This window comes from Pseudomonas sp. BNK-45 (assembly GCF_047456255.1).
Lineage (GTDB): Bacteria > Pseudomonadota > Gammaproteobacteria > Pseudomonadales > Pseudomonadaceae > Aquipseudomonas.
This window is the reverse complement of sequence record NZ_CP179909.1, coordinates 1759160-2655625: the sequence shown is the minus strand read 5'-3', so window position 1 is coordinate 2655625 and position 896466 is coordinate 1759160. Positions and strand designations below refer to the sequence as shown.

Annotated in this window: 836 protein-coding genes, 16 tRNA genes, 6 rRNA genes, 1 other RNA gene, 15 pseudogenes and 3 riboswitches (2 of these 877 only partly in view); of the genes and pseudogenes, 400 read left to right on the top strand and 474 right to left on the bottom strand. The window is 62.3% G+C overall.

Annotated features, from left to right (window positions below; genetic code table 11):
* Nucleotides 1-511, bottom strand: partial view of a cobyrinate a,c-diamide synthase gene (locus ACMGG8_RS12490; protein WP_060840538.1) — the 5' end (the start) only. Its footprint begins 812 nt before the window's first position; 511 of the gene's 1323 nt are visible here — the first part of the coding sequence; its start codon is at nt 509-511; its stop codon lies off the left edge, out of view.
* 10 nt (nt 512-521) lie between these two features.
* A complete protein-coding gene (cobO, locus tag ACMGG8_RS12485; RefSeq protein ID WP_108546115.1) occupies nt 522-1133 on the bottom strand; it encodes a cob(I)yrinic acid a,c-diamide adenosyltransferase in 612 nt (203 codons plus the stop codon).
* 79 nt (nt 1134-1212) lie between these two features.
* Nucleotides 1213-1446: riboswitch (cobalamin riboswitch) on the bottom strand.
* A gap of 167 nt (nt 1447-1613) precedes the next feature.
* On the opposite strand from cobO, the gene ACMGG8_RS12480 reads away from it, so the two are divergent.
* Together ACMGG8_RS12480 and ACMGG8_RS12475 are read left to right on the top strand one after the other, a co-directional pair.
* Nucleotides 1614-2195, top strand: coding sequence for a hypothetical protein (locus ACMGG8_RS12480; RefSeq protein ID WP_108546116.1), 582 nt, complete (start codon nt 1614-1616; stop codon nt 2193-2195).
* A gap of 70 nt (nt 2196-2265) precedes the next feature.
* A complete protein-coding gene (locus tag ACMGG8_RS12475) occupies nt 2266-3585 on the top strand; it encodes a PQQ-dependent sugar dehydrogenase (protein WP_414159638.1) in 1320 nt (439 codons plus the stop codon).
* Between the two features lies 1 nt (nt 3586).
* Here ACMGG8_RS12475 and ACMGG8_RS12470 read toward each other — a convergent pair whose 3' ends face one another.
* The 6 genes from ACMGG8_RS12470 to ACMGG8_RS12445 all read right to left on the bottom strand — a co-directional run bounded on the left by ACMGG8_RS12470 (nt 3587) and on the right by ACMGG8_RS12445 (nt 8897).
* Nucleotides 3587-4249, bottom strand: coding sequence for a class I SAM-dependent methyltransferase (locus ACMGG8_RS12470; RefSeq protein WP_414159637.1), 663 nt, complete (start codon nt 4247-4249; stop codon nt 3587-3589).
* 21 nt (nt 4250-4270) lie between these two features.
* Nucleotides 4271-4804 carry a C40 family peptidase gene (locus ACMGG8_RS12465; protein WP_060840543.1) on the bottom strand — a complete coding sequence of 178 codons (534 nt, stop codon included), beginning with the start codon at nt 4802-4804 and terminating at the stop codon, nt 4271-4273.
* Between the two features lie 164 nt (nt 4805-4968).
* Nucleotides 4969-5589, bottom strand: coding sequence for a C40 family peptidase (locus ACMGG8_RS12460; RefSeq protein ID WP_414159636.1), 621 nt, complete (start codon nt 5587-5589; stop codon nt 4969-4971).
* A gap of 223 nt (nt 5590-5812) precedes the next feature.
* Nucleotides 5813-6517, bottom strand: a complete 705-nt coding sequence (gene hda / locus ACMGG8_RS12455; RefSeq protein WP_007898944.1) for a DnaA regulatory inactivator Hda — start codon at nt 6515-6517, stop codon at nt 5813-5815.
* 227 nt (nt 6518-6744) lie between these two features.
* A complete protein-coding gene (locus tag ACMGG8_RS12450; protein WP_060840544.1) occupies nt 6745-7818 on the bottom strand; it encodes an AI-2E family transporter in 1074 nt (357 codons plus the stop codon).
* A 38-nt stretch (nt 7819-7856) separates the two neighbouring features.
* The gene (locus ACMGG8_RS12445) at nt 7857-8897 is read right to left on the bottom strand and encodes a DUF2066 domain-containing protein (protein WP_060840545.1); all 1041 of its coding nucleotides are present in this window, start codon (nt 8895-8897) and stop codon (nt 7857-7859) included.
* Between the two features lie 371 nt (nt 8898-9268).
* Between ACMGG8_RS12445 and purM the strand changes: the two genes are divergently transcribed.
* The 4 genes from purM to ACMGG8_RS12425 all read left to right on the top strand — a co-directional run bounded on the left by purM (nt 9269) and on the right by ACMGG8_RS12425 (nt 12184).
* Entirely contained in the window at nt 9269-10327 is a 1059-nt protein-coding gene (gene purM, locus ACMGG8_RS12440) for a phosphoribosylformylglycinamidine cyclo-ligase (RefSeq protein ID WP_060840546.1), read from the top strand.
* 11 nt (nt 10328-10338) lie between these two features.
* A complete protein-coding gene (gene purN / locus ACMGG8_RS12435; RefSeq protein ID WP_414159934.1) occupies nt 10339-10989 on the top strand; it encodes a phosphoribosylglycinamide formyltransferase in 651 nt (216 codons plus the stop codon).
* 8 nt (nt 10990-10997) lie between these two features.
* Nucleotides 10998-11711 carry a DUF3108 domain-containing protein gene (locus tag ACMGG8_RS12430; protein WP_047305628.1) on the top strand — a complete coding sequence of 238 codons (714 nt, stop codon included), beginning with the start codon at nt 10998-11000 and terminating at the stop codon, nt 11709-11711.
* Between the two features lie 284 nt (nt 11712-11995).
* Nucleotides 11996-12184 carry a hypothetical protein gene (locus ACMGG8_RS12425; RefSeq protein ID WP_060840547.1) on the top strand — a complete coding sequence of 63 codons (189 nt, stop codon included), beginning with the start codon at nt 11996-11998 and terminating at the stop codon, nt 12182-12184.
* 96 nt (nt 12185-12280) lie between these two features.
* Here ACMGG8_RS12425 and ACMGG8_RS12420 read toward each other — a convergent pair whose 3' ends face one another.
* From ACMGG8_RS12420 to ACMGG8_RS12390, 7 genes are all read right to left on the bottom strand, one after another.
* Complete coding sequence (locus ACMGG8_RS12420; protein WP_060840548.1) at nt 12281-12820, bottom strand: DUF2058 domain-containing protein; 540 nt, start codon at nt 12818-12820, stop codon at nt 12281-12283.
* A gap of 26 nt (nt 12821-12846) precedes the next feature.
* Nucleotides 12847-13680 carry a nucleoside triphosphate pyrophosphohydrolase gene (gene mazG, locus ACMGG8_RS12415; protein ID WP_060841998.1) on the bottom strand — a complete coding sequence of 278 codons (834 nt, stop codon included), beginning with the start codon at nt 13678-13680 and terminating at the stop codon, nt 12847-12849.
* A gap of 24 nt (nt 13681-13704) precedes the next feature.
* Entirely contained in the window at nt 13705-15948 is a 2244-nt protein-coding gene (relA, locus tag ACMGG8_RS12410; protein ID WP_060840549.1) for a GTP diphosphokinase, read from the bottom strand.
* A 122-nt stretch (nt 15949-16070) separates the two neighbouring features.
* Complete coding sequence (gene rlmD, locus ACMGG8_RS12405; protein ID WP_108546117.1) at nt 16071-17423, bottom strand: 23S rRNA (uracil(1939)-C(5))-methyltransferase RlmD; 1353 nt, start codon at nt 17421-17423, stop codon at nt 16071-16073.
* Entirely contained in the window at nt 17423-18325 is a 903-nt protein-coding gene (gene cysM / locus ACMGG8_RS12400) for a cysteine synthase CysM (protein WP_060840551.1), read from the bottom strand. Before cysM ends, rlmD begins: the two co-directional genes overlap by 1 nt.
* 118 nt (nt 18326-18443) lie before the next feature.
* The gene (locus ACMGG8_RS12395; RefSeq protein WP_108546118.1) at nt 18444-19799 is read right to left on the bottom strand and encodes a sensor histidine kinase; all 1356 of its coding nucleotides are present in this window, start codon (nt 19797-19799) and stop codon (nt 18444-18446) included.
* On the bottom strand, nt 19786-20508 hold the full coding sequence (locus ACMGG8_RS12390) for a response regulator transcription factor (protein WP_060840553.1): 723 nt from the start codon (nt 20506-20508) through the stop codon (nt 19786-19788). Before ACMGG8_RS12390 ends, ACMGG8_RS12395 begins: the two co-directional genes overlap by 14 nt.
* A 208-nt stretch (nt 20509-20716) precedes the next feature.
* Here ACMGG8_RS12390 and ACMGG8_RS12385 point away from each other — a divergent pair, with 208 nt between their 5' ends.
* The 4 genes from ACMGG8_RS12385 (at nt 20717) to ACMGG8_RS12370 (ending at nt 25449) form a co-directional block, all read left to right on the top strand.
* On the top strand, nt 20717-23470 hold the full coding sequence (locus ACMGG8_RS12385; protein WP_060840554.1) for a response regulator: 2754 nt from the start codon (nt 20717-20719) through the stop codon (nt 23468-23470).
* A gap of 63 nt (nt 23471-23533) precedes the next feature.
* The gene (locus ACMGG8_RS12380; protein WP_414159635.1) at nt 23534-24523 is read left to right on the top strand and encodes a 2-hydroxyacid dehydrogenase; all 990 of its coding nucleotides are present in this window, start codon (nt 23534-23536) and stop codon (nt 24521-24523) included.
* Nucleotides 24524-24610: 87 nt separating this feature from the next.
* Entirely contained in the window at nt 24611-25048 is a 438-nt protein-coding gene (locus ACMGG8_RS12375; RefSeq protein ID WP_092311726.1) for a hypothetical protein, read from the top strand.
* Nucleotides 25045-25449, top strand: a complete 405-nt coding sequence (locus tag ACMGG8_RS12370; protein ID WP_060840557.1) for an META domain-containing protein — start codon at nt 25045-25047, stop codon at nt 25447-25449. The genes ACMGG8_RS12375 and ACMGG8_RS12370 overlap by 4 nt, the downstream gene beginning before the upstream one ends.
* A 131-nt stretch (nt 25450-25580) precedes the next feature.
* On the opposite strand, the gene ACMGG8_RS12365 is transcribed toward ACMGG8_RS12370, so the two are convergent.
* Nucleotides 25581-26045, bottom strand: coding sequence for a TlpA disulfide reductase family protein (locus ACMGG8_RS12365; protein ID WP_108546120.1), 465 nt, complete (start codon nt 26043-26045; stop codon nt 25581-25583).
* Between the two features lie 138 nt (nt 26046-26183).
* Here ACMGG8_RS12365 and arsC point away from each other — a divergent pair, with 138 nt between their 5' ends.
* The 7 genes from arsC to ACMGG8_RS12330 all read left to right on the top strand — a co-directional run bounded on the left by arsC (nt 26184) and on the right by ACMGG8_RS12330 (nt 33103).
* Nucleotides 26184-26537 carry an arsenate reductase (glutaredoxin) gene (gene arsC, locus ACMGG8_RS12360; protein WP_060840559.1) on the top strand — a complete coding sequence of 118 codons (354 nt, stop codon included), beginning with the start codon at nt 26184-26186 and terminating at the stop codon, nt 26535-26537.
* Nucleotides 26534-27139, top strand: a complete 606-nt coding sequence (gene wrbA, locus ACMGG8_RS12355; protein ID WP_060840560.1) for an NAD(P)H:quinone oxidoreductase — start codon at nt 26534-26536, stop codon at nt 27137-27139. The genes arsC and wrbA overlap by 4 nt, the downstream gene beginning before the upstream one ends.
* Nucleotides 27132-27554 carry a DUF2069 domain-containing protein gene (locus ACMGG8_RS12350; protein ID WP_060840561.1) on the top strand — a complete coding sequence of 141 codons (423 nt, stop codon included), beginning with the start codon at nt 27132-27134 and terminating at the stop codon, nt 27552-27554. Before wrbA ends, ACMGG8_RS12350 begins: the two co-directional genes overlap by 8 nt.
* A 97-nt stretch (nt 27555-27651) precedes the next feature.
* Complete coding sequence (locus ACMGG8_RS12345; RefSeq protein WP_060840562.1) at nt 27652-28323, top strand: DNA-3-methyladenine glycosylase I; 672 nt, start codon at nt 27652-27654, stop codon at nt 28321-28323.
* 452 nt (nt 28324-28775) lie between these two features.
* A complete protein-coding gene (locus ACMGG8_RS12340) occupies nt 28776-29456 on the top strand; it encodes a histidine phosphatase family protein (RefSeq protein ID WP_219915012.1) in 681 nt (226 codons plus the stop codon).
* A 341-nt stretch (nt 29457-29797) separates the two neighbouring features.
* Nucleotides 29798-31450 carry a lipid IV(A) 4-amino-4-deoxy-L-arabinosyltransferase gene (gene arnT / locus ACMGG8_RS12335; RefSeq protein ID WP_060840563.1) on the top strand — a complete coding sequence of 551 codons (1653 nt, stop codon included), beginning with the start codon at nt 29798-29800 and terminating at the stop codon, nt 31448-31450.
* A gap of 117 nt (nt 31451-31567) precedes the next feature.
* Nucleotides 31568-33103, top strand: a complete 1536-nt coding sequence (locus ACMGG8_RS12330) for an ArnT family glycosyltransferase (protein ID WP_414159634.1) — start codon at nt 31568-31570, stop codon at nt 33101-33103.
* 59 nt (nt 33104-33162) lie between these two features.
* Here the strand turns inward: ACMGG8_RS12330 and ttcA are convergent, their stop codons facing one another.
* Complete coding sequence (gene ttcA, locus ACMGG8_RS12325) at nt 33163-33987, bottom strand: tRNA 2-thiocytidine(32) synthetase TtcA (RefSeq protein WP_060840565.1); 825 nt, start codon at nt 33985-33987, stop codon at nt 33163-33165.
* Nucleotides 33988-34278: 291 nt separating this feature from the next.
* Here ttcA and ACMGG8_RS12320 point away from each other — a divergent pair, with 291 nt between their 5' ends.
* Both ACMGG8_RS12320 and ACMGG8_RS12315 read left to right on the top strand, forming a co-directional pair.
* Nucleotides 34279-34881: a Yip1 family protein gene (locus tag ACMGG8_RS12320; RefSeq protein ID WP_016967577.1), complete on the top strand. Its 603-nt coding sequence runs from the start codon at nt 34279-34281 to the stop codon at nt 34879-34881.
* 151 nt (nt 34882-35032) lie between these two features.
* Nucleotides 35033-35527 (top strand): SprT family zinc-dependent metalloprotease, encoded by a 495-nt coding sequence (locus ACMGG8_RS12315; protein WP_016967576.1) that lies wholly within the window; start codon nt 35033-35035, stop codon nt 35525-35527.
* 30 nt (nt 35528-35557) lie between these two features.
* Here ACMGG8_RS12315 and ACMGG8_RS12310 read toward each other — a convergent pair whose 3' ends face one another.
* A complete protein-coding gene (locus ACMGG8_RS12310) occupies nt 35558-36739 on the bottom strand; it encodes a CaiB/BaiF CoA transferase family protein (protein WP_060840566.1) in 1182 nt (393 codons plus the stop codon).
* 147 nt (nt 36740-36886) lie between these two features.
* The gene (locus ACMGG8_RS12305) at nt 36887-38218 is read right to left on the bottom strand and encodes a dicarboxylate/amino acid:cation symporter (RefSeq protein ID WP_060840567.1); all 1332 of its coding nucleotides are present in this window, start codon (nt 38216-38218) and stop codon (nt 36887-36889) included.
* A gap of 333 nt (nt 38219-38551) precedes the next feature.
* Here ACMGG8_RS12305 and ACMGG8_RS12300 point away from each other — a divergent pair, with 333 nt between their 5' ends.
* The gene (locus tag ACMGG8_RS12300; RefSeq protein WP_060840568.1) at nt 38552-39550 is read left to right on the top strand and encodes an AraC family transcriptional regulator; all 999 of its coding nucleotides are present in this window, start codon (nt 38552-38554) and stop codon (nt 39548-39550) included.
* Between the two features lie 14 nt (nt 39551-39564).
* Here the strand turns inward: ACMGG8_RS12300 and ACMGG8_RS12295 are convergent, their stop codons facing one another.
* The 3 genes from ACMGG8_RS12295 to ACMGG8_RS12285 form a co-directional block, all read right to left on the bottom strand.
* A complete protein-coding gene (locus tag ACMGG8_RS12295; RefSeq protein WP_060840569.1) occupies nt 39565-40911 on the bottom strand; it encodes an ATP-binding protein in 1347 nt (448 codons plus the stop codon).
* On the bottom strand, nt 40908-41585 hold the full coding sequence (locus ACMGG8_RS12290) for a response regulator (RefSeq protein WP_016967571.1): 678 nt from the start codon (nt 41583-41585) through the stop codon (nt 40908-40910). The genes ACMGG8_RS12295 and ACMGG8_RS12290 overlap by 4 nt, the downstream gene beginning before the upstream one ends.
* A 119-nt stretch (nt 41586-41704) precedes the next feature.
* Nucleotides 41705-42307 (bottom strand): hypothetical protein, encoded by a 603-nt coding sequence (locus ACMGG8_RS12285; RefSeq protein ID WP_060840570.1) that lies wholly within the window; start codon nt 42305-42307, stop codon nt 41705-41707.
* 222 nt (nt 42308-42529) lie between these two features.
* On the opposite strand from ACMGG8_RS12285, the gene ACMGG8_RS12280 reads away from it, so the two are divergent.
* Nucleotides 42530-43255, top strand: coding sequence for a 4'-phosphopantetheinyl transferase family protein (locus tag ACMGG8_RS12280; RefSeq protein ID WP_414159633.1), 726 nt, complete (start codon nt 42530-42532; stop codon nt 43253-43255).
* Nucleotides 43256-43267: 12 nt separating this feature from the next.
* On the opposite strand, the gene ACMGG8_RS12275 is transcribed toward ACMGG8_RS12280, so the two are convergent.
* Together ACMGG8_RS12275 and ACMGG8_RS12270 are read right to left on the bottom strand one after the other, a co-directional pair.
* Nucleotides 43268-44878, bottom strand: a complete 1611-nt coding sequence (locus ACMGG8_RS12275) for an ATP-binding protein (RefSeq protein ID WP_060840572.1) — start codon at nt 44876-44878, stop codon at nt 43268-43270.
* Nucleotides 44875-45597 (bottom strand): response regulator, encoded by a 723-nt coding sequence (locus ACMGG8_RS12270; protein ID WP_060844365.1) that lies wholly within the window; start codon nt 45595-45597, stop codon nt 44875-44877. The genes ACMGG8_RS12275 and ACMGG8_RS12270 overlap by 4 nt, the downstream gene beginning before the upstream one ends.
* A gap of 757 nt (nt 45598-46354) precedes the next feature.
* Here ACMGG8_RS12270 and ACMGG8_RS12265 point away from each other — a divergent pair.
* Nucleotides 46355-49246 (top strand): ribonucleoside-diphosphate reductase subunit alpha, encoded by a 2892-nt coding sequence (locus ACMGG8_RS12265; protein WP_060840574.1) that lies wholly within the window; start codon nt 46355-46357, stop codon nt 49244-49246.
* A gap of 265 nt (nt 49247-49511) precedes the next feature.
* Here the strand turns inward: ACMGG8_RS12265 and flgE are convergent, their stop codons facing one another.
* The 6 genes from flgE to ACMGG8_RS12235 form a co-directional block, all read right to left on the bottom strand.
* On the bottom strand, nt 49512-50855 hold the full coding sequence (flgE, locus tag ACMGG8_RS12260; protein WP_060840575.1) for a flagellar hook protein FlgE: 1344 nt from the start codon (nt 50853-50855) through the stop codon (nt 49512-49514).
* A gap of 29 nt (nt 50856-50884) precedes the next feature.
* On the bottom strand, nt 50885-51616 hold the full coding sequence (gene flgD / locus ACMGG8_RS12255; protein WP_060840576.1) for a flagellar hook assembly protein FlgD: 732 nt from the start codon (nt 51614-51616) through the stop codon (nt 50885-50887).
* Nucleotides 51617-51631: 15 nt separating this feature from the next.
* Nucleotides 51632-52075: a flagellar basal body rod protein FlgC gene (gene flgC / locus ACMGG8_RS12250; RefSeq protein WP_011062742.1), complete on the bottom strand. Its 444-nt coding sequence runs from the start codon at nt 52073-52075 to the stop codon at nt 51632-51634.
* A gap of 3 nt (nt 52076-52078) precedes the next feature.
* Nucleotides 52079-52486, bottom strand: coding sequence for a flagellar basal body rod protein FlgB (gene flgB / locus ACMGG8_RS12245; protein ID WP_016967562.1), 408 nt, complete (start codon nt 52484-52486; stop codon nt 52079-52081).
* 250 nt (nt 52487-52736) lie between these two features.
* On the bottom strand, nt 52737-53564 hold the full coding sequence (gene cheR, locus ACMGG8_RS12240; protein WP_016967561.1) for a protein-glutamate O-methyltransferase CheR: 828 nt from the start codon (nt 53562-53564) through the stop codon (nt 52737-52739).
* A 44-nt stretch (nt 53565-53608) separates the two neighbouring features.
* Entirely contained in the window at nt 53609-54541 is a 933-nt protein-coding gene (locus ACMGG8_RS12235; protein ID WP_060840577.1) for a chemotaxis protein CheV, read from the bottom strand.
* A gap of 75 nt (nt 54542-54616) precedes the next feature.
* On the opposite strand from ACMGG8_RS12235, the gene flgA reads away from it, so the two are divergent.
* The 4 genes from flgA to ACMGG8_RS12215 all read left to right on the top strand — a co-directional run bounded on the left by flgA (nt 54617) and on the right by ACMGG8_RS12215 (nt 57206).
* Nucleotides 54617-55378, top strand: a complete 762-nt coding sequence (gene flgA, locus ACMGG8_RS12230; RefSeq protein WP_060840578.1) for a flagellar basal body P-ring formation chaperone FlgA — start codon at nt 54617-54619, stop codon at nt 55376-55378.
* Nucleotides 55379-55529: 151 nt separating this feature from the next.
* Nucleotides 55530-55847, top strand: a complete 318-nt coding sequence (flgM, locus tag ACMGG8_RS12225; protein ID WP_060840579.1) for a flagellar biosynthesis anti-sigma factor FlgM — start codon at nt 55530-55532, stop codon at nt 55845-55847.
* A 48-nt stretch (nt 55848-55895) separates the two neighbouring features.
* Complete coding sequence (locus tag ACMGG8_RS12220; protein ID WP_060840580.1) at nt 55896-56363, top strand: flagella synthesis protein FlgN; 468 nt, start codon at nt 55896-55898, stop codon at nt 56361-56363.
* 96 nt (nt 56364-56459) lie between these two features.
* Nucleotides 56460-57206, top strand: coding sequence for a flagellar brake protein (locus ACMGG8_RS12215; RefSeq protein ID WP_414159632.1), 747 nt, complete (start codon nt 56460-56462; stop codon nt 57204-57206).
* A gap of 58 nt (nt 57207-57264) precedes the next feature.
* Here the strand turns inward: ACMGG8_RS12215 and ACMGG8_RS12210 are convergent, their stop codons facing one another.
* The 4 genes from ACMGG8_RS12210 to ACMGG8_RS12195 all read right to left on the bottom strand — a co-directional run bounded on the left by ACMGG8_RS12210 (nt 57265) and on the right by ACMGG8_RS12195 (nt 62578).
* Complete coding sequence (locus ACMGG8_RS12210; RefSeq protein WP_060840582.1) at nt 57265-58635, bottom strand: MFS transporter; 1371 nt, start codon at nt 58633-58635, stop codon at nt 57265-57267.
* Nucleotides 58636-58709: 74 nt separating this feature from the next.
* Entirely contained in the window at nt 58710-59951 is a 1242-nt protein-coding gene (locus ACMGG8_RS12205; RefSeq protein ID WP_414159933.1) for a glutamine synthetase family protein, read from the bottom strand.
* Between the two features lie 336 nt (nt 59952-60287).
* Nucleotides 60288-60977, bottom strand: a complete 690-nt coding sequence (locus tag ACMGG8_RS12200) for a sensor histidine kinase (protein WP_060840584.1) — start codon at nt 60975-60977, stop codon at nt 60288-60290.
* Nucleotides 60974-62578 (bottom strand): tetratricopeptide repeat-containing response regulator, encoded by a 1605-nt coding sequence (locus ACMGG8_RS12195; protein WP_060840585.1) that lies wholly within the window; start codon nt 62576-62578, stop codon nt 60974-60976. The genes ACMGG8_RS12200 and ACMGG8_RS12195 overlap by 4 nt, the downstream gene beginning before the upstream one ends.
* A gap of 523 nt (nt 62579-63101) precedes the next feature.
* Between ACMGG8_RS12195 and ACMGG8_RS12190 the strand changes: the two genes are divergently transcribed.
* The 3 genes from ACMGG8_RS12190 to ACMGG8_RS12180 are packed head-to-tail and all read left to right on the top strand — an operon-like array spanning nt 63102 to nt 67331.
* A complete protein-coding gene (locus tag ACMGG8_RS12190; protein ID WP_414159631.1) occupies nt 63102-65432 on the top strand; it encodes a hypothetical protein in 2331 nt (776 codons plus the stop codon).
* Complete coding sequence (locus tag ACMGG8_RS12185) at nt 65423-66664, top strand: hypothetical protein (protein WP_414159630.1); 1242 nt, start codon at nt 65423-65425, stop codon at nt 66662-66664. Before ACMGG8_RS12190 ends, ACMGG8_RS12185 begins: the two co-directional genes overlap by 10 nt.
* 7 nt (nt 66665-66671) lie before the next feature.
* A complete protein-coding gene (locus tag ACMGG8_RS12180) occupies nt 66672-67331 on the top strand; it encodes a DUF1266 domain-containing protein (protein WP_060844371.1) in 660 nt (219 codons plus the stop codon).
* Nucleotides 67332-67880: 549 nt separating this feature from the next.
* On the opposite strand, the gene rrf (ACMGG8_RS12175) is transcribed toward ACMGG8_RS12180, so the two are convergent.
* The 5 genes from rrf (ACMGG8_RS12175) to ACMGG8_RS12155 form a co-directional block, all read right to left on the bottom strand.
* Nucleotides 67881-67996: ribosomal RNA gene (rrf, locus tag ACMGG8_RS12175) — 5S ribosomal RNA — on the bottom strand.
* A 148-nt stretch (nt 67997-68144) separates the two neighbouring features.
* Nucleotides 68145-71036: ribosomal RNA gene (locus ACMGG8_RS12170) — 23S ribosomal RNA — on the bottom strand.
* A 221-nt stretch (nt 71037-71257) separates the two neighbouring features.
* Nucleotides 71258-71333, bottom strand: a tRNA-Ala gene (locus ACMGG8_RS12165).
* A gap of 10 nt (nt 71334-71343) precedes the next feature.
* Nucleotides 71344-71420: transfer RNA gene (locus tag ACMGG8_RS12160), tRNA-Ile, on the bottom strand.
* 123 nt (nt 71421-71543) lie between these two features.
* Nucleotides 71544-73082 (bottom strand): 16S ribosomal RNA (locus ACMGG8_RS12155).
* Together the 16S, 23S and 5S rRNA genes with 2 tRNA genes alongside form the textbook arrangement of a ribosomal RNA operon.
* 559 nt (nt 73083-73641) lie before the next feature.
* On the opposite strand from ACMGG8_RS12155, the pseudogene ACMGG8_RS12150 reads away from it, so the two are divergent.
* The 3 genes and pseudogenes from ACMGG8_RS12150 to ACMGG8_RS12140 form a co-directional block, all read left to right on the top strand.
* Nucleotides 73642-73989, top strand: a pseudogene (locus ACMGG8_RS12150) (tail assembly protein); the annotation flags it as partial.
* Between the two features lie 563 nt (nt 73990-74552).
* Nucleotides 74553-75167 (top strand): recombinase family protein, encoded by a 615-nt coding sequence (locus ACMGG8_RS12145; RefSeq protein WP_414159629.1) that lies wholly within the window; start codon nt 74553-74555, stop codon nt 75165-75167.
* A gap of 44 nt (nt 75168-75211) precedes the next feature.
* Complete coding sequence (locus ACMGG8_RS12140; RefSeq protein ID WP_414159628.1) at nt 75212-75574, top strand: hypothetical protein; 363 nt, start codon at nt 75212-75214, stop codon at nt 75572-75574.
* Between the two features lie 135 nt (nt 75575-75709).
* On the opposite strand, the gene ACMGG8_RS12135 is transcribed toward ACMGG8_RS12140, so the two are convergent.
* Nucleotides 75710-75786 (bottom strand) — tRNA-Arg (locus ACMGG8_RS12135).
* A 45-nt stretch (nt 75787-75831) separates the two neighbouring features.
* Here ACMGG8_RS12135 and ACMGG8_RS12130 point away from each other — a divergent pair.
* Together ACMGG8_RS12130 and ACMGG8_RS12125 are read left to right on the top strand one after the other, a co-directional pair.
* Nucleotides 75832-76053 (top strand): hypothetical protein, encoded by a 222-nt coding sequence (locus ACMGG8_RS12130; protein WP_148659670.1) that lies wholly within the window; start codon nt 75832-75834, stop codon nt 76051-76053.
* Between the two features lie 282 nt (nt 76054-76335).
* Nucleotides 76336-76515: a PA3371 family protein gene (locus ACMGG8_RS12125; RefSeq protein WP_060844374.1), complete on the top strand. Its 180-nt coding sequence runs from the start codon at nt 76336-76338 to the stop codon at nt 76513-76515.
* On the opposite strand, the gene phnN is transcribed toward ACMGG8_RS12125, so the two are convergent.
* Complete coding sequence (phnN, locus tag ACMGG8_RS12120; protein ID WP_108545380.1) at nt 76490-77071, bottom strand: phosphonate metabolism protein/1,5-bisphosphokinase (PRPP-forming) PhnN; 582 nt, start codon at nt 77069-77071, stop codon at nt 76490-76492. The two genes, ACMGG8_RS12125 and phnN, sit on opposite strands and share 26 nt — an antisense overlap.
* 380 nt (nt 77072-77451) lie before the next feature.
* On the opposite strand from phnN, the gene ACMGG8_RS12115 reads away from it, so the two are divergent.
* Nucleotides 77452-77778 carry an Arc family DNA-binding protein gene (locus ACMGG8_RS12115; protein ID WP_016968184.1) on the top strand — a complete coding sequence of 109 codons (327 nt, stop codon included), beginning with the start codon at nt 77452-77454 and terminating at the stop codon, nt 77776-77778.
* Between the two features lie 109 nt (nt 77779-77887).
* On the opposite strand, the gene mgtE is transcribed toward ACMGG8_RS12115, so the two are convergent.
* From mgtE to ltaE, 8 genes are all read right to left on the bottom strand, one after another.
* Entirely contained in the window at nt 77888-79330 is a 1443-nt protein-coding gene (mgtE, locus tag ACMGG8_RS12110; protein ID WP_060840590.1) for a magnesium transporter, read from the bottom strand.
* Between the two features lie 410 nt (nt 79331-79740).
* Nucleotides 79741-79817: transfer RNA gene (locus tag ACMGG8_RS12105), tRNA-Arg, on the bottom strand.
* A 72-nt stretch (nt 79818-79889) separates the two neighbouring features.
* Nucleotides 79890-79966, bottom strand: a tRNA-Arg gene (locus ACMGG8_RS12100).
* A 107-nt stretch (nt 79967-80073) separates the two neighbouring features.
* Nucleotides 80074-80164 (bottom strand) — tRNA-Ser (locus ACMGG8_RS12095).
* 62 nt (nt 80165-80226) lie between these two features.
* Nucleotides 80227-80415: a carbon storage regulator CsrA gene (gene csrA / locus ACMGG8_RS12090; protein ID WP_002554426.1), complete on the bottom strand. Its 189-nt coding sequence runs from the start codon at nt 80413-80415 to the stop codon at nt 80227-80229.
* A gap of 188 nt (nt 80416-80603) precedes the next feature.
* On the bottom strand, nt 80604-81845 hold the full coding sequence (locus ACMGG8_RS12085; RefSeq protein ID WP_016968182.1) for an aspartate kinase: 1242 nt from the start codon (nt 81843-81845) through the stop codon (nt 80604-80606).
* 97 nt (nt 81846-81942) lie between these two features.
* Complete coding sequence (alaS, locus tag ACMGG8_RS12080; protein ID WP_414159627.1) at nt 81943-84567, bottom strand: alanine--tRNA ligase; 2625 nt, start codon at nt 84565-84567, stop codon at nt 81943-81945.
* 146 nt (nt 84568-84713) lie between these two features.
* Entirely contained in the window at nt 84714-85718 is a 1005-nt protein-coding gene (ltaE, locus tag ACMGG8_RS12075; RefSeq protein ID WP_414159626.1) for a low-specificity L-threonine aldolase, read from the bottom strand.
* 222 nt (nt 85719-85940) lie between these two features.
* Nucleotides 85941-86111: riboswitch (FMN riboswitch) on the top strand.
* A gap of 120 nt (nt 86112-86231) precedes the next feature.
* Between ltaE and ACMGG8_RS12070 the strand changes: the two genes are divergently transcribed.
* Nucleotides 86232-86741 (top strand): 6,7-dimethyl-8-ribityllumazine synthase, encoded by a 510-nt coding sequence (locus tag ACMGG8_RS12070; protein WP_060844377.1) that lies wholly within the window; start codon nt 86232-86234, stop codon nt 86739-86741.
* Between the two features lie 57 nt (nt 86742-86798).
* Here ACMGG8_RS12070 and astE read toward each other — a convergent pair whose 3' ends face one another.
* The 14 genes from astE to acs (ACMGG8_RS12000) form a co-directional block, all read right to left on the bottom strand.
* Entirely contained in the window at nt 86799-87809 is a 1011-nt protein-coding gene (gene astE / locus ACMGG8_RS12065) for a succinylglutamate desuccinylase (RefSeq protein ID WP_414159625.1), read from the bottom strand.
* Nucleotides 87810-87821: 12 nt separating this feature from the next.
* A complete protein-coding gene (locus ACMGG8_RS12060) occupies nt 87822-88109 on the bottom strand; it encodes a hypothetical protein (RefSeq protein ID WP_016968178.1) in 288 nt (95 codons plus the stop codon).
* 61 nt (nt 88110-88170) lie between these two features.
* Nucleotides 88171-89517: an N-succinylarginine dihydrolase gene (gene astB / locus ACMGG8_RS12055; protein WP_060840596.1), complete on the bottom strand. Its 1347-nt coding sequence runs from the start codon at nt 89515-89517 to the stop codon at nt 88171-88173.
* A 135-nt stretch (nt 89518-89652) separates the two neighbouring features.
* Nucleotides 89653-91122 (bottom strand): succinylglutamate-semialdehyde dehydrogenase, encoded by a 1470-nt coding sequence (astD, locus tag ACMGG8_RS12050; RefSeq protein ID WP_173664445.1) that lies wholly within the window; start codon nt 91120-91122, stop codon nt 89653-89655.
* Nucleotides 91119-92144 (bottom strand): arginine N-succinyltransferase, encoded by a 1026-nt coding sequence (gene astA, locus ACMGG8_RS12045; RefSeq protein ID WP_016968175.1) that lies wholly within the window; start codon nt 92142-92144, stop codon nt 91119-91121. The genes astD and astA overlap by 4 nt, the downstream gene beginning before the upstream one ends.
* An 85-nt stretch (nt 92145-92229) precedes the next feature.
* On the bottom strand, nt 92230-93249 hold the full coding sequence (gene aruF / locus ACMGG8_RS12040) for an arginine/ornithine succinyltransferase subunit alpha (protein ID WP_108545375.1): 1020 nt from the start codon (nt 93247-93249) through the stop codon (nt 92230-92232).
* 132 nt (nt 93250-93381) lie between these two features.
* A complete protein-coding gene (locus tag ACMGG8_RS12035; protein ID WP_060840599.1) occupies nt 93382-94602 on the bottom strand; it encodes an aspartate aminotransferase family protein in 1221 nt (406 codons plus the stop codon).
* A gap of 307 nt (nt 94603-94909) precedes the next feature.
* Nucleotides 94910-95890: a transcriptional regulator ArgR gene (argR, locus tag ACMGG8_RS12030; protein WP_060840600.1), complete on the bottom strand. Its 981-nt coding sequence runs from the start codon at nt 95888-95890 to the stop codon at nt 94910-94912.
* A gap of 112 nt (nt 95891-96002) precedes the next feature.
* Nucleotides 96003-96767 (bottom strand): ABC transporter ATP-binding protein, encoded by a 765-nt coding sequence (locus tag ACMGG8_RS12025; RefSeq protein ID WP_011062773.1) that lies wholly within the window; start codon nt 96765-96767, stop codon nt 96003-96005.
* A 23-nt stretch (nt 96768-96790) separates the two neighbouring features.
* Nucleotides 96791-97903, bottom strand: coding sequence for a succinylglutamate desuccinylase/aspartoacylase family protein (locus ACMGG8_RS12020; RefSeq protein ID WP_414159624.1), 1113 nt, complete (start codon nt 97901-97903; stop codon nt 96791-96793).
* A gap of 1 nt (nt 97904) precedes the next feature.
* On the bottom strand, nt 97905-98603 hold the full coding sequence (locus tag ACMGG8_RS12015) for an ABC transporter permease (RefSeq protein WP_016968103.1): 699 nt from the start codon (nt 98601-98603) through the stop codon (nt 97905-97907).
* The gene (locus ACMGG8_RS12010; RefSeq protein WP_016968104.1) at nt 98600-99289 is read right to left on the bottom strand and encodes an ABC transporter permease; all 690 of its coding nucleotides are present in this window, start codon (nt 99287-99289) and stop codon (nt 98600-98602) included. The genes ACMGG8_RS12015 and ACMGG8_RS12010 overlap by 4 nt, the downstream gene beginning before the upstream one ends.
* A 92-nt stretch (nt 99290-99381) precedes the next feature.
* On the bottom strand, nt 99382-100158 hold the full coding sequence (locus ACMGG8_RS12005; protein ID WP_060840602.1) for an ABC transporter substrate-binding protein: 777 nt from the start codon (nt 100156-100158) through the stop codon (nt 99382-99384).
* A 613-nt stretch (nt 100159-100771) separates the two neighbouring features.
* The gene (gene acs, locus ACMGG8_RS12000) at nt 100772-102727 is read right to left on the bottom strand and encodes an acetate--CoA ligase (RefSeq protein ID WP_060840603.1); all 1956 of its coding nucleotides are present in this window, start codon (nt 102725-102727) and stop codon (nt 100772-100774) included.
* A gap of 411 nt (nt 102728-103138) precedes the next feature.
* On the opposite strand from acs (ACMGG8_RS12000), the gene ACMGG8_RS11995 reads away from it, so the two are divergent.
* From ACMGG8_RS11995 to ACMGG8_RS11985, 3 genes are all read left to right on the top strand, one after another.
* Nucleotides 103139-103402: a DUF2790 domain-containing protein gene (locus ACMGG8_RS11995; RefSeq protein WP_016968107.1), complete on the top strand. Its 264-nt coding sequence runs from the start codon at nt 103139-103141 to the stop codon at nt 103400-103402.
* A gap of 673 nt (nt 103403-104075) precedes the next feature.
* Nucleotides 104076-105323 (top strand): ribonucleotide-diphosphate reductase subunit beta, encoded by a 1248-nt coding sequence (locus ACMGG8_RS11990; RefSeq protein WP_060840605.1) that lies wholly within the window; start codon nt 104076-104078, stop codon nt 105321-105323.
* Between the two features lie 156 nt (nt 105324-105479).
* Nucleotides 105480-106460 (top strand): hypothetical protein, encoded by a 981-nt coding sequence (locus tag ACMGG8_RS11985; RefSeq protein WP_414159623.1) that lies wholly within the window; start codon nt 105480-105482, stop codon nt 106458-106460.
* 23 nt (nt 106461-106483) lie between these two features.
* On the opposite strand, the gene ACMGG8_RS11980 is transcribed toward ACMGG8_RS11985, so the two are convergent.
* A complete protein-coding gene (locus ACMGG8_RS11980) occupies nt 106484-107299 on the bottom strand; it encodes a sulfite exporter TauE/SafE family protein (protein WP_414159622.1) in 816 nt (271 codons plus the stop codon).
* 113 nt (nt 107300-107412) lie between these two features.
* Here ACMGG8_RS11980 and ACMGG8_RS11975 point away from each other — a divergent pair, with 113 nt between their 5' ends.
* Nucleotides 107413-108204: an AraC family transcriptional regulator gene (locus tag ACMGG8_RS11975; protein WP_129406432.1), complete on the top strand. Its 792-nt coding sequence runs from the start codon at nt 107413-107415 to the stop codon at nt 108202-108204.
* Nucleotides 108205-108310: 106 nt separating this feature from the next.
* Nucleotides 108311-108628 (top strand): XRE family transcriptional regulator, encoded by a 318-nt coding sequence (locus ACMGG8_RS11970; protein ID WP_060840609.1) that lies wholly within the window; start codon nt 108311-108313, stop codon nt 108626-108628.
* A gap of 100 nt (nt 108629-108728) precedes the next feature.
* Here ACMGG8_RS11970 and ACMGG8_RS11965 read toward each other — a convergent pair whose 3' ends face one another.
* Nucleotides 108729-109787, bottom strand: coding sequence for an MBL fold metallo-hydrolase (locus ACMGG8_RS11965; RefSeq protein ID WP_414159621.1), 1059 nt, complete (start codon nt 109785-109787; stop codon nt 108729-108731).
* Between the two features lie 203 nt (nt 109788-109990).
* On the opposite strand from ACMGG8_RS11965, the gene ACMGG8_RS11960 reads away from it, so the two are divergent.
* The 5 genes and pseudogenes from ACMGG8_RS11960 to ACMGG8_RS11940 all read left to right on the top strand — a co-directional run bounded on the left by ACMGG8_RS11960 (nt 109991) and on the right by ACMGG8_RS11940 (nt 114147).
* Nucleotides 109991-110599, top strand: coding sequence for a TetR/AcrR family transcriptional regulator (locus tag ACMGG8_RS11960; RefSeq protein ID WP_060840611.1), 609 nt, complete (start codon nt 109991-109993; stop codon nt 110597-110599).
* Nucleotides 110600-110769: 170 nt separating this feature from the next.
* A complete protein-coding gene (locus ACMGG8_RS11955) occupies nt 110770-111840 on the top strand; it encodes a diguanylate cyclase (protein WP_060844388.1) in 1071 nt (356 codons plus the stop codon).
* A gap of 358 nt (nt 111841-112198) precedes the next feature.
* Nucleotides 112199-112969 (top strand): annotated as a pseudogene (locus tag ACMGG8_RS11950) (PAS domain-containing protein); the annotation flags it as partial.
* Entirely contained in the window at nt 112970-113518 is a 549-nt protein-coding gene (locus ACMGG8_RS11945) for a methyl-accepting chemotaxis protein (protein WP_375136265.1), read from the top strand.
* An 89-nt stretch (nt 113519-113607) separates the two neighbouring features.
* Nucleotides 113608-114147: a DUF1003 domain-containing protein gene (locus ACMGG8_RS11940; RefSeq protein WP_060840613.1), complete on the top strand. Its 540-nt coding sequence runs from the start codon at nt 113608-113610 to the stop codon at nt 114145-114147.
* A 5-nt stretch (nt 114148-114152) separates the two neighbouring features.
* Here ACMGG8_RS11940 and ACMGG8_RS11935 read toward each other — a convergent pair whose 3' ends face one another.
* Nucleotides 114153-115121 (bottom strand): LysR family transcriptional regulator, encoded by a 969-nt coding sequence (locus ACMGG8_RS11935; protein WP_414159620.1) that lies wholly within the window; start codon nt 115119-115121, stop codon nt 114153-114155.
* Here ACMGG8_RS11935 and ACMGG8_RS11930 point away from each other — a divergent pair.
* Together ACMGG8_RS11930 and ACMGG8_RS11925 are read left to right on the top strand one after the other, a co-directional pair.
* Nucleotides 115120-115839, top strand: coding sequence for a CTP synthase (locus ACMGG8_RS11930; protein WP_414159619.1), 720 nt, complete (start codon nt 115120-115122; stop codon nt 115837-115839). The genes ACMGG8_RS11935 and ACMGG8_RS11930 overlap by 2 nt on opposite strands.
* Nucleotides 115836-116171 carry an antibiotic biosynthesis monooxygenase family protein gene (locus tag ACMGG8_RS11925; RefSeq protein ID WP_060840615.1) on the top strand — a complete coding sequence of 112 codons (336 nt, stop codon included), beginning with the start codon at nt 115836-115838 and terminating at the stop codon, nt 116169-116171. Before ACMGG8_RS11930 ends, ACMGG8_RS11925 begins: the two co-directional genes overlap by 4 nt.
* A gap of 35 nt (nt 116172-116206) precedes the next feature.
* On the opposite strand, the gene ACMGG8_RS11920 is transcribed toward ACMGG8_RS11925, so the two are convergent.
* Complete coding sequence (locus tag ACMGG8_RS11920; RefSeq protein ID WP_016968120.1) at nt 116207-116542, bottom strand: DUF2025 family protein; 336 nt, start codon at nt 116540-116542, stop codon at nt 116207-116209.
* 245 nt (nt 116543-116787) lie between these two features.
* On the opposite strand from ACMGG8_RS11920, the gene ACMGG8_RS11915 reads away from it, so the two are divergent.
* On the top strand, nt 116788-117915 hold the full coding sequence (locus ACMGG8_RS11915) for a glycerophosphodiester phosphodiesterase (RefSeq protein WP_108545371.1): 1128 nt from the start codon (nt 116788-116790) through the stop codon (nt 117913-117915).
* Nucleotides 117916-118596 carry a helix-turn-helix domain-containing protein gene (locus ACMGG8_RS11910; RefSeq protein WP_108545370.1) on the top strand — a complete coding sequence of 227 codons (681 nt, stop codon included), beginning with the start codon at nt 117916-117918 and terminating at the stop codon, nt 118594-118596.
* Here ACMGG8_RS11910 and ACMGG8_RS11905 read toward each other — a convergent pair.
* Complete coding sequence (locus ACMGG8_RS11905) at nt 118574-119485, bottom strand: sterol desaturase family protein (RefSeq protein WP_060840618.1); 912 nt, start codon at nt 119483-119485, stop codon at nt 118574-118576. The two genes, ACMGG8_RS11910 and ACMGG8_RS11905, sit on opposite strands and share 23 nt — an antisense overlap.
* A 158-nt stretch (nt 119486-119643) precedes the next feature.
* Between ACMGG8_RS11905 and ACMGG8_RS11900 the strand changes: the two genes are divergently transcribed.
* Complete coding sequence (locus tag ACMGG8_RS11900; RefSeq protein ID WP_060840619.1) at nt 119644-119961, top strand: PepSY domain-containing protein; 318 nt, start codon at nt 119644-119646, stop codon at nt 119959-119961.
* Nucleotides 119962-120031: 70 nt separating this feature from the next.
* On the opposite strand, the gene ACMGG8_RS11895 is transcribed toward ACMGG8_RS11900, so the two are convergent.
* The 3 genes and pseudogenes from ACMGG8_RS11895 to ACMGG8_RS11885 all read right to left on the bottom strand — a co-directional run.
* Complete coding sequence (locus tag ACMGG8_RS11895) at nt 120032-120475, bottom strand: hypothetical protein (protein WP_414159618.1); 444 nt, start codon at nt 120473-120475, stop codon at nt 120032-120034.
* A gap of 109 nt (nt 120476-120584) precedes the next feature.
* On the bottom strand, nt 120585-121289 hold the full coding sequence (locus ACMGG8_RS11890; protein WP_375136264.1) for a methyl-accepting chemotaxis protein: 705 nt from the start codon (nt 121287-121289) through the stop codon (nt 120585-120587).
* A 228-nt stretch (nt 121290-121517) separates the two neighbouring features.
* Nucleotides 121518-121628: pseudogene (locus ACMGG8_RS11885) on the bottom strand (hypothetical protein); the annotation flags it as partial.
* 856 nt (nt 121629-122484) lie between these two features.
* Here ACMGG8_RS11885 and ACMGG8_RS11880 point away from each other — a divergent pair.
* Together ACMGG8_RS11880 and ACMGG8_RS11875 are read left to right on the top strand one after the other, a co-directional pair.
* Nucleotides 122485-123507, top strand: coding sequence for a transporter (locus tag ACMGG8_RS11880; RefSeq protein ID WP_060842002.1), 1023 nt, complete (start codon nt 122485-122487; stop codon nt 123505-123507).
* Between the two features lie 252 nt (nt 123508-123759).
* On the top strand, nt 123760-125370 hold the full coding sequence (locus ACMGG8_RS11875) for an inorganic phosphate transporter (RefSeq protein ID WP_060840622.1): 1611 nt from the start codon (nt 123760-123762) through the stop codon (nt 125368-125370).
* Nucleotides 125371-125397: 27 nt separating this feature from the next.
* Here the strand turns inward: ACMGG8_RS11875 and ACMGG8_RS11870 are convergent, their stop codons facing one another.
* The 6 genes from ACMGG8_RS11870 to ACMGG8_RS11845 all read right to left on the bottom strand — a co-directional run bounded on the left by ACMGG8_RS11870 (nt 125398) and on the right by ACMGG8_RS11845 (nt 131165).
* Nucleotides 125398-126720 (bottom strand): purine-cytosine permease family protein, encoded by a 1323-nt coding sequence (locus ACMGG8_RS11870; protein ID WP_414159617.1) that lies wholly within the window; start codon nt 126718-126720, stop codon nt 125398-125400.
* A 111-nt stretch (nt 126721-126831) separates the two neighbouring features.
* Entirely contained in the window at nt 126832-127806 is a 975-nt protein-coding gene (locus tag ACMGG8_RS11865) for a biotin-dependent carboxyltransferase family protein (protein ID WP_414159616.1), read from the bottom strand.
* On the bottom strand, nt 127803-128675 hold the full coding sequence (locus tag ACMGG8_RS11860; RefSeq protein WP_414159615.1) for a 5-oxoprolinase subunit B family protein: 873 nt from the start codon (nt 128673-128675) through the stop codon (nt 127803-127805). Before ACMGG8_RS11860 ends, ACMGG8_RS11865 begins: the two co-directional genes overlap by 4 nt.
* Entirely contained in the window at nt 128672-130045 is a 1374-nt protein-coding gene (locus ACMGG8_RS11855) for an acetyl-CoA carboxylase biotin carboxylase subunit (RefSeq protein WP_414159614.1), read from the bottom strand. Before ACMGG8_RS11855 ends, ACMGG8_RS11860 begins: the two co-directional genes overlap by 4 nt.
* Nucleotides 130046-130055: 10 nt before the next feature.
* The gene (locus ACMGG8_RS11850) at nt 130056-130298 is read right to left on the bottom strand and encodes an acetyl-CoA carboxylase (protein WP_060840627.1); all 243 of its coding nucleotides are present in this window, start codon (nt 130296-130298) and stop codon (nt 130056-130058) included.
* 108 nt (nt 130299-130406) lie between these two features.
* Nucleotides 130407-131165: a 5-oxoprolinase subunit PxpA gene (locus tag ACMGG8_RS11845; protein WP_414159613.1), complete on the bottom strand. Its 759-nt coding sequence runs from the start codon at nt 131163-131165 to the stop codon at nt 130407-130409.
* 199 nt (nt 131166-131364) lie between these two features.
* On the opposite strand from ACMGG8_RS11845, the gene ACMGG8_RS11840 reads away from it, so the two are divergent.
* Nucleotides 131365-132282, top strand: coding sequence for a LysR family transcriptional regulator (locus ACMGG8_RS11840; RefSeq protein WP_060840629.1), 918 nt, complete (start codon nt 131365-131367; stop codon nt 132280-132282).
* 135 nt (nt 132283-132417) lie between these two features.
* On the opposite strand, the gene ACMGG8_RS11835 is transcribed toward ACMGG8_RS11840, so the two are convergent.
* From ACMGG8_RS11835 to ACMGG8_RS11815, 5 genes are all read right to left on the bottom strand, one after another.
* Nucleotides 132418-133002 carry a membrane integrity-associated transporter subunit PqiC gene (locus ACMGG8_RS11835; protein WP_060844397.1) on the bottom strand — a complete coding sequence of 195 codons (585 nt, stop codon included), beginning with the start codon at nt 133000-133002 and terminating at the stop codon, nt 132418-132420.
* A complete protein-coding gene (locus ACMGG8_RS11830; RefSeq protein ID WP_060840631.1) occupies nt 132999-134690 on the bottom strand; it encodes an intermembrane transport protein PqiB in 1692 nt (563 codons plus the stop codon). Before ACMGG8_RS11830 ends, ACMGG8_RS11835 begins: the two co-directional genes overlap by 4 nt.
* Nucleotides 134683-135297, bottom strand: coding sequence for a paraquat-inducible protein A (locus ACMGG8_RS11825; RefSeq protein ID WP_060840632.1), 615 nt, complete (start codon nt 135295-135297; stop codon nt 134683-134685). The genes ACMGG8_RS11830 and ACMGG8_RS11825 overlap by 8 nt, the downstream gene beginning before the upstream one ends.
* Entirely contained in the window at nt 135297-135905 is a 609-nt protein-coding gene (locus tag ACMGG8_RS11820; RefSeq protein ID WP_060840633.1) for a paraquat-inducible protein A, read from the bottom strand. Before ACMGG8_RS11820 ends, ACMGG8_RS11825 begins: the two co-directional genes overlap by 1 nt.
* A gap of 189 nt (nt 135906-136094) precedes the next feature.
* Complete coding sequence (locus tag ACMGG8_RS11815) at nt 136095-136529, bottom strand: multidrug/biocide efflux PACE transporter (protein ID WP_060840634.1); 435 nt, start codon at nt 136527-136529, stop codon at nt 136095-136097.
* 89 nt (nt 136530-136618) lie between these two features.
* Here ACMGG8_RS11815 and ACMGG8_RS11810 point away from each other — a divergent pair, with 89 nt between their 5' ends.
* Entirely contained in the window at nt 136619-137473 is an 855-nt protein-coding gene (locus tag ACMGG8_RS11810) for a LysR family transcriptional regulator (protein WP_414159612.1), read from the top strand.
* Nucleotides 137474-137527: 54 nt separating this feature from the next.
* On the opposite strand, the gene ACMGG8_RS11805 is transcribed toward ACMGG8_RS11810, so the two are convergent.
* From ACMGG8_RS11805 to ACMGG8_RS11790, 4 genes are all read right to left on the bottom strand, one after another.
* Nucleotides 137528-138778 carry an RNA polymerase sigma factor gene (locus ACMGG8_RS11805; protein WP_414159611.1) on the bottom strand — a complete coding sequence of 417 codons (1251 nt, stop codon included), beginning with the start codon at nt 138776-138778 and terminating at the stop codon, nt 137528-137530.
* A complete protein-coding gene (locus ACMGG8_RS11800) occupies nt 138778-139269 on the bottom strand; it encodes an SRPBCC family protein (RefSeq protein ID WP_060840637.1) in 492 nt (163 codons plus the stop codon). Before ACMGG8_RS11800 ends, ACMGG8_RS11805 begins: the two co-directional genes overlap by 1 nt.
* A gap of 26 nt (nt 139270-139295) precedes the next feature.
* Entirely contained in the window at nt 139296-139640 is a 345-nt protein-coding gene (locus ACMGG8_RS11795; RefSeq protein ID WP_060840638.1) for a YciI family protein, read from the bottom strand.
* 67 nt (nt 139641-139707) lie between these two features.
* Nucleotides 139708-140142, bottom strand: coding sequence for a YybH family protein (locus ACMGG8_RS11790; RefSeq protein WP_060840639.1), 435 nt, complete (start codon nt 140140-140142; stop codon nt 139708-139710).
* 182 nt (nt 140143-140324) lie between these two features.
* On the opposite strand from ACMGG8_RS11790, the gene ACMGG8_RS11785 reads away from it, so the two are divergent.
* A complete protein-coding gene (locus ACMGG8_RS11785; RefSeq protein WP_060840640.1) occupies nt 140325-140810 on the top strand; it encodes a GNAT family N-acetyltransferase in 486 nt (161 codons plus the stop codon).
* 71 nt (nt 140811-140881) lie between these two features.
* Here ACMGG8_RS11785 and ACMGG8_RS11780 read toward each other — a convergent pair whose 3' ends face one another.
* Nucleotides 140882-141385 (bottom strand): GNAT family N-acetyltransferase, encoded by a 504-nt coding sequence (locus ACMGG8_RS11780; RefSeq protein WP_414159610.1) that lies wholly within the window; start codon nt 141383-141385, stop codon nt 140882-140884.
* A gap of 222 nt (nt 141386-141607) precedes the next feature.
* Here ACMGG8_RS11780 and ACMGG8_RS11775 point away from each other — a divergent pair, with 222 nt between their 5' ends.
* On the top strand, nt 141608-141760 hold the full coding sequence (locus tag ACMGG8_RS11775; protein WP_414159609.1) for a hypothetical protein: 153 nt from the start codon (nt 141608-141610) through the stop codon (nt 141758-141760).
* Here the strand turns inward: ACMGG8_RS11775 and ACMGG8_RS11770 are convergent.
* The 9 genes from ACMGG8_RS11770 to ACMGG8_RS11730 form a co-directional block, all read right to left on the bottom strand.
* A complete protein-coding gene (locus tag ACMGG8_RS11770) occupies nt 141739-142431 on the bottom strand; it encodes a response regulator (RefSeq protein WP_060840642.1) in 693 nt (230 codons plus the stop codon). The genes ACMGG8_RS11775 and ACMGG8_RS11770 overlap by 22 nt on opposite strands.
* On the bottom strand, nt 142428-145121 hold the full coding sequence (locus tag ACMGG8_RS11765; RefSeq protein ID WP_414159608.1) for a DUF4118 domain-containing protein: 2694 nt from the start codon (nt 145119-145121) through the stop codon (nt 142428-142430). The genes ACMGG8_RS11770 and ACMGG8_RS11765 overlap by 4 nt, the downstream gene beginning before the upstream one ends.
* A 59-nt stretch (nt 145122-145180) precedes the next feature.
* Complete coding sequence (kdpB, locus tag ACMGG8_RS11760; RefSeq protein WP_108545361.1) at nt 145181-147253, bottom strand: potassium-transporting ATPase subunit KdpB; 2073 nt, start codon at nt 147251-147253, stop codon at nt 145181-145183.
* A gap of 12 nt (nt 147254-147265) precedes the next feature.
* Nucleotides 147266-147949 carry a potassium-transporting ATPase subunit KdpC gene (gene kdpC, locus ACMGG8_RS11755; protein ID WP_060844402.1) on the bottom strand — a complete coding sequence of 228 codons (684 nt, stop codon included), beginning with the start codon at nt 147947-147949 and terminating at the stop codon, nt 147266-147268.
* 9 nt (nt 147950-147958) lie between these two features.
* Nucleotides 147959-149665 carry a potassium-transporting ATPase subunit KdpA gene (gene kdpA / locus ACMGG8_RS11750; RefSeq protein WP_108545360.1) on the bottom strand — a complete coding sequence of 569 codons (1707 nt, stop codon included), beginning with the start codon at nt 149663-149665 and terminating at the stop codon, nt 147959-147961.
* 13 nt (nt 149666-149678) lie between these two features.
* Nucleotides 149679-149849 (bottom strand): hypothetical protein, encoded by a 171-nt coding sequence (locus ACMGG8_RS11745; RefSeq protein WP_164990748.1) that lies wholly within the window; start codon nt 149847-149849, stop codon nt 149679-149681.
* The gene (kdpF, locus tag ACMGG8_RS11740) at nt 149833-149931 is read right to left on the bottom strand and encodes a K(+)-transporting ATPase subunit F (protein ID WP_016968152.1); all 99 of its coding nucleotides are present in this window, start codon (nt 149929-149931) and stop codon (nt 149833-149835) included. Before kdpF ends, ACMGG8_RS11745 begins: the two co-directional genes overlap by 17 nt.
* A 253-nt stretch (nt 149932-150184) precedes the next feature.
* On the bottom strand, nt 150185-150673 hold the full coding sequence (locus tag ACMGG8_RS11735; protein WP_060840647.1) for a GyrI-like domain-containing protein: 489 nt from the start codon (nt 150671-150673) through the stop codon (nt 150185-150187).
* A gap of 68 nt (nt 150674-150741) precedes the next feature.
* On the bottom strand, nt 150742-151404 hold the full coding sequence (locus ACMGG8_RS11730; RefSeq protein ID WP_414159607.1) for a LysE family translocator: 663 nt from the start codon (nt 151402-151404) through the stop codon (nt 150742-150744).
* Between the two features lie 280 nt (nt 151405-151684).
* Between ACMGG8_RS11730 and alaC the strand changes: the two genes are divergently transcribed.
* Nucleotides 151685-152896 (top strand): alanine transaminase, encoded by a 1212-nt coding sequence (gene alaC, locus ACMGG8_RS11725; protein WP_060840648.1) that lies wholly within the window; start codon nt 151685-151687, stop codon nt 152894-152896.
* A gap of 180 nt (nt 152897-153076) precedes the next feature.
* Here the strand turns inward: alaC and ACMGG8_RS11720 are convergent, their stop codons facing one another.
* Together ACMGG8_RS11720 and ACMGG8_RS11715 are read right to left on the bottom strand one after the other, a co-directional pair.
* Nucleotides 153077-154429, bottom strand: a complete 1353-nt coding sequence (locus tag ACMGG8_RS11720; RefSeq protein WP_060840649.1) for a GntP family permease — start codon at nt 154427-154429, stop codon at nt 153077-153079.
* Nucleotides 154430-154513: 84 nt separating this feature from the next.
* Nucleotides 154514-155047, bottom strand: coding sequence for a gluconokinase (locus ACMGG8_RS11715; RefSeq protein ID WP_060840650.1), 534 nt, complete (start codon nt 155045-155047; stop codon nt 154514-154516).
* Nucleotides 155048-155262: 215 nt separating this feature from the next.
* Between ACMGG8_RS11715 and ACMGG8_RS11710 the strand changes: the two genes are divergently transcribed.
* Complete coding sequence (locus ACMGG8_RS11710; protein WP_060844403.1) at nt 155263-156294, top strand: LacI family DNA-binding transcriptional regulator; 1032 nt, start codon at nt 155263-155265, stop codon at nt 156292-156294.
* 4 nt (nt 156295-156298) lie between these two features.
* Here the strand turns inward: ACMGG8_RS11710 and ACMGG8_RS11705 are convergent, their stop codons facing one another.
* Nucleotides 156299-156916, bottom strand: a complete 618-nt coding sequence (locus ACMGG8_RS11705; RefSeq protein WP_414159606.1) for a LysE family transporter — start codon at nt 156914-156916, stop codon at nt 156299-156301.
* Nucleotides 156917-156982: 66 nt separating this feature from the next.
* Between ACMGG8_RS11705 and ACMGG8_RS11700 the strand changes: the two genes are divergently transcribed.
* Nucleotides 156983-157912 (top strand): LysR family transcriptional regulator, encoded by a 930-nt coding sequence (locus tag ACMGG8_RS11700; RefSeq protein ID WP_060844405.1) that lies wholly within the window; start codon nt 156983-156985, stop codon nt 157910-157912.
* Here the strand turns inward: ACMGG8_RS11700 and ACMGG8_RS11695 are convergent.
* The gene (locus tag ACMGG8_RS11695) at nt 157909-158826 is read right to left on the bottom strand and encodes a LysR family transcriptional regulator (RefSeq protein ID WP_108545356.1); all 918 of its coding nucleotides are present in this window, start codon (nt 158824-158826) and stop codon (nt 157909-157911) included. The genes ACMGG8_RS11700 and ACMGG8_RS11695 overlap by 4 nt on opposite strands.
* A 122-nt stretch (nt 158827-158948) precedes the next feature.
* Here ACMGG8_RS11695 and ACMGG8_RS11690 point away from each other — a divergent pair, with 122 nt between their 5' ends.
* The 4 genes from ACMGG8_RS11690 (at nt 158949) to ACMGG8_RS11675 (ending at nt 161573) form a co-directional block, all read left to right on the top strand.
* Nucleotides 158949-159380, top strand: coding sequence for a PACE efflux transporter (locus tag ACMGG8_RS11690; protein WP_016967280.1), 432 nt, complete (start codon nt 158949-158951; stop codon nt 159378-159380).
* A 98-nt stretch (nt 159381-159478) separates the two neighbouring features.
* Nucleotides 159479-160111 (top strand): glutathione S-transferase family protein, encoded by a 633-nt coding sequence (locus ACMGG8_RS11685; protein ID WP_414159605.1) that lies wholly within the window; start codon nt 159479-159481, stop codon nt 160109-160111.
* A 38-nt stretch (nt 160112-160149) separates the two neighbouring features.
* On the top strand, nt 160150-160893 hold the full coding sequence (locus ACMGG8_RS11680; RefSeq protein WP_060840656.1) for an NAD-dependent epimerase/dehydratase family protein: 744 nt from the start codon (nt 160150-160152) through the stop codon (nt 160891-160893).
* A gap of 173 nt (nt 160894-161066) precedes the next feature.
* Entirely contained in the window at nt 161067-161573 is a 507-nt protein-coding gene (locus ACMGG8_RS11675; protein ID WP_060840657.1) for a hypothetical protein, read from the top strand.
* A 59-nt stretch (nt 161574-161632) separates the two neighbouring features.
* On the opposite strand, the pseudogene ACMGG8_RS11670 reads toward ACMGG8_RS11675, so the two are convergent.
* From ACMGG8_RS11670 to ACMGG8_RS11660, 3 genes and pseudogenes are all read right to left on the bottom strand, one after another.
* Nucleotides 161633-162064: pseudogene (locus ACMGG8_RS11670) on the bottom strand (methyl-accepting chemotaxis protein); the annotation flags it as partial.
* A 120-nt stretch (nt 162065-162184) separates the two neighbouring features.
* A pseudogene (locus ACMGG8_RS11665) lies at nt 162185-162952 on the bottom strand (PAS domain-containing protein); the annotation flags it as partial.
* Between the two features lie 519 nt (nt 162953-163471).
* Nucleotides 163472-164332: a LysR family transcriptional regulator gene (locus tag ACMGG8_RS11660; RefSeq protein ID WP_414159604.1), complete on the bottom strand. Its 861-nt coding sequence runs from the start codon at nt 164330-164332 to the stop codon at nt 163472-163474.
* A gap of 98 nt (nt 164333-164430) precedes the next feature.
* Between ACMGG8_RS11660 and gstA the strand changes: the two genes are divergently transcribed.
* Together gstA and ACMGG8_RS11650 are read left to right on the top strand one after the other, a co-directional pair.
* A complete protein-coding gene (gstA, locus tag ACMGG8_RS11655; protein ID WP_414159603.1) occupies nt 164431-165033 on the top strand; it encodes a glutathione transferase GstA in 603 nt (200 codons plus the stop codon).
* Nucleotides 165034-165357: 324 nt separating this feature from the next.
* Nucleotides 165358-165783, top strand: a complete 426-nt coding sequence (locus tag ACMGG8_RS11650; RefSeq protein WP_414159602.1) for a GNAT family N-acetyltransferase — start codon at nt 165358-165360, stop codon at nt 165781-165783.
* Between the two features lie 15 nt (nt 165784-165798).
* On the opposite strand, the gene def is transcribed toward ACMGG8_RS11650, so the two are convergent.
* From def to ACMGG8_RS11635, 3 genes are all read right to left on the bottom strand, one after another.
* On the bottom strand, nt 165799-166338 hold the full coding sequence (gene def / locus ACMGG8_RS11645) for a peptide deformylase (RefSeq protein WP_047305712.1): 540 nt from the start codon (nt 166336-166338) through the stop codon (nt 165799-165801).
* A 2-nt stretch (nt 166339-166340) separates the two neighbouring features.
* Nucleotides 166341-167285, bottom strand: a complete 945-nt coding sequence (locus ACMGG8_RS11640; RefSeq protein ID WP_060840662.1) for a YihY/virulence factor BrkB family protein — start codon at nt 167283-167285, stop codon at nt 166341-166343.
* 189 nt (nt 167286-167474) lie between these two features.
* The gene (locus ACMGG8_RS11635) at nt 167475-167666 is read right to left on the bottom strand and encodes a CsbD family protein (RefSeq protein ID WP_060840663.1); all 192 of its coding nucleotides are present in this window, start codon (nt 167664-167666) and stop codon (nt 167475-167477) included.
* A 211-nt stretch (nt 167667-167877) separates the two neighbouring features.
* Between ACMGG8_RS11635 and ACMGG8_RS11630 the strand changes: the two genes are divergently transcribed.
* On the top strand, nt 167878-168255 hold the full coding sequence (locus tag ACMGG8_RS11630; RefSeq protein ID WP_060840664.1) for a hypothetical protein: 378 nt from the start codon (nt 167878-167880) through the stop codon (nt 168253-168255).
* A 66-nt stretch (nt 168256-168321) separates the two neighbouring features.
* Here the strand turns inward: ACMGG8_RS11630 and fadD1 are convergent, their stop codons facing one another.
* Both fadD1 and fadD2 read right to left on the bottom strand, forming a co-directional pair.
* On the bottom strand, nt 168322-170013 hold the full coding sequence (gene fadD1, locus ACMGG8_RS11625) for a long-chain-fatty-acid--CoA ligase FadD1 (RefSeq protein WP_060840665.1): 1692 nt from the start codon (nt 170011-170013) through the stop codon (nt 168322-168324).
* Between the two features lie 340 nt (nt 170014-170353).
* Complete coding sequence (gene fadD2 / locus ACMGG8_RS11620; protein ID WP_060840666.1) at nt 170354-172042, bottom strand: long-chain-fatty-acid--CoA ligase FadD2; 1689 nt, start codon at nt 172040-172042, stop codon at nt 170354-170356.
* Nucleotides 172043-172255: 213 nt separating this feature from the next.
* On the opposite strand from fadD2, the gene ACMGG8_RS11615 reads away from it, so the two are divergent.
* Nucleotides 172256-173200, top strand: coding sequence for a lysophospholipase (locus ACMGG8_RS11615; protein ID WP_414159601.1), 945 nt, complete (start codon nt 172256-172258; stop codon nt 173198-173200).
* A gap of 50 nt (nt 173201-173250) precedes the next feature.
* On the top strand, nt 173251-173721 hold the full coding sequence (locus tag ACMGG8_RS11610) for a MaoC family dehydratase (RefSeq protein ID WP_011062855.1): 471 nt from the start codon (nt 173251-173253) through the stop codon (nt 173719-173721).
* A gap of 61 nt (nt 173722-173782) precedes the next feature.
* Here ACMGG8_RS11610 and ACMGG8_RS11605 read toward each other — a convergent pair whose 3' ends face one another.
* The 4 genes from ACMGG8_RS11605 to ACMGG8_RS11590 all read right to left on the bottom strand — a co-directional run bounded on the left by ACMGG8_RS11605 (nt 173783) and on the right by ACMGG8_RS11590 (nt 177464).
* Nucleotides 173783-174649: an HlyD family secretion protein gene (locus ACMGG8_RS11605; RefSeq protein ID WP_060844416.1), complete on the bottom strand. Its 867-nt coding sequence runs from the start codon at nt 174647-174649 to the stop codon at nt 173783-173785.
* Between the two features lie 10 nt (nt 174650-174659).
* Nucleotides 174660-174866 carry a DUF1656 domain-containing protein gene (locus tag ACMGG8_RS11600; protein WP_060840669.1) on the bottom strand — a complete coding sequence of 69 codons (207 nt, stop codon included), beginning with the start codon at nt 174864-174866 and terminating at the stop codon, nt 174660-174662.
* Complete coding sequence (locus ACMGG8_RS11595) at nt 174853-176841, bottom strand: FUSC family protein (protein ID WP_414159600.1); 1989 nt, start codon at nt 176839-176841, stop codon at nt 174853-174855. Before ACMGG8_RS11595 ends, ACMGG8_RS11600 begins: the two co-directional genes overlap by 14 nt.
* Nucleotides 176842-176996: 155 nt before the next feature.
* Nucleotides 176997-177464: a ferritin-like domain-containing protein gene (locus ACMGG8_RS11590; protein ID WP_060840671.1), complete on the bottom strand. Its 468-nt coding sequence runs from the start codon at nt 177462-177464 to the stop codon at nt 176997-176999.
* A 230-nt stretch (nt 177465-177694) separates the two neighbouring features.
* On the opposite strand from ACMGG8_RS11590, the gene ACMGG8_RS11585 reads away from it, so the two are divergent.
* Together ACMGG8_RS11585 and ACMGG8_RS11580 are read left to right on the top strand one after the other, a co-directional pair.
* Entirely contained in the window at nt 177695-177931 is a 237-nt protein-coding gene (locus ACMGG8_RS11585) for a DUF3820 family protein (protein WP_015636734.1), read from the top strand.
* Between the two features lie 13 nt (nt 177932-177944).
* The gene (locus ACMGG8_RS11580) at nt 177945-179135 is read left to right on the top strand and encodes an aminotransferase class V-fold PLP-dependent enzyme (RefSeq protein WP_414159599.1); all 1191 of its coding nucleotides are present in this window, start codon (nt 177945-177947) and stop codon (nt 179133-179135) included.
* A gap of 170 nt (nt 179136-179305) precedes the next feature.
* On the opposite strand, the gene ACMGG8_RS11575 is transcribed toward ACMGG8_RS11580, so the two are convergent.
* Genes ACMGG8_RS11575 through zwf form a run of 3 tightly spaced genes read right to left on the bottom strand, consistent with a single transcriptional unit; the run spans nt 179306 to nt 182158 of the window.
* Nucleotides 179306-179971, bottom strand: a complete 666-nt coding sequence (locus ACMGG8_RS11575) for a bifunctional 4-hydroxy-2-oxoglutarate aldolase/2-dehydro-3-deoxy-phosphogluconate aldolase (protein WP_060844418.1) — start codon at nt 179969-179971, stop codon at nt 179306-179308.
* A 17-nt stretch (nt 179972-179988) separates the two neighbouring features.
* Nucleotides 179989-180702, bottom strand: coding sequence for a 6-phosphogluconolactonase (gene pgl / locus ACMGG8_RS11570; RefSeq protein WP_060840674.1), 714 nt, complete (start codon nt 180700-180702; stop codon nt 179989-179991).
* On the bottom strand, nt 180689-182158 hold the full coding sequence (gene zwf / locus ACMGG8_RS11565; protein ID WP_060840675.1) for a glucose-6-phosphate dehydrogenase: 1470 nt from the start codon (nt 182156-182158) through the stop codon (nt 180689-180691). The genes pgl and zwf overlap by 14 nt, the downstream gene beginning before the upstream one ends.
* Nucleotides 182159-182384: 226 nt before the next feature.
* On the opposite strand from zwf, the gene ACMGG8_RS11560 reads away from it, so the two are divergent.
* Nucleotides 182385-183245, top strand: coding sequence for a MurR/RpiR family transcriptional regulator (locus ACMGG8_RS11560; protein WP_170001736.1), 861 nt, complete (start codon nt 182385-182387; stop codon nt 183243-183245).
* Between the two features lie 44 nt (nt 183246-183289).
* Here ACMGG8_RS11560 and ACMGG8_RS11555 read toward each other — a convergent pair whose 3' ends face one another.
* From ACMGG8_RS11555 to edd, 11 genes are all read right to left on the bottom strand, one after another.
* On the bottom strand, nt 183290-184144 hold the full coding sequence (locus ACMGG8_RS11555; RefSeq protein ID WP_060844419.1) for a D-hexose-6-phosphate mutarotase: 855 nt from the start codon (nt 184142-184144) through the stop codon (nt 183290-183292).
* Between the two features lie 130 nt (nt 184145-184274).
* Nucleotides 184275-185624 carry a carbohydrate porin gene (locus ACMGG8_RS11550; RefSeq protein ID WP_060840677.1) on the bottom strand — a complete coding sequence of 450 codons (1350 nt, stop codon included), beginning with the start codon at nt 185622-185624 and terminating at the stop codon, nt 184275-184277.
* Nucleotides 185625-185712: 88 nt separating this feature from the next.
* Entirely contained in the window at nt 185713-186873 is a 1161-nt protein-coding gene (locus tag ACMGG8_RS11545) for an ABC transporter ATP-binding protein (protein ID WP_060840678.1), read from the bottom strand.
* A gap of 3 nt (nt 186874-186876) precedes the next feature.
* Nucleotides 186877-187722, bottom strand: a complete 846-nt coding sequence (locus ACMGG8_RS11540) for a carbohydrate ABC transporter permease (RefSeq protein ID WP_019094567.1) — start codon at nt 187720-187722, stop codon at nt 186877-186879.
* Nucleotides 187715-188623 (bottom strand): carbohydrate ABC transporter permease, encoded by a 909-nt coding sequence (locus ACMGG8_RS11535; RefSeq protein WP_060840679.1) that lies wholly within the window; start codon nt 188621-188623, stop codon nt 187715-187717. Before ACMGG8_RS11535 ends, ACMGG8_RS11540 begins: the two co-directional genes overlap by 8 nt.
* Before the next feature lie 187 nt (nt 188624-188810).
* The gene (locus ACMGG8_RS11530) at nt 188811-190103 is read right to left on the bottom strand and encodes an ABC transporter substrate-binding protein (protein WP_060840680.1); all 1293 of its coding nucleotides are present in this window, start codon (nt 190101-190103) and stop codon (nt 188811-188813) included.
* A gap of 116 nt (nt 190104-190219) precedes the next feature.
* Entirely contained in the window at nt 190220-191479 is a 1260-nt protein-coding gene (locus tag ACMGG8_RS11525) for an AGE family epimerase/isomerase (RefSeq protein WP_414159598.1), read from the bottom strand.
* A gap of 226 nt (nt 191480-191705) precedes the next feature.
* A complete protein-coding gene (locus tag ACMGG8_RS11520) occupies nt 191706-193175 on the bottom strand; it encodes an ATP-binding protein (protein WP_281063682.1) in 1470 nt (489 codons plus the stop codon).
* Nucleotides 193165-193911, bottom strand: coding sequence for a response regulator (locus ACMGG8_RS11515; protein WP_371920244.1), 747 nt, complete (start codon nt 193909-193911; stop codon nt 193165-193167). The genes ACMGG8_RS11520 and ACMGG8_RS11515 overlap by 11 nt, the downstream gene beginning before the upstream one ends.
* A gap of 93 nt (nt 193912-194004) precedes the next feature.
* Entirely contained in the window at nt 194005-194961 is a 957-nt protein-coding gene (locus tag ACMGG8_RS11510; protein ID WP_060844421.1) for a glucokinase, read from the bottom strand.
* On the bottom strand, nt 194958-196784 hold the full coding sequence (edd, locus tag ACMGG8_RS11505) for a phosphogluconate dehydratase (RefSeq protein WP_060844422.1): 1827 nt from the start codon (nt 196782-196784) through the stop codon (nt 194958-194960). Before edd ends, ACMGG8_RS11510 begins: the two co-directional genes overlap by 4 nt.
* Before the next feature lie 223 nt (nt 196785-197007).
* Between edd and gap the strand changes: the two genes are divergently transcribed.
* From gap to ACMGG8_RS11455, 10 genes and pseudogenes are all read left to right on the top strand, one after another.
* Nucleotides 197008-198012, top strand: coding sequence for a type I glyceraldehyde-3-phosphate dehydrogenase (gene gap / locus ACMGG8_RS11500; protein WP_060844423.1), 1005 nt, complete (start codon nt 197008-197010; stop codon nt 198010-198012).
* A gap of 15 nt (nt 198013-198027) precedes the next feature.
* On the top strand, nt 198028-198492 hold the full coding sequence (locus tag ACMGG8_RS11495) for a methylglyoxal synthase (protein WP_060840687.1): 465 nt from the start codon (nt 198028-198030) through the stop codon (nt 198490-198492).
* Nucleotides 198493-198565: 73 nt separating this feature from the next.
* Nucleotides 198566-199084, top strand: a complete 519-nt coding sequence (locus tag ACMGG8_RS11490) for an RNA polymerase sigma factor (RefSeq protein ID WP_253128363.1) — start codon at nt 198566-198568, stop codon at nt 199082-199084.
* A gap of 176 nt (nt 199085-199260) precedes the next feature.
* A complete protein-coding gene (locus ACMGG8_RS11485; RefSeq protein WP_414159932.1) occupies nt 199261-200166 on the top strand; it encodes a FecR family protein in 906 nt (301 codons plus the stop codon).
* A gap of 122 nt (nt 200167-200288) precedes the next feature.
* Nucleotides 200289-202907 (top strand): TonB-dependent receptor, encoded by a 2619-nt coding sequence (locus tag ACMGG8_RS11480; protein WP_414159597.1) that lies wholly within the window; start codon nt 200289-200291, stop codon nt 202905-202907.
* 112 nt (nt 202908-203019) lie between these two features.
* The gene (locus tag ACMGG8_RS11475; RefSeq protein ID WP_060840691.1) at nt 203020-203628 is read left to right on the top strand and encodes a biliverdin-producing heme oxygenase; all 609 of its coding nucleotides are present in this window, start codon (nt 203020-203022) and stop codon (nt 203626-203628) included.
* Nucleotides 203629-203744: 116 nt separating this feature from the next.
* The gene (locus ACMGG8_RS11470; RefSeq protein WP_060845171.1) at nt 203745-204158 is read left to right on the top strand and encodes a YbaN family protein; all 414 of its coding nucleotides are present in this window, start codon (nt 203745-203747) and stop codon (nt 204156-204158) included.
* Between the two features lie 151 nt (nt 204159-204309).
* Nucleotides 204310-205623 (top strand): annotated as a pseudogene (locus ACMGG8_RS11465) (chemotaxis protein); the annotation flags it as partial.
* Between the two features lie 150 nt (nt 205624-205773).
* Nucleotides 205774-206529 carry a methyl-accepting chemotaxis protein gene (locus ACMGG8_RS11460; protein WP_375136263.1) on the top strand — a complete coding sequence of 252 codons (756 nt, stop codon included), beginning with the start codon at nt 205774-205776 and terminating at the stop codon, nt 206527-206529.
* A 104-nt stretch (nt 206530-206633) separates the two neighbouring features.
* On the top strand, nt 206634-207989 hold the full coding sequence (locus ACMGG8_RS11455) for a CoA transferase (RefSeq protein ID WP_414159596.1): 1356 nt from the start codon (nt 206634-206636) through the stop codon (nt 207987-207989).
* Between the two features lie 166 nt (nt 207990-208155).
* Here the strand turns inward: ACMGG8_RS11455 and arcD (ACMGG8_RS11450) are convergent, their stop codons facing one another.
* Nucleotides 208156-209583 (bottom strand): arginine-ornithine antiporter, encoded by a 1428-nt coding sequence (gene arcD, locus ACMGG8_RS11450; protein ID WP_414159595.1) that lies wholly within the window; start codon nt 209581-209583, stop codon nt 208156-208158.
* 450 nt (nt 209584-210033) lie between these two features.
* Between arcD (ACMGG8_RS11450) and arcD (ACMGG8_RS11445) the strand changes: the two genes are divergently transcribed.
* From arcD (ACMGG8_RS11445) to ACMGG8_RS11390, 12 genes are all read left to right on the top strand, one after another.
* On the top strand, nt 210034-211461 hold the full coding sequence (arcD, locus tag ACMGG8_RS11445) for an arginine-ornithine antiporter (protein ID WP_108545338.1): 1428 nt from the start codon (nt 210034-210036) through the stop codon (nt 211459-211461).
* 52 nt (nt 211462-211513) lie between these two features.
* The gene (arcA, locus tag ACMGG8_RS11440) at nt 211514-212770 is read left to right on the top strand and encodes an arginine deiminase (RefSeq protein WP_060840696.1); all 1257 of its coding nucleotides are present in this window, start codon (nt 211514-211516) and stop codon (nt 212768-212770) included.
* Nucleotides 212771-212854: 84 nt separating this feature from the next.
* A complete protein-coding gene (locus ACMGG8_RS11435; RefSeq protein ID WP_350023126.1) occupies nt 212855-213865 on the top strand; it encodes an ornithine carbamoyltransferase in 1011 nt (336 codons plus the stop codon).
* A gap of 87 nt (nt 213866-213952) precedes the next feature.
* Complete coding sequence (arcC, locus tag ACMGG8_RS11430) at nt 213953-214882, top strand: carbamate kinase (protein ID WP_060840697.1); 930 nt, start codon at nt 213953-213955, stop codon at nt 214880-214882.
* Between the two features lie 72 nt (nt 214883-214954).
* Nucleotides 214955-215314, top strand: a complete 360-nt coding sequence (locus ACMGG8_RS11425; RefSeq protein ID WP_016967335.1) for a DUF5064 family protein — start codon at nt 214955-214957, stop codon at nt 215312-215314.
* Nucleotides 215315-215485: 171 nt separating this feature from the next.
* Complete coding sequence (locus tag ACMGG8_RS11420; protein WP_060840698.1) at nt 215486-216994, top strand: sigma-54-dependent transcriptional regulator; 1509 nt, start codon at nt 215486-215488, stop codon at nt 216992-216994.
* A 427-nt stretch (nt 216995-217421) separates the two neighbouring features.
* A complete protein-coding gene (gene gcvH / locus ACMGG8_RS11415) occupies nt 217422-217805 on the top strand; it encodes a glycine cleavage system protein GcvH (protein ID WP_060840699.1) in 384 nt (127 codons plus the stop codon).
* A gap of 10 nt (nt 217806-217815) precedes the next feature.
* Entirely contained in the window at nt 217816-220665 is a 2850-nt protein-coding gene (gene gcvP, locus ACMGG8_RS11410) for an aminomethyl-transferring glycine dehydrogenase (RefSeq protein WP_414159594.1), read from the top strand.
* 107 nt (nt 220666-220772) lie between these two features.
* Nucleotides 220773-222149, top strand: coding sequence for an L-serine ammonia-lyase (locus ACMGG8_RS11405; RefSeq protein WP_060840701.1), 1377 nt, complete (start codon nt 220773-220775; stop codon nt 222147-222149).
* 39 nt (nt 222150-222188) lie between these two features.
* Nucleotides 222189-223313, top strand: coding sequence for a glycine cleavage system aminomethyltransferase GcvT (gene gcvT, locus ACMGG8_RS11400; RefSeq protein WP_060844432.1), 1125 nt, complete (start codon nt 222189-222191; stop codon nt 223311-223313).
* Between the two features lie 392 nt (nt 223314-223705).
* Nucleotides 223706-223918, top strand: coding sequence for a cold-shock protein (locus tag ACMGG8_RS11395; protein WP_007977299.1), 213 nt, complete (start codon nt 223706-223708; stop codon nt 223916-223918).
* 96 nt (nt 223919-224014) lie between these two features.
* Entirely contained in the window at nt 224015-224503 is a 489-nt protein-coding gene (locus tag ACMGG8_RS11390) for an RDD family protein (protein WP_414159593.1), read from the top strand.
* A gap of 63 nt (nt 224504-224566) precedes the next feature.
* Here the strand turns inward: ACMGG8_RS11390 and nadA are convergent, their stop codons facing one another.
* Entirely contained in the window at nt 224567-225625 is a 1059-nt protein-coding gene (nadA, locus tag ACMGG8_RS11385; protein ID WP_060840704.1) for a quinolinate synthase NadA, read from the bottom strand.
* A 789-nt stretch (nt 225626-226414) separates the two neighbouring features.
* Between nadA and ACMGG8_RS11380 the strand changes: the two genes are divergently transcribed.
* The 3 genes from ACMGG8_RS11380 to ACMGG8_RS11370 all read left to right on the top strand — a co-directional run bounded on the left by ACMGG8_RS11380 (nt 226415) and on the right by ACMGG8_RS11370 (nt 228749).
* Nucleotides 226415-227656: a type II and III secretion system protein family protein gene (locus ACMGG8_RS11380; protein ID WP_414159592.1), complete on the top strand. Its 1242-nt coding sequence runs from the start codon at nt 226415-226417 to the stop codon at nt 227654-227656.
* 107 nt (nt 227657-227763) lie between these two features.
* Nucleotides 227764-228489: a tetratricopeptide repeat protein gene (locus ACMGG8_RS11375; protein ID WP_060840706.1), complete on the top strand. Its 726-nt coding sequence runs from the start codon at nt 227764-227766 to the stop codon at nt 228487-228489.
* Nucleotides 228490-228491: 2 nt separating this feature from the next.
* Nucleotides 228492-228749 carry a DUF3613 domain-containing protein gene (locus ACMGG8_RS11370; protein WP_414159591.1) on the top strand — a complete coding sequence of 86 codons (258 nt, stop codon included), beginning with the start codon at nt 228492-228494 and terminating at the stop codon, nt 228747-228749.
* Nucleotides 228750-228866: 117 nt separating this feature from the next.
* Here the strand turns inward: ACMGG8_RS11370 and ACMGG8_RS11365 are convergent, their stop codons facing one another.
* The 12 genes from ACMGG8_RS11365 to ACMGG8_RS11310 form a co-directional block, all read right to left on the bottom strand.
* Nucleotides 228867-229829, bottom strand: coding sequence for a type II secretion system F family protein (locus ACMGG8_RS11365; RefSeq protein WP_060840708.1), 963 nt, complete (start codon nt 229827-229829; stop codon nt 228867-228869).
* Nucleotides 229830-229856: 27 nt separating this feature from the next.
* Nucleotides 229857-230843: a type II secretion system F family protein gene (locus ACMGG8_RS11360; RefSeq protein WP_060840709.1), complete on the bottom strand. Its 987-nt coding sequence runs from the start codon at nt 230841-230843 to the stop codon at nt 229857-229859.
* Nucleotides 230840-232279, bottom strand: a complete 1440-nt coding sequence (locus ACMGG8_RS11355; protein WP_414159590.1) for a CpaF family protein — start codon at nt 232277-232279, stop codon at nt 230840-230842. Before ACMGG8_RS11355 ends, ACMGG8_RS11360 begins: the two co-directional genes overlap by 4 nt.
* Nucleotides 232280-232282: 3 nt before the next feature.
* On the bottom strand, nt 232283-233500 hold the full coding sequence (locus ACMGG8_RS11350; RefSeq protein ID WP_060840711.1) for an AAA family ATPase: 1218 nt from the start codon (nt 233498-233500) through the stop codon (nt 232283-232285).
* Nucleotides 233494-233997 carry a TadE/TadG family type IV pilus assembly protein gene (locus ACMGG8_RS11345; protein ID WP_060840712.1) on the bottom strand — a complete coding sequence of 168 codons (504 nt, stop codon included), beginning with the start codon at nt 233995-233997 and terminating at the stop codon, nt 233494-233496. The genes ACMGG8_RS11350 and ACMGG8_RS11345 overlap by 7 nt, the downstream gene beginning before the upstream one ends.
* Complete coding sequence (locus ACMGG8_RS11340) at nt 233997-234467, bottom strand: TadE/TadG family type IV pilus assembly protein (protein WP_016967354.1); 471 nt, start codon at nt 234465-234467, stop codon at nt 233997-233999. The genes ACMGG8_RS11345 and ACMGG8_RS11340 overlap by 1 nt, the downstream gene beginning before the upstream one ends.
* A gap of 9 nt (nt 234468-234476) precedes the next feature.
* Nucleotides 234477-235808, bottom strand: a complete 1332-nt coding sequence (locus tag ACMGG8_RS11335; protein ID WP_060840713.1) for a TadE/TadG family type IV pilus assembly protein — start codon at nt 235806-235808, stop codon at nt 234477-234479.
* 47 nt (nt 235809-235855) lie between these two features.
* The gene (gene cpaB, locus ACMGG8_RS11330; RefSeq protein WP_060840714.1) at nt 235856-236662 is read right to left on the bottom strand and encodes a Flp pilus assembly protein CpaB; all 807 of its coding nucleotides are present in this window, start codon (nt 236660-236662) and stop codon (nt 235856-235858) included.
* 12 nt (nt 236663-236674) lie between these two features.
* A complete protein-coding gene (locus ACMGG8_RS11325) occupies nt 236675-237997 on the bottom strand; it encodes an AAA family ATPase (RefSeq protein ID WP_060840715.1) in 1323 nt (440 codons plus the stop codon).
* Nucleotides 237998-238011: 14 nt separating this feature from the next.
* A complete protein-coding gene (locus ACMGG8_RS11320) occupies nt 238012-238530 on the bottom strand; it encodes a prepilin peptidase (protein WP_414159589.1) in 519 nt (172 codons plus the stop codon).
* A 29-nt stretch (nt 238531-238559) separates the two neighbouring features.
* On the bottom strand, nt 238560-238751 hold the full coding sequence (locus ACMGG8_RS11315) for a Flp family type IVb pilin (RefSeq protein ID WP_016967360.1): 192 nt from the start codon (nt 238749-238751) through the stop codon (nt 238560-238562).
* 625 nt (nt 238752-239376) lie between these two features.
* On the bottom strand, nt 239377-239568 hold the full coding sequence (locus ACMGG8_RS11310; protein ID WP_060840717.1) for a Flp family type IVb pilin: 192 nt from the start codon (nt 239566-239568) through the stop codon (nt 239377-239379).
* 331 nt (nt 239569-239899) lie between these two features.
* On the opposite strand from ACMGG8_RS11310, the gene ACMGG8_RS11305 reads away from it, so the two are divergent.
* Complete coding sequence (locus ACMGG8_RS11305) at nt 239900-240772, top strand: response regulator transcription factor (protein ID WP_414159588.1); 873 nt, start codon at nt 239900-239902, stop codon at nt 240770-240772.
* 90 nt (nt 240773-240862) lie between these two features.
* Here the strand turns inward: ACMGG8_RS11305 and ACMGG8_RS11300 are convergent.
* From ACMGG8_RS11300 to ACMGG8_RS11220, 17 genes are all read right to left on the bottom strand, one after another.
* A tRNA-Lys gene (locus ACMGG8_RS11300) sits at nt 240863-240938 on the bottom strand.
* A gap of 63 nt (nt 240939-241001) precedes the next feature.
* On the bottom strand, nt 241002-241703 hold the full coding sequence (gene queC, locus ACMGG8_RS11295; protein WP_060840719.1) for a 7-cyano-7-deazaguanine synthase QueC: 702 nt from the start codon (nt 241701-241703) through the stop codon (nt 241002-241004).
* A gap of 1 nt (nt 241704) precedes the next feature.
* Nucleotides 241705-242352: a 7-carboxy-7-deazaguanine synthase QueE gene (gene queE, locus ACMGG8_RS11290; RefSeq protein ID WP_016963208.1), complete on the bottom strand. Its 648-nt coding sequence runs from the start codon at nt 242350-242352 to the stop codon at nt 241705-241707.
* A 165-nt stretch (nt 242353-242517) separates the two neighbouring features.
* On the bottom strand, nt 242518-243342 hold the full coding sequence (gene ybgF, locus ACMGG8_RS11285) for a tol-pal system protein YbgF (RefSeq protein WP_060840720.1): 825 nt from the start codon (nt 243340-243342) through the stop codon (nt 242518-242520).
* Nucleotides 243343-243348: 6 nt separating this feature from the next.
* Complete coding sequence (gene pal / locus ACMGG8_RS11280) at nt 243349-243846, bottom strand: peptidoglycan-associated lipoprotein Pal (RefSeq protein WP_003227510.1); 498 nt, start codon at nt 243844-243846, stop codon at nt 243349-243351.
* Nucleotides 243847-243899: 53 nt separating this feature from the next.
* A complete protein-coding gene (tolB, locus tag ACMGG8_RS11275) occupies nt 243900-245180 on the bottom strand; it encodes a Tol-Pal system beta propeller repeat protein TolB (protein WP_015636767.1) in 1281 nt (426 codons plus the stop codon).
* 17 nt (nt 245181-245197) lie between these two features.
* Nucleotides 245198-246259 (bottom strand): cell envelope integrity protein TolA, encoded by a 1062-nt coding sequence (gene tolA, locus ACMGG8_RS11270; RefSeq protein WP_016963210.1) that lies wholly within the window; start codon nt 246257-246259, stop codon nt 245198-245200.
* The gene (gene tolR / locus ACMGG8_RS11265; RefSeq protein WP_011063015.1) at nt 246259-246711 is read right to left on the bottom strand and encodes a protein TolR; all 453 of its coding nucleotides are present in this window, start codon (nt 246709-246711) and stop codon (nt 246259-246261) included. Before tolR ends, tolA begins: the two co-directional genes overlap by 1 nt.
* A gap of 13 nt (nt 246712-246724) precedes the next feature.
* On the bottom strand, nt 246725-247420 hold the full coding sequence (tolQ, locus tag ACMGG8_RS11260) for a protein TolQ (protein ID WP_016963211.1): 696 nt from the start codon (nt 247418-247420) through the stop codon (nt 246725-246727).
* Entirely contained in the window at nt 247410-247877 is a 468-nt protein-coding gene (gene ybgC / locus ACMGG8_RS11255) for a tol-pal system-associated acyl-CoA thioesterase (protein ID WP_060840721.1), read from the bottom strand. The genes tolQ and ybgC overlap by 11 nt, the downstream gene beginning before the upstream one ends.
* Before the next feature lie 138 nt (nt 247878-248015).
* Complete coding sequence (gene ruvB / locus ACMGG8_RS11250) at nt 248016-249074, bottom strand: Holliday junction branch migration DNA helicase RuvB (RefSeq protein ID WP_060840722.1); 1059 nt, start codon at nt 249072-249074, stop codon at nt 248016-248018.
* A complete protein-coding gene (gene ruvA / locus ACMGG8_RS11245; RefSeq protein ID WP_060840723.1) occupies nt 249075-249683 on the bottom strand; it encodes a Holliday junction branch migration protein RuvA in 609 nt (202 codons plus the stop codon).
* Nucleotides 249684-249797: 114 nt separating this feature from the next.
* Nucleotides 249798-250322, bottom strand: coding sequence for a crossover junction endodeoxyribonuclease RuvC (gene ruvC, locus ACMGG8_RS11240; RefSeq protein ID WP_016963215.1), 525 nt, complete (start codon nt 250320-250322; stop codon nt 249798-249800).
* A gap of 129 nt (nt 250323-250451) precedes the next feature.
* Nucleotides 250452-251198, bottom strand: a complete 747-nt coding sequence (locus tag ACMGG8_RS11235; protein WP_060840724.1) for a YebC/PmpR family DNA-binding transcriptional regulator — start codon at nt 251196-251198, stop codon at nt 250452-250454.
* A 110-nt stretch (nt 251199-251308) separates the two neighbouring features.
* The gene (gene aspS, locus ACMGG8_RS11230) at nt 251309-253084 is read right to left on the bottom strand and encodes an aspartate--tRNA ligase (protein WP_060840725.1); all 1776 of its coding nucleotides are present in this window, start codon (nt 253082-253084) and stop codon (nt 251309-251311) included.
* A 95-nt stretch (nt 253085-253179) separates the two neighbouring features.
* Nucleotides 253180-253401: an FmdB family zinc ribbon protein gene (locus ACMGG8_RS11225; protein WP_010457489.1), complete on the bottom strand. Its 222-nt coding sequence runs from the start codon at nt 253399-253401 to the stop codon at nt 253180-253182.
* Between the two features lie 187 nt (nt 253402-253588).
* Entirely contained in the window at nt 253589-254062 is a 474-nt protein-coding gene (locus ACMGG8_RS11220; protein ID WP_060840726.1) for a Dps family protein, read from the bottom strand.
* A gap of 454 nt (nt 254063-254516) precedes the next feature.
* Here ACMGG8_RS11220 and ACMGG8_RS11215 point away from each other — a divergent pair, with 454 nt between their 5' ends.
* Entirely contained in the window at nt 254517-255122 is a 606-nt protein-coding gene (locus ACMGG8_RS11215) for a cold-shock protein (RefSeq protein WP_060840727.1), read from the top strand.
* Between the two features lie 65 nt (nt 255123-255187).
* On the opposite strand, the gene ACMGG8_RS11210 is transcribed toward ACMGG8_RS11215, so the two are convergent.
* Nucleotides 255188-255394, bottom strand: coding sequence for a SlyX family protein (locus ACMGG8_RS11210; protein WP_060840728.1), 207 nt, complete (start codon nt 255392-255394; stop codon nt 255188-255190).
* A 3-nt stretch (nt 255395-255397) separates the two neighbouring features.
* A complete protein-coding gene (locus tag ACMGG8_RS11205) occupies nt 255398-255823 on the bottom strand; it encodes an HIT domain-containing protein (RefSeq protein WP_060840729.1) in 426 nt (141 codons plus the stop codon).
* 932 nt (nt 255824-256755) lie between these two features.
* On the opposite strand from ACMGG8_RS11205, the gene ACMGG8_RS11200 reads away from it, so the two are divergent.
* Entirely contained in the window at nt 256756-258075 is a 1320-nt protein-coding gene (locus tag ACMGG8_RS11200; protein WP_060844442.1) for an OprD family porin, read from the top strand.
* Nucleotides 258076-258347: 272 nt separating this feature from the next.
* On the opposite strand, the gene ACMGG8_RS11195 is transcribed toward ACMGG8_RS11200, so the two are convergent.
* Entirely contained in the window at nt 258348-259190 is an 843-nt protein-coding gene (locus ACMGG8_RS11195; RefSeq protein ID WP_414159587.1) for a mechanosensitive ion channel family protein, read from the bottom strand.
* Nucleotides 259191-259328: 138 nt separating this feature from the next.
* Nucleotides 259329-259814, bottom strand: a complete 486-nt coding sequence (locus ACMGG8_RS11190) for a YajQ family cyclic di-GMP-binding protein (protein WP_011063029.1) — start codon at nt 259812-259814, stop codon at nt 259329-259331.
* A gap of 143 nt (nt 259815-259957) precedes the next feature.
* On the opposite strand from ACMGG8_RS11190, the gene ACMGG8_RS11185 reads away from it, so the two are divergent.
* Genes ACMGG8_RS11185 through ACMGG8_RS11175 form a run of 3 tightly spaced genes read left to right on the top strand, consistent with a single transcriptional unit; the run spans nt 259958 to nt 263547 of the window.
* Entirely contained in the window at nt 259958-260875 is a 918-nt protein-coding gene (locus ACMGG8_RS11185) for a putative 2-dehydropantoate 2-reductase (RefSeq protein ID WP_414159586.1), read from the top strand.
* A gap of 45 nt (nt 260876-260920) precedes the next feature.
* On the top strand, nt 260921-262957 hold the full coding sequence (locus tag ACMGG8_RS11180; RefSeq protein WP_060840733.1) for an ATP-binding protein: 2037 nt from the start codon (nt 260921-260923) through the stop codon (nt 262955-262957).
* A 2-nt stretch (nt 262958-262959) separates the two neighbouring features.
* A complete protein-coding gene (locus tag ACMGG8_RS11175; RefSeq protein WP_060844445.1) occupies nt 262960-263547 on the top strand; it encodes a cob(I)yrinic acid a,c-diamide adenosyltransferase in 588 nt (195 codons plus the stop codon).
* 113 nt (nt 263548-263660) lie between these two features.
* On the opposite strand, the gene ACMGG8_RS11170 is transcribed toward ACMGG8_RS11175, so the two are convergent.
* The 3 genes from ACMGG8_RS11170 to secA form a co-directional block, all read right to left on the bottom strand.
* The gene (locus ACMGG8_RS11170) at nt 263661-264605 is read right to left on the bottom strand and encodes a Nudix family hydrolase (protein WP_060844446.1); all 945 of its coding nucleotides are present in this window, start codon (nt 264603-264605) and stop codon (nt 263661-263663) included.
* 116 nt (nt 264606-264721) lie between these two features.
* Complete coding sequence (gene argJ, locus ACMGG8_RS11165; protein ID WP_414159585.1) at nt 264722-265939, bottom strand: bifunctional glutamate N-acetyltransferase/amino-acid acetyltransferase ArgJ; 1218 nt, start codon at nt 265937-265939, stop codon at nt 264722-264724.
* A gap of 120 nt (nt 265940-266059) precedes the next feature.
* Complete coding sequence (secA, locus tag ACMGG8_RS11160; protein WP_060840737.1) at nt 266060-268801, bottom strand: preprotein translocase subunit SecA; 2742 nt, start codon at nt 268799-268801, stop codon at nt 266060-266062.
* Nucleotides 268802-269123: 322 nt separating this feature from the next.
* Between secA and ACMGG8_RS11155 the strand changes: the two genes are divergently transcribed.
* Nucleotides 269124-269579 (top strand): DUF721 domain-containing protein, encoded by a 456-nt coding sequence (locus ACMGG8_RS11155; RefSeq protein ID WP_060844447.1) that lies wholly within the window; start codon nt 269124-269126, stop codon nt 269577-269579.
* Nucleotides 269580-269596: 17 nt separating this feature from the next.
* Here ACMGG8_RS11155 and ACMGG8_RS11150 read toward each other — a convergent pair whose 3' ends face one another.
* The gene (locus tag ACMGG8_RS11150) at nt 269597-271084 is read right to left on the bottom strand and encodes a helicase HerA-like domain-containing protein (protein ID WP_060844448.1); all 1488 of its coding nucleotides are present in this window, start codon (nt 271082-271084) and stop codon (nt 269597-269599) included.
* Between the two features lie 192 nt (nt 271085-271276).
* On the opposite strand from ACMGG8_RS11150, the pseudogene ACMGG8_RS11145 reads away from it, so the two are divergent.
* Nucleotides 271277-272308 (top strand): annotated as a pseudogene (locus ACMGG8_RS11145) (cache domain-containing protein); the annotation flags it as partial.
* Nucleotides 272309-272401: 93 nt separating this feature from the next.
* Nucleotides 272402-273166: a methyl-accepting chemotaxis protein gene (locus tag ACMGG8_RS11140; RefSeq protein ID WP_371920245.1), complete on the top strand. Its 765-nt coding sequence runs from the start codon at nt 272402-272404 to the stop codon at nt 273164-273166.
* A 9-nt stretch (nt 273167-273175) separates the two neighbouring features.
* Here ACMGG8_RS11140 and ACMGG8_RS11135 read toward each other — a convergent pair whose 3' ends face one another.
* Both ACMGG8_RS11135 and purU read right to left on the bottom strand, forming a co-directional pair.
* Nucleotides 273176-273376: a hypothetical protein gene (locus tag ACMGG8_RS11135; protein WP_060840741.1), complete on the bottom strand. Its 201-nt coding sequence runs from the start codon at nt 273374-273376 to the stop codon at nt 273176-273178.
* Nucleotides 273377-273443: 67 nt separating this feature from the next.
* Entirely contained in the window at nt 273444-274292 is an 849-nt protein-coding gene (purU, locus tag ACMGG8_RS11130; RefSeq protein ID WP_047305937.1) for a formyltetrahydrofolate deformylase, read from the bottom strand.
* A 347-nt stretch (nt 274293-274639) separates the two neighbouring features.
* On the opposite strand from purU, the gene mvaT reads away from it, so the two are divergent.
* Nucleotides 274640-275014 (top strand): histone-like nucleoid-structuring protein MvaT, encoded by a 375-nt coding sequence (gene mvaT, locus ACMGG8_RS11125; protein ID WP_060840742.1) that lies wholly within the window; start codon nt 274640-274642, stop codon nt 275012-275014.
* Between the two features lie 104 nt (nt 275015-275118).
* On the opposite strand, the gene sbcB is transcribed toward mvaT, so the two are convergent.
* The gene (sbcB, locus tag ACMGG8_RS11120; protein WP_414159584.1) at nt 275119-276546 is read right to left on the bottom strand and encodes an exodeoxyribonuclease I; all 1428 of its coding nucleotides are present in this window, start codon (nt 276544-276546) and stop codon (nt 275119-275121) included.
* Nucleotides 276547-276731: 185 nt separating this feature from the next.
* On the opposite strand from sbcB, the gene ACMGG8_RS11115 reads away from it, so the two are divergent.
* The 6 genes from ACMGG8_RS11115 to ACMGG8_RS11090 are packed head-to-tail and all read left to right on the top strand — an operon-like array spanning nt 276732 to nt 283498.
* Nucleotides 276732-277457, top strand: coding sequence for an RDD family protein (locus tag ACMGG8_RS11115; RefSeq protein ID WP_414159583.1), 726 nt, complete (start codon nt 276732-276734; stop codon nt 277455-277457).
* Complete coding sequence (locus ACMGG8_RS11110; RefSeq protein ID WP_060842005.1) at nt 277454-278434, top strand: stage II sporulation protein M; 981 nt, start codon at nt 277454-277456, stop codon at nt 278432-278434. The genes ACMGG8_RS11115 and ACMGG8_RS11110 overlap by 4 nt, the downstream gene beginning before the upstream one ends.
* Nucleotides 278421-279971, top strand: a complete 1551-nt coding sequence (locus tag ACMGG8_RS11105) for a DUF4129 domain-containing protein (protein WP_235759736.1) — start codon at nt 278421-278423, stop codon at nt 279969-279971. Before ACMGG8_RS11110 ends, ACMGG8_RS11105 begins: the two co-directional genes overlap by 14 nt.
* On the top strand, nt 279968-281131 hold the full coding sequence (locus tag ACMGG8_RS11100; protein ID WP_414159582.1) for a DUF4350 domain-containing protein: 1164 nt from the start codon (nt 279968-279970) through the stop codon (nt 281129-281131). Before ACMGG8_RS11105 ends, ACMGG8_RS11100 begins: the two co-directional genes overlap by 4 nt.
* Nucleotides 281128-282153 (top strand): AAA family ATPase, encoded by a 1026-nt coding sequence (locus tag ACMGG8_RS11095; protein ID WP_060840747.1) that lies wholly within the window; start codon nt 281128-281130, stop codon nt 282151-282153. The genes ACMGG8_RS11100 and ACMGG8_RS11095 overlap by 4 nt, the downstream gene beginning before the upstream one ends.
* A 13-nt stretch (nt 282154-282166) precedes the next feature.
* Entirely contained in the window at nt 282167-283498 is a 1332-nt protein-coding gene (locus ACMGG8_RS11090; protein ID WP_060844450.1) for a DUF58 domain-containing protein, read from the top strand.
* A gap of 15 nt (nt 283499-283513) precedes the next feature.
* Here the strand turns inward: ACMGG8_RS11090 and ACMGG8_RS11085 are convergent, their stop codons facing one another.
* Both ACMGG8_RS11085 and ACMGG8_RS11080 read right to left on the bottom strand, forming a co-directional pair.
* The gene (locus ACMGG8_RS11085) at nt 283514-283873 is read right to left on the bottom strand and encodes a PilZ domain-containing protein (RefSeq protein WP_060840749.1); all 360 of its coding nucleotides are present in this window, start codon (nt 283871-283873) and stop codon (nt 283514-283516) included.
* A gap of 218 nt (nt 283874-284091) precedes the next feature.
* Nucleotides 284092-284466 (bottom strand): hypothetical protein, encoded by a 375-nt coding sequence (locus ACMGG8_RS11080; protein ID WP_060840750.1) that lies wholly within the window; start codon nt 284464-284466, stop codon nt 284092-284094.
* Nucleotides 284467-284623: 157 nt separating this feature from the next.
* Between ACMGG8_RS11080 and pyk the strand changes: the two genes are divergently transcribed.
* Nucleotides 284624-286075, top strand: a complete 1452-nt coding sequence (gene pyk / locus ACMGG8_RS11075; RefSeq protein ID WP_016963242.1) for a pyruvate kinase — start codon at nt 284624-284626, stop codon at nt 286073-286075.
* An 82-nt stretch (nt 286076-286157) separates the two neighbouring features.
* Here the strand turns inward: pyk and ACMGG8_RS11070 are convergent, their stop codons facing one another.
* Genes ACMGG8_RS11070 through ACMGG8_RS11060 form a run of 3 tightly spaced genes read right to left on the bottom strand, consistent with a single transcriptional unit; the run spans nt 286158 to nt 288973 of the window.
* Complete coding sequence (locus ACMGG8_RS11070; RefSeq protein ID WP_414159581.1) at nt 286158-286907, bottom strand: enoyl-CoA hydratase-related protein; 750 nt, start codon at nt 286905-286907, stop codon at nt 286158-286160.
* Between the two features lie 28 nt (nt 286908-286935).
* On the bottom strand, nt 286936-287874 hold the full coding sequence (locus ACMGG8_RS11065; protein WP_060844452.1) for an iron-sulfur-binding ferredoxin reductase: 939 nt from the start codon (nt 287872-287874) through the stop codon (nt 286936-286938).
* Nucleotides 287867-288973: a sensor domain-containing diguanylate cyclase gene (locus ACMGG8_RS11060; protein WP_060844453.1), complete on the bottom strand. Its 1107-nt coding sequence runs from the start codon at nt 288971-288973 to the stop codon at nt 287867-287869. Before ACMGG8_RS11060 ends, ACMGG8_RS11065 begins: the two co-directional genes overlap by 8 nt.
* Before the next feature lie 337 nt (nt 288974-289310).
* On the opposite strand from ACMGG8_RS11060, the gene ACMGG8_RS11055 reads away from it, so the two are divergent.
* From ACMGG8_RS11055 to ACMGG8_RS11040, 4 genes are all read left to right on the top strand, one after another.
* Complete coding sequence (locus tag ACMGG8_RS11055; RefSeq protein WP_060840754.1) at nt 289311-290834, top strand: fumarate hydratase; 1524 nt, start codon at nt 289311-289313, stop codon at nt 290832-290834.
* A gap of 152 nt (nt 290835-290986) precedes the next feature.
* Nucleotides 290987-292753, top strand: coding sequence for an ATP-binding protein (locus ACMGG8_RS11050; RefSeq protein ID WP_414159580.1), 1767 nt, complete (start codon nt 290987-290989; stop codon nt 292751-292753).
* Nucleotides 292747-294081 (top strand): sigma-54-dependent transcriptional regulator, encoded by a 1335-nt coding sequence (locus ACMGG8_RS11045; RefSeq protein WP_060840756.1) that lies wholly within the window; start codon nt 292747-292749, stop codon nt 294079-294081. The genes ACMGG8_RS11050 and ACMGG8_RS11045 overlap by 7 nt, the downstream gene beginning before the upstream one ends.
* A 243-nt stretch (nt 294082-294324) precedes the next feature.
* Nucleotides 294325-295647: an MFS transporter gene (locus ACMGG8_RS11040; RefSeq protein ID WP_060840757.1), complete on the top strand. Its 1323-nt coding sequence runs from the start codon at nt 294325-294327 to the stop codon at nt 295645-295647.
* 98 nt (nt 295648-295745) lie between these two features.
* Here ACMGG8_RS11040 and ACMGG8_RS11035 read toward each other — a convergent pair whose 3' ends face one another.
* On the bottom strand, nt 295746-296501 hold the full coding sequence (locus tag ACMGG8_RS11035) for a hypothetical protein (RefSeq protein WP_060840758.1): 756 nt from the start codon (nt 296499-296501) through the stop codon (nt 295746-295748).
* A 386-nt stretch (nt 296502-296887) separates the two neighbouring features.
* Here ACMGG8_RS11035 and ACMGG8_RS11030 point away from each other — a divergent pair, with 386 nt between their 5' ends.
* Together ACMGG8_RS11030 and ACMGG8_RS11025 are read left to right on the top strand one after the other, a co-directional pair.
* Complete coding sequence (locus ACMGG8_RS11030) at nt 296888-297496, top strand: heme utilization protein (protein ID WP_414159579.1); 609 nt, start codon at nt 296888-296890, stop codon at nt 297494-297496.
* 165 nt (nt 297497-297661) lie between these two features.
* Complete coding sequence (locus ACMGG8_RS11025) at nt 297662-298291, top strand: flavin reductase family protein (RefSeq protein WP_060844456.1); 630 nt, start codon at nt 297662-297664, stop codon at nt 298289-298291.
* Nucleotides 298292-298300: 9 nt separating this feature from the next.
* Here the strand turns inward: ACMGG8_RS11025 and ACMGG8_RS11020 are convergent, their stop codons facing one another.
* Together ACMGG8_RS11020 and ACMGG8_RS11015 are read right to left on the bottom strand one after the other, a co-directional pair.
* Nucleotides 298301-298573: a hypothetical protein gene (locus tag ACMGG8_RS11020; protein WP_060840761.1), complete on the bottom strand. Its 273-nt coding sequence runs from the start codon at nt 298571-298573 to the stop codon at nt 298301-298303.
* 9 nt (nt 298574-298582) lie between these two features.
* A complete protein-coding gene (locus ACMGG8_RS11015) occupies nt 298583-298948 on the bottom strand; it encodes a putative quinol monooxygenase (RefSeq protein ID WP_060844457.1) in 366 nt (121 codons plus the stop codon).
* A gap of 328 nt (nt 298949-299276) precedes the next feature.
* Here ACMGG8_RS11015 and ACMGG8_RS11010 point away from each other — a divergent pair, with 328 nt between their 5' ends.
* Nucleotides 299277-300206, top strand: a complete 930-nt coding sequence (locus ACMGG8_RS11010; protein ID WP_060840763.1) for an AraC family transcriptional regulator — start codon at nt 299277-299279, stop codon at nt 300204-300206.
* A gap of 25 nt (nt 300207-300231) precedes the next feature.
* Here the strand turns inward: ACMGG8_RS11010 and ACMGG8_RS11005 are convergent, their stop codons facing one another.
* Together ACMGG8_RS11005 and ACMGG8_RS11000 are read right to left on the bottom strand one after the other, a co-directional pair.
* Complete coding sequence (locus tag ACMGG8_RS11005) at nt 300232-301680, bottom strand: aldehyde dehydrogenase family protein (RefSeq protein ID WP_414159578.1); 1449 nt, start codon at nt 301678-301680, stop codon at nt 300232-300234.
* On the bottom strand, nt 301677-303314 hold the full coding sequence (locus ACMGG8_RS11000) for a 5-guanidino-2-oxopentanoate decarboxylase (protein ID WP_414159577.1): 1638 nt from the start codon (nt 303312-303314) through the stop codon (nt 301677-301679). The genes ACMGG8_RS11005 and ACMGG8_RS11000 overlap by 4 nt, the downstream gene beginning before the upstream one ends.
* Before the next feature lie 144 nt (nt 303315-303458).
* Here ACMGG8_RS11000 and ACMGG8_RS10995 point away from each other — a divergent pair, with 144 nt between their 5' ends.
* Nucleotides 303459-304340, top strand: coding sequence for a LysR substrate-binding domain-containing protein (locus ACMGG8_RS10995; RefSeq protein WP_108545403.1), 882 nt, complete (start codon nt 303459-303461; stop codon nt 304338-304340).
* Between the two features lie 116 nt (nt 304341-304456).
* Here ACMGG8_RS10995 and ACMGG8_RS10990 read toward each other — a convergent pair whose 3' ends face one another.
* Nucleotides 304457-305071, bottom strand: a complete 615-nt coding sequence (locus ACMGG8_RS10990) for an NAD(P)-dependent oxidoreductase (RefSeq protein WP_060840766.1) — start codon at nt 305069-305071, stop codon at nt 304457-304459.
* Between the two features lie 69 nt (nt 305072-305140).
* Entirely contained in the window at nt 305141-306025 is an 885-nt protein-coding gene (locus ACMGG8_RS10985; protein ID WP_108545319.1) for an MBL fold metallo-hydrolase, read from the bottom strand.
* A gap of 113 nt (nt 306026-306138) precedes the next feature.
* Here ACMGG8_RS10985 and ACMGG8_RS10980 point away from each other — a divergent pair, with 113 nt between their 5' ends.
* A complete protein-coding gene (locus ACMGG8_RS10980; protein WP_060840768.1) occupies nt 306139-307044 on the top strand; it encodes a LysR family transcriptional regulator in 906 nt (301 codons plus the stop codon).
* 129 nt (nt 307045-307173) lie between these two features.
* A complete protein-coding gene (locus ACMGG8_RS10975) occupies nt 307174-307350 on the top strand; it encodes a hypothetical protein (RefSeq protein ID WP_016968420.1) in 177 nt (58 codons plus the stop codon).
* Here ACMGG8_RS10975 and ACMGG8_RS10970 read toward each other — a convergent pair.
* On the bottom strand, nt 307343-308257 hold the full coding sequence (locus ACMGG8_RS10970; protein ID WP_060840769.1) for a helix-turn-helix domain-containing protein: 915 nt from the start codon (nt 308255-308257) through the stop codon (nt 307343-307345). The genes ACMGG8_RS10975 and ACMGG8_RS10970 overlap by 8 nt on opposite strands.
* A gap of 402 nt (nt 308258-308659) precedes the next feature.
* Here ACMGG8_RS10970 and ACMGG8_RS10965 point away from each other — a divergent pair, with 402 nt between their 5' ends.
* On the top strand, nt 308660-310174 hold the full coding sequence (locus ACMGG8_RS10965; RefSeq protein ID WP_060844461.1) for an MDR family MFS transporter: 1515 nt from the start codon (nt 308660-308662) through the stop codon (nt 310172-310174).
* Nucleotides 310175-310230: 56 nt separating this feature from the next.
* Here the strand turns inward: ACMGG8_RS10965 and ACMGG8_RS10960 are convergent, their stop codons facing one another.
* The 4 genes from ACMGG8_RS10960 to ACMGG8_RS10945 all read right to left on the bottom strand — a co-directional run bounded on the left by ACMGG8_RS10960 (nt 310231) and on the right by ACMGG8_RS10945 (nt 314138).
* Nucleotides 310231-311079 (bottom strand): cache domain-containing protein, encoded by an 849-nt coding sequence (locus ACMGG8_RS10960; protein ID WP_108545317.1) that lies wholly within the window; start codon nt 311077-311079, stop codon nt 310231-310233.
* Nucleotides 311080-311196: 117 nt separating this feature from the next.
* Nucleotides 311197-312036, bottom strand: a complete 840-nt coding sequence (locus ACMGG8_RS10955) for an ATPase (protein WP_060840772.1) — start codon at nt 312034-312036, stop codon at nt 311197-311199.
* Nucleotides 312037-312142: 106 nt separating this feature from the next.
* Entirely contained in the window at nt 312143-313135 is a 993-nt protein-coding gene (locus ACMGG8_RS10950; RefSeq protein WP_060840773.1) for an NAD-dependent epimerase/dehydratase family protein, read from the bottom strand.
* A gap of 103 nt (nt 313136-313238) precedes the next feature.
* On the bottom strand, nt 313239-314138 hold the full coding sequence (locus ACMGG8_RS10945; protein ID WP_060840774.1) for a LysR family transcriptional regulator ArgP: 900 nt from the start codon (nt 314136-314138) through the stop codon (nt 313239-313241).
* Between the two features lie 110 nt (nt 314139-314248).
* Here ACMGG8_RS10945 and ACMGG8_RS10940 point away from each other — a divergent pair, with 110 nt between their 5' ends.
* The 8 genes from ACMGG8_RS10940 (at nt 314249) to ACMGG8_RS10905 (ending at nt 323711) form a co-directional block, all read left to right on the top strand.
* Nucleotides 314249-314653 (top strand): ACT domain-containing protein, encoded by a 405-nt coding sequence (locus ACMGG8_RS10940; RefSeq protein ID WP_060840775.1) that lies wholly within the window; start codon nt 314249-314251, stop codon nt 314651-314653.
* Between the two features lie 2 nt (nt 314654-314655).
* A complete protein-coding gene (locus tag ACMGG8_RS10935) occupies nt 314656-315258 on the top strand; it encodes a LysE/ArgO family amino acid transporter (protein ID WP_060840776.1) in 603 nt (200 codons plus the stop codon).
* 176 nt (nt 315259-315434) lie between these two features.
* Nucleotides 315435-316031, top strand: coding sequence for a superoxide dismutase (locus ACMGG8_RS10930; protein WP_011063080.1), 597 nt, complete (start codon nt 315435-315437; stop codon nt 316029-316031).
* Nucleotides 316032-316334: 303 nt separating this feature from the next.
* On the top strand, nt 316335-318386 hold the full coding sequence (locus ACMGG8_RS10925; protein WP_060840777.1) for a putative bifunctional diguanylate cyclase/phosphodiesterase: 2052 nt from the start codon (nt 316335-316337) through the stop codon (nt 318384-318386).
* Between the two features lie 162 nt (nt 318387-318548).
* The gene (locus ACMGG8_RS10920) at nt 318549-319889 is read left to right on the top strand and encodes an imelysin family protein (protein WP_414159576.1); all 1341 of its coding nucleotides are present in this window, start codon (nt 318549-318551) and stop codon (nt 319887-319889) included.
* 189 nt (nt 319890-320078) lie between these two features.
* Nucleotides 320079-321503 (top strand): di-heme oxidoredictase family protein, encoded by a 1425-nt coding sequence (locus ACMGG8_RS10915; RefSeq protein WP_108545314.1) that lies wholly within the window; start codon nt 320079-320081, stop codon nt 321501-321503.
* Nucleotides 321504-321546: 43 nt separating this feature from the next.
* Nucleotides 321547-322611 (top strand): imelysin family protein, encoded by a 1065-nt coding sequence (locus ACMGG8_RS10910; RefSeq protein ID WP_060840780.1) that lies wholly within the window; start codon nt 321547-321549, stop codon nt 322609-322611.
* A gap of 2 nt (nt 322612-322613) precedes the next feature.
* The gene (locus tag ACMGG8_RS10905; RefSeq protein WP_414159931.1) at nt 322614-323711 is read left to right on the top strand and encodes a DUF1513 domain-containing protein; all 1098 of its coding nucleotides are present in this window, start codon (nt 322614-322616) and stop codon (nt 323709-323711) included.
* 87 nt (nt 323712-323798) lie between these two features.
* Here ACMGG8_RS10905 and ACMGG8_RS10900 read toward each other — a convergent pair whose 3' ends face one another.
* The 5 genes from ACMGG8_RS10900 to colR all read right to left on the bottom strand — a co-directional run bounded on the left by ACMGG8_RS10900 (nt 323799) and on the right by colR (nt 327575).
* Nucleotides 323799-324023, bottom strand: coding sequence for a hypothetical protein (locus ACMGG8_RS10900; RefSeq protein ID WP_060840781.1), 225 nt, complete (start codon nt 324021-324023; stop codon nt 323799-323801).
* 2 nt (nt 324024-324025) lie between these two features.
* Entirely contained in the window at nt 324026-324739 is a 714-nt protein-coding gene (locus ACMGG8_RS10895; protein WP_414159575.1) for a lipopolysaccharide kinase InaA family protein, read from the bottom strand.
* Between the two features lie 3 nt (nt 324740-324742).
* Nucleotides 324743-325423 (bottom strand): class I SAM-dependent methyltransferase, encoded by a 681-nt coding sequence (locus tag ACMGG8_RS10890; protein ID WP_414159574.1) that lies wholly within the window; start codon nt 325421-325423, stop codon nt 324743-324745.
* Nucleotides 325424-325621: 198 nt separating this feature from the next.
* On the bottom strand, nt 325622-326902 hold the full coding sequence (locus ACMGG8_RS10885; protein ID WP_414159573.1) for a sensor histidine kinase: 1281 nt from the start codon (nt 326900-326902) through the stop codon (nt 325622-325624).
* Entirely contained in the window at nt 326892-327575 is a 684-nt protein-coding gene (gene colR / locus ACMGG8_RS10880; protein ID WP_060840784.1) for a two-component system response regulator ColR, read from the bottom strand. Before colR ends, ACMGG8_RS10885 begins: the two co-directional genes overlap by 11 nt.
* Nucleotides 327576-327780: 205 nt before the next feature.
* Between colR and ACMGG8_RS10875 the strand changes: the two genes are divergently transcribed.
* Nucleotides 327781-329730, top strand: a complete 1950-nt coding sequence (locus tag ACMGG8_RS10875; protein WP_414159572.1) for an LTA synthase family protein — start codon at nt 327781-327783, stop codon at nt 329728-329730.
* Between the two features lie 152 nt (nt 329731-329882).
* On the opposite strand, the gene groL is transcribed toward ACMGG8_RS10875, so the two are convergent.
* The 4 genes from groL to ACMGG8_RS10855 form a co-directional block, all read right to left on the bottom strand.
* On the bottom strand, nt 329883-331526 hold the full coding sequence (gene groL, locus ACMGG8_RS10870; RefSeq protein ID WP_016965560.1) for a chaperonin GroEL: 1644 nt from the start codon (nt 331524-331526) through the stop codon (nt 329883-329885).
* Nucleotides 331527-331575: 49 nt separating this feature from the next.
* On the bottom strand, nt 331576-331869 hold the full coding sequence (locus ACMGG8_RS10865; RefSeq protein ID WP_011063093.1) for a co-chaperone GroES: 294 nt from the start codon (nt 331867-331869) through the stop codon (nt 331576-331578).
* Between the two features lie 251 nt (nt 331870-332120).
* Nucleotides 332121-332597, bottom strand: a complete 477-nt coding sequence (locus ACMGG8_RS10860) for an FxsA family protein (RefSeq protein ID WP_060840786.1) — start codon at nt 332595-332597, stop codon at nt 332121-332123.
* Nucleotides 332598-332663: 66 nt separating this feature from the next.
* On the bottom strand, nt 332664-333395 hold the full coding sequence (locus tag ACMGG8_RS10855; protein WP_060840787.1) for a HugZ family protein: 732 nt from the start codon (nt 333393-333395) through the stop codon (nt 332664-332666).
* Nucleotides 333396-333561: 166 nt separating this feature from the next.
* Between ACMGG8_RS10855 and ACMGG8_RS10850 the strand changes: the two genes are divergently transcribed.
* Entirely contained in the window at nt 333562-334320 is a 759-nt protein-coding gene (locus ACMGG8_RS10850; protein WP_060840788.1) for an SDR family oxidoreductase, read from the top strand.
* A gap of 101 nt (nt 334321-334421) precedes the next feature.
* Here ACMGG8_RS10850 and apbC read toward each other — a convergent pair whose 3' ends face one another.
* On the bottom strand, nt 334422-335516 hold the full coding sequence (gene apbC, locus ACMGG8_RS10845; protein WP_060840789.1) for an iron-sulfur cluster carrier protein ApbC: 1095 nt from the start codon (nt 335514-335516) through the stop codon (nt 334422-334424).
* Nucleotides 335517-335678: 162 nt separating this feature from the next.
* Between apbC and metG the strand changes: the two genes are divergently transcribed.
* The 8 genes from metG to ACMGG8_RS10805 all read left to right on the top strand — a co-directional run bounded on the left by metG (nt 335679) and on the right by ACMGG8_RS10805 (nt 342749).
* A complete protein-coding gene (gene metG, locus ACMGG8_RS10840) occupies nt 335679-337730 on the top strand; it encodes a methionine--tRNA ligase (RefSeq protein ID WP_060844467.1) in 2052 nt (683 codons plus the stop codon).
* A gap of 129 nt (nt 337731-337859) precedes the next feature.
* Nucleotides 337860-338438, top strand: a complete 579-nt coding sequence (locus ACMGG8_RS10835; protein WP_414159571.1) for an Rnf-Nqr domain containing protein — start codon at nt 337860-337862, stop codon at nt 338436-338438.
* The gene (rsxB, locus tag ACMGG8_RS10830; RefSeq protein WP_060844469.1) at nt 338435-339640 is read left to right on the top strand and encodes an electron transport complex subunit RsxB; all 1206 of its coding nucleotides are present in this window, start codon (nt 338435-338437) and stop codon (nt 339638-339640) included. The genes ACMGG8_RS10835 and rsxB overlap by 4 nt, the downstream gene beginning before the upstream one ends.
* Nucleotides 339627-340613 (top strand): RnfABCDGE type electron transport complex subunit D, encoded by a 987-nt coding sequence (locus tag ACMGG8_RS10825; RefSeq protein ID WP_414159570.1) that lies wholly within the window; start codon nt 339627-339629, stop codon nt 340611-340613. Before rsxB ends, ACMGG8_RS10825 begins: the two co-directional genes overlap by 14 nt.
* A gap of 2 nt (nt 340614-340615) precedes the next feature.
* Entirely contained in the window at nt 340616-341227 is a 612-nt protein-coding gene (locus ACMGG8_RS10820) for an RnfABCDGE type electron transport complex subunit G (protein WP_108545308.1), read from the top strand.
* The gene (locus ACMGG8_RS10815; protein ID WP_414159569.1) at nt 341220-341816 is read left to right on the top strand and encodes an Rnf-Nqr domain containing protein; all 597 of its coding nucleotides are present in this window, start codon (nt 341220-341222) and stop codon (nt 341814-341816) included. The genes ACMGG8_RS10820 and ACMGG8_RS10815 overlap by 8 nt, the downstream gene beginning before the upstream one ends.
* Before the next feature lie 7 nt (nt 341817-341823).
* Nucleotides 341824-342462 (top strand): endonuclease III, encoded by a 639-nt coding sequence (gene nth, locus ACMGG8_RS10810; protein WP_060840796.1) that lies wholly within the window; start codon nt 341824-341826, stop codon nt 342460-342462.
* A gap of 107 nt (nt 342463-342569) precedes the next feature.
* Complete coding sequence (locus ACMGG8_RS10805; protein WP_016965325.1) at nt 342570-342749, top strand: PA3496 family putative envelope integrity protein; 180 nt, start codon at nt 342570-342572, stop codon at nt 342747-342749.
* Between the two features lie 135 nt (nt 342750-342884).
* On the opposite strand, the gene ACMGG8_RS10800 is transcribed toward ACMGG8_RS10805, so the two are convergent.
* The 3 genes from ACMGG8_RS10800 to ACMGG8_RS10790 form a co-directional block, all read right to left on the bottom strand.
* Nucleotides 342885-343511: a response regulator transcription factor gene (locus ACMGG8_RS10800; protein ID WP_016965324.1), complete on the bottom strand. Its 627-nt coding sequence runs from the start codon at nt 343509-343511 to the stop codon at nt 342885-342887.
* Nucleotides 343512-343897: 386 nt separating this feature from the next.
* Nucleotides 343898-345115, bottom strand: a complete 1218-nt coding sequence (locus ACMGG8_RS10795; protein ID WP_016965323.1) for an argininosuccinate synthase — start codon at nt 345113-345115, stop codon at nt 343898-343900.
* Between the two features lie 129 nt (nt 345116-345244).
* The gene (locus tag ACMGG8_RS10790; RefSeq protein WP_060844472.1) at nt 345245-346159 is read right to left on the bottom strand and encodes a flagellar protein MotY; all 915 of its coding nucleotides are present in this window, start codon (nt 346157-346159) and stop codon (nt 345245-345247) included.
* A 157-nt stretch (nt 346160-346316) separates the two neighbouring features.
* Here ACMGG8_RS10790 and pyrC point away from each other — a divergent pair, with 157 nt between their 5' ends.
* Together pyrC and rnt are read left to right on the top strand one after the other, a co-directional pair.
* Nucleotides 346317-347363 carry a dihydroorotase gene (gene pyrC / locus ACMGG8_RS10785; RefSeq protein WP_060840798.1) on the top strand — a complete coding sequence of 349 codons (1047 nt, stop codon included), beginning with the start codon at nt 346317-346319 and terminating at the stop codon, nt 347361-347363.
* Nucleotides 347360-348031, top strand: a complete 672-nt coding sequence (gene rnt / locus ACMGG8_RS10780; RefSeq protein WP_060840799.1) for a ribonuclease T — start codon at nt 347360-347362, stop codon at nt 348029-348031. The genes pyrC and rnt overlap by 4 nt, the downstream gene beginning before the upstream one ends.
* 77 nt (nt 348032-348108) lie before the next feature.
* Here rnt and ACMGG8_RS10775 read toward each other — a convergent pair whose 3' ends face one another.
* Nucleotides 348109-348711: a peroxiredoxin gene (locus ACMGG8_RS10775; protein ID WP_007922432.1), complete on the bottom strand. Its 603-nt coding sequence runs from the start codon at nt 348709-348711 to the stop codon at nt 348109-348111.
* Between the two features lie 322 nt (nt 348712-349033).
* Here ACMGG8_RS10775 and ACMGG8_RS10770 point away from each other — a divergent pair, with 322 nt between their 5' ends.
* Together ACMGG8_RS10770 and bfr are read left to right on the top strand one after the other, a co-directional pair.
* Nucleotides 349034-349252 (top strand): bacterioferritin-associated ferredoxin, encoded by a 219-nt coding sequence (locus ACMGG8_RS10770; RefSeq protein ID WP_011063112.1) that lies wholly within the window; start codon nt 349034-349036, stop codon nt 349250-349252.
* 212 nt (nt 349253-349464) lie between these two features.
* Nucleotides 349465-349938, top strand: coding sequence for a bacterioferritin (gene bfr, locus ACMGG8_RS10765; protein WP_414159568.1), 474 nt, complete (start codon nt 349465-349467; stop codon nt 349936-349938).
* A gap of 78 nt (nt 349939-350016) precedes the next feature.
* Here the strand turns inward: bfr and grxD are convergent, their stop codons facing one another.
* From grxD to ACMGG8_RS10750, 3 genes are all read right to left on the bottom strand, one after another.
* Nucleotides 350017-350355 (bottom strand): Grx4 family monothiol glutaredoxin, encoded by a 339-nt coding sequence (grxD, locus tag ACMGG8_RS10760; protein WP_011063114.1) that lies wholly within the window; start codon nt 350353-350355, stop codon nt 350017-350019.
* 96 nt (nt 350356-350451) lie between these two features.
* Nucleotides 350452-352560, bottom strand: a complete 2109-nt coding sequence (locus ACMGG8_RS10755) for a molybdopterin oxidoreductase family protein (RefSeq protein ID WP_414159567.1) — start codon at nt 352558-352560, stop codon at nt 350452-350454.
* A 135-nt stretch (nt 352561-352695) separates the two neighbouring features.
* A complete protein-coding gene (locus ACMGG8_RS10750; RefSeq protein WP_414159566.1) occupies nt 352696-352986 on the bottom strand; it encodes a hypothetical protein in 291 nt (96 codons plus the stop codon).
* 415 nt (nt 352987-353401) lie between these two features.
* Here ACMGG8_RS10750 and argF point away from each other — a divergent pair, with 415 nt between their 5' ends.
* Together argF and ACMGG8_RS10740 are read left to right on the top strand one after the other, a co-directional pair.
* A complete protein-coding gene (gene argF, locus ACMGG8_RS10745; protein WP_060840802.1) occupies nt 353402-354322 on the top strand; it encodes an ornithine carbamoyltransferase in 921 nt (306 codons plus the stop codon).
* Entirely contained in the window at nt 354319-355428 is a 1110-nt protein-coding gene (locus ACMGG8_RS10740) for an ABC transporter ATP-binding protein (protein WP_060840803.1), read from the top strand. The genes argF and ACMGG8_RS10740 overlap by 4 nt, the downstream gene beginning before the upstream one ends.
* 74 nt (nt 355429-355502) lie before the next feature.
* On the opposite strand, the gene ACMGG8_RS10735 is transcribed toward ACMGG8_RS10740, so the two are convergent.
* Both ACMGG8_RS10735 and ybaK read right to left on the bottom strand, forming a co-directional pair.
* The gene (locus ACMGG8_RS10735; protein ID WP_414159565.1) at nt 355503-356285 is read right to left on the bottom strand and encodes a PhzF family phenazine biosynthesis protein; all 783 of its coding nucleotides are present in this window, start codon (nt 356283-356285) and stop codon (nt 355503-355505) included.
* Between the two features lie 120 nt (nt 356286-356405).
* Nucleotides 356406-356876 carry a Cys-tRNA(Pro) deacylase gene (gene ybaK, locus ACMGG8_RS10730; RefSeq protein WP_060844475.1) on the bottom strand — a complete coding sequence of 157 codons (471 nt, stop codon included), beginning with the start codon at nt 356874-356876 and terminating at the stop codon, nt 356406-356408.
* Nucleotides 356877-357246: 370 nt separating this feature from the next.
* Between ybaK and ACMGG8_RS10725 the strand changes: the two genes are divergently transcribed.
* From ACMGG8_RS10725 to ACMGG8_RS10660, 14 genes are all read left to right on the top strand, one after another.
* Nucleotides 357247-358095, top strand: a complete 849-nt coding sequence (locus ACMGG8_RS10725) for an MIP/aquaporin family protein (RefSeq protein ID WP_060840806.1) — start codon at nt 357247-357249, stop codon at nt 358093-358095.
* A 76-nt stretch (nt 358096-358171) separates the two neighbouring features.
* Nucleotides 358172-359677 (top strand): glycerol kinase GlpK, encoded by a 1506-nt coding sequence (glpK, locus tag ACMGG8_RS10720; protein ID WP_060844476.1) that lies wholly within the window; start codon nt 358172-358174, stop codon nt 359675-359677.
* Between the two features lie 95 nt (nt 359678-359772).
* Nucleotides 359773-360528 carry a DeoR/GlpR family transcriptional regulator gene (locus ACMGG8_RS10715; protein WP_011063123.1) on the top strand — a complete coding sequence of 252 codons (756 nt, stop codon included), beginning with the start codon at nt 359773-359775 and terminating at the stop codon, nt 360526-360528.
* Between the two features lie 281 nt (nt 360529-360809).
* Nucleotides 360810-362348: a glycerol-3-phosphate dehydrogenase gene (gene glpD / locus ACMGG8_RS10710; RefSeq protein WP_414159564.1), complete on the top strand. Its 1539-nt coding sequence runs from the start codon at nt 360810-360812 to the stop codon at nt 362346-362348.
* Nucleotides 362349-362713: 365 nt separating this feature from the next.
* A complete protein-coding gene (locus tag ACMGG8_RS10705) occupies nt 362714-363628 on the top strand; it encodes a glutamate/aspartate ABC transporter substrate-binding protein (protein ID WP_060840809.1) in 915 nt (304 codons plus the stop codon).
* A 192-nt stretch (nt 363629-363820) separates the two neighbouring features.
* The gene (locus ACMGG8_RS10700; protein WP_011063126.1) at nt 363821-364567 is read left to right on the top strand and encodes an amino acid ABC transporter permease; all 747 of its coding nucleotides are present in this window, start codon (nt 363821-363823) and stop codon (nt 364565-364567) included.
* Nucleotides 364567-365238 carry an amino acid ABC transporter permease gene (locus tag ACMGG8_RS10695; RefSeq protein ID WP_011063127.1) on the top strand — a complete coding sequence of 224 codons (672 nt, stop codon included), beginning with the start codon at nt 364567-364569 and terminating at the stop codon, nt 365236-365238. Before ACMGG8_RS10700 ends, ACMGG8_RS10695 begins: the two co-directional genes overlap by 1 nt.
* Nucleotides 365235-365969: an amino acid ABC transporter ATP-binding protein gene (locus tag ACMGG8_RS10690; RefSeq protein ID WP_016964662.1), complete on the top strand. Its 735-nt coding sequence runs from the start codon at nt 365235-365237 to the stop codon at nt 365967-365969. The genes ACMGG8_RS10695 and ACMGG8_RS10690 overlap by 4 nt, the downstream gene beginning before the upstream one ends.
* Before the next feature lie 132 nt (nt 365970-366101).
* Entirely contained in the window at nt 366102-368003 is a 1902-nt protein-coding gene (locus ACMGG8_RS10685; RefSeq protein WP_060840810.1) for a sensor histidine kinase, read from the top strand.
* Nucleotides 368000-369325, top strand: coding sequence for a sigma-54-dependent transcriptional regulator (locus ACMGG8_RS10680; RefSeq protein WP_414159563.1), 1326 nt, complete (start codon nt 368000-368002; stop codon nt 369323-369325). Before ACMGG8_RS10685 ends, ACMGG8_RS10680 begins: the two co-directional genes overlap by 4 nt.
* Nucleotides 369326-369351: 26 nt before the next feature.
* Nucleotides 369352-369681, top strand: a complete 330-nt coding sequence (locus tag ACMGG8_RS10675) for a GlpM family protein (protein ID WP_414159930.1) — start codon at nt 369352-369354, stop codon at nt 369679-369681.
* A gap of 166 nt (nt 369682-369847) precedes the next feature.
* Nucleotides 369848-370768, top strand: coding sequence for an arginase (locus ACMGG8_RS10670; protein ID WP_060840812.1), 921 nt, complete (start codon nt 369848-369850; stop codon nt 370766-370768).
* Nucleotides 370765-371139 (top strand): EamA family transporter, encoded by a 375-nt coding sequence (locus ACMGG8_RS10665; protein WP_060840813.1) that lies wholly within the window; start codon nt 370765-370767, stop codon nt 371137-371139. The genes ACMGG8_RS10670 and ACMGG8_RS10665 overlap by 4 nt, the downstream gene beginning before the upstream one ends.
* 31 nt (nt 371140-371170) lie before the next feature.
* Nucleotides 371171-371572, top strand: coding sequence for an EamA family transporter (locus ACMGG8_RS10660; RefSeq protein WP_016964655.1), 402 nt, complete (start codon nt 371171-371173; stop codon nt 371570-371572).
* Nucleotides 371573-371932: 360 nt separating this feature from the next.
* Here ACMGG8_RS10660 and ACMGG8_RS10655 read toward each other — a convergent pair whose 3' ends face one another.
* Nucleotides 371933-372799, bottom strand: a complete 867-nt coding sequence (locus ACMGG8_RS10655) for a fatty acid desaturase family protein (protein ID WP_060844477.1) — start codon at nt 372797-372799, stop codon at nt 371933-371935.
* Nucleotides 372800-372902: 103 nt separating this feature from the next.
* A complete protein-coding gene (locus tag ACMGG8_RS10650) occupies nt 372903-373673 on the bottom strand; it encodes a MipA/OmpV family protein (RefSeq protein WP_060840815.1) in 771 nt (256 codons plus the stop codon).
* Between the two features lie 229 nt (nt 373674-373902).
* Between ACMGG8_RS10650 and ACMGG8_RS10645 the strand changes: the two genes are divergently transcribed.
* Genes ACMGG8_RS10645 through ACMGG8_RS10620 form a run of 6 tightly spaced genes read left to right on the top strand, consistent with a single transcriptional unit; the run spans nt 373903 to nt 381146 of the window.
* Nucleotides 373903-374598, top strand: coding sequence for an HAD-IB family phosphatase (locus ACMGG8_RS10645; protein ID WP_060840816.1), 696 nt, complete (start codon nt 373903-373905; stop codon nt 374596-374598).
* Nucleotides 374591-375985, top strand: coding sequence for an aspartate aminotransferase family protein (locus ACMGG8_RS10640; RefSeq protein WP_047288922.1), 1395 nt, complete (start codon nt 374591-374593; stop codon nt 375983-375985). Before ACMGG8_RS10645 ends, ACMGG8_RS10640 begins: the two co-directional genes overlap by 8 nt.
* A complete protein-coding gene (locus tag ACMGG8_RS10635) occupies nt 375982-376848 on the top strand; it encodes an alpha/beta hydrolase (RefSeq protein ID WP_060840817.1) in 867 nt (288 codons plus the stop codon). The genes ACMGG8_RS10640 and ACMGG8_RS10635 overlap by 4 nt, the downstream gene beginning before the upstream one ends.
* Before the next feature lie 14 nt (nt 376849-376862).
* Nucleotides 376863-377990, top strand: a complete 1128-nt coding sequence (locus tag ACMGG8_RS10630; RefSeq protein WP_060844479.1) for a GNAT family N-acetyltransferase — start codon at nt 376863-376865, stop codon at nt 377988-377990.
* Entirely contained in the window at nt 377987-379759 is a 1773-nt protein-coding gene (locus tag ACMGG8_RS10625; RefSeq protein ID WP_060840819.1) for a sensor histidine kinase, read from the top strand. Before ACMGG8_RS10630 ends, ACMGG8_RS10625 begins: the two co-directional genes overlap by 4 nt.
* Entirely contained in the window at nt 379749-381146 is a 1398-nt protein-coding gene (locus ACMGG8_RS10620) for a sigma-54-dependent transcriptional regulator (RefSeq protein WP_129406408.1), read from the top strand. Before ACMGG8_RS10625 ends, ACMGG8_RS10620 begins: the two co-directional genes overlap by 11 nt.
* A 50-nt stretch (nt 381147-381196) precedes the next feature.
* Here the strand turns inward: ACMGG8_RS10620 and ACMGG8_RS10615 are convergent, their stop codons facing one another.
* The gene (locus ACMGG8_RS10615; protein WP_414159562.1) at nt 381197-382231 is read right to left on the bottom strand and encodes an alpha/beta fold hydrolase; all 1035 of its coding nucleotides are present in this window, start codon (nt 382229-382231) and stop codon (nt 381197-381199) included.
* Nucleotides 382232-382387: 156 nt separating this feature from the next.
* Entirely contained in the window at nt 382388-384697 is a 2310-nt protein-coding gene (gene metE, locus ACMGG8_RS10610; protein WP_060840822.1) for a 5-methyltetrahydropteroyltriglutamate--homocysteine S-methyltransferase, read from the bottom strand.
* A 108-nt stretch (nt 384698-384805) separates the two neighbouring features.
* Here metE and metR point away from each other — a divergent pair, with 108 nt between their 5' ends.
* Complete coding sequence (metR, locus tag ACMGG8_RS10605) at nt 384806-385723, top strand: transcriptional regulator MetR (RefSeq protein WP_414159561.1); 918 nt, start codon at nt 384806-384808, stop codon at nt 385721-385723.
* Nucleotides 385724-385768: 45 nt separating this feature from the next.
* Here metR and ACMGG8_RS10600 read toward each other — a convergent pair whose 3' ends face one another.
* From ACMGG8_RS10600 to ACMGG8_RS10580, 5 genes are all read right to left on the bottom strand, one after another.
* On the bottom strand, nt 385769-386278 hold the full coding sequence (locus ACMGG8_RS10600; RefSeq protein WP_060845173.1) for a GNAT family N-acetyltransferase: 510 nt from the start codon (nt 386276-386278) through the stop codon (nt 385769-385771).
* Between the two features lie 29 nt (nt 386279-386307).
* The gene (locus ACMGG8_RS10595) at nt 386308-386946 is read right to left on the bottom strand and encodes a LysE family translocator (RefSeq protein WP_060840824.1); all 639 of its coding nucleotides are present in this window, start codon (nt 386944-386946) and stop codon (nt 386308-386310) included.
* Between the two features lie 27 nt (nt 386947-386973).
* Nucleotides 386974-387408, bottom strand: coding sequence for an NUDIX hydrolase (locus tag ACMGG8_RS10590; RefSeq protein WP_414159560.1), 435 nt, complete (start codon nt 387406-387408; stop codon nt 386974-386976).
* A 99-nt stretch (nt 387409-387507) separates the two neighbouring features.
* Nucleotides 387508-388854, bottom strand: a complete 1347-nt coding sequence (locus ACMGG8_RS10585; RefSeq protein WP_060840826.1) for an HD domain-containing phosphohydrolase — start codon at nt 388852-388854, stop codon at nt 387508-387510.
* Nucleotides 388855-389048: 194 nt separating this feature from the next.
* Nucleotides 389049-389318: a type B 50S ribosomal protein L31 gene (locus tag ACMGG8_RS10580; RefSeq protein WP_092310928.1), complete on the bottom strand. Its 270-nt coding sequence runs from the start codon at nt 389316-389318 to the stop codon at nt 389049-389051.
* 308 nt (nt 389319-389626) lie between these two features.
* On the opposite strand from ACMGG8_RS10580, the gene ACMGG8_RS10575 reads away from it, so the two are divergent.
* The 6 genes from ACMGG8_RS10575 to ACMGG8_RS10550 all read left to right on the top strand — a co-directional run bounded on the left by ACMGG8_RS10575 (nt 389627) and on the right by ACMGG8_RS10550 (nt 394341).
* A complete protein-coding gene (locus tag ACMGG8_RS10575) occupies nt 389627-391246 on the top strand; it encodes an FMN-binding glutamate synthase family protein (RefSeq protein WP_414159559.1) in 1620 nt (539 codons plus the stop codon).
* Between the two features lie 64 nt (nt 391247-391310).
* Nucleotides 391311-391595, top strand: coding sequence for a putative quinol monooxygenase (locus ACMGG8_RS10570; protein ID WP_414159558.1), 285 nt, complete (start codon nt 391311-391313; stop codon nt 391593-391595).
* Between the two features lie 76 nt (nt 391596-391671).
* Nucleotides 391672-391968: a cupin domain-containing protein gene (locus ACMGG8_RS10565; protein WP_108545298.1), complete on the top strand. Its 297-nt coding sequence runs from the start codon at nt 391672-391674 to the stop codon at nt 391966-391968.
* An 80-nt stretch (nt 391969-392048) separates the two neighbouring features.
* Entirely contained in the window at nt 392049-392891 is an 843-nt protein-coding gene (locus ACMGG8_RS10560) for an alpha/beta fold hydrolase (protein ID WP_060840831.1), read from the top strand.
* Between the two features lie 251 nt (nt 392892-393142).
* Nucleotides 393143-393733: a papain-like cysteine protease family protein gene (locus tag ACMGG8_RS10555; protein WP_060840832.1), complete on the top strand. Its 591-nt coding sequence runs from the start codon at nt 393143-393145 to the stop codon at nt 393731-393733.
* A gap of 8 nt (nt 393734-393741) precedes the next feature.
* Nucleotides 393742-394341, top strand: a complete 600-nt coding sequence (locus ACMGG8_RS10550; RefSeq protein ID WP_414159557.1) for a hypothetical protein — start codon at nt 393742-393744, stop codon at nt 394339-394341.
* A 101-nt stretch (nt 394342-394442) separates the two neighbouring features.
* Here the strand turns inward: ACMGG8_RS10550 and ACMGG8_RS10545 are convergent, their stop codons facing one another.
* Nucleotides 394443-395864 carry an amino acid permease gene (locus ACMGG8_RS10545; protein ID WP_016968550.1) on the bottom strand — a complete coding sequence of 474 codons (1422 nt, stop codon included), beginning with the start codon at nt 395862-395864 and terminating at the stop codon, nt 394443-394445.
* A 597-nt stretch (nt 395865-396461) separates the two neighbouring features.
* On the opposite strand from ACMGG8_RS10545, the gene ACMGG8_RS10540 reads away from it, so the two are divergent.
* The 3 genes from ACMGG8_RS10540 (at nt 396462) to ACMGG8_RS10530 (ending at nt 401053) form a co-directional block, all read left to right on the top strand.
* Nucleotides 396462-399569, top strand: coding sequence for a transglycosylase domain-containing protein (locus tag ACMGG8_RS10540; RefSeq protein ID WP_060840834.1), 3108 nt, complete (start codon nt 396462-396464; stop codon nt 399567-399569).
* Nucleotides 399570-399692: 123 nt separating this feature from the next.
* A complete protein-coding gene (locus tag ACMGG8_RS10535) occupies nt 399693-400271 on the top strand; it encodes a PadR family transcriptional regulator (protein WP_060840835.1) in 579 nt (192 codons plus the stop codon).
* Nucleotides 400268-401053 carry a siderophore-interacting protein gene (locus tag ACMGG8_RS10530; RefSeq protein ID WP_060840836.1) on the top strand — a complete coding sequence of 262 codons (786 nt, stop codon included), beginning with the start codon at nt 400268-400270 and terminating at the stop codon, nt 401051-401053. Before ACMGG8_RS10535 ends, ACMGG8_RS10530 begins: the two co-directional genes overlap by 4 nt.
* A 6-nt stretch (nt 401054-401059) precedes the next feature.
* On the opposite strand, the gene ACMGG8_RS10525 is transcribed toward ACMGG8_RS10530, so the two are convergent.
* On the bottom strand, nt 401060-401728 hold the full coding sequence (locus tag ACMGG8_RS10525) for a Pr6Pr family membrane protein (protein ID WP_108545292.1): 669 nt from the start codon (nt 401726-401728) through the stop codon (nt 401060-401062).
* An 8-nt stretch (nt 401729-401736) separates the two neighbouring features.
* Nucleotides 401737-401967, bottom strand: coding sequence for a VF530 family DNA-binding protein (locus ACMGG8_RS10520; RefSeq protein WP_019093117.1), 231 nt, complete (start codon nt 401965-401967; stop codon nt 401737-401739).
* A 265-nt stretch (nt 401968-402232) separates the two neighbouring features.
* Here ACMGG8_RS10520 and ACMGG8_RS10515 point away from each other — a divergent pair, with 265 nt between their 5' ends.
* Nucleotides 402233-404272, top strand: a complete 2040-nt coding sequence (locus ACMGG8_RS10515) for a TonB-dependent receptor (RefSeq protein ID WP_414159556.1) — start codon at nt 402233-402235, stop codon at nt 404270-404272.
* 66 nt (nt 404273-404338) lie between these two features.
* Here the strand turns inward: ACMGG8_RS10515 and ACMGG8_RS10510 are convergent, their stop codons facing one another.
* Nucleotides 404339-405727 (bottom strand): PLP-dependent aminotransferase family protein, encoded by a 1389-nt coding sequence (locus ACMGG8_RS10510; RefSeq protein ID WP_060840839.1) that lies wholly within the window; start codon nt 405725-405727, stop codon nt 404339-404341.
* Nucleotides 405728-406034: 307 nt separating this feature from the next.
* On the opposite strand from ACMGG8_RS10510, the gene ACMGG8_RS10505 reads away from it, so the two are divergent.
* From ACMGG8_RS10505 to ACMGG8_RS10495, 3 genes are all read left to right on the top strand, one after another.
* Nucleotides 406035-407237: a benzoate/H(+) symporter BenE family transporter gene (locus ACMGG8_RS10505; protein WP_060844490.1), complete on the top strand. Its 1203-nt coding sequence runs from the start codon at nt 406035-406037 to the stop codon at nt 407235-407237.
* Between the two features lie 223 nt (nt 407238-407460).
* Nucleotides 407461-408834 carry a carbohydrate porin gene (locus ACMGG8_RS10500; RefSeq protein WP_414159929.1) on the top strand — a complete coding sequence of 458 codons (1374 nt, stop codon included), beginning with the start codon at nt 407461-407463 and terminating at the stop codon, nt 408832-408834.
* A 116-nt stretch (nt 408835-408950) separates the two neighbouring features.
* On the top strand, nt 408951-411371 hold the full coding sequence (locus ACMGG8_RS10495) for a glucose/quinate/shikimate family membrane-bound PQQ-dependent dehydrogenase (protein ID WP_108545290.1): 2421 nt from the start codon (nt 408951-408953) through the stop codon (nt 411369-411371).
* 112 nt (nt 411372-411483) lie between these two features.
* Here ACMGG8_RS10495 and ACMGG8_RS10490 read toward each other — a convergent pair whose 3' ends face one another.
* The 5 genes from ACMGG8_RS10490 to tssI form a co-directional block, all read right to left on the bottom strand.
* Nucleotides 411484-412224 carry a hypothetical protein gene (locus tag ACMGG8_RS10490; protein ID WP_129406399.1) on the bottom strand — a complete coding sequence of 247 codons (741 nt, stop codon included), beginning with the start codon at nt 412222-412224 and terminating at the stop codon, nt 411484-411486.
* Nucleotides 412221-412685, bottom strand: coding sequence for a hypothetical protein (locus tag ACMGG8_RS10485; protein ID WP_129406398.1), 465 nt, complete (start codon nt 412683-412685; stop codon nt 412221-412223). Before ACMGG8_RS10485 ends, ACMGG8_RS10490 begins: the two co-directional genes overlap by 4 nt.
* A gap of 254 nt (nt 412686-412939) precedes the next feature.
* Entirely contained in the window at nt 412940-413386 is a 447-nt protein-coding gene (locus ACMGG8_RS10480) for an XAC2610-related protein (RefSeq protein ID WP_129406397.1), read from the bottom strand.
* A 4-nt stretch (nt 413387-413390) separates the two neighbouring features.
* On the bottom strand, nt 413391-415619 hold the full coding sequence (locus tag ACMGG8_RS10475; RefSeq protein ID WP_414159555.1) for a hypothetical protein: 2229 nt from the start codon (nt 415617-415619) through the stop codon (nt 413391-413393).
* Nucleotides 415620-415665: 46 nt separating this feature from the next.
* Complete coding sequence (gene tssI / locus ACMGG8_RS10470; RefSeq protein ID WP_414159554.1) at nt 415666-417696, bottom strand: type VI secretion system tip protein TssI/VgrG; 2031 nt, start codon at nt 417694-417696, stop codon at nt 415666-415668.
* 574 nt (nt 417697-418270) lie between these two features.
* On the opposite strand from tssI, the gene ACMGG8_RS10465 reads away from it, so the two are divergent.
* From ACMGG8_RS10465 to ACMGG8_RS10455, 3 genes are all read left to right on the top strand, one after another.
* On the top strand, nt 418271-418591 hold the full coding sequence (locus ACMGG8_RS10465; protein ID WP_016964166.1) for a hypothetical protein: 321 nt from the start codon (nt 418271-418273) through the stop codon (nt 418589-418591).
* A gap of 229 nt (nt 418592-418820) precedes the next feature.
* Entirely contained in the window at nt 418821-419114 is a 294-nt protein-coding gene (locus ACMGG8_RS10460) for a hypothetical protein (RefSeq protein ID WP_047305906.1), read from the top strand.
* Between the two features lie 106 nt (nt 419115-419220).
* Nucleotides 419221-419868, top strand: a complete 648-nt coding sequence (locus tag ACMGG8_RS10455) for a carboxypeptidase-like regulatory domain-containing protein (protein ID WP_414159553.1) — start codon at nt 419221-419223, stop codon at nt 419866-419868.
* Here ACMGG8_RS10455 and ACMGG8_RS10450 read toward each other — a convergent pair.
* Nucleotides 419846-421504, bottom strand: a complete 1659-nt coding sequence (locus ACMGG8_RS10450; RefSeq protein WP_060840847.1) for a hybrid sensor histidine kinase/response regulator — start codon at nt 421502-421504, stop codon at nt 419846-419848. The two genes, ACMGG8_RS10455 and ACMGG8_RS10450, sit on opposite strands and share 23 nt — an antisense overlap.
* 146 nt (nt 421505-421650) lie before the next feature.
* Here ACMGG8_RS10450 and ACMGG8_RS10445 point away from each other — a divergent pair, with 146 nt between their 5' ends.
* Entirely contained in the window at nt 421651-422268 is a 618-nt protein-coding gene (locus tag ACMGG8_RS10445; RefSeq protein WP_060840848.1) for a LuxR C-terminal-related transcriptional regulator, read from the top strand.
* A 206-nt stretch (nt 422269-422474) separates the two neighbouring features.
* The gene (locus ACMGG8_RS10440; RefSeq protein ID WP_060840849.1) at nt 422475-422906 is read left to right on the top strand and encodes a HEAT repeat domain-containing protein; all 432 of its coding nucleotides are present in this window, start codon (nt 422475-422477) and stop codon (nt 422904-422906) included.
* A gap of 40 nt (nt 422907-422946) precedes the next feature.
* Here the strand turns inward: ACMGG8_RS10440 and ACMGG8_RS10435 are convergent, their stop codons facing one another.
* Nucleotides 422947-425289, bottom strand: a complete 2343-nt coding sequence (locus ACMGG8_RS10435) for a putative bifunctional diguanylate cyclase/phosphodiesterase (protein WP_414159552.1) — start codon at nt 425287-425289, stop codon at nt 422947-422949.
* Between the two features lie 401 nt (nt 425290-425690).
* On the opposite strand from ACMGG8_RS10435, the gene lon reads away from it, so the two are divergent.
* The 5 genes from lon (at nt 425691) to cmoB (ending at nt 431157) form a co-directional block, all read left to right on the top strand.
* On the top strand, nt 425691-428111 hold the full coding sequence (lon, locus tag ACMGG8_RS10430) for an endopeptidase La (RefSeq protein ID WP_060840851.1): 2421 nt from the start codon (nt 425691-425693) through the stop codon (nt 428109-428111).
* Nucleotides 428112-428270: 159 nt separating this feature from the next.
* Nucleotides 428271-428663: a protease inhibitor I42 family protein gene (locus tag ACMGG8_RS10425; protein ID WP_060840852.1), complete on the top strand. Its 393-nt coding sequence runs from the start codon at nt 428271-428273 to the stop codon at nt 428661-428663.
* A gap of 1 nt (nt 428664) precedes the next feature.
* Nucleotides 428665-429300, top strand: coding sequence for a lysoplasmalogenase (locus ACMGG8_RS10420; protein ID WP_060840853.1), 636 nt, complete (start codon nt 428665-428667; stop codon nt 429298-429300).
* Nucleotides 429301-429460: 160 nt separating this feature from the next.
* Nucleotides 429461-430204 (top strand): carboxy-S-adenosyl-L-methionine synthase CmoA, encoded by a 744-nt coding sequence (gene cmoA / locus ACMGG8_RS10415; RefSeq protein ID WP_060840854.1) that lies wholly within the window; start codon nt 429461-429463, stop codon nt 430202-430204.
* Entirely contained in the window at nt 430201-431157 is a 957-nt protein-coding gene (gene cmoB / locus ACMGG8_RS10410) for a tRNA 5-methoxyuridine(34)/uridine 5-oxyacetic acid(34) synthase CmoB (RefSeq protein ID WP_060844501.1), read from the top strand. The genes cmoA and cmoB overlap by 4 nt, the downstream gene beginning before the upstream one ends.
* A 143-nt stretch (nt 431158-431300) precedes the next feature.
* Here cmoB and tadA read toward each other — a convergent pair whose 3' ends face one another.
* The 7 genes from tadA to treP form a co-directional block, all read right to left on the bottom strand.
* A complete protein-coding gene (gene tadA, locus ACMGG8_RS10405; RefSeq protein WP_047305914.1) occupies nt 431301-431789 on the bottom strand; it encodes a tRNA adenosine(34) deaminase TadA in 489 nt (162 codons plus the stop codon).
* On the bottom strand, nt 431789-433165 hold the full coding sequence (locus ACMGG8_RS10400) for a multicopper oxidase family protein (RefSeq protein WP_060840856.1): 1377 nt from the start codon (nt 433163-433165) through the stop codon (nt 431789-431791). The genes tadA and ACMGG8_RS10400 overlap by 1 nt, the downstream gene beginning before the upstream one ends.
* Nucleotides 433166-433363: 198 nt before the next feature.
* The gene (locus ACMGG8_RS10395; RefSeq protein WP_060840857.1) at nt 433364-433654 is read right to left on the bottom strand and encodes a PTS transporter subunit EIIB; all 291 of its coding nucleotides are present in this window, start codon (nt 433652-433654) and stop codon (nt 433364-433366) included.
* Between the two features lie 2 nt (nt 433655-433656).
* The gene (gene ptsP / locus ACMGG8_RS10390; protein WP_414159551.1) at nt 433657-436191 is read right to left on the bottom strand and encodes a phosphoenolpyruvate--protein phosphotransferase; all 2535 of its coding nucleotides are present in this window, start codon (nt 436189-436191) and stop codon (nt 433657-433659) included.
* A 60-nt stretch (nt 436192-436251) separates the two neighbouring features.
* Nucleotides 436252-437475, bottom strand: a complete 1224-nt coding sequence (locus tag ACMGG8_RS10385; protein WP_060840859.1) for a maltoporin — start codon at nt 437473-437475, stop codon at nt 436252-436254.
* Between the two features lie 109 nt (nt 437476-437584).
* The gene (gene treC / locus ACMGG8_RS10380) at nt 437585-439231 is read right to left on the bottom strand and encodes an alpha,alpha-phosphotrehalase (protein ID WP_414159550.1); all 1647 of its coding nucleotides are present in this window, start codon (nt 439229-439231) and stop codon (nt 437585-437587) included.
* A gap of 60 nt (nt 439232-439291) precedes the next feature.
* Nucleotides 439292-440734, bottom strand: coding sequence for a PTS system trehalose-specific EIIBC component (treP, locus tag ACMGG8_RS10375; protein WP_060840861.1), 1443 nt, complete (start codon nt 440732-440734; stop codon nt 439292-439294).
* A 230-nt stretch (nt 440735-440964) separates the two neighbouring features.
* Between treP and treR the strand changes: the two genes are divergently transcribed.
* Nucleotides 440965-441669 (top strand): trehalose operon repressor, encoded by a 705-nt coding sequence (treR, locus tag ACMGG8_RS10370; RefSeq protein WP_108545279.1) that lies wholly within the window; start codon nt 440965-440967, stop codon nt 441667-441669.
* 11 nt (nt 441670-441680) lie between these two features.
* On the opposite strand, the gene ACMGG8_RS10365 is transcribed toward treR, so the two are convergent.
* The 7 genes from ACMGG8_RS10365 to ACMGG8_RS10335 all read right to left on the bottom strand — a co-directional run bounded on the left by ACMGG8_RS10365 (nt 441681) and on the right by ACMGG8_RS10335 (nt 448497).
* Nucleotides 441681-442202 carry a helix-turn-helix transcriptional regulator gene (locus ACMGG8_RS10365; RefSeq protein WP_060844507.1) on the bottom strand — a complete coding sequence of 174 codons (522 nt, stop codon included), beginning with the start codon at nt 442200-442202 and terminating at the stop codon, nt 441681-441683.
* A gap of 5 nt (nt 442203-442207) precedes the next feature.
* A complete protein-coding gene (locus ACMGG8_RS10360; protein ID WP_414159549.1) occupies nt 442208-442486 on the bottom strand; it encodes a hypothetical protein in 279 nt (92 codons plus the stop codon).
* Between the two features lie 264 nt (nt 442487-442750).
* Nucleotides 442751-443629, bottom strand: a complete 879-nt coding sequence (locus ACMGG8_RS10355; protein ID WP_414159548.1) for a M24 family metallopeptidase — start codon at nt 443627-443629, stop codon at nt 442751-442753.
* Between the two features lie 154 nt (nt 443630-443783).
* On the bottom strand, nt 443784-445361 hold the full coding sequence (guaA, locus tag ACMGG8_RS10350; protein ID WP_060844518.1) for a glutamine-hydrolyzing GMP synthase: 1578 nt from the start codon (nt 445359-445361) through the stop codon (nt 443784-443786).
* A 104-nt stretch (nt 445362-445465) separates the two neighbouring features.
* A complete protein-coding gene (gene guaB, locus ACMGG8_RS10345; protein ID WP_060840866.1) occupies nt 445466-446935 on the bottom strand; it encodes an IMP dehydrogenase in 1470 nt (489 codons plus the stop codon).
* Nucleotides 446936-447051: 116 nt separating this feature from the next.
* The gene (locus ACMGG8_RS10340) at nt 447052-447600 is read right to left on the bottom strand and encodes a hypothetical protein (protein ID WP_060840867.1); all 549 of its coding nucleotides are present in this window, start codon (nt 447598-447600) and stop codon (nt 447052-447054) included.
* A 126-nt stretch (nt 447601-447726) separates the two neighbouring features.
* Entirely contained in the window at nt 447727-448497 is a 771-nt protein-coding gene (locus tag ACMGG8_RS10335) for a sulfite exporter TauE/SafE family protein (RefSeq protein ID WP_060844520.1), read from the bottom strand.
* A 102-nt stretch (nt 448498-448599) separates the two neighbouring features.
* Here ACMGG8_RS10335 and ACMGG8_RS10330 point away from each other — a divergent pair, with 102 nt between their 5' ends.
* The 4 genes from ACMGG8_RS10330 (at nt 448600) to leuA (ending at nt 453784) form a co-directional block, all read left to right on the top strand.
* On the top strand, nt 448600-449547 hold the full coding sequence (locus tag ACMGG8_RS10330; RefSeq protein ID WP_414159547.1) for a LysR family transcriptional regulator: 948 nt from the start codon (nt 448600-448602) through the stop codon (nt 449545-449547).
* Complete coding sequence (xseA, locus tag ACMGG8_RS10325) at nt 449544-450923, top strand: exodeoxyribonuclease VII large subunit (RefSeq protein ID WP_414159546.1); 1380 nt, start codon at nt 449544-449546, stop codon at nt 450921-450923. The genes ACMGG8_RS10330 and xseA overlap by 4 nt, the downstream gene beginning before the upstream one ends.
* 3 nt (nt 450924-450926) lie before the next feature.
* Complete coding sequence (locus tag ACMGG8_RS10320) at nt 450927-451748, top strand: peptidoglycan DD-metalloendopeptidase family protein (protein WP_414159545.1); 822 nt, start codon at nt 450927-450929, stop codon at nt 451746-451748.
* Between the two features lie 356 nt (nt 451749-452104).
* Entirely contained in the window at nt 452105-453784 is a 1680-nt protein-coding gene (leuA, locus tag ACMGG8_RS10315; protein ID WP_016968325.1) for a 2-isopropylmalate synthase, read from the top strand.
* Nucleotides 453785-453872: 88 nt separating this feature from the next.
* Here leuA and ACMGG8_RS10310 read toward each other — a convergent pair whose 3' ends face one another.
* From ACMGG8_RS10310 to trmJ, 22 genes are all read right to left on the bottom strand, one after another.
* Nucleotides 453873-454274: a hypothetical protein gene (locus ACMGG8_RS10310; protein ID WP_060844524.1), complete on the bottom strand. Its 402-nt coding sequence runs from the start codon at nt 454272-454274 to the stop codon at nt 453873-453875.
* 90 nt (nt 454275-454364) lie between these two features.
* On the bottom strand, nt 454365-455156 hold the full coding sequence (locus ACMGG8_RS10305) for an amidohydrolase (protein ID WP_265073687.1): 792 nt from the start codon (nt 455154-455156) through the stop codon (nt 454365-454367).
* On the bottom strand, nt 455144-456292 hold the full coding sequence (locus ACMGG8_RS10300; protein WP_414159544.1) for a pyridoxal phosphate-dependent aminotransferase: 1149 nt from the start codon (nt 456290-456292) through the stop codon (nt 455144-455146). The genes ACMGG8_RS10305 and ACMGG8_RS10300 overlap by 13 nt, the downstream gene beginning before the upstream one ends.
* Before the next feature lie 187 nt (nt 456293-456479).
* A complete protein-coding gene (gene der, locus ACMGG8_RS10295) occupies nt 456480-457952 on the bottom strand; it encodes a ribosome biogenesis GTPase Der (protein ID WP_016968329.1) in 1473 nt (490 codons plus the stop codon).
* A 141-nt stretch (nt 457953-458093) separates the two neighbouring features.
* Complete coding sequence (gene bamB, locus ACMGG8_RS10290) at nt 458094-459245, bottom strand: outer membrane protein assembly factor BamB (RefSeq protein WP_060840875.1); 1152 nt, start codon at nt 459243-459245, stop codon at nt 458094-458096.
* On the bottom strand, nt 459238-459879 hold the full coding sequence (locus tag ACMGG8_RS10285) for a tetratricopeptide repeat protein (protein WP_016968331.1): 642 nt from the start codon (nt 459877-459879) through the stop codon (nt 459238-459240). The genes bamB and ACMGG8_RS10285 overlap by 8 nt, the downstream gene beginning before the upstream one ends.
* Before the next feature lie 40 nt (nt 459880-459919).
* On the bottom strand, nt 459920-461209 hold the full coding sequence (hisS, locus tag ACMGG8_RS10280) for a histidine--tRNA ligase (RefSeq protein ID WP_060840876.1): 1290 nt from the start codon (nt 461207-461209) through the stop codon (nt 459920-459922).
* 23 nt (nt 461210-461232) lie between these two features.
* Nucleotides 461233-462342, bottom strand: a complete 1110-nt coding sequence (gene ispG, locus ACMGG8_RS10275; RefSeq protein ID WP_016968333.1) for a flavodoxin-dependent (E)-4-hydroxy-3-methylbut-2-enyl-diphosphate synthase — start codon at nt 462340-462342, stop codon at nt 461233-461235.
* A gap of 3 nt (nt 462343-462345) precedes the next feature.
* Nucleotides 462346-463362: a RodZ domain-containing protein gene (locus ACMGG8_RS10270; RefSeq protein ID WP_235759712.1), complete on the bottom strand. Its 1017-nt coding sequence runs from the start codon at nt 463360-463362 to the stop codon at nt 462346-462348.
* Nucleotides 463362-464120 (bottom strand): type IV pilus biogenesis/stability protein PilW, encoded by a 759-nt coding sequence (gene pilW / locus ACMGG8_RS10265; RefSeq protein WP_060840878.1) that lies wholly within the window; start codon nt 464118-464120, stop codon nt 463362-463364. The genes ACMGG8_RS10270 and pilW overlap by 1 nt, the downstream gene beginning before the upstream one ends.
* A gap of 12 nt (nt 464121-464132) precedes the next feature.
* Nucleotides 464133-465281: a 23S rRNA (adenine(2503)-C(2))-methyltransferase RlmN gene (rlmN, locus tag ACMGG8_RS10260; RefSeq protein ID WP_060840879.1), complete on the bottom strand. Its 1149-nt coding sequence runs from the start codon at nt 465279-465281 to the stop codon at nt 464133-464135.
* Between the two features lie 28 nt (nt 465282-465309).
* On the bottom strand, nt 465310-465735 hold the full coding sequence (gene ndk, locus ACMGG8_RS10255) for a nucleoside-diphosphate kinase (protein WP_025129556.1): 426 nt from the start codon (nt 465733-465735) through the stop codon (nt 465310-465312).
* 94 nt (nt 465736-465829) lie between these two features.
* On the bottom strand, nt 465830-466030 hold the full coding sequence (gene iscX / locus ACMGG8_RS10250) for a Fe-S cluster assembly protein IscX (RefSeq protein ID WP_011063212.1): 201 nt from the start codon (nt 466028-466030) through the stop codon (nt 465830-465832).
* Between the two features lie 14 nt (nt 466031-466044).
* The gene (fdx, locus tag ACMGG8_RS10245; RefSeq protein WP_011063213.1) at nt 466045-466386 is read right to left on the bottom strand and encodes an ISC system 2Fe-2S type ferredoxin; all 342 of its coding nucleotides are present in this window, start codon (nt 466384-466386) and stop codon (nt 466045-466047) included.
* 3 nt (nt 466387-466389) lie between these two features.
* The gene (hscA, locus tag ACMGG8_RS10240; RefSeq protein WP_060844529.1) at nt 466390-468252 is read right to left on the bottom strand and encodes a Fe-S protein assembly chaperone HscA; all 1863 of its coding nucleotides are present in this window, start codon (nt 468250-468252) and stop codon (nt 466390-466392) included.
* Nucleotides 468253-468303: 51 nt separating this feature from the next.
* Nucleotides 468304-468825, bottom strand: a complete 522-nt coding sequence (gene hscB / locus ACMGG8_RS10235) for a co-chaperone HscB (RefSeq protein WP_060840882.1) — start codon at nt 468823-468825, stop codon at nt 468304-468306.
* A gap of 8 nt (nt 468826-468833) precedes the next feature.
* Nucleotides 468834-469157, bottom strand: coding sequence for an iron-sulfur cluster assembly protein IscA (gene iscA / locus ACMGG8_RS10230; protein WP_007929524.1), 324 nt, complete (start codon nt 469155-469157; stop codon nt 468834-468836).
* A gap of 42 nt (nt 469158-469199) precedes the next feature.
* Nucleotides 469200-469586, bottom strand: a complete 387-nt coding sequence (gene iscU / locus ACMGG8_RS10225; RefSeq protein ID WP_003443374.1) for a Fe-S cluster assembly scaffold IscU — start codon at nt 469584-469586, stop codon at nt 469200-469202.
* A 94-nt stretch (nt 469587-469680) separates the two neighbouring features.
* Entirely contained in the window at nt 469681-470895 is a 1215-nt protein-coding gene (locus ACMGG8_RS10220; protein WP_060840883.1) for an IscS subfamily cysteine desulfurase, read from the bottom strand.
* A 50-nt stretch (nt 470896-470945) separates the two neighbouring features.
* A complete protein-coding gene (iscR, locus tag ACMGG8_RS10215; RefSeq protein WP_011063217.1) occupies nt 470946-471437 on the bottom strand; it encodes a Fe-S cluster assembly transcriptional regulator IscR in 492 nt (163 codons plus the stop codon).
* 239 nt (nt 471438-471676) lie between these two features.
* Entirely contained in the window at nt 471677-472453 is a 777-nt protein-coding gene (cysE, locus tag ACMGG8_RS10210; protein WP_092310765.1) for a serine O-acetyltransferase, read from the bottom strand.
* On the bottom strand, nt 472453-473226 hold the full coding sequence (trmJ, locus tag ACMGG8_RS10205; protein WP_414159543.1) for a tRNA (cytosine(32)/uridine(32)-2'-O)-methyltransferase TrmJ: 774 nt from the start codon (nt 473224-473226) through the stop codon (nt 472453-472455). Before trmJ ends, cysE begins: the two co-directional genes overlap by 1 nt.
* Nucleotides 473227-473472: 246 nt before the next feature.
* Between trmJ and suhB the strand changes: the two genes are divergently transcribed.
* The gene (gene suhB / locus ACMGG8_RS10200) at nt 473473-474288 is read left to right on the top strand and encodes an inositol-phosphate phosphatase (protein ID WP_011063220.1); all 816 of its coding nucleotides are present in this window, start codon (nt 473473-473475) and stop codon (nt 474286-474288) included.
* Between the two features lie 133 nt (nt 474289-474421).
* Here suhB and ACMGG8_RS10195 read toward each other — a convergent pair whose 3' ends face one another.
* The 6 genes from ACMGG8_RS10195 to queA all read right to left on the bottom strand — a co-directional run bounded on the left by ACMGG8_RS10195 (nt 474422) and on the right by queA (nt 480534).
* Nucleotides 474422-474976, bottom strand: coding sequence for a glycine zipper 2TM domain-containing protein (locus tag ACMGG8_RS10195; protein WP_011063221.1), 555 nt, complete (start codon nt 474974-474976; stop codon nt 474422-474424).
* 122 nt (nt 474977-475098) lie between these two features.
* A complete protein-coding gene (secF, locus tag ACMGG8_RS10190) occupies nt 475099-476013 on the bottom strand; it encodes a protein translocase subunit SecF (RefSeq protein ID WP_060840886.1) in 915 nt (304 codons plus the stop codon).
* Nucleotides 476014-476022: 9 nt separating this feature from the next.
* Nucleotides 476023-477891: a protein translocase subunit SecD gene (gene secD / locus ACMGG8_RS10185; protein WP_060840887.1), complete on the bottom strand. Its 1869-nt coding sequence runs from the start codon at nt 477889-477891 to the stop codon at nt 476023-476025.
* 62 nt (nt 477892-477953) lie between these two features.
* The gene (gene yajC, locus ACMGG8_RS10180; RefSeq protein ID WP_060840888.1) at nt 477954-478292 is read right to left on the bottom strand and encodes a preprotein translocase subunit YajC; all 339 of its coding nucleotides are present in this window, start codon (nt 478290-478292) and stop codon (nt 477954-477956) included.
* 47 nt (nt 478293-478339) lie between these two features.
* Nucleotides 478340-479455: a tRNA guanosine(34) transglycosylase Tgt gene (gene tgt, locus ACMGG8_RS10175; RefSeq protein WP_162470478.1), complete on the bottom strand. Its 1116-nt coding sequence runs from the start codon at nt 479453-479455 to the stop codon at nt 478340-478342.
* A gap of 14 nt (nt 479456-479469) precedes the next feature.
* Nucleotides 479470-480534, bottom strand: coding sequence for a tRNA preQ1(34) S-adenosylmethionine ribosyltransferase-isomerase QueA (gene queA, locus ACMGG8_RS10170; protein ID WP_414159542.1), 1065 nt, complete (start codon nt 480532-480534; stop codon nt 479470-479472).
* A gap of 108 nt (nt 480535-480642) precedes the next feature.
* On the opposite strand from queA, the gene ACMGG8_RS10165 reads away from it, so the two are divergent.
* The 13 genes from ACMGG8_RS10165 to drt4 all read left to right on the top strand — a co-directional run bounded on the left by ACMGG8_RS10165 (nt 480643) and on the right by drt4 (nt 491678).
* Nucleotides 480643-480727, top strand: a tRNA-Leu gene (locus ACMGG8_RS10165).
* Nucleotides 480728-480891: 164 nt separating this feature from the next.
* On the top strand, nt 480892-482133 hold the full coding sequence (locus tag ACMGG8_RS10160) for a tyrosine-type recombinase/integrase (protein WP_414159541.1): 1242 nt from the start codon (nt 480892-480894) through the stop codon (nt 482131-482133).
* A gap of 282 nt (nt 482134-482415) precedes the next feature.
* Nucleotides 482416-483255 (top strand): hypothetical protein, encoded by an 840-nt coding sequence (locus ACMGG8_RS10155; protein WP_414159540.1) that lies wholly within the window; start codon nt 482416-482418, stop codon nt 483253-483255.
* A gap of 90 nt (nt 483256-483345) precedes the next feature.
* Nucleotides 483346-483627, top strand: a complete 282-nt coding sequence (locus ACMGG8_RS10150) for an AlpA family phage regulatory protein (protein WP_339070203.1) — start codon at nt 483346-483348, stop codon at nt 483625-483627.
* Nucleotides 483624-483929: a hypothetical protein gene (locus ACMGG8_RS10145; protein ID WP_414159539.1), complete on the top strand. Its 306-nt coding sequence runs from the start codon at nt 483624-483626 to the stop codon at nt 483927-483929. The genes ACMGG8_RS10150 and ACMGG8_RS10145 overlap by 4 nt, the downstream gene beginning before the upstream one ends.
* A gap of 48 nt (nt 483930-483977) precedes the next feature.
* Complete coding sequence (locus ACMGG8_RS10140; protein ID WP_414160000.1) at nt 483978-484463, top strand: hypothetical protein; 486 nt, start codon at nt 483978-483980, stop codon at nt 484461-484463.
* Complete coding sequence (locus ACMGG8_RS10135) at nt 484460-484744, top strand: hypothetical protein (protein WP_194237135.1); 285 nt, start codon at nt 484460-484462, stop codon at nt 484742-484744. The genes ACMGG8_RS10140 and ACMGG8_RS10135 overlap by 4 nt, the downstream gene beginning before the upstream one ends.
* Nucleotides 484741-485010, top strand: coding sequence for a DUF3077 domain-containing protein (locus ACMGG8_RS10130; RefSeq protein WP_414159538.1), 270 nt, complete (start codon nt 484741-484743; stop codon nt 485008-485010). Before ACMGG8_RS10135 ends, ACMGG8_RS10130 begins: the two co-directional genes overlap by 4 nt.
* The gene (locus ACMGG8_RS10125; protein WP_414159537.1) at nt 485007-487901 is read left to right on the top strand and encodes a DUF927 domain-containing protein; all 2895 of its coding nucleotides are present in this window, start codon (nt 485007-485009) and stop codon (nt 487899-487901) included. Before ACMGG8_RS10130 ends, ACMGG8_RS10125 begins: the two co-directional genes overlap by 4 nt.
* A gap of 228 nt (nt 487902-488129) precedes the next feature.
* The gene (locus ACMGG8_RS10120) at nt 488130-488972 is read left to right on the top strand and encodes a chromosome segregation protein SMC (RefSeq protein WP_414159928.1); all 843 of its coding nucleotides are present in this window, start codon (nt 488130-488132) and stop codon (nt 488970-488972) included.
* Nucleotides 488973-489035: 63 nt separating this feature from the next.
* Nucleotides 489036-489224: a hypothetical protein gene (locus ACMGG8_RS10115; RefSeq protein WP_414159536.1), complete on the top strand. Its 189-nt coding sequence runs from the start codon at nt 489036-489038 to the stop codon at nt 489222-489224.
* Between the two features lie 66 nt (nt 489225-489290).
* Nucleotides 489291-489656 (top strand): histone-like nucleoid-structuring protein, MvaT/MvaU family, encoded by a 366-nt coding sequence (locus tag ACMGG8_RS10110; RefSeq protein WP_414159535.1) that lies wholly within the window; start codon nt 489291-489293, stop codon nt 489654-489656.
* A gap of 333 nt (nt 489657-489989) precedes the next feature.
* A complete protein-coding gene (gene drt4 / locus ACMGG8_RS10105; protein ID WP_414159534.1) occupies nt 489990-491678 on the top strand; it encodes an antiviral reverse transcriptase Drt4 in 1689 nt (562 codons plus the stop codon).
* 174 nt (nt 491679-491852) lie between these two features.
* Here drt4 and ACMGG8_RS10100 read toward each other — a convergent pair whose 3' ends face one another.
* Genes ACMGG8_RS10100 through ACMGG8_RS10085 form a run of 4 tightly spaced genes read right to left on the bottom strand, consistent with a single transcriptional unit; the run spans nt 491853 to nt 495003 of the window.
* A complete protein-coding gene (locus ACMGG8_RS10100; protein WP_414159533.1) occupies nt 491853-493772 on the bottom strand; it encodes an AAA family ATPase in 1920 nt (639 codons plus the stop codon).
* Complete coding sequence (locus tag ACMGG8_RS10095; protein ID WP_414159532.1) at nt 493759-494259, bottom strand: ABC-three component system middle component 5; 501 nt, start codon at nt 494257-494259, stop codon at nt 493759-493761. The genes ACMGG8_RS10100 and ACMGG8_RS10095 overlap by 14 nt, the downstream gene beginning before the upstream one ends.
* Entirely contained in the window at nt 494234-494818 is a 585-nt protein-coding gene (locus ACMGG8_RS10090) for an ABC-three component system protein (protein ID WP_414159531.1), read from the bottom strand. Before ACMGG8_RS10090 ends, ACMGG8_RS10095 begins: the two co-directional genes overlap by 26 nt.
* Before the next feature lie 5 nt (nt 494819-494823).
* A complete protein-coding gene (locus tag ACMGG8_RS10085; RefSeq protein ID WP_414159530.1) occupies nt 494824-495003 on the bottom strand; it encodes a hypothetical protein in 180 nt (59 codons plus the stop codon).
* 1006 nt (nt 495004-496009) lie between these two features.
* Between ACMGG8_RS10085 and ACMGG8_RS10080 the strand changes: the two genes are divergently transcribed.
* Complete coding sequence (locus ACMGG8_RS10080) at nt 496010-496726, top strand: hypothetical protein (RefSeq protein ID WP_250329598.1); 717 nt, start codon at nt 496010-496012, stop codon at nt 496724-496726.
* Between the two features lie 193 nt (nt 496727-496919).
* Here the strand turns inward: ACMGG8_RS10080 and ACMGG8_RS10075 are convergent, their stop codons facing one another.
* The gene (locus ACMGG8_RS10075) at nt 496920-497384 is read right to left on the bottom strand and encodes a hypothetical protein (protein ID WP_129406513.1); all 465 of its coding nucleotides are present in this window, start codon (nt 497382-497384) and stop codon (nt 496920-496922) included.
* A gap of 381 nt (nt 497385-497765) precedes the next feature.
* On the opposite strand from ACMGG8_RS10075, the gene ppk2 reads away from it, so the two are divergent.
* Nucleotides 497766-498662 (top strand): polyphosphate kinase 2, encoded by an 897-nt coding sequence (gene ppk2 / locus ACMGG8_RS10070; RefSeq protein ID WP_162492860.1) that lies wholly within the window; start codon nt 497766-497768, stop codon nt 498660-498662.
* A gap of 96 nt (nt 498663-498758) precedes the next feature.
* Here the strand turns inward: ppk2 and ACMGG8_RS10065 are convergent, their stop codons facing one another.
* Both ACMGG8_RS10065 and ACMGG8_RS10060 read right to left on the bottom strand, forming a co-directional pair.
* Nucleotides 498759-499658, bottom strand: coding sequence for a DMT family transporter (locus tag ACMGG8_RS10065; protein ID WP_414159529.1), 900 nt, complete (start codon nt 499656-499658; stop codon nt 498759-498761).
* 49 nt (nt 499659-499707) lie between these two features.
* Nucleotides 499708-500334 (bottom strand): glutathione S-transferase family protein, encoded by a 627-nt coding sequence (locus tag ACMGG8_RS10060; protein WP_414159528.1) that lies wholly within the window; start codon nt 500332-500334, stop codon nt 499708-499710.
* Between the two features lie 80 nt (nt 500335-500414).
* Here ACMGG8_RS10060 and ACMGG8_RS10055 point away from each other — a divergent pair, with 80 nt between their 5' ends.
* Both ACMGG8_RS10055 and ACMGG8_RS10050 read left to right on the top strand, forming a co-directional pair.
* Nucleotides 500415-501257, top strand: a complete 843-nt coding sequence (locus ACMGG8_RS10055; RefSeq protein WP_414159527.1) for an AraC family ligand binding domain-containing protein — start codon at nt 500415-500417, stop codon at nt 501255-501257.
* A gap of 51 nt (nt 501258-501308) precedes the next feature.
* Nucleotides 501309-502037 (top strand): hypothetical protein, encoded by a 729-nt coding sequence (locus tag ACMGG8_RS10050; RefSeq protein ID WP_016968352.1) that lies wholly within the window; start codon nt 501309-501311, stop codon nt 502035-502037.
* Nucleotides 502038-502136: 99 nt separating this feature from the next.
* Here ACMGG8_RS10050 and ACMGG8_RS10045 read toward each other — a convergent pair whose 3' ends face one another.
* Both ACMGG8_RS10045 and ACMGG8_RS10040 read right to left on the bottom strand, forming a co-directional pair.
* The gene (locus tag ACMGG8_RS10045) at nt 502137-503477 is read right to left on the bottom strand and encodes a sensor histidine kinase (protein ID WP_414159526.1); all 1341 of its coding nucleotides are present in this window, start codon (nt 503475-503477) and stop codon (nt 502137-502139) included.
* The gene (locus ACMGG8_RS10040) at nt 503474-504184 is read right to left on the bottom strand and encodes a response regulator (protein WP_060840896.1); all 711 of its coding nucleotides are present in this window, start codon (nt 504182-504184) and stop codon (nt 503474-503476) included. Before ACMGG8_RS10040 ends, ACMGG8_RS10045 begins: the two co-directional genes overlap by 4 nt.
* Before the next feature lie 218 nt (nt 504185-504402).
* Between ACMGG8_RS10040 and ACMGG8_RS10035 the strand changes: the two genes are divergently transcribed.
* Complete coding sequence (locus ACMGG8_RS10035) at nt 504403-504675, top strand: hypothetical protein (protein ID WP_232513178.1); 273 nt, start codon at nt 504403-504405, stop codon at nt 504673-504675.
* Between the two features lie 170 nt (nt 504676-504845).
* Here the strand turns inward: ACMGG8_RS10035 and ACMGG8_RS10030 are convergent, their stop codons facing one another.
* Entirely contained in the window at nt 504846-505124 is a 279-nt protein-coding gene (locus ACMGG8_RS10030) for a DUF3077 domain-containing protein (RefSeq protein ID WP_414159525.1), read from the bottom strand.
* A 510-nt stretch (nt 505125-505634) separates the two neighbouring features.
* Between ACMGG8_RS10030 and ACMGG8_RS10025 the strand changes: the two genes are divergently transcribed.
* From ACMGG8_RS10025 to ACMGG8_RS10015, 3 genes are all read left to right on the top strand, one after another.
* Complete coding sequence (locus ACMGG8_RS10025; protein WP_414159524.1) at nt 505635-507563, top strand: alkaline phosphatase D family protein; 1929 nt, start codon at nt 505635-505637, stop codon at nt 507561-507563.
* A 37-nt stretch (nt 507564-507600) separates the two neighbouring features.
* Nucleotides 507601-508068 (top strand): hypothetical protein, encoded by a 468-nt coding sequence (locus tag ACMGG8_RS10020; RefSeq protein WP_414159523.1) that lies wholly within the window; start codon nt 507601-507603, stop codon nt 508066-508068.
* Nucleotides 508069-508143: 75 nt separating this feature from the next.
* Nucleotides 508144-508506 carry a hypothetical protein gene (locus ACMGG8_RS10015; protein WP_173664420.1) on the top strand — a complete coding sequence of 121 codons (363 nt, stop codon included), beginning with the start codon at nt 508144-508146 and terminating at the stop codon, nt 508504-508506.
* 9 nt (nt 508507-508515) lie between these two features.
* Here ACMGG8_RS10015 and ACMGG8_RS10010 read toward each other — a convergent pair whose 3' ends face one another.
* The 3 genes from ACMGG8_RS10010 to ACMGG8_RS10000 form a co-directional block, all read right to left on the bottom strand.
* Nucleotides 508516-509085: a hypothetical protein gene (locus ACMGG8_RS10010; RefSeq protein ID WP_060840903.1), complete on the bottom strand. Its 570-nt coding sequence runs from the start codon at nt 509083-509085 to the stop codon at nt 508516-508518.
* Nucleotides 509086-509290: 205 nt separating this feature from the next.
* Complete coding sequence (locus tag ACMGG8_RS10005) at nt 509291-511339, bottom strand: c-type cytochrome (protein ID WP_108545257.1); 2049 nt, start codon at nt 511337-511339, stop codon at nt 509291-509293.
* A gap of 214 nt (nt 511340-511553) precedes the next feature.
* The gene (locus tag ACMGG8_RS10000) at nt 511554-512219 is read right to left on the bottom strand and encodes an ArsR/SmtB family transcription factor (protein WP_235759692.1); all 666 of its coding nucleotides are present in this window, start codon (nt 512217-512219) and stop codon (nt 511554-511556) included.
* A 109-nt stretch (nt 512220-512328) separates the two neighbouring features.
* On the opposite strand from ACMGG8_RS10000, the gene ACMGG8_RS09995 reads away from it, so the two are divergent.
* The 4 genes from ACMGG8_RS09995 (at nt 512329) to ACMGG8_RS09980 (ending at nt 515600) form a co-directional block, all read left to right on the top strand.
* Complete coding sequence (locus tag ACMGG8_RS09995) at nt 512329-512838, top strand: DUF2938 domain-containing protein (protein ID WP_060840906.1); 510 nt, start codon at nt 512329-512331, stop codon at nt 512836-512838.
* A 42-nt stretch (nt 512839-512880) separates the two neighbouring features.
* Nucleotides 512881-513399 carry a hypothetical protein gene (locus ACMGG8_RS09990; RefSeq protein WP_414159522.1) on the top strand — a complete coding sequence of 173 codons (519 nt, stop codon included), beginning with the start codon at nt 512881-512883 and terminating at the stop codon, nt 513397-513399.
* Between the two features lie 251 nt (nt 513400-513650).
* On the top strand, nt 513651-514232 hold the full coding sequence (locus ACMGG8_RS09985) for a DedA family protein (RefSeq protein ID WP_060844544.1): 582 nt from the start codon (nt 513651-513653) through the stop codon (nt 514230-514232).
* Nucleotides 514233-514352: 120 nt separating this feature from the next.
* Nucleotides 514353-515600, top strand: a complete 1248-nt coding sequence (locus ACMGG8_RS09980; RefSeq protein WP_414159521.1) for an aspartate aminotransferase family protein — start codon at nt 514353-514355, stop codon at nt 515598-515600.
* 24 nt (nt 515601-515624) lie between these two features.
* On the opposite strand, the gene ACMGG8_RS09975 is transcribed toward ACMGG8_RS09980, so the two are convergent.
* From ACMGG8_RS09975 to ACMGG8_RS09965, 3 genes are all read right to left on the bottom strand, one after another.
* The gene (locus ACMGG8_RS09975) at nt 515625-516209 is read right to left on the bottom strand and encodes a hypothetical protein (protein WP_102860366.1); all 585 of its coding nucleotides are present in this window, start codon (nt 516207-516209) and stop codon (nt 515625-515627) included.
* A 4-nt stretch (nt 516210-516213) separates the two neighbouring features.
* Complete coding sequence (locus tag ACMGG8_RS09970; protein ID WP_232513179.1) at nt 516214-516654, bottom strand: DUF3592 domain-containing protein; 441 nt, start codon at nt 516652-516654, stop codon at nt 516214-516216.
* A gap of 146 nt (nt 516655-516800) precedes the next feature.
* On the bottom strand, nt 516801-517631 hold the full coding sequence (locus ACMGG8_RS09965; protein WP_129406500.1) for an amidohydrolase family protein: 831 nt from the start codon (nt 517629-517631) through the stop codon (nt 516801-516803).
* Nucleotides 517632-517783: 152 nt separating this feature from the next.
* Between ACMGG8_RS09965 and ACMGG8_RS09960 the strand changes: the two genes are divergently transcribed.
* Nucleotides 517784-518410, top strand: coding sequence for an SMI1/KNR4 family protein (locus tag ACMGG8_RS09960; protein WP_414159520.1), 627 nt, complete (start codon nt 517784-517786; stop codon nt 518408-518410).
* Between the two features lie 10 nt (nt 518411-518420).
* On the opposite strand, the gene ACMGG8_RS09955 is transcribed toward ACMGG8_RS09960, so the two are convergent.
* Entirely contained in the window at nt 518421-519125 is a 705-nt protein-coding gene (locus tag ACMGG8_RS09955; RefSeq protein ID WP_146189193.1) for a hypothetical protein, read from the bottom strand.
* Between the two features lie 229 nt (nt 519126-519354).
* Between ACMGG8_RS09955 and ACMGG8_RS09950 the strand changes: the two genes are divergently transcribed.
* Nucleotides 519355-520224, top strand: a complete 870-nt coding sequence (locus ACMGG8_RS09950) for a DUF4087 domain-containing protein (RefSeq protein ID WP_060844551.1) — start codon at nt 519355-519357, stop codon at nt 520222-520224.
* Here ACMGG8_RS09950 and ACMGG8_RS09945 read toward each other — a convergent pair.
* The 4 genes from ACMGG8_RS09945 to ACMGG8_RS09930 form a co-directional block, all read right to left on the bottom strand.
* Nucleotides 520221-521018 (bottom strand): GNAT family N-acetyltransferase, encoded by a 798-nt coding sequence (locus ACMGG8_RS09945; RefSeq protein WP_414159519.1) that lies wholly within the window; start codon nt 521016-521018, stop codon nt 520221-520223. The two genes, ACMGG8_RS09950 and ACMGG8_RS09945, sit on opposite strands and share 4 nt — an antisense overlap.
* 1 nt (nt 521019) lies before the next feature.
* The gene (locus ACMGG8_RS09940; protein ID WP_414159518.1) at nt 521020-521496 is read right to left on the bottom strand and encodes an HIT family protein; all 477 of its coding nucleotides are present in this window, start codon (nt 521494-521496) and stop codon (nt 521020-521022) included.
* A 111-nt stretch (nt 521497-521607) separates the two neighbouring features.
* The gene (locus tag ACMGG8_RS09935; RefSeq protein WP_414159517.1) at nt 521608-523215 is read right to left on the bottom strand and encodes a 5-guanidino-2-oxopentanoate decarboxylase; all 1608 of its coding nucleotides are present in this window, start codon (nt 523213-523215) and stop codon (nt 521608-521610) included.
* A gap of 124 nt (nt 523216-523339) precedes the next feature.
* A complete protein-coding gene (locus ACMGG8_RS09930; protein ID WP_060842013.1) occupies nt 523340-524260 on the bottom strand; it encodes a LysR substrate-binding domain-containing protein in 921 nt (306 codons plus the stop codon).
* Between the two features lie 224 nt (nt 524261-524484).
* On the opposite strand from ACMGG8_RS09930, the gene ACMGG8_RS09925 reads away from it, so the two are divergent.
* The 9 genes from ACMGG8_RS09925 to ACMGG8_RS09885 all read left to right on the top strand — a co-directional run bounded on the left by ACMGG8_RS09925 (nt 524485) and on the right by ACMGG8_RS09885 (nt 533099).
* Entirely contained in the window at nt 524485-525279 is a 795-nt protein-coding gene (locus ACMGG8_RS09925; RefSeq protein WP_016966681.1) for an ABC transporter ATP-binding protein, read from the top strand.
* 49 nt (nt 525280-525328) lie between these two features.
* Nucleotides 525329-526102 carry a transporter substrate-binding domain-containing protein gene (locus tag ACMGG8_RS09920; RefSeq protein WP_060840928.1) on the top strand — a complete coding sequence of 258 codons (774 nt, stop codon included), beginning with the start codon at nt 525329-525331 and terminating at the stop codon, nt 526100-526102.
* Nucleotides 526103-526153: 51 nt separating this feature from the next.
* Nucleotides 526154-526867 carry an ABC transporter permease gene (locus ACMGG8_RS09915; RefSeq protein WP_047305985.1) on the top strand — a complete coding sequence of 238 codons (714 nt, stop codon included), beginning with the start codon at nt 526154-526156 and terminating at the stop codon, nt 526865-526867.
* A gap of 9 nt (nt 526868-526876) precedes the next feature.
* Complete coding sequence (locus ACMGG8_RS09910; protein WP_060840930.1) at nt 526877-527581, top strand: ABC transporter permease; 705 nt, start codon at nt 526877-526879, stop codon at nt 527579-527581.
* A 43-nt stretch (nt 527582-527624) separates the two neighbouring features.
* On the top strand, nt 527625-528806 hold the full coding sequence (locus tag ACMGG8_RS09905; RefSeq protein WP_414159516.1) for a pyridoxal phosphate-dependent aminotransferase: 1182 nt from the start codon (nt 527625-527627) through the stop codon (nt 528804-528806).
* A gap of 105 nt (nt 528807-528911) precedes the next feature.
* Nucleotides 528912-530657, top strand: coding sequence for an amidohydrolase (locus ACMGG8_RS09900; RefSeq protein WP_414159515.1), 1746 nt, complete (start codon nt 528912-528914; stop codon nt 530655-530657).
* Entirely contained in the window at nt 530657-531583 is a 927-nt protein-coding gene (locus ACMGG8_RS09895; RefSeq protein ID WP_103740484.1) for a CobW family GTP-binding protein, read from the top strand. Before ACMGG8_RS09900 ends, ACMGG8_RS09895 begins: the two co-directional genes overlap by 1 nt.
* Nucleotides 531584-531710: 127 nt before the next feature.
* The gene (locus ACMGG8_RS09890) at nt 531711-532208 is read left to right on the top strand and encodes a DUF6622 family protein (RefSeq protein ID WP_414159514.1); all 498 of its coding nucleotides are present in this window, start codon (nt 531711-531713) and stop codon (nt 532206-532208) included.
* Between the two features lie 189 nt (nt 532209-532397).
* A complete protein-coding gene (locus ACMGG8_RS09885) occupies nt 532398-533099 on the top strand; it encodes a hypothetical protein (RefSeq protein ID WP_414159513.1) in 702 nt (233 codons plus the stop codon).
* A gap of 100 nt (nt 533100-533199) precedes the next feature.
* Here the strand turns inward: ACMGG8_RS09885 and glyA (ACMGG8_RS09880) are convergent, their stop codons facing one another.
* Nucleotides 533200-534555: a serine hydroxymethyltransferase gene (gene glyA, locus ACMGG8_RS09880; RefSeq protein WP_414159512.1), complete on the bottom strand. Its 1356-nt coding sequence runs from the start codon at nt 534553-534555 to the stop codon at nt 533200-533202.
* Nucleotides 534556-535086: 531 nt separating this feature from the next.
* On the opposite strand from glyA (ACMGG8_RS09880), the gene ACMGG8_RS09875 reads away from it, so the two are divergent.
* Nucleotides 535087-535689, top strand: coding sequence for a helix-turn-helix transcriptional regulator (locus ACMGG8_RS09875; RefSeq protein WP_108545245.1), 603 nt, complete (start codon nt 535087-535089; stop codon nt 535687-535689).
* Nucleotides 535676-536560: a queuosine precursor transporter gene (locus tag ACMGG8_RS09870; RefSeq protein WP_108545244.1), complete on the top strand. Its 885-nt coding sequence runs from the start codon at nt 535676-535678 to the stop codon at nt 536558-536560. Before ACMGG8_RS09875 ends, ACMGG8_RS09870 begins: the two co-directional genes overlap by 14 nt.
* A gap of 94 nt (nt 536561-536654) precedes the next feature.
* Here ACMGG8_RS09870 and queC (ACMGG8_RS09865) read toward each other — a convergent pair whose 3' ends face one another.
* The 9 genes from queC (ACMGG8_RS09865) to hmpA form a co-directional block, all read right to left on the bottom strand.
* Nucleotides 536655-537353, bottom strand: a complete 699-nt coding sequence (gene queC / locus ACMGG8_RS09865) for a 7-cyano-7-deazaguanine synthase QueC (RefSeq protein ID WP_108545398.1) — start codon at nt 537351-537353, stop codon at nt 536655-536657.
* 119 nt (nt 537354-537472) lie between these two features.
* Nucleotides 537473-538027 (bottom strand): cytochrome b, encoded by a 555-nt coding sequence (locus tag ACMGG8_RS09860; protein ID WP_060840940.1) that lies wholly within the window; start codon nt 538025-538027, stop codon nt 537473-537475.
* A gap of 155 nt (nt 538028-538182) precedes the next feature.
* Entirely contained in the window at nt 538183-539070 is an 888-nt protein-coding gene (gene cyoE, locus ACMGG8_RS09855; protein WP_060840941.1) for a heme o synthase, read from the bottom strand.
* Nucleotides 539071-539080: 10 nt separating this feature from the next.
* Nucleotides 539081-539410 (bottom strand): cytochrome o ubiquinol oxidase subunit IV, encoded by a 330-nt coding sequence (cyoD, locus tag ACMGG8_RS09850; protein WP_060840942.1) that lies wholly within the window; start codon nt 539408-539410, stop codon nt 539081-539083.
* A complete protein-coding gene (locus tag ACMGG8_RS09845; RefSeq protein ID WP_011063285.1) occupies nt 539411-540037 on the bottom strand; it encodes a cytochrome o ubiquinol oxidase subunit III in 627 nt (208 codons plus the stop codon). It abuts the gene before it with no gap.
* A gap of 3 nt (nt 540038-540040) precedes the next feature.
* Nucleotides 540041-542059 (bottom strand): cytochrome o ubiquinol oxidase subunit I, encoded by a 2019-nt coding sequence (gene cyoB / locus ACMGG8_RS09840; protein WP_060840943.1) that lies wholly within the window; start codon nt 542057-542059, stop codon nt 540041-540043.
* Between the two features lie 3 nt (nt 542060-542062).
* Nucleotides 542063-543007, bottom strand: coding sequence for a ubiquinol oxidase subunit II (cyoA, locus tag ACMGG8_RS09835; protein ID WP_060840944.1), 945 nt, complete (start codon nt 543005-543007; stop codon nt 542063-542065).
* Nucleotides 543008-543802: 795 nt separating this feature from the next.
* Nucleotides 543803-544312 (bottom strand): disulfide bond formation protein B, encoded by a 510-nt coding sequence (locus ACMGG8_RS09830; RefSeq protein WP_060840945.1) that lies wholly within the window; start codon nt 544310-544312, stop codon nt 543803-543805.
* A 305-nt stretch (nt 544313-544617) separates the two neighbouring features.
* Nucleotides 544618-545799: an NO-inducible flavohemoprotein gene (gene hmpA / locus ACMGG8_RS09825; protein WP_060844564.1), complete on the bottom strand. Its 1182-nt coding sequence runs from the start codon at nt 545797-545799 to the stop codon at nt 544618-544620.
* A gap of 156 nt (nt 545800-545955) precedes the next feature.
* On the opposite strand from hmpA, the gene norR reads away from it, so the two are divergent.
* From norR to ACMGG8_RS09805, 4 genes are all read left to right on the top strand, one after another.
* On the top strand, nt 545956-547512 hold the full coding sequence (gene norR, locus ACMGG8_RS09820; protein ID WP_060840947.1) for a nitric oxide reductase transcriptional regulator NorR: 1557 nt from the start codon (nt 545956-545958) through the stop codon (nt 547510-547512).
* 176 nt (nt 547513-547688) lie between these two features.
* Nucleotides 547689-548591 carry a chemotaxis protein CheV gene (locus ACMGG8_RS09815; RefSeq protein WP_060840948.1) on the top strand — a complete coding sequence of 301 codons (903 nt, stop codon included), beginning with the start codon at nt 547689-547691 and terminating at the stop codon, nt 548589-548591.
* Nucleotides 548592-548594: 3 nt separating this feature from the next.
* Complete coding sequence (locus ACMGG8_RS09810; protein ID WP_060840949.1) at nt 548595-549083, top strand: GNAT family N-acetyltransferase; 489 nt, start codon at nt 548595-548597, stop codon at nt 549081-549083.
* A gap of 129 nt (nt 549084-549212) precedes the next feature.
* Complete coding sequence (locus ACMGG8_RS09805) at nt 549213-549962, top strand: YkgJ family cysteine cluster protein (RefSeq protein WP_414159511.1); 750 nt, start codon at nt 549213-549215, stop codon at nt 549960-549962.
* Between the two features lie 38 nt (nt 549963-550000).
* Here the strand turns inward: ACMGG8_RS09805 and ACMGG8_RS09800 are convergent, their stop codons facing one another.
* The 3 genes and pseudogenes from ACMGG8_RS09800 to ACMGG8_RS09790 form a co-directional block, all read right to left on the bottom strand.
* A complete protein-coding gene (locus tag ACMGG8_RS09800; RefSeq protein ID WP_414159927.1) occupies nt 550001-551056 on the bottom strand; it encodes a methyl-accepting chemotaxis protein in 1056 nt (351 codons plus the stop codon).
* Between the two features lie 246 nt (nt 551057-551302).
* A pseudogene (locus tag ACMGG8_RS09795) lies at nt 551303-551584 on the bottom strand (PAS domain-containing protein); the annotation flags it as partial.
* A 157-nt stretch (nt 551585-551741) separates the two neighbouring features.
* Complete coding sequence (locus ACMGG8_RS09790) at nt 551742-551987, bottom strand: hypothetical protein (protein ID WP_060840952.1); 246 nt, start codon at nt 551985-551987, stop codon at nt 551742-551744.
* Nucleotides 551988-552211: 224 nt separating this feature from the next.
* Between ACMGG8_RS09790 and ACMGG8_RS09785 the strand changes: the two genes are divergently transcribed.
* The 7 genes from ACMGG8_RS09785 to ACMGG8_RS09755 all read left to right on the top strand — a co-directional run bounded on the left by ACMGG8_RS09785 (nt 552212) and on the right by ACMGG8_RS09755 (nt 562138).
* Nucleotides 552212-553369 (top strand): efflux RND transporter periplasmic adaptor subunit, encoded by a 1158-nt coding sequence (locus ACMGG8_RS09785; RefSeq protein ID WP_414159510.1) that lies wholly within the window; start codon nt 552212-552214, stop codon nt 553367-553369.
* Entirely contained in the window at nt 553366-556461 is a 3096-nt protein-coding gene (locus ACMGG8_RS09780) for a multidrug efflux RND transporter permease subunit (RefSeq protein ID WP_414159509.1), read from the top strand. The genes ACMGG8_RS09785 and ACMGG8_RS09780 overlap by 4 nt, the downstream gene beginning before the upstream one ends.
* Nucleotides 556462-556469: 8 nt before the next feature.
* Nucleotides 556470-557147: a heavy metal response regulator transcription factor gene (locus ACMGG8_RS09775; protein ID WP_060840955.1), complete on the top strand. Its 678-nt coding sequence runs from the start codon at nt 556470-556472 to the stop codon at nt 557145-557147.
* Complete coding sequence (locus tag ACMGG8_RS09770) at nt 557137-558501, top strand: heavy metal sensor histidine kinase (protein WP_060840956.1); 1365 nt, start codon at nt 557137-557139, stop codon at nt 558499-558501. The genes ACMGG8_RS09775 and ACMGG8_RS09770 overlap by 11 nt, the downstream gene beginning before the upstream one ends.
* A gap of 235 nt (nt 558502-558736) precedes the next feature.
* The gene (locus ACMGG8_RS09765) at nt 558737-558961 is read left to right on the top strand and encodes a hypothetical protein (RefSeq protein ID WP_060840957.1); all 225 of its coding nucleotides are present in this window, start codon (nt 558737-558739) and stop codon (nt 558959-558961) included.
* A 190-nt stretch (nt 558962-559151) separates the two neighbouring features.
* Nucleotides 559152-560474 carry an OprD family porin gene (locus tag ACMGG8_RS09760; protein ID WP_414159508.1) on the top strand — a complete coding sequence of 441 codons (1323 nt, stop codon included), beginning with the start codon at nt 559152-559154 and terminating at the stop codon, nt 560472-560474.
* A 140-nt stretch (nt 560475-560614) separates the two neighbouring features.
* Nucleotides 560615-562138 carry a diguanylate cyclase gene (locus tag ACMGG8_RS09755; protein ID WP_060840959.1) on the top strand — a complete coding sequence of 508 codons (1524 nt, stop codon included), beginning with the start codon at nt 560615-560617 and terminating at the stop codon, nt 562136-562138.
* 67 nt (nt 562139-562205) lie between these two features.
* On the opposite strand, the gene lpxC is transcribed toward ACMGG8_RS09755, so the two are convergent.
* The 18 genes from lpxC to rsmI all read right to left on the bottom strand — a co-directional run bounded on the left by lpxC (nt 562206) and on the right by rsmI (nt 581586).
* Nucleotides 562206-563117: a UDP-3-O-acyl-N-acetylglucosamine deacetylase gene (gene lpxC, locus ACMGG8_RS09750; RefSeq protein ID WP_011063304.1), complete on the bottom strand. Its 912-nt coding sequence runs from the start codon at nt 563115-563117 to the stop codon at nt 562206-562208.
* A 112-nt stretch (nt 563118-563229) separates the two neighbouring features.
* Complete coding sequence (gene ftsZ, locus ACMGG8_RS09745; RefSeq protein WP_060840960.1) at nt 563230-564420, bottom strand: cell division protein FtsZ; 1191 nt, start codon at nt 564418-564420, stop codon at nt 563230-563232.
* A 72-nt stretch (nt 564421-564492) separates the two neighbouring features.
* Entirely contained in the window at nt 564493-565752 is a 1260-nt protein-coding gene (ftsA, locus tag ACMGG8_RS09740; protein ID WP_060840961.1) for a cell division protein FtsA, read from the bottom strand.
* Nucleotides 565753-565766: 14 nt separating this feature from the next.
* Nucleotides 565767-566633 (bottom strand): cell division protein FtsQ/DivIB, encoded by an 867-nt coding sequence (locus tag ACMGG8_RS09735; RefSeq protein WP_016966667.1) that lies wholly within the window; start codon nt 566631-566633, stop codon nt 565767-565769.
* Between the two features lie 4 nt (nt 566634-566637).
* Nucleotides 566638-567594, bottom strand: a complete 957-nt coding sequence (locus ACMGG8_RS09730) for a D-alanine--D-alanine ligase (protein WP_060840962.1) — start codon at nt 567592-567594, stop codon at nt 566638-566640.
* On the bottom strand, nt 567591-569048 hold the full coding sequence (gene murC / locus ACMGG8_RS09725; RefSeq protein WP_414159507.1) for a UDP-N-acetylmuramate--L-alanine ligase: 1458 nt from the start codon (nt 569046-569048) through the stop codon (nt 567591-567593). The genes ACMGG8_RS09730 and murC overlap by 4 nt, the downstream gene beginning before the upstream one ends.
* Nucleotides 569041-570111, bottom strand: a complete 1071-nt coding sequence (gene murG / locus ACMGG8_RS09720; RefSeq protein ID WP_414159506.1) for an undecaprenyldiphospho-muramoylpentapeptide beta-N-acetylglucosaminyltransferase — start codon at nt 570109-570111, stop codon at nt 569041-569043. The genes murC and murG overlap by 8 nt, the downstream gene beginning before the upstream one ends.
* Nucleotides 570101-571318, bottom strand: coding sequence for a putative lipid II flippase FtsW (gene ftsW / locus ACMGG8_RS09715; protein WP_016966663.1), 1218 nt, complete (start codon nt 571316-571318; stop codon nt 570101-570103). Before ftsW ends, murG begins: the two co-directional genes overlap by 11 nt.
* Nucleotides 571315-572661 carry a UDP-N-acetylmuramoyl-L-alanine--D-glutamate ligase gene (gene murD / locus ACMGG8_RS09710; protein WP_060840965.1) on the bottom strand — a complete coding sequence of 449 codons (1347 nt, stop codon included), beginning with the start codon at nt 572659-572661 and terminating at the stop codon, nt 571315-571317. Before murD ends, ftsW begins: the two co-directional genes overlap by 4 nt.
* Before the next feature lie 5 nt (nt 572662-572666).
* Nucleotides 572667-573749, bottom strand: coding sequence for a phospho-N-acetylmuramoyl-pentapeptide-transferase (gene mraY / locus ACMGG8_RS09705; protein ID WP_016966661.1), 1083 nt, complete (start codon nt 573747-573749; stop codon nt 572667-572669).
* Nucleotides 573749-575116, bottom strand: a complete 1368-nt coding sequence (locus ACMGG8_RS09700) for a UDP-N-acetylmuramoyl-tripeptide--D-alanyl-D-alanine ligase (RefSeq protein ID WP_414159505.1) — start codon at nt 575114-575116, stop codon at nt 573749-573751. Before ACMGG8_RS09700 ends, mraY begins: the two co-directional genes overlap by 1 nt.
* Complete coding sequence (locus ACMGG8_RS09695) at nt 575109-576572, bottom strand: UDP-N-acetylmuramoyl-L-alanyl-D-glutamate--2,6-diaminopimelate ligase (protein ID WP_414159504.1); 1464 nt, start codon at nt 576570-576572, stop codon at nt 575109-575111. Before ACMGG8_RS09695 ends, ACMGG8_RS09700 begins: the two co-directional genes overlap by 8 nt.
* Nucleotides 576572-578311, bottom strand: coding sequence for a peptidoglycan D,D-transpeptidase FtsI family protein (locus tag ACMGG8_RS09690; RefSeq protein WP_016966658.1), 1740 nt, complete (start codon nt 578309-578311; stop codon nt 576572-576574). The genes ACMGG8_RS09695 and ACMGG8_RS09690 overlap by 1 nt, the downstream gene beginning before the upstream one ends.
* Nucleotides 578308-578601, bottom strand: coding sequence for a cell division protein FtsL (gene ftsL, locus ACMGG8_RS09685; protein WP_016966657.1), 294 nt, complete (start codon nt 578599-578601; stop codon nt 578308-578310). The genes ACMGG8_RS09690 and ftsL overlap by 4 nt, the downstream gene beginning before the upstream one ends.
* Nucleotides 578598-579545, bottom strand: coding sequence for a 16S rRNA (cytosine(1402)-N(4))-methyltransferase RsmH (gene rsmH, locus ACMGG8_RS09680; protein WP_060844574.1), 948 nt, complete (start codon nt 579543-579545; stop codon nt 578598-578600). Before rsmH ends, ftsL begins: the two co-directional genes overlap by 4 nt.
* The gene (gene mraZ, locus ACMGG8_RS09675) at nt 579542-579997 is read right to left on the bottom strand and encodes a division/cell wall cluster transcriptional repressor MraZ (RefSeq protein WP_011063319.1); all 456 of its coding nucleotides are present in this window, start codon (nt 579995-579997) and stop codon (nt 579542-579544) included. Before mraZ ends, rsmH begins: the two co-directional genes overlap by 4 nt.
* A gap of 308 nt (nt 579998-580305) precedes the next feature.
* Nucleotides 580306-580659, bottom strand: an RNA gene (gene rnpB / locus ACMGG8_RS09670) — RNase P RNA component class A.
* A gap of 72 nt (nt 580660-580731) precedes the next feature.
* Nucleotides 580732-581586 carry a 16S rRNA (cytidine(1402)-2'-O)-methyltransferase gene (gene rsmI / locus ACMGG8_RS09665; protein ID WP_173655960.1) on the bottom strand — a complete coding sequence of 285 codons (855 nt, stop codon included), beginning with the start codon at nt 581584-581586 and terminating at the stop codon, nt 580732-580734.
* Between the two features lie 237 nt (nt 581587-581823).
* Here rsmI and ACMGG8_RS09660 point away from each other — a divergent pair, with 237 nt between their 5' ends.
* The 4 genes from ACMGG8_RS09660 (at nt 581824) to ACMGG8_RS09645 (ending at nt 585282) form a co-directional block, all read left to right on the top strand.
* Nucleotides 581824-583638, top strand: a complete 1815-nt coding sequence (locus ACMGG8_RS09660; RefSeq protein WP_414159503.1) for a penicillin-binding protein activator — start codon at nt 581824-581826, stop codon at nt 583636-583638.
* On the top strand, nt 583638-584009 hold the full coding sequence (locus ACMGG8_RS09655; protein WP_060844575.1) for a YraN family protein: 372 nt from the start codon (nt 583638-583640) through the stop codon (nt 584007-584009). The genes ACMGG8_RS09660 and ACMGG8_RS09655 overlap by 1 nt, the downstream gene beginning before the upstream one ends.
* A 104-nt stretch (nt 584010-584113) precedes the next feature.
* A complete protein-coding gene (locus tag ACMGG8_RS09650) occupies nt 584114-584707 on the top strand; it encodes a phosphoheptose isomerase (RefSeq protein ID WP_007928463.1) in 594 nt (197 codons plus the stop codon).
* Entirely contained in the window at nt 584704-585282 is a 579-nt protein-coding gene (locus ACMGG8_RS09645; protein ID WP_060840972.1) for a BON domain-containing protein, read from the top strand. Before ACMGG8_RS09650 ends, ACMGG8_RS09645 begins: the two co-directional genes overlap by 4 nt.
* Before the next feature lie 53 nt (nt 585283-585335).
* On the opposite strand, the gene ACMGG8_RS09640 is transcribed toward ACMGG8_RS09645, so the two are convergent.
* From ACMGG8_RS09640 to rplM, 7 genes are all read right to left on the bottom strand, one after another.
* On the bottom strand, nt 585336-585749 hold the full coding sequence (locus ACMGG8_RS09640; RefSeq protein ID WP_060840973.1) for a ClpXP protease specificity-enhancing factor: 414 nt from the start codon (nt 585747-585749) through the stop codon (nt 585336-585338).
* A gap of 16 nt (nt 585750-585765) precedes the next feature.
* Complete coding sequence (locus ACMGG8_RS09635) at nt 585766-586383, bottom strand: glutathione S-transferase N-terminal domain-containing protein (protein WP_016966671.1); 618 nt, start codon at nt 586381-586383, stop codon at nt 585766-585768.
* A gap of 151 nt (nt 586384-586534) precedes the next feature.
* Entirely contained in the window at nt 586535-587317 is a 783-nt protein-coding gene (locus tag ACMGG8_RS09630; RefSeq protein WP_060840974.1) for a cytochrome c1, read from the bottom strand.
* Nucleotides 587317-588528, bottom strand: coding sequence for a cytochrome b (locus tag ACMGG8_RS09625; RefSeq protein WP_016966673.1), 1212 nt, complete (start codon nt 588526-588528; stop codon nt 587317-587319). The genes ACMGG8_RS09630 and ACMGG8_RS09625 overlap by 1 nt, the downstream gene beginning before the upstream one ends.
* Nucleotides 588528-589121 (bottom strand): ubiquinol-cytochrome c reductase iron-sulfur subunit, encoded by a 594-nt coding sequence (gene petA / locus ACMGG8_RS09620; protein ID WP_047306018.1) that lies wholly within the window; start codon nt 589119-589121, stop codon nt 588528-588530. Before petA ends, ACMGG8_RS09625 begins: the two co-directional genes overlap by 1 nt.
* 253 nt (nt 589122-589374) lie before the next feature.
* Complete coding sequence (gene rpsI, locus ACMGG8_RS09615; protein WP_003228056.1) at nt 589375-589767, bottom strand: 30S ribosomal protein S9; 393 nt, start codon at nt 589765-589767, stop codon at nt 589375-589377.
* A gap of 14 nt (nt 589768-589781) precedes the next feature.
* Nucleotides 589782-590210 (bottom strand): 50S ribosomal protein L13, encoded by a 429-nt coding sequence (rplM, locus tag ACMGG8_RS09610; RefSeq protein WP_007928449.1) that lies wholly within the window; start codon nt 590208-590210, stop codon nt 589782-589784.
* 247 nt (nt 590211-590457) lie between these two features.
* Between rplM and ACMGG8_RS09605 the strand changes: the two genes are divergently transcribed.
* Nucleotides 590458-591498, top strand: a complete 1041-nt coding sequence (locus ACMGG8_RS09605; RefSeq protein WP_060844577.1) for an NADP(H)-dependent aldo-keto reductase — start codon at nt 590458-590460, stop codon at nt 591496-591498.
* 60 nt (nt 591499-591558) lie between these two features.
* Here ACMGG8_RS09605 and ACMGG8_RS09600 read toward each other — a convergent pair whose 3' ends face one another.
* Complete coding sequence (locus ACMGG8_RS09600) at nt 591559-592695, bottom strand: acyl-CoA dehydrogenase family protein (RefSeq protein WP_414159502.1); 1137 nt, start codon at nt 592693-592695, stop codon at nt 591559-591561.
* A gap of 244 nt (nt 592696-592939) precedes the next feature.
* Between ACMGG8_RS09600 and ACMGG8_RS09595 the strand changes: the two genes are divergently transcribed.
* Entirely contained in the window at nt 592940-593839 is a 900-nt protein-coding gene (locus tag ACMGG8_RS09595; RefSeq protein ID WP_414159926.1) for a GlxA family transcriptional regulator, read from the top strand.
* A gap of 41 nt (nt 593840-593880) precedes the next feature.
* Here the strand turns inward: ACMGG8_RS09595 and zapE are convergent, their stop codons facing one another.
* The 3 genes from zapE to ACMGG8_RS09580 form a co-directional block, all read right to left on the bottom strand.
* Nucleotides 593881-594975 carry a cell division protein ZapE gene (zapE, locus tag ACMGG8_RS09590; protein ID WP_047306022.1) on the bottom strand — a complete coding sequence of 365 codons (1095 nt, stop codon included), beginning with the start codon at nt 594973-594975 and terminating at the stop codon, nt 593881-593883.
* Between the two features lie 88 nt (nt 594976-595063).
* Nucleotides 595064-596419: a tryptophan--tRNA ligase gene (locus tag ACMGG8_RS09585; protein ID WP_060840978.1), complete on the bottom strand. Its 1356-nt coding sequence runs from the start codon at nt 596417-596419 to the stop codon at nt 595064-595066.
* A 24-nt stretch (nt 596420-596443) separates the two neighbouring features.
* Nucleotides 596444-597073, bottom strand: coding sequence for an alpha/beta hydrolase (locus tag ACMGG8_RS09580; RefSeq protein ID WP_108545227.1), 630 nt, complete (start codon nt 597071-597073; stop codon nt 596444-596446).
* A 144-nt stretch (nt 597074-597217) separates the two neighbouring features.
* Here ACMGG8_RS09580 and ACMGG8_RS09575 point away from each other — a divergent pair, with 144 nt between their 5' ends.
* Nucleotides 597218-597652 carry a YhcB family protein gene (locus tag ACMGG8_RS09575; RefSeq protein WP_060840980.1) on the top strand — a complete coding sequence of 145 codons (435 nt, stop codon included), beginning with the start codon at nt 597218-597220 and terminating at the stop codon, nt 597650-597652.
* Nucleotides 597653-597730: 78 nt separating this feature from the next.
* Here the strand turns inward: ACMGG8_RS09575 and ACMGG8_RS09570 are convergent, their stop codons facing one another.
* The 4 genes from ACMGG8_RS09570 to ACMGG8_RS09555 form a co-directional block, all read right to left on the bottom strand.
* The gene (locus tag ACMGG8_RS09570; protein WP_047306025.1) at nt 597731-598477 is read right to left on the bottom strand and encodes an OmpA family protein; all 747 of its coding nucleotides are present in this window, start codon (nt 598475-598477) and stop codon (nt 597731-597733) included.
* Between the two features lie 111 nt (nt 598478-598588).
* On the bottom strand, nt 598589-599233 hold the full coding sequence (locus ACMGG8_RS09565; RefSeq protein WP_060840981.1) for an MBL fold metallo-hydrolase: 645 nt from the start codon (nt 599231-599233) through the stop codon (nt 598589-598591).
* Between the two features lie 58 nt (nt 599234-599291).
* Entirely contained in the window at nt 599292-599792 is a 501-nt protein-coding gene (locus ACMGG8_RS09560) for a methylated-DNA--[protein]-cysteine S-methyltransferase (RefSeq protein ID WP_060840982.1), read from the bottom strand.
* Nucleotides 599793-599956: 164 nt separating this feature from the next.
* A complete protein-coding gene (locus tag ACMGG8_RS09555) occupies nt 599957-600211 on the bottom strand; it encodes a hypothetical protein (protein ID WP_060840983.1) in 255 nt (84 codons plus the stop codon).
* 298 nt (nt 600212-600509) lie between these two features.
* Here ACMGG8_RS09555 and ACMGG8_RS09550 point away from each other — a divergent pair, with 298 nt between their 5' ends.
* The 3 genes from ACMGG8_RS09550 (at nt 600510) to ACMGG8_RS09540 (ending at nt 603669) form a co-directional block, all read left to right on the top strand.
* Nucleotides 600510-601184, top strand: coding sequence for a response regulator transcription factor (locus ACMGG8_RS09550; RefSeq protein WP_414159501.1), 675 nt, complete (start codon nt 600510-600512; stop codon nt 601182-601184).
* Nucleotides 601177-602514, top strand: a complete 1338-nt coding sequence (locus tag ACMGG8_RS09545; RefSeq protein ID WP_414159500.1) for a sensor histidine kinase — start codon at nt 601177-601179, stop codon at nt 602512-602514. Before ACMGG8_RS09550 ends, ACMGG8_RS09545 begins: the two co-directional genes overlap by 8 nt.
* A gap of 252 nt (nt 602515-602766) precedes the next feature.
* A complete protein-coding gene (locus ACMGG8_RS09540) occupies nt 602767-603669 on the top strand; it encodes a LysR family transcriptional regulator (protein ID WP_060840986.1) in 903 nt (300 codons plus the stop codon).
* Nucleotides 603670-603706: 37 nt separating this feature from the next.
* Here ACMGG8_RS09540 and ACMGG8_RS09535 read toward each other — a convergent pair whose 3' ends face one another.
* The 5 genes from ACMGG8_RS09535 to ACMGG8_RS09515 all read right to left on the bottom strand — a co-directional run bounded on the left by ACMGG8_RS09535 (nt 603707) and on the right by ACMGG8_RS09515 (nt 613360).
* Complete coding sequence (locus ACMGG8_RS09535; protein WP_414159499.1) at nt 603707-606442, bottom strand: LuxR C-terminal-related transcriptional regulator; 2736 nt, start codon at nt 606440-606442, stop codon at nt 603707-603709.
* 308 nt (nt 606443-606750) lie between these two features.
* A complete protein-coding gene (locus ACMGG8_RS09530; RefSeq protein ID WP_060840988.1) occupies nt 606751-608115 on the bottom strand; it encodes a DUF1329 domain-containing protein in 1365 nt (454 codons plus the stop codon).
* Nucleotides 608116-608145: 30 nt separating this feature from the next.
* Nucleotides 608146-610008 (bottom strand): DUF1302 domain-containing protein, encoded by a 1863-nt coding sequence (locus tag ACMGG8_RS09525; RefSeq protein WP_060840989.1) that lies wholly within the window; start codon nt 610006-610008, stop codon nt 608146-608148.
* A 337-nt stretch (nt 610009-610345) separates the two neighbouring features.
* On the bottom strand, nt 610346-612028 hold the full coding sequence (locus tag ACMGG8_RS09520; protein WP_108545223.1) for a fatty acid--CoA ligase: 1683 nt from the start codon (nt 612026-612028) through the stop codon (nt 610346-610348).
* 147 nt (nt 612029-612175) lie between these two features.
* The gene (locus tag ACMGG8_RS09515) at nt 612176-613360 is read right to left on the bottom strand and encodes an MFS transporter (protein WP_060840991.1); all 1185 of its coding nucleotides are present in this window, start codon (nt 613358-613360) and stop codon (nt 612176-612178) included.
* A gap of 85 nt (nt 613361-613445) precedes the next feature.
* On the opposite strand from ACMGG8_RS09515, the gene ACMGG8_RS09510 reads away from it, so the two are divergent.
* Nucleotides 613446-614219 carry an AraC family transcriptional regulator gene (locus ACMGG8_RS09510; protein ID WP_060840992.1) on the top strand — a complete coding sequence of 258 codons (774 nt, stop codon included), beginning with the start codon at nt 613446-613448 and terminating at the stop codon, nt 614217-614219.
* Here the strand turns inward: ACMGG8_RS09510 and ACMGG8_RS09505 are convergent.
* On the bottom strand, nt 614203-614832 hold the full coding sequence (locus ACMGG8_RS09505) for a LysE family translocator (protein WP_414159498.1): 630 nt from the start codon (nt 614830-614832) through the stop codon (nt 614203-614205). The genes ACMGG8_RS09510 and ACMGG8_RS09505 overlap by 17 nt on opposite strands.
* Nucleotides 614833-614916: 84 nt before the next feature.
* On the opposite strand from ACMGG8_RS09505, the gene ACMGG8_RS09500 reads away from it, so the two are divergent.
* From ACMGG8_RS09500 to ACMGG8_RS09490, 3 genes are all read left to right on the top strand, one after another.
* On the top strand, nt 614917-615882 hold the full coding sequence (locus ACMGG8_RS09500) for a 2-hydroxyacid dehydrogenase (RefSeq protein ID WP_060840994.1): 966 nt from the start codon (nt 614917-614919) through the stop codon (nt 615880-615882).
* Nucleotides 615883-615912: 30 nt separating this feature from the next.
* Nucleotides 615913-616911: a class I SAM-dependent methyltransferase gene (locus ACMGG8_RS09495; protein ID WP_060840995.1), complete on the top strand. Its 999-nt coding sequence runs from the start codon at nt 615913-615915 to the stop codon at nt 616909-616911.
* 52 nt (nt 616912-616963) lie between these two features.
* A riboswitch (yybP-ykoY riboswitch) is annotated at nt 616964-617085 on the top strand.
* A 92-nt stretch (nt 617086-617177) separates the two neighbouring features.
* Nucleotides 617178-617762 carry a TMEM165/GDT1 family protein gene (locus tag ACMGG8_RS09490; RefSeq protein ID WP_042940848.1) on the top strand — a complete coding sequence of 195 codons (585 nt, stop codon included), beginning with the start codon at nt 617178-617180 and terminating at the stop codon, nt 617760-617762.
* Nucleotides 617763-617846: 84 nt separating this feature from the next.
* On the opposite strand, the gene ACMGG8_RS09485 is transcribed toward ACMGG8_RS09490, so the two are convergent.
* Entirely contained in the window at nt 617847-618665 is an 819-nt protein-coding gene (locus ACMGG8_RS09485; protein ID WP_060840996.1) for a M48 family metallopeptidase, read from the bottom strand.
* A gap of 131 nt (nt 618666-618796) precedes the next feature.
* Here ACMGG8_RS09485 and ACMGG8_RS09480 point away from each other — a divergent pair.
* Nucleotides 618797-620227: pseudogene (locus tag ACMGG8_RS09480) on the top strand (HAMP domain-containing protein); the annotation flags it as partial.
* A gap of 12 nt (nt 620228-620239) precedes the next feature.
* Nucleotides 620240-621082 carry a methyl-accepting chemotaxis protein gene (locus tag ACMGG8_RS09475; protein WP_371261320.1) on the top strand — a complete coding sequence of 281 codons (843 nt, stop codon included), beginning with the start codon at nt 620240-620242 and terminating at the stop codon, nt 621080-621082.
* 123 nt (nt 621083-621205) lie between these two features.
* On the opposite strand, the gene ACMGG8_RS09470 is transcribed toward ACMGG8_RS09475, so the two are convergent.
* Genes ACMGG8_RS09470 through ACMGG8_RS09460 form a run of 3 tightly spaced genes read right to left on the bottom strand, consistent with a single transcriptional unit; the run spans nt 621206 to nt 622320 of the window.
* Entirely contained in the window at nt 621206-621826 is a 621-nt protein-coding gene (locus ACMGG8_RS09470) for an SOS response-associated peptidase (RefSeq protein ID WP_060840998.1), read from the bottom strand.
* Between the two features lie 35 nt (nt 621827-621861).
* Entirely contained in the window at nt 621862-622122 is a 261-nt protein-coding gene (locus ACMGG8_RS09465; RefSeq protein WP_060840999.1) for a putative signal transducing protein, read from the bottom strand.
* A gap of 15 nt (nt 622123-622137) precedes the next feature.
* Entirely contained in the window at nt 622138-622320 is a 183-nt protein-coding gene (locus ACMGG8_RS09460; RefSeq protein ID WP_060841000.1) for a CPXCG motif-containing cysteine-rich protein, read from the bottom strand.
* A gap of 139 nt (nt 622321-622459) precedes the next feature.
* Here ACMGG8_RS09460 and ACMGG8_RS09455 point away from each other — a divergent pair, with 139 nt between their 5' ends.
* Nucleotides 622460-623626, top strand: a complete 1167-nt coding sequence (locus ACMGG8_RS09455; protein WP_060841001.1) for a 1-acyl-sn-glycerol-3-phosphate acyltransferase — start codon at nt 622460-622462, stop codon at nt 623624-623626.
* A 66-nt stretch (nt 623627-623692) separates the two neighbouring features.
* Here the strand turns inward: ACMGG8_RS09455 and ACMGG8_RS09450 are convergent, their stop codons facing one another.
* Entirely contained in the window at nt 623693-623980 is a 288-nt protein-coding gene (locus tag ACMGG8_RS09450) for a hypothetical protein (RefSeq protein ID WP_173655916.1), read from the bottom strand.
* Nucleotides 623981-624168: 188 nt separating this feature from the next.
* Here ACMGG8_RS09450 and ACMGG8_RS09445 point away from each other — a divergent pair, with 188 nt between their 5' ends.
* Complete coding sequence (locus ACMGG8_RS09445; protein ID WP_016964398.1) at nt 624169-624375, top strand: hypothetical protein; 207 nt, start codon at nt 624169-624171, stop codon at nt 624373-624375.
* A 90-nt stretch (nt 624376-624465) separates the two neighbouring features.
* Here ACMGG8_RS09445 and ACMGG8_RS09440 read toward each other — a convergent pair whose 3' ends face one another.
* Complete coding sequence (locus ACMGG8_RS09440; RefSeq protein WP_060841003.1) at nt 624466-625050, bottom strand: YajG family lipoprotein; 585 nt, start codon at nt 625048-625050, stop codon at nt 624466-624468.
* Between the two features lie 206 nt (nt 625051-625256).
* On the opposite strand from ACMGG8_RS09440, the gene ACMGG8_RS09435 reads away from it, so the two are divergent.
* Nucleotides 625257-625490: a hypothetical protein gene (locus tag ACMGG8_RS09435; protein ID WP_414159497.1), complete on the top strand. Its 234-nt coding sequence runs from the start codon at nt 625257-625259 to the stop codon at nt 625488-625490.
* Nucleotides 625491-626226: 736 nt separating this feature from the next.
* Entirely contained in the window at nt 626227-627738 is a 1512-nt protein-coding gene (gene mqo, locus ACMGG8_RS09430; protein WP_102860278.1) for a malate dehydrogenase (quinone), read from the top strand.
* A gap of 67 nt (nt 627739-627805) precedes the next feature.
* Here the strand turns inward: mqo and ACMGG8_RS09425 are convergent, their stop codons facing one another.
* From ACMGG8_RS09425 to ACMGG8_RS09410, 4 genes are all read right to left on the bottom strand, one after another.
* Nucleotides 627806-628093, bottom strand: a complete 288-nt coding sequence (locus ACMGG8_RS09425; protein WP_060841006.1) for a PA4642 family protein — start codon at nt 628091-628093, stop codon at nt 627806-627808.
* Nucleotides 628094-628156: 63 nt separating this feature from the next.
* Complete coding sequence (locus tag ACMGG8_RS09420) at nt 628157-628642, bottom strand: hypothetical protein (protein ID WP_060841007.1); 486 nt, start codon at nt 628640-628642, stop codon at nt 628157-628159.
* A 94-nt stretch (nt 628643-628736) separates the two neighbouring features.
* Nucleotides 628737-629210 carry a WbuC family cupin fold metalloprotein gene (locus tag ACMGG8_RS09415; protein ID WP_060841008.1) on the bottom strand — a complete coding sequence of 158 codons (474 nt, stop codon included), beginning with the start codon at nt 629208-629210 and terminating at the stop codon, nt 628737-628739.
* Between the two features lie 3 nt (nt 629211-629213).
* On the bottom strand, nt 629214-629771 hold the full coding sequence (locus ACMGG8_RS09410) for a hypoxanthine-guanine phosphoribosyltransferase (protein ID WP_042941423.1): 558 nt from the start codon (nt 629769-629771) through the stop codon (nt 629214-629216).
* A 165-nt stretch (nt 629772-629936) separates the two neighbouring features.
* Here ACMGG8_RS09410 and upp point away from each other — a divergent pair, with 165 nt between their 5' ends.
* Together upp and ACMGG8_RS09400 are read left to right on the top strand one after the other, a co-directional pair.
* Entirely contained in the window at nt 629937-630575 is a 639-nt protein-coding gene (gene upp / locus ACMGG8_RS09405) for a uracil phosphoribosyltransferase (protein WP_011063386.1), read from the top strand.
* 2 nt (nt 630576-630577) lie between these two features.
* Nucleotides 630578-631852: a uracil-xanthine permease family protein gene (locus ACMGG8_RS09400; protein ID WP_060841009.1), complete on the top strand. Its 1275-nt coding sequence runs from the start codon at nt 630578-630580 to the stop codon at nt 631850-631852.
* Between the two features lie 55 nt (nt 631853-631907).
* Here ACMGG8_RS09400 and hemH read toward each other — a convergent pair whose 3' ends face one another.
* On the bottom strand, nt 631908-632933 hold the full coding sequence (hemH, locus tag ACMGG8_RS09395) for a ferrochelatase (protein ID WP_060841010.1): 1026 nt from the start codon (nt 632931-632933) through the stop codon (nt 631908-631910).
* A 13-nt stretch (nt 632934-632946) separates the two neighbouring features.
* Nucleotides 632947-633849: a TIGR01777 family oxidoreductase gene (locus tag ACMGG8_RS09390; RefSeq protein WP_060844592.1), complete on the bottom strand. Its 903-nt coding sequence runs from the start codon at nt 633847-633849 to the stop codon at nt 632947-632949.
* 194 nt (nt 633850-634043) lie between these two features.
* On the opposite strand from ACMGG8_RS09390, the gene ACMGG8_RS09385 reads away from it, so the two are divergent.
* The 12 genes from ACMGG8_RS09385 (at nt 634044) to ACMGG8_RS09330 (ending at nt 644078) form a co-directional block, all read left to right on the top strand.
* Nucleotides 634044-635030 carry an NAD(P)/FAD-dependent oxidoreductase gene (locus ACMGG8_RS09385; protein WP_060841012.1) on the top strand — a complete coding sequence of 329 codons (987 nt, stop codon included), beginning with the start codon at nt 634044-634046 and terminating at the stop codon, nt 635028-635030.
* A complete protein-coding gene (locus ACMGG8_RS09380; protein WP_015636962.1) occupies nt 635027-635242 on the top strand; it encodes a TIGR02450 family Trp-rich protein in 216 nt (71 codons plus the stop codon). The genes ACMGG8_RS09385 and ACMGG8_RS09380 overlap by 4 nt, the downstream gene beginning before the upstream one ends.
* A 120-nt stretch (nt 635243-635362) precedes the next feature.
* Complete coding sequence (locus ACMGG8_RS09375) at nt 635363-636313, top strand: YbgA family protein (protein WP_414159496.1); 951 nt, start codon at nt 635363-635365, stop codon at nt 636311-636313.
* Nucleotides 636314-636316: 3 nt separating this feature from the next.
* Nucleotides 636317-637252, top strand: a complete 936-nt coding sequence (locus tag ACMGG8_RS09370; RefSeq protein WP_060841014.1) for a MerR family transcriptional regulator — start codon at nt 636317-636319, stop codon at nt 637250-637252.
* Nucleotides 637253-637265: 13 nt separating this feature from the next.
* Nucleotides 637266-638711 carry a deoxyribodipyrimidine photo-lyase gene (gene phrB / locus ACMGG8_RS09365; protein WP_060841015.1) on the top strand — a complete coding sequence of 482 codons (1446 nt, stop codon included), beginning with the start codon at nt 637266-637268 and terminating at the stop codon, nt 638709-638711.
* Nucleotides 638704-639129, top strand: a complete 426-nt coding sequence (locus tag ACMGG8_RS09360; protein WP_414159495.1) for a nuclear transport factor 2 family protein — start codon at nt 638704-638706, stop codon at nt 639127-639129. The genes phrB and ACMGG8_RS09360 overlap by 8 nt, the downstream gene beginning before the upstream one ends.
* Nucleotides 639126-639896, top strand: a complete 771-nt coding sequence (locus ACMGG8_RS09355; RefSeq protein ID WP_060841017.1) for an SDR family NAD(P)-dependent oxidoreductase — start codon at nt 639126-639128, stop codon at nt 639894-639896. Before ACMGG8_RS09360 ends, ACMGG8_RS09355 begins: the two co-directional genes overlap by 4 nt.
* Entirely contained in the window at nt 639893-641140 is a 1248-nt protein-coding gene (locus tag ACMGG8_RS09350) for an NAD(P)/FAD-dependent oxidoreductase (protein WP_060841018.1), read from the top strand. Before ACMGG8_RS09355 ends, ACMGG8_RS09350 begins: the two co-directional genes overlap by 4 nt.
* The gene (locus tag ACMGG8_RS09345; protein ID WP_060841019.1) at nt 641137-641952 is read left to right on the top strand and encodes a DUF1365 domain-containing protein; all 816 of its coding nucleotides are present in this window, start codon (nt 641137-641139) and stop codon (nt 641950-641952) included. The genes ACMGG8_RS09350 and ACMGG8_RS09345 overlap by 4 nt, the downstream gene beginning before the upstream one ends.
* On the top strand, nt 641939-643210 hold the full coding sequence (locus tag ACMGG8_RS09340) for an SAM-dependent methyltransferase (protein WP_060841020.1): 1272 nt from the start codon (nt 641939-641941) through the stop codon (nt 643208-643210). The genes ACMGG8_RS09345 and ACMGG8_RS09340 overlap by 14 nt, the downstream gene beginning before the upstream one ends.
* Nucleotides 643203-643718: a DUF2878 domain-containing protein gene (locus ACMGG8_RS09335; protein WP_015636971.1), complete on the top strand. Its 516-nt coding sequence runs from the start codon at nt 643203-643205 to the stop codon at nt 643716-643718. The genes ACMGG8_RS09340 and ACMGG8_RS09335 overlap by 8 nt, the downstream gene beginning before the upstream one ends.
* A 54-nt stretch (nt 643719-643772) precedes the next feature.
* On the top strand, nt 643773-644078 hold the full coding sequence (locus ACMGG8_RS09330; protein WP_047306050.1) for a YkgJ family cysteine cluster protein: 306 nt from the start codon (nt 643773-643775) through the stop codon (nt 644076-644078).
* 8 nt (nt 644079-644086) lie between these two features.
* On the opposite strand, the gene ACMGG8_RS09325 is transcribed toward ACMGG8_RS09330, so the two are convergent.
* The 6 genes from ACMGG8_RS09325 to hemA all read right to left on the bottom strand — a co-directional run bounded on the left by ACMGG8_RS09325 (nt 644087) and on the right by hemA (nt 649440).
* Nucleotides 644087-644605, bottom strand: coding sequence for an acyloxyacyl hydrolase (locus ACMGG8_RS09325; RefSeq protein WP_060844598.1), 519 nt, complete (start codon nt 644603-644605; stop codon nt 644087-644089).
* Nucleotides 644606-644719: 114 nt separating this feature from the next.
* Entirely contained in the window at nt 644720-645511 is a 792-nt protein-coding gene (gene murI, locus ACMGG8_RS09320) for a glutamate racemase (RefSeq protein WP_102860259.1), read from the bottom strand.
* Nucleotides 645504-646259, bottom strand: coding sequence for a molybdopterin-synthase adenylyltransferase MoeB (locus tag ACMGG8_RS09315; RefSeq protein WP_060842014.1), 756 nt, complete (start codon nt 646257-646259; stop codon nt 645504-645506). The genes murI and ACMGG8_RS09315 overlap by 8 nt, the downstream gene beginning before the upstream one ends.
* Nucleotides 646253-647083 (bottom strand): peptide chain release factor N(5)-glutamine methyltransferase, encoded by an 831-nt coding sequence (gene prmC / locus ACMGG8_RS09310; protein WP_060844600.1) that lies wholly within the window; start codon nt 647081-647083, stop codon nt 646253-646255. Before prmC ends, ACMGG8_RS09315 begins: the two co-directional genes overlap by 7 nt.
* Nucleotides 647084-648166 (bottom strand): peptide chain release factor 1, encoded by a 1083-nt coding sequence (gene prfA, locus ACMGG8_RS09305; RefSeq protein WP_414159494.1) that lies wholly within the window; start codon nt 648164-648166, stop codon nt 647084-647086.
* Nucleotides 648166-649440, bottom strand: coding sequence for a glutamyl-tRNA reductase (gene hemA / locus ACMGG8_RS09300; RefSeq protein ID WP_016965522.1), 1275 nt, complete (start codon nt 649438-649440; stop codon nt 648166-648168). The genes prfA and hemA overlap by 1 nt, the downstream gene beginning before the upstream one ends.
* Before the next feature lie 183 nt (nt 649441-649623).
* Between hemA and ACMGG8_RS09295 the strand changes: the two genes are divergently transcribed.
* The 8 genes from ACMGG8_RS09295 to ychF all read left to right on the top strand — a co-directional run bounded on the left by ACMGG8_RS09295 (nt 649624) and on the right by ychF (nt 656538).
* Complete coding sequence (locus ACMGG8_RS09295; RefSeq protein ID WP_060841026.1) at nt 649624-651348, top strand: tetratricopeptide repeat protein; 1725 nt, start codon at nt 649624-649626, stop codon at nt 651346-651348.
* 4 nt (nt 651349-651352) lie between these two features.
* On the top strand, nt 651353-651970 hold the full coding sequence (lolB, locus tag ACMGG8_RS09290) for a lipoprotein insertase outer membrane protein LolB (protein ID WP_414159493.1): 618 nt from the start codon (nt 651353-651355) through the stop codon (nt 651968-651970).
* A 6-nt stretch (nt 651971-651976) separates the two neighbouring features.
* Entirely contained in the window at nt 651977-652822 is an 846-nt protein-coding gene (ispE, locus tag ACMGG8_RS09285; protein WP_060844602.1) for a 4-(cytidine 5'-diphospho)-2-C-methyl-D-erythritol kinase, read from the top strand.
* Nucleotides 652823-652858: 36 nt separating this feature from the next.
* Nucleotides 652859-652933, top strand: a tRNA-Gln gene (locus ACMGG8_RS09280).
* A 47-nt stretch (nt 652934-652980) separates the two neighbouring features.
* Nucleotides 652981-653922, top strand: coding sequence for a ribose-phosphate pyrophosphokinase (locus tag ACMGG8_RS09275; RefSeq protein ID WP_003171603.1), 942 nt, complete (start codon nt 652981-652983; stop codon nt 653920-653922).
* Nucleotides 653923-654061: 139 nt separating this feature from the next.
* Complete coding sequence (locus ACMGG8_RS09270) at nt 654062-654661, top strand: 50S ribosomal protein L25/general stress protein Ctc (RefSeq protein WP_060841029.1); 600 nt, start codon at nt 654062-654064, stop codon at nt 654659-654661.
* Between the two features lie 168 nt (nt 654662-654829).
* A complete protein-coding gene (gene pth / locus ACMGG8_RS09265) occupies nt 654830-655414 on the top strand; it encodes an aminoacyl-tRNA hydrolase (RefSeq protein WP_060841030.1) in 585 nt (194 codons plus the stop codon).
* 23 nt (nt 655415-655437) lie between these two features.
* Nucleotides 655438-656538: a redox-regulated ATPase YchF gene (gene ychF / locus ACMGG8_RS09260; RefSeq protein ID WP_016967414.1), complete on the top strand. Its 1101-nt coding sequence runs from the start codon at nt 655438-655440 to the stop codon at nt 656536-656538.
* 175 nt (nt 656539-656713) lie between these two features.
* Here the strand turns inward: ychF and ACMGG8_RS09255 are convergent, their stop codons facing one another.
* The 4 genes from ACMGG8_RS09255 to pobA form a co-directional block, all read right to left on the bottom strand.
* On the bottom strand, nt 656714-657601 hold the full coding sequence (locus tag ACMGG8_RS09255) for a helix-turn-helix transcriptional regulator (RefSeq protein WP_414159492.1): 888 nt from the start codon (nt 657599-657601) through the stop codon (nt 656714-656716).
* 205 nt (nt 657602-657806) lie between these two features.
* Nucleotides 657807-658094 (bottom strand): putative quinol monooxygenase, encoded by a 288-nt coding sequence (locus tag ACMGG8_RS09250; protein ID WP_414159491.1) that lies wholly within the window; start codon nt 658092-658094, stop codon nt 657807-657809.
* Nucleotides 658095-658639: 545 nt separating this feature from the next.
* Entirely contained in the window at nt 658640-660694 is a 2055-nt protein-coding gene (locus tag ACMGG8_RS09245) for a TonB-dependent receptor domain-containing protein (RefSeq protein WP_414159490.1), read from the bottom strand.
* Nucleotides 660695-660896: 202 nt separating this feature from the next.
* Nucleotides 660897-662084: a 4-hydroxybenzoate 3-monooxygenase gene (gene pobA / locus ACMGG8_RS09240; protein ID WP_060841034.1), complete on the bottom strand. Its 1188-nt coding sequence runs from the start codon at nt 662082-662084 to the stop codon at nt 660897-660899.
* Between the two features lie 192 nt (nt 662085-662276).
* Here pobA and ACMGG8_RS09235 point away from each other — a divergent pair, with 192 nt between their 5' ends.
* The gene (locus tag ACMGG8_RS09235; RefSeq protein ID WP_414159489.1) at nt 662277-663167 is read left to right on the top strand and encodes a helix-turn-helix domain-containing protein; all 891 of its coding nucleotides are present in this window, start codon (nt 662277-662279) and stop codon (nt 663165-663167) included.
* Between the two features lie 218 nt (nt 663168-663385).
* A complete protein-coding gene (locus ACMGG8_RS09230) occupies nt 663386-664321 on the top strand; it encodes a transporter (protein ID WP_414159488.1) in 936 nt (311 codons plus the stop codon).
* 94 nt (nt 664322-664415) lie between these two features.
* Here ACMGG8_RS09230 and ACMGG8_RS09225 read toward each other — a convergent pair whose 3' ends face one another.
* Complete coding sequence (locus ACMGG8_RS09225) at nt 664416-666251, bottom strand: sigma 54-interacting transcriptional regulator (RefSeq protein WP_414159487.1); 1836 nt, start codon at nt 666249-666251, stop codon at nt 664416-664418.
* A gap of 512 nt (nt 666252-666763) precedes the next feature.
* Between ACMGG8_RS09225 and ACMGG8_RS09220 the strand changes: the two genes are divergently transcribed.
* The 5 genes from ACMGG8_RS09220 to ACMGG8_RS09200 are packed head-to-tail and all read left to right on the top strand — an operon-like array spanning nt 666764 to nt 671336.
* A complete protein-coding gene (locus tag ACMGG8_RS09220; protein ID WP_414159486.1) occupies nt 666764-668239 on the top strand; it encodes an aldehyde dehydrogenase family protein in 1476 nt (491 codons plus the stop codon).
* A 48-nt stretch (nt 668240-668287) separates the two neighbouring features.
* Entirely contained in the window at nt 668288-668623 is a 336-nt protein-coding gene (locus tag ACMGG8_RS09215; protein WP_060841039.1) for a c-type cytochrome, read from the top strand.
* Between the two features lie 10 nt (nt 668624-668633).
* Nucleotides 668634-669323: a hypothetical protein gene (locus ACMGG8_RS09210; RefSeq protein WP_414159485.1), complete on the top strand. Its 690-nt coding sequence runs from the start codon at nt 668634-668636 to the stop codon at nt 669321-669323.
* 13 nt (nt 669324-669336) lie between these two features.
* Entirely contained in the window at nt 669337-670905 is a 1569-nt protein-coding gene (locus ACMGG8_RS09205) for an FAD-binding oxidoreductase (protein ID WP_108545208.1), read from the top strand.
* Nucleotides 670906-670964: 59 nt separating this feature from the next.
* The gene (locus tag ACMGG8_RS09200; protein ID WP_108545207.1) at nt 670965-671336 is read left to right on the top strand and encodes a c-type cytochrome; all 372 of its coding nucleotides are present in this window, start codon (nt 670965-670967) and stop codon (nt 671334-671336) included.
* 96 nt (nt 671337-671432) lie between these two features.
* Here the strand turns inward: ACMGG8_RS09200 and ACMGG8_RS09195 are convergent, their stop codons facing one another.
* On the bottom strand, nt 671433-672650 hold the full coding sequence (locus ACMGG8_RS09195; RefSeq protein ID WP_414159484.1) for an MFS transporter: 1218 nt from the start codon (nt 672648-672650) through the stop codon (nt 671433-671435).
* A 326-nt stretch (nt 672651-672976) separates the two neighbouring features.
* On the opposite strand from ACMGG8_RS09195, the gene ACMGG8_RS09190 reads away from it, so the two are divergent.
* Nucleotides 672977-675034 (top strand): methyl-accepting chemotaxis protein, encoded by a 2058-nt coding sequence (locus ACMGG8_RS09190; protein ID WP_060841044.1) that lies wholly within the window; start codon nt 672977-672979, stop codon nt 675032-675034.
* Between the two features lie 12 nt (nt 675035-675046).
* On the opposite strand, the gene ACMGG8_RS09185 is transcribed toward ACMGG8_RS09190, so the two are convergent.
* Nucleotides 675047-675952, bottom strand: a complete 906-nt coding sequence (locus tag ACMGG8_RS09185) for a LysR substrate-binding domain-containing protein (protein WP_414159483.1) — start codon at nt 675950-675952, stop codon at nt 675047-675049.
* Between the two features lie 227 nt (nt 675953-676179).
* On the opposite strand from ACMGG8_RS09185, the gene ACMGG8_RS09180 reads away from it, so the two are divergent.
* From ACMGG8_RS09180 to ACMGG8_RS09150, 7 genes are all read left to right on the top strand, one after another.
* Complete coding sequence (locus ACMGG8_RS09180) at nt 676180-677298, top strand: ABC transporter ATP-binding protein (protein WP_414159482.1); 1119 nt, start codon at nt 676180-676182, stop codon at nt 677296-677298.
* A gap of 15 nt (nt 677299-677313) precedes the next feature.
* Complete coding sequence (locus ACMGG8_RS09175) at nt 677314-678234, top strand: ABC transporter permease (protein ID WP_414159481.1); 921 nt, start codon at nt 677314-677316, stop codon at nt 678232-678234.
* On the top strand, nt 678231-679040 hold the full coding sequence (locus ACMGG8_RS09170) for an ABC transporter permease (protein WP_414159480.1): 810 nt from the start codon (nt 678231-678233) through the stop codon (nt 679038-679040). Before ACMGG8_RS09175 ends, ACMGG8_RS09170 begins: the two co-directional genes overlap by 4 nt.
* A gap of 27 nt (nt 679041-679067) precedes the next feature.
* The gene (locus ACMGG8_RS09165) at nt 679068-680102 is read left to right on the top strand and encodes an extracellular solute-binding protein (protein ID WP_060841049.1); all 1035 of its coding nucleotides are present in this window, start codon (nt 679068-679070) and stop codon (nt 680100-680102) included.
* A 70-nt stretch (nt 680103-680172) separates the two neighbouring features.
* Nucleotides 680173-681636, top strand: a complete 1464-nt coding sequence (locus ACMGG8_RS09160; RefSeq protein WP_414159479.1) for an amidase — start codon at nt 680173-680175, stop codon at nt 681634-681636.
* A gap of 77 nt (nt 681637-681713) precedes the next feature.
* Nucleotides 681714-681790, top strand: a tRNA-Met gene (locus ACMGG8_RS09155).
* 180 nt (nt 681791-681970) lie between these two features.
* A complete protein-coding gene (locus ACMGG8_RS09150; protein WP_060844615.1) occupies nt 681971-682810 on the top strand; it encodes a 5'-nucleotidase, lipoprotein e(P4) family in 840 nt (279 codons plus the stop codon).
* A gap of 60 nt (nt 682811-682870) precedes the next feature.
* On the opposite strand, the gene ACMGG8_RS09145 is transcribed toward ACMGG8_RS09150, so the two are convergent.
* From ACMGG8_RS09145 to ACMGG8_RS09130, 4 genes are all read right to left on the bottom strand, one after another.
* Entirely contained in the window at nt 682871-685351 is a 2481-nt protein-coding gene (locus ACMGG8_RS09145) for a TonB-dependent siderophore receptor (protein WP_060841052.1), read from the bottom strand.
* Nucleotides 685352-685470: 119 nt separating this feature from the next.
* Nucleotides 685471-686412, bottom strand: coding sequence for a FecR domain-containing protein (locus ACMGG8_RS09140; RefSeq protein WP_231978981.1), 942 nt, complete (start codon nt 686410-686412; stop codon nt 685471-685473).
* 2 nt (nt 686413-686414) lie between these two features.
* Nucleotides 686415-686927: a sigma-70 family RNA polymerase sigma factor gene (locus ACMGG8_RS09135; RefSeq protein WP_060841054.1), complete on the bottom strand. Its 513-nt coding sequence runs from the start codon at nt 686925-686927 to the stop codon at nt 686415-686417.
* Nucleotides 686928-687071: 144 nt separating this feature from the next.
* A complete protein-coding gene (locus ACMGG8_RS09130; RefSeq protein ID WP_414159478.1) occupies nt 687072-688064 on the bottom strand; it encodes a cytochrome-c peroxidase in 993 nt (330 codons plus the stop codon).
* Between the two features lie 247 nt (nt 688065-688311).
* On the opposite strand from ACMGG8_RS09130, the gene ggt reads away from it, so the two are divergent.
* From ggt to ACMGG8_RS09075, 11 genes are all read left to right on the top strand, one after another.
* Complete coding sequence (gene ggt / locus ACMGG8_RS09125) at nt 688312-690147, top strand: gamma-glutamyltransferase (RefSeq protein ID WP_414159477.1); 1836 nt, start codon at nt 688312-688314, stop codon at nt 690145-690147.
* 154 nt (nt 690148-690301) lie between these two features.
* On the top strand, nt 690302-690796 hold the full coding sequence (locus tag ACMGG8_RS09120) for a GNAT family N-acetyltransferase (RefSeq protein WP_060841057.1): 495 nt from the start codon (nt 690302-690304) through the stop codon (nt 690794-690796).
* 228 nt (nt 690797-691024) lie between these two features.
* The gene (locus ACMGG8_RS09115; RefSeq protein ID WP_172682028.1) at nt 691025-691345 is read left to right on the top strand and encodes a transcriptional regulator; all 321 of its coding nucleotides are present in this window, start codon (nt 691025-691027) and stop codon (nt 691343-691345) included.
* The gene (locus tag ACMGG8_RS09110; RefSeq protein ID WP_053153790.1) at nt 691332-691649 is read left to right on the top strand and encodes a helix-turn-helix domain-containing protein; all 318 of its coding nucleotides are present in this window, start codon (nt 691332-691334) and stop codon (nt 691647-691649) included. Before ACMGG8_RS09115 ends, ACMGG8_RS09110 begins: the two co-directional genes overlap by 14 nt.
* Nucleotides 691650-692114: 465 nt before the next feature.
* Complete coding sequence (locus tag ACMGG8_RS09105; protein WP_115580920.1) at nt 692115-692381, top strand: DUF3077 domain-containing protein; 267 nt, start codon at nt 692115-692117, stop codon at nt 692379-692381.
* A gap of 115 nt (nt 692382-692496) precedes the next feature.
* Complete coding sequence (locus tag ACMGG8_RS09100; RefSeq protein WP_060844619.1) at nt 692497-692799, top strand: type II toxin-antitoxin system HigB family toxin; 303 nt, start codon at nt 692497-692499, stop codon at nt 692797-692799.
* 5 nt (nt 692800-692804) lie between these two features.
* Nucleotides 692805-693176, top strand: a complete 372-nt coding sequence (locus ACMGG8_RS09095; RefSeq protein ID WP_060841060.1) for a helix-turn-helix domain-containing protein — start codon at nt 692805-692807, stop codon at nt 693174-693176.
* A 78-nt stretch (nt 693177-693254) separates the two neighbouring features.
* Nucleotides 693255-694067 (top strand): MerR family transcriptional regulator, encoded by an 813-nt coding sequence (locus ACMGG8_RS09090; protein ID WP_102860227.1) that lies wholly within the window; start codon nt 693255-693257, stop codon nt 694065-694067.
* 133 nt (nt 694068-694200) lie between these two features.
* Nucleotides 694201-694917, top strand: coding sequence for a polyphenol oxidase family protein (locus ACMGG8_RS09085; protein ID WP_235759654.1), 717 nt, complete (start codon nt 694201-694203; stop codon nt 694915-694917).
* A complete protein-coding gene (locus ACMGG8_RS09080; RefSeq protein ID WP_414159476.1) occupies nt 694914-695423 on the top strand; it encodes a GNAT family N-acetyltransferase in 510 nt (169 codons plus the stop codon). The genes ACMGG8_RS09085 and ACMGG8_RS09080 overlap by 4 nt, the downstream gene beginning before the upstream one ends.
* A gap of 43 nt (nt 695424-695466) precedes the next feature.
* Nucleotides 695467-696045, top strand: coding sequence for a hypothetical protein (locus ACMGG8_RS09075; RefSeq protein WP_414159475.1), 579 nt, complete (start codon nt 695467-695469; stop codon nt 696043-696045).
* A gap of 9 nt (nt 696046-696054) precedes the next feature.
* On the opposite strand, the gene ACMGG8_RS09070 is transcribed toward ACMGG8_RS09075, so the two are convergent.
* From ACMGG8_RS09070 to ACMGG8_RS09055, 4 genes are all read right to left on the bottom strand, one after another.
* Entirely contained in the window at nt 696055-696408 is a 354-nt protein-coding gene (locus ACMGG8_RS09070; protein ID WP_060844623.1) for a gamma-glutamylcyclotransferase family protein, read from the bottom strand.
* Nucleotides 696409-696438: 30 nt separating this feature from the next.
* Nucleotides 696439-697533: a D-alanine--D-alanine ligase gene (gene ddlA, locus ACMGG8_RS09065; RefSeq protein ID WP_060844624.1), complete on the bottom strand. Its 1095-nt coding sequence runs from the start codon at nt 697531-697533 to the stop codon at nt 696439-696441.
* 45 nt (nt 697534-697578) lie between these two features.
* Nucleotides 697579-698058, bottom strand: a complete 480-nt coding sequence (locus ACMGG8_RS09060) for an N-acetyltransferase family protein (RefSeq protein ID WP_414159474.1) — start codon at nt 698056-698058, stop codon at nt 697579-697581.
* 74 nt (nt 698059-698132) lie between these two features.
* Nucleotides 698133-698774 (bottom strand): LysE family translocator, encoded by a 642-nt coding sequence (locus tag ACMGG8_RS09055; protein WP_060841068.1) that lies wholly within the window; start codon nt 698772-698774, stop codon nt 698133-698135.
* A gap of 242 nt (nt 698775-699016) precedes the next feature.
* On the opposite strand from ACMGG8_RS09055, the pseudogene ACMGG8_RS09050 reads away from it, so the two are divergent.
* The 4 genes and pseudogenes from ACMGG8_RS09050 to ACMGG8_RS09035 all read left to right on the top strand — a co-directional run bounded on the left by ACMGG8_RS09050 (nt 699017) and on the right by ACMGG8_RS09035 (nt 703395).
* A pseudogene (locus ACMGG8_RS09050) lies at nt 699017-699825 on the top strand (AraC family transcriptional regulator).
* Between the two features lie 80 nt (nt 699826-699905).
* The gene (locus ACMGG8_RS09045) at nt 699906-700292 is read left to right on the top strand and encodes a cupin domain-containing protein (RefSeq protein WP_060841071.1); all 387 of its coding nucleotides are present in this window, start codon (nt 699906-699908) and stop codon (nt 700290-700292) included.
* A gap of 257 nt (nt 700293-700549) precedes the next feature.
* A complete protein-coding gene (locus tag ACMGG8_RS09040; protein WP_414159473.1) occupies nt 700550-701164 on the top strand; it encodes a biliverdin-producing heme oxygenase in 615 nt (204 codons plus the stop codon).
* Nucleotides 701161-703395, top strand: coding sequence for an ATP-binding protein (locus ACMGG8_RS09035; protein WP_060844628.1), 2235 nt, complete (start codon nt 701161-701163; stop codon nt 703393-703395). The genes ACMGG8_RS09040 and ACMGG8_RS09035 overlap by 4 nt, the downstream gene beginning before the upstream one ends.
* A gap of 36 nt (nt 703396-703431) precedes the next feature.
* Here the strand turns inward: ACMGG8_RS09035 and ACMGG8_RS09030 are convergent.
* Nucleotides 703432-704331, bottom strand: a pseudogene (locus ACMGG8_RS09030) (LysR substrate-binding domain-containing protein).
* 102 nt (nt 704332-704433) lie between these two features.
* On the opposite strand from ACMGG8_RS09030, the gene ACMGG8_RS09025 reads away from it, so the two are divergent.
* On the top strand, nt 704434-705363 hold the full coding sequence (locus tag ACMGG8_RS09025; RefSeq protein WP_060841075.1) for a DMT family transporter: 930 nt from the start codon (nt 704434-704436) through the stop codon (nt 705361-705363).
* A 7-nt stretch (nt 705364-705370) separates the two neighbouring features.
* Here the strand turns inward: ACMGG8_RS09025 and ACMGG8_RS09020 are convergent, their stop codons facing one another.
* On the bottom strand, nt 705371-706774 hold the full coding sequence (locus ACMGG8_RS09020) for an MFS transporter (protein ID WP_060841076.1): 1404 nt from the start codon (nt 706772-706774) through the stop codon (nt 705371-705373).
* A gap of 97 nt (nt 706775-706871) precedes the next feature.
* Here ACMGG8_RS09020 and ACMGG8_RS09015 point away from each other — a divergent pair, with 97 nt between their 5' ends.
* Entirely contained in the window at nt 706872-707756 is an 885-nt protein-coding gene (locus ACMGG8_RS09015) for a LysR family transcriptional regulator (RefSeq protein WP_060841077.1), read from the top strand.
* Here the strand turns inward: ACMGG8_RS09015 and ACMGG8_RS09010 are convergent.
* Both ACMGG8_RS09010 and ACMGG8_RS09005 read right to left on the bottom strand, forming a co-directional pair.
* The gene (locus ACMGG8_RS09010) at nt 707746-708252 is read right to left on the bottom strand and encodes a YbaK/prolyl-tRNA synthetase associated domain-containing protein (protein WP_414159472.1); all 507 of its coding nucleotides are present in this window, start codon (nt 708250-708252) and stop codon (nt 707746-707748) included. The two genes, ACMGG8_RS09015 and ACMGG8_RS09010, sit on opposite strands and share 11 nt — an antisense overlap.
* 33 nt (nt 708253-708285) lie before the next feature.
* Nucleotides 708286-708891, bottom strand: coding sequence for a flavin reductase family protein (locus ACMGG8_RS09005; RefSeq protein WP_060841079.1), 606 nt, complete (start codon nt 708889-708891; stop codon nt 708286-708288).
* Nucleotides 708892-709054: 163 nt separating this feature from the next.
* Here ACMGG8_RS09005 and ACMGG8_RS09000 point away from each other — a divergent pair, with 163 nt between their 5' ends.
* From ACMGG8_RS09000 to ACMGG8_RS08990, 3 genes are all read left to right on the top strand, one after another.
* Nucleotides 709055-709828: an SDR family oxidoreductase gene (locus ACMGG8_RS09000; protein WP_060841080.1), complete on the top strand. Its 774-nt coding sequence runs from the start codon at nt 709055-709057 to the stop codon at nt 709826-709828.
* A gap of 110 nt (nt 709829-709938) precedes the next feature.
* Nucleotides 709939-710844: a LysR family transcriptional regulator gene (locus ACMGG8_RS08995; protein ID WP_047306094.1), complete on the top strand. Its 906-nt coding sequence runs from the start codon at nt 709939-709941 to the stop codon at nt 710842-710844.
* Nucleotides 710845-710901: 57 nt separating this feature from the next.
* The gene (locus ACMGG8_RS08990; protein WP_129406442.1) at nt 710902-711429 is read left to right on the top strand and encodes a GNAT family N-acetyltransferase; all 528 of its coding nucleotides are present in this window, start codon (nt 710902-710904) and stop codon (nt 711427-711429) included.
* A 47-nt stretch (nt 711430-711476) separates the two neighbouring features.
* On the opposite strand, the pseudogene ACMGG8_RS08985 reads toward ACMGG8_RS08990, so the two are convergent.
* The 4 pseudogenes from ACMGG8_RS08985 to ACMGG8_RS08970 all read right to left on the bottom strand — a co-directional run.
* Nucleotides 711477-711911, bottom strand: a pseudogene (locus ACMGG8_RS08985) (methyl-accepting chemotaxis protein); the annotation flags it as partial.
* A gap of 156 nt (nt 711912-712067) precedes the next feature.
* Nucleotides 712068-712793: pseudogene (locus ACMGG8_RS08980) on the bottom strand (PAS domain-containing protein); the annotation flags it as partial.
* A gap of 184 nt (nt 712794-712977) precedes the next feature.
* A pseudogene (locus tag ACMGG8_RS08975) lies at nt 712978-713409 on the bottom strand (methyl-accepting chemotaxis protein); the annotation flags it as partial.
* Between the two features lie 114 nt (nt 713410-713523).
* Nucleotides 713524-714294 (bottom strand): annotated as a pseudogene (locus ACMGG8_RS08970) (PAS domain-containing protein); the annotation flags it as partial.
* Between the two features lie 214 nt (nt 714295-714508).
* Between ACMGG8_RS08970 and ACMGG8_RS08965 the strand changes: the two are divergent.
* A complete protein-coding gene (locus ACMGG8_RS08965; protein WP_060841084.1) occupies nt 714509-715003 on the top strand; it encodes a RidA family protein in 495 nt (164 codons plus the stop codon).
* Between the two features lie 24 nt (nt 715004-715027).
* Here ACMGG8_RS08965 and ACMGG8_RS08960 read toward each other — a convergent pair whose 3' ends face one another.
* Nucleotides 715028-715360: a DUF2790 domain-containing protein gene (locus tag ACMGG8_RS08960; protein WP_060841085.1), complete on the bottom strand. Its 333-nt coding sequence runs from the start codon at nt 715358-715360 to the stop codon at nt 715028-715030.
* A gap of 331 nt (nt 715361-715691) precedes the next feature.
* Here ACMGG8_RS08960 and ACMGG8_RS08955 point away from each other — a divergent pair, with 331 nt between their 5' ends.
* Nucleotides 715692-717020, top strand: coding sequence for an OprD family porin (locus ACMGG8_RS08955; protein ID WP_060844637.1), 1329 nt, complete (start codon nt 715692-715694; stop codon nt 717018-717020).
* A gap of 176 nt (nt 717021-717196) precedes the next feature.
* Nucleotides 717197-717418, top strand: a complete 222-nt coding sequence (locus ACMGG8_RS08950) for a hypothetical protein (protein WP_060841087.1) — start codon at nt 717197-717199, stop codon at nt 717416-717418.
* Between the two features lie 482 nt (nt 717419-717900).
* On the opposite strand, the gene ACMGG8_RS08945 is transcribed toward ACMGG8_RS08950, so the two are convergent.
* From ACMGG8_RS08945 to ACMGG8_RS08935, 3 genes are all read right to left on the bottom strand, one after another.
* Nucleotides 717901-721038 (bottom strand): CusA/CzcA family heavy metal efflux RND transporter, encoded by a 3138-nt coding sequence (locus ACMGG8_RS08945; RefSeq protein WP_414159471.1) that lies wholly within the window; start codon nt 721036-721038, stop codon nt 717901-717903.
* Nucleotides 721039-721064: 26 nt separating this feature from the next.
* Complete coding sequence (locus tag ACMGG8_RS08940; RefSeq protein ID WP_414159470.1) at nt 721065-722249, bottom strand: efflux RND transporter periplasmic adaptor subunit; 1185 nt, start codon at nt 722247-722249, stop codon at nt 721065-721067.
* 197 nt (nt 722250-722446) lie between these two features.
* On the bottom strand, nt 722447-723697 hold the full coding sequence (locus tag ACMGG8_RS08935) for a TolC family protein (protein WP_060841090.1): 1251 nt from the start codon (nt 723695-723697) through the stop codon (nt 722447-722449).
* 385 nt (nt 723698-724082) lie between these two features.
* On the opposite strand from ACMGG8_RS08935, the gene ACMGG8_RS08930 reads away from it, so the two are divergent.
* Nucleotides 724083-724757: a heavy metal response regulator transcription factor gene (locus ACMGG8_RS08930; RefSeq protein WP_060841091.1), complete on the top strand. Its 675-nt coding sequence runs from the start codon at nt 724083-724085 to the stop codon at nt 724755-724757.
* 52 nt (nt 724758-724809) lie between these two features.
* Here the strand turns inward: ACMGG8_RS08930 and ACMGG8_RS08925 are convergent, their stop codons facing one another.
* Nucleotides 724810-725706, bottom strand: coding sequence for a cation diffusion facilitator family transporter (locus tag ACMGG8_RS08925; protein WP_414159469.1), 897 nt, complete (start codon nt 725704-725706; stop codon nt 724810-724812).
* A gap of 253 nt (nt 725707-725959) precedes the next feature.
* Between ACMGG8_RS08925 and ACMGG8_RS08920 the strand changes: the two genes are divergently transcribed.
* A complete protein-coding gene (locus ACMGG8_RS08920; protein WP_060841093.1) occupies nt 725960-726379 on the top strand; it encodes a lysozyme inhibitor LprI family protein in 420 nt (139 codons plus the stop codon).
* A 48-nt stretch (nt 726380-726427) separates the two neighbouring features.
* Here ACMGG8_RS08920 and ACMGG8_RS08915 read toward each other — a convergent pair whose 3' ends face one another.
* The 3 genes from ACMGG8_RS08915 to ACMGG8_RS08905 form a co-directional block, all read right to left on the bottom strand.
* Nucleotides 726428-726946 carry a hypothetical protein gene (locus ACMGG8_RS08915; RefSeq protein ID WP_414159468.1) on the bottom strand — a complete coding sequence of 173 codons (519 nt, stop codon included), beginning with the start codon at nt 726944-726946 and terminating at the stop codon, nt 726428-726430.
* A gap of 168 nt (nt 726947-727114) precedes the next feature.
* The gene (locus ACMGG8_RS08910) at nt 727115-728440 is read right to left on the bottom strand and encodes an MFS transporter (RefSeq protein WP_235759641.1); all 1326 of its coding nucleotides are present in this window, start codon (nt 728438-728440) and stop codon (nt 727115-727117) included.
* A gap of 70 nt (nt 728441-728510) precedes the next feature.
* Nucleotides 728511-728768, bottom strand: a complete 258-nt coding sequence (locus tag ACMGG8_RS08905; RefSeq protein WP_060841096.1) for a Pathogenicity locus — start codon at nt 728766-728768, stop codon at nt 728511-728513.
* A 114-nt stretch (nt 728769-728882) separates the two neighbouring features.
* Between ACMGG8_RS08905 and ACMGG8_RS08900 the strand changes: the two genes are divergently transcribed.
* The 5 genes from ACMGG8_RS08900 to ACMGG8_RS08880 all read left to right on the top strand — a co-directional run bounded on the left by ACMGG8_RS08900 (nt 728883) and on the right by ACMGG8_RS08880 (nt 736991).
* The gene (locus ACMGG8_RS08900) at nt 728883-730301 is read left to right on the top strand and encodes a short-chain fatty acid transporter (protein ID WP_414159467.1); all 1419 of its coding nucleotides are present in this window, start codon (nt 728883-728885) and stop codon (nt 730299-730301) included.
* A 195-nt stretch (nt 730302-730496) separates the two neighbouring features.
* A complete protein-coding gene (locus tag ACMGG8_RS08895) occupies nt 730497-732197 on the top strand; it encodes an acid phosphatase (protein ID WP_414159466.1) in 1701 nt (566 codons plus the stop codon).
* Nucleotides 732198-732389: 192 nt separating this feature from the next.
* A complete protein-coding gene (locus ACMGG8_RS08890; protein ID WP_108545173.1) occupies nt 732390-734087 on the top strand; it encodes a molecular chaperone HscC in 1698 nt (565 codons plus the stop codon).
* Nucleotides 734088-734098: 11 nt separating this feature from the next.
* A complete protein-coding gene (locus ACMGG8_RS08885; RefSeq protein WP_414159465.1) occupies nt 734099-735709 on the top strand; it encodes a J domain-containing protein in 1611 nt (536 codons plus the stop codon).
* 109 nt (nt 735710-735818) lie between these two features.
* The gene (locus tag ACMGG8_RS08880; RefSeq protein WP_414159464.1) at nt 735819-736991 is read left to right on the top strand and encodes a hypothetical protein; all 1173 of its coding nucleotides are present in this window, start codon (nt 735819-735821) and stop codon (nt 736989-736991) included.
* 46 nt (nt 736992-737037) lie between these two features.
* On the opposite strand, the gene can is transcribed toward ACMGG8_RS08880, so the two are convergent.
* Nucleotides 737038-737682 carry a carbonate dehydratase gene (can, locus tag ACMGG8_RS08875; protein ID WP_060841102.1) on the bottom strand — a complete coding sequence of 215 codons (645 nt, stop codon included), beginning with the start codon at nt 737680-737682 and terminating at the stop codon, nt 737038-737040.
* A 152-nt stretch (nt 737683-737834) separates the two neighbouring features.
* Here can and ACMGG8_RS08870 point away from each other — a divergent pair, with 152 nt between their 5' ends.
* Nucleotides 737835-738167 (top strand): hypothetical protein, encoded by a 333-nt coding sequence (locus tag ACMGG8_RS08870; RefSeq protein WP_060841103.1) that lies wholly within the window; start codon nt 737835-737837, stop codon nt 738165-738167.
* A gap of 120 nt (nt 738168-738287) precedes the next feature.
* On the opposite strand, the gene rimI is transcribed toward ACMGG8_RS08870, so the two are convergent.
* Entirely contained in the window at nt 738288-738740 is a 453-nt protein-coding gene (rimI, locus tag ACMGG8_RS08865) for a ribosomal protein S18-alanine N-acetyltransferase (RefSeq protein WP_016963566.1), read from the bottom strand.
* Nucleotides 738737-739534 carry an energy transducer TonB gene (locus tag ACMGG8_RS08860; RefSeq protein ID WP_082729295.1) on the bottom strand — a complete coding sequence of 266 codons (798 nt, stop codon included), beginning with the start codon at nt 739532-739534 and terminating at the stop codon, nt 738737-738739. Before ACMGG8_RS08860 ends, rimI begins: the two co-directional genes overlap by 4 nt.
* A gap of 179 nt (nt 739535-739713) precedes the next feature.
* On the opposite strand from ACMGG8_RS08860, the gene mksB reads away from it, so the two are divergent.
* The 3 genes from mksB to mksF are packed head-to-tail and all read left to right on the top strand — an operon-like array spanning nt 739714 to nt 744534.
* Entirely contained in the window at nt 739714-740991 is a 1278-nt protein-coding gene (mksB, locus tag ACMGG8_RS08855) for an Mks condensin complex protein MksB (protein WP_060841105.1), read from the top strand.
* Entirely contained in the window at nt 740981-741688 is a 708-nt protein-coding gene (mksE, locus tag ACMGG8_RS08850) for an Mks condensin complex protein MksE (RefSeq protein ID WP_047285462.1), read from the top strand. Before mksB ends, mksE begins: the two co-directional genes overlap by 11 nt.
* Nucleotides 741685-744534 carry an Mks condensin complex protein MksF gene (gene mksF / locus ACMGG8_RS08845; protein WP_235759633.1) on the top strand — a complete coding sequence of 950 codons (2850 nt, stop codon included), beginning with the start codon at nt 741685-741687 and terminating at the stop codon, nt 744532-744534. Before mksE ends, mksF begins: the two co-directional genes overlap by 4 nt.
* Nucleotides 744535-744690: 156 nt before the next feature.
* Here the strand turns inward: mksF and ACMGG8_RS08840 are convergent, their stop codons facing one another.
* The 17 genes from ACMGG8_RS08840 to mrcB all read right to left on the bottom strand — a co-directional run bounded on the left by ACMGG8_RS08840 (nt 744691) and on the right by mrcB (nt 764093).
* Nucleotides 744691-746994, bottom strand: coding sequence for a PqiB family protein (locus ACMGG8_RS08840; RefSeq protein WP_060841107.1), 2304 nt, complete (start codon nt 746992-746994; stop codon nt 744691-744693).
* Nucleotides 746987-747610: a paraquat-inducible protein A gene (locus ACMGG8_RS08835; protein WP_060841108.1), complete on the bottom strand. Its 624-nt coding sequence runs from the start codon at nt 747608-747610 to the stop codon at nt 746987-746989. The genes ACMGG8_RS08840 and ACMGG8_RS08835 overlap by 8 nt, the downstream gene beginning before the upstream one ends.
* Nucleotides 747597-748256, bottom strand: coding sequence for a paraquat-inducible protein A (locus tag ACMGG8_RS08830; RefSeq protein WP_235759631.1), 660 nt, complete (start codon nt 748254-748256; stop codon nt 747597-747599). Before ACMGG8_RS08830 ends, ACMGG8_RS08835 begins: the two co-directional genes overlap by 14 nt.
* A 148-nt stretch (nt 748257-748404) precedes the next feature.
* Nucleotides 748405-748520 (bottom strand): 5S ribosomal RNA (rrf, locus tag ACMGG8_RS08825).
* Nucleotides 748521-748658: 138 nt separating this feature from the next.
* Nucleotides 748659-751550, bottom strand: a 23S ribosomal RNA gene (locus tag ACMGG8_RS08820).
* Nucleotides 751551-751771: 221 nt separating this feature from the next.
* Nucleotides 751772-751847 (bottom strand) — tRNA-Ala (locus ACMGG8_RS08815).
* Between the two features lie 10 nt (nt 751848-751857).
* Nucleotides 751858-751934 (bottom strand) — tRNA-Ile (locus ACMGG8_RS08810).
* A 123-nt stretch (nt 751935-752057) separates the two neighbouring features.
* Nucleotides 752058-753596 (bottom strand): 16S ribosomal RNA (locus ACMGG8_RS08805).
* Nucleotides 753597-754140: 544 nt separating this feature from the next.
* Nucleotides 754141-754761 (bottom strand): protein-methionine-sulfoxide reductase heme-binding subunit MsrQ, encoded by a 621-nt coding sequence (gene msrQ, locus ACMGG8_RS08800; protein WP_414159463.1) that lies wholly within the window; start codon nt 754759-754761, stop codon nt 754141-754143.
* Nucleotides 754761-755774 (bottom strand): protein-methionine-sulfoxide reductase catalytic subunit MsrP, encoded by a 1014-nt coding sequence (gene msrP / locus ACMGG8_RS08795; RefSeq protein ID WP_060841111.1) that lies wholly within the window; start codon nt 755772-755774, stop codon nt 754761-754763. Before msrP ends, msrQ begins: the two co-directional genes overlap by 1 nt.
* A gap of 63 nt (nt 755775-755837) precedes the next feature.
* The gene (pssA, locus tag ACMGG8_RS08790; protein ID WP_047306129.1) at nt 755838-756695 is read right to left on the bottom strand and encodes a CDP-diacylglycerol--serine O-phosphatidyltransferase; all 858 of its coding nucleotides are present in this window, start codon (nt 756693-756695) and stop codon (nt 755838-755840) included.
* A gap of 146 nt (nt 756696-756841) precedes the next feature.
* Complete coding sequence (ilvC, locus tag ACMGG8_RS08785) at nt 756842-757858, bottom strand: ketol-acid reductoisomerase (RefSeq protein ID WP_007959661.1); 1017 nt, start codon at nt 757856-757858, stop codon at nt 756842-756844.
* Between the two features lie 45 nt (nt 757859-757903).
* Complete coding sequence (gene ilvN / locus ACMGG8_RS08780; RefSeq protein ID WP_016964842.1) at nt 757904-758395, bottom strand: acetolactate synthase small subunit; 492 nt, start codon at nt 758393-758395, stop codon at nt 757904-757906.
* 2 nt (nt 758396-758397) lie between these two features.
* Nucleotides 758398-760122, bottom strand: a complete 1725-nt coding sequence (locus ACMGG8_RS08775) for an acetolactate synthase 3 large subunit (protein ID WP_060842015.1) — start codon at nt 760120-760122, stop codon at nt 758398-758400.
* Between the two features lie 548 nt (nt 760123-760670).
* Entirely contained in the window at nt 760671-761006 is a 336-nt protein-coding gene (locus ACMGG8_RS08770) for a YqcC family protein (RefSeq protein WP_060841113.1), read from the bottom strand.
* Nucleotides 761006-761752, bottom strand: coding sequence for a tetratricopeptide repeat protein (locus ACMGG8_RS08765; protein WP_047289227.1), 747 nt, complete (start codon nt 761750-761752; stop codon nt 761006-761008). The genes ACMGG8_RS08770 and ACMGG8_RS08765 overlap by 1 nt, the downstream gene beginning before the upstream one ends.
* A 16-nt stretch (nt 761753-761768) precedes the next feature.
* On the bottom strand, nt 761769-764093 hold the full coding sequence (mrcB, locus tag ACMGG8_RS08760; RefSeq protein ID WP_060841114.1) for a penicillin-binding protein 1B: 2325 nt from the start codon (nt 764091-764093) through the stop codon (nt 761769-761771).
* 115 nt (nt 764094-764208) lie between these two features.
* Here mrcB and ACMGG8_RS08755 point away from each other — a divergent pair, with 115 nt between their 5' ends.
* From ACMGG8_RS08755 to ACMGG8_RS08740, 4 genes are all read left to right on the top strand, one after another.
* Nucleotides 764209-765765, top strand: coding sequence for an AAA family ATPase (locus tag ACMGG8_RS08755; protein ID WP_414159462.1), 1557 nt, complete (start codon nt 764209-764211; stop codon nt 765763-765765).
* Between the two features lie 92 nt (nt 765766-765857).
* The gene (locus tag ACMGG8_RS08750) at nt 765858-766202 is read left to right on the top strand and encodes a pentapeptide repeat-containing protein (RefSeq protein ID WP_060841116.1); all 345 of its coding nucleotides are present in this window, start codon (nt 765858-765860) and stop codon (nt 766200-766202) included.
* Between the two features lie 232 nt (nt 766203-766434).
* On the top strand, nt 766435-766707 hold the full coding sequence (locus ACMGG8_RS08745) for a TfoX/Sxy family protein (protein WP_016964849.1): 273 nt from the start codon (nt 766435-766437) through the stop codon (nt 766705-766707).
* Between the two features lie 13 nt (nt 766708-766720).
* Nucleotides 766721-767527 (top strand): Crp/Fnr family transcriptional regulator, encoded by an 807-nt coding sequence (locus ACMGG8_RS08740; RefSeq protein WP_060841117.1) that lies wholly within the window; start codon nt 766721-766723, stop codon nt 767525-767527.
* A 229-nt stretch (nt 767528-767756) separates the two neighbouring features.
* On the opposite strand, the gene ACMGG8_RS08735 is transcribed toward ACMGG8_RS08740, so the two are convergent.
* Genes ACMGG8_RS08735 through ACMGG8_RS08720 form a run of 4 tightly spaced genes read right to left on the bottom strand, consistent with a single transcriptional unit; the run spans nt 767757 to nt 771321 of the window.
* Nucleotides 767757-768623: a ChaN family lipoprotein gene (locus ACMGG8_RS08735; protein ID WP_414159461.1), complete on the bottom strand. Its 867-nt coding sequence runs from the start codon at nt 768621-768623 to the stop codon at nt 767757-767759.
* 21 nt (nt 768624-768644) lie between these two features.
* Nucleotides 768645-769412: a heme ABC transporter ATP-binding protein gene (locus ACMGG8_RS08730; protein WP_060841119.1), complete on the bottom strand. Its 768-nt coding sequence runs from the start codon at nt 769410-769412 to the stop codon at nt 768645-768647.
* Nucleotides 769412-770395, bottom strand: coding sequence for a FecCD family ABC transporter permease (locus ACMGG8_RS08725; RefSeq protein WP_414159925.1), 984 nt, complete (start codon nt 770393-770395; stop codon nt 769412-769414). Before ACMGG8_RS08725 ends, ACMGG8_RS08730 begins: the two co-directional genes overlap by 1 nt.
* A 50-nt stretch (nt 770396-770445) precedes the next feature.
* Nucleotides 770446-771321 carry a heme/hemin ABC transporter substrate-binding protein gene (locus tag ACMGG8_RS08720; RefSeq protein WP_414159460.1) on the bottom strand — a complete coding sequence of 292 codons (876 nt, stop codon included), beginning with the start codon at nt 771319-771321 and terminating at the stop codon, nt 770446-770448.
* Between the two features lie 219 nt (nt 771322-771540).
* Here ACMGG8_RS08720 and ACMGG8_RS08715 point away from each other — a divergent pair, with 219 nt between their 5' ends.
* Nucleotides 771541-771858, top strand: a complete 318-nt coding sequence (locus ACMGG8_RS08715) for a Rieske (2Fe-2S) protein (protein WP_060841122.1) — start codon at nt 771541-771543, stop codon at nt 771856-771858.
* Here ACMGG8_RS08715 and sfsA read toward each other — a convergent pair.
* Nucleotides 771855-772568 carry a DNA/RNA nuclease SfsA gene (sfsA, locus tag ACMGG8_RS08710; RefSeq protein WP_108546543.1) on the bottom strand — a complete coding sequence of 238 codons (714 nt, stop codon included), beginning with the start codon at nt 772566-772568 and terminating at the stop codon, nt 771855-771857. The genes ACMGG8_RS08715 and sfsA overlap by 4 nt on opposite strands.
* Nucleotides 772568-773740: a pyridoxal phosphate-dependent aminotransferase gene (locus tag ACMGG8_RS08705; RefSeq protein ID WP_060841124.1), complete on the bottom strand. Its 1173-nt coding sequence runs from the start codon at nt 773738-773740 to the stop codon at nt 772568-772570. Before ACMGG8_RS08705 ends, sfsA begins: the two co-directional genes overlap by 1 nt.
* A 342-nt stretch (nt 773741-774082) precedes the next feature.
* On the opposite strand from ACMGG8_RS08705, the gene dksA reads away from it, so the two are divergent.
* The 15 genes from dksA (at nt 774083) to ACMGG8_RS08630 (ending at nt 795512) form a co-directional block, all read left to right on the top strand.
* Nucleotides 774083-774523: an RNA polymerase-binding protein DksA gene (gene dksA, locus ACMGG8_RS08700; protein WP_011063504.1), complete on the top strand. Its 441-nt coding sequence runs from the start codon at nt 774083-774085 to the stop codon at nt 774521-774523.
* 140 nt (nt 774524-774663) lie between these two features.
* Entirely contained in the window at nt 774664-775560 is an 897-nt protein-coding gene (gene gluQRS / locus ACMGG8_RS08695) for a tRNA glutamyl-Q(34) synthetase GluQRS (RefSeq protein WP_414159459.1), read from the top strand.
* Between the two features lie 77 nt (nt 775561-775637).
* Nucleotides 775638-775814: a hypothetical protein gene (locus ACMGG8_RS08690; protein ID WP_003176118.1), complete on the top strand. Its 177-nt coding sequence runs from the start codon at nt 775638-775640 to the stop codon at nt 775812-775814.
* Nucleotides 775798-778752 carry a sensor histidine kinase gene (locus tag ACMGG8_RS08685; protein WP_161799193.1) on the top strand — a complete coding sequence of 985 codons (2955 nt, stop codon included), beginning with the start codon at nt 775798-775800 and terminating at the stop codon, nt 778750-778752. The genes ACMGG8_RS08690 and ACMGG8_RS08685 overlap by 17 nt, the downstream gene beginning before the upstream one ends.
* A gap of 22 nt (nt 778753-778774) precedes the next feature.
* Entirely contained in the window at nt 778775-780202 is a 1428-nt protein-coding gene (locus ACMGG8_RS08680) for a sigma-54-dependent transcriptional regulator (RefSeq protein WP_060844656.1), read from the top strand.
* 744 nt (nt 780203-780946) lie between these two features.
* The gene (locus ACMGG8_RS08675) at nt 780947-782344 is read left to right on the top strand and encodes a polynucleotide adenylyltransferase PcnB (RefSeq protein WP_060841127.1); all 1398 of its coding nucleotides are present in this window, start codon (nt 780947-780949) and stop codon (nt 782342-782344) included.
* 3 nt (nt 782345-782347) lie between these two features.
* Nucleotides 782348-782827, top strand: a complete 480-nt coding sequence (gene folK / locus ACMGG8_RS08670) for a 2-amino-4-hydroxy-6-hydroxymethyldihydropteridine diphosphokinase (protein WP_414159458.1) — start codon at nt 782348-782350, stop codon at nt 782825-782827.
* A gap of 395 nt (nt 782828-783222) precedes the next feature.
* Entirely contained in the window at nt 783223-784023 is an 801-nt protein-coding gene (gene panB, locus ACMGG8_RS08665; RefSeq protein ID WP_414159457.1) for a 3-methyl-2-oxobutanoate hydroxymethyltransferase, read from the top strand.
* Nucleotides 784020-784880: a pantoate--beta-alanine ligase gene (gene panC / locus ACMGG8_RS08660; RefSeq protein ID WP_414159456.1), complete on the top strand. Its 861-nt coding sequence runs from the start codon at nt 784020-784022 to the stop codon at nt 784878-784880. The genes panB and panC overlap by 4 nt, the downstream gene beginning before the upstream one ends.
* A 470-nt stretch (nt 784881-785350) precedes the next feature.
* Nucleotides 785351-787015 carry a glucose-6-phosphate isomerase gene (gene pgi / locus ACMGG8_RS08655; RefSeq protein ID WP_060841131.1) on the top strand — a complete coding sequence of 555 codons (1665 nt, stop codon included), beginning with the start codon at nt 785351-785353 and terminating at the stop codon, nt 787013-787015.
* A gap of 117 nt (nt 787016-787132) precedes the next feature.
* Complete coding sequence (acs, locus tag ACMGG8_RS08650) at nt 787133-789070, top strand: acetate--CoA ligase (protein WP_414159455.1); 1938 nt, start codon at nt 787133-787135, stop codon at nt 789068-789070.
* A 52-nt stretch (nt 789071-789122) separates the two neighbouring features.
* Nucleotides 789123-789989: an oxygenase MpaB family protein gene (locus ACMGG8_RS08645; RefSeq protein WP_108546548.1), complete on the top strand. Its 867-nt coding sequence runs from the start codon at nt 789123-789125 to the stop codon at nt 789987-789989.
* Nucleotides 789990-790149: 160 nt separating this feature from the next.
* A complete protein-coding gene (locus tag ACMGG8_RS08640) occupies nt 790150-791328 on the top strand; it encodes an acetyl-CoA C-acetyltransferase (RefSeq protein WP_414159454.1) in 1179 nt (392 codons plus the stop codon).
* A gap of 143 nt (nt 791329-791471) precedes the next feature.
* Nucleotides 791472-792488, top strand: coding sequence for a class I SAM-dependent rRNA methyltransferase (locus tag ACMGG8_RS08635; protein ID WP_060841135.1), 1017 nt, complete (start codon nt 791472-791474; stop codon nt 792486-792488).
* 105 nt (nt 792489-792593) lie between these two features.
* Nucleotides 792594-795512 carry a DUF748 domain-containing protein gene (locus ACMGG8_RS08630; RefSeq protein WP_414159453.1) on the top strand — a complete coding sequence of 973 codons (2919 nt, stop codon included), beginning with the start codon at nt 792594-792596 and terminating at the stop codon, nt 795510-795512.
* 189 nt (nt 795513-795701) lie between these two features.
* Here ACMGG8_RS08630 and ACMGG8_RS08625 read toward each other — a convergent pair whose 3' ends face one another.
* Nucleotides 795702-796058, bottom strand: a complete 357-nt coding sequence (locus ACMGG8_RS08625; RefSeq protein WP_060841137.1) for a BON domain-containing protein — start codon at nt 796056-796058, stop codon at nt 795702-795704.
* A 242-nt stretch (nt 796059-796300) separates the two neighbouring features.
* Entirely contained in the window at nt 796301-796717 is a 417-nt protein-coding gene (locus ACMGG8_RS08620; RefSeq protein ID WP_060841138.1) for a pilin, read from the bottom strand.
* A gap of 321 nt (nt 796718-797038) precedes the next feature.
* Here ACMGG8_RS08620 and ACMGG8_RS08615 point away from each other — a divergent pair, with 321 nt between their 5' ends.
* The 4 genes from ACMGG8_RS08615 to yacG are packed head-to-tail and all read left to right on the top strand — an operon-like array spanning nt 797039 to nt 799951.
* Nucleotides 797039-798256, top strand: coding sequence for a type II secretion system F family protein (locus ACMGG8_RS08615; protein ID WP_414159452.1), 1218 nt, complete (start codon nt 797039-797041; stop codon nt 798254-798256).
* A 2-nt stretch (nt 798257-798258) separates the two neighbouring features.
* Nucleotides 798259-799131, top strand: coding sequence for a prepilin peptidase (locus ACMGG8_RS08610; protein WP_414159451.1), 873 nt, complete (start codon nt 798259-798261; stop codon nt 799129-799131).
* Nucleotides 799128-799751, top strand: coding sequence for a dephospho-CoA kinase (coaE, locus tag ACMGG8_RS08605; protein ID WP_060841141.1), 624 nt, complete (start codon nt 799128-799130; stop codon nt 799749-799751). Before ACMGG8_RS08610 ends, coaE begins: the two co-directional genes overlap by 4 nt.
* Nucleotides 799748-799951, top strand: a complete 204-nt coding sequence (gene yacG / locus ACMGG8_RS08600; RefSeq protein WP_060841142.1) for a DNA gyrase inhibitor YacG — start codon at nt 799748-799750, stop codon at nt 799949-799951. Before coaE ends, yacG begins: the two co-directional genes overlap by 4 nt.
* 19 nt (nt 799952-799970) lie before the next feature.
* Here yacG and ACMGG8_RS08595 read toward each other — a convergent pair whose 3' ends face one another.
* The 3 genes from ACMGG8_RS08595 to ACMGG8_RS08585 all read right to left on the bottom strand — a co-directional run bounded on the left by ACMGG8_RS08595 (nt 799971) and on the right by ACMGG8_RS08585 (nt 801403).
* Complete coding sequence (locus tag ACMGG8_RS08595; RefSeq protein ID WP_016968161.1) at nt 799971-800186, bottom strand: hypothetical protein; 216 nt, start codon at nt 800184-800186, stop codon at nt 799971-799973.
* A gap of 63 nt (nt 800187-800249) precedes the next feature.
* Nucleotides 800250-800939 carry an energy-coupling factor ABC transporter permease gene (locus ACMGG8_RS08590; RefSeq protein ID WP_016968160.1) on the bottom strand — a complete coding sequence of 230 codons (690 nt, stop codon included), beginning with the start codon at nt 800937-800939 and terminating at the stop codon, nt 800250-800252.
* Complete coding sequence (locus ACMGG8_RS08585) at nt 800936-801403, bottom strand: FAD/FMN-containing dehydrogenase (protein ID WP_414159450.1); 468 nt, start codon at nt 801401-801403, stop codon at nt 800936-800938. Before ACMGG8_RS08585 ends, ACMGG8_RS08590 begins: the two co-directional genes overlap by 4 nt.
* A gap of 146 nt (nt 801404-801549) precedes the next feature.
* On the opposite strand from ACMGG8_RS08585, the gene ACMGG8_RS08580 reads away from it, so the two are divergent.
* The 4 genes from ACMGG8_RS08580 to ACMGG8_RS08565 all read left to right on the top strand — a co-directional run bounded on the left by ACMGG8_RS08580 (nt 801550) and on the right by ACMGG8_RS08565 (nt 805350).
* Nucleotides 801550-802179: a DUF1780 domain-containing protein gene (locus ACMGG8_RS08580; RefSeq protein WP_060841144.1), complete on the top strand. Its 630-nt coding sequence runs from the start codon at nt 801550-801552 to the stop codon at nt 802177-802179.
* A 188-nt stretch (nt 802180-802367) separates the two neighbouring features.
* Nucleotides 802368-802541: a DUF3094 family protein gene (locus tag ACMGG8_RS08575; protein ID WP_060841145.1), complete on the top strand. Its 174-nt coding sequence runs from the start codon at nt 802368-802370 to the stop codon at nt 802539-802541.
* A gap of 60 nt (nt 802542-802601) precedes the next feature.
* On the top strand, nt 802602-803900 hold the full coding sequence (locus tag ACMGG8_RS08570; protein WP_060841146.1) for an NAD(P)/FAD-dependent oxidoreductase: 1299 nt from the start codon (nt 802602-802604) through the stop codon (nt 803898-803900).
* A 238-nt stretch (nt 803901-804138) separates the two neighbouring features.
* Nucleotides 804139-805350 carry a M24 family metallopeptidase gene (locus tag ACMGG8_RS08565; protein WP_414159449.1) on the top strand — a complete coding sequence of 404 codons (1212 nt, stop codon included), beginning with the start codon at nt 804139-804141 and terminating at the stop codon, nt 805348-805350.
* A gap of 315 nt (nt 805351-805665) precedes the next feature.
* On the opposite strand, the gene ACMGG8_RS08560 is transcribed toward ACMGG8_RS08565, so the two are convergent.
* Entirely contained in the window at nt 805666-806295 is a 630-nt protein-coding gene (locus ACMGG8_RS08560; protein WP_060841148.1) for a response regulator transcription factor, read from the bottom strand.
* A 319-nt stretch (nt 806296-806614) separates the two neighbouring features.
* Between ACMGG8_RS08560 and ACMGG8_RS08555 the strand changes: the two genes are divergently transcribed.
* Together ACMGG8_RS08555 and ACMGG8_RS08550 are read left to right on the top strand one after the other, a co-directional pair.
* Nucleotides 806615-807790, top strand: a complete 1176-nt coding sequence (locus ACMGG8_RS08555) for an EAL domain-containing protein (RefSeq protein WP_414159448.1) — start codon at nt 806615-806617, stop codon at nt 807788-807790.
* 122 nt (nt 807791-807912) lie between these two features.
* Complete coding sequence (locus tag ACMGG8_RS08550; protein ID WP_414159924.1) at nt 807913-811563, top strand: transporter substrate-binding domain-containing protein; 3651 nt, start codon at nt 807913-807915, stop codon at nt 811561-811563.
* A 96-nt stretch (nt 811564-811659) separates the two neighbouring features.
* Here the strand turns inward: ACMGG8_RS08550 and ACMGG8_RS08545 are convergent.
* From ACMGG8_RS08545 to rluD, 7 genes are all read right to left on the bottom strand, one after another.
* Nucleotides 811660-811736, bottom strand: a tRNA-Pro gene (locus ACMGG8_RS08545).
* Nucleotides 811737-811829: 93 nt separating this feature from the next.
* Nucleotides 811830-811905 (bottom strand) — tRNA-Lys (locus tag ACMGG8_RS08540).
* A 5-nt stretch (nt 811906-811910) separates the two neighbouring features.
* Nucleotides 811911-811987 (bottom strand) — tRNA-Pro (locus ACMGG8_RS08535).
* A 9-nt stretch (nt 811988-811996) separates the two neighbouring features.
* Nucleotides 811997-812072 (bottom strand) — tRNA-Asn (locus ACMGG8_RS08530).
* A 294-nt stretch (nt 812073-812366) separates the two neighbouring features.
* A complete protein-coding gene (gene clpB, locus ACMGG8_RS08525) occupies nt 812367-814931 on the bottom strand; it encodes an ATP-dependent chaperone ClpB (protein WP_060841150.1) in 2565 nt (854 codons plus the stop codon).
* Nucleotides 814932-815061: 130 nt separating this feature from the next.
* Nucleotides 815062-815787 carry a peptidoglycan editing factor PgeF gene (pgeF, locus tag ACMGG8_RS08520; protein WP_060841151.1) on the bottom strand — a complete coding sequence of 242 codons (726 nt, stop codon included), beginning with the start codon at nt 815785-815787 and terminating at the stop codon, nt 815062-815064.
* Nucleotides 815784-816746: a 23S rRNA pseudouridine(1911/1915/1917) synthase RluD gene (gene rluD / locus ACMGG8_RS08515; protein ID WP_016964308.1), complete on the bottom strand. Its 963-nt coding sequence runs from the start codon at nt 816744-816746 to the stop codon at nt 815784-815786. Before rluD ends, pgeF begins: the two co-directional genes overlap by 4 nt.
* A gap of 150 nt (nt 816747-816896) precedes the next feature.
* Here rluD and ACMGG8_RS08510 point away from each other — a divergent pair, with 150 nt between their 5' ends.
* The 3 genes from ACMGG8_RS08510 to ACMGG8_RS08500 all read left to right on the top strand — a co-directional run bounded on the left by ACMGG8_RS08510 (nt 816897) and on the right by ACMGG8_RS08500 (nt 819864).
* Nucleotides 816897-817919 carry an outer membrane protein assembly factor BamD gene (locus ACMGG8_RS08510; protein ID WP_060841152.1) on the top strand — a complete coding sequence of 341 codons (1023 nt, stop codon included), beginning with the start codon at nt 816897-816899 and terminating at the stop codon, nt 817917-817919.
* Nucleotides 817920-818046: 127 nt separating this feature from the next.
* Nucleotides 818047-818280, top strand: a complete 234-nt coding sequence (locus ACMGG8_RS08505; RefSeq protein ID WP_060841153.1) for a PP0621 family protein — start codon at nt 818047-818049, stop codon at nt 818278-818280.
* Between the two features lie 255 nt (nt 818281-818535).
* Nucleotides 818536-819864 (top strand): sigma-54-dependent transcriptional regulator, encoded by a 1329-nt coding sequence (locus ACMGG8_RS08500; RefSeq protein WP_414159447.1) that lies wholly within the window; start codon nt 818536-818538, stop codon nt 819862-819864.
* Here ACMGG8_RS08500 and thiO read toward each other — a convergent pair.
* The 6 genes from thiO to pilV form a co-directional block, all read right to left on the bottom strand.
* Nucleotides 819861-820961, bottom strand: a complete 1101-nt coding sequence (thiO, locus tag ACMGG8_RS08495) for a glycine oxidase ThiO (RefSeq protein WP_414159446.1) — start codon at nt 820959-820961, stop codon at nt 819861-819863. The two genes, ACMGG8_RS08500 and thiO, sit on opposite strands and share 4 nt — an antisense overlap.
* Nucleotides 820962-821016: 55 nt before the next feature.
* On the bottom strand, nt 821017-821418 hold the full coding sequence (locus tag ACMGG8_RS08490) for a type IV pilin protein (protein ID WP_414159445.1): 402 nt from the start codon (nt 821416-821418) through the stop codon (nt 821017-821019).
* Between the two features lie 15 nt (nt 821419-821433).
* A complete protein-coding gene (locus ACMGG8_RS08485) occupies nt 821434-821685 on the bottom strand; it encodes a hypothetical protein (RefSeq protein WP_414159444.1) in 252 nt (83 codons plus the stop codon).
* Nucleotides 821686-821890: 205 nt separating this feature from the next.
* The gene (locus ACMGG8_RS08480; RefSeq protein ID WP_414159443.1) at nt 821891-822373 is read right to left on the bottom strand and encodes a PilX N-terminal domain-containing pilus assembly protein; all 483 of its coding nucleotides are present in this window, start codon (nt 822371-822373) and stop codon (nt 821891-821893) included.
* Nucleotides 822373-823083 carry a PilW family protein gene (locus ACMGG8_RS08475; protein WP_060841159.1) on the bottom strand — a complete coding sequence of 237 codons (711 nt, stop codon included), beginning with the start codon at nt 823081-823083 and terminating at the stop codon, nt 822373-822375. Before ACMGG8_RS08475 ends, ACMGG8_RS08480 begins: the two co-directional genes overlap by 1 nt.
* Nucleotides 823080-823523 carry a type IV pilus modification protein PilV gene (gene pilV / locus ACMGG8_RS08470; protein WP_060841160.1) on the bottom strand — a complete coding sequence of 148 codons (444 nt, stop codon included), beginning with the start codon at nt 823521-823523 and terminating at the stop codon, nt 823080-823082. Before pilV ends, ACMGG8_RS08475 begins: the two co-directional genes overlap by 4 nt.
* 401 nt (nt 823524-823924) lie before the next feature.
* Here pilV and ACMGG8_RS08465 point away from each other — a divergent pair, with 401 nt between their 5' ends.
* Nucleotides 823925-824449 carry a GspH/FimT family protein gene (locus tag ACMGG8_RS08465; RefSeq protein WP_060841161.1) on the top strand — a complete coding sequence of 175 codons (525 nt, stop codon included), beginning with the start codon at nt 823925-823927 and terminating at the stop codon, nt 824447-824449.
* Here ACMGG8_RS08465 and ispH read toward each other — a convergent pair whose 3' ends face one another.
* From ispH to murJ, 6 genes are all read right to left on the bottom strand, one after another.
* Nucleotides 824450-825397, bottom strand: coding sequence for a 4-hydroxy-3-methylbut-2-enyl diphosphate reductase (gene ispH, locus ACMGG8_RS08460; RefSeq protein ID WP_414159442.1), 948 nt, complete (start codon nt 825395-825397; stop codon nt 824450-824452).
* Between the two features lie 103 nt (nt 825398-825500).
* Nucleotides 825501-825953 (bottom strand): FKBP-type peptidyl-prolyl cis-trans isomerase, encoded by a 453-nt coding sequence (gene fkpB / locus ACMGG8_RS08455; protein WP_060841163.1) that lies wholly within the window; start codon nt 825951-825953, stop codon nt 825501-825503.
* The gene (lspA, locus tag ACMGG8_RS08450; RefSeq protein ID WP_016964296.1) at nt 825946-826458 is read right to left on the bottom strand and encodes a signal peptidase II; all 513 of its coding nucleotides are present in this window, start codon (nt 826456-826458) and stop codon (nt 825946-825948) included. Before lspA ends, fkpB begins: the two co-directional genes overlap by 8 nt.
* On the bottom strand, nt 826451-829282 hold the full coding sequence (ileS, locus tag ACMGG8_RS08445) for an isoleucine--tRNA ligase (protein ID WP_414159441.1): 2832 nt from the start codon (nt 829280-829282) through the stop codon (nt 826451-826453). Before ileS ends, lspA begins: the two co-directional genes overlap by 8 nt.
* A gap of 13 nt (nt 829283-829295) precedes the next feature.
* Nucleotides 829296-830240: a bifunctional riboflavin kinase/FAD synthetase gene (gene ribF, locus ACMGG8_RS08440; protein ID WP_060841165.1), complete on the bottom strand. Its 945-nt coding sequence runs from the start codon at nt 830238-830240 to the stop codon at nt 829296-829298.
* Between the two features lie 129 nt (nt 830241-830369).
* On the bottom strand, nt 830370-831908 hold the full coding sequence (murJ, locus tag ACMGG8_RS08435; protein ID WP_060841166.1) for a murein biosynthesis integral membrane protein MurJ: 1539 nt from the start codon (nt 831906-831908) through the stop codon (nt 830370-830372).
* A 251-nt stretch (nt 831909-832159) separates the two neighbouring features.
* On the opposite strand from murJ, the gene rpsT reads away from it, so the two are divergent.
* On the top strand, nt 832160-832438 hold the full coding sequence (rpsT, locus tag ACMGG8_RS08430) for a 30S ribosomal protein S20 (RefSeq protein ID WP_016967023.1): 279 nt from the start codon (nt 832160-832162) through the stop codon (nt 832436-832438).
* Nucleotides 832439-832547: 109 nt separating this feature from the next.
* On the opposite strand, the gene ACMGG8_RS08425 is transcribed toward rpsT, so the two are convergent.
* From ACMGG8_RS08425 to rplU, 5 genes are all read right to left on the bottom strand, one after another.
* Nucleotides 832548-833009 (bottom strand): CreA family protein, encoded by a 462-nt coding sequence (locus ACMGG8_RS08425; protein ID WP_060841167.1) that lies wholly within the window; start codon nt 833007-833009, stop codon nt 832548-832550.
* Between the two features lie 19 nt (nt 833010-833028).
* The gene (gene proB / locus ACMGG8_RS08420; protein WP_060841168.1) at nt 833029-834147 is read right to left on the bottom strand and encodes a glutamate 5-kinase; all 1119 of its coding nucleotides are present in this window, start codon (nt 834145-834147) and stop codon (nt 833029-833031) included.
* Nucleotides 834148-834331: 184 nt separating this feature from the next.
* On the bottom strand, nt 834332-835555 hold the full coding sequence (gene cgtA / locus ACMGG8_RS08415; protein WP_016967026.1) for an Obg family GTPase CgtA: 1224 nt from the start codon (nt 835553-835555) through the stop codon (nt 834332-834334).
* A gap of 194 nt (nt 835556-835749) precedes the next feature.
* Complete coding sequence (rpmA, locus tag ACMGG8_RS08410) at nt 835750-836007, bottom strand: 50S ribosomal protein L27 (RefSeq protein ID WP_003228360.1); 258 nt, start codon at nt 836005-836007, stop codon at nt 835750-835752.
* 35 nt (nt 836008-836042) lie between these two features.
* A complete protein-coding gene (gene rplU / locus ACMGG8_RS08405; protein WP_003228361.1) occupies nt 836043-836354 on the bottom strand; it encodes a 50S ribosomal protein L21 in 312 nt (103 codons plus the stop codon).
* A 262-nt stretch (nt 836355-836616) separates the two neighbouring features.
* On the opposite strand from rplU, the gene ACMGG8_RS08400 reads away from it, so the two are divergent.
* The 3 genes from ACMGG8_RS08400 (at nt 836617) to ACMGG8_RS08390 (ending at nt 838515) form a co-directional block, all read left to right on the top strand.
* Nucleotides 836617-837585 (top strand): polyprenyl synthetase family protein, encoded by a 969-nt coding sequence (locus ACMGG8_RS08400; protein ID WP_060841169.1) that lies wholly within the window; start codon nt 836617-836619, stop codon nt 837583-837585.
* Nucleotides 837586-837699: 114 nt separating this feature from the next.
* The gene (locus tag ACMGG8_RS08395) at nt 837700-838041 is read left to right on the top strand and encodes a zinc ribbon domain-containing protein YjdM (RefSeq protein WP_016967028.1); all 342 of its coding nucleotides are present in this window, start codon (nt 837700-837702) and stop codon (nt 838039-838041) included.
* A 204-nt stretch (nt 838042-838245) separates the two neighbouring features.
* Nucleotides 838246-838515, top strand: a complete 270-nt coding sequence (locus tag ACMGG8_RS08390; RefSeq protein ID WP_016967029.1) for a hypothetical protein — start codon at nt 838246-838248, stop codon at nt 838513-838515.
* Nucleotides 838516-838605: 90 nt separating this feature from the next.
* Here the strand turns inward: ACMGG8_RS08390 and ACMGG8_RS08385 are convergent, their stop codons facing one another.
* The 3 genes from ACMGG8_RS08385 to ACMGG8_RS08375 all read right to left on the bottom strand — a co-directional run bounded on the left by ACMGG8_RS08385 (nt 838606) and on the right by ACMGG8_RS08375 (nt 840279).
* The gene (locus ACMGG8_RS08385) at nt 838606-839223 is read right to left on the bottom strand and encodes an FKBP-type peptidyl-prolyl cis-trans isomerase (RefSeq protein WP_044465159.1); all 618 of its coding nucleotides are present in this window, start codon (nt 839221-839223) and stop codon (nt 838606-838608) included.
* A 127-nt stretch (nt 839224-839350) separates the two neighbouring features.
* Nucleotides 839351-839656, bottom strand: a complete 306-nt coding sequence (locus ACMGG8_RS08380; RefSeq protein ID WP_060841170.1) for a DUF6482 family protein — start codon at nt 839654-839656, stop codon at nt 839351-839353.
* Nucleotides 839657-839790: 134 nt separating this feature from the next.
* A complete protein-coding gene (locus tag ACMGG8_RS08375; RefSeq protein ID WP_015637095.1) occupies nt 839791-840279 on the bottom strand; it encodes a TIGR00645 family protein in 489 nt (162 codons plus the stop codon).
* A gap of 162 nt (nt 840280-840441) precedes the next feature.
* Here ACMGG8_RS08375 and ACMGG8_RS08370 point away from each other — a divergent pair, with 162 nt between their 5' ends.
* Complete coding sequence (locus ACMGG8_RS08370) at nt 840442-842274, top strand: hypothetical protein (protein WP_060844677.1); 1833 nt, start codon at nt 840442-840444, stop codon at nt 842272-842274.
* A gap of 21 nt (nt 842275-842295) precedes the next feature.
* On the opposite strand, the gene ACMGG8_RS08365 is transcribed toward ACMGG8_RS08370, so the two are convergent.
* The gene (locus ACMGG8_RS08365; protein WP_060841172.1) at nt 842296-842619 is read right to left on the bottom strand and encodes a hypothetical protein; all 324 of its coding nucleotides are present in this window, start codon (nt 842617-842619) and stop codon (nt 842296-842298) included.
* 213 nt (nt 842620-842832) lie between these two features.
* Nucleotides 842833-845271, bottom strand: a complete 2439-nt coding sequence (locus ACMGG8_RS08360; RefSeq protein WP_060841173.1) for a Lon protease family protein — start codon at nt 845269-845271, stop codon at nt 842833-842835.
* A 276-nt stretch (nt 845272-845547) separates the two neighbouring features.
* Here ACMGG8_RS08360 and ACMGG8_RS08355 point away from each other — a divergent pair, with 276 nt between their 5' ends.
* The 4 genes from ACMGG8_RS08355 (at nt 845548) to ACMGG8_RS08340 (ending at nt 849003) form a co-directional block, all read left to right on the top strand.
* Nucleotides 845548-846036 carry a DUF3015 domain-containing protein gene (locus ACMGG8_RS08355; RefSeq protein WP_016967017.1) on the top strand — a complete coding sequence of 163 codons (489 nt, stop codon included), beginning with the start codon at nt 845548-845550 and terminating at the stop codon, nt 846034-846036.
* Nucleotides 846037-846128: 92 nt separating this feature from the next.
* Nucleotides 846129-847982 carry a DUF4105 domain-containing protein gene (locus ACMGG8_RS08350; RefSeq protein ID WP_414159440.1) on the top strand — a complete coding sequence of 618 codons (1854 nt, stop codon included), beginning with the start codon at nt 846129-846131 and terminating at the stop codon, nt 847980-847982.
* Nucleotides 847983-848081: 99 nt separating this feature from the next.
* Complete coding sequence (locus tag ACMGG8_RS08345) at nt 848082-848438, top strand: hypothetical protein (RefSeq protein WP_414159439.1); 357 nt, start codon at nt 848082-848084, stop codon at nt 848436-848438.
* Nucleotides 848439-848508: 70 nt separating this feature from the next.
* Nucleotides 848509-849003 (top strand): GreA/GreB family elongation factor, encoded by a 495-nt coding sequence (locus tag ACMGG8_RS08340; RefSeq protein WP_060841176.1) that lies wholly within the window; start codon nt 848509-848511, stop codon nt 849001-849003.
* 6 nt (nt 849004-849009) lie between these two features.
* Here ACMGG8_RS08340 and gdhA read toward each other — a convergent pair whose 3' ends face one another.
* Entirely contained in the window at nt 849010-850347 is a 1338-nt protein-coding gene (gene gdhA, locus ACMGG8_RS08335; protein WP_060844679.1) for an NADP-specific glutamate dehydrogenase, read from the bottom strand.
* Here gdhA and ACMGG8_RS08330 point away from each other — a divergent pair.
* Complete coding sequence (locus tag ACMGG8_RS08330; RefSeq protein ID WP_129406527.1) at nt 850346-850600, top strand: hypothetical protein; 255 nt, start codon at nt 850346-850348, stop codon at nt 850598-850600. The two genes, gdhA and ACMGG8_RS08330, sit on opposite strands and share 2 nt — an antisense overlap.
* A 68-nt stretch (nt 850601-850668) precedes the next feature.
* Here the strand turns inward: ACMGG8_RS08330 and ettA are convergent, their stop codons facing one another.
* The gene (ettA, locus tag ACMGG8_RS08325; protein WP_016967012.1) at nt 850669-852333 is read right to left on the bottom strand and encodes an energy-dependent translational throttle protein EttA; all 1665 of its coding nucleotides are present in this window, start codon (nt 852331-852333) and stop codon (nt 850669-850671) included.
* A 282-nt stretch (nt 852334-852615) separates the two neighbouring features.
* On the opposite strand from ettA, the gene ACMGG8_RS08320 reads away from it, so the two are divergent.
* The 5 genes from ACMGG8_RS08320 (at nt 852616) to ACMGG8_RS08300 (ending at nt 861123) form a co-directional block, all read left to right on the top strand.
* Nucleotides 852616-856464 (top strand): EAL domain-containing protein, encoded by a 3849-nt coding sequence (locus ACMGG8_RS08320; protein WP_414159438.1) that lies wholly within the window; start codon nt 852616-852618, stop codon nt 856462-856464.
* 194 nt (nt 856465-856658) lie between these two features.
* Nucleotides 856659-857912 (top strand): serine hydroxymethyltransferase, encoded by a 1254-nt coding sequence (glyA, locus tag ACMGG8_RS08315; RefSeq protein ID WP_060841179.1) that lies wholly within the window; start codon nt 856659-856661, stop codon nt 857910-857912.
* 353 nt (nt 857913-858265) lie between these two features.
* Complete coding sequence (locus ACMGG8_RS08310; RefSeq protein ID WP_060841180.1) at nt 858266-859579, top strand: C4-dicarboxylate transporter DctA; 1314 nt, start codon at nt 858266-858268, stop codon at nt 859577-859579.
* A 79-nt stretch (nt 859580-859658) separates the two neighbouring features.
* Nucleotides 859659-860372: a FadR/GntR family transcriptional regulator gene (locus tag ACMGG8_RS08305; RefSeq protein WP_060844681.1), complete on the top strand. Its 714-nt coding sequence runs from the start codon at nt 859659-859661 to the stop codon at nt 860370-860372.
* Between the two features lie 37 nt (nt 860373-860409).
* Nucleotides 860410-861123, top strand: a complete 714-nt coding sequence (locus tag ACMGG8_RS08300) for a GntR family transcriptional regulator (protein ID WP_414159437.1) — start codon at nt 860410-860412, stop codon at nt 861121-861123.
* Between the two features lie 23 nt (nt 861124-861146).
* Here ACMGG8_RS08300 and yjiA read toward each other — a convergent pair whose 3' ends face one another.
* The 3 genes from yjiA to ACMGG8_RS08285 all read right to left on the bottom strand — a co-directional run bounded on the left by yjiA (nt 861147) and on the right by ACMGG8_RS08285 (nt 864511).
* The gene (yjiA, locus tag ACMGG8_RS08295) at nt 861147-862118 is read right to left on the bottom strand and encodes a GTPase (protein ID WP_060841183.1); all 972 of its coding nucleotides are present in this window, start codon (nt 862116-862118) and stop codon (nt 861147-861149) included.
* Between the two features lie 113 nt (nt 862119-862231).
* Entirely contained in the window at nt 862232-862429 is a 198-nt protein-coding gene (locus ACMGG8_RS08290) for a YbdD/YjiX family protein (protein ID WP_007937254.1), read from the bottom strand.
* Nucleotides 862430-862444: 15 nt separating this feature from the next.
* Nucleotides 862445-864511: a carbon starvation CstA family protein gene (locus tag ACMGG8_RS08285; protein ID WP_060841184.1), complete on the bottom strand. Its 2067-nt coding sequence runs from the start codon at nt 864509-864511 to the stop codon at nt 862445-862447.
* A gap of 239 nt (nt 864512-864750) precedes the next feature.
* On the opposite strand from ACMGG8_RS08285, the gene ACMGG8_RS08280 reads away from it, so the two are divergent.
* Complete coding sequence (locus ACMGG8_RS08280) at nt 864751-865119, top strand: PilZ domain-containing protein (protein ID WP_060841185.1); 369 nt, start codon at nt 864751-864753, stop codon at nt 865117-865119.
* A gap of 16 nt (nt 865120-865135) precedes the next feature.
* On the opposite strand, the gene ACMGG8_RS08275 is transcribed toward ACMGG8_RS08280, so the two are convergent.
* The 4 genes from ACMGG8_RS08275 to ACMGG8_RS08260 all read right to left on the bottom strand — a co-directional run bounded on the left by ACMGG8_RS08275 (nt 865136) and on the right by ACMGG8_RS08260 (nt 869480).
* Nucleotides 865136-865864 carry a hypothetical protein gene (locus ACMGG8_RS08275; RefSeq protein WP_414159436.1) on the bottom strand — a complete coding sequence of 243 codons (729 nt, stop codon included), beginning with the start codon at nt 865862-865864 and terminating at the stop codon, nt 865136-865138.
* A gap of 33 nt (nt 865865-865897) precedes the next feature.
* A complete protein-coding gene (gene radA / locus ACMGG8_RS08270) occupies nt 865898-867265 on the bottom strand; it encodes a DNA repair protein RadA (RefSeq protein ID WP_011063580.1) in 1368 nt (455 codons plus the stop codon).
* 45 nt (nt 867266-867310) lie between these two features.
* Complete coding sequence (locus ACMGG8_RS08265; RefSeq protein WP_060841187.1) at nt 867311-867871, bottom strand: ankyrin repeat domain-containing protein; 561 nt, start codon at nt 867869-867871, stop codon at nt 867311-867313.
* Between the two features lie 67 nt (nt 867872-867938).
* The gene (locus ACMGG8_RS08260) at nt 867939-869480 is read right to left on the bottom strand and encodes a catalase (protein WP_060841188.1); all 1542 of its coding nucleotides are present in this window, start codon (nt 869478-869480) and stop codon (nt 867939-867941) included.
* Nucleotides 869481-869767: 287 nt separating this feature from the next.
* Here ACMGG8_RS08260 and mscL point away from each other — a divergent pair, with 287 nt between their 5' ends.
* Nucleotides 869768-870181 carry a large-conductance mechanosensitive channel protein MscL gene (gene mscL, locus ACMGG8_RS08255; protein ID WP_060841189.1) on the top strand — a complete coding sequence of 138 codons (414 nt, stop codon included), beginning with the start codon at nt 869768-869770 and terminating at the stop codon, nt 870179-870181.
* A gap of 49 nt (nt 870182-870230) precedes the next feature.
* Here mscL and ACMGG8_RS08250 read toward each other — a convergent pair whose 3' ends face one another.
* Nucleotides 870231-871007 (bottom strand): ferredoxin--NADP reductase, encoded by a 777-nt coding sequence (locus ACMGG8_RS08250; protein ID WP_060841190.1) that lies wholly within the window; start codon nt 871005-871007, stop codon nt 870231-870233.
* Nucleotides 871008-871221: 214 nt separating this feature from the next.
* Here ACMGG8_RS08250 and ACMGG8_RS08245 point away from each other — a divergent pair, with 214 nt between their 5' ends.
* The gene (locus ACMGG8_RS08245; protein ID WP_414159435.1) at nt 871222-872346 is read left to right on the top strand and encodes a methyltransferase; all 1125 of its coding nucleotides are present in this window, start codon (nt 871222-871224) and stop codon (nt 872344-872346) included.
* A gap of 66 nt (nt 872347-872412) precedes the next feature.
* Here the strand turns inward: ACMGG8_RS08245 and ACMGG8_RS08240 are convergent, their stop codons facing one another.
* The 3 genes from ACMGG8_RS08240 to ACMGG8_RS08230 all read right to left on the bottom strand — a co-directional run bounded on the left by ACMGG8_RS08240 (nt 872413) and on the right by ACMGG8_RS08230 (nt 875106).
* A complete protein-coding gene (locus ACMGG8_RS08240) occupies nt 872413-872580 on the bottom strand; it encodes a DUF2474 domain-containing protein (protein ID WP_082729298.1) in 168 nt (55 codons plus the stop codon).
* Nucleotides 872581-872655: 75 nt separating this feature from the next.
* A complete protein-coding gene (cydB, locus tag ACMGG8_RS08235) occupies nt 872656-873663 on the bottom strand; it encodes a cytochrome d ubiquinol oxidase subunit II (protein ID WP_060841191.1) in 1008 nt (335 codons plus the stop codon).
* 3 nt (nt 873664-873666) lie between these two features.
* Nucleotides 873667-875106 carry a cytochrome ubiquinol oxidase subunit I gene (locus tag ACMGG8_RS08230; RefSeq protein WP_011063588.1) on the bottom strand — a complete coding sequence of 480 codons (1440 nt, stop codon included), beginning with the start codon at nt 875104-875106 and terminating at the stop codon, nt 873667-873669.
* A 574-nt stretch (nt 875107-875680) separates the two neighbouring features.
* Between ACMGG8_RS08230 and ACMGG8_RS08225 the strand changes: the two genes are divergently transcribed.
* Entirely contained in the window at nt 875681-876919 is a 1239-nt protein-coding gene (locus ACMGG8_RS08225) for an MFS transporter (RefSeq protein ID WP_108546200.1), read from the top strand.
* A 34-nt stretch (nt 876920-876953) separates the two neighbouring features.
* Here ACMGG8_RS08225 and ACMGG8_RS08220 read toward each other — a convergent pair whose 3' ends face one another.
* On the bottom strand, nt 876954-877250 hold the full coding sequence (locus ACMGG8_RS08220; protein WP_060841193.1) for a hypothetical protein: 297 nt from the start codon (nt 877248-877250) through the stop codon (nt 876954-876956).
* A gap of 334 nt (nt 877251-877584) precedes the next feature.
* On the opposite strand from ACMGG8_RS08220, the gene ACMGG8_RS08215 reads away from it, so the two are divergent.
* Both ACMGG8_RS08215 and ACMGG8_RS08210 read left to right on the top strand, forming a co-directional pair.
* Nucleotides 877585-877863 carry a type II toxin-antitoxin system RelE/ParE family toxin gene (locus tag ACMGG8_RS08215; RefSeq protein ID WP_060841194.1) on the top strand — a complete coding sequence of 93 codons (279 nt, stop codon included), beginning with the start codon at nt 877585-877587 and terminating at the stop codon, nt 877861-877863.
* Between the two features lie 15 nt (nt 877864-877878).
* Complete coding sequence (locus ACMGG8_RS08210) at nt 877879-878169, top strand: HigA family addiction module antitoxin (protein WP_414159434.1); 291 nt, start codon at nt 877879-877881, stop codon at nt 878167-878169.
* A 3-nt stretch (nt 878170-878172) separates the two neighbouring features.
* Here ACMGG8_RS08210 and ACMGG8_RS08205 read toward each other — a convergent pair whose 3' ends face one another.
* Together ACMGG8_RS08205 and ACMGG8_RS08200 are read right to left on the bottom strand one after the other, a co-directional pair.
* Complete coding sequence (locus ACMGG8_RS08205) at nt 878173-878724, bottom strand: DJ-1 family glyoxalase III (protein WP_060841195.1); 552 nt, start codon at nt 878722-878724, stop codon at nt 878173-878175.
* A gap of 62 nt (nt 878725-878786) precedes the next feature.
* On the bottom strand, nt 878787-879236 hold the full coding sequence (locus ACMGG8_RS08200; RefSeq protein ID WP_060841196.1) for a DUF4879 domain-containing protein: 450 nt from the start codon (nt 879234-879236) through the stop codon (nt 878787-878789).
* Between the two features lie 207 nt (nt 879237-879443).
* Between ACMGG8_RS08200 and ACMGG8_RS08195 the strand changes: the two genes are divergently transcribed.
* Nucleotides 879444-880736, top strand: coding sequence for an NCS2 family permease (locus ACMGG8_RS08195; protein ID WP_060841197.1), 1293 nt, complete (start codon nt 879444-879446; stop codon nt 880734-880736).
* Nucleotides 880733-881812, top strand: a complete 1080-nt coding sequence (trmA, locus tag ACMGG8_RS08190) for a tRNA (uridine(54)-C5)-methyltransferase TrmA (protein ID WP_060841198.1) — start codon at nt 880733-880735, stop codon at nt 881810-881812. The genes ACMGG8_RS08195 and trmA overlap by 4 nt, the downstream gene beginning before the upstream one ends.
* A gap of 236 nt (nt 881813-882048) precedes the next feature.
* Here trmA and ACMGG8_RS08185 read toward each other — a convergent pair whose 3' ends face one another.
* From ACMGG8_RS08185 to ACMGG8_RS08160, 6 genes are all read right to left on the bottom strand, one after another.
* A complete protein-coding gene (locus ACMGG8_RS08185; protein WP_060841199.1) occupies nt 882049-882666 on the bottom strand; it encodes a heme acquisition protein HasA in 618 nt (205 codons plus the stop codon).
* An 82-nt stretch (nt 882667-882748) separates the two neighbouring features.
* Nucleotides 882749-885454 carry a TonB-dependent hemoglobin/transferrin/lactoferrin family receptor gene (locus ACMGG8_RS08180; protein WP_414159433.1) on the bottom strand — a complete coding sequence of 902 codons (2706 nt, stop codon included), beginning with the start codon at nt 885452-885454 and terminating at the stop codon, nt 882749-882751.
* Between the two features lie 131 nt (nt 885455-885585).
* Complete coding sequence (locus ACMGG8_RS08175; RefSeq protein ID WP_414159432.1) at nt 885586-886593, bottom strand: FecR family protein; 1008 nt, start codon at nt 886591-886593, stop codon at nt 885586-885588.
* 63 nt (nt 886594-886656) lie between these two features.
* Nucleotides 886657-887178 (bottom strand): RNA polymerase sigma factor, encoded by a 522-nt coding sequence (locus ACMGG8_RS08170; RefSeq protein WP_060841202.1) that lies wholly within the window; start codon nt 887176-887178, stop codon nt 886657-886659.
* A gap of 110 nt (nt 887179-887288) precedes the next feature.
* On the bottom strand, nt 887289-887747 hold the full coding sequence (locus ACMGG8_RS08165; RefSeq protein WP_414159431.1) for a DUF2442 domain-containing protein: 459 nt from the start codon (nt 887745-887747) through the stop codon (nt 887289-887291).
* Complete coding sequence (locus ACMGG8_RS08160; protein ID WP_414159430.1) at nt 887744-888166, bottom strand: DUF4160 domain-containing protein; 423 nt, start codon at nt 888164-888166, stop codon at nt 887744-887746. The genes ACMGG8_RS08165 and ACMGG8_RS08160 overlap by 4 nt, the downstream gene beginning before the upstream one ends.
* 340 nt (nt 888167-888506) lie before the next feature.
* Between ACMGG8_RS08160 and aroQ the strand changes: the two genes are divergently transcribed.
* Both aroQ and ACMGG8_RS08150 read left to right on the top strand, forming a co-directional pair.
* Nucleotides 888507-888956, top strand: coding sequence for a type II 3-dehydroquinate dehydratase (gene aroQ, locus ACMGG8_RS08155; protein ID WP_016967261.1), 450 nt, complete (start codon nt 888507-888509; stop codon nt 888954-888956).
* A complete protein-coding gene (locus ACMGG8_RS08150) occupies nt 888953-889807 on the top strand; it encodes a shikimate dehydrogenase (protein WP_414159429.1) in 855 nt (284 codons plus the stop codon). The genes aroQ and ACMGG8_RS08150 overlap by 4 nt, the downstream gene beginning before the upstream one ends.
* Before the next feature lie 122 nt (nt 889808-889929).
* On the opposite strand, the gene ACMGG8_RS08145 is transcribed toward ACMGG8_RS08150, so the two are convergent.
* The 3 genes from ACMGG8_RS08145 to quiC all read right to left on the bottom strand — a co-directional run bounded on the left by ACMGG8_RS08145 (nt 889930) and on the right by quiC (nt 892946).
* On the bottom strand, nt 889930-890154 hold the full coding sequence (locus ACMGG8_RS08145; protein WP_060841204.1) for a hypothetical protein: 225 nt from the start codon (nt 890152-890154) through the stop codon (nt 889930-889932).
* 99 nt (nt 890155-890253) lie between these two features.
* Nucleotides 890254-890931: a TetR/AcrR family transcriptional regulator gene (locus ACMGG8_RS08140; RefSeq protein ID WP_060844695.1), complete on the bottom strand. Its 678-nt coding sequence runs from the start codon at nt 890929-890931 to the stop codon at nt 890254-890256.
* A 104-nt stretch (nt 890932-891035) separates the two neighbouring features.
* A complete protein-coding gene (gene quiC / locus ACMGG8_RS08135; protein WP_108546193.1) occupies nt 891036-892946 on the bottom strand; it encodes a 3-dehydroshikimate dehydratase QuiC in 1911 nt (636 codons plus the stop codon).
* Nucleotides 892947-893473: 527 nt separating this feature from the next.
* On the opposite strand from quiC, the gene ACMGG8_RS08130 reads away from it, so the two are divergent.
* Together ACMGG8_RS08130 and ACMGG8_RS08125 are read left to right on the top strand one after the other, a co-directional pair.
* Complete coding sequence (locus ACMGG8_RS08130) at nt 893474-894808, top strand: MFS transporter (RefSeq protein WP_060841207.1); 1335 nt, start codon at nt 893474-893476, stop codon at nt 894806-894808.
* Between the two features lie 86 nt (nt 894809-894894).
* Nucleotides 894895-896466, top strand: partial view of a methyl-accepting chemotaxis protein gene (locus ACMGG8_RS08125; protein WP_060841208.1) — the 5' portion only. It continues 51 nt past the right edge of the window; only the first 1572 of its 1623 coding nucleotides appear in the window; the start codon lies at nt 894895-894897; its stop codon lies beyond the right edge, outside the window.

Sequence of the window (896466 nt, the reverse complement as noted above, 5' to 3'; positions counted from 1 at the left end):
AGCGCAAGCCTTCGGTGAGGCTGCCTTCGAGCAACTGCGCGTGGCGCAAGGTGCCGACCCGGTTGGCCAGCACCCCGGCGAACGGCAGGTCCGGCTGGTAACGGGCCAAGCCCAGGGCCAGCGCCCCGAAGGTCTGGGCCATGGCGGTGCCATCGATCACTGCGAGCACAGGCACCCCGAAATGCCGTGCCAGATCGGCACTGGAAGGCGTGCCGTCGAACAGCCCCATGACCCCTTCGATCAGGATCAGGTCGGCGTCAGCCGCGGCTTCCCAGAGCAAGCGCCGGCTTTCCTGCTCGCCCACCATCCACATGTCCAGCTGGTACACCGGAGCGCCGCTGGCGCGTTCGAGAATCATCGGGTCGAGAAAGTCCGGACCGCATTTGAACACCCGTACCTTGCGCCCCTGATTGCGGTGCAGGCGAGCCAGGGCGGCGGTCACGGTGGTCTTGCCCTGGCCGGAAGCCGGTGCGGCAATCAATACCGCCGGGCAATGACGAACATCGGTCATGAAGTCACACTCACAGCTCAACACCTTTCTGCGCCTTGATGCCGGCCTGGAAGGCATGCTTGACCATGCCCATTTCGGTGACGGTATCCGCCAGTTCGATCAGCTCCGGCTTGGCCCCGCGACCGGTCACCACCACATGCTGCATGGGCGGACGGGCCTGCAGGTCGCTGAGCACCTGGTCCAGATCCAGGTAACCGTGCTTGAGGGCGATGTTCAGCTCGTCGAGTACAACAAGACCAATCTCCGGGTCGCTCAGCAGCTCCCTGGATACCGCCCAGGCCGCTTCGGCCGCGGCGATATCGCGCTGGCGATCCTGGGTTTCCCAGGTAAAGCCCTCGCCCATCACATGAAAGCGCACCTGCGGCGCAAAACGCCGGAAGAACAGTTCTTCGCCGGTGCTGTTACGCCCCTTGATGAACTGCACCACGCCGCACTGCATGCCGTGGCCCATGGACCGCGCCAACATGCCGAAAGCCGAACTGCTCTTGCCCTTGCCATTGCCGGTCAGCACCAGCAACAGGCCACATTCGTTGGGCGAGTTGGCGATGCGCTCATCGATCACGGCTTTCTTGCGCAACATGCGCGCCACATGGCGCTCGTCACGATCGGGGGATTCACTCATGGGGCAGCTCTCCGTTGGGGCTGGGGAACGGCGGGCAGGAAAAGAAATAGACGGCGCAAGCCTGGCATCGCCCACCGTGATGCCGTTGGATGGATCAGGCCGGTCTCCGGGCTCATGAGGGGCATTGCTGCCTGACTGCGCGCCTTCCCATGTCGTGGACACAGTGGCATCTGGCGCAGCCTTGATTCATCTACCGTTGCGGGGGCAGCGCCGGAATCGTCGCCATGTCCATCGCTGGAACAGGCCCTGACCGGCTTCCCTGTTTCACTCTGTCGACCAGCGGCCACAGAGCACCTGAAACAAGTCGCGAAGGTTAGAGGGTTGGGGGTGGAGCGTCAATTAAAGCCAGGCGTCGCTTGGCACACAAAACTGCACCGCATCAACAAACTGACGCCAATCTTGTGCCACACTCAGCGAGTTGATATCAAATAGCCATAATTCAACCCACCCACCGCCAGACAACAATAAGGACGGACCCCGATGCAAGGCATGATCATCAGCAATCCAAAGCTGGAATTCCTGCGCCCGATGCTGGAACGCTGGTTTGATTGCATTGACCGCTACAACGCTGTTCGTGGCGATAGCGAAACCCCTTACTGGTTCGACGAGCAGGCCAACCTGGGATTGCTTTCCGCCGCCGCCTGGATGGCGGAGATGGTCAGCCTCGAACACAGCCCCAGCAAAAAGCAGCAGGAAGAAGGCGCCCGCAACGCACGCACCGATCTGTACCTGGCCACCCGGGAAGAACGCGCCTACATTCAGGCCACCCAGCGCTGGCCCCAGGTCAACGGTCTGCACCTGACCCAGGCCTTGCTCGACATTGCCGGTGACGCGAGAAAGATCAGCTACCCCAGCGACCTGCGGCTTGGCTGCCTGTTTGTCAGCCCGCAGAAGGCTCAGCACAGCGCCACCCCGGAAGAACTCCAGGACATGCTCGACGAGCTGCAAAAGGAACACTGCTGCGCGGTGGCCTGGTACTTTCCCTACGCCTATCGCAAGTTGCACAACGAGGCCGGCCTCTACCATCCCGGGGTCGCCGTACTGTTCAAGGAAGCCCGCTGATCAGGCGGAACCATACGCCGGCTATGCTCCTCTATGACTAGGACGTCCGTGCATTCATAGGGAAATCAGCATGCTCAAGTCTCGACACGCTTTGCTTATCGCGATCGCCGCCGGCCTTACGGCCTGTGGCGAAACCTCCAGCCTGCAAGTTTCCGACGGCACCGGCCCGACCCCCAAGCTGCCGGAGCCCAACCCGACGCTGATCCCCACGGTGAACATCGCCCCGGCGATTGGCTGGCCCAAGGGCAGCAAGCCATTGGCGGCAGCCGGCACCCAGGTCAATGCCTTCGCCGAAGGCCTCGATCACCCACGCTGGCTCTATGTCCTGCCCAACGGCGACGTACTGGTGGCGGAAACCAATGCACCGCCCAAACCCGATGACAGCCGGGGCATTCGCGGCTGGATCGCCGGGAAAATCATGGGCCGCGCCGGCGCTGCGGTGCCCAGCGCCAACCGCATTACCCTGCTAAGGGATCAGGATCACGACGGCGTGGCCGAAACCCGCAGCGTGCTCCTGGACAACCTGAACTCGCCGTTCGGCATGACCCTGGTCGGCAATGACCTGTATGTGGCGGACACCGACAAATTGCTGCGCTTTCCATACCAGGCCGGCGACACCCGGATCACCGCGGCCGGCACCAAGGTCGTCGATCTGCCCGGCGGCACGCTCAATCACCACTGGACCAAGAACGTCATCGCCAGCCCGGACGGGAGCAAGCTCTACGTCACCGTCGGCTCCAACAGCAACGTCGGGGAAAATGGCCTGGACCAGGAGCAAGGCCGCGCCGCGATCTGGGAGGTGGATCGGAACAGCGGACAGCACCGCCTGTTCGCCACCGGCTTGCGCAATCCCAACGGCCTGGCCTGGGAGCCGGTCAGCGGGGCGCTATGGACCGCGGTGAACGAGCGCGACGAGATCGGCAGCGACCTGGTGCCGGACTACATCACCTCGGTCAAGGACGGCGCCTTCTACGGCTGGCCCTTCAGCTACTACGGGCAGCATGTGGATGTCCGGGTCAAACCGCAGAACCTCGACCTGGTGAGCAAGGCCATCGCCCCGGACTACGCCGTCGGCCCGCACACAGCCTCTCTGGGGCTGACCTTCGCCCAAGGCAGCAAGCTCCCCGCTCCATTCACCGAAGGCGCCTTCATCGGTCAGCATGGCTCGTGGAACCGCAAGCCCCATAGCGGCTACAAAGTCATCTTCGTCCCCTTCAGCGCCGGCAAGCCCCAGGGGCCGCCCGTGGACGTGCTCAGCGGCTTTCTCAGCGCCGATGAGAAGACTTACGGACGCCCGGTTGGGGTTGTGATCGATCAGCAAGGCGACTTGCTGGTGGCCGATGACGTCGGCAATACGATCTGGCGGGTATCGGCCGCCAAAGCCCCCTGATTCAGCGCTTGCGGCACAGGGTCAAGCCGTCCCCCAGGGGCAGCAGCGACAGATCGATGCGCGAGTCGTCCTTCAAGGCCCGATTGAGCGCCTGGATGGCTCGGGTATCTTCGCTGGCGGGCTCCACCTCCAGCACACGCCCGCTCCACAAGGTGTTGTCGAACACCGCCAGGCCACCGACTCGCAACAGACGCAACGCGGACTCCAGATAGGCCGGGTAGTTGGCTTTATCGGCGTCGATGAAGATCAAATCGAAAGATTCGAGCCGGCCAGCCTGCTCCAGGTCGGCCAGGGTTTGCAGCGCCGGAGCCAGGCGCAGGTCAATGCGCTGCTCAACACCAGCCTCCTGCCAGTAACGGCGGGCCGTAGCGTTGTAGTCACCGGGCAGGTCGCAACAGATCAACGAACCGTCTGCGGGAAGGGCCTGCGCCATGCATAAGGCGCTGTAGCCGGTAAAGGTTCCCACTTCCAGCACTTGGCGAGCAGCGGTCAACTTGATCAGTAGCGCAAGAAACTGCCCCTGCTCCGGCGCCACCTGCCAACGGGCATTGGGCAGGGCCTGGGTTTCATCCCGCAGACGTCGCAGCAGCGGCGTTTCGCGCAGGGAAACATCCAGCAGGTATTGATACAGGGCATCGTCGAGGTTGAGCGTACGCGCAGTCACAAGCACCTCGACCAGAGTGGATTATGGATTGTGCGCCAGGTGTTCCGGCTGCAGCACGCGCTTGGCGCTAAGGTAGGCTTTCTGCCAGTAGGCCTTGGACAGGCTGTCGAGCTTCACCGTACCGCCGGTGGCCGGAGCATGGACAAAACGCCCCTCACCAACATAGATCCCGGCATGGCTGACCTGGGAGCCGCCATTGGTGGCGAAGAAGATCAGGTCACCGGTTTGCAAGGCGTTCTTGCCCACGTCCGGCGCCTGCATGCCGATCATTTCCCGGGTCGAACGTGGCAGGGAGATACCCGCGGCATCGCGGTAGACATAGCCAATCAGGCCGCTGCAATCGAACCCGGAATCCGGAGTATTGCCGCCCCAACGATAAGGCGTGCCGACCAGACCCAAGGCGCGGAACAGCACATCTTCAGCAACGGGAGAAAAAGCCTGGGAGGAATTGAAAACCGGTGCACGTACCACAGGCACAGGTGGCGGGGTACGACTGGCGCAAGCGCTGAGCAGCGCGGCGAGGGCAATAAGGGCAAATCGGGCCGAGGTCGACATAAGCTGAACAATCCTGATCGGGATGCGGCTTTCTCTGCCGTGGTACTGAAAACAAAACCGCGTAAGCAGGGCTTACGCGGTTAGTTTCAACAATAGATCAGGATTCTAGCGTCTACGCGCCAAACTTCAAGTAAGACTTTAAGTTCGCCCTACAAACTATCCGTTTATTTGCGTGCAGTGACCACGGTTGGCGCCATGGCGAGAGCCCGCTTGGCTTCGATGAAGGTCTTGCTCCAGTAGCTGTCACCCAGGCTATCGACCCGCACACCGCCACTGCGGCGGCTGCTGGAGTGGATGAACTGATCATCGCCCAAGTAGATACCGGCATGACTGACGCGCCCGCGACCGTTGGTGCTGAAGAACAGCAAATCACCCGGCTTGAGGTTGTTGCGCGCCACCAGAGGGGCCTTGACGTTGATCATTTCACGAGTGGAGCGAGGCAGATTCATGCCCGCCTCTTCGCGAAACAGATAGCCGATGAAACCGCTGCAATCGAAGCCGGCTTCCGAGGTACCACCGAAACGGTAGCGGGTACCGATCAGGGACATGCCACGCTCGAGGATGCTGTCAGCCAGAACTGGCAACTGGTAAGGCTTGCTGTCAGAGAACTCTGCCAGTTCCTTTTCAGTTGCCAGCTCTTCCTGGTAAACAGCGGAAGACCGATTTTTGACGGAGACCTGAGCCTGCTGGGCAGTTTGCTGCTGGGACACCGGAGTGTGGGAAGCGCAACCAAACAACAGGGTAACGAGTGCGAGAGGCACGAGGGGTGCGAAGCGATTTAGCATGGGCACGACCGTGGCTTGAAATAAATGAAGACGCGACTATGCCTTCTATCGCCCTCATTTGCAAATTCAATCGATCAGAATGTGACTTATGAGTTTCTTCCGTACATCTAAGGCTTTAAGCCCATTTTAAGTCCGACGCTCTTTGGAAACCCTTCCAAAGGCGCGTTTTCTGACGCCTGAAATATGCCGAAGGCCTGCAAGAAAACGGCTGCAGGCCTTGATTTTACCAGCCCAGGGTCTCTTTCAGAAAGGGAATGGTCAGCTTGCGCTGAGCTTGCAACGAGGCCTGATCAAGACGTTCGAGCAGCTCGAACAGAGCACTCATGCTGCGGGTTCCACGGGTCAGAATAAAATGCCCGACTTCGTCGGTCAGGTGCAGCCCACGACGAGACGCGCGCAGTTGCAAGGCACGCAATTTGTCTTCATCGGAGAGCGGGCGCATCTGAAAAATCAGCGCCAGGGTCAGGCGGGATTTCAAATCCGCCAGCTTCACCGGCAACTCACGGGGCGAGGTCGAAGCGGCAATCAGCAAGCGCCGGCCACTGTCACGCAAGCGATTGAACAGATGGAACAGCGCCTCCTCCCAATCAGCCTTGCCCGCTACCGCCTGCAGGTCATCCAGACACACCAGCTCGTACTGCTCCAGGTTGTCGAGAATCTCGATACCACGATCCAGCAGCTCCGCCAGCGGCAGATAAACCGCAGGCTCCCCCAACTGCTCAAAACGCAAACAGGCCGCCTGCAGCAAGTGCGTACGGCCCACGCCGTCCTTGCCCCAGAGATAGATCAGGCTTTCGGTCCAGCCGGCGTCGGCTTCGCAAAGGCGCTCGACGTAGCCGAGTGCAGCGGCATTGGCGCCTGGGTAGTAGTTGATGAAGGTGGCGTCGTCACGCAGACGCACACCTAGGGGCAGCTGAATCGGTTTCATGCTGACTGAACAGTTCCAAAGGAACCGTTAGTGGCCTCTGTGTAAAGTTTGCAAAGTTTATACCCGTGACGCCGAGCGCACAATGCAGCAGACCACAAGCAAAATCAAAGGTTTGCGTCAGCAAAACAGCATACAGGGGCCAACTTTGACAGCCCGGGCAACAGCCAATGAGCGCCTGCCAGCGCACGCCCGCGAGCGCTCATTGCCGCCACTCGTTGCGCACCGACCTACAGATCTGGGTCTTCGGCACCGCTATAGAGGTCTGAATCCTTGTACAGATCGTGCACGTGCCGCACCAGCACCATGATCACCGCCGCCACTGGCAAGGCCAGCAGTACCCCGGTAAAACCGAACAGCTCGCCGCCGGCGAGAATGGCAAAGATCACCGCCACCGGATGCAGTCCGATACGGTCGCCCACCAACAGCGGCGTCAGCACCATCCCCTCCAGTGCCTGCCCCACCATGAACACGGCAACGATGCCGATCATGGGGTACAGGTCGCCGCCGAACTGGAACAGGCCGGCAGTCAGCGCAGCACCAATGCCTATGACAAAGCCCATGTACGGCACGATCGCCGCCAAGCCGGCAATCAGGCCGATCAACAGCCCCAACTCGAGCCCCACCAGCATCAGGCCCGCCGCGTAGATCATTCCCAGGGCCAGCATCACCAGCAATTGCCCACGGACAAACGCCCCTAGCACCTCATGGCACTCTCCCGCCAGGGACACCACCCGCTCTTCGCGATTGCGCGGCAGCAGACTGCGGATCTTGGCCATCATCAGGTCCCAGTCCCGCAGCAGATAGAAGCTGACCACCGGAATCAGCACCAGGTTGGCCAGCCAACCGATCAGCGCCAGCCCCGACGCCGTCGCCTGACTCAGCACCACGCCAACAATGTCGGTGGTCTGGCCCATATGCTCGCTGATCGCAGCCTTGACCTTGTCGAACTTCCAGAAGCCATCCGCCAGGCCCAACCGGGCCTGAACCCAGGGCATGGCGGTGTGCTGCACCCAATCAAGCATCTGCGGCGCCAGCTCGTAGAGGCGCAGCAACTGCTTGGCCAGCATCGGCACCAGCACCAGCAACAGCGCCATGATGATCAGCGTGAACAGGGCAAACACCGCTACTACGCCCCAGGTACGCGAGAGCCCCCACGCCTCCAGACGATCCACCAGCGGGTCGAACAGATAGGCCAGCAATAGCGCCACCAGGAACGGACTGAGGATGGGGTGCAACAGATAGATGAACCCACAGACCAGGAGCACGCCCCCCAACCAGACCCAACGCCGCGTATCAGCCATAAACCACTCCAGCTTCTATATAGAAGGAAACCAATCTGCTACCAGCGAAAACGCAATTGTGCGGCCTGTGGCGCAGCCACCGCCGGCGCCGCCCCTTCAGCACCCTGCACAGGGGCTTGCGCCTCGCCGGCGGGAATTTCCTGCAGCTTGGCCAGGGACAACTGCGCCCGCAGTTGCTCCGCGCTGCCGTTGACCCGATAGATGACGCGATCACCGTCGATGCTCTGAATCTGCGCGCCAAACGGCTCCAACAGATGCCCCAGCGCCGCGTAGTGCTCCAGGGTCATGCCCTGCACTTCCAGCAATTGTTCGCTGGAGACTCCAGGCCGCGTGACGAAGCGCGGCGCCAGGCGCTGACTCACCGCCAGCAGCACGCCATCGGCCAGCGCCGCCGTATCCGCGCCCTGAACAGTGCCCTGCTCTTTCTGATCGCCCAGCCACAAACGCCACTTGGCCTGCCACTGCCCCCCTTCTTCACGGGCATGCACCGCCAACAGCGCATCGGCACCGTAACGCTCCGATGCCTGGCGCAGCGGAGCCGGGTCGGCACCTTCAAGGTTGGGCGCCGTGGCAACGATCTGCTCATCCAGATCGCCCAGAGGCAGGCGCAGCGGCAAGCCGCGATGCTGCGCTGCACGCCGCAAAGGCGCGGCACTGGCCTGACCGTCGCCGACCAGACTCGAACCTTCGGTGGAGTCGCTCAACCACCAGCCCAGGATCGATGGCCGGTTGCTGCCCCACAACGGCAGGCCCGCCTGACGCAGGGCACGATCGGTGCTGACCGGATCAAAGTCCACTTGCAGGCTTTCCGGCGGGCCGGCGTCGTAGCCGTATTGGCTGATGATCTGCTGCGGGTCCTTGCGGATGGCCGCCAGCCCCGGCCCCTGAGCTGCCTTGGCATCGCCGGTCAGGCGCAGTACCAGGGTCTCCAGGGCCCGCTGGGTGGCCTGGTCGCGCTCCTCGGGCGACTGACTGCTCACCGGCTCGCGCACTTGATACAGGCCATTGAGGGTTTCGGCATGACTCGCCAGGCTGACCAATGACAAACAGCCCACAAACAGAAATTGACCCAGACGCATGGAAGATTCCCGACGACAAAAAACACGATTGAAACAGCGCGCATGAACCATTGCGAGCAAGGCTGTGACCACAAACCCCGGTAAAACATTCACCCGTCGCCCGACTGTTTTCACGCTGTCATAACGATAGCCACTTGAGCGCTATACCTTATACAGGCATGGGCAGGACCACCAACACGGCCAATCGCGGTTTTTTTAAGCGGATATGCCTCTACCCGTCGGCCCGAGGATGGCCGCTGCCCCTCAAGCCTGATAAAATCGCGCGCCTTCGCAGACCGGCACCAGCTGGGCACCCTGAAACACTTTCCCAGTGCTCGGGCAGGCTCTCTGGTTCGGTCGATACCCCTGAATCCCCCCTAAAGGCCTGGATCATGAGCAAGCAACCCTCCCTGAGCTACAAAGACGCCGGTGTAGACATCGACGCCGGTGAAGCATTGGTCGAACGCATCAAGAGCGTCGCCAAGCGCACTGCGCGCCCGGAAGTCATGGGCGGCCTGGGCGGTTTCGGCGCCCTCTGCGAAATCCCGGCCGGCTACAAGCAGCCCGTACTGGTCTCCGGCACCGACGGCGTCGGCACCAAGCTGCGCCTGGCCCTGAACCTGAACAAGCACGACAGCATCGGCATCGACCTGGTAGCCATGTGCGTCAACGACCTGGTGGTCTGCGGCGCCGAACCGCTGTTCTTCCTCGACTACTACGCCACCGGCAAGCTCAACGTGGATACCGCCGCCCAGGTGGTCACTGGTATCGGCGCCGGTTGCGAACTGTCCGGCTGCTCCCTGGTAGGCGGCGAAACCGCTGAAATGCCCGGCATGTACGAAGGTGAAGACTACGACCTGGCCGGCTTCTGCGTCGGCGTGGTGGAAAAGGCCGAAATCATCGACGGCTCGAAAGTGGCCACCGGTGACGCCCTGCTGGCCTTGCCGTCTTCCGGCCCGCACTCCAACGGCTACTCGCTGATCCGCAAGATCATCGAAGTCTCCGGCGCCGACATCGAAAGCATCCAGCTGGACGGCAAGCCACTGACCGATCTGCTGATGGCCCCGACCCGCATCTACGTCAAGCCACTGCTCAAGCTGATCAAGGACACCGGCGCGGTCAAGGCCATGGCTCACATCACCGGCGGCGGCCTGCTGGACAACATCCCCCGCGTGCTGCCAAAAGGCGCCCAGGCGGTGGTCGACGTGGCGAGCTGGAAACGCCCGGCGGTCTTCGACTGGCTGCAAGAGCAAGGCAACGTCGACGAACACGAAATGCACCGCGTTCTGAACTGCGGCGTCGGCATGGTCATCTGCGTGGCTCAGGATCAGGTTGAAAATGCCCTGAACGTCCTGCGTGCAGCCGGCGAACAGCCATGGGTCATCGGCCAGATCGCCACCGCAGCCGAAGGCGCGGCCCAGGTCGAGCTGAAGAACCTCAAGGCTCACTGATGCAAGAGCGGATGTCGCCGACCTGTGATGTTGTGGTGCTGCTGTCCGGCACCGGCAGTAACCTGCAAGCCCTGATCGACAACGCGCGGACCGACGACAGTCCGTTCCGCATTGCCGCCGTGATCTCCAACCGTGCCGACGCCTATGGGCTGCAGCGCGCTCAGGAAGCGGGCATCCCGACCCGCTTCCTCGATCACACCGCTTTCGAAGGCCGCGAGGCCTTCGATCAGGCGCTGATCGAGCTGATCGACACCTTCCAACCGAAACTGGTGGTCCTGGCCGGATTCATGCGCATCCTCAGCGCCGGATTCGTTCGTCACTACCAGGGCCGACTGCTGAATATCCATCCCTCGCTGCTGCCCAAATACAAAGGGTTACACACTCACCAGCGGGCGCTGGAGGCCGGGGATACTGAGCACGGCTGCAGTGTGCACTTCGTTACCGAGGAACTCGATGGCGGGCCACTGGTCGTACAGGCTGTGATCCCGGTAGAGTTGCACGACTCGCCGCAAAGCCTGGCGCAGCGAGTGCACATCCAGGAACACCGGATTTACCCCATGGCCGTACGCTGGTTTGCCGAAGGTCGGCTGATGCTCGGCGATCAGGGTGCTTTACTGGATGGTCAATTACTGGCCGCCAGCGGCTATTTGATTCGAACCTAGGAGATTTTATGCGTCGCGCCCTGCTCTTCGCTTGTGCTCTGTTTGCCCTGCCGGTTGTGCAGGCGGCAGACCTTCACCCGTTCTCCGCCAGCTACACCGCCGACTGGAAGCAACTGCCCATGAGCGGCACGGCTGAACGCAGCCTGGAAAAAACCGCCAATGGCGCCTGGAAACTCAGCTTCAAGGCGTCGATGATGATCGCCAGCCTGAGCGAGGAAAGCACCCTGACCCTGGACAAGGACACCCTGGTGCCCCAGTCCTATCACTTCGAGCGTGGCGGTCTGGGCAAGGCCAAGAAAGCCGACCTGGATTTCGACTGGAACGCCAAGATGGTCACCGGCACCGACCGTGGGGATGCGGTCAAGCTGCCGCTGAACACCGGCATGGTGGACAAGTCCACCTACCAGCTGGCCCTGCAGCACGACGTGGCCGCCGGCAAGAAGACCATGAGCTATCAAGTGGTCGACGGCGGTGAAGTCGATACCTACGATTTCCGCGTCCTGGGTTCGGAAAAAGTCGACACCAAGGCCGGCCAGATCGATGCCATCAAGGTCGAGCGCGTCCGCGACCCGACACAAAGCAAACGCATCACCGTGATGTGGTTCGCCAAGGACTGGGATTACCTGCTGGTACGCCTGCAACAGGTGGAAACCGACGGCAAGGAGTACAACATCATGCTCCTCAACGGCACCGTCAACGGCAAGACAGTCAAAGGCAGTTAAGCCGCAGCACCCTGGAAGCCTCGCGAAAGCGGGGCTTTTTTTTGCCCGGAATTGACTCGCCAAGCCCGCCCAGAGGCCCTGGCGCAATGGGGCCAAGATGAAACTTTTGTCATGAAAGATCGGCCACTGCGGCGAAATGTCACGGTTTTCGCGGGCTGCAGGATTGTCGCCGATCCTGCAAAGGTCTGTTGCAGATCCAGGCAATTTACTTAGCAAGCTAACAAAACATATAACAGAGGCCTGCACACGCCTTGCTGCAGATCAACAGAGATTGGAGCCAGCAGATGACTGTAAAAGTAACTGAACGCGACGATTCACATATGTCCCATGAAGGCGTAGCCGCGGGTGTACGGATCTGGGATGTGCATCAACAAGACATGCTGGTGGGCATGTTCCACTCCGAGAGCGATGCCCACAGCTACAAGGCCGAACTGGAAAAACTCGAGCAGAACCGAGCATCCCAGAGCTCCTGATTCAACCTCGACACAGAGGCGCCGGGATTCCACGCAAATCCCCTCGCGCAAAAACCACCAACCCCGCCATGAGCGGGGTTGGTGGTTACTGGGTGCTTACCACATCAGATCATCAGGGATCTGATAGGCCGCGTACGGATCGTCCTCGTCCGGCGCCTCGGTAGGCGTGTTCAGTTGCACGATACGCCGCGGGTCACGCTCCTGGATCTTCAGCGCCGCCTCCCGCGGAATCACCTCATAGCCACCACCGTGGTGGACGATGGCCAGGGAACCACTGCTGAGCTTGTTGCGCATCAGGGTGTTCACCGACAGGCGCTTGACCTTCTTGTCGTCGACGAAGTTGTAGTAGTCCTCGGTGTTCAGCTTGGGCAGACGCGAGACTTCGATCAGTTGCTTGATCTGCGCTGCACGAGCCTTCTGCTCGGCCTTCTCCTGCTGCTGACGGTTGAGCTCCTGGTCACGCTTGACCTTCTCGGCCATGGCTTCCTGGGCTGCGCGCTGCTGGGAATCATCGAGTTCGATCTGGCCTTTATGGGCCAGTCGCTGCTGCTTCTGCTTGTCTTTGCTGACCTGCTTGGCCTGCTTTTGGTTGACCAGCCCTGCTTTGAGCAACTGGTCGCGAAGGGAAAGGCTCATGGTGCTTACTCACTTAGGCAACGGCCTCAGCCGCAGCTGGGCAAATTCTTTTCCTGACGTTTGGCTTCACCCCACAGGGCATCCAAGTCTTCGAGGGTGCAATCTTCCACGGGACGACCGGTGTCGCGCAATGCCTGCTCGATAAATCGGAAGCGCCGATCGAACTTGGCATTGGCGCTACGCAGGGCGGTTTCCGGGTCGACCTTGAGGTGCCTGGCCAGATTGACCACGACAAACAGCAAGTCACCGATTTCATCGGTGATGGCCGCCGGGTCGTTGTCGGCCATGGCCTCCAGCACCTCGTCCAGTTCTTCGCGCACCTTGTCCACCACCGGCAGGGCTTCCGGCCAGTCGAAGCCGACCTGCGCCGCGCGCTTTTGCAACTTGGCCGCGCGGGACAGGGCCGGCAGGGCCACCGGCACATCATCGAGCAGGGACAGCTGCTGCGGAGCGTCGGACTTCTCTGCGCGCTCCTCGGCCTTGATCTGTTCCCAGCGCTCCTTGACCTGCTCCTCATCGAGCCGCGGGATATCCAGCGGCGCGTACAGATCGCCAGTGGGGAACACATGAGGATGCCGACGGATCAGCTTGCGGGTGATGCTGTCCACCACCGCATCGAATTCGAAGCGCCCCTCCTCCCGGGCCAACTGGCTGTAATACACCACCTGGAACAACAGATCGCCCAGCTCACCCTGCAAGTGGTCGAAGTCGCCGCGCTCGATGGCGTCGGCGACCTCGTAGGCCTCCTCCAGGGTATGGGGAACGATGCTGGCGTAGGTCTGCTTGATGTCCCACGGGCAACCGTATTGCGGGTCCCGCAGGCGCGCCATCAGGTGCAACAGGTCTTCAAGGCTGTACATCAGTTCATCCATTTCATGCGGGCATCAGGGGGTTCGATTGCGCCGGGTCTCGATGATGTTCGGCAACTGGGATATGCGCCCCAGCAAACGTCCCAATGCGTCCAGGCCCGGAATCTCGATGGTCAGGGACATCAACGCAGTGTTGTCCTCCTTGTTCGAGCGCGTATTGACCGCCAGTACGTTGATCCGCTCATTGAGCAGGACCTGGGACACGTCACGCAGCAGGCCGGAACGGTCGTAGGCGCGAATGATGATGTCCACCGGATAGGTGAGCACCGGCACCGGCCCCCAGCTGACCTGGATGATCCGTTCCGGCTCGCGCCCGGCCAGTTGCAGCACCGAGGCACAGTCCTGGCGGTGAATGCTCACGCCACGACCCTGGGTGATGTAGCCGACGATCGCATCCCCCGGCAGCGGCTGGCAGCAGCCCGCCATCTGGGTCATCAGGTTGCCCACGCCCTGGATCTGGATATCGCCGCGCTTGCCAGGCTTGTAGCCGGCGGCCTTGCGCGGGATCAGCTCCAGCTGTTCGTTGCCGCGCTCCGGCTCCACCAGCTGCTGGGCCAGGTTGACCAGTTGCGCCAGGCGCAAGTCACCCGCGCCCAGGGCGGCGAACATGTCCTCGGCGGTCCTCATGTTGGCCTTGTCGGCCAGCTTGTCGAAGTCCACCTGAGGCAGGTCGAGACGGCTCAGCTCGCGTTCCAGCAGGGTCTTGCCGGCGGCGACGTTCTGATCGCGAGCCTGCAGCTTGAACCAGTGGACGATCTTCGCCCGCGCCCGGGACGTGGTGACGTAGCCCAGGTTCGGGTTCAGCCAGTCGCGGCTTGGCGTACCGTGCTTGCTGGTGATGATCTCCACCTGCTCGCCGGTCTGCAGGCTGTAGTTGAGCGGTACGATGCGCCCGTTGATCTTCGCGCCCCGGCAGTTGTGGCCGATCTCGGTGTGCACCCGATAAGCGAAGTCCAGCGGCGTGGCGCCCTTGGGCAGGTCGATGGCATGGCCGTCGGGGGTGAAGATGTACACCCGATCCGGCTCGATATCCACCCGCAACTGTTCGGCCAGGCCGCCGATGTCCCCCAGCTCCTCGTGCCATTCCAGCACCTGACGCAGCCAGGAGATTTTCTCTTCGTAATGGTTGGAGCCGGACTTGACGTCGGTGCCCTTGTATTTCCAGTGGGCGCACACCCCCAGCTCCGCTTCCTCGTGCATTGCGTGGGTGCGAATCTGCACTTCCAGCACCTTGCCCTCGGGGCCGATCACTGCGGTGTGCAGCGAGCGGTAGCCGTTTTCCTTGGGGTTGGCGATGTAGTCGTCGAACTCTTTGGGGATATGCCGCCACAAGGTGTGCACGATACCCAGCGCGGTGTAGCAGTCGCGCATTTCCGGCACCAGTACCCGCACGGCGCGCACATCGTAGATCTGGCTGAACTCCAGGCCCTTGCGCTGCATTTTGCGCCAGATGGAATAGATGTGCTTGGCCCGCCCACTGATGTCGGCGTTGACCCCGGTGGCCTTCAGTTCGTTCTGCAGCTGGTTCATCACGTCGCTGATGAAGCGCTCGCGATCCAGGCGCCGCTCGTGCAGGAGCTTGGCGATCTGCTTGTATTGCTCAGGCTCCAGATAACGGAAGGACAGGTCCTCCAGTTCCCACTTGATATGGCCGATGCCCAGGCGGTGAGCCAGAGGCGCATAGATATCGAACACTTCCCGGGCAACCCGGTTGCGCTTCTCTTCGTCGGCGCTTTTCACCGCCCGAATGGCGCAGGTCCGCTCGGCCAGTTTGATCAGCGCCACGCGCACGTCATCGACCATGGCCACCAGCATCTTGCGCAGGTTTTCCACCTGAGCCTGAGTGCCGAGTACCAGGGATTGACGAGGGCTGAGACTGGCCGAGATGGCGGCCATGCGCAGCACGCCATCGATCAGCTTGGCCACCACCGGACCAAAACGCTGGCTGACCGCCGGCAACTGGATCTGGCCCTCGCGGACACCGCGGTACAGCACGGCGGCGACCAGGGAATCCTGATCCAGCTTGAGGTCGGCAAGGATCTCCGCAATCTCCAGGCCCGTGCTGAAACTCGACACGTCCTCGGCGTTCAGACCCTTGGCGGCAATGTGTTTCAACTCTGCCTCGCGAGCGAACTCGCAGGCTTCTTTCAAGGCCTCACGGTCCAATGCCATATCGACGCTGACCGTATGATCGAGCCATGCCTCGAGATTGATACTGCCGTCGGTGTTGATCGGCTGGTGCGCTCTCACCTGTACCATCTTGCTTTACCTTCCCTACGACGCACATTCAATGCGTCAAATCGCTGACCTTCAACGCTCAGGGGCAGCTCGCGGGGCCAGCGAACCACACCTGAAAGATCAGTCGGATTAGACAAGCCATCCTAGCTCGCTTCGAATAACGCCATGGCCTCGACATGCGCCGTCTGAGGAAACATATCGAGGATCCCGGCACGTTTTAACCTGTAGCCCTGCTTGATCAATTCGACCGTGTCACGGGCCAAAGTTGCCGGATTGCATGACACGTAGACCAACCGTTTGGCACCCAGGCTCGCCAAGTGGCGAACCACCTCGAAAGCACCGTCACGGGGTGGGTCCAAGAGTACCGCAGAAAAGCCTTCATCAACCCACTCGGCAGCACTCAGAGGCTGGGATAAATCGGCTTGAAAAAAGCGTGTGTTATGCAAATTGTTGCTGGCGGCGTTGTCAGCGGCGCGCGCCACCATGGCCGCCACGCCTTCCACCGCCACCACTTCCCGCACCTGCCGGGCCAGCGGCAAGGCAAAGTTGCCCAGGCCGCAGAACAGATCCAGCACCCGCTCCTGCGGTTGCGGCGCCAGCCACTCCAGAGCCTGGGCCACCATCGCCTCGTTGACCCCGGCATTGACCTGGACAAAGTCCCCCGGCCGATACGCCAGATGCAGATCCCAGGTTTCCAGGCGGTAGCCCAGGGTCTGCGATGGATCCAGGGGCTGAGGCTCGCCTTCACCCTGCAACCACAACTGCGCCTGATGGAAATCGCAAAAATCCTTGAGGATCGCCAGGTCGCTTTCGGACAGTGGCGCCATGTGCCGCAACAGCAGGGCCAGGGCCGAGCCGCTGAACAACTCGACATGTCCCAGCGCCTGCGGTTTGCTCAGGCGCCGCAACATGGCCGGCAAGCGGCTCATGATGGGTTGCAAGGCCTGTACCAGCACCGGGCAATCGTCGATGGCGACAATGTCCTGGCTACCAGCAGCACGGAAACCCACCTCCAGTTGCTTGCCCTTGGCGTCCCAGCGCACCGCCACCCGGGCGCGACGCCGATAGCCGAACTCGGGACCGCTCAACGGCGCCGCCCAGACCTCGGGTTCGACCCCCGCGACCTTGGACAACTGCTCGGCGAGCATGCGCTGTTTCAGGGCAAGCTGTTCGGCATGGGGCAGGTGCTGCACGCTGCAGCCGCCACAACGCCCGGCGTGGGCACAGGCTGCCGGGCGGCGCAGCTCGCTGGCGCTGAACAGACGCTCGGTCCGGGCCTCCACCACCTTGCCATGGCTGCCCAGTACCCGTGCTTCGACTTCTTCGCCGGCCAGGGCTCCGCTGACAAACCAGGTGCGGCCATCGACAAAGGCGATGCCACGACCGTCGTTGGCCAGACGCTGGATGTTCAGGCGCTGCTTCTTGCCCACCGGAATCTGTGGGGCCCGACTGCCGCCCGCAGGCTGGAAGCGCAGGCCTCTCTCTTGCTTAGCCATCAGTTGGGCGCATCGAAGATGCCGGTCGACAAGTAACGATCGCCACGGTCACAGATGATCGCGACCATGACCGCATTTTCCACTTCCCGGGACAGGCGCAGCATCGCCGCCACCGCGCCACCGGAGGACACGCCGCAGAAGATGCCTTCTTCCCGGGCCAGGCGCCGGGTCACGTCTTCGGCTTCGCTCTGGGCCATGTCGACGATCCGGTCGACCCGACTGGCCTGATAGATCTTTGGCAGGTATTGCTCGGGCCAGCGGCGAATGCCGGGAATGGCCGAACCTTCCATGGGTTGCAGACCGATGATCTGTACCTCGGGGTTCTGCTCTTTCAGATAGCGCGAAGTGCCCATGATGGTGCCGGTGGTGCCCATCGAGCTGATGAAGTGGGTGATGCTGCCCTGGGTCTGGCGCCAGATTTCCGGACCGGTGCCGGTGTAGTGGGCCTCGGGGTTGTCGCCGTTGGCGAACTGATCGAGCACCTTGCCACGGCCTTCGGCCTGCATGCGTTCGGCCAGGTCGCGGGCGCCTTCCATGCCCTCTTCCTGGCTGACCAGAATCAACTCGGCGCCATAGGCGGTCATCGCCGCCTTGCGCTCGGCGCTGGAGTTGTCGGGCATGATCAGGATCATTTTGTAGCCCTTGATCGCCGCAGCCATGGCCAGGGCGATGCCGGTATTGCCCGAGGTCGCTTCGATCAGGGTATCGCCGGCCTGGATCTGCCCGCGCAGCTCGGCGCGAGTGATCATCGACAGTGCCGGACGGTCCTTGACCGAACCCGCCGGGTTATTGCCCTCAAGCTTGAGCAGCAAGGTATTGCTGGTGGCGCCAGGCAGGCGCTGCAAACGAACCAGCGGGGTGTTGCCGACGCAATCGGCGATGGTTGGGTACTGCAAGGTCATGGCGTATTCGCAATCCAGACTGCGGGGGCGCCTATCATACCGGCAAACGTCCAAGCGCCATATCACGCAAAGTGCGGGACTTATGGCTTATTGATCTAAGGCCGGCCAGGGCCCGCGTTCAGGCTCCCGGCAAGCACAGATGCAGACGCAAGCCATGCTCGCGGTTCTGCGCCCACAACTGCCCGCCCTGACGCACCACTGCATTGCGCGCGATGCTCAGGCCCAGGCCGAAGCCGCCATCCCCCGGCCGCGATCCATCCAGACGGATGAACGGCGCGAAGATCCGCTCCAGGTCTTCTTCGGCCACGCCCGGCCCCTGGTCGTCCAGCCACAGGTGCCAATACTCGCCTTCCCGTTGTCCCGCCAGCGTAATCCGGGCGCCGGCCGGGGAATGGCGGATGGCATTGCGCAGGATGTTTTCCAGGGCCTGGGCCAGGGTATTGAGGTGGCCGCGCACCCAGCAATCGGCGTCCAGCTCACAGCACAGCTGCGCCGCCGACCAGCCGCTTTCGAAGCAGGCGTTCTCGCTGAGCATCTCCCACAGCGCCTGGACCTGGATCTGCTCCACGGGCAATGGTCCGCGCTCGGTGTCCAGCCAGGCCAGTTGCAGGCTGTCTTCCACCAGGCGCTGCATGCCATCGACCTCCCGGGCCAGGCGCTCGCGCAGCGCCCCCAGGTTCTGCTCGCTGTCGCAAGCCACCCGCAGGCGACTCAAGGGCGTACGCAACTCGTGGGACAGATCGCGCAGCAATTGCTGCTGCACGGCCACGGTGCTCTGCAAGCGTTCGGACATCTGATCGAAGGCCCGCCCCAGCTCTCCCAACTCATCCTTGCGCTCAGTGGTCTCGCTGGACAGACGCACATTCAGTTGCCCGGCACGCCAGGCATTGGCCTGCTCGCGCAGTTGCTTGAGCGGCACCACCAGCAAACGGTACAGACCGACACACAGCAAAAGCGTGAACAGGCCCGGGATCACACCGTTGGTGATCACCTGCCAGAACACGCGATAGCGCCCGGGCATGAAGCGCTGGGGCAGCTCGATCACCAGGCTGCCCAGGGACGGATCCCCGGGGAATGGAATTTTCAGCCACGGCAGACCATGGACATGCCGGCTCACCGGCCAGTGCGCACCGCGCAGGAAGGTCAGGCGCTGGGCCTCGGCCGGGGTCAGCGGCTGACTGCTCAGCGATTGCAGGTCGCTGCCGATGACGCCGACCCAGGTCTGCTCACGGCCGGCCATCTGCACAAGCCAGGCATCGACACCAGCACTCTGGCCGCTGTTCCAGGCTTGCTCGGCCTCAACGGCGTAATGCTCCAAGGTCGCCCGGGCGTCATCGGACAGGTACAGGTTCCTCTGCTCCACATAGCGCCCCCAGGACCAGCTCAGCCAGATCATCAGCAGACAGAACGCCACCAGCAGGCAGGCCAGTTTCCAGAACAGCGAATGCCGGCCGGGCAGTTCAGGCCAGCTCATCGGCGGCACTCAAGACGTAGCCCTTGCCCCACACGGTGCGCAACTCCCGCTCGCTGTAGCCCAGAGTTTTGAGCTTGCGGCGAATCTGGCTGACGTGCATGTCCAGGCTGCGGTCATGGGCCGCGTAGCCGCGCTGCAGGACATGCTGATAAAGGAAAGCCTTGCTCAGCACCTCATCGACGTTGCGATGCAGGGTTTCCAGCAGGCGGTATTCGCTGCGGGTCAACCCGGCCCACTGCCCGGCAAACTGCACGTCGCACAGCTCGTCGTCGAAACTCAGGCTCTGCACGTTGCAGCTCGGTACCGGCGACATCGGCCGCCGATCCAGGGCCACCCGGCGCAGGATCGCCTCGATGCGTACCCGCAACTCGGTCAGGCTGAAGGGTTTGGGCAAGTAGTCGTCGGCTCCGAGGCGAAAACCGCTGATGCGATCGGCCTCCGCCCCCAGGGCCGACATCAGCAGCACCGGCGTGGAATGACTCTGGCGCAAGTGGGTCAGCAGGGTGAGCCCATCCATGCCGGGCAGCAGGATGTCCATCAGCACCACATCGAAGCGCTGGCTGCGGGCGATCCCCAAGCCTTCCTGGCCGTTGCGGCACCAGGTCACGGCGAAGCCGCAGCGACCCAACTGCTCATGCACATAGGCACCAAGCACCGGGTCATCTTCAATGGTCAGGATACGGGGAGGCTCAACAGCTACGGGAGTCATTAGCTTCTGCAAGTCATTCTCAGTTGAGCGATTATTCAAGATTGCCCGGAGCGCGGCAACCAATGCCTTGGTCGCAGGCATTCCAGCCGCCGACCGCCAGGGCGCAATTTGCCAAGATCAGCCTTCGGCAAATCGTTACACTGCGCGGGTGGCGCATCACGGACGTGCCCGTAGACCTTTTAAAACAGCGTGGAAGCAGGAGAGTGGCGTGCTCAAGAAACTGGGAATCAAAGGCCGCGTACTGTTGCTGACCTTGTTGCCCACCAGCCTCATGGCCCTGGTGCTGGGCGGCTATTTCACCTGGATGCAGCTCTCCGAACTGCAGGCCCAGCTCCTGCAGCGCGGCGAAATGATTGCCGAACAACTGGCCTCGCTGGTGGCACCGGCGATGGGCAACCACAACGCGCAGATGCTCGAGCGCATCGCCACCCAGGCCCTGGAACAGCAGGACGTGCGCGCGGTGTCTTTCCTGGCCCCTGATCGCACGCTGGTGGCCCACGCGGGACCGAGCATGCTCAACCCGCCACCCAGCGGCAACGGCACGCAGATGATGCAGCGCAGCGGCAATGACGCGACCCGCTACCAACTGCCGGTATTCGGCCGCCATCGCAACCTGGCCGGCGACCTGATCCCCGATGAATCCGACCGCCTGCTGGGCTGGGTGGAACTGGAGCTGTCCCACAGCGGCATGCTGCTGCGTGGCTACCGCAGCCTGTTCGCCAGCCTGCTGTTGATTGCCGCCGGCCTGGCCGGTACCGCCCTGCTGGCGGTGCGCATGGGGCGCACCATCAACAACCCGCTGACCCAGATCAAGCAGGCGGTGGCGCAACTCAAGGACGGCAACCTGGAAACCCGCCTGCCACCCTTGGGCAGCCACGAACTGGATGAACTGGCCTCCGGCATCAATCGCATGGCCAGCACCCTGCAGAACGCCCAGGAAGAACTGCAGCACAGCATCGACCAGGCCACCGAAGACGTGCGCCAGAACCTGGAAACCATCGAGATCCAGAACATCGAACTGGATCTGGCGCGCAAGGAAGCCCTGGAAGCCAGCCGCATCAAGTCGGAGTTCCTGGCCAACATGAGCCATGAAATCCGCACACCCCTCAACGGCATCCTCGGCTTCACCCACCTGCTGCAGAAAAGCGAGCTGACACCGCGCCAGCTGGATTACCTGGGCACCATCGAAAAATCCGCCGACAGCCTGCTGGGGATCATCAACGAAATCCTCGACTTCTCGAAAATCGAAGCCGGCAAGCTGGTGCTCGACAGCATTCCGTTCAACCTGCGGGACTTGCTGCAGGACACCCTGACCATCCTCGCCCCGGCCGCCCACGCCAAGCAGCTGGAACTGGTGAGCCTGGTCTATCGCGACACGCCGTTGTCGCTGGTCGGTGACCCGCTGCGACTCAAGCAGATCCTCACCAACCTGGTGAGCAACGCCATCAAGTTCACCCGCGAAGGCACCATCGTCGCCCGGGCCATGCTGGAAGAAGAGCACGAAGACAGCGTGCAACTGCGCATCAGCATCCAGGACACCGGCATCGGCCTGTCGAACCAGGATGTACGCGCCCTGTTCCAGGCCTTCAGCCAGGCCGACAACTCGCTGTCGCGCCAACCCGGCGGCACCGGGCTCGGGCTGGTGATCTCCAAGCGCCTGATCGAGCAGATGGGCGGCGAGATCGGGGTCGACAGCACCCCGGGTGAAGGTTCGGAGTTCTGGATCAGCCTCAACCTGCCCAAGACCCGCGACGATGCCGAGGACCTGCCCGGCCCGCCGCTGCTGGGACGACGGGTGGCGGTCCTGGAAAATCACGAACTGGCCCGCCAGGCCCTGCTGCACCAATTGGAAGACTGCGGCCTGGAGGTGACCCCGTTCAACACCCTGGAAGCCCTGACCAATGGCATTACCGGGGTGCACCAGAGCGATCAGGCGATTGACCTGGCGGTGCTGGGCATCACCAGCAACGACATGTCTCCCGAGCGCCTGAGCCAGCACATCTGGGACCTGGAGCATCTGGGCTGCAAGGTCCTGGTGCTGTGCCCGACCACCGAACAGACGCTGTTCCACCTCTCGGTGCCCAATCCCCACAGTCAACTGCAGGCCAAGCCGGCCTGCACCCGCAAACTGCGCCGGGCCCTGTCCGATCTGGTCACTCCGCGCCGGCCCCGCAGCGAGCCGGAGGAACCCCTCTCCAGCCGCGCACCACGGGTGCTGTGTGTCGATGACAACCCGGCCAACCTGCTGCTGATCCAGACCTTGCTGGAAGACATGGGCGCCAAGGTGCTGGCGGTGGACAACGGTTACGCCGCGCTGAACGCGATCCAGAACGAGCCTTTCGACCTGGTGATGATGGACGTGCAGATGCCCGGCATGGACGGTCGGCAAAGTACCGAGGCGATCCGCCAATGGGAAAGCGAGCGCCATGGGACACCGCTGCCGATCGTCGCCCTGACCGCCCACGCCATGGCCAACGAAAAGCGCGCCCTGCTGCAAAGCGGCATGGACGACTACCTGACCAAGCCCATCAGCGAACGGCAACTGGCCCAGGTGGTGCTGAAATGGACCGGCCTGGCCCTGCGCAACCAGGGCCCGGAACGAGCCAGCGAACGCTCTGAAGTGAGCCTGGAACTGCAAGTGCTGGATCAGGACGAAGGCCTGCGCCTGGCCGCCGGCAAGGCCGATCTGGCAGCGGACATGCTGGCCATGTTGCTGGCATCCCTGGAAGCCGATCGTGAGGCGATCAAAGCCGCCCGGGCGGCCAACGACCATGGCGCCTTGATCGAGCGGGTGCACCGTCTGCACGGCGCCACTCGTTATTGCGGGGTGCCGCAGTTGCGTGCCGCCTGCCAACGCAGCGAAACCCTGCTCAAGCAGGAGGACGCCAAGGCCTTTGCCGCCCTTGACGAGCTGGACCACGCAATCGGTCGCCTGGCCGCCGAGGCGCGGATCAACGCCTGACCCAGGGCAAGACCCGAACAGTGCCCGGCAGGCATGCTGGGCGCCCCGAACAAGGATGCAAGCATGCGCACGATTCTATTCAGCAGCCAGAACTACGACCGCGAGAGTTTTCTCGGCGCCAGCCTGCCGGCGGGTATCGAACTGCAATTCCAGGCCGCCCGCCTGAGCCTGGACACCGTGGCCCTGGCCGAACGCCATGAAGTGGTCTGCGCCTTCATCAACGATGACCTGAGCGCCCCGGTGCTGGAACAACTGGCCGCCGGCGGCGCTCGCTTGATCGCCCTGCGCTCGGCCGGCTACAACCACGTCGACCTGGCGGCGGCGCAGCGCCTGGGCCTGGAGGTGGTGCGAGTCCCGGCCTATTCCCCGCATGCGGTGGCCGAGCACGCGGTGGCCCTGATCCTGGCGCTGAACCGGCGCCTGCATCGAGCCTACAACCGCACCCGCGAGGGCGACTTCACCCTGCACGGCCTGACCGGCTTCGACCTGGTGGGCAAGACCGTGGGCATTGTCGGCACCGGGCAGATCGGCGCCACCTTCGCCCGGATCATGGCGGGTTTTGGCTGCCAACTGCTGGCTTACGACCCCTTCCCCAATCCGGCCGTGGAAGCCCTCGGCGCCCGTTATCTGGAGCTGCCGCAACTGCTGGCCCAGGCGCAGATCATCAGCCTGCATTGCCCGCTCAATGACCACAGTCGCTACCTGATCAACCAGGACAGCCTGGCCCACATGCAGCCCGGGGCAATGCTGATCAATACCGGGCGCGGCGGCCTGGTGGATACCCCGGCGCTGATCGACGCCCTGAAAAGCGGGCAGCTGGGCTACCTGGGGCTGGATGTCTACGAAGAGGAGGCGCAACTGTTCTTCGAGGACCGCTCCGACCTGCCCCTGCAGGACGACGTGCTGGCCCGGCTGCTGACCTTCCCCAACGTGATTGTGACTGCGCACCAGGCGTTCCTGACCCACGAAGCCCTGGCCGCCATCGCCGAGACCACCTTGCACAACATCGCCAGTTGGGCCGCAGGGCAAGCGCAGAATCGGGTCCTGGGGTGACATCCGCGCGGGCTGATCGAAGGTCGCCTGCCCGCGACCTGCGGCGCAGGGGCCCGTGCTAGCATACGCGGCAGATTTGGAGGACCCATGGTCGAACACGATTTCCGCTACAACCTGATGAACCCGCAACACACCCTGATCGAATGCCGCGCACTGGTGCCGGGCCGCTATCAAGTCACCGGCAACGGTGGCTCCATCCGCACCGACGACGTGCTGCTGGTCACCCTCAAAGGCAGCAAGGACCTGTCCATGCGCCTGACGGTGGAGACTGTGCGCCACCTGATCAATCCCGTAGGCCAATGGGTCGCCGTGGCCCGCGGCCCGGTATTTGGCGAACTGGCGATTCACCAGTGGCAGGTCAACTGCGACAGCTGCGCCGCCACCCTCGACTTCGAGTTCGCGGTGGATGCCAAGCTGGGCAACAAGGCCCAGAAGCCCGCCGCCAGCGCGCGGATCGCCGAACTTGGCTGGCGCAGCGAAGGTGAGCAGCACCGCTGCCCGAAATGCCAGCAGGCCGGCCAATGAAACGCCTGATGCTGACCGCGGCGCTGGGGGCCGGCCTGCTGGGCTGCGCCGCCGAGCCGCTGAAGCTGCAGCAGGACCGCAGCTATGTTCTGGAATGGATCGGTGAACGTCCGCTGATCGATTACAGCCACCTGACCATCACCCTGGGCGAGGATGGTCGCGCCTACGGCAATGGTGGCTGCAACCATTGGTTCGCGCCTTACACCCTGGACGGCGAGAAGCTCAGCTTCGGCAAGGTCGGCAGCACCCGCAAACTCTGTGCCCCGGCCTTGATGGAGCAGGAACGCCGCTTTCTGCAGGCCCTGGAAAACGTCGAACGCTGGGATGTCTCGCCGATCGAGCAAGTGCGTTTCTGGCCTGCCGAAGGCAAACCGTTGCGCTGGTGGCTGGAAGAAGGCTGATATTCCTGTAGCCGCTGCCGAGCCTGCAAACGGCGAACAACATCCGGGGGCCTGAATCTCCAGCGAGCTTCAGGCCCCCGCATTCCTTCAGGACCTTCGCAGCCTGGCCAGCCGCTAGCGTCCAAGCGCCATCAATGCCCGCGCAGGGCCTGCAACTTGGCCAGCACGCCCGCAGCCGTCTGCTCCCCCATCATCTGCTCACGCACCTTGCCCTTGTCGTCGATGATGTAGGTCACCGGCAGCGCCTCGCTGCGTGGCAGTTCGAAGAGTTCCGCCGGGTTCTGCGCCAGCACGGTGAACTTGATCCCCAGCTTCTCGCTGGCGTTCTTGAGTTCTTCACCCTGCACATTGTCGAAATTGACCCCCAGCACGGTGGCCGACTGGCCCTTGAGCTGCTCGTCCAGGGCGTTCAATTCAGGGATCTCGGTGCGGCAAGGGCCGCACCACTCGGCCCAGTAATTGAGCACCAGCCACTGCTTGTCGATACGCTCGGCGGCGACTTTCCGGCCATATTGGTCGACCCCGTAGTCATTGCCACAGCCGCTCAGCAGCAGGGTTGTAATGATCGCCAATGCCGCCGCCAATTGCCTTGCCATGCGCTGTTTCCTGTATTGAAAGATGTCTTGAATAACACTGCCGACCCCGGGTCGCTGCGACCTATCGACTCCCAAGGTTCAGGAGAGCCCGTCGCGCGGGTAGAATAGCCGCCACCTTACGCAAGATGCGACCCGCACATGACCGATCTGACGCTTTATCACAACCCGCGCTGCTCGAAATCCCGCGGTGCGCTGGAACTCCTGGAACAACGCGGCCTGGCCCCGACCGTGGTCCGCTACCTGGAAACCCCACTGGATGCCGCCCAATTGCAACGCCTGCTGGGCAAGCTCGGCATCAGCGCGCGCCAGCTGCTGCGCACCGGCGAGGACGAGTACAAGAGCCTCAACCTGGCCGACCAGAGCCTGAGCGAAGAGCAACTGATCGCTGCCATCGCCGGGCACCCGAAACTCATGGAACGCCCGATTCTCGAAACCGCCGACAAGGCCATCATCGGTCGCCCACCGGAAAATGTGCTGGAGATTCTGCCTTGAGCGCGCCGTACATCCTGGTCCTGTATTACAGCCGCAACGGTTCGACCAACGAGATGGCCCGGCAGATCGCCCGTGGCGTCGAACAGGCCGGCCTGGAAGCCCGCCTGCGCACCGTCCCGGGAATTTCCACCGAATGCGAAGCCGTGGCCCCGAGCATCCCCGACAGTGGTGCCTTGTACGCCAGCCTCGACGACCTGAAGCACTGCTCGGGCCTGGCCCTGGGCAGCCCGACCCGCTTCGGCAACATGGCGGCGCCCCTGAAGTACTTTCTCGACGGCACCAGCAACCTCTGGCTGACCGGCGCGCTGGTGGGCAAGCCCGCCGGTGTGTTTACCTCCACCGCCAGCCTGCACGGCGGCCAGGAAGCCACCCTGCTGTCGATGATGCTGCCGCTGCTGCATCACGGCATGCTGATCACCGGCCTGCCCTACAGCGAGTCGGCCCTATTGGAGACCCGTGGCGGCGGCACCCCCTACGGCGCCAGCCATCACGCCGGAGCTGACGGCAAGAGTCCGCTGGACGAGCATGAAATCGCCCTGTGCCGGGCCCTGGGCCTGCGCCTGGCGAAAACCGCCCTGCAGTTGGAGAACGGCCGTGGCTAAGAAGCCAAAGATCCTGCCGACGGTGCAATGGCTGGAACCCCGGGTGCGTCTGGCCCGGATCACCAGCCTGATCTGTTTCTTCGGCCTGGTGGGCCTGCTGTGCGGGTATTACCTGCTGGTGGCCGACCTGCACGGTGCCCGGCCCTGGGTGATCCTGCTGATCGAGTTGGTGCCCCTGCTGCTCATGGCGCCCGGCATGCTCAGCGGCAGTGCCCGGGGACATGCGTGGATGTGCTTTGTGGTCAACCTGTACTTCATCAAGGGCGCGCTGGCGGCCTATGACCCGAATCGCCAGCTGTTCGGCCTGCTGGAAATGTTCGCCAGCCTGGCGGTGTTCACTTCGGCGCTGCTCTACGTGCGCTGGCGCTTCCAGCTCAACCGCCGGCTCGCCGGCGAAGGCGCCACCCCGGCCTGAACCTGACGCAAGTTCCCCGGTCCCGGGGAACTTGTATCGCCAGCCAAGGCCCCAACCCTGTTCAACCGACTCTCCGACCGCCCCTCCAGGAGCAGGCATGCACGATTACAAATGGCTGAATGAATACTGTCTCAACCGCTTCGGTTCCGCCGCGGCCCTGGAAGCCCAACTGCCAACCCCGGCAAGCAACGAGTATCTGCGTGCCTTGAGCGCTGATCGCTACCTGTCGACACTGGCATTGCGGGTCTTTCGCGCGGGGCTGAAACACAGCCTGGTGGACGCCAAATGGCCAGCGTTCGAACAGGTGTTCTTCGGCTTCGATCCGGACAAGGTGGTGCTCATGGGCGCCGAACATCTGGAGCGGCTGATGCAAGACACGCGGATCATTCGTCACCTGGGCAAGCTCAAGAGCGTGCCACGCAATGCGCAGATGATCCTCGACGTGCAACAGCAGCACGGCAGTTTCGGCGCCTTCATAGCCGACTGGCCGGTGCAGGACATCACCGGGCTCTGGCAGTACCTGGCCAAGCACGGCAACCAGATGGGCGGCCTGTCGGCGCCACGCTTCCTGCGCATGGTGGGCAAGGACACCTTCATCCCCACCTGGGACGTAGTGGCCGCCCTCAATGCCCAGAACATCATCGACAAGGTGCCCAGCAGCAAACGCGACCAGGCGCTGGTGCAAGCGGTGTTCAACCAGTGGCAAGAAGAAAGTGGTCGTCCCCTGTGCCAGCTGTCGGCGATGCTGGCCTACACCGTCAACCACTGATCCCCGCTCCCTCTTGACTGCTTCTGCCACGGACAGTGGCTGGAAGCAGTCTTGCACCGCCCCTCTCCCTCCTTTGGCTGACAGAACGCTGAACTGATGCGCAGTTTTTCCACGCCGTTCTTTTTCTCAGGCTACAGTTTCTCCGGCTTGTCATAGACACCAGGACCAGCAGCGTTAAATAGCCGCCACGCGCAGATTCCCTGCGTCCGCCGGTTAACGAATAACAACGTTTCTTTCAAGCCAACAGGCTGAGTAACGGCTGTCTGGTCTTAAACAGGCACGTGCCGCGCCATTCGTTTTTTTCACATCGCTTTCACCAATCTGAGACCTGGACTCCCTTAAGTTGGGGGCCAGTGACTACGCTGGTGCCGGTGCGCATGTCGGTCTGCTGCAGAACACTAGTTCCAACCCGAATTAAAAGTATTTCTCAAAAATAGATTCAGGTAAGCGACGTGCACAACATCAAACAAACCAGACCCCGGGCCGACACCGCCCGCATTCGGCGCTCCGGAAAGATCATCATCAGCGCGCTCACTATTACCCTGATCGCCCTGATAAGCGGTTTTGTACTCTGGCCGGCGACTCCTCTGGATCTCGCTGGCGATCATCAGATGCAACGCAGCGGAATCTATCAACACTGGAAGGCCGGAGAAGTCATCGCCCTGGTGCGCCACGCCGAGCGCTGTGACCGATCGGCCAACCCCTGCCTGGGCCCCGCAGATGGCATCACCCGCCTGGGCAGTGCTACCGCGACCGACCTGGGCAAGGCCTTCCGGAGCATCGGCATGGACCGTACCGATGTCATCAGCAGCCCCATGACCCGCACCCTGCAAACCGCACAGGCCATGTTCAATCAGGTCACCAGCTCTCAGGATTGGTTGTTGAACTGCGCCGACAACTTCGAGAACGATATAAAGGCCCACAAGCTTCAGGGGCGCAACCTGATCCTGGTCACCCACAGCGGCTGCATCAGCGATCTGGAGAGCCGCATGGGCTTCGCCCATGCCCTGGCCACCGAGTACACCAGTTCCTTGTTCCTGACACTCGGTGCAGACGGAAAACTGCAAATACTGGGAATACTGAACGCCAAGAGCTGGCCACAAGTACTTAAAGAAGCGCCGAACAATTTGTAACTCTTTTTGACAACTAGACAACAGACTTCATTCAGCGAATCGACAGACTAACAGCCCACATTTAATTGACTTTATTGCAAGTTGCACTATTAGAGAGCAGAGCATTTTTCATAAAAACCGCTATAAAAAATGCAGCCATTAAAAACCGGGCAGCACTCACGGAGTTTCAAGCGATTTGTAGATGCCGTCATCGCTGATCCTCAACTCGCCCCGGCCATGCAACTTGCACGTTGAAATCCTTACCTGACTTCGAGGACAGAAATGCACCGCACTTTACCCACCCGGCTTATGGAACGAGCGCCACACCTTCAGGCAACACTGTGCGTGGGAGTAACAACGGCATGATCAAGCGTTGGGCGTTGCCATTTCTGCTGTTGGCCTTCAGCCTGTTCTACCTGCTGCCGCTGGCCAGCCATGGCCTGTGGATTCCCGATGAAACCCGCTACGCGCAGATCAGCCAGGAAATGCTCCTCAGCGGCGACTGGGTCGCGCCGCACTTCATGGGTATCCGTTACTTCGAAAAACCGATTGCCGGTTACTGGATGATCGCCATCGGCCAGGCGGTGTTCGGCGACAACCTGTTCGGGGTGCGCATCGCCTCGGCCCTGAGCACCGGTTTGAGCGTGCTGCTGGCTTATCTCATCACGCGCCGGATGTGGAACGATCCACGCAAGAGCTTCGCCGCGGCGCTGCTGTACATGAGCTTCGGCCTGATTGCCGGGCAAGCCGGATACTCCAACCTCGACCCGCAATTCACGCTGTGGGTCAACCTGAGTCTGGTGGCCCTGTGGTTCGCCCTGGACAGCCAGGCCACACGCGCTCGCCTCCTGGCCTGGGCGGTGCTCGGGGCGGCGTGCGGCATGGGCTTCATGACCAAGGGCTTCCTGGCATGGCTGCTGCCGGTACTGATCGCCCTGCCCTATATGCTTTGGCAACGTCGCCTGGGCGAACTGCTGCGCTACGGGCTGGTGGCGGTAGTGGTGGCCATCGGTATCAGCCTGCCCTGGGCGCTCAGCGTGCACGCCCATGAGCCGGACTTCTGGCGCTTTTTCTTCTGGCACGAGCATATTCGGCGCTTTGCCGCCGAAAACGCCCAACACACCCGGCCCTGGTGGTTCTACCTGCCTCTGCTGGTCGTCTCCTGCCTGCCCTGGGCATTGCTGCTGCCCGGCACACTGATGCAGGCCTGGAAGGACAAGCGCCAGGCCAACAGCGGTTTTCTGCTGTTGTGGTTGCTGCTGCCGCTGGTGTTTTTCAGCCTGAGCCGGGGCAAGCTGCCGACCTACATCATGCCGTGCCTGCTGCCACTGGCGGTGCTCATGGGTAACGCACTGATTGACCGCGTCAGCGATCGCCAGGGTCGAGCCATTCGCCTCAACAGCCTGCTCAATCTGCTGATCGGCGTGGGGGCACTGGTGGCGTTGCTGGTGATCCAGCTCACCCGGCCGGTTTATGGCCACAACGAAATGCTCAGCCTGTCCCTGGTGTTCATCATGCTGATGGGCTGGATCATCGCCAACCTGCTGCCGGCCTCCAGGCCGCTGCAATACTGGCCCGCCCCGGCCCTGGGCATCTGGCTGCTGGTGGCGCTGCTGCCCGCCGGCATGCCCGGACTGATCGTGCACAACGAGATGCCCGACCAGTTCATCAAGGAACATCTGCAAGAGCTCAAGCAGACCAAGACCCTGCTCAGCAATGACCTGGGTGCGGCCTCGGCCCTGGCCTGGCGCCTGCAACGTCCGCAGGTGTCGCTGTACAACACCGAGGGCGAGCTGAAATACGGCCTGGCTTATCCAGACTCGGAACAACGCAAGGTGAGCATGGCCGACGTCGGACAATGGATGACCGAGGCTCGCAAGCAGGGCTCCGTGGGCGTGGTCATGCGGGTCAAGAACGTGGTGGAGAACGAGGAAGTCGCGCTGCTGCCAGCGGGAGGCAAGCGCTATGAAGAGGGCAACCTGCTGATCCTGATCGTGCCACAGAGCCAGCCGTAGCCTGCCCCGTGAGCCAGCCAGCGTCAGCGTCGAGCCGTTCGGCGCTGACGTTTTTTTTGCCTGTCCGGCCCTTCGGGCCCGTGCAGTCTTTTCGAGTCAGTCCATGGAAATCCGTCTATGAATCTCGACCACAGCGAGCGCAAGGCCCTGATCCTGCTCCTGGGCGTATCGGCGCTGATCCTGTTGCTGGGCCTGGGCTCCCGCGAGCTGTGGGGCCCGGAAACCCGCTGGGCCAACATCGCGCTGCAGATGCTGCAGAGCGGCAATTACTTCGACCCGTACCTCAAAGGCACGCCCTACTACGACAAGCCCCTGCCGTCCTACTGGCTGATCACTGCCAGTGCCTGGCTGATGGGCGGACTGGGTCACTGGTCCTTGCGCCTGTCGTCGGTACTCGCCGCCTGGCTGAGCATCTGGCTGGTGTACCTGATCGGTGAGCGACTGTTCCACAAAGGCACCGGTCTGATCGCCGGCTGGATGCTGGCCACCACATTCTATTTCGCGTTCTGGGCGCGGGTAGCCACCGCCGACATTCTCACGGTATGCGGCGTACTGGCCTCTATCTGGTGGTACTGGCGAGATCCGGACGACACCCGCCTGAGTCGTTACACGGTGTTCTTCCTGCTGCTGGCGGCCACATCGCTGCTCAAGGGGCTGATAGGTTTCGTCTTGCCGGGGCTGGCGCTGCTGCCTCACCTGCTCAGCCAGGGCCGCTGGAAACGCCACCTGAATCTGCGCCTGTGCCTGGCCCTGGTGGTGGCCGGCCTGCTGTACATGGTGCCGTTCCTGCTCTCGCACCTGTACGGCACACCAACCTACAGCCAAAGCGGCCTGGACCTGGTGTTTCGGGAAAACGTGGTGCGCTTTTTCGACCCGTTCGACCATCAGGGGCCGATCTATACCTACCTGATCTACCTGCCGGCCTATACCTTGCCCTGGGTTCCCTGCTGGCTGCTCGGTCTGTGGGTTGCGGTGCGCCACTGGCGCCAGTTGCAGCCCAACGAGCGCTGGCTGGTCTGGGCCCTGGGCCTGCTGTTCCTGTTCTTCACCGCCAGCGGCAGCCGACGCAGCTATTACGTCTTGCCGCTGGTGCCCTTCGCCCAGCTTTTGGGGGCCTGGTGGCTGAACCGGCACCTGCAGCAAAAACGCGCCAGCGGCAAACCCGCTGACCGGCGCTGGACCCTGGGCTTTGCCGGCGCGGCCGTGGTGCTGCTGTTGGTGCTGGGAGTCGCCTATCCCTGGAGCAATGGCGGTGGCGGAGTGATGCAGTTTGGCGCCCAGGTGAAAACCGAGGCCAGCCGGATCGCCCCCTGGAATCAATGGCGCATGGTGCTGGTGGAAGTGGACAACAAATTGCCGATGTACCTGCAGAACCAGGGAGGTGCGTTCTACTACGTGCCGCAAACCGCGGATTTTCCTCGAACAGGCACGAGCGCCGACTTCATGGCCTGGCTGGACAAGACCAGCGGCCAGCACTGGGATCCTCAGCGCACCTTGATATTCGTGCAGCAGAACAAGGATCAACCCTTGATGCTGGAATACCTGGGCAACGACCATCAGCTGATCCGCACACGGCCCACCCACGGTGAACGCCTGGCGAAGAAATCCGCAGAGGGCAGCGTGGCCTTCGTGCCGCAGGTGCCGGGCACCTGAAGGCAGGCCGCGGCGCCCCGGGACTCGGGACGCCGCGGCCCTGGTTCAGCGATTGCCGATCAGAGGTTCACCACATTGACGAAACGCGGCGTGGCGTTGTCATCGATGCGCAGGTTGGTGAAGTCGAACAGGTTGCGATCCGCCAGTTGCGACGGAATCACGTTCTGCAGGCCGCGGAAGATGCTCTCGGTACGCCCAGGGCTTTTGCGCTCCCACTCCTGAAGCATCTCCTTGACCACCTGGCGCTGCAGGTTCTCCTGGGAGCCGCAGAGGTTGCAGGGAATGATCGGGAACTGCTTGAGGTCGGAATAGGCCTGGATGTCCTTCTCGCTGCAGTAGGCCAGCGGCCGGATCACCACGTTGCGCCCGTCGTCGGCCAGCAGCTTGGGCGGCATGGCCTTGAGCGAGCCGTTGTAGAACATGTTGAGGAAGAACGTCTCGACGATGTCGTCACGGTGGTGACCCAGGGCCATCTTGGTGGCACCGATCTCGTCGGCGAAGGTGTACAGGGTGCCACGACGCAGGCGCGAGCACAGCGAGCAGGTGGTCTTGCCTTCGGGGATCAGTTCCTTGACCACCGAGTAGGTGTCCTTCTCGACGATGTGGTACTCGATCCCCAATTCCTTGAGGTAGGCCGGCAGCACGTGCTCGGGAAAGCCGGGCTGCTTCTGGTCCATGTTCACCGCGACGATCTCGAACTTGATCGGCGCCACCTTCTGCAGGTGCAGCAGCACGTCGAGCATGGTGTAGCTGTCCTTGCCGCCGGACAGGCAGACCATGACCTTGTCGCCCTCTTCGATCATGTTGAAATCGGCGACCGCTTCGCCCGCCTGTCGACGAAGGCGTTTCTGCAGTTTGTTCTGGTTGACCGTAAGAGTGCCCATGGCGCTTGGAATCCGCGAGGTGTGTGACGAAAAGCCGAGCATTTTAAGCAAAACCCCGGCCCCGTGAAAGCGCCGCAAGGTGCTATCCAGCCAGACGGGGGTAACCGACACGACCGCGATTACCCACGGGTTTTACAGCGCGATTTGCTCTAAAGCGGCGCACATCTGAGGAAAACTCCTTCCTATACTGCGACATAAGGTCGCACACCCGTATAGACCTATACTGACAATGCCACTTGGCTGTAAGCGCTCCGTTGGGGGGCGATGGCAACATTTAAGGAGTGACTGACCATGATTCATCATGTCGTAGGACTCTTCACCCACCCCGATCAGGAATGGCGAGAAATCCGTGGCGATGCCGAGGAAAGCATCAGTCACATGTACCTCACTCACACGCTGATTCTGGCGGCGATCCCCGCTGTCTCGGCCTTTATCGGCACCACCCAGGTCGGCTGGGTCATCGGCAACCGCGCGCCGGTGATGCTGACCATGGAAAGCGCCCTGTGGATGACCATCATGTCGTACCTGGCCATGCTCTGCGGCGTGGCGGTGATGGGCGCGTTCATTCACTGGATGGCCCGGACCTACGATGCCAGCCCGAGTCTGGCGCGCTGCGTAGCCTTTGCCACCTACACCGCGACCCCGCTGTTCGTCGGCGGCCTGGCGGCCCTGTATCCACACATGTGGCTGGGGATGATCATCGGCACCGCGGCAATCTGCTACACCGTGTACCTGCTCTACGTCGGACTGCCGACCTTCATGAACATCCCGTCTGACGAGGGCTTCCTGTTTTCCAGCTCGGTCCTGGCGGTGGGACTGGTGGTGCTGGTCGCGATCATGGCCTTCACCGTGATTGTCTGGGGCCTGGGCGTCGGCCCCGTGTACACCAACTGACGCCGCACCAATAATAATCCTCCATCTGCCAGCACAGGCCGCCGCAAGGCGGCCTTCTTAATGGGCCCGATCCTGCGACCATTCGGCGCCTGAACGATTCGGATTCGCCGGTCTTTGCGGCATACTCAGCCACTCTGGAGAGCCGTTAAGCATGCCCGAGCAACTCAATACCCGCGTCGAAGACTGTTTCCTACTCGCTGAATCCTTTTTCAAACGTCCTTTCAAACGCCCGGTGGTCAGCCTCAAGTTGCGCGGCCAGAAAGCCGGGGTCGCTCATTTGCATGAAAACCTGCTGCGCTTCAATCCCCAGCTGTACCGGGAAAACACTGAAGACTTCCTCAAGCAGACGGTGGCCCATGAGGTGGCCCACCTGATCGCTCACCAACTGTTTGGCGAGCGCATCCAGCCCCATGGCGAGGAATGGCAACTGATCATGCGCGGGGTCTATGAACTGCCGCCCAATCGCTGTCACACCTATGCGATCAAACGCCGCAGCGTGACCCGCTACATCTATCGCTGCCCCTGCGCCGAGAGCGATTTCCCGTTTTCGGCCCAGCGCCACAAGCTGGTGGCACAAGGTCGCCGCTACCTGTGCCGACGCTGCCGGCACACCCTGGTGTACAGCGGGGAAACCAGGGTCGAGTGACAGAAGCCAAAGCGCTTCGCCCGCCGGTTCCTAGCCGATGATCCCCTCGCTTCGAAGCGCCTCGATGCGCTCGGCGCTGTAGCCCAGCTCCGTCAGCACCTCAACACAATGGGCGCCCAGCCTGGCGCCGATATGCCGCGGCTCGGGCAAGCCCTGGGAGAACTTCAGCGGACAGGCGATCTGCGCCTGGAGGCTGCCGTCCTCACGGGGCACCTGGCTGACCAGTTGCCGGGCCTGCAACTGCGGATGCTGCACCGCCTCGGCCAGACTCAGGACCGGCTCGACACAGGCGTCGAGCCCGGCGAACAGCTGGCAGAGTTCGGCGAAGTCGTGTTTTTCGAACTCGATCTGCAAGGCCTGCTTGAGGGCCTGTTGCTGCTCCGGTACAGGCGACAAGCCCTGGGCCGCCAGCTCCGGACGTCCCAGGGCCTGACACAACTGCTGCATGAACACCGGCTCCAGGCTGCCCACCGACAGCCAGCGACCATCCCGACTGCGGTAGTAGTCGTAGAAACTGCCGCCGTTGAGCGCCTGCTGCTCCATCCCCGGCTCGACCCCGCAGGCCAGATAACCGGCGCCGGCCATGGCGTTCAGACTGAACACACAGTCGGTCATGCTGATATCCAGGTGCTGGCCCTGACCACTGTGCTGACGGGCGATAACCGCCGCCAAGAGGCCAATCACCCCGTGCAGCGAGCCACCGGCGATGTCGGCCGCCTGAATGCCCAGGGGCAAGGGTCCCTGATCGCGACGCCCGGTCTGGCTGGCCAGTCCGGCCAGGGCCAGGTAATTGATGTCGTGTCCGGCGCGGTCCTTGTAGGGGCCGGTCTGGCCATAGCCGGTAATAGACACGTAGATCAGCCGCGGATTGATCGCCTTCAAGGCTTCGTAGCCCAGCCCCAGGCGCTCCATCACCCCCGGGCGAAACTGTTCGAGGAGAATGTCATGCTCCTGCAGCAGTTGCCGCACCACCTCCAGTGCTTCGGGCCGCTTGAGGTCCAGGGCCAGGCTGCGCTTGTTGCGATTGAGGTAGGCGTGGCTGGCGGACACCCCCCGATCGTGGGGCGGCAGTACCCGCAACAGGTCCATGCGGGTCGGCGACTCGATGCGCAGCACCTCGGCGCCCATGTCCGCCAGCAGCAGCGAGGCGAACGGCCCCGGCAGCAGGGTGGAGAAATCCAGTACCTTGAGTGACGCCAACGGCCCTTGCATGTGCCCTCTCCTCTTGATCGACCGCCAGAGAGTAGGCAGCCGCAAGCACTGCAACAATTACCACAATGCTCAGCCGGACTGACCGTTGCGCTCATCCACCAGGCCATAAAAAACCCGCCGTAGCGGGTTTCTTATGTTCAGCCAGGCTTACTTGATGGTGGGTGCCGGACCTTCGGCCACACCCAGATCATCCGTTTCGCGGGTGTCGCTGATGGCACGACCACCGGAAGCCAGTTCGACTTGCAGCTTGTCTTCGTCCAGCTCCTTGACCCACTTGGCGACCACCAGGGTGGCCACCGCGTTGCCTACCAGGTTGGTCAGGGCGCGAGCCTCGGACATGAAGCGGTCGATGCCCAGGATCAGCGCCAGGCCGGCCACCGGCAGGTGCCCCACGGCCGACAGGGTTGCCGCCAGGACGATGAAGCCGCTGCCGGTGACGCCCGCGGCGCCTTTGGAGGACAGCAGCAGCACCAGCAGCAGGGTGATCTGGTGGGTGATGTCCATGTGGGTATCAGTGGCCTGGGCGATGAACACCGCGGCCATGGTCAGGTAGATCGACGTACCGTCGAGGTTGAACGAGTAACCGGTTGGAATCACCAGGCCGACCACCGACTTCTTGGCACCCAGGCGCTCCATCTTGATCAGCATGCGCGGCAGGGCCGACTCCGAGGAGGAAGTGCCCAGCACGATCAGCAACTCTTCACGGATGTAGCGGATCAGCTTGATCACGCTGAAGCCGTGGGCACGGCAGATGGCCCCCAGGACCACCAGCACGAACACCACGCAGGTGATGTAGAAGCAGATCATCAACTGGCCCAGTTGCACCAGGGAGCCGACGCCGTAGGCACCGATGGTGAACGCCATGGCACCCAGCGCACCCAGGGGCGCCAGCTTCATGATCATGTTGATGATGTTGAACATCACGTGGGCGAAGCGGTCGATGAAGTCCAGCACCGGCTTGCCATAGGCACCCAGGCGATGCAGGGCGAAACCGAAGATCACCGAGAACATCAGCACTTGCAGGATGTCGCCGTTGGCAAAGGCACCGACGATGGTGGTCGGAATCACGTTGAGGATGAAGCCGACGATGCTCTGGTCATTGCCTGCGGTCACATAGGCCGCGACTTTCGAGGCATCCAGGGTCGAGGCGTCGATATGCATGCCGGCACCCGGCTGCACCACGTTGACCACGATCAGGCCGATCAGCAGGGCGATGGTGGAGACGATTTCGAAGTACAGCAGCGCATAGCCGCCGGTCTTGCCGACCGATTTCATGTTCTGCATGCCGGCGATGCCACTCACCACGGTGCAGAAAATGATGGGGGCAATGACCATCTTGATCAGTTTGATGAACCCGTCACCCAGGGGCTTGAGGGCCACGCCGGTCTGAGGGTAGAAGTGACCGAGCAGGATGCCGATGGCGATGGCAACGATCACCTGGAAATACAGGGATTTGTACAGTGGCTGACGAGTCGTCATTGCAAAGTTCCTCAAGAGCCCCGGCATACAGCTTCCGTCGATGCATGCGGTGCCTAAAGTGCGAACCCTCCTGCACTGGAGGGATTTGTTGTGTCGAACTGCGTGCTGGCAGATCTTCCGGCTCTATCGCAAAGCCCGTGCCACCTTGCCCAAAAGCCCTGCAGGCCTTTAGACATCAGGGGGGCGGGCCGATCCTTGCATTCGTTGCGCCCGGTGAAGCTGGCGGATATCCGCCCATTCATCGAGCCTCGTCCTACAATTTGGCGGATATCCGCCTTGTTCCCTCGTGAGGGGGCTGGCTAACATCCGCCACTCAATGGACGGACCAGCCTCATGCGTGAACGCACCATCGCCAGCCACTTTGCCCGCGCCGCCTTAGGCGGGGCGCGCCGTCGCGGCCACGATTGCGAGCCGCTCCTGCAGCGACTGGGCATCAGCCCGGAGCTGTTGAACCAACCCAAGGCGCGCATCGCTCCGGAGCAGTTCACCAGCCTGCTGCAACAACTGTGGCTGGAGCTGGACGACGAATACCTCGGCTTCGCCCATGGCCCCAGCAAACGCGGGACGTTCGCCATGATGTGCCACGCCCTGATCCATTGCCGCACCTTAGAAAAAGCACTGCAGCGCGGCTTATTGTTTTATAGCTTGTTTCCGGAAGCTCCGCGCCTGAGTCTGACGCGTGAGGGGGAAATGGCTCGACTGAGCCTGGATGATTCTGAACTGTGGGACCCCGAGCACTTTCTCAGCGAAAGCCTGCTGGTGATCTGGCACCGCCTGGGCAGCTGGTTGATCGGCCAGCGCATTCGCCTGGAGCAGGCCGGCTTCAGCTATCCAAAACCCGAACACGCCGCGGAATACGACCTGCTTTTCCCCTGCCCCCTGGAGTTCGCACAGCAACGCAGCAGCCTGTTGTTCCACAGCCGCTACCTGGGCATGCCGCTGCTGCAGGATGAACGCACCCTCAAGCACTTCCTCGAACGCTCCCCCGCCGACCTGCTGTCGCGGCCGGACGAAGGCGACAGCCTTAGCAGCCAGTTACGCCGCCTGCTCAGCCACGATCGCGAGCGCTGGCCCGATCTGGAAAGCGTCGCGCAGCACCTGCACGTCAGCCCGCAGACCCTGCGCCGCCACTTGCGCGAGGAAGGCTCGAGCTTTCAGGGCTTGAAGGATGAACTGCGCCGCGACATTGCCATCTTCCACCTGGGCCGCGCCGACCTGTCGTTGCAACAGATCGCCGAGCACCTGGGCTTTTCCGAACCGTCGGCGTTTCACCGGGCGTTCAAGAAATGGACCGGCCTGACCCCGGGCGCCTATCGAGCCCGGGACCGCTAGCACAGGGTGTACCGCTAGAGGGCCGGGAAGTGAATGCGGAATGCCGCACCGCCCAGGGCCGAGTCCCCCAGGGTCAGCTGCGCGCCGTAACTCTCGATGATGTCCTTGACCACCGCCAGGCCAATGCCCTGCCCCGGGTGCTGGCGATCCAGGCGCTCACCGCGCTGCAGAATCCGCGCCCGCTGATCCGGCGGCACGCCGGGACCGTCGTCCTCCACGCACAACTCAGCGCCGTCGAGGGTTTCGCGCACGCTGATGCGTACCGAGCCCAGGCACAGGCGGTAGGCGTTCTCCAGCAGGTTGCCGAGCAACTCCAGCAAGGCGCCCTGCTCGATCGGCACATAGCAGCGCTCGGGCAAATCGAAAGACACCCGCACCTGCTTGTCGCGATAGACCTTGTCCAGGGTGTCACACAGGCTCTGCAACACCGGCCGCAGACGCACCTGATGGCGTACCAGACCGCTCTTGCGCAGGCTGGCACGCTGCAACTGATAGCTGATCTGCTGGCTCATGCGCTCGATCTGCGCTTGCAGGACCCAGGCCTGCTCCCGATCCTGAGGCCGCTGGGCCATATCCTCGCTCACCCCTTGCAACACCGTCAGCGGGGTTTTCAGGCTGTGGGCCAGGTCATCCAGGGAGTCCCGATAGCGGCTGCGCTGTTCGCGCTCGCTTTGCAGCAGGCGGTTCAAGGAGCCGGTCAGCCGCAACAGCTCCCGTGGGTGTTCCTCGCTCAGGCTCTGGCGGGTGCCGCTTTCGATCTGGTCCAGCTCCTGACTCAGGCGTCGCAGGGCCTGCAAGCCCCAGGTCAGGCCCATCCAGAGCAGCGCCAGAAGCACCAGCAATGCCGCGCCAAATCCCAGATAGAGGTTCTCCCGCACGCCTTCGAGGGTCTGCTGGTACTCGCGCACCGGCTGCAGCGCCACAATACTGAAGGCCGCATTCTTGCCTCCCAGCAGCTTGATCTCGACGTCGTAGACGAAGAACTCCTGGCCATTGGCTTCGCGGATCCTGGCGAACTCGTTGCCACGCCCGTCGTACCGCGGGCGGTAGTTGATGTTCTCTTCCTGGGTGGCCCGGGAGCGCCAGACCAGATGCCCCTCGCGATCGTAGATGTAGCCCAGCAGGCGACTGTCGGCGAGGTTGAAGCGCTCGTCGGGCAACTGTGCGGGCATCTGCAGGCGATTGTTTTCGATCCGCGCCGCCGAAATCAGGGTGGTGACGTCGGAGGCCAGGCGCTGCTCGATGGAGTCCTGCAGCGCCAGGCTGAACGCGCCCTGCATGGCCGGCAGCAACGCCAGCATGAACAGCACCGCCAGGGTGGTGGCGGCCAGCATCAGGCGCAGGCGCAGCGATCGAATCATCGGCAGCGCTCGTTGAACAGGTAGCCCAGCCCACGCACCGTATCGATGGGCTTGAAGCCCGAAGGCGCTTCAAGCTTGCGCCGCAGGCGCCCCACCAGCACCTCGATGACATTCGGATCGCGCTCGTCGTCGTCCGGATACAGTTGCTCCATCAAACGGTCCTTGGCCACCACCTGCTGGTGATGGCGCATCAGGTATTCGAGGATCCGGTATTCATAGGCGGTCAGCGCCAGGGGCTGCTCATCCAGGGACGCCTGTTTGCGGTTCAGGTCCAGCAACAGCGGCCCGGCAACGATGGTCGACTGGGTAAAGCCGCTGGAGCGGCGCAGCAACGCATTGAGCCGCGCATCCAGTTCCTCGAACTGAAAGGGCTTGACCACATAGTCGTCGGCACCGGCGGCCAGGCCTTCGACCTTGTCCTGCCAGTTGCCGCGAGCGGTGAGGATGAGGATCGGAAATGCCTTGCCCCGGGCGCGCAGCTGGCGGATCAGGTCCAGCCCGCCCATGCCGGGCAAGCCCAGGTCGATCACCGCCAGGTCGTGATTGAACTGCTCGGTCTGGTACAACGCCTCCTCGGCGTTGGCCACGGACTCGACCACGTGACCGCTGTCGGTGAGGCGGGTTTGCAAGTGATGACGCAACAGCGCCTCATCTTCGACGACCAGCAACTTCATAACGCTCTCCCAGGCAAAATTCGACATCTCCAGGGGCGCCCCTGCGCCCTGATGATCAATGCACCCGCGCCGGACCATGCCCAAGGCATGGTCCGGCGCGGTTCAGGCCAGGCCGCTTATCAGAAAGCGTAGTTGGCCGACAGATAGGTCTGGGCGCTGCTGGTCAGGCTCAGTGAACCTTGCTTGCTGCCGCCCCGTTCGCTCATCTCGGTCCCGGCATTGCTGCGCAGGTAACGGTAGCCGAGCTCCACCGAGGTGTTCTGTGAAATCTGCTGCAGGACACCGGCCTGCACGCCGACCGCGTAGCCGATGTCACTGTCGCGGCTGAAGCCCGGGGACTCCTGGGTCAGCTTGGTCAGGCCGGCCGTGCCGCCGCCAAAGAGCTTGGTGGTACCGGTCACCGGCAGGAACATATCGTAACTGCCCAGCAGGTTCTGCTGACGCAGTTTAATGCCGTTGTGAGAGCCGGAAACGTAATCGTAAGTGGCGTAGTAGCGGCCCTGGTCGTTCTGTTGCCCCAGGCGCACGCCCCAGGTGTTGTCCTTGCCGATCACGCCATCGGCATTCGGATGACCGAGGTTGCTGTTGAGCTGGCTGGACTTTTTAACCTTGTCGCTGGTCTGGCCGAAGGTCAGGCTGGCGAAGTTGCTGTCAGCGGCTTGAACGGCGGCGCTGGCGCCGAGCACGGTAAAGGCGAGGATCAGTTTTTTCAATGAAGTCATAGGAAGTTTCCTTTGCGCTATTGGCTTTTTGGGTGCCGGGCCAGAGTAACCAGCCAGCCCTGAACTCCCCCTGAACACCTCCTTAACCTCGCCTGAACCAGAGCCACATGATTGTTTTTACCGGCGTTTAACCCCAACAAGCTTCCCGTACGGAGCGCCACCCCCTCGCGGGGCAGCACGCAGCGCTACCCTCGAACCCGTCAACCCGGCAAACTAGCGGCCATGAATGCACTCCCCTCTCTCCCCCTCTGCTGCACCCCTCCGGAGGCCTCCTGGCCCTTGCCGGAAGCCTTGCCCCACACCCGCTGGCTGAGCACCCGGTTCGACCCCGGGCAACTGACTGCGGACGATTTCCAGCGCAGCGGCATTCCCGTACCGCCCAGCATCCAGCGCTCAGTAGCCAAGCGCCAGGCGGAATTTCTCGCCGGGCGCCTGTGCGCCCGGGAGGCCCTGCGCCAACTGCAACAACTGGACTGGGTGCCGCCGATCGGCGCCGACCGGGCACCGGTCTGGCCGGAACATATCTGTGGCTCGATCACCCACAGCACCGGCCGGGCGGCCGCCATCGTCGCCGACAAGCAGCACTGGCGAGCCCTGGGCATGGATCTGGAAAAGCTCCTCGGCGAGGAACGTGCAGCCAATCTGGCCGGGCAGATCCTCACCCCGGCGGAGCTGCTGCGTCGCGACCGCTTGCCGGCCGAGCAGCACGCCCTGGCCGTGACCCTGACCTTCTCGATCAAGGAAAGCCTGTACAAGGCCCTGTATCCGCTGGTGCAGAAAAGCTTCTATTTCGAACATGCCGAAGTGCTGGAGTGGTCGCCAGCGGGCCAGGTGCGCATGCGCCTGCTCACCGACCTGTCCGAGGAATGGCACCACGGCCGCGAACTGCTGGGTCAGTTCGTCGTCGAGGCAGGCCAGTTGCTGAGCCTGATCGCGATCAAACCCTGAACACGCGCATCCTCAACGGGGCTCCTGATGCCGCGGCCAGCTCAAGCTGAAGCAGGCGCCCCCGAGACTGTTGCTCTTGCTGATCAGCGCCCGACCGTCGTGCCAGTGAATGATCCGCCGCACAATGGACAGGCCCAGTCCATGCCCACCGGAAGCCCGGGTCCGACTGTCGTCCAGACGCAGGAACGGCGTGAAGATTTTTTCCCAGGCACTTTCCGGTACACCGGGCCCGTCATCCTCCACATCCACCCGACAGCGCAACTGGCCCACCTGATAACTGACGGTCACCTGGGAGTGCGCGTGGCGCATGGCGTTGCTCACCAGATTCTGCAGCGCCCGGTGCAGATAACGCGGCTCGGCCTCGACCCAGGCGCCATCGCACTCGACCGCAGACAGGCACAGGCCGCGATGGACCTTGAGATTGGCCCGCAACGGCGCCAGCTCGTCGATCACCTGATTGATCAGGGCATCGAGGTCGATGCGCTGGAAGTTCAGGGCCGGCGAGCCCTGCTCCAGGCGGGCATAGGTGAGCATCTCGTCCACCAGCCGATCGAGGTCCTGAATATCGTTGTCCATGCCGTCCAGGTACTTTTGCCGAGCCTGGTCGGTGCTCGCCGAGGCGATCATCTCCAGGCCAAAACGCAGGCGCGCCACCGGGGTACGCAATTCGTGGGACACCGCCCGCACCAGTTCACGCTGGATCGCCAGCAGCCGTTGCAGGTGTTCGGCCATGCCATTGAAGGCGGCCGCCAGACGCCCCACCGAATCCGCGCCCCGGGCCGGCACCCGGGTTTCCAGGCTGCCCTTGGCAATCCGCGTGGCCGCCGACTCCAGGCCGCTGAGGCGGCGCTCCAACTGGCGCACCAACAGGTAGACGATCAACCCGATCAGGCTCAGCCCGAGCACGGCAATCAACACCAGCCATTGCGGCGGATAAGGGTTCATCTGGTACAGGGGACCGATTTCCAGCACCCAGGGCGTGCCCACCAGACCGGCGAAGACCCGGATCGAGTCACCGCCCTTGCCCAGGGCCATCACCGTATCGCCCTCGGCCACCCGACGGCGCTGGTCCTCATCCATATCCGCGGCATCCAGGGTCGCCAGGTGCATGTCGAAGCCAAACCCCTTGGCCTGCTTGAGCGCCGCCAGACGCTGTGGCTGCTCGGCCACCGGGTAGCGCACCAGTTCGTCCGCCAGCAGGTAGATGGTGGCCCGGGCCAGTTGTTCGCTGATCTGCTGCACCTCGGCACTGAGCAGCAACTGCTCCCGCTCGCTGACCAGGCGGTAGACCCGGGCCGCGAAGGGGCCGGTCTGCTCCACCAGCGCCTGCCCGCGCAGCACCCGGCCACGCTGGCTGCTGTCCAGATCGGTCTGACTGAAGGTCTTCAGGCTCAGGGGAATGCCCAGCAAGCGCTGCCACACCAGCAAGGCCCGGCGACGCTCGATCTCGCTCATCGGCTGCAGATTGTCCGCCATCAGCGAGAAGGTGCCGTGGGCCAAGCGTTCGCGGTATTGCTCGCTGCGCACTTCGTTGAGCAGGTGCAAGGCCAGCACCCCCAGCAGCGCCACCAGAATCAGCGCGGCACACATGCCGCCATAGATACGCAGGAAGATCGAGTTCACAAGGGCATGTCGGCGGCGGCTTCGGGGACGAACAGATAACCCTTGCTGCGAATGGTCTTGATCAGCCGCGGGTGCTCCGGGTCATCGCCGATCTTGGGACGGATGCGCGAGATGCGCACGTCGATGGAGCGGTCCTGGCCGTCATAACCAATCCCCCGCAGGGCATTGAAGATTTCCTCGCGGGACAGAATCCGCCCGGCATTCACCACCAGCAGCCACAGCAGATCGAATTCGGCGCTGGTCAACTCGATTCCCACGTCGCTCAGCCAGGCTTCGCGCAGGGCGCTGTCCACCACCAAGGGCCCGAAGCGCAGGCGCCGGCTTTTCTCCGGGGCGGGCTCGGGCGTCTCGCTGCGCCGCAGCAGCGCCTGGATCCTGGCCAGCAACAGGCGGGGACGCACGGGCTTGCACACGTAGTCATCGGCCCCCAGGTCCAGCCCCATGACCTGATCCATATCATCGGTGCGGGCGGTGAGCATGAGGATCGGCCCATCGTAGCGATCCCGGACCTTGCGGCAGATGCTCAGGCCGTCCTCGCCGGGCAGCATCAGGTCGAGGATCACCAGGTCCGGCTGCTCGGCGATGATCCTGTCGGCAGCCAGGGCGCCATTGCCTTCGATCGCCACCTGCAGACCGTTGCTCTCCAGATATTCACGGGTCAACTCAGCCAGACGCTGGTCATCCTCGACAATCAGTACCTGCCAGGCTTCTTGCTCCACGCTCGACCTCTTTATTGCCAGCACTCATTGGACACAAGGCACCCGTCTTTTTGTCATGAAAAAGGCGGATAACCTGTCGTGGAAAACGCAGTCGTCGCTGCATGGACCGCGGCGGATTGTAGCAACCGGCATGCGCCCCCACACAAGCGACTAAAACGACTCGGTCGGGGCGATTTTTTGTGATAGGGTTCGCGCCCGCAAAAATCCGCCCAAGGCAATTTTCAGGGATAAAAAACAGTGACGGACGGTTGCATGCACTGGGACTGCGGGCTGCATGAGTTTTACCCCAGTCCATACACAATTTACGCACAACCTTATCCACAGGCAGTACGTTGCAATCAGTCCCCCAAACGCATTATCTTGTAGCCCGGCGGCTAAAAATCCCTATATCTAGGGTTTTACACAAAAAACCAAACACAATTCAGACGAGAAACTCAAGCCCTTTTCTTGCCCCGTTTGGTGGAACCAATCGCTGTTTCAAAAGACCAACACCGCGCGTGCGGATGGCATCGTTTTCCACCCTGTCCAGGAGAAAGCGGTACGGGTGTTGCAGCCACAATACTGTCACCCACCAGGAATAAGGTGCCGAGCCACTGGCTCGACGCCCAAGACTTCGGCATGGAAGCGGCGCCCATAGCCCCCTTCCTGAACTGTCCCGAAGTCGTTATGCCCGGCCTCTGCCGGTTGTAGTGCTTCAGGACGGAACGGTGGGCACCTCATTGGTGCCCAAACAAACATAGAGAACGTGGAGACACCCATGCAAACCGACACAACTCGCGAGAACCCGCAGGCCAATGCGCCGCAGGCCGCCGATTCCAACCTGGATCTGTCTGCTACCGCCCCTGGCCAATTGCGCGTGATCAAGCGTAACGGCACTGTCGTTGCCTACACCGACGACAAGATCACCGTCGCTATCACCAAAGCGTTCCTCGCAGTTGAAGGCGGCACCGCCGCTGCCTCGTCGCGAATCCACGACACCGTGGCGCGCCTGACCGAGCAGGTCACCGCAACCTTCAAGCGTCGCATGCCTTCGGGCGGCACCATCCACATCGAAGAGATCCAGGATCAGGTCGAACTGGCCCTGATGCGTGCCGGCGAACAGAAAGTGGCCCGCGACTACGTGATCTACCGCGATTCCCGCGCCAAGGAACGCGCCACCCGCTCCAGCAGCGAAGCGCCGGTACAGGCCCACCCATCGATCCGCATCACTCGCGCCGATGGCAGCCTCGCGCCCCTGGACATGGGCCGCCTGAACACCATCGTCAGCGAAGCTTGCGAAGGCCTGGAAGAGGTCGACGGCGACCTGATCCAGCGCGAAACCCTGAAGAACCTCTACGACGGCGTAGCCCTGAAGGACGTCAACACCGCTCTGGTGATGACCGCTCGCACCCTGGTGGAGCGCGAGCCGAACTACTCGTTCGTCACCGCCCGCCTGCTGATGGACACCCTGCGTGCCGAAGGCCTGGGCTTCCTCGAAGTCGCCGAAAGCGCCACCCACCACGAAATGGCCGACCTGTACGCCAAGGCACTGCCGGCCTACGTCGCCAAGGGTATCGAGTTCGAACTGCTGAACCCGGTCCTGGCCGAATTCGACCTGGAAAAACTCGGCAAGGCGATCAACCACGAACGCGACCAGCAGTTCACCTACCTGGGCCTGCAAACCCTGTACGACCGCTACTTCATCCACAAGGATGGCGTGCGTTTCGAACTGCCGCAGATCTTCTTCATGCGCGTGGCCATGGGCCTGGCGATCGAAGAGAAACAGCGCGAAGACCGCGCCATCGAGTTCTACAACCTGTTGTCGTCCTTCGACTACATGGCTTCGACTCCGACCCTGTTCAACGCCGGCACCCTGCGTCCACAGCTGTCGAGCTGCTACCTGACCACCGTTCCGGACGACCTGTCGGGCATCTACGGCGCCATCCACGACAACGCCATGCTGTCGAAATTCGCCGGCGGCCTGGGCAACGACTGGACGCCGGTGCGGGCGCTGGGTTCCTACATCAAGGGCACCAACGGCAAATCCCAGGGCGTCGTGCCTTTCCTGAAAGTGGTCAACGACACCGCCGTCGCCGTGAACCAGGGTGGCAAGCGCAAGGGCGCTGTCTGTGCCTACCTGGAAACCTGGCACATGGACATTGAAGAGTTCATCGAGCTGCGCAAGAACACCGGTGATGATCGTCGTCGTACCCACGACATGAACACCGCCAACTGGATCCCCGACCTGTTCATGAAGCGCGTCTTCGATGACGGCAAGTGGACCCTGTTCTCGCCATCGGAAGTGCCGGATCTGCACGACCTGACCGGCAAGGCCTTCGAAGAGCGCTACGAGTACTACGAAGCCCTGACCGAATACAACAAGATCAAGCTGTTCAAGACCGTCCAGGCCAAAGACCTGTGGCGCAAGATGCTGTCCATGCTGTTCGAAACCGGCCACCCATGGCTGACCTTCAAGGACCCATGCAACCTGCGCAGCCCGCAACAGCACGTGGGCGTGGTCCACAGTTCGAACCTGTGCACCGAGATCACCTTGAACACCAACAAGGACGAGATCGCGGTCTGCAACCTGGGCTCGATCAACCTGCCGAACCACATCAAGGACGGCAAACTCGACACCGCCAAGCTGCAACGCACCGTGAACACCGCCGTGCGCATGCTCGACAACGTGATCGACATCAACTACTACTCGGTGCCGCAAGCGAAGAACTCCAACTTCAAGCACCGCCCAGTAGGCCTGGGCATCATGGGCTTCCAGGACGCTTTGTACCTGCAGCACATCGCCTACGGTTCCGACGCGGCCGTCGAGTTCGCCGACAAGTCCATGGAAGCGGTCAGCTACTACGCGATCCAGGCTTCCTGCGACCTGGCCGATGAGCGCGGCGCCTACGAGACCTTCCAGGGCTCGCTGTGGTCCAAGGGCATCCTGCCGCTGGACTCGCAACAGATCCTGATCGAGGCCCGTGGCCAGAAGTACATCGATGTGGACCTCAACGAAACCCTGGACTGGGCGCCGGTACGTGCCCGCGTGCAGAAAGGCATTCGTAACTCCAACATCATGGCCATCGCACCGACCGCGACCATCGCCAACATCACCGGCGTATCGCAATCGATCGAGCCGACTTATCAGAACCTGTATGTGAAGTCGAACCTGTCGGGCGAATTCACCGTGATCAACCCGTACCTGGTACGCGATCTGAAAGCTCGCGGCCTGTGGGACTCGGTGATGATCAACGACCTGAAGTACTACGACGGTTCGGTACAACAGATCGAGCGCATCCCGCAGGAGCTCAAGGAGCTCTATGCGACCGCCTTCGAAGTGGAAACCAAGTGGATCGTCGACGCCGCCAGCCGTCGCCAGAAGTGGATCGACCAGGCTCAGTCGCTGAACCTGTACATCGCCGGTGCTTCGGGCAAGAAACTCGACGTGACCTACCGCATGGCTTGGTACCGTGGCCTGAAAACCACTTACTACCTCCGCGCCCTGGCCGCCACCAGCACCGAGAAGTCGACCATCAACACCGGCAAGCTGAACGCTGTTTCCAGCGGCGGCAACCACGGTGACGACTCGGTCCTGGCCGCTCCTGCCGGTCCTGCTCCAGTGCCGAAGGCTTGCGCCATCGACGAGCCGGATTGCGAAGCTTGCCAATAAGCTGAGCTGACAGGTGCCTGCGGGCACCTGCCACAACCCCCGATAGACCTCCGGTTTATCGGGGGTTTTCTTTTGCCCGCAACACAGCTGCAGGTGCCAGCTTGCCAGCGAACAGCTCCGAAGCCTTGCACTGCTTCAGAGAGCGCCTTCGCTGACAAGCCAGCCCCTACGGTAGAGGCTCCTGCAGGGTAAACAGCGCCATCGAACAGGCACAAAAAAGCCCCTCAAGGAGGGGCTTTTCGTACAGCGTGTCAGCCAACCCGCATCAGGTCATCTGGATGATGGTCTGCATGATGGTGCTCTGGGTGGAGATGGTCTTGGCGTTCGCCTGATAGTTGCTCTGAGCCTTGATCAGGTTCACCAGTTCGTTGGTCAGGTTGACGTTGGACTCTTCCAGGGAGTTGGACACTACCGCGCCCAGGGTTCCGGTCTTCGGTGCGTCATAACCTGGAATACCCGACGAGTAGGTTTCTTTCCACTGGGTGCCGCCTACCGGCTGCAGGCCTTGCTCGTTGGTGAAGCTGGCCAGGGAGATCTGGCCGATCGGCTTGGTCTGCTCGTTGCTGAAGTTGGCCAGCATGACGCCGGTGCCGTCGATGGTCAGGCTGGAGATCTGGCCAGTGGAGTAACCGTTCTGCGCGATCACCGAGCGGTTGGTATCGCCGAATACCGAACCGGTCTTGGTCATATCGATCTTCACGCCGCCCGGCGCAGGCGCTGCACCATTGGGAACGAAGACACCGTTGACCACATCACCCGGAGTCCAGGCGGTCATGGCGATATTGTTGCCATTGACGGTGAACTGGCTGACGGCCGGTGCAGCAGGCGGCGTCAGGGTCTGCAGCTTGCCCGAGGAGTCAAACTTGATAGTGATCGGCGCCTGGTTGGCCATGGTGAAAGCCGTACCATCCGGGTTGCGACCATCGATCAGGGTGTAGGTCTGCCATTCGTTAGGGTTCTGCGTCTTGATCATGTACTGATCCATGACGTGCTTGTTGCCCTGGGTGTCATACACCGGGGTACTGAACTGCTTGGTGTAGGTGGTGTTCTTGGTCGGATCGAACACATAAGCCGGAGCCGGCGCCACCGGGTTGACGTTGATCGGATCGGCGTCGGAGTTCAGGTTGATGGTCGAGGAGATCGAGTCGGTTGGCTTGGGCGCCAGGTTCGAGGTGTCGATCCGCAGGTCGGTCAACACACCGTTGATGATCTTGCCATTGGCATCCACGGCATAGCCTTGCAGACGCGCAGTGCCATCACTGTTGGTGATGAAGCCATCCTTGTCGGTCTTGAAGGTACCGGCACGGGTGTAGGTCAGGGAGCCGTTGGTGCTCAGCACGAAGAAGCCCTGGCCCTGGATACCCATGTCCAGCACGTTGCCGGTGTTGTTGATGTCACCGTTGGTGAACTGCTGGGAAACGTTGGCCAGGCGCACGCCGTTACCAATCACCTGGGTGCCGCTGCCCAGCTTGGTGGCCGAGTAAACGTCGGCAAACTCCGCGCGGGAGGACTTGAAGCCGGTGGTGGCGACGTTGGCGATGTTGTTGCCGGTAACGTCCAGCTGTTTGTTGGCAGCGTAGAGACCGCTAAGGCCGATATTGAAAGACATATTCCACTCCTTGTGCCGGTTAGTCGGCTCTAGATACCAATGGTTTGTACTTTGGACAGGCCAATCGGGCTGGTCATGCCGGCAAGGTTCAACATCAACTCGCCGCCGGTCTGGCTGATAGTCACACTGTTGACCGTCGCCGGCAGGTAGGTGATCAGATCAGTACCCTTGCCATCGATGGTGGTGCTGGCCTTGAAGCTGTAGCTGCCCGGATCCGCCTTGGTGCCGTCCGTCTTGGTGCCATCCCAGACGAAGCTGGCGCTGCCGGCCTTCTGGCTGCCCATGTCGATGGTCTTGACGGTGTTGCCGTTCTTATCGGTGACGGTCACGGTGACCGAACTGACGCTGGATGGCACGGTGACCGAGCCGGTCATGCTCTTGCTGGTGTCAACCTGGGTAGTGCCGGTCTGCACGATCACCGAACGGCCCACCAGGGACGAAGCCTGCAGCGCCTGGGAAGACTTGTAGTTGCCCGTGATCGAGTTCACCGAGCTATTGAGGGTGGTAATCCCTTCCAGGGTGGAGAACTGCGCCAACTGGGCAACGAACGCACTGTTGTCCTGAGGATCCAGCGGGTTCTGGTTGTTCAGTTGGGTCACCAGCAGCTTGAGGAACGCATCCTTGCCCAGGGACTGCTTGCCAGTGGTGCTGTTGGTAGCGGCCGCCAGGCCGTCGGCACTGGTAGTGGTCGTGGTTTTTTTTGACGAGTTGGCCAATACGTCCTTGAGGGACGGGCCGCTGGTGGTGTCAGTAACGCTCATTGGCTTCGCCCCTTATCACTGACCGAGGGTCAGGACCTTCTGCATCATGGTTTTGGCGGTGTTCATCATTTCAGCGTTGGTCTGGAACGAGCGGCTGGCGGAAATCATGTCGGCCATTTCCTCCACCACGTTGACGTTGGGGTAGTAGACATAACCCTTGGCGTCGGCGGCCGGATGGTTCGGTTCGTAGCGAGCTTCCAGATTGCTCTGGTCTTCCACCACGCCCAGCACCTGCACGCCCTGGCCGGCGGCGTCCTGGTTCTGGAACAGCGAATCGCTGCCACCGCTCTGGGCACCCTGGAACATGGTGGCGAATACTGGATGACGCGCGCGATAGGTCTGGTCGATGCTCGACGACACGCTCTCGGCGTTGGCGATGTTACTGGCGACGGTGTTCAGACGCGTGGTCTGAGCGCTCATGCCACTACCGGCAATATTGAAAACACTGGCGAGGGACATGGATTACTCTCCGCGCAGGGCTGCTACCAGCCCTTTGAATTTGCTGTTGAGCAGCGTGAAGCTGGCCTGGAAGTCCACCGAGTTCTGCGCATAGCTCGATTGCTCCAGCTGGGCGTCCACGGTGTTCTGGTCGATCGAAGGCTGCATCGGGGTCCGATACAGCAGCGACTCGTCGCCACTGCTCAGGCCCTGGGCTTCGATGTGCCGGGTGTTGGTCATGTTCAACGCGAAGGTGCCGTTCTTGACCTTTTCGTTCTGCTCGGCGAGCACGGCGGAAAAGTCCAGATCCCGAGCCTTGTAGTTCGGGGTGTCGGCGTTGGCGATGTTGTTGGCCAGCACTTCGGCGCGCTTGGCGCGAAAGCCAAGAGCCTGTTCGTGGATACCGAGCGCTTTATCGAAGCTGATGCTCATGTCGGAAACCTTTGGGTGACCTGATTTTTCGTAATCTGGCTTTAGCAAGCTACGTGCCAAGTCCTTAAGCCCCGTAAATCAAGGCTTTGCCGACAGCGGCAAGACGGCAATGCCAGAAAAGCGGCAATGGCCTTCCGCGAATCGCCGGCAAAGCGGCAAGCGCCCTGCCGCATTTGCCACTGTTTGCAAGAAACTGACGCGCACAAAAAAGGAGGCCTGATGGCCTCCTTTTCGCTGCTGCAACTGTTGATCACTTCGCCTGGTAGATGATCCCCGGGCTGCATTGCACCATCTGGTAATGGTCCGGCAGGCCATTGAGCGCTTCGGAAGCCCCCAGAAACAGATAACCGCCAGGTTTCAGAGTGCTGTGAATGCGCATCAGGATGTCCTTCTTGACCTCGGCCGAGAAGTAGATCAGCACATTGCGGCAAAACACGACATCGAACTTGCCCAGACTGGCATAGCTGTCCAGCAGGTTGAACGAGCGAAACTCCACTCGACTCTTGATCGGCGCCTTGACCACCCAGCGTCCCGGCCCCTTGGGGTCGAAATAACGCTGCAGACGCTCGGCAGAAAGCCCGCGCCCAATTGCCAGGCTGTCATATTCGCCGGTCTTGCAGTTGTTGAGCATGGTTCCAGACAGGTCGGTGGCAACGATCTGCACCCCCATCTTCAACTGGCCCATGTTGCTGCGCTCGAACTCATCGATGGACATCGACAACGAATAGGGTTCCTGCCCCGACGAGCAAGCCGCCGACCAGATCCGCAAACGCTGGTTGGGGCTGGCCTTGATCGCTTCGGGAAGCACCTTGTTCTTCAATACTTCGAAGGGATAGGTGTCACGAAACCACAAGGTTTCGTTGGTCGTCATCGCGTCTACCACCATCTCGCGCAATCCGCTGCGAGGCTGGGTCTGAATCCGCTGAACCAGCTCACCCAAGGTTTTGAGACCTTGCTGCTCCATCAGTTTGTTGAGACGGCTCGAGACGAGATATTGCTTATTTTCCCCGAGCAAAATACCACAGGCTTTTTCCAGGAAGACCCGGAACTGTTCAAAATCCAAATTACCCGTAGACAATGCTGCCGCCTCTTAAATCTTATGTCCGCCAGGGGCTGATGCCCTCAGCTGTGGTCTGCTGCTTTGATCCGGTCAACTACCCGGGAAGCCAGGTCATCAGGACGGAACTTGGCAAGGAAGTCATCGGCACCGACCTTCTTCACCATCGCCTGATTGAACACCCCTGACAACGAAGTATGCAGGATGATATGCAGCTTTTGCATGCGTGGATCATTACGTATCTCGGCCGTGAGGGTGTAGCCGTCCATTTCGGGCATCTCGATGTCGGAAATCATCATGAGGAATTCCTCTTCCGGCTTCTTGCCCTCATCCACCAGCTTGCGCAAGTAGTCCAACGCTTGTCGCCCATCGTTCAAGGCCACCACCTCGACACCTACGGTCTGCAGGCAGCGAGTCACCTGTTTGCGCGCCACCGATGAGTCATCAACGGTCAGCACCCGCAGGGAAACAGCCTTGTGTTGGGTCTCGACATCCACCACGCCCACCGAAATGGACTCCGAGGTAGGAGCGACTTCCGCCAGCACCTTCTCGACGTCAATGATCTCGACTAACTGATTGTCCACCCGAGTGACTGCCGTGAGGTAATGGTCACGGCCAGTCCCCTTGGGCGGCGGATGGATTTCTTCCCAGTTCATATTGACGATGCGTTCCACCGAGCGCACCAGAAACCCTTGGGTCTTGGTGTTGTACTCAGTGATGATGACGAACGGATTGCTCTGATCCTGCAACCCGCCAGCACCGGTGGCCATTGCCAGATCCAGGATCGGAATGGTTGCCCCTCGTATATTCGCGACACCGCACACCACAGGATTGGATTTGGGCATCAGGGTCAGCTTGGGGCATTGCAGCACCTCGCGAACCTTGAACACGTTGATCCCGTAGAGCTGCTCACCGTCCAGACGGAACAGCAGCAGTTCCAGGCGATTCTGCCCAACCAATTGCGTGCGCTGGTTTACCGAATCCATTACACCAGCCATGCCCAGACTCCCCGAAGCTTTAAGATCCGACGCACGCTCATTGCTAAACGGCACGGCGCTTGCTTTTTAACTGTTATGAACGCCAAAACGACATTTTTCCGACGCCTGACATCCCCCTACCGCACATTGCTCTGCGGGCTGTCGGCGTTGTGTATCTTAAACCCTGGCGGCCCTGCCGTTGCTGATTCGGTCACCCTGCCTGATCTACTTATCGGCGTCACTCAAGGGTTTCTTGAATTCACGGTAGAAGACTACCTGGCTACCAGTCAAACGGAAGGACGCTACGAAATTCAGGTCAACCAGCTGGATCCCCGTATGCGCATGCCGGCGTGCGACAAGGAATTGACAGCGAGCCTGGAAAGTCCTGCCCAGCCACTGGGCAGGGTCACGGTCAAGGTACGCTGCGAAGGCAGCTCGCCCTGGACCGTGTTCGTCCCGGCCCAGGTCAAACTGTTCCGCGAGGTGGTCACCAGTTCACGACCACTCAAACGCGCCGGCATCATCGAGCCCGAAGACGTTGTGCTGCGCGAGCGGGACATCAGCCTGAGCAATCAGGGCTACCTGACCTCGGTAGACCAGGCCATTGGTCAGAAACTTGTCCGACCAATGGTCGCCGACCAACTTGTTACCCTGGGTCATCTGGAACAGGCAGAGGTGGTGCGCAAAGGCGATCACGTAGTGATCTCGGCACGCAGCGGCACCCTGAATGTACGAATGCCGGGAGAAGCACTGTCTAACGGCGGTATGAGCGAGCAGATTCGGGTCAAGAACCTGAATTCGCAACGAGTGATCAAGGCTCGTGTCACCGCCCCTGGACAGGTGGAAGTTGCCATGTAGATAACTGGCGCTCGACTCGCTCGTTCCCTAAACTGTGGCCAATCAGAGGTCGCAGATACCTGCGTTGGCTTATCGACAATCGAGCCTAAAGTTTTTCAGGGTATGGCCGAAAACATGGCAAGCGTCCAAATACCCAGAGGTTTTCTTCATCATGGTCATCGACTTCAGCCGTTTAAACAGCTCCCCTTTACTGACAGGCAGTACGCGTACCGGCACCAGCAAGGAAACCGGCGATGCCGGCAAGTCCGTGCCGCTGGCAACTGCAGCCGAGACCAGCAAAAGCGGGGAATCGGTACACCTCAGCAATGAGGCTCAACAGTTGCAGAAAATCACCGACAAGCTGCGCGATCAGCCTGCTGTCGACAAGGCCCGAGTGGCCGAGTTGAAGCAAGCCATTGCCGATGGCAGCTACAAGGTCGACAGCAACCGTGTAGCCAGCAAACTGCTCAACTTCGAAGCCCAGCGCTAGCCCCAGGCTTGCGCCAGGCTTTTGGACGCTTAATCCCCAAGGCCAGCCATGCACGACACGAATCTACTGCAACTGATCAACGACGACCTTGCTCCAGCGCAACAACTGCTGGAACTGCTCAGAGCCGAATCCGTAGCCCTGCACGGCCGTGACATGCCGCTGCTGGAGGATATTCTGGCGCAGAAACAGGCCCTGGTCATTTTGCTGGAACAGCATGGCCGCAAACGCACAGAGATCCTCGCCAGCCTTAACCTGCCGACCAATCGTGCCGGTCTTGAACAACTGGCCAGTCACTCGAGCGTGGGCGATCAACTGCTTGAGCAGGGCAGCCGACTGACCCAACTGCTCGCCGACTGCCAGGCCACCAACGAGCTCAATGGCCGCTCGATCCAGATTCAGCAGGCCAGCACTGCCAACCAGTTGAAAATTCTCAACGGCGGCGAACCCCCAGCCCTTTATGACGCCCGCGGCTCCACCTCTATGCTTGCGAAGCCCCGCCCACTCAGTCAGGCTTAAACCCCAAAAATGAGCGCGCGCTACCAAGCCGTGAAACATGCTGGCAGAATGCCAGCTCCTGCGTGTAGTTGTATTTTGTCTGGAGATTGATGAACCGTGTTCAACGCCTCAAACGCGGAAGATGCTCCGCAGCCACCCAAGGTGTTCACCACTGCGTTGGAAATTTCCTCCAACCTGCGGTTGCTGCAAGAGAGCCACGACCCGCTGATCATCACTTTCCATGAGCGCAGCCAGCGTTTCCAGAGCTATCTGGTGGAAGTGGACCGCGACAGCAACATGATTGCTCTCGATGAAATGATTCCCCGCGACGGCGAGCGCTTCCTGCTGGCAGGCGAACCGTTTCGTGTTGAAGGCTTTCATGAAGGCGTGCGCATCGCCTGGGAAAGCAATGGCACGCCAACCCTGGACGAGTCCAATGGCGGCCGCTGCTACCGCACCACCTTGCCGGACGAAGTGGTCTACCATCAGCGCCGCAACGCTTTCCGTGCCGCACTCAAATTGGCGCAGTTGGTGGATATCGAACTGAGCGGCGAAAAACTCAAGTCCCCGTTGACCGGCAAGCTGCTGGATATCTCTGCCACCGGCTGCAAACTGCGCTTCGAAGGCGATATTTCCTCGCGCCTGCAACTGGGCCAGGTCTACGAACGTTTTATCGCCGCCCTGCCCTTCGGCAGCATGACTGCCCCGGTCGAGCTGCGCTATCTGCACCACGAAGAACGCATCGACACCACGTTTGCCGGCGTGCGCTTTCATAACATGAGCGGCCTGGTCCAGCGCCAGGTAGAGCGCTTCGTCTATCAGTTGCAGCGTGAAGCACGGCGCTTCGACAAAGACGACCTCTGATTCAGCAGACACCATTGAAAACGGGCAGAGCCTTGCGGCGACTGCCCGTTTTGCATTTCTAGGGCCTGGCCCCGCTCAGGTGATCCCGAGCGCAATCCTCGGGCGGCACCTCATCCGGCGCTTGCGGCGTATCGGGCTCTGCAGCCGGCGTGGCGTCCGGCGCGGGAGCGGTCTGCATCTGATCCTGGACCACCTGCTCGTCTACCCGCGGATCGAGAGCCGCCACCAGAGGCGAACTGGACATACTGTCCGGCATCGCCACGTGATGCAGCGGCGCATCGTCCACCTGATGCAGATTGGTCACCGCCTTCGGTCGAATCCGCCAGACCAGCACCAGGGCAAAGAAACTGAAGAAGGCATAGAGCATCTGGCTGCCGAACAACTTCATCAGCACCCCCGCCACCAACGGGCCGACGCTTGCCCCAACGCCATAGGTGACCAACAGCATCGCCGTCAGCGAGACCCGTCGATCACTTTCCACATGGTCATTGGAAAAAGCCACCGCCAGCGGATAAAGGCAGAACTGCACCAGAGAACAGAGGAACCCAAGGACGAACAGCAGTTCCAGAGGCACTGCCGGCAGCACCGCCAAGGGCAAGGCCACCACTGCCAGGAACAAGGCAAAACAACGAATCAACAGGGCCCGATCATAACGATCGGACAACCAGCCCAGCGGCCATTGCACCACCAGCCCGGCAAAGATACAGCTGCCCATGAACAGACCCACCTGCTCGGTGCTAAGCCCCTGCTGCGAGGCGTAGAGCGGCGCCAGGCCGTAGAACGAGCCGACGATCAGGCCCGAGCCCAATACGGTACTCAGGGACTGCGGCACCCGCTTGATAAAGAAGCGCGGCTCCATCGGCGCCGGGTGCAGAGGTGCCGGGTGAATACGCCGGGTCATGGCCACCGGCACCAGGCACAAGGCAAAGCACAGGGCTACCAGCATCAACAGCTCCGGCCCCAGAGCCGGGTGCATGACCAGTATCAACTGCCCCAGCACCAGCCCCAGGTAAGAAGCGATCATGTAGCCGCTGAACACCAGGCCACGCTGATTGGCGTCGGCCTGCTCATTGAGCCAGCTTTCGATGACCATGTACTGACACATCATCCCCAGGCCGACGATCATCCGCAGCACCAGCCAGGCTGGCAGCCAATCCACCAGACCGTGCCCAAGCACCGCCGCGCCGACGATCCCGGCACAGGTGGCGTAGGCACGGATGTGGCCGACCCGGGCAATCAGCCGATGACCCAGCTTGCCGCCCAATACCAGGCCGAAATAGTTCGCGGCCATCAGGGCTCCCACCCACAGGCCATCGACATGGTCGGCAGCCAGGCGCAGGGCCAGATAAGTGCTGAGCAGACCCGAGCCGATCAACATCATCAGCGAGGCGAAATAAAGCGCTCGAAAGGATTTCCAGATTTGGCGCATCGGCGTTCCGAGCGGCTCCTTGAATGAGGTGCCGGCCCCCGGACAGATCGGGGCCCGGCCAGCGACGGGTTAGGTTATGCCTGGGCCGCTAACACACGCCGCTCCCAGGGAGTGATTTCATCAAAGAAGCTGGTCAACTCCATGGTCTTCGAAGCGATGTAGCCTTCGATGAACTCGGTGCCGAACAGTTCCCTGGCCAACTGACTACGTTTCAGACGCTCCAGTGCCGCATGCAAGGTACAAGGCAGGGACAAATTGTCCGGTACTTCGAACTCACCCTGGATCGCCGCCGTGGGCTCCAGCTCGTTCTCGATCCCATGCAGACCCGCAGCCAGGCTGGCGGCAATTGCCAGATACGGGTTGGCATCCGCGCCCGGCAGGCGGTTTTCCACCCGTCGCGCCACCGGTGAACTGGCCGGTATACGCAGCCCCGCAGCCCGATTGTCATGCGACCAGCAGGCATTGTTCGGCGAAGCGTAAGGATGGCACAAGCGCTGATAGGAGTTCACGTTAGGCGCGAACAACGCCGTGAAATCCGCCAGGCCGGCCTGCAGGCCGCCGATGAAATGACGGAACATCGCCGTCGGTTGCCCGGCCTCGTCACTGAAGACATTACGCCCACTGCCGATCTCCACCAGACTCTGGTGGATATGCATGGAGCTGCCGGGCGTGCGGGCCAGCGGCTTGGCCATGCAGACCACGATCAACCCGTGCTTGAGCGCCACTTCCTTGAGCAGGTGCTTGAACAGGAAAGTCTGATCCGCCAGCAGCAACGGATCGCCATGCAACAGGTTGATCTCGAACTGGCTGACGCCCATCTCATGCATGAACGTATCGCGAGGCAGGCCCAGGGCCGCCATGCATTCATAGACTTCCTTGAAGAACGGCCGCAGGCCGTTGTTGGAGCTGACACTGAACGCCGAATACCCCTCTTCCCGTCGACCATCCAGGCCAACCGGCGGCCGAAAGGCCTGAGCAGGATCGTCATTGGCCGCAAACACGAAGAACTCAAGCTCAGTGGCCACCACAGGCGCCAGGCCCAGGGCCGCATAACGCGCGATCACCTGCTTGAGTTGGCCCCGGGTGGACAGACGCGAACTTTCACCGCTGAGTTCGTCCGCGTCACAGATGGCCAGCGCCCGCGGCGTCTGGCTCCAGGGCAGGCGGTGAATCTGCCGGGGGTCGGCATTGAGCGCCAGGTCGCCGTCGTCGCTGCCGTAAAAACATGCCGGCGGATACCCGCCCATGATGCATTGAAGCAGCACCCCCCGAGCCATCTGCAAGCGCCGCCCTTCGAGAAAGCCCTCGGCGGTCATCACCTTGCCCCGCGGCACGCCATTGAGATCCGCGGTGACGCATTCAATCTCATCAATGCCCGTCAATCGCTCGGCGAGTGAACTGTGGCCATCGGTTGTCATGACTCAATCCTTGTTGTTATACGAGCCGCGAACGGCGACCCGTACAAAATACGCATCACCCGTTCAGGATTTCAAGCAGGCAAGAATAAAATCCCGGGAGCGGACCCGCTCCCGGCGAACAACCCATAAAGCCAGGTCCGGCACGAACCTGTAGAAGAAAGAGAGCCCCCACAAGCGCTGACCGGCCAGGCCAGGCCTTTCAGAACCTCTTCTGCACCCGGACTGACAAGACGCTCAAGGCAGATACAGCTTGAACAGCCCGCCGCCCAAGGGGCCTCCGTTGCTGATACGGGTGTGTCCGCAGACACCATTGCGCTGGTGCAACTGGGCGATGCGCCCAGCAAAATACAGCCCCAGCCCGGTACTGCCGCTGCTCTGATTGATGCCCTGGACATAATCGTCCTGGCGCTCGATCAGCGCCTGCGGGTAGCCGTCGCCGTCGTCGTTGATGGACAGCACCACCTGCCCCTCTTCGTCACTGACCGTGATCAACAGGGCATGACGGGCATAACGCAGCGCGTTGTTGATGCAATTGGCCAGCACCGAGGCGATCAGTTCTCGATCGAAAAAGCCCAGGGGGCTCAAGGGATCGACCTCATAAGTGGCCGAGATGCCGCGACTCTTGAACACATCCTGATGGTTCACCAACTGCGCCTCGATGAAGTCATCCAGCTCATGGTAGGCCGGCTGCAACGGCAACTGATTGACGCCCAGCTTGTACAGCCCCAGGAGCTGCACCAGCATGCCGTTGAGGTGGGCGAAGTGGTAATCGATCACTCCCTGTTCGGGCGCGCGCTGCGCCTCGGAGAGTCGAGCCTGCCACTGACCGTGGGCCTGCATCAGCATGGCCAGGGAGTTTTTCATGTCGTGTACGGTGGAGGCGATCACCGTGGAAAAATCGAGCGCCTGTTGCTCTTCGTTCATTCGCCAAACGCCTTGCTTCGCAGCTTCTGGTAGCGCGGATAACGCGCATCGGTATCGGGCATCATGCCGACCATTTTCAGGCACGCCTGGCATTCTTCCAGGAGTGCCGCGTCTGTATTCGGGTCTGTGCCGTGCAACAGCGACTGCGCCATATTCAGGGCAATACTGATGTTCTTCGGCTGCATGGCCAGGGCCTTGCGGAACAACTCGCGAGCCTCGCTGAGGTTGCCGGCCTTGTAACTGCGCACGCCCTGGCGGTTGATGTCGGCCGCCGCATTGGACGAACTGAGAATAGTCGGATCGTCCGTGAGCTTGGCGATGTTCTGCATGACCTTCGGATCGTCGCCATAGATCTCCGCACAGTTCTTCAACATCGTCGCGCCAGCACTGGCCTGCCCGAGCATCTGCAACTGCTTGGCCACCAGCAATGCCGCTTCCGGACTCATGAACTGCTCCATGCCGTCCAGACGCATCAGCGCCTGCTCGGTGAGCTTCTCCGCGGTTTCCGCATCATTGAGCAGCAGACTGGTGGCTTTCATCAAACGCGCACGAATCTGCAGCCCCGGGTCGGTGGGATTTTCCTTGGCTACCGCACTCAGGGTCTGATTGATCTCCAGGCGGGTGCGGGTGTCCAGGCCCTTTTCGCTGCCCTTGCTGATCAGGGCATGGGCCAGGCCCAGGTTGCTTTCCGGGTCCTTGAAGCGCGACTGGGCGCCCTGGGATACAGCTTGGCGATAGGCCCTGGAAGCACTGTCAAAGTCTTCGTTGGCCATGGCCAGCTTGCCCAGCAACGCCTGACGACGCACCGCCAGCGGCGACAGGCGCACGGCCTCTTCGAGCACGCTCTGGGCGCGCTTGGTATCACCTTCGGCCACCAGCACATCGGCCAATCCGTCGTACAGCCCCGGCATCATCGGGAATGTCTTCAGGGCTTTTTCGTACACCGCCTTGGCTTCACCTATCTGTCCACGCTTGAACAGCAAGCGGCCCAGGCCGACGTAGGCCCAAGGCAGTGGCCGATCGGCCAGGATGCTGTTGTACAGACGCTCCAGGGCCTCGTTCTGATGCATGTCGCGCAAGGCATCGGCCCGATAGCGCAGGCACAGGGGCGCGTAACGCGGGTCTTGCTTGCACAGGGCGACGCAGGCGTTGAGCACCTCCACCGGCTTGCCGCGGTCCAGGGCCTGGAGAATGGGTTTGAGCAGGGTCTTGCGCTGCTGCAGACGCTCCAGGCGCTGGGCCAGGCCGGAACGGTTGAACGGCTTGGTCAGGTAGGCATCGGGTTCGTGCTCCAGGGCACTGAGCACCATTGCCTGGCTGCTCTCGGCAGTCACCATGAGAAACACGCTCTCGTGACTGATGAGCTTTTCCAGCATCAAGTCTTCCAGCACCTGCTGGCCGTTTTTCTTGCCGTCGCCCAGGTGGTAATCCTGAAGAATGAAGTCGTAGCGCTTCTGCGCGCACATACGCAGGGCCTGTTCGCCGCTATCGGCGGTGTCCACGTCCTTGACGCCCAGCTCACGCAACATCGAACGCACCGAACTGCGGAAGTCCGAGAAATCATCGACGATCAAAAAGCTCTTTTGGTGGTACGCCAGCATCGAAGATTCCAGGCAAGTAAGAAGATCAATCCAGGGACAGCAAGACCCGCCCGGCTTCGCAGCCTGTTTTTGGCGCGCAGATAATAGCTGCTGGCCACAGGCTATCAAGCACTTTCAAGTCGACCTGTGATGCAGGTCGCCGCTTGGGAACACAATTGTCCACTGAAGTTATCGGCCGGACTTGCCAATCCCTTATAGAGGCACGAGAGGATTTAACAGCTGCCAGCCTAGACGGCCCTGCGCAGAAAAACAGCGTTGCTGCATGGGCAAACCTTGGATTCCGAAACATCACCTGATAGCGTGCTGCGCCTTGAAGCCTCGATCGTTTTTGGCCTGGAATACCGACACTGCGCGCAGGGTCGGCCGGAGCCAGGGGGTCTATCAGTAGCAGGCGCCACAGGCTTGCTACCCGGGTGTCGAAGGATCGGCATGACACCCGAAGACGGTACCCACGACGAGGCAATGCCGGTCCGCCAGGCAGTGCATCACCGGATGCGCAGGTCATTATCAAATGGAGTTAACGATGGCGCATGACAGCAGCGTGATAACCGGCATCGAACTGGAACAGTTCATGGACCGCCTTGAGGCGCAACAGCAGGAGCAGGAAGGCAATACCTGGCTGGCCCAACTGCAGGCACAGCCCCTGCGGGCCGACTCTCTGGCGTCCATCGACCGCCTGCACACCCTGTGGATGCAGGCCGGCGACTCAGCGGCGGCCCGGGCGGTAATCGAGAACGATGGCAACGCCCTGCTGCAGGCCTCGCCCGAGCCGGCGCGCGCCGAACTGCTGATGAACCTGGCCATCCTGCGCCTGCGGGTCGCCAGCTACCTGGATGACGACGCGACCCTGCTCGAGGTCCTCGAACAGCTCAACCAGATGGCCACGCAAACGCTGGACTTCAATGTCGAGCATTACCGTCGCTTCCGGATCTTCGACGAACTGGAGGGCAGCCGCCTCGAAGTCGCAGTAAAAACCATCGAAGTGCGCTATGCCCTGACTCTGAGCAACCCTGCCCGCGTGGCACTGCGAGCCTGGGATGCCGCCGATCAGTATCAGCGCCGCGCCCGCGTCCTGGCCTATCACGAGCGTGATGAAGACGCCCGCAGCGCCGCCCTGGAAGCGATCAATGCGCTGCGCAGCGCCGGGCCTGATCAGGACATCGACGAAGGCGACTGGCTGTGGCTGGGCAATGCGCTGATCGAGATCATCCCCTTGCGCCTGGCGCTGTTCGAGCAACCCATCGCCCAACTGACCGCCCACCTCTCCCTGCCAAGGCGCCGCGAGTGGGAGGTGCGCACCGCACGCCTGGCCGCCCGCGCCCTGCACGCCCAGGGTGACCTGGCCGGAGCCCTGAAGATCTGTAACGCCGCCGCCCTGAGCCTGGACTCCGACGGCGGTAGCAACTTCATCGAATATGAACTGCCCTGGCTGATGGAAGCCGGACGCATCGAGGAAGCTGGGCATCGCGCCTTCATCGATGTCTACGAGCGACAAACCGAAATGTGGCCGGCCACCGCCCGCCTGATCCTCAACCGCTTGCAGGACCCCGAGGATCACAACCCCTGGTGGCCAATCTGCGTGATGCGCGCTTGCATCAATGAAGAGGTCCTGCAGAGCTTTCTCTCGGCACTGCCAGAGCTCGATGCCAACGAGGCGGGCGCCTCCGCGCTGCTCGCGGCGCTGCATGCAGCCATGGAAGATCCGCAGTTGCTTGATCCACTGTTTGCCGCAGCACGGGCCGAAGCCCTGCGCCGCGCCCCCGAGCACCCGTGGATCCGGCGCCTGGCCGCCGTGCATGACGCTGAACGCGGCCTGATCGATGCTGCCAGCGAGGCCAGCCAACTGCAGGCGGCCATCCAGGCCGGACGGATGCAGGACAACCGCAGCGCCTTTTCGCTGTTTGCGGCGCAGGTCAAGAACTTGGGGGTGATCGAGGCCCTGAAGCAACCCAAGCCGATCCTGGCCAGCGGCATGTATGGCTACAACTACGCGGCGTTCATCGACGATCTGGTGGAAGCCGAGGCCGACAAACTGCCCAAAGAAGCCCGCGACCAGGCCTATTGGTTGCTGCGCGAGGCACAGAGAGATGCCTACGAGCAGGGCCAGGCCCATATGGAACGCTACTTCGCCAGCGGCAGCGGTCACCCGTTCGACGCCTGTGCCCACCTGTATTCCATGCTCTGCAACAATCTGGCGATCAACTATCGCTACTACAACGAACAGAACCGCAACGAGGAGGCGATTGACCTGCACCTGCGAGGCATCGCTGCCAGCTCGTTCGCCGAACACTACAACGGCCTGCTCAGCGCGCGCATTCGCATGGACGACAAGCCCGGCATCGTCGAAGCCGCAGAGCAGCTGTGGCACTACTCGGCGGAATTCGGCTACAGCCGCCACGATCCAAACGACTACATCGCCTCGGTGGCCTACGCCCTGTACTCGCTGGATCGCGACAGCGAAATCCTTATCTGGCTCGAACGCCTGCTCAAATGGCAGGAAGAACAAGGCGTCAGCGACCAGCAACTGGACAGCTCAGCCCTGTTTGCCCGAGTCAAGTTGGCGCGCTATCTGGCCCATGCCCACCCGGATAATGCGGACAGCCTCTGGCAGCGCTATGAACCACTGGTCCTGGCCATGAACGAAGTCTCAGTGATGTCCTCCTCGGTAGACTTCCACCACGCCCGGGGACGCACCGCCGAAGCCATCGATTACTGCACACGCACCCTGGCCCTGTGCAATGACGAAGATGACTACGACATCAAGTGCCGGGCCCGCACCGAACAGCTCCTGGCGCAGCTCCAGGCACCGGCGCAAACAGTCGGCAAGAAAAGCTGGTGGCAGATATGGAAATAGGCACCGACCCACGCACCTCCAGCTATGCCCCGCGCAATCTGCTCAATGCCGACCAACTCAAGGCCGGCATCGCTCAACGCAGTCAGGGCCGGGGCGATGAAGGGCCGGTGCAGAGCTGGCTGCTCAATCACTTCTACCGGCATCTGGTCGGTAACTTTGAGCCGGCGCGCCCCATTTTCAGCCTGGAGGAAGCCGCTAGCGCCCTGGGCAGCGATACCTTGCCCGCCTGGGTAGCCGGGCACTTCAAGGCCGCAGCCAAAGCCCTGAGCGAAGAAAGTCCAAACACAGTGGCGCCCTTGGTTTGGATCGACCCACTGGAACCACAGTTGCTGCAGCATGAGGCTGTGCTCGTGGAGTTCCTGACGTCGCGCAAAGGCACGGCACTGGAGGGCAAGCTCGATCGCATCACCTGCCCCCAGGCCCTGGCGCTGTGGGAAAAAGAGCATGCACAGATGGCAGCCCGTGTTGAGCAGGGCTGGCGTCAAAGCTCGGCCGACGCCCTGGATCTGACCCTGGCCTGCGCCGATCACAACTGGGTCGAGCTGCGCCCGCAAAGCCCGTTGCTGCGGGCAGAAATGGCCTTCGAAAGCTACGTGATGCGCCACTGCCTGGGGCAGTTTGCCAACCGCCGAGCCTTGACCGGCGGCTACGGCGAGCGTTATGCCGAAGCCGTGGAACAACAGAGTATGCGCGTGTTCAGCCTGCGTGATGCCCAAGGCCAGCCCCACATCACCGTCAGCCTGATCATCCAGGAGGATGGCGCATTGACCGTGGAGCAAGTCAAAGGCAAGCAGAACCGTCCACCTATCGAACGCTACTTTCAGGACCTGCTGCGGTTCCTCAATACCCTGGATACCGACCTGCAGACCCCGACCGACTGCATTGCCATCGGCATCGTGCGCACCGAAGCCGGCTGGCTGCGCATTGAGGAAGTCAGCGACGCCCAGACCCAGACGCGCCTGGTGGCGCGCTACCCGCAACTGTTCTACCGGCTGGATGCTCCTTCGGCCATGGTCGAGTGGCTGGTGGCGGCCCGTCAGTCCGACCTGCTGCTGGAGGTGGCGCCCAGGGCGCCGTCGGTGAAGTACGCCACCCGGCATATCTTCAAGAAAAGTCCCTGGCCACAACCCCACGCCGACGCCCCGTCATACCGGACCGAAGGGGTGACATGGACAGATATGTCCCCACTCCAGGCGGAGGAAATAGCGGCCTGGCAGGCCAGGAATCGGTGAACCGCAAATGATGACAGTAATAGCAGTAGCCTTCGGCGCCTGGCTGGTCTGGCGCTACTACCGCCGCCAATCGCCTACCTCGCTGGTGGTATTCACCCCGCGCAAACGCTGGGCGTTGACGCTGGCGCAACCCATGGTCGACGCCACCGGGATGACGGGCTTCTTCGATCCCGATACCACCCACTTCATGGATCAGGCGAAAACTACTCTCAGGGCCCCACTGCTGCATCAGATCGGCTTTCGCAGCAATGCCACAGATGACGAAGTCCGTGAGCATTTGAACAGCACTCTGGAACGCCAGTGGTTTCGGATTGACCTGCACGGCCTGAACGCCAGCGACGACCCGCGAGCGGCCATGGCCTTTGCCTGCGTGCGCTGCGCCTTCTTCGTCCGCTGCGCAATGCTGATGGGCTGGATCGAAACCGAGAGCGGCTGGCGGATCCTGCTCCTCAACGCACAGCGAGCCCAGGACTGCTTCAGCGACTGGGAAGACTTCGGCAAAGCCTTCATGCTCGGACGCAGTCAGTGGGTAGCGGCATTCAGGGCCGACTCACTGGGGCAGGCGTTCAACGAAGCAAGCCTTGGCCGCCTGCTGACGCCGGGCAGCGGCATGTGGGCTGGGGTTGCCTGGCAGGGGTTGCCGGCGTTCTCGCCAGTGGCGGATTGAAATCACACAAGTGGGGAAGTGTCCTGTCCCCGTACCATTGAATGGCCTCATCGGTCTGATGAGGCCCCTGCCCGTCATATTGGCAGGGGAGTCGAGGACGAACTTCACGCTGCTGCTGGGAAGCCTGTAATGGGTCATGTACTGGCGGAACCATCCGCTCAGCGCATCAGCCGCCAAGCTGGTTCCGGGGAGCAGCATTACATAGAGCCCCCCCCTCTTCTCCCAGTCGAGTATCAGCAACACCGATCACCGCGACCCGAACAATCCCAGGTGACTCCATGAGTGGGTGCTGGGAGGCAGTCTCCTGCTACAAGGCCTGATCGGAGAGAGCGAGAACAGCGGCTCTGGTGCACTCAGTCGACCGCCCCTCCCCCTTTCAAGCCAATGGCGGTAGAGCCCGCTACAGCGGGGGTAGGCCGCAACCCTGGCACTGTCGCGGGGCGCTGCCAGCCGTAGCCGAGCGGTCATGGCCGGCTGCAGCAGCGCAACTTTTCTGCAGCGCAAAAACAAAACCCCAACTGCTTTCGCAATTGGGGTTTCGGAATTTAATCTTGACGATGACCTACTCTCACATGGGGAAACCCCACACTACCATCGGCGATGCATCGTTTCACTTCTGAGTTCGGGATGGGATCAGGTGGTTCCAACGCTCTATGGTCGTCAAGAAATTCGGTAGCCAGTCCGTTGCTTGTGCAACGTGCCAGCGAATGGGTATGTAATAGGTTTGTGTGCTTTGTGAGCGGTGCAAACTTTCGGTTCGTTTCGTCTTCACACACCGCAACTCGCTTCTTAAGCAAATTGCTTGGGTGTTATATGGTCAAGCCTCACGGGCAATTAGTATTGGTTAGCTCAACGCCTCACAGCGCTTACACACCCAACCTATCAACGTCGTAGTCTTCGACGGCCCTTTAGGGGATTCAAGATCCCAGTGAGATCTCATCTTGAGGCAAGTTTCCCGCTTAGATGCTTTCAGCGGTTATCTTTTCCGAACATAGCTACCCGGCAATGCCACTGGCGTGACAACCGGAACACCAGAGGTTCGTCCACTCCGGTCCTCTCGTACTAGGAGCAGCCCCTCTCAAATCTCAAACGTCCACGGCAGATAGGGACCGAACTGTCTCACGACGTTCTAAACCCAGCTCGCGTACCACTTTAAATGGCGAACAGCCATACCCTTGGGACCGGCTTCAGCCCCAGGATGTGATGAGCCGACATCGAGGTGCCAAACACCGCCGTCGATATGAACTCTTGGGCGGTATCAGCCTGTTATCCCCGGAGTACCTTTTATCCGTTGAGCGATGGCCCTTCCATACAGAACCACCGGATCACTAAGACCTACTTTCGTACCTGCTCGACGTGTCTGTCTCGCAGTCAAGCGCGCTTTTGCCTTTATACTCTACGACCGATTTCCGACCGGTCTGAGCGCACCTTCGTACTCCTCCGTTACTCTTTAGGAGGAGACCGCCCCAGTCAAACTACCCACCATACACTGTCCTCGATCCGGATAACGGACCTGAGTTAGAACCTCAAAGTTGCCAGGGTGGTATTTCAAGGATGGCTCCACGCAAACTGGCGTTCACGCTTCAAAGCCTCCCACCTATCCTACACAAGCAAATTCAAAGTCCAGTGCAAAGCTATAGTAAAGGTTCACGGGGTCTTTCCGTCTAGCCGCGGATACACTGCATCTTCACAGCGATTTCAATTTCACTGAGTCTCGGGTGGAGACAGCGCCGCCATCGTTACGCCATTCGTGCAGGTCGGAACTTACCCGACAAGGAATTTCGCTACCTTAGGACCGTTATAGTTACGGCCGCCGTTTACCGGGGCTTCGATCAAGAGCTTCGCGTTAGCTAACCCCATCAATTAACCTTCCGGCACCGGGCAGGCGTCACACCCTATACGTCCACTTTCGTGTTTGCAGAGTGCTGTGTTTTTAATAAACAGTCGCAGCGGCCTGGTATCTTCGACCGGCATGAGCTTACGGAGCAAGTCCTTCACCCTCACCGGCGCACCTTCTCCCGAAGTTACGGTGCCATTTTGCCTAGTTCCTTCACCCGAGTTCTCTCAAGCGCCTTGGTATTCTCTACCCAACCACCTGTGTCGGTTTGGGGTACGGTTCCTAGTTATCTGAAGCTTAGAAGCTTTTCTTGGAAGCATGGCATCAACCACTTCGTCACCTAAAAGGTAACTCGTCATCAGCTCTCGGCCTTAGAACCCCGGATTTACCTAAGATTCCAGCCTACCACCTTAAACTTGGACAACCAACGCCAAGCTGGCCTAGCCTTCTCCGTCCCTCCATCGCAATAACTAGAAGTACAGGAATATTAACCTGTTTTCCATCGACTACGCTTTTCAGCCTCGCCTTAGGGACCGACTAACCCTGCGTCGATTAACGTTGCGCAGGAAACCTTGGTCTTTCGGCGTGGGTGTTTTTCACACCCATTGTCGTTACTCATGTCAGCATTCGCACTTCTGATACCTCCAGCAAGCTTCTCAACTCACCTTCACAGGCTTACAGAACGCTCCTCTACCGCATCACTTACGTGATACCCGTAGCTTCGGTGTATGGTTTGAGCCCCGTTACATCTTCCGCGCAGGCCGACTCGACTAGTGAGCTATTACGCTTTCTTTAAAGGGTGGCTGCTTCTAAGCCAACCTCCTAGCTGTCTAAGCCTTCCCACATCGTTTCCCACTTAACCATAACTTTGGGACCTTAGCTGACGGTCTGGGTTGTTTCCCTTTTCACGACGGACGTTAGCACCCGCCGTGTGTCTCCCATGCTCGGCACTTGTAGGTATTCGGAGTTTGCATCGGTTTGGTAAGTCGGGATGACCCCCTAGCCGAAACAGTGCTCTACCCCCTACAGTGATACATGAGGCGCTACCTAAATAGCTTTCGAGGAGAACCAGCTATCTCCGAGCTTGATTAGCCTTTCACTCCGATCCACAGGTCATCCGCTAACTTTTCAACGGTAGTCGGTTCGGTCCTCCAGTCAGTGTTACCTAACCTTCAACCTGCCCATGGATAGATCGCCCGGTTTCGGGTCTATTCCCAGCGACTAGACGCCCTATTAAGACTCGCTTTCGCTACGCCTCCCCTATTCGGTTAAGCTCGCCACTGAAAATAAGTCGCTGACCCATTATACAAAAGGTACGCAGTCACAGAACAAAGTCTGCTCCCACTGCTTGTACGCATACGGTTTCAGGATCTATTTCACTCCCCTCTCCGGGGTTCTTTTCGCCTTTCCCTCACGGTACTAGTTCACTATCGGTCAGTCAGTAGTATTTAGCCTTGGAGGATGGTCCCCCCATATTCAGACAAGGTTTCTCGTGCCCCGTCCTACTCGATTTCATGACTAAGAGATTTTCGCGTACAGGGCTATCACCCACTATGGCCGCACTTTCCAGAGCGTTCCGCTAATCTCAAAGCCACTTAAGGGCTAGTCCCCGTTCGCTCGCCACTACTAAGGGAATCTCGGTTGATTTCTTTTCCTCAGGGTACTTAGATGTTTCAGTTCCCCTGGTTCGCCTCTTGCACCTATGTATTCAGTACAAGATAACCATCTTATGATGGCTGGGTTCCCCCATTCAGAGATCTCCGGATCAAAGTCTGTTTGCCGACTCCCCGAAGCTTATCGCAGGCTACCACGTCTTTCATCGCCTCTGACTGCCAAGGCATCCACCGTATGCGCTTCTTCACTTGACCATATAACCCCAAGCAATCTGGTTATACTATGAAGACGACATTCGCCGAAAATTTGCAATTTAACTCACAAATTTTACCTTAGCCTGATCCGTTACCAGTGAAAGTAACGTTCAGTCTATCTTTCTATCACATACCCAAATTTTTAAAGAACGATCTAATCAAAAGACTAGAAATCAACATTCAATGTGAATGCTCATTTCTAAGCTTTCAGAAGCAGTTTATGGTGGAGCCAAGCGGGATCGAACCGCTGACCTCCTGCGTGCAAGGCAGGCGCTCTCCCAGCTGAGCTATGGCCCCATAACAAAATTGGTGGGTCTGGGCAGATTCGAACTGCCGACCTCACCCTTATCAGGGGTGCGCTCTAACCAACTGAGCTACAGACCCAATTTCGAGCTTGTAACTGTTAGCTTGGAGCTATCAGCTTGGAGCTTAAAGCTGCTTCTATCGTCTTCTTCAATGAATCAAGCAATTCGTGTGGGAGCTTATGAAGCAGCTGATGTCGTCGATTAAGGAGGTGATCCAGCCGCAGGTTCCCCTACGGCTACCTTGTTACGACTTCACCCCAGTCATGAATCACACCGTGGTAACCGTCCCCCCGAAGGTTAGACTAGCTACTTCTGGTGCAACCCACTCCCATGGTGTGACGGGCGGTGTGTACAAGGCCCGGGAACGTATTCACCGCGACATTCTGATTCGCGATTACTAGCGATTCCGACTTCACGCAGTCGAGTTGCAGACTGCGATCCGGACTACGATCGGTTTTATGGGATTAGCTCCACCTCGCGGCTTGGCAACCCTTTGTACCGACCATTGTAGCACGTGTGTAGCCCAGGCCTTAAGGGCCATGATGACTTGACGTCATCCCCACCTTCCTCCGGTTTGTCACCGGCAGTCTCCTTAGAGTGCCCACCATAACGTGCTGGTAACTAAGGACAAGGGTTGCGCTCGTTACGGGACTTAACCCAACATCTCACGACACGAGCTGACGACAGCCATGCAGCACCTGTCTCAATGCTCCCGAAGGCACCAATCCATCTCTGGAAAGTTCATTGGATGTCAAGGCCTGGTAAGGTTCTTCGCGTTGCTTCGAATTAAACCACATGCTCCACCGCTTGTGCGGGCCCCCGTCAATTCATTTGAGTTTTAACCTTGCGGCCGTACTCCCCAGGCGGTCAACTTAATGCGTTAGCTGCGCCACTAAGAGCTCAAGGCTCCCAACGGCTAGTTGACATCGTTTACGGCGTGGACTACCAGGGTATCTAATCCTGTTTGCTCCCCACGCTTTCGCACCTCAGTGTCAGTATCAGTCCAGGTGGTCGCCTTCGCCACTGGTGTTCCTTCCTATATCTACGCATTTCACCGCTACACAGGAAATTCCACCACCCTCTACCATACTCTAGCTTGCCAGTTTTGGATGCAGTTCCCAGGTTGAGCCCGGGGCTTTCACATCCAACTTAACAAACCACCTACGCGCGCTTTACGCCCAGTAATTCCGATTAACGCTTGCACCCTCTGTATTACCGCGGCTGCTGGCACAGAGTTAGCCGGTGCTTATTCTGTCGGTAACGTCAAAATACTCACGTATTAGGTAAGTACCCTTCCTCCCAACTTAAAGTGCTTTACAATCCGAAGACCTTCTTCACACACGCGGCATGGCTGGATCAGGCTTTCGCCCATTGTCCAATATTCCCCACTGCTGCCTCCCGTAGGAGTCTGGACCGTGTCTCAGTTCCAGTGTGACTGATCATCCTCTCAGACCAGTTACGGATCGTAGCCTTGGTGAGCCATTACCTCACCAACTAGCTAATCCGACCTAGGCTCATCTGATAGCGTGAGGTCCGAAGATCCCCCACTTTCTCCCGTAGGACGTATGCGGTATTAGCGCCCGTTTCCGGACGTTATCCCCCACTACCAGGCAGATTCCTAGGCATTACTCACCCGTCCGCCGCTCGCCACCAGGTACAAGTACCCGTGCTGCCGCTCGACTTGCATGTGTTAGGCCTGCCGCCAGCGTTCAATCTGAGCCATGATCAAACTCTTCAGTTCAAACATCTTTGGGTTTTGAGAAAACCCTAAACTTAGCTCAGCAATCGTTGGTTACATCTTTGATTTCTCGCGGAGTAACTTGTGACGCTGATAATCTTTTTGACTATCAGTCTGACTCCACAAGCACCCACACGAATTGCTTGATTCAGTTGTTAAAGAGCGGTTGGTTAAGATCTTTCATCTCAACCGAGGCGCGCATTCTACAGCAGCCTCATTTACTGTCAAGCGATTTTTTAAGAAGTTTTTGAAGATTTCCTCAACAACTTCAACCACTTGCGCTTTCGATCTCTCGTTAGCGGGAGGCGAATTCTACAGCGTTACACGCTGCTGTCAACACCTCTTTTTAACCGCTTTCGACCGAGACGATCGAATCGTTAACAAGGCGAAAGCACGCTGCCATAACCTTCACGAGCGACGCAGCACTCCAGCAATGAAACCAGGCCATTACAGCAGCGACCGAACAATGACGTTGACGTCCAGAGAGCAACGCACACACCGAAGGCATCAGGTTTCAGTCGGCAGAACAGCCTTTACTGGGTCAGTTTTCGGTCAGCGGCAACAGCCCACCGGCAAAGGAGTGATTCGTATATCACCGGTCATTAGAGGCTCTAAGCAAGCTGGCTTACTGCAAACTATTGTCGGTGCAGTGCTCGTCGTCGTAGGACTTGTTTACCAGCCTCTGCCGCCCGCAGGGCTTGCCATGCTAGCCGGTGGTGTCATTCAGATGCTCAGCCCCCAAGCAAAAGGCCTAGGCACCCAGGACAGCCCAAACAACCGACCCAGCTACAGCTTCAACGGTGCCGTGAACACTAGCGTCCAAGGCAACCCTGTCCCGCTGCTCTATGGCCGTATGATCGTCGGCAGCGCGGTGATCAGCGCCGGGATCTACTCCGAAGACCAGATGTAAAAATGATCACGTAATCATCAATCAAGAAGTTATCGCTAACACAAAAATTCATCTACGACCTTTCCACCAAAGGCTAAATTCACAGAGTGATATCAAAAAGCTATAAGAGTAGAAACAAACCACAGATAGGAAAGTGTCATGGCAGGACGTCCCTTTGAGTTTCCAGACCCAAGCGATTGCTCCCCAAACTCACCAACGGTTATCGCAAAGGCGAATCAGGTTTTGGGGAATTACAATCGGGCGAACCCAACAGATAAGCGGCAGAAAGTAACTGACCCAGTGCGGAACTGGTTCAATGATCAAGCCCTAAAAGAAGGCTGGAAGACAGCAGAATTCCACGGCAGCGACTGTCTCTTGACCGCAGACGTTGTGCTACGCAAGTAAGTACGTTGTTCGTACCCTCAGCTTCATCCAAAAAACCGGCCCGTATATGCAGCCGGTTTTTTTGTGTATGCCTATCCAGATACAGGCTTATTTTGCCTTTCTCGGGCTTTTCGCTTGATAAGTGACACCCAAAGTACAACAGCATTAGTAGAACGCCCTAACTGATACAGGCATCCATCATGTTCATCCGCGCATACCTCCGAGCATCCACCGAAGAGCAAGACGCCGGCCGCGCCCGGGCATCGCTCGAGCAGTTCGCCAGCGACCATAACAAGGTCATTGCAAGCGTGTACCTGGAGAATGCCAGCGGCGCCACCGCCGACCGGCCCGAGCTGCTGCGCCTGCTGAAGGATGCCCGCAAGGGGGACGTGTTGCTGGTGGAGTCGATAGACCGCCTCTCCCGCCTCCCGGTTGAGGACTGGCAAAAGCTCAAGGCCGCGATCGACTCCAAGGGCCTGCGCATCGTCGCGCTCGACCTGCCGACCAGCCACCAGGGAATGCAGGACACCAAAGGCGACGAGCTCACCAGGCGGATGCTGGGCGCCATCAATTCAATGCTGGTGGAGATGATGGCGGCTATCGCACGCAAGGATTACGAGCAGCGCCGCGACCGGCAGGCCCAGGGTATCGAGAAGGCCAAGGCAGCCGGTAAATACCAGGGGCGCCCGGTAGATGCCGATCTGCATAAGCGCGTGACCGAACTGCTCGGCGCCGGCCTCGGCATTCGCGCAACAGCTCGACACGCCAACTGCTCCACCACCACCGTTCTCAGAATTAGAGACTTGGTCGCCTAGCTCAATTCTGGAAGCCTTCAACACTAAAAACGGATGGATCTGGTATGCGGGTAATAGCTTTTTTCTTTCTGGCATTAACCAGCAGCGCAGTTTTTGCTGGGTACGATATACACATCACCCGAAAGGCATTTTGGGCAGACGAAGATGGGCCAACCATCAGCATTTCAGACTGGGAAAAATACATTGCCCAAGACCCTCAGACCACTCCGGACACGAAGAATACCAAGAACGATTTTTTAGTATCGCTAGGCACAGAGACATTCCCAATCTGGTTTAACCCGATACTGGGTGAGCTCTACACCAAAACCCCTTCTGATGACGCGATAAAAAAAATGATCGATGTCGCGAGTCGACTTGGCGCGAAAGCCCAGGGTGATGATGGCGAGCTTTATCCGCCAGCCCCATAAATAGAGAATAAAAAAAGCCCCGCCAGCAGATCCTGAGCGGGGCTTTTTGTTGCCTGAAGCAATCCTTTTGCACCCACCCTGCACCCATGTGGTTTTGACGCTGAGGGCTTAAATTGCTGGAGACCTTGATTTATATGGTGTCCCAGGGCAGGTTCGAACTGCCAACCTTCCCCTTAGGAGGGGGATGCTCTATCCAATTGAGCTACTGAGACAAAACAACGAGCACCTGAGGATGTCAGGCGTAAAGGACGGCGAGCATGTTAACGGCCAAGGCCACGTTTGTCATGTCATCCATAGGGCTTTTTACACGAACAGCCAGAAGCGATTTGTTAGCTGACGATCCCAGCTTGCAAATTGCATCACCACCAACAGCAATCCTTGCAAAATACAATTGGCCGCTCTTTCGCCACCAAATCAAGCCTTTGTTTTTAAAGGGTTTATTTAAGGATAAACTCCTGGCACGCGAGCTGCCTGAGTAAGCAGATGAAGAATGCAGAGATAACGCCCATACACAGTGCTCTGCTTCTATTGAATGTGATCGCCACCATCGTGCTTGCGACCTTGCACCTTCAACCCGTAGACAACGCCAGATCTGCCAGCCCGTCCCTCCTAATTACAAGCAAGACCCTAAACCGTACCTGTCGATAATCAACACCCAGCCCAGCTCTTCTGCCCAACAGCCCAATAGACAGCATCAGCAGCAACCCAGCACCAAACAAAATATACGCTGGGCTATTTAATAACGCGCCCCAGGAGCCATCATGTCCAATGCAGCCAAAAGCCTGCTTTTTCTGACTCTACTCAGCGGCATTTCCGCCTTGCTACTACCTGACGACTCACTAGGAAATGCTGCGCTGATCATCTGCGGCTCGATGTTCGGCCTGTTCCTGTTGGCACTTCTGGCCGGACGCAAGATCAAGTTTGACCCGGTACTGCGCTGACACCCTGCTCACGGAGTATGGCCAACAGACGCACCAGAGTGGCCTCGAGCGCACCCGAATTATCCAAGCGTATGACACGCTCTTCATCCAGCCAGGCAGTACTGACAAACTGCTGGTTGCGCTGCAGACGACGCTCAATCTCCGGTAGGCTTTCCCTGGCACGACGCAGTAAACGCCGGCGCAGCACTTCGTTATCGACCGTCAGAACTATAGGAATCAGATCGGGATAGCGCTTTCGCGCCTGACGCAAATACCCTCGAGAACCATTGACCAGGACATTTCGCCCCTGCGCCAGCCAAGCATCAATCTGCCTGGGAATGCCATAACCCAAACCATTGGCACGCCAGAACAAAGCAAACTCACCCAACGCGACACGCCGTTCAAATTCCTCGGACGTAACTTCGAGCGCTTCCTCGCCCACAGACTCAGCCGAGCGGGTGATCACTCTTTTTGCCACCTCACACCCCAATGCGCTAATAGGCTGCCTGGCCGCATCAATCAAGCTATCCTTGCCGGCTCCTGAGGGCCCCATCAGATAAATCACCCTACCCGGCATGAGTCGCCACCCAGGACAGCCCAACTAGTAAATCGGCCATTTGCCACTATCCTCTAAACAAGTAGGGATTACGCTCTCATCCACATAGCATGCACGCTCGTCCGCACACTAACCCCCCCCGTCGGATGGGAGAATGCGGCCCACAATGTGGAGTCGGCGATCTTTTCAAACCAGTCCGCATTTCTGATAATTGGTGCTGGCATAACGCCTTTATCCAGTTCAATATTTGTCACAGAATTGACGCCAAGGATCTGGCAATTTTGAGGCATGATGCGGGCCTCTTAACAATTCAGGTTGAACATTTGGCAATACGGCTTGTCCTAAAAGACAGCTCGCGGCCAATTCCGAGAACCGCTCCCCTGAACTAACCGGTTAAATATATGCGCCCATTGAAACAGGCAATTTATTCCAGCCGTACGGCTGACAAGTTCGTCGTACGTCTACCCGACGGGATGCGTGAACGCATTGCCGAGGTGGCTCGCAATCATCACCGCAGCATGAACTCCGAAATCATCGCGCGCCTGGAACAGAGTCTTATTCAGGAAGGCGCCTTGGGTGAAGAGTTGAGCATGCGCCTGGACAGCCCAGAGCTGTCCTTGCATGAGCGCGAACTACTTCAACGCTTCCGCCAACTTTCACATCGTCAGCAAAACGCTTTGGTTTCGCTGATAGCCCACGACGCTGAAATGGCCGCAGACGCCAACTGACTCCCCAGAATGCTCAAGCCAGCCTAGTTGCTGGCTTTTTTTTGCCTGCGATAAAAACAACGAAGCGCCATAAAGGCGCTTCGCGGGTTACCCATGCATGAAGGAAGAGTCAAAGCAGGAAGATTGTCGCCAGGCCGAGAAAGATAAAGAAACCGCCACTATCGGTCATGGCCGTAATCATTACGCTAGCCCCCATTGCCGGATCGCGCCCCAGGCGCGCCAGAGTCATGGGAATCAGAACCCCCATCAAAGCTGCCAGCAACAGGTTCAGGGTCATCGCAGCAGTCATCACCACTCCCAGCGACCAGCTCCCGTAGAGCATATAGGCAACAACACCGATCACCCCTCCCCAGACCAGGCCATTGATCAGAGCCACCGCCAGCTCCTTGCGCATCAAGCGCGAAGTATTACCGGTGCTTACCTGATCCAAGGCCATGGCCCGAACGATCATGGTGATGGTCTGATTACCCGAGTTGCCGCCAATACCGGCAACAATCGGCATCAGGGCAGCCAGGGCTACCAATTTCTCGATGGAACCTTCAAACAGACCAATCACGCGCGACGCAACGAACGCCGTGATCAGATTGATGGCCAGCCAGGCCCAACGGTTGCGCAAGGACTTCCAGACCGAGGCGAAGATATCTTCCTCCTCGCGCAGACCCGCCATATTGAGGACTTCGGTTTCACTCTCTTCACGAATCAGGTCGACCATTTCGTCGATGGTCAAACGACCGATCAACTTGTCATTCTTATCGACCACAGGAGCAGAAATCAGGTCATAGCGCTCAAATGCCTGAGCCGCGTCATAGGCATCCTCATCAGGATGAAAGCTCACCGGATCGCTGGCCATGACTTCCGAGACTTGCTTGTCCGGATCATTGACCAACAGGCGCTTGATCGGCAGCACGCCCTTGAGCACACCGTCGTAATCCACCACGAACAGCTTGTCGGTATGACTAGGCAGCTCCTTGAGCCGGCGCAGGTAACGCAGCACGACTTCGAGACTGACATCCTCGCGGATCGTCACCATCTCGAAGTCCATCAACGCACCAACCTGCTCCTCGTCATAAGACAGCGCAGAACGAACACGCTCACGCTGCTGGCCATCGAGAGCCTCCATCAGCTCATGGACAACGTCTCGCGGCAGCTCGGGAGCCAAGTCAGCAAGTTCGTCAGCGTCCATCTCCTTGGCAGCGGCCAGGAGCTCATGATCATCCATGTCGGCGATCAGGGTTTCACGAACGGAATCGGATACTTCGAGAAGAATGTCGCCATCGCGCTCAGCCTTGACCAATTGCCAAACGGTCAGTCGCTCTTCCAGCGGCAAGGCTTCAAGGATGTAGGCAACGTCGGCAGAGTGCAGATCATCAAGCTTGCGCTGCAACTCGACGAGATTCTGCCGGTGGACCAGGTTCTCGACCCGATCATGGTGGTGACCTTCCTGACGGTGTGTCAGGTCTTCGACTACCCGCTGGCGCTGCAGCAGCTCAACGACTTGAGCGAGGCGGTCCTGCAGGCTTTCCTGCGTCTTCTTTACTTCTACTTCGGTCATAGGCGAACTCCACTCCCAGCAGAGGAGCACGCCGGAAGGATCAATCAGTCAGTTCATGATTGTGAAAACGGGATACTGAATAACTACTGGGTAAGTCCATGGAGGTATTCCACAAGCCCCGGCGGGGCTGACGGGCGCAATGATACACCCCTTGGCAGCTTTAAACGTTAAAAAATCGTGGCAAGAACAAGCGCTTGCGGCACAAACCTAAGCAGCGTCCGAATCTGTGAAACTGCGACGCCCGCGCCGAAACAGAAAACACATGCCAACAGAAAAAACCTGGAGGCAGGCTGGCTATTCGACTGCCAACGAACCAAGCCGTTCCAGCCCCAAACCGTAAGAAGAGAGATAGATGGGTAAATCGCAGAAAGCAAAAAGCCCGCATCTTTCGATGCGGGCTTTCTGGTGTATGGTGCACTCGACAGGATTCGAACCTGTGACCGCTCGGTTCGTAGCCGAGTACTCTATCCAGCTGAGCTACGAGTGCATTTTGTGTTTTTAGACCAGACCACAACTGGTTGAAGCCAAGTTAACTACATCGCTGCAACTAACTCTTAAATGGTGCACTCGACAGGATTCGAACCTGTGACCGCTCGGTTCGTAGCCGAGTACTCTATCCAGCTGAGCTACGAGTGCATTTGTTGCCGCGCATTATAGGCCGTTTAATCTTCTTGTCAAGCACTTTTTCTAGTAATTTCAACAACTTACAGAAGAAGCCAGATTACAACGTACTAAGCAAATAATGGCGGAGAACGGGGGATTCGAACCCCCGACACCCTTTTGAGGTGTACTCCCTTAGCAGGGGAGCGCCTTCGGCCACTCGGCCAGCTCTCCGCAACACGGGGCGTATATTAACCAGCTTTCTCCCCGTTTGCAAACAAAAAAAACGATAAAAATTAATGGCTTGGTTCTTCGTCCTTCTCTTTCTTTATCCGCAGGTAAATTTCCTCACGGTGAACCGCCACTTCTTTGGGGGCGTTGACACCAATACGCACTTGATTACCTTTGACGCCGAGCACGGTCACAGTGATCTCGCCATCACCAATGATCAGGCTTTCTGCGCACCGACGAGTCAGAATCAGCATACCTATCTCCTCACGCATTACATTTTCAGGGACTACAGTCTGCAAAAAAAAGGGTGTCGGCCTACAACCAGGGCGGCTGCAGTCCTACACGCCTAAGTATTGACTAGCACGGGCAAAAGAACAGTTTTCTCCCGTGCCGATCAAAAACACAAAGGGCGCGGTCAGACCGCGCCCCTTTCAAACACGCATCACTCGCCCTGTCGGGCCGGAGCGTCGAGCTCGAATGCGGTGTGCAGCGCACGTACCGCCAACTCCAGGTACTTCTCTTCAATCACCACCGACACCTTGATTTCAGAAGTGGAGATCATCTGGATGTTGATGCTTTCCTTCGCCAGGGCTTCAAACATCCGGCTGGCTACGCCCGCATGAGAGCGCATGCCGACACCAACGATCGAAACCTTGGCAATGTCGGTATCGCCGACCACCTCACGGGCACCGATTTCACGTGCGGTGTTTTCCAGCACGGTCTGGGCAGCCAGGTAGTCGTTGCGGTGCACGGTGAAGGTGAAGTCGGTGGTGTTATCGTGCGAAACGTTCTGCACGATCATGTCGACTTCAATGTTCGACGCGCTGATCGGGCCGAGAATCTTGAAGGCCACGCCAGGATTGTCTGGCACGCCACGGATAGTCAGCTTGGCTTCATCGCGGTTAAAAGCGATGCCGGAAATGATCGGCTGTTCCATGGATTCCTCTTCATCAATAGTAATGAGGGTGCCCGGACCCTCCTGAAAGCTGTGCAACACGCGCAGCGGAACGTTGTACTTGCCAGCAAACTCGACCGCGCGGATCTGCAGCACCTTGGATCCGAGGCTGGCCATTTCCAGCATCTCTTCAAAGGTGATCTTGTCCAGGCGCTGAGCCTTGGGTACCACACGCGGGTCGGTGGTGTAGACACCGTCCACATCGGTATAGATCTGGCACTCGTCAGCCTTCAGGGCGGCGGCCAGCGCCACCCCGGTGGTATCGGAACCGCCACGCCCCAACGTGGTGATGTTGCCGTGCTCATCAACGCCCTGGAAACCGGCAACCACGACCACACGACCAGCCTTCAGATCGCTGCGAATCTTCTGATCATCAATCTGCAGGATTCGCGCTTTATTGTGAGCACTGTCGGTGAGAATGCGCACCTGATTCCCGGTGTAGGACACCGCAGGAATACCGCGCTTGATCAATGCCATGGCCAGCAAAGCGATGGTCACTTGCTCACCGGTGGACACGATCACATCCAGCTCACGGGGAACCGGTATGGCTTCGCCACTGATCTGCTTGGCCAGATCGATCAGGCGGTTGGTTTCGCCACTCATCGCCGACAGCACAATCACCAGGTCATCGCCGGCTTCGCGGAACTTCTTCACCTTGTCAGCGACCTGCTCGATCCGCTCCACAGAGCCGACCGAAGTGCCTCCAAATTTCTGTACGATCAAAGCCATTTTCTAAGCCGCCTCAGCCCGTAAAGGGGCGCCCGTTAAACAATCAAACTGCACAGCGCAAGGACCCGCCACTAGACGACGGGCCCGGCTCGGCGCCTTAAATGCCCTGCTCGACAAATGGCACGGTCAAGGCCAGCGCGGCATCCAGTGCAGCAGCATCAACACCACCGCCCTGGGCCATGTCTGGACGACCACCGCCCTTACCGCCCACTGCCGCAGCGGCTTGCTTCATCAAATCACCGGCTTTGAGTTGGCCAGTCAGGTCCTTGGTTACACCGGCAACCAGTACGACCTTTTCCTCATGGACACTGCCGAGCAGGATCACTGCGCGGCCGAGTTTGTTTTTCAACTGATCTACCAGCGCCAGCAGCGCCTTGCCGTCCTGGCCGTCGAGGCGCGCAGCCAGCACCTTCACGCCCTTGACGTCAGCCGCCTGAGCGGACAGATCGTCACCGGCAGCGCTGGCAGCCTTGGCCTGCAACTGCTCGAGCTGCTTCTCCAGCAGACGATTGCGCTCCAGCACCGCCGACAGCTTGTCGATCAGATTGTCGCGACTACCCTTGACCAGGGTCGCCGCTTCCTTGAGTTGTTCTTCCGCAGCGTTCAGGTACGCCAGAGCCGCAGCACCGGTAACGGCTTCAATACGCCGCACGCCCGACGCCACGCCGCCTTCGCTGGTGATCTTCAGCAAGCCGATGTCGCCGGTACGATTGGCGTGGATACCACCACACAGCTCCACCGAAAAGTCTCCGCCCATGCTCAACACACGCACGCTGTCGCCGTACTTCTCGCCGAACAGCGCCATGGCGCCCTTCTTCTTGGCGGTGTCGATGTCGGTCTCTTCGGTTTCCACCGCCGTGTTCTTGCGAATCTCGGCGTTGACGACGTCTTCCAGGGCCTTGATCTGCTCAGGCTTGATCGCTTCAAAGTGACTGAAGTCGAAACGCAGACGCTGACTGTCCACCAGCGAGCCCTTCTGCTGGACGTGCTCGCCCAGCACCTGGCGCAGGGCAGCGTGCAGCAAGTGGGTGGCCGAGTGGTTCAGCGAGGTGGCGTGACGCACGTCGGCGTCGACCTGGGTTTCAACCGGGGCGCCGACGATCAGGCTGCCCTTGGCCAGTACGCCGTGATGCAGGAACGCGCCACCGGTCTTGGTGGTGTCGCGCACATCAAAACGTGCACTGCCGGCCTGCAGGTAACCGCAGTCGCCGATCTGACCGCCGGACTCAGCGTAGAACGGGGTCTGGTCAAGCACCACGACGCCCTCTTCGCCTTCATTAAGGATGTCTACCGACTGCCCTTCCTTATAGAGGGCAACCACTTTGGCCGAACCGCTGGTGGCCTGGTAGCCGGTGAACTCAGTGGCCACATCAACCTTGACCAGGCTGTTGTAGTCCATGCCAAAGGAGCTGGCAGACCGGGCACGCACACGCTGGGCTTCCATCTCGCGCTCGAAACCTTCCTCATCGAGGGTCAGGTTGCGCTCACGGGCGATGTCGCCGGTCAGGTCCATCGGGAAACCATAGGTGTCGTAGAGCTTGAACACCACGTCGCCCGGAACCACCGAGCCTTCCAGTGCGGCCAGATCCTGCTCGAGGATCTTCAGGCCCTGCTCCAGGGTCTTGGCGAACTGCTCTTCTTCGGCCTTGAGCACCCGCTCGATATGCGCCTGCTGGGATTTCAGCTCAGGGAACGCTTCACCCATCTCGGCAACCAGCGCGGCAACGATCTGATAGAAGAAGCTGCCCTTGGCCCCCAGCTTGTTGCCGTGGCGGCAAGCACGACGAATGATCCGACGCAGCACATAACCGCGGCCTTCGTTGGACGGCAGCACGCCGTCGGCAATCAGGAAACCGCAGGAACGGATATGGTCGGCCACCACTTTCAGCGAGGCCTGGGCATCGTTGGTGCAACCGATGGCCTTGGCCGCGGCATCCAGCAGGCTCTGGAACAGGTCGATTTCATAGTTCGAGTGCACGTGCTGCAGCACCGCACTGATCCGCTCCAGGCCCATGCCGGTGTCCACCGACGGTGCCGGCAGCGGATGCAACACGCCATCGGCGGTGCGGTTGAACTGCATGAACACGTTGTTCCAGATTTCGATGTAGCGATCACCGTCTTCTTCCGGCGAGCCGGGTGGGCCGCCCCAGATGTCGGCGCCGTGATCGTAGAAGATCTCGGTGCAAGGACCGCAAGGGCCGGTATCACCCATGGTCCAGAAGTTGTCCGAAGCGTAAGGCGCGCCTTTGTTGTCTCCGATGCGCACCATGCGCTCTGCCGGCACCCCGACCTCTTTGGTCCAGATGTCATAGGCTTCGTCGTCACTGGCGTAAACCGTGACCCAGAGCTTTTCCTTCGGCAGGTTCAGCCACTTGTCGGAAGTCAGGAAGGTCCAGGCGAAGGTGATGGCATCGCGCTTGAAGTAGTCACCGAAGCTGAAGTTGCCCAGCATTTCGAAGAAGGTGTGGTGACGAGCGGTGTAACCGACGTTTTCCAGGTCGTTGTGCTTGCCACCGGCGCGGACGCACTTCTGGCTGCTGACAGCGCGGGTATAGGCGCGCTTTTCCTGGCCCAGGAAGCAGTCCTTGAACTGGTTCATCCCCGCGTTGGTGAACAGCAGGGTAGGGTCGTTGCCTGGGATCAAAGAGCTGGAGGCTACACGGGTGTGGCCTTGCTCTTCGAAGAAGCGAAGGAAGGCTTCACGGATTTCTGCGCTTTTCATTAGGTTCTTCCACGGAGACTGCGGCCAAAGGCCTGTGCGCAACGTCAACAGACGAAACGACGGCAAAGGGCCGCATTATATCGGCGTTAATCACTTGGTACAGCGTGTTTGTACGATACAAACAGTCAATTGGACGGAGAACACTGTCAGTTACGGGAAAACTCGACAAAAGTGCTCACCACCTGCTCGATTTGCCCGGCATCCACGTCCAGATGGGTAACCAGACGCAAGCGTGGCGCCGCGCTGAGCCTGATCCCCCGCTCCGCGGCGAATGCCTTGAGGGCTTCGGCCCGCTCTCCCATCTCTACGTACACCATGTTGGTCTGCACCGGCTCGACACTGTAGCCGGCCTGGCTCAACCCTTGAGCCAGCAATTGTGCGTGGGCATGGTCATCCGCCAGACGCTGCACCTGATGCTCCAGGGCATAGAGTCCCGCCGCCGCCAGGCCACCAGCCTGACGCATGCCCCCACCCAGCATCTTGCGCAGGCGCCGCGCCTTGCCGATCAGCGCTGTGCAGCCGCACAACACCGAACCCACTGGCGCGCCGAGGCCCTTGGACAGGCACACCGATACCGAGTCGAAGTGCTCGGCGATCACCCGGGCATCCACCCCCAGCTTCACCGCCGCGTTGTACAGCCGTGCGCCATCCAGGTGCAGGGCCAGCCCCCGATCACGGGTGAAGGCTCGAGCCTGGGCCAGGTAGGCCAGGGGCAGCACCTTGCCCTGCATGGTGTTTTCCAGGGCCAGCAAGCGCGTGCGGGCAAAATGAAAGTCATCCGGCTTGATCGCCGCCGCCACCTGCTCCAGGTCGAGGGAGCCATCGGCCCGCAGCTCCAGCGGCTGGGGCTGGATCGAGCCCAGCACCGCGGCGCCACCGCCTTCATATTTATAGGTGTGGGCCTGCTGTCCAACGATGTATTCGTCGCCCCGCTCGCAGTGGGCCATCAATGCCAGCAGATTGCTCATGGTGCCGGAAGGCACGAACAGGGCCGCGGCAAACCCCAGACGCCCGGCCAGCTCGGCCTCCAACCGATTGACCGTCGGGTCTTCGCCGTAGACATCGTCTCCGGTACGGGCGCGCGCCATGGCATCGAGCATGCCCGGGGTCGGCTGGGTCACGGTGTCACTACGAAGATCGATCACGCTCATCACATCAGGCTCCGGCTACAGGGGGACACCAGGGTCCACGCTTGGACAGGGGGAATTCCCTTTCGAAGCGAATTACTGCGGCCCTGTGGACGATTAATCAAGCAGCAACTGTAGAAAATCTTGCGCCAGAGGATGAAAAATCCGATGAACATTATCCAAAAGGCGCGATGCTTCCCCGCCAGATCTGTGTTAAAAACTCACCGCCCGGGAAAAAACCCGGGCAATCGTTCTCAGGGCGGGGTGCAATTCCCCACCGGCGGTAATTGCGCGCAATGTGCATAGCCCGCGAGCGCTTGGTGACACCCGTGGCAGGTCCACAGGTGCCGACAAGGTCAGCAGACCCGGTGTGATCCCGGGGCCGACGGTCATAGTCCGGATGAAGAGAGAACGGGATTGGCGCCTAAGGGCCGCTGTCAGGCAGACGTGGACTCTCCACGGAAGCTCTGCGCGTACCCTTAAATCCCATTCGATTCATATACGCCCTGTTTTTCATACAAACAGGAGTCAGAACAGATGCAACCCACCGCAATCGATAGCAAAAGCAAACACCACCCCAACGAGCGCGTCGCCTTCATCCAGGCTTGCTGGCACAAGGAAATCGTCGACCAGAGCCGTCAGGGCTTTGTCGCCGAAATGCTCGCTCAGGGTTACCAGGAATCCGATATCGACTTCTTCGAAGTCGGTGGCGCCTTCGAAATTCCCCTGCACGCCAAGCTGCTGGCCAAGACCGGTCGCTACAGCGGCATCGTTGCAGCAGGCCTGGTAGTGGACGGCGGCATCTACCGTCATGAGTTCGTCGCCCAGTCGGTGATCAGCGGCCTGATGCAAGTGCAACTGGAAACTGAAGTGCCGGTCTTCTCGGTGGTGCTGACCCCGCATCACTTCCATGCGGGTGAGGAGCACCAGAAGTTTTTCTTCGAGCACTTCGTGCACAAGGGCCAGGAAGCGGCGAAGACCTGCGCCGACACCCTGCACAAGCTGCGCGCCCTGCGCCGCAATGAGCAGCGTGCGGTCGCGGTTTAAGCGTTAGCCCATCATCGGCGAGCCGGCCCCTGCGGGGGTTCGGCTGGCCGGCGAACCTCAGGCCAGGCCGTCGGCCGTGGTCGGTACGATCAAAATCCCGGCACGCAAGCCGTTCTTCACCTTGGGGTTGGGGAAAATGATCCGCGCCCCCTCCTCCTCGATCACCCAACGGGTCTGGGCGATGTCCTCGGCCAGCAGGTAACCCACTTCCAGTTCGGAAAAGTTCTCCACGTCCGTCGGCAGGTGCAGGTGGAAGCTGTCGCTGTGCTTGATGACTTCCCGCGCCACGCTGAACAGCTGCAGGCCATCGAGGCTGTCCTGCTCTTGCCCGGGCTCGCTGCCGTCGATGATCTGCTTGAGGCGGGTTTCCAGGCGCTCGACATTGACCCCCTGGTTCTGCCCGAACGGCCGGGCCTTGCCCAACTCCAGGGTGAAGGACTCGGCCCCCAGCTGATCGTAGGTGTAGGCGCTGAAGACAATGGAGGGCTTGTTCTGCAGCAGCACCGCTTCCATGCCCGCCGCCCGCAGGCGCGCCAGCTCACGGCGCGAATGCTGACGCCCGTCCTTCCACGGATACAGGGCGAACTGTTCGATCTTCGAACCGCGGATCGCCGTGTGCAGGTCGTAATGCAGGCGCTGGCGCTGCGGCAGACTGAAAAAGCTCGCCGCCAGACGCTCCAGCTCGCAGGCACGCAGTGCTTCGATACCACTGCTCGATTCATGTCGGCCATTGAACAGCCGGTTGACGTCCTGCTCGACAAAACGCTCGCCGCGACGCATCGCCTCGGGGTTGCCGAACAGGAACAGAATGCGTGCCCGAGGCTTCAGGTCGCCCCGGGCAATGTCGTGCAACAGACGGTCGAGCAGCTCGATGGGAGCCGTCTCGTTGCCATGGATACCGGCTGACAGCAGCAGGTCCAGACCGTTATCGCGAGCTTCGGGCGGCCGGACTTCCAGGGCGCCCTCGCTCAGCCAGCGCATGCGCACGCCGTCGACAGTCAGTTGAGTCTTCTCTGCCGGTTCACGGCCGGCGAGGGTCAGTTCAAGCAGTTTGCCGAGGGCGAGCATAGCGCGGCTTCCTTAGTGAGCGTGGCCGCAGTCGGGGCCATGCACGTGATCATCGTCACCGGCGTCGGCCGGTTCCATTTCCAGTTGCAGGCTGACCAGGTTGGTCGCCAGCGGACGCAGCAGCAGACTGGCGTACTCGTCGTCCCCCTCCTCCACGTCCACGCCGATCAGCAGTTGGCCGCGGCCGTCCTGTTGAATCCATACTTCCTTGCCCTGCCACAGCACCGCGAAACGGGTGCAGGAGGTTTGCAGTTGGGTGCCGTCGCTGTCTTCAAGGATCAGCTGCAGGGTATCGCTCATGGGGGTCATTCTCATCTGGGGTGAAGCGGCACGCCCGGTCGAATGGGCCGGGCGCGGGCTTTCAATTGATCTGGAAGGGATAAACCGCGCCCAGTTTAAGGATTTGCGTCAGTTCATCCAGTGCCGTCCGGCACTCAAGCAGCAGCTGCGGGTCCGCCAGATCGCTTTCGCACAGACGGTCGCGGTAGTGCTTGCCAACCCATTGGGTCAGGGTGTCGTACAACGGCGCGGTCATGATAACCCCAGGATTGACCGCCGCCAGCTCAGTTTCATTCAAGGCCACCCGCAAGCGCAGGCAAGCCGGGCCACCGCCGTTCTGCATGCTCTGCTTGAGATCGAAGACCTTCACTTCACGGATCAGTCCGCCCGAGCTGGTGAGGCTTTGCAGGTACTGCCAGACGCGCTCGTTGCCGCGGCACTCCTCCGGCACGATCAGCAGCATCGAACCATCGGCGCGGGACAGCAGCTGGCTGTTGAACAGGTAGGAGCGCACGGCGTCTTCCACCGTCACTTGCGCGCGCGGCACGCAGATCGACTGGAAGTTGCCGCCGCGTCGACCCAGCTTGCCCTGCAGCTCGGCGAGCATCTTCTCGGTCTCGAGGAACGCATCCTCGTGATAGAACAGCACCTCGCCATTGCCCACCGCGATCACATCGTTGTGGAACACGCCCTGATCGATCACCGATGGATTCTGCTGGGCATAGACCACGCCCTCCTCGCTCAGGCCATGCAAGCGAGCCACGGCTTGCGAGGCTTCCAGGGTCTGGCGCGCAGGGTATTTCTGCGGTGCTGGGTAACGGGTATCGAACGCGCTGCGACCGAAGACGAAGAACTCGACACCGGCCTGGCCGTAATCACGGCAGAAGCGCGTGTGGTTGGCCGCGCCTTCATCGCCGAACTGCGCCACCGCCGGCAACGCGGCGTGATGGGCGAAGTGTTTCTGGTCGGCGAACATCGCCCCCAGCACGCGGCTGGTGGTCGGGTGCTCGATGCTGCGATGGTATTTGCAGTTCAAGTTGGCGGCGGTGAAATGCACGCGGCCATCGGCGGTGTCAGCACTCGGGCTGACGGTGGCGGCGTTGGCCACCCACATGCTCGATGCCGAGCAACTGGCGACCAGCAGTGGCATGGCCTGCTTGGCGGCTAGCTGGATGACCTGGGCATCAGTGCCGGCAAAACCCAGTTTGCGCAGGGCCGCCACGTCCGGGCGCTCTTGCGGGGCGAGCACGCCTTGCTGAAAGCCCATGTCCATCAGCGCTTTCATTTTCGCCAGGCCTTGCAGCGCCGCTTCCTTGGGATTGGAGCCCTGCTGGCTGTTGCTCTGGGAGGCCACGTTGCCGTAGGACAGGCCGCCATAGTTATGGGTCGGCCCCACTAAACCGTCAAAATTGACTTCATAGGATTTCATCAGCGAGGCTCCACGAATCTGTTTGTTATAGGCATCGGTATCTACACATGGCGAACGCAGTGCGCTCGCTCGCCGGCAAGCCGGCTCCCACAGCGTTCTGCAGGAGCCGGCTTACCGGCGAAAAGGCCACGCCAGTCAGGACAAGCGCACACCCGGCGTCAACGCGCTCGGCAGCACCAGGCTCGGGGTTTCCAGGGAAGCCACCGGGTACGCGCAGTAATCCGCCGCGTAATAGGCACTGGCCCGATGGTTGCCCGAAGCACCCACCCCACCGAACGGCGCGCTGCTGGCGGCGCCGGTCAACTGCTTGTTCCAGTTGACGATGCCCGCCCGGCTTTCCAGCCAGAACTGCTGGTAGCGCTCGGCGGAATCCGACAACAGGCCGGCTGCCAGGCCGTACTGAGTGTTGTTGGCCTCGGCAATCGCCCCATCAAAATCAGCGTAGCGGATCACTTGCAGCAACGGCCCGAACAGCTCTTCATCCGGGCGCTCAGCCACCGCCGTCACATCCAGAATGCCTGGGGTCAGCAAGGCGGCCTGAGCCTGGGGTTGGGTCATTTCCAGCAAGGCCACGGCGCCATTGGCCAGCAGTTGCCGTTGCGCATCCATCAGCGCGCGAGCGGCGCCCAGGGAAATCACCGAGCCCATGAACGGCGCCGGCTGCTGGTCATAGGCACCGACATCGATGCTCGCACTGACCGCCACCAGGCGCGCCAGCAACCCATCACCCCAGGCGCCTTGCGGCACCAGCAGGCGGCGGGCGCAGGTGCAGCGCTGACCGGCCGAAATGAAGGCCGACTGGATGATGGTGTACACCGCCGCGTCCAGGTCAGCGACCTGATCCACCACCAGCGGGTTGTTGCCGCCCATTTCCAGGGCCAGGATCTTGTCCGGACGCCCGGCGAACTGCTGGTGCAGATGATTGCCGGTGCGGCTGGAACCGGTGAAGAACAAACCATCGATACCCGGATTGGCGGCCAGGGCGATACCGGTTTCCCGGGCACCTTGCAGCAGGTTGAGGACACCTGCCGGCAAGCCGGCTTCGATCCAGCACTGCACCGTCAGCTCGGCGACTTTCGGCGTCAGCTCGCTGGGCTTGAACAGCACGCTGTTACCGGCCAGCAGCGCGGGAACGATGTGCCCGTTAGGCAAGTGCCCAGGGAAGTTGTAAGGACCGAACACCGCCACCACGCCGTGGGGCTTGTGTCGCAGCACAGCGGTGGCGTCGCCCAAAGGGCCGCTCTTCTCGCCGGTACGCTCGCGGTAGCTCTGCACCGAGATGGCGATCTTGTTGACCATGCTGGTGACTTCGGTGGCGGCTTCCCACAGCGGCTTGCCGGTTTCCTCACCGATGCAGCGGGCCAGTTCGTCGGCACGCGCCTTGAGCGCAGCGGCAAAGGCTTCGAGCACACCGATACGCTCCTCCAGGGAACGCTTGGCCCAGGCCGGAAACGCCTGGCGGGCGGCCTGCACGGCGTTTTCCACTTGCGCGGCAGTGGCACCGTTGCCGGACCAGATGACCGCCTGGGTCACCGGATTGACCGAGGTGAAGGCTTCGCCCTGGCCAGCCAGCCATTGGCCTGCGATGTACAGCGTGCTCATTATTTCGACTCCCGAGAAGCAGACAGCGGAACCGCGCGGACCTGGTCGCCGGCGTTGAGTTGCAAGCGCTTGGCGGTCAGGGGATCGACCACCAGGGTGCCCGCGGCAAAGCGTGCCGGCGCCGCGGTAATGCGGCAGTCCTCGCGCTTGCGGTTGTGGATCAGGAACGGCGTGGCGTCGTCGCCCGGGGTGCCGATGGCCAGCACCAGCGCCTGGCTGTCACGCACCGCGCGGATCTTGCTGGTTTCGCATTCCACCGCCGGGCCGGCATCGAAGATGTCGACGTAGCCCTGGTAGCTGAAGCCTTCGCTCTTGAGCATGGCCAGCGCCGGCTCGGTGTCGGTATGAACCTTGCCGATCACGTTGCGCGCATCCTCGGACAAAAAGCAGGTGTACAGCGGGAACTTGGGCATCAGCTCGGCGATGAACGCCTTGTTGCCAACCCCGGTCAGGTAGTCGGCCTGGCTGAACTCCATCTTGAAGAAGTGCCGACCCAGGCTTTCCCAGAACGGCGAGCGGCCATTCTCATCGGACATGCCGCGCATCTCGGCAATGATCTTGTTGCCGAACAGCTGCGGGAACTCGGCAATGAACAGCATCCGCGCCTTGGCCAGCATGCGGCCGTTGAGGCCGGTGCGGTAATCGGCGTGAAGGAACAGCGAGCACAGCTCGGAGTTGCCGGTCAGGTCGTTGGCCAGGAACAGCGTGGGGATCTCGCGGTAGATGTTCAGCTCCTGGGAGGCGCTGACCGTCAGGCCGACCCGGAAGTTGTACCAGGGCTCGCGCAGCCCGACGGCACCGGCGATGGCGGAAATGCCCACCACCCGGCCGTTGTCGTCTTCCAGCACGAACAGGTAGTCCGCATCGCCGCGCTCGGCTTCGCCGCGAAAGGTCTTTTCCGCCCAGCCGACCCTGTGGGTCAGGCGCTCTTCGTTGGCCGGCAAGGTGGTGAGGCCGGTGCCGGTGCTGCGGGCCAGGTCGATCAGCGCGGGTAAATCGCTGCTGCGTACGGGACGAACGATCATGCTATCTCCTCAGACGCAGGCCGCTGATGGCCTGCGCGAAACTCGCTGCTTTCCAGGCATGCTTTCCAGGTCGTGGAAGCAGGCTTTAAACCGCCACCAGACGCACGCTGGCACCTTCGCCGACGCCCAGGGCTTCGGCGGCTTGCAGATCCAGGGTCACCGGTTTGCCCGGGGCGTAATCCAGCTCCAGCAGCACCGCGCGGTAATCCTGCAGTTGGCCGTTGGACACCAGGTACTGACGACCGCCGCCCTTGAGGGCCTCGCCGATCTTCACCGGCACCACGCGGCTCTGGGCAATCGAACGAATCCCCGAAACCCGTGCATGCAAGGTCGGGCCACCGTCGAAGATGTCGATGTAGTGATCGGTCTCAAAACCTTCGCGCATCAGGATGTCGAAGGTGATCTGCGCCCGCGGATGCACCTGGCCCATGGCTTCCTGGGCGGCGTCCGGCAGCAGCGGCACGTAGATCGGGTAATGGGGCATCAGCTCGGCGAGAAAGGTCCGGCTCTTGAGGCCGCACAGGCGCTCGGCCTCGGCGTAGTTGAGGTCGAAGAAGTTGCGCCCGATGGCGTCCCAGAACGGCGAATCACCGTGCTCGTCGCTGTAACCGACGATCTCGGTCACCACCGAGTCGGCGAAACGCTCCGGGTGGCTGGCAACGAACAGCAGGCGGCCGCGGGAGTTGAGCTCCGACCAGGGCGAACCCACCAGCTCCGGCACCACATAGAAACTGGTCAACAGGCTGTTGCCGGTCAGGTCGTGACACTGGGACAGGACATGAATCTTGTTGTGGATCTTCAGCTCGCGGGACGCGTGAACAAAGGTTTCATTGCGAAAGCTGTAGAACGGCTCGGAATAACCGGCGGACGCGACGATGGCCGAGCAGCCCACCAGCTTGCCGCTGTCGGTGTCTTCGAGAACGAAGAAATAGCTTTCCTCGCCGTTGAAGCTCACTTCAGCGGCAAACGAAGCCTCGCTCGCGGCGATCTTGTCGCGCAGGCGATCCACATCATCCGGCAAGGAGGTGACACCAATCGGGCTGTCTGCAGCCAGACGCTGTACCTCGCCCAGATCAGCCATTTGCGCGGGGCGCATCACCAGCATGGTGTCACTCCTTACTCTAAAACAGGTCGGAAACCGTCCGACGCAGGGAAAAAAATGCCGGGACAGCCCGGCACAGGAATTGGGCTCGACACCAGCTGCAACAGCCGGCGCCGAGGAGTACTGCAACCTGAATCAGGCTTGAGTCAGTTTCGCCACGGCACGCTCGAAGCGGTCCAGGCCCTCATCGATATCGGCGTCTTCGATCACCAGGCTCGGGGCGAAACGCACCACGTCCGGACCGGCCTGCAGAATCATCAGGCCTTCTTTTTCGGCGGCGTTGAACACGTCCTTGGCCTTGCCTTTCCAGGCTTCGCTGAGCACGCAACCGAGCAACAGGCCCAGGCCGCGGACTTCGGTGAACAGGCCATACTTCTCGCCGATCTGCAGCAGACGGGTCTTGAAGCGGTCGTGCTTGGCTTTCACGCCGTTGAGCACTTGTGGGGTGTTGATCACATCGATCACCGCCTCGGCCACCGCACAAGCCAGCGGGTTACCGCCGTAGGTGGTGCCGTGGGTACCGACCACCAAGTGCTTGGCCAGCGCTTCGGTGGTCAGCATCGCCGCAATCGGGAAACCGCCGCCCAGGCTCTTGGCGCTGGTGAGGATGTCCGGGGTCACGCCGTAATACTGGTAGGCAAACAGCTCGCCGCTACGGCCCATGCCGGTCTGCACTTCGTCGAACACCAGCAGCGCGTTGTGCTGATCGCACAGTTCGCGAGCGCCTTGCAGGTAAGCCAGCTCGGCCGGCAATACGCCGCCTTCGCCCTGGATCGGCTCCAGCACCACCGCACAGGTCTTATCGGAAACCGCGGCCTTCAGGGCAGCCAGGTCGTTGTACGGCACGTGGGTGATGCCGGTGATTTTCGGACCGAAGCCATCGGAGTACTTCGACTGGCCACCGACGTTCACGGTGAACAGGGTACGGCCGTGGAAGCTGTTCAGCGCGGCGATGATTTCGTACTTCTCGGCACCGAAACGATCGTGGGCCACGCGACGGGCCAGCTTGAAGGCGGCCTCGTTGGCTTCTGCACCGGAGTTACAGAAGAACGCGCGCTCGGCGAAGGTGGCGTCGATCAGCTTGTGGGCCAGGCGCAGGGCCGGCTCGTTGGTGAAGACGTTGGACACATGCCACAGCTTGTTGGCCTGCTCGGTCAGAGCCCCCACCAGCGCCGGATGGGCGTGGCCCAGTACGTTGACCGCAATGCCGCCGGCGAAGTCGATCAGCTCCCGTCCCGACTGGTCCCAGACTCGGGACCCCGAGCCGCGCACAGGAATGAAAGCCGCAGGTGCGTAATTGGGAACCATCACCTGGTCGAAATCGGCGCGTTGCACCGGAGCTTGCTCAACGGACATCGGAGTCTCCTGAAGAGGAACACCCGCCTGGAACTGGCGAGCGATGGAGGGATTGTAAGGACAGTTTTGTGCCCGGCCTTGTCGCCAAGCGACAACTTCTTATAGCGCCAACCCCGGTTTTACGCGGGTTTATGGCAATGCGACAAATAGCGTCGCAAAGGCGCAGTTTAAACTGCGCAGGGCTCTAGCGGCAGATTCAGCGGGCATTTTGCCCAAGGTAATTATCCAGGTAGTTAGCTGCAGCGCAGGCCCGGTGAGCGGGCGTCAGGACGCTTGCACCGGCAAGCCGGCGCCTACAGAAGGCGGATCAGCCGCGCTCGGAAGGTACGGAGGAGAGTTCGAACGGGCTGCTGCTGCGCCGTTGATTGCGATCTTCGCGCGGGGTGGCGCCAAAGAAGTTGCGGTAGGCGCTGGAGAAGTGCGGGCCGGAGGAGAAACCACAGGACAGGCCGATCTGAATGATCGACTTGCTGGTCTGCATCAGCATCTGCCGGGCCTTGTTCAGGCGCAGCTCCAGGTAGTACTGGCTGGGCACGCGGTTCAGGTACTGCTTGAAGATGCGCTCCAATTGCCGACGGGATACACAGACATGCTGGGCAATCTCGTCGGTGGTCAGCGGCTCCTCGATATTGGCCTCCATCAGCAGCACCGCCTGGGTCAGCTTTGGATGGCTGGACCCCAGACGATTCTGCAACGGAATACGTTGCCGCTCACCACCTTCGCGGATGCGCTCCACCACCAGCTCTTCCGAAACCGCACCCGCCAGCTCGGCGCCATGATCCCGCGCCAGCACCGCCAGCAACAGGTCCAGCACCGACATGCCGCCACAGGCGGTCAGGCGATCACGGTCCCAGTCAAACAGGTGACTGGTGGCAATGACCTTGGGAAAGCGTTCGGCAAAATCGTCCTGCCAGCGCCAGTGCACCGCCGCCCGATAACCATCGAGCAGGCCCAACTGCGCCAGCGGATACACCCCGGCCGACAGCCCGCCAATCACGCAGCCGGCCCGCACCAGCTGCTTGAGAGCGCTGCCAAGCCCGGAGCTCATGGGGCCGGGCGGCTCGTCTGCCAACAGGAACAGCTTCTGGCAGCCCTCAAGCTTGCCCGCCCAAGGCTCGCCCGGCAGTTGCCAGGCGCCTTCGGCCGGTGCCTCGGCCTGCAGGAACGCCAACTCATAAACCACCTCCGGATGCACCCGCTGAGCAACACGCAAGGCCTCCTCGGCCAGCGCCAGCGTCAAGGCTTTAGTGCTGGGCCAAATCAGGAAACCAATTCGATGGGCAGTCATGGCGGGCAATCCGAAACGAAAACAGTGTTAGAAGCCAAGGGTGGCAGCACCAAGTTAGACCATCTGGCGCGCGGTGCGCAGCATGACCTAATTTGGTGCATAACGGCAGTGATTACTTGAGGCTACCGGAGAGGAATTGTTGCAAACGTTCTGATTGCGGGTTCACCAGCACTTCCCGCGGGTTGCCGCTCTCTTCCACCACACCCTTGTGCAGGAACACCAACTGGTTCGACACCTCACGGGCAAAGCCCATTTCGTGCGTCACCACCACCATGGTGCGGCCTTCCTGGGCCAGGGCCTGCATGACCTTCAACACGTCGCCCACCAGCTCCGGGTCCAGGGCCGAGGTCGGCTCGTCGAACAGCATGACTTCCGGCTCCATGGCCAGCGCCCGGGCAATGGCCACGCGCTGCTGCTCACCACCGGACATGTGGCCCGGGTAGGCATCCTTGCGGTGCGCCACGCCCACCTTGGCCAGGTAATGCTCGGCCTTCTCGCGAGCCTCGGCCTTGGACACCCCCAGCACGTGCACCGGTGCTTCCATGATGTTTTCAATCGCGGTCATGTGCGACCACAGGTTGAAGTGCTGGAACACCATCGACAGGCGCGAGCGCATGCGCTGCAACTGCTTGGGATCGGCAGCCTTGAGCGCGCCGTCCTTGTTGGCCACCAGCTTCAACTCTTCGTTGTTCAGCAGGATCTTGCCGGCATGGGGCTGCTCCAACAGGTTGATGCAGCGCAAAAAGGTGCTCTTGCCCGAGCCACTGGAGCCGATGATGCTGATCACATCGCCAGCCGCGGCCTTCAGGGACACGCCCTTGAGCACTTCGTGACTGCCATAGCGCTTATGCAGGTCTTGGACTTCAAGTTTGTACATGCGGTCGGTTCTCACAAAAACAGTCAGTCGTTGAGCAAGCGCCCGTGACGCAGCGCTTCGCGCCCCGCCACCTTGGCCAGCCAGAAACCGGGTTGGGCATAACGCAGCCGCTCAACGGCGAACAACACGCCGCTGGTGCCAGCACACACCGTACTGACCCGATCGGATAGGGGATCAATCACTTCAAAAATCGGCTCGCCCACTTCCACCCAGCTCCCGGCCGGACGCAGAAAGCTCACCACGCCGGGGTGCGGCGCATACAGCAGCTCGGTGCCTTCAAAGGGCATGGCCTCGCAGGCGTCGTGCCCGGGTGCCGGCCACTCACCAGCAATCAGCCCCTGCTCGGCCAGAAACGCCAGGATGCCTTCGGCGTAAGCTTCGGCCTGGGGGCGCCCGGTGTCGGCCTGACCACCCAGCTCCAGGGTGGTCGCCAGGCAGGCCAGGGGAATCTGCGCATCAGGGAACTGCCGCGACAGGCGCAGCCACGGCAGCGAGCAGGCTTCGTCGAACGAACTGCCACCGGAGTCCTCCGCCAGCAGGCCGACCTTCACATCCAGGTGCGCCGCCAGGGAACGCCATTGCGGCCAGTGCTGCGGCAAGGCATACATGTGCAGCGCGGCCTCGGCATCGCAATGCAGGTCCAGCACCACATCGGCATTGCAGGCATGGCTCAGCAGCACCCGCTGCATACCCTGCAACTGGCTGGCTGCCGGCGGCAACTCGGCCAGCACCTCAGCCATGGCCTGACGGATCAAGCGTACATTGGCGTGCGGATCATCCCCCAGGCGCCCGTCCAGGCGCTGGGCCACGGGCGCGCTCAACTCGACGAAATCACGGTTGAAATTCTTGCCACTGCCGGCCTCGAAACGGCCCTGGTGATTGCCTTGCAGCAACTGTCCCAGACCCAGCGGATTGGCCACCGGCACCAGCTCGACAACACCGTTGAGGGCGCCCTGGGCCTCCAGCTCGGCCAGGCGCTTTTTCAGCTCCCAGGCGGTACGCATGCCCGGCAGTTCGTCAGCATGCAGGCTGGCCTGGATATAGGCCTTGCGCTCGCCGCTACCGAAACGGAACACCGAAATGCTGCGCTCGCTGCCCAGATGGCTCCAGGGCAATGGATGATCGATACGCTGCATGTCAGTGCTTCCGCGGTGCCAGGTAGCGCAGCCAGCGGCCTTCGGCCAGCTTGAACAGGCGCACCAGGATAAAGGTCAGGCACAGGTAGAACACGCCGGCGGTGATGTAGGCCTCGAACGGCAGGTAGTACTGGGCGTTGACCGTGCGCGCCGCGCCGGTGATGTCGATCAGGGTCACGATGGACGCCAGACTGGTGGTCTGCAGCATCATGATCACTTCGTTGCTGTACTGCGGCAGCGCCCGGCGCAGGGCCGACGGCAGGAGAATGCGGCGGTACATCTTGTAGCGCGACATGCCCATGGCCTTGGCTGCCTCGATCTCGCCATTGGGCGTGGCCCGCAGGCTGCCGGCGATGATTTCCGCGGTGTAGGCGCTGGTATTGATGGCAAAGGCCAGGCAGGCACAGAAGGTTGCGCTGGACAGCCAGGGCCAGAGGAAACTCTCCCGCACCGCTTCGAACTGGGCCAGGCCGTAGTAGATCAGGAACAGCTGCACCAGCATCGGCGTGCCGCGGATCACGTAGGTGTAGAGCCAGGCCGTCATGTTCACCAGCGGCTGCTTGGAGACCCGCATCAGCCCCAGGGGCAGAGCCACCAGCAAGCCGAAGAACAGCGACAGTGCCAGCAGTTTCAAGGTGGTCAGCAAGCCGCTGAAGTACAGCGGCAAGGCGTCATAGATGACGTTGTAGTCGAAGATCATAGATCAGCCGCCCTTACGCCTACCGAGTAGCGCTTCTCAAGGTGACGCAATGCCAGCAACGAGACGCTGGTGATCACCAGGTACATGGCCGCCACTGCGAGGAAGAAGGTGAAAGGCTCACGGGTGGCATCCGCCGCCTGCTTGGCCTTGAACATCATGTCTTGCAGGCCCACCACCGAAATCAGCGCGGTGGCCTTGGTCAGCACCAGCCAGTTGTTGGTGAAGCCGGGAATCGCCAGGCGAATCATCTGCGGCACCATCACCCGGAAGAACACCTGGAAGCTGCTCATGCCGTAAGCCATGCCCGCTTCCGCCTGCCCCTTGGGGATCGCCATGAAGGCGCCACGGAAGGTTTCCGACAGGTAGGCACCGAAGATGAAGCCCAGGGTGCCGATACCGGCCGCCAGCGGATTGAGGTCGATGTAGTCGTCGTAGCCCAGCAGCGGCGCGACACGGTTCAGCAAGTCCTGGCCGCCGTAGAAGATCAGCAGGATCAGCACCAGATCGGGAATGCCACGGATCACCGTGGAATACAGATCGCCAAGCCAGGCCAGCCAGCGCACCGGCGAGAGGCGCAGCGCGACCCCGATCAGACCCAGAACAATGGCCAGGGCCATGGACGACAAGGCGAGCTGAAGCGTCAGCCAAGCGCCATCGAGGATGACAGCCCCGTAGCCTTTCAACATGATTCAGGTCCTCGAAAATTGGGATGAAAAAATGGCGCAAACTTCAGAGATTCTGCTGCTTGCGCCATCTCGGACTGACTGTTTCGACGGTCTTACTTGCCGTAGATGTCGAAGTCGAAGTACTTGTCCTGGATTTGCTTGTACTTGCCGTTCTCGCGAATGGCAGCGATGGCAGCGTTGATCTTGTCCAGTTCGGCCTTGTCACCTTTGCGCACTGCGATCCCTACGCCGTCGCCGAAGTATTTGACGTCAGTGAAAGCCGGACCGACGAAGGCAAAGCCCTTGCCCGAATCGGTTTTCAGGAAGCCGTCATTCAACAGCGTAGCGTCGGCCACGGTGCCGTCGAGACGACCGGCGGCCACATCCAGGTAGATTTCGTTCTGCGAGCCGTAAGGCTTGATCTGTGCGCCCAGGGGAGCCAGCACTTCACGGGCGAAACGCTCATGGATCGAACCACGCTGCACGCCGATGTTCTTGCCCTTGAGCTCGCTCAGACCGTCGCTGACCTGGGTGCCGGCCTTCATCACCAGACGTGCCGGGGTGTTGTAGTACTTGTTGGTGAAGTCCACGGACTTCTTGCGATCGTCGGTGATCGACATCGACGAGAGGATGGCGTCGATCTTGCGCACTTTCAGTGCCGGGATCAGGCCGTCGAACTCTTGCTCGACCCACACGCACTTGACCTTCATCTCTTCACACAGAGCGTTGCCGATGTCGTAGTCGAAACCGACGATGCTGCCATCCGGCGCCTTGGAGGCAAACGGAGGGTAGGCCGCTTCGATACCAATTTTCAGGGGCTTTTCATCGGCGAAAGTCGGCAGGGAGAGCACGGACAGTGCCAGGGCGCCAAGAAGCACGAGTTTCTTCATCTTAGAACTCCATCGGTAAAGGGCGAAAACGGCAGAGTGAGCGACAGCCCAATATGCGAATGGGTAAAACTGCAAAGACGGCGCTGCGTCCTTAGAAGCCCGGGAGAGGACTCACACACAGGCAACGACGAGCGAGTGACCGGCATTCTAACGACAGGCTGGAAGCCGATATTTCCTCAATGCGACAACAAATTACAGAAGCATCGAGAATACCGGGGGAGCACATTGACAGCTCTTCAAAACTATGCAAGAGCAAATGATAGGGAACCGATCTACGCTGCAAATTGCGGGCCTATTATTGGCAAAGCCTTCTATTCCGGCAAGCGCAGCGTGATGACTTATTTTTTATATGGATATAAACAGCCCTGAAATGGGGCTCGGCGTTTCCCATTGCCCCGAAAATGGGCGCCGGGTTACATCTTCGACGGCACCGGTAACATTCACACCAGGCACATGGATAAATCCGATATTTATTCGCTCGCCTGCACCGGCAAGCGAGCCTAATAACAGGCGCGCGGAGGCTGTAGCGTGCGGCTTGCCGGGGAATCACCCCGGCACAAAAAAGCCCCGCCCGGCGCAAGGCCGGACGGGGCTGGGTGACTCGGAACCCGCCTCAGGCGACGTTCATGGTCTTGTGGGTGTCGATCAGATGCTGCACCACGCTTGGGTCGGCCAAGGTGGAGATATCTCCCAGACCGTCGTACTCCGCCGTCGCGATCTTGCGCAGAATCCGCCGCATGATCTTCCCGGAACGGGTCTTCGGCAGTCCCGGCGCCCATTGGATGACATCCGGCGAGGCGATCGGACCGATCTCCTTGCGCACCCAGTTCTTCAGTTCCAGACGCAGGGCTTCGCTCGGCTCTTCGCCACCGTTGAGGGTCACGTAGACATAGATACCCTGGCCCTTGATGTCGTGAGGCACGCCCACCACCGCCGCTTCGGCGACTTTCGGGTGCGCAACCATGGCGCTTTCGATCTCGGCGGTGCCCATGCGATGCCCGGAAACGTTGAGCACATCGTCCACCCGGCCGGTGATCCACCAGTAGCCGTCTTCGTCGCGACGAGCGCCGTCACCGGTGAAGTACATGCCACGGAACGTCTTGAAGTAGGTATCGACGAAGCGGTCGTGGTCGCCGTACAGCGTGCGCGCCTGACCTGGCCACGAATCGAGGATCACCAGGTTGCCTTCGGCGGCGCCTTCGATGATGTTGCCCAGGTTGTCCACCAGGGCCGGCACCACGCCGAAGAACGGACGCGCGGCAGAACCCGGCTTCAGGGCATGCGCCCCCGGCAGCGGGCTCATCAGGGTGGCGCCGGTTTCGGTCTGCCACCAGGTGTCGACGATCGGACAACGGGATTGGCCGACGTTCTTGTAGTACCAGTCCCAGGCTTCCGGGTTGATCGGCTCGCCCACCGAACCCAGCAGGCGCAGGCTGCTGCCATCGGCGCCTTCGCAGGCAGCCGTGCCCGAGGCCATCATGGCGCGGATCGCGGTCGGCGCGGTGTAGAGAATGTTGACCTTGTGCTTGTCGACGATCTTCGCCACCCGGGTCACGTCCGGATAGTTGGGCACGCCTTCGAACAGCACCGTAGTGGCGCCATTGGCCAGCGGGCCATAGACGATATAGGTGTGGCCGGTGACCCAGCCGACGTCGGCGGTGCACCAGTAGACTTCACCCGGACGGTAGTCGAACACCCGCTCATGGGTCAGCGATGCATAGAGCAGGTAGCCGCCAGTGGTGTGCTGCACACCCTTGGGCTTGCCGGTGGAGCCGGAGGTATAAAGGATGAACAGCGCTTCTTCGGCGCCCATCTCTTTCGGCGCGCAGACGCTGCCGGCGACCTTCATCAGGTCTTCGTACCAGATGTCGCGATGCTGGTTCCACTTGATGTCGCCACCGGTGCGCTTGCACACGATGACCTTCTGGATGCTGCTGGTTTCCGGGTTGGTCAGGGCGTCGTCGACATTGGCCTTGAGCGGAACCTTTTTACCGGCACGGATGCCTTCGTCGGCGGTGATCACCACTTTCGAACGGCAGTCGATGATGCGCCCGGCCAACGCTTCAGGGGAGAACCCGCCGAACACCACCGAGTGGATAGCACCGATGCGGGTACAGGCCAGCATGGCCACCACCGCCTCGGGAATCATTGGCATATAGATAGTCACCACGTCGCCACGGTGCACGTCCTGGCCACGCAAGGCGTTGGCGAACTTGCAGACTTCTTCATGCAGTTCGCGGTAAGTGATGTTGCGGCTTTCGGAAGGATCATCGCCTTCCCAGATGATCGCGATCTGATCGCCACGCTCGGCGAGATGACGATCCAGGCAGTTGTAGGAGACGTTCAAGGTGCCATCGGCAAACCACTTGATATCGACATGGTGATCGTCGAAGGAAGTCTGCTTCACCGTGGTAAAAGGCTTGATCCAGTCGAGACGCTTGGCCTGTTCACGCCAGAAACCGTCCGGGTTAACGACCGACTGCTGGTACATGGCCTTGTAGGTCGCCTCGTCAGTCAGCGTATTGGCCAAAACCTCGGGACGAACGGGATACAGAGAAGCCGCACTCATCTTTCTTACCTCGGTGACATAGTTGTTTTTGTATGACCCCGTTGTAGCCGGGGGGCGCCTATAGAACCATTCGACGATGGTAGTAACAACCCCCTGCGAAATGCCCGGCTATTTGCCGCACCCCTTCAAGAACGCTGGTTACAGCGACATTCAGCCTCGGCAAAAATATTCAAGCAGGCATCCGGACAGGCCTTTTTCGGCGATTGTTACAAAAACTGTCAAAGGTGTTTATCAAAAGTACACCTATATGACCCGCCACCCGGGGCCTAAAATCCGTCTCGCCAAACAGGCAATCTGATTAACCAAGTTGCAGCCCCCACGAAGGCAGTTAATCAAACGTTTACTCAAGCTCCACACGCAGCCTCATAAAGGCTGCGTGACCCCACACGACCTTAGAAAGGTAAAACGCAAATGAAAGCTTTATTAGTTCTGGCCCTCAGTAGTCTGTGCGTTACCGCGATGGCTGATGAGATCCCGACTGATGTCGCACAGCAACAAGTACCGGTAGAGGAATACACTTACTCCACTGATCTGGATATCGCCAAAGTTATCTCCATGAGCGAAGTTCCAGAAGTATGCGAAGTTGTACCAGCGCGTATGGAATATGAAGACTCCCACGGTCAACGGCATATTCTTCAATACCGCGTAATGGGCAACGGTTGCTCTAACGGTTAATAGCCAAGTTCATTGCATAGACCTTGATGACTGCCGGCCGCAAGAAATCCCTCTTGCGGCAAAGATGCCTCGCCAGCGCCCCCGTTCGGGGTCCGGCCAACAGCATCGCCCCCGCAACGTGCGACCACGGCAATCGCACGCAACCTTTTCGCCACCGCCGAGGCCGGTTCCCAGCCCCTTGCCTGGCCCAATCCAGGTGGATTTGAGTTGTGTTCAAAACAGTGAAATGGCTTGCAAAAACACAACATCTAGTAAAATTGGCTATTTTTTGGCCATTTCCGGCTGATTTTTTTCAGCCCGAAAAAAAATCTTCCGCGGTCAAAGCCTTGTAAACCCGCGCTTTGCTCTGGATCCCCTGCCTTCCTCGGCCCGCCTGCGCCCATCGGTCACCCCACGAGCCGGAAAATATCCTTATAATGCGTCCTCAAAACGGGCCCGCAACATTCCCTTACCGGATGAAAACGGCCTGCTGAATCACGCGCCGGAACCGAAAGCCTCAGTTCCGCCCGACAGCAGCCTCAAGGCACCCGGACACATATTTCTGTTTATTGCCTGCGTTCACAGCTGCAACAAACGATTTCTATTGATTTAACGCGGCCAGTAGCGCCGTGTGAAAAGCCAACCCTTTTGTTTTCACACGGGCATCTGGCCCTCGAGCAGGAGACGACACGTCATGCTGAGCTGGGACGAATTCGACAAAGAAGAAGGCGAAGTTGCAGTCAAAGGCGCCAACGCCGGCCACGCCACTGAAGCCAACATGGACCGCCTCGACAGCGCCGGTGGTGCCGCAGCTCTGGAAGCCCGCGCCGTGACCGCCAATGACTCCGCTGCCGTTGCCCGGGCCAAGGCGTCCCTGGACCAGCTCGACATCGCCGAAGGCCTGGCCGAGCTGGAAGGCTCTTCCGCCCGCGTCGCGGTTGACGAAAAGCGCATGATCAACTGCCGCGCCGACCTCAACCAGCTGGTGCCGTTCAAGTACGACTGGGCCTGGCAGAAGTACCTCGACGGTTGCGCCAACCACTGGATGCCGCAAGAGGTCAACATGACCGCCGACATCGCCCTGTGGAAAAACCCGGAAGGCCTGACCGACGACGAGCGCCGCATCGTCATGCGCAACCTGGGCTTCTTCTCCACCGCCGACTCCCTGGTTGCCAACAACCTGGTACTGGCCGTGTACCGCCTGATCACCAACCCGGAATGCCGCCAGTACATCCTGCGCCAGGCATTCGAAGAGGCGATCCACACCCACGCCTACCAGTACTGCATCGAATCGCTGGCCATGGATGAAGGCGAGATCTTCAACATGTACCACGAGATTCCATCGGTCGCGAAGAAAGCCGCCTGGGGCCTGAAGTACACCCGTTCGATCTCCGATCCGAAGTTCGAAACCGGCACCGTCGACACCGACAAGGAGCTGCTGCGCAACCTGATCGCCTACTACTGCGTTCTGGAAGGCATCTTCTTCTACTGCGGCTTCACCCAGATCCTGTCCATGGGCCGCCGCAACAAAATGACCGGCGTTGCCGAGCAGTTCCAGTACATCCTGCGCGACGAATCCATGCACCTGAACTTCGGCATCGACGTGATCAACCAGATCAAGATCGAAAACCCGCACCTGTGGGATGCCGAGATGAAGGAAGAAGCCACCCAGATGATCCTCCAGGGCACCCAACTGGAAATCGAATACGCTCGCGACACCATGCCGCGCGGCGTGCTGGGCATGAACGCGGCGATGATGGAGGACTACCTCAAGTTCATCGCCAACCGTCGCCTGTCGCAGATCGGCCTGAAGGAAGAGTACCCAGGCACCACCAACCCGTTCCCATGGATGAGCGAGATCATGGACTTGAAGAAAGAGAAGAACTTCTTCGAGACCCGCGTGATCGAGTATCAAACTGGCGGTGCACTGAGCTGGGATTGATTCGCGGATCAATGCAACAAATAAGAAGCCCTGACTTGTTCAGGGCTTTTTTATTGGCCGAGGAAACAGACTGCGCAGCCGGCCCATTAAAATGCGTGCAGGCTGCAGGAGCTGTGGTTATAAAGACCCCTCCCCCGCTTAAGGATCAAAGCGCTCATGAAATTCGATACCGCCTACTGCATCAGCCTCGACGACAAGTTGTCGATCTATGACGTGCGGGATCTGAATTTCGATGAAACCGTGGCTTTCGATTCCGCCCAGGAAAGCTTCCAGTGCCCCAACGATGAATGTCGCGCCGCCTTCGATGCCGCCAATCAGCTGGGCACCTTCAATGCCAAGAACGTCAATTACCTTCGCACCCCGCACTTCAAGAACCTGCCCGGTACGCTGCACATAGAAAGCTGCCCTTACCGGCTCAGCAAAGGTGCCGGCAGCATCGAAGGCGCAGCCGCCGAGGATGAACGCGAGGAACACTTCCCTTCAGAACTGCTGTTGACCCGCCGCGAGTACAAGCGCCGACCGAGCAGCCCGACCGCGGCGGCAGAGACGCCCCGGGACAATCCGCCCGCCGTGCCAGCCGGCCTGCAACACAACCACGCCGGGCGCGATACCACCCCGGACAAGACCTGTGTCTTCGCCCACCCGGTGGAATGTTTCGTGTCAAACATCGACGACAAGGAACTGCTCAAGCGCATGCCGCTGAAGATCGGCGAGCACACCGCGTCCTACGCCTCGTTCTTCAAGAAGATCGAGTACCTGCTGGACAACAAGGGGCTGATCTACTGGGGCAAGATCAAGGAAATCAAGGACTACACCCAGAGCTTTCGCATCGATTTCGAGCACAAGGTCTGGTTCAAGGCCGATGGCGAATCGAAGAAGAAGCCCTACTCGGTCAACGTCTACCTGAGCAAGAAACTGATCGACAACTATCGCAAGCGCAAAGCCTTCCTCGAGGAGATCAAGAGCGCCATCGACAGCCAGCGCGAGTTGTACTGTTTCTTCTACGGTGTCACCCCGACACTCAAGCAAGTGCCGAGCAAGAAAAACCCCGAAGCGACCTTCGGGGTCTTCAGCGCCAACATCGAAAACCTGGACCACTTCGTGATCCGCGAGGCACCGGGGCTTCACGCACAGTAGTTCTGCCCGCAGCGATGCCCCTGTCACGTCAGGCACAGGCTGACCAGCACCACCAGCAGCAGGCCGATGTACACCCGCGCATGCACCCGATCCGGGATACGACCGATCCAGGGCGTGGCCAGACGGATACCCAGCAACGAGCCAAGGGACAATACCGAAAACGCCAACAGGTCCACATAGCCGATGAACCCGGGCCCGAAATCGGCTGGACTGAAGCGCGCCAGGGCCAGGTAGGTAGCGGTTCCGGCCAGGGCCACCGGCACGCTCAGGGGATTGGCCATGGAGGTGGCCTGGGTCATGCTCAATCCGCAACGGCGTAACAGAGGTACTGTCATGACGCTGCCCCCCACCCCGAGAAACGTCGCGATTACGCCTATTCCTACACCACCCAATAGGGTTTCGCCGGTGCCCAGGCGACGCGCCTGAGCCTGGTTCACCGGCTCAAGAAAGCCGCGCCGCAGCAGGCAGTCGGCAATGGTGATGCCCAGGTAGGCAATGAAGGCATACCGAATCACCTCGCCGCTGACCCACATCGCCGCGGCCGCTCCGCACATTGCCCCCAGGGCGATGTAGGCCCCCAGAGGCCACAGGTAATGGCGAACAAGATTGCCGGCCCGCTGATGCCGCCAACTGGCCAGCAGAGCATTGACGATCATCACGCAGGTCGAAGTGGCCACAGCGATGTGCATGGCCGAGTGCCCCGCCGCCGAGTCGGCGCCCTGGCTGCTCAGCAGCATCCAGTACAACAGCGGCACCACCACAAAACCGCCGCCGAAGCCGAACAGCACCGCGCTGACGCCGGTCATGCAGCCAAAAACTGCCAGCAGTAGATAGAACATCGAGCCGCATCCGTCCGGGAAAGAAGCTGCGGACAATAAAAGATCGAGCCCTGGCCGACTTCAGCAAGTCAGCCAATAATGTTTGCGTTTACGCCAGCCAGGAACCTCGTCGCATGCGCAACATCTCCATCGACTCACTGGATCGGACACCGCGTCCGGTCGTGGCCATCGGCACCGACTATGCCGACGGCCAGCGCCTGCCGCGCCACAGTCATCGCCGGGCGCAACTGTTGTATGGCGCCACCGGCGTGATGCAGGTGGGCACGGCCCAGGGGAACTGGGTGGTGCCGCCGCAGCGGGCGGTCTGGATCCCGCCCGGGGTGGAACATGAGGTGCTGATGCTCGGGGTCAGCACCCGCAGTCTGTACATCGAACCCGCAGCAGCGCCGCTGGACAGCAGCGACTGCCAGGTGATCAGCGTCTCGCCCCTGTTGCGCCAGTTGCTTCTGGAGGCGGTGGAGCTTCCCCTGGAATACCCGCAGCACGGCAGGGACGGATTGCTGATCGACCTCCTTCTGCTTGAGTTGCAGCGCAGTCGCCCGCTGCCGCTGCATATCCCCCTGCCGGCCGCCGGTGCACTGCTGGAGCTGTGCCAGGCCTTCCTCGCTCGCCCGGATATTCACCAATCCCCGGAACACTGGGCAGGACAGCTGCATATCAGCTTGCGCACCTTCAACCGCAGCTTTCGCCGGCAGACGGGCATGAGCTTCATTCAATGGCGACAACGGGCCTGCGTGGTCCTGGCCCTGGCCCGGCTGGCTGCAGCCGAACCGGTCACCCGCATCGCCCTGGACTTCGGCTACGACAGCCCCGGGGCGTTCTCCACCATGTTCCGCCGGGTATTGGGGCAATCCCCCAGCACCTACCTGAATCAGGAGTCTGCGTTCCCAGGTAAAACCTTGTGACCAAAGGCTCGGGGGTTGGCCGTAATTGAGTTTGATCAGCAAGCAAAACCACTGTACAAATAACCAGTATCAAGCCAACGCATTGCCTAACCTCCCGGAGAAAACCATGGCCTCTCTAGCGATGAAAATAACCCTGGAACGTATCGCCCTTTATCAGTTCACTCCGCAGCACTGTGCTCAGGCCCGCGACATGCTGGGCTGGGACATGGACCGGCTGTCCCGCGAGTCCAGCGTCTCGGTGCAAGCCATTCAGCGCTTTGAGGCCGGCTACGAGGTGCGTGACGTCACCCGGCTGGCCCTGGCCTTCTGCCTTGAGGCGCAAGGCCTGGTGTTCTTCCCCGGCTTCACCCCCGGCCGCGGCATGAACATCCGTGGAGCGACCCCCAATCCGATGGAGCGCCCTGACTACGCCATGATCGAATGATCGACGGCCCCGGGCAGCGGCCGACACCAGACCGGCGCTCAGCGCCAGGGTCGAAACCAGATGAATCGGGTAACTGGCCACCTTCGTGGCCAGTCCTGGTTCACGCGGACTCGATACCCATCTGCTCCAGCACGCCATCCACCTCCAGCCACCAGGTGCTGCCCCGCTGAGGCTGCGTCAGGCTGAAGGCTTCGCCCATCTGCGGCGTGGTGATGCTGATGCTGCGTTCCCAGGCCAGGGCCAGGATACGGTCGAAGGGTTCGTGCCAGGCATGCATGGCCAGGTCGAAGGTGCCGTTATGGATCGGCAGGAGCCAGCGGCCACGCAGATCGATATGGGCTTGCAGGGTTTGCTCCGGCTGCATGTGCACGTGGGGCCATTCGACGTTGTAGGCCCCGGTTTCCATCAGTGTCAGGTCAAAGGGACCGTACTGCTGGCCGATGCGCTTGAAGCCGTCGAAATACCCCGTGTCACCGCTGAAGAAGATCCGTGTCGGGCCATCGATCATCACCCAGGAGGCCCACAGGGTTCGGTTGCCATCGAACAGGCCACGACCGGAAAAATGCTGCGACGGCGTGGCGACAAAACGTATGCCATCGATGTCGCATCCCTGCCACCAATCCAGCTGCCGCACCTTGCTCGCCGGTACCCCCCATTTGATCAGGGTGTCGCCCACGCCCAGCGGGGTCAGGAAGTGCCGGGTCTTGTCCGCCAGGGTCAGCACCGTCTGGTGGTCCAGGTGGTCGTAATGATCGTGGGACAGGATCACCGCCTCGATCTCCGGCAGCGCCTCCAGGCTGATGGGCGGCTGATGAAAGCGCTTTGGCCCGGCCCATTGCACCGGTGATGCCCGCTCGGCAAACACCGGGTCGGTGATCCAGAACTTGTCGCGCATCTTCAGCAGCACGGTGGAGTGGCCCAGGCGAAACACACTGTGATTAGGCGCTGCCAGCAATTGCTCGCGGGTCAGTTCCTGCACCGGAATCGCCCCTGCTGGGCGGGTGTTGCGCGGTTTGTGGAACAGCATGTTCCAGAAGATCTGCAGGGTCTTGCCGAAACCGGCACGTCGCACCGGTGCATGGTTGCGAAAGGCGCCCTGCTCCTGACGAGAGGTTGGCTGACCAGAGGCGCGGGTTAGGCTGGACGAGACATTGGCCATGATTGAAAGGACTCCGTGGAACGCGGCAAGGTTCCGAGGTGGTTCTACGGGACGATCTACTGGCCAAGGCACGCAAGCATCAGCCGCCAATCATCGTTTTGAAGGAGAACTACACTACACAGTGTAGTTTCTACATTGCAACAGGATTAAGACGAAGTAGACTGCCGATTGATTTAGCCGCCCACCCTGATCGAACCCAACTTATGACAGCTCCGAAGCGCCTCACCGACCTTAAACGCAATGCCATCATCCAGGCGGCGATCAGCGAATTCCGCGCCAGCGGCTTCGACATCACCAGCATGGACAAGATTGCCGCCACGGCCGGAGTATCCAAGCGCACGGTGTACAACCACTTTCCGAGCAAGGAGGAGTTGTTCGCCGAGATCCTGCACAAGCTCTGGGCCAGCATCAGCGCCCAAGCGGACGTCGTCTATCGCCACGACCAGCCCCTGCGCGAGCAACTGGAAGCCCTGTTGCGGGCCAAGCTGCAACTGCTGGCCGACGACAACTTCCTCGACCTGGCCCGAGTGGCCATTGCTGCCACCATCCACTCCCCCGAGCGGGCTCAGGACATGGTGGCGCGACTCGGCGAACGGGAGGAAGGCCTGACCCTGTGGATCCGCGGCGCCCTGGCCGACGGCCGCCTCAAGCCGCTGGACCCGGAATTCGCTGCCCAACAGATGCACGGGCTGCTCAAGAGCTTCGCGTTCTGGCCGCAGATCACCCTGGGCCAACCGCCCCTGGCAGCGGACCTGCAGACCCGGGTCATCGAGTCGGCACTGGACATGTTTCTCAGCCACTACCAGGCCTGATTCAGCGCGATCGACCGGCATACCCTGCCCCGGCCACCGTGAAATGGCTTCGAAGGACACTGATTATTCCTAGTGGAATAAATGACAATATTCACCAGACTGATCCGATAAACGGCAAGGCCGCAAAAACACCACAAAGTGTTTCAGTGCAAAACCTGGTGCAGGAATTTATGGAAAACCAACGCGGCAAAGGGCTGTCATTTGCCCGACGCATCTATTGGCCAAGGATCATCGGCCTGGGCATCGGCGGCATCAGTGTCCTCGCGGCACTCGCTCCCCTGGCACTGCCCGACTGGATATGGGGCCTGCTGTTGTTCAACGGCCTGATCTGGCCCCACCTGGCCTATCAACTGTCCGCCCGTTCGGCGTTTCCCTACCGGGCAGAGCGGCGCAATCTGCTGTATGACTCGCTGCTGGGCGGTTTCTGGGCCGCGACCATGCAGTTCAACCCGCTGCCGGCGGTCACCATCCTCTCGATGATGGCCATGAACAACGTGGCCGCAGGTGGCCTGCGCCTGTTCATTCGCGGCAGTCTGGCCCAATGCACCGGGGTGCTGCTGTCCTGGGCGCTGTTCGGGCCACACGTCACCACCCACATCAGCCCGCTGCAGATCTACGCCTGCCTGCCCATGCTGACCCTCTATCCCCTGGCGGTGGGCATGGTCTGCTATCGCCTGGCGATCAAACTGTCCGAACACAAGCGCGCCCTGAGCGCCCTGAGCCGCACCGACAGCCTCACCGGCCTGCTCAACCACGGTTCCTGGAAGGACCTGCTGCACATCAAGTTCCACAAGTGCCGGCAGCGGCAGATGCACGCCTGCATCGCCCTGATCGACATCGACCACTTCAAGGCGATCAACGACACCTACGGCCACATCATTGGCGATACCGTGCTGCGTCACTTGAGCAACGAACTGCGACGCAACCTGCGCCACGATGACCTGGCCGGCCGCTACGGTGGCGACGAGTTCTGCGTGATCCTGCCGCGCATGAGCCAGCAGCAGGCACTCGATATCATGGAGCGCCTGCGTCGGGTCTTCAGCCAGTACCGGCACCCGCAAGTGAACGAGCTGAATGTCAGCCTGAGTATTGGTCTGGCCGCCTTCGATGCCGGTTTCGAGGATCCGGCCACCTGGCTCAATGCCGCGGACCAGGCCCTGTACCAGGCGAAAAAAACCGGACGCAACCGGATAGCCAGCAACGATGCCAACGGCTATGCAGCACAATCGCATTTGGCATAAAACCGAAAAAACTTATACAAAAAGGAAGTAAAAAATATTTTTGTACAAGTTTATTTGGATTTATCCAGGCAGTTGCCATCATAATGCCGCCACTTCGCTGCAACGGATGCCCACAACCGCAACTGCCGCCACCGAAGCCAATCAATCCAACTAAATCGATTCGCAGCCGCTACGTCTCCCTTGACGCGGCCACCGACGCGCGCCTGAAGCGTCCCCGTTGCATCGCTGCGAATGTATCTTCTGTCAGTCATGGAACGCTGACATTGAGCAGATAATGCCGAGCGCCGGGGAGCATTCGGCGTACCGGCGCACTCAATAGGGATCGACGCAACGTTTCTCCCACAGAGCACCTGCCCACATGCTATTCAACCGCCACAACAAGACCATCGACACCCTGAACCGGACCGTTGCCGAGCAATCGAGCCTGCTGGAGGCCATCGACCGCTCGATGGCGGTGATCGAGTTCGATCTGCAAGGCTGCGTATTGCGCGCCAACCACAACTTCCTCAAGACCCTGGGCTATCGCGAAGACCAGGTCCTCGGCCAGTCCCACCGCCTGTTCTGCACCCCGGAGTACGCCCGCAGCAGCGACTACCAGCAATTGTGGGCACGCCTCAGAGAAGGTCAGTTCCAGTCCGGAACCTTTGAACGGGTCGGCAGTGCCGGGCAGAGCCTGTGGCTGGAAGCCAGCTACAACCCTATCCGTGACGCCTCGGGCACGGTGTACAAAGTGGTCAAGTACGCCCTGGATGTCACCACTCGAATCCAGGAAGAGGCCGAGGCACGCAACAAGCTGGATGCCATCGACCGGGCCATGGCCGTGATCGAGTTCAACCTCGATGGCAGCATCATCAGCGCCAATGCCAATTTCCTCAGCCGCATGGGCTACAGCCTGGCGCAGGTCCAGGGCAAGCATCACCGGATGTTCTGCAAGCCCGAACTGGTCAACAGCAGCGCCTACCAGGACTTCTGGAATCGCCTGAACAAGGGCGAATTCTTCAACGGTCGCTTCGAACGGATCGACAAGCACGGCCGCACGCTGTGGCTGGAAGCCAACTACAACCCGGTCTACGACGCCAGCGGACGCCTGTGCAAAGTGGTCAAGTACGCCGCCGACGTCACCCAGCAGGTGGAGAAACACGAGCATGACGCCCATAGCGCGAGCCAGGCTTATCACATCTCGGTACAGACCCGGAAAGTCGCCGAGCAAGGCACCGGCGTGATCCAGCAGGCCGCCAGCGAAATGCGCCAGATCGCCCATAACATCGAGGACTCCTCCACCCTGATCGCCCGCCTGGGCGAACGTTCGGAACAGATCACCGCCATCGTCAACACCATCCGCGGGATTGCCGACCAGACCAACCTGCTGGCCCTCAATGCCGCCATCGAGGCCGCCCGGGCCGGAGAACAGGGGCGCGGCTTCGCCGTGGTGGCCGATGAGGTTCGCCAGTTGGCAGCGCGCACCAGCGGCTCGACCGCGGAAATCGCCAGCATGATCGACATGATCCAGAACGAAACCCTGCAAGCCATCAAGAGCATGGACGGCACCCGGGAACGGGCGGCCAAGGGCGTGCAACTGGCGGATCAGGCCGGCACCGTGATCCTGCAGATTCGCGATGGAGCCAGTGACGCGGTGCAAGCCGTGAGCATGTTCGCCAACGAACGCGATGCGCTGTAAGGGAGGGGTTTCCCGGCGTCGATCATGACGTCCGGGACAGCCTTGAGGACTATAGTGGCCTTACGTCCCAGTGCCTGGCGGAGGCCATCATGAGTTCCAGCAACACGCCCGAAGAAACCACTCCGGTCACCGATCACCTGCGCTTTCACCGCGCCCATGCCCACCTGGCCCCCACCTTCGGCAACGATGCCTTCGCCTTGAAGGCCGAGGCCTTTGCCCGTTTCTTCGGCACCCCGACCTTTCTCGGGGCACAGACCCTGATCGTGGTGATCTGGATCGCCCTCAACCTCAGTGGCGTCACTCAGTTCGACGTCTATCCCTTCATCCTTCTCAACCTGGCCTTCAGCCTGCAGGCGGCCTACGCCGCGCCGCTGATCCTGCTGGCCCAGACCCGCCAGGCCGCCCGCGACAAGGCCCAGTCCGACGCCGACGCCCAGCACCGCGAGGCCCTGGCCATCGCCAACAGCGAACGCCAGGCCCAGGCCGCGCAAACCACCGGGCAACTGCTGGAGCTGCTGGAGCAGAACACCCGCCTCACGGAAATGACCAAGCAACTGAGCGAACGCATCGAAAACCTCACCAGCGAGATGCACGCGCACTTCGTCCGCAAGGAGCCACCAGCGGCCTGAGCTGTTCAGGGCCAGCGCAGATGACGCCCCAGCTCATCGAACAGCGTCACCACCGAGCGCAGGGCCCGACAGTCCGGGCGGGTCAACAGCCACAAGGCGGTTGCATGCTCCAGGGGCTCGCCGAGGGCTTCCAGGTCGCCACCGCCCAGGAGAAAGTCCGGCAACGCCGCCACCCCCAGGCCGGCCCGCACCAGCTCGGTCACCGCCAGCATGCTGTTGCAGCGATAACTGGGTTGCACGCCGGGCCACTGCTGACGGCGCCAGACCACCGTGGGGTGATCCGGCAGAAAGTCATCCGGGGCAATCCAGGCCACCCGCGCCAGATCGGTGCAATCCACCCGGTGCCGATACGCCGGGCTGGTGCACACCCGATACGCCACCGCCCCCAGGCAGCGCCCCACCAGATGCTCCGGAGGCGTCGCGGTGAGGCGCACGGCGATGTCCGCATCGCGACGGTTGAGGTTGGCGAAATCATTCGAAGTGCAGAGTTCGATGACCAGCGCCGGGTACTTGGGCATGAACTGCGCCAGGGCCGGCAGCAACAGGCCCTGCAACACCGAATCGGTACAGGTCAGGCGCACCGTGCCGCTGATCACCTCGCCGCCCTGGGCCACACCGATCCGCGCCGCCTCCAGGGCCTGTTCCGCCTGTTCGGCCTGCAATGCCAGGGCCTGGGCCAGGCTGGTAGGCAGGTAGCCGGCACGGCTCTTGTCGAACAGTTGCTGACCGAGCCCGGCCTCCAGGCGGCGCACGGCACGAAACACCGTCGAAACATCCACCTTGAGCAGGGCCGCGGCACGGGCCAGGGAACCGCCACGGACCAGGGCCAGGACCAGCGACAGATCGGGGTAGTCCAGCTGATAGTGCGCTACTGCATTGATCACTTGGGTAAACGCCAATATTGATTGCGTGGACGCCAATCTATAGTGGCCCCAGGCAATCGACAAGTCAGTGCCCCTACCGGAGAAGCCCATGCAAGCACCCGCCTCGCCCCCCACCCTGCGCATCGCCCTGGTGGGGGATCACGACCCACTGATCACCGCGCACCAGGCCATTCCCCTGGCCCTGGATCAGGCCGCAGCCGACGCCGCCATCACCCTCGACGTGCAATGGCTGGCCACTGCCGAGCTGACTGACGAGCACCTGTTGCAAGGCTTCGACGCCATCTGGTGCGTGCCCGGCAGCCCCTACCGGAATATCCACGGCGCCTTGCTGGCGATCCGCGTGGCCCGGGAGCAACAGCGCCCCTTCCTCGGCACCTGCGGCGGCTTTCAGCATGCGGTCCTGGAATACGCGCGCAACGTGCTGGGCTGGACCGATGCCGAACACGGCGAGATCGCCCCCGATGCCGAACGCGCACTGCTCACCCCCTTGAGCTGCGCCCTGGTGGAGGCCCGTGAGCGCATCGAACTGCAAGACGGCAGCCGGATCGCCAAGGCCTATGGCACCCGGCACATCGAGGAAGGCTATCGCTGCCGCTACGGCGTCAATCCGGACTTTGCCGGGCCCCTGCTCGCTGGCGTCCTGCGCGCCAGCGGCCACGACCGCCTGGGAGATCTGCGCGCCGTGGAGCTCGCCGATCATCCATTTTTCGTCGCCACCCTGTTCCAGCCCGAACGCGCGGCCCTCAAGGGCCACACGCCGCCCCTGGTCAGCGCCCTGCTCAATGCCTGCCTGGAGACCCGAGGATGATCGGCCAGACACCCGCCCCGCCCTACTACGCCGTGATCTTCAGCTCCCAACGCGGTGCCGCGGACCCCGAGTACGATCAGGCCGCCGAGCGCATGCTGGAACTGGCGCGTCGGCAACCGGGCTTTCTCGGGGTCGAATCGGCTCGGGGCGCGGACGGTTTCGGGATCACCGTGTCCTACTGGAGCAGTGAGGCGGCAATCCTGGCGTGGAAGCACCACGCCGAACACAGCGCCATCCGCGAGCGCGGACGCAAGGATTGGTACCAGTCCTGTCATACCCGGGTCGGCCAGGTCGAACGGGCCTACGCCTTCGACCCCCAAGCCCAGGCCTGAACCGCGGCCCACAGCGGTTCAGGCCGGCCACCGGATCAATCCTGAGCCGTCGGCAGCAGGCTGCGCACGGCCTGGATTTCCGGCAGATCGCTACGGCGCATATAGACCCGTAGCGGTTCGCTGATGTTGATCCGATCGTCGATGTTCTGGTCCAGCAACAACTGGATCTGCTCGCGCTTGAGGCTCATGGCCTGATCGGACACCGGCGCCCAGACAAATTCGCTGGCCGGCACTATGGCGTCGTCGGCCACATCCATGCCGAAGGAGTCTTCGCTGAAACGCACGATGTAACGGCCGGTCTTGCGATTGAAACCGACAAAACCCTTGAGCTGGTCGGCGGCCTGGCAGATGAGTTCAGAGGTGATGCTCATGGTAAACCTCACGGTAAGTCCCACAGGACTGGGTGATCGATGGTCTACACGCGAGGCAAGGAAAGGGCTGTTTTCAGGCTTCCCTCTGCTGGGGAAACTGCGCGCCCAAGAGTACTGCAAAGCGCCGGAAAAAACCCTGAATGATGCGCATGAGAAGGATTTATGTCGCCCTTGAGATAGCACAAGCGTCATTGTGTTGCTAAAAGATAGGTCCTTGCCCCCGCCTCCACGAAAGGATTTCGAGCATGCCAGCGACCTTCACCCCTTGCGCCCTGATGTTGAGCCTGATGCTCGGTTGCGGCCTGGCCCAGGCCGCTGAACAGCCGGATCCGAATGCCCTGGCGGCGCGCCTGGGCATCCCCCAGCCAGCCGTGATCGCCCACCGTGGCGCCTCGTTCGATGCCCCAGAGTCCACTGCGGCGGCCTACCGGCTGGCCCGGGATCTGGGGGCGGACTATCTGGAACTGGACCTGCAGCGCAGCAAGGACGGCGTGCTCTTCGCCCTGCATGACAACAACCTGCTACGCACCACCGACGTGGCGCAGAAATTCCCCGAGCGCAAGGACAGCCCGCCCAACGCCTTCACCATGGCCGAGCTCAAGCACCTCGACGCCGGCAGCTGGTTCAACCAGGCGCATCCGGATCGCGCCCGGCCGGGCTTTGCCGGCCTGAAGATCCTGACCCTGGACGAGATTATCGACATCGCCCAAGGCAGCACGCAGCACAAGCCCGGGCTGTACATCGAAACCAAGGAGCCGCAGCTGTTCCCCGGCATCGAGCACGAGCTCAAGGAAAAGCTCCAGGATCGCGGCTGGCTCAGCCCGGCGGGCTCAAAACTGGCCAAGAGCGAGCTGGCCGTGGGCCAGGGCAAAGGCAAGGTGGTGCTGCAGACTTTCGACAGACACAGCCTGGATCTGCTGCACAAGGAAATGCCCCAGGTGCCCAAGGTGCTGCTGTTGTGGATCGGGCCCGGCAGCATCGAACCGGCGTCCAGCGTCACCTTCGCCAACAGCGGCGAAACCGACAAGGCGGCCTTCTACGCCAAGCAGCAACCCAAGGACCCCGGCGAATTCAAACGCTGGATCGACTACGCCAAGGCCCAGGGCGCCATCGGCACCGGTCCCTCCACGGCACTGACGGCGGGCGGCGAGCAAAGCTACGCGGATCTGGTGCAACCCTGGATGAATCAGTACACCCACGATCAGGGCCTGCTGGTACACGCCTACACCCTCGACGAGCCGGTGGACTTCCAGAAGGTCATGGACGCCGGGGTCGACGGTATCTTCACCAACCGCAGCGCCGAGTTGCTCAAGTACTTCAAGCGTCCGGCCAACGCCAGCGTGGCCCAACTGCTGGAGGCCGGCGGTTACTGAATGTCTGTCTCGCACTGGAGCGGCGAGCTCTGGCTGGGGCATGACTTCGGCCTGATACAGGGAGCCATGGGGCGCACCGCGCCCCATGCCCACTACGCCCATCAACTGATCATCGCCCCCGAGCAACCGGTGACGCTGGAGCTCGACGGCACGCGCCACAGCGGACACTTCCTGATGATCCAGGCGCTGCAGCGGCATGCCATTCTCCAGGCGCCCGACAACGCCTTCACGGTCTATGCCGAGCCGTTGTCGATCGCCGCCGAGGACCTGCTGGCCTGCGTTCACAACCTGCGCCCCTCGTTGCCCACACTGGAGGCGGCGCTGCGCGCCTGCCCGCGCCTGCCCCTGGCCGACCGGCGTGTGGCGCGGGCCCTGCAGGCCCTGGATGCAGGGCTCGCAGGCAAGGTGGTGGCGGCGCAACTGGCGGCCAGGGCCCACCTGTCCCTGAGCCAGCTGGAGCGCCTGTTCGCCCGCGACGTGGGCTTGCCGGTGCGGCGCCTGGTGCTGTGGCGGCGTCTGCGCCTGGCCATGGCCCTGTTGCTCGACGGCCAGCCCGTGGCCCAGGCGGCCCACAGCGCCGGCTTTGCCGACAGCGCGCACTTCTCCCGCACCCTGAAAGCGCTGTTCGGGGTCACCGCCGGCCAGGCCCTGAAAACCCTCAGGCCTCGCCTGCTGGATTGACCGGCCGGCGCAGCGCCGCAGGCACCTTGGGCTCGGCGGCATAGCGCTGGACCCTGAACGGCTCCAGCAACTGCGGCCAATACGCCAGCGGGTAGTCGGGGCGGCTGCCGATGCCCAGGTCGCCCTGGCGCATCGCGTAGTCGTCCCGATAGAACCCGGTGCCCAACAGCCAGTCCCAGAGGTTGAAGAACAGCCCGAAGTTCACATCGCCGGCGCGGCCATACTTCATGTGGTGAAAGCGATGCACCGGAGCCCAGGCAAACACCCGCCGCAGCGGCCCCATGCGCATATCGACGTTGGAATGCTGCAACAGCAAGGCAACGCCAATGGCCAGGGCCAGCAGTTGCGCCACCGGCAACGGGATGCCCAGCAGCACCAGCGGCAGCAACCCCGCCGAGGCCTCCAGCATCTGGTGCAGGGGGTGCTTGAGCAGCCCGTTGAAACCGTACAGGCGCTGCACACTGTGGTGCACCGCGTGCAGGCGCCACAGCCAGGCCCAGCGATGGCTGGCGTAATGGGCCAGGCTGATCCCGCCGTCGGCGATCACTATCGCCAGCAGCAACTGCCCCCAGAGCGGCCAGTCCCGGGGCCACAGGCCATCGCCACCGAGCACGGCCACCAGCCCCGGCAAGGCCAGCAGCCCCAGCGCATTCAGGCTTTCATTGACCAGCGCGTGCAAGGCATCGCGCAGCCGGTCGCCCTGGGAGCGGTTCCAGGCCGGCTCGTAAGGCAGCGCCCACTCCGCCAGGAACGACACCAGCAGCGCCGCGGCAAACAGCACCAGCAAACCCAGGGCACAAGCCTGCCCGCCACTCATCCAATACACCCCACCGGCGATGAATCCGCCAAGAAACAAGGGACCGTACAACCACGCCAGCATGCGTTTCATTCTTGGTGTCTCCTTAAAAAGCGAGAGCCCAGCTTGCCGGGGTCACACGGCCCGCGGCTTGAACAAACGACGCAAACACGGCGCTGAATTAAGGGTGAATTAAGTTGCACTGGCTAACCTGTGCCCATCGAAAGCCATCAAGCCAAGGAATCAACACCATGACCCGTTTCTCTGCACTGTTCGCCGCTGCCGCCCTGACCCTGACCGCCGGCCTGGCCCAGGCCGATGTCCGTCCGGACCTGATCCCGGGCCTGCTCAAGTCCGGCGCCATCATGGACCTGGAACAACTCAACCAGGCCGCCCTGGCCCAGCACCCCGGCACCACCGCCGCCAGCATCACCGACACCGAGCTGGAGCAGACCGCCACCGGCGCCTACGTCTACCAGGTGGAACTGCGTGACAGCAAAGGCATCGAGTGGGACGTGGACCTGGACGCCAAGACCGGCAAGGTCCTGAGCAACAAGCAGGATCGCTAACCCGCCACACGGCACAAGGCCGCGCTCCCGAAAAGGGGCGCGGCCTTGTGCCGTGTAGCGGACGAACAGTTCAGGCGCTGGTGCTGACCAGCGAGCCCGAGGAACCGCTCTCCGACTCCTGCAACGCCTGGAGCAAGGCCGCCGTCGCGGTTTGCAGGGACGCGCTGGTAGTGGCCACCTGAGCCTGGGCCGCCGCCACCGCTGCCGCCTTGGCGTCGGCACTTTCCTGGCTGGTCTGCGCCGCTTGCAGCTGCTGTTGCTGCTCCTGCAACTGCTTTTGCAACTGTGCGATCTGCTTGCGCAGCTCCTTCACCGTATCGCTGCTGGAGTCTTCGCTGCCGGAGCTGTCCCCGGCCGCCGCGGCGCCGCCCGCAGCCGGTGCCTTGCCGGCTGCGCCGACGTCGGTGGCGTTGCCGGTGCTGGTGGCGCTGCTGTCGCCGGCACTGGCGTCAATCCGCGTCTTGCTCGGGGTGACCGGGGTCTGGCTGATGGCAATCGACGTGATGCTGACCATGGCGTGGGTCCTGATTGGGGAAAGATACCCGGTCATCGACAGCGCCCCCTGCCACTTGAGAGTGATCCTGTATCGGCCTGGTAAGCAGGCCGATACAGGATGATCGGCGTCAGGCACTCAGACGCGACGTGACCTCGTTCAACTGGCCCGACAGACCATGCAGGTCACGGCTCGCCGCCTCGGTGCGCTGGACATTGTCGAGATTGGTACTGGCAATCGACGTGATCTCGGTCAGGTTGCGGGAAATGTCCTCGGCCACCGAGGTCTGCTCTTCGGCGGCGGTGGCGATCTGCCGGTTCATGTCGCGGATCGCCTCCACGGCCTGGGTGATGCGTTCGAGCATGGCACCGGCTTCGGTCACTTGCTGCACGCTCTGCTCGCTGCGGGACTGGCCGCTCTCGATGGCCAGGGCCGCGTCCACCGCGCCGGTCTGCACGCTCTGGATGATCTGGTTGATCTCGATGATCGACGCCGCGGTGCGTTGCGCCAGGCTGCGCACCTCGTCGGCAACCACGGCGAATCCGCGCCCGGCCTCACCGGCCCGGGCCGCTTCGATGGCGGCATTGAGCGCCAGCAGGTTGGTCTGCTCGGCAATCCCCTGGATCACTTCCAGTACCTTGCCGATACGCCCGCTGTCGGCTTCCAGGCGACGGATCACGGTCGCGGTGTTGGCGATCTCGCCACGCATCTGGGTGATGCTGTGGATGGTGCTCTGCATCACCTGCTCGCCCTGCTGCGCCGACTGGTCGGCATCGTCCGCGGCACGCGCGGCGTCGGCGGCGTGGCGTGCCACTTCCTGGGCGGTGGCGGACATTTCGTTCATCGCCGTGGCCACCTGATCGGTGCGGCTGAACTGTTCGTTGGTGCCCTGGGACATCAGCGTGGCGATGGCATTGAGCTCGCCGCTGGAGCTGTCCAGGTCCGAGGCGCTGCGCTGCAGGCTGCTGAAGGTCTGGGCCAGGAAGTCGCGCAGGGTGTTGGCGGCGGCCGCCAGCTTGCCCAGTTCGTCCTGACGCTCGCTGGCCACCCGCTGGGCCAACTGGCCACGGCTGAGCTGGGCGACGTAGTCGATCAACTGGCGGATCGGCTCCACCAGGCTACGGTTGACCAGCCACAGGCTGAGCAGGCCGATCAGCAGGCCGGACACCAGCATCACCAGGATCCCCATCCACACCGTGCGGTCGGCCGCCGTGCTGATCTCGCGGGATTGCTGTTCGCCGTTCTTGCGCAGTTCGGTCACCAGCTCGCTCATCTGCTCGCTGGTAGCCCGGTCCACGCCTTTCACTGCGGCGTCACCGGCGCTCGGGTCGGCACCGCCAGCCACGTAAGCATCGCGGCCCTTCTGATAGGCCGAACCCAACTGCCGGTGCTCATCCGCCAGACGCTGCACCCGACTCTTGAGAGAAGCCTCCATCCCGGGTGTCCGGGCCAACTGGCCGAGGATGTTCTGCACATCGCGCTGGCGGTCTTCGAACTGCTGCCAGTACTTGTTCAGTTCCTGGGGCTGCTTGCCCCGCAGCAGCACGTTCTTCCACTCCTGCACCTGGCTCTTGAACTGCAGGTTGGCCTCGTCGATCAGCTGTGAACTGCGCAGCGGGCCGTCGATCAGCTCGCGGTAGCTCTGCACGCCACCGGACAACAAGTGAAAACACGCCAGGGCGATCAACAGCATCGCCAGCAGACTACCGCTCAGCAGGGCAAGAATTTGCGCTCTCAGGGATTTTTGCAAAAACATCGAGAAGATCTCATGGCAGGGATAGAGCAGGCCCACTCAAGGGCTTGCGTAGGTCCGAACTTCCCTGTCAGGCACATTCGAACCGGGTCGAATGCGTGTTGCATGTGAGCGTGATCGGCATCCGCGCGGCATTCTTGAACGTCGCCGACCACCGGTAGAGCGCCGCGGATTGTGCACGTACAAACGTCACAAAACTGTCAAAGAGCCTTGCCATGATGTGGCCCAAGTGAACCTGAAAAACCCGCGCCAGGCACTGTCCCTCCTGCGAGCCCCCATGAACCACAGCCTCGACCAGATTCACCGCGATTCCGATCTGTTTGGCCTGCTCTACGGTTTCAGCTTTCGCCCCGGCGAACGCGGTCATGAACTGGATTCCGCCAAGGCCCTGCAAGCCCTGCAACACCCCCAGGACAGTGATGAATTCCTCTGGCTGCACCTGAACCTGGCCCACGCGGCCTGCGAGCGCTGGATGAAGGCCCACCTGCAACTGCCCGAGGAGTTCTTCGAAGCCTTGCACGAAGGTTCGCGCTCGACCCGCATCGAACACGTGGACTCGGCCCTGCTGGCGGTGGTCAACGACGTGGTGTTCAACTTCAGCAGCATGGTGTCCTCGGACATCTCCACCCTGTGGGTCTGCGTGCGCAGCAACCTGATCATCAGCGCCCGCCTGCAGCCCCTGCATTCGGTGGACAAGCTGCGCTCCTCGGTCAAGGCCGGCGAACGCTTTCGCTCGCCCCTGGAGTTGCTGGTGCACCTGCTGCGCGACCAGGGCGAGGTGCTGACCCAGATCGTGCGCAAGACCAGCCTCAGCGTCGACCAGATCGAGGACCAGCTCCTGGCCGCCCGGGTCTCCAGCAACCGTGCCGAACTGGGGGCCATGCGCCGGGTGCTGGTGCGCCTGCAACGCCTGCTGGCCCTGGAACCGGGTTCCCTGCTGCGCCTGCTCAACCGCCCGCCGCAATGGCTGCAGAAGGACGACGTCAAGGAGCTGCGCAAATCCACCGAAGAGTTCGCCCTGATCATCAACGACCTCACGGCCCTGGGCGAACGGATCAAACTGCTGCAGGAAGAGATTGCCGCCAACCTCAACGAACAGACCAACCGCACCCTGTTCACCCTGACCGTGGTCACGGTGCTGGCGCTGCCGATCAACATCATTGCCGGCTTCTTCGGCATGAACGTCGGCGGCATTCCGTTTTCCGGCGACCCGGAGGGCTTCTGGATCCTGGTGGCGCTGGTGGCCACCTTCACCCTGATCGCCGGGCGCTGGGCCTTCCGCAAGCGCCAGGACTACTGACCCCGCCTTGTAGGAGCCGGCTTGCCGGCGCAGGCGTCCGCCAAGGCAGGTGCTTGGCTTGACGGCCTCTTCGCCGGCAAGCCGGCTCCTACGGGATGAGCGGGATGGCGGGATGAGCACGGATGTCGGCGCGGGCGGGATCGGATCAACGGAACGGCTCAATTGCGCAAACACTGATCTGAGGCAGTCTCCCTGTAACATTTGGCAACGATCATGGGCGACACTCCTTTCCAGCAACAGGATTGTCCGGCAATGGCCACCCCGTCACTGACTGCCGCGTCTCCCAGCCCCGACATCAAACCGCAACTGGATAAAAAACCCGGTGCCTTCACCCTGGTGATCTTCTTCGCCGTGCTGGCCATGGGCTTGCTGTTCACCGCCTACAGCCTGGTGCACGACATGCACGAGCTGGGCACCACGGTCACCACCTGGACCCCGTTCCTGCTGCTGGGCGTGGCACTGCTGATCGCCCTGGGCTTCGAGTTCGTCAACGGTTTCCACGACACCGCCAACGCCGTGGCCACGGTGATCTACACCCACTCCCTGCCGCCGCAGTTCGCGGTGGTCTGGTCCGGCCTGTTCAACTTCCTCGGGGTGCTGCTGTCCAGCGGCGCGGTGGCCTTCGGCATCATCGCCCTGCTGCCGGTGGAGCTGATCCTGCAAGTGGGCTCCTCCGCCGGCTTCGCCATGATCTTCGCCCTGCTGATCGCCGCCATCCTGTGGAACCTCGGCACCTGGTGGCTGGGGCTGCCGGCCTCTTCGTCCCACACCCTGATCGGCTCGATCATCGGCGTCGGCGTGGCCAACGCACTGATGCACGGCCGCGACGGCACCAGCGGCGTGGACTGGAGCCAGGCCACCAAGGTCGGCTACGCGCTGTTGTTCTCGCCACTGATCGGCTTCGTGTTCGCCGCCCTGCTGCTGTTGGCCCTGCGCCTGTTCGTCAAGAACCGCGCCCTGTACAAGGCGCCCAAGGGCGACGCGCCGCCACCCTGGTGGATTCGCGGCCTGCTGATCCTGACCTGCACCGGGGTGTCCTTCGCCCACGGCTCCAACGACGGCCAGAAAGGCATGGGCCTGATCATGCTGATCCTGGTGGGCACCCTGCCCATGGCCTACGCACTGAACCGCACCATGCCCGCCGACCAGTCGCTGCAGTTCGCCGCGGTGGCCGAAGTCACCCAGCAAGCCCTGATCAAGAGCGCCCCGCAACCGGCACCGGCCGATCCTCGCGCGGTGCTCTCGGAGTACATGCGCAGCAAGCAAGCGACACCGGAACTGATCCCCGCCCTGGCCGCCCTGACCGGTGCCATCGGCAGTGAAGTGAAGGGCTACGGCTCCCTGGCCAAGGTACCCGCCGAAGCCATGGGCAACGTGCGCAACGACATGTACCTGACCAGCGAAGCGATCCGCCTGATGGACAAGCACCAGGTCGGCCACTTCGATCAGGACACCCGGGACAAGCTGCAGCTGTTCAAGCAGCAGATCGACAACGCCACCCGCTTCATTCCGCTGTGGGTGAAGATCGCCGTGGCCATCGCCCTCGGCCTGGGCACCATGGTCGGCTGGAAGCGCATCGTCGTGACCGTCGGCGAGAAGATCGGCAAGACCCACCTGACCTACGCCCAGGGCGCTTCGGCGGAAACCGTGGCGATGCTGACCATCGGCGCGGCGGACCTGTTCGGCCTGCCGGTGTCGACCACCCACGTGCTGTCCTCGGGGGTGGCCGGGACCATGGTGGCCAATGGCGGTGGGTTGCAGATGCGCACCATCCGCAACCTGGCCATGGCCTGGGTCCTGACCCTGCCGGCGGCGATCCTGCTCTCCGGCAGCCTGTACTGGCTGTTCACCCAACTGTTCTGAGCAGCCAGCGCCTGCGCCGTCGCCCGCTCAGCCGGCGGCGGGCAGGCCACGCTGCAAGCGAGCGGCGAGCCCGGCCTGCAAGGCAAACGCCAGGACCCCGGTCAGTGGCGCGGAAAAACTCGCCAGGCCGCCCCCCGCCCACATCAGCATCAGGCCCAGGGCCGTGCCGCCGAACCAGGCCGTCAGCCCCACCGGGTTGAAGGCCGCCACGCGATCGAGCGCCGCGCCGTCGGTACGCCCCAGCAGGATCTGCGCCAGGGCCACGCCCACCCAGGCCACCACGAAGATCCCCTGATAGGCCAGGGCCTTGAGCAGGTAGGCGAACACGTCCGCCAGCATCAGGCCATAGACGATGATGCCCACGGCCACCGCCCACATCAGGTAGGAACCGCGCAAGCCGAAGCGGGCGAAGAACGCCTGCATGTTCAAGGTCGCCAGGTAGTAGTTGGCGGTGTTGATCCGGGTTTGCGTGGCCCAGACGAACAACAGCCCCCACAGCCCCATCAATTGCAGGATCGCCATCACCACCGAAACTTCGTTGAGTGCACCGTCATGGGGAATGCTGCTCACCAGATAGATCCCTGCCGCACCGTTGAGCAAGAACGTCACCGCGTAGAACGGCATGCCGAAGTTCCAGCGACCGTGGTAGCCGGCATCTGCGGGCTTGCCGAAGCGCGCGTAGTCGAAGGTGAACAGCATCAGGATCCACACCCCCATGTAGGCCACGAAGCAATCCCACCAGCCGCTGCCACTCGGGCTCGCCGGGCCGAAATCCAGCCATTGCGGCTGGTAGCCATAACGGCTGATGGACAGGCCCACGGCGAACAGCAAGCCCCCCAGGTACACCGGCAACAGCACGCCGTTGAGCTTGTCCAGCCAGTGCTGCACGCTGCCCAGGATCAGCGGCACGCTGTACAGCACCACCACCAGCGCCGCCAGCGGGTACAGCAGTTGCGGGTACAGGTGGTTGAGCGCCACGGCGATCACCGAGCCCTCGAACACCGCGTAGTAGATGGCCGTGGAGAAAAAGATCAGGGTCGCCAGGCAAGCCCCGGTGCTGCCGAACAGCAACCGCGAGAACAGCGCCACCGAGAGCCCGCTGCGCATGGCGAAACGGCTGAGCACGCTGTTGATCAGGCCATAGCTGAGCACCGACAGGAGCATGCCGATCAAGGCATTGCGGGTGCCGTAGGACAAGGCCAGGGAGGCGCCGACGACGATGTAGAACATCGCGCTGCACACCGCCCACCAGGCCATGGTCAGGGACAGCCGGCCCATGCGTGCATCGCTGGGTAGGGCCACGTTGGCCGGGGTCTGCCCGGTTTGATTCGCTTGCGATAAAGCTGCCATATGCGTGTACTCCAGAACCGATCAAGGGTTGAAGCGCGGGCAGCCGTCACCGCACCGAAGTGCGGCGTTGGCGTACCGTTTGGCATGGCCCGCGCGATGCGGCGGGCAGAATCAGGAAGGAAACAGTTTGCTCAGACAGCCGAGCTTTTTCTTGTAGGAGCGCCGGGCCTCCAGCGCTTCTTCGAGGGTCACCGCGACAAAGCGGGCCTTCTGGTTGGGCTGCATCTGGCCGATCAGGTCAAGGTCGGCGCTGATCACCGTGCCGATCATGGCGTAGCCGCCACCGGACACCGCGTCCCGGTGCAGGACAATGGGCTCCAGCCCCGCCGGCACCTGGATCGAGCCGATCGGGTAGCAGCTGTCGACGATGTTCGAAGGATCGGAACCGGCGCCGAACGGCTGCTCCCGGGGCTGGAAGCTCAAGGCGCTGCCGCCCTTGAATCGGTAGCCGATGCGGTCCGCTTCCGAGCCCACGGTCCAGGGTTCGGCGAAGAAGCTGGCCTTGGCCGCGTCGCTCAAGCGTTCGTAGTACAGGCCCGGCACCACCCGCAGGGTGATCTCGCCGCCCAGGGACTGGCGCAGCGCCATGGGCAAGCTGGCACCGGCTCGCCCCTTGCCGCTGGCAACGCCCACCGGCAGCTCATCCCCGGCCGCCAGACGCCGACCCTGGAAGCCACCCAGGGCGCCCAGGGCGTAGGTCGAGCGGCTGCCCAACACCAGCGGCACATCGATGCCACCGGCCACCGCCAGATAGGCTCGGGCCCCGGCCTTGGGAAAGTCGAAGCGCAGCACTTGCCCGGCCTTGACCGCAAAGGCGGTGTCCAGGTGCATGTCCACGCCATCGAGCTTGGGGGTCATGTGGGCGCCGCAAACCGCCACCAGGGCGTCGGCGCCGAACGCAAGCTCCGGCCCGAGCAGCGTGCACTCCAGCCCCGCCGCGCCTGCCGGGTTGCCCACCAACTGGTTGGCCGCACTCAGGGCGTACTGGTCCAGGGCCCCGGACGGCGGAATCCCCAGGTGATAGAAACCTTCGCGACCCAAGTCCTGCACCGATGTGGCCAGGCCCGGTTTGATGACCTTGATCATGCCAGCACCTCCTGCAGCGATTTGGGATAGCCGACCGGATCGGCGAGAAAGGCATCCAGGGAAAACTCCACCTCGCGGATGCGCAGGTCGAAGCGCCCGGCCTCGACCTCGGCCACCGCCCGGTCATAGACCTCGCGGTCGATGGGCTTGAACTGCACGATGTCCCCCGGACGGAAGAACACCATGTGCGCCTTGAGGTAGGCCAGTTGCTGCTGCGGGTCGTAGATCGGTGCCGGAGTGACGCCGAACATCTGGTAGCCACCGGCGCCACGCACCGAGTAGATGCAGCCGAAACAGCCACCATGACCCAGGGTCAGCTTGGGCGTATCGGTGCGCGGCCGCAGGTACTTGGGCACCTGCAACTGCCGCTGGCGCTCGACCATCTGGAACATGAACGGCAACCCGGCGACGAAGCCCACCATGGAGACGAACCAGGGCGCGCCGCTGTGGGCGGCAATGAAGGCCTCGACGTCCGCCAGGCCGTTGATCCGCGCCGCGTACTCAAGATCGGTGGCGCTGGGGTCCTGGTGCCGGTCGCGAAAGCGCATCAGGGTTTCATGGGTCCAGGGGTCGTTGTACAGCACCGGGATCTCGATGATCCGCGTGTGCAGGCTGCGCTCGGCCACCGCTCCGGCCTCGGCCTGCTGCACTGCTTCCAGCAGGGCTTGCGGGGCGATGCGGTCCGGGTCGAAACGGATCTGGAACGAGGCATTGGCCAGGCACACATCCAGCACCCCGTCCAATTCCAGGCGCTCCACGGCGCGGGTCACCGCCATGCCCTTGAAGAAGGCTTCCAGGGACATGCTGTCGCTGACTTCGGCGAACAGGTGCTCGTCAGCACCAAAGCTGTAGCGGATCGGCTGGCTCATGCGACACCTCCGGCGCGGCGCGTGGCCAGCCAGGTTTCCAGGGTTCCGGTGTGAAAGTCGGCCTGCTGCAACCAGGGTTCGGCCAGCAGTTCACGGTGCAGCGACAAGGTACTGGCCATGCCGCTCAGGGTGGTCTGCTCCACGGCCAGACGCGCCCGGGCCAGGGCCTGGTCGCGATCGGCTCCGTGGACGATCAGCTTGGCCAGCAGCGAGTCGTAGTACGGCGGCACAGCATAGCCCGGGTACAGGTGGCTATCGACCCGCACTCCCGGCCCCTGCGGCCAGACCAGTTGCTCGACCCGACCCGGGCTGGGGAAGAAATCCCGCGCCGGGTCTTCGGCGTTCAGGCGCATCTGCAAGGCCGCGCCATTGAGCTGGATATCGCTCTGGCGCAACCCCAGGGGCTCGCCCCCGGCAATGCGCAACATGGCCTGGACCAGGTCGATGCCGGTGATCAGCTCGCTGATCGGGTGCTCGACCTGGATCCGCGTGTTCATTTCGATAAAGAAAAACTCGCCGGTGCTGTCGTCATACAGGTATTCCAGGGTGCCAGCGCCCTGATAGCCCAAGGCTTGGGTCAGGCGCACAGCGCTGCTGCACAACTGCTCACGCTGCGCGGCGCTGAGTACAGGCGACGGCGCTTCCTCGAAGATCTTCTGCCGCCGCCGTTGTAGGGAGCACTCGCGCTCGAACAGGTGCACCGCGTGCTGGCCATCGCCCAGAACCTGGACCTCGATATGCCGCGCGCGGCCGATGAAACGCTCCAGGTACACCGCGCCATTGCCGAACGCGGTCTGGGCTTCGCGTTGCGCCCGCGGGAACTCCTCGGCCAGTTGTGCAGCGTTCTGGGCCAGGCGGATCCCGCGCCCGCCACCACCGGCACTGGCCTTGATCAACAGCGGGAAGCCCACGCTGTCAGCGGCCTTGAGCGCGGCCTCCAGGTCAAAGAGCTCGTCCGGTGAACCGGGTACCACCGGCACCCCGGCCGCCTGGGCGGTGCGCCGGGCTTCGGCCTTGTCCCCCATGCGGCGGATGGTTTCGGCACTGGGCCCGACGAAAATCGCCCCGGCCTCGACCACTGCCTCGGCGAAACCGGCGCTCTCGGAAAGAAAGCCATAGCCCGGGTGCACCGCGTTGGCACCGCTGGCCTGCAAGGCCGCGAGCAGGGCCTGGATATTCAGGTAGCTCTTGTCGGCCCGGGCCGGGCCGATGATCTGCACTTCATCGGCCAGGCGCGCGGCCATGGAGTCGGCATCCGCCTCGCTGCACGCGGCAACCGTGGGAATGCCCAGGGCCTTGGCCGCGCCAATGATGCGCACGGCGATCTCGCCACGGTTGGCCACCAGCAATTTCTTGATTGCTTGAGTCATGCCCCGGCCCTCACTGCTTGAGCGTCGCGACGACCTGACCCGGTTCCACCGGATCACCGTCCTGCACCGCAAAGGCGCTGACCTGGCCCGCGCTCCCGGCGGTCAGTTCGGAAAACTGCTTCATGACTTCGATCAGGCCGATCACGGTATCGGCGCTGACGAGGTCGCCGACCTCGACGAAAGGCGCCGATTCAGGGGTGGCCTTGCGATAGAAGGTGCCCGGCAAGGGGGTGATAACACTGTGTTCGGCCATGTCTGTTCCTTTTGGAATAGTTGTAGAAAGGCAGGCAAAAATTCAAAACCCGGGTGAGGCCCGCATCTGTGCGCGGTGCTTCTTGTCGATGGCTGGCTCTGGATGCGCTCAGCGCGGTGCGCGCACCTCGATGCCGGCCTGGTCCAGCGCGGTGCGGGTGGCCTCGACCAAGTCCAGGGCGCCCGGGGTGTCGCTGTGCAGGCAGATGGAATCGAACTCGAGGAACAACTCCTCGCCTTCGACGGTGCGCACCAGGCCGGTCTGGCAGGCGCGCAGCACCTTGGCCGCCACCGCGGCCGGGTCCAGGGCGCGGACATTGCGGGTAAACACGATGGAGCCGCTGAGGTCGTAGTCGCGGTCGGCGTAGAACTCGCGGATCACCGGCTGCCCCAGTTCCCGGGCCACGTGCCAGATCACCGAGTTGGGCATGCAATACAGCAGCAGCTCGGGCTCCAGTTTGCGCAGGTTTTCCACCAGCAGCCGCGCCGCCTCCTCGTCCCGGGCCAGATGCATATAGAGCGCGCCGTGGGGCTTGATGTGTTGCAGCTTCACGCCTTGCACCCGGGCCAGCTCACGCAGGGCGCCGAGCTGATAGAGCATGTCGTCCACCAGCTCCTGGGCCGGGGCATTGATGTGCCGGCGACCGAAACCCACCAGGTCGCGAAACCCCGGGTGAGCGCCGATGGCCACCCCACGGCGCTTGGCCTGCTCGATGGTGCGGCGCATGGTGCCGGGGTCGCCGGCATGGAAGCCGGTGGCGATGTTGGCCGAACTGATGAAGCCCATCAGTTCGCTGTCGACGCCATCGCCGATGGTCCAGGGGCCGAAGCTCTCGCCCATGTCCGAATTGAAATCCACTGCCTGCATCACTGTTGCTCCAACTCTTGTGACTTCGTGCAACAGAAATTAGAGCGGCCTTGACCCCTTGGGAAGATCTATTATCAGATAGAGCTTCTTCTGAAAAACAGATAAAACTATCGAGCAGCGCTGTAGGTGACGGCATCGGCGTTCGCGCGATGGCCTTGGCCGGCAAGCCGGCTCCTACAGGACAAGAGGGGAATGGGCCATGTCGTTGACCTTGCGCCAGGTGCGCTATTTCGTGGCCACCGCCGAGATCGGACAGATCTCCCAGGCGGCGATTCACTTGAACATTTCGCAGTCGGCGGTGACCACGGCGATCAAGGAACTGGAGGCCATGCTCGCGGTGCAGTTGTTCGTGCGCTCGGCCCAGGGCATGAACCTGACCGATGCCGGGCGGCATTTTCTCAACCGCGCCTACGTGATTCTGCGCAGCGTCGAGGATGCCCTGAACAGCCCGTTGCCGGACTACCGGGCCAGCGGCGTGCTGCACCTGGCGGCCAGCTACACGGTGATCGGCTACTTCCTGCCGCACCACCTGCAGCGCCTGGAGCACTGGCACCCGGACGTCACCATCGAGCTGCATGAACAGGAACGCCAGGCCATCGAACAAGGCTTGCTGGAAGGCCGCTTCGACATGGCGGTGGTGCTCACCGCCAACCTGACCCACCCGGACATCGTCTCGCAGACCCTGTTCAACTCCGAGCGCCGGCTATGGCTGCCGGCCCACCATCCGCTGTGCGAACGCACCAGCATCAGCCTGGCGGACGTGGCCCAGGAGCCGTTCATCCTGCTCACCGTCGACGAAGCCGAACAGAGCGCCATGCGCTATTGGGAACAGGCCGGCCAGCAGCCCAACGTGCGGGTGCGCACCAGCTCGGTGGAGGCGGTACGCAGCATGGTGGCCAACGGCAGCGGCGTGGCGATTCTTTCAGACCTGGTGCACCGGCCCTGGTCCCTGGAGGGCAAGCGCATCGAGACCCTGAGCCTGAGCGACGCGGTCACGCCGATGAGCGTGGGGCTGGCCTGGCATCGCGAACGCACCTTCACCCCGGCGATGCAGGCCTTGCGTGCCTACTTCCACGACGCCTTCCTCGCGCCCCAGCAACACCTGGCACGACGCTGAGCCCCCTCGTAGGCCCACAGAGCCTTGCCCGCCGATCGCCCACCAAACCCACAGCGGCCTCAAAATCCTGGCCTCTGCTGCATCGGAATGCCGCCCAAGCCGTTCACAGCCTGCGGCAGCGGCGACAGGGCTGATTCAGGGGCAGGTCCAGCGCTGCGCCGCGGCGGCGATCTGCCCGGCCAGCTGGGCGATGGCCTGCTGGTGGGCCTGCACCAGGCTGTTCAGTTCGATACCCGCCGGCTGACGGATCTGGCTGCTGCAGGTCAGGCTGCGGGCCGGGCCGCCCTCGCCCCGCAGGCGCAGGCTCCAGACCACATCGATCAGCGCATAGCGACCGGGCAGGGATTCGAAGCGCCGCACATCGGTCTGCAATGACAGCACCGGACGCCCGGGCTGCTTGGGCAGCCCTTCTAGGTTGCGGGTGCCGAGTTTCTGCTCCATCTGGCTGGCCAGGGCATCGTGGAATTCATCCACCAGCGGCGCGCTCCAGCGCTGGGTTTCGAGGATCGCCAGGCTGCCGCTGTCCTGGCGTACCACCAGTTGCGGCTGGTCCACCTGCACCGGAATGCGCACCGTGGACATTTCGAACTGCGGCCCGTCAGCGCGGGCCGCGCCGCTGCCTTCGGCGACCGGCGGCAGCAAGGTGTAGTAACGGGTGGGCGCGGAACTGCAGGCGGCCAGCCCCAGGGTCAGGCAGAGCAACAGGGCACGGGTTTTCATGGCTGGGCTTCCGGTACGGATTCGCGAACAGAGGAGGATGGCGACTGGTAGGCATCCGGTTGGTTGTCTTTGAGGCGCCCGCGGATCAGCGCTTCCGGATGACGCCCGAGGAAGTCGCTGAGCACCCGTACCGAACGCGCGGTGCGCTGCACTTCTTCCATGGCCTGGCTGAGTTTCTGGCGCTGCGGCGAGTCCTCGGAGAAGCTCTCGTTGGCGCTGGCCAGGGTCTTCTTCGATTGCTCCAGGGTGTCGCGCATCTGCGGCAGCACCTCGCCATTGACCTGCTTGAGGGTCTTCTGCATCTGCGCGAGGCTGCCATCGAGGTTGGCGGCAATCGAGTCGATCGGCAGCTTACTGATCTTGTCGACCACGGCCTGCAACTGCTCCTGCAACTTGTCCATGCTGCCCGGGATGGTGGGGATCTCCAGCGGCCGCGCCGCCGCGTCGTAGGCCACCGGCTTGGCGTTGGCGACAAAGTCCAGGGAGATGTACAGCTGCCCGGTCAGCAGGTTGCCGCTGCGGGGCTGGGCCCGCAGGCCGTTCTTGACGAAGGTGCCGATCAGCTTGGCCGAGCGTGCGTCGTCTTCACCGCCGGTCTGCTTCACCAGTTTTTCGTGGGCCTTGCCCAGGCGCTCGGGATAGATCACCGCGCCGACCAGGGTCGGGAAATACTTGCGCTGTTCGTCGTAGTCCAGGTCCATGGACACCACCTTGCCGATGTTCACCCCGAGGAACTCCACCGGGGCATTGAGCGACAGGCCGCGCAGGGCCTGGTCGAAGCGCATGCGGATGTAATAGGGCGCGCCGTCCGGCGGGGCCAGGGCGGTGTCCTGGTCGCCGAACAGGGTGTACTCGGCGTTCTCTTCGGCCGGCTGGGCATTGGGGCTGTACTTGGGCTCGACGAAGGCAATGCCGCCGGCGAGGATCGACGACACCGACTCGGTGTTGACCTTCAGGCCGTTGGCGCCGAGGGTCACATCGACGCCGCTGGCGTTCCAGAAGCGGGTGTCGGTGGTGACGTACTTGTCGTTGGGCGCGTTGACGAAGATCTTCACGTCCACGCCCTTGCCGCTGTTGGCCAACTGGTAGGACACCACCTGCCCCACTTCGATGCGCCGGTAGTAGACCGGCGAACCGATATCCAGCGAGCCCAGGTCATCGGTGTGCAGGGTGAAGCGCTTGCCCTTCTGCCCATAGGTGATGGGCGGCGGGGTTTCCAGGCCCTTGAAGCTGTCCTTGCGCTTTTCCGAGCGGCCGGCGTCGGCGCCGATAAAGGCTCCGGAGAGCAGAGTGTCGACCCCGGAAACGCCGTTGGCGCCGATCCGAGGGCGCACCACCCAGAACATCGAGTCGTCGGCGGTAAAGGGCTCGGCGGACTGATCCAGCTCGACCTTGGCCAGCACCTTCTTGCGGTCGTCGCTCAAGGCGATGGAGGTCACCTTGCCGATCACCACGTTCTTGTACTTGACCTGGGTCTTGTTGGCCTCCAGGCCTTCGGCGGTCTGGAAGCTGATGGTGATTTCCGGCCCCGCCGACAGCGACTTGTGCACCACCATCGACAACCCCACCAGGGCCGCGACGATCGGCACCAGCCACACCAGCGAGACATTGAAGCGCCGCGTGCGCAGCGCCGGAGCACCAGGCGCGGGCCGAGGATTTGCTGCGTTGGAACCTGGATGCTCAGACATCTTCAACCTCTGCGTCCCAGATAAGCCGGGGATCGAAACTCATGGCGGCCAACATCGTCAGCACCACCACCAAACCAAAAAACAGAATGCCCATCCGCGGATCGATGGAGCTCAGGGCACGAAACTGCACCAGGGCCGCCACCAGGGCCACCACCAGCACGTCGAGCATCGACCAGTAGCCGATCAGCTCGATGAAGCGGTACAGCTTGGCCCGCTCGCGCTGGGCCCAGAGGCTGCGGCGCTGGCAGGTCACCAACAGGGTGCCGAGGACAAAGAACTTGCTGCAGGGCACCACCACGCTGGCAATGAAGATCAGCAGGGCGATGTCCCAGGAGCCGTGTTTCCAGAACTCCACCACGCCGCTCATGATGGTGTTTTCACTGGCGCTGCCAAAGATGCTGGTGTGCATCACCGGCAGCAGGTTGGCCGGGATGTAGAAGATCAGGCTGGCCAGCAGAAAGGCCCAGGTACGCGCCAGGCTGTTGGGCTTGCGCGCATGCACCACGGCATCGCAGCGCGGGCAGCGGTGTTCGAAGTCCTGGCAGACCTGGCCGCAGGTGTGGCACAGCATCAGTTGGTAATCCCGGGCGTAGGGCGGCGCACTCATCAGTAGCGGCCCTCCAGGTCATCCCAGAGGTAGCGGATGTCCTTGCCGGAGATCAGGATGATCAGCACCGTGAGCATCGCCAGGGCCCACAGGCCCATCCCCGGATGCACATCGAGCATCCCCGCCAGCTTGACGATGGCCACCAGGATGCCCAGCAGGCACACCTCGAGCATGCTCCAGGGGCGCAGGTGTTCCAGGGCCCGCATGCAGGCCTTGAAGCCCGGCGCCGCACGGCCGACGTTGGCAAAGCCCAGCACCCAGCACAGCAGGATGATCTGCAGGCAGGGCGCGAGAATGATGGTCAGGCCGGTGATCGCCGCGATCAGGCTGATGCGGCCCTGGGCCAGGGCCTCGACCGATTGCCAGAGGGTCGCCTCGTTGCTCAGGCCTTCGAGGCTGATCTTGATCACCGGAAACAGGTTGGCGAAGACGAATAACACCCCGGCGGTGATCGACAGGGCGAACAGCTGCTGCACGCTCAAGTGACGGGCGCGGGCCAGCAGCGCGCCGCAGCGCGAGCACTGGGCGGCCTGGCCCTTGCCGAGCGGCACCGATTCGTACAGCGAATCGCAGTGCTCGCAGATGATCCAGTTGCGGGAAATAGTCATGGTCTTCAGATAGTCGGGAGGGCGGCAGGTTCAGTGACTCGAACCTGCTGGCGCATATTTTCAGAAAAACATCAGGACAGTGTCCAGTTTTGTCTGCTGCGTCGCCGCCGGTGTCTACGCCATGATAGGCGCCCCGGAGATTTTCGCCGCCCGCCAGCGGAGGCAGTCAATCCCGGGACGCCCTCTCGTTCAATGGGCCAGGCGCGTTTGCAGCCACTTGCCCCGCAGCACGTCGTAGGCCCAGTGGTAGAGGTAGGTGTAGGGCAGGAAGAACAACAACACGCCGATGTCGAGGAGCAAGGCCTGCAACAGGCTGATATCCAGCCACCAGGCAATCAGCGGCACACAGAAGGCCACCAGCCCGCCTTCGAACAGCAAGGCATGCAGGACCCGGGTCCTGGCGGTGTGTTCAAGCTCCAGACGCTTGAGCAAACGATCGAACAGACCGTTGAACAGCACGTTCCAGCCCAGGGCCAGAAGGCCGATGGCGAGGGTCACCAGGCCCATGTCGACCATGGGCTTGTCCATGATCCAGGACAGCAGCGGAGTACAGATCGACACCGCCAGCAGCTCAAAGGCGACCGCCTGGAAAATACGTTCGGTAAGGGATTTAGGCAGGCTCATTGCCGTACTCCTGAAGTAAAGGTGCTGGCGATCATCCAGGAGCAGGCCGATACTTGATAATCAATAACCATCGATCAAGGCGATAGTTCATGGCCTCACATGAAGTGCTGCTGGCGTTCGTCCAGGCCGCCACCCAGGGCTCCTTTTCCGCTGCCGCACGCAAGCTGGGCAAGAGCCAGTCCACCATCAGCGCGGCGGTGGCGAGCCTGGAGATCGACCTGGATGTCCAGCTGTTCGACCGCAGCAGCCGCAAGCCCGGGCTGACACCGGCCGGGCACGTGCTGCTGCAGCGCGCCGAAGAGATCCTCGCCGCCACCAGCCGCCTGGAAATGACCGCCAGCCAACTGTCCCGAGGGGTCGAGGCCAAACTCACCATTGCCCTGTCCGACACCTACCAGTCGGATCGTTTCGAAAGCTGCCTCAGCGCCTTCGAGCAGCGCTATCCGGACCTGGATCTGGAATGCCTGATCGCCGAGTGCGAGGACCTGATCGCCCTGGTGCAAAGCGGCCGGGCGCACATCGCCTTTGCCGAGCAGCAAGACGATTACCCGGCGGACCTGGAGCACAAGACCCTGGATGAGCGGGGTGAAATGTCGCTCTACGTGTCGCGCAACCATCCCCTGGCAGAGCGGGATCAGGTCGACGAACAAGCCCTGCGCCAGCACCGGGAACTGCGCCTGGCGACCGTGCTCAACCCTTACGAGAGCCGGAGCCAGGGCCGGGTCTGGTCGGCCCCCAGCTACCTGATGCTGCTGGAGATGGCCCAGGGCGGCTTTGGCTGGGCGCCCCTGCCGCGCTGGCTGGTGGAAGGGTTCGGCGCAGACAGGTTGCAGGAACTGCAGGTCCGTGGCTGGCCACGCACCGTGGCGGTGGACGCGCTCTGGTCACGCCTGCACCCACCGGGTCCGGCGGGCAGCTGGTTGCTGGCGCGGATGCTGCAATGACCGCGTTCACCGGCTCGTGGCCGGCCCCCGCCAGCCGCCCTGAATCGCCAGCTTCTAGCGGGAGCCGAGCTCGGCCAGGCGCTGTTCGAGAAAGCGTCGCTCGGGGCCTTGCCGGGCCAGGGCCAAGGCGTGCTGGTAGGACTCGCGCGCGGCGGCGATATGCCCCAGTTGCCGGCAGAAATCGGCCCGCGCGGCATGGGCCAGGTGGTAATCCTGCAAGTCGCCACGCTGCAGGATGGCTTCCACTTGCTCCAGCCCAGCAGCCGGCCCATCGCGCTTGGCCAGGGCCACGGCACGGTTGAGGCGGATCACCGGCGAAGGCTGCAAACGCAGCAGGATGTCATACAGACCGACGATCTGCGCCCAATCGGTCTGTTCGGCACTCGCGGCCTCGGCATGCACCGCGGCAATCGCCGCCTGCAGGCAATAAGGCCCCGCGTGCCCGCTGCGCAGGCCGCGCTCCACCAGGGCGCAACCGTCTTCGATCAAGTCCTGCTGCCACAACGAACGGTCCTGCTGGTCCAGCAGGATCAACTCGCCAGTGGCAGAGATCCGCGCCGTGCGCCGTGACTCGTGCAACAGCATCAGCGCCAGCAGGCCCATCACCTCCGCCTCGGGCAACAGCTCCAGCAACAGGTAGCCCAGGCGAATGGCTTCGCGGGTCAGCTCATCTCGGGTCAGTTCGGCGCCCATGGAGGCCGAGTAACCCTCGTTGAATACCAGGTAGATCACCCGCAGCACGCTCTCCAGGCGCTCGGGCAATTCACTCAGTTGCGGCACCTGATAGGGAATCCCGGCGTCGCGGATCTTCGCCTTGGCGCGCACGATGCGCTGGGCGATGGTGGCCGGGGTGACCAGGAAGGCCCGGGCGATTTCCTCGGTGCTCAGGTCGCAGATCTCGCGCAGGGTCAATGGCACCTGGGCATCCGCCGCCAATGCCGGGTGGCAGCAGGTGAAGATCAGCCGCAGGCGGTCATCCTGCACATCCTCGACGCTCCAGTCGTCCTGTTCGAGCTGTTCCAACTGGCTGAGCAGCGCCGCCTGGGAGGCCGCGAAGCGCGCTCGTCGGCGCAGGGCGTCAATCGCCTTGAAGCGGCCGACCGACACCAGCCAGGCCCGGGGGTTGTCGGGCACGCCATCGGCCTGCCAGCGTTCGACAGCCACGAAGAAAGCCTCGTGCAGCGCCTCCTCGGCCAGGTCGAAATCCCCCATCAGGCGGATCAGGGTGGCGAGGATCCGCCGCGACTGCTCGCGATAGACCTGCGCCACCAGCCCCGCCAGCGCCTCCCGGTCTTGCTCGGCCATCAGTCCGGCAGGCCCTGGGTCACCAGCGCCACCAGGCGCTCCAGGCTCTGCCCCCAACCGTCATGAAAGCCCATGGCTTCGTGAGCCTTGCGGTCGGCTTCGCTCCAGTGCATGGCACGGGCGGTGTAGAGGGTCTTGTTGCCCTGCTCCTCGAAGGTCACTTGCGCCGTCATGAACGGCTTGCCCGAAGGAATCCAGCCCGGCAGGTAGGCATCGGTAAACACCAGCCGCGACGGGGCGTCGATCTCCAGGAACACCCCCATGGTCGGGTACTCGCTGCCGTCCGGAGCGCGCATCAGGGTACGAAACTGGCCGCCGACCCACAGGTCCATTTCGCACTCCGGGGTGGTCATGCCATGGGGCCCCCACCACTGGACCAGCAAGGCCGGCTCGGTCCAGGCGCGAAATACCGTATTGCGCGGAGCGTCGATCAAGCGGCTGATCGACAGTTCATGCTCGGCGGACCTGCGGCCCGCGGTTGGGAATGTCATCGAAAAACTCCTGTTCAGGGGGATGTTCAGGGCTTCAATTCACGTACCGGACGCACTTCGACGCTGCCGACCCGGGCGGCCGGAATATGCCCGGCGACCTGGATCGCTTCATTCAGGTCCCGGGCCTCGATCAGGTAGAAACCGGCCAGCTGTTCCTTGGTTTCGGCAAACGGGCCGTCGGTGATCGACAGCTTGCCGCCGCGCATGCGCACCGTGGTGGCGCACTGCACCGATTGCAGCGCCTCGGCGGCGAGCATCCGCCCACTGCCCTGCACCGACTCGGCATAGGCCAGGCATTCGGCATCCTCGGGACTGTCGGGCAGGCTGTGCAGCAAGCGCTCGTCGCTGTAGACCAGGCATAGGTATTTCATGGGCACCTCCGGACTCGGGCTGAGCAACTATGGTCGCTGTTTTGCACTTTGGCGAACCGCTCGCTGTTCAGGGTTGCAGGTCGAACCGGGTGGTCCCGGTGAGCATGTCGAACGGCGCCGACCAGTGCTCATGCACCACCTGCCACTGGCCGTCGCGACGTTGATAGGCGGCGCTGACGCGCATCCAGCAGGCCTTGGTCACGCCCTCCGCGTCGGTGCCGCCGCAATGGGCCAGCCAGTGGGCGAAGGCCAAGTCTTCGTCGGCCCGCACCTGCAGTTGGTGGAACTCGAAAATGCCCGGGCCGGGGCAAACCTGCATGCACGCCTCCCAGTGCGCGCGATAGGCGGCCTTGCCCTTGAACTGCAAGGCCCCGACCGCATCGAAGGAGGTGATGTCATCGGCGTAATAGCTGACGATGCGCTCGATATCCCGGGCCACCACTGCCTGCTGCCAATGGTCGATCAGGCTGCGCACCTGCGCTTCGTTGGATGGATTGAGCATGGCCAAACTCCTCGTGAGTGAAATCAACCGCGGTGAACAGCCCCGGCACACCGGGCCCTGGCTGTTCGGTTCACCCTTAGTCGCCTGGCCATTCGCGCAATCGACAAGCCACAGAAAAAAATTTACCCGTTGCACAAAATCGCTAGAATCCGCCCCCTCCTCCCGACCGGATCGCCCTGCCCGTGACCACACGCCTCGTGCCTTATGAACAGCTCGACAGCCACCAGCATGCGCGCTTGCTGGAGCTTGAAGTGCGGCCCGGACAGAAGGCGTTTAGCGGGGACATTCATGGCGCGCTGCACTCCCTGGTCAATGCGCCCCAGGGGGCGATCAAGGGCTTTGCCCTGCTCAGCGACGAGCGGCCGGTGGCCTTTGTGCTGCTCAAGCGCCCGCCCTGCCTGCCGGCCTGGGCCGACGCCGACAGCGCCAGCCTGCACGCCCTGCAAGTGGACCAGCGCTTCCAGGGTCAAGGCTTCGGCCAGGCCTGCCTGCAAGCCATTCCCGCCGCCGCGCGCCAACAGTGGCCCGGACTCAAGGGCCTGAACCTGGCGGTGGACGGCGACAACCAGCCAGCCCTCAGGCTGTACCGCAAGCTGGGCTGGGTGGAGAACGGCGAGGCCTGCAAGGGCCGGATCGGTTATGAGCGGCGGATGGTGCTGGCGTTCTGAGTGACCCGAGTGGGCCAGGAACGATCCAGATCCGCCGCGTTTCTCTTCATCAAACCGACGGTTTCACGGCATCAGCGCGCAAGACTCAGCACCATTTCATGCCAGGCCATGCCGCCGTGGTCCGACGCCGACGCCTTGACGTAGACAAAACCGAAGCGCTGGTACAACGCCACATGGCGCTCCTTGCACATCAGGTGGATACGCGCCTTGCCCATCTGGCCCATGCGCGCGATGAAGGCGTTCAGCAATTGCCGGGACAGGCCCAGGCCCTGGAAGTCCGGGTGCACCACCACCGACATGATCACCACTTCGGAACCGGCCGGGTCGTGGCCGATCAGTTCCTTGAAGGCTTCATCGGCCATCTGCACCTCGAAGGTGGCGCCGGCGTTGATGAAGCCGGCCACCACGCCGTCCATCTCGGCGACGATAAAACCCTCGGGCCAGGTGGCGATGCGGGTGGCGATCTTTTCCCGGGTCGCGGCTTCGTCGCCTTCGTAGGCCAGGGTTTCGATGGCGAAGCAACGGTCCAGGTCGGTGGGCAGTACGGTGCGGATCAGCGGGTTCGAAGCGGTCATGGGGCGGCAACCTGAAGTCGGTGAAGGGTGGCGGATTCTAGCAAGAGTGGCGCCGCGCCGAGCCTGGCGTATGCAGGGCATAGGGATCATCGGGGACGCCGTAAAGCTTTCATATAAACCCTGGCAAGCAGGCCGCACAGGGATTATCTATCAGCTCCCCGACGCCTGCTGGCCGGCCCTGTCGAGCCGGTCGTGCCGCGTCTTGCCCACAGGACCTTCCCCATGAGCAACATCCAGATCGGCCTTTTTCTGCTGTTCGGCATCGCCACCTTCGGCTGCATCACCCTGTACATCGACTTTGTGCATGAGCGGCGCCGCAGCGAGAAATCCCTGAGCGGCGCCACGCGCCGGGATCAGAGCCCCACCAGGCGATAACCCACCTGCAACTCGGTGATCAGATGCTGGGGCTGCGCCGGATCGGCCTCCAGCTTCTGCCGCAGATGGGCCATGTGCACCCGCAGGTAATGGGCGCGGTCGACGTAATCCAGGCCCCAGACCTCCAGCAGCAGCTGGCGATGGGTCAGGACCCGGCTCTGGCCGCGGATCAGCGCACAGAGCAGGCGGTATTCGATTGGCGTCAGGTGCACCAACTGCCCTTCGCGGCGCACTTCATGGGTCGCCAGGTCGACCTCGATCACCCCGAAGTTCACCTTGCTGGTGGCCGCTGCCGCGCCGCTCTGGCCATGACGGCGCAACTGCGCGCGAATCCGCGCCAGCAGCTCCGGCACGCCGAACGGCTTGACCAGGTAGTCGTCGGCCCCGGCATCCAGGGCGGCGACTTTCTCGTCTTCCCGATCCCGGGCCGAAAGCACCAGGATCGGCACCGCCAGCCAGCCGCGCAGCTCGCTGATCAGTTGCTTGCCGTCGCCGTCCGGCAGGCCCAGGTCGACGATCACCAGGTCCGGCTGACGGCTGGCGGCATGGATCAGCGCGCGCTTGACGCTGTCGGCCTCGAACACCTGGAAGCCTTCGTCCTCCAGGGCAATGCCGACAAAGCGGCGGATATTGGCTTCGTCCTCGACGATCAGGATGCGTGGGCTGCTCATAGGGCTTCCAGGGAAGGCGGTTGTCCCGCCGGCAAGGTGATGACAAAACTCAGCCCGGCGTCGGCGTGAGGCTGGGCCTCGATCCGCCCGCCATGGGCTTCGACGATGCGTTTGGCCAGGGCCAGGCCCAGGCCGATGCCGGCCACGGCGGACTCCTGCTGGCCGCGGCTGAAGGCTTCGAACAGGCTGTCCGGGGAACTGCCCTTGGGGCAGCCGGGGCCGGAATCGCTGACCTGCAAAATGATCTGCTGGTCGACCTGACGGGCACTGATCTGCACCAGGGTGCCGGCCGGAGTGTACTTGGCGGCGTTGTCCAGCAGGTTCACCAGCACCCGTTCCAGCAGCAGCGCGTCCACTTCCACCAGGGGCAACTGCGGCGCCATGACGACCCGCAACTGATGCTTGGCCAACGGCTCGCGCAACTGGCGCAGGGCGCTGCCGACAATTTCCTCCAGGGAGTTCCACTGGCGCTTGAGACGCACGCCACGCTCCTGCATGCGCGCCATGTCCAGCAGGTTCTCGATCAGGCGCTGCATGGACGAGGCCTGATCGTGGATACCCGCCAGCAGGGGCTTGAGCGGGCCCTCGGTGGCGTGGGGCAAGGCGGCGTCGGCGGCGCCGATGATGGTGGTCAGGGGCGTGCGCAGGTCGTGGGAGATCGCCGCCAGCAACGTGTTGCGCATGCGCTCGCCCTCCATCTGCACCACGGTGCTCTGGGCCACTTCGACGTAATGCACGCGCTCCAGGGCAATCGCCAGCTGGCTCATGCACGCCTCCAGCAGGCGCCGCTCCTCCGGTTCGGCCAGGCGTTCGGCATCCGCCAGTTCCAGCACCAGCACCCCGCGCACCCGCATCGGCGCCTTGAGCGGCAGGTAGCAGCCCTTGGCGGCTGCCAGGGTGTCGGTGCCGCGCCCCGCCGGCTGGGCGTGGTCATAGGCCCACTGGGCGATGCTTTCGTCGATGGTCAGGACATTGGCGCTCAGGGCGCGCACGCGATTGTCGGCGTCCGGCAGCGCCAGCCCGACCCGGGCCTCGAACACCCCGCTGAAGGTGCGCAGGGCCACGGCGCAGATCTGCTCCTCGGTCAGCGCCGCCGACAGCTCCCGGGCCAGCCCGGCCAGGGAAGTGGCACGGCGCTCGCCCTCGGCGGCGGTGCGCGCCTGATGGCGCAGGCGCGCGGTGAGCTGGCCGGTGATCAGGGCAATGCCGAGCATCAGGGCGAAGGTGAAGAAGTACTGGGTGTCGTTGACCGTGAACGACCACACCGGCTGGACGAAGAAGAAGTCGAAGCACAACACCGCCAGCATCGCCGCCCAGACGCCCGGGCCGCGCCCAAAGCGCAGCGCCACCAGCACCACGGTGAGCAGGAACAGCATGACCACGTTGGCCGGGTCGAACACCTGGAGCAGCAGCGCCGCCACCGCGGTGGCGGCAAAACAGGCAAGGCTGGCCCACAGGTAGGCCGGCGCGCGGCTCGGTGGCAGCCCGGCCTCGGGCTTGTCCGCAAGCACCGGGCGTCGGCTCAAGGGGCCGTTGGCGATCACGATCTGATCGATTTCCGGATGCTGGCGGCTGATCCGGTCGCTCACCGACTGGTGCCAGAACTGCCAGACCTTGCGCGGGTAATGGCCCAGCACCAGGCGATTGGCATTGTGCTCGCGGGCACAGGCCACCAGCGCCTCGGCCACATCCAGGCCGGGCAGCGTCGCGGTTTCGGCGCCAAACTCGGCGGCCAGGGCCAGGGTCTTCATCGCCGCCGCATAACGGCTGGAGCCGTGGCCGCGGCGCTGCGCCGAGGCCACGTGCACCACCATCCAGTCGGCTTCGAGCTTCTGCGCCAGGCGCGCGGCCTCACGCACCAGGCGTTCGTCCGCCGGATCACCGGCCACCCCCACCAGCAGGCGCTCGCGGGCCGGCCACAGGGCATTGATCGAGCGTTCGCGGCGGTAGTCGCGCATCTGCGCATCGACCCGGTCGGCGGTGCGACGCAGGGTCAGTTCGCGCAGGGCCAACAGGTTGCCCTTGCGAAAGAAATGCCGTGAAGCGCGCTCGGCCTGGGGCCCCATGTAGACCTTGCCGTCCTTGAGGCGGCGCAGCAGGTCATCCGGCGGCAGGTCGATCACCAGCACTTCGTGGGCTTCGTCGAACAGGTGATCGGGCACGGTCTCGCGCACGCGGATGCCGATGATGCCGCTGACGATGTCGTTGAGGCTTTCCAGGTGCTGGACGTTGAGGGTGGTCCAGACATCGATCCCGGCCCGCAGCAGTTCTTCCACGTCCTGCCAGCGTTTGGGGTGGCGCGAACCGGGGACGTTGCTGTGGGCCAGCTCGTCCACCAGCAGCACCGCGGGACGCCGCGCCAGGGCGGCGTCCAGGTCGAATTCGGGCAAGGCGTAGTCGCGGTGCATCAGGCGGTGACGCTCCAGCACCTCCAGGCCTTGCAGCAGCTCGGCGGTTTCCCGCCGGCCATGGGTTTCCACCACCCCGGCCACCACGTCGCGGCCCAGGGCCACTTCGCTGCGGGCGGCGGTGAGCATGGCGCAGGTCTTGCCGACCCCGGCGTTGGAACCAAAATAGATCCGCAGCTTGCCGCGCTGGGCGGCCTGTTCATCCTGCTGCAGCTTTTCCAGCAGCGCGTCGGGGTCGGGACGCCCGTCGCGGGGCGGGGAACTCGCATCGAGCACAGTCATGAGCTTCCTTAAATGAACAATGCGGCGCTCCGGGGAGCGCCGCATTGTCAGTCCTTGCCTCAGACCAGGCCAAGCCCGGCCAGCAGCATGTCGATCAGCTTGATCCCGGCAAAGGGCACCAGCACCCCGCCCAGGCCATAGATCAGCAGGTTGCGGTTAAGCAGGGCCGCCGCACCGATGGATCGGTACTTCACCCCCTTGAGCGCCAGGGGGATGAGGAACACGATGATCAGCGCGTTGAAGATCACCGCACTGAGAATCGCCGAGTTCGGGCTGTTGAGGTGCATCACGTTCAGCGCCGCCAACTGCGGGTAAGTGGCGACGAACGCGGCCGGTACGATAGCAAAATACTTGGCCACGTCGTTGGCCACGCTGAAGGTGGTCAGGGCGCCGCGGGTCATGAGCATCTGCTTGCCGACTTCCACCACTTCGATCAGCTTGGTCGGGTTGCTGTCCAGGTCGACCATGTTGCCCGCTTCCTTTGCCGCCTGGGTGCCGCTGTTCATCGCCACGGCCACGTCGGCCTGGGCCAGGGCCGGGGCGTCGTTGGTGCCGTCGCCGGTCATGGCCACCAGCTTGCCCTTGGCCTGGTAGTCGCGGATCAGTTGCAGCTTGTCTTCGGGACGGGCCTCGGCGAGGAAGTCATCGACCCCGGCCTCCACGGCAATCGCCGCTGCGGTCAGGCGGTTGTCGCCGGTGATCATCACGGTCTTGATGCCCATGCGCCGCAGTTCGGCAAAGCGCTCCTTCATCCCGCCCTTGACCACGTCCTTGAGTTCCACCACGCCCAGGGCCTGGGCGCCGTCGCTGACCACCAGCGGCGTACTGCCGCGCCGCGAGACTTCATCCACCTTGGCCTGCAAGGCCGGCGGGAAGCTGCCCCCCAGGGCTTCGATGTGCCGGCGAATGGCATCGGCCGCGCCCTTGCGGATGCTGCGCCCCTCCGGCAGGTCGACGCCGCTCATGCGGGTCTGCGCGGTGAACTGCACGAAGCTGGCGCCCAGGGCCTCGATGTCGCGGCCACGGATGTCGAACTTCTGCTTGGCCAGCACCACGATGCTGCGGCCTTCCGGGGTTTCGTCGGCCAGGGAAGCCAGTTGCGCGGCGTCCGCCAGCTCGCTGTCCTTGATCCCCGGGGCCGGCAGGAAGGCGCTGGCCTGACGGTTGCCCAGGGTGATGGTGCCGGTCTTGTCCAGCAGCAGCACGTCGACGTCCCCCGCCGCTTCCACGGCGCGCCCGGACGTGGCGATGACGTTGGCCGACATCATCCGGCTCATGCCCGCCACGCCGATGGCCGAGAGCAGGCCGCCGATGGTGGTGGGGATCAGGCACACCAGCAACGCCACCATCACCGTGGCGCTGATCACGCTGCCGGTGCCGCTCATGGCCACGGCGAAGATCGAGTACGGGCTCAGGGTCACGATCACCAGCAGGAACAGCAGGGTCAGCCCCACCAGGAGAATGGTCAGGGCCACCTCGTTGGGGGTTTTCTGGCGCTTGGCCGATTCCACCATGGAGATCATGCGGTCCAGGAACGACTCGCCGGGGTTGACGCTGATGCGCACCACCAGCCAGTCGGACAGCACCTTGGTGCCGCCGGTGACCGAGGAAAAGTCGCCCCCGGCCTCGCGGATCACCGGCGCCGATTCACCGGTAATGGCGCTCTCGTCCACCGTGGCCACGCCTTCGATGACCTCGCCATCCAAAGGCACCAGGTCGCCGGCCTCGATCAGCACCACCATGTCCTTGCGCAGCTCGCTGGCGGCCATCGGCAGCCAGGCGGCGCCATGCCTGGGCTGCTGCAACAGTTTGGCCAGGGTCTGGCGCTTCATGCCCTTGAGGCTGGCGGCCTGGGCCCGGCTGCGGCCCTCGGCCAGGGCTTCGGCGAAGTTGGCGAACAGCACGGTGAACCACAGCCACAGGGTGATGCTGAGGATGAAGCCGCTGGAGGCTTCGCCCTCGCCGCCCAGGGACTGGAACCACAGCAGGGTGGTGAGGATGCTGCCCAGGTAGACCACGAACATCACCGGGTTCTTCCACTGCGCCTGGGGCAGCAGCTTCTTCACCGCATCCAGGCACGCCGTGGACAGCAGCCCACGGTCGAACAACGCTATACGAGGGTTCTTACTCATGATCGGTATCTCTTACTCACTGACCGCAAGGGGCGAGGCAGGCACGGGTGCCAGGGCATCCAGCGCGAGATTGAGTTGCAGCACATTGACCCGGGGCTCGCCCAGCAGGCCGAAGGTGCGGCTTTCGCTGTGGGCCTGCAGCAGCGCCTGCAGCTCGGCCAGCGGCAGGTTGCGCAGGCGGGCCACCCGGTTCAGTTGCAGCTGGGCGTTGGCCAGGGAGATGTGCGGGTCCAGGCCGGAAGCCGAAGCGGTCACCGCGTCCACCGGCACCGGAATGTCCGCCGCCAGGCCGTTGAGCTGGCGGTAGGCGCTGACCCGCGCGGTCACGCTGTCCACCAGCTTCTGGCTGGTGGGGCCCAGGTTGCTGGCACCACTGGCCCCGGCGTTGTAGGGCTGGGGCACGCTCTTGCTCGGGTCCAGCGGATCGCTGCCCAGGGTCATGCTCGGGCGACCCTGGAAATACTCCGGGCGACTGAAGGACTGGCCGATCAGCTTTGAGCCCACCACCAGGCCGTCACGCTGCACCAGGCTGCCCTGGGCCTGGAACGGGAACAGCAGGTTGGCCAGCACCGTGGTCGCCAGCGGATAGGCCAACCCGGTCAGCAGCATGAAGAACACTGCCGCCACCAGCACCGGGCGCAACAGGCCCTTGAACAGCACCACAGTGGTGCCTTGGGTTTGCATTTGCGTAGTCATCACAACCCCTTACTTGTAGGTCTGGCCGGCCAGCAACTGCAGTTGCTCCACCAGCGGGCCGAGCGCGAGGGCCGGCAGGAAAGTCAGGCCACCGACCACCAGCACCACGAACACCACCAGGAACATGAACAGCGGCGTGGCGGTGGGAATGGTGCCGGCACCGGCCGGGATGTTCTTTTTCGCCGCCAGGGAACCGGCCACGGCCAGCATCGGCAGCATGGTGAAGAAGCGCCCCATGAGCATCGCCAGGCCGATGGTGGTGTTGAAGAACGGCGTGTTGGCGTTGAGCCCGGCAAATGCCGAACCGTTGTTGGCGGTGCCCGAGGCGTAGGCGTAGAGCACCTCGCTGAAACCATGGGGGCCAAGGTTGTTGAGGCTGTTCATGGTGTCCGGCCACAACGCTGCCAGGGCGGTGAAACCCAAGATGCAGATCGGGTGCGCGAGCACCGAGAGCATCACCAGCTTGATCTCCCGGGCCTCGATCTTCTTGCCGAGGAATTCCGGGCTGCGGCCGATCATCATGCCCACCAGGAACACCGTCAGCAGGGCGTACTGGATCAGGTTGATAAAGCCCACGCCGTCACCGCCGAACACGCAGTTGAGCATCATCTGCGCCAGGGGCACGAAGCCGCCCATGGGGGTCAGCGAGTCGTGCATGGCGTTCACCGAACCGGTGGTGGCGCCGGTGGTGGTGGTGACGAACAGCGCGGTGTCGGCGATGCCGAAGCGCAGCTCCTTGCCTTCCATGTTGCCGCCACTCTGGGTCGCCGACAGTTGCTGGTCGACACCGACCTGGGTCAGCAGCGGGTTGCCGCCCTGCTCCGCGGTGAAGACGATGGCCAGGAAGCCGACAAACATCACCAGGAAGGTGCCGAAGAACACCCAGCCCTGACGCCGACGCAGCAGCATGCTGCCGAAGGCGTAGGTCAGCGCCGAAGGGATCAGCAGCATGCTGAGGATGTGCAGGACGTTGGTCAGCGGGGTCGGGTTCTCGAACGGGTGGGCGGCGTTCATGCTGAAGAAGCCGCCACCGTTGGTGCCGATGTGCTTGATCGACTCGAAGCTGGCCACGGCGCCGACGATCAACTGCTGCTGGGCGCCTTCCAGGGTGGTGGCCAGGGCCTGGGAGTTGAGGGTCTGGGGCATGCCCTGCCAGACATAGACCAGGGCCATGACCAGGCACAAAGGCAGCATTACCCGGTACAGGGTGCGGGTGAAGTCGACCCAGTAGTTGCCGATATCCGCCGAGCTGGAACGGCTCAGGCCGCGAATGAAACCGGCCGCGGCGACAACACCGGCGGTGGCGCCGACGAACATCAGGAAGGTGATCACCGCCATCTGGCTGAAGTTCGACAGGCTGCTTTCCCCGGAGTACGCCTGCCAGTTGGTGTTGGTGATAAAGGACGCGGCGGTGTTGAACGCCAGGTCCGGGGTCTGCGCCGCCAGCCCCAGGGGGTTGAGGGGCATGACGCTTTGCAGGCGCAGCACCAGGTAGCCCAGGAGCATCATCGCCGCGTTGGACAGCAACAGCGCCGAGCCATAGCGGGCCCAGCCCATGGTTTCGCCGGGGTCGATCCCCAGCAGGCGGTAGGTGGCCCGCTCGGGCAAGGCGTGGCCGCGGCCGCTGAAGACCCGGGCCAGCCATTTGCCCATGAGTACGGCGAGCCCGGTCATTACCCCGAGGATCACCGCGTATTCCAGCACAGTACTCAACATGTCGATGCTCCGTTCAAATCTTGCCCATGGCGACGATGACCAGGGCCGTCAGTACAAAGAACCCCAGGGACAGGCCCACGAAGATCAGGTCGTACATGGCTGGTTTCCTTTCTCGAAAATGCCCGGACGGGCGAATGAAAATGCCGGGGTAGCGCTGGGTGCGGTCATCAGAATTTCTCGGCACGGATCAGCGCGTAACCCAGGTAGACAAACAGCAGCACGGCGCAAAAACCGCTGGCGCCGTAGATGAATTCCAGTGTCAGCAAGGCTTTTCCCCTTAATTCATTGAGGCCGCGCCGACACCGCCCATGGCGGCGCCGGAGGCAGCCGGTCAGGCACCCGGCAACGGGCGCCGGCAGGGAGTCGGCCACGGGCCGTGCGCCGCTCTCCTCTGCGCCACGCAGGTTAGGTGAGGGCGTATCAAGGTCGGGCACTGATTGCAGGGGGCGGTATTAAGACGGCGTATAGATTGCGCGGCAGGCGGGGAAAATCGGGGGCCGGACCGCTCCCCCGAGGGGATCATTCACTTTTGAGCGGCAGCCAGACCTCCACCACGCCGCTGCCGGTCTCGGGGTTGAAATCGGCGCTGTAGCGCTCGAACTCCGGCGCATTGGCGGCCTCGCGGCCGGACTGGGGCAACCAGGTGTTCCAGATGTAGTTGAAGGTCTGGGGCAGCTCCTGCAGGGATCCGCCATGCTCGAACACCGCGTAGTTCTGCGGCTGCACTTCGATCCAGCGATAACGCTCGGGCAGATCGTCGAGCTTGCTGATCTCGACCCCGGCCAGGTATTCGAAGCTGCCCTGGCCGTCGGGGTTGCAGCAGACGCCGTAGGTCACCTCATCCACCTGCCCCGGCACCCGGCCGATGTGGGGGATGAAACGCTGCCACAGCTGGCCGATGTCCTGGCCGGTGCCAGGGGTAAACCGCTCGCTGAAGCCGGCGATCAGCAGAAAACGCTCTCTTTCGAAGCGCGGTTCGGGACCTGCGCCCTGTTTTTGCTCATCCATGAATGCCACTCCTGCCGCAGAAATGATGGGTTCGGATCCAGTATAGAAGCCAATCGCCAGGGCCTGGATCAGAGTGCCGGAAGGTCGCTCGCGCCGGCGCCGACGATAAACTCCTGGTAGCCGGATAGGATCACGTACACCGCGAAATAGCAGAAGATCGCCGCAGATGCCAGGTAGGAGTAGCGCAGCAGCTTGTCCCCCAGGAGCTTGCCGCCCTGGGTCGCGGCCAGGCACAGGCCCAGGGTCCAGAGCAGCCCGGCACAAAAGAACCCAGCGAGGAACAGCCCGGAATTGGCGATCCCGCCGCCCCCGGATCGGGCAATCAGGGTGCCGCCCACGGCGGCGAACCAGAGGATCGCGCTGGGGGAGGACATGGCCAGGAAGATCCCGCGCAGGAACTCCTTGCGCGGCGAGCCCTTGTCCGCCTCCCCGGCCGTGGCCAGCACCGCGCTGTGGTGCAGCGCGGCGTAAATCATCTTCGCGGCGAAATACACCAGCAGCGCCGAACCGCCAATCCACAGCACCCAGCGCACGCTTTCGTACTGCAGCAGCACGGTCATCCCGGCCAGGGCCAGCAGCGCATAGATCAGGTCACCGACGCAGGTCCCCAGGCCCAGGCAGAAGCCCTGGAAATAGCCGCGCTGCATGGCCAGGGTGATCATCGCGATATTGGCCACGCCAATGTCCAGGCACAGCGAAAGGCTCAGCAAGAAGCCGCTGGTAAACTCCATCATTCATCCCGTTTGATGCGGTGGTTCGAAGGGCTGTCCTGGTGCGCCGAGCGTTGGAAAATCGCCCTGGCCGACCTGGGCCGCAGCCCTTGCAGGCAAAAAGCGTGCACGTTATAGCGGCAAATCATCGCCCCCCGCAAATCCCCCCGACGCTGCGAAAATAATTTTCCGCCCCTCTGGACAAGCCGCCGGCGCCGCCCTTATCGTCTGCCCCGCAGGCCACCGCAGTGGCCAACGTCGCTCGGACGGTTCCGGGCGCTTACGTCTTTTCGAGGCAACAATGGCCGAACAAGGTTCGCCGCGCCGCTTTGCGCGCATCGATCGTCTCCCCCCTTACGTTTTCAATATCACTGCCGAGCTGAAGATGGCTGCGCGTCGGCGCGGCGAAGACATCATCGACTTGAGCATGGGCAACCCCGACGGCGCGACTCCGCCGCATATCGTCGAAAAGCTGGTGACCGTTGCCCAGCGTGAGGACACCCACGGCTACTCCACCTCCAAAGGCATTCCACGGCTGCGCCGGGCGATTTCCCGCTGGTACAAGGATCGCTACGAGGTCGACATCGACCCGGAAAGCGAAGCCATCGTCACCATCGGCTCCAAGGAAGGCCTGGCGCACCTGATGCTGGCCACCCTGGACCAGGGCGACACCGTGCTGGTGCCCAACCCCAGCTACCCGATCCACATCTACGGCGCGGTGATTGCCGGCGCCCAGGTGCGCTCGGTGCCACTGGTGCCCGGCGTGGACTTCTTCGCCGAACTGGAGCGGGCCATTCGCGGTTCGATCCCCAAGCCGAAGATGATGATCCTGGGCTTCCCCTCCAACCCCACTGCCCAATGCGTGGAGCTGGATTTCTTCGAGCGAGTGATCGCCCTGGCCAAGCAGTACGACGTGCTGGTGATCCACGACCTGGCCTACGCCGACATCGTCTACGACGGCTGGAAAGCCCCATCGATCATGCAGGTGCCCGGGGCCAAGGACATCGCGGTGGAGTTCTTCACCCTGTCCAAGAGCTACAACATGGCCGGCTGGCGCATCGGCTTCATGGTCGGCAACCCGGAGCTGGTCAGTGCCCTGGCGCGGATCAAGAGCTACCACGACTACGGCACCTTCACCCCGCTGCAAGTGGCGGCGATCGCCGCCCTGGAAGGCGACCAGCAGTGCGTGAAAGACATCGCCGAGCAGTACCGGCAACGGCGCAATGTGCTGGTCAAGGGCCTGCATGAGCTGGGCTGGATGGTGGAGAACCCCAAGGCCTCGATGTACGTCTGGGCCAAGATTCCCGAAGCCTACGCGCACCTGGGCTCCCTGGAGTTCGCCAAGAAGCTGCTGGCCGAGGCCAAGGTCTGCGTGTCGCCGGGGGTGGGTTTCGGTGAGTACGGCGACGATCACGTGCGCTTCGCCCTGATCGAGAACCAGGACCGGATTCGCCAGGCGGTGCGCGGCATTCGCAGCATGTTCCGCGCCGATGGCCTGGTGCAGAAAAGCTGAGAGCCTTTCAGCCACAAAAAAACCGCAGCGATGCGGTTTTTTTGTGCCTGTACTGTAGCCGCTGCCGCAGGCTGCGAACGAGTGCGTAGCACTCGCGGCGATTCAGTTGCCTATCCAGCTTCGGGCCTTTGCCCAGGCTCGCCCAGGCTCGACAGCGGCGACAGGGGTCAACCCCGCCGTTTAAACCACCAACGACAGCAACAGGATAAAGATCAGGCCCACCACCGAGAGGATGGTTTCCATCGCCGTCCAGGTCTTGAAGGTCTCGGCCACGGTCATGTTGAAGTACTGCTTGACCAGCCAGAAACCGGCGTCGTTGACGTGAGACAGGATCAACGAGCCGGCACCGGTGGCCAGCACCAGCAGCTCGCGGTTGACCCCGGGGATCATCCCCACCACCGGCACCACGATGCCCGCGCCGGTAATGGTCGCCACGGTGGCCGAACCGGTGGCGATGCGAATCACCGCCGCCACCAGCCAGGCCAGGAGGATCGGCGAGATCTGCGCATTGACCGCCATGTGGCCGATCACATCACCCACGCCGCTGGTCACCAGCATCTGCTTGAAACCGCCGCCGGCGCCGATGATCAGGATGATCGCGGCGGTCGGCGCCAGGCTGGCGTCGAGCAAACCGAGGATCTGCTTGGAGCCGATGCCCTGCTTGTAGCCGAAGGTGTAGAGCGACAGCAGCAGGGCCAGGAGCAAGGCACTGATCGGGTGGCCGATCATGTCCATCCAGATGCGGAAGAAATGCCCGTCCGGCAGCGCCACGTCGGCGAAGGTCTTGAGCAGCATCAGGAACACCGGCAGCAGCACGGTCAGCAGGGTCACGCCGAAGCTGGGCAGGTTCTGCGAGGTGTTTTCACGGGCCAGTTGGTCCACCAGCTCCTGGGACGGGTGGCCCGGGATGTACTTGGCAATGAAGGTGCCGTAGATCGGACCGGCAATGATGGCGGTCGGCAGGGCAACGATCAGGCCGTAGAGAATGGTCTTGCCGATGTCGGCGCCGAACACGCCGATGGCCAGCAGCGGCCCCGGATGCGGCGGCACCAGGCCGTGCACCGCCGACAGGCCGGCCAGGAGCGGAATGCCGATCTTGATCAGCGACACCCCGGTGCGCCGGGCGACGATGAACACCAGCGGAATCAGCAGCACGAAGCCGATCTCGAAGAACAGCGGGATGCCCACCAGGAAGGCGGCGAACATCATCGCCCACTGCACCCGCTCCTTGCCGAACGAGCGGATCAGGGTCTGGGCGATCTGATCGGCGCCGCCGGACTCGGCCATCATCTTGCCGAGCATGGTGCCCAGCGCCAGGATGATGCCGACAAAACCGAGCACGCCACCAAAGCCGTCCTGGAACGCCTTGATGATCTTGTCCACTGGCATGCCCGAGGTCAGGCCGAGGAAGCCCGCGGCGATGGTCAGGGCAATAAAGGGATGCAGCTTGAATCGGGTGATCAAGACGATCAGGCCGATGATTGTGACCACTGCATCAACCAGCAGATAGGTCTCTTGGGACATGCCAAACATGGAATTGCCTCCGGTTTGTTGTTTTTATTAAAGCGTTAAAAACAAGGGCCGAGTGGGATAGCGCTACCTATTTCGAACCGACGCTTAGCGCGAAGGTTCAAGGCCATGCTCCAGCCACCATTGATTGGCCAGTTCGGCCAGGCGCTGGACGCTCAGGGTGCTGGCATCCAGGGCCAGGGTGAGCGGCTCCCCCACGGGGGATTCGAGGGTGGCGAACTGACTGTCGATCAGGGTCGAAGGCATGAAATGCCCTGGCCGGTGTGCCACGCGATCGGCGGCCACTGCCGGCGTCAGTTCGAGAAAGATGAAACCCAGGCCGGGGGTGGCGGCGCGCAGGCGTTCACGGTATTTGCGCTTCAACGCCGAGCAGGTCAGCACCGGGCGCTGGCCGGCGGCCAGGGTGCGGCGCAACTCCTCGCACAGGCTGTCGAGCCAGCCGGCACGGTCGTCGTCGTCGAGGGGAATGCCGGCACTCATCTTGGCGATATTGGCGGCAGGGTGGAACGTATCGCCTTCAATGGCCGTGGCGCCGCTGCGCTGGCACAGGGCCTGGCTGACGCTGGATTTGCCACAGCCGGCAACACCCATGATGACCAGGGCGGTAATTGGTTGACTCATGTAACACCTCAGCGCGCAGACAGCGCTACCTTCGCTAGTTCTAGTTCTAGTACAAAAACAGTGTCTGCCGACGCCTTCTTGTCATTTTTGTGGGTTGCCGCGTATATAGTCCGCCAAACCAAAGAGCGAGGGTCAGGCACACCTCGCTCACGCATTGCAGCTGTTTCAGGACAGCGCTACCTTAGTGACTTGAATTTTGTTTGGCAAGCCGTCTGATGACCCCTCATAAAAACGATAAAAGCTCCCGTACCACGGGGCGCCCTACCCTCAACGAAGTGGCGCGACTGGCCGGTGTCAGTCCGATCACCGCCTCCCGGGCGCTGCGCGGCGTCAGCAGCGTGGCCACCGAGCTGGTGGAAAAAGTGCAGAAGGCCGCGCAGGAGCTGAACTACGTGGTCAACTCCGCCGCCCGCGCCCTGGCCTCGGCCCAGAGCCAGTCGGTAGTGGTGCTGGTGCCGTCGCTGTCCAACCTGCTGTTCATCGAAACCCTGGAAGCCATTCATCAGGTCCTGCGGCCCAAGGGCTTCGAAGTGCTGATCGGCAACTACCACTATTCCCGGGACGAAGAAGAAAACCTGCTGCGCAACTACATGACCTACCAGCCGCGCGGGCTGCTGCTGACCGGTTTCGACCGTACCGAAAGCTCCCGGCGGATGATCGAGGCCAACAACATTCCCTGCGTCTACATGATGGATCTGGACTCCGGCGCCGGGCTCAACTGCGTGGGTTTCTCCCAGTTGAACGCTGGCGAGACTGCCGCCCGGCACCTGATTTCCCGCGGCCGCAAGCACCTGGCCTACGTCGGCGCGCAGTTGGATCAGCGCACCCTGCTGCGGGGCGAAGGCTTCCGCCGCGCCCTGCAGGAAGCCGGGCTGTACAACCCCGACCTGGAACTGCTGACCCCGCGCCCGTCTTCCGTCGGCCTGGGGGGCGAGCTGTTCCTGCAACTGATGCAAAGCCAGCCGCAAGTGGACGCCATCTTCTTCGGCAACGACGACCTGGCCCAGGGCGCCTTGCTCGAAGCCATGCGCTGCGGGATCAAGATCCCGGAGCAAGTGGCGGTGCTGGGGTTCAACGACCTGCCGTCCTCGGAGCACATGGTGCCGCGCCTGAGCAGTATCAGCACCCCCAGGGAAGCCATCGGCCGCCGCGCCGCCGAGCAGATGCTGACCTTGCTGGCCGGTAACAGCGTGACCGAGCCCGTGGTGGACATGGGGTTCGAACTGCGGATCCGGGAAAGCACCTGAGGCCTCAGGGCTGCACGCCAAGCACACTGAGCAACAGCCCGAACCCGATCAACAGCACCCCGAACAGCTGATCGATACGGCGCTTGTAGCCCAACAGCCGGTCGGCAATGGCCGGCGCCGAAAAAAACAGTGCCACGGCCACGAACCACAGAAGGTGGGCCAGGACGATGATCGCCCCGTAGCCGATCTGCACCGCCACCCCCGTGCCTGGCTGGATCACCTGCATGAACAGGCTGAGGACGAAGATCATCGTCTTCGGATTCAGCGCATTGGTCAGGAAACCGCTGCGCAAGGCCGCCCAGGACGACACCTGGCCACACCCCGCCACGTCCTCCGGTCCCTGGGCGGGACTGCGCAATAAGCGGATGCCCAGGTAGATCAGATACAGCGCCCCGGCCAGCTTCAGCCCGGTGAACCACAGCGGCGACTGCTGCAACAGCAGCCCCACCCCCAGCAGGCTGTAGCCGATGTGCAGCATGACCCCGAGCCCGATCCCCACCGCAGTCAGCACGCCGTGACGGCGCGAGAGCATCAGGCTGTTACGGGTGACCAGGGCAAAATCGGCCCCGGGGCTGAGTACCGCGAGAATGGTGATGGTGATTACGACTAACAGTTCTGTCACGTTGCCAACGCCTTGGTTATACAATCCGGCGCTACTGTATGGGGATCTCCCGGGGTAAGGCCAACGATGAAAACTGACACTCTTGGTGATAAAAACTCACAGACCTCGCGCCGACGCCTGCCGCCCCTAGGCGCCCTGCGCTGCTTCGAAGCGGCCGCTCGCCTGGAGAGCTTCACCCTGGCCGGCGCAGCCCTGCACCTGACCCACGGCGCCATCAGCCGCGCCGTGCGCAGCCTGGAAGACGACCTGGGCACTGCCCTGTTCGAGCGACGCAGTCACCGGGTGTTTCTCACTTCGGCCGGGGCCGAACTGCTGCACAGCGTGACCCAGGCCCTGGACCTGATCGAGAACACCAGCCGCCGCTTGCGGGCTCCGCCCCCCGGGGCACCGCTGGTGCTGTCCTGTGAACCGACCCTGCTGATGCGCTGGCTGATTCCGCGCCTGCCGGCGTTCCAGGCCGCCCACCCCGACATAGCCATCCAGCTGCTGGCTGGCGGCGGGCCCTTCTCGTTCAACGCCGGCATCGACCTGGCGATCCGCCGCAATGATTTCGCCTGGAGCGAGCAGACCCAGGCCCACTGGCTGTTCGACGAAGCCATTGGCCCCGTGTGCCGTCCGGACAAACAGCCTGACTGGGCGCCGCAGTCAAACGAGCAGGCAGTTCTCGCGGACCACGCCCCGCGCCTGCACAGCGCAACCCGGCCGCAAGCCTGGGAACACTGGCTGCAGTTGCACCCGATGCCGCGGCCTCAGGCGTCTTCGGAGCAGGTCTTCGAGCATTTCTACTTCAGCCTGCAAGCCGCGGTGGCGGGCTTGGGGCTGGCCATCGCCCCCTGGCAACTGGTGCGCGACGATCTGCGCGACGGACTGCTGTGCGCCCCATTCGGCTTCGTCGCCGACGGCAGTGCCTACTACCTGCTCTCGGCCCAAGCGATCAGCGACGACTCGGCGGCCGGTCTGCTGCTGCGCTGGTTGCGCCAGCAGGCCCTGGCCTAGAACCCGGGGCCGGGCAGCGGCCCCAGCGCCGGATCTTCGCCACTGAGCAGTTGCACCAGGGCCAGGGCGCCCTTCTGCAGCGGCCGGCTCTTGAGCCACACCGCATGCACCGGCAGCGACAGGCCGTTGTCGAGGTTCTTGAACTTCAGGCGCTGCAAGCGACCTGCCGCCAGCAGCGGCTGGATCACCGACAGCGGGAAATTGCCCCAGCCGATCCCGGCCTCCACCATGTGCAGGGCCATGGCCAGGCTGTCGGTGCGCCACAGCGACTCGCCCACCAGGGGCCGGGTATCGCTGATGGGCAGGTCGCGGCTGGCCACCACCACCTGGCGAACCCGGATCAACTCCTCCAGATACAGCGCCCCATCACTGGCCAAACACAGCGGATGCCGGGGTGAAATACAGGCGATGATCCGTTCGCTGCCGGCGTACTGGAAGTATTCCAGGGCGTTCACGCTCAGGCCGGCGAAGGCCACGCCGACACTGACCCGTCCGCTGTGCAGCAGTTGCAGCACGTCATCCTGAGGAGCGCTGAGCACTTCCACATCCAGCAACGGATAGCGCTCGGCCAGCAGCTTGATGGCTGCCAGCAACCGCTGCTTGTCGATGTCATCCACCACCGCGATCGACAGTGTGCTCTCCAGCCCCAGGGACAGCTCGATGGCATGCACCTGCAACTGCTTGAGCTGATCGGCAATCAGCCGGGCATGGGGCGCGAGCGACAGGGCCAGGGGCGTCGGCACCGGCTCGCGATGACGGCGATCGAACAGGGCGTACCCCAGTTCGGCCTCAAGGTTGGCAATGCCCATGCTCACCGCCGAGGGCACCTTGCCCAGGGCGCGGGCCGCCGCAGAAAAGGAACCGCGCTCAAGCACGGCAAGAAACAACTGGATGCTGTCGCTGGAAAAATTCATGGGCACAACCTATCAGTAAAACTGAAAGCTTCCGACTTTTTCTGTCATGGACATTGAAGCTATCTTTCGCGCCCCGTGCCAGCCCAGCCCTGGCCACCTGCATTCAATACCGAGGAATTCCCATGCAAGGCGTGAAACGCAAACTGCTCTACGTATCCCTGTTCGAGGTGTTCGGCATGACCTTCTCGGCCCTCGGCCTGGCCCTGCTGTCCGGCACCTCGCCCAGCAGCACCGGCCCGCTGGCGGTGGTGATCACCAGCATCGCGGTGACCTGGAACTTCATCTACACCAGCCTGTTCGAACGCTGGGAAAGCCGCCAGCCGTCACGCACCCGCACCGTCAAGCGACGCATCGCCCACGCCGTGGGCTTTCAACTGACCCTGATCGTGTTCCTGATCCCGCTGATTGCCTGGTGGATGGGCATCAGCCTGGTACAGGCCTTTCTCCTGGACCTGGCGCTGATCCTGTTCATCCCTTGCTACACCTTCGTCTTCAACTGGCTGTTCGACCGGGTCTTCGGCCTGCCGGCCTCGGCCTTGCCCGACCCGGCCTGAAGCGCGGACAAACATCCGGAGGCACATTGGCCATCGCCGAGGACCAGGCACACTGATAGATTCCCATGGCCCGCCTGAGCCACGAACAAGGAAGCGTCATGGGAACCCCCTACAGAATTCTCGGCAAAGCCTCGTCCATCAACGTCAGAAAAGTCTTGTGGACCTGCGAGGAGCTCGGCCTTTCCTACCAACAGGAAGATTGGGGCAGCGGCTTCCAATCGACCCACACTCCCGAGTTCCTCGCCCTCAACCCCAATGCCCAGGTTCCGGTGCTGATCGATGACGCCGGCGCCCTGTGGGAGTCCAACAGCATCTGCCGCTACCTGGCCAACCTGCACCCCGGCAGCGGCCTGTTGCCGATCGCCCCACGGGCCCGGGCCCTGGTGGAACAGTGGATGGACTGGCAGGCCTGCGAACTCAACCCGGCCTGGAGCTACGCCTTCATGGGCCTGGTGCGCCGGCATGCGGACTACCAGGACTCTCGGCGCATCGACGCCAGCCTGCAGGCCTGGAACGCCAAGATGGCGATACTCGAACAACAGCTGCAGCGCTCCGCAGCCTATGTCCTCGGGGAGCACCCGAGCCTGGCGGACATCGTCCTCGGGCTCTCGGTCAACCGTTGGAAGATGACCCCCATGGAGCACCCGGACTTCCCCGCCATAGACGCCTACTACGAGCGTCTCAGCCTGCGTCCGGGCTTTCGCCTGTACGGACGCAACGGCACCCCCTAGCCTGGGCCACAGCATTACCTAGCCACCGGAGATTGGACATGGATGGACTCAACGTTTTGCTGACCGGCGCCTGTGGCCGGATCGGCAAGGTATTCTTCCAGGGCTCGCAGGAGCGCTACCGCTTCACCCTGACCGACCGCGTCGAACCGGACTTCGAGATCCCGGCGCCCCACCGCTTCGTGCGCCTGGATCTTGACGACCCGCAGACCATTGGCCGTCTCCTGCCGGGCATCGACGTCGTCGTCCACCTGGCCGGCATCCCCCATGCCAGCGCCAGTTTCGAGCAACTGTTGCCCAACAATATCCTCGCCACCACCTACCTGTTCGAGGCCGCCGTCAACGCCGGCTGCCGGCGCCTGGTGTTCGCCAGCAGCGCCCAGACCATCGAAGGCTACCCGGTGGATCGACAGATCACGGCCAACATGCCGGTGATGCCGGCCAACCTGTATGGGGTCAGCAAGTGCTACGGCGAGGCACTGTGTGCCTTCTATGCCGCCAGGCGCGGGCTGTCCTGCATCGCCCTGCGCATCGGCGCCTTCGAGTTCCCCGAGCATCACGAGCTGACCAGCAGCCGCGACCTCAGCGCCTGGCTCAGCCCCCGAGACGCCCTACAGTTGCTGCAACGGGCCGTGGAAACCCCCGGGGTGCAGCACTTCATCGGCCACGGTATCTCCAACAATCGCTTCAAGCGCCTGGACCTCAGCGACACCACGCGGGTCCTCGGCTATGAGCCGGTGGACGACGCCTTCCAGGAGGACTTCGGCATACCCATCACCTACTGAGCGCGGCCCTCGGCAAACCCGGGCGGCGCTTGCCAGAAAGCGGCAAGACTTGTCCGCCCGCGGACAGCCCGGCAGTGCTCGAGCGCGCCAATCCCTTGATATTGAAGGCCGATTTTATTAGGCATGGATCTTGCTGAAGTACTCGCCTAGTTCTCTCACACAGGTTCCCGATCATGTTGGTCAACGCCCAGAAATCCGTTTCGGTGCAGCCCACCTCGCGCACCGATATGGACCCGACCACTGCAGCCGCCAGCGCGCTGTACAGCGGCATGCTGCAGCAGGCCCAGAACTCCGTCACCGTGCCGACGTCCCAGTCCAGCCTGCAAGGCAATACCGTGGACGACAACGTCAATGCCGCGTTCGCCAAGACCCGTGTCCTGCTCCAGGCCACGCCGCCGACTTCCAGCACGCCACAGGCCAATAGCGCCACCGAGTCCAGTGCCTTGAGCGAGTTCAAGGACTACATGAGCAAGACGCCCGAACAGCGTCTGCGCGACAGCATCCTCAAGGATATGGGCCTGACCGAAGAGGACCTGAAAGACCTGCCGCCGGAGCGCCAGCTGGCGATCAACCAGGAAATCGCCGAGCGCCTGAAGGACAAGATGCAGTTGGCCAAGGAAGAGGCTGACACCAAGACCAGCGCCAAGCCGATCGACGAGAAGTTCCTCGCCTCGCTGTAATCGTGCACGACGAAAAAGGGTTCCCAACGGGAACCCTTTTTGTGCCCGCCGCCCCCCGATCACTGCAACTGCAGGGTCGAGTTGAACTGGCTGATGGCATCCACCACATGTCGCGAGCCTTGCTGGATCTCCAGGATCACCTCCCCCGCCTCATTGGCCAGTTCGACCCCGACGCCGGTGCGGCTCAGGCTCGATTGCATGCTGGTGACCGCGCTCATCGACAGGTCGTGGTTCTTGCGCACCACTTCGACGATTTCCACCGTGGCCTGACTGGTGCGCGCCGCCAGGCTGCGCACCTCGTCCGCCACCACCGCAAAGCCTCGCCCATGTTCGCCGGCCCGAGCCGCCTCGATGGCCGCATTGAGCGCCAGCAGGTTGGTCTGGTCGGCGATTCCGCGAATGGTCTGGACGATGCTGCCGATGATCTCCGACTGCTTGCTCACCGCATCGATGCTGCGCGCCGCTGCGTTCAGGTCGTGAGAGATCTGCTGGATGATCTGCACCGTCTGCTGCACCACCTGCGAGCCCTTCTGGGCACAGGCGTCGTTCTGTACCGAGGTGCTGTGGGCGGATTCGGCGGCGGATTGCAGGCTGGTCATCTGCTGGGTGATATCGCTGGCAAACTTGACCACCTTGTACAAGCGGCCCTTGGTGTCGAACAGGGGGTTGTACGAGGCTTCCAGGAACACCGTCTGGCCGTACTTGTTTTCCCGTTCGAAACGATGGGAGTGATACTCGCCACGGTTCAACGAAGCCCAGAACTGCTTGTACTCCGATGACTCGGCTTCAGCCCGGTGACAGAACATGCTGTGGTGCTGGCCAAGGATTTCATTCAAGGGGTACTGCATGGTCTTGAGGAAGTTGTCGTTGGCCTTGAGGATAGTGCCGTCCGGACTGAACTCGATGATCGCCATGGAACGGCCGATGGCATTCAGCAGGCTCTGGTTTTCATGTTCGATATGGATGCGTTCGGAGATGTCCGACGCCACCTTGATCACACTCTTGACCCGACGATCGGCATCGAACACCGGCATGTAGCTGGCTTCGAGCCAGATCTCCTCGCCCCGCTTGTTCAGCCGCAGGAAGGTGCCGCTGACCGGTTCGCCCCGCCCCAGGTCGCGCCAGAGCTTGGCGTATTCCTCGCTGCGGTAGAACTCTTCCTCGCAAAAGATCCGGTGATGCTTGCCACGTATCTCTTCAGCGGAATACCCCATGGTCTGGCAGAAGTTGTCGTTGGCATCGAGCACGATGCCATCGGGCGAAAACTCGATCATCGCCATGGAGCGGCTGATTGCCGCCAGCTTGGCGTTGGCCTCGGCCAGCGCACAATTAAAACGCTCGATCTCTTGCAGGTCAGCCTTGTGATGTAGGTTAAACATGGTTGTATCACCTTCAACGCTGTCTTTTGATTGACGGAAGTTCCTAGTCTTTCAACTGAGCCACTACAACGTTCGATAAAACACGGTAAACACCCCCCTTCATATGAGAGAGGAATTGTCAGGTGATCAATGATGTTCAATCGGAGAGTTCATATTGCAACGCTCTTATCAAGCCATCCTTTTCTTGATGCCCGATAAACGGGCCGACCCAACAAAGAAAAGAAACTCCATCTAATTAATTACTCCCGAACCTCTGGTGCCTCTAGTTGCGCACTCTCGTCTTTGTTCATGTTATCGCTGCCGTTCCCTGGATAAACAATGTGCAAACACCCGCTGCAAGGGCAAACATCGAGGGGTGATGGGACAGTACCGGACAACGCTATCCATAGTTTTTTCACAACTGAGCATAGACAGCCGCGCCCCCTATGCAAGGCCACCAGTCAGTCGGTTTTCACAACTTTCAACATCATTGGAAGCATTCTCAACAAGTGCCCAACAAGGCATTAAAGAATGTTCTGACTAACCGCCCTCAAGTATCTGCACGAACGCCTGAACCATACCGTTGGCCTCACGACCCGGTGCCGCTACCAGGGCAAACCGACGCTCGATGGGCCGACTCAACGGCAGCACCCGCAACCCCTGGCGCAGCTCCGGCAGGGTGCTTTCCGGTACCAGGGTCACCCCCAGCCCTTCACGCACCAGGCTGAATGCGCTGTTCCACTCCCGCACTTCGATCCGCACGTCCGCCAGCGGCACGCCGGCGTCGGCAGCCAGACTGCGAGCGTTCACCGAACAACCGCCAGTGGCCAGGACAAAAGGTTGTGCCAGCAAGGTCGCAAGGTCGATGCTCGCCGCCTGCCAGGAGTGCTCCCGGGGCAACACCGCCACCCACGAGTCCAGCCCCAGCAACCACGAACGACGCCCGGCCGCGGGGTTCAGCACCACCCCCAGGTCCACCAGTTGCGCCTCCAGCAGGGCTTCGACCTCATCGTCGCTGACCTCCAGTTGCACCACCTCGATCCCCGGGTGCAACTGCCTGAAGCGCCGCAGCAAGGGCGGCAGAACCTGCGCCAGGACCATGGGAAACCCCGCCAGGCGCAGGCTGCCGTGGAGCATGCCGCGGGCCGCGTCGACCTGGCGCCGCACCTGGGCCAGGGCCCCCAGCATCACCCGCGCCTGCTCCAGCACCTGCAGGCCGATAGCCGTAGGCAGCGCCTGACGACGCTCGCGGATGAACACCTGTACACCAAGCATGTCCTCCATCTGCGCCAGAGCCTGGCTGGCCCCGGACTGGGTCATCCCCACTTCCTCGGCGGCACGGGTGATGGTGCCGCACTCGGCGATCGCCACCAGCAGGCGCCAGTGCATCAGGTTCATCATGGCAGTAGCTGTCCTTATGGCTGCTTTCTGAAAAATGAATTTTACCCATGCCAGCAGCCTCGCCGACACTGCTTCGACCCTTCACTCGAGAGCCGCCGATGAAACTCTACTACGCCCCTCAAGCCTGCTCCCTGGCCTGCCATATCGTGCTGCGGGAACTGCAACTGCCGTTCGAAGCGATCCGTGTCGACAATCGCAGCAAGCGCACGGCCGAAGGTGAGGACTTCCTCGCCATCAACCCCAAGGGCTACGTTGCCGCCCTGCAACTGGACAACGGCGAAGTGCTGACCGAGGGCCCGGCGATCCTGCAGTACCTCGCCGACCTCAAGCCCGAGGCCGGTCTGGCGGCCCCACAGGGCAGCTGGCAGCGGGTACGGCTGCAGGAAACCCTGAACTTCATCACCAGCGAGGTTCACGGGATCATGGGCTGGCTGTTCAACTCAGCACTGGATGACAAGGCCAAGGACCTGTTCCGGCAAAAGCTGTTCAAGCGCTTGGCGTTGCTGGAGCAGATCCTGGAGCACCAGGACTACCTGCAGGGTGGACAGTTCAGCGTTGCCGATGCCTATCTGTTCACCGTGCTGCGCTGGACCGCGGTGTTTGCCATCGACCTGGGCGCCTGGCCAGCCTTGCTGAAGTACCAGGCACGAATCGAGCAGCGCCCGACCGTGCGAGAGGCACTGGCGCTGGAAATGGCATAGAGGAGCTGGAGAGAACCAGACGCAACCAATCGGCAGGAACAACCAGCCGGGCGCGCCCGAGAGCAGACAAAACCAAGCCCGCAGTGCGGGCTTGGTCAAAGCGATCAATGGCCGAAGATGTTCACTTCGGTTTTCTTGGCCTTTTTCTCGGCGCGTTTCTCGTCCGCGCTCTTGGCCGGTTTCTTCTTGGCGTTTTTCTTGGCGTTCATACCTTTGGACATGACTGCGACTCCACTGTGGCGGGATAGGCTTGAGGTATAGCACCTATGGGCAGCCAGGGTTCCTTTATAATCCGCCGCGTCCCGTTGCAACCCCGGAAACCTCATGCCCAGCCTGCAGATCGGCCCGCTCGACGAGGCCTCTCGTCCCTTGCTGAACAAGTTCTATCGCCAGCACCGTTCGTCCATGCGTGCCTCGGCCGAGGGTCAGCTGTGGGTGGTCAGGGAGGGCGAGGTCATTGCCGGGATGAGCCTGGCCCCGGTGGCTCAGGGGCATTGGCTGACAGGTTTGTTCGTCGCCCCGTCCCACCGTGGCCAGGGGCTGGCGGCGCAGTTGGTGCAGCAAGCCCGACAGGCCGTGCCAGGCCCGCTCTGGCTGTTCTGCCACCCGGACCTGGAAACTTTGTATCAACGCATGAGTTTCACCCGCGCGACGCACCTGCCAGCGCCCCTGGCCGAACGCCTGGCCCGCTACCAACGCAGCAAGCCGTTGCTGGCCATGGGCGCCCCGGCCTGCGACCAGACCCCGTGAGCCGAGGCCGGAAGATCAATCGTCGGCGTTGGGATCGAGATCGGGAAACAGCACCTCAGTGAACCCGAACTTGCTGAAGTCACTGATCCGCGACGGGTACAGCCGACCGATCAGATGATCGCATTCATGCTGCACCACCCGGGCGTGAAAGCCCGACGCCACGCGCACCACCGGCTCGCCCTTGGGATCGAAGCCTTCATAGCGAATGTGCTGGTAGCGCTGCACCGCTCCGCGCAGTCCGGGAACCGAGAGGCAGCCTTCCCAGCCTTCTTCCAGCACCGGGCTCAGCGGAGTGATCAGGGGATTGATGAGGATGGTCTGGGGCACCGCTTCGGCGTCCGGATAACGTTCGCTGTGCTCGAAGCCGAAGATCACCAACTGCAGGTCGACACCGATCTGCGGCGCTGCCAGCCCCACGCCTCCGACACTTTCCATGGTCTGGAACATATCGTCGATCAGCTCCCACAACTGCGGACTGTCGAACATCTCGGGCGGCACCGGCGGGGCAATACGCAGCAGGCGTTCATCGCCCATTTTGAGGATTTCACGGATCATGTTCAGGCTTCGTCAGTAGTGGGATGGAGCGAGTGGTCCCGGCCCAGTCCAGAAACGTGTTGTTTATCGCCCAGCCCGTCAAAGTCCTTTTCGCCAGGGTCCTTGCCTTCGGCCGACATGTGTTCGATCACCGCATTCATCTCCGCTCCGAGCAACAGCACGGCCGAAGAGATATAGAAGTACAGCAGCAGCACGATGATCGCGCCGATACTGCCATACATGGCGTTGTAGTTAGCAAAGGTTTTCACGTAGTAGGCGAACCCCAGGGACGCGACGATCCACACCACCACCGCCAGCACCGAACCGGGGGTGATAAAGCGGAATTTCTGCTTCACATCCGGCATCACGTAATACATCAGGGCCACGGCCACCATCATCAGCAGCACGATCACCGGCCAGCGCAGGATGGTCCACAGGGTGACGATGAACTCTTCCAGGCCCACCTGCCCGGCCAGCCAGGTCATCACCTGCGGCCCCAGCACCATCAGCGCCGCAGCGGCCAGGAGCATGCCGGCGATACCCACGGTGTAGAAGATCGACAGCGGAAAACGCTTCCAGATCGGCCGCCCCTCGACCACGTCGTAGGCCGCGTTCATCGCGCTCATCATCAGGCGCACGCCGGCCGAGGCGGTCCACAGCGCGATGACGATACCCACGGAAAGCAGCCCGCCCTTGGACTGCTGCAATTGGTCGATCACCGGGTTGACCTGCTCCAGCGCCTGGGGCGGCAACACCAGTTCCGATTGCAGGCGCAGCCAGCTGAAGAAGTCCGGCAAGTGCAAGAAACCGATCAGGGCAATGAGAAACAGGATGAAGGGGAACAGCGAAAACAGCATCTGGTAGGCCAGTGCCGAGGCGTAGGTGGACATCTCGTCCGCAATGAATTCATGCACCGTGCGAATCAGCACTCGGTGCAAGGGCAAACCTTTGAGGTCCGGAAAAATCATAGCGTCTCCTTTCGCCGCAAAAAGGTTGAAGTCGAAAGCGACTCAGGGGGCGTTTTCTACAACAAATTAGCTCAGTTGGCGAACCGCAACCATGACAACACGTGGATTGGCTGATCGCCCCTCTGAGCCTGAACATAAAAACGGCCATCCTTGGATGGCCGCTGCGGTGCATCATCGATCCCGGGAGTTTCAGGCCTTGTCGATGGTTTTCTTCACCGCATCCTTGGCTTTGCCCAAGGCTTGCTGGGCTTCACCCTTCTTCTCCTGCACCTTGCCTTCAACTTGCAGTTTGGTGTTGTCGGTGGCCTTGCCGACACCTTGCTTGACGTTGCCGATGGCTTCGTTGGCCAGACCTTTTGCCTTATCTGCTGTGCTGCCCATGGTATTTCTCCGTAGAACATTCATTGATCAAACAAAGAGGATTTACGTCGTTACCCAAGGTTGACTCGTGGCCGTTGCGCAGAGTTTCAATTTTTTTCGTCGGGCATTTCATCGCCGTTGCCAGGTTGCGCTTTATGTTTGCCGGGCAACCCGGGAGAATGCTCGGCCTGTTCAGGCCAAGCACTGAAGATCCAATCCCCGTAGGAATGTTATGAAACTCGATAAAAAGCAGGCCATCGCCCGCAGAAACCAGGAACTGGGCGGTGCGGTGCTGGGCGTCAACAACTGCCATTTCGCGGAGCTGAACCGCAATCGCAACATCTGGTGGTTCGATATCCTGGTTACCCGCCTGGCCATCGGTCAGTACGAGTGGGTCCACCTGCTGCTGCACACCCCGGACACCGACCAACTGCTGCACCTGAAAGTGCCGACGGTGTTCCTGCGGGAAAAACTCGAAGGCCTGGTGATCCGCAACCAAGGCAAGCGCAAGGCCGCCCTGAGCCTGGAGCTGAGCGCCGACAAGGACTCCTTCCTCAAGGACGTGCGCCCCGCCGGCACCGGCGTGAGCTTTGCCCAGTTCCAGCAATAAGCCGCCGCTGGCGCGCGCCCATGAAAAAGCCCCGCACTGGCGGGGCTTTTTTGTGGACGCTGCGGCCTACTTCTTCACGCCGAGCTTCTTCAACTCTTCGTCACGCAGTTCGCGGCGCAGGATCTTGCCAACGTTGGTGGTCGGCAGGGCATCGCGGAACTCCACGGCCTTGGGCACCTTGTAGCCGGTGACATTGGCGCGCATGTGCTCCATCACCTGTTCCTTGGTCAGGGTCACTCCCGGCTTGGCGACGATGAAGATCTTGATGGTCTCGCCGGATTTTTCATCCGGTATGCCGATCGCCGCGCACTGCAGCACGCCCGGCAGCGAGGCCAGCACATCTTCCAGTTCGTTGGGGTAAACGTTGAAGCCCGAGACCAGGATCATGTCCTTCTTGCGGTCGACGATGCGGATATAGCCGTCCGGCTGGATCAGGGCAATGTCACCGGTCTTCAGCCAGCCTTCGCTGCTGAGGACTTCGTCGGTGGCGTCCTGGCGCTGCCAGTAGCCCTTCATCACTTGCGGGCCCTTCACGCACAACTCGCCGACTTCGCCCAGCGCCAGCTCTTCGCCGGCGTCGTTGACCACCCGGCAGAGGGTCGAAGGCACCGGAATGCCGATGGTGCCGATCTGGATGTTCTGGATCGGGTTGACCGTGGCCACCGGGCTGGTTTCGGTCATGCCGTAGCCTTCGCAGATCGGGCAGTTGGTCACTTCCTTCCAACGTTCGGCGGCCGCCAGCTGCAGGGCCATGCCTCCGGAGAGGGTGACTTTCAGCGCAGAGAAATCCAGCTTGCGGAAGGCTTCGTTGTTGCACAGGGCCACGAACAAGGTGTTGAGGCCGACAAAACCGCTGAACTTCCACTTCGACAGTTCCTTGACCATCGCCGGCAAGTCCCGCGGGTTGCTGATCAGGATGTTGTGGTTGCCCATGAGCATGATGGCCATGCAATGGAAGGTGAACGCATAGATGTGGTACAGCGGCAACGGCGTGATGAGGATCTCGCAGCCCTCATTGAGGTTGGAGCCCATCAACGCCTTGCACTGCAGCATGTTGGCCACCAGGTTGCGGTGGGTCAGCATCGCGCCCTTGGCCACGCCGGTGGTACCGCCGGTGTACTGCAGCACGGCCACGTCACCGCTGGCGGGATTGGCTTCCTGCACCGGCTGGCCGCGGCCCTTGCTCAAGGCGTCATTGAATTTGACCGCCTGGGGCAAGTGATAGGCCGGCACCATCTTCTTCACGTACTTGACCACACTGTTGATCAGCAGGCGCTTGAGTGGCGGTAGCAGATCCGCCACTTCCGTGACGATCACATGCTTGACCCCGGTCTTGGGCACCACGCTTTCCGCCAGATGGGCCATGTTGGCCAGGCAGACCAGGGCCTTGGCCCCGGAGTCATTGAATTGGTGTTCCATTTCCCGCGCGGTGTACAGCGGGTTGGTGTTGACCACGATCAGACCGGCGCGGATCGCGCCGAATACCGCGACCGGGTATTGCAGCAGGTTGGGCAGTTGCAGAGCGATTCGATCGCCGGGCCGCAAATCGGTATGCTGCTGCAGGTACGCGGCGAAGGCCCCGGACAATTCATACAACTCACCGTAGGTGATTGTCTTGCCAAGGTTGCTAAAGGCCGGTTTGTCAGCGAAACGTTGGCAGGATTGTTTCAATACCGCCTGAATATTCGGATACTCGTCTGGATTGATATCGGCAGCAATTCCAGCTGGGTACTTATCCTTCCAAAAGTCTTCGATCATGGAAGCCCACTCCTCAGCAACGCGAATTCATCACCGCAGTTGATGCGATTATTATTTGTCTGTGTTTTTTATTGGTGTCTATTGTTGGTGAGTCTGGCTGTTTACTCAGGCCGAGAAGTCACAAAGCGCGCCGAGAGTAGCAGCTTTGAAAAAGGCCGCCTAGAGCCAAAGAAGGCCTGAATAGTCACACTTGTGACTCAAGACCATTTAATGGTCATTTTTAGAGTAAAAATTCTATCACTTTGAATTCCGCTCTAGTCCGGGGCTTTGCACCCCTTAAATGACTCGGGGGCCAGCCCGTTGCGTCAACCAGCTGGCCCCCGAGGGAGGAACTCAAGGATCAGGCGATGTCACGCAACTCGCGGCGCAGGATCTTGCCCACGGGCGTCATCGGCAGCGACTCACGCAGGACAATGTGCTTGGGCACCTTGTAGGCGGTGAAATTCTCCTTGCAGTAGGCCTTGAGCTCTTCCAGGCTGACCCCCGCTTCACGGGGCACCACAAACAGCTTCACCGCCTCGCCGGAACGCTCGTCCGGCACGCCGATCACCGCGCAGTTGGCGACCTTGGGGTGCGCCATGACCACATCTTCGATCTCGTTGGGGTACACGTTGAAACCCGAGACGATGATCATGTCCTTCTTGCGATCGACAATGCGCACGAAACCGTCCGGATCGATCACCGCAATATCCCCGGACTTGAACCAGCCTTCGGCGTCCAGCACCTCCGCGGTGGCTTCGGGCTTGTTCCAGTAGCCCTTCATGATCTGCGGCCCCTTGATGCACAGCTCGCCACGCTCGCCCAGCGGCTGCTCGTTGCCCTGGTCATCGATGACCTTCAAGGTGGTGCCCGGCACCGGCAAACCGACCGTGCCCAACCGCGAGCGGTCGCCGTAGGGGTTGGTGCACGCCACCGGCGAGGTTTCGGTGAGGCCATAGCCTTCGGTGATCCGGCATCCGGTCAGCTGCTGCCAGCGTTCCGCCGTGGCCTTGACCAGGGCCGTGCCACCGGAGTTGGTCAGCTTGAGGCTGGAAAAATCCAGGTTCTTGAATTCCGGATGATCCATCAGCGCCACGAACAGCGTGTTCAACCCCAGCAGCGCGGAAAACCGCCACTTCTTCAACTCCTTGATGAAGCCGCCGATGTCTCGCGGGTTGGTGATCAGCACGTTGTGGTTGCCGGTCACCATCATGCACATGCAGTTCGCGGTGAAGGCATAGATGTGGTACAGCGGCAGCGGCGCGATCATCACTTCCTGGCCTTCGCGCCACTGGGTATGGCCATCGGGCCCGTGCTGGCCGAGGCAGGCCCGGGCCTGCTGCATGTTGGCCACCAGGTTGCCGTGGGTCAGCATTGCCCCCTTGGCCAGGCCGGTGGTGCCACCGGTGTACTGCAGCACGGCGACATCCTCCAGCCCCGCCTGCAGCGGCTTGATCCCCAGGCCGCGCCCAAGGCGCAAGGCACTCTTGAAGGCGATGGCCTGGGGCAGGTGATAGGCCGGCACCATCTTCTTGACCTTGTCCACCACGGTGTTGACCAGCCAGCCCTTGGCACTGGACAGCATGTCGCCCATCCTGGCTTCGATCAGGAACTGGATGTCGGTGTCGCCCAGCACTTCCTGAACCTTCTGCCCGAACACGTTCAGGTAGACCAGGGCCCGGGCCCCGGAATCCTTGAATTGATGACGCATCTCCCGCGCGGTGTACAACGGGTTGGTGTTGACCACCACCAGCCCGGCCCGCAGCGCGCCGAACACCGCGATCGGGTACTGCAGGACATTGGGCATCTGCACCGCGATACGATCCCCCGGAACCAGGTCGGTATGGCTTTGCAGATAACCGGCGAAGGCCGCGCTGTAGCGTTCCAGCTCGGCGTAGGTGAGGGTCACCCCCATGTTGCTGAACGCCGGGCGGTCAGCAAACTTCTTGCAGGAACGCTCAAACACCTCGATCACCGACTTGTAGGCCCCCAGATCGATCTCGTTGGGCACGCCGGCGGGGCGCTTATCATTCCAGAAATCAGGTTGCATTATTCTTGTCCTCTTTTTGCCTGAACGGTCCGGGCCGCCACTGTAACGCTATCAGCGGCGGGGCTCCTCGGACGTTAGCAGCTATGGCGATTCAGGCAAATATGCGCAAGTGTGTCATTAACTGTGTGAATCTTGCGTCCAACAGGCCGACGAATCGGACGGACACACCTTGATGCGCTATAAAGTGCAGCGTCTCCGAGCAAAGGAATCGCCATGACCCACGACACCTTCTGGTTGACCACAAGCGACCACCAACGGCTCTTCGTCAACCAGTGGCTGCCCGAGCCTCCGCTCAAGGCGGTGATCCTGCTGTCCCACGGCATGGCCGAGCACAGTGGGCGCTATGCCCGGCTGGCGGCGGCCCTGTGCGCCCAAGGTTATGGCCTCTATGCCCCGGATCAGCGCGGCCACGGCAACACCGCGCAGCAAGGCGTGCTCGGCCACTACGCGGATCACGGCGGCTGGAACAAGGTGGTCGGCGACCTGGCCAGCCTCAACCAGCACATCGGCCAGCAGCACCCTGGCACCCCCATCGTGCTGCTGGGCCACAGCATGGGCAGCTACATCGCCCAGGCGTACCTGCTGCACCACAGCGCCAGCCTGCATGGGGCGATCCTCAGCGGCTCGAACTTCCAGCCCGTGGCCCTGTACCGTATCGCCAGCCTGATCGCCCGTTTCGAACGCTGGCGCCAGGGCGCAAAAGGACGCAGTGCCCTGATCGAGTGGCTGTCCTTCGGCTCGTTCAACAAGGCCTTCAAACCCAATCGCACCGCCTTCGACTGGCTCAGCCGCGACCCGGTGGAAGTCGACAAGTACGTGAATGACCCCTTGTGCGGCTACCGCTGCAGCAACCAGCTATGGATCGACCTGCTGGGCGGCCTGCAGCAGATCAGCAAGATTTCCAACCTGGCGCAGATCGATCCGGGCCTGCCGTTGCTGGTGATGGGCGGTGAATGTGATCCGGTAAGCGCCGGCAAGCGTCTCAAGGATCTGGCCAACGCCCTGCGCGAGGCCGGCAGCCAGTGCCTGCAACTCAATATCTACCCGCAAGCGCGTCATGAGCTGTTCAACGAAAGCAACCGTGACCAAGTGACCCACGACGTCCTGGCCTGGCTCGATCAGGCCCTGCTACACCGTCGCCCGCCCCGCGCGGAGTAAGGGCTGGCGCAGTCGCTACGTTCATTTATCTGTCAGAGGATTTCAGCAACATGACCCAGGTTACCAACACCCCTTACGAAGCCCTGGAAGTCGGTCAGACCGCCCAGTACAGCAAGACTGTCGAAGAACGTGACATCCAGCTGTTCGCCGCCATGTCCGGCGACCACAACCCGGTGCACCTGGACCCCGAGTTCGCCGCCGCCACCATGTTCAAGGAGCGCATCGCCCACGGCATGTTCAGTGGCGCGCTGATCAGCGCCGCCGTGGCCTGCGAGCTGCCAGGCCCGGGCACCATCTACATCGGCCAGCAGATGAGCTTCCAGAAGCCGGTGAAGATCGGCGACACCCTGACCGTGCGCCTGGAAATCCTCGAAAAACTGCCCAAGTTCCGCGTGCGCATCGCCACCCGCGTGTTCAACCAGCGCGATGAGCTGGTGGTGGACGGCGAGGCTGAGATCCTTGCCCCACGCAAGCAACAGACCGTGACCTTGCCGACCCTGCCGGCCATCACCATCGGCTGAGCCTCGCTCACGGCAGGAGCCGGCTTGCCGGCACAGGCGACGCCCAGCGGTTCGCCGGCTCCTACCGTTTGCCCCCCTCCTCCACTTGCACGCTGGCGGTCATGCCGGCACTCAGGTTGATGCCTTCAGGCACCTTGTCGAGCTTGATCCGCACCGGTATCCGCTGGGCCAGGCGCACCCAGTTGAAGGTCGGTTCGACTTCCGCCAGCAGTTGCCCGTCAGGGGTGGCGTTGCGATCGGTAATACCCCGGCTGATGCTTTGCACGTGCCCCTGCAAGGCATCGCCGGCACTCATCAGCCAGACCTTCACCGGATCGCCGACCTGAATCCGCGGCAGCTTGGTTTCCTCGAAATAGGCCTGCACGTAGAACGTCGAATCATCGATCAACGCCATCACGGGCTGCCCGGCGTTGACATAGTTGCCTTCGGCCAGACGCAGATTGGTGATGTGCCCGTCGCGGGGCGCGCGCACCTGACTGCGGGCCAGGTTCAATTCGGCGACCTTGGCCTCGGCCTGGGCCTGGCGCAGTTCGCCGCGGGCGATACCGGCGTTGATCTGGGCGTTCTCCCGCAGTTCGGCACTGATGGCCTGGGGCCCCAGGGCGGCGCGGCGGCTGGCCTCGTGCTCGCGCAGGCTCAATTGCTGCTGGCGGGTCTGCACCACCGCCTGGGCCTTCTCCAGCGCGGCCTCGAAACGGTCGCGATCGATGCTCAGCAGCAAATCACCGGCCTTGACCTGCTGGTTGTCCGCCACCTTGAGCTCGCGCACCCAGCCGGATACGTCCGGGGCCACGATCACCACATCGGCACGGATCCGCGCATCCCGGGTCCAGGGCGTGAGCATGTAGTACTGCCACAGGTGATACCCGGCGAAGATCGCCACCGCCACCAGGCACAAGGTCACTACGACACGTACGGGTGTACGCATAATCAACTCCTTATAAAGGTCCCAGGACCACCGTGATCAGGGTCAGGACACACACGTAAAGGGCGCAATCGAACAGGGCTTCATGCCAGATCCAGCGCCCCAGCCCGGTGACTCGCACCAGCCCTCGCAGGCCGGCGGTGACCACCAGGGCCAGCACCACATAAATCAGAAACGGGCTGAGCAGCACCCCGCCCAACGACCACTCACGCAGCCCCATGGCTGTCCTCCTGCTGCCGGCACCAACTGCGCCAGCTGTTGTGCAATTGCACCACCGCGCCCTTGGCCAGCTTCAAGGCGTCGCTGGGCGGCTGTTGTTCCAGGGCGGCGAGCAACGTCGCGCTGGGCTGCGCCAGCGCTTCCTGGCAGGGGCCCGCCGGCCCCTGTTGCAGAACCCGTTGCAAGTGCTCGAAATACTCGCGCTGCGCGGCACTGACCGGCACCTGGGCCACCGCCAGACTCAGGCGCAGGTGCAGCAGTTCGTCACCGATATCCAGGCCCAGCAGACCATCGTCCCAGCGGCTGCGGGCCGGTTCCGGCAGCTCCGGGTAATGCCGGGCCAGTTGCAGCAGACGGTCGGCCATGCGCCCGCCGAACCAGCTTTCCGCGCCCCGCAGGTTACGCCGGGTCAGGCGCACCAGATCGCTCAGGGTCGCCGCCAACAGACGCCGGCCATGCCAGGCCGGATCGCGCAGGATCAGCAGGTGAAAGGCCAGCACCGCAGCCCCCACCCCCAGCACCATGGCCTGGGCGTTATTGAAGAAACTGGCGACATCGAAACTCATGCGGTTCATCGGCGAGATCAACACGATGAAGTGCAGGCAGAACGAGGTGGCCGTGGCGCCGATCTGCGGCTTGGCCATGCCCAGTGCGCCGAAGAACAGCGGCACCCCCATGGCCATGGCCAACATCGCGAATCCGCTCCATTGCGGCAGCAGGATCTGCCCCACCAGGAACGCCGCCGGAATCGCCAGGAAGATCCCGCGCATGAAGCTCATGCCGATCTGCGCGCCGTTTTCACGACTGGCGAACAGGCTGCAGACCACGCAGGTCAGGAGCATGGCCCCGGAGGCCGCCGGCCAGGCCGTGGCCAGCCAGAAGCTGGCCACGGTCAGGAATGCCAAGGCACTGCGAGCACCGAACACCAGGGCCAGCGACAGGTCGCGATGAGGCGTCAGGGTCGCCGGCTGCTCCAGCGGCGCGCGCCCTTCCTGCACCGCTTCCAGCGCGTTGCTTGCCGCCAGGGCGGTATCCAGCAGCAGCGCCAGGCGTGCCAGGCAAAAGCTCTGCGCCGCGCTGAGCCGGGAATCATGGGAGGCCTCCAGCAGGCGCGGACGCAACGCCTGCAGAGCCTGTTTGTCGGAGCCGCCCAGGGCCTCCTGCACCGGCTCCATCAGGGGCTGCAGTTGCCGGGCCTCGTCGGCGTCCAAGTGTTTCCACTGGCGGCGTACCGACCGGGCAATCCGCAACAGCATCAGCAGCTTCTGGCTCAGGCCACTGATGGCCCGCGCTCGCTGGCGGCCCATTGGCCCTTCGAACCAGGCGTGTTCCCGCTGGGAATCCACGGCGACAATGCGCCCGAGTATCTCCAGCAAGCCCTGGCGTGCCAGCGCATCGCCGGCCAGGGTCGCGCGGGCCGCCTGCATTCCGCTGTGCCAGGCGCTGCGAGCCTGATCCGCCAGTTGCCGCTCTACCCGCATCGGCCAGATCAGGGCACTGCTGGCCGTGGCGCAGATGATCCCCAGGGAGATTTCCGTGCAACGGGCCACGGCCTGATCGAACACGGTCAACGGGTGGCTGATGGCGGGCAAGGCGATGATCGCCACGGTGTAGCCCGCCAGCACGAAGGAATACGACCAGGCACTGCGCAGCAGCGTGGAGCTGGCGGTACACACCCCCAGCCACAGGGCCAGGGCCAGCAGGAACAGCCAGGGGGTCTGGGCGAACAGCCCCATGAACAGCACCGACATCAGGGTACCGATCAAGGTCCCCAGCAGCCGGGCCAGCCCCTTTTGCAGAACCATTCCGGACAACGGCTGGGCGACGATGAACGCGGTCATCAGCGCCCAGGCCGGCTGCTCCAGGCCCCAGCGCAAGGCCAGCCAGAGCGCCAGACCGCCGCCCAACAGGGTCTTGATCGCGAACTGCAAAGCGGGAAGGCTGGGCGCAAGCAACGCCTGCAAGGTAATAGGCACGAACCGGGACTCTCGAAGGGATGAATTAACCATAGTCGTGATCGCCACGAGCGGGCGCGGGCTAATTATTAGCTAGCTAACTAAATCCCGTCCAGCACTAAATCCCGGGCATAAAAAAACGCCAGGCTGGCTGGCGTTTTTGACAGGTTTATGACTTACGAACGGGCACGGGCCTGGTTGCGCAAGGCTTTGACCTGATCGTGATTGCGTTGCACGCCGTGGTACTGGCGCTCCACCACATCACGAATCCCCACCAGGTTGTGCTTGCCGATTTTCTCCAGGGCTTCCTTGTAGGACTTCAGCGCGTGATCTTCACCGCGTTCAGCCTCGTTGAGCACCGACTCCTCGTCCTTGCCGGTCACCAGCGACTTGAGGTCGACCCAACGGCGATGCAGGTCGCCGCTGACGCTGGTGGAAGTTTCCGGATCGCCGCCCATGGAGCGCACCACCGCCTGCAATTCCGCAGCGGCCGTCGCGCAATCGCTGGAGCGCTTGATGAACAGCGCCTTGAGCTCCGGATGCTTGATGTCTTCGGCACAGGTCTTGAACCCCTCCTGACCGTCCTTGCTGGTCTCGATCAGGCTGTTGAGTACCGAAATCGCTTCTTTATTCAAGTCAGTCATTTTCTGGTTCCTTACGGGTGGGGAGAGTTGAGTCAACGGTTGAGTTAACTGCTGACCTAACCTTTGCACCCGCCATGCCAGACACTGGATATAATTTTTTTACTTATATTTCAACAAGTTAGACAATAGCCAAAAATCTGTATCCGCGTTATTTGCATGATCTGTCATTTGGCCTGCATGCAGAATGCCTGTATTTTCACAGGCGTTCGTACCACCGCCAGGCGACCCCCATGACTCCTGAAACACTTGAACTGCTGGTCACCCGGGAAATGCCCTTCGGCAAATACAAGGGCCGCATCCTCGCCGACCTGCCCGGCCCCTACCTGAACTGGTTCGCCCGCGAAGGCTTCCCCAAGGGGGAACTGGGTGGCCTGCTGGCCCTGATGCAGGAAATCGACCACAACGGCCTGTCCGACCTGCTGGACCCGCTGCGCGCCAAACACGGCAAACCCAAGCCCCGTCACTGAACAAGAGCCCGCCATGCCAAGGACTGCCGACACACTTGCCCGCGACGAACAACACTGGCAAGGCATTGCCCGCCAGTTCGACCTCGAACCGGGCCCGATCAACCTGGAAAACGGCTATTTCGGGCGCATGACCCGCAGCGTGGCCGAGGAATACCAGCACCACATCCAGTGGGTGAACCGCAGCAACTCGGTGCTGGTACGCCAGCGCTTCGAACAAGTCGACGCCCTGCAGATCCGCGGCCAGCTGGCCGCACTGCTGGGGGTCCCGGACAATGCCGTGGCCCTGACCCGCTGCGCCTCCGACGCCCTGCAGTCGCTGATCCGCAACTACAACCGCCTGCAACCGGGCGACCAGGTCCTGGTCAGCGACCTGGAGTACGACACGGTCAAAAGCGCCATGCGCTGGCTGGCCCGCCAGCGCGGGGTCGAGGTGATAGAAATCGTCCACGCGCACCCTGCCAGTTTTGACAGCCTTGTCGGCACCTACACCACTGCCTTCCAGCGTTACCCCAGGCTCAAACTGATGCCCCTGACCTACGTCACTCATCGCAGCGGCCTGGTCATGCCGGTCCAGGCGATTGCCGCCGCGGCCCGGGAACATGGCGTCGATATCATCCTCGACGGCGCCCATGCCCTGGGCCAGATCGACTTCGACCTGGCCGAGCTGGGCATCACCTTCGCCGGTTTCAACCTGCATAAATGGATCGGCGCACCGCTGAGCCTGGGCTTTCTCTATATCCACCCCGAGCGCCTGGACGACATCGACCCGGACATGGGCGAGTTCCACTTTCCAAGGGACGACGTGCGCGCCCGCACGCCCTACAGCACCCCGAACATTCCTGCGCTGATGACCCTGCCCCGGGTGTTCGAGGAACACCGGGCCATGGGCGGCGCGGCAACCAAGGGCGCGCGCCTGAACTACCTGCGACACACCTGGAGCGAAGCGCTGCGCGAGCTGGCGGGGGTCGAGATCATGACCCCGCAGGACCCGCGCCTGTGCTGCGCCATCAGCGCCCTGCGCTTCACCGGGCACCCAGACCAGCAGGCCCTGGTGAATCGCCTGCTGCAGGACTACAACCTGTTCACCGTGGTCCGCAACGGCGCAGGGTTCGGCCCCTGCATCCGCATCACACCGGGACTGGCAACACCCCTTGAGCACATGCAGCGGCTGATCCAGGCCGTGACCGATCTGGCCCGCCATTAAGATCCGCGAGCAGCGCCCCCGGCCCGGCAACAGACGCGCCTGCCAAGCATCGCCGCGTTGCAGGCCGGGGCGCTCGAACGCTACCGGACTTTTCTCCAGGCAAAAAAAAACGGTGCACCGACCAAGCGCACCGTAAAGCCGTAGAACACACCAACGAATCAGATAAAACTTCAGTCCAGCAGGGCCAGGGCCTCGGCCGTGCATTCTTGAATCCGCGCCCAGTCGCCGTTCTTGATCCACTCGGGATCGAGCATCCAGCTACCGCCCACGCACATCACATTCTTCAAGGCCATGTAGCTCTTGATATTGGCCGGGCCGACGCCGCCGGTCGGGCAGAATTTGACTTCGCCGAACGGCCCGCCCAGGGCCTTGATCGCCGCCACACCGCCACTGACTTCCGCCGGGAACAGCTTGAAGCGGCGATAACCCAGGGCATACCCCTCCATGATTCCGGAGGCGTTGCTGATCCCCGGCAGCAGCGGGATCGGGCTGGCCACGCTGGCTTGCAGCAGGTCACGGGTAATCCCCGGGGTGACGATGAACTGCGAGCCCGCCGCCTCCGCCGCGGCAAGCATCTGCGGATCGAGCACGGTGCCGGCGCCGGTCACCAGCTCCGGACGCTGCTCGCGCAGGATCTGGATGGCCTTGAGGCCGAACTGGGAGCGCAGGGTCACTTCCAGGGCCGTCAGGCCACCGGCGGCCAGGGCATCGGCCAGTGGCAGTACATCCTGCTCCCGGGCGATGGTGATCACCGGCAGGATCCGCGCCTTGGCGCAGAGGCTGTCGATCAGGGCAACTTTGTCCGCCATGGAAACGGTCGGGGATAGGTTTGTCATAGCGGCTGATCCTTGGCTCATGGGCACCAGTAAATCTCTAACGGGGTTTGCAGGAAGGCGCGAATCGGCATCTCGGCGACAGCGTCACCAGCCAGTGCGGCACTCAGGGTGGCCAGCTTGGACTGACCGGAAATCGACAACAGCGAATGACGGGCCGAGGCCAGCAAGGCCCGGCTCATGCTCAGGCGCTGATGGGGCACGCTTGGCGCCAGCATCGGCCAGCAGCGGCGAGTGCCGTCGGCCTGGAGCGCTTCGGCCAGGTTCGGGCTGTTGGGAAACAGCGACGCGGTGTGTCCGTCATCGCCCATGCCCAGTACCAGCACATCAATGCCCGGCAACTCGGCCAGCAGACGATCGGCCTGCTGGGCCGCCTCCTCCAGATTGGCCGCAGCGCTGTAGAGGCTTAAGAAACCGGCCTTGGCCACCGGTCCCTGAAGCAGGTAACGCTTGAGCAGGCCGGCATTGCTGTCGGCGTGTTCCACCGGCACCCAACGCTCGTCCGCGAGGGTGATCAGCACCTTGGACCAATCCAGCTCCTGCTTGACCAGGGCCTGGAAGAACGCCACCGGGCTACGACCACCGGACACCACCAGGGTCGCCTTGCCGCGGGCGGCAATGGCCTCGCGCAGCAGGTGGGCCACGCGCAGTGCCTGGCCTTCGGCCAACAGGGTCGGGCTGCGGAACTCGTGGGCGGCTACACCCGCCGGCAGTTGCAAATCAGATATCGCCATACCAGGACCTCCCATCCCGCGTGATCAGTGCAATGGAGCTCATCGGCCCCCAGGACCCGGCCGCGTACGGCTTGGGCGCATCACCGGACTTCTTCCACCCGGCGATCAACTGGTCACACCACTTCCACGCGGCTTCGATTTCATCTTTGCGGACAAACAGGTTCTGATTGCCGCGCATCACTTCCAGCAACAACCGCTCGTAGGCATCGGGGATCCGCGCGCTGCGATAGGTGTCGGAAAAATTCAGTTGCAGCGGACCGCTGCGCAGTTGCATGCCCTTGTCCAGGCCCTGCTCCTTGGTCATCACCCGCAGCGAAATGCCTTCGTCCGGCTGCAGGCGGATGATCAGCTTGTTGCTGATCTGCAGGCGCTGCTCGGGGGCGAAGATATAGTGCGACGGTTCCTTGAAGTGGATGACGATCTGCGACAGTTTTTGCGGCATGCGCTTGCCGGTGCGCAGGTAGAACGGCACCCCGGCCCAACGCCAGTTGCGGATATCGGCCCGCAGGGCGACGAAGGTTTCGGTGTCGCTCTGGGTGTTGGAGTTTTCTTCCTCCAGATAACCCGGCACCGACTGGCCCTCGCTGTGGCCGGCGATGTACTGGCCGCGCACCACCTGGGTGGTCAGCCCTTCCGGACTGATCGGCGCCAGGGCCTTGAGCACCTTGACCTTCTCGTCACGGATGCTGTCGGCGGAGAGGTCCGCCGGTGGGTCCATGGCGATCAGGCACAGCAGCTGCAGCAGGTGGTTCTGGATCATGTCCCGCAGTTGGCCGGCCTTGTCGAAGTAACCCCAACGGCCTTCGATGCCGACCTTCTCGGCCACGGTGATTTCCACGTGGGAGATGTAGTTCTGGTTCCACTGGGTTTCGAACAGGCTGTTGGCGAAACGCAGGGCGATCAGGTTCTGCACCGTCTCCTTGCCCAGGTAGTGGTCGATCCGGTAGATGCGGTTTTCCGGGAAGAACTGGGCCACCGCGTCGTTGACCTTGCGCGAGGAATCCAGGTCCGAGCCGATGGGCTTTTCCAGGACCACGCGGGTGTGCTGGTTGAGCCCGACCCGGGACAGGTTCTCGCAGATCGCGCCATAGACCGCGGCCGGAGTGGCGAAGTAGGCGATCAGCCGCTGTTCGCTGCCGGCGCGTTCGGCCAGCGCCACGTAGTCCTCGGCCTTGAGGAAATCCACGTGCAGGTAGCTCAGGCGGGCCAGGAAGGTCTTGAGAACCTGGGCATCGATGTCCTTGTCGCCGACGTACTTGCGCAACTCGGTTTCGATGTTCGCCAGGTGCTCCTGTTCGCTGCCCGGCTCACGGGCCAGGGCCAGAATCCGCGTGTCGTCGTGCAGCAGACCGGCGGCATCGAGTTGGTACAAGGCAGGAAACAGCTTACGCAGCGCCAGATCGCCCAGCGCGCCGAACAAGGCAAAGGTGCAGGGTTCAACCGTAATCGAAGGCATGATGTTTGTTCTTTTATCAAGTTAAGCTACAAATACCTTTTTTCAAGGCATCACTCAAGGAAAAATGTAGTAATAAACACAACATTTTTACAAAATACAGATTCCAGGTGGTGGTCGTTCCGAGCCATCAGTAGGATAGGCCTCCTCTCAACTTCGCATTGCGGGCGCTTGTCGCGGCTCTGCCGCGGCGCCTGTCTAGCCGATCTAGGAAACTTTAATGGACCGAGTGCGAAATCTTCTGGAGCAGATCCAGAACCGCCTTGAAGAACTGAACAAAGCGGAACGTAAAGTCGCCGAAGTCATCCTGCTCAACCCGCAGCAGGCGACTCGCTTCAGCATCGCCGCCCTGGCCCAGGCCGCTTCGGTGAGCGAGCCGACGGTCAATCGCTTCTGCCGCTCCTTCGGCGTCAGCGGCTACCCGGAACTCAAGCTGCAACTGGCCCAGAGCCTGGCCAGCGGCGCGGCCTACGTCAGCCGCGCGGTGGAGGCCGACGACAACCCCGAAGCCTACACGCAAAAAATCTTCGGCAGCGCCATCGCCTCCCTGGACAGCGCCTGCCAGGCCCTGGACCCGAACCTGATCAGCAAGGCCGTCGACCTGTTGATCCAGGCCCGGCAGATCCACTTCTTCGGCCTCGGTGCCTCGGCCCCGGTGGCCATGGATGCGCTGCACAAGTTCTTCCGTTTCAACCTGGCGGTCACCGCCCATGCCGACGTGCTGATGCAGCGCATGATCGCCTCGGTGGCCCACACCGGCGAACTGTTCGTGATCATCTCCTACACCGGCCGCACCCGCGAACTGGTGGAAGTGGCACGCATTGCCCGGGAAAACGGCGCATCGGTGCTGGGGCTGACCGCAGAGAACTCGCCCCTGGCCAAGGCCAGTACCTTGAGCCTGAACATCCCGCTGCCGGAAGACACCGACATCTACATGCCGATGACCTCGCGGATCATCCAGCTCACCGTGCTCGACGTGCTGGCCACCGGCATGACCCTGCGCCGGGGCGTGGACTTCCAGCCGCACCTGCGCAAGATCAAGGAAAGCCTCAACGCCAGCCGCTACCCGGTGGGCGACGAGTTCAACTGAGGCAGGCCGGTTCGCCGGCCTGCCGGCTCACCGCAACCTGCGCCCTACACCGCAGCCCGCGCCTGCAAGCTCAGGTGCGCCTGCTCTCCCGGCGCCAGGCACAGGCTGTCGGTGCCCCCGGCAGCCGCTTCGACGCAGACAAACCGCGACACCTCATTCCAGCTCACCCCCAGCAGCGGCCGGCTCCCCGGATGCCAGACCACGGTGTCGGCATCGTCACCGGTATCGATGCACAGCTCGCGCTGCCAGGCGTGATCCTTGAGCTGCAATTCGCCTTCGTGCTGGAACACCCGCTGGCAACCGCCCTCGACCCGCAACTCGCCCTGCTGCTGGCAGGCCTGGCGGTTCAACTGGTCGTAACCCTGGGCGCCATCGAGCCCAGACAGCGCTACCTCACCGACATCGCCAATACGCCAGTAAGCGTGCAAAGCCTGGCTCAACTGGCAGGGTTCAGTGTCCTGATGCTCGGTGCTCAGGCGCAGGTCCATGCTCTGGCCCAGGTGCGCATGCAGGTCGACCTTCCAGTCGCACAGCTGCAATTGCCAGTGCAGGCGCACGCCGTCTTCATCGTTGCTGCTGTCCAGCAGCTTCCAGTCCAGCAGCCGCGCCCAACCGTGGGACGGCCAGGCATTCTCGCTAGGGTGACGGCCATACCAGGGCCAGCACACCGGCACCCCGCCACGGATCGCCCCCACTTGCGGCCACTTCGAGGCGCACCACAGCCAGGGCTTCTGCCCGGCCGGCTGGAAGTGCAGCAACTGGGCGCCCTGGCGACTGAACACCGCCTGGCACAGCGGGTGATCGATCACCAGCACATCGCGCATCTGATAGCGCTCCCAGGCGAACACCGGGCGTTCGCGCAAGGATTTGAAAAAGCGTTGTAGCGGATGCTCATGCATGGGCCGCGGTCCTGAAAATCACTGCTGTCTCGATATTCATGAGGGGAATGCGCCTGCCCCACAAAAAAAAGCGGACGGCCTGGGCCATCCGCAAAATGCGCACATGGAGGAGGAGCTTATCGCAACAGCTCTAGAACACCGACTGAATTTTCAGACCGGCCACCAACGCGTTATCCACCTCATCCACGCCGCCCGGATGGGTGATGTATTGAAGGTTGGGGCGCACGGTCAGCCAGTTGGTCACGTGGAAACCGTAGTTGATCTCGTAGTTGTATTCCGTGTCGCGCAGCGGCATGTACAGCGGGTTGTCGTAGTTGCTGATGCCGTTGTCCTCGTTGATCAACTGAGCGTTCTTGCGCACATCGTCGTTGACGTGGATACGCGCGAAACCGATGCCCACGTCATCTTTCGGACGGGCGTCGAACGGGCCCTTGTAGACGAACATCAACGACTGGTAGTTATCGACGACGTTGGTGTCCTTGTCGTGGAAGGTGGCGTTGGCGGCGATGTTCAGGCCACGGGAAGCGTCACCGTTGTGGGTGGTGAGTTGCTGCTGCCCGACGAACCAGTAGCCGTGCTTGCTGTTGTGCACGCGATAGGCGTCGCCTGTGTCCGCGGCGTCCTGACCGTTGACGTCCTTGCGCACATCATTGGCGTCGGCCGTGCTCTTGTAGTAACCGACGCGGTACTCGCCCGGCAGATTATTGAGCTTGGGCGACCAGACCAGTTCCACCGGCAATACCGTGCCCTTGGTGCCGCTGCCGCTGAGCTTGAAGCCGTTGCCGTGTTCCAGCTGCGACGGGTTCTGGTTGTAGGCGCCGATCTGCGCATACAGCTCGGGGGTGATGTGGTACTTGATGCGCAACGCCGCCTGGCTGACCGGCCAGTTGTACCAGATGCCGGTGGCCCAGTTGCCCACCTGAGAGCCGCAGAAGGCCAGGTTCTGGAACTCGCAGGGGAAGGTGTTGAAGTCTTCGCCCTCGCCGAAATAACCGGCCTTGACGTCCAGCTTGCCGTCGAGGAACTGGTGCTGAACCCACAACTGGGTCAGACGGACCATGTGGCCACGGCCGTAGACTTCCTGGGAGGAACTCAGGGTGCCGGCACGGGGGTCGCCGATGCGGTCATTGGAGATGTTCTGGCCGTTGCGGTTGGTCAGCTGGATCTTGGCCTGGGTGTTGTCCCAGCCCAGCAGTTTCTGCAGATCGAAGGCCACGCCAAGGCCGAACTGATCGCTGTAGCGCCCGGTCTTGTCGTCGTTGTAGCCACCACGCAGGTTGGCGCCCATTTCCCCGACGTAGTCGGCCTTGATGTCGATCCCCTGCTCGATCAGCTTGGTGCGCTCACCGCCCCAGTCGCCGGTCATCCACTTGGAGTCGGCGCTGAACGCCTCATCGGCCATGGCATTGGCGGACAGGACCAGTGCCGCCAGCGCCGACAACTGGCAGAGCAGCCGGGTGTTGCTGTGTCGCTTTTTCATCCCTACATCCTCGTCTTTATTGTTATTAACGATCTATCCAACGTGGTTTACAGCGGGTGCGACGGATGACAGGCCATCCGCCATGGATTCAACGGCCCTTGAACTGCGCAACGTTACCGCCACGGGTTTCGCTCATCGACGCCGCGGCCGTCCCCAGGCGCTCGCCGCTCTGGGCATCGAACAGCAGCACCCGGGCCGGATCGAACTGTAGGGTCAGGGTTTCCCCGGCATCGGGCGCCTGATCCGGAGCCAGACGGCAGCAGACCTTGGTGCCATTGAGGGTGACGAACACCAGGGTGTCGGGGCCGGTGGGCTCGACCACCTGGACCTCGGCGCGCAGGGTCGGCAAGCCATTGGCTTCGGCGGGAGCCAGGGAGATCTGCTCCGGACGAATGCCGAGGATCACCTCGCGGTCCTCCAGCCCGGCGTCCTGCGGCCCCAGGGGCAGCTCGCAACGGGCCTGGCCACTGTCCAGCAGGGCCAGCAGGCGGCCGTCCTTGCGTTGCAGGCGCAGGGGAATGAAGTTCATCGGCGGCGAACCGATGAAGCTCGCCACGAACAGGTTGGCCGGGTCGTTGTAGATCTGCTTCGGCGTGCCGAACTGCTGGATGATCCCGTCCTTCATCACCGCCACCTTGTCGCCCAGGGTCATGGCTTCGATCTGGTCGTGGGTGACGTAGACCGTGGTGGTCTTCAGGCGCTGGTGCATCAGTTTCATTTCGGTGCGCATCTCGACCCGCAGCTTGGCGTCGAGGTTGGACAGCGGTTCGTCGAACAGGTAGATCTTCGGCCGCCGCGCCAGGGCCCGGCCCATGGCCACCCGCTGTTGCTGGCCACCGGAAAGCTGGCCCGGCTTGCGGGTCAGCAGGTGCTCGATCTGCAGCAGCTTGGCCACCCGCGCCACTTCCGCGTCGATCTCGGCGCTGGGCATCTTGCGGATCTTCAGGCCGAAGGCGATGTTGTCGCGCACGCTCATGGTCGGGTACAGCGCGTAGGACTGGAACACCATGGCGATGTCTCGGTCCTTGGGGCTCATGCCGCTGATGTCGGCGTCGTCCACCAGGATCGCCCCGCCGCTGATGTGCTCCAGCCCGGCGATGCAGTTCATCAGGGTGGATTTGCCGCAGCCGGACGGGCCGACGAGGATCAGGAACTCACCGTCGTCGATCTTCAGCTCGATGTTCTTCAGGGTGTCCGGCAGGCCGGCACCGTAGGTCTTGTTGACGTTGCGTAATTCGAGAGTGGCCATGCTTTACCCCTTGACTGCGCCGGACGTCAGCCCGCGCAGGAAATACTTGCCGGCGAAGATGTAGACCAGCAGTGTCGGCAGCCCGGCGATCATCGCCGCCGCCATATCAACGTTGTATTCCTTGGCCCCGGTGCTGGTGTTGACCAGGTTGTTCAGGGCCACGGTGATCGGTTGTGCGTCGCCGCTGGCAAACACCACGCCGAACAGGAAGTCGTTCCAGATCTGGGTGAACTGCCAGATCAGGCAGACCATGATGATCGGCACCGACATCGGCAGCAGGATCTTGCCGAAGATGGTGAAGAACCCCGCGCCGTCCAGGCGCGCCGCCTTGACCAGGGCATCCGGCACGCTCACGTAGTAGTTGCGGAAAAACAGCGTGGTGAAGGCCAGGCCGTAGACCACGTGCACCAGCACCAGGCCGGTGGTGGTATTGGCCAGGCCGAACTTGCCGAGGGTGAACGAGGCCGGCAGCAGCACGGTCTGGAACGGCAGGAAGCAGCCGAACAGCAGCAGGCCGAAGAACAGCTGGGAGCCGCGAAAGCGCCACATCGACAGCACGTAGCCGTTCATTGCACCGATGAAGGTGGAGATCAGCACCGCCGGCACGGTGATCTTCACCGAGTTCCAGAAGTAGCCGCCCACGGTGTCCCAGGCCTTGATCCAGCCAATGCCGTCCACCACCTGGGGCCAGCTCAGCAGGTTGCCGGTGCGGATGTCTTCCGGGGTCTTGAAGCTGGTCAGCAGCATCACCACCAGGGGAATCAGGTACACCGCCGCCGCCAGCAGCAAGGTGGCGTAGATGGCGATCCGGCTGAAGTTCAGGGTCGGCTTGGCGAGGGAGTTAGTCATGACGCTTGCCTCGCAGTTCGGAGTACAGGTACGGCACCAGGATGGTCAGCACGGCACCGAGCATCAGCATGGCGCTGGCCGAACCGATGCCCATCTGGCCCCGGCTGAAGGTGAAGGAATACATGAACATCGCCGGCAGGTCGGAGGAGTAGCCCGGGCCGCCCGCAGTCATTGCCGCCACCAGATCGAAGCTCTTGATGGCAATGTGGGCGAGGATCATGAAGGCGCTGAAGAACACCGGGCGCAGGCTCGGCAGAACGATCTTCAGGTAGATGGTCGGCAGGCTCGCGCCGTCGACCTGGGCGGCGCGGATGATCGACTGGTCGACACCGCGCAGACCGGCGAGGAACATCGCCATGACAAAGCCCGAGGCCTGCCACACGGCGGCGATCACCAGGCAGTAGACCACCCGGTCCTGATCCACCAGCCAGTCCAGGCGAAAGCCTTCCCAGCCCCAGTCGCGGAGCATCTTGTCCAGGCCCAGGCCGGGGTTGAGCAGCCACTTCCAGGCGGTGCCGGTGACGATCATCGACAGCGCCATGGGATAGAGGTACACGGTGCGGATGAAGCCTTCCTTGCGGATGCGCTGGTCCAGCAGCACCGCCAGGAACACCCCCAGCACCAGGCTGATGGCGATGAACATGCCGCCGAACAGCGCGAGGTTCTTGCTCGCCACCCACCAGCGGTCGTTGTCCATCAGCCGCAGGTACTGCTGCAGGCCGACCCACTTGTAGCTCGGCATGAAGCTGGAATTGGTAAAGGACAGAATGAACGTCCAGATGATGTAACCGTAGAACCCCACCAGCACGATCACCATGCTGGGCGCCAGCACCAGCTTGGGCAGCCAGCGCTGCAATGCGTCCAGGGGTGAGGCCTTGCTGAAAACCGCCACAGAGCTCATCGCAATAACCCGGTTGAAGGAATGAAGTCCGACGCGCCCTCTGTAGGAGCGAGCTTGCTCGCGATAGCGATCCAGCCGTCGACACCCAGGGTGAATGTCAGGCCGTCATCGCGAGCAAGCTCGCTCCTACAGAAGGGGGGAAGCATCGTCAGATAAATCGCCGCAGACAGGGCTGCGGCGTGCGCAGTTACTGCGCGGCCTTGACCGCCGAGGCCAGTTGCGCACTGGCCTTGGCCGGGTCCGCATCCTTGTCGTTCATGAAGTTGGTGACCACGTCGAAGATCGCGCCCTGCACCGCCAGGGAAGTGGCCATGTTGTGCGCCATGCTTGGCTGCAGGCCGCCGGTCTTCTCGTCCGCCAGGAAGTCCTTGGCCGAGGCCTGGGCACAGGAGTCGAAGCCCTCGGCGCTCATGTCATTGAGCATGTCGGTACGCACCGGGATCGAGCCCTTGTTGATGCTGAAGACCTTCTGGAAGTCCTTGCCCAGCGCCACCTTGGCCAGGTCCTGCTGAGCGGCGATGTCACCCTTGCGATCGGCCTTGAGCTTGAACACCGCCAGGGAGTCGATGTTGTAGGTGAAGGCCTTGTCGGTGCCCGGGAACGGCACGCACTGGTAGTCCTTGCCGGCGATCTTCTTCGCCGCGGTCCACTCGCTCTTGGCCCAGTCGCCCATCATCTGCATGCCGGCCTTGCCGCCGATCACGTCGGCGGCGGCGATGTTCCAGTCACGCCCGGCGCGGTTGGGGTCCATGTAGCCGGTGATCTTCTTCAGCTCGGCGAAGGCCTTGACCATTTCCGGGCCGGCGAGGGTCTTCTGGTCCAGGTCCACCAGGGCTTTCTTGTAGCCTTCAGGGCCCATGACCGAGAGCACCACGTCTTCGAACACGGTGCTGTCCTGCCACGGCTGGCCACCGTGGGCCAGGGCGATGAAGCCCGCGGCCTTGAGCTTGTCGCCGGCGGCATAGAACTCTTCGAGGGTGGTCGGGGCCTTGTCGATCCCGGCCTTCTTGAACACTTGCGGGTTGATCCACAGCCAGTTGACCCGGTGGATGTTCACCGGCACGGCGACGTAGTCACCTTCGTACTTGACGGTGTTGGCCACCTTGGACGACAGCAGGCCGTCCCAGTTTTCCGCCTTGGCCACGTCCTTGAGGGTGTCGGTGCTGAGCAGGCCGGTGCTGCCCCATTCCTGGATGTCCGGGCCCTTGATCTGGGCGACGCCCGGCGGATTACCGGCCACGGCGCGGCTTTTCAGCACGGTCATTGCGGTGGAGCCGCCACCGCCGGCCACGGCGCCGTCCTTCCAGGTGAAACCGTCTTTTTCCACTTGGGCCTTGAGCACATCGACGGCGGCTTTTTCGCCACCCGAAGTCCACCAGTGGACAACTTCCACGGAACCTTTGGAGTCGGCGGCGAGGGCACTCAGGGGAAACAGAGAGGCAAGGGAAATGACAGTGGCGAGGCGAGAAATCGCATTCATTTGAAGTACCTTTCTTGTTGTTATGCATGCAAGTCTGGTGCTTGCGCTGCACACGAGTCTAAACAGCCTAGTCGAACGTTCGGGTAACGAAGCGACGGTGAAATGTCACGACATGGTTACACAAGGCCCGGAACAGACGCTTGGGCCAAGGCCGAGGCCATGCTCGGCGCCAGCGGCAGGCGCGGAATCAGCACCGCCTGCCAGGCGTGATAGAGGTCCGGCTTGCCGCCCCAGATCTCGGCGGCCGGGCGATTGTCGCGGCCCAGTTCGTGATGCCAGCTGCCCTGTTGGCGATCGATGAAATACCCTTCGCAGAACTCCCAGAAACGCCGGTACCAGACCTCGTACTGCTGCTCGCCAGTGCGCTTGAGCAAAGCGCTGGCGGCGGCGCTGGCCTCGGCATGGGTCCAGTGCAGGCGCTGGTGCACCACCGGCCGGTTGTCCCAATCCAGGGTGTAGACAATGCCCGGGGCACCGTCCACGTCCCAGCCGTGGCGGCAGTTGCTCGCGAACAGGTGCTGCGCATCCAGCGCCAGCCAGCCCGGGGTCAGCATCCCGGCCAGGCCGCGCGACGCCTCCAGGTGCAAGAGCAGGCGCGCCCATTCGAAACCGTGGCCCGGCGTGGTGCCGAAGGGACGGAAACCATCGGCGGGAAAGGCCCGGTTGTAGTCGCGCAGGGGCAGCCAGTCACAGTCGAAATGCTCGATCACCATGAAGTCGTTGGCGGCGGCGTGCTGATGGATCACCCGCTCGACGATGCGCAGGGCGCGGTTGAGCCAGCGCGGGTCCCGGGTGACATCGGCCAGGGCCAGGAAAGCCTCGGTGGCGTGCATGTTGCTGTTGGCGCCGCGATAGGCTTCCGGCTCGCTCCAGTCGCGATTGAAGGACTCGAGCATGGCGCCCTCCTCCTCGCTCCAGAAATGCCCGTCGATGATCCGGATCGCCTCCTCAAGCAGGGCCTGGGCACCCGGCCGCTGCGCCACCACCGCGGAGCTGGCGGCCAGGGCGACAAAGGCGTGCAGGTAGGCGGCCTTGGTGCTGTTGCCGTCCGCCTGCCCGGCAACGGCGAACCAGCCGCCGTGCTCGGCATCGCGCAACGGCCCCATGAGCGCGGCGATACCGTGATCCACCAGCCCGGCATAACCCGGCAAGCCCTGGACATGCGCCATGGCAAAGCTGTGGGTCATGCGCGCGGTGTTCATGGTTTCGGCTTGGGCGCCTTCGGGCAGGCGGCCCTGGGCATCGAGGTTGCCGAAGCCTTCGGCGAGTCGTGAAGCCTTGGCGAAATCCAGCAGGCGCAGGCCTTCGGCGGCGAGCCAGGAATGGTGAGCGGGCGCGTTCAGCCAACTGCGCAGCGGCAGGGGGAGAGAGTCCATGAGTGGCCTGTTGTTGTTTTTATCGAAGGCTTGAGTCTAATCAAGCCGCTCGCAACCGCAGGTAACGAAGGGCCAGCACAATGTCACCAAACCGTGACATTGCGCGGCTCCACCCGTAGGAGCCGGCTTGCCGGCGAAGAGGCCCTTGAGTCCTGCAGTGCCCTTGGGAACGCCTTCGCTGGCAAGCCAGCTCCTGCACAAGTCAGCGTCTGCCCAGACCAGCCGCTCAGTCGAAGGTCCGGGGCAGGTACAGGGTCACCCGCAGGCCGCCTTCACGCAGGTTCTGCAGGCTGACTTCGCCGCCATGGCTGTGGGCGATGTTGCGCGCGATGCCCAGGCCCAGGCCGTAGCCCTGCTGCTGGCCGGCCAGGCGAAAATGCGGCTCGAACACCTGCTCCAGGCGCTGCTCCGGTACGCCCGGGCCTTCGTCGTCGACATGCAGGACAAAGCCGCTGTCGTCGTCTTCGATGTACAGGTGGGCGTTCTGCCCGTACTTCAGGGCGTTGTCGATCAGGTTGCCCATGCAGCGCTTGAGCGCCAGGGGCTTGCCCGGGTAACTGGCCAGCGCCCGCCCCTGCTGGGTTACCCGGCCATTGCCGTGGGGCGCCAGGTAAGGCTCCACCAGGCAATCGAGCACCTGGTTGAGATCCACTGGCTCGATGTTCTCGTGGATGTCGGTGTCCTTGACGCATTGCAACGCGCCCTTGACCAGCAGTTCCAGTTCGTCCAGGTCGCGGCCGAACTTGGCTTGCAGTTGCTCGTCCTCCAGCAGCTCGACCCGCAGGCGCAGGCGGGTGATGGGGGTGCGCAGGTCGTGGGAGATGGCACTGAACAGCTGGCTGCGCTCGGTCAGGTAGCGGCTGATGCGTTCGCGCATGCTGTTGAAGGCCCGCCCCACTTCCACCACTTCACTGCCGCCGCCCTCCGCCACCGGCTCGACGTCGGCGCCCAGGGACATGTCCCGCGCGGCCCGGGCCAGGCGCTTGAGGGGCCGGCTCTGCCAGTGCACCAAGAGGCCGATGAACAGCAGCAGAAACCCGCTGGTGAGCAGGATGAACCACACCTGCTGCGCCGGCAGGCCCTGCTCTTCGAGGCTGGTGTAGGGCTCGGGCAAGAGCGAGGCGATGTACAGCCATTCCCCCGGGGCCATCTGGATCTGGGTCACCAGCACCGGCGGATTCACCGGCTCCAGGGTCAGGGCGTAGTGGGCCCAGGAGCGGGGCAACTCGTCGAGCTTGAGGCCGCCATTGAAGATCCGCAGGTCATCGGGGCTGACAAAGGTCACCGAGATATCCGCGTCATTGCCCAGGGACTGGCGCAGCACCTGTTCCACCGCTTGCAGCACCGCTTCCTTGCGTGGGGTGGCGGGCAGCACCTGCATGCCCAGGGGCTTGTCATTGAGGGTCACGACAAATCGGGTGCCGCCCATGCTGCGCAACTGGTCCAGCACCAGGGGCCGGTACGCCACCGGCAACGAACGCAGGTAGCTGACGCTGGCGGTCATCGAATGGGCCAGGCTGCGGGCGCTGGTCACCAGGCCTTCGAGCTGGGTGGCGCGCAACTGCGAAACCCAGATCACGCTGGACAGCGCCTGGGCGAACAACACCGCGAGCAAGGTCAACAGCAGCATGCGCCCCAGCAGGGAACGGGGCACCGGCACCCGGCGCAGCAGGCCGCGCAATGCCTCAGAGAGCATTGCCGGCAACCACATTGGCTGCCAACTGATAGCCGCTGCCACGCACGGTGCGGATCAGCCGCGGCGGCTTTTCGGTGTCCCGCAGGCGCTGGCGCAGGCGGCTGACCGCCATGTCGACGATGCGGTCCAGGGGCATCAGGTCGCGCCCGCGGGTGGCATTGCCGATGGTGTCGCGGTCGAGGATTTCCTGGGGATGGTCGAGGAACAGCTTGAGCAGGGCGAAGTCGGCACCGGAGAGAATCACCTCCTCGCCGTCGTTGTGGAACAGCCGGTGACTGATCACATCCAGGCGCCATTCGTCGAAGCACAACACTTCACCGGCGACCCGCTCCTGGGCGAACTGCACGCGGCGCAGCAGCGCCTTGATCCGCGCCTGCAACTCCCGGGGGCTGAAGGGCTTGCCCAGGTAGTCGTCGGCCCCCAGCTCCAGGCCGATGACCCGGTCGGCTTCGTCGGAGCTGGCGGTGAGCATGATGATCGGCACCTGGCTGCGCCGCGGGTGCTGGCGAATCCAGCGGCACAGGCTGAAGCCGTCTTCGTCGGGCAGCATCACGTCGAGGATCACCAGGTCGCTGGGCGCCTCGTTCAGGGCCTGACGAAAACCGGCGCCATCGGCGGTCGTGCGCACCTGGAAACCGCAACGGCTGAGGTAGGTTTCCAGCAGCTCGCGAATTTCCTGATCGTCGTCAACCAACAAGATCGACTTACTGACTGAACTCACCGGGGCCGTCCTCATTGTTGGGCAGGGAGCGCGATTATGCCTGATGGCGGGAGGCCTGTTACCGCCTCTTCGCCGGCAAGCCGGATCCTGCGCCCATGCTGCTCGGTGTCAGCCCTGGGCCTGCTCCAGGGCCACGCCGGCACCGGTCAGCCCGGAGTACGGCGCAGTCACCAGCCACACCGGGATGCCCTTGAAGTAATCGCTCATGCAGCCCTTGTCGGCAAAGCTTCTGGCAAAACCGCTGTGGATGAAGAAATCGGCGAAACGCGGAATCACCCCGCCGACGATATACACCCCACCCCGCGCGCCCGTGGTCAGGACGTTGTTACCCGCCACCCGCCCCAGCCAGCAGCAGAACTGCTCCAGCACTTCCCGGGCAATCGGATCACCGGCCAGGCCGGCCGCCGTGATGGCTTCCGGGGTGTGCAAACGCGGTTCATGACCGTCCACCGCGCAGATCGCCCGGTACACCCGGGGCAATCCACCGCCGCTCAAGGCAGTCTCGGCGCTGACATGGCCGATCTCGGCATGGATGTGTTGCCAGAGCTGGGTTTCCCGCGCACTGCCCAGGGGCAGGTCGACATGGCCGCCCTCCCCCGGCAAGGCCATGTAGCGGCCGTCGCCGAAGTTCAACAGGGTGCCGACGCCGAGGCCGGTGCCCGGGCCGATCACCACCGCCGGACGCAAGGGCTCGGCAACGCCTTCGCAGACCACGCGAAACTCATCGGGCTGCAGACGGGTCATGCCCAGGGCCATGGCCGAGAAGTCGTTGACCAGCAACAGCCGCTCCACTTGCAGGGCCTGGCAGAACGCCTGGCGGCTCAGGCGCCAGTGGTTGTTGGTGAATCGAAACTCATCACCACTGACCGGACCGGCCACCGACAGGCACACCGAGCCGATGGCGCCCGGGGCCAGGCCCTGGGCGTGCAGATAGGCCTGGATGGCGTCTTCCGGGCAGCGATAGTCCGCCGTTGCCAGCACCTGGATCGCGTCCAGCTGCTGATCCTTCCACAACGCGAACCGCGCGTTGGTCCCACCGATGTCACCGACCAGGGCCAGTTTCAATTAAGCGTCTCCAGTGCAGAGGTAAAGGCGCTGGCGCCCTGCTCTGCCGAGCTGAAGGCCATGCGCATGAAAGCGAAGAGTTCGCGGCCGGTGCCGACGTTGTTGCCCAGCAGCCCCTTGGCCGGTTCCCGGGCGGCGAATTCGGCGGCGTCGACCTTGAGCTCCAGGGTGCCCTTGACCCCGTCCACGCGAATGATGTCGCCGTCCAGCACCCGGGCCAGCGCACCTCCGACCTGGGCTTCGGGGCTGACATGAATCGCCGCCGGAATCTTGCCCGAGGCACCGGACATACGTCCATCGGTGACCAGCGCCACCTTGAAGCCACGGTCCTGCAGCACCCCGAGGAACGGGGTCATCTTGTGCAGCTCGGGCATGCCGTTGGAGCGCGGGCCCTGGAACCGCATCACTGCGACAAAGTCCTTCTCCAGCAGGCCGGCCTTGAACGCATCGGCCAGGTCCTGCTGGTCCTGGAACACCACCGCCGGGGCTTCGACGATCTGATGTTCGGGCGCCACGGCGGACACTTTCATCACTCCGCGGCCCAGATTGCCTTCCATGACCCGCAAGCCGCCTTCCGGGGAGAACGCCCGGGCCACCGGCCGCAGGATGTTTTCGTCGAGGCTCTCGATCGGACCGTCGCGCCACACCAGCTTGCCGTTGTCGAGGAAGGGTTCCTGGGTGTAGCGGCTCAGGCCGGGGCCGGCCACGGTGTTGACGTCTTCATGCAGCAGGCCGGCTTCCAGCAGCTCGCGGATCAGGAACGACATGCCCCCCGCGGCCTGGAAGTGGTTGATGTCGGCCTTGCCGTTGGGATAGACGTGGGACAGGGTCGGCACCACCTCGGACAGGTCGGCCATGTCCTGCCAGGTCAGTTGGATGCCCGCCGCCTGGGCGATGGCCGGCATGTGCAGGGTGTGGTTGGTGGAACCGCCGGTGGCGTGCAGGGCGACGATGGAATTGACCAGGCAACGCTCGTCGACGATCTCGCCGATGGGCATGAAGTTGCCGCTCTGCTTGGTCAGGCGCGTGACCTGCTGCGCCGCCTCATGGGTCAGGGCGTCGCGCAGTGGCGTGTTGGGGTTGACGAAGGAGGCGCCGGGCAGGTGCAGGCCCATGACTTCCATCAGCAACTGGTTGGTGTTGGCAGTGCCGTAGAAGGTGCAGGTGCCGGGGCTGTGGTAGGACTTCATTTCCGACTCCAGCAGTTCCTCGCGGCTGGCCTTGCCTTCGGCATAGCGCTGGCGCACATCGGCCTTCTGCTTGTTGGAGATCCCCGACACCATCGGCCCGCCCGGGACGAAGACCATCGGCAGATGACCAAAGCGCAGGGCGCCCATCATCAGGCCCGGCACGATCTTGTCGCAGATCCCCAGCATCAGCGCGGCATCGAACATGTTGTGGGACAGGGCCACGGCCGTGGACAGCGCGATCACCTCGCGGCTCGGCAGGCTCAGTTCCATGCCGGCCTCGCCCTGGGTCACGCCATCGCACATGGCCGGGGTGCCGCCGGCGAACTGCCCTACCGAACCGATCTCGCGCAGGGCTTTCTTGATCTGCTCGGGAAAGTGCTCGTAAGGCTGGTGGGCCGACAACATGTCGTTATATGACGAAACAATTGCCACGTTGGCCGCGTTCATCATCCGCAGGCTGTGCTTGTCTTCGGCGCCGCAACCGGCCACGCCGTGGGCGAAGTTCGCGCACTGCAGCTTGCCGCGCTGCGGACCATCGCTGGCGGCACCGCGAATCAACGCCAGATAGGCCTGGCGAGTGGCGCGACTGCGAGCGATAAGCCGTTCGGTGACCTCAAGAACGCGGGGATGCATATGTAGAACTCCAGGCTAACGGATGTGGCGACCTGTTTGTCTATGCTGATCAGAAGCCCCGCCACCGAGGGACAGTGGAGGACATTCCTGACCATTTGGACCAGTTGATTCAGGTCACTCGTTGTAGATAAAACAAAATATTGCCACTAAAAAGGCTTGTTTTCTATTTCTATGCGAATAATCTTGTAATTCCAACAACAAATTCAACGACAGGCGTTTGCACATGACTCTTCGAATCGCAATCAACGGTTTTGGCCGTATTGGCCGTAACGTCCTGCGCGCACTCTATACCCAAGGCTATCGTCAGGATCTGCAGATCGTCGCCATCAACGATCTGGGGGACAGCGCGATCAATGCCCACCTGCTCAAGTACGACACCGTCCACGGCACCTTCGACGCCGAGGTCCAGCACGATCAGGAAAGCCTGACCGTCAATGGCGACCGGATTGCTGTCAGCGCCATCCGCAACCCGGCCGAACTGCCCTGGGCCGCGGAAAAGATCGACGTAGTCTTCGAATGCACCGGCCTGTTCACCGACCGCGCCAAGGCCGCCGCCCATCTTACTGCCGGCGCCCGCAAAGTGATCATCTCGGCCCCGGCCAAGGGCGCCGACGCCACCGTGGTCTACGGGGTCAACCACGACATCCTGCGCCAGTCGCACCAGATCATTTCCAACGCCTCGTGCACCACCAACTGCCTGGCCCCGGTGGCCCAGGTGCTGCACCGCGAGCTGGGCATCGACAACGGCCTGATGACCACCATCCACGCCTACACCAACGACCAGAACCTCACCGACGTCTACCACAGCGACCCGTACCGCGCCCGTTCGGCCACCCAGAACATGATCCCGAGCAAGACCGGCGCCGCCGAAGCCGTGGGCCTGGTGCTGCCGGAGCTGGCGGGCAAGCTGACCGGCATGGCGGTGCGCGTGCCGGTGATCAACGTCTCCCTGGTGGACCTGACCGTGACCCTCAAGCGCGACACCACCGCCGAAGAGGTCAACGCCCTGCTCAAGAGTGCCAGCCAGCATTCGAAGATCCTCGGCTACAACACCCTGCCGCTGGTCTCCAGCGACTTCAACCACAACCCGCTGTCGTCGATCTTCGACGCCAACCACACCAAGGTCAGCGGCGGTCGCTTGCTCAAGGTGCTGGCCTGGTACGACAACGAGTGGGGCTTCTCCAACCGCATGCTGGATAACTGCCTGGCCCTGTGCAACGCGGAATAAAACGGATATTCGTCGATGATCGGTATCAGTTTTACCCAAAAGACCATGGCGGCGCGCAAGCGCATCGCCCTGGTCGCCCATGACCATTGCAAGGCCTTTCTGCTGGACTGGGCCGAGCGGCAGAAATCACGCCTGGCCGAACATGAGCTGCTGGCCACCGGCACCACCGGGCTGCTGCTGAGCAAACGCCTGGGGCTGCCGGTGCACAGCATGATCAGCGGCCCCCTGGGCGGCGATCAGCAACTGGGCGCGCAGATCGCCGAACAACGGGTCGACCTGCTGGTGTTCTTCTGGGACCCCTTCGAGCCACAGCCTCACGATCCGGACATCAAGGCCCTGCTGCGCGTGGCGGCGGTGTGGAACATTGCGGTGGCCTGCAACGAATGCAGCGCCGACTACCTGCTCAGCAGTCCGTTGATGAACCAGGCCCACGAGCACCGGATTCCCGACTACCAGGCCTACCTGGCCGGCCGGGGATAATTCACACAAGGCTTGACCATTGACGCAGATGACAATCATTATCATCCGCTGAAAAAATGGATCAGGCCTTGCCGTGAGTCAATCGCACTTCAACCACGTCTTCCTCAGCCAGCGCATTTCCCTGCTGCGAACCCTGGAGCGGATGGTCAACAACCACAGCACCGCCGAAGACCTGCTGCAGGAAACCTACCTGCGGGTGACCCGAGCCCTCAGCGAGCGGCCGATCACCCACCTCGAACCCTTCGTGTTCCAGACCGCGCGCAACCTCGCCCTCGATCACCTGCGAGCCCGGCGCATCCAGGGCCGCACCCTGCTCGAAGACGTGCCTGCCGAGGTGCTGGAGAGCGTCGCCGCCCCTGTCAGCAGCGCCGAGGACGCCGCCCACGCCGAGCAACTGCTCGAACGCCTGAACCTCAGCCTCGGCCAGCTCAGCCCGCGCCAGCAGCAGATCTTCATCCTCAGCCGCTTGCACGGCCACAGCTATCAGGAGATCGCCGACGAGCTCGGGGTTTCGCTGAGCACGGTACAAAAGGAATTGAAATTGATCATGGCCATCTGCATCGGCGTCGCCGAACGTCTCGACGGCCAGTGAGTCTCAACCGCTGAGCACAATGACTGCGTCAGCCCCGGGCCTTTGTTAACCTTGGCCGGCTTTCGCTCTCTCTTGAAAAAACAGCTGCGCACAGACGCCGCCGAGGAACACCCGTGAAGGATTTTCACAGCGCCGAGCCGCCCAACCCCGCCGGCCCGCACTCAAGCACCCTGGCCATGGATCAGGCACTGGATTGGCTGATCGAGCTGGAACATCCGAACGAAGAACAACTGCGCCGGTTTCATCAGTGGCTGGCGGCTTCACCGCTCAATGCCCAGGCCTTTGAAAAGGCCCGGGCGATCTGGGACGGGCCACAAGTGGCGCAATGCGCCCTGACCCTGGCGACACCGCCGAAAGCCTCGTGCCTGGCACGCCTGCGCCCGCACTGGAAACCCCTGGCCACCGCCGCAGTGCTGCTGCTCGGGCTGTTCAGCTTCAGCAACCTGCCGCTGCGCCTGCAGGCCGACCACCTGACTCAAGTCGGCGAACGCCAGCGCCTGCAGCTCGAAGACGGCTCCAAAGTGCTGCTCAACACCAACTCGGCGTTTTCCAGCGACATCAACGATCACCAGCGCGTGGCGCGGCTGTACCAGGGCGAAGCCTTCTTCGAGATCCCCGGCACTCCGGGCCTGCCCCTGGAGCTGGACGCCGGCCCGGTCAAGGCCAGCGTGGCCGACACCGCCTTCGCCGTGCGCTACCTGGACGGCATTGCCCAGGTCCAGGTGCAGCGCGGCGATATCGACCTGCGCGCCACCCACGCCGATCAGCGCATTCGCCTGAGCGCCGGCGAGAGCGTTCGCGTCGGCCCCGAAGGCTTCGACCCTCCGGCCCGACTCGATGCCGGCAAGGACCTGGCCTGGATCGACGGCCGCCTGGTGTTCGAGAACTGCCCCCTGAGCCAGGTGCTGGCGGAACTGCGGCGCTATTATCCGGGCTGGATCGTCAACAACAACCAGCAGTTGGCGAATGTCGCGGTCACCGGCAACTACCGCCTGGACCAGCCCCTGGACGTGCTGCGCTCCCTGGCCCACATCACCTCGGCACGCCTCTCGGAATACCCGGCCCTGGTCATTCTCAACTGAGAATAATTATTTTTACGCGATTGCCGTAGGTCGTACGTCTCGTTATAGCCAATGCAACTGATTCGCATTTTTGAATGCGCATCTGCACCTATAAAAGATTCGTGCGACCCGGAGCGCTCTCGATGTCCCCTCGCCTCAACAGCCGATCCTCTGTTCCCTGTGCCCGCCTGCAACACTGCACCCTGTCGCTGCTGACCGCGGCGATCCTGCTGGCCGGCGCCCAAGCCTCGCCGGTGATGGCCGCCGACGCCCCGGCCCCCTCCAGCCAGCGCATGGGCCATTACAACTTCGCCATCGCCCAGCAACCGCTGGTCTCGGCGCTCAACGCCTTCACCGCGGTCACCGGTTGGCAAGTCGGGCTGCCGGCCGAGCTGGGCAGCGGGGTTTCGTCACCGGGCGTGCGCGGCTCGCTGCCCCCGGAAAAGGCCCTGGAGCGCCTGCTGGGCGGCACCCAACTGAGCTACCGCAAGCTGGGCAACCACAACATCGTCCTGGAACGGCGCAGCGCCGCCAATGCGGTGAACCTGCAGCAAGTGACCGTCAGCGCCACCCGCCAGGAACAGGACATCCATTCGGTGCCCAGCACCGTGAGCGTGCAAACCCGGGAAGAACTGGACCGCCAGAACGTCAACACCATCAAGGAGCTGGTGCGCTACGAGCCCGGGGTTTCCGTCGGCGGTGCGGGCCAGCGCGCGGGCATCAGCGGCTACAACATTCGCGGCATCGACAGCGACCGGATTCTCACCCAGGTCGATGGCGTGGAAGTACCGGATCACTTCTTCAGCGGTCCCTACGCCAAGACCAACCGCAACTACGTCGACCCGGAAATCGTCAAGCGCGTGGAAATCCTCCGCGGCCCGGCCTCGGTGCTCTACGGCAGCAGCGCCATCGGTGGCGCCGTCAGCTACTACACCCTGGACGCCGACGACATCATCAAGCCCGGCCAGGACGTCGGCGCGCGCCTGAAGAGCGGCTACAGCTCGGCTGACGAAAGCTGGCTGAAATCCACCACCGTGGCCGGACGGGCCAGCGACTTCGATGCCCTGTTGCACCTGAGCCGGCGTGACGGCCACGAAACCGAGTCCTACGGCAGCAACAACGGCACCGGCCTCGACCGCACCGCCGCCAACCCGGAAGACGCCCGCACCACCAACGTCCTGGCCAAGCTCGGCTGGAACTATGCCCCGGATGCTCGCCTGGGCCTGACCTACGAAAAGTACAAGGATGACCGCGACACCAACCAGAAAAGCGCGGTAGGCGGCCTGTTTCTCAATGGCGTCGGCCAGAACTGGTATCGCTCCCGTGTCGGCAACGACACCATCACCCGTGAGCGCTTCGGCCTGGAAAACAGCTTCGCCGTGCAATCGCCGATCGCCGACCAGATCAAGTGGAGCCTGAACTACCAGATCGCCAAGACCGACCAGAGCACTTCCGAGCGCTACAACCCGGTCTCGGCGTTCTCCCCCAACGCCCGTGACGTGCTGCGGGAGCGGCAAACCCTGTACCAGGAAAAACAGTGGGTACTGGACGCGCAACTGGACAAGGCTTTCACCCTCGGTGAAACCGAGCATCAACTGACCTACGGCACCACCCTCAAGCAACAGAAAGTCACCGGCTCACGCTATGGCACCGCCACCTGCCTGAAGGTCGGTGCAGGTTGCACCGCCATCGGCGCACCCAGCCCGAGCGCCAGCGACAGCGTGAAAAAATCCAGCGACTTCCCGGATCCCACCGTCAGCACCTACAGCCTGTTCGCCCAGGACCAGATCAGCTGGAACGCCTGGACCTTCACCCCTGGCCTGCGCTACGACTACACCCAGCTCAAGCCGAAACTGACGCAGGAATTCCTCAATGTCGCCAACCCCACCGGCAACTATCCGGTCAGCAGTGAGAAGAAGACCTGGCATCGGGTTTCGCCCAAGTTCGGCCTGACCTACGCCTTCGACGAGCACTACACCGCCTATGGCCAATACTCCGAGGGCTTCCGCACGCCGTCGGCCAAGGCGCTCTACGGCCGCTTTGAAAACCTCGCCACCGGCTATGTCGTCGAGCCCAACTCCAACCTCAAGCCGGAAACCAGCAAAGGTTATGAGACCGGCCTGCGGGGCAATTTCGACGCGGGCTCCTTCGATGTCTCGGTGTTCTACAACCAGTACCGCGACTTCATCAACGAAGACGCCATCACCGCCGGCGCCCTGCAGTCGGTGATCCAGAGCAACAACATCAAGCACGCCACCATCAAGGGCGCCGAAGCCAGGGGCCGTCTCAACCTCGACGCCTTCGGTGCACCACAGGGCCTGTACAGCCTCGGCTCGGTGGCCTACGCCTACGGTCGCAACAATGACAACGGCGAGCCGATCAACAGCGTCAACCCGCTCAAGGGCGTGTTTGGCCTCGGCTACGACCAGGACAACTATGGCGCGCTGCTGAGCTGGACCCTGGTCAAGCGCAAGGACCGGGTCGACAACAGCACCTTCAAGGCTCCGGATGGCCGCACCACCAGCGGCCAGTTCAAGACCCCGGGCTACGGCATCCTCGACCTCAGCGGCTTCTACAAGGTCACCGACGACCTGACCCTGAATGCCGGCCTGTACAACCTGACCGACAAGAAATACTGGAACTGGGACGACGTGCGCGGCTACGACAGCGTCGGCGAGGCCGGGCAAACCGCTCCTGCCAACCTCGACCGCCTGACCCAGCCGGGCCGCAACTTCTCGGTCAACCTGGTCTGGGATATCTGACGCCAAAGCGCCTCACTGTCCTTTTTCAATCGGGGCAGTGAGGATTTTTTACGGTGTCGCGTCTTCTTGTTCGTCTAGTTACTAAGTGCCTCTCATTCTCAAGGACATCTGCATGAGCCCCCAGGATTCCTCCCAGCGTCATCACCTGCGTTCCCAGCGTCTGAACCAGATCACCCACGAACCCCATGCCAAGCTCGACGCCCTGGTCAAGGCGCACGCACCGTTCGAGACCCAGGGCGCCTTCGCCCGCTTCGTGGTCGCCCAATACCTGTTCCAGTCGGAACTGGTGGAGCTGTACAACGATGCCGAACTGAACCGCATCGTGCCTGACCTGGCCGAGCGCTGCCGCGCCGAAGCGGCCAAGGCCGACCTGGCGGACCTGGACACTGAAGTGCCAGCACCGGTAGCCGGCGCTGTGCGCAACCCGAGCAAGGCCGAAGCCCTGGGCTGGATCTTCGTTTCCGAGGGTTCCAAGCTCGGCGCCGCGTTCCTGATCAAGCGCGCCGTGGGCCTGGGCCTGAGCGAAACCTTCGGCGCCCGGCACCTGGGCGAGCCGGCCGGTGGCCGCGCCGAAGGCTGGAAGACCTTCACCCGCATCCTCGACGGCCTGGAATTCACCGCCGAAGAAGAAGCGGCGGCGGAAAAAGGCGCGCTGGATGCCTTCAACCGCTTCACCGTGTTGCTGGAACAGGCTTACTCCAGCGCCGCACAACCCGCCTGACCCCCGTCGTTGCGGGCCCGCGGCAAGCGTCCGTGCCGCGGCCCCGCAACGGTATTTTGTCGGCCGGCGTGCTCTCCGGATTGAGCCGCAAGGCGCGTTACCTCATCATCGAAGCCATGACCCCCACTCGCCCCTCCTCGTCGAAGATTTCCCGCCTGCTGTTCGGCGCGCTGGCCTATGTCAGCCTGGCCATCGGCCTGATCGCCATCGTCGTACCGGGCTTGCCGACCACCGAGTTCATCCTCCTGGCCGCCTGGGCCGCCACCAAGAGCTCGCCCCGCCTCAGCGCCTGGATGGAGAACCATCGCCTGTTCGGCCCGATCCTCTGCAACTGGCGCAACGGCCGGATCGTCAGCCGCAAAGCCAAGATCAGCGCCACCCTCAGCATGCTGCTGTGCGCCGTCCTGATGCTGACCCTGCTCAACCATCACTGGACGATGTACGCCGCCATTGCCGGCATGGCCCTGGGCAACCTGTGGATCTGGTCGCGCCCCGAAGCCCTGCCGCAACCCTGCACCCCGCCCCTGTAGAAGCCTGCTGGCCGGCAAAGGTGCCCTGCGCACCGGCATTCCCCTTCGCCACTCGCCTTGCCGGCAAGCCCGCGACTGCGGGGCGCCGCAACGGCCCTACCGTTCGTCGGCAAAAACTCACGCAAACGCCCGCCAAGCCGATGTTTCGGGCATGGCGCTGAATGGACTTGGCGATCCGACCCAGCCGGCTTTGTGCTTTCCATCCGACCTATTGCGAGATCGCCCCATGTTCGACTCTCTCTCCATCCGCCTGAAAATCGTGCTGCTGTCCGGGCTGTGCCTGTTGGGCGTGGTGGCGCTGATCGTCGGCATGAATCTGTACCAGAGCCAGCAGAACAATCAGCTGGTCAACACCTCCAGCACACAGATGCTGACGGCCGGGGTCGAGGACCTGTTGCAGGCCAAGGCGGCCGAACAGGCCGCGCGCGTCCAGAAGACCTTCGGTGAAAGCCAGCTGGTGATCACCGCCCTGGCGGACCAGGTCCAGGATCTGCGGGCAATGGCCGCAAAGCGTGGCCTGGATGCCGCAGCCCTGCGCGAAGAACTCAACCACAGCCTGAAAACCGCCTTCGAGCGCAACCCCAAGGTGCTGGGGATCTGGCTGGCCTACGAGCGCAACGCGCTGGATGGCCAGGACAGTGCGTTCGCCAACGACGCCAGCCGCGCGTCCAACGAACAGGGGCGCTTCGCCAGCTACTGGAGCCGTCCCGCAGGCAAGTCCCTGAACACGGTGATGGTCGAGGAGGACATGAACAAGACCACCCTCAACCTCAGCGGCACGCCTTACAACATCTGGTACACCTGCCCCCGTGACACCCGCCGCACCTGCCTGCTCGATCCCTATGCCGACACCATCGGCGAGGACAAGAAACAGGTGCTGATGACCACCATCTCCCTGCCGCTGCAGACCGACGGCAAGGTCATCGGGGTGATTGGCGTCGACATCGCCCTGGACTCCCTGCAAGCGGCCGCCGTCGAGGCGCAACGGAACCTGTTCGGCGGTGCCGGGCACATGCTGATCATGGGCGGCAGCGGCCTGCTGGCAGCGGTCGGCGCCGATGCCGCCCAGGTCGGCAAGAACATCAAGGACACCGCCGGTGCCCAGGGCCAGGACATCCTGGCGACACTTGCCGGTGGCCAACCCAAGGTGCTGCAGCAGGGCGACCTGATCCGCGCGGTCTATCCCTTCAGTCCGATTGCCGATGCCAAGGCCTGGGGTGTGACCATCGACTTGCCCCGGCAGGTCCTGCTGGCGGACTCGGTAAAACTGCAGACCCTGCTGGATCAGGCCCAGACCAGCGGCACCCTGAAAACCCTGCTGGTGGCCATCGGCGCCGGCCTGCTGGGGTTGCTACTGATCTGGCTCAGTGCCTCCGGCGTGACCCGGCCGATCAACAGCGTGGCGCAGATGCTCAAGGCCATCGCCAGTGGCGACGGCGACCTGACCCAGCGCCTGAACTACAGCAAGAAGGATGAACTGGGCGAGCTGGTGAGCTGGTTCAACCGGTTCCTCGACAAGCTGCAGCCCACCATCGCCCAGATCAAGCAGAGCATCATCGAGGCCCGCGGCACCGCCGACCAGTCTTCGGAGATCGCCCGCCAGACCAGCGAAGGCATGCAGGTGCAGTTCCGCGAGATCGACCAGGTGGCCACCGCGTCCAATGAAATGAGCGCCACGGCCCACGACGTCGCCAACAGCGCCTCCAATGCCGCCCAGGCCGCCCGTGGCGCCGACCAGTCGGCCAAGGACGGCATGACCATCATCGAGCGCAGCACCCGGGATATCAGCCTGCTGGCCGAGGAAGTGAGCAAGGCCGTGGGTGAAGTCGAGGCCCTGGCGGTGAGCAGCGAACAGATCGGCTCGGTGCTGGAAGTGATCCGCAGCATCGCCGAACAGACCAACCTGCTGGCCCTCAACGCCGCCATCGAGGCGGCCCGCGCCGGCGAAAGCGGCCGCGGCTTTGCGGTGGTGGCCGATGAAGTGCGCAACCTGGCCAAACGTACCCAGGACTCGGTGGAAGAGATCCGCGTGGTCATCGAGCGCATCCAGAGCGGCACCCGCGATGTGGTCAACACCATGCACGCCAGCCAGAGCCAGGCGCAGAACAACGCCGGACAGATTCATCAGGCCGTCCAGGCGCTGGGCAGGATCAGCGACGCGGTCACCGTGATCAGCGACATGAACCTGCAGATCGCCAGCGCCGCCGAACAGCAGAGCGCCGTGGCCGAAGAGGTCAATCGCAACGTCTCGGCGATCCGCAGCGTGACCGAAACCCTCACCGAGCAAGCCAGCGAGTCGGCCCAGGTCAGCAGCCAGCTCAACGCCCTGGCCACCCAACAGATGAAACTGATGGATCAGTTCCGGGTGTAAGCGCGATTCTCGCCCCGCCGCCCGCCGCGACCAATGACCTAAGGTGATCGACAGTGGCGGCGGTTTCAGGGTGCAATGCCCTCCTCTGAACCGGGGAGTGCGTCATGACCGAACTACTGGCAACCCTCCAGGCCGCGCTGGGCCTGGCGCCTGCAAGCGTCCGACAGACCGGCCAGGGCGCCCTGCCCTCGGCCTTCGCCGTAACCGACCTGGCCTGCGCCAGCATCGCCGTCGCCGGGCAAGCCCTGGCCGAACTCCTGTACAGCCAGACCGGGCACCGGCCACAGGTCAGCGTCGACCGGCGCCTGGCCTCATTCTGGTTCGCCGGTTCGATCCGCCCGCAAGGCTGGAGCCTGCCATCCCCCTGGGACCCGATTGCCGGGGATTACCCCAGCCGCGACGGATGGATTCGTCTGCACACCAATGCGCCCCACCACCGCGCCGCCGCCGAACGAGTGCTGGGCGCGGTGAGCGGGCGCGACGCCATGGCCGCCCGCGTGGCCAGCTGGGATGCCCTGGAGCTGGAGCAGGCCATCGTCGATCAGGGCGGTTGCGCCGCGCAGATGCGCAGTTGGGCACAGTGGCAGGCGCACCCGCAGGGGCAGGCGGTCAACGCCGAACCCCTGGTGCACTGGCTGCCGCACCGCGGCTCGCGGCCGAACACCTGGAGCGGTTCCAGCGCCCGGCCCCTGGCCGGACTGAAGGTGCTGGACCTGACCCGGGTCCTGGCCGGCCCCGTGGCCAGCCGCCTGCTGGCGGGGCTGGGCGCCGAGGTACTGCGGATCGACCCGCCGGGCTGGAACGAACCGGCCCTGGAGCCGGAGGTGACGCTGGGCAAGCGCTGCGCGCGCCTGGACCTGCACGACCTGGAACAGCGCGCGGTATTCGAAGGCCTGCTGGCCGAAGCCGACCTGCTGCTGCACGGCTATCGCGCCGATGCCCTGGACCACCTGGGTTACGACGCCGAGACACGCCAGCGAATCGCCCCGGGGCTGATCGAGGTCAGCCTCAATGCCTATGGCTGGAGCGGCCCCTGGCGCGACCGCCGGGGCTTCGACAGCCTGGTACAGATGAGCGCCGGCATCGCCGCAGCCGGCATGGACTGGAAAGCCGCGGAGCAACCACTGCCGCTGCCGGTCCAGGCCCTGGATCACGCCACCGGCTACCTGATGGCGGCCAGTGCCCTGCGGGCGCTGAACCTGTCCTTGAGCGGCGGCCAGGGCACCTCGGCGCGCCTGTCCCTGGCCCGCACCGCCAAGCTGCTGGTTGAGCATTGCCGGTCAACGGGAAACCAAACGCCACTGCGCGCCGAAACCCCTGAAGATCATGGGCTGCTTCAGGAACAGACTCCCTGGGGACCGGCCCGGCGCCTGCAGGTGCCGTTGCACATCAGCGCAACGCCCGTGCAGTGGGATTGCCCGGCGACCGCCCTGGGCGCCCATCGCCCCAAATGGTGGTGAGCGCCTTCGCCGGCAAGCCGCCACCTGGAGGATTACCGGCGCCCTGGGCGCTGGCTTGCCAGCGAACCACCCGCAGCGACGACCGCCGCCAAAGCCGCCCAACCCTGCCGCGCCGCATAACCGCGCCACGGTCGCCAGGCCGCGGCCCGATCAGGCACACGTTCGGTCACAGCGCCAGCAGGCCGCTGTACAGGCCATAAGCCGCCAGCGAGGCGCCGATGATCACCGCACCGAAGATCAGTTTTTCCAGCGGGGTGAACAGCGGCTCGCCCTGCTCGCGCTTGGCCTTGGCAAACAGAATCACCCCGGGCGCGTAGAGCAGCGCCGAGAGCAGCAGGTACTTCAAGCCGCCGGCGTACAACAGCCAGATGGCGTAGCTCAGGGCCACGACCGCGATGCACAGGTCCTTCAGCCGCTCCCGGTACGCCTGCTCGTAGGTTTCCCCTCGGCCGCTGAGCAGCACCGCATAGGCTGCCGACCACAGGTAGGGCACCAGGATCATCGACGAGGCGAGGTAGATCAGGTTGGTGTAGGTGCCGGCGGAGAACAGGGTGATCAGCAGGAAGATCTGAATCATGACGTTGGTCAGCCACAGGGCATTGACCGGCACATGGTTGGCGTTTTCCTTCTTCAGGAAGGCCGGCATGGTCCGGTCCCGGGCGGTGGCGTAGAGGATCTCCGCGCACAGCAGGGCCCAGGACAACAAGGCGCCCAACAGCGAAACCGCCAGGCCAATGCTGATCAGCAAGGCGCCCCAGGGGCCGACGATATGCTCCAGCACCGCCGCCAGGGACGGGTTCTGCAGCTTGGCCAGTTCCGGCTGGCTCATGATCCCCAGGGACAGCACGTTGACCAGCACCAGCAGCGCCAGCACCCCGAGAAAGCCGATCACCGTGGCCCGACCGACATCCGCGCGCTTCTGCGCCCGGGCCGAATAGACGCTGGCGCCCTCGATGCCGATGAACACGAACACCGTGACCAGCATCATGTTGCGCACCTGATCCATCACCCCGCCGAAGTTCGGGTTGCTGCGCCCCCAGATATCCCGGGTAAAGATCTCCGCCTTGAACGCCACGGCGGCGATGACGATGAACATCATCAGCGGCACGATCTTCGCCACCGTGGTCAACTGGTTGATGAACGTCGCCTCCTTGATCCCCCGCAGCACCAGAAAATGCACGGCCCACAGCAGCAAGGAGGCGCAGCCGATGGCGACCGGGGTGTTGCCCTGGCCGAACACCGGAAAGAAATAGCCCAGGGTGCTGAACAGCAGGACGAAGTAGCCGACGTTGCCCAGCCAGGCACTGATCCAGTAGCCCCAGGCCGAGGAAAACCCCATGTAGTCGCCGAAACCGGCCTTGGCGTAGGCGTAGACCCCGGAGTCCAGCTCCGGCTTGCGGTTGGCCAGGGTCTGGAAGACGAATGCCAGGGTCAGCATGCCCACCGCCGTGATCCCCCAGCCAATCAGCACGGCGCCGACATCCGCCCGGGCCGCCATGTTCTGCGGCAGCGAGAAAATCCCGCCACCAATCATCGAGCCCACGACCAGAGCGATCAGTGCACCGAGTTGAAGCTTCTGCGCCGGTTGTGACATTCCTACCTCTGCTTCAGTGAGTCGATCGGGCAATAAGACGATAGGCCATTAATGAACATTCCAGAAATGTGCATCTAACAGTAACAGTCAATTAAACAGCCTTTATGGGCGGACTTCAGAATGGCCTTCAGAAGGCACTGAATAACCGAGTATTTTGTTAAACACATGTACTAAGTGCCATCACGCACTGGTTATTAGTTAACCACCCTAGAGGATTTGCACATTCGCCAAAAGGGTCTAGTTTCAAACGACAACAACAATCCGAGCGGCCACTAAAAAGTAGTTTAAAGCCTCTGGAATGGCCCTCTCAGGGCAGCATTCTACCTCCTGCAATAAATCTTAAGTCATTCATTCACAACGGAATGCCGCAATGAACTGATCTAAGTCAGCTGTTCTGATTGCAAGCAGATTTACTCTGACGTCTCTCTTCTCCTGCATTGGAGTCATGCAATGTCTGAATCTCCCGGAAAACTAAGACTGGGCGCCTTAGTCGCCCTGGTAGTGGGTTCCATGATTGGCGGAGGGATCTTTTCCTTACCGCAAAACATGGCAGCCAGCGCCGATGTCGGTGCAGTTCTTATTGGTTGGGCGATTACCGCTGTCGGCATGTTGACCTTGGCATTCGTCTTTCAAACCCTGGCCAATCGCAAACCTGATCTGGACGGCGGTGTCTATGCCTACGCCAAGGCCGGTTTTGGCGACTACATGGGTTTCTCTTCCGCCTGGGGGTACTGGATCAGTGCCTGGCTGGGCAACGTCGGCTATTTCGTCCTGTTGTTCAGCACCCTGGGCTATTTCTTCCCGATCTTCGGTGAGGGCAACACCCCGGCGGCGGTGATCGGTGCCTCAGTGCTGCTCTGGGCCGTGCATTTTCTGGTGCTGCGCGGCATCAAGGAAGCCGCCTTCATCAACCTGGTGACCACGGTCGCCAAGGTCGTACCGCTGCTGCTGTTCGTGCTGATCGCCCTGTTCGCCTTCAAGCTGGACATCTTCACCGCCGACATCTGGGGCGTGAAGAACCCGGACCTGGGCAGCGTGATGAACCAGGTGCGCAACATGATGCTGGTCACCGTCTGGGTGTTCATCGGCATCGAGGGCGCGAGCATCTTCTCGTCCCGGGCGGAAAAACGCTCGGACGTGGGCAAGGCCACCGTCATCGGCTTCATCACCGTGCTGCTGTTCCTGGTGCTGGTGAACGTGCTGTCCCTGGGGATCATGACCCAGCCGGAACTGGCCAAGCTGCAGAACCCGTCCATGGCCGCGGTACTGGAACATGTGGTGGGCCACTGGGGTGCAGTGCTGATCAGCGTCGGCCTGATCATCTCGCTGCTGGGAGCGCTGCTGTCCTGGGTGCTGCTGTGCGCGGAGATCATGTTCGCCGCGGCCAAGGACCACACCATGCCGGAGTTCCTGCGCCGCGAGAACGCCAACCACGTACCGGCCAACGCCCTGTGGCTGACCAACGCCATGGTGCAGATCTTCCTGATCATCACCCTGTTCTCGGCCAGCACCTACCTGTCGCTGATCTACCTCGCCACCTCGATGATCCTGGTGCCCTACCTGTGGTCGGCGGCCTACGCGGTGCTGCTGGCGGTGCGTGGCGAAAGCTACGAACAGGCCCTGGCCGAACGCAAGAAGGACCTGGTCATCGGCGGCATCGCCCTGCTCTACGCGATCTGGCTGCTGTACGCCGGCGGGGTCAAGTACCTGCTGCTCTCGGCCCTGCTCTACGCCCCCGGCGTGGTGCTGTTCGCCAAGGCCAAGATGGAACTGCACAAACCGATTTTCACCAACGTCGAGAAGCTGATTTTTGCCGCGGTGGTCATAGGCGCCCTGGTGGCGGCCTACGGACTCTACGACGGCTTCCTGACCCTGTAGCACGGCCTTTGAAGCCACACCCCGATTGTTTTGTCTCTGGAGGATCACAGTAATGACCACGGAAAAAGTTAAGTACGGCGTCCATTCCGAAGCCGGCAAACTGCGCAAAGTCATGGTTTGCTCCCCAGGCCTGGCCCATCAGCGGCTGACCCCGAACAACTGCGATGAACTGCTGTTCGATGATGTCCTGTGGGTAGCCCAGGCCAAACGCGACCACTTCGACTTCGTCACCAAGATGCGCGAGCGGGACATTGATGTGCTGGAAATGCACAACCTGCTGACCGACATCGTCGCCATGCCCGAAGCCCTGGACTGGATTCTGGAGCGCAAGATCACCGCCAACCAGGTCGGCCTGGGCCTGGTCAATGAGGTCGGTTCGTGGCTGCGCAGCCTGGAGCCGCGCAAGGTCGCCGAGTTCCTGATCGGCGGCGTGTCCGCCGATGACCTGCCCACCAGCTTCGGTGGCAAGACCATCGAGATGTTCCGCGACTTCCTCGGCCACTCCAGCTTCATCCTGCCGCCGCTGCCCAACACCCAGTTCACCCGCGACACCACCTGCTGGATCTACGGCGGCGTGACCCTGAACCCGATGTACTGGCCGGCGCGACGCCAGGAAACCCTGCTGACCACCGCCATCTACAAGTTCCACCCCGAGTTCACCCACGCCGATTTCCAGATCTGGTACGGCGACCCGGACCAGGAACACGGCAACGCCACCCTGGAAGGCGGCGACGTGATGCCCATCGGCAATGGCGTGGTCCTGATCGGCATGGGCGAGCGCTCCTCGCGCCAGGCCATCGGCCAACTGGCGCTGAACCTGTTCAAGCACAAGGCCGTGGAGCGGGTGATCGTCGCCGGCCTGCCGAAATCCCGCGCAGCGATGCACCTGGACACCGTGTTCAGCTTCTGCGACCGCGACCTGGTCACGGTCTTCCCGGAAGTGGTGAGCCAGATCGTCGCCTTCAGCCTGCGCCCTGACGAAAGCAAGCCGGGCGGCATCGACGTGCGCCGCGAGGAAACCAGCTTCCTCGACACCGTGGCCAAGGCCCTCAACCTCAAGGCCCTGCGCGTGGTGGAAACCGGTGGCAACAGCTTCGCCGCCGAACGCGAGCAATGGGACGACGGCAACAACGTGGTGGCCGTGGAACCGGGCGTGGTCATCGGCTACGACCGCAACACCTACACCAACACCCTGCTGCGCAAGGCCGGGGTCGAGGTCATCACCATCAGCGCCGGCGAACTGGGCCGGGGCCGTGGCGGCGGCCACTGCATGACCTGCCCGATCATCCGCGACCCGATCGACTACTAAGCGCCCCTATCCGACATAGCAGCTTGCCGTTGCCCCCACAAAGGGCCTCGGCAAGTGGACGACCGAAATCAAAGGAGATCCATCATGGCTTTCAATATTCACAACCGTAACCTGCTGAGCCTGGAACACCACACTCCACGCGAGCTGCGCTACCTGCTGGACCTGTCCCGCGACCTGAAACGCGCCAAGTACACCGGCACCGAGCAGCAGCACCTCAAGGGCAACAACATCGCCCTGATCTTCGAAAAAACTTCGACCCGCACCCGTTGCGCCTTCGAAGTGGCGGCCTATGACCAGGGTGCCAACGTCACCTACATCGACCCCAACTCGTCGCAGATCGGCCACAAGGAAAGCATGAAGGACACCGCCCGGGTGCTGGGGCGCATGTACGACGCCATCGAGTACCGCGGCTTCAAGCAGGAAATCGTCGAAGAACTGGCGAAGTTCGCCGGGGTGCCGGTGTTCAACGGCCTGACCGACGAATACCACCCGACCCAGATGATCGCCGACGTACTGACCATGCGTGAGCACGCCGACAAGCCGATCCATGAAATCAGCTACGCCTACCTGGGTGATGCGCGTAACAACATGGGCAACTCGCTGCTGCTGGTGGGCGCCAAGCTCGGCATGGACGTGCGCATCTGCGCGCCCAAGGCCCTGTGGCCCCATGACGACCTGGTGCAACGCTGCAAGCAATACGCCGAGGAAAGCGGTGCCCGCCTCACCCTCACCGAAGACCCGAAGGCTGCGGTCAAGGGCGTGGACTTCATCCACACCGACGTCTGGGTGTCCATGGGCGAGCCGGTGGAGGCCTGGGCCGAACGCATCGAGCAACTGCTGCCGTACCAGGTCAATGCCCAGTTGATGAAAGCCACCGGCAACCCACGGACCAAGTTCATGCACTGCCTGCCGGCCTTCCACAACAGCGATACCAAGGTCGGCAAGCAGATCGCCGAACAGTATCCGCACCTGGCCAACGGCATTGAAGTGACCGACGACGTGTTCGAGTCGCCAGCCTGCATCGCCTTCGAGCAAGCGGAAAACCGCATGCACACCATCAAGGCGATCCTGGTTTCGACCCTGGCCGACCTCTAACCCGCCTCCCCTGCCGGGGCCGGCTTGCCAGCCAACCGCTGTTCGTTGGCAAGCCGGCGCCTGCAGAGCCCCTAGAAGGACTGCATTATGCGTATCGTCGTTGCACTGGGCGGTAACGCCCTGCTCCGCCGTGGTGAACCCATGACCGCGGACAACCAACGCGCCAACATCCGCATCGCCACCGAACAGATCGCCAAGATCCATCCCGGCAACCAGCTGGTGATCGCTCACGGCAATGGTCCGCAGGTGGGCCTGCTGTCGCTGCAGGCGGCGGCCTATACCCAGGTTTCGCCCTACCCGCTGGACGTGCTCGGTGCCGAGACCGAAGGCATGATCGGCTACATCATCGAACAGGAACTGGGCAACCTGCTGGACTTCGAGGTGCCTTTCGCCACCTTGCTGACCCAGGTGGAAGTGGATGCCAAGGACCCGGCCTTCAAGAACCCGACCAAGCCCATCGGCCCGGTCTACAGCCAGGAAGAAGCCGAGAAGCTGGCCAAGGAGAAAGGCTGGGCCATCGCCCCGGACGGCGACAAGTACCGCCGGGTGGTGGCCAGCCCGAAACCCAAGCGCATCTTCGAGATCCGCCCGATCAAGTGGCTGCTGGAAAAGAGCAGCATCGTGATCTGCGCCGGCGGTGGCGGCATTCCGACCATGTACGGCGAGGACGGCAAGCTCCGGGGCATCGAGGCGGTGATCGACAAGGACCTGTGTTCGGCGCTGCTGGCCGAGCAACTGGAGGCTGATCTGCTGGTGATCGCCACCGACGTCAACGCAGCCTTCATCGACTTCGGCAAGCCGACCCAGAAGGCCATCGCCCAGGCCCACCCGGATGAAATGGACAAGCTGGGCTTTGCCGCCGGCTCCATGGGCCCCAAGGTCCAGGCTGCCTGCGAATTTGCCCGGCACACTGGCAAAGTCGCGGTGATCGGTTCACTCTCGGACATCGAAGCGATCGTCCAGGGCAAGGCCGGTACCCGCATCAGCACGGCGCAACCCGGCATCCGCTACCTGTAAGACGCTTGCTGTAAGAACTCGGGGCAGGCCCGGTGCCTGCCCTCCTGTCAAAGCCCTGGAGGAGAGACGCCTATGGCCATGTTTGAGCCCGGTCACCTGCATATCGAGCGCCATGCGCTGAGCAAGGACGACTTCAGCTACAACCTGTGCATCGACTATGAACTGGCCCAGGACCCCAAGGAGGGTCACGGCATGCTGTTCACCCTGCACGGCACCATCGAAGGCAAATCCTTGAAAGAGCAGTTCTTCCTGGCCAAGGACCTGGCCTTCGACTTTGCCCGTCATGCCACCCGCATCGCCCAGCAGTACGGTTTGCCCAAGAGCGCCAGCATTGCCTCCATGCACAAGTACTACGACGAGATGTTCGAAGACGTGCGCAAGCAGCTGAACGTCAAGCCCGGTGACCCGATCAACCCCGAACACCTGGCATAACCCCTCTTCTGTAGGAGCCGGCCTGCCGGCGAAATGACCACCGCCATACCTGAGTGCCTGGTCCGCCTTCGCCGGCAAGGCGGCTCCTACGACAGCTCCAGCGATTTCGACTAAGGCTCTCGCCCAAGGCATACTGGCGCCCTTCAGTGTTCCAGAAGCCTCTGTCGCCTCATGCGTATCCACGTCAGCTTCATCGACCGCGTCGGCATCACCCAGGAAGTCCTGGCCCTGCTGGGCGGGCGCAATCTCAACCTGGATGCGGTGGAAATGGTGCCACCCAACGTCTATATCGATGCCCCGACCCTGAGCCCCCAGGTCCTGGAGGAATTGCGCGACGCGCTGTTCAACGTGCGCGGCGTGCAGGCGGTGACCGTGGTCGACATCCTTCCCGGGCAACGCCGGCACTTGCAGCTGGACGCCTTGCTGGCGGCCATGACCGATCCGGTGCTGGCCCTGGACAGCGCCGGTAAAGTGCTGCTGGCCAACCCGGCGCTGATCGCCCTGTATGGCCGCGAGCCGGCCGGGGAAAGCGTCGCCGAACTGTTTGCCGATCCGGCGCTGCTGGAGGCGCTGCTGGAAAACGGCTTTCGCCTGCCGCTACGGGAAATCATCGTCAATGGCCAGACCCTGTTGCTGGACGCCACGCCCATCACCGACGCCGGCGCGCTGCTGACCCTGTACCAGCCCAACCGCATCGGCGAGCGGCTGTCGGCCCTGCACCACGACCACGCCGAGGGCTTCGATGCCCTGCTCGGCGAATCACCGGCGATTCGCACCCTCAAGGCCCGGGCACAACGGGTCGCTGCCCTGGATGCACCGCTGCTGATCCAGGGCGAAACCGGCACCGGCAAGGAGCTGGTGGCCCGTGCCTGCCACGCCATCAGCGCCCGGCACAGCGCGCCGTTCCTGGCCCTGAACTGCGCCGCGCTACCGGAAAACCTGGCCGAGAGCGAACTGTTCGGCTATGCCCCCGGCGCCTTTACCGGTGCCCAGCGCGGCGGCAAGCCGGGCCTGATGGAGCTGGCCAACCAGGGCACGGTGTTTCTCGATGAAATCGGCGAGATGTCGCCCTATCTGCAAGCCAAGCTGCTGCGCTTTCTCAATGACGGCAGCTTTCGCCGGGTGGGCGGCGATCGCGAGATCAAGGTCAATGTGCGCATCCTCAGCGCCACCCACCGCGACCTGGAGAAAATGGTCGGCGAAGGCAGCTTTCGCGAGGACCTGTTCTACCGCCTCAACGTCCTCAACGTGGAAGTGCCGCCGCTGCGCGAGCGCGGCCAGGACATCCTGCTGCTGGCCCGCTACTTCATGCAGCAAGCCTGCGCGCAGATCCAGCGCCCGGTGTGTCGCCTGACCCCGGGCACCTATCCGGCGCTGCTGAGCAACCGCTGGCCGGGCAACGTGCGCCAGTTGCAGAACGTGATCTTTCGCGCGGCGGCCATCTGCGAAAGCAACCTGGTGGACATCGGCGACCTGGACATCGCCGGCACCTCGGTGGCACGGCAGAACGACACCGAAATCGAAAGCCTGGAACAGGCCGTGGAAAGCTTCGAGAAAGAGCTGCTGGAAAACCTCTACGTGCACTACCCCTCGACCCGGCAACTGGCCAACCGCCTGCAGACCTCCCACACCGCCATCGCCCATCGCCTGCGCAAGTACGGCATTCCCAACAAGGCCTGACCGGCTCCCCTGGGGCAGGAGCCGGCTGGCCGGCGAAGGGCTGCCTGGGCCTGGCGCGGCCCTTGCGGGCACCTTCACTGGCAAGCCACAACCTGCTCTCGAGCCTGAACCCCGCGCCGCGTCTTGCGTTCTGGAAGCGACCTGCAACTGTACTGAAAGCGCTACAGCGGAACGATTTCGCTACACGGCCTTGTAATCGCTGCCGTGCAAGGCTTTGATCCTCAAAGCCTTTTCTCTACGCCGTCAGCTGTAGCGATTTCGCTACACGAGAACGCGGCGGGCACCCAGCCACAATACTTAACTCATTGATTTTAAAGGCCTAACTATTTATTGGCCGCATTCTTGCTATGGGTATTGTCATCCGGCTCGGCCCCGCACGAGCATTCAATCGCGTCCACCAGACGAGTCTGGCCCCTGAGGAGTTTCCATGAGCGAGTTGCGTTTTACTGAAGATCACGAATGGCTGCGTAGCGAAGCGGATGGCAGTGTCACCGTCGGCATCACGGCTTTCGCCCAGAACGCCCTGGGTGATGTGGTGTTTGTGCAACTGCCGGAGCTGCAGAGCTACGCAAAGGGCGCGGAAGCCGCCACCGTGGAGTCGGTAAAGGCCGCCAGCGGCGTGTACATGCCGCTCGACGGTGAAGTGGTCGCCACCAACCCGGCCCTGGAAGACAGCCCTGAGCTGGTCAACGAAGACCCGCTGGGCGAAGGCTGGTTCTTCCGCTTCATTCCCGCCGATGCCGCCGCTGTCGGCCAACTGCTGGATCAGGACGCCTACGACCGCCTGATCAAAGCCAGCGCCGAAGCCTGAGGAGCCCGTCATGACCGTCAACCTGACTACCGCCAACGAATTCATCGCGCGCCACATCGGCCCGCGCCAGGCCGATGAGCAAGCCATGCTCAACAGCCTGGGCTTCGACTCCCTGGAAGCCCTGAGCGCCAGCGTGATTCCCGACAGCATCAAGGGCACCAGCGTGCTGGACCTGGGCCATGGCCAGAGCGAAGCCGAGGCCCTGGCCTCGATCAAGGCCATCGCCGCCAAGAACCAGCTGTTCAAGACCTACATCGGCCAGGGCTACTACAGCTGCCATACCCCCTCGCCGATCCTGCGCAACCTGCTGGAAAACCCGGCCTGGTACACCGCCTACACCCCCTACCAGCCGGAAATCTCCCAAGGTCGCCTGGAAGCCCTGCTGAACTTCCAGACCCTGATCAGCGACCTGACCGGCCTGCCGATCGCCAATGCCTCGCTGCTGGACGAAGGCACCGCCGCCGCCGAAGCCATGACCTTCTGCAAGCGCCTGAGCAAGAACAAGGGCAGCCATGCCTTCTTCGCCTCGGTGCATTGCCACCCGCAAACCCTGGACGTACTGCGCACCCGTGCCGAGCCCCTGGGAATCAACGTGGTGGTGGGCGATGAGCGCAAGCTGACCGACGTCAGCCCGTTCTTCGGTGCCCTGCTGCAATACCCGGCGAGCAACGGCGACCTGTTCGACTACCGCGAACTGACCGAGCGCTTCCACGCCGCCAACGCCCTGGTGGCCGTGGCCGCCGACCTGCTGGCCCTGACCCTGCTGACTCCGCCGGGGGAATTCGGCGCCGACGTGGCCATCGGCAGCGCCCAGCGCTTCGGTGTACCGCTGGGCTTCGGTGGCCCGCATGCGGCCTATTTCTCCACCCGCGATGCGTTCAAGCGCGACATGCCGGGCCGTTTGGTGGGCGTCTCCGTAGACCGTTTCGGCAAGCCGGCCCTGCGCCTGGCCATGCAGACCCGCGAGCAGCATATCCGTCGCGAAAAGGCCACCAGCAACATCTGCACCGCCCAGGTCCTGCTGGCCAACATTGCCAGCATGTATGCCGTCTATCACGGTCCCAAGGGCCTGATTCAGATTGCCCTGCGCATCCACCAGTTGACCGCGATCCTGGCCAAGGGCCTGAAGGCGCTGGGGCTGGTCGTGGAGCAGGACAACTTCTTCGACACCCTGAGCCTGCACACCGGTGCCGGCACCGCCGCGCTGCACGACAAGGCACGCGCCCAGGGCATCAACCTGCGGGTAATCGACGCTGAGCGCCTTGGCCTGTCCCTGGACGAAACCACCACCCAGGCCGACGTCGAAGGCCTGTGGAGCCTGCTGGGCGACGGCCAGGCCGCGCCGGACTTCGCCGCGCTGGCGGCCACGGTGAGCAGCAGCATCCCCGCGGCCCTGGTCCGTCAGTCGGCGATCCTCAGCCACCCGGTGTTCAACCGCTATCACTCGGAAACCGAGCTGATGCGCTACCTGCGCAAGCTGGCGGACAAGGACCTGGCCCTGGATCGCACCATGATCCCCCTGGGCTCCTGCACCATGAAGCTCAACGCCGCCAGCGAGATGATTCCGATCACCTGGGCCGAATTCGGTGCGCTGCACCCCTTCGCCCCGGCCGAGCAGAGTGCTGGCTACCAGCAACTGACCACCGAGCTGGAGGCGATGCTCTGCGCCGCGACCGGCTACGACGCTGTCTCCCTGCAACCCAACGCCGGGTCCCAGGGTGAGTACGCCGGCCTGCTGGCCATCCGTGCCTATCACCAGAGCCGTGGCGATGACCGTCGCGACATCTGCCTGATTCCGTCATCGGCCCACGGCACCAACCCGGCCACCGCCAACATGGCCGGCATGCGCGTGGTGGTCACCGCCTGCGACGCCCGCGGCAACGTCGATATCGAAGACCTGCGGGCCAAGGCCATCGAGCACCGCGAACACCTCGCCGCGCTGATGATCACCTACCCGTCGACCCACGGCGTGTTCGAGGAAGGCATCCGCGAAATCTGCGGCATCATTCATGACAACGGCGGCCAGGTGTACATCGACGGCGCCAACATGAACGCCATGGTCGGCCTCTGCGCGCCGGGCAAATTCGGTGGCGACGTGTCCCACCTGAACCTGCACAAGACCTTCTGCATTCCCCACGGCGGTGGCGGCCCGGGCGTGGGCCCGATCGGCGTCAAGTCGCACCTGGCGCCCTTCCTCCCCGGTCACGCCGCGCTGGAGAACAAGAAAGGCGCGGTGTGTGCCGCACCGTTCGGCAGCGCCAGCATCCTGCCGATCACCTGGATGTACATCCGCATGATGGGCGGCGCCGGCCTCAAGCACGCATCGCAGCTGGCGATCCTCAACGCCAACTACATTTCGCGGCGCCTGGAAGAGCACTACCCCGTGCTCTACACCGGCAGCAACGGCCTGGTGGCCCACGAATGCATCCTCGACCTGCGTCCGCTGAAAGACAGCAGCGGCATCAGCGTCGATGACGTGGCCAAGCGCCTGATCGATTTCGGCTTCCACGCCCCGACCATGTCGTTCCCGGTGGCCGGCACCCTGATGATCGAGCCGACCGAAAGCGAATCCAAGGAAGAACTGGACCGCTTCTGCGACGCCATGATCCGCATCCGCGAGGAAATCCGCGCGGTGGAAAACGGCACCCTGGACAAGGACGACAACCCGCTGAAGAACGCTCCGCACACGGCAGCGGAACTGGTGGGTGAATGGTCCCACCCGTACAGCCGTGAGCAGGCCGTGTACCCAGTGGCCTCGCTGATCGAAGGCAAGTATTGGCCGCCGGTTGGCCGGGTCGACAACGTGTTCGGCGACCGCAACCTGGTGTGTGCCTGCCCGTCGATCGAAAGCTACGCCTAAGGCAGCCACAAGCTAGTAGCCTCAAGCTGCAAGAAAGAGCCGATCGGCCTCTGACTTGCAGCTTGTCGCTTGCCGCTGCCTCTATAACAAGAAACCGGAGAACCAACATGTCCCTGAGCGTGTTCGACCTGTTCAAGATTGGCATCGGCCCCTCCAGCTCCCACACCGTTGGCCCGATGCGCGCGGCTGCGCGTTTTGTCGAAGGCCTGCGTCGCGATGACCTGCTGGCGGCTACCGCCTGCGTCAAGGTCGAGCTGTACGGCTCGCTGGGCGCCACCGGCAAGGGCCACGGCAGCGACAAGGCGGTATTGCTGGGCCTGGAAGGCGAACAACCGGACACCGTGAATACCGAGAACATCGCCACTCGGCTGCAGGCGATACGCAGCAGCGGGCGAATCAACCTGCTCGGTGAACACAGCATTGCGTTCAACGAGAAAGAACACCTGGCAATGATCCGCAAACCCCTGGCCTATCACCCCAATGGCATGATTTTTCGTGCCTTCGATAGCGCCGGCCTGCAGATCCGCAGCCGCGAGTACTACTCCGTGGGCGGTGGTTTCGTGGTCGACGAAGACGCCGCCGGCGCCGACCGTATCGTCGAAGACACCACTCGCCTGACCTTCCCCTTCAAGACCGCCAAGGAGCTGCTGCAACATTGCAGCACCTATGGCCTGTCCATCAGCCAGGTGATGCTGACCAACGAAAGCGCCTGGCGCCCGGAAGCGGAAACCCGCGCCGGCCTGCTGAAGATCTGGCAGGTGATGCAGGACTGCGTGGCTGCCGGTTGCCGCAATGAAGGCATCCTGCCGGGCGGGCTCAAGGTCAAGCGGCGCGCCGCCGCCCTGCACCGCCAGTTGTGCCTGCACCCGGAGGCCGCGCTGCGTGATGCGCTATCGGTGCTGGACTGGGTCAATCTCTACGCCCTGGCGGTCAACGAGGAAAACGCCAACGGCGGACGCGTGGTCACGGCGCCCACCAATGGTGCGGCCGGGATCATCCCGGCGGTGTTGCACTACTACATGCGCTTCACTCCCGGGGCCAACGAAGACGGGGTGGTGCGTTTTCTCCTCACGGCCGCGGCCATCGGCATCCTGTACAAGGAAAACGCCTCGATCTCCGGCGCCGAAGTCGGCTGCCAGGGCGAAGTGGGCGTGGCCTGCTCGATGGCCGCCGGGGCCTTGTGCGAAGTCCTCGGCGGCAGCGTGCAGCAGGTGGAGAACGCCGCGGAAATCGGCATGGAACACAACCTCGGGCTGACCTGCGACCCGATCGGCGGCCTGGTGCAGGTGCCTTGCATCGAGCGCAACGCCATGGGTTCGGTGAAGGCCATCAATGCGGTGCGCATGGCCCTGCGCGGCGACGGGCAACATTTCGTCTCCCTCGACAAGGTCATCCGCACCATGCGCCAGACCGGCGCCGACATGAAAAGCAAATACAAGGAGACCGCCCGTGGCGGTCTGGCCGTGAACATTATCGAGTGCTGATACGCCGCCCGTATCCGCACGTTTTTTCAGGAGTTGCCCATGTCCACCGAAACACTGTTGAAAACCCCACTGCACAGCCTGCACCTGGAGCTCGGCGCCCGCATGGTGCCATTCGCCGGTTACGACATGCCGGTGCAGTACCCGCTGGGGGTCATGAAGGAACACCAGCACACCCGTGAGCAGGCCGGGCTGTTCGATGTGTCCCACATGGGGCAGATTCTCCTGCGTGGCGCCAATGCCGCCCAGGCCCTGGAAACCCTGGTGCCGGTGGACATCATCGACCTGCCGGTGGGTATGCAGCGCTATGCCATGTTCACCAATGAACAGGGCGGCATCCTCGACGACCTGATGGTCGCCAATCTCGGCGACGACCAGCTGTTCCTGGTGGTCAACGCCGCCTGCAAGGAACAGGACCTGGCCCACCTGCGCCGCCATCTCGGCGAGCAGTGCGACATTCAGCCGCTGTTCGAGGAACGCGCCCTCCTGGCCCTGCAAGGCCCGGCGGCAGTCAAGGTACTGGCGCGCCTGGCCCCGGAAGTGGCCAGCATGACCTTCATGCAGTTCAAGCCGGTGACCGTGCTGGGTGCGGACTGCTTTGTCAGCCGTTCGGGCTATACCGGGGAAGACGGTTTCGAAATCTCGGTACCTGCCGAGCAGGCGGAAAAACTCGCCCGTGCCCTGCTGGCCGAACCGGAAGTGGCGGCCATCGGCCTGGGCGCCCGCGACTCCCTGCGCCTGGAAGCCGGCCTGTGCCTGTACGGCCATGACATGAACAGTGACACCACACCGATTCAGGCCAGCCTGCTGTGGGCCATCTCCAAGGCTCGCCGCGCGGACGGCGCACGTGCCGGCGGGTTCCCTGGTGCCGAGGTGATCTTTGCCCAACAACAGGGCGGCGTCGATCGCAAACGTGTCGGCCTGCTGCCTCAGGAACGCACGCCAGTGCGCGAAGGTGCGGAAATCGTCGACGCCGAAGGAAACATCATCGGCAGCGTATGCAGCGGTGGCTTTGGTCCGACCCTCGGCGCACCATTGGCGATGGGTTACCTCGATATCCAGCACTGTGCACTTGATACGCCAGTTGCAGCGATAGTACGTGGGAAAAAGGTGCCAATGCTTGTAAGCAAAATGCCATTCGTACCCCAACGCTACTACCGAGGCTGAGGGACTGTTTCTATAAGTAACGCGGTTGCGTTAAAAGTGCACTAATCTGTAACGCAACCGCCATAAAACAGTGCATATTTTCGCTACTGAACACTACTTATAACGCCCGAAAACAATTGAACAACTCTATCGAATAAGGCCTGCACGCTAGTTCCGCCAAACCTCGGAAAGCTGAGTAAAACCGGGGCTTCGCGGGGCTTGTTTTTTCTCCCGTAGTTGGCGTAGAGTTTCCCCACTGTGTTTGCATGGGTCGCTTGGAATCGTGACCTGGGCAGTAGCCAACAAGTTTGCTACAACCCGTTCGACGTCTCTTACTTTCCTGCAACCCAGCCCAGTACTCTTCCACGAGGAAGAGACTGTCATTAATTTTTTAGCGTCAAAGGAAATAAGAAATGTCCCAACGTCAGAGCGGTACCGTCAAGTGGTTTAACGACGAGAAAGGTTTTGGTTTTATCACTCCAGAAAGCGGTCCGGATCTGTTCGTACACTTCCGCGCTATTCAGGGCAACGGCTTCAAGAGCCTGAAAGAAGGCCAAAAAGTGACCTTCATCGCTGTGCAAGGCCAGAAAGGCATGCAAGCTGACGAAGTACAAGCAGAAGCTTAATCGTCTGTAACGAAAAAGCCCCTGATGCTGACATCAGGGGCTTTTTTGTGCGCGCAATTCCGTAAAATGGCTTCTTTTTTCAGTCGAGAGCCTGTCATGTCGAAGCATCTGCTAAGCCCCCAAGGCGATTTCCCTCCTGTCGGCCTGGGGCGTCGCCTGGCAGCGATGTTCTATGATTTTCTGCTGTGCGTCGCCCTGCTGATCGTCACCGGCGGCATCTACAAATTTATCCAGATGCAGATCATCGGCGAAGCGCGGATGCGTGCCTTGACCGAATCCGGCGCTCTGGATGGCGACCCGCTGTACTCCACCGTCCTGCTGTTTGTGCTGTTCGGCTTCTTCGCCAAATTCTGGACCCATTCAGGGCAGACCCTGGGCATGCAGGTCTGGGGCATCCGCGTACAGAACGCCGATGGCAGCCGCATCAGCCTGTGGCAGGCATTGCTGCGCTTCATGGTATCGATCGCGTCCTGGCTGTGTGCCGGCCTGGGCTTCTTCTGGGTGCTGGTGGACAAGCAGAAACGCAGCTGGCATGACATCTACTCCAACACCCAGCTGGTACGCATCCCTAAACAGAAGAAATAACCCGCCACCAACAAAAACGCCCCGACAAGTCGGGGCGTTTGCATGACTACGCAATAAAACCGCTCAGGCGTTGCCCGCCAGTTTCATTCGTGCCGCCTGGGTGAAGTCCAGCATGCGCTTGAGCGGTCGAACGGCATTGGGGATCAGCGCCGGGTCCACTTGAATCTCGTTGCTGCCCTGTTGCAGGCACTGCAGGGTGCGCTCCAGGGTGTTCATGGCCATCCACGGGCAATGGGCGCAACTGCGGCACGCTGCGCCGTTACCGGCCGTAGGCGCCTCGATGAACACCTTGTCCGGGCACAGCTGCTGCATCTTGTAGAAGATGCCGCGGTCGGTGGCGACGATGAAGGTCTTGTTCGGCAGACGCTGTGCGGCGGCGATCAGCTGGCTGGTGGAACCGACCGCGTCCGCCAGTTCGATCACCGAGCTGGGGGACTCGGGGTGCACCAGGATGGCAGCCTCCGGGTACAGCGCCTTCATGTCTTCCAATTGCTTGGACTTGAACTCTTCGTGAACGATGCAGGCACCGTCCCAGAGCAGCATGTCGGCCCCGGTCTGGCGCTGGATGTAGGTGCCCAGGTGCTTGTCCGGGCCCCAGATGATCTTCTCGCCGTTATCCATCAGGCTTTCGACGATCTCCAGCGCACAGCTGGAAGTCACCACCCAGTCGGCACGGGCTTTGACCGCCGCCGAGGTATTGGCATAAACCACCACGGTGCGTTCGGGGTGCTGATCGCAGAAGGCCGAGAACTCGTCCACCGGGCAACCCAGGTCGAGCGAGCAAGTGGCCTCCAGCGTCGGCATCAGCACGCGTTTTTCAGGGTTGAGAATCTTCGCCGTCTCCCCCATGAAGCGCACCCCGGCCACCACCACGGTCTTGGCCGGATGAGCGTTGCCGAAACGGGCCATTTCCAGAGAGTCGGAAACACAGCCGCCGGTTTCTTCGGCCAGGGCCTGAATCACCGGATCACAATAGAAATGCGCAACCAGCACCGCGTCCTGAGCCTTGAGCTCTGCAGCGATGGCGGCACGAAAATGGGCCTCTTGCTCAGCACTCAAGGGTTTGGGCTGTTTGGCGTCGAGGTGGGCTTGAACCAGAAGGCGTTCGGAAATTTGCGTCATGTTCGCAAGACCTGCAGGCGCTTGGGCGCGAAAGTCGAGTATACCACCGGCTCCGGACCGCTTAGGGCCCCGCCGGGAGAGTGAGTTCATCAGGTACGGACAGCATTTGAGCCGCGCAAGGCTACAGAATATCCGGGGCATTCAAAAGCCAATTCTGTCCGGCGCCTGCTCCTTGCGACCCGGGTCGCCCCGCGCAAACACCACCCGCACGCACAACCCGCTCCAGGCCTGATCCTCGGAGTAAGCGAAATAGATCTCCGCGTCGTGGCGCTCACGATGGAAAGCCCCAGCCCCAGCCTCTCGCTCGCCAGATCACAAGGCGCACAGCACTGTCGCCCAGTAGAACCATTCGTGCCGAAGAGTAACGACCTGTCGGATCGAAAGACTGCGTTCAACGCCGTACCAGACAGCCAGGTTGATCGCCAACAGCAGCGCAAACGCCTGACTGCGCCTGAATTGGCGCGAGGCAGAGGTTACAAGGGAAAACTTAGCTGAAACTGAGCGGCCTTTGACGCGTCACCCATGCCTCGTGAAATGCCCGTCCAGCGGCATTCCCACGCGCTTCGCAGGCTGTAGCAAGGCCCATGCTTGCACGGCTCGGTGGGCGCTCAGAGCATAGAGAGTTTTTTTTTACAATTAATAGCATTTTGAACTTTCTACGCTAACGTCAGATAACGAAACAGTTATCTGGGATCAGCAAGGAAAAGCCTATTTCAGAGTGCTCTGACGAATGATTCGTGGCGCCCGACTGTCCCGGCTGACCCTCCCAGCCAATCAAGGAAGCAGTAAATGAACAGTGATTGCTTGCAGGTACTCAGGCGAGTGACATGGACACTCATTTTCGCGGCTTTACCTACAGGAGTGACCCTGGCGGCAGCGAACAATTGTGCGGGGCTGGAACCACTACCGGCAGTGCTTGAAGTCAGCGAGGGCATGCAGACAGCCATACGCTCTCCCGTGGCCATCACCCGGCTGGCGGTGGGTGATCCGAAAATCGTCGACGTACACCTCAATGGCAATGACTCCTACCTGCTGACTGGCATTGCGCCCGGCGCCACCAGCCTGATGGTCTGGAGCGCCTGTTCCAGTTCGCCACGGCAAAGCATGGTCTTCGTCCAGGGCAAAGCAGCCCAATCGCTGGCGGGCTCGCAACTACCCCCTTCTGAAAGTCCCCTGCTGCCCAGCCAGGTGCAGACCGACATCCGCTTTGTCGAAGTCAGCCGTACCAAGCTGAAGGAAGCCAGTACCTCGATCTTCGGCAAGAGCGGCAACTTTCTGTTTGGCTCGCCCAATTCCGTTCCCGGCGTCACGGTGACGCCCGGGCAGGTCGGCAACCTGGCACCCCGTATCCCGCTGAATAATGGCAGCTTCAATATCGGCTTTGGCGGCGGCAATGTGCTGGGGATTATCAACGCACTTGAAGGCAGCGGCTTCGCCTATACCCTGGCGCGTCCCAGCCTGGTGGCCCTGAGCGGGCAGAGTGCGAGTTTCCTGGCCGGTGGCGAGGTGCCGATCCCGGTGCCGAGCTCTGGCAGCGACAACATTTCCATCGAGTACAAGGAGTTCGGTATCCGCCTGACCCTGACCCCTACCGTCATCGGCAACAACCGCATCGCCCTGAAAGTGGCGCCGGAAGTCAGCGAACTCGATTACAACAACGGAGTGGTAATCTCCAGCACCAGAGTTCCGGCGCTGATTGTCCGGCGTACCGACACCAGCATTTCCCTGGCTGACGGCGAGAGCTTCGTGATCAGTGGCCTGATCAGCACCAACAACAGCTCCAGCGTGAGCAAGCTGCCAGGCCTGGGCAACATTCCCATCATCGGCGCGTTCTTTCGCGACTCCACGATCAATCGTGAAGAGAAGGAGCTGCTGATGGTGGTCACCCCCCATCTGGTGCAACCACTGGCCGCCAATGCTCAGTTGCCTTCACTACCAGGTGAGCAGATGCGCAATTACGATCCGAACTGGTTCCGCATGTACTTCCTGGAAGACGGCGACTTTGATCGGCGCAGTGGACTATCGCAATGAACCAGCACCTAACCTCCTCCCTGGTGATGAAATTGAGTAATCCGGGCCTCGACAGGCCGCGCCTGGAGGTCATGACCCGAGCATCGAGCGCGTTTCGGGAGCGGAAAATGAAAGCCATGATAGTGGCGATAGGGTTGGCGATACTCGGTGGCTGCGCCTCACCTGGAGGCGCATCCTGGTCGTCGCTGAGCGCTCCGGAAAACTGCGCCAAGATCAACTCCGACCAGGAATTGTCACTCAGCCTGGCAGACGAAATGATCAACGGCGGCAAACTGCATGCTGGCCTGGCCAACCTGCAACGCCTGCCGGACGACCTTCCGGCAGTGCGCCTGCGCAAGGCCAAGATCTACCGCCTGCTGGGACAACGCGAAGCCGACCCGCTATACCGCAGTCTGCTCGGCGGTTGCCTGGCCGCGGAAGGCGAACATGGCCTGGGACAACTGGCCGCGGGGCGCGGCGATAACGAACAGGCCCTGGTGCACCTGCAACGTGCAGCCCGGCTTTCTCCCACCGACGAGAAAATCCGCAACGATCTGGGCGTGGTCTACCTCAATCAACGACGCCTGAAAGAAGCCCGATTCGAGTTCATCACCGCCATGGAGCTCAAACAGTCGGATCAATTGGCGGCCCTCAATCTGGTGACCTTGCTGATCTATCAAGGGAACTGGAAGCAAGCCTCGGAAGTGGTCAGCCGTGTCGGCCTGAGTCCGGGGCAAGTTACCGAAGCCAAGGCCCGCGCAGAAAAACTCAGGACCACGGCGCCCAATGATCGGGTAGCGACCGCCGGCGATCCGGCGCAACCCGACGCCATCCCCTCGACAACGCAGAGGTAGTGATGAAACACAACATGCTCAGTTGCCTGGGCCTCTTGCTGCTTCCCCTTGCGGCTCAGGCCATCGAACACGGTCCGTCCTCCCCACAGCAGCAGGTCACCGAAACCTGGTTGCAACTGCAAAGCCGCAATCAGGTCGCGTCGCGCACGCCGCAGCCGGCGACTCCCGGTGAGCGGGAGTTGAGCCTGCAGCGCTGGATGGAGAGCTACAAACACGCGATCCCCGAGTACTACAAGGAATACTCGGGCAAGGGGAAATAAGCCGTAGCTGTCAGCGGCGCGCCTCAAGCCCGGCGGCCATCGTTCGACCCGCCCTCCTGCACCTGCCCCATCCGCTGATGGAGCAGGCTGGCAGGCATCTGCCGCGGCTCACGTCTTTCATAACTTCCCGAAGACCTTGAATACACCAATGATTGCCGGACCTATGGCCACCAGGAAAAAGCTCGGCCACAGGCAGAAAATCAATGGAAAGATCAACTTGGTCCCCACTTTTGCGGCCTTTTCCTCCGCCAGCTGAGTACGCCGGTCGCGAAATTCCTCGGCATAAATCCGCAAGGTCGTCCCCACGCTCGTACCAAAGCGGATGCTCTGCGCCAGCAGGCTCACCAGGCCCCGAATGTCCTCCAGCCCGGTCCGATCCGCCAGGCGCTTGAGCGCTTCGGTACTGGGAATACCGGCACGGATTTCAGAGTTGACCAGCGCCAGCTCCAGAGCCAGGTCCGGTTGGCTGACGGCCATTTCCTCAGACACCCGCTCGATGGCCTGGGGCAAGGCCAGGCCGGACTCGACACAGACCACCATCAGATCAAGCGCATCCGGAAAGGCCACCAGCAAGCGGGTCGTGCGCGCCTGCCGCCGCGCACTGACATAGATCGCCGGAGCCAGCCAGCCGATACCGGCCGCCAGAATCAGCAGGAAGATCCCCAGGAGCAGCGACAGCTTCGGAATCAGCGGCAACACCAGGACCACCAGGCCCAGCATGAGCAACGGCGACAGCAAGCGCAGGGCCCAGTACATCTGCACCGCCGCAGGCGAGCGATACCCCGCGTGTATCAGCAGGGTCCGGGTCGCTGAGACCTGGTCCTGCTCTTGCGCAACAAAACGCTGGCCGACCTGTTCAAGCATCAACTGCAGGTTGCTCGGAGCCTCCCGAGTCACCGCTCCATGGCCACGCTTGATCAGCAACAGGCGACGCTGCACCGGGTCTTGCAACCCCATCACCAGCAGCACCAGGGTCGCCGCCGCGAACACCACGCTCAGGCCGATGGCCGCGGAGAACAGCAGGCGCGCGAGCGCTTCGTTGCCCACCACGCGATTGATCAGACTCAATAGATAATCCATGACCTCACCCCCTGCGAACGCCGGTGTTCAAACCTGAATCCGAATGATTTTGCGTATCCAGAAAATGCCGATCAGCATCGCGACAAACGCCCCGATGACCAGCTTCTGGCCCAGTGGTTCCTGGAACAGCAAGGGCAGATAAGTCGGGCTCGAGAAAACGATCGCCGCCGCCAGTACGAAGGGCATGGAAACCAGTATCCAGCCCGACATGCGCCCCTCGGCCGAGAGCGTCCGGACCTTGCGCTGAAAGCGAAAGCGCCCACGGATCAGGCTGCTCAGGCGCTCCAGCACTTCCGTCAGGTTGCCCCCTGTTTCACGGTGGATCAGCACAGTGGTCACCAGCATCATCACCGTCATGCTCGGCATGCGCTCCAGCAGGCCAAGCATCGCCCGGCGCACGTCATTGCCGTAGTTGATGTCGGAAAACGTCAGGCCGAACTCATGAGCGACCGGGCCCTTGTGCTCATCGGCGACCAGTTGCAGGGTTTCATTGAACGGGTGTCCGGCCCGCAGTGCGCGGCACACGGCATCCAGCGCATCCGGCAAACCCTCTTCGAATTCGGCAAAACGCTTGCCGCGGTCGCGGGAGATCTTCAGCACCGGCAACCAGAACACCGCCATCGCCGCCGGCAGCGCCACCCACCAGATTTGCAGAAGCACCCACAACAGCAAACCCACGGCACTCCCCAGCACCACCCCCAGCAACAGCACCCGATAGGCACGGTACTCATGACCGGACTGCTCGATCATCTGAGCCAGGCTTTCCATCGCGGGCAGTTGCTCCAGGCGAGCCTCCAGCGGTGACAGGCGACGTAAGTATTTCTGCCGCAGTATCGACTGCATGTTCGGCAGGTTGCTCGCGCGCTCCAGCAGATTGAGCCGGCCGCGAATACGCTTGCGCACCTTGCTGGCCTCACCGAACACCGGTATGACCAAGCCCTGGCTGAGAAGAAACATGGCGGTAAACACCATGCCGAGGAACGCCAGGATAAATTCGCTGGGGATCTGGCTCATGGCTGGTCCTCCATCCATTCCGGCCGGAACAGGCTCAACGGCAATTCAATGCCACGCTTGGCCAGTACGTTGCGAAACGCCGGCACCATTCCGGTGGGACGGAACTCGCCGACAACCTCACCTTTCTCACCAATGCCACTGCGCACAAAGCTGAAGATCTCGGTCATGGTGATGATTTCACCCTCCATGCCGTTGATCTCCTGCACGCTGACCAGGCGCCGCGTACCGTCCTCCTGACGCTCCAGCTGGATCACCACGCCAATGGCCGAGGCAATCTGCTGGCGCATGGCCTTGATCGGAAAGGTCGCCCCCGTCATCGAAACCATGTTCTCGATCCGCCCCAGGGCATCACGCGCGGTGTTGGCGTGAATGGTGGTCAGCGACCCATCGTGCCCGGTGTTCATCGCGGTCAACATGTCCAGCGCCTCGGCACCCCGCACCTCACCGATCACGATGCGGTCCGGGCGCATCCGCAGGCTGTTGCGCACCAGCTCCCGCTGGCTCACCTCGCCACGGCCTTCGATATTCGAAGGGCGGGTCTCCAGGCGCACCACATGGGGCTGCTGCAACTGCAGCTCGGCCGAGTCCTCGATGGTGACGATCCGCTCGTTATGCGGGATGAAGCTGGACAGCACATTGAGCATGGTGGTCTTGCCACTGCCGGTCCCGCCGGAAATCAGCACATTGAGCCGTCCACGGACGATGGCCTTGAGCATCAGGGCGATGGCCGGCGTCAGGGTGCCCATCTGCACCAGGCTCTCGGTATTGAGCAGGTCCACGGCAAAGCGGCGGATCGACATGCTCGGCCCGTCGATGGCCAGCGGCGGAATGATCGCGTTGACCCGCGAACCGTCCTTCAGGCGCGCGTCCACCAGTGGCGAAGACTCATCAATGCGCCGCCCCAGGCTGGAAACGATGCGGTCGATGATGTTCAGCAGATGATGATCGTCACGAAAGTGCACATCGGTCCTCTGCAACTTGCCGAAGCGCTCCACGTATACCGAGGCATGGCCGTTGACCAGGATGTCGGACACCGTATGGTCGGCCAGCAGCGGCTCCAATGGCCCAAGCCCCAGCACCTCATCGGTGATCTGCTTGATGATCAACTGGCGACTGCTGGCACTGACCGGCGCCGAGTGTTCATCGAGCAACCGCAGGCTGAGCTCGCGGATCTGCCGCCCGGCGTCGGCCGGCTCCAGCGTATCCAGCAGGGACAGGTCCATGACCTTGAGCAACTGCTGGTAGATCTTCTCCCGCCACTCGGCCTCCATCGAACTGAGTTTGGTCCGGGTCTCGTAGAGCACATCGGGCACGCTGGCTTCCCAGGCCATGAGCACGCTGACGCAGTCCTCGCTGCTGATGGCTGCAGCTGGCCCATCTGCCGGGGCTGGCTTGCTGGATTGCTGACGCAAGCGATTTCGAAAGTCGCTGAGCATGGCTTACCCTCCGAACAGACGGCTGAAAGTACGTTTGAGCAGGCCCTGCTCCTCGGCCTGGATACCGATCAGGCGCTGACTCAACTCGCGCAGGGCCGTGGTGATGCCGGCACGCGGCGCGTGCAGCTCCAGTGGCACGCCGGTGTTCTGGCTCTCGCCAACCACCGCATAGTCGTTGGGCAGCTTGTGCAGATCGGTGCAGCGCAATGCCTCGGCAATGTCCTTGAGGCTGACGGCCGAGGACTTGTCGTAGCGATTCACCACCACCTGCAGTCGGTTGTTCTGCACCCCCAGGTCGTCGCGCAGAATGCGCAACAGGTGGGTGCCGTCCTTCAGGTGGCTGAGGCTCTGCTGCAGCACGATGAAGACGTGATCGGCATGCTCCAGGGTGATGCCGGTGAGATGGTCGATCTGCCGCGGCAGATCCACCACCACCCAGTCATAGGTGCTGCGCGCCAGGCGCAACAAACCTTCGAGCTGTTCAATGCGGATGTCCTGCGCCAGGAACAGTTCCCCGGTACGCCCTCCCAGCACATGCAGGGTGGGGCTGAAATGGCTGCAATAGCCGCGCAAGGCAATGCCGTCCAGGGTCTCGACCTGCTGCAGCACCTCCACATGACTGTGTGTCGGCATGACATCGAAACAGTGGGTCACGCTGCCAAACTGCAGGTCCAGGTCCAGCAGCAGGGTTCGCCCCCCCCGCACGCTGAGCTGATGAGCCAGATTGCAGGCCAGCATGGAAGCGCCCGACCCGCCCTTGGCATTCATCACCGCAATCAACTTGCCCCCTGCCCCCTGCTCCGCATGGGCCTCCATCACCATACGGCCCAGGGCCGCCTGCAACTCTTCGGCGGCGACCGGCTCCGGCAGAAAGTCACGGGCTCCAGCCTGCATCGCCAGTCGCATGCCTTCACGCTCGTCCAACGGCCCACAGACCAGAAGAGGCGGACGCTCCTTCACCGGATGCAGCAACAGCGCCGCCAGTTCCTCGCGCCACAGGTGGCTGACCCTCAACAACAGGAAGTCCGGCATCTGTTCCAACCCGTACAACGGATCGGTATGACCGTTGCTCACCAGGCGCGTGCTGACCTGCAGGCCGGGCAGTTTCGAGCACAGGGCTTTCAGATGACTCAGGGCCGGCGCATCCCGCCCACTGATCAGCAGGCGCATGCCGGATCTGTCAGCCGCAGGGGTGGCGGGGGCTGCTCGGGTACTTAGCATGGTGTGATCTCCGGGTTGACCGTCGCATCAGGCTGTCGACCCAGGCTTTCGCGCGGCACGGTGGACTTGAACATCGGCAAAATGAACGCCCCGCCAAACCCGGGGATCAGCAAGTTGAAACTGAAATTCGACACCTCCAGCCGGACGTAGCGGATGGCGATAAATCCATTGCTGCTGGTGAGGTCGTTGGGGTTGGCGACCACCGCGCCGTTTGCATCCAGGTAGACCAGGTTCAGATTGGCACTGGTGAGGCTGGCGATCAGGCTGCTGGCTCCGCTATTGGTCGCCGAGTTGAACATCGCCCGCCGCAGAATGACCGGGTCCTTGATGTCGCACACCGCCGCCAGGCGCGCGCCGCGGCGTACCGTTTCATTCAGGGTGTTGACGGTGAAGTACAGCCGGCCGACTTCCAGGGCACCGAACAGCAGGGTGAACAGCACCAGGCTGGCAATGGCAAATTCGACGATATACACCCCACGCATGTGCCGGACGTTCATCACAAGGCCCTCATCACGATAGTCGAGGTCAACGCCAGGCCCAGCGGCACGCTGCTGCCGTACAGAGCAGGCAGCGCGCTGCCGATCACCGGCACGAAGGTGTAGCTGATGCTGACCTGGACATGGTCGGTCCCGACCGTGCTGACCTGCACATTGCCGGTGGTCAGGCCGGAAACCACGGGGGGGTAGCCATTGGGATTGGCAGGGACACCGTAAACGGCAACATTCTGGGTCTGGGAGATCAGCGAAGAACTCAGGCTGACCGTGCCAAGGGTGGCGTTCCAGGCCTGGGCGGCAGCAAAGCGCCCGGCGTCACGGCTGGCCTGCATCAGGCTGTTGTACTGGAACAACATGCGCCCGAATTCACCGAAGGTCAGCATCAGCAACGCCAGCAGCGGCAGGGTAATCGCCAGTTCCACCATCGCCATGCCGCGCTGGGCAGTCGGTAGTCTGTATCCACTGCGTCCCATCACGACCTCCTACGAGTCGGTACTCGGTGTCTGGTTGTTGTCGATGTAGGTCTTGTACAACTGGATGATCTGCGGCCCGGAAGTGTTCGCGGGATTGGGGCCCGGCACGTTATCGCCTTCGCATTGACTGACGAACTGACCGAAGATCTGCGCCGAATTGCCCTGTTGCGCCTCGGGCTGCAGCACGAAGTAGCAACCGAAACCGAGCACCGGGATGGACGAGGCGCCGTCGTTCTTGCCCGAACAGTTGCCAATCACGACCTTCAGGATCCGCCGCTCGAACACGCCGTTGCTCTGGCAACCTCCGCCGGTGCCGGCGACACAGCCGGCCGAGGCCTGAACCCAATTGTTGTAGCCATACAAAGCGCCACTGGGCGTGGACAGATTGCCGTTGCTCGAAGTGACCGCTTGCCCGTTGTACTGGATCTGCGCCGGAGAGCCGGTGTAGGTCAGCGACTTGGCGTTGACGGCAATCACCAGGTCCGGTGGATAGTCCGACGCACTGAGGCCGCCGCTGTATTGGTTGAAGCGGGTGTTGAGCCCCTGGGCGGATGGCCCCACGGTGTTGCCCGGCTTGGTCAGGACGGTGGAACCCACGCTGTTGCACTGATTGATCCCGCCCGCCAAGCCCTGCCTGACCGTATTGCCCCCGGAGCCGAAGTCCAGCAGTTGAAAATTCCCGGGGCCGATTGCCGAGTTGTTGTTGGCCGCGGTTTTCAGCACCTGCAGATCACCGAACTTGAACCCCCAGAACATGCCGGTGGCCGGGTTGTTCTTGCTGGGGTCGCCGCACACCATCAACGGCGTCAGGTCGCACGGGCTGGTCGGGCTCGGGCCCGCGGTGGCCACGGCCGCCACCGACTTGCTGCCGCCATTGCCCAAGGCCTGGAACACGCCCCAGAAAAAACTGCTCAAGGGATAGTTGGTTACCGTGACCCGGACATAGCTGGCATTGGCCGGCCCGGGGAAAGAGAAAGGTCCATACACGCTGGAGGCCAGTTCGACCTTGGCGAACCCCGACGCGTTGCCGCCGATGGCCTTAGCCAGCTCCTGGTTGCCGGATGCGTTGGCATTGAGGGTCAAGGTGGCCAACGCCGCTGTCTGGGTCAGGCTTGCGGCACCGGTCACGCCCGGCACCATGCTCAGGGTCTTGGCGCCACTCAGCGCCGCCGCGTCCACTGCATTTTGCAGCCGCGTCTTGTTCAGCAGCATATGGCTGCCGTCCAGTGCCAGGGCGCCCATCAACAGGAGCGAGGCCATGGCGATCACCACCAGGATGATCATTGCCCCGCGCTGACTGGACGGAAACGCGGTGAGCGGCTGCCGGATACACGATTTCATCTTCAAGCCCTCCCCTTCTCGCTCTGCCCCAGTCCAGCCCGAACCGCCTACAGAGCCTTGATGACATTGACCTCGACACCGCGAATTACCGTGATACCCGCGGCCTCAGGGCTCGCGTGCCGATGCACGAGCGGCTTGCTCACTACGGGCGCCGGCGCTTCCTGAGCCATGGCTACTGGCTCGACAGGCAAAGGCCGCTTGTTGTTATCCAGTGGATTGCGCAGGGCCAGTTGCAGCTTGCCTGCCGTCATGCCCTTGACCAGCACTTCCGCCTGAAGCGGCGTCATCTCCAGGGTCACTGCACGCACCACCACCGGCTGGGTCTTGTCGGTACTGGCTGTCTGGTCCACGGCCAGTACCCGCAGGTCCTCCAGAATGGTCTTGGATTCGGCATTGCCATCGTTGCCGGTCTGGCGAGTGGCCAGGACATCGACCCGATTGCCCGGGAGCAGGAACCCGCCGACGCCGACCACATCGTCCACCCGGACCGATATGGCACGTTTGTCCGGCTCGATCAGCGAGGCCAGGGTGCTGCCCCCCAGGTGCTCGGCCAGGCGCGCAGCGCGCAGGATGTCGCCACGCAGCATGGAGAAGGTGGCGATCTTGCCCACCACCTTGTCGGTGGAGTCAAAGGCATCGTCCGGAACCGCATCCTTGGGCATGCGCACCACTCCCACCTGCTGGGCCTCGACCATCTGCCCGAAGGCGATCTCGACAGTGGCCACCACCACGTTGCGCTGGTTGTCGTCGGGACCGACATTGAGCCGTGCATTGAGCCAGTTGTTGGCCATCCATGCCGCGCCCAACCCCAGGATCAGGGACAAGGCAATAAGGGTGAATGTGCGAGAGCTCATGGGAGTGTCTCCTTATCCAAGAAAGTCGAGCTGGACGAAGTAGTTGCGCCACGCCCACTCCAGCTCCCGGGTCGACAGCGGACCGGAGCCGCCCAGATAGCGCTGGCGGTCGAGTGCCATGTTCAACAGGTCGCGGGGGTGGCAAGGCACCAAGGGCATGTTTTCTGCGCCATAGAGTTCCTTGAGCACATAACCAAGCACCTGAGGATCGTAAGGAACGCCCAGCCGCTCGGTCTCCTGGATCCAGATGCGCCGGTATTCCTCGGGCTTCAGATAACCGAACTGCAGCTTGTAGCCGATGCGCCGCAGAAACGCTTCGTCCGCCAGCTCCAGGGGATTGATGTTGGTGGAAAACACCAGGATCAGGTCGAAGGGCAATTCACAGTGCCGCCCACCGCCAAGGTTGAGGAAGTCACGTTTCTCTTCCATCGGCACAATCCAGCGGTTCAACAATTCCGCCGGGGCCATGCGCTGGCGCCCCATGTCGTCGATGATGAACAAGCCGTTGCTGGCCTTGAGCTGCAGGGGCGCCTGGTACAGGCGGGTGAAGGGGTCGTAGTGGACGTCCAGTTGCTCCATGGTCAACTCGCCGCCCGTGATGATCAGCGGGCGCTCGCAGTGCAGCAGCCGGCGGTCGATCCCTTCATTGAGCAACAGACTGTTCTGCTGTTCATCGTCATCCAGGCGCCGATGCACCTGGGGATCGAAGATCTCGATCACCGCCTCATTGATCGCAATGGCGTGCGGTACCCAGATGGATTCGGAAAACAGACGGATCAGTCGGCTGCTGACATAAGTCTTGCCGGTGCCCGCCGGCCCGTAAATCATGATGGCGCGCCCGGAGTTCAAGGCGACGCCCAGTTGGTCGAGCATGTCCTGAGCGAGCACCATCGCACCAAAGGAACGATGCATGTCGTGCGCGCTGATACGGCCATGGTGAATGGTCTGGATCTTGATCAGGGAGCGATAGGCACTCACCGGAAAAGGTGCGGCGCCGATGTAGCCGCTGCGCGCCAGGGCATCACGCGCGGCAGCACGGCCACGCTCCGTCAGCCCGTAGCGCAATGTCTGGCCAGGCGCCTGGCCGAGTATCTCGACACGGCGGTCCTTGCGCAGGAAGGTGAGCACCTCTTCCAGTACGGCTCCGGTCAGCGCCAGGCGTTCCACCAGTCGCGACATGTCCAGTACACCAGCGTCGTAAAGATGTTTGCACACCAGATCGCCGAGAAAGTTGTCCGCCAGCCCGGTTTCAAGAATCGTGCATGGCTGTGGGGCCAGCCGCTGCACCGCTTCCCGTTCAGAGGAGGACACACGGCTATTACTCATGGCGTACATGGTGCTCTCCTGAACTAGTGACTGAATGGCAACCAGAAAATGCTGATCAACGTGCCGAGCAGTACTGCAATCGAGTAAGGAAATGGCTTGCCTGCCACTTCATCGGCTGCAGGCGCGAAGTAAGCCCTGGCTCGGAGCATCAGCCAGTAACGCCCCACGGTCTGCTGGGCCTGGCCACGTACCAGCACGATCAATACGCCACACAAGCCACCGGCAATCAGGCTGAAGAACGCAGCCCACAAGGCCCCCTGCGGAGTCAGAAAAGTACCGACCATGGCCATCAGCTTGACGTCTCCGGCGGCCATCCCCCCAAAGACATACATCGGGAGAAACACCGCAAAACCAATCAGCAGGCCTAGCAATCCGTGTCCCAACCCGGTTAAACCTGCGGAGTAAGCCTGTCCAACCAGCCCCAGGCAGACTCCGAGCAAGATCAGCACGTTGGGAATGCGGTGGCGGCGCAGATCGCCCACCACCGCCACACTCAACAGCCCCAGCAGCAGCGCCACAGCAACAAACGGCTCCTTGTCCATGACCGCAATCCTCTGTGGAGTTGGCGCTACTAGCAGGTCTTGCCTTGGACGGCGCAGCCCAGGCTGGTGATGGCTGTTTTCACGTTGGTGCCCAGGGTGATGAACGCGGCGACAGCCCCCAGCGTGATCAACCCGCCCGCCACCGCATATTCCACGATGGTCAGGCCGTCTTCGTCTTTGATGAACTTCAGCACCGAGGTCTTGATCGATTGCAGTTTCATTTTGTTTGCCTCACTCAAGTGATTGACTTCAAGAGCAGCACTTTTCGCACTACCTGGGCAAACCTTAGTCATTAGGAGATTGAGGGGGTTAGGAGTTTTTTGCTGATCGCTAGGACTTTATTGCAACTAAAAAAAAACAACTAAACACAGGGCCAACGACCTGATCAGCCAGTAAAAGTTTGAGTAGGGAACAATTCACAAACAACACGACCACGCATTCTCAGTCGTTGAAAAATCGATCCTGGTACGGCCCTGCCGAACGAAAACAGCGCTCGGCACCACGGTCACCGAATGGCGCATGGTGCAGAACGAACTAAGCTGGCTTTTGTATATCAGGATTAGATCTTCGGACAGGCGGCACAGCAGCGATACTGCTGGACAGGGAAGAAAAACTGCGGGCCGGGTCTGACTCGAACAGCGCTTGCCCAGCGCCGTACGGTTACTCGGGATCGATCAGGATTACAGCCAGGAACCAGGCACACTGCATATGCATACCGATCCCTACTACATGCTGGACCTCAGCCTGACGAAGATCGCTCCCCGGCGTCTGGCCCAGCTACGCTGGCGACACAGAGCCAATGAACCGCTCCAGTACAGGACTGAGCCCCCAGCGCAACCACTTGGATCAACAGGTCTTGCCCTGTACTGCGCATCCCAGACTGGTAATGGCGGTACTGACGTTGCCGCCCAGGGTTACAAACGCAGCAACGGCTCCAAGGGTTATCAACCCGCCAGCCACTGCATATTCCACTATGGTCAAGCCATCTTCGTCCCTGATGAACGCCGTAACCGAGGTTTTGATTGATTTCAGATTCATCTTGCCACCTCATTTAAGGACTGTACTTCAAGCGGTTAGTTGGTCCACCGCCTGAAGGAATGCTAGTCAGGGGCAACAGTGAGGGTTAGGAGTTTATTGTCGATAACTAGGACTTTTTTGCGGTGATTAATTAGAAAAAATATTCCCACGCACACACCCGGCACAGAATCGAAAGGCTAAGGAGCAACTATGAACACACCTGATCTTCAATACACGGAGACTTGTCTCCGTCATCGTCATGTGGTGACGAAGCACTATTCCCGACATTCATCGACGCGCGCGATGCCCGACCTCAGATAGAGGCGGCGTGACCGCTGAAAGGAACAAGGCAATGAAACCCGAGGCGATCAAGAAACCATGCCTGCTATGGTTTGATCTCACTCGCAACCGATCCGCTGAAGAGCTGATCGGGCATTTTCGTTCAGCCTGTGACTGTCGCCTGGCCAAGGGGGCCAATGTTTCCGCGATGGATGCGCTGCCGACGCCGGACATGATCTGCATGCACTATGACCGCCCCGACATGCCGGGCCTCAACCTGCTGCTGGAGATCAAACGCAAGGCCCCCTCCGTTCCCATCGCCATGTTCACCGTGCAGCACTCAGAAGAGCTTGCCATCTGGGCGATGCGCTCGCGGGTCTGGGAGTACATGGTGCTGCCCCTGACCGGCCCGGAAACCGAACGCTTCATGCATGCCCTGAGGCAGCTCTGCGAGCTGCGTCGCCACTCTGGCGCTAGCAACAAGACGTTGCTGGTCGAGCATGGCCCGTCCTTGCCGGATAGCATCCGCTTGACCGCAGAACACCAGAAACATCAGGCCCTGAACAACGTGCTGCTGTATATCGACCAACACTTTCGCGACAGCATCGATCAAAAGGAACTGGCCAAGCGCTGCGGCATGACGACATTCCGCTTCAGCCGCCTGTTCAAGGAAGTGAATGGCCTGGGCTTCATGGACTACATCCTGAGCAAGCGTATGGATTGCGCCAAGGAACTCCTGGACAACAGCCAGATGCCCGTCACCAGCATCGGCTATGAGGTCGGTTTCAAGGATCCTTCCTATTTCGCCCGGGCCTTCAAGCAGTTCACCGGTTGCACCCCCAGCGAATACCGCCAGGCACACCGTACACCCCCCCCGCAGGACGAGCCGCAAGACGAGCAGCTGTCGCAGGTCATTGATAGCCTTCCAGAGCGCATCGAGCTTTGATGCCCCCACGCCCGGGTTTATTGCAGGCAAAAAAAAACCCGGAAATCCTCACTTTCGTGGGCCTTCCGGATTTTCTAAACCGCCAAAATATGGTGGGTCGTGTGGGATTCGAACCTACGACCAATTGGTTAAAAGCCAACTGCTCTACCAACTGAGCTAACGACCCGCTGTGTGGTGGCGCGTATAATACTGATTTCTAACGGGAATTCAACACCCTAAATGAAAAAAATCAAAAATAAACCGTTGGATCGCTGACACCGGCCGCGTCGAAACCTTCTGCACGCAGACGGCAGCTGTCGCATTTGCCACATGCACGGCCGTTGTCGTCCGCCTGATAGCAGGAAACCGTCAGGCCATAATCGACTCCCAAACCCACACCGGCCTTGATGATTTCGGCCTTGCTGAGGTTCTGCAGGGGCGCCTGGATCCGGAAGCCCTGCCCTTCGACACCGGCCTTGGTGGCCAGGTTGGCCATGCGCTCGAAGGCTTCGACGAACTCGGGGCGGCAATCTGGATATCCGGAATAATCCACCGCATTGACGCCGATGAAGATATCCCGCGCTTGTAGAACTTCCGCCCAGCCCAGAGCCAGGGACAGAAACACGGTGTTGCGTGCCGGCACGTAAGTCACCGGAATCCCCTCACCGGGAGCCTCGGGCACATCAATGGAACTGTCGGTCAGGGCCGATCCGCCAATGCCATTGAGATTCAGGCCGATCACCTTGTGCTCCACCACGCCCAGATCCCGCGCCACGCGCTCGGCAGCGTGCAGTTCGGCCCGATGGCGCTGGCCATAATCGAAGCTCATGGTGTAGCAGCGGTAGCCTTCGGCGCGGGCCATGGCCACTACCGTGGCCGAGTCCAGTCCACCGGAAAGCAGGATCACTGCACGCTTCTCGGTCGACGATTGATTCTGTGCTTGCTCAGTCATTTCAGCGCCCCGGCTCATCATTCCAAAGGTATTTATGCAGCTGCAGTTGCAGTCGCACCGGCAGGTTGTCCGCCACGATCCAGTCGGCCAGATCCCGTGCGCTGAGATCATGGTGGCTGGGAGAGAACAGTACTTCGCCGGCACGTCGCTCAAGACCGTACTGGATCAGTTTGGACACTGCCCAGTCGTAGTCCTCACGGGAACAGATGACAAACTTGACCTGGTCGTTGGCCGTCAGCAGCTCGATGTTCTCGTAGCGATTGCGATGAGCTTCCTTGGAGCCTGGAGTCTTGAGGTCAAGGACCCGGCTAACGCGCTGATCCACCTCGGAAATATCCAGCGCGCCACTGGTCTCCAGAGAGACTTCATAGCCGGCATCGCACAGCTGCTTGAGCAAGGGAATGGCATTAGGTTGCGCCAACGGCTCGCCGCCGGTGACACAGACATAACGCGGACGGAAACCGGCAACCTGCTCCAGCAGGCTGTCGAGGGTACGCTGGGTGCCGCCGCTGAAGGCGTAGGCGCTGTCGCAGTATTGGCAACGCAACGGACATCCGGTCAGGCGCACGAAAACCGTGGGCAGCCCGGCAGTCCGAGTTTCCCCCTGCAACGAGTAGAAAACTTCGGTAATTCTCAATGTGTCTTGCATAGTCGCCACGGGCGTAACAGCTAAACAGGCTGTCCGCCTCCGTCAGGCACTTCAAGGAACCCCGCCATCGCGCAGATCCCAGGAAGCGTGTTTCAAAAAAGGGGGTGAATTCTAACGAAAAAACCCGCGACAAGCGCGGGTTTCTTGTAACGGCTGCCAACACGCTTACATGCGTTGCAGATCCCGTTGTGCCAACTGAGCGGCGGAAGTGCCCGGATACTGGGCCACCACCTGCTGCAGAATGCCTTTGACCCGGTCGGTATGACCCAGGCGACGCTCTACGTCAGCCAGCTTGTACAGCGAGTCCGGCACCTTGGCATGCTTGGGGTACAGCTGGGAAACCTTGGCGAACGCCTGACCTGCACCTTGCAGATCGCCCTTGGCCAGGTTCACTTCTCCCAACCAGTACTGGGCATTGCCGGCGTACTGGCTGTTGGGGTACTTGCGCAGGAAAGCCGAGAAGGCCTGGCTGGCCTTGTCGAAGTCCTTGGCCTTGATCAGGTCGAAGGCAGCATCGTAGTAGAGCTTTTCCTTGGCCGGATCACCCGGTTCGCTACTGGCCGCGGGTGCTGGAGCAGCAGCTCCGGCTGCGGCACCGGCGGCACTGCTATCGCCACCGGCTGAAGAATTCTCAGGAGACGCGGCAGGTGCAACACCGCTTCCTATGCGCCGATCAAGATCCTGGTAACGCTCCAGGCTCTCTTGCTTCATGCGCGCTACATCATTTTGCAGAACTTCGATCACACCTTGTTGCCGTGCGATCTGCTCCTGCATTTGCTGCAGTTGCTGGAACAGCTCGCCCTGTGCCGAGACAGGGGTCGAAACCCCTCCCCCGGCATAGGCGCCGTTCGTGCCATAACCCGCTGGCGGATAACTGCTCCCGCTATTGTTATAGCCGGAGTTGTTATCGACCACAGGAACCGCAGACCACGCCGCTAGCGGCGTGAGACTGAGAGCCAAAATAGTTACAGCACGACGGCACGTTCGCATGACGAATTACTTACGCAGTTCGACGCGACGGTTTTGAGCCCAGGACTGCTCGTCGTGGCCAGTGGCAACTGGACGCTCTTTACCGTAGGAAACCAGCTCCAGCTGAGCTGGGGAAACGCCCTGCAGAACCAGGTAGCGCTGAACGGCTTTCGCACGACGCTCGCCCAGTGCCATGTTGTACTCACGAGTACCACGTTCGTCGGTGTTGCCTTCCAGAACAACGCGAGCGCCGTTTGCTTTCAGGTCCTTGGCGTGAACGTCCAGAGCGCGCATGGCTTCTGGCTTCAGGTCCGAGCTGTCGTATTCGAAGTAGAAGGTGGTGATTGCGCGCAGAGCAGCTTCTTCGCTCAGGGAGCCATCAACAGCACCAGTGTTAGCGCCGTAACCAGCGTTTGGATCAACAGCGCCTTCGCCGGCGTTGTCGCCACCTTTGGAGGAGCAACCTACAGCTACAGCCATGGCCAGAGCCAGCGCAGCAAACTTACCAAACTTCAACATTTCCATCGTGAAACTCCTAATGAACCCCAGTGTGTTAAGTGAAACATTGTAGCGCCGCGTCAGTTCAGGTAAGGGGACCAGGACGGTTCTCTGACTTCGCCTTGAGCGGTAGGAAGCGGGAGCCTCACACGTCCATTAATGGACACGAGCATCAAGACTCCCCGGCCCTGCTGGCGGGTGGCGTAGATTACCATGGTGCCGTTGGGCGCAACAGTAGCTGACTCATCAAGGTTGGTGTCTGTAAGGATTTTTACGCTACCGCGCTGCAAATCCTGAGCCGCCACCCGGAAGTTGGTGAAACCATCCTGGCGGTGAATCATTACCAGGGTCTTTTCGTCAGCAGAAAGTTTTGGGTTGGCGTTGTAGTTACCAATAAAGGTCACACGCTCGGCGCCACCACCATTGATGTTGCTTTTATAGACCTGCGGCTTGCCGCCACGGTCGGAGGTGAAATAGATGGTGGAACCATCCTTGCCCCAGAACGGCTCGGTATTGATGCCCGGGCCACTGGTGACACGGCTGATCTGGCGGGACGCCATGTTCATCACATAGATATCCGGGTTGCCATCCTTGGACAGCACGAATGCCAGGCGGGTGCCATCCGGCGACCAGGCAGGAGCGCCGTTCAAGCCTTCGAAGTTGGTGATCTGCTCACGACGGCCAGTGTCGATGTGCTGAACGAAGATCCGCGGACGCTTCTGTTCGAACGACACATACGCAATGCGCTTGCCATCGGGTGCAAAGCGCGGCGACAGGATCGGCTCACGGGACTGCAACAGGGTAACCGCCCGAGCACCGTCGTAGTCCGAACGCTGCAGGGTGTAGCGGGTGTTGTTCACCGAGAAGCGCTCAGCCGTCACGTACAGCAGGCGAGTCGAGAACGCGCCCTTGATACCGGTGAGCTTTTCAAAGGACTGATCGGAAATGTAGTGCGACATATCCCGCAGCTGATCGACGCTGCCCGACACGCTGCCGGTCAGCACTTGCTGCTCGGTGGCGACGTTGAACAGCGCGTATTGCACCTGCAGGCGCCCGCCCGCCGGAACAATGCTGCCCACCATCACGTACTGGGCGCCCAGGGCTTTCCAGTCGCGGAAAATGACTTCACTGGCCTGAGTCGGCAGGCTGATCATGTTCTGCTTGGGGATAGGTGCGTAGTACCCCGAGTTGCGCAGGTCGTCACCGATGATCTGCGCCATGTCGTCCGGCAGCACGCTGCCGCCTTGCCAACCGAACGGCACTACGGCGATGGGAGTTGCCCGGTCACTGCCACTGGTAACCAGAATGTTTTTTTCATCCGCTGCCGCTATCCCTGCCATACAGCAAATAACGACAAGCATTCCTCGAAGAAGGTTTCTCACAAGGCTAGATCCTCAGGTGTGAATGTCATCTTGAATGAACGATAGGGAGCAAAATCCTTCGGACTCAACCCCTGCATTTCTGTCAAACGCCCAATATTCTTGACTGCCGCTACCGCCGAGGCATCGAACGGACCATCACCACTGGACTTGATCACGCTAACCGTGGTCACCGTGCCATCGGGCAACATGCCGATCCGCAGCTCCACTGTCATGCCCTTGCGTGCCGAAGGAGGGCGAGCCCAGCCTTCCGCTGCACGGATACGAATCAGGTCATCGAAACTGCCCGCGACACTGTCACCGACCTCATCCGACTTAGTGGCTTCACGCTCCGGCTTGTCGGACAGCAAGTCCGCCAGGGCCTGAGCCTTCTTCTCTTCGGCAGATTTACGCGCTGCTTCCTGGGCCTTTTTCTTCGCGGCATCGGCAGCAGCTTTCTTCTTCGCGTCTTCGGCGATCTTTTTCTTCGCCTCTTCAGCTTCAGCTTTCTTCTTCGCGTCTTCCGCGGCTTTCTTCTTCGCGTCTTCGACGATCTTTTTCTTGGCTTCTTCAGCGGCCTTTTTCTTGGCCTCTTCTTCAGCGGCTTTCTTGGCTTCTTCTTCGGCTTTCTTCTTGGCTACATCAGCCAATTGCTTCTCTTCAGCCTTCTTGGCTTCGGCAGCTTTCTTGGCTTCATCAGCCTTCTTAGCCTCGTCAGCCTTCTTGGCTTCATCGGCCTTTTTCGCTTCCGCGGCCTTTTGAGCTGCCTCTTCTTTCTTTTGTTCCGCAGCCTTGATCTCTTCCTGCTCGACCTTCTTCTGCTCCAGCTGCTCGGCTTCGGTCTGACGCGCGGCGGATTTCTTCGCCTCACCCGCAATCTTGTGATTGGTCTGGGTGGTTGCCGGACTCTTGGATTTCAGCTGATACAGGGTCGCCTGGACGATCGGCTTGGCCGGAGGCAGTTCCGGGGTCATGGCGAAGCTGACGAACAGCATGCCAAACACCAGCACGTGCAGGGCGATCGCCCAGACACTAGGCCAGAAGTAGCTTTCCGAGGCGGACGGCTCTCGCTGTTGGTGCATCAGGGCGCCTCGGTAATCAAGCCAACGTTACCGACTCCGGCTTTCTGCAGGCCGCCCATGGCACCCATCACGGCGCCGTAGTCGACGGATTTATCACCGCGAATGAACACCTGAGTGTGTTTGCCGCCTTCGTTGCCGGCACGGATGATCTTGGTCACCGCGTCGGTCATCTGCGGCAAGGTCATCGCCTTGTCCTGTTGCTTTTCGGTGTCGACTTCACTGCCAAGGTTCCAGTAGTAGGTCTTGTCAGCCTTGATCGAAATGGTCAGTACCTGGGTGTTGTTGTCCTGGGGCAAGGCTTCGCTGGAAACCTTGGGCAGATCAACTTTCACGCCCTGGTTGAGCATCGGCGCGGTCACCATGAAGATAACCAGCAGTACCAACATCACGTCGATGTAGGGCACCACGTTCATCTCGGCAACCGGCTTGCGTTTGTGGCGAACTCGGGCCATTGGGTTTACCTGCTCACTCTTCGCTGGTGTGCACTTTACGGTGCAGGATCGCCTGGAACTCGTCGGCGAAGGTGTAGTAACGGCTGATCAGCGTCTCGCCACGAGCGGCGAAGCGGTTGTAGGCGATCACCGCCGGAATGGCCGCAAACAGACCGATGGCCGTGGCGATCAGGGCTTCGGCGATACCCGGGGCCACAGTGGCCAGGGTCGCTTGCTGGGCCTGGGCCAGGCCGCGGAAGGAGTTCATGATCCCCCACACGGTACCGAACAGACCGATGTACGGGCTGACCGAACCGACGGTGGCAAGGAACGGCAGGCTCTGTTCGAGCTTCTCTTCCTCACGGGAAATGGCAACGCGCATGGCGCGGGACACGCCTTCCATCACGGCTTCTGGATCAACGCCTGGTTGTTGACGCAGACGGGAGAACTCCTTGAATCCGGCACGGAAAATCTGCTCGACCCCGGAATCCGGGTCCGGATTGCTGCCTGCCTGACGGTAGAGTTTGGACAGGTCGATACCGGACCAGAAGCGCTCTTCGAAGCTCTCCAGGGCACGTCGACCGGCGCGCAGCAGGTTGCTGCGCTGAAAGATCATGATCCATGAAGTCACCGATGCGGCAACCAGGGTCAGCATTACCAACTGCACTACAACGCTGGCATTGCTGACCAGGCTCCACATGGAGGAATGGTCGACGACGTTAGCTTCCACGCTTTATCTCCTGCTCTGAGTGTGTACCCGCGCTGCTCTCGTCGACAAAGGCCGTACGCAGAGCGTCTGGAATGGCGCGGGGTTTGAAAGTGTCGGCGCGCACACAGGCCACCAGGAACTGCCCCTCACAGAGCAGCGCATTATCCGCGGCTCGCCTGACCTGCTGAGTGAAGCGCAGGCTGACCCGGTTCAATTCGGTGACATGGGCACTGACCAGAAGCTCGTCGTCCAGTCGCGCCGGCGCGTGATAACGCGCTTCGCTGGAATGCACGACGAATAACAGGTTCTCCCCTGCCAGCTGCGATTGGGCAAAGCCCAGGTGTCGTAGCCGCTCGGTTCGAGCCCGCTCCATAAACTTAAGGTAATTAACGTAATACACGATGCCGCCGGCATCGGTGTCCTCGTAATAAACGCGACAACGATGTGCGAACGGCTCAAGCCCGTTTTGCGCGCGCATACTCTAGTGCTTACTCCTCAGGTTGCCAATCCAGCCAGGCAACTGTTTTTTCATTCTTGAACGACTTTTCATGCAGTTTGGGCAATGCCAGTCCCTAGGACAGCACAAACCCCGAATAAATCGACAAGCAGCGGGTGATTAATCGTCCACAGCATCGAGGAATTCGTCTACCACAGGCATATCCCCCAATCGTGACGGAATGTTTAGACCGAAGTGCAGATATGCATGCCGGGTCACCACACGACCTCGGGGAGTGCGCATGATGTAGCCCTGCTGGATCAGGTACGGCTCCAGCACGTCCTCAATGGTGTGACGCTCTTCGCTGATCGCCGCCGCCAGGCTGTCGACCCCCACCGGACCACCGTCGAACTTCTCGATCATGGTCAGCAATAGACGCCGGTCCTGGTGGTCGAAGCCACGCTCATCGACATCCAGCAGGTTCAGCGCCAGGTCGGCGATCGGCTTGGTGATATGCCCCTTGGCCCGCACTTCGGCGAAATCCCGCACCCGGCGCAGCAAGCGGTTGGCGATCCGCGGAGTGCCACGGGCCCGCCGCGCCACTTCGAAGGCGCCTTCCGGATCCAGTGGCAAACCGAGGATCCCGGCGGATCGGCTGACAATGGTCGCCAGGTCCGCCGTGCTGTAGAACTCCAGGCGCTGGACGATGCCGAAGCGGTCCCGCAGTGGGTTGGTCAGCATCCCCGCGCGCGTGGTGGCACCCACCAGGGTAAACGGCGGCAGATCAAGCTTGATCGAGCGCGCCGCCGGACCTTCGCCGATCATGATGTCGAGCTGGAAGTCCTCCATGGCCGGGTACAGCACTTCTTCGACAATCGGCGACAAGCGGTGAATCTCGTCGATGAACAGCACGTCGTGAGGTTCAAGGTTGGTCAGCAGCGCCGCCAGATCGCCAGGGCGCTCCAGCACCGGCCCGGAGGTGCTCTTGATCGAGACGCCCATTTCCTCGGCGATGATGTTGGCCAGGGTGGTCTTGCCCAGCCCCGGAGGGCCGAAGATCAGGGTGTGATCCAGGGACTCGTTGCGCCCGCGGGCGGCCTGGATGAACAGCTCCATCTGCTCGCGCACGCTGGGCTGGCCGATATAGTCGGCCAGGCTGACCGGACGAATCGCCCGGTCCTGGATTTCCTCGCGCTCACGGGGGCCCGTGGCGGCGATCAGACGGTCAGCTTCAATCACTTAAATCATTCCCTTCAGGGCTCGGCGGATCATGTCTTCACTGCTCAAGCCTTTGTCTTTGATCGCGGATACTGCCTTGCTGGCTTCCTGCGGCTTGTAGCCCAGGGAGATCAGCGCGCTGACCGCATCCGACTCGGCGCTGGCCACCGGCACCGGTGCATCCGGCTGGTTCGGCACCAGGGCAAACATGCTCGGTACGGCTTCCCAGGCCTTGAAGCGGTCCTTGAGTTCCACCAGCAGGCGTTCGGCGGTCTTCTTGCCAACCCCGGGCACCTTGGTCAGGGCCGAGGTGTCCTGGGCCTGCACGCAACGCACCAACTCATCCACTTCGAGGCTGGACATCAGCGCCAGGGCCAGCTTGGGACCCACACCATTGAGACGGATCAACTCGCGAAAAAAATCTCGCTCGCGCTTGCCGGCGAAGCCGTAGAGTAACTGCGCGTCCTCGCGCACGACCAAATGGATGTGCAAGGTCAGAGGCTCACCGACCGACGGCAGCCTGTACAAGGTGGTCATGGGCACTTCGACTTCGTAGCCCAGCCCGTTTACATCAAGAATCAGGTGCGGCGGCTGTTTCTCAGCCAGGGTGCCGCGCAAGCGTCCAATCACGTTTCAGATCCTTAGGCGATGGCCAGCTCGCAGCTGGCGACTCGTTGAGCGAGCGCCGGCGCCGACTACCCAGGCGCACAGTGCTCCACTCCTAAAATGACTGCGCTGATGCTATCAGAGACGCAGGCGCCCGCCACGACTGCGTGCCGTTCCCAGACCATGGGGCAACAGACTGGAGCGGGTATGGGCGTGACAGATGGCGATGGCCAGGGCATCCGAGGCATCGATCTGCGGCTTGGTGGTGAGCTTGAGCAGGTGCATGACCATCATCTGCACCTGTTCCTTGTTGGCACCGCCGGTCCCGGCCACGGCCTGCTTGACCTGGGTCGCCGTGTACTCGGCGATCTCCAGGCCTTCTTCGGCCCCGGCGACAATCGCCGCCCCACGGGCCTGCCCGAGCTTGAGTGCCGAATCGGCATTGCGTGCCATGAACACCTTCTCGATGCCCATGGTCACCGGACCGTAGGTCTGAATCACCTCACGCACACCGCGATAGACAATCTGCAAGCGCTCGGGCAACTCGCCGGCTCCGGTGCGAATACAACCGGACGCCACGTACACGCAGCCACGCCCGGTGTCTCGAACCACGCCATAACCGGTAATGCGTGAGCCGGGGTCGATGCCAAGAATAAGAGTCATAAAGCCTGCTGCTTGAGTAAGAAGACCGGCCGGCCAGGACCGGAAACGCAAAAAGGCAGAAGCCGGAAGCGCCCTGCCGCGCATTCATCGCGACGTGGCACGTCCGGCTTCAAGGGTAGTGCAAGTGGATCAGCCGAGCTGCTCGGCCACCGACTGCGGGATATCCGCGTTGGAATAGACGTTCTGCACATCGTCCAGGTCTTCCAGCATGTCGATCAGCTTGAGGACCTTCTCCGCCCCCTCCAGATCCAGTTCGGCACTGGTGGTGGGCAGCATGACGATTTCTGCGTCCGCGGCGGTGAAACCAGCCGCTTCCAGGGCATTGCGTACACCGTAGAAACCAGCAAACGACGTGAACACGTCGACGGAACCGTCTTCGTTGCTCACCACATCGTCGGCATCGGCCTCCATCGCCGCCTCGATCAGCGCATCTTCATCGACACCTTCGGCGAAAGTGATCTGGCCCTTGCGTTCGAACAGATAGGCCACCGATCCGTCGGTCCCCAGGTTGCCGCCGCACTTGCTGAACGCGTGACGAACCGCAGCCGCGGTGCGATTGCGGTTGTCGGTCATGCATTCGACCATCACCGCCACGCCATTGGGGCCATAGCCTTCATAGGTCAGCTCGACCACGTCGTCGCTGCCGGCAGCGCCGGTGCCACGGGCGATGGCACGATCAATGATGTCGCGGCTCATGTTGGCGCCCAGGGCCTTGTCCAGGGCCAGGCGCAGACGTGGGTTGGAACCTGGCTCGCCACCGCCCTGACGGGCCGCAACGGTCAGTTCACGAATCCACTTGGTGAAGATCTTGCCTCTCTTGGCATCCTGACGCTCTTTGCGGTGCTTGATGTTCGCCCACTTGGAATGACCTGCCATAACTTGCTCCAAATTCTCTTTGAAACATTGCCCACGCCGCTTGGCGGGCGGGGCAACAAAACTCGACCCATAGAAAAAGCGCACCCGAAGGTGCGCCTTATCGGGCCGGCTTATTCAGCCTTGGGCTGTTCGCGCAGGCGGATGTGCAGCTCGCGCAGAGCCTTGGCATCCACCAGACCCGGTGCCTGAGTCATGACGCAGGCCGCGCTCTGGGTTTTCGGGAAGGCGATCACTTCACGGATCGACTGGGCGCCGGTCATCAGCATCACCAGACGGTCCAGACCGAAGGCCAGGCCACCGTGCGGCGGTGCGCCGTACTTGAGGGCGTCCAGCAGGAAGCCGAACTTCTCTTCCTGTTCCGCTTCGCTGATGCCCAGCAGGCGGAACACCGCTTGCTGCATTTCCTTGCGGTGGATACGGATCGAACCGCCACCCAGCTCGGTGCCGTTCAGGACCATGTCGTAGGCGCGCGACAGAGCGGTAGCCGGGTTGGCTTCCAGCTCTTCAGGCGAGCACTTCGGCGCGGTGAACGGGTGGTGCAAGGCGGTGAAGCTGCCGTCGTCGTTCTCTTCGAACATCGGGAAGTCGACCACCCACATCGGTGCCCATTCGCAGGTCAGCAGGTTCAGGTCGTGACCGAGCTTGATGCGCAGGGCGCCCAGGGCTTCGCTGACGATCTTGGCCTTGTCGGCACCGAAGAACACGATGTCACCGTCGACCGCACCCACGCGATCGAGGATCACATTCAGGTTGGCTTCCGGAATGTTCTTGACGATCGGCGACTGCAGGCCTTCAACGCCCTTGGCGCGCTCGTTGACCTTGATGTACGCCAGGCCCTTGGCACCGTAGATGCCGACAAACTTGGTGTAATCGTCGATCTGCTTGCGCGGCATGCTCGCTCCGCCAGGAACGCGCAGGGCGGCAATACGGCATTTCGGATCGTTGGCCGGGCCGCTGAACACCTTGAATTCCACTTCCTTGAGCTGGTCGGCAACGTCCACCAGTTCCAGCGGGTTGCGCAGGTCCGGCTTGTCGGAACCGTAGCGACGCATGGCTTCTTCAAAGGTCATGTGCGGGAATTCGCCGAACTCCAGACCCAGCACTTCCTTGAACAGGTTGCGGATCATGCCTTCGGTCAGGCCCATGATGTCTTTTTCGTCGAGGAAGCTGGTCTCGATGTCGATCTGAGTGAACTCAGGCTGACGGTCGGCACGCAGGTCTTCGTCACGGAAGCACTTGGCGATCTGGTAGTAGCGGTCGAAGCCGGCCACCATCAGCAGCTGCTTGAACAGCTGTGGCGATTGCGGCAAGGCAAAGAAGCTGCCGGCGTGGGTGCGGCTCGGCACCAGATAGTCGCGGGCGCCTTCCGGAGTGGCGCGCGTCAGGATCGGGGTTTCCACGTCGAGGAAACCGTTTTCGTCCAGGTAGCGACGGATGCTGGTGGTCATGCGCGAACGCAGGCGCAGCTTTTCGGCCATTTCCGGACGGCGCAGGTCGATGAAGCGATAGCGCAGGCGGGTTTCTTCACCCACGTCGGAGTATTCGTTGAGCGGGAACGGCGGGGTTTCCGCTTCGTTCAGCACTTCCAGCTCGTAGCCCAGAACTTCGATCATGCCCGAAGCCATGTTGGCGTTGCCGGCACCGGCCGGGCGCAGGCGCACCTTACCGGTGATCTTGACTACGTATTCGCTGCGCACGCGGTCGGCGGTGGCGAAGGTTTCAGCGCGGTCCGGGTCGAACACCACCTGGGCCAGACCTTCACGATCACGGATATCGAGGAAAATCACCCCGCCGTGGTCACGGCGACGGTGGACCCATCCGCAAAGGGTTACTTCCTGACCTTCCAGGCTTTCGTTCAGTTGGCCGCAATAATGGCTGCGCATCATGGTAGTGGTTTCACTTCTCGTAATTCGAAATTCGATGGAGGCCTTGCGCACCATGAGGTGCCGGATAGTGCAAGAACTCGCGCGTGTCGTTCAACTTAGTCAGCTTTGTCGCCACCGGCCAGATTCTTCTTGGAGCCGGTCTTGAAGTCGGTTTCATACCAGCCGGTGCCGCTGAGGCGGAATCCGGGCATGGACAGCATCTTTTTCAGTTCAGGTGCCTGGCAGGCAGGGCAGTCGACCAGCGGCGCAGCACTGATCTTTTGAATGGCTTCCAACTGATGACCACAGGAAGCGCATTGGTAATCGTACATGGGCATGGGGGCGTCTCGGCAATCCAGATTACTGCTTGAACTACAGCCAGAGCCCACGCCAAAGCTCGGGCTACCTAGCAAAGAGCGGGATTATATCCATTAAATCGGCCCTGTGCAGCCGTATAACCATATAGATGCCGGAGCCTGTCAAAAGGCGCCGATGGCGTCCGGGACGCCATCGGCCATGAGCGGCTTAACGATGTTCCAACAGGGAGCGCAGCATCCACGCGGTTTTCTCATGCACTTGCATGCGCTGGGTCAGCAGATCCGCCGTTGGCTCATCGCTGACCTTGTCCAGCAACGGGAAAATGCCACGGGCGGTGCGGGTGACCGCTTCCTGGCCGGCCACCAACTGCTTGATCATTTCTTCCGCGGCCGGCACGCCCTCCTCTTCCTTGATCGAAGACAGCCGGGCGTAGATGGAGTAGGCACCCGGTGCCGGGAAGCCCAGGGCACGGATGCGTTCAGCGATCAGGTCAACCGCCAGGGCCAGTTCGTTGTACTGCTCTTCGAACATCAGGTGCAGGGTGCGAAATTGCGGGCCGGTGACATTCCAATGGAAGTTATGGGTTTTCAGGTACAACACGTAGGTGTCCGAAAGCAGACGGGAAAGGCCGTCGACGATGGATTTACGATCTTCTTCGCTGATACCGATATCAATTGTCATGTTTCTCTCCGTTAACGGGATGGATTCACCCAATCAGCTGCCGGACCACTCTAGCAAGAGTGTCGCTCCCCCGCCGACCCGGATCGGCAATTGGCCCGCGGTGGATTGCCCCATGGCCCGGCCATGGCTTGCCAACACTGGGTTCCAGGCAATGGCTGACCTGCGGAAAAAACCGGAGTTCCCCGGAAAACCGCGGCCATCTGTCTAGAACGCGACTTTGCCCGATGCTCCGATTACCAAGGGCGACATGGAGCATTTCCAATCACCCGCTGCTGATTTGAGAAGGCCGGGGCTTTGCTGTTAAATAGACTCCGTGTCGCTGATGCCTATTTCTTCGGCCAGCGCGCATAGGCTGACCCCGCGTACGTAACCACCGCCTCACCCATTTATTCAGAAGCGAACCGTGCGTGATCAGCTCTTCCTTGTGCATCCTTCTTAACGTGAGTTAATCAAAATGTTGAAAATCGTCCACCTGCTGACAGGCATTGCAGCTTTGCTGCTGTCCTTGATTCCGAGTCTTAGATCTGACGCGGTTCCCTACCTGCAACAATCCGATGCTATTTACCTGGCTCTGTTCGGCCTGCTCAACCTGATCCTCGCTCCGGTTATCCCGCACTGGAACAAAGGTTCGCGCCATCACCTGCAAAACCTGGTCAGCGCCCTGCTGGTACTGGTCGTGGTCCTGCAAACCCTCACCTTGCTGGCGCCAATGCCGGTGATCGGTGGTCAACCGGCAGTCCTGGTGAGCCTGCTGACCGCCCTGGTCGCCGTGGCGCTGCACCTGGGCATAAGCTTTTACAAGTCCTCGCCCGCGGCCTCCGCAGCTCCCAGCTACGACATGAGCAACCGAGATACCGGCACCGTGAAGTGGTTCAACACATCCAAGGGTTTCGGTTTCATTTCCCGCGACTCCGGCGATGACATCTTCGTGCACTTTCGCGCCATTCGCGGAGAAGGTCACCGCGTACTGGTGGAAGGCCAGCGCGTGGAGTTCTCGGTCATGAATCGCGATAAAGGCCTGCAAGCCGAAGACGTGATCGCTGCACTGCCACGCCGCTGATCAACGCCAACAAAAAACCGCGCCCTGGCGCGGTTTTTTTTTGCAGCAAGAATGCCGACCTTCCTTTAATAGTGCGGGGGCGGCGCCTCCTCCTCGAAAGACTCGAACTGCCCAACCATTTCCTCCTGGCGCTTGAGCAAGGCGTTCATCTGCAGCTGCAGGCGCTCCAACACCTTCTGCTGCGATACCAGCACATCGTTCAAGGCTTGAATGGTGTCATCCTGAAACGCCAGACGGCTTTCCAGATCGGTAACACGCGCTTCCAGACTCATGGCTCAAACCTCCAGAAAATGGAAATCATCGGTCAGCACCACCCGCAGCCGATTGCGAATCGCCGCAACTTCCTGCGCGGTGTAAGGCTTGGCGGGGTGCTTGCCCCACACTGGCGCCGGCCAAGCGGCGTCATCCCGCTTGCGCACGATCACGTGCATGTGCAACTGACTCACCACGTTACCCAACGTCGCCACATTCAACTTATCGGCATCGAAGGAGTCCTTGAGCACTTCAGCCAATGCCGTGGTTTCCCGCCATAGCTGCAGTTGGTCGGTGACATCCAGTTGAAACAACTCGCTGATATCTTCACGACGGGGCACGAGGATGAACCAGGGATAGTTCGCGTCATTGGACAGCAGCAACCGACAGAGGGGGAAATCCCCGATGGGCAATGTGTCTTGTTGCAGCCGTGAATCTAAAGTGAACACTGCATTTACTCCCACTCAGCTCATTTCAGCCTGGCTCACAGCATCGGTGACACTGGCCAGGCGACAGACGCGCAGCATACCTGCGAATGCCACGGGCTTCATGAGCAAAGCGCTCACCCAGGACATCGCCCGCCAATCAGCCGGCAAGGAGCCAGCTTCAATGCAGCCCAAGCGCCCCACGACAGTACATTTTCAGATGCCTTGCACCATTTGTGCACGAGGCGTCACAACTGACCAGAACATGACTCGTAACGCCATCGTCGTCGCCAACCATAACCACACATGACTGTATGAACCCTGCACAGCATTACAAAAGTTTTGCACCAAAATCGCACAGACGGTCTACGCTCAATTCCTCAAGCATCCGCCGTCTACTCACCTTGCAGTGTGGACCGGTAACATTTTGGCGCGCTGTGCGACTTATTGCACAGTCCTGCACCAGTAAGCTCCTTGCGTCAAGCCAAACAAAAAGACGCTTTACATGGCTGTTTTATGCGGTTTTTACAGGTCGGCACGCCGCCCGGAAGAAAAAAGACCAGACAACTTTGGTTTGTGCACGCTTGTTGCATTAACCCCCGACATCGTCTGCGATGGAGCACCGGAAGCGGCTCGTCACAGACTCATAATAATAGTGGCAAGGCTGCCCGGCGGTGCTTTTTAGAGTGTGTACGTCGGGAGCTGAATTGCTCGTGATGTTCCTTCGAAGAACACGACCTAAGTTGTTGGTTCGGATACAGACTGGCTGCAAAATTGCGACACTGACCGAGCAAATTGCGACAGGCTCGTAAAGAAGCTGAAAGGATAGATAGGCAAGTATCGCCAACATTGTCAGCGTGATATAAGTTTGCGCCGACACAAAAAGAAAGAGCCGCCCAGATAAAAAAACAGGTGGGACGGCAGTACTCTTCTAAAAACCAAAGGAGCAAATCACGATGCGCGTGATGAAGTGGAGCATGATCGCCCTGGCTGTATCAGCAGGCACCTCGCAGTTCGCAATCGCGTCCTCCCAGGACGATGCAAAGGGCTTTATCGAAGATAGCACCCTGACTGCGAAAACCCGTCTTGAGTACATGAACCGTGACTACAAGAGCGGTGCAGGTAACCACCAACGTGACGATGGCACCTACAAAAGCGGCTATCGCCAAGACACTGGCCTGAGTGAACTGCTGCAGTACAGCTCCGGCTTCACTCAAGGCACCGTAGGCGTAGGCGTTGACGCTTTCGCCATGGGTGTGGTCAAGCTGGACGGTGGCGCTGGCCGTTCTGGCAACGGTCTGGCAGCCAACAACAGCCGTGGCGAGCCTGAAAAAGATTCGTCCGCTGTAGGTGGCGCCGTCAAGTTCCGCATCTCCGATACCGTACTGAAATACGGTAACCAAATGGTTGCCAGCCCGGTATTCACTACAGACGACAGCCGCCTGCTGCCTGAAGTCGCCACCGGTACCTTGATCACCAGCAACGAGATCAAAGGCCTGGAGCTGAATGCGGGTCACTTCACCGCCCTGCGCTCGCAGACCGGTCAGTACAACGACAGCATCAACGGTCGTAACAGCGACACCGGCCTGAAAAACCCAGGCCTGACCTCTGCCGACTTCGCAGGTGCAACCTACAAGTTCACCGACAACTTCGTAGGCGGCGTGGCAGCGTCCAAGGTTGATGACTACTTCAAGAAGCAATACATCAACCTGAACTACACCTTCCCGATCGCCAATAACCAGTCGCTGAACGTCGACTTCAACGGCTATCGCAGCAAGGATGACGGGAAGAAACTGGCAGGCGATCTGGACAACCGTGTATGGAGTCTGGCAACCGCTTACAGCATCGACGCCCACAAGTTCACCGTGGCATACCAGCAATCCAGCGGTAAAACCGGCTACAAGTACGGTGTTGACGGTAACGGCACTATCTACGTGGCCAACTCGGTGCAGATCTCCGACTTCGTTGGCGAAGATGAAAAATCCTGGCAGGCTCGTTACGACCTGAACATGGCCTCCTTCGGCGTTCCTGGCCTGAGCTTCATGACCCGTTACATTCGCGGCACCAACGTTACTGTTGCCGACTCCAGCGATGGCAAGGAGCACGAATGGGACGTAGAGGCCAAGTACGTACTGCAAGAAGGCCCAGCCAAAGACCTGTCCTTCCGTCTGCGTAACGCCATCTACCGTGGCAGCAACGCCGACTACCGCGCGACCAACTACGACAACCTGAACGATCTGCGTCTGATCGTAGAGTACCCACTGAGCATCTTGTAATTTCAATGCTCAGTTGATTGCGCCAACGCGCAACTCAAATAAAAGCCGCCGCCCTGGATCAGGTCGGCGGCTTTTTTGTGCGCGGCAACAGTAACTCGTAGAAGAAAAACTTAAATAGCAAGCTAACTAAAGAAGTTGCTTGCACTCGTTATGCCCCCGCTTTCGAATGAAACTTGATAGTTGCCAAGGAACCCTGAAAACAAACAAGGGGCCTAAAAGCCCCTTGTCTTGAACAGCATTAGTTGACCACATGGCCAAGTATTGAAAGCACCTTATGAGACAGCCGCTTCCTGAACCACACGAATCACGCGCTGCGGAAAGGGAATATCGATGCCCGCCGCCTTCAAGCGATCGCGCGACAGCTCGTTGAACTGGAACATCACGTCCCAGTAATCCGCAGTCTTGACCCAAACCCGCAGAGACAAGGTAATAGCACTGTCACCCAGGGTGGACACCACTGCCATCGGCGCGGGATCAGCCAGCACGCGCTCGTCTTTCGCCAGCTCCAGCAGCACTTCACGGGCTTTCTGCAGATCTGCGTCGTAATCCACACCCACGTCGAATACCACCTTGCGAGTGGGTTGACGGTTGTAGTTGGTAATGATGCCGTTGGACAGGTTGCCGTTGGGTACGATCACCGTCTTGTTGTCACCGGTACGCAACACCGTGTGAAAAATCTGAATGCTGTCCACGCTACCGCTGATGCCTTGGGCTTCAATAAAGTCGCCAATGCGAAACGGACGGAACAACAGGATCAACACCCCTCCGGCGAAGTTCGCCAGGCTGCCTTGCAGGGCCAGGCCGATAGCCAGCCCGGCGGCACCAATCGCGGCAACGAACGAGGTCGTTTCGACACCGATCATCGAGGCCACGCTGACAATCAGCAGCACCTTGAGAATGATGTTGGCCAGGCTGCTGATAAAGCCTTGCAACGCCAGGTCGGCATTACGCAACGCCAGCAACTTGCCCACTTTGTGCGTCAACTTGTTGATCAGCCACCAGCCGATGGCCAGGGTGATCACTGCCAGCAGCACCCGGCTGCCGTATTCCATGATCATCGGGATCCAGGCTTGGGAAGCCCGGACCAGGTTGTCTACTTCAGCGTTCAAATCCATCTATCTCTCCAGATTCCCCGGGGTGGCGGCGTGCATGACTGACCGGCAGAACGACCGGCTCCGCTGGAGCGCAATCGTTTCTGCCATTGCTCCGGCCTCGGACGCCAAAAAGCTCTAGAGGTTCCCGGAGACCGAGGGTCAGTCGCGGAAGTTGTTGAACTGCAGCGGCATGCCGAATTCCTTGGCACGCAGGGCGGCGATGGCCTCTTGCAGGTCATCACGCTTCTTGCCAGTGACCCGTACCTGCTCGCCCTGAATGGCGGCCTGCACTTTCAACTTGGCATCCTTGATATGGGCGACGATTTTCTTCGCCAGCTCCTTATCGATACCTTCCTTGAGCACCGCTTCCTGCTTCATCACCTTGCCCGAGGCATAAGCGTCCTTGACCTCCAGGCACTGCACATCGATCTTGCGCTTGACCAGGGCCAGCTTGAGAATTTCGATCATCGCTTCCAGCTGGAATTCAGCTTCCGCGGTCAGGTTGACGGTCAGTTCCTTGTCCTTGAACTCGAAGCTGCCCTTGCCCTTGAGGTCATAGCGGCGATCCAGTTCCTTGACGGCGTTTTCCACCGCGTTGGTGACTTCGTGCTTGTCCAGTTCGGATACCACGTCAAACGACGGCATGTAATCTCTCCAAATAAAAAGGGGCGCTGTTCAGAACATCGAACACGCCCGGCTTGCGGTTAAAATCCGCGCTCATTATAACGGGTCTTTCCCCTCCTTCACCGCGTGCCCTCCCCTGAGCGGCCAAACAGAGCGAAAAGCTGATGTCCACCACCTGGCATGTTCTCGGCGCCGGCAGCCTCGGCACTTTGTGGGCCACCCGCCTGGCCCGCGCCGGCTTGCCGGTGCGCCTGATCCTGCGCAATCAGGCCCGCTTGCAGGCGTATCAAGCGGCGGGCGGCCTGACTCTGGTGGAGCAGGGCCAGAGCAGCCTGCTGGCGATTCCCGGGGAAACCGTCGATAGCACGACGCCCATCAGCCGTCTGTTGCTGGCGTGCAAGGCCTATGACGCCGAAGCGGCGGTGTCCAGCATCGCCCCGCGCCTGACCCAGGACGCCGAGCTGATCCTGCTGCAGAACGGTCTTGGCAGCCAGGACGCAGTGGCTGCCCGGGTGCCCCAGGCTCGCTGCGTCGCCGCCTCCAGCACCGAAGGGGCCTTTCGCGACGGTGACTGGCGCGTGGTCTTCGCCGGCCATGGCTATACCTGGCTCGGCGACTGCAGCCACCCGACTCCGCCGATCTGGCTCGACGACCTGACCGCCAGTGGCATCCCCCATGAATGGAGCACCCAGATCCTCACCCGCCTGTGGCGCAAACTGGCCCTCAACTGCGCGATCAATCCATTGACCGTGCTGCACGACTGCCGCAACGGAGGCCTGCAGCAACACCAGTGCGAAGTGGCCACTTTATGCGCTGAACTGAGCGAGCTGCTGCACTGCTGCGGACAACCGGCAGCCGCGCAAAACCTGCAACAGGAAGTGGAACGGGTGATCCAGGCCACCGCCGCCAACTACTCCTCCATGCATCAGGACGTGGCCAGTCAACGCCGCACCGAGATCAGCTACTTGCTCGGATATGCCTGTCAGGCTGCCGCCCGTCATCGCTTGCAACTGCCCCATCTGCAACAGTTGCAGCAACGCCTGGTCAGCCACCTGCAACGGCGCGGATTGCCCAGCGCCTGAGCAGCGGCTACGCTGCCCACTTGCTCATTTCCAGCGATATAGCCGATGCCATTGCGCCAGCGTCTCGAAAACCTGCCCGTGGGCCAAAAGCTCCTGGCCGCCCTGCTCGTCTTGCTCACCACCGTACTGCTGGTCGCCAACCTGACCTTTATCAGCGCCGCCTACTGGATCTCCCAGGAAAGCATGGCGCCCCAGGCCCTGCAGACCATTGGCAGACTGGTGTCCAATCCGATCCTGGCAACCCAGGCCCTCAACTCCCCCGAGGACGCACAAAAGCTGCTGGATGAACTCGACAGCTATACCCCGCTGCGGGCAGCGGCCCTGTATGACGGCAAGGGTGTGCGCCTGGCGCAGTTGCAACACGGCGAACACCTCAAGCTGCCCGAGCGCTACCGCCATATCGAAGCCTGGCAATTGACCGAGTTTCGCAGCAACCAGATCATCACCCTGCCTCGCCCGGGCCAGGCTCCGGGGCATCTGCTGCTGGTCGCCACCAGCGAACTGCCGATGGCGTTCTATACCGGCACCCTCACCGCCAGCCTGGGGATCCTGATATTCAGCGTCTTGCTCTGGCTGATCATCGCCCGACAGATCAAGCGCCTGATCACCCAGCCGATCCACCAGCTCGAGGAACTGTCGCGCCAGGTGACCCGCGAGGAGAACTACTCATTGCGTGCCTCCCGCGGCAACCACGATGAAATCGGCAGCCTGGCGGAAGCCTTCAACACCATGCTGTCGCGCATCGAAGCGCGGGAGCAGCAACTCAAGCGCGCGCGCGACGACTCCCAGGCCGCCTACGATCAGGCTCAGGGACTGGCTGAAGAAACCCGCCACACCAACCGCAAACTGGAACTGGAAGTCCAGGTTCGCAGCAAGATCGAGAAGAAGCTCACCGGTTTCCAGAACTACCTCAACAGCATCATCGACTCCATGCCCTCGGCCCTGATCGCCCTGGACGAGCAACTGTACGTCACCCAATGGAACCAGGAAGCCAGTGCCCTGTCCGGCACTCGCCTGGATGAAGCCCTGAACCAGCCGATCTTCCTCGCCTTCGAACCGCTCAAGCCGTTCCTGCCGCAACTCAAGGAAACCGTCGAGCAACACACTGTGACCAAGGTCGAACGGGTGACCTGGGTCAAGGACGATGAGGCCCGGCATTACGCCCTGACCTTCTACCCGCTGATGGGCGGCGCCGGCCGTGGCGTGGTGATCCGTATCGACGACATCACCCAGCGCCTGTCCCTGGAAGAGATGATGGTGCAGTCGGAGAAGATGCTCTCGGTGGGAGGCCTGGCCGCCGGCATGGCCCATGAGATCAACAACCCCTTGGGGGCCATCCTGCACAACGTGCAGAACATCCGCCGTCGGCTGTCCCCGGAACTGCCGAAGAACCTCGAGCACGCACAACTGATCGGCGTCGAACTGCAAACCGTCAACCGCTACCTGGAAAGCCGCGAAGTACCGCAACTGCTCGATGGCATTCAACAAGCCGGGGCCCGGGCCGCCAAGATCGTCACCCACATGCTCAGTTTCAGCCGCCGCAGCAATCGCCAGATGGCCCCCTGCGACCTGCCGGCGTTGATTGACCAGGCGGTGGAAATCGCCAGCAATGACTTCGACCTGGCCATCGGCTTCGACTTCAAGGGGCAGGCGATCATCCGCCAGTTCGACCCGAACCTGGGGCCCGTGCCCGGCACCGCCAACGAACTGGAGCAAGTGTTGCTCAACCTGCTGAAGAACGCCGCCCAGGCCATCCACCAGCGTGAGGACGACAGCGAACCCGGGCGCATCATCCTGCGCACCAAGCTGAATCCGCCCTGGGCGGAGATCCAGGTGGAAGACAACGGCATCGGCATGAGCGAAAGCGTGCGCAAGCGCACCTTCGAGCCCTTCTTCACCACCAAGGAGATCGGCCAGGGCACCGGACTCGGCCTTTCAGTGTCGTACTTCATCATCACCAACAACCACAAGGGGCAAATGGAAGTGCAATCGACCCGGGGCCAGGGCACCTGCTTTACCTTGCGCCTGCCCCTGGCCAGCAACCAGCCCCCGGTTCAAGAACCGCTACCACTGGAGAACTAAGCATGGGTTTTCGCTTGTCGAAGATTTACACCCGCACCGGCGACAAAGGCGAAACCGGACTCGGAGACGGCCGCCGGGTCGCCAAGGATCATCCACGAGTGGAAGCCATCGGCGAAGTCGACACCTTGAACAGCCAGTTGGGACTGCTTCTGGCCGGCCTGGAGGAGCAAGCTGATGCCTGCCCTGGCCTCAAGGAGATCATCGAGGTGTTGGCTCCCTGCCAGCACCGGTTGTTCGATCTGGGGGGCGAACTGGCCATGCCGGTGTATCAGGCGCTGAACGCGGCCGAGGTGGAGCGCCTTGAGGCAGCCATCGATATCTGGAATGAGGAGCTGGGCCCCCTGGAGAACTTCATCCTGCCCGGCGGTTCGTCGCTGATCGCCCAGGCTCACGTTTGCCGCAGCCTGGCGCGCAGCGCCGAGCGTCGCTGCCAACACCTGAATGCCGTGGAACCCTTGCAGGGAGTGGGACTGGCCTACATCAATCGCCTGTCGGACCTGCTGTTTGTCGCGGCCCGGCTGATTGCCAAGCGCCAAGGCATCGCGGAAATCCTCTGGCAGGCCGCCGCCAAGCCCGCCCCCTCTGCGTAGGAGCCGGCTGTCGGCGAAAGGATCCACGAATCTTGGGCAACGGTTGACGACGCCTCAACTGGCAAGCCAGTTGCCACCTGGAGCGTTGCCGGCCCGTGCTGACACGGCGCTCTTCAGTCCTGCGGCCAGAAGGCACGGATTCCGGCAACCCCCTGAGCACCGGCGTCCCAGGCTTGCTGACACTCGGCAGGCCCGACACCGCCCAGCAGATACACCGGCCTGTTGAAACCGTTGATCAACTGCTGCGCCTGCTCCCAGCCCAGGGGCTGGGCGTCGGGGTGAGTCTGGGTCGGCTGCAGCGGTGACAGGGTCACAAAGTCCACATCCATCTGCTGTGCCAGGGACAACTCTTCGGCATTGTGACAAGAGGCCGCCAGCCAGCGGTCCTTGCCGAAGGGGCGCCCGGCGCTGGCGTACTTGCGCAACTGTGCCGAGGTGATATGCCAACCCGCCGAGGGGAAGTCCCCCAACCACTCGAAGGGCCCCTTGAGCATCAACTGCGCCTTGCCGGCACACAGGCCCACGGCATCCACCGCCAGATCACGGTATTGCGGATCGTAACCGCCGGGAGCACGCAACTGGATCAGCTTGCTGCCCTGGGCAATGGCCTTCTGCATGCCACGCAGCAAGGCCGGGGTTTCCAGACCTTCCGGGGTGATCAGGTAGTGCGCCGGCAGACGCGCGGCAGCGACGATCGGCTGATTGGCCGCCGGAAACTCATAGTCGGTCAACTCACGAGGACTGACCCAGGCCAGGGGCTGGCCTTCGACGCCGTGAGGCTCGCCACTGAATGCGGAGACTTCCCAGACATCCAGCAACACTTGTTTATCCGGGTAATCGTGCTGCACCTTGATCAGCGGGCGCGCCGCCTGTACGGCGATCCCCAACTCTTCCTGCAGCTCGCGGGCCAGTGCGGCATTGACCGCTTCGCCGGCCTCGACCTTGCCTCCGGGAAACTCCCACAGGCCCCCTTGATGTTGAGTGTCGGCACGCCGGGCAATCAGGATCTTGCCGCTGGCATCCCGGATAACGGCCGCAGCCACATGGACTCGTTTCACCGCGCTGTTTCCTCTGATCAGGCATTGGGCCGGGCCCTTGCGGGCCGGGCATTGGATCTGCGCTTCGCCGGCAAGCCGGCTCCAACAGGGCGGGAGCGGCGTTGCCGGCGAGGTACTTAGGTGCGGTATTCCGCGTTGATCTTCACGTATTCGTGGGACAGATCGGTGGTCCAGATGGTTTCGCTGCAAGCACCACGACCCAGTTCGATGCGGATGGTGATCTCTTCCTGCTGCATCACTGCGGCGCCCTGGGCTTCGGTGTAACTGGCAGCCCGCGCGCCACGGCTGGCGATGCACACTTCGCCAAGGAACACATCGATCTTGCTGACGTCCAGATCCGCCACGCCGGCACGGCCCACGGCCGCGAGGATGCGACCCCAGTTCGGGTCGGAGGCGAACAGCGCGGTCTTGATCAGCGGCGAGTGCGCCACGGTGTAGCCCACGTCGAGGCATTCCTGGTGAGTAGCGCCGCCGTTGACTTCAACGGTGACGAACTTGGTCGCGCCTTCGCCGTCACGGACGATGGCCTGGGCCACTTCCATGCACACCTCGAACACGGCCTGCTTCAGGGCTGCGAACAGCGGCCCCTCGGCCTGGGTGATTTCCGGCAGATTGGCCTGACCGGTGGCGATCAGCATGCAGCAGTCGTTGGTGGAGGTATCGCCGTCGATGGTGATGCGGTTGAAGGATTTGTTGGCACCGTCCAGCAACAGGTTCTGCAGCACTTCGCGGGAGACTTTGGCGTCGGTGGCGATGTAGCCAAGCATGGTGGCCATGTTGGGACGGATCATCCCCGCGCCCTTGCTGATACCGGTCACGGTAACGGTCACGCCATCGTGCTGGAACTGACGACTGGCGCCCTTGGGCAGGGTGTCGGTGGTCATGATCCCGGTGGCGGCGGCGGCCCAGTTGTCCACGGACAGGTCATCCAGCGCGGCTTGCAGGGCGCCTTCGATTTTCTCTACCGGCAGCGGCTCGCCGATCACGCCAGTGGAGTACGGCAGCACGGCGCTGGCATCGACTCCGGTCAGCTCCGCCAGCTTGGCGCAGGTGCGCTGGGCTGCGGCCAGGCCTGGCTCGCCGGTGCCGGCGTTGGCATTGCCGGTATTGGTCAGCAGATAGCGCACCGGCCCCTGCACCCGCTGCTTGGCCAGGATCACCGGCGCCGCGCAGAACGCATTGAGGGTGAACACGCCGGCCACGGTGGAGCCTTCGACGCAGCGCATGACCACCACATCCTTGCGCCCCGGGCGCTTGATGCCGGCCGAAGCGATACCGAGCTCGAAGCCGGCAACCGGGTGCAACGTAGGCAAAGGACCAAGACCAACAGCCATGAATGCGCTCCTCTTATCAGGTGTCTGCACCGTCGTCTCAAAAGACGGTGTTGCAAATGGAAAAACGCCGCGACGGCTGATGCCGTCACGGCGTGGGTGTTTCAGTGTCTGGCGAGGATCTTAGTTGATCTGGCCGTGACAGTGTTTGAACTTCTTGCCCGAACCGCAGTAGCACAGCTCGTTGCGGCCCAGCTTCTGTTCGTTGCGCACTGGCGCGGAGGCCAGGGCGACATCCACATCAACCCCTTCTTCCAGGGCTTCAGGCTGATCCAGACCCGGAGCTTCGGCGTGTTCGAACTGCATGCGCTGAGCCAGTGCCTCGGCTTCCTGACGCAGGCGCGCCTCTTCTTCGGCCGGGTCTTCGCGACGCACCTGGACGTGGGACAGTACGCGGATCGAGTCGCGCTTGATGGAATCCAGCAACTCGGAGAACAGGGTGAAGGACTCGCGCTTGTACTCCTGCTTCGGGTTCTTCTGTGCATAACCGCGCAGGTGGATACCGTGACGCAGGTGATCCATGGTCGACAGGTGGTCTTTCCACAAGTCGTCCAGTACCCGCAGCACGATCTGCTTCTCGAAGGTGCGCAGCGCTTCGGCGCCGGCCTGATCTTCCTTCTCGTTGTACGCGGCGATCAGTTCGTTGAGCAGTTTCTCGCGCAGGGTTTCTTCGTACAGGTGGTCGTCTTCATCGAGCCATTGCTGAATCGGCAGGCTGACCCCGAAGCCGCTCTGGATGGCCTCTTCCAGACCCGCCACGTCCCACTGTTCCGGCAGGGATTGGGGAGGAATATGCGCACTGACGGTAGCGTTGAGCACGTCCTGGCGGAAATCGGCGATGGTTTCGCCAATGTTGTCCGCCGCCAACAAGGTGTTGCGCATGTGATAGATCACTTTACGCTGCTCGTTGTTGACGTCGTCGAACTCCAGCAGTTGCTTGCGGATGTCGAAGTTGCGGCCTTCAACCTTGCGCTGGGCCTTCTCGATGGCGTTGGTCACCATGCGGTGCTCGATCGCTTCACCGGACTGCATGCCCAGGGCCTTCATGAAGTTCTTCACCCGATCCGAGGCGAAGATGCGCATCAGGCTGTCTTCCAGGGACAGGTAGAAACGGCTGGAGCCGGCGTCACCCTGGCGACCGGCACGGCCACGCAGCTGGTTGTCGATACGACGCGATTCGTGACGTTCGGAGGCGATCACCTGCAGGCCACCGGACTCCAGCACCTGCTGGTGACGCTTCTGCCAGTCGGCCTTGATCTGGGCGATCTGCTCAGGGGTCGGGTTTTCCAGGGAAGCGACTTCCACTTCCCAGTTGCCGCCCAGCAGGATGTCGGTACCACGGCCGGCCATGTTGGTAGCGATGGTCAGTGCTCCCGGGCGACCGGCCTGGGCGATGATTTCCGCTTCCTTCTCGTGGAACTTGGCGTTCAGAACCTTGTGTTCGATGCCTTCCTTTTGCAGCAGGTTGGACATGTGCTCGGAGGTTTCGATGGTCGCGGTACCTACCAGCACCGGACGCCCCTGAGCCATGCATTCCTTGATGTCGTTGATGATCGCGGCGTACTTCTCGTCCGCGGTCAGGAACACCAGGTCGTTGTAGTCCTTACGGGCCAGCGGCTTGTTCGGTGGAATCACCATCACCTGCAGGCCGTAGATCTGATGGAATTCGAAAGCTTCGGTGTCGGCGGTACCGGTCATGCCGGACAGCTTGGTGTACAGGCGGAAGTAGTTCTGGAAAGTGGTCGATGCCAGGGTCTGGCTCTCGGCCTGGATGTTGAGGTTTTCCTTGGCCTCGATGGCCTGGTGCAGGCCTTCGGATAGACGACGACCCGGCATGGTACGGCCGGTGTGTTCGTCCACCAGGACCACTTGGCCATCCTGAACGATGTACTCGACGTTGCGGTTGAACAGCTTGTGCGCACGCAGGCCGGCATAGACGTGAGTCAGCAAGCCCAGGTTGTGCGCCGAGTACAGGCTTTCGCCTTCCGCCAGCAGGCCGACCTGAGTCAGCATCTCTTCGATGAACTGGTGGCCGGCTTCGTTGAGTTCGACCTGACGGGTCTTCTCGTCGACAGTGAAGTGACCGGCCTTGGTGACCTGGCCTTCCACTTCCTCGATGTGCTGTTCCAGACGCGGGATCAGCTTGTTGATTTCGGTGTACAGGCGGGAACTGTCTTCAGCCTGGCCGGAAATGATCAACGGGGTACGGGCTTCGTCGATGAGGATCGAGTCGACTTCGTCGATCACGGCAAAATTGAGCTCGCGCTGGAACTTGTCTTCCATACTGAAAGCCATGTTGTCGCGCAGGTAGTCGAAACCGAATTCGTTGTTGGTGCCGTAGGTGATGTCGGCGGCGTAGGCGGCACGCTTCTCTTCAGGCGGCTGGAACGGCGTGACCACGCCGACAGTCAGGCCGAGGAATTCGTACAGCGGACGCATCCAGTTGGCGTCACGACGAGCCAGGTAGTCGTTCACCGTCACAACGTGCACGCCCTTGCCGGACAGTGCGTTGAGGTAGACGCCCAGGGTTGCCACCAGGGTCTTGCCTTCACCGGTGCGCATTTCGGCGATCTTGCCTTCATGCAAGGTCATGCCACCGATCAACTGCACGTCGAAGTGACGCATTCCCATGACGCGCTTACCGGCTTCACGGGCGACCGCGAAGGCTTCGGGAAGCAGTTTGTCGAGGGTTTCACCCTTGGCGATACGGGCCTTGAACTCGGCGGTCTTGGCGCGCAATTGATCGTCCGAAAGGGCCACCATTTGCTCTTCGAAGGCATTGACGATCTGTACCGTCTTGAGCATGCGTTTGACTTCACGCTCGTTCTTGCTTCCAAAAAGTTTCTTTAACAAAGGCGCAAACATATCGGCAGGATCTTCCACACATAGGGTTGGAGGGCGGCCCCGTGAGTCGCCCGAGCAGCCCTCATGGCCGCATGCGAACGAGCATTCTACCCGGAAACGATGGTGAGGAAAGTGGCGTTATTCCACGATGCTGGCACAGCGCTGTGACGGGGCTCACCTAAAATAAGGGCTTTTTGCCGAACTTCAAGCCCATTCCCCCCCGAAGTTAATGATTACGATCAGCAAAGCGCGAGAAAGTCGTCAGAGTACGAAAAAGCGATGAGCCCGGCGGCCAGGACGCTTTCTGCTACCATGGCGCCTCTGTAACTTCAGGTGTCTGACCATGGCATTTCGCCCCCTTACGGCACGCGCCCCCGCCGTTCTTCTTCGCGAAGCCAAGCCTCTGAAAGCCATACTCGGCCACGCTCAGCGCCTGGCGCACCTGCAGCGCCTGCTGGAGAGCCAGTTGCAACCGGCGGCTCGCGAACATTGCCACGTTGCCTCATGGCGCGAAGGCAGCCTGTTGCTGATCGTCACCGACGGTCACTGGGCCACGCGCCTGCGCTATCAGCAAAAGCGCCTGCAGCGCCAATTGCAGGAGTTCGACGAATTCAGCAACCTGACGCGCATTCTGTTCAAGGTTCAGCCGCCCACGGTTCAACAGGGCGCGGTGGGGCACACCATGGACCTGTCGAACAATGCCGCCGAAACCATCCAGGCCACCGCCGAAGGCATAAGCGATCCCAACTTGCGCGCCGCCCTGGAGCGCCTGGCCAGCCACGCCAAGCCGCGAGGCTGACCCGGACACGCCAGGCTTCAGCGCCGCTTGCTGCCGCCCAACAACGAGCCCATCAGCCCGCGGACCAACTGCCGCCCCAACTGATTGGCCGCCTGACGCATGGCCGACTTCAAGGCCTGCCCGGCCGCAGTGCCGAGAAACTCACCGGCGCGATCCGCCAGACTCGGCTCCTGCTCTCCCGGCTTGTCTGCCGTTGCAGGCTCCTCGGGCGCCAGGTTCTTGCGCCCCATGAGCACTTCATAAGCCGATTCACGATCGATCGGCTGGTCATAACGCCCCAGCAGCGGCGAGCTGGCAATCAGCGCCTGGCGTTCAGCAGCGGTCAGCGGCCCGATCCGTGATTGCGGCGGCGCCACCAGCACACGCTGGACCATTTCCGGGGTTCCCTTGTCTTGCAGGGTGCCCACCAGCGCCTCGCCGATGCCGAGTTCGGTCAGTACCGACAGCGCGTCGAACGCCGGGTTGGGACGAAAACCATCGGCCACCGCACGCAACGACTTCTGTTCCTTGGCGGTAAAGGCCCGCAAGCCGTGTTGAATCCGCAGCCCCAGCTGCGCCAGTACATCGTCCGGCAAATCTCCCGGCGACTGGGTCACGAAATACACCCCCACGCCCTTGGAGCGAATCAGTCGCACCACCTGCTCCAGGCGATCCTGCAGCGCCTTGGGCGTACCGGAAAACAACAAGTGCGCCTCGTCAAAAAACAGCGCCAGCAGAGGCTTGTCCGAGTCCCCCCGCTCCGGCAGTTGCTCGAACAGCTCAGCCAAAAGCCATAAAAGGAAGGTGGCATAGACTTTCGGCGCCTCATGCACCAGACGACTCGCGTCCAACAGATGAATCCGCCCACGGCCATCGGCAGCCGGTTGCAGAATGTCTTCCAGTTGCAATGCGGGCTCGCCGAACAGAGCTTCCGCCCCTTGCTGCTCCAGGGTCGCCAGACGCCTTAACAGCGCCTGACTGGAACCTGTGGTCATCAGCGCCGCGTCATCGCCCAGCAGTTGAGGGTGGTCCTTGAGGTGATTGAGCAGCGCCTTGAGATCCTTCAAGTCCAGCAACAACAGCCCTTCACGGTCCGCCACCTTGAACGCCGCATACAACGCCGACTGCTGACTGTCGGTCAGTTCCAGCAAGCTGCCCAGCAACAGCGGTCCCATTTCGCTCAACGTGGTACGCAGGGGATGACCGGATTGCCCGTGGATATCCCACAGCGTTACCGGATAAGCCTGAGGCCTATGCTTGAGCCACGGCATCCCGGCAATTCGCTCGGCGACCTTGCCTTGGGGATCCCCTGCGGCTCCCAGCCCGCACAGGTCGCCCTTGATATCCGCAGCGAACACCGCGACCCCGGCGTCGCTGAACGCTTCCGCCAGGCGCTGCAGGGTCACGGTCTTGCCGGTACCGGTGGCGCCGGCCACCAGCCCGTGGCGGTTGGCCAGGCGCATGGCCTGGGCGACCGGCTGGCCACCGAGGTCGGCACCGATAATCAGTTGCAAAGAGTCAGGCATTTTGTCACCTCAGGTTAATCTTTGGCCTTACACGGTCGATATGAAAAATGATGGATCAGAAGTATCTGAAAAAAGGTCAGGTAATTCCTTTGGGATAGATGGAGATATCAGCTTACTTACAACACCGCCCTTTTCGCGCGCTTTTCCAACCCGATGCCCTGGACTCAAAGACCTTAGCGGACCCCCCAAGCCATGAACAAAAATCTGCGCTTCAGCCACAAGATCCTGCTTGCCGCCTCGCTGATCGTCATAGCTGCCTTTGCACTATTCACGCTCTACAACGATTACCTGCAACGCAACGCCATTCGCAATGATCTGGACAACTATCTTCAGGAAATGGGCGACGTCACGGCAAAAAATATTCAGACCTGGCTTGCCGGCCGCGCCTTGCTGATCGAAAACATCTCCCAGTCGGTGGCCCTCAACCCCGACCCGACCAATGTCAGCAACCTGCTGGAACAGAAGTCGGTGAGCTCGACCTTCATGGGGGCTTACCTGGGCAACAAGGACGGCACCTTCATCATCCGCCCGGACAGCAAGATGCCGGACGGCTACGACCCCCGCGCACGCCCCTGGTACAAGAGCGCCGAGAGCAGCAACGGCTCGGCCCTGACCGAACCCTATATCGACCTGGCTTCCGGCCAATTGGTCATTTCCATCGTCGACAGCGTGATCAAGGCTGGCCAGCGCATTGGCGTGGTCGGCGGTGACCTGAGCCTGCAAGTGATTGCCGACAGCATCAACGCTCTGGACTTCGACGGCATGGGCTATGCGTTCCTGATCAGCGCCGACGGCAAGATCCTGGTGCACCCGGACAAGAACCTGGTGATGAAGACCCTCAAGGACGTCTATCCCCAGGACACCCCGCGCATCAGCAATGAACTCAGCGAGATCAGCGTCGACGGCAAACCCCGCATCGTCACCTTCACCCCGATCAAGGGCCTGTCTTCGGTGAACTGGTATATCGGCCTGTCGGTGGACAAGGACAAGGCCTTCGCCATGCTCAGCGAGTTCCGCACCTCAGCCCTGATCGCCACCCTGACCGCCGTGGCCCTGACCATTGCCCTGCTCGGCCTGCTGATCCGCCTGCTGATGCAGCCCCTGCATGTAATGACCCGGGCGATGCAGGACATCGCCGACGGCGAAGGCGACCTGACCCGCCGCCTGAACATCCACAACCAGGACGAATTCGGCATTCTCGGCACCGCCTTCAACCGTTTCGTCGAACGCATCCACAGTTCGATCCGCGAAGTCTCCTCGGCCACCGAGCACGTCAACGAAGTGGCCCTGCGGGTGGTCAGCGCCTCCAACTCATCGATGCTCAACTCCGATGAACAGGCCAGTCGCACCAACAGCGTCGCCGCAGCCATCAATCAACTGGGGGCCGCAGCCCAGGAAATCGCCCGCAATGCCGCCCAGGCCTCACAACAGGCCAGCGACGCGCGCAACCTGGCCGAAGACGGCCAGCAAGTGGTGGATCGCAGCATCCAGGCGATGAACCAGTTGTCGGAGATGATCAGCGCATCCAGCAGCAACATCGAGACCCTGAACAGCAAGACCGTGAACATCGGGCAGATTCTCGAAGTCATCACCAGTATTTCCCAGCAGACCAACCTGCTGGCGCTCAACGCGGCCATCGAAGCGGCCCGGGCCGGTGAGGCCGGCCGCGGATTCGCCGTGGTGGCCGATGAAGTACGCAACCTGGCGCACCGCACCCAGGAATCGGCACAGCAAGTGCAAACCATGATCGAAGAGTTGCAGGTGGGCGCCCGGGAGTCGGTCAGCACCATGAGCAACAGCCAGCGCCACAGTCAGGACAGCGTCGAGATCGCCAACCAGGCCGGGGAGCGGCTGAGCAGCGTGACCCAGCGCATCGGCGAGATCGACGGCATGAACCAGTCGGTGGCCACCGCCACGGAAGAACAGACCTCGGTAGTCGAATCCATCAACATGGACATCACCGAAATCAACACGCTGAATCAGGAAGGCGTTGAAAACCTGCAGGCGACCCTGCGGGCCTGCTCCGATCTGGAACAGCAATCGGCGCGCTTGAAGCACCTGGTGGGCAGCTTCAGGATCTGACGCAGGGCCTCAGGCCCCTTTAGCCGGCGAGCCGGTGTCTACGGACGCCGGTGGCGTGGGCTCCTGCTGCAACTGCTCCCACAATTGGGCGGCACCCGGAAACTCGGTGCCGTCTTCAGCATCCAGCTCATCGGGGTCGTAGCGGCTCAGGCACCCCTCGCCGAGGGTGGCGGGGGCTTTGGAAGTGGCTTTATCCAGTGGATCGGTCATCGCGCTGACCTCTCGAGGTGAACAACCAGGACCGGGATCTTGAACCCGGCTCCTGGTTTTTTTTCGATCAGAACACCACGGTCTTGTTGCCGTGGACCAGCACCCGGTCTTCCAGGTGGTAGCGCAGGCCGCGGGCCAGGACCATCTTCTCCACATCACGACCGAAACGCACCATGTCCTCGATGCTGTCGCTGTGGCTGACCCGCACCACGTCCTGCTCGATGATCGGACCGGCGTCCAGTTCTTCGGTGACGTAGTGGCAGGTGGCGCCGATCAGCTTCACCCCACGCAGGGACGCCTGGTGGTAAGGCTTGGCGCCGACGAAGGACGGCAGGAAGCTGTGGTGGATATTGATCACCTTGTGCGCGTATTCGCGGCACAGCTCAGGCGGCAGGATCTGCATGTAGCGCGCCAACACCACCACCTCGGCATCGTGCTGCTTGACCAGACGCGACACCTCGGCGAACGCCGGCTCCTTGTCCTGAGGATTGACCGGCACATGGTAATAAGGGATGCCATGCCACTCGACCATGCTGCGCAGGTCGTCATGGTTGGAGATCACACAGGCGATTTCACAATCGAGCTCATCGCTGTGCCAGCGATGCAGCAGATCCGCCAGGCAATGGGACTCGCGGCTGGCCATCAGCACGACGCGCTTTTTCTCGGCGGTATCGGTAATGCGCCAGTCCATCGAGAACTCTTCGGCGATCGGCGCAAAAGCCTGGCGAAAAGCCTCCAGACCAAAAGGCAGGGAGTCGGCACGAATCTCGTGACGCATGAAGAACCAGCCACTGAGATTGTCCGAGTGGTGGCTCGCTTCGGTGATCCAACCGTTATGGGAGGCCAGAAAGTTACTGACTTTGGCAACGATGCCAACGCGGTCAGGGCAAGAAATCACCAACCGAAAGGTGCGCATGAGGGGAAAACTCCAGAACTTCGCAAAGGTCGCCATTCTAGCCATTACGCGACAAAACTGCAGTATTCATTGCGCCGCAGGCCCGGATTAGATTGGCAACAGCACCCTGATTGCGTCTTAACGGGCATCACTGCAAGCACTGCCGCAGACACTTGCCAATAGCGCACAAGTAATTTGTGAATAGCGCAATCGAATCCCTCGATCTATTAAATAGCGAAATGATTTTTGCGCCTAAACACACTAAGAGCGCCGAATAAAACAGCGTTATTATGTTTACTTGCACAAACTCCGTGACTATTATTGCGACACTGTCACCCAGTCACTCAGCGCTCAATAAGGTAGTCCTCATGTCCCTGATCAACGAATACCGTGCTACAGAAGAAGCCATTAAAGAACTGCAAGCACGTTTGAAGAACCTGTCCCAGGACGACAAACTGAAAACCGAACTGGAATTCGAAGGCAAACTGCGCAGCCTGATGGGCGAGTACTCCAAGTCCCTGCGCGACATCATTGCCCTGCTGGATCCTGAGTCGAAAGTTAAAGCGCCTCGCGCTGCTGTAAAAACCACCGGCACCAAGCGTGCCCGTAAAGTTAAACAGTACAAAAACCCGCACAACGGTGAAGTCATCGAAACCAAAGGCGGCAACCACAAGACTCTGAAAGAGTGGAAAGCCAAGTGGGGCGGCGACGTGGTTGAAGGCTGGGCAACCCTGCTGGGCTAAGTCTCGCCAGTGAGCGCCCGGGCCTTACCGCCGCGATGAAAAAACGCCAGCTTGCTGGCGTTTTTTCATGGCCGGGATTAATACCCAAGGGGCCGGCCCCGCACTCAAAGAGCCAGGCGCCCGCTCAGGTCCTGAACATGGGCCTGCCACTCATCCAGCACCTGACGTTGCGTGGGATCTGCACTTAACAACGATTGTTCAAGCCCTTGGGCAAAACTTTCCAGGGTATTGGGCGCGCCGAATTTCGCTTCTAGCAAACGCTGGCGACAAAATGCCCGCCAACGCTCTTGCTCGGCGTCATCCAATGTTTCCGGAAAGTTGCGAGCGCGGTAGCGAAAGAGCAATTCGGGCAAGCGCTCATCATCAAAGGGCCACTGTTGCCGAGCCAAATGCAGCGGGTCGGCCTCACGTACTTGCTCACACAATCGCCGGTCGCGATCACCAATAAAGCCGTCGTACAACTGTTGCTCCGGGTCCTCGCTGGCCGCGAACTCATCGGGCCCATAAATCAGCGAAAGTTTATCCCGCCAAACTTCCTGAGTTTCAGTCAAAAGCCCGGCCCGGCGCTGGTACTGCTCCATGTCCAAGTGCAATCGCTGTTGATCCTCGCCCCGCAAGACATTCAAGGGCGCCACTACCGGGCAGCGATTGATATGGATGAGTTTCAACGGCACCGGCAACTCGCCGTCCGCCAGATCATCACGCCGGGTATATAAACGCTGACGCAAGGTGTCGGCATCCAGCTCCAGCAATCCCTGAGGATCCAGATGCAAGTCACAGACAATCAGCGCATTGCGATTGCGCGGATGCCAGGCCAGGGGCAGTACCACGCCGAGGTAGTGGCGCGCGGCGGAAAAGCGCCCGGAAATATGCACCAGAGGCTGCAACAGGCGAATCTGATCCATCACCCGCTGTTTGCTGCGCAGTTGGAACAGCCAGTCATAGAGCTTGGGTTGCCGATCACGAATCAAGCGCGCCAGGGCAATGGTCGCCCGGACATCGGACAGCGCATCGTGGGCCTGGCCATGATCGATGCCGTTGGCCGCGGTCAGCCGTTCCAGCTTGAGGGTCACCTGCCCCAGCTCCTCGGGCCAGACGATACCCTCGGGACGCAAGGCATAGGCGGTGCGCACCACATCGATCAGATCCCAGCGACTGTTGCCGCCCTGCCACTCGCGGGCATAGGGATCGAAGAAATTGCGATACAGGCTGTAGCGGGTCACCTCATCGTCGAAGCGCAGGGTGTTGTAGCCCACGCCACAGGTGCCGGGGCGCGCCAGCTGGGCGTGCACCCGGGTCATGAAGTCCGCCTCGCTCAAGCCCTGGGTCGCCAGGCGACCGGGGGTGATGCCGGTAATCATGCAGGCTGCCGGGTGCGGCAGGATATCGTCGCTGGGCTGGCAATAGAGGTTGACCGGCTCATCGATCTCGTTGAGCGCCAGGTCGGTGCGAATACCGGCCACTTGCAACGGGCGATCGCAGCGCGGATTGATGCCGGTGGTTTCGTAGTCGTACCAAAAGAGGGAAGTCACGGCCTGTTCCTGAACTGAAAGACCGCCGCAGTCTAGGCGCTCAAGCGTCACCAGGGCCAGCCGTGTGAACGGGCGGCGCGCAGGGCAGCACACCGAAATCGTAGTTAATGATGTCGTTTGCCCCTCGGACACTGCTAGCATCTGCGCTGGATTTTTCTCTACCAGGCCAAGCCCCCAAGTTGCCCATGCTTGAGACGACAGCAACGCCAAGGAACGCATCGCTGCACCCGCCACTGGATACGCGGTATCAGGTCGAAACCCCCGAGGGTATCGATCTGCCGCTGCGACCGGCGGGGTTGCTGGTCCGTACCCTGGCGTTTTCCCTCGACCTGGGCATTCGCGGGCTGGTGCTGGGCCTGCTGTTCATCGTGCTGGGCTTTTTCGGCGAGATCGGCATCGGCCTCGGTTCGATCCTGCTGTTCCTGATCAGTTGGTGGTACATGGTGCTGTTCGAGGTGCTGAACCAGGGCCGCTCGCCCGGCAAGCACCTGATGGGACTGCGAGTGGTTCAGGACGATGGCACCCCCATTGGCTGGAGCGCCTCCCTGACCCGCAACCTGCTGCGTTTTGCCGACATGTTGCCGTTCGGCTACTTCCTCGGCGCCATCAGTTGCCTGCAGCATCCGACCTTCAGGCGCCTCGGCGATCTGGCCGCCGGCACCCTGGTGATCTACCGCGAGCAATCCCTGACCCGACCGCAACTGCCCGACGCCACGCCCCGCTCCGCGCCCTTCGCCCTGAGCCTGAATGAACAACGGGCGATCCTCGGCTTTGCCGAACGCCAGGGCCAGCTGTCTGCCGAACGAACCCGGGAACTGGCAGGCATCCTCGCGCAACCACTGCACGTGCCCGCAGCCCAGGCGACAGCCGAACTCAATGGCATCGCTCGCGGCTTTCTGGGATCCACATGAAACAGAGCCTTTTCGAAAGCCGCCACCAGGCGCAATGGCAACAGTTCGAGCAACTGCTCGACCAGCTCGAGCGGGGTCGCGCCCGGGCCGAAGACTGCCAGACCTTCGTCCAGGACTACCGCCGCCTGTGCCAGCACCTGGCCCTGGCCCAGGAGCGCGGCTACAGCAGTTACCTGATCGATCCATTGCAGCAACTGGTGTTGCGCGGCCATCAGCAACTCTACCGGCAACGCACCGCCATCAGCGCCAATGTCCTGGCTTTCTTACTGGCCGGCTTTCCACGCCTGGTGCGCCAGGAATGGCGCCTGGTACTGATCGCCAGCCTGCTGTTCTTCGGCAGCCTGCTGGGTATCGGCCTGTTGGTGTACCTGTACCCCGAACTGGTCTACAGCCTGGTGAGCCCGCAGCAGGTATCGGAAATGCGCAGCATGTACGACCCCGGCGGCGCACGCCTGGGACGGGTCGCCGAGCGCGCCTCCAGCGAAGACTGGGTGATGTTCGGCTACTACATCATGCACAACATCGGTATCGCCTTTCAGACCTTCGCCAGCGGCCTGCTGTTTGGCCTGGGCAGTGTGTTCTTCCTGTTCTTCAACGGCCTGATGATCGGCGCCATTGCCGGCCACCTGACCCAGATCGGCTTCGGCCAGACCTTCTGGCCCTTCGTCATCGGCCATGGTGCCTTCGAACTGAGCGCCATTGCCCTGTCCGGAGCGGCCGGGCTGAAGATGGGCTGGGCACTGATCGCCCCCGGTCGCCTGCGGCGCGGCGACGCGCTGTTGCAGGCTGCGCGGATCAGCGTGCAACTGATCTACGGGGTGATCGTGTTTCTGCTGATCGCCGCCTTTATAGAAGCCTACTGGTCCTCCATGACCTGGCCGGCGGCCTGGATCAAATACAGCGTCGGCGCCAGCCTGTGGGGCCTGATGCTGGCGTACCTGACCCTGGCCGGACGAGAACCCCATGCGCCTGAGTGATGCCAGTGTGGTGATCCGCCCCCGCACGACCTGGGAAGCCATGGACCTGGGCGTACTCCTGAGCCAGCGCCACCGGTGGCTGCTGATGACCAGCTGGGCCATCGTCAGCCTGCCGGTGTTCGCCCTGCTGAGCCTGCTGCTGTGGCAATCGCCCTCCCTGGCGGTGCTGCTGTTCTGGTGGCTCAAGCCGGCCTTCGAGCCCTTGCCGCTGTTTATCCTGTCCAAGGCTTTGTTCGGTGAAACCCCGAGCCTGGGCCAGGCCCTGCGCCAGTGGCCGCGCCTGCTCAAATCGCAATGGCTGGCCAGTCTGACCTGGCGCCGCTTCAGCCTGAGCCGCAGTTTCGTCCTGCCGGTGGTGCAACTGGAGGGCCTGGACGGCGACGCCCGGCAGCAGCGCCTGGGGGTGCTGTTGCAGCGCAACGCCGGGGCTGCGCGCTGGCTGACGCTGATCGGCATGCACCTGGAGGGCGCCTTGTGGATCGGCCTGCTGGTGCTGTTCTACCTGCTGTTGCCGCAACAGGTCGAGCTGGACTGGAACTGGCAGAGCCTGGTCATTGCCGCCCAGCAGGACTGGCTGTGGCTGGAACACTTGACCAACGCCTTCTACGCCCTGGTGCTGGTGATCTGGGAACCGATCTACGTGGCCTGCGGCTTCAGCCTGTACCTCAATCGCCGCACCGAGCTCGAGGCCTGGGACATCGAGCTGGTGTTTCGCCGCCTGCGTCAGCGCCTGGGCGGCGTCGCGGCGCTGCTGCTGGTGAGCGGCCTGTTGCTGGCGGTGCCGGGCCAGGCGCCGTGGGCAGCCAGCCCCAGCAGTTCCGTGGCCGGCCCCGAAGTGCCCCGGTTGTTGCAGCAACCCCTGACCAGCAAGGCCGCGAAAGACAGCATCCAGGGCATCCTGGATAAACCGCCGTTCAAGAATCAGGAATCGGTCACCCGCTACCGCTTCGGTGAGGAGCAAACAGCGAAAAAGGACGCCAAGGGCAAGCCTCCGGGCTGGCTCAAGAGCTTGCTGGAAAGCCTCGACCAGAATCGCTTCAGCAACCTTGCCAAGGGCCTGGAAATCCTCCTCTGGGGCTTGCTGCTAAGTGCTCTGGGCTGGTTGCTGTGGCGCTACCGCGACTGGCTGCGGGCCTTTGTCGGCCGCCGTCCGCTGCCGCGTAAAAAGCGCCCGGCGCCGATCCCCCAGCAGCTGTTCGGCCTGGACGTCAGCAGCCAGACCCTGCCCGCCGACGTGGCCGCCCACGCCCAGGCACTGTGGGCCAGCCAGCCTCGGGAAGCGCTGGGCCTGTTGTATCGGGCCTTGCTCAGCCGCTTGCTGGAGGACTTTCAACTGCCGCTGAGCGTGGCCGACACCGAAGGTCAGGTACTGGAGCGGATCAAGGCGCTGCAGCAACCGTCCCTGGAAGCCTTCAGCCGCGAACTGACCACCCACTGGCAGAACATGGCCTACGGTCATCGCGTGCCCGGCGCCGACCTGCAAGCGCAACTGTGCGATGGCTGGCGTAGCCTGTTCGGCCCGGGAGCCTGCGCATGAAACACTATCTGTGGGGCGGCCTGGCGCTGTTGCTGATCCTGGTACTGGGCGCTGCCGGCTACTTCCTGTACCGCCACGCCACGCCCTATCAGGAACTGGTCGATCACGGCCCGTCTCCCGAGGCCCAGGCCAATCCCTATCTGGCTGCCGAGATGTTCTTGCGCGAGCGCGGCCTCAAGGTCGACCACGCCAACAGCCTGGAAGTGCTGGCCAGCCTCAAGCCGGTCGGCAACAGCCTGCTGCTGCTCGGCGAGCGCTCCAACATGAGTCCGCACCAGGTCGACCAGGTGCTGGACTGGGCCCGTGCCGGCGGCCGGCTGATCTTTGTCGCCGAAGCCCTGTGGGACGAAGACACCGAGCAAAGCGGCGATTTGCTGCTGGACCGGGTACAGATCCATCAGCAGCTCAGCGCGGACCAGGAACCACCGGTGCAACAGGACGCCGACGACGCCTTTCCGAAACTGACCAAGATCTACCTGGAAGGCGAACAGGCCCCGGCCTACGTCAGCTTCGATACCGACTTTGATCTGGTCGACCCGGACAACCTGGCCCAGTCCTGGGCCAACAGCGCCACGGCCACCCACATGGTCCAGCTCGACTACGGCCAGGGGTCGGTCACCGTGCTGACCGATGCCGACATCTGGAAAACCCCGGGCATCGGTCTGTACGACAACGCCTGGCTGCTGTGGTACCTGAATACCGATACGGCGGTGACCCTGCTGTTCGACACCGACCACCCGAGTCTGTGGCAATTGCTCTGGCGCTATTTCCCCCAGGCGCTGGTGGCCCTGGCACTGCTGATCGGCCTGTGGCTGTGGCAGGCCGGCAGCCGCCAGGGTCCGTTGCAGGCACCGGCCCCCACGGCCCGGCGTCAGCTACGCGAGCATCTGCGGGCCAGCGCCGACTTTCTCCTGCGCCATGGCGGCCAGGCGCCGTTGCTGCAAGCGCTGCACCTGGATATCCGGCGCCGGGCGCGCCGCCGCTATCCGGGCTTCGAGCAATTGCCCAGCGAAGCCCAGTGGGAGGTCCTCGCCCAGCTCAGCCAACAGCCGGTCAGCACGGTGCAACAGGCCCTGCAACCCTTGTCCGGGCAGCGCCTTTCCAGCGCTGATTTCAGCCACCAGGTCGCCCACCTGCAAACACTCAGGAATGCCCTATGAGCGAACAACCCGTCGAATCCCAAGACACCTCCGAGGCTCCAGCGCCACAGGAGCATGCCGCCCAGCAGCGCCAGCGCGCCAGCCAACTGGCCCAGGCCGTGCGCCAGGAACTGCAGAAAGTGCTGATCGGCCAGACCGCGGTGATCGATGACGTGCTGACCGCCCTGATCGCCGGTGGCCACGTGCTGCTCGAAGGGGTTCCCGGCCTCGGCAAGACCCTGCTGGTACGGGCCCTGGCCCGCTGCTTCGGCGGTGACTTCGCGCGGATCCAGTTCACCCCGGACCTGATGCCCAGCGACGTCACCGGCCACGCGGTGTACGACCTGCAGAGCGAACAGTTCAAGCTGCGCAAGGGCCCCTTGTTCACCAACCTGCTGCTGGCGGACGAGATCAACCGCGCCCCGGCCAAGACCCAGGCCGCCCTGCTGGAAGCCATGCAGGAACGCCAGGTCACCCTGGAAGGCCGGGCCCTGCCCATTGCCCAGCCGTTCATGGTCCTGGCCACCCAGAACCCCATCGAACAGGAAGGCACCTACCCACTGCCGGAAGCCGAGCTGGACCGCTTCATGCTCAAGCTGCGCATGGACTACCCGGATGCCGACGAGGAGCTGGACATGGTCCGCCAGGTCGCACGTTCGACCCGCGCCGACATGCTCGATGTGCAGCCCCTGCGCACCGTGCTCCAGGCCAAGGACGTGCTGGCCCTGCAACGCATCGCCAGTGACCTGCCCCTGGACGATCAGGTACTCGACTATGCCGTGCGCCTGGCCCGGGCCACCCGCAGCTGGCCGGGCCTGAGCCTCGGCGCCGGTCCTCGGGCCTCGATTGCCCTGGTCCGTGGCGCCCGGGCCCGGGCCTTGCTGCGTGGCGGCGACTTCGTGGTTCCGGACGACATCAAGGGCTGCGCCATGGCCGTGCTGCGCCACCGGGTGCGGATCGCCCCGGAGCTGGATATCGAAGGACTGTCGGTGGAGCAGGTGCTCAAGCAGATGCTCGAACAGATCCCGGCTCCGCGCCTGTGAGCCGTACAGCACGATGAAACCGACTCGTCTGCTGCTCATCTGGCTGGGCACTCTGGCCGGCCTGGACCTGCTCCTGGGCGCCATGCGCGCCCTGGGCATCCAGGCCATGCCGCGCCTGGACTCGATCGCCTGGGGCCTGTTGCTGGCCCTGTTGCTGCTGGCCCTGCTCGATGCCCTGCGCCTGTCGCGCATGGCCTCGCCCGAGGTCCGGCGCCAGTTGCCCGGCAGCCTGCCCCTGGGGCGCTGGAGCGAAGTGCAGCTGGAGATCCGCCATCCCTACGGGCAGGCGCTGTGCGTGCAACTGTTCGATCATCCGCCTCAGGGCCTGGGCTTCGAGCATCTGCCACAGTCCGTCAACCTGGAGCCCGGCCAGGCCAGCAAGGTCGGCTACAGCGTGCGGCCGCTGCAACGGGGGCATTTCGACTTCGACCAGTGTGAGGTGGCGCTGCCCAGCCCTCTGGGCCTGTGGAGCGCCAGGCGTTTGCTCAAGGTGCACGGCAGCACCCGGGTCTATCCGGACTTCGCCCGCCTGTACGGTGCGCAGTTGCTGGCGGTGGACAACTGGCTCAGCCAGCTCGGGGTGCGCCAGTTGCAGCGTCGGGGCCTGGGCCTGGAGTTCAATCAGCTGCGGGAGTTTCGCGAGGGCGACAGCCTGCGGCAGATTGACTGGAAAGCCACCGCCCGCCAACGCACGCCCATCGCCCGGGAGTATCAGGACGAGCGCGACCAGCAGATCATTTTCATGCTCGACTGCGGACGCCGCATGCGCAGCCAGGACGACGAACTGGCGCATTTCGACCATGCCCTCAACGCCAGCCTGCTGCTCAGTTACGTGGCCCTGCGCCAGGGAGATGCCGTGGGGCTCTACGCCTTCGCCGGGGAGCGCTCGCGCTACGTGGCGCCGATCAAGGGCCAGGCCCATCTGAACGTGCTGCTCAACGGCGTCTACGATCTGCACACCAGCCAGCGTCCCGCCGACTACCAGGCCGCCGCCAGTGAACTGCTGGCCCGGCAGAAGCGCCGGGCCCTGGTGGTGCTGGTCACCAATCTGCGGGACGAAGACGATGAGGAACTGCTGACCGCGGTCAAGCGCATCGGGCGCCAGCATCGGGTGCTGGTGGCCAGCCTGCGCGAGGAAGTGCTCGACCAGTTGCGCCAGAACCCGGTGCAGACCTTGCCCGAAGCGCTGCTCTACAGCTCGGCGGTGAACTACCTGAACGGCCGCGCCGAACTTCACGAACGGCTGAGCGCCCACGGCATCGCCCTGCTCGATGCACGCCCGGGAGAGCTTGGCGCGGAACTGGTCAGCCGTTATCTGGGCTGGAAGAAAGCCGGCAGCCTGTAACGGCAATCGTGCCTGTCAGGCCGACGTCTGCAAGGGATGAAAGCTGAAGTAATGCCGCAGGGCATGCTCCAGCTCGGCGAAGTCGTCGCTCGCTCGCAGCAGGCTGAAACCGCTGTCGTACTGGTGCGGGGTCAGGTCCTCGTGACACCACAGGCACCAGGCGCTGAAGTCGATGAACTGCAGTTGTCCATCACCGCCGGGAACTTTGACCCGCAACTCGAACGCGGCGCCGATCAGCATCGGCAACGGGCTGATCAGCATCAGCCCGTCTGCGGAGATATTGCCCAGGAAACCGACCGGCTTGTCGGTAAACCGATTGAAGACTCTCAAGTAGGACGGCAGTTGATGCCGCTCGATCCGCGGTTCAGTGAACATGCTGGGTATCGCTATGAAAGGCCATTAAGCATGACCGCACTAGTGCATCGGAACGGACCTGCAAGAGCAGCTCGTTCGCCCGGATTCGAGGTGCGAGGAAAATCGTCTGGAGGATTTCAACGCCACTGCCCAGGCAGGAACCGGGCAGTGTTCGAACAACCTGTACAAATGTTAGCTCAAGCGCGAGGGGCAATTACACTGCCCCGCGGCGCTGTGACTTACAACGCAGTACGACGAACTTGCGCCGCACCGTTTGCCGGGTAGTGACCCAGTTGCTGCAAGGTGTCCAGGCGTGCACGGGCACGGTAGGCGTACTCGCTGCTGGGGTACTGGGTAATGATGAACTGATAAGTCTGCGCCGCATCGACGAACAACTTCTGCCGCTCCAGGCATTGCCCGCGCAGCATCGACACTTCCGGCTGGATATAGCGCCGCGCACGACTGTCACGGTCGACCTGGCTCAACTCGAGCATCACGCTCTCGCAGTTGCCACGGTCATAAGCGCGATAGGCGTTATTCAAATGATGGTTCATGGACCAGCGGGTGCAGCCGACAACACTGACGGCCAAGATAGCAATGAGTACGAATCGCATGGGGTATCTCCTGTCTTGTGCAGTGTATCGACTCATCGGCAAAAATCTTCAAGGTTGTTGCGGTAAACAAACAAAGCAATAAGTAGTGCAAACGAACAATGACTACAACTTCGGAGCATAGTAGCCTCTCGTTGCGCTTGAACTCAGGAGTCCGTGCATGTCCGTTCGTCGTACCAAAATCGTTGCCACCCTTGGCCCGGCCAGTAACTCGCCGGAAGTTCTCGAACAGTTGATTCTTGCAGGCCTGGATGTCGCCCGCCTGAACTTCTCCCACGGCACGCCGGACGAGCACAAGGCTCGCGCCCAACTGGTCCGCGACCTGGCAGCCAAGCACGGCCGCTTCGTGGCCATCCTCGGTGACCTGCAAGGCCCGAAAATCCGTATCGCCAAATTCGCCAACAAGCGTATCGAACTGAAGATCGGTGACAAGTTCACCTTCTCCACCGTGCATCCGTTGACCGAAGGCAACCAGGACATCGTCGGCATCGACTACCCGGACCTGGTCAAGGACTGCGGCGTCAATGACGAACTGCTGCTGGACGATGGCCGCGTGGTGATGCGCGTGGAAACCGCCACCGCCACCGAGCTGCATTGCGTGGTGACCGTGGGCGGCCCGCTGTCCGACCACAAAGGCATCAACCGTCGTGGCGGCGGCCTGACCGCTCCGGCCCTGACCGAAAAGGACAAGGCCGACATCAAGCTGGCGGCCGAAATGCAGGTCGACTACCTGGCCGTGTCCTTCCCTCGCGACGCCGCCGATATGGAATACGCGCGCAAGCTGCGTGACGAATCCGGTGGCACTGCCTGGCTGGTGGCGAAGATCGAACGCGCCGAAGCCGTGGCCGACGACGAAACCCTCGACGGCCTGATCAATGCCAGCGACGCGGTGATGGTGGCCCGTGGCGACCTGGGCGTGGAAATCGGCGATGCCGAGCTGGTGGGCATCCAGAAGAAAATCATTCTGCACGCCCGTCGCCACAACAAGGCGGTGATCGTGGCGACCCAGATGATGGAGTCGATGATCCAGAACCCGATGCCGACCCGTGCCGAAGTGTCCGACGTGGCCAACGCCGTGCTCGACTACACCGACGCGGTCATGCTCTCGGCGGAAAGCGCCGCCGGCGCCTACCCGCTGGAAGCGGTGCAGGCCATGGCGCGGATCTGTGTCGGGGCGGAAAAGCACCCCACCAGCAAGACCTCCAGCCACCGCATGGGCAAGGTGTTCGAAAGCTGCGACCAGAGCATCGCCCTGGCCGCCATGTACACCGCCAACCACTTCCCTGGCGTCAAGGCGATCATCGCCCTGACCGAAAGTGGCTACACCCCGCTGATCATGTCGCGCATCCGCTCCTCGGTGCCGATCTATGCCTACTCCCCGCACCGCGAAACCCAGGCTCGCGCGGCAATGTTCCGTGGCGTCTACACCATCCCGTTCGACCCGGCCTCCCTGCCGCCCGAGCAGGTCAGCCAGGCCGCGATCGATGAGCTGCTCAAGCGCGGCGTCGTGGAGAAAGGCGACTGGGTGATCCTCACCAAGGGCGACAGCTACCACACCACCGGTGGCACCAACGGCATGAAGATCCTGCACGTTGGCGACCCGATGGTCTGAGTACCGACCCGCTGCACGAAAAGCCCCGGCGCCGAAAACGCCGGGGCTTTTTCATGTCCGCCGGGAACAGATATCGCCGCCCTCAACCCTTGGCGAGAAACCCGGACAGCGCGGCAATCGCTTCCGGCGACTGCAGGCGCCGGGTGAATTCCATCCCCTCCTGCTCGATGACCTGGCGCAACAGCTCACGGTCCGGCGCCTGCATCAGGCGCTTGCTGATCTGCACTGCGTCGGGCGCCAGCTGACTGAAACGCAAGGCCGCTTCCCGGGCCTTGGCCAAGGTCGCTGCGCCATCCCCCAAAGCCGCAGTGGCAATGCCCCAGGCAGCGGCCTGTTCGCCACTGAAGCCTTCGCCGAGGAGCAGCAACTCAGCGGCCTTGGCCCGCCCCAGCAGGCGCGGCAGGATCAGGCTCGAACCGAATTCCGGACACAGCCCAAGGTTGACGAACGGCATGCGCAAGCGCGCATCACGACTGACGTAGACCAGATCGCAATGCAGCAGCAAGGTGGTGCCAATGCCCACCGCCGCCCCCGCGACCGCAGCCACCACCGGCTTGCGGCAATCGAGCAGGTTGCGCATGAAGTGGAAGACCGGGCTTTCGAGGTCCTTGGGGGGCTGCTCCAGGAAGTCGGCGATGTCGTTGCCGGCGGTAAAGCATTCGCTGCTGCCGCAGATCAGCACGGCATTGATTTGCGGATCGGCGTCCGCCTCGGCCAGGGCCTGGGCCAGGCGACCGTACATGGCACGGGTCAGGGCGTTTTTCTTGTCGGGGCGGTTCAGGCGCAGGGTCAGCAGCCCACCTTCGCGGTGCAGCTCGATGGCATCGGTCATGGAGATCTCGCTTTGGAAAAGTCAGCGCTCAACCACGGGGCAGGAACACATCGGCCAGCAGTTGATTGCGCGGCAGCCCCGCCAGGTACAGGCGCCGGGCAAAGGCTTCGACACTGTCGGGGTGCCCGCAGAGTAAGGCCAGGGTTTGCCGGGAAACAAGCCGCAGTTGCGCCAAGGCCGCCGTCAGCTCGGCCCCCTGCCACAGCTCGACACTCAGTTGCGGGCGGTTCGCCGCCAGCGCAGCCAAGGGTTTGGCCAGGTAATGTTCGGAACTGTCATGGGCCAGGTGAATGAGACGGATAGGGCCTTGGTGATCCTGCCGCAAGGCCTCGCGCAGAACGCCAAACAACGGCGCCAGCCCGGTGCCCGCCGCCAGCAGCCAAAGGGGCCGTTGCTGCCAGTCGGGGTCGTAGTGCAAGGCACCACCGCGCAACTCGCCCAGAGAGAGGGTATCGCCCACCTGCAACTGGCGCGCCGCATCGCTGAATTGCCCCGGGTGCCGACAGTCCAGGTGAAACTCCAGGAAGCGGTCTTCTTCCGGCAGGCTGGCCAGGGAGTATGGCCGGGCCACCTGAGTGGCCGTCCACAGCACCAGGTGCTGGCCGGCGCGATAACGCAACGGCCGTTCAGGTTGCAGGCGCAAGCGCAGGACCGAGGAAGACAGCCAGTCCAGCCCGATCACCCTGGCCGGCTGGCCATCGCGCTGCGGATTGAACGTCTCGACCTGCAGATCCTCCACCACCTGGCACTGACAGGCCAGGCGCCAGCCGCGACGGCGCTGCTCATCGCTCAGGGCATCCGGCCGACTGTCGCTGGGCAGGCCCTGGACACAGTGCACCAGACAGGCGTGACAACTGCCGGCGCGGCAACTGTAGGGCACCGCCACCCCGGCCTGATTCAAGGCATCCAGCAGATTGCTGGCCGGCGCCACCGACCAGCGCCGGCTACCGACGGTCAATTCAGGCATCGAGGTTTTCCCAGGCGGCCGAGCAACGATTGCGGCCATCGCGCTTGGCCCGGTACAGCGCCTGGTCGGCCCGCTGCAGAGCGACGTCCAGGTCATCGCCGGCCTGCAGCAGGGTCATCCCCGCGGACAGACTCAGGTCACGCACATTCAGGCCCACCAGCTGCACCTCCATGAAGGCCAGGCGCAGGCGTTCACAGCAGGAGGTCAGGCGCTCGGCATCACACTCGGGCAGCAGGACCACGAACTCCTCACCGCCGTAGCGCGCCAGTACATCGCCGTCCCGCAGGCAGGCGCTGGCCACTCCGGCGAAGGCCTGCAACACCTGATCCCCCGCCGCGTGACCATGCAGATCGTTGATGCGCTTGAAATGATCCAGATCGATCAGTGCCAACCCATGCACCTGCTCCTGGCCCATGGCCTGCAGTTCACGACTGGCATTGCGCAGGAAGTGCCGGCGGTTGAACAGGCCGGTGAGTTCGTCGGTGGCCACCAGATCCTCCAGTTGCCGCATCATTCCCCGCAGCGTGTCCTGGTGGGCCTGCAAGGCAAAACGCCGCTGCCGCATGCGCGAGCGCGAAGCCTGCACATAGGCGGCGTACAGGCACATCCACACCAGCATCACCAGCAACACACAGACTTGCAGCGCCGCCAGTTGCGGGTCCTCGAGGACAAAACGAAAACCGTCCCACAGGTTGACCCCGGCAAAGCAGAAGAAGATCAGCGCCGCGCAGCGCAGGTAGGCACGCCGGGACAAGTGAAACAGGCCGAACAGCAGCGGCAGGATATAGAACACCAGGAAGGCGCCGCGGGCCTGATCCAGATGGGCAATCAGCCAGGTCTGCCAGGCAATGCCCAACACCACCTGGACCTCGGTCAGGCTGGGGTCGGCAAAGCGCAGGTTGCGCCCACTGGTGAAGACCCAGTACAGCACCCCCTGGCTGGCCACCACCAAGGCGCTGCCCAACAGTGCACTGCTGATGGAGGCGCGATAGTGCCCCGTAAGAACGGCCAGCCAGAACAGCAGCAGGATCAGTCCGTACGTGCCAGCGGCAATGCTGAAGCGCTTGAACAACAAGCTCTGGATGGCTTTATGGGTCAATCGTCGATTCACCGTGAGAAAGGAGGCTTAAAGAGTGTCCTACCCTGCAGGCCAGTTGCCACTTTAGTGCTGCGCCCTGCAAATGACTATCCAAATTTTAAGCCGTGTTCCGCGCTTTCGCCGCCGATCCACGCAAGAACGGTGCCCATCCGATAGGCGACTTTCGTTTGCCCGGCTGGCGGGTGTGCCAGGCCCCCAGGCGCGGTATACTGCCGCGCCTTTTTAGCGTCGCGCCAGTTGTCTGTCCGGCGTGCCTTAGAAGGTGCCTGCAACCGACCGATGTACCCCGCTGCAGCCACCTTATTAAATGTTCCCGTCTTTTAGAGGAGCGCGACTCATGACCGTGATCAAGCAAGACGACCTGATTCAGAGCGTTGCCGACGCCCTGCAGTTCATTTCCTACTACCACCCCGTGGACTTCATCCAGGCGATGCACGAGGCCTACCTGCGCGAAGAATCGCCGGCCGCCCGTGATTCCATGGCGCAGATCCTGATCAACTCGCGCATGTGCGCCACCGGCCACCGGCCGATCTGCCAGGACACCGGCATCGTCACCGTGTTCGTTCGCGTGGGCATGGACGTGCGCTGGGACGGCGCCACCATGAGCCTGGACGACATGATCAACGAAGGCGTGCGTCGCGCCTACAACCTGCCGGAAAACGTCCTGCGCGCCTCCATCCTCGCCGACCCGGCAGGTGCCCGGAAAAACACCAAGGACAACACCCCGGCGGTCATCCACTACTCCATCGTCCCGGGCAACACCGTGGAAGTGGACGTGGCGGCCAAGGGCGGCGGCTCCGAGAACAAGTCGAAGATGGCCATGCTCAACCCGTCCGACTCGATCGTCGACTGGGTGCTCAAGACCGTTCCGACCATGGGCGCCGGCTGGTGCCCACCGGGCATGCTGGGCATCGGCATCGGCGGCACCGCCGAGAAAGCCGCGGTGATGGCCAAGGAAGTGTTGATGGAGTCCATCGACATCCACGAGCTCAAGGCTCGCGGCCCGTCCAACCGCATCGAAGAAATGCGCCTGGAGCTGTTCGAGAAGGTCAACCAGCTGGGCATCGGCGCCCAGGGCCTGGGCGGCCTGACCACCGTGCTCGACGTGAAGATCATGGACTACCCGACCCACGCCGCCTCCCTGCCGGTGTGCATGATCCCCAACTGCGCCGCCACCCGCCACGCGCACTTCGTGCTCGACGGCTCGGGCCCGGCCGCACTGGAAGCGCCACCTCTGGACGCCTACCCGGAAATCGTCTGGGAAGCCGGTCCGTCGGCGCGTCGGGTCAACCTCGACACCCTGACCCCGGAAGAAGTACAAAGCTGGAAACCGGGCGAAACCGTGCTGCTCAACGGCAAGATGCTCACCGGCCGCGACGCTGCGCACAAGCGCATGGTCGAGATGCTGAACAAGGGCGAAACCCTGCCGGTGGACCTCAAGGGTCGCTTCATCTACTACGTTGGCCCGGTTGATCCGGTAGGCGACGAAGTGGTGGGCCCGGCCGGTCCGACCACCGCCACGCGGATGGACAAGTTCACCCGGCAGATCCTCGAGCAGACCGGCCTGCTGGGCATGATCGGCAAGTCCGAGCGCGGCCCGACCGCCATCGACGCGATCAAAGACAGCAAGGCCGTGTACCTGATGGCCGTCGGCGGCGCCGCCTACCTGGTGGCCCAGGCGATCAAGAAGTCCAAGGTCCTGGCCTTTGCCGAACTGGGCATGGAAGCGATCTACGAGTTCGAGGTCAAGGACATGCCGGTGACTGTCGCCGTGGACAGCAAAGGCGAGTCGGTCCACATCACCGGTCCCGCCATCTGGCAGAAAAAGATCAGTGACAGCCTGGCGGTAGAAGTGCAGTAAGCCCTTCTTTCGTCTGGCCAAAGCGGCGGCGCTGTTGAGACAACGGCCCGCCGCTTTTTTATGCCGCGCCCTTGCGCGACACTGTCGGCGATCAACGTTACCTCCGGCGCTCATGCTATCGTTCCCGCCCCCATTGCAGCCTGCCCCGACTCATGGCCCAGATCTCTCGCCCTCTACGCTTGACGTTCTACATCCTGGTGATTCTCGCCGGTACCGTAATCAGCGCCGGCCTGGCCATGCGCCACGCCGAGCGCCTGGCACTGGTGGAAGAGGCGGCTCGCTCCAACGAGCAGCTGGGACTCTACGCCAACTCCCTGCACACCCTGATCGAGCGCTATCGCGCGCTGCCGGCGGTGCTGGCCCTGGACCCGGAATTGCGTGCGGCGCTGCAGGGCCCGGTCACGGCACAGACCCAGGATGCACTGAACCGCAAGCTGGAAAAGATCAACGGCGCCGCCCGCTCCTCGACCCTTGAGCTGCTCAACCATGAAGGCCTGGCCGTGGCCGCCAGCAACTGGCAGTTGCCCAGCAGCTATGTGGGCCACAACTACGGTTTCCGCCCCTACTTCAAGCAGACCCGCAGCCAGGGCAGCGGACGTTTCTACGCGGTGGGCGTGACCAGCGGGATTCCCGGGTATTTCCTCTCCAGCGCGGTCAAGGCCGACAACGATGACTTCCTCGGGGCCATGGTGGTCAAGCTGGAGTTTCCCGAGCTGGAGCATGAATGGAGCCAGGGCAATGACACCCTCCTGGTCAGCGACTCGCGAGGCATCATCTTTATCGCCAACCAGCCCGGCTGGCGCTATCGGCAGTTACAGCCGCTGTCCGAAAGCGATCTGGCGGACATCAGGCTGACCCGCCAGTACGACAAGCAACCCCTGACCCCGCTGCAACACACGGCCCTGCAACGGTTTGACGCCAACAGCAGCCTGGTCCGGGTCGACGGCCCCCACGGCATTGCCAATTACCTGTGGGAATCCCTGCCGCTGAGCGCCGAAGGCTGGACCCTGCACCTGCTGCGCAAGCCGGCGAGCGCCTTCGAGGAAAGCCGCAACGCCGGCCTCGCCGCCGCCGGCGCCTGGCTGACCCTGGTGTTCCTGTTGCTGTTCCTCAGCCAGCGCTGGCGCCTGGGGAAAATCCGCCAGCGCAATCGCCAGGAGCTGGAACAACTGGTGGAAGAACGCACCCGGGACCTGCGCACCGCCCAGGAAGGCCTGGTGCAATCGGCCAAGCTGGCCGCCCTGGGGCAGATGTCCGCGGCCCTGGCCCATGAAATCAACCAGCCACTGACCGCCCAGCGCATGCAGCTCGCCACCCTGCGGCTGCTGCTGGATCACGGTCGGGTGGATGAGGCCTACAAGGCCCTGCGGCCCCTGGACGACATGCTGACGCGCATGGCCGCCCTCACCAGTCATCTCAAGACCTTTGCCCGCAAGAGCCCCAGCGGCCTGCGCGAACGCCTGGATCTGGCCGCGGTGGTGGACCAGTCGCTGCAGCTGCTGGAAACCCGGCTGCGTGCCGACAACATCCAGGTCGAGCTGCACCTGACCCGCCCGGCCTGGGTTCGCGGCGATGCCATCCGCCTGGAGCAGGTGCTGATCAACCTGCTGCGCAACGCCCTCGATGCCATGCAGAACAAGCCCGAAAAACACCTGCAGATCAGCCTCGAAGCCGAGGACCAGCTGTGGCAACTGCGGGTCGCCGACAGCGGCGGCGGGATCGCCGAAGAACACCTGCTGAGCGTGTTCGACCCGTTCTTCACCACCAAGCCGGTGGGCGACGGCCTGGGCCTGGGTCTGGCGGTGTCCTACGCCATCGTCCATGAACTGGGAGGACGCTTGAGCGCCGCCAATCGCGATCAGGGCGCAGTGTTCACCCTGAGCCTGCCCATCGACCTGGAGGCCCATATCCAATGCTGAACTCGGTGATCGTGGTGGATGACGAGGCCAGTATCCGCACCGCCGTCGAACAGTGGCTGAGCCTCTCGGGGTTCAGCGTCCAGCTGTTCAGCCGTGGCGAAGACTGCCTGGCGCAATTGCCGCAGAACTTTCCCGGGGTGATCCTCAGCGACGTGCGCATGCCCGGTATCAGTGGCCTGGAGCTGCTGGCCCAGGTCCAGCGCCTGGACCCGGATCTGCCGATCATCCTGCTCACCGGCCACGGTGATGTGCCCATGGCGGTCGAGGCCATGCGCGACGGCGCCTATGACTTCCTGGAAAAACCCTTCAGCCCCGATACCCTGCTCAGCAGCCTGCGCCGGGCCCTGGACAAGCGGCGCCTGGTCCTGGAGAACCGCCACCTGCATCACCAGGCCGACAGCCGGGCCAAGCTCGATGCCACCTTGCTCGGGGCGTCCCGCGCCCTGCAGACCCTGCGCCGCCAGGTGCTGGACCTGGCCGCGCTGCCAGTCAATGTGCTGATCCGTGGCGAAACCGGCAGCGGCAAGGAGCTGGTTGCCCGCTGCCTGCACGACTTCGGCCCCCGGGCCGGCAAACCCTTCGTGGCCCTGAACTGCGCAGCGATCCCCGAACAGCTGTTCGAGGCCGAACTGTTCGGCCATGAAAGCGGGGCGTTCACCGGCGCCCAGGGCCGACGCATCGGCAAGCTGGAATACGCCGATGGCGGCACGCTGTTTCTCGACGAGATCGAGAGCATGCCCCTGGCCCAGCAGGTCAAGCTGCTGCGGGTGTTGCAGGAACAGAAACTGGAACGCCTGGGGGCCAACCAGAGCATCAAGGTCGACCTGCGGGTGATCGCCGCCACCAAACCGGACCTGCTGGAGGAAGCGCGGGCCGGACGATTCCGCGAAGACTTGGCCTATCGCCTGACCGTGGCCGAACTGCGCCTGCCGCCCCTGCGCGAGCGCCGCGAAGACATTCCACAGCTCTACGAGCACTTCGCCCGGGCCGCCGCCGAGCGCCTGGGACGCAGCGTCGCGCCCTTGAGTGGCGCCCAGTTGAGCCGCCTGCTCAGTCACGACTGGCCGGGCAACGTGCGCGAACTGGCCAACGCCGCCGAGCGTCAGGTACTGGGCCTCGGGGAGCCGGAGGCCGAAGTGCTTGAAACCGGCCCATCCCTGGCCGCGCAGCAGGAAGCCTTCGAAGCCCAATGCCTGCGCGCCGCCCTGACCCGCCACAAGGGCGAGATCAAGGCCGTGCTCAACGAACTGCAACTGCCACGCCGGACCCTGAATGAAAAAATGCAGCGGCACGGCCTGACCCGGGAAATGTTCCTCAAGGACAGCTGAAGCGACAACGGCAGCAGAAGCGGCAAGCCAAACGCCAAGCTTGCGGCTTGCAGCTTAAAGCTTGCCCCTGCCTCCCTGGCAGATTTCCGCTCATGAGATCGCCGCCAATCGGCGGATTTCCGCTCATCATTTGCGCCAAACCCTTGTATTCCGGGCTTCCCGGCCCTGGCACAGGTCCTGCTATAGCCCCAGCAGGCTGCGCTTGCGCGCGCTCCACAAAAACAATGAATAGAAGGATCCGTCATGGATATCTCTAATACCCTGCCTGCCGGGTCGGCGGCCGCATCCGCCACCGAAAAGACCACCGCCAGCCGCCTGAAGTCGATCTTCAGCGGTTCCGTGGGCAACATGGTCGAGTGGTACGACTGGTACGTCTACGCCGCCTTCTCGCTGTACTTCGCCAAGGTCTTCTTCCCCAAGGGCGACACCACCGCGCAACTGCTGAACACCGCCGCGATCTTCGCCGTGGGCTTCCTGATGCGCCCGATCGGTGGCTGGCTGATGGGCCTGTACGCCGACCGCAAGGGCCGCAAGGCCGCCTTGATGGCTTCGGTGCTGCTGATGTGCTTCGGCTCGCTGATCATCGCCCTGACCCCGGGTTACGAAACCATCGGCGTCGGCGCCCCGATCCTGCTGGTGCTGGCGCGCCTGATGCAGGGCCTGTCGGTGGGCGGTGAATACGGCACCTCGGCCACCTACCTCAGCGAGATGGCGACCAAGGATCGTCGCGGCTTCTTCTCCAGCTTCCAGTACGTGACCCTGATCTCCGGCCAGCTCATCGCCCTGGGGGTACTGATCGTGCTGCAGAACATCCTCACCACCGAGGAGCTGCAATCCTGGGGCTGGCGGATTCCGTTCGGCATCGGCGCCCTGTGTGCGGTGGTGGCGCTCTACCTGCGTCGCGGCATGGAAGAAACCGAGTCCTTCACCAAGAAGAAAGAGAAGCCCAAAGAAAGCCTGATGCGCACCCTGATGCGTCATCCCAAGGAACTGCTGACCGTGGTCGGCCTGACCATGGGCGGCACCCTGGCCTTCTACACCTACACCACCTACATGCAGAAATACCTGGTGAACACCGTCGGCATGAGCATTTCCGACTCCACCACCATTTCTGCCGCCACCCTGTTCCTGTTCATGTGCCTGCAGCCGGTAATCGGTGCCCTCTCGGACAAGGTCGGCCGGCGGCCGATCCTGATTGCCTTCGGCATCCTCGGCACGCTGTTCACCGTGCCGATCCTCACCACCCTGCACACCATCCAGACCTGGTGGGGCGCGTTCTTCCTGATCATGGCGGCGCTGATCATCGTCAGCGGCTATACCTCGATCAACGCAGTGGTCAAGGCCGAGCTGTTCCCCACGGAAATCCGCGCCCTGGGCGTGGGCCTGCCCTACGCACTGACCGTGTCGATCTTCGGCGGCACCGCGGAATACATCGCCCTGTGGTTCAAGAGCATCGGCATGGAAACCGGCTACTACTGGTACGTCACCGCCTGTATTGCCTGTTCGCTGCTGGTCTACGCGACCATGAAGGACACCCGCAAGCATTCGCGGATCGAGACCGACTGAAAACCACAGCGCCCGGGTGCAAGGCCCGGGCGCTTTTTTTCGCGATCTGTGGGGAGGCGTTCGCCGGCCAGCCGGCGCCTACAGAAAGTGGGTTTGGCTCAGGAGAGTTCGGCGGCGCCCTGGCGCGCATAGCGGTTCTGGGCCCAGGCCGCGCCGACAATCATCACCAGCAGAATCCCCGCCAGTACCGCCGACGAGCCGATGGTGCCGAAATCCAGCCCGCCCTTTTCATGGGGCTTGGTGAGGAAGTCGCCCAGGGTGGCGCCGAACGGCCGGGTCAGCACGAAGGCCACCCAGAACAGCAGCACCGACGAGAGCCGGGTGAGGTACTTGAGCAGGACCACCACGGCAATGGTCGAGCCGATCAGCAACGCGCCGCCGGCAAAACCCAGCCCCGAATCGTCCGCCAGGTAATCGCCCAGGGCGGTGCCCAGGGTGTTGGAAAACAGGATCGCCATCCAATAGAACAGCTCGCCGCGAAAGGTCTGGATCCTGTTGACGTTCAGCGAGTCGCCACTCAGGCGCCAGGCGGCGAAGATCGCCAGCAGCATCCCGATCAGGATCAGCGAGCCACTGGCATAGCCCAGGCCCAAGGTGCGGTCCATGAAGTCCGACAGGGTGGTGCCGGCGGTACTGGTGGAGAGAATCACCATCCAGTACAGCACCGGGTTGTAGGTCTTGGACCACAGCTGGGTGACCAGGGTCAGCAGGAACACGCTGATCAGGATCATCGAGCTGATGGCGTAACCGACATTGAGGGTCATCGACAGCAGATCACCGGCGGTTTCCCCCAAGGTTGTCGCGCAGATTTTCATGACCCAGAAGGCCAGGGTGATCTGGGGAAGTTTGTTCATTGATCAAGGAGCTCCAAGGGTCGCATTCAAAATGGCCTGTCGTGGGTTGCAGACCTGCGCGAAGGCTGAAGGCTCGGGGGTGAAAAATAGGTCGGGGCCGAATGAAAAAACCGTTGATGGTTTTTTTAATCCTTTCCTGCCCCATGGACTGAGCCATTAACGGTCAGTTAATGCCGGCTCCTTAGGCTGCTACTGAATCCAAGTTGCGACTTGGTGCGTATCTGTAATGAGGCCTGAATGCGCTGATCGGCGGTGAGTGACGCCCCTATACACATCGATAAATTCGATTTTAATAAGCATTTATTTGCGCTTTTTAATCAACTTTATCGGAGTAGGATTCACATCAAGCCCAACGCAAACACCTCAACGAACCCGGAGACACCGCCATGAAAACCAAACTGATCCTCGCCCTGACCCTGTCGGTACTGGCTGCCAACACCTTCGCTGCCGACGGTTACGACCGCACCGGTTCCGCCACCCTCGCCGCCGATGGCTACGACCGCACCGGTTCCGCCACCTTCGCCGCCGATGGCTACGACCGCACCGGTTCCGCCACCTTCGCCGCCGATGGCTACGACCGCACCGGTTCCGCCACCTTCGCTGCCGACGGTTACGACCGCACCGGTTCCGCCACCCTCGCCGCCGACGGCTATGATCGCACCGGCTCTGCCACCCTCGCCGCCGATGGTTACGATCGCACCGGTTCCGCCACCCTCGCTGAAGACGGCTACGACCGCACCGGTTCCGCCACCTTCGCCGCCGACGGCTACGACCGCACCGGTTCCGCCACCTTCGCCGCCGACGGCTACGACCGCACCGGCTCTGCCACCCTCGCTGCCGATGGCTACGACCGCACCGGTTCCGCCACCCTCGCTGAAGACGGCTACGACCGCACCGGTTCCGCCACCTTCGCGGCCGACGGTTACGATCGCACCGGTTCCGCCACCTTCGCGGCCGACGGTTACGATCGCACCGGTTCCGCCACCATCAGTTGATCGACTCACCTGACATCACAGCCCGGCTTCGGCCGGGCTTAGTCTTTTGTGCTCCGCCAACATCCCCCGTCAGCGGCCTAAACCGGGGTTTGGAACGCTGGAATTCGAGCAGTGCGCACTGCACTATGGCGCCCTTCACTCGCCCCACAGCAGGAACCTTGAGCCATGTCCGACGATATCCACTTCTACCAACCCGCCCTGGGCCACGGTCTGCCCCATGACCCGTTCAATGCCATCGTCGGCCCGCGCCCCATCGGCTGGATCTCTTCCCAGGATGCACAAGGCCGGCTGAACCTAGCGCCTTACAGCTTCTTCAATGCCTTCAACTACATTCCGCCGATCATCGGGTTCTCCAGCGTCGGGCGCAAAGACAGCCTGAACAACATCGAGGCCACCGGTGAATTCGCCTGGAACCTGGCTACCCGGCCACTGGCCGAGCAGATGAACCAGAGCTGCGCCGCGGTTGCGCCCGAGGTCGACGAGTTCGCCCTGGCCGGCCTGACGCCCGTGGCGTCGAAGGTCATCAGTGTGCCGCGGGTAGCCGAGAGCCCGGTGTCCTTCGAGTGCAAGGTCACCCAGATCATTCAATTGCAGCGGGCGGACAAAGAGCTGGTGCCGAGCTGGCTGATCCTCGGCGAGGTGGTCGCCGTGCATATCGCCAAGTGGCTGCTCAAGGACGGGATCTACGACACCGCCGCGGCAGAACCGATTCTGCGCGGCGGCGGACCGGCGGATTACTTCCAGCTGGGGCCGGAAGCGTTGTTCAAGATGCACCGCCCGGGGGCGGTCAAGTAGCGCGGCGAATCAGTCGGCTTTCCAGCTCAATTCGCCGTCCTGATCGACGTCGGCCAGCTGTTCGAGTTGTTGTGCGGCAGCCTGGTCGGCGTCATGGGCAGTCTTGAACCTCTGCTCATCCAGGACTTTGTGAAAGCGCGGGGCGCCCGATGCTCCGAGGGCTTTGACGGCGATGGCGGCGCTGTATCCGCCCTCCCCCGGAACCACCGCGGAAACGGCTTCGTAATGTGCAAACTCTTTGCGTGCCATGTTGCAAGTCCTGGCCAATGAAAAGTCGGCCATTGTAAACCTTCAACTGGCCAGCTTGTGCAGCGGTGCACGCTGCAGTTGGGGGTATTCGCCATGGGCTTGGAGCGCCGACACCGTACTGAAGGTATGAAAATCCAGGCTGTTGACCACCAGGTCCTGCACCAGCTCGGCAAAGATCGCCATGGCCGGCGAGCTGAAATAGGCGGTCATCGCCTGCTGGCTGCTCCAGAAACCGGACACCAGCCACAGGTCGGCATCGCACTGCGAATGCTGCAGGGCGAAGTGCAGGCAACCGCTGGCCTGGCGCGACGGTTCGATCAGGCTGCTCAAGCGCGCACCCAGTTCCTTGGAACGCCCGGCCCGGGCTCGGACAAAGGCCATGTGACTGACCGGAATATGCGTGGACATGTGCGACCCTCCCAGGGTGTTGTCGAGGCAGCCGGGGACGGGCTGCGACAGGATCAACGATACGGGGCGGGCCCTTTCGCGCGTTAGTCGATTTCTGCCGTTGATTTGCCCAATCCTGCGACCAGCCGCTTTCTCCATCGCTTGGGCGGCGGCATGGGGCAAAAGCGTTACCGCGGCGTTTCAAGCAAGTGACGCGCCCGGGCGTCGGCGCCTCTTGTCTATCCCGCGCGCAAGCAGCAGGATCAGGCAAGTTTTACGCAGGATTCGCCTACCCGCGACTCTTGCACAAACTTAAGCTGTGCCGACTGCAAACACCCCGAGGCGCCCCATGTCATCACTGGATACCCTGCCGCCGCCCCTGGCTCCGGAGATGGAACGCCAGCGCGTGGAACTGGCCGCGATCATCGCGCGCAACACCACCGAAGACGGCAGCTACGCCACCGCCATCGACTCGCTGTTCGTCTCGCGTCACAGCACCTCCCATCACTTCGGCTCGGTGCTGGCGCAACCGGCGCTGTGCATCATGGCCCAGGGCCGCAAGGAAGTGCGCCTGGCCGATGAAAGCTACAACTACGACCCGCTGAATTACCTGGTGGTCTCGGTTTCCGTACCGCTGAGCGGCAAGGTGGCAATCGTGTCGCCGCAGGAGCCGATCCTGGCCCTGCGCCTGGACATCGACCCCGGCGAAATCAATGCGCTGATCGCCGATGCCGGCCCCCTCGGCGTCCCTGCCCGGCCCACCGGGCGCGGCCTGTACGTGGAACGCCTGGACCCGGCGATGCTCGACGCGGTGCTGCGCCTGACCCGCCTGCTGGACACCCCGAAAGACATCGCCATGCTCGCGCCCCTGGTGCGCCGGGAAATTCTCTATCGCCTGCTGCGCAGCCCCCAGGGCCACCGCCTGTATGAGATCGCCACCGCCAACAGCCAGGGCCACCGGGTCAACCAGGCCATCAAGTGGCTCAACGGCAATTTCGTCCACCCGCTGCGCATCGATGAGCTGGCCCGGGAAGTCAACCTGAGCGTGTCGACCCTGCACCACCGCTTCAAGGCCATGACCGCCATGAGCCCGTTGCAGTACCAGAAACAGCTGCGCCTGCAGGAAGCCCGGCGCTTGATGCTGGCCGAAGGGCTGGAAGCTTCGGCGGCGGGTTACCGGGTCGGCTATGAAAGCCCGTCGCAGTTCAGCCGCGAATACAGCCGGCTGTTCGGCGCGCCGCCGTTGCGGGACATGGCGCGCCTGCGGGTTGGCGGGTAACCCGGGTTCGCCGGCAAGCCGGCGCCTACAGGGCGCGGATGACGTGCTTGAGTTCCTGGAACGCCTGCAGGCCCCAGGGGCCCAGTTCGCGGCCGATGCTGCTCTGCTTGTAACCGCCCCAGGCGGTCTGGGGAAAGATCACCTGGGGCGCGTTGATCCATACCAGGCCGGCCTGCAAGGCATTGGCGACCCGTTCGGCATTGTCCAGGTCCGCTCCCACCACGCTGGCCACCAGGCCGAACTCGCTGTCGTTGGCCAGCGCGATCGCCTCCTGTTCGCTGCTGAAGCTGCGCACGCAAAGCACCGGGCCAAAGATCTCTTCGCGCCACAGGGCGCTGTCCAACGGCACTTCGGTGAACACCGTGGGCTGGATGAAAAAGCCCTGGGCCAACCCCACCGGACGGCCGCCGCCACACACCAGCCTGGCGCCGACATTCAAGCCGCGCTCGATGTGCGCCAGCACGCGCCGGTATTGCGCCTGGTTGACCAGGGGGCCCATGGTCACCTCCGGGTCGCACGGGTCGCCCACCCGAATAGCCTCGGTCCGGGCCTTGAGCCGCAAGAGGAATTCATCGGCCAGTTCGTCGGCGACCAACACCCGGCTGGTGGCCGAGCACATCTGCCCGGCATTGAAGAAACCGCCGCCACAGGCCAGCTCCACCGCCAGGTCCAGGTCGGCATCGGCCAGCACCAGCAAGGATGACTTGCCGCCCAGTTCCAGGCTCACGCCCTTGACGGTTTCCGCCGCCCGCTGCATCACCTGGACCCCCACCGCATTGCTGCCGGTGAAGGAAATCTTCGCCACGCGCGGGTCCGCCGCCAACGGCGCGCCCACCGCCAGGCCAGTGCCGCACACCAGGTTGAACACGCCATCGGGCAAGCCGCTGTCGGCAATGATCGCCGCCAGCTCCAGCTCCGCCAGCGGGGTCACTTCCGAAGGCTTGAGCACCACGCAACAGCCCGCCGCCAGAGCGGGCGCGAGCTTCCAGGCGGTGGTGACCATGGGGAAGTTCCACGGCACGATCAGCCCGACCACGCCACAGGGCTCGCGGCGCAAGCGGGCGCTGAAGTCGGCGCTGGGCAGCGCCACCTCGGTGTCCTGGGCCCGGTCCAGCCCCTCGGCCAGCCCGGCGTAATAGTCGAAGGTGGCAATCACATCGTCCACGTCCATTGCGGCTTCGAACTGCGGCTTGCCGTTGTTGCTCGACTGCAAGTGCATCAGGCGCTCACGGCGCTCGGCGACGCCGCGGGCAATCCTGCGCAGCACCGCGGCACGCTCGGCCCCACTGCTTTGCGACCAGCGCGCGAAACTTTGGGTGGCGGCCTGCAACGCCTGATCCACCGCCTCGGCACCGCCCCCCGCCACCTGCGCCAGCGGGGCCTCGGTAACGGGGCTGATGACCTGCAACAGCGCGCCGCCCGCCGACCATTGGCCGTCGATGTACAGCCCGTTCAACACCGCTTGCGCGCTCATGCCGTGACTCCCTGGGTCCAGCGGTTCTGGTCGATTTCAATCAGGGTCGGGCCCTGGCGATCCACCGCCGCGCGCAATGCCGCACGCAGTTGCTCGGCGGTGTCGATGCGCTCGGCGGCGCACCCCAGGCCCTTGGCCACGGCGATGAAATCCGGGGTGTAGATGTCGACGCCCACCGGCTCGATGGCGCGGTTGACCATGTATTTCTTGATCTCTTCGTAGCCCTGGTTATTCCACAGCAGGACGATGATCGGGGTCTGCGCCTCGACCGCGCAGGCCAGTTCCGCGAGCGTGAACTGCAAGCCACCGTCGCCGATCAGGCAGGCCACCGGCCGGCGCTGGCTGGGCTGCGAGCCGCCGCCGAGCCAGGCACCAATCGCCGCCGGCAAGGCATAACCCAAGGTGCCGTAGCCGGTGGAGGCATTGAACCAGCGTCGTGGCCGCTCGGGGTTGAAGGTCAGGTTGCCGCTGTACACCGGCTGGGTGGAATCGCCCACCACGACGATCTCCGGCAACTCCTCGAGCACGGTTTCCAGCAACCGGGTCTGGGCCCGGGTCGGCGCGTCCCAGAGGCCTTCGAGTTCGCTGCGCAGGGCCGCAGCCCGAACCGGGCCCCAATCGGTGCCCCGGGCACTCAAGGGCTGGCGCGACAATTCTGCCAGCAGCGCTTGGGCTGCAATCTGTGCGTCGGCCACCAGTGCCACTTTCGGCGGGTAGTTGCGCACGGTCTGGTCGGGGTCGATATCGATGCGCAGCAAGGCACCGGGAATTTCAAAACCACCGGCGAAGGTCACGTCGTAGTCGGTTTCCGCCAGTTCGGTGCCAATGGCCAGCACCACGTCGGCCTCCGCCACCAGGGCCCGGGTCGCCACCAGCGACTGGGTGGAGCCGATCAGCAGCGGATGCGCCGACGGCAGCAGGCCCTTGGCGTTGATGGTCAAGGCCACCGGCGCTTGCAGCCGTTCCGCCAGGTGGGTCAGGGCCTCTGCGGCGTCAATGGCGCCACCACCGGCCAGAATCAACGGCCGCTTGGCGTTGGCCAACAGCTGGCTCATCTGCGCGATGGCCGCCGGGGCGGCGCCGGCACGGGCGATCTGCACCGGCTCGCAAGCCAGCAAGTGGTCGGCTTCCTGGACCAGCACATCGAGGGGAATCTCGATGTGCACCGGCCGTGGACGCCCGGCCTGGAACAGGGCGAAGGCCCGGGCCAGCACTGCCGGCAGCTCGTCGGCGCTCATCAGGGTATGGGAAAACGCCGCCACGCCACTGACCAGCGCACTCTGGTTGGGCAACTCGTGCAGCTTGCCGCGCCCGCCGCCCAGCTGGCTGCGGGTCTGCACGCTGGAGATCACCAGCATGGGGATCGAGTCAGCGTAGGCCTGGCCCATGGCGGTGGTGATGTTGGTCATGCCGGGGCCGGTGATGATGAAGCACACGCCGGGCTTGCCGCTGGTGCGGGCGTAGCCATCGGCCATGAAACCGGCCCCCTGTTCATGCCGCGGGGTGACGTGCTTGATGGAAGAACGGGCCAGGCCGCGGTACAGCTCGACCGTATGCACCCCCGGAATGCCGAACACCTGCTCGACGCCATAGCCCTCGAGTAACTTGACCAGTACTTCACCGCACGTCGCCATCTCATCGCCCTTCTTGTTGATTGGATACCCGGCGGGCGCCACTGCCGGGCGCCGGGAGAGGGCTATTGGAACGGCGCGCCGGTAGCCGCAACAATGGATAAAAAGTCATACTAGCCATGTCCCCACGTCATGCCTTGGCTCCCCATGAAACGCCTTCCCCCCCTGCCCGCGCTGCACACTTTTCTGGTCACCGCCCAGTGCTGCAACTTCACCCGCGCCGCCGAGCAACTGCACATCACGCAAGGCGCCGTGAGCCGGCAGATCGCCGGACTGGAAAGCCACCTGGGTTATCCGTTGTTCCAGCGCCAGGCCCGCGGCCTGAGCCTCACGGCCGAAGGCCGGGAATGGCTGCCGCGGGTGCAGCAGGTGTTCGAACTGATCAATGGTGCGGTGGACGAGATCGGCGGGCGCAATCGCCACCTGCGGCTCAAGGCCCCGACCTGTGTGATGCGCTGGCTGCTGCCCCGCTTGCTGCAGTGGCAAAAGGAGCGCCCCGAGGTGCCGGTGCAACTGACCACGACCATTGCCCACGGGGTGGATTTCGGCCGCGAGCCGTTTGACGCGGCGGTGATGTATGGCGCGCCGCCGCCCCCGACCCTGGGCTCGCGGCACCTGTTCAATGAACAGCTGACCCCGGTCTGCTCCCAGCCCCTGCTGGAAGGCCCGGTACCGCTCAGAAGCCCCGCCGACCTGCAACAGCACCTGCTGTTGCACCCATCCCATGACCAACGGGACTGGCAGACCTGGCTCAAGGCCGCCGGTACGCCACTGGACACCCTGGGCAAGGGCCAGCACTTCGAAACCCTGGACCTGGCGATGTCCGTGGCGTCCCAGGGCACAGGCGTGGCGATTGGCGACTGGGCGTTGATTGGCGATGACCTGAGTGCCGGGCGGCTGGTCATGCCCTTTGAATTGAAGGTGCCCACGGGGCAGGCGTATTACCTGGTGTACCCGGAACGTCCGGGGCCTTCGGCGGCCCTGCAGGAACTGCTGGACTGGCTGGTGGAACAGGCCCGACAGCGCTGAAGCAGAAAACCTGATGCCGGCAGACAGCAAAAAGGCCCGCGTGGGGCCTTCGACACTGAGTGCAACACCCCGGTAGCCGCCTGGAGCAGGCGGCTACCGGGGCAATCGGCCGCTAATCAGTAACCAACGGTGAAACGCTGACGGCGATGAGCCGGTTTTTCCACTTCATCGAGCAGGGCGATGGCGTAGTCGGCAAAGCTGATCCAGCTGCGGCCTTCGGCGCTCACCAAGAGATCGTCCTGGCCCAGGCGGAAGTGCCCGGTACGTTCACCTTCGACGAACTCCGCCGATGGCGAAAGGAAGGTCCAGTCCAGATCCTGCTCCTTGCGCAAGGTGTCCAGGTACACGCCACCGGCGCTGGCCTCGGCCTTGTACTCCTCCGGGAAGCCCGGGCTGTCGATGACCTTGCCGCCGCCGGGCAACAGCAGCGAACCGGCACCGCCGACCACCAGCAGACGCTTGACCCCGGCCTTTTTCACCGGATCGATGATGGCATTGGCCGGGATGGTGGAAAAATGCGCGGCACTGATCACCACGTCGTGACCGGCCACTGCCGCCTGCAACGCAGCACTGTCGGCCACATCCACTTCGCGGGTGACCACGCCGGCACGCTGGCCGATCTTCGCTGTGCTACGGGCGATGGCGGTGACGCTGTGACCGCGACGCAGGGCTTCTTCCAGCAGTTGGCTACCGGCACGGCCGGTGGCGCCAATGATTGCGATGTTGCTCATGATGTGTCTCCAGTTGGCTAAGAGAGTACAGAGGCATCCGCCCCCACAGGGGAGCGGGTCAAACCGGTGTCACCACTTCATTTCGCCCTTGGCGACCTTGGCGCTCAGCTCCAGGGAGCTGTCTTCGCCCAGGTCCGGGTAACGCTTCTTCATGGCCGCGATCAGTGCGGCAGAATCCTTGGCCTTGGCTGTCTCTTCATCGAAGGCTTTGATGTAGTCCGCGGTGAAGTGCACCGGGGCCAGGGTACGGGCGCTGTCACCCAGGAAGTGCCCGGGGATCACGGTCTTGGGTTGCAGGCCCTCGATGGTCTTCAGGGTGCTCAGCCAGTCGGTATGGGACTGTGGCGTCTGGGTATCGGCCATCCACACGTGGATGTTTTCCGCGACCACCACGCCACCGACCACCGCCTTGATCGACGGAATCCAGACAAAGCTGCGGTCCGGCTGCTTGCCGTCCAGGCCGATGACTTCGAGCTTCTGCCCTTCCAGGGTCAGGCTGTGGCCCTTGAGCACACCGGGCACGATGGTCTTGGCCGGCACGTCAGCGCCCATTTTCGGGCCCCAGAACGCCAGCTTGCCGTCCACCGTGGCCTTGATGTGATCCACGGTCGGCTGCGAAGCCACGACCTTGGCGTCGGGGAAGGCGGCGGTCAGGGTGTCGAGGCCGAAGTAGTAGTCCGGGTCACCGTGGCTGATGTAGATGGTGGTCAGGTGCTTGCCGCTGGCGCGAATCTTGTCCACCAGTTGCTGGGCCTGGGACTTGCCGAACTGGGCGTCCACCAGGATGGCGTCCTTCTTGCCGCTGACCAGCACCGAGGTCACCGGGAAGATGGCATTGGCGCCCGGGTTGTAGACATCCAGTTGCAGGCTGGGCTCGGCGGCTGCGGCATGGGCGGCAAAACCCAGGGTGGCGGTGGCCAGCAGCAGGCGTTTGAGTGAGGTGAATCCGATCATGAAGGCAGCTCCGGCATCGATTGACAGGTGAGAAGTGGAGCAAGCTTAGTTGCCAGTCTCGTTACAAAAAATGCGATGCTTGAACATAGTTTGTTTCTGAAAGCGGGCAAATCATGGATCGTCTCCAAGCAATGCGGGTCTTCGTCACCGTCGTCGACCTGGGCAGCCAATCGGCCGCCGCCGACCACCTGGACCTGTCGCGACCGGTGGTTTCACGCTATCTGGCGGAACTGGAGGACTGGGTCGGCGCGCGGTTGATGCACCGCACCACGCGCAAGCTGAGTCTGACCGCCGCCGGCGGCGAGATCCTGCCCCGCTGCCGACAGATGCTGGAGTTGTCCAACGACATGCAGGCGGCGGTCGGCGAACCTGATGACGCGCCCCGCGGGCTGCTGCGCATCAGCGTCAGTACCTCGTTCGGCCAATCGCAACTGGCCGATGCCATGGCCGACTACGTCAAACGCTATCCGGGCGTGAGCATCGACCTGCAGATGCTCGACCGCACGGTGAACCTGGTGGATGAGCGCATCGACCTGGCCATCCGCACCAGCAACGACCTGGACCCGAACCTGATCGCCCGCCGCCTGACCGTCTGCCGCTCGGTGATCTGCGCGTCCCCGGCCTATCTGCGCGAACACCCGGCACCGCAACGGGTGGAAGAGCTGAGCCGGCACAACTGCCTGACCCACTCCTACTTCGGCAAGAGCCTGTGGCATTTCGAACAGGACGGCGAGCAGGTGTCAGTGCCGGTACAGGGCAACATCAGCGCCAACGAAGCCAGCACCCTGCTGCGCGCCACCGTGGCCGGCGCCGGTATCGCCATGCTCCCCAGCTACCAGGCCGGGGAGTACATCAAGCGCGCAGAGCTGGTGCGCCTGCTGCCCCATGCCGAACCGCGCAAGATGAACATGTACGCGGTCTACGCCTCACGCAAGCACATGCCCGCCACCCTGCGCAGCATGCTGGACTTCCTGGTCCTCAGATTCCCCCAGGAACCGCTCTGGGACGTGGGACTCTAGCCATACGATCGAACCGCTGAATACCTCGCCAATCAGACCGGCCAGCGGTCTGGCAAGCAACGGCAACTGACCTATGCTGATAACAGTACCCCCTCAAATGACGGGGGTATTGGTTCAGAGGTTTTAGCCATGAACGTCAAGACAAGAAGGTACCTGGCCATCTTCATGACCTGCACCGTGACCCTGGCGCTTTACGGTACCGCGGCTTATCGCGTCGAGCAGGCCCGCATGCAGCCGCGCAACTACGCCAGCTGCAACCTGGAACGCTGCATCCCCCACAACGCCACCCTGAACGCCCTCAGGTGAGTGACGACGCCACGCCGTCTCCGGCCTGATCGGCCTTGAGCCGGTCGCGGAACACCTTGGGCGAGATGCCTTCGCGGCGCCGGAACAGCCGGGTGAAGTTGGTGGGGTCGGAAAACCCCAGCTCATCGGAGATCTCGTAGATGGTCATCCCGGTGTAGGTCAGCAGGCGCTTGGCTTCCAGCAACTGGCGCTGGTGGATGATCTGCAGCGCCGGTTGCCCGGCCAGCTCACGACAGGTGCCATTGAGGTGCGACACCGAGATACCGAGTTTCTGCGCCAGATCCTCGACCTTCAGATGCTCGCGGTAATGGGCCTCGACCAACTGGATGAAGCCATTGAAATATTCCCGGGCGCGCTGCGGACGCTGGCTGGCACTGCTGCACTGCAGAGCCCGGCGCCCGATCCAGACCACGATCGTGCTCACCAGCGCATGCATGAGCATTTCCCGGGCAGGTTGCTGTCCCTGGTATTCATTCTGCAGGGCGGCGAACTGCCCGTTCAGGTATTGCGTATCCTCCCCGGCCGGATAGCTGCCCGACTTCGCCAGGGCGGTTGCCGAGGCTCCCAACTGAGCTTGCAAGTGGCTGACCAGCGGCGCCGCCAGGGTCACGACAAAGCCTTCGATGTCTTCGGAAAAACGAAAGCCGTGCACCGACAGCGGTGGCAACACCTGGACCAGCGGCTCGTCCAGCAGCCTGTGCTGCCCTTCGACCTGCAACTGCGCCTGCCCGCGACTGATAAACAGCAACTGGCAGAGGTCGGCGTGTCGATGGGGTTTTATTTCCCAATGGTGCTCGCGGCTGCGCTGGCTGATGGGTTCGCAATGAAGCAGGTCCGGGGTCGGCCAGCCCAGGCTTTCGCCATAGAGTTTGAACACGGGAATGGGCGCAAGGGCAGGCTTGTTCATCACTACAGTCCAGGCCTCAGAGTATCGGGGGGACATTTGCACCGATCGGCGAAATGCTCGGGTAACCGCCAGGTTCCACCGGTCAATTGACAGGTTCACCCAGGAAAAATGCAAGCACCGCAAACACAAATGAACATTCGTACAGTCAAGGTTCAGGCTGCCGGTACAGGGCCGACACTATACAGAATGCGTCCCATTACCCGGCATCAGCAAGTGCCACAAAGCTTTTCCGGAACGCGGCAGACGAGACGGTCTGGCGCGACCCCCCGAGTTGAAAAACCTGCATGAAAATCTCCCGGCACCAGGCTGGCGGAGCTATCCGATAGCTCCCTATCGAGTACACTGGCGCCTAACCCCGCCGGCCTTGCCGCACCGGGTCAATTACCGCCCGCAGGTTCTTTCGTGACTCACCTCCAACAACCCGTCCCGACCAAACCGGCCATCCGCAGCGTGCTGATCGCCCTGATGCTGGCGATCTTTCTCGGCGCCCTGGACCAGACCATCGTCGCTGTCTCCATGCCGGCCATTTCCGCCCAGTTCAAGGATGTCAGCCTGCTGGCCTGGGTCATCTCCGGCTACATGGTGGCAATGACCGTGGCCGTGCCGATCTACGGCAAGCTCGGCGATCTCTATGGCCGGCGACGGCTGATGCTGTTCGGCATGGGCCTGTTCACCCTGGCGTCGCTGTTCTGCGGCCTGGCACAGAACATGGAGCAACTGGTGCTGGCGCGGATCTTCCAGGGCATCGGTGCCGGCGGCATGATCTCGGTGAGCCAGGCGATCATCGGCGACATAGTCCCGCCCCGGGAGCGCGGTCGCTACCAAGGCTACTTCAGCAGCATGTACGCGGTGGCCAGTGTCGCCGGCCCGGTGCTGGGCGGCTACATGACCGAGTTTCTCTCATGGCGCTGGGTGTTTCTGATCAACCTGCCCCTGGGCCTGGGCGCCTGGTGGGTGGCCCATCGCACCCTGGTAGGGTTGCCGGTGCCCCAGCGCAAACCGATCATCGACTACCTCGGCACCGTGCTGCTGATCATCGGCCTGAGCGCCCTGCTGCTGGGCATCACGCAGGTGGGCCAGGGCCATTCCTGGCGCAGTGCCGACGTGCTCGACCTGCTGGCCATCGCCGTCATCGTCCTGGCCCTGTTCGTCTGGCATGAACGACGGGCCCGGGAACCCCTGCTGCCGATGCACCTGTTCGCCAACCGCAACGCGCTGCTGTGCTGGTGCACGATCTTCTTCACCAGCTTCCAGGCCATCTCGCTGATCGTGCTGATGCCGCTGCGCTTTCAGAGCATCACCGGGGCCGGGGCCGACAGCGCCGCCCTGCACCTGCTGCCCCTGGCCATGGGCCTGCCCATGGGCGCCTACTGCGCCGGCCGCCTGACCTCGGTGACCGGACGCTATAAACCCATGATCCTCGGTGGCGCGCTGCTGATGCCGCTGGCGATTCTCGGCATGGCCCTGGTGCCGCCCCAAGCGCTGCTGCCGAGCGGCCTGTGCATGTTGCTCTGCGGAATCGCCAGCGGCATGCAGTTCCCCACCTCCCTGGTGGGCAGCCAGAACTCGGTGGAGCAGCGGGACATCGGCGTCGCCACCAGCACCACCAACCTGTTTCGCGCCCTGGGCGGTGCGGTGGGGGTGGCGCTGATGTCGGCGCTGCTGCTGGCCTTGCTGCAGGATTCCAGCCTGGCCCATTTAAGCGGCGCCGGGCTGATGGGCGAAGGTCAATCCGGCAACGCGCTGCTGGACGGCCTGAATGCCGCCCCCGGTCCCGCGCGGGAGGCCTTGCGCAACGAACTGTTGCTGACCTTCCGCCATCTGCTGCTGGTCAGTGCCGGGGTTTCCCTGCTGGGTCTGGCGGCGGCCATTGCCATGCCCAACCGGCTGTTGCGCGGGCGTGAAGACAAGGCCTGAGGGACTACCCGCCGCCAGCCGCCGGACCAGGGCGGCCAGCGGCCCGCAACCGGGAGTCAGGGGCTGTAGTAGCCCACCGCAACCAGCACCCGGCCCACCTTGCGCAGATAGGCGTGCTTGTCCTCGACCTTGCCGGTCACCGGATTCTTCCAGCGGTACTGGTATTCCCCCTGGTCCTGGCGAGCCATGAGCGCCAGGATCGGTTCCCCCACCGGCTTGCCCTCGGGATCCCTGATCTTGGCGAAATCGGTGTTGAGCAGCCGCAGGTTGGTGCCGTGGGCCAGATAGCGCCGGCTGTCGAGGTCCACCACGAACACATACAGATCGTCTTCGAGAAACCCGCCCCGCAGATCATTGATGGCTTTGAGGGTGCCGGCGCGGTCGCGCTCCAAGGCCGTGGCCGCACGTTCCAGCAAGGCCTTGGCCTGATCGGCCGAGGCCCGTGGCAGGTAATACCCCACTGCCAGGATGCGCTCGCCGATACGCTGGAAATACACATGCTTGCGCTCGATCTTGCCGTCGGCCCAGTTCTGCCAGCGGTATTCGGCCTGCTGGATGCCATTGGCCTCGGGAGTCTTCAGCGCGTCCTTGAACGCCTTGCGCAGGTCCGGCCCCAGTACCTCGGAGACATCACGGCCAATCAGCGCCGACGAAGGACCGCCACTGGCCAGCATCACGCCCCGGGTATCGACCACGAACACATAACGATCGCGATCGACGAACTCGCCTTGACGACTGAACGCCGCGAACGCCTTGTCACCCTGGTCGTGGTAATAGCGCAGGGCCTTTTCCAGCAACGCGCGGGCCGCCACCGAATCATCGGCAGCCGGTACCGCCGCCTGCAGCGACCCCATGCAGAGCCACAGCAGCCATCCCAGCCAGGTCGTTTTCTTCACTCGCCTCATCGCTCGCTCCTCGTTCCCGTTGGCGTGTGAAGAGCGTAGACGGCGGCAGGATATGGTCGAGTATTCAGCAAACCCTGGCTGGCCCTCCCCCGCCACTACAGGCGGGGGGCTGAGCCTTCAAGGACGGTTGTTGATCTGCTGCTGCAGGTTCTGGATCTGGCTTTGCAGGGTATTGATGTTGCGAGTGACCTGACCACGGAAGGCATCGAACTCGGCAGTGCTGGCGCCGTTCTGCGCGGCGGCGGGACGATTGTCCTGTTCGCTCTTGAGCACCACCAGTTCCTGTTCCAGGCGCTCGATGGCGGCGCTCGGGTTGCCCTGTTTTTTCAGCGCGGCCAGATCGGCGTTCAGACTCTTGAGCTGGGCATCGAGCTTGCCGGCATCGCTCTGGGCGCCCTTGAGGCTCGCCAGCTCAGCACTCAGGGCTTTGACCTGGGCCTGCAACTGGCTGTTGGCCGCCTGCTGTTCGCTGGTCTGGGCACTCATCTGCGCCAGGCGCTTGTCCAGGTCGGTGGCCTGGCCCGCCACGCCCTGCTGCTGTCGGCTCTGGTCCTGCAAGCGGCTTTCCAACTGTTTGATCTGCAGCTTCAACGCTTCGCTGTCGGTGGTGACATTGGTCTGGCTGGCCACCACCTTGCCGGAAATGTCCTGCAAGCGTCCGGCCGCCTCTTCGCTGATCCTGGCGAAGCTTTCCTGGGTCGCCACCAGCTGCTGCTCCATCAGCGAGATCTGCTGAAAGCTCCACCAGGCCAGACCGATGAAGGCAAAGAACAGCGCACCGACCAGTGCCCACAAAGGACCGGTGCTGGGCCCCTTGACCTTGACCACCGGGGTGCTGCGCGAATGCACGGTGGTGCGTTCGCGGGCAGCGTGGGTGGTGGGGAAGACATCGTCGTCGAGGGGATCGGCGCGCAGACTTGGAACGTCATCGAAGTCATCGTGTGCATCGTTACGCATGGGGCAACCTTTATGGACCGCGGTGATGGCTGAGTGCGGCGAGTATAAACCGCTAATCAGCCCGGCCAATGGACCGGACCGGGCAAGCGGGGTTCAGTCTTTGATTTCAGCTTATGTCCTGAGCCTTCCACCAGGTACAGAACTCATCCAGGGCGCTCCACAGACTGACCTTGGGCTCATACCCCAGGTAATGCCGGGCGCGACTGATGTCCAGGGTGAAGTTCTTGTCCATGACCTGCATGCCCAGGCGCGACAGCGTCGGCTCCGGGCGTCCGGGCCAGAGCTTGCAGAACCCCTCGTTGAGCGCCGCGACGCTGTAGGCCAGGCCAAAGGAGCGATAGCGGGTGACTTGCGGCACCTGCATCTGGCGCATCACGTAGTTGACCACGTCCCACAGCGGCACCGGTGCGCCGTTGCTGATGTTGTAGACCTTGCCCAGGGCCGAGCCGCCGACCTGCAGGCTGCTGAACAGGGCCTCGTTGAGGTTGTGCACACTGGTGAAGTCGACCTTGTTCAGGCCATTGCCGACGATGGCCAGGCGGCCTTTGCGCTGCATCTTCAACAGCCGCGGAAAGATGCTCATGTCGCCGGCGCCAGTGACGAAGCGCGGGCGCAACGCAATCACCTCCAGGCCGAACTCCTGGGCGCCGAAGACCTTCTGTTCGGCCAGGAACTTGGTGGCCGCATACGGGTGCTTGAAGCGCTTGGGCACCTGCTCCTCGGTCAGCCCCAGATGATCGCGACCATCAAAATAGACCGATGGCGAAGACAGGTGCACCAGGCGTTGCACCCGCTGTTTGAGGCAGGCTTCGACCACGTTCTCGGTGACCAGCACATTGCCCAGATGGAAGTCCTGATAGCGCCCCCACAGGCCCACGGCACCGGCGCAATGCACCACGGTATCGACGTCGCGGCACAGCTCGCGGACCAGATCGGCGTCGCTCAGGTCGCCCGGGATGAACTCCGCGCCGCGGCGCACCAGATGCTCTACCGCTTCGGCACGCCGGCCATTGACCCGCACTTCCAGGCCCTGCTCAAGGGCAAAGCGAGCAAAGCGCCCGCCGATGAAGCCGCTTGCGCCGGTAACCAGAATCTTCATGAAATATTCCTAAGAAAAGCAGTGACGAACCACAGAAAAGCAGGGACAAGCCACGAGCGACAAGCTGCAAGTGCACAGCCGCGGATTGACTGTCGCTTGACGCTCATGGCTGCTCCCAGGGCACCAACCATTGTGCAGATAGACGAGCCAGGTGCTCGGTCAACAACCCGAGCAACTGCCCGCCATTGCGCCAATGATGCCAGTACAACGGCACATCGATGGGTTTATCCGGCAAAAGCTCCACCAGCGAACCGCGCTGCAATTGCTCGCGAACCTGCAGCTCGGGCACCAGGCCCCAGCCCAGGCCGGCTTCGGTGAGGCGGATGAAGCCTTCGGATGACGGGCACAGATGATGCTCGAAACCGCCGTTGACGCCCAGGGAGGCGAGGTAACGATGCTGCAGGAAGTCGTCGGGACCGAACACCAGCGCCGGGGTCCGGGCCAGTTGCTCGGCACGCACGCCCTGGGGGAAGTGCCGCGCGACAAATGCCGGGCTGGCCAGGGCCCGGTAGCGCATGGCCCCCAGCAGCAGGCTGCGGGCCCCCGCCACTGGACGCTCGCTGGCGCAGACACAGGCGGCCACTTCCCCGGCCCGCATGCGCTTGAGGCCCACGGTCTGGTCCTCCACCACCAGGTCCAGCAGCAGGCGATGCTCGGCGCAGAAGTCCCCCACCGCCTGGGCCCACCAGGTGGCCAGGCTGTCGGCATTGAGGGCGATGCGCAAGCGCTCCGGCAGCCCTTCTTCATCCAGCGCTGGCACCAGGCTTTGCAGGTCCCGCTCCAACAGACGCACTTGTTGCACATGGTTGAGCAGGCGCCGGCCGATTTCCGTGGGCGCCGGCGGTGTCGCCCGCACCAGCACCGGCTGCCCGACCCGGGCCTCCAGCAGTTTGATGCGCTGGGAAATCGCCGACTGCGACAACCCCAGCACCTGGGCCGCCCGTTCGAAGCCTGCCTGTTCGATCACCGCAGCCAGGGCGGAAAGCAGCTTGTAGTCGAACATCAGTTTTCCTAATGAGTGATCAGCAATATTGGTTTTTCTTATACGGCATGCAACCGGAAAATAGCCAGCCTAAAGCCTCGGTAATACCTCTTCGTTAAAGGATTCTGTTCATGGCCGGTGAAACTTCCCTCACAACCCTGCTGCGCAGCATGAGCCCGCAACTCAACGACGGCGAATACGTGTTCTGTTCCCTCGCTGACCACAGCCTGCTGCAGGGCGTCGAGGTGCTGGGCAGTTTTCGCGAACAGGAAGGCCTGACGGTGATCATCCAGCGGCAGGAAGCCGAACGCCTGGGGCTGGTCTTCGATTACGTCGCGGCCTGGATCACCCTCAATGTGCATTCGGCACTCCAGGCGGTCGGCCTGACGGCCGCCTTTGCCGGCGCGCTGGGCCGAGCCGGGATCAGTTGCAACGTGATCGCCGGCTACTACCACGATCACCTGTTTGTCGGTCAGGCAGATGCCCAGCGGGCCATGCAGGTCCTGCAGCAACTGGCCGCCGGCGAGGAGCAATGAACATGTGGCAAAGCTATGTGAACGGCCTGTTGGTGGCCGCCGGCCTGATCATGGCCATCGGTACGCAAAACGCTTTCGTCCTGGCCCAGAGTCTGCGCCGTGAGCACCACCTGCCGGTGGCGGCACTGTGCGTCACCTGCGATGCCCTGCTGGTAGCCGCCGGAGTATTCGGCCTGGCCACCGTGCTCGCCCAGAGTCCGATGCTGCTGGCCGTGGCGCGCTGGGGCGGGGCGGCGTTCCTGATCTGGTATGGAGCCCAGGCGCTGCGCCGGGCCTGCTCCAGGCAAAGCCTGCAACAGGGCGAAGGCCAGACCGTGCGCTCCCTGCGGGCGGTGATGCTCAGCGCCCTGGCGGTGACCCTGCTCAACCCTCACGTGTACCTGGACACCGTGCTGCTGATCGGCTCGCTGGGGGCTCAGCAGACCGAACCGGGCGCCTATGTGGTCGGCGCTGCGAGTGCTTCGCTGTTGTGGTTCTTCACCCTGGCCCTGGGGGCCGCCTGGCTGGCTCCCTGGCTCGCCCGACCGAGCACCTGGAGGATTCTCGACCTGCTGGTGGCGGTGATGATGTTCAGCGTGGCGTTGCAGCTGATCAGCGCTGCGTGACTTATTCCAAAAGGCTCTGGAACCTCTATCCCACACAGTTGTTGCGTGGTTAAGCCGCACCCCCGGTGCTATGATCCGATCCCTGCGCCGCAAAGAGTACAAACTCCCCGGCGCATGTCCGGCCGCCCGTGATCGGCCTTGCGCTCACCGCAACTGACCTGATTAGGAGAATCATCATGGCTTTCGAATTGCCGCCGCTGCCCTATGCACACGACGCCCTGCAGCCGCACATTTCCAAGGAAACCCTGGAATACCACCACGACAAGCACCACAACACCTATGTCGTGAACCTGAACAACCTGGTGCCAGGCACCGAGTTCGAAGGCAAGACTCTGGAAGAGATCGTCAAAACCTCTTCGGGCGGCATCTTCAACAACGCAGCCCAGGTCTGGAACCACACTTTCTACTGGAACTGCCTGGCGCCAAACGCCGGCGGCCAACCTACCGGAGCACTGGCCGAAGCCATCAACGCGGCATTCGGTTCGTTCGACAAGTTCAAAGAAGAATTCACCAAGACTTCGGTTGGCACCTTCGGTTCCGGCTGGGGCTGGCTGGTGAAGAAGGCTGACGGTTCCCTGGCCCTGGCCAGCACCATCGGCGCCGGCAACCCGCTGACCAGCGGCGACACCCCGCTGCTGACCTGCGACGTCTGGGAACACGCCTACTACATCGACTACCGCAACGTTCGTCCTAAGTACGTCGAAGCGTTCTGGAACCTGGTCAACTGGAAATTCGTGGCTGAGCAGTTCGAAGGCAAGAACTTCGTCGCTTAAGTCCGTTTGCAGTGCAAAAAACCCGGCCTGGCCGGGTTTTTTTTGCCTTGGACAAAGCTGGCATCTTGTCCCGCCCAGCCGAGGCGCTAAGATTCATCTGATGTAAAAAACAACGCCGCCCCTCAAGTTGCAAGGCGTCGCTACCGACACACTATCCACAGCTAGAGCAATCCTGAATCTGATCACCCGGGCCTGGCCCGCAGACGTCCCGTTTTCGGCGCTGATGTCACTTTGACGGCTATCACGGGATTGCCAATACTCACGGCAACTTGACGCTACACGCACGGAACAAGGAATAGCCCTTTGAAGCTGGAACTCAAAAACAGCTTGTCGGTGAAGTTGCTCCGGGTTGTGCTGCTGTCGGCACTCATCGTCGGCGTGGTTCTGAGCTGCGCCCAGATCGTCTTCGACGCCTACAAGACCCGGCAGGCGGTCGCGAACGATGCCCAGCGCATTCTCGACATGTTTCGCGACCCATCGACACAGGCGGTCTACAGCCTGGATCGGGAAATGGGCATGCAAGTCATTGAAGGCCTGTTCCAGGATGACGCGGTGCGCATGGCGTCCATCGGCCACCCCAACGAAACCATGCTGGCGGAGAAATCCCGCGAGCTGCAGCATTCCCCCAGTCGCTGGCTCACGGACCTGATCCTTGGCCAGGAACGCACCTTCACCACCCAACTGGTTGGCCGCGGGCCCTACAGCGAGTATTACGGCGACCTGAGCATTACCCTCGACACCGCCACCTATGGCCAGGATTTCATCATCAGCTCGGTGATCATCTTTGTCTCAGGGGTCCTGCGCGCCCTGGCCATGGGCCTGGTGCTGTACCTGGTCTATCACTGCCTGTTGACCAAGCCGTTGTCACGGATCATCGAGCACCTGACCAACATCAACCCCGACCGCCCCAGTGAACACCAGTTGCCCCTGCTCAAGGGCCACGAAAAGAACGAACTGGGGATCTGGATCAACACCGCCAACCAGTTGCTGGCCTCCATCGAGCGCAACACCCATTTGCGCCACGAGGCGGAAAACAGCCTGCTGCGCATGTCCCAATACGACTTCCTCACCGGCCTGCCCAATCGCCAGCAATTGCAACAGCAGCTGGACAAAATCCTGGTGGACGCCGGCCGCCTGCAACGCAGGGTCGCTGTGCTGTGTGTCGGTCTGGACGACTTCAAGGGCATCAACGAACAGTTCAGTTACCAGACCGGTGACCAGTTGCTGCTGGCCCTGGCCGACCGCCTGCGTGGCCACAGCGGCCGTCTCGGTGCCCTGGCGCGTTTGGGCGGCGACCAATTCGCCCTGGTCCAGGCCGATATCGAACAGCCCTACGAAGCAGCGGAACTGGCGCAAAGCATCCTCGACGACCTGGAAGCCACCTTTGCTCTCGATCATCAGGAAATCCGCCTGCGCGCCACCATCGGCATCACCCTGTTCCCGGAAGACGGCGACAGCACGGAAAAACTCCTGCAGAAAGCCGAACAGACCATGACCCTGGCCAAGAGCCGCTCACGCAACCGTTATCAGTTCTACATCGCCAGCGTCGACAGCGAGATGCGCCGGCGCCGGGAACTGGAAAAGGACCTGCGCGAAGCCCTGATCCGGGAGCAGTTCTTCCTCGTCTATCAACCGCAGATCAGCTATCGCGACCATCGGGTAGTGGGGGTCGAGGCCCTGATCCGCTGGCAGCACCCCGAGCACGGCATGGTGCCGCCGGACCTGTTCATCCCCCTGGCGGAACAGAACGGCACCATCATCGCCATCGGTGAATGGGTACTGGACCAGGCCTGTCGCCAACTGCGGGAATGGCACGACATGGGGTTCACCGACCTGCGCATGGCGGTCAACCTGTCCACGGTGCAACTGCACCACGCCGAACTGCCACGGGTGGTCAACAACCTGCTGCAGATCTACCGCCTGCCGCCCCGCAGCCTGGAACTGGAAGTTACCGAAACCGGCCTGATGGAAGACATCAGCACCGCCGCCCAGCACCTGCTGAGCCTGCGCCGCTCCGGGGCGCTGATCGCCATCGACGACTTCGGCACCGGCTATTCGTCCCTGAGCTACCTGAAAAGCCTGCCCCTGGACAAGATCAAGATCGACAAGAGCTTCGTGCAGGACCTGCTGGATGACGACGACGATGCCACCATCGTGCGCGCCATCATCCAACTGGGCAAAAGCCTGGGCATGCAAGTGATTGCCGAGGGCGTGGAAACCGCCGAACAGGAGGCTTACATCATCTCCGAAGGCTGTCATGAAGGTCAGGGCTACCACTACAGCAAACCCCTGCCGGCCCGGGAGCTGAGTGCCTACCTGAAACAGGCGCAGCGCAGTAACGCGGCCATCCTCTGAACCGGGCATTGCGCCGGTCCCCCCGGCTGACGCAATCCTGCGCTGAATAAGAAATATTTACAGGCACGACCCTTTACACATAATGCAAATCTTTCGCATTATGTCGCAGTTTTGCGCGCCCCACGCGCCGTCCATTCCCCCTCTCGAAGCAGGATGTTCGCCATGATTCGTATGCCTCTGGCTACCGCCAGTCTGTTGGCCATCGCTATTTCCCTCGCCGGCTGCGGCGAAGGCAAAGACGACAAGGCTGCCGCTCAAGCGCCGACCCCGGCTGCCAGCACTGCCACCCCGGCCAACGACGCCGCCGGCAAGGTCGACGAAGCCGCAGCCAAGGCCGTGGTCGCGCATTACGCCGACATGGTATTTGCCGTTTACAGCGACGCCGAATCCACCGCGAAAACCCTGCAAGCCGCCATCGACGCCTTCCTCGCCAAGCCCAACGACGAAACCCTGAAGGCCGCCAAGGCTGCCTGGGTGGCCGCTCGCGTGCCTTACCTGCAGAGTGAAGTGTTCCGCTTCGGCAACACCATCATCGATGACTGGGAAGGTCAGGTGAACGCCTGGCCGCTGGACGAAGGCCTGATCGACTACGTCGACAAGAGCTATGAACACGCCCTGGGCAACCCCGGCGCCACCGCCAACATCATCGCCAACACCGAGATCCAGGTCGGCGAAGACAAGATCGACGTGAAGGACATCACCCCGGAAACCCTGGCCAGCCTGAACGAGCTGGGCGGTGCCGAGGCCAACGTCGCCACCGGTTACCACGCCATCGAATTCCTGCTCTGGGGCCAGGATCTGAACGGCACCGGCCCAGGCGCCGGCGCGCGCCCGGCGTCCGACTATCTGGAAGGCGCAGGTGCTACCGGTGGCCACAACGATCGTCGGCGCGCCTATCTGAAAGCCGTGACCCAACTGCTGGTCAACGACCTGGAAGAAATGGTCGGCAACTGGAAACCGGACGTGGCCGACAACTACCGCGCCACCCTGGAAGCGGAACCGGCCGAAACCGGCCTGCGCAAAATGCTCTTCGGCATGGGCAGCCTGTCCCTGGGCGAATTGGCCGGCGAGCGGATGAAAGTGTCCCTGGAGGCCAACTCGCCTGAAGACGAGCAGGACTGCTTCAGCGACAACACCCACAACTCGCACTTCTATGACGCCAAGGGCATCCGCAACGTCTACCTGGGCGAATACACCCGTGTCGACGGCACCAAGATGACCGGCGCCAGCCTGTCGTCCCTGGTGGCCAAGGCCGACCCCGCCGCCGACGCCGCCCTGAAAGCCGATCTGGCCGCTACCGAAGCCAAGATCCAGGTCATGGTCGACCACGCCAACAAGGGTGAGCACTACGACCAGCTGATCGCCGCCGGCAACGAATCCGGCAACCAGATCGTGCGCGACGCCATCGCCGCCCTGGTCAAGCAGACCGGTTCGATCGAACAGGCCGCTGGCAAGCTGGGCATCAGCGACCTGAACCCGGACAACGCCGATCACGAGTTCTGATCAGCGCCGCTGCAGGCAAAAGGCGACCTTAGGGTCGCCTTTTTTGTCGCTGCGCGGTTCCAACGCCGTGGGTGAGCCGTCCCTCGGCAAGCTTGTCCTGGGTCAAACCAAACGATAATTCCTCTTATTCAAACTTCAGCAGCCTGTTAGACTTTGCGCCCTTGTTTTGCTCGTCTTGCAGGATGTCCGATGCCCTCGTCGCTGCTTCGCTGGTTCGCTCTGACCATGGCCCTGGGCCTGAGTGCCTGCGATGACGCTCCACGCTTTACCCAGGCCGAACCGGGTGAAGCCCGCGCCGGCGGCGCCACCACGGTCAACAAGGCGGATCGCAACGCGTTTTCCCTGCCTTCGGCCAATCTGCCAGCGACCCGGCGCCTGGACTTCAGCGTGGGCAACAGTTTCTTCCGCAACCCCTGGGTCATCGCCCCCTCCACCACCACCGCCCGCGACGGCCTGGGCCCGCTGTTCAACACCAACGCCTGCCAGAACTGCCACGTCAAGGACGGCCGCGGCCATCCGCCCGCGCCGGATGCCCTGAACGCGGTGTCCATGCTGGTGCGCCTGTCGATCCCGGATGCCCCGGCCTACGCCAAGGTCATCGAACAGCTCGGCGTGGTGCCGGAACCGGTGTACGGCGGCCAGTTGCAGGACATGGCGATTCCCGGCGTCGCTCCCGAAGGCCGGGTCCGGGTCGATTACGACAGCGTGCCGGTACGGTTCAAGGACGGCAGCCTGGTGGAGTTGCGCAAGCCCAGGCTGCAGATCACCGACCTGGGTTACGGCCCGATGCATCCGGACACCGCTTTTTCAGCCCGGGTCGCGCCGCCGATGATCGGCCTGGGGCTGCTGGAAGCCATTCCCGAAGCGGCGATCCTGGCCAACGCTCAGCCCGCCACCGGCAACAACCGGATTGCCGGACGGCCCAACTGGGTCTGGGATGACGCTCAGCAAAAGACCGTGCTCGGGCGCTTTGGCTGGAAAGCCGGACAACCCAATCTCAATCAACAAAATGTTCATGCGTTTTCCGGCGACATGGGCCTGACCACAAGCCTGCGGCCCTTCGACGACTGCACCGAGGCGCAAACCGCGTGCAAGCAGGCGCCCAACGGCAATGGCCCGGACGGCGAGCCGGAGGTCAGTGACAACATCCTGCGCCTGGTGCTGTTCTATACCCGCAACCTGGCGGTACCGGCGCGCCGCGACGTCGACTCGCCCCAGGTCCTGGCGGGCAAGAACCTGTTCTTCCAGGCCGGTTGCCAGTCCTGCCACACCCCCAGTTTCACCACGGCGGCCGATGCCGCCGAACCCGAATTGGCCAACCAGGTCATACGCCCCTACAGCGACCTGCTGTTGCATGACATGGGTGAAGGCCTGGCCGACCACCGCACGGAGTTCAAGGCCGGTGGCCGCGACTGGCGCACCGCCCCCCTGTGGGGCATTGGCCTGACGGAAACCGTCAGTGGCCACACCCAGTTCCTGCATGACGGCCGTGCCCGCAACCTGATGGAAGCGGTGCTCTGGCATGGCGGCGAGGCCGAAGGCGCAAAACAACAGGTGCTCGCGTTCAACGCCGAGCAGCGCGCCGCGCTGCTGGCCTTCCTGAATTCTCTATAACGCTCGACTCAACTGCTTTCTCCACAATAAAGGGAGCCCGAACATGTTCCGCCCCAAACTGCTGTTCACCAGCCTGGCTGCACTCGCTCTGGGCGCCTGTGCGCCCCAGGACCCACAAGCCGTGACCTCGGCGGCCATCGCCAAGCAGGTCATCCTGCCGACCTACAGCCGCTGGGTCGATGCCGACCGCCAGTTGGCCATCAGCGCCCTGGCCTTCTGTGAAGGCAAGGAAAGCCTGGACACCGCCCGGGCCGACTTCCTCCACGCGCAAAAGGCCTGGGCCGAGCTGCAGCCCTTGCTGATCGGTCCGCTGGCCGAGGGCAACCGCTCCTGGCAGGTGCAGTTCTGGCCGGACAAGAAGAACCTGGTGGGCCGTCAGGTCGAGCAACTGGTCAGCGCCACCCCGCAGATCGATGCCGCGGCCCTGGCCAAGTCCAGCGTGGTGGTGCAAGGCCTGTCGGCCTACGAATACATCCTCTTCGACAGCAAGATAGACATGGCCGACAGCGCGCAGAAAGCCCGCTACTGCCCATTGCTGACCGCCATCGGTGAACGCCAGAAGCAACTGGCCGAAGAGATCCTGTCGAGCTGGAACACCAACGACGGCATGCTCGCGCAGATGAGCAAGTTCCCCAACCAGCGCTACGCCGATTCCCACGAGGCCATCGCCGACCTGCTGCGGGTTCAGGTCACCGCTCTGGATACCCTGAAGAAGAAACTCGGTACGCCCATGGGCCGCCAGACCAAGGGCATCCCCCAGCCGTTCCAGGCCGACGCCTGGCGCAGCCAGTCGTCCCTGCAGGGCCTGGAAGCCAGCCTCAGCGCCGCCCAGACCGTCTGGGCCGGGGTCGACAACAAGGGCCTGCGTGGCCTGTTGCCGGCCGACCAGAAGCCGTTGGCCGAGAAGATCGACGCCGCCTACGCCGCCTCGCTGAAACTCTTTGCCAGCACCCAGCGCTCGCTCACTGAAATGCTCAATGACGACGCCGGGCGCCAGCAGCTCAACGATCTGTACGACAGCCTCAACGTGGTCCACCGCCTGCACGAAGGCGAACTGGCCAAGGCGTTGGGCATCCAACTGGGCTTCAACGCCAACGACGGTGACTGATGATGCTGCGACGTCAGGCTTTGGCACTGGGCAGCCTGCTGCTCAGTGCGGTGACCTTGGGCGGCTGGACGCTGTTCAAGCAAAAGGACAAGCAGCCCCTGCTGCTGTCGGCCAGGGATGATGGTGACGGCAAGCATTACGCCGTCGGTTATCAGCTGGACGGTAAACAGGTGTTTGCTACCCAGGTCGGCCAGCGTTGCCACGACATCATCAATCACCCGCAACTGCCGATCGCGCTGTTCGTGGCCCGGCGTCCGGGCACCGAGAGCTACCTGATCGACCTGCGGGACGGCAGCCTGCTGCAAACCCTGAGCTCGCAGCCTGACCGGCATTTCTACGGCCACGCAGTGATCCACAAGGACGGCCAGTGGCTGTATGCCACCGAGAACGACACCCGTGATCCGGGGCGCGGCCTGCTGGGGGTCTACCGCTTTGAAGGCGAACGCCTGGTGCACAGCGGCGAGTTGTCCACCCATGGCATCGGCCCGCATCAAGTGTCCTGGATGCCCGACGGCGAAACCCTGGTGGTGGCCAACGGCGGTATCCGCACCGAAGCCGAAAGCCGGGTGGAGATGAACCTCGACGCCATGGAGCCGAGCCTGGTGCTGATGCAGCGTGACGGCACCCTGCTGAGCAAGGAAACCCTGGCCCAGCAGATGAACAGCGTGCGCCACATGGGCATCGCCAGCGACGGCACCATCGTCACCGGCCAGCAGTTCATGGGCGCCGCCCACGAATCCTCGGAGTTGTTGGCGATCAAGCGCCCGGGCCAGCCCTTTGCGCCTTTCCCGGTCCCCGAGCATCAGCTGCAGGCCATGGGGCACTACACCGCCAGCGTTGCCGTCCACAGCGACTTGCGCCTGGTGGCCCTGACCGCCCCGCGGGGCAACCGCTTCTTCATCTGGGATCTGGACACTGGCGCGGTGCGGGTCGATGCGCCTCTGCCGGACTGCGCCGGGGTCGGTGCCGTGGCCGACGGCTTCGTGGTGACCTCGGGCCAAGGCCGCTGCCGCTTCTATGACTGTCGTCAGCAGCCGATTGTGGCCAAGCCCCTGGAACTGCCCGCCGGGCTCTGGGACAACCATTTGCATCTGGTCTGAACAGCCTCCGGGCAGCGCCAATGCCCGAGCCCCAGACATGCCAAAGGCCTCGCATGGCGAGGCCTTTGGCTGGGCAGGAGAATAGGTTCAGCTCTGGGGTTTCAAGCCCTGGCTCATGCCGAACATGAACAACAGCAGCTCATGATCGGGCCGCGCGGCGGTTGTCGATTTGGCAACCCGCGGCAAAGGACAATGTTCCCCTTGAGCGGCACTGAGCACCTGCGTTCGCGGCTGCTCCCAGACAACCAGGGCCAAGGAAGCAACTGCCAAGGCTCCTGCCAGGAAAACACCTCGTGCAATTTCTAGCTTCATAGCTATAAACCTTTGATGGAGCTGCCAAACGCCGTTTTGTAAAAGTAGTAGAGCTTTTGCCAATCCGTGTCGTTCCACGACGAATGGCGGCGCAGCTGCTTGAGGTCGTGGGCTGCTGCTCGTTGACTGCTCAGGCGCTGCCGGCACTTCTCGAAATCCAGCAACGCGATCTGTGGCCGGGCCTGCTCGCCCTCGCCTTCCACACGCACGAAAATATGCTTGGCGTACAGGCAGCCATGTTGCCAGCGCCCCTTGTGCATGCGCGCCAGGGTCACCGCCAGGGCCTCCAGCAAACGCTCATGGAACGCTTCACCATGGCGCTCACGCTCACCGGCGGCGTACCAGTTGTCGATTTCCACAAAGCCATCGAGCGCCGCGGTCACCAGCAGGGCCTGCCAGCGATTCTGCGGATCGCGCCGAGCACCACAGAACACCAGTTCCGGAACCCCCACATCGAGCACCCGCAGGCCTTGCAACGCGGCGAGTTCGCGCAAGACGGTCGGTCGCCCGAAAGGGTGCAGCACGCTTCGATAAATGTGCCCGATCTGGCGCTTGGCATAGAGCAGACGCCCGCCGCTGCTCACAATGCGCTGCACACCGCTTTCACCGCCTCGACGCTGATTGGGTTCCTCGACCCATTCACCTTGTCTGTTCCAGAAGTACTCGAAGCGATCCGAGGGCGCAGCATCCATTTGCGAAGCAGATTCAACAACCATCCGTTACCTCTTTCGTAATACGTACACTCGCCACATGGCGTAGAGCGGAACAAAATCCAGGTGCTCCTGGACACGAAAACCGGCTTGCCTGAACTCTTTTTCGACGGTGGCCGCCGGTAACACGAAACGATTCTGGTAAGTCTCCGGCCCCATTGCGGACAACCGCTTGCGCTCCAGGCGCTTGCGCTTCCAGGCCTTGAAATTGCCGTCAACCCACAGCGAGATGATCACGCTGTCGCGGGTCACGCGCTGGAACTCCCGCAACAACGCCAGCCGATGCTCGGCCTGGCCCACATGGTGCAACAGCCGCATGGAAAAAATGCAGTCCACGGCGTTGTCCGGCAAATCAATGGCAAAGGCGGACGTTTGCAAAGGCCGTACCCGTCTCACCACGTCGGCAGGCTGCGCCGCCATGGCGGTGCTCAGCATAGCCGATGAATTGTCCGCGCCAATGATGAACCGGTTGGCCTTCTGCGCCAGCAACGGCCAGAAGCGGCCAGCGCCACAAGGCAAGTCCAGCACCAGCCCCGGCTCGCCGGCAGCGGCCAGGGCCGCGCGGGCCAGTTGTTCATCGCGCCAATGGGACAAACGACGGGCCAGGCCATCCTGATGCTTCTGCAGGTATTGCTCGGCGTGTTGGGCATCGTACTTGTCGGAAAATTCCAGCCTGATCGGCTTGGCCATCATCAAGGTCTCCTGTAGCTGATGGCGCCACCTTAGGCAGCGGCATGTCAGCGACAGGTCATCCCTTTGTGAAAACTTCGTACCGTCCGACAGGAAGATATTTCAGATTTTTACAGGCTGCCGGCAATGGCCTAGGGCCACAGAGGAACAAAAAACGACAAGTGACCGGCCCTGCATAACAGGGCCGGATCAGGAAACTCAGCTCTTGGCTGGTTGCAGCTGCACGTGAAAACGACAGCCATTGGGGATCATGGTGGTGAGGCTGACGCTCCAGCCCTGGTTCTCGCAGATGCGTTGCACCAGGGACAAGCCCAAGCCCAAGCCTTCACCACGCTTTTCATCGCCGCGCACGAAGGGCTGGAACATCGCCTCGCGCTTCTCTTCGGGAATGCCCACGCCGCTGTCTTCCACCACAAACCCGCCCGGCTCAAGGCTCAGGCGAATAAAGCCCTGCTCGGTGTAGTGCAAGGCGTTGCGCAGAAGATTGCCCATCACCGCATGCAGGAAGGTGGCGTTGTAGCGAGTGTCGCCGGGCTGGCCGGGGTCGAAGATCAACTCGATGCCTTTGCCCTCGATGGACTCGCGCCACAGGCCGACCAGATCGGTGGCCGCTTGCGTCAGGGTCAGTTGCGGCGCCATGCCGGCGTCTTCTCGCTGGGCACGCGCGAGCATCAGGAAGGTCTGCACCAGTTCGCGCATCTCCTCGCAGGCCCGGGCAATCCGTTCCACCTGAGCCCGTCCGCGCAGGTCCAGCCCGGGGTTCTCCAGGAGCAGCTCACAGGAGGTGGCCAACACCATCAACGGCGTGCGCAGTTCATGGCTGACATCACTGGTGAACAGCCGCTCGCGGCTCAAGGCCTGACGCAAGCGCCCCAGGGTGGCGTCGAAGGCGATGGCCAACTCGCCCACCTCATCCGCGGCATAATCCGGCGCCAACGGCGGCGCCAACCCCAGTAACTGATCTCGATGCCGTACCTGACGGGCCAGGCGCACGACGGGCGCCATCACCCGACGTGCCAGGATCCAGCCCAGGAACACCGCCAGCGCCAGGCTCAGGACGAAGCCCACCAGCACCACGGCGAACAGCACCCGCTCGCGCTCTTCGAAATCGCTCTGGTCCTGCAGCAGCACGTAACGCCGGCCATCCACCACTTCGACCATGGCGTGGTAGGACAGCTGCTCGCGGAACACTTCATGGAAGCCCGGATCCAGATGGCGCAAGTCCTTGGGCAACTCGAAATCGCCGCGACCGCCGCTGTAGTAGAACAGTTGGTCGGGCTCGGGACGATGCCGCCAATCGTTGACGTCGTCCATCAGCAACAGGCGTTGCAGGTCGCCCCCCAGGCCAGCGGAGATGAGCTTCTCCTCCACCAGATGCACGGTCGCCACGATGCCCATGGCGAATGCCCCTGCCACCAATGCGCTCATCAAGGCAAAGGCGATGATGATGCGCTGGGCAAGGCTTTGCTTAAACTCCATCACGGCCCTCGGCCAGCCGGTAACCGACACCATGCACGGTGTGCAGCAGCGGCTTGGCAAATGGCTTGTCGATCACCTGGCGCAGTTGGTGAACGTGGCTACGCAGGCTGTCGCTGTCCGGGCAATCGTCGCCCCACAGGGCTTCTTCGAGAATCTCCCGGCGCAACACATGGGGGCTCTTCTGCATCAACACCGCCAACAGCTTGAGGCCCACCGGGTTGAGCTTGAGCAGACGCCCTTCGCGGGTGACTTCGAGGGTGTCGAGGTCATAGTTGAGATCGCCCACCTGCAACGCACGGCGACCACCGCCCTGAGTACGGCGCATTACCGCCTCGATTCGCGCCGCCAGTTCCGAGAGGGCAAAAGGCTTGAGCAGGTAGTCGTCGGCGCCGGACTTGAAGCCCTGCAGCCGATCATCCAGCTGGTCGCGGGCGGTGAGCATGATCACCGGGGTGTCGCGCCGGGCATCTTCACGCAGGCGCTTGCACAAGGTGTAGCCATCGATTCCCGGCAGCATGATATCGAGCACGATCAGGTCGTAATGCTCGGTGGCCGCCAGGTGCAGCCCGGACAGACCATCCTGGGCGCAGTCCACGGTGTAGCCCTTGAGCCCCAGGTAGTCAGCCAGGTTGGCGAGAATATCGCGGTTGTCTTCAACCAGTAGAATTCGCATCGGAACTCTCTCCCTACACAGTTACGGCCGTCTTGGCTCGCGCAGCTTAAGGCCAAGTCCGACTCGCCGCCAGCCTTGTCTGACCGCTGCCGCAGCGCTGTTATCCAATCAATGTCTTAACGAGTTTTTCACCGAGGGTTCACAACCTGACTACAGGGACAACCTCAGACTGCGGACCGTTTTGCCCACAAGGAACACCCCCTCGATGGACCTTCTCAAGACCGCGCCCGCGCGCCTGGTACTGCTACTGACCGGCACCTGGCTGGCGATTTTCCTGCTGACCCGCAGCACCCTCCTGCTGACCCACCTCAACGAAGCCGGTAGCGGCTGGCTGCCCGTGTTCGGCGTCGGCCTGCTCTATGACCTGGGTTTCCTGGCCTACGCCGCCCTGCCCCTGGGGCTGGGCCTGTTGCTGTGCCCGGCAAGCCTTTGGCGCCGACGCGGCTTGCGCTGGCTGATGCAGGGCCTGTTCAGCATCAGCTTGTTCGCCATGCTCTTCACCGCCGTGGCGGAATGGTTGTTCTGGGATGAGTTCGGCGTGCGTTTCAACTTCATCGCCGTCGATTACCTGGTGTACTCCGACGAGGTCATGAACAACATCCTCGAGTCCTATCCCATCGGCCTGCTGATGAGCCTGCTGGCCCTGGCGGCGGTGATCCTCAGCCTGGTCCTGCGCAGGCCCCTGCTGGCCGCCCTGAACGCGCCTTTGCCGCCCCTGCGCGGTCGCCTGCTCAGCGCCCTGAGCCTGTTGCTGGTGGCCGTGGCCAGTCTGCAACTGCTCAGCCAGGACAGTCCGCGCGCCCAGGGCGGCAACGCCTATCAGAATGAGCTGGCGAGCAACGGCCCGTACCAGTTCTTTGCCGCCTTTCGCAACAACGAACTGGACTATTCACAGTTCTATCGCAGCCTGCCCGCCGAGGCCGTGGCGCGGCAGATGCGCGCCGAGCTGAACGAGCCCAATGCCCGCTTCATTGGCCAGGACCCGCTGGATATCCGCCGCGCCATCGATAACCCGGGCACACCGCGCACGCCGAATATCGTCCTGGTGACCCTCGAGAGCTTCAGTGCCAAGTACATGGGCAGCAATGGTGACGAGCGCAACCTGACCCCCAACCTCGATGCGCTGCGCCGGCAGAGCCTGTACTTCAACAATTTCTACGCCACCGGCACCCGCACCGACCGTGGCCTGGAAGCCATTACCCTGGCGATCCCGCCCACGCCCGGGCGCTCGATCGTCAAACGCATCGGCCGTGAAAGCGGCTTCGCCAGCCTGGGCCAGCAACTGCGCGCCGTAGGCTACGACAGCGTGTTCGTTTACGGCGGGCGCGGCTACTTCGACAACATGAATGCCTTTTTCAGCGGCAACGGCTACCGGGTGGTCGACCAGAGCAGCGTCGAGGAATCCGAGATCCACTTCAAGAACGCCTGGGGCATGGCCGACGAAGACCTCTATGGCCAGACCCTGAAGCTGGCCGATGCCGACTACGCCCAACAGCGGCCGTTCCTGCTGCAACTGATGACCACCTCCAACCATCGGCCGTACACCTACCCCGATGGCCGGATCGACATCAAGTCCGGCAATGGCCGTGACGGCGCGGTGAAATACACCGACTACGCCATCGGCGAGTTCCTCAAGGCCGCGCGGCAAAAGCCCTGGTTCGACAACACGATCTTCTTGTTCGTCGCCGACCACACGGCGGGCAGCGCGGGCAAGGAAGACCTGCCCATCAGCAACTATCAGATCCCGCTGTTCGTCTACGCACCCAAACTGATCCCGGCACGGGAAAGTGCCCAACTGGCCAGCCAGATCGACCTGGCGCCGACCCTGCTGGGGCTGTTGAACCTGGACTACGAATCGACCTTCTTCGGGCGCAACCTGCTGCAGGACAACCCGCTGCCGCCTCGGGTACTGGTGGGCAACTACCAGCACCTGGGACTGTTCGACGGACAGGACCTGGCGATTCTCAGCCCGCGCCAGGGTCTGCGCCGCCATGACCAGGCACTGGGCGCCAGCCGGGAATCCCGGGTGCCGGACAGCGATCCACTGATCCAGCGCGGGATCAGTTACTACCAGAGCGCCAGTTATGGCTTCAAGCAGCAGTTGCTGGGCTGGAAGGCGCCAAAAGCCTCGGCGGCCGAGTTGAGTCAGCGCTGAAGTCATTCGCGGGCAAGCCCGCTCCTACAGAGGTGCATCGCTGTAGGAGCGGGCTTGCCCGCGAAGATCCAGGCGCCTCCCATATCCCAGGCATAAAAAAGCCCCGCCGGCTTTCACCGGCGGGGCTTTTTCAGTACAGGGGTAAGGCTGGCTTACATCATGCCGCCCATGCCACCCATGCCGCCCATGTCTGGCATGCCGCCAGCTGCAGGCTTGTCTTCCACGATTTCAGCAACAGCGGCTTCGGTGGTCAGGATCAGACCGCCGATGGACGATGCAGCTTGCAGCGCGGAACGGGTCACCTTGGTTGGATCCAGGATGCCCATTTCGATCATGTCGCCGTATTCGCTGGTGGCAGCGTTGTAGCCGAAGTTGCCGGCACCTTGCTTGACCTTGTCCACCACCACGCTTGGCTCGTCGCCGGAGTTGGCAACGATCTGGCGCAGCGGCGCTTCGATAGCGCGACGCAGAACAGCGATACCCACGTCCTGATCGGCGTTGTCGCCTTTGAGGTCCTTGATGCCTTGCAGAGCACGGATCAGGGCTACACCACCGCCAGGTACCACGCCTTCTTCAACGGCTGCACGGGTAGCGTGCAGGGCGTCTTCAACGCGGGCTTTCTTCTCTTTCATTTCAACTTCGGAGCCCGCGCCAACCTTGATCACTGCAACGCCGCCGGACAGCTTGGCCAGACGCTCTTGCAGTTTTTCACGGTCGTAGTCGGACGAAGTATCGGCCACTTGCTGACGGATCTGGGTCACACGAGCCTGGATGTCCGCTTCAACGCCAGCACCGTCGATGATGGTGGTGTTTTCTTTGGACAGGATCACGCGCTTGGCGTTACCCAGGTGCTCCAGGGTGGTGCTTTCCAGGCTCAGGCCGATCTCTTCGGAGATCACGGTACCGCCGGTCAGAACGGCGATGTCCTGCAGCATGGCCTTGCGACGGTCGCCGAAGCCTGGTGCCTTGACGGCAGCGACTTTGACGATGCCACGCATGTTGTTCACAACCAGAGTCGCCAGGGCTTCGCCTTCAACGTCTTCAGCCACGATCAGCAGTGGGCGGCCGGCTTTGGCGACGGCTTCCAGCACTGGCAGCATTTCGCGGATGTTGGAGATCTTCTTGTCCACCAGCAGGATCAGCGGGCCGTCGAGTTCGGCAACCATGGTGTCCGGCTTGTTGATGAAGTAAGGGGACAGGTAGCCACGGTCGAATTGCATGCCTTCTACGACAGACAGTTCGTTTTCCAGGCCCGAGCCTTCTTCAACGGTGATCACGCCTTCCTTGCCGACTTTTTCCATGGCTTCGGCAATGATGTCGCCGATGGAGTTGTCGGAGTTGGCGGAGATGGTGCCGACCTGAGCAATGGCGCGGGAATCAGCGCAAGGCTTGGACAGACCTTTCAGCTCTTTGACGATGGCGATGGTGGCCTTGTCGATACCGCGCTTCAGATCCATCGGGTTCATGCCGGCAGCGACGGCTTTCAGGCCTTCGTTGACGATCGACTGAGCCAGAACGGTGGCGGTGGTGGTGCCGTCGCCAGCGTCATCGTTGGCACGGGAGGCAACGTCTTTGACCAGCTGCGCGCCCATGTTTTCGAAGCGATCTTTCAGCTCGATTTCTTTGGCAACGGAAACGCCGTCCTTGGTGATGGTCGGAGCGCCGAAGCTCTTCTCGATGATCACGTTACGGCCTTTCGGGCCGAGGGTCGCTTTTACCGCGTCAGCCAGAACGTTGACACCGGTGAGCATTTTCTTGCGGGCGGAATCGCCGAATTTAACTTCTTTAGCAGCCATGATCGATATTCCTTAAATACTGTGTAGTAGCGGGAAAATACGCGGGAAATCAGCCTTCGATAACAGCGAGAATCTCGTTCTCGGCCATTACCAGCAGATCTTCGCCATCGACTTTCACGGTGTTGCTGCCGGAGTACGGGCCAAACACCACTTTGTCACCCACTTTCACGGCCAGCGCACGTACTTCACCGTTGTCCAGCACACGGCCGGTACCTACAGCGACGATTTCGCCACGGTTAGGTTTTTCAGCAGCCGAACCAGGCAGAACGATGCCGCCGGCAGTTTTCGATTCTTCTTCGCTGCGACGGATGACGACGCGGTCATGCAGAGGACGAAGCTTCATTGTCGATCTCTCCTAATTGTGGTTTTCAACGGCCGGTGTCGACACCGGCGGGTTAACAAATCCGGCTGTGCCGGGTGCGACTCGACAAGCGAGCCGCGGAAGTCTGTCTGGTGTAAGCACCAGAAACCTTGCGGTGACCGTTACATAAGGGCGCATAAGGTTATTACAAGGGCTGACCGGTGATTTTTTTTGCGGTGCTTGCACCAAAACGAACACGGCACCCGAAGGTGCCGTGCAGTGAAGCCGCCAAGTTATGAGTCGCGATGCTCGAACTCGCCCTCGATGACATTGGGCTCGCGGCCCAATGGCTGTTGCGGCGCAGGGCCGCCGCGGGCCGCGCGCATGTCATCGGCAAAAGCGCGTTGACGCAGGGCCTGCTCCTCGGCGCGCTGGCGCATCTTGTTGGCCAGCAGGCGACGGCTGATCGGCAGCAGCATCAACAGGCCGAATACATCACTGATGAAACCGGGCAGGATCAGCAGGCCGCCGCCCAGGGCCAGCATCAGCCCCTCGAGCATCTGCTGGGCCGGCAGTTCGCCGCGATTGAGACTCTCACGGGCACGCAGTGCCGTGGCCAGACCGGCCACGCGCAACACCAGCACACCGAGCATCGAACCGAGAATGATCAGCAGCAGGGCCGGGAAAAACCCGATGGCCGCACTGACCTTGACGAAGACGAACAGCTCCAGCACCGGGAACAGTAAAAAGAGCAACAGGTAAGGGCGCATCAAATGGTTTCCTCTGCGGAAGAATGCCTTCCAGTAGACCGTAAATGACGTCGCCAATTCGTGAATTCAAGCGCCAACGGCTGGATTTTTCGGCCATTGATCGGCGTGAGCCAGGAAAACCAGGGCTTCGCGTACTTGTGTCGGCGTGTTGCAAGGCGCCTGGAACGGCAGCCAGTAAAGGGCCTGGCCAATGCGCAGGTGCATGCCTTCGGCATCGATCCCGACCAGTTGCGCCGGCTCGCTGTCGGGCAGCCCGGTCAGCTCGACGTAATGGGCGATGGCCTTGGCATGATCGCTGTTCATGTGATCCACCATGCTCGACTCGGCCTTGCCGGCGAACGGGTTGGCCAGGGTCACCTGATCGATCCAGTGGATCGCCCCAAAGCCGCCGATGTAACGATGACGCACCGGCTTGAGTACCCAGAAATCGAAATCGTGGGCCTTGTGGTAGTTCTGCGATTCGGGGAAGTAGCGGTAGTAGCGCTCGGCCGCGGCAGCGATTGCCTGTTCATCCTCGAGTTTTTCGGCCTCGGCCAGATAGGTCAGGCGTCCGACCGCCTGCACGTCGTCGGCATCGCGCTCGCCCACCAGCAGCGAACACTTGGAGTCCTTCTGCAGGTTATGCGTGTGTTGGGCAATGCGACTGATCAGAATCAGTGGCCGTCCCTCGGCGTCCAGGCAGTACGGCACCACGGAGCCAAAGGGAAAGCCGGGCATGGCCTTGGAGTGAGTCGACAGCACCCCGCGATACTCCTTGAGCAGCAGTTCTCGTGCATTTTTCGCAGCTTCAACGCTCACTTTGTGACTCCTCATGTAAAATCCGTCGAAAACGGACGGGCGCCTGGAGCATTGTTCCAGCTACGCCGACGGGGCAATTCTCATCTGCAGCTAGGCCAGATCCGGCAGTCAGCCGAGGTTCCCCTACCAAGGACAACCCCTCAAGACCTGCTAGCGGGACATGCGAATGCAACTCACTGACAAAGTAATCATGATCACCGGCGGTTGCCAAGGCCTGGGCCGCTCCATGGCCGAGTATTTCGCGGCCAAGGGCGCGCGGCTGGCCCTGGTCGATCTCAACCAGGAAAAACTCGATCAGGCGGTCGCCGCCTGCCAGGCCCTGGGCGTCGAGGCCCGTGCCTATCTGTGCAATGTCGCCAATGAAGAACAGGTGAGCCACACGGTGGCCCAGGTGGCCGAGGACTTCGGCGCCATCCACGGCCTGATCAACAATGCCGGGATCCTGCGCGACGGCCTGCTGGTCAAGGTCAAGGACGGTGAAATGACCAAGATGAGCCTGGCCCAGTGGCAAGCGGTGATCGACGTCAACCTGACCGGGGTATTCCTCTGCACCCGTGAAGTGGCGGCAAAAATGATCGAGCTGAACAACAGCGGCACGATCATCAACATCTCCTCGATCTCCCGCGCCGGCAATATTGGCCAGACCAATTATTCCGCGGCCAAGGCCGGGGTCGCGGCGGCCACCGTGACCTGGGCCAAGGAACTGGCGCGCTATGGCATCCGCGTGGCCGGTATTGCCCCGGGCTTTATCGAAACCGAGATGACCTTGGGCATGAAGCCTGAAGCCCTGGAGAAGATGACCTCGGGGATTCCCCTCAAGCGCATGGGCAAGCCGGAAGAGATCGCCCACTCGGCGGCGTACATCTTCGAGAACGACTATTACACCGGACGCATCCTGGAGTTGGATGGCGGCCTGCGGGTCTGATCCTGTCATCGCAACGGTAGGAGCCGGCTTGCCGGCCAAGGCGATCTTGCCAGCGCCTGCGCCGGCAAGCCGGCTCCTGCCTGATCCACCCGCCTGGGGTTTCAGTCGTCGCTGATGGTGATGTTGGGCATCGCCGGCGCCGCGGCTTCCTGCAATACGATGCGCGCCCCCACATGCCGCGCCAGTTCCTGATAGACCATGGCGATCTGGCTTTCCGGCTCGGCGATCACCGTCGGCTTGCCGCCGTCGGCCTGCTCACGGATCAGCATCGACAGCGGCAGCGAGGCCAGCAGCTCGACGCCGTATTGGCTGGCCAGTTTCTCACCGCCGCCCTCACCAAACAGATGTTCGGCATGACCGCAGTTGGAGCAGATGTGCACCGCCATGTTCTCCACCACCCCCAGCACCGGGATGTTGACCTTGCGGAACATCTCCACGCCCTTGCGTGCATCCAGCAGGGCCAGGTCCTGAGGCGTGGTGACGATCACCGCCCCGGCCACCGGGACTTTCTGCGCCAGGGTCAGCTGGATGTCGCCGGTGCCTGGCGGCATGTCGATCACCAGGTAGTCGAGGTTGCCCCAGTCGGTCTGGGTCACCAGTTGCAGCAAGGCGCCCGAAACCATTGGCCCGCGCCAGACCATGGGCGTGTTGTCGTCAGTGAGGAAGGCCATGGACATGACTTCGACCCCGTGGGACTCAATGGGCACGAACCACTTCTGGTCCTTGATCTTTGGCCGGGTGCCTTCGGCGATGCCGAACATGATGCCCTGGCTCGGACCATAGATATCGGCATCGAGAATCCCTACCTTGGCGCCTTCGCGGGCCAGGGCCAGGGCCAGGTTGGCGGCGGTGGTGGACTTGCCCACACCGCCCTTGCCGGACGCCACCGCCACCACGTTCTTGACGTTGGCCAGGCCCGGGATCTGCGCCTGGGCCTTGTGCGCGGCGATCACGCTGGTGATCTCGACCTTGGCCGAACCGACGCCGTCCAGGCCTTCGATGGCCAGTTGCAGCATCTGTGCCCAGCCGCTCTTGAACAGACCGGCGGCATAACCCAACTCCATGCGGACCGTGACCCGGTCGCCCTGGACGTCGATGTCCCGCACACAGCCGGCGCTGACCGGGTCCTGGTTCAGGTAAGGGTCGGTGTACTGGCGAAGGACGGCTTCCACCGCTGCGCGATTGACGGCGCTCATGGGCAACTCCGATAACAAGACTGGAAAATCAGCCGGCTATCCTACGCCGCCGACTCCTTCGTGGCGAGGGAGCCCGCTGCGTACAATCTGTCCGGAAGGGTGAAAAATCCGCGCCGGCGCTTTATAGTGGCCGACCTCCGTTTCATCAAGTAGCCGAGCCCCATGTCCGAGCCACGCAAGATCCTCGTCACCAGCGCCCTGCCCTATGCCAATGGTTCCATCCACCTTGGCCACATGCTTGAGTACATCCAGACCGACATGTGGGTGCGCTTCCAGAAGCATCGCGGCAACCAATGCCTCTATGTCTGCGCGGACGACGCACACGGCTCGGCCATCATGTTGCGCGCGGAAAAGGAAGGCATCACCCCGGAACAACTGATCGCCAACGTCCAGGCCGAACACAGCGCCGACTTTGCCGACTTCCTGGTGGACTTCGACAACTTCCACTCGACCCACGCCGAGGAAAACCGCGAGCTGTCGAGCCAGATCTACCTCAAGCTGCGCGACGCCGGGCACATCGCCACGCGCTCCATCACCCAGTATTTCGACCCGGAAAAGAAAATGTTCCTGGCCGACCGCTTCATCAAGGGCACCTGCCCGAAATGCGGCACTGAGGACCAGTACGGCGACAACTGCGAAAAATGCGGCGCCACCTATGCCCCCACCGACCTGAAGGATCCGAAGTCGGCGATTTCCGGCGCCACTCCGGTGCTCAAGGATTCCCAGCACTTCTTCTTCAAGCTGCCGGACTTCCAGCAGATGCTGCAAAGCTGGACCCGCAGCGGCACCCTGCAGGACGCCGTGGCCAACAAGATCGCCGAGTGGCTGGATGCCGGCCTGCAGCAGTGGGACATCTCCCGCGACGCGCCGTACTTCGGCTTCGAGATCCCCGACGAGCCGGGCAAATACTTCTACGTGTGGCTGGACGCACCAATCGGCTACATGGCCAGCTTCAAGAACCTCTGCAACCGTCGTCCGGAGCTGGATTTCGACGCGTTCTGGGGCAAGGATTCCACCGCCGAGCTGTACCACTTCATCGGCAAGGACATCGTCAACTTCCACGCCCTGTTCTGGCCCGCCATGCTTGAAGGCGCCGGCTACCGCAAGCCGAGCGGCATCAACGTCCACGGCTACCTGACGGTCAATGGCCAGAAGATGTCCAAGTCCCGCGGCACCTTCATCAAGGCCCGCACCTACCTGGAGCACCTGTCGCCGGAATACCTGCGCTACTACTACGCCTCCAAGCTGGGCCGTGGCGTCGACGACCTGGACCTGAACCTCGAAGACTTCGTGCAGAAGGTCAACTCCGACCTGGTGGGCAAGGTGGTCAACATCGCCAGCCGTTGCGCCGGTTTCATCCACAAGGGCAATGCCGGGGTGATGGTCGACAGCAATGCCGCCCCCGAGCTGACCGAGGCCTTCCTGGCCGCCGCACCAAGCATCGCCGACGCCTATGAAGCCCGCGACTTTGCCCGCGCCATGCGCGAAATCATGGCCCTGGCCGACCGCGCCAACGCCTGGATCGCCGACAAGGCCCCATGGTCGCTGAACAAGCAGGAAGGCAAGCAGGCCGAGGTGCAGGCCATCTGCGCCACCGGCATCAACCTGTTCCGCCAGTTGGTGATCTTCCTCAAGCCGGTGCTGCCGCTGCTGGCCGCCGATGCCGAGGCGTTCCTCAACGTGGCGCCGCTGACCTGGAACGACCACCAGCACCTGCTGGCCAACCATCAGCTCAACGAATTCAAGCCGCTGATGACGCGAATTGACCCAGTAAAAGTACAAGCCATGACCGACGCCTCGAAAGAAGACCTGACCGCCAGCCAGACCGACACCGGTGCCGCAGCACCTGCAGGCAACGGCGAACTGGCCAAGGATCCGCTGTCGCCGGAAATCGACTTCGACACCTTCGCCGCCGTCGACCTGCGTGTCGCCCTGATCGTCAAGGCCGAAGCCGTGGAAGGTGCCGACAAGCTGCTGCGCCTGACCCTGGATATCGGTGATGAGCAACGCAACGTGTTCTCCGGAATCAAGAGCGCCTACCCGGACCCGTCCAAGCTGGATGGTCGCCTGACCATGATGATCGCCAACCTCAAGCCGCGGAAAATGAAGTTCGGCATTTCCGAGGGCATGGTGATGGCTGCCGGCCCTGGCGGCGAAGAGATCTACCTGCTGAGCCCGGACAGCGGCGCCAAGCCTGGCCAGCGGATCAAGTAAGCCTCCACGCAGCCCCCCATCCCCCCGTCGCGCCCAGGCGCAACGGGGGGATTTGCATATCTGGCGACCCTGCGTGCGCGCAGAGTTTGCCTACTCTTGAGGGATAGCCTGCCCGCACCGGCCGCCACCATGACCCAGTTCCTGCTCGCCCTTTTCAGCACCGTCCTGATCAACAACTTCGTGTTGCAATGGCCGCTGGGCGTCGATCCACTGTTGCAGGCCGACGGTAGCAACCGGCAACGGGTTCATGCCCTGGGGCTGGCGACCACGGTGTTGATGCTGCTCAGCAGCGTGCTGGGGCATGTCCTTTACCGTGGGCTGTTGCAGCCCTGGGGGCTGGCGGCGCTGCAATTGTTCATCTGGCTGCCATTGAGCCTGTTGCTGATCAAACCGCTGCTGAAGCTGCTGTCCCGGACCCTGCCGCGCTTGCCGTTCGAAGGCCTCTGGCCCTTGCTTCTGGGCAATGCCGGCATGCTCGGCCTGCTGCTGATCGGCGCCCGGGACGATCTGGACCTGGCCACCCTCAGTGCCATGAGCCTGGGCGCCGGACTGGGTTTCTGGCTGGTGCTGAGTCTGTTCAGCGACTTGCGCCAGCGTATTTCCACCAACGATATTCCCCTGCCCTGGCGCGGCTTGCCGATCGACCTGATCAGCGCCGGTCTCATGGCGGTGGCGTTTTTCGGCTTCAACGGACTGATCAAAACATGAGTCTGATTCAACGCATCGATGCCCTGCTGCCCCAGACCCAATGCGGCAAGTGCGGCCATCCCGGATGCAAGCCCTACGCCCAGGGCATCGCCAACGGCGAGGCCATCAACAAGTGCCCGCCCGGAGGCCAGGAAACCATTGCCGGCCTGGCGCAACTGTTGCAGTTACCGGTACTGGAACTGGACCGCAGCCGCGGCGAAGCGCCGGCACAGATCGCCCATATCCGCGAGGCGGAGTGCATTGGCTGTACCAAGTGCATCCAGGCCTGCCCGGTGGACGCCATCGTCGGCGCGGCCAAATGGATGCACAGCGTGCTGATCGACGAATGCACCGGTTGCGACCTGTGTGTGGCGCCTTGTCCGGTGGACTGCATCGATATGCTGCCGCTCCCGGAGGCCAAGGTGGTGCCGATTGTTGGCGGCCTGGCCACCAGCCCCGAGCAACTGCAGGCCCGCAACAGCAAGCGCGAACAGGCGCGACGGCGCTTCGAACAACGCAACGAGCGCTTGCAACGGGAAGAAGCCCGGCGCCTGGCCGAGCGTCAGGCTCGCGCGCAGAAAGCCGCGCAGGCTGCCGACGACAGCCAGAATCCGCTGCAGGCCGCCATCGAGCGGGTCCGCGCGCAGAAAGCCGCTGCCGACGACGCGGCGCTGAAAAAAGCCAAGATCGAGCTGGCCATGAGCCGGGCTCAATTGCACAAATCCCTCAAGGCCTTCGGCCATCCACCGACCTTCGAGCAGCAGGCACAGCTCATCGTGCTGCAGCGTCAGTTCGAAGCCGCCGAACAGGCCCTGGCTCAGCTGGAGTCGGCGGCGCCAGCCGCGGCGGCCCCCGTGGCCAAGGACGCCGAACTCAAGCGGGCAAAGATCCAGCTGGCCACCCGCCGCGCCGAACTGAAAAAGGCCCAGGCAGCGCAAGCCTCCGACGCCGAGCTACACGCCTTGAGCGCCGCCCTGGCGGCCGCCGAACAGGCGCTGCACGCCGCCGAGGACGCCAGCGGCAAACCGGCCCCGGTACTGATGCGTATCGAAAAGCGCCCGATCGATCCGCAACTGCGGCAACTGAAAACCGAACTGGCCTACGCCCGCGCCGAACTGAACAAACTGCAGCGCCAGCCCGACACCCATGCCGAGCAACTGGCCCAGGCTCAAGCGCGCTTGCACGAGGCCGAACGCCAGGTGAAGGCCCATGCTGACTGCTGACGGCGTCGACCAGCGCCTGCGCCAGGCCATGCAGCGCGTGCTGCTGGCCACGCTGCCCGGGCTGCTGGTGTTGCTGTGGTGGTTCGGCTGGGGCGTACTGCTCAACCTGTTGCTGGCGATAGGCGGCGCCCTGGCCATGGAAGCCCTGGCGCTGTTGCTGAGAAAGCGTGCGCTGCCAACCGGCCTTGGCGACGGCAGCGCCCTGGTCAGCGCCACCTTGCTGGCCCTGGCGTTGCCACCTTACTGCCCCTGGTGGCTGCCGCTCAGTGCCGCGGCGGCAGCCATTGCCCTGGGCAAGCAGGTGTACGGTGGAGTCGGCCAGAACCCGTTCAATCCGGCGATGCTCGGATACGCCCTGGCCTTATTGTGCTTTCCCCAATCGATGACCCATTGGCCCGCGCCGCATGCCATGGACCTGGTCGCGGGGCTGCAACACGTCTTCGGCCTCTCTGACGGCCTGCAAGCGGATGCCTGGGCCCAGGCCACGGCGCTGGACAGTCTGCGCATCAACAAGAGCCTGACCCTCGACGAACTCTTTGCCAGCAACCCGGCCTTCGGCCATTTCGGCGGTCGGGCCGCACAATGGATCAACCTGGGATTTCTTGCCGGAGGCCTGTTTCTGCTGCAGCAGCGGGTCATCGGCTGGCAGGCGCCGGTGGGCATGCTGGGCAGCCTCCTGGTCATCAGCCTGGTGTGCTGGAACGGCACGGGCTCCGACTCCCACGGTTCACCGCTGTTTCATCTGCTCAGCGGCGCCAGCATGCTCGGCGCGTTCTTTATCGTCACCGAGCCGGTATCGGGACCCAAGACGGAAAAAGCCAGGTTGCTGTTTGGTGTCGGTGTCGGCCTGCTGACCTACCTGATCAGGACCTGGGGCGGCTACCCCGATGGCGTCGCCTTCGCCGTGCTGCTGATGAATCTGGCGGTGCCGGGACTGGAACGCCTGTGCGCGGCAAAACGGGAGAACGCTTGAGCATGAAAAAATCCAGCGCTCTGCTCCTGCTGGCCCTGCTCGGTTTGCTGGGCGTGGCGGCGACCTTGTGGCTGCACTCGGTTGCGGCGCCGCGTATCGCCGCCGAACAACGGGCACTGCAGGCGCGCAAGTTGCTCGACCTGCTGCCTGTTGCCAGCTACGACAACCAGCCCCTGGAGCAGCCACTGCCTCTGAGGGATGTGCAACTGGACAACAGCCGCTTGCTGCAGGGCTACCTGGCCACCCGCCAGGGTCAGCCCAGCGCCGTGCTGTTGCGCAGCCAGGTCAGCGGCTATGCCGGCCCCATCGAGCTGTTGATCGCCATCGACAGCCAGGGCCGGCTGCTGGGCAGCAAGACCCTCCGACAAGATGAAACTCCCGGCCTGGGCGCCAGGATCGCCGATCAGCCCAACCCCTGGTTGCAAGGCTTTGCCGGCAAGTCTCGCAGTGATCCGGGCGATGCCGCCTGGGCGCTGAAGAAGGACAGCGGCCAGTTCGATCAGATTGCCGGCGCCACCATCACCTCCCGCGCGGTCATCAGTGCCCTGCACGATGCCTTGCGCTACTTCGACGAACATCGCCAGCAACTGCTCCCGGGGGCCGCCCATGAGTAAGCCGCTGACATTGCCGGGCCTGCTGATGCTGACGCCGCTGATCGGTGCCACCGACTCCTGGGTCAAGGCCCTGGGCCTGGCCCTGGCATCCGGGCTGCTGCTCAGCTTGTTTGGGGCCGCCATGGGCCTGTTGCGAGCAGCGCTGCAACGCCAGCAGCAGTGGCTCGCCAGCCTGCTGCTCGGAGCGTCCCTCGGCAGTTGCCTGTGGCTGGCGCTGCAGGCATTGAGTTACGAACTGCACCAGCAGTTGAGCCTGTACCTGGGCCTGCTGCCCCTGCAATGCGTGATGCTGGAACAGGCGGGTTTCTTCCAGCACCGCGAGCGACTGCGCCTGGCCGCTGGCTACTGTGGCGCACTGGTGCTGCTGGGCGCACTTCGCGAACTGCTGGGCACCGGCGCCTTGGGCAGCCATCTGGGCTGGCTTGTCGGCCAGAGCGGTGACAGCACCGGCTGGGTGCTGCTGCCCCAGGGCGGCTTGCGCCTGCTGACTCTGGCCCCCGGGGGCTTTATCCTGCTGGGCCTGTTGCTGGCGGCAAAGCGGGCCTGGACCGCCTCATCGCCCTTCAACCGACAGTCTTCGAGGAAATGAACCACCCATGAATGCCGCCAAACGCCTGGAAATATTTCGCCGACTTCATGAAGACAATCCCGAGCCCAAGACCGAACTGGCCTATTCCTCGCCGTTCGAGCTGCTGATCGCGGTGATTCTTTCGGCGCAATCGACCGACGTCGGGGTCAACAAGGCGACCGCCAAACTCTTCCCCGTGGCCAATACACCCGCGGCGATTCACGCCCTGGGGGTCGAAGGCCTGTCCGAGTACATCAAGACCATCGGCCTGTACAACAGCAAGGCCAAGAACGTCATCGAAACCTGCCGCCTGCTGGTGGAACGCCACAACAGCGAAGTGCCACAGACCCGGGAAGAACTGGAAGCCCTGCCCGGTGTCGGGCGCAAGACCGCCAACGTGGTCCTCAACACCGCCTTCCGGCAGCTGACCATGGCGGTGGACACCCACATCTTCCGGGTCAGCAACCGCACCGGCCTGGCCCCGGGCAAGAACGTGGTGGAAGTGGAGAAAAAGCTGCTCAAGTTCGTGCCCAAGGAGTTCCTGCTGGACTCCCATCACTGGCTGATCCTGCACGGACGCTATGTCTGCCTGGCCCGCAAGCCACGCTGCGGCAGCTGTCGAATCGAAGACCTGTGCGAATACAAGCAGAAGACTTCCGACGATTGAGGAAGCATTGATTTTGCCGATGAGTCGATTGAAAAAATCTTTTTTACCCGCCAGGAGAATATCGATATAAGGAGCGCCAATGGCAGTCTTAGCCTGGAGTTGACCTTATGAGCACTGGCAAAGAACAACTGGACGTAGAAGAAGACTTCATCGCCGCGGAAACAGACGATGTCGAACCGGTGGTCGAAGTGGCGAAAACCAATCTGAGCAAGCGCCGCACCATCGACAATCTTCTGGAAGAGCGGCGTCTGCAGAAACAACTGGCCGATTACGACTTTGACCTGTAGTCGCAAAAGAACCTCCATGCGGAGGTTTTTTTGTGCCTGTCTTGCCGTCACGCCCGGCCGATCAGCCTCGCGGCATGACCGGCCCTATCCGTACTTTCAGGCCTGGCAGTCCAACATCGTCTCGGACAGCAAGGCTCACGCCAACTGATGGCGCTGGGCAAACTCGATCAGGTCAACCAATGAACGCGCGTTGAGCTTGGCCAATAACCGCCGCTTGTAAGTGCTGACCGTCTTGTTGCTCAGGCACAGGCCTTCAGCAATCTCCTTGTTACTCATGCCATTGGTGAGCTGTTTCAATACGATCAACTCACGTCCGGAAAGAAGCTCGATCATTTCTTCCTCGCTGCTGATGCCCTGGCTGGAACGAAAAGTGTGCAACGCCTCGTTGGGAAAGTAGCTGTAACCCGCCAATACCGCCCGTACCGCACTGATCAGCTCGGTAATGTCCTGCTGCTTGCACACGTAGCCGGCGGCACCGGCCTGCATGCAGCGCATGGAAAAGGGCCCTGGCGCTTGCAGCGTCAATACCAGGATCTTGATCGGCAAACTTCTGAACATGAGGCGAGCTATAACTTCAAGTCCATCCAGTTGTGGTATGCCAATATCCAGAATCAAGATATCGGGAACATATTCAAGAGCCAACTTCAATGCGTCCGTACCGTTATCTGCTTCTGCCACTACTTCAAAGCCATGACGCTCCATCAACATGCGAACAGCGAGGCGAACAACAGGATGATCGTCCACGATCAATACTCTTTTCATAGGTCCATCCAAGTACTTAGAGTTTTTTAGAGCCCGCACAATACCCCAGAGAATTGACTCTGACACCGTGCCAAAAGGGGCTACGAGCCTACGAGGACGATCCTTACAAACAATACCGATTTACCTTACAAAATAAATTAGATAAAGGGCGTTCAACGGAAAAGTTGCTTAGGATTAATCTTCAAATCAGCTACTTTTCGTACTAAAAAATTACACGCTGCCGCATCTTTTCCAGCGCCAACCGCTGATAAGTCCGCCATCACTCACTTCATTTTTTCCAATCAACTTCTCTGTCCAAGCATCGCTCTGCAGCAACAAGCCGTTGAGTTAATCAAAGGCAAAAAAAAGCCCCGCATAGGGCGGGGCTCTTTTTTAACAACTCGGGATCAGATCAGAGTCCGGCCCTTGTTGGCAGCAATGCGCATGCGCAGGGCGTTGAGCTTGATGAAGCCTGCTGCGTCCGCCTGGTTGTAAGCACCGCCGTCTTCTTCGAACGTGGCGATGTTGGCGTCGAACAGCGACTCATCGGACTTGCGACCGGTCACGATCACGTTGCCCTTGTACAGCTTCAGGCGCACTACACCGTTCACGTGGGCCTGGGAGGCGTCGATCATCTGTTGCAGCATCAGACGCTCAGGACTCCACCAGTAGCCGGTGTAGATCAGGCTGGCGTACTTGGGCATCAACTCGTCTTTGAGGTGAGCCACTTCGCGGTCCAGGGTGATGGACTCGATGGCCCGGTGGGCACGCAGCATGATGGTGCCGCCCGGGGTCTCGTAGCAGCCACGGGACTTCATGCCGACGTAACGGTTCTCGACGATGTCCAGACGACCGATGCCGTGCTCACCACCAATGCGGTTCAGGGTCGCCAGCACGGTAGCCGGAGTCATTTCCACGCCGTCGATGGCGACGATGTCACCGTTGCGGTAGGTCAGTTCCAGGTACTGCGGGGTATCAGGAGCCTTCTCCGGGGAGACGGTCCAGCGCCACATGTCTTCTTCGTGCTCGGTCCAGGTGTCTTCCAGCACGCCGCCTTCATAGGAGATGTGCAGCAGGTTGGCGTCCATCGAGTACGGCGACTTCTTCTTGCCGTGACGCTCGATTGGAATACCGTGCTTCTCGGCGTAGTCCATCAGCTTCTCGCGGGACAGCAGGTCCCACTCGCGCCAAGGAGCGATCACTTTCACGCCTGGCTTGAGGGCATAGGCACCCAGCTCGAAACGCACCTGGTCATTGCCCTTGCCGGTAGCACCATGGGAAATGGCGTCGGCGCCGGTTTCGTTGGCGATCTCGATCAGACGCTTGGCGATCAACGGACGAGCGATGGAAGTACCCAGCAGGTACTCGCCTTCGTAGACGGTGTTGGCGCGGAACATCGGGAAAACGAAATCGCGCACGAACTCTTCGCGCAGATCGTCGATGTAGATCTCTTTGACGCCCATGGCTTGCGCCTTGGCGCGGGCCGGCTCGACCTCTTCGCCTTGGCCCAGGTCAGCAGTGAAAGTCACTACTTCACAGTTGTAAGTATCCTGCAGCCACTTGAGGATCACCGAAGTGTCCAGGCCGCCCGAATACGCCAGAACGACCTTGTTAACGTCCGCCATGCCATCACTCCACGGGGTTGTACGGAAAGCCGCCAAGTCTACCGATCCACGCGGATAATTTACAGAGGCGCGACAGCTTATGACGACCAAGCGACAGATTATGTCGAGCGCGCGACGATGACAGCCGTATCAGGAGGTCGCAGCAGCGCTGGAGCCAGAGGCCGCCTGGGGCGCTGGAGCCGGCTTTTCGGTGGGCGCAACCCGCTCCAGATGCACATTGACCCGACGGTTCTTCGCCCGGTTGGCGGCATTGGTGTTGGGCGCCAGGGGGTAACGCTCGCCATGGAAGCGCACCACGATCTGGTTTTCCGCCAGGCCGTTGGCCTTGAAGAACTCCATCACCGCCAGTGCACGACGACGGGACAGGTCACGGTTGGTCAAGCGATTGCCGCTGTTGTCCGAGTGGCCATCCAGTTCGACGTGGTTGACCGTCGGGTCGGCCTTGATGAAGTCCACCATCACCTGCAGCTTGGCCTTGGCCCGGGCATCGAGTTCGATCCCCCCTCCCGGAAAACCGATCTCGCCCTGCTTCACCTGCTCGTAGTTCATCGGCAGCAGCTTGGCCATGCAGCTTTGATAGTCGCCATACGCCTTGCTGAACTTCACCGGCAACAGGCGCACTTCGGACACTCCGCCTTCACGGGAATAATTGCGCACCACGGGGCTGCGCCCCTCCAGCAGCCCGATGATCAGGCGCCCGGCCTGCATCTGGTTGCTGTTGAACAGCACCCCGTCGGTACCGGCCTTGACCGCCCCGAGGTTGATGTCGCCACGTCCCGGCTGCCAGGGCGCCGCTGCCGCAAGCAGAGTCGCCGAGCCCCCCGCCTGCATCGGGTTGAAGCTCTTGAGACGAAAGATCGCCTGCTCGCCGGCGCGGCGAACGAATTCGCCGGAACCGAAATCGGTTACCGGTTGGATCAGGCGGCACTCGAATTTGTCGCCTTCGACCGTCCACTCAATGCTCTCCAGACGAGTCTGGAAAGTGAGAGCCATCGCGGGCAGGCTGGCAAACACACTGAGCAAGGCTAGATAACGCTGGCGCACGGGAGGCTCCACTGACGTGTACAACAGAAAAATCGACAGGCGTTAATACGCCATACCTTCGGGATATCGGTTGCTCGTCGCAAAACTTGATAGCGAGTGCCTGGAAGAGTCTTTTCCGGTAGCATTCCCACCGAGTTTTACCCGCCTGGAACCTCCCATGTCCGACCGCCTGACCCTGCTGCGTCCCGACGACTGGCATATTCATCTTCGCGATGGTGCCGTGTTGCCCAATACAGTCGCAGATGTCGCGCGCACCTTTGGCCGCGCCATCATCATGCCCAACCTGGTACCTCCGGTGCGCAACGCCGTGGAAGCCGACGCCTATCGCCAGCGTATTCTAGCTGCGCGCCCGGCCGGCAGCCGCTTCGAGCCGCTGATGGTGCTTTACCTGACCGACCGCACCCAGCCGGACGAGATCCGCGCGGCCAAGGCCTGTGGCTTCGTGCACGCCGCCAAGCTGTATCCGGCCGGTGCGACCACCAATTCGGATTCGGGCGTGACCAGCATCGACAAGATCTTCCCGGTGCTCGAAACCATGGCCGAAGTCGGCCTGCCGCTGCTGATCCACGGTGAGGTGACCCGCGGCGAGGTCGATGTCTTCGACCGCGAGAAAATCTTCATCGACGAACACATGCGTCGTGTGGTCGAGCGCTTCCCCAGCCTGAAAGTGGTGTTCGAGCACATCACCACCGGTGAAGCCGTGCAGTTCGTCAAGGAGGCTTCGGCCAACGTCGGCGCCACCATCACCGCGCACCACCTGCTGTACAACCGCAACCACATGCTGGTGGGCGGTATTCGTCCGCACTTCTATTGCCTGCCGATTCTCAAGCGCAACACCCACCAGGAAGCCCTGCTGGATGCGGCCACCAGCGGCAGCGAAAAGTTCTTCCTCGGCACCGACTCCGCGCCCCACGCCCAGCATGCCAAGGAAGCCGCTTGCGGTTGTGCCGGCTGCTACAGCGCCTACGCCGCAATCGAGCTGTACGCCGAAGCGTTCGAACAGCGCAATGCCCTGGACCAGCTGGAAGCCTTTGCCAGCCTCAACGGTCCGCGCTTCTACGGCCTGCCGGCCAACACCGATCGCATCACCCTGGTTCGTGAAGAATGGACCGCCCCCGCCAGCCTGCCGTTCGGCGAGCTGACTGTCATTCCGCTGCGCGCCGGTGAAAAACTGCGCTGGCGCCTGCTGGAGGATCACTCGTGAGTGACGACCATTTCGACGACGAACAAGACGGCAACAGCGGCGCCCCTCGCCATCCAATGGCGGCACGCTTTCGCGGTTACCTGCCGGTAGTCGTCGACGTAGAAACCGGTGGCTTCAACTCGGCCACCGACGCCCTGCTGGAGATTGCCGCTACCACCATCGGCATGGACGAAAAGGGCTTCGTGTTCCCCGAACACACCTATTTCTTCCGCGTCGAGCCTTTTGAAGGCGCCAACATTGAAGCCGCTGCGCTGGAGTTCACCGGGATCAAGCTCGACCATCCCCTGCGCATGGCCGTCAGCGAAGAAACCGCCCTCACGGATATTTTCCGCGGTGTGCGCAAGGCGCTGAAAGCCAACGGCTGCAAACGCGCGATCCTGGTGGGCCACAACAGCAGCTTCGACCTGGGCTTCCTCAACGCCGCCGTGGCGCGCCTGGACATGAAGCGCAACCCGTTCCACCCGTTCTCCAGCTTCGACACCGCCACCCTGGCTGGCCTGGCTTACGGCCAGACCGTTTTGGCCAAGGCCTGCCAGAGCGCCGGCATCGACTTCGACGGTCGCGAGGCCCACTCGGCCCGCTACGACACCGAGAAGACCGCCGAGCTGTTCTGCGGCATCGTCAACCGCTGGAAGCAAATGGGCGGCTGGCAGGATTTCGACGACTGATCGATCCCTGGTCGAGTTGAGTCGCCCGCATAAAAAAACCGGCCCTGAGGCCGGTTTTTTTATGCGTGACGCCAGGCTTACAGCTTGCCGGCGTTCTCGCTCAGGTAAGCAGCAACGCCTTCTGGCGAAGCGGTCATGCCCTTGTCGCCTTTCTTCCAGTTGGCAGGGCAGACTTCGCCGTGCTCTTCGTGGAATTGCAGAGCGTCGACCAGACGGATCAGCTCTTCCATGTTGCGGCCCAGCGGCAGGTCGTTGACGATCTGCGAACGGACAACACCTTTGTCGTCGATCAGGAACGCGCCACGGAAGGCCACGCCGCCTTCGGACTCGACGTCATAGGCCTTGGCGATGTCGTGCTTCATGTCAGCGGCCATGATGTATTGAACCTGACCGATGCCGCCGGCATTGATCGGGGTGTTACGCCAGGCGTTGTGGGTGAAGTGCGAGTCGATGGAAACAGCGATCACTTCCACGTTACGTGCCTTGAAGTCGGCCATGCGGTGGTCCAGAGCGATCAGCTCGGACGGGCAAACGAAGGTGAAGTCCAGTGGGTAGAAGAACACCAGGCCGTATTTGCCTTTGATGGCCGAGGACAGGGTGAAGCTGTCGACGATTTCGCCATTGCCGAGAACGGCCGGTACGGTGAAGTCAGGGGCTTGTTTGCCTACGAGTACGCTCATTGGATATCTCCTGGTGTGGACGTAGTAATGAAGAAGGGGATTGGCCTTGAGTCTGCCACGCTGATGCGACAGCTCTGTGACCCGACCCCGCTTCGCAAGGACCGATCATCATACACCGCGTCTTTGAGCTGTCCTTAACGGTTTTTCGTCAGCCCGGCCCACAAAGCGGAAAATGCGAATCATCTGTCACCATCGCTAACAAAACCGTTCGTCACCCCGGGATGAAACGGCCACAAAGGCGGCCGAAACCACTTTGACAATCATTCTCGTTAACATTAAGATCCATCGCAATTGAGCCCTAACCAGCGACGGTTCTCATCCTATGTATGTCTGCCTCTGCACCGGTGTCACCGACGGACAAATTCGCGAAGCGATCTACGAAGGTTGCTGCAGCTACCGTGAAGTGCGCCAGGCCACCGGCGTCGCCAGCCAATGCGGCAAATGCGCATGCCTGGCCAAGCAAGTGGTTCGCGAAACCCTGACCGAATTGCAGAGCAGCCAAGCCGCCATTCCCTACCCAGTGGAATTTAATGTTGCTTGATGTGCCGAATAAATAGCCGCATTTGAAACAACCGGACCTAGCGTCCGGTTTTTTTATGTCTGTAATTCAATCGCTTAGCTGCAAAACGCGGAACACAAACATTCTTATTCCGATTAATTTTCATATATTATTCAATAACTTAGGTTTGACAGTAATGTTTGTGCGGCTCAGACTCTGCCCTTATTTCACTCATTAAAGGGCAGGACCCCAACATGAAAGGCGACATTACAGTCATCCAGCATCTCAATAAAATCCTTGCCAATGAACTGGTCGCGATCAATCAGTACTTCCTGCATGCACGCATGTATGAAGACTGGGGCCTGAACAAACTGGGCAAGCACGAGTACCACGAATCCATCGACGAGATGAAGCATGCGGACAAACTGATCAAGCGCATCCTCTTCCTCGAAGGCCTGCCCAACGTCCAGGACCTGGGCAAGTTGCACATCGGTGAACACACCAAGGAAATGCTTGAGTGCGACCTGCGCATCGAACGCACCGGCCACACCGACCTCAAGGCCGCCATCGCTCACTGCGAATCGGTTGGCGACTTCGGCAGCCGTGAACTGCTGGAAGACATTCTGGAATCCGAAGAAGAACACATCGACTGGCTGGAAACCCAACTGGGCCTGATCGACAAAGTGGGTATCGAGAACTACCTGCAATCGCAAATGGGCGACGAGTAACCAACGCCCATGTAATAAAAAGCCCCGCCCTCGTGAGAGAGGCGGGGCTTTTTATTGACCGCGAACAAGAAGTTCGCGTCAGGCTTCGGTCTTGGCAGCCGCTTTTTCGGCAGCAGCCTTGATCAGGCTCTGCAGTTCACCATTGGCAAACATTTCAGCCATGATGTCGCTACCGCCGACCAACTCACCGGCCACCCACAGTTGCGGGAAAGTTGGCCAGTTGGCGTACTTGGGCAGGTTGGCGCGAATCTCTGGGTTTTGCAGGATGTCCACGTAAGCGAACTTCTCACCACAGCCCATTACGGCCTGAGCGGCTTTTGCCGAGAAGCCGCACTGCGGGGCATTCGGCGAGCCTTTCATGTAGAGCAGAATGGTGTTGTTGGCAATCTGCTCTTTAATAGTTTCGATGATATCCATGGAACACCTCGGCTGAACTTTCCGACTCTGTTGTCGGCACGGTGGCGCATTGTAACGGAATCCTGAGCGCCCTGCTCGGCCTCTCCGACAGACACCTCAGGCCGCCTCCACGGTAACCGGCACCCCGTTCAACGCCGCATTCCCGGACAACGCATCGAGCTGACGCTCATCGGTCAGGTCATTGGCGCTGCAGCCAGGCTGCTCCCTGGCAATGCTCATCTGCACGCCGGGACGCCTGTGCCCCCAGCCATGGGGCAGACTTACCACGCCCGGCATCATCTCGCTGCTGGCCAGCACTTCCACCTCCACCGCGCCCACCCGGGATCGGACTCGCACCCGCTGACCATCACTCAGGCCCCGTTGAGCCAGATCCTCGGGATTCATCAATAGCTGATGGCGAGGCTTGCCCTTCACCAGGCGGTGATAGTTGTGCATCCAGGAGTTATTGCTGCGCACATGCCGACGTCCGATCAGCAACAACTCGCCCGAAGGTGGCGCACTCAACGCGGCAAAGCGTTGCAGATCGGCCATGATCGGCGCCGGTGCGGCCTGGATCCGCCGATTATCGGTTTTCAAGCGGGCCGCCAGGTTCGGCTGCAGCGCCCCAAGATCAATGCCGTGGGGGTACTGGTCCAGAGTCGCCAGGGACAGCTTGAGCGGCGAGGCATCGCCGTAAGGCCCGGCGCGCAAGCCCATGTCGATCATCTGTGCAGGGGCCAGGGTCGGCTTCAACGGGCTGGCGGTCTGCGCGGCAAATGCCTTGGCCAGGCCGACGAAGATCTCCCAGTCATGCAGCGCCCCTTGAGGCTTGGGCAGGATCGCTCGATTGAAGCGACTGACATTGCGCACCGCGAACAGATTGAAGGTGGTGTCGTAGTGATCGTTCTCCAGAGCCGAGGTGGACGGCAGGATCAGGTCGGCATAACGGGTGGTTTCATTGATGTACAGATCGATGCTGAGCATGAACTCCAGCCCGTCCAGGGCCTGCTCCAGCTGCCGGCCGTTGGGTGTGGACAACACCGGATTGCCGGCCACGGTGATCAGGGCCCGTACCTGTCCTTCGCCCTCGGTGAGCATCTCTTCGGCCAGGGCCGATACCGGCAGCTCGCCACCATACTCCGGAAGCCCGGAAACCCGACTCTGCCAGACATTGAAGTGACCGCCCGAGGTCGCCGCCACCAGGTCCACCGCCGGCTGGGTGCACAAGGCACCGCCGACACGGTCCAGGTTGCCGGTGACCAGATTGAGCAGCTGCAGCAACCAGTGGCACAGCGTGCCGAAGGCCTGGGTCGACACCCCCATGCGCCCGTAACAGACCGCCTTGTCCGCCGAAGCGAAATCCCGGGCCAGTTGCCGAATCTGCGCAGCCGGAATTGCGCACAACGGACTCATGGCTTCGGCAGTGAACCGCGCAATTGCCTGGCGCACCTCAGCCAGCCCATCCACCGGCAAATGGCTGTCGCGGGTCAGGCCGGCGTCGAAAATGCTGTTGAGCAGACCGAACAGCAGCGCCACATCGCCCCCCGGCCGGATAAACAGGTGCTGATCGGCCATGGCTGCGGTTTCACTGCGCCGCGGATCGACCACGACCACCTTGCCGCCACGAGCCTGAATGGCCTTGAGGCGCTTCTCCACATCCGGCACGGTCATGATGCTGCCGTTGGATGCCAGGGGATTGCCGCCCAGGATCAGCATGAAATCGGTGTGATCGATGTCCGGAATCGGCAACAGCAGGCCGTGGCCATACATCAGGTAACTGGTCAGGTGCTGGGGCAACTGATCGACCGATGTGGCCGAGAAACGATTGCGGGTCTTGAGCTGGCCGAGAAAGTAATTGCTGTGGGTCATCAGCCCATAGTTGTGCACGCTGGGATTGCCCTGGTAGGTCGCCACGGCGTTGTTGCCATGGCGCTGCTGGATGCTCGCCAGCCGCTCGGCCACCAGGGCAAAGGCCTCGTCCCACTCGATGGGCTGCCATTGGTTGCCCACACGGCGCACCGGCTGGCGCAGGCGATCGGGATCATTCTGGATATCCTGCAGGGCCACGGCCTTGGGGCAGACATGGCCACGGCTGAAACTGTCCAGGGGGTCGCCCTTGATCGAGGTAATGCGTGGAGCGCTGCCCGGCTCTTCAGTGATTTCCAGGGTCAGGCCGCAGATGGCTTCGCACAGGTGGCAGGCACGGTGATGGAGAGTCTTGGTCATGGCCAGTCTCTATTGTTTGAAGGCGCCCCGCACAGGGCCGCAGGAAGCCAAAACTATGGCGGCTGGCCTCTGCCGACACCAGCGACGTTCGCCCCATGAATTCAGGTCCATCAACCTGGGCCATGATCAGGGCCGTCAGTTCGGCGGCAAGCGCGGCGGCCCATCCATGGAGATTCGCGAGGAGGCGTCCATGGACCCCTGCTCGGCATGGACACCCGACAACTCGGCCAGCAGTCGCCAATGCTCATCCAGCCCGGCGCTGAGGGTCATCATCCGGTCGATCATCTTGCGCGCGGCTGCCCGGGTCAGCGGGTCCTCGCTGCGCAGCAGCTCGAAAGAAAAGGCCGTCACCGAAGCGGTCATGTCCGTCAGCGCCCGGGCGGTGAGCCCCAACAGCGTCATCAGTTGTTGCTCCCTGGATTCCATCGCACACCTATCCTTGCCGCAGATTCGCCTTTATAGACTCAGCACTTTGCATTAGGAAATGTTTCAAGTGGCCAAGCCGCGGATTCCCCCCGCAGCGGACCTCGGCCCACAGGTCAGAAAACGACCGCAACCGCACGGCCGGCGCCACACTCGATTGCCAAGCCGCGCCGGGGCAGTGTACAAATGCCCGGCTGCTGTCTGAAAACCGGTCTCAAAAGCGCCAGCGCATTCGCGTCCTGGCCTCTCTGAATGCCCATGAACGCCGTAGCACTATTGGTAAGACGCGACATTTAATTATAAGATCGCGCCTTCCCCTATTTCGTCGCCCCGTGCGGCTTTCGCCGCAGGTCCAGCCCGTTGTTCGATTAAACAAGGCTTTGAGAATCTGCGGTCCGTTGCAAAAAGGTAGTTAATGATGAGCGCAAGGCACTTTCTCTCCCTGATGGATTGCACGCCCGAAGAGCTGGTCAGTGTGATTCGTCGAGGCATCGAGCTGAAGGACCTGCGTAACCGCGGCGTACTCTTCGAGCCTTTGAAAAATCGTGTACTCGGCATGATTTTCGAGAAGTCGTCGACCCGTACCCGACTGTCCTTCGAAGCCGGCATGATTCAGCTGGGCGGCCAGGCCATCTTCCTTTCGCCACGGGACACTCAACTGGGTCGCGGCGAACCGATCGGCGACTGCGCCATCGTCATGTCGCGCATGCTCGACGCGGTGATGATCCGCACCTTTGCCCACAGCACCCTGACCGAGTTCGCGGCCAATTCCCGGGTCCCGGTGATCAACGGCCTGTCCGATGACCTGCACCCCTGCCAACTGCTGGCGGACATGCAGACCTTCCTCGAACACCGTGGCTCGATCCAGGGCAAGACCGTGGCCTGGATCGGTGACGGCAACAACATGTGCAACAGCTATATAGAAGCGGCCATCCAGTTCGACTTCCAGCTGCGCATCGCCTGTCCCGAGGGCTACGAGCCCAACGCCGAGTTTGTCGCCAAGGCCGGCGATCGCGTGACCATCGTCCGCGACCCTCGCGAAGCGGTGATCGGCGCCCATCTGGTGAGCACCGACGTCTGGACCTCCATGGGCCAGGAAGAAGAGACCGCCAAGCGTCTCCAGCTGTTTGCCCCCTTCCAGGTCAACCGCGCGCTGCTCGACCTGGCCGCCCCGGACGTACTGTTCATGCACTGCCTGCCCGCCCACCGCGGCGAGGAAATCAGCCTCGACCTGCTGGACGACCCTCGCTCAGTGGCTTGGGACCAGGCGGAAAACCGTCTGCACGCACAAAAGGCCCTGCTCGAGTTCCTCGTCGAGCCGGCGTACCACCACGCATGAGCCAGCCACTCCTGCTGAACCTGCGCAATCTGGCATGCGGCTACCAGGACCAACGCGTGGTGCAGAACCTCAATCTGCACCTCAACGCCGGGGACATCGGCTGCCTGCTGGGCTCGTCCGGATGTGGCAAGACCACCACCCTGCGGGCCATCGCCGGGTTCGAGCCGGTGCACGAAGGCGAGATCCAACTGGCCGGCGAAACCATATCCAGCGCCGGCTTCACCCTGGCCCCGGAGAAACGCCGGATCGGCATGGTGTTTCAGGACTATGCCCTGTTCCCCCACCTGAGCGTGGCGGACAACATCGCTTTCGGCATCCGCAAGCACCCGCAGAAAGACCGAGTGGTCGCCGAACTGCTGGAGCTGGTCAACCTGAAGGACCTCGGCCAGCGCTTTCCCCACGAGCTGTCCGGCGGCCAGCAACAGCGAGTGGCGCTGGCTCGCGCCCTGGCTCCCGAGCCGCAACTGCTGCTGCTGGACGAACCCTTCTCCAACCTCGACGGCGAACTGCGGCGCAAGCTCAGCCACGAGGTGCGCGACATCCTCAAGGCTCGCGGCACCAGTGCAATCCTGGTCACCCACGACCAGGAAGAAGCCTTCGCCGTGAGTGATCAGGTCGGCGTGTTCAAGGAAGGCCGCCTGGAGCAGTGGGACACCCCCTACAACCTCTATCACGAACCACAGACACCCTTTGTCGCCAGCTTCATTGGCCAGGGCTACTTCATTCGCGGCCAGCTGAACACGCCGGAATCGGTGCAGACCGAACTGGGTGTACTGCAGGGCAACCGGGCCTATACCTGGCCGACAGGTGGCGCGGTGGACGTCCTGCTGCGCCCGGACGACATCGTCCACGCGCCGGACAGTGACTTGAAAGCCCGGGTGGTGGGCAAAACCTTCCTCGGCGCCTCGACCCTGTATCGCCTGCAATTGCCTACCGGCAGCCAGCTGGAATCGATTTTCCCCAGCCACGCCGACCATCAGGTCGGAGCGGATGTGGGCATTCGGGTTGCGGCGGAACACCTGGTGCTGTTCCAGGCTTCAGGCAGCACGGCGGCGCAGATTCCCCATAGCGACTCAGGGGTACGGCGCTACAGCAGCGCTCATTGAGCCGCCCTCGCCAGCAAGCCAACCCCTACACCAACACACTGTAGGAAACGGCTTGCCGGCGAGTCAGAGCGCCGTCATTGCAGATGCAAGCGCCCGCTGGCAATCAGCCGGGCGTGTCCGCCGATCTTCACCCGTTCCCCCTCCAGGCGACAGAACAGCTCACCACCTCGCGCGGAGCACTGAAAGGCGCTCAGTTGCTGCTTGTCCAGCTGCTGCGCCCAGTAAGGCGTCAGGCAGCAATGGGTCGAGCCGGTCACCGGATCCTCGTCGATGCCGATGGCCGGAGCAAAATACCGCGAGACAAAGTCATGCCGCTCGCCCCGCGCGGTGACAATCACCCCCGGCCAGGGCAACTTGGCCAGCGCCGCCAGATCAGGCCGGCAATCGCGGACCGCCTGCTCCGACTCCAGCACCGCCAACAGCTCATGGGCACCTTGCAGATCGATGACCCTGGCGCCGAGTATCTGCGCCACCTGCTCCGCATCGGCCTGGCGGCGGGGGCTGCGCAGCGGAAAGTCCAGCCACAACAGGCCGCCTTCACGGGTAACGCTCAGGGGCCCCGAGCGGCTGAGAAACTCAATGCGTGGCCCCGGCTCCCCATACAGCTCGAACAGCACGTAGGCACTGGCCAGAGTGGCATGCCCGCACAGGGGCACCTCGGTGGCCGGGGTGAACCAGCGAATCCGCCAACCTTGGGCTTCACGCACCACAAACGCGGTTTCCGTCAGATTGTGCTCGGCGGCAATCTGCTGCATCAGGGCGTCGTCAAGCCATGCATCAAGCCGGTAAACCATGGCCGGGTTGCCGGCAAAGGGTTGATCACTGAATGCATCGATCTGTTGAAACTCAAGCTGCATGGCCCTTCTCCTTGATCAGTCGGCGGCCAGCATGGCTTGCGTGAGCGGCAGCGCGACAGACACAGACGAGAAGATTTTCCGGCATACAGCAGCGGCCCGCTCAACCGCCGACGCCTTGGCTCAAGGGCGACCGATGTCGGCGAACTTGCCCTGGGTATGCTCGGCCAGCACGGCAGCAGCCAATTCCACCTCCAGTCCGCGTCGACCGGCACTGACAAAAATACTGGCCAAAGGCTGAGCACTGCTGTCGATGAAAGTCCGCAGACGCTTCTTCTGCCCCAGCGGGCTGATCCCCCCCAACAGGTAGCCCGTGGCACGCTGGGCAGCGGCCGGATCGGCCATTTCGGCTTTTTTCACCCCGGCCGCGTGGGCCAGGGCCTTGAGGTCGAGACTGCCGGCAACCGGCACCACCGCCACCAGCAATTCCCCCTTCTCGCTGCTGGCCAGCAGCGTCTTGAACACTTGCGCCGGATCGAGGCTGAGCTTCTCCGCCGCCTCCAGACCGTAGGAGGCCGCCTTGGGATCATGTTCGTAACTGTGGATGCGATGTTCGGCGCGAACTTTTTTTAGCAGATCCAATGCAGGGGTCATGGCAGCTCCAAGAGGGACGAAAAGGCAAAACCGAGCGCGCGAATTTTAGGCCATTAATCGGCAAAAGGCTCTATTCCAGGCCTTGATAAGCCCTGGCCACAGACACCAGCGCCGCACCACCTGTCACTCCCGGGACTGTCGCCCCGGATCATTCATTTGATTGATATCTATAAAATGACCAGCCGTTCACTTTCGACCTTTGACAGCGGTGTTTCTTGTCTATATTTTTTCGTTTCTGAATATCATGCAGTAGATGCACCGTTGCACCCAGCAGCAAGACGAGGCCGGAATGGGGATTCCGTCTTCGTTGGAAGTCGCGCTCCATGCCTTTTGCAGCAGCGCCAGACAACAACAAAAAACGAGGTTCACAATGACAACTGCTCTGCAACAACCGTCACTATCGGGCCAATGCATGGCCGAGTTCCTGGGTACTGCGCTGCTGATCTTCTTCGGCACCGGCTGCGTCGCGGCGCTCAAGGTCGCGGGAGCCAGCTTCGGCCTGTGGGAAATCAGCATCATCTGGGGGATCGGCGTGAGCATGGCGATCTACCTCACCGCCGGCGTTTCCGGCGCGCACCTCAATCCTGCCGTGAGCATCGCCCTGTGCCTGTTCGCCGACTTTGAAAAACGCAAACTGCCGTTCTACATCCTGGCCCAGGTCGCTGGCGCCTTCTGCGCGGCGCTGTTGGTTTACACGCTGTACAGCAACCTGTTCTTCGATTTCGAACAGGCTCACCAAATGATCCGCGGTTCCCAGGCCAGCCTGGAACTGGCCTCGGTGTTCTCCACCTTCCCCAACCCGGCGCTGTCCACCGCCCAGGCCTTCCTGGTGGAAGTGGTGATCACGGCGATCCTGATGGGCGTGATCATGGCCCTGACCGACGACAACAATGGCCTGCCTCGCGGCGCGATGGCGCCCCTGCTGATCGGCCTGCTGATCGCCGTGATCGGCAGCGCCATGGGCCCGCTCACCGGCTTCGCCATGAACCCGGCGCGGGACTTCGGACCTAAACTGATGACGTTCTTTGCCGGCTGGGGTCAGATTTCCTTTACCGGCGGCCGGGATATTCCGTACTTCCTGGTGCCGGTCTTCGCTCCGATCCTCGGTGCCTGCCTGGGTGCGGCCGCTTATCGCGGACTGATTGCCCGGCACCTGCCCAACGCCGTCGCCGCCTCCGAGAGCGAATCGGTCGCCGATGGCAAAGTCAAAGCTTCTTGAATCTCGCGGCGCGTGATCCTGCCCAAATCGATCACGCGCCTGTTTCCACTCCCTTATTTCGTCCAAGGCAATCGACATGACCGACATTCAGAATAAGAACTACATCATTGCCCTCGATCAGGGTACGACCAGCTCCCGGGCGATCATTTTCGACCGCGACGCCAACGTGGTGTGCACCGCCCAGCGCGAGTTCGCCCAGCACTACCCACAGGCCGGCTGGGTCGAACATGACCCGATGGAAATCTTCGCCACCCAGAGCGCGGTGATGGTCGAGGCCCTGGCGCAAGCCGGCCTGCATCACGACCAGGTGGCCGCCATCGGCATCACCAACCAGCGGGAAACCACCGTGGTCTGGGACAAGACCACCGGCCGGCCGATCTACAACGCCATCGTCTGGCAGTGCCGCCGCAGCACCGAGATCTGCCAGCAGCTCAAGCGCGACGGCCACGAAGCCTACATTCGCGACACCACCGGCCTGGTCACCGACCCCTACTTCTCCGGCACCAAGCTCAAGTGGATCCTCGACAACGTCGAAGGCAGCCGCGAGCGCGCCCGTAGCGGCGAGCTGCTGTTCGGCACCATCGACAGCTGGCTGATCTGGAAATTCACCGGCGGCAAGACCCACGTCACCGACTACACCAACGCCTCGCGCACCATGCTCTTCAACATCCACACCCTGGAGTGGGACGCGAAGATGCTGGAGGTGCTGGATATCCCGCGGGAAATGCTTCCCGAGGTGAAGTCCTCGTCGGAAATCTACGGTCGCACCAAGAGCGGTATCGCCATCGGCGGCATCGCCGGCGACCAGCAAGCGGCGCTGTTCGGCCAAATGTGCGTCGAACCGGGCCAGGCCAAGAACACCTACGGCACCGGCTGCTTCCTGCTGATGAACACCGGCGACAAGGCGGTGAAATCCCAGCACGGCATGCTCACCACCATCGCCTGCGGCCCCCGCGGCGAAGTGGCCTACGCCCTGGAAGGCGCAGTGTTCAACGGCGGCTCCACCGTGCAGTGGCTGCGTGATGAGCTGAAGATCATCAACGACGCCCACGACACCGAATACTTCGCCAACAAGGTCAAGGACAGCAATGGCGTGTACCTGGTGCCGGCCTTCACCGGTCTCGGCGCGCCCTACTGGGACCCCTACGCCCGTGGCGCGCTGTTCGGCCTGACCCGAGGCGTGCGCGTGGATCACATCATCCGCGCCGCCCTGGAATCCATCGCCTACCAGACCCGCGACGTGCTCGACGCCATGCAGCAGGATTCCGGTGAACGCCTCAAAGCCCTGCGCGTGGACGGCGGCGCCGTGGCCAACAACTTCCTCATGCAGTTCCAGGCCGACATCCTCGGTACTCAGGTGGAGCGCCCGCAAATGCGCGAAACCACGGCCCTGGGCGCCGCCTACCTGGCAGGCCTGGCCTGCGGTTTCTGGGGCAGCCTGGAAGAGCTGCGAGGCAAGGCGGTGATCGAGCGCGAGTTCGAACCCCAACTGGCCGAAGCGGAAAAAGAAGGCCTGTACGCAGGCTGGAAGAAGGCCGTCAGCCGCACCCGCGACTGGGAACCCCACGAAGAGGCCAAATAAGCCAAGCCGTGGATAGGTAACCGCTTGTAACTGGTCGGGAGGGGATTCCTGCGGCATCATGGGCAAATTTTGCACGGCAGCCCAAAGGAAGCCCCATGAATCTGCCTCCCCGTCAGCAGCAAATCCTCGATCTGGTCCGCGAACGCGGCTACGTCAGCATCGAGGAATTGGCCCAGCTGTTCGTTGTGACCCCGCAAACCATCCGCCGCGATATCAACCAGCTGGCGGAAGCCAATCTGCTGCGCCGCTACCACGGCGGCGCGGCCTACGACTCCAGCGTAGAAAACACCGCCTACGCCATGCGCGCCGACCAGATGCGCGATGAAAAGCAGCGCATCGGCGAAGCCGTTGCCGCGCAGATCCCCGATCACGCCTCGCTGTTCATCAACATCGGCACCACCACCGAATCCATCGCCCGCGCCCTGCTCAACCACAGCCACCTGAAGATCATCACCAACAACCTGCACGTGGCTTCAATGCTCAGTGCCAAGGATGATTTCGACGTGCTGCTCACTGGCGGCAATGTGCGCCGTGACGGCGGCGTGGTGGGCCAGGCCAGCGTCGACTTCATCAATCAGTTCAAGGTGGACTTCGCCCTGGTGGGCATCAGCGGCATCGACGAGGACGGCAGCCTGCTGGACTTCGACTACCAGGAAGTGCGGGTTTCCCAGGCGATCATCGCCAATGCCCGGCAAGTGATCCTGGCCGCCGACTCCAGCAAGTTCGGGCGCAACGCCATGATCCGCCTCGGCCCCATCAGCCTGATCGATTGCCTGGTCACCGACCAGCAACCGGTCCCGGCCCTGACCCAACTGCTCAACCAGCACAAGATCCGCCTCGAAGTGGTCTGAGCCCCCTTCCCTCCGGCAAGACAACGCAGGGCGCATTCGCGCGCCGGCCCACGGCTGGCTCGATAGCGCCCTCGCGCACCTGCATCAGTGACCCGCCCCTCCGGGCGCGGGGCAATCGCGGCATCAATCGCCTGACAATGTTCGAAAACCATCTTCCAAAGCTGTTTCGATCAGTTTTTTCAATCGAAGTGCGCTGGATGCGTGGGTCTTTATGCGCTAGTATTTTCGAAAATGAACATTAATGTTCGAATTCAAATACCAAAGCAACACGAGGCCCGTCGATGCCCACTTCTACCTTGCCCGCGCGCCCTCTCTCCGAGGTTTACGATATCGCCGTCATTGGCGGTGGGATCAATGGTGTTGGAATTGCCGCGGACGCGGCAGGTCGCGGCTTGTCCGTGTTCCTTTGCGAAAAGGACGATCTGGCCAGCCACACTTCGTCGGCCAGCAGCAAGCTGATCCACGGTGGCCTGCGCTACCTCGAACATTACGAGTTCCGCCTGGTACGCGAAGCCCTGGCCGAGCGTGAAGTACTCCTGGCCAAGGCGCCGCATATCGTCAAGCCCATGCGTTTTGTCCTGCCGCACCGGCCCCACCTGCGCCCGGCCTGGATGATTCGCGCCGGTCTGTTCCTGTATGACCACCTGGGCAAGCGGGAGAAGCTCGCCGGTTCCCGCAGCCTGAAATTCGGCGCCGACAGCGCGCTGAAAGCCGAGATCAGCAAAGGCTTCGAATACTCCGACTGCTGGGTCGACGACGCCCGCCTGGTGGTGCTCAACGCCATGGCCGCCCGCGAGCACGGCGCCCATGTGCATACCCAGACCCGCTGCATCAGCGCCCGACGCAGCAAGGGCCTGTGGCAACTGGAACTGGAGCGGGCCGACGGCAGCCTGTTCTCCATCACCGCCAAGGCCCTGGTGAACGCGGCCGGCCCCTGGGTCGCCAAGTTCATCAAGGATGACCTGAAACTGGAATCGCCTTACGGCATCCGCCTGATCCAGGGCAGCCACCTGATCGTGCCCAAGCTGTACGAGGGCGAGCACGCGCACATCCTGCAGAACGAAGACCAGCGCATTGTCTTCACCATTCCCTACCTCGATCAGTTCACCCTGATCGGCACCACCGACCGTGAATACACCGGTGACCCGGCCAAGGTCGCAATCACCGAAGGCGAAACCGATTACCTGCTGCAGGTAGTCAACGCGCACTTCAAGAAGCAGCTCAGCCGCGACGATATCCTGCACAGCTACTCCGGTGTTCGCCCGCTCTGCAACGACGAATCCGACAACCCTTCGGCCGTGACTCGCGACTACACCTTGGCCCTTTCCGGCACTGGCGAGGAAGCTCCGCTGCTGTCAGTGTTCGGCGGCAAGCTGACCACCTACCGCAAGCTGGCGGAATCGGCCATGGCGCAACTGGCGCCCTACTTCAAGCAGGCCAAGCCGAGCTGGACCGCCCAGGCCACCCTGCCCGGCGGCGAGCACATGAGCACGCCGCAAGCCCTGGCGGAAGCCATCCGCAAGAAATTCGACTGGGTGCCCAGCCAGATCGCCCGCCGCTGGGCCACCACCTATGGCAGCCGCACCTGGCGCCTGCTGGAAGGCGTGCACAGCCTCAACGACCTGGGTGAACACCTGGGGGGCGGCCTGTACACCCGCGAAGTGGATTATCTGTGTGCCGAGGAATGGGCACTGAAGGCCGAGGATATTCTCTGGCGCCGAAGCAAGCTGGGCCTGTTCACCACCGCCGCCGAACAACGGCAGTTGCAGGATTATCTGCAAAAGGTCGAGGACAATCGCGGCAAGATCAAGGCGGCCTGAACGCCATGGATCACGCCAAGCCCCTGCGCCGGAAGGCCCAGGGGCTTTTTTTGTGGTGCATCGCAGCCGCTCGCCTCGACTCGCCGCCCCTCCCCACAGCAAAGCATCGCGTTCGGTTTTCCGAATGGCCGACCGAAAGGCATTCGGATAACCGGATAAAAGCACGGAAATTTATACCTCAATAAATTTTTATGACCTTTAAAATCAATGACTTGAGCACGATCAATGGGTCTGGCACGACTCATGCTCTACACTGTGCGACGAATGCCTGTCGTGCCAACACACCAGGAGCCGTCAAGGCATTCGCTGTATAAAAGAGCCGTCGAACTGGCTTCATAAAAAAAACAAATGTCGAGGAAATATTGATGCGCATCGTTCCCCATCTGTTGGGCGCAGCTATCGCTGCCGCTCTGATTAGCACTCCAGTTTTCGCTGCCGAGCTCACCGGCACACTGAAGAAAATCAAAGAGTCCGGCACCATCACCCTCGGACATCGCGACGCTTCCATCCCGTTTTCCTACATCGCTGACGCTTCTGGCGTGCCAGTGGGCTACTCCCACGACATCCAGCTGAAAATCGTCGAAGCGATCAAGAAAGACCTCGACATGCCTGACCTGAAGGTCAAGTACAACCTGGTAACCTCCCAGACCCGTATTCCGCTGGTGCAGAACGGCACCGTGGACGTCGAGTGCGGCTCCACCACCAACAACGTCGAGCGCCAGCAACAGGTCGACTTCTCGGTCGGCATCTTCGAAATCGGTACCCGTCTGCTGTCCAAAAAGGACTCGACCTACAAGGATTTCGCTGATCTGAAAGGCAAGAACGTGGTGACCACCGCCGGTACCACGTCCGAGCGCATCCTCAAGGCCATGAACGCCGACAAGCAAATGGGTATGAACGTGATCTCCGCCAAGGACCACGGTGAGTCGTTCCAGATGCTGGAATCGGGTCGTGCCGTCGCCTTCATGATGGACGACGCGTTGCTGGCCGGTGAAATGGCCAAGGCCAAGAAGCCCACCGACTGGGCCGTGACCGGTACCCCGCAGTCCTACGAAATCTACGGCTGCATGGTGCGCAAGGGCGATGCCCCGTTCAAGAAAGCCGTGGACGACGCCATCGTTGCCACCTACAAGTCTGGCGAAATCAACAAGATCTACGACAAGTGGTTCCAATCGCCGATTCCGCCAAAAGGCCTGAACCTGATGTTCCCAATGAGCGACGAGCTCAAGGCCCTGATCGCCAACCCGACCGACAAAGCGGCTGACGATAAAAAGTCCTGATTCCTGACTAACCTTATCTCCTGAGGGGGCGCCGCCCCTTCGGGAGTCTGTCACTACCTGCTGGCATTTTTTTGGAAACACTCGAACCGGTGGTTGTCGAGCCGATCGCGTGTGCCTGGCCTTCCTGGCCGGGTGGGAACGGACGTCCCCAGGCGGGTGCTTGTACATCGAACGATCTGAGGGGTAACCCTAATGAATTACAACTGGGACTGGGGCGTGTTCTTCAAGTCCACCGGCGTGGGCAGCGAGACCTATCTCGACTGGTTCATCAGCGGCCTGGGCTGGACCATCGCCATCGCCGTGGTGGCCTGGATCATCGCGCTGCTGCTGGGGTCGATCCTGGGCGTCATGCGTACCGTGCCGAACCGTCTGGTGTCGGGCATCGCCACCGTCTACGTGGAGATCTTCCGTAACGTGCCGCTGCTGGTGCAGCTGTTCATCTGGTACTTCCTGGTACCCGACCTGCTGCCGGAAAACCTTCAGGAGTGGTACAAGCAGGACCTCAACCCGACCACCTCGGCCTACCTGAGCGTTGTCGTGTGCCTGGGCCTGTTCACCGCAGCCCGAGTCTGCGAACAGGTACGTACCGGTATCCAGGCGCTGCCCCGCGGCCAGGAATCCGCCGCCCGAGCCATGGGCTTCTCGCTGCCGCAGATCTACTGGAACGTGCTGCTGCCCCAGGCCTACCGGATCATCATTCCGCCGCTCACCTCGGAATTTCTCAACGTCTTCAAGAACTCCTCGGTGGCCTCCCTGATCGGCCTGATGGAGCTGCTGGCCCAGACCAAACAGACCGCCGAGTTCTCGGCCAACCTGTTCGAGGCCTTCACCCTGGCCACCCTGATCTACTTCACCTTGAACATGAGCCTGATGCTGCTGATGCGCCTGGTAGAGAAAAAAGTCTCGGTCCCCGGCCTGATCTCCGTGGGGGGTAAATAATGGAATTCGACTTCTCGGGCATCATCCCGGCCATTCCCGGCCTGTGGAACGGCATGCTGATGACCCTCAAGCTGATGGTCATGGGCGTGGTCGGCGGGATCATCCTCGGCACCTTGCTGGCCCTGATGCGCTTGTCCCACAACAAGCTGCTGTCGAACCTGGCCGGTGCCTACGTCAACTACTTCCGCTCGATCCCGCTGCTGCTGGTGATCACCTGGTTCTACCTGGCGGTGCCTTTCGTACTGCGCTGGATCACCGGCGAAGACACCCCGATCGGCGCCTTCACCTCGTGCATCGTGGCCTTCATGATGTTCGAAGCGGCGTACTTCTGCGAAATCGTCCGCGCCGGCGTGCAGTCCATTCCCAAGGGCCAGATGGGCGCCGCCCAGGCACTGGGCATGAGCTATGGCCAGACCATGCGCCTGATCATCCTGCCCCAGGCGTTCCGCAAGATGACCCCTTTGCTGCTGCAGCAGAGCATCATCCTGTTCCAGGACACCTCCCTGGTGTACACCGTGGGCCTGGTGGACTTCCTCAACGCCTCGCGTTCCAGCGGCGACATCATCGGCCGCTCCAATGAATTCCTGATCATCGCTGGTCTGGTCTATTTCACAATCAGCTTTGCCGCCTCGCTGCTGGTCAAGCGTCTGCAAAAAAGGTTCGCCGTATGATCTCTATCAAGAACATCAACAAGTGGTATGGGGACTTCCAGGTGCTGACTGATTGCAGCACCGAGGTCAAGAAGGGTGAAGTGGTGGTGGTCTGCGGGCCGTCCGGCTCCGGCAAGTCGACCCTGATCAAGTGCGTCAACGCCCTGGAACCCTTCCAGAAGGGCGACATCGTGGTCGACGGCACCTCCATCGCCGACCCCAAGACCAACCTGCCGAAACTGCGCTCCCGCGTGGGCATGGTGTTCCAGCATTTCGAACTGTTCCCGCACCTGACCATCACCGAGAACCTGACCATCGCGCAGATCAAGGTCCTGGGTCGCAGCAAGGAAGAGGCCACCAAGAAAGGCCTGCAACTGCTGGACCGCGTCGGCCTCGCCGCCCACGCCCACAAGCACCCGGGCCAACTGTCCGGCGGCCAGCAACAGCGCGTGGCCATCGCCCGCGCCCTGGCCATGGACCCGATCGTCATGCTGTTCGACGAACCGACCTCGGCCCTGGACCCGGAAATGGTCAATGAAGTGCTGGACGTCATGGTGCAACTGGCCCAGGAAGGCATGACCATGATGTGCGTGACCCACGAAATGGGCTTTGCCCGCAAAGTAGCCAACCGAGTGATTTTCATGGACAAGGGCCAGATCATCGAAGACTGCCAGAAAGAGGAATTCTTCGGCGACATCAGCGCCCGCTCCGAACGTGCCCAGCACTTCCTCGAGAAGATCCTGCAGCACTAAACCTGTGCTTCTGTAGGAGCCGGCTGACCGGCGAAGGGAACGCACCTGGCTCCCCTATCGCCAGGGTCGCCCTCTTCGCCGGCCGGCCGGCTCCTATGGACACCGCACAGTGGTTGACCCAAGGCATCTGTGATGAAATGCGACCCCACTCTCTATCGCGCCGCGCCGCCATCACTTGCCGTGAAACCCCGTCTGATCCGCCAACTGTTCCTGCCGCCACTGGTCATCCTGCTGATGATCGGCCTGGGCTACATCGGCTTCTGGGTCAGCGAACACAACGGCATCCGCACCCTCAGCGAAAATGGCGAACGCCAGCTGGAGCTGCACGCCCGCGCCGTAGAAAGCGAGATCAGCAAATACACCTATCTGCCCAGCCTGCTGGAACTGGAATCCAGTGTCTCGCGCTTGCTGGACGATCCCTCGCCGGAACACCGGCAGACCGTCAATCAATACCTCGAAGGCCTGAACCGCCGCAGTCGCAGCCGGGCCATCTATGTCATGGACACCACCGGCCGGGTACTGGCCACCAGCAACTGGCGCGACGTCGACAGCTACCTGGGTGAGGACCTGTCGTTTCGCGCCTACTTCCAGAACGCCGTGCGCGGCCAGCCCGGACGCTTCTACGGCATCGGCAGCACCAACGGCGAACCCGGCTACTACCTGGCCCACGGCCTGGAAGAACACGGCAAGATCATTGGCGTGGCGGTGGTCAAGGTGCGCCTGGAAGCCCTGGAGGAGCGCTGGCAGCGCGCCCGTCTGGAAGCCTTCGTCAGCGACGAGAACGGCATCATCATCCTCTCCAGCGACCCGGCGCGGCGTCTCAAGTCGGTCCTCCCCCTGAGCGACGACACCAAGGAGCGCCTGGCCCGCAGCCTGCAGTACTACTGGTTCCCGCTCAACGAACTCGAACCCCTGGCCCGGGAACGCCTGGCCGAAGGCGTGGAGAAACTGACCTTCCCCGCCAACACCGAACTCGAGTCCGACGGCAAGGCCATCAGCTACCTGTCCCAGACCCGCCCCCTGAGCGACACCCCGTGGAATTTCACCCTGCTCACCCCCTTGCAGGACCTGCGCCGCGAAGCCATCAACCAGGGCATCCTGGTGGCCGTGGCGTTTGCCCTGGTGGCGTTCTTGCTGATCGCCTGGAACGAGCGGCGCAAGGTCATCGCCACGCGCCTGGCCGCCCGTGAAGCCCTGCAGGAAGCCAACAGCCAGCTGGAGCGCCGAATCACCGAGCGCACCGCGGACCTGCGGGCCAGCAACGAGCGGCTCAAGAGCCAGATCCGCGAACGCCGCCAGGCCGAGGAAACCCTGCGCCGGGCCCAGGACGAGCTGGTCCAGGCCGGCAAGCTGGCAGCCATCGGCCAGATGTCCACCAGCATCGCCCACGAGCTCAACCAGCCCCTGGCGGCGCTGCGCACCCTGTCCGGCAACACCGTGCGCTTTCTTGAGCGCGGCGCCCTGGACACCGCCAGCGCCAACCTCAAGACCATCAACGAACTGATCGACCGCATGGGCCGCATCACCGCCAGCCTGCGCGCCTTCGCCCGCCGCGGCGACGACCAGGGCCAGGCCAGCCTGGACAAGGCGGTGGACGCCGCCCTGCAGATCCTCAACGCCCGCATCGAACCCCTGCCCCTGCAACTGCACCGCGACTTCAGCGAACAGACCCTGCAGATCGACCAGACCCGCCTGGAGCAGATCCTGGTCAACCTGATCGGCAATGCCCTGGACGCCATGCAGGCACAGCCGGCGCCGGAATTGTGGCTGGAAGGCGAACCCGGCGACGGCAAGTACCGTCTGCGGGTACGCGACAACGGCCACGGCATCGATCCCGAGGCGCGCAAGCATCTGTTCGAACCCTTCTTCACCACCAAACCCGGCGAGCAGGGCCTGGGCCTGGGCCTGACCCTGTCCGCCAGCCTCGCCGCCGCCACCGGCGGCAGCCTGGGGGTGGAACATCCGGCAAGCGGCGGCACCGCCTTTGTCCTCAGCTTGCCCCTGGCAAGCCCCACTCAAGCCGAGTCGATATGAACAACGAGCTGACCGTGCTGATCGTCGAAGACGATCCCCATGTCCTGCTGGGTTGCCAGCAGGCCCTGGCCCTGGAAGACATCCCCTGCATTGGCGTGGGCAGCGCCGAAGAGGCCCTGGCCCAGGTCGGCGACAACTTTCCCGGCATCGTGGTCAGTGACATCCGCCTGCCGGGCATCGATGGCCTGGAACTGCTGACCCAACTCAAGGCCCGGGATCGCAGCCTGCCGGTGGTGCTGATCACCGGCCACGGCGACATCTCCATGGCCGTCGGCGCCATGCAGAAAGGCGCCTACGACTTCATGGAAAAACCCTTTTCTCCCGAGCGCCTGGTGGACGTGGCCCGCCGCGCCCTGGAGCAGCGAGGCCTGGCCCGGGAAGTGACCTCCCTGCGCCGCCAACTGGCCGAACGCAGTTCCCTGGAAGGCCGGATCATCGGGCGCTCGCCGGCCATGCAGAACCTGCGGGAATTGATCGCCAACGTCGCCGATACGTCGGCCAACGTGCTGATCGAAGGCGAAACCGGCACCGGCAAGGAACTGGTCGCCCGCTGCCTGCACGACTTCAGCCGCCGCCACCCGCAACAGTTCGTCGCCTTGAACTGCGGCGGCTTGCCGGAGAACCTGTTCGAAAGCGAGATTTTCGGCCACGAGGCCAACGCCTTCACCGGCGCCGGCAAACGCCGGATCGGCAAGATCGAGCACGCTCACCAGGGCACCCTGTTCCTCGATGAAGTGGAAAGCATGCCGATCAACCTGCAGATCAAGCTGCTGCGGGTATTGCAGGAGCGCACCCTGGAACGCCTGGGTTCAAACCAGAGCGTGGCCGTGGATTGCCGGGTGATCGCCGCCACCAAGTCGGACCTGGACGAGCTGAGCCGGGCCAAGGCATTTCGCAGCGACCTGTACTACCGCCTCAACGTGGTGACCCTGGAACTGCCGCCCCTGCGCGAGCGCCGCGAGGACATCCTGCAACTGTTCGAACACTTTCTGCAGCAGTCGTCCCTGCGCTTCGACCGCGCCGTGCCGGAGCTGGACAACCAGACCCTATCGAGCCTGATGAGCCACGACTGGCCGGGCAACGTGCGCGAACTGCGCAACGTCGCCGAGCGCTTCGCCCTGGGCCTGCCGACGTTCAAGAAGACCGGCGGCAGCGCAGCCCAGGGCCTGGGTTTTGCCGAGGCGGTGGAAGCCTTCGAACGCAACCTGCTGAACGACGCCTTGCAGCGCAGCGGCGGCAACCTGACCCAGGCCAGCCAGGAGCTGGGTATGGCCAAGACCACCCTGTTCGACAAGGTCAAGAAGTACGGCCTGAACCACTGACCCCAGCGCGAGGACTTATGGATCTATTGTTGAAGGCCGCCCTGGGCGCGGCGGTGGTGGTGATTCTGGCGGCCCTGGCCAAGACCCGGAACTACTACATCGCCGGGCTGGTGCCGCTGTTCCCGACCTTTGCCCTGATCGCCCACTACATCGTCGCCAAGGGCCGCTCGCTCGACGACCTGAAGACCACCATCCTGTTCGGCATGTGGTCGATCATTCCCTACTTCGTTTACCTGGCGACCCTGTATGTGATGGTTGACCGCCTGCGCCTGGAAGCGTCCCTGGCGGTGGCCGCCGTGGCCTGGCTGATAGCCGCGACGATCCTGGTCAGCGTCTGGGTCCGCCTCCACGCCTGAGGCCCTGCCCTTTCTGTAGGAGCGAGCTTGCTCGCGAAGCCGGCGCCGCGGTCTGTCGCCGGCCACCCTGGCCCGACCCTTGCATTTACCCGGTAAAGCCCGTCCAGCCTGCGTCTGCGCGTTATCACGCAGTTTCTGGAGGGCGCTGCCATGGGTAAAGAACACCTTGAATATCTTAGATCTCGACCACAGCCTGACCGCCCAGGAGCCCATTGTCCGGCGCCTGAACAGCGGCCAGGCACGACGCCTGGACCTGCTGGACCTGGGCCCCAAGCTGCGCCTCTGGTCCACCGAACGCACCTACCGCCACTTCACCGAGCGCCTGGGCCAACGCCCCCGGCACAGCGGCCCGCAGCCGGAAATCTTCTTCGTCGGCTCCGGTGACTATCACCACCTGACCCCGGCCTTTCTCGGCGACCTCAAAGAGCCGGTGAGCCTGATCCACTTCGACAACCACCCCGACTGGGTACGCTTCGCCCCGCGCCGGCACTGCGGCTCCTGGGTCAACCGGGCGCTGCAACTGCCGAATATCCAGCGCATCGTCACCTTGGGCCCTTGCAGCGAAGATTTGCATAATCCGCAACTGCGCGGCGGCAACCTCGGCGCCCTGAAGCACGGCAAACTGCAGCTGTTTCCCTGGCAGCACGCGCCGTCCAAGGTCTGGGGCCGGGTCGGCGACGGCGCCGGGCATCAACAGCAGGAAAACCTCCTGCACTGGCGCAACCTGGCGGACCTGGACTGGGCCGCCTTCCTCGCGCAGATGATCGACAGCCTGCCCACCGAAGCGGTGTGGATCACCATCGACAAGGACGTGCTGGCCAGCGAAGACGCCGCCACCAACTGGGACCAGGGCGGCATGCGCCTGACCCACCTGCTGCAGGCACTGCGGGCACTGGCGGCGCGCAAGCGCATCCTGGGCATCGACGTCTGCGGCGAGTTCGCCAAACCGGCCTTCAGCAACGCCTTCAAACGCTGGGAAGCCAAGTCCGACCAGCCCCCGGCCGAACGCTGGAGCCAGGACGACCTGCTGCGCAACTCGGTGACCAATGAAGCCCTGATTTCGCTGTTCGAGGAGCTGTTCCCGTGACCCTGACCGTTGTTCTGCTGGTGGCCTTTTCGATCCTCCTGGACGTGATCGGCCAACTCTGTTTCAAGCTCGGCCTCGACCGCCTGCCGGAGCTGGAAGGCGGCTTTCGCCTGAATGCCTTCTGGGGCCAGGTGTTCAACGCGCCCCTGCTGTGGTGCGGCATCGGCGCCTACGCCATCGAGTTCTTCGTCTGGCTCGAAGCCCTGTCCCGGGCGCCCCTGAGCCTGTTGTTCCCGGCTGCGGCCCTGGCCTATTGCGGCGTGGTACTGGCGGGCAAGGTGGTGCTGGGCGAGACCGTCAGCCGCCGGCGCTGGCTGGGCACCCTGGTGATCACCGCCGGGGTGATGCTGGTGTGCGTGGCCAGTACCTGAGCCTCATTCAACGAATAGAAGGAAACGCTTCATGAGTTCGAACACCTCCCACGGCTGGCTGCACGAGCGTCTGGGCACCATCGTGCTCTGGGCCCTGCTGATCGGCTTCGAGAGCGCCGGGCAGATCGCCACCAAGGTCGGCGGCGATCAGCTGGGGCAGATGGATTTCAACCTGCAATGGCTGGCGGCCGTGGCGGTCAATCCGGGTGTGCTGCTGGCGATTGCCTGCTACATCGGCGCGTTTTTCGTGTGGATGCTGATCCTGCGTCGCAGCAGCCTGTCCCTGGCCTTCCCCTTGAGTTCCCTGGTGTTCGTGGTGGTCCTGCTGGGGTCGTGGCTGGGCCTGGGCGAACAGATCAGCCTGCTGCACTGGATCGGCGTCTTCGTGATCATCGGCGGGATTGCCCTGCTGGCGGAGGGCGAAGAGGCCTGAAGGCCCCTTCGCTGCCAAACCAGCGCCTACGGCGGGGGATTGGCGTCGTGCCCTGGTAGGAGCCGGCTTGCCGGCGAAGGCGATCTTGCGGGCCCCTTCGCTGGCAAGCCAGCTCCTACGGCGGAGGGATTGGCGTAGTGCCTTGGTAGGAGACGGCTTGCCGACGAAGGCGATCTTGCGGGCCCCTTCGCTGGCAAGCCAGCTCCTACGGCGGGGGGATTGGCGTCGAGCCCTGGTAGGAGCCGGCTTGCCGGCGAAGGCGATCTTGCGGGCCCCTTCGCTGGCAAGCCAGCTCCTACGGCGGGGGATTGGCGTAGTGCCTTGGTAGGAGCCGGCTTGCCGGCGAAGGCGATCTTGCCCTCAGGCCTTGCGGTGGGCTACCAGGAAGCCCAGGCCGTGGGACACGGGAATCACTTTCACCCCCGCCGCGCGCTGCTGCTCGCGAATCTCGCGGTGGAAGGCCTTGACCTTGGTCCAGTGCATCTTCGGCCGGTAGTGATGCTCGGCGTGGTAGCCGTTGTTCATCCAGATCAGGTTGTACAGCGGGCTGTAGGAACTCACGCCCCAGGCAATCGGCAGGTCGGGGTTGCCGCCCAGGTGCTCGTAGTAGCCATTGAGGGACGACAGCGATTGCCCCAGGTACCAGAACGGCAGCAGCACCAGTACCGCGTGCCAGTCATACAGCGCCAGGGCCAGGTAGAACGCCACGGTGACGCCGATTTCCACCTTCACCCAGCGCGCATCGTCAGGCCGCTTGCGCTGCATGTCCTGGTAGATCTCCTTGGGATCGTCGCGAAAGAAGCTCAGGAAGGTGTAAGCCCAGGGATTGTCCGGCTGGCCATGCTTGCCGTGCAGGTAGATCGACAGCGGATCCACGGTCTTGCCCTGGGCATCCGGCCGATCGGAGTTGCCACGGTGGTGACGGTTGTGGATGTCGCGGTAAAGGGTCTGGGAAAAACCGATGGTCACCGACAGCAGCAGGTCGAAGGCCCGGTTCATCCACCCCGGGGTGAAGTAGGCGTTATGGATCTGATTGTGGGAAATGCTGTTGATGCTCCACGACAGGCTGACCGCATACAGCAGCGCCGCCGGGAGAATGACCCACCAGGACAGGGCGTGAAAGTCCAGCACCAGCCACAGGACAAAGGCGAAATGCGCCAGGGCCATGACAATCGGGATCAGGTCCCAGAGGGAATGGGCAAGCAGACGGTAGGCGGGTCGAGCCATGAAGAACTTCCTGAGAAATTGAATTCATGACCGCCTTTGCAAAGGCCAGACCAGTTTTCACCGGGGCCACCGCAGGCCGGGGTGCGGCCTGCGGTGGCGCGCTTCAGAACTTGTAGCTGATGGCGGTCTGCACCTGGCCCTGGTTGACCTCGCCCCGATCGCGAACGATGGAGCTGTCCGCGGCGGAGTTGACCAGACGGATCCAGCTGGCACTGGCCACCAGAGACCAGTTGTCCCCCAGGGGGAACTGGAAGCTCTGGCTCAGGGTGAAGTTCTGCATGCCACCGCCGGCGTTGTAGCGATCGATACCGGAGGCCAGGGACTCTTTGGCGCTGACGCCATAGAAGGTATTGGCCTGACGGTCGTCGGCAAAGTGCAGGGTCAGTTCGTTGCTGCCAATGATGCCCATGCCCAGGGGATAGCCGATCTCGCCACCGAGCTTGCCCAGCAGGCCGCCCTGGCCGCCGGCACCGCCGACCGCCTGGCCGACGGTGGCGAACACCCGCCAGAAGTCATCCGGAGCGTATTCAATGAAACCGCCGATATCGGCCATGTCGCGCACGTCCCGCAAGCCGCGCAGCTTGCCGTCGGCGTTGCGCCCCTGCAGGTAGTTGACGTAGGGACCGATGCTCAAGCCATTGCCCTTGAAGGCGCTCCAGGTCAGGCCGTCATCGGTGCTCAGGCTGACATCGCCCCATTCCAGATCCATATAAGGCAGCGGCACCGTGTCGTAACTGCTGCCGGTCGGGTCGTGGGGCTGGTAGCCGAGGCCAAGTCCCAGTTCACCGGTGATACCGGAGTCGGCGGCGGCGCCCATGGCCGCGCCCAGCGACAGCAGGCCGGCCAGTATGGCGGGGAGAGAAAGCCTAGGCATGAGTGAGTTTCCTTGTCTGAACAGCCGCGCATCAATCACCAGAGCGCCCCACGGACGCAAGCACTGATGTTGGTTGTAGCAAGCTACAAAAATTGTAGCCAGAAAACTACAAAACCCCTCCCCGCCCGACCAGAGCCCCGGCCCTGCTGGGTTTTCGCCACTTGGCACAGTCCCTGCTCTACCCCTGCCGCAAGCGCAAACAGCGCTCTTATTCAACAGGTAACAGCAGATGATGCACTGGCATATCGTATGTGACTTCGACGGGACCATCTCCCGCGCCGACGTGATCGATAACGTTCTCCAACGCTTCGCCGACCCGAGCTGGGAAGGCATCGAGCAGGAATGGCTGGACGGTCACATCGGCTCCCGAGAATGCCTCAGCCGCCAACTGGCCCTGGTCAAGGCCTCGCCCGCCGAACTGCTGGGCTACTTCGACAGTGTCGAAATCGACCCCGACTTCCCCGACTTCGTCGATCACGTGATCGGCCTGGGCGCATCCATCGAAGTGGTCAGCGACGGCATCGAACAAGGCATCGCCCGCATCCTGGCACGCAACTACGTGACCCTGCTGCCGATCCTCGCCAACCGCCTGCGCCAGGTCGACCACAACAGCTGGCGCATCGACTTTCCCTACGCCAGCGACGCCTGCCGCGCCGCCTCCGGCAACTGCAAGTGCAAGTCCACCCCGCGGGGCAAACGCGTGCTGGTGATCGGCGACGGCCAGTCGGACATGTGCGTGGCTTCCACCGCCGACTTCGTGTTCGCCAAGGACCGCCTGGCCGACTACTGCGAACGCAACCAGATTCCCCATGCGCGGTTCGACTCCTTCGCCGAACTGCCGGCGTTGCTGGCCAAGCTGCCGAACAACGCCGCCAACGCCACCAATTTCTCTCTTGAAACCCAGGAACTCTTCCACCATGTCTGATATCCGCATCGCGACCGCCGAAGACCAGATCCTTCTGGAAAAAGAAGCCAAGTACTGCTCCTACGGCGATACCGTTCACTACATCGAACCTCCGCGCATTTTCAGCCGCTGCGAAGGCTCCTATGTCTGGGACACCAGCGACCAGGCTTACCTCGACCTGCAGATGTGGTACTCGGCGGTGAACTTCGGCTACGCCAACCCGCGCCTGAACAACGCCCTCAAGCAACAGATCGACACCCTGCCGCAGATCGCCAGCCAGTACCTGCACAAAGGCAAGATCGAACTGTCGGAAATGATCGCCGTGGACGCCAAGAAGAAGTTCGGCCTCGACGGTCGCGTGCACTTCAACGTCGGCGGTTCGCAGTCGGTCGAGGACTCGCTGAAAGTGGTGCGCAACGCCACCAACGGCAAGAGCCTGATGTTCGCCTTCGAAGGCGGCTACCACGGTCGCACCCTGGGTGCCTCGTCGATCACCTCCAGCTACCGCTACCGTCGCCGCTACGGCCACTTCGGCGAGCGCGCGCAGTTCATCCCGTTCCCGTACCACTTCCGCGGCCCCAAGGGCATGACCAAGGAAGAGTACGGCAGCCACTGCGTGCAGCAGTTCGCCCGTCTGTTCGAAACCGAATACAACGGCGTGTGGGACCCTAAAGTCGGCCAGAGCGAATACGCCGCCTTCTACGTCGAGCCGATCCAGGGCACCGGCGGCTACGTGATCCCGCCGATGAACTTCTACAGCGAGCTCAAGCATGTGCTGGACCAGCACGGCATCCTGCTGGTGGTGGACGAAATCCAGATGGGCTTCTACCGCACCGGCAAGCTGTGGTCGATCGAGCACTTCGACGTCAAACCCGACGTGATCGTGTTCGGCAAGGCGCTGACCAACGGCCTCAACCCGCTGGGCGGCATCTGGGCCCGTGAAGAGCTGATCAACCCGGGCGTGTTCCCGCCAGGCTCGACGCACTCGACCTTCGCCTCCAACCCGCTGGGCACCGCCGTGGGCCTGGAAATGTTCAAGATGACCAGCGAGATCGACTACGGCGCGATGGTCATGGAAAAGGGCAAGTACTTCCTGGCCGGCCTGCAAGACCTGCAGAAGCGCTACCCGATCATCGGCGATGTCGACGGTCTGGGCCTGGCCCTGCGCTGCGAAATCTGCACCACCGACGGTTTCACCCCGGACAAGGCGACCCTGGACTTCATGGTCGAGGAAGGCATGAAGGGCGACATCGAAATCAACGGTCAGCGCCTGGGCCTGATCCTCGATGTGGGCGGCTACTACAAGAACGTCATCACCCTGGCCCCGTCGCTGGAAATCAGCTACGCGGAAATCGATCTGGGCATCGCACTGCTGGACCGCCTGCTGGATCGGGCCATGAAGCGATGAGCCAGGCTGAGATCGATCTGGGCGAAGGCGACGCCGGCTTCGTTCTCGGCACGGGTCCGGTCGGGGTCTTGTTGATCCACGGCCTGACCGGCACCCCGACGGAACTCCGTCGGGTGGCCCAGGGCCTGGCCAAGGACGGAACGTGCAGCGTGTACGTTCCGACCCTGCCCGGGCACTGCGGGGACAACAGCGACCTGCAGGCCACCGGCTGGCAGGACTGGTACGAAGGCGTGCGCAAGACCTTTGTCGGCGTGCAGCAGCGTCACCAAGAGGTGTTCGTCGGCGGCCTGTCCATGGGCGCGGTGATGTCCATGTACCTGGCCTCCGAGCATCCGGGCCGGATCAGCGGCCTGCTGATGTACTCCACCACCCTCAAGTACGACGGCTGGAGCATCAACAAGCTGGCGTTCCTCACGCCGTTGCTGATGAAGATCCCCTTTGGCGTGCACATCTGCCGTTTCGAAGAGAAACCGCCCTACGGCATCAAGAACGAACGCCTGCGGGCCATCGTCGAGAAGCAGATGAAAGCCGGCGAAAGCAGCAATGCCGGGCTCCTGACCATGGAGGGCGTAACGGTGCGCGAGTTGCACCGGATGAACGCCGTGGTCAAGAAACGCATGCCTTCGATCATGACCCCGGCCCTGGTGCTGCACTCCAGCGAGGACGACATCACCAGCCCCTGGAACGCCAATTACGTGGAGCGCAAGCTCGGCGGCCCGGTGACCAAGATCCTCCTCGACAACTGCTATCACATGATCACCGTGGACCTGCAGTACCAGCGGGTGATCGAGCTGAGCGTCGACTTCATCCAGCAACGAGTGACCCAGCCCGCCGAACGCGAAGACTACCGACAGCTGGCGTGACTTAAGGAAGAGACGTGATTACCGCCCAAGCCTTTTCAACCATACAGGCCATCGAACGCAGCGCCTGGAATGACTGTTTTCCAGAGGCCCTGGAGGATTGGGATTACTACCTGGCCGTAGAAAAAGCCGCCATTGCCGACTTTCAGTGGCGCTACCTGGCGGTCTTCGAGGGCTCGACCCTGGTGGCGGTGGCACCGGCCTTCACCACCCAGTATCGGCTCGACACCACCGTTTCGGGACTGGCCAAACGCTTTACCGAGCGCCTGGAGCGCCAGTGGCCCGGTGTTCTGCAACTGCGCCTGTACGCCATCGGTTCGCCGGTGGCCGAACAGTGCAACGCCGGCACCGCCAGCCATGTCCCGCCCCAGCGCCGCCAGGCCTTGCTTGAAGAACTGCTGAAACTGGCCCGGCGCGACGCCGACAGCTTTGGCATCGGCCTGCTGGCGGTCAAGGACGCCCCCAGCCACGATCAGCAATGGGCCGACAGCTGCCTGGCCGCCGGCCTGCAAGCCATGCCCAGCCTGCCCACCGCCTTGCTGCCCGTGCCCTTCGCCTCGATCGACGCGTACCTGGGCACCCTGGGCAAATCCACCCGCAAGGACCTGCGCCGCAAACTCCGGGCCCCGGGACCGCGCATCGAATGGCGGCGGCAGATCGACGACGTGCTGCCGGACATCATGCGCCTGTACGAAGCGACCCTGAACCGCAGCGACCTGCAGTTCGAACGCCTGCCGGCGGACTACTTCACGGCGATCCTGGAGCAGTTGGGCGATCGCGCCGCCTGCGTCCTGTACTGGGTCGGCGAGCAGTTGGTGGCGTTCAACCTGATCCTCATCGACCAGCATCGGCTGATCGACAAGTTCTTCGCCCACGACCTCAATGTCAGTCGCGAGCACAACCTGTATTTCCGCAGTTGGCTGGCCAATGTCGACTACTGCATCCAGCAACGGATTCCGCTCTACGAGTGCGGCCAGGCGGGCTATGCCAGCAAACTGCGCCTGGGTTGCCGCTTCACCGGTAACATGCTGTTTTTCCGCCACCGCAATCCGTTGCTCAATGCCCTGCTCAAAGTGATAAAACGCTTTGTTCGCCCGGATCGCTCCGACCCCGCCATGGCTGCTGCAATAAGCGAAAGTACATGACCAGAAAAGATCGTCGCCCGCCTCGCCCCTTCGCCATCTCCCGCTGGAGCCTGCAGCGCAAGCTGGTGCTGGCCTTCTGGCTGGTCAGTGTGATCCCCACCATGATCGCGGCTGAGCTGGCGGCCACCACGCTGTCGGAAATCTTCGACAGCAACGTGCGGATCTGGCTGCAGGAGTCGACCAAGATCGTCGAGGACGAGATCACCGAGATCCTGCGTGACAACGCCCGGATCGCCCAACTGTTCCTGCGCTACACCCGCCCGCCCACCGATCGCAATGCGGCCAAGCACGACAAGCTCACCGCCGACATCGCCGACTCCATGGGCATCGACGTGGTGGCGCTGATTCGCAAGAACGACCACAAAGTGATGTTCACCACCGCCGCCGATGACGTGGTGGGGCAGATCAGCACCGCCTCCAATGCCGTGCTGCAGACGATCCAGGTGGGCGGTGTGGCCACCGGCGCGGTGGTCTCGACCTTCCAGACCCAGCTGGACGGCGTCGACTATCAGCTGTTGATCGCCACCTACCTGGACGCCAGCTTCCTCACCAGCGTGGCCGACGTGCACTCCCTGGACCTGCGCCTGTACCTGGCCAAGGCCGATGACTTCTCCGAGATTTTCGCCACCCAGCGCTTCGAGGATCACCCCCCGCGGGTGCCGCACAAGATCGAAGACATCCTGCGTGCCACGCGCCAGCCCACCGAACAGTTCACCAGCCGCTACAGCGGCCTGTACCGACCGATCTTCAATGACAGCGGCGACCTGGTGGGGGTGATTTTCAGCGGATTGCTGCGCCACAGCAGCCTGGTGGGCCTGGTCAACCAGAGCAACCTGTTCATCCTGATCTTTCTCCTCAGCTCGGCGGCCTCGCTGTGTGTCGGCTGGCTGGTGTCGCAACGCCTGACCCGGCCGCTGCGGGGCCTGTCCAAGGGCGTCCAGGCGGTAATTGCCGGCGACTACCGGCAACGGGTGCCGGTGATCGGTGGCGACGAACTGGCGGAGCTGAGCAGCACCTTCAACCACATGACCGAACGTCTCGGCGAACTGCAGCACCTGGAAGCCCAGTTGCGTCGCCGGGACCGCCTGCACGCCCTGGGCGAAGTGGCCATGGGCCTGGCCCACGAAATCCGCAATCCCCTGGGCATCATCAAGACCGCCACCCAACTGCTGCACCGCCGGGCCAACCTGCCGGAAAACGACAAGCGCCACCTGGAATACGTGATCAGCGAGGTCAGCCGGATCAATGACCTGATCACCGAGTTCCTTGACTTCGCCAAGCCCAGCGCACCGATCCGCGCCACCCAGCCGGCGCGCCCCTTGCTGGAAGAGTTGCTGGGCTTCTGCGCCCCGGAACTGGCGACCCACAACATCGACGCGCGCATCGATGACCAGGCCCCCGGCGCGACCATCCACGCCGACGCCCGGCAGCTCAAGCAGGCCTGCCTGAACCTGATCCTCAACGCCATCGACGCCATGCCCGAGGGCGGCCGCCTGACCCTGGGCATCGCCCAGCAGGAAGACGAAACCATCATCAGCGTCAGCGACACCGGCCAGGGCATCGAGCCGGACATGCTGGAGCGCATTTTCACCCCATTCGTCACCACCAAGGCCTCGGGCACCGGCCTGGGATTGGCTAAAGTCTTCTCGATCATGGAAAGCCATGACGGCCATATCGAGTGCGTCAGCGAAAAAGATGCCGGCGCCACCTTCAGCCTGTACATTCCGGCCAACGGTGAAGAGGACGACGAGGACAGTGATGACGCATAACCTGCTGGTGGTCGACGACGAACCGAAACTCTGCGACCTGCTGTCCTCGGCCCTGAGCCAGGACGGCATTCAGGTGTTCACCGCAAGCAACGGCCTGCACGCCCTCAAGGTGCTGGAGCAGGAGGACATCGACCTGGTGATCAGCGACTGGCGCATGCCGGGCATGGACGGGCCGCAGTTGCTGGGGGAAATCAAGCAGCGCTACCCGAACCTGCCAGTGATCGTGATGACCGCCTACAGCACGGTGAAGAACGCCGTGCAGTCCATGCGCAACGGCGCCTACGACTACATCGCCAAGCCGTTCGATATCGACGAGCTGGACATCACCGTCAGCAAGGCCCTGCAGTTTCGCGACATTCTCAAAGACAACCAGCGCATGCGCGCCGAACTCGACGAACACCAGCAGTTCGACAGTCTGGTGGGCGACAGCCCGACCTTTCGCCAGGTGCTGCAGGCGGTGGACTCGGTGCGCGACAGCAATGCCACCATCCTCCTGACCGGAGAAAGCGGCACCGGCAAGGAAATGGTCGCCAGGGCCATCCACAAGCACGGCAATCGCGCCGACAAGCCGTTTGTCGCGGTCAACTGCGCGGCGATTCCCGAGGGCCTGCTGGAAAGCGAGATGTTCGGCCATCGCAAGGGTGCCTTCACCGGCGCCGTGGCCGACCGCGTCGGGCGCTTTCAGCAGGCCGACAAGGGCACCCTGTTCCTCGACGAAGTGGGCGACATGCCCCTGGCCCTGCAGGCCAAGATTCTCCGCGCCCTGCAGGAACGGGTGATCGAGCCGGTGGGCGACCCGCGAGAGCGCAAGGTCGATGTGCGGGTGATTGCCGCGACCAACAAGAACCTGCTGGAAGCGGTGGCCAACAAGGAATTCCGCGAAGACCTGTACTACCGCCTCAATGTGTTCCCGATCCCCTTGCCGGCGCTGCGCGAACGGGTCGAGGACATCGCCCCGCTGGCCCGCCACTTCGCCCACAGCCTGGGCGCCGCCGCGGGCAAGCGCATCACCGGCTTCAGCCCGCAGGCGCTTCAGGCCATGGCCAGCTACAACTGGCCGGGCAACATTCGCGAACTGCAGAACTGCGTGGAGCGCGCCACCATCGTGGCCCGCGCCTCGGTCATCGAAGAGAGCGACCTGCCGGGCTATCTGTTCGACACCCAGCCCGCGGGAGTCGAAGGCAGCACGCTCCCCGGGGTCGGTGCGCCAGTGCCCAGCGACCTGGATGCAGCCCTGGCGGAGGTGGAACGCAGCTACATCCTCGCAGCCCTCCAGCAGAGCAATGGCGTCCAGGCTGCGGCGGCGCAGATGATCGGCATTTCCGAGCGCAGCTTCTGGTACCGCCTGAAGAAACTCGGCATTCAGGTGGACAAGATCGTTCGCTGACGCGAACAGCGACCAGCTGCAAGCGAAAATCTAGCCGTTTGAGGCTTGGCTCAGAGCATGCGACCCACTTCCAGTGGTTCGATCTGGGCCCAGTGGGACGTGTCTTCGCGATGGTTTTGCAGGTATGGCAGCACCGCCGCCAGCAAGGGTGCCTTGAAAGCTTCCTGGAAACGATGGGCCAGGCCCGGGATCAGTTTCAACTGACTGCCCTGGATCTGCGCCGCCAGGTGCACACCGTGCATCACCGGCAACAGCGGATCGGCGGTGCCGTGCACCACCAGGGTCGGCACCCGCAGTTGCTTGAGCAGCGCCACCCGGCTCGGCTCGGCGAGGATCGCCATGATCTGGCGCTGAACCCCCTGCGGGTTGAACGCCCGGTCATAGGACAACGCAGCCTGATGCAGCAGAACCTGACGATCATCCGCGACCTTCGGGCTGCCCAGGGCCGCCAGCAGGTCCGCCTGCTGCTCCAGGGCCGCTTCGCGGTTCGGTGCATTGCGCCGGGACAATAACTGCACCAGGGCCGCGTTCGGCGCGGGCAGGCCCTCGGCGCCGGAGCTGGTCATGATCAGGGTCAGGCTCTCGACCCGTTGTGGCGCCATGGCCGCCAGGTGCTGGGCAATCATCCCGCCCATGCTCGCCCCCAGCACATGGAACTGCTCGATGTGCAGGGCATTCATCAGCCCCAGGGCATCGTCGGCCATGTCGGTCAGGGTGTAGGGCGCCGACACCGGCAGGCCCAGCTTGTAGCGCAGCACTTCGAAGGTCAGGTTGGCGCTGGCCGGAGCCTGGCGCCAGGTGGACAGGCCGACGTCGCGATTGTCATAGCGAATGACCCGAAAGCCCTGCTGACACAAGGCCATGACCACCTCGTCCGGCCAGTGGATCAATTGCCCGCCCAGCCCCATGACCAGCAACAGCGCCGGATCGGAAGTCCGGCCAATGCTCTGATAGGCCAGGCTCACCTGTGGCAGGTCGACCCGTTGCGTGGATACGTTGACATCGCAGCGCGCGGCCGCAAAGGACAGCTGGCCGAGCAATAGCCCGGCCAGCAGGATGACAGTGGAAAACAATCTTGCCCGCATGGAAAACACCGAAACGCAGAACCCCAGTGGAGCGCGAGTCTGATGAACTTCGATGATTCGCGCTGCCACAGTTGCGTGACAGTTTGATGAAGATTGCCCAGCGGTCATCCCTGGCCGACGAAGAGGATCCGGTGATCGCCTTCGCCGGCCAGGGGCTCAGGCCAGCTGGCTGCGCAGCTGGCGGGCGGCGGCCACCATGTTCACCAGGGCCGCTTCGGTTTCCGGCCAGGCGCGGGTCTTGAGGCCACAGTCGGGGTTGACCCACAGACGCTCGGCGGGAATGCGCCGGGCGGCCTTGCTGATCAGCTTGACCATCTCGGCGGTATCCGGCACCCGTGGCGAGTGGATGTCGTACACCCCCGGGCCGATGTCGTTGGGGTAATCGAAGGCCTCGAAGGCTTGCAGCAACTCCATGTCCGAGCGGGAAGTCTCGATGGTGATCACGTCAGCATCCATGGCGGCGATGGCGTCGATCACGTCGTTGAACTCGCTGTAGCACATGTGGGTATGGATCTGGGTTTCATCCTTCACCCCGGAGGCGCTCAGGCGGAAGGCCTGCACCGCCCAATCCAGGTACTCCTGCCATTGCGCCCGGCGCAGGGGCAGGCCTTCGCGGAACGCTGCCTCGTCGATCTGCACGATCCTGATCCCGGCCCGCTCCAGGTCCTGCACTTCATCGCGCAGGGCCAGGGCCAGCTGCTGGGCCTGGACCTTGCGTGACACGTCCTCTCGGGGGAAGGACCACATGAGCATGGTCACCGGGCCTGTGAGCATGCCTTTCATGATCTTGTCGGTGAGGCTCTGGGCGTACTGGATCCAGTCCACGGTCATGGCCCGGGGCCGGCTCAGGTCGCCGTAGATGATTGCCGGCTTGACGCAGCGCGAACCGTAGCTCTGGACCCAGCCGAAACGGGTGAACAGGTAGCCGTCCAGCTGTTCGGCGAAGTACTCCACCATGTCGTTGCGCTCGGCTTCGCCGTGGACCAGCACGTCCAGGCCCAGGCGCTCCTGAATCTCCACCGCGTGACGGATCTCACGGTGCATGGCGTCGGTGTAGTCATTGAGCGACAGCTTGCCTTGCTTGTAGGCCTGGCGCGCCAGGCGGATCGACGAGGTCTGCGGGAAAGAGCCGATGGTGGTGGTGGGAAAGGCCGGCAGTTGCAGGCGAGCCCGCTGCTGCTCGATGCGTCGGGCAAAGGGCGAGCGACGCTGGCTGTCGGCGGCGCTGATGGCCTCGACCCGCGCCTGGACCTGGGGCTTGTGAATCCGTGGCGAGCGGGCGCGACTGGCCTGGACCGCCCGGCTTTGCGCCAGGGCCGCCTGCACCGCCGGGGCCTGGGGATCGTTCAGGGCATCGCGCAGGACCGAGATCTCGCCACATTTCTGCACGGCGAAGGCCAGCCAGCTTTTCAGTTCGGCATCCAGCTGATCTTCCCGGGACAGGTCCACCGGGCTGTGCAGCAGGGAGCAGGAACTGCTGACCCAAAGGTTGTCGCCAAAACGCTCCTGGGCCACCTGCAGCTGTTGCAGGGCCTGCTCCAGTTCGCAGCGCCAGACGTTGCGCCCGTTGACCAGCCCCACCGAAAGAATCTTGTAGGTCGGCAGCCGGTCCAGGACCTGGCCCAGTTGTTCCGGGGCCCGCACCGCGTCGATGTGCAAACCGTCCACCGGCAGGCCCACCGCCAGGCCCAGGTTGTCTTCCAAGCCGCTGAAGTAGGTGGCCACCAGCTTTTTCAAGGGCGAGTACTGAAGGATGTGGTAAGCCCGCTCGAAGGCGCTTTTCCATTCCTGGGGCAGGTCGAGGGTCAGGATCGGCTCGTCGATCTGCACCCATTCCACGCCCTGGGCCTTGAGCCGGTTGAGGATCTCGCCGTACAGCGGCAACAGGCGCTCCAGCAGATCGAGCTTGTTGAAGGCGTTGCCCTTGGCCTTGCCTAGCCACAGGTAGGTCAAGGGGCCGATGATCACCGGCTTGACCTGATGCCCCAGGGCATGGGCCTCTTCGACCTCGTCGAACAACTGCTCCCAGCTCAGCTGGAAAGCCTGGTCGGCGCTGAATTCAGGGACCAGGTAGTGGTAGTTGGTGTCGAACCACTTGGTCAGTTCCTGGGCGTATTGCGCCTGCCCCTGCTCGCCGCAGCAACCGCTGGACGCGCCGCGGGCCATGGCGAACAGGGTGTCCAGGGTCGGGCGGCCCTGGGCATCGCGAAGGTTGTCGAAGCGCTCGGGAATCACTCCAAAGGTCAGGGAGTGGGTGAGCACCTGGTCGTACCAGGCGAAATCGCCCACCGGCAGCAGGTCGATGCCGGCGTCTTTCTGCAATTGCCAGTGCCGGGCCCGCAGCTCGCGACCAATCCCCTGCAAGGCGGCCTGATCGAGGTCGCCCTTCCAGTGGGACTCAAGGGCTTTTTTCAGTTCGCGGTCAGCGCCGATGCGGGGAAAACCGAGGGTGTGGGCCAGTGCCATGGGAAAGTGCCTCCTTGTAAAAGATGGCGCTATTGTCGACAGCCCGAGCAACATGAGACAAACTCAACCTTTTCGTGTTGATCACAAAATTTACTCATGGAGGAACTGGTGCTCGAAATCCGTCACCTGAAGACCCTGCACGCCCTGCGCGAAGCCGACAGCCTGGTTGAAGCCGCCGAACGCCTGCACCTGACCCAGTCCGCCCTGTCCCATCAGTTCAAGGAACTTGAAGAGCGCCTGGGCATGCCGTTGTTCGTGCGCAAGACCAAACCGGTGCGCTTCACCAGCGCCGGCCTGCGCCTGCTGCAACTGGCGGACGCGACCCTGCCCCTGCTGCGCGGCGCCGAACGGGACATCGCCCGCCTGGCCGGCGGCACCGCCGGCCGCTTGCACATGGCCATCGAATGCCACAGCTGCTTCCAATGGTTGATGCCGACCATCGATCAGTTTCGCGACGCCTGGCCGGAAGTGGAGCTGGACCTGGCCTCGGGCTTTTCCTTCGCCCCGCTGCCCGCCCTGGCCCGGGGTGACCTGGATCTGGTGGTGACCTCCGATCCGGTGGAATTGACCGGTATCACCTATGTGCCGCTGTTCACCTACGAAGCCATGCTCGCCGCGGCCAACCAGCACGCCCTGGCGAACAGGCCCTACATAGTGCCCGAAGACCTGCTGAACGAAACCCTGATCACCTACCCGGTGGAACGGGACCGCCTGGACATCTTCACCCGCTTCCTGGAACCGGCGGACATCGAGCCGGCGCAGGTGCGCACCTCGGAACTGACGGTGATGATGATGCAGTTGGTGGCCAGCGGCCGCGGTGTGTGCGGCATGCCCCACTGGGCCCTGCATGAATACAGCTCACGGGGCTATGTGAAGGCCAAGCGCCTGGGTGAAAAGGGACTGTTCGCCACGCTGTACGCCGCGGTTCGCGCCGACATGCTGGACGCGCCCTACATGCGTGATTTCCTGCTGACGGCCAAGGACACCTCGTTCTCGACCCTGGACGGTGTCAGCGCGGTACGCTGATCCGCCAGGCACCGGCTGGCCAGCGACCGGGCCCCGCGGCCCGGTTCACGCGTCGACCGGCACTTCCCGCCACATATGGATCTTGTCGAAATAGTCGTCCCCCACGCGCACCGCCTGGGGTTCCAGACCGAACTGGACAAAGCCGCAGCGCCGGTACAAGGACAGCGCCGGGTCATTGCCCGCCGTCACTGTCAGTTGCACCAGGCGCAGTCCTTCATAGCGCGCCGCCTCGGCCAGCAGTTGCTGCACCAGTTGCCGGCCCAAGCCGCTGCCACGTTGCTCGGCGGTGACGTAGAGGCCGAACAGGGTCGCCTTGTGCCGGGCCTTTTCCCGCAGCTCGAAGGCCAGGCCGACGATCCCTGCCAGCCGGCCCTGGACAAAGGCTCCGAGCATCAGGTCCAGCTCCCCGTCCAGACGGGCGCCCCACCAGGCCAGGGGCAGCTTCTCGCGCTCCCTGACACTGGAGGTGAACGCCTGGGGATGGCGCTCATAGGCCTCGAGCATCAAGGCCCGGTATTGCTCGGCGTCGTCAGGCGTCAGGTGCTGGATCTGCAGGCTCATGCGGGATCGTCAGGGCGTGATAGTCAGTTGGTACGGCGTTGTTCGAACATCAAGCGCACCGCCAGCCCCGCCAGCACGAACCCCATGAAGTAGCGCTGTACCGCGAGCCAGGTCGGGTTGTTGGCGAACCAGGAGGCAATGCCCGCGGCAAACAGCGCGATCAGCAGGTTCACCGAGAAGCTCACGCTGATCTGGGTCATACCGAGAATCAGGCTCTGGGAGAACACCGAACCGTGTTCGGGGTTGATGAACTGGGGAAAGATCGACAGGTAGAACATGGCGATCTTGGGGTTCAGGGCGCTGGTCAGGAACCCCATGGTCACCAGCTTGCGCGGCGAGTCCGCCGGCAGTTGCTGGGCTTCGAACGGCGAGCGGGCGCCCGGCTTGAGCGCCTGCCAGGCCAGCCACAGCAGGTACAGGGCACCGGCCCACTTGAGCACTTCATAGGCCAGGGGCACCGCCATGAATACCGCGGTCAGCCCCAGGGCGGCCGCGAACAGGTGGACAAAGAAACCCGCCACAACGCCCAACAGCGAAGTGACGCCGGCCTTGCGCCCCTGGCAGATCGAACGGGATATCAGGTAGATCATGTTCGGCCCGGGGGTCAGTACCATCAACAGCGACGCGGCAGCGAAGATCAGGAAATCGTGGAGTGGAATCATGGCAGTCCTTGGCGAGCGGGGGGGAGGTCAGGCGAGATCCGCCTGGGCCTGGCGATAAAACGGCAAGATCAGATCCCGTGTCAACGGCGCCAGGAATAAATCGCCATCGCCGGCCGGATCGATCCAGCGCACCTCCTCGATCTCTGCCGCCGCAAGCACCGGTGCATCGATGTGGACCAGAAAGACTTCGGCCTGCACCACATGCCCGGGTTCGTTCGCCGCCGGCGCGGAAAACTGCTGCAGGTAGCGAGCCTGGCTCGGGTCGATGCGCAACCCCAGCTCCTCCTCCAGCTCCCGGGCCAGGGCCTGCACCGGCAGCTCGCCGGGCTCGATCTTGCCACCGGGTTGCATGAAGGCCAGCGTGCCGCGCTTGCGCACCAGCAGGGTGTGGCCGTCGGCCCCGATCAACAGGGCCGCGGCGATACGAATCAGGGAAGGTACAGCAACGCAAGACAGCGACATGGGCATCCGAAACCTTGAACAAGAGGGCGCAAGGATCCCATGCCCGGCGGCCGCTCGTCATCCGCCAACAGCGCCTTGACCGACCCGCTGCCGCTCGCCTCAAGCCTGGGCCGGCTGCTCCCGGGGCAGTTTGACGAACACGCTGTAGCGGCCGCCCTCCATGGTTTCAAAGGCGATCAGCTTGTCCACCAGGGGCATGCTCAACACCTTGCCGGCGTTGAGCAGCAGCATGCCGTTGTCGGCATTCAGGTTGCGCGCCAGCACCATGCCCGCCTGCAGCTCCCGGGTGCTCAGGACCTTGACCGAAGGGTCGCCCAGGGTCACGTCGCTCAGGTACACCGAACACACCTGGATGAAGCCTTCCACCAGTTGCGGATCGTACAGCCGGCCGGCGTACTTGCGGATGAACACCAGGGCCTCGTCGCTGTTCATGCGGCGTTCGAGGATCAGCCCGCACTGCAGTTCGACAAAATCCACCGCCAGCTTGAGCAGCCGCGAGCCCAGGGGAATTGCCTCGCCCTTGAGGTGATCGGGAAAGCCCGTGCCGTCCCAGTGCTCCTGATGGTGACGGATCAGACGCGCGGCATCCTGCACCGGTTCCAGGGTCATCAGCAGGGACTCGCTCTGCGCCGGATAGGCCCGATAACGCTCGCGCTCATGGTGATGCAGCAAATCGGCCGGGGTGATCATCATGCTGTCGCTCCAGCTCAGCTTGCCGATGTTGTGCAGGGCCGCGGCCATGGCCAGGTCGCGCTGGGCCACGGCGTCGATGCCCTGGACCTTGCAGTAGGCGCGCACCAGTTCGATGATCCGGCGATTGGTCTGCTTGTCGCTGGGCAGACGCTGGTTCACCAGCAGCGAGAACAGCTCGGCGCCGGTGGCATAACTGTGCTTGAGCTCTTCATAGGCCAGATCGAGCATGTCGGCGGTTTGCTGCAACTCGGCGGTACGGGCCGCAACCCGCTTCTCGAGCAAGGCATTGACCGCCTTGAGCTCGCGATTCTGCTGCTGGGCCAGGGCTTCCAGGCGCTGGCGCTCGCGTTCGGAGTGCTGATGGTCCAGGGCCTGGCGCAGGGTCAGCAGCAACTCCTGGTCATCCCAGGGCTTGCTCAGGTAACGGTAGATTTCCCCTTCGTTGATGGCCTTGGCGATCAGCTTCAAGTCCGGATCACCGGTCAGCAGGATGCGCGTGGTGGCCGGATAGTCCTGGTGCATGCGCGCCAGCAGGGTCGCGCCGTCCACCTGCGGCAGATGGGCGGCGCTGATCACCAGGTCCACTTCCTCGCGGGCCATGACCTGCAACGCCTCGCCGGCATCGTGGGCCAGGAACAGGCGGTAGTCATGGGCGCTGAGCAGCTGATGCAGGCGTTGCAGAATGGTGTCCTGGCTATCCACCAGCAGGACCCCGGGCAAGCGTGTGACTGTGGCAACGTTTAGTTCACCCATGAGACACCTCGGGTCACCATCGATGCACATGTCCTTGATGAGTTGGACTGGCAACCGCAATCCCTGTCGCCTGATTCAAGACTAGAAGAATTTCCAGCCCAATGATGGCTTTTTAATGCCATCCATCCGTTGCCAGCGTCCAAGCGCGGCCAGGAGCAGGCGCCGCCCTCAGGCAACGCCCGCCGGCCAGGTCCTCACTTGGCCGCTTTGCCGCTGGAGCCGAATGAAGCGAAACGCTTGTTGAAGCCGGCGATACGGCCTTCGGACTGGGTCTTGCGCTGCTGGCCGGTGTACACCGGGTGCGAGGCGCTGGACACGTCCAGGGTCACGTAAGGGTAGGTCTTGCCGTCGCTGTGGGTGTGCGTGCGATCGGTGTCGACGGTGGAGCCGATGAGAAAGAACACGTCGGCGGCGGTGTCGTGAAAAAGCACGGTGCGATAGTCGGGGTGGATGTTGGGTTTCATCGGAGTCTCCAGCGGCTGGGGTAAAAATACTGTTATACAGTAACAATAAACCCAGCTCAAACGAGAATTTATCGCAATAAGATCCTGCAACAATGGTCTAACGCCAGCCCTGATCCGCCGATTCAGGCTTGCCCGCACGGCACTGGCGGGCCAGTATGCTGGCCTGCGACGCTCTGACACAGCCGTGAATTCCTATAAGAAATACCCGCGCAGCTCACCGTCCCAGCCGTTCGGTGGCGCTGTCGATTACCCGTTGCCCAGGCACCTGCTGCCTGATTGAACCGATGAGTCCGAACCAAGGAAACCGTATGAGCCTGTCCCTTCTGAGCCGCTACGCCTTCTTTGCCGCCTGCGTGATGTTCACCCTCGCCAGCCTGCCCTTTCTCGAACACGACTGGCTCTGGCCATTCACCCTGGTCACCGGCCTGCTGAGCCTGCTGGGGATCTTCGATCTGCTGCAAAGCCCGCACGCGGTGCGGCGCAACTACCCGATCCTGGGCAATATCCGTTACCTGGTGGAAGGCATCCGTCCGGAGATCCGCCAATACCTGCTGGAGTCCGACAGCGACGCCCTGCCCTTTTCCCGCGCCCAGCGCTCGCTGGTGTACTCGCGGGCCAAGAACGAAAGCGCCGACAAGCCCTTCGGCACCCTGATCGACGTCTATCAATCGGGCTTCGAGTTCATCGGCCACTCCATGCGTCCGGCGCCCCTGAGCGATCCCAGCAGCTTTCGCGTGACAGTCGGCGGCCCGCAATGCACCCAGCCTTATTCGGCCTCGGTATTCAACATCTCGGCGATGAGCTTCGGCTCCCTCAGCGCCAACGCCATCCGCGCCCTGAACCAGGGCGCCAAGCTCGGCAACTTCGCCCACGACACCGGTGAAGGCAGCATCAGCCCCTACCACCGCGAACACGGCGGCGACCTGACCTGGGAACTGGGCAGCGGCTACTTCGGCTGCCGCACCGCCGACGGTCGCTTCGACCCCGAGCGCTTCGCCACCCAGGCGCAGAACCCGCAAGTGCGGATGATCGAAATCAAGATGAGCCAGGGCGCCAAGCCGGGCCACGGCGGCATCCTGCCCAAGCACAAGGTGACCCAGGAAATTGCCGACACCCGCGGCATCCGCATGGGCGAGGACTGCATTTCGCCATCGAGCCACAGTGCCTTTTCCACCCCGATCGAAATGATGCACTTCATCCAGCAGTTGCGTGAGCTGTCCGGCGGCAAACCGGTGGGCTTCAAGTTCTGCCTGGGCCACCCGTGGGAATTCATGGGCATTGCCAAGGCCATACTGGAAACCGGCATCCTTCCGGACTTCATCGTGGTCGACGGCAAGGAAGGCGGCACCGGCGCGGCACCGGTGGAATTCACCGACCACATCGGCGCACCGATGCGCGAAGGCCTGCTGTTCGTCCACAACACCCTGGTGGGCCTGAACCTGCGAGACAAGATCAAGCTCGGCGCCAGCGGCAAGATCGTCAGCGCCTTCGACATCGCCAGCGTGCTGGCCATCGGCGCCGACTGGGCCAACTCGGCCCGCGGCTTCATGTTCGCCATCGGCTGCATCCAGTCGCAAAGCTGCCACACCAACAAGTGCCCGACCGGCGTGGCCACCCAGGACAACCTGCGCCAGCGCGCCCTGGTGGTGCCGGACAAGGCCCAGCGGGTCTACAGTTTCCACCGCAATACCCTCAAGGCCCTGGCAGAAATGCTCGCCGCCGCCGGCCTGCAACACCCTTCGCAACTGGAAGCCAAGCACTTGGTGCGGCGCATGTCGGCCACCGAGATCAAGCTGTTCTCCCAGTTGCACGTGTTCCTCAAGCCCGGCGAACTGCTGACCGGCGAGGTCAACGGCGAGTTCTACTCGCGCATGTGGCAACTGGCCCGGGCCGACAGCTTCGAACCCAATACCCAAGCCGCGGCTTAACCCCCTATTGCCCGACGCTGCCCGGTTGCCGGGGAGCGCCGGGCGACAGCCAAGGAAGATTGCAATGCTCAAGGTCATCGCTGAAGACTTCATCCACCCCGAACACCTGGACACCGTGCGCCCGTGGTACGCCGAACTGGTGGAAAAAACCCGCCAGGAACCGCTGTGCATCGCCTACGATCTGTTCGTCGATCAGAAAGACCCCGGGCACTTCATCTTCGTCGAACAGTGGCCGGACCAAGCGGCCCTCGACACCCACTGCCAGACCGAGCACTTCACCCGCCTGGTGCCGCAGATCAATGCCTTCCAGCGCCGCGAATGCCGCGTGCTACTGATGGACGAATTCTAGAAAACCCGACCCAGCCCTTGCTTGACCGGACCACCGAAAGCAGCCCCCAGCCTCACTGACCTTTCGGAGATCCGCCATGCCCCTGCTGTCATTCGAACACCTGTCCAGCCAGCTGCCGAGTCCCTGGCACTCCACGCGGGTGGGCCAGGTCGGCCCGGCCCGCATCAAGGTGCTGCGCATGGACCAGCAGCCCCATCCGGAAGAAACCCACGACTACAACGAAGGCCTGCTGGTGACCCAGGGCTGCCTGCGCCTGGGCATTGGCCAGGCCACCGTGGAAGTCCTGGCGGGCCAGATGTACCTGGTGGAGGCCGGCCAGCCCCACAGCGTACTGCCCGGCAGCCACGGCACCCTGGTGATCATCGACGTCTAGCCTGTCCCTCATCGACTCAACCGCGGTAACCACCTGCCCCAAGGTCGGTCCGACCCGAGGGCCCATGCACGGAGAAGCCCATGCCTCGTCGTCTATTTGCAGTGATCGCTCTAGTGATGTCTTTCAACAGCGCCTTTGCCGGCGAACGCTGGCAGACCCTGCCGCCCACACCCGCGCCGGTGGCCGGGGCGCAAGCCGGGTATGCCGAGGTCAACGGCATCCGCCTCTACTACAGCAAGCTCGGCCACGGCTCGCCGGTGGTGCTGCTGCATGGCGGCCTGGGCAATGCCGACTACTGGGGGCTGCAGGCCAAGGCCCTGGCCGCCCGGCACACGGTGATCAGCGTCGACAGCCGCGGCCACGGGCGCAGCACCCGAGATGCCCGGCCCTACGGCTACGACCTGATGGCCGATGACGTGATCGCCCTGCTGGATCAACTGAAGATCCCTCGCGCCGACTTCGTCGGCTGGAGCGACGGCGCGATCCTCGGCCTGGACCTGGCCATGCGTTATCCGCAGCGGGTCGGCAAGGTCTTCGCCTACGCCGCCAACACCCAGACCTCCGGGGTCAAGGAAGGCGTGGAGAACAACCCGACCTTCGCCGCCTACATCGAACGGGCCGGCCGGGAATACGCCCGACTGTCACCGACACCCAAGGAGTACCCGGCCTTTGTCGAGCAGATCGGCCACATGTGGGCCAGCCAACCGAACTGGAGCGACGCCGACCTGGCGCGGATCAAAACGCCGGTGCTGATCGTCGATGGCGACCACGATGAAGCCATCAAGCGCGAGCACACCCAGTACATGGCCGCGACCATTCCCGGCGCCGGACTGCTGATTCTGCCGAACGTCAGCCACTTCGCCTTCCTCCAGGACCCGGGCCTGTTCAATGCGGCCCTGGAGCACTTTCTCGACGAAAAATAGCCCGGCACTCGCCTTCGGCTACGGCCACGGATGCCCCCCTTAGCGGGGACATCCATGCGCGCAATAATGCATTTATGCATCATTAAATTGCATAAACGCATAAACCCTCTAAGGTTGTCTACAGACCCGGTCAGCGCCGGCCATCGAGGCTGGCACGGCGCAGCAACAGCTCGCCGGGTCCGGCTACTGACCGTAGCCGACACGTTACAGCGACCCAGCCGGAGGCTGGTTTTCATTCATGGAGGATGAACATGTTAAGTAGCAACCTGACCCCCAGCGGCACTCTCCAGGCCCTGCCCCAGTGCCTGGCCGATACGCTGCTGGACCCGCAACTGAGCGAAGTCGATCCCCGCGCCGAAGCGGCGCCCCAGGCCGCTGCCCGGCTGAATTTCAGCGTGCAGCCGCAAACCCAGAGCAACTGGTGCTGGGCCGCCCTGTCCGCTTCGGTCGGCAACTATTACGGCACCGGGTCCTGGACCCAATGCGCAGTGGCCAATGCCGAGCTGGGCCGCCACTCCTGTTGCAGCCAGCCCGGGCCGTGCAACGTCTACGGCTACCTGGACTCGGCCCTGCGCACCACCCGCTGCTATGGCGGCATGCGCGAAGACCGGATGCAGATGCCGGCCATCGACAACCAGCTGGGCATGGGCCGCCCCGTGGGCCTGCGCTGCGCCTGGTACGGCGGCGGCGCGCATTTCCTGACGATCTACGGCAGCGACGGCGGCTACCTTCTGGTGGCGGACTCGATCTACGGCTACTCGACACGCGCCCTGAACAGCTTCCCCGCCTCCTACAACGGCGGCGGCTACTGGACCCACACCTACTTCACCCGGAAAAACTAGGAGGCGTCATGCAACTGACTTACCCCAAGGCGCCTGTCGATGGCGTCCAGCACCTGCGTTCGGCACTCCAGGCGGCCCTGCAGACCCAGGGTTTCGGCATCAACCGCGGGTTTGCCCAGGCCCGCGCCGGCAACCTGAAGCTGTCCCAGGCCTTTCGCGGCTACACCCTGGGCCTGGAGGACCTGGCCCAGGGCAAAGGGCTGGCCGAGGCCAAGGCCGGTGACTGGCACTACCTGGTGTTCGATGCCGGGGTGTCGATCGCCGATGCGCAGTTGAGCGAGGTGGCCGGCAAGCTCGGCTTCTCGGCGCTGAACCACGGTGCCCTGGCGGCGTCCGTGGTGAGTGCCCTGGAACTTGCCGAGCAGGCTCCCCAGCTGCAGGGCCAAAGCCATGAGCTGCGCTTGCTGTTCGTCCCGGCCCTGCAAATGACCGCGATCTGGCTGCACGGCGGCGACCAGGATCAGCTGATTCCCATCGAACCCACGCCGAAAACCCTGGCCAACCGGCAGCTCTACAGCGAGACAGCGTTGCTGGCCCTGCTGACGACCCCGGCACAGCAGGCCAAGGCCATCTTCGACGCCGATCGCAGCGGCACCCTGGGCGGCTGACCCGGGCAAAAAAAATCCGGCGGCCTTGGCAGGCCGCCGGATGGCGTGTCTCAGCTTTTCAGCCGGGGATGTTCAAGCCAGCCGCATCCCCGCAGCCCCCCTCAGGACGCCGAGCGTACCGCCCCTTGCTGGACATTGGTCGGTTGCAGCTTGAACAGGTAGAACAGCACGGTCAGCAGCACCAGGAACGCCGGGCCGACGTACAGCGCCACGCGGGTGTCCGGGAAGTAGGCCATCAGCCCCACCACCAGCACCAGGAACGCCAGGGCCAGGTAGGAACTGACCGGGTACAGCCACATGCGGTACTTCAACGCGGCACGCTCGCTCGGGCTCAGGCCCTTGCGGAACTTGAGCTGGGCCAGCAGGATCATCACCCAGGTCCAGATCGCACCGAAGGTGGCGATCGAAGTCACCCAGACGAACACCTTCTCCGGCACCAGGTAGTTCAGCAGCACGCCCAGCAGCAAGGCGAAGATCGACAGCAGCAGCGCGCGACGCGGCACGCCGTTGTTCGAGGTCTTGGCGAAGCCGGCCGGGGCCTGGCCGTTCTGCGCCAGGCTGTAGAGCATGCGCCCGGTGCTGAAGATGCCGCCGTTGCAGGACGACAGCGCGGCGGTGATCACCACGAAGTTGATGATGCCGGCGGCGGTCTTGATGCCCAGACGCTCGAAGGTCATCACGAACGGGCTGCCCTGGGTGCCGATCTCGTTCCACGGGTAGATCGACAGGATCACGAACAGCGCGCCCACGTAGAACAGCAGGATGCGCCAGAACACCGAGCCGATGGCGTTGGGAATGGTCTTCTGCGGGTTGCGCGCTTCACCGGCGGTGAGGCCGATCATCTCTACGCCCAGGTAGGCGAACATCACCATCTGCAGCGACATCAGCACGCCGGTCACGCCATTGGGCATGAAGCCGCCGTGGGTCCACAGGTTGGAGATCCCCAGGGCCACGCCATCGTTGCCGAAGCCGAAGGCAATGATGCCGACACCGCCGATGACCATGGCGATGATGGTGACGATCTTGATCAGAGCAAACCAGAACTCGAACTCACCGAAGGCCTTGACCGCGATCAGGTTGATCGAGCCCATGCTCACCAGGGCCGCCAGGGCCCAGATCCAGCGCGGCACATCGGGGAACCAGATGCCCATGTACACCGCCACCGCGGTGATTTCCGCGACGCAGGTCACCAGCCACAGGAACCAGTAGTTCCAGCCGGTGAGAAAACCCGCCAATGGACCCAGGTAGTCTTGTGCGTAACGGCTGAAGGAACCGGCGACCGGGTTGTGCACCGCCATCTCGCCGAGGGCACGCATGATCACCAGGATCGCCAGGCCGCCGATGATGTAGGACAGCATGATGGCCGGGCCGGCCATTTCGATGGCCTTGGCCGAGCCCAGGAACAGGCCGACACCAATGCAGGCGCCCAGGGCCATCAAGCGAATATGCCGTTCACCCAGTTCGCGTTTCAGCGGACCGCCCTGAGCGGACTCGCCGTGGGGCAGTTGGTTGCCAACTGACATAGAGATACAACCTCATTTTGTTATTGGATTGAACCACCGAGTCTGCGAAGCCATGGCGGGTAGCCGCAGCTTGCTCAACCGTTCCGGCCTTGTGGGGCGGCGCGTCTGTAGGACAAGACCTGCCAGATCAGCGGGGTGCGCAGTATAAAAAGCTCCTGATAGGGCTTTTCACTCTATAAGTAGCTAAATTCAGAGAGAAATCTCGGCCTAAAGCGCTTTTGCAAAGAAGCATTACCTGCTTTTTGCCTCAATACCTCATTCCGAAAGGGTCCGGAGTATTGCACAGCCCTGGTGCATCGTCATGCCCCTACCTAGGGCGTATTTACCTATGCAAAGGCTCTAGTCCGGCAATCTCCCACCACCCTGTGGCGAGGGAGCTTGCTCCCGCCGGGTCGCGCAGCGGCCCTGGACTCAGCCACCGTGATCTCTCTGACGCAACCCATGCTCAGGCTTGGCGGCTGCTGCGCAGCCGGACGGGAGCAAGCTCCCTCGCCACAGAGGCGGGACCGAGCTGTTTTCACAATTTCCTCACCCATGGCCGCCACCGACTAAGCTTCAGGCAAGTCCGATCAATCTGCGTGAATGGATCAATCGACTATGGGCGCTCTGTGGCAAACCGATTCGCGTAAAACCGCAGTGCCAGGCCACAGCGAGGACGAAGCGCCTTTACCCAAAAAGCCCCGAGCGCGCCGTTATGCCTGGCGCCTGTTCTGGCTGTTGCTGCTGATTGCCCTGATTGCCCTGGGGGTGGCCGCGTCCCGGGAGATGCGCACCTCCAAGCTCCAGGCCCGGGAATTCAGCCGGCTGGCCAGCGATTTGAGCTACTCCCTGCAACCCGGGCCCAGCGATGCCGTGCTCTACCCTGGCGCCGGTCCCTTCGACCGCCGCCTGGGCTACAGCGCCCTGGGGGAATTCCTGCCGCGCCTGCTCAAGCGCGGCTACCAGATCGACGCGCAGACGCGGTTTTCCGCAGCGTTGATGGACTACAGCAAACATGGCTTTTTCGTGCCCTATACCGAAAAGATCCAGGCCGGGCTGTCCATCACCGATTGCCGCGCCGCGCCCTTGTACCGCTTCAATTATCCGCAACAGCTGTATGCCAGTTTCGCCAGCATCCCCCCGCTGATGGTGCACAGCCTGCTGTTCATCGAGAACCGCGACCTGCTGGATCCCAAGCTGGCCCTGGCCAATCCGGCGGTGGACTGGCCACGCTTCGCCAAGGCCGCCTGGTCCCAGGTGGCCAAGCTCATGCACCTGCCGGGACAGACAGCCGGCGGCAGCACCCTGGCCACCCAATTGGAGAAATACCGCCACTCCCCCGACGGCCTGACGCTGTCCGGGGGCGAGAAGATCCGGCAGATGGTCTCTGCCAGCGTGCGTGCCTATCAGGATGGCCCGCAAACCCTGGAAGCCCGGCGCCGGATCGTCCGCGACTACCTCAACAGCGTGCCGCTGTCGGCAGTGCCCGGACACGGTGAGGTGCATGGCATGGCCGAAGGATTGCGGGTCTGGTACGGCGCCGATTTCGAACAGGTCAACCGGGCGCTGAGCAGCACCGCCAACGACTCGCAAAGCCTGGCCCAGCGCGGGTTGGCCCTGCGTCAGGTGCTGTCGCTGATGATCGCGCAGCGTCGCCCTTCCCATTACCTGGCCAAGGGCCGCGCAGAGCTGGCGGAACTGACCGACAGCCATATCCGCCTGCTGGCCCAGAACGACATCATCGACCCGGCCCTGAGCGCCGCCGCCCTGGCCAGCAAGGTCAGCTACCGCGACTGGCAGCAACAGCCGACGATCCAGCCGATCGAAACCAACAAGGGCATCAGCGTGGCCCGCAGCCGGCTGGCGGCGCTGCTCAACCGGCCCCTGTACGACCTGGACCGCCTCGACCTGTCCGCCACCAGCACCCTGCAGAGCGACCTGCAACGCCAGGCCACCGACTACCTCAAGCACCTGGCCGACCCGGCCTTCGCCGCGCAGATCGGCGTGCTCGGCGAGCGCCTGCTGACCCCCACCAGCACCACCCAGGTGCGCTACAGCTTCACCCTATTCGAACTGACCCCGGACGGCTCGCGGGTGCGAGTGCAGACCGACAGCACCGACCAGCCGTTCGATATCAACGAAGGCAGTAAGCTGGAACTGGGCTCCACCGCCAAGCTGCGGGTGCTGACCACCTACCTGCAGATCATCGCCGAGCTGCACGACAGGCATGCCGGACAGACCCCGGCCGAGCTGAAGAAGGTTGCGGTCAACGACCAGGACCGGCTGAGCCGCTGGGCCATCGACTACCTGATGCAGAACAGCGACCGCAGCCTGCCGAAGATGCTCGACGCGGCCCTGGACCGCACCTACTCCGCCAGTCCCGGCGAAGCCTTCTTCACCGGCGGCGGGGTGCATCACTTCCACAACTTCCGCAATGAAGACAACGGCCGCAGCCCGACCCTGCGCGATGCCCTGCGCGAATCCATCAACCTGCCGTTCATCCGCCTGATGCGCGATCTGGTGCGCTACAGCACCTACGGTGGCGACAGCGCCAGCGCCGAACTGCTCAGCGACGACGCCAACCCGCGGCGCCAGGAGTACCTGGCGCGCTTCGCCGATCGCGAAGGCACGTCGTTTCTCCTGCGGTTCTGGAAGAAGTACCGCAACAAGGACACCCAGACACGCCTGGACACCTTTCTCGACGGCATGCATCCCACGGCGATCCGCCTGGCCGCGGTGCACCGCTACCTGCTGCCCGATGCCAGCCAGGAAAGCTTCAAGCGCTTTGTCCGGGCCCACATGAAAAACGCCAAGACCGGCGAAAAGCTCACCGACGAACGCCTGGACAAGCTCTACGCCAGCTATGGCCCAGGAGCCTACGACCTGCCGGACCAGGGCTACATCGCCAAGGTCCACCCCCTGGATCTATGGCTGCTGGGCTACCTGATGAACAACCCCGACGCGAGCTTCAGCCAGATCGTCAAGGCCAGCGAGTTCGAGCGTCAGGAGGTGTACAGCTGGCTGTTCAAGAGTCGCCATCGCAGCGCCCGGGACAGCCGCATCCGCACCATGCTGGAGATCGAGGCGTTTCTGGATATTCACCAGCGCTGGCAGAGCGTCGGCTATCCGTTCGACCACCTGGTGCCGTCCCTGGCCACCGCCATCGGCAGCTCCGGCGACCGTCCGGCGGCCCTGGCCGAGCTGGTGGGCACCATCCTCAACGACGGCGTGCGCCTGCCGACCTTGCGCATCGACAGCCTGCACTTCGCCGCCGGCACGCCCTACGAAACCCGCCTGAGCAATGACCCGGGCAAGGGCAAGCGGGTCATGCCGTCGGAAGTCGCCACGGCCCTGCGCGGGGCCTTGTCCCAGGTGGTGGATGCCGGCACCGCGAAACGGGTGTCCGGCAGCTTCAAGCTGGCGGATGGCACCCCGCTGGCCATGGGCGGCAAGACCGGCACCGGCGACAACCGCATCGAAGCCATCGGTGCCGGCGGTCGGGTGCTGAGTTCCAAGTCCATCAACCGCACCGCGACCTTCGTGTTCTATATCGGCGAGCACCACTTCGGCACCCTCACCGCCTACGTGCCGGGCGCCTCGGCACAAGCCTTCAAGTTCACCTCGGCCTTGCCGGTGCAGGTGCTCAAGGGCATGGCGCCGATCCTCATGCCGTACCTGCAGCCGGACAGCAGTACCCAGTGCCTGGGCAACCTCGCCCAACGCTGAATCCGGGTTCGTCGTCCACTCCTCCTTCCCCGACAAACGGCCGCTGCGTCGCGGGCAGAAATGCTTGCACGCCACTTAAGATATATCTTAAGTTATGTCTAAATCGAAACGGAGAAAGAGAAAATGAGCGAGCATCACCCTCCTCCCCATCGTGAACACGGGGACAACCATGAGATTTTCGAACGCCGCCCCGGCCGCGAACGCGGTGGTCGCGGACCCCGGGTCTTCGCCCCCGGCGACCTGAAACTGCTGCTCTTGGCGCTGATCGCCGAACAGCCGTGCCACGGCTACGACCTGATCCGCCAGATCGAAAGCATGTTCGACGGCGCCTACAGCCCCAGCCCCGGGGTGATCTACCCGACCCTGACCTTCCTGGAAGAAAGCGAGCTGATCCTGGGCGACGCCGAAGGCGGCAAAAAGCGCTACAGCGTGACCGACGCCGGACGTCAGTCCTTGCAAGAACAAGCCATCGCCCTGGACGGCGTGCGCATGCGCATCGAAGTCAGCAAGCGTTCCCTGCGCGGGCACGATCGCCCCGCGGAGATCCACGAGGCGGTGCACAACCTGCGCCACGCCCTGCAGATGCACCACGGCCGCTGGAGCCCGGAAGAAATCCTCCGGGTCCGCGACCTGCTGAACAACACCGCCAAGGCCATTGTCGATGGCCCCCTCAGCCACCCTGCCCAGGAGAAAAGCCAATGACTGCCAGCCCAGAACTGTCCATTCACCGGGTCATGCACGAGATCAAGCGCCGGCGCCTGGAGGTCCTGCGTGTCGTCGACCTGACCCCGCGCATGCGCCGCATCACCCTCGGCGGGCCCGAGCTGGCCGGCTTCATCAGCCTGGGCAGCGACGACCATGTGAAGCTGCTGTTTCCGCAGAACGCCGAACAGCAAGCCGCCCTGGAAACCCTGGTGCTGGGCCCGGGCAAGGACAGCGGCCCGATGCCGGCCATGCGCGACTACACCCCACGCCGCTACGACCTGGAGCTGGGCGAACTGGACATCGACTTCGTGCTCCACGGCGACGGCCCCGCTTCGACCTGGGCCGAGCAGGCCAAGCCGGGGCAGTACCTGCACATCGGCGGGCCCCGGGGCTCGATGATCGTGCCGGACATCTTCGACAGCTACCTGTTGATCGGCGACGAAACCGCCTTGCCGGCCATCGCCCGGCGCCTGGAAGAACTGCCGGCCGGCCGCCGGGTGCTGGCGGTGATCGAGGTACAGGACGCCGCCGAACGTCAGCCCCTGGACAGCGCCGCCGAGGTGCAGGTGATCTGGGTCGAACGTGACGGTGGCGGGCAGGACCTGCTCAGCACCGTGCGTCAGTTGCAGATGCCGCCAGGCAAGCTGTACGCCTGGGTGGCCACCGAGAGCAAAGTGTCGCGCCAGGTTCGTCGGGTGTTGCTGGATGAACACCGGCTCAACGACGAATTCGTCAAGGCTGCCGGTTACTGGCGCCTGGACAGCAGCGAAGCGGAATAACCCTGCCTACCGGGGCTGGGATTGGCGCCTGCCCAGCCAGCGGTCCAGGCCCAGCAACAGCAGGGACACCAGGACAAATCCGGCCAATATCCCCAGGGCATTGAGCAACACCTGGGGATACCCCAACTTGTCCACCGCAATGAAGGGATAGGGGTACAGCCCCAGCAGATTTCCGCGCAACAGCAGGTAGGCGAAATACAGCACCGGGTAGAGCATCCACAGACCGATGTGCTTGAGCCGCAGCCCGCCCTTGGGCACGCAACACCACCAATAGAGCAAAAACAGCAGCGGCATCACGTCGTGCAGCAACTCATCGGCCAGCCATTGCCAACCCTGGGGATGCCACAGGTGACGCAACAGCAGGCTGTAGGCCAAGCCCACCAGCACAATGCTCGCCGCCACCGCGCCACTGACCGCGGGCCTGAGCATGAATGCCTGCCCCCGGGATATCCGCAGGTTCAGGGCGCAGGTCAGCACACTGGCCACCAGGGTGTTGCTGAGCACGGTGAAGAAGCTGAAGAAATTCACCAGGCCGCCCAACAGACTGGCGCCCACCTCCCAGCGCAGCAGCAGGATCAGGTACAGCTGGACGGTCAGCCCGAACCAGCCAAGGATCGCCGCCACGGCAATCAGGCCGCGCCGAGTGAACAGCCCCCGCAGCGAGAAGCCAGCCATGGGGTTCCTTAAAGCGGGCGCTTGGTGCGTTGCAACTTCACGTAGAGCTTCTCGACCTTTTCCCGCGCCCAGGGCGTCTTGCGCAGGAAGGTCAGGCTCGACTTGATGCTCGGATCGCTCTTGAAACAGCGGATATCGATGCGCTCGGCCAACCCCGACCACTCGTAGTGCTCCACCAGCGCCTTGAGGATCTGTTCCAGGGTCACGCCATGCAGCGGGTCGGTGTGGGTGTCGGTCATGCCAGGCCTTTGCGGGAAGAAAAGAGGGAAAGCCGCGCACCTTAGCCGAGGGCATGCCCCCGCGCCAGAGCGCTTGAATAACTGTAGCCGCCACCCGCCCGTGCGGTGCTCGGGCATGAGCGACAAAAAGTTCCTGGCTTTTCGCGATAAAAGAGATGTTATATTGTATCAATCAATAACAACTCACCCGCATTCTGGACACCCCCGTGTCCCGCCTGTCCTCTGACTCAAAGCGCCTAGCGCCCTGCTTGCCAAGGAATGACCGATGTCCCGTTCAGCCTCCCGTCCTTCTCGCTCTTTACTGTGGCGCCTGTCGCCCCTGTCCGCCGCACTGCTGCTTGCCTCACAGGCCCACGCCGTGGAATTGCCCCGGCAGGTCATCACCGCCAACCCTTTGGGCAGCACCGAGCTGGCCGCCCCGAGCACCGTGCTGGAAGGCGACCAACTGACCCTGGAACAGAAAGGCAGCCTCGGTGAAACCCTGAACAAACAGCCGGGGGTGTCTTCGTCCTACTTCGGCCCCGGCGCCAGCCGCCCGGTGATTCGCGGCCTGGACGGCGACCGCATCCGCATCCTGCAGAACGGCGTCGGCGCCCTGGATGCTTCGTCGCTGTCCTACGATCACGCGGTGCCCCTGGACCCGGTGAACGTCGAGCGCATTGAAATCGTCCGCGGCCCGGCGGCCCTGCTGTACGGCGGCAACGCCATTGGCGGAGTGATCAACAGCTTCGACAATCGCATTCCCACCGAAGCCATCGAAGGGATTCACGGCGCCGGCGAGTTGCGCTACGGCGGCGCCGACACCACCCGCAGCAGCGCCGGCAAACTGGAAGCCGGCGACGGCACCTTCGCCCTGCACCTGGACGCCAACTCCCGGCAGTTCAACGACCTGAAGATTCCCGGCTACGCCCGCAGCCGCCACGCCCCGGCCAGTGACGACGGCGATGGCAAGAAAGGCCGCCTGGGCAACAGCGACGGACGCCAGGACGGCGGCGCCATCGGCGGCTCCTACACCTGGGACGACGGTTATGCCGGCCTGTCCTACAGCAACTACGACTCCAACTACGGCTCCCCCGCCGAAGACGACGTGCGCATCCGCATGAAGCAGGACCACTACGCCTTCGCTTCGGAACTGCGCAACCTGCAGGGGCCGTTCAGCTCGCTCAAGTTCAACGCGGGCTATACCGACTACCAACACCGTGAGATCGAGGGCGGCGAAACCGGCACCACCTTCAAGAACAAGGGTTACGAAGCCCGGGTCGAAGCCCGGCACCAGCCCCTCGGCCCGCTGGAAGGGGTGATCGGCGCCCAGGTCAATCGCAACGAGTTCTCCGCCCTGGGCGAAGAAGCCTTCGTCCCGCAAACCGATACCAACAGCGGCGCGCTGTTCATCCTCGAAGAACTGCAAGCCAGCGAACGCCTGCGCCTGAGCCTTGGCGGGCGCCTGGAACACACCACCGTGGACCCGGACGGCAAAGGCAACCCACGCTTCGCCCAGGCCGACAAGTCCAGCAGCTTCACCGCCGGCAGCCTGTCCTCCGGCGCGGTCTACACCCTGACCCCGGTCTGGTCCCTGGCCGCGACCCTGGGCTACACCGAACGCGCTCCGACCTTCTATGAGCTGTATGCCAACGGCGCCCACGTCGCCACCGGCACCTATGAAGTGGGCAACGCCAAGCTGTCGAAGGAAAAAGCCGTGTCCAGCGACCTGGCCCTGCGCTTCGACAACGGCACCCACAAAGGCAGCGTCGGGGTGTTCTACAGTCACTTCTCCAACTACATCGGCCTGCTGGGCACGGGGCGGACCCTCAACGATGAAGGCGAAGAAGAGGCAGGCGGAATTCCGGAATACGCCTACAGCGGAGTACGAGCACGCTTCACCGGGATCGAAGCCCAGGATCGCTGGACCCTGGGGGAAAGCGCCTACGGCAAGTTCGCCCTGGAGCTGTCCGGCGACTACACCCGGGCCAAGAACCTGGACAACGGCCAGGACCTGCCGCGCATTGCTCCGCTGCGTCTGAACAGCGGCCTGCTGTGGGAACTGGATCGCTGGCAGGCGCGCCTGGATGTGCAACATGCCGCCAGCCAGGGCCGGGTGCCGGACCACGAAAGCGGCACCGATGGCTACACCACCTTTGGCGCCAGCGCCGGCTATCGCTTCGACATCGGCCATAGCCAGTGGCTGGCCTTCGTCAAGGGCGAGAACCTGACCAACCAGACCGTGCGCTACGCCAGCTCGATCCTGCGGGATATCGCCCCGGCCGCCGGGCGCAGCGTGGAAGTGGGCTTGCGCACCACCTTCTAAGGGCCCTGTTCGCCGACAAGCCGGCTCCTACCGATCGGTGCAGGAGCCGGCTTGCCGGCAAAGGGCTTAGCGATAACGGCGCGGGTCCGCCTCGATCAGGCTGGCCAGCTGAGTCAGGGCAAAACGCAACTCGTCCCGGGTGGTGGGCGACATCAGCACCACCCGCACACAACGGGAGCTGACGCCGCGTTCCACCTGGAACTGGCTGCCGCTCATCACCAGCACCCCATTGGCCCGGGCCAGGGTGGCGAACTCATCAGCGCTCCACGGCTCCGGCAACGTCAGCCACAGGTGATAGCTGTGGGGCTGGGTCTGGATCTGCAGACCGGCAAACACCTCCCGGGCGATCGCCTGGCGCACTGCCGCTTCGCTGCGCTGGGTCTGCACCAGCTTGCGATCCAACCCCTCGACAATCACGTTGCTGGCCAATTGCGCGGTCAGGGGCGACGGCATCCACACACTGCTGCGAACCATCGAGCTCAGGCGCGACAGCAGCTTGGGCGGGCTGTAGAGGTAACCCACGCGCAACGCCGGCATGATCGCCTTGGACAGGCTGGTGAGGTACACCGAACGCTGCGGCGCATAGCTGGAAAGCGGCTTGATCGACGGATCGGTGGCAAGAAAGCCGTAGATATCGTCGTCGATGATCAGAAAGTCGAACTCTTCGGCAATCGCCGCGATCTGCGCCCGGCGCCGGGGCGACATGATCGCCGTGGTGGGGTTCTGACAACTGGCGACGCACACCAGCAATGTCGGTTTTTCCCGCAGGCACTGCTCGCGCAGGGCCTCGGGCAGCATCCCCTCCTCGTCCATCGCCACGCCCCTCAGGCGCCGCTCCAGGCCATGGGCCACGGAGATGATGCCCGGGTAGGTCAACGACTCGCAAAGCAGCAGGTCACCGGCGTTACTCAAGGCGCTGATGGCCACCGTCAGGCCGTGCTGGGCCCCGGCCGTCAGCACCACCTGTTGCCAATGGACTTCGGACAGGGAGTGGCGCAACCACTGGGCACCGGCTTCGCGATGGGCCGGATGGCCACCGTCGGGGGCGTAGTCCAGGGCGCGGCCGAAGTCGCTGCTGTGGGCCATGCCCACCAGGGCGCCGCGCAACCAGTACTCCAGGGTTTCGCTGTAGGGCTTGATGATCGACAGGTCCAGGACGTCGGACTGGCCCAGGGACAGCGACGGCGCGCTGGAACCTTCGGGCAACGCCAGCGGCGGCTGCGCCAGCACGTAGGTGCCACGCCCGACTTCCCCCTGCACCAGCCCGCGCCGCTGGGCTTCGCTGTAGGCGCGGCTGATGGTGCCGGGGGTGACATTCAGGGTCACCGCCAGCTCGCGCAGGGTCGGCAGACGATCACCGTCATTCAACAGGCCGCTGCCGATATCCCGCGCCAGGGCATCGGCAATGGACAGGTAGACCGGCTGATTGAACTCGCTTAACTGGGGAACCCACATGGAGGCTGATGACCATCGGCTGCGTTGAGGTGGACCGGAGCATATCACAGCCGTGCATCGACCTTAACATCGACTCATTTGACAAATTGATTCGATCCATAGGCCAAACCGCTGGCCTAGATTCGTCCAACAACTTTTTGAAAACCCTATAAAACCCTATAAATCAGTAACTTGACTGCCAATCACCAACGATTTTGCCGTGCCCACATCGAGAAACAATTGAATCGATTCAATTCATTGAAATACACTCGACCCGCGCCAACTCAATCGACTCAACTTCTTCCACCCCATGCCCAGTCGAGATGCCATGCACAGTCTCAGCAAGGACCTGTCCCTCTCCGCCGTGATCGCCGGCCTGATCGCCGTGATCATTTCCTACGCCGGCCCCTTGATCATCGTGTTCCAGGCCGCCCGCGAAGCCCATATGCCCAGTGACCAGGTGTCGTCCTGGATCTGGGCCATCTCCATCGGCAGCGGCCTCACCGGCCTGCTGCTGAGCTGGCGCCTGAAAGTGCCGGTGATCACCGCCTGGTCCACTCCCGGCGCAGCGCTGCTGGTATCGATGCTGCCCACGGTATCGCTGCCCCAGGCCATCGGCGCCTATGTCGTGGCCTCGTTGATCATCGCCGTGCTCGGCCTGTCCGGGGCCTTCGACAAGCTCATGAGCCGCCTGCCCAAGGCCATTGCCGCGGCCATGCTGGCGGGCATCCTGTTCCGCTTCGGCGCCGGGCTGTTCACTTCGGTGACCCTGCAACCGGCCCTGGTGCTGGCAATGATCGCCGCCTATCTGCTGGGCAAACGCTTCTCGCCACGCTACGCGATTCTCGCGGTGCTGCTGGTGGGCTGCGCCGTGGCCGCCGGCCTTGGCGAGTTCAACGGTGGCTCCATCACCCTGGCCCTGGCCGAACCGATCTTCATCGCCCCCGAGTGGAACTGGCACGCCATCGTCAACATCGGCCTGCCCCTGGCCCTGGTGACCCTGACCGGGCAATACGTGCCGGGCATGGCGGTGATGCGCAGCGCCGGCTACACCACCCCGGCGCGCTCGATCGTGTCCTGGACCGCCATCACGTCGGCGCTGCTGGCGCCCTTCGGCTCCCACGGCATCAACCTCGCCGCCATCACCGCCGCCATCTGCACCGGCCGCGAAGCCCACGAAGACCCGAACAAGCGCTACATCGCCGGGATCGCCTGCGGCCTGTTCTACATCCTCATGGGGATTTTCGGCGCGACCCTGGCCTCGGTGTTCGCCGCCCTGCCCAAGGAACTGATCGCGGCCCTGGCCGGCCTGGCCCTGTTCGGTGCCATCAGCGCCGGGCTCAGCGGCGCCATGGCCGACGAGAAGCAGCGTGAAGCCGCGCTGATCACCTTCCTGGTCACCGCCTCGGGCATGAGTTTCCTCGGCCTGGCGGCGGCGTTCTGGGGGCTGATCTTCGGCCTGGTGGCGCACTTCGTCTTGAGCTACACCCGGCAGAAACACGCCCTCGCCGCGGCCACCGCGCCGCGCTGAACCTGCCCGGCCCCGGCCACTGTTACCGAATCCGAAAGGGTTCATGTCAATAAAAGCGCTTTCTCTCCAGGAGACGGCGCTTTATCCTTCGCACCCTGAAGCTGAAACGCTTCATCTTTCCTTTTGAAATCAGCGGCATGCCACCTTGATCCATCGCGATCAAGGCCACGCAGCCTGCCCTTGCTTCTGCCTATTCCTAGAAAAAGACCTGACTCGAATGCCTATGCCCGTTTTTCAGCGTTTAAAAGACAGCGCTGTCCTGACTCCCGTTGCCCTGCCCAAGACCCTGAGCCTGCTCGGCGCCCTGGGGTTCGCCGCCTGCACCCAGGCCGCCCCGGCCTTCGACAGCGACTCGCCCTGGATGCTGGGCGACTGGAACGGCACACGCACGGAACTGGCGAACAAGGGCTACGACTTCAAGGTCGATTACGTCGGCGAGATGGGGTCGAACCTGCACGGTGGCTACGACCACGACCGCACCGCGCGCTACAGCGACCAGTTCGCCTTCGGCAGCCACCTGGACCTGCAGAAGATCCTCGGCTGGGATGACGCCGAGTTCCAACTGACGGTGACCAAGCGCGACGGCGACAACATCAGCAACGACCGGATCAACGACCCACGGGTCGGCGGCTTCACCTCGGCCCAGGAAGTCTGGGGCCGCGGCCAGACCTGGCGCCTGACGCAGATGTGGTACCAGCAGAAATTCTTCGACCAGAAGCTCGACATCAAGGCCGGCCGCTTCGGCCAGGGCGAAGACTTCAACAGCTTCCCCTGCGACTTCCAGAACCTGGCGTTCTGCGGCTCCCAGGTGGGCAACTGGGCCGGCAGCGTCTGGTACAACTGGCCGGTCAGCCAGTGGGCGCTGCGGGTCAAATACCACCTGACCCCAGAGGTCTACGCGCAGATCGGCGCCTATGAGCAGAACCCGTCGAACCTGGACCGCGACAACGGCTTCAAGCTCAGCGGCAGCGGCACCCAGGGCACCCTGTTGCCGGTGGAACTGGTGTGGACGCCCAAGCTCAACGGCCTGGCCGGTGAATACCGCGCCGGCTACTACTACAGCAGCGCCAAGGCCAACGACGTGTACAAGGACAGCAACGGCCAGAGCGCGGCCCTGAGCGGCGAAGCCTACCGCAGCAGCTCAAGCAAGCACGGCCTGTGGTTCGGCGCGCAACAGCAAGTCACCAGCGTCGCCAGCGACCATTCCCGCGGCCTGAGCCTGTTCGCCAACGTCACCGCCCACGACAAGAAGACCAACGCCATCGACAACTACGTCCAGGCCGGCCTGGTCTACAAGGGCCTGTTCGATGCCCGCGCCAAGGACGACATCGGCTTTGCCCTGGCCCGGGTCCACGTCAACCCGGCGTACCGCAAGAACGCCCAGGCCAGCAACCAGGCCCGCGCGATCTACGACTACGACAAACCCGGCTACCTGCCGCCGCAGGACACCGAATACAGCGCCGAGCTGTACTACGGCCTACACCTGGCCAACTGGCTGACCGTGCGCCCCAACCTGCAATACATCCGCCATCCCGGTGGCGTAAGCCAGGTGGACGACGCCCTGATCGGCGGGATCAAGATCCAGAGTTCGTTCTAAGGCCCCTGGCACCCAACAACGTCATTCACAGTTTTCAGCTGAACCAAGCCCGCGCCTGATCGTCATCTACAGTGAACAAGCGCGGGTCCACTCTTAACGTCACGGAGAACCACACTATGAGCACTGAGGGTGCTTCAAGTCCGAGCCGCTGGCTGCCAAGCCTGCTCGGGATCTTGCTGCTGCTAATGGGCCTGGCCTTGCTGGCCGGGGGGATCAAGCTGAGCATGCTCGGCGGCTCGCTGTACTACGTCCTGGCCGGTATCGGCCTGACGCTGACCGGCCTGCTGTTGCTGGCCGGCAAACGCGCGGCACTGGGTCTGTACGCCCTGGTGCTGTTCGCCAGCACCGTCTGGTCGCTGTGGGAAATCGGCCTGGACTGGTGGCAACTGGTGCCACGCCTGTCGCTGTGGTTCGCCCTCGGCGTGGTTCTGCTGCTGCCCTGGTTCCGCCGTCCGCTGCTGCGCGATGGCCCGGCACCGATGGGCACCGCGGCCCTGAGCGTGGCCGTGGTCCTGGCCGGTGGCGCCGCCATTGGCAGCCAGTTCACCCACCCTGGTGAAATCTCCGGCGACCTGGGTCGCGACAGCGCCAACATGACCAGCACCGCCCCGGCCATGCCCGAGGGTGAATGGCAAGCCTACGGCCGCACCGAGTTCGGCGACCGCTACTCGCCGCTGAAGCAGATCACCCCGGGCAACATCGGCAAGCTGCAGGAAGCCTGGCGCATCCGCACCGGCGACATGCCGACCGCCAAGGACCCGGTGGAAATCACCAACCAGAACACCCCGCTGAAGGTCAACGGCATGCTCTATGCCTGCACCGCCCACAGCAAGGTGCTGGCCCTGGACCCGGACACCGGCAAGGAAATCTGGCGCTTCGACCCGCAGATCCAAGGCCCCAACGGCGACGACTTCCGTGGCTGGGCGCACATGACCTGCCGTGGCGTGTCGTACTACGACGAAGCCAACTACAAGAACTCCGACGCCATCAGCCAGCCGGCCACCCTGTCCCCCGCGGGCCAGGCCATCGCCGCCAGCTGCCCGCGCCGCCTGTTCCTGCCCACCGCCGATGCGCGCCTGATCGCCATCAACGCCGACACCGGCAAGGTCTGTGAAGACTTCGGCAACAAGGGCGCCGTGGACCTCAAGGCCGGTATCGGCCCGTTCACCCCGGGTGGCTACTACTCCACCTCGCCGGCAGCCATCACCCGCAACCTGGTGATCATCGGCGGCCACGTCACCGACAACGAATCGACCAACGAACCGTCCGGCGTAATTCGCGCCTTCGACGCGCACGACGGTCACCTGGTGTGGAACTGGGATTCGGGTAACCCCGACGAAACCGCTCCCCTGCCGGAAGGCAAGACCTACACCCGCAACTCGCCGAACATGTGGTCCCTGGCCAGCGTCGACGAGAAGCTGGGCATGGTCTACCTGCCACTGGGCAACCAGATGCCTGACCAATGGGGCGGCAACCGCACCGCAGGCGCCGAGAAATTCAGCGCCGGCACCGTGGCCCTGGACATCGACACCGGCAAGCTGCGCTGGAACTACCAGTTCACCCACCACGACCTGTGGGACATGGACGTGGGCAGCCAGCCGACCCTGCTCGACATGAAGACCGCGAACGGCGTCAAGCCGGCGCTGATCCAGCCGACCAAGCAAGGCAGCCTGTACGTGCTGGACCGTCGCGACGGCACCCCGATCGTACCGATCCAGGAAATCCCGGCCCCGACCGGCGCGGTCGAAGGCGACCACACCGCCCCGACCCAGGCCCGCTCGGACCTGAACCTGCTGCCACCGCCACTGGATGAAAAAGCCATGTGGGGCGCCACGCCGTTCGACCAGATGCTGTGCCGCATCCAGTTCAAGGAACTGCGCTATGAAGGTCAGTACACCCCGCCGTCGGTGCAGGGCAGCCTGATCTACCCGGGTAACGTCGGCGTGTTCAACTGGGGCAGCGTGTCGCTGGACCCGGTCCGTCAACTGCTGTTCACCAGCCCGAACTACATGGCCTTCGTTTCCAAGCTGGTGCCGCGGGCCGAAGTCGCCGCCGGCAGCAAGCGCGAAAGCGAAACCTCGGGCGTGCAACCCAACACTGGCGCGCCTTACGCGGTGATCATGCACCCGTTCATGTCGCCTCTGGGCGTACCTTGCCAGGCACCGGCCTGGGGCTACGTGGCCGGTATCGACCTGACCACCAACAAGGTGGTGTGGAAGCACAAGAACGGCACCAGCCGCGACAGCTCGCCGATCCCGATCGGCCTGCCAATCGGCGTACCGAGCATGGGCGGCTCCATGGTCACCGGCGGTGGCGTGGGCTTCCTCAGCGGCACCCTGGACCAGTACATCCGCGCCTATGACGTGAAAAACGGCAAGGAACTGTGGAAATCCCGCCTGCCAGCGGGCGGCCAGGCCACGCCGATGAGCTACACCGGCAAGGACGGCAAGCAGTACGTCCTGGTGGTCGTGGGCGGCCACGGCTCCCTGGGCACCAAGATGGGCGACTACATCATTGCCTACAAACTGGCGGAATAAGCGTTACCGACAGGGATGAAAAAGGCGGCTACCTACGGGTAGCCGCCTTTTTTTGTGATCGCTACGCATTAGGAATATCACTCCCCTTAGGGAGTACAGCTTTTCTGTATGCTTAATTTAAAAATACAATACCTGACGCCACCCTCTTTAATTCACTGAAAGTTTTCGCACTTATCGATAGTGGCTCTGGGGCATTCTCAGCACTGCCGAGTAAAACACTTTCGCCTTTAATCAGGCAAAACGTTACTCGACCAAATGTAGGTGTGTCTTTGTTTTTGTATCCAACAATGAAGCCGCTCAAATTTTCATTTTTTATTTCTTCAAATACATAACTATTGGCGGCTCCGGCTTTTTCTGTTGGCCTCCACCCTGCCTCGCTCAGCGCCCCCGGGCATTTAAATGCATTATCATTTTTGATTTGCTGCAGTTCAGGGCTGTCACTGCTTAGCTGATTTTCGAATGCCGGCTCAAAATCAAAGTATTTTGCATTGTCACACATCAAACCAAACCATTTCGAGTTCAGCCCAGATTTTTTCTTAAAACTCCAACTGTATCCAAAGCTTGTTTCGGCCTGTGATAAATATGGCCAATCTTTGATTTTTTCATTTGATTTTGACTCAAGAAATACAACGTCTGGCGTATTAAACCTTAAGCGTTGCCCCTTGAGCAGCAGCATGCTGTATAGACAATGGCTCTGGTGAATTTCTACTGTGCTTTTCCCAGTGGCATATATGCTTTCCCTGATACCATTGCCTAACTTGATGGTTTCGCCACCAACAGCGGCAAAAGAAAAGATCAGCAGTAAGCATAGTTGCGCTTTTGCCAAGCCCAACATCCATTTTATGATATTCACCACTCAATACTCCTGCGAACATAATCCAGTGGAACCATGGATAGGCTATTGGCGGACATTGGAAATTGCAGTCTATCCATTAAAACAACCTGTGCATTTGCAAATGCCATGAATCGTGCCTGGATTCCCCATATAGACGAAAAATTTGATGATGGTGATCCAGTATTAATTGTTGCGGCAACATTTCCAAACGCGGAATTTTCGTAATAGTGTTTCGTCTGAAGGTTTGTCGTGACAGCCCTTAATGTACTGAAAGGCGCCGCATAGTATCCATCTGCCTGTTTGGCTGACCCAGACCATAACCCATATGCGTCGGCGCTGTTGGTGGTATCAAACGATGCCTTTACAGCCTCTCGTTTTACAATGATCTCTTGAGGGATGCCCGTAGATATATCGTTCAAAGAGTTTATCGGATCATACATGAATCCCCCCTGAGCAATAGGGCGATTATTATTGGTCATGACCAACCTGCTCATTAAAGCTTGTGAAATCTGATTGTCGATGCCCCCCTTGAATCTCCAATATTCAATATAGTTTCCAATATGGGTTAAATGCAGGAAGTCTATACAGCGTCAAGAACTGTACCATTATGGGCTATCCTCATGACTTGTTTGATACCCTTGTGTCTCTTGAGTGGCATTGGCAAAAAAACATGCCATTCGGACAGGTGTACTAAAAGAAACTTGTGATTCTGGTTAGCAGTTGGCCACTTTCATCAGAAGCTAGTAACGCACTGCTTTGGGATATTATCCTCATAGTAGGTACTGTTTAGACTTCTGTTTTTTTTATCAGTCACGAGATTGATAAATTCATCACCACAACTTGGAAAGATCTCTGTGAAGGCTATTGTTTTAACGTCATAAATAAACACTCTAAAGATCCTGTAAGTACCCATCCCATCATCAGTATGCCAAACAGCAAAATCCCCCACTCCGTCAAAATTGAAATCATCAAGCGCTATATGTAGCTTCTTATCTGTTTCAAAAGCAAAGTCGCTTACCTTGTGATTCCCATTACTCTTCACATCTATATTCAAGCTTAATCCGTCCCACGAAAGCTTTACTTCGCTTTCTTTGTCGGGGTTGAATCTTAGCGATTGCGCTTGAATAGACACGCAAACAAAGGTTACTAGCGCCGCCAAAATTGCTTTTTTAACATTCATCTGACTACTCCGCAGGCTGCATATCTGCATGGATAGTAGCCTTCCCTGTAGGAGATATGATTATTGTTTGGGTTTCAGCAATACTGTCTGTAAGCTTTCGAAGCATATAGGCAGTATAGGCCTGTCTCTCGTAATATCCGTTGCCGCCGCCGTTAACTAGACGATTGATCAGTCCTATATTATTAGCCGAGTACAACCTGTCTGAAACTCTGTTTATATTCATTCCACCAGAGAAGACTTTAGACACCCAGTAAAAACCGCCCGAGTCACACGCATTATATTTGCTCTCTGCAACTATATCTGGATCAAATCTTGGAGCCCAGACAAAAGCAATCCCCCCATCATCCGGATGTGCTGAGTAGTGCATTGAAACGTTAGTCAGGCGTGGAGGGATATTCGAAATCCTTTCAGTATATGCGCCTACATGATTTCTAAAACCTCGGTACTCTCCATAAGCTTTGTAGTTTTTAGCCCAAGTCAACTGCATTATCCCTCTTCCGTAGAACACGCTATAAAATTCAGTTGCGGGGTTTAGCACAGAATACCGACCAAAACCCCACTCATGCATTAAGCGCTTACTTCCACCGATATTTCTCCACTGTGCCGTTTCAAGAAGTACTTGCGCTAAAAATATAGAAATTCTCTTCCTGTCTGCACCCAAATATTTTCTTATGGCTTTATTTAGATCCTCTATATGGCTTGACACTCTATTTTCCGCACTTCTTCTATTTGTGGTATATGTCTGGCCACTTGTATTTATGGAAGTTCTTGGATTTCCGCTCGCGGTATAAAACATGTGCTTGGGAAACGTACCTCCAACTTCAACCAAACTCAGCCATCCACACTTTCTAAAAACCCGAATAAACTCCTTTGGTGGGAAATGCCAGTGCTCTGAATTAACATCTTTCAGATCCATATTTTCCCAAAAAGCCAACGCCTCATAGTGCAACTTCAATTTTTCTTGAGCCTGCGCGGAAATAATAGGCTCATTACCTTCACTCAACCAGTTGTACCTGTTGAAGAAATTGGCTCTTTCCCATTCGCTGGGAAATTTACAAATCAGTCGTTTAAGTTTTTTCTGGTTTTCAGGTGTGTTGATCATCGCACTATAGGCAGTACGCTGTTGTGGCGTCACTGGAATCTCGGAAATGCCCAGTAATTCCATAACCTGTTCAGACTGGCAACGACCATCACCATCGGTGTCATCGTCAATCAACTTCCAACCCTGCCAATGGGGAAAGTCGGCGTCGCTATAGACAGTAACTGTAGGACTTTTCAGGTTGACCCAGCCGACGCCTGCCGGATGGGCGCCGCTCGCCGGATAGGCTACTTGTCGCCAGTGCGCCGCATCATGGGGCTGTAGTAGATCTGGACCCAATATCCTGCCAAATCGCAATAATTCATAACCCGCACTCGGTGAGCGGGGATACAACGCTTTGGCAGTCGTATAGAGGTTGTATTCGTAATCTTGCGTTTCCTGCCATTCTCCCAGTCGAGTGCCGGATTCATTGAAAGTGGTTAATGTGCACTGTCCTTGTTCATATTTCATGGAAACAAAATACGCATCGATATGCCGGTGAACAATGGCCGATTTATTAGTTGCGCTTGTTGGGTTGGTCGGGCGGGCGGCATAGAACAGTATTTCTGGAGGAATATAGAAGTGAACATCGCCCCAGCAACTATCAGTTCGCCCATTCCTGGTGGTGGTCAGGCGCCCGGTACTCCTGCCTAGAAAATGGCCAAGTTGCTCCTGAGAGCAGATGACTTCAAAGTGTATTTTATGGGGAGCACCATAAATCCTGCCCGCCGTACCTAATTCGTCCTTCCGATAAATAGGCATATCAATTGCGATATCGACGGATTTAATAACGGATAAGTGCATGTAGATTGAATAAAAAACAACGTTGGCGTGGGCGCCTTCGCCTATATCCGTTTCGTGTTTCAGAATCAGGCAGCCGTCATCGGTCCAGCCATTTCGATAATTCAAAGGATGGCTGGTATCGGTGTTGGTTGCCGTAGGTTGACGAACATAAGCCACGGTTCCATCGGCGATGGCGCGAACGGGCAGGTGAGTGTTCCCTTCCCTCGGTGCCGTGAGATGGATACCACCGTGCCAGACCATGTTCTGACCGAGAGGAAAGGCTCCTTCAGTACTGTTCATCGCCCGATTGATAAAGTCCTCATCGCTTTCGTTTGGGGCGGCTAACGGGAGAAAAGGCGGGCTGATCAACATAGTCGGACTCCATATCCATCAATCGGCATATCCATGAAAACGAGCGTTACAGCGAGAACGGATAATCTTCTTCAGGTTTGGTTTTCTGCTTGGGATTCACCAAGGCCTTCTCCATCAAGCTCCCGGCCTTATCCTTGTCCGCCACACCGGGTAGCATCGGCGGCTCAATACCGACGCCGCTGCCTTGCCCCGCCGCACCTCCCGCATTCACCTTGAGCAACGCCCCACTCACGCTGACGCCGCTGGCGTCGAGCTTGATAAAGCTGCCCCCGGCTTGCACCGTCAGTTCACTGGCCGCTTCGATCACCATCTTCTGCCCCGCTTGCAGGTGAATCTCGCGGCGGGCCTGGAGCAGTTGTGCGGTGCCCAGCTGGATGTGCTGGTCGTGCGCCACGTTCAGGTGGTCGTCGGCGCGGATTTCGGTTTTGCGTTCGCCGTGAGTGGTGCGGTGTTCCTCGGCCTTGAGCTCGCTGTAGCTGTTGCCTTCAACCGTGTCGTGACGCTCGTGGCCAACGCGAATTTTCTGGTCGTGCCGGATGTTTTCATCCCAGTCGCGCTGGGCGTGGACGAAGATCTGTTCGGCGCCTTTTCTGTCTTCGAGGCGCACTTCGTTGAAACCGCCGCCGCCTGGCGAACTCAGGGTCTTGAAGGTGCTGCGGGTCTTGTTGGCCGGCAGTTCGTAGGGCGTCGGGTGTTCCTGGTGGTACAGGCAACCGCTGATCAGCGGCTGGTCGGGGTCGCCTTCGAGAAAGTCCACCAGCACTTCCATGCCGACGCGGGGGATGGCGAGGGCGCCGTAGCGGTCGCCGGCCCAGCTGGAGGCGACCCGCAGCCAGCAACTGGTCCGGTCGTCGCCCTGGCCTTCGCGGTCCCAGTGGAACTGCACCTTGACCCGGCCATATTGATCGGTGTGGATTTCCTCTCCGGGCGGGCCGGTAACCACTGCGGTCTGGCTGCCCAGGACCCGGGGTTTCGGATGGTCCAGCGCGGGGCGAAAGAACACATCCCAGGGGGTGGCGAGGAAGCGGTTGCGGTAGCCCTGCTGGAAGCCGTCTGCGGTCTCGGTATCGCTGGTGATCGATTCCTCCAGCACCTGGGGTTGCTTGCCTTCGTGAGTCACCCGGGTCAGCAGCCACAGGTCGTTCCACGCCTGGCGCGGGTGATCGGTCAGTTCAAGAAAATGCCCGCTGACCAGTCGCGGCTCATCGCCCCAGCCCTCAGCCTGGCGGTAGTCGGCGCGGTGGCGTTCCAGGGCGCGCTGGCTGAGGAACTTGCCACGCTGGCGATCGGTGAAGCGCCCGGGGTAGTCGTAGTCCTCCAGGTCCGGTTCCTGGGTCTTGGCGTCGGGCTTGTAGGCAGCCTCCATTTGCAGGCGCGGCTTTTCGAAGTCGTAGTCGCGCCGGGTGACACGACAGGTGCGGGTTTCCAGGCGCACGTTAAAGCCCTTGATCACCGGCTCATCGGCCACCAGCCCGCTGCCGCGCACATAGGCGGTGGGCCGGCCGAGCGTGCGGAACACGCTCTGGTTGTCGCTGAACACCAGCAAATGCGCCTCGCGGCTGTGCTGGAAGTGGTAATGCAGGCCTTCTTCTTCGCACAGGCGCTGGATGAAGTGCAGGTCGCTCTCGTCGTACTGCACGCAGTAGTTGCGCTCGGGGCAGGGCTGCTGGATCTGGAACTGGTAGGCATCGCCGAGAATGCCGTGCTCTTCAAGGATCTGGGCGATGATCTGCGGCGCCGAAAGCTGCTGGAAAATCCGCTGGTTGCTGCGGTGGCGCAGGTAATCCAGGTGCGGCAGCAGCGACAGGCTGTAGCGGCTCAGGCGCTGGCCGGCGTCGCCCTGGGCGATGCGCTGGATCAGGCCATGGATGCCATGGCCCTGGGGATCGAAGGAGAGAAAGGCCGGTTGGTGCAGCAGGGCTTCAATGTCGATCCAGGGGCGTTCGCTGACCAGTTGCAGATCGAAGCGAAACGGCTGGCTGATGGCTTCGGTGCCCTGGAAGGCGAGCACCTGGAAGTCGTGCTGGATGCCTTGGATGTCCAGGCTGAAGTGGGTCTGGTCGGCCGGGCTGAACATGGGTCGCTCCTTGACGTGTTGCGGCTGATTCCATTAGCCGAAGCGCTGCGGGGCCGAGGCCTCGCTGCAGACGCGCAGTAACTTAGCAAGTTGCAACTCGTCACCTTTGTAGGAAATGTCTGAAATACCGACCGATCAGCCCGTTCCATGACCTCATTTATCTCACCGCCATCCGGGTGCTGAGGGTGCTGGAAGGAAAGTTGCGAATGCTCATGTGGCGGCTGATCGGTGGGAGCCCTCGGCACACCCTGCCCCTCAAATCGCGGTCACCGAAAAGTCTTACAACACGCGTCGAATCGCATCACCTTGTTCCTCAAAGGTTCAGCCCTTAAGGTCTGGGGGTCATTGCAAATTCAGTGACAGGGGTGTGGAAGCCCCTATATCGTTAGGCGCGCAAAGCACCAGCAACCGTCAGGCATGTTTGCAGCCTGCACTTTATGGTGGCTGTGCGCGGGGCGCTCTTGAGTGCGCCGGGTGCCTAACGTCCCGGTCTTCCACACCTGCGTACAGCCGCCACCTAATTACGTGGAAGTGATTCTTGGCGACTCCGACTCATACGTTAGGAAGCAGACCAATGAAGAAAATCACACCTGATCCACCCACCAACACAGTGGATAAAACCGTGGAGCACTACATGCCCCTCACCAGCAACGACTACAACATCCCCGCCCTGCTGGTGGACACCCAGGCCCCGCTGGACGCGCTCCACGAGGCCGCCGCCCACCGCATCCGCGCAGCCACCCAGTTGCTGGAAAACATCGCCAGTCACGACAACCTGCAGAGCAACCCGGCCCTGCTCCAGGACTTCGCCCAACTCTGCGTCATCCCCCTGCGCGACGGCTGCGACCTGCTGGACGTGCTCGGCCGGCGCCTGCAGGAACAACTGCTCACCTGAGCTTGATCCGGGACCGGCAACACCTCGCCGGTCCCATCCGACGGCCCTGTGCGCCTCCCCCAGCGCCCCGTAATTGCAAAGCGACATTAGCCCATTTGTGCTAATCGACCCTCCCCCAGCCCGGGGATATAGTGCCGGGCAACCACCCGATCTCCCCCAACACCGCCGTTCTGCGGTGTCGGGAGCGGCTGCGCCGTTGAAAACACAACAACACCAAGGAAGAGCCATCATGAAACTCCAGTCCAGCCTTCGTCCCCTCGCCCTGCTCAGCGCCCTGGCCCTTGCCCTGGGCGGTTGCGCCATCGCCAAACCGAGCAACGACGACCTCAAGAACCGCGCGCAGATCACCCTCGGCAAGCCGGTTTCCACGGTTTCCAACGTGCGCAGCGACGCGTCCCAGACCTACTTCACCGCCAGTACCAGCGCCGGCGAATACAACTGCGTATTGCCCAGCGGCGGCATGGTCGCCTTCGCCACCATGGGCGGAGCGGTAGCGCTGCCGGCCGAGTGCAGCAAGCAATAAAGCGCTAGCCCCAAGGCCAACCTGGTTCGCCACGACGGGCTGCCCCGGTGTAGCAGCGGGACAGCGTCGGGCGAGCACCGCTCCCTCCTGAAAAGGTCCCAAGTTGATGAAATCCCGTCTCTTCATGGCGACAGGCCTGGCCCTGCTCGCCTGTACCCTGATGGCCTGTGCGCCGCGCCAAGGGCGAACCCTGGCCGAATACCCGCCGGTAAAGATTCCCAGCGTGCAGTACCCCGACGTGCCCTTCGACACCCAGGCCGCGCGCGCCGCCCTGCAGCCCGGCAGCGCCACGCTCACCGGTAAGTTCTGCATCGTCGGCAACGATGGCATCGAGGACAGCCGCGACGTCAAGATCTATCTCTACCCGGCCACCCCGCACTTGCAGGCCTGGCATAAGTTGCGCGCGTCCCAGCCCGAAGGCGCCCCGGTGAGCATGGTCCCCGAGGCCCTGGCCGTGCACCGGGTGACCCGTACCGACGGCAACGGCATCTTCCAGTTCACCGGGCTGCAACCGGGCCGCTACTTCGTCCAGGGCCAGGACATGGTGTACGGCACCAGTCGCTGGAACGAGTACGTGGGCACCGGCCAGAGCAACACCAACTACGGCCCGGTGACCACCCACTACTACACCGAGCGCAGTTCGATCTCTTCGTACTCAGGGATGCTGGATGACTTCGTCGAAGTGGCCAGCGGCGAGAACAAGAAGCTGACCATGACCAACTACCCCCTGCTTATCCCGTGCCGGACCTGGTAACCACCTCTGTCGCCGAAGCGCTGCGGGCCGACGCCAGCGGCGTTTCGCGCAGGGCGCGCAAGGTGCCCCGCAGTTCCACCGGGCGCACCGGCTTGGAGAGGATGGCGATGTTGCGGTCGTGCAGGGCCGCGTGGATTTTCTCGATGTCGTGCCCGGTGATGATCAGCGCCGGCACCTCCCAGCCGCGCTGTCGGCGGATGCTGTCGATGCATTCGATGCCCGAGGCCCGGGTGCCCAGGTCGTAGTCGGCGACGATGATGTCGCAGTCGGTCAGCAAATCTTCCCCGCTCGACTCGGCCTGGACCACGCAACCCCAGCGTTCCAGCAGCGCCGAGGTGGCCAGCAGGACGTTGCGGTCATCTTCCACCAGACAGACCCGCAACCCGGTCAGCAAGCCGCTCTGCAGCGCCTCGTCACGGCCGTGCAAGCGCTGTGGCGCGGCCGGTGACAAGCCATGCAGGCTGACCGTGGTGCCGTGATCGACCCGCGAGCGGAGCGTCACCTGCAGGCCGGTCAACTGCCCCAGGCGCTTGACGATGGACAGACCCAGGCCGACGCCTTCGACGTCCTTGTCGCGCAATTGGCGGACCCGGTAGAACTCATCGAAGATTTTCGGCAGATGTTCCTCGGCAATCCCCCGGCCCTGGTCATAAATGACAATGGCCAGGCCTGCGCCGCGCCGGCGCACGCCAATCAGCACCGGCCGTTCGGCGGCGTACTTGAAGCAGTTGGACAGCACGTTCTGCACCATGGTCGCCAACAACCCCGGATCGACTCGCACCCAATGGGCGCAAGGCCGCAACCGCAGCTCGACACCGGCCCAGCGCGCGGCTTCGGTGTTCTGGCGTACCAGGTCGCGCAGCAGCTCGCCCAGGTGCACGGTGTCGTACTTGGGCTGCACCCGCCCGTTGTCCAGGGTGTAGAGGTCGAGGATCGAACGGAACAGCTGCGAAACGTTGAGCAGCGAACGGTCGATGTTGTCCACCAGCCGCCGCTCATCCATCCCCAGGTTGGCTTCGCGCAGGCAGGCGGTGAACAGACCGATGGAGTGGATCGGCTGGCGCAGATCATGGCTGGCCTGGGCCAGGAAGCGGGACTTTTCCAGGTTGGCGGCAATCGCCTCTTCGGACGCCAGGCGGGTGCGCTTGAGCAGGATATGGGCGTACACCGGAATCACCGTGCTGGTGATCATCAGCATCAGCACCATGTAGGGCTGGGCCTGCCAATAGGGGGTCAGCAGGTAGACCATGAACAGCGCGACCTGCGCCAGCACCGTGGCGATCGCCAGGTAGCGCGAACCGAAACGCATGCCATTGCCCAGGTTGACCCAGACCATCACCGCGTAGATCGGCAGCGCCCCCTCGCCGCCCACCACCAGGCCGTAACAGGTGCCGGTGTAGTCGTAGACCATGCCCAGGATGCGCCGCGCCGGGTAGTGCCCGGGCCAGCGGGCGATGGCCATGCGCAGGATGATCGAACCCAGCATGAACAGGGCAATGTAGATCATCACCGGCACATAAGGGTCGACCTGCTGCCCCGGCAGAAAGCCGATCACGGCAAACCAGACCAGGGCGCAACCGGACACGATAATCCGCAGGGTGGCCTGGTCGAGTTCGCTGTCCTTCTCAACGTTCATGCGATCACCTCCTTGTGCAATCTGTGTGGCCGTGGTCTTTTGCCGCTCGGCCAAACCGCGTTTCGAACACGACCAGCGGCCCGTTATAACGCCGCGCGTCAAGTTAGCATGGGCGCAGGACTGGATGTTTCAAGGAGTTTCACGACATGACCTGCCGGATTATCGTCGCCGACGACCACCCGCTGTTTCGCGAAGGCATGCTGCGCACCCTCCAGCGCCTGCTGCCCGACGCCGTGCTCGAAGAGGCCGGCGACCTGGCCGCGGTGCTGGCCCTGGCCCAGGCCGGCGAGGAGCCGGACTCGCTGATTCTCGACCTGCGCTTTCCCGGCCTGACCTCGGTGAGCCTGATTGCCGACCTGCGCCGCCAACTGCCGCGGACCTCGATCATCGTGGTGTCGATGGTCGACAACCAGGACCTGATCGGCGAGGTCATGGCCGCCGGGGCCGACGGTTTCATCGGCAAGAGCATCAGCCCGGAGGAAATCGGCCAGGCGATCCAGGCCATCCGCGAAGGCGAAGTGGTGGTCAAGTACGCGCCTTCCGGCCTGCTGCTGCCCCTGGATGCCGGTGCCGAAGTGAGCCAGCTGACCACCCGGCAACAGGAAGTCCTGCGGCTGATTGCCCAGGGCAAGACCAACAAGGAAATCGCCCGGGAACTGGAGATCTCGCCGTTCACCGTGCGCATCCATGTGTCGTCCCTGCTGCACACCCTCAAGGTGCCCTCGCGCGCCGCGGCCGCGGTGAAATTCGCCGGCGCCTGGTAAACCGCGACCTGGGCAGGGGCTGCGGCGGGCCAAGCGCTGCCCGGCGGCGACCGCGGCCATTGGTCCCGGTAGTCCCTTTAATGCTGGGAAGCCCTGCGCAAATCAGGCAGCATCGGTCCTGGCACGCCTGAATAAACACCATGGCATTGGGTGGCAGGCCAGGAACAGCGTGCTGGCGCCGCCGCCCTAAGCAGGAGAAAGACATCATGAATACGGATAAACGTGATGAATTGTTTGACCGGTTACAGCACTGGTTCGGCGACTCGGAAGCCGCCAACTGGAACGAATACACCACCGAGCAGGTGGCCAAGGGCGTGCTGGGCGCCTTTACCCCGACGCAATGGCAACGACTCGGCGAGACGCTGCTGTCACGGCCCGAATACTGGCAGCAACGCTGCGCGGTGTCCCTGGGCGAGTTGCGCACCCCACCGGCCATCGCCCTGTTGAAACGTCTGCTGGCAGACTCGCCCTACCTGGATGTACGGATCATGGCGATCTATGAGCTGGACTGGGCCGAAGCCGCCATCGAACAGCGCTACGCGCCCTGCATCCAGGAGGTCATGGACAACCTCTGCGCCGAAGACATCGAACCGGAGCTGCACAGCCTGCTGAACAAGGCCGAATCGGCCCGCCTCTGATCCCTCCCCGGATGCCGGCCGCGGCCGGCATCCAACGCCCTCAGCTGGACACCCGCGACCTCGACACCCAGCGCTCGAAGGCCTCGGTGGCCAGGGGCCGGCTGATCAGGTAACCCTGCAGCGTGTCGCAGCCCCAGCTTTCCAACAGCCTCAGGCAATGCTCGAACTCCACCCCTTCGGCCACCACCTTGAGCCCCAGCTTGTGGCTCATTTCAATGGTCGAGCGCACGATCACCGCATCACCGCTGGTTTCGTTCAGGTTGCGGATAAAGGACTGGTCGATCTTCAACTCCTGCACCGGCAGACGCTGCAACTGCGCCAGGGATGAATAGCCGGTGCCGAAATCGTCCACCGACAGGCTGATGCCGCAGCCACGCAAGCGCTGCAGCACGGCCAGGGCCTGCTGCGGATTGCGCATGATGGCGCTCTCGGTGATTTCGAAGACCAGTTGCTCGGCCGCCACCTGGTAGCGCTCCAGGCATTCGCGGACCCGGACCTCCAGGCCGTCGTCCTCCAGGTCACTGGCAGAAATGTTCAACGACAGGCGCACCGGCAAGGCCCGGCGGTTCCACTCGGCCAGTTGGCCGATGCAGGCTTCGATGACCCAGGACGTCAGGCTGTGCATGCTGCCGGTCCGCTCGGCCAGGGGAATGAACTCCGCCGGCGACACCACGCCGAACACCGGATGCTGCCAACGCAGCAGGGCTTCGGCCTGGTGCCAATCATCCCGGTGCCGATCGAGCTTGGGCTGATACAGCAGGAACAGCTCGCCTTCGGCCGCGGCACGGCGCAAATCGCGGATCAGGCTGATCTGCCGCTGATGGGCCAGGTCACGGTCCTGCTGATAGACCTGCAGGTAGCCGGGATTGAGCGAGGCGTCGTGGCGCGCGATGGCCGCGCGGCTGATCAATTCCTCGGCGGACTGGCCGTCGGCGGGGTACACCGCCATGCCCATGCAGATCTGCCGCCGAACCTCGTCGCCATGGATCAGTTGCGGCCGGCTCAACAGCTCGTGGAGGCGATCGGCCACGGCAATGGCGCCATCGAGTTCGGTGTTCTCCAGTAGCAGCAAAAATTCGCTGGCGTTGATCCGCGCGGCCGTATCGCCCTGGGCCAGCACTTCCCGCAGCCGTCGGCTGAGCTCGCCCATCATCAGCTCCAGCCCTTCACTGCCGAAGCCCTCATGGATCGCCCGGTAATTGTCGATGCCCAGGTACAGCAGCACCACCTTGCGCCGGGCGGCGATGGCCTGGCCCAGGCGTTCGATGGCCAGGGTCCGATTGGGCAGACCGGTGAGGGGATCGTGCAGGGCATTGTGGGCCAGTTGCCGCTCACGGGTGGCAATGGCGCTTTGCATGGCGTTAAAGGCATCGGCCAGGACCCCGAATTCATCGCTGCGCTTGATGGCCACCGCCGCCTGATAATTGCCGGCGCCGATGCGCCGGGCCGCTTCGGCCAGGTCTTCCAGGGGCCGCGAAACCCGCCGGGCCATCAACAGCGCACAGACCAGGGAAATCACCAGGGCCACCAGGGCGATCCACAAAAATTCCCGATCCAGTGGCGCGAAGGCCTGCAGGGCCTGCTCCAGGGGGCTTTGCAGCAGGACCATGACCCGCGGATCGCCGGGGTCACCGGTATTGGCCAGTTGCAGGGCCTGGTTGAGAAAGCGCTGGCCATGGGCTTCGCTCAACGGCGGCAGGGACTGCCACAGCGGATCGCCCAGGGCGTTGATGATGGGTGACCAGAAGAATTCGGGCTGGGTGCTGAACAGCTCGCCGGGGCGTTGGGCGTCGACGGTCAGGAACGAAACTTCCAGGTTGCTCATGGAGCGCAGCTCCCGGGCGAACAGCTCGTCCATGGGAAACCCCATGACCACCCGGGCCAGGGGCGACGAAGCCTGCACTTGCCCTTGCACCAACAGGTAGGGGCGGCCTTGGATCGCGACGAACAGCATGTGGGTGTCGTGGCGCCAGGCTCGGCGCAGGGCCTGGTCATAGGGAAAGGGCCGGTCCCGGGCCACCGCCGGCAAGGTACTGGCGATGACCCGGCCTTCGGGACTGAGCACGAACATCTCGCTGGAACGGATACCGCCCCGGTGCTGGGCCAGTGCCGCAAGAATATCCACCGGTTTGCCACTGAGCACGGCCCGGCGGAACTCCGAGTCCACCACCAGCCAGTCGACCCCGTATTGCAGAGTGCGCCCCCGCAGATCCAACAGACGCTCGAAGACTCGGGTGCCGATTTTCAATTGCTGCTGCGCCTGCTTTTCCACCGCTTGGGTGGTCGCGGTCTTGACTGCGAAATACACCGCGCCGATCAGCACCAACAGCAACAGCGCCAGCACCCCGACAATCCTTGCCTGAAAGGTTCGGCGCCACCTCATAAGGTCGTGCCCAGCAGATTTGATCGCCCCTCGGGCCGGAAACCTGGCGCTGCGGACGACGACCGCCGAGCACTGAAAAGTCCATTCTTCATACCCATCCCTCTGAAAAGCTGAATGCGTGCGTCAAATAAATGCCAGTATCGCCCCGGCATTCCGGCCGTTCAGATTAATCCTCAAATTGCAGAAGATCACGCAATAAAATCGGTGATTACACAGTCATTTTATTGACAATCAATCTCCGTCAGAGTGTGCAAGTGCGCCATCGGTTCCTCCTCGGTACGGCTGAACGAGGCCTTCGGCGGGGTTTTCCCCGGCCGGAAAAAAGCTGAAACCTGTTTCCCATTGAAACCCGTCATGACCTGCCCCATCTAACCTGCATAGCCCATCGCGCAGGAGCCTCCATGAGCGACCAGCAAGAATTCCCCGAAGATCCCCGCGACTACGTCGATCCGGAAAATACCGAACAATCGAGTGCCCACGGCACCGGCCTGGCCCTGCCCGGACAGAGCCTGCCGGACAAGGTCTACATCATCCCGATCCACAATCGGCCGTTCTTCCCGGCCCAAGTGCTGCCGGTGATCGTCAACGACGAACCCTGGGCCGAAACCCTGGAACTGGTGAGCCAGTCCGAGCACCACTCCCTGGCCCTGTTCTACATGGACACGCCTGCCGAGGATCCGCGGCATTTCAATACGTCGGCACTGCCGGAGTACGGCACCCTGGTCAAGGTCCATCACGCCAGCCGCGAGAACGGCAAGCTGCAATTTGTCGCCCAGGGCCTGACCCGGGTCCGCATCCGCACCTGGCTCAAGCACCATCGGCCACCGTACCTGGTGGAAGTCGAATACCCGCACCAGCCCAGCGAACCCACCGATGAGGTCAAGGCCTACGGCATGGCGCTGATCAATGCGATCAAGGAGCTGCTGCCGCTCAATCCGCTGTACAGCGAAGAGCTGAAGAACTACCTCAACCGTTTCAGTCCCAACGACCCGTCGCCCCTGACCGACTTCGCCGCCGCCCTGACCTCTGCCACCGGCAACGAGTTGCAGGAGGTGCTGGACTGCGTGCCCATGCTCAAGCGCATGGAAAAAGTCCTGCCGATGCTGCGCAAGGAAGTCGAAGTGGCGCGCCTGCAGAAGGAGATTTCCGCCGAGGTCAATCGCAAGATCGGCGAGCACCAGCGTGAGTTCTTCCTCAAGGAACAGCTCAAAGTGATCCAGCAGGAGCTGGGGCTGACCAAGGACGACCGCAGCGCCGACCTGGAGCAGTTCGAGCAGCGGCTGAGCGGCAAGGTGCTGCCGGCCCAGGCGCAGAAACGCATCGCCGAGGAAATGAACAAGCTGTCGATCCTCGAAACCGGCTCGCCGGAATACGCCGTGACCCGCAACTACCTGGAATGGGCCACCGCCGTACCCTGGGGCGTCTACGGCGAGGACAAGCTCGACCTCAAGCACGCGCGCAAAGTGCTGGACCAGCACCATGCCGGCCTCGACGACATCAAGAACCGCATTCTCGAATTCCTCGCGGTGGGTGCCTACAAGGGCGAGATCAGCGGCTCCATCGTGCTGCTGGTGGGTCCGCCGGGTGTGGGCAAGACCAGCGTCGGCAAGTCCATTGCCGAATCCCTGGGGCGGCCGTTCTATCGCTTCAGTGTCGGCGGCATGCGCGACGAAGCCGAGATCAAGGGCCACCGCCGCACCTACATCGGCGCCCAGCCGGGCAAGCTGGTGCAGGCCCTCAAGGAAGTGGAGGTGATGAACCCGGTGATCATGCTCGACGAGATCGACAAGATGGGCCAGAGCTACCAGGGCGACCCGGCCTCGGCGCTCCTCGAAACCCTCGATCCGGAGCAGAACGTCGACTTCCTCGACCATTACCTGGACCTGCGCATGGACCTGTCCAAGGTGCTGTTCGTGTGCACCGCCAACACCCTGGATTCGATTCCCGGCCCGCTGCTCGACCGTATGGAAGTGATTCGCCTGTCGGGCTACATCACCGAAGAAAAACTCGCCATCGCCAAGCGCCACCTGTGGCCCAAGCAGCTGGAAAAGGCCGGCGTGGCCAAGACCAGCCTGAGCATCAGCGACAGCGCCCTGCGCACGGTGATCGACGGCTACGCCCGGGAAGCCGGGGTGCGCCAGCTGGAGAAACAGCTGGGCAAGCTGGTGCGCAAGGCGGTGGTCAAACTGCTTGACCAGCCGGACGCCACGATCAAGATCGGCCCCAAGGACCTGGAAGCCTCCCTGGGCATGCCGGTGTTCCGCAACGAGCAGGTCCTGAGCGGCACCGGGGTCATCACCGGCCTGGCCTGGACCAGCATGGGCGGCGCCACCCTGCCGATCGAGGCCACGCGGATCCACACCCACAACCGCGGTTTCAAGCTCACCGGGCAATTGGGGGACGTGATGAAGGAGTCGGCGGAAATCGCCTACAGCTACGTCAGCTCGCACCTCAAGCAGTTCGGCGGCGACAGCAAGTTCTTCGACGAAGCCTTCGTCCACCTGCACGTACCGGAAGGCGCCACGCCCAAGGATGGCCCGAGCGCCGGGGTGACCATGGCCAGCGCCCTGCTGTCCCTGGCGCGCAACCAGCCGCCGAAAAAGGGCGTGGCCATGACTGGCGAACTGACCCTCACCGGGCACGTGCTGCCGATTGGCGGGGTCCGTGAAAAAGTCATTGCCGCGCGGCGCCAGAAGATCCACGAGCTGATCCTGCCGGAGCCCAACCGCGGGCATTTCGAGGAGTTGCCGGACTACCTCAAGGAAGGCCTCACCGTGCACTTCGCCAAGCGTTTTGCCGACGTGGCCAAGGTCCTGTTCTAAATCCCTTCGCCGGCACGCCGGCTCCTACGGGTTGTCCCTTGTAGGAGCCGGCTTGCCGGCGAACAGGCCATAAGCGCCAACCTCCATCCCTGCCCCACACCGCCCATCATCTTCAGTTATGCTCGCCGTTCGTCACGAATGATCGGAGCTTCCTGACCCATGCCTGCACACCGCCTTCTTGCCTTGTTCAGTCTCGCCCTGCTGAGCGCTTGCGCCAGCCAGCCCAAGCAAAACGTCAGCGTGGAAAACCAGAACCAATGCCCACTGCAACTGCACAACGGGCAAACCCTGACCCTGACCCTGCCGAGCAACCCCACCACCGGCTATCGCTGGGCGATCCAGGATTCGGCCGGCGGCATCCTGCGCAAGGTCAGCCCCGAGGTCTACAGCAACCCCGAGGACACCGGCCTGGTGGGCAGCGGCGGGCAGTCGACCTGGCGCTTCCAGGCCTTCGCCACGGGCCAGGGCCGGCTGTTGCTGACCTACCAGCAACCCTGGGCCCCGGAAGAGGCCCCGGTGAAAGCCTTCGACTGCTCGATCACGGTCAACTGACATGGGCTGGCTGATCCTCGCGCTGATGGGCGCCGCCACTTTCATCTACGGGGTCAGCGTGCATGCCACGCTGCTCTGCCTGCTGGTCAAGCCGCTGCCGGTGCTGGCCCTGCTGGGCTGGCTGCATGATGCGCCGTCCGGGGACTACCGCCGCTGGATCATCCTCGGCCTGCTGTTCTCGGTGCTGGGTGACGTGCTGCTGGCCTGGCCTTCGGACCTGTTCGTGTTCGGCCTCGGGGCCTTCCTGGTGGCCCACCTGGCCTACCTCAAGGCTTACCTCAGCGATTGCCGGCGCCCGGCGCTGCTGCCGCTGGCGGTGGCACTGGCCATCGGCGCGGGGCTGTTGAGCATTCTGATCGCCCACGGCCTGGGCCCGCTGCTGATCCCGGTGATCGTCTACGCCCTGACCATCAGCGCCATGCTCTGGCGCGCCCTGGCACGCCTCGGCTCAGCGGTGCCCAAACGCTCGGCGGCGCTGGCGGCCGCGGGGGCCCTGAGCTTTGCCTTCTCCGACAGCCTGATCGGTATCAGCCGGTTCGTGCTGGCCTTCGATGCCGCGCCCTACCTGATCATCATTTTCTACTGGCTGGGCCAGTGGGGCATCGCCGCTTCGGCGTTCAGCCAGAAGCCGCGCTGATCAGCCTGCGCCGGCAAGCCGGTCCCTACTCGCTGTAGGAGCCGGCTGGCCGGCGACAAGGGCCACACCTTGCTCTGCTGAAGGCCCTGCGGGCCTTATCGCAGCCTGCGGCAGCCGCTACAATGCCGCCCTCTTTTTTATCTCCATCGCTGGAAATGCCGTGAGCAAAGAACCCGACCGCCTATTCGCCCAGCCCCTGGCCCAGGTGCCCGACTTCGCCTTCAACGAGGATGTGGTGCGGGTGTTCCCGGACATGATCAAGCGCTCGGTACCGGGTTACCCGACCATTGTCGAGAACCTCGGGGTGCTGGCGGCGCAGTTCGCCCAGCCCAACAGCGTGCTCTACGACCTGGGGGCGTCCCTGGGCGCGGTGACCCAGGCCCTGCGCCGCCATGTGCGCACGGACGGTTGCCGGGTGATCGCCGTGGACAACTCGGCGGCCATGGTCGAGCGCTGCCGGGAATACCTCAACGGCCAGGATTCGATGTTCCAGGAGCTGCTGCCGGTGCAGGTGGTCGAAGGCGACATCCTGGCCCTGGAGTTCCAGCCGGCCTCGGTGGTGGCGCTGAACTTCACCCTGCAGTTCATCGCCCCCGAGCAACGCCTGGCCCTGCTCGGGCGCATCCGCCAGTCGTTGCTGCCCGGCGGCGCGCTGATCCTCTCGGAGAAGCTGCGCTTCAACGACGCCGAGGAACACGCCCTGCTCACCGACCTGCACATCGCCTTCAAACGCGCCAACGGCTACAGCGAACTGGAAATTGCCCAGAAGCGCAGCGCCATCGAAAACGTCATGAAGCCCGACAGCCTCGAAGAACACCGCGAACGCCTGCTGGCCGCCGGGTTCTCGAAAGTCGTGCCGTGGTTCCAGTGTCTTAACTTTGCCTCGTTGATTGCCCTGCCATGATTGATCTGTCCCCCCTCGCCCGCCGCCTGGCGGGCACGCCCCTGGCCGCCTGGGCCGCCGGTCTGCAAGCCCAGCTCGATGCCAAGATGGAAAAGGGCCATGGCGACCTGGAGCGCTGGCAGAGTGCCCTGGACGCATTGCCGAACATCCAGCCCAGCGAAGTCGACCTGGTCAACGGCCTGCGCCTGGACACCGACTGCGACGACGCCACCCGGGCGCAGATGCGCAGCGCGCTGATGGGCCTATCACCCTGGCGCAAGGGGCCGTTCGACCTGTTCGGCGTGCACGTGGACACCGAATGGCGCTCGGACTGGAAATGGTCACGGGTCGCCCCGCACCTGAACCTTGAAGGCAAACGCATCCTCGACGTCGGCTGCGGCAATGGCTACTACATGTGGCGCATGCTCGGCGCCGGCGCCCACAGCGTGATCGGCGTGGACCCCAACTGGCTGTTCTTCTGCCAGTTCCAGGCGGTGCAGCGCTACCTGTCGCAGCCTGCGGTGTGGCACTTGCCGTTTCCTTTCGAAGACCTGCCGGCCAACCTGGAAGGTTTCGACACGGTGTTTTCCATGGGGGTGTTCTACCACCGGCGTTCGCCCATCGAGCATCTGCTGGCGCTCAAGGACTGCCTGGTCAAGGGTGGCGAACTGGTGCTGGAAACCCTGGTGGTGGAAGGCGATCAGCATCAGGTGCTGGTGCCGGAAGACCGTTATGCGCAGATGCGCAACGTGTGGTTCCTGCCCTCGGTGCCGGCCCTGGAGCTGTGGCTGCGGCGCGCCGGGTTCAGCGATGTGCGCTGCGTGGATGTCAGCGTGACCAGCGTCGAGGAGCAGCGCGGCACCGAGTGGATGAAGTACCAGTCCCTGAGCGACTTCCTCGACCCCAACGATCACAGCAAGACCATCGAAGGCCTGCCGGCGCCGATGCGCGCGGTGATTGTCGCCAGAAAATAACCCCGCCTTCCCCCTGTAGGAGCTGGCCGGGCGGCGTTCCGCTTGCCAGCGAAGGCGCCCGCCAGAGCGGCGCAAGGCTCAAGGGCCTCTTCGCCGGCAAGCCGGCTCCTACGGTTTGGTGTACGCCGCGAACCGGTTTGCGCTCAGCGCGCCCGGCGCGCCTTGAAGAATTCGCTCAACACCGTGCCGCACTCTTCGGCCAGCACCCCGCCCTCGTACAGCACCCGATGATTGAGAAACCCCTGGGTGAAGAACTGGCCCTGGCTCTGCACGATGCCGGCCTTGGGTTCCAGAGCGCCGTACACCACGCGGGCAATGCGCGAGTGGACGATCAAGCCGGCGCACATGCTGCAAGGTTCCAGGGTTACGTACAGGGTGCTGCCGGGCAGGCGATAGTTGCTCACCGCCTGGGCCGCCGCGCGGATCGCCACCATCTCGGCGTGGGCGCTGGGGTCGCTGCCGCTGATCGGGCAGTTGTAGCCGCGGCCGATGATCTGGCCATCCAGCACCAGCACCGCGCCCACCGGCACTTCTCCCAGGGCCGCGCCCTGGGCGGCCAGGGCCAGGGCTTCGCGCATGAAGTCCTGGTCGCGGCTGCGGTCGATGATCGGCGCCGGGCGTATCTGGCGCATCACGCCACCTCGATGGCGGCCATCAGGCCGGTTTCCATGTGGTCGATCACGTGGCAGTGGAACATCCAGACCCCAGGGTTATCCGCCACCAGCGCCACGCGGGCACGCTCGTTCTTGCCCAGCAGGTAGGTGTCGGTGAAGTAGGGAGTGATCTTCTTGCGGTTCGAGGCGATGACCTTGAAGCTCATGCCGTGCAAGTGGATCGGGTGTTGGTACTGAGTCATGTTCTTCAATTCGAAAATGTAGCTCTTGCCCTTTTTCAGCGTGGCAATCGGCCGATCGGCGCAGGTCTTGTCGGTGATGTCCCAGGCCTGGCCGTTGATCTGCCACAGGCTCGGCGGCTGGCCATTGTCCACGTTCACCGAGACCGAGCCAACCCACTCGAAATTGAAGTTGAGCTTCTCGGCATTGTCGAGATCCGGCTCGGCCACCGGGTTGGCCGGCAGGGCTGGCGGCCACTGGGTCGGCGCATCGCTGTTGGCCACCGAACGCAAGGTGCCCAGGCGCACCGGCCCGTTGCGCAGGGACAGTTCCTGCCCCGCCGCCGGCGCCTTGATCGCCAGGCAGATGCGCATGCCCGGGCCCAGCCAGTATTCCTTGCCCAACGGACGCGGCTCGATGGGGTTGCCATCCAGTGCGTAGATCTGCGCTTCGACGTCGGGAATGTTGATGCGATAGGTCAGGGTGTTGTCGAGGTTGAGCAGGCGCACCCGGGTGATCTGCCCCGCCGGCAGGTCGATCACCGCCTGGGACACGCCGTTGATGGTGGACAGGCGCCCGGCGGTGCCGCCCCGCGCCGCTTCCCGCGGGACGCTGAAAGGCGTGAATGCGCCCTCTTCATCCACGTGCCAGCTTTTCAGGCTCAGGGTGCGTTCGTACTGGAAGCCAGTAGGCTCGCGCTCCTCGACGATCAGCGGGCCCACCAGGCCGCGACCCAGTTCCTCGCTGCTGTTGACGTGGGGGTGATACCAGTAGCTGCCGGCATCCGGCACGCGGAACTTGTAGTCGAAGTATTCCCCCGGCAGCACCGGCAGTTGCGAGACGTAAGGCACGCCGTCCATTTCCAGGGGCAGGCGGATGCCATGCCAGTGGATGGTGGTGGCCACGGGCAGGTGGTTGATGAAGCGCACCCGCAGCCACTCGCCCTGGCGCACCCGCAGCTCGGTGCCCGGTGCCGATGGGCCGAAAGCCCAGGCCTCGGTCTTGTGCCCCGGCACCAGTTCCACATCCAGCGGCGCGGCGATCAGCTCGTAGTCGTGGCCCGCTTCGGCGTCGGCCATTTTCCCCAGCCAGTAACGCGAGGCGCCGCCCGCTCCCACGCCCACCACTACCAGACCGGCCAGACCACCGAGTATTTGTCGACGGGTAAAGGACATGGACTCAACTACCTCACGTATCCGCGGCGGGCCCAGGCCCGCAAAAGGCGAATACGATACACCCGCAGTTGAGAAACAGTAAGGCCGGCGCGGCGACCGGACGCAGGCGGGACGGGGAAACGATGGGTGTTTTCGGGAGCCTGCTCCCTGGCAAGCCCGTTGCTCTTGTAGGAGCCGGCTTGCCGGCGAACAAGCCCCTCAGCCCTGCAATCCCAACAGCAGATGCACCACACCACCGGCCAGGGGCATCACTGCCGGCACCCCCGCCACTCGCAGGGCGCTGCTGTCCAGCAACTGCGGATCATGCAGTTCCAGGCGCAGGCGGGTCAGGGCCAATGGTTGTTGGCTCTTGATGTTGGCGCTACCACCCAGTGCCGCCAGCATCGCGTCACTCAGAACACTGCCCTTGGCCTGGGGGGCCTTCGGCTGATCAGGGATCAGGTCTGGAGTCAGGGCCTTCCAGAACGCCCGTTGCAATTTCTCGAACATCTTCAGTTCTCCAGAACCAGTGAGTCGGCGGCGACTTGCTGCCGTTGCAGGCATTCACGTACCTGAACCGCGTCTTCCAGATCGATGATCCGCGCTGCCAAGGCCTGGCACTCGCTCAGATCCAACTCCCGCACCCCGGCCTTGATGGCGGGAATCAACGGCACGCTCACCGACAGCTCGTCGACTCCCAGGCCCAGCAACAGCGGCACCGCCAGGGTTTCGGAAGCCAGGGCGCCGCAGACGCCGACCCACTTGCCGTGGGCATGGGCGGCCTGCACCGTGCGGGCGATCAGGCGCAGCACCGCCGGGTGAAAGCTGTCGGCCTGACCGGCCAGGCGCGGATGATCGCGGTCCATGGCCAGGGTGTACTGGGTCAGGTCATTGGTGCCGATGGAGAAGAAATCCACCTCCGGGGCAAAACGATCCGCCATCAAGGCCGCCGAAGGCACCTCGATCATGATCCCCAGCTTGGGCCGCTCCGCGAGGCCCAGGGCCCGGACCTCGTCATCGAGCAACTGGCGCGCCTGACGCAGCTCCGCCAGTTGGCTGACCATCGGCAGCATGATGTGCAGGCGGGCCTGCCCGGCGCAGGCGAGCATCGCCCGGAACTGCTCGCGCAGCAGTTCGGGACGCTCCAGGCACAGGCGGATACCCCGCAGGCCGAGAAAAGGGTTGGCTTCGCGCTCCATGGGCACATAGGCCAGGGGCTTGTCGCCGCCCACGTCCAGGGTCCGCACCACCAGATTGCGCGTCGGCCCCAGGGCCTGGGCGATGGCCTGGTAAGTCGCGGCCTGCTCCTCGGGGCTCGGGGCCTGGTTGCGGTCCTGGTAGAGGAACTCCGAGCGCAACAGGCCAACGCCTTCGCCGCCCAGGCTCATGGCCTGCTCGGCCTCGGCCAGGGAAGCAATATTGGCCGTCACCTCCAGGTGATGACCGTCGCGGGTCACCGCAGGATGCGCGGCCTGGGCCAGGTCCTGCTGCTGGCGCTGGCGTTGCTGCTGACGCAGGGCCTGCAGTTGCTGCACCCGTTGCGGGTCCGGGTCCGTATGCAGTTCGCCGCGATCGGCATCCAGCAGGACCCGGGTGCCGTTGGCCAGGGACAGGACCCGAGGCGACAGGCCACAGATCGCCGGCAGGCCCAGAGCCCGGGCCAGAATCGCCACATGGCTGGTGGCGCCGCCCCCGACGGTGACAAACCCCAGCACCTTGGCGGTGTCCAGGCTCGCGGTCTGCGACGGGGTCAGCTGCTCGGCAATCAGGATCGCCTGATCCGGCAGGATCAGGGCTGGCTCCTGCACCCCGAGAAGCAGCTTGAGCACCCGCTGGCCGACATCCGCCAGATCCACCGCGCGCTCGGCCAGCAGGCTGCTGCCCAGGCCCTTGAACAACTCGGCGGTGGCTTCGATGGCGCTGTTCCAGGCAAAGGCCGCGCTCTTGCCATTGGCGATCAGGGCGTGGGCCTGCTCCAGCAGGCTCGGGTCATCGAGCAGCTCCTGATGGGCCCGGAAGATGTCCTGCTGCGCGTCAGCGCTGGCGCTGTCGCGCAGCCACTGCAGAGCCGCCCGGGCCTGGCTCAGGGCCTGCTCCAGAGACTCGCGCTCCTGCTGCGGGCGGGTTGCCGCCTCGCGTATCTGCAGGCGCTGCTCGGCCACCTGCAGCACCTGACCAAATGCCGAGCCCGGTGACGCGCAAACGCCTCGCCACAACGGATCCAGCGCTTCATCAACCACGACTCGCGGCTCGGGGCTTGCTGCGGCGCTGATCTTTTCGCCACAACCGGAGGCCAGCAGCTCCACCAGCGCCTGGATCGCCTGCTCGGCATCCGCGCCCACGGCGCTGACCTGCAAGGCATCGCCCTGCACGGTCTGCAAGGCCATGATCGACACCAGGGACTTGGCATTGGCCGAGTCCTGGCGCCGGTGCAGGCAGATGTTCGCGGCAAAGCCCTTGGCGGCCTGGGCCAGCAGCGCCGCCGGGCGCGCATGCAGGCCCTGGGGGTTGCCGAGGATCAGCGGTTTGGAAAACAGCGCCTCAGCTTCAGCGTCCTCGGCCTTGGCACCTTCCTCTGCGGAGGCGGGCTCGATCTGCAACACCGGCTGTCCCAGCTCCACCAGCAGGCGGTCGCCGACCAGCCCGGTCACCGCTTCGCCGCTGACCACCAGCATCAGGGTCAGCAAGCTGCGGGCATGCAGGGCCAGGTAGTCGGCGTCGAACTCGATCAGCGGCTGGCCGGCCGTGACCTGCTGGCCTTCCTCGATCAGGCAGGTGAAGCCCTTGCCTGCCAGGTTCACCGTGTCCAGCCCGATGTGCATCAGCACCTGCTGGCCCTGTTCGCCGGTGATGCTCAGCGCGTGGCCGCTGCGCTGCAGGTTGCTGACCACCCCGGACAGCGGTGCGCAGAGGGTTTGGGAAGTCGGGTCGATGCACAGCCCGTCACCGATCACCCGGCTGGAAAACACCGGGTCCGGGACCTGCTCCAGGGGCAGCAGCACCCCGGACAGGGGCGCGAGCAATTGCAAGGGTTGGGTTATGGCCATGACGTCACCTGCTGTTGATTCCTTGAAGTGCCGATGGAGCGCGAGCCCCGACAGCATCGCTTATTTCCACCAGTACTCGACCTGCAAGCCGACGTTCGCGCCATGCCGGGCGCTGCCGAACACGCCGCTGTCGGACAGCGCGGAACCGGCCGCCAGCTCATTGGCCGCACGCTTGGCGGCCTCGTTCCAGCTGGCATAGGTGTAGTACAGCCGCACCTCCGGCCGGGCCCAGAAGTCCGGGCCCTTGGGTGACCAGGTGGGTGCGAAGGTGAACTTGCTGAGTTTGCGGGTGCCCCCGGGCGCCTCCACCTGATCGTGGCCGAACTCGGTCACCAGCTTGAACTGCTCGGTGATGGCGTAGGCCGGGCGCACGCCCAACGAGATCCAGTTCTGATCCTGGCCGTCGGGGCGAATGTCCTTCTGATAGACCGCCTCCACCTGGCCGCCGAAGCGCGGAGTCAGTTGCCAGTCGAAGAACTCCACCAGGCGATAGCTCTTGTTGCTGTCATCCAGGTAGGTGTTGCCGGTGTAGCCCAGGCCGGTGCCGGGGCCTTCGCCGTATTGCAGGGCGAGTTTGTTCTTGCCGCCGAAAAAGTCCTTCTGCACATGCTGGGTGGTGATCGCCCAGCCATTGTGGGCACCACGGCGATCGGGCTTTTCCAGATAGCTCAGGCCCAGTTCCAGCTCGCCGCCGGGGTTGGTCTGGAAGCCGGCGACGTTGAAGTCATGACGGCTCACCGCCTGCTTCTGATAGAGATTGTCCTTGCGGGAAAAGGCGTAGCTGTATTTCAGATCGCCAATGCGCACGTCCTCGACCCCGCCGCCGGTGGCGCTCTGGTTCCAGTAGTAGAAGTCGGAAATATGGATGTCGTTACGCTTGTAGTAACGGCGCCCGGCCCACAGCGAACCGCCATTGAGGCTGGGCAGGTTCGACCACTGGGCGTACATCTGCGGCATCCGCGCCGAACCGTTCTCGCCCTGGAAGCTCAGGTTGCGGTCGTAGCGGTTGTACAGCGAGGCCATGCCGTCGACGCTGAGCACCGAGCCGTCGTCCAGGGTGTACAGGTCCTGGCGCAGTTCCAGCTCGGCGTACTGCTCGCACTCGTTGCCCAGGCGGTACTTGGACTGCGCGCCGGGCAACTGGAAGCAGGACTGAGAGCCGCTGTTGACCGAGGTGCCCAGGCCGCTGCGCAGGTAGCCGGCAAACTCCAGGGCCTGGGCCGGAAAAGGCAAGGCCAGGCACAGGCAGGACGCCGCCAGACCGCGATTTATTGTTGTTCTCATAAGCCACCCATTATTTTTATTGTGTTGTTCGAATTCGTCGGCGCCGGTTGGCCGGCGGATGCGCTGGGCCAGAAAGATCCCCTGGCCCGGTTCGCCGGCAAGCCGGCTGCTACAGGGTCAGGTGCAGAACGAAGGATTCGTAGGGCCGCAGGTGCACGTGCCGGCTGCGGGGCTCGTGGTCCGGGTAGTTGCTGATCAGCAGGCGCTGTTGCATGCCCGCGTCGATTACCGCTTCCGGCAACTCGACCTCGCACGGCGCGCCGTAGAAGTTGTTCACCACCAGCAGGCGCTCGCCCTCGCCCTCGCGCACATAGGCCCAGACTTGCCGATGCTCGGGCAGCAGCTGGCGATAGAGGCCGTGCTGGATCAGCGCTTCCTGGCGGCGCAAGGCGATCAGCCGACGGTAGTGATGCAGCACCGAATCCTGGTCGTCGAGTTGCGCCTCGGCATTGATCTGGCTGGCGTTGGCCGGTATCCCGATCCAGGGCTCGACGCTGCTGAAACCGGCGTTGGCCCCGGCATGCCACTGCATCGGCGTGCGTCCGTTGTCCCGGGATTTCTGCTGGATCGCCGCCATGATGGCCTGCGGGTCTTCACCGGCCTCGCGCTTGAGGCGGTGGATGTTCAGGGTCTCGACATCGCGGTACTGCTCGATGCGCTCGAAATGCGGATTGGTCATGCCCAGCTCTTCGCCCTGGTAGACGAAAGGCGTGCCCTGGAGCAGGTGCAGCGCGGTGGCCAGCATCTTCGCCGACACTACCCGGTGCTCACCGTCGTCGCCAAAGCGCGAGACCACCCGCGGCTGGTCGTGGTTACACCAGAACAGCGCATTCCAGCCGCCACCGGCCTGCATGCCGGTTTGCCAGTCGGAGAGGATGCGCTTGAGTTCGAGGAAGTCGAAATCGGCCCGCAGCCACTTCTGCTGGTTGGGGTAGTCCACCTTCAGGTGATGGAAGTTGAAGGTCATCGACAGCTCCTTCGACTCCGGATGGGAATAGCGGATGCAGTGCTCCAGGCGGGTGGAGGACATCTCGCCGACATTCACCAGATCGTGGCCGGCGAACACTTCCCGATGCATCTCCTGCAGGTACTGGTGGACGTTGGGGCCGTCGGTATAGAAGCGGCGGCCGTCACTCTGGTCCTCGGGGAAATCCGCCGGTTTGGAGATCAGGTTGATCACGTCGAGGCGGAAGCCGCCGACGCCCTTGTCGCGCCAGAAACGCATCATCTTGAACACCTCGGCGCGCACCTGGGGGTTGTCCCAGTTGAGGTCGGCCTGGGTGTGATCGAACAGGTGCAGGTAGTACTGCCCGGTCTGGGCCTCGTACTCCCAGGCGGAGCCGCCGAACTTGGATTCCCAGTTGTTGGGCGCGTCACGCCAGATGTAGAAGTCCCGGTAGGGGTTGTCCAGGCTGCTGCGGGCCTGCTGGAACCAGGCGTGTTCGATGGAGGTGTGGTTGACCACGATATCCAGCATCAGCTTGATCCCGCGCTTGCCGGCTTCGGCGATCAACAGCTCGCAATCGGCCATGCTGCCGTAGCTGGGATCGATGGCGTAGTAGTCGCTGATGTCGTAGCCATTGTCCCGCTGTGGCGAGCGCAGGAACGGCGTCAGCCACAGGCAGTCGACCCCCAGCCAGTGCAGGTAGTCGAGCTTGTCCACCACGCCCAGCAGGTCGCCGGTGGGCCGCCCTTGGTGGCTGTGAAAACTCTTCGGGTAGATCTGGTAGATCACCGAACGCTGCCAGTCTTGCATGGGGGAATCCTTTGGAGAGTACGAGGACATTCGCCGGCGAGCCGGCGCCTACAGGGCGGGTCAGGCCACGCGATAGCCGGGCCGGATGATCTTCAGGCTCAGGCCGCAGGTCAGGACAAAAGGCACCACCAGGGCGATGACCATGCCGATGACGAACATCGGGATGTACTGGGGAATGATCGAGATGAACCCCGGCAGCCCGCCGACGCCGATGGCCGAGGCCTGGACCTTGTTCAGCGACAGGAACACGCAGCCCAGGGCCGAGCCGATCAGCGCGGCATAGAAGGGAAACTTGTAGCGCAGGTTGACGCCGAACATCGCCGGCTCGGTGATGCCGAAGTAGGCGGAAATCGCCGAGGTCGAGGCCATGCTGCGATCACGGGCGTTGCGGCTCATGGTGAACACCGCCAGGGCCGCGCTGCCCTGGGCCAGGTTGGACATGACGATCATCGGCCAGATGAAGGTGCCGCCCTGGGTGGCAATCAGTTGCAGGTCGACCGCCAGGAACATGTGGTGCATGCCGGTGATCACCAGTGGCGCATAGAGCAGGCCGAAGATCGCGCCGCCGAGCATGGGCGCCAGTTCGAACAGGGTGACCACGCCTTCGGTGATCAGAATCCCCAGGTGCCGGGTCACCGGACCGATGATCGCCAGGGCCAGCACGCCGGTGACCACGATGGTGGTGATGGGCACCACCAGCAGGGTGATGGCGTTGGGCACCCGGGCGCGCAGCCATTTTTCGATCACGCTCATCACATAGGCCGCCAACAGGATCGGCAGGATCTGCCCCTGATAGCCCACCTTCTCGATCTGGAACAGACCGAAGATGTCGAAGTACGGCAGGCTCTGGCCATCCAGCCCGGCCACCGCCTTGCCGTAGTTCCAGGCGTTGAGCAGATCGGGGTGGACCAGCATCAGGCCCAGGACGATGCCCAGGATCTCACTGCCGCCAAAGCGCTTGGCCGCCGACCAGCCCACCAGGGCCGGGAGGAACACGAAGGAGGTGTTGGCCATCAGGTTGATCAGGCTCCAGAGCCCGTCGAGGCCCGGGTAGGCCTCAAGCAGGGTCTTGCCTTCGATGAACATGCCCTTGGCCCCCAGCAGGTTGTTCACCCCCATCAGCAGGCCGGCGATGATCAGCGCCGGCAGGATCGGCATGAACACATCGGAGAACACCCGCACCAGGCGCTGCATGGCGTGGGTCTTCTGGGCGCCCTTGTCCTTCACGTCGGCAATGGTCGAGGCCGCCAGACCGGTCTGCTGGCGCAAGGCCGCATAGACCTTTTCCACTTCGCCGGGGCCGATCACCACCTGATACAGGCCACCGGTGAAGAACGAGCCCTTGACCAGGTCGATCTGGTTGAGGGTGGCGCTGTCGACCAGGCTCGGGTCCTTGAGGGCCAGGCGCAGGCGGGTCACGCAGTGGGCCGCCTGTTCGAGGTTGTCGGCGCCACCGAGGCTGTGCAGCAACTCGCTGGCGATCGTTGAATAGTCGTGGCTCATGCTTGTTCTTCCACCTGAGATTTTTGTTATTGGCAGCACGCCGAGGGGCAAATTACTCGTCTGTACGAGTTAAATCAACAACTCGTACAGACGAGTTTGAAATTTTCTTCCGCCACCGCCTTGCGCCGGGTGGTTTCCGCCTGGGAAAGCCTGGCCCGGGCGCATGGACAAATGCCCCGTCCAGCCCTTAAGGTGCCTGCCTTGAGCACAGTCCGGCACAGAGCCATCCCATGAGCAAATACAACCAGATCTACAGTGATCTGCTTGCCAGCATCACCACCGAACGCCTGGAGCGTGGCGCCCGCCTGCCTTCGGAAAGCGAACTGATGGACAGCTACCAGGCCAGCCGCGGCACCGTGCGCAAGGCCATCGAACTGCTGCAGGAGCGCGGCTTCGCGCAGAAGATCCATGGCAAGGGCACCTTCGTGCTCTCGCCCAATCCCATCGAGTTCCAGCTGGGCGGCATCGTCAGCTTCCAGGAAACCTATCCGCGCCTGGGGGATGACGTCAGCACCGAGGTGGTGGAGTTCAGCCAGTTCCCCCTGCAAGGCGCCCTGCTCAATCACCTGCAGGCCGAAGAAGGCAGCCTGATCACACGGATCAAGCGCGTGCGGCGAATCGACGGCAAGCGGGTGATTCTCGACATCAACCATTTTGTCGCCGAGCTGATTCCGGGGCTGGACCGGCAGATCGCCGAGCATTCGATCTACGCCTACATCGAACAGACCCTGCAACTGAACATCAGCTATGCCCAGCGCACCATCGAGGCCAGCCCGCGGAGCAAGGACGACCAGCAGTTGCTCGACCTGGACGGCCAGAGCCATGTGATCGTGGTGAGCAACCAGACCTTTCTGCAGGACGGGCGGCAGTTCGAGTACACCGAATCACGGCACACCCTGGACAAGTTCTACTTCTCCGACGTGGCCCGGCGCTAAGCCCTGCCCCGTCAGCCCAGCAGGGCCGCCAGCTCAGCGCTGAGGGGGCCGATGCGCTGCGCCTCCTTGGCGGTATTCACCTGCTGCGCCACCCGCGCCACCTCGATCACCGGATGCTTGAGGGGATAGCCGCCCTTGCTGTCCAGCCAGCTCAGGACCTCCGCCAAGTGCCACAGCGAGGTGCTGCCCTCATGGATCGCCAGGGGAAAGCTGTCGGCGTGGCCAAGCATCAGCTTGCGCATGTTCTGCCGTGACACCCCGACGATCTCGGCGATCTCGCTGAGGCCGACGAAATCCGGACTGGCCTCCACCAGCCGCGCCTCGGGGATGATGCGCTTGATATCCCCCAGGGCACTGAGCAGCGCCGCCTCGGCGCTCTCGGCCTCGCGACTGAACTCCAAGGCCAGGCGCCCGGCCAGGCCGGTGCCGACCAGGACGTCGGTGCACCCCGCCGCACCGAGGCGCTCCACCAGTTGCAGCGGATCACAGCCCTCCAGCGGCAGCAGATAGTTGAGGGTGAACAGGTATTCCATGGTGCTTACTCCTGATGGGCTGCCGGCGCCTTGGCCCCACGCAGCTGGTTCACGGTGCAGTTGTCGATCACCCGGCATAGCGCACGGGCGTGCTGGGTCGGGTTCTTCGGGGTCCGCCAGACACTGGTGACGCAGAACTCGCCACAGCGACACACTTCGTTGTTGTACGGGCAGTAGATCCGCCCCCAGGCATGACCACCGCCAACCTCGATGCGCCAGCCCTGCCATTCGGCGTAGCGCAGGGCCATTTCAATGTCCTTCTTGGGATGAGTTGCACGAGCCATCCATAGCCTCCAGTATCGTCAGGAACACAAGGTTGTCAATTGACAACCAAACACAATCCGATCAATGCCGCTCAGCGACAATTCGCTGCAAGGGCAAAACACTGAGGGACGACTTCAAAGGTACACGGCACCCCGGAGGCTCGACGGGGCAATGTCTTTCCCGGTATTGCGTGAACGCGAAAAACCCGGGCTTTCCAATACCTGGACATACAAATGGCGATCCACCCAAGGTGCGATCGCCATTTGTCTTGCAACGCAGCGACTTCAGTCGACAAACCGACTGAGACGTTCTGCTCCCACCTCCGTCACCCGGACCATGGCACTGACCACCACCCCGTCGCACCGATCGTGAGCGACCACATTCCAGCCATTGGGCATCACCCGGACACGTGAGGTTCCGGCCTTGGCCAACACCTGAACATTCAATACCTGGCCGGCCACCATGGGTTCGGAGCGTCCCGCAACGCGGTAACCCAGTACCTGAGGCGCCTGGATCCGCTGCCTGCCCATGCCATAACCGCAGTATTCAAACACCGCACTGAATCCCTGGGCGTCCAGTACTTCCTGGATCGCGCTGCCGATGGCCCCCAGGGACTCACCACCGCGTACCTGTCGCAAGCCCTGCTCCAGGGCGTCCTTGGCAGCGCTCAACAAGCGCAGTTGTTCTGTGCTGGCGCCGGGCGTGGCAAAGGTCCAGGACTGCGCCCCATACCCCTTGCGCGATGACACCACGACCTCGACCTTGACCAACGCACTGGCCGGCAAGCATTTCTCCGAGGGCAGGCAACCGATCAGCTCCGCATTCACCGAGACAGGAACGGCTGCGGGGTATCCCTTGTAGCCGACCAGCGCAGGCAGTAACTGCCGGCTATCAAGCTGCTGCAGCACATGTTCCTGAATCTCCAGACGCGACACCCCCTCCACTATAAACGGCTTGAGCGACAGCAGAATGTCCGTCACCTCGGCAGCGAGGCGCCGCTCTTCAGCCACGATCTCCTGCTCCGGCAAGGCGCCGATCAGCGCAAAGGCTTCGCGATTGTCTGCGGCAAAACGATCAAAACGCGACAATGGCTGCGCCTTCGCGCTCGGCAGTTCAGGCGCTTCTGCCGCCAGGCCCAAGGTTCGCAGCAGCTTGCCAAACACACTCATCTCAACATCCCTATCCGATGACCCGCCCCGCAGGACGGTCGATATTCTTTAGCAAGAAGGCCCCTGATCTCGCGATCAGGGGCCTTCTTGGCGGACTAGAAAATACTCGTCCATTTCACCCGAGCCTGACGCTCGTGAGGCTGCGGGATCATTCCCACTCGATGGTGGCCGGCGGCTTGCTCGACACGTCGTAGGTGACGCGGGAGATGCCTTCGATTTCGTTGATGATCCGGCCGCTGACGGTTTCCAGCAGCTCGTAAGGCAGGTGTGCCCAACGTGCGGTCATGAAGTCGATGGTTTCCACGGCGCGCAGGGCCACGACCCAGGCGTAACGACGGCCATCGCCGACCACACCGACGGATTTCACTGGCTGGAACACGACGAATGCCTGGCTGACTTTGTGGTACCAGTCGGCCTTGCGCAGTTCTTCGATGAAGATGTGGTCGGCGCGACGCAGCAGGTCGGCGTATTCCTTCTTCACTTCACCGAGGATGCGCACGCCCAGGCCCGGGCCCGGGAACGGGTGACGGTAGACCATGTCGTACGGCAGGCCCAGCTCCAGGCCCAGACGGCGGACTTCGTCCTTGAACAGCTCACGCAGCGGTTCAACCAGCTTAAGGTTCATTTCTTCCGGCAGGCCGCCCACGTTGTGGTGCGACTTGATCACGTGGGCCTTGCCGCTTTTCGCGCCAGCCGACTCGATCACGTCCGGGTAGATGGTGCCCTGGGCCAGGTACTTGATGTTTTCCAGCTTGCAGGATTCGGCATCGAACACGTCGATGAAGGTGCGGCCGATGATCTTGCGCTTCTTCTCCGGGTCGGATTCACCGGCCAGGTTGCTGAGGAACTGCTCCTCGGCATTGGCGCGGATCACCTTGACGCCCATGTTCTCGGCGAACATGGCCATCACTTGCTCGCCTTCGTGCAGGCGCAGCAGGCCGTTGTCGACGAAAACGCAGGTCAGCTGGTCGCCGATGGCCTTGTGCAGCAGGGCCGCCACCACCGAGGAGTCGACACCGCCGGACAGGCCCAGCAGGACGTTGTCGGTGCCAACCTGGGCACGGATCTGGGCAATGGCGTCTTCGGCGATCTTCGACGGGGTCCACAGCGCTTCACAGCCGCAGATGTCGAGGATGAAGCGCGACAGGATGCGGCCGCCCTGCTTGGTGTGGGTCACTTCCGGGTGGAACTGCACGCCGTAGTAGCGCAGGTCATCGTTGAACATGCCGGCAATCGGGCAGCTCGGGGTGCTGGCCAGGATGTGGAAATCCTTGGGCATCTTGGTGACCTTGTCACCGTGGCTCATCCACACGTCGAGACCGAACAGGCCGTCGGCGTCGACGTGGTCTTCGATGCCGTCCAGCAGGCGGCTCTTGCCCACCACGTCAACCCGGGCGTAACCGAATTCGCGCAGTTCGGAACCTTCGACCTTGCCGCCCATTTGCTCGGCCATGGTCTGCATGCCGTAGCAGATGCCGAAGACCGGAACGCCCAGATCGAACACCGCTTGCGGGCAGCGAGGACTGTTGGCTTCGTGCACGGACTCGGGACCGCCGGCGAGGATGACGCCTTTGGGAGCGAATTCGCGGATCGCTTCGTCGTCCATGTCGAACGGATGCAGTTCGCAGTAGACCCCGATTTCACGCACGCGGCGGGCGATCAGTTGGGTGTACTGGGAACCGAAGTCGAGGATCAGAATGCGGTGGGCGTGAATGTCGAGGGCCATGGTCAGTCTCGTCTAATTTCAGAAACGACACGGGGCTGAAAAACACAGCCCCGGTTACTAAATTCGTCGATCGCCTCCGGGCCTGGGCCTGGAGGCGATCACTATCAACCTACGCGATAGTTTGGCGCTTCCTTGGTGATCTGCACGTCGTGGACGTGGGATTCAGCCATGCCGGCGCCGGTGATGCGGACAAACTCCGGCTTGGTGCGCATTTCTTCGATGTTGGCGCTACCGGTGTAGCCCATGGAAGAACGCAGGCCACCCATCAGCTGATGGATGATCGCGGTCAGGGTGCCCTTGTACGGCACGCGACCTTCGATACCTTCCGGCACCAGCTTCTCGGCACCCGCGGAGGAGTCCTGGAAGTAGCGGTCGGAAGAGCCCTGGGCCTGGGACATGGCGCCCAGGGAACCCATGCCACGATAAGCCTTGTAGGAACGGCCCTGGAACAGTTCGATCTCGCCCGGAGCCTCTTCGGTACCGGCGAACATCGAACCCATCATCACGCAGGAGGCACCGGCCACGATGGCCTTGGACAGGTCACCGGAGAAACGGATACCGCCGTCGGCGATCAGGGGAACGCCCGTGCCGACCAGGGCCGCTGCAACATTGGCGATCGCGCTGATTTGCGGCACGCCGACACCGGCAACGATACGGGTGGTGCAGATCGAGCCAGGGCCGATACCGACCTTGACCGCGTCGGCGCCGGCTTCGGCCAGGGCCTTGGCTGCAGCGCCAGTGGCGATGTTGCCGCCGATCACCTGGACCTCAGGGAAGTTCTCCTTGACCCAGCGAACGCGGTCGATCACGCCCTTGGAGTGACCGTGGGCGGTATCGACCACCACCACGTCGACACCGGCGTTGACCAGCGCGGCAACGCGATCGCCGGTGTCCTTACCCGTGCCGACCGCAGCGCCGACGCGCAGGCGACCTTGGTCGTCCTTGCTGGCCAGCGGGTAGGCCTTGGCTTTTTCGATGTCGTTGACGGTCATCATGCCCTTGAGGGCGAAGGCGTCGTCGACGATCAGTACGCGCTCGATGCGGTGCTTGTGCAGCAGCTCGCGGACGGCGGTCTTGTCGGCGCCTTCCTTGACGGTGACCAGACGCTCTTTAGGCGTCATCACTTCGCGAACGCTGACGTCCAGACGGCTTTCGAAACGCACGTCGCGGGAAGTCACGATGCCCACCAGGTCGCCGTTGTGCAGTACGGGCACACCGGAGATGTTGTGCATGTTGGTCAGTTCGAGGAGGTCACGCACGGTGGCGTCGGCTTCGATGGTGATGGGGTCCTTGACCACACCGGCTTCGAAACGCTTGACCTTGCGCACTTCGGCAGCTTGCTGCTCGATGGTCATGTTCTTGTGGATGATGCCGATGCCGCCTTCCTGAGCCATGGCGATTGCCAGACGGGCTTCAGTGACGGTGTCCATGGCGGCGGAAACCAGTGGAATATTCAGCTCGATGCCACGGGTCAAACGGGTCTTTAGACTGACTTCATTAGGCAGTACTTCGGAATAACCGGGCACTAAGAGGATGTCGTCGAAGGTGAGGGCTTCTTGGCTGATACGCAGCATCGCGGGGGCTCCCGGGCGGGAAAATGGAAGCGCGCCATTATACTCAGACACCTACCCGGGCTCAATGTAAAACTCTGCCTAATATCGCTGGAGTGATAGATGGAGATATCCGCGCGCTACAACTCGACCTTGACCCAACTTATCGGTTGATCCAGCCAGTCGGCGAACTCGTCGATAAAACTCTGTTTGAAACCCGCTTCGGCCCAGTTGTTGAAGATAAAGCCCAAGTTGGAAAAGCCGCATTCCTGAAGAAACAGAAAGCCGTTGATGTCATCTTCATGACCGCACTCGGGACAAGTGAAGTTATCGGTGCGCCCCGGCATCCAGTCTTCCAGGCTCTCGAACAGCGCCTCGCCGATTTCCTGGCGGCATTCGGCGCAGCCGGCTTCTTCGAGGAAGCCCTTGGCCGGGGTATAGATGCAGCGCTTGGTAATGATCTCCAGGCCATTGATCGGCTCGCCGAAAGGCAGCGCCTCTGGCCGCAGCACCACGTCCCGTGCCCCCGGCGCAATCGCATGGCCCATGCGATTGCCGGTACGCCCGCAGGTGCTCAGGGTTTCCTCGACGATGTTCTTGCGCACCAGCCAGCGCACGATGGCCCGGGCCCGGGGCTCGTGCACCGGCAGGGTGGAGATTTTCGGGACGAGGATGCTTTGCGAGTTCATGGATAACCTGAAACGTGCGGGACAGTACGAACGCGTTCGCCGGCAAACCGGCTCCTGGCATCAATTGTAGCGGCGTGCCGGCGAACGAATTTAAAGGCCCGCAGCTTAATCCCTGCCCCCGGCAGGTCAAGTGCTCAGGTAGCGCCCGATCAAGGCAAAACCACTGGCCAGCACCAGCCAGGTCACCAGGCGGACAAAGGCCTCCCGAGACAACTTCATGGTCAAACGCCGCCCGACCCACAAGCCCAACGCCATCGCTGGCAACAGGCAGCCGGCCAACAGCAGCAGCGGCCACTCGGCATACACCCCGGCCAGGGCGAACAGGCTCAGGCGCACCACGGTGCTGCAACTGATCAACGCACTTTGAGTGGCCCGGGCCGGGTCCTTGGGCAAACGGCTGTTCAGGTAAATGGCATATAGAAAGCCGCCACTGCCGAACAGCGCGCCAAACATTCCGCCCACTATTCCCATCGGCACCGCCCAGCCGGCCGCCAGCTGAGCCGGGCGCACCTTCACCCACAAGCTGTAGATCGCGTAGGCACTGATAAACAGCCCCATCAATAGAAGCAGCAGATCGGACTTGAGGTTGAGCAGGAAAATCACCCCCAAGGTGCAGCCCAGCGCCATGCAGGGCAACAGCCGCAACAGCTCGGGCCTGGCCACGTCCTTGCGCGACGGCAACAGGTTGCCGAAGGCCGCGACAAAGTCGAGCAGCACCAGCAGCGGCACGATCTTCGACAACGGCATGAACAGGATCAGCACCGGTCCCGCCACCAGCGCCGTGCCGAAACCGGCAATGCCAAACACGATGTATGCCAGCGCGATGCCCAGGCCGATCGCCAACCAGGCTCCCGGACCAAACGACCACTGACTCAACCCCTCGATGATCACGCTCATCACTGCGACTTCCCCAACTGGATCAGCAATGACTTTAGCCAGCGGCGAGCCTTGCGACTAATATCGTCAAAGCCTTCAACCCATCGCAAAAAGGCATGTCTTGTGATTTCAACCCGTCAACTGCGCTATTTCGTGGAAATTGCCGAGAGCGGTAGCTTCAGCGCTGCGGCAGAACGCCTGTTCGTTGCCCAGTCGGCCCTCAGCCGGCAGATCAAGGAACTGGAAGGCCAACTGCAAACCCCACTGTTCCAACGCACCGCCCGCCAGCCTCGGCTGACTGCCGCCGGTGAAGCCTTCCTGCCCAAGGCCCGCAACCTGCTGAGCGAACTGCACAAGGCCGCGGAGCTGGCCACCCAGGTCGGCCAGGGGCAACTGGGCACACTGCGCCTGAGTCATTCAAGCACCGTGCCCATGAGCGGTCGCCTGCTGAGGGGCATCAGCGAGTATCTGCAGGCGTGCCCCGGAGCCTCGTTGGACATCGTCAAGCTGTCGTCCGAGGCGCAGTTGCAGGAGCTCGCCGAAGGCCGGCTGGATGCTGGCCTGCTGCGCCTGCCGGTACTGCGCCAGCGGGAGGGCGTGCAAATCGTGCCCCTGTTCAGCGAACCGCTGCTCCTGGCCTTGCCGCCACAGCATCCTCTGGCCCTTGATCCACCGGCCCGGGGGGTGGAGCTGGCGCAACTGCGCAACGAAGCCTTTATCTCCATCCCCCATCCCCAGCGCGGGGGCTTGAGCTATCTGTCGGCACAGTTGTGCATGCGCCAGGGATTCTTTCCCAAGGCCGCGCGAGTGATGTCACGCAAGACCACTCAACTGCAGTTGATCCAGGCCGGTTTCGGCATCGCCCTGCTGCCCGAATCGATGCAGGACATCGCCCCGACCAGCGTGCGTTTCCTGCCTCTGGCCGATAGCGATTGCCAGAGCACCGTCGCCCTCGCCTATCGACAAGACCCCACACCGCTGGTGGCGCAGTTTGTCGAACAGCTGCGCAATCATTGGCAATCGAATTGCGTTGTTCCGTGGACTGACAGCCCCTTAAACTGCGCCCCATGATTAAAGATCCCTTTGCACGACTCGGCCTGGACCGCGAGGTCCTCACTGTCACCCAGCTCAACGGCCGCGCCCGGGTGCTGCTCGAGGACGTGTTCAGCAACATCTGGGTCGAAGGCGAGATCTCCAACCTCGCTCGCCCGGCTTCCGGCCATGTCTACTTCACCCTCAAGGACAGCGGCGCCCAGGTGCGTTGCGCGCTGTTCCGGCAGAATGCCGCGCGGGTCCGCCAGGCCCTGAAGGATGGCCTGGCGGTCAAGGTCCGGGGCAAGGTCTCGCTGTTCGAGGGCCGCGGCGACTATCAGCTGATCCTCGACACCGTGGAGCCAGCCGGTGACGGCGCCCTGCGCCTGGCCTTCGATGCACTCAAGGAAAAGCTCAGCGCCGAAGGCCTGTTCAGCGCCGAGCGCAAGGTGCCGCTGCCCACTCATCCGCAACGCATCGGCATCATCAGTTCCCCTACCGGCGCGGTGATCCGCGACATCATCAGCGTGTTCCGCCGCCGGGCGCCGCAGGTTGAACTGACCCTGATTCCCACGGCCGTGCAGGGCCGCGAGGCCACGGCGCAGATCGTCCGCGCCTTGCAACTGGCCGATGCCCGAGGCTTTGACGCGCTGATCCTGGCCCGTGGTGGCGGCTCGCTGGAAGACCTCTGGTGCTTCAACGAAGAAGCCGTGGCGCGGGCAGTGGATGCCTGCGTAACGCCGATCGTCAGCGCCGTCGGCCATGAAACCGACGTGTCCATCAGCGATTTCGTGGCCGACGTTCGTGCCCCCACGCCTTCCGCCGCCGCCGAACTGCTGGCCCCTGATTCCAACGACCTGCAACGCCGCATCGACAGCCTGCATCGGCGCCTGGTGATGCGCATCCGCGACCGGCTGATGCGCGACCGCCTGCGCCTGGACGGCCTGGCCCGACGCCTGCGCCATCCCGGCGAACGCCTGCGCCAGCAAGCACAGCGCCTGGATGACCTGGACATGCGCCTGCGCCGGGCCTTCGAACGCAGCCTCAATACCCGGCGCGAACGCTTGATCCGCCTGGAAACCCGCCTCGGCGCCCAGCATCCGGGTCGGCAACTGGCACTGCTGCGCCAGCGCCTGGACAGCCTGGCCGAACGGCTGCCCCGCGCCATGCGCGAAGGTCTCAAGGCCCGGCGCCTGCAATTGCACAGCCAGATGCAGACCCTGCATGTGGTCAGCCCCCTGGCCACCCTGGGCCGCGGCTACAGCATCCTGCTGGACGACCGCGGCCAGGCCATCCGCAACGCCGCCCAGACCCGCAACGGCCAGCGCCTCACTGCCCGCCTGGGTGAAGGCGAGTTGCAAGTGCGGGTCGAAGACAACCACCTGACGCCTGTCACCCTCTCTCTACTGGATTGATCCATGCCACGCTTTCTCTGCTCCCTGCTGTTGCTGTGCCTGGCCTTGAATGCTCAAGCCGACAGCTACATCACCCGCCTGTTGAACAAGCCTGTGCCCGGTGGCGTCGCGGTGGTCGACCTGGGCAACGCCGCCCAGGCGCCCAAGGCCAGCTATCAAGGCAAACCCGTGCTGGTGGTCAAGGAGCAGAACAACTGGCTGGCGATCGTCGGCATCCCGCTGACGGTCAAGCCCGGTCCTCAACAGATCAGCGCCGGCAACCGCAGCCTGAGTTTCGTGGTGGGCAGCAAGAAATACCCCGAGCAGCACATCACCTTGAAGAACCAGCGCCAGGTCAATCCGAACCCGGCGGACCTCAAGCGCATCGATGGCGAACTGGCAGAGCAGATCCGCGCCTACCGCAGCTTCAGCCCCAACACCCCGAGCAACCTGCTGCTGGACAAACCGGTTAACGGACCGCTGTCGAGCAAGTTCGGCGTGCGCCGGTTCTTCAATGGCGAGGAGCGCAATCCTCACGCCGGGCTGGACTTTGCCGTACCGGCAGGCACGCCGATCAAGACTCCGGCAGCCGGCAAGGTGATCCTGATCGGCAACTACTTCTTCAACGGCAACACGGTGTTCGTCGACCACGGCCAGGGCTTTATCAGCATGTTCTGCCACATGTCGAAGATCGATGTGAAAGTCGGCCAGTCGCTGGCTCGCGCAGCAGTGGTGGGCAAGGTGGGTTCGACTGGACGCGCCACCGGCCCGCATATGCACTGGAACGTCAGCCTGAACGACGCCCGGGTCGATCCGGCGATTTTTATCGGGGCGTTTCAACCCTGATCCCCGGGCCTGAGCGCCGACAAGTCGGTCCCCACGAGGATTGCGCAGGCCAGGACGACTGCGCAATCGTTGATATTCTTTACAAGAATAGCCAGCATAAAATCTCGATATAGCTTCAATTTCGAGTATTCCTCTCAATTTTTTTCGACTGCTTGCCATCTCTCATCTCAGTGGTTAGGGTTGAGCGCATGAAAACCTCTCACACCCTCATTCAGCGTCGTCAACACCGGAGCCTCTGCCTCGTCAGCGCACGACTGCCAGGCTGAATCGCGGTGCCTCATCCCCCTGCGTCAACACTGCACTCTTGACTCACCGGCAGGCCGCCTCTTTTCGGCCCGGACCATAAGGATTTCTCCATGACCATGCTCAAAGACCCATCCTCCAAGTACCGCGCGTTTCCGACCATCAACTTGCCGGACCGCACCTGGCCGTCGAAGACCATCACCCGCGCGCCGATCTGGTGCAGCTCGGACTTGCGTGATGGCAACCAGTCGCTGATCGAGCCGATGGATGCGGTCAAGAAGCTGCGTTTCTGGAAAACCCTGGTAGCTGTTGGCGTGAAGGAAATCGAGGCGTCGTTCCCCGCCGCTTCGCAAACCGACTTCGATTTCGTGCGCACCCTGATCGAAGGCGGCCATATCCCGGACGACACCACCATCCAGGTATTGACCCAGGCCCGCGAAGACCTGATTGCCCGCACCTTCGAGTCCTTGCGCGGGGCGAAGAAAGCCATCGTCCACCTGTACAACGCCACCAGCCCGTCGTTCCGCCGCATCGTCTTCAACCAGGACAAGGCCGGCGTGAAGGAAATCGCGGTAAACGCCGCCAAGCTGTTCGTCAAATACGCCGCTCAGCAGCCGGAAACCCAGTGGCAGTTCGAGTACTCGCCAGAGACCTTCAGCGCCACCGAACTGGAGTTCGCCAAGGAAGTCTGTGACGCCGTGGTGGAAGTCTGGAACGCTACGCCGACCAACAAGGTGATCCTCAACCTGCCGGCCACCGTTGAAGTGGCAACACCGAACATCTACGCCGACCAGATCGAGTGGTTCTGCCGCCACATCAACCGTCGCGACAGCGTGCTCATCAGCCTGCACACCCACAACGACCGTGGCACTGGCGTAGCCGCCACCGAGCTGGGCCTGATGGCCGGCGCCGACCGTGTCGAAGGCTGCCTGTTCGGCAACGGCGAGCGTACCGGCAACGTCGACCTGGTCACCGTGGCCTTGAACCTCTATACCCAGGGCGTCGATCCGGAGCTGGACTTTTCCGACATCGACGGCGTGCGCAAAGTGGTGGAAGAGTGCAACCAGATTGCCGTGCACCCACGTCACCCATATGTCGGTGACCTGGTCCACACCGCCTTCTCCGGCTCCCACCAGGACGCGATTCGCAAGGGCTTCGCCCAGCAGAAAGCCGACGGCTTGTGGGAAGTGCCGTACTTGCCGATCGACCCAGCCGACATCGGTCGCAGCTACGAGGCGGTGATCCGCGTCAACAGTCAGTCGGGCAAGGGCGGTATCGCCTACCTGCTGGAGCAGGAATACGGCATCAGCTTGCCGCGCCGCATGCAGATCGAATTCAGCCAGGTGGTGCAGCGGGAAACCGATCGCCTGGGCCTGGAAATGACCGCCCAGCAGATCCACGCGCTGTTGCACAGCGAGTACTTGCAGGCCAACACCCCGTACGCGCTGGTCAGCCATCGCCTGCAGGAAGAGAACGGCCACAGCGCCGTGGAAGTGGAAGTGTCGAGCAAGGGCCAGGGCGAAACCAACCTGCACTGGCGCGGCAAGGGCAACGGTGCCCTGGAAGCGCTGGTGGCCGGCTTGCCGGTGCCGGTGGAGATCATGGACTACAACGAACACGCCATCGGCGCCGGCACCAACGCCAAGGCGGCGGCCTACATCGAACTGCGGGTCAACGGTGAGCGTGCGGTCCACGGCGTGGGCATCGACGAAAACATCACCACGGCCAGCTTCAAGGCGCTGTTCAGTGCCCTGAACCGCTCCCTGAGCGAGCAGGAAGCCAAGGCGGCTTAAACAGCGCTGATCAAAAAGGCCCCGGGGAGCGCTGCTCCTCGGGGCCTTTTTGCATCCGTTGCCACGCTAATTGGGCGCGGCACAGGGTTCAGGCATGGACATCGACACTGAACATGGCTTGCAGCAAAGCGGCCTGCAACACCTGCAAAGTGCTGTTGGTCACGGCAATCTGCGCCTGAATCTCCATGACCTGCTGGGCCTTCTGTTCATCACTGGCCTGCCCCTTCTCGGTACTGGCCAATTGCGCCTGTTGTTGCTGCAGAATCTTCTGGGTCTGCTCGATCTGCTTCTGCAACTGCTGCACCGGATCGCCGCCACCTTGCACCGCATCGATGCCGGCACCGGCAGAGTTGACCCGCAGCTCCTTGTCCTCGCCATCCTTGCCCTGGGCCGCCGGCGCCAGCGGGCTGGTGTCTTCGGCTGCCCCGGTCACGACTGTCGGCGCGGACAATGGATAAGGATTGACGGCATTGGCGTTGATGGTGGTCATGCTTGATTCCTCCTGGATGTCCGTCCTATCGGCGCTCGTCCCTGAAGCTTGATATCGGCAACCTGTAAAAAAGTGTGCGGCGATCTGCCCCTAAGTGAACATGAAAGTGTCGGCATCGAGGTTGGCTGGAAAGCGTGCGCGGTAGGCCGCCAGCTCGCCGGCATTCAGGCGCACCTGAAACACCCCATCCGCTTCCCCGGCGCTAAGCAGGGTTTCGCCCTGATAATCCAGCACCTGGCTGTCACCGGTGTAGGCAAAGCCCTTGCCGTCAGTGCCGATCCGGTTGACCGCCGCCACATAGCAAAGATTTTCAATGGCCCGGGCCGGTAGCAGGCGGTTCCAGTGCAAGCGCCGGGCGCCCGGCCAATTGGCGGTGTACAGCAGCAGATCGGTGTCCTGGGCATCGCGACTCCACACCGGAAAGCGCAGGTCGTAGCAAATCAGCGGACGAATGCGCCAGCCCTTGAGCTCGAACTGGACCTGGCGCTCGCCCGGAGTGAAGTGATTGTGCTCGCCGGCCATGCGGAACAGATGGCGCTTGTCGTAATGCCAGACTTCGCCGTCGGGGCGTGCCCACAACAGGCGGTTACGGTGGCTGCCATCCGCCGCCTGGATGATCACGCTCCCCGTGATCACCGCATCGAGCTTCTTCGCCTGGCAGCGCAGCCATTTGCTGGTGGGGCCGTTCTCAGCCTCCGCCAGGGTGCTGGACTCCATGGAAAATCCGGTGGTGAACATCTCCGGCAGGATGATCAGATCGGCACCGCGGGCCTGCTCCAGCAACTGCTCAAAGTGTTCGAAGTTGGCCTGGCGGTCATGCCAGGCCAGGGTGGTCTGAATCAACGCCAGATTCAGATCGGGTAATGCACTCAGATCACGCATAGTTTCTCCGCTGCCTGACGCAGCGTCTCCTCGCGTTTGGCGAAACACAGTCGTACCAGACGCTGCCCCTGGGGCGGCTGCCGATAGAACACCGACACCGGAATGGCGGCCACGCCATGTTCGCGGGTCATCCATTTCGCCATGTCGACGTCATTCAAGTCCGGACGAATCTGCGCATAGTCCACCAGTTGAAAGTAAGTACCGGCCACCCGGGTGAAGCTGAAACGCGAAGCGCTCAGCAAGTCGCAGAACAGATCACGCTTGGCCTGATAGAAGGCCGGCAGTTCCTCGACATGTTCCGGGCACTGGGCCATGAAATCCGCCAGAGCGTACTGCAAAGGGGTCACGCCGCAGAAGCTGACATATTGATGCACCTTGCGCAGCTCGGCGCTCAGAGCCGGTGGCGCAACCACATATCCCGTCTTCCAGCCAGTCACGTGGTAAGTCTTGCCGAAGGAACTGACGACGAAGGCCCGTTTATACAGCTCCTCGTGAGCCAATACGCTGACATGGGGCACACCGTCGAATACCAGATGTTCATACACCTCGTCGCTGACCAGGTAGATGTCGCGATCACGGATCAACGCTGCCAGCTGATCCAGCTCGGCCCGGCTGATCAAGGCGCCACTGGGGTTGTGAGGGGTGTTGAGGATGATCATCCGCGTACGCGGACTCAAGGCTTGGCCAAGCTGCTGCCAGTCGATGGCAAAGTCCTCGAGCCCGAGCTGCACATGCACACAGCGGCCGCCGGCCAGCTCCACTGCCGGCTCATAACTGTCGTAACAGGGATCGAAAACAATGACCTCGTCACCACGCTGAATCACCGCCTGGATGGCACAGAAAATGGCCTGGGTCGCGCCAGGAGTGATGGTCACTTCGCTGTCGGCATTGACCTCGACGCCATAGCTGCGAGCGATTTTCGCCGCCACCTGTTGGCGCAGAGCCGGCAAACCGGTCATGGGGGCGTATTGGTTATGGCCATTGGCGATATGCCGGCCAACCGCGTCGCGCAAGGCCTGGGGACCATCGAAATCAGGAAAGCCCTGGGACAGGTTGAGCGCTCCGGTTTCCACCGCGAGCTGGGACATTTGCGTGAAGATGGTGGTGCCGACATGCGGCAGCTTACTGGTGATCATGAGGGTTCCCTGCTGAACACCCGGCTCTACGGCGGCGCGGGAGGTCCCGAGAATAGCCCAAAGCGCGGCGATTAAAAAAGGGGCCCCAAGGCCCCTTCTTCAGTCGCTGCTTCAAGCTGCAAGCCACGAGCGGCAAGACTTCCCTACCCTCACTTGCAGCTCATCCCTTGCAGCTTGCCGCTGCTGTTTAGCGCTTGTCGCGGCGCTTCTTGTCGGCCTTCTTGTGGTGCGACATCAAACGACGCTTCTTGTTGACCTGGCGGTCGGTGAGCGTGTTTTTGTTGCCTTCGTATGGGTTCTCGCCACCTTTGAACTCGATACGGATCGGCGTGCCCACCAGCTTCAGCACCCGACGGTAGGTGTTTTCCAGGTAACGCACGTAGGACTTGGGTACCTTCTCCACCTGGTTGCCGTGAATCACGATCAGCGGCGGGTTGGCACCGCCCAAGTGGGCGTAGCGCAACTTGATCCGACGGTTGTTGACCATGGGCGGCGCATGCTCGCCAACGGCGTCTTCGAGAATCTGGGTCAGGCGGCTGGTCGGCCAGCGGGTCACCGCCGACTTGAACGAGTTCTGCACCGACTGGTAGAGGTTGCCCACGCCCGTGCCGTGCAGTGCCGAGATGAAGTGGATATCGGCGAAGTCGACGAAGAACAACCGCCGCTGCAGCTCGGTCTTCACGTAGTCGCGCTCGCTCGGCTGCATGCCGTCCCACTTGTTCAGGGCAATCACCAGGGCCCGACCGGCTTCCAGGGCAAAGCCCAGCAGGTTCAGGTCGTGATCCACCACGCCTTCGCGGGCGTCCATGACGAAGATCACCACGTTGGCGTCCTTGATCGCCTGCAGGGTTTTGACCACCGAGAACTTTTCGACTTCCTCGTGGATCTTGCCGCGCTTGCGCACACCGGCGGTGTCGATCAGCGTGTACTTCTCGTCGTTGCGCTCGAACGGGATGTAGATGCTGTCGCGGGTGGTGCCGGGCTGGTCATAGACGATGACCCGATCTTCACCGAGCATGCGGTTGACCAGGGTCGACTTGCCGACGTTGGGACGCCCGATGATGGCGATCTTGATCCCGTCCTTCTCGCTCGGGCCCGGAATGCGCTTGGCTTCCTCGCCTTCGGCGACGATCTCTTCTTCACCTTCCTCCGGCTCGTCGGCGTCATCCTTGGGGAATTCGCGCAGGGCGATTTCCAGCATCTGGGTGATGCCGCGGCCATGGGCACCGGCGATCGGGATCGCATCGCCCATGCCCAATGGCGCGAACTCGGCGCGGGCCATGTCCGGGTCGATGTTGTCGACCTTGTTGGCGATCACGTAGGAGGTCTTGTTACGTTTGCGCAGGTGCTCGCCGATCATCTGGTCGGCCGCGGTAAACCCGGCCTTGGCGTCCACCAGGAACAACACCACATCAGCTTCTTCAATGGCCAGCAGCGACTGCTCGGCCATCTTTTCATCCATGCCATGCTCGTCACCGGAAATACCACCGGTGTCGATCAGAATATAGGTACGCCCTTGCCACTTGGCCTCACCGTATTGGCGATCACGGGTCAGACCGGACAGGTCGCCGACAATGGCGTCGCGAGTCCGAGTCAGGCGGTTGAACAAGGTGGACTTGCCGACGTTAGGTCGGCCCACCAGGGCGATTACGGGAACCATGCGGCTCTCCACTGCGTTAATTGCGAAAATACAAAAGCCGCTGCGAGGCAGCGGCTGGTGCTCGGGGCAGCACCTTGAAGTGCTGCGAACCTTGTCGAGACAAGGCCGCTTGGGGAATCAACCCCAAGCATAGTCAAACCATTACTTGATGGTCAGGGCTTCCAGTTTGCCGCTGTTGCCATACACATAAATCATGTCGCCCACCACCAGCGGACGGGCGCGCAGGCCATCGCTGTCAATGCGCGTACGGCCGACGAAACGACCGTCAACCTGGCTCAGCAGGTGCAGATAACCTTCCAGGTCACCTACAGCCACGTAGCTGGAGAAGACTTCCGGTGCCGACAGTTGACGTCGAGCCAGGGAGTCGTTGCTCCACAGGGCGGTGGTCGAACGCTCGTCCACGCCTTCCACGGTGCCCGAGGACAGGCTGACATAGACGCTGCCAAAACCTTGTGCCACGCCGGCATAGCTGGACGCATCACGCTGCCACAGCGGACGACCGCTCTCCAGGTCCAGGGCAACCACACGCCCCTGGTAACTGGCGACATACAGCGTACCGCCGGACAGCAGCAGGCCGCCGTCGATGTCCACTACGCGATCCAGTTCGGAACGGCCTTGTGGAATGGCGATGCGCTGCTCCCACACCGGCACGCCGTTGCGGATATCCAGGGCCACCACCTTGCCAGTGGAAAGACCGGCCAGGGCCAGACGGTTGGTCGCCAAGGGGGCACTGGTGCCCCGCAGGGTCAGTACCGCCGGGGTGCTGTCGTACAGCCAGATCTGATGACCGGTGCTGGCATCAAGGCCAATCACCCGATCATCCTGAGTCTGCACCACCACCACGTCACCGTTGGTGGCAGGCGGAGCCAGAACTTCACTGGTCACACGGGTACGCCATTTCTCTTCACCGCTGGAAGCATCCAGGGCAACCACTTCGCCTTTCAGGGTGCCGATCATGACCAGGCCATAACCCACGCCCACGGCGCCGGAAACAGGCAGTTCGAGATCTTTCTTCCATTTGACGTCGCCGTTCATGCGATCCATGGAAACCACCACACCGGTGACGTCGGCGGCATAGATGGTGTCACCATCGATAGCCGGTACCAGCATGTTGTAGGTTTCGCCCTGACCGTCACCGATCGAACGGCTCCACTGCTTCTGCAGGACCACTTCTTCTTTGAAGTCGACCAGCTCAGCCGGCGGCAGTTCTTTCTTGCTGTTGCTGCTGCAACCCGCGGCCAACAAGGCCAGAGCCAGCAATGCTGCATGTTTCCAACGGATCACGTCATGCATCCCCTTTGGCCAGGTCGTCCAGCTTGATTTGTAAGCCACCGACCGCCGCTTCATCCGAGAGCGCTGCCTTGGCTTTTTGATATGCCGCATGAGCTTCATCGACACGGCCCAACTGCACCAGAAGATCACCCTTGAGCTCTTCACGGGTTGCCAGGAAGGCCTTGTCGGCATCGCCGTCGAGCAGTTTCAGGGCTTCGTCGGCCTTGTTCTGCGCCGCCAGCACCTGGGCCAGACGCTGACGCGCCACTTCACCCAAGGTCGGGTTCGCAGGCTTGTCGGCGATGGCCTTCAGTTGCGCCGCTGCATCATCCAGCTTGCCGGTGTCTACCGCCACCTTGGCGACGAACAGGCTGCCGTACTGCGCGTAGGCGGTGCCGCCGAACTCGCTGTTGAGCTTGCCGGCCAGGTCCGCAACGCGGGCGGCATCAGGCTTGCCATCCGGTGTCAGCGTGGTTTCCAGCAGTTGCTGATAGAGCACCGAAGCGCCTTGCGACTGATTGTTCTGATACTTGTGCCAGGCCTGCCAGCCAAACACGATGACCAGAGCCAGCAGACCGCCGGTCACCAGAGGTTTGCCGTTGCGCTGCCACCAGTCTTTCAATTCCGCCAGCTGTTCGTCTTCGGTACTCGACACCCCAATACTCCTTATTCGCTAATTCGGCTGTTTGACAGCTTCAACCCTGCACGACGCAGGTGGCCAGGTGCGCCGCGAGCGCATCCCAGGCAATGCTTTGTTGTTCGCCCTGGCCACGCAGGGGTTTGAAACCTACCACTTGCTGGGCCAGCTCGTCGTCACCGAGGATCAGCGCGTACAACGCACCGCTCTTGTCGGCCTTCTTGAATTGGCTCTTGAAGCTGCCGCCACCGGCGTTGACCTGCAGGCGCAGGTTGGGCAACTGGTCGCGTACCCGCTCGCTCAGGGCCAGCCCCGCCAATTCGGCAGCCTCGCCAAAGGCGCAGAGATAGACATCCACCTGGCGGGAAATCGATTCCGGCACCTGCTCCAGGGTTTCCAGCATCAGCACCAGACGCTCGATACCCATGGCGAAACCCACGCCCGAGGTCGGCTTGCCGCCCATCTGCTCCACCAGGCCGTCATAACGGCCACCCGCGCAGACGGTGCCCTGGGCACCGAGCTTGTCGGTCACCCATTCGAAAACGGTCTTGCTGTAGTAATCCAGGCCGCGGACCAGCTTCGGGTTGATCACATAAGGAATCCCGGCGGCATCCAGGCGAGCCTTGAGGCCCTCGAAGTGAACCCGGGATTCTTCGTCGAGGTAGTCGGCCAGCTTCGGCGCGTCCACCAGTACGGCCTGGGTGCCTGGATCCTTGGTGTCCAGAACCCGCAGCGGGTTGCTCTTCAGGCGACGCTGGCTGTCTTCGTCCAGCTTGTCGTGACGGGCCGAGAGGAATTCCACCAGGGCATCGCGATAGCGGGCACGGGCTTCGGAAGTACCCAGGCTGTTGAGTTCGAGCTTCACCGCATCACGGATGCCCAGCTCGCCCCACAGGCGCCAGGTCAGCACGATCAGCTCGGCGTCGATATCCGGACCGTCGAGGTTGAACACCTCCAGACCGATCTGGTGGAACTGGCGATAACGGCCTTTCTGTGGACGCTCGTGACGGAACATCGGGCCGATGTACCACAGTTTCTGCACCTGGCCAGCACCGGTCAGGCCATGCTCCAGGGCCGCGCGAACGCAAGCCGCGGTGCCTTCCGGACGCAAGGTCAGGGAGTCGCCGTTGCGGTCTTCGAAGGTGTACATCTCTTTTTCGACGATGTCGGTCACTTCACCGATGGAGCGCTTGAACAGCTCGGTGAACTCGACGATCGGCATGCGGATCTGCTTGTAGCCGTAGTTATCCAGCAGACGCGCGACGGTACCCTCGAAATAACGCCACAGGGGCGTCTGCTCGGGCAGGATGTCATTCATGCCACGAATGGCTTGCAGAGACTTGCTCACAAAAAATCCTTAAATACGTTCGGTTAGCCGCGAGCGATCAGCGCTGCGTCGGCTTCGACCTTTTCGGCCGCCTTCTGCCGGATCAGCTTTTCGAGCTCGTCCACCAGATTGTCATTGGTCAGTTTCTGTGCCGGCTTGCCGTCGATGTAGATCAGGTTCGGCGTACCGCCGGTCAGACCGATGTGCGCCTCTTTGGCTTCACCCGGGCCGTTGACCACGCAACCGATCACCGCGACATCCAACGGCACCAGCAGGTCTTCAAGGCGCCCTTCCAGCTCGTTCATGGTTTTCACCACATCGAAATTCTGCCGCGAGCAGCTCGGGCAGGCGATGAAGTTGATGCCACGGGAACGCAGGTGCAGGGACTTGAGAATGTCGTAGCCGACCTTCACTTCCTCGACCGGGTCGGCCGCCAACGAGATGCGAATGGTATCGCCAATCCCTTCGGCCAGCAGCATACCGAGGCCGACAGCGGATTTCACCGTGCCTGAACGCAATCCACCGGCTTCAGTGATGCCCAGGTGCAAGGGTTGAATGATTTCCTTGGCCAGCAAACGGTAGGCTTCGACCGCCATGAACACGTCGGAAGCCTTAACGCTGACCTTGAAGTCCTGGAAATTCAGGCGTTCGAGGTGCTCGACATGACGCAGTGCCGACTCGACCAGCGCAGCCGGAGTCGGCTCGCCGTACTTCTTCTGCAGGTCCTTTTCCAGGGAGCCGGCGTTGACCCCGATACGGATCGGGATCCCGCGATCACGAGCGGCGTCCACCACGGCGCGAACCCGGTCTTCGCGACCGATGTTGCCGGGGTTGATCCGCAGGCAATCGACACCCAGCTCGGCCACGCGCAAAGCGATCTTGTAGTCGAAGTGAATGTCGGCTACCAGGGGCACCTTGACCTGCTGCTTGATCCGGCCGAACGCTTCGGCGGCGTCCATGTCCGGCACCGAAACCCGGACGATGTCGACACCGGCAGCTTCCAGGCGGTTGATCTGGGCGACGGTTGCCGCTACGTCGTTGGTGTCGCTGTTGGTCATGCTCTGCACCGCGATCGGCGCATCGCCGCCGACCGGTACCGAGCCGACCCAGATCTTGCGGGACTCGCGACGTTTGATTGGAGATTCGCCGTGCATGACTTATTGACCTAACTTCAGGCGAGCAGTCTCGCCACTGGTGAACGGGGCGATATCCACCGCCTGACCGTTGTAAGTGATTTGTGCGCCACGGGCATAACCCAGACGCACGGCAAAAGGTGGCTTGCCGCTGACATCAACGTTCTCGCCCTTGCGCTTGAGGGCGCTGAGCAGAATCTTGCCGTTGCCATCGATGACCTGGGCCCAGCAATCGGCGCTGAACTGGATCTGTACCTGACCCGAACCGGCGACCGGCGAGCTCGGCGCTGCGGCATTGCCAGCATTTGCCGGCACAGCGGGCGCGGCGGCCGGAGCCTGAGCTACCGGTGCGCTGGCAACAGGCGCGGTGGTTGGGGCGGCATGCACAGGAGCGGTCGGTGCCGCAGGCGTCACAACGGGAGCCGGGGCCGCAGGAGCTGGCGGATTGGCCGGCGCCTCGGCGCTGGCCTGGTTCTGGTCTTGTGCGGCGTTGTCCAGGGCTTCGCTCTGACCTTCGGCAACCGCCTGATCTTCGGGCTCGTCGATCGGATGGATCTGCGTGGTGCCGTCGGCCCCTTCGACCTCGACGTGCTCAGGGCTCAGGGACACTGGCTCCTTGCCACGCTGGGAGGATTGATCCTGCCACCAGATGAAACCGCCACCGACCACCGCCACCAGCAGCAGCAAGCTGACAATGCGCAGGATGGTGTGGGAAACCCGTACCGGTTCCTCGATCCGTCCCAGGGCGTGAACGTTGCTGCCTTGAGAGTCGGTACCGGTGTATTGATCGAACTCCTGAACCAGGATCGCCTGATCCATGCCCAGCAACTTGGCATAGGCGCGGATATAGCCGCGAGCAAAGGTATGCCCTGGCAGCTTGTCGAAAGCGCCGGCTTCCAGGTTGCTCAGAGAGCTCACGGTGAGGTTGAGCTTGTGGGCCACTTCTGCCAGCGACCAACCATTGCTTTCGCGGGCCTGACGCAGGGTCTCACCGGGGTTTACGCGAGTCACTGCTTGAACTTCGGGATGCGCCGCTTTCATCATTGCTCCGACAGGTATTGCTGATATTCCGGCGTACCGGGATAAAGTCGTTTTAGTTGCAGACCGTAACTGGCGGCCTTGTCGCGATCTTCGAACACCGTTGCCAGCCGAACGCCGAGCAATAGACTACGTGCATTTTGCGCGTCGAGCAGGCTAAAACGATCGTAATAGTCGCGGGCGGGCACATAATGCCTGTCTTCGTAAGACAACTCAGCCATTTCCAGCAACGCGCGGGGCTGTTGGTGATTCAGGCGCAGGGCTTTTTCCAGTTGCAACCGGGCCAGCTCACGCTGGCCCAGCTTCGAAGCGGTCATCCCGAGGCTTTCAAACACCCGGGAACGTTCGGGGTACAGAGTATCAGCCGCGGCTTGCTCAAAACGCTGATAGGCCTCTTTGTAACGTTTTTCTTCGAACAGGAAACTGCCGTAGTTATTGAGGATTCGCGCATCGTCCGGACGGGCCGCCAGGGCCTGGCGAAAATGCTCGTCGGCCAGCGCCGGCTCCATCTCGGCCTGAAACACCAACGCCAGGGCGGCATTGGCATCGGCATCGGCAGGAGCCAGTTCCAGAGCCTTGCGCAACGGAACCTTGGCGCGCTCGCTCATGCCTTGCTGCAGATAACCCAGCCCCAGTTGCACATAGGCGGCACGCGCCTCATCGCGGCCCTTGCTGGTGTTCAGCGGATTGGAATCACCCGACAGAACACAGCCAGCACAGAGACTGGCAACGAGCAGGAGCAGCGCGAAGCGCAGGGTCATGGAGTTCCTCTCTCAAGTACGGGTCGCAGCGCTTTGCGGCATATCGGCGTCGGCGCTCAACTCACGCACGGCGATATAGCGTTCGCTGCGACGGGTGCGGTCCAGCACCTGCCCGACCAACTGCCCGCAGGCGGCGTCGATGTCCTCACCGCGAGTCGTGCGCACGGTGACATTGAAGCCGGCGTGATGCAGCTGGTCCTGGAAACGGCGAATGGCATTGTTGCTCGGACGTTCGTAGCCGGAGTGAGGGAACGGGTTGAACGGAATCAGGTTGATCTTGCAAGGAACGTCCTTGAGCAACTCGATCATTTCAACGGCGTGTTCCAGCTTGTCGTTGACATCCTTGAGCAGGGTGTACTCGATGGTCAGCACGCGCTTCTCGCCCAGGGCGGACATGTAGCGCTGGCAGGACTCGAGAAGCATTTTCAGCGGGTACTTCTTGTTGATCGGTACCAGCTGGTTGCGCAGCGCATCGTTGGGTGCGTGCAGCGACAACGCCAGGGAGACGTCGATGTGCTTGGCCAGCTCATCGATCATCGGCACCACGCCGGAGGTGGACAGGGTCACCCGGCGCTTGGAAATGCCGTAGCCCAGGTCGTCCATCATCAGGTGCATGGCCGCGATGACGTTGTCGAAGTTCAGCAGCGGCTCACCCATGCCCATCATCACCACGTTGGTGATGGCACGGTCGACGGTCGCCGGGACGCTGCCAAAGGATTTGTTGGCAATCCACACCTGGCCGATGACTTCGGCGGCGGTGAGGTTGCTATTGAAGCCTTGCTTGCCGGTGGAGCAGAAACTGCAGTCCAGGGCACAGCCTGCCTGGGACGAAACGCACAGCGTGCCGCGCTTGCCCTGGGGAATGTACACGGTCTCGACGCAGCTGCCGGACGCCACGCGCACCACCCATTTACGGGTGCCATCGCTGGAGATGTCCTCGCTGACCACTTCCGGACCGCGAATCTCGGCAACGGCCTTGAGCTTTTCGCGCAAGGCCTTGCCGACATTCGTCATGGCGTCGAAATCATCGACGCCAAAGTGGTGAATCCATTTCATTACCTGACCGGCACGGAAACGCTTCTCCCCGATTGAGTCGAAGAATTTCTCCATTTCCGGTTGAGTCAGCCCCAACAGGTTAGTTTTGCCGATCGATGTAGTCATGGTCTCACCCCTCACGCGCAAGCCTTACTCAGCGAGCGGTTACTTCAGTAGCTGCGAAGAAGTAAGCGATTTCGCGAGCAGCGGCAGCTTCGGAGTCCGAACCGTGAACGGCGTTGGCGTCGATGGACTCGGCGAAGTCAGCACGGATGGTGCCGGCAGCAGCTTCTTTAGGGTTGGTAGCGCCCATCAGCTCACGGTTGCGAGCGATGGCGTTTTCGCCTTCCAGAACCTGAACAACAACTGGACCGGAAGTCATGAAGGCAACCAGTTCGCCGAAGAAGCCACGCTCGCTGTGCTCAGCGTAGAAGCCTTCAGCTTCAGCCTTGGACAGTTGCTTCATTTTCGAAGCTACAACGCGCAGGCCGGCTTCTTCAAAACGGGAAACGATCTTGCCGATAACGTTTTTTGCAACAGCGTCAGGCTTGATGATGGAGAAAGTACGTTGAACAGCCATGGTGTAACTCCAGAAACGGTGATTAAAGCGAAAAATTAAACCCGCGAATTATACGCGGGTTTATAGGGATTGCCTAACTGCGTAGCCTGCGGATTCAGTCCGCTTCGTCGATCCAGGCGGCCTGAATTGCTTCAAGAACCTTCTCGCCTCCGCGAGCCGGATCGTCGCTGAACTCCGGCAATGCCAGAACCCATTGGTGCAGATCGACAAAGTTCACATAACGCGGATCCACATCGGGCTTGGACTCAGCCAGCTGGATCGCGATTTCCAGTACATCAACCCACTTCAGACTCATGACGACTCCTTGAATCAGTGCGGCGCTTCGGCGGCATGGTTGAGCGAGTACTTGGGAATTTCAACGGTCAGGTCTTCGTCGCCGACGATGGCCTGGCACGACAGCCGCGATTGCGCTTCCAGGCCCCAGGCCTTGTCCAGCAAGTCTTCTTCCAGCTCGTCGGCTTCGTTCAGCGAATCGAACCCTTCACGAATGATGCAGTGGCAGGTGGTACAGGCACAGACGCCGCCGCAGGCGCTCTCGATCTCGATGTGGTTGTCATGGGCCACCTCGAGCACCGAAACCCCGGGCTCGACCTCGACAACCAGACCGTCCGGGCAGAACACGGCGTGTGGCAGAAAAATGATCTGCGGCATCAGTTATTCCTCGATTTCATTCAGGTTGCGCCCCGCCAGGGCGGCTTTCACCGTCGAATCCAGGCGGCGGGCAGCAAAGGCATCGGTCACTTGCGACAGACGCTTGGTCTGCTGCTCGATGGCGTAACCATCGGTGCCACGCATCAATTCACTCAGTTCCTGCATCTGCAGCTCGATGACCATGCGCTCTTCAGCGTCCAGCAGGCGATCACCGTCCGCGTCCAGAGCGCCTTGCACGGCCTCGATCAGCCGCTGGGCATCAACCTGCTGCTCCCGCAGCACGCGGGCCACCTTGTCGTCGCCGGCGTACTGGAAGGAGTCCTTGAGCATCTTGGCGATCTCGCCGTCGGTCAGGCCGTAGGACGGCTTGACCTGGATGCTGGCTTCCACGCCCGACCCCAGCTCCCGTGCCGAGACGCTGAGCAGACCGTCGGCATCGACCTGGAAGGTCACGCGGATCTTCGCCGCACCCGCCACCATCGGCGGGATGCCGCGCAATTCGAAGCGCGCCAGGGAGCGGCAGTCGCTGATCAGCTCACGCTCGCCCTGCAGCACATGAATCATCATGGCCGTCTGGCCATCTTTGTAAGTCGTGAAGTCCTGGGCACGGGCCACCGGGATGGTGGTGTTGCGCGGAATCACCTTCTCCATCAGCCCGCCCATGGTTTCCAGACCCAGGGACAGCGGAATCACGTCCAGCAGCAACAACTCGCCACCTTCGCGCTTGTTACCGGCCAGGGTATCGGCCTGGATCGCAGCACCAATGGCCACCACTTGATCCGGGTCGATTTCGGTCAGCGGCTGGCGACCGAACATTTCGGCGACCGCTTCCCGCACTCGCGGCACCCGGGTCGAACCGCCCACCATGACCACTGCCTGCACTTCGTCCAGTTCGACATTGGAGTCACGAACGGCGCGACGGCAGGCCTTGAGGCTGCGCGCCACCATGGGCTCGATCAGGGCATCGAAGGTTTCGCGGGTCAGCGCGGCGCGCCAGTCACCGTAAACCACTTCCACCGAGGCGGCATGGGTCAGGGCTTCCTTGGCCGCACAGGCGGTTTGCAACAGGTTGCGCTGAGTGCCCGGATCCAGGTCGGCGGACAAGCCCGCGCCCTCGATGATCCAGCCGGCAATGGCGTGATCGAAGTCATCGCCACCCAGGGCGGTATCGCCGCCGGTGGCCAGCACCTCGAAGACACCGCCGGTCAGGCGCAGGATGGAAATATCGAAGGTACCGCCACCCAGGTCATAGATCGCCACCACGCCCTCGGCATGCTGGTCCAGGCCGTAGGCCACGGCAGCCGCGGTCGGTTCGTTGAGCAAGCGCAGCACATTCAGACCGGCCAGCTTGGCCGCATCCTTGGTGGCTTGACGCTGGGCATCGTCGAAATAGGCCGGAACAGTAATCACCGCCCCCACCAGCTCGCCACCCAGGGTCGCTTCAGCGCGCTGACGCAACACCTTCAGCACTTCCGCGGAGACCTCCACCGGGCTTTTCGGCCCCTGGATGGTCTCGATGAACGGCATGTGCGACTCGCCGTCAACGAAGCGATAGGGCAGTTGTTCGCCCAGCTGCTTGACGTCGGCCAGCCCGCGCCCCATCAGGCGCTTGACCGAAAGCACGGTGTTCAAGGGATCGGTGGGCGCGGCCAGGCGGGCGGATTCGCCCACTTCGACGCGGTCGGCGTGATAACGCACGGCGGACGGCAGAATCACCTGACCCTGCGCGTCGGCCAGAGGCTCGGAAAGACCACTGCGCAAGGCAGCGACCAGCGAATTGGTAGTGCCCAAGTCGATTCCCACAGCCAGGCGACGCTGGTGCGGTTGAGGACTTTGGCCGGGTTCGGCGATCTGCAGTAGGGCCATGCTTATCTGGACTTATCTGTATATCAGGCGTGCGACCGGAGCGGCACTGGGTTAATCGTCGAGGCGCTCTTCTAACTGGCGCACTTCGTAGGTGAGCTTGTCGAGGAACTGCATGCGCCGCATCAGGCGCTCGGCCTGCTCGCGCTGCGCTGCATCATCCCAACAGGCTGCGAAGCTTTCGTTCAGTTCATCCTGGGCAATCTTCAACCGCCGCTTGAATGCCGCCACACCGGCCAGGTCGGCGCTGTCCTGCAGGTCTTCGAGCTCTTCGCGCCACTGCATCTGCTGCAGAAGAAACTCGGGATCATGCACCGTGACTTCCAGCGGCAACTCGCCACCCTTCAACGCCAACAGATAACGGGCACGCTTGGGCGGACTCTTGAGCGTCTGATAAGCCTCATTGAGGCTTGCCGACTGCTCCAGGGCCAGGCGCTGCTCACGCTCGGACGCATCGGCAAAACGGTCAGGATGAACCCCGCGCGCCAACTCACGGTAGCGCGCGGCCAGCTGCTCGAGATCCAGGCGGAAGCTCGGTTGCAGCTCAAATAAAGCGAAATGACAAGGAGTACCCACTGGAAGCCTCAGATGTTGAAGCTTTCGCCGCAGCCACATTCACCGCGCACGTTGGGGTTGTTGAACTTGAAGCCTTCGTTCAACCCTTCCTTGACGAAATCAAGCTCGGTGCCGTCCAGATAGGTCAGGCTTTTCGGGTCGATGATCACTTTCTCGCCGTGACTCTCGAACACCTGATCGTCCTCGCCGATCTCGTCGACGAACTCCAGCACATAGGCAAGGCCGGAACAGCCTGTGGTGCGAACACCCAGACGAATCCCATCACCCTTGCCGCGCCCGTTGAGGGAGCGTCGCACGTGTTGAGCAGCCGCTTCTGTCATGCTGATAGCCATCGTGACTCCTTACTTGTCGCCAAATCTGTGAAAGCCGATCGATCAGATCAGGCCTTTCTTCTGCTTGTAGTCGCGAACGGCGGCCTTGATGGCGTCTTCGGCGAGTACCGAGCAGTGAATCTTCACTGGAGGCAGGGCCAGCTCTTCTGCCAGCTGGGTGTTCTTGATGGTTTCGGCTTCATCCAGCGTCTTGCCCTTCATCCACTCAGTGGCCAGGGAGCTGGAGGCAATGGCGGAACCGCAGCCATAGGTCTTGAACTTGGCGTCCTCGATGATGCCCTGCTCGTTAACCTTGATCTGCAGACGCATCACGTCGCCGCAGGCGGGAGCGCCGACCATGCCGGTGCCGACATCAGGATCTTCCGCGTCCATCTTGCCGACGTTACGCGGGTTCTCGTAGTGGTCGATGACCTTTTCGCTGTAAGCCATGATTCTTAATCCTCACTCATCAGAGAGTCGCTCTCGGGTTCCGCAAATCGCCGTTATCGGCACGCTCTACAGAACCCTGTGCGGCGACTTATATTCAGTGTGCCGCCCACTCGATCTTCGAGATATCGACGCCATCTTTGTACATGTCCCACAGCGGCGACAAAGCGCGCAGCTTGGTAACGGCTTCGCAGACTTTCTGCGCTGCGTAATCGATTTCTTCTTCGGTGGTGAAGCGGCCGAAGGTGAAGCGGATCGAGCTGTGAGCCAGCTCGTCGTTGCGGCCCAGGGCGCGCAGCACGTACGAAGGCTCGAGCGACGCCGAAGTGCAAGCCGAGCCGGAAGACACCGCCAGGTCCTTGAGGGCCATGATCAGCGACTCGCCTTCAACGTAGTTGAAGCTCAGGTTCAGGTTGTGCGGCACGCGGGCAGTCATGCTGCCGTTGATGTACAGCTCTTCCAAGTGCTCGACCTGCTTGTAGAAGCGCTCGCTCAAGGCCTTGATGCGGGCATTCTCGGCCGCCATGTCTTCCTTGGCGACGCGGAAGGCTTCGCCCATGCCGACGATCTGGTGAGTGGCCAGGGTGCCGGAACGCATGCCGCGCTCGTGACCGCCGCCGTGCATGGTGGCTTCCAGGCGCACCCGCGGCTTGCGGCTGACGTACAGCGCGCCGATGCCTTTAGGACCGTAGGTCTTGTGGGCCGAGAAGGACATCAGGTCGACTTTCAGGGCCTGCAGGTCGATCTCGACCTTGCCGGTGGACTGAGCGCCGTCGACGTGGAACAGGACGCCTTTGGAGCGGGTCAACTCGCCGATGGCGGCGATGTCGTTGATGGTGCCGATCTCGTTGTTCACATGCATGATCGAAACCAGGATGGTGTCGTCACGCAGAGCTGCTTCAACCATGGCCGGAGTGATCAGACCGTCTTCGCCCGGCTCGATGTAGGTCACTTCGAAGCCTTCACGCTCAAGCTGGCGCATGGTGTCCAGGACAGCCTTGTGCTCGATCTTCGAGGTGATCAGGTGCTTGCCCTTGGTGTGATAGAAATGCGCGACACCCTTGATTGCCAGGTTGTCGGACTCGGTGGCACCGGAGGTCCAGACGATTTCACGCGGGTCGGCGTTGACCAGGTCTGCCACTTGGCGACGGGCATTTTCCACCGACTCTTCGGCCTTCCAGCCAAACACGTGGGAGCGGGACGCCGGGTTACCGAAGTTTCCGTCGACCAGCAGGCATTCACTCATCTTCTGCGCCACGCGCGGATCAACCGGGGTGGTTGCAGAGTAATCAAGGTAAATCGGCAATTTCATGGACTCTCTCCTAAATCAGGCTGGCTGGCGTGCCGCTAGCTCTATGGCTGTCATTCGACGGCTGACGCTTCAATCTTGTCCAGGCGCGGCGCCTTGCCATTACAACGGCGCTGATCCTGACGCTGGGCAACTTCTTGTACCTCACGGCGAGTGACAAGGTCTGCCAAGCTGATACCGCTCAGAAATTCGTGGATCTGCAGGCTCAGGTCGCACCACAGGTGATGGGTCAGGCAGGTGTCGCCGGCATGGCAATCACCCAGCCCCTGGCATTTGGTGGCATCGACCGATTCGTTCACGGCATCGATCACCTGGGCCACCTGGATCCCCTGCATGTCACGGGACAGCTGATAGCCGCCACCCGGACCACGGACGCTGGACACCAGGTTACTGCGACGCAGTTTGGCGAAAAGCTGTTCGAGGTAGGACAGGGAAATGCCTTGGCGCTCAGAGATATCGGCCAGGGAGACCGGGCCATGTTGCGCGTGCAACGCCAGATCAAGCATGGCGGTCACCGCGTATCGGCCTTTAGTAGTCAGTCGCATGGACAAGTACCACGGAGTTTCGGAATGGAGGCGAGTATGCAATACCCGAGTAATCAGGTCAACTATAAGACCAACTACTTTAGTCGGGTTTACCCGCAAAAGAGCGCGCGAATCATAGCAAAGTCTGCGACGTAATGGCACAGCAGGTTGCCGACAACTGACCTGCGGGTCACCTAGGGCGCCTCAGCCCCCTTTCGCCGGCAAGCGGCCCCCTGGACGAGGAGCCGCCGGCCAGGCCATCAGCCGATCTGGCTGTCGCTCTTGCCTTTGACTGCTGCGAAGTCTTCCTCTCGCAGGGCTGGCAGATCCTTGGCGCAGTAGTCACTGCCCAGGTCCTTCAGAGCGCCGCACACACCCTCCAGGCGAGCGTCCACCGCCTGCAGATGGTCGAGCAACTGACCAATGGCCCGCGCCACCGGATCAGGCATGTCCTCGCTGACGCCATAGGCATCGAAACCGAGCTTCTCCGCCATCGCCTTGCGCTTGGCTTCCTGCTCGTCACTGGACTTCATGATGATCCGCCCCGGAATGCCGACCACTGTCGCGCCCGCCGGCACCGCCTTGGTCACCACCGCATTGGAACCGACCTTGGCCCCCGCACCGACCGTGAAGGGGCCCAGCACCTTGGCGCCCGCACCCACTACCACGCCGTCCTCCAGGGTCGGATGGCGCTTGCCCTTGTTCCAGCTGGTACCGCCCAGGGTCACCCCCTGATAGAGCGTGACATCATCACCGATCTCGGCGGTTTCACCAATGACGATGCCCATGCCATGGTCAATGAAGAAACGACGCCCCACCTTGGCCCCCGGGTGAATCTCGATCCCGGTCAGCCAGCGACCGAAGTTCGACACCAGCCGCGCCAGCCATTTCCAGCCCATGCCCCACAGGGCAGCGGACAAGCGGTGAATCCAGATCGCGTGCATCCCCGGGTAGCAGGTCAGCACCTCGAACGCATTGCGCGCCGCCGGGTCACGATGAAATACGCTTTGGATATCTTCACGCAGACGCTCGAACATCATTGATCCTTCCGCTTTTGTAGCTCTCCACGGGCCGCTTTCTGGGTTTCCGTGAGAATGCCACGCAATATATTCATTTCCACCCGGCTGACCGAGCTGCGACCGTACAACCGACGCAGGCGCGCCATCAAGTGCCGCGGTTTTTCCGGATCGAGAAAGTCGATGGCCACCAGCGTCTGCTGCAGATGCTCGTAAAACCGCTCCAACTCATCCATGGTCGCCAGCTCTTCACTGCGCGGCGAGGCCACTTCATCCTTCTCAACCTTGGTCGGCCGACCTTGGGCCGCCAGCCAGGACATGCGCACTTCATAAGTCAACACCTGCACTGCCGTGGCCAGATTCAGCGAGCTGAACGCCGGGTCCGACGGGATATGCACGTGGAAATGACATCGCTGCAGCTCGTCATTGGTCAGGCCGGAATCTTCACGACCGAAGACCAGAGCGATCTGCGCGCCCTGCCCGGCTTCTTCCACCACTTTCAGGCCGGATTCACGAGGATCCAGCAGCGGCCAGGGAATGCGTCGATCACGAGCACTGGTACCAAATACCAGAGTGCAACCGGCCAGGGCCTCCTCAAGGGTGGCGACCACCTGGGCGCTCTCCAGGATATCGGTGGCACCGGAAGCCCGCGCATCGGCCTCATGGGACGGAAACACCCGGGGCTCCACCAGCACCAGCCGCGACAGGCCCATGTTCTTCATGGCACGCGCAGCCCCGCCGATATTGCCGGGATGACTGGTATTGACCAGGACGACACGAATGTTCTGCAGCAAGGGAGGCGCTCTCGGACACGGGAAAGGGGAGCAAATCTTACAGAACAGGCAAGACTCCCGCCTCAAAAATAACCATCCACAACCAACGACCCGCCCATCAAGCGCAGTCGGCCAGCGAGGCGCACCCACACCCTCGAACTGCGCCACACAGCGGATCGATGCAATCAAAGCGAACGCCGACCTTCATCTGCAAAAGTTTTCTGCTAGAATGCTCGGCTTTCTTTAACAACCTTAGGTGACCTATCCATGCAGCCAATGCTGAATATCGCGCTGCGCGCCGCCCGCAGCGCCAGTGAATTGATTTTCCGCTCCATCGAGCGCCTGGATACCATCAAGGTCGACGAAAAAGACGCCAAAGACTACGTATCCGAAGTTGATCGTGCCGCCGAGCAGAAGATCATCGACGCATTGCGCAAGGCCTACCCGACCCACGCCATCCTCGGCGAAGAAACCGGCCTGCATGCCGGTAGCGGCGAAGGTGAAGACTACCTGTGGATCATCGACCCACTGGACGGCACCACCAACTTCCTGCGTGGCATCCCGCACTTTGCCGTAAGCATCGCCTGCAAATACCGTGGCCGCCTGGAACACGCCGTGGTCCTCGATCCGGTTCGCCAGGAAGAATTCACCGCCAGCCGCGGCCGTGGCGCCCAGCTGAACGGTCGCCGCCTGCGGGTCAGCGGTCGCACCAGCCTCGACGGCGCCCTGCTGGGCACCGGCTTCCCGTTCCGTGACGATCAAATGGACAACCTCGACAACTACCTGGGCATGTTCCGCGCCCTGGTGGGCCAGACCGCCGGTATTCGCCGTGCTGGCGCTGCGAGCCTGGACCTGGCCTACGTCGCCGCCGGTCGTTTCGATGCGTTCTGGGAGTCGGGCCTGTCCGAATGGGACATGGCAGCAGGCGCCCTGCTGATTCAAGAAGCCGGCGGCCTGGTGAGCGACTTCACCGGCGGTCACGACTTCCTGGAAAAAGGCCATGTGGTAGCCGGCAACACCAAATGCTTCAAAGCGGTCCTGACCGCCATCCAGCCGCACCTGCCGGCCTCGCTGAAGCGCTAAGCGCCAGCGACAAAAAAAGCACCCTTCGAGGTGCTTTTTTTATGTCCGCAAAACCCGCCCCGCAGGAGCCGAGTTGCTGGCGAAGGCAATCTCAGAGCCCATTCGCCGGCAAGCAGACTCCTGCAAGCGCGGGTTATTGACCCGGCTGATTCTGGTTCTGGCCGAGAATCAGACGCCCTTCTTTATCCACCGGGATCTGGTTGCCCGGATCGCGATCCATGCGCACCTGACCTTGCTTGCCGCCCAGGTCGTACTTCACGTCGTAACCGACGATCTTGTCACTGATGTCATTGACCGTGTTGCAGCGAGTCTGCGTGGTGGTGTAGGTGTCACGCTCCTGCATGCCTTCCTGCACCTTGTTACCCGCATATCCGCCACCCACGGCGCCGGCCACAGTGGCAAGCTTCTTGCCGTTACCATTGCCAATCATGCTGCCCAGCAGGCCACCGCCCACCGCACCGGCCACGGTGCCGAGGATCTGATGCTCATCCTTGACCGGGCGCTGACGGGTGACCGCAACGTCCTTGCAGACTTCGCGAGGGGTCTTGATCTGTTGCTTGACCGGCTGCACAGCCAGCACTTGCGCATACTCAGGGCCGCTTTTAACCAGGCTGTAGGTGGCAACAGCACCCCCGGCGGTGACACCGACAGCACCCAATACCGCACCAACCAGCAACGACTTGTTCACGTGAACCTCCTGACCATACAAACGGGACTTAGCCCGCGCTTCTCCCAGCGTTGGAGCAATAAAAAAGGCGCGAGTTCAACACTCGCGCCTTTTTAACTGACAGCCGGAAAAGGGCTAGATCCTCAAGGACGGTCGTCCACTTCCTTCTCGGTGTTGGCCGGAGGAATCAGGTCCTCGCTGTTCAGGTTCAGCCAGATCAGCACCACGTTGGCGATATAGATCGACGAGTAGGTACCCGCCAGCACACCGACAAACAGGGCGATGGAGAAGCCGTGCAGGTTGTCACCACCGAAGAACAGCAGCGCAATGATCGCCAGCAAGGTGGAGATCGACGTCGCCATGGTCCGCAGCAGGGTCTGAGTGGTCGAGATGTTGATGTTCTCGATCAGGCTGGCCTTGCGCAGCACCCGGAAGTTCTCACGCACCCGGTCGAACACCACGATGGTGTCGTTGAGGGAGTAACCGATGATCGCCAGCACCGCCGCCAGCACCGTCAGGTCGAAGGTGATCTGAAAGAACGACAGGATACCCACGGTCACGATCACGTCGTGGATCAGCGAAACGATGGCGCCCACGGCGAACTTCCACTGGAAGCGGAAAGCCAGGTAGATCAGGATGCCGCCCAGCGCCATGAGCATGCCCAGACCGCCCTGGTCGCGCAGCTCTTCACCCACTTGCGGGCCGACGAACTCGACACGCTTGACCTGCGCCGGATTGTCGCCGCCGACCTTCTGCAACGCTTCGGCCACCTGGTGACCCAGTTGCGGGTCTTCACCCGGCATCCGCACCAGCAGGTCGGTGGTCGCACCAAAGCTCTGCACGATGGCTTCGTGATAACCGGCGTCGTTCAGTTGCGAACGCACCTTCATCACATCCGCCGGACGCTCGTAGGTCAGCTCGATGAGCGTACCGCCGGTGAAGTCCAGACCGTAGTTCAACCCCTTGTGGAACCAGCTGAACAACGCCAGAACGGTGAGGAGCACTGTGACGCCGAACGCAAAGTTGCGGACGCCCATGAAGTTGATAGTACGTAACATGGCAGCCCCTTAAATCCACAACTTCTTGAAGTCACGACCGCCGAAGATCAGGTTGACCATCGCGCGGGTCAGCCAGATGGCCGTGAACATCGAGGTAAAGATCCCGAGGGACATGGTCACCGCAAAACCCTTGACCGGGCCGGTGCCCATGGCAAAGAGGATGCCGCCCACCAGCAAGGTGGTCAGGTTGGCATCGAGAATCGCGGTGAATGCCCGGCCGAAGCCTTCGTTGATTGCCCGCTGCACCGTCATGCCGGCGGCGATCTCTTCACGTATCCGCGAGAAGATCAGTACGTTGGCGTCCACCGCCATACCCATGGTCAGCACGATACCGGCGATACCCGGCAGGGTCAGCGTCGCCCCCAGCAAGGACATCAGGGCCAGCAGCAGCACCATGTTCAGCGCCAGTGCCACCGTGGCGATCACGCCGAAGAAGCGGTAGATGGCGATGATGAACAGCGACACGAACAGCATGCCCCACAGCGAGGCATCGATACCCTTGGTGATGTTGTCAGCACCCAGGCTCGGACCGATTGTGCGCTCTTCGGCGAAGTACATCGGCGCCGCCAGACCACCGGCACGCAGCAGCAGCGCCAGCTCGGAGGACTCACCCTGGCCGTTCAGGCCGGTGATGCGGAACTGACTGCCCAGTGGCGACTGGATGGTCGCCAGGCTGATGATCTTCTTCTCTTCCTTGAACGCCTGGACCGGCACATCTTTCTCGACGCCGTCGACCATCTGCTTGGTGTAGGTGGTGATCGGCTTCTGCTCGATGAAGATCACCGCCATGCTGCGACCGACGTTGCTGCGGGTCGAACGGTTCATCAGTTCGCCACCGTGACCATCGAGTTTGATGTTCACCTGTGGACGGCCGTGCTCGTCGTAGCCGGCCTGGGCATCGGTCACCTGGTCGCCGGTGATGATCAGGCCACGCTCGATCAGCGCTGGAGGACGGTTGCCCTCACGGAATTCGAAGGACTCGGAAGTCGCCTTGGAAGCACCCGGCTCGGCGGCCAGACGGAATTCCAGGTTGGCGGTCTTGCCCAGGATCCGCTTGGCTTCAGCGGTGTCCTGCACGCCCGGCAGCTCAACCACGATACGGTTGGCACCCTGACGCTGAACCAGAGGCTCGGCCACACCCAGCTCGTTGACCCGGTTACGCACGGTGGTCAAGTTCTGCTTGATGGAGTATTCGCGGATTTCCGCCAGCTTGGCCGGGGTCATCGCCAGACGCAGCACCGGTTGGCCATTGAGGTCGGCCGGTACGATATCGAAATCATTGAAGTTCTTGCGGATCAGCGAGCGGGCCTGTTCACGGCTGTCTTCATCGCTGAAGCCCAGCTGGATGGCACCGTTGAGCTGCGGCAGGCTGCGATAGCGCAGACGCTCTTTGCGCAGCAGGCTCTTGACGTCGCCTTCATAGACCTTCAGGCGGGCGTCGAGGGCTTTGTCCATGTCCACTTCCAGCAGGAAGTGCACACCGCCGGACAAGTCCAGACCCAGTTTCATCGGGTGCGCACCGAGGTTGCGCAGCCATTGCGGGGTGGTTTGCGCCAGGTTCAACGCCACCACATAGTCATCGCCCAGCGCCTTGCGCACTACATCCTTGGCCGGAAGCTGGTCTTCCTTGTTGATCAAGCGCAGCAGGCCACCCTTGCCGTTGGCGGCAATGGAGGAAGCCTTGACCTTGATACCGGCGTCGGTGAGCGCGTTGCTCGCACGATCCAGATCCGCCTGAGTGACCTGCAACGCAGTGCTCGCACCGCTGACCTGAATGGCCGGATCATCAGGGTATAGATTGGGAGCGGAATAAATAAAACCGATCGCCAGCACCGCCAGGATCAGTAGGTACTTCCACAGAGGATATTTGTTCAGCATCACGCCGCCCGTTTATGACGCGGGGCGCCTTGCGCGCCCCGTCGATTGGTAAAAGATGAAACTTAGATCGCTTTCAGCGTGCCTTTTGGCAGCGTGGCTGCGATCGCGCCCTTCTGGAACTTCAGCTCAACGGAGTCCGACACTTCCAGAACCACGAAGTCGTCGGTCACTTTGTTGATCTTGCCGGCGATACCGCCAGTGGTCACAACTTCGTCGCCTTTCTGCAGGTTGCTCAGCAGGTTCTTCTGCTCTTTGGCGCGCTTGGCCTGTGGACGCCAGATCATCAGATAGAAGATGACCAGGAAGCCGACCAGGAAAATCCACTCGAAACCAGTGCCGGCAGGACCGGCAGCAGCAGGTGCAGCGGCGTCCGCATACGCGGCAGGGATCAAAAAGCTCATTTAACACTCCGATAATTGCAGAATTAGTGGCTTAACGTCTTTAGAACTTACTCTAAAGGCGGCACGGGTAACCCGCGCTTGGCATAGAAGGAATCGACAAAGGCGGCCAATGTACCTTGTTGAATAGCCTCGCGCAAACCAGCCATAAGACGCTGGTAATGGCGCAAATTATGGATGGTATTGAGCATACTCCCGAGCATTTCCCCGCACTTGTCCAAGTGATGCAGATAGGCACGGGAGAAGTTCTGGCAGGTGTAGCAATCACAAGTTGGGTCCAGCGGCGAATCATCATGGCGATGAAACGCGTTACGGATTTTCAGCACGCCTGTATCGATGAACAGATGCCCATTGCGGGCATTGCGGGTTGGCATCACGCAATCGAACATGTCCACACCGCGGCGCACACCCTCAACCAGATCTTCCGGCTTGCCAACTCCCATAAGGTAACGAGGTTTGTCGGCAGGCATCTGGCCCGGCAGGTAGTCCAGGACCTTGATCATTTCATGCTTGGGCTCGCCCACCGACAGGCCGCCGATGGCCAGGCCGTCGAAGCCGATCTTGTCCAGGCCTTCCAGGGAACGCATGCGCAGGTCCTGGTGCATGCCGCCCTGGACGATGCCGAACAGCGCCGCCGTGTTGTCGCCGTGGGCGTTCTTCGAGCGCTGGGCCCAGCGCAGGGACAACTCCATGGAGATCCGCGCCACGTCCTCATCGGCCGGGTACGGCGTGCACTCATCGAAGATCATCACGATGTCCGACCCCAGGTCGCGCTGCACTTGCATCGACTCTTCCGGGCCCATGAACACCTTGGCGCCGTCCACCGGCGAGGCGAAGGTCACGCCCTCTTCCTTGATCTTGCGCATCGCCCCCAGGCTGAACACCTGGAAACCGCCGGAGTCGGTCAGGATTGGGCCCTTCCACTGCATGAAATCATGCAGGTCACCGTGGGCCTTGATCACTTCCGTACCCGGGCGCAGCCACAGGTGGAAGGTGTTGCCGAGAATGATCTCGGCGCCGGTGGCGACGATATCCCGCGGCAACATGCCCTTGACCGTGCCGTAGGTGCCCACCGGCATGAAGGCCGGGGTTTCCACCGTACCGCGGGGGAAGGTCAGGCGACCGCGACGAGCCTTGCCATCAGTGGCCAGAAGCTCGAAGGACATACGACAAGTGCGACTCATACAGTTTCCTCGGGGGCCAGATCCTTGGGAGCGGTCGGCGCGGGATTACGGGTGATGAACATCGCATCACCGTAGCTGAAAAAGCGGTACCTATTTTCCACTGCGGCGCGATAGGCGGCCATAGTCTCGGGATAACCGGCGAACGCCGAAACCAGCATCAACAGCGTGGATTCCGGCAGATGGAAGTTGGTCACCAGGGCATCGACCACATGGAATGGCCGGCCCGGGTAGATAAAGATGTCGGTGTCGCCGCTGAACGGCTTGAGCACACCATCGCGGGCGGCGCTTTCCAGGGAACGCACGCTGGTGGTACCCACCGCTACCACCCGGCCACCGCGAGCCCGGCACGCGGCCACCGCATCCACCACATCCTGGCCGACTTCCAGCCACTCGTGATGCATATGGTGATCTTCGATGCGTTCGACCCGCACCGGCTGGAAGGTTCCGGCGCCGACATGCAGGGTCACGAATGCCGTCTCCACACCCTTGGCGGCAATCGCCTCCAGCAGCGGCTGGTCGAAATGCAGCCCGGCGGTCGGTGCCGCCACAGCGCCCAGGCGCTGGGCGTACACGGTCTGGTAGCGCTCGCGATCCGCGCCTTCGTCCGGGCGATCTATATAAGGAGGCAACGGCATGTGCCCGACCCGGTCCAGCAGCGGCAGCACCTCCTCGGCAAAACCCAGCTCGAACAGCGTGTCGTGGCGCGCCAGCATCTCGGCCTCGCCACCGCCCTCGATCAGAATCTTCGAGCCCGGCTTGGGCGACTTGCTGGAGCGCACATGGGCCAGCACACGATGGCTGTCCAGCACCCGCTCGATGAGGATCTCCAGCTTGCCGCCGGAGGCCTTCTGGCCAAACAGGCGGGCCGGAATCACCCGGGTATTGTTGAACACCATCAGATCGCCAGGGCGCAGATGCTCCAGCAGATCGGTGAATTGACGGTGGGCCAAGGCGCCGGTTGGCCCATCCAGGGTCAACAGACGGCTGCCGCGACGCTCGGCCAAAGGATGGCGGGCGATCAGCGAATCAGGAAGCTCGAAGGTAAAGTCAGCAACGCGCATGATGGGGTTCGTCTAGCAGGGCCGGAAAGTTTAGCGGAATAACTAAAAATTGACCATGAAAGCCGATTGACCAACGGTAACCGCCTCTCTATACTTCGCCGCCATTGAGCCCTGATGGCGGAATTGGTAGACGCGGCGGATTCAAAATCCGTTTTCGCAAGAAGTGGGAGTTCGAGTCTCCCTCGGGGCACCACATAGCAGTATCTGAGAGTCTCTGCCAGCCTCTCAGACCCAAAGAAACCGGCCACTTGGCCGGTTTTTTTGTGTCTGGCTATCTATCCCTATCTCCCCTTATCCGTTGTATCCCTGTATCCCCGCTTGTATCCTCAGAAAAATACCGAACTTTGGGATACAAGGATGAAGCGCGCAGATATCAAGCGCCGCCCTCTCGCAGACACGACGCTTACAGGGCTGGAACCTGAAGCAAAGGAGTATCGCGAGCTGGACGGAAACGGCCTGTACTTCAGGGTCAAGCCTGATGGTGGTAAATCCTGGCAGCTCCGTTACAAGCGCCCTGCGGGCAGTTGGGCCTGGATGGGGCTCGGGGGTTACCCCGAGGTGAGCGGTGCACTGGCCCGGGAAAAAGCTGCCGAACTGCGCAAGACCATAAGCAGCGGAGTTGATCCTCTTGAGCAAAAGCGATCTGCCAAGGCCGCCATAGATGCAGCGAAGACACGAACCTTCAGAGCAGCTGCTGACGCCTGGTTAAAAGCAAAAGAGGAAAAGGGACTGGCTCCCTCCACGCTTAACAAGATCCGCACCTACCTCGACAAGGACATTCTCCCGGCACTGGGGGACAAACCACTCGACGACATCACCCGTACCGATTGCGCCGAACTCCAAGCATCCATCGAAGCCCGAGATGCACACAACGTAGCGGAAAAGTGCCGCACCTGGATCAACCAGATATTTGGGCGGGCTATCGGCTTAGGACTCACCGAGAACGACCCGGGAAGCCGGCTTCGGGATATAGCTGCCCAAGCGCCAAAAACTCAACAGCACCCGCACCTACTGGAACCTGAGCTAGGTGAGTTCCTCACCGCACTTAAAAACACTCCCAGCAGACTGACGGCACGAACAGCAGCATGGCTTTGCATCTGGACAGCCTCACGACCGGGCATGGTTCGCCTGGCTGAATGGAAAGAGTTCGACCTCGATAAGGCCACTTGGACGACACCAGCGGCAAAGATGAAGATGCGCCGAGACTTCGTTTGCCCTCTCCCCCATCAAGCCATTGCCGCACTAAAGGAACTCCATTGCCTGACTGGCCGTAGTCGTTGGCTGTTCCCCGGAGTGGGCTCCAAGAACCCGACTATCAGTGAAAACACGATCAACAAAGTCTTCGCTACCATCGGGTATAAAGGCCGCCTTGTGGGTCACGGCACCCGGCACACAGCAAGCACGCTGCTGCGAGAACATGGTTGGCCCAAGGAGCACGTTGAGGCACAACTGGCCCACAAGGAGGAAGGAATCTCAGGGGTCTACAACAAAGCCCAGTACCTTGAACAACGCATTCATATGATGCAGTGGTATGCAGATCACCTTGATGCCTTAGAGACCGACAATGTGGTGCAAGGTCAGTTTGGAAAGGCGGTATGAGAGCACATACCCTGCCCCTCTCAAAAAACGGTGTAACTGGTGTAACTCGTGTAACACCTCTCACCAGACGCCCGGTTTCATTGGCTTTCACGACCGTTACACAGTTGAGCAGCCTAGCGAACCTCGGATGTAACGCGGCCTCGACATGTAACGCCAAAGTAAATGCCCTGGCGCTGCGGGCAGACGGCCTGCAACCGTACCTAACACACGACTTTCGCTGGCTCCGCCTTCCAAACGCAGGGCGTGGGACTCTTCGTTACACGGTGCCTGAGGCACTCGGCAATGGTTGATCACAACCTGACATTGCATTCGGTGTTATGCCACGGCCTGCTCAAATATCTATCAGCGCAACCGCTCTATGACCTCTGCCGTGAACAGGTCGCTGACGCCTGCCACATGATCGACCAGTGCTGGCTGCGCATTCATGGCGACGATATCGATAAAGATCTCGCCAGCATGTGCATCCACACGTCGATCCATGAGGAGACTATTTTTCAATATGCCTCAACCGATACTCGGGGACGCCTCGCGCATTGGGTCCGTCAGTACAGCAAATATGAGTCCGCTTCGGAGCGCGACGCGCATACCGCGTACATCATGGCTTGCGCCATAAAAGCGCTGGCGGAATTAGCCAACTGGATGCAAACAGCTGATCAAGAGGCTTGGTCGCATGCCTCTGAACCTCCTACCGACTGGCCCTGGGACCTCTACCGTCAGTTCGTAGAGACGCAGGTTGATCCAAACATACGCATCAATGCGCTAGATCAGTACGCACTTTATCTGGAACCGATCACTTCCCTACCCTGCCTACGCGACGATGAACTGAGACCCATTGCCGACCGAGCGATTAAGAACGCCATTCGCAAAAAAGGCGGAATCATCAGCAGCATGCAGCGTAGCGAGGAAACTAACGCTCGAGATGCCGCGATAGTAAAACAGTCACGTCACTACCTGTCGGCAGGGATGTCAGAACGTAACGTCGCAACCGCGGTGCATGCCTGGCTAACGCGAGAGGTCGCCAAACCACCCAAACAACGTCCTGAATGGGTCACTTTCGAAACCGAAAAAGCGCTGACTCGCAAGAGCATTGAGGCCATTCTCAAACGCAATTTCGTGATGTAACTGAAATTTCAATTGGAAGTGAACTGCTCATCACTGATTAATCCCTAGACCATTGTTCTCGCCAGTCCAAATCAAGCGAGAGCAATACCTATGAAAACCCCTGCTACCGAAATTTCCCGCAAAGCACCCGCCAACGCCCCCTCATTGTTTGATGCCGCCTCGACCCTGATCCGCATGCGCGAAGTTGAGGGCATCGTAGGCATGAAGCGCTCGACCATCTACAAACTCATGCAGCGCTCCGACTGTGGTTTCCCGCAGCCGGTCAAGCTCAGCAACAGCAACGCTCGCGGCGCGCCCGTTGCGTGGGTTCTCTCCGAGGTACAAGCCTGGGCACGAGCCCGCATCGCAGCACGCGATCAGGTGGCCGCATGAAAAAGCATATAGCTCACCTAGCCGTCCTGCAGCCCTTCTCCGTGCTTCGAAAAATCGGCTTTTCATCGCGATGCATGCAACGCCTGGAGCGCTACCGAACCGAGCAGGCCAGACGAAACCACGTAGTGGCCGTGATGAGCTGGGCTGACGGCACCTGGTGCGCGCTCGCGTTGCCCTGCATGCCCCCTCACGCCGTCATCGTCGATGAAGGCCAGCAGATCGATGCCTACGAAGACGCACGCTCCTGCATCGAGGGCGACTTCCTTCCTCTGCTTTCCCTGCGCCGGGAAGTTCATGCCTGAAATGAAAACGCCCCCGGGGGCGATCCGGAGGCGTTGAGGTAAATCTACATGCACGAACAATTTATGCTGCACCTGAACAATCTGCAAGTCATCACCACAGTTGCACTTTCAAAAAACGGGCGCTACTCTCTGGCCGTCGCTGCAAAATCAGCGACCGGGTTTGACGGCCCGATCAACAATAGGCGCACAGGCGCCCCCATTACGATTGCAGGCGCTTTTTTTGTGCCCGCATGTCCGTTTTATGGTGGCTGTGCGTGGGAGACCCTCGGGTCTGCCGGGTTCCTATTGTCCCGGTCCGTCAACCTGCGCACAGCTGCCACCCTAATTCGTTTGACGGCGAACCGTGGCAGCTCCTCAACAATAGGAGTTTCGCCCATGCACGCCCTCAATCCGTCCAAAATTCGCGCCGCTGCCCACAGGGCTATGGCTCTCGCCGCTTTACACGCCAACTCCAGCCTCGCTACACGCCTTTCTCGCTACAACACCCACATGGCCAAGGCTCGTGCCCTGGAAAGCGCAGGGGGTGCCCAATGAGCACTCAGCGCAGCCTTGCCCTGCCCGAAGACCTGCTGTGCGTCAGCAATGACGTTGAAGCCGGTATCCCTATCGACGCAATCACCTGCGCTATTGACCGTGCAGACTCCGTACTTACGCTGCTCGAAGATCACTTCGAAGGTGATCAGTCACGCCTCTCCAATCACGTTATCGCCTCGGTTATTTGGGACGTTCGCGGCACCCTGGGCCTGATCAAAACACTCACCCTGCATGGTGATGCTTCTTCTGTTCCTCTGGACCAGAAAGGCGGTGCGCTATGAGCATTCAAACCACCTTGGGCCGGGCATCTTTTTTCGGCAGCACCAACGGCCAATGCCTGTTTCGAGTCAATGCAGGAGTGTCGATCGAGGACGCGCTCGAAACGATCTCACTCCTTCAGCACTACAGCAACCAGCTCACTCTTGACGCGGCCATGAGCGATAAAGGCGAGCGTTATAGCTGGTGTGCGCTCTACCTCGGCGAGATGGCCAAGGCGCTCCTCGACGATGTGAACGATTCACTCTTCGTGTCGAGGGCCGAGCCATGACCCAACACACCAGCAACGCCTCAAAACGGCCCAGCTTTGCCGACGTAAAAAGCGCCGCTCTCAAGGACATTGACCGCGTGCTGGCCCACTGGCTGCCCAACGGCAAACGCGTAGACGGAGGCAAGGAATACACCGCACCGAACCCCACGCGCGCCGACAAGCGCGCAGGCTCACTCAAGGTCAACCTGAGCAAAGGCACCTGGGCGGACTTTGCCACCGGCGATAAGGGCGGCGACCTGATTGACCTGGTGCGCTACCTCGACGGAGGCACAGATGTGGAAGCCTGCAACAAGCTTGCGGATCTGCTGAGCGTTTCTGCTGGAACAGCTCAGGCCAAATCCACACCAGCCAAAAGCAAGTCGCCCGAGTGGATCGCCATCCTGCCGATCCCAGCAGAGGCCATGAGCAAGTGCCCGGCCAAACACCGACAACACGGCGCACCATCCAAGGTGTGGATCTACCGCGACGCTCAAGGTCAGCCGGTCATGGCGCTGTATCGCTTCGACCTGGGCCCGGACGAAGACGGTAAGCAGAGAAAGGTCTTTGCCCCGCTGACTTGGTGCAAACGCTCCGATGGCCAAACAACTCAATGGCGCTGGCAGGGCCTGCCTGAACCACGCCCCTTGCTGCGCCTGGATGAATTGGCCCAGCGTATCGACGCCCCGGTGGTGCTGTGTGAGGGCGAGAAGGCCGCAGACGCCGCCGCTGAGTTGATGCCTGAGTACGTGGCCACCTGCTGGCCGAACGGTTCGAACTCCTGGCACAAGGCCGACCTGTTGCCGCTCAAAGGGCGGTCGGTGCTGCTCTGGCCGGACAACGATGCCAGCGGTAAAGCGTGCATGGACGCCATCGAGCCGAAGCTGCTTGAACTGGGCGCGGAGTCAGTACAGCGAGTGTCACTTGAGGTGTTCAAGCGCAAGCCCACCACCAAGGACGGCAAGCCCTCGTTTGCCAAAGGCGGCAAGTGGCTAGAAGGCGACGACGCTGCCGACGCACTGACCAAGGGCTGGACCGCTGGCCACGTTGCCGAGCTGGTGCGCAGCGGTGAGTTTTTCGTGAACACGGCGGACGAAAAAACAGAGGAGCCCATCAAGACAAAGACAGCGACCAAGCGCCCAGCGAAATCGAAAAATGACCTGATGCCCGGTGGCTTTCGCCTGACGCCCGAAGGGGTGTTTTATGCCGGTGATGATGGTGAGGCACGCCCGGTGTGCTCGCCCCTGGAAATCATCGCCCGCACCCGTGACGAGAAGGGCCACAACTGGGGCTTACTGGTCGAGTTCGACGATCCAGACGGCGCCAAGAAGCGCTGGAACATTCCAGCGCGCACCATGACCGGCGACTTCGGCAAAGACGTATTGGGGCCACTGGTAGACATGGGCCTGCGCCTCGCAGGGAGCCGTTCGGGACGCAACGCACGCAACGACTTGCAGAGCTACCTTGGTGGCTTTGACAGCGCACAGCGGGCCCGTCTGGTGACGCGGCTGGGCTGGCACGGCAACGCCTTCCTTTTGCCCGAGCAACAAATTGGATCGCACGAAGAACACCTGCACTTCTACGAGGCCGGTGCCCAGCTCCCGCCGATCAGCGAGGCAGGCTCCCTGGAACAATGGCAGCAGCAGATCGGAGCCCTGTGCGTTGGCAATCACCGCTTAGCGTTTGTCGTTAGCGTGGCCTTTGCGGGCCCTCTGCTGAACTTGCTGGGCCATGAGTCGGGCGGCTTCCACTTCTACGGCGACAGCTCGGGCGGCAAGACCACCCACTTGCAGGTAGCCGCCTCGGTTTACGGCGGGCCGCGCCTGGTGCGTTCGTGGCGTTCTACAGACAACGCTCTGGAGTCCATCGCCGCCGCGCACTCGGACGGGCTCCTGGTGTTGGATGAAATCGGTATGTGCGATGCCCGCATCATTGGCGAGACGGTGTACATGCTCGGCAACGGCACCGGTAAAGCCCGGGCCAATGATCGAGGACAAGCGGGCCGACAGGTGCAGGAGTGGCGCTTGCTGTTTCTCTCGACCGGCGAGAAGACATTAGCGCAACACATGGCCGAGGCTAACAAGGAGCTGAAAGCTGGCATGGAGGTCCGCATGCTCGCGGTGCCAGCGGACGCAAGCAAAGGCCTCGGCATGTTTGATGTGCTGAACGGTTTTGAGGATGCCGCCGCCCTCTCCGATGCGCTCAAGGCTCGCGTAGCCAAGTTCTACGGCACGCCCCTCACCGCCTTCCTGAATGCCCTGAGTGAGCCCGGCGAGATGCTGAGGTGGTCGGTGATCGTTCGTCGCACCCTGGATCAATTCATCACCCAAAACCTACCCGCCACGGCCAGCGGTCAAGCTCAACGTGCAGCCATGCGCTTCGGCCTCGCCGCTGCAGCGGGCGAGTTGGCGACGGCCTTTGGTGTCACCGGCTGGCCGGATGGCACTGCCACGACTGCCGCCCGAGTTTGCTTGCATGGATGGCTGGCTGAGCGAGGTGGTGCGGGCAACCTGGAGGGCGAAGCCATCATGGCCCGACTGCGCCAGGTGATCGAGCGCTTCGGAGAAAGCCGGTTCACCCGGTGGGAATCCACTGCCGCCAAGATCGATGAACACGGCCCCCGCACCATCGACCGCCTGGGTTTTCGCAAGACCATGGAACACGGCATGGGCGACACCATGCACACGACCATCACCTACTACGTGTTGCCTGAAGCATGGCGTTCGGAGGTGTTTAAGGGGTTGAACCTCACAGCCGTCAATCGAGAGCTGATCCAGCGGGGCGTACTGCAACCTGCCAAGGACGGAAAGGCTTCTTGCTCGGTACGTCTGCCCGGCATGGGAGTTCAGCGCTGCTATGTGGTCTTGAGCGAACCGGGGAATGAGGTGGCATTGGCAGAAACGGAAGCGGCCTAAAGGCAGCTCATTACGACGAGATTTAGCCGGGCGCTTCCGGCCTCGCCAGCCACTCATTCAACCCACATCAAATTTTAAGGAACACCACAGATGAACCATTCACAAGCAAACACCGAACAACGCGAACTGCTGCCAAATGAGCTGAAAAGCGGTGAGGTCACAGACCTTGCACAGGCTATTTCGGGCGCCAGTGAAACACCCGCCTATTACGAAAATAAACAGCTACTGCTGGACGAGATCGAGGGCCTGAAAAATCATCGCGATAAACTCCTGGGTGAAGCCGAACAACTCTATAAAGAGATAGCTCCATTGGAAGCGTTGTTGGAAAACGATGAAATAATGGACGCTGATCGGTTGCATGAACTCCAAAGAAGTTACAACGAGCTGAAACGCCCTTACGACTCGCTAAATCATCACGCCTCTCTCGCGAACAACAAGATTCATCGACGCGAGAAACTCGTCAATTACGAAACGTTGATGGCGGAATACATAGAGTCGATGGCGAACTGGAAAGCCGACGAGAAAGAGCTTAACGAAAAGCGAGACAGCCTCAGTACCCGTTTGGAACAGATCCAGAAGCAAGCTACCGAGGACATGGCAAAAGCCCGGCAAGCAGAAACCGACGCCGCCACCGCTTACGCTCAAGCCGTGGCGTGGGGGGACACGGAAGGCGAAAAAAATGCCAATGCAGACGCGCAAAAGGCAGCGAAAAATCTATCCACGGCGACCGAGCACAATCGTCGCCAGCACTTGATTATTGCCGCGTTGGAGCAAGAACTGGTCACAGTGAATCAATACATCGCGGAAGCCCACAAAGAGCACAAAACTATCGAGCAACAAGCTCTACATCTGGCTCACACATTGCTGGAAGAGAAATGGAATGAAGCAGCAAAAGAGCTGTTTGAAGTCGGCGGAAGGCTATGGGCTGCCTACAACATGATCGGCCGAGATCAGGTGTGCTTATTCAAGCTGGTCGTACCTGAAGCAGGAGAAAATTTCGGTAATTGGATATGGAGTGAATTGTCCGATCGAGCAAACAAATTCAGCATTCAAGACGTGCTCACCATGTAGCACCGCTGCCCCTGAAACAGCCCGCGCACGCGGGCTGTTTAGAATCCCGCCAGGACAACGATCATGACCGAACACATAGAAAGCAGCGCGAGCTGGACCGACACCCTGAAAGCACGTAAAGATCACTTAACAACGCTGCTGAAAATTGTAGATATCAAAAGCGGCAAAACGACTAAGGTGCAGGCGCTCACAGTCGATTTGATTAAGACTGAAATGAGCCGCATCGAAAGCCAGTTAAAACGCCGACAATAGCGCTGACCTCAAGCACTATAATACTATTCAGAAAAACATCGTCTAGACACGCATCAGGAAAACACAATGTCCAAACTCGCAGAATTCCGCCAGCTTGAAAAACACCTGGCTGAGCAGCTTCAAGCACTAGAAGCGCTGAAAAGCGACGGTGCCTTGAAGAAAGAAATCGAATTCGAAACCAAGCTCCGTGGCCTGCTGGATCAGTATGGCTTCAGCCTTAAGCACATCATTAACTTGCTCGATCCACAAAGCACTAAGCGAGCTCCAGCCTCGGCTACTACGCCCAGCACTCGGAAGCCTCGCGAGTTGAAGACCTACAAGAACCCACACAGCGGCGAAGTCGTCGAAACCAAAGGCGGTAACCACAAGACGCTGAAGGAGTGGAAAACCGAGTACGGCTCGGACGTGGTTGAAAGCTGGCTGCAAAAGTAAGATCGCTTTATCTGAAAAAGGGCCCAAGCGGGCCCTTTTTGTTGCTCGCATCATTGCGAACGAAACCTAAAACTAACGCTGCAAGCTCCCAACTTGTAGACAATTTCTTACCAGAAAAACCCGATACGCTTTTCCCGTTAAAAATCCGAGGCTGCTTTCGGCTGCGGATTCAACAGGCGGGGTTTCATCACAACGATAAACATCACTGCTTTCCTACGATGTAACAAAGCTTTGGACGTTCACAGCAAAGCTGCCAGAAACCACGTCTTCGACTACCCTACTCTCCTCGGCAAGCCAGATATCGACACTTGTGCTGTGTCTTCTAGTACGCGCATGAGCAAATCCAGACAAGATACTTTATTTGATAGAACAGGTTATAAAATGGACGACGAACGATTTGTGTTTGAAGCGCTTACCCGATTCAACTACTTCCCTAACCAAAAACAGGGAGTGGGCGAGATTCCACCAGTCTTCGATTCCAGGCGATTCACACCAGAAGTGGTTCTTCGAATCATCCAAGAGCCAGATGCATGCGATGAACGTGCAAAGGACCCAGAAAGCAATAAGGTAGGAAGGCCTTCGAAGGGTTTTGATTTTGCTGAATATGCGTCCACTCGCTACAACAACGTGCCCAGACTTTTGGGCATTCCCCATCCACAAGCATACGGGCGCCTTGCAAAATGTATTTCCGAGAATTGGCAGCACATTCGGGGAATCTGCGAGAACGAGAGCAGTAAAATTAAACCATACTTCCATGTTGACAAAAGACTGGTCGTGATGAATTACGACAGTTTTCGAGAGAAAGTTCTGGAGAAAAGCAGGACGTCATTCGGTAAGCGTTACTTGGTTAACACGGACGTTGCAAGCTGCTTCAACTCTGTCTATACACATGCTATTGAATGGGCGGGAATGGGTGAAGAAGAAGCCAAGAGAAAACTTGGGGTAAAGGACAACAGCAATAAGCACTGGTCGACAGACTTGGATAAGTGGCAAAGGAATACACGACGTCTTGAAACCCAGGGCATTACGATTGGACCGGCGACATCGACGGTCATAGTAGAACTCATACTAGGGGTAGTAGACGAGAAGCTACGTGAGGCAGGATACGATTTTGTTCGATATGTTGATGACTACGTTTGTTATTGCGCAGATTCATCGGAAGCCGAGCGCTTTTTGCAGCTGCTTGCTAGCGAATTGAAAAAGTTCAAATTCTCATTAAACCTATCTAAAACCAAAGTCGAACTTTTGCCCGCAGCAATTCAAACGGACTGGGTAGCAAAACTTCACGCCGCACTTCCTCAAAAAGTCGGCGAAAACAAGAAGTACGACACCGATGACACAATACACTTTTTAGAGTATGCAATTTCATTAAACAATCAAACGCCGGATGGAAGCGTATTAAAATACGCAATGCAGCAACTAATCCACTTTCTTAATGATGACTGGATCAGAGTTATCACTGATTACGTAACAAACTTGAGCTGGCACTATCCCCTCCTGCTTCCTTACCTGGGGATAATTTTCGAAAAGTATGAAATCCAACACTCTGATTACGAGGAAAGGCTTAACGCAATCATAATCGAGAATTCCAAAAATGGACGCTCGGATGGAATGTGCTGGCCTTTATACTTCATCGGTAAATATGGACTGACCCTCAGCAACTTAGCAGAAGCGGCGGTTATAAACTCCAAAGACTGTCTATCAATGTGTATATTAATGCAAATCACTGGATGGACGAAAAACCTACAACGAGTATTCGAAGTACTAAGCGAACTTGATATTTATCAAAAAGATCGACAGTGGGTGTTTCTTTATCAATCTTTTATCAAGGGGTACATACCCAACCCTTACAAATCGCCAGTATTCGAAATCATGAAAAATATGGATGTCGACTTCATGCCGACGGAAGGAAATGAGAGCCTGGCTGAATCGTATTGCACCCATCTGGAATTTGCAGATGCGTTCGAGCCAGAACATGGGCCATATACGTTCGAAGAATTCATACAACGTAGTCAGGCCTGAAATCATCGTTTAATTTTAAGGCGTGGCAGATTAATAATGACAGCCATATGCACTAGCTAATCATCTGCTTTTGGCCGGAACCCGATGAGAAAACAGTTCTCGGCCAAAAGCTTTCATTCTAAATCTGCAACACAATACAATGTCCAACCAGTGTGACAGCTGAATAACAGTAGCTCATTTGAAATTCTGTTTGATCTCTAGAGAGCGATTCTGAGGATTAAAGAAGCGAGATACAACCATGCCACTAGACTCGAGATCAGGATGAATTTCAGACGTAGCGAATATCACTTGGTAATCCTTTGTATATCTACTACATTCTCTTACGATTAAATTCTGCAAATTATGACTCCTATTTTGCTCCATACCACCGTCGTCGATACCATCTAACATCAGGAAGCGAGGGACTCGCATAAATTCCAACTCAATGCTAGTTGTTAGTAGCGCCAGATGAAAAATATGCCGCAAAACCACAGTTGAGCTTTCTGAAAAATTTCTTGAGTCGTTAACATAAACTGAGTTTTCTTCGAAATCGTAACGAACTTTGTTAGCATTCATAAACTCTGGCTGTAGCGGGAGATCTTCCTTCAACAATCTGATCATGTGCTTTTCGATTGCTTTAGAAACCTCGATCTTCCTACTTGCCTGAGCCGCTTCCAGAGATTCAACGTCATTTTCTAGCTTGGCGAGTTCACTTGCTAAAACATCTCGCTGCTGTTGAAGTTCTTGTATCACTGCGAAGAGCTTCTGCTTTTCATAGGCTTGCTGAATCTCTTGATCTAGCACTCCTAAATCGCGACCTCCTTTTTCCAAAACTGCTTCGATGTCGGAAGACCAAGTCATGGCAGAAAGCTTATACTCTTTTTCTAGCTTTCTAATTTCTTGGGTTGCGAGCGGGATATCTTTTCTCAGCTGAGCTGCTTCCTCTTCTCTTAACTCCAAGAGCATTCTTGACTCTTTGATCTGAATGCTGAGCTCGTTTCTCATTCTCAAAAGTTGCGAATCCCCAGCACCGTCAATCTGTGATTTGCAAAGCTGACATGAGTGATCAGCCATATCAGGTTTAATCTCAGAAAGGCAGCCAGGGCAGAATTGAAATGAAATGGCACCCAAGTACTGTCTTGTCACTTTCGACTCATCGAGGCTCTCTAACCTAGACTCCAGCTCCCTTATGAAGACCCTCGAATCAGCCACTTCCAAGTCTAATGCCGCAAGTGCGTCTTTTAGCGTTGTCTCATAACGCTTAGCGCTATTTAATCGAGTCCGTAGCGCGTCACTCAATTTCGATATATCTTTTGACTCTTTTGCGGTCAGAGACCTATCAGTTTTTACTTTGTTAATATACTCAATTAAAGCCTCTCTTTTCGCCTCCAGCTCTGAAATCCCACTTCGGGACGCTTCTATGTCCGGAGTCTGCCCTGACTGACCAAGAACCTTAAAGATTCCACGCAGCTCGGCGACTTTCTTATCAAGAGACTTGTTTATCTCTCTAATTCTCAGCTGAGCAGTATAAAGCTCGTCGTTATATACCCCACATAAATATCCGCCGACTGTGTCTCGCGTAAGCGCACTGTCAAAGTTATCCATGCGAAAAATAGGACTATGCACCGAAGGCTGATCAGCATAAAGAACACGCAACAACTGATGCATTGTTAAATTTGCAGCTCCATGCCCCTGAGCTTGCGGCAGGTCTAAAGCTGCAAAAATCGCTTGAGAAAAACTAATCTTGAGTTCTGATCGCTTAAAAGGATAGCGTTCCCAAAGATCTGGCCCAGCTTTAATAGCATCTTCCACAGCGCCCCAGAAAATTGAAATCGGTCGCTGAGGCTCGTTACTAACTTCACGTAACAGGGTGACCGCCTCTCCATTCAAATGTAGCTCAACCATGACTGAAGAGCATTCAAGCGCGTGGGGTTTCCAGCGGATATTTTCTGCACCCATTGAATAAGCCAGCATATCCATAATGGTAGTCTTACCAGAGGTATTGCGCCCTCGGATAATATTTATTCCAATATGGAAAATGCAATCGAAAGCGCGATGTCCGCCTTGAAGGACGATCAATCGGGTAATTTTAATCGTTGGCTTAAGGAAGGTCATATCGATGCTCTAATAGCTCAGAACGATGCTTCAGACCATTGACTCCACGTAGGGGAATGGTTGACAGTTCTTTTGTGAGAAAGTCCATTAACTCTGCTTTTTCTAAAATATAATTTTTAATATTATTTTTAAGAGTGGCGGGGATATCATTTTCGTTGGCGCGCTGCAGAACACCTTGCTCATAGGATTTAACATCTACAATCCCAAGCGCAGCGATACTTCTAAGCGCTGCATATTGTATTTGAGCCATGTCTCGGAAAGCTGATTTTGGATTGAGTGGGTTGCGATAGGCATTAGTGTGAGCCTTGGCTAAACGTCGGCCATTGGATCCACTTGGAAGACGGATATCACTTATGGCAGAAGGAAAAACCTGGTAAAAATCTAATAATCTAGCCTTATCTACTTCCAACTCAGGAATAGACTCAAGAAGCGCGAGCATCCTAAATACGCAGTGATATGCGTCAAACGCCGGGTGATAGATCAGCATCCTTATCCCACCTTATATGGCAATTCCCTGCCAGAAAGAATAGCAGCCCGAGCAAATCTTTCACCGTAAACTCCATGAAATTCTCACCAAGCATGGACTTTATTGCTTGCAATGCACGACTAATACTCATATCTACCGCTTGGCGATCTCCCCCTCCTTCAATAACCGGGGTGACAGTCAGAACGTAAATAGTATGAAGTTCATCAAGTAGTATCGTATATACCCGCTGCGCAGTTCTAGAAGATTGAAACTTCAATATAAGCTTAAATGCCGATTCTTTTTCTTTCAATGCAAATCGCAGCATATCTAATCGGTTGCTTTCCCGCAGTTTTTCTTCAAGACCACGCACATCCCCTTCAGTCGGAGTGGCCATATAGTGTTGCAGCTTGCGGGAAAAAGTGTTGTCAGAAGGCTCTCCTATGCCATCGACTTTCATTTTTCCATAAAGAATCGCCAACTCTTCAATGGACTCGTTATTTATTATTGTAATTTCGGTATTGTTAACATCACGCCCAGCCATACTGCCGCCGACGTGATTTGATGACTGATTAGAAAACACTTAAGTCACGCTTTGTTGTTTTTGTGAATATCACCACCAGCCATATCTCCTCCGACGGTATTGCCCCGTTGAGTGATGACTGTCTTTCTTGAATTGTTCGTTGAACGATTGGAAATTACTACTTTAAGCGTCCATCCAGCGCCTAGCCCAGCAATGAATGTCAAGGCATGTGTAAGATATTCCATTATCGATCCCTCGCTGATTTTGAAGCGTAATTTTAGGAAAACGGTCGCCAGCGTAGCCTATGGCCATCATCGAGTCTACCGCAGGAAATGTGTAGCCCGTGGCTGGGTGCACGCTATATTTTCTATCTCAGCCCTCCTTTGGCCTTGCGAGCTCTACCGGTCAAATTATCCAAGTTTTTTGTTTATAGTCCGTCAGTGCCGCTAGTTTATCCAGGAACGTTTTATACACATTCGCGGCACGATTTAACCAAGCTAATGCGGCTCCTCTGACCGTAAGTCCCCTCCAGGAAGGATGTATGGGTCGACAGCAGACCGAGGCGAACCGCATTCATCGGAACCGTTGGCGCGATGCGTCTCAATTTAGGAATGCTCGGGCTAAAAGCGTTACACAGTTCACTATCGTTACACCGCACACTCTGTGCGATACAAAACGGTGTGACCTTAATTTTATATAATAAAATCAATAACCTACCAATAACCGTCACACCTGAAACACCAGTTACACGTCTTTTTAGGTATCCGCCCCGCCCCCCCATCGACAATGAGAACCAACAGCGAAGAAATTCCACCAGGAGCCGGGGGACCCTGAGCAAATGAGACACATACGGGGTCGGAAACCCGCGGGACTTTGGTAGCGGGAGAACTCCCAGCTTAGTGAACAGGTGAACTCGGTGAACTGCCTGTTCACCTGTGCATTTGCCCTACGAATTGACCGCTCAGAGATCACCGTTACCGTTCCGGTAACGATGCCCCTTTTTCTTCAAGATCCTTTCAATTTCAACGTTTGAATTTCAGTAAGCTGGAGCACATTCCGCTACCAAAGTCCCGCGGGTTTCCGACCCCGTGTCTTGTGAATATCATCAGGGTCCCCAGCGCCTTTCTGGCTGCAACCGTGGAAACCGATATGGCCTGTTCGACCTTCAATAGCTCGACGATCCAGTAATGCTGATTCACTAGCGACAGCTCAACTACAATTGCCGACTGCCATCTAATGGAGAGAGTCCAATTGCCTTCGTTCATAGTCGAAGATTCGTTTGAGGTACGTCTGCGCCATGCAATATCGGTCGCTTGGAAAGTCTTCGCAAGGAAGGTGGGTGGCGAGCTCATTCCTATCAACAAAGAAGCATCGATGCAGCTTCAATACGCGTATTTATTGAAGCAACTGCTCCCACTGATCCTGCACAGCCCGGATGAGACAGCAGACATTGAGCTGGAAACCGGAGTGCGGCTACCTGGTGGCTCCAGCAACATCGACATATTAGTCACCGGAGTCTCAGCGAAAGGCAGCATCAGGATCGCTATCGAGATGAAATGCTATCGCAACATCAGTTCCTCTGGAGGCCCTCGCGGGGCTCGAGATATTTTTCAGAAGGACGTGTACGAGGATCTGCAAATTCTTGAGCATTACATCGACGCCGGTGTCGCAAACCGGGGCGTAGCACTTGTGATGAATGACATGCCGTCGATCACTGAGCCAAAGGTGAAAAAAGGAAAGTACTGGGCGTATGACATTTCACATGGTTTTACCTTCCCAGGCGGGACTATTAGCATTCCTATCGGAGGGAAAAAGGTCCGCCTGACGTTGAAGCACTCTTACTCGTTCGAGTGGTCAAAATTCGGCAAGATTTGGTTTACCGAGATCGAGGGCATAGCTCGTTCAGATGCAGATCGAGATTTAAGCGGTGCCAATTCGGAATCGGCTGGTATTAAAATAGACGCCTAGCAGGTGCAGTAGAGATCAACGTGTATCCCTATCTGTATCCCTAACTGTAAAATCCGCCCGCAAGCCACGGATTATATAGACCGCTCGAGTCTCCCTCGGGGCACCAAGTACATATCTCAAGACGTTGCTCAATACGTCTTGAACCCAAAGAAACCGGCCACCTGAGCCGGTTTTTTTGTGCATGGCCGAATCCTCACTGGATCTGAATCGGCCCCTTGGCACCGGTATCGGTATCCATCCAGATGTCTTCGTTCTGCCGCCGCCGATCGCCTTGAATGGTGAAGAGCAGCGTGCCCTGACGAAATTGCAGGGCGCCATCCGTGCGTTTGGCTTTGACCTGTTTGCCATTGACCCACACCCGCTCCCTGGTATCGATACGGATCGTGGCGACCGTCGCGCCGGATGGGCTTTTCGCCGTCCATTGCCCGACATAAGGCGTCGGTGCCTTCAGGCTGTCAGCGCTTGCCGGGGCGTCGGGGTCAGCAAATCCGGCCTTGGCGTTCTCGGCTTTGCTTTTGTGGATGTCACAGCCCTGAAGCTCGGTCACCTGAGTGCAGCCCGATTGCTCAAGTTGCTGGCGATACTTTTCGTTGATGGCATACGCCGGCGACTGGGCAACCAGCAAAATAGCCAGTGCTGGCCAAACGATCGGGTTCATGGTGGCCTCTCTTCTGATCTGCGCCTGACTGCACGATAGCCGCCATATGCCCTGATGCGTCCTTGAATACGCTAGAAAAATCTGAAATTCATTACAGACTTTTCGTTGTAACAAATTTGATCGAGATCAACGGCCCCGAGCCCCCCAGCCCTAAAAATGACCGGAGGACATTGAACGCAACTACAGGCCCCTCCCATGAGTGAAGAATCCACCGCCCTGCCCCTGCCTCCCGCCCCAGTGCAAAAGGCCCCGGCCAGCACCGCCAGCACCAAGGCCGCTCCACGCAAAGCCGCCACGCCACGCCCACGCCGGCCACGGACCACCAAGGCCGCCCCGGTGAAAGTCGCCGAGGCCGAAATCAGCGCCATCAGCCAGAAGCCCATGGCCCTGCAAGTGGCCAGCGCGCCGCGCGGTTCCAATGAAGACAGCGTGTCCGCCGCACTGCCGGGCAACTACCCCTATCGCAACCGCATGCGCCGCGCCGAGTACGAAAAGGCCAAGAGCGAGCTGCAGATCGAGCTGCTCAAGGTGCAGAGCTGGGTCAAGGAAACCGGACAGCGCATCGTGGTGCTGTTCGAAGGGCGTGACGCGGCGGGCAAGGGCGGCACCATCAAGCGCTTCATGGAGCACCTCAACCCCCGTGGTGCGCGGATCGTGGCCCTGGAAAAGCCCTCGGAACAGGAAAAGGGCCAGTGGTATTTCCAGCGCTATATCCAGCACCTGCCCACCGCCGGGGAAATGGTCTTCTTCGACCGCTCCTGGTACAACCGCGCCGGGGTCGAGCGGGTGATGGAGTTCTGCTCGCCCCTGCAATACCTGGAGTTCATGCGCCAGACTCCGGAGCTGGAACGCATGCTGTGCAACAGCGGCATCCTGATGTTCAAGTTCTGGTTCTCGGTGAACCGCGAAGAACAATTGCGCCGCTTCATCTCGCGCCGGGACGACCCGCTCAAGCACTGGAAGCTCTCGCCCATCGACATCAAGTCCCTGGACAAGTGGGACGAATACACCGCCGCCAAGCAGGCGATGTTCTTCCACACCGACACCGCCGATGCACCGTGGACAGTGATCAAGTCCGACGACAAGAAGCGCGCGCGGATCAACTGCATCCGCCATTTCCTGCATGAGCTGGACTACCCGGGCAAGGACCTGAAAGTCGCCCACGCCCCCGATCCGTTGCTGGTGGGTCGGGCCTCGCGGGTACTGGAAGAGGATGAGCGCACCCAGGCCCAGGCCGCGGCGGATGCCGGTGCTACGCGTCTGGCCCTGTCAGCCTGAATGACCGGCAAAAAAAACTGCGCACAGACAGGCGGGTCCGGGCGCAGTAAAAATCCAGCACGACGCTGAATCGGAACGCGGCATCAGATCGGGGCCTCAGGCGGCCTCGGTCACCGGTGTCACCTTGACCGGCGGTTTGATCGAACCGATGTACACGGCAAAGATCGTCAGCAACGCACCGGCGATCTGCAGCGCCGAGCTGGCCTTGCCGAGAAACGCCACATCGACGAAATAGGTAATCACCGGTTCCAGCAGCAGGATCAGCCCTGCCAATCCCAGGCTGATGGCGCCGATGGAGCGGTTGACCAACAGCCAGCCCACGAACTGCACCATCACCCCATAGATGATCAGCATCACTAAAGTCTGCCCGTCGACGATGGCCAGGCTTTCCCCCATGGCCAGGGCATACACCAGCAACACCAGCGCGGCCCACAGGCTCAGGTTGAGCATCTGCGCGATCTTGTCGCCACCGCCGTCAGGCAACTGGGTGTTGACCTTGAGGAAATACACACAGACGGCGTAAGCCAGGCCCGACAGCACGCCATACACCACGCCCTTGATGCCCAGGGCACTGCTCATTTCCGGCAGCAACAACAGGTACAGGCCGACAAACGCCAGGCTGATGGAGATCAGGAAGTAGAGCGACGGCTTTTCCTTGAGCAGATAAAGGCCCAGCAGGGTCATGAAGAACACCTGGCAGTTGGTCAGAATCGAGCCGATACCCGGGCCGACGATGTAGATGCTCTGGTGCCAGAGCACCAGGTCGATGGCCAGGAATACCCCGGCCAGGGCCGTATACAACCGGGCCCTGGCACTCTTGAGCAGCACCGGGATGCGGCGCACCTTGAGCAGCAGGAAGAACAGGATCGAGGCGAACAGCATGCGGTAGAACCCCGCCCCGCCCGCGCCGATATGGGCAAAGGCCACTGCCAGGGCCGACAGGCTGAGCATCAGCCCTCCCAGGGTCAGCTCCACTAACGCTCTATTGCTCGACATAGATCCCCCCACCGCGATTGACCTTGTTGTTGCCTTGCACGCCGGACATTCAAGTTTCCTGCATCGCCAGTTTCAGCCACAGCAACACCGGAGGGTGCAGCAACACCGCATCGGCGTAGGGCTTCAGATCCTCGGGAATGGCGATGCCATAGCGCATGAAGCGCAACAGCACCGGCGCGAACATGGCATCCACCACCCCAAAGGTTCCGCACAGGAACGCCTCGGACCGGCTCCGGGCCAGCAACTGGCGCCAGATCGAAAACACCCGCTGTATCTCGGCCTCGGCCGCCAGGCTCAACGCCTGGGCAGGCTCGTCGCGGTTGACCCCGAATGGCAGTTGGGTGCGCAACTGAATGAAACCGGCATGCATTTCGGCGCAGGCCGAGCGCGCCAGTGCCTTGAGTCCGGCATCCGCAGGCCATAGCTGAGCCTGGGGCCAGTGTTCAGCAACGTATTCACAGATCGCCAGGCTGTCGTTGATCGACAGGTCGTCCCGCAACAGTACCGGCACCTTGCCCGACGCTGAATAGGCAAGGATTCGCTCGCCGGTCTGCGGCGCCTCCAACTTGATCTGGATGACCTCAAAAGGCACATCCGCAGTGACCAGGACCAACCAGGCCCGCAATGACCAGGAGGACTTCTTGTAGTCGCCGATCACCAGTTTCATCACACTCATCGCGTCTAGCTCGCAGGATTCAAGGAGTGGTAAATTTAGCGGCCGGCAATCACTGCGTATTGCACAAAACTGGACATGGAATGGATGCCCACCAGAACCAACCCCCGCCACCGCCAGGGGATTTCTCCCGCTTCTGGCGCATTCCGGAAGGTGACTGCGAGCTGCTGGCGGCCCGCTACAGTCGGCAGTCGTTTGGCCGTCACAGCCATGACCGCTATGCCCTAGGCGTCATCAGCGGCGGCGTGGAAAAACTCTTCTATCGCGGCAGCCACCACCTGGCGACCCAGGGCTGCTTGGTGACCATCAGCCCCGGCGAAATCCACGACGGAGTCCAGGCCTGCGACCAGGGCTGGGTCTATCGCATGCTGTACATCGACCCGCAGTGGCTGAACCAGGCGGTCTTCGGTAACCGCTTCGGCAGCGAACACATCCACCTGTTCCGCGAAGTGCTGGGCAAAGATCCGGCGTTCGCGCGATGGTTCCTGGCGCAGCATCAACTGATCGAACAGGCCGACAGCCCCCTTGAGCGCGAAACCATCCTGCTGGAACTGCTGGAGCAGCTGTTCCAGAGAAACGGGGTGCGCCTGTCGACCCGCGATGCCAATGAGCGGGTGGCGGTGCAGCGTATCCGCCAGCGCCTGGACGAGCACTGCGAGCAGAACATCCCCCTGGAACAACTGGCAGCCCAGGTGAACCTGGAACCGCTGTACATGATCCGGGTGTTCAAGAACAGCCTGGGCATCTCGCCCCACAGCTACCAGATCCAACGCCGCATCGCCCGGGTCCAGCACCTGTTGCGCAGCGGCGCAAGCATCACCGAGGCCTCGTTTCACTGTGGATTCTTCGATCAAAGCCACATGACCCGGGCCTTCAAGAAAGTCGTCGGTGTCACCCCCGGTCACTTTCGCCATCGCCACACCTGACCCCAGTGCCGCTTGCCCCGAGCACCGGCCCATTCCTCAAAGGATTGCTCCATGCCCACAGTTGCCGCCCCGAACCTGACCCAACTACCTGAAGGCGCCATCGCCTACCCCGACGCCCGCGAGCTGTTCGTCGCCGACCAGCAGGAGCTGGCCGAACACCTGCTACCGCTGCTGTCCTTCGACGCCAGCCTGATCAATCCCGAGTGGTCCGGCCGCCTGCATCTGCTGAGCCCTATCGAGCCCGACGAGGGGCTGGTGGGCGAATTGACCGACGATTACGAATTCGGCAGCGAGCTGCTGAAAACCAACTGGATCGGCTTCAAGATCGAGAACGGCCGCTATCGCCTGTGCGGCAGTCCACGCTATTTCTTCCTCCACGGCGACAACGCCGAGTTGCCCGAATCCCGGCGTAACCAGCGCGCCAACCTGCAACACCACTACCGCAAGCAGCACGCCGCCTACCTCACCGCGCGCCAGCGCCATCAGGAACTGGGCTACCTGACCTGGCCCAAGAACGACAAGGAGCGCCTGACCTATATCGAGGAAATGGGCGGTGTGGCCGAGGGCTACGGCAACTGGGTGGAAACCGTGGAGTTCCCCATGGACGTCGAAGAGTCGGACGACAGCTGCAATATCTGGCCCCTGAGCCCGGCGGGCCGGCGCTTTCAGCACGTGCTCAGCGTGCCGGCCTACCACTACGGCATCAGCGGCGCCGACCGGGTGGTGATGCTCTACGAACCGGTGGAAGGCCTGGTGCTGTTCAGCTTCGACTGGTCCTGAGCCGCAACGGATCACTGAGCCCAGGCCGGGATCGGCCGGCCAGGGCGCTCGAAGGGCTTCGCAAGGCCCTTCGGGGCTTGTCGCAGGCTGCGCCAGCGGCTACAGCGGCAATTCCACCCGCGCTTCCAACCCACCGCCTTCACGATTGAACAGGCGCAACTCGCCGCCATGCTCACGCACGATGGCCCGCGCCGCCGACAGCCCCAGGCCCACGCCACCGGTACTCTTGTTGCGCGAACTCTCCAGCCGGTAGAACGGCGCAAATACCTGCTCCAAGGCCTCGGGCGGGATTCCCGGGCCACGGTCCAGCACCCGCACCCGCAATTGATCGGCGCCCTGCTCCAGCACGATGGCCGGCTCGCCCCCGTACTTGATCGCGTTATCCAGCAGGTTGGTCATCACCCGCTTGAGCCCCAGGGGCCGGCCGCAATACACCAGGCGCGGCGGGCCGCTGAAAACGATCGGGATCGACTGGTCGCGATAATCGTCCACCAGGGTCTGCAGCAGCTCGGCCAGATCGAAATGGGTGGCCTGTTCCAACCGCGCATCGTCGCGAAAGAACTCCAGGGCCGAATTGATCATCGCCTGCATCTCGTCCACATCACGAAACAGGCGCTGCTGCTGGTCGGCATCTTCGATGAACTCGCCGCGCAGGCGCATGCGGGTCAGCGGTGTGCGCAGGTCATGGGAGATGGCCGCGAGCATCTGGGTGCGGTCCTTGATGAAGTGCTGCAACTGCGCCTGCATGGCGTTGAAGGCGAGAATCGCCTGACGGATCTCGTGGGGCCCCACCGGCTCGATGGGCGGCGCGCGAAAGTCCACGGCAAAGCGCCGCGCCCCCTGGGCGAACTGCTGCAGCGGCTTGGCCAGGCGGCGGGTGGCGATCAAGGCCACAAGGCCAGTGGAGATCAGCACCAGGGCGATCACGATCAGATTGCGCGTGCCCTCCTCCAGGCCCCAACTGCGCGACGCCGAGGAAAACATCACCCAACTCTGATCAGTCAGTTGCACCAGCAGCGCGTAGCGCCCATCCGGGCCCGGCCAGTCACTGGGCTGGTAGGCCTCGATATGTCGCTGGGGCGGTTGCAGCATGGCGCGGATGCCTTCCGAGCCGACCCGATACTCCGGGTCGTCCAGCTCAGGCAGGGCAAAGCCCTGGCGCGTCGGCTGCCAGCGGATACTCAGGTGATCACTGCTGACCGCCGCCGCCAGTTGCGGGCGCTGGCCCGGCTCCGAGGCCTCGATCATGCGCACGATGGCCGCGGACTTTTCCAGCAACCCGGTTTCCGCCAGCGGCGGATAGGCCCAGACCCCGGCCAGTTGCACGAATAGCGCATTGAAGGCCAGGGCGGTGAGCATGGCCATGATGATGGTCAAGGCGATCCAGCGCGCCACGGTGTCCCGCAGCCGATAGCGCCACAACGGCTTGATCAGCTTCACTGGCGAGTCACGCTGGGGGTGAACAGATAACCGCCGTTGCGCACGGTGCGAATCATCGCCGGGCGCTTGGTGTCGAACTCCAGCTTGCGCCGCAGGCGGCTGACCTGGACATCGATGCTGCGATCAAAAGCGTCATGGGCCTGACCCCGGGCCAGGTCCAGCAACTGCTCGCGGGTGAGGATGCGTTGCGGATGCTCGACAAACACCAGCAGCAGGTCGAACTCCCCCGCCGACAGCGGAATCATCACCTGATCCGGCGAGCGCAGCTCACGGCGGGTCAGGTCCAGCTGCCAGTCGGCGAACTTGATCAACGGCCGCGGCACCTCGCCGCTCACCGGCCGGCTTTCCCCGGCCCGGCGCAGCACCGCCCGCACCCGGGCCAACAGCTCACGGGCATCGAAGGGCTTGCTCAGGTAATCGTCGGCGCCCATCTCCAGGCCCACCACCCGATCGCTCAACTCGCCCATGGCGGTGAGCATGATCACCGGCGTGGCATGCAACTGGCGCAGGCGCTGGCACAGGGTCAGGCCGTTGTCGCCGGGGAGCATCAGGTCGAGGATGATCAGGTCCGGCACCTCGCGCTCCAGCGCCGCCCATAGCGACGCGCCATCGGTGGCCACCGCCACCTGATAACCCTGTTGGACAAAGAATTTCTTCAGCAGCGCGAGGACTTCAATGTCGTCGTCCACGATCAAGAGACGGCTCACCGGCGGAGATCACTTCAAGTCGGAATGAGCCGTTATCTAAAACCATTCGCCGTCCGGCGTCATTTATTTCAACGCCGTAACAAACCTTCAGCGACGCAATAAAGCAGACATCTTTGCGCAAGGTTCAGCTGCCAGCATCGGCCTCCCCTTGCTGGAGAACCCTGACCATGCGCCTGATCAACCCCGCCCCGGCCCCTCTCGTCGCGAAGGAGCTGTCCATGCCCACCTCCGATCAACACGCCCTGATGCTGCTGCAACGGGTGACCAGACTCGATGACGCCAGCCTGCATTGCCGTGAAGTCAGCCTGGGCCTGTCCGAAGACCAGCACTACCTGGTGCTGACCCGCTACAGCGAGCACTACAGCCCTGAAGGCATGGAATGGGTCGAACGCAAGCACCGGGTGTCGGTGACCGAGCTGCTGCGCTGGGTGATCGAACAGGGTCAGCCGCAGAGCATTGAACGCGGTGAAACGCACAAAGCCTCGGCCTGAGGCCTGTAGGAGCGAGCTTGCTCGCGATGGACGTCAACGATAACGCGCGTTCACAGGGAAGAATGCGGCGCTCTCAGCATCATCGCGAGCAAGCTCGCTCCTACAGAATTTCAGGCGGGGAGCGACTCACCTCCGGGCTCCCCTCCTGCACAGACCTTCAGAGCTTCACCTCAACCGGCGCGCAGCCCTTCCCCGGCCGCCGGCCAGCTTCCCAGGCACAAATCATCGACAATCGCCTTGCCCATCTCGCTGAAATAATGAGCGGCCCAGGCATAGCGGTCGTCCCGCTCCAGCGCCGCGTCCCGAGCCAGATGCTTGGCGTGGAACAGCAATTGCGACACCTGCTCCAGGGCTTCGCGCAGCGGCACGTCCGGGTTGACCCGGAACAGCGAATGCTGGGCTTCGCCACTGGCGGCGAAAGTGACATGGCCGAGGGTCTTGATGGTCATTGCGCACCTCCGGCGTGGGCCTGGGTGCGAGGGGTGGTGGGGGGAAGATACTGAGTCGAAACGTCCATGGAACTCACTCCTATTTGAAGTGCTGCCACGTTCGTTTCCAGGCGAAAGGGTGGCAGCTGTGCGCAGGCTGGAAACCGGGACAATAGGAAACCCGGCAGGCCCGAAGACCTCCCGCGCACAGCCGCCATAAAAAGAAATGCGTGCGCAAAAAAGCGCCAGCAGTCTAATGCATGGTGGCGCCTGTGCGCCTATTGTTTCCTCGGATTTCCAGGCCCGGTCGCTGAATTGGCAGCGACAGTCCAAGCCTAGCGAGATACCCGAAGTGTTCAACCAAGGCTTTGGCGCGAGATGTTTCGTGAGCATGAAGGTTCACGCTGCGAGCCAGCGCCCATAAATAATCGGATACAAAAGCCTTGCCGCCGCCCCCACAGCCGACGTTTCTTCGACATCGGCTGCGCTACCATTGCGCCCCCTTTGCAACCGCCAGAGACCCCGCTGCAGATGCCACTGACTACGCCCGCCCCAGCCCTGCCCCCCGTTCTTGCCGGCCCGCTGCTGCGCCGCCTGGAGCCAACGCGGCTGGTGCTGTGGCTGGTGGGTTCAAGGGCGTTGCCGCTGACCCTGCGCCTGCAACCCACGGGCGGCCCGGCCCTGGAACTGGCCCTCGATCAGCAGCAATGCCAGGTCATCCCCGTCGGGCGCCAGGCCTTTATCCATCTGATCGATGTGCCCCTGGACGACGCCCTGCCCCAGGACGTGACGATTGCCTATGACCTCTTGGTCAACGACGCCGAGGACGGCGCCCGATCCATTGCCGACTGGGCGCCGCACCTGCTGTATGGCGATGCCAGGACTCCGGAGTTCGTGCTCCACAGCCGCATCGACAACCTGCTCCACGGCTCCTGCCGCAAGCCCCATCACCCGTCCACTGATGGCCTGCTCTGCGTCGATCGCCTGCTGGCGCAACAGCCCGAGCCCGCACAGCGCCCCGCCTTGTTGATGATGAGCGGCGACCAGGTGTACGCCGACGATGTGGCCGGCCCCATGTTGCGGGCAGTTCACGCCCTGATCGAGCGCCTCGGGCTGTTCGATGAAGAGTTGGAGGGCGCGGTGGTGGCCGACAGCCAGGCGCTGTACCGCCATGGCGCCAGCTACTACCAGCGGGCCGAACTGCTCCCGGCCCTCAAAAGCAATGAAACCCTGCGCGAGCGGTTTTTCGGCGGGGTGAAAAAGCCGATCTTCACCAGCAGCAATGCCGACAACCACCTGGTGACCTTCGCCGAGGTGCTGGCCATGTACCTGCTGGTGTGGTCACCGGTGCCCTGGACCCTGATCGCGCCACAGCCACCGCAACTGACGCCGGAACAGCAAACGCGCTACACCCGGGAACAGCGGCGCATCGATGATTTTGTCCAGGGCCTGGAGGGTGCCGCTCGGGTTTTCGCCCATCTGTCGTGCCTGATGATCTTCGACGACCACGACATCACCGACGACTGGAATCTCAGCGCCCAGTGGGAAGAAACCGCCTACGGTCATCCCTTCTCCAAACGCATCATCGGCAACGCCCTGCTGGCGTACATGCTGTGCCAAGGCTGGGGCAACAACCCGGACGCCTTCGTGCCACTGCTGGAACAGACCCGCGCCTTGAGCACCACGCCACAAGGCCCGAAACACCTGCTGCAACGTCAGGCCCAGGACGATTTGATCGACCAGTTGCTGCACTTTGCGCAGTGGCAGTACGTCTTGCCCAGCACCCCGGCCCTGGTGGTGCTGGACACCCGCACCCGGCGCTGGCGCAGCGAGTCCAACCTGGGCCAGCCCTCGGGCCTGCTGGACTGGGAGGCCCTGTGCGAACTGCAACACGAACTGCTGGATCACCCCTCGGCGATCATCGTTTCACCGGCGCCGATCTTCGGGGTCAAGCTGATCGAGACGGTGCAGAAAGTCTTCAGTTGGTGCGGTTACCCGCTGCTGGTGGACGCGGAAAACTGGATGGCCCATCGCGGTTCGGCCCAGGTGATCCTCAACATCTTCCGCCACTCGCGTACCCCGGGCAGCTACGTGATTCTCTCCGGCGATGTGCACTATTCCTTCGTCTACGAAGTGCTGATCCGTCACCGCCAGGGCGGCCCGCGCATCTGGCAGATCACCAGCAGCGGCATCAAAAACGAATTCCCCGCCGCCCTGCTGGAATGGTTCGACCGCCTCAACCGCTGGCTCTACTCACCGCGCTCGCCGTTGAACTGGTTCACCAAGCGCCGGCGGATGAAGGTGATACCCCACGTGCCCGAGCATGCCGAAGCCGGGGAGCGGCTGTGGAATTCGTCGGGGATCGGCCAGGTGTTTTTCAATCAGCAGGGCCAGCCGGTGACCATCCTCCAGCACAATGCCAATGGCGCAGCGCCGACACGAATGATCGCGCCAAGATAGAATCCGCTGTCGCCGGCCACCAGGAAGGACCCGCCCGATGGAAAAACAACCGTTGTATCGCAAGGTCAACACCCGGACCCGGGGCGTGGGGCACAAGAACTCACCGTCCTACGCCAAACAGCGTCACAGCAAGGCCCTCCTGGCCAGGGAACAGCAACGCGGCAGCATGCACTCCGACAAGCGCCTGGGGCTGGATTACACGCCGTTGTTCCGTTTTCTGCTCAGCCGGGTCGGCCAGCAGTGGGATGGGGTGTTCAGCGAAGCGAAAGGCCGGCTGGATCGGGAAGAACCGATTTTCTGGTTGGTGGCCCTGCATGAGCACGAACAACAGGATTACGTGGGCCTCAGCGGTTGCGCCTATTTCAGCGGTCTGTACGTCGATACCCAGGGCCTGCTGCAGAAGGTCAATCCCCAGCTGAGCGCAGCCACCATGAGCCCCAATTGCCCTTGCTGCACTCACACCTTGAACGGGGTTCCCTTCGGCCGCCCCTATCGTCGCTGGTGAGCCCGTCGCAGCGCGCCTCATGCGGCGCGCAGATTGCCTCAGATCGATTGCCAAAGCCCCAGGAAGGAGCGCTCCGTGTCATCAGCAATCACCCCGCAACAGCGGGACGATATTCGCTACGTACTGTCGGACGCCTTTGTCGATAACGAGGTGGACTACGCCTATATTGCCCGCGAAACCCAGGCGTATGACCGGGCCGAGGTGGAGCGCATTCTCTACGAAGAGGTGGCGCCGGTCTGCTACACCAACCTGATGGCGGTGATCCCGGAAATCTGGCTGTGCTTCGCGCGCGAATCCTTGCTGGAGGCGATCGAGGAAAGCCTGGCGCTACGGCGTCGCAGCCGCTGGCAGGCGTTTCGCGTGCGCTTGTTCATCCGTTGGATCCGCTTTCGCGGGGCCTACATCTGGGAAGAGATCTGCAAGCACTACGCCCCCTAGCTTCACGCCCTATTGGGTTTTGGCGCTGCACAGATCGGTGGGGCGCAAAACCACCAGGTCCGGCAGCGCTTCGCCACGCTCATCGATCTTGCGCAGCCTCGCGGTGCACATCTGGTCCTGGAGAAACTCCATCTGATAGGTCGCGCCGGCCTCGGGCACGAAGGTCACGCTTTGTTCGCAGACAAAGCGGTAGTCCTTATCCATCCCCGGTTCCGTGTTGTAGAACATGAAGGCGAACGGACGATTGGCCGGGATCTTCAGCTCGTTGGCGCCAAAGCCTTCCTGACGGCGCATGCGGTCGGTGGCGGCGGTCATGGGGATGCCCAGGTTGCGGAAGTTGGGGTGGGCAATGCCGCGATGGGGCCGAACCATCAGCCCCGACGCGGGCTTGCTCCAGTCAATGCAATCGCTGTAGGGCACGCCACGCACCAGCCCTTGGGCGACGATGCGGATCAGCGCGGTTTCACCGGCATCGGCCGGCACCCGGTAACTCACGGTGGTGGCTTTGAGCTCGGAAACAAAGGCACAACCACCAAGCCCCAGGGACAGGGTCAGCAACAGGATCGAGCGAAGCCGCATGATTCATCCTTGATGGGAACGCCCGCGCAGGCGGCGGGCAAAGGATGGCGATCTTACTCCGGCGCCACTGTGCCGCCACAGACTTTTCTGCGATTTCGGCAGCGGCAGTCGAAGCCCTCCGCGGCCCCCGAAGAGCACGATCTCTTGAGGGCCGCGGAGGGCTTTTTCGCAGCCTGCGACAGCGGCTACAAAGCCGTTGCGATGGTCAGTAGCGGGCGTCCGCCGGACGGCCGCCGTTGGGCCAGTCCTTGACCTTGTCCGGGAAGTCCGGACGCGGTTGGTGGGAGAAGTACTCGGCCACGTCCAGGGCCTCCTGGTCCGACAGGCCGCCCTGGCCCAGGGGGAATTTCTCGTGGAAGCCGATGGGCATGTTGCGTTTGACGAAGGCCGCGGCGGTGTAGGTGCGGGCCATGCCGGCACCGATGTTGAAGGATTGATCGCCCCACAGCGGCGGGAAGATCAGGCTGCCGTCGGCCCGTTTCAGGCCTTCGCCATCAGCGCCATGGCACACCGCGCATTGCTTGGCATAGACCTGCTTGCCGTTGTCGGCGTTGGGCTTGAGGGCCGGGTCGATCTTGCCGACACCGCGCCCGGCCACCTTGTCTTCGGGTCGGGTGTTCATTTTCATCCATTCGAAATAAGCCACCATGGCTTGCATGTCGGCACCGTTCACCGGCAGCGGCTTGCCGTGCATGGAACGGCGGAAGCAGCCGTTGATGCGCTCCTCCAGGGTGATGGTCTTGCCCGCCCGCGGCGCGTAGCCGGGGAAGAACGCCGAGACACCGACAAAGGGTGAACCGTCGGCCACGGTGCCGGCGTTGAGGTGGCAACTGGTGCAGTTCAGCGAGTTGCCGACGTTGTCCGGCAGCAGAGCCTTGGTTTCCAGGTGCAGGCGCATGCCGCGCACCACTTGCTCGGCATTCGGTGCCGCCAGCAGATTGGCCAGGCGCGGGGTTTCGAACAAGGTGTTTTCCACCTGAGGGCTCAGTTGCGCACGCATCTTTTTCACTTGCTCGGCGCTGATGGCCGAGCCGTTGTTGCCCCAGCTGCTGCGGATGAAACTGAGGATTTCGGCAATCTCGCCATCCGCCAGCTGGGCGAACCCGGGCATGGTGTAGACCCGCGGATGAGCGGCGGTCTGCGCGGTCTGCCAGCCGGTCAGGGTGATGTGCAGCAAGGAGGTCGGATTGGCCGAGGCGACACTGGGGTTGCCCGCCAGGGACGGGAACATCTGCGGCACGCCGGCGCCGTCCTGGCGGTGGCAGTCGGAACAGAACTGCGCGTAGCCCAGGCCACCGCGAGAGGTGAACAGGTTGCTCGGCGGGGCCGCCGGAGTCAGGGCCACCGAAGGCATGGGCAGATCGTCTTTACCGGCCGGCAGGGACTTGAGGTAGGCGGCAATGGCGGTCAGGTCGGCGTCGGTGAAGTGCTGGGTGCTGTGATGGATCACGTCGGCCATGTTGCCGGACACCGTGGCGAAGCGGTTCTGCCCGGTCTTGAGCAGTTGCACTGTGTCTTCCACGGTCCACAGGTTGCGCAGGCTCAGGGCCCGCCACTCTTCCACCGTCTCACCGGCCAGGTAGTGCTGGCCGCCGGACTCGGTGTCGCTCATGGCCTTCTCCTGGAAGGCAATGCCCCGTGGCGTATGGCAGGAACCGCAGTGGCCCAGGCCCTGGACCAGGTAGGCGCCGCGATTGAGTTGCTCGTCCTTGGCCGGATCGGGCTTGAACGGCTGCTTGTCGACGAAGGCCAGGTTCCAGAACCACAGGCCCCAGCGCTGGTTGAAGGGGAAGCCCATGTCGGCTTCCAGGTTGACCTGGGCCACCGGCTCCACACCGTGCATCAGGTAGGCGTAAAGGGCGCGCATGTCCTCTTCGGTCATCTTGGCGTAGGACGGGTATGGCATGGCCGGGTACAGATGGCTGCCGTCAGGGGTAACGCCTTCGCGCATGGCGCGATCGAATGCTTCGAAGCTGTAGCGGCCGATACCGGTGTCTTTATCCGGGGTGATGTTGCTGGAGTAGATGGTGCCCATGGGCGTCTTCAGCTCCAGGCCACCGGCCATGGTGGCGCCGCCCTTGGCGGTGTGGCAGGCAATGCAATCGCCCAGTTGGGCCACGTACTGGCCACGCTGGATCAACTCGGAGTCGGGGGTGGAAAGCGCCGCTGCCGGGGTCGGCTCGCTGGCATGCAAAAGAGGTACGCAGAGCAGCGCGGCGCCCAGCAGGGACAGGCGCGACAGAGAAAAAGCCATCAGGTTATTCCTTTAAAATCCGCCTGGGGTGGTCCCCTCGGCCGATATCCACAAAGGTTCTTATTGGTTATCCCGGCCCTCAGGATGCGGGCCCGGGGCTCGATACCTTGTGGGTCCGAGCCTGTTGCCCTTGTAGCGGATTTTTCTGAAAACCCTGTTGATATGGATCATTGCGCCCTAGGCAATGTCCTGTATGCCGGCCCAGGTGGCGCTTTTACTCGCTGGTTTCCACCCCCAGTCCCGCCGCTTGCCAATCGGTGAATCCCTGCTCCAGACGCCGCACCTTGAAGCCCTTGGCCCGCAGCAGGGCTGCGGCATTGTGTGACAGCACGCAGTAGGGGCCACGGCAATACGCTACACACTCCTGATCAGCAGCCAATTCGGCCAGACGCTGCTCCAGCTCCTCCAGCGGGATGTTGATTGCCCCGGGCAAATGCCCTTGAGCGAACTCCTCCGGCGAACGCACGTCCAGCAGGGTCATGCCGCCTTCCTGCAAGCGTTGACGCAGTTCCTCACGGGATATGCCCTCCAGTTGCATCGGTTGCTGCTCACTGTCGGCCAGCAGTTGGCGAATCTGCCCATGGTTGTAATCGACGTACTGACGCAAGGCGCCCAGCAGACTGGCCAGCGGCCCCTGGCTGAGGCTGTAGAGCACCCGCTTGCCATCGCGCCGGGTCTGCACGAAACCGCCACGCCGCAACTGCTGCAGATGCTGGGAGGTGTTGGCCACCGACAGGCCCGAGGCCTCCACCAGACGCTCCACCGGCAGCTCGCCGCGAGCAATGTGCTCCAACAGGATCAGCCGGTGATGGTGGCCGAGAATGCGCGCCAGCTCAGCCATCTCGACCAGGGGATGCTGGGGGGAAATCGAATCGCTCATTGACAGCTCCTGCTGCTTTATTGATCATTCAATCACTTAATTGAATGAAAACTTATCACGCCCGCGCACAAGGCTGAAGCACAGCCCGTCGCACTTCAAGGAGTCCGTAATGCATGAGTTCGTCGCGTTGATCTCACAGGCGCTGCTGTTGGGCATCGGCGCCACCTTGATCCTTGATCTTTGGACGCTGTTTCTGGCGCGGGCGCTGAACATGCCTGGCGCCAACTGGGCGATGGTCGGCCGCTGGATCGGGCATTTTCCTCGTGGGCGCTTCGTGCATCCAAGCATCGCCCAAGCCGCTGCGGTCCCCGGGGAGCATGCACTGGGCTGGCTGGCGCACTACCTGATCGGCGTCGGCTTTGCCGCCCTGTTGCTGCTGATCTGCGGCCTGGAGTGGGCGCGACAGCCGACCCTGGCACCGGCCCTGATCATCGGTGTCTTGACGGTGGCTGCGCCGTTCTTGCTGATGCAACCGGGCATGGGCGCCGGAATCGCGGCGAGCAAGACGCCCAAGCCGAATGTGGCCCGGCTGCGCAGCCTGATGGCGCATGCGGTGTTCGGGCTGGGCTTGTATGGGGCGGGGATGTTCTGGGCGTGGGTGTTGGGGCAGACTGCGTGACCTCGGCCCCGCAAGGCCAAGCATGCCCAGAGTGATAGAGCGATGAAACCGCCTGTATGCGAGCTGTGCCACAACGATTTTTCCTCAGAGATGCAGCATGCCGGAAGTGGCGGCGCCATGGTGCAGTTCGCCGATTACCGTCCACTGGGCGAAGGGTGCGCAGGACACCCTCATGGCTACGAGTGGTTCTGCGATGAACACCTGGCCAATGCCCAGGCCCTGGCTTCGCTGAGCTACAGCGATGCCATGACAGTGCTGACCCGGCAATATGCTCCGTTTGCGGACTACCCGCCCCTCGCCTCCAGTGATCCAGCGCTCTGGATCACCGAGGTGGGGCCCAACCCCGCGAAAGTCTTCGCGCTGATCAGGCAAGCCATGGGCGTCAGTCCCAGCGTGGCCAGGGACTTGCTGGCCGGCGGCCCCTTCAAGGTGAGCCAAGCCTGGCCGCAACAGTTCAGGGTCTGGCAGGAGGCCCTGATTCAAGCGGGTACCCAGGTTGAAATACGCTATCCCTCGTCCAAATCCGCCTGGGTCGAGAAAGCCGACGCAGATAACGACTGATCCTGCTCCCCCATGCCGCCTGCACTCACAGGGGCTTCCTCACACCCGCGATCCCAGTCTGCTCCACGGAAACAATGGCCGTATGTCTACCCGTGTCCTACGCCGAGACTGACGTCTACGCTGGGCTCTGAAGGACTGGCCGGACCCGCGCTGAAGATCCTGGGCACTTGTGCCTAGGAATGGAATCAGAGCCATTTGTAACCTGATCATCGCCCGGCTTGTTTTCAGCCCCCCTCCGGAAGCTCTTGCCCATGCTCGAACACCTCGACCTCAATGCCCTGATCGCCGCCTACGGCTACTGGGTGATCTTCATCGGCTGCCTGCTGGAAGGCGAAACCGTGTTGATCCTCGGCGGCATGGCGGCGCATCAGGGCAGCCTGCACTGGCCGCAAGTGATCGGCTGGGCCACCCTCGGCGGCATCCTCGGCGATCAACTGCTGTTCTGGACCGGCCGTTACTCCGGAGCGCGCCTGCTGCCCAGGCTCAAGCGCCATCAGGCGGCCATCGAACGGGTCCAGGGGCTGATCCAGCGCTACCCTTCGACGTCGGTGTTCGCCGTGCGCTTTCTCTACGGCATGCGCCTGGTCGGCCCGATGGTGATCGGTGCCAGCGGCCTGGCGCCCTGGCGCTTCGCCCTGCTCAACGTGCTGGGCGCGGCGGTCTGGGCCGTCCTGTTCGTCAGCGCCGGTTACTGGGCCGGCGAAGCCCTGGAGCATTTCCTCGGTGACCTGAAACCCTACCGCCTGCCGATCTTCCTCGGGGTCCTGGCGCTGGTGGCCCTGATAGCGCTGGTGCGGCACCTGCGCAACCGGCGCAAGGCGCAGCAAAAATGAGCTAAAGGCCGCAACACATCGGTAATTTTCATACTGACCCGACGACTTTATTTCGTTTGTCCCGGCCCCCCGGCCCCGGCTTAGATAACGGCTCGTTTCCGGCACCCAGAGCCCGCATCCATGAGCCACGAGAACATCAGCCGTTCAATTTCCACCGTCCACCCGATCCGCCTCAGCCACGGACGCAACGCCGAGGTCTGGGACAGTGACGGCAAACGCTACATCGACTTCGTCGGCGGTATCGGCGTGCTCAACCTTGGGCATTGCCATCCGCGCATCGTCGCGGCCATCCAGCAGCAGGCCACCCGGCTCACCCACTACGCCTTCAACGCCGCACACCACGAGCCCTACATCGAGCTCATGCAGCGCCTGGCGGACTTTATCCCGGTGAGTTACCCGGTCAGCGGCATGCTTACCAACAGCGGCGCCGAGGCCGCGGAAAATGCCCTGAAGATCGTGCGCGGGGCCACTGGGCGCAGCGCGGTCATCGCCTTCGACGGCGGCTTTCACGGGCGCACCCTGGCCACCCTCAACCTCAATGGCAAGGTGGCGCCCTACAAGCAGAAGGTCGGCCTGCTGCCGGGGCCGGTGTATCACCTGCCCTACCCCAGCGCCGACAACGGCGTCAGCTGCGACGAAGCCCTGAAGGCCATGCAGCGCCTGTTCAGCGTGGAAATCGCTGTCGAGGAAGTGGCCTGTTTCATCCTCGAACCGGTGCAGGGCGAAGGCGGCTTCCTGGCCCTGGACCCGACCTTCGCCCGGGCGTTGCGCAGCTTCTGTGACCAACATGGCATTTTGCTGATCGCCGATGAAATCCAGTCCGGCTTCGGCCGCACCGGGCAACGCTTTGCCTTCTCTGCCCTGGGCATCGAGCCGGACTTGATCCTGCTGGGCAAGAGCATTGGCGGCGGGCTTCCGCTGGGGGCCGTGGTGGGACGCAAGGAGTTGCTCGACGCGTTGCCCAAGGGCGGCCTGGGTGGCACCTATTCCGGCAACCCGATTGCCTGCGCAGCCGCCCTCGCCACCCTGGAGGAAATGACCGACGAGCACCTGCAAACCTGGGGCGAGCGCCAGGAACAGGCCATCGTGCAACGTTATGAGGGCTGGAAAGCCGATCGCCTGAGCCCCTATCTGGGACGCTTGACCGGGGTCGGCGCGATGCGTGGCATCGAGCTGGTCAACGCCCATGGCGAACCGGCGCCGGAGCACCTGAGCACCCTGCTCGGCAATGCCCGGGAGGCCGGGCTGCTGCTGATGCCCAGCGGCAAGTCGCGGCACATCATCCGCCTGCTGGCGCCCTTGACCACAGAACCTGAGGTGTTCGAGGAAGGCCTGGATATTCTCCAGGAGTGCCTGGCGCGCCTGTGATTCCCGGCGCGCCTCCGGGCGCGGCTAGAACAGGTAGCCCATGTAGGTGGCAATGCCGCCACCGGCCTGTGGTCCGACGTTCATACCCGCCATGACCACGGCGCCCTTGGCCGAACGCAGCAACTGCTCGTTGACCTTGATCGAAGCCATCATGGTCGCCGGGTTGCTTCCCAAAACGACCGCCAGGGCCAGTAGCTTGGGGTCCAGGCCGAACAGCAGGGCCGTGGCCGAACCGCCCACCACCAATCCGCCACCGACTTCGGTATAGAAACAAGGCCCGGTGATGTCGTCCTCGGTCAGGTCCCGGCTGCGAAGGGCATCGCTGACAAAGACCTTGCCGGTGCTGGGAAAAGCCTCCGCCGCACCGGCACCACTGACGCTCTTGCCCTTGACCTGGATATTGACCTTGCCGAAACGCGGCAGGCGTCCACCAAAGCCGGCGCCTACCCCCAGACCGCCGTAGCGATAGCTGACGTCCTTGCCCTGGGGCGAACGCAGGGTGATCGACCCACCACCGCCGGCCACGAGGGCGATGGTCAGGCCACCGCCGCTGGCGGTCTGGTAGAGCCATTTACTTTCGTTGACCGGAATCGGAATGCTGAGGTTCATGGGGTCAAAGTCCTTTTGCTTTTTGTGCGGCTCGTCCGCGCTGGCTGATGACACCCACCAGGCCGGCCAGGGTGAATACCAAACCGATCAGGCCCAGCACACCGGGAGTGCCCCAGAGTGCCGCGGGGTCATCGATGACCGCGCTGTTGGCCGGCCGTTCGGGCTGGTAATAGACCCGCACCGGCTGATCCTTCTGGTAGCCGAAGATAAAGCCGCCCTGGGGGTAGGAAATTTTCTCACCGCTGCCGGTGGTAAAGGCGATCTCGGGGTGCGAACCACCGGCGTTCAGGTCACTGACGATACCGTCGGCGGTCTGGGCACTGGCGATGAATTCGCGACGCTCGAGGGTGAGGTTGCCGGCGATGACCAACAGGCCGATGCCGATCAGAACAAACAGCAGACCCTGAAGGATCTTGCCGAGGCGTGACGGGGTGGAGTTAGCCATGGGCTGTCTCGATATTCGTCCGTGAAAGAGGGAGGCCACGATAGCAAGAAACCTCCGACCAAAAAAACCGCTGCCGCGCGGCAAGCGCAATCTGGCAGCGGCGTTCAGGCGCCCGGGCCAGGCGGGTGAGCGTCTGTTGCCGACGCTTACAAACCGAATACCCGACGGGCATTGCCCTGGAGGAATTTGTCCGCAATGGCCGGCGGAAGTTCCAAGGCGCGTACCTGTTCCAGGCATTTTTTCAGCGACAGCTGGGGAAAGTTGCTGCCGAACAACACCTTGTCCTGGCCATAAGTGCGCATGAAATGCAGCAGCTGCGGGGGGTAATAGGCCGGCAGGTAGGCGGAGGTATCGATGTGAATGTTGTCGTGCTTCCAGGCCAGGCCGATCATCTCGTCGGTCCAGGGATGCCCGATGTGTCCCCCAACAATCACCAGTTCGGGAAAATCCAGGGCCACCTCGTCCAGGTACGGCACGGGCCGCCCGGTTTCCGACGGCATCAGCGGCCCGGTATGACCAACCTGGGTACAAAAGGGAATGCCCAATTCGATGCACTTCACATACAGCGGGTAATACCAGCGGTGATTGGGCGGCAGTTTCCATAACCAGGGCACGATGCGCAGAGCCTTGCAGCCCAGTTCCTTGACGGCTCGCTCCAGCTCGGCCACCGCCGCCATCGGCCGGCTCAGGTCCACCGTGGCCACGCCGACGAAACGTTCGGGAAAGGCCCGGGTGTAAGCCGCAATCTCATCGTTGCTGAACACCCAGCCCTCGGGCCGGCACCAGGCCGAAAGCATGAGTTTCTCCACCCCAGCCTGATCCATCAGTTCCACGGTCTGTTCAATACTCAGGGCCTGGTCGAGCCAATGCGCGGATCCGGACTTCTCGAACAACCGCGCCACTTCCGGCAACAGCGCCCGGGCACGGCCGTTGGCCGGCTGCGCCCAGGCATCGATGGCTGCGAATTTCAAGGTCATTGGGCGGTCCTCCCTGCTGTATTCATGATCGAAACCACAGGCTAGATCCGGACCTTGCCGCCAACAATGTCCGCAGCGCTCATCAGGCTTGACCCATGTGTTCAAGCCATGGATAAAGCTTTCCCCTTTCCGCCCCCTCGCAAGGACGCTCCATGACCGATCAAACCACCCCCGAACAATGGCCACCCGCCGGCTGCCCGCCCCTGGCCTGGCCGGACCTGCCCGATCAGGCCGCGCGGCGAAGCTGGTACCTGGCGGTCATCGGCGCCTACGGCGCGCTGTGGGAAGGCCACGTCAACCAGCCGCAACTGTCACCAGTTGCCGAGGACGCCCTGCTGGCCCTGGAACAGCGCCTGGGCTGCCGCCTGCCCCCTTCACTGCGTGACTATCACCGGCAACTGGGGGTGCTGTCCCTGGCGGAAGTCCTGTGCAGCGTCGAGCCCGGAAACATCTGCATCCAGCCTCTGCTGGAGGCCTACCCCGGCATCGTCGATATCCCCGAGAGCGATCTGGACCTGGCGCTGGCACACCAGTTGATCGCTTTCGGCGACTACCTGGGCAACGGCAACCTGTTCTGCTTTCACCGCGAAAGCGGCGCGGTCTACTACTTCGACCACGACACAGGCGCGGCGCTGACGCGCTTCTTCGACTCGCCCGAGGAGTACCTGGATGCCCTGATGCTGCTGTGCCTGGCGGAGGTGTATGACGACGATGACGGCGGCGAAGCGCTGATCAGCCAGCGCTACGGCGAGGACCTGGTGCGCAAGTGGCGCTATTGACCCCGGCGCTTCATTTACCTGCCCCTGCGCGCTGCCGGGCGCAGTAGCCGTCGCCATTGGGCTGAGACTGCAAATCAGTACAGCCGCCCCCCATGAACGTCGCCAGCGCGGCAAAGGGCAGCATGAGCATCACCTGCGCGATGCCCCGGGCCTGGGCATGCGGGTCCTCGACCTTGCGCAGAAAGTCGTGCTCAGGGGCCGCTGTTTCGGTTTGCAGGGTGGCCCAGAGGGTGTAGCGAAAGGCGTGTGCTCCAGGCCCCTGGCCACCGACACGCCGACAGGCGTCCAGCGCCTGGATGGCATAGACTTCCCCCACCTGACGCGGCGCTCCCGCCGGGCGGGCCTGACGGGCGTTGAAGTCATCGATCAGGGTGGTGAGCTGCATCTGGTCCGCCTGCTGAGCCGCCTGGCAATCGCCCTCGGCAGGGAACTCTCGGCTGGTGCGGGCCAGCGTATCCAGCCAGTTCCGGTAATCGGTGTAGAAACCGAACTGGCTGCCGTCCGGCAATTCCTGCTGATACAGCTTGATGGCCCCGACAAAGTGCTTGCCGGTGTCGGTCAGCCGCTGCACCTGTTCGCGGCTCAAGGGTTGATTGAGGGTGTAGCCATACACCTGCGGGCCCTCGACCGCCGGCCTGACCGGCGCCGTAGTACAAGCTCCCAGCGATGACAGGATGATCGCCAGGTTTAAAACACTGCACAGCATCCGTTGCATGACAGGCCCCAGGGCAGGTGGACGGCTCGTTGGCCAGGCGCGAGATTACGCCATTTCCCAGCCGCTGTTTCGGCCAGGCTTGCCGAAGCCTTAACCCAATCAGCAACAGGCATGCTGCTGCGACGCTGACGAGCGCCTGGTGCTATCTCGACGGCCCCTCTGCCCGACTTGACGCGCCCGAAGCAGCGCTCCATTGTCCCCGGCCCTGCCTCTCGAACAAGGATGCTCCATGCTTCAGCGCGTCATGCTCTGCACTCTGCTGACCGTCATCGCCCTGCCCGCGTTCGCCGCTCCGGCCAAGGTCGAACGTCGTTGCGGCTGGTTCGAGAACCCGACGCCGGCCAACGCCACCCTGACCGACCGCGACGGCGTCTGGGAAATTGCCAGCCAGGGCGGTTATCAGGCCGAAGGCGACTGGCCCACCTTCAACGACCAGCAATGGGTGCGCACCAACAATCATTACGGCTACGGTTGTGCCTGTGTCAGCGCCAGCGCTGATCCACGGACTCATCGCCTCGACCAGTTGCACAAGGCCCAGGCCCGCCCGCTGTCCGCCTGTCGCAACGATCCCAGGCTGTATGAACCCTTGCGGGAGGAAGACGGGATACCGGTATTGCCCGAGGATTCGCCACGCTTCAACGGACCGGGATTCAGCCTGCAGTACCCCAAAGGCTGGAAGCTCAGCCAGACGCAGAACTGCCTCACCCTGGACCATCCGAAAAAACGCCCAAACGAGGAGTACACCCTGCACCTGTGCCTGCGGCAGGGCAGCCTGGAACAGGCCGCCGAGGAGCTGTTTTTCTATCAGGAAAACGGCGTCTGGATGCGCAGCGCCGGAAGGGATGCCCCCAGCCCGGTGCAGGACATTTCAGGCCCCGGCTGGAAAGGCTTGCGAGCCTATCAGACCTGCGGCATCAGCGATGAGGAAACCGGTTTTCACGCCTATGGTGGCACCTGCCTGATGGCGTTGCTCGACAGTGGTCGGCGTCAGGTGGTGGCTGACAGCGTGGGGTTCTTCCAGGACTTCGCGACCCTGGACGCGATCCTGCACTCGATCCGCTTCGACCCGGTGCCAGCGGCGCAACAGAACCCGCACTAAGGCACGGCCCGATACAGGGTCTGCAGGTGGGACAGGCGCAGGCCGCAGTGCTCCAGGTTGCGCCGGCTTTGCGAGTTCAGCAGGGCGGTGGCCGCCACACTCTGGGCGCCGAGGGCGGCGGCCTGCTGCAAGCGATGGGCGATCAGGGCCCGGTGATAACCCTGGCCCCGGGCGGTCCGAGCGGTAAAGGCGGTGCCCAGGTAGGCCAGCGCGTTGTCAGCGATGAACAGCGCCGCCCCGGCCACTGCAACGCCCTGCTCGCGCAACAGGTACAAGTGCCCACGGTCCTCATTGAGCAATCCACCGAAGGCCGCCTGATTGACCGGTCGGGCCGCCGCAGGCGTTTTGAAACTGTCCCCGTGCAGCACGCAGAAGTCTTCCAGGGTCGAGGCCGTCACCGGTTCGATATCCAGCGCTGAAGAGGGCGCGACACGCGGGTCCACCGAGGCGAACAGCTGCCCGTGGGTCCAACCCTTGAGACGCTGCAACGGCTGCCCCTCAAGCTCCAGGGTGTTCGCCACCTTGGCTGACTCAGCGATCAAGGCGATCGCCGGGGCGTAGGCCGCGCAAGTCTGTAACAGATCGGCCAGGCTGCGCGCCTGTTGCCCGCAGTCGCCATGCACCCGGTTCATCATCGGACTGGGATTGCCGGCGACCACGAAGGCGCCACACTCCGGCTCGCCCAACAGGCTGGCCCGATAGGGGTTGCCCGGCAGATTCGCCAGCCCCTGAACCCGCGCCCGCAGGTATTGGGCCTCCGCATATTCAAGGGCCAGCGCGCGACGGCGGTCCATATCAGCGGTTGCCCACCGGTGTTTCACTGACCCAGGGCACGCGCACCTGTTCGGCGATGCCGGCGGCCTGCTGCTGCAGGACGTCCAGTTTCGCGCGGCGCCCGAACACCCCAGTGAAATGCAGCAGCAAGCGCCCGGCAAACCCCAGGGCATCGCCACGCTTGCGCGGGATCAGGTGCAGGTGGGCATGCGCAATGTGCTGGTTGGTGGCCCGACCATCATTGACCAGCAGGTGAGTGCCTTCGACGCCGTAGCCGGCACGCCGCTGCGCCGCCAGCAGGCCGTCGAACACCTGATACAGGTGCTGGCGGACGAAGCCGGGCAGTTGCTCGAGCTTTTCCACATGAGACTGGGGAATCAGCAGCACATGGCCCCGCCCCAGCGGATGCACGTCCATGAAGGCCATGCAGTGTTCATCGCGGTAAACCACGGCCGCCGGCAGGGTGCCGGCGACGATCTGGCAGAAAATGCAGTTCATCCCTGAATCCTCAAGTGACAAGGTGCGTCCTGGCGAGCGCGGCCAATGTAACCCAGCTTGTCCCTTGAAGGCCCGCTCCTTGTCGGCCCGAGTGCCGAACCGGCCGGCGGATCAGTCCAGGGCCAGGTAGGCCCGGGCGTCGACCTCGATCATCACCGGCTGCCGAGTGTCCTTGAGGCTCTGCAGCAAGTCCTGCAACTGCCCTGGCGTGTCGGCGCGATGGTGCGCCACGTGGAAGCTTTGGGCCATGGCCTGGAAGTCCGGGGTGAGGATGTCCACCCCCAGCGGCGCGATGTCCCGGGCCTGCATGTAGTCGCGGATCTCGCCGTAGCACTGGTTGTTCCACACCAGCAGGATCACCCCGACCTGCGCTTCCTTGGCGGCGATCAGCTCGCTGCTGGCGAACTGCAGGCCGCCGTCCCCCACCAACGCCACCACCGGACGCTCGGGCTGTGCCAGCTTGGCGCCCATGGCTGCCGGCAGGCCGTAGCCCAGGGTGCCGTAACCGCTGCCGGCGTTGAACCAGCTGGCCGGGGCCGGTGCCTGGTAGCCGCAGGCGCCCTGGTACACCGGTTGGGTCGAGTCGCCCACCAGGATCGGGCTGCCCAGGGTGTCGCGCAGCAGGTCGAGCAAGCCCTGCAAGCCTTGTTGCTTGGGCGTCCAGCCGGTGCGTTCGGCCTGGTTCACGCGTTGCACGCTGTCCAGCGCCCAACGACCGCGAGCGCTGGGTGGCGCCACTTTGCCAAGCAAGGCTTGCAAGCCTTCCAGGGCATCGCCCACCAGGCCGACATGGGCCCGTTGCACGCCCATGACCTGCATCGGGTCGATGTCCAGGCGGATCAGCGAACCCTTGAAGCGCAGCGGCCCGAGGCCGAAGAAGTCGTAGTCGGTTTCCCCCAGTTCGGTGCCCACGGCCAGCACCACGTCGGCCTCATCGATCAGGGCCCGGCCATGGGCCGACGACTGCACGCCGTCGAGCAGCAACGGATGGCCACAGGGCAGCAAGCCGCGGGCGTTGGTGGTCAGGGCCACCGGCGCTTGCAGGCGTTCGGCCAATTGTCGCAGGACCTCGGCGCAACCGCGGGCGCCGCCGCCGGCCAGGATCAGCGGCCGGTGGGCACTGTTGAGCAAGGTCGCGGCCGCCTCGATCGAAGCCCCGGCAGGCGCCGGTGCACCGGGCAGGCTGCGGGGCATGAGGTTGAGGTCGGTGGCGGGCATGTCCAGCACATCCAGGGGAATCTCGATGTGCACCGGCCGTGGCCGCGCGCACTTGAACACGGCAAAGGCACGGGCCAGGAGCTCCGGCAGTTCCGCAGGCGATTGCAGGGTATGACTGAAGGCACAGACCCCGGCCACCATCGCCCGCTGGTCCGGCAGCTCATGCAGGTGGCCATGGCCCAGGCGCAGGTGCTCGCGACGGTTGACCGTGGAAATCACCAGCATCGGCACCGAATCGGCGTAGGCCTGGCCCATGGCGGTGAGGATGTTGGTCATCCCCGGACCGGTGATGATGAAGCACACTCCCGGCTTGCCGCTGGCCCGGGCATAGCCGTCGGCCATGAACCCGGCGCCCTGTTCGTGCCGCGGACTGACATGGCGCAAGCGGCTGCCGTGCAGGCCGCGATACAGCTCGACGGTATGCACGCCGGGAATCCCGAACACCGTGTCCACGCCATAACCTTCCAGCAAACGAACCAGGGACTGGGCACAGGTGGTCATCGACTACTCCTCTTGTTCTTATGCGTCCGGACGACACCCTGCGCCCGGCTGATGTCGAGGGACATTAGTCGCTGCACCCGAAGGACAACAATCGAAAAATATCGCCGCGATTGCTCAATAAAATTCACGCTTTGCCATTGCGCCGGGGTTCCGGGTGCAGGCGGGTGATGCCCTGCAACTGCGACTTGACCCATTCGCTGAAGGCCAGCACCACCGGGCGCTCGGCCTTGAGCAGGTCGGCCACCAGGTAGTAGCCGCGGTTGGATTCGATCTCGGTGCCGAAGGGTTGCACCAACTGCCCCCTGGCCAGGGCCTCGCCGCTGATCAGGTTGTCGCCCATGGCGATGCCCTGGCCGGCGATGCAGGCCGACTGCACGAAGTGCGCGTCGGCAAACACGATGCCCCGGCGCACATCGACATTCGGCGCCCCGGCCGCCGCCAGCCAGACCCGCCAGTCGGAGTAGTCGATCATGTGCAGCAGCAGGGCGTGGTCCAGGCTGTCGAGGGTTTTCAAACCGCCCATGGCATTGACCAGGCTCGGGCTACACACCGGGAAATAGCGCAGGGAGACGATCTTCTGCACATGCTGGTTGGGCCAGTCGCCCATGCCGTAGGCGACGAACAGATCGACGCTGCTGTCGCTGGTGTCGCCCGGGGTGCGGGGTGAAACCAGCTGCAATTCGACCTGGGGATACAGCGCCTGGAACTCGGCGATATGGGTGCACAGCCAATAGGTGGCGAACCCCGGCGGGCTACTGATGCACAGTCGCCCGCTGACCTGCTGGCCGTCGGAGCGCTGGCCGGCCTCGAGGATATTGGCCAGCAGCAGGTGAATGTCCCGGGCATAGCGCTCGCCCTGGTAGGTGATGCGAATGCTGCGGCCCTGGCGCTCGGTCAGGGCAAACCCCAGGGTCTGCTCCAGGCTCTTGATCTGGTGGCTGATGGCGCTGGGGGTCAGGTTCAGCTCATTGGCGGCTTCGGCGACACTGCCCAGGCGGGCCACCGCGTCCAGCGCGCGCAGAGCGGTCATGGAGGGATAACGCATACCGATCAGGCCTCGACTGCAAAAAACGAGTGCCAGCACCATAGCCGCAATCGCGATCCGGCAATAGCCTTGCCCGTCGCCGAAAAAATCCCCGACTGCTGAAAAAAATTACCGCATCGGGCTAAAAATGCTCGATTGACCCCAGGCCATCGATGGCTAATTCTCCAGCCCTACCCTGTGCCGGGTACTGCCCGGCCATCGCACAATAACAAGAGGGTCGACCCTTGCAATCGCAGCCCAACTCCGTCAATCCCGTGGTGGCGATCGATGATCTGCACAAGAGCTACGCCGATCACCACGTGCTCAAGGGCATTGCCCTGCGCGCCAATGAAGGTGAAGTGGTGTCGCTGATCGGCTCCAGCGGCTCGGGCAAAAGCACCCTGCTGCGCTGCATCAACCTGTTGGAAATTCCCTGCAGCGGCAGCCTGCGTATCAATGGCGAAGAAGTGCGCCTGAAGACTGATCGCGCCGGCAACCCCCAGGTGGCCGACCCGGCCCAGGTGGCACGCTTGCGCACGCAATTGAGCATGGTGTTCCAGAGCTTCAACCTGTGGCCCCATCGCAGCGTGCTGGAAAACGTCATCGAGGCGCCGGTGTATGTCCTCGGTGAAGACCGCAAGGACGCCATCGCCCACGCCGAGCACCTGCTGGAAAAAGTCGGCCTGGCCAACAAGCGCGACGCCTTCCCGTCCTTTCTCTCCGGCGGCCAGCAACAACGGGTGGCCATCGCCCGGGCCCTGGCCATGCGCCCCCAGGTACTGCTGATGGACGAACCGACCTCGGCCCTGGACCCGGAACTGGTGGGCGAAGTGCTCAAGGTCATCCAGGGCATCGCCGAGGAAGGCCGCACCATGATCCTGGTGACCCACGAAATGGCCTTCGCCCGGGATGTGTCGAGCAAGGTGATGTTCCTTCACCAGGGGCTGGTGGAAGAGGAAGGCCCGCCGCAACAAGTGTTCCTCAACCCGGTCAGCGAACGCTGCCGGCAATTCGTCATGGCCCAGGAAAACCGCGTCTGACGTCCCGCTTCAATCCTTGAAAACAACAACTTCGATAAAGGGTAAAGCCATGAAAAACCTGCTCAAGGTGCTCGCCACCGGTTGCCTGTTCAGCGCATTGGCCAGCCACGCGGTGGCCGCCGACAAGATCGTCTTCGGCATCGCCCTGGAACCTTACCCGCCGTTCTCGATGAAAAGCGGCAACGGCGACTGGAGCGGCTTCGAACCGGAGCTGATCAAGGCCCTGTGCGAACGCATGCAGGCCCAGTGTCCGCTCAAGGAAGTGGCCTGGGACGGTTTGATTCCGGCCCTGCAATCGAGCCAGATCGACGCCATCCTCAACTCCCTGAGCATCACCGAGGAGCGCGAGAAGGTCATCGATTTCTCTGCGCCCTACTACCAGACCCCGGCCATGTGGGTCGCCGACCAGAGCCTGGAACTGGTCACCACCCCCGAAGGCCTCAAGGGCAAGCTGATCGGCGTGCAGGGTTCGACCTCCAACGCCACCTTCGCCAAGACCTACTACGGCAAGACCTCGACCCTGCGCTACTACACCACCCAGGACGACATGATCGCCGACCTGCAGAGCGGGCGGATCGACGTGATGCTGGCCGACGCCCTGACCATCGAACCGATCCTCAAGACCACCGCCGGGGCCGGCCTGGCGGACAAGGGCCTGGCGCCGAAAGACCCGCTGTTCGGTTCCGGCATCGGCGTCGGCCTGCGCAAGGGCGACAGCGCCCTGCAACAGCGGATCAACACCGCCCTGGCCTCGCTCAAGGCCGACGGCACCTACGACAAGATCCGCAGCCGCTACTTCAGCGTCGACATCTCTGCCAACTAAGCCGTCCGGTGCGCCCGCTCGCGCGGGCCGCCGGCGTTGACTGGATACGTCATGATTTCTCTGTCCGACCTTTCCCAACTGTTCGTCGCCGACGGCTGGCTCGGCGCCCTGGCCCAGGGCGCGCTGGTGTCCTTGCAGATTTCCGCCGGGGCCTTCGTCCTCGGCCTGGGCATCGGCCTGCTGGTGGCGATGATCAAGCTCAAGGGCCCGCGCTGGCTGGTGAAGCTGGCCAACGTCTACACCACACTGTACCGGGCCATGCCCGAGCTGCTGCTGATCCTGCTGCTGTACTACGCCGGCACCGACCTGTTGAACATGGCCATGGCCGCCATGGACCGGCCAAGTGTCACGGTCAACGGCTTCATTGCCGCGGTACTGGTGCTGGGGATTGTCCAGGGCGCCTATTCGGCGGAGATCATCCGCGGCGCGATCCAGGCCATTCCCCACGGCCAGATCGAAGCGGCGCGGGCCTACGGCATCGAGCGCTGGCTGCTGGTGCGGCGCATCCTGCTGCCGAGCATGCTGCCCTACGCCATGGCCGGGCTGTCGAACCTGTGGCTGGTACTGGTCAAGGACAGCGCGCTGATCAGCATCGTCGGCTACAGCGAACTGCTTTCAGTCGGCAAACAGGCGGCCGGTTCCACCAAGCACTACCTGGTGTTCTACCTGGCGGTCGCGGCTTTCTATTTCGTCATTACCCTGGTGTCCGGCAGCCTGTTCCGGGTGCTCGAGCGTCGCACCAATCGCTGGCTGCCCCAGCACTAGGAGACTCGGATGGACTTTTCCTGGATCAACGGTTTTTCCGCCGAACTGCTGCGCGGCCTGGGCATCACCCTCAAGCTCCTGCTGCTGAGCGGGGTCTGCGGCTTTGCCCTGGCGGTGGTGGTGGGCCTGGGCCGGGTGTCGCGCAATCCGTTGCTGCGTGCGCCCATGCAGTTCTACATCAGTGTGTTCCGCGGCACGCCGCTGCTGGTGCAGATCTACATCCTCTACTACGGGGTCGGCAGCCTGTTCGCCGCCTACCCGCCGATCCGCGGCAGCTTTCTCTGGCCCTACCTGCGCGAAGGCTTCTGGTACGTGGCCCTGGCCCTGACCCTGAGTGTCGGCGCCTATGTCGGCGAAGTGCTGCGCGGCGGCCTGCGGGCCGTGCCCCGGGGCGAGCTGGAAGCCGCCCGCGCCTATGGCATGGGCTACTGGCTGACCCTGCGCCGGGTCTGGCTACCCCGGGCCCTGGAGCTGGTACGCCCGACCCTGGTGGGGGAATGCGTGCTGCTGCTCAAGGCCACCGCATTGGCCTCCACCGTGGCGGTCACCGACCTGCTCGGCGCCGCCAACCTGGTGCGGGCCCAGACCCTGAAGGTCTACGAACCGCTGCTGGCGGTGGCGCTGATCTACATCGTCCTGGCCTTTGTCATCGAACACCTGTGCGCACGCCTGGGCAACGCCTCGCAGACTCAGCGGCCACAGCGTCAGGCCTGAACCCATTCATTGCGCGGGCAACCGAGCCCGTGAGGAGCACAACATGCGTTATTCACCTTTCGTTCAGCGCATCAGCGGCGAATCCGTCAGCGCCTGGGACATCCACTACGCGGCCATCGAGGCCCGGGGCCGCGGCGAGGACGTGATCGTCCTCAGCGTCGGTGATCCGGACTTCGCCACCGATGCACGTATCAGCGCCGCCGCCAGCGCCGCCCTGGAACAAGGCGACACCCATTACACCCACGTCCTGGGTCGCCCGGCCCTGCGCGAAGCGATTGCCGCCAAGCAGCGACGCCTGCTGGGGATCGAGGTCAGCGCCGACAACGTGGCCCTGGTGGCCGGGGCGCAGAACGGCCTGTTCGCCACCTCGCTGTGCCTGTTCAGCAGTGGCGACGAAGTGCTGGTGCCGGAACCCATGTACCTGACCTACGAGGCCTGCATCCACGCCTCGGGGGCCAGGATCGCCTGTGTGCAGCAGCCGGCGGCCAACGGCTTCCGCCTGACCGCCGCGGCCCTGGAAGCGGCGCTGACCGACAAGACCCGGGGCATCGCCCTGGCCACCCCGTGCAACCCCACCGGCAACGTCTACAGCCGCGAAGAGCTGGAAGCCGTGGCCGAAGTGGCACGCAAGCACGACCTGTGGGTGATCTCCGACGAGGTCTACGGGCAACTGACCTACGACCGCGACCACCTGAGCATCGCTTCGATGCCAGGCATGGCCGAGCGCACGGTGATCCTCAACAGCCTGTCGAAAACCCACGCCATGACCGGCTGGCGCGTGGGCTGGGTGATCGCCCCGCCGGCCCTGGTCGGGCACCTGGACAACCTGCTGCTGTGCATGCTCTACGGCCTGCCCGGGTTTATCCAGGAAGCCGCGCTCAAGGCCCTGGAGCTGGATGAAGAAGTGATCGGCAGCGCCCGCGAGGTCTATCGCCGGCGCCGCGACCTGGTGGTGGCCGGGCTCAAGTCGGTGCACCTGCTCGATTGCCGCGAGCCCGAGGCCGGGATGTTCATGCTGGTGGACGTGCGCCGCACCGGGCTGTCGAGCATGGATTTCGCCTGGCAGCTGTTCCGCGCCACCGGGGTCTCGGTGCTCGACGCCCAAGCCTTTGGCGCCAGCGCCGAGGGCTTCGTGCGGATCTCCTTCACCGTCGCCGACGAGGTGCTCAAGGACGCCTGCCAGCGCATCGCCGGCTTTGTCGAAACCCTGGGCGCACAACGCTAGACAACAACCCTCGCCACAGTAGCCCGCACAACAAGAATGCATTTGAGCTTGTCGCCCATTTTTCCGCCCACCTTTGAAGGGCCCCCTGCTTGAGAGGTTGACCCCGTGACCGCTTCCGACCAATTCAACTCCACCCATAGCGCCGTTGATCAATACGCCGAACTGGTGCTGCACAACGGCCGGATGTACACCCTCGACCCGGCCCAGCCCTGGGCCGATGCCGTGGCCATCCGCCAGGGCAAGCTGATCGCGGTGGGCAGCCTCGCCTCCCTGGCTTCGCTGATCGGGCCCAACACCCGACAGCACGACCTGGACGGGGCCTTCTGCATGCCCGGCCTGCACGACATGCACACCCACCCGGACCTGGCCCTGGCGCCGCGCTACGCCGACGACCTGGACGTGGGCATCGAAGATCCGACTCCCGAGCAACTGGCGGCGGCGATCCACGCCTACGCCGACAGCCACCCCGGCGACGGCTGGATCTACGGCCAGTACTGGGTCCGCTACACCTTCCGCGAAGCCGGCCTGACCCCGGGCCGCGAGTGGCTCGACAGCGTCATGCCGGATCGCCCGGTGGCCCTGCTGGACCGCATGTGGGGCACCATGATGGTCAACTCCAAGGCCCTGGAACTGGCCGGCATCGATCGCCACACCAGTGACCCGCGCAACGGCTACCTGGAGCGCGATGAACTGACCGGCGAACCCAACGGCCTGCTGATCGACGGCGCCTACGCCCTAATCCACGCCGCCATGCCGCCGACTCCGGTGTCGGTACTGCGCCGCGCCTACCGTGATGGCGTGCACTTCCAGACCTCTCGCGGGGTCACCGCCACCAAGTACGTGCACGTCTGCGAGAACCGCCTGCAGGCCCTCAAGGAACTGGACGATGCCGGTGAGCTGACCCTGCGGGTGGAGGCGGCCATCAGTTGGCAGGACGATATCTTCCCGGTGCGTCGGCGCTGGGAGCTGCTCAGCGGCGAGCGGCATTTCTATCGCAGCGCCCGCCTGAATGCCAACGCGGTGAAGTTCCACTTCGACGGCACCGTGGAGCCCAAGTCGTCCTATCTGCTGACCCCTTGGCCGGAAGAGTCGAGCTGGCGCGGCAAGCTCAACCTGACCCCGGAACACATCACCGACATGGTGGTGGACATGGACAAGCGCGGCCTGCGGGTGATCGCCCACTGCACCGGCGACGGCGCCTCCGACGTGTTCCTCGACGCCGTGGCCGAAGCCCGGCGGCGCAACGGCAACAGCGGCATCCGTCACCAATGCGCCCACAGCACCCTGCTGCACCCGGGCAACCTCAAGCGCTTCCAGAGCCTGGACGTGATTGCCGAGTTCTCCCCGGCGGCCTGGTACCCGACGCCATTCGCCAGCGGTGCCCGCTCCGGTTACGGCCATGAGCGCCTCAAGCGCATCTATGACTTCAAGGGCGTGCTGGCGGCCGGTGGCATCGCGGTGTTCGGCACCGACTGGCCGGTGGCGTCCATCGACCCGTGGCTGGCCCTGGAAACCATGGTCACCCGGCAGAACCCATGGAACCAGGAACCCGACACCTTCGGCGACCCCATCAGCCTGGAACAGGCCCTGCAAGTGGCGACCCTCAACGGCGCCCACGCCATGGGCCTGGAACACCTGACCGGCAGCCTGGAGGCTGGCAAGTCGGCGGACCTGATCGTCCTTGACCGCAACCTGTTCGCTCAAGGGCCGCGCAACTACATCCACCACACCCAGGTGCAACTGACCTTCGTCGAAGGGCAACTGGTCTACGACCGCCAGGGCATCTTCAGCGACACGCCGTTGCAGGCGGTGTGGGAAGGCCTGCCGCCGGTGATCGAGGGCAAGGAATAATGAACAGCACCCCGAGCATTCCGGTCACCGTGGTTGCAGGCTTTCTCGGCGCTGGCAAAACCACCCTGCTCAACCGCATGGTGCAGCGCGCCGACAGCGGCCGGCTGGCGGTGATCGTCAACGATTTCGGCGAGCTGAACATCGATGCAGCGATCATTGCCGAGGTCACAGACGCGGTGTACAGCCTGCAGAACGGCTGCATCTGCTGCACCGTGCAGGAGGACCTGCTGGCGCAACTGGTGAGCCTGTCCAAGCTGCGCCCGGCCCTGGAACGGATCGTCATCGAGTGCAGCGGCGTCTCCGATCCACAGCGCATCGTGCAGACCATCGGCTACCCACAGCTACGCAACCGCCTGCACCTGGACGCAGTGATCACCCTGGTGGACGCCAGCGGCTACCAGGACCTGGAAGGGGAAATGGCCCGGCTGTCCCGGGCACAGGTGGCCTGCGCCGACTGGGTGCTGCTGAACAAGGCCGACCTGGTGAGCGCCGAGCAATTGCAGAGCATTCGCGCCAGCCTCGGCCATCGCGCCCCGGTGTTCGACACGGTGCAGGCCGAGCTGCCGGCGGAGTTGCTGCTGACGCCGCCGGTGCGCTCCACCGAAGTGCTGTTCAAGGCCCTGCCCCAGGCCCACGACGAACTGTTCGAAAGCTGGGTGTGGAAAAGCTCGCGACCGCTGCAGCCCAAGGCTTTGCGCGACTGGCTGGCGCGCCTGCCCGCCGACCTGCTGCGCCTCAAGGGCCTGGTGCGCCTGGAAGGCAATGAACAGCCTTACTGGTTGCAGCATGTGGGCAACCGCAGCCAGTTCACCCTGGCCGCCGATCAGCCCACCGAGCATGCCGCGCAATTGGTGTTCATCGCCCGCCGGGGCAGCGATCTGCGTCAGGAACTGGAGGCTGGGGTCAGCGATACGCAGGTGCACTGAGCTTCAAGCGGCAAGTTTTCAGCCGCAAGCGGCTGCGGTGCGCTGTGCCGAGGGCGAAGGCTTCACGTCGGCGGATACAAAGCGCACCATGGATCGCTCATTTTCCGCTGAAGCAAGGACGCTATAGATGCTCGATATCCTCCAAGGCACGCCCCTGTGGGTGTACGCGGTCTTCGCCCTGGTCTGCTACTACGGTCTGCGTGCCCTCGCCAGCACTCGCGAGAGCCGCCGTTCGCTGCTGCTGACACCGGTGATCCTGCTGGTCTGGTCGCTGTGGTCGGTGAATCTCGGCGAGCATCCGTTACTGGCGCTGGGCGCCTGGGCCGGTGGTGCCGCACTCGGCAGCCTGCTGGCGATGCTGTTGTTCTCCAGCGCCGGCGTGCTACTGGAGTCCGGCGGCGAGGCGATCCTGGTGCCTGGCACCGTGAAGATCCTCGCCATCTCGCTGCTGTTCTTCGCGGTGAAGTATTGGATCGGCTATCAAACCGCCGTGCACCCCGAACAGGCCGCCAGCGTGCAGATGCTCGCTATCAGTGGCGCTGCCGCAGGCTTTACCGTTGGTCTGTTCTGCGGGCGAGCACTCAAGCTGTTCCGCAACTTCCGGCAACTGCGGCTCAACGCCTGAAAGCGGTGCGGCCATGCCCTTGGAGCACTGGGGAATCTTCGCCGTGCAAACCGGTCTGTAGGGACGGTCCTGTTGGGCGGGTCGCTTGGTCCGTGACATTAGGGGCCGGGTCCAATAGATTAGGCGCCCCCGAAAATCCCCCTGGGCCTTTCGCGCCTCAAACCTGTTAAACCAAGTAGTGGATGTTCAATGCCTGATTCCAACACCGAAGAATCCGTAATCGCCCTGTCCAACAAGGCCGAGTACGAAAACGCCATTCATCTTTCACAACACGTGTCCCAGGCCAAGACCATCAGCGAGATGGTGCTCGACGCCTTCCACACCTCGAAAGAAAGTGACCAGATTCGCGAACTGCGTGCTGCGATTCGCCAGGCCCACGACCGCTTTGACGACGACACCGCCTATGAACTCATGGGCCAGCTCAAGCAACTCAAAGACGCCGAGGCCGCCGACCTGGCCGCCCTGGAAGACCTGAGCAAGAAATTCCCCATCAGCCGGATTCTCTCCAGCTACAAGGACGACCCGGACTTCCAGGAACTGGTCTACGGCCTGGCCCTGAAAGTGCTGAACCAGACGCACCAGGCCATCAGCAACCCCAGCGGCGGCAAGAGCAAGGCGCGGCCGAAGAAGGAAATGGAAGTGTTCGCCATCAGCAAGGACGGCATCAGCGTCATCCTGCCGATGCGCCCGCGCTCCAAGGCCAACGTCGACCGTGAAGCCTTCGAGTTCCTCGGTTTCAGCTTTGTCGGCGAAGGCGATGAGGCGGAACTGGAAAGCGAAATGTTCATCGACAAGAACGGCAACGAGCAGCAAGCGACCCGCAAGAACATCATCACCGCGATCCAGCAACAGACCGCATTCGAAGGCTACAGCGCGCAACAACAGCTGTAACCCGGCCCTGTAGGAGCGAGCTTGCTCGCGAAGGCGTCAGCCCGACCTGAGCGCCGAGAAAAAGCCCCGTACTTGTGTGTGAAGTCGGGGCTTTTTGTTTTCAGCGATCCCCGTACTCACGGATCGGGTACATCGCGCACAACGCTTCGGTCTGTTGCCGGAACTGCTCCTGCAATCCGGGCTCCAGGGTGTATTTCTGCTCGCCGTGGGGCTGCACCTGATCGAGTATCCGGCACACCAGGTCGACGATCTGGCGACACCCTTGGGCGTCCACGTGGCGCTGGGCGATGGAGCCTGTGCCGATACACAAGCCATTGGCGGCAAATGATGATCGGTTTTCCCTCGGACCGCGTTTTTTGCTGACGATGATTCCACACTTCTCCAGCGCCGATTCGGCGATGGAGCCGCTGATGCCGCCACGCAAGCGCAGCAAGATCGTGTGATTTTCCGTTCCTCCCCCCACGACCTCGTAGTCCCGCTCCATGAACGCGCAAGCCATTTCATCTGCCGTGACGCGAATCCGCCCCATGTAGGCATCAAACAGCGGGGACATCGCATAGCCCAACGCGGCAGCCTTGGCGGCAATCACGTTGACGGCAGGCGCGCCTTGCATACCGGGGGAAACCGCTTGTTCGAGAACCCGGCGAAAACTCGACCTCAGTCCAGGCACTTTGGTGTCTGCATCACGACCGGAGAGAATCAGACCTCCACGCGGGCCGGCGAGCTGCTTGTGGGTGCAGGTGATTGTGACGTGCGCGGCATCGATCGGGCTCGGATGGCGCCCTGTGGCCACCAGCCCGGCGATATGGGAAATATCGGCAAGCACGATGGCCCCGGCCTCATCGGCAATGGCACGAAAGCGCTGGAAGTCCACGACCCGAGAATGGGCCGTCGCCCCGCAAATGATGATCCGCGGACGATGGGCCATCGCCAGTTGGCGCACTTCTGCGTAATCGATCTCCCCCTGGGATGTGGTGCCGTAGCGAACAGCCTTGTAGTTGGCCTCCGTGAAGGCTTCCACTCGGCCATGTGCAAGGTGCCCACCCTGTTCGAGGGCCATGCCCAGGATCGTATCCCCAGGCTCGGCCAGCGCCGTCAGCACCTGGTAAATGGCATTCGAGGCCGAGTGTGATTGCACGCAGGCGTATTGGGCAGAGAACAGCTCCCGAGCGCGTCGGATCGCCAGAGCCTCAACCCGATCAACGTTTTCACACCCACTATAATGACGCCGGCCGGGAGCGCCCTCGACCGTGACGTTGACCAGCGCCGAGGCTGATGCCGCCAAGCTCCGGGGGCCGGCCGCGCAGGAAGATGAAACCAAAGACAGTGTGCGGTGTTGGCGCGTGACTTCCGCGTCCAGGATGCTTGCCAGCTCCGTGTCTTCAGCGCGCAGATCAGCCAAGCCACGTCGCAGCAGGTCGGCCTGGGTCCTGAGTGGTTCAGTGTCAGCTGCCATTCTTCTGTGTCCCTTCCTTGTGTGTTGCGCGCCACGAACGACAGCACGCTTCCTGGGTATCACGTTCGTTTGTCTGCATCGGGCTTATCCAAGCCTCGGCGTCAGACTCTATAAGCCGCAACAAAATTAATCAAAGAATTAAACATTTTCCAAATTAAATGATGCTTTTTGCCCAGGCAGAAAACATCAACCCTGCGTTGCGGCTCAATACCCAGCAACGAGGAGCAAGACGACAGATTTTTGGGGCTTTATTCCCCTGGCTGACGCATGTAACACTTACCCAGCGCGGCGCCCTCACGAATCGAATTTCCCCCACGATTTGATCGCCCCACATAACAACAGCAGAGCAACCCAGGACGGATGCAGGCTGACTAAAGGAGTAGTAGCGAATGGGTAAAAATCAAACACTAACCTGAGCACTTTCGCTGCAGTAGCCCAGCGCTTGGCATCAAACATGCCGAGAGCCACACACGGCACAACTTCTATAAACGTCTCGATGCCTGACGACTATAAGGAAATGGTGAGCATTTGATGCACAGAAGAGAAAGAACAGAGTATTTGAAGAGCAATATCAAATACCTGATAAAAAGTCGCGGCGAGACGCAACTGTCTTTGTGCAACGCTAGTGGCCTGACCAGAACGACCATATACAACATACTGGAAGGTAAGGTCACTAATGTTCAGCAGTCCACCATTCGAAAAATCTCCGACTTCTTCGGTGTCTCCTACGAAGAAATAGAAACTATCGACTTTGAAGAAAAGGAGATTATCGAAAGCAGCATCTCACCTCAAGGCAACATGAATCCCGCCGCCGTACCAATCATCAAGGAAAGTTTGTTGATCGCCAATCTTGATAGGCGCATCGGCGAACTGGCCACGCTTTATCCACTGACCTATTATTTCGGCACATCTTACAACTTGATAGCGGTGCTGCTCGAGAATGAAATATGTGACATGAATGAGCCTGGCGACCTCTTGATCGTGCAAAAAGGGTCATCGACCGACGACAAGGAAAAACTCGTTTACAACAGGCTGACAAAGAAACTGTTCATCGTGAACACTCCGTACTCCAGCTCAGATGATATGTGCGTTGTGGGAGACATCATCGAGGAGCGATTCCATGACAGCATTTGAAAGTGAAATTGAGAACAGCAAATATAAATTATTGGGCTTTGAAAACAATAAGAACCTAGCCGTGATTATGATTATCGCTACGGGCAAGGTCATCAAAATAAAGCTGAGCGAAGTACTGAACAGCGAAATAATGGACAACCTGAACAAAATGGAAATCAGAAACCTATATAAAAAATTCTATTCTCAAGGAGGAGCACTTACTGCCTACGACCTGAATGATCGCCATGAAAACTCATGGATGATTTATATCATCCTGAACCTGCTACTTTTTACATTCTACATTTTCACAAGTATTGCAGCGACAAAGCCAATTTATCTGGAGTCGCTCAATATCATCATCACTCCCGGCACCTTTCTTTATCCCCTGACATTTTTGATCGTTGACCTGCTGAACGAAAACTTTGGACTCAGACTTGCTAGAAAAGCCATTTTCTTTGCTTTTGCAAGCAACGCAATGATCATCATCTTGCTGTATGCGTCGACCTTCCTCCCTGGATTGCCCGACTGGAAGCTCGACAAGCCCTATAACGACGTCATCATTCAGGTGACCTCCGTATTGATCGCCTCCTCCGTCTCTTTCCTGGTTTCGGAAAACGTCAACTCATACTTACTATGCAAAATAAAGGAGCTGACAAACTCCAGATTCCTCTTCCTGCGTATATTCTTGAGCACCTTGTTTGCAGTGATCATCGACAGTTTCCTGTTCTGCTACATTGCTTTCTATGGAGCAATGCAGAACAACGATATTCTGAGCATGATTTATGTCCAGATCGCGATCAAAGTATGCTTTGCCTTCTTCAACATTCTGCCTGCCTATGGTGCGCGATCACTATTCAAGAGATACGTGACAGACAGCCAGATAGCTAAATAGACGCACCGCCAGCTTAAGCCATTGAATTCAACACTCACCTATTTCAAAGACAGGTGCAGTGTTGAATCACAATGGCGAGCTGGCACTTATATTTTTACTTCAGAGCCATTTTGCTTTTCAAGCTATTCATCACTTCGGCTTTATTTTCCAAATAACTGTTCAAGCCTCTTGCACGAAGGTTGCAAGCATCACAATTAGCACAGCCACTTCCGATGACGCCGTTATAGCAAGTCAGTGTTTGCTCACGAATCAAATCCAACCGATTGTGATAGTCCGCCAGCGCCCAAGTCTCCGCCTTGTTTAGCCACATCAACGGGGTTTCAAGACGCAGCCGGTACTCCATCCCCAGCTCCAGGGCCTTGTTCAAGGCTTTCACGAATTCATCCCGACAATCGGGGTATCCGGAAAAGTCTGTCTCGCACACACCGGTAATGACAGTCTCAGCCTTTACTTGATAGGCATATATAGAAGCCAACGTTAAAAACAGAATATTTCTTCCTGGTACAAAAGTGCTCGGCAAGCTTTCACCGGAACTGTTGACCGTCGGAACGGGAATATTGTCCCGGGTGAGACTACTGATCGCCAACTCATTCAACAACGAAGCGTCCAGTACCTTGTGAACCGTCGCCCCCAACTGTTTGGATAGCCTCTGTGCCGTTTCAATTTCCGCGTGATGACGCTGACCATAGTCAAACGTAATACAGTGCACTTCGTCATAAACCGGCAGCGCATGGATCAAACAGGTTGTTGAGTCCTGCCCGCCACTAAAAACGACAACGGCTATTTTTTTCATCATTCTGCTTCCTGCAAAGGTTGAGTCATTTGTATGGTTTGAACAGCCCTATGGCGGGCTCTGGATAAACAACCCCGTCCCTCTCTCGAAGACGGGGTTTTCTCTGCTCCGACGATACCTCAAGCCGAGGTCGTGCTACCGGCCATGCGCCGCAGGATATGCCCCTGGCCTTTGACGCAGTGCAGGATCACCGCGGCCACATGACCGACGATCAGTACCAGCAAGGTCCAGCCCAGGAGGCTATGGAAGCTGTTGCCCAGGTCGGTCATCCACTGGATCTTCGGCCCTTCAAAGCCACTCATCACCGGCAGCCCGAAGGCGGAAAACGCTCGCCCGGAGCCGTACTGGCGCAGCAGTCCGAGAAACGGAATGGCGAACATCCCGGCATACAGCAGCCCATGCCCCAGGCGCGCGGCCAGGTTCAGGCTCGGCGGCCGACGATGCCGGTTCAACAGGCTCCAGAACAGCCGCACCAGCAACAGCCCCATCAATAGCAGCCCGACTTGCTTGTGGGTCGGCCAGAGGAACTTGTCCAGTGCCGAATCCTCCAGCAGGTAATGGGCGGCGGTCGAGCAATAGATCCAGGCAAAGGCCAGCGCCATGGCCCAGTGCAACCCACGACTGACCGCGCCGTAACGCTCCTGGCTGTCGTTCATTTCAATACGGCTTTGCATTGCATCCACTCAGGTTCATCCACGAGCGGCGCATTTTACCCGGCCAGGTGGAGCCTTCGGACCTAAAAGCTTTAAATGATGTGACCGTCGCGCCAGCGGATAAAAAAAGCCCCGCGCTTCTTACGAAGGCGGGGCTTTTCTGTGGCCTGGACAGCTTAGTGCGCGTAGGTCAGCAACAGCTCGGTCGGGGCCTTGAAATCCACCGACATCATCACGCTCAGCGCGGTGATGGTGAAGATCGAGAACACGAACAGCTTGCGCGCCCACACGGTGTCATCCACCGCCTTGTAGCCGGTCCAGGCCATGTACAGCCAGTACATGCCCATCGCCGCCGCTACCGCCAGGTAGCTCATGCCGGCGTAACCGCTGAAGGTCAGCATCAGGGTCGCCACCAGGAACGCCAGGATGTAGAGCAGGATGTGCTTCTTGGCCACGCGAATGCCGCGCTTCACCGGCAGCACCGGAATCGATGCGGCCAGGTAATCGTTGAAGCGGAAGATCGCGATGGCGTAGGAATGCGGCATCTGCCACAGGCTGAACATCACCAGCAGGGTCAGCGCGGCCATGTCGAAGCTGTTGCTCACGGCCACATAACCGATCACCGGCGGCATGGCCCCGGACAGACTGCCCACCAGCGTGCCGTGAACCGACTTGCGCTTGAGGTACAGGCTGTAGAGGCCGACGTAGATGACAAAGCCGATTACCGCGAACAACGCGGCCAACGGGTTGGCCACGTAGTACAGCAGGGCGACGCCGGCGATCCCGAGGAGGGAGGCATAGACCAGGGCCACTTCCAGGGAGATCAGGCCCTGGACCAGCACGCGGTTCTTGGTGCGCTCCATCTTCAGGTCGATGTCACGGTCGATGCAGTTGTTGAACACGCAACCGGACGCTACCACCAGCGAGGTGCCGATCATCGCGGCCAGGAAAATGGCCAGATCGACATGCCCTTTCGAGGCCAGGAAAAACCCGCCTGCCACAGAAAGCACGTTACCGAAAATGATCCCCGGTTTGGTGATTTGGATAAAGTGCTTGAGCGACATCGGGTTTACCTCACTTGGCCATCATGACGGTGTGGATGCTGAACATGATCCACAACGACAGACCAACCAGCAGAACAATGACCAGCGCGGCGAAGATGAACGCCACCACGTTGTTGCGCTGTGCCGCGGAACGGTCCAGGTGCAGGAAGTACACCAGGTGCACCAGCACCTGGATCACGGCGAATGCCAGGACGATCCACAGGGTCACGTCTTTAGGCAGCGACGGGTACATCACCAGGCCAAACGGGATCAGTGTCAGGATGACCGACAGGATGAAGCCGATGGCGTAGGACTTGACGCTGCCGTGACCGGCTTCGTCGTGGGAGTGTGCGTTGGCCATTTACATAGTCCCCATCAGGTAAACAACGGTGAATACGCAGATCCACACCACGTCCAGGAAGTGCCAGAACAGGCTCAGGCAGCTCAGACGGGTCTTGTTGGTCGCCGTCAGGCCGTTTTTCTGCACCTGGTACATCATGATCGCCATCCAGATCAGACCGCTGGTCACGTGCAGACCGTGGGTGCCGACCAGGGTGAAGAACCCGGACAGGAAGCCGGAACGGCTAGGGCCGTAGCCTTCGGAGATCAGCAGGTGGAACTCGTTGATCTCCATGCCGATGAAGCCCAGGCCGAACAGGAAGGTCATGGCCAGCCAGCCCAGCACCTGCTTCTTGTTGCCCCGGAAGAACGCCAGCATGGCGAAGCCGTAGGTGATCGAACTGAACAGCAGCAGAGCGGTTTCGCCCAGTACGTAAGGCAGTTCGAAGATGTCGTGGCCCGACGGGCCACCCGCTACGTTGTTAACCAGTACCGCGTATACCGCGAAGATCGACGCAAACAGAATGCAGTCGGTCATCAGGTAGAGCCAGAAACCGAATACGGTCATCTCGCCCGAGTCGTGGTGATGGTCATCGTGCCCATGGTCATCGACATGGGCGTGTCCAGCATTGGTCACTAAGTTCGACATGGATTAAGCCTGTTCCAACGAGGTTTCAACACGGGTAGCCGGGATCTTGTTCTCCGATACCAGACGCTTGTGCTGTTCGGCTTCGATGCGCTCGATCGTCTCGACCGGCACCATGTAGCCTTGATCATCACGAGCAGCGTGGATCGCGAAATAGATCACGGTGCCGGCCAGGCTTGCGATGGCCAGCCACCAGATGTGCCAGATCATGGCGAAACCGAACACGGTCAGCAGGGCCCCCATGACCACACCGGTAGCGGTGTTGTTGGGCATGTGGATCGGCTGGTAGCGGCTTGGCTGCGCATAGGCAGTGCCGTCTTCCTTGGCTTCGGTGAACGGGTCGATGCCTTCGGCTTTGGGCAGTACCGCGAAGTTGTAGAACGGAGGTGGCGACGAGGTCGACCATTCCAGGGTGTGGGCGTTCCATGGGTCGCCGGAAACGCACATGTTCTGCTTGCGGTCACGCACGCTGACGTACAGCTGGATCAACTGGCAGGCGATGCCCACGGCGATCATCAGTGCACCCACCATGGCCACGTACAGGTATGGCACCCACTCAGGGTTGGTGGTGGCGTTCAGACGACGGGTCATGCCCATGAAGCCCAGTGCGTAGAGCGGCATGAAGGCGACGAAGAAGCCCGAGATCCAGAACCAGAAGGCAGCCTTGCCCCAACCTTCATGCAGCTTGAAGCCGAAGGCTTTCGGGAAGTAGAAGCTGAAGCCGGCGATGTAGCCGAACACCGCGCCGCCGATGATCACGTTGTGGAAGTGAGCGATCACGAACAGGCTGTTGTGCAGGACGAAGTCCGCACCCGGAATGGCCAGCAGTACGCCGGTCATGCCGCCGATGGCGAAGGTCACCATGAAGCCCAGGGTCCACAGAACCTGGCTGGTGATGCGCAGACGGCCGTGGTAGATGGTGAACAGCCAGTTGAACAGCTTCACCCCGGTCGGGATCGAGATCAGCATGGTCGCCAGGCCGAAGAAGGCGTTGACGCTGGCACCCGAACCCATGGTGAAGAAGTGGTGCAGCCAAACCATGAAGCCCAGGATCGAGATCGCGCCGGAAGCGTAGATCATCGAGTGGTGACCGAACAGGCGCTTGCCCGAGAAGGTCGAGATCACTTCGGAGAAGATACCGAACGCCGGCAGGATCAGGATGTACACCTCGGGGTGACCCCAGGCCCAGAACAGGTTCACGTACATCATTGGATTGCCACCAAGTTCATTGGTGAAAATGTGGAAATCCATGTAACGGTCAAGCGTCAGCAGTGCCAGGGTGGCGGTGAGGATCGGGAACGAAGCCACGATCAGCACGTTGGCCCAGGTGCAGGTCCAGGTGAAGATCGGCATGTCCATCATCTTCATGCCAGGGGTACGCATTTTCAGCACGGTGGCCAGGAAGTTGACCCCCGTCAGCGTTGTCCCCAGACCCGATAGCTGCAGCGCCCAGATGTAGTAGTCCACACCCACGCCCGGGCTGTATTGCAGGCCCGACAGCGGCGGATAGGCAACCCAGCCGGTCTTGGCGAATTCGCCGACGCCCAGGGACAGGTTGATCAGCACCACACCCGATACCAGCAGCCAGAAGCTCAGGGAGTTGAGGAACGGATAGGCCACGTCACGCGCGCCGATCTGCAGCGGCACGACAAGGTTCATCAGGCCGGTGAAGAATGGCATCGCCATGAAGATGATCATGATCACACCGTGGGCGGTGAAGATCTGGTCATAGTGTTCAGGTGGCAGGTAGCCAGGCGAACCCTCGGTGGCCATGGCCAGCTGGGTACGCATCATGATGGCGTCGGCGAAGCCACGCAGGAGCATGACCATGGCGACGATGATGTACATCACACCGATTTTCTTGTGGTCGACGGACGTCAGCCACTCGGTCCACAGGTAGGTCCACTTCTTGAAGTAGGTGATTGCCGCGAACAGCGCCACACCACCGAGCAGGATCATGGCAACGGTCACCATGACGATCGGCTCGTGGAACGGTATCGCTTCCAGACTTAATTTACCAAACATCGTTTACTCCTCTGCCCCGGCAGCTGAATGCGAACTCACGTCCATCCCTTCGGTTGCGGCCACTTCCTTTTCTTTCTTCTCGTGCTTGAGCGGCTTGCCCGGTTTCATGCCTTCATACTTGTCGATGACGGTCTGGAACAGGTTCGGCGCGTAGGCGGAGTAGAGCTCGACAGGATTGTTCTGGCTCGGCTTGGAAAGGGCTTCGTATTCAGCGGTGTCCAGCTGTTTAGGTGCCTTTTTGACTTCGTTTACCCAGGCGTCGAAATCTTCCTGACTGGTAGCGATCGCTTTGAACTTCATGCCGGTGAAACCCGCGCCGCTGTAGTTGGCGGAGATCCCTTCAAGTTCGGTGTTCTGGTTGGCAATCAGGTGCAGCTTGGTGGTCATGCCCGCCATTGCGTAGATCTGGCCGCCCAGGCCCGGGATGAAGAACGAGTTCATCACGGTGTCGGAGGTGACGCGGAAGTTCACCGGGGTATGGGCCGGGAACACGATCTTGTTGACGGTGGCGATGCCTTGGTCGGGGTAGATGAACAGCCACTTCCAGTCCATGGCGACCACTTCGATGGTCACAGGCTTGGCGTCGGACTCCAGCGGACGGTACGGGTCCAGGGCGTGGGTCGACTTGTAGGTGACATAACCCAGGGCAATGATGATCAGCACCGGAACCAGCCACACCGCGATCTCGATCTTGGTGGAGTGGGACCACTTGGGCGCGTAGGTCGCGTCCTTGTTCGAGGCGCGGTATTTCCAGGCGAAGGCGAAGGTCATGATGATGACCGGCACAACCACCAGCAGCATCAGGATGGTGGCCGTGATGATCAGGTTTCGTTCATCCAGACCAACCTGACCTTTGGGATCAAGCAAGGTCCATTTGCAGCCTCCCAGCATTAACATGCCGAGCAGCGGCAATAAGCCTAGTAATCTGGGGTACCTGTTTTTACTCATCTCACGACCTCTAAAGCAGCTTGCGCAATGCAGTTGGGTTTTGATCGCCAACACTTCACCCTGCCAAGGGTTGGCATTTTTCTTCAATTGAATAAGGGCCTGCCCGTTGCGTTAAACGCTCAACGACACATCCCGGGCTAGCAGTGGTTCTTATTCGATCTCGTGGTCAAAGGCCTTGTTACAGACCAATTCCATTTGGTGCGGAAGTTTGGAAGGCGCCGACACCCGCAGTCGCACGGAGCGCTCAATCCGCCCCTCGACCGTCCTCGTGTGCTCAGGGATGAGCAGCGTCGGAAATTCAGTGCGGGCGATTGTAGATATGTCGCGTTTTATAAACCATGTCTTATCCCGAAATAATTTTTATCCCCCGGCGCAACAATCCCTCACGATTATTGCGGAGGATCAGAATGATATCGATTTTTATTCTCAACAAAAAGCCCCAAAAGGGACTTCCAGCGCCCCCTTTCAACAGGCCGAACGAGCGGCTGAAAGCCGCCTTGGATAGGGCTTCAACCCTTGTAAAACGGGCTTTGTGAAGAGATGTATAGATAGCAGGCTATGGATTTAACCCAGCCTGGGGATTTACACAAAGTGACAGACTTCAGGGGAACCGATTACCCGATATGCAGTCTGTTGCCGGCCTCCCTCCGCCCCTGTGCGACCGCGACAGTGTGACAACATGTCGCACTTTTACCGCCCCCTCACTTGCCGCAAATCACGGACTTTTCAACAGCCGGATGAACGACATGAAAAAGCCCCGGCCCCTGTTGAGGGACCGGGGCTTTTCCGGGTGAATCAGTAGGTTTTCTTGCGATTGCGAACGACGCCCAGGGGCACCAGGATCACCGTCAGCACGAACGCCAGCAGCGCCCATTGCGCCAGGGACAGGCCAAGGATCGGCGGATACGGCGTGGAGCAGAAACCGTCGACCTGGAAGACCAGGGGAAAGATGCTCGCCAGCGGCAGGCTGTCGACAAAGGGCTGCAGCACATCGATGCCGCAGCTCACCGCCGGGTAGAACTGGGTGTACACATGGTGCCCGGCCACCCCGGCACCGGCGATGGCACTGATGACCACCAGGGTCTCCATCACGGTCACCCCACGTCGCGAGCTCAGGGCCGCCCCGATGAAGGCGAACAGAGCGATCAGCAGCAAGGCATAGCGCTGCAGGATACACAGCGGGCAAGGCGCCTCGCCCAGCACCACCTGCATGTACAGGGCCCCGCCGATCAGCGCCAGGCAGATAATCCCCAGCAGCACCAGGAAGCGCCGTTCACGCCCTAAACGCAGTCTGTCGTCACTCATCCCTATTCCTTTTTCTGTTGTCTGCTCAACCGGCGTGGCCGTGCTTGTCACGCCAGCCCGCGGGTTGAATTGCGAAGTTGATCTGATTGCCATCGGGTGCCCGGAAGTCTACACGCTGATCATGACCTTTGAATGCACTGCATCGAAGGCAACACCCAAGGTTTACGGGCCAGGGGGACACACGAACGAAAAGGCCGGGATGGCAGCGCCATCCCGGCATCGAGGGGAATTAACGACAGGCAGGTTAAGCAAGGATTAACAACCCGGCCCCGTTGCGGGGCCGGGTTGCGCAGGAGCCGGCCGGGTTATTCCAGGGCCGCCGCCGGGCCGAAGAACTCATACCGGCTCTGTTGCTCGGGAATGCCCAGGGCCTTGAGGTGGCGCTTGATGGCCGCCATGAATCCCTTGGGCCCGAGGAAGTAGGCATCCAGATCTCGCTCCTGCGGCAACCAGTCGGCCAACTGCTCCCGGGTCAGCAGCCCCAGTTGGTCTGCCGCCGGGCTGACACCGTCGTCCTCGGCATAGCAGTAGAAGCGCTTGAGCTGTGGATAACGCTGGGCCAGTTCGTCGACCCAGTGACGGAACGCATGCACCTGGCCGTTGCGCGCGCAGTGGATGAAATGCACCGGACGCTCCGTGGCCAGCGCCGCCTCCAGCATCGGCAGGGTCGGGGTGATGCCCACGCCGCCACTGATCAGGACCAGCGGTTTGGTGCTTGCCGCCAGGGTGAACTCGCCGGCAGGCGGGAACAGCATGATGCGGGTGCCCACCGGGCATTGGTCATGCAGGTAGTTGGAGGCCACTCCCCCGGGTTCGCGCTTGACGCTGATGCGGTACTGCCCCTGGTTGGAAAGGGCCGACAGCGAGTAGTTGCGCCGCACCTCCTGACCGTCGATGAACAGCTGCAAGCCGATGTACTGACCCGGCTCGGCGGCGAGGATCGGCCCCTGATCCAGCGGCGCGAAATACAACGAGGTGATTTCCGCGCTCTCCTGCACCTTCTGCACCAGCTCGAATGCCCGCGCGCCACGCCAGCCGCCCGGAGCCTGGGCCTTCTGGTCGTAGATCGCCGCCTCGGCACCGATCAGGATATCCGCCAACTGGTTATAGGCCGCGCCCCAGGCATCGATCACTTCAGGAGTGGCAATCTCGCTGCCCAGCACTTCGGAAATGGCCCGCAACAGGCAGCCCCCCACAATGGGGTAATGCTCCGGCAGGATCTGCAGGGCCACATGCTTGTTGATGATCTTGGCCACCAGATCCCCCAGTTGATCCAACTGGTCGATGTGCCGGGCATACATCAGTACCCCGTTGGCCAGGGCGCGGGGCTGATCGCCGCTGGCCTGATGTGCCTGGTTGAACAGCGGGCGAACTTCGGGGTACTCGGACAGCATCATCCGGTAGAAATGGGTAATCAGGGCTTCGCCACCGCTTTCCAGCAGGGGCACAGTGGCTTTGATGATGGCGCGATCTTGAACGCTTAGCATAAGGACAACTCCTGGACTTTATGACTGCTTGCAGGTTTCCCTTATCCAGTCAGTTTTCATGCCAAGATTAAAATCGTTATAAATCAATAACTTAAAATTAAGTTAGTCATAAAGACAGCAATGTACTTATAGTCATTAAGACTAGACGGAGTCATTATGACCGCAAAATCCCTGCTCACGACCCTGCTCCCCCTGGTGACCGACCTGTCCCGGGAACTGCCCGAGGGCGAACGTTACCGCCGCCTGCTGGAAGCCTTGCGCGCCCTGCTGCCCTGCGATGCCGCGGCGCTGCTGCGCCTGGATGGCGAATGGCTGGTGCCGCTGGCGGTGGACGGCTTGAGCACCGATACCCTGGGCCGCCGCTTCAAGGTGAGCGAGCACCCACGCTTTGCCGCCCTGCTCGCCAGCCCGGGCCCGACCCGCTTTGCCAGCGACAGTGAGCTGCCCGATCCCTATGACGGTCTGGTGGAAGGTCTTGACGACCACCTGGAAGTCCATGACTGCATGGGCTGCCCGCTGTTCGTCGATGAGCGCCCCTGGGGCCTGCTGACCCTCGATGCCCTGGACCCGCAGCGCTTCGAGCCCATCGAACTGGACGCCCTGCAAGCCTTCGCCAGCCTCGCCGCGGCCACGGTCAGTGCCGCCGAGCGTATCGAACGCCTGGCTCTGCGGGCCGAAAACGAGCATCAACGGGCCGAAGTCTATCGCCAGGCCAGCGGACAGCACCGCGAAATGATCGGCCAGAGCAAGGCCCACAAGCGCCTGCTGGAAGAAATCAGCCTGGTGGGCGGCAGCGACCTGACGGTGCTGATCACCGGTGAAACCGGCGTCGGCAAGGAGTTGGTGGCCCAGGCCATTCACGCCGCCTCGCCCCGGGCCGAACAGCCGATCATCAGCCTCAACTGCGCGGCCCTGCCCGACACCCTGGTGGAAAGCGAACTGTTCGGCCATGTGCGCGGCGCCTTCACCGGAGCCACCCAGGATCGGCGGGGCAAATTCGAGCTGGCCAATGGCGGCACGCTGTTTCTCGATGAGGTGGGCGAACTGTCGCTCTCGGTCCAGGCCAAACTGCTGCGGGTCTTGCAAAGCGGACAGTTGCAGCGCCTGGGTTCGGACAAGGAGCATCAGGTGGACGTGCGCCTGATCGCCGCCACCAACCGCGACCTGGCCGAAGAAGTGCGCAGCGGGCGCTACCGTGCCGACTTCTACCACCGCCTCAGCGTCTACCCGCTGCGAGTGCCGGCCCTGCGCGACCGGGGTCGCGACGTGCTGCTGCTCAGCGGCTACTTCCTGGAGCAGAACCGTTCGCGCATGGGCCTGGGCAGTCTGCGGCTCAGTGCCGACGCGCAGCAGGCGCTGCTGGGCTACAACTGGCCGGGCAACGTTCGCGAGCTGGAGCACCTGATCGGCCGCAGCGCCCTCAAGGCCCTGGGCAACTGCCGCGAACGCCCGAAAATTCTCAGCCTGGATGCAGCCGACCTCGACCTGCCCGGGCTCGGCGAAAAAGCGCCCGGCGTCCTCGCCCCGGCCCTGGAAAGCCTGGCGCCAGCGCCCCTCGAAGGCGACCTGCGCCAGGCCACCGAGCACTATCAACGCCAGCTGATCAACGCCTGCCTGGAACGGCACCAGCACAACTGGGCCAGTGCCGCCCGTGAGCTAGGCTTGGACAGAGCCAACCTCAGCCGTCTGGCCAAACGCCTGGGCCTGCGCTAAACGCCAGCATCGGCAGAACGCCACGCCCCGCTGCCTTCGCCGGCTGACCGGCGAAGGCAGCAGCGCCGACGGAAAGCAGGAACACCGCTAAAGCCTGCCCTGAACACGTCGATAACCCGTTATCAATGGTGCTCCGTGGGTCGAGCCACACGCCAACTTTTTCAGAGAAGGTTTTTATGTCCTCCAACAAAGCCCGCGCAGATTCGCTTTCGCTTCTGCTGTTTACCTTGCGCAGCGGCAAGCTGATGGCAATCAACCTGCTTAAAGTCAGTGAAATCATTCCCTGCCCGCCGCTGACCAAGCTGCCGGAATCCCACCCCCATGTGAAAGGCATCGCCACCCTGCGCGGCAACTCGCTGTCGGTGATCGACCTCAGCCGGGCCATTGGCGAGCGCCCTCTGGCCGACCCCGACAGCGGCTGCCTGATCGTCACCGACGTCAGCCGCTCCAAGCAGGGTCTGCACGTGCAGGCCGTGAGCAAGATCGTGCATTGCCTGACCACTGATATCCGCCCGCCACCCTTTGGCTCCGGCGGTATCAAGTCCTACATCACCGGCGTGACCCAGGTGGACGGCACCCTGGTGCAGGTGCTGGACATCGAGAAGGTGATCCACGGCATTGCCCCGGCGCAGATCGAGATGGCGCCCACCGAACTGAGCATGGAAGACGCCGAAGCCCTGGGCAACGCGCGGATCCTGGTGGTGGACGACAGTCAGGTGGCGCTGCAGCAATCGGTGCACACCCTGCGCAACCTCGGCCTGCAATGCCACACCGCCCGCAGTGCCAAGGAGGCCATCGACTGCCTGCTGGAACTGCAGGGCACGGCCAACGAGATCAACCTGATCGTCTCGGACATCGAGATGTCGGAAATGGACGGCTACGCCCTGACCCGGACCCTGCGGGAAACCCCGGACTTCGCTCACCTCTACGTGCTGCTGCACACCTCCCTGGACAGCGCGATGAACAGTGAAAAAGCGCGTCAGGCCGGGGCCAATGCGGTACTCACCAAGTTCTCTTCGCCAGAACTGACCCGCTGCCTGATCGACGCCGCCAAAACCATCGCCAGCCAGGCGGCCTGAACCATGAGCGAGATCCACTGCCTGCTGCTGCGCCGCGATCTCACCCGTGCGCAGGCCGCCCCGCAGTGGCCGCCCGGCGTCACCCTGCTGCACTACCAGCCCGAGCTGGCCGCCCAGGTGCATCAGCTGATGCACCTGGGCTACCAGGATGGCGGCGGCAGCGTGCCGACGCTGGACCGCTGGCGCCAGTGCTTCGAAAGCGATGCCGAATACGATCCACAACTCTGTCTGCTGGCCCGTGATGCCGACGGCCTGATCGGCGTCGCCCAATGCTGGACCAGCGCCTACATCAAGGATCTGGTGGTGCATCCCCGCGCCCGTGGCCAGGGGGTGGGAAGGGCCCTCCTGGAGCAGGCCTTCGTGATGTTCGCCGAACGCCGGGAAGGCTTTGTCGATCTCCGGGTTCTGGAAGACAACCGGCGAGCCCGTCGTTTGTATGAAAGCGCCGGCATGCAGATCCTGCGTCGCGAACGGGTGCCCCGGGGCTCCTGAGCAGCGACCGACCCGCCCCACCCCGCCAGCCGCGGCGGGTGGCGTGCAACTTGCTTGGCCCCTGCTCCAGCCGCGTCGACGTGTTTTTTTCGACGCGATCCCCATCGCCCCAGAAGGGTTCCCCGATCCATGAACACCCAGTTTTCCTGCGTTGGTTGCGGCAAGTGCTGCACCGATCACCACGTGCCCCTGACCCTCACGGAAGCCCGGGCCTGGGCGGCTGACGGCGGTCAGGTGATCGTTCTGGTGGAGGCCTTTCTCGGCAATGGCCTGGGGCTGCCGACGCAACAGCGCGAACACGCCGAACGCCGTTCCTGCCGGATCACCAGTGGCAGTACCGATGCCTACGTGGCGATCACCTTTGCCGCCTACAATGTCGGCCCCTGCCGGAATCTTGACGAAGAGTCGCGCTGTCGCATCTATGAGCGGCGACCGCTGGTGTGTCGCATCTATCCGATGGAAATCAATCCACACATTCCGCTCAATCCGCTGGCCAAGGACTGCCCGCCGCATTCATGGGAACAGGGCCCGCAACTGATCCTCGGGGGTGAACTGGTGGACCAGGAACTGGCGGAACTGATCGCGCGCTCGCGCCAGGCCGACCGCGACGATATCCACACCAAGGAAGCCATCTGCGCCCTGCTGGGCATTCGCACCACGGCCCTCAAGGGCGACGGTTTCACTGCCTATCTGCCCGACATGAACGCCCTGGCCGCCGCCATCGACCAGGTCCGCGCTGCTCCCCCGCAGACCGCGAGCCAGCCGTGGCGCTTTCACCTGTCCGGCGACGACATCGCCAGCCAGGTCCTGGCCGCCGGGGCCCAGGTGGTCAGCACTGCCGGCGTGGACTACGCCTTCATCTCCCTGCGCGCCGCCTGAGCCACCGGCGCCGGCTGGCCGCCGCCCAGCGCGGCAGCCTATCCACGCTTATGCCAGAACTCCTGGGCCAGCTGGCGCAGGTCCCCCGCCAGCCCGGCCACATCACCTGAATTGACGTGGCTGAGCTGGCCGGCGCTGACCGTCACCTCGCAGGCATTGCGAATGCCCATGATGTTGCGGTTGATGTCCTCGCTGACCGCGCTCTGCTCTTCCACTGCCGCAGCAATCTGCAGGCTCATCTCGGTGATCTGGTTGACCCGCTGGCTGATGCCGTCCAGGGCCACCGCCGCGCGCTGGGCCTGATCGACGCTGCTTTCCACATGGGCACTGCTGTGCTGCATGGCCTCCACCGCATGGCGCGCCGCATTTTGCAGGGTGCTGATCATGCGCTGGATCTCGTTGGTGGAGTCCTGGGTCCGCTGGGCCAGCCCGCGCACCTCATCGGCCACCACGGCAAAGCCGCGTCCCTGCTCGCCGGCCCGCGCCGCCTCGATGGCCGCATTCAGGGCCAGCAGGTTGGTCTGTTCGGCAATGCTGCGAATCACCTCCAGCACCCCGGAAATATCCGAGCTGTGGCCTTCCAGTTGATGGATGACCTCGGTGGCCCGCTCCAGCTCGCTGGCCAGGCGCAACACCGCGCTGCGGCTTTCGCCCACCAGTTGATGCCCCTCACGGGTTTCGCTTTCCGCCTGATCCGCCGCCACCGAGGCCTGCTGGGCATGGGTGGCGACCTCGGCCACGCTGGCGGCCATCTGGTGAATGGCCGCGGCCACCTGATCGGTTTCCGCCTGCTGTTCCAGGGTGCTGTTATGGCTGCTGTGCAGATGATCCACCAGCTCCGCGGCATGCCCGGCCAGGCGCTGGGAGGCATCGCCAATCCGCCCCACCACGGCTCCTACCTGGGCTTCGAGCATCTGCAGGGCGAACTCGATACGTCCGAATTCGTCCGCACGACCGGTGTAGATCCCCTGGCTCAGTGGGTTGTCGCCGATCTGCCGGGCGCGCTCGGCCAGGCGGTCCAGCGGGCGCATTTGCACACCGACCGCCAGCAGACTCAGGCACCAGCCCATGGCCATCACCGTGCCCTGGAGCATCCAGGACTCGGGCAGCAGCCACGCTGAAACCCCGAAGCTGCCAATAAAACCGGCGCTGATGGCGGCCCACAGGCGCAAGCGCAGGCTCATGACCGGCAGCAGGCTCCACCATGAAGGCCCGCCCTCCCTGAGCCGGGCATAGGCCCGCTCCGCGGCGGCGATCTGTTGCGGGCTGGGCTTGGTGCGCACCGATTGGTATTCCACCGCCTGACCGTCCCGCGTCACCGGGGTGACGTAGGCGCTGACCCAGTAGTGGTCACCGTTCTTGCAACGGTTCTTGACCATGCCCATCCACGAGCGGCCGCGCTTGAGCGTGCGCCACATATGGCCGAAGGCCGCCGGGGGCATGTCCGGGTGACGCAGCAGGTTATGCGGCGACCTCAGCAGTTCCTCACGGGTGTAGCCGCTGATCTTGATGAAATCAGGATTGGCGTAGGTGATCGCGCTGGTCAGATCGGTGGTCGAAAGGATGTTCGCATCAGGGGCAAAGTCCACGTTTCGCCCAGTAACCGGCAGGTTGATCTTCATGGGAAGCGCGCTCGTATTTGTTAGGTGGAGTCGGCAGGGCTGCTGACTCTAAGCGCACTGATGCCACAAATACTGATCCAGCTCAGGTTTAAAGCAATTAGCCATCACTGCGATTAAAAAGCGCAAATAAGGGCAATGTCTGCGATTGTCGGCGATCTCAACGTTTGCCCATGGAGCGACGGGTGCCGGGCGGCGCTGCGCCAGGGGTCTTGGTGTGGCCGTTGCTGGCACCGTTCTTGTACCAGGGCTGCTGGGCATTCTTGGCCGGCGCGAACTCGGACGGCTTGAAAGGAAACTTGAACGCCGGAATCGCCGCCTTGGCCTCGGTTTCAGGAGTGGCCGGGGCGGCCGCGGGATCGACGTTCAGGCCGTCATCCGCAGCAGGTTGTGCAGGGCAAGTCATGGAAGCTCCAGGGGAGAAAGATAATCCGCGCCAGGGAACGGGCCGCAGTGGCCGGCAGTATACCTGCGCGCCCGCGATCTTTGACCTGGGGCACGGCGGTCGGGCTGTACTTTTCTGACAGCGCTGACAGCTGGCGGTCACGGTGCTGACCGGGTTGCCGGACTATAACTGTCAACAGATCATGGCCAGCCTTTCGACACCATTGCCCCCGGCGTTCTACCTCTATGCCCATTGCCAAGAAAACCGTCGTGACCGCAGCGCTGCTGGTGGGCCTCACCGCTGGCGCGGCCTGGTTTTTCAACAAGCCGGCGACCGCCAGGCTGGCCGCGCCCACGGCCATTCCGGTGCGAGCGGTGCAGGTGCTCCAGCAGGATGTGCCGCGCTACGTCAGCGGCATCGGTACGGTGTTGTCGCTGCACAGCGTGATCATCCGTCCCCAGGTGGATGGCATCCTCACCCGATTGCTGGTCAGGGAGGGACAACAGGTCAAGGCCGGGGACCTGCTGGCCACCCTCGAAGACCGCTCGATCCGCGCCAGCCTGGATCAGGCCAAGGCCCAGCTGGCACAGAACCAGGCCCAGTTGCAGGTGGCGCAGGTCAACCTCAAGCGCTACAAGCTGCTGTCGGTGGATGACGGCGTCTCGAAACAGACCTACGACCAGCAAGCGGCCCTGGTCAATCAGCTCAACGCCACGGCCCAGGGCAATCAGGCCGCCATCGATGCCGCGCAGGTCGAACTGTCCTACACCCAGATCCGCTCGCCCGTCACGGGCCGGGTGGGCATTCGCACCGTGGACGAAGGCAACTTCCTGCGGGTGAGCGACGCGCAAGGCCTGTTCTCGGTGACCCAGATCGACCCCATCGCCGTAGAGTTCTCCCTGCCCCAGCAGATGCTGCCGACCCTGCAGCAACTGGTTCGCGCCCAGGACCCGGCGGCGGTCCAAGCTTACCTGGGCACCGACAGCAACAACGCCGGCACCCTGCTGGGCAATGGCCATCTGAGCCTGATCGACAACCAGATCAACACCGGCACCGGCACCATCCGCGCCAAGGCGGAATTCGACAACGCCCAGCAAAAGCTCTGGCCCGGTCAACTGGTGACCGTGAAGATCCAGACTGCGCTGGACCGGGGTGCGCTGACCGTGCCGCCCACCGTGGTCCAGCGCGGCCTGGACCAGCACTTCGTGTTCCGGATCAAGGGCCAGCAGGTGGAAAGCGTGCCGGTACAGGTGCTGTACCAGGACAGCGAGCTGAACATCATTGCCGGGGTCCAGGCCGGGGATGTGCTGGTCAGTGACGGCCAGTCGCGACTCAAGCCCGGCTCCCAGGTCCAGGTGCTGAATGCCCCGCCGCCGGCGCCGGCCCGGGAGCCCAAGCCATGAAGGGGCACGGTTCCCTGTCCGCCTGGTGCGTCGACCATCCGGTCGCCACCGTGCTGCTGACCTTTGCCCTGGTGCTGCTGGGGGCGGTTGCCTTTCCGCGCCTGCCCGTGGCGCCGCTGCCGGAAGCCGAGTTCCCCACCATCCAGGTGTCCGCGTCCCTGCCCGGGGCCAGCCCGGACACCATGGCGTCCTCGGTGGCCACGCCCCTGGAAGTGCAGTTCAGTGCCATCCCCGGCATGACCCAGATGACCTCCAGCAGTGCCCTGGGCTCGTCTCTGCTGACCCTGCAGTTCACCCTGAACAAGAGCATCGACACCGCCGCCCAGGAAGTGCAGGCGGCGATCAACACCGCCGCCGGCAAGCTGCCCAAGGACATGCCCACCCTGCCCACCTGGAGGAAGGTCAACCCGGCCGACAGCCCGGTGCTGATCCTCAGCATCAGCTCGACGCAGATGCCCGGCACCGAGCTCAGCGACTACGCGGAAACCCTGCTGGCGCGGCAAATCAGCCAGATCGACGGCGTCGGCCAGATCAACATCACCGGCCAGCAACGTCCGGCGATCCGCATCCAGGCCGCGGCGGACAAGCTGGCGGCCATCGGCCTGACCCTGGCCGACATCCGTCTGGCGATCCAGCAGACCAGCCTCAACCTGGCCAAGGGCGCGTTGTACGGTGAGTCGAGCATCTCCACCCTGTCCACCAACGACCAGCTGTTCGATCCCGAGGAGTACGGTCAGCTGATCGTTTCCTACAAGAACGGCGCACCGGTGCAACTGCAGGACGTGGCCCGGGTGGTCAGCGGCCCGGAAGACGCCTACGTCCAGGCCTGGTCCGGCGATCAGCCGGGGGTCAACCTGGTGATCTCGCGCCAGCCGGGGGCCAATATCGTCGATACCGTGGATCGCATCCAGGCCGCCCTGCCGGGCCTGGAGGCGATGCTGCCGGCCTCGGTGCAGGTCAAGGTGCTGGTGGACCGCACCCAGACCATCCGCGCCTCGCTGCACGAGGTGGAGATCACCCTGCTGATCGCGGTGCTGCTGGTGGTGGCGGTGATGGCGCTGTTCCTGCGCCAGTGGTCGGCGACCCTGATCGTCTCCGCGGTGCTGGGGGTATCGCTGACCGCCAGCTTCGCCCTGATGTATGTGCTGGGCTTCAGCCTGAACAACCTGACCCTGGTGGCCATCGTCATCGCCGTGGGCTTCGTGGTCGACGACGCCATCGTGGTGGTGGAGAACATCCACCGCCATCTGGAAGCCGGCGACGGCATGCGCGAGGCGGCGATCAAGGGGGGCGGCGAGATCGGCTTCACCGTGGTGTCCATCAGCTTCTCCCTGGTGGCGGCGTTCATTCCCCTGCTGTTCATGGGCGGCGTGGTCGGCCGGCTGTTCAAGGAGTTCGCCCTGACCGCGACGTCCACCATCATGATTTCGGTGCTGGTGTCGCTGACCCTGGCGCCCACCCTGGCCGCCCTGTTCATGCGGGCCCCGGTGCACCCGGCCCACGCCAAGCCGGGCTTCGGCGAGCGTCTGCTGGCCCTCTACGAGCGCGCCCTGCGCCGGGCCCTGGCCCGGCAGAAACTGATGTTGGGGATTTTCGCCCTGACCCTGAGCATGGCCATTGCCGGCTACATCCTGATTCCCAAGGGCTTCTTCCCGGTGCAGGACACCGGCTTCGTGCTCGGAACCACCGAGGCCGCCGCGGACATTTCCTACCCGGACATGGTGAAGAAACACCAGGCGCTGGCCGAGATCGTCGCCGCCGACCCGGCAGTGCAAGCCTTCTCCCATTCGGTGGGCGTCTCTGGTAGCAACCAGACCATCGCCAACGGCCGCTTCTGGATCTCGCTGAAAAAGCGCAGCGAGCGGGATGTCTCGGCCAGCGCCTTTATCGACCGCATCCGTCCGCAACTGATGAAGGTGCCCGGTATCGTCCTTTACCTGCGAGCCGGTCAGGACATCAACCTCAGTTCGGGCCCCAGCCGCGCCCAGTACCAGTACGTGCTGAAAAGCAACGACGGTCCGACCCTGACCACCTGGACCCAGCGCCTGACCGAGAAACTGCGCAGCAACCCGGCGTTCCGCGACATCTCCAACGACCTGCAACTGGGCGGCAGCATCACCCATATCAACATCGACAGTACCGCCGCCGCGCGCTTCGGCCTGACCGCCAGCGATGTCGACCAGGCGCTGTACGACGCCTTCGGCCAACGTCAGATCAACGAGTTCCAGACCGAGATCAACCAGTACAACGTGATCCTCGAACTCGACACCCAGCAACGGGGCAAGGCCGAGAGTCTCAATTACTTCTACCTGCGCTCGCCGTTGACCGGGGAGATGGTACCGCTGTCGGCCCTGGCGCGTTTCGATGCGCCCAGCATCGGCCCGCTGTCGATCGCTCACGACGGCATGTTCCCGGCCGCCAACCTGTCGTTCAACCTGGCCCCCGGCGTGGCCCTGGGGGACGCGGTGATCCTGCTGGAACAGGCCAAGAACGAGATCGGCATGCCGGCGGCCATCAGCGGCAACTTCCAGGGCGCGGCCCAGGCCTTCCAGAGCTCCCTGGCCAGCCAGCCGTACCTGATCCTCGCCGCGCTGGTGGCCGTGTACATCATTCTCGGGGTGCTGTACGAAAGCTTCGTGCATCCGCTGACGATCATTTCCACCCTGCCCTCGGCGGGGCTCGGCGCCTTGCTGATGCTCTGGCTCTGTGGCCAGGACTTTTCCATCATGGCGCTGATCGGCCTGGTGCTGCTGATCGGCATCGTCAAGAAGAACGGCATCCTGATGATCGACTTCGCCCTGGAAGCCCAGCGCAACGGCGGCCTGCCTCCTGAGGAGGCGATCTACCAGGCCTGCATCACCCGGTTCCGGCCGATCATCATGACCACCCTGGCCGCCTTGCTCGGCGCCCTGCCCCTGATGCTCGGCTACGGCACCGGCGCCGAGCTGCGCCAGCCCCTGGGTATCGCCGTGGTCGGCGGCCTGCTGGTGAGCCAGGCGCTGACGCTGTTCACCACGCCGGTCATATACTTGTGGCTCGAGCGGCTGTTCCACCGGCCCCGGCCGGCGCTTTCGCCAGCCACCAACACCTGAGGCGGGTCATGCGCGTTCTGATTATCGAAGACGAAGAAAAAACCGCGGACTATCTGCATCGCGGGCTGACCGAGCAGGGTTACACCGTGGACCTGGCCCGGGATGGCATCGAGGGGCTGCACCTGGCGCTGGAAAGCGACTACGCCGTGATCGTGCTGGATGTCATGCTCCCCGGCCTGGACGGCTTTGGCGTGCTGCGGGCCCTGCGCGCGCGCAAGCAGACCCCGGTGATCATGCTCACCGCCCGCGAGCGCGTCGAGGACCGGATCCGCGGCCTGCGCGATGGCGCCGACGATTACCTGGGCAAGCCCTTTTCCTTCCTTGAACTGGTGGCCCGCCTGCAGGCCCTGACCCGCCGCAGCGGTGGTCACGAGCCGGTACAGATCAGCATCGCCGACCTGTGGATCGATCTCATCAGCCGCAAGGCCAGTCGCGGCGGCAGCCGTCTGGACCTGACCGCCAAGGAGTTCTCCCTGCTCAGCGTGCTGGCCCGGCGCCAGGGCGAAATCCTGTCCAAGACCTCGATTGCCGAGATGGTCTGGGACATCAATTTCGACAGCGACGCGAATGTCGTCGAAGTGGCGATCAAGCGCCTGCGGGCCAAGCTCGACGGACCTTTCGAGCACAAGCTGCTGCACACCATCCGCGGCATGGGTTATGTGCTGGAGAACCGCAGTGGCGAGTAACTCCATCGCCCTGCGCCTGAGCGGGCTGTTCACCCTGGTGGCCCTGCTGATCTTCCTGCTGATTGGCGGCGCCCTTTATCAACAGGTGGACAAGGGCCTGGGCCTGCTGCCGGAGGCCGAGCTGGACGCGCGCTACAGCGTGCTGGAGTCGGCCCTGAACCGCTACGGCAATCCGGAACACTGGGCCAAGATCAACGCCAAGCTCAAGCTGCTCAGCGAGGAAGACAGGCGCATCCGCTTCTGGGCGGTGAGCGCCGACCCCGGTTATGAATACGGCAACCCGGACCCGCAGATCCGTGCATTCGCCGAAGGCCCGTTGGGCATGCGCGACCTGAACCTGAGCGACCATCCCTATCCGTTGAAGGTGCTGGTCAGCCAGTTGCCGGCCAAGGAACAACGCCCGCCCCTGCGCTTTCTGATCGCCATCGAGACCGACACCGTTCACCAGACCCAGCACCAGTTGCTGATGGCGCTGATCGGCCTGGCCATCGTCGGCGTCGTGCTGGCCTCGGCCCTGGGTTACTGGGTGGCGCGGATCGGCCTCAAGCCGCTGATCAAGCTGTCCCAGGAGGCCCAGCGGCTGGCACCGCCACGGCTGTCCGGGCGCCTGCAACTCTCGCCCCTGCCACCGGAGTTGAGCCAGTTCGTCAACTCCTTCAACTCCACCCTGGAACGGGTCGAGCAGGCCTACTCGCGCCTGGAGTCGTTCAACGCCGACGTGGCCCATGAACTGCGCTCGCCACTGACCAACCTGATCGGTCAGACCCAGGTGGCCCTGACCCGTGGCCGCTCGGCGGAGCATTACTTCGAGGTGCTGCAATCCAACCTTGAAGAACTGGAACGGCTGCGCTCCATCGTCAACGATATGCTGTTCCTGGCCAGCGCCGACCAGGGCAGCAAGGCCACCAAGCTCACCAGCACCTCCCTGGCGGCGGAAGTGGCCACCACCCTGGACTACCTGGATTTCATCCTCGAAGACGCCCAGGTCCGGGTCGAGGTCCAGGGCGATGCCCAGGTGCACATCGAAATTGCCCACCTGCGCCGGGCCCTGATCAACCTGCTGAGCAATGCCGTGCAGCACACGGCGGCGGGCGAAGTGATCCGGGTGCGGATCGAGGTGCAGGAACATCAGGTGACGATCGCCGTGAGCAATCCGGGGCAGAGCATTGCCAGTGAACACCTGCCCAGGTTGTTCGAGCGCTTCTACCGGGTCGACGCCTCGCGCAGCAACAGCGGCGCCAATCATGGCCTGGGGCTGGCCATCGTCAAGGCCATCGCCCTGATGCACGGCGGCGACGTGTTCGTGCGCAGCGACCGGGGCATCAATACCTTCGGCCTGTATCTGCCTCTCTGACTCGCGGGTTCTCGGGCTCTCGGTTTCTGTGGGAGCCGGCTTGCCGGCGCAGGCGTCGACGAAGCGCACGCCCATCGCAATGACGCCCTGGCTGGCCAGCCAGGGCCGACAAGTTCGCGCCTACTGTTGTTTTTTTGGTAACAGTCCTTATCCTGTTCGGCTCTTTTTCCTGCCGCCCACTGGTTATATTTTTGTCGCACCGAATTGAACTTGCTCTGCAAGAAGGTCTTCAGAAATGTCCAACAGTATGGGTATCGCCAGCGCCTTTGTTTTGTCCTCTCTGTTCGTGGCGCCAATGGCCATGGCCGAGGAATCCCAGGGATTCGTGGCCAGAAATGCCGCACGCGCCGCCGCATTCGAACAAGCCCAGATCGCTCAGGCCGCCCAGCAGCAAAACAGTCAGCAAGCCCAGAAAGTCACAGCTGAGCAAAAACAGAGCGACGCTCGAAAAGACAGCTGAGCCGCGATACCGACTCGTTTCCCTCGACAACTTCTCTGCTTTCAACCCCGGAGCAAGTTGTCTTAAAGCCGCTGACTTCAGCGGCTTTTTTTTGCCACGCAAGAACCCGCGCCCCAGGCGTCGAGCCTGGGGCAAGCAACTCGCGATTTCACAATAAGAAACCCAGTTCATCCACCAAAGGAGCTACACGTTGTTCAGGATCTCACTGAAAGCCAGTCCACTATTCATTGCAATCGCTGCAACGATCCCCGCCTCGGCCCAGGCCGGCGAAGAGAGCAAGAGCGAAGGCTTTGTCGCCGGATCGAGCCTCAAGCTCAATGCGCGCAACTACTACATGAACCGCAACCGGCAGCAGGCGGATGACAACATCGAATGGGGCCAGGGTTTGCTCGGTGTCTTCGAGTCCGGCTATACCCAGGGCACCCTGGGCTTCGGCCTGGATGCCAATGCCATGCTCGGTCTGAAGCTGGACGGCGGTGGCGGCACCAGCAACTCGAGCATCCTGCCCGTCAGCGACGGTGGCCAGCACAAGGCGCCGGGGTCGTTCTCCAGCGCCGGGGCCACCTTGAAGATGCGTGCCTTCGACACCGAGCTCAAGGCCGGCGACCTGTTCCTCAACAACCCGGTGATCGCCGGGGGCATGAGCCGCATGCTGCCGCAGACCTTCCGCGGCATCAGCCTGACCAACCGCAGCTTCGACGGTTGGATGATCGAGGGTGGCCAGGCCAGCTTCACCAAACCCTACAACCAGAGCGGACACAAACGCATCGGCAGCTCCTACGGTAGCCTGCGCGATGGTGACGAGAGCCGGCACCTGAACTGGGCCGGGGTGGCCTGGAGCGGCGTGCCGGGGCTGACCAGCAGCCTCTACGCCTCCGAACTCAAGGACATCTGGAACCAGTACTACTACGACCTGGACTACACCTACGCGGTCAACGACCTGGTCAGCCTCAACCCTGGCCTGCACGTCTATCACACCCAGGACACCGGCCAGGCCCTGCTGGGCCACATCGACAACAACACCTACAGCCTGCACTTCACCGTCGGCGTGGGCAGTCACAGCGTCACGGCCGCCTATCAGCGGGTCAACGGCAACACCCCGTTCGACTACATCGCCCAGGGTGACAGCATCTACCTGGACAACTCCCAGCAGTATTCGGACTTCAACGGTCCCAACGAGCGGTCGTGGAAGCTCAAGTATGCGTACGACTTTGCCGGCCTCGGCCTGCCGGGCCTGACTTCGTCGCTGTCCTACTCCCGCGGTGAACTGGACCTGACCAAGGTCGATCCGGACAGCCGTGGCTATGCCTCCTGGTACAGCGCCGACGGCAAGAACGCCAAGCACTGGGAACGCGATCTGGACCTCAAGTACGTGGTTCAGGGCGGCAGCGCCAAGGACCTCGCCGTACGCCTGCAATGGGCGACCAACCGTGGCGGCAACGGCTATGGCGCGCTGGATAACGACACCGATGAATACCGAGTGATCGTCGACTACCCGATCAACGTCTTCTAAGGCGCTTCAGTCAAAAAGGCCGGCATGTTTTGCTGGCCTTTTTTGTATCCGGGATTTATACAGGCGCGACGGCGTGACCGTTTTCTGTAACCCACGTCCACACTAGACTGACACCTGTCGACGTAGCAGAAATCAAAATCATGAGCGTGAGCAGTGCGCCCCCTCGCACAGGGAAAATCGCGTCAAAGACGGAACGCCTGGTGGTCCTGGCCAGTTCGCTGATCGTCGTGGCCATTCTCAGCATCGTCACCTACCTGTTGATCCGCGAACACGCGGCTGCCGAGCAGGCGGCGACCCGTGCCGCGAACAACATCGTGCAACTGATCGATGCCGATGTGTTGCGCAACGTCGAGCTCTACGACCTGTCCCTCAAGGGCCTGATCAACGCCACGCAACGCGACGACCTCAAGGGCATTTCGGCGTCCATCCGTCATCTGGCACTGTTCGACCGGGCCACCGCCGCGCCCTACAAGGGCGACATCCTGCTGCTGGACAGGCACGGCAACGTGCTGGCCGACTCGGCCTCGGTCGTGCCGCGCACAGGCAACTACGCCGATCGCGAGTACTTTCGATCGCACCTCGACAATCCGGACCCGGGCATGATGATCAGTCCACCGTTCCGCGCGCGCACCACCGATCACGATTGGCGGATCAGCTTCAGCCGGCGGCTCAGCGATGAGCATGGCCAGTTCATTGGGGTAGCCGAGGCGGCCATGCGCCTGAGCTACTTCAATGAGCTGTTCAAGAATCTGGATATCGGGCGCAACGGCTCGATCAACCTGATCAGCCGCGATGGGGTTCTGCTGGCCCAACAGCCGCCCCTGGCGGATGACCTGATTGGCAAGAACTTCAGCAACCGTCCCAACTTCTTGCGCATCCTGCGCGAAGGCAATGGCAGCTTCAGAAGCGTTTCCAGTGTTGATCAGAGGCAACGGCTGTACACCTTTTCCCAGGTGGGCGATCTGCCGCTGATTGTGATTGTCGCGCTGTCCATCGATGAGGTCTTCGCGGCCTGGCAACGTACCGCGCTGCTGATCAGCGGTGCCACTGGGGGGCTGTGCATCGCTCTGTTCTGGTTGACCTGGCAACTGTGTCGCGAACTGCGGCGCCGACAGAACGCCGAGCAGGAGCTGGCACGCCTGGCAGCCGTCGATGCCCTCACCGGCGTGGCCAATCGCCGGACCCTGGACCAGGTGCTGAGCAACGAATGGGCCCGGGCCCGACGCACCCATCTGCCGTTGTCGCTGTTGATGATCGACGTCGATCACTTCAAATCCTTCAACGACCGCTTCGGCCATCCGCTGGGGGACCAGGCCCTGCGTGCGGTGGCGCAGTGCATCGACGCATGCGCCGGGCGGCCGTCGGACCTGGCGGCGCGCTATGGCGGCGAGGAGTTTGCGGTTGTCCTGCCGGGGACCGACAGCGCTGGTGCCGCCGTCCTGGCGGAGAAGATCCGCGCCAGCATCGCCGCCTTGCCGGCCGTCAGCGCGCAGGCCACGCCACTGACCGTGAGCATTGGCATCAATACCTGGTCAGGCCATGCCGAGATCGCTCTGGAACAATGGGTAAGCGACGCCGACAAGGCGCTGTATCAGGCCAAGTCCAGCGGTCGCAATCGGGTGGTTTCCAACATGTCCTACAGCGGCTACCCGCGCAGCGCCTGAAACCTTGGGCATAAAAAAAGGCCATCCGGGGGGATGGCCTTCAAAAACAAAAGGAAAGAGAGAGTACTTACACGGCCGCGACCGGACGCATGTAAGAGATCGGTGCAGTACTGGCGTCTTCGAAGGTCACGACTTCCCAGGCATCTTTCTGCTCAATCAACTTGCGCAGTAGCTGGTTGTTCAGTGCGTGGCCCGACTTGAAGCCTTTGAACTCGCCTATCAGGCTATTGCCCAGCAGGTAGAGGTCACCAATTGCATCCAGGATCTTGTGCTTGACGAATTCGTCTTCGTAACGAAGGCCGTCTTCATTCAGTACGCCATCCGAATCGACCACAATGGCGTTTTCCACGCTGCCGCCGAGTGCGAGGTTGTGCTTGCGCAGGTACTCGATATCACTCATGAAACCAAAGGTACGGGCGCGGCTGACTTCTTTTACAAACGAAGTGCTGGAGAAGTCCACGCTTGCACTCTGGGTGCGGTCACGGAAAACCGGGTGATCGAAATCGATCTCGAAGCTCACTTTAAAACCATCGAAAGGCACGAAAGTGGCGCGCTTGTCGCCGTCTTCCACGGTCACTTCACGAAGGATGCGGATGAACTTTTTAGCTGCGTCCTGTTCTTCGAGGCCAGCAGATTGAATCAGGAATACGAAGGGTCCGGCACTGCCATCCATGATCGGGACTTCGGACGCGGAGAGCTCGACGTAGGCGTTATCGATGCCCAGGCCAGCCATGGCCGAGAGCAAGTGCTCCACCGTGTCCACTTTGACGTCACCGTTGACCAGAGTGGTCGACATCGTGGTTTCGCCAACATTTTCCGCGCGAGCAGGAATCTGCACCACAGGGTCCAGGTCGGCACGACAAAACACAATGCCGGTGTCGACAGGCGCAGGCTTGAGGGTCAGGTAAACCTTCTCCCCGGAATGCAGGCCTACACCTGTGGCACGGATAATATTCTTCAGGGTGCGTTGTTTAATCATGGCTTGGGCCGCTTCAGCGCAAATTGCGAACTGGTATCAACAAAGGCTGGCGATAATAGCAGACCATGCCTTTGCTGAACACCAATCACCCTAATACCCCTGATACATTCCATCAATCGGCCTGACGACGCAGGAATGCCGGGATGTCCAGGTAATCCAGATCATCTTGCGGATTCAGCTTCGCCGCGGTCGCCGCGTTCGACTGCGCCTGATTGCGCATGACGGTAGGACGATCCAGGTCACGGTAGTTCACCGACGGCAGTTCCTGACGAGCAGGAGCCGGTTGCGACTGCGCGGACATGGAAGTCTGAACTGTGTTGTCGATGACCTTCACAGGCTTCTCGATTTTCGCGCCCAGGCCGGTGGCCACTACGGTTACATGCAGCTCGTCACGCATGTCCGGATCGATAACAGTACCGACCTTGACCATGGCGTGTTCGGAAGCGAAGGCTTCGATGATGCTACCCACGTCGGAGTACTCACCCAGGGACAGGTCAGGACCTGCGGTGATGTTCACCAGGATGCCGCGTGCACCTTCCAGGTTCACGTCTTCCAGCAGCGGGTTGCGGATCGCCGCTTCAGTGGCTTCACGTGCACGGTTTGGACCGCTGGCGCAGCCAGTGCCCATCATCGCCATGCCCATTTCGCTCATCACGGTGCGTACGTCGGCGAAGTCGACGTTGATCATGCCCGGACGCTTGATGATGTCGGAGATACCGCGAACGGCACCGGCCAACACGTCGTCAGCCTTGGCGAAAGCCGACAGCAGGCTGGCGTCCTTGCCGAGGATGGTCAGCAACTTCTCGTTGGGAATGGTGATCAACGAGTCGACGCTTTCGCTCAGCGCGCGGATGCCCTCATCGGCGATCTGCATGCGCTTGCGGCCTTCGAACGGGAACGGACGGGTCACCACCGCGACGGTGAGGATGCCCATTTCCTTGGCCACTTCAGCAATGATTGGCGCTGCACCGGTACCGGTACCGCCGCCCATGCCGGTGGTGATGAACACCATGTTGGTGCCCGCCAGTACTTCGGCGATACGCTCGCGGTCTTCCAGAGCGGCTTGACGGCCGACTTCCGGATTGGCGCCAGCACCCAGGCCCTTGGTCACGCCGGTACCCAGTTGCAGGATGGTCCGCGCGCCGATGTTTTTCAGCGCTTGAGCATCAGTGTTGGCGCAGATGAACTCGACGCCTTCGATGTTGCTCTTGACCATGTGATTGACCGCGTTGCCGCCGCCACCGCCAACACCGATAACCTTGATTACCGGACTCTGCGGGATGTTGTCTACGAGTTCGAACATTTTCCCTCTCCTTTCATTTCTCTAGTTTTTCGCCTACTGCCTACTGCTTTGAAACGGTGTTGCGGTAAATCTTTAGAAGTTGCCCTGGACCCAGCTCTTGATGCGGTCCAGCAACGCGGCCTTGGGCTCGTCGCTGCTGTAGCTGTCGCGGCTGCCGATGCCGGAGAACGAGATGCCATCGGACTGTTTCTGCAGTCCGTACAGCAGCAGGCCAACACCAGTGGAATAAATCGGGTTGCGCACCACGTCGGACAGGCCCTTGACACTGTGGGGCACGCCCAGGCGAACCGGCATGTGGAAAATTTCCTCGGCCAGTTCCACCGCACCTTCCATCTTCGAAGTGCCGCCGGTGAGCACGATGCCCGCCGGGATCAGGTCTTCGTAGCCGCTGCGACGCAGCTCGGCCTGGATCAGGGTGAACAATTCGTCGTAACGCGGTTCGACCACTTCGGCCAGGGCCTGGCGCGACAGCTCGCGCGGCGGACGATCGCCGACGCTCGGCACCTTGATGGTCTCGCCGGCGCCAGCCAGCTTGGCCAGGGCGCAGGCGTAACGGATCTTGATCTCTTCGGCGTACTGGGTCGGCGTGCGCAATGCCATGGCGATGTCGTTGGTCACCTGATCGCCGGCAATCGGGATCACCGCGGTGTGACGGATCGCGCCTTCGGTGAAGATCGCCATGTCGGTGGTGCCGCCGCCGATGTCCACCAGGCATACACCCAGCTCTTTCTCGTCGTCGGTGAGTACCGAATAGGCCGAAGCCAGTTGTTCGAGGATGATGTCGTCGATTTCCAGGCCGCAGCGACGCACGCACTTCTCGATGTTCTGCGCGGCATTCACCGCGCAGGTCACCACGTGCACCTTGGCTTCCAGGCGCACGCCGGACATGCCCAACGGCTCGCGCACGCCTTCCTGGTTATCGATCACGTAATCCTGCGGCAGGGTGTGCAGGACCCGCTGGTCAGCCGGGATCGCCACGGCCTGTGCCGCATCCAGTACCCGCTCCAGGTCCGCTGCGCTGACTTCACGGTCGCGGATCGCCACGATGCCATGGGAGTTCAGGCTGCGAATGTGATTGCCCGCCACGCCGACGAACGCCGAGTGGATGCGGCAGCCCGCCATCAGTTGCGCCTCTTCCACCGCGCGCTGGATCGACTGCACGGTGGACTCGATATTCACCACCACGCCCTTCTTCAGGCCGCGGGAAGGATGGGTGCCGATGCCGACGATTTCCAGCGAGCCATCGGCCGCGACTTCGCCCACCAGCGCCACCACCTTGGAGGTGCCGATATCCAGGCCGACGATCATTTTGCCGCTTTGCACATTTGCCATGGTCCTGCCTCTTCTTAATTCTTCGCGACGGCAGGTTGCGCCGTCGTGGGTGCCGCCGGATCGCGCCAGCCCACGGCCAGGCCGTTGGCATAGCGCAGATCGATGCGCGCGATGTTCGTGATCTGTTCTTTCAGCGTTTTTTCATAAATGGCAATGAAGCGGCGCATCTTCTCCACCAGATGATCGCGGCCCAGGAGCAACTCGATACCGGGACCGGCACTGCCGGCACCGGTGGTCAGGAACCAACTGCCGCGCTCGCGCAGCTCCAGACGGGCGATCGAAAAGCCCAGCGGCCGCAGCATCTGGCTCAACACCTGATACTGCTGCATCACTTGCTGCTGGGCCCGCTGCGGCCCAAACAACTGCGGCAAGTGTTCGTAGTTCGCCAGTTCACGCGGGGTGAAGGCCTGGCCCTGGTTGTTCAACAGCGCCTCGTCGCCCCAACGGGCCACCGGCAGTTGTTCTTCCAGGCGAATCACAACCTGGTCCGGCCACACCCGACGAACTTCGGCGTGGGCGATCCAGGGCATCTGTTCCAGCTCGGTGCGCATGCTCGCCAGGTCGATGGTGAAGAAGCTCGCCGCGACATAGGGCGCGATCCGCTGTTGCACCGCCTGCTGGCTGATGTAGCTCAAGTCCCCCTGCACCGCGATCTTGGTGATCGGCCGGTCGGCGTATGGCAGCAAGCGCTGGGCACCTTCATAGGTGCCAAACCCCAGCGCCACCAGCAGTACCGGCCAGAACAGGCTTTTCAGAAAGCCGAAGTTGGCTTTCGGCAGGCGCACCGACATCGGCTCTTTGGCCACCATGCGGCTGGCACCCCGCGGCACCGGCTTGCGGCCGGGTGCGGGTTGCTGATGACGAAGCGACGCGCCTTGCATGGACTTAACCTCTCGCCTCAAGACTGGCTGCCAGGATGGCCAGGACCAACTGCTGGAAATCCAGACCGGCCGCACGGGCGGCCATCGGCACCAGACTGTGATCGGTCATCCCGGGAGCGGTGTTCACTTCCAGGAACCAGAACTGCCCCTGGGCGTCCTGCATCACATCGGCACGTGCCCAACCGGCAATACCGAGCGCCTCACAGGCTTTCGCCGTGAGGTCCATCAGTTCCTGTTCCTTGGTGCTATCGAGGCCGCATGGAATCCGGTACTGGGTATCGGAAGCCAGGTACTTGGCGTCGTAGTCGTAAAACGTGTGAGGAGTGCCCAGGGCGATCGGTGGCAGCACCTGACCACGCAGGGTCGCGATGGTGAACTCGGGACCCTGGATCCATTGCTCGACCAACACTTGCGAATCGTAGGTACTGGCCGCCTTCCATGCGTCGATCAACTCGGGCGCGGAAGTCACCTTGGCCATACCGATACTGGAGCCTTCATGAGCCGGTTTGACGATCAAAGGCAGGCCCAGTTCCGCCACCGCGGAAATACAGTCGGCTTCCGAGCTCAGGACCGCGTGACGCGGCGTCGGAATGCCCAGGCTGTGCCACACCTGCTTGGTGCGCAGCTTGTCCATGGCCAGGGCCGACGCCAGGATGCCACTGCCGGTATAAGGAATGCCCAGGCACTCCAGCAGACCTTGCATGCTGCCGTCTTCACCGCCACGGCCGTGAAGAATGATGAAGGCGCGATCGATCTTCTCGCTCAAGAGACGCTGCAGCAGATCGTCGCCGACGTCGATGCCGAAAGCATTCACGCCGCCGCTCTGCAGGGCTTCAAGCACAGCCTTGCCGGACTTCAGCGAAACTTCGCGCTCGGCGCTCTTGCCGCCATAGAGCACGGCAACCCGGCCGAAGTCGCCCGGGGCCACGGTGGAGAACAGCTTGGCGTAGGCAGCCGTCATTTCGACACTCCCTTGCCCGCGACCACAGCGCCGTCGAACAACGGGCTGTTAAGCAGTTTGGGCGCCAGACCGCCGATATCACCGGCGCCCTGACACAACAGAATGTCACCGGCACGCAGCAGCGGCTTGACCAACGGCGCCAGATCGACGCCACGCTCGATGTAGATCGGATCCAGCTGGCCACGCTGACGAATGCTATGGCACAGCTGGCGACTGTCCGCCCCGGGAATCGGCTCTTCACCGGCCGGGTAGACCTCCATCAACAGCAAGACGTTGGCATCGGCCAGCACCTGCACGAAATCGTCATACAGATCGCGGGTACGGCTGAAGCGGTGCGGCTGGTAGACCATCACCAGGCGGCGCTCCGGCCAACCGCCACGCACGGCCTTGATCACCGCGGCGACCTCGGTCGGGTGGTGACCGTAGTCGTCCACCAACATGACGTTGCCGCCGTCCACCGGCAGCTCGCCGTAGACCTGGAAGCGCCGGCCCACGCCCTGGAAGCCCGACAGGCCCTGGACAATGGCTTCGTCGCTGATGCCCTCATCGGTGGCGATGCAGATGGTCGCCAGGGAATTGAGCACGTTGTGGTTGCCCGGCATGTTCACCGAGACATCCAGCGGCTCGCGATCGCGGCGCAGCACGGTGAAAAAGGTCTGCATGCCTTGCTGGCGAACATTGATCGCGCGCACGTCAGCTTCTTCGCTGAAGCCGTAGGTCACGGTCGGACGCTTGACCTGCGGCAGGATATCGCGCACCACCGGATCGTCCAGGCACATCACCGCCAGCCCGTAGAACGGCAGGTTGTGCAGGAAGTCGACGAAGGTTTTCTTCAGTTTGTTGAAGTCACCGTCGTAGGTCGCCATATGGTCGGCGTCGATATTGGTGACCACCGCCACCAGCGGCTGCAGATGCAGGAAGCTGGCATCGCTTTCGTCGGCTTCGGCAATCAGGTAACGGCTGGTGCCCAGCTGTGCATTGGTGCCCGCGGCGTTGAGCCGGCCACCGATGACGAACGTCGGGTCCAGGCCGCCGGCGGCGAACACCGAAGCCAGCAGGCTGGTGGTGGTGGTCTTGCCGTGCGTACCAGCCACGGCAACGCCGTGACGGTAGCGCATCAGCTCGGCGAGCATCTCCGCCCGCGGCACCACCGGAATACGTCGTTCCAGTGCAGTGGCGACTTCCGGGTTGGAGGTGTTCACAGCGCTGGAAACCACCAGTACATCGGCGTTCGCGGCGTTCTCGGCACGGTGTCCGATGAAAATCTGCGCGCCAAAGGATTCCAGGCGCTCGGTAACCGGCGACGCCTTGAGATCGGAACCCGAGACCTGGTAACCCAGGTTGAGCAGCACTTCGGCGATCCCGCACATGCCCACGCCACCGATACCGACGAAGTGGATACGGCGGATGCGGCGCATTTCCGGCTGCGGCATGGCTTTCTGGTTCTCAACCATGAGCCACCTCCAGGCAGATATTCACCACATCCAGGGTGGCATCGGGTTTGGCCAGGCGGCGTGCGGCCTGGGCCATCTTGTCGAGTCGTTCTGGTTGCATCAAAACCTCTGTCAGGCGAGCGGCAAGGTCCGCTGCACCAGTCGTTCTTTGCGGCATCAGGAAAGCGGCGCCTTCACGAGCCAAATATTCGGCGTTGCGGGTCTGGTGATCGTCGATCGCATGGGGCAGCGGCACCAGCATCGAGGGCAGACCGGCGGCGGCCAGTTCGCTGACGGTCAGCGCGCCTGCGCGACAGACCACCAGGTCGGCCCAGCCATAGGCTTGGGCCATGTCTTTGATAAAGGGCTGCACCTGCGCTTCGACGCCGGCGGCGCGATAGCGCTCTGCAGTGACTTCATCGTGGTTTTTTCCGGCCTGATGGAAGACCTCCGGACGCAGCTCGGGGGCGAGCGATGCCAGGGCTTCCGGCAGTAACTTGTTCAACGGCTCTGCCCCCAGGCTTCCGCCCAGAATCAGCAAACGCGCCTTGCGTCCGGCCAGCGCCTCGCGCGGTGTTTCGAGGAACAGTTCTGTGCGTACCGGATTGCCCGTGGTGCGGCGGCTGCCGGACGCCCCGAAGGTGTCCGGGAAAGCTTCGCAGACTCGCGCAGCCAACGGCACCAGCAGCCGATTGGCGGTACCGGCAACCGCGTTCTGTTCGTGAACGATGACCGGTACTCCGGACAACTTGGCGGCAACACCGCCAGGACCGGTCACATAACCACCAAAACCCAGCACACAGACCGGATTGAGCTGACGAATAATCCTTCGGGCCTGAAGCACCGCCTTGATCAGGACGAACGGCGCCTTGAGCAGGGACAGCTTGCCCTTGCCACGCAAACCGGTGACGTTGATCAGGTGCAACGGCAGGCCCGCAGCCGGAACCAGCTCGTTCTCGATCCCCCGGGGGGTACCCAGCCAGTGCACGCTGTAGCCTCGGGCCTGGAACTCGCGGGCACAGGCCAGCGCCGGGAACACGTGGCCACCGGTGCCGCCAGCCATGATCAGCACGTTAGCGCCCATGGAGCGGCTCCTCGGCAAAGTCACTTTCACTGAACTCCATCTCTTCGCTGCCCAGGTGAGTCCTGCTCTCCCACTCGATGCGCAGCAGCAGGCCAAGACAGGCGCAGCAGATCACCAACGAACTGCCGCCATAGCTGAGGAACGGCAGGGTCAGGCCCTTGGTCGGCAACAGGCCGACGTTCACGCCGATATTGATCAGGAACTGGCCAATCCACAGGAACGACAGGCCATAAGCCACATAAGCGGCAAAAAACTGCTTGGCTTTCTCGGCCCACAGACCGATGTACATGCCGCGGATACAGACGAACACGAACAGCGCCACCGTGCACAGGGAACCCACGGCACCCAGCTCTTCGGCCAGGACCGAGAATACGAAGTCGGTGTGGGCTTCCGGCAGGTAGAACTGTTTCTGCACGCTGTTGCCCAGGCCGACGCCCAGCCACTCACCGCGACCAAAGGCGATCAGCGCCTGGGACAACTGATAACCGGCGCCGAACTGGTCGGCCCAGGGGTCGGCAAAGTTGGTCAGACGCGCCATCCGATAGGGCTGCATCTGAATCAGCAGGACCACCGCCGCCACCGCCAGGACCACCATCAGGGAAAAGCGGAACAGCCCGACACCGCCGAGGAACAGCATGGCCGCAGCGGCGCCCATCATGACCACAGTGGCGCCGAAGTCCGGCTCCATCAGCAACAGTCCGGCCATCGGCAGCAGTACGATGAACGGCTTGAAGAAACCCATCCAGCTTTCCCGCACTTCCTTCTGCCGTCGCACCAGGTAGCCGGCGAGGTAGATCACCACAAATACCTTGGCGATCTCCGAAGGCTGGACGTTGAAGAAGCTGAAGCCGATCCAGCGCATCGAACCGTTCACTTCGCGGCCGATCCCCGGAATGATCACCATCACCAGCAGACCGAAGGCCCCGATCAGCATCATCCAGCCCAGGCGCTGCCAGGTGGCGATCGGAATCATCATGGTGACGATGCAGGCACCCAGCCCCAGCACGATGTAGATCAGGTGGCGAATCATGTAGTACAGGGCACTGCCCGACTGCGCCGCCGCCACTTCGGTGGAGGCCGAGGCAATCATCACCAGCCCCAGGCCCAGCAGGGTCAGACAGCCGGCGAGCATCGGGAAATCAAGGTCGATGCCGCGCCCGGTGATCAGCGGGGACGGATAAGGCTTGATGATGTTTCTCAGGTTCATGCCAGCTCCTCCACGACACGGACGAACTGGTGACCACGGTCTTCGTAATTCTTGAACATGTCGAAACTGGCGCAGGCGGGCGACAACAGCACCACGTCGCCAGGCTGTGCGACAGCGCGGCATTGCGCGACCGCCTCGACCAGCGAGCCGGCACGAATCAGCGGCACGGCATCCCCGATCGCGGCACCGATCTTGTCGGAGTCGCGGCCCATCAGGATCACCGCGCGGCAGTTGGCCGCCACCGGATCACGCAGGTCCTTGAACTCGGCGCCCTTGCCGTCGCCGCCGGCGATCAGCACGATCTTGCCGTCGATGTCGGCACCCAGGCCTTCGATGGCGGCCAATGCAGCGCCGACGTTGGTGGCCTTGGAGTCGTTGTAATAACCCACGCCATCCACATCCCGCACCCACTGGCAACGGTGTTCAAGGCCGGCGAAAGTGCGCAGGGCCGAAAGCATGGCGTCGAACGGCAAGCCCACGGCATGCCCCAGGGCCAGGGCCGCGAGAGCGTTGGACTGGTTGTGGGCGCCGCGGATCTTCAGTTCGCGCACCGGCAGCAGATTCTGGAATTCGAAGGCCAGGTACTTCTCGCCATTCTCTTCCCGCAGGCCGAAGCCCTTGAAGTCCGGCTTGCCCAGGCCGAAGCTCCAGCACGGCAGATTCTCGCTCAGCAGCGGCCGGGTCAGGGCGTCCTGACGATTGACCACCACTTGCCGCGCACCGCGGAAGATCCGGTGCTTGGCCAGGTGATAGGCCGGCAGGCCGCTGTAGCGGTCCATATGGTCTTCGCTGATGTTCAGCACAGTGGCCACTTCGGCACCCAGCTGATCGGTGGTTTCCAGCTGGAAGCTGGAGAGCTCCATCACATACAGCTCGACGTCGTCGCTCAGCAGGTCCAGGGCCGGGGTGCCCAGGTTGCCGCCCACAGCGACACGTTTGCCCGCGGCGGCGGCCATCTCGCCCACCAGAGTGGTCACGGTGCTTTTCGCGTTGGAACCGCTGATGGCAACGATCGGCGCCTTCGCGTTACGCGCGAACAGCTCGATGTCGCCGGACAATTTCACGCCACGGGCAGCAGCGGCCTGCAGGGCCGGAGTCGCCAGGGCCAGACCGGGGCTCACGTAGAGCTCGTCGGCGCGGCACAGGAAATCGACATCCAGCTCGCCACAACGCACTTCCACCTGGGGATAGTCACGACGCAACGTGGCCAGCTCCGGTGGATTTTCCCGCGTATCGGCCACCGCAAAAGCAACGCCCCGGTGCGCCAGGAAGCGAACCAGGGACATGCCGCTCTTGCCGAGGCCGACAACGATGCGGAAGTGGTCAGAAGCGATCAGAGACACTCGTTCTACCTCAGCTTCAGGGTGGCAAGGCCGATCAACACGAGAATCACGGTGATGATCCAGAAACGGACGATCACCCGTGGCTCGGGCCAGCCCTTGAGTTCAAAGTGGTGGTGGATTGGCGCCATGCGAAATACCCGGCGACCGGTCAATTTGAAGGAAGCGACCTGGATCACCACCGACAGGGTTTCCATGACGAACACGCCCCCCATGATGAACAGGACGATTTCCTGACGGACGATCACCGCAATGGTGCCCAGGGCCGCGCCCAGCGCCAGTGCGCCGACGTCGCCCATGAAGACTTGTGCGGGATAGGTGTTGAACCAGAGGAAGCCCAGGCCGGCACCGATCAACGCACCGCAAAAGACAATCAGCTCCCCCGCACCCGGCACATAGGGAATCAGCAGGTATTCAGCGAACTTCACGTTACCGGACAGGTAACAGAAGATCCCCAGCGCGCCACCGACCATCACGGTCGGCATGATCGCCAGGCCATCGAGGCCGTCGGTCAGGTTGACCGCGTTACTCGAACCGACGATCACGAAGTAGGTCAGGACCACGAAACCGACACCCAGAGGAATGCTCACATCCTTGAGCATCGGGATCAGCAGGGTGGTTTCCACCGGGCTTTGGGCAGTCATATAAAGGAAGATCGCCGCACCGAGACCAAACACCGATTGCCAGAAATACTTCCAGCGACTCGGCAGGCCACGGGAGTTCTTCTCGATCACCTTGCGGTAGTCATCCACCCAACCGATGGCGCCAAACGCGAGGGTGACCACCAGCACTACCCACACATAGTGGTTACGCAGGTCGGCCCAGAGCAGGGTGCTGATACCGATCGCGGAAAGGATCAGCGCGCCACCCATGGTCGGTGTACCCGACTTGGACAGGTGGGACTGCGGGCCGTCGTTACGCACGGCCTGGCCAATCTGGCGGTTCTGCAGCGTACGGATCATCCACGGCCCCAGGCACAGCGCCAAAGACAGCGCAGTCAGTACCCCGAGGATCCCGCGCAGGGTCAGGTACTGAAAGACCGCGAAGCCTTTGTAGAACTGTTGCAGGTACTCCGCTAGCAGCAGCAGCATCAATGTTTCTCCGTACTGGAGCCGCACAAAGCCGCGACGATGTTTTCCATCACCGCGCTGCGCGATCCCTTGATCAAAATGGTGGTATTGGGGTCTTGCTCGACGTTCAGGGCGGCAATCAGATCAGCCTGGCTGGCGAAGTGACGTGCATGCTCGCCAAAGGCAGCGACGGCATGCGCCATCATCGGGCCTACGGCGTAGAGGGCCGAAACCTTGCCAGCGGCATATGCACCTACTTCGCGGTGCCCCTGCTCCGCCCACTCGCCCAACTCGCCGATGTCTCCGAGCACCAGGACGGTGCGGCCGGAAAAGCCGGCGAGTATATCAACGGCGGCACACATTGAGGTGGGGTTTGCGTTGTAAGTGTCATCGATCACCCGCATGCCATTCTTGGCCAGCTGGGCGACGGTGCGGCCCTTGACCGGTTGCACGGCATTCAAGCCGGTGGCAATTCCGAACAGCGACACACCCATGGCATGGGCAGCGGTAGCGGCGGCCAGGGCGTTGGCCACGTTGTGGGTGCCCAGCAGGTTCAATTGCACCGTCTCCACGCCCTTGGGGCTGTGCAACTTGAAGGACGGGCAGCCTCGAGCATCGCGCCCTATATCAGAGGCATAAAAATCCGCAGCGCTATTGTTCAGGGCAAAGCTCAGCACTGGTCGCCCGGCAGCGCGAGCCTTCCAGATCGGGAATGCCTTGTCATCCAGATTGAGGACAGCAATCCCGGTGCTATCAAGCCCCTCGAGAATCTCGCCCTTGGCCTCGACAATCTTCTCCGGCCCGCCGAACTCACCAACGTGGGCTGTACCGGCATTGTTGATAATTGCCACATGGGGACGGGTCATGGCCACGGTGTAGGCGATCTCGCCAATACGCGACGCGCCAAGCTCGATCACCGCGGCGCTGTGCTCAGGAGCCAGCTCCAGCAGGGTCAGAGGGGCCCCCAGGTCATTATTGAGATTGCCTCGGGTCGCCAACACCGGACCGCGGGTGCGCAGGATGCTGGCGAGCATTTCCTTGACCGTTGTCTTGCCGCTGGAACCGGTCACCGCTGCCACCGGCCGGGTAAAGGCACCGCGATTCAGAGCGCCCAGTTGTCCCAGGGCCAGGCGCGTGTCCTTGACCAGCAACTGCGGCAGGGTGCTGTCGGGGACTTCACGCTCAACCAACGCAGCTACCGCCCCCTTGGCCGCCACTTCATTCAAGTAGTCGTGGCCGTCGAAACGCGGACCGGTCAGGGCCACGAACAACTGCCCGGCCTGAATGGCCCGGCTATCAATGCTAACGCCGCTAAAACGCGCATCGCCCGCGATCAGGCGGGCGTCCAGCGGAGCCATGACCTCACTGAGCAGCAGGGCTTTAAGCATGTGCCACCTCCCATGCAGTCAGGGCCTTGTCGGCTTCGGCAAGATCGGAGAAATCATGGCGCTGACCCTTGATCTCCTGATAATCCTCATGCCCCTTGCCCGCCAGTACCACCACATCATCCGCAGCAGCGGAGGCGATCAGACGGGCGATGGCCAGGCCGCGACCGGGGACAAAGTCGACCTTGTCCACCGCACTGAAGCCGACACGGATGTCATCGAAGATCTGCGCCGGGTCTTCGCTGCGCGGATTGTCATCGGTCACCAGGACGCCGTCGGCCAGGCGCTCGACCACTTCGGCCATCAACGGACGCTTGCCGCGGTCGCGGTCGCCCCCACAGCCGAACAGGCACAGCAAGCGCCCCTTGGCGTGCGGACGCAGGGCCATGAGTACTTTTTCCAGGGCATCCGGGGTATGGGCGTAATCCACCACCACCAGCGGTTGGTTGCCTCCGCCCAGGCGCTGCATGCGTCCGGCGGGGCCTTCCAGCTTGGGCAGTACGGCGAGGATTTCATCCAGGGCATACTCCAGGCCCAGCAAAGCGCCCACTGCAGCCAGGACGTTGCTCAGGTTGAAACGCCCGAGCAGCGCGCTGCGCAAGTGATGTTCGCCCTGCGGGGTTACCAGGGTGGCACGCACGCCGTCGTCGTCGAACAAGGCTTCGCGGCAATACAGGTAGGCCGAGGAATCTTCCAGGCTGTAGGTGATCAGCCGCGAGTCATGCTTGTCCGCTGCCAGTTGCCGGCCGAACTCGTCGTCGAGATTGATCACCCGGCAACGCAGGTCGGTCCAATTGAACAGCTTGGCCTTGGCTGCGCCATAGGCTTCCATGGTTCCGTGATAGTCCAGATGGTCACGGGACAGATTGGTCAGCACCGCCACATCGAATGCCAGGGCCGCCACCCGCCCCTGGTCCAGACCATGGGACGAGACTTCCATCGCCACGGCCTTGGCACCGGCATTTTTCAGATCAGCCAGCGTTGCCTGCACGGCGATAGGATTGGGCGTGGTGTGCAAACCACTTTCCAGCGCGCCATAGAAGCCTGTGCCCAAGGTGCCCACCAGACCGCAACGCTGACCCAGCAGGTCCAGCGCCTGAGCCACCAACTGGGTGACACTGGTCTTGCCGTTGGTACCGGTCACGCCCACCAGGTTCAACTGGCGGCTCGGATCGCCGTAGAAACGTCCGGCAATGTCAGACAGTTGGGCTGCCAGGCCTTTGACCGGAATCAGCGGTACATCGGTCAGCGGCAAAACAGTTGCCCCTTCCACCTCATAGGCCACAGCAGCAGCGCCGCGCTGCAATGCATCGGCAATGTGCGCTCGGCCATCGAACTTGGCGCCGGGTACGGCCAGGAACAGATCGCCAGCGCGAACGCTGCGGCTGTCCAGGGTCAGCTCACGGATCAGCAGGTCGCGACCGGCGTGGGCAAAAATCTTGTTCAGGCTAAGAGACATTAGCCGCGCCCTCCATTGGCTCGTACTGGGGTGACAGGAGCCGCGTTGGCCTGTTGTGTGGTCGGCAGGTTATCCGGAGTGATGTTCATCAAACGCAGGGTGCCGGACATCACTTTGCTGAACACCGGTGCCGATACCAGGCCACCGAAGTAGCCGGCCTTGCTCGGTTCGTCGATCACCACCACGATGGCGTAGCGCGGATCGCTCATCGGGCCAAAGCCGGCAAACAGCGAACGGTAGGAGTTCTCGGCGTAGCCCTTGGTGCCCACCGACGTCTTGCGCGCAGTACCACTCTTGCCAGCCACGTGGTAAGCCGGGACCTGGGCACGGAACACGCCGCGCGGCGCCTCGATCACCTGCTGCAGCATGCCCTGCATGGTTTTGGCGACGTTTTCCGGAATCACCTGGGTGGTTTGCGGCGCCTTGTCGGATTTGATCAGAGTCAAGGGAGCAATACGCCCATTGTTGGCCAATGCGGAGAACGCATGGACCAGCTGGATCGCCGTCACGGAAATACCGTAGCCATAGGACAAAGTCGCGGTCTCGGCCTTGCGCCACTCCCGGTAATTGGGCAGGTTGCCGACACGCTCACCCGGGAAGCCCAGCCCAGTGTCCTGACCCAGACCGATTTTCTGCGCCAGGCGGAAAATCGTCTCACCGCCAATGTCGAAGGCGATCTTGCTCATGCCCACGTTACTGGAATTGATCAGAATCCCGGTCAGGTCGAGTACAGGTCCTTCGGTCTTGGATACGTCACGAATGGTGTACTTGCCCAACTGCAGGGTGCCCGGATAAACCTCGACGGTATCGCTGGGCTTCCAGCGACCGGTTTCCAGGGCCGCGCTCATGGAGATCGCCTTCATGGTCGAGCCGGGCTCGAACACGTCGATCATCGCGCGATTGCGCATCATTGCCGGCTGCAGGTTGCGACGGTTGTTCGGGTTATAGGTCGGCTGGTTGACCATGGCGAGGATCTCGCCCGTCTTCACGTCCATGATCACCAGGCTGCCGGCCTTGGCACCGTTCTCGACGATGGCATTGCGCAACTCACGGTTGGCCAGATACTGCAGGCGCAGGTCAATCGACAACGCCAAGGGCTTGCCGGCCTTTGCGTTCTTGGTGACCTGGACATCCTTGATCAGTCTACCGCGCCGGTCCTTGATCACCTGACGCTTGCCAGGCACACCAGCGAGCCATTCGTCATAGGCCAGTTCGACGCCTTCACGTCCACGATCGTCAATGTCGGTGAAGCCCACCATGTGCGCAGTCACTTCGCCGGCGGGATAGAAACGGCGGAACTCCTCGATGCCATAGACACCAGGCACCTTCAGGTCGAGCACAGCCTGCCCCTGCTCCGGAGTGAGCCCCCGAACCAGATAGATGAATTCTTTGTTGGCCTGGGCTTCGAGACGCTCGGCCAGCGCCTTGGGGTCTTGACCGAGGGCCATGGCCAACGCCGGCCAACGATCCTTGGCCACCTGCATTTCCTTGGCGTTGGCCCACAGGGTAGTCACTGGCGTACTCACCGCCAGAGGCTCGCCATTGCGATCGGTGATCAGACCGCGGTGCGCGGGAATAGGGATATGTCGAACACTGCGGGCATCGCCCTGCCCTTTAAGGAAGTCACGATCGACCACCTGCAGATCGATGATGCGCCAGCCAATCGCCGACACCATGACCGCCAGCAAGCCCAGCACCACGCGAAAACGCCAGGGATAGAGCGCGCCTTCAAGCTTCATGGCGCCACCATTCGAACTTCGGCCGCACCTGGGATGTGCATTTTCAACTGCTCGGTGGCCAGTACTTCAATCCGGCTATGAGCGGTCCAGGTGCTTTGTTCAAGGATCAAGCGACCCCATTCAGCCTGGGCCTTGTCGCGCACACTCAGCTCGCCGTAGAGCGTATTGAGCAGCAAACGGTTCCAGTGGGCGCTGTAGGAAACCGCGATCGCGGACACCAGCACCCCTACGAATAGCAGCAGCATGAAAAAGCTTCCGCCTGGAAGCGGCTTGGCGAAGAGCTTGCTCACCGAAGCTTCTCCGCAACACGCATGACGGCACTACGAGCACGCGGGTTGGCCTTGAGTTCGGCCTCGGAGGCGAACTGCGCTTTGCCATGGATCTTGATTTTCGGCACGAAGGCTTCGAAACGCACCGGCAGGTTACGCGGCAGATTGTCAGACTCGCCTTTCACCAGGCGACGCATGAACAATTTGACGATGCGATCTTCCAGGGAGTGGAAACTGATGACCACCAGACGGCCACCCACTTCCAGAGCGTCCAGCGCGGCTTCCAGGCCAGCCTCCAGATCACCCAGCTCGTTATTCACATGAATGCGCAAACCCTGGAAAGCCCGGGTCGCCGGGTTCTTGCCCTTTTCCCAGGCTGGGTTGGCCACCTTGAGCACTTCAGCCAGATCGGCAGTGCGCTCGAAAGGCTGGATCTCACGACGTTCGACCACTGCTCGCGCCATGCGACCGGAGAAGCGCTCTTCGCCGTACTCCTTGAATACGCGGGCGATTTCCTCCACTGGCGCGGTGGCGATGAACTCAGCGGCACTGATGCCACGAGTCGGGTCCATACGCATATCCAGGGGGCCATCATTGAGAAAGCTGAAGCCGCGCTCAGGATCGTCCAGCTGGGGGGACGACACGCCCAGGTCGAGCAGTACGCCACTGACCTTGCCGGCCAGCCCGCGCTCGGCGACTTCCGAACCCAGCTCGGCAAAACTGCGCTGCACAACGACAAAGCGGCCGTCTTCGGCCGCTAGCGCTTGCCCGGTGGCAATCGCTTGGGGGTCTTTGTCGAATCCGAGGAGCCGGCCCTCCACCCCGAGCTTGCTGAGAATCAGCCGGCTATGCCCACCACGGCCGAAGGTGCCATCCAGATAGCAGCCATCAGGCCGCACGGCGAGAGCCTCGACGGCTTCGTCAAGCAGCACGGTGATGTGGTTAAAGCCGCTATCAATAGTCACAGGATCAAATCACGCAGTTCATCAGGCATGGCGCCCGGTTGTTGAATAGCCGCCAGGTCCGCTGCGGAAACAGCATTCCAGGCATCCTCGTCCCACAGTTGGAACTTGTTCAGTTGGCCCACCAACATTGCGCGCTTATCCAACTTGGCATATTCACGCAGGCGCGGCGGTACCAGAAAACGACCACTGCCATCGAGTTCAAGATCGACGGCATTACCAATCAGCAAACGCTGCAAACGACGGTTCTCTTCGCGCAGCGAAGGCAGCGCGCGCAGTTTGGTTTCTATCAGCTCCCACTCGTCGAGAGGGTAAACACACAAACAAGGATCAACAGCATCGATCGTGACGATTAACTGCCCAGAACTTCGCGAAACGAGCTCGTCACGATACCGGCTCGGCATGGCGAGACGGCCTTTTGCATCGAGACTGATAGCGTTAGCTCCGCGAAACACGTCAGCGTTTCTCCAAATTTTAGCGTTTTGCGCTCATAAAACCCACTTCATGCCACTTTCCGCCACTTGCGCACACTATAGGAATGCGCCCACACCACCGTCAAGGCGCGCAGCGACGGAAAAGCCTTATAGAACGGAGATTTAGGACACTAAGAGGAGAGGCAACGAGAATTCGAGGGGCATTCCAGAGCATTAACTTCAGGCAGCTCAATAAGCTGCAATGCGAAGTTAAAGTGATTTATTAAGAGTAAGATTTTTTCGGTATTACAAAAACGCTTCTGCTATTGATTCAAGCAGGGAGGGAAAAAGTGGAGAGTCGATCTGTAAGCCGGGTTCTGTCGAGGACAGTCATTCCTCTACGATGGCCATCACTGGACATCTTTAGCAACCTACCCGGTTCCAGCGCGGGCCACGCCTTGGAACCCTATTTGGTCTTGCTCCGAGTGGGGTTTACCTAGCCACGAACTGTTACCAGACGTGCGGTGCGCTCTTACCGCACCTTTTCACCCTTACCGGCACCGAAGTGCTTAGGCGGTTATTTTCTGTGGCACTTTCCGTAGGCTCACGCCCCCCAGGCATTACCTGGCACTCCGCCCTATGGAGCCCGGACTTTCCTCCCCCCTCTAATTTTCATAGAGGGCAGCGACTGTCCAATCGACTCTCCGCCGCGCAGGTTAACGGCAGAGCGGCCCAAGAACAAGCGCTAAAAGCCATTGGCCACCCTGGCATGCCATTTATTGTTCTTTCTGCTTATTCAAGGCCACCTGATACAGCACGTTCTTGCGCTCACCAGTGATCTCGGCCGCCAGCGCCGCCGCCCGCTTGAGAGGCATTTCCTTGAGCAGCAGATCAAGCACGCGCATCGACTCAGCGCTGATCGCCTCATCACCTTCCGGCGCCGTCCACCCCGCGACCAACACTACGCACTCGCCACGCTGCTGATTGCTATCGGATTCAACGAACTGGCGCAACTCAGAAAGCGGCAAGCCCTTGAGAGTCTCGAAAGTCTTGGTCAGCTCCCGAGCCAGCAACGCAGGCCGATCGCCACCGAATACCGCCTCCATATCCTGCAGACACTCAAGAATCCGATGCGGAGCCTCATAGAAAATCAACGTACGCGGCTCTTCCTTGACCGCCTCCAGACGCCCACGCCGCCCAACCGCCTTGGCCGGCAGAAAACCTTCGAAGATAAACCGGTCCGATGGCAGACCTGCCGCCGACAATGCAGCGATCAAAGCACAGGCCCCTGGTACGGGAACCACATTGATACCTGCTGCTCGCGCCTGACGCACCAAGTGATAACCCGGATCGGAAATCAACGGCGTGCCCGCATCGGAGATCAACGCAACATCGTCCCCGGCGAGCAAACGGGTGATGAAACGACTGCCTTCGTCACGCTCATTATGTTCATGACAGGCCGCCAGAGGCGTGGCAATGCCGAAGTGCTGCATCAGGCGCTGAGAATGCCGGGTATCCTCCGCAGCAATGAGCGACACCTCACGCAACAACTTCAGAGCCCGGGCGCTGATGTCGTCCAGGTTACCGATGGGCGTCGCCACCACATAAAGCGAGCCAGCAGCGGAATTCAAAGGACCCGGAACAGTCAAAGCGCACACCTCTTGATCGGCAAAAGCGCCATTGTAGCGCGTTGAAGCCCTCTCAATAGACCTGTCAATCGCTCAACACTCTGATCCTTTGCCGGCTTTTGTGCCTCCCAGCAACATTTGCACCCGCTAAATGGACGGTTTATCACCAGTAACATCGCGCCCCGGCCAGCGCTTGGGTACAATTCCACGCTCATTTGATCGAGTATCAGGAACACTTACATGATCGCTTGCCTGCGGCTGTTTCTCGCCCTCTGCCTGGCTACCCTTTTGGTGGCTTGCGCCAGCTCGCCCTCCTCCAGCCTTGGCGAACTTCCACGGACACCGGATGCCAGCATCGAGCAATTGCTCGAACAGGCCGCCACCAGCAAAAGCCCCGACAAAGCCGCCCTGCTACGCCTGAGCGCGGCAGACATGGCGTATCGCCAAGGCAACGCCGGACGCGCCGGACAGATTCTGCAGCAAGTGCCGCTGGATCAGCTCAAACCTGCCCAGCAAATCTTCGCCGGCACGCTGTCCGCCGAGCTGGCCATGGTACGCAATCAGCCAAAGGCGGCTTTAACCGCCTTGAGCCATCCCAGCCTGCAGCACCTGAGCGAGCTGCCCGCACCACAACAGATTCGCACCGGCACCGTTCATGCTCGCGCCCTTGAGGCCGACGGCCAAACATTGGCAGCCGCCAAGGAGCGGATCTTTATTGCCCCCTTGCTCAAAGACGATGCCGCAGCAAAGAACCACGAAGCCATTTGGGCACTGATCGCCGCCCTGCCAACCGACCAACTGCAGCCAGCGGGCAATGACGATATGGCCGGCTGGATGAGCCTGGCCCTGGCAGTCAAGAGCGCCGGCACCCTGGAACAGCAGCAGGCCGCCATTGATCAGTGGCGCGCACAGAATCCAAAACACCCTGCTGCCCTCCAATTGCCGCAACCGCTGATCAAGCTCAAAGAGCTGGCCAGCCAACCCGTGTCGAAAATCGCCCTGCTGCTGCCACAGGACGGCCCGCTGGCCTCTGTAGCCAAAGCCCTGCGCGAAGGCTTCATGGCAGCCCACTATCAAGCACAGCAAGCCGGGCAGAAACCACCCAGCATCGAGTTCTACGACAGCTCGCGCCTGAGCTCCCTGGATGACTTCTATCGCAAGGCCCAAGCCGCCGGCGTGCAGCTGGTAGTCGGCCCGCTGGAAAAACCCCTGGTCAAACAGCTGGCTGCACGCCCGCAACTGCCGATTACTACCCTGGCACTGAACTACAGCGAGGGCGGCGAACAGGGCCCCGCGCAACTGTTCCAGTTTGGCCTGGCAGCCGAAGACGAAGCCCGTGAAGTTTCTCGTCGCGCCCGCGCCGACGGCTTGCACCGTGCCGCCGCGCTGGTCCCCAAGGGTGAATGGGGCGATCGCGTGCTCAAAGCCTTCCGCCAGGATTGGGAAGCCAACGGTGGCAGCATGATCGGCATCGAACGCATCGATCAGCCAGTCGCCCTGGCCCAGCAGATTGCCGACCTGTTCCAGCTGCGCCAAAGCGAAGGTCGCGCCAAGAGCCTGCAAAGCACCATAGGCACTCAAGTCGCCGCGCAACCGGCACGCCGCCAGGACATCGAGTTCATTTTCCTTGCTGCAACGCCACAGCAGGCACAACAGATCAAGCCGACCCTGAACTTCCAATACGCCGGGGACGTTCCGGTGTACGCCACCTCCAACGTATTCAGTGCCAGCGGCGATCAGAACCAATACAACGACATGAACGGAGTAATGTTCTGTGAAACCCCCTGGCTGCTGGACGCCAACGGCCTTCTGCGGCGCCAGGTCACTGCACAATGGCCACAAGCCGGAGGCAGCCTAGGTCGCCTGTACGCCATGGGCGTCGACGCCTATCGTCTTGCACCTCGCCTGGGCCAGCTCAAGGCCCTGCCTGACAGCCGGATCGATGGTGAGTCCGGCAGCCTGGGCATGGCCGCAGGTCAGCGTATCGAACGCCAGCTGCCGTGGGCCAAGTTCGTCAACGGCCAGGTCACCCGCCTGCCCGATACGCCGCGCTGATGCTCCAAGGATCACGCCAGCAAAGCGGAAGAGATGCCGAAAGCCAAGCGCTCAGGCATCTCCAACAGCAAGGGCTGCGCCTGCTGGCGCAGAACTGGCTGTGCAAACGCGGCGAGCTTGATCTGGTCATGCTTGACGGCGATACAGTAGTATTCGTCGAAGTCCGCTACAGACAACACACGCAATGGGGTGGCGCCCTGGGCAGTATCGATGGGCGCAAGCGTCAGAAACTCATTCTTGCTGCGCAGATTTTTCTGCAAAAAGAGTCACGCTGGTCCAACCATCCCTGCCGTTTCGATGTGGTCGCCATTGACGGCGCCCCAGGTGCAGAAGCCCGCCTGAACTGGCTGCGCAATGCCTTTGACAGCTGAAAGAAGCCATCAGGCAGCACCCATTTTCACTCAACTTTTTTGCTCTTTGCTTTGCGGGCTGCACATTCACGTGCCACCAAGCCGCGCTACTTAAGGTCACACAGATGGACATGCAATCCCGAATTCGCCAGCTTTTTCAGGCCAGTATCGACACCAAGCAACAGGCGATGGACGTACTTGCACCGCACATCGAGCAAGCCAGCCAAGTCATGGTCAACGCCCTGCTCAATGAGGGCAAAATGCTCTCCTGTGGCAACGGCGGTTCTGCGGGCGACGCCCAGCACTTTTCCTCCGAACTGCTCAACCGCTTCGAACGTGAACGCCCCAGCCTGCCAGCCATCGCCCTGACCACCGATAGCTCGACCATCACTTCGATCGCCAACGACTACAGCTACAACGAAGTCTTTTCCAAGCAGATCCGCGCCCTGGGACAACCCGGCGACGTACTGCTGGCGATTTCCACCAGCGGCAACTCGGCCAACATTATTCAAGCGATCCAGGCCGCACATGATCGAGAAATGATTGTCGTAGCATTGACCGGTCGCGATGGTGGAGGCATGGCTTCCCTGCTTTTGCCTGAAGATGTTGAAATTCGTGTACCGGCCAACGTCACCGCACGTATTCAAGAAGTCCACCTGCTGGCGATCCACTGCCTTTGCGACTTGATCGACAGCCAATTGTTCGGGAGTGAAGAATGACCCCTAATCGCCTTGGCCTCCTGGCCTTGACCTTGTGCCTCGGCATCACTGGTTGCAGCTCGGTGATTACCGCCACCCGCGACAAACCCATTGATGACGATCGCGGCACTCGCACCTTCGGCAGCAAGATCGACGACTCACTGATCGAAACCAAAGTCGCCGTCAACGTTGCCAAGGCCAACCCGGACCTGGAAAACAACTCGCACATTGTCGTCACCAGCTTCAACGGCATTGTCCTGCTCGCAGGCCAGACACCGCGCCCCGACCTCAAGGCAACAGCCGAACAGGCCGCCAGCGAAGTGCAGCGAGTCAAGAAGGTCCATAACGAACTGCAAGTACTGCCGCCCTCCGGCTTTCTGGCACGGCAGAACGATGGCTGGCTGACCACCAAGATCAAGACTCAGATGCTCACCGACGCCAGCATTCCCGGATCGCGGATCAAGGTCGTCACCGAGAATGGCATCGTCTACCTGCTGGGCCTGCTGACCCAACAGGAAGCCGCACAAGCCACCAATCTGGTCCAGGGCGTCTCCGGCGTACAAAAAATCGTCAAACTGTTCGAATACATCGACTGACACAGCACTGCGTCAGACACAAAAAAGGCGATCCATCTGGATCGCCTTTTTTATTACTTGACCACTTTCAAGCTGGGCCGGCCACTGGGGCGCGGCGGCTCACTGTCCGGCGGCGGCAAATCGTCATCCGGCTCGATGTCATCCTCTTCGTCCAGAGGCGACTCCAGATCAAAGACCATGCCCTGACCATTCTCGCGCGCATAGATTCCGAGGATCGCCGCGACCGGTACGTGCAAGCTGTGTGGCACACCGCCGAAGCGCCCTTCAAAGGTCACGGCGTCGTTGTCCATGTGCAGATGACGTACGGCACTGGGAGAAATATTCAGGACAATTTGCCCATCACTGGCAAAGCCCTGGGGCACCTGCACGGCCGGATAGTCGGAATTGACCAGCAGGTGCGGGGTGCAATCGTTGTCCACAATCCACTCATAGAGCGCGCGGACCAGATAAGGTCGACTGGAGTTCATAGCGGCTCCTTAAGCCTCAGCGCATGTCACGTTCGACGCCAGACAGACTCGCCTGGAAAGCCTCACGCGCAAATTGGCGGTCCATATAATCAAGCAGCGGCTTGGCCTGCCGCGGCAATTCGATACCCAGGATTGGCAATCTCCAGAGTATGGGCAGTAGGCAGCAGTCAACCAGACTTTGTTCCTCACTGAGGAAAAATGGTTTGTCGGCGAACAGCGGAGACACTCCGGTCAGACTTTCACGCAATTCCTTACGCGCCTGCACCCGCGCCGCCTCCTTGGTCCGCGGATCCAGGATCAGGTCCACCTGCCCGCACCAATCACGCTGGATTCGGTGCATCAGCAAACGACTGTTGGCACGCGCCACAGGGTAAACCGGCAACAGCGGCGGATGAGGGTAACGCTCATCCAGGTACTCCATCACCACTGTCGATTCCCACAACGCCAGGTCACGATCAACCAGCGTTGGCAAGCTCCCGTAAGGATTCACTTCGATCAGCTTCGGCGGCTGACGGCCCGCCTCCACACTGATGATCTCGGCGCTGACACCCTTCTCCGCCAGCACAATGCGCACCCGGTGGGAATAGTGGTCGGCGGGGTCGGAGTAACAGGCCAACCGATTGGTCACGCCCATGGCGATCCTCCTCGCTTGTTGAAATTATCGGAAGCAGAAAAAACGAGCGCGCCCTCAGGGCGCCTCTGGTAACCCCCGAATGATACAGGGTTGTTACTGATCAGAGACGCCCTTGGGCGCGCACGCTCAACAACTGATGCTTAAAACGTTATTAATGCACATCCTTCCAGTATTCGCGCTTGAGCAGATAGGCGAACACGAAGAAGAAGGCCAGATACAAGAGCACATAAGTGCCAATGCGCTGGTGTTGCAGCTTGACCGGGTTGGCCGAGTAGGCAAGGAAAGTCACCAGATTCTTGACCTTCTCGTCGAACTGAGCCTCGTTGAGAGTACCGGTACCCTCTTTGACTGTCAGTTGATCGCACGCCTCGTGAGTCAGCGGTGTACCAGTCAGCGGATCGTATTGCTTCTTGCCGTCTTCAACGATCTGCACCTGCTTGCAACCGACCACTTGACGCCCTTGCAGACCGACCAGGACGTTAGGCATGCCAACGTTCGGGAAGACCTTGTTGTTCACACCCCAAGGGCGCGCAGGATCTTCATAGAAGGACTTGAGGTAGCCATAAAGCCAGTCGGTACCACGAACACGAGCCACCAGGGTCAGATCTGGCGGCGCAGCACCGAACCAGGTCTTGGCATCCGCCGGCTGCATGCCGATGTTCATGTGGTCGCCGATCTTGGCACCGGTGAAAACCAGCTTGCTCAACATCAGGTCGTGAGGAATGCCCAAGTCATCGGCTACTCGCTCATAACGCTGGAACTTGGCGCTGTGGCAGCCCATGCAGTAGTTGGCAAAAGTACGCGCGCCGTCTTGCAGGGCGGCTTTGTCGGAGAGATCGATATCGATCTTCTCCAACTCAGGTCCGCCGTGCTCGGCCGCGAAAGACAATACAGGCATAGCAGCAAGAATCAGTACAGCAAATAGCTTTTTCATCAGCCAGTCACCCTTTCCGGAACCGGTTTGGTCTTCTCGAGCCTGGTGTAGAACGGCATCAGAATGAAGTAGGCGAAGTACAGGAAGGTACATACCTGCGACAGCAGCGTACGGCCCGGAGTCGGTGCCAAGACACCCAGCACACCCAGGATCACGAACGAGATGCAGAACACCAGCAGCCAGATCTTGCTCAGCCAGCCTTTGTAGCGCATGGACTTGACCGGGCTGCGGTCAAGCCAAGGCAGTACGAACAGGACCGCAATTGCAGCGCCCATGGCGATAACACCCAAGAGCTTGTCCGGCACCGCACGCAGGATCGCGTAGAACGGCGTGAAGTACCAAACCGGAGCAATGTGCTCGGGAGTCTTGAACGGGTTGGCTTGCTCGAAGTTCGGTTTCTCGAGGAAATAGCCGCCCATTTCCGGGAAGAAGAACACGATCGAGCAGAAGATGAACAGGAACACCACTACGCCGACGATATCCTTCACGGTGTAGTAAGGGTGGAAAGGAATGCCATCCAGCGGGATGCCGTTCTCGTCCTTGTTCTTCTTGATGTCTACGCCATCCGGGTTGTTCGAACCCACTTCGTGCAACGCCAGGATGTGCAGCACCACCAGGCCGAGAATCACGATCGGCAGGGCTACTACGTGCAGGGCGAAGAAGCGGTTCAGAGTAATCCCGGAAATCAGGTAGTCACCACGAATCCACTGGGTCAGGTCGTCACCAATAACGGGGATCGCACCGAACAGCGAGATGATTACCTGAGCCCCCCAATAGGACATCTGCCCCCAAGGCAGCAGGTAGCCCATGAAGGCTTCAGCCATCAGCGCCAGGTAGATCAGCATGCCGAACAGCCACACCAGCTCACGAGGCTTCTGGTAGGAACCGTAGAGCAAGCCACGGAACATGTGCAGATAGACCACGATGAAGAACGCCGAAGCGCCGGTGGAGTGAAGCAGACGCAGGATCGCGCCGTACTCGACGTCGCGCATGATGTATTCAACAGAAGCGAAGGCCTCTTCTGCCGAAGGGGTGTAGCTCATGGTCAGCCAGACACCGGTAACGATCTGATTGACCAGCACCAGCAGCGCCAGGGAGCCAAAGAAATAGAAGAAGTTGAAGTTCTTCGGAGCGTAATACTTGCTGAGATGGTCTTCCCACATCTTGGTCGCGGGGAAGCGCGCATCAACCCAATCCATGAACTTGCTCATCACGCTTTCTCCGTGTCGACGCCAATGACGATGATGTCATCCGACTCATAGGAATGCGGGGGTACTGGCAGGTTCAGGGGCGCAGGCTGCGCCTTGTAGACGCGACCAGCCAGATCGTAGTGGGAGCCGTGGCAAGGGCAGAAATAGCCACCTACCCAGTCCTTGCCCAGATCGGCGGGCGCCACTTCAGGACGGAAGGTCGGAGAACAACCCAGGTGAGTGCAGATCCCGATCAGCAACAGGATCTCTGGCTTGATCGAACGCACTTCCGGATCGACGTAGGTTGGTTGTACCGAGTTCTTGGAGTCAGGGTCAGACAGCTGGCCCTCGATCTTTTTAAGATTCCCCAGGATTTCCTCTGTACGGCGGACGATGAACACCGGCTGACCACGCCATTCAGCAATCATCTGCTGACCTGGGTCGATCTTGCTGATATTCACTTTCACCGGTGCACCTGCGGCTTTCGCCTTGGCACTGGGAAACCATGACCCCACGAACGGGACCGCAGCCCCCACCGCTCCTGCAGCACCCACCACGGATGTGGCTGCTACTAAGAAGCGACGCCGGCCTGCATTCACGCCGTCATTGCTCATTCAGTCCTCTCCCATCAGCTTTGTGGCCTGTTAAATCAGGCATCTACTAAGTAAAAATCTGAACTTATAAAAATTTTGCCGAATGGTAATGAAAAGCCCCTATTCTGACAAGGTAATTACCAAGCCCAGCCAGCCCGAAGCCTTGTAGTATAGGGCCTCCGTGGATGTGGCAAGTTGTCACAGAGCAAATTTCAGACAATAAAAAACGCCCAGCTCCGCAAGGAGACTGGGCGTCTTTGAACGCAGTAGCGAATTAACGCTTGGAGTATTGCGGACGCTTACGCGCTTTACGCAGACCCACTTTCTTACGTTCAACTTCACGTGCGTCACGGGTTACGAAACCAGCTTTACGCAGAGCGCTGCGCAGAGTTTCGTCGTAATCCATCAGAGCGCGAGTGATACCGTGGCGGATCGCGCCAGCTTGACCACTTACACCGCCGCCGATAACGGTAACGTAGATATCGAACTTCTCAACAGTCTCGGTCAGCTCCAGCGGCTGACGAACTACCATGCGGGCAGTTTCGCGACCGAAGAAGTTATCCAGGGAACGGTTGTTGATCGAGATGTTGCCAGTGCCCGGACGCAGGAAAACGCGTGCGGTTGCAGTCTTGCGACGGCCAGTGCCGTAATTTTGAGTCGCCGACATAATGAACTATTCCGTTAAATCTTCAGTTCTTGGGGCTGCTGAGCAGTATGAGGGTGAGCAGCGCCCGCATAGACTTTCAGCTTACGGTACATGTCGCGACCCAGCGGGTTCTTAGGCAGCATGCCTTTTACCGCGGTCTCGATCACGCGCTCAGGGGCCTTGGCGATCAGCTTTTCGAAGTTGATCGACTTGATGCCGCCCGGGAAACCGGAGTGGGAGTAGTACATTTTGTCAGTGGTTTTAGCGCCAGTAACACGTACCTGCTCGGCATTGATAACGACGATGTAGTCGCCGGTGTCAACGTGAGGAGTGTACTCAGGCTTGTGCTTGCCACGCAGACGGCTCGCGATTTCGGTGGCCAGACGACCCAGGGTCTGACCAGCAGCGTCGACGACGAACCAGTCGCGCTTTACTGTTTCCGGTTTAGCAGTAAAAGTTTTCATTCTTTATAGCCTCAGGGGCCGCCCAGCAAAATAGACGGCGGATCTTACTGAATAGTGCGTACTTTGACAAGGTCAAAGGCAGCCGGACACAGACGCTATCGGGGGCTCGGGTCAGCGCGTCTGGAATACGGCAAGATTCTTCGGCAGGCGGCGCATCACTTCCACTGCAGAAAGAGCTGCCGAATTATGCAGATTGCGAAAAAAATTTCAACCTGCTTTTATGATTGTTTTGCCAAGGAAGTACCCGATGGACTACCGCCAGCTGGGCCGAACCGACCTTAACGTCAGCGCAATTTGCCTGGGCACCATGACCTGGGGCGAACAGAATACCGAGGCTGAAGCCTTCGCTCAGATCGAGCGAGCCAAACACGCCGGAATCAACTTCATCGACACCGCCGAGATGTACCCGGTGCCCCCCAAGGCCGACACCTACGCCACCACCGAGCGCTATATCGGCAACTGGTTCAAGCAACGCGGCGACCGTGCCGACTGGATCCTGGCCAGCAAGATCGCCGGCCCCGGCAACACCATCGACTACATCCGCGACAAACAACTCAAGCACAACCGCAAACACATAATCGAAGCCGTGGATGCCAGCCTCAAGCGCTTGCAGACCGACTGGATCGACCTTTATCAGTTGCACTGGCCCGAGCGCAGCACCAACTTCTTCGGTCAACTGGGCTACAAGCACCAGGCCGACGAAGACTTCACCCCGCTGGAAGAAACCCTCGAAGCCCTGGACGAACAGGTCAAGGCCGGCAAGATCCGCCATATCGGCCTGTCCAATGAAACGCCCTGGGGCACCATGAAGTTCCTCGCCCTGGCCGAGAGCCGTGGCTGGCCTCGCGCAGTCTCGATCCAGAACCCCTACAACCTGCTCAACCGCAGCTTTGAAGTGGGCCTGGCGGAAATCGCCATTCGCGAACAATGCGGCCTGTTGGCCTACTCTCCATTGGCCTTTGGCTACCTGTCCGGCAAATACGAAGGCGGCGCCCGCCCAGCCAAGGCTCGACTGAGCCTCTATAGCCGCTTCAGCCGCTACTTCAATCCTCAGTCGGAAGCGGCCTGCAGCCGTTACGTCGCCCTGGCCCGAGAACACGGGCTGGATCCAGCGCAAATGGCACTGGCCTTCGTCAATCAGCAGCCCTTCGTGACCAGCAACATCATCGGCGCCACGACCCTGGACCAGCTGGACAGCAACATCGCCAGTGCCGAATTGAAATTGTCGGAAGAAGTCCTGGCCGGTATCGAGGCGATTCACAAGGACCACCCCAACCCCGCCCCTTAAACACTTCAGCAGCTGGCTTGCCGGCGAATGTGCGTCGCCCATTCGCCGGCAAGCCCATGGCTACAGTGAGCGGGCGATGATTTCCTTCATGATTTCGTTGGTCCCGGCATAAATGCGCTGTACCCGGGCATCGGCCCAGGCCCGGGCTACCGGGTACTCCCACATAAAGCCGTAGCCGCCGTGCAACTGCACGCACTCATCAAGCACCTTGCACTGCAGATCGGTGCCCCAGTACTTGGCCATCGCCGCCGTTGGCACATCGAGCTTGCCTTGCAGATGCAACTCCAGGCAGCGATCGACAAACACCCGGCCAATCTGGATTTCGGTGGCCATCTCCGCCAGTTTGAAACGGGTGTTCTGGAAGTCGGCAATCGCCTTGCCGAAAGCCTTGCGTTCACGGGTGTAGTCCAGGGTCCATTGCAGCGCCGCCTCCGCGCTGGCCAGACCGCCAATGGCGACCGTCAGGCGCTCCTGAGGCAACTCCTGCATCAGATAGGCGAACCCCATTCCAGCCTGTCCCAGCAGATTTTCCTTGGGCACGCGCACATCCTGGAAAAACAACTCCGAAGTGTCCTGAGCCTTCATCCCGACCTTTTCCAGACGCTTGCCCTTGGAGAACCCCGGCGTATCGGCCGCCACCAGAAACAGGCTGGTGCCCTTGGCCCCGGCCTTGGGATCGGTCTTGGCCACCACAATCACCAGATCCGCCAGATAGCCGTTGGTGATGAAGGTCTTGGAGCCGTTGATCACATACTCGTCGCCATCGAGCACCGCCGTGGTCTTCACCCCTTGCAGGTCGGAACCGGCACCCGGCTCGGTCATGGCGATGGCCGTCACCATTTCCCCCAACACCAAACGGGGCAGGTATTGGCGTTTCAGCGCCTCACTGCCGTAATGCAGGATGTAGGGCGCAACAATGTCCGAATGCAGAGAGAAACCAATGCCCGTCAGCCCCAGCCGACCGATCTCCTCGATCACCACCGCACTGTAGAGAAAATCCGCACCCAGGCCGCCGTACTCCTCGGGAATATGTGAGCACAGCATCCCCGCCTCCCCGGCCTTGTTCCACAACTGGCGGTCGATATAGCCCTGTTTTTCCCACTCACCATGGAAAGGCACAGCCTCTTTTTCAAGGAACGTACGCACGCTGTCACGGAAGAGCTCGTGCTCGGAACTGAACAAGGTTCTAGGGATCATGCAGGCACCTGTGATGTTTATTGATCATGGGTTGGCTGCCAGAGCCTAAGGCCAGCCACCTGCACAGGACACTGGACACATCCGACAAAAAATAAGACGATCCAGCCGTCTGGTGACCACTTTCCCCTATAAGAACAATTGAATTATGTCTAACCAAACCTCCACGCCCTTGCGGCGCGTCAGCATCCTGGCCATCGACCGGGTTTTCGCCTCTACCCTCATGCAAGCCAAGGATTTCTTCCATCTGGCCAGCCTGCGCTATGGCAAACAACTGGGCCAAGGCCTGACCCCGGCCTTCGAAACCCGCCTGGTCAGTCCCGACGGACAGCCGGTTTGCAGCTTCAGCAACGTGATCATGCCAGTGGATGGCCCGCTGGAAGACACAGACGTGATCATCCTCCCCGCGTTCTGGGACGACTTCGACACCCTGTGCCAGCGTTATCCACAGATACTGCCCTGGCTGCGGGCCCAGCACGCCCGCGGTGCCGTGCTCTGCGGCGAGGCCACCGGCGTGTTCTGGCTGGCCGAGGCCGGGCTGCTCAACGGCAAGGAAGCCACCACCTACTGGCGCTTCTTCAGCGCCTTCAGCGAACGCTTCCCCCAGGTCCAGCTCAATCAGGACAAGCACCTGACCGACGCCGACAACCTCTACTGCGCCGGCGGCACCACCTCGGCCTGCGACCTGTACATCTACCTGATCGAACGCTTCTGCGGCGCCAACGTAGCCCAGGCCGTGGCTCGGGACATCCTCTACGAAGTGCAACGCAACTACGCCCCCGGACGCATCGGCTTTGGCGGCCAGAAGCTGCACCAGGACGTGATCATCCTGCAGATCCAGCACTGGCTCGAAGAGCACTTCGCCGACAAGTTCCGCTTCGAAGACGTGGCCCGCGAGCATGGCATGAGCATTCGCAACTTCATGCGCCGCTTCCAGACCGCCACCGGCGACAAGCCTCTGCATTACCTGCAGCGGCTGCGTATCGAAACCGCCAAGGGCCTGCTCTCGGGAACACGCAAGAGCATCAAGACCATCAGCTACGAAGTCGGCTACGACGACGCCAGCTTCTTTGCCCGCCTGTTCCGCCAGCACACCGATCTCTCACCCAACCAGTACCGCCAGCAGTTCCAGCAACAGGCGGCATAAAAAAGGGCCTGCAATGCAGGCCCTTGTTCATTTGGCGACGCTTACGGCTTGTGTGCCCGCGACAGAAACTCGTGGGACTGCATCTCCAGCAACCGGCTGAGGGTTCGCTGGAACTCGAACGTCAGGCGTCCACCGGTGTACAGATCCTTGAGTTCAACCTCGGCAGAGATGATCAGCTTGACGTTACGGTCATAGAACTCGTCGACCATATTGATAAAGCGCCGGGCAATGTCGTCGGTGGTCACGCTCATCTGCTCCACGCCGCTGAGCAGCACCGCATGGAAGATCTTGCCCAGTTCGATGTAATCGTTCTGGCTGCGGGGACCGTCGCACAGCTCGCGGAAATCGAACCAGGCCACATCATCACAGGTACGCAGGGCACGAATTTCGCGGTTCTCGATGATCAACACATCGTTTTCCACCGCCTGAGTGCATTCAGGGGTCAGCGCCCGGAAGCTCTTGCGCAGGCTTTCGTGAGCCGCTTCATTCAGGGGGTAATGAAACAGCTCGGCCTGTTCCAGATGCCGCAGACGGTAGTCGACACCGCTGTCGACGTTGACGATCTCGGTGTTCTGCTTGATCAGGGCAATGGCCGGCAGGAAGCGCGCACGCTGCAAGCCATCCTTGTACAGGCCGTCCGGAACGATGTTCGAGGTGGCGACCAGGGTCACGCCATTCTTGAACAGTTCTTCCATCAGGGTGCCGAGGATCATCGCATCGGTAATGTCGGAGACGAAGAACTCGTCGAAGCAGATCACCCGCGCCTCTTGGGAGAAGCGTTTGGCGATGATGGTCAGCGGATTCTTCTCGCCGCCCAGGGTCTTCATCTCTTCGTGGACGCGCTTCATAAAGCGGTGAAAGTGCGTGCGAACCTTTTCCTTGAACGGCAGGGCCTCGAAGAAGGTATCCACCAGATAGGTCTTGCCGCGCCCCACTCCCCCCCAGAAATACAGGCCCTTGACCGGCACCTGATCCTTCTTGCCGAACAGCTTGCCGAGCAGTCCCGGCTTGTTTTGCTCGGCTGCAATCAGATCGTCGTACAGACGCTGCAGATGACGCACAGCGGTTTCCTGTGCCGCGTCATGAAAGAAGTCCGGGCGTTTCAGATCTGCTTGGTATCGTTCTAGGGGCGTCATAATTCGTTAGCAAGGCAACAAAAACGGGCCGTCACTTTAGCGACGGCCCTGGGGAATGGCAATCAGCCCTTGGTCGGGAAGATTCCGATTAGTCCTGCGCCGGGGTCAGCGCAATCCGCAGCGCATCTATTGCTGCATCACGCGCGGCAGCGTCGGCGAACTCAGGGCTGTCAGCCACACAGGCACCATCGAGCCAGACGCTGAAACTGCCGGCTTCGCTGCGCAGATCCAGCGCCTGCCCGGACTGCAGCTGTTTGCTCACCACACCGGCCGCCTTGCCATCGGCGAAATGGCGCGACAGCAGCAACTGCTCGCCATCGGCAGACAGCAGGCGGAAACGGAAACTGCCATCGTCTTCACGGAAGCTGATGAAGCGCGCAGCCTTGGCGGCCTTTTTCTTGGTCGTGGCGGCAACCTGCACCTGGCTGGCAAAGGAGCGCAGGCCTACGGCCTCACGCAACTCGGCGAGGAACGGCGTGGCCACGGCACGGGCCTTGACGGCGCCGGCACGCAGAATGTCTTCCAGGTCCGACGGGCGAGCGATCAGTTGGTGGTAACGCTCGCGGGCTTCGCCCAGCTCGGCGTCCAGCAATTGGAACAGGCGGTTCTTGGCTTCTCCCCAACCCAGGCCCTGAAGCAATTCCGCGCGGAACTCGGCAGCCTGCGCCGGGGTGGAGAAGGCCTGGAACAAGGTGAACAAATGAGCGTTGTCCGGATCCTTGGCCTCGCCCGGCGCCTTGGAGTCAGTGACGATCCGCGAGATCGCGTCCTTCATCTCCTTGGCACTGGTGAACAACGGAATGGTGTTGTCGTAGCTCTTGGACATCTTGCGGCCATCGAGACCTGGCAAGGTGGCAACGCTTTCCTCGATCAGCGCCTCGGGCATGGTGAAGAACTCCTTGCCCTGGCCGAACAGGTGGTTGAAGCGCTGGCCGATATCACGGGCCATCTCCACGTGCTGGATCTGATCCCTGCCCACCGGCACCTTGTGAGCGTTGAACATCAGGATGTCCGCGGCCATCAGCACCGGGTAGCTGTACAACCCCATGGTAATGCCGGCGTCCGGGTCTTCACCGGCTTCCAGGTTCTTGTCCACCGAAGCCTTGTAGGCATGCGCGCGATTGAGCAGCCCCTTGGCCGCGACGCAAGTCAGCAACCAGGTCAGTTCCGGGATTTCCGGAATGTCCGACTGGCGATAGAAAGTCACGCGCTCCACATCCAGGCCACCGGCCAACCAGGTGGCCGCAATCTCCTGACGCGAACGCTGGATGCGCAACGGGTCGTCGCACTTGATCAGCGCGTGGTAGTCGGCCAGAAAGTAGAAGGAGTCGGCATTGCTGTCGCGACTGGCAAGGATCGCCGGGCGAATCGCGCCGGCATAGTTGCCCAGGTGCGGGGTGCCGGTGGTGGTGATGCCGGTGAGGATACGCGTACGAGTAGTCATGGGTAATCGCTTATCAGACTGCTATCAATTCGAAAGTCGCGGCAGCACCAGATCCTTGAGATCGGTGAGCTTGCCATGAAAAAAGTGTCCGCATTCTGCCACTTTCAGCAGCTCATGGGGACGAACAAGCGCGTCGGACCAGTCGTAGACCGCCTGCGGGTCGATGACTTCATCGGTTTCCGGCTGGATCAGGGTCAGCGGGCAGTTCTCCGGCAACTGATCGCTGTCCCGCAGCCGGGTCACCGCCGCCGCCACCATGAACAGATGCTTGAGCCGCACGCCCTGGGCTTCCAGGCGTCCACCCAGGCTGGCGGCGACGAAGCCTCCGAAGGAAAAACCCAGCAGCGTCAATGGCAATCCCGGGTGCCGGGCCAGTAACCACTGAGCGGCGGCCTGGGCGTCATCGACTTCGCCACTGCCCATGTCGTGACTGCCCTCACTGGCGCCCACGCCCCGATAGTTGAAGCGCAAGGTAGTCAGCCCGGCATCCCGCGCGGTGCGCTGCAAGGTGGACACCACCTTGTTGAGCATGGTGCCACCCTGCACCGGATTGGGGTGACAGATCAGCGCCACGCCGCGAGCGTCGGGCACCTCCAGATACAGGGCTTCCAGTTGGCCCACAGGGCCGTCAATCACTACAGGGGTTTCACGCATTAGCAAGGAAGGAACTCCGTGACCTCGAAGGGGGTCGACTCGTCTAGCAAATGGTCTGTGCCAATCTATTGCGAGTGAATCGCGGTATACAGCGCAGGTTCGAGCCGTTAACGTAAAGCAAAGCCGTTTATAGAGGAAGGACTCGTGGAACACTCGCTCTTAGTTTGGTTGTTGCCGACTCTTGCCCTGGTCGCGGGTGTCGCCATTGGATTCCTGGTTGCTCGCCTGCTGCCCAATGCCGCGCCTAACCGCACGCAGCGTCAGTTGGACGATATTCAGGAACGTTTCGACAATTATCAGAACGAAGTGGTCACCCACTTCAACAGCACCGCCACCCTGGTGAAAAAGCTCACCCAGAGCTATCAGGAAGTGCAGGACCATCTCGCCGAGGGCGCCAACCGTCTGGCCCTGGACGAACTGACCCGCCAACGCCTGCTGGCCGCCCTGCACTCGGAGTCGGTGCAGGCTCCTCGTGAACGCCTGACACCACCACGGGACCAAGAGCCGCCACGGGACTACGCGCCAAAGACGCCGAATGCCCCCGGCATGCTCGACGAGCATTACGGCCTGAAGAAGTAATACGCCTCAGCCATTAAAAAGCCCGCCCGATTTGCATCGGGCGGGCTTTTTTGTGCCTGGGGTTCAGCCAGTTTGCTCTTAGTACTGCTGACCTTGCTGCTGGTAAGGCTGCTGGTACTGCTGGTTCGGCTGTTGATACTGCTGACCCGGAATCGCCTTGAGGTTGACCTCTACCCGACGGTTCTGCGCACGACCATTGACGTCGGCGTTGCTGGCGATCGGGTTGTCCGGGCCGGCACCGCGAGCGGACAGGTTGGCACTGCTCACGCCCTGGGACGTCAGGTAGGTCGCGACGCTCTGGGCACGACGCTGGGACAGGTCCATGTTGTGCTGGCGGCTGCCGGTGCTGTCGGTGTAGCCGACGATCTCGATCTGGTTCTGGTTGAACTCGCGCAGGGAGTTGGCCAGGTTGTTCAGCGGCTGATAGAAGCTGGGAGCGATGTTCGCCGAGTCGGTGGCGAAGGTGATGTTGCCGGGCATGATCAGCTTGATCTGATCACCCTGGCGCTGCACTTCAACCCCGGTATTGGCCATGCTGGCGCGCAGTTTCTTCTCTTGCTGGTCGGCGTAGTAACCGTAACCAGCAGCAGACGCACCCACCACGGCGGCACCGATCAGCGCCCCCTTGCCACGGTTGTTGTGGTCGATGGCGGCACCGGCCAAAGCACCGGCCAGGGCACCCAGGCCACCGTATTTTGCAGTTTTGCTCATGCCCGACGAGCCGCCGTCGGCCTGCCCCTGATTGTCATAGGGGTTAGGCGAAGCGCAGCCGGACAACAAGGCCACAGCAGTAGCGACAACAATCAAACGACGCGAGGTGAACATGGAAAGCTCCTACTTTTTGCATTCTGTGGTGCAGCGGACGTTGGCAACAGACCTGTGCTGGCGTTGGAACACGCGAAACGGCAAAAATTCCGTGAACAACAGAGCAAATCCTCAGGCTCTCACGAACGGATTCTGACGCATTTCATCCCCCAGGCGGGTGTCTGGACCGTGCCCGGCCACCACTGTGGCGTCTTCGTCGAGGGTATACAGACGCTGCTTGATCGAACGCACCAGGGTGGCTTGATCGCCGCCCCACAAGTCCGTGCGTCCGACGCCGCGCTTGAACAGTGTGTCGCCGGCAATCAGAAGCTTAGCTTCAGAAAACCAAAAGCTCATGGAACCCGGAGTATGCCCGGGGGTATGCAAGGCTACGCCGCATCCACAAGCCAACTCTTCCTCGTGATCCAGCCAGCGATCCGGTGACGGCACCGGGGTAAAGGGCACGCCGAACATGCTGCATTGCATCTCCAGGTTGTCCCAGAGGAACTGATCGTCCTTGTGCAGGTGCAAGGTGGCGCCGGTCTTTTCCTTCATCTGCCCCGAGGCCAGGAAATGGTCCAGATGAGCATGGGTATGAATGATGCTCACCACCTTCAGCCCCAGGGCCTCGAGGCGAGCCATGATCAAGTCCGGATTGCCGCCCGGATCGACCACAATGGCTTTCTTGGTCAGCGGGTCGCCGATGATGGTGCAGTTGCACTGCAACGGACCGACGGGGAAGGTCTCGCGGATCAGGCTGGGGGTAACGGCGCTCATGGCAAGGCTCCAGAAAAAACGATCGGCCATTCTGGCACAGCTCGCCGCCCCTGCTGACTCAGAACCTCAGTTGCAGCGTCTCTTCGCCTTCCAGCGCCAGCAGATACCGTTTGGCCTGCAGCCCACCGGCAAAACCGGTCAGGCTTCCCGAAGCGCCGATCACTCGATGACAGGGAGCAACAATCGAAATCGGATTCCGGCCATTGGCCGCCCCTACTGCCCGTACCGCCTTGGGGTGGCCGATCTGTCGGGCGATCTGGCCATAGCTGCGGGTTTCACCGAATGGAATGGTCAACAGCGCCTGCCAGACCTGGCACTGGAACTCGGTGCCGGCAAAATCCAGCTCCAGCTCGAAACGCTCACGGCTACCGGCAAAGTACTCTTGCAACTGACGCTCGGTTTCCCGCAACAGCGGATGATCGGCCGCTTCCTGCAATGGCCCGAGACGAACCCGATTCTGCCGTTCATGCTCCCAGAGAATCGCCGCCAACTTGCTGCCTCTGGCGACCAGGGTCAGTTGGCCAACAGGGGACGCCATCAATTTGAATACGCAGGACATCTCAGCTCTCCTTCAGTCCGCCAGTGGAGTCGGGCGGGCCTGTCACGCTTGCCGCACCGTTCTCTCGATAGCCTGCACTGTAAAGGGAGATTCAAGCGCAAGAACCACGTTTCTTGCGTTTGAATCTCATGGCGCATGACTCCGCGCACCGAGCCTGCCCGAGGCTAGTCGTCCTCATCCACCAGGTAACAATTGTCACTGCTGCTGCGATGTCCATGGGGATCGACGATAAAGGCTCCGCGGCCCTGGCCGCATTCGAGCAAGCGCACCGGCGCCAGCTCGCGCTGACTGTCGATCTGCGCGTTCAGGCGCACGATATACACCCCAAGGGAAATCGACACACAAAGAATCAGCACCAGACACCCCACCAACTGATCGGTGTAACGGGCGCCGGAGTCATCAGAAAGCACTGGCGACATAACCCGCCCCTATTGGCGCCTTGCCTTGCCCAATCACCAGCCAACTCAATGGACCACCCTGCCCCAGGCGCACCAGAGGCCCCCTGGAGGGCAATACACAGGCCATCAGGACCAGGACAATCATGAGCAGCAAGATACCTTTGACCACTGAAGACACGTTCATGGCAGATAGCGCTCCGGATGAGTTGATCCCCAGCTTAGGCCGGGCCGGGTTAACACTGGGTAAACATCGGTAGAACCCCATCCGACTCCGCTATCCTTCCTCCCCTGAGCGCCAAGGGTCCAGGGGGACATACCCGTGCATATCAACCTGCTGCTGGTCGAGGACAACCTCGATCTGGCCAATACCGTCATCGAATACCTGGAAATCAGCGGCATCGTCTGCGACCACGCCAGCAACGGCCAGACCGGTCTTAACCTGGCTCTGGGCCAGCACTACGACGTGATACTCCTCGACATCATGCTGCCGCGACTGGACGGCCAGCAGCTGTGCCAACAGTTGCGCCAGCAAGGCAGCCAGACGCCGATCCTGATGCTCACTTCACTGGACGCTCTTTCCGACAAGCTCGCCAGCTTTGCCGCCGGGGCCGACGACTACCTGGTCAAACCCTTCGAGCTGGCGGAACTGGTAGCCCGCATCCGCGCCCTGAGCATGCGCCGCAGCGGTCAGGCCAGCCGCCTGCAAGTGGCCGACCTGGTCATGGAGCTGTCCACCCGCAAGGTCAGCCGCGCGGGCCAGGAACTGCACCTGTCGCCCATTTGCTGGACCTTGCTGGAATGCCTGATGCGCGCCAGCCCGGAACCCGTGACCCGGGAGCGCCTGGAAGCGACCATCTGGGGCGATGAACCGCCGGACAGCAATACCCTCAAGGTGCACATGCACCGGCTGCGCAAGACCGTGGACAAATCCTTCGGCCAACCGCTGATCCACACCATCCCCGGAATTGGCATACAGATGAGGCCACATGCGTAACGGTCTGGGTCTGAAATGGGTGATCAGTGGCAGCTTCCTGCTGCTGATCGGAGTCGTCTTGCTGATCTACAGCCTGCTGCTGCCCGAATACAGCGTGCGTGGCCTGCTCTACACCGCCAGCGCCATGATGGAAGAAGAAGCCCAGTACTTCGCCAGGCACTACAAGAAGGATCCGAACACCCCACCGCCGCACAACTACTTCTATACCAGCGTGATCGGCAAGGAAGCCCTACCGGAGAAAATCCGTCAGCTACTGGACACTCCGCCCAGCCTGTCCTTCGGCGCGCTACAGGCCTTCGGCGACCTGGACTCCGATGACGAGGATGAAGGGCGGGCGGTCCTGGCCCAGCCCCTCAGCGACGGCAAGACCCTGTACATGTTCGACGTCGACCACGACAAGGAAGAAGGCGGCGAAGTGGAGACGCCACTGTCCGACGCCTACATCGAGCGCCAGTTGCGCGGCGTCAACCTCATCAGCCTGGCGGTGTTCGTCCCGGCGCTGATCATCATTGTCCTGCTGGTCTGGTGGCTGGTAAGGCCCCTGGAGCGCCTGGCCCAGTGGTCCTCGACCCTCAAGGATGCGGACGCGATGTCCGGCCAGCGGCCTAATTTCGGTTTCAAGGAGTTCAACGTGCTCGCCGATGCCCTGGCCCAAAGCGTGCAGCAGGTGCAGGCCGCCAGCCTGCGCGAAGGCCGCCTGCTGCGCTACACCAGCCATGAACTGCGTACCCCACTGGCGGTGCTCAAGGCCAATATCGAACTGCTGACCCTGCAATCCGGCGGTGTCCTGCCGCCGCCCCTGCAACGCATCGAGCGCTCGGTATTGAACATGCAGCGCATCGCCGAAACCTTGCTGTGGATGAGCCGGGAACTGCCGGAACCCTTGCCCGAGGAGCCCATCGACATGAGCGGCCTGGTCACCGAACTGATCGAGGAACACCGCTACCTGATCGGCACACGGGATATCGAGCTGCTGCTGGACATCAGCAGTACCCCTTGCCGCCTGCCCCTCACCGCCTGCCGCATCGTGGTGGGCAACTTCCTGCGCAATGCCTTGCAATATGCCGATGAAGGCAGCGTCGAGATCCATTTCGACTATCCGCAACTGCGTATCGTCAACCGCATTCGGGAGACCAAGCAGTTGGAGCCGTCCAACGACTTTGGCTATGGCCTGGGTCTGGAACTGATGCGGCAACTCAGTGCCCGGCTCGGCTGGCGCATTGAAGTGCTGACGGAACAGCAACTCTTCACGGTGGCCCTGGACTTCAACGCCGCCCCGCCCGCCGAGGAACTGCCTGCACCACAGAGCGCTCCCGAGGCGCAGAGTTGAACACCGCCGTCCTGGTCGAGCTCGGTGAAGGCCAGGAAATTCCTGCTCACAAGCGATGAAAAAACTGTCTAGACCCGGCCCTCTCCGACAGCGCTTGTGAGTATCGTTGACGGACAAAAAACCACGCCCGGGGGAGCTTGTCGGTGCATAACTTGCTTGCAGGAAGCGGACTGTATCTTTCGCACTGCACTCAAGAACCGGGTCCGAACGACCCCGCCCGCCCCCGCGCCAAGGCAAAGAACGAGGTTCGCTGTGGCCACCTACAATCTGCGTCAACTCAAGTACTTCATCACCACCGTCGAGTGCGGCAGCGTTGCCGAGGCGTCGCGCAAGCTGTATATCGCCCAACCGTCGATCTCCACTGCCATCAAGGGCCTGGAGGACAGCTTCGGTGTGCAGTTGCTGATTCGTCATCACGCCCTGGGCGTGTCCCTGACCCCAAGCGGTGCACGCTTCTATCGCAAGGCCCAGGAACTGCTGCGCATGGCCAAGGAGTTCGAACAGAACGCCCTGGCCGACAATGATGTGGTGTCCGGACAGATCGACATCGGCTGCTTTGAAACCGTGGCTCCGCTGTACCTGCCGCAGTTGATCGCCGGTTTCAGCGCGCTCTATCCCGGCGTGGAGATTCGCATCCGCGACGGCGAGCAACAGGAACTGGTGCAAGGCCTGACCGGGGGCGCCTTCGACCTGGTGATCCTGTATGAACATGAGTTGGACGGCACCATCGAAACCGAGCCGCTGATGCCGGCGCAACGCCCCTATGTGCTGCTGCCGGCCGATCATCGCTACGCCCAGCAAGCCCAGGTTTCACTGCGCGACCTGAGCCTGGAACCGATGATCCTGCTGGATGTGCAACCCAGCCGGACCTACTTTGTCAGCCTGTTCGAGGAGTTGGGGCTCACCCCGCAGATCGCCTTCAGCTCGCCCTCCATCGAGATGGTGCGGGGCATGGTCGGCCAGGGCTTCGGCTTTTCGATCCTGGTGACCCGCCCCCACTCCCAGTGCTCCTACGACGGCAAGCCGGTGGTGTGCGTGGATATCGTCGAGGACGTGACCGGCTCAGGCCTGGTCGCCGCCTGGCTCAAGCGTGGCCAGTTGACCAAGCCGGCGCGCCTGTTTGCCGACTACTGCAAGGAACACCTGGCCCGTTGAGCGCACCTTGCCGCCGACTCGCCCCTCGCCCGGGCGCCTAGCCCAGCAGCCCCAGCTCCTGGGCCCGGGCCACTGCCTGGGTACGGCGCTCCACCCCCAGCTTGCTGTTGATATGGCTGGCATGGGTCTTGACCGTGTGCAGGGAGATGAACAGTCGCTCACTGATCTCCTGATTGGAACAACCCTGAGCGATCAGTTGCAGCACCGACAACTCCCTGGAACTCAAGGATTCGCTGGGGACCGCCGTTTCGGGAAGCTCCCGGGGTGCGGCGGGCAAACGCTCCAGCAGCGCCTGAGTCAAGGCGGTCGGTGCGCCCTGCTGCAACTGCTCGCGCATCCAGCCGGGATGCTGCGCAATCAGCCCCTCGAAAGGCTGCAATGCGCCCCCGACAGCGGCCTCCAGGGCCTGGAACAAATCCTGGCGGGCCTCGGGGCCACGCCCGAGCCCCAGCAGCAACTGAGCCTTCTGGGTCAGGGCCATCACGCTCAACAATTGCCGGCCGCTCTGCCGACCATGCTCCACCAGCCGCCGCAAACGTTGCTCGGCCCTGGCAGCGTCGCCCTTGATGGTGTCCAGCCGGGCCTGCTGCAGCTCGATATGCAACGGCAGTTGCGGGTGAAACTCAGGCGGTGCCGCCGCCTGTTCGCCGGTGTAGGTCTGGCCCAGGCGGCCAAGCCAGGCCTCGGCCAGGTCGGTGCGTCCCTGAGCCAGCCACAGCTCGCATTTCACCAGGGTGATCATTGCCAGGTAGTAGATCGGCGGCACGTCCCAGATGTGCATCAGGCGCTCGGCTTCGGCGAGTTCGGCAAAGGCCCGGGCAAACTCGCCTCGCAGTCCCTCCTGCTTGGCGATCACGCAGTGGGCGATCAACACGCTGATATCGCGACAGGCCCGGGCTTCCACCAGCCCGGCCTGCAGACGCAGCAGACCGGTTTCAGGCTGGGCCCGCAGCGTCAACAGATAGCCTTCATACAGGGTCAGCCGGGCCCGCACCGCATACAGTCGCTGAGCCGACAGCCCCTGCAGCCGGCGCAGCCCCTGGTGCACCTCCTCCTGCGCTCTGAGCACCTCGCCCCGCGCCTGCAGGACCCGGGCCCGATCGTAATGGGCCAGGGCCTCGAACAGCGGATTGCCGACCCGCTGCGCCAGCTCCAGGGATTCGCGATTGAGACTGCGGGCGCGCCACAGATCGGCGTCGGTAATCGCCAGGTTGGACAGGGTCGACAGGCACATCAGGCGTTGCCCGTAACGCTTGTGCGGCAGGCTCTCAAGAGCTTCACCACAATAGGCCAGGGTTCTTTCCCGCTGCCCGCGACCACGGGCGATGATCCCGCTCAGGGCCAGCCATTGCGCCAGCATCGACTTCTGCGCGGTGGCCGAAGGCGCCGGCAAGAAACGACTCAAGTGATCGGCCAGCTCTTCCGCGGCATCCAGTTGGCAGGCCAGGCCCAGGGCCCAACTGTAAAGCACGATCAGGCGCGGCGTGCTGATCAACAGGCTGTCGGGCAGGTCCATCTTCCAGCGCAGCAGCATGCCGACATTCTGCTCCGCCAGCAGTTGCTCCTCCGACAGGTTCTGCACCAGGTTGGCCGCCACATCCAGGTGCCCGGCACGCAGCGCCTGCTCCACCGCTTCATCCAGCAGCCCCTGGGCATTGAACCAGCGACAGGCCCGCAGATGCAGAGTGGCGGCCGGCACCAGGGCATTGGCCGTGGGGCGGGTGCGCAACAGATCGGAAAACAAGTGGTGATAGCGATACCAATGCCCGTGTTCGTCCAGCGGCACCAGGAACACCTGGTGGGCCTGCAGAAACCCGAGGATTTCCGCACTGTCATGGGCCTCGCGCAGGGCATCGCAGAGTTCGGCGCAAAAACGCTCCTGGGGCGCCGTGTCATAGAGGAACGCCTGGACCTCGGCGGGCAGACAGTCGATCACTTCCTCCAGCAGGTAGTCACGGATCAGCCCCTCGCCCCCATGTAGCCCCTGGGGCAAGGTGCCCAGCGCACCGGCCTCGGACGCCGCCAGCAGCCAGAAACGCAGCCCGGCAACCCAGCCCTCGCTGCGCTGGATCAGGCTTTCCAAAGCCTCGCCACGCAAGGCGCTGCTGTGCCGATCCAACAGGCTCAGGGACTCGTCATGGGTCAGGCGCAAATCCTGTTCATTGAGTTCCAGCAACTGTCGCGACAGCCGCAGCCGCGCCAGATGCCAGTCCGGGCGCTGGCGACTGGTGACCAGCACCACCAGGCCATCGGGCAGGTGATTGAGAAAGAACTGCAGGCAGCGATCCAGCACCGGGCCCTGGGCCAGGTGGTAGTCATCCAGCACCAGCAGCAGCGGCGAGCTGCCGGACAGGTGCTGCGCCAACTCGTCCAGCAGACCGTCGAGCCACTCTTCAAAGGCGAAGGGCTGATGGCGCTGGCGCATTTTCAACAGCCCGAGAGACTGCCGGCCCAGTTGGGGAAAATACTGCTGCAAGCCTGCCAGCAGACGCTCGAGGAAGCGTCCGGGATCGCTGTCCCGACGGCTCAACCCCAGCCACAGGCTCTGCCAGTTTCCCGGCAAGCCCTGGCAGAACTCCACCGCCAACGAGCTCTTGCCGAATCCGGCCGGCGCGCTGACCAACAACAACCGCCCCTTCAACCCGGCGCTCAAGCGTTCGCAAAGACGCGGCCGCTGCACGTATCCCTCGGGCAGAGGGGGTCGATAGAAACGCCCTTCCAACGCGGGAATCACCGCGCTGGCAGACCGTTGAAGGGAGGACAGCTCAGTCATGGCCAACTCTTATTGATGTAGGGTTGTCGGCGTAGCAGATGCCCGCAGACTAGCGGTAAAAAGCGACCTGTTGAAGATTTTTGCGACCATTCGGGTAAAAAAGACTATGTCCAAATGGGTCAGATATATCTGACTGATCAGTCGATATTTCAGTTATTTATTAAGCAACTTACTAATTCACTTGGAGAAAACCAGCCTAGCCCACCTGGATTGATGTGCACTTCCACAAGGGCAAGACTTTTCAGGCAAAAAAAAGCCCCGAACCGGTCGGGGCAATTTCCGAGGATGCGGCCTCTATTTGCAGCGGATCAGCGAACCCCGTCCTGACGCAGGGCGGCTGGGGTGAAATCGCTGGTGGTCGCGGTGAAGCCGAAGTCGTACGCCTGCTTCTCTTCGTTCTTCATGCCCAGCGCCAGGTAGCGGCCGGACTGCAGGTCGTAGAGGGTTTCCAGGGCGTACCACGGCACTTGCTTGTCGTAGTAGTTCTCGGCATGGGCCTCGGCCACGCGCCACAGTTGGCCACGGCCGTCGTAGTGGTCGATCACCGCCGCCTGCCAGGTGTCCTCGTCGATGTAGAAGTCACGCTTGGCGTAGATATGGCGCTGGCCTTCCTTCAGGGTCGCGACCACATGCCAGACCCGACGCAGCTCGTAGCGAGCCAGATCCTGGTTGATGTGCCCGGCCTTGATGATGTCGGCGTACTTCAGGCTCGGCGAATCGAGCTTGTAGCTGTCGGAGGCGATGTACATCTCCTTCTTGCCTTCCAGCTTCCAGTCGTAGCGATCCGGAGCACCGTTGTACATGTCCAGGTTGTCCGAGGTGCGCAGGCCGTCGGCGGCGGTACCCGGGCCGTCATAGGACACTTGCGGGGCACGACGCACACGCCGCTGACCCGCGTTGTAGACCCAGGCCGAACGCGGTTCCTTCACCTGGTCGAGGGTTTCGTGAACCAGCAGCACACCACCGGCCAGACGCGCCGGGGCGGTCACTTTCTGCTTGAAGTAGAACAGGATGTTGCCCGGGTTTTTCGGGTCGTAGTCCTTCATCTTGTCGCGGAACACGAACTGGTCCTGGAAGTACACCAGGCTGTAGGAGCCGTTGGCCTGTGGCGTGGCCTGGGTCACCAGGCGGGTCACGCTGCCGCCGCGATAGCGGGTGATATGGTTCCAGATCACTTCCACCCCGCTTTTCGGGATCGGGAACGGAATCGCGGTTTCGAAGTTCTCCAGGCCGTTGCCGCCGGACACCAGGTTGGTTTTGGTGGCGTTGCGCTTGATCGCGGCGAACACGTCAGCCGGCACGGTAGCCCCGCGATGGGACGGGTAGACCGGCATCTTGAAGGTTTCCGGGTAGCGCTTGAACATCGCGTACTGCCCCGGTGCCAGCTTGTCCTTGTACTGCTCGACATTCTGCGCGGTGATGGTGAACAGCGGTTGCTCGCTGCCGTAAGGGTTGGACAGGAAACCCTTGCTGTCCACGGTGCCGGCATTGGTCGCCAGCGGCTTCCAGGCCGGAATGGTGCCGGCGGCGTTGCCGGCCATTTCCGCGCCCATCGGCGTCAGGCTGGTGCCCAACTTGGCGGCTTCATCGGCCGAGACCGCGGCCATGACCCCGGTGGCCAGCAGTGACAGTCCCAGCACACCGACGTGCAACAGACTCTTGGTGATGTTCATAGTGTCGTTCTTCCTGAAAATGCAGTGTGCTTAGAAGTTCACGCCAACGCTCAAGGCGAGGAAGTCCCGGTCATCCACGGTGCTGAAGTCGCCACCAAAGAAGTTGGTGTAGGCCAGGCTCGCGGTGTAGGTGTTCTGGTACTCGGCATCCAACCCCAGGCTGATGGCCTTGCGACCTTCCTCGAAGTTGCCGCCAGGACCTGGCGAGTAACCCTTGACGTCATGGGACCAGGCCACGTTGGGCTTGAGGTTCACACCGGCGAACACATCCGGGTATTCCCAGATGGCCCGGCCGCGGTAGCCCCAGGAAGTGGCGGTGGTGAAGCCGTCGTTGTTGCAGTTGGTGGTGCGATTGCTGGCATCAGTGCCCGCCCCGGCTCCGGCGATGGTGTTGCCGTTGAGGGTGGCGCAGAAACCGTTCGGCAAGGTGCCAGGCCCGAAGACCGGATCGCGGCCATATCGAGCTTTAGTCTTGCTTTCCAGGCCGCCGACATAAGTCATACCGACTTCACCCACCAGCGTGAGGCGGCTGGCGCCCATGACCTGATCGAAGAAGTGCGTGAAGGTGGTCTGGAGCTGGGTAATTTCCTTGCGGTTATAGCCGTGCAGGTCCTGCCCGGGCGTGCCTTTCAAGACGGATGCGTTGCCAAAGCCGGTAATGGGCGTCACGCCGGCGAACAGGATGTCGGTGGAGTTCAGCTGGACCGGAGCATTGGGGCGATAGCTCAGTTCGCCACTCCAGGCCGTGCCGGTAGGCAAGGTGGTGGAGAAGCTAAGGCCGTACAGACGGATGTCTTCCGGATACTCGACGAAGTAGTTGGAGTTGCCTGCCACGATCAGCGGCCTGGCGCTGGCCAACGGCCCCAACGGCATCGTGTAGTAGCGCGACGCAGCGCCCTGAGCACTGAAGATCGGCGCGCGACTGTGGTAATTCATGAAGTAGGCGCCGAACTCGGTATCCAGCGGCTCGTAGTTGTAGCGAAAGGCCACGCCGAACTGGCCACTGTCGCGGGCGTCACGATCGGCGCCACGACGAACCAGAACACCTTCGTTGTTAACGTCCACCCCCAGGGCGTTCAGGGTCGGGAACGCTGCCGGGTTGATGGTCGAGCGCTTGTTCAGCACCCGCAGGTTGTTGTCGCAACCGTCGGAAATGATGTCCGGCTGCGAGAAGAAGGTGCCGCAGTTATCGGTAACGGTCTGGTCCCACTCCAACTGGTAGAAGGCTTCGGCCGAGAGGTTCTCGGTAAGGGCCTGGGAGATGTAGAACATGTTGACCGGAATCAGGCCTTCCTTGATCTCGGCACCTGGGCGACGGAACGCCGATACGTCGATGGGGTTGATCGAGTTGATACCGCCACCGATGAAGGTACTTTCACCCCAGCTCACGACTTGCTTGCCGAAACGCACCGAACCCGGCTCATCGGCGATGGAGTAGTTGTGGTAGATAAAAGCATCGAGGATCTGCCCGCCGGAGGACTTGGCGCCTTCCTTGCGGTTGTTGTCGCTGATGTTCTTGAAGTCCAGGTCTTCGTCTTTGAGCTTGAAGTCATACCAGTACTTGCCACGGACAAACACACCGGTATCGCCGTACTTCAACTCCAGGTCATGGATGCCCTTGAAGATCTTCGAAAAGGTCTGGCCCTTGTTGAAGTTCAAGTGACCATCGTCAGAGGTCTGGGACAGGCCCTTGCCGCCGTTATTGACCCCGATCAGGTTCTTGTTGCGCTCGGCGGTGGACCAACTGGCCCCCAGGGAAAGAGACGAATCGAAGCTGCCTTCGATTTCACCGATGTTGAAGCTGACGCCGAATGCCGGCCCGGCGAGCGTGGAGGCGAGACCGACGGCCAGGGGCAGTTTTGCCCGGCGCCAGAACTGGTTTGCTGATGTCATCGACGCTACTCCATGTGCATTATTGTTATGGCAGTACGCTCTTCTGAAGACGCTGCGGATACCGGGTCGAGCAACACCGCCCCAGGCCCGAAGTTGCGTGGCGCGAGCACCCCACAATGCTCCGTACTTCAGAAAAATCCGTGAGCGGACTATATCCAGCGGGGATTACTGCTTGATCCCTCTAAAGTGTGATTTGCAGCCACCCACCGCGCTGGAACAACCCTTTGCCAAAACCGTTGAAAGACGGCGCGGTAAGAATGGCTGAAAATCTCGCGAGCACAAGACAAAGGCTTGCCGGGTAGGCATGCCGTGCCCGAGCGGGCACGGCAGAGGACGCTCAAAGCGTGGAGAGGAAGGTGCTGTTACTGGCTTGCCATTCGCTGATGTCGACACGGATGCGCTTCTTGTCGAGCTTGCCCACGCTGGTCTTGGGAATTTCAGTAACAAGGGCAATCTGACTGGGAATCGCCCACTTGCTCAGGTGCCCCAGTTCCACGAACGGCTTCAGATGTTCCTTGAGCTCGCGGGCGCCAATGGCATGACCTTCGCGGATCACCAGCAGGGCGAACGGGCGCTCGCCCCACTGCGGATCGGCGATGCCCACCACTGCTACTTCACGTACCGCCGCGTGACGACTGATGAGGTCCTCCAGGTCCAGGGACGAGATCCACTCGCCCCCGGTCTTGATCACGTCCTTGATCCGGTCACGGATGTCGATCACCCCCATGCTGTCCAGGGTCGCCACGTCACCGGTGTGCAGCCAGCCGCCGTCCCAGAGTTCGGCGCCCTTCTGCGGTTCGTTGAAATAGCCCTCGGTCAACCAGGGCGCGCGCAGCACCAACTCGCCCTGGGACTCGCCGTCCGCCGGCAGGAACTTGCCCTCGGCATCGATGATCGCCGCCTCCACCAGCGGGCCCGGCACCCCGGCCTTGATCCGGTAGGTGGTGCGTTCGTCTTCGCTGCCCGCCATCAGCTCGTCATTGAGGTGAGCGCAGGACACCAGCGGGCCGGTTTCCGACATGCCATAGGCGGCGGTCAGCTGGATGCCCCGGGCCTTGGCCGCCTCGTACAGCGCACGGTTCAGCGCGCTGCCGCCGATGACGATCTTCCAACCGCCGAAATCGGTGCCCTGGGCCGCCTTGGCGTTGAGCACCATCTGCAGGATGGTCGGCACGCAATGGGAGAAAGTGACCTTTTCCCGACGCCACAACTCCACCAGGTACTCCGGATCGTAGCGTCCCGGGTAGACCTGCTTGAGCCCGAGCATGGTGGCCACATAGGGCAGGCCCCAGGCGTGCACGTGGAACATCGGGGTGATGGGCATGTACACGTCGTTGGTGCCCAGCAGCCGCACACTGTCAATGCAGCCCATGATGGTGGACACCCCCATGGTGTGCAGCACCAGCTGCCGGTGGGTGAAATACACGCCCTTGGGATTGCCGGTGGTGCCGGTGGTGTAGAAGGTGGTGGCCACCGAATTCTCGTCGAAATCCTCAAAGTTGTACTGGGGACTGGCGGCCGCCAGCAATGTCTCGTACTCCCCCACCAGGTTCGGCAGCTCGGCGGTTTTCTCCGGCGCATCGGTGAGCAGCAGGGTTTTCTCCACCGTGGTCAGGTGCCCGGCGATGGCCTGGTACAGACCGACGAACTCGCTGTTGACCAGCACGAAGCGGTCTTCGGCGTGGTTCATGGTGTAGAGGATCTGCTCCGGCGACAGGCGCACGTTGATGGTGTGGATCACCGCGCCAATCATCGGGATGGCGAACATGCACTCCAGGTAGCGATGGCTGTCCCAATCCATCACCGCCACGGTGTCGCCGGCCTTGACCCCGGCGGCGGTCAATACGTTGGCCAGGCGCGCCACGCGTTCGATCAGGGTCGGATAGGTATAGCGCAACTGATCGCGGTAGATGATCTCGCGGGTTTTCTCGTAACGACTGCCGGACATCAGCAGCCGCTTGATCAATAGCGGGTATTGATAGGCGCCTTCGGCGGGGGGGATAACACGAGTCTGCAACATAAGAATCCCTTTTTCTGACGGCTCGGTCGTAGCTGGAGAATACTCACTCTAGAGTTCCTGTGCGCCCGCTAAATCAGCCAAAGGGATGATTTGCAGAGCCGTACAAATACTAGCTCCAAGCCAGCATTGGTGCGGCTCTGCGTGAGATCAAGCGCTCTGTCCCACCGCCGCTTCGGCCGGCGTCCGGGGAAACGCCAGCGCGGCGGCAAAAGTCAGCGCGGCAAACCCGGCGAGGATCAGATACAGGCCGCTCAACCCCTGGCGCGGCTCCACCAGGGCAATCAACGGAATGGCCGTGGCGCTGGCACCGAACGACAGGCAGTAACGCAAGGCGAAGACTCGCGACTGCCACTGCGGCGCGACGAAGTTGGCGACCATGGCGTCATTCACCGTGACCTGGCCAAACACCACGAACATGAAGGCCGCCCCCAGCAGGATCACACTCCAGCCCTCGCTGTGGGCCATGGCCAACAGCAGCGGCGCCTGAAACAGGGTCAAGACGATAAAAGGCCACTTCAGGCTGAAGCGATGCAATACCCGGCCAATGGTCAACTGCGCCACCGCACCGAAGGCATAGGCCAGGCTGACCACCAGGCCCAGGGTCTGCGGCGAGGTGAACAGCTCGTGCAGGCGCTCCTGAAACAGCTTGGGGTAGGTCATGGTGGTGGCGTTGAACACCACCCCGCCGGTGGCCGTGGCCAGGGCCAGGACCCCGAACACCAGGAACATGGATATCTGCTGCCCGCCCTTGCCCTTCAAGCCGACGTGGGGCCGTACCGGCACCGGTTCGTCACGCACCTGCCAGGCAAAACCGATCCCCAGCAGGATCGCCACCGCCCCCGGCAGGATAAAAGCCGAACGCCAGCCGAACCGAGCCACGAGAAAACCGGTGATCAGCGCCGAAAACGCCACGCCGAGATTGCCCCACATACCGTTGATGCCGATCTCCCGCCCACGATTCTGTGCATAGGCCACCAGCATGGCCGTGCCCACCGGGTGGTAGATCGCAGCGAATACCCCCATCAGGGTCAGGCCGATCACCAACAGGGTCGGGCTGTTGCTCAGGCCGGTGAGGATCGACGCCGCGCCCATGCCGAAGAAGAACAGCAACATCATCTGTCGTCGGCTCCAGTGGTCCCCCAGCCAGCCGGCGGGTAGCGAACAGGCGCCAAAGGCGATGAAACCGCCCAGGGACAAGCCGATCAGCGCGGCATAGTCCAGGGCAAAGGCCTGGGTCATGCCCAGCACGGCGGCGGGAAAGATCAGCATGAACATGTGATCGATGACATGGGCTGCGTTGACGTAGCGGATAACGTTTCGAGCTTGATTCATGGCGGCACACAAGGTTGGTGGTGGTGTCGCCTATGCTAAGTTGGCTGTTTACAGCATTCCTGACAACAAAGTCATTGGATCGGACATGTTAATCAGCCACTTCCACCACGGCCCGGTGAGCGCCTATCCCCGCGACTATCCCGATGCCGCCCACCAGCAATCCCATCGCCATCGCGAAGCGCAGTTTCTCTACGCCGCCTGCGGCACCATGCGCGTGGTTACCGCCCAGGGCGCCTGGGTCATTCCGCCAACCCGCGCGGTGTGGATTCCGCCCCTGGTGGAACATGAAATCTTCATGGTCGGCGAGGTCCGCATGCGCTCCTTGTTCATTGCCGCGCATCTGTCTCCGCCGTCCTTGCAACAGTGCTGTGTGCTGGCGGTGACACCCCTGCTGCGGGAGCTGATCCTGCGAGCGGTGCAAGGACCGGAGCAGGCGGAAAATCCGCTGATCCAGCAACTGATGCTGGAAGAGATCGCCGGCCTGGAAAACCTGCCCCTGCACATTCCCATGCCCCAGGACCGGCGCCTGCAGAGCATCTGCCGAACCCTGCTGCAGACCCCGGACCATCCCCACACCCTGGAAGACTGGGCACAGCAGGTCGGCGCCAGTTCGCGAACCCTGGCGCGGCTGTTTCAACAGCAGGTGCGGATGAATTTCAATGCCTGGCGCCAGCAACTGCGCCTGATGGAAGCCCTGCCACGCCTGCTCGCCGGGGAAAGCGTGCACAGCGTGGCCGACTCGTTGGGATACGGCAGCGCCCGGGCCTTCAGCGCGATGTTCTGCCGCTTGCTGGGGGATACGCCACGGCATTACGTGGCAACCCTGAACCAGCTCAGCGCACTCAATGCATCTCGGTGAAGGCCAGTTTCACGCCGATGGCGATCAGCACCGCGCCCATGGTGCGGTCGAACCAATGACCCATGCGGGCGAAGCCGGCACGAACCCGCTGCTGGCTGAACAGCAGCGCCACCAGGCAGAACCAGAGCGCGGTCGCCACCGCCAGGTACACCCCGTAACCGGCCTGGATCGCCAGGGGCGTGTGCGGGTTGATCACCACGGTGAACAGCGAGAGGAAGAACAGGGTCGCCTTGGGATTCAGGCCATTGGTGACAAAACCCGAGGTGAAGGCTCCGCGGGCGGTCCGCACCCCGGCCTCCTTGTGCAGATCGTCCGCCGCCGGCTTGACCGGTTGGGCGCGCAGGGCCTTGAAGCCGATGTACAGCAAGTAGGCGGCCGCCAGCCACTTCAGGGCGTTGAACAGCACGATGGATTGGGAAACGATCAGGCCGATCCCCAGCAGTGAGTAACCCACGTGCAGGAAGATCGCGCAGCCCACGCCCATAGCAGTCCAGGTGCCGGCTCGACGGCCGTGGGTCACGCTTTCGCGCACCACCACGGCGAAATCCGGGCCGGGGCTGGCCACCGCCAGCAAGTGGATCAGGGCAACGGTCAAGAACTCGGTGAGGTACATGCAGGCTCCTGTGTATGTCTAATTATTTCATCTGTTAGGCTCGGCAGATTACGCCTTAGATCCCCCGTGCAAAAGGTACAGTTCATGACCAACAATCGCCGCGCCGTCTTTCTCGATCACAGCTCGCTGGACCTGGGCGACCTGGACCTGAGTGCGCTGCACGACTGCTTCAGCCCCCTGCAAGTGCATGCCCACACCCGCGCGGAGCAGGTGATCGAGCGCCTGCAAGGCGCCCAGGTGGTCATCAGCAACAAGGTCGCTCTGAGTGCTGAAACCCTGGCGGCCTGCCCCGATCTGCAACTGATCCTGGTGGCCGCCACCGGCACCAACAATGTCGATCTGAACGCGGCCCGCCAGCAGGGCATCCGGGTCAGCAACTGCCAGGGCTACGGCACGCCATCGGTGGCCCAGCACACCCTGATGCTGCTGCTCAATCTCGCCACTCGGGTGGCCGACTACCAAGAGGCCGTGGCCGCCGGCCGCTGGCAGCAGGCCAAGCAGTTCTGCCTGCTGGACTTCCCCATCATCGAACTCGCGGGCAAGACCCTCGGCCTGCTGGGCAACGGCGAACTGGGCAGCGCCGTGGCGCGCCTGGCCGAAGCCTTTGGCATGCGCGTGGTCTTGGGGCAGATACCCGGACGCCCGGCACGAGCGGACCGCCTGCCGCTGGAGGAACTGCTGCCACAAGTGGATGCCCTGACCCTGCACTGCCCACTCAACGAACACACCCGGAACTTTATCGGTGCCCGGGAGCTGGCCCTGCTCAAGCCCGGTGCCCTGGTGGTCAACACCGCTCGCGGCGGCCTGATCGACGAACAGGCCCTGGCCGATGCACTGCGCAGCGGCCATCTGGGCGGCGCGGCCACCGACGTGCTGAGCGTCGAACCGCCGGTGGCCGGCAACCCCCTGCTGGCCCGTGATATCCCGCGACTGATCGTGACCCCGCACAACGCCTGGGGCAGCCGCGAAGCCCGCCAGCGGATCGTCGGCCAACTGACGGAAAATGCCCGAGCCTTCTTCAGTGGCACCCCGCTGCGGGTCGTGAGTTGATAAACTTCGCCACTTTTTTCGGGGGCGACCATGGACACACGCAGCGAAGTACTGTTACGCCAGGCTCAGTTGTTTCAAGGCTCACTGTTGCTGGCCGGCCTGGCCGCGGATGATCTGCTGGGCCGCCTGCCCAACGCCCGGGGCTGGAGCTGGCACGCCGGCGACCACGCGGCCCTGGAGGCACGCTTTCCCGGGCGCTGCCACTTCGGCGTAGCCGCGCCGACCGAGGCCTTCGACAGCGCCGTGCTGTTTCTGCCCAAATCCAAGGACCTGACCGACTACCTGCTCAATGCCCTGGCCTCGCGCCTGGCCGGGCGCGAGCTGTACCTGGTGGGCGAGAAGCGCAGCGGCGTGGAAAGCGCCGCCAAGCAACTCAACCCCTTCGGCAAACCGCGCAAGCTCGACAGCGCGCGCCACTGCCAACTGTGGCAGGTCACGGTCGCCAACGCTCCCGAACCGGTGGCCCTGGAGAGCCTGGCCCAGGAATACCAACTGCCCCTGGCCGAAGGTCCATTGACGGTGGTCAGCCTGCCGGGAGTGTTCAGCCATGGGCGCCTGGATCGCGGCACCGCATTACTGCTGGAGCATCTGGATCACCTGCCCGCCGGTCATCTGCTGGACTTCGGCTGTGGCGCCGGGGTCCTGGGCGCCACGGTAAAGCGCCGTTACCCGGACAACCGCGTGACCCTGCTGGATGTGGACGCCTTTGCCGCCGCCAGCAGTCGCCTGACCCTGGCCGCCAACGGTCTGCAAGCCGAGGTGCTGACCGGTGACGGCATCGACGCCGCGCCCATGGAATTGAACGGCATCCTGACCAATCCGCCCTTCCATACCGGGGTTCACACCGACTACCAGGCAACAGAAAACCTGCTGCGAAAAGCGAGTAAACATCTGCAAAAAGGCGGCGAACTACGGGTAGTCGCCAACAGCTTCCTGCGCTACCAACCCCTGATCGAAGAACACCTTGGGCCGTGCGCGATCAAAGCCGAAGGCCAGGGTTTCCGGATTTACCGGGCCAAGCGCGGCTGAGACGGTTTTTCGCAAACAAGGCTTGCCGAATGGATTTTGCCTAGGCAGAATCCGCTCCGTCCTAGGGGAGTAGTCTCCCACGAGCGCCACGCTCGTCCGGCATGCGTCAACATACTTGGTCCTCAGACCATGGCGCATGCGACCCAAGAGTCCGCACAGACGGACCGCAGGGTTTGACAAGACCTATGACACGCACACCTTACCCGGGGCGGGAAGGCTGTACGTGTCATAGCCGTGTCGACCCGCCCCTTAGGAAAACCCTGATGATGCTGGATTCTCTCCTCGTTCCCACCGCAATCGTTGCCTTGGCCGAAATCGGCGACAAGACGCAGCTGCTTGCCCTGATTCTTGCCGCGCGCTTTCGCAAACCCTGGCCGATCATCGCCGGCATCGTCGCCGCGACCCTGGCCAACCACGCGGCCGCCGGTGCGGTAGGTGCCTGGTTCGGCAGCTTCTTCTCCGACGCGACCCTGCACTGGATTCTGGCCGCCAGCTTCACCGCCACTGCGCTGTGGACCCTGGTACCGGACAAGATGGATGACGACGAAGCCACCACCGCCCGCAAGTTCGGGCCGTTCCTGACCACCCTGATCGCCTTCTTCCTGGCGGAAATCGGTGACAAGACCCAGGTCGCCACCGTCATGCTGGCGGCGCAATACCCGGACCTGTGGCTGGTGATCATCGGCACCACCCTGGGCATGCTGATTGCCAACGTGCCGGTGGTCCTGGCGGGCAACTTCGCCGCGGACAAACTGCCCCTGACCCTGATTCGTCGCCTGGCGGCGTCGGCCTTCTTCATCCTCGCCGTGGTGGCGGTGTACAAGGCCATGCAGATCAGCGGCTGGCTGTAAACGAAATCGCCGGCAAACCGACTCCCACACAACCTGTAGGAGCCGGCTTGCCGGCGAAAGCGTCAGCGACAATGAAGCGATGGATCAGGACTTCTTGGCCTGCTGATACAACGGCATCACCTTGGGAATCGCCGCCTGCAACGAAGCGATTCGGCTGCTGGAAGCCGGGTGAGTGCTCATGAACTCAGGCGGCGCCGAACCACCCGCCGCCTGGCCCATCTTGTTCCACAGGCTGATGGCGGCATTCGGGTTGTAACCGGCACGCGCGGCCAGCTCCAGGCCGATCAGGTCCGCCTCGTTTTCGTTCTCGCGGCTGTTGGGCAGGGTCATCAGCAGATTCACGCCGTTATCACCCAGGGCAACGGTTTCCTGCGACACCCCGAACAGGGTAGCAATCTGCTTGCCGGCACCGACCGCGTACTGCTTGGACATGGCCTCGCGACCATGCTCGCGCAGGGCGTGGGCAATCTCGTGGCCCATGACTGCGGCGATTTCATCGTCGGTCAGTTTGAGTTTTTCGATCAGGCCGGAGTAGAAAATGATCTTGCCGCCAGGACCGCAGTTGGCGTTGAGCTCGTCGCTCTTGATCAGATTGACTTCCCACTTCCACTGCGCGCAGTCGGGGCGGAAAGTCGGGGCCTGGGCGATCAGCCGGTCAGCGATGACCTGCAGGCGCTTGGCATTGGCACTGGTTTTGTCCAGCACGCCCTGGCTGCTGGCCTCACCCAGGGTCTCCTGGTAGGACTGGGCGTAAGACTGATTGACCTCGGCACTGGACACCATGCTGAACATGGACTGCTTGCGATCCACACCCACCACGCCACCGCTGGTGGTATTGACCGTTTCACAACCGGTCAGGAGAACGGCAGCGCTCAGTGCACACACCAGTAACGACTTCTTCATCATGAAACCTCCCTGAAAACATGGCGCGTATCCTAAGGGCGGAACTGTATCCGCGCCAGATGCAAAACACCCATTGAGTCGCATTTCAGATACCGCTGGGTCGTTGAAGGAAAAAATTCACAGTTCGCTCCATGCCGCCAGCGGCCCGCGACACACCCCCTCCAATAGCGACATGCATCACTCTGAAACAGTCATTTGTGCACTCAAGGCTAATGACCCGCGAGGCTGCTGCCGATACAGCACGGCAGACCTCAATTCCTGCGCCCGGAGCCTCTATGAAGTTCAAGTCGATCCAGTTTTCCGTGGCCGCCCTGGCCGGAGCCATCGTTCTCAGCGTGGTTGCAGCCCTGGTGCTGTATGCCCTGTTCTCCGGCGCCAGGACCCAGCAAATGGTGCAAGAACGCACCCAGACCCAGTTCGAGCAAGTGATCGAGCAGCGCCTGAGTGGCCTGGCCCAGACCCAGGTCAGCCAGATCCAGCGCGAACTCGAAGCGCCGCTGCTGATTGCCGGCGGCCTGGTGCGGGTCAACGCCCTGCTGGGCACTGCGGATGCGCAAGGCCGCGCCGGCCTCAACCTGAGCCGGGAACAGCTGATCGCACTGGTCAAGGAAAACGTCACCCAGAATCCGAAGATCCTCGGCGCCTACATCGCCTGGGAGCCCAATGCCATCGACCACAACGACGCGGCCTATGTCGGCACCTCGGTGGTGGGCATCGACACCACCAATGGCCGCTTCCTGCCCTGGTGGTTCCGCAACGAAGACGGCAGCCTGGGCCTGGACAAACTGGCCGACGTCAACGACCGGACCCTGCTTTCCACCGGCGTGCGCACCAGCGAGTACTACCTGTGCTCCCAGGACAGTCTCAAGTCCTGCGTCATCGACCCCGCGCCCTACAAGGTCGGCGACAAGGTGGTGATGCTCGCGTCCTTTATTCAGCCCATTCTGCTCAACGGCAAGTTCCAGGGCATCGTCGGCGCCGACCTGTCGGTGAACTTCATCCAGGACATGCTGGTGGGTGCCAATCAGAAGCTCTACAGCGGTGCCGGCGAGATGGCACTGATTGGCGGCAATGGTCGCCTGGTGGCCTACACCAAGGATTCGAGCAAGTTCGGCGAGAAGGTCAGCGATGTACTGCCCGCAGACGCGGTGGCCAGGCTGTCCAGCCTCAAGCGCGGCGAAGTGACCTACAACGTCGACCAGGCCAACGGCAAGATTGCCCTGTACCTGCCGTTCGGCATCGGCCAGACCGACGCCAACTGGACCCTGATGCTGCAATTGCCCCTGGGGGCGGTGATGGCCGATCTGAACACCCTGCAAAATGATCTGGCCGAACAGCGCAAGGCCGACACGTTCGGCATGGCCATGGTCGGCCTGCTCATCGCCGGCCTCGGCCTGCTGGTGATCTGGCTAGTGGGCCATGGCATCGCCCGGCCACTGCGGCAGATGGTGGCCATGCTCGACGACATCGCCCAGGGCGAAGGCGACCTGACCCGGCGCCTGACCAGCGACCGCGCCGACGAACTGGGCTCCATTGCCAAGGGCTTCAATACCTTCCTGGCCAAGCTGCAGGCGATGATCAGCCAGGTGGTGACCTCGGTGCAGAGCGTCAGCGACTCCTCGGAGCACACCGCCGACATCGCCATTCGCACCAACCAGGGTGTGCATAAACAGATGGTGGAAATCGATCAGGTGGCCACCGCGGTGCATGAGATGACCGCCACCGCCCAGGATGTGGCGCGCAACGCGACCCAGGCCGCACAAGCCGCCAGCCATGCCGATCAGGCCGCCAGCCAGGGCATGCAGATCGTGCGCGACACCTCCAGCGCCATTGGCGCCCTGGCCGAGGAAATCGGCCGCGCGGTAGGCGTGGTGCAAACCCTGGCCAAGGACAGCGAGAACATCAACGCCATCCTGATCGCCATTCGCGGCATCGCCGAACAGACCAACCTGCTGGCCCTCAACGCGGCGATCGAGGCAGCCCGGGCCGGCGAACAGGGGCGCGGCTTTGCCGTGGTCGCCGACGAGGTGCGCAACCTGGCGCAGAAGACCCAGCAGGCCACGGAAGAAATCCAGTCGATGATCCAGCAACTGCAGCAGGGCACCCGGGAAGTGGTGCGGGTCATGGAAGACAGCCAGCACAAGACCGACCAGAGCGTGGAGCATGCGGCCAAGGCCGCCCAGGCCCTGGAAACCATCACCCAGGCCGTGTCGGTGATCAACGACATGAACACCCAGATCGCCAGCGCCGCCGAGGAGCAGAGCGCCGTGGCCGAAGACATCAACCGCAACGTGATCAACATCGGCCAGGTGGCCAACGAAGTGGCCGGCGGCGCCGACGAGTCCAGTGCGGCCAGCGCCGGGCTGACCAAGCTGGCGGAACAGCAACGCCGCCTGATCAATCAGTTCAAGGTGTAAGCAGGCGACCCGCCTCCCCGCGCAGGAGCCGGCTGCTCGGCGAAGACGCTCTCAAAAGGGCCTCTTCGCGGGCTAGCCCGCGCCTACGGCCTGCTTGTGCAATCAGTGCCCGTGGCCGGTCCGTCAGGCCGGCGTCAGGCACTCGGGACCGTTGAGCTTGGGATCGTTGACCAGATTGGCCAGGACCCGCTCGCGCAAGGCCGCGGGCGGGCTGGCAAGCAAGGCTTGCAGCACGTGCAACGGAGTCTCTGGATCGAGCCAGGCGTCCTGGCCGGCGGCATCGAGGATCAGCGGGCGGCGCAGATTGGCTGCGGCCTGGGTCACCACCGCCGTACTCAACCAGACCTGCTCCTGCACCGGGTAGGCCTCCCAAATCGCCGCAAAGAAGATCGACGAACCCTCCCCCGGCGTCAGCCAGTAAGGCCGCTTGCGGCTGCCACCACGCCACTCATAGAAACCGTTGGCCGGCAGCAGGCAACGCCGCTCGCGAAACGCCTGGCGAAACATCGGCTGTTCGGCCAGGGTTTCCGCCCGGGCATGAGCCGGTGTGCGCGACAGATCGGTGAGCCACGCCGGGGTCAGCCCCCAACGGGCCCGGGCCAGGGTGCGCTGGCCGTTTTCCGCGCGCTGGATCAGCACCGAATCATTGGGCGAAATATTCCACTGCGCGCGCTGATCCTCGGGAAATCCCGGCAAGGCGGCAAAGGCGGGGTTCCAGCGAAACAGGGCATAACGTCCACACATGGGGCAATACAACTCTCGGCAAATCGGCGCTCAGCCTAACAGACCAGCACCCCGGCGAAGCTGTCAGGTTCGTCAAAGGGCAATGGCAGGGCCGCATTGTACGCAGCGATCAGGGCGCGTGCCTGCTGCGCCTGATGGTCGTGCACCGACAGCCCCAGCAACCCGAACAACGGCAGCTCCCCGGCCCCGCCGAGCAGGTCGCGCCCCTGGAGGTGGGACTCGATGCCCTCGCTGGCCAGCATGCACTGGAGCAACTCACCTTCCATCAGGTTTTCCGGCTCGTAGATGCGCTGCATGAGAGCCTCTCCCCGTCAGTCGTTTTCACTGTGAACGTCGAGCATCCATTCATGGCCATCGGTCTGCAGCGTGAAGACTATCGGCCGGCAGCATACCGGGCAGTCTTCAATGTAGGTCTGGTCGCCAGCGGACAGGTCCAGAACCGCTTCCGCCTGTTCGCCACAGTAAGGGCACTGATAATGGTCGGTTTCCAGCATCGCCGTCTCCAGAGTGACTTATGCGTATAATCGCCGGTCTATTTGCAGGGCTTTTTTGTCTGAACCGCATTTTCAGACCGCGCCCGGCTTTTTTTCGATCCGAACCTTTACTTACCCTAGCCGTTTCTAACAAGAGAGCATGATGGGCGAATTCGATGCCATCCGACCTTACCACGACAGCGAAGTACCAGCGGTGCTGGCCCGGCTGCTCAGCGACAAGGCGTTTCTAGATATCCTCACCCACTTTCGCTTCCCGCGTTTTGCCAACACGTTCGGCTGGCTGCTAAAACCCCTGATCGCCCATCGCCTGCGCCGCGAGTTCGCCGGAGTCACTTCGGTGGCCACGTTGCAGGACAAGGTCGAGTTCTATGTCGACCACACCATCGAACGCGCCACCGACGGCGTGACCTACACCGGCGTCGAGCAGTTCAAGTCGGGCACCGCCTATGTATTCCTGGCCAACCATCGCGACATCGTCATGGACCCGGCCTTCGTCAACTACGCGGTGTATCACGCAGGCCTGCCGACACCACGCATCGCCATTGGCGACAACCTGCTGCAGAAGCCGTTTGTCAGCGACCTGATGCGCCTGAACAAGAGTTTCATCGTGCACCGCTCCATCAGCGGTCGTCGGGAAAAACTCGCGGCCTACCAGTTGCTCTCGGCCTATATCAACCACTCGATCCGCAACGACGGCCAGTCGATCTGGATCGCCCAGGCCGAAGGCCGGGCCAAGGATGGCGACGACCGCACCGAGTCGGCCATCCTCAAGATGTTCCACATGAGCCGCAAGGACGAGCCGTTTGGCGAGGTGATCCGCTCGCTGAACCTGACCCCGGTGTCCATCAGCTACGAATACGACCCTTGCGACCAGGCCAAGGCTCGCGAGCTGTATATCCGCGCCACCACCGGCAGCTACACCAAGGCCCCGGGCGAGGACGACGTGAGCATCGCCAAGGGCATCACCGGCTACAAGGGCCGGGTCCACGTGAACTTCGCCGCTCCCATCAGCGCCCTGTTCGAAGACACCAAGCAACTGGCGATGGAAATGGACCGGCAGATTCTCGGCGGCTACCGCCTGTTCCCGGTGCACTACCTGGCTTACGCCCAGTGGAGCGACGCCGACCCGCAACTGCAGGTTCCGGCCGCCGCCGAAGTGTTCCCGGCGCAGGAACTGGCCAAGGCCGAGGCAGAATGGCAACGCCGACTGGATGCCTGTCCGCCGGAGCACCGCCCTTATCTGGTGCTGCAATACGCCAACCCGGTACGCAACCAGTACCGGGTCAAGGCCGGCCTGGCGCTGTAAGCGCGGCCCCGCAACGCACAACGGCGCCCATGGGCGCCGTTGTCGTCTCTGCAGCTTGGTGCCGGATCAGAAACGCGTGCTGATCCAGGACACCAGCAGCGCCAGCCCCAGGCAGGCGAAACCGAAACGATAGAAGAAGCGATTGATGCGCACAGTGGCGGGATCCAGCATCAGCAGCGGCTGATCCACGGCCCGGTCTTCACTCTGGGTGGCCAGGTTGGCCAGGGCCCGCTGTTCGCGGCGGCGGGTGGCATGCAACAGCCAGCTGCCCGGACAGGCGAACAACAGGGCCAGCAGGTTGATCAATTTGGCGGGGTGGGCGTTGAACATCGACCAGATCAGTTGCAGCGACATCATGAACCTCGAAGGAAAACCGCATTCGGGTCGCCGAGTGCACCCGCGCGCAGATTCTACTCAATCGCCGTCGAATCGCGGGGGGCTTTCCGACCAGTAACGAGGCACGGGGCAATTAATTTAAAGCGTCATCTTTTCGTCATCCAAACAAGCCAGTCTGTCGCCCCTCGAAACCCACGGAGCTTGTCATGCTGCACGCAGAAAACCAGGATCGCCTCTACCTGATCACCCCCAGCGAAGAACAGCAGGCGCTGGTGGGCGCCCTGGCCTTCAATGTTCAGGACCGGCACTGGCTGGTGTATTGCGCACTGGGCGGCCATCAGCACGCGGATCTCCCGGAAACCGACCTGCTGACCGGCATCAGCATGTTGGACTTCTACGTCGAAGCGGCCTGAGACACGACCAACAAAAAGCCCGGCGGCCTGAAGGGGCAACCGGGCTTCTGTCGACTGGGCCGGCAACGGATCCAGGTCCGTTGCAGCGCCTTATTCGCCGAGGATCTGACCGATGGTCGGGTCCTTGAACAGGCGGGTCAGCGCATCGCTCAACACATCGCCCACCAGCTTGGTGTTGGTGTCCTGGTTCGGCGCCATGCCGAAACGCTGGTCCAGGGACGCGCCATAGCGACCGCTGTAGCGGCGGTTGGCGTTTTGCACATCGGATCGGAAGGTCGCGCCAATGGTGGCCTCGGTCACGTACAGGCCTTCTTTAGGCGACTGGTACTTGAGCTCGGCCAGGGTCACGGTCAATTGCGGGGCGTTGCTGCCTCCAGCCGTCGGGGTGAAGCCCAGCAGGCGCACCGCCGCTTCGGCCTGGGCCTGCAGCTTCGGCAGGATCTGCGCGCTCTGCACGGTAATGGCGCTGGTTTCCGGATACAGGCCGCCACGGGTGCCCAGGGTCGGCGACGGACGTCCATCCACCACCTTCACCACCACCGGCTGACCATGGCCGACAGGCGCCAGCTGAGTGGTGAGCTTCGGCTCCGGGCTCAGTTGTTGCGGGCTGTGGGCGCAACCCACCAGCGACAGGCTGGTCACAGTGATCAAACCGAACAACAGGCGTTGCAACATGCTCATCTCTCCAGGAATCAGGCACAAACAGGCCCGCAGTATAGCGGTGCACAACCGCGACGAACCAGCGTCGGGCACGAGTTAGTCAAGACTCAGACAGGTGCCGTACAAGCGGGTTCCTGTAACCTGCCTTTCACCCGCGATACATCATCATGTAACGGTTCAAGGTCATTCTTATCGTCAATGACACAATCAGGTGCCTGGTCATGAACTTCCTCCGCTCCCTGTTCGCCCCGCGTCAGTCATTTCGCAGCTTCGCCTTGCTGGACAGCCAGGGACGCTGCCAGGCCTTCAAGCATTGTCTCGCCGCCCCGGTGGGCGACGGCTGGGTGGAAATCCAGGAGGTTCGCCTGAACTGGTTGCACCAGCCATTGCCCGCCAGCGCTCGGATCAGCCCACGCAGCAGCGGCCCTGTGGTGCAACCGATACTGGCCACCTGACCAACAGCCTAATAAAAGTCACGAAACAGGATCATTTCTGCGCATTTCTTCGTTACAATCTCCCCCCGATTATAAGGACGTCTCCTGATCGGGCCTCGCAGTACCGCCAACGCCACTGCATTGGCACCCCGCACCGCCCACAGAGAGCCGCCCACACAGATCGAGTGAAGCTGGCGTGCTTGCTGTACCACCTTGCAAACCTCCACTTTTCGCGAATCTGCAGAGCTGCCATTGCTCGGCCACTGAATTTTGCCCGTTGTGCCCGCGTGCCTTGCATGCCGGCAACACCGCTCGGGCCAGGTGCCAGGCCGAGGCAGCCCTTTTTTGAGGTTCACGTCTTCAAAAGAGCGTGAAAAAACGGGTTTTCACAACTTCACAAGAGTGTGGCGAGCAAATGAATAGTTTTGCGTCTGAACTGGCACCATTGGCCTCTACAACAGCCCGATTACACAGGACCGAGCACTCCTCAAGAACTGGTGCTTGAAGCCTGTCCGCTGACGGATTTGGTTGCACGAGCGGATGTATCGACCATAAGTCGAATTGCCCGAAGCGCCCCGAGATGCGTTCATATGCACCTTGAGGCCCGGTTGGCAGCGTCCGCAGTAGTTGCAAAGAATTGCGAAGATTCGGACATGGCGATCCTGGCCATGGGTAACCTGGGGCATTACGTTAACCGCCCCGTCACTCCTGGCAGCCATGCCGTCAATTTGGTGCTGCAGATTTTGGAGACGCGTTAATGGCGCATAACGAAGCAGTAGACGTCGTATTGGTTGGGGCCGGCATCATGAGTGCCACCCTCGCTGTACTGCTCAAGGAGCTCGACCCCGCGATCAAGCTGGAAGTCGTCGAGCTGATGGATTCGGGTGCCGCGGAGAGTTCCAACCCGTGGAACAACGCCGGTACCGGCCACGCCGGCCTCTGTGAGCTGAACTACACGCCACAGGCCGCCGATGGCAGCATCGACATCAAGAAAGCCGTGCACATCAATACCCAGTTCGAAGTGTCGAAACAGTTCTGGTCCTACCTGACCAAGAAAGGCACCTTCGGTTCGTCCAAGTCCTTCATCAGCCCGGTGCCGCACCTGAGCTTCGTGCAGGGCGACAAGGGTGTGTCCTTCCTCAAGAAGCGGTTTGAAGTGCTGAGCCAGCACCACGCTTTCGCGGACATGGAATACACCGAAGACAAGGCCAAGATGGCCGAGTGGATGCCGCTGATGATGCCGGGCCGCCCGGCGGACGAAACCATCGCCGCGACCCGGGTGATCAACGGCACCGACGTCAACTTCGGCGCCCTGACCAACCAGTTGCTCAAGCACCTGACCAGCGCACCCGATGCCCAGGTCAAGTACTGCAAGCGCGTGACCGGCCTCAAGCGCAACAAGGACAACGGCTGGACCGTGAGCATCAAGGACGTCAACAGCGGCAACAGCCGCGAAGTCGACGCCAAGTTCGTGTTCCTCGGCGCCGGCGGCGCGGCGCTGCCGCTGCTGCAGGCTTCCGGCATTGAAGAAAGCAAGGGCTTCGGCGGCTTCCCGGTGAGCGGCCAATGGCTGCGTTGCGACAACCCGGAAGTGGTCAAGCAGCACCAGGCCAAGGTCTACAGCCAGGCCGCGGTGGGTTCGCCGCCGATGTCGGTGCCGCACCTGGACACCCGCGTGGTCGATGGCAAGAAGTCCCTGCTGTTCGGACCCTATGCCGGCTTCACCACCAAGTTCCTCAAGCACGGCTCGTTCCTCGACCTGCCAATGTCGGTTCGCGCCGGCAACATCGGTCCAATGCTGGCCGTAGCCCGGGACAACATGGACCTGACCAAATACCTGGTCAGCGAAGTCATGCAGTCCATGGAGCAGCGCCTGGAGTCCCTGCGCCGCTTCTATCCACAAGCCAAGGCCGAAGACTGGCGCCTGGAAGTGGCCGGACAACGGGTACAGATCATCAAGAAAGACCCGAAGAAAGGCGGCATCCTGCAGTTCGGCACCGAACTGGTGGCGGCCAAGGACGGCTCTCTGGCCGCCCTGCTCGGCGCCTCTCCGGGCGCATCGGTGACCGTGTCGATCATGCTGGAACTGATCGAACGCTGCTTCCCGGCCAAGGCCAGCGGCGAATGGGCCACCAAGCTCAAGGAAATTTTCCCGGCGCGGGAGAAGGCCCTGGAAACCGACGCGGCGCTGTATCACAAGATCAACAGCGAAAATAACCTGAGCCTGGAGCTGGTCGAGCCAAGCAAGGAAACCGAAAGCTGCGCCTGATCCACCGCCCATAAAAAACGCCCCGTCCTGTGCAGGTCGGGGCGTTTTTTTATGCGTTCTGAACGACTCAGCCGCGGGCGTTGTTCATCAGCTCGATGTAGTCGGCGGCGTTGCGCTGATCCTTGATCAGGTCAACGAAGGTCTGGCCGTGCTCATCCTTGCCGTCCAGGTCCAGGCCGGCTTCGAGGAAGAAGACCAGGAAGCGCTCGAAGTCGTCGATGCGCAGACCACGATAGGCCTTGATCAGCTTATGCAGGGACGGCGAAGTGGCGTCGACCGGCTCGAAATCGAGGAACAATTTGATCTGCTCGTCGCTGATCTCGTCACCAATCACTTGTTTCTTATCTTTACGCATCGCCGACTCCAGCTCGCAGACATTACACGGGGCCGGCAGTTTACCCTCAGCCTGCCTCGGGCCTCAACGCGGACGCACGCTGCCGGTGTGCAAGTCGGCCCAGATATGGCCATTGGCGTAGCTGAGGAATTGACAATACACGGTGTCGTTACGCAACAGGTCCATCACCGCCCGGTACTGAGCCAGGGGGTAATAGAGCGTCAGGGTCCTGGCCTTGGCGTCGTACTGGGGCTTTTTCAGGCTTTTGCTCTCACCGTCGAAATTCACCAGCACCTGGCTGATGGTGGCGCCCTTGTTCAACGGCTTGCCCTTGAGCCGCACCCACACCGGCGAGGTCACCGGAATCGGCTGCTGATTGGATTGACGCTGGCTGCCGATCACTACCGAGTACTCGGTGACCTGCAACAGCTGCTGCTGTTCAGGAACCGAGTCGCGCAGAGTCAGGTCATCAGGCGGCAGGAATTGCCCATGCAGGGGCGCCGGGGCAGCTGCCAGGGGCAGGCTCAAGCTCAGAAGAAGGGCCGCGCTAGTGCGAATCAACAGGCTCATGACAGGCTCCAATCAAGGGCTGAGCACTCTAGCACGGGTTTTTGCCGCAGATCTTCACCTCCTGCGATCGTAACCTCAGGTTACGCACAGACCCTCAGTCGAACTGAGCACGCATCCAGGCCTGGTATTCGGCGACCCCGGGCTCACCTTCCCGGGGTGCCCAAGCGGCCAGCTCACCGTCACTCACCGGACGATAAGGACCGGCCTTGCATTCGAACATCAGGCTGTCGGCTTCAAGCACCACCAGGCCATGGAACACCCCGGCCGGCAGATCGACACCGATGCAGTCACCACCGGCCTGCAAGACGCGCTTGCCCTGGACCTGGCCCGCCTCATCGAAGATCAGCACGCCCAACCGCCCCTTGAGCACCAACAGGGTCTCGGCCTTGTCGGCGCTCAGGTGCCGGTGCGGGGGAACATAGGTCGAGGGTTGCAGCGCCACCGCCATGCGATGGCAAGGCTCTTCCATGGCGTGGAAGTTGTGGTGCTGACGACCACGGGGATTGGCCGCCGCCTTCTCAGCCAGGTCGCTGAACAAGGCTTGATCGAGAAAGCTCGGCACGGTCATGTCTTACATCCCCTTCACGGCATAGATGCCGGCGGCGTTACGCCAGTAGCCCTTGTAGTCCATGCCGTAGCCGAAGACGTAACGGTCGACGCAAGGCAGGCCCATGTAATCGGCCTTGAGGTCCGGACGGGCCTTGCGATCGTGTTCCTTGTCGATCAGCACTGCCGTGTGCACGGCACGGGCGCCGGCGTGTTTGCAGAAGTCGATGATGGCGCCCAGGGTGTGCCCCTCATCGAGAATGTCATCGATGATCAGCACGTCGCGGTCAATAAAGGAGACTTCCGGCTTGGACTTCCAGAACAGCTCGCCACCGCTGGTTTCGTTGCGATAGCGCGTGGCGTGCAGGTAGGAGGCTTCCAGGGGGAACTGCAAGTGGGTCAGCAGTTTGCCGGCGAAGATCAGGCCGCCGTTCATGACGCAGAACACCACCGGATTGCGCTCAGCCAGTTCTTCAGTGATTTGTGCACCGACACGGGCGATGGCCGCCTCGACTTCAGCTTCGGTGTACAGGCAGTCAGCCTCGCGCATGATTTGACGGATATGCTCGAGATCAGCGGACATGGCGCTCTCCAAGGGGGTGGCAGTTTCGGAAAAGCGGGCAAAGGTACGCATCCGGCCCGATCAGATCAAGCGTTTCTGGACTAACGTACTTTATGTCTATAGGACAACCACCCCGGATAGATTAATCTAGGCCGTTTTTTTTGCCCGCCGCCGGAGCCTTTCCCTATGCCCATCCGTGAGATCCGCCATCCGCTGATCCGACACAAACTTGGCCTTATGCGCCGCGCAGACATTAGCACGAAGAACTTTCGCGAGCTCGCTCAGGAAGTCGGTGCCCTGCTGACGTACGAAGCCACCAAAGACCTGCCCCTGGAAAGCTATGAAATCCCGGGCTGGTGCGGCCCTGTCCAGGTCGAGAAAATCGCCGGCAAGAAGATTACCGTGGTGCCGATCCTGCGCGCCGGTATCGGCATGCTCGAAGGCGTACTGAGCCTGATCCCGGGCGCCAAGGTCAGCGCCGTGGGCGTGGCCCGCAACGAGGAAACCCTGCAGGCCCACACCTACCTGGAAAAACTGGTACCGGAGATCGACGAGCGCCTGGCGATGATCATCGACCCGATGCTAGCCACCGGCAGCTCCATGGTCGCCACCATCGACCTGCTGAAAAAGGCCGGTTGCCGCGACATCCGCGCCATGGTCCTGGTGGCCGCTCCCGAAGGCATCGCCGCCGTGGAACAGGCCCATCCGGACGTGACCATCTACACCGCGTCCATCGATCAGAAGCTCAACGAACATGGCTACATCATTCCTGGCCTGGGTGATGCCGGTGACAAGATCTTCGGCACCAAGCAGAAGGACTCCTGACCATGCAGGACGAGTTCAACGATCCGCTCTGGCGCCAGGTGCTGTCTGGCGCACAGATGCTCTTCGTGGCCTTTGGCGCCCTGGTGTTGATGCCGCTGATTACCGGTCTTGACCCGAACGTGGCGCTGTTCACGGCGGGTCTCGGGACTCTGTTGTTCCAGCTGGTAACCGGGCGCCAGGTGCCGGTGTTCCTGGCGTCGAGCTTTGCCTTCATCACCCCGATCATTCTTGCCAAGGGCCAGTTCGGCCTGGCGGCGACCATGGGCGGCGTGATGGCGGCAGGCTTCGTCTACACCTTCCTCGGCCTGGCGGTGAAGATCAAGGGCACCGGTTTCATCGACCGTCTGCTGCCGCCGGTGGTCATTGGCCCGGTGATCATTTCCATCGGCCTGGCCATGGCTCCCATCGCCGCCAACATGGCCATGGGCAAGGCCGGTGACGGCAGCGAGCTGATCCATTACCAGACGGCCATGATGATCTCCATGCCGGCGCTGCTCACCACGTTGATCGTGGCGGTGTTCGGCAAAGGCATCTTTCGCCTGGTGCCGATCATTTCCGGGGTGCTGGTGGGCTTTGCCCTGTCCTTCTACTTCGGCGTGGTGGACACCGCGAAGATCGCCGCCGCCCCCTGGCTGGCACTGCCACACTTCACCGCACCAGAGTTCAACTGGCAGGCGATCCTGTTCATTGTCCCTGTGGCCCTGGCTCCGGCCATCGAGCACATCGGCGGAGTCATTGCCGTGGGCAGCGTCACCGGTCGCGACTACCTGAAGAAGCCCGGCCTGCATCGCACCCTGTTCGGTGACGGCATCGCCACCACCGCAGCCGGCCTGTTCGGCGGCCCGCCCAACACCACCTATGCCGAAGTCACCGGCGCAGTGATGCTGACCAAGAACTACAACCCGAAAATCATGACCTGGGCAGCGGTCTTCGCCATCTCCCTGGCCTTTATCGGCAAGTTCGGCGCCCTGCTGCAAAGCATTCCGGTGCCAGTGATGGGCGGGATTCTCTGCCTGCTGTTCGGTTCGATTGCCGCGGTGGGCATGAATACCCTGATCCGCCACAAGATCGACCTGGGCGAAGCCCGCAACCTGGTGATCGTCTCGGTCACCCTGGTGTTCGGGATTGGCGGCGTGCTGGTGGGAACCGGCACCGGTCCGGACGACTTCGGCCTCAAGGGCATCGCCCTGTGCGCCATCGTCGCCATCGTGCTGAACCTGGTGCTGCCGGGTAATGACGGCTGGAAGAACAAGAAGGCCGATGAGCCTTTGATCTGAAGACGCGTTCGCCGGCAAGTCCGCTCCGCAGGAGCTGGCTTGCCGGCGAAGCTGTTTACAACGCCAACGGCGCCCTGGCGCACAAGGTGTTCAAGGCCTGCGCCCATTGCGGGTCGTCATTCAGGCACGGGATCAACAGCAGATCCTCGCCCCCCGCCTCACGGAACTGCTCGCGCCCGCGATCACCGATCTCCTCCAGCGTCTCGATGCAATCGGCGACAAACGCCGGGCACATCACCATCAGCTTCTTCACGCCCTGCTTGGCCAGCTCATCAAGGCGCGTCTCGGTGTAGGGCTCGATCCATTTGGCCCGGCCCAAGCGCGACTGAAAGGACACCGACCATGTGCCATCCGCCAGCCCCAGGTGCTCGGCAAGGGCCGATGCCGTTCGCAGGCACTGGGCGCGATAACAGGTGGCCAACACCGCGGGAGAAGCGTTGCGGCAACAGTCGGCATCCTTGAAGCAATGCTGACCGGTAGGGTCGAGCTTGGTCAGGTGCCGCTCCGGCAGACCGTGGAAGCTCAGCAGCAGATGATCATGCTCCTGGGCCAGGTAGGGTCTGGCGCTGGCCGCCAGGGCCTCGATGTACTCGGGCTGATCGTAGAACGGCTGCAGCACGCTCAATTGCACATCCAGCTTGCGCTCGCGCACCACGCGCCGGGCCTCCTCGATCACCGTGGTCACGGTGCTGTCGGCGAACTGTGGATAAAGCGGGGCCAGGGTGATTTTCTTCTGTCCCTGGGCCACCAGCTTGAGCAGCGCCGACTCGATCGAAGGCTCGCCGTAACGCATCGCCAGCTCTACCGGGCCCTGCTTCCACTGCTCGCTCATCACCTGCTGCAAGCGGCGGCTGAGCACCACCAGCGGCGAACCGTCCTCCCACCAGATCGAGGCGTAGGCATGGGCCGACTGCTCCGGGCGCTTGATCAGGATCAGCGACACCAATAACCGCCGCACCGGCCAGGGCAGGTCGATGACATAGGGGTCCATGAGGAACTGGTTGAGGTAGCGGCGCACATCCGCCACCGAAGTGGAGGCCGGCGAACCGAGATTGACCAGGAGCAACGCGTGATCGGTCATGCAACGTCCTATTTCAAAGGCGGCTGGCAATATCGTCCAGGGCCGCGGACAAATCAGTGAACTGGAAAGTGAATCCCGCCTCCAGCAAACGCGCGGGAACGGCACGCTGGCCACCCAGCAACAGCAACGACAACTCACCCAGGGCCAGGCGCAAGACAAAGGCCGGCAGCGGCATCAGCGCCGGACGGTGCAGCACCCGCCCCAGGCTCTTGGCGAATTCGCGGTTGCGCACCGGCTTCGGCGCGCAGGCATTATAAGGACCCCGTGCCTCATCCTGATGCACAAGAAAATCAATCAGGGCAATTTGGTCGTCGATATGAATCCACGGCATCCACTGCCGGCCGCTACCGATAGGACCGCCCAGTCCCAGCTTGAACGGCAGCAGCAGGCGCGACAAAAAGCCGCCCTCGGCAGACAGCACCAAACCGGTGCGCACCAGCACCACACGCACCCCCATGGCTTCGGCACGCTGGGCCGTTTCTTCCCAGGCAATGCACAGCTGGCTGGCAAAGTCTTCATTGACCGGCGGCGAATCCTCGCTCAGTTCCCGCTCCCCTGCGTCGCCGTACCAGCCCACCGCCGATCCCGAAACCAGGACCTTGGGCTTGCTCTGGCGACTTTCGAGCCAGGCCAGCAGGGTTTCGGTGAGGGCAATACGGCTGCCCCACAGCAGCGCCTTGCGCTTATGGGTCCAGGGCCGATCGGCGATCGGGGCGCCGGCCAGGTTGATCACCGCATCCAGCGGCGCCTGGTCCAGCTCTTGCAAAGTTCTGATGGCCCGCACTTGAGGGCCGCACAGAGCGGCCACTTTTTCGGGATGGCGCGTCCATACACTCAATTGGTGACCCTGGGCCTGCCAGTAACGACACAGCGCACGCCCGATCAAACCAGTACCGCCGGTCAGCAATATATGCATGACATCTTCCTCGCGTGGCGTTTTACCCGAATCACTAGTCTATTTTTATAAGCAGGGATCTTTTCAATCGGACAGGCTGTGACTTAACGATAGACAACCTGCACAACCGATGACGCCGAAAGCTATACCAAAAAACAATATTGTACAGGTTTTAGTAGCGGCGTAATCTGTACAGACTGGTAAACGAGGCCCCTATGACAGTACCCATCGCAATCATTGGTACCGGCATCGCCGGACTCTCCGCCGCCCAGGCACTTCGAGATGCCGGGCACAGCATCCAACTCTTCGACAAAAGCCGCGGCAGCGGTGGACGCATGTCGAGCAAGCGCAGCGATGCCGGCAGCCTGGATCTGGGGGCCCAGTACTTTACCGCCCGGGACCGTCGTTTCGTCACCGAAGTCCAGCGCTGGCAAGCCAAGGGCTGGGTCGCCGAATGGGCACCGCAACTCTACAACTCCCACGGCGGCCAGCTCAGCCCCTCCCCCGATGAGCAGACCCGCTGGGTCGGCACGCCACGCATGAGCGCCATCACCCGCGCCCTGATCGGCGACCTCGAAGTGCACTTCGCCTGCCGCATCACCGAGGTCTTCCGTGGCGAACAGCACTGGCACCTGCAGGACGCCGAAGGCTTTACCCACGGCCCCTTCAGCCATGTGGTGATTGCCACGCCGGCGCCGCAAGCCACCGCTTTGCTGGCCGCCGCGCCGAAGCTCGCCGGGGTGGCCGCCGGGGTGAAAATGGACCCCACCTGGGCCGTGGCCCTGGCTTTCGATACCCCACTGGAAACCCCGATGGAGGGCTGCTTCGTCCAGGACAGTCCACTGGACTGGCTGGCCCGCAACCGCAGCAAGCCTGGACGCGATAGCCACCTCGACACCTGGATCCTGCATGCCACCAGCACCTGGAGTCGGCAGCACATCGACCTCTCCAAGGAGGCCGTGACCGAACAATTGCACGGGGCCTTCGCCGAGCTGCTGCACAGCGTCATGCCCGCCCCGACCTTCAGCCTGGCCCATCGCTGGCTCTACGCCCGCCCGGCCACCAGCCATGAATGGGGCGCCCTGGCCGACGCCGACCTGGGGCTGTATGCATGCGGCGACTGGTGCCTCTCCGGTCGGGTCGAAGGCGCCTGGCTCAGTGGCCAGGAGGCCGCACGCCGGCTGCACGAGAGCCTGCAGTGAATCGACTCAACCCACGCAAACTGCTGCTGTCGAAATGGACGGCAGCCCATCCGCAGCGCCGCGAAAAGCACTTTCTGGTCACCGAACTCTTCTGCGATGAAGAAGGCACCGTGCTGGACATCGAACTGCAAGCGGTGCTCACCCGACGCTGCCAGCGATTGAGCTGGCAAACCCTCCAAAACGACAGCGAGTGGCGAATGGGCTGGCGGTAACCGGCGCAACCGCAGGGCAATACCTATACAAACAATTTGACTTGTACAACTTTAATTCTATGATGAAGACAAGTTGTACAACGTTAGGTTTTTGTACAGGTAAGCCCTGGAGGTTGCAGCATGTCCGCCAAGCCGAAAATTGCCATCAGCGCCTGCCTGATGGGTGTGGAAGTCCGCTACAACGGTGGACACAAAGAGTCCCGGCTGTGCAGCCGAGTCCTCAGCGAACACTTCGACTTCGTGCCCCTGTGCCCGGAAGTCGCTATCGGCATGGGCACCCCCCGCGAACCTATCCGACTGGTCGGCGACCCCGAGCAGCCGCGGGCCGTGGGCACCGTGGACCCCAGCCTGGACGTCACCCTGCCCCTGGCCGAATATGGCGAGCGCATGGCGGCCGAGGTCGATGACATCTGCGGCTACATCTTCATGCAGAACTCGCCCTCCTGCGGCCTGGAGCGGGTCAAGGTGTATCAGGCCAACGGCATTCCCCATCGCAACGGCGGTCGCGGCATCTATGCCCAGGCGTTCTGTCAGAAACATCCCGATCTGCCAGTGGAAGAAGCCGGGCGCCTGAACGATCCGGTGCTGCGGGAAAACTTCCTGACTCGGGTCTACGTCTATCGCGACTGGCAGGCGCTGCTCAAGCAGGGCCTGACTCGCCGCGCCCTCACGGACTTCCACTCGCGCTGCAAATACCTGCTGATGGCCCATCACCCGGTGCAGTACAAGACCCTGGGCAATCTGCTGGGCAGCATGGGCAAGAGCGATCCGAGCCTGATCGGCCCGCGCTATTTCAGCGAGCTGATGGCGGCGCTGAGCAAATGCGCGACCCGCGGCACCCACAGCAATGTGCTGCAGCACCTGAGCGGCTACCTCAAGCAAGCCATCAGCAGCGCGGACAAGCAGGAAGTGCAGCATGTCATTGGTCAGTACCGTCACGGCATCGTGCCTCTGGTGGTGCCCCTGACCCTGCTCAAGCACCACTTCCGCCAGCACCCCGATCCCTACATCGCCCAGCAGTTGTATTTGCAGCCGCACCCGGAAAACCTCAGCCTGCGCAACGCGATCTGAGCCATGAAAGCACTCGATCAACAGGCCGAAGACAACAGCGCCCACTACCGGCGCGCCCTGGATGAAGGCTGGCTGCCGATTCGCGAAGTGGCGCGCCAGACCGGGGTCAACGCCGTCACCCTGCGCGCCTGGGAGCGCCGTTACGGACTGATCGTGCCCCTGCGCACCCCAAAGGGCCACCGCCTGTACTCCCAGGAGCAGGTGCAGGAAATTCTCACCATCCTCACCTGGCTCAATCGCGGGGTGGCGGTCAGCCAGGTCAAGCACCTGCTGGACAGCGCCCCAAGCGCCAGCACACCGGCCGAGAACGACTGGCAGCGCCTGCGCCAGACCCTGAGCCTGGCGATCAGCCAACTGGCCGAGCGCAAGGTCGACGACACCTTCAACCAGGCCATGGCCCTGTATCCGCCGCGCACCCTGTGCGAGCACCTGTTGATGCCGTTGCTGGCAGAACTGGAGCAGCGCTGGCAGGGTCAGTTCGGCAGCCAGATGGAGCAGGTGTTCTTCTACTCCTGGCTGCGCAGCAAGCTGGGGGCACGGATCTACCACAACAATCGACAGCTGCAGGCCCCACCGCTGCTGCTGGTCAACCAGTCGGACCTGCCGCTGGAACCCCACCTGTGGCTGACCGCCTGGCTGGCCAGCAGCGCCGATTGCCCGGTGGAAGTCTTCGACTGGCCACTGCCCGGCGCCGAACTGGCCCTGGCCGTCGAACGCCTGCAGGCCCGGGGCCTGCTGCTGTATTCAAGCAAGGCTCTCAACCCTGCGCAGTTGCCCAGGCTGCTCAACGGCATCGGCTGCAAAAAATTCATCGCCGGACCCGCGGTGTGCATCCATCCCGCCGAGTGGTCCGTATGTCTCTCTGAAATCGCCGATCTGCACCTGGCCCAGGACCCGATAACGGCCTGCCAGGCGCTGCTCGAGCGAGGACTCTTCTGAACCGGGAATCAGCATGCAATTGATCTGGCTGCGCAGCGACCTGCGCCTACATGACAACACCGCCCTCTGCGCCGCCACCCAGCGTGGCCCGACCGTAGCGGTGTACCTGCTGAGCCCGGAGCAGTGGCAGGCCCACGACGATGCGCCGTGCAAGGTCGACTTCTGGCTGCGCAATCTGCAGTCGTTGAGCAAGGCCCTGGGCCGCCTGAACATCCCCCTGCTGATCCGCAGCGCCGCCACCTGGGACCAGGCGCCCCAGGTCCTGCTGGAACTGTGCCGGCAACTGCAGGTACGCATGCTGCATTTCAACCAGGAATACGGGATCCACGAAAGCCGTCGCGACGCCGCGGTGACCCGGGTTCTGGAAGAGGCCGACATCAGCGTCCAGGGCCACCTCGATCAACTGCTGTTCCAGCCCGGTAGCGTGCTGACCAAGAGCGGCGGCTACTTCCAGGTATTCAGCCAGTTCCGCAAGGTCTGCTACAGCCGCCTGCACAGCGCACTGCCGGCCCTGGTCGCCAGCCCCAAGGCGCAATTGCCGCTGTCGATCCAGGCCGATCCCGTGCCCCGTCATATCGACGGCTTCCCGTCCCCCAGCCAATCACTGCGCGACCTCTGGCCGGCCGGCGAAGATCAGGCCCTGGGCCGCCTGGAACAGTTCACCGACGAGCAGATCCACTACTACCAGAGCGAACGCGACTTCCCGGCCAAGCCCGGCACCAGTCAGCTTTCGCCCTACCTCGCCGCCGGAGTGATCTCGCCGCGGCAATGCCTGCACGCCGCCTTGCGCTGCAACCAGGGAGAGTTCGAAAGCGGCAATCCCGGCGCCGTCACCTGGATCAACGAACTGCTGTGGCGCGAGTTCTACAAACACATCCTGGTGGGTTACCCACGGGTTTCCCGGCACCGCGCCTTCCGCCCGGAAACCGAGGCGGTGGCCTGGCGTGACGCCCCCGAAGACCTGGCGGCCTGGCAAGAAGGCCGCACCGGCCTGCCGATCATCGACGCCGCCATGCGCCAACTGCTGGAGACCGGCTGGATGCACAACCGCCTGCGAATGGTGGTGGCGATGTTCCTGACCAAGAACCTGCTGATCGACTGGCGTGAAGGCGAGCGCTTCTTCATGCGCCACCTGATCGACGGCGACCTGGCGGCGAACAATGGCGGCTGGCAATGGAGTTCCTCCACCGGCACCGACGCCGCGCCGTACTTCCGCATTTTCAACCCCGTCAGCCAGTCGGAACGTTTCGATGCCGAAGGGCGCTTCATCAAGCACTGGCTGCCGCAACTGGCGGGGTTGAACAAAAAGGATATCCACAACCCGGGGGCCATGGGCGGCCTGTTCGCAGTCGCCGACTACCCGGCGCCCATGGTCGACCTGGCCATGTCCCGGGATCGCGCCCTGGCCGCCTTCAAGGCCCTGCCTGCGCGGCCGGACGCGGGAGGTTCCCATGACTGACTTCCTCCAGCGCTTCGCCCGGGACTTCGCTAGCCTCGACAAGCACAACCTGCAGCGCCTGGATCAGCTCTACAGCGAGGACATCCAGTTCACCGACCCGCTGCACGAGGTCAATGGCTTGCCGCGCCTGCGGCACTACTTCGCCGAGCTGTACGCCAATGTCAGCGAGCTGCGCTTCGACTTCCACGGCATCGACACCTGCGGCGAAGGCCAGGGCTACCTGCGCTGGACCATGAGCTACCGCCACCCGCGCCTGCGCGCTGGCCAGCTGGTCCGGGTCGCCGGCTGCTCGCACCTGCACTGGCGAGACGACAAGGTTTATCGGCATCGCGACTATTTCGACGCCGGCGCGCTGCTCTATGAACACCTGCCGGTACTCGGCGCGGTGATCGCCTGGTTGAAAAGGAGGCTCGGATGAACCCGGCAATGCCACGGCGGATCTGGCTCACCGGTGCCAGCAGCGGCATCGGTGCGGCGCTGGCCGAAGAGCTGCTCAAGGCTGGCGCCCAGGTGGCCGTCAGCGCCCGTTCGCGCGAGCCCCTGGAGGCCCTGGCCCAGCGGTATCCGGGTCGGGTGCTGGTGGTGCCCGGCGATCTCACCGACGCCCTGCAGGTGCGCGAGATCGGCAAGCGCATCGCCCAGGCCTGGGGCGCCCTGGACACGGCGATTCTCAATGCCGGCACTTGTGAATACATCGACGTGCAGCAATTCGACGCGGCGCTGATCCAGCGTGTGCTCAACAGCAACCTGCTGTCCGCCGGCTATTGCATCGAAGCCGCACTGCCCTTGTTGCGGGCCGGCAATCAGCCCCACCTGGTGGGCGTGGCCAGTTCCGTGACCTATCTGCCGCTGCCCCGGGCCGGCGCCTACGGCGCCTCCAAGGCCGCCCTGCGTTACCTGCTGCAATCCTTGCGCATCGACCTGGCCGCCGAGGGCATCGACGTCACCGTGGTCAGCCCGGGCTTCGTCGATACCCCGCTGACCGCGCGCAACGACTTTGCCATGCCCATGAGCTGGCCCGCCGCCAAGGCCGCCCGACATATCCACAAGCGTCTGTCACACCGGGATCTGGAGATCGCTTTCCCCGCCCCGTTCATCTTCGGCCTCAAGCTGCTGTCCTGGCTGCCCGGCCGCCTGCAACTGGCCATCGCCAAACGCCTGGCCCGCACGGGGAGTGCATCGTGAAAATCGCCATAATCGGTAGCGGCATCGCCGGCCTGACCTGCGCCTACGTTCTCAACCGTCGCCATGACATCCGGGTCTTCGAGGCCGGCAGCTGGATCGGCGGTCACACCCACACCGTGGAGGTCAGCCACAACGGCGAAACCCAATCCGTGGACACCGGTTTCATCGTCTTCAACGACTGGACCTACCCCAACTTCATTCGCCTGCTGGGCCAGATCGGGGTCAAGTTCAAACCCACCGAGATGAGCTTCTCAGTGTGCGATCCGGCCTCGGGCCTGGAGTACAACGGCAACAACCTCAACAGCCTGTTCGCCCAGCGGCGCAACCTGCTGTCGCCCGGGTTCTGGGGCATGCTGCGGGACATTCTGCGCTTCAACAAAGCCGCCTTGCTCGATCTGCAGCAGCAGCGGATCGCCGCCGACACCACCCTTGGCGACTACCTGAAAAACCAGGGCTATGGCGAGCGTTTTATCCAGCACTACATCGTGCCCATGGGGTCGGCGATCTGGTCGATGTCACGGGTGCAGATGCTCGGTTTCCCCTTGCAGTTCTTTGTGCGCTTCTTCAAGAACCACGGCTTGCTGTCGGTGAACAATCGTCCCCAGTGGTGCGTGATCGAAGGCGGCTCAAGCCGCTATATCGAACCGCTGACCGCCTCGTTCCGCCAGCACATCCGCCTCGACTGCCCGGTGCAACGGGTCGAGCGCGACGAAACCGGCGTGCTGATCCACAGCGCCGCCGGCAGCGAACGCTTCGACAAGGTGGTGTTCGCCTGTCACAGCGACCAGGCCCTGCAACTGCTGGCCAGCCCCAGCCGGGCCGAGCGGGAGATTCTCCAGGCCCTGCCCTACGCCGACAATGACGTGGTACTGCACACCGATACCCGGCTGCTGCCCCGCCGGCGCCTGGCCTGGGCCAGCTGGAACTACCGCCTGGACGCCAGCGGCGACAAAGCCGCCGCCGTGACCTACGACATGAACATCCTGCAAGGCCTGAAGAGCGACACCACTTTCTGCGTCAGCCTCAACCAGACCGCGGTCATCGACCCGACGCAAATCCTTGCCCGCTTCACTTACGCCCACCCGCAGTACAGCCTCGAAGCGGTGGCGGCCCAGGCCCGCTGGAGCGAGCTGCAAGGCGCCCAGCACAGCTTCTACTGCGGCGCCTACTGGGCCAACGGCTTTCACGAAGACGGCGTGGTCAGTGCGTTGCGCGTGGCCCAGGCCTTTGGTGAACAACTGTGAACAGTGCCCTGTACAGCGGCTGGATCAGCCACCGGCGCTTCGCCCCCAAGGACCATGCCTTCCGCTATCGGATCGGCCTCTTGTACCTGGACCTGGACGAGCAGGAGGCGGTGCTGGGACTCTCACCCCTGGCGGGCCGCAGCCGTTTCGCCCCCTTCGCCTTCCGCGAAAGCGATTACCTGAAAGACTTCACCGGCCAGGGCATGCGCCTGATCGACGCGGTACGCCAGCAAGTGGCCGCGGCCATCGGCCATGTGCCGGGCGGCGCGGTGCGCCTGTTGACCCAGGTGCGCAGCTGGGGCCTGGCGTTCAATCCGGTGAGTTTCTTCTACTGCTTCGAGGCCGACGGGCAACTGGCGGCGATTCTCTGTGAAGTCACCAACACCCCGTGGCGCGAGCGCTATCACTACGTGCTGCCGGCCCGCCCGGACAGTGCCACGGCTCCCGAGCACCAGCACTTTGCCGTGGCCAAGGCCTTTCATGTGTCACCGTTCCTGCCCCGGGACCTTGAGTACCGCATGAGCTTCAGCCCACCAGCCGAGCGGCTCGGGGTGCACATGGCCGACTGGCAGGGTGATCTGAAGGTATTCGACGCCACCCTCAGCCTGCAGCGCCAGGCCCTGGATCGCCGCAGCCTGCACCAGTACCTGCGCAGTTTTCCATGGATGACCGCCAAGACCTGCCTGGCCATCTACTGGCAGGCCCTGCGCCTGACCGCCAAGGGCATCACCTTCTTTCCCCATGAGGCCGCCGACGGCGCCTATCGCACAGCCGCTGTACAACCCAAGGATCGCCGCCATGAAATCCTCTAGCGTATCGGCCAGAAATACCCTGTTCAGCACCCACAGCCTGACCGCCAACCTGTTGCGTCGCGGCGTGCTGCGGCAACTGGCACACCTCAAGCACGGCCAACTGCTGGTCATCGAAAACGCCGAGCGCCTGGTCTTCGGCGACCGCACGGCGGCCTTGGTGGGTGAGATCCATATCCACGACAGCAGCGCCTGGGGCCTGGTGGCCAGCAGCGGCTCGATCGGTGCCGGCGAAGCGTTCATCCACGGCTACTGGAGCACCCCGGACCTGACGGCGGTGATCCGCGTCTTCGTCAGCAACCTGGACGTGCTGGATGCCATGGAAGGCGGCCTGGCGCGACTCGGCCGGCCGTTGGTACGCGGCCTGCACTGGCTCAATCGCAACACGCGCAAGGGCTCGCAGAAAAACATCGCCGCCCACTACGACCTCGGCAATGAGCTGTTCGAGCAGTTTCTCGACCCCACGATGATGTATTCGGCCGCGCAATTTCGCAGCGAGGACGACAGCCTGGAGCAGGCCCAGTTGAACAAACTGGAACGCATCTGCCAGAAACTCGCGCTCAAGCCCGAGGATCACCTGCTGGAGATCGGCACCGGCTGGGGCAGCATGGCGCTGTATGCGGCGCAGAACTACGGGTGCCGCGTGACCACCACCACCTTGTCCAAGGAACAGTTCGCCTATACCCGCCAGCGCATCGACGCCGCCGGCCTGCAGGACCGGGTGACCCTGTTGCTGGAGGACTATCGCGACCTGGACGGGCATTACGACAAGCTGGTGTCCATCGAAATGATCGAAGCCGTGGGCCACCGCTTCCTGCCCACCTACTTCCAGCAGTGCGCGAAGTTGCTCAAAAGCAACGGCCTGATGCTGCTGCAAGCCATCACCATCCGTGACCAGCGCTATGAACAGGCGAAGAACGGCGTGGACTTCATCCAGCGCTACATCTTCCCCGGCGGCGCCCTGCCCAGCGTGCACAAGATGCTCGAAGTGGTCAGCCGCGACACCGACATGAACCTGCTGCACATGGAGGATTTCGGCCTGCACTACGCCCGCACCCTGCGCCTGTGGCACGAGAACTTCCGCCGCGCCCACGGCCGCCTGAGCGAGCTGGGCTATGACGCGTACTTCCTGCGCCTGTGGGAGTTCTACCTGTGCTACTGCGAAGGCGGTTTCCTGGAGCGCAGCATCGGCACCGCGCAGATGCTCCTGGCCAAACCCTCGGCGGTGCCGCAACCCCTGCTGGGCCGTTTCGATGCGTAAACAACTGGCCAACGCCCTGCTGTTCCAGCTGGGCTGGTTCATCTGTGTGCTGTCCGGCGACAGCGCCTGGCTGCTGCTGGGGGTGGCGATCCTGCTGGCGCATTTTCGCTGGATCGGCAGCTGGGCCGCGGAAGGCCGGATGATTTTCGGGGTCGCCCTGACCGGCATTACCCTGGACAGCTTCCTGCACTGGCTGGGGGTGTTCCAGTTCCAGCAAGTGAGCCTGCTGATTCCCCTGTGGCTGATCGTGCTCTGGGCCTTGCTGGGAACCACTCTGCGTCACTGCCTGGCGTGGACCGCCCGGCCCTGGTGGCTGACCTGCCTGGTTGGCGCACTGTGCGGACCGCTGTCCTATTACGCCGGGGGCCGCCTGGCCGGAGTGAGCTTTGCCTATGGCCTGTGGCCAACCCTGCTGGGGCTGGGACTGCTGTGGAGCATGCTGCTGCCGCTGCTGCACGTGCTCGCGCGCCCCACTGCGGAAGAACCGCAGGCAGCCATCCCGGACTGAGCGTCCGTCCGGGCTTTCCCACAGCAGGGGCCGACTGCCTTACACTGCGCTCCTATGATCACCATTCCCGTTGTCCCCGTCCCCGAACCGGCCATCAGTTGCTCGACCTGCGCCGCCTGCTGCTGCCAGCTGGAAGTGATGCTGATCACCGATACCGGAGTGCCCGAACGCTTTATCGACACCGACGACTGGGGCGGCGAAGTCATGCGCCGCCTGGACGACGGCTGGTGCGCGGCCCTGGACCGCGACAGCATGCGCTGCAGCATCTATGAGCTGCGGCCACTGATCTGTCGCGAGTTCGAGCTGGGAGAGGCCGATTGCTTGAGCGAACGCCGGGGAATCGCCACGGCGTATCGCTGATACCGGCCTCAGAGCGGCATCGTGTAATGCAGCGCGTAGCTTTCGATACCGTCGTTGGGGGTTTGAATCCCGGCGTTGGAGTAATGGGTGGCGCGGATCCCGACTTCATGCCCGCCGGCGAAACGCAAGCCGAAACCGATGCGGTCTTCGAACTGGAAGGATGAGCCGAGCTTGTTGTCCTCGACCTCGGTGTGGGCAAAGGCTGCCACCCCGATCCCCGCCTCGATGTAAGGCTTGACGCTGGCCCCGGCGAACTCATAGACCAGTACCGGCGAGAACGACAGGCTGTGATTGCTCGATTTCTTGTCGCCATCCCAATAGGTGTAGGCGCCGCTCCAGTACCCGGTCAGGCGACCGACATCACTTTGCAGCCAGCTCTTGTCCCAGTCCCATTGCATACCCAGGCGGTAGGTCTGGGTCGAATCGCCAGTTTGTCCCACGGAGAACTCGACTCCGGCCGCCTGCGCGGAAAAACTGTGCCCCAACAACCCGGCCGCCAGCGCGGCCAAACACAACAGTCGCTTCATCAGGAACGTCCTTTTTCAACGGTTACCTATGGTCTTGTACAACCTTCTGGAAAAGTTATAGAAGCCCGCGCACGCTCGGAAGTTCAGCTACGGTCGAGGGATTTTCAGGTTTTTTCACAACTCGAAACGCTGAACGCTAGCAGGACCTTTCCACAAAAGCGGCAACACCTGGACAAAGTGCGGGACGTCGCCGCTGGTCCAGAAACGAGTCTCCCGGGCCGGGCCACGGGCCCGTAGCTCGCCCTCGTCCAAGAGGCGTTGCAACTGCCGGGCAACGGCGCCGCCCGTGTCGATCAGGCTGATGTGGGCCGGCAGCATCTGCAGCAGCACCGGCTTGAGAAACGGATAGTGGGTGCACCCCAGGATGATGGTGTCGCAGCCAGCCGCCAGCAGCGGTTCGACATAGCCCTGCAACAGTTGCCGCAGGGCGCTGCTGTCGAGGTCGCCGTTTTCGATCATTTCCACCAGGCCGGGACAGGGCTGGGTGACCACTTTCACATCCGCGGCGAAGCGATCGAGCAAGGCGGCGAACTTGGCACTCTGCAAGGTGCCGGTGGTGGCCAGCACCCCGACCACCCCGCTGCGGGTCGCCGCCGCAGCGGGCTTGACCGCAGGCTCCATGCCGACGATGGGCCAGTCCGGGTAATCACGGCGCAGATCGGCCACGCCGGCCACGGTGGCGGTGTTGCAGGCCAGGACCAGGGCCTTGGCGCCCTGCTCGCGGAAGTAGCGCGCCATCAGGGCACAACGCTGGCGAATGAACTCCGGGGTCTTTTCGCCGTAGGGAATATGCCCGCAATCGCCAAAGTACAGCAGTGATTCGTTGGGCAGCAGGCGCTGAATTTCCGCCAGTACCGACAGACCGCCAACACCGGAATCGAACACCGCAACGGGCGCTTCACTCATGCTGAACTCCGCAAACGCTGCAACCGGGATCACGCTTGACGCGCAGCTCACGAAAGCGCGTCCCCAGGGCATCGATCAATAACAGTCGACCCACCAGAGGCTCGCCAAACCCGGCCAGCAGCTTCAGGGCTTCCAGCGCCTGCAGGCTGCCCACGGTGCCCACCAGCGGACCGAGCACTCCGGCCTCGCTGCAGGTCAGCTCGGCTTCGCTGCCATGCCCGTACAGGCAGTGGTAGCAAGGGCTTTCCGGGCGGCGCGGGTCGAACACCGACAACTGCCCTTCCAGGCGAATCGCCGCGCCGCTGACCAGGGGCTTGCCGGCCGCCACGCACGCGGCGTTCACCGCCTCGCGGGTGCTGAAGTTGTCGGAGCAATCAAGCACCAGGTCCACCGCGGCCACGGCGGCGGCCAGGCTGTCGACGTCCAGCGCCTGGCGATGGGGCACCAGGCGGATTTCCGGGTTGAGGGCGGACAGCCGGCTGATGGCCGAATCCACCTTACTGACCCCGACACTCTGGCTGTCGTGGATGATCTGACGCTGCAGGTTGGTCAGGTCCACGCTGTCGAAGTCGGCCAGGTGCAGCTCGCCGACCCCGGCCGCGGCCAGGTACAGCGCCGCCGGGGCACCAAGGCCGCCGAGGCCGACAATCAGTACCCGGCTCTGCTTGAGGCGCAACTGGCCATCGATGTCGACGTGCTGCAACAGAATCTGCCGGCTATAGCGCAACAGCTCCTGATCGGTCAGCACGGCAGGCACCCGAGGCTGATGCGTTCATGACCACCCAGGTCGATGCGGCTGTGGACTTCGATGAACCCCCGGGCCGTCAACAATTCGCGCACCGCGCCAGCCTGATCGTAGCCATGCTCGAGCATCAGCCAGCCACCGGCTTCCAGGTGCTGCGGGGCCTGGTCGACGATCAGGCGCAGATCGTCCAGACCGTCCTTGCCCGCCACCAGGGCGCTTTCGGGTTCGAAACGCACATCGCCGGCCGCCAGATGAGGATCGGCCTCTGCGATGTAGGGGGGATTACTTGCGATCAAGTGGAAACGCTGGGACTCGACCGCGCTGAACCAGTGGCTGCTGAGCACCGTGACGTTGTCCAGCTGCAGGCGCTGGCGGTTGCGTTCGGCCAGGGCCACGGCTTCCAGCACCCGGTCCACGGCCGTAACCTTCCAGGCCGGACGCTCGCTGGCCAGGGCCAGGGCGATCGCGCCGCTACCGGTGCCCAGGTCGAGGACCTTGGCCGGGGTCGCCGGCAGCAGTTCCAACGCCGCCTCCACCAGCAGCTCCGTGTCGGGGCGCGGAATCAGGGTGTGCGGTGCCACTTCCAGATCCAGCTTCCAGAAGCCCTGTTGCCCGAGGATGTAGGCCACCGGCTCGCCGGAACGACGTCGTTGCAGGTACTCGGCGAACAGCAGCGCGGCTTCGCTGGGCACGATGCGTTCCGGCCAGGTGTGCAGGAAGCTGCGGGGCTTGCCCAGGGCCGCCGCCAGGAGCAGCTCGGCATCCAGGCGCGGCGTCGGCGAATCGGGTAATTGAGCTGCGCGCAGCAGGCTGGCGATGATGGTCATTTACTCACCCAATGCCGCAAGTTGATCAGCCTGGTATTCGGCCAGCAGCGGTTCAATCACTGCCTCGACGCCCCCGGCGATAATTTCGTCCAGGGAATACAGGGTCAGGTTGATCCGGTGATCGGTGACCCGGCCCTGGGGGAAGTTGTAGGTGCGGATGCGCTCGGAGCGATCCCCCGAGCCCACCAGCAGCTTGCGCTCGCTGGCGATGGCATTGGCCGCGGCGCTGGTCTGCTGGTCGTTGAGCTTGGCCGACAGCCAGGACATGGCCCGGGCCCGGTTCTTGTGCTGGGAACGCTCTTCCTGGCACTCCACCACGATCCCCGAAGGAATGTGGGTGATGCGGATCGCCGAGTCGGTCTTGTTCACGTGCTGGCCACCGGCGCCCGAGGAGCGATAGGTATCGATGCGCAGGTCCGCCGGGTTGATCTCGATGGCTTCCTGTTCGTCCGGCTCGGGCAGCACCGCCACGGTGCACGCAGAGGTGTGGATGCGACCCTGTGATTCGGTGGCCGGCACGCGCTGCACACGGTGCGCGCCGGACTCGAACTTGAGCTTGCCGTAGACGTTCTCGCCTTCGACCCGGGCAATGACTTCCTTATAGCCGCCGTGCTCACCCTCGTTTTCCGAGAGGATCTCCAGCCGCCAGCCACGCCGTTCGGCGTAGCGCGAATACATGCGGAACAGGTCGCCGGAAAAGATCGCCGCCTCGTCACCGCCGGTGCCGGCGCGGATTTCCAGGAACACGTTGCGCCCGTCGTTGGGGTCCTTGGGCAGCAACATGCGTTGCAAGGCGCTTTCCAGCTCGGCCAGTTGCTCCTTGGCCTCGCGCACTTCCTCGGCGGCCATTTCCCGCAGGTCCGGGTCGTTGTCCTTGAGCAGCGCCTGGGCGCCTTCGAGATCGGCCTGGACCTTGAGTACCTGTTTGTAGGAGGCAACGATCGGCTCGACTTCCGCGTACTCCTTGGAGTAGGTGCGGAACTTGGCCTGATCGGAAATGACCTCAGCATCGCCGAGCAAGGCGGTCAGTTCCTCGAAACGATCCTGGAGAATGTCCAGCTTACTGAGCAGTGACGCTTTCATTACGGGGTTTTATCCGATGAGCCCTCACCGAGGGCAAAGAGTTCTTGAGCCATGGCCAGCGCATCGAGGCGACCTTCGGCGGACAGCTTTTTCAGCTGCACGCTCGGCGCGTGCAGCAGTTTGTTGGTCAGGCCACGGGCCAGTTGGGCCAGTACGTCCTCGGCGCTGGAGCCATTGCTCAACAGGCGCAGAGCCTTCTGCAGTTCTTCGTCACGCAGGCGCTCGCTCTGTTGACGATAGGCCTTGAGCACGTCCACCGCCGCCAATTCCCGCAAGCGCACCATGAAGTCCTCGGCGCCGATGTTCACCAGCTCCTCGGCGGCCTGGGCCGCGCCCTGACGGCTCTTGAGGTTTTCCGCGACCACTTCGTGCAGGTCATCGACGGTATAGAGGTAAACGTCGTCCAACTCGCCGACTTCAGGCTCGATGTCCCGGGGAACGGCGATATCCACCATGAAAATCGGCTTGTGCTTGCGCAGCTTCAGTGCGCTTTCCACTGCGCCCTTGCCAAGGATCGGCAGCTGGCTGGCGGTGGAACTGATGACGATATCGCTGTGCACCAGCTCCTGGGGAATGTCCGATAGCAACACCGCGTGGGCGCCGAACTGCTCCGCCAGGAGACTGGCGCGCTCCAGGGTGCGGTTGGCCACGACGATGCGCTTGACCCCCAGGTCGTGCAGGTGCCGGGCCACCAGGGTAATGGTCTCGCCCGCGCCGATCAGCAACGCCTGGCTGCGCTGCAGATCGCTGAAAATCTGTTTGGCCAGGCTTACCGCGGCAAACGCCACGGACACCGGGTTCTCGCCGATGGCGGTATCGGTCCGCACCTGCTTGGCGGCGCTGAAGGTGGCCTGGAACAGCCGCCCCAGCAGCGGACCGACGGTGCCGGCCTCACGGGCCACGGCGTAGGCGGACTTCATCTGCCCCAGGATCTGCGGCTCGCCCAACACCAGCGAATCCAGGCCCGAGGCCACCCGCATCATGTGACGAACTGCCGCATCGTCTTCATGCACATAGGCACTGGCGCGCAGCTCGTCTAGGCTCAGGTGGTGATAGTCCGCCAGCCAGCGCAGCACCACATCCGCAGAAAGATGATCCTGTTCTACATAGAGTTCACTGCGATTGCAGGTGGAGAGGATCGCAGCTTCGCGGCTGTCGGTGAGTCGGCAGAGCTGCTGCAAGGCCTCAACCAACTGCTCAGGGGTAAAGGCCACGCGCTCGCGGACGTCTACAGAAGCAGTCTTGTGGTTAATACCGAGTGCAAGGAAGGCCATTCAAGGTCGCTGATGATGTCGAGAAGCCGGCAATTGTCCTACTTCGACAGACGCAGAACAACTACCGCCGACTATTGTCCTAATAGACTGCCTCTGTTCTGGCATCCCGTTGAGTCTCGGTTATGTTTGACCGAAGGCTTGTGTCATGATGATCCGACCGCAGGTTAGTCGCCCTCTTCCTATATGAATAGATCCTCCGCGTTGCTCCTCGCCCTTGTCTTCCTCAGCGGTTGCCAATCACTGGCTCCCGTTTCATCGGACGCTACGTCGCCGGTGGAAGACAGCACCCCCGCCCCTGAAAAGCCCAAGGTTTATTCCTCGTTCAGTGAAGACACCATCTTCAGCCTGCTGAGCGCTGAGCTGGCGGGTCAGCGCAATCGTTTCGACATTGCCCTGGACAACTACGTGACCCAGGCCATCAACACCCAGGATCCGGGGATTTCCGAGCGAGCCTTTCGCATCGCCGAATACCTGGGCGCCGATCAGGCGGCCCTGGACACGTCGCTGATCTGGGCCAAGAACGCCCCCGACGACCTGGAAGCGCAACGGGCTGCCGCCATCCAGCTGGCCCGCGCCGGTCGTTATGACGACTCCTTGCTTTATATGGAGAAGGTCCTGCAGGGCAAGGGCGACACCCATTTCGACTTTCTGGCGCTGTCGGCTGCCGACACCGACCAGGACACCCGCAACGGCCTGATGAAAAGCTTCGACCGGCTGCTGCAGAAACACCCGCACAACAGCCAGCTGATCTTCGGCAAGGCCCTGCTGATGCAACAGGACGGCGACGCCAAGGATGCCCTGACCCTGCTGGAGCAGAACCCGCCGGAAGACGGCGAAGTCGCGCCATTGCTGCTGCGTGCCCGCCTGCTGCAAAGCCTGAACCGCGGCAAGGAAGCCTTGCCACTGCTGGAAAAAAGCATCCGCAAGTACCCGGATGACAAGCGCCTGCGCCTGACTTACGCCCGCATGCTGGTGGAGCAGGACCGCATGGAGGACGCCAAGACTCAGTTCTCCAGCCTGGTCCAACAGTATCCGGAAGATGACGAACTGCGTTACTCCCTGGCCCTGGTGTGCCTGGAAGCCAAGGCTTGGGAAGAGGCCAAGGGCTACCTGGAAGACCTGATTGCCCGGGAAAGCCACGAAGATTCCGCCCACCTGAACCTGGGACGGATCGCCGAAGAACTGAACGACCCGCAAGGGGCGCTGATCGAGTATGCCCAGGTCGGCCCGGGCAACGACTATCTGCCGGCACAACTGCGCCAGGCCGATATCCTGATGAGCAACGGTCGTACCGACGAGGCGCAAAAACGCCTGGTAGCCGCCCGCGATGCCCAGCCCGACTACGCCATCCAGCTGTACCTGGTCGAAGTCGAAACCCTGTCGGCGAACAATCAGGGGGATCGGGCCTGGAAAGCCATCCAGCAAGCCCTGCAGCAATATCCCGATGACGTGAACCTGCTCTACACCCGCGCCATGCAGGCGGAAAAACGCAATGATCTGGCGCAACTGGAAAAAGACCTGCGCCTGATCATCCAGCGCGAGCCGGACAACGCCATGGCCCTGAATGCCCTGGGCTACACCTTGTCGGACCGCACCACCCGCTATGCCGAAGCCAAGGTGCTGATCGAACAGGCCCACCAATTGACCCCGGACGACCCGGCGGTCATGGACAGCCTGGGCTGGGTGAACTTCCGCCTGGGCAACCTCGACGAGGCCGAGCGGCTGCTGCGCCAGGCCCTGGAACGCTTCCCCGACCAGGAAGTCGCGGCGCATCTGGGCGAAGTGCTGTGGAACAACGGCAAGCAGCGCGAGGCCAAGCAGATCTGGAGCAAGTTCATCAAGGACCAGCCCGATAGCCCTGTCCTGCGCGACACCATCAAACGCCTGACCGGATCAGAGACTCTTTAAGACCATGTTTTTGCGCCACTTCATTGTTTTCAGCTTCATCGCCCTGCTGGCCGGCTGCGCCGGCTTTGGCGCCCGTGAATCAGTCCAGGGCCAGGGCAACCCCGCCCAATGGCGCCAGCACAAGGATCATCTGACCGGCCTCGATGGCTGGCAGATCAGCGGCAAGATCGGCATCCGCGCGCCCAAGGATTCCGGGAGCGGCACGCTGTTCTGGCTGCAACGCCAGGATTATTACGACATCCGCCTGTCCGGCCCGCTGGGTCGCGGCGCCGCTCGCCTGACCGGGCGCCCCGGCCAGGTCAGCCTGGAAGTGGCCAACCAGGGCCGCTATGAAGCCACCAGCCCGGAAACCCTGCTTGAAGAACAGCTCGGCTGGAATCTGCCGGTTTCCCACTTGGCCTGGTGGGTTCGCGGCCTGCCCGCCCCCGACAGCAAGAGCCGCCTGACCCTGGACGGCGACAGCCACTTGGCCAGCCTGGAACAGGATGGCTGGCAAGTGGAATACAGCAGCTATTCCGAGCAGAACGGCTACTGGCTGCCCGAACGCATCAAACTGCATGGCAGCGACCTTGACGTCACCCTGGTGATCAAGGAATGGCAGCCGCGCAAGCTGGGGCAGTGACCGAGCATGGAAAAACTGACCCTGCCCTCCCCGGCCAAGCTCAATCTGATGCTGCATATCCTCGGTCGCCGTGAAGACGGTTATCACGAGCTGCAGACCCTGTTCCAGTTCCTCGACTACGGCGATGAAATCACCTTCGCCCTGCGTGACGACGGCGTCATTCGCCTGCACACCGACTTCCCGGGGGTGCCCCACGACAGCAACCTGATCGTCAAGGCGGCGAAAAAGCTCCAGGAACAATCCGGCTGCACCCAGGGCATCGATATCTGGATCGACAAGATCCTGCCCATGGGCGGCGGCATCGGCGGCGGCAGCTCCAACGCCGCCACGACCCTGCTGGGTCTGAATCATCTCTGGCAACTGGGCTGGGATGAAGACCGCCTCGCGGCACTGGGATTGACCCTGGGGGCCGACGTTCCGGTTTTCGTACGCGGCCGTGCAGCGTTCGCCGAAGGCGTAGGGGAAAAACTCAGCCCTGAATATCCCGAAGAACCCTGGTATCTGGTACTGGTCCCGCAAGTGTCTGTAAGTACAGCAGAAATTTTTTCAGATCCGCTGTTGACACGTGACACTCCGCCCATTAAAGTGCGCCCCGTTCCCAAGGGAAACAGCAGAAATGACTGCCTTCCGGTAGTCGCAAGGCGTTATCCAGAAGTACGTAACGCATTGAATTTGCTAGGTAAATTTACCGAAGCAAAACTGACTGGAACTGGAAGTTGTGTGTTTGGGGGCTTCCCAAGCAAAGCTGAAGCTGATAAAGTCTCGGCCCTTCTTACAGAGACCCTTACAGGGTTTGTAGCAAAAGGAAGCAACGTTTCGATGTTGCATCGCAAGCTGCAAGGTCTGCTCTAAAGGAATCGAGTATCAGGTACTCGAAGCAACAGATACAGGGGCGTCGCCAAGCGGTAAGGCAGCAGGTTTTGATCCTGCCATGCGTTGGTTCGAATCCAGCCGCCCCTGCCATTTTCCTATACTCATCCAGGTATACCCTCAGCCTTCAGGTACTGCGCGTGTCCAAGATGATGGTCTTTACGGGGAACGCTAACCCCGATCTGGCTCGGCGTGTAGTACGTCAGCTGCATATCCCTCTCGGTGACATCTCTGTTGGAAAATTCTCCGACGGCGAAATTACTGCCGAGATCAATGAAAATGTCCGCGGTAAAGACGTCTTCATTATTCAGCCGACTTGCGCTCCGACCAACGATAACCTGATGGAACTCGTCGTGATGGCTGATGCCTTCCGCCGCTCCTCAGCGACTCGTATCACTGCTGTTATTCCTTATTTTGGTTATGCCCGTCAGGATCGCCGTCCGCGTTCCGCACGTGTGGCTATCAGCGCGAAAGTCGTCGCTGACATGCTTACCGTAGTCGGCATCGACCGTGTTCTCACGGTTGATCTGCATGCTGACCAGATTCAGGGCTTCTTCGATATTCCAGTAGATAACATCTACGGCTCCCCGGTTCTGGTGGATGACATCGAAGACCAGCGTTTCGAAAACCTGATGATCGTGTCCCCGGACATTGGCGGCGTCGTGCGTGCACGTGCCGTGGCCAAGTCCCTGGGCGTTGATCTCGGGATCATCGACAAGCGTCGTGAGAAAGCCAATCACTCCGAAGTGATGCATATCATCGGCGACGTCGAAGGACGCACCTGCATTCTGGTCGATGACATGGTCGATACCGCCGGCACCCTGTGCCACGCGGCCAAGGCCCTGAAAGAGCATGGCGCAGCCAAGGTCTTTGCCTACTGCACACACCCTGTGCTGTCGGGCCGGGCCATCGAAAACATTGAAAATTCCGTGCTGGACGAGCTGGTGGTGACCAACACCATCCCGCTGTCCGCTGCAGCACAAGCCTGTGCGCGTATCCGCCAACTGGATATCGCACCGGTTGTTGCCGAGGCGGTCCGCCGCATCAGCAATGAAGAATCGATCAGCGCGATGTTCCGCTAGGGGCTAGTCCCCGGTAAAACATCCCGATGACGAAAAGCGCCCCGTCCCAACCTCTGTTGGGACGGGGCTTTTTTGCCCATATCGCCTTTAGCGCTGGTCGCAAACGCTGGGGCGAGTGTGGTTATTTTGGAGATACAACATGAACGATTTTACTCTGAATGCTGAACTGCGTTCCGACCTGGGGAAAGGTGCGAGCCGCCGCCTGCGTCGTCTCGCAAGCCTGGTTCCAGCTGTAGTCTACGGTGGCGACAAAGCCCCTGAGTCCATCAGCATGCTGGCCAAAGAAGTAGCCAAGCTGCTGGAAAACGAAGCTGCCTACAGCCACATCATCGAGCTGAACGTTGGTGGCACCAAGCAGAACGTCGTGATCAAGGCCCTGCAACGTCACCCAGCCAAAGGCCACGTGCTGCACGCTGACTTCGTTCGCGTAGTTGCTGGTCAGAAACTGACCGCCATGGTTCCAGTGCACCTGATCAACGAAGCGGCACCGATCAAGAAAGGCGGCGAAATCTTCCGCGCTACCACCGAGATCGAAGTTTCCTGCCTGCCGAAAGACCTGCCTGAGTTCATCGAAGTCGACATGACCGAGACCGACATCGGCACCGTGATCCACCTGTCCAACCTCACCGCTCCTAAAGGCGTTGAGTTTGTTGCTCTGGCACACGGCAACGACCTGGCAGTAGCCAACGTCTACGCACCACGTGTTGCTTCTGAGAAAGAAGAAGGCGCAGCAGAGTAATTCACTCTGACGCCGGAGTTGAGCGGAACACATCGCGGACTGGAACGTAGCGAGAAAGCGGGCGAGAACGCGAAGTTTGCCGCAAGGCAACCAAGCTCCTGTCGTCCCCTTTCGCCGTAGCACCGGTTGCGGCGATGTTATCCACCACTCCAAAGAAGGGCCCCTATCGTGACTGCCATCAAACTGATCGTTGGCCTGGGTAATCCAGGCGCCGAATACGAACAGACCCGGCATAACGCAGGGGCCCTTTTTGTTGAGCGCATCGCTGAAAAACAAGGTGTGAACCTTGTCGCCGATCGCAAATATTTCGGCCTGACCGGGCGCTTCAGTCACCAGGGTCAGGACATTCGTCTGTTGATTCCCACCACCTACATGAACCGCAGCGGCCAGGCCGTGGCGGCGCTTGCAGGCTTCTTCCGCATCAAGCCGGAAGAAATCCTGGTGGCCCACGACGAACTCGACTTGCCTCCCGGCGTCGCCAAGCTCAAGACCGGCGGCGGGCATGGCGGGCACAACGGACTGCGGGACATCATCGCGCAGCTCGGCAATCAGAATACCTTTCACCGCCTGCGGCTCGGCATCGGCCACCCAGGTGTTGCCAGTATGGTTTCAAACTTTGTCCTGGGTCGTGCGCCACGCGCCGAACAGGAAAAACTCGATGCCAGCATCGATTTTGCCCTCGGCGTGCTGCCGGATATCTTCGCCGGTGAATGGAACCGCGCGATGAAAAACCTGCACAGCCAGAAGGCCTGACTCTACTCCTCGGGGAATACACCATGGGATTCAATTGCGGCATCGTCGGCCTGCCTAACGTCGGCAAGTCCACCCTGTTCAACGCCCTGACCAAGTCCGGGATCGCGGCCGAGAACTTCCCCTTCTGCACCATCGAGCCCAACAGCGGTATCGTGCCGATGCCCGATCCGCGCCTGGACGCCCTGGCGGCGATCGTCGTGCCGGAGCGCGTGCTGCCGACCACCATGGAGTTCGTCGACATCGCCGGCCTGGTGGCCGGTGCCTCGAAAGGTGAAGGCCTGGGTAACAAGTTCCTGGCCAACATCCGCGAAACCGATGCCATTGCCCACGTGGTCCGCTGCTTCGAAGACGACAACGTGATCCACGTGTCCAACAGCGTCGACCCCAAGCGCGACATCGAGATCATCGACCTGGAGCTGATCTTCGCCGACCTCGACAGCTGCGAGAAACAGCTGCAGAAAGTCGCTCGCAATGCCAAGGGCGGCGACAAGGATGCCGTGGCCCAGAAAGCCCTGCTGGAGCAGTTGATCGCCCACTTCACCGAAGGCAAGCCGGCCCGCAGCCTGATGAAGGACATGAGCAGCGATGAGAAGCTGATCATCCGCGGCTTCCACCTGCTGACCACCAAGCCGGTGATGTACATCGCCAACGTTGCCGAAGACGGCTTCGAGAACAACCCGCTGCTGGACGTGGTCAAGGCCATCGCCGAAGAAGAAGGCGCCATGGTGGTGCCGGTGTGCAACAAGATCGAAGCGGAAATCGCCGAGCTTGAAGACGGCGAAGAAAAGGACATGTTCCTCGAGGCCCTGGGCCTGGAAGAGCCTGGCCTGAACCGGGTGATCCGCGCTGGCTACGAAATGCTCAACCTGCAGACCTACTTCACCGCCGGGGTGAAGGAAGTTCGCGCCTGGACCGTGCGCGTCGGTGCCACCGCGCCACAAGCGGCCGCCGTGATCCACACCGACTTCGAGAAAGGCTTCATCCGCGCCGAAGTCATCGCCTACAACGACTTCATCCAGTTCAAGGGTGAAGCCGGGGCCAAGGAAGCTGGTAAATGGCGCCTGGAAGGTAAGGAATACATCGTCAAGGATGGCGACGTGATGCACTTCCGCTTCAACGTGTAAAACCTGGATAGCCTTTCAGGAGCTGTCTGCGGACTGCCTCAGACGCCTGAAAACCCCGTAGGAGCCCCGATTTTCGGGGCTTCTTCGTTTCTACAGCGTGCATGAGGCTCCTGCCCCCTACGCAACAGACGACTGCGCAGATGTATGCGTTTTGGGGGGCTTGGGCCTTGTCGGGCTACAGTTGCGCCGCGAAGGTCTTGGCTTTCTTCGGCGTGACACCGTAGCGTTGCTTGTAGGCCTTGATGAAGTGGGAGGTATTTTCATATCCCACCTCCACAGCCGCGTCGGTGACGGAATAATCTCTAGCCGTCAGCAGTTGATGCGCGATATCGAGTTTTCTTTCGATGATCCAGCGGTTCGGGGTGGTGTCGTAGCTGCGCCTGAAGTCGCGAATAAAGGTCGACACGCTGCGTCCAGTCAGCAGGGCATAGTCTTCAATCTTCAGCTTGTGGGAATAGTACTGCTCCATGAAGTCGGTGATCGGCCGGCGCTTATGGCTGCCGCCGCAGGACAGCTCACGCAGGAAACGCAAGGACTTGTCCTGGATAGCGATCAGGTGCAGTAGTTCGAGCAGTTTCAACTCCAGCAGCGCGTCGGAACCCTCCGCGCCCTGGTAGACAGAGTTCAGAGAGTCGATATAACGCCGAATCTGTTCGTTAGCGTGCAGGGTATAAGTGCCGTGCACGCTTTTCTGCAGGCCGTCGGCGTGCAAGTTGCCTGCACCGGCCGCGCTCGACAGGTATTTGGCGATCAGCTTGTCGTCAAAAAACAACAGCAGCGCCTCGAAGATATCGTTGCCGGTGACGTAGTCCGATACCGTGTAAACACCTTTGGAGAGGAATATCAGATGATTCTCGTCGACGACATGGGCCATGGCGTCATAGTCGCGAATAATCTGCTTGCCCTGCTTTATATAGACGATCAACGGCGTGGCGATATAGATCGCCTTGTTTTCCAGGTTCGTTTCAAGGGTTTTATGCAGGATGGACGAACGACCGTCAGCGAGGATCGGCTTTACGTTGCGCATCGAATAAAGCGCCGCCGGTACTACTTCGAGTGTCATTGCTATGGTTTCTCAACAAATGGGCCGCCCCATTTGCACAGGGCGCTATCCAGCAGCGCGACATACTGCTGTCCAAACGGCCAGGACGTTCGGGACGGAACAGGAGTTGGGGAAAATAGCAGAAAACACATAACAGCCAGTAGCGCATGCCTGCCCAAGATGGCGCCGGAGTCGTCGCACACGCCCTGCCGCTGACGTTACGCCATCAAACTTCGCTGAAGTAACCGCTGACCGGCGCACTGCTCAGATGCTCGACGATAAGGCTCCACTGACCGCTCGAGATCATCTGCTCGACGTGGGTGCCGTGCACTTCCCGCGAATCCCAGGCTTCCACCAGCGTGAACGCGAGTGGATCTTCCAAGTGGTTGAGGATCCTGACTGTTTGGCAACCGTCCACCTTCGGCAGATTGAGCTTAACGTCGTTCATGATGTCCTTGAACGATTGCAGCTTTTCTTCTTTGACATTGAAGCTGATGACAAGATTGACGGACATATTAGTTCTCCAGTTTTATTCAACTAAAAACAACTTCGTCGATAGCAGGAACAGTCGATCGCTGATTCGACCTGGCGCAAATAGTTCGCCATGCAAGCAACCACTCTATATAGGGTTAAACAATGAAAATGATTGAAAATGTTTAAAAATGCGCGATTCCAGTCACTCTTGGTTTTTTCTTGCGGGGCAGCCGATGGCATACGCCGCCTACGGGAACAAAGAGTCCGGCGTGGTTCAAATGCGTTCGAAGTTGGGTGACACGGGCGAGCGGTATACGTCCACTAAAGCAATTGAGCCTTGATGATTTGACAGTCCGTGATTCGCTCTCTGGGTGACTGATCTGCCGGACGGCTGGCAAACCACGCATCAAGACCTGAAAAAGAGTAGCCGGCATCTAAATGTATTCGCGGGTGGCCATATTGCTGATTCCCGCGCAGGCATCCATTCAGTCACGGCCCTTGCAGCCTCGACGTGCGGATTAACCTGCCCACCCTTCAGCCCCATTGCCCGGCAATGGAGCTGACTCCCCTACCCCATCCAGCGGCCTAGAAGTAAGTGGTCGCCCCCGCGAAGAACGCCCGTCCAGGGACGTAGAAATTGGTCGATCCGTCCCGCAGGTCCTTGTCCATCAGGTTCTGTACCCCGCCGTTCAGGGTCAGCCACTGGGTCACCGCCAGATTCGCCGTCAGGTCGTAGGTGGTGTAGGACTGCACGAAGTCATTGCCCAAACCCCGCTGCTTGCCAACGTGCTGCGCCGACAGCTCAGTGCTCAAACGGTCGTTGATCTGCCAGTCCAGCGCACTGAATGCCGACAGTTTGGGTGAGCTGATCAGATCTTCGCCGGTGCTCAGGTTCCGGCTTTCCAGCATGTAGGTGGCGTTGGTGCGCCACGTCACGGAATCACCCAGCGGCACCCGGGCGGTGCCTTCCCAGCCACGGGTGCGGGCCTTGTCGACGTTTTCCAGCATGGTCCACCAGCGGCCCTGGTACTGGCCCAGCGGGCCGTATTCGATCTTGTCGGTGAAGTCGGTGTGGAAGTAGGTCAGGCCGGCCTCCCAGCCGTCATGATCGAACGACAGGCCAATTTCCTTGTTGGTGCTGGTTTCCGGTGTCAGGTTCGGGTTGCCCGCCATCCAGCAACTGCCGCCGCCATAACCCAACGGACGCAACGAACCACAACCACGGCCTCCGGACTCGGTCGCCGCACCCGCACTGCCTTCCTTCAGGCTCGGCGCACGAAAGCCCTTGGACACACCGCCACGCACGGTCCAGTCCGGATGCGGGTGATAGACCACGTAAGCCCGCGGACTGTTGTGGTTGCCGTACTTGTCGCTGTGGTCGAAACGGTTGCCCAGGGTCAGGGACAGGTTGTCCAGCAGGAACAGTTCATCCTCGATAAAGGCCGCCGAATAATCGCCCTTCAAGGTCGAGCCATTGACCGGCGCGCCCTGGTAATCCACGGGCACGGTACCAAGGGTGTTGGTGTTGGTCAGTTCCTCACGCTTCCATTGCCCGCCCAGCGTCAGGCGCTGGTCCACCAGCAGTTCGAAGGGCATGTTGAGGCTGCCTTCGACGATCTTTTCTTCGGAGTTGGCCTTACCCACATCCAGGTCGTTGCGGTACTTGTTCAGGTAGGCATCGAGCTTGGAGGTGCCGAAACTCCAGTCGCCGCTGTGGGACAGGATGTAGCTGTCGCGGGTCAGGCGGCTGGGGCCGAAGGCGCCACCAATGGTTTCGTCCCAATCACCAAAGGTCTTCTTCGATGACCAGGCATGCTCAACGCCATGCACCGCCTCGAAGGACAGGCTCTGCGCTTCGTTGATCTGCCAGTCCAGCAGGGCATTGACGCTCTGGTCCTTGGAGCCGCCGGCGCCGTCGTCGTACATGAAATCGCCCTGGGCATCGCGCCGCGCCGCGACCTCATCCGCCGCCCGCCGCGTCACGTTGGCGCCCAGGCGCAGGCCCAGGGACTCGGTCAACGGGCCCGCCGCATTCACGCTGTACTGGGTGGTCTGGCCCCGGTCGGAGTCCTTGGGCACGGTGATGTTGGTGCTGGCCGAACCGGTCCAGGTGCGCGAGACCTTGCGCGTGATGATGTTGATCACCCCGCCCATGGCGTCCGAGCCATACAACGATGACATCGGCCCCCGCACGATCTCGATGCGCTCGATCATGTTCGGCGAGATCCAGTTCAGGTCCTGGCGCGCCAGGTCGCGGCGATAACTCAGGTCGGCGGAGCTGCCGACCCGTTTGCCGTCCACCAGAATCAGCGTGTACTTGTCGTCCAGGCCCCGCAGCTTGATCTTCGACTGCTCGCCCACCGGGCCGAAACCACCGGTCACGCCCGGCACCCGGCGCAGCAGGGTGTTGAGGTCGTAGACCGGCTGGCGCTCGATTTCCTCACGGGTAATGACGCTGACGCTGGCCGGAGCATCCTTGAGGTCTGTGGCGCCGCCGGTAGCGGTGACAAACGCAGTGTCCAGTTCCAACGGCGCCGGCTTGGTCTCTTCTGGCGTCGCGCCGGCCTGCGCCAGCGGAGGCAACAGGCCGACACCGGCGCTGAGCAGAAGCGAATGGAACAGGCAGGAGCTGACTTTCATGACAAACGATCCTTGTCGATTCAATGCACCTTGGTGGTGCATCAAGGGAGAGGGGATCGAAGTGTAATGCTAATAAATATCATTTAGAAACAGGAATGTTTCTCGACCGATACCTTTCGGCCCCTGCCCCTGTGCAAACACGGCCCCGCCACCACCCCCTTTCGCGAGCGATGACAAGGCCGATGCCGACACCGCCGAAGGCTCAGCAGACGTCTTCGTAAGGCAGGCCCACATAGTTCTCGGCAATGTTCACCAGGCCCGCGTGGGAATTGAGGAAATACTCGCGATCGGCCTCCTGCATCTTGTGGTCCCAGGCGTCCTGCTGCTCGCCGAAATCGTGCAGCAGGTTGGTCATGAACCAGCTGAAACGCTCGCCCTTCCACACCCGGCGCAAGGCCAGCTCGGAGTACTTGTCCAGCAGTTCGGTACGCCCTTCGCGGTAGACCTTGACCAGGATCCGGTACAGGTAGCACACGTCGGAGGCCGCCAGGTTCAGGCCCTTGGCGCCAGTGGGCGGGACAATGTGCGCGGCATCGCCGACCAGGAACAGCTTGCCGTACTGCATCGGCTCCACCACGTAGCTGCGCAGCGGCGCGATGCTTTTCTCCAGCGCCGGCCCGGTCACCAGATCCGCCGCCACCTCCGTCGGCAGACGGGCCTTGAGCTCGTTCCAGAAGCGTTCGTCGGACCAGTCCTCGACCTTGTCGCTCAGCGGCACCTGCAGGTAGTAACGGCTGCGGGTCAGGGAGCGCTGGCTGCAGAGCACAAAGCCGCGCTCATGCTGGCCGTAGATCAGCTCGTGGTTGACCGGCGGCGTATCGGACAACAGGCCCAGCCAGCCGAAGGGGTACTCGCGCTCGTAGTGAGTCAGCACCTGCTCGGGAATGCTCTTGCGCGCCACGCCATGAAAACCGTCGCAGCCGGCGATGTAGTCGCAATCGATGCGGTGCTGCTGGCCGTCCTTTTCGTAGGTGAGGTAGGGCTGTGCGCCCTTCATGTCATGGGGCTGCACCTTGTCCGCGGAGTAGATGATCGGCGCCCCGCAGGCAGCGCGGGCCTCCATCAGATCACGGGTGACTTCGGTCTGGCCGTAGACCATCACCGTCTTGCCACCGGTCAGGGCCTTGAGGTCGATGCGCACGCGCTTGCCGCCCATTAACAGTTCCACCCCTTCGTGGACCAGGCCTTCGGCGTCCATGCGCTGGGCCACACCGGCCTCGCGCAGCATGTCCACGGTGCCCTGTTCGAGCACCCCGGCGCGGATGCGGCCGAGCACGTAATCCGGGGTCTGGCGCTCGACAATCACCGTGTCGATGCCGGCCTTGTGCAGCAGTTGGCCCAGCAGAAGGCCGGAAGGTCCAGCGCCGATAATCGCAACCTGAGTTTTCATTGTTGTCGTCTCTCAAGGGCATTCCAGTCACCGTGCAGGCGAAATCCGGAATTTATGGTTATTGTTGTACCCCTGCATTTTTGCCGACAAAAATCGCAGTAAATGGTGATAAACCGACGTAAAAATGCACTTTTGCAAACAGCGTTCGATTATCGAGCACTCCAGCCACCCCGTCGCGACAGGTCGCCTCCGATGAAAGCCAGCCGCTCCAGCATCCCGGTGTTCAAGCTCTATGGGGAAAACCAGGCCTGGCCGACCCCGGACCTGCTGCACTGCGAATCCATTCCCAAGCGCAGCAGCCTGCACCATTGGGAGATCAAGCCGCACCGTCACGCCGACCTCTACCAGTTGCTCTATGTGCAGCGCGGCCAGGCCCTGGTGGAAGTCGAGGGACGGCGCCAGGACGTGCGCGAAGCATCGATCCAGGTGGTGCCGCCGCTGATGGTCCACGGCTTTCAGTTCTCGGAAAACATCCAGGGTTACGTGCTGACCCTGGGCGCGCCTCTAGTGGCCCAACTGGAAGCGCAACTGGGCGCGCCCCTGGCCGTGCTCGCGTCTTGCGCCTGCTACCCGGTGGGCCGTGACCGCCACAGCCTCAACACCCTGTTCAAGGCGCTGATGGATGAATACGAAGGCAGCGCCGCGGCCCGCGACCTGTTGCTGCATTCGCTGGTCAACGTGCTGGTGGTGTGGATCAGTCGCCGTGGCCAACAGAACACCCCGCCGAGCAACCGCGGCGAGCGCAATCAGCAGTTGTTGGGGCATTTCATCAAGCTGGTGGAGCGCCACTATCAGGAACACCCCACGGTGGAATCCCTGGCCCATCGCATCGGCCTGTCCAGCGTGCACCTCAACACCCTGTGCCGGGAGCTGGCCGGGCAGAGCGCGCTGCAGATGCTCCACCAGCGCCTGATGCTGGAAGCCAAGCGCGGGCTGATCTACACCAACATCAGCATCAGCCAGCTGTCGGACAACCTGGGGTTCAGTGACCCGACCTACTTCTCGCGCTTCTTCAAGCGCCTCAGCGGCCAGTCGCCCAATGCCTTTCGCCAGAGTGCCGGGCAAGCCCCCAGCGGTCGCTGAGCCGACGCGAGTTTTGTGCAGCTCGCCGATTTCTCTTAACAAATCTCGCCACACGCCGCCGACGGCCCTCGCCAATCCCGTCGCGAATTCTTATATGTGATTGATTTAAAACGATAAATTAAAAATAAAAGGATTGGCACGCTAGTTGAGACGCTCTGCCAGCGCCTCAGGAGCCCTCCTCCTGCCAGCGCTCCCATAACAATAAGGCAGACCTTCTCATGCATCAGACCTCCTCGCGCCTGCGCGTTCTTGCACTCACCTCCAGCCTGCTGTTTGGCGCCCACACCTCATGGGTGCAAGCCAGCGAAGGCGGCGTGTCCTCCTGGCCCATGGGCATCGAACTCTACGGCATGGGCATCCTGCCGCCGCCCGGCACCTATGCCCAGGTCTTCGTCGGCAACTACCTGGCCGACAGCCTGCGGGACAACGCGGGTCACCGCGCGGCCAGCATCGACTTGCGCGTCACCAGCGTGGTGCCACGTTTTGTCTGGGTGACCGAGCAAGAAGTGCTGGGGGGCAATCTCGGTTTCCACGCCCTGCTGCCCCTCAACGACATGCGCCTGAACATCAAGAACGGCCCCCACGATCACAAGCGCGGGATAGGCGACGCCCACCTCGGCCCGGTGCTGGGCTTTCATCACAGCGACAAGTTCCACAGTGCCCTGGGGGTCGATTTCGTGTTGCCCAGCGGCGGCGAATACGACAAGGACGACCTGATCAACCTGGGCAACCACTACTACACCGTGCAAGCGGTGTATGCCATGACCTACACCGATCCGCAGGGTTTCAACGCCGATGTGCGCCTGATGCACGACTACAACTTCGAAAACCGCGCCACCCACTATCAGTCCGGACGCGAGCTGCACGCCGACTACAGCCTCGGTTGGGGGCTGGACAACGGCTGGGTGATCGGCGTCGGCGGGCACGCCTATCAGCAGATCAGCGACGACAAGTGCAGCGTCACCGATTGCGCCGCCGCGGCCCAGGTGCAAGCCAGTGATGGCAATCGCGGACGCTCGTTCTCCATCGGCCCGGCGGTGCAATTTCGCAGCAAGAGCGGCTGGTCGTTGAGCGCCAAATGGCAGGACGAGTCGGCGGTGCGCAACCGCGCCGAGGGCCAGACCTACTGGCTGAAATTCACCACCGCGCTCTGAATCGACAGACGCTGAATCAACCCCCGTTGAATCAACGCCCCCTGAACCGCCGAACGCCGCGCCCGCTGCTGCCGAAACGCAGCAGCGAGCCGGTTCAACGGCCCTTGAGGCGATAGCTGACCTGAGCCCGGCTCATGCCGAGCATCTGCGCCGCCGCGGTGATGTTGCCCCCGGAGCGCTCCAGGGCCAGATGCACCAGGCGCAATTCGATCTCTTCCAGCGAGGTGCTCAAGGCCGGCGCCCGGCCGGAGAGAAAGGCCTGCAGGCTGGCCAGCTCCGGCTCCTCGAGCGGCGCCTCAGCCGCCCTGGCCGCCGCTGAAGAGGGCGCTGGCTCACGCAGCGTCGGTGGTGACAGGCGCCCGTCGGCGTTCAAGCCAATGGCAACCCCCGCCAGGGGCGTTCCCGCTTCGCTCAGGTGCACCACATCGATGATTTCGCCGTCGCCGGCGGCAATCACGCCGCGCTCGATGAGGTTCTGCAACTCGCGGATATTGCCGGGGAAGCGATAGGTCAGCAGCGCATTCACCAACCGCGTGCTGCAACCCGCCGGCTGACGCCCGTGGCGCTGGCTGAAGCGGTGCAGGAAGTAACTCAGCAGCAGGGGAATGTCTTCGCGGCGCTCGCGCAGAGGCGGCAGATGAATGGGAAACACATTCAGGCGATAGAACAGGTCCTCACGAAAGCGCCCGGCCTCCACTTCGCGCCGCAGGTCGAGGTTGGTCGCCGCGATCACTCGCACATCCACCCGCAGCGGCTCGCTGCCCCCCACCCGCTCGATCTCGCCTTCCTGCAAGGCCCGCAGAATCTTGCTCTGGGCCGAAAGGCTGAGGGTGGCGATCTCATCGAGAAACAGGGTGCCGCCATGCGCCCGCTCGAAGCGCCCCGGCCGCGAACGGTCGGCGCCGGTAAAGGCCCCCCGCTCGACGCCGAACAGCTCGGCCTCCACCAGGTTTTCCGGCAGGGTCGCGCAGTTCAGCGCCACCAGGGGCTGCTGCCGACGGCTGCTGGCCTGATGCAGATTGCGCGCGAACAACTCCTTGCCCACCCCCGACTCTCCGGTCAGCAGCACCGTGGCCTGGGTCGGCGCCACCCGCTGCAACAACTGGCTGGCGGCCACAAAGGCCGCCGAGATGCCGACCAATTGCTGTTCGCCGGGCGATACCGGTAGCTCGGCGACCTGGGTCTGTACCCCCGAGGCATAAGCGCTGCGACTGAGAAAATCCCCCGGGTCGAGGTACATCAGGTCGACGTCGATGTCCTCCCACAGCTGCGCCGGCTTGCCGACAATCCGACAGGCCGGCTGCCCCATCGAGCGGCATTCCAACTCGCGAAACACCACCAGCCGCCCCAGCAGCGACGAGGCGTAGCCACTGGCATAGCCGATCTCCATCCAGCACGCCGGCTCGCCGCCCAGGCCATAGGCGGCGATGTGCTCGTCGTCTTCCAAGGAGTTGTGCCAGAGAAACTCCGAATAGAAATGGCCGATGCTGGAGTCGATCTCGAAGCGCACCACCTCGACATTGACCATGCCTTCGAGCATGTGCAGGCGCGGCCCGGCGCTGTAGAGGCTGGCGTGATCGCCGTCCGGCCACTGCTCGCTGACCTGGGCCGCGTCCCGGGCCCCGGCCTGCCAGCCGATGCGCGTGATCAGGCCACGGGCCTTGTCGAAGCCCAGGGCCTCGATCAATTCACGACGGATCGAGCCGAACGCCGACCCCTGCATCAGCATCATCCGCTGCCCACACAGCCAGATGCTGCCGTCCTGGGGGGCAAAGGCCACGGTCTCGGCCAGTTGCTCGGCCGAAGGCAGGCCGCTGGCCTCGAATTGACTGGTGCGATCGACGATCAGGCGCTTTTGCCGCCCCAGCATCTGCTTGAGGAAGTCTTCATCCGCAGGACGGCCGGGCTGGCTGGAAGGAGAACGAGTCATGGGCAATCAACAGGCTGCTCAGGGGCCTTGCAGTATGCCCCGGCGCTTTGCCGGGTCAATCGCCGTCCCTCCTGGCCGCAGGCGATGCGCAGATTCTGGCCGGTAACCGCACAGTTTCCGCAGGCGCCCCGGGAGTGCCGAGCTTTCGACGCCCTTGCGACTTCTCTGCATAAATTTCCGCAGTGCGCCCCGCACGACGGCCCTCCCGGCAACCCGGGCAATCATCTAATCAATTGTTTTAAAACAATATTTTCACGAAAAACGACCGTGGCACGATAGTTGTTATGCACAGGCAGACGCTCATCCATAACAAGACAACAGGTGACCTTGCCATGCTTTCTGCCTTCCTCCCGCCTCCCCCGCCCTGCCCCTCACACCTGCGCCACGACCCATTGCGCAACGCAGCCCGTCTCGGCTGAAACGCCGCCCTGGCGGGCACCCATCCCTACCCTCAAACGCCATCGGCTTGATTGCTGACAGCCGAGCCATGGCCACGAACAAGAGAGCACCCCATGACTGCGACTCGACCTGCCTATCAACACCTGGAACTGCAGCCCATCGCCGGACAATGGCGCGCCGGCAGCAGCGGCCAAGCGCTGGCCGTCCTCGACCCGTTCACCGAGCAATGCCTGCTGCAGATCAGCCTGGCCAACCGCCAGGACCTCGACCAGGCCTACGCCAAGGCCCGCCAGACCCAGGCCCCATGGGCCGCCAGCGCGCCTGCCCAACGCAGCCAAGTGCTGCTCAACGCCGCGCGGATCTTCGATGAGCGCCGCGAGGAAATCATCGGCTGGCTGGTCCGCGAGTCCGGCAGTACCCGGATCAAGGCGCAGATCGAATGGGGCGCGGCCCGCGCCATCATCGTCGAAGCGGCCAGCCTGCCCAGCCGGGTCCACGGGCGGATCGTCGCCTCCAACGTCCCCGGCAAGGAAAGCCGCGTCTACCGCAAGCCCCTGGGGGTGATCGGGGTGATCAGCCCCTGGAACTTCCCCCTGCACCTGAGCGCCCGCTCCCTGGCGCCGGCCCTGGCCCTGGGCAACGCGGTGGTGATCAAGCCCGCCAGCGACACCCCGGTGACCGGCGGACTGCTGCTGGCGCGGATCTTCGAGGAAGCCGGCCTGCCCGCCGGGGTGCTCAGCGTGGTGGTCGGCACCGGGGCGGAAATCGGCGATGCCTTTGTCGAGCACCCGGTGCCGGCATTCATTTCCTTCACCGGCTCGACCCAGGTCGGCCGCAACATCGGGCGCATCGCCAGTGGCGGCGCGCACCTCAAGCATGTGGCCCTGGAACTGGGGGGCAACAGCCCGTTCGTGGTCCTGGCCGATGCCGACCTGGAACAGGCGGTGAACGCCGCGGTGGTGGGCAAGTTCCTGCACCAGGGGCAGATCTGCATGGCGATCAACCGCATCATCGTCGAACAGCCAGTGCTGCAAGCCTTTACCCAACGCTTTGTCGAACGGGTCAAGGCCCTGCCCCATGGCGACCCGAATCTGCCGGCCACGGTGGTCGGCCCGGTGATCAACCACAAACAGCTGGCCGGTCTGCAGGACAAGATCCGCCTGGCCCTGGCCGAAGGCGCGACCTTGCTAGTGGGTGGCCCGGCTTCGGGCAATGTGCTGCCGCCCCACGTGTTCGGCGACGTGCACGCCGACATGGAAATCGCCCGCGAAGAAATCTTCGGCCCCCTGGTGGGCATCCAGAGCGCGCGGGATGCCGAGCACGCCCTGGAGCTGGCCAATGCCAGTGAATACGGCCTGTCCAGCGCCGTGTTCAGCGCCAACCCGGAGCGTGGCGTGCAGTTCGCCCAGCGCCTTCATGCGGGGATGAGCCACGTCAACGACATGCCGGTCAACGATGAGCCCAACGCGCCCTTTGGCGGCGAGAAGAACTCGGGCCTGGGCCGTTTCAACGGCGACTGGGCAATCGACGAATTCACCACCGACCACTGGATCACCCTGCAACACACACCGCGCCCCTATCCGTTCTGAACAGGGCGCCTGTCCACCGAATCACCCCATAACAATACGGAGTACGCAATGTCCTCGCTCCTTGACAGCCCAACTGTGAAACGAAGCCTTGCCCTGTGCCTGAGCCTGCCCCTGGCGGTGCTGGCGACAACGGCCGCCGCCGATGGCGACGGCGTCTGGAAAAGCGGTGAAAACGTATACGCCAAGGTCTGCGGCCACTGCCACGAAAAGAACGTCGGCCCGCAGATCAAGGGACGCCAACTGCCAACGCCCTACATCACCGCGGTGGTGCGCAACGGCTTTCGCGCGATGCCGGCCTTCCCGGCGTCGTTCATCGACGACAACGCCTTGCAGCAGGTCGCCGACTACATCTCCAAAGCCCCGGCCACGGCCGCCCAACCCTGAGGAGACGCCCATGAACATTGAACGTCGCTCGTTGCTCAAGGGCATGGCCCTGGGCGGTCTGGCCAGCGTCGCAGTGACCGGCCCGGGCCTGAGCCTGGCCAACGGCGTACTGGGCCCGTCCGCGGGCAGGCGCCTGCCCACCCTGGCCCTGGTCAGCGCCGCCGTCGCCGACTCGGCTTTCGTCCAGGGAATCAACGCCAGCTCGGTGGCGCGCCAGGTCAGCGTGCAACGCTGGGAGGCCAGCCTGGCGTCGATCCAGGCGCTGCAACAACGCCTGGGCAGTGGCCAGCGGCAACGCATCATCGGCCTGCTGGACGATGCCAGCGCCGCGCTGGTGCTCGACCAGGCCCGCAGCGCCGGAGCCCGGGTGCAATGGCTCGGCCAGCACCACAGCGATGCGCGGACCTCGCGCCACCAACTGCTGGGCACCACGGCCGCCCATGGCTGCGCCTTGCAACTGGGCCTACAACTGAACGCCTGTGGCGCCGGTTTCAGCCTCAGCGAGCAGCGCCTGCTGGCACAGCCGGCGTTCCAGGCCGGCGCCCGCGCTCGCGACCCACGCAGCGCCGAACAATGGGCCGCCACCCTGGGCTACAGCCTGGCCGAACTGGCCAGCGGCCGTCTCGGCCAGGCGCCGTTGGCCAGCCCCCGGGCCGTGCCATTGAGCGGCCATTTCGTTTCGTTCTCGATTGAGGCTTGAAGGAGCTGATCCAATGACTGAGCAAACCCAGAAGCCACTGTTGCCCCGGGGCGTGAATGCAGCCCACTTCAACCAAGCCATCGCCCAGTTCCGTGCCCTGCTGGGGGACGAGAACGTGCTGGTCAAGGACGACCAGCTGGTGCCCTACACCAAGATCATGATGGCGGTGGACACCGCCGAGCACATGCCCTCGGCCGCCGTCACCGCCACCAGCGTCGAGCAGGTGCAAGGGGTGGTGAAGATCTGCAACGAGCACAAGATTCCGGTCTGGACCATCTCCACCGGCCGCAACTTCGGCTACGGCTCGGCAGCGCCCGGCCAGCGCGGCCAGGTGATTCTCGACCTGAAGAAAATGAACAAGATCCTCCACGTCGACCCGCAATTGTGCACCGCGCTGGTGGAGCCCGGAGTCACCTACCAGCAGCTCTACGACTACATCCAGGAACACAACCTGCCGCTGATGCTGTCCTTCTCGGCGCCCTCGGCCATCGCCGGTCCCCTGGGCAACACCATGGACCGCGGCGTCGGCTACACCCCCTACGGCGAACACTTCCTCATGCAGTGCGGCATGGAGGTGGTGCTGGCCAACGGCGACGTCTATCGCACCGGCATGGGCGGGGTCAAAGGCGACAACGCCTGGCAAGTATTCAAGTGGGGCTACGGCCCGACCCTGGACGGCATGTTCACCCAGGCCAACTACGGCATCTGCACCAAGATGGGCTTCTGGCTAATGCCCAAGCCACCGGTGTTCAAGCCGTTCGAGATCAAGTTCGAGAACGAGTCGGACATCGCCGAGATCGTCGAATTCATCCGCCCGCTGCGCATCGCCCAGGTGATTCCCAACTCGGTGGTGATCGCCGGCGTGCTGTGGGAGGCCGCCACCTGCAACACCCGCCGCGCCGACTACACCCAAGAGCCGGGCGCCACCTCCGAGGCGATCCTCAAGCAGATCCAGAAGGACAAGAACCTCGGTGCCTGGAACGTCTACGCCGCCCTGTACGGCACCCAGGAGCAGGTGGACGTCAACTGGAAGATCGTCAATCAGGCCCTCAAGGCCCTGGGCAAGGGACGCCTCGTCACCCAGGAGGAAGCCGGTACGACCCAACCCTTCCTGTATCGCTCGCAACTGATGTCCGGGGTGCCCAACCTGCAGGAATTCGGCCTGTACAACTGGCGCGGCGGCGGTGGCTCGATGTGGTTCGCGCCGGTGAGCCAGGCCCGCGGCAGCGAGTGCAACAAGCAGCAGGCCCTGGCCAAGCGGATCCTCAACAAGCACGGCCTGGACTACGTGGGCGAATTCATCGTCGGCTGGCGCGACATGCACCACGTGATCGACGTGCTGTACGACCGCAGCAACCCGGAGGAAACCCGCCGCGCCAACGCCTGCTTCGCCGAACTGCTGGATGCGTTCGAACAGCAAGGCTATGCCGTGTACCGGGTCAACACCGCCTTCCAGGAGCGGGTGGCGCAGAGCTACGGCCCGGTCAAGCGCAAGGTCGAGCACGCCATCAAGCGCGCCCTGGACCCGAACAACATCCTTGCCCCGGGCAAGTCCGGGATCGACCTGGCCAACCCTTTCTAAGTCGCTGACACGCCCCGTCGGCAGTACGCCACGGGGCCCATTGAACCACAGGAAAACCCATGAAGTACACCCCACTGCTCGCAGCCCAGGCGCTGCTGCTGGCCGCGCCACTGGCCCTGGCCGACGGCGACGCGGTCCTCGGCAAGGCCCTGTTCAGTGCCCAATGCGGCTTTTGCCACAGCACCGAGAACGGCAAACACCTGATGGGCCCCAGCCTGCACCAAGTCTTTGGCCGGGCCAGCGGCCAGGCCCCGGGCTTCAGCTATTCCAGCGCCCTGCAAGGCGCTGGCCTGCAATGGAACGACGCCAGCCTGGAGCGCTGGCTGAGCAACCCGGCGACCCTGGTGCCGGGCAACAACATGATGTTTCCCGGCCAGCCCGATCCACAGAGCCGGCAGCACCTGATTGCCTACCTGAAAAGCCTGCACTGAGGCCGCAGGCAGCGACGCCTCAACTAGCACTGCGCTGAAACGAAAACGCCCGGAGCATGGCCCCGGGCGTTTTTTTACGTGTCGAACAACCGCGCGTCAGGCTTTGCGGGTACGCGGCAGGAAGATCGCCAACACCCCGAACAGCGGCAAGAACGAGCACAGGTAATACACGTACTCGATGCCATGGATGTCCGCCAGGTGCCCCAGCAGCGCCGCGCCGATCCCGCCAAAACCGAACATCAGGCCGAAGAACACCCCGGCGATCATGCCGACGTTGCCCGGCACCAGTTCCTGGGCGTAGACCACGATGGCGGAGAACGCCGAGGCCAGGATGAAGCCGATCACCACGCTGAGGACGCTGGTCCAGAACAGGTCGACATGGGGCAGCAACAGGGTGAACGGTGCCACCCCGAGGATCGAGAACCAGATCACCGCCTTGCGCCCGATCTTGTCGCCGATCGGCCCGCCGAAGAAGGTCCCCGCCGCCACCGCGCCAAGGAACAGGAACAGGTGCAGTTGCGAGCTGGCCACCGACAGGTCGAACTTCTCGATCAGGTAGAAGGTGAAGTAGCTGGTGAAACTGGCCATGTAGAAATACTTGGAGAACACCAGCAGCCCGAGGACCACCAGGGCGCTGATCACCCGGTTCCTCGACAGACCATGGGTCGCCGCCTGGCCCTGCTTGAGCTTGTGCAGGCGCAGGTGGTTGGCGTACCAGCGGCTGATGGCGTAGAGCACCACCAGGGCAAACAGCGCGAACAGGCCGAACCAGGCCACATTGCCCTGGCCGTAGGGAATGATGATCGCCGCGGCCAGCAAGGGGCCGAACGCGGTGCCGGCATTGCCGCCGACCTGAAAGCTCGACTGCGCCAGGCCGTAGCGCCCGCCGGACGCCAGCCGGGCGACCCGCGAGGCTTCCGGGTGGAAGGTCGAGGAGCCGATGCCGATCAACGCGGCCGCCAGCAGGATCAGGGCAAAGCTGCCGACCTGGGACATCATCAGGATGCCGATCAGGGTGCAGATCATGCCCGCCGGCAACAGGAACGGCAGCGGCCGCCGATCGGTGTAAAAGCCGACCCAGGGCTGCAACAGCGAGGCCGTGAGCTGGAAGGTCAGGGTGATCAGGCCGACCTGGGTGAAGCTCAGGCCATAGTTGCTCTTGAGCATCGGGTAGATCGCCGGCAACACCGCCTGGATCAGGTCGTTGATCAAATGGGCCAGGGCCACCGCACCGATGATGCGCAGGACCAGGGGGTTGCTTTGCGAAGCAGGAGAGGCCGTCGTTGCGACGGTCTGAGGGTTGCTGCTAGCCATAGGATTTTCCGTACAACGGGTGGGTGCACAGGGGCAGGTGCGCCAATGTGCCATTTTTCAGTGCGCTCGCGCCATCCCATTAGCTTGCTAACGACTTTGCCCAGCCGACTGATAGCCCATCGCCATGGTCTGAATCTTGCTCCTGCCGCCACACCAACCCGACGCCCTTACCCAGGGTGGCGAAAATGGGAAGTAACGCTACAGCGCCGGCAGGATCCTGGCGCCGGTTGCACACTTTCCGAGGCGATTTTACGAGGGCACAGGGTCCGGGCCAGCCGCCTCGACCGCACGCCAATGGTGCGTGGTGCCCAAAGGAGCAGTAGTGCATGCATCTATTTCTGGCACCGGGCATGGCGTTGTTGGGGCGTTTTGGCTTCGCTCGCAAATTCCAGCTGTTGTTTCTGCTGTTCATCCTGCCGCTGCTGGGCAGTCTGTGGATGATCGGCCAGGACTACCGCGACAGGCTTGGCCTGATGGCCACCGAACGTTCCGGGATCCGCCAACTGCAAGCCCTGGATACCCTGGACAACCTGCTGACCGCGCAGCGTGATCGGGCCGCCCGCTGGCGCGCCACCGAGACCAACCGCCAGCCGACGCCGGCGACCCTCGCCGCGGTGGCGGCGTTCGATGCGGTCCAGCCCGGCCTGCTCCAGGCCAGCGAAGAGCTGGGCAACGCCCTGCACCAGGCCGGCGCCGAGGACGACACCCTCGCTCGCTACCGGGCGCTGCAAGGCAGCCTGCAAGGGCTGGACTCGAAAAGCCTGGCCAGTGTCGGCTGGTGGCCGGACGGCTACGAACGCTTCACTTCAGCCCTCGGCGCCCTGCAGGCGCTGCGTGAGCAGATCGCCATGGACAGCCGCCTGACCCTGGCCCCCTGGCTGGAGACCTACCTGTTGACGCAGATTGCCACCCAGCATGCCCCGGACCTGATCGAGCGGGTCGGGCGCCTGGCGGCGGTTGGCCAAGCCTCGGTGGTATCGGGCCAGTTCACCCTGCAAAGCCGTCTGCAACTGCGGGACTTGCGCAGCCGCATCGGCGATGCCCGAGAACAACTGAGCAAGACCGGCAGCCTGCTGGAAGCCCGCCTGCCCAGCGAACTGCAAGCCTGGGCCGGGCGCTATCACGACAGCCTGAAGCAGCTGGATGAACAGTTGAAAGTGCTGGACGACGGCCTGTTCGCCGGCAACATCAACCTCAAGCCGGAACCCTTCGAACAAGGCCTCGATGCCCTGCTGGGCCAGCTGGCGAGCTTGCGCCAGGACTCCCTCGGCGCCCTCGACAGTCGCCTGGAGCACTACCAGGGTTCGGCCCTGCGCCAGCTGATCCTGGTGGCCACGGTGCTGGGCTGCCTGGTGCTCGCCGCGCTGTACCTGTTCGTCTGCCTGCAAGCCTCGATCCGCCGCAGCGCCAGCGGCATCACCCTGCTGGCCGAAGCCCTGCGCGATGGCAATCTGTGCCTGCAAGTGCCGGTACAGGGCCGCGATGAGCTGGCGCTGATCAGCACCGCGCTGAACGTGGCCGTGGTGCAACTGCGTGGCAGCCTGCAAGGAGTGGATCACGAAACCCTGCAACTGGGGGATGCGGTGCGCAGCCTCAACCAGCACGCCAGTGGCGCCCTGAGCGAAGTCGAGGCCCAGCAACAGCAGATCAGCCAGATTGCCGCCGCCGCCACGCAACTGGCCGCCACGTCCCAGGGGGTCGCACAGAGCTGCGAACAGGCCTCCGACAGTGCCCAGCAGACCCGACGCATCGCCAGCGACAGCAGCCAAGACAGCCAGCGCACCACCGCCAGCATCCAGCAACTCAACCAGCGCCTGAACGACACCGCGGCCGCCCTGGGCCGGGTCAGCGAGCAAGGGCAGCAGATCCAGCTGGTGGTGGACACCATTCGCGGCGTGGCCGAACAGACCAACCTGCTGGCACTGAACGCCGCCATCGAAGCGGCGCGCGCCGGGGAGCAGGGCCGGGGCTTTGCCGTGGTCGCCGACGAAGTGCGCAGCCTGTCGCAACGCACCCAGTCGTCCACGGCGCAGATCGCCGCCACCGTGGACAGCCTGCGCAGCACGGTGAATGAAGCGGTGAGCCTGATGGAGGCCGCTTGCGGCCAAGCCCAGAGCGACGCCCAGTCGGTGACCGGCCTGGGCCTGCGCCTGGTGGAGATCGCCGATGCAGTGCAAGGGGTCAGCGACACCCTGGCGCAGATCGCCACCGCCGTGGAAGAACAGGCCTGCACCGCCGATGAAGTCAGCAGCAACATCCAGCACGTGGATCAGGCGGCGGTGCGCCTGCTGGAGGGGGCCCGGGCAGTGAACCTGGCCGCGGACAGCCTGAACCAGGGCAGTCGGGCCCTGAGCGTCAACACCGGGCGCTTCCAACTGGCCTGACGCCGAAGGTCCTCAAGCCTTCAGCCGAGCCTCGGGGAAGTCCGCCTCGAGCTCGGCCTTGAGCCATTGGATAAACCATTCCACATCCTCGGACCATTCAACGTCCGGGGTCAGTACGCGGTAGCTTTCCAGCTTCACCTGATCGTCCAGCACCCGCACCAGGGTGCCGGCCTTGAGCTCCTCGCGCACCAGCACTTCATTGGCCAGGGCAATGCCGCCGCCGCTTTCGGCCACCGACAGGGCGTGGTCGTTGTTCACGTAGATCAGGTCGGACGTGAGGTGGATATCCAGGCCATTGGCGGCGAACCACAGGTTCCACCACTCGCCGTCATCGAAGTGGATCAGCGCGTGGCGGGCCAGGTCCGCCGGCTCGCGGATCGCCTCGATGCTGGCCAGGTAGGCCGGGGTGCAGATGGGGAACACCCGGGGGCAGATCAGGCTGACCCGCGATTCGGGGTACTGCCCGTCCAGGCCGTAGGCGATCCCCAGGTCGGCACTCTTGGCGTCGACTTCGGTGAAGGTCGAATTCGGTTCGATGGCGAACTTCAGGCCCGGGCGCACATGGCGCAGCGCCTCCAGGCGCGGGGTCAGCCAGCGCTTGGCAAACCCCGGCACCACCATGATCCGCAGCCAGCGCTCGGCGGTCCTGGGCTGGGCTTCGCGCCCGGCCTCGATGATCAACTGCAGGGCCGCGGCGATCTTGCGGTGGTACTTCTCCCCCGCCGGGGTCAGGATCACCCCGCGCGAGGTGCGTTCGAACAACTGCACGCCGAGCCAGTCCTCCAGCAGCTTCACATGACGGCCGATGGCCGGCTGGGTGACATGCAGCGACCTGGAGGCTTCGACATAGCTGCCCAGGCGGGCCGCGGCATCAAAAGCCCGCACCGCATTCAACGGTGGCAAACGCTGTTCGGCCATGGTTTAGCCCGCCCCTTGCTATTAAATTATTTAACAGCTGGTATGTTAAAATTGATGTTTCGCCCCCGCAACCCCTCACTGATAATCAGCCCCAGCAGAACCATAAGAACCCGCGAAAAGCCGCCAAAAACAGGCTTCCCACGCATCCGAACACATCTCGATCCTGCCCTAAGAAAAACAATATCCATGGCCTGCACGACAGCCCATGGGGGAATCGGAGGTAAGGTATGAATGCCCTGCATTCGCTGCAAACACTGGCGGTGTCCATCCGCTCGGTGCGCAAGGTCTACGGCGATCCACACAGCGGCCCGGTGGCCCTGAAGCACATCGACCTGGACATCCGCGACAACGAATTCTTCACCCTCCTGGGGCCCTCCGGCTGCGGCAAGACCACGCTCTTGCGGATGATCGCCGGCTTCGAATTCCCGACCCAGGGCGAGATCCTCCTCTACGGCGAGAACATCGCCGAGCGGCCGCCCTTCGAGCGTCCGGTGAACACCGTGTTCCAGCATTACGCGCTGTTCCCCCACATGACCCTGGCCGAGAACCTGGCCTTCGGCCTGGAGTCGCGGCCCATGGGCCAGGTGCTGAGCAAGGCGCAGATCGCCGAACGGGTGCGCGAGATGCTAGCCCTGGTGCAGATGGAGCGCTTCGCCGGGCGCAAGCCCAACCAGCTCTCCGGCGGCCAGCAGCAACGCATCGCCCTGGCCCGGGCCCTGGCGCCCCATCCCAAGGTGCTGTTGCTGGACGAACCGCTGTCGGCCCTGGACCTCAAGCTGCGCCAGGCCATGCGCGAAGAACTCAAGGCGATCCAGGCCAAGACCGGCATCACCTTCATCTTCGTCACCCATGACCAGGAAGAAGCCCTGACCCTGTCCGACCGCATCGCCGTCCTGTCCGAAGGCGAGGTGCAGCAAGTGGGTCGCCCGGAAGAGATCTACGAGCAGCCGCGCAATCGCTTCGTCGCCGACTTCATCGGTGAAACCAACTTCATCCAGGCCCAGGTCAAGCGTATCGAGGCCGGCCTGGCCTGGTTCAGCGGGCCCGCCGGAGAAGCCCTGCCAGCGCAACCGTGCAGCGGGGTCAAGATTGGCCAGCAGGTCACCCTGTCCGTGCGCCCGGAGCGCCTGCACCTGCGCAGCGAAGCCGTGGAAGGGGCCCTGGCGTGCCGCATCGAGGCGCAGATCTACCTGGGCACCGACCTGCAATACCAGGTCAGCCTCGGCGACGGCACGCGCCTGACCGTGCGCACGCCCAACAGCCTCGAACAGCATCCGCGCCTGAGCGTGGGCAGCCATGCCGGGCTGCTGTTCGAACGCGGCAGCGCCAGCGTCCTGCTGGATTGACCACGAGGATTCGCCATGCACGCCTCATCGATTTCCCAGCACCTGGAACGGCGCAAGGCCCTGCGCAGCGTTCTCGGAGTCAGCCCGGCGCTGATTGCCATCGGCCTGTTCCTGATCGTGCCGATCCTCATTGTCATCGGCTATTCGCTGATGGAAGCCAACCCCTACGGCGGTGTAAACAAGGTTTTTAGCAGCGACGCCTACACCGCCCTGCTGTTCGAACAGCAACTGGATGACAGCCTGGCCTTCACCGACTCCTACCTGCTGATTGCCCTGCGCTCGATCGGCATCGCCGGGCTGACCACCCTGATCACCCTGCTGATCGGCTTTCCGGTGGCGGTGTGGCTGGCCATGCAACCGGTGCAGCGCCGGGGCCTGCTGATCTTCCTGATCACCGTGCCGTTCTGGGCCAACCTGCTGATCCGCACCTACGCCTGGATCCTGCTGCTGCGCAACACCGGGGTGATCAACAACAGCCTGATGGACCTGGGGCTGATCCACGAACCGTTGCAGTTGCTGTACACCGACGGCGCGGTGCTGCTGGGGCTGGTCTACACCTACGCGCCCTTCGTGGTGCTGCCGATCTACGCCACCCTGGAAAAGATGGACATCCGCCTGCTGGAAGCCGCCCAGGACCTCTACGCCGGGCGCTGGCGCACCTTGCGCAAGGTGGCGCTGCCGATCGCCAAGCCGGGGATCTTCGCCGGGGCGATCCTGACCTTCGTGCCCTGCCTGGGGGCGATGATCGCCCCGGAACTGCTGGGCGGCGGCACCCGGATGATGCTCGGCAACCTGATCTTCCGCCAGTTCAGCGACGCCCGTAACTGGCCCTTCGGCGCCGCCCTGTCGCTGGTGCTGATGGCCGCGGTGATGCTGGTACTGACCGTCTACGCCCTGCGCGCCCAACGCCAGCGAACCCTTCAGGAGGGCGCATGATGATCCGCCTGTTCAAACGCAACGGCCCAGGCGTCCAGGACTTTCCCGGCTTCGGCGGCTTCAGTTTCCTGTTCTACCTGTACCTCTACGCGCCGATCCTGGTGCTGGTGGTGTTCTCCTTCAACGCCAACCAGTCGGCCACGGTGTGGAGCGGCTTCAGCCTCGACTGGTACCGCGCAGCGTTTGCCAACCAGGCCCTGCGCCAGGCGGCGGGCAACAGCCTGCTGATCGCCGTGTGCGCCAGCATGGCGGCCACGGCGATTGCCACCCTGGCGGCCCTGGGCACCTCACGCGGGGCGAAGTTCAAGGGTCTGCAACTGTCCATGGGCGCCATCATGCTGCCCCTGGTGCTGCCGGAAATCGTCGTCGGCGCGGCCACCCTGGCGCTGTTCTCGACGCTGGGGCTGTCCCTGGGCTACGGCAACCTGATCATCGCCCACACGGTGTTCTGCATCCCCTTCGCCTACTTGCCGATCCGCGCCCGCCTCAACGACATGGACCTGTCCCTGGAGCACGCCGCCGCGGACCTGTACGCCGGCCCCTGGCGCACCTTTCGCAAGGTGACCCTGCCACTGCTGATGCCGGGGATCGTCTCCGGGCTGATGCTGGCCTTCATCGTCTCCCTGGATAACTTCGTGATCTCGATGATGGTGTCCCAGGCGGGCACCACCACCCTGCCGATCTTCATCTTCGGCCTGTTGCGCATGGGCGTGACACCCGACGTCAACGCCGTGTCGACGCTGATCCTCGGCGTCTCGGTGCTGTTCGTCAGCCTCTCTTACCTGTTGAGCAAGAAACACCCTTGAACCGTCCACTGACCTTGGGGAAATGCCATGAGCAAGTTGATCGCAAGTCTGGGAACCTCGCTGCTGCTGAGCCTGCCACTGGCGGTGCAGGCCGCCGAGAAACTCAACGTCGTGAGCTGGAGCGGCTATTTTTCGCCGGAGATTCTCGCCAAGTTCCAGAAGCAGACCGGCATCGAGGTCACGGTGGACTCCTACGACTCCAACGAAACCCTGCTGGCCAAGCTGAAGCAGGGCGGCACCGGTTATGACGTGGCGATCCCGTCCCACCAGTTCATTCCGATCCTGATCCAGGAGCAGTTGCTGGAACGCTTCGATCCGGCCCAGCAGCCCTACTACGCCGGCGTGGTCGACAACCTGAAAAAGCCCACCTGGGACCCTGAAGGCGCCTACTCGGTGCCCTTCATCTGGGGCACCACCAGCGTGGTGCTCGACGGCGAACGCTACAAGGGCCCGAGCGACAGCTACAAGGTGCTCTACGAGCCGCCGGCAGAGCTGCAGGGGCGGATCAACATGTTCGACTCGGTGAGCGAAGTGATCGACATGGCCAGCCTGTACCTGAACATTCCGCTGTGCAGCGAAGACCCCAAGCAGATGCAGCAGATCCTGGGCCTGCTCAAGGCGCAGAAGCCCTACGTCAAGACCTACAGCTCCAAGGCCGGGGCGATCCGCGAGAACCTCGCGGCCGGGGAAATCGACATGTCGATGTTCTGGGGCGGCTCGTCGATGCGCGCCCGGGAGATGAAGCCCAGCCTGAAATACCTCTACCCGAAAGAAGGCGTGCTGGCCTGGGTGGACAACATGGTCATCCCCAAGGGCAGCAAGCACCCGGCGAACGCCAAGGCCTTCATCGCCTTCCTCAGCCAGCCTGAGAACGCCGCCATGACCCAGAACTTCCTCAAGCACCAGAGCCCGATCAAGGGCGTCGAACCCTTCCTCGATGCCGGGCTGAAGGATGCCCCCGAGCTGCATATCCCCGAAGGCACCAAGGTGGTCTTCAGCCAGACCTGCGGCGAAGGCGCGATCCGCCTCGCCGACCGCCTGTGGACCAACCTGATGCGCTGACCTGCGTTGACTTCTGCCGCCCCGGCCTGGATGCCGGGGCGTTTCTAAAGCCGTTTGAAAGGCCCCTGCCATGATCGCCAATCCCCCCAGCGAGCTGGTCCTGCTCCAGGCCCATGAACTCGCCGAGCGTATCCGCCTGCGTCAGGTTTCCTGCCGGGAAGTGATGCAGACCTACCTTGCCCACATCGAGCGCTACAACCCCCTGGTCAATGCCCTGGTCAGCCTGCAACCGGCCGACAGCCTGCTGGCCCAGGCCGACCAGCGCGACGCCGAACTGGCCCGTGGCGACTATCGCGGCTGGATGCACGGCCTGCCCCACGCGATCAAGGACCTGTCCCTGACCCAGGGCATCCGCACCACCCTGGGCTCGCCGCTGTACCGGGATTTCATCCCCGAGCGCGACGGCATCATGGTGGAACGGATCAAGGCCGCCGGGGCGATCATTATCGGCAAGAGCAACACCCCGGAATTCGGCCTCGGCTCGCAGACCTACAACCCGCTGTTCGGCGCCACCGGCTGTGCCTATGACCCAAGCAAGACCGCCGGCGGCAGCAGTGGTGGTGCCGCCGCGGCGCTGGCCCTGCACCTGGTGCCGGTGGCCGACGGCAGCGACATGATGGGCTCGCTGCGCAACCCGGCGGCCTTCAACAACATCTTCGGTTTCCGCCCGTCCCAGGGCCGGGTGCCCTTCGACGACAGCAGCGACCTGTTCATCGACCAGCTCGGCTACGAAGGCCCCATGGCCCGCAGCGTGCGCGACGCAGCGCTGCTGCTGTCGGTGCAGGCCGGCGGCGATGCGCGGGCGCCGCTGTCCATCGCCGAATCGGGCCAGGGCTTCGCCGCGCCACTGGAGCGCGACTTCAAGGGCACGCGCCTGGGTTGGCTGGGGGACTTCAACGGTTACCTGCCGATGGAAAAAGGTGTGCTGGAACTCTGCGAACAGGCCTTGGGCGATTTCCGCAGCCTGGGCTGCAGCGTCGAACCGGCCAGCCCGGACTTCGCCCCCGAGCGCCTGTGGAGCAGTTGGCGCACCCTGCGCCACTGGATGGTCGCCGGGTCCCTGGGCAGCGCCTATGCCGACCCGCACAAGCGTTCACAGCTCAAGGCAGAAGCCATCTGGGAAGTGGAGAACGGCCTCAAGCTGTCCGCCAGCCAGGTCTTCGACGCCTCGGTGATTCGCAGCGACTGGTACCGCGCCATTTCAAAGCTGTTCGAACGCTTCGACTACCTGCTGCTGCCCAGCGCCCAGGTCTTCCCCTTCGACAAGAACACCCCTTGGCCGTGCAGCATCGAAGGCGCGGCCATGGACACCTATCACCGCTGGATGGAGGTGGTGATTCCCGGCACCTTGTCCGGCTGCCCGGTGGCCAGCGTGCAGGCCGGCTTCAATGCCGACGGCCTGCCCATGGGCCTGCAGATCATCGGCAAGCACCAGGCCGACTTCGCCGTCCTGCAACTGGCACACGCCTACGAACAGGCCAGCCGCTGGTTCCAGCGCTGCCCATCGCCACTGATTTCGGGGGGGAAGGGATAAACGGTTGATAGCGTAGATAATTTTTTTATAAAAACGCTTGACGCATCGTCGTTCCGAGCGAATAATGCGCGCCACTTGGCTACATAGCTCAGTTGGTTAGAGCATAGCATTCATAATGCTGGGGTCCGGGGTTCAAGTCCCTGTGTAGCCACCAAGTACTAAAAACGGCTTACCGCAAGGTAAGCCGTTTTTTTATGCCCGCGAAAAAGTACCGGGGATTACGCCGCATTGATCCACAAACGCGACACCCGCATTGAGCACCGCCACTGGCTGGGATAGAACACTCCGGCAGTGTGTGTGAGAGCTGCGCCATCCTCACTTCAAGGGCTCGATAATGACAATAAAAAACCACGCAACTTCAGTCGCCCCCTGGCTGTTCTCGCTTCTGGCAATCGCCTGTACTCCAGCCTTCGCCGAACAGGCACCTACCCCGCCTTCCAACCTGTTGACCGCCGCCGTGGCCTGGAAGCAGACCGCCGCCGAATTCGAGGCGCTGTACTACCAGGGCTTCAACATCGCCCGCCTGCAACTGGACCGTGCCCTGCAGGAGCACAAGGCCGGCGACCGGCCGCTGGCGATCATCAGCGACGTCGACGACACCGTGCTCAGCAGCAACAGCTACTGGGGCTACATGATCAATTCGGGGAAAGAGTTCTTCGACGACGAGGCCTGGGACAAGTGGGTCGCGGACAATGGCCCGGTGGCCACTCCGGGCGCCGTGGAATTCCTCAAGTACGCCCAGTCCAAAGGCGTCGAGGTGTTCTACGTCACCAGCCGCGACCAGGGCGAAAAGACCTACGACTACGCTCTGGCCAACCTGCGCAAGAACCAGTTGCCCTACGCCGATGAACAGCACCTGACGGTGTACCGCGACAGCTCCAACAAGGAGCCACGGCAGCAGGAAATCGCCAAGGACCACAACGTGGTGCTGATGCTGGGCGACAACCTCAACGACTTCAAACGCAAGTACTACGTAGCCGACGTCAAACAGCGCAGCAGCCTGATGACCGAGGACAAGGAACAGTTCGGGCGCAAGTTCATCCTCTTCCCCAACCCCACCGACGGCCATTGGTTGAAAGCAATCTTCGGTGATTCCGAACCGCCGGCCACGCCGGAAAACCGCGCCAAGTTCAAGGCGGCGGCCGGAGCTAACGCCTGGCAGGTGAAAGACTAACCACGCAACACCACAGCCCCCGCACAGGGGTGGTCATGGCTCCCTTCGAGCCATGACCCGCTACAGCGACCATCGCACCGTCACCATGGCATTGCGCGGTTCACCATAGATGTCATTGCCGTAGTAGGTATTGGTGCTGATGCTCTGGTAGTACTTCTTGTCGAAGACGTTGTTCAGGTTAAGCCGAAACTCAAGGTGTTCGGACGCCTGATAGCGAGTCATCAGGTCCACCAGGGCATAGCCTTTCTGTTCGACGTACATCGGCGTGCCCGAGTCGTAGAAATTCACATCCTTGTTGTAGATCCGGTTCTGGCTATAGAGCCCCCCGCCCACAGTCCAACGATGCAAGTCTCCCGGCAGTTGGTAAGTGGTAAAGGCCTTGAACACGTGACGTGGAATATCGGTGTCGAACAGGCGGCCAACATTGTCCTCGTTGCTGTCCTTGCGATACTTGGCCTGGGCATAGGTGTAGCCCGCCCCCAACTCCCAACCCGGCGCCAGCTTACCGTTGACCTCAAGCTCGATACCTTCGCTGCGCACCTCGCCGCTGGCTTCGTAGCACTGCAGGCTGGAGCACTGAGCGCTGACCACCTGCTTGGCGCGATTGACCTGGTCGATCCTGAACACCGCAGCGCTGGCGGTCAGGGCCCCCTCGAAGTATTCGCCCTTGATGCCCGTCTCGTAGTTCTTGCCGACTACGGGCTTGATCAAGCCACCGGAGCTGTCCACTTCCGCTTGTGGGCTAAAGACATCGGTGTAGCTGACATACACCGAGTGATGGGCGTCAAGGTCGTAGACCATGCCGGCATAGCGGGTGAGGTTGCGGGTGACCTTGTAGTCGGTGCTGGAGGCGGTGCGCACCCCGGCAAAGCGCGTATCCACATCGTAGTCGTACCAGTCCAGGCGTCCGCCCAGAATCAGGGTCAGGGGCTCGGCGAGGCTGAAACGTGAGGTGAGGTAGAAGCTTTTCAGCTCGGAGTTGCGCTCCTGGCGCCAGTAATCCAGGTCCATCTGCGGCTTGGGCACGCTATGGGGATCGGGACGGTAGATGTTGGTCCGCGTCTCGTTGTCCTGGAAATTGCCCTTGCCGCGAAAGGCCAGCTCACGCTGACTGGCCCCCACCACCAGCTCATGCTCACGCCCGAACAGGGCAAACGGCCCGGAAGCGAAGAGGTCGTAGCTGCCTTGCTGATCCTTGTAGTGGTACTGACCGACGTACTGGCCGAACTCGTCGAAATCGGCGCCGAAACGCTCGGTCATCGAACCGAGCATCTGCAAGTCGGACCAGGACTTGCTGGCCGACAGCAACAATTTCCAGGCGTTGTCGAAGCGGTACTCCAGGCGACCAAAGGCCGTGACGTTGTTCTGGTCCCAGTACTCCCAGTCACTGCCCAAATAGGCCGAGCGCGACAGGGGCAGGTGCCGGCCGTCAATCGCCGCAGGCAGCCCGCCCCAGGTCGTGGTGGTGTGCGACGCCTGATTGGTAGCGCCCACGGTCAGCGTGGTGTTGTCATTCAAGTCGGCCTCGACAATGCCGTAGAACACCGAACGCTCGGCATCGGCCACGTCCTGGAAACTGTTCTTGCTCTGGTAGGCAGTCACCAGGCGCCCGCGCAACGTGCCACTGTCATTGAGGGCACTGGAGGCATCGATTTCGCTGCGGTAATTGTCCCAACTGCCGGCACTGGCAGTGATGCTCAGACGCGGTGCGGCAGTGGGCCGCTTGCGTACCATGTTGATCGCCGCCGAGGGGCTGCCCGTCCCCTGCATCAGGCCAGCGGCGCCACGCATGACTTCGACCCGATCGAAGATCGCAGTGTCGGCCGCAGTGCTCATGTCCCGGCTCAGGTAATGCGACATGTCGTTGGCCAGGCCATCGACCATGAGGTTCTGTACTTCAAAACCCCGCGAATAGAAAATCGGCCGCTGGGGTCCGTCCTTGGTGATGGAAATGCCCGGGGTGCTCTTGAGCACATCCTCCAGGCTTTGCATGTTCTGATCGTCCATGCGCTGGCGGGTGACCACGGTCACCGACTGTGGAGTCTCGCGAATCGACAGGGCCAGCTTGGTGGCCGTCTGCATGGCACCGGTGGTGTAGGAACCGGTGTCTTCGGTGGTGGTACCCAGAGACACGCCGGTGATCTGGGTCGGCCCCAGATGCAGCGCCGCCCCCGTCGGCAACTTGACCAGGGTATAGCGCGCCGGGCCTTCCTGGCGCAGCTGCAAGCCACTGCCGGCCAACAGCTGCGCCACGCCCTGACTGAAGGAATAATGGCCCTTGAGCCCCTGGGTAACGAGCCCCTGGGTCTGACTGGAGCCAAAGGACAGGGTAACCCCGCTGGCCGCGGCAAACTCGCTGAGCGCAGTACCCAGTGCCCCTGGCGCAATGTTGAATTCCTGCGCTTCGCCCACCGCCTCCTGGGCCAGGGCCAACGGCGCAACACAGGTGGCCGCCAGCAGCGTGCCAAGGGTGATGCTCAACGCCTTGCGATTGAAACTGCGCCGCAAGGCGGCCTGGGTGAAACGACTCCGGTGGCTCATGTACGCGTCCTATGCCATAGCAGTAAAGGCGGCTGATTGACCGCTCTACTGATGAGCCGAACGCCAGGCGGAATCGGCAAGGCGCATTGACGATTTTTCTTCAAGCGACCATTCGCCCGTCACGCTTGCACACGCACCCAGTACCTGGAAAACCGGCGCACCCTCACCGGCAACGACAATGGCAGGTTGGCCAGCACCCCATCGATATCATCCAGGCGGAAGGCCCCGCTGATGCGCAGTTGCGCAACTTCATCCGCACACCCCAGGTAGCCAGGGCGGTAACGACCCAGCTCACGGATGAAATCCGCCAGTCGCCAGTCAAGCGCCACCAACTGGCCCCGGACCCAGGCACTCTCGGCATTGTCCGCCACCCGCAGGGCACCCATCTGCCCGGAGCCGAAGGTCAGCGCCTGGCCTTCGGCGACCCTCCGGGCATGTTGCGGATCATCGTTCAGGCGCACCTCCACCGCATGTTGCTGAACCGATACTTGGCTGAAGGCCGGCTCCAGGCGCACATCGAAACGGGTGCCCAGGGCCCGGATGCGGCCATGGGCAGTTACCACCAGCAAAGGACGCGCCGGGGCCCGGTCTGCGGCCGTGGTGACCTGGATCTCGCCCTGACGCAGGAAGATCAGCCGTTCTTCATGGCTGTAGGCAACGTCGACCCGGGTATCGGTATTGAGGTGCAGCCGCGTGCCGTCGGCCAGCAGCTCTTCCCGGCGCTGGCCGGTGCGCGTGGCGAAGTCGGCGCTGTAGGGAGACAGCCGATAGCCGCCCAGCAACGCCGAGCCGCCAGCCATCAGCAGCAGTACCTTGAGGCCCTGGCGGCGCTGGATGCCCATTTCCGACAAGACCGGCAAGGCAATATCCTGCGGGACCCCACGCAACTGCTGTTGCAGCCTTTGCACCCGGGCCCAGGCTCGCGCATGTTGCGCATCGGCGCCAAGCCACTGCTGCCAGGCCTGTTGCTGCGCCGCGCTGACCTGTTGATCGTTGAGGACCAGGTACCAGTCCACCGCTGCCTGCAGGTGGGCCTTGTCCAGGGGAGGAGGCGACGGCACGTTCAATCGTCCATCAGTTGTATGCATTGCAGCAGTGCCTTGCCCAGATGATTCTTGACGGTGGTCACCGACACCCCCAACTGCCGCCCGACCTGCACATAGCTCAGGCCGTCCAGCTGCACCATGAGGAAAATCTGTCGGGTGCGCGTGCCCAGTCCATCGAGCAAGGCATCGATGGCCAGCAATGACTCGATGATCAAATGATGGGTTTCAGGTGAAATATCCTGGGGCTCCGGACGTGCCGCCAAAGCCTCCAGATAGGCCTGTTCCAGAACTCTGCGGCGCGCCTTGTCGATCAGCAGGCCGCGGGCGATGGTCGCCAGGTAATGACGGGGCTCTCGCAGTGCCGGCAACTGGCGCAGCGACAGCATCCGCACGAAGGTGTCCTGGGCCAGGTCTGCGGCATCGGCACAGTTGCCGGTGCGGCTGCGCAACCAGCCCTTCAACCAGCCGTGGTGGGCGCCATACAGATCTTCGATCTCCAGCGATATTGAAGCCTTGACCCCTGCGTCCATGATTGACCGTCGCTAATGATAATATCTCTCATTATTATCCAGCCGTTTTTTCATGACAACAGAGCGCCCTTCCCGGCAGACCTGAATGCCGCATGCCTGGCCTTTCCGGAAAAACCGCAGCACGCTGCGGTTTTTCCACCCAGGTCAGTTGAAGGGTTGTGGGCGCGGTGTCTGCGCCGAGGACGGCGGCAGGATCGGCAGCTTGAAGTCCGGTTGATCGCCGGTCAGGGTCTCAAGGAAGGCCACGATCTGGCCGACCTCCTCAGTGCCCAGCTTGCGCCCCAGTTGCAGCCGGGCCATCACGTCCACCGCCTCTTCCAGCGTCCAGTAGGCGCCGTCGTGGAAGTAGGGATAGGTCAGCGCCACGTTGCGCAAGGTCGGCACCTTGAACAGCATGCGGTCGGCGTCCTTGCCGGTCAGCCCGGCCACGCCCTGGGCCGGGTTCTGGGTGACGTAGGGTTCGATCATGCCCATTTTCTGGAACGAGCCGCCGCCCACCGCTTCGCCGTTGTGGCAGGCCACGCAGCCGATGGACTTGAACAGTTGGTAGCCCTTGAGCGCGGTGGGGCTGATGGCCGCCTTGTCGCCCTTGAGCCAGCGGTCGAACGGCGCATTGGGCGTCACCAGGGTGGCTTCGAAGGCGGCAATGGCGTTGGTGGCGTCGTCGAAGCTGATCTCATCGTTGCCATACACGCGCTTGAACGATGCTCGGTACTGGGGAATGGAGCGCAGCACCTCCACCGCCAGTTCATGGGTAAAGCCCATCTCCCCCGGGTTGGTGATCGGACCGCTGGCCTGCTCCTGCAGCGTGGCCGCGCGGCCATCCCAGTACTGCGCAAAGCTCAGGCCGGAGTTGAGCACCGTGGGCGAGTTGATCGGCCCCTGGTGCCAGTTGTGACCGATGGAGGTGGGCAGGTTGTCGCTGCCGCCCATGCTCAGGTTGTGGCAGGAGTTGCAGGAGATGAAACCGGATTTGGACAGACGCGGGTCGAAGAACAACTGCTTGCCCAACTCCACCTTGGCCACATCGGTGATCTTCGCCGGCTGCACCGGCAGGATCGGCTCGCTCGGCGTCTCCCCCCGTACCTCGCCCCCCAACAGCAATCCGAACACAAGTAACCACTTACAACGGTGCATGGCGTCCTCTCATCAGGCTTATGGTTTGCTGCACCATGTGCCCAACCTCCCCCAGCCGCCCTGACTCAGATCAATCGGTGGCCGGGTGCACGCCTGCCTGCGACCCTATGTACAGGGCCGCTGAGCAGCGCCTTGCCACTGGCCCAGCGCACGGTCATGGCCACCTGCCGGCCCTGCTGTCGGCGCCACTGCTGTACATTCCCCTCCACGGACGACACCTCATTTCCCAGTGAACGGAGCTCAACGCGTGTTCTCGATCTTCCCTCCCCGTCACCCCCGACTCCTCAGCATCGGCCTGCTGGCCGCCGCCCTCAGCCTCAGCGCCTGTAACAACCCGCCCTCTTCCACTGCCCTGCCTGCCGCTCCGGAAATCGCTTCGGGGTACCGCACCGACATGCAGACCCGGCACGCCGACAAACACATGGCGGCCGCCGCCAACCCGCTGGCCGCCGAAGCCGGACGCGAGATGCTGCGCCAAGGCGGATCGGCCATCGACGCGGCGATTGCCATGCAAGCGGTGCTGACCCTGGTGGAGCCGCAGTCCTCGGGGATCGGCGGCGGCGCGATGATCGTGCTCTGGGACGGCAAGGCCGTGCGCACCTATGACGGCCGGGAAACCGCACCCGCTGGCGCCACCGAGACACTCTTCCTGCAGGCGGACGGCAAGCCGATGCCCTTCCCTCAGGCGCAGATCGGCGGCCGCTCGGTCGGCACCCCAGGCGTACTGCGGGCCCTGGAAATGGCCCACCGGAAACACGGGCGCCTGCCCTGGGCGCAGCTGTTCGAGCCGGCGATCCGCCTGGCCGAGCAAGGCTTCGCCATCTCGCCACGGCTGCACACCATGATCAGCGCCGACCCGTTCCTGGCGCGCTCGCCGGACATGGCCGCGTACTTCCTCAATGCCGACGGCACGCCGAAAGCCGTGGGCACCTTGCTGAAGAATCCACAGCTGGCCGCCGTGCTCAAGCGCATCGCCCAGGAAGGCCCGGACGCCCTGTACACAGGCCCGGTGGCCGCAGAAATCGTCGCCAAGGTCCAGGGCCACGCCAACCCCGGCAGCCTGTCGCTCAACGACCTGCAAGGCTACCGCGCCAAGGAACGCGCGCCGCTGTGCAGCGACTACAAACGCTGGCAGGTGTGCGGCATGCCGCCGCCCTCTTCCGGCGGCGTGGCGGTGGCGCAGATCCTCGGCACCCTGCAAGCCCTGGAACAACGCGACCCGCGCTATGCCCTGGCCAACCTCAAGCCGCAGCAAACCAACCTGCCGGCCGGCCTTGAGCCTGCGCCGCAAGCGGTGCACCTGATCGCCGAAGCCGAGCGCCTGGCCTACGCCGACCGCGGCCTGTACGTGGCCGACAGCGACTTTGTGCCCGTGCCGGTGGCCGGCCTGATCGCCCCGGACTACCTGGCCCGGCGCGCCGCCCTGATCGGCGAACGCAGCCTGGGCAAGGCCGAGCCGGGCCAGCCCCGGGGCATCCAGGTGGCCTACGCCCCGGACCGTTCGCCCATGCGCATTTCCACCTCACAAGTGGTGGCGGTGGATGACTTAGGGGGCGCGGTGTCCATGACCACCACGGTGGAAGCGGCCTTTGGTTCGCACCTGATGGTCCAGGGCTTCATGCTCAACAACCAGCTGACCGACTTCTCCTTCATCCCCGAGGAAAACGGCCAGAAGGTGGCCAACCGCGTCGAACCGGGCAAGCGCCCGCGCTCGTCCATGGCCCCGACCCTGGTCTTCGACCGCGCCAGCGGCGAACTGCTGGCCAGCGTCGGCTCCCCGGGCGGCTCGCAGATCATCGAGTACGTGGCCAAGTCGCTGGTGGGCATGCTCGACTGGAACCTCGACCCGCAAGCCGCCGTCGGCCTGCCCAACTTCGGCAGCCGCAACGGCCCGACCGAACTGGAGAAGGGCCAGTTCAGCCCGGCCCTGAAGCAGGCACTGCAAGCTCGGGGACATGAGGTCAACGAGATCGACATGACCAGCGGCACCCAAGCCATCGTTCGCGTGCGTGATGCCCAGGGCAAGGCCTCCTGGGCCGGCGGCGCCGATCCACGGCGCGAAGGGGAAGCGCTGGGGGATTGAGGGTTATCGGATGAACCCGAGGGCTGGCCGTGAGGCTGGCCCTTTTTTGTGGGCGGGGAACACGGGCACTGTATGCAAAATTTCGCGGCGGTCTGTGTCTGACCCGGCCCGGGGATCTGCCCTAGCATCGTCCCTGTCCAGCGAGGAACCGACGATGAACGAAATTGCCGCCAACCTTGATCTCCCGGGCCTGAGCCCACGCCCCCTGATACCCCAGGACCTTGAACTGATCTGCCGCCACCGCCAGGCGATGTTTCTCGATGCCGGCCAGGACCTCTGCACCTTGCAGGTGATGACCGAGCACTTTCGCCCCTGGTTGCGTGAACGCCTGGAGGACGGCCGCTACTACGGCTTCGCCCTGATGGACGCCGAGCAGAGCGTGGCCAGCATCGGCCTGATGAGCATCGACTGGCCGCCCCACCCTTCCCATCCAACCCAGGATCAACGCGGCTATGTACTCAACGTCTACGTCGAACCGGCCTACCGGCGCCGCGGCCTGGCGTCGGCGCTGATGAAACTGGCACAGGCCGAGTTCCGCCAGCGCGGGCTGGGCTTTGCCGTACTGCATGCGACCGAGGCCGGCAAGCCGCTGTATCAGGGGCTGGGTTGGGCCGCGACCAGTGAGATGGCGAAGGTGTTGGAAGCTTGAGTTAGCTGCTCTGGATCATAGAGCCGCACTGAGCAGAGTTGCCCGAGTTTCAGGTCATGCAAAAGGTGACATCGAAGGCATGGATCACACACAAGAAAGCGAATGGGCTGACTGGAAATCAGGACTCCGCTCATTGGCGTTGCAACTCCACGTTCTTAATCTTTCAGGAGTCATCTCCTAGCACCCACCATTGCCGCAAGGTACGTCAAAGACGTAGAATCCTCCCGCATGCTGACGATCATAGAATCTCCGCTGTTTTCCAGACTCTGGCCCGATTACTGGTCCGAAGAAGAGCGTGGAGCGTTCATGACGTTTCTTGCCAACGACCCGGAGTCCGGCGTTGTCATTCCGGGTTCTGGCGGTTGCAGGAAAATCAGATGGAGCGTTGATGGACGTGGAAAAAGTGGCTCGGTGCGGGTCATCTATACCACCCAGCTCGCATGCGGAGCCCTGGTTGCGTTGGTGATCTATGGCAAAGGCGCTACCGAAAACATTCCAGCGCCTGTTCTGCGCAGAATCGCGAAGGAGATGAATCATGCCCCTTACTGAAGAAGAACTATTGGCACGTGATGCCAAGCGCAATATCGGCCAGGAGCTTCTGGACGCGATCATCGATGTCAAAGCCGGCCGTCACGGCAATACCCACAGCATTCCGCTCACCAAGGCCGCCGAAGCCCGCGGTAAAACCGGGTTGTCACAACCCAAGTTTGCCCAACTGCTTGGCGTGTCGGTAAGGACCCTTCAAGAGTGGGAGCAAGGTCGGCGCTCGCCTTCCGGAGCGGCCCGTTCATTGCTGCATATCGCGATGCTCAGGCCCGATGTATTTCGTGAGGTGCTGGCACAACCTCTGTAGCCGCTGCCGCAGGCTGCGACAAGGACCGAAGGGCCTTCGGCGCCAGGGAGATCGCTGCGACCGTTCCGGTCGTTCGCAGCCTGCGGCAGCGGCTACAGGGACGGTTCACAAAATGTCGCAGTAATGCCGTTGCGACTCCCCCTACTCCAACCTATGGTTCGACCGTCGCTGCAAAATCAGCGATCAGGCTTGGCGGCCTGATAGAATCGAGGCGCAACAGCGCCCCCACCAATCATGCAGGCGCTTTTTTTGCGCCCGCATACCTGCGTTATGGCGGGTTGCGTGGGAGAACCTTCGGGTTCGCCGGTTCCTTGATTCCCGGTCCGCCAATCCTGCGCAATCCGCCACCCTGATCTGCTTGGCGGCAGACGGTGACGGTCCTTCGAATCAAGGAGTCGTGACCATGAACTGCTTCTGCAATCTGTTTCCCCCACACCTCCCGTCACACAAAACCGGAGGTGCCCGATGACCACTCAATCGCCCCTGACCACCCTCGGTGAAGTCCGCTTTTCCCAGTGCGGCGAACACCTGCGTCCGCTGTTTCGGGTGAATGCCGACGTGCCGATCAGCGATGCCCTGGAGCACGCCTCGGCGCTGTTGCATCTGGCAAAGCAATTCACCCTGGAGGCGGCCATGGAGCCGGGCTGCGACCGCTATGCTTGGGCGGCACACCACCTGGCAGAGATGGGCAAGGCACTGATGGATGACGTGCACGCCACGCTCTCTGCATGACCTGATCGTCCCTGAGCCGACGTCGCCTGCGCGGGCAGATCCAGCGATCTGCCCGTACGTCGCCTGACGCACTCAGCGACTTGTTTAAGTCCCAGCACGGGACTAGGATCGCGCCATGAGAATTATTGCAGTCAGTCAGTTGAAGGCCTTCTGGGAGAAGTACCCGGATGCAGAGCAGCCTTTACTGGCTTGGGTCGATGAAGCAAGGAATGCCGAGTGGTCCAACCCTGCGCAAATCAAGGACCAATATCGCAACGCGAGCATTCTCAAAAGCCGCAGGGTGGTCTTCAACATCAAGGGCAACGAGTATCGACTGGTCGTTGCCGTGGCCTATCGTTTCGGCGCGCTGTACATCCAGTTCGTAGGCACCCACCGGCAGTACGACGCCATTGATGCCGACAGCGTAGACATGGAGTAACCCAGATGAACATCCGCCCTATCCACACCGACCAGGACTACCGCGCCGCGCTGCAAAGCGTCTCGCCCCTGTTCGACAACGAACCGCAACCCGGGACGCCTGAAGGCGATTACTTCGACGTGATGATCACCCTGATCGAGGCGTACGAAGCCAGGCAGTTTCCCCTGGACCTGCCCAACCCGATCGAGGCGATCAAGTTCCGCATGGAGCAGTCCGGCTTGTCCGCCGCCGACCTGGCACCCGCCATCGGCCGCACCAACCGCGTCTACGAGGTGCTCAACGGCAAGCGCGCGCTGACCCTGCCGATGATCTGGAAACTGCACCAACTGTTCGGCATCCCGGCCGAAAGCCTGATCAAGCCGAACAAGTCGTCCTGAGCATCACTGCCGGGCTTGAGCTTGCCCTTGGGTAAAGGCCCAACCTGCCTGGCAACCCAACACCACCAAGGACGCTCCATGCTCACCATCGGACAAATGGCCCGCTGCCACGGCCTCACCACCAAGACCCTGCGCCATTACGACAGCATCGGCCTGTTCACCCCGGCCCTCACTGGCCGCGACAACGGCTACCGCTACTACAGCCCGGAACAGATCGTGACCCTGGGCCGCATCGTCTGGCTGCGGCAGTTGGGCATGTCCCTGGAAGACATCCGCACGCTGGCGGACCAGGGCGGCCTGGACAGCGTGCTGCACATGCAGCAGTCATTGCAGGAGCATGCCCGGCAGCTGGAAAGCGAGATTGCCCGCAGCCAAAAAGTGCTCGGCCACCTGCAACGCTACCTGGCCCAGCCACAGCGCCAGATCCCTGCCCCGCAGACACCGCAGAAGGTGTTCCTGGCCCGGCAACGGATCATCGGCATGGCCTGGCAGCAGGACGACCCGGGCTCCATCGCCGAGCTCTGGCAACGCTTCGAACCCCGGGAACAGGAAATCCAGCGCCTGGCCGAGCCGGTGGGCACCTACGGCATCTGCCAACCCCTGGAAGACGGCCAGTGGCGCTATGTCGCCGGCTTGCCGGTGGCCGCCGATGCGCCCCTGGTGCCGGGCATGGTCGAGCTGGACATCCCCGCCCGCCACTACGCCCGGGTCGAGCATCACGGCACCGTGGCCACCCTGCCGGAAACCTTTCGCGCCGCCTACAGCGAATGGCTGCCCGCCGCCGGGCTGATGCCGATCGAAGCGGTGGAGTTCGAATACACCGGCGAGCGTTTCCTGGGGCCCATGCACCCGGACAGCGTGGTGGAGCTGTACATCCCGCTCAAGGCCTGAAACATCCGCAAGGCGGGCCGCCCCACAGGCAACCGCTGGTCTGGCGCTGCCTTTGCAGCGCGGTCTGTCAGCAAAAGTGCCTCGGATACCGCTATGCTCTGCAGCCATTCCCAGGTTACCGAGCGAAGGCCCGATGAGTTTCCAGGCAGCTGTGTTGAACCAGATACCCGGCATCCGTCATGAGTTTTCGACCCTGGGCGCTGCCCTGCCGGCCAACCTGTTCTTCTGCTCGCAGGTCCACAGTGGCGAGGTGGTGCACGCCAGCACCACCCTGCCCAGCGGGATCATTCGCGGCGATGCGGTCCTCACCCATTCCAGCCGGCCCATCGCGGTGGTCACCGCCGACTGCCTGCCGTTGCTGATCAGCAGCGACGACGGCTCCTGGGTGGCGGCGGTGCATGGTGGCTGGAAAGGCCTGCACGGCGGGATCATCGCCAATGTGCTGCAACACTTCGCCAGCAAGGGCATCGCCCCACGGCAATTGCGTGTGGCCATCGGCCCGTCGATCAAACCCTGCTGCTATGAAGTCAGCGCCGACTTCATCGACACCCTGTCCGCCACTCAGGATCCGCTGTGGCCCGCTGCGCAAGCGCCCTGGAGTCGCCAGCAGCCGGCCCCGCGGCTGCCCCCGCAAATTCCCCCGCCACAGCCGACCCAGGCCGACTCCCTGTGGTTCGACCTGAGCCGCTATGCCGTGTACCTGCTACAGGCCGCCGGCATCGAGGACGAGCAGATCGAAATCAGCGAGCTGTGCACCTACTGCTCGACCCCGACCCTGGCCAGCTATCGCCGACGCATGCATCGAGGTGAAGCCAAGGCCTTCCAGTACTCCTGGATCGGCCGCACATGAGCCTCGGCTTTGCGCTACTGCCGACCTCTCTGACCGACCTGGAAACCCTGGTCCAGATGCGCATCGCGGCCATGCGCGACAGCCTTGAGCGCCTGGGTCGCTTCGATCCACAGCGGGCCCGGGAGCGTTTCGCCGCAAGCTTCGCGGCCGAACGTTGCCACTTCATCCTCAGTGGCGGACAGCCCGTGGGCTTTATCCAGAGCGAATCACACGAGGATCATCTGCGACTGCAGCACCTGTACGTCATGCCGCAATTCCAGGGGCGGGGCATCGGTGCCCAGGCCCTGGAGCCGCTTTTACAGCGTTCCACCAGAGAACAATTGCCCATCCACCTGGATGTGTTGCGCGGCAGTGACTCAAATCGATTTTATCGACGCCTGGGTTTTGTTCAGGTAGGCGAAAGTGAATGGGATATTCACTACGTTCGGCCCGCAGATCCCCCCCCTGGCCTGAACCCGGCCCTCGTCGGCCATCGAGACCGTACTGGTGCTTGGCCAGCTACCTGAGCTAACGTTGCCTCCCGCCTCAGACCCAACCCAAGGAGTGCCCGTGTCTGACAATCTCTACGCCCCGCCCCAGGCGGATCTGGTCGCCCCTTCGGCGCACACGGCGCCACAACCCTTCTATGTGGTGTCCAAGGTCAAGTTCCTGACCCTGTACATCCTCACCTTCGGTATCTACCAGTTGTACTGGGCCTATAAGAACTGGCATCAGTTCAGGCACGCCAGCGGCCAGGAGTTGTGGCCGGTGGCCCGGGCGTTCTTCGCGATTTTCTTCACCCATGCGCTGTACCGCGAAGCCGATGCACAGCTCAAGCGCGACGGCCGCAGCCATGACTGGCGCCCCGGTGAACTGGCGACCCTGTTTGTGGTGGGGCTGATCGTCAACAACGTGGTGGATGCGCTGTCACGCAAGAACATCGGCTACCCGGTAACCGACATCGCCAGCCTGGCGCTGCTACCGGTGCTGGCGTGGGTCACCTGGCTGGGCCAGCGCGGCCTGAATGCCGCCGCCGGCGACCCCGAAGGCCGCAGCAACGCCCGTTTCACCCCGCTCAACTATGTGCTCTGCGCGCTCGGGGCCGTGGTGCTGGTGTTGGCCTGTCTCGGGGTGATGCTGCCGGAGTGAGTCAGGAACTCAGGCGCTGACGTAGACCCAGGCCTGGATCCCCGAGGCCAGGGTCACACTGACCCGCTGGTAGTCGGCGACTTCATAGCGGTCTGCCGCTGCCAGTTCCTCGGGGGTAATCTGAAACACCGTGCCGGCAATCGGCGCGCTGTCCGCCGCCCCCGGGCGCAGGATCGGGTGATGGGTCTTGCCACTGGCGGCCAATACCTCGGGATCGGTGATTTCCACCCAGCTCTGTTCATAGCCGAGCATGGCATCGGTGCTGCCACTCAACTCACGGCCGAAGTTGGCCAGCTGTACCGCCTTGTCTTGCAGGGTGCCGTAGGAAAAAAGGTAGACCGAGGCTTCTGTTGCCGAACTCATTCGTCACGTCCTTAAACACGATGATCCGCTTCAGCGGTTGATTTTCAGACCTTGCCGCTCGGCATGGCGCTCCAGCGCCAGCTCGATCAGGCGGCTCACCAGCTCGCTGTAACGCATGCCGGCGGCCTGCCATAGCTTGGGGTACATGCTGATGCGGGTGAACCCGGGCAGCGAGTTGATTTCGTTGATCAGCACTTCACCGTCGTCGGTGAGAAACACATCGACCCGGGCCAGCCCGGAGCAGCCCAAGACCTGGAACGCCTCGATGGCCAGGGCGCGGATGCGTTCGCTGTGCTCGACGCTGATGTCCGCCGGCACCAGCACCTGGGCCGCGTCTGCGTCGATGTACTTGCTGTCGTAGGAATAGAAACCGTTGCCGACCACGATCTCGCCGCAGCCACTGGCGATCGGCTGGTCATTGCCCAGCACCGCGCATTCGATTTCCCGCCCGCGCACCGCGGACTCCACCAGCACCTTGTGATCAAACCCCAGGGCCAGCTCCACTGCGGCGTCGTAATCGGCCTCGTTGTCGACCTTGCTCACCCCCACCGAGGAGCCCTGGTTCGCCGGCTTGACGAACAGCGGCAGGCCGAGCGCCTCCCGGGCCTGGACAAAACCGTAGCGGCTGCGGCTGGCCCGGGTCAGGGTGATGAACGGGGTCACGGCCAGCCCGGCGTCGCGCAGCAGGCGCTTGCTGATGTCCTTGTCCATGCACACCGCCGAACCCAGCACATCGGAGCCGACAAAAGGCAGGTCGGCCATGCGCAGCAGGCCCTGCAGGCAACCGTCCTCACCCAGGGTGCCGTGGACGATCGGGAAGATCACATCCACATGCCCCAACAGCTCCTGGCTGCTGGTTTCCACCAATTGCTGACTGGCCTTGCCCGGCACCACCGCCAGTTCGCGGTTGGACTGGTTGAGGGCAATCAGCGCCGGGTTTTCCTGGTTGATCAAAAAGTTCGAGGTGTCGTTGAGGTGCCAGTGCCCCTGCTTGTCGATGCCGATCAGCACCGGCTCGAAGCGCGTGCGATCCAGGGCATCGACGATATTGCGCGCCGACTGCAGCGACACTTCGTGTTCGGCCGAACGGCCACCAAAAATAATTCCGACCCGCAACTTGCTCATGAATGGTTTCCGTTAAAAAAATGATCGCTGACGGTTCTCTTGGTTTCAGCTGGGGCTGTAGCGCAAATGGATCAACGCCACCCGCTCCTGCTCCTTGTTCTTGCGCTCTTCGATGGCGAACGGCACAAAACCCAGCTTCGGATAGAGCAGCAAGCCCGCCACATTGCTGTTGAAGCAGGACAGGGTCACCTCGCTGGCCTGGTGCTTGCTGCGAGCGATATGGATCATCTGCCCGATCAGTTGCGCTCCCAGGCCCGCGCCGCGCACCTCTGGGTCGACGATGACATTGCCGATGGTGCAGGTGCCGCCACTGGCCCAGCGATAGAAGTTGGCAAAGCCCACCACCTGCCCATCCAACTCGATCACCGTCGAGTCGCTGCGCTGGGCGATGGAGTCGCGCAACTGTTCGTGGGTCAGCGGCCAGGTGGCGGCAGGAAAGAAGAAATACAACTCCTGGGGATTGCCCACGAAACTGCAGATCCGCGCAATGTCCGCCTCTGCTACCGGGCGAAAAACAACAGCCATGTTCAGTCTCCTGATACGGGGACGGGTCGTCCTTGTTGGGGGGCGTATCCTGGCCAGCGCAAGGCGCCGGCCGCTCAACGGTTGGCCAGCAGATGCCCGCCAAACAGCACATAACAACCACCAGCCAGACGGTCCAGCCAGCGACGGGCCCGGGCGTAGAACCCGGCCACCCGGCTGCTGGCGAAAAACAGCGCCACGCAGCAGTACCAGGACAGCGACAGGCCGGCCATGGTCAGCACCGCCAGTCCCAGCAGCAGAGGTGGCGGGGAGGCCGGCATCGACGTGGCAAAGATGGTGGCCACGAACAGCGCCGACTTGGGGTTGGTCATGTTGCCTAGAAAGCCCAGCCGGTAGGCCGAGAACAGGCTGCGCTCAGCATGGACCGCGCCATTGGCGGTTGGATTATCCAGGGCCGGTTTGCGCTTGAACTGCTTGAGTCCCAGGTAGATCAGGTAACAGCCACCGGCGACCTTGAACAACACGAACAGCGCCGGCGCCGCGCTGAACAGCGACTTGATGCCCAAGCCTCCCGCCAGCCCCCAGAGCACGGTGCCGCTGGCCACCCCCAGGGAGGCAAACAGGCCATGGCGCCGCGAGCAGCTCGCCGCCAGTTGTGCTGTGGTGAAAAAGTTCGGTCCTGGGGTGATCACCGCCACGCTCCAGAGCAGGGCCAGCGACAACAGCGGGGCGAGGTAAACCAGGTATGAGACGTGCATGAGCGCAGGTGGCCATGAAGGGGATCCGGGTGAACGACGCTACTCCACTCGCGCCTGCCCAGGCAACCACCGATTGGCCTCGCAATCCTGCTCAAGCCGTCGGCCGCCGCGCTGCGCCTGATCCATCCTGCAAGGCCCTCCTTCTTCCGGTAGAACTGCCACGGCGTGAGCCGAGGGGCAAGACAGCCAGCGCGCCCCTGAGTTAACGTACCGCCCTCGGTTTTATCCATCAGGACTGTTCCATGGCCAGACCCACTGCTGTCACCGATTGGGTTCACCGCGCGCCACCCGCCCGGGGTCTGGAGCGCATCGAGGCGTATTTCGCCGGCCATGGCTATGACATGCACCGCCACGACACCTACGCCATCGGCCGGACCCTGCGCGGGGTGCAGAGCTTCCAGTACCGCGGTGGCTGGCGCCACAGCCTGCCCGGCGCGACCATGGTCCTGCACCCCGATGAGGCCCACGACGGCGAAGCCGGCACCCACGACGGCTTCCACTACCGCATGCTGTATGTCGAACCCGCGCTGATCCAGCAGATCCTCGGTGGCCGGCCCCTGCCCTTCATTGCCGGTGGCCTGTCCAACGATCCGCGGCTGTCCGCCGCCACCGACGCCTTGCTGCGCGGACTCGCCCCCCCCTGGATCCGCTGGAGCAGGAAGACGCCCTGTTCGACCTGGCCCACGCCCTGAACAGCGTGTCCGGCGTCGCCCGCCCCCGCCAGCGCCTGGACTATGTCGCCGCGGAACGGGCCCGGGAGTATATCCACAGTGCCCTGGACCGGACCCTGACCCTGGACGAACTGGAGGCCCACAGCGGGCGCGACCGCTGGAGCCTGTCCCGGGACTTTCGCCTGCTGTTCGGCACCAGCCCCTATCGCTACCTGAGCATGCGCCGCCTGGACCTGGTCCGCGCCCTGCTGGTCCAGGGCCAGTCCCTGACCCAAGCGGCGCTGATCGCCGGGTTTTCCGACCAGAGCCACATGACCCGGCAGTTCCGCCAGGCTTACGGCCTGCCTCCGGCGCGCTGGCTGAAGATGCTCGGCCGCTGAGCCACACACGATCGTTCAAGAAACCAACCCCGCCGGCTGTTTACCCTCAGTGCTCATTCATCACTGATGTGGACCGCAACATGCCAAACCCAACCACGCAAAACGCCTACCAGAGCATCAACTTCCAGCACAAGCTCGGCCTGTTCAGCGAACACTGGACCCCCAAGGTGATCGCCGAGATGAATGACTACCAGTTCAAGATCTCCAAGCTGCAAGGGGAGTTCGTCTGGCACAGCCACGCCGACACCGACGAAACCTTCATCGTCCTCGACGGCCAGCTGTACATCGACTTTCGTGACGGTCGGGTGTCCATCGGCAGCGGCGAGATGTTCGTGGTGCCCAAGGGCGTCGAGCACAAGCCCTGGGCCGAGCAGGAAGTCAAACTGCTGCTGATCGAGCCCAAGGGCGTGCTCAATACCGGCGATCAAGGCGGCGAACGCACGGCACAGAACGACGTCTGGATCTGACCCCGGCCTGAATCTGCAAGGTGGAAAAGGGAATTTCCACCGCACCGGCGAGGTCAGACGCTTTGACACGCCACTCCATCTTCGCTGCTGACCGACCGACGGCGTACCAAAAACCCTACGTCGAGGGAACCAGCACGGGTAAAGTGACGCTCCGATTTTTTCTGTGCGATGGCTCTATCGCGGGGATGCCAGCCTGGTCCCGGCCTTTGATGACGCCCATGGCGCGTCCACTACCTGTTGCGACCCCTGATCCCTGCATGCCGACACCGCACCACGCCAGCACCACCCCCACCCTGCTTCAAGACCTGCGCACCGGCACCGCGACCTTGCACGTAGCCCTGGAGCAACGCCTGCCGTTCTTCTGTGAGCGGCTTGATGCGCCCTGGTATCGACGCCTGATCCAGGCCTATTACGGTTTCTATCAGCCCCTGGAGGCGGCCCTGCATGACAGCGGCCTGATCCCGCCGGGCTACGACCCGACGCAGCGCCTGAAGACCCCGACCCTGTTCGCTGATCTGCGCGCCCTGGGCTTGGACGCCGCCAGCATCCAGGCCCTGCCCCGCTGTGAGCAGCTGCCGCCCCTGGCCAGCGCCGGGGCCTGCCTGGGCGTGCTCTACGTACTGGAAGGCGCGACCCTGGGCGGACAGATCCTGCGCCGGGAAATGGCCCGGCGCCTGGATCTGGACGCCGACAACGGCGGCGCCTTTCTGGATGTCTATGGCGCTGCCACCGGGCGGCGCTGGAAGGACTTTCTCGACTACCTGGGGCGCATGCCCGAAGACGCGAGCACACGCCGACACCTGGTCAGCGCCGCGCAATCCACATTTGCCTGTTTCGAACGCTGGCTCGACCGCCGCGAGGTGCTGCTATGACCCCCCAAGACGCCCAAACCTTCGAACAGTTGCTGGCCAACTGCGCCAACGAGCCGATCCGTTCCCCGGGGGCGATCCAGCCCCACGGCGTGTTGCTGACCCTGGACGAACCGCAACTGCACATCCGGCAGATCAGTGCCAACGTCGAGGCGCTGCTGGGCCAGCCCGCCGAATCGCTGGCGGGGCAGCCCCTGGAGCAGTTGCTGGGGGCCGCGGACGGCCAACGCATCCGTGAGGTGCTGCAACTGGAGCGGCTCGCCGATGCCCCAGCGCTGTACCTGTCGCTCAATGGCCGACGCTTCGAAGGCCTGCTGCATCGCCACCAGGGGGTGCTGATGCTGGAGCTGGAAATCCAGCCCGATCAACCCCGGCCACTCACGGCGCAGAACGACAACCTCGGGCGTCTGCTGCGGCGCCTGCAGGCGGCCAGGACCCTGCACGAGCTGTACGCCATCAGCGTCAGCGAGATCCAGGCCATGACCGGCTACGACCGGGTGCTGATCTACCGCTTCGAGGAGGAAGGCCACGGCCAGGTGATCGCCGAAGCCACTCGCCCCGACATGGAGGTGTTCAACGGCCTGTTCTTCCCCGCCTCGGACATTCCCCAGCAGGCTCGCGAGCTGTACCGCAGCAACTGGCTGCGGATCATTCCCAACGCCGACTACCAGCCGGTGCCGCTGCTGCCGCCCCTGCGCCCGGACACCCAGCAGCCCCTGGACCTGAGCTTTGCCACCCTGCGCAGCGTGTCGCCGATCCATTGCCAGTACATGAAGAACATGGGCGTGCTGTCGTCCATGAGCATTTCCCTGCTCAAGGACGATCAGCTCTGGGGCCTGATCAGCTGCGGCAACCGCCAGCCGCTGTTGGTGCCCCACGAACTGCGCATGGCCTGCCAGACCATTGGCCAGGTGCTGTCGTTGCAGATCAGCGCCATGGAGGCCCTGGACCTGAGCCGGCAGCGGGAAGAGAAAGTCGCCGCCCTGGCCAGCCTCGACCAGGCCATGCGCGACGCCCCCGGCAGCGTCTTCGACGGCCTGGCCCAGGCGCCACAACGGCTGCTGGACCTGACCCAGGCCGGCGGCGTGGCGATCATCGAGGACAAACAGCTGCACTGCTTCGGTAACTGCCCGCCCCAAGACGACATCCGTGCCCTGTACCGCTGGCTCAAAGGCACCGGGCAAGCGGTGTTCGCCAGTCATCACCTGGCCAGCCTGTATCCGCCGGCGGCGAGTTATCAACAGGTGGCCAGCGGTGTCCTGGCCATGAGCCTGCCCAAGCCTGTGGATAACGGCGTGCTGTGGTTCCGCCCGGAGGTGAAGGAAAACATCCACTGGAGCGGCAACCCGGAAAAGCCCCTGGACCTGGAGAACTCGGACGCCGGCCTGCGCCTGCGGCCGCGCACCTCGTTCGAGATCTGGAAGGTGGAAATGGCCGGGATCTCCAGCAAGTGGAGCCACGGCGACCGCTTCGCCGCCAACGACCTGCGGCGCTCGGCCCTGGAACACGACCTGGCGCGCCAGGTGCTGCGGGAACAACAGGCGGTGCGCGCCCGGGATGAACTGGTGGCGGTGGTGTCCCACGACCTGCGCAACCCGATGACGGTGATCTCCATGCTCTGCGGCATGATGCAGAAGGCCTTCAGCTCCGACGGCCCGCACACTTCACGGCGCATTTCCTCGGCCATCGACACCATGCAACAGGCCGCCAGCCGCATGAACAATCTGCTGGAGGACTTGCTGGACACCTCGAAGATCGAAGCCGGGCGCTACAGCATCGCGCCACAGCCGCTGGAGGTCAGCCAGATCTTCGAAGAGGCCTATTCGCTGCTGGCGCCCCTGGCCCTGGACAAGGCCATCGACATCAGCTTTCACGCCGAGCCGGAGCTGACCATCCATGCCGACCCCGAGCGGCTGTTCCAGGTGCTGTCGAACCTGGTGGGCAACGCCATCAAGTTCACCCCCATGCAGGGCAAGGTCGGGGTGGTGGCGATGTCCGACGGCGAGCAGATCGTCTTCAGCGTCCGCGACAGCGGGGAAGGCATTCCCGCCGACCAGTTGCCGTTCATCTTCGACCGCTACTGGACCATGAAGGAAGGCAACCCCAATGGCACCGGCCTTGGGCTGTACATCACCCAGGGCATCATCCAGGCCCACGGCGGCAAGATCGAGGCCCACAGTGAACCGGGCAAGGGCAGCGAGTTCCGCTTCAGCGTGCCCCGCGCCACCCTCTGAAGCGTGCCCCCGGGGCGGCCACGCCGCCCCGGCCCTTCATTCACTCGCCTGCGCCACCAACCAGTCGCGAAACAACTGGCCGCTGACAGACAGGCGCTTGTGCCGCGGGTGCACCAGAAAATCCGCCTGACCGGTGCGAAACGCCCACTGGCCAACCCGCTGCAACTCGCCCCGGGCCACCCGCTCGCTGGCCATGAAATCCCAGCCCAGGCCCACGCCCATGCCCTGCTGCACCGCACTGAACATCAGGGTCAGTTGGTTGAAGCCCATGGCGCCCGGCGGCGCGCTGTAGTCCAGGCCGAAATGGCGGAACCAGTCGCGCCAGTCGATGCAGTTCCAGGCCGAGGCGTCCAGCTGGATCAAGGGCAGCTCGGCCAGTTGCGTCAGCTCGCCAATGGCCGGCAACACCAGCTGTTAGCTGGCGATGGGATAGACGATCTCGGCGAACAGCGGCGTGGCCATCAGGGAGGACCAGTGCCCGGCGCCATACAGAATGGCCAAGTCGTGCTCGGCCACGCTGGATTCGTCCATGTCGTTGTTGGCGTGGATGCTCACGGTGATGTCCGGGTGCTGCTTGTTGAACGCCAGCAAGCGCGGAAACAGCCAGAACTGCGCCACCGCGTGGGTGCATTGCACGGTGATGGTATTGGCGTCGCGCCCGGCCCGCAGGCGACTGACGCTGCGCAGCAAGGCTTCCAGTTGGGTGCTGACCTCGGCAAACAGCGAAGCGCCGCTGGCGGTGAGTTTCACCCCCCGGGCCTGGCGCTCGAACAACTCGGTCTTCAGCGACAGCTCCAGGGCACGGATCTGCTTGCTCACCGCGCTCTGGGTCAGGCACAGCTCGGTGGCGGCGCGGGTGAAGCTGGCGTTGCGCCCCACCGCCTCGAAGGTCACCAGGGTTTCCAACGGCGGCAAATGGCGCGCGAAACGACTCATTAGGCATTCCCCGGAAGAATAGGTAGGTGCCTATATATCCTTTGTCCGCTCGGTCAGCAATGACTAGGCTGCGCGCTTTGATGAATTGCTGCGAGTGTGTGCATGAAACGCGGAGTTGCTTATGCAGCCTTGGCCGGTGCGGTCTGGGGCCTGGCCATTGTGGCGCCCAGCCTGTTGCCGGAGTTCAGTCCGCTGATGCTCAGCTGTGCCCGCTTCAGCCTGTACGGTGCATTCTCCCTGCTCCTGGCTGTGCCTCAGGCCCGGGAGCTCGTGCAGCGCCTGACCTGGGGTGACGTGGCGTTGCTGGTGAAGCTGGCCCTGACCGGCAACCTGGTCTACTTCATGCTGCTGGCCAGCGCCATCCAGTGGGCCGGAGTGGCGAGCACTGCGTTGATCGTCGGCCTGTTGCCACTGACCATCACCCTGGCCGGACGCGGCGATGCCGACGCCCTGCCCCTGCGCCGACTGCGCTGGCCGCTGCTGCTGGTGTTCACCGGCATCTGCTGCATCAACCTGGACACCCTGCTCACCGCCGACAGCGGCAGCGTGGAACTGGGGCAACGGGCCCTGGGCCTGCTCTGCGCCTTCGGCGCCCTGCTGTGCTGGACCTGGTTCGCCACCGACAACGCCCGTTACCTCAAAGGCAGCCGCTTCAACAGCAGCCAGTGGTCGACCCTGTGGGGCATCACCACCGGGCTGATGAGCGCCCTGGTCTGGCTGCTGGCGGACGGCCTTGCCCTGCCCGGCACTCAGGTCGAGGCCGGGGAGCAGCGCTGGCTGCTGTTCTGGGGCCTGAGCCTGTCCAGTGCGGTGCTCGGCTCCTGGTTCGGCAATCGCATGTGGAATGCCTCGACCCGGCGCCTGCCGCTGACCCTGAGCGGCCAGTTGATCGTCTTCGAAACCCTGTTCGCCCTGCTCTACGGCTTCATCAGCCTGCAGCACCTGCCGAGCCTGCTGCAAAGCTCGGCGGCCCTGCTGTTGCTGGCCGGGGTGCTGTGGGCAGTGCGCCGCCACCTGCCCCGGCCCCACTGAACCGGCCTCAGCCCTGGGCCACCGAACCGGCGGGCAAGGCCGCCACCCGAGGCAAGCGCAGCGCCAGCAAGGCTCCGAGCAAGGCCAGCAAGGCACTGGCGGCGGTGGCGAGTTCAATGCCATGGGCCTGATTGCCGGTCGGGCTCAAGGTGTTGGCCAGCGACACCAGCAACGCCAGCCCCAGGGCCCCGCCGATCTGCTGACTGGTGGAGGCCACGCCCGCCGCCACCCCCTGCTCGGCGGCGGCAATGCCCTGCCCGGCCGAAACCCACATTGAAGTCCAGGTCATGCCCTGGCCGATGCTCATCACCACGATGCCCGGCAGCAGTCCGACAAAACCGCGGCTGCCGGGCAAGGCCAGGTAGATCATGGCGATGCCCACGGCCCCCGCCAGCAGGCCGCTGACCAGGGTCGCCCGCAGGCCCACGCGCAGCAGCGCCCGTTCCGCGACCCAGATGCCCAGCGTGCACAGCAGGGTCGAGGGCAGGAACGCCAACCCGCTCTGCAGCACGCTGAATTGATAGACCTGCTGGAAATACAGGCTGAGAAAGTAGTACTGCACGCCGAAACTGCTCATGAACAGCGCGGTAATCAGCATGGCCATGCGCAGCTGTGGATAACCCAGCAGGCGCAGCGGCATCAGCGGGTCGCGGCAGCGTTGTTCCAGGCGCACGAACAGCCCGAGCAAGGCCAGGGACAACGCCAGGCAACCCAGGGTCCCCGGTGCGCTCCAGCCCCACTCCGGGCCCTGGACGATGGAAAACACCAGCAGGGTGCCGCCCAGGGTCACGGTCAGCGCGCCGCGCAGGTCGAACTGGCGGCTGCGCTGGCGTGGCGGGTCGGCGGGAATCCAGCGCCGGGCCAGCAAGGCGCAGGCACCGGCCAGGGGTACGTTGACCAGGAACACCGCCTCCCAGCCCCAGTACTGGGTCAGCACCCCACCGAGCAAGGCACCGAGGGCCAGACCCGCCGCCGAGGCCGCGCTCCACACCGCGAAGGCCCGGTTGCGCGCCGGCCCTTCGGCGTACCAGGTATTGATCAGGGCCAGGGTCGCGGGGAACAGCATCGCCCCGCCGACGCCCTGTACCGCCCGCGACAGCACCAGCAACAGCGCGCTGCCACCCAGACCGCCGGCCAGGGATGCCAGGGCATACAGCGACTGCCCGACGATGTAGAAACGCCGCTTGCCCAGCAGGTCCGCCGCGCGTCCGCCCAGCAGCAGGAATCCACCAAACGCCACGCTGTAGGCGCTGACCACCCATTGCAATTGCTGGGCGGAGAAGCCCAGGCGAAGGCCGATTTCCGGCAACGCCACGAAGACGATGGTGGCGTCCAGGGCAATGATCAGCTGCGCGGTGGCCAGCAGTGACAGCATCCAGCCCGACGGCTTGGCTAACGGGGTCGCGGACATCGCGAGAATCCTTGTGTGGAAATAAGCGGCGGCCAGTGTCATCGATGCGCATTAAATGATAAATACACCCCTCACTCTTTCAGTAATGACTTTAATCATGGATCTGAACGCCCTTCGGCTGTTGGTCCGGGTCGCCGAAACCCGCAGCTTTACCCGCGCCGCCGGTGACCTGGGGCTGACCCAGTCCGGCCTGTCCCGTGCCATATCGCGCCTGGAGCAACAGCTCGGCGTGCGCCTGCTGCAACGCAACACCCGCAGTGTCAGCCTGACCCCGGACGGGCAGATGCTGGTAGAGCGGGCAGCGCCGTTACTGGCGGAGCTGGCCCATGCCGAGCACCTGCTGCTGGACCGCCGCGACTCGCCCAGCGGGATGTTGAAGATCAGCACGCCGTCGCTGTTCGGGCGCAAGGTGGTGATGCCGGTGATTGGCGAGCTGACGGCCCAGCATCCCGAACTGAGCATCGAGGCGGTGATGACCGACCGGGTGGTGGACCTCATCGACGAAGGGTTTGACGCGGTGCTGCGCACCGGGCTGATCCAGGATCAGCGCCTGATCGCCCGGCCCCTGGCGCCCCTGCGCTGGGTCACCGTGGCGGCACCGGCCTACCTGGAACGCCACGGCACGCCGCGGCAGCTGGCGGACCTGCAACAGCACAACTGCCTGACGGTGCGCAATCTGCGCAGCGGCCGGCTGGTGGACTGGCAGTTCATGGACCAGGGCAAGCCCCTGGACCTGGCGGTGCAGGGGCGGCTGATCTTCGACATCGGCGATGCCCTGGTGGATGCGGTGCTCGGCGGATTCGGCATTGCCCAGTTGATGGAGTTCGCCGTGCGCGATGCCCTGGATGCGGGCCTGCTGTTGCCGGTGCTGCACGCGCAGGCCGGGCGCAGTCGGCAGCTGTCGCTGGTGTATCCCCCTTCGCGCCAGTGTTCGCCGAAGCTCACCGCCTTTGCCGACGCCCTGGGCCGGGTCAGCTGGTAGGAACCTGCACGCCCTCGGTCTCCTGGGTCACGCTCAGCAGCAGCGGCCGGGCGATCCTCAGGTAGTCCTGGGTATCAAGAACCATGGAGGCATCCAGGCGTCCGGCATTGAAGGCGATTTCGGCGTAGCGCTCGATCAGTGGCGGGTCGACGATCAGGGCAATGCGCGGATCGAAACTCAGCGGAGGAATGGCGCCGATCACGCAACCGGTCAGTTCCCTGGCCAGCTCCGCCGGGACCAGCTGGGCCTTCTTGCCCCCCAGTGCCGCACCGACCTTCTTCATGTCGAGCTTCTGGTCGCCGGAGAGAATCACCAGCCCATACACATCGCTCGTGCCCTTGAGGCTGCACAGCATGGCCTTGGCCCCCTGGCCCGGCTCGGTGCCACGGATCTCGGCGACCCGCGCCGATTGCCCTTCGGCCGGGTGCAGGATCACCCGATAACGGGCCTGATGGCTGTCCATCAGGCTCACCAGACGCTGGAAAACTTCGTGCATGTTCAATCCTTGAAAAAGTGGCGGCGGCTCGCCTCAGGCGTCGCCGGACTGGGGCAGTTGACGACCGTCGAGCGCGCCGCCGATGGTCAGGAAATGCCCGCCCGCCACATGGTGCAGGGTGCGCAGCCGATCCTGGCCGTCGAAGTGCCAGCGCCCTTGGCTGAACACCCGGGTATCGGCCTGGGCGGCGATCACTTCCCCGAGGAACAGGTCGTACTGCTGGTGATTGTGCGGCTCGGGCAAAAGCCGGCATTCCAGCCAGGCCACGCAGCCTTCCAGCAGGGGCGCCTCCAGGGCCTGACCGGTGAAGGTGGACAAGCCATAGGCGGCGAACTTGTCGCTGCCCGCCTGCTGCAGCTCCAGCCCGGAGCTGTTGCCCAGGGTCTGCACAATGTCCACCTGGGCGGCGCAGGGCACGTTGAGGACAAAGGTGCCCGAGGCTTCCAACAGTTGCCGGGTCCAGGTGGACTTGTCGAGCACCACGGCGACTTTCGGCGGCTCGAAATCCAGGGGCATGGCCCAGGCCGCCGCCATGATATTGCGCTGCCCGCCGTGGGCGGCGCTGACCAGCACGGTCGGACCGTGATTGAGCAGGCGGTAGGCTTTTTCCAATGGCACCGGATGACGAAATGCAGGCATGGCAGGCTCCTGAAAAAAGTCCGATTGTAGACCTATCCGCCACCTGTGCAGCCACAGGAATTGGGCGGTTTTTCTGGACAGTCCGTCCAGGCGTCGACGGCTTATCAATCCCATGGCAGCCACTAGACTCAGCCTTCACCGCAATTGTCGAAGGAGCCATGCCATGGCCGATCATTCCCTGAACAACAAAGTCGTGCTGATCGCCGGCGGGGTGAAAAACCTCGGTGGCCTGCTTGCCCGGGATCTGGCCAGCCACGGTGCCAGGGCCGTGGCCGTGCACTACAACAGCGATGCCAGTCAGGCCGATGCCCAGAGCACCCTTGAGGCGCTCGGGGCCCTGGGGGTCGACGCCCACGCCTGGCAGGCCGACCTCACCCGCGCCGGTGCGGTGGAGCGTCTGTTCAGCGAGGTCAAGGCACGCTTCGGCAAGATCGACATCGCCATCAACACCGTGGGCAAGGTGCTGAAGAAACCCATCATCGAAATCAGCGAAGACGAGTACGACCAGATGTTCGCGGTCAATGCCAAGAGCGCGTTCTTCTTCATCAAGGAAGCCGGCAAGCACCTGGAGGACAACGGCAAGCTGGTGACCCTGGTGACGTCGCTGCTGGGGGCCTTCACCCCGTTCTATGCCGCCTACGGCGGTTCCAAGGCACCGGTGGAACACTTCACCCGGGCCGCGGCCAAGGAGTTCGGCGCCCGGGGCATCTCAGTGACCGCGGTGGGACCGGGGCCCATGGACACGCCGTTCTTCTACCCTGCCGAAGGCGCCGACGCCGTGGCCTACCACAAGAGCGCCGCGGCCCTGTCGCCGTCGAGCAAGACCGGGCTCACCGATATCGAGGACGTGGTGCCGTTCATTCGCCATCTGGTGACCGAGGGCTGGTGGATCACCGGCCAGACCTTACTGATCAACGGCGGCTACACCACCAAGTAATCCTGGCGCCCAAGGGGTAAATTGGCCTGCCGGGACGCTGCATCGATCGCCTCGGACGATGCAGCGTTCCACCGCCGTCAGGCGTCCCCCGAACCAGGATCGTTCATACGATGGATAAGCTTGAGCAATACCGCGTGTTCATCCAGGTGGCCGACATGGGCAGTTTCATCAAGGCCGCCCATGCCCTGGAACTGCCACGGGCCACTGTCTCTTCCGCTGTGCAGCAACTGGAGAACGGCCTCGGCACCCGGCTGCTGCACCGAACCACCCGCCAGGTGCAGTTGACCGCCGATGGCACCATCCTCCTGGAGCGGGCACGACGCCTGCTGGCGGATGCCTCGGAGCTCAACCAGCTGTTCCACCATCGCCTGGTGGATGTCAGCGGGCGCTTGAATATCGACGTGCCCAGCCGCATCGCCCGGCGCCTGATCGTGCCCGCCCTGCCCCAGTGGCTGACGCAGTACCCCGACCTGCAACTGGCCCTGGGCGCCAGCGATCGCAGCATCGATCTGGTCCAGGAAGGCATCGACTGCGCGATCCGCGTCGGCAGCCTGGCGGACAGCAGCCTGATCGCCCGCCCCCTGGGGCAACTGGCCATGATCAATTGCGCCAGCCCCGCCTACCTCGCCGAACACGGCGAGCCCCACACCCCCCAGGACTTGCAGAACGGCCAATGGATGATCGGTTACGCCTCCCCGGACACCGGTCGCGAACAGCCCTGGGAGTACCTGCTGCAAGGTCGCGAGCACCTTCTGGGGCTGCCCAGCCGGGTGATCGTCAACAACGTCGAGAACTACATCGCCTGCTGTCGCCAGGGCCTGGGGCTGATCCAGGTGCCGCGTTTCGACGTGCAGCACCTGCTCGATCGCGGCGAGCTGGTGCAGGTGCTCCAGCAGTTGCCGGTGGCGCCGATGGACATCTGCGCGCTGTACCCCGACCGTCGCCACCGTTCGCGCCGGCTGAACGTGTTCATCGAATGGTTCGCCGAATTGATCGATCCGCATCTGCAGGCTTGATGCGCACAAGGCAATCGTGAGATGAAGGCGCCTTCAACGGATTGAGATCCCCGGACCATGAGCCACCTGCACCTGTGTGCACCACAACTGGACGACTGGCAGGAACTGCTGGCGTTTGAACAAGAAAACCGCGCCTTTTTCGAAGCCTCGATCAACGCCCGCCCGGCAGCGTTCTACTGCGCCGAAGGGGTCGCCGAGGCCATCGCCCAGGCCCAACAGGACGCTGCCGCGGATCGCGGCTATCAGTTTCTGATTCGACAGGATTCACAACTGGTGGGGCGCATCAACCTGCACCGGGTGCAGCGCCCCTACTTCAATTGCGCCGAGCTGGGCTATCGCGTGGGCGCCAAATTCAACGGCCGGGGTATCGCCCGGGCGGCGGTGGCGCAGGTGCTGCAACGGGCCTTCGGCGAATTGCAGTTGAGCCGCATCGAAGCCAACGCCCGCCCGGAAAACCTCGGCTCGGTCAGGGTCCTGGAGACGTCCGGATTCTCCTGCTACGGCCATTCACGCCGCAGCTTCCTGCTGCACGGACAGTGGTTCGACCGCTTGCACTACGAGTGCCACGCCCCCTTGCCGCGCTGAGCCGGTCCGCGCCCACGGGCGCGGAGCCTGAACCTGCGGCACGCCACTCAGGTGGACAGCTGACTGGCGAACTGCCCCACCGCGTCCACCACTTTCTGCGCACCGTCCTGGATCTCGACGATCACCGTGCCGGCCTCCGCCGCCAGGGTCAGGCCCTGTTCGGCCTGCTGCCGACCTTCGGCCATCAGCTCCACCGCCGAGCGGGCCATGTCCTGGTTGTGCCGGACCACGCCGACGATCTCGTCGGTGGCGTTGCTGGTACGCGAGGCCAGTTGCCGGACCTCGTCGGCGACCACAGCGAAGCCGCGCCCCTGCTCACCGGCCCGGGCCGCCTCGATCGCCGCGTTGAGGGCCAGCAGGTTGGTCTGCTCGGCAATCCCGCTGATGGTCTTGACGATGCTGCCAATCACCAGGGACTGCTCGTTCAGGGCTTCGATACCGTCACCGGCCTCTTGCATGCACTTGGCCAGGTCACGCATCACGTCCAGGGTCTCGGTGACCACCGCCGAGCCGCGCTGGGCACTGGTATCGGTTTGCCGGGAGATGCTGTAGGCGATGTCGGCGGCCTCGGCCACCGAGCGTTCCTGGTTCACCTGCTCGGTGATCACGGTGGCGAACTTCACCACCTTGTACAGCTGGCCGTTGGCATCCAGCACCGGGTTGTAAGAGGCGTCGAGCCACACCACCCGGCCCTGGCTGTCGATTCGCTTGAAGCGGTCGGCGACATATTCACCGGCGTTCAAGCGCGCCCAGAACGCCTGATACGACGGCCCCTCATACTCCTCGGGATCACAGAACAGACGGTGGTTCTGCCCCTGAACTTCATCGAGGCGGTAACCCATGCACGCCAGAAACCGCGGGTTGGCAGTCAACACCCGGCCTTGCAGGTCGAACTCGATCACCGCGGTGGAGCGCAGCAACGCCGCCATCAGGTTTTCATGCTCGCAGGCGCTTTGCACCGCGGCGCTCTGGTCGGTGCAGATCAGCGAGAAGTGGTCGAGATGCCCGGCCTGGTCGTGGATCGGCTGGACACAGGTATGCAACCAGGCATCGCGGCCGTCGCCACGTTGCAAGCGCAGTTGGCCGATGTAGCCTTCGTTGCGTCCCAGGGCTGCCCTGAGAGAGCGATACAGCTGCACCGCCTGCGCATGGCCCGACACTATCTGCTCCAGGGGTTGCCCGCAGAGCTGTTGGCCATCCAGGCCCAGGGTCCGCGTGAAGTTCTGGTTGACCCGACGGATCACCCCCTCGCTGTCCAGTTCGATGCTGAGCACCTGGGTTTCCAGGCAGGCCTTGAATTGCTGCAGAGCGCTCAGCTCGTCGCTCAGTGAGGCAAGCTGTTGTTTCAGACGTTTATTGAACATGGATACACCGACAGACTAAGAGTGAATACAACGATCCCTCTTGCCATCGGCGCTGGCTGACCTTTCTCCACGCCCTGCCCGCCCTTTCAGAATTTTCCTAAGACTCTCTAGGAAAGCTCCTCAGAATTCCTGCTGCCGAGCCATACCGTCCCGGTGAGCGGGCCCCGTCACCGGGGCCCCAGGCTCAGCTGGACAGTTGATTGGCGAACTGCCCCACCGCGCTCACCACCTTCTGCGCGCCGTCCTGGATCTCGACGATCACCGTGCCGGCCTCCGCCGCCAGGGCCAGGCCCTGCTCGGCCTGCAGCTTGCCTTCGGCCATCAGTTCCACGGCGTCACGGGCCATGTCCTGGTTCTGCCGGACCACGCCAACGATTTCCTCGGTGGCCTTGCTGGTACGCGAAGCCAGTTGCCGGACCTCGTCGGCGACCACGGCGAAACCGCGCCCCTGCTCACCGGCCCGGGCCGCCTCGATCGCCGCGTTGAGGGCCAACAGGTTGGTCTGCTCGGCAATCCCGCTGATGGTCTTGACGATGCTGCCGATCACCAGGGACTGCTCGTTCAGGGCGCCGATGCCCTCGCCGGCGTCCTGCATGTGCTTGGCCAGATCGCGCATCACGTTCACCGCCTCGGTGACCACGGTGGTGCCGCGCTGGGCACTGTTGTCGGTCTGCAACGAGGTGCTGTAGGCAATGTTGGCCGCTTCGGCCACCGCCAGTTCCTGATTCACCTGGTCGGTGATCACGGTGGCGAACTTCACAATCTTGTAGAGCTTGTTGTTGGCGTCCAGCACCGGGTTGTAGGACGCCTCCAGCCAGACTGTCCGGCCATGGGCATCGATGCGCTTGAAACGGTCGGCGATGAATTCCCCGGCATTCAGGCGTTTCCAGAACGCCTGGTAGGCCGCGCTGTTGTACTCCTCGGGCTCACAGAACATGCGGTGATGCTTGCCCTTGATCTGCGCCAGGCTGTAGCCCATGCCGGAGAGAAAGCGCTCATTGGCCGTCAGCACATGACCATTGAGGTCGAACTCGATCAGTGCGGTGGAGCGCATCAGGGCGCCGATCAGGTTCTCGTGTTCCCGGGAAGCCTCGATGGTGCGGGTCAGGTCGCTGGAGAAGATCGCGAAGTACTTGATCCGCCCCTCGGAGTCGTGGACCGGCTGGGAGATCGAGCGCAGCCAGGCCTCCTCGCCGTTGCCCCGCAGCAGGCGCACCGCCCCGGCAAAGTGCTCGCCCCGGGCCAGGGTCGCCTTGAAGCGCTGGTGAAACTCGTCGTGCTTGACGTGGGCCGGAACGATGTCTTCCAGGGAGCGCCCCAGCAGGTCGCCGCTCTTGTAGAGCATTTCCTGGGCGAAGTTGTGGTTGACCGATTGAATCCGTCCATCGGCGCTCAAATTGATCACGAGCATCTCGCTTTCAAGACTTTCCTTCACTTGCTGAAGGCTCGAGAGTTCTTCACGAAGAGCCGCCAGCTCTTGCTTCAAGCGTTTATTGAACATGGGGAGGCACCGGGAGGACATAAAAAATAGGCTGCTGTGGGCCTAACATCGGCCCTGAAAGTCTTTTCTTAATAGCAGCCCGGGCTTGTCCGACAAAAATAATTCAAGCGCGGGCAAAGCCCCTGCCTGCGGGACTTTGAGCGAGGATTTACCGGCGCCCTGGAGCGCGTATAGTCGGCATCGGGAAATCCCAGGCGATCGACGGAGTTGGACTATGGACGCATCACGCAAGGCGCTTTTTCAGCAAGAGGCTGCACGAGTCGGACACAGTTTCGAGGGCGAGATGCGCATTGGCGGCAACTATGTGCCGGCGGTGCGCAATGGCGATGAGGTGTACGTCAGCGGACAGATCCCGCGTATCGACGACCAGGTGATGGTGGTCGGCCGGGTGGGCGCCGAAACCAGCCTGGAGCAGGCCCGCCACGGGGCACAGATCTGTACCCTGCGGGCCCTGGCGGTCCTCAAGCAGATGCTCGGCGACCTGCAACGGATCCGGCGCATCCTGCGGATCAACGTCTACGTGCAGAGCGCGGCGGACTTCACCCAGCAGAGCGAGGTGGCGGACGGCGCCTCGGAGGTGCTCTATTCGATCTTCGCCGACGCCGGGGTGCACACCCGCACATCGGTGGGGGTCTATCAATTGCCGAAAAATGCCTCGGTGGAAGTCGACATGATCGTCGCCCTGCACCCCGAACCCGGCAACGACTGAAGGCCGCGCCAGCCCGCCCATGGATCAGCTGCCGTTGTTGCGGCACTGACCCATGACCTGATACTCGATGGTCTTGAGCTGGCCGGCGGAGTCTTCGTAGGTCATGCGCGAAGGCACCACGTTGCAGGACTTGATCGGTGGGGTGACGCTGACCACCCTGGCGATATCCAGATCCATGCCGTAGCGGTAGTTCTGCACCACCGGCGCCGGCTTGCCCTGACTCGCCGCATAGCGCTCCATGGCCTTCTGGTTCTCCACCATGGCCCGGGCAAAGGTGCGGTCGCCACCGCCTTCGGCCAGGGCCAGGGAAGAGAGGGACAACAGCAGCGCGGCGATACTCAGGTTGACAGCTTTCATGACAGTTTCCTCGTCCAGTTGACAGCGACGAGGATAAGCAACCGACCCTTTCAGGATGATCGCGGGCACATTACTTATCTGTAATGCACCTGCCCGCGCGGCCCCGGTGCGCCATCGAACCCCCGGTTCATCGGGGTTTCAGGGCCGCCACCGACGCCTGTCGACGAGCCTTTCTTGCACAATTGTAATCAGCGGGTCACCGCGCCGTTATCTGCCGTTTGCAACTATCGACGGCGACTTTCAGGGCGTAACCACGCCTGTTGGTCGAGCCCAATAAGAACGCCTCTGGCGATATAAAAGTTGATAGCTGCCAACACTCAGGAGCGACCCCATGCGTATCAATCCCCCCTTGTCCCTGTCCGTGCTCGCCGCGGTACTGGGGCTTTGTCCCGTGGCCGCCGTGGCCGCCGAGGAACGCCCCGAAGGCTTTGTCGAAGGCAGCCGCCTCGACTTGCTGCTGCGCAATTACTACTTCAACCGCGACGATCGCAAAGGCCAGTCCAGCCCCACCGGCAACGGTTATTCCGAAGCCTGGGCCCAGGGCCTGATCGGCCAGTTCGAATCCGGTTTCACCCAGGGCACGGTCGGCTTCGGTATCGACGCCTTCGCCATGTATGGCCTCAAGCTCGACTCCGGCAGCGGGCGCAGCGGCGGCCGTGGCTCCTTCGGCATGCTGCCGGTGAACCACGACAACGAGCCCGCCGACGGCTACGGCAAGGCCGGCGGTGCGGTGAAACTGCGGGCCCTGGACACCGTGCTGAAAGTCGGCGACGTGTTCCCCAAGACCCCGGTGGTGCACTACGGCGACTCGCGCCTGCTGCCGGAAAGCTTTCGCGGGGTGACCCTGGAAAACACCAGCCTCGACGGTCTCAACCTGCAAGGCGGGCGCCTGCACGCCATGAGCCAGCCCGACAGCAGCGGCATGCGCGACGGCTTCGCCACCTTCTACGCCGGCAAGGTCGACTCGCCCTGGGTCGGCTACTTCGGTGGCGACTACAAGCTCAACCCCAACCTCAGTTTCAGCCTCTACAGCAGCCGCCTGAAAGACGCCTGGGATCAGTACTACTTCGGCACGGCGGTGAACTACCCGGTGTCCGACGACCTGACCCTGTTCAGCGGCTTCAACTATTACAAGGCCGTGGACGAGGGCAAGAAACTGCTGGGCGAGTTCGACAACAACATCTGGAGCGCCAAGGTCGGCGCCACCTACGGCGCCCACACCCTGGCCCTGTCGCACCAGCGCAACAACGGCAATGACGACTTTGACTACCTGCGCCAGTCGGACTCGATCTTTCTCGATAACTCGATCCAGTACAGCGACTTCAACTCGCCCAAGGAACGCTCGTGGATGGTCCGCTACGACCTCGACATGCAGACCTTCGGCATTCCCGGGCTGTCCTTCATGACCCGCTACGCCCGAGGCCGCGACGCCGACTACAGCCACGCCAACGCGGTGTACATGCGCCGCGACGCGGCGGGTGATCCGCTGACCGATCAACGTCGCTGGGAACGGGACATCGAAGCCAAGTACGTGTTCCAGGACGGCACGCTCAAGGACCTGTCCCTGCGCATCCGCCAGGCGACCATCCGCTCCAGCCAGTTCGAATCCGACCTGGAGGAATTCCGGCTGATCGTCGAGTACCCGCTGGCCCTGCTCTAAAGCGTCTGGCCGGGCAGGTTGCGGCCTGCCCGGTGTTAAAACTTCTTCACAGACTCGCGCCTTTCAGAACTGTAATATCGGCCTCACCTTCTCGTTAGGTTGGCCTCCCTATACTCCCGGACACACTCAAATCCGCCGGACTTTCCCCGGCTCGAGAGCTTGTCAGGAGTCCATCCATGCGCCCAACCCAATTGTTGTTGATCGGCCTTCTGGCCAGCACCAGCTTCACCGCCCTGGCGGCCGACGGCGGCGAACGCCCGCAACAGGTTCGTGAAGGTTTCCTGGCCAGCCAGGAACAGATTCACGGCGATGCCAACCAGGAAACCGCCAGCACCGACGGCACCGGCAAAGCCCCCGGTGATGCGTCATCGTCCAACGCGGCCGCACAAGACATCTGAGCGCCGTTGCCCACAGAGCACATTCATCTCTTGAAGCGTTTTTTCTGATGCTCCTTTGGAAAGAGATGAATTTTTAGCGTCCCGCATGGGGCGCTTTTTTTTGCCCAGGAATTGCCGCAGGACTGGCACCTGTAGCCGCTGCCGCAGGCGGCGAACGACCGCGAAGCAGGCGCTGCTTGTGAGGATCGCTGAAGGTCCTGCGGACCTTGCCTGACAATCTCCCGCCAAACCCACAGCAGCCTCAAGAGCCCCGCGCCCTTCGACGGAGTACCGCCCAGCCCGTTCGTAGCCTGCGGCAGCGGCTACACAACCCCCCGATCGCCACCGCCCCTGTAGCCGCTGCTGAGCCACAGCGAAGCTGCGCAAAGGTCCGCAGGACCTTGCCTGACAATCTCCCGCCAAACCCACAGCAGCCTCAAGAGCCCCGCGCCCGCCCAGTCCGTTCGCAGCCTGCGGCAGCGGCTACCAGAAGCAGCGCGCGATCAGTCCTCTTCCCTGCGGTGCGCCCATTGGTACAGCGCCGGCAAGACCAGCAAGGTGAGGATGGTGGACGACAGGATGCCGCCAATCACCACGGTGGCCAGGGGTCGCTGCACTTCGGCGCCGGTGCCGGTGGCCAGGGCCATGGGGATGAACCCCAGGGACGCCACCAGCGCGGTCATCAGCACCGGGCGCAGGCGGGTCAGCGCGCCTTCATGAATCGCCACGGACAACGAACGGCCTTCCTCCCGCAGGTTGCGGATAAAGGCGATCATCACCAGGCCGTTGAGCACCGCGACGCCGGACAGGGCGATGAACCCGACTCCCGCCGAGATCGACAGCGGAATGTCCCGCAGCCACAGGGCCATGATCCCGCCGGTCAGGGCAAAGGGAATGCCGGTGAACACCAGCAGGCCATCCTTGAGGTTGTTGAACATCATGAACAACAGGCCGAACACCAGCAGCAGCGCCACCGGCACCACCACTTGCAGGCGCAGGGAAGCCTCCTGCAACTGCTCGAACTGGCCGCCCCAGGTGGTCCAGTATCCCGCGGGCACCTTGACCTTGCCGGCAATCAAGGCCGTGGCTTCCTCGACGAATGAACCGATGTCGCGGCCGCGCACGTTGGCGCTGACGATCACCAGGCGCTTGCCGTTCTCGCGGCTGACCTGATTGGGCCCCAGGACCAGATCGAGGCTGGCCACTTCCGACAGGGCAATGAACCCGATCTGCCCGTTGCCCGTGCCCGCGCTCGCCGGTATCGGGATCAGCAGCCGCGACAGGCCATCGATGTCGGTACGCAGTTGATCGGACAGACGCACCACCATGTCGAAACGCCGGTCGCCTTCGTACAGGGTGCCGGCCTGACGCCCGCCCACCGCCACCGCGATGGTGTCTTGCACATCGCCCACGTTCAGGCCGAAACGCGCGGCCTTGTCGCGGTCGATATTGATGGTCAGCACCGGCAACCCCGAGGTCTGTTCAACCTTGACTTCCGAGGCGCCGGACAAGCCTTGCAACGCCGCGGCGATGTCATTGGCGGTCTTGTTCAGCACGTTCATGTCGTCGCCGAACACCTTGACCGCAACATCGCTGCGCACCCCGGAAATCAGCTCGTTGAAGCGCAACTGGATCGGCTGCGACAGCTCGTAGGCACTGCCCGGCACCCGAGCGCTGGCGCGCTGGATATCGGCGATCAGGGCCTCGCGGGACTTGCCCGGATCGGGCCACTGGGCCTTGGGCTTGAGCATCACGTAGCTGTCGGAAATATTCGGCGGCATCGGGTCCGAGGCGATCTCAGCGGTGCCGGTGCGGGCAAACACCCGCTCGATCTCCGGCACTTGCGCCAGCAGGGTCTTCTCCAGGCGCTGCTGCATGTCAACCGATTGCGTGAGGCTGGTGCCGGGCACCCGCAGGGCCTGCTGGGCGAAGTCGCCTTCGCTGAGGCTGGGGATGAATTCGCTGCCCATGCGACTGGCCAGCACAGCGCTGCCCAGCAGGATCGCCGCAGCCAGGGCGAAGGTCGCCGCACGATGGCCCATGACCCAGTCCAGCACCGGCGCGTAGCCCCGCTTGGCGCTGCGCACCAGCAGGTTTTCCTCTTCCTTGACCTTGCCGGTGACGAACAGCGCGATGGCCGCCGGGACGAAGGTCACCGAGAGAATCATCGCCCCCAGCAACGCCATGACCACGGTGAAGGCCATGGGATGGAACATCTTCCCGGCCACCCCGGTCAGGGCAAAGATCGGCAGGTACACCACCATGATGATCAGTTGGCCGAAGATCAGCGCCCGCCGCGCTTCCTTGGCTGCGGCAAAGACTTCGTGCAGGCGCTCGGAGCGGGTCAGCATGCGCCCGTGGTGCTGCTGGGCATGGGCCAGGCGGCGGATGGCGTTCTCCACGATCACCACCGCGCCGTCGACGATGATGCCGAAGTCCAGGGCGCCGAGGCTCATCAGGTTGGCGCTGACCTTGTTGCTGAACATGCCGGTGAAGGTGAACAGCATCGACAGTGGAATCACCAGGGCGGTGATCAACGCCGCGCGAATATTGCCCAGGAACAGGAACAGAATCACGATCACCAGCAACGCGCCTTCGAAGAGATTCTTCTTCACCGTGGCGATGGCTTTTTCCACCAGGTTGGTGCGGTCGTAGACCGTGACCGCCACCACCCCTGCGGGCAGCGAACGGTTGATCTCTTCGAGCTTTTTCGCCACCGCCTGGGACACGCTGCGGCTGTTCTCGCCGATCAGCATGAACACCGTGCCCAGCACCACTTCGCGGCCGTTTTCGGTGGCGGCACCGGTGCGCAGTTCGCGGCCGATCTGCACGTCGGCGACGTTGCGCACGCGGATCGGCGTGCCGTCGCTGCTGCTGATGACGATGTTGGCGATGTCCTCGATGGACGCCAGTTGTCCCGGCGCGCGAATCAGCAACTGCTCGCCGCTGCGCTCGATGTAGCCGGCGCCGACGTTGGCGTTGTTGCGCTCCAGGGCCGTCACCAGATCATTCAGGGTCAGCCGGTAAGCCGCCAGGCGCTTGGGATCGGGGGCGATCTGGTACTCCTTGGCGAAGCCGCCGATGGTGTTGATCTCGGCCACGCCCTGCACGTTGCGCAACTGCGGCTTGATGATCCAGTCCTGGATCACCCGCAGGTCGGTGGGGGTGTAGGGCGTGCCGTCCTCCTTGCGCGCGCCGTCTTCGGCTTCCACGGTCCACAGGAAGATTTCCCCGAGGCCGGTGGAGATCGGCCCCATCACCGCCTCCACGCCTTGAGGCAATTGCTCGCGAGCCACCTGCAGCCGCTCGTTGACCAGTTGCCGGGCGAAGAACAGATCGGTGCCGTCCTTGAAGATCACCGTGACCTGGGACAGGCCCGAACGCGACAGCGAACGGGTCTGCTGCAAGCCCGGCAGGCCGGCCATGGCGGTTTCGATGGGAAAGGTGATGCGCTGTTCGGTTTCCAGGGGCGAAAAACCCGGCGCCGCCGAGTTGATCTGCACCTGGACGTTGGTGATGTCGGGCACCGCGTCGATCGGCAGTTTCTGGTAGCTGGCGATGCCGACGCCGGCCATCAGCAGCACCGCCAGAAGAACGATGATGCGTTGCTCGATGGCAAATTGAATGATGCGTTCAAACATGGGAAAGCACTCTCTGCTGTGACCGATCAATGGCCGTGGTCGGCCGCGCCTTTGCCCAGTTCGGACTTGAGGGTGAAACTGCCGCGGGTGGCCACCCGGGCTCCGGCCGCCAGCCCTTCGCGGACCTCGACGAAACCGTCATCGGCGGCGCCGGTGACCACCGGCGTGGCCTGGAAGCCCTCGGCCACCCGGACAAACACCGACGGCCGGTCTTCCACGGTCTGGATCGCGCTCAGCGGCACGCTGACCGGCGCCTCGAAGGCTTCGGTGGCCACCTGCACCGCGACGAACAGCCCCGGACGCCAGGCGTCATTCGGGTTGGCCAGGGTCACCCGCACCGTGGCAGTCCGGGTCTGCTCCCCCAGCAGGCTGCCGACGTAGGCCACCTGACCCTGGACCTGGGTCCCCAGTTCGCTGGAGCTGACACTCACCGGCTGGCCGACCCGGACCTTGCCCAGATCCTTGGGGAACACACCGAAGGTGGCCCAGACCCGGGACAGGTCCGAGAGGGTGAAGGCCGCACTGTTCTCGCTCACCACCTCGCCGACGCTGAGGTGCTTTTCCACCACCACGCCATCAAAGGGCGCGCGCATTTCATAGCGGTTGCCCCCCGCCAGCTGGGCGCTGCCACTCAGGGCATTCATCTTCTGTCGGGCGTTGTTGAGGGCGATTTGCGCTTCTTGCAGGTTCTGCCGGGCCAGCAGGTAATCCTGTTCGGCTGAGATCTGGTCGATCCACAACTGTCGCTCGCGCTCGAAGGTGGTACGGGCCAGTTCGACCCGCCGCCCGGCGGCCGCCAGCTCGCTGCGCTGGTCGGACACCTGCTGGCTGGCGATCACCGCCAGCAGCTCGCCGCGCTTGACCGACTGCCCCAGATTGACCTGCACCGACTCCACGACCCCGGCGGCCCGGGGCACGATGTGGGAGGTGCGATCCTCGTCGAAACGGATTTCCCCCGGCAGGCTCAGCACCCGCTTGAGCTGCCGCGGACCGGCTTCGGCCAGCTCGATCCCGGCGGCCTGGATCTGCTCGGCGCTGAGTTCCAGGTGACCTTCGGGCTCCTCGGCGCCGTGTCCGGCCGGCTCGGCCGCATCCGCACGCTTGGCGTCGGCAGGCGCCGCGGGGGAGGACAGGCCCGGCAACAGCAGGGCCGCCGCTCCCAGCCCCACCACCGCGGTAATGGCCATTATCAGGCTGCGTTTCTTATCCATGGGTACTCCTGAGAATCGAGGTTCGGCAGCGCACGAAGCGCCTTACGAGGTAGGCGAAAAGAAAAAGTCGTCGAGGGCCCGGTGCCATTCATGGACACACCAGTGCCGGGGCGGCTCCTCAGGTGGCGTCCCGGGCACGCTGCTGCAATCGCTGACCAGCAGGGCAAGCAGGTAGACCAGGCCCCGCAGCCCGGCTCTCACCAGCGGCTGAGATCGCCGTAGATGCGTTCGATCCGCACCCGGGCATCGGTGGTTTGCGCCACGGCGGCGAGGTACTGGCTGCGGGCGCCGATCAATGTGCGCTGGGCGTCCAGCACTTCGAGGAAACTGAACTTGCCCATTTCGAAGCCCCGGGTGGCGCTGTCCACCGCGCGCTGGGCGGCGGGCAGGATGGTCTGGTTGAAGGCCTGCACTTCGCCCCTGGCGGTGTTCCATTGCTCCAGAGCCTGGCGGGTTTCACTGCGCAGGCGCAGTTCCGTGGCGTTGCGCAGGTCCCGGGCCTGATCGGCGCGGCGCGCGGCGGAGAGCAGGTTGCCCTGGTTGCGGTTGAACAGCGGCAACGGCATGGACAGGCCCACCAGGTTGACCCGCTCACGGGCGCCGGCGTCGTACTGGCTGCCGATGCTGACGTCCAGATCGGGAATGCGCTGGGCCCTCTCCAGCCCCAGGGACGCTTCGCGCTGAACGATTTCCTGCTCCGCCAGGCGCAACTCCGCAGTCTCCGGCAAGCGGCTCAACAACTGCGCCGAGGCCGGCAGCGTGCTCGGCGCCCGTTCAGGCTCCTGCACCGCCGAGAAGTCCGTGGCGGCGCTGCCGGTGATACTGGCCAACTGCTGATAGGCAGTGTCCTGCTCCATCTGCCCACGGCTGAGCTCCAGACGAACCTCGGCCAGTTGCACCTGGGCCCGGGTGGCTTCCACCGGCGAGGCCTTGCCGGCATTGACCCGCCCCTGGGCCACGCTCACCCCGCGTTCGGCCAGGGCCAGCGAGCGCCCGGCCAGTTGCGTGCGCTCCTGGGCCCGCAGCGCGGCGTAGTAAGCCTGCAGAACATCGGCCCGCAGCTGATTGCCGCGCCGCTCCAGCTCCAGGGCGGCCAGCTCCTGGCCACGACTGGCCACCTCCACCCGGGCGCCACGCTTGCCCCCCAGCTCCAGCGCCTGGCTGAGCTTGACCGAGGTGGTGCGCGAGTCCCGGCGGGTGTCCTCGGCGTCCACCGAGAGCACCGGGTTGGGCAGCAGCCCGGCCTGCTGCCGGGCGCCCTGGGCGATGTCGATCTCCCAGCGCGCGGCGGCCAGTTCGGGGTTGTTGGCAAAGGCCTTGGCCAGGGCGCTGTCCAGGCTCAGGACGGCAGCCTGGGCAACGCTCAGCGGCGCGGCCGCCAGGACCAGCCACAGCATCCAGCGGCAGGTCGGCGCAGCCCGGGCGGGTGTTCTCGGGAAAGTTGGCATAACAGGTTCCGGCCCCTGGTGAGGCAAAGTTTCTGCGAAGCGGCGCGGAACATATCGCGGGATATACAAAGAGCCCCCCGGTCGATATGAAACTGCAACACTGCGCCCATTGGCAGAAAGAGTTTCAAGTTCAACTCAGGGTAACTTTCACCGGTTATCAGCAGGGTGGCGCAAAGATTACAAATCCGTTAGCCAAGGCTCTGGCTCAAGGTTCTGTATTAATATCCGGGCACTGAAAGCGAGTGCACTGCCCGTTTTAAAACATTCGCCAATCAACTTTCAGATCCTTCCAGGCGCAGCGGAACGAGCACACTCGCTACCCATCTTCAGCGCCGTTTCCAGCAACTTTCCTTACTGCCTGTTATTCACCGAGAACCTCACCCGCATGCGAATCCTGGTTATCGAAGACGAACTCAAAACTGCCGAGTACCTGCATCAGGGGCTGACCGAAAGCGGCTATGTGGTCGATTGCGCCAATACCGGCGCGGATGGCCTGCACCTGACCCGTCAGCACGCCTACGACCTGGTGATTCTCGACGTCAACCTGCCGCAGATCGACGGCTGGGGAGTGCTGTCCCAGATCCGCCAGAACAGCAACACCCGGGTCATGATGCTGACCGCCCAGGGCCGGCTGGCGGACAAGATCCGCGGCCTGGACCTGGGCGCCGATGATTACCTGGTCAAGCCGTTCGAGTTTCCCGAGTTGCTGGCCCGGGTCCGCACCCTGATGCGCCGCAGCGAACAGAAACCGGTGCCGGATGTGTTGCGCGTCGCCGACCTGGAGCTGGATCAGAGCCGCCACCGGGCCTTTCGCGGCAAACAGCGCATCGACCTGACCACCAAGGAGTTCGCCCTGCTGCACCTGCTGATGCGCCAGAGCGGAGTGGTGCTGTCGCGAACCCAGATCATCTCCTTTGTCTGGGACATGAACTTCGACTGCGACACCAATGTGGTGGAAGTTTCGATCCGCCGCCTGCGGGCGAAGATCGACGACCCGTTCGAACGCAAGCTGATCCACACCTTGCGCGGCGTGGGTTACGTCCTCGAAGAACGCGACTGAGGCGCGAGGCCGGATTCGCCGGTGCGCCGGCTCCTGCGCATGCACTGCTCCTTCAATGTTCATGCACCTGCTGGTGAAACCCCGCCTGCTCGACCTGCAAGGTGACGTGGGCAATGTCGAAGCGCTCCTGCAGCAGCTCGGTGACCTCGGCCAGGATCGCCTGCTCGTCCCGTCCCGGCAGGTGCGCCACCAGATGGGCGCTGAGCACGTTCTTGCCGCTGGTCAGGGCCCAGATATGCAGGTCGTGCACATCGCCGATCCCCTGCACGCCGCGAATGGCTTGCTCCACCTGCTCGATGTCGACCCCGTCCGGCACGCCTTGCAGCAGCACGTTCATGCTCTCCCTGAGCAGGGTCCAGGTCCGCGGCAGCACCCAGAAGCCAATGGCTGCCGCCACCAGGGAGTCGACCCAGCCCCAGCCGGTGAACATGATCACCAGGGCCGCGCCAATCACCCCCAGCGAACCGAGCATGTCGCTCCAGACCTCCAGGTACGCGCCCTTGACGTTGAGGCTCTGGCTGCTGGCCGAGGCCAGCAGGCCCATGGCGATCAAGTTGACGATCAGCCCCAGCACGGCGATCACCAGCATCCCCGTGGACTGGATCTCGGCCGGGGCCTGCACGCGTTGCCAGGCCTCGAACAGGATGTAGAACGCCACCACGAACAGCAGCAGGGCATTGAAGGCTGCCGCGAGGATTTCGAAACGCGCGTAGCCGAACGTGCGCTTGCGGTCTGCCGGGCGCTTGGCGACCTGGATCGCCACCAGGGAGATGGCCAGGGCCAGGGTGTCGGTGAGCATGTGCGCGGCATCCGACAACAGCGCCAGGCTGCCGGTGACAAAGGCGCCGATGACTTCGGCGAGCATGAAGCTGGCGGTCAGCCCCAGGGCCATCCACAACTTGCGCTCATGCCCGGCCCGCGCCTGGCCGTGTTGGTGTCCTGCACCCATGAAACATGCTCCTGTGGCTGAAAAGCGTCGGCCTGATGATAGTTCGATTGTCCGCGGGGCCGCGGCTGGATAAGCGAATTGTCATCTTGCGCTCATCCGCCGGACATCTGCGGCCGGGCTGTACCCAGCAGGCCCGGCACCGAAGCCCGAGCCCGGCCCCGGCAGCACAAGCCTCGGCGCGGCGGCCGCGCTCTTCTGCATCGACCGCGGCGCTGTAGAATGCCCGCTTCACTCTCAGCGCGAAGGGACCGCCATGCATCATCAGCCCTGGATCTTCGGCCTCGCTGTGACCCTGCTGCTCGGGGTGGGCGGCGGATCGTCTGCAGCCCGGGCCGCCCCGCTGGACTGCAGCCACATCGAGCTCAGCGAACAGGTCGACCGCTGCGCCCAGCAGGACAAGGAACGGGCCGACAACGCCCTCAATCAGAGCTATCAGGCGCTCTTGGAGCGGGTTCACAACCTGTATCCCAGGAGCCTGCTGCAAGAGCAGGAATACCTTGGCAAGTTGAAGAACGCGCAACGGGCCTGGATCAAGTACCGCGACAGCACCTGCGTGCTGGAGGCCTTCGAAGTGGCGCCGGGCAAACCGGCCCACGTCACCCTGATCAACCGTTGCGTGACCCGCCTGAGCAACGAACGCTCCCGCTACCTGGAGCAACTGCTGCCCCAATAGCCGCCTGCCGGGGCATGCGCAACGCTGCCAGGCCCGGCAAAAGCGCCATCAGGGCCGCGAACGCCGGTAGAACGGGCGCCGGCCAACGCCATGGGCAAGCAGGCACACCAGGCTGCCGAGCCAGGCACAACCCAGCATGCCCAGGCAGGATTCGCGCTCGCGCAGGCGCTGCTGGCACAGCTCGGCGCTGTCACACTGAGCGACGCACCAGGGCTGATCGTCGCGGGTACAACCCAGCAGGTAACCCCGCAGGTGGCTCAGCACCAGGGGCTGTCCGGACAGTTGTGCGAGCGGCACCTGGAGCCGGGTCAGCTCGGGGCTCAAGCGCAAGCGTTGGCGTTCGCCGCTATCGAAGTCTTCGACCAGCAGCGCCCCCGCCTCCACCGCGACCACCCGGGCACTGAGGCTGTCGGGGCTGGCGCCTTCCAGGCCATAGTCCACCAGGGTACTGCTCCAGGCCTCGATCAGGACAAACACCAGCCCCAGCACAAAGCTCACCAGCGCCGCCTGCAGCAGCGGGTCGAGGGCAGAGAAATTTCGCAAGGAACACAGCGTCGAACGAATCAAGACAGCTCCCGGAAACCCTGGCGCGGGCCGCGTTTTCCGAGAGAGTAGCGGGAAAAAACCGAGGGCTGAAAGCCATTTTTCAGCCCGTTTTCAGGGTGGATTCACCGACCTTTTGGCGAAGGCTCTAGCTCGCTGTTTCGCCTGTTCACGGGCCGATGAAGAAAAGTCCTAATGCTGATCCACGGCGCAGGCGCCACCCGCCAGCGGCCGCTCCTCGCCCACGCGTCCGCCGAAGTAACCGGCACTGATCACGCCCACCGCGCCCATCAGCGCGCAATAGATCACGCAGATCCACGGGCTCCAGGGCATCAGGGCGATCAGCAGCAACGGGGTGGTACTGGCCCAGAGGGCGTAGGCGATGTTGTAGGTGAAGGAGATCCCCGACACGCGAATCCGCGGGGGAAACAGGCTGACCATCACCGACGGCACCGCCCCCACCACGCCGCAACCCAGGCCGGCAATGGCGTAGGCCAGGCCGATCCAGGTGCCGCCGCTGATCAGGCAACCGTAGAGCACGGCGATACCCAAAGGCAGCAGCAGGCTGTAGAGCATCACCGTGCGCCAGGCGCCCAGGCGGTCGACGATCAGCCCCGCCAGCACGCAGCCGATGTTGAGGAAGACAATGCCCAGGCTGCTCAGGGCAAAGGTGTGGCTGGCGCTCATGCCGAAGCTCTTCTGCATCATGGTCGGGGTGATGACCACGAACACCACCACCGCCGAGGTCAGCACGCAGGTCAGGATCAGCGCCGGCAGGATCGCCAGCCGGTGCTCGCGCAGCACGGTGCGCAGGGGCAGCTCGGCGGCGCTCTCGCGCTGCTCCTGCAACGCCATGAACACCGGGGTTTCGCTGAGCCAGCGGCGCAGCCAGACGCCGATCACGCCAAACACCCCGCCCAGCAGGAAGGGATAGCGCCAGGCGTGGTCGAGGATTTCCTCGGGGCTGAAGACCCGCGCCAGCAGGGTCGCGGTCAGTGCGCCCAACAGGTAGCCGAAGGTCAGCCCGGCCTGGAGAAACCCCAGGGCATAGCCGCGATGGGCCCGCGGCGCGTGCTCGGCGACGAACACCCAGGCGCTGGGCACCTCACCGCCCACCGCCGCGCCCTGCAGCACCCGCAGCGCCAGCAACAGCAAGGGCGCGAAATAGCCGATCTGGGCATAGGTCGGCATGCTGCCGATCAGCAGGCAGGGCAGCGCCATCATCAGGATGCTCAGGCTGAAGACCTTCTTGCGCCCCAGGCGGTCGGCGAAATGCGCCATGAGAATGCCGCCCAGGGGCCGGGCCAGGTAGCCGGTGACGAAGATCCCGAAGCTTTGCAGCAGGCGCAGCCACTCGGGCATTTCCGGGGGGAAGAACAGCTGGCTCAGGGTCAGGGCGAAAAATACGAAGATGATGAAATCGTAGATTTCCAGGGCTCCGCCCAGGGCGGCCAGGCCAAGGGTCTTGTAGTCGGCGCGGGAAAAGCGCGCCGGCGACGACTCGGTGGAAGGGGTCATAAAAGCAACTCGGAGGGTGGCAATCAGCAAGGCTGCACATGGTCTATGCAATCGTCCCGAGGGACAACCATCAGTCGTTGGCGACCTGGGCCATAGGTGCGCCCTTGGCCATGGCGATGGCCGCCTGGATCGCGGAGCGGGCCTGAGGGCTGTTTTTCCAGCAACTGGAACCGACCAGGGCCGAGGCCTGGGTCACGATGTCCAGGGCATCGGCGGCGGCCAACTGGGCCAGGGAGGTGATGCCCAGTTGTTCCAGGCGACCGACCACCGTCGGGCCAACACCCTTGACCTTGAGCAGTGCGGCGCGTTCTTCGGGGGAAAATGACATGTCGGTTGAATCCTTTGCAGTCCGTGGCAATTGCCGCATTCTTGCACAGTTCTCGGCCGCCTCAGCCTGGGGCGGCCGACCTCCTTATAAACATAAGAAACCCGAGGTACTCACGTGGCCGCTGATATTCAAGATAGCCGCTCCGCCCGCTTCGCCCTGCGCTGTTCGAACTGGGCCGAACGCTGGTTTCCCGACTCCTGGGTGTTCGCCGCGCTGGCGGTGATCATCGTCGCCCTGGCCACCCTGGCCATGGGTGCCAAGCCCACCGACGCCGCCATGGCCTTCGGCGACGGCTTCTGGAGCCTGATCCCCTTCACCATGCAGATGGCCTTCGTGGTCATCGGCGGTTACGTGGTGGCCAGCTCGCCGCCGGCGGTGAATCTGATCGACAAGCTGGCGCGCCTTCCCAGGAACGGCCGTTCGGCCGTGGCCTGGGTGGCGCTGATTTCCATGGTCGCCTCCTTGCTCAACTGGGGCCTGTCCCTGGTGTTCGGCGGGCTTCTGGTACGGGCCCTGGCGCGACGCAGCGAACTGCGCATGGACTACCGCGCCGCCGGCGCCGCCGCCTACCTGGGCCTGGGCGCGGTGTGGGCCCTGGGGTTGTCGTCTTCGGCCGCGCAGTTGCAGGCCAACCCGGGCAGCCTGCCGCCGTCGATCCTGGCCATCACCGGGGTGATTCCTTTCACCCAGACCCTCTTTCTCTGGCAGTCGGGGGTGTTGTTGCTGGCCCTGATCGTCGTCTCGCTGATCGTCGCCTACGCCACCGCACCGGGGCCCAACAGCGCCCGGGATGCCCAGGCCTGCGGGGTCGACCCGAGCTTCAGCATGCCCAAGCCACAACCGCGGACCCGCCCCGGCGAGTGGCTGGAGTACAGCCCGCTGCTGACCATTCTCCTGGCGCTGCTGGCCGCCGGCTGGCTGTACCACGAGTTCGCCACCAAGCCGGCGATCACCGCGATCTCCGGGCTCAACACCTACAACTTCCTGTTCCTGATGACCGGCGCGCTGTTGCACTGGCGCCCACGCAGCTTTCTCGACGCCGTGGCCCGGGCGGTGCCCACCACCACCGGGGTGCTGATCCAGTTCCCGCTGTACGGCTCGATCGCCGCGCTGATGACGGTGGTCAAGGGCGTGGACGGCCAGACCCTGGCCCACCACATCTCGACCTTCTTCGTGCAGATCGCCTCCCACGACACCTACGCTCTGTTGATAGGCCTGTACTCGGCGGTGCTGGGCTTCTTCATTCCCTCCGGCGGCGGCAAGTGGATCATCGAGGCGCCCTATGTGATGCAAGTGGCCAATGACCTGCAGTACCACCTGGGCTGGGCGGTGCAGATCTACAACGCCGCCGAGGCCTTGCCGAACCTGATCAACCCCTTCTACATGCTGCCGTTGCTAGGGGTGCTGGGCCTGAAGGCCCGCGACCTGATCGGTTTTTCCTTCGTCCAGCTGCTGGTGCATGCGCCCCTGGTGCTGGTGCTGCTCTGGGCCCTGGGCACCACCCTGGCGTACCTGCCGCCGGTCATGCCCTGAGCTGTCCACAGGCCTGCTGCGCACTACCGCAGCGGGCCTGAGGATCATTCTCCCCGAGCCTGGATCTCATATTTTTCCAGGCTCTTGCCAGCAGGCTCCTGCAGCTTTCCTGTAGCCTTTGCGTCATATTCGATTGCTACCGTGCAACCGAAATACTTTGTAACGAATTCTCAGATCGACGAGCAAGGACCCGACATGAGCGACGATACCGATCAGCGCGACCTCCCCGAAACCACCGCCGACCAGCCCACCGATACCAGCCGCCGCCGCTTCCTCGGCGGCGTTGCCGTTCTTGGGGTCGGTGCCACCCTGAGCGCCTGCGCCAAGTCCGACGAGCCGACGAGCAAACCGCAGGAACGGCCGCTGTCTCCGGCGGAACTGGACAAGGCGCTGCGCGAGCAGGTGAAGAACGTGGTGGTGCTGTTCGCCGAGAACCGCAGCTTCAACAACCTGTTCGCCAATTTCCCCGGGGTGGAGAAGCCCTTGTCGGCGCTCAAGCCCGAGGCGTTCCAGCAGCGCGACCGTGACGGCAGCCTGCTGTCGAAACTGCCACCGGTCTGGGGCGGCATTCTCCAGGTTGGCCCGCAAACCCTGGACGGCGTCACCTACCCGGTGGAAACCCAGTTCCAGGAAAACCTGCCCAACGCGCCGTTCGCCCTCAAGGGCCCCAGTGGCGAGGACCTGCCCCTGGGCCTGGTGACCCGCGACCTGTGGCACCTGTTCTACCAGAACCAGATGCAGATCAACGGCGGCAAGAACGATGGTTTCGTGGCCTGGGCCGACTCCGGCGCCCTGACCATGGGCCACTACGCCCAGACCCGCTATTCCCTGCGCCTGTGGGATGTGGCCCGGGAGTTCGTGCTCTGCGACAACTTCTTCCAGGGTGCCTTCGGCGGCTCGTTCCTCAACCACCAGTACCTGATCAGCGCCAAGGTGCCGTTCTACCCGGACGCCGCCAACTCGGTGGCCAAGTCGCAGATCGCCACCTTGCAGGGCGACGACCCCAAGGGCACCCGCCTCAAGCCCCTGGACAAATCCCCGGCCAGCGCCCTGGACGGCGCCCCGCAGTTCGGCCCCAGCGCCCTGACCCCGGACGGCTACGCGGTCAACACCATGGCCCCGCCCTACTGGCCGACCTGGATCCGCGACCCGGAGCGCCCGGACTACGCCAAGCCCGACCTGCCCAGCGTGCTGGTGCCCCAGACCCACGAGCACATCGGCGACAAGCTGTCGAAGAAGAACGTCGACTGGGCCTGGTACGGCGGCGCCTGGCAGGCGACCCTGGAGCAGTTCAAGGACTCCGGCGGGATTCCCAAGATCCCCAACTTCCAGTACCACCACCAGCCGTTCAACTACTTCGTGCGCCAGGGCCCGGAGAATCCGGCTGAGCGCGCCAAGCGCCTGCGTGACGGCGGCCTGGGGGATGAGTCGAGCACCAACAAGTTCTTCGCCGATGCCGAGGCCGGCAAGCTGCCGGCGGTGACCTTCTACAAGCCCCAGGGCAACCTCAACCTGCACGCCGGCTATGCCGATGTGGCCGCTGGTGACCGGCACATCGACCGGGCGCTGAAAGTGCTGCAGGAAAGCCCGCAATGGAAAAACATGGTGGTGATCGTCACCGTCGACGAGAACGGCGGCTGGTGGGACCACGTGGCGCCGCCCCAGGGCGATCGCTGGGGCCCGGGCACGCGGATTCCGGCACTGGTGGTGTCGCCGTTCGCCCGCAAGGGCACGGTGGATCACACGGTGTATGACACCGCCTCGATCCTGCGGCTGATCACCCGGGTGTTCCAGCTGGAGACCCTGGACGGCATCAAGGAACGCGACGAGGCCATGATCGCCCGCGGCCAGAAGCCCATGGGCGACCTGACCAACGCCCTGCACTTCAACGTCTGACCCCGGCGGGGCCCGCAACGGGCCCACCAGCCCCCGCAGGACCGAAGCTCTAGACCGGCTTCGGCTCTGCGGCAACGGCGCCAATAATAGCCATGTGACATCACACACTTTACCCATCCACCCGGCGGGTAATATCCTGCGCGCCACTTATTTGTTTCATCAGTTTTCCGATTGGAAAGGGAGTTCGTCGTCATGATCGTAGGCATCGACCTGGGGACCACCAACAGTCTGGTGGCGGTCTGGCGCGACACCGCCAGCGAGCTGGTGCCCAACGCCCTGGGCCAGCTCCTGACCCCCAGCGTGGTGGGGCTGGACGATGAGGGCCGGGTCCTGGTGGGGCAAGCCGCCAAGGAGCGCCTGCACACCCACCCGCACCTGACCACCGCACTGTTCAAGCGCTACATGGGCAGCGCCACCGAAGTGCGCCTGGGGGATCGTCTGTTTCGTCCCGAAGAACTCTCGGCCCTGGTGCTCAAGAGCCTCAAGGAGGACGTCGAACGCAGCTACGGCGAGCCGGTGGAAGAAGCGGTGATCAGCGTGCCGGCCTATTTCAGCGACGCCCAGCGCAAGGCCACGCGGATCGCCGGCGAGCTGGCCGGGCTCAAGGTGGAAAAGCTGATCAACGAACCCACCGCCGCGGCCCTGGCCTACGGCCTGCACCAGCGCGACAAGGAAACCTCGTTCCTGGTCTTCGACCTCGGTGGCGGCACCTTCGACGTGTCGATCCTGGAGCTGTTCGACGGGGTCATGGAAGTCCGCGCCAGCGCCGGCGACAACTTCCTCGGCGGCGAGGATTTCGACAGCCTGCTGCTGGAGCACTTCATCGAACAGCAAGGCCGGGCGGCGGACTTTCCCGAGCGCCAGAGCGTGCTCCAGGCCCTGCGCCGCGAAGCCGAACGGGTACGCCGTGCCCTGGGCCAGGAGCCCAGCGCCGAGTTCAGCCTGCGCGTCGATGGCCGGCAATGGACCCAGACCATCACCCAGGCGCAGCTGGCGACCCTCTACACGCCCCTGCTGGAACGCCTGCGGGCTCCCATCGAGCGGGCCCTGCGCGATGCGCGGATCCGCGTCAGCGACCTGGATGAAATCCTCCTGGTGGGCGGCGCCACCCGCATGCCCCTGGTGCGCAAGCTGGCGGCGGGGCTGTTCGGGCGCTTTCCGTCCATCAGCCTCGACCCCGACGAAGTGGTGGCCCAGGGCGCGGCGGTCCAGGCCGCCCTCAAGGCACGCTCCGCAGCCCTGGAGGAAGTGGTGCTGACCGATGTCTGCTCCTACACCCTGGGCATCGAAACCTCCCAGCAGTACGGCAACCAGATCGAGGGCGGGCATTACCTGCCGATCATCGAGCGCAACAGCGTGGTGCCGGTGAGCCGGGTCAAGACCGTGCAAACCTTGCACGACAACCAGGAGCAGGTGCTGCTGAAGATCTTCCAGGGCGAGAGCCGCCTGGTGCGCGACAACGTCGCCCTCGGCCAGCTGGAAATGCAGGTGCCCAAGCGCCCGGCCGGCGAAGTCTCGCTGGACGTGCGTTTCACCTACGACATCAACGGCCTGCTGGAAGCCCAGGTGAGCATTCCCCTGACCGGTGAAAGCCGTTCTCTGGTGATCGAGAACAACCCCGGCGTGCTGACCCCGGAGGAAATCCAGGAGCGGCTCAAGGCCCTGGAGCAACTCAAGGTTCATCCCCGCGACCAGCAGGTCAACACCTTGCTCAGTGCCCGCCTGGAACGCCTGTATCAGGAAAGCCTGGGGGAGTTGCGCGAACAGATCGGCTACTGGGCCGGGCAGTTCCAGCAAGTGCTGGACACCCAGGACGAGCGCAAGATCCGCGAAGTGCGCAACCAGCTCAGTGAACAGCTGCAGAGACTGGAAAACGGCCACTGGCACTGAGGAGCGGCGACATGGATTGTTGGGCCCTGCTGGAACTGCCGGACGATGCCGATGAGCGCAGCATCAAGCGCAGCTATGCCAAACGCCTGAAAAGCACCCGCCCCGATGAGGATGCCGAAGGCTTCCAGCGCCTGCGCGAGGCTTATGAGCGGGCGCTGCAACTGGCCCGCTGGCGGGAAGACGAAGCCGACGACGGTTGTCCCGAGCCCGTCGCCGCGGCTCTGCCTGGGGACAACCTGCAGGCCTGGTCGGGGCTGGTTGAGATGAGCCCGTCCCTGGTGCCGCAGCCAACAGCCGCTGTCGCGCCAACGCCGGCACAGGCCCTGCTCAAGGGCCTGACCCTGGAGAACCTGCCGCAACGCTGGACGCAAGCTCAGGCTCAACGCTGCGCCCAGGACTTCCAGAACCTGCTGCTGGAGCACTGCTGCAGCCACCCCCAACAACGCGCGCCCCTGGTTGAGTGGGCGGTTCAACATCTGGAATGGCTGACGCCCTGGCAAAGCCTGTCGATGAGCGACGCGCAACAGTGCTCGCTGGTCGATGCCCTGCTGGACCATTACCGTCAGACCCTGGAAGAGCCGCTGCAAGCCAACCAGGAACGGGCGTTCCTCGCGCAGTTGACCCACTACAGCGAACAGCTGTGGCTGCAGATTTTCGATCACCGCCTGCAATGGCAAAGCACGGTGCTGATGCTGCTCAACGAGCAACAGTGGAGCGTGCCCCTGTTCGAACGGGTGTGCCAGGCGTTCGGCTGGGATGAACAACGGGGCGCCATCCCGGAGCCGGCCTGGATCTGGCACCAGTTGGTCCAGCGCTGTCAGCAGGAAACCTTCTACCAGGACCTGCAAAACAAGCTGCAGCAGGAACACAGCTGGGCACCTGAGGTACTGGCGGCGCAACTGCTCGCCAAGCCGCTGTCCCCGCGCCAGCAGCGCAATCTCACCCGCGGTTTTACCCAGAATGAATGGCAAGCCTGCCAGCAGCTGGCGCAGACCCTGACCTGGCGCTTTCCGCAACTGATCGAGCGCCTGCCCCAGAGTGACGTGTTCTATTGGCAGAAATTCATGCCCCAACCCTCCACCACAGGGGAAACATGGGTGCGGGCCTGGGCCGGCATCGCGCTGGCGTTCACCCTCTTTTTCATTCAGGAACGCCACGACCCGCCGGTGCTGGCGGCCATCATGGCGGCCTTGTGCGGCTGGCTGGTGGCGGTGCTCGGATTGTCGGCACTGTGCGCCTGGAACGCCGTGGCGCTGCGCTTCTTGGATCTGGACCTGTGGCTGAGCGAACGCCTGCTACCGAAACAGCTGCACAGGCCTCCTTATCGAAGACTGCTGCGCCACGGTGTACCTTTCCTGGCCTTGCTGGCGCTGTTCGCCAGCCTGCTCGGCCTGCTGGGGATGCTGACGTACCTGGGCTTTACCCTGATCGGCGTCCTGCACCACAAGCGCATCGGCCATGTCAGCGAAGCATTCAGGCTCAAGCATCCCTGGCTGAGCGTCTTGCACTGGTCGCATTTCAGTCCCTGGCAACCGGTTTTCCTGGTGCTGATGGTGGCTGTCATCCGGGCTTGCCAGGTGTTCTACCCGGCCTTCCCGCTGACCCGGCTGATACCGGGCTGAGGCCTGCACAAGGGGGGCAGATTTTTTATCCGCTGTCTTTCTCTATCCACGGCGGTGTTTCAGTATGAACAGCCCCCGTGGAGGGGTTCACGCTGAAAAGGATCTGAGCATGTTCAAATTCGCAGGAATCTCCCTGGCCCTGGCGGCCGCCGCGTTGAGCACCAGCGTCATGGCCGATGTCGAGGTCGACCTGGGCAGCCCCCAGCGCGTCACCCAACTCTTCGCCTACCCCAACAACTGCAACGTGATCTGCTATCGCAACTGGACCCTGGAGGAGACGGTGGCTCACTACCTGACCCAAAGCGTGCAGCGCGATGGCTACAGCGCGGCCAAGGTCAGCGTGAAAACCGCCAACGACAAGGTTGTCGCCTCCATCAGCGGCGTGCCCCAGGGCTACGCCAAGCCCCTTAGCGCCCTGCTGGATGCCGGCGACCTGGCCTACAAGGGCGCCAGCCAGCTCAATAAGGACGGTCACTGGGATTTCAGCTGGTACCTGTTCCTGCCCCTGGGCATGGCCCTGGAAAACCGCAAGAGCGTGGAGCTGCTGCACTTCCCGCCGGATTATTCGCTGACCCACTACCAGGACTACCTGGAGTCGGCCACCACCGACCGCTGGGCTTCGCTGCTCACCGTCAACGGCATCGCCGCCGAGCAGACCCCGGCCTACCAGACCATCGTCGATATCGCGCCGATCGCCGCGCCCTCCAGCGCCGGCAAGAGCCTGGAAGGGGTCTACAGCTACTTCAACAGCTACCAGACCAGCATGGTCAAGCAGGTCAGCCAGAACGCCAGCGGCGCGGCCCTGCCGATGGTGGCTTTCGGTGCGCCGGTGCGTAACTGGCTCAAGCAGCAATACGGGGTGACGGTGAATGTGCTGGGCCTGGCGCAGATCAGCCCCAGCGAAGGGGTGAAGGTGCCGGTCCTGGGTGCCAACCACCCGAGCTACATCTGGTACGCGGCAGACCCGGCCAACTATGACAACGACGAAGCCAAGGCCGACGCCGCCGGGTTGAAAGTCATGGGGCAGGACTTGAGCGCGGCCTGCTGGCAGGCCGGCATGGGCAGCAAGCCGGGAACGGATCCGAGCACCCTGCTCAGCAGTTGCACCCAGACCTGGCAGGTGACCCAGAAAGAGCAGACCTGCGAGCTGTTCTACACCTCGGTACGCAAGCTGACCGAGCAGCAGGCCGCGGCCAAGTGCACCAGTGCACCGGTCAAGACCCAGCTCAACCAGCTCAAGGCCCCGGCACCGGCGCCAAGCACCGAGGTGCCGCACCTCTGAGGTCCGCCGCTGGCCGCTGCGCCTTCACGCAGCGGCCAGGGCGCGTTCAGACCGCGCCGAGGGGACGCAGGCGATATTGCGGTGGCAGCTGTTCGAAACCACTGATGGTCGCGTTCAGGCTCTTCCAGCGACCGTCCTTGATCCCGTAGATGCAACCGTGGATCGACAGGCTCTGCCCGCGATGCCAGGCGTTCTGCACGATGCTGGTGTGGCCGACGTTGGCCACTTGCTGGATCACGTTCAGCTCGCACAGGCGGTCGACCTGTTCTTCTTCAGTGGCCAGTTGCGCCAGCGCCTCGCGGTGCTCGTAGTACAGGTCACGAATCGAACGCAGCCAGCCATCGATCAGGCCAAACTGGCGATCCTGCATCGAGGCGCGCACGCCGCCGCAACCATAGTGGCCGGTGACCAGGATGTGTTTGACCTTGAGTACATCCACCGCGTACTGGATCACCGACAGGCAATTGAGGTCGGTGTGCAGCACAACGTTGGCCACGTTACGGTGCACAAACAGGTCGCCCGGCAACATGCCGACGATCTCGTTGGCCGGCACCCGGGCGTCCGAGCAGCCGATCCACAGGTACTCCGGAGTCTGCTGGCGGGCCAGCTTGGAGAAGAATTCCGGGTCTTCCTGCTTGATCGCTTCGGCCCAACGCGCGTTGTTATCAATCAGATCTTGTAGTTCGTTCATGCTGTGAAGCCTCAAGAATGATGCGCAGCTTTGACAGACGAGTGCCCGTCGGGGTCACGCCAATGACTGCAGATACCGGTTATCCCTGCCGGGGAATCTTCGCCGGGGCTGTGGGTCCACCCTGCAAGCCCCTAAAAGTATGAGCAATCGCCATGACCGAATCACGACGCCCCTTCAGCGCACCCCAGCCCGAGCCGATCGACGATGATCAGGATCGCATGGGGTCCATGGAGGAGTTGCATTTCGATGACGACGAACCCGGCCCCGCAAGCAGCACCGGCCTCACCAGCGACGGCTCCAGCGACGACGACCTGAGCCCGGAAACCCTGATCCGCGAGGATGGGGCCCGTTCTGCCCGGGAAGTCGGGGCCGATAAACCCGCCGACTGGGACTTGAGTATTGTCGATGCCACGGACATTGGCGGTGGCAGCGGTCTGGATGAAGCCGAACTGGCACGTCGCGACCCGCTGGACGGCAAACCCTGAGTTCGGCGCCACATTTAATGACGCCCTCTCCCGCAGGAGCCGGCTTGCTGGCGAAGAGGCCCTCAAGCCATGCAGCGCCGGGAATGGCGCCGTCGCCTACAGCACGTGCCGTTTCAAGGTTCAGTCGACCAGGGTGCAGGCCATCACCAGGGCATCTTCGCGACCGCCCACGGCCGGGTAATAGTCGCGGCGCCGACCCACTTCATTGAAGCCGTAACGCTCATACAGCCGATAGGCGGTCTGGTTGCTGGAGCGAACTTCGAGGAAGCACTCCCGGGCATTCTTCTGGTAGGCGCGCTTCATCAGCTCTTCCAGCAGCCGCAGGCCCAGGCCGCGGCCCTGGCTTTCCGGCTTGACGGTGATGTTCAGCAGATGGGCTTCGTCGATGATCACCTGGATGACCCCGTGGCCCACTTGCTGGCTGCCTTCGAACATCAGCCAGACTTCGTAGGACTTGAAGGCATCCATGAAAATGCCCCGGGTCCAGGGGTGACTGAACGCGGCATATTCGATTTTCAGGATGGCATCCAGGTCCGCCTCGGTGGCCAGACGGAAGGTCAACGCGTCACTCATCGGTCATTCTGCTCATCAGTGTGTTTCCAGCGCGCCATCAGCCGACGCATGGCTTGCCAGACATCAGCCTTACGCTGTGGCTCTTCCATTAATAGTTCCAGGCCGGGCAAGGCCCAGGCCGACCCCAGGCCTTCGACCTGCAGTTCACGGTTGTAGGATTCGGCGTTGGCTTCCCCGGCGAAACGTACGGCCGGCAGACCGATCAGCCACAGGCAGACGCAGGGCTCCTCTTCGATGCGCACGCCGACAAAGGCCTGGACGAAATCCCGGGCGGCTTCCGGCCCCTGGTCGAGGTTGCCCCGGGTCAGCATCGGCCAGCGCACCGGCTCGGCGAGGATCTGCGGGCTGTCCGGCAGGCCGGCGGCGCGCAGCATGTCCTTGAGCAGCAAGTAGGCCGGGTCGCGGCTCTGGAAGGCTTCGCCTGTGGGTAACTCCACCAGCAGCAGGCAACGGCCGGCCCGCAGCAACTGCAAGGCAAAACGCGGCGGCGGTACCACCGGCGCCTTGACCACCGGGGCCGGGGCTTCTTCGCCCTCGGCCACTGGCTTGCTGGCTGTCTTTGCAGGCGCGGTGGACGGACGCGGCACCTCGATTTTCGGCCGTTCGACGGTCCTTGCAGCCGCCGCCGGGGCCTTGGCCTCGACCACAGGGGCAGGCGGGGCCTGCACCTCGGGTTCCGGCAAGGCCAGCAATTCAGGACGCGAAGGGGCGGCAAAGGGCAATTCGCTGCGCGGCAGCCAGCTGACCACCTGCATGGCGGACAGATAAGCGCGACGACGGGACTCGATAAGCAAAGGTCGGCCACTTGTGGATAACTGAGGTGGGGGATTCTACCGTCCTTCGCCAAAGATCGCCTGCTGTTGATTGCGCGCAAAAGCGACAGTCCGTCTCATACCTGGGCCCGGGGGTGAATCGTCGGCCCCCTGATGCAGTACAATCGCCGCTTTTCATTGCCAACCAGCCGGCCATTCCGATGATCGAACCCAAGCGCGTCTTGCGCGCCCTCGCCGAACACTGGGCACTTCTGGAGCCGCTGTGCGAGCACTTCGACCAAGGCACCCTGAGTCTTGCCGAACTGCGTTCACAGCTGGCTGCCCAACAACTGGACAGCACGCCCCAGGACATCACCCACCTGCTGGACGTATGGATACGCCTGGACATCCTGGTCCCGGTGGCGAAAAGCCCGAACCGTTTCGAGCTCAATGCACAGATCCACGACTTCCTCGCCTACCTGCGCCGTGAGCACCGCCTGGGCCTGTGCCTGGAGATCGAAGCCTACCTGCGCCACCTGGAGCGTCTGGCCGGGTACATCCAGGACGCCTTCGACGTGCGCGACGGCAACGACCTGGCGCGCCAGCTGCGGCTGCTGGACATGCGCGTGCGCGATGTCCTGAAGAAGCTCGCCAACGACGAACAGGCCCTGGTGGCCGTGGCCGAACGGGCCAAGACCAGCGACCGGCAGATTCCCCTGCGCCAGCGCTACGCCGAGGTGCTGGCCACCTGGGACGAATACGTCGAACCGATGATCCAGCTGGTGAACGCCGACGGCGCCTTCGAACAAGGCGTGCGCAAGGTGGAGAACGTCCTGCTGCGCCTGCTCACCGAGCAGCAGCGCCTGGGCCATCTGGTGGACGACGACATGCTGCTGCGCACCCACGCGCGGATCCTGGAAATGCAGACCAGCGCCCAGCTGACCCTGCGCCACGCCCGGGAACTGCTGCTGCCGCTGCGTGAGGAAGCCCGCCGGCACAACGCCGTGACCCGTGGCGCGGCCCTGGCCCTGGCGGCCATCCGGCGCAAGGGCATCGACGCGGTGCCCCAGGCGGCGATGCCGATGTTTACCCGCCCGCAGAGCACCTTTCTCGGCAGCTCCGGCCAGGTGGAAGCCTATGTCTACGCCCTGGCCCGCTTCGAGCCCAAGCCGGCGCGCTTCCCCAAGGCCCACAAGACCCACAAGGGCCTGGCCCCCAAGGCGCCGCGCACGGTTCGGGAAATGCTCGAACGCTGCGAAGACGCCCTGCCGATGCCGGACCTGATGAGCTGGCTGCTGGACCAGGAGCCGGATGGCGCCACCGACGAACTGCTGTACTGGTTCTCGCGCCTGTCGCGGGAAAAACGCTTCAAGCGCGAGCGCCTCGAACGCCGCGACTACCACACCCAGGAGCATCAGGTCAGCCTGCGCTCCTTCGCCCTGCTCTCGGCCCGCGATGACGCCGCCGAGCATTCTGCGAGCAACGCCAATGCATCTTGATCTTTCCGAACTGTCCCAGCTGGCGCCGATCTTCCGCGAGCTGTTCAAGGGTTACCACGTCAGCCGCCGCGACCCGGAGCTGTACGCTCAGCTGTCGAACTTCCAGGACCAGTACCGCACCCTGTTCAAGGCCCTGGGCTTCGAGCTGGTGTGCGACACCCGGGGTTTCTACTACTTCGTGCCGGACAACGCCGCCGCCCAGGTGAACAAGACCGCCCAGCGCCTGGCGCTGTTCACCTTCATCCTGGTGGAGCACCTGGCCGACCAGGGCCGCGACCCGATCGCCGTGCTCGATGGCGGCAGCCTCGGCCGTGACGAACTGCCGTCGCTGCTGGAGAAATACCGTGACCTGTTCATCCAGGCCGAAGTGCAGACCCAGGAAGAGCTGGAAGAGAAAATCATGCGCCGCATGACCCAGCTGGGTTTCGCCGCCGAGGAGCCGGGCATCTACCGCTTCCTGCCGCCGATGCACCGTTTCCTCGATGTCTGCCTGTCGGTGCAGCAGGACCGCGACCTGGCTGCCAGCCTGCACAGCGTGCTGCCGCTGCCGACCCCGGTACTGGTGGACGACGACAGCGACGAAAAACTGCTGCAGACCGATGACCCGCTGGACCTGAGCGAATTCGACGAGTCCGAAGAAAGTGAAGAAGACGCGCTGGCCAGGGCCATCGCCGAAGAACAGGAGCTCGACGCATGAGCAAGGAACGCTACGGCATCCGCCGCTTTGCCCTACTGAACACCGCCGGCTACAGCCTGGGCCTGTTCCCCCTGGAGGAGCCGCTGTCGGTCTACGGGGCCAACAACCTGGGTAAATCGGCGTCGATCAACGCCCTGCAATTCCCGATTCTGGCGCGCATGTCGGACATGAGCTTCGGCAAGTACAGCCTGGAACAGTCCCGGCGCTTCTACTTCGCCTCGGACACCAGTTACATCCTGGTGGAAGTCTCGCTGCCCCACGGCCCTCATGTGATTGGCGTGGTCGGTCGCGGCCCGGGTGGCGGTTTCGGCCACCAGTTCTTCGCCTACGCCGGCCAGCTGGACCTGGCGCATTACCAGAAGGACGACACCTGCCTGCGGCAGAAAGAGCTGTTCACCAACCTGGAGCGCCAGGGCCTGAAGGCCTATGAGCTCAAGCCCGATGAACTACGGCGCCTGCTGGTGGGCGGCCACACCTCGATCCCCCTGGACCTGACCCTGATCCCGCTGCGCTCCACCAGCGAACAGAGCCTGAAAACATTCCGCGCGCTGTTCATCAACCTGCTGCACATGCGCGAAATCACCGCGGCCAAGCTCAAGCAGCTGTTCCTCGATGCCTTCGAGCACAGCCTGCGCTCCGGCAGCGTCGACTACATCGCCGCCTGCGACGAAGCCTTCCGCGATGTGCGGCGTATGGAGCAGGACTACAACTCCCTGGTGGCCGCCGGCCCTCTGGTGGAAGCCCTGGCCAACGGCGTAAAGCAGCGGGACATTCTGCGGGGCAAGCTGCACCGCCTGTCGCCGCTGCTGGATTCGCTGCTGGGCACCTGGTCGGACTATGCCGGCGCGCGCAAGGAAGAGCTGACCATACAGGCCGAGCACTACCGTAATGAGCAGGACGCGCTGCAGAACGACCAGCGCAGCAGCACCCAGGAAATGATGCGCCTGGAACGGGAAATCACCGGCACCCAGCGCTGGCTCGGTGAGTTGTCGGTGCTCAAGCACCGCTTCGCCCTGGTGGATGACGTCAAGGTCCTGGAACAGCAACTGCTGGCGGCCAAGGATGCCCACGATGAACTGGCCGGCGCCCTGGCCCAGTCCCGGCAGTTCTCCGCCGAAGACCTGGAAGAACGCCTGCGGGACCTGGAAAAACGCCTGAAGTCGGTCAAGCAGCAGCTCGATCATGCCGACAACAACAGCTACGCCCGCCTGCGCGAGGAGTTCTCCCAGCAGGACGTGGAGCGCCTGATGCGCCTGTTCAACAGCGCGCTGTTCAGCCTGCCCCTGGGCGAGCATGGCATCACCCTGGACGACAACGGCGAGTGGGTGAAGTCGGTGGAGCTGATCCTCGACGGCTTCAAGGGCGAGCGTTTCGAAGTGCCGGGGTTGACCATCGACATCTCCCACATCGAGCCGCCAGCCTTGCAGGCCCTGGCCGACCGCGCCGCCCTGCGGGATCAGAAAGAGCGTCTGGAAAAAGAACTCAAGCAGCTCAAGACCCAGGCCGCCGTGGCCGCCGACCGCGCCGCGAGCAAGACCCAGACCGAAGCCCTGTACCAGCAGGTACTGGATGCGCAGAAGGCCCTGGAAGACTTCCGCCGCGCCCAGACCCTGAGCGCCGAGGAAGGCGAGAAGCTGGAACAGCTGGCGCAAATGGAAGCCGCCCAGGACGAACTCAAGCGCTCCAGCGATGCCTTCACCGAACGCGTCCAGCAACTGTCCGCCAAGCTGCAACTGGTGGGCCGGCAGATCGCCGACATGGAAGCCAAGCAGCGCACCCTCGACGACGCCCTGCGCCGCCGTCAGTTGCTGCCGGCAGACCTGCCGTTCGGCACGCCGTTCATGGATCCGGTGGACGACTCCATGGACAACCTGCTGCCACTGCTCAACGACTACCAGGACAGCTGGCAGGGCCTGCAGCGGGTCGACGGGCAGATCGAGGCGCTGTATGCCCAGGTACGCCTGAAGGGCGTGGCCAAGTTCGACAGCGAGGATGACGTCGAGCGCCGCCTGCAACTGCTGATCAACGCCTATGCCCACCGCACCGACGAAGCCCTGACCCTGGGCAAGGCGCGCCGCGCGGCGGTGACCGATATCGCCCGGACCCTGCGCAATATCCGCAGTGACTACGACAGCCTGGAACACCAGCTGGCGCTGTTCAACCGCGAGATCAACAAGCGCCAGGTGTCCAACCTGCAGAGCTTCCGCATCGTCCTGGCGCCGAACAAGGAAGCCCTCAAGCACATCGACCAGATCATCCACAGCGCCGGCCAGTACGAGGAAGGCGAGACCCTGTCGGTGTTTGACCTGAGCCAGAGCGCCGAGCAGGACAACAAGAACGAAGAGGCCAAGGAGTACCTGGCGCGGCTGGTAGCAGCCAACCACAACCAGTTGGGCCTGAAGGACCTGTTCGAGCTGGCGTTCGAGATCACCAAGGTCAATGGCCAGCCGGTGATCCACACCGACATCGATGGCGCGGCGTCCAACGGCACCACCATGACCATCAAGGCGCTGACCAACATGTACCTGTTGCTGCACTTGATGGACCGCGACCAGGCCGGGCGTATCCGTCTGCCTTACTACCTCGACGAAGCGGCGGACATCGACGAACGCAACCAGGCGGCGCTGCTGGAAACCAGCCTGCAGCTGGGCTTCGTGCCGATCCTGGCCAGTGTGAAGCCGCAGGTGTCGGCCCAGGTGGCCATCGACCTGGAAGGCGGCAGCGGGCCAAACGGCATCTACATCGACGAGGCGGACTGGAAGTTCATCCGCCGTCACGATCAGGTCAAGGCGACTCTGAACGTGGAACCCGAAGCCGAGGCCGAAGCGCAACTGGACGAAGTCTGACTGGGTAACGCGGCAACGTAAAAGGCCGCACTCTTTCGAGTGCGGCCTTTTTTATTGGATAGCTTTTGTAGGAGCTGGCTTGCCAGCGAAGGCGTCCTCTGGAAGAACGCCGGACTTGAGGACCTCTTCGCCGGCAAGCCGGCTCCTACGAGAGGGTTATTTGCCGAGGGGGATCTTGGGCGCCCAGGTCAGCCATTCATCCTCGAACTTGTCGAACAGCGGGAAGGTCTGCTGGGGACGGGCCGGGTTGCCCATGCGCTCGCCATCCGGGGTGGCGAAGGCAATGCCGCCCTGGATCAAGGTTTCCAGGGACTCGGTACGCACTGTGGCGCCCTTGAACAGGCCAAAGTCCACGCCAAATCCGCTGCTGTTCCAGAAGCGCGTACCACCGCGAATCAGCGGCGCGTACTTGGGTTCGATGAGGATGTGGATCAGTACCCGGTCAGCCGTCTGGCCCAGCTCGTAGCCGGTCACCTTGCCCACCGTCACTTCGCGGTAGGTCACCGGCACCCCCACTTTCAGCGAACCACGGCGCGCCGCGCTCAGTACCAGGCTCAGACCCGCTTCAGCAACGCTGGCCTCCGGCGGCTGCGGCAAGGCGACGAAACTGGTTTGCACGCCCTGATTCTTTGCGGCGGGCTGGACCTCGATGTATTGACCGGTAACCAGGGTTTCCAGGTTGGAGGTCTTCATCAGCCCCAGTTCCGGCTTGACCACCCAGAACTGGCTGCCGACCCGGGCGATACGCTCGGGCACTTCGGTGATGCGCGCCTTGAGCATCACTGATTGCAGGTCGGCGCTGAGGGTCACTTCCTCCAGCTTGCCCACATCCAGGCCCTTGAAGCGCACTGGCGTGCCGGCACGCAGCCCATCGGCGCGATCGACCTTGATGTTGACCAGGATGCCGCGCTGCGCCGCTTCTTCCTGGTTGGCGAACAGACGGAAACGCGGAATGCGCTTTTTCAGCGGCACGTTGGGCAGCGGCGTCTCGAAGGCGATACCGCCGGCCATCAGGCTTTGCAGCGACTCGCTCTTGATCTGGATGCCGCCAGTGAGACCGCCCGTGAGGGTGATGCCGCTGACGTTCCAGAAACGGGTCGAACCGTTGACCAGCGACTCGTACTCTTTCTCGATATGGACGCCGATCACCACTTGCTTGCGGGTGTGAGAGAACTGATAGCTCTGCACCGAGCCGACCTTGACCTGCTTGTAGAGGATCGGGCTGCCCACATCCAGGGAACCAAGGTTGTCGGTGAACAGCACCATGTGCAGGCCCGGGGCTCGAAGGTCCAGAGGCGGGGCCTTGGCCCGGGCCTCGAACTCGCGCTGGGGCGCAGCGCCCTTGTCGCCGGGGCGAATGGCGATGTAGTTGCCTTTGACCAGCGCCTCCAGACCGGTGATGCCGGCCAGGGAGATGGAGGGTTTGACGGTCCAGAACTGGGTGCCCTGGACCAGGTAGTCCTCGGCCAGCGGATCGAGGGTCAGCTCGGCGGTGGCGCTGGTGAGATCGGAGTCGACCTTCAGCGCTTTCAGGCTGCCCACCTGGATGCCCTTGTACATCACCGGGGTACGTCCGGCTTGCAGCCCTTCGAAATCGGTGAGCTTGACCTTGACCCGGATCCCGGCCTGGGCGGCGTCGAAATCCTCATAGAGCCGGAACGGCAGGCTTGGGTCGGTAGGCGGACTGTCCTTGCGGTTTTCCGGCGTGGCAAAGGCGATACCGCCGGCGACGATGCTGGACAGGGACTCGCTGCGCACTTTGACCCCGGACAGGTTGGCGTCGATGCTGATGCCGCTGGCGTTCCAGAAACGCGTGTGTTTGCGCACCAGGTTGGCGTAGGTGGGCTCGATATAGACCTTGAGCTCGACCGTGTTCTGGTCTTCGGAAAGCAGGAAGCTTTTGATCTGTCCGACCTGGATCTGCTTGTAGAACACCGGGCTGCCGCGGTTCAACGAGCCGAGGCGTTCGGCCTTGATGGTCAGGTGCAGGCCGGGCTTGGCGTCCGATAACGGCGGCTCTTCGGCCAGGGCCTTGAATTTGCGCGCAGGCTCGCCATCGCCGGGATTGACCGCGATGTAGTTGCCGGAAACCAGGGTTTCCAATCCGGTGATGCCGGCCAGGCTGACACTGGGCTTGACCAGCCAGAAGCGGGTGTTGGTCTTCAGGTACTGTTCGACGTCCTTGTTCATCTCGACCGTGGCGATCACGCCCTTGGAGTTGCCCTCATCGTCCAGGGCCAGGGTCTTGACCTTGCCCACGGGCATGCCTTTGTAGACCACTTCGGTCTTGTTGGCCTGGATCCCCTCGCCGCTTTCAAAGCGCAACTGGATCTCGATACCGGTCTGGCTGTAGGCACGCCAGCCCAGCCAGCCACCGATGATCAGGGCAATCAGGGGCAGCACCCAGATGGCTGACCAATTGGAGGCCGGGCGGGTTTTGGCGGTAGGCAAATCACTCATGGTCGTCGTCCGACTCCGTGTTATCCCAGATCAGTCGGGGATCGAAAGTTACTGCGGCCAGCATGGTCAGAATCACCACACTGGCAAAGGCGACCGCTCCGAGATTGGCTTCGATGCTGGCCAGCCGTCCAAAGTTGACCACCGCCACCAGGATGGCGATGACAAAGATATCCAGCATCGACCAGCGACCGATGAACTCGATAAAGCGGTACATGATGATCCGTTGCCGTGCCGACAGTGGCTGGTGGCGCTGCACCGAGAACAACAACAGAGCAATGCCCACCAGCTTGAAGGTGGGCACCAGGATACTGGCGACAAATACTACCGCGGCAATGGGAAACATGCCGTGCTGCACCAGTTGGATAACCCCCGACATGATGGTGCTGGGATCGCCCTGGCCCAGTGAGCTGACCGTCATGATCGGCAGCAGATTGGCCGGAACATAGAGAATGGCGGCGGTGAGCAGCAGCGCCCAGGTACGCAGGATGCTGTTGGGACGGCGGGGATGGACCAGGGCTCCGCAACGAGTGCAGGTCTGCTCGTCGCTGTCGGCTTCCTGCCGGTTCAATTCGTGACATTCGCTACAAATCAGAATGCCTGCATCAATCGCCCGCATGCACATCCTCTCCCGATAACGCTTGCCAGATCTGGTGAGGCGACATCACCACCTCCAGCCAGACCTGCACCAATAACAGACTGATGAAACACACCAGGCCCAGGCCCACGGTGATGGAGGCCATGTCAGCCAATTTGACGATGGCCACCAGCACCCCCATCAGGTAGACCTCGAGCATTCCCCAATCACGCAGGTGGTGATAAATGCGGTAGAGCAGCAGGCCATAGCTGCGCCCGAAGTCCCAGCGAATACTCAGCAGGACCAGGAGCTGGCAAATCAACTTGATCAGGGGGATGCCCATGCTGCACAGGAACACCACCAGTGCCACGCCTTCCATACCGGTATCGAACAGGCCTTGCACGCCGCTCCAGACGGTATCTTCGGAAGACTGTCCCAATAGATTGAGCTGCATGATGGGAAGAAAGTTCGCCGGTACATAGAGCAACAAGGCGGCGATCACCAGAGCCAGGCTCCGCTCAACGACATTGTGCCGGTGTGCGTAGAGCTCATAGCCACAACGCGGGCATTGAGCCTTCTCGCCGAGAGCAAGCGTTGGCTTGCGCATCAGCAGATCGCATTCATGGCAGGCAACCAGGTCGTCCAGTGGTAATTCTGACAACCCGGGGGCGTCAACCGGATCTGGCATAGAAGGCTCTGGAAGTGGAGAAAGTAGCAGCTATTCTAGTGTTCCAATTCGAAAATAACTGTGCAAATTTGTTTGCGAATAAGAGCAATTTTTCCACGCGCAAAAACAAAACCCCAACTGCTTTCGCAATTGGGGTTTCGGAATTTAATCTTGACGATGACCTACTCTCACATGGGGAAACCCCACACTACCATCGGCGATGCATCGTTTCACTTCTGAGTTCGGGATGGGATCAGGTGGTTCCAACGCTCTATGGTCGTCAAGAAATTCGGTAGCCAGTCCGTTGCTTGTGCAACGTGCCAGCGAATGGGTATGTAATAGGCTTGTGTGTTTGCAAACTTTCGGTTCGTTTCGTCTTCACACACCGCAACTCGCTTCTTAAGCAAATTGCTTGGGTGTTATATGGTCAAGCCTCACGGGCAATTAGTATTGGTTAGCTCAACGCCTCACAGCGCTTACACACCCAACCTATCAACGTCGTAGTCTTCGACGGCCCTTTAGGGGATTCAAGATCCCAGTGAGATCTCATCTTGAGGCAAGTTTCCCGCTTAGATGCTTTCAGCGGTTATCTTTTCCGAACATAGCTACCCGGCAATGCCACTGGCGTGACAACCGGAACACCAGAGGTTCGTCCACTCCGGTCCTCTCGTACTAGGAGCAGCCCCTCTCAAATCTCAAACGTCCACGGCAGATAGGGACCGAACTGTCTCACGACGTTCTAAACCCAGCTCGCGTACCACTTTAAATGGCGAACAGCCATACCCTTGGGACCGGCTTCAGCCCCAGGATGTGATGAGCCGACATCGAGGTGCCAAACACCGCCGTCGATATGAACTCTTGGGCGGTATCAGCCTGTTATCCCCGGAGTACCTTTTATCCGTTGAGCGATGGCCCTTCCATACAGAACCACCGGATCACTAAGACCTACTTTCGTACCTGCTCGACGTGTCTGTCTCGCAGTCAAGCGCGCTTTTGCCTTTATACTCTACGACCGATTTCCGACCGGTCTGAGCGCACCTTCGTACTCCTCCGTTACTCTTTAGGAGGAGACCGCCCCAGTCAAACTACCCACCATACACTGTCCTCGATCCGGATAACGGACCTGAGTTAGAACCTCAAAGTTGCCAGGGTGGTATTTCAAGGATGGCTCCACGCAAACTGGCGTTCACGCTTCAAAGCCTCCCACCTATCCTACACAAGCAAATTCAAAGTCCAGTGCAAAGCTATAGTAAAGGTTCACGGGGTCTTTCCGTCTAGCCGCGGATACACTGCATCTTCACAGCGATTTCAATTTCACTGAGTCTCGGGTGGAGACAGCGCCGCCATCGTTACGCCATTCGTGCAGGTCGGAACTTACCCGACAAGGAATTTCGCTACCTTAGGACCGTTATAGTTACGGCCGCCGTTTACCGGGGCTTCGATCAAGAGCTTCGCGTTAGCTAACCCCATCAATTAACCTTCCGGCACCGGGCAGGCGTCACACCCTATACGTCCACTTTCGTGTTTGCAGAGTGCTGTGTTTTTAATAAACAGTCGCAGCGGCCTGGTATCTTCGACCGGCATGAGCTTACGGAGCAAGTCCTTCACCCTCACCGGCGCACCTTCTCCCGAAGTTACGGTGCCATTTTGCCTAGTTCCTTCACCCGAGTTCTCTCAAGCGCCTTGGTATTCTCTACCCAACCACCTGTGTCGGTTTGGGGTACGGTTCCTAGTTATCTGAAGCTTAGAAGCTTTTCTTGGAAGCATGGCATCAACCACTTCGTCACCTAAAAGGTAACTCGTCATCAGCTCTCGGCCTTAGAACCCCGGATTTACCTAAGATTCCAGCCTACCACCTTAAACTTGGACAACCAACGCCAAGCTGGCCTAGCCTTCTCCGTCCCTCCATCGCAATAACTAGAAGTACAGGAATATTAACCTGTTTTCCATCGACTACGCTTTTCAGCCTCGCCTTAGGGACCGACTAACCCTGCGTCGATTAACGTTGCGCAGGAAACCTTGGTCTTTCGGCGTGGGTGTTTTTCACACCCATTGTCGTTACTCATGTCAGCATTCGCACTTCTGATACCTCCAGCAAGCTTCTCAACTCACCTTCACAGGCTTACAGAACGCTCCTCTACCGCATCACTTACGTGATACCCGTAGCTTCGGTGTATGGTTTGAGCCCCGTTACATCTTCCGCGCAGGCCGACTCGACTAGTGAGCTATTACGCTTTCTTTAAAGGGTGGCTGCTTCTAAGCCAACCTCCTAGCTGTCTAAGCCTTCCCACATCGTTTCCCACTTAACCATAACTTTGGGACCTTAGCTGACGGTCTGGGTTGTTTCCCTTTTCACGACGGACGTTAGCACCCGCCGTGTGTCTCCCATGCTCGGCACTTGTAGGTATTCGGAGTTTGCATCGGTTTGGTAAGTCGGGATGACCCCCTAGCCGAAACAGTGCTCTACCCCCTACAGTGATACATGAGGCGCTACCTAAATAGCTTTCGAGGAGAACCAGCTATCTCCGAGCTTGATTAGCCTTTCACTCCGATCCACAGGTCATCCGCTAACTTTTCAACGGTAGTCGGTTCGGTCCTCCAGTCAGTGTTACCTAACCTTCAACCTGCCCATGGATAGATCGCCCGGTTTCGGGTCTATTCCCAGCGACTAGACGCCCTATTAAGACTCGCTTTCGCTACGCCTCCCCTATTCGGTTAAGCTCGCCACTGAAAATAAGTCGCTGACCCATTATACAAAAGGTACGCAGTCACAGAACAAAGTCTGCTCCCACTGCTTGTACGCATACGGTTTCAGGATCTATTTCACTCCCCTCTCCGGGGTTCTTTTCGCCTTTCCCTCACGGTACTAGTTCACTATCGGTCAGTCAGTAGTATTTAGCCTTGGAGGATGGTCCCCCCATATTCAGACAAGGTTTCTCGTGCCCCGTCCTACTCGATTTCATGACTAAGAGATTTTCGCGTACAGGGCTATCACCCACTATGGCCGCACTTTCCAGAGCGTTCCGCTAATCTCAAAGCCACTTAAGGGCTAGTCCCCGTTCGCTCGCCACTACTAAGGGAATCTCGGTTGATTTCTTTTCCTCAGGGTACTTAGATGTTTCAGTTCCCCTGGTTCGCCTCTTGCACCTATGTATTCAGTACAAGATAACCATCTTATGATGGCTGGGTTCCCCCATTCAGAGATCTCCGGATCAAAGTCTGTTTGCCGACTCCCCGAAGCTTATCGCAGGCTACCACGTCTTTCATCGCCTCTGACTGCCAAGGCATCCACCGTATGCGCTTCTTCACTTGACCATATAACCCCAAGCAATCTGGTTATACTATGAAGACGACATTCGCCGAAAATTTGCAATTTAACTCACAAATTTTACCTTAGCCTGATCCGTTACCAGTGAAAGTAACGTTCAGTCTATCTTTCTATCACATACCCAAATTTTTAAAGAACGATCTAATCAAAAGACTAGAAATCAACATTCAATGTGAATGCTCATTTCTAAGCTTTCAGAAGCAGTTTATGGTGGAGCCAAGCGGGATCGAACCGCTGACCTCCTGCGTGCAAGGCAGGCGCTCTCCCAGCTGAGCTATGGCCCCATAACAAAATTGGTGGGTCTGGGCAGATTCGAACTGCCGACCTCACCCTTATCAGGGGTGCGCTCTAACCAACTGAGCTACAGACCCAATTTCGAGCTTGTAACTGTTAGCTTGGAGCTATCAGCTTGGAGCTTAAAGCTGCTTCTATCGTCTTCTTCAATGAATCAAGCAATTCGTGTGGGAGCTTATGAAGCAGCTGATGTCGTCGATTAAGGAGGTGATCCAGCCGCAGGTTCCCCTACGGCTACCTTGTTACGACTTCACCCCAGTCATGAATCACACCGTGGTAACCGTCCCCCCGAAGGTTAGACTAGCTACTTCTGGTGCAACCCACTCCCATGGTGTGACGGGCGGTGTGTACAAGGCCCGGGAACGTATTCACCGCGACATTCTGATTCGCGATTACTAGCGATTCCGACTTCACGCAGTCGAGTTGCAGACTGCGATCCGGACTACGATCGGTTTTATGGGATTAGCTCCACCTCGCGGCTTGGCAACCCTTTGTACCGACCATTGTAGCACGTGTGTAGCCCAGGCCGTAAGGGCCATGATGACTTGACGTCATCCCCACCTTCCTCCGGTTTGTCACCGGCAGTCTCCTTAGAGTGCCCACCATAACGTGCTGGTAACTAAGGACAAGGGTTGCGCTCGTTACGGGACTTAACCCAACATCTCACGACACGAGCTGACGACAGCCATGCAGCACCTGTCTCAATGCTCCCGAAGGCACCAATCCATCTCTGGAAAGTTCATTGGATGTCAAGGCCTGGTAAGGTTCTTCGCGTTGCTTCGAATTAAACCACATGCTCCACCGCTTGTGCGGGCCCCCGTCAATTCATTTGAGTTTTAACCTTGCGGCCGTACTCCCCAGGCGGTCAACTTAATGCGTTAGCTGCGCCACTAAGAGCTCAAGGCTCCCAACGGCTAGTTGACATCGTTTACGGCGTGGACTACCAGGGTATCTAATCCTGTTTGCTCCCCACGCTTTCGCACCTCAGTGTCAGTATCAGTCCAGGTGGTCGCCTTCGCCACTGGTGTTCCTTCCTATATCTACGCATTTCACCGCTACACAGGAAATTCCACCACCCTCTACCATACTCTAGCTTGCCAGTTTTGGATGCAGTTCCCAGGTTGAGCCCGGGGCTTTCACATCCAACTTAACAAACCACCTACGCGCGCTTTACGCCCAGTAATTCCGATTAACGCTTGCACCCTCTGTATTACCGCGGCTGCTGGCACAGAGTTAGCCGGTGCTTATTCTGTCGGTAACGTCAAAATACTCACGTATTAGGTAAGTACCCTTCCTCCCAACTTAAAGTGCTTTACAATCCGAAGACCTTCTTCACACACGCGGCATGGCTGGATCAGGCTTTCGCCCATTGTCCAATATTCCCCACTGCTGCCTCCCGTAGGAGTCTGGACCGTGTCTCAGTTCCAGTGTGACTGATCATCCTCTCAGACCAGTTACGGATCGTAGCCTTGGTGAGCCATTACCTCACCAACTAGCTAATCCGACCTAGGCTCATCTGATAGCGTGAGGTCCGAAGATCCCCCACTTTCTCCCGTAGGACGTATGCGGTATTAGCGCCCGTTTCCGGACGTTATCCCCCACTACCAGGCAGATTCCTAGGCATTACTCACCCGTCCGCCGCTCGCCACCAGGTACAAGTACCCGTGCTGCCGCTCGACTTGCATGTGTTAGGCCTGCCGCCAGCGTTCAATCTGAGCCATGATCAAACTCTTCAGTTCAAACATCTTTGGGTTTTGAGAAAACCCTAAACTTGGCTCAGCAATCGTTGGTTACATCTTTGATTTCTCGCGGAGTAACTTGTGATGCTGATAATCTTTTTGACTATCAGTCTGACTCCACAAGCACCCACACGAATTGCTTGATTCAGTTGTTAAAGAGCGGTTGGTTAAGATCTTTCGTCTCAACCGAGGCGCGCATTCTACAGCAGCCTCATTTACTGTCAAGCGATTTTTTAAGAAGTTTTTGAAGATTTCCTCAACAACTTCAACCACTTGCGCTTTCGATCTCTCGTTAGCGGGAGGCGAATTCTACAGCGTTACACGCTGCTGTCAACACCTCTTTTTAACCGCTTTCGATCGAGACGATCGAATCGTTAACAAGGCGAAAACACACTGCCTTACTAACTGCTTCTGGCTTCGATGAGCTGAAGCGTAACCGCTGCCGAAAACCGCGTAACTCGTTGAATCTCAAGGAGTTTTCAGTTTCGACTGCGCCGGAAGTGGGGCGAATTATAGACCTGTAGAATCTGCCGTCAACCTTTAATTACGTTTTTGTTGCAGACGGTTGTTTTTTAGCGATTAGGCGGGGAATACGGCGCATCACTGCCGGCACTCGCAGCACCAACAGCAGCGCACCTATAGAAGCGTAAACCGCCCATTCCTTCAGATCTGCCCGAACGATCCAGAGCATATGCAGAAGCCCAAGCCCCAGGATGAGATAAACCAGGCGATGCAGCTTTTTCCAACGCGCTCCCAGGCGACGCTGACTGTAGCGATTGGATGTCAGCGCCAATACCAAAAGAAGCACAAACCCCAGGCTTCCAACAAAGATATAGGGCCGCTTGCGCAACTCCACTCCCAACTGAGACCAGTCCAACCCCAGAATGAATACCCCATAGGCACTCAAGTGCAGCACTACATAGGCAAAGCACCACAGCCCCAGTTGTCGGCGCACGGCTATCCAGCCCGGCCAGCCAGTGAGCTTCTGCATGGGAGTCATGGCCAAGGTAATCAACAGCAGCACCAACGTGCCCAATCCCAGACGATCAACCAGCACCTTGCCCGGATCAGGCCCGAGAACCGACCCCCAAGCCTCATACAGCCAATACAGTGGCCAGATAGCCGCGGCAATAAAGACTCCAATACGCCAGAACGAATAACGCATCAGTAGTTCTTCCGCAGATCCATGCCGCTATATAAGGAAGCGACCTCTTCCGAGTAGCCATTGAACATCTGTGTTTCCCGCACATTTGGACTGAACAGGCTGCTGGGCAAACGCCGCTCTCGCGCTTGAGTCCATCGAGGATGATCAACTGTCGGATTCACATTTGCGTAAAAACCATATTCATTGGCAGCAATACTCTGCCAGGTAGTCTTTGGCTGCTCGTCCACCAAGCTGATACGCACAATGGACTTCACACTTTTGAAGCCATATTTCCAGGGAACCACCAGGCGCAATGGCGCACCATTCTGATTGGGCAGCTCACGCCCATACATCCCTACCGCCAGAATCGCCAACGGATTCATCGCCTCATCAAGACGCAAGCCTTCAACATAGGGCCAGTCGATCAAGGCAAAACCGGAACGCTGTCCCGGCATGCTCTTAGGATCCTGCAGCGTTTCAAAACGAATGAACTTGGCCTTGCTGGTTGGCTCCACTTGCTTGAGCAGCGCGGAGATAGGGAAGCCTATCCAGGGAATCACCATCGACCACGCCTCGACGCAGCGCAGTCGATAAATACGCTCCTCCAACGAGTAAGGCTTCATGAAGTCTTCAAGGGCATAGCGCCCAGGCTTGGCGACCTCACCGTCCACGACCACACTCCATGGCTCGGTCTTGAGCGCTCCCGCGTTCGCCGCTGGATCCCCCTTGTCAGTACCGAACTCATAGAAGTTGTTGTAGTGAGTCGCGTCCTTGAACGGTGTGATCGCCTCATCCTTGACGGTTACGGCTTGCCAATGAGTGCTCGCCAACTTGTCGGAGAACCACGCTGGCGCACGGCCCGGCTCCACATCGGCATAACGCGTCGCATCCTGCGCAGCCGCCCAACGGGGCAAACCGGCGAAGGCCAGGCCTGCTACCGCACCGCCCAGCAAACTGCGTCGAGAGAGATAAAGAGATTCTGGCGTGACATCCGACTCATGGCAGTCAGACGCTTTGGGGAATTTGAATAACATGGCAACTCCGCAGCATTGGAGGACAGATGTACCAATAGACTGCGGAGTATGGAGGAAATTACATCACTCGACGCTTTTGCGACGCCGCAGGTGCAACAGGTACTGGATCGGGCCCGAAGCCGCATAGGCGAGGAACACCAACAGCAGGATACGTGGTGGATCGCTGAACACCACGGCAAACACCAGCACTACGGCCAGAATCGCCACAAAAGGCACCCGGCCCTTCAGGTCCAGGTCCTTGAAGCTGTTGTACTTGATGTTGCTGACCATCAGCATGCCCGCAGCCGCGACCATCAACGCCACCAGGAACGACATCTTCGATCCCTGAATGCCGTAATCGCTGAAAGCCCAGACGATACCCGCCACCACCCCCGCCGCCGCAGGACTGGCCAGACCGATGAAATATCGCTTGTCGGCGGTTCCCACCTGAGTGTTAAAACGCGCCAGACGCAATGCCGCGCCCGCCACATAGATGAAGGCGACCATCCAGCCAACCTTGCCCATGTCGCCCAAGGCCCAGCCAAAGGCCAGCAATGCCGGGGCAACGCCAAACGCCACCATATCCGACAGCGAATCGTACTCGGCGCCAAAGGCACTCTGGGTATTGGTCATACGGGCTACGCGCCCGTCCAGGCCGTCAAGGACCATGGCGACAAAGATCGCAATGGCGGCAAAGGCAAAGTACTTGCTCGCCCCCGCTGTGTCCCCGGCACTCAAGGCGCTCTGGGCACTCATGGAGCTGATGATGGAATAGAACCCCGCGAACAGGTTCGCAGTGGTGAACAGATTCGGCAGAAGATAGATACCACGATGCCGGACTTTACGGCCTTCAGCGTCATGCCCTTCTTCGACATGCTCATCGATCGGTAGCAGGCTTTCGGCGTCAGAGGCCTGGTTTGGCTCTTCGGGACGTTCGCTCATGGACAATACCTTGCAACGGTGTGAAAAGTTTCGACAGATACCCTGGGCCGCGATTGGGCCACAAAGGATCCAGCTTTATACCAGAACCTACCCGTCCAAACGAAAAAACGCGGCCTAGGCCGCGTTTTTCCTGACAAGACTTGAACTTAGTTCTTGGCTTTGTCGACGATCTTGTTGGCACCGATCCACGGCATCATCGAACGCAGTTGCTCACCGATGATCTCGATACCGTGAGCGGCATTGTTACGACGCTTGGCGGTCATCGATGGGTAGCCGGTGGCACCTTCGCTGATGAACATCTTCGCGTATTCGCCGTCCTGGATGCGCTTCAAAGCATTGCGCATGGCCTGACGGGATTCGGCGTTGATGACTTCAGGGCCGGTCACGTACTCGCCGTACTCGGCGTTGTTGGAGATCGAGTAGTTCATGTTGGCGATACCGCCTTCGTACATGAGGTCAACGATCAGTTTCAGTTCGTGCAGGCACTCGAAATAGGCCATTTCCGGCGCGTAGCCAGCTTCAACCAGAGTTTCGAAACCGGCCTTGACCAGTTCAACGGTACCGCCGCACAGAACAGCCTGCTCGCCGAACAGGTCGGTTTCAGTCTCGTCCTTGAAGGTGGTTTCGATGATGCCGGTACGACCGCCGCCCACGCCAGCCGCGTAGGACAGGGCTACATTCTTGGCGTTGCCGGACGCGTCCTGGTAGATAGCGATCAGGTCAGGAATACCGCCGCCCTTGACGAACTCGGAACGTACGGTGTGACCCGGAGCCTTCGGCGCGATCATGATCACGTCGAGGTCGGCACGTGGAACAACCTGGTTGTAGTGGATCGCGAAGCCGTGGGAGAAGGCCAGGGTGGCGCCTTTCTTGATGTTCGGCTCGATCTCGTTCTTGTACAGCTGGGACTGGAACTCGTCCGGGGTCAGGATCATGACCAGGTCGGCGCCGGCAACGGCTGCAGCAACGTCGGTCACTTTCAGGCCATGAGCCTCAGCCTTGGCAACGGTAGCGGAACCTTTGCGCAGGCCGACAGTTACGTCAACGCCGGAGTCTTTCAGGTTGCAAGCTTGAGCGTGGCCCTGGGAACCGTAACCGATGATGGCAACTTTCTTGCCCTGGATGATCGACAGGTCGCAGTCTTTATCGTAGAAAACTTTCATGAATTTCCCCTATATCAGGCCGTTCCGGCCATTCGCTAATTTGAGTTAGATGCTCAGTACTTTGTCGCCACGGGCAATCCCGGTGACACCACTGCGTACGGTTTCCAGAATCGACGCGGTGCCGATCGATTGAATAAAGCTGTCGAGCTTGTCGCTGGTACCGGTCAGTTGAACGGTATACACGCTGGCGCTGACATCAACGATCTGCCCACGGTAAATATCGGTAGTGCGCTTGACCTCGGCGCGCTGGGCGCCGGTGGCCTTGATCTTGACCAACATCAGTTCGCGCTCGATGTGAGCACTTTCCGAAAGGTCCACCAGCTTCACCACCTCGATCAACTTGTTCAGGTTCTTGGTGATCTGCTCGATGATCTCATCATGACCAACCGTGGTGAGGGTCAGACGCGACAGGGTCGGGTCTTCGGTCGGTGCCACGGTCAAGCTTTCAATGTTGTAGTTCCGCTGCGAGAACAGACCGACTACACGAGACAAAGCGCCCGGTTCGTTTTCCAGAAGCAAGGAAATGATGTGCCGCATGATTAAGTACGCTCCGTCTTGCTCAGCCACATATCGCGCATAGAGCCGTCTTTGATCTGCATCGGATAGACGTGCTCGCTGGTATCGACCTGGATATCGAGGAATACCAGGCGATCCTTCATGGCGAACGCTTCTTCCATCTTCGGCTTCAAATCCTTCAGGTCCGTGATACGCATGCCCACGTGACCGTAGGCCTCGACCAGCTTGACGAAGTCAGGCAGCGATTCCATGTAGGAGTGCGAGTGGCGGCTGCCGTAGCTCATGTCCTGCCATTGGCGCACCATACCCAGCACACCATTGTTCAGGTTGACGATCTTGACCGGCAGACCGTACTGCAGGCAGGTGGACAGTTCCTGGATATTCATCTGGATACTGCCTTCGCCGGTGACACAGGCGACATCATTATCAGGGAAGCTCAACTTGACCCCCATGGCCGCCGGGAAACCGAAGCCCATGGTGCCCAGGCCGCCGGAGTTGATCCAGCGATTGGGCTTGTTGAACTTGTAATACTGCGCCGCGAACATCTGGTGCTGGCCCACGTCAGAGGTGACAAAGGCATCGCCCTTGGTCACTTCACACAGGGTCTCGATCACCGTTTGCGGCTTGATGATGCTGCCGTCGCCCTTGTCGTAAGGGAACAGGCCGCGATCACCACGCCACTCGTCGATCTGCTTCCACCAGCTGGCGACCGTGTCCTTGTTCGGGGTGTCGCCGATTTCCTTGAGTGCCGCGACCATTTCGGTCAACACGCTCTCCACTGGACCCACGATAGGCACATCGGCCTTGATGGTCTTGGAGATGGAAGCCGGGTCGATGTCCACATGGATGATCTTGGCGTTCGGACAGAACTTCGGTGCACCGTTGATAACCCGGTCGTCGAAGCGCGCACCAACGGCCAGGATCACGTCAGCGTGGTGCATGGTCAGGTTGGCGGTGTAGCTGCCGTGCATGCCAAGCATGCCGACGAACTGCCGATCGGTACCAGGGTATGCACCCAGGCCCATCAGGGTATTGGTGACTGGCAGATTGAGCATCTTGGCCAGTTCGGTCAGCGGTGCGGAACCGCCGCCCAGGATCACGCCGCCGCCTGCATAGAGCACAGGACGCTTGGCCGCCAGGAGCATTTCTGCCGCCTTGCGGATTTGCCCGGAGTGACCGCGAACAGCTGGGCTGTAGGAGCGCAGCTTGGCTTTCTTGGGAAAAACGTATTCGAACTTTTCAGCCGGGTTGGTCATGTCCTTGGGGATATCGACCACCACCGGACCAGGACGACCGGATTGCGCCAGGTAGAAGGCTTTCTTCATGACTTCCGGGATTTCCGAAGCGTGCTTGATCATGAAGCTGTGCTTCACGATCGGCCGGGAGATACCGATCATGTCGGTTTCCTGAAACGCGTCGGTGCCGACCATGGTGCTAGGCACCTGACCGGAAATGATCACCATTGGAATCGAGTCCATATAGGCGGTGGCAATACCGGTAATGGCATTGGTCGCGCCTGGGCCGGAAGTCACCAGTACCACGCCGGCTTTACCGGTGGCACGGGCATAACCGTCAGCCATATGGGTTGCCGCTTGCTCGTGACGAACCAGGATGTGGGTCACTTCCGGTTCTTTGAACAGGGCATCGTAAACATGAAGGAGAGCACCACCCGGGTACCCGTAGATATATTTGACGCCTTCGTCACGCAAAAAGCGGACGAGCATCTCACCGCCAGATAAAAGCTCCACGTTGTTCACCTCTAAAACGCCAGAATACCGCCCTCAAAAGGGAGCGGGTCTTAATAGGTTTACTTCTCAGCAGAGCATGAGCGACGGTGGTCGCCGACTACGTCAGCACTGACTGAGCAAGTATTGGGAGCGCCCCAAAGTGTTGCGGGGTTTTCCCACCCAGCGCGAGGTAACGCGTTGCGGGTGTAGCACTTCGGCGCGGATGTGCGCCTCATGATCTGCTGAGTGGGTCTGCTTCTGGCAGTCCCTCTACAGCGGACTTTGGATTCTTCTGTTTCGTCCTCTTCAAGTCAAGTCGTCTATGTAGTTAATTCGAACTAAGCGCATGAGAACGCAAGAAAAAACCCAAAAACGACCACAGCCTGCACTTCAATTGCGCAATTTTCGGCAAGCAACTCAGAAATGCGAACCTTGACTTTGGTGTTCGACCTATAGACAGGCACAGGTCAAGGCTGCCGGCAGAACGGCAAGAAGGCGCCAGGAAGAAGGAGGGAGGACGCTGCCAGGCAGCGGGAGGCGACTGCCAGGCGTACCTGGCAGTCGTGGACTCAACGGGTGGCCGCGATGAGCTGATCGAATTCCTTGAGCAGCATTCGCAACTGCAGATCGCGCCCCTGCATCGGGCGAGTGGAGAACACCATTTCGGCCATCTCCTGGATACCGGAGGCATTGGGCAGCGGCAGATCCTGCTCCAGGATCACCTTCATGCGCGGCAGGAAGATCCACTGCAGCCACTGCTCGAAATCCAGCGTATCCACGGCAAAAGGCTGAGTACTGGCCAGAGCCTCGGCACTGGGTGCCACCTCGTCCCACAATCCCTGCACGCGCAACTCACGCTCGATCAGCAGCAACTGCTCGGCGATTCTGGGAAAACGCACATCCATCACAGCGAGACCCGGGCTTTCTGCCGCGCCTGAGCGGCGCCCGCTGCATCACCCTGCTTCTCCCGAGCCTGGGCGATCAACTCCCACAAACTCGCCTGAAGGTCGGGACGACCGTTGGCAAAGCTCAGACCGCGACGGGCAAACTGCTCGGCTTGCGGGGCATCGCCCTGAGCCATGCGCACCTGCGCCAGCCGGTAGAGCACCTGGGGCTCGCGCGGCGCGACACGCTGTGCACGCTCCAGACTGGAGGAGGCACCATTCAAATCGCCACTGGATTGCTGCTGCTGAGCCGTGGTCAACAGCGCCAGCACAGGCCCGTCCAACTGTTCATCGGCCGACAGACCACCGGCCCGAGCCGACGGAATCCCGCTCGGCGTCGAAGGCATGTTGTAGGTGCCCTGATTGATCGGTGCCGACTGATAAGCGCCACCCTCCACCGGCCCCGGCGTGATAGGCCCGGACGTCACAGGTCCCGGCGTTATCGGCGAGCTGCTGATCGGTGCCGACGCGGTCGCGCCACCACCTGGGACCATCACCACCACCCCGGAATCTTCCGGGATGGCCTGAGCCTGAGCTTGCGCCGGACGCTTGATGGTCGTCTGGCGAAAGCCGCCGGAAGCGGAAATCCGCTCGCTGTTGGACACGGCAGTACCGGAGTCCACGACGGGAATGGAGCCGCGCTGCACGCTGGCGCAACCATTGAGCAACGCCAGAGCTGTAATAGCTGGAACCCACCACTTGTTCACGTCAAACCCTCATCGCTTAGTTCATCCAGCCCTTGACCCAATCCATCACCGAATCGCTACCTGCCGGGGTTTCACCACCGCAAGAAGCACCGGGAGGCGGTTCGCTGCCGCGAATATACGGCATCTGCACAGCCCCCGGACAGTTGGCATCGGAGCCCTGCCCGGTACGTGAATCGACCCAGGCCTGAACCACGTTGTCCGGCTGCGGCATATCCAGCGGCAGCGGATCGGCCTTGCGCATGAAACTGGTCCAGACCTGCAGGGCGCCCGTGGCACCGGTGAACGGCGTCTTGCCGTTATCGTCACGCCCCAGCCAGACGACCGCCAACAAATCCTGGCTGAAGCCGGCGAACCAGCTGTCGCGAGAGTCATTACTGGTACCGGTCTTGCCCGCCAGCGCCAGGGTCTTGGGCAACACGTTGTACACCGAGCTGCCCGTGCCTTCGCGCATCACGCGCTGCATCGCGCTCTGAATCAGGTAGATCGAACCGGCATCGAAGCGTTGCTGGATCTGGAACGGATAACGCTTGAGCGGCTCGCCCTCGGCCGTCAACACGCTGCGGATCCCGCGCATCGGCGTATTGAAGCCGCCGTTGGCCAAGGTCTGGTACATGGTCGCCACTTCCATCGGGCTCAGGCCACCGGCACCGAGCAGCATCGACGGAAACGCCGGGAACTCCCGGGTCACGCCCAAGCGCCCAAGGGTTTTCAGAACGTTGGGCACCCCCACTTCCAGACCGAGTCGGGCAGTGGACAAGTTGTAGGAATGAGCCAGCCCCTGGTACAGGAAAACCGTGCCATGCGAACGGCGATCGTAGTTCTGCGGCTTCCATACCTGGCCATCGGCGCCTTTCACCGAAAACGCCTCATCGGAGAGCCAACTGGTCAGGGTGTACTGGCTGGGTTTCTCCAGGGCCGTCAGGTAAACCGCCGGCTTGATCAATGAGCCGATCGGACGCACCGCGTCCAATGCCCGGTTGAAGCCGGCGAAACTGGCTTGTCGACTGCCGATCATGGCCTGAACCTCGCCGGTTTCCGGATTGGTCACCACCATCGCCGCCTCAACGTCTTCCGCGCCCTTGCGCCCGGCCAGGCGCTTGAAGGTGTCGTTGACCGAGGCTTCCGCCTTCATCTGCAGGATTGGATCGAAACTGGTGAAGATTCGCAGGCCTTCCTCGGTCAAGTCTTCGTCGCGGTAGTCTTCACGCAACTGGCGCTTGACCAGATCCAGGAAACCGGGGAACGAGCTGTCCGCCAGGCTGCCGCGCTTGGTCACGCCAAGCGGCATCTTCTTCGCCGCTTCCACCTGCTCGGGTGTAGCCACGCCCTGCTGCGCCAGCAAATCGAGCACCAGATTGCGCCGCTCCAGGGCACGCTCCGGGTAACGACGCGGGTTGTAGTAGGAGGGCCCCTTGACCATGCCCACCAGCAGCGCCACCTGATGCAACTTGAGCTCGGACAGCGGCTGGCTGAAGAAGAATTGACTGGCCAGACCGAAACCGTGCACCGCACGCTGACCGTCCTGACCGACAAACACCTCGTTGAGATAGGCCTCGAGAATCTCCCGCTTGTCGTAATGCAGCTCCAGCAACAGCGCCATCATCGCTTCGTTGAGCTTGCGCGACAGGCTGCGTTCGTTGGTCAGGAAGAAATTCTTCACCAACTGCTGAGTCAGGGTACTACCGCCCTGACGCATCTGCCCCGACGAGGTATTGACCCAGATCGCGCGGGCAATCGACTTCGGCGACACGCCAAAGTGCGAGTAGAAATCACGGTCTTCCACCGCCACCAGGGTTTCCAGCAGATAGGGCGGGACCTGGTCGATCTTGATCAGGATTCGATCTTCAAGGTTTTTCGGGTACAGGCCACCGATCAGCAACGGCTCCAGCCGGACCACCGCCAGCTTGGCCCCCTTGCTGCCGGAAAGCTCCGCCACATAGTCGCCAGAGAAACGCACACGGACCGGTTGCGCCTGCTCCAGCCCCTCGTAGAACTGGAAGCCACGGGTGTTCAAGTCGACGGTATTGCCACTGACCGCCGCCGCGCCGGGACCGTTGGCCACACTTTCGCGGCGGTAGCCCAAGGCATCGAGTTCCGTCAGGAAGTCTTCCTTGCTGAGCTTTTGTCCGACGAACAGCTCAAGCGGCCGGGCATATACCTTGGCCGGAATGGTCCAGCGCTTGCCGGAGAACTTTTCCTGCACCACGGCATCGAGGTAAACCGCAAAGCCGGCGAGCACCACCAGACCAACCAGGCTGAGCTTGAGCGCCCAGCCCAGCCAGGGGCGCAGGCCACCAGAGGGAGTTTTTTTAGCGGAACGGGGGGATCGGGTACGAGTCATGGCGGCGGATTATACGCACTTTATTCATCCTCAACATGCGCCACCCGAGGTTTGCGTTACCCCTGCCAACCGCCATAATGACGCCCTCGATTTTCCCGACTCTGAAGGATCGCCTGTGAGCCAGTCACTGATCGCCGCCCTGCAAAACCCCGCCCTGTATCCTCATCCCGTTGAAGGGTTTCAGGTCATCGAAACCCACATCTCCTGGGTACTGCTCACCGGCCCCTTTGCTTATAAAGTGAAGAAGCCGGTCAATTTCGGCTTCCTCGACTTCACCAGCCTCGAGTCCCGCGAGCACTTCTGTGGCGAAGAGCTGCGCCTGAACCAGCGTCTGACCCAGGACCTGTACCTGGAAGTCCTGCCGATCACCGGCAGCGCCGAAGCCCCGGAGCTGGGCGGCAGCGGTCCGGTCATCGAATACGCCCTGAAAATGCGCCAGTTCCCACAAAGCCAGCTGCTCAGCACCTTGCAGGCCAACAGCGAACTGACCACCGCGCACATTGACGAAATGGCGCAACAGATCGCCCAATTCCATCTCAGCGCCCCGAAAGTCCCGGCAGCACACGAAGCCGGCACACCAGAAAGCGTGATGGCCCCCGTGCGCCAGAATTTCGAACAGATCCGTCCGTTTCTCAGCGACAAGGCCGACCTGCTGCAACTGGAAGCCCTGGAAGCCTGGGCGGAAACCAGCTTCGAGCGCCTCAAGCCGCTGCTGGCGCAACGCAAGAGCGAAGGCTTCATCCGTGAGTGCCACGGTGATATCCACCTGGGCAACGCCACCCTGATCGATGGCAAGGTGGTGATCTTCGACTGCATCGAATTCAACGAGCCCTTCCGCTTCACCGATGTCTATGCCGACACCGGCTTCCTCGCCATGGACCTGGAAGACCGCGGTCTGAAAAGCCTGGCACGGCGCTTCATCAGCCAGTACCTGGAACTGACCGGCGACTACCAAGGCCTGGAACTGCTCAATTTCTACAAAGCCTATCGCGCCCTGGTGCGGGCCAAGGTCAGCCTGTTCAGCCTGCCTGCCGAGGCCACTCCCGTGCAGCGCGCCACCACCCTGCGTCAATACCGCAACTACGCCAATCTGGCGGAAAGCTACAGCACCATTCCATCGCGTTTCCTGGCCATTACCTCGGGCGTCTCGGCGGTGGGCAAAAGCGGTGTGGCCATGCGTCTGGTGGAAGCCCTGGGCGCCGTCCGCCTGCGCTCCGACGTCGAGCGCAAGCGTCTGTTCGGCGAGCAGCAGGTACCCAACGATCCCCACGCCGGCATCTACAGCACTGAGGCCAGCAGCGCCACCTATGCGCGCCTGCATGAAATCGCCGAAACCATCCTGCGCGCCGGCTTCCCGGTGGTGATCGATGCCACCTACCTCAAGCGCGCCCAGCGGGATGCCGCGGCCAAGGTCGCCGAAGCCACCGGCACGCCTTGCCTGATCATCGACTGCAATGCGCCAGATGCCGTGATTGCGAGCTGGCTGGCGCAACGCCAGGCCGATCAGAACGATCCGTCCGATGCGACCCTTGAGGTGATTGCGACCCAGCAAGCCACTCGCGAGGCCCTGACCGACGAAGAACTGCTGCGCAGCAAGCGCATTGAAACCAACGAAAGCGGCAGCCTGGATGCCCTGGTTGCCAACATCCGCCAGCGTCTGCCCGGCCTGTAAGCACTAATTTCAGCCGTGAAGTGCAAAGACTTCACGGCTGAAAAACAGTGGCACTATACTGGCGTCATAAATCCAACACTGGTGACGTCGCCATGAGCCAACCGAAACTTCTGGATACTCCGCTTTACGCCCTGCTGCATAAAGACGACATCGTCGGCTTCAACCGCGAGCGTCCAAAGGATCACCCCATCGACATGCGCGGCGGCGACTTCCGCGGCCTCGACCTGCGACAGTTGAACGCCCAGGGCATCGACTTCACTGACGCCTACTTCCGTTCCGCCGATCTGCGCGGCCTGGACCTGCGCAATGCCACCATGGAAGGCGCCAGCCTGGCCCACGCACAGATCTCCGGCGCCTACTTCCCGGTCGAACTGACAGCCGATGAAATCCTCATGTCGGTCAACTTCGGCACCCGACTGCGCTACAACACCCGCTAAAGTCTCCTGCAATCGTTCTGTCCGGCGCCCTGCTGTGCGCCGGGCTGTGGATCATCCCCTCTGTTTCCCTCACCCCCCGCGCAAGGTCCGCATGCACCTGCCCGTCGCGCCTTGACCGCCCTGCCTTAGAAGCATTTGCGCCAAACCCGACCAACGAACAGCGCATTTTCTGCTGAGCGCTACACTCCTGTGAGGCTGCCCACTCACCATTCGGCCATCGCCAGGAGGCTTAATGAATGATGAACTGCAACACCTGAAGAACCTTGGCAAGACATCGGCACAGTGGCTGCATGCAGTGGGCATCCACAGCGCATCGGACCTGCGCCGCCTGGGCGCGGTGGACGCATACAGGGCTGTGCGCACCCGGGGTTTTCGGGCCTCGAAAGTGCTGCTGTACGCCATCGAAGGCGCGTTGATGGACATGCACTGGAACGAGCTTCCGGCCGAACGCAAGGAGGCGCTGAACAAGCAATTGGACGCCATATCCTCGCGTCACAAGAACTGACTGGCAGAACCTTATGTATCTGATGGGGGAACAACCGGCCTACGCCGATGCCTTGATCAACCGACTGCAAAGTATCCCGGCCCAGTTGCTGGAGGGCCTTTCTCCCTGCGGCGCAACGCTGGAAATTGAACCTGCGGCGGATCTGTCGGGACTCTTGCCCGAACATCAGTTGTTCCTGCTGGACAGGGGCGTGATCCAGGCCAGCGTTGAACAGCGCCCGCTGTTCTACCTGCATGAAGGTGACCTGGTAGGGCTACGTCGAGGCATCGAGCACCCGCAGTGCCAACTGAGCTGCGATGTGCCACTGAGCCTGACGCCCTATCTGCGGACCGAGGTGTTCCGTCATATCTACGCTGACGAACAGCGCTCGGAATGGCTGCTGCAGTACCTGATCGGCCAGACCGCCCTGCTCTGCGATGCCATAGCCCGCCTGAAGCCGCCGGAGTTGCGCAGCAACAACGGCTTCAAGCGGGTGGAGCCGGGAGAAGTGCTGATTACCCAGGGGGATGACGCCGATCACGTGTTCGTGATTCTCGAAGGCCATGCCGAAGCCTTTGTCGACGGGCACAAAGTGGGCGACGTGCCCAAGGATGAAATCTTCGGCGCCATGGCGGTCTTCACCGGAGAAAAGCGCAGTGCCAGCGTCATTGCAAATGAACCGAGCACGATCATGCTGATCCCCAAGGAGCACTTTCTCAGCCTGACCCAGAGCAATCCGCGCATTGCCCACAGCCTGATCGAAAGCATGGCCCGCCGCATTGACCTGCTGAACAAGGAAGTGACCCGCCTCATGGCCTTGAACAGCCAGGTCCAGGGATAGCCTCACCGAGAATCCAAACAAGCGTTTGACAAAAATGCGCAGGAACTGGAAAAGCCTGGTTGACTTCGAAATGAGAATCGTTATGATTATCACAACTGGTCGCGAGATCAGTCGATAACCTGGAAGACCAGTGGTTCGGACTCTCAGATTATCTCCTCATCAGGCTAATCACGGTTATTTGACCCGGCTCTTGCCGGGTCTTTTTTTGCCCGTGAAACAGTACCGCCGATCAGGGCTTCAGTTGCGCGCAATAATCCTTGGCTGGCTGAGGCGGTGTGTACCAGACATAGTCCGCCGCGGCAGCGGGCACCCTGCTCCCCCGCTCCGCCAGGAGCAACACCACGACTGGCCGGCTCTGGTCCAGATCAGCCATGTGCAGGGGCACCCCAAGGTCACGGCGCCCATGAAAGGCCCCCGCCAGCAACATGGCCGGCACCGGCGCCGCCAGCAATCGCTCGGCCATGCGCCGATCCCGTTGCTGCTGCACCGCCAACATCGCCGGCACCTGGGTCTCCGGCAGCAAGCCACAGTGGGACTGACGAATCTGCTCCGACAACGCCTGGGTCACGGACAAAGCATTGCTCTGCATGCCACCGAGAACCGGCGCCTGGGTATAGACCCGGCGTATTTCCTGACGATCCAGATTGGCTGCCAACAAGGGATAAGGCTGTCTCAGGGCATAGCCCACCACCGGCCCATACAGCCCCCAATCCCAACCCGGTTGCCAGGCCAACGCCTTGATCAAGTCATCAGGCAAGCGCTGCCCGGCCGCCTCACGCTTGACCTCATCGACGCGGAGCTGCTGATCGGGATTGAGCATTTCCAGCAACAGGCTGCCCTGAGGGCGTTCCATGGCCAGCGAGCGCAGCAGCCAGAGTTGCAAAACGTGATGATCGGCATTGTCGTGCTGCTCGCCGACGATCAGCCGGGGCGCTTGCGCCAGGCGCTCGACCAATTCCTCCGGACTCAGCGCCTGCCCCGTACGCAGATCAAGGATGCTGCCCGGGTCCGGCACCACGGGCGGCGGCACTGGCTCCGGGCTGCCGTGACAGGCCGCGAGCAACAGGGCTGACAGCACAAGCGGCAGTCTACGCATCAAGGTTCTCCGGGTGACGGGTCAACGGGCAATGATCAGCGGGTGCCCACGCTCAGGGTGTTTCTGTACCAGAACCTCCAGGCCAAAGACCGCCTTCAGTGGCTCGGGTCGCAGCACTTCGGCCGGCACGCCCAGGGAATGGGGGTGCCCGCCCTCCAGCAGCAACACCCGATCACAGTAACGCGCCGCCAGATTCAGGTCATGGAGAATGATCAGCACCGCAACGCCCCGATCGGCAAATGCCCGGATGGCCTGCAAGGTGACGTGCTGGTGCAACGGGTCGAGGGCCGAAGTCGGTTCGTCCAGCAGCAAATGATGCCCGGCCTGTCCTGGCCACAATTGCGCCAGGACCCGCGCCAGGTGCACCCGCTGGCGTTCGCCCCCCGACAACGCCAGGTAGCTGCGCCCTCGCAGATGAGCCACATCGGCGGCCTCCAGGGCAGCGTCGACGATCTGTGCATCCTGCGCACGACCGCTGTGATGGGGCAGGCGTCCCAGCGCCACCACTTCCTCGACCCGAAAGGCAAAATCCAGACTCGACGCCTGGGGCAATACCGCCAGACGTTGCGCCCGTGCCGCCCCCTGCCATTGCGCCATCTCCCGCTCATCCAGCAGCACCCGTCCCTGATGCGCCGTCAGCTCGCCGCTCAAGGCCCCAAGCAGGCTGCTTTTACCGGCACCATTGGGGCCCAGCACCCCCAGCACTTGCCCGGGCAGCAGCTGCAGATCGATCCCCACCAGCACCTCTTTGCCCCCGCGCCGCACATGCAGATTCTCGACTCGCAACATCAGGCACGCCCTCGCAGCAAGAGGTAGAGAAAGAACGGTGCGCCGATAAAGGCGGTGACGATGCCAATGGGCAACTCGGCCGGCGCCAGCGCCAGGCGCGCCACCAGATCGGCCAGCAGCAACAGACTGGCCCCCGCCAGGATCGATGCCGGAAGCAGGGTTCGGTGATCAGGTCCCGACAACAGACGCACCAGATGGGGCACCACCAGGCCAACGAAACCGATCATGCCTGCCGCAGCCACCGCGGCCCCCACGCCCAGGGCGGTGCAGAACACCAGCTCCCGCTTGAGCCCTTCGACATCGATGCCCAGGTGCCTGGCTTCCGATTCGCCCAGCAGCAGCGCATTCAACGCCTTGGCCCTGCGAGGCAACCACAGGGCCACCAGCACCGTCACCAGCAGCAACGGCCACAAGCGCTGATAACTGGCACCGTTGAGACTGCCGAGGTTCCAGAAGGTCAAGGTACGCAAGGTCGCGTCATCGGCCAGGTAGGTGAACAAGCCCACCGCCGAACTGGCCAGGGCAGTCAGGGCGATCCCCGCCAGCAGCATGGTCGCCACGTGAGTCTGGCCATTGCGCCGGCCCAGGCGATAGACCAGTGCCGTTACCCCGAGCCCGCCGAGAAAGGCACAGAGCGAGAGCAGGTAGGGCGCAACAGATTCCGGCACGCCGCCGAACATCGAGCCGCCGACAATGGCGATCGCCGCCCCCAACGCCGCCCCACTGGATACACCCACCAATCCGGGATCGGCCAAGGGGTTGCGAAACAGCCCCTGCATGGCCACGCCGGACAGCGCCAGCACCCCGCCTACCGCCAGACCGAGCAGGGTCCGTGGCAAGCGGATCTGTCCAAGGATCAACTCTGCCTGCTCCAGCCCCTGCCCATCGATGGGTAGCCCGAGCAGGCGCAAGGCAGCACGCAAGGTATCGATCAAGGGCAGGCTGACCGGCCCCAGCGCCAGGGACAGCCAGATAGCCAACACACACAGGGCGCCAAGCCCGAGAAACAGCGTTCGAGGTTTGACCAGGCGGTTCATGGGGCCGGCTTGGCCTGAGGATAGAAGGCCGCTGCCAGGCGTTTCAGACTATCCGGCAGACGCGGCCCCAGGCCGCCCACCAGCAAGGTCGGATCCAGCTCCACCACCCGCCCCGCCTTGGCCGCGGCAGTGGAGGCCAACACCGGACTTTCCTTGAACAACGCAACGCGGGCCGCATCGCCACTCAGGCTGCGGTCGGAGAACACCAGCACCTGAGGATTCAGTCCCGCCAGGGATTCCGCCGAAAACGGCTTGTAACCGCTATGGGTCGCCAGGTTGCGCGCGCCGGCCTGTTGCAACAGCCAGTCCGCGGCCGTGTCCTTGCCGGCGATCAGCGGCTTGCCTCCCGCGTGCCCCAGTAGCAACAGCACTCCAGGCGCCGCCTGCTGCTCCTGCACTCGTGCGACCCAGGCCCGCTGCTGTTCAAGACGCTGCTGATAGGTGCTGAACAATTGCCCGGCCTGATCCTCGCGCCCCAGGAGTTGCCCCAACTGGCGCAGGGTGCGCTGCAAGGTCGGCAGGTCGGCCTGAGCAGAAAACAGCTCGACCTTGACCCCGGCACTGCGAATCTGCGCCAGCACCGGCGGCGGGCCCATTTCTTCAGTACCCACCAGAATATCCGGGCGCAGACTGAGAATGCCTTCCGCCGACAGCTGCCGTTGATAGCCGATGCTCGGCAAGGCCTTGAGCGACTCCGGGTGCTGGCTGGTGGTATCGACCCCTACCAGCTTCGGCTCCGCCCCCAGGGCCGCCACCCACTCGGACAAGGCGCCCCCGGCACTGACCCAACGCTGCGGCAACTCCTCGGCGGCGGCCCACGGGCTCACCAGCAGTGCGACCCAGAACGCGAGGGCGCTGGCACTCAGGCGCATAAGTAGATTTCCTTTGATAGCAGTGAGGCCCGCGAAGCGACTGTCCATGTGACATGCCAGACAGAGCTGGCATCGAAAGGAGCAAGCACGCCGTGCCGGGCGAGGCGGCCATTTGATAATTGTTTTCATTTAGCCGTCAAGCGCCGACATGTTTCATCCTGGCGTCGGCCAAGAACTGTGACAGCCCGGGCCCAGAGCCTTAGGACCAAGAGGATAGCCATGAAATTTCTTTGCGCAGGGACTGAGCTGGCCGAGGCCGGCAGCCGCGGTTTCCAGTTAGAGGGCTTGAAGCTGTTTGCCGTGCGTCGAGCAGGCCAGGCTTACGTTTATGCCAACCGCTGCCCGCACCGCGGCGTTCCCCTGGAGTGGCAGCCCGAGCAGTTTCTCGACCCCAGCGCCAGCCTGATCCAGTGCGCCACCCATGGCGCACTGTTTCTGATTGAAAGCGGCGAGTGCGTGGCCGGCCCTTGCGCCGGCCAGTTTCTGCAGGCCATCGGCTGCCGGGAAGACAGCCAGGGTATCTGGGTCGATATCTAGCCCTGCAACCGCACGTCCAGGCGCCGGTCGATACAGACTTCCTGCGCGGTCAGGCGCACGCCGTACGCCAGTACCTCGACACCGGCCGCCACCGCTTCACGCAATGCGGCGGCATAACCCGGATCAATCTCCTCGGCCGGACGCACGGCTTCGATGCCCGACAGATTGACGCAGTACAGCAACACCGCCCGTACCCCCTCCCGGGCCAGGCTCGCCAGCTCACGCAAGTGCTTGGCACCGCGCTGGGTCACCGCATCGGGAAACGCCGCCACTGGCGAACCGTCGAATCCCAGGGTGACACTCTTGACCTCGACATAGGCCGGGCCATGAGGGTAATCCAGGCGAAAGTCGATGCGGCTGTTCTCCTGCCCATAGGGCACCTCGCGCTTGAGGCCGGTAAAGCCCTGCAACTCGCTGATCAGCCCGGCGCGTAGCGCCTCCTCGACCAGCCCATTGGCCCGTCCGGTGTTGACGCAGGCCAGTCGCCCCTGCGGGGTTTCACTGATTTCCCAGGTTCCCGGCAGCTTGCGCTTGGGATCATTGGAGCGGCTGAACCACACCTGCCCGCCCTCGACCATGCAATTGAACATCGAGCCGGTATTGGGACAGTGGATGGTCAGCAACTCGCCGGTTGCGGTTTCGATGTCCGCCAGGAAACGCTTGTAGCGCCGCAACAGACGCCCTTCCTCCAGGGCCGGATCGAAGCGCATCAGCCTTGCCAGCTCTGCAGGCCACGGGCGATGCGCGCCACGGCTTCTTGCAGGCGCGCCAGGTTCTGGGTGTAGGCAAAGCGCACATGGTGACCGGCCTGATGACGTCCAAAATCCAGACCCGGAGTGAAGGCCAGGTGCTCGGTTTCCAGGAAGTGCCGACAGAAGGCAAAGGCATCCCCACCAAAGGCGCTGATGTCGGCGTACAGGTAGAACGCTCCTTCCGGCTCCACGGCAATACCGAAGCCCAGCTCGCGCAAGGCCGGGAGCAGAAAGTCCCGACGGCGCCCGAACTCGGCGCGACGCTCCTCCAGCAGGCTGATGGTTTCCGGCTCGAAACAGGCCAGGGCCGCGTACTGGGCCATGCTGGGTGCACTGATGTAGAGGTTCTGCGCCAGCTTCTCCAACTCGCCCACCGCCGCCGGTGGTGCCACCAGCCACCCCAGGCGCCAGCCGGTCATGCCGAAATACTTGGAAAAACTGTTCAGCACAAACGCACTGTCATCGACTTCCAGAACACTGGCAGCGTCCGTGCCGTAAGTCAGGCCGTGATAGATCTCATCCACCACCAGATGCCCATTGCGCGCCTTGATCGCCGCGGACAGGCCCGCCAGCTCATCGCGACTGAGAATGGTCCCGGTGGGGTTCGCGGGAGACGCCACCAGGGCTCCGACACTGTCCTGGTCCCAATAGCGCTCCACCAGATCCGGCGTCAGTTGATAACGCACGTCCGGACCTACCGGCACCAGTTGCGCGGCGCCTTCCACCAGGCGCAAAAAATGCCGGTTGCACGGATAACCCGGGTCTGCCAGCAGCCAGTGCTTGCCCGGGTCGACCAACAGGCTGCTGGCCAGCAACAGGGCGCCGGAGCCTCCGGGGGTGATCATGATCCGCTCGGGGTCGATATCCAGGCCATAACGCTGCTGGTAGAACCCGGAGATGGCCCCGCGCAGCTCGGGAATGCCCCGGGCCGCGGTGTAGCGGGTCTTGCCGGCACTCAGCGCGGCCTGCCCGGCCTTGATGATCGGTTCGGCGGTGGTGAAGTCCGGCTCGCCGATCTCCAGGTGAATCACATCGTGTCCCGCCGCTTGCAGCTCATTGGCGCGAGCCAGCAGGGCCATGACATGGAAAGGTTCGATAGCGCGACTGCGCGCACTGTAGGGCAGAGCCATTAGCCTTCCTTCATTACAAGGTGGGGAAGCAAAAAGTCCGATTCTACCCATCCAGAGAAGCCAGGGAGAACCCGGAGCCGTTCACGCGGTCTGCTACCTTAGCCAACCGGCGCCAACAGAACCCGCAGATTTGACTAAAATCAATGATTGAACGAACCGTTCAACAGGCCGTGTCAGACTTTTCCCGTATCCATGAGCGATACACGACATAGGCTCGACAACCGGGAGTAGCGCGCTCTGGTTTGATCTGGTAAGTTCGCCCGCTTGCAGCCGCAGGGCCGGCAAGTGTCGGAGATGGAGCAATCCTGCGCAATGGATTACAAGAGTAGAGGCGGTCCATTCATGCCCACCCAAGCAAAGCAACAGATTCAATCGATCAGCGGTTTTGAACCTTATGTTGAAACTGCGGGCGAAGAGTACATGGGCAAGCCCATGCGCGAACACTTCACCAAGATCCTGAACAAGTGGAAACAGGACTTGATGCAGGAAGTCGACCGCACTGTTGATCACATGAAAGACGAAGCGGCCAACTTCCCCGATCCGGCTGACCGTGCCAGCCAGGAAGAAGAGTTCAGCCTTGAACTGCGCGCCCGTGATCGCGAGCGCAAGTTGATCAAGAAGATCGACAAGACCCTGCAACTGATCGAAGACGAAGAATACGGCTGGTGCGAATCCTGCGGCGTCGAGATTGGCATTCGCCGTCTGGAAGCCCGCCCAACCGCCGACATGTGCGTCGACTGCAAGACCCTGGCGGAAATCAAGGAAAAACAGGTCGGCAAATAATCGCCGACTGAACCTGAAACGGAGCGTACCCACGCTCCGTTTTCGTTTCCGCCGCTCCCTGCAGGAGCGAGCCCGCTCGCGAAAGCGCTCCCCCCCGAAGACATCGTCGCCCGGGGGCCAGACGAAGTAACATCCGCTCCATGACTGCCTGCACATCCTCCTCGTACATCGGGCGCTTCGCCCCCACCCCCAGTGGCTACCTGCACTTCGGTTCGCTGGCGGCGGCCCTGGCGTCCTACCTGGATGCCCGCGCCGTCGGCGGCCGCTGGCTGGTGCGCATGGAAGACCTCGACCCGCCCCGGGAAGAGCCCGGCGCCCAGGCGGCGATCCTCAAGGCCCTGGAAAGCTACGGCTTTGAATGGGACGGCGACATGGTCCGTCAGAGCGAGCGCCACGCGGCCTATGCCGAGGTTCTCAACCGCTTGTTCAACCAGGGCCTGGCCTATGCCTGCACCTGCTCACGCAAACAGCTGGAGCCCTACCACGGCATCTACCCGGGCCTGTGTCGCAACCTCGGCCATGCCCGGGAGCATGCAGCGATCCGCCTGCGCGTGCCGGAGCTGGAGTACCGCTTCACCGACCGGGTCCAGGGCGAGTACCACCAGCACCTGGGCCGGGATGTGGGGGACTTCGTGATCCAGCGCCGGGATGGCCTCTATGCTTATCAATTGGCCGTGGTGCTGGATGATGCGTGGCAAGGCGTCACCGACATCGTCCGCGGTTCGGACCTGCTGGACTCCACACCGCGTCAGTTGTACCTGCAGGAGTTGCTGGGGCTGTCCCAGCCGCGCTACCTGCATGTGCCACTGATCACTCAGCCGGACGGCCACAAACTGGGCAAGTCCTACCGCTCGCCGCCACTGACCGAAGATCAGGCGCCGCCCTTGCTGTTGCGGGCGCTGCGGGCCCTGGGGCAGAAACCGCCAAGCGAACTGGCCGGTGCCAGCGTGGCCGAGATCATGCGCTGGGGCATCGCGCACTGGGATGCCAGCTTGATTCCCCGCACGCCGAGCCTGCCGGAAGCGCAATTGAGCTGACGCCCCTTGCAGCCTGGCGCCCATCCGTTACCATCGCCGCACGTTTTCGGGCACGCAGACAATAAAGAGAGGCCGAGATGTACATCTATCGCTTGGTCCTGCTCCTGGTAGTGGGGATCTATCTGTTTTCCCCCGCCATCATGGATTGGTGGATCGATGCTACTGGCGCCTGGTATCGCCCGTATCTGCTCTGGCTGATTCTGATCGTCGTGACCTTCATCCTGCAGAGCCAAAAAGATGCCGATGAGCTTTAGCCTGACCCAGATGATCCTGATCAGCGCCGCCTACTTGCTGGTGCTGTTCGGGGTGGCCTGGATCAGTGAGCGCGGCATGATTCCGCGCTCGATCATTCGCCACCCGTTGACCTACACCCTGTCGCTGGGGGTCTATGCCAGCGCCTGGGCCTTCTACGGCACAGTGGGCCTGGCCTATCAATACGGCTACGGCTTTCTCTCCAGCTACCTGGGGGTGTCCGGTGCCTTCCTGCTGGCGCCGGTGCTGCTCTATCCGATCCTCAAGATCACTCGCACCTACCAGCTGTCATCCCTGGCGGATCTGTTCGCCTTCCGTTTTCGCAGCACCTGGGCCGGCGCCCTGACCACCATCTTCATGCTGGTGGGGGTCCTGCCCCTGCTGGCTCTGCAGATCCAGGCGGTGGCCGACTCCATCGGCATCCTCACCCATGAGCCGGTGCAGCACCGCGTGGCGCTGAGCTTCTGCGCGCTGATCACCCTGTTCACGATTTTCTTCGGCTCCCGGCACATCGCGACCCGGGAAAAGCACGAAGGCCTGGTGTTCGCCATCGCCTTTGAATCGGTGATCAAACTGATCGCCATCGGCGGCGTCGGCCTCTATGCGTTGTACGGGGTTTTCGATGGGCCGCAACAGCTGGAGCTCTGGCTGCTGCAGAACCAGACCGCCCTCGCTGCGCTGCATACGCCCCTGCAAGAAGGTCCATGGCGCACTCTGCTGCTGGTGTTCTTCGCCTCGGCCATCGTCATGCCGCACATGTACCACATGACCTTTACCGAAAACCTCAACCCCCGCGCCCTGGTCAGCGCCAGTTGGGGCCTGCCGCTGTTCCTGCTGCTGATGAGCCTGGCGGTGCCGCTGATTCTCTGGGCCGGACTCAAACTCGGCGCCACCACCAATCCGGAATACTTCACCCTGGGCATCGGCATTGCCGCCAACAGCCCGGCCCTGGCCCTGCTGGCCTATGTCGGTGGCCTTTCCGCAGCCAGCGGCCTGATCATCGTCACCACCCTGGCCTTGTCGGGGATGGCCCTGAACCATCTGGTGCTGCCGCTCTATCAGCCGCCGGCGGAAGGCAACATCTATCGCTGGCTGAAATGGACCCGCCGCGCCCTGATCGTCGCCATCATCATGGCCGGCTATGCCTTCTATCTGCTGCTGGGGGCCGAGCAGGACCTGGCCAATCTGGGAATCGTCGCCTTCGTCGCCACCCTGCAATTTCTGCCGGGCGTGCTGTCGGTGCTGTACTGGCCGACCGCCAACCGGCGTGGATTCATCGCCGGGCTACTGGCCGGGATCCTGGTGTGGCTGGTGACCATGCTGCTGCCGTTGATCGGCAACCTGCAGGGTTTCTATATCCCGCTGCTGAACATGATCTACGTCCTCGACGACACCAGCTGGCACATGGCAGCCATCGCGTCGCTGGCCGCCAACGTGCTGATGTTCACCCTGATCTCGCTGTTCACCAACGCCAGCAGCGAGGAAGCCAGCGCCGCCGAAGCCTGCGCCGTGGACAACGTGCGGCGCCCGCAACGACGGGAGCTGCATGCCGCCTCGCCCCAGGAGTTCGCCACCCAACTGGCCAAGCCGCTGGGAGCCAAGGCCGCGCAAAAGGAAGTGGAACAGGCCCTGCGCGACCTCTACCTGCCCTTCGACGAGCGTCGGCCTTACGCCTTGCGGCGCCTGCGGGACCGCATCGAAGCCAACCTCTCGGGGCTGATGGGACCAAGTGTTGCCCAGGACATGGTAGAGACCTTCCTGCCCTACAAGGCTGGCGGAGAAAACTACGTCACCGAGGACATCCACTTCATCGAAAGCCGGCTGGAGGACTATCACTCGCGCCTGACCGGCCTGGCAGCCGAACTCGATGCCCTGCGTCGCTACCACCGGCAAACCCTGCAGGAACTGCCGATGGGTGTCTGCTCCCTGGCCAAGGACCAAGAAATCCTGATGTGGAACAAGGCCATGGAGGAGCTGACCGGCATTCCTGCGCAACACGTGGTGGGGTCGCGCCTGAGCACCATCGCCAACCCATGGAAGGATTTGCTGCAAGGTTTCATCAATCTGCCGGACGAACACTTGCACAAGCAGCACCTGGCCCTCGATGGCCAGACCCGCTGGCTGAACCTGCACAAGGCGGCCATCGACGAGCCCCTGGCCCCGGGCAACAGCGGCCTGGTGCTGCTGGTGGAAGACCTCACCGAAACCCAGACCCTGGAAGACAAACTGGTGCACTCCGAGCGCCTGGCCAGCATCGGGCGCCTGGCCGCCGGGGTCGCTCACGAGATCGGCAACCCGATCACCGGCATTGCCTGCCTGGCGCAGAACCTGCGGGAAGAGCGCGAGGAGGACGGCGAACTGACGGAGATCAGCGAGCAGATTCTCGAACAGACCAAACGCATCTCGCGCATCGTGCAGTCGTTGATGAGCTTCGCCCACGCCGGCAGCCACCAGCACAACGACGAAGCCGTGTGCCTGGCCGAAGTCGCTCAGGATGCCATTGGCCTGCTGGCCCTGAACCGACGCAATTTCGAAGTGCAGTTCTTCAATCTGTGCGATCCCGACCACTGGGTTGATGGCGATCCTCAGCGCCTCGCCCAGGTGCTGATCAACCTGCTTTCCAACGCCCGAGACGCCTCCCCTCCCGGCAGCGCGGTACGCGTCAAGAGCGAGGCTTTCGAGCACACGGTCGACCTGATCGTGGAGGACGAAGGCAGCGGCATTCCCAAGAACATCATGGACCGGTTGTTCGAACCGTTTTTCACCACCAAGGACCCTGGAGAAGGCACCGGACTGGGCCTTGCACTGGTCTATTCCATCGTTGAAGAGCATTATGGACAAATCACCATCGACAGCCCGGCCGATCTACAAAGCCAGCGCGGCACCCGTATCCGGGTGACCTTGCCGCGTCATGTCGAAGCGACGTCCGCTGTGAACTGAGACCGTCGAGAGAATTGAATCAATGCCGCATATTCTGATCGTCGAAGACGAAACCATTATCCGCTCCGCCCTGCGCCGTCTGTTGGAACGCAACCAGTATCAGGTCAGCGAAGCCGGCTCAGTGCAGGAAGCCCAGGAACGCTTCAGCATCCCCACGTTCGATCTGATCGTCAGTGACCTGCGCCTGCCGGGTGCTCCGGGCACCGAACTGATCAAGCTCGGCCAGGGCACTCCAGTGCTGATCATGACCAGCTACGCCAGCCTGCGCTCAGCCGTGGACTCGATGAAGATGGGCGCGGTGGACTACATCGCCAAGCCTTTCGACCACGATGAGATGCTCCAGGCCGTGGCGCGAATCCTTCGGGATCGGCAAAGCGCCGAGAACGCAGCGCCAGATCGCCCTGCGGGCAAGGCCGGGGCGACCGCGGACAAGGCCGTTGCCGGCAACAGCAACGGTGAAATCGGCATCATCGGTTCCTGTCCGCCCATGCAGGACATGTACAGCAAGATCCGCAAGGTCGCGCCGACAGACTCCAATGTCCTGATCCAGGGCGAATCCGGCACCGGCAAAGAGCTGGTGGCCCGGGCGCTGCACAACCTGTCCAAGCGCGCCAAGGCGCCGATGATCTCGGTGAACTGCGCTGCCATCCCGGAAACCCTGATCGAATCCGAACTGTTCGGCCACGAGAAAGGTGCCTTCACCGGCGCCAGTGCCGGTCGTGCCGGCCTGGTGGAAGCGGCAGACGGCGGCACCCTCTTCCTTGACGAAATCGGCGAGCTGCCGTTGGAAGCCCAGGCCCGCCTGCTGCGCGTCCTGCAGGAAGGCGAGATCCGCCGGGTAGGTTCGGTGCAGTCGCAAAAAGTCGACGTGCGCCTGATAGCAGCGACTCACCGCGACCTGAAGAGCCTGTCGAAAATCGGCCAGTTCCGTGAAGACCTGTACTACCGCCTGCACGTGATTGCCTTGAAACTGCCAGCCCTGCGCGAGCGGGGGGCCGACGTCAATGAAATCGCCAACGCCTTCCTGGCTCGACAGAGTGCGCGCATCGGTCGTTCGGACCTGAGGTTCGCCGCCGACGCCGAACAGGCGATCCGTCATTACTCCTGGCCGGGGAACGTGCGTGAGCTGGAGAACGCAGTCGAGCGTGCGGTGATCTTGTGCGAAAGCCCGGAGATCTCAGCTGACCTGCTGGGCATCGATATCGAATTGAGCGACCTGGAAGACGACGACTTCGTCGGCCTCGCGCCACAGCCGGGTAACACCAGCCACGAACCTACGGAAGACCTTTCCCTGGAGGACTACTTCCAGCATTTCGTTCTTGAGCACCAGGACCACATGACCGAGACCGAGCTGGCACGCAAGCTTGGGGTCAGCCGCAAATGCCTGTGGGAGCGGCGCCAGCGTCTGGGCATCCCGCGCCGCAAGAGCGGGGTCGCCAGCGAAAGCTGAACCGAGGCTGTCGAATGTGCGGGTGACATTCGACAAAATGCAAAAAACTGTTACCCACATCATTGGACGTAACAAAAGCCGGGGCTAAAGGTAACGAAGCCCCGGTTTTTTTTCGTCTGAATAACAGTGCCAGAGGCTCCTAACCCCTTGTTTTACTGGGGATCGCAAAAGTTGGCACGGCACCTGCTATATGTTTGGTACAAGAACAATAACAAGCAATGCACAAGACAATAAAAATAAGACGAATCGACTCACGCACAATAAAAACAACACGGCGGAGGCGCAGCTAACTGATTCTTTTGGAGAGGCGTTGTATTTGGGGCTTGCCCCACAACCAGGCCGAGAACAACAAAAACTGCCCTAAGGCAGAGCCTGAACTGGTTGGATCGAAAGGTCATTGCAACTCAGCGATCAAAGCAATCCGTTTGCTCTTGGCTCCCGATTGGGAGCGTCACACTGGGTAAACCAGGTGACGAGGGCGATCAACAAAAACAAGAAGCCCAAAACCAATAATAAAAATAGAGCACGCAACTATTCTGGGGGAGCTTCGGCTCCCCTTGTGGTTTGTGCAATTCGTATTCCCCCCCGACGCAACCCTCGCCGCCCCGGTAACACGCGGTTTTGGGCAGACCTACACAAGTCGCGGCAGCTTCCTACACCATCCTTCGACTAAATGCTAGAATCCCGGCCCATCATGCGGTCATTCTTCGTTTTGGCCGAACATTCCTTCAAACAGTGCATCCCATGCTGAAGAAGCTGTTCCAGTCATTCCGTTCTCCCTTGCGTCGTACGCAACACCAACGCAGCACCCCTGAAGTGCTCAATAGCAGCCAACATTCGCTGCAACGTGCCCAATTCAGCCGGTATGCGGTGAATATCGTCGAGCGCCTGCAGAACGCCGGCTACCAGGCTTACCTGGTGGGTGGCTGCGTGCGCGACATGCTGCTCAACATCACCCCCAAGGACTTCGACGTCGCCACCAGCGCCACACCGGAACAGGTCAAGGCCGAGTTTCGTAACGCGCGGATCATTGGCCGTCGTTTCAAGTTGGTGCACATTCACTTCGGTCGCGAAATCATCGAGGTCGCGACCTTCCGCGCCAACCACCCGCAGAACGACGACGAGGAGGACAGCAACCAATCCTCCCGCAACGAAAGCGGGCGAATCCTGCGGGACAACGTCTACGGCACCCTGGAAGAAGACGCGCAACGCCGTGACTTCACCATCAATGCCCTGTACTACGATCCGGTCAGCGAGCGCATCCTCGACTACGCCAATGGTGTACACGACATTCGCAACAACCTGATCCGCCTGATCGGCGATCCTCGCCAGCGCTACCAGGAAGACCCGGTGCGGATGCTGCGGGCCGTGCGCTTCGCGGCAAAACTGAACTTCGGTATCGAAAAGCACACCGCGACGCCGATCCGTGAACTGGCGCCCATGCTGCGGGAAATCCCCTCGGCGCGCCTGTTCGAGGAAGTGCTCAAGCTGTTCCTCTCCGGCTACGCTGCCGACACCTTCGAAATGCTGGTGGACCTGCAACTGTTCGATCCGTTGTTCCCGGCCAGCGCCGAAGCCCTGGAATACAACCCGACCTACACCCACACGCTGATCAGCGAAGCCCTGATCAACACCGACTTGCGGATCAAGCAGAACAAGCCGGTGACCCCAGCCTTCCTGTTCGCCGCCCTGCTCTGGCCGGCCCTGCCGGCCCGGGTGCTGCGCCTGCAGGAACGTGGCATGCCGCCGATCCCGGCCATGCAGGAAGCGGCTCACGAGCTGATCGCCGAACAGTGCCAGCGCATTGCCATTCCCAAGCGCTTCACCATGCCGATCCGCGAGATCTGGGACATGCAAGAGCGCTTGCCGCGCCGCAGCGGCAAGCGCGCCGACCTGCTGCTGGATAACCCGCGTTTCCGTGCCGGCTATGACTTCCTGCTGCTGCGGGAAAGCGCCGGTGAGCAGACCGATGGCCTGGGTGAATGGTGGACCGATTACCAGGACGCCAATGATGCCGAACGTCGGGACATGATCCGCGAACTGAGCGGCAAGGAAGATGCCAGCGGTGCCCCTCGCAAACGCCGGCGCAGCAGCGGCGCCAAGCGCAAGCGTGCCGGCGGCTCCAACGCTTCGGGCGAATAGTGGATGGAACGTATCTACATCGGCATGGGCAGCAACCTGGCTGCCCCTGAAGAGCAACTGCGCAGCGCCATCGAGGCCCTGGCGCAGTTGCCCGACAGCCAACTGCGCGGCGTCTCGTCCTTCTATCAAAGCGACTCCCTGCTTCCGGGCCAACCGCGCTACACCAATGCCGTGGCGGCGCTGGACAGCAACCTCGACCCCCTGGCGCTGCTCGATGCCCTGCAGGCGATCGAAAACCAGCAGGGGCGCGAGCGAAACGAGCGCTGGGGGCCACGCACCCTGGACCTGGACATCCTCCTGTTCGGTGACCGTCTGCTCGACGAACCCCGTCTCAAGGTGCCTCATTACCACATGCACGCCCGCCCCTTTGTCCTCTATCCCCTGGCGGAACTGGCCCCTGCCGAGTTGCGGCTGGCCGATGGGCGCAGCCTCAAGGCACTGCTCGACGCTTGCCCATTTGTCGGCCTGGAACGCCTGGCCTGAGGGCTGAAACGGATCAGTAACGGCGGTAACACTCGCGGCGTAACAAGGCGGTAACACATCTAATTGACTTCCCGAGTCCTCATCACGACTATAGGCGTCCCGTTGCCGCCATCCCGGCGTTAAAGGGCGCAATTCAAGCGAGGCTTGTTCGCGGCGACCCCAGGAAACGTTAGGCCAAGACGCTTGTGCAACGGCGGTGGCACCCGCTGGTACAGAGCACCTTCTGGGCACAGAATGATGTGCGCAAGAGCGCCAAGACGAGTCCCGGCCGCACTTTCAAATCGCTTGGAACCAGGCTGTATAAGCACGACAAAAGACCGTGCGCCTGAAAAACGAAGAATCACGCGCGTTACTCGCAGTAGTTTCCAAAGCGCCTGAAATGAGGACCCCTTTTCATGCCAGACATCACTCTGACCACCCTGCAAAGCCTCAAGCAGAAAGGTGAAAAAATCACCATGCTGACCTGCTATGACGCGACCTTCGCCCACACCTGCTGTGAGGCCGGTGTCGAAGTCCTGCTGGTAGGCGACTCCCTGGGCATGGTGTTGCAAGGGCACGACAGCACCCTGCCCGTCAGCAACGCCGACATGGCCTATCACGTCGCAGCGGTCAAACGCGGCAACAACGGGGCACTGATCCTCGCCGACCTGCCTTTCATGTCCTACGCCACCCCCGAACAGGCACTGAGCAGTTCCGCCCAGCTGATGCAGGCCGGCGCGCACATGGTCAAGATCGAAGGCGCGGCCTGGCTGGCCGAATCGGTACGCCTGCTGAACGAACGCGGTGTTCCGGTGTGCGTGCACATGGGGCTGACGCCACAGACCGTGAATGTCCTGGGCGGCTACAAGGTCCAGGGGCGCAACGAGAGCCAGGCGCGGCAGATGCGTGCCGACGCCATCGCCCTGGAGCAGGCCGGTACGGCCATGTTGCTGCTGGAATGCGTGCCCAGCGAGCTGGCGGCGGAAATCACCCAGGCGGTGAAGATCCCGGTGATCGGCATCGGTGCCGGCAGCGCCACCGACGGCCAGGTGCTGGTGCTCCACGACATGTTGGGCCTGTCCCTCAGCGGTCGCTCGCCCAAGTTCGTGAAAAACTTCATGGCCGGCCAAGACAGCATCCAGGCGGCCTTGAGCGCCTACGTCGCAGAAGTCAAAGCCGTTACCTTTCCAGGCGCCGAACACGGGTTCTCCGCATGAATACAGTTAAAACCGTGCGCGAATTGCGCGCAGCGGTCGCTCGCGCCCGCAGCGACGGCAAGCGGATCGGCTTCGTGCCCACCATGGGCAACCTGCACAGCGGCCACGCCGCGCTGGTGGCCAAGGCCGCTCAGCGCGTGGATTTCGTGGTGGCCAGCATCTTCGTCAACCCGCTGCAATTCGGCGCCGGCGAAGACCTGGACAAGTACCCGCGGACCCTGGCTGCAGATCAGGAAAAACTGCTCGAAGCCGGCTGCCATCTGCTGTTCGCCCCCAGCGTCGAAGAAATGTATCCCGACGGCATGGCCGGACAGACCCGGGTCAGCGTGCCGCAACTGTCCGAGGGCCTGTGCGGTGCCAGCCGTCCCGGCCATTTCGAGGGCGTGGCCACGGTGGTCAGCAAGCTGTTCAACATGGTCCAGCCCGATCTGGCGGTATTCGGCCAGAAGGACTACCAGCAACTGGCCGTCATTCGCGCCCTGGTGCATGACCTGAACATGCCAATCCAGATCATCGGTGAACCGACCGTACGCGCCGATGACGGCCTGGCGCTGTCCTCGCGCAACGGTTACCTGAGCCCGGAACAGCGTGCCATCGCCCCGGCGCTGTACCGGAGCCTGCAGCAGATTGCCCAGGCCATCCGCGGTGGCGAACGCGATTATCCGAAGCTGCTGGCCGAGCAACAGCAGCAACTGGAAGACGCCGGCCTGCGCCGGGACTACCTGGAAATCCGTCACGCGAAAAACCTGCGTCCCGCCACCGCCGAAGACCGCGATCTGGTGATTCTGGTCGCAGCCTATCTGGGCTCCACCCGTCTGATCGACAACCTGCATCTGGACCTCGATACACCGGCATAAGCACCTGATTGCCCGAACCCCAACCTTCGGGCAAACTGCCGCCGGCTGGGGCCTGCAGCCAATACTGCAAGCCCCGTTCGAGGACCCGACCGAGGAATGTCCATGCATGCCATCTTGCCCAAGGTGCAACCGAGCGGCTCAAGCTTCAACCGCCCCGGTTGCGGATACTCCCCCGGTGATGCACTGGACCTTGCCAGAACCGGGCTCCCGGCCCAGGCCAGCCGATTCACCCCCTATTATTCCCACTGAAAACCCCTTTGCCGCCCTGATTGGCTGCGCAAGTACAAAATAGTACCGGCCACAAGTCGGACAAAGCCAAGACAGAACAGCACGCCGGGGTTACTGTTATCGCCCTGGGTGATTAATCGAATCAGCACAGGGCTGAGCGAACGAGGTCCTCGGGACCATGCAGGACGTTCCAGGCTTTTCAGTGTCCAAAAGGCAGTTCAAGCAAAAGGAAAACCGCAGCGATGGCGTACTACCGCACTCCTCACGACGTTACCGCTCTGCCCGCCTGGCAAGCGTTGAAAGACCACCGCCAAGCCATGCAGGATTTCAGCATGCGCGAGGCGTTCAATGCCGATCCACAGCGCTTCAGCCAATTCACCCTGAGCAGCTGCGGACTGTTTCTCGATTACTCGAAGAACCTGATCACCAGCCAGACCCGCGACCTGCTGGTGAACCTGGCCAAGGAAGTCGGCCTGGCCGATGCCATCAAGTCCATGCTCACCGGCGAGCTGGTCAACGCCTCCGAAGGCCGTCCGGCCCTGCACACCGCGCTGCGCCGTCCGGTTGGCGACAAGCTGTCGGTGAACGGCGTCAACGTGATGCCGGAAGTGCACAAGGTACTGAACCAGATCACCGAGCTGGTGGGGCGCATCCACGACGGCCTGTGGCGCGGCTACACCGAGAAGCCCATCACTGACGTGGTGAACATCGGCATCGGCGGCTCCTTCCTCGGCCCGGAACTGGTATCCGAAGCCCTGCTGTCCTACGCCCAGAAAGGCGTGCGCTGCCACTACCTGGCGAACATCGACGGCAGTGAGTTCCATGAGCTTTCGGCGAAGATCCGCGCGGAAACCACGCTGTTCATCGTGTCCTCCAAGTCCTTCAATACCCTCGAAACCCTGAAGAACGCCCAAGCAGCGCGGGCCTGGTATCTGGCGCAAGGCGGCTCCGAAGCCGAACTGCATCGCCACTTCATCGCCGTGTCGAGCAACAACGCCGCGGCGGTGGCCTTCGGGATTCGCGAAGAGAACATCTTCCCGATGTGGGATTGGGTCGGCGGGCGCTACTCGCTGTGGTCCGCCATCGGCCTGCCGATCGCCCTGGCCATCGGCATGTCCAACTTCAAGGAACTGCTGTCCGGCGCCTACACCATGGACCAGCATTTCCAGAGCGCGCCGTTCGAACAGAACATGCCGGTGCTGCTGGCCCTGCTGGGGGTGTGGTACGGCAACTTCTGGGGCGCGCAAAGCCACGCGATCCTGCCGTACGACCACTACCTGCGCAACATCACCAAGCACCTGCAGCAGTTGGACATGGAGTCCAACGGCAAGAGCGTGCGCCAGGACGGCACGCCGGTGGCCACCGACACGGGCCCGGTGATCTGGGGCGGCGTCGGTTGCAACGGCCAGCACGCCTATCACCAGTTGCTGCACCAGGGCACCCAGCTGATTCCGGCCGACTTCATCGTGCCGATCGTCAGCTTCAACCCGGTGGCCGACCACCATCAATGGCTGTACGCCAACTGCCTGTCCCAGAGCCAGGCACTGATGCTGGGCAAGACCCGCGCCGAAGCCGAGAGCGAATTGCGCGATAAGGGCCTGAGCGAAGCCGACGTGGCCAGGCTGGCGCCGCACAAAGTCATCCCCGGCAACCGCCCGAGCAACACCCTGGTGGTCGAGCGCATCAGCCCGCGGCGCCTGGGCGCCCTGGTGGCGCTGTACGAACACAAGGTCTTCGTGCAAAGCGTGGTCTGGGGCATCAACGCCTTCGACCAGTGGGGCGTAGAGCTCGGCAAGGAGCTGGGCAAAGGCGTCTACAACCGCCTGGTCGGCAGCGATGAAACCCTGGCCGACGACGCATCGACCCAAGGCCTGATCAACTACTTCCGCGGTCGTCACCGCGGCTGATCAGCCTTTCCTGCCCCGGGAGCCGCCACGCCGGCTCCCGTCCGGGCCCCTCTTGAACCTTCCTGACACTTGTGCGCAACCTTATGACTTGTCGCAAAACAAGAATAAGGAACCGTCATGTTCGATATCAGCACTTTTCCCAAAGCCGATGCCGTCCGCCGGGCGGCACAAATGAGTCAGGACGACTACCAGCACCTCTACCGTCAATCCATAGAACATCCGGACCAGTTCTGGGCCGAGCAGGCCAAGCGCTTCCTGCACTGGAGCAGCCCGTGGGACAGCGTGCACAGGCATGACATGCGCACCGGCGAGGCCAGTTGGTTCAGCGGCGGCCAGCTCAACGTCAGCTACAACTGCATCGATCGTCATCTGGAAAAACGCGGCGATCAGGCCGCCATCATCTGGGAAGGCGACAACCCCGCCGACTCCAAGCGCATCACCTACAAAGCACTTCACGGACATGTCTGCCGCCTGGCCAACGTGCTGAAAAGCCGTGGCGTGAAGAAAGGCGACCGGGTGTGCATCTACATGCCGATGATTCCCGAAGTAGCCTACGCCATGCTTGCCTGCACCCGGATCGGCGCCGTGCATTCGGTGGTGTTCGGCGGCTTCTCACCGGAGGCTCTGCGCGACCGGATTCTCAATGCCGACTGCCGCACCGTGATCACCGCCGATGAAGGCGTGCGTGGCGGCAAATGGGTCCCGCTGAAGAACAACGTCGACAAGGCCCTGCTCAGTTGCCCCGATGTCAGCAGCGTGGTGGTGGTCGAACGCACCGGCAGCCCGGTGAACTGGGTAGAAGGCCGCGACATCCACTACGAACAGGCCGTGGCCGCGGCCAGCGACCAGTGCCCCGCCGAACCGATGGACGCCGAAGATCCGCTGTTCATCCTCTACACCTCCGGCAGCACCGGCAAACCCAAGGGCGTGCTGCACACCACCGGCGGCTATCTGCTGCAGGCGGCCATGACCTTCAAGTACGTGCTGGACTACCGTGATGGCGAGATCTTCTGGTGCACTGCCGACGTCGGCTGGGTCACCGGCCACAGCTACATCCTCTATGGCCCCCTGGCCAACGGCGCGACCACACTGATCTTCGAAGGCGTGCCCAACTACCCCAGCACCTCGCGTTTCTGGGAGGTGGTGGACAAGCACCAGGTCAACATCTTCTACACCGCCCCCACCGCCTTGCGAGCGCTGATGCGCGAAGGCAGCGACCCCGTGCAGCGCACCTCCCGCAGCAGCCTGCGGCTCTTGGGCAGCGTCGGCGAGCCGATCAACCCCGAAGCCTGGGAGTGGTATTTCAATGTCGTGGGCGAGCAGCGCTGCCCGATTGTCGATACCTGGTGGCAGACCGAGACCGGCGGCATCATGCTCAGCCCCCTGGTCAGCGCCCGACAGGTCAAACCCGGCTGCGCCTCGACCCCGATGTTCGGCGTACAACCGGTGCTGCTGGACGACCAGGGCAAGGAGATCCAGGGCGTCGGCAGCGGCATCCTGGCGATCAAGGCCAGCTGGCCGGCGCAGATCCGCGGCGTCTACGGCGATCCCAAGCGCATGGTCGAAACCTACTTCGCGCCTTACCCCGGCTACTACTTCACCGGCGACGGCGCCCGGCGCGACGAGGATGGCAGCTACTGGATCACCGGACGCATCGACGACGTGATCAACGTCTCCGGGCACCGCATCGGCACCGCTGAAGTGGAAAGCGCGCTGGTGCTCCACGACAGCATTGCCGAGGCCGCCGTGGTCGGTTACCCCCACGACCTCAAGGGCCAGGGGATCTACGCCTTCGTCACGCCCATGCAGGGTGTCGAACCCAGCGAGGAACTGAAGAAGGAACTGCTGGCCCTGGTCAGCCGCGAGATCGGCAGCTTTGCCAAACCGGAGCTGATCCAGTGGGCCCCGGCCCTGCCGAAAACTCGCTCGGGCAAGATCATGCGGCGTATCCTGCGCAAGATCGCCTGCAACGAGCTGGACACCCTGGGCGACACTTCAACCCTGGCGGACCCCAGCGTGGTGGAAGGCCTGATCGACAAGCGCCTGAACGCTTGAGACCGGCGCGGCCAAGGCCGCGCCCTTTTTTCACTCTCCGCACCGAGCTGTCATGGAATTCATTCGCAGCCGTATCGAAAGCCAGGTCATGAGCCTGTCCGGCCTCTCGCTGGGCCAACTGGATCTGGAAAACCCCAAGGGCGACCCCGGCCTGTTCGGGCCGGGATCGGTCAGTTGGCAGGTGCACGCCGACTTCAGCAGCATGCTGATCGGCGGCATCAGCGCCCTGCTGTTGCAGGCCCTGCATCCCCTGGCCCTGGCCGGAGTCTGGGACCATTCGAATTTTCGCCAGGACATGATTGGTCGCCTGCGCCGCACCGGGCAGTTCATTTCCGGCACCACCTTTGGCTCCCGTCAGGACGCCGAGTGGCTGATCGACAAAGTGCGCAGCATCCACCTGCACATCGTCGGCACCGCCCCGGATGGCCGCCCTTATGCCGCCAGCGATCCGGACCTGCTGACCTGGGTGCATGTGGCGGAAGTCAGCAGTTTTCTCGCCGCGCACCTGCGCTACCTCAACCCTCGCCTGTCCGGGGCTGACCAGGATCGCTACTACGACGAGATCGCCCTGATTGCCGAACGCCTCGGAGCCCGGGACGTGCCCCGCTCACGGCGGGCAGTCGCCGATTACCTGCAAGCCATGCGTCCACAACTGCTGTGCGACGAGCGCAGCCACGAAGTGCTGCGTCTGCTCCAGGCCGCCCCCGCCCCCAGCCGACTGGCCAAGCCCTTTGGCTCACTGATGATGCAGGCCGGTATCGACCTGTTGCCGGACTGGGCCAGCGCCATGCTCAAGGTCAATCAGAACCCACTGCAGCGCCAGTTGATTCGCGCCAGTGTCAAACGCAGTACGCCGATGCTGCGCTGGGCGGTGCGCGACAGTTCGGTGCACCGGGCAAAACGGCGCATGGGCCTGTAGAAACACGACCGCTCAAGCACAACCCGACCGGCCGGTTCGCGATTGGCCGGTCCCAGGGCTTGTGTGCAACCATGATTTCCCCAATTTCAGGCGCTTGTGCCGGTCGCTCCACGAGCCCGCACCTTCACGGGCCCCTCCCCCCTAACCAGAGGATTCGAGCATGCAAGAGGTTGTCATCGTTGCCGCCACCCGTACCGCCGTGGGCAGTTTCCAGGGCTCCCTGGCGGGCATTCCCGCCGTTGACCTGGGCGCCGCGGTGATCCGCCAGCTGCTGGCCCAGACCGGCATCGACCCGGCCCAGGTCGACGAAGTGATCATGGGCCAGGTGCTCACCGCCGGCGCCGGGCAGAACCCCGCACGCCAGGCCGCGATCAAGGCCGGCCTGCCCCACGCCGTGCCTGCCATGACCCTGAACAAGGTCTGCGGCTCGGGCCTCAAGGCCCTGCACCTGGCCGCCCAGGCCATCCGCTGCGGCGATGCCGAGGTGATGATCGCCGGCGGCCAGGAAAACATGAGCCTGTCCAACTACGTGCTGCCCGGCGCCCGCACCGGCCTGCGCATGGGCCACAGCCCGATGATCGATACCATGATCAGCGACGGTCTGTGGGACGCCTTCAACGACTACCACATGGGCATCACCGCCGAGAACCTGGTGGACAAATACGCCATCAGCCGTGAAGCCCAGGACGCCTTCGCCGCCGCGTCCCAGCAAAAAGCCGTGGCCGCCATCGAGGCCGGGCGTTTTGTCGACGAGATCACCCCGATCCTGATTCCCCAGCGCAAGGGCGAGCCGCTGAGCTTCGCCACCGACGAACAACCGCGCCCCGGCACCACCGCCGAGGCCCTGGCCAAGCTCAAGCCGGCATTCAAGAAAGACGGCACGGTGACCGCCGGCAACGCCTCGTCGCTGAACGATGGCGCCGCCGCGGTCATGCTGATGAGCGCCAGCAAGGCCCGGGCCCTGGGCCTGCCGGTCCTGGCCCGGATCGCCGCCTACGCCAACGCCGGGGTCGACCCGGCGATCATGGGCATCGGCCCGGTGTCGGCCACCCGCCGCTGCCTGGACAAGGCCGGCTGGACCCTGGACCAGCTGGACCTGATCGAAGCCAACGAAGCCTTCGCCGCGCAATCGCTGTCGGTCGGCAAGGAGCTGGAATGGGATGCGAGCAAGGTCAACGTCAACGGCGGCGCGATTGCCATCGGCCACCCGATTGGCGCGTCGGGCTGCCGGGTGCTGGTGACCCTGCTGCATGAAATGCTCAAGCGCGATGCCAAGAAAGGCCTGGCGACCCTGTGCATCGGCGGCGGCCAGGGCTTGGCATTGGCCATCGAACGCTAACCACGCGCCCCTCCCCCGCCCCCTGTGGCGGGCTTGCCAGCGAAGGCGTTCGTAAGTGCGTCTTCGCCAGCAAGCCGGCTCCTACAGAAGGCGGGACGCTGGTAGACTGCGGCGCCTTACTCCTCTCCTCCAAGGCGCCCTGCATGTCTTCCTTGAATCAGGCGCTGCGCGCCGCCCTCGTTCACCGCCAGGAACTGCTCGCCGAGCTGCATCAGCAAGGCACCGACTGCTACCGTCTGTTCCATGGCAGCCAGGAAGGCGCGGGAGGTCTGGCCATCGACCGCTACGGCCCCCAACTGCTGGTGCAAAGCTTTCACCAGACGCTGGAACGCGACGACCTGCTGCAATTGCACGACACCATCAATCAGCAACTGAACCTGTCGACCCTGCTGGTCTACAACGACCGCTCCCGAGGCAACTCGCGCATCGATCGCGAAGACAGCGTGTACCGCGCCGAAGAGCCGGCCCTGCAAGACCTGATCGGACACGAGTGGGGGCTGAATTACCGGGTCCGTGGTCGCCATGCCGGACAAGACCCATTGCTGTTTCTCGATCTGCGCAACGCCCGCGGTTGGGTCAAGCAGCACAGCGCCGGAAAGAGCGTGCTCAATCTGTTTGCCTATACCTGCGGCGTCGGCCTCAGTGCCGCAGCCGGTGGTGCCCGGGAGGTGTGCAACCTGGACTTCGCCGAAGGCAACTTGGCGGTGGGTCGGGAGAACGGCCGGCTCAACCCGCATCTGCCCGACATGCAGTTCGTGCAGTCGGACTACTTCCCGGCGATCCGCCAGTTGGCGGGCCTGCCCATCAGCCAGCGACGCGGACAGAAACTGCCTGGCTACCCCCGTCTGGAGCAACGCCAATATGACCTGGTGCTGCTGGACCCGCCGGCCTGGGCCAAGAGTGCGTTCGGCACCGTAGACCTGCTGCGCGACTACCAGAGCCTGCTGAAGCCGGCGCTGCTGGCCACGGCCGAAGACGGTGTGTTGATCTGCTGTAACAATCTGGCCAAGGTGCCGATGTCGCAATGGCGCGAGCAAGTGTTGCGCTGTGCCGAAAAGGCCGGGCGCCCGGTGCGCGATTGCCAGGTCCTGGCACCTGCCGCGGACTTCCCTTCCCATGACGGCCAGCCGCCGTTGAAAACCCTGATCCTGCAACTTTGATCGAGCGCAGGAAATCTGAATATTCCTGAAGACTGGATGGGTTTCGGAACCGTAAACGCGTGCCATACTCCAAGGCACTTCCGATTCAGATAGATGAAGCCTCGCATGACCAAAGGATTGATTCGCGCTCTTTGCGCCTTGTTGACCGCTCTCGCCCTTTACAGTCTGCTGGGCTTTCTGATTCTGCCGGGCATCGCCTTGCGGGTGGCCAATCAGCAACTGGCCAACTACGCCACGACCCCGGCCCATATCCAACGCATCGAACTCAACCCCTTCAGCCTGGAGCTGACCGTCTGGGGCCTGAACATCGGCGAGCCGGGCAAGGAGCAGGTGGCCTTCGAACGCCTCTACGCCAACCTGCAACTGGACAGCCTGTGGACCCGCGCACTGCATCTGGCAGATGTCGAGCTGGACCAGCCCAAGACCGAAATCCTCTTTGACAAGGACGGCAAGCTCAACCTCCTGGCTCTGTTCAAGCTGCCCGCCAGCGAGCCGACCCCGAGCGATCCCAACGCCAAACCGTTTCCGGTGCGCATCGAGCGCATCAAGCTGGCCGGCGGCTACCTGCACTTTCGGGACCTGCGTCCCAGCGAACCCATCGAGTTCATCTACAACAAGCTCGATTTCGAACTGAAGAACCTCAGCACCCTGCCGGACGACAGCGCCGACATGACCCTGGTCGCCACTGGTCCCGAAGGCGGACAGATCGACTGGCGCGGCAACTTCAGCGTCATCCCGCTGACGTCCCAAGGCACCCTGAAGGTCAGCGACGGCAAGATGAAAGCCTGGTGGCCCTACGTGCGCGACGCAGTGCCACTGGTCCTCGAAGACGGGGTGGTCAACCTCAGCACCCATTACACATTCAGCCTGGCCAAGGAAACAGAGCTGCTGCTGGACAACACGTCCATCAGTGTCGCGCCCTTCGCCATCAAGGCTCCGGATGGGCGGCCACTGGCGCGCCTGGAGCGGCTGGAGGTCAGCGAAACCACCGTGGACCTGGCCAAGCAGCAGGTGATTGTCGGCAAGATCCGCAGCCAGAAGCTGGAAACCTGGGCCGCCCTTGAAGCCGATGGCCAACTCGACTGGCAGAAACTGTTTGCCAGCCAACCCGCCAAGCCGGCGCCCAAGCCACAACCGGCCGCCGCCGATTCCCCCAAGGAGCCTGCGCCACCCGGCAAGCCCTGGCAGGTGCTGCTCAAGGACGTAGAGCTGCGCAATTACCAGGTGCACCTGGCCGACCGCAAGGCCAAGCCGGCCGTGGCCCTGGATGTGGGCCCACTGAACCTCGACCTGAAGAATTTCGACAGCCTCAACCAGTCGCCTTTCAGCCTCAAGCTCGATACCGGCCTGGGCAAGCAAGGCAAGGTCACCGCCAGCGGCGAGGTCAATCTCAACCCCATCACCGCCAAGCTCAAGGTGCAGACCAAGGACATCGACCTGCGGATCGCCCAGTCCTACATCAGCCCCTTCATTCGCCTGGAATTGCGTAGCGGCATGCTTGGCAGCGACCTGGCCGTGGACCTGAAGAAAGTCGAGCCGCTGACTTTCAGCATCACCGGCCGCGCCGAAGTGGACCAACTGCACACCCTGGACACCCTCAAGACCCGCGACTTCGTCAAGTGGAAGCAGGTGGTGGTCGAAGGCCTGAACTATCAGCACGGTGACAGCCTGAGCATCAGCCGGGTCAACCTGATGCAGCCCTATGCGCGCTTCATCATCAACGATGACCGCACCACCAATATCGACGACCTGCTGATTCCACAACCGGCAGGCTCTGGCGGAAAACCCTCGGGCAAATCCGCCCCCGGCTCCAGCAGGCCGCTGGGCATCCACATTGGTGAAATCGCCATCAATGACGGTTCGGCCAACTTCGCCGACCTGAGCCTGACGCCCAACTTCGCCACTGCCATCCAGCAACTCAACGGGCATGTCGGCACCATCAACAGCCGACAGGCCAAGCCGGCGGAAGTCGACGTCAAGGGCAAGGTCGACCGCTACGCGCCAGTGACCATCAAGGGCAGCGTCAACCCGTTCGATCCAATGGCCGCCCTGGATATCGCCACCAGTTTCAAACGGGTGGAGTTGACCACCCTGACCCCCTACTCCGGCAAGTTCGCGGGCTTCCGCATTCGCAAGGGCCGGCTCAACCTCGACCTGCACTACATGATCACCAAGGGCCAGCTCAAGGCCGAGAACAAGCTGGTGGTCGAGCAGTTGCAGTTGGGCGAGAAGGTCGACAGCCCGGATGCCGTGGACCTGCCGATCCGCCTGGCCGTAGCCTTGCTCAAGGACACCGACGGCAAGATCTCCATCGAATTGCCGATCTCCGGCGACTTGAACAACCCGCAGTTCAGCGTCATGCCGATCGTCTGGCAGACCTTGCGCAATCTGGTGCTGCGCGCGGCCGAAGCGCCCTTCAAGTTCATCGGCGGCCTGATCTCCGGTGGCGGTTCGGAAGACTTGAGCAACGTTTCCTTCGCCCCCGGTTCCAGCGAGCTGAGCAAAGAGTCGGAATCGGCCCTGACCACCCTGGCCAAGGCCCTCAAGGAACGTCCGACCCTGCGCCTGGAAATCGAAGGCACCAGCGCCCAGAGCAGCGACGGTCCATTGATCGCCGAGCAGCGCCTGGAGCGGGAATACCAGTACAACTACTACAAGATCCTCCAGCGCCGCGGCGACAAGGTTCCGGCCCAGGCGTCCCTGCTGCAGGTTCCCGAAGGCGAGAAGGCACCGTTGCTGGAGGGCATCTACCGTACCCGCCTGAAGCAGCAGCCTCCGGCGGAATGGGCGCAGCTCAGCCGCGACGAACGCAGCGCCAAGCTGCGTGAAGGCCTGATCAAGTTCTGGAGCGGCAGCGACGTTCTGCTGCGCCAGCTGGGCCAGGAAAGGGCCAGCAGCATCAAGGACTTCCTGGTGGACAAGGGCCAGTTGGCCGACGACCGCGTTTACTTCATCGATGCCAACCTGGGCCAGGCCGAGAGCGACGGCAAGGTGATCACGCCGCTGCATCTGGACAGCGAATAAACTGCGCCCGGCGACGCCGTCGGGTCCACAACCAGCCCCCCACAATAGAACAGGCCCCGACACGCAGTGCCGGGGCCTGTAATGATCACATCCTTGTGATCTTCCGCATGAACTCATGAAAGAAGCGGCAGCCTTGCCATTGGGCGCGTCTGCCGCTTCCTCTCCCTGTCCAGGCGAGAAGCTGGAGTCTTACTCGGCTTTCAGGCCGTCAGCGGAGACTGCCTTGACGCCTTTGATTTTCTTGGTGATTGCCACGGCAGTGGCCTTCTGCGCTTCGGTGATCGCGACGGTGGACGACAGCGACACCACGCCCTTGTTGGTTTCGACCTTGATGTCGGTGCCAGGAATGCCTTTCTCGGTAACCAGATCGCTTTTCACTTTGGTGGTGATCCAGGTATCGGAAGTCGCCTCTTTGGCCTTGGTCACTTCACCGGCAGCCACAACCATGGGCGACTGGGTGCCTTGAGTAGTCTGCGCAAAAGCTGCGTTAGCCATGGTCAGGGTCAGAGCGGTAGCAGTTGCAGCAGCGATAGCAAACTTCTTCATACGAATAACTCCTGTTCTTTTAGTAAAGCCTGCTCCGAGTCCTGGCAGCAGGGTTACTGGGGATGTTGCAGGTGCTGTGCCAAGTCTGATGATCACAATTACTCGTTATAAAACAATAACTTAAAGAAAACTCGAAAAATCGGCAGCATGCAAAATGCACGACGGCTCGACAATCTGCATGCAAGTTGCGGTTTTTTCCCGGAGCAATCCGAGCGGCCCGCGCCGAAACGCCAGGTCAGGCTTCAAGCGTCCTGCGCCATGCAGCCCTTGGGCGCATAATCGGCCTCCACCGTGGTGCTGCAAGTCCATCCGGAAGCTGCCGAGCGGGTCAGCAACAGAGTCTTGTTCAGCACCGCTCCCGGCGCATTGAGGATGGTGCAACCAATGCTCCCTTCACCGGAGGCCGCTGTGCCACCGACGCTCACCCGGCAGTTGGAGGTCTGGGCCGAGCCTCCAATCAAGGCCAGGGTCGGGTCGGTCCCCTGGTTCAGCAGGTCCTCGACATTCACCTTGAGCGCCGAGACCTCGGCCAACGCGGCAATTACCTTGGCCCGGGCCTGATACTGGGCGTACAGCGGCATCGCCACCATGGCGAGAACGCCAATGATGGCCACCACCACCAGTAATTCGATCAGAGTAAAAGCGGATTGATGTTTCATGGATGTGCCTCCTGGCAATGATGCTCTGTGGATCGTCAGCAAGACTTGAAGCATTCCCTGTGCCAGGGCCCGACCCACGGAATCCGCGGCCTACAGAGGTGATAGCCCTTGGCCTTGAGCGCAAGAAGTCGCACAAACTGACAAATTTCGTCAGCTCGTGACCCTGTCCGACAGGCACCCGGCAGCTAGGCTTCAACAGGTGCCGCCGGCCGGAGCGTCCCAACCGCGTTTGCGCCCAGGCCACATCCGCGGTCGCGGATCATCGATCAGCCGTTCGATGACCCTCGCGACCAGACTCCTCCACTGCCCAAGGATCGAAGCATGGCGGCAAAAGCTCCCACGACGAGTGTCTATCTCTGGCACGGCATCGACGGCCAGGGCCAGGTGATGCACGGCGAACTGAGCGCTGCCAACCCGGGACTGATCAGGGCCCGGTTGCGCAAGCAGGGCATCACCCCGACCCGGGTGCGCCGCAAGCCAAGGGCCTGGCCTCGACTGGGCCAAGGGATCAGCCCCCGGGAGATCGCCCTGTTCACTCGCCAACTGGCCACGTTGATGCAGGCCGGGGTGCCGCTGCTGCAGGCCTTCGACATCATTGCCGAAGGCTTTGAACAGCCCCTGATGCGCCAGCTGCTGGCCAGCCTCAAGCGCGAAATCGAGGCCGGTTCCAGCCTGGCGAGCGCACTGCGCCGGCATCCACGCCACTTTGATGCGCTGTACTGCAACCTGGTGGATGCCGGCGAGCAGGCCGGGGCCCTGGACACGCTGCTGGAACGTGTCGCGACCCACAAGGAAAAGAGCGAAAACCTCAAGACCCGGGTAAAGCAAGCCATGGTCTATCCGCTGGCGGTGATCGGCGTGGCAGTCGTCGTCAGCAGCATCCTGTTGCTCAAAGTGGTTCCCCAGTTCCAGAGCCTGTTCGCCGGGTTCGACGCCGAGTTGCCGCCGCTCACTCAATGGGTGATCAACCTCTCCCAGGTGCTCCAGCGCCACGGCGGACTCTTGCTCGCCGCCAGCCTGCTGGTCGGTGTCGGCCTGATCCAGGCCTATCGACGCTCGGCACGCCTGCGGGACACGGTGGATGTGGGGCTGCTGCGCTTGCCCCTGGCCGGCCCCTTGCTGCAAAAATCCGCCGTGGCGCGCTATGCCCGAATCCTGGCGACCACCTTCGCTGCCGGGGTGCCCCTGGTGCAGGCTCTGGACTCGGTGGCCGGAACCAGTGGCAATCGGGTCTTCAAGCAAGCGGTGGAGCGCATTCGCCAACAGGTGGCCAGCGGCATGCAATTGCACTTTGCCATGCGCGCCAGCGGGGTCTTCCCCGGCATGGCGGTCCAGATGACCGCCATCGGTGAAGAGTCCGGAACCCTGGACCACTTGCTGGAAAAGGTCGCGACCCACTATGAAGTCGAGGTGGACCACCTGGTGGACAGCCTGACCCGTCTCATGGAGCCGTTGATCATGGTGCTTCTGGGCAGTATCGTCGGCGCCCTGGTGGTGGCCATGTACCTGCCTGTCTTTCAACTCGGTACAGCGATCTGAACATGTCCTTGACTGAAGTCCTGACCCTCTACCCCCTGGCTTTCGTGTTGGCCGCCCTGATACTGGGGCTGCTGGTCGGCAGCTTCCTCAATGTGCTGGTGTGGCGCCTGCCGAAGATGCTCGAGCGCGACTGGCGCGCCCAGGCCCACGAAGTGCTGGGGCTGCCCCCGGAGCCGGCAGGGGCGCCCTATAACCTGCTGCTGCCCCATTCCCAGTGTCCGCATTGCGCACAGCCAATCCGCCCCTGGGAGAACATTCCCCTGCTCAGCTATCTGTGCCTGCGGGGCCGTTGCCGCCATTGCAAGGCCGCCATCAGCCCCCGCTACCCGCTGACCGAGCTGGCCTGCGGGTTGATCTCGGCCTTCGTTGCCTGGCACTTCGGCTTCGGCTGGCAGGCGGGCCTGTTGCTGATCCTCAGCTGGGGGCTGATCGCCATGAGTCTGATCGATGCCGATCACCAGCTGCTGCCCGACGTGCTGGTGTTGCCGTTGCTGTGGCTGGGACTGATCGCCAACAGCTTCGGGCTGCTGGTCAGCCTGGGCGATGCCCTGTGGGGGGCGGTACTCGGCTACCTGAGCCTGTGGTCGGTGTTCTGGCTGTTCAAGCTGCTGACCGGCAAGGACGGCATGGGGCACGGCGACTTCAAGCTGCTGGCGATGCTGGGAGCCTGGGGCGGATGGCAGGTGCTGCCGCTGACCCTGCTCCTCTCCTCACTGGTGGGCGCCATCATCGGCACCCTCATGCTGCGCCTGAACCGGGCCAAAACCTCGACGCCGATCCCCTTTGGCCCTTTTCTGGCCATTGCCGGCTGGATTGCCTTGCTCTGGGGTGGTCAAATGACCGACTTCTATCTGCAGGCTGTCGGCTTCCAATGACTCGCTCCCCTCACACACCCTGGACCCTTGGCCTGACCGGCGGCATCGGCAGTGGCAAAAGCGCTGCCGCCCAGCATTTCATCGACCTGGGCGTGCATGTGATCGATGCCGATCACGCCGCACGCTGGGTGGTGGAACCCGGGCGCCCGGCCCTGGAACAGATTGCCCGCCACTTTGGCCAGGGCGTGCTACAGGCCGATGGCCAACTGGATCGCGCCGCGTTGCGCACGTTGATCTTCGAGATCCCCGAGCAACGGCGCTGGCTGGAAGCGCTGCTGCATCCGCTGATCGCCGAGGAGATTGCCAAGCATCTGGCCCGCGCCGAATCGCCCTATGCGATTCTGGTGTCACCGCTGTTGATCGAATCGGGCCAGTCACGGATGACCCAGCGGATCCTGGTGATCGATGTGCCGCAACAGTTGCAGATTGAACGCACCCTGCAACGGGACCGGACCAGCGAACAGCAGGTCCGGGCGATTCTCCAGGCCCAGGCCAGCCGGGAGGAGCGCCTGCGTCACGCCGACGATGTACTGGTCAACGACCGCGACCAGGCCTGGTTGCGCAGCGAAGTCGAGCGCCTGCATCACTTTTACTTAACTTTGCGTGGAGGCCAGTCATGAGCCAACCCCTGACCGTCGAATGCCCAACCTGTGGCGCCCCCGTGGAATGGACCGCGGCCAACACCAATCGGCCATTCTGTTCCGACCGTTGCAAACTGATTGACCTGGGGGCCTGGGCCGCCGAGGAACACAAGATTCCGGTGAGCCCGGATGCCGAGGACGAACTGTTCTCGGAAGAACTGCCGCCCCGCGCCCACTGAGTGCTCAAGCCAACGCCGTTCAGGGCCGCATGAAACTGTAGTCCTGATCGTCGTCGAGGTTCTCCGCGAGGAACTGCAGTTCGTCTGCCAGATCCTCGATGCTGCGCACGCTCTTGCTCTGCTGCACCACCGCGCTGAGCAGCGCTCGCAGGCTCAAGCCCGGTTCAAACCCTTCCTGCTGGGCGCTGTGCAGGCTGTCGCGCACTTCCTGCCGGGCCCACTGATAGACACTCATGACCGCACTCCTGGGATTTTTGCCGAGCATGCAGCGGGGCCCCAGGCTCGGCGTTGATATGGATCAAGAGCGCGGATCCTCGTCTTTCCAGGGCGCCGAGAGGTAGCGGGTGCGATTGAAGGTTTCCAGCCATTCCGGGCAAAACACCACCAGGGCACTGATCACCATGCCGTTGATGAACGCCTCGGGAAAGATGATCAGCCACAGGTAACCGACGAAATCCTCCAGCCACTCGGGCATGGCGAAACGCTCGTCGAACCACAACAGGCCCAGTGCGCAGAGCAGGCACAGCAGCGCCGACAAGGCCGCGGCAAAGAAGCCCGAACAAAAGATATAGACGAAGGGGTTGCGCGGCTGGGCCCGTTCCACCAGCCAGGCGCAGGCTTCCGTAACCGCCACCGGCAGCAGGATCAACAAGACCCCGTTGACCCCCAATGCCGCCAGATCCTGGCGGCCCAGGGCCAGCAGCCCCAGTTGCGCGATCAAGCCTCCCACGATCGCCAATGGCCAATCCAGCAGCAGGGTCACCGCGGTCATGCCGATGAAGTGATAGGACACGCCGGTGTCGAAGTCCCGACGCACCAGCCACAGCAGAAACAGGGCAAATACCGTACCGAACAACAGATGCTGACGGCGGCTGTCGGTGAACAGCTCGACCCACGGCGCTCGCAACACCGCCCAGGCCAGCACCGGGACATACAGGAGCCACCCGATGCTCAGGCTTTCCGGCGACAGCAGCGCCGCGCTGATCATGGCTGGACGTTCTCCAGCGCTGCCTTCAATTGCTCGACCGTGGCGAACTCGTGCCGGGACACCAGTTGGCCATCCTGCAATTGCAGCCACAGGACCTTGTCCTCGCCAGCGGGGTAACGCGAGGCCACGCGCCCTTCCCGATCGAGCATCACCCGGTAGGGATAATCACGCATGGCAGGCACCGCGAACATCTTGGCGATCAGCGCCGGCATGCGCTGGATATCCGCGACAAACACCCCATGACGCGCCTGCAGATAATCCTTGGGCTTGTCCTTGAGCGCGCCGTTCACCACCTTGGCCGCATCCATACCGCGAGCCACCAGCAGGAACCGCGCCTGGGAGTCGAGGCTGTAGGCTTGATCGAATTGATCCAGCAAGGTCCAGGGGGCCAGACGCTCACCGATTTCCAGGGCCTGGGCCCACAGAGGCAACAGGCTCAGCAACAGAATTGACCAGGGTTTCACTGCACACTCCTAAATCGAGGGGGAGGACGGCGAACAGTCTACACCGCCCTTGGCCGGGCTCCAGCAAGCGCGCCTGCGGCCCCCTGATCAAGGTTTTTCCGGAAGCCTGCTGCTAAAGGTCATATTTGGGCGCTAAGCTTGAAGTTATGGATGACTCAGATTTTTTGCGCCTGCTTACCATCCAGGCCGAACAAGCCAACGCGTTCCTGTCCAATGCCCGCAAATGGGAGCGTGAGCGTTGGGTCTGCCAGCGCCTGCTGCAAGGCCTGAACATTCCCTATCGCAATGACGAATTCACCGCCGCCGGCCAAGAGCCGCCAGATGTGTTGTTTCGCGAGGCCAGCTTCGAGGTGTTCTTCGTCCTCGATGAGGGCCGCCGTCTCAACGACGAATGGCGCGATGAACTGCAGCGGCGGCGCAGTGCGTTTTCCCTGAGCCAGCTGGTGCGCCGCGAAGCCAAGCCCAAACGCATCCCGGCCAACGAACTGTTGCTGCGCCTGGGGCCAACCCTGCGCAAGAAAGCTCACAACTACAAGGAACGCGGGATGAACCTCGGCGAGCTGGACATCATTGCCTTCGCCGCCCTGAAGCGTGAGGTGCTGGATCTGAACAGCCACTTCCCGCCGCCCACCGAATACCTGCGCCAGGGCTGGCGTTCACTGTCCCTGGTGGGGCCGACCTTCGCCCGGGTGCTGTTTGCCCATCCCGACGCACCGGAGTTCCTGCGCAGCAATCTGGGGCGCAGCATCCTCTTCGACGTCGGCATCAGTTTGTAACGGTCGTCAATCCGCCATGCGTGGGCATGGCGCATTACCCCCCGGCAATGGTAAAAAAGCGTCCTGCCTGCCAACGCCGGGACCTCGTCATCGACCCCCGCACGGCAGCGGCTATGCTCGACTCATGCCCGATTGCATCGCGCTGTAACATTCCCCTGTGTTGCGACGTCTACCTGACGAGGCCCTTTATGAGCAGCCGCCTGAACCCCGACGACCAACGCCATGTCGAAGAATATCTGCAACTGCCCCAGCACCGAGTCGAGCGCCGGCCCTTCCGGCCGTGGACGCTCCTCGTGGTGGTGGTTGCGGTGACCGTCGCCCTCGGCCTGTTGAGCCGTTTTATCAGTTACCTGACGCTATGAGCCGCTTCGCGCTCGCTCGGTTGACTGCACCGATTTCTTTTAGCCTTGCGAGATATCCCCATGACTCATCGTATTGTCATCGTTGGCGGCGGCGCCGGCGGCCTGGAGTTGGCGACCCGCCTGGGTAAGACTCTGGGCAAGCGCGGCACCGCCAGTGTGATGCTGGTGGACGCCAACCTGACCCATATCTGGAAACCCCTGCTGCACGAAGTGGCCGCCGGCTCGCTGAACTCCTCCGAAGACGAACTCAACTACGTCGCCCAAGCCAAATGGAACCACTTCGAGTTCCAGCTGGGGCGCATGAGCGGGCTCGATCGTCAAAGCAAGAGAATCCAGCTGGCGGCGACCTATGACGAAGCCGGCGTGGAACTGCTGCCAGCCCGGGAACTGGGCTACGACACCCTGGTGATTGCCGTGGGCAGCACCACCAACGACTTCGGCACCCAGGGCGCGGCCCAGCATTGCCTGTTCCTCGACACCCGCAAGCAGGCCGAACGCTTCCACCAGCAGTTGCTCAACCACTATCTGCGGGCTCACGCCGGGCAGACCGATGCCGTGGAGCAGATCAGCGTGGCCATCGTCGGCGCCGGAGCCACCGGCGTGGAACTGGCCGCCGAACTGCATAACGCGGCCCATGAGCTGGCGGCCTATGGCCTGGATCGTATCCAGCCGGAGAACATGCACATCACCCTGATCGAAGCCGGACCACGGGTACTCCCGGCCCTGCCCGAGCGCATCAGCGGCCCGGTGCACAAGACCCTGGAGAAACTCGGGGTCAAGGTTCTGACCAATGCCGCGGTCAGCGAAGTGACCGCCGAGAGCCTGATCACTGCCGACGGCCAGACCATTCCCGCCAGCCTCAAGGTCTGGGCGGCAGGCATTCGCGCGCCGGGCTTTCTCAAGGACATCGACGGCCTGGAAACCAACCGCATCAACCAGCTTCAGGTCCTGCCCACCTTGCAGACCACCCGCGACGAGAACATCTTCGCCTTCGGTGACTGCGCCGCCTGCCCGCAACCGGGCAGCGACCGCAACGTGCCGCCCAGGGCCCAGGCTGCGCACCAGCAAGCGTCTTTGCTGGCCAAGTCGCTGAAGCTGCGCATCGAAGGCAAGGACCTGCCGACCTACAAGTACACCGACTACGGCTCGCTGATCTCGCTGTCACGCTTCTCGGCGGTGGGCAACCTGATGGGCAATCTCACCGGCAGTGTGATGCTCGAAGGCTGGCTGGCGCGGATGTTCTACATCTCGCTGTACCGCATGCATCAGATGGCGTTGTACGGAGTCTTCCGCACGGCGATGCTGATGCTCGGCAGCCGCATCGGACGCGGCACCGACCCACGCTTGAAGCTGCACTGAGTCCCCGCGTGTCCCTGGCCCCCCGCTACGCAATGTAGCGGGGGGCCAGTCTTCGATGCTGCTCGCCTGGATCGCCAGCGCCCTGGTTCCTGGGGCGGCGCGCGGTCAAAACAGCGCTTGCAGCCAACCCGGGGTCGGTACTGCACATGCCCGCTACTGCGCAATCTGCTGCAATGCCGTGTCCCGGCCCACCCGAGTGTGGCGCCACGCATCGTTCATAGCAGCAAGGACCCATGCCATGCAGATGCCCCAGACGCTTGAGTTGCGCAATGGCGAAAAAGCCCCCTCCACTTTCTCTGCCGCGGAATACGCCCGGCGCCTGAGTGCCCTGCGGACTCACATGGCCCAAGAAGGCCTGGACGCGGTGCTGTTCACCTCGTACCACAACATCAACTACTACGCCGATTACCTGTACTGCTCCTTCGGCCGTCAGTACGCACTGGCGGTGACCCAGGAGCGCACGGTGCTGATCAGCGCCAACATCGACGGCGGTCAGCCGGGACGCCGGGCGATCTGTGACGCTCAAGTGATCTACACCGACTGGCAACGGGGCAACTTCCTCGTCGCGGTCAAACAGGCCCTGCCCCGAGCTTCGCGATTGGGGCTGGAGTTCGATCAGTTGAGCCTGCCCCATTACCGGGCCCTGGCCGAACGTTATCCACAGGCGCAACTGCTGGACATCGCCGGACCCTGCATGAACCTGCGCATGCTCAAGTCCGCCGAGGAACAAGCGCTGATCCGCCAGGGCGCGCGCATCGCCGACATTGGCGGCGCCGCCGCGATCGAGGCGCTGCACGATCAGGTGGCGGAGTACGAAGTGGCGCTTCACGCCACCCAGGCCATGGTGCGGGAAATCGCCCGCACCTTTCCCGCCGCCGAACTGATGGACACCTGGACCTGGTTTCAATCCGGAATCAACACGGACGGCGCCCACAACCCGGTGACGTCGCGCCGGGTCAGTCCGGGTGAGATCCTCAGCCTCAATTGCTTCCCGATGATCGCCGGCTACTACACCGCGCTGGAGCGCACGCTGTTCCTCGGCCACTGTCCCGATGCCCATCTGCGGCTCTGGGAAATCAACGTCAAGGTGCACCAGGCCGGGTTGCAACTGATCAGGCCCGGCGCCCGCTGCAGCGAGATTGCCCGGCAGTTGAACCAGATCTACCTGGAGCACGACCTTCTGCAATACCGCACCTTCGGCTACGGCCACTCGTTCGGCATCCTCAACCACTACTACGGCCGGGAAACCGGCCTGGAGTTTCGCGAGGACGTGGACACCGTGCTGGAGCCGGACATGGTGGTGTCCATGGAACCGATGATCCGGCTGCCTCAGGGCCTGCCTGGTGCTGGCGGCTATCGGGAGCACGACATCCTGATCGTCAATGCCCAGGGGGCGGAAAACATCACCGCTCTGCCCTTTGGGCCAGAGCACAACATCATCGGCGCCTGAACCTGCGCCCCTGGACCGGGGCAACACGGATCACCACCGTGGGCCCGATGCGCCGTCGCGCCTGCAAGCTCCATTGCCCCACCTGGCAGGGTGCTGAGGCACCTGCAACAAGAACCCTCTCAAACACCAGGAAGTATCAGTGGCCCATGCAAGATGGGCCACGAAGTTCGGTAGATCGTGCTGTAAACCATCTGGAGAACGATCCCGGCACATCTGAAGTCATGTACAAAGAACGCACTATTGTGTCGCTCGTCTTCAAGGATCGAGACTCAGGCAAACCAGTGAGCAAACTACAACTGGCCGGCCGGATTCAATTCAGGGAATCAACGCATTGCGCTTGGCAAACTCCGCCAGACTGACTTGTGAACCCAAGCCTAGTTTCTGCAATAAACGGGTTTTGTAAGTACTGACGGTCTTGTTGCTCAAGAACAGTTTTTCACCAATGGCCTTGTTCGAATAACCCTGGGCCAGATACTGCAGCACGATCATTTCCCGATCGGTCAACGAGCCTATCTGTTCACTCTCGGTCTGTTGTTCCGCGGCAGGAATGGATACATCCACGGCCAGGGACGGGTAAAAGGTATAGCCGGCCAACACCGCATTAATGGCCACGACCAGATTACTCAGGTCCTCCTCCTTGTTGACGAACCCACGCGCGCCCAACTGAATGCAGCGCCTGCAGAAGCTCTCGACGGACTGCGAGGTCAGCACCAGTACTTCGGTGGATATGCCCAAGGCCTTGATCCGTGACAGCACCTTGAGGCCGTCCAACTTGGGAATGCCGATATCGAGGATCACCACCGCCGGCTCATGTTCACGAACCAGTTCCAGCGCATCCAGTCCATTGTCTGTTTCGGCCACAACCCGCATGTTGTTTTTTTCCAGCAAGACCTTAACGGCGAGCCGGACAACAGGATGATCGTCAACTATCAATACGCTGTGCATGTTGTCACTTCACCTTAAAAACCTGGCCTTGGGGCCGGCCTTGTCGCTCGGAAGATAAACGCAATCGCACCCCGATCAGATGCAACGTTCGTATTTGGGTAACCACTGTTGCCACGGAAGCGTTGCCTGCGCGATGCCCGGTAAATTTCAGACTCCTGACAAACAAGGGACGATACAAGAGGTTAATCACTTCTCCCAAAGGAATCAGACAGTCTGATTTTTCACTAGGAAATTTCTCAACACACGCGTGGATTTGCCTTATGGCTCCCGATCCAGATTGTTAAGCAAGATGCTCGACAAATAATGACGCGAGCCGGAAATGCAACATTTGAATGTTCTGGTTCTGGAAGATGAACCGCTGCAGCGCCTGGTCACCGTGACGGCCTTGAAAAAGGTGATGTCGGGGCCGGTGCATCAGGCCGCCAGCGGCCGCGAGGCCCTGGCGCTACTGGAGAACAGCGAGAAGATGGACATCGCCATCTGCGACTTGAAGATGTCCGGCATGGACGGCCTGGCCTTCCTGCGTAACGCCAGTCACAGCGGCAAGCTGCACTCGGTCATTCTCTGCAGCCAGATCGATTCGATTTTGCGGCACACCACCGCGTCCATGATCAAGCACCTGGGCTTCAACTTCCTGGGTGACCTGGGCAAGCCCTTCGATCTGGAGCGGCTGACCACTTTGCTCAAACGCTATCCGTCCCAGCGTCCCGGACTGGTCAGGCCGCTGGAACAATCCAGGCTACCGGCCCTGAAGGATGTCCTTCGAGGCCTGGATAACGGTGAATTCGAGCCCTATTACCAGCCCAAGGTCGCCCTCGAAGACGCGTCTCTACTGGGGGTGGAAGTTCTGGCTCGCTGGAATCACCCCCAGCTAGGCGTCCTGCCGCCCTCGCACTTTCTGTGCCTCATGGAACACCACCACCTGCTGGACCGCCTGTTCTGGCAACTGCTCGATCAAGGCCTGGCCCTGCGTCGCAAACTGGCGGAGAAAGGAACCGCCCTGGGATTTTCCTTCAACCTGCACCCCTCGCAACTGACGTTCCAGACCCTGACCGAATCCATTGCCTCGTTGCTCACGCTGTTTCAGGTGCCGTGCGCCTGCATCACTTTCGAGATCGCGGAGAGCAGTCTGGTCAGCGCTCCCGCCATCAGTCTGGAAAACCTGGTGCGCCTGAGAGTGATGGGTTGCGGCCTGGCCATGGAAGATTTCGGCGCCGGCTACGCCAGCCTGGATCGCCTGTGTGAACTGCCCTTCAGTCAGATCAAGCTCGATGGAGCCTTCGTGCGCAAGATGGGGCACCAACCCAGGAGCAATGCGGTCATCAGCTACACCGTGGCGCTGGCTCGCTCGCTGGGCATGTCATTGATCATCGAAGGGGTGGAAACCCGCGAGCAACAGAAGCGCTTGCTGGCACTGGGGTGCGAGACCGCCCAGGGTTTTCTGTTCGCGCGGCCCATGCCGGAAAATCATTTCATCGCCTATTGCAGCCACTAGCCCCTCATGACGGCCGTTCAAGGTGGCGACCCATGACCCTGCTTCATGTACCGTCCGCCCGGCGTGCATTGCGCTACGACTCCCGGCTCAAGCCCTCCTGCCCTCCTACTTTCGACGCGATCATGCATTCACGATTTATCTGGCTGTTTTTCTGCTTGGCGCTTACCGCGGTGCAACCGGCAGCGGCCGAGCCCCCGACATTGCCCAATACCCTGCACAGCACGGTTCACCTCGGTCACCACGATCTGGCCCTGGAGGATGAAGACTGGCATTGGCTGCGTCACAAGTCGGAGTTGAAAATCGGCGCCGTCGCCACCGAGTCGGCACCGTTCAATGTCAGCTACAACGACAACTACTACGAAGGCATTTCCGCCGACGTCAGCACCCTGATCGGGCAGATGCTCGGGATACGCATCAAGGTCGCGCCGTTTGCCACCCGAGACGCCGCCTTGCAGGCCTTGCAGACGGCCAACATCGATCTGCTGGGCAGCTACAGTTCCGCGCCAGCCACTGCCGACAGCATCAGGTTCAGCCGCCCCTTCGCCGAGGGTCGCCTGGCGCTGTTCAGGCGCAACGACGACCTGAAGCCTGTGTCCGCCAACCTGGCCGGGCTGCGGGTAGCCGTCCCTCAGGAGCACAGCGCCGAACTGCTGTCACGCTTTCCGCTCGCCCACGCGATGATCTACCCCAACCCCGACGAAGCCATCGCCGCGGCGGCCTTCGGCCATGCCGACCTGTACCTGGACGACGTGCTCAGCGCCTACTTCCGCATCAACCGCGCCTACTACAGCTACCTCAAGTTCGAACGTTTCGCTGCGTTTTCCGAAGGTGGCTATGGCTTTGCCCTCAAGGAGGACAACCAGCGCCTGCTGCGCATCGTCGACCAGTGCATCGAAGCCATTGGCCGGGAAAAACTCACCAGCCTCAGTCGCCGCTGGGTCGGCAGCGGCTTCATTCCATCGGACGAGAAGGTGGTGCTGACGCCGGAGGAGTCGCGCTGGATCGACCGCAATCCGGTGGTCCGCCTGGTGATCAACGATGACCTGGCACCCGTGGCCTTTTTCGACGCCAAGGGCATTTTCTCCGGAGTCACCGCCGAACTGCTGGAGCTGATTGCCCAACGTACCGGCCTGCGCTTCCAGGTGACCGCCCGCAACGGAGGCTACCCGGAACAGATTGAAGCCCTGCGTAAATCGGAAGCGGACCTGGCCATCATGACCGCCAGCGCACAACGCGAGAACAATCTGCGCTTCACCCGGCCCTTTCTCAGCAGCCCCTTCGTCCTCGTCACCCAAACCGACAAGAACGGCAAGGCACTGCTCGCCGGAGCACTGATCGGCAAGCGCCTGGCCATACCGAGCGGCCATGTCACGCTGCAACAGGTGCGCGAGCTCTATCCGCAAACCCGGATAATCGAAGCCGGTGCCTCGCTGGACGCCATGAACAAGGTCTATGAAGGCGCTGCCGATGCTGCGGTGGTGTCCCTGCCGGCCTCGCGTTACTACATTGTCCGTCTGTTTCAGAACCGCCTGGCGGTCTCCGACCTGATTCACACCACCCAGGCCACTGCCAACTTTGCCTTGCGCCGCAGCGACCCGGAGCTGCAGTCCATCCTCGACAAGGCCCTGCTCAGCCTCCCGGCGGACGACCTGAACGCCATCGCCAGCCACTGGCGCTCGCCCCCGGGGATGAGCAGCCAAACCTGGCGCGACTACACCTTGATGATCGCCGAGATCATCGCCGGGGCCTCACTGCTGCTCCTGCTGTCACTGGCCTGGGTCTTCTACCTGCGTCGCCGGGTCAAGGCCGAGCAAACCCTCAACGACCAATTGCGCTTTATCGAAACGCTGGCGGAAAACATGCCGCCTGCGCTTTATATCCGCGATGTCGACGGCAACATGCTGTCCTGCAACCGCAGTTACCTGGAGAGCGTCGGGCTCAGCGCCGAAGAGGTGCTGAACCGCACCGTGCAGCAACTGCCGCCCGAGCACTTCGCGGCGCAACCCGATCTGCATCAGAACTACCTGCAGGCAATCAACGACGGCCAGACCATCACATCGGTCTATGCGGTGAAGCTGCAGGGCAAGGAGGTCTGGATCGAACACTGGATTCAGCCATTCAAGGATGCCAATGGCGTCACCAAGGGCGTGATCTGCGGCTGGCTGGACATCACCAAGCATCGGCATCTGGTCCAGGAGCTGAAGGAAGCCAAGAACCTCGCGGACGAGGCCAGCCGGGCCAAGACCACGTTCCTGGCCACCATGAGCCATGAGATCCGCACGCCGATGAACGCGATCATCGGCATTCTCGAGCTGGCGCTCAAACGCGCCGACAGCGACCGGATCGAACGCTCCAGCATTGAAATTGCCTACAGCTCGGCGCACAGCCTGCTGGAGCTGATCGGCGACATTCTGGATATCGCCCGTATCGAGTCGGGGCGCCTGAGTCTCTCGCCCAAACGGGCCAATCTGCGCGAACTGGTGGAGTCGGTGGCGCGGGTGTTCGAAGGACTGGCCCGGCAGAAATGCCTGAGCCTGATCCTCGAGATCGATTCCAGCATCAACGGCGACGTACTGGTGGACGGCCTGCGTTTCAAGCAGATCCTGTCCAATCTGGTGAGCAACGCCATCAAATTCACCGAGGCCGGGTTTATCAAGGTGAGTATCAGCGGCGATCTGCTGGACCACGCAGTGCTGCGGGTACGGCTCTGTGTCGAGGACTCGGGGATCGGCATCTCGCCCTGCAGCCAGCAGCGTCTGTTCCAGCCTTTTGCCCAGGTGGAGCGCAATGTGCAGAACATCGAAGGCACAGGCCTGGGCCTGGTGATCTGCCGTTCCCTGTGCGAAATGATGGGGGGCCAGGTATCGATGAGCAGCGCTGTGGGACACGGCACCCGAGTGAATGTGGAGTTGCGTCTGCAGACACTGGAGCGCGTGGCCGCAGCCGAGCGCCTGCCCCCGGTCAACAAGCGTCACATGTACCGCCTGCAGATCCTGGTGGTGGACGATCATCCGGTGAACCGCCAGGTCCTGCAGCAGCAACTGTGCTTCCTCGGACATGACGTGTTCGAGGCGGAAAACGGTCTGGAGGCCCTGCACATCTGGCGTGAGCAGGACTTCGACGTGATCATCACCGACTGCCACATGCCCATCATGAACGGGGCTGAGATGACCCGGGCGATTCGCCAGGATGAACGGGACAATGCCGCGGAGCCGATGATGATCATCGGCCTGACCGCTGACGCCCAGCAGGAGGAGGTGGAACGCTGCATCCAGGCGGGAATGAACGACTGCCTGATCAAGCCCATCAGCCTGGACGAGCTGGAAGAACGCCTGCTGGCCATGGGGCAGGCCGATGAGGGCGAGCAGGAAAGCCTCGCCAGTTCGAAGCCCGCCAGCCCCCGCTCCTCCCGGGTATTCGATCTGGAGTCCTTGCACACCCTGGTGGGCAGCGAGCCGACGATGCTGCACCACATTCTCAGTGAGTTGCTGAGCAACAATCGCATGGACATGCAGAGCCTCGACACCTTGCTCCAGGAACAGGCCACCGTGGAACTGGCAGAGCTGGCGCACCGCATCAAGGGCGCTGCGCGAGTGGTCAAGGGCGAACAATTGGTCGAGAGCTGTCGCCAGCTGGAAGACGCCTGCCTGAGCCCGGAGCTGGCTCTGGAGACGGTCAGGGAGTGCGTAGAGCAGGTGAAACAGGCAATCGTGACCCTGGAGCGGCGTCTGCTGGAACAGCGCAGGGTCTGGGAGGCGTTGCCCGTCGAATGAGCACAAGGGGCGTAGCATGGCTTGCCGCCCCGGGGCACGACATTTTTGCAGACAAACGAAAAAGGGCACCTCAAGAGGTGCCCTTCTTCGTGAATATGGTCGGGGTAGGGGGATTCGAACTCCCGACATCCTGCTCCCAAAGCAGGCGCGCTACCGGACTGCGCTATACCCCGGTAAAAAAAAGGCACCTTTAAAAGGCGCCTTCTGCGAACAGAGCTTTTGGCGTCTGATCTTAAGATTCGATTCCAGCGAACTGGTCTCAAAAATGGTGGGTCGTGTGGGATTCGAACCTACGACCAATTGGTTAAAAGCCAACTGCTCTACCAACTGAGCTAACGACCCAAAAATGGTCGGGGTAAGGGGATTCGAACTCCTGACATCCTGCTCCCAAAGCAGGCGCGCTACCGGACTGCGCTATACCCCGGTTTGAAATTGGCTCCGTGACCAGGACTCGAACCTGGGACCCAATGATTAACAGTCATTTGCTCTACCGACTGAGCTATCACGGAACTACATATTTCAAGTTACAACTTTTACTTCATCCTCTTCGGCTTGTCCGTATCGCTACGTTCATGCCTCTGAGGCGCGCTATTTTACAATCTTAAAACTACCTGTCAACCCCTTAAATTGCTTTTAAGACAATGATTTGCGACTTCATTGCCGGTTTCTTCTACATCAGAAAAAACCTAGGGGGGTGACTGACTGCGGGGCGCACTTTACAAGCCTTTTCCTTACAGTTCAACACCCTAGTGAAAAAAAGGCCTCGCCAGGCGAGGCCTTTTTACTCAGCGGCCACCCAAGGTTCAGGCAAAGACGATTTCGTCGTCCTGCACCGAGGCGGTAACTGTAGCGCCCGGCAAGAAACCACCGGACAGGATCAACTGGGCCAACGGGTTCTCGATCCAGCGCTGAATGGCCCGCTTCAACGGCCGCGCGCCATACACCGGGTCGTAACCCACGGCGATCAGCTTGTCCAAGGCTTCGTCGCTCAGCACCAGGCTCAGCTCGCGCTCCGCCAGACGGCTGCGCAGGCGCCCCAGCTGGATCTGCGTGATGCCCGCGATCTGATCCCGCGCCAGAGGCTCGAAGATCACCACTTCGTCGACACGGTTGATGAATTCCGGCCGGAAGTGAGTGGACACTGCATCCATCACCGCTGCCCGCTGTGCTTCACGGTCCCCCACCAGCTCCTGGATCTGTGCCGAGCCCAGGTTGGAGGTCATGACGATCACCGTGTTGCGGAAGTCCACAGTACGTCCGTGGCTGTCCGTCAGGCGACCATCTTCGAGCACCTGCAGCAGGATGTTGAACACATCCGGGTGCGCCTTCTCGACTTCGTCCAGCAGGATCACCGAGTACGGCTTGCGACGCACGGCTTCGGTCAGATAGCCGCCCTCTTCGTAACCGACATAGCCCGGTGGCGCACCGATCAGGCGAGCCACGGAATGTTTCTCCATGAACTCGGACATGTCGATCCGCACCATGGCCTCTTCGGTGTCGAAGAGAAATTCCGCCAGGGCCTTGCACAGTTCGGTCTTGCCGACCCCGGTCGGGCCGAGAAACATGAACGAGCCGCTGGGACGGTTCGGATCGGACAACCCGGCCCGAGAGCGGCGTACCGCGTTGGATACCGCCACCACGGCCTCGTTCTGGCCGATCACCCGCTGATGCAGCAGGCTTTCCATCTTCAACAGCTTGTCACGCTCGCCTTCGAGCATTTTCGACACCGGGATGCCGGTCCACTTGGACACCACTTCGGCAATTTCTTCCTCGGTGACCTTGCTGCGCAGCAACTGATTCTCACTGTGGCCGTGCTGATCGACCATCTGCAGGCTGCGCTCCAGATCCGGGATCACCCCGTACTGCAGTTCGGCCATACGATTGAGGTCGCCTTTACGTCGGGCCGCTTCCAGTTCCTGACGCGACTGCTCGATCTTCTGCTGAATCTGTGCGGAACCCTGCACTTCGGCTTTCTCCGAGGTCCAGACTTCTTCCAGGTCAGCGTATTCACGCTCCAGGCGGACGATCTCTTCCTGGAGTTTTTCCAGGCGCTTGATCGCGGCCTCATCGTCTTCTTTCTTCAGGGCCTGGGATTCAACCTTGAGCTGAATCAGGCGCCGCTCCAGGCGATCCAGCACTTCCGGCTTGGAGTCGATCTCCATGCGGATGCGGCTGGCGGCCTCGTCGATCAGGTCGATGGCCTTGTCCGGCAGTTGCCGGTCAGTGATGTAACGATGGCTGAGCTTGGCCGCGGCAATGATCGCACCGTCAGTGATCGCCACCTTGTGGTGCACCTCGTAGCGCTCTTTCAGGCCACGCAGGATAGCGATGGTGTCTTCCTCGCTCGGCTCGTCCACCAGCACTTTCTGGAAGCGCCGTTCGAGGGCCGCATCCTTCTCTATATATTGGCGGTACTCGTTGAGCGTGGTGGCACCCACGCAGTGCAGCTCACCACGGGCCAACGCCGGCTTGAGCATGTTGCCCGCATCCATGGAGCCTTCGCCCTTGCCGGCGCCGACCATGGTATGCAGCTCGTCGATGAACAGAATGATCTGGCCTTCCTGCTTCGACAGCTCATTGAGCAGGGATTTCAGGCGCTCTTCGAACTCGCCGCGGTACTTGGCACCGGCAATCAGTGCCCCCATGTCCAGGGACAGCAGGCGCTTGCCTTTCAGGCCATCGGGCACCTCACCATTGATGATCCGCTGGGCCAGGCCTTCGGCGATGGCCGTCTTGCCCACGCCGGGCTCACCGATCAGCACCGGGTTGTTCTTGGTACGACGCTGCAGCACCTGGATGGTCCGGCGAATTTCATCGTCACGGCCAATCACCGGATCGAGCTTGCCTTCCTCGGCGCGCTTGGTCAGGTCAACGGTGTATTTATCCAGGGCCTGACGCGACTCCTCGACGTTGGCGTCATTTACCGCCTCGCCGCCGCGCAGGTTGTTGATGGCGTTCTCCAGAGCCTTCTTGCTCACGCCCTGGCCCAGCAGCAGTTTGCCGAGCTTGCTGTTTTCATCCATGGCCGCCAGCAGCACCAGTTCACTGGAAATGAACTGATCGCCTTTCTGCTGCGCCAGGCGATCGGCCTGGTTGAGCAGGCGCGCCAGATCCTGGGACATGTTGACGTCGCCAGTGGGGTTCTGGATTTTCGGCAGTTTATCGAGCTCTTTGCTCAGTTCCTTGCGCAGGCTGTTGACGTCGAAGCCCACTTGCATCAGCAAGGGCTTGATCGAACCGCCCTGCTGTTCAAGCAGCGCCTGCATCAGGTGCGCTGGCTCGATGGCCGGATGATCCAGGCCAACCGCCAGAGATTGAGAATCGGATAAGGCCAGCTGAAGCTTGCTGGTTAATCGGTCTATACGCATTAGTCACCTTCCTTTTGAGCAGGCCGGAGCGATGGACACACCTAAATAGAGAAACCTGCCAGATGTTTCTCTAGATGCGGTCGATTCTGGGAGATTCAAGCGCCAGCAGCTTGACGCAAGTCAGATGAGTCTAGCGCTCTAGCCAGATAAGGGAGGCAAAACGTCCGGTACGCGGGCTGCGTCGGTAAGAAAAGAAGCGTGGGTCGGTCACGGTGCAGTAGCCGCCACCATAGACCGCCGTTACCCCCCGAGCCGCCAGGCGCAGGCGCGCCAGCTGGTAGATGTCGGCCATGAAGCGGCCGGCATTGACGCTTGGTACAAAGGCTTGCTCGGTAGCAGCCAACTGGCTGACGAAGGCTTCGCGCACTTCAGCCCCGACCTCAAAACGCTCCGGGCCAATGGCCGGCCCCAGCCATACCAGCACTTCGGCGGGTGCAGCATCCAGGCTGTCGAGGGTGGCTTCCAGCACACCGGCCGCCAGCCCGCGCCAACCGGCATGAGCCGCCGCAACCCGGGTTCCGCTTCGGTTGCAGAACAGCGCCGGCAGACAATCGGCAGTCATCACCGCACAGGCGATGCCCGGGGTCGCCGACCAACTGGCATCGGCCGTTGCCACCACCGACGGATCAGCGTGGGCCACGGCAATCCCGTGCACCTGTTGCAACCAGGCCGGAGCAATGTCGAAACGCTCGGTCAGGCGCCGTCGGTTTTCGGCCACCGCTTCAGGTTGGTCTTCAACGTGATCGCCCAGGTTCAGGCTGTCGAACGGCGCCAGGCTGACGCCGCCGCTGCGGGTGGTGACACAGGCTCTGACCCCGGCCGGCGCGGGCCAGTCAGGCAGCAGCCAGTCACTCATCCGACGAACGCCTCACGGTCTTGCTTGAGCAGCGACAACAGCCAGACGAAGTCATCCGGCAATGGCGACTCCCAGCTCATGCGTTCACCGGTGGTCGGATGATCCAGCTCCAGGAAACGGGCATGCAGGGCCTGGCGCGGGAAGTTTTTCAGCGACTCGACCATGGTCTGGCTGGCAGCCGGCGGAATGCGGAAACGACCGCCATAGGCCGGGTCGCCCACCAGCGGGAAGTTGATATGGGCCATGTGCACCCGGATCTGGTGGGTACGACCGGTCTCCAGCTTGACCCGCACGTGGGTGTGGGAACGGAAACGCTCCAGTACCCGATAGTGGCTGACGGCCTGCTTGCCGCCTTCCATCACCGCCATACGCTGACGCTGCTGGCCGTGACGGCCGATGGGCGCGTTGATCTTGCCCCCGGCGGTGACCACACCGATCACGATGCATTCATAGATGCGGCTGACGCTGCGGCTCTGCAACTGGGCCACCAGCTGGGTCTGGGCCTGGATAGTCTTGGCCACCACCATCAGACCGGTGGTGTCCTTGTCCAGGCGGTGGACGATACCGGCCCGAGGCACATTGATAATGTCGGGAACGTGATGCAGCAAGGCGTTGAGCAAGGTGCCATCAGCATGGCCGGCAGCCGGGTGCACCACCAGGCCCGCGGGCTTGTTGATCACCAGGATGTCGTCGTCCTCATAGACGATGTCCAGCTCGATGTCCTGGGCGATCCACTCGCCCTGGGCCTCCTGCTCGGCGGTCAGCTCGAGTACGGCACCGCCGTGCACGATGTCCCGCGGGCGGATCACCGCTCCGTCCACAGTCAGGCGGCCGTCTTTGATCCAGGCGGAAAGGCGCGAGCGCGAATGCTCAGCGAATAGTTGGGCGGCGACTTGATCGAGGCGTTGACCGCCCAGTTCGGACGGCACCTCTGCGCGAAGTTCAATTTTATCGGACATGCTCGGACTGGGCGTCGGCACAGCCTTTGGTTTCGGCTGCGCGCTTGTGGTTAAATACGGCGTCTTTTGCCCCGAGGCTTTCAACGGGGCGCTCATCATAACAGGACGGCCCCGCCCAAGACAGCGGCCGTCATAGGGACGCAAGCCGCCATGCAAGTGAAACACCTGCTGCTGATCGCCATCCTCGCACTGACCGCTGCTTGCTCATCGAAGGAAGTCGTTGACGAAAACCTGAGCGAAGTCGAGTTGTACCAGCAGGCGCAGACCGACCTGGACAACCACAGCTATACCAGCGCCACTGCCAAGCTCAAGGCCCTGGAATCGCGCTATCCCTTTGGTCGCTACGCCGATCAGGCACAGCTCGAGCTGATCTACGCCAACTACAAGAATGCCGAGCCGGAAGCCGCCAAGTCCGCTGCCGAGCGCTTCATTCGCCTGCATCCCCAGCACCCGAACGTGGACTACGCCTACTACCTCAAGGGCCTGACCTCCTTCGACCAGGACGTCGGCCTGCTGGCGCGCTTCCTGCCACTGGACATGACCAAGCGTGACCCGGGTGCCGCCCGCGACTCCTACAACGAGTTCGCCCAGCTCACCAGCCGCTTCCCCAACAGCCGCTACGCCCCGGACGCCAAGCAGCGCATGATCTACCTGCGCAACCTGCTGGCCGCCTACGAAATCCACGTGGCCGACTACTACCTGACCCGCCAGGCCTACGTCGCCGCCGCCAACCGTGGCCGCTACGTCGTGGAAAACTTCCAGGAAACCCCTTCCGTGGGTGACGGCCTGGCGGTGATGACCGAGGCCTACCAGCGCCTGCACCTGGACGAGCTGGCTGCAACCAGCCTGGAAACCCTGAAGCTCAACTACCCGAATCACCCAAGCCTGGTGGACGGCCAGTTCGTACCGCGCGTGGCGGAAGCCGACAACCGTTCGTGGCTGAGCAAGGCCACCCTGGGCCTGATCGAGTCCCGCCCACCGCTGCCGCCGGGAGAAACCCGCGCCAACCAGGACGTGATGAAGCAGTACCAGGACGCCAAGGACGCGATCCCGTCGGAGCTCAAGCCCAAAGACAGCAACGGCGATGCGATCGAGGAAGAAAAGCACGAGGCCGCCGGCAACAACAGCGACCGTTCCTGGTTCAGCTACATGACCTTCGGCGTGTTCGACTGACAGCCAGCGCAGCAAATAAAGGGAGACTTCAAGTCTCCCTTTTTCATGCCTGACACTTCTTGGGCCTGTGCGCCTGCCAGGCGCTTGGCTAAACTGCCGCCTCTCTCCCCCCACAAAGCGGGTCACCATGCTTCGTCTACTGTTCTGGATCGCCCTGATTGCCGCTGCGGTATGGTTCTGGCGCAAGTTCAAGCGCCCCGCGGCCACACCCCGCAGCCCCCACGAACCGGCCACTACACCAATGGTGCGCTGTGCCCACTGCGGCGTGCACCTGCCTCAGGATAGGGCGCTGAGCCTGTCGCAACAGTGGTACTGCAGCCAGGCACATCTGGAGCAAGGCCCTGGCCGCCAGGACCGCTGACAGCTGCGACATGGGCTCAAGCGCGTAGCCATTCCCGACACGCGCACCTTGAGCCCTTGCGCCAGCACCGAAGGCCCTTGCTTTCCCCTCGCCCTGCCAGCCCCGGACTCGGGGCGCGAACCCACACAACTGGCGACAAAATAACCGTCGCCCAAGCCCCTGCGCGCGCCTCCCCGCGGGCCTAGACTTCATCTCTCGCCTACAGCACGAGCGCTGTCGCCCGCTGCTCACTCCCGGAGAAAGACGGCCACCGCCATGAATCCACAGCACAGAGCGCTGGTGGTCGATGAGACCAGGGAAATCCGCTCTGTGCTGGAGATCACCCTGGGCCGCATGCGCCTGCACACCCAAAGCGCCCGCAGCCTGCAGGAGGCCCGCAGCCACCTGGCCCGGGAGCATTTCGACCTGTGCCTGACCGACCTGCACCTGCCGGACGGCAGCGGCCTGGAGCTGCTGCAGCATATTCGCCGGCACCATCCCCAATTGCCGGTGGCCCTGCTCAGCCACGAGACCTGCGCGCCAACCAGCGCCCTGGATGCCGAAACCTGCGACCTGCTGCCAAAGCCTCTGGACCTCAAGCGCCTGCGGGACTGGGTGGCCACCGCCCTGAAACGACAACACTCGGGTGTGGCGACTCGCTTCTCTGAGCAACTGCCGGGGGATTCGCCGCCCATGGTCATCCTGCGCCGGCATATTGCCAAACTGGCCGCCAGCCTCGCGCCGCTCTACATCAGCGGCGAGTCCGGCAGCGGCAAGGAACGAGTGGCCCGATTGATCCACCAGTCAGGCCCCAGAGCCGCACAGCCCTTTGTCCCGGTCAACTGCGGAGCGATTCCCGGCGAACTGATGGAGAGCGAGTTTTTCGGTCACCGCAAGGGCAGCTTCAGCGGCGCCCTGATGGATCAGCCCGGACTGTTCCGGGCCGCTCATGGCGGCACCCTGTTCCTTGACGAGATCGCCGACCTGCCGCTGGTCATGCAGGTGAAACTGCTGCGAACCCTGCAGGAAAAGTCAGTGCGCTCAGTAGGCGCTCAGGAAGAACAGGCGGTGGATGTACGAATCCTCTGTGCGACCCACAAGGATCTGAAAAGCGAAGTGCAAGCCGGACGCTTTCGCCAGGACCTGTTTTATCGGCTGAATGTCATCGAGTTGCGGGTTCCCGCCCTGCGCGAACGTCGGGACGATATCGGGCTACTGGCCCGGCACATCCTCCAGCGTCTGGCCGCCAGCAGTGGCCGGCCAGCCCCACAGTTGCACCCACAAGCGCTGCAAGCCCTGGAGCGCTACGACTTCCCCGGCAATGTGCGTGAACTGGAGAACCTGCTGGAACGGGCCCTGGCCCTTTGCGAGAGTCCGTGGATCGAAGTGGCAGACCTGAATTTACCGGTCCCCGAACCTGAGGACGAGCTCCCGCCGGGGCCCGCCCTCAATCTCGATCTGGCGCGGCACCTGCAGCAGGTGGAGCGCCAGTTGCTGCTCCAGACCCTGGAGCAAACCCGCTGGAACCGCACGGAGGCGGCCCGGCGGTTGAGCCTGTCGCTGCGTTCGATGCGCTATCGCATGAAGAAGCTCGGACTGGACTAGACCCGCCCCTCAGGGGCATAGGGCGCCGGATCGATGATCGGTGCATGCCCCAGCAACAGGTCGCAGAACAACTGGCAGGAAGCCGGTGCCAGCACCAGACCGTTGCGGTAATGCCCGCAGTTGAGCCACAGGCCGGCAAACCCGGGAACCGGTCCGATATAGGGAATCCCCTCGGGAGAGCCGGGTCGCAGCCCGGCCCAATGCCCCACCACTTCGGCATCCGCCAGGGCCGGGATCAGCTCGACGGCCGAGGCCTTGAGGCTTTCCAGTGCCGAGGCGGTCGGGGTCTTGTCGAAGCCCTCATGCTCCAGGGTGCTGCCCACCAGGATATGGCCGTCCCGTCGTGGAATGGCATAACGCCCCTTGGCCAGAACCATGCAGGAGAGGAAATCGGCAGCGCACTTGTAGAGGATCATCTGCCCCTTAACCGGCTCCACGGGCAGCTCCAGCCCCAGGCTACCGAGCAACTCGCCACTCCAGGCACCAGCGCAAAGCACCACCTGGTCGGCACGAATCTCTCCGAGCGAGCTATGCACCCCTGCCACTCGCTGGCCGTCGTGGATAAAACCGCTGACCGTACATTGCTCGTCAATGCGCACATTGGGCAAGGCCTGCAAAGCCGCCTTGAGGGATTTGACCAGACGCGGGTTGCGCACATTGGCCACATTGGCCATGTAGATCGCCCGCTGGTAGCCGGCACCCAGCACCGGCACTCCGTCATGCACCGCCGAGATGTCCACGGCACTCAGGGGACGGCCTTCGCGTTGCGCCCACTCCAGCGCCAGGGCCTGGTCTTCGAGGTCCAGCCAATAGAGCCCGGTGGTATGGACCTCGGGATCGACCCCGGTGGCGTTCAGCAGTTGCTGCGCCAGCTGTGGATAAAAATCCTGGGACCAGTGGGCCAGGGCCGTGACCGCCGGACTGTAGCGCCAGGGATACAGCGGCGAAACGATCCCGCCACCGGCCCAGGACGACTCGCGCCCCAGGTCCGAGCGCTCCACAAGTCGTACCCGCTGGCCCCGGGACGCCAGATTGAAGGCCGTGAGCAGACCGATCACCCCGCCGCCCACCACCAGCACTTGCTGTTGTTCAACCATAGTCAGATCCATTCAAGAGAAAGACAGTGGGCGCCGCAGCCCCCGAAACCCGTGATCAACGCCCCCAGCAGTCCTTGGCCGTCAGCCCTTCGGCCTGACCTGTGACGCTGATGGCGCCGGTTTGATCGATGCTGAAGCTGCCGCATTTGTCTCCCGCCATCAGCGTATCGGCCTTGGGCGATGCGGTCAGCGAGAAGCCGGTGTCGGTCAGGGTCGGGGCGATGCTGTAGTAATCGTTGCCGGCACTCAGGTCCGGGGCGTTGCTGTAGACCCCGGTTTTGGAAAAGTGGCGTTCGAGCTGCTGTGCCTGCTCGGTGAGCAACGCCGCGATTTCGCTGCGATGGGGCTTCTTCAGGTATTCGGTGATGCTGGGAAGGCTCAAGGTCAGGACCAGACCTATGATCGCAATCACGATCATGATTTCGATCAGGGTAAAACCTTGGTTGGATCTGCGCATGGTCAAGAATCTCGCTTACTGAATTTGTCGCCACAGGATGCGCCGGCTGCCACCGCTGGACCTTTGCTCCAGGGAGCTGCTGGCGCCGCCAGGGGCGCTGACGATCTTGCGGGGCTGATGGCTGGAAACGCCCGCGCGGCCGGGGAGCCCATCGACGAACCCGGTGCCCGTGGAGAAGGCTTCCTGATCCGTCACGACTCCAGCACCGTCGGCGTCCAGCGGCGCGGCGTCGAGCATCTTACCGCTGAACGCCTGCAACTCGATCAATTTCCCGCAGGCTTGGCCTGAGCCACACACACCAGTTTCGAGCCACCCAGCAGTCAAGGACCACGAACCGAATAGGCCAGAGGGCTCCGGAACCTGATCAGCCACCCTGACCGGCGACTGAACGTCGCTTGCGACAACCTGCCCCCCATTGCCCAGCAGCACGAGCGCAAACACCAACGGCCACCGGCACCGCAGCATCTCGGAATCAGTACTTGGCATAAATGCTCTCCAGCACGCTGCGCGCCTGCCCCGCCAGCCCTACTGCAGTCACTCGGTACAGAGTGGCCGAGGTGTCGGGGGGCAGGCCGAGCGCATTTCGGACAATCCCCAGGTTCTGCACCGCATAAAAACCCTCGCTGGCGGCGACCCAGGTCACCGCCGAAACCTCATTGAAGCCGGCACCGCTGACCACCGTCGATTCAGCGGGAGGTGCACACCGCACAGGATCCGCGCACAGCGGCAAAGAGTCATCACCCCGGCGGACCGCGCCTTCCCCCAGGCGCAGCGCCGCCTCCGCAGCCTGGAAAGCCCGATTGTGCAGCAGCAGACTGGCGGCCATCTTTTCCTGCAAGGTGGCGTTCTGCAGGGATGACAGGCCGATCAGGCTCAGCACCAGCAGAAACACCAGGCTCACCAACAACGCCATGCCCCGTTCGCCGTCGGGCTTGAATCCTGCCGGGTACCTCATCAGGGCAACCTGTTGCGCAAGGCCGCCACCACCGTGTAGCTCTGCGGGCCGACCCGAGCGTCGGGATCGGCCAGGGTCAGGCGCAATCGCACACTGCGGATCCGCGCCGGATCCCCCGGATGCGGGCTGTAGCGAGCAACCCCGCTATCCGTTGCGGAGCGGGCCACACCGAAACCGACATCGAAGGCTTCGACGTTGTCCAACAGCACCGCCTGCTGCTTGCCCAGGCCACTGCCGAACAACAGTTGATGGTTCTTGTAGCTGTAGAACACTCGTCGCAAGGCAAACACCTGCTGCCCGACACCTCCTGGATGAGCCCCCGAATAGGCCACCGCGCTGCGCTGGCAGTCGGTGACCAGGCTCCAGGTCGGCGCCCCGCCATCCTCACCGACATCCGCGGTGATCAGGGTCAGCTTGTGCTCGGCACTGTCCCACTGAATCGGGGTGGCCCGGTAACGAGAAAATTCCGTGGCGATGCTCGCGTCGTCGACGTCCCGCAAACACCCTGCCAGCCCCGCCATGCGAATTTCCTGGAGCATCTTGCTCAGGACAAACCGCCCATCCTCCTGCAAGTAGGCCGCGGCGCTCTGGCTGAGGTAGGTGTGTTTTGCCGCGATAAATACCTGGGTTGCGGCCAACACCAGCACCAGCCCCAAGAGCAGGGCCAGCATCATCTCCACCAGCGCAAAACCGCAGTTGCCTCGCTTCACGGCGTGCCTCCCGGCCCAACCGCCACTCGACTGCTGATTTCCAGGCTGCGCTGGCTGGCAACCCGGCCCGCGGCACGGGAGTCGTCCCAGGTGATGCGAACGGTGTAGACCTGCTGGTTGACGCTGATACGCCCCTTGGCGCCGGGCCCGCCAAAGCTGGCGACGTTGCCGGCAAAGTCCACCAGGTCCTGATCCCGCACCGTGCCCGTGTTGCCCTCAGAGGGAGTACCAAGGGTGTAATCGGCAGATGCGTTGGCCCGAATGCGATCGAGCATGTCGTAGGCGATAAAGCTGGCCTGAGTGCTCATTCGCGCACTGTCGGTATGCTGCAGCGCCCTGATCTGCAGCGCCGCCGCTCCCAACAGGCCCAGCGCCAGAATCGACAGCGCCACCAGCACCTCGATCAAGGACATGCCGTCCTGTGCATGCCACCGGTTCATCCGTAATGTCCTCCATGACTCCCACCTCGATTGCGACAGGCACCGGTCACTCGCCGCAGGCGACGGCCCCTCAAGTTCGGCGAGCCGCGCCAGGACGGCGCAAATCGATGCGGCCGCCTCCAGAGGTTAGCCTCGGCGTCGCCCCCAGGCCGCTGACTGGAACACCCCGCAATACATTGCCCTGCGCCCCCACACAGCATGTGCCGCAAGCGACAACACGCAGCGCGATGTGCGGTTGCCGCTAGCTGAAACCCTTTGTAGGCAAATTCATGGCAAGCCCTGGCAAAGTCCTCGGCTATAACAGTTCAACGCCTGGCCGGTCGGAGACTGGCACTGTGGCCCTTTGGCTCAAGGGCGGGTACCTATCGCGTGAAATCGGGCGTTCCAGGGAGGAATAGCGCATGCATGAGAAGGGGTTCAGCCTGATCGAACTGCTGAGCGCGCTGGCGGTGCTGGCGCTGTTGCTGCCACTGTCCAGCGCCGCCCTCAGTGAGCTGCTGCGCTCCAATCGCCAGCAGGACTCCGCGCAGATGCTTGCCAGCGGCCTGCGCAATGCCCGGGCGGCGGCAATCCTGCATCAACGCACCGCGCTGATCCATGGCCTGGACAACGACTGGAGCCGGGGCTGGCGCATCATTCTGGATATCAGTGGCAAGGGGCCGGAGGATTCGGAGAATCCGCTGCTGATCGAGCGGCGCAGCGGTGGGCAGGTCCTGATAGTGGGTAATCGCCCGGTGCAGCATTACGTGCGTTTCAGCCCATTGGGCAACCCGTTGCTGCCCAGTGGCGCCTTCCAGGCCGGCACCCTGCACATCTGCCAGGCAGACCGGGAGCACAGCCGTCATCAGGTGGTGCTGTCACGCAGCGGGCGGGTCAGCCTGCGCAGCGATGCCGCCGAGCAGGCCTTGTGTGCGACAGCAGGCTGATCAGAGCAGGGAGCGAACCCGCAGCTCCTTGGGCATGGAGAAGGTGATGTTCTCTTCGCGTCCCGCCAGCTCGTCGGCCCCCGTGGCGCCCCAGGCTTGCAACTGCTGGATCACCCCACGCACCAGAACCTCCGGCGCCGAAGCACCGGCGGTGATGCCAATCCGCTCGACCCCGTCGAACCAACTGCGCTGCAGATCCTCGGCACCGTCGATCAGGTAGGCCGGGGTGGCCATGCGCTCGGCCAGCTCGCGCAGGCGGTTGGAGTTGGAGCTGTTGGGGCTGCCTACCACCAGTACCACGTCGCATTCGTCGGCCAGTTGCTTGACCGCGTCCTGGCGGTTTTGCGTGGCATAGCAGATGTCGTCCTTGCGCGGCCCACCAATGGCTGGGAAGCGCGCACGCAGGGCGTCGATCACCCGGCTGGTGTCATCCATGGACAAGGTGGTCTGGGTCACGAAGGCCAGGCGCTCGGGGTTGCGCACCTGCAGCTCGGCCACGTCCTTCTCGTCTTCCACCAGGTAGATGGCGCCGCCATTGCCAGCATCGTACTGGCCCATGGTGCCTTCGACTTCAGGGTGGCCGGCGTGGCCGATCAGGATGCATTCACGAGCGTCGCGGCTGTAGCGCGCCACTTCGATATGCACCTTGGTCACCAGCGGGCAGGTGGCATCGAACACCTTGAGGCCACGACCGGCGGCTTCGCTGCGCACCGCCTGGGAAACACCGTGGGCGCTGAAGATGACAATGACGTCATCCGGCACCTGGTCCAGCTCTTCGACGAAGATCGCTCCGCGATTGCGCAGGTCTTCGACGACAAATTTGTTGTGTACCACTTCATGCCGGACGTAGATCGGCGGCCCGAAGACTTCCAGGGCGCGATTGACGATTTCGATCGCCCGGTCCACACCGGCGCAGAAGCCACGGGGGTTGGCGAGTTTGATTTGCATGCTGTGCCTCGTGTCTTGCGCGCAAGAAGTTAGATCGTTGTAGACAGCGGATCGCCGGCAAACCGGCTCCTACAGAATAGGAGGCAGCGTGCCGGCGATGCTGTTAAAGCGCTTTGACGTCGATGATCTCGACATCAAAGGTCAGGGTCTTGCCGGCCAGCGGGTGGTTGAAGTCGACGGTGACCTGAGCGTCATCGAACGCTTTGACCACACCGGGCAATTCAGTGTTCGCCGCGTCATTGAAGATCACCAGCAAGCCTTCCGACAGCTCCATGTCCTGGAACTGCGAACGCGGGATGATCTGCACGTTCTGCGGGTTGGGCTGGCCGAAGGCGTTTTCCGGCTCGATCGTCAGATGGCGCTTGTCACCAGCCTTGAAGCCGAACAGCGCTGCTTCGAACCCGGGTAGCAGGTTGCCATCGCCGACCTTGAAGGTCGCCGGGGCCTTGTCGAAGGTGCTGTCTACGGTGTCGCCGTTCTCCAGGCGCAATGCGAAGTGCAAAGTGACTTCGGTGTTCTGACCGATACGTTGTTCAGTCAATACCTGTTCAGTCATGAACGGCTTCTCCGGTTTTCTTGCTCTTGAACATATCCAGGGCCAGCATCACCGCGCCGACGGTAATGGCGCTGTCGGCGAAGTTGAATGCCGGGAAGTACCAGCGGTTCTGCCAGTGCACCAGGATGAAATCGATCACGTGACCCAGGGCGATGCGGTCGTACAGGTTGCCCAGAGCTCCGCCCAGTACCAGGGCCAGGGCGATGGCCAGCCAGGTTTCATTGCGCCCCAGACGCTTGAGCCAGACCACCAGCACCGCGCTGACCACAATCGCGATCAGGGCAAATAGCCAGCGCTGCCAGCCGGAGCTGTCCGCAAGAAAGCTGAAGGCCGCACCGGTGTTGTAGGCCAGGGTCCAGCTGAAGTAGTCCGGGATCACCACGATCTGCTGGTACATGCTCAACGAACTTTCGAAGTGCAGCTTGCTGACCTGGTCGATGACCAGGACCAGCACGCTCAACCACAGCCAGCCCAGACGGCCGAAACGGCCTGCGGCGTTAGGCATAGTGACGAACCTCGCCTGCGCCGCTGATGTTGTCCACGCAACGCCCGCAGATTTCCGGGTGCTCCGGATGCACACCAACGTCTTCGCGGCAGTGCCAGCAACGGGCGCACTTGACGAAGCTCGACTTGATCACTTTCAGCTTGAGGCCGCTGACTTCGGTTTCCATCGCGTCAGCCGGGGCCTGGGCCAGAGGCGCGACGCTGGCGGTGGAGGTGATCAGCACGAAGCGCAGTTCGTTGCTCAGCTTGGCCAGATCGGCCGACAGCGAATCCTCGGCGTACAGGGTCACTTCGGCCTGCAGGTTGCCACCCACCGCTTTCGCAGCGCGCTGGTTCTCCAGTTCCTTGTTGACCGCGGCCTTGACCGCCATGATCCGCTCCCAGAAGGCGCGGTCCAGCTCGAAGCCTTCCGGCAACTCGCTCAGGCCTTCGTACCAGGTGTTGAGCATCACCGATTCGTTGCGCTCGCCCGGCAGGTACTGCCACAGCTCGTCGGCGGTAAAGGCCAGGATCGGCGCGATCCAGCGCACCAGCGCTTCGGAGATGTGGAACAGCGCGGTCTGGCAGGAACGCCGGGCCTGGCTGTTGGCGCCGGTGGTGTACTGGCGGTCCTTGATGATGTCCAGGTAGAAGCCGCCCAGCTCCTGCACACAGAAGTTGTGCACCTTGGAGTAGACGTTCCAGAAGCGGTATTCGCCGTAGTGCAGCTCCAGCTCGCGCTGCAGCAGCAGGGTACGGTCCACGGCCCAACGGTCCAGGGCCAGCATGTCTTCAGCCGGCAGCAGGTCGGTGGCCGGGTTGAAGCCGCTCAGGTTGGAGAGCAGGAAGCGCGCGGTGTTACGGATACGCCGGTAGGCGTCGGCGCTGCGCTGCAGGATCTGATCGGAAACCGCCATCTCGCCGGAGTAGTCGGTGGCCGAAACCCACAGGCGCATGATGTCGGCGCCCAGGGTGTCGTTGACCTTCTGCGGGGCGATCACGTTGCCCAGGGACTTGGACATCTTGCGGCCGTTCTCGTCCACGGTGAAACCGTGGGTCAGCAGTTCGCGATACGGCGCGTGGTTGTCGATGGCGCAACCGGTGAGCAGGGACGAGTGGAACCAGCCGCGGTGCTGGTCGGAACCTTCCAGGTACAGGTCGGCCCGCGGGCCGCTTTCATGGCCCATCGGGTGCGAACCGCGCAGCACGTGCCAGTGGGTGGTGCCGGAATCGAACCAGACGTCCAGGGTGTCGCTGATCTTGTCGTACTGGCTGGCTTCGTCGCCCAGCAGTTCAGTGGCGTCCATCTTGAACCAGGCTTCGATGCCTTGCTGTTCGACGCGCTTGGCCACCTCTTCCATCAGCTCGACGGTACGTGGGTGCAGTTCGCCGCTTTCCTTGTGCAGGAAGAACGGAATCGGCACGCCCCAGTTGCGCTGGCGGGAGATGCACCAGTCCGGACGGTTGGCGATCATCGAGTGCAGGCGCGCCTGGCCCCAGGCCGGGACGAACTGGGTGTCCTCGATGGCTTGCAGGGCGCGCTGACGCAGGGTGCCGCCGGCTTCCGGCTGCTTGTCCATGCCGACGAACCATTGCGCGGTGGCGCGATAGATCAGCGGGGTCTTGTGACGCCAGCAGTGCATGTAGCTGTGGCTGATGGTTTCGGTGTGCAGCAGCGCGCCGACTTCGCTCAGCTTGTCGACGATGGCCGGGTTGGCCTTCCAGATGAACTGGCCGCCGAAGAACTCCAGCGACGACGCGTAGACACCGTTGCTCTGTACCGGGTTGAGGATGTCGTCGTTGACCATGCCGTAGCGCTTGCAGGTCACGAAGTCGTCTTCACCGTAGGCAGGCGAGGAGTGAACCACGCCGGTACCGGCGCCCAGTTCCACGTACTCGGCCAGGTACACCGGCGACAGGCGATCATAGAACGGGTGACGGAAATTGATCAGTTCCAGGGCCGAACCCGGGGCGGTGGCGATCACCGAGCCTTCCAGGTTGTAGCGAGCCAGGCAGGATTCCACCAGTTCTTCGGCCAGGACCAGCAGGCGCTCGCCGGCATCCACCAGGGCGTAGTTGAACTCCGGATGGACGTTCAGCGCCTGGTTGGCCGGGATGGTCCACGGGGTGGTGGTCCAGATCACGATGGCGGCGGGCTTGGCCAGCTTGGCCAGGCCGAAGGCGCCAGCCAGCTTGGCTTCGTCGGCAATCGGGAAGGCCACGTCGATGGTGGCGGACTTCTTGTCCTGATACTCGACTTCCGCCTCGGCCAGGGCCGAACCGCAGTCGAAGCACCAGTTCACCGGCTTCAGGCCCTTGAACACGAAGCCACCCTTGACCATTTCCGCCAGGGCACGGATCTCCCCGGCCTCGTTGGCGAAGTTCATGGTCTTGTACGGGTTGGCCCAGTCACCCAGCACGCCCAGGCGGATGAACTCGGCCTTCTGCCCTTCGATCTGCTCCGACGCGTAGGTGCGGCACAGCTCGCGAGTCTGGTCCGAAGACAGGTTCTTGCCGTGAGTCACCTCGACCTTGTGCTCGATCGGCAGGCCGTGGCAGTCCCAACCCGGAACATAAGGCGCGTCGAAACCCGCCAGGGTTTTCGAGCGGATGATCATGTCCTTGAGAATCTTGTTGACCGCATGACCGATGTGAATCGAGCCGTTGGCATAGGGAGGACCGTCGTGCAGGACGAACTTGGGACGATCCTTGCCAATCTCGCGCAACTTTCCGTACAGGCCAATGCTGTCCCAACGCTGCAGAATCTGTGGTTCGCGCTGAGGCAGGCCGGCCTTCATTGGGAAGGCGGTGTCCGGAAGGTTTAACGTGGCTTTATAGTCGGTCATTTAAGGCTCTTCATTAGCGATTGGCGCTATGGATACGTGCCACTTGGGCACGGGCGGCGGCAACATCCGCATTGATCGCCGTCTTCAACGCCTCCAGGGAGGCGAAACGCTGCTCTTCACGCAGCTTGTGGTGGAAAACCACCGTCAAACGCCGGTCATACAGATCGCCGGCAAAATCTAAAAGATGAACTTCCAGGTGGGCCTTGCCATCACCTGCAACCGTGGGCCGCACGCCAATATTGGCGACACCGGGCCAGGTCTTGCCATCGATATCGACGCTCACCAGGTAGACCCCGGACAGCGGCACGCGGCGGCGTTTCAATTGCACGTTGGCAGTGGGCGTACCCAACTGGCGCGCCAGCTTCTGCCCGTGCAGGACCCGTCCGGCAATCCGGTACGGTCGACCGAGCAGCCGCTCGGCCAGATCAAAGTCGGCAGCGGCCAGGGCATTGCGGACCTGGGTGCTGCTGACGCGCAAGCCATCCAGCTCAACGGTCTGCGCGGCTTCCACGGTAAATCCGTGAGTGGCTCCGGCCTGTTGCAGGAACTCGAAATCGCCAACCCGGTCGCAGCCGAAGCGGAAATCGTCCCCCACTTCCAGGTGCTGCACACCCAGGCCGTCCACCAGGATCCGCTCGACGAACTCGCTGGCGCCAAGCTTGCTCAGGCGCTGGTTGAAGGCCAGGCACAGAACCCGATCGACACCTGCCTGAGCCAGCAACTGCAGCTTGTCGCGCAAGCGGGCCAGGCGGGCCGGAGCGGTCTCCGGGGAGAAAAACTCCCGCGGCTGCGGCTCGAAGATCACCACGCAGCTGGGCACGCCCAACTCGAGCGCACGCTCACGCAGCCGCCCCAGAATAGCCTGGTGACCACGGTGAACACCGTCAAAGTTGCCAATAGTGGCGACGCAGCCCCGATGCTGGGGGCGCAGATTGTGGAGGCCTCGAACCAGCTGCATAACGCGCTTCTTGCTCATAAAGTGGCCGATTATAACCACACCCGGCGGCCGACGACAGGCAACACCGTAACCCAAAGTGATCGAACCGACAAAACCGGTGCCCGCCCTGCCCCGACCATTAAAGCGTCATCAGTTCAAGGCTTTGCGATTGAAGTCGCGCAAACGGAAGCCCAGCAGGGCCAGCATGCCGAAATAGGCCACCACGCCAGCCACCACCAGAACCCCCAGACGCAGGAAACGCGCAAGCATAAGCCCCTGATCCCAGGCCGGCATGAAGTGCAGCAACCCCAGAAGCACACCGGACATGACCGCCACAGCCACCAGCAACTTCAGCGCAAAGCGCCCCCAGCCCGGCTGCGGCTGGAACATCTGCTGCTTGCGCAGCTGATAAAACAAAAGGCCCGCGTTGATACAGGCTCCAGCACTGATGGCCAGGGCCAGGCCGGCATGCTTCAAGGGGCCGATAAACGCCAGGTTGAGCAACTGGGTGACGACCAGGGTGAAAATGGCGATTTTCACCGGCGTACGGATGTTCTGCTGCGCATAAAAGCCCGGCGCCAGCACCTTGATCACGATGATCCCCAGTAAACCCACGGCATAAGCCACCAGCGCACGCTGGGTCATGGAGGCATCAAAGGCGCTGAACTCGCCATATTGGAACAGCGAGACCGTCAGCGGCTCGGCCAGTATGCCCAGGGCCAGGGAGCACGGCAGCACCAGGATGAAACACAGGCGCAACCCCCAATCGAGGATCCGCGAGTACTCATGACGATCCTTGCTGGCGTAGGTCTTGGCCAGGGTCGGCAGCAGAATGGTCCCCAAGGCGACCCCCAGCACGCCGGACGGCAGCTCCATGAGCCGGTCGGCGTAATACATCCAGGACACGGAGCCGGCCACCAGGAACGAGGCAAAGATGGTGTTGATGATCAGCGAGATCTGACTGACGGACACCCCGAGAATCGCCGGCAGCATCTGTTTCATCACTCGCCAGACACCGGTGTCCCGCAGATTCAGGCGTGGCAGCACCAGCATGCCGATCTTCTTCAGGTGCGGCAGTTGGTAGAGCAGTTGCGCCAGGCCACCGGCCAGTACCGCCCAACCCAGCGCCATCACGGGCGGATCGAAATACGGGGTCAGGAACAGCGCGAAGATGATCATGCTGACATTGAGCAGCGTCGGCACGAAGGCCGGCACCGAGAAGCGATTCCAGGTATTGAGAATCGCCCCGGCCAGCGAGGACAGCGAAATCAGCAATATATAAGGAAAGGTCACCCGCAGCAGATCGGAGGTCAGGGCGAATTTTTCCGGCGAATCGACGAAACCCGGCGCCGTGGCCCAGATCACCCAGGGCGCGGCAATGATGCCCAGGGCCGTGACCAGCGCCAGGACCAGGGTCAGCAACCCCGAGACATAGGCAATAAAGGTGCGGGTCGCCTCCTCGCCCTGCTGACTCTTGTACTCCGCGAGGATCGGTACGAAGGCCTGGGAAAAGGCGCCCTCGGCAAAGATCCGTCGCAGCAGGTTGGGCAGTTTGAAGGCGATGAAGAAAGCATCCGTCGCCATCCCGGCGCCGAAGGTGCGCGCGATGATGGTATCGCGGACAAACCCCAGCACCCGGGAAAGCATCGTGATAGAGCTGACCGCGGCCAATGACTTGAGCAGGTTCATGAAAAGGTTGTTTGCCTGTAGATAAACAGCAGGCGAAAAGACGCCCACTTATGCGATACTCCGCGCCGCAACAGCACAGAGCCAAAGCTCGCGAGTTTACAGGTCAAGCGCCGGAAATAAATATCCCGCCTCTTCAGATCGACCACTCAGCGGAACGTATCACCCGCCCTTGACAAGACTTCAACTCATCGGCATGATTCGCGGCCTATTTTGTTTGCTATTTCCCAAAAAGTCTTTCGAGGAGCTCGACGGTGGCCAACACACCTTCCGCCAAAAAACGTGCAAAACAGGCTGAGAAGCGTCGCAGCCACAACGCCAGCCTGCGTTCCATGGTTCGTACCTACATCAAGAACGTAGTTAAGGCCATCGACGCCAAAGACGCCGCTAAAGCGCAAGCTGCTTATGTTCTGGCCGTGCCAGTTATCGACCGCATGGCCGATAAGGGCATCATCCACAAGAACAAAGCTGCTCGCCATAAAGGTCGTCTGAATGGCCACATCAAGGCTCTGAACCTTGCTGCTGCAGCCTAAGCGACGCGCTTGTTAAAAAACCGACCCAAGGGTCGGTTTTTTATTGCCTGCCATTTATCACCTCGACCAGCCAGCCCCACCCGGAGCCGGCCCGCCAAGATTCAATATTTCACTGATGCGGCCAAGGCAGGATAGGAATCGCCGTCACCGCATTCTGCGGACTGCCCTCGATCACCCGATCGCTGTAGACCAGGTACACCAGGGTGTTGCGCTTCTTGTCGAGAAAACGCACCACTTGCATGGTCTTGAACACCAGGGAAGTACGCTCCTTGAAGACCTCCTCACCATCCTTGAGCTCACCCTTGAACGCGATCGGCCCCACCTGACGACAAGCGATGGACGCCTCGGCACGATCCTCCGCCAAACCCAGGCCACCCTTGAGGCCACCGGTCTTGGCTCGCGACAGATAGCACGTCACACCGTCCACCTTGGGATCATCGAAGGCCTCGACCACGATGCGATCGTTCGGCCCGACAAACTTGAACACCGTGGACACCTGACCAATTTCCTCGGCCGAAGCCATGAACGGCATCGCCAAGAGCAAGCCCAACAATCCTTTTGCTACGCGCATTCGCTTTTCCTTAGATCGCTTACACCAGAATCAGGTTGTCGCGGTGAACCAGTTCCGGTTCAGCCATGTAACCCAGGACACCCACAATTGCATCAGAAGGCTGACCGATGATCTTCTGCGCCTCAAGCGCACTATAGTTGGCCAGGCCACGGGCGATCTCACGACCGTCGGGCGCCACGCAAACCACCATTTCGCCACGCCGGAAACCGCCCTGGACCTGCTTGACCCCAACCGGCAACAAGCTCTTGTTGCCCTGAGCGAGCGCCGACACCGCCCCTTCATCCAGCACCAGGGTGCCACGGGTCTGCAGATGCCCGGCCAGCCACTGCTTGCGAGCCGCCAGCATGCCGCGCTCCGGTGACAACAAGGTACCTATGCGCTCGCCGGCCTTGAGGCGATCCAGCACCCGCTCCAGACGCCCACCCACAATGATGGTGTGCGCACCGGAACGCGCCGCCAGCCGCGCCGCCCGCAACTTGGTCTGCATGCCGCCACGCCCCAGGGCGCCGCCGGTACCTCCAGCCACGGCGTCCAGCGCCGGATCATCGGCGCGCGCCTCGTAAATCAACTGAGCATCGGGATTGCTGCGCGGATCGGCATCGAACATGCCATCGCGATCCGTGAGAATCACCAGCAGATCAGCCTCCACCAGGTTGGCAACCAGCGCCGCCAGGGTATCGTTGTCGCCAAAGCGGATTTCATCGGTGACCACGGTGTCGTTTTCATTGATCACCGGAATCACCTTGAGCTCCACCAGCGCCCGCAGGGTACTGCGCGCATTGAGGTAACGCTTGCGATCCGACAGATCGTCATGGGTCAGCAGAATCTGCGCGGTATGCCGGCCATGCTCGGCAAAACTCGATTCCCAGGCCTGCACCAACCCCATCTGGCCAATGGCAGCGGCCGCCTGCAACTCATGCATCGCACTCGGTCGTGCGGTCCAGCCCAGGCGGCTCATCCCGGCCGCCACAGCGCCCGAGGAAACCAATACCAACTCGACGCCGGCCTCATGCAAGGCCACCATCTGCTCGACCCATACACCCATTGCAGCGCGATCCAGCCCCTTGCCGTCCGCCGTCAGCAGCGCGCTACCGATCTTCACGACCCAGCGTTGCGCACCCGTCACCTTGCTCCGCATCTTATTCAACCTTTGCCAGCGAGCGGCGCGACCGAGCGCCACTCATGGGGTTATTCGTATTCACAGCTTGCAGATACCAAAACGCCGCTCGAATGAGCGGCGCCTTGAGAGCTGGCTGGCAGCGATGATAACACCGCGCCAGGCCAGATAAACCGTCTTCGCGGGCCAGCCCGCGACGACAGGATCAGTCGCGGACGTAGATGATTTCCGGACCGTCCTCGTCATCCACATCCTCTTCATCCCAATCATCGTCACCGATGTCGTGGACGCTCTTGACGCCACTGCGACGCAGAGCACGCTGGTCATCCAGCGCCTGCAACTGGGCGCGCGCCTCGTCTTCGATACGCTGATCCAGCTCGGCCAGCTCGTCGGCGTAGGCCGGGTCGGCCGCCAGGCGATCAGCGCGATCCTCCAGGTAACGCATGATGTCGCGACTCAGACGCTCGGTGCCATCCTTGGAAATGGCCGAGATCACGTAGACAGGGCCAGTCCACTGCAGGCGATCGACGATCTCCTTGACGCGCTCCTCACGCTCCTCCTCAAGAATCTGGTCGCTCTTGTTCAGCACCAGCCAGCGCTCGCGTTCGGCCAGGGACGGGCTGAACTTGACCAGCTCATTGACGATCACCTCCGCCGCATCCGCCGGACTGCTTTCATCCAGCGGCGCCATGTCCACCAGGTGCAGCAGGATGCGCGTGCGCGCCAAGTGCTTGAGGAAGCGAATCCCCAGGCCCGCGCCATCGGAAGCCCCTTCGATCAAACCCGGAATATCGGCAATGACGAAGCTCTTCCAGCGATCGACACTGACCACGCCCAGGTTCGGCACCAGCGTGGTGAACGGATAATCGGCCACCTTCGGCTTGGCCGCGGAAACCGAGCGAATAAAGGTACTTTTTCCGGCATTCGGCAAACCCAGCAGACCGACGTCCGCCAGCACCTTCAGCTCCAGCTTGAGATCGCGCTGCTCACCCGGCTTGCCCGGAGTGGTCTGGCGCGGCGCACGGTTGGTACTGGACTTGAACCGGGTGTTACCCAGACCGTGCCAGCCACCCTGCACCACCATCAGGCGCTGACCGGCCTTGGTCAGGTCACCAATGACCTCCTGGGTGCCAGCATCGATGATGGTGGTGCCGACCGGAACCCGCAGCTCCAGATCCTCACCCTTCTTGCCGGTGCAGTCGGTGCTGCCACCATTGGAGCCACGCTCGGCATCGAAATGCCGGGTGTAACGGTAGTCCACCAGGGTGTTGAGGTTTTCGTCGGCGACCATATAGATCGAGCCGCCGTCACCACCATCACCGCCGTTGGGACCACCGTTCTCGATGAATTTTTCCCGACGGAAACTCATGCAGCCATTGCCGCCGTCGCCAGCTTTTACTCGGATCGAAACTTCATCAACAAACTTCATGATCAAACGCCTCTCGCCGCACGGGCGAGCTGAAGAAACCAAGACATAAGACTCTTGCAAAAATGAGCGCAGCGACCTCAATCAACGACCGAAACATCCAACGCTGCCAGCTCGTACAAACAGTTTTGCAAGAGACTCATCCCACAAACGAAAAAGCCCCGTCGCGAGACAGGGCTTTTCCAGCGATCGCGCAATTAAGCCGCGACAACGCTCACGTAACGACGACCGAAGGCGCCTTTTACTTCGAACTTGATCACGCCTTCGATTTTCGCGAACAGGGTGTGATCTTTACCCATGCCAACGCCGTAGCCAGCGTGGAATTGGGTGCCGCGCTGACGCACGATGATGTTGCCGGCCTTGATGACCTGGCCGCCATACATCTTCACGCCAAGGCGTTTGGCTTCTGAGTCGCGACCGTTACGGGTACTACCACCAGCTTTTTTGTGTGCCATGAGTTCAATTCTCCTAGTGAGGAATTAGGCTGAAATTAAGCCTGAATACCGGTGATTTTGATCTCGGTGAACCACTGGCGGTGGCCCATACGCTTCATGTGGTGCTTACGGCGACGGAACTTGATGATGCGGACTTTATCGTGACGACCTTGGGAGATCACTTCAGCCTTGACGGTTGCGCCAGCAACAACAGGTGCGCCGATGTTCACGTCGTCGCCGTTGGCGACCAACAGAACGCGGTCAAAAGTCACGGATTCGCCAGTGGCGACTTCCAGTTTTTCGATCTTCAGGTATTCACCTTCAGCGACCTTGTATTGCTTACCGCCGGTAACGATTACTGCGTACATGGTATTTCTCCGATAATCCTGCTCACCCAGCTCTTTATAAGAAGAGGTATTGGCTGGCATGGCTGCATGGGGCTGGAACGGCCCAAGTGCAATTGCGTAAGGCAGGTGCTGCCCAGGAAGTTCAGGGTGCGCGATTGTACGCAAGGCACAATAGCGATGCAAGTGCCGTTCAGGCGGCGCCAAGCACCGCCGGAGCGCGCCTTGACACCTGCGGACGCGGGTCCTAGCATGCCGCGCAACCCTTCTGGAGCACCTGTCGCTGATGCAACCCCAAGCTTTCTACCGCGCGGTGGCGGACGATTTTAGCGCCGTCGACGGCATCATCAAGAAACAGTTGACTTCCCGAGTACCGCTGGTTTCGAAAATCGGCGACTACATCACCTCGGCCGGAGGCAAGCGCCTGCGCCCGCTGTTGGTGTTGCTATGTGGCAAGGCCCTGGGCCGCGAAGGCGATGACCTGCGCCTGCTGGCCGCCACCATCGAGTTCCTGCACACCGCCACCCTGCTGCATGACGATGTGGTCGACATGTCCGGCATGCGCCGTGGCCGCTCCACCGCCAACGCCATGTGGGGCAATGCTCCCAGCGTGCTGGTGGGCGATTTCCTGTACTCGCGCTCCTTCGAGATGATGGTCGAACTGGGCTCGATGCCGGTCATGCGCATTCTGTCCCAGGCCACGCGGATCATCGCCGAAGGCGAAGTGCTGCAACTGTCCAAGGTGCGTGACGCCAGCACCACCGAAGAAACCTATATGGAAGTCATCCGCGGCAAGACCGCGATGCTCTTCGAAGCCTCGACCCACAGCGCCGCCGCCCTCGCCGGTGCGACGCCGGAACAGTCCGAAGCCCTGCGCACCTTTGGCGATCACCTGGGCGTGGCCTTCCAACTGGTGGACGACCTGCTGGACTACCGTGGCGATGCCGAAACCCTGGGCAAGAACGTCGGTGACGACCTGGCGGAGGGCAAACCGACCCTGCCGCTGATCTACACCATGCGCGAAGGCACCCCGGAACAGGCTGCCCTGGTGCGCCAGGCCATCCAGAAAGGCGGTATCGAGGACCTGGAAAGCATCCGTGCAGCGGTTGAGGCGTCGGGCTCCCTGGACTACACCGCACAGCTGGCTCGCGACTACGTGGCTCGCGCCATTACTTGCCTGGAAGCCCTGCCACCCAGCGAATACCGCGACGCTCTGGTGGAACTGAGCGAATTCGCCGTCGCCCGCACCCACTAAAGTGCACCGGCTCCTGCCTATGCGCAGGAGCCGGCGCAACTTCCCAGCGCCCCCTCCCCGACAAAACCCTATACAATGTGCGCTTTTTAGCCATCCTGACTTTGAGGAGCTTAAGTGAGCACTTTGCCACCCTGCCCAAAATGCAATTCCGAATACACCTACGAGGACGGCACCCAGCTGATCTGCCCCGAGTGCGCCCACGAGTGGTCCGCCAGCGGCGAAGCCGAAGCCGCCTCCGATGAAGCCGTGAAGAAAGATTCGGTGGGCAACGTGCTGCAAGACGGCGACACCATCACCGTGATCAAGGACCTCAAGGTCAAGGGCACCTCCCTGGTGGTCAAGGTTGGCACCAAGGTCAAGAACATCCGCCTGTGCGATGGCGACCACGACATCGACTGCAAGATCGACGGCATCGGCCCGATGAAGCTCAAATCCGAGTTCGTCCGCAAGGTCTGACGCCTACCCCCTCTCGCGCCTGCCGCGAGAGGGTTTCCCACCTATCCCCCCGCCATGCTTGATCCATACACCTGCTAGCGAAAAGCCAGCCGATTTGATCGAAAACAATTTCCACACAGAAAAAAGCAGAAACCGCCAATAGGTACTTGCTATTCATTGAATAAGAATTATTCTCATTGAACCCCATTCAAGGAGATGACACCCATGACTTATTTGATTGATGCCTGGCTGGACCGCCCACACCCCTACCTGCGAATCCTGCATCGGGAAACCGGGGAAGTCTGTGCTGTGCTGGAAGAGGAAGCCCTGAGCGAGCTGCAGGACCAGGGAGATCTGGACCTGAACGGTTTGAGCTCCAGCGAGCCGCTGGTACTCAAGGAGTTGGTGCGCAACCTGTTTTTGTTCTGCTACGCCAGAGCCTTGCGGCCAACCGGCGCCGATGGCCAGAGCCTGGGCGCAAAAATCCGTCTATGAAACCAGAACCGAGAAAGGGGCAAGCTGGCCGAGGATGAACGGACCGCGCGTGCGCGGCCGTCATTGCCAGCCATCTGGCCCCTACACGGGTTACAGAACGTCCAGCAGCTCGACGTCGAACACCAGAACGCTGTGCGGCGGGATGCTGCCCACGCCTTGTGCGCCGTAAGCCAGTTCGCTCGGCACGTACAGACGCCATTTGCTACCGGCGTTCATCAGTTGCAGCGCTTCGGTCCAGCCGGCGATCACGCCACCTACCGGGAATTCGGCAGGCTGGCCGCGCTCGTAGGAGCTGTCGAACACGGTGCCGTCGATCAGGGTGCCGTGATAGTGGGTACGCACGCTGTCTTCACGGGATGGCTTGGCGCCGTCGCCCTGGGTCAGCACTTCAAATTGCAGACCGGAAGCCAGGGTGGTGATGCCTTCACGCTTGGCGTTTTCCGCCAGGAAAGCCAGGCCGGCACCAGCAGCCGCTTCAGCCTTGGCAGCCGCTTCGGCCTGCATGATTTCGCGAATTACCTTGAAGCTGGCGGACATCTCTTCCTGACCCACACGGCTTGGCTTACCGGCGAATGCGTCGGTCAGACCCGCCAGGATTGCGTCCAGGCTCACACCCGGTGGCGGGTTGTCGCGCAGCTGGTCACCCAGCTGACGGCCAATACCGTAGCTGACGCGGGTTTCGTCGGTGGACAGATTTACTTCGGACATGACACTGCTCCGCTGTGCGGACGGCTCAGGGAAGGCCGCAGAAACACAGGGCCTCCCGGAGCGCCCGGAATCAAAAGGGCGAGCAGACTAGCACAGAAGTTCGGCGATAATCAGCGCAACCCCGCCATTACCAGGCGGAGCGCATAGTGATCGGTACCTTCAGGCTTTCTTCGGCACTGGCGGACAAACCGCACATCTCATCGTGCACCGAAGTGTGAATCAGGTTGAAAGGCAACTTGGGAAAGGACTGCAATACCTCACGGGCATGCTCTACCGAACGCAGATGAAACATCTGTCCCTGGGCGTCGCTGAGCGGGTAAGCAGCCCCGTGCATGCGCGCCTCGAGCAGATAGATCCCGCCTTCCAGGGAGATCAGGTTCAATTCATCGACTTTTCCGGCGATGGCGTAGGCATTCATTTCCTGCAGGTTCATAAGCGCACCTCGTGCATTGGAAACCCCCGACGCCTACATGGATATTCCTCGGTCAAGAAAAGCACAAGCCACAAACAACACCGCCCGTCCGTTTTGCAACGCACGGGCGGCCGCTATTGATCCAGCAGGAGCAATCAGTGCTTGGTCAGCTTGTCCAGGTAACCCATGGCAAAGGCCGAGATCACGAAGGTCATGTGAATCACCACGTACCACAGCAGGTACTCGGTCGGAGTGTTCTTGGCGTCCATGAACACCCGCAACAGGTGAATCGAGGAGATCGCCACGATGGAAGCCGCCACCTTCATCTTCAGCGACGAAGAATCCATCTTGCCCAGCCAGCTGAGCTTTTCCTTGTCTTCATCGATGTCCAGCTGCGATACGAAGTTCTCATAGCCGGAGATCATCACCATCACCAGCAGACCGCCCACCAGCGCCATGTCGATCAACGACAGCAGGACCAGGATCAGGTCCGACTCAGCCATCGAAAATACATTGGGAATGACGTGGAAGACTTCCTGGAAGAACTTCAATGCCAACGCCAGCAGGCCCAGGGACAAACCGAAGTAGATCGGCGCCAGCAGCCAGCGTGAGGCATACATTGCATTTTCGATAAAACGTTCCATTAAATCTCGCACCCGGAGTAAAAAACGGCGGCGAGTATATCAGCGCGCCAAATGCCCATAAACCACAGGCAATCCCCGTTTCTACGGGTTTTTCCGCACGTTTTTTCTGCTAGTGTCGAACCGTTCCTACCACTCACCGACATTGGACAGGAAGACTGGAAAATGGATTTGCGATTGCCTTTGACAAGCATCGGCCTTGGCCTGGTTCTGCTGATCAGCGGCGGCTGTTCACCCAGCGACGAACACAAGCAGGCCAGCCTCGAAGAGAGAACCAGGCAGTTCGAAGCCTCCCTGGACGCTATCCAGGATCCCAAGCTCAAAGAAGCCATCAGCGATCTCGGGGGCTCGCTGCTGCTTCTGGAGCGCGCGCAAGGCAAGCTTGCCAGCAAGCCGATCGACACCGAATACGGCGAGGACAGCCTGGCCCTGCTCAAGCATTACCCCACGCCACAAGCCTTGGTGGATACCTACGTCAATGGCCTGTTCGTGTTGCGCAAGCCTTCCAGCTCGGACTACCTGACCGACCTGCAACCGGTGTTTCCGTTCAGCTTCGACCTGTCCGCGCAGTTCCCCTTTCCCCACGGCCTGGAGTGGCAGTCGGTCACCCTGAGCAACAAGAAAGTCGTCCCCTTCCAACCTGAATGGTCGGAGACCGATCCGGGGATTCAACTGAGCCCGTCAAGCTCCAACCTGACCAACCCGGACGACCTGACCGTAACCTACCCCTTTATCGAGGGCCTGGAGGTCGACAACAAGAACCAGCCGCAACCCGTCTCCCTGCTGGGCAAGCTTGAAGTGATCGCCCCCAGTCGCGTACTCACCTTCGAGCTGACCAAGGCCGATATCGGCAAGCCGCGCCAAGACGGCAATATCCGCCTGACCCTGCTGTCGCTGGAGAAAAACGTCGCCGAAATCGAACTGAACAACAGCAGCCCGCTCCCCGAAGAGGCCAACGACACCTCGCTCAACCCGCTGTTGACACAAGCCCGGGACAGCACCGGTCAAATCCTCTCCCGCTCCGGCTCGATCAACGAGAGCGCGGCACAAATTGCCTTTTACCAACAGCAACTGGCCGAGATGCAGAAGCAGAAAAGCTGGAGCGACGACTTCGAGAAACAACTGGAGAACGAACAGAAGGCCTTCGAGCAACAACACACCAATCATTACGCCAAGGTGTATTTCAACGGCGTGGTGGACAAGCTCGAGGTGGCGGTGCTCGACTTCGCTCAGGCCAGCGTCACACGCAAGGACCTGGACCTGCCGGTGCATCGTTTCGACCGCAGCACCACCGACAAGAACGTCCAGCCGCTGCCCATGCCGGTGGTGGTCTATGACGATCAGGCGGCCAACTACCTCAAGGGCGCTCAGCTCGACGAGGAAACACTGAAGAAATCCGTGACCATCAGCCAATCGGTGGAGGATGCCAGCGCAATGCGCATTGAGTTCAGCCACCCACGGACCTTCAATGACGAACTGCTGGGCTCGGAGTTCAGCACCGGCGATACACCCCTGACCTTCTTCACCCAGAACGACAAGGGCCAGCGTGGCGAACCGATCGAGCTGCCCGACGAGGCCTTCGAGATCGACCCGCTGCGCGGCGTCATCACCTACGACCTCAACTTGTTCCCGGAAACCCCGGCTTACGCCGTGGGTTCCATTCCACTGTTCCTGGCCAGCATCAAGAAGGACAGCATCAGCACCCGGCAGTTGCCCAAAGGGCTCGAACTCAAGGGCAATGCCCTGATCGTGGACCAGAAGCTCTTCCCCGCGGACGCCTGGCGCTTTTATGCCAAGGACGACAGCGGCCAGTACCTGAAGGAGATTCTCGCGACCAGCCACACCGCGTCGGCCGACGGTCCGGCACTGTTCGACGTGCACTACTTCTACGGCCAGCCCAGCCAGTTGGAGACCTATACCCGCAGCGATCTCGAAACCGTGGAATACGGCTTCGAGGTCAAGCTGGAGAAAAGCGAGTCGACACCACCGGCTTCCTGAGGATCAGGGCTCGGGCTGGAACTAGAAGTCGCCAGCGCTGCGTCCCCGTTCGCCATTGATCTGACGCAACTGGGCCTGGAGGTGCAGGCACCAGATCTGCGGATCGTCGGCCAGTTGATAGCCGTGGGTGGTCAGGCTTTCAACGATCGAGTCGAGAATCGATTCGGCAACCACGGGGCCACAGAACGGTCCCTGGGACTTGATCGCCGAGGGTTGTTCACCGGCCATTCCGGCGGCGAAGAGAAGAGTCCACATACCGTTGTCCCCCGCCAGTGGGCGGACGCTGCATTCGATACGGGTAACCAGGCCAAGGCATTGGCGGGTGAGACAAAGGTTGCGCGACATGGCGGCGACCCTCGGTAGAACCACTGTTCAGCCTTCAATTGAGGGCTGTTTCGATCCAGCGACGACTGTCGTTCTCCTTGCCCTGAGAATAGAAGAAAAGCCTGATAAACAAAGTTGAGCGATCCAACAGGCGCCGAATGGTCTATTTTGTCAAATTGACGTCAGACTCCCGACGCCGACAGCGAGGGACACTGCCCTCGCCATCGACAGCCATCACGCAGGCTTGGTTTCGCTCAGCGCCTCTTGCGCCAACTCCTTTTCCGCCTCCTTGAGGTCTTCCTCACTGATCATCTCGGCGATGACCCGCAGGCGCTCCACAACCCGCGCATTGACGCTGCCTTCGGGGAACTGCCCTTCGGCATCCGGCTCACCGGCCGGCTCACCCACCAGCAGGCTCAGGGCCTCGTCGGCCTGACGCACCGCGTACACATGGAACTGCCCGGCACGCACTGCCTGCAGCACTTTCTCGTCGAGCATCAGGGTGGCCACGTTGGCCTGGGGAATGATCGCCCCCTGCTCTCCGGTCAGACCGCGAGCCTCGCACAGCCGGAAGAAACCTTCGATCTTCTCGTTGACCCCACCCACCGCCTGCACTTCGCCGAACTGGTTGATCGAGCCGGTGATGGCGAAACACTGCTTGAGCGGAGTTTTCGACAGCGCCGAAATCAAGGTGCAGGCCTCTCCCAGGGAAGCACTGTCACCGTCCACGTAACCGTAGGACTGCTCCAGGGCAATGCTGGCGGAAATCGCCAGGGGGAACTCCTGGGCATAGCGACTGCCCAGGTAACCGGTCAGGATCATCACCCCCTTGGAGTGAATCGGCTGGCCCAGATTGACCTCACGCTCGATGTCGACAATGCCGCTGCCGCCGGGATACACCGTCGCGGAAATCCGCGCCGGCACCCCGAACGCCGAGTCGCCGACTTCCAGCACCGTCAGGCCGTTGCACTTGCCCACGGCCGCGCCGTCGGTGTCGATCAGGATGATCCCGGCCAGCATGTCGTCGAGAATCCGCGCCGACACCCGACCGGTACGCGTGGCCTTGGCTTTCAGTGCCCGTTCGATGTGCCCGGCGTCGGTCATTTCGTCCGAGGCCAGGTGACGGATGAAGTCGGCCTCGCTGACCAGCTGGAACAGATCGCCGATCCGCGCCGAAAGGCGCCCCTGGTGTTCCGCCAGACGCGCACTGTAGGTGGCCAGCCGCGCCACGGCATCGGCCGTCAGCGGCGCCATGCCCTCCTCCGAGGTGCGGGTTTTGAGCAGTTGGGCGAATTGCTCCAGGCTCTCGTCCACCATCGGAATGTCTTCGTCGAAATCCACCAGTACCCGGAACATCTCCTGGAAGTCCGGGTCCAGGTCCTGCAGCGTGTAATACAGCTGGCGGGCACCGATGATGATGACCTTGACCTGCAACGGGATCATCTGCGGCGTCAGGGTGACGGTGGCCAGGCGGCCCATCTCGCCCAGAGGCGATTCCATCTTCAGCTTGCGCGACTGCAGGGCACGCTTGAGGGCGTCCCAGACAAAGGGCTCGCTGAGCATCTTCTCGGCTTCCAGGATCAGGAAGCCGCCATTGGCCCGATGCAAGGCACCGGGGCGCAATTGTCGGTAGGTGGTGTAGAGCGCGCCCTGATCGGTGCTGTACTCGATCCGGCCGAACAGGTTGTCGTAGGTCGGGTGAGGCTCGAACACCACCGGCGCGCCACCACTGGCCGGGTGACCCACCACCAGGCTCGGGCAGTACTGCTCTTCCAGCAGCTTGCGCGCCACCGCGTCGGTCTTGCTGTCGTCCACCAACTGCTCGACCACCGTCTTCAACAGATAGACCTGCATCGCCTGCAGGTATCCACAGACCGCGGCGTTTTCCGCGTACTTCTCGGACAACGGCGCGAGCAAGGGCTGCAAGGCCAGGGTGATGGTTTCCTCATTGAGCTGGCGCAGCTGGTTGCTCGACTCGCGCTTCCATTGCGGCAGGCTCGCCAGCTCTTCGTTAAGACGCTCTTCCAGCGCGGAAATGTCCTCGTGGAAGCGCTCGCGATCAGCCTCCGGCAACTGAGCGAACTCGGCCTCGTCCAGGGCCTTGCCATCGAACATCGGGGTAAAGGCGATGTTGCTGCTGTCGCGATACAGCGCCACGTCCTTTTCCAGTGCCAGGCGCTCGATCACATCCAGGGCACGGTCATAACGCTGGTTGAAGGCACGGTCGATGGCGCTCTTCTTCTGCTGATAGGACGGATGCTCGAAAACCGCCGGGAAGGTCGCCAGCAGGTTGTCGATCAGGCCGTTGATATCGCTGATGAAGTTGCCGGCGGCACCGGCGGGCAACTCCAGCGCCCTGGGCTCCCTGGGCTCGTCGAAATTGTTGACGTAGACCCAGTCGGACGGGGTCTGCAGGCGTTTGCCTTCGGCTTTCAGGTAGCGCTTGACGAAGGAGAAGCGGCCGGTGCCCGGCTCGCCCATGACAAACACGTTGTAACCGGGGCGCGGCATGGCCACGCCAAACTGCAAGGCTTCGACCGCACGTTCCTGGCCAAGCACACCGCGAAAGGGCTCCAAATCATTGGTGGTCGAGAAGCTGAACTGTTCAGCAGAGAAAGGGCGGGTCAGCGCTTCAGGCGCGAGACGCAGGCTGGCAGCAACAGGATCAGGCATCGGGCTTCCTTACATCAGGCGGGGCAGATGGCGGCATTCTGGCGCCGGGTATGCCCGGCTGGCAAGGCGCGCCTCAGGGGAAAGCATAGACAAGCCGGATACTGTCCCCCGCGACAAATAAAACCTGCTGTTTCCGACACTGTTTGTAAAAAATCACGGAACCCGGGGAACCTGCCTAAACTCCAAACTGCGCGGCTGGATAGATAACCGGCCCACTGGTGCCCCCACGGGCCAGTCTCCCCCGTCCATTGGTATGCACACAAAGAGAACAACGCTATGAAACGGATTCTTCTCGGTACTCTTTTCACCGCTGTATCCCTCAACGCCATGGCTCAAGCGCCCGGTGGTCCGGATTGCGGCTGGGGCAACATGCTGTTCCAAGGCCAGCGTGGCACTCCGGCGCACTTCCTGGCCTCCACCACCAACGGCACCTCCGGCAACGCCACCTTTGGCATGACCTCCGGCACCAACGGTTGCTCCACCAACGCATCGCTGACCTATGGCGGCAAATCCTGGTTCGCCATGAACGGCATGATGAACGAGCTCTCCGAAGACATGGCCAAGGGTCAAGGCGAAGCCCTGACCACCTATGCCGTAGTCCTCGGCGTGGCACCTGAAGACCGTGCGCATTTCGCCGCGGTCACCCACGAACACTTCCAACAGATCTTCAGCAAGGCTGACGTGACCGCGGAAGATGTGCACACCAATACCCTGGCCGTGTTGAAGAACGATGCGCGCCTGGCGAAATACGCCACTCCCGCTTAAGCTCGACCCGCCCGCTTCCTCCGGGGAGCGGGTTTTATTTTCCGGACCTTGCCCATCTTGGGTCTTTGTATTTCCGACTTAAGTTGCCCACCATGCTCAAACGCCTTGCCTACCTGGCGCTCTGTGTCTGCGCCCCGCTGTATGCCGCGCCCCAGATCGACCCTCAACGTTTGCAGCAACTGGCCCATGACCCCTTCTGGATTTCCATAGGTCATTACGAAACCGCCAAGCTCGGTGGCTGGCGCAGTTACGTCAGCGACCCGAAGTTCTTCCTGGCGGCCGACGGTGCCCATCATCCCGATGCCGAGCTGGCCGCGACCCTGAAAGCCCTCTATGCCCCGGCCGACGCCGGTGACCGGCATGCCCAGTGCGTCTACCCGTCCCGCACCCGCTGGCTCAAGGCACAACTGGGCCTGAACGATTTGCCGCGGGTGGACTGCGCCGAATTCACCCAGTGGTTCAAGGACGTCTCGCCCCACAGCACGGTGATGATCTTTCCGGCCGCGTACCTGAACAGCCCCTCGTCGATGTTCGGCCACACCCTGCTGCGCATCGACCAGGCCGATGTGCAGAGCAACCACACCGCCCTGCTCAGCTACGCGATCAACTTCGGCGCCTACATCGAAGGCTCCGACAACAGCATTCTGTACGCCTGGAAAGGCCTGATGGGCGGCTACCCCGGGCTGTTCGCCCTGGTGCCCTACCAGGAAAAGCTCTCGGAATACCGCAGCCTGGAAAACCGCGACCTGTGGGAATACCGACTGAACCTGACCCAAGCCGAAACCGAACGCATGGTGGAACACGTCTGGGAACTCAAGCAGATCAAGTTCGACTACTTCTTCTTCGACGAGAACTGCTCCTACCGCCTGCTGGAGCTGCTGCAGGTGGCTCGCCCCAGCCTGCGCCTGACTGGCCAGTTCCCCCTGACGGCCATTCCCACCGACACGGTCAAGGCCGTCAAGGACGCCGGCCTGGTGGAGCGGATCGACTATCGCCCCTCCCGGGAACGCGAGCTGCTCAGCCGCGCCCAGCCCCTGAGCCACGCCGAACAGCAGTGGGTACTCAAGGTCAGCGCCGATCAGAAACAATTGCAGACAGGCGAATTCAAGGCCCTGCCCCGGGATCGCCAGGCCTTGATCGTCGATGCCGCCTACCGCCTCGAACGCTATCGGGCCAACGGCCTGGAGCGTGATGCCGAGCGTTCCCAGCGCAGCTTCGAACTGCTGCGGGCGATCAACCAGAACCCGGCGCCCGAGCTGCAGATCCAACGGCCGGGCCTGCCGGAAGACGGCCACCAGTCCCGCACCTGGCAACTGGGCGTCGGCACCCGGGACGACCGGACCTTCGCCGAATACGGCCTGCGCATGGCCTACCACGACCTGAACGACAACGCCGAAGGCTTTCCCCTGGGGGCGCAGATCGAGATCCTGCAGATGAAACTGCGCCAGTACGAAGGCAACCACTGGCAGCTGCAGCAGCTGGACCTGGCCACCATCCGCTCCCTGACCCCGCGCAACGAGCTGCTGCAGCCCTGGTCCTGGCAGGTCACCGGCGGCCTGGAGCGGGTGCCGGGCAAGCACGACGATGAAACCCTGGTCAGCCATGTCAACGGTGGTGCCGGTGGCACCTGGCAGTTGGGCGAAGACACGCTGGGCTTTGTCCTGGGCACCGTGCGGGTCGAGCACAACGCCGATTTCGCCGGTTTCATCGCCCCGGCGGCAGGCTTCAACTCCGGACTGCTGTGGAAAAACCCGCTGGGCAATTTCAGCCTCGAAGCCAAGGGCGACTACTTCACAAACGGCGAGGTGCGTCGCAGCCTGAGCCTCAACCAGCAGTGGGAACTGTCGCGCAACCTCGGCCTGCGCTTGAGCGCGCAACGGGAATTCAGCCAACTGGCGACTCCGGTGAACGAAGTGACGCTCGAACTCAAGTGGTATCACTATTAAGAGCAGCCGCAAGCTTCAAGCGGTTCGCGACAAGGTTTTCACGCCTCGCCGACAATTGCCCTTCTAGACTTCACTCAGGTGAAGCCCGGGAGTTTCTGGATGTGGCGCTATGGTTGGGCTGTGCTGGCGCTGGCCCTGATCGGTGGTTGTGAGTCGAACTACGAGTATTTGCTCAAGCAAGGCTATCCGCCGGCCTTTGTCGACGGCTTCGACGCGGGCTGCGTCAGTGGACGCCAGGCAGCGGGGTCGATACGCGGGGAGTTCCGCAAGGACGTGCCGCGCTACCTCAAGGACCCGCAATACGCCGAAGGCTGGGACGACGGTTTCCGCCAATGCCAGGCGATGCTGGAGAATCAGGACCGCAACGACTATCGAACGCGGCACTGGGACGAGCGGGAACGGGCCTGGCAACAGGAAAAGGACCGCGACGCGGCCCGGGCCTATCGCTCGCAGTAGGTCGCTTTCAGGCAACCGCCCGGCCTAAAAGCCTGCAACCATGGCCTCCCCTCCACTCAAGGAGAACATCATGAGCCGCGCTTTCGTCAATGAAGATCAGGCCGCTGCCCAGGCCGAGCAGCCCGTGGAGCGCCAGATCAGCGCCCAGCCCAACTACGTCACGCCCCAGGGCTTTGCCGAATTGCAGGCCAGAGTCGCCCTGCTGCACAGCCAGCACACCGAGCAAAATGACCTGGGGGACGCCGCCGACAAGCAGCGGGTGGCCGAACTTGAGCGCGACTTGCGTTATTTCACCCAGCGCCTGCACAGCGCCCAGGTGGTGACGGCAGCCACTTCGACCGACAAGGTCCAGATCGGCAGCCGCGTGACCTTCGTCGATGAACAGGATCATCAGCAAAGCGTGCAACTGGTCGGGGAGGATCAAGCCGATGCGGCTCGGGGTCTGATCAACTGGGCCTCGCCCCTGGGTCGTGCCCTGCTGGGGGCACAACCCGGTGACGAGGTGCTGTGGCAACGGCCGGCGGGCAATCAGTTGATCGAGATCATCCGTATCGAACCGGCCTGAGACGCCTCAGACCACGCCCTGGGCCAGCATGGCATCGGCCACCTTGACGAAGCCGGCGATGTTCGCGCCCTTGACGTAGTTAATCCGGCCATTTTCTTCGCCGTAATGCACGCAGGCATGGTGGATCGACTGCATGATGGCGTGCAGCTTGCTGTCCACTTCACCGGCGGTCCACAGCAGGCGCATGGCGTTCTGCGACATCTCCAGGCCGCTCACCGCCACGCCACCGGCGTTGGAGGCCTTGCCCGGGGCAAACAGGATGCCCGCGTCGATAAAGATATCCACAGCCTCCAGCGTGGTCGGCATGTTGGCGCCTTCGGCGACACAGGTGCAGCCGTTGCGCAGCAGGGCATGAGCAGCCTCGGCGTCCAGTTCGTTCTGCGTGGCGCAAGGCAGGGCGATATCGCAGGCCAGGTCCCACGGGGTCTTGCCGGCGCGGAACTCCAGGCCGAAGCGGGCCGCCAGCTCGCTGATCCGCCCACGCTGCACGTTCTTCAGTTCCAGCACCGCCAGCCACTGCTCCTCGCTCAGGCCGGACTCGCAATACAGGGTGCCTTCGGAGTCGGACAGGGAGATCACCTTGCCCCCCAGGTCCATGACCTTGCGGGCCGCGTACTGGGCGACGTTGCCGGAACCGGAGATCGCCACTCGCTTGCCTTCGACCCGGTCACCGCGACGCTTGAGCATTTCCTCGGCGAAGTACACACAGCCGAACCCCGTGGCTTCCGGACGAATCAGGCTGCCGCCGTAGCTGATGCCCTTGCCGGTCAGCACCGAAGTGAACTGGTTGCTCAGGCGCTTGTACTGGCCAAAGAGAAAGCCGATCTCCCGGGCGCCAACGCCGATGTCGCCTGCCGGCACGTCCACATCGGCGCCGATATGCCGATACAGCTCGGTCATGAAGGCCTGGCAGAAGCGCATGACCTCGGCATCGCTCTTGCCTTTGGGGTTGAAGTCCGAGCCGCCCTTGCCGCCGCCCATGGGCAGGGAGGTCAGAGAGTTTTTGAAGGTCTGCTCGAAGGCGAGGAATTTCAGCACCCCCATGTTGACCGACGGATGGAAGCGCAAACCGCCCTTGTAGGGGCCGATGGCGCTGTTCATCTGGATGCGGAAGCCGCGGTTGACCCTGACCTTGCCTTGATCGTCGACCCAGGACACACGAAACACCACGGTGCGTTCCGGCTCGCAGATGCGCTCGAGAATGCCGGAGCTCAGGTAGTGCGGATTGGCTTCGAGAAATGGCCAGAGGCTGCGCAGAACCTCTTCCACCGCCTGGTGAAACTCGGGCTGGTCCGGGTCGCGCTTTTTCAGGCGGGCGAGGAAGTCTTCGACGGATTCGATCATGGGAAGTCTCGGCAAATTTATTGTCGTTAAGGGGAGATTTGCCCGGGACTTTATCAATTCAACTCGCACCGCGACAGCGCAAAATGTCGCAGATATGAATTTAAATGGTGCATTAGATATAAATGACGACGATTTTCAGGGGTTTTGTGCACGGATTTGGTGGCACAAATTCCAAGGCCTGCACGTTTTTGGGGAGCCGCAGAAAACCCTTCACCGACCAGTCGACGCACAGCGCAACGGCCGTTTTTTGTAGGGGCCGGTTTGCCGACGAACAAAAAAAACGGAGCCCGAAGGCTCCGTTTGTTTCAAGCAGCAAGCCGGTCAGGCCAGCTTCTTGTGCCGCACACGGTGCGGTTGCGCTGCGGCTTCGCCCAGGCGCTTCTTGCGATCGGCTTCGTACTCGGTGTAGTTGCCTTCGAAGAACACCGCTTGGGAATCGTCTTCGTAAGCCAGGATGTGAGTGGCCACCCGGTCCAGGAACCACCGGTCGTGGGAGATCACAATGGCGGCGCCCGGGAAGTCCAGCAGGGCTTCCTCCAGGGAACGCAGGGTTTCAACGTCAAGGTCGTTGGACGGTTCGTCGAGCAGCAGGACGTTGCCGCCCTCTTTCAGGGTCAGGGCCAGGTGCAGACGGCCACGCTCACCACCGGAGAGGTCCTTGACGAACTTCTGCTGGTCGCCGCCCTTGAAGTTGAAACGGCCGACGTAGGTGCGCGACGGGATCTCGTAGTTGCCGATGCGGATCTGGTCGGACCCGTCGGAAATCTGCTGGAACACGGTCTTGCTGCCGTCCAGGTCCTCGCGGCTCTGGTCCACGCAGGCGAGCTGCACGGTTTCGCCGATCTCGATGCTGCCCGAATCCGGGGTTTCCTTGCCCATGATCATGCGGAACAGGGTCGACTTACCGGCACCGTTGCCGCCGATCACGCCGACGATGGCGCCTTTGGGCATGGAGAACGACAGGTTGTCGATCAGGACGCGATCGCCATAGCCCTTGGTGACGTTCTTGAACTCGATGACCTTGTCACCCAGGCGCGGACCGGCCGGGATGTAGATCTCGTTGGTTTCGCTGCGCTTCTGGAATTCCTGGGACTGCATTTCCTCGAAGCGTTGCAGACGTGCCTTGGATTTCGACTGGCGGGCCTTGGCGCCTTTGCGCACCCATTCCAGCTCTTCCTTCATGGCCTTCTCATGGGCCGACTGCTGCTTGGATTCCTGGGCCAGACGCGCGGACTTGGCTTCCAGCCAACCCGAGTAGTTGCCCTCGTATGGAATACCCGCGCCGCGGTCGAGTTCGAGAATCCAGCCGGCGACGTTGTCGAGGAAGTAACGGTCGTGCGTGATCGCGACCACGGTGCCCGGGAAGTCGTGGAGGAAATGCTCCAGCCAGGCCACCGAGTCGGCGTCCAGGTGGTTGGTCGGTTCGTCCAGCAGCAGCATGTCGGGGGCCGACAGCAGCAGGCGGCACAGGGCCACGCGACGCTTCTCACCACCGGACAGGTGCTCGACCTTGGCATCCCAGGCCGGCAGGCGCAGGGCGTCGGCAGCCACTTCCAGCTGGCGCTCCAGGTTATGGCCATCGCTGGCTTGCAGGATGGCTTCCAGCTTGGCCTGTTCGGCGGCCAGCTTGTCGAAGTCGGCATCCGGCTCGGCGTAGGCGGCGTAGACTTCGTCCAGGCGTGCCTGGGCGTCCTTGATCACGCTCACCGCTTCCTCGACCACTTCACGCACGGTCTTGGTTGGATCCAGCTGTGGTTCCTGAGGCAGGTAGCCGATGTTCAGGTCCGGCATCGGACGGGCTTCACCTTCGAACTCGGTGTCGACGCCGGCCATGATTTTCAGCAGTGTGGACTTGCCCGAACCGTTGAGGCCCAACACGCCGATCTTGGCGCCGGGGAAAAAAGACAGGGAGATGTTTTTCAGGATTTCCCGCTTCGGCGGAACAACTTTGCCCAGCCGATGCATGGTGAAGACGTATTGAGCCATGGTGAACCTAGCGTCAGTGACTGATGAATAGAACGGGCCGGGCCCGGGCCAGGCCATGCGCAGCGCCGGCATTGACCATGATCAATACCGGCGGGCGGAAAAAGCCTGATTGTCTGGAGCTGGAACGCTCCCGCGTAACCGGCAAAACTACCTCAATGCACGATCCAGGTCCAGCCAAGCGGGACTGGCACTTTGCCACAACTCAAGGCATGCTAGCCGCCCTTCGGGCGTCCGGCTTATAGTGCACGTCGCGCCAGCCCAGCCAAACCGCAGGATCACAGCTTGTCCAACGTTATTTCGCCACAGCCCGCGCGCGCTAGAGCCTCCGCGTCGGCCTATCCTTTGCGGGGCACACTCAAAGGCGCACTGGCAACGCTGGTGCTGCTCCTCCTGGCTCTGTTGTTCTGGCAACTGCTCGACCAACTGCAGCAAACCCGCAAGGACCAACGCCAGCACGCCATCGACTACAGTGCCGAACTGGCCGACCACCTGAGCCTGAACCTGGCGCTCAATGCGCAGATCGCCCTCAATCTGCTACCGATCGTCGAATCGCCACAGGACAGCCAGCAACAGCAGCAATTACTACACAAGCTCCAGCGTTCCCTGCCGGATGTGCGCAGCTTTGCCTTGCTGGATGCCTCCGGACAGATTCTCAGCGACAGCGCCAGCGACAGCCATGACGCTCCCTGGCTCGCCGAACTGATCCAGCGCAGCCACTTGCAGCGCTACTACTACAGCAACCCCGCCGACGGTTCGGTGGTGCACGTGCTGCTGCACCAGTCCAGCGGCGCCACCCCCAGTTACTGGGTTCTGCGCCTGGCGCCCAGCTTCCTGCAGACCCTGGTGCGCCAGAGCGAAGGAAGCTTCAAGCCCACCTGGGTGATCGAGAACCGTCTCAGCCGCCAGGTGATCAAGCGCGACGAGCACAGCACCCCGACCCCGGGCATGCTGGATCCCGGTGAAATGGCCGACAGCGTACTGCTGGTGCCCCTGAGCAACAGTGACTGGCAACTGCGCGGCCTGTTCGACCAGCAGGCCGTGATCGAGGATCTGCTGCCGGCCTTTATCGGCAAATGCCTGCTGGGCCTGGCCTTCTCCCTGCTGCCGGTGATCGCCCTGTTGAACATGCGCCGGCGCCAGCGCCAGTTGCACGAAGGCCGGCGGCGCTACCAGGACATCTTCGAAGGCACCGGCGTGGCCCTGTGCGTCATGGATATCGCCGGGCTCCCGGAACTGCTCGACAAGCACCATGTGCACAACAGCGACCAGCTCAAGCGCTGGCAAGCCAGCCACCCGGATCATCGCCAGCAGTTGCTCAGTGAATTGCGCATCACCGAAGTCAACCAGGTGGCACTGCGCCTGCTCAACGTCGAGTCCAGCGAGCAGGCCTGGCAACTGCTGATAGAAGGCAACCCGAATAACGGCAACGCGATCGGCTGCCAATTGCTGGAAGCGGTGGTCAACCAGCAGAAACAGCTGGAACTGGAAATCAAGCTCAGCGACGCCCAGGGCAATGACCAGCACCTGTGGCTGGTCCTGCGCCTGCCGGAGGCCGTCGAGGACTACAGTGCGGTGATCCTCAGCATCAGCGACATCACCAGTCGCAAGCTGATCGAGCTGTCGCTGCTGGAGCGCGAGGGGTTCTGGTCCGACGTGGTGCGCACCGTGCCCGATCACCTGTACGTGCAGGACGTGATCAGCCAGCGGATGATCTTCAGCAACCACCACCTGGGCCAGACCCTGGGCTACAACAAGACCGAACTGCACCAGATGGGCGAATACTTCTGGGAAATTCTCCTGCACCCGGAAGACGCCGACCTCTATCACCGCCTGCGCCAGGAGCAGCGCCACTCGGCCTACGCCCAGCTCCTGCAATGCCAATTGCGCTTCCGCCACCGCAGCGGCCAGTGGCGGCGCTTCGAAATCCGCGAGCAGGCCCTGGCCCGGGACCGCTACGACCAGGTGACGCGCATCATCGGCGTGGCCAAGGACATCACCGACCAGATCGAGGCCAGCGAATCGCTGCGTGACAGCGAGCAACGCTACCGCATGCTCGCCGAGAGCATCAGCGACGTGATCTTCTCCACCGACAGCAAGCTCTCGCTGAACTACGTCAGCCCCTCGGTGCATGCCGTACTGGGCTACGACGTGGAGTGGATCTTCCAGAACGGCTGGCAGTCGACCATCGCCAACCCGCAGCAACTGACCGGCATCTATGCCCTGATGGACCGGGTCAGCAAGGCCCTGGACAAACCCGAGCAACTGGCGCAATTGCGCAGCCAGGTGCAGACCCAGTTGTTCCTGTTCGACTGCCTGCGGGCCGACGGCCGCAAGATCCCCATCGAACTGCGCCTGGTCCTGGTGTGGGACGAGCACGGCGCCTTCGAAGGCGTGCTCGGGGTCGGCCGCGACATCAGCCAGCAGCGCCGGGCGGAAAAAGACCTGCGCATGGCGGCCACGGTATTCGAGCACTCGACTTCGGCGATCCTGATCACCGACCCGGCCGGCTACATCGTGCAGGCCAACGAAGCCTTCAGCCGGGTCAGCGGCTACGCCGTGTCCCAGGTACTCGACCAGTTGCCCAACATGCTCACCGTCGACGAGCAGCAGGAAGCCCACCTGGGCTACGTGCTCAAGCAGTTGCACCAGCACAGCACCTGGGAAGGCGAAGTCTGGCTAAAACGCCGCAATGGCGAACACTACCCGGCCTGGGTCGGGATCACCGCGGTGCTCGACGACGAAGGCGACCTGGCCAGCTACGTGTGCTTCTTCAGCGACATCAGCGAGCGCAAGGCCAGCGAACAGCGGATTCACCGCCTGGCCTACTACGACGCCCTGACCCACCTGCCCAACCGCACCCTGTTCCAGGACCGCCTGCACACCGCGCTGCAATCGGCGGAGCGACAAAAGTCCTGGGTGGTGCTGATGTTCCTCGACCTGGACCGCTTCAAGCCGATCAACGACTCCCTGGGCCACGCCGCCGGGGATCGCATGCTCAAGGAAATGGCCACTCGCTTGCTGGGTTGCGTCGACGATGACGACACCGTGGCGCGCATGGGCGGCGACGAGTTCACCCTGCTCCTGCAACCCCGTTCCAGTCGCGAAATAGCCCTGAACCGGGCCATCAACGTGGCCGAGAAGATCCTCGCCAGCCTGGTCAAGCCCTTCGTCCTCGAAGGCCGGGAGTTCTTTGTCACCGCCAGTATCGGGATTGCCCTGAGTCCGCAGGACGGCAACGAACTGAGCCAGTTGATGAAGAACGCCGACACCGCGATGTACCACGCCAAGGAACGCGGCAAGAACAACTTCCAGTTCTACCAGGCCGACATGAACGCCAGTGCCCTGGAGCGCCTGGAGCTGGAAAGCGACCTGCGCCACGCTCTGGAGCAGGAAGAGTTCGTGCTTTATTACCAGCCGCAGTTCAGCGGTGACGGCAAGCGCCTGACCGGCGCCGAGGCGCTGCTGCGCTGGCGGCATCCGCGGCGCGGCCTGGTGCCGCCGGGGGATTTCATTCCGGTGCTGGAAGAACTGGGCCTGGTGGTGGATGTCGGCGACTGGGTGATCAGCGAAGCCTGCCGCCAGCTCAAGGCCTGGCACCAGGCCAAGGTGCGGGTGCCGAAGGTCTCGGTGAACATCTCCGCGCGGCAGTTCTCCGACGGCCAGCTGGGCATGCGCATCGCCACCATCCTCAAGGACACCGGCCTGCCGCCGGCGTGCCTGGAACTGGAACTGACCGAAAGCATCCTGATGCGCGAAGTCAGCGAGGCGATGCAGATCCTCGACGGCCTGAAGAATCTCGGCCTGAGCATCGCGGTCGACGACTTCGGTACTGGCTATTCCTCACTCAACTACCTCAAGCAGTTCCCCATCGACGTGCTGAAGATCGACCGCACCTTCGTCGACGGCCTGCCATCCGGCGAGCAGGATGCGCAGATCGCCCGCGCCATCATCGCCATGGCCCACAGCCTGAACCTGGCGGTGATCGCCGAGGGCGTGGAAACCCACGAGCAGCTGGAGTTCCTGCGCGAACATGGCTGCGACGAGGTCCAGGGCTACCTGTTCGGCCGGCCGATGCCGGCCAATCGCTTCGAAGCGCAATTCAGCAACGACGCCCTGTTCATGTTCGACTAAAAGCAGTGGCAAGCTTCAAGCGGCAAGCGGCAAGAGAAAAGCGATCCGCTGCCGGCTTGCGGCTTGCGGCTTGCGGCTTGCATTTCGTCACTTGAGCGCTGCTTCTGTGCGACATGATGTCCTTTCATATGCCATCTAAAACCCATTGGGTTAGAATGCCTCCCCTTTCTGCCCCCCGATCCTTGAGGACCGCCATGTTCAGCCGTGATTTGACTATTGCCAAGTACGACGCCGATCTCTTTGCCGCCATGGAGCAAGAAGCTCAGCGTCAGGAAGAGCACATTGAGCTGATCGCTTCGGAAAACTACACCAGCCCAGCGGTGATGGAAGCTCAAGGCTCGGTACTGACCAACAAATACGCCGAAGGCTACCCAGGCAAGCGCTACTACGGCGGTTGCGAATACGTCGACGTGGTTGAGCAACTGGCCATTGATCGCGCCAAGGAGCTGTTCGGCGCCGACTACGCCAACGTCCAGCCACACGCCGGCTCCCAGGCCAACGCTGCGGTCTACCTGGCCCTGCTGCAAGGCGGCGACACCATCCTGGGCATGAGCCTGGCCCATGGCGGTCACCTGACCCACGGTGCTGCCGTTTCCTCCTCCGGCAAGCTGTACAACGCCATTCAATACGGCATCGACGCCAACGGCCTGATCGACTACGACGAAGTCGAGCGCCTGGCCCTCGAGCACAAGCCGAAAATGATCGTGGCCGGTTTCTCCGCCTACTCGCAGATCCTCGACTTCCCGCGTTTCCGCGAAATCGCTGACAAGGTTGGCGCCTACCTGTTCGTCGACATGGCCCACGTGGCCGGTCTGGTCGCCGCTGGCGTCTACCCGAACCCGGTGCCATTCGCCGACGTCGTGACCACCACCACCCACAAGACCCTGCGCGGTCCACGTGGCGGCCTGATCCTGGCTCGCGCCAACGCCGACATCGAGAAGAAGCTGAACTCCGCGGTATTCCCGGGCGCCCAGGGCGGCCCGCTGGAGCACGTGATCGCCGCTAAAGCGATCTGCTTCAAGGAAGCGCTGCAGCCTGAGTTCAAGGCCTACCAGGAACAAGTGGTGAAGAACGCCCAGGCCATGGCCGAAGTGTTCATCGCACGCGGTTTCGACGTGGTTTCCGGCGGCACCAAGAACCACCTGTTCCTGCTGTCGCTGATCAAGCAGGACATCTCCGGTAAAGACGCCGACGCCGCTCTGGGCAAAGCCTTCATCACCGTGAACAAGAACTCCGTGCCTAACGACCCACGTTCCCCGTTCGTCACTTCCGGCCTGCGCTTCGGTACTCCGGCCGTGACCACCCGTGGCTTCAAGGAAGCCGAGTGCAAGGAACTGGCCGGCTGGATCTGCGACATCCTGGCGGACCTGTCCAACGAAGCGGTGATCGACGCCGTGCGTGAGAAGGTCAAGGCCATCTGCAAGAAGCTGCCGGTATACGGCGCTTAATCAGCCCGCAGACCGCAACAGAAAAAGCCCGGCCCAGCGCCGGGCTTTTTTGTGCCTGGATGGCCGCCGCACCAGGCGCTGAAAGGAGCCTGCGAGGTCTTGCGAACGCAAGATACTCGGGCGGCCGTTCCGGCCGATCGCAGCCTACGGCAGCGGCTACAGTGACTTGGGGAAGAAAAACCACTGGTCAGACCGGTCATGCCAATTTGCGTCAGCCCCCTTGTAAACCGCTAAAAGCCGAGCGTAGACTGCGCCTGCACTGGACATACCGGTAAGACCACAATAATTAAGTCCTCCATCCGCTGCGCCCCCCATGCGCACGGCAGACAGGACACCGACCAGGATTCCTCCCCATGCTCAGATGGTGCTCGCGTTCGATTTTCCTCCAGGTTGTGCTCGGACTGATGCTTGGCATCGTCTGCGGCCTCACCCTCCCCGAATACTCCTCACAACTCAAACCACTGGGCGATGGCTTCATCAAGCTGATCAAGATGCTCATCGGCCTGATCGTGTTCTGCGTGGTGGTCAGCGGTATCTCCGGCGCTGGCGATCTGAAGAAGGTCGGACGCATCGGCCTCAAGTCGGTGATCTACTTCGAGATCCTTACCACCATCGCCCTGGTGATCGGCCTGGTCATGGCCTTCAGCACCGGCATCGGCAGCGGCGCCAATATTCACCTGGAACAGCTGTCCGCCGCCGACATGGGCGATATCGCCCAGCGCGGCCAGCACATGCACACCACCACCCAGTTCCTCATGGACCTGATCCCCACCTCGGTGATCGGCGCCTTTGCCGAGAACAACATTCTCCAGGTGCTGCTGTTCTCGGTGCTGTTCGGCAGCGCCCTGAACCTGGTGGGCGAAGCGGCCTCGGGCATTTCCCGGCTGATCAACGAGCTGAGCCACGTGATCTTTCGCATCATGGGCATGATCGTGCGCCTGGCGCCCATCGGCGTGTTCGGCGCCATCGCCTTCACCACCAGCAAGTACGGCCTGGATTCACTGCAGCACCTGGGCAGCCTGGTGGGCCTGTTCTACCTGACCTGCCTTGCCTTCGTCGCGGTGATCCTCGGCTTGGTGATGCGTCTGTCCGGCCTGCGCATGCTGCCCTTCCTAAAATACCTGCGCGAAGAATTGCTGATCGTCCTCGGCACCGCCTCCTCCGATGCGGTGCTGCCACAGATCATGCGCAAGCTGGAACACCTGGGCATCGGCAGCTCCACCGTGGGCCTGGTGATTCCCACCGGCTACTCGTTCAACCTGGACGGCTTCTCCATCTACCTGACCCTGGCCATTGTCTTCATCGCCAACGCCACCGGCACGCCGTTATCCATGTCGGACCTGTTGACCATCCTCCTGGTGTCGCTGATCACCTCCAAGGGCGCCCACGGGATTCCTGGTTCGGCCCTGGTGATCCTGGCCGCGACCCTGACCGCGATCCCGGCGATCCCGGTGGTGGGCCTGGTGCTGGTGCTGGCGGTGGACTGGTTCATGGGCATCGGTCGCGCGCTGACCAACCTGATCGGCAACTGCGTGGCCACCGTGGCCATCGCTCGCTGGGAAAAGGACATCGACGTGCAACGGGCCAACAAGGTGCTCAGTGGTCAACAGGGCTATACCTTCCAGGCGCGCAAACCGGTGGCCGCTGCCCACCAGCAGGAATTTTAATCCAGCCTGGTGCCTGCCCACGGCAGGCACCACCATCAGCGCGGCAACGGCGCGCTACCGATAGCTCATGGAGTCAACAGTGATCAGCTCGTCAACGGTTGTGAATTCAGTGGTAGAAAAGCTCCGGGCCGCCCTCGCCCGTGGCCAGTGGCGCTCCGGCGACATGCTGCCCGGGCAACGTGAACTGGCCGAGCAATTGGGCATCAGCCGCCCCAGCCTGCGCGAAGCGGTGATCGTCCTGGAGACTCTGGGCCTGGTGCGCTCCATGCCAGGCAAAGGCGTGGTAGTGCTGGATGCCCCCCAGGGCGAAGCCCAGGGAGCCGAGAGCGGCGTGGCCGGTGCCAGCCTCGAGGACGTGCTGCAACTGCGCTACACCCTGGAACCCTTCATCGTCGGGCTGGTGGCGCAATCCATCAGCAGCAAGGAAGTCGGCCAGCTGCGCCTGACCCTGATGGACATGCGCGAGGCCCTGGAAGCCGGCGACAGCGAGGCCGGGGTCAATGCCTACATCGCCTTCCACGAGGAACTGTTCACCCTGACCAGCAACCCGATCTTCCAGAACGTGGTGCAACAGACCAGCAATGCCCTCAAGCAAAGTGCGCAGATCCTGCGCAACTCGCCGGAGCACCTGGCCGAACGCCTGGAAGAAAATGAAGCGGTGGTGCGGGCGATCCGCAACAAGAACAGCGCTCTGGCCAGCGCCGAGATGCGTCGGCACATTCTCCAGGAAGGCCAGCGCATGGGCATCGAACTGAACATTCCGGACGATCACCTGGGCAGCAACGCCCCGTAATCAACCCCCGAGTCAGCAACTGGACTGGAGACAGGCCATGGTCAGCTACGCCCTGAAAAACAACCCCTTCACCCTGGTGGCCAGCCTGCCGCGGCGCCAGTGCGGCGAAAAAAAACTGCTGGTCGATGACGTCTATCCGCAGATCTTCGATGCCATCCTCGAACAGCGCATCGCCCCCGGCAGCCGCTTCACCGAGGACAGCCTGGGGCAGGCCTTCGGCGTCAGCCGCAGCATCATCCGCCAGGTCCTGGCACGCTTGTCCCATCAGCAAGTGATCATCCTGCGGCCCAATCACCGGCCCCAGGTCGCCGCCCCGGACCGGGAACAGACCCGGCAGATCCTGCACGCCCGGCGCCTGACGGAAATCACCCTGGTGCGCCTTGCCTGCCAACAACCCCGGCGCCAACTGCAACCTCTGCGGCAATTGATCGCCCGGGAACGTGAAGCCATCGAGCGCGACCAGCGCGGACCGGCCATCCGCCTGTCCGGGGAGTTCCACCTGCAACTGGCAGAAGTGGCGGGCAATGGTCCGCTGGCGCAGTTTCTCGGCAGCCTGGTGCCCCTGACGTCCCTGGCCATCGCCCAGTTCGAAGGTCGCACCCGCCACTGCTGTGCCTGGCAAGAGCACGCAACGCTCATCGACGCGCTGCAGGCGGCCGACGTCGAGCAGTCCGAAGCCCTGATGCACCGGCACCTGGATCACCTGGAGCGCCGCCTGCTAGGCACGGCACCCGCCGAGGCCCGGCGGTAGGAGCCGGCTGGCCGGCGAAGGCTTCAGCGGCCCAGCATCCTGTCGAAGCCCTGCCGGATCTTCTCTTCCGGCAGATCATCGGCAATGAACACCATCACACTCTCCCGCGCCTCGCCTTCGGCCCACTCGGTGTCCCAATCGAAGCCATAGAGCTTGAGCACGCCCTGGAACACCATGCGCCGCGGCTCGTCGATCACATTCAGCACCCCTTTGTAACGCAGCAGCTGCTTGCCGTGGTCCTCCAGCAGCTCATTCATGAACTCGCTGAGGCGATCCAGATCCAGGGCCTGCTCGGTGCGCAGCACCAGGCTGGAGATCCGGTCCACCGAGGGTGCCTGGCTCACCGGGCGCAGGCTGATGCCGCCCCCCAGATCAGCGTTCAAATTGAAGCCGCGCACATCCAGCAGTTCGGCCAGGTCGATCCGGCCGTGCTCCACCACCCGGATCGGCGCCCGGCGGTTGATCCGCGTCAGGCGCTGGCTCAGGGCATCGAAGGTCTGCTCATCCACCAGGTCGCGTTTGCTCACCAGCAACCGGTCGGCAAAGCCGATCTGCGCCTGGGCGATGGTCTGGGTCAGGTGGAACTCGGCATGCTTGGCATCCACCAGGGTGATGATGCCGTCGAGAATGTAGCGCTCGCGTAACTCTTCATCGATGAAGAAGGTTTGCGCCACCGGCGCCGGATCGGCCAGGCCGGTGCACTCGATCACCAGACGGTCGAAGGCGATCTCGCCGCTGTCCAGACGCTCCAGCAACAGATACAGGGCCTTGGTCAGGTCGGTGTGGATGGTGCAGCAGACGCAGCCGTTGGACAGGGTCATGACCTGGACCGGCTGCTCCCCCAGCAACTGGGTGTCGATGCCGGCCTCGCTGAACTCGTTCTCGATCACGGCGATCTTCAAGCCGTGCTCGGCCTTGAGCAGGTGCCGCAGCAAGGTGGTCTTGCCGGCACCGAGAAAACCGCTGAGCACGGTGACGGGAATAGGATTTTGCAAAACAGGATCTCCCACGCAAAAAACGCAGGAGCCGGCGTGTCGGCGATGGCGTCCGAAGAATCGCTATCGCCGGCAAGCCGGCTCCTGCCTGGGTGTGGCTCAAACGTTGTGTTTCAACAGCACTTCGGACCGCCCTTGCCGCCGTAGCGGGCCTCCTGGCGCTCCCGAAAGAACGCCTCGTAGGACATCACCGGCTTGTCCGGGTGCTTGGTTTGCATATGCTCGACGTAGTTGTCGTAGTCGGGCATGCCGACCATCAGGCGCGCGGCCTGCCCGAGGTATTTCCCGAGGCGACTCAGGTCGTTGAACATGCTTGCAATCCTCGATTACGCATCTGGCACCGCCTGATAGGGCGCTTCTTTATCCGTGCGTTCCTTGCTACCCCAGGCCGCAACACCGACCTTGAGCGCGTAGAACAGGATGCTGAACACCACCAGCAGGAACAGGGCGGTCAGGGTCGCGTTGGTGTAGGCGTTGAAAATCACGTGCTGCATCTGGGTGATGTCCTTGGCCGGAGCGAGAATCTGACCATTGGCCAGGGCATCGCTGTACTTCTTCGCCAGCGCCAGGAAGCCGATCGCCGGGTTGGCGTCGAACAGCTTGATGAAGCCCGCGGTGGTGGTGCAGATCAGCAGCCAGACCGCCGGCAGCAGGGTGACCCAGATGTAGCGCTGGCGCTTCATCTTGATCAGCACCACCGTGCCGAGCATCAGGGCGATACCGGCGAGCATCTGGTTGGAGATGCCGAACAGTGGCCACAAGGTGTTGATGCCGCCCAGCGGATCGATCACGCCCTGGTACAGCAGGTAGCCCCACAGGGCCACGCAACCGGCGGTGGCGATCAGGTTGGCGGTCCAGGATTCCGTGCGCTTGAGCGCCGGAACGAAGGACCCCAGCAGGTCCTGGAGCATGAAGCGACCGGCACGGGTACCGGCATCCACCGCGGTGAGGATGAACAGCGCTTCGAACAGGATCGCGAAGTGGTACCAGAACGCCATGGTGTTTTCACCCGGCAGCACGTGGTGAAGGATCTGCGCGATCCCCACCGCCAGGGTCGGTGCACCGCCGGCACGGGCCAGGATGGTGTTTTCACCGATGTCCTTGGCCACCGCCTGCAGTTGTTCCGGGCTGATCACAAACCCCCAGCTGCTGACGGTCTGCGCCACGGCCACCACGTCGCCGCCGACAATGGCCGCCGGGCTGTTCATGGCGAAGTACACACCCGGCTCGATCACCGAGGCCGCGACCATGGCCATGATCGCCACGAAGGACTCCATGAGCATGCCGCCGTAGCCGATGTAGCGGGCGTTGGCTTCGTTATCCAAAAGCTTCGGCGTGGTCCCCGAGGAGATCAGCGCATGGAAGCCCGACACCGCGCCACAGGCGATGGTGATGAACAGGAACGGGAACAGGCCGCCTTTCCACACCGGGCCGGTGCCATCGGTGAACTGGGTCAGGGCCGGCATCTTCAGCTCGGGCATGGTGATCAGGATGCCGATCGCCAGGGCGATGATGGTGCCGATCTTGAGGAAGGTCGACAGGTAGTCCCGCGGAGCCAGGATCAGCCACACCGGCAGTACCGCGGCGACGAAACCGTAGCCGATCAGCATCCAGGTGATCTGGATACCGGTGAAGGTGAACATCTTGCCCCACACCGGATCGGCAGCCACCTGGCCGCCCAGCCAGATGGAGCCCAGCAACAGCAGCACGCCGATCAGCGAAATCTCGCCAATGCGGCCCGGGCGGATGTAGCGCATGTACACGCCCATGAACACCGCGATCGGGATGGTCGCCATGACCGTGAAGATGCCCCACGGGCTCTCGGCCAGGGCCTTGACCACGATCAGCGCCAGCACCGCGAGGATGATGATCATGATCAGGAAGCAGCCGAACAGCGCGATGGTTCCCGGGATACGCCCCATCTCCTCACGGACCATGTCGCCCAGGGAGCGGCCGTTACGCCGGGTGGACAGGAACAGCACCATGAAGTCCTGCACCGCACCGGCCAGGACCACACCGGCAATCAGCCACAGGGTGCCGGGCAGGTAGCCCATCTGCGCCGCCAGGACCGGACCCACCAGCGGGCCTGCGCCGGCGATGGCGGCAAAGTGGTGACCGAAGAGAATGTGTTTGTTGGTCGGCACATAGTCCAGACCGTCGTTGTTGATCACTGCCGGAGTGGCCCGACGCGGGTCCAGCTGCATGACGTTAGTGGCAATGAACAGACTGTAATACCGGTACGCCACCAGATAGATGGCCACCGCGGCCACCACAATCCACAAGGCGTTGATCGCCTCGCCGCGGCGTAATGCAACTACGCCGAGGGCGCACGCTCCTACGATTGCCAGCAGCAGCCAGGGGACATGGCGCAGCAGGCTATTATTATTTTTCATTTTTTTATTCCAGCCAGGGTGGACAGAAAGACAGCGTTTCGAGTGTAGCGCTACTGCTCTCAAAGACCACCCCCCACGTTGGTCTAGAGCCTTCTTTTAACGAATGAGCAGGTTTTTTTTCGAAACTTTTTCAACTCAGGCCAGCCTGACCGATAACGCCGTCGCACGCTTGCAGGCCGCCTGTGGCGACAGTCATAAACCGCGGTCTATAGTCAGTGCACCATGCAGAGGGCCAGCCCATGAGCGAGCAATACGCCGACCGTCGACGCTTCAAGCGCATCGCCTTCGATGCGAAGACCAAACTGAGCCAGGGCACCCACCGCTGGCCGGTGCAACTGCTGGACCTGTCCCTCAAGGGCCTGCTGATCGAGCGCCCCGACCCCTGGCTGGGCGACCCCAACCGCATCTTCGAAGCCGATATCCACCTCGGGCCCGATGCCGATGTGCGCATGGACGTGCAACTGGCCCATGACAATCATGGCCAGCTGGGATTCGTCTGCCTGCACATCGGCCTGGAGTCCATCGAACACCTCAGGCGCCTGATCGAGCTGAACCTGGCAGACCCCGAGGAACTGGAGCGGGAGCTCGGGGCCTTGATCGATATCTGATCGGCCCCACTGCTGTTCAGGGAAACAGCGCCGGTTCGGGAAACTCGCTTTCCATGTCCCAGTAACCCGCCTGTTGCCGCGAGGCAACGGTCCACTGGCCGTCGACATAACGGAAGGTGCGATAGGTGGTGATGAACTCTTCGTTCTCCATCGACGACGCCGACGACACCTGCTGGATGCTTTCGGTGCCGCCCTTGTCCGAGGGCACGATCTGCCAGGCGGCCTTGCCGGTCTGGGCGAACACCAGCGGCTGCTTCTCGCCGCCCTCCCCCAGGCACAGCACCGGATCCAGCTGACTCTGTTCCGGCGTCAGTACTTCAGTGAGGGGACCGCTGTAGCTGCCCATGGGCGCGGTCTGGTCAATGGTCAGGAAAAACGCCGGCGACGGCAGGCCGTTCAGCGGAGCCTTTTCCACCGTGGCCATCGGGTAGTCCAGGGACTTCTGCGCCAACACCTCGCCGCCATCGGACACCAGGCGCGCCAGCGCCCCCAACGGCGCAACCGGGTGATCGTCGTCGGACGGGACCAGACTGTCGGCGTCCAGGCCATTGCCCCAGCTGTTGGCATGCAACTCGGGGGTGATACGCAGATCCTCCAGTACTTCCAGCACCGAGCCGTCCCCCACCAGCACCTGCTGGGCGATCCGATAGCCTTCCGGTACTTCAGCCTGCTGGGCCATGGCCAGCGCCGAACAGCCCAACAGCCCCGCGCCCAGCATCCAGCGCTTCAACCTTGTCATGCCCATCCCCTGCCTCCTTCCCTGCGAGTCCCGTGCCGATTATTCGAAAAGCGCATCCAACGCCTGTTCCAGGCGGGTCACGGCAATGATCTTCAAGCCTGGCGGCGCCTCCTTCGGTGCGTTGCCCTTGGGCACGATGGCCCGCTTGAAGCCATGCTTGGCCGCCTCTTTCAAGCGCTCCTGACCGCTGGGCACCGGACGCACTTCGCCGGACAGCCCCACCTCGCCGAACACCAGCAAGTCATGGGGCAGCGGACGATTGCGCAGGCTCGACATCACCGCCGCCATCAGCGCCAGGTCGGACGCGGTTTCCAGCACCTTGACCCCGCCCACCACGTTGAGGAACACGTCCTGATCGTGGGTCGGAATACCGCCGTGGCGATGCAACACCGCCAGCAGCATGGCCAGGCGGTTCTGGTCCAGGCCGAGGGTCACCCGGCGCGGGTTGGCCAGGTGGCTGTCATCCACCAGCGCCTGAACTTCCACCAGCATCGGCCGGGTACCTTCCCAGGTGGCCATCACCACGCTGCCCGGCACCTCTTCCTGGGCGCGGGTGAGAAAAATCGCCGAAGGGTTGGAGACTTCCTTCAAACCGCGGTCGGTCATGCCGAACACGCCCAGTTCATTGACCGCACCGAAACGGTTCTTCACCGCCCGCAGCAAACGCAGGCGACCGTCGGACTCCCCCTCGAAATACAGCACGGTGTCGACCATGTGCTCAAGCACCCGTGGCCCGGCCAGGGCGCCTTCCTTGGTCACGTGGCCCACCAGGAAGATCGCCGTGCCGCTCTGCTTGGCGTAGCGCACCAGCAAGGCCGCGCTCTCGCGCACCTGGGACACGCCGCCCGGGGCCGATTGCAGCTGCTCGGTGAAAATCGTCTGGATCGAGTCGATCACCATGACCTTGGGCTTTTCCACCCGGGCCGTGGCGATGATGGTTTCGATGCAGGTTTCGGTCATCACCCGCAGTTGATCCTGGGGCAGGCCCAGGCGCCGGGCGCGCATCGCCACCTGCTGCTGGGATTCCTCGCCGGTGACGTAGAGCGCCGGCATGCGCGTGGCGATATTGCACAGGGTCTGCAGCAGGATGGTCGACTTGCCGATCCCCGGATCGCCGCCGATCAGCACCACCGAACCGTCCACCAGGCCACCGCCCAGCACCCGGTCGAGTTCGCCGGAGGCGGTGGAGAAACGCGGGATTTCCTCGACGCTGACTTCCGCCAGGGTCTTGATCTGCGCCTGCTGCCCGGCCCAGCCGGTGCGCCCGGCAGGTGCCGCGGCGCCGCCACTTTCGATCATGGTCTCGGTCAGGGTGTTCCAGGCCCCGCACTCACCGCATTGCCCGGCCCATTTGGGAAAGGTGGAGCCGCACTCGGTGCAGCCGTACATGCGCTTGGCCTTGGCCATCTGAACCCCCGGCAAAAACCGCGATGATAGCTCAGCTGGAACGGATCAGCGCGGCGGCGCGGTGCGTATCTGCCCGCTGGCCAGCCGCGTGGCGCTATTGCCCAGGGGATCCTCGGCATTCAGGTCCGCGCCTTTGGCCGCCAGGGCCTGAAGCAATTCCTCCCGCTGGAACAGCCCGGCATACATGGCGGCGGTCTGCCCCGCGCCGTTGCGCTGGTCGGGGCTGCAATCGGCGGCCAGCAGGCGCCGGGCAATCTGCACCTCGCCCTTGAAGATCGCCCCCATCAATGCGGTGTTGCCGCGCTTGTCCTGGGCACAGGCATTGGCGCCGGCGGCCAGCAGGCGCTCCACCGCCGGGCCCTGGCCGTGATAGGCGGCCAGGATCAGCGCGGTGTAGCCCTTTTCATCCTGGGTATCGAGGGCGTAACCGGCCTCGATGAAGGTGTCGAGCATTGCCACGTCGCCCCGGCGCGCGGCATCGAAATAGTAGTGTTCCAGTTGAACCTTGACCGCCACCGGGTCGGCACTCGCCGCTGGTTCGGCCGCCGGCTGCGCATAGGCGACAAACGACCAGGCCACTGACAACAGCGCTATAAAAAGACGCATGGCGCGACTCCTCTGTCGGAAAAAGACGTCACGCCCGGACGGGCGTGACGAGGTGAGGCTGGCGCGATCAGTCGCTCAGCTTGGCTGCCAGGGCCTTGACCCGGGCCAGGTCGCCCTTGGCCACGCGGGTCACGCCGCTGCCGTACTCCGGGTCGGCCTTGTAAAGGAACGACAGGATGATGTGCTTGCTCTCGTCGTCAGTGGTGGCCAGGGAGCCGCCGAAGCTGTCGATCAGGTCCTGGCGCTCTTTCTTGCTGAAGGAGCGATACAGGTCCCCGGCCTGCTTGAAGTTCTGCTCACGCTGGATCTTCGCCTGCTGGGTGCTGCCCGACAGCGCCATCTGGCTGTAGCGCGCGCTTTGCGGCTCTTCACGCGGCATCAGGCGGCTCGGCTGGTAGTTGACCCCGGTGCTGGTGTGGCCCAGGTTCATGGCGCCGTCCTGGTTGCCGTTGTTCACCGGGCTCTTCGGCGCGTTGATCGGCAGTTGCAGGGCGTTGGCGCCCAGGCGGTACATCTGGGTATCGGCGTAGGAGAACACCCGGCCCTGCAGCAGACGGTCTTCCGACGGTTCGATTCCCGGCACCAGGTTGGACGGGGCCATGGCCACCTGCTCGGTTTCCTGGAACACGTTGGCCGGGTTGCGGTTCAACACCATCTGCCCGACTTTGCGCTCGGGCACATTCGGCCAGATCTTGGTGGCGTCCAGCGGGTCGAAATCAAACTTGGCCAAGTCTTCGGGTTTCAATACCTGGACATACAAGTCCCACTTGGGAAAGTCCCCTTTATTGATGTGGGTTACCAAGTCGTTGCTCATATGGCTGTAATCACGCCCCTGGACCTCGACCACTTGTTTCGGATCGAGATTCTTCAGGCCTTGCAGGCTCTTCCAGTGAAACTTCACGTAATGCACTTCGCCCTTGGCATTGATCAACTTGTAGGCGTGCACGCCATTACCATCCATTTCCCGGTAACTGGCCGGAGTTCCGGAGTTGGAATACAGCTCGGTCAATGTGCGAGTGGCTTCGGGAACATGAGAGAAGAAATCAAAACGTCGCGAGTCATCATCCAGATTGGTGCGCGGATCGGGTTTGAACGCATGCACCATGTCCGGGAACTTGATGGCATCGCGAATGAAGAACGTCGGGAAGTTGTTGCCGACCAGGTCCCAGTTACCCTCTGCGGTATAGAACTTGGTGGCGAAACCCCGTGGGTCGCGCAAGGTTTCCGGGGAGTGGTTGCCGTGCACCACCGAGGAAAAACGGACAAATACCGGAGTGGTCTCACCGGCGGCAAAGACCTTGGCACGGGTCAGGTCGCTGAGGCTGTCGGTGACGGTGAAAGTGCCGTGGGCGCCGGTACCACGGGCGTGTACCACACGCTCTGGAATGCGCTCGCGATCAAACCGCTGAAGCTTCTGGATCAGTTGCACATCTTGCAGCAACACCGGGCCGGTGGCGCCTGCAGTCTGTGAATTCTGGTTATCGCCTACGGCCGCGCCATTGTCGCGGGTCAGCGTGGCAGCCTGTACGGAAAGGGAAAGCAGACTGGCGGCAAGCACGCCCAGTATGCGTCGCTGGGAAAGACTCCCAAGGCCAAGAGAAGCGGTCATGTTGAATTCCTCTAGTTATATAAGGCGCATCCCGATGCGCTCGCTAGAGGCTAGTGGCTAACTATTTGAATGATAAATAGAAAGCCCGCAACCACTCGATTGACAGAATGTTCTGGTTATCTCATCTGATGCGGGGTATATCGCGCGCGATCTGCTGGCACTTTGAATAAACTCTTTGCCTGTTTATCGGTCAATAAGCCTGCAAGCTGTTAAAAGTTGTGTCGGCAAAATGCTTTTTGCTGAATTACACTGCCGTAACCAACCTCATCTGTAACAAGGAATAACCTATGGGCGTGCTAAGTGAGTTCAAGGCCTTCGCGGTCAAAGGCAATGTGGTCGACATGGCCGTGGGTATCATCATTGGCGCTGCGTTCGGCAAGATCGTCTCGTCCTTTGTCGGCGACGTGGTCATGCCCCCCATCGGCCTGCTGATCGGTGGGGTGAACTTCGGGGATCTGGCAGTCACGCTCAAGGCCGCGGCGGGCGATACGCCGGCGGTGGTGTTGGCGTACGGCAAGTTCATCCAGAGCATCATCGACTTCATCATCATTGCCTTCGCCATCTTCATGGGCGTCAAGGTGATCAACCGCCTGAAGCGTGAAGAGGCCGTGGCCCCGACACTGCCGCCGGTACCGAGCAAGGAAGAAGAACTGCTGGGGGAGATCCGCGATCTGCTCAAGGCGCAGAACAACAAGCCCTGAAACAGGCTTCAGCACTACAAGGAACGGCGCCCTCAAGGCGCCGTTTTGCTTACCAGTAGGTTTCCACCGCCACCTGCCCCGGCCGCCGGCTCAGGCTCAGGTTCATGCCCCGCTGCTTGAGCAGCGCACGGGTGTCATCGATCATCTGCGGGTTGCCGCAGAGCATCACCCGCGAATGCTCGGGGGTCAGTGCCACGCCGGCGGCACGCTCCAGCTCGCCGTTCTCGATCAGTTGGGTGATGCGCCCGTTGAGGCTGCCCGGATGCTGCTCGCGGGTCACGGTGCTGATGAACTGCAGCTTGTGGGCCACTTCCGCCAGGTACTCACGCTGGGGCAACTCGGCGAGCAACTGCTGATAGGCCAGCTCCTTGGCCTCGCGCACGCTGTAGACCAGGATGATGCGCTCGAATTTCTCCCACACCTCGAAGTCCTGCAGGATCGACAGGAACGGCGCAATCCCGGTCCCGGTGGATAGCAGCCATAGGTCGCGACCGTCGACAAAACGGTCCAGGGTCAGGTAGCCAAAGGCCTGGCGATCCACCAGCAGGCTGTCCCCCACTGCCAGGCGACTCAGTTCGCTGGTGAACTCGCCGCCAGGCACCACGATGGAAAAGAACTCGAGAAACTCATCGAACGGCGACGACACCATGGAATAGGCGCGCCACACCGTACTGCCATCGGCCTTGGTCACCCCGAGACGGGCGAACTGCCCGGCACGAAAGCGAAAACCCGCGTCCCGGGTGGTGCGCAGGGTGAACAGGCTGGAGGTCAACGGCTGGACCTCCAGCAGGGTCTGGCGCGTGTACTTTTCTTCACTGGCGGTCATGACGGGCTCCACAAAAGCGATGCTCTAGTGTCCCGCAAAGCGCCGGACAGAAACACCGGCGGTTTGTAGTGGCATAGAGCGCGGGCAATCCCCGGCAAAAAAACGTACCATTTAGCCCCGCTTCGAATGGCCCGCACCGCCGCTGTTCGAGGGTTCCCGTGCGCGCGACAGCCCCCACCGCCGGGACATTCACCGATTACCTAGAGTCCGCCCCATGCCCCTGCTTGCAAGCCCCTTCGCCCAGCTCGACCTGATCCGCCAGCCCGAACAGCAGAACGAGCCGCTGCAAGCCTTCGACGCGGCGGACGAATACCTGCTCAACCACCTGGCCGAGCAGCAACCGACCAGCGACAGCCGGGTGCTGATCCTCAATGACAGCTTTGGCGCCCTGGCTGCAAGCCTGCTGGGCAAGGTCCAGGTCAGCAGCAGTGGCGATTCGTACCTGGGCGCCCTGGCCCTGGAAAAGAACCTGGCGCGCAACGGCCTGCCCTTCGACGCCCTGCGGGTGATACCGGCCAGCGAGCCGTTGCACGGCCCCTTCGACCGGGTGCTGATCCGCGTGCCCAAGACCCTGGCCCTGCTGGAAGAGCAACTGATCCGCCTGCAAGGGCAACTGGCCCCAGGCGCCCAGGTCGTGGCGGCGGCCATGATCAAGCACCTGCCCCGCGCCGCCGGCGACTTGCTGGAGCGCTACATCGGCCCGGTGCAGGCCTCCCTGGCGGTGAAAAAGGCCCGCCTGCTGATCGCCACGCCAGAAGCCAGGCCGGCGATGGTGTCGCCCTACCCGACCCGCTATCGCCTGGAGCAGCCGGCCATCGAGCTGCTCAACCACGCCAATGTGTTCTGTCGCGAAGGCCTGGACATCGGCACCCGCGCCTTCCTCCCGCACCTGCCGCAGAACCTCGGCAGCGCCCGGGTCGCGGACCTGGGCTGTGGCAACGGCGTGCTGGCCATCGCCAGCGCCCTGGACAACCCCCAGGCCCACTACACCCTGGTGGACGAGTCCTTCATGGCCGTGCAGTCGGCCCGGGAGAACTGGCAGGCGCTGCTCGGTGACCGCGAAGCCGAGATGCGTGCCGGCGATGGCCTGGCCGGGCAGGCGCCGCAGTCCCTGGACGTGGTGCTGTGCAACCCGCCGTTCCACCAGCAGCAGGTGGTGGGCGACTTCCTCGCCTGGCGCATGTTCCAGCAGGCCCGGGAGGCCCTGGTGGTGGGCGGCGCGCTGTATATCGTCGGCAACCGCCATCTGGGCTATCACAGCAAGCTGGCGCGGCTGTTCCGCGGCGTCGAACAAGTGGCGGCGACGCCCAAGTTCGTGATCCTCAAGGCGCGCAAGTAACAGGCAAAAAAAACCCTCCGCTGGCGGAGGGTTGAAACCGTGCCGCAAGGCAACGGGATGGGATGATCAGTGGGTGGTCAGGCCCGCAGCATTCATGAACAGGCGCATCAGGCTGGCCACCACGAACAGGGCCAGTACGCTGCCACCCCAGATCATCGCCAGCCAGCCCAGGCGCTGCCACAGCGGTTTCTTTTCCGCCTGTTCGATTTCCTGCAAAGAGTGTTTACCGCTCATGATTGCAACTCCTGCCTAACCCGAATTCCCGTAGGGCCCGGCTTGCCAGCGAAAGCGCCAGCAGCCGGCTCCTGCCTAGTGGTAACCGTCTTCGTGGGTGACCTTGCCGCGGAACACGTAGTAGCTCCAGAAGGTGTAGCCCAGGATGAACGGGATGATGAACAAGGTCCCCACCAGCATGAAGCCCTGGCTCTGCGGCGGCGCGGCGGCGTCCCAGATGGAGATCGACGGCGGCACGATGTTCGGCCACAGGCTGATGCCCAGGCCGCTGTAGCCGAGGAAGATCAGCACCAGGGTCAGCAGGAACGGCGTGTAGTGGGCATTGCGGGCCACGGCGCGCAGCAGGCCGTACATGGTCACCAGCACCAGGATCGGCACCGGCAGGAACCAGAACAGGTTCGGCAGGGTGAACCAGCGCGCGGCGATCTCGGCGTGGGCCAGCGGCGTCCAGATACTGACGATGCCAATCACCGCCAGCACCACATAGGCCAGGGGCCGAGCAATGTCATGCATCTGCTGCTGCAGCTTGCCTTCGGTCTTCATGATCAGCCAGGTGCAGCCGAGCAAGGCATAGGCCACCACCAGCGCCAGGCCGCAGAACAGGGTGAAGGGCGTCAGCCAGTCCAGCGAGCCGCCGGCGAACTGCCGGTTGACCACCGGCAGGCCATCGATGAACGCCCCCAGGGCCACACCCTGGAAGAAAGTTGCCGCCAGCGAACCGCCGATGAAGGCCTTGTCCCAGATATGGCGCTTGTCGTCCTTGGCCTTGAAGCGGAACTCGAAGGCCACGCCGCGGAAGATCAACCCCACCAGCATCAGGATCAGCGGCAGGTAGAGTGCCGAAAGCACCACCGAGTAGGCCAGCGGGAAGGCGCCGAACAAGGCCGCGCCCCCCAGCACCAGCCAGGTTTCGTTGCCGTCCCAGACCGGGGCGACGGTGTTCATCATCACGTCACGGTCGCGCTCGTCCTTGACGAACGGGAAGAGAATCCCAATCCCCAGGTCGAAGCCGTCCATGACCACGTACATCATGATGCCGAAGATGATAATCACGGCCCATAACAGCGGAAGATCAATACCCATGACTCAGTTCCCCTTGTTCAGGCGGGTGCCGTGGTCGGCGTCGTGGTCATCGTCGGCTGCGGACAGCGGACGGGCCGGGGTACGTTTCTGCCCGGGACCACCGTGGCTGGTTTCGGCACCTTCGTTGGTGACCGGACCTTTGCGCACCAGGCGCATCATGTAGCCGATACCCACGCCGAACAGCGAGAAGTACACCACCACGAACAGCGCCAGGGTGATGCTCATCTGCACAAAGCTGTGCCCGGACGAGGCATCCGCCGTGCGCATCAGGCCATAGACCACCCACGGCTGACGGCCGATCTCGGTGGTGAACCAGCCCGCGAGGATCGCAATCAGCCCGGATGGGCCCATCCACAACGCCAGGTACAGGAACGGGCGCGAGGTGTAGAGGGTGTCGCGCTTACGCAGCCAGAGGCTCCACAGTCCGGTGAAGATCATCAGCATGCCCAGGCCGACCATGATCCGGAACGACCAGAAGACGATGGTCGAGTTGGGCCGGTCCTCGGGCGGGAACTCCTTGAGCGCCGGCACCTGCTTGTCCAGCGAGTGGGTGAGGATCAGGCTGCCCAGGTAGGGGATTTCCACCGCGAAACGGGTCTTCTCGGCCTTCATGTCCGGCCAGCCGAAGAGGATCAGCGGGGTCGGCTCGTTGCCGACGTTTTCCCAATGGCCTTCGATCGCGGCAATTTTCGCCGGCTGATGCTTGAGGGTGTTGAGGCCGTGGAAGTCGCCAATCACCGCCTGCACCGGCGCCACGATCAGGGCCATCCACATCGCCATCGACAGCATGCGACGAATGGCCGGGTTGTCGCGGCCCCGCAGCAAGTGCCAGGCTGCGGACGAACCGACGAAGAACGCCGTGGCAACGAACGCGGCGACCGCCATATGCGCCAGGCGATAGGGGAATGACGGGTTGAAGATCACCGCCAGCCAGTCCACCGGGATCACCTGGCCGTTGACGATTTCATAGCCTTGCGGGGTCTGCATCCAGCTGTTGGACGAGAGGATCCAGAAGGTCGAGATCAGGGTACCGATGGCCACCATCACCGTGGAGAAGAAGTGCAGCTTGCGCCCGACCTTGTTCCAGCCGAACAGCATCACACCGAGGAAACCGGCTTCCAGGAAGAAGGCCGTGAGCACTTCATAGGTGAGCAAGGGGCCGGTGACCGACCCGGCAAAGTCCGAGAAACGGCTCCAGTTGGTGCCGAACTGGTAAGCCATCACCAGGCCGGAAACCACACCCATGCCGAAGTTGACGGCGAAGATCTTCGACCAGAAGTGGTAGAGATCACGGTAGGTGTCGTCGCGGGTTTTCAGCCACAGGCCCTCGAGTACCGCCAGGTAACTCGCCAGGCCGATGGTGATCGCCGGGAACAGGATGTGGAACGAGATGGTGAACGCGAATTGAATTCGGGCGAGATCAAGCGCCTCTAAACCGAACATAAGCTTTCCTCTATCAGGTAATACCGGCTGCGGGCCAAGGGCCAGCGCCTACTGCCCCCACGGATATGGAGTTCGGCGAATTCGGATTCGTTCTTTTTTAAACCATCGCAACGTAGGGATTCTGGCCCTTGGGCCGCCACATCAAACCACTGGAAAAGGTTTTGATCTGGGTCAAGCAACGTTAAAAGAGTAGTCCTATTTTCGGCACACAACTCTGTGGTTATTTGCCGCGTGACAGCTTGCCTCACCCTCTCAAGTTCGGGGTTTTCCCGGCGTTTTCCCACGCAAAACGCCTGTAGCCGCTGCTGAGCCTGCGACGCGGCGAAAGGCCGGGCCGCGTTCGGTACGCAGGGCCTTGCCTGGCGATTGCCCGTCGAACCTGCGGCGTATTCAAGATCCTGGCGTCTCCTCCGGAGCCGTTCGCAGCCTGCGGCAGCGGCTACAAGGGTTGGCGACCCGGCATGGGAGCAAAAAAGAAGATAGATGCGCAGCTAACGATTTTCCCGCGCACCGCAACTATTGGTTACATCTTGGTGATAACCTCGTCGCACTCCCCGCTCAGATTGACCGCCCGATGCCCAGCCAAACGCCTCTGTTGCTCCGTCACCATCGCCCGTTCATCGCTTTCTGGCTGGCCCGGATCTTCACCGCCAGCGGTTTCCAGATGCTCACCGTGGCCATCGGCTGGAACCTCTACCAACTGACCGGCAACGTGCTCGACCTGGGCCTGGTGGGACTGGTGGAGTTCGCCCCGCGCGTGCTGTTCATGCTGCACACCGGGCATGTGGCCGATCGCTACGACCGGCGCCGGGTAGCGGCGATCTGCCAGTCGCTGCAAGCCTTGATCGCCCTGGCCCTGGCCGTCGGCAGCCTGACCGACAGCGTCACCCGGGAAATGATCTTCATCCTGGCCTTCCTCCTCGGCGGCGCCCGCTCCTTCGAGATGCCCACCACCCAGGCCCTGCTGCCGAGCATCGTGCCCGCGGCGCTGTTTCCCCGGGCGGTGGCCGCCGCGCAATCGGCGCAACAGTCGGCGACCATCGTCGCCCCGGCCCTGGGCGGGTTGCTGTATGCCTTCGGCAGCGTCTGGGTCTACGGCCCCACCGTGGTCCTGTACCTGATCGCCTGCCTGCTGATGCTCAACCTGCCGGCGCGGCAAACGCCGCTGAACAAGGGCAAGGCCACCCTCGACTCGCTGCTGGCGGGCATCCGCTTCATCCGCAGCCGCCCGGACATTCTCGGCGCCATCTCCCTGGACCTGTTCGCGGTCCTGCTGGGCGGTGCCACCGCACTCTTGCCGGTGTTCGCCAAGGACATCCTGCTCACCGGCCCCTGGGGCCTCGGGCTGCTGCGCTCGGCGCCGGCGGTGGGCGCCTTGCTGATGTCGCTGTGGCTGGCGCGCTTTAGCGTCGAGCGCAAGGTCGGGCGGGTGATGTTCACCGCGGTCGGGGTATTCGGCGTGGCCACCATCGCCTTCGGCCTCTCGACCTCGTTCTGGTTTTCCCTGGCGGTGCTGGTGGTGCTGGGGGCGGCGGACATGATCAGCATGGTGATCCGCGCGTCCTTCGTGCAGCTGGAAACCCCGGACGACATGCGCGGCCGGGTCAGCGCGGTGAACGGCCTGTTCATCGGCGCTTCGAACCAGCTGGGGGAATTTGAATCCGGGCTGACCGCCCACTGGTTCGGCACCGTGCCGGCGGTGGTCCTGGGCGGGGTCGGCACGCTGGTCGTGACCGGGGTCTGGATCAAGCTGTTCCCGACTCTGGCCAAGCGCGATCGGATGATCGAGCGAGTGGAAGAGGCCAAGGCCTGAAGCCGCGCCGGACGGGCGCGGCCAGATTCAGTTATCAATGACCGGGCTGAGCCTCAGCGGCTACACGCCATTTCGCCGCCTCCAGCAGGTCGCAACCATCCTGGGTCAGTACATAGAGCACTTCGATGATGTGCGGGATGTCCTTCACATCGCCGTGGCTGAAGTTCAGGCAGCACAGGGTTTCCAGCAGGTTGGCAGCGGTACGCATACGATGCTCGGCCGCCTCGTGAAGCGCCTCAGGGGACGCATTGGCGTTGATGAAGAGAACACCTGGAAGGCCAGCGCTGGATTTGAGCGGGAGGTAGCGAGGAGTATCAATTGAAATATTCATCGAGAAATCCTTTTTGGTCATGAATGCACTGGGCTGAATAACAACCCAGCGCCCGCCGAACTTGAATGCAAAGCGCCTTCTAATTTCGGGTGACCAAACCCGTTCACTGAATTGGCAGCGACGGCGCGAACTATAGAAGTGCTGGAGCGAACGGTGCAATGAGCGGCCTGTTAACCTTTGTTACCCGCTTTCGAGCCCCACCGTCAGGCCGCTGTAGGCGGCCCTCTCCAACAACAATCAATGCACGCAACCACCTCGTAACAGCGTGTTGATCATTCTCTGCAATACAAAACCGCTACGAAGAGTGTAAGGTATCGCCTTACACTCGCTCCCCATGATCAAGTCCTTTCAGCACAAAGGCCTGCGCGCCTTCTATGAAACCGGATCGACTCGTGGAATACGGGCTGAGCATGCACGCCGGCTGGCCCGCCAGCTGTCGTTCATGGATCACGCCAGCGAACCGGCAGACCTCAACCTGCCGGGCTGGCGGCTGCACCCACTCAGGGGCGACCTGCACGGCTATTGGTCCCTGGTGGTGTCCGGCAACTGGCGAGTGATCTTTCGTTTCGTAGGTTCGGATATCGAACTGGTCGATTATCTGGACTACCACTGAACAGGAGGCAGGATCATGCCCATTCACAACCCACCCCACCCCGGTGACACCCTGCGCCTGGATGTCCTGCCTGAGCTGGGCATCAGCGTGACGGAGCTGGCCCGGCATATCGGCTATGCCCGCCCGCATCTGTCCAAGGTGTTGAACGGCCATGCGCCGATCCGCGCGGAACTGGCGGTCCGCCTGGAACGTGCCGGAATCGGCAAGGCCAAGGCCTGGCTGGCGGTGCAGGCCGATTACGACATCTGGCACACCGAGCAGGAGTTGCAACCGGTGATCGAGCCTATCGCGGCCCATGTCGGCTGAGCCCTATACCAGCAACTCTGCTGCCACCTGGGCGCGCTTGGCGCGACCGCACAACGCCTCCACCAGGGCCAGGGCAAACGCCAGGGCGGCGCCGGAACCCTGGGCGGTGATGCAGTTGCCATCCACCACCACCGGCTGGTCGACAAAGCTGCAGCCCAGCAGCTGATGGCTGGCACTGGGCAGGCAGGTCATGCGCCGCTGGCGCAGCACGCCATAGGCCTGCAAGGCCAGGGCCGGCGCTTCGGCGATGCCGGCGAACAGGCGCCCCGCTGCTGCCTGGTCCTTGACCAGTTGCATCAGCGGTTGGTGGCTCGCCAGGTGCTGGGCGCCCACCGCGCCGCCAGGCAATACGATCAGATCGAAGCGCTGGGCCAGTACATCCACCAGCATGGCGTCGGCGGTCAGCCGGGTGCCCCGGGCGCAGGTGAGCATGCGCCGGTTTTCGACGCTGGCCGCCAGCACTTCGAGTTCGGCACGGCGCAGGACATCGATCAGGGTCACGCTTTGCAGATCATCGATGCCTTCGGCAAGGGTGACCAAGGCTCTGAAGGTCATGGGGATGACTCCACAAGGAACGTCTTCAGAGCTTAGTCAGCTTTGCCCCGAACCGTTCGCCGCTACCTGATGTAGATCTGCGCGCCGAGGGTATTGCCCGGCGCGTTGATCGAGGTGTTGCGGAAACTGAAGGTGCCTTCCTGCTTGCCCGCCAGGTCGAACACATAGATGTAGCCGACGGTGATCCCGGAGTTGCCGCAAGGCACATAGCTGGAACCGTCCTCGCACACGGCCGAACGGGTGCCGTCGACTTCAAAACCGTCCAGGGTCACATGGGGCTCGCGGCCGTAGCCGATCTCCAGCACATAGACCTTGATGTTCGGGCCGCTGTGATCGCACTGGGTCCGTTCACGGCCGTCGGAAACGTCCTCCAGGCCGCAGGAAGGTGACAGCACCTTGAGAATCTCCACCCGGCTCAAGGGTGGCGCCGAGCGAGCCACGGCCGGAGTCGTCAGCCAGCAGGCCGCTGCTCCCACCAACGCCAACGCGATCATTTTCACTGTGCTGCGCATAAATCCTCCCTTGAAAGCAGGGCGCAGTATGCGCTACTTGCCAGCGGGGCAAAACATCGCCGACGATCGCAGCCATTGGCCCACGCTGCTGGTATGATGCGCGGCTTTTTCCGACCCAGGGCAAATCCGCAGGCACCTTATAAAGTCTGTGCTTTGCTGTTGGAGTCGATACATTCACGGCGCCCGGCGGCGCCACGGGGAGCAGACATGCTGGAAAGGCTGTTTCAACTCAAGGCACACAACACCAACGTGCGCACCGAGATTCTTGCGGGCGTCACCACCTTCCTGGCCATGGCCTACATCCTTTTCGTCAACCCGAGCATCCTCGGCGAAACGGGCATGGACAAGGGCGCGATTTTCGTCGCCACCTGCCTGGCGGCGGCCATCGGCTCCACCGTCATGGGCCTGATCGCCAACTACCCGATCGCCCTGGCACCGGGCATGGGCCTGAACGCCTTCTTCACCTACACCGTGGTCCTGCACATGGGCCACACCTGGCAAGTGGCGCTGGGTGCGGTGTTCATTTCGGCGGTGCTGTTTTTCATACTGTCGATCTTCAAGATCCGCGAATGGATCATCAACAGCATCCCCCTGCCCCTGCGCTCGGCGATTGCCGCCGGTATCGGCCTGTTCCTGGCGCTGATCGCCCTGCATAACGCCGAGATCGTGATCGGCAACAAGTCGACCCTGGTGGGCCTGGGCGACCTGAGCAAACCGGCCCCGATCCTCGCGGCCCTGGGCTTTGCCCTGATCGTGGCCCTGGAAGCCCTGAAAGTGCGCGGCGCCGTGCTGATCGGCATCCTCGCGGTAACCCTCGTCTCCATTCTCATGGGCGTCACCCCGTTCGGCGGCGTGACCTCGATGCCACCGTCCCTGGCCCCGACCTTCCTGCAGCTGGACATCAAGGGCGCCCTGGACATCGGCCTGATCAGCGTGATCTTCGCCTTCCTGTTCGTCGATCTGTTCGACAACTCCGGCACCCTGATCGGCGTGGCCAAGCGCGCCGGCCTGATGGGCAAGGACGGCCACATGCCGAAAATGGGCCGGGCGCTGATCGCCGACAGCACCGCGGCCATGGCCGGTTCCCTGCTGGGCACCTCGACCACCACCAGCTACATCGAATCCGCCGCAGGCGTGAGCGCCGGCGGCCGCACCGGCCTGACCGCCATCGTGGTGGCGATCATGTTCCTGCTGGCGCTGTTCTTCTCGCCACTGGCGGCCAGCGTGCCCGCCTTCGCCACCGCGCCGGCCCTGCTGTTCGTCGCCGTGCTGATGACCTCGGGCCTGGCGGAAATCGACTGGGACGACATCACCGTTGCCGCTCCCGTGGTGGTCACCGCCCTGGCCATGCCTTTCACTTACTCCATCGCCAACGGCATTGCCTTCGGCTTTATCGCCTGGACCGTGATCAAACTGCTGTCGGGCCGCGCCCGTGAGCTGAACGCGCCCCTGGTGATTCTGTCGATCCTGTTCGTGATCAAGCTCGGTTACCCCGCATGACTTTTGACGCCGCAAGCTACAACAGCCAGTTGAACGACAAGGTCGCGCGCCTGCGTGACCTGCTGGCGCCTTTCGATGCGCCCGAGCCCCAGGTCTTCGACTCGCCCTTGCAGAACTTCCGCCTGCGTGCCGAATTCCGCCTGTGGCGCGAAGCCGGTGAGCGGCACTACGCGATGTTCTCCCAGGACGACAAGCGCACGCCGATCCTCATCGAGGAATTCCCCATCGCCAGCCAGCGCATCAACCAGTTGATGCCCCGGCTCAAGGCCGCCTGGCAAGCCAGCGCGCCCCTGAGCCACAAGCTGTTCCAGGTGGAGTTCCTCACCACCCTGGCGGGCGACGCGATGATCACCCTGTGCTACCACCGCCCGCTGGACGAGCACTGGCACAAGGCGGCGAGCCAATTGGCCGCCGACCTCAACGTCAGCGTGATCGGCCGCTCCAAGGGCAAGCGCGAAGTCATCGGCCAGGACTACGTGGTGGAAAAGCTCGACGTCGGCGGGCGTACCTTCAGCTACCGCCAGCCCGAGGGCGCCTTCACCCAGCCCAACGGCACGGTGAACCAGAAGATGCTCAACTGGGCCTATGAAGCCCTGGGCGAACGCCAGGACGACCTGCTGGAGCTGTACTGCGGCAACGGCAACTTCACCCTGCCCCTGGCCACCCGGGTGCGCAAGGTGCTGGCCACCGAGATCAGCAAGACCTCGGTCAACGCCGCGCTGAGCAACCTCAGCGAAAACGCGGTGGATAACGTCACCCTGGTGCGTCTGTCCGCCGAAGAGCTGACCGAAGCCCTGAACGAGGTGCGTCCGTTCCGCCGCCTGCAAGGCGTGGATCTGAAGAGCTACGAATTCGGCAGCGTGTTCGTCGACCCGCCCCGGGCCGGCATGGACCCGGACACCTGCGAACTGACCCGGCGTTTCGACAACATCCTGTACATCTCCTGCAACCCGGAGACCCTGGCGGCCAACATCGCCCAACTGCACGACAGCCACCGCATCACCCGCTGCGCGCTGTTCGACCAGTTCCCCTGGACTCACCACATGGAATCCGGGGTCTTGCTGACCCGCCGCTGATCGGCCCTGCGTCAACCAACAGCCGTCCTCGCGACGGCTGTTTGCATTCTGCCGCCCGCCCCCTGCACAGGAGCCGGCTTGCCGGCGATGGGCCCACTGGGACATGCGCCGTGCTGGCGGGTGCTTTCGCTGGCAAGCCAGCGCCTACAAGGCCAGGCCTGACGCGCCCCAGCATTGACCACCGCCGCCCCCTGGCTGTGTAAAACGCGGGCGACGGCGGTGTATCAAGCCGACACTCAGGCGGCCAGGGCCCAGTCCAGGGCCATGCCCGGTACGCCCACCAGGCTGATATCGGTCGCGACTGCGGCAGCCGGGGTGGCGTGGGCAACGCCGGCCGCGGCCAGGTCGTCAAAGGTCGAGTTCAGCGACAGGCTGGGGTCGATGGCCTTGAGCAGGGCATCGATCTCGCCGGCCAGGGCCGAGCTGTCACCGCTCATCAGGCCGTAGACCACCTTGTGCACTTCGCCTGCACGCCCTTCTTCCTTGAGGCTGTCGAGGCCCAGGTTGCTGAAGCTGACTTCCTGGCTGACCAGGTGGTAGTTGCTGCCCGCACCACCGGCGAGGGTGTCGCCCAGGGAGATGGTGTCCACCGAGCCCCACAGGGTATGGCTCGGGTTGCTGAACAGGGTGTAGTGCAGGTTGCCGTCGGCGACGAAGGCGGCGTCGCTGGCGGTGCTCTTGATCGCGTACTGGGTGCCGTCGAACGGGCCCGGGTTGAAGCCGCCGGTGTTGGTGCCATCGACCACTTCGCCTGGGCGGTGGTTGACGTCACCGAAGTAGGCCGACCAGTCAGTCAGGTATTGCGCAACAGTATTACCGCCGTAGGTAGCGCTGTAAGAGATCGAAATGCTCATGCAAAACTCCAATACATAGGTGGGTCATGGCCGCAGCACGCCAATGCCTGCTGCGGTTTTGCCCGGCAACGGGCAAAAGCGCTCAGAACTGATATTCCACGCTGCCCTGCAGGGTCCGGCCGCGGCCGAGGGTGAAGGCCAGGACATCGCCGAGGGGCACCAGGTAGGCGCGGTCGGTGACGTTTTCCATGGCCAGGCGCAGGGTCAAGTCTTCAGTGGCCCGGTAGCTGCCATACAGGTCGTAGACGGTGTAGGGCTTCCAGTCGGCCGGGTAGACGCCGGTCTGGCTCACGGTGCCGGTGGCGGAACCGGCGATCGAGTAGCCGGCGCTGTAGCGGGCCCGGGCACCGATATCCAGCTTGCGTTCGAAAAAGCGCGCGCCCAGGGTCAGGGTGCCGCGGTCCATGGGCATGTGTTCGGCCGAGCCGAGGATCGCGGCATTGCAGCGGCTGGCCTGGTTGGCGGCCTCATCGGGGCGCATGCCGGTGACGATCGCGCCACGCCCGGTGCCGCTCTTCACCGGCTGGGTCACGCCTCCCAGCCAGGCGACTTTCGTGCAGAAATCGTTGTCGCCGATCATGTGGGTGTAGTTCAGCTGGCCGTAGGCGCGGCCGGTGTCATAGTCCAGCTGGTATTCCACGCCCTTGAAGCGGGTACTGCTGAGGTCGTTGACGTAAGCGCTGTTGCCGATGCCGGGCGAACCGTAGCCGGGGGGCTGCACGCCCATGGCCATATAGATGAAGTCGTCGACCCGGGTATCGAAGTAGGCCACCTTGATTCCCAGGCGGTCATCGTTGAACCAGAGGTTTTCCTTGAAGACGTTGACCCCCGCTTCCCAGGTGGTGGAGCGCTCCGGCTTGAGAAACGGGTTGGGGAAGGTGCTCTCCGAGCCGCCGCCGTGGGGCCGGCCGCTGATCATGGTTTCGGTCACCGCCGGGGGCCGCCAGCCCTTGCCATAGCTGGCGAACAGTTGCAGCCACTCGACCCCGGGCTTGACCGAAAGGCCGAAGGTCGGCGAGAAGCGTCCTTCCTGGTTGTCGATGTCGTAGGCCACGGGCACCGAGACCTGCTGCGGCGTCTTGCCGATGACAAAGGTGCGGGTGTTGATCCCGGTCTCGCCCCGCAGGCGGTAGCGGTCGTAGCGCAGCCCGGCATTGAGGTTCAGCCAGCCGTCGTAGTCGAAATCCAGCCGCGTGAACAGGCTGCCCAAGGCCCGGTCGCCCTCGGGGGTCATGCTCGCCGCCGGCGAGGCGTTGACCGCCGAACCCTTGGGCACCGGCTGGCTGGAGTCGGGGCGGACCTTGTCATAGAAGAACTCCAGGCCGTAGTTGGCCTTGAGCGTGGACAACTCGCCCAGGGCAAAGGTCGAGGTGTTCTGCGCCTGCGCGCCGTAGGTGTCGGTCTGGTAGGTGATCGAATAGCCCGGGCTGCTGCGGCGGGTCAGGGTGCTCTGGTCGTTACTGTTGTCGACGTAGTAGAGCTTGGCCTTGAAATCGATCAGCGGGTTGTCCGGGGTGTAGCTGTAGTCGAGGCCGACGTTCTGCGAATGCACCTTGCTGCTGCCGAGCTTTTCCCAGAGCCGCTCCTGGTTCTCGGTGTTCATCATGTTGGCGTCGTCGTAGGCCACCTCGGTGCTCAGGTAGCTCAGTTGCAGACGCTGGTCCTGGGGCAGGTTGAGCCCCAGTTTGGCCAGGCGTGAGCGCATCACCGAAGCGGAATAGGCCACCTTGGAGTGCTTCACCCGGTCATTGATCGACGGGTCCATCCAACTGCCGGTGCGCAATTCACCGATGCCGCCACGGGTCCCCGGCCGGTAGTCGCCCAGGTGCCGCTCACTGGCGGCCAGCAGCATGTCCCAGGCTTGGGTGCCGATGGCGAAGGCGGAGCTGCCGATGAAGTGAGTGCCGTTGCTGCGGCCGCCCAGGCCCGTGGTCAGGCGGATCCGGCCACCAAGCTCCTGGCCGGGCTTGAGCAGGTCGCGGGCCTCAAGGGTGCGAAAGTTGGCGACTCCGCCGATCACCCCGGCGCCGCCCATGGTCGAGGTCGCGCCCTTCTCCACCACCACTTCGGAGAGCAGCTCGGGGTCGACATAGAGGGTGCCGTTGCGCTGCTGGTGGCCGCTTTGCTGATAGTTCTGGCGCATGCCGTCCACCGACATATTGACCCGGCCATAGTCCTGCAGGCCGCGGATGTTCACCGACAAGCCGGGGTCCTGCTGGCTGACGGCCGAGTACACGCCGGAGGTTTCCTCCAGCATCTCGGCGGCATGCCGCGGTGGATTGCGATCCAGTTGCTCGCGGCCGACCATGCTCACCGAGCGCGGCGCGTTGTATACCCAGTCGCTCTGGCGGCCTTCGAGATCAGCGGAAACCGTGGTGGGGGCCAGGGCCAGGGCGCCATCACGCGCGGCTTCCACCCGGCTCAGGGTCACCTGGCGCTCACCGCTAAAGCGGTACTCCACCGGGGCATTGCCCAGCAGGCGGGCCAGCCCGTCCTCAGCGCCGTAGCGCCCCTTGAGTGGCGAACTGTGCAAGCCATGCAGGCGCAGGCTGTCGAACAGCACTTGCACCCCGGCCTGCTCGGCAAACAGCAGCACGGCACTGCCCAGGGCTTGGGCGGGAATATCGAAATCCAGCTCGCGTGGCTGCTGGGTACTCTGCCGGGCAGCTCCGACAGGCTCCGCCGCGTGCAGCAGGCCGCTTCCCGCCAACAGTCCTGCTACGCCCAAGTGGATGGCCAGGGCCAACCGACTTGCGGCGTGAATTCCAGTGCGACGGCCTACCCTCATGTCCCTGATTCCTGCGCTGGCTATTTTTGTTTATGCGAATGCATCTCAATTAGCTAGACGTGCCAGGCCGGAAAACTCAGTAAGGTTTTTTCCGATTATTTTTCAGGGATAGGGAAAGAGGCCCGCAGGCCTCAGTAAATCAGGCTGACGCCGGCCAGGTCGAAACGTTGCACCTGCAGCTCCTGGGTCAGGGTGACCAGGGCGGCGTCGAGCATGTCCAGGCGGAAGACCGCGCTGACCTGCCGCTGGGCCAGGGCCCTGTTGGCCAGCACCACCCGCCCGGGGCGATAGCGATTCAGACGCTCCACCACCACGCCCAGGGGCTGGCGATCGAACACCAGCACACCGCGCCGCCAACTGGTGGCCCGTTGCAGGTCGAGCCCATCGAGGGCGACCACGCCTGACTGCGGGTCATAGCGCACGCTCTGCCCTTGCTGCACAACCTGCTCGCCAGTGCCACCCTGCGCCGGAGCATCCAGGCTCACCGCGACACTGTGCTGCAACACCCCGACCCAGGCTTGCTGGTCGCTCTCCCGACCGACCACGAAACGGGTGCCCAGGGCCCGGGTCTGGCCACCGGCGCTGCGTACGATGAAGGGGCGCTTTTCCTCGCCGACCATGGGCGCCACGTCAAACACCGCGGAACCGGCCAACAGCTGGACCTGACGTTTCTCGTCGCTGAAATCCAGACTGATGGCGCTGTCCGAATCCAGCTCCACGGTGCTGCCATCGGCCAGTTGCACGCTGCGCACCTGGCCTTTTCCGGTCAGGTAGTCGGCTTGCAGGTACAGCAGCGCCTGCGGCCCTTGCAGCCAGCCCAGGGCGACCGCCAGCACCAGCACGGCCGCGCTGGCAACTCGTGGCAGCAGACGCCGGCGGCGCGCTCGATGCGCCGCCGGCCTTCCTGCCTGACGCCATGGCGGCGCCGTGCCGGCCAGCTCCGGGTCCAGGCGCAGCTCTCCCAGGGCCTCCCAGGTCTGCCGGGCAAACGCCAGGGCCTCGGGGTGACGTAGGTCGGCGGCCTGCCACTGGGCAAGCTGCGCCTGCTCGACGGCGCTCAGCCCTCCCGCCTGCAAACGCACCGCCCAGTCGGCAGCGGCCTCGGTGATACTGCGCTCTTGCGGACCCTGGCTATTCACGTGTGAATCTCGATTTCTCGTTATACATAAGCAGTGACGTCTGACCCCGACTTTTACCGTAACTCACTGGTCAACCGGCCGACCGTCGGTAGCCTGCAGGCGTTGCATCACATAGGCCAGTGCCCGGGCCAGGTGCTTTTGCACCGAGCTGTCGGAAATGTTCAGGTGCCGGGCCACCTCGGCGTGGGTCATGCCTTCAATGCGGTTCAGGCGAAAGATTTCCCGGGTCCGCGGCGGCAGTTCCGTGATCGCCTGTTTCAGTGCCTTGCGCTGTTGCTGCGCCATCGCCTGAGCCTCCAGCCCGGCCGCCTCATCCTCGATGTCGGCCAGCACTTCATGGGGCACGGTCTGTGTCTTGCGCCGCGCTTCCTGACGTACATGGTCGATCAGCAGGTTGTTCGCCGTGCGGTAGAGATAGCCCTGGGAGTTGTCGATCCGCTCGCCGTGCCGATGCTCGGCCAGCCGCAGGAAGCTCTCCTGCACCAGATCTGCGGCCAACTGCGGGTCCCGTACCTTGCGCGCCAGATACCCACGCAAGGCAGCGGCATGCTTGAGAAACAGTCCCTTGAGATCCACGTCCGACAAACCTACTCCCTGGAACATGAAGGAAATTGCCGGGCATCTTAAGATCAGTCGAGAATGATTTTCAATTGATATCAATATTCATTGGCGATCCACTCTGGCGCCGGTCAACCTCATTCCGGCGCCTGGGCCGGCGCCTCCACCTTGCGCGGCCGGCCGCCCTTCTTGCCGTTAAGGCGCGCCGCCCGAGCCTTGGCCGCGCTGCTTTGCCGACCGTTGCGGGACGCGACCAACTGGGTCGCCAGTTTCATCAGCGGCTCGCTGGCAGACAGCAACCCGACAATCGACACCTGCAGGTCAACAGCCTCATGGCACACCGCCGTGGCGGAAAAGCCCAGCTGCAGTTGCTGCAACTGGGTGTCGCTCAGCGCCGCCAGCTCCGGATAGTTGTCCACCGGCAGATGAATCGAACTGCCATCGGCAAAGCCCAGGCACAGGCACCCGGCGGCATAGCCCAAGGTGCTGACTTGCAAACCCGCGTCATGACGCGCTTCACCGCGTTCGACCGCTTGATCCAGCAACGCCTGGGTCAAAGGCACATCGACCGGCACCGCTGCTTTGATGACTTTCATAGTTCGATCTCCACTCCTTGCGCCGCGCCCACCAGGGTCAGGCGCGTCAGGTTTCGTTGTTCCACGGAGTGCGCCGACTCGATCAGGTACACCCTGCAGCCGGCGCTTGAACGTTCCACCACAGCGTTCGCTTGCCAATCCCACAACTGCTGCTCAAGGCACAAGGTACGCAGCTTGCTCCACCCGATACGCCGAGCCAGATGCACCCGTTGCGTCAAGGCCTGGCGCAAGCCCTCAAGGACTGCCAGCGCCGGGCGGCGACCATGGGGGACAACGTCCCAGAGCTCGACGCCGTTGTGCCAGAAGCTGAAGCGAAAACGGGCACTCCAACGACCGCCATCCACATGCACATGGGGTGGGCAATGTTCGTCACGCAACATGACGACGACCGCATAGCCCTTGTAAACGAACACTTTCATGCTAACCCATCAGTTAGGTTATTGAGTCCAAAGACTCATGTTTCCATGATTAATCCGACCACTGGCCTGAAAGAGCAGCAGGAGGTGACCTGCTTGAGGTTAGCCCCGGAGAGGGCCAGGGCAGCCATACGGCGGCGGCAAAGTCGTCAGCATTTATTGCCGGGCAGGGCCTTGCCACGGCCATCGCCCATAACAGCGTTCGATTATCGAACACTTAATCAACCTTCCCGGCCTCGGCTCTCGGCCATCAATTGACCAAATTAACCAGTTAGTACAATTTACCTCCCCAGCGCCTCGTACCTTCTCCCGAGGCTGACAATAACAACGGAGATCTACCCCCATGCGTCCTATCGTTCTGGTGCTCAACGGCCCGAACCTGAACCTGCTCGGCACTCGTGAACCGGCGACTTACGGCCACGAAACCCTGGCCGATGTCTCTGCCTTGTGCGGCCGTGCCGCCGAGGAATTCGGCCTGGCCGTGGAATTTCGCCAGACCAACCACGAAGGCGAATTGCTCGACTGGATCCACGCCGCCCGCGGCCGCTGCGCCGGCATCGTGATCAACCCTGCCGCCTGGACCCACACCTCGGTGGCGATCCGCGATGCCCTGGTAGCCAGTGAGCTGCCGGTGATCGAAGTGCACCTGTCCAACGTCCACGCCCGCGAACCCTTCCGCCATCACTCCTTTGTCTCGGGCATCGCCCTGGCGGTGATGTGCGGCTTCGGCAGCCACGGTTATCGCCTGGCGCTGGAACACTTCAGCCTGCGGTTCAAGGAGCAAGGTCTATGACAGGCCCTACAGGCGTACTCGCCGGACTGATCGGTGCCGGCATCCAGGCTTCGCGCACCCCGGCCCTGCATGAACACGAAGGCGATGCGCAAAACCTGCGCTACCTGTACCGGCTGATCGACCTGGACCAACTGGGGCTCGACAGCAGCGCCCTGCCCGACCTGCTCCAAGCCGCCGAACGGATGAACTTCACCGGACTGAACATCACCTTTCCCTGCAAGCAGAGCATCCTGCCGCTGCTCGACGAGCTGTCCCCGGAAGCTCGCGGCATTGGCGCGGTCAACACCGTGGTGCTCAAGGACGGCAAGCGGGTCGGCCACAACACCGACTGCCTGGGTTTTGCCGAAGGGTTCCGCCGTGGCCTGCCAGGCGTGGCCAGACGCCGCGTGGTGCAGATGGGGGCCGGTGGCGCCGGCGCGGCAGTGGCCCACGCCCTGCTCAGTGAGAGCGTGGAACACCTGAGCATTTTCGATGTGGAAAACCAGCGGGCGCAGAGTCTGGCGGACAACCTCAACCAGCACTTCGGTGCCGGTCGGGCCAGGGCCGGCACCGACCTGCCCAGTACCCTGGCCAGCGCCGACGGCCTGGTGAACACCACGCCCATGGGCATGGCCAAGCTGCCGGGCATGCCGGTGCCGCTGGAACTGCTGCGGGCGGATCTGTGGGTGGCCGAGATCGTCTACTTCCCACTGGAAACCGAGCTGTTGCGCAACGCCCGTGCCCTGGGTTGCCGAACCCTGGACGGCGGCACCATGGCGGTGTTCCAGGCGGTCAAGGCATTCGAGCTGTTCAGCGGCCGGAGCGCCAACCCGCAACGGATGCTGGCGCACTTCCAGAGCATGAATGGCTGAAATGCGCCTGTAGCCGCTGCCGCAGGCTGCGACAGGCCCCCGCCGGGGCCTCGGCATCCGTCGGGACGCTGGCGAGCCTGCGGCTCGTTCGCAGCCTTGGGTAGCGGCTACAGGTACTACGTCTACTCGGGCTTGAGCTGCAGGCGCGAGAGCAGGCCGATCAGCAGCACGTTGAAGAGAATCATCAGCAGACTGCCGAACAGGCCCACCACATTGATCAGCGCGCTCGGCAGCCAGTCGAATACGCTGAACCCGGTCAGGGACAGCAGGCGCTCGCCGAACCAGAACGAGTCAACGACGATCATCAGGATCAGGATGATTTTCAGCGTGGGAACGGGGTTGCCCATGGTGCCTTCCTTGTCGAGGGGGATGTTGTAGGAGCCGGGGTGGCGATGGCGATCTTACGGACGCTTTCGCTGGCAAGCCAGCTCCTACCGGCAGTGGCGTCAGGCTTGCAGGTAGCGCAGCACCGACTCGCAGATCATTTCCCGGTGCCGTTGCTTGATGGCTTCGTCCGGCAGGTCGATCTGGAAGATCTCGCCAAAGGTATGACGGTTCGACACCCGATAGAAACAGAACGAGCTGATCAGCAAATGCACGTCCAGCGGATCCAGGCCGCTGCGGAACACCCCTTCCTGCGCGCCACGCTCGAGGATCTCGCCCAGGGCATGGAGGATGGTGTTGTTCATCGCCTTGATCACGCCGGACTGCTTGACGTATTCGCCCTTGTGGATGTTCTCGATGCTGACGATACGCACGAAATCGACATTGCGATCGTGGTGATCGAAGGTGAACTCCACCAGCCGGCGAATCGCCTCCTGCGGCGCCAGTTCCGCCAGGTGCAGGCGGCTCTCGGTGCTGCGGATATCGCCGTAGAGTTTCTCCAGCACCTCGACGTACAGCTGCTCCTTGCTGCCGAAGTAGTAATAGATCATGCGCTTGGAGGTGTGGATGCGCTCGGCGATCGCATCCACCCGCGCGCCGGACAGGCCCTGCTGGACGAACTCGACAATGGCTTCTTGAAGGATGTTCTCGCGGGTCTTTTCCGGGTTGTTCTTGCGACTCTTGCGCGGTTCGAGAGCTGGCTCATCGGGCGCAATCGAGCGTTCACTGGTCATTGTCATTCTGGGCTCACGGCCATCACTGCACACGCGGGCGATTATGGGCCGCGTCCTGTCGCGAAAGAAAGCACAGAGGCGGCGGTTTGCCGCCTCCGGTTACCAATCCGCTACAACTTGGCCTGACGCACCGCGCCACTGCGGGACTTGGCCATGGCCGCCAGACGCACCGCCACGTTGGCCGCGCCATAACCGGCGTAGCCGTTCTTGCGCTGGATGATCTCGAAGAAGAAGCGCCCTTCGAAGGCCTCGGTGTAGACATGGAACAGCTCACCGCCCTGGGCATCGCGGTCATACAGGACGTTGTAGTAGGCCAGCTCGCTGAGGAACTCATCGTCGAAGTCAAAGCGCGCGGCCAGGTCGTCGTAGTAGTTGAGCGGAATGTCCAGCAGCGGCACCCCGGCCTGCTTGGCCCGGCTGACCTCGGCGAAGATGTCGTCGCAATCAAAGGCGATGTGATGCACCCCCGAGCCGCGATAGCTGGACAGCGCATGGGAAATCGCGGTGTTGCGGTTTTCCGAGATGTTCAGCGGCAAGCGGATCGAGCTGCAGCGGCTGCGCAGGGCCCGGCTTTTCACCAGGCCATAGGGATCGGGCAGCACCACTTCGTCATCGGCCTCGAAATCCAGCAGGCTCTTGTAGAACAGCGCCCAGCTGTCGAGGCTGTCCGCCGGCAGGGCCATGGCCATGTGGTCGATGCGCTTGAGGCCGCCCTTGGCCTGCACCCCTTCGTACAGGTTGAAATCGGTGGCGTACAGGTGCTGGCCACCCTGCTGCGGGTCCACCAGGTAGATCAGACTGCCATCAGGCTCGCGCACCGCTGCCAGCTCCAGCTCGTTGGGACCGACCAGGCCGCGATAGGGCTGGCCCTTGTAGGCCACCGCCCGCGCCAGGGCCTTGGCACTGTCCTTGACCCGGATGGCCGTGGCACACACCGACGGGCCATGGGCCTCGAAGAAGCTGTGGGCGAAGGAATAGGGCTCGGCGTTGAGGATCAGGTTGATATCGCCCTGGCGCATCAGGCTCACGTTCTTGGAACGATGCTGTCCGGCCTTGGCAAAACCCAGGCGCTCCAGCCAGCTCCCCAACTTGGCGCCCAGGGCATCGTCCACCGCGAACTCGAGAAACTCGGTGCCGCCATAGGCTTCAACCGCCGGCGGGGCGAACAGGATGTCCAGGTTGGGAACCGGCTGCGCTTCCTGCAGCAGGCGCTCGCGGGTTTTCTCCTCCAGGTACAGCAGGGAACGCAGGCCATCGGCGGCGTTGGCCCGCGGCGGCGCGGCGCGAAAACCGTCGTTGAAGATCTCCAGGGACAGCGGCCCGGTGTAGCCGCTCTTGATGATCGGCGCCAGAAAGCCCGGCAGGTCGAACTCGCCCTGGCCGGGGAAGCAGCGAAAATGCCGGCTCCACTCCAGCACGTCCATGGCCAGGATCGGCGCGTCGGCCATCTGCACGAAGAAGATCTTGTCCCCGGGAATCTCGGCAATCGCCGCCGGGTCGCCCTTGAGCGACAGGGTGTGGAAGCTGTCCAGCAGCACCCCGAGACTCGGGTGATCGGCGCTGCGCACGATGTCCCAGACCTGTTGATAAGTATTCACATGACGGCCCCAGGCCAGGGCCTCGTAGCCGATGCGCAAGCCACGGGCGCCGGCCCGCTCGGCCAGCAGGTGCAGGTCGTCGATGAGGATTTGCCGCTCCCCGAGGCTGTCGGCCTGGGCGTTGCTGCACACCAGCACCAGGTCGGTGCCCAGCTCCTGCATCAGGTCGAATTTGCGTTCGGCGCGTTCCAGGTTGCGCGCCAGGCGATCACGGCGGCAGCCCTCGAAATCCCGAAACGGCTGAAACAGGGTGATGGCGATCCCCAGGTCGGCGCACATCTGCCTGATTTCCCGGGGGCTGCCGTCGTAGTAGAGAAGATCGTTCTCGAAAATCTCCACCCCATCGAACCCTGCGGCGGCAATGGCTTCGAGTTTTTCCGGCAGGGTGCCGCTCAAGGAAACGGTGGCAATGGAACGCTGCATGATTCAACTCCCGGGAAATGACGGCCGGTGGCGCCCGAGCCTTTTATTCGATGGAGCGGATTATTCCACAGCATGATTTAAAGTGTACGAACCAGTTAGTTTTGTGTTCGATTATCGAACAGAATGCCGATTGGCGAATTGACGATTTTTCGGCCACTGCGCACCATCGACAACACATTGAGCTGCCCCGAAAACCGCGGCTTCAATCACCCAGACCCAGAACAGACCATAAAAATTTCAAAAATCGGGTACACCCTCATGCTTGCACTCAACGCCCCGCCCTGCTGCTCATCCCTTTGGCTTGCGCCTGGAACGACCTCAACCGGCACCCTGGATCACGACACGCGACAGCCCTGAGCTGCGGTCGTCCCGATGACGTTCGTCCACCTGCAGCAACGCCGCAACGACGAACCTACCCAGCCGATCAATCACCCAGTCCCCGGCGCACATGCCCTCGCTGACGATTGATCACGCGCCTTAGAGTTCCGACGAGCCCTGGCTCGTCAGTCACTGAACGGATGGCTTACATGATTCCTTCTCAAAGCTCTCGCATCGCCCCGAGCCTGCGTGTTGCCGGCGGTATCGGCGACAAGATCCGCGGCGCCATGGCCGTCGGCAAGACCCGCTGGGGCATGCTCGCCCTGGTGTTCTTCGCCACCACCCTGAACTACATCGATCGCGCCGCCCTGGGCGTGATGCAGCCGATCCTGGCCAAGGAAATGAGCTGGACGGCGATGGACTACGCCAACATCAACTTCTGGTTCCAGGTCGGCTACGCCGTGGGCTTCGTGCTCCAGGGCCGGCTGATCGACCGGATCGGCGTGAAGCGGGTGTTCTTCTTTGCCGTGCTGCTCTGGAGCCTGGCCACCGGCGCCCACGGCCTGGCCACTTCGGCGGCGGGTTTCATGGTCTGCCGGTTCATTCTCGGGCTCACCGAAGCCGCCAACTACCCGGCCTGCGTGAAGACCACGCGCCTGTGGTTCCCGGCCGGTGAACGTGCGGTGGCCACCGGCATCTTCAACGCCGGGACCAACGTTGGTGCGATGTTCACGCCGATGCTGCTGCCCTTGATCCTGCATGCCTGGGGCTGGCAGGCGGCGTTCCTGTGCATGGCCGCACTGGGCGGCATCTGGCTGCTGTTCTGGGGCCTGAAATACTTCAACCCGGAAGATCACCCCAGCGTCAAAGCGTCGGAGCTGGCCTACATCCAGCAACAAGCGGAACCCGAGGAAACCCGCGTGCCCTTCAGCCGCATCCTGCGCATGCGCGGCACCTGGGCCTTCGCCCTGGCCTACTCGCTGACCGCGCCGGTGTTCTGGTTCTACCTGTACTGGCTGCCGCCGTTCCTCAACCAGCAGTACAACCTGGGGATCAACGTGACCCAGATGGGCATCCCGCTGATCATCATCTACCTGACCGCCGACTTCGGCAGCGTCGGTGGCGGCATCCTCTCCTCGTTCCTCATTGGTCGCGGCATGAACCCGATCAAGGCGCGGCTGCTGTCGATGTTCATGTTCGCCTGCTGCATCATCGGCGTGATCATGGCCGCCGGCACCGCCAACCTTTGGCTGGCCGTGTTCGCCATCTCCCTGGGGATCGGCGCCCACCAGGCCTGGACCGCCAACATCTGGAGCCTGGTGATGGACTACACGCCCAAGCACATGATGAGCACCGTGTTCGGCTTCGGCGGCATGTGCGCGGCCATCGGCGGCATGTTCATGACCCAGATCGTCGGCCACATCCTCACCGCCACCAACAACAACTACACCGTGCTGTTCACCCTGATCCCGGCCATGTACTTCATTGCCCTGACCTGGATGTACTTCATGGCCCCTCGCAAGATTCCGCAAGTAGAAGACTGATGCTCCTTTCACGCAGGCCCGCCCAGGGCCTGCGTTTTTTTATCTGCTTGTGCCCCTTTTGTTTTTCCACACTCGGAGATCGTCCCATGACGCTGGGTAACCTGAGCATCGCCAAGCGCGCCGTGATCAGCTTCGGCGTGATTGCCCTGCTGGTCCTGCTGCAGGGGCTGTTCGCCCTCAAGCAAGTGGCCGAAGTCCGCGCCACCGGCCAGCACACCGAAAACATTTCCCTGCCCAGCACCCGCTACCTGGGAGAAGTGCGCGACTACGTGCTGAGCATCCGCGTGCTGAGCCTGCGCATGGCCCTCAACCGTGAACCCAAAGTGCTGGAAAGCACCATTGCCCGCCTGCATCAGGTGCAAGCCTGGCTCGACCAGGCCCTGGCCAGGTTCGCGCCGCTGGTGGGCGATCACAACCGGGTGCAGTACGAGACATTCCTCGCCACGGTCAAGAGCTACCAACAGGCCCTGGCCGAGTACGAAGCCCTGTCCCGGGACAATCGCAGCAGCGAGATGACGGCCCTGCTCAACGGCAAGATCCAGGATTACTCGACCCAGACCGGCGACCAGTTCACCGAACTGATGAACCTGACCGCCGAGGAAGTCAGCCAGTCGGCCCAGCGTGCCGACGCGCTGTACACCCAGGTCAAAGTCACGGTGATCGGCGCCCTGCTGGCCGTCGCCGTGCTGACCCTGTGCCTGGCCTGGCTGCTGATTCGCAGCATCGTCATGCCCATCCGCCAGGCCGTGGGCGTGGCCGAGCAAGTGGCCGCCGGTGATCTCAGCCGCCCGATCCACAGCGAGGGCAGTGATGAAACCGCGCGCCTGCTCAAGGCCCTGGCCAGCATGCAGGCCAGCCTGCGTGAAACCCTGCAACTGATCAGCAGCACCTCGACCCAACTGGCCGCCGCCGCGCAACAGATGAGCCAGAGCACCCACCAGGACTCCAGCCGGCTGCAGCAGCAACACAACGAAATCGAGCAAGCGGCCACCGCGGTCAACGAGATGACCGCGGCCGTCGAGGAAGTGGCGCGCAACGCGGTGTCCACCTCCGACACCACCCGCCAGTCCACCGCCCAGGCCGCCCAGGGACAGACCCGGGTGATCGAGACCCTGGACTCGATCCAGGCCATGAGCAGCGATGTCGGCACCGCCCTGCAGCAAGTGCAGACCCTGGCCGAGCAGTCACGGGAAATCGGCAAGGTGCTGGACGTGATCCGCGCCATCGCCGAACAGACCAACCTGCTGGCCCTGAACGCCGCCATCGAGGCCGCGCGGGCTGGTGAAGCCGGGCGTGGTTTTGCCGTAGTGGCAGACGAAGTGCGGGCCCTGGCCCATCGCACCCAGCAGTCGACCCAGGAAATCGAACAGATGATCGGCCGGGTCCAGGGCGACACCGACAGCGTGGTGCAGTCCATGCACGGCAACAGTCAGCGGGTGGCCCAGACCCTGTCCATCGCCGAACAGGCTGGGCTGGCCCTGGGGGAAATCACCCGGGCCATGGAGCAGATCCACGAGCGCAACCTGGTGATCGCCAGTGCCTCGGAAGAACAGGCCCAGGTGGCCCGTGAAGTGGACCGCAACCTGCTGAACATCCGCGACCTGTCCCTGGAAAGCGCCGATGCCGCCACGCGCACCAACGCCACCAGCCAGGAGCTG

What these genes read in the sequence shown, in the direction of transcription:
- ACMGG8_RS09385 (WP_060841012.1), top strand. Translation starts at nt 634,044, where the DNA reads ATGACAGTACCCATCGCAATCATTGGTACCGGCATCGCCGGACTCTCC.
- ACMGG8_RS11080 (WP_060840750.1), bottom strand. Translation starts at nt 284,466, where the DNA reads ATGCGATTCGTACTCATTGCTATCTTGGCCGTCAGTGTTGTCGGCTGC.
- rpmA (WP_003228360.1), bottom strand. Translation starts at nt 836,007, where the DNA reads ATGGCACACAAAAAAGCTGGTGGTAGTACCCGTAACGGTCGCGACTCA.
- ACMGG8_RS11035 (WP_060840758.1), bottom strand. Translation starts at nt 296,501, where the DNA reads ATGAACAAACTTCCCCAGATCACCCTGGCCTTCTGGGTCATGAAAATC.
- ACMGG8_RS10950 (WP_060840773.1), bottom strand. Translation starts at nt 313,135, where the DNA reads ATGAAGATTCTGGTTACCGGCGCAAGCGGCTTCATCGGCGGGCGCTTT.
- ACMGG8_RS09640 (WP_060840973.1), bottom strand. Translation starts at nt 585,749, where the DNA reads ATGAACTCCAGTCGACCTTATCTGGTCCGCGCGCTCTATGAGTGGATT.
- ACMGG8_RS11830 (WP_060840631.1), bottom strand. Translation starts at nt 134,690, where the DNA reads ATGTCTGAGCATCCAGGTTCCAACGCAGCAAATCCTCGGCCCGCGCCT.
- ACMGG8_RS10570 (WP_414159558.1), top strand. Translation starts at nt 391,311, where the DNA reads ATGCTCAAGGTCATCGCTGAAGACTTCATCCACCCCGAACACCTGGAC.
- ACMGG8_RS08595 (WP_016968161.1), bottom strand. Translation starts at nt 800,186, where the DNA reads ATGAGTGTCTATCAGTGGGCCCGGCAGGAAGTGCGCGACAGCCTGCAC.
- glyA (WP_414159512.1), bottom strand. Translation starts at nt 534,555, where the DNA reads ATGGCAGCTGACACTGAACCACTCAGGACCCAGGCCGACCTGCTGCGA.
- ACMGG8_RS11545 (WP_060840678.1), bottom strand. Translation starts at nt 186,873, where the DNA reads ATGGCCACTCTCGAATTACGCAACGTCAACAAGACCTACGGTGCCGGC.
- ACMGG8_RS11820 (WP_060840633.1), bottom strand. Translation starts at nt 135,905, where the DNA reads ATGACTATTTCCCGCAACTGGATCATCTGCGAGCACTGCGATTCGCTG.
- ACMGG8_RS12295 (WP_060840569.1), bottom strand. Translation starts at nt 40,911, where the DNA reads ATGATTCGATCGCTGCGCCTGCGCCTGATGCTGGCCGCCACCACCCTG.
- ACMGG8_RS10725 (WP_060840806.1), top strand. Translation starts at nt 357,247, where the DNA reads ATGACAACTGCTCTGCAACAACCGTCACTATCGGGCCAATGCATGGCC.
- ACMGG8_RS10115 (WP_414159536.1), top strand. Translation starts at nt 489,036, where the DNA reads ATGACCGAACACATAGAAAGCAGCGCGAGCTGGACCGACACCCTGAAA.
- ACMGG8_RS10975 (WP_016968420.1), top strand. Translation starts at nt 307,174, where the DNA reads ATGAACGTCAAGACAAGAAGGTACCTGGCCATCTTCATGACCTGCACC.
- ACMGG8_RS09505 (WP_414159498.1), bottom strand. Translation starts at nt 614,832, where the DNA reads ATGTACCTCACCGAGTTCTTGACCGTTGCCCTGATCCACTTGCTGGCG.
- ACMGG8_RS10590 (WP_414159560.1), bottom strand. Translation starts at nt 387,408, where the DNA reads ATGTCGCTGTCTTGCGTTGCTGTACCTTCCCTGATTCGTATCGCCGCG.
- ACMGG8_RS09340 (WP_060841020.1), top strand. Translation starts at nt 641,939, where the DNA reads ATGAAATCCTCTAGCGTATCGGCCAGAAATACCCTGTTCAGCACCCAC.
- mksE (WP_047285462.1), top strand. Translation starts at nt 740,981, where the DNA reads ATGCATCTTGATCTTTCCGAACTGTCCCAGCTGGCGCCGATCTTCCGC.
- purU (WP_047305937.1), bottom strand. Translation starts at nt 274,292, where the DNA reads ATGCGCACCTTTCGGTTGGTGATTTCTTGCCCTGACCGCGTTGGCATC.
- ACMGG8_RS11990 (WP_060840605.1), top strand. Translation starts at nt 104,076, where the DNA reads ATGCTGAGCTGGGACGAATTCGACAAAGAAGAAGGCGAAGTTGCAGTC.
- ACMGG8_RS11040 (WP_060840757.1), top strand. Translation starts at nt 294,325, where the DNA reads ATGGATATCTCTAATACCCTGCCTGCCGGGTCGGCGGCCGCATCCGCC.
- ACMGG8_RS11025 (WP_060844456.1), top strand. Translation starts at nt 297,662, where the DNA reads ATGTCCGACGATATCCACTTCTACCAACCCGCCCTGGGCCACGGTCTG.
- ACMGG8_RS09425 (WP_060841006.1), bottom strand. Translation starts at nt 628,093, where the DNA reads ATGCGTAAAGATAAGAAACAAGTGATTGGTGACGAGATCAGCGACGAG.
- lon (WP_060840851.1), top strand. Translation starts at nt 425,691, where the DNA reads ATGAGCGACCAGCAAGAATTCCCCGAAGATCCCCGCGACTACGTCGAT.
- ACMGG8_RS09980 (WP_414159521.1), top strand. Translation starts at nt 514,353, where the DNA reads ATGAGCCACGAGAACATCAGCCGTTCAATTTCCACCGTCCACCCGATC.
- ACMGG8_RS09955 (WP_146189193.1), bottom strand. Translation starts at nt 519,125, where the DNA reads ATGCAACGGATGCTGTGCAGTGTTTTAAACCTGGCGATCATCCTGTCA.
- ACMGG8_RS10995 (WP_108545403.1), top strand. Translation starts at nt 303,459, where the DNA reads ATGAAACGCCTTCCCCCCCTGCCCGCGCTGCACACTTTTCTGGTCACC.
- ACMGG8_RS09530 (WP_060840988.1), bottom strand. Translation starts at nt 608,115, where the DNA reads ATGAACATCACCAAGAGTCTGTTGCACGTCGGTGTGCTGGGACTGTCA.
- ybaK (WP_060844475.1), bottom strand. Translation starts at nt 356,876, where the DNA reads ATGACCCCTGCATTGGATCTGCTAAAAAAAGTTCGCGCCGAACATCGC.
- ACMGG8_RS09945 (WP_414159519.1), bottom strand. Translation starts at nt 521,018, where the DNA reads ATGGACCGCCGTCGCGCGCTGGCCCTTGAATATGCGGAGGCCCAATAC.
- ACMGG8_RS09450 (WP_173655916.1), bottom strand. Translation starts at nt 623,980, where the DNA reads ATGTCGCTGCAACTGATCTGGTCGATGTTCAACGCCCACCCCGCCAAA.
- ilvC (WP_007959661.1), bottom strand. Translation starts at nt 757,858, where the DNA reads ATGAAAGTTTTCTACGATAAAGACTGCGACCTGTCGATCATCCAGGGC.
- msrP (WP_060841111.1), bottom strand. Translation starts at nt 755,774, where the DNA reads ATGTTATTCAAATTCCCCAAAGCGTCTGACTGCCATGAGTCGGATGTC.
- ACMGG8_RS10900 (WP_060840781.1), bottom strand. Translation starts at nt 324,023, where the DNA reads ATGAAGCTAGAAATTGCACGAGGTGTTTTCCTGGCAGGAGCCTTGGCA.
- ACMGG8_RS10565 (WP_108545298.1), top strand. Translation starts at nt 391,672, where the DNA reads ATGCCCCTGCTGTCATTCGAACACCTGTCCAGCCAGCTGCCGAGTCCC.
- ACMGG8_RS08890 (WP_108545173.1), top strand. Translation starts at nt 732,390, where the DNA reads ATGATCGTAGGCATCGACCTGGGGACCACCAACAGTCTGGTGGCGGTC.
- ACMGG8_RS10535 (WP_060840835.1), top strand. Translation starts at nt 399,693, where the DNA reads ATGAGCGAGCATCACCCTCCTCCCCATCGTGAACACGGGGACAACCAT.
- ACMGG8_RS09230 (WP_414159488.1), top strand. Translation starts at nt 663,386, where the DNA reads ATGCATCAGACCTCCTCGCGCCTGCGCGTTCTTGCACTCACCTCCAGC.
- argJ (WP_414159585.1), bottom strand. Translation starts at nt 265,939, where the DNA reads ATGGCTGTTGGTCTTGGTCCTTTGCCTACGTTGCACCCGGTTGCCGGC.
- ACMGG8_RS11030 (WP_414159579.1), top strand. Translation starts at nt 296,888, where the DNA reads ATGAAAACCAAACTGATCCTCGCCCTGACCCTGTCGGTACTGGCTGCC.
- ACMGG8_RS09005 (WP_060841079.1), bottom strand. Translation starts at nt 708,891, where the DNA reads ATGCCTGCATTTCGTCATCCGGTGCCATTGGAAAAAGCCTACCGCCTG.
- pgeF (WP_060841151.1), bottom strand. Translation starts at nt 815,787, where the DNA reads ATGAGTGACTGGCTGCTGCCTGACTGGCCCGCGCCGGCCGGGGTCAGA.
- ACMGG8_RS10510 (WP_060840839.1), bottom strand. Translation starts at nt 405,727, where the DNA reads ATGTGGGTTCCCCAGTTAAGCGAGTTCAATCAGCCGGTCTACCTGTCC.
- phnN (WP_108545380.1), bottom strand. Translation starts at nt 77,071, where the DNA reads ATGCCGGGTAGGGTGATTTATCTGATGGGGCCCTCAGGAGCCGGCAAG.
- ACMGG8_RS09040 (WP_414159473.1), top strand. Translation starts at nt 700,550, where the DNA reads ATGCCGACACCGCACCACGCCAGCACCACCCCCACCCTGCTTCAAGAC.
- ACMGG8_RS11970 (WP_060840609.1), top strand. Translation starts at nt 108,311, where the DNA reads ATGGCCTCTCTAGCGATGAAAATAACCCTGGAACGTATCGCCCTTTAT.
- acs (WP_060840603.1), bottom strand. Translation starts at nt 102,727, where the DNA reads ATGAGTGCGGCTTCTCTGTATCCCGTTCGTCCCGAGGTTTTGGCCAAT.
- ACMGG8_RS11585 (WP_015636734.1), top strand. Translation starts at nt 177,695, where the DNA reads ATGACTCCTGAAACACTTGAACTGCTGGTCACCCGGGAAATGCCCTTC.
- ACMGG8_RS10360 (WP_414159549.1), bottom strand. Translation starts at nt 442,486, where the DNA reads ATGGCTCGTGCAACTCATCCCAAGAAGGACATTGAAATGGCCCTGCGC.
- ACMGG8_RS10475 (WP_414159555.1), bottom strand. Translation starts at nt 415,619, where the DNA reads ATGTTGATCAGCCCGCCTTTTCTCCCGTTAGCCGCCCCAAACGAAAGC.
- apbC (WP_060840789.1), bottom strand. Translation starts at nt 335,516, where the DNA reads ATGAGCGCCGTCAATCGCGCAGCGGTGGAAGCCGTCCTTCGCCAGTAC.
- ACMGG8_RS11845 (WP_414159613.1), bottom strand. Translation starts at nt 131,165, where the DNA reads ATGCAGGCAGTGGATTTCAATTCGGACATGGGCGAGAGCTTCGGCCCC.
- ACMGG8_RS11470 (WP_060845171.1), top strand. Translation starts at nt 203,745, where the DNA reads ATGACCCCCACTCGCCCCTCCTCGTCGAAGATTTCCCGCCTGCTGTTC.
- ACMGG8_RS10050 (WP_016968352.1), top strand. Translation starts at nt 501,309, where the DNA reads ATGCCCACAGTTGCCGCCCCGAACCTGACCCAACTACCTGAAGGCGCC.
- ACMGG8_RS11305 (WP_414159588.1), top strand. Translation starts at nt 239,900, where the DNA reads ATGAAACCCGAGGCGATCAAGAAACCATGCCTGCTATGGTTTGATCTC.
- rplU (WP_003228361.1), bottom strand. Translation starts at nt 836,354, where the DNA reads ATGTACGCAGTAATCGTTACCGGCGGTAAGCAATACAAGGTCGCTGAA.
- ACMGG8_RS10005 (WP_108545257.1), bottom strand. Translation starts at nt 511,339, where the DNA reads ATGGCTTTTTCTCTGTCGCGCCTGTCCCTGCTGGGCGCCGCGCTGCTC.
- ACMGG8_RS08230 (WP_011063588.1), bottom strand. Translation starts at nt 875,106, where the DNA reads ATGTTCGGTTTAGAGGCGCTTGATCTCGCCCGAATTCAATTCGCGTTC.
- hmpA (WP_060844564.1), bottom strand. Translation starts at nt 545,799, where the DNA reads ATGCTAAGCGTTCAAGATCGCGCCATCATCAAAGCCACTGTGCCCCTG.
- ACMGG8_RS09535 (WP_414159499.1), bottom strand. Translation starts at nt 606,442, where the DNA reads ATGACTGAGCTGTCCTCCCTTCAACGGTCTGCCAGCGCGGTGATTCCC.
- ACMGG8_RS11975 (WP_129406432.1), top strand. Translation starts at nt 107,413, where the DNA reads ATGCGCAACATCTCCATCGACTCACTGGATCGGACACCGCGTCCGGTC.
- ACMGG8_RS08365 (WP_060841172.1), bottom strand. Translation starts at nt 842,619, where the DNA reads ATGTCGCGCAACCTTTGTCTCACCCGCCAATGCCTTGGCCTGGTTACC.
- argR (WP_060840600.1), bottom strand. Translation starts at nt 95,890, where the DNA reads ATGACTGCCCATCGAATTGGTTTCCTGATTTGGCCCAGCACTAAAGCC.
- ACMGG8_RS09100 (WP_060844619.1), top strand. Translation starts at nt 692,497, where the DNA reads ATGAGAATTATTGCAGTCAGTCAGTTGAAGGCCTTCTGGGAGAAGTAC.
- ACMGG8_RS09220 (WP_414159486.1), top strand. Translation starts at nt 666,764, where the DNA reads ATGACTGCGACTCGACCTGCCTATCAACACCTGGAACTGCAGCCCATC.
- ACMGG8_RS10715 (WP_011063123.1), top strand. Translation starts at nt 359,773, where the DNA reads ATGAATCTGCCTCCCCGTCAGCAGCAAATCCTCGATCTGGTCCGCGAA.
- ACMGG8_RS09605 (WP_060844577.1), top strand. Translation starts at nt 590,458, where the DNA reads ATGGACTACCGCCAGCTGGGCCGAACCGACCTTAACGTCAGCGCAATT.
- yacG (WP_060841142.1), top strand. Translation starts at nt 799,748, where the DNA reads ATGAGCCAACCCCTGACCGTCGAATGCCCAACCTGTGGCGCCCCCGTG.
- ACMGG8_RS09045 (WP_060841071.1), top strand. Translation starts at nt 699,906, where the DNA reads ATGCCAAACCCAACCACGCAAAACGCCTACCAGAGCATCAACTTCCAG.
- ACMGG8_RS12190 (WP_414159631.1), top strand. Translation starts at nt 63,102, where the DNA reads ATGGCGCATGACAGCAGCGTGATAACCGGCATCGAACTGGAACAGTTC.
- ACMGG8_RS11110 (WP_060842005.1), top strand. Translation starts at nt 277,454, where the DNA reads ATGAAACAGAGCCTTTTCGAAAGCCGCCACCAGGCGCAATGGCAACAG.
- ACMGG8_RS09170 (WP_414159480.1), top strand. Translation starts at nt 678,231, where the DNA reads ATGATGATCCGCCTGTTCAAACGCAACGGCCCAGGCGTCCAGGACTTT.
- ACMGG8_RS11615 (WP_414159601.1), top strand. Translation starts at nt 172,256, where the DNA reads ATGACCCACGACACCTTCTGGTTGACCACAAGCGACCACCAACGGCTC.
- ruvC (WP_016963215.1), bottom strand. Translation starts at nt 250,322, where the DNA reads ATGACTCTTATTCTTGGCATCGACCCCGGCTCACGCATTACCGGTTAT.
- ACMGG8_RS12285 (WP_060840570.1), bottom strand. Translation starts at nt 42,307, where the DNA reads ATGACTTCATTGAAAAAACTGATCCTCGCCTTTACCGTGCTCGGCGCC.
- ACMGG8_RS11965 (WP_414159621.1), bottom strand. Translation starts at nt 109,787, where the DNA reads ATGGCCAATGTCTCGTCCAGCCTAACCCGCGCCTCTGGTCAGCCAACC.
- ACMGG8_RS10930 (WP_011063080.1), top strand. Translation starts at nt 315,435, where the DNA reads ATGGCTTTCGAATTGCCGCCGCTGCCCTATGCACACGACGCCCTGCAG.
- rlmN (WP_060840879.1), bottom strand. Translation starts at nt 465,281, where the DNA reads ATGACTACATCGATCGGCAAAACTAACCTGTTGGGGCTGACTCAACCG.
- ACMGG8_RS10555 (WP_060840832.1), top strand. Translation starts at nt 393,143, where the DNA reads ATGTTAAGTAGCAACCTGACCCCCAGCGGCACTCTCCAGGCCCTGCCC.
- pyk (WP_016963242.1), top strand. Translation starts at nt 284,624, where the DNA reads ATGTCCGTTCGTCGTACCAAAATCGTTGCCACCCTTGGCCCGGCCAGT.
- ACMGG8_RS11370 (WP_414159591.1), top strand. Translation starts at nt 228,492, where the DNA reads ATGAAACACAACATGCTCAGTTGCCTGGGCCTCTTGCTGCTTCCCCTT.
- ACMGG8_RS09960 (WP_414159520.1), top strand. Translation starts at nt 517,784, where the DNA reads ATGACCGATCAAACCACCCCCGAACAATGGCCACCCGCCGGCTGCCCG.
- thiO (WP_414159446.1), bottom strand. Translation starts at nt 820,961, where the DNA reads ATGGTTGAACAACAGCAAGTGCTGGTGGTGGGCGGCGGGGTGATCGGT.
- ACMGG8_RS10980 (WP_060840768.1), top strand. Translation starts at nt 306,139, where the DNA reads ATGGATCGTCTCCAAGCAATGCGGGTCTTCGTCACCGTCGTCGACCTG.
- ACMGG8_RS10515 (WP_414159556.1), top strand. Translation starts at nt 402,233, where the DNA reads ATGTCCCGTTCAGCCTCCCGTCCTTCTCGCTCTTTACTGTGGCGCCTG.
- ettA (WP_016967012.1), bottom strand. Translation starts at nt 852,333, where the DNA reads ATGGCTCAATACGTCTTCACCATGCATCGGCTGGGCAAAGTTGTTCCG.
- ACMGG8_RS11795 (WP_060840638.1), bottom strand. Translation starts at nt 139,640, where the DNA reads ATGAAATACCTATGCCTGGTCTACAGCGACGAGCGCTTGCTGCACAGC.
- mraY (WP_016966661.1), bottom strand. Translation starts at nt 573,749, where the DNA reads ATGCTGCTGCTGCTAGCGGAGTACCTGCAACAGTTCTACAAAGGCTTC.
- ACMGG8_RS08580 (WP_060841144.1), top strand. Translation starts at nt 801,550, where the DNA reads ATGGATGACTCAGATTTTTTGCGCCTGCTTACCATCCAGGCCGAACAA.
- ACMGG8_RS09325 (WP_060844598.1), bottom strand. Translation starts at nt 644,605, where the DNA reads ATGAAGCGACTGTTGTGTTTGGCCGCGCTGGCGGCCGGGTTGTTGGGG.
- ACMGG8_RS12005 (WP_060840602.1), bottom strand. Translation starts at nt 100,158, where the DNA reads ATGAAGAAACTCGTGCTTCTTGGCGCCCTGGCACTGTCCGTGCTCTCC.
- ACMGG8_RS10030 (WP_414159525.1), bottom strand. Translation starts at nt 505,124, where the DNA reads ATGACCATCAAGACCCTCGGCCATGTCACTTTCGCCGCCAGTGGCGAA.
- ACMGG8_RS10300 (WP_414159544.1), bottom strand. Translation starts at nt 456,292, where the DNA reads ATGATCACCAGTAAGCTGCCGCATGTCGGCACCACCATCTTCACGCAA.
- ACMGG8_RS12140 (WP_414159628.1), top strand. Translation starts at nt 75,212, where the DNA reads ATGCGGGTAATAGCTTTTTTCTTTCTGGCATTAACCAGCAGCGCAGTT.
- ACMGG8_RS09630 (WP_060840974.1), bottom strand. Translation starts at nt 587,317, where the DNA reads ATGAAAAAGCTATTTGCTGTACTGATTCTTGCTGCTATGCCTGTATTG.
- ACMGG8_RS08935 (WP_060841090.1), bottom strand. Translation starts at nt 723,697, where the DNA reads ATGCCAACTTTCCCGAGAACACCCGCCCGGGCTGCGCCGACCTGCCGC.
- cysE (WP_092310765.1), bottom strand. Translation starts at nt 472,453, where the DNA reads ATGTTCGAGCGTCTGCGTGAAGATATCCAAAGCGTATTTCATCGTGAC.
- ACMGG8_RS09510 (WP_060840992.1), top strand. Translation starts at nt 613,446, where the DNA reads ATGTTAATCAGCCACTTCCACCACGGCCCGGTGAGCGCCTATCCCCGC.
- lolB (WP_414159493.1), top strand. Translation starts at nt 651,353, where the DNA reads ATGTTTTTGCGCCACTTCATTGTTTTCAGCTTCATCGCCCTGCTGGCC.
- ACMGG8_RS10065 (WP_414159529.1), bottom strand. Translation starts at nt 499,658, where the DNA reads ATGTCGAGCAATAGAGCGTTAGTGGAGCTGACCCTGGGAGGGCTGATG.
- ACMGG8_RS12025 (WP_011062773.1), bottom strand. Translation starts at nt 96,767, where the DNA reads ATGTACAAACTTGAAGTCCAAGACCTGCATAAGCGCTATGGCAGTCAC.
- treC (WP_414159550.1), bottom strand. Translation starts at nt 439,231, where the DNA reads ATGCAAGACTGGCAGCGTTCGGTGATCTACCAGATCTACCCGAAGAGT.
- ACMGG8_RS09490 (WP_042940848.1), top strand. Translation starts at nt 617,178, where the DNA reads ATGCTGGATTCTCTCCTCGTTCCCACCGCAATCGTTGCCTTGGCCGAA.
- ACMGG8_RS12290 (WP_016967571.1), bottom strand. Translation starts at nt 41,585, where the DNA reads ATGAAGTTGCTGGTCGTCGAAGATGAGGCGCTGTTGCGTCATCACTTG.
- ACMGG8_RS08375 (WP_015637095.1), bottom strand. Translation starts at nt 840,279, where the DNA reads ATGGAACGTTTTATCGAAAATGCAATGTATGCCTCACGCTGGCTGCTG.
- pilW (WP_060840878.1), bottom strand. Translation starts at nt 464,120, where the DNA reads ATGACCCTGCGCTTCGCGCTGCTCCTGCTCGTTGCCAGTCTCTGTGCT.
- ACMGG8_RS10150 (WP_339070203.1), top strand. Translation starts at nt 483,346, where the DNA reads ATGAAAACCCCTGCTACCGAAATTTCCCGCAAAGCACCCGCCAACGCC.
- ACMGG8_RS09435 (WP_414159497.1), top strand. Translation starts at nt 625,257, where the DNA reads ATGAACTTCCTCCGCTCCCTGTTCGCCCCGCGTCAGTCATTTCGCAGC.
- ACMGG8_RS12310 (WP_060840566.1), bottom strand. Translation starts at nt 36,739, where the DNA reads ATGCAAGGGCCGTTGGCGTCACTCAAGGTACTGGATTTCTCCACCCTG.
- ACMGG8_RS09660 (WP_414159503.1), top strand. Translation starts at nt 581,824, where the DNA reads ATGATCGCTTGCCTGCGGCTGTTTCTCGCCCTCTGCCTGGCTACCCTT.
- ttcA (WP_060840565.1), bottom strand. Translation starts at nt 33,987, where the DNA reads ATGGGCACTCTTACGGTCAACCAGAACAAACTGCAGAAACGCCTTCGT.
- ACMGG8_RS11865 (WP_414159616.1), bottom strand. Translation starts at nt 127,806, where the DNA reads ATGATCAAGGTCATCAAACCGGGCCTGGCCACATCGGTGCAGGACTTG.
- ACMGG8_RS10740 (WP_060840803.1), top strand. Translation starts at nt 354,319, where the DNA reads ATGAGCCAGCCACTCCTGCTGAACCTGCGCAATCTGGCATGCGGCTAC.
- ychF (WP_016967414.1), top strand. Translation starts at nt 655,438, where the DNA reads ATGGGATTCAATTGCGGCATCGTCGGCCTGCCTAACGTCGGCAAGTCC.
- ACMGG8_RS11855 (WP_414159614.1), bottom strand. Translation starts at nt 130,045, where the DNA reads ATGACTCAAGCAATCAAGAAATTGCTGGTGGCCAACCGTGGCGAGATC.
- ACMGG8_RS09250 (WP_414159491.1), bottom strand. Translation starts at nt 658,094, where the DNA reads ATGTCCGTCAATCTTGTCATCAGCTTCAATGTCAAAGAAGAAAAGCTG.
- ACMGG8_RS10650 (WP_060840815.1), bottom strand. Translation starts at nt 373,673, where the DNA reads ATGCCTAGGCTTTCTCTCCCCGCCATACTGGCCGGCCTGCTGTCGCTG.
- clpB (WP_060841150.1), bottom strand. Translation starts at nt 814,931, where the DNA reads ATGCGTATAGACCGATTAACCAGCAAGCTTCAGCTGGCCTTATCCGAT.
- ACMGG8_RS10020 (WP_414159523.1), top strand. Translation starts at nt 507,601, where the DNA reads ATGGAAAAACAACCGTTGTATCGCAAGGTCAACACCCGGACCCGGGGC.
- ACMGG8_RS12370 (WP_060840557.1), top strand. Translation starts at nt 25,045, where the DNA reads ATGAAACGCCTGATGCTGACCGCGGCGCTGGGGGCCGGCCTGCTGGGC.
- ACMGG8_RS10010 (WP_060840903.1), bottom strand. Translation starts at nt 509,085, where the DNA reads ATGCGGCTTCGCTCGATCCTGTTGCTGACCCTGTCCCTGGGGCTTGGT.
- gluQRS (WP_414159459.1), top strand. Translation starts at nt 774,664, where the DNA reads ATGACTGCCTGCACATCCTCCTCGTACATCGGGCGCTTCGCCCCCACC.
- ACMGG8_RS12380 (WP_414159635.1), top strand. Translation starts at nt 23,534, where the DNA reads ATGCGCACGATTCTATTCAGCAGCCAGAACTACGACCGCGAGAGTTTT.
- ACMGG8_RS08950 (WP_060841087.1), top strand. Translation starts at nt 717,197, where the DNA reads ATGCGCCCAACCCAATTGTTGTTGATCGGCCTTCTGGCCAGCACCAGC.
- ACMGG8_RS10955 (WP_060840772.1), bottom strand. Translation starts at nt 312,036, where the DNA reads ATGCGTAACGATGCACACGATGACTTCGATGACGTTCCAAGTCTGCGC.
- rpsI (WP_003228056.1), bottom strand. Translation starts at nt 589,767, where the DNA reads ATGTCGGCGACTCAAAATTACGGCACTGGCCGTCGCAAGACTGCAACC.
- ACMGG8_RS09765 (WP_060840957.1), top strand. Translation starts at nt 558,737, where the DNA reads ATGTCCAACAGTATGGGTATCGCCAGCGCCTTTGTTTTGTCCTCTCTG.
- ACMGG8_RS10580 (WP_092310928.1), bottom strand. Translation starts at nt 389,318, where the DNA reads ATGAAACCCAACATCCACCCCGACTATCGCACCGTGCTTTTTCACGAC.
- ACMGG8_RS09470 (WP_060840998.1), bottom strand. Translation starts at nt 621,826, where the DNA reads ATGTGTGGACGTTATGCCCTGTTTCGCTGGAACCCCGCCTTTGCCGCC.
- bfr (WP_414159568.1), top strand. Translation starts at nt 349,465, where the DNA reads ATGAAAGGCGACATTACAGTCATCCAGCATCTCAATAAAATCCTTGCC.
- ACMGG8_RS11185 (WP_414159586.1), top strand. Translation starts at nt 259,958, where the DNA reads ATGTCCACCACCTGGCATGTTCTCGGCGCCGGCAGCCTCGGCACTTTG.
- ACMGG8_RS08400 (WP_060841169.1), top strand. Translation starts at nt 836,617, where the DNA reads ATGCAACCCCAAGCTTTCTACCGCGCGGTGGCGGACGATTTTAGCGCC.
- ACMGG8_RS11925 (WP_060840615.1), top strand. Translation starts at nt 115,836, where the DNA reads ATGATCGGCCAGACACCCGCCCCGCCCTACTACGCCGTGATCTTCAGC.
- alaS (WP_414159627.1), bottom strand. Translation starts at nt 84,567, where the DNA reads ATGAAAAGCGCAGAAATCCGTGAAGCCTTCCTTCGCTTCTTCGAAGAG.
- ACMGG8_RS09165 (WP_060841049.1), top strand. Translation starts at nt 679,068, where the DNA reads ATGAGCAAGTTGATCGCAAGTCTGGGAACCTCGCTGCTGCTGAGCCTG.
- lspA (WP_016964296.1), bottom strand. Translation starts at nt 826,458, where the DNA reads ATGCCTAACGCCGCAGGCCGTTTCGGCCGTCTGGGCTGGCTGTGGTTG.
- ACMGG8_RS11455 (WP_414159596.1), top strand. Translation starts at nt 206,634, where the DNA reads ATGACCGAACTACTGGCAACCCTCCAGGCCGCGCTGGGCCTGGCGCCT.
- ACMGG8_RS09085 (WP_235759654.1), top strand. Translation starts at nt 694,201, where the DNA reads ATGAGTTTCCAGGCAGCTGTGTTGAACCAGATACCCGGCATCCGTCAT.
- ACMGG8_RS10850 (WP_060840788.1), top strand. Translation starts at nt 333,562, where the DNA reads ATGCAACTCACTGACAAAGTAATCATGATCACCGGCGGTTGCCAAGGC.
- rluD (WP_016964308.1), bottom strand. Translation starts at nt 816,746, where the DNA reads ATGTCCGATAAAATTGAACTTCGCGCAGAGGTGCCGTCCGAACTGGGC.
- ACMGG8_RS12315 (WP_016967576.1), top strand. Translation starts at nt 35,033, where the DNA reads ATGCCCGAGCAACTCAATACCCGCGTCGAAGACTGTTTCCTACTCGCT.
- ACMGG8_RS09600 (WP_414159502.1), bottom strand. Translation starts at nt 592,695, where the DNA reads ATGATCCCTAGAACCTTGTTCAGTTCCGAGCACGAGCTCTTCCGTGAC.
- ACMGG8_RS09175 (WP_414159481.1), top strand. Translation starts at nt 677,314, where the DNA reads ATGCACGCCTCATCGATTTCCCAGCACCTGGAACGGCGCAAGGCCCTG.
- secD (WP_060840887.1), bottom strand. Translation starts at nt 477,891, where the DNA reads ATGCTGAACAAATATCCTCTGTGGAAGTACCTACTGATCCTGGCGGTG.
- ACMGG8_RS12130 (WP_148659670.1), top strand. Translation starts at nt 75,832, where the DNA reads ATGTTAACGGCCAAGGCCACGTTTGTCATGTCATCCATAGGGCTTTTT.
- ACMGG8_RS11420 (WP_060840698.1), top strand. Translation starts at nt 215,486, where the DNA reads ATGCGTATCCACGTCAGCTTCATCGACCGCGTCGGCATCACCCAGGAA.
- ACMGG8_RS09215 (WP_060841039.1), top strand. Translation starts at nt 668,288, where the DNA reads ATGTCCTCGCTCCTTGACAGCCCAACTGTGAAACGAAGCCTTGCCCTG.
- ACMGG8_RS10585 (WP_060840826.1), bottom strand. Translation starts at nt 388,854, where the DNA reads ATGGGTGAACTAAACGTTGCCACAGTCACACGCTTGCCCGGGGTCCTG.
- rplM (WP_007928449.1), bottom strand. Translation starts at nt 590,210, where the DNA reads ATGAAAACTTTTACTGCTAAACCGGAAACAGTAAAGCGCGACTGGTTC.
- ACMGG8_RS10865 (WP_011063093.1), bottom strand. Translation starts at nt 331,869, where the DNA reads ATGAAGCTTCGTCCTCTGCATGACCGCGTCGTCATCCGTCGCAGCGAA.
- ACMGG8_RS11135 (WP_060840741.1), bottom strand. Translation starts at nt 273,376, where the DNA reads ATGACCGATCCACTGGATAAAGCCACTTCCAAAGCCCCCGCCACCCTC.
- quiC (WP_108546193.1), bottom strand. Translation starts at nt 892,946, where the DNA reads ATGCAGCGTTCCATTGCCACCGTTTCCTTGAGCGGCACCCTGCCGGAA.
- ACMGG8_RS11225 (WP_010457489.1), bottom strand. Translation starts at nt 253,401, where the DNA reads ATGCCCATGTACGATTACCAATGCGCTTCCTGTGGTCATCAGTTGGAA.
- mrcB (WP_060841114.1), bottom strand. Translation starts at nt 764,093, where the DNA reads ATGACTCGTACCCGATCCCCCCGTTCCGCTAAAAAAACTCCCTCTGGT.
- ACMGG8_RS11210 (WP_060840728.1), bottom strand. Translation starts at nt 255,394, where the DNA reads ATGAGTCTGGAAGCGCGTGTTACCGATCTGGAAAGCCGTCTGGCGTTT.
- ACMGG8_RS09890 (WP_414159514.1), top strand. Translation starts at nt 531,711, where the DNA reads ATGCTCGATATCCTCCAAGGCACGCCCCTGTGGGTGTACGCGGTCTTC.
- ACMGG8_RS09370 (WP_060841014.1), top strand. Translation starts at nt 636,317, where the DNA reads ATGAAAGCACTCGATCAACAGGCCGAAGACAACAGCGCCCACTACCGG.
- ACMGG8_RS11320 (WP_414159589.1), bottom strand. Translation starts at nt 238,530, where the DNA reads ATGGACAAGGAGCCGTTTGTTGCTGTGGCGCTGCTGCTGGGGCTGTTG.
- ACMGG8_RS12125 (WP_060844374.1), top strand. Translation starts at nt 76,336, where the DNA reads ATGTCCAATGCAGCCAAAAGCCTGCTTTTTCTGACTCTACTCAGCGGC.
- ACMGG8_RS08140 (WP_060844695.1), bottom strand. Translation starts at nt 890,931, where the DNA reads ATGACAATGACCAGTGAACGCTCGATTGCGCCCGATGAGCCAGCTCTC.
- ACMGG8_RS10660 (WP_016964655.1), top strand. Translation starts at nt 371,171, where the DNA reads ATGAGTTCGAACACCTCCCACGGCTGGCTGCACGAGCGTCTGGGCACC.
- ACMGG8_RS09800 (WP_414159927.1), bottom strand. Translation starts at nt 551,056, where the DNA reads ATGCTCCAGGGCACGGTGATGGCCATGGGCTGGTGCCTGAGTCTGCTG.
- ACMGG8_RS12185 (WP_414159630.1), top strand. Translation starts at nt 65,423, where the DNA reads ATGGAAATAGGCACCGACCCACGCACCTCCAGCTATGCCCCGCGCAAT.
- ACMGG8_RS09145 (WP_060841052.1), bottom strand. Translation starts at nt 685,351, where the DNA reads ATGAGCCACCGGAGTCGTTTCACCCAGGCCGCCTTGCGGCGCAGTTTC.
- ACMGG8_RS09755 (WP_060840959.1), top strand. Translation starts at nt 560,615, where the DNA reads ATGAGCGTGAGCAGTGCGCCCCCTCGCACAGGGAAAATCGCGTCAAAG.
- gstA (WP_414159603.1), top strand. Translation starts at nt 164,431, where the DNA reads ATGAAACTCTACTACGCCCCTCAAGCCTGCTCCCTGGCCTGCCATATC.
- ACMGG8_RS10805 (WP_016965325.1), top strand. Translation starts at nt 342,570, where the DNA reads ATGAGCACTGGCAAAGAACAACTGGACGTAGAAGAAGACTTCATCGCC.
- cmoB (WP_060844501.1), top strand. Translation starts at nt 430,201, where the DNA reads ATGATTGATCTGTCCCCCCTCGCCCGCCGCCTGGCGGGCACGCCCCTG.
- ACMGG8_RS09975 (WP_102860366.1), bottom strand. Translation starts at nt 516,209, where the DNA reads ATGAACCTCAGCATTCCGATTCCGGTCAACGAAAGTAAATGGCTCTAC.
- mqo (WP_102860278.1), top strand. Translation starts at nt 626,227, where the DNA reads ATGGCGCATAACGAAGCAGTAGACGTCGTATTGGTTGGGGCCGGCATC.
- ACMGG8_RS08925 (WP_414159469.1), bottom strand. Translation starts at nt 725,706, where the DNA reads ATGGGTGCAGGACACCAACACGGCCAGGCGCGGGCCGGGCATGAGCGC.
- ACMGG8_RS11895 (WP_414159618.1), bottom strand. Translation starts at nt 120,475, where the DNA reads ATGGTCAGCATCACGTCGATTGCCATCAGCCAGACCCCGGTCACCCCG.
- ACMGG8_RS09635 (WP_016966671.1), bottom strand. Translation starts at nt 586,383, where the DNA reads ATGGGCGTGACCAATCGGTTGGCCTGTTACTCCGACCCCGCCGACCAC.
- cgtA (WP_016967026.1), bottom strand. Translation starts at nt 835,555, where the DNA reads ATGAAGTTTGTTGATGAAGTTTCGATCCGAGTAAAAGCTGGCGACGGC.
- ACMGG8_RS11640 (WP_060840662.1), bottom strand. Translation starts at nt 167,285, where the DNA reads ATGATTTTTCCGGACCTCAAAGGTTTGCCCTTGCACCGAGTGCTGATT.
- ACMGG8_RS11790 (WP_060840639.1), bottom strand. Translation starts at nt 140,142, where the DNA reads ATGCTCAATCCATCCAACGAAGCGCAGGTGCGCAGCCTGATCGACCAT.
- ACMGG8_RS10100 (WP_414159533.1), bottom strand. Translation starts at nt 493,772, where the DNA reads ATGACCTTCCTTAAGCCAACGATTAAAATTACCCGATTGATCGTCCTT.
- ACMGG8_RS10145 (WP_414159539.1), top strand. Translation starts at nt 483,624, where the DNA reads ATGAAAAAGCATATAGCTCACCTAGCCGTCCTGCAGCCCTTCTCCGTG.
- ACMGG8_RS11350 (WP_060840711.1), bottom strand. Translation starts at nt 233,500, where the DNA reads ATGCTAAGTACCCGAGCAGCCCCCGCCACCCCTGCGGCTGACAGATCC.
- ACMGG8_RS11710 (WP_060844403.1), top strand. Translation starts at nt 155,263, where the DNA reads ATGACCCCTCATAAAAACGATAAAAGCTCCCGTACCACGGGGCGCCCT.
- acs (WP_414159455.1), top strand. Translation starts at nt 787,133, where the DNA reads ATGTTCGATATCAGCACTTTTCCCAAAGCCGATGCCGTCCGCCGGGCG.
- arsC (WP_060840559.1), top strand. Translation starts at nt 26,184, where the DNA reads ATGACCGATCTGACGCTTTATCACAACCCGCGCTGCTCGAAATCCCGC.
- tgt (WP_162470478.1), bottom strand. Translation starts at nt 479,455, where the DNA reads ATGTCCTTCGAGCTTCTGGCCACTGATGGCAAGGCTCGTCGCGGTCGC.
- ACMGG8_RS09185 (WP_414159483.1), bottom strand. Translation starts at nt 675,952, where the DNA reads ATGGCCGAACAGCGTTTGCCACCGTTGAATGCGGTGCGGGCTTTTGAT.
- ACMGG8_RS08675 (WP_060841127.1), top strand. Translation starts at nt 780,947, where the DNA reads ATGCTGAAGAAGCTGTTCCAGTCATTCCGTTCTCCCTTGCGTCGTACG.
- ACMGG8_RS12200 (WP_060840584.1), bottom strand. Translation starts at nt 60,977, where the DNA reads ATGAACGAAGAGCAACAGGCGCTCGATTTTTCCACGGTGATCGCCTCC.
- ACMGG8_RS09970 (WP_232513179.1), bottom strand. Translation starts at nt 516,654, where the DNA reads ATGGCTAACTCCACCCCGTCACGCCTCGGCAAGATCCTTCAGGGTCTG.
- ACMGG8_RS11190 (WP_011063029.1), bottom strand. Translation starts at nt 259,814, where the DNA reads ATGCCGTCGTTTGACGTGGTATCCGAACTGGACAAGCACGAAGTCACC.
- csrA (WP_002554426.1), bottom strand. Translation starts at nt 80,415, where the DNA reads ATGCTGATTCTGACTCGTCGGTGCGCAGAAAGCCTGATCATTGGTGAT.
- ndk (WP_025129556.1), bottom strand. Translation starts at nt 465,735, where the DNA reads ATGGCTGTTCAACGTACTTTCTCCATCATCAAGCCTGACGCTGTTGCA.
- ACMGG8_RS11695 (WP_108545356.1), bottom strand. Translation starts at nt 158,826, where the DNA reads ATGAATTTTTCCAGCGACAGCATCCAGTTGTTTCTTGCCGTGCTTGAG.
- ACMGG8_RS11600 (WP_060840669.1), bottom strand. Translation starts at nt 174,866, where the DNA reads ATGGGGCTGCGTGAGTGGTCGTTGGGCGGGGTGCTGCTCAGCCCGTTT.
- aroQ (WP_016967261.1), top strand. Translation starts at nt 888,507, where the DNA reads ATGCGTCCTATCGTTCTGGTGCTCAACGGCCCGAACCTGAACCTGCTC.
- ACMGG8_RS10435 (WP_414159552.1), bottom strand. Translation starts at nt 425,289, where the DNA reads ATGAGGTGGCGCCGAACCTTTCAGGCAAGGATTGTCGGGGTGCTGGCG.
- ACMGG8_RS08625 (WP_060841137.1), bottom strand. Translation starts at nt 796,058, where the DNA reads ATGAAGAAGTTTGCTATCGCTGCTGCAACTGCTACCGCTCTGACCCTG.
- arcD (WP_108545338.1), top strand. Translation starts at nt 210,034, where the DNA reads ATGTCTGAATCTCCCGGAAAACTAAGACTGGGCGCCTTAGTCGCCCTG.
- ACMGG8_RS08370 (WP_060844677.1), top strand. Translation starts at nt 840,442, where the DNA reads ATGGATTTGCGATTGCCTTTGACAAGCATCGGCCTTGGCCTGGTTCTG.
- ACMGG8_RS08770 (WP_060841113.1), bottom strand. Translation starts at nt 761,006, where the DNA reads ATGGATGTGCGTTTTCCCAGAATCGCCGAGCAGTTGCTGCTGATCGAG.
- ACMGG8_RS08490 (WP_414159445.1), bottom strand. Translation starts at nt 821,418, where the DNA reads ATGCGCAGATCCAACCAAGGTTTTACCCTGATCGAAATCATGATCGTG.
- ACMGG8_RS10525 (WP_108545292.1), bottom strand. Translation starts at nt 401,728, where the DNA reads ATGGCTGGCTTCTCGCTGCGGGGGCTGTTCACTCGGCGCGGCCTGATT.
- ACMGG8_RS10820 (WP_108545308.1), top strand. Translation starts at nt 340,616, where the DNA reads ATGAAAAAATCCAGCGCTCTGCTCCTGCTGGCCCTGCTCGGTTTGCTG.
- gcvP (WP_414159594.1), top strand. Translation starts at nt 217,816, where the DNA reads ATGACCGTCAACCTGACTACCGCCAACGAATTCATCGCGCGCCACATC.
- petA (WP_047306018.1), bottom strand. Translation starts at nt 589,121, where the DNA reads ATGAGCAATGACGGCGTGAATGCAGGCCGGCGTCGCTTCTTAGTAGCA.
- ACMGG8_RS10125 (WP_414159537.1), top strand. Translation starts at nt 485,007, where the DNA reads ATGACCCAACACACCAGCAACGCCTCAAAACGGCCCAGCTTTGCCGAC.
- ACMGG8_RS11525 (WP_414159598.1), bottom strand. Translation starts at nt 191,479, where the DNA reads ATGGACTCTCTCCCCCTGCCGCTGCGCAGTTGGCTGAACGCGCCCGCT.
- ACMGG8_RS09910 (WP_060840930.1), top strand. Translation starts at nt 526,877, where the DNA reads ATGGACTTTTCCTGGATCAACGGTTTTTCCGCCGAACTGCTGCGCGGC.
- ribF (WP_060841165.1), bottom strand. Translation starts at nt 830,240, where the DNA reads ATGCAGCTGGTTCGAGGCCTCCACAATCTGCGCCCCCAGCATCGGGGC.
- ACMGG8_RS11200 (WP_060844442.1), top strand. Translation starts at nt 256,756, where the DNA reads ATGCGCGTGATGAAGTGGAGCATGATCGCCCTGGCTGTATCAGCAGGC.
- purN (WP_414159934.1), top strand. Translation starts at nt 10,339, where the DNA reads ATGTCGCCGACCTGTGATGTTGTGGTGCTGCTGTCCGGCACCGGCAGT.
- ACMGG8_RS11000 (WP_414159577.1), bottom strand. Translation starts at nt 303,314, where the DNA reads ATGGCGACGTGCGGTGAAGTACTGGTCAAGTTACTCGAGGGCTATGGC.
- argF (WP_060840802.1), top strand. Translation starts at nt 353,402, where the DNA reads ATGAGCGCAAGGCACTTTCTCTCCCTGATGGATTGCACGCCCGAAGAG.
- ACMGG8_RS10875 (WP_414159572.1), top strand. Translation starts at nt 327,781, where the DNA reads ATGGACCTTCTCAAGACCGCGCCCGCGCGCCTGGTACTGCTACTGACC.
- ACMGG8_RS10640 (WP_047288922.1), top strand. Translation starts at nt 374,591, where the DNA reads ATGTCTGATATCCGCATCGCGACCGCCGAAGACCAGATCCTTCTGGAA.
- ACMGG8_RS11310 (WP_060840717.1), bottom strand. Translation starts at nt 239,568, where the DNA reads ATGAATCTGAAATCAATCAAAACCTCGGTTACGGCGTTCATCAGGGAC.
- arnT (WP_060840563.1), top strand. Translation starts at nt 29,798, where the DNA reads ATGATCAAGCGTTGGGCGTTGCCATTTCTGCTGTTGGCCTTCAGCCTG.
- ACMGG8_RS10365 (WP_060844507.1), bottom strand. Translation starts at nt 442,202, where the DNA reads ATGGAATACCTGTTCACCCTCAACTATCTGCTGCCGCTGGAGGGCTGT.
- ACMGG8_RS08160 (WP_414159430.1), bottom strand. Translation starts at nt 888,166, where the DNA reads ATGAAAGTGTTCGTTTACAAGGGCTATGCGGTCGTCGTCATGTTGCGT.
- ACMGG8_RS08260 (WP_060841188.1), bottom strand. Translation starts at nt 869,480, where the DNA reads ATGACCGCTTCTCTTGGCCTTGGGAGTCTTTCCCAGCGACGCATACTG.
- ACMGG8_RS09460 (WP_060841000.1), bottom strand. Translation starts at nt 622,320, where the DNA reads ATGCTGGAAACCGACCATTATCAGTGCCCTTACTGTGGCGAACAGGCG.
- queE (WP_016963208.1), bottom strand. Translation starts at nt 242,352, where the DNA reads ATGCAAGACACATTGAGAATTACCGAAGTTTTCTACTCGTTGCAGGGG.
- ACMGG8_RS11360 (WP_060840709.1), bottom strand. Translation starts at nt 230,843, where the DNA reads ATGAGCCAGATCCCCAGCGAATTTATCCTGGCGTTCCTCGGCATGGTG.
- ACMGG8_RS09815 (WP_060840948.1), top strand. Translation starts at nt 547,689, where the DNA reads ATGTCCTCCAACAAAGCCCGCGCAGATTCGCTTTCGCTTCTGCTGTTT.
- ACMGG8_RS09070 (WP_060844623.1), bottom strand. Translation starts at nt 696,408, where the DNA reads ATGAGTTCGGCAACAGAAGCCTCGGTCTACCTTTTTTCCTACGGCACC.
- ACMGG8_RS10685 (WP_060840810.1), top strand. Translation starts at nt 366,102, where the DNA reads ATGAAATGCGACCCCACTCTCTATCGCGCCGCGCCGCCATCACTTGCC.
- ACMGG8_RS11735 (WP_060840647.1), bottom strand. Translation starts at nt 150,673, where the DNA reads ATGGATGAGCAAAAACAGGGCGCAGGTCCCGAACCGCGCTTCGAAAGA.
- ACMGG8_RS08740 (WP_060841117.1), top strand. Translation starts at nt 766,721, where the DNA reads ATGTATCTGATGGGGGAACAACCGGCCTACGCCGATGCCTTGATCAAC.
- ACMGG8_RS10885 (WP_414159573.1), bottom strand. Translation starts at nt 326,902, where the DNA reads ATGGAGTTTAAGCAAAGCCTTGCCCAGCGCATCATCATCGCCTTTGCC.
- ACMGG8_RS09790 (WP_060840952.1), bottom strand. Translation starts at nt 551,987, where the DNA reads ATGACTTGCCCTGCACAACCTGCTGCGGATGACGGCCTGAACGTCGAT.
- ACMGG8_RS09730 (WP_060840962.1), bottom strand. Translation starts at nt 567,594, where the DNA reads ATGACGGCTGCCTACGCCAAGCTGTTCTCCACCGTGGCCCCGGGCGAC.
- ACMGG8_RS08390 (WP_016967029.1), top strand. Translation starts at nt 838,246, where the DNA reads ATGACTTATTTGATTGATGCCTGGCTGGACCGCCCACACCCCTACCTG.
- ACMGG8_RS11325 (WP_060840715.1), bottom strand. Translation starts at nt 237,997, where the DNA reads ATGTACGCCATGAGTAATAGCCGTGTGTCCTCCTCTGAACGGGAAGCG.
- astA (WP_016968175.1), bottom strand. Translation starts at nt 92,144, where the DNA reads ATGATCGTTCGTCCCGTACGCAGCAGCGATTTACCCGCGCTGATCGAC.
- ACMGG8_RS08840 (WP_060841107.1), bottom strand. Translation starts at nt 746,994, where the DNA reads ATGAGTGATTTGCCTACCGCCAAAACCCGCCCGGCCTCCAATTGGTCA.
- ACMGG8_RS11765 (WP_414159608.1), bottom strand. Translation starts at nt 145,121, where the DNA reads ATGACTGTGCTCGATGCGAGTTCCCCGCCCCGCGACGGGCGTCCCGAC.
- ACMGG8_RS11085 (WP_060840749.1), bottom strand. Translation starts at nt 283,873, where the DNA reads ATGTTCACTGAACCGCGGATCGAGCGGCATCAACTGCCGTCCTACTTG.
- ACMGG8_RS08930 (WP_060841091.1), top strand. Translation starts at nt 724,083, where the DNA reads ATGCGAATCCTGGTTATCGAAGACGAACTCAAAACTGCCGAGTACCTG.
- arcD (WP_414159595.1), bottom strand. Translation starts at nt 209,583, where the DNA reads ATGTCACAACCGGCGCAGAAGCTTCAACTCGGTGCACTGATCGCTCTG.
- ACMGG8_RS11375 (WP_060840706.1), top strand. Translation starts at nt 227,764, where the DNA reads ATGAAAGCCATGATAGTGGCGATAGGGTTGGCGATACTCGGTGGCTGC.
- ACMGG8_RS11495 (WP_060840687.1), top strand. Translation starts at nt 198,028, where the DNA reads ATGATCGGTATCAGTTTTACCCAAAAGACCATGGCGGCGCGCAAGCGC.
- ACMGG8_RS11540 (WP_019094567.1), bottom strand. Translation starts at nt 187,722, where the DNA reads ATGACTAACTCCCTCGCCAAGCCGACCCTGAACTTCAGCCGGATCGCC.
- tolR (WP_011063015.1), bottom strand. Translation starts at nt 246,711, where the DNA reads ATGGCCCGAGTTCGCCACAAACGCAAGCCGGTTGCCGAGATGAACGTG.
- ACMGG8_RS12265 (WP_060840574.1), top strand. Translation starts at nt 46,355, where the DNA reads ATGCAAACCGACACAACTCGCGAGAACCCGCAGGCCAATGCGCCGCAG.
- guaB (WP_060840866.1), bottom strand. Translation starts at nt 446,935, where the DNA reads ATGCTGCGTATCAGCCAAGAAGCCCTCACCTTCGACGACATCCTCTTA.
- ACMGG8_RS08330 (WP_129406527.1), top strand. Translation starts at nt 850,346, where the DNA reads ATGGGAAGTCTCGGCAAATTTATTGTCGTTAAGGGGAGATTTGCCCGG.
- ispH (WP_414159442.1), bottom strand. Translation starts at nt 825,397, where the DNA reads ATGCAAATCAAACTCGCCAACCCCCGTGGCTTCTGCGCCGGTGTGGAC.
- dksA (WP_011063504.1), top strand. Translation starts at nt 774,083, where the DNA reads ATGCCCACCCAAGCAAAGCAACAGATTCAATCGATCAGCGGTTTTGAA.
- treR (WP_108545279.1), top strand. Translation starts at nt 440,965, where the DNA reads ATGAGCAAATACAACCAGATCTACAGTGATCTGCTTGCCAGCATCACC.
- ACMGG8_RS08275 (WP_414159436.1), bottom strand. Translation starts at nt 865,864, where the DNA reads ATGGGCATGACAAGGTTGAAGCGCTGGATGCTGGGCGCGGGGCTGTTG.
- ACMGG8_RS11065 (WP_060844452.1), bottom strand. Translation starts at nt 287,874, where the DNA reads ATGCCTGAATTGACCGTCGGTAGCCGGCGCTGGTCGGTGGCGCCGGCC.
- ACMGG8_RS08870 (WP_060841103.1), top strand. Translation starts at nt 737,835, where the DNA reads ATGACCGAATCACGACGCCCCTTCAGCGCACCCCAGCCCGAGCCGATC.
- ACMGG8_RS08715 (WP_060841122.1), top strand. Translation starts at nt 771,541, where the DNA reads ATGAAATTTCTTTGCGCAGGGACTGAGCTGGCCGAGGCCGGCAGCCGC.
- ACMGG8_RS11345 (WP_060840712.1), bottom strand. Translation starts at nt 233,997, where the DNA reads ATGAACGTCCGGCACATGCGTGGGGTGTATATCGTCGAATTTGCCATT.
- ACMGG8_RS09990 (WP_414159522.1), top strand. Translation starts at nt 512,881, where the DNA reads ATGAAACCGCCTGTATGCGAGCTGTGCCACAACGATTTTTCCTCAGAG.
- drt4 (WP_414159534.1), top strand. Translation starts at nt 489,990, where the DNA reads ATGAGCAAATCCAGACAAGATACTTTATTTGATAGAACAGGTTATAAA.
- ACMGG8_RS08570 (WP_060841146.1), top strand. Translation starts at nt 802,602, where the DNA reads ATGACTCATCGTATTGTCATCGTTGGCGGCGGCGCCGGCGGCCTGGAG.
- ACMGG8_RS08705 (WP_060841124.1), bottom strand. Translation starts at nt 773,740, where the DNA reads ATGGCTCTGCCCTACAGTGCGCGCAGTCGCGCTATCGAACCTTTCCAT.
- ftsZ (WP_060840960.1), bottom strand. Translation starts at nt 564,420, where the DNA reads ATGTTCGAACTCGTAGACAACATCCCGCAGAGTCCGGTAATCAAGGTT.
- ACMGG8_RS09060 (WP_414159474.1), bottom strand. Translation starts at nt 698,058, where the DNA reads ATGGCTGTTGTTTTTCGCCCGGTAGCAGAGGCGGACATTGCGCGGATC.
- ACMGG8_RS11335 (WP_060840713.1), bottom strand. Translation starts at nt 235,808, where the DNA reads ATGAAATCGTGTATCCGGCAGCCGCTCACCGCGTTTCCGTCCAGTCAG.
- ACMGG8_RS09415 (WP_060841008.1), bottom strand. Translation starts at nt 629,210, where the DNA reads ATGACCGTGCCGAGCTTTCTCGATCAAGCCTTGTTCAGCGACCTGGCT.
- ACMGG8_RS11340 (WP_016967354.1), bottom strand. Translation starts at nt 234,467, where the DNA reads ATGGGACGCAGTGGATACAGACTACCGACTGCCCAGCGCGGCATGGCG.
- ACMGG8_RS11960 (WP_060840611.1), top strand. Translation starts at nt 109,991, where the DNA reads ATGACAGCTCCGAAGCGCCTCACCGACCTTAAACGCAATGCCATCATC.
- ACMGG8_RS11910 (WP_108545370.1), top strand. Translation starts at nt 117,916, where the DNA reads ATGTCTGTCTCGCACTGGAGCGGCGAGCTCTGGCTGGGGCATGACTTC.
- ACMGG8_RS11985 (WP_414159623.1), top strand. Translation starts at nt 105,480, where the DNA reads ATGAAATTCGATACCGCCTACTGCATCAGCCTCGACGACAAGTTGTCG.
- ACMGG8_RS08240 (WP_082729298.1), bottom strand. Translation starts at nt 872,580, where the DNA reads ATGAGCGGTAAACACTCTTTGCAGGAAATCGAACAGGCGGAAAAGAAA.
- coaE (WP_060841141.1), top strand. Translation starts at nt 799,128, where the DNA reads ATGACTCGCTCCCCTCACACACCCTGGACCCTTGGCCTGACCGGCGGC.
- ACMGG8_RS11045 (WP_060840756.1), top strand. Translation starts at nt 292,747, where the DNA reads ATGCTGAACTCGGTGATCGTGGTGGATGACGAGGCCAGTATCCGCACC.
- ACMGG8_RS08965 (WP_060841084.1), top strand. Translation starts at nt 714,509, where the DNA reads ATGGACGCATCACGCAAGGCGCTTTTTCAGCAAGAGGCTGCACGAGTC.
- ACMGG8_RS09105 (WP_115580920.1), top strand. Translation starts at nt 692,115, where the DNA reads ATGACCACTCAATCGCCCCTGACCACCCTCGGTGAAGTCCGCTTTTCC.
- ACMGG8_RS10400 (WP_060840856.1), bottom strand. Translation starts at nt 433,165, where the DNA reads ATGTCCTTTACCCGTCGACAAATACTCGGTGGTCTGGCCGGTCTGGTA.
- ACMGG8_RS09875 (WP_108545245.1), top strand. Translation starts at nt 535,087, where the DNA reads ATGCACAGAAGAGAAAGAACAGAGTATTTGAAGAGCAATATCAAATAC.
- prmC (WP_060844600.1), bottom strand. Translation starts at nt 647,083, where the DNA reads ATGACCATCATCGCCAGCCTGCTGCGCGCAGCTCAATTACCCGATTCG.
- ACMGG8_RS09135 (WP_060841054.1), bottom strand. Translation starts at nt 686,927, where the DNA reads ATGGACGCAGGGGTCAAGGCTTCAATATCGCTGGAGATCGAAGATCTG.
- ACMGG8_RS10550 (WP_414159557.1), top strand. Translation starts at nt 393,742, where the DNA reads ATGCAACTGACTTACCCCAAGGCGCCTGTCGATGGCGTCCAGCACCTG.
- ACMGG8_RS10775 (WP_007922432.1), bottom strand. Translation starts at nt 348,711, where the DNA reads ATGAGCGTACTCGTAGGCAAACAAGCCCCTGACTTCACCGTACCGGCC.
- ACMGG8_RS11425 (WP_016967335.1), top strand. Translation starts at nt 214,955, where the DNA reads ATGGCCATGTTTGAGCCCGGTCACCTGCATATCGAGCGCCATGCGCTG.
- ACMGG8_RS08340 (WP_060841176.1), top strand. Translation starts at nt 848,509, where the DNA reads ATGAGCCGCGCTTTCGTCAATGAAGATCAGGCCGCTGCCCAGGCCGAG.
- ACMGG8_RS12195 (WP_060840585.1), bottom strand. Translation starts at nt 62,578, where the DNA reads ATGCTGGCGTACCACCAAAAGAGCTTTTTGATCGTCGATGATTTCTCG.
- ACMGG8_RS10795 (WP_016965323.1), bottom strand. Translation starts at nt 345,115, where the DNA reads ATGGCGGACGTTAACAAGGTCGTTCTGGCGTATTCGGGCGGCCTGGAC.
- ACMGG8_RS10770 (WP_011063112.1), top strand. Translation starts at nt 349,034, where the DNA reads ATGTATGTCTGCCTCTGCACCGGTGTCACCGACGGACAAATTCGCGAA.
- hemH (WP_060841010.1), bottom strand. Translation starts at nt 632,933, where the DNA reads ATGACCGATCACGCGTTGCTCCTGGTCAATCTCGGTTCGCCGGCCTCC.
- ACMGG8_RS09500 (WP_060840994.1), top strand. Translation starts at nt 614,917, where the DNA reads ATGACCAACAATCGCCGCGCCGTCTTTCTCGATCACAGCTCGCTGGAC.
- kdpB (WP_108545361.1), bottom strand. Translation starts at nt 147,253, where the DNA reads ATGAGTAAGAACCCTCGTATAGCGTTGTTCGACCGTGGGCTGCTGTCC.
- ACMGG8_RS08905 (WP_060841096.1), bottom strand. Translation starts at nt 728,768, where the DNA reads ATGTCATTTTCCCCCGAAGAACGCGCCGCACTGCTCAAGGTCAAGGGT.
- ACMGG8_RS10485 (WP_129406398.1), bottom strand. Translation starts at nt 412,685, where the DNA reads ATGACCAATAATAATCGCCCTATTGCTCAGGGGGGATTCATGTATGAT.
- ACMGG8_RS12365 (WP_108546120.1), bottom strand. Translation starts at nt 26,045, where the DNA reads ATGGCAAGGCAATTGGCGGCGGCATTGGCGATCATTACAACCCTGCTG.
- secA (WP_060840737.1), bottom strand. Translation starts at nt 268,801, where the DNA reads ATGTTTGCGCCTTTGTTAAAGAAACTTTTTGGAAGCAAGAACGAGCGT.
- ACMGG8_RS09885 (WP_414159513.1), top strand. Translation starts at nt 532,398, where the DNA reads ATGCCTGATTCCAACACCGAAGAATCCGTAATCGCCCTGTCCAACAAG.
- ACMGG8_RS11315 (WP_016967360.1), bottom strand. Translation starts at nt 238,751, where the DNA reads ATGAAACTGCAATCGATCAAGACCTCGGTGCTGAAGTTCATCAAAGAC.
- cyoB (WP_060840943.1), bottom strand. Translation starts at nt 542,059, where the DNA reads ATGTTTGGTAAATTAAGTCTGGAAGCGATACCGTTCCACGAGCCGATC.
- ACMGG8_RS08960 (WP_060841085.1), bottom strand. Translation starts at nt 715,360, where the DNA reads ATGAAAGCTGTCAACCTGAGTATCGCCGCGCTGCTGTTGTCCCTCTCT.
- ACMGG8_RS08205 (WP_060841195.1), bottom strand. Translation starts at nt 878,724, where the DNA reads ATGACCTTCAGAGCCTTGGTCACCCTTGCCGAAGGCATCGATGATCTG.
- ACMGG8_RS11555 (WP_060844419.1), bottom strand. Translation starts at nt 184,144, where the DNA reads ATGCATGAGCATCCGCTACAACGCTTTTTCAAATCCTTGCGCGAACGC.
- ACMGG8_RS10540 (WP_060840834.1), top strand. Translation starts at nt 396,462, where the DNA reads ATGGGCGCTCTGTGGCAAACCGATTCGCGTAAAACCGCAGTGCCAGGC.
- ACMGG8_RS10750 (WP_414159566.1), bottom strand. Translation starts at nt 352,986, where the DNA reads ATGGAATCCAGGGAGCAACAACTGATGACGCTGTTGGGGCTCACCGCC.
- rimI (WP_016963566.1), bottom strand. Translation starts at nt 738,740, where the DNA reads ATGAGTGACGCGTTGACCTTCCGTCTGGCCACCGAGGCGGACCTGGAT.
- trmA (WP_060841198.1), top strand. Translation starts at nt 880,733, where the DNA reads ATGACTTTTGACGCCGCAAGCTACAACAGCCAGTTGAACGACAAGGTC.
- zapE (WP_047306022.1), bottom strand. Translation starts at nt 594,975, where the DNA reads ATGACGCCCCTAGAACGATACCAAGCAGATCTGAAACGCCCGGACTTC.
- ACMGG8_RS11605 (WP_060844416.1), bottom strand. Translation starts at nt 174,649, where the DNA reads ATGCGTACACCCGTACGTGTCGTAGTGACCTTGTGCCTGGTGGCGGTG.
- ACMGG8_RS08165 (WP_414159431.1), bottom strand. Translation starts at nt 887,747, where the DNA reads ATGAAAGTCATCAAAGCAGCGGTGCCGGTCGATGTGCCTTTGACCCAG.
- ACMGG8_RS11995 (WP_016968107.1), top strand. Translation starts at nt 103,139, where the DNA reads ATGAAAGCTTTATTAGTTCTGGCCCTCAGTAGTCTGTGCGTTACCGCG.
- ACMGG8_RS11575 (WP_060844418.1), bottom strand. Translation starts at nt 179,971, where the DNA reads ATGACAAACCTATCCCCGACCGTTTCCATGGCGGACAAAGTTGCCCTG.
- ACMGG8_RS08150 (WP_414159429.1), top strand. Translation starts at nt 888,953, where the DNA reads ATGACAGGCCCTACAGGCGTACTCGCCGGACTGATCGGTGCCGGCATC.
- ACMGG8_RS10970 (WP_060840769.1), bottom strand. Translation starts at nt 308,257, where the DNA reads ATGAACAAGCCTGCCCTTGCGCCCATTCCCGTGTTCAAACTCTATGGC.
- zwf (WP_060840675.1), bottom strand. Translation starts at nt 182,158, where the DNA reads ATGCCTTCGATTACGGTTGAACCCTGCACCTTTGCCTTGTTCGGCGCG.
- can (WP_060841102.1), bottom strand. Translation starts at nt 737,682, where the DNA reads ATGAACGAACTACAAGATCTGATTGATAACAACGCGCGTTGGGCCGAA.
- ACMGG8_RS09785 (WP_414159510.1), top strand. Translation starts at nt 552,212, where the DNA reads ATGCCCATTGCCAAGAAAACCGTCGTGACCGCAGCGCTGCTGGTGGGC.
- ACMGG8_RS08690 (WP_003176118.1), top strand. Translation starts at nt 775,638, where the DNA reads ATGTACATCTATCGCTTGGTCCTGCTCCTGGTAGTGGGGATCTATCTG.
- ACMGG8_RS08895 (WP_414159466.1), top strand. Translation starts at nt 730,497, where the DNA reads ATGAGCGACGATACCGATCAGCGCGACCTCCCCGAAACCACCGCCGAC.
- radA (WP_011063580.1), bottom strand. Translation starts at nt 867,265, where the DNA reads ATGGCCAAGGCCAAGCGCATGTACGGCTGCACCGAGTGCGGCTCCACC.
- ACMGG8_RS09935 (WP_414159517.1), bottom strand. Translation starts at nt 523,215, where the DNA reads ATGACCACCTGTGCCCAGTCCCTGGTTCGTTTGCTGGAAGGTTATGGC.
- ACMGG8_RS09025 (WP_060841075.1), top strand. Translation starts at nt 704,434, where the DNA reads ATGAAACGCGGAGTTGCTTATGCAGCCTTGGCCGGTGCGGTCTGGGGC.
- ACMGG8_RS11920 (WP_016968120.1), bottom strand. Translation starts at nt 116,542, where the DNA reads ATGAGCATCACCTCTGAACTCATCTGCCAGGCCGCCGACCAGCTCAAG.
- gcvT (WP_060844432.1), top strand. Translation starts at nt 222,189, where the DNA reads ATGTCCACCGAAACACTGTTGAAAACCCCACTGCACAGCCTGCACCTG.
- ACMGG8_RS09160 (WP_414159479.1), top strand. Translation starts at nt 680,173, where the DNA reads ATGATCGCCAATCCCCCCAGCGAGCTGGTCCTGCTCCAGGCCCATGAA.
- pobA (WP_060841034.1), bottom strand. Translation starts at nt 662,084, where the DNA reads ATGAAAACTCAGGTTGCGATTATCGGCGCTGGACCTTCCGGCCTTCTG.
- ACMGG8_RS08750 (WP_060841116.1), top strand. Translation starts at nt 765,858, where the DNA reads ATGAGCCAACCGAAACTTCTGGATACTCCGCTTTACGCCCTGCTGCAT.
- ACMGG8_RS09915 (WP_047305985.1), top strand. Translation starts at nt 526,154, where the DNA reads ATGATTTCTCTGTCCGACCTTTCCCAACTGTTCGTCGCCGACGGCTGG.
- ACMGG8_RS11915 (WP_108545371.1), top strand. Translation starts at nt 116,788, where the DNA reads ATGCCAGCGACCTTCACCCCTTGCGCCCTGATGTTGAGCCTGATGCTC.
- ACMGG8_RS09110 (WP_053153790.1), top strand. Translation starts at nt 691,332, where the DNA reads ATGCCCCTTACTGAAGAAGAACTATTGGCACGTGATGCCAAGCGCAAT.
- ACMGG8_RS08955 (WP_060844637.1), top strand. Translation starts at nt 715,692, where the DNA reads ATGCGTATCAATCCCCCCTTGTCCCTGTCCGTGCTCGCCGCGGTACTG.
- ACMGG8_RS10495 (WP_108545290.1), top strand. Translation starts at nt 408,951, where the DNA reads ATGAGCACTGAGGGTGCTTCAAGTCCGAGCCGCTGGCTGCCAAGCCTG.
- ACMGG8_RS11530 (WP_060840680.1), bottom strand. Translation starts at nt 190,103, where the DNA reads ATGAATGCGATTTCTCGCCTCGCCACTGTCATTTCCCTTGCCTCTCTG.
- ACMGG8_RS09860 (WP_060840940.1), bottom strand. Translation starts at nt 538,027, where the DNA reads ATGCAAAGCCGTATTGAAATGAACGACAGCCAGGAGCGTTACGGCGCG.
- ACMGG8_RS11980 (WP_414159622.1), bottom strand. Translation starts at nt 107,299, where the DNA reads ATGTTCTATCTACTGCTGGCAGTTTTTGGCTGCATGACCGGCGTCAGC.
- iscR (WP_011063217.1), bottom strand. Translation starts at nt 471,437, where the DNA reads ATGCGACTGACTACTAAAGGCCGATACGCGGTGACCGCCATGCTTGAT.
- ACMGG8_RS09235 (WP_414159489.1), top strand. Translation starts at nt 662,277, where the DNA reads ATGAAAGCCAGCCGCTCCAGCATCCCGGTGTTCAAGCTCTATGGGGAA.
- ACMGG8_RS11475 (WP_060840691.1), top strand. Translation starts at nt 203,020, where the DNA reads ATGAGCCCCCAGGATTCCTCCCAGCGTCATCACCTGCGTTCCCAGCGT.
- ACMGG8_RS09805 (WP_414159511.1), top strand. Translation starts at nt 549,213, where the DNA reads ATGAACACCCAGTTTTCCTGCGTTGGTTGCGGCAAGTGCTGCACCGAT.
- ACMGG8_RS10575 (WP_414159559.1), top strand. Translation starts at nt 389,627, where the DNA reads ATGAGCCTGTCCCTTCTGAGCCGCTACGCCTTCTTTGCCGCCTGCGTG.
- ACMGG8_RS11105 (WP_235759736.1), top strand. Translation starts at nt 278,421, where the DNA reads ATGCGCCTGAGTGATGCCAGTGTGGTGATCCGCCCCCGCACGACCTGG.
- ACMGG8_RS11840 (WP_060840629.1), top strand. Translation starts at nt 131,365, where the DNA reads ATGTCGTTGACCTTGCGCCAGGTGCGCTATTTCGTGGCCACCGCCGAG.
- ACMGG8_RS12020 (WP_414159624.1), bottom strand. Translation starts at nt 97,903, where the DNA reads ATGCAGCGTATCGATCATCCATTGCCCTGGAGCCATCTGGGCAGCGAG.
- ACMGG8_RS12300 (WP_060840568.1), top strand. Translation starts at nt 38,552, where the DNA reads ATGCGTGAACGCACCATCGCCAGCCACTTTGCCCGCGCCGCCTTAGGC.
- ACMGG8_RS10895 (WP_414159575.1), bottom strand. Translation starts at nt 324,739, where the DNA reads ATGGTTGTTGAATCTGCTTCGCAAATGGATGCTGCGCCCTCGGATCGC.
- ACMGG8_RS09445 (WP_016964398.1), top strand. Translation starts at nt 624,169, where the DNA reads ATGCTGCACGCAGAAAACCAGGATCGCCTCTACCTGATCACCCCCAGC.
- ACMGG8_RS12060 (WP_016968178.1), bottom strand. Translation starts at nt 88,109, where the DNA reads ATGAGCGATACCCTGCAGCTGATCCTTGAAGACAGCGACGGCACCCAA.
- ACMGG8_RS08500 (WP_414159447.1), top strand. Translation starts at nt 818,536, where the DNA reads ATGAATCCACAGCACAGAGCGCTGGTGGTCGATGAGACCAGGGAAATC.
- ACMGG8_RS08620 (WP_060841138.1), bottom strand. Translation starts at nt 796,717, where the DNA reads ATGAAACATCAATCCGCTTTTACTCTGATCGAATTACTGGTGGTGGTG.
- ACMGG8_RS12445 (WP_060840545.1), bottom strand. Translation starts at nt 8,897, where the DNA reads ATGCGTCTGGGTCAATTTCTGTTTGTGGGCTGTTTGTCATTGGTCAGC.
- ACMGG8_RS11635 (WP_060840663.1), bottom strand. Translation starts at nt 167,666, where the DNA reads ATGGGCAGCACAGCAGATAAGGCAAAAGGTCTGGCCAACGAAGCCATC.
- ACMGG8_RS12475 (WP_414159638.1), top strand. Translation starts at nt 2,266, where the DNA reads ATGCTCAAGTCTCGACACGCTTTGCTTATCGCGATCGCCGCCGGCCTT.
- fkpB (WP_060841163.1), bottom strand. Translation starts at nt 825,953, where the DNA reads ATGACTGAACAGGTATTGACTGAACAACGTATCGGTCAGAACACCGAA.
- treP (WP_060840861.1), bottom strand. Translation starts at nt 440,734, where the DNA reads ATGAGCCACGACTATTCAACGATCGCCAGCGAGTTGCTGCACAGCCTC.
- gdhA (WP_060844679.1), bottom strand. Translation starts at nt 850,347, where the DNA reads ATGATCGAATCCGTCGAAGACTTCCTCGCCCGCCTGAAAAAGCGCGAC.
- ACMGG8_RS11580 (WP_414159599.1), top strand. Translation starts at nt 177,945, where the DNA reads ATGCCAAGGACTGCCGACACACTTGCCCGCGACGAACAACACTGGCAA.
- ACMGG8_RS10615 (WP_414159562.1), bottom strand. Translation starts at nt 382,231, where the DNA reads ATGCGGGCAAGATTGTTTTCCACTGTCATCCTGCTGGCCGGGCTATTG.
- ACMGG8_RS11900 (WP_060840619.1), top strand. Translation starts at nt 119,644, where the DNA reads ATGACCCGTTTCTCTGCACTGTTCGCCGCTGCCGCCCTGACCCTGACC.
- ACMGG8_RS11770 (WP_060840642.1), bottom strand. Translation starts at nt 142,431, where the DNA reads ATGAGCAGCCCACGCATCCTGATCGTCGAGGACGAAGCCAATATCCGC.
- ACMGG8_RS08195 (WP_060841197.1), top strand. Translation starts at nt 879,444, where the DNA reads ATGCTGGAAAGGCTGTTTCAACTCAAGGCACACAACACCAACGTGCGC.
- ACMGG8_RS12430 (WP_047305628.1), top strand. Translation starts at nt 10,998, where the DNA reads ATGCGTCGCGCCCTGCTCTTCGCTTGTGCTCTGTTTGCCCTGCCGGTT.
- ACMGG8_RS10220 (WP_060840883.1), bottom strand. Translation starts at nt 470,895, where the DNA reads ATGAAATTGCCGATTTACCTTGATTACTCTGCAACCACCCCGGTTGAT.
- ACMGG8_RS09375 (WP_414159496.1), top strand. Translation starts at nt 635,363, where the DNA reads ATGTCCGCCAAGCCGAAAATTGCCATCAGCGCCTGCCTGATGGGTGTG.
- def (WP_047305712.1), bottom strand. Translation starts at nt 166,338, where the DNA reads ATGATCCGTGAAATCCTCAAAATGGGCGATGAACGCCTGCTGCGTATT.
- xseA (WP_414159546.1), top strand. Translation starts at nt 449,544, where the DNA reads ATGATTAAAGATCCCTTTGCACGACTCGGCCTGGACCGCGAGGTCCTC.
- ACMGG8_RS11020 (WP_060840761.1), bottom strand. Translation starts at nt 298,573, where the DNA reads ATGGCCGACTTTTCATTGGCCAGGACTTGCAACATGGCACGCAAAGAG.
- ACMGG8_RS12210 (WP_060840582.1), bottom strand. Translation starts at nt 58,635, where the DNA reads ATGCGCCAAATCTGGAAATCCTTTCGAGCGCTTTATTTCGCCTCGCTG.
- ddlA (WP_060844624.1), bottom strand. Translation starts at nt 697,533, where the DNA reads ATGAGCAAGTTGCGGGTCGGAATTATTTTTGGTGGCCGTTCGGCCGAA.
- ACMGG8_RS11390 (WP_414159593.1), top strand. Translation starts at nt 224,015, where the DNA reads ATGTCGAAGCATCTGCTAAGCCCCCAAGGCGATTTCCCTCCTGTCGGC.
- ACMGG8_RS10000 (WP_235759692.1), bottom strand. Translation starts at nt 512,219, where the DNA reads ATGAGCGATTCGATTTCCCCCCAGCATCCCCTGGTCGAGATGGCTGAG.
- ACMGG8_RS11730 (WP_414159607.1), bottom strand. Translation starts at nt 151,404, where the DNA reads ATGGAGTTTACCAGCGGCTTCTTGCTGAGCCTTTCGCTGTGCCTGGAC.
- ACMGG8_RS11650 (WP_414159602.1), top strand. Translation starts at nt 165,358, where the DNA reads ATGCCCAGCCTGCAGATCGGCCCGCTCGACGAGGCCTCTCGTCCCTTG.
- pilV (WP_060841160.1), bottom strand. Translation starts at nt 823,523, where the DNA reads ATGAACCGGTGGCATGCACAGGACGGCATGTCCTTGATCGAGGTGCTG.
- ACMGG8_RS09035 (WP_060844628.1), top strand. Translation starts at nt 701,161, where the DNA reads ATGACCCCCCAAGACGCCCAAACCTTCGAACAGTTGCTGGCCAACTGC.
- leuA (WP_016968325.1), top strand. Translation starts at nt 452,105, where the DNA reads ATGACCATGCTCAAAGACCCATCCTCCAAGTACCGCGCGTTTCCGACC.
- tolA (WP_016963210.1), bottom strand. Translation starts at nt 246,259, where the DNA reads ATGCACCAACAGCGAGAGCCGTCCGCCTCGGAAAGCTACTTCTGGCCT.
- ACMGG8_RS11015 (WP_060844457.1), bottom strand. Translation starts at nt 298,948, where the DNA reads ATGTCCACGCATATTCCGGTCAGTCACATGGCCTTTGTCCGAGCCCGG.
- ACMGG8_RS10620 (WP_129406408.1), top strand. Translation starts at nt 379,749, where the DNA reads ATGACGCATAACCTGCTGGTGGTCGACGACGAACCGAAACTCTGCGAC.
- prfA (WP_414159494.1), bottom strand. Translation starts at nt 648,166, where the DNA reads ATGAAAGCGTCACTGCTCAGTAAGCTGGACATTCTCCAGGATCGTTTC.
- murC (WP_414159507.1), bottom strand. Translation starts at nt 569,048, where the DNA reads ATGGTTGAGAACCAGAAAGCCATGCCGCAGCCGGAAATGCGCCGCATC.
- ACMGG8_RS10445 (WP_060840848.1), top strand. Translation starts at nt 421,651, where the DNA reads ATGACCTGCCGGATTATCGTCGCCGACGACCACCCGCTGTTTCGCGAA.
- ACMGG8_RS09465 (WP_060840999.1), bottom strand. Translation starts at nt 622,122, where the DNA reads ATGCAGCGCATCTACGAGCCGGAAAACCTGATGGAAGGTGAGTTGCTC.
- ACMGG8_RS08285 (WP_060841184.1), bottom strand. Translation starts at nt 864,511, where the DNA reads ATGAAAAATAATAATAGCCTGCTGCGCCATGTCCCCTGGCTGCTGCTG.
- ACMGG8_RS11115 (WP_414159583.1), top strand. Translation starts at nt 276,732, where the DNA reads ATGCTTGAGACGACAGCAACGCCAAGGAACGCATCGCTGCACCCGCCA.
- ACMGG8_RS09545 (WP_414159500.1), top strand. Translation starts at nt 601,177, where the DNA reads ATGCGTAACGGTCTGGGTCTGAAATGGGTGATCAGTGGCAGCTTCCTG.
- ACMGG8_RS08185 (WP_060841199.1), bottom strand. Translation starts at nt 882,666, where the DNA reads ATGAGCATTTCGATCTCTTACAGCGCTACCTACGGCGGTAATACTGTT.
- queC (WP_108545398.1), bottom strand. Translation starts at nt 537,353, where the DNA reads ATGAAAAAAATAGCCGTTGTCGTTTTTAGTGGCGGGCAGGACTCAACA.
- ilvN (WP_016964842.1), bottom strand. Translation starts at nt 758,395, where the DNA reads ATGCGGCACATCATTTCCTTGCTTCTGGAAAACGAACCGGGCGCTTTG.
- ACMGG8_RS09255 (WP_414159492.1), bottom strand. Translation starts at nt 657,601, where the DNA reads ATGACACTCGAAGTAGTACCGGCGGCGCTTTATTCGATGCGCAACGTA.
- ileS (WP_414159441.1), bottom strand. Translation starts at nt 829,282, where the DNA reads ATGACCGACTATAAAGCCACGTTAAACCTTCCGGACACCGCCTTCCCA.
- ACMGG8_RS12375 (WP_092311726.1), top strand. Translation starts at nt 24,611, where the DNA reads ATGGTCGAACACGATTTCCGCTACAACCTGATGAACCCGCAACACACC.
- panC (WP_414159456.1), top strand. Translation starts at nt 784,020, where the DNA reads ATGAATACAGTTAAAACCGTGCGCGAATTGCGCGCAGCGGTCGCTCGC.
- ACMGG8_RS08745 (WP_016964849.1), top strand. Translation starts at nt 766,435, where the DNA reads ATGAATGATGAACTGCAACACCTGAAGAACCTTGGCAAGACATCGGCA.
- ACMGG8_RS10635 (WP_060840817.1), top strand. Translation starts at nt 375,982, where the DNA reads ATGAGCCAGGCTGAGATCGATCTGGGCGAAGGCGACGCCGGCTTCGTT.
- ACMGG8_RS08635 (WP_060841135.1), top strand. Translation starts at nt 791,472, where the DNA reads ATGTCTTCCTTGAATCAGGCGCTGCGCGCCGCCCTCGTTCACCGCCAG.
- ACMGG8_RS09115 (WP_172682028.1), top strand. Translation starts at nt 691,025, where the DNA reads ATGCTGACGATCATAGAATCTCCGCTGTTTTCCAGACTCTGGCCCGAT.
- ACMGG8_RS09120 (WP_060841057.1), top strand. Translation starts at nt 690,302, where the DNA reads ATGAACGAAATTGCCGCCAACCTTGATCTCCCGGGCCTGAGCCCACGC.
- purM (WP_060840546.1), top strand. Translation starts at nt 9,269, where the DNA reads ATGAGCAAGCAACCCTCCCTGAGCTACAAAGACGCCGGTGTAGACATC.
- ACMGG8_RS09150 (WP_060844615.1), top strand. Translation starts at nt 681,971, where the DNA reads ATGACAATAAAAAACCACGCAACTTCAGTCGCCCCCTGGCTGTTCTCG.
- ACMGG8_RS11675 (WP_060840657.1), top strand. Translation starts at nt 161,067, where the DNA reads ATGTTGGTCAACGCCCAGAAATCCGTTTCGGTGCAGCCCACCTCGCGC.
- ACMGG8_RS10060 (WP_414159528.1), bottom strand. Translation starts at nt 500,334, where the DNA reads ATGAGTGTGATGAAACTGGTGATCGGCGACTACAAGAAGTCCTCCTGG.
- fadD1 (WP_060840665.1), bottom strand. Translation starts at nt 170,013, where the DNA reads ATGATCGAAGACTTTTGGAAGGATAAGTACCCAGCTGGAATTGCTGCC.
- ACMGG8_RS09190 (WP_060841044.1), top strand. Translation starts at nt 672,977, where the DNA reads ATGCATCTATTTCTGGCACCGGGCATGGCGTTGTTGGGGCGTTTTGGC.
- flgC (WP_011062742.1), bottom strand. Translation starts at nt 52,075, where the DNA reads ATGTCCCTCGCCAGTGTTTTCAATATTGCCGGTAGTGGCATGAGCGCT.
- ACMGG8_RS11590 (WP_060840671.1), bottom strand. Translation starts at nt 177,464, where the DNA reads ATGACTGACTTGAATAAAGAAGCGATTTCGGTACTCAACAGCCTGATC.
- ACMGG8_RS12465 (WP_060840543.1), bottom strand. Translation starts at nt 4,804, where the DNA reads ATGTCGACCTCGGCCCGATTTGCCCTTATTGCCCTCGCCGCGCTGCTC.
- ACMGG8_RS09560 (WP_060840982.1), bottom strand. Translation starts at nt 599,792, where the DNA reads ATGTCCTGCGTATTCAAATTGATGGCGTCCCCTGTTGGCCAACTGACC.
- ACMGG8_RS10690 (WP_016964662.1), top strand. Translation starts at nt 365,235, where the DNA reads ATGATCTCTATCAAGAACATCAACAAGTGGTATGGGGACTTCCAGGTG.
- ACMGG8_RS10155 (WP_414159540.1), top strand. Translation starts at nt 482,416, where the DNA reads ATGGTTGATCACAACCTGACATTGCATTCGGTGTTATGCCACGGCCTG.
- bamB (WP_060840875.1), bottom strand. Translation starts at nt 459,245, where the DNA reads ATGCATGACGTGATCCGTTGGAAACATGCAGCATTGCTGGCTCTGGCC.
- ACMGG8_RS10735 (WP_414159565.1), bottom strand. Translation starts at nt 356,285, where the DNA reads ATGCAGCTTGAGTTTCAACAGATCGATGCATTCAGTGATCAACCCTTT.
- edd (WP_060844422.1), bottom strand. Translation starts at nt 196,784, where the DNA reads ATGCATCCCCGCGTTCTTGAGGTCACCGAACGGCTTATCGCTCGCAGT.
- ACMGG8_RS08360 (WP_060841173.1), bottom strand. Translation starts at nt 845,271, where the DNA reads ATGCCTGATCCTGTTGCTGCCAGCCTGCGTCTCGCGCCTGAAGCGCTG.
- ftsA (WP_060840961.1), bottom strand. Translation starts at nt 565,752, where the DNA reads ATGGCAAATGTGCAAAGCGGCAAAATGATCGTCGGCCTGGATATCGGC.
- ACMGG8_RS11880 (WP_060842002.1), top strand. Translation starts at nt 122,485, where the DNA reads ATGAACCACAGCCTCGACCAGATTCACCGCGATTCCGATCTGTTTGGC.
- cyoD (WP_060840942.1), bottom strand. Translation starts at nt 539,410, where the DNA reads ATGGCCAACGCACACTCCCACGACGAAGCCGGTCACGGCAGCGTCAAG.
- ACMGG8_RS11890 (WP_375136264.1), bottom strand. Translation starts at nt 121,289, where the DNA reads ATGTCCGCCACCGCCCAGGAAGTGGCACGCCACGCCGCCGACGCCGCG.
- ACMGG8_RS09000 (WP_060841080.1), top strand. Translation starts at nt 709,055, where the DNA reads ATGGCCGATCATTCCCTGAACAACAAAGTCGTGCTGATCGCCGGCGGG.
- relA (WP_060840549.1), bottom strand. Translation starts at nt 15,948, where the DNA reads ATGGTACAGGTGAGAGCGCACCAGCCGATCAACACCGACGGCAGTATC.
- ACMGG8_RS10505 (WP_060844490.1), top strand. Translation starts at nt 406,035, where the DNA reads ATGCACAGTCTCAGCAAGGACCTGTCCCTCTCCGCCGTGATCGCCGGC.
- ACMGG8_RS10595 (WP_060840824.1), bottom strand. Translation starts at nt 386,946, where the DNA reads ATGATTCCACTCCACGATTTCCTGATCTTCGCTGCCGCGTCGCTGTTG.
- ACMGG8_RS08590 (WP_016968160.1), bottom strand. Translation starts at nt 800,939, where the DNA reads ATGATCAGCGCGGCGCTGCTGTCGCCGGAAAGCCTGAGCATCGGGTGG.
- ACMGG8_RS10305 (WP_265073687.1), bottom strand. Translation starts at nt 455,156, where the DNA reads ATGCGTGATCTGAGTGCATTACCCGATCTGAATCTGGCGTTGATTCAG.
- ACMGG8_RS11235 (WP_060840724.1), bottom strand. Translation starts at nt 251,198, where the DNA reads ATGGCAGGTCATTCCAAGTGGGCGAACATCAAGCACCGCAAAGAGCGT.
- ACMGG8_RS08550 (WP_414159924.1), top strand. Translation starts at nt 807,913, where the DNA reads ATGCATTCACGATTTATCTGGCTGTTTTTCTGCTTGGCGCTTACCGCG.
- ispG (WP_016968333.1), bottom strand. Translation starts at nt 462,342, where the DNA reads ATGCACGGCGAATCTCCAATCAAACGTCGCGAGTCCCGCAAGATCTGG.
- ACMGG8_RS08945 (WP_414159471.1), bottom strand. Translation starts at nt 721,038, where the DNA reads ATGTTTGAACGCATCATTCAATTTGCCATCGAGCAACGCATCATCGTT.
- kdpA (WP_108545360.1), bottom strand. Translation starts at nt 149,665, where the DNA reads ATGTTGAGTACTGTGCTGGAATACGCGGTGATCCTCGGGGTAATGACC.
- ACMGG8_RS09580 (WP_108545227.1), bottom strand. Translation starts at nt 597,073, where the DNA reads ATGCGTGAAACCCCTGTAGTGATTGACGGCCCTGTGGGCCAACTGGAA.
- ACMGG8_RS11220 (WP_060840726.1), bottom strand. Translation starts at nt 254,062, where the DNA reads ATGACAATTGATATCGGTATCAGCGAAGAAGATCGTAAATCCATCGTC.
- ACMGG8_RS09565 (WP_060840981.1), bottom strand. Translation starts at nt 599,233, where the DNA reads ATGAGCGCCGTTACCCCCAGCCTGATCCGCGAGACCTTCCCCGTCGGT.
- ACMGG8_RS11435 (WP_350023126.1), top strand. Translation starts at nt 212,855, where the DNA reads ATGGCTTTCAATATTCACAACCGTAACCTGCTGAGCCTGGAACACCAC.
- cydB (WP_060841191.1), bottom strand. Translation starts at nt 873,663, where the DNA reads ATGGGTATTGATCTTCCGCTGTTATGGGCCGTGATTATCATCTTCGGC.
- ACMGG8_RS10425 (WP_060840852.1), top strand. Translation starts at nt 428,271, where the DNA reads ATGCCTGCACACCGCCTTCTTGCCTTGTTCAGTCTCGCCCTGCTGAGC.
- ACMGG8_RS11715 (WP_060840650.1), bottom strand. Translation starts at nt 155,047, where the DNA reads ATGAGTCAACCAATTACCGCCCTGGTCATCATGGGTGTTGCCGGCTGT.
- ACMGG8_RS08640 (WP_414159454.1), top strand. Translation starts at nt 790,150, where the DNA reads ATGCAAGAGGTTGTCATCGTTGCCGCCACCCGTACCGCCGTGGGCAGT.
- metG (WP_060844467.1), top strand. Translation starts at nt 335,679, where the DNA reads ATGTCCGAGCCACGCAAGATCCTCGTCACCAGCGCCCTGCCCTATGCC.
- ACMGG8_RS08215 (WP_060841194.1), top strand. Translation starts at nt 877,585, where the DNA reads ATGATCAAGTCCTTTCAGCACAAAGGCCTGCGCGCCTTCTATGAAACC.
- guaA (WP_060844518.1), bottom strand. Translation starts at nt 445,361, where the DNA reads ATGGCCCTCGACATTCACGCCCACCGCATTCTGATCCTCGACTTCGGT.
- ACMGG8_RS09225 (WP_414159487.1), bottom strand. Translation starts at nt 666,251, where the DNA reads ATGACTCGTTCTCCTTCCAGCCAGCCCGGCCGTCCTGCGGATGAAGAC.
- ACMGG8_RS10835 (WP_414159571.1), top strand. Translation starts at nt 337,860, where the DNA reads ATGACCCAGTTCCTGCTCGCCCTTTTCAGCACCGTCCTGATCAACAAC.
- ACMGG8_RS09475 (WP_371261320.1), top strand. Translation starts at nt 620,240, where the DNA reads ATGATCAGCCAGGTGGTGACCTCGGTGCAGAGCGTCAGCGACTCCTCG.
- suhB (WP_011063220.1), top strand. Translation starts at nt 473,473, where the DNA reads ATGCAGCCAATGCTGAATATCGCGCTGCGCGCCGCCCGCAGCGCCAGT.
- ACMGG8_RS08575 (WP_060841145.1), top strand. Translation starts at nt 802,368, where the DNA reads ATGAGCAGCCGCCTGAACCCCGACGACCAACGCCATGTCGAAGAATAT.
- ACMGG8_RS12010 (WP_016968104.1), bottom strand. Translation starts at nt 99,289, where the DNA reads ATGTTGAAAGGCTACGGGGCTGTCATCCTCGATGGCGCTTGGCTGACG.
- mksB (WP_060841105.1), top strand. Translation starts at nt 739,714, where the DNA reads ATGATCGAACCCAAGCGCGTCTTGCGCGCCCTCGCCGAACACTGGGCA.
- ltaE (WP_414159626.1), bottom strand. Translation starts at nt 85,718, where the DNA reads ATGAGCGTGATCGATCTTCGTAGTGACACCGTGACCCAGCCGACCCCG.
- ACMGG8_RS09940 (WP_414159518.1), bottom strand. Translation starts at nt 521,496, where the DNA reads ATGAACTGCATTTTCTGCCAGATCGTCGCCGGCACCCTGCCGGCGGCC.
- norR (WP_060840947.1), top strand. Translation starts at nt 545,956, where the DNA reads ATGACCGCAAAATCCCTGCTCACGACCCTGCTCCCCCTGGTGACCGAC.
- ACMGG8_RS12015 (WP_016968103.1), bottom strand. Translation starts at nt 98,603, where the DNA reads ATGATCTTCGACTACAACGTCATCTATGACGCCTTGCCGCTGTACTTC.
- ACMGG8_RS11460 (WP_375136263.1), top strand. Translation starts at nt 205,774, where the DNA reads ATGCAGGTGCAGTTCCGCGAGATCGACCAGGTGGCCACCGCGTCCAAT.
- ACMGG8_RS11395 (WP_007977299.1), top strand. Translation starts at nt 223,706, where the DNA reads ATGTCCCAACGTCAGAGCGGTACCGTCAAGTGGTTTAACGACGAGAAA.
- ACMGG8_RS08465 (WP_060841161.1), top strand. Translation starts at nt 823,925, where the DNA reads ATGCATGAGAAGGGGTTCAGCCTGATCGAACTGCTGAGCGCGCTGGCG.
- groL (WP_016965560.1), bottom strand. Translation starts at nt 331,526, where the DNA reads ATGGCTGCTAAAGAAGTTAAATTCGGCGATTCCGCCCGCAAGAAAATG.
- ACMGG8_RS11835 (WP_060844397.1), bottom strand. Translation starts at nt 133,002, where the DNA reads ATGAAAACCCGTGCCCTGTTGCTCTGCCTGACCCTGGGGCTGGCCGCC.
- colR (WP_060840784.1), bottom strand. Translation starts at nt 327,575, where the DNA reads ATGCGAATTCTACTGGTTGAAGACAACCGCGATATTCTCGCCAACCTG.
- ACMGG8_RS10825 (WP_414159570.1), top strand. Translation starts at nt 339,627, where the DNA reads ATGCTGACTGCTGACGGCGTCGACCAGCGCCTGCGCCAGGCCATGCAG.
- ACMGG8_RS11550 (WP_060840677.1), bottom strand. Translation starts at nt 185,624, where the DNA reads ATGAAAAAGCGACACAGCAACACCCGGCTGCTCTGCCAGTTGTCGGCG.
- ACMGG8_RS11810 (WP_414159612.1), top strand. Translation starts at nt 136,619, where the DNA reads ATGGCCTCACATGAAGTGCTGCTGGCGTTCGTCCAGGCCGCCACCCAG.
- ACMGG8_RS09525 (WP_060840989.1), bottom strand. Translation starts at nt 610,008, where the DNA reads ATGACATCAGCAAACCAGTTCTGGCGCCGGGCAAAACTGCCCCTGGCC.
- ACMGG8_RS11930 (WP_414159619.1), top strand. Translation starts at nt 115,120, where the DNA reads ATGCAAGCACCCGCCTCGCCCCCCACCCTGCGCATCGCCCTGGTGGGG.
- ACMGG8_RS12330 (WP_414159634.1), top strand. Translation starts at nt 31,568, where the DNA reads ATGAATCTCGACCACAGCGAGCGCAAGGCCCTGATCCTGCTCCTGGGC.
- aspS (WP_060840725.1), bottom strand. Translation starts at nt 253,084, where the DNA reads ATGATGCGCAGCCATTATTGCGGCCAACTGAACGAAAGCCTGGAAGGT.
- ACMGG8_RS11720 (WP_060840649.1), bottom strand. Translation starts at nt 154,429, where the DNA reads ATGTTTGGCATGTCCCAAGAGACCTATCTGCTGGTTGATGCAGTGGTC.
- ACMGG8_RS12180 (WP_060844371.1), top strand. Translation starts at nt 66,672, where the DNA reads ATGATGACAGTAATAGCAGTAGCCTTCGGCGCCTGGCTGGTCTGGCGC.
- ACMGG8_RS08880 (WP_414159464.1), top strand. Translation starts at nt 735,819, where the DNA reads ATGTTCAAATTCGCAGGAATCTCCCTGGCCCTGGCGGCCGCCGCGTTG.
- ACMGG8_RS11095 (WP_060840747.1), top strand. Translation starts at nt 281,128, where the DNA reads ATGAGCGAACAACCCGTCGAATCCCAAGACACCTCCGAGGCTCCAGCG.
- ACMGG8_RS08920 (WP_060841093.1), top strand. Translation starts at nt 725,960, where the DNA reads ATGCATCATCAGCCCTGGATCTTCGGCCTCGCTGTGACCCTGCTGCTC.
- queA (WP_414159542.1), bottom strand. Translation starts at nt 480,534, where the DNA reads ATGCGCGTTGCTGACTTTACCTTCGAGCTTCCTGATTCGCTGATCGCC.
- ACMGG8_RS10890 (WP_414159574.1), bottom strand. Translation starts at nt 325,423, where the DNA reads ATGGCCAAGCCGATCAGGCTGGAATTTTCCGACAAGTACGATGCCCAA.
- ACMGG8_RS11155 (WP_060844447.1), top strand. Translation starts at nt 269,124, where the DNA reads ATGGCATTTCGCCCCCTTACGGCACGCGCCCCCGCCGTTCTTCTTCGC.
- ACMGG8_RS10560 (WP_060840831.1), top strand. Translation starts at nt 392,049, where the DNA reads ATGCCTCGTCGTCTATTTGCAGTGATCGCTCTAGTGATGTCTTTCAAC.
- ACMGG8_RS11070 (WP_414159581.1), bottom strand. Translation starts at nt 286,907, where the DNA reads ATGACCGATGCCATCGAGCTGCACCGCGAAGGTGGGCTGCTGACCCTG.
- ACMGG8_RS10960 (WP_108545317.1), bottom strand. Translation starts at nt 311,079, where the DNA reads ATGAGGCGAGTGAAGAAAACGACCTGGCTGGGATGGCTGCTGTGGCTC.
- ACMGG8_RS09520 (WP_108545223.1), bottom strand. Translation starts at nt 612,028, where the DNA reads ATGTTGCAGACTCGTGTTATCCCCCCCGCCGAAGGCGCCTATCAATAC.
- ACMGG8_RS09245 (WP_414159490.1), bottom strand. Translation starts at nt 660,694, where the DNA reads ATGAAAGTCAGCTCCTGCCTGTTCCATTCGCTTCTGCTCAGCGCCGGT.
- murI (WP_102860259.1), bottom strand. Translation starts at nt 645,511, where the DNA reads ATGAGTGAAGCGCCCGTTGCGGTGTTCGATTCCGGTGTTGGCGGTCTG.
- ACMGG8_RS08565 (WP_414159449.1), top strand. Translation starts at nt 804,139, where the DNA reads ATGCAGATGCCCCAGACGCTTGAGTTGCGCAATGGCGAAAAAGCCCCC.
- ACMGG8_RS10680 (WP_414159563.1), top strand. Translation starts at nt 368,000, where the DNA reads ATGAACAACGAGCTGACCGTGCTGATCGTCGAAGACGATCCCCATGTC.
- ACMGG8_RS09010 (WP_414159472.1), bottom strand. Translation starts at nt 708,252, where the DNA reads ATGCACGAAGTTTTCCAGCGTCTGGTGAGCCTGATGGACAGCCATCAG.
- ACMGG8_RS08555 (WP_414159448.1), top strand. Translation starts at nt 806,615, where the DNA reads ATGCAACATTTGAATGTTCTGGTTCTGGAAGATGAACCGCTGCAGCGC.
- ACMGG8_RS11935 (WP_414159620.1), bottom strand. Translation starts at nt 115,121, where the DNA reads ATGGGCTTCTCCGGTAGGGGCACTGACTTGTCGATTGCCTGGGGCCAC.
- ACMGG8_RS08990 (WP_129406442.1), top strand. Translation starts at nt 710,902, where the DNA reads ATGAGCCACCTGCACCTGTGTGCACCACAACTGGACGACTGGCAGGAA.
- tadA (WP_047305914.1), bottom strand. Translation starts at nt 431,789, where the DNA reads ATGCGCCAGATACGCCCGGCGCCGATCATCGACCGCAGCCGCGACCAG.
- ACMGG8_RS11660 (WP_414159604.1), bottom strand. Translation starts at nt 164,332, where the DNA reads ATGATGAACCTGATGCACTGGCGCCTGCTGGTGGCGATCGCCGAGTGC.
- tssI (WP_414159554.1), bottom strand. Translation starts at nt 417,696, where the DNA reads ATGTTCAGCCCGGCCGACCAGACCCACTTCAGCCTGGACATCCAAGGC.
- ACMGG8_RS11940 (WP_060840613.1), top strand. Translation starts at nt 113,608, where the DNA reads ATGAGTTCCAGCAACACGCCCGAAGAAACCACTCCGGTCACCGATCAC.
- ACMGG8_RS10140 (WP_414160000.1), top strand. Translation starts at nt 483,978, where the DNA reads ATGCACGAACAATTTATGCTGCACCTGAACAATCTGCAAGTCATCACC.
- cpaB (WP_060840714.1), bottom strand. Translation starts at nt 236,662, where the DNA reads ATGAGCTCTCGCACATTCACCCTTATTGCCTTGTCCCTGATCCTGGGG.
- ACMGG8_RS09090 (WP_102860227.1), top strand. Translation starts at nt 693,255, where the DNA reads ATGCTCACCATCGGACAAATGGCCCGCTGCCACGGCCTCACCACCAAG.
- folK (WP_414159458.1), top strand. Translation starts at nt 782,348, where the DNA reads ATGGAACGTATCTACATCGGCATGGGCAGCAACCTGGCTGCCCCTGAA.
- ACMGG8_RS12115 (WP_016968184.1), top strand. Translation starts at nt 77,452, where the DNA reads ATGCGCCCATTGAAACAGGCAATTTATTCCAGCCGTACGGCTGACAAG.
- pyrC (WP_060840798.1), top strand. Translation starts at nt 346,317, where the DNA reads ATGTCCGACCGCCTGACCCTGCTGCGTCCCGACGACTGGCATATTCAT.
- ACMGG8_RS09570 (WP_047306025.1), bottom strand. Translation starts at nt 598,477, where the DNA reads ATGTTCACCTCGCGTCGTTTGATTGTTGTCGCTACTGCTGTGGCCTTG.
- ACMGG8_RS09645 (WP_060840972.1), top strand. Translation starts at nt 584,704, where the DNA reads ATGACCCCTAATCGCCTTGGCCTCCTGGCCTTGACCTTGTGCCTCGGC.
- tolB (WP_015636767.1), bottom strand. Translation starts at nt 245,180, where the DNA reads ATGCTTGTCGTTATTTGCTGTATGGCAGGGATAGCGGCAGCGGATGAA.
- ACMGG8_RS08685 (WP_161799193.1), top strand. Translation starts at nt 775,798, where the DNA reads ATGCCGATGAGCTTTAGCCTGACCCAGATGATCCTGATCAGCGCCGCC.
- ACMGG8_RS09905 (WP_414159516.1), top strand. Translation starts at nt 527,625, where the DNA reads ATGCGTTATTCACCTTTCGTTCAGCGCATCAGCGGCGAATCCGTCAGC.
- ACMGG8_RS11815 (WP_060840634.1), bottom strand. Translation starts at nt 136,529, where the DNA reads ATGAGCCTGCCTAAATCCCTTACCGAACGTATTTTCCAGGCGGTCGCC.
- ACMGG8_RS10945 (WP_060840774.1), bottom strand. Translation starts at nt 314,138, where the DNA reads ATGTTCGACTACAAGCTGCTTTCCGCCCTGGCTGCGGTGATCGAACAG.
- ACMGG8_RS11480 (WP_414159597.1), top strand. Translation starts at nt 200,289, where the DNA reads ATGTCCCCTCGCCTCAACAGCCGATCCTCTGTTCCCTGTGCCCGCCTG.
- flgA (WP_060840578.1), top strand. Translation starts at nt 54,617, where the DNA reads ATGAACGCCAAAACGACATTTTTCCGACGCCTGACATCCCCCTACCGC.
- ACMGG8_RS10310 (WP_060844524.1), bottom strand. Translation starts at nt 454,274, where the DNA reads ATGACCACCATCAACGCCAATGCCGTCAATCCTTATCCATTGTCCGCG.
- hemA (WP_016965522.1), bottom strand. Translation starts at nt 649,440, where the DNA reads ATGGCCTTCCTTGCACTCGGTATTAACCACAAGACTGCTTCTGTAGAC.
- msrQ (WP_414159463.1), bottom strand. Translation starts at nt 754,761, where the DNA reads ATGCGTTATTCGTTCTGGCGTATTGGAGTCTTTATTGCCGCGGCTATC.
- ACMGG8_RS09775 (WP_060840955.1), top strand. Translation starts at nt 556,470, where the DNA reads ATGCGCGTTCTGATTATCGAAGACGAAGAAAAAACCGCGGACTATCTG.
- ACMGG8_RS12235 (WP_060840577.1), bottom strand. Translation starts at nt 54,541, where the DNA reads ATGGCTGGTGTAATGGATTCGGTAAACCAGCGCACGCAATTGGTTGGG.
- ACMGG8_RS11825 (WP_060840632.1), bottom strand. Translation starts at nt 135,297, where the DNA reads ATGAGTGCGCCGCCCTACGCCCGGGATTACCAACTGATGCTGTGCCAC.
- ACMGG8_RS10625 (WP_060840819.1), top strand. Translation starts at nt 377,987, where the DNA reads ATGACCAGAAAAGATCGTCGCCCGCCTCGCCCCTTCGCCATCTCCCGC.
- ACMGG8_RS09210 (WP_414159485.1), top strand. Translation starts at nt 668,634, where the DNA reads ATGAACATTGAACGTCGCTCGTTGCTCAAGGGCATGGCCCTGGGCGGT.
- ACMGG8_RS09420 (WP_060841007.1), bottom strand. Translation starts at nt 628,642, where the DNA reads ATGAGCCTGTTGATTCGCACTAGCGCGGCCCTTCTTCTGAGCTTGAGC.
- ACMGG8_RS11140 (WP_371920245.1), top strand. Translation starts at nt 272,402, where the DNA reads ATGCTCAACTCCGATGAACAGGCCAGTCGCACCAACAGCGTCGCCGCA.
- ACMGG8_RS11700 (WP_060844405.1), top strand. Translation starts at nt 156,983, where the DNA reads ATGAAAACTGACACTCTTGGTGATAAAAACTCACAGACCTCGCGCCGA.
- ACMGG8_RS08730 (WP_060841119.1), bottom strand. Translation starts at nt 769,412, where the DNA reads ATGTTGCGAGTCGAGAATCTGCATGTGCGGCGCGGGGGCAAAGAGGTG.
- ACMGG8_RS10905 (WP_414159931.1), top strand. Translation starts at nt 322,614, where the DNA reads ATGCTGCGACGTCAGGCTTTGGCACTGGGCAGCCTGCTGCTCAGTGCG.
- ACMGG8_RS12425 (WP_060840547.1), top strand. Translation starts at nt 11,996, where the DNA reads ATGACTGTAAAAGTAACTGAACGCGACGATTCACATATGTCCCATGAA.
- ACMGG8_RS09335 (WP_015636971.1), top strand. Translation starts at nt 643,203, where the DNA reads ATGCGTAAACAACTGGCCAACGCCCTGCTGTTCCAGCTGGGCTGGTTC.
- ACMGG8_RS10440 (WP_060840849.1), top strand. Translation starts at nt 422,475, where the DNA reads ATGAATACGGATAAACGTGATGAATTGTTTGACCGGTTACAGCACTGG.
- ACMGG8_RS12450 (WP_060840544.1), bottom strand. Translation starts at nt 7,818, where the DNA reads ATGGCTGATACGCGGCGTTGGGTCTGGTTGGGGGGCGTGCTCCTGGTC.
- ACMGG8_RS08505 (WP_060841153.1), top strand. Translation starts at nt 818,047, where the DNA reads ATGCTTCGTCTACTGTTCTGGATCGCCCTGATTGCCGCTGCGGTATGG.
- ACMGG8_RS08480 (WP_414159443.1), bottom strand. Translation starts at nt 822,373, where the DNA reads ATGAGGTACCCGGCAGGATTCAAGCCCGACGGCGAACGGGGCATGGCG.
- ACMGG8_RS09180 (WP_414159482.1), top strand. Translation starts at nt 676,180, where the DNA reads ATGAATGCCCTGCATTCGCTGCAAACACTGGCGGTGTCCATCCGCTCG.
- ACMGG8_RS11180 (WP_060840733.1), top strand. Translation starts at nt 260,921, where the DNA reads ATGCCATTGCGCCAGCGTCTCGAAAACCTGCCCGTGGGCCAAAAGCTC.
- ACMGG8_RS11535 (WP_060840679.1), bottom strand. Translation starts at nt 188,623, where the DNA reads ATGAGCTCTGTGGCGGTTTTCAGCAAGGCCTCACCCCTGGACGCATTG.
- ACMGG8_RS10385 (WP_060840859.1), bottom strand. Translation starts at nt 437,475, where the DNA reads ATGAGAACAACAATAAATCGCGGTCTGGCGGCGTCCTGCCTGTGCCTG.
- ACMGG8_RS11175 (WP_060844445.1), top strand. Translation starts at nt 262,960, where the DNA reads ATGGGTTTTCGCTTGTCGAAGATTTACACCCGCACCGGCGACAAAGGC.
- ACMGG8_RS10530 (WP_060840836.1), top strand. Translation starts at nt 400,268, where the DNA reads ATGACTGCCAGCCCAGAACTGTCCATTCACCGGGTCATGCACGAGATC.
- ptsP (WP_414159551.1), bottom strand. Translation starts at nt 436,191, where the DNA reads ATGGCCATAACCCAACCCTTGCAATTGCTCGCGCCCCTGTCCGGGGTG.
- iscA (WP_007929524.1), bottom strand. Translation starts at nt 469,157, where the DNA reads ATGGCTATCAGCATGACAGAAGCGGCTGCTCAACACGTGCGACGCTCC.
- pssA (WP_047306129.1), bottom strand. Translation starts at nt 756,695, where the DNA reads ATGAGCGAACGTCCCGAAGAGCCAAACCAGGCCTCTGACGCCGAAAGC.
- ACMGG8_RS09410 (WP_042941423.1), bottom strand. Translation starts at nt 629,771, where the DNA reads ATGTCCGCTGATCTCGAGCATATCCGTCAAATCATGCGCGAGGCTGAC.
- mgtE (WP_060840590.1), bottom strand. Translation starts at nt 79,330, where the DNA reads ATGACCGAAGTAGAAGTAAAGAAGACGCAGGAAAGCCTGCAGGACCGC.
- ACMGG8_RS08250 (WP_060841190.1), bottom strand. Translation starts at nt 871,007, where the DNA reads ATGACCGCCAGTGAAGAAAAGTACACGCGCCAGACCCTGCTGGAGGTC.
- ACMGG8_RS08200 (WP_060841196.1), bottom strand. Translation starts at nt 879,236, where the DNA reads ATGCGCAGCACAGTGAAAATGATCGCGTTGGCGTTGGTGGGAGCAGCG.
- ACMGG8_RS11690 (WP_016967280.1), top strand. Translation starts at nt 158,949, where the DNA reads ATGCAAGGCGTGAAACGCAAACTGCTCTACGTATCCCTGTTCGAGGTG.
- ACMGG8_RS10700 (WP_011063126.1), top strand. Translation starts at nt 363,821, where the DNA reads ATGAATTACAACTGGGACTGGGGCGTGTTCTTCAAGTCCACCGGCGTG.
- cyoA (WP_060840944.1), bottom strand. Translation starts at nt 543,007, where the DNA reads ATGAGTAAAAACAGGTACCCCAGATTACTAGGCTTATTGCCGCTGCTC.
- ACMGG8_RS09205 (WP_108545208.1), top strand. Translation starts at nt 669,337, where the DNA reads ATGACTGAGCAAACCCAGAAGCCACTGTTGCCCCGGGGCGTGAATGCA.
- ACMGG8_RS09195 (WP_414159484.1), bottom strand. Translation starts at nt 672,650, where the DNA reads ATGGCTAGCAGCAACCCTCAGACCGTCGCAACGACGGCCTCTCCTGCT.
- ybgC (WP_060840721.1), bottom strand. Translation starts at nt 247,877, where the DNA reads ATGCGCGCGCAAAACGGGCTTGAGCCGTTCGCACATCGTTGTCGCGTT.
- ACMGG8_RS08510 (WP_060841152.1), top strand. Translation starts at nt 816,897, where the DNA reads ATGCAAGTGAAACACCTGCTGCTGATCGCCATCCTCGCACTGACCGCT.
- ACMGG8_RS09130 (WP_414159478.1), bottom strand. Translation starts at nt 688,064, where the DNA reads ATGCACCGTTGTAAGTGGTTACTTGTGTTCGGATTGCTGTTGGGGGGC.
- flgB (WP_016967562.1), bottom strand. Translation starts at nt 52,486, where the DNA reads ATGAGCATCAGCTTCGATAAAGCGCTCGGTATCCACGAACAGGCTCTT.
- ACMGG8_RS09020 (WP_060841076.1), bottom strand. Translation starts at nt 706,774, where the DNA reads ATGTCCGCGACCCCGTTAGCCAAGCCGTCGGGCTGGATGCTGTCACTG.
- ACMGG8_RS10645 (WP_060840816.1), top strand. Translation starts at nt 373,903, where the DNA reads ATGATGCACTGGCATATCGTATGTGACTTCGACGGGACCATCTCCCGC.
- pgi (WP_060841131.1), top strand. Translation starts at nt 785,351, where the DNA reads ATGGCGTACTACCGCACTCCTCACGACGTTACCGCTCTGCCCGCCTGG.
- lpxC (WP_011063304.1), bottom strand. Translation starts at nt 563,117, where the DNA reads ATGATTAAACAACGCACCCTGAAGAATATTATCCGTGCCACAGGTGTA.
- ACMGG8_RS12070 (WP_060844377.1), top strand. Translation starts at nt 86,232, where the DNA reads ATGCAACCCACCGCAATCGATAGCAAAAGCAAACACCACCCCAACGAG.
- yajC (WP_060840888.1), bottom strand. Translation starts at nt 478,292, where the DNA reads ATGAGCTTTTTGATCCCTGCCGCGTATGCGGACGCCGCTGCACCTGCT.
- fadD2 (WP_060840666.1), bottom strand. Translation starts at nt 172,042, where the DNA reads ATGCAACCTGATTTCTGGAATGATAAGCGCCCCGCCGGCGTGCCCAAC.
- ACMGG8_RS12220 (WP_060840580.1), top strand. Translation starts at nt 55,896, where the DNA reads ATGCACGACACGAATCTACTGCAACTGATCAACGACGACCTTGCTCCA.
- ACMGG8_RS10815 (WP_414159569.1), top strand. Translation starts at nt 341,220, where the DNA reads ATGAGTAAGCCGCTGACATTGCCGGGCCTGCTGATGCTGACGCCGCTG.
- ACMGG8_RS12205 (WP_414159933.1), bottom strand. Translation starts at nt 59,951, where the DNA reads ATGACCGCCGAGGGCTTTCTCGAAGGGCGGCGCTTGCAGATGGCTCGG.
- ACMGG8_RS12305 (WP_060840567.1), bottom strand. Translation starts at nt 38,218, where the DNA reads ATGACGACTCGTCAGCCACTGTACAAATCCCTGTATTTCCAGGTGATC.
- ACMGG8_RS12390 (WP_060840553.1), bottom strand. Translation starts at nt 20,508, where the DNA reads ATGACTCCCGTAGCTGTTGAGCCTCCCCGTATCCTGACCATTGAAGAT.
- murG (WP_414159506.1), bottom strand. Translation starts at nt 570,111, where the DNA reads ATGGGCGCTAACGTGCTGATCATGGCTGGCGGCACCGGTGGCCACGTG.
- ACMGG8_RS08310 (WP_060841180.1), top strand. Translation starts at nt 858,266, where the DNA reads ATGCTCAGATGGTGCTCGCGTTCGATTTTCCTCCAGGTTGTGCTCGGA.
- ACMGG8_RS09515 (WP_060840991.1), bottom strand. Translation starts at nt 613,360, where the DNA reads ATGAATCAAGCTCGAAACGTTATCCGCTACGTCAACGCAGCCCATGTC.
- ACMGG8_RS08180 (WP_414159433.1), bottom strand. Translation starts at nt 885,454, where the DNA reads ATGAGGGTAGGCCGTCGCACTGGAATTCACGCCGCAAGTCGGTTGGCC.
- cysM (WP_060840551.1), bottom strand. Translation starts at nt 18,325, where the DNA reads ATGACCTTGCAGTACCCAACCATCGCCGATTGCGTCGGCAACACCCCG.
- ACMGG8_RS09270 (WP_060841029.1), top strand. Translation starts at nt 654,062, where the DNA reads ATGAACGATTTTACTCTGAATGCTGAACTGCGTTCCGACCTGGGGAAA.
- ACMGG8_RS08735 (WP_414159461.1), bottom strand. Translation starts at nt 768,623, where the DNA reads ATGCGTAGACTGCCGCTTGTGCTGTCAGCCCTGTTGCTCGCGGCCTGT.
- ACMGG8_RS11800 (WP_060840637.1), bottom strand. Translation starts at nt 139,269, where the DNA reads ATGACATTCCCAACCGCGGGCCGCAGGTCCGCCGAGCATGAACTGTCG.
- murJ (WP_060841166.1), bottom strand. Translation starts at nt 831,908, where the DNA reads ATGAACCTGCTCAAGTCATTGGCCGCGGTCAGCTCTATCACGATGCTT.
- ACMGG8_RS08835 (WP_060841108.1), bottom strand. Translation starts at nt 747,610, where the DNA reads ATGCGGGCGATTGATGCAGGCATTCTGATTTGTAGCGAATGTCACGAA.
- mazG (WP_060841998.1), bottom strand. Translation starts at nt 13,680, where the DNA reads ATGTACAGCCTTGAAGACCTGTTGCACCTGATGGCGCGCCTGCGGGAC.
- ACMGG8_RS10025 (WP_414159524.1), top strand. Translation starts at nt 505,635, where the DNA reads ATGCCACTGACTACGCCCGCCCCAGCCCTGCCCCCCGTTCTTGCCGGC.
- ACMGG8_RS10920 (WP_414159576.1), top strand. Translation starts at nt 318,549, where the DNA reads ATGATTCGTATGCCTCTGGCTACCGCCAGTCTGTTGGCCATCGCTATT.
- grxD (WP_011063114.1), bottom strand. Translation starts at nt 350,355, where the DNA reads ATGGATATCATCGAAACTATTAAAGAGCAGATTGCCAACAACACCATT.
- flgD (WP_060840576.1), bottom strand. Translation starts at nt 51,616, where the DNA reads ATGAGCGTTACTGACACCACCAGCGGCCCGTCCCTCAAGGACGTATTG.
- hscA (WP_060844529.1), bottom strand. Translation starts at nt 468,252, where the DNA reads ATGGCCCTACTGCAGATCGCCGAACCCGGCCAAAGTCCTCAACCGCAC.
- ACMGG8_RS11520 (WP_281063682.1), bottom strand. Translation starts at nt 193,175, where the DNA reads ATGCTCTCTGAGGCATTGCGCGGCCTGCTGCGCCGGGTGCCGGTGCCC.
- ACMGG8_RS10420 (WP_060840853.1), top strand. Translation starts at nt 428,665, where the DNA reads ATGGGCTGGCTGATCCTCGCGCTGATGGGCGCCGCCACTTTCATCTAC.
- ACMGG8_RS09920 (WP_060840928.1), top strand. Translation starts at nt 525,329, where the DNA reads ATGAAAAACCTGCTCAAGGTGCTCGCCACCGGTTGCCTGTTCAGCGCA.
- ACMGG8_RS09095 (WP_060841060.1), top strand. Translation starts at nt 692,805, where the DNA reads ATGAACATCCGCCCTATCCACACCGACCAGGACTACCGCGCCGCGCTG.
- nth (WP_060840796.1), top strand. Translation starts at nt 341,824, where the DNA reads ATGAATGCCGCCAAACGCCTGGAAATATTTCGCCGACTTCATGAAGAC.
- mvaT (WP_060840742.1), top strand. Translation starts at nt 274,640, where the DNA reads ATGTCCCTGATCAACGAATACCGTGCTACAGAAGAAGCCATTAAAGAA.
- ACMGG8_RS11775 (WP_414159609.1), top strand. Translation starts at nt 141,608, where the DNA reads ATGAGCAACATCCAGATCGGCCTTTTTCTGCTGTTCGGCATCGCCACC.
- ACMGG8_RS11680 (WP_060840656.1), top strand. Translation starts at nt 160,150, where the DNA reads ATGGATGGACTCAACGTTTTGCTGACCGGCGCCTGTGGCCGGATCGGC.
- ACMGG8_RS08300 (WP_414159437.1), top strand. Translation starts at nt 860,410, where the DNA reads ATGGTCAGCTACGCCCTGAAAAACAACCCCTTCACCCTGGTGGCCAGC.
- ACMGG8_RS12085 (WP_016968182.1), bottom strand. Translation starts at nt 81,845, where the DNA reads ATGGCTTTGATCGTACAGAAATTTGGAGGCACTTCGGTCGGCTCTGTG.
- ACMGG8_RS08210 (WP_414159434.1), top strand. Translation starts at nt 877,879, where the DNA reads ATGCCCATTCACAACCCACCCCACCCCGGTGACACCCTGCGCCTGGAT.
- ACMGG8_RS09950 (WP_060844551.1), top strand. Translation starts at nt 519,355, where the DNA reads ATGCTTCAGCGCGTCATGCTCTGCACTCTGCTGACCGTCATCGCCCTG.
- ACMGG8_RS10460 (WP_047305906.1), top strand. Translation starts at nt 418,821, where the DNA reads ATGAAACTCCAGTCCAGCCTTCGTCCCCTCGCCCTGCTCAGCGCCCTG.
- ACMGG8_RS08385 (WP_044465159.1), bottom strand. Translation starts at nt 839,223, where the DNA reads ATGTCCGAAGTAAATCTGTCCACCGACGAAACCCGCGTCAGCTACGGT.
- ACMGG8_RS10450 (WP_060840847.1), bottom strand. Translation starts at nt 421,504, where the DNA reads ATGAACGTTGAGAAGGACAGCGAACTCGACCAGGCCACCCTGCGGATT.
- ACMGG8_RS09650 (WP_007928463.1), top strand. Translation starts at nt 584,114, where the DNA reads ATGGACATGCAATCCCGAATTCGCCAGCTTTTTCAGGCCAGTATCGAC.
- ACMGG8_RS08940 (WP_414159470.1), bottom strand. Translation starts at nt 722,249, where the DNA reads ATGGATAAGAAACGCAGCCTGATAATGGCCATTACCGCGGTGGTGGGG.
- rlmD (WP_108546117.1), bottom strand. Translation starts at nt 17,423, where the DNA reads ATGGCTAAGCAAGAGAGAGGCCTGCGCTTCCAGCCTGCGGGCGGCAGT.
- ACMGG8_RS12280 (WP_414159633.1), top strand. Translation starts at nt 42,530, where the DNA reads ATGAATGCACTCCCCTCTCTCCCCCTCTGCTGCACCCCTCCGGAGGCC.
- ACMGG8_RS08610 (WP_414159451.1), top strand. Translation starts at nt 798,259, where the DNA reads ATGTCCTTGACTGAAGTCCTGACCCTCTACCCCCTGGCTTTCGTGTTG.
- ACMGG8_RS11150 (WP_060844448.1), bottom strand. Translation starts at nt 271,084, where the DNA reads ATGCCTGACTCTTTGCAACTGATTATCGGTGCCGACCTCGGTGGCCAG.
- phrB (WP_060841015.1), top strand. Translation starts at nt 637,266, where the DNA reads ATGCAATTGATCTGGCTGCGCAGCGACCTGCGCCTACATGACAACACC.
- ACMGG8_RS08830 (WP_235759631.1), bottom strand. Translation starts at nt 748,256, where the DNA reads ATGCCAGATCCGGTTGACGCCCCCGGGTTGTCAGAATTACCACTGGAC.
- ACMGG8_RS10085 (WP_414159530.1), bottom strand. Translation starts at nt 495,003, where the DNA reads ATGGAATATCTTACACATGCCTTGACATTCATTGCTGGGCTAGGCGCT.
- ACMGG8_RS12460 (WP_414159636.1), bottom strand. Translation starts at nt 5,589, where the DNA reads ATGCTAAATCGCTTCGCACCCCTCGTGCCTCTCGCACTCGTTACCCTG.
- ACMGG8_RS09200 (WP_108545207.1), top strand. Translation starts at nt 670,965, where the DNA reads ATGAAGTACACCCCACTGCTCGCAGCCCAGGCGCTGCTGCTGGCCGCG.
- ACMGG8_RS08290 (WP_007937254.1), bottom strand. Translation starts at nt 862,429, where the DNA reads ATGTTCAACGACCTGAGTCGCCTCGGGAAATACCTCGGGCAGGCCGCG.
- ACMGG8_RS10095 (WP_414159532.1), bottom strand. Translation starts at nt 494,259, where the DNA reads ATGCTGATCTATCACCCGGCGTTTGACGCATATCACTGCGTATTTAGG.
- ACMGG8_RS08680 (WP_060844656.1), top strand. Translation starts at nt 778,775, where the DNA reads ATGCCGCATATTCTGATCGTCGAAGACGAAACCATTATCCGCTCCGCC.
- ACMGG8_RS09330 (WP_047306050.1), top strand. Translation starts at nt 643,773, where the DNA reads ATGATCACCATTCCCGTTGTCCCCGTCCCCGAACCGGCCATCAGTTGC.
- ACMGG8_RS10130 (WP_414159538.1), top strand. Translation starts at nt 484,741, where the DNA reads ATGAGCATTCAAACCACCTTGGGCCGGGCATCTTTTTTCGGCAGCACC.
- ACMGG8_RS11215 (WP_060840727.1), top strand. Translation starts at nt 254,517, where the DNA reads ATGTTGAAAATCGTCCACCTGCTGACAGGCATTGCAGCTTTGCTGCTG.
- ACMGG8_RS08425 (WP_060841167.1), bottom strand. Translation starts at nt 833,009, where the DNA reads ATGCGCGTAGCAAAAGGATTGTTGGGCTTGCTCTTGGCGATGCCGTTC.
- ACMGG8_RS10320 (WP_414159545.1), top strand. Translation starts at nt 450,927, where the DNA reads ATGCCACGCTTTCTCTGCTCCCTGCTGTTGCTGTGCCTGGCCTTGAAT.
- ACMGG8_RS08645 (WP_108546548.1), top strand. Translation starts at nt 789,123, where the DNA reads ATGGAATTCATTCGCAGCCGTATCGAAAGCCAGGTCATGAGCCTGTCC.
- cobO (WP_108546115.1), bottom strand. Translation starts at nt 1,133, where the DNA reads ATGAGTGAATCCCCCGATCGTGACGAGCGCCATGTGGCGCGCATGTTG.
- ACMGG8_RS09080 (WP_414159476.1), top strand. Translation starts at nt 694,914, where the DNA reads ATGAGCCTCGGCTTTGCGCTACTGCCGACCTCTCTGACCGACCTGGAA.
- ACMGG8_RS10135 (WP_194237135.1), top strand. Translation starts at nt 484,460, where the DNA reads ATGAGCACTCAGCGCAGCCTTGCCCTGCCCGAAGACCTGCTGTGCGTC.
- ACMGG8_RS11870 (WP_414159617.1), bottom strand. Translation starts at nt 126,720, where the DNA reads ATGGCAGCTTTATCGCAAGCGAATCAAACCGGGCAGACCCCGGCCAAC.
- ACMGG8_RS09995 (WP_060840906.1), top strand. Translation starts at nt 512,329, where the DNA reads ATGCATGAGTTCGTCGCGTTGATCTCACAGGCGCTGCTGTTGGGCATC.
- ACMGG8_RS11780 (WP_414159610.1), bottom strand. Translation starts at nt 141,385, where the DNA reads ATGACCGCTTCGAACCCGCTGATCCGCACCGTACTGCCCACCGACCTG.
- ACMGG8_RS09585 (WP_060840978.1), bottom strand. Translation starts at nt 596,419, where the DNA reads ATGACTACTCGTACGCGTATCCTCACCGGCATCACCACCACCGGCACC.
- pgl (WP_060840674.1), bottom strand. Translation starts at nt 180,702, where the DNA reads ATGGCGATATCTGATTTGCAACTGCCGGCGGGTGTAGCCGCCCACGAG.
- ACMGG8_RS10075 (WP_129406513.1), bottom strand. Translation starts at nt 497,384, where the DNA reads ATGAACCCGATCGTTTGGCCAGCACTGGCTATTTTGCTGGTTGCCCAG.
- ACMGG8_RS09895 (WP_103740484.1), top strand. Translation starts at nt 530,657, where the DNA reads ATGAACAGCACCCCGAGCATTCCGGTCACCGTGGTTGCAGGCTTTCTC.
- ACMGG8_RS09485 (WP_060840996.1), bottom strand. Translation starts at nt 618,665, where the DNA reads ATGAAGAAGTCGTTACTGGTGTGTGCACTGAGCGCTGCCGTTCTCCTG.
- ACMGG8_RS11100 (WP_414159582.1), top strand. Translation starts at nt 279,968, where the DNA reads ATGAAACACTATCTGTGGGGCGGCCTGGCGCTGTTGCTGATCCTGGTA.
- ACMGG8_RS10340 (WP_060840867.1), bottom strand. Translation starts at nt 447,600, where the DNA reads ATGAACTCGCAAAGCATCCTCGTCCCGAAAATCTCCACCCTGCCGGTG.
- ACMGG8_RS08245 (WP_414159435.1), top strand. Translation starts at nt 871,222, where the DNA reads ATGCCCCTGCTTGCAAGCCCCTTCGCCCAGCTCGACCTGATCCGCCAG.
- ACMGG8_RS11380 (WP_414159592.1), top strand. Translation starts at nt 226,415, where the DNA reads ATGAACAGTGATTGCTTGCAGGTACTCAGGCGAGTGACATGGACACTC.
- ACMGG8_RS12145 (WP_414159629.1), top strand. Translation starts at nt 74,553, where the DNA reads ATGTTCATCCGCGCATACCTCCGAGCATCCACCGAAGAGCAAGACGCC.
- alaC (WP_060840648.1), top strand. Translation starts at nt 151,685, where the DNA reads ATGGCCGAACAAGGTTCGCCGCGCCGCTTTGCGCGCATCGATCGTCTC.
- panB (WP_414159457.1), top strand. Translation starts at nt 783,223, where the DNA reads ATGCCAGACATCACTCTGACCACCCTGCAAAGCCTCAAGCAGAAAGGT.
- ACMGG8_RS12345 (WP_060840562.1), top strand. Translation starts at nt 27,652, where the DNA reads ATGCACGATTACAAATGGCTGAATGAATACTGTCTCAACCGCTTCGGT.
- ACMGG8_RS09830 (WP_060840945.1), bottom strand. Translation starts at nt 544,312, where the DNA reads ATGAGTGACGACAGACTGCGTTTAGGGCGTGAACGGCGCTTCCTGGTG.
- ACMGG8_RS10655 (WP_060844477.1), bottom strand. Translation starts at nt 372,799, where the DNA reads ATGGCTCGACCCGCCTACCGTCTGCTTGCCCATTCCCTCTGGGACCTG.
- ACMGG8_RS10755 (WP_414159567.1), bottom strand. Translation starts at nt 352,560, where the DNA reads ATGACCAAGACTCTCCATCACCGTGCCTGCCACCTGTGCGAAGCCATC.
- glpK (WP_060844476.1), top strand. Translation starts at nt 358,172, where the DNA reads ATGACCGACATTCAGAATAAGAACTACATCATTGCCCTCGATCAGGGT.
- ACMGG8_RS11055 (WP_060840754.1), top strand. Translation starts at nt 289,311, where the DNA reads ATGACCGTGATCAAGCAAGACGACCTGATTCAGAGCGTTGCCGACGCC.
- ACMGG8_RS11805 (WP_414159611.1), bottom strand. Translation starts at nt 138,778, where the DNA reads ATGGCCGAGCAAGACCGGGAGGCGCTGGCGGGGCTGGTGGCGCAGGTC.
- ACMGG8_RS11050 (WP_414159580.1), top strand. Translation starts at nt 290,987, where the DNA reads ATGGCCCAGATCTCTCGCCCTCTACGCTTGACGTTCTACATCCTGGTG.
- ACMGG8_RS12035 (WP_060840599.1), bottom strand. Translation starts at nt 94,602, where the DNA reads ATGTCCGTTGAGCAAGCTCCGGTGCAACGCGCCGATTTCGACCAGGTG.
- ACMGG8_RS11485 (WP_414159932.1), top strand. Translation starts at nt 199,261, where the DNA reads ATGGATCAGGCACTGGATTGGCTGATCGAGCTGGAACATCCGAACGAA.
- ACMGG8_RS10465 (WP_016964166.1), top strand. Translation starts at nt 418,271, where the DNA reads ATGAAGAAAATCACACCTGATCCACCCACCAACACAGTGGATAAAACC.
- aruF (WP_108545375.1), bottom strand. Translation starts at nt 93,249, where the DNA reads ATGCTGGTGATGCGCCCCGCGCAAATGGCTGATCTGGGCGAGGTACAG.
- gap (WP_060844423.1), top strand. Translation starts at nt 197,008, where the DNA reads ATGACTCTTCGAATCGCAATCAACGGTTTTGGCCGTATTGGCCGTAAC.
- pal (WP_003227510.1), bottom strand. Translation starts at nt 243,846, where the DNA reads ATGGAAATGTTGAAGTTTGGTAAGTTTGCTGCGCTGGCTCTGGCCATG.
- ACMGG8_RS09690 (WP_016966658.1), bottom strand. Translation starts at nt 578,311, where the DNA reads ATGAAGCTTGAAGGCGCGCTCTATCCCTGGCGTTTTCGCGTGGTGCTG.
- ACMGG8_RS08560 (WP_060841148.1), bottom strand. Translation starts at nt 806,295, where the DNA reads ATGCACAGCGTATTGATAGTTGACGATCATCCTGTTGTCCGGCTCGCC.
- cyoE (WP_060840941.1), bottom strand. Translation starts at nt 539,070, where the DNA reads ATGTCGCTCAAGCACTTTATCCAAATCACCAAACCGGGGATCATTTTC.
- ppk2 (WP_162492860.1), top strand. Translation starts at nt 497,766, where the DNA reads ATGGCCCTGCAAGTGGCCAGCGCGCCGCGCGGTTCCAATGAAGACAGC.
- ACMGG8_RS09810 (WP_060840949.1), top strand. Translation starts at nt 548,595, where the DNA reads ATGAGCGAGATCCACTGCCTGCTGCTGCGCCGCGATCTCACCCGTGCG.
- ACMGG8_RS09495 (WP_060840995.1), top strand. Translation starts at nt 615,913, where the DNA reads ATGGACACACGCAGCGAAGTACTGTTACGCCAGGCTCAGTTGTTTCAA.
- flgM (WP_060840579.1), top strand. Translation starts at nt 55,530, where the DNA reads ATGGTCATCGACTTCAGCCGTTTAAACAGCTCCCCTTTACTGACAGGC.
- mksF (WP_235759633.1), top strand. Translation starts at nt 741,685, where the DNA reads ATGAGCAAGGAACGCTACGGCATCCGCCGCTTTGCCCTACTGAACACC.
- ybgF (WP_060840720.1), bottom strand. Translation starts at nt 243,342, where the DNA reads ATGCGAACGTGCCGTCGTGCTGTAACTATTTTGGCTCTCAGTCTCACG.
- der (WP_016968329.1), bottom strand. Translation starts at nt 457,952, where the DNA reads ATGGTTCCCGTAATCGCCCTGGTGGGCCGACCTAACGTCGGCAAGTCC.
- ACMGG8_RS12320 (WP_016967577.1), top strand. Translation starts at nt 34,279, where the DNA reads ATGATTCATCATGTCGTAGGACTCTTCACCCACCCCGATCAGGAATGG.
- ACMGG8_RS08280 (WP_060841185.1), top strand. Translation starts at nt 864,751, where the DNA reads ATGAGCGAGCAATACGCCGACCGTCGACGCTTCAAGCGCATCGCCTTC.
- secF (WP_060840886.1), bottom strand. Translation starts at nt 476,013, where the DNA reads ATGTTACGTACTATCAACTTCATGGGCGTCCGCAACTTTGCGTTCGGC.
- ACMGG8_RS11515 (WP_371920244.1), bottom strand. Translation starts at nt 193,911, where the DNA reads ATGAGGACGGCCCCGGTGAGTTCAGTCAGTAAGTCGATCTTGTTGGTT.
- ACMGG8_RS10055 (WP_414159527.1), top strand. Translation starts at nt 500,415, where the DNA reads ATGGATGCCCACCAGAACCAACCCCCGCCACCGCCAGGGGATTTCTCC.
- ACMGG8_RS09655 (WP_060844575.1), top strand. Translation starts at nt 583,638, where the DNA reads ATGCTCCAAGGATCACGCCAGCAAAGCGGAAGAGATGCCGAAAGCCAA.
- ACMGG8_RS09390 (WP_060844592.1), bottom strand. Translation starts at nt 633,849, where the DNA reads ATGCATATATTGCTGACCGGCGGTACTGGTTTGATCGGGCGTGCGCTG.
- ACMGG8_RS10335 (WP_060844520.1), bottom strand. Translation starts at nt 448,497, where the DNA reads ATGAGCGTGATCATCGAGGGGTTGAGTCAGTGGTCGTTTGGTCCGGGA.
- rsxB (WP_060844469.1), top strand. Translation starts at nt 338,435, where the DNA reads ATGAGTCTGATTCAACGCATCGATGCCCTGCTGCCCCAGACCCAATGC.
- ACMGG8_RS10940 (WP_060840775.1), top strand. Translation starts at nt 314,249, where the DNA reads ATGGCCGGTGAAACTTCCCTCACAACCCTGCTGCGCAGCATGAGCCCG.
- upp (WP_011063386.1), top strand. Translation starts at nt 629,937, where the DNA reads ATGCCCATCCGTGAGATCCGCCATCCGCTGATCCGACACAAACTTGGC.
- ACMGG8_RS09400 (WP_060841009.1), top strand. Translation starts at nt 630,578, where the DNA reads ATGCAGGACGAGTTCAACGATCCGCTCTGGCGCCAGGTGCTGTCTGGC.
- ACMGG8_RS10520 (WP_019093117.1), bottom strand. Translation starts at nt 401,967, where the DNA reads ATGACCGACACCCACACCGACCCGCTGCATGGCGTGACCCTGGAACAG.
- queC (WP_060840719.1), bottom strand. Translation starts at nt 241,703, where the DNA reads ATGACTGAGCAAGCACAGAATCAATCGTCGACCGAGAAGCGTGCAGTG.
- ACMGG8_RS11610 (WP_011062855.1), top strand. Translation starts at nt 173,251, where the DNA reads ATGACCCAGGTTACCAACACCCCTTACGAAGCCCTGGAAGTCGGTCAG.
- ACMGG8_RS08225 (WP_108546200.1), top strand. Translation starts at nt 875,681, where the DNA reads ATGCCCAGCCAAACGCCTCTGTTGCTCCGTCACCATCGCCCGTTCATC.
- ACMGG8_RS12395 (WP_108546118.1), bottom strand. Translation starts at nt 19,799, where the DNA reads ATGAGCTGGCCTGAACTGCCCGGCCGGCATTCGCTGTTCTGGAAACTG.
- glpD (WP_414159564.1), top strand. Translation starts at nt 360,810, where the DNA reads ATGCCCACTTCTACCTTGCCCGCGCGCCCTCTCTCCGAGGTTTACGAT.
- ACMGG8_RS10860 (WP_060840786.1), bottom strand. Translation starts at nt 332,597, where the DNA reads ATGCGCCCTTACCTGTTGCTCTTTTTACTGTTCCCGGTGCTGGAGCTG.
- ACMGG8_RS08720 (WP_414159460.1), bottom strand. Translation starts at nt 771,321, where the DNA reads ATGCGCCTGAGTGCCAGCGCCCTCGCGTTCTGGGTCGCACTGCTGGTG.
- hda (WP_007898944.1), bottom strand. Translation starts at nt 6,517, where the DNA reads ATGAAACCGATTCAGCTGCCCCTAGGTGTGCGTCTGCGTGACGACGCC.
- ACMGG8_RS09355 (WP_060841017.1), top strand. Translation starts at nt 639,126, where the DNA reads ATGAACCCGGCAATGCCACGGCGGATCTGGCTCACCGGTGCCAGCAGC.
- ispE (WP_060844602.1), top strand. Translation starts at nt 651,977, where the DNA reads ATGGAAAAACTGACCCTGCCCTCCCCGGCCAAGCTCAATCTGATGCTG.
- ACMGG8_RS09870 (WP_108545244.1), top strand. Translation starts at nt 535,676, where the DNA reads ATGACAGCATTTGAAAGTGAAATTGAGAACAGCAAATATAAATTATTG.
- ACMGG8_RS09735 (WP_016966667.1), bottom strand. Translation starts at nt 566,633, where the DNA reads ATGCAAGGCGCGTCGCTTCGTCATCAGCAACCCGCACCCGGCCGCAAG.
- kdpC (WP_060844402.1), bottom strand. Translation starts at nt 147,949, where the DNA reads ATGACTACGCAAATGCAAACCCAAGGCACCACTGTGGTGCTGTTCAAG.
- glyA (WP_060841179.1), top strand. Translation starts at nt 856,659, where the DNA reads ATGTTCAGCCGTGATTTGACTATTGCCAAGTACGACGCCGATCTCTTT.
- ACMGG8_RS11010 (WP_060840763.1), top strand. Translation starts at nt 299,277, where the DNA reads ATGTCATCACTGGATACCCTGCCGCCGCCCCTGGCTCCGGAGATGGAA.
- ACMGG8_RS08130 (WP_060841207.1), top strand. Translation starts at nt 893,474, where the DNA reads ATGATTCCTTCTCAAAGCTCTCGCATCGCCCCGAGCCTGCGTGTTGCC.
- ACMGG8_RS11955 (WP_060844388.1), top strand. Translation starts at nt 110,770, where the DNA reads ATGGAAAACCAACGCGGCAAAGGGCTGTCATTTGCCCGACGCATCTAT.
- proB (WP_060841168.1), bottom strand. Translation starts at nt 834,147, where the DNA reads ATGCGGAGCAAGGTGACGGGTGCGCAACGCTGGGTCGTGAAGATCGGT.
- ACMGG8_RS08995 (WP_047306094.1), top strand. Translation starts at nt 709,939, where the DNA reads ATGGATAAGCTTGAGCAATACCGCGTGTTCATCCAGGTGGCCGACATG.
- ACMGG8_RS09845 (WP_011063285.1), bottom strand. Translation starts at nt 540,037, where the DNA reads ATGTCGAACTTAGTGACCAATGCTGGACACGCCCATGTCGATGACCAT.
- ACMGG8_RS08345 (WP_414159439.1), top strand. Translation starts at nt 848,082, where the DNA reads ATGTGGCGCTATGGTTGGGCTGTGCTGGCGCTGGCCCTGATCGGTGGT.
- ACMGG8_RS10545 (WP_016968550.1), bottom strand. Translation starts at nt 395,864, where the DNA reads ATGTCAGTTGGCAACCAACTGCCCCACGGCGAGTCCGCTCAGGGCGGT.
- ACMGG8_RS09780 (WP_414159509.1), top strand. Translation starts at nt 553,366, where the DNA reads ATGAAGGGGCACGGTTCCCTGTCCGCCTGGTGCGTCGACCATCCGGTC.
- ACMGG8_RS09965 (WP_129406500.1), bottom strand. Translation starts at nt 517,631, where the DNA reads ATGACCTTGAAATTCGCAGCCATCGATGCCTGGGCGCAGCCGGCCAAC.
- ACMGG8_RS11365 (WP_060840708.1), bottom strand. Translation starts at nt 229,829, where the DNA reads ATGGATTATCTATTGAGTCTGATCAATCGCGTGGTGGGCAACGAAGCG.
- ACMGG8_RS10910 (WP_060840780.1), top strand. Translation starts at nt 321,547, where the DNA reads ATGTTCCGCCCCAAACTGCTGTTCACCAGCCTGGCTGCACTCGCTCTG.
- iscX (WP_011063212.1), bottom strand. Translation starts at nt 466,030, where the DNA reads ATGAGTCTGAAGTGGGTTGATGTACTGGAAATCGCGATCCAGCTGGCT.
- ACMGG8_RS09985 (WP_060844544.1), top strand. Translation starts at nt 513,651, where the DNA reads ATGCTCGAACACCTCGACCTCAATGCCCTGATCGCCGCCTACGGCTAC.
- ACMGG8_RS10395 (WP_060840857.1), bottom strand. Translation starts at nt 433,654, where the DNA reads ATGTTCGAGAAATTGCAACGGGCGTTCTGGAAGGCCCTGACTCCAGAC.
- ACMGG8_RS08630 (WP_414159453.1), top strand. Translation starts at nt 792,594, where the DNA reads ATGACCAAAGGATTGATTCGCGCTCTTTGCGCCTTGTTGACCGCTCTC.
- ACMGG8_RS11860 (WP_414159615.1), bottom strand. Translation starts at nt 128,675, where the DNA reads ATGAGCCAGCCGATCCGCTACAGCTTTGGTGCTGACGAGCACCTGTTC.
- ACMGG8_RS11875 (WP_060840622.1), top strand. Translation starts at nt 123,760, where the DNA reads ATGGCCACCCCGTCACTGACTGCCGCGTCTCCCAGCCCCGACATCAAA.
- iscU (WP_003443374.1), bottom strand. Translation starts at nt 469,586, where the DNA reads ATGGCTTACAGCGAAAAGGTCATCGACCACTACGAGAACCCGCGTAAC.
- ACMGG8_RS08355 (WP_016967017.1), top strand. Translation starts at nt 845,548, where the DNA reads ATGAAACGGATTCTTCTCGGTACTCTTTTCACCGCTGTATCCCTCAAC.
- astB (WP_060840596.1), bottom strand. Translation starts at nt 89,517, where the DNA reads ATGAAATCCTATGAAGTCAATTTTGACGGTTTAGTGGGGCCGACCCAT.
- ACMGG8_RS09015 (WP_060841077.1), top strand. Translation starts at nt 706,872, where the DNA reads ATGGATCTGAACGCCCTTCGGCTGTTGGTCCGGGTCGCCGAAACCCGC.
- ACMGG8_RS10915 (WP_108545314.1), top strand. Translation starts at nt 320,079, where the DNA reads ATGCCCTCGTCGCTGCTTCGCTGGTTCGCTCTGACCATGGCCCTGGGC.
- ACMGG8_RS10455 (WP_414159553.1), top strand. Translation starts at nt 419,221, where the DNA reads ATGAAATCCCGTCTCTTCATGGCGACAGGCCTGGCCCTGCTCGCCTGT.
- ACMGG8_RS08265 (WP_060841187.1), bottom strand. Translation starts at nt 867,871, where the DNA reads ATGCGTCTTTTTATAGCGCTGTTGTCAGTGGCCTGGTCGTTTGTCGCC.
- ACMGG8_RS10035 (WP_232513178.1), top strand. Translation starts at nt 504,403, where the DNA reads ATGCCCACCTCCGATCAACACGCCCTGATGCTGCTGCAACGGGTGACC.
- ACMGG8_RS08220 (WP_060841193.1), bottom strand. Translation starts at nt 877,250, where the DNA reads ATGAATATTTCAATTGATACTCCTCGCTACCTCCCGCTCAAATCCAGC.
- ACMGG8_RS09625 (WP_016966673.1), bottom strand. Translation starts at nt 588,528, where the DNA reads ATGAGCAAGTTCATGGATTGGGTTGATGCGCGCTTCCCCGCGACCAAG.
- ACMGG8_RS09700 (WP_414159505.1), bottom strand. Translation starts at nt 575,116, where the DNA reads ATGCTTAAAGCCCTGCTGCTCAGTGAGGTCATGGCTCCGCTGGACGCC.
- ACMGG8_RS10500 (WP_414159929.1), top strand. Translation starts at nt 407,461, where the DNA reads ATGCCCGTTTTTCAGCGTTTAAAAGACAGCGCTGTCCTGACTCCCGTT.
- gcvH (WP_060840699.1), top strand. Translation starts at nt 217,422, where the DNA reads ATGAGCGAGTTGCGTTTTACTGAAGATCACGAATGGCTGCGTAGCGAA.
- ACMGG8_RS11195 (WP_414159587.1), bottom strand. Translation starts at nt 259,190, where the DNA reads ATGGATTTGAACGCTGAAGTAGACAACCTGGTCCGGGCTTCCCAAGCC.
- ACMGG8_RS09055 (WP_060841068.1), bottom strand. Translation starts at nt 698,774, where the DNA reads ATGCACGTCTCATACCTGGTTTACCTCGCCCCGCTGTTGTCGCTGGCC.
- astE (WP_414159625.1), bottom strand. Translation starts at nt 87,809, where the DNA reads ATGCTCGCCCTCGGCAAACTGCTTGAACTGACCCTCGCCGGCCGTGAA.
- arcC (WP_060840697.1), top strand. Translation starts at nt 213,953, where the DNA reads ATGCGTATCGTCGTTGCACTGGGCGGTAACGCCCTGCTCCGCCGTGGT.
- metE (WP_060840822.1), bottom strand. Translation starts at nt 384,697, where the DNA reads ATGGCACTGGCCCACACCCTCGGTTTTCCCCGCATCGGCGCTGACCGC.
- ACMGG8_RS08910 (WP_235759641.1), bottom strand. Translation starts at nt 728,440, where the DNA reads ATGACCCCTTCCACCGAGTCGTCGCCGGCGCGCTTTTCCCGCGCCGAC.
- ACMGG8_RS10800 (WP_016965324.1), bottom strand. Translation starts at nt 343,511, where the DNA reads ATGAAAAGAGTATTGATCGTGGACGATCATCCTGTTGTTCGCCTCGCT.
- sfsA (WP_108546543.1), bottom strand. Translation starts at nt 772,568, where the DNA reads ATGCGCTTCGATCCGGCCCTGGAGGAAGGGCGTCTGTTGCGGCGCTAC.
- ACMGG8_RS09295 (WP_060841026.1), top strand. Translation starts at nt 649,624, where the DNA reads ATGAATAGATCCTCCGCGTTGCTCCTCGCCCTTGTCTTCCTCAGCGGT.
- ACMGG8_RS12420 (WP_060840548.1), bottom strand. Translation starts at nt 12,820, where the DNA reads ATGAGCCTTTCCCTTCGCGACCAGTTGCTCAAAGCAGGGCTGGTCAAC.
- ACMGG8_RS10990 (WP_060840766.1), bottom strand. Translation starts at nt 305,071, where the DNA reads ATGAGCAACATCGCAATCATTGGCGCCACCGGCCGTGCCGGTAGCCAA.
- ACMGG8_RS09455 (WP_060841001.1), top strand. Translation starts at nt 622,460, where the DNA reads ATGATGGGCGAATTCGATGCCATCCGACCTTACCACGACAGCGAAGTA.
- ACMGG8_RS10705 (WP_060840809.1), top strand. Translation starts at nt 362,714, where the DNA reads ATGCGCATCGTTCCCCATCTGTTGGGCGCAGCTATCGCTGCCGCTCTG.
- ACMGG8_RS10695 (WP_011063127.1), top strand. Translation starts at nt 364,567, where the DNA reads ATGGAATTCGACTTCTCGGGCATCATCCCGGCCATTCCCGGCCTGTGG.
- ACMGG8_RS11685 (WP_414159605.1), top strand. Translation starts at nt 159,479, where the DNA reads ATGGGAACCCCCTACAGAATTCTCGGCAAAGCCTCGTCCATCAACGTC.
- ACMGG8_RS11405 (WP_060840701.1), top strand. Translation starts at nt 220,773, where the DNA reads ATGTCCCTGAGCGTGTTCGACCTGTTCAAGATTGGCATCGGCCCCTCC.
- ACMGG8_RS10270 (WP_235759712.1), bottom strand. Translation starts at nt 463,362, where the DNA reads ATGAAAGCGGCGCATCCCGAAGTTCAAGCAGTGACTCGCGTAAACCCC.
- ACMGG8_RS08350 (WP_414159440.1), top strand. Translation starts at nt 846,129, where the DNA reads ATGCTCAAACGCCTTGCCTACCTGGCGCTCTGTGTCTGCGCCCCGCTG.
- ACMGG8_RS10985 (WP_108545319.1), bottom strand. Translation starts at nt 306,025, where the DNA reads ATGATCGGATTCACCTCACTCAAACGCCTGCTGCTGGCCACCGCCACC.
- ACMGG8_RS11850 (WP_060840627.1), bottom strand. Translation starts at nt 130,298, where the DNA reads ATGGCCGAACACAGTGTTATCACCCCCTTGCCGGGCACCTTCTATCGC.
- fdx (WP_011063213.1), bottom strand. Translation starts at nt 466,386, where the DNA reads ATGCCGCAGATCATTTTTCTGCCACACGCCGTGTTCTGCCCGGACGGT.
- ACMGG8_RS10935 (WP_060840776.1), top strand. Translation starts at nt 314,656, where the DNA reads ATGTGGCAAAGCTATGTGAACGGCCTGTTGGTGGCCGCCGGCCTGATC.
- ACMGG8_RS09695 (WP_414159504.1), bottom strand. Translation starts at nt 576,572, where the DNA reads ATGTCTCTTAGCCTGAACAAGATTTTTGCCCACGCCGGTCGCGACCTG.
- ACMGG8_RS09555 (WP_060840983.1), bottom strand. Translation starts at nt 600,211, where the DNA reads ATGTCGCCAGTGCTTTCTGATGACTCCGGCGCCCGTTACACCGATCAG.
- ACMGG8_RS08885 (WP_414159465.1), top strand. Translation starts at nt 734,099, where the DNA reads ATGGATTGTTGGGCCCTGCTGGAACTGCCGGACGATGCCGATGAGCGC.
- ACMGG8_RS09360 (WP_414159495.1), top strand. Translation starts at nt 638,704, where the DNA reads ATGACTGACTTCCTCCAGCGCTTCGCCCGGGACTTCGCTAGCCTCGAC.
- mscL (WP_060841189.1), top strand. Translation starts at nt 869,768, where the DNA reads ATGGGCGTGCTAAGTGAGTTCAAGGCCTTCGCGGTCAAAGGCAATGTG.
- ACMGG8_RS11005 (WP_414159578.1), bottom strand. Translation starts at nt 301,680, where the DNA reads ATGAGCGCGCAAGCGGTGTTGAACGGGCTGTACATCGACGGCCAATGG.
- ACMGG8_RS11090 (WP_060844450.1), top strand. Translation starts at nt 282,167, where the DNA reads ATGAAACCGACTCGTCTGCTGCTCATCTGGCTGGGCACTCTGGCCGGC.
- ACMGG8_RS08615 (WP_414159452.1), top strand. Translation starts at nt 797,039, where the DNA reads ATGGCGGCAAAAGCTCCCACGACGAGTGTCTATCTCTGGCACGGCATC.
- ACMGG8_RS09440 (WP_060841003.1), bottom strand. Translation starts at nt 625,050, where the DNA reads ATGTTGCAACGCCTGTTGTTCGGTTTGATCACTGTGACCAGCCTGTCG.
- ACMGG8_RS08145 (WP_060841204.1), bottom strand. Translation starts at nt 890,154, where the DNA reads ATGGGCAACCCCGTTCCCACGCTGAAAATCATCCTGATCCTGATGATC.
- ACMGG8_RS10480 (WP_129406397.1), bottom strand. Translation starts at nt 413,386, where the DNA reads ATGAATGTTAAAAAAGCAATTTTGGCGGCGCTAGTAACCTTTGTTTGC.
- flgE (WP_060840575.1), bottom strand. Translation starts at nt 50,855, where the DNA reads ATGTCTTTCAATATCGGCCTTAGCGGTCTCTACGCTGCCAACAAACAG.
- nadA (WP_060840704.1), bottom strand. Translation starts at nt 225,625, where the DNA reads ATGACGCAAATTTCCGAACGCCTTCTGGTTCAAGCCCACCTCGACGCC.
- ACMGG8_RS08380 (WP_060841170.1), bottom strand. Translation starts at nt 839,656, where the DNA reads ATGAACCTGCAGGAAATGAATGCCTACGCCATCGCCGGAAAAGTCGAT.
- ACMGG8_RS11630 (WP_060840664.1), top strand. Translation starts at nt 167,878, where the DNA reads ATGAAACTCGATAAAAAGCAGGCCATCGCCCGCAGAAACCAGGAACTG.
- arcA (WP_060840696.1), top strand. Translation starts at nt 211,514, where the DNA reads ATGACCACGGAAAAAGTTAAGTACGGCGTCCATTCCGAAGCCGGCAAA.
- ACMGG8_RS09930 (WP_060842013.1), bottom strand. Translation starts at nt 524,260, where the DNA reads ATGCGTTATCCCTCCATGACCGCTCTGCGCGCGCTGGACGCGGTGGCC.
- ACMGG8_RS10160 (WP_414159541.1), top strand. Translation starts at nt 480,892, where the DNA reads ATGAAGCGCGCAGATATCAAGCGCCGCCCTCTCGCAGACACGACGCTT.
- ftsW (WP_016966663.1), bottom strand. Translation starts at nt 571,318, where the DNA reads ATGAACCTGAGAAACATCATCAAGCCTTATCCGTCCCCGCTGATCACC.
- ACMGG8_RS11905 (WP_060840618.1), bottom strand. Translation starts at nt 119,485, where the DNA reads ATGAAACGCATGCTGGCGTGGTTGTACGGTCCCTTGTTTCTTGGCGGA.
- ACMGG8_RS12480 (WP_108546116.1), top strand. Translation starts at nt 1,614, where the DNA reads ATGCAAGGCATGATCATCAGCAATCCAAAGCTGGAATTCCTGCGCCCG.
- ACMGG8_RS10110 (WP_414159535.1), top strand. Translation starts at nt 489,291, where the DNA reads ATGTCCAAACTCGCAGAATTCCGCCAGCTTGAAAAACACCTGGCTGAG.
- ACMGG8_RS11355 (WP_414159590.1), bottom strand. Translation starts at nt 232,279, where the DNA reads ATGCTCAGCGACTTTCGAAATCGCTTGCGTCAGCAATCCAGCAAGCCA.